Annotated in this window: 799 protein-coding genes, 9 tRNA genes, 1 other RNA gene, 7 pseudogenes, 1 CRISPR repeat array and 2 riboswitches (2 of these 819 running past the window's edge); of the genes and pseudogenes, 421 read left to right on the top strand and 395 right to left on the bottom strand. The window is 65.4% G+C overall.

Going from position 1 to position 916828, the window contains the following annotated elements; genetic code table 11:
* Both ACQZF9_RS17475 and ACQZF9_RS17470 read left to right on the top strand, forming a co-directional pair.
* A protein-coding gene (locus ACQZF9_RS17475; RefSeq protein WP_428310238.1) for an ABC transporter permease crosses the window boundary here: on the top strand, window positions 1-315 show its end. 519 nt of this gene lie to the left of the window's left edge; 315 of the gene's 834 nt are visible here — the last part of the coding sequence; its start codon lies off the left edge, out of view; its stop codon occupies window positions 313-315.
* Complete coding sequence (locus ACQZF9_RS17470; RefSeq protein WP_428310237.1) at window positions 312-1205, top strand: ABC transporter ATP-binding protein; 894 nt, start codon at window positions 312-314, stop codon at window positions 1203-1205. Before ACQZF9_RS17475 ends, ACQZF9_RS17470 begins: the two co-directional genes overlap by 4 nt.
* A gap of 84 nt (window positions 1206-1289) precedes the next feature.
* Here the strand turns inward: ACQZF9_RS17470 and ACQZF9_RS17465 are convergent, their stop codons facing one another.
* Genes ACQZF9_RS17465 through ACQZF9_RS17435 form a run of 7 tightly spaced genes read right to left on the bottom strand, consistent with a single transcriptional unit; the run spans window position 1290 to window position 9406 of the window.
* Complete coding sequence (locus ACQZF9_RS17465) at window positions 1290-2018, bottom strand: M50 family metallopeptidase (protein WP_428310236.1); 729 nt, start codon at window positions 2016-2018, stop codon at window positions 1290-1292.
* Window positions 2015-2590: a hypothetical protein gene (locus ACQZF9_RS17460; RefSeq protein ID WP_428310235.1), complete on the bottom strand. Its 576-nt coding sequence runs from the start codon at window positions 2588-2590 to the stop codon at window positions 2015-2017. Before ACQZF9_RS17460 ends, ACQZF9_RS17465 begins: the two co-directional genes overlap by 4 nt.
* On the bottom strand, window positions 2587-3180 hold the full coding sequence (locus ACQZF9_RS17455; protein WP_428310234.1) for a DNA-3-methyladenine glycosylase I: 594 nt from the start codon (window positions 3178-3180) through the stop codon (window positions 2587-2589). The genes ACQZF9_RS17460 and ACQZF9_RS17455 overlap by 4 nt, the downstream gene beginning before the upstream one ends.
* A 9-nt stretch (window positions 3181-3189) precedes the next feature.
* Window positions 3190-3522 carry a DUF6883 domain-containing protein gene (locus ACQZF9_RS17450; protein ID WP_428310233.1) on the bottom strand — a complete coding sequence of 111 codons (333 nt, stop codon included), beginning with the start codon at window positions 3520-3522 and terminating at the stop codon, window positions 3190-3192.
* Window positions 3522-6413: a DEAD/DEAH box helicase family protein gene (locus ACQZF9_RS17445; protein ID WP_428310232.1), complete on the bottom strand. Its 2892-nt coding sequence runs from the start codon at window positions 6411-6413 to the stop codon at window positions 3522-3524. The genes ACQZF9_RS17450 and ACQZF9_RS17445 overlap by 1 nt, the downstream gene beginning before the upstream one ends.
* Window positions 6414-6416: 3 nt before the next feature.
* Window positions 6417-8075, bottom strand: a complete 1659-nt coding sequence (locus tag ACQZF9_RS17440; RefSeq protein WP_428310231.1) for a site-specific DNA-methyltransferase — start codon at window positions 8073-8075, stop codon at window positions 6417-6419.
* Window positions 8075-9406 carry a dihydroorotase gene (locus tag ACQZF9_RS17435; protein ID WP_428310230.1) on the bottom strand — a complete coding sequence of 444 codons (1332 nt, stop codon included), beginning with the start codon at window positions 9404-9406 and terminating at the stop codon, window positions 8075-8077. Before ACQZF9_RS17435 ends, ACQZF9_RS17440 begins: the two co-directional genes overlap by 1 nt.
* Before the next feature lie 127 nt (window positions 9407-9533).
* Here ACQZF9_RS17435 and ACQZF9_RS17430 point away from each other — a divergent pair, with 127 nt between their 5' ends.
* A complete protein-coding gene (locus ACQZF9_RS17430; protein WP_428310229.1) occupies window positions 9534-11552 on the top strand; it encodes an AsmA family protein in 2019 nt (672 codons plus the stop codon).
* 104 nt (window positions 11553-11656) lie between these two features.
* Here ACQZF9_RS17430 and ACQZF9_RS17425 read toward each other — a convergent pair whose 3' ends face one another.
* The 6 genes from ACQZF9_RS17425 to ACQZF9_RS17400 are packed head-to-tail and all read right to left on the bottom strand — an operon-like array spanning window position 11657 to window position 19468.
* Window positions 11657-12385, bottom strand: a complete 729-nt coding sequence (locus tag ACQZF9_RS17425) for a 16S rRNA (uracil(1498)-N(3))-methyltransferase (protein WP_428310228.1) — start codon at window positions 12383-12385, stop codon at window positions 11657-11659.
* Window positions 12385-13767, bottom strand: a complete 1383-nt coding sequence (locus tag ACQZF9_RS17420; RefSeq protein WP_428310227.1) for an adenosylmethionine--8-amino-7-oxononanoate transaminase — start codon at window positions 13765-13767, stop codon at window positions 12385-12387. The genes ACQZF9_RS17425 and ACQZF9_RS17420 overlap by 1 nt, the downstream gene beginning before the upstream one ends.
* The gene (locus ACQZF9_RS17415) at window positions 13764-14159 is read right to left on the bottom strand and encodes a PIN domain-containing protein (protein WP_428310226.1); all 396 of its coding nucleotides are present in this window, start codon (window positions 14157-14159) and stop codon (window positions 13764-13766) included. The genes ACQZF9_RS17420 and ACQZF9_RS17415 overlap by 4 nt, the downstream gene beginning before the upstream one ends.
* On the bottom strand, window positions 14156-14461 hold the full coding sequence (locus ACQZF9_RS17410; protein WP_428310225.1) for an AbrB/MazE/SpoVT family DNA-binding domain-containing protein: 306 nt from the start codon (window positions 14459-14461) through the stop codon (window positions 14156-14158). Before ACQZF9_RS17410 ends, ACQZF9_RS17415 begins: the two co-directional genes overlap by 4 nt.
* A gap of 53 nt (window positions 14462-14514) precedes the next feature.
* Window positions 14515-15834 (bottom strand): amino-acid N-acetyltransferase, encoded by a 1320-nt coding sequence (gene argA / locus ACQZF9_RS17405; RefSeq protein WP_428310224.1) that lies wholly within the window; start codon window positions 15832-15834, stop codon window positions 14515-14517.
* A 52-nt stretch (window positions 15835-15886) separates the two neighbouring features.
* Window positions 15887-19468 carry an amino acid permease gene (locus tag ACQZF9_RS17400; protein WP_428310223.1) on the bottom strand — a complete coding sequence of 1194 codons (3582 nt, stop codon included), beginning with the start codon at window positions 19466-19468 and terminating at the stop codon, window positions 15887-15889.
* A gap of 167 nt (window positions 19469-19635) precedes the next feature.
* Between ACQZF9_RS17400 and ACQZF9_RS17395 the strand changes: the two genes are divergently transcribed.
* The 4 genes from ACQZF9_RS17395 to ACQZF9_RS17380 all read left to right on the top strand — a co-directional run bounded on the left by ACQZF9_RS17395 (window position 19636) and on the right by ACQZF9_RS17380 (window position 24039).
* Window positions 19636-20211, top strand: a complete 576-nt coding sequence (locus ACQZF9_RS17395) for a UPF0149 family protein (protein ID WP_428310222.1) — start codon at window positions 19636-19638, stop codon at window positions 20209-20211.
* 10 nt (window positions 20212-20221) lie between these two features.
* The gene (gene pepP, locus ACQZF9_RS17390; RefSeq protein ID WP_428310221.1) at window positions 20222-21544 is read left to right on the top strand and encodes a Xaa-Pro aminopeptidase; all 1323 of its coding nucleotides are present in this window, start codon (window positions 20222-20224) and stop codon (window positions 21542-21544) included.
* A gap of 124 nt (window positions 21545-21668) precedes the next feature.
* The gene (gene ubiH, locus ACQZF9_RS17385; protein WP_428310220.1) at window positions 21669-22889 is read left to right on the top strand and encodes a 2-octaprenyl-6-methoxyphenyl hydroxylase; all 1221 of its coding nucleotides are present in this window, start codon (window positions 21669-21671) and stop codon (window positions 22887-22889) included.
* Window positions 22882-24039 (top strand): FAD-dependent oxidoreductase, encoded by a 1158-nt coding sequence (locus ACQZF9_RS17380; protein WP_428310219.1) that lies wholly within the window; start codon window positions 22882-22884, stop codon window positions 24037-24039. The genes ubiH and ACQZF9_RS17380 overlap by 8 nt, the downstream gene beginning before the upstream one ends.
* An 80-nt stretch (window positions 24040-24119) precedes the next feature.
* Here ACQZF9_RS17380 and ACQZF9_RS17375 read toward each other — a convergent pair whose 3' ends face one another.
* Complete coding sequence (locus ACQZF9_RS17375; RefSeq protein ID WP_428310218.1) at window positions 24120-25940, bottom strand: acyl-CoA dehydrogenase C-terminal domain-containing protein; 1821 nt, start codon at window positions 25938-25940, stop codon at window positions 24120-24122.
* A 162-nt stretch (window positions 25941-26102) separates the two neighbouring features.
* Window positions 26103-26196: riboswitch (glycine riboswitch) on the top strand.
* A gap of 4 nt (window positions 26197-26200) precedes the next feature.
* Window positions 26201-26314, top strand: a riboswitch (glycine riboswitch).
* 77 nt (window positions 26315-26391) lie between these two features.
* On the opposite strand from ACQZF9_RS17375, the gene gcvT reads away from it, so the two are divergent.
* From gcvT to gcvPB, 4 genes are all read left to right on the top strand, one after another.
* The gene (gene gcvT / locus ACQZF9_RS17370; RefSeq protein WP_428310217.1) at window positions 26392-27474 is read left to right on the top strand and encodes a glycine cleavage system aminomethyltransferase GcvT; all 1083 of its coding nucleotides are present in this window, start codon (window positions 26392-26394) and stop codon (window positions 27472-27474) included.
* Between the two features lie 38 nt (window positions 27475-27512).
* Complete coding sequence (gcvH, locus tag ACQZF9_RS17365) at window positions 27513-27902, top strand: glycine cleavage system protein GcvH (protein WP_428310216.1); 390 nt, start codon at window positions 27513-27515, stop codon at window positions 27900-27902.
* Between the two features lie 153 nt (window positions 27903-28055).
* A complete protein-coding gene (gcvPA, locus tag ACQZF9_RS17360; protein ID WP_428310215.1) occupies window positions 28056-29417 on the top strand; it encodes an aminomethyl-transferring glycine dehydrogenase subunit GcvPA in 1362 nt (453 codons plus the stop codon).
* A 17-nt stretch (window positions 29418-29434) separates the two neighbouring features.
* Window positions 29435-30895 (top strand): aminomethyl-transferring glycine dehydrogenase subunit GcvPB, encoded by a 1461-nt coding sequence (gcvPB, locus tag ACQZF9_RS17355; protein ID WP_428310214.1) that lies wholly within the window; start codon window positions 29435-29437, stop codon window positions 30893-30895.
* Window positions 30896-31041: 146 nt separating this feature from the next.
* Here the strand turns inward: gcvPB and ACQZF9_RS17350 are convergent, their stop codons facing one another.
* Genes ACQZF9_RS17350 through ACQZF9_RS17340 form a run of 3 tightly spaced genes read right to left on the bottom strand, consistent with a single transcriptional unit; the run spans window position 31042 to window position 32818 of the window.
* Window positions 31042-31707, bottom strand: coding sequence for a DUF799 domain-containing protein (locus ACQZF9_RS17350; RefSeq protein WP_428310213.1), 666 nt, complete (start codon window positions 31705-31707; stop codon window positions 31042-31044).
* A gap of 6 nt (window positions 31708-31713) precedes the next feature.
* Window positions 31714-32109, bottom strand: coding sequence for a DUF4810 domain-containing protein (locus ACQZF9_RS17345; protein WP_428310212.1), 396 nt, complete (start codon window positions 32107-32109; stop codon window positions 31714-31716).
* Between the two features lie 40 nt (window positions 32110-32149).
* A complete protein-coding gene (locus ACQZF9_RS17340) occupies window positions 32150-32818 on the bottom strand; it encodes a CsgG/HfaB family protein (protein WP_428310211.1) in 669 nt (222 codons plus the stop codon).
* A gap of 490 nt (window positions 32819-33308) precedes the next feature.
* Here ACQZF9_RS17340 and ACQZF9_RS17335 point away from each other — a divergent pair, with 490 nt between their 5' ends.
* The 29 genes from ACQZF9_RS17335 to ACQZF9_RS17195 all read left to right on the top strand — a co-directional run bounded on the left by ACQZF9_RS17335 (window position 33309) and on the right by ACQZF9_RS17195 (window position 60726).
* Entirely contained in the window at window positions 33309-34241 is a 933-nt protein-coding gene (locus ACQZF9_RS17335) for a carbohydrate kinase family protein (RefSeq protein WP_428310210.1), read from the top strand.
* A gap of 102 nt (window positions 34242-34343) precedes the next feature.
* Window positions 34344-34595 (top strand): DUF6364 family protein, encoded by a 252-nt coding sequence (locus ACQZF9_RS17330; protein WP_428310209.1) that lies wholly within the window; start codon window positions 34344-34346, stop codon window positions 34593-34595.
* Complete coding sequence (locus tag ACQZF9_RS17325) at window positions 34582-35010, top strand: TA system VapC family ribonuclease toxin (RefSeq protein WP_428310208.1); 429 nt, start codon at window positions 34582-34584, stop codon at window positions 35008-35010. The genes ACQZF9_RS17330 and ACQZF9_RS17325 overlap by 14 nt, the downstream gene beginning before the upstream one ends.
* A gap of 17 nt (window positions 35011-35027) precedes the next feature.
* Window positions 35028-36200 (top strand): class I SAM-dependent rRNA methyltransferase, encoded by a 1173-nt coding sequence (locus tag ACQZF9_RS17320; RefSeq protein ID WP_428310207.1) that lies wholly within the window; start codon window positions 35028-35030, stop codon window positions 36198-36200.
* Between the two features lie 116 nt (window positions 36201-36316).
* Complete coding sequence (gene lgt, locus ACQZF9_RS17315) at window positions 36317-37129, top strand: prolipoprotein diacylglyceryl transferase (protein WP_428310206.1); 813 nt, start codon at window positions 36317-36319, stop codon at window positions 37127-37129.
* 152 nt (window positions 37130-37281) lie between these two features.
* On the top strand, window positions 37282-37713 hold the full coding sequence (gene ndk, locus ACQZF9_RS17310) for a nucleoside-diphosphate kinase (protein ID WP_428310205.1): 432 nt from the start codon (window positions 37282-37284) through the stop codon (window positions 37711-37713).
* 75 nt (window positions 37714-37788) lie between these two features.
* Window positions 37789-38922 (top strand): 23S rRNA (adenine(2503)-C(2))-methyltransferase RlmN, encoded by a 1134-nt coding sequence (rlmN, locus tag ACQZF9_RS17305; RefSeq protein WP_428313452.1) that lies wholly within the window; start codon window positions 37789-37791, stop codon window positions 38920-38922.
* Window positions 38919-39701 (top strand): type IV pilus biogenesis/stability protein PilW, encoded by a 783-nt coding sequence (pilW, locus tag ACQZF9_RS17300; RefSeq protein WP_428310204.1) that lies wholly within the window; start codon window positions 38919-38921, stop codon window positions 39699-39701. The genes rlmN and pilW overlap by 4 nt, the downstream gene beginning before the upstream one ends.
* Window positions 39698-40690, top strand: coding sequence for a RodZ domain-containing protein (locus tag ACQZF9_RS17295; RefSeq protein ID WP_428310203.1), 993 nt, complete (start codon window positions 39698-39700; stop codon window positions 40688-40690). Before pilW ends, ACQZF9_RS17295 begins: the two co-directional genes overlap by 4 nt.
* A 27-nt stretch (window positions 40691-40717) precedes the next feature.
* Entirely contained in the window at window positions 40718-41839 is a 1122-nt protein-coding gene (ispG, locus tag ACQZF9_RS17290; protein ID WP_428313451.1) for a flavodoxin-dependent (E)-4-hydroxy-3-methylbut-2-enyl-diphosphate synthase, read from the top strand.
* Window positions 41836-42624, top strand: a complete 789-nt coding sequence (locus tag ACQZF9_RS17285) for a 2OG-Fe(II) oxygenase (protein ID WP_428310202.1) — start codon at window positions 41836-41838, stop codon at window positions 42622-42624. Before ispG ends, ACQZF9_RS17285 begins: the two co-directional genes overlap by 4 nt.
* A 34-nt stretch (window positions 42625-42658) precedes the next feature.
* Entirely contained in the window at window positions 42659-43933 is a 1275-nt protein-coding gene (hisS, locus tag ACQZF9_RS17280; protein ID WP_428310201.1) for a histidine--tRNA ligase, read from the top strand.
* 66 nt (window positions 43934-43999) lie between these two features.
* A complete protein-coding gene (locus ACQZF9_RS17275) occupies window positions 44000-44656 on the top strand; it encodes a YfgM family protein (RefSeq protein WP_428310200.1) in 657 nt (218 codons plus the stop codon).
* On the top strand, window positions 44656-45825 hold the full coding sequence (bamB, locus tag ACQZF9_RS17270) for an outer membrane protein assembly factor BamB (protein WP_428310199.1): 1170 nt from the start codon (window positions 44656-44658) through the stop codon (window positions 45823-45825). Before ACQZF9_RS17275 ends, bamB begins: the two co-directional genes overlap by 1 nt.
* Window positions 45826-45834: 9 nt before the next feature.
* Window positions 45835-47241: a ribosome biogenesis GTPase Der gene (der, locus tag ACQZF9_RS17265; protein ID WP_428310198.1), complete on the top strand. Its 1407-nt coding sequence runs from the start codon at window positions 45835-45837 to the stop codon at window positions 47239-47241.
* Between the two features lie 151 nt (window positions 47242-47392).
* Entirely contained in the window at window positions 47393-48490 is a 1098-nt protein-coding gene (gene nadA, locus ACQZF9_RS17260) for a quinolinate synthase NadA (RefSeq protein ID WP_428310197.1), read from the top strand.
* Between the two features lie 161 nt (window positions 48491-48651).
* The gene (gene glyA / locus ACQZF9_RS17255) at window positions 48652-49929 is read left to right on the top strand and encodes a serine hydroxymethyltransferase (protein WP_428310196.1); all 1278 of its coding nucleotides are present in this window, start codon (window positions 48652-48654) and stop codon (window positions 49927-49929) included.
* A gap of 169 nt (window positions 49930-50098) precedes the next feature.
* On the top strand, window positions 50099-50623 hold the full coding sequence (gene nrdR, locus ACQZF9_RS17250; RefSeq protein WP_428310195.1) for a transcriptional regulator NrdR: 525 nt from the start codon (window positions 50099-50101) through the stop codon (window positions 50621-50623).
* A gap of 52 nt (window positions 50624-50675) precedes the next feature.
* Window positions 50676-51869, top strand: a complete 1194-nt coding sequence (ribD, locus tag ACQZF9_RS17245) for a bifunctional diaminohydroxyphosphoribosylaminopyrimidine deaminase/5-amino-6-(5-phosphoribosylamino)uracil reductase RibD (RefSeq protein WP_428310194.1) — start codon at window positions 50676-50678, stop codon at window positions 51867-51869.
* 2 nt (window positions 51870-51871) lie between these two features.
* Window positions 51872-52477 carry a riboflavin synthase gene (locus ACQZF9_RS17240; RefSeq protein WP_428310193.1) on the top strand — a complete coding sequence of 202 codons (606 nt, stop codon included), beginning with the start codon at window positions 51872-51874 and terminating at the stop codon, window positions 52475-52477.
* 6 nt (window positions 52478-52483) lie between these two features.
* Complete coding sequence (gene ribBA, locus ACQZF9_RS17235; protein ID WP_428310192.1) at window positions 52484-53644, top strand: bifunctional 3,4-dihydroxy-2-butanone-4-phosphate synthase/GTP cyclohydrolase II; 1161 nt, start codon at window positions 52484-52486, stop codon at window positions 53642-53644.
* A 326-nt stretch (window positions 53645-53970) separates the two neighbouring features.
* On the top strand, window positions 53971-54294 hold the full coding sequence (gene ribH / locus ACQZF9_RS17230) for a 6,7-dimethyl-8-ribityllumazine synthase (protein ID WP_428310191.1): 324 nt from the start codon (window positions 53971-53973) through the stop codon (window positions 54292-54294).
* Entirely contained in the window at window positions 54291-54746 is a 456-nt protein-coding gene (gene nusB / locus ACQZF9_RS17225) for a transcription antitermination factor NusB (RefSeq protein ID WP_428310190.1), read from the top strand. The genes ribH and nusB overlap by 4 nt, the downstream gene beginning before the upstream one ends.
* 118 nt (window positions 54747-54864) lie before the next feature.
* Window positions 54865-55827, top strand: a complete 963-nt coding sequence (gene thiL, locus ACQZF9_RS17220) for a thiamine-phosphate kinase (protein WP_428310189.1) — start codon at window positions 54865-54867, stop codon at window positions 55825-55827.
* Window positions 55824-56399, top strand: a complete 576-nt coding sequence (locus ACQZF9_RS17215) for a phosphatidylglycerophosphatase A family protein (RefSeq protein WP_428310188.1) — start codon at window positions 55824-55826, stop codon at window positions 56397-56399. Before thiL ends, ACQZF9_RS17215 begins: the two co-directional genes overlap by 4 nt.
* Before the next feature lie 186 nt (window positions 56400-56585).
* Window positions 56586-58265 (top strand): electron transfer flavoprotein-ubiquinone oxidoreductase, encoded by a 1680-nt coding sequence (locus ACQZF9_RS17210; protein WP_428310187.1) that lies wholly within the window; start codon window positions 56586-56588, stop codon window positions 58263-58265.
* A gap of 95 nt (window positions 58266-58360) precedes the next feature.
* Window positions 58361-59107 (top strand): electron transfer flavoprotein subunit beta/FixA family protein, encoded by a 747-nt coding sequence (locus tag ACQZF9_RS17205; RefSeq protein ID WP_428310186.1) that lies wholly within the window; start codon window positions 58361-58363, stop codon window positions 59105-59107.
* Complete coding sequence (locus ACQZF9_RS17200; RefSeq protein ID WP_428310185.1) at window positions 59107-60042, top strand: electron transfer flavoprotein subunit alpha/FixB family protein; 936 nt, start codon at window positions 59107-59109, stop codon at window positions 60040-60042. The genes ACQZF9_RS17205 and ACQZF9_RS17200 overlap by 1 nt, the downstream gene beginning before the upstream one ends.
* A gap of 189 nt (window positions 60043-60231) precedes the next feature.
* Complete coding sequence (locus ACQZF9_RS17195) at window positions 60232-60726, top strand: C40 family peptidase (protein ID WP_428310184.1); 495 nt, start codon at window positions 60232-60234, stop codon at window positions 60724-60726.
* 403 nt (window positions 60727-61129) lie between these two features.
* On the opposite strand, the gene ACQZF9_RS17190 is transcribed toward ACQZF9_RS17195, so the two are convergent.
* The 5 genes from ACQZF9_RS17190 to atzF all read right to left on the bottom strand — a co-directional run bounded on the left by ACQZF9_RS17190 (window position 61130) and on the right by atzF (window position 66791).
* Window positions 61130-61480 (bottom strand): cupin domain-containing protein, encoded by a 351-nt coding sequence (locus tag ACQZF9_RS17190; protein WP_428310183.1) that lies wholly within the window; start codon window positions 61478-61480, stop codon window positions 61130-61132.
* 43 nt (window positions 61481-61523) lie between these two features.
* A complete protein-coding gene (gene biuH, locus ACQZF9_RS17185; RefSeq protein WP_428310182.1) occupies window positions 61524-62207 on the bottom strand; it encodes a biuret amidohydrolase in 684 nt (227 codons plus the stop codon).
* Window positions 62208-62328: 121 nt separating this feature from the next.
* A complete protein-coding gene (locus ACQZF9_RS17180; RefSeq protein WP_428310181.1) occupies window positions 62329-63918 on the bottom strand; it encodes a regulator in 1590 nt (529 codons plus the stop codon).
* A gap of 157 nt (window positions 63919-64075) precedes the next feature.
* On the bottom strand, window positions 64076-64765 hold the full coding sequence (locus ACQZF9_RS17175) for a cysteine hydrolase family protein (protein WP_428310180.1): 690 nt from the start codon (window positions 64763-64765) through the stop codon (window positions 64076-64078).
* Between the two features lie 250 nt (window positions 64766-65015).
* Window positions 65016-66791: an allophanate hydrolase gene (atzF, locus tag ACQZF9_RS17170; protein WP_428310179.1), complete on the bottom strand. Its 1776-nt coding sequence runs from the start codon at window positions 66789-66791 to the stop codon at window positions 65016-65018.
* 116 nt (window positions 66792-66907) lie between these two features.
* Between atzF and ACQZF9_RS17165 the strand changes: the two genes are divergently transcribed.
* Window positions 66908-67615, top strand: a complete 708-nt coding sequence (locus tag ACQZF9_RS17165) for a GntR family transcriptional regulator (RefSeq protein WP_428310178.1) — start codon at window positions 66908-66910, stop codon at window positions 67613-67615.
* Window positions 67616-67842: 227 nt separating this feature from the next.
* On the opposite strand, the gene urtE is transcribed toward ACQZF9_RS17165, so the two are convergent.
* From urtE to ACQZF9_RS17135, 6 genes are all read right to left on the bottom strand, one after another.
* Window positions 67843-68541: an urea ABC transporter ATP-binding subunit UrtE gene (urtE, locus tag ACQZF9_RS17160; protein WP_428310177.1), complete on the bottom strand. Its 699-nt coding sequence runs from the start codon at window positions 68539-68541 to the stop codon at window positions 67843-67845.
* A 3-nt stretch (window positions 68542-68544) separates the two neighbouring features.
* Window positions 68545-69345 carry an urea ABC transporter ATP-binding protein UrtD gene (gene urtD, locus ACQZF9_RS17155; protein WP_428310176.1) on the bottom strand — a complete coding sequence of 267 codons (801 nt, stop codon included), beginning with the start codon at window positions 69343-69345 and terminating at the stop codon, window positions 68545-68547.
* A complete protein-coding gene (urtC, locus tag ACQZF9_RS17150; protein WP_428310175.1) occupies window positions 69342-70436 on the bottom strand; it encodes an urea ABC transporter permease subunit UrtC in 1095 nt (364 codons plus the stop codon). The genes urtD and urtC overlap by 4 nt, the downstream gene beginning before the upstream one ends.
* Window positions 70437-70590: 154 nt before the next feature.
* A complete protein-coding gene (urtB, locus tag ACQZF9_RS17145; protein WP_428310174.1) occupies window positions 70591-72285 on the bottom strand; it encodes an urea ABC transporter permease subunit UrtB in 1695 nt (564 codons plus the stop codon).
* A gap of 256 nt (window positions 72286-72541) precedes the next feature.
* Complete coding sequence (gene urtA, locus ACQZF9_RS17140) at window positions 72542-73819, bottom strand: urea ABC transporter substrate-binding protein (protein WP_428310173.1); 1278 nt, start codon at window positions 73817-73819, stop codon at window positions 72542-72544.
* A 30-nt stretch (window positions 73820-73849) separates the two neighbouring features.
* A complete protein-coding gene (locus tag ACQZF9_RS17135) occupies window positions 73850-74926 on the bottom strand; it encodes a hypothetical protein (RefSeq protein WP_428310172.1) in 1077 nt (358 codons plus the stop codon).
* Window positions 74927-75220: 294 nt separating this feature from the next.
* On the opposite strand from ACQZF9_RS17135, the gene ACQZF9_RS17130 reads away from it, so the two are divergent.
* From ACQZF9_RS17130 to glk, 11 genes are all read left to right on the top strand, one after another.
* On the top strand, window positions 75221-76087 hold the full coding sequence (locus tag ACQZF9_RS17130) for an urease accessory protein UreD (RefSeq protein ID WP_428310171.1): 867 nt from the start codon (window positions 75221-75223) through the stop codon (window positions 76085-76087).
* A gap of 38 nt (window positions 76088-76125) precedes the next feature.
* Window positions 76126-76428 (top strand): urease subunit gamma, encoded by a 303-nt coding sequence (locus ACQZF9_RS17125; protein WP_428310170.1) that lies wholly within the window; start codon window positions 76126-76128, stop codon window positions 76426-76428.
* A 10-nt stretch (window positions 76429-76438) separates the two neighbouring features.
* Window positions 76439-76744, top strand: a complete 306-nt coding sequence (locus ACQZF9_RS17120) for an urease subunit beta (RefSeq protein WP_428310169.1) — start codon at window positions 76439-76441, stop codon at window positions 76742-76744.
* 156 nt (window positions 76745-76900) lie between these two features.
* Window positions 76901-78613, top strand: a complete 1713-nt coding sequence (ureC, locus tag ACQZF9_RS17115) for an urease subunit alpha (protein WP_428310168.1) — start codon at window positions 76901-76903, stop codon at window positions 78611-78613.
* A gap of 636 nt (window positions 78614-79249) precedes the next feature.
* Window positions 79250-79741: an urease accessory protein UreE gene (locus tag ACQZF9_RS17110; protein WP_428310167.1), complete on the top strand. Its 492-nt coding sequence runs from the start codon at window positions 79250-79252 to the stop codon at window positions 79739-79741.
* A complete protein-coding gene (locus ACQZF9_RS17105; RefSeq protein ID WP_428310166.1) occupies window positions 79731-80414 on the top strand; it encodes an urease accessory protein UreF in 684 nt (227 codons plus the stop codon). The genes ACQZF9_RS17110 and ACQZF9_RS17105 overlap by 11 nt, the downstream gene beginning before the upstream one ends.
* A complete protein-coding gene (gene ureG / locus ACQZF9_RS17100; protein ID WP_428310165.1) occupies window positions 80411-81088 on the top strand; it encodes an urease accessory protein UreG in 678 nt (225 codons plus the stop codon). Before ACQZF9_RS17105 ends, ureG begins: the two co-directional genes overlap by 4 nt.
* Window positions 81088-81669 (top strand): HupE/UreJ family protein, encoded by a 582-nt coding sequence (locus ACQZF9_RS17095; protein ID WP_428310164.1) that lies wholly within the window; start codon window positions 81088-81090, stop codon window positions 81667-81669. Before ureG ends, ACQZF9_RS17095 begins: the two co-directional genes overlap by 1 nt.
* A gap of 118 nt (window positions 81670-81787) precedes the next feature.
* A complete protein-coding gene (locus ACQZF9_RS17090; protein ID WP_428310163.1) occupies window positions 81788-85213 on the top strand; it encodes a hybrid sensor histidine kinase/response regulator in 3426 nt (1141 codons plus the stop codon).
* Window positions 85206-86138, top strand: coding sequence for a response regulator (locus tag ACQZF9_RS17085; RefSeq protein WP_428310162.1), 933 nt, complete (start codon window positions 85206-85208; stop codon window positions 86136-86138). Before ACQZF9_RS17090 ends, ACQZF9_RS17085 begins: the two co-directional genes overlap by 8 nt.
* Before the next feature lie 119 nt (window positions 86139-86257).
* Window positions 86258-87232, top strand: coding sequence for a glucokinase (glk, locus tag ACQZF9_RS17080; RefSeq protein ID WP_428310161.1), 975 nt, complete (start codon window positions 86258-86260; stop codon window positions 87230-87232).
* Between the two features lie 62 nt (window positions 87233-87294).
* Here the strand turns inward: glk and ACQZF9_RS17075 are convergent, their stop codons facing one another.
* Complete coding sequence (locus ACQZF9_RS17075; protein WP_428310160.1) at window positions 87295-87810, bottom strand: nuclear transport factor 2 family protein; 516 nt, start codon at window positions 87808-87810, stop codon at window positions 87295-87297.
* A gap of 140 nt (window positions 87811-87950) precedes the next feature.
* Here ACQZF9_RS17075 and ACQZF9_RS17070 point away from each other — a divergent pair, with 140 nt between their 5' ends.
* The 7 genes from ACQZF9_RS17070 (at window position 87951) to ACQZF9_RS17040 (ending at window position 96685) form a co-directional block, all read left to right on the top strand.
* On the top strand, window positions 87951-88346 hold the full coding sequence (locus tag ACQZF9_RS17070; protein WP_428310159.1) for a glycine zipper family protein: 396 nt from the start codon (window positions 87951-87953) through the stop codon (window positions 88344-88346).
* A gap of 252 nt (window positions 88347-88598) precedes the next feature.
* The gene (locus ACQZF9_RS17065; protein WP_428310158.1) at window positions 88599-92201 is read left to right on the top strand and encodes an energy transducer TonB; all 3603 of its coding nucleotides are present in this window, start codon (window positions 88599-88601) and stop codon (window positions 92199-92201) included.
* 194 nt (window positions 92202-92395) lie between these two features.
* Window positions 92396-92545 carry a hypothetical protein gene (locus ACQZF9_RS17060; RefSeq protein WP_428310157.1) on the top strand — a complete coding sequence of 50 codons (150 nt, stop codon included), beginning with the start codon at window positions 92396-92398 and terminating at the stop codon, window positions 92543-92545.
* A gap of 84 nt (window positions 92546-92629) precedes the next feature.
* Complete coding sequence (locus tag ACQZF9_RS17055) at window positions 92630-92779, top strand: hypothetical protein (RefSeq protein WP_428310156.1); 150 nt, start codon at window positions 92630-92632, stop codon at window positions 92777-92779.
* Between the two features lie 166 nt (window positions 92780-92945).
* Complete coding sequence (locus ACQZF9_RS17050; RefSeq protein ID WP_428310155.1) at window positions 92946-95234, top strand: PAS domain S-box protein; 2289 nt, start codon at window positions 92946-92948, stop codon at window positions 95232-95234.
* A gap of 111 nt (window positions 95235-95345) precedes the next feature.
* Window positions 95346-95534 (top strand): hypothetical protein, encoded by a 189-nt coding sequence (locus ACQZF9_RS17045; protein ID WP_428310154.1) that lies wholly within the window; start codon window positions 95346-95348, stop codon window positions 95532-95534.
* 329 nt (window positions 95535-95863) lie between these two features.
* Window positions 95864-96685, top strand: a complete 822-nt coding sequence (locus ACQZF9_RS17040; RefSeq protein ID WP_428313450.1) for an alpha/beta fold hydrolase — start codon at window positions 95864-95866, stop codon at window positions 96683-96685.
* 82 nt (window positions 96686-96767) lie between these two features.
* On the opposite strand, the gene ACQZF9_RS17035 is transcribed toward ACQZF9_RS17040, so the two are convergent.
* From ACQZF9_RS17035 to ACQZF9_RS17025, 3 genes are all read right to left on the bottom strand, one after another.
* Window positions 96768-97289 carry an N-acetyltransferase family protein gene (locus ACQZF9_RS17035; RefSeq protein WP_428310153.1) on the bottom strand — a complete coding sequence of 174 codons (522 nt, stop codon included), beginning with the start codon at window positions 97287-97289 and terminating at the stop codon, window positions 96768-96770.
* A gap of 123 nt (window positions 97290-97412) precedes the next feature.
* A complete protein-coding gene (locus ACQZF9_RS17030; RefSeq protein WP_428310152.1) occupies window positions 97413-98597 on the bottom strand; it encodes an acetyl-CoA C-acyltransferase family protein in 1185 nt (394 codons plus the stop codon).
* Between the two features lie 78 nt (window positions 98598-98675).
* On the bottom strand, window positions 98676-99488 hold the full coding sequence (locus ACQZF9_RS17025; RefSeq protein ID WP_428313449.1) for a 3-hydroxybutyryl-CoA dehydrogenase: 813 nt from the start codon (window positions 99486-99488) through the stop codon (window positions 98676-98678).
* A 228-nt stretch (window positions 99489-99716) separates the two neighbouring features.
* On the opposite strand from ACQZF9_RS17025, the gene ACQZF9_RS17020 reads away from it, so the two are divergent.
* The gene (locus ACQZF9_RS17020) at window positions 99717-100874 is read left to right on the top strand and encodes a mechanosensitive ion channel family protein (protein ID WP_428310151.1); all 1158 of its coding nucleotides are present in this window, start codon (window positions 99717-99719) and stop codon (window positions 100872-100874) included.
* 172 nt (window positions 100875-101046) lie between these two features.
* Entirely contained in the window at window positions 101047-101859 is an 813-nt protein-coding gene (locus ACQZF9_RS17015; RefSeq protein WP_428310150.1) for a crotonase/enoyl-CoA hydratase family protein, read from the top strand.
* A 341-nt stretch (window positions 101860-102200) separates the two neighbouring features.
* Here the strand turns inward: ACQZF9_RS17015 and ACQZF9_RS17010 are convergent, their stop codons facing one another.
* Window positions 102201-102821: a flavin reductase family protein gene (locus tag ACQZF9_RS17010; protein ID WP_428310149.1), complete on the bottom strand. Its 621-nt coding sequence runs from the start codon at window positions 102819-102821 to the stop codon at window positions 102201-102203.
* 228 nt (window positions 102822-103049) lie between these two features.
* Between ACQZF9_RS17010 and ACQZF9_RS17005 the strand changes: the two genes are divergently transcribed.
* Window positions 103050-104624 carry a M4 family metallopeptidase gene (locus ACQZF9_RS17005; protein WP_428310148.1) on the top strand — a complete coding sequence of 525 codons (1575 nt, stop codon included), beginning with the start codon at window positions 103050-103052 and terminating at the stop codon, window positions 104622-104624.
* A 69-nt stretch (window positions 104625-104693) separates the two neighbouring features.
* On the opposite strand, the gene ACQZF9_RS17000 is transcribed toward ACQZF9_RS17005, so the two are convergent.
* The 13 genes from ACQZF9_RS17000 to ACQZF9_RS16940 form a co-directional block, all read right to left on the bottom strand.
* Window positions 104694-105167 (bottom strand): CreA family protein, encoded by a 474-nt coding sequence (locus tag ACQZF9_RS17000; RefSeq protein WP_428310147.1) that lies wholly within the window; start codon window positions 105165-105167, stop codon window positions 104694-104696.
* Window positions 105168-105493: 326 nt separating this feature from the next.
* The gene (locus ACQZF9_RS16995) at window positions 105494-107206 is read right to left on the bottom strand and encodes an alkyl sulfatase dimerization domain-containing protein (RefSeq protein ID WP_428310146.1); all 1713 of its coding nucleotides are present in this window, start codon (window positions 107204-107206) and stop codon (window positions 105494-105496) included.
* Window positions 107207-107345: 139 nt separating this feature from the next.
* Window positions 107346-108518: a glutathione S-transferase family protein gene (locus ACQZF9_RS16990; protein ID WP_428310145.1), complete on the bottom strand. Its 1173-nt coding sequence runs from the start codon at window positions 108516-108518 to the stop codon at window positions 107346-107348.
* The gene (locus ACQZF9_RS16985; RefSeq protein WP_428310144.1) at window positions 108515-109627 is read right to left on the bottom strand and encodes a glutathione S-transferase family protein; all 1113 of its coding nucleotides are present in this window, start codon (window positions 109625-109627) and stop codon (window positions 108515-108517) included. The genes ACQZF9_RS16990 and ACQZF9_RS16985 overlap by 4 nt, the downstream gene beginning before the upstream one ends.
* A gap of 3 nt (window positions 109628-109630) precedes the next feature.
* Window positions 109631-110434, bottom strand: coding sequence for an SDR family NAD(P)-dependent oxidoreductase (locus tag ACQZF9_RS16980; protein ID WP_428310143.1), 804 nt, complete (start codon window positions 110432-110434; stop codon window positions 109631-109633).
* On the bottom strand, window positions 110435-110731 hold the full coding sequence (locus ACQZF9_RS16975) for a hypothetical protein (protein WP_428310142.1): 297 nt from the start codon (window positions 110729-110731) through the stop codon (window positions 110435-110437).
* 181 nt (window positions 110732-110912) lie between these two features.
* Window positions 110913-113069, bottom strand: coding sequence for a DUF3604 domain-containing protein (locus ACQZF9_RS16970; protein ID WP_428310141.1), 2157 nt, complete (start codon window positions 113067-113069; stop codon window positions 110913-110915).
* 229 nt (window positions 113070-113298) lie between these two features.
* Window positions 113299-114348, bottom strand: coding sequence for a HupE/UreJ family protein (locus tag ACQZF9_RS16965; protein WP_428310140.1), 1050 nt, complete (start codon window positions 114346-114348; stop codon window positions 113299-113301).
* Window positions 114345-115190, bottom strand: a complete 846-nt coding sequence (locus ACQZF9_RS16960; protein ID WP_428310139.1) for a peptidyl-prolyl cis-trans isomerase — start codon at window positions 115188-115190, stop codon at window positions 114345-114347. Before ACQZF9_RS16960 ends, ACQZF9_RS16965 begins: the two co-directional genes overlap by 4 nt.
* Window positions 115191-115330: 140 nt before the next feature.
* Entirely contained in the window at window positions 115331-117100 is a 1770-nt protein-coding gene (locus tag ACQZF9_RS16955) for a sulfatase-like hydrolase/transferase (RefSeq protein WP_428310138.1), read from the bottom strand.
* A 66-nt stretch (window positions 117101-117166) separates the two neighbouring features.
* Window positions 117167-118207, bottom strand: coding sequence for an MBL fold metallo-hydrolase (locus ACQZF9_RS16950; protein WP_428310137.1), 1041 nt, complete (start codon window positions 118205-118207; stop codon window positions 117167-117169).
* Entirely contained in the window at window positions 118204-118851 is a 648-nt protein-coding gene (locus ACQZF9_RS16945; RefSeq protein ID WP_428310136.1) for a 2-hydroxychromene-2-carboxylate isomerase, read from the bottom strand. Before ACQZF9_RS16945 ends, ACQZF9_RS16950 begins: the two co-directional genes overlap by 4 nt.
* Window positions 118848-119561 (bottom strand): hypothetical protein, encoded by a 714-nt coding sequence (locus ACQZF9_RS16940; protein ID WP_428310135.1) that lies wholly within the window; start codon window positions 119559-119561, stop codon window positions 118848-118850. The genes ACQZF9_RS16945 and ACQZF9_RS16940 overlap by 4 nt, the downstream gene beginning before the upstream one ends.
* A gap of 159 nt (window positions 119562-119720) precedes the next feature.
* Between ACQZF9_RS16940 and ACQZF9_RS16935 the strand changes: the two genes are divergently transcribed.
* Window positions 119721-121109, top strand: a complete 1389-nt coding sequence (locus tag ACQZF9_RS16935; protein ID WP_428310134.1) for a DUF1329 domain-containing protein — start codon at window positions 119721-119723, stop codon at window positions 121107-121109.
* A 133-nt stretch (window positions 121110-121242) separates the two neighbouring features.
* Here the strand turns inward: ACQZF9_RS16935 and ACQZF9_RS16930 are convergent, their stop codons facing one another.
* The 4 genes from ACQZF9_RS16930 to ACQZF9_RS16915 form a co-directional block, all read right to left on the bottom strand.
* Window positions 121243-121359, bottom strand: coding sequence for a helix-turn-helix domain-containing protein (locus ACQZF9_RS16930; protein WP_428310133.1), 117 nt, complete (start codon window positions 121357-121359; stop codon window positions 121243-121245).
* 138 nt (window positions 121360-121497) lie between these two features.
* Complete coding sequence (darG, locus tag ACQZF9_RS16925; protein WP_428310132.1) at window positions 121498-122607, bottom strand: type II toxin-antitoxin system antitoxin DNA ADP-ribosyl glycohydrolase DarG; 1110 nt, start codon at window positions 122605-122607, stop codon at window positions 121498-121500.
* A gap of 2 nt (window positions 122608-122609) precedes the next feature.
* The gene (locus ACQZF9_RS16920) at window positions 122610-123209 is read right to left on the bottom strand and encodes a DUF4433 domain-containing protein (protein WP_428310131.1); all 600 of its coding nucleotides are present in this window, start codon (window positions 123207-123209) and stop codon (window positions 122610-122612) included.
* 537 nt (window positions 123210-123746) lie between these two features.
* Window positions 123747-124769 carry an AraC family transcriptional regulator gene (locus ACQZF9_RS16915; protein ID WP_428310130.1) on the bottom strand — a complete coding sequence of 341 codons (1023 nt, stop codon included), beginning with the start codon at window positions 124767-124769 and terminating at the stop codon, window positions 123747-123749.
* Window positions 124770-124981: 212 nt separating this feature from the next.
* On the opposite strand from ACQZF9_RS16915, the gene ACQZF9_RS16910 reads away from it, so the two are divergent.
* From ACQZF9_RS16910 to ACQZF9_RS16900, 3 genes are all read left to right on the top strand, one after another.
* Window positions 124982-127084 carry a DUF1302 domain-containing protein gene (locus ACQZF9_RS16910; RefSeq protein ID WP_428310129.1) on the top strand — a complete coding sequence of 701 codons (2103 nt, stop codon included), beginning with the start codon at window positions 124982-124984 and terminating at the stop codon, window positions 127082-127084.
* Window positions 127085-127218: 134 nt separating this feature from the next.
* Window positions 127219-127926, top strand: coding sequence for a response regulator (locus tag ACQZF9_RS16905; protein ID WP_428310128.1), 708 nt, complete (start codon window positions 127219-127221; stop codon window positions 127924-127926).
* 323 nt (window positions 127927-128249) lie between these two features.
* On the top strand, window positions 128250-129056 hold the full coding sequence (locus ACQZF9_RS16900) for an enoyl-CoA hydratase/isomerase family protein (protein ID WP_428310127.1): 807 nt from the start codon (window positions 128250-128252) through the stop codon (window positions 129054-129056).
* Window positions 129057-129215: 159 nt separating this feature from the next.
* Here the strand turns inward: ACQZF9_RS16900 and ACQZF9_RS16895 are convergent, their stop codons facing one another.
* The 5 genes from ACQZF9_RS16895 to ACQZF9_RS16875 form a co-directional block, all read right to left on the bottom strand.
* Complete coding sequence (locus ACQZF9_RS16895; protein WP_428310126.1) at window positions 129216-130931, bottom strand: class I adenylate-forming enzyme family protein; 1716 nt, start codon at window positions 130929-130931, stop codon at window positions 129216-129218.
* A 127-nt stretch (window positions 130932-131058) separates the two neighbouring features.
* Window positions 131059-132231 carry an FAS1-like dehydratase domain-containing protein gene (locus tag ACQZF9_RS16890; protein ID WP_428310125.1) on the bottom strand — a complete coding sequence of 391 codons (1173 nt, stop codon included), beginning with the start codon at window positions 132229-132231 and terminating at the stop codon, window positions 131059-131061.
* Window positions 132232-132469: 238 nt separating this feature from the next.
* Window positions 132470-132781, bottom strand: coding sequence for a Rieske (2Fe-2S) protein (locus ACQZF9_RS16885; RefSeq protein ID WP_428310124.1), 312 nt, complete (start codon window positions 132779-132781; stop codon window positions 132470-132472).
* Between the two features lie 198 nt (window positions 132782-132979).
* On the bottom strand, window positions 132980-134389 hold the full coding sequence (locus ACQZF9_RS16880) for an aromatic ring-hydroxylating oxygenase subunit alpha (protein ID WP_428310123.1): 1410 nt from the start codon (window positions 134387-134389) through the stop codon (window positions 132980-132982).
* Between the two features lie 16 nt (window positions 134390-134405).
* Window positions 134406-135686 (bottom strand): amidohydrolase family protein, encoded by a 1281-nt coding sequence (locus ACQZF9_RS16875; RefSeq protein WP_428310122.1) that lies wholly within the window; start codon window positions 135684-135686, stop codon window positions 134406-134408.
* A 204-nt stretch (window positions 135687-135890) separates the two neighbouring features.
* On the opposite strand from ACQZF9_RS16875, the gene ACQZF9_RS16870 reads away from it, so the two are divergent.
* The 3 genes from ACQZF9_RS16870 to ACQZF9_RS16860 all read left to right on the top strand — a co-directional run bounded on the left by ACQZF9_RS16870 (window position 135891) and on the right by ACQZF9_RS16860 (window position 140822).
* Complete coding sequence (locus tag ACQZF9_RS16870; protein ID WP_428310121.1) at window positions 135891-136367, top strand: VOC family protein; 477 nt, start codon at window positions 135891-135893, stop codon at window positions 136365-136367.
* A 149-nt stretch (window positions 136368-136516) separates the two neighbouring features.
* Window positions 136517-139996: an indolepyruvate ferredoxin oxidoreductase family protein gene (locus ACQZF9_RS16865; RefSeq protein ID WP_428310120.1), complete on the top strand. Its 3480-nt coding sequence runs from the start codon at window positions 136517-136519 to the stop codon at window positions 139994-139996.
* Between the two features lie 112 nt (window positions 139997-140108).
* Window positions 140109-140822: a siderophore-interacting protein gene (locus ACQZF9_RS16860; RefSeq protein ID WP_428310119.1), complete on the top strand. Its 714-nt coding sequence runs from the start codon at window positions 140109-140111 to the stop codon at window positions 140820-140822.
* Between the two features lie 3 nt (window positions 140823-140825).
* On the opposite strand, the gene ACQZF9_RS16855 is transcribed toward ACQZF9_RS16860, so the two are convergent.
* The 11 genes from ACQZF9_RS16855 to ACQZF9_RS16805 form a co-directional block, all read right to left on the bottom strand.
* Window positions 140826-142547: an FAD-dependent oxidoreductase gene (locus ACQZF9_RS16855; protein ID WP_428310118.1), complete on the bottom strand. Its 1722-nt coding sequence runs from the start codon at window positions 142545-142547 to the stop codon at window positions 140826-140828.
* A gap of 25 nt (window positions 142548-142572) precedes the next feature.
* Window positions 142573-142902, bottom strand: coding sequence for a 2Fe-2S iron-sulfur cluster-binding protein (locus ACQZF9_RS16850; RefSeq protein ID WP_428310117.1), 330 nt, complete (start codon window positions 142900-142902; stop codon window positions 142573-142575).
* A 36-nt stretch (window positions 142903-142938) separates the two neighbouring features.
* Window positions 142939-145377 (bottom strand): TonB-dependent receptor, encoded by a 2439-nt coding sequence (locus ACQZF9_RS16845; RefSeq protein ID WP_428310116.1) that lies wholly within the window; start codon window positions 145375-145377, stop codon window positions 142939-142941.
* Window positions 145378-145477: 100 nt separating this feature from the next.
* The gene (locus ACQZF9_RS16840; RefSeq protein WP_428310115.1) at window positions 145478-146317 is read right to left on the bottom strand and encodes an SDR family NAD(P)-dependent oxidoreductase; all 840 of its coding nucleotides are present in this window, start codon (window positions 146315-146317) and stop codon (window positions 145478-145480) included.
* Between the two features lie 124 nt (window positions 146318-146441).
* Window positions 146442-147746 (bottom strand): cytochrome P450, encoded by a 1305-nt coding sequence (locus ACQZF9_RS16835; protein WP_428310114.1) that lies wholly within the window; start codon window positions 147744-147746, stop codon window positions 146442-146444.
* A gap of 36 nt (window positions 147747-147782) precedes the next feature.
* Window positions 147783-148808, bottom strand: a complete 1026-nt coding sequence (locus ACQZF9_RS16830) for a helix-turn-helix domain-containing protein (RefSeq protein ID WP_428310113.1) — start codon at window positions 148806-148808, stop codon at window positions 147783-147785.
* A gap of 156 nt (window positions 148809-148964) precedes the next feature.
* Window positions 148965-151430 carry a CaiB/BaiF CoA transferase family protein gene (locus ACQZF9_RS16825; RefSeq protein WP_428310112.1) on the bottom strand — a complete coding sequence of 822 codons (2466 nt, stop codon included), beginning with the start codon at window positions 151428-151430 and terminating at the stop codon, window positions 148965-148967.
* 136 nt (window positions 151431-151566) lie between these two features.
* Complete coding sequence (locus tag ACQZF9_RS16820; protein WP_428310111.1) at window positions 151567-153642, bottom strand: hydantoinase/oxoprolinase family protein; 2076 nt, start codon at window positions 153640-153642, stop codon at window positions 151567-151569.
* Between the two features lie 10 nt (window positions 153643-153652).
* Complete coding sequence (locus ACQZF9_RS16815; protein WP_428310110.1) at window positions 153653-155473, bottom strand: hydantoinase B/oxoprolinase family protein; 1821 nt, start codon at window positions 155471-155473, stop codon at window positions 153653-153655.
* Window positions 155474-155690: 217 nt separating this feature from the next.
* Window positions 155691-156722: an aldo/keto reductase gene (locus ACQZF9_RS16810; RefSeq protein WP_428310109.1), complete on the bottom strand. Its 1032-nt coding sequence runs from the start codon at window positions 156720-156722 to the stop codon at window positions 155691-155693.
* A gap of 10 nt (window positions 156723-156732) precedes the next feature.
* Window positions 156733-157701: an enoyl-CoA hydratase/isomerase family protein gene (locus ACQZF9_RS16805; protein ID WP_428310108.1), complete on the bottom strand. Its 969-nt coding sequence runs from the start codon at window positions 157699-157701 to the stop codon at window positions 156733-156735.
* Between the two features lie 201 nt (window positions 157702-157902).
* Between ACQZF9_RS16805 and ACQZF9_RS16800 the strand changes: the two genes are divergently transcribed.
* Window positions 157903-158970, top strand: coding sequence for an AraC family transcriptional regulator ligand-binding domain-containing protein (locus ACQZF9_RS16800; RefSeq protein WP_428310107.1), 1068 nt, complete (start codon window positions 157903-157905; stop codon window positions 158968-158970).
* A 131-nt stretch (window positions 158971-159101) separates the two neighbouring features.
* Here the strand turns inward: ACQZF9_RS16800 and ACQZF9_RS16795 are convergent, their stop codons facing one another.
* On the bottom strand, window positions 159102-159815 hold the full coding sequence (locus ACQZF9_RS16795) for a dienelactone hydrolase family protein (RefSeq protein ID WP_428310106.1): 714 nt from the start codon (window positions 159813-159815) through the stop codon (window positions 159102-159104).
* A gap of 123 nt (window positions 159816-159938) precedes the next feature.
* Between ACQZF9_RS16795 and ACQZF9_RS16790 the strand changes: the two genes are divergently transcribed.
* Window positions 159939-160574 (top strand): TetR/AcrR family transcriptional regulator, encoded by a 636-nt coding sequence (locus ACQZF9_RS16790; RefSeq protein ID WP_428310105.1) that lies wholly within the window; start codon window positions 159939-159941, stop codon window positions 160572-160574.
* Between the two features lie 45 nt (window positions 160575-160619).
* Here the strand turns inward: ACQZF9_RS16790 and ACQZF9_RS16785 are convergent, their stop codons facing one another.
* Window positions 160620-160934 carry a 2Fe-2S iron-sulfur cluster-binding protein gene (locus tag ACQZF9_RS16785; RefSeq protein ID WP_428310104.1) on the bottom strand — a complete coding sequence of 105 codons (315 nt, stop codon included), beginning with the start codon at window positions 160932-160934 and terminating at the stop codon, window positions 160620-160622.
* A gap of 282 nt (window positions 160935-161216) precedes the next feature.
* Here ACQZF9_RS16785 and ACQZF9_RS16780 point away from each other — a divergent pair, with 282 nt between their 5' ends.
* Window positions 161217-162011, top strand: a complete 795-nt coding sequence (locus tag ACQZF9_RS16780; protein WP_428310103.1) for an SDR family NAD(P)-dependent oxidoreductase — start codon at window positions 161217-161219, stop codon at window positions 162009-162011.
* Between the two features lie 2 nt (window positions 162012-162013).
* On the opposite strand, the gene fgd is transcribed toward ACQZF9_RS16780, so the two are convergent.
* From fgd to ACQZF9_RS16760, 4 genes are all read right to left on the bottom strand, one after another.
* Complete coding sequence (gene fgd / locus ACQZF9_RS16775) at window positions 162014-163021, bottom strand: glucose-6-phosphate dehydrogenase (coenzyme-F420) (protein WP_428310102.1); 1008 nt, start codon at window positions 163019-163021, stop codon at window positions 162014-162016.
* A gap of 590 nt (window positions 163022-163611) precedes the next feature.
* The gene (locus ACQZF9_RS16770; protein ID WP_428310101.1) at window positions 163612-163785 is read right to left on the bottom strand and encodes a hypothetical protein; all 174 of its coding nucleotides are present in this window, start codon (window positions 163783-163785) and stop codon (window positions 163612-163614) included.
* Window positions 163782-164177 (bottom strand): IS66-like element accessory protein TnpA, encoded by a 396-nt coding sequence (gene tnpA / locus ACQZF9_RS16765; protein WP_428310100.1) that lies wholly within the window; start codon window positions 164175-164177, stop codon window positions 163782-163784. The genes ACQZF9_RS16770 and tnpA overlap by 4 nt, the downstream gene beginning before the upstream one ends.
* 75 nt (window positions 164178-164252) lie before the next feature.
* The gene (locus ACQZF9_RS16760; protein ID WP_428310099.1) at window positions 164253-165698 is read right to left on the bottom strand and encodes an IS4 family transposase; all 1446 of its coding nucleotides are present in this window, start codon (window positions 165696-165698) and stop codon (window positions 164253-164255) included.
* 131 nt (window positions 165699-165829) lie between these two features.
* Here ACQZF9_RS16760 and ACQZF9_RS16755 point away from each other — a divergent pair.
* Both ACQZF9_RS16755 and ACQZF9_RS16750 read left to right on the top strand, forming a co-directional pair.
* A pseudogene (locus ACQZF9_RS16755) lies at window positions 165830-165998 on the top strand (DDE-type integrase/transposase/recombinase); the annotation flags it as partial.
* Window positions 165999-166020: 22 nt separating this feature from the next.
* Entirely contained in the window at window positions 166021-166374 is a 354-nt protein-coding gene (locus ACQZF9_RS16750; RefSeq protein ID WP_428310098.1) for a type IV secretory system conjugative DNA transfer family protein, read from the top strand.
* Window positions 166375-166431: 57 nt separating this feature from the next.
* Here ACQZF9_RS16750 and ACQZF9_RS16745 read toward each other — a convergent pair whose 3' ends face one another.
* Entirely contained in the window at window positions 166432-166656 is a 225-nt protein-coding gene (locus tag ACQZF9_RS16745) for a hypothetical protein (protein WP_428310097.1), read from the bottom strand.
* Between the two features lie 986 nt (window positions 166657-167642).
* Here ACQZF9_RS16745 and ACQZF9_RS16740 point away from each other — a divergent pair.
* Window positions 167643-168632, top strand: coding sequence for an IS5 family transposase (locus ACQZF9_RS16740; protein WP_428310096.1), 990 nt, complete (start codon window positions 167643-167645; stop codon window positions 168630-168632).
* A gap of 117 nt (window positions 168633-168749) precedes the next feature.
* On the opposite strand, the gene ACQZF9_RS16735 is transcribed toward ACQZF9_RS16740, so the two are convergent.
* Window positions 168750-168950 carry a hypothetical protein gene (locus ACQZF9_RS16735; protein ID WP_428310095.1) on the bottom strand — a complete coding sequence of 67 codons (201 nt, stop codon included), beginning with the start codon at window positions 168948-168950 and terminating at the stop codon, window positions 168750-168752.
* Window positions 168951-169328: 378 nt separating this feature from the next.
* Between ACQZF9_RS16735 and ACQZF9_RS16730 the strand changes: the two genes are divergently transcribed.
* A complete protein-coding gene (locus ACQZF9_RS16730) occupies window positions 169329-173684 on the top strand; it encodes an RHS repeat-associated core domain-containing protein (protein WP_428310094.1) in 4356 nt (1451 codons plus the stop codon).
* Window positions 173681-174193, top strand: a complete 513-nt coding sequence (locus ACQZF9_RS16725; RefSeq protein WP_428310093.1) for a hypothetical protein — start codon at window positions 173681-173683, stop codon at window positions 174191-174193. The genes ACQZF9_RS16730 and ACQZF9_RS16725 overlap by 4 nt, the downstream gene beginning before the upstream one ends.
* 408 nt (window positions 174194-174601) lie before the next feature.
* Here ACQZF9_RS16725 and ACQZF9_RS16720 read toward each other — a convergent pair.
* The 6 genes and pseudogenes from ACQZF9_RS16720 to ACQZF9_RS16695 all read right to left on the bottom strand — a co-directional run.
* Window positions 174602-174898 (bottom strand): annotated as a pseudogene (locus tag ACQZF9_RS16720) (integrase core domain-containing protein); the annotation flags it as partial.
* 13 nt (window positions 174899-174911) lie between these two features.
* Window positions 174912-176023, bottom strand: a protein-coding gene (locus tag ACQZF9_RS16715; RefSeq protein WP_428309892.1) for an IS3 family transposase whose coding sequence is annotated in 2 segments (ribosomal slippage) — window positions 174912-175771 and window positions 175771-176023 — 1113 coding nt in all. Because the reading frame shifts where the segments join, the coding sequence is not laid out codon by codon here.
* 70 nt (window positions 176024-176093) lie between these two features.
* Window positions 176094-176539, bottom strand: a pseudogene (locus tag ACQZF9_RS16710) (transposase); the annotation flags it as partial.
* Window positions 176540-176809: 270 nt separating this feature from the next.
* Window positions 176810-177976 carry a tyrosine-type recombinase/integrase gene (locus tag ACQZF9_RS16705; protein ID WP_428310092.1) on the bottom strand — a complete coding sequence of 389 codons (1167 nt, stop codon included), beginning with the start codon at window positions 177974-177976 and terminating at the stop codon, window positions 176810-176812.
* Between the two features lie 101 nt (window positions 177977-178077).
* Window positions 178078-178154 (bottom strand) — tRNA-Pro (locus ACQZF9_RS16700).
* A gap of 11 nt (window positions 178155-178165) precedes the next feature.
* The gene (locus tag ACQZF9_RS16695; RefSeq protein ID WP_428310091.1) at window positions 178166-179137 is read right to left on the bottom strand and encodes a polyprenyl synthetase family protein; all 972 of its coding nucleotides are present in this window, start codon (window positions 179135-179137) and stop codon (window positions 178166-178168) included.
* Window positions 179138-179434: 297 nt separating this feature from the next.
* Here ACQZF9_RS16695 and rplU point away from each other — a divergent pair, with 297 nt between their 5' ends.
* The 4 genes from rplU (at window position 179435) to proB (ending at window position 182329) form a co-directional block, all read left to right on the top strand.
* Window positions 179435-179746 carry a 50S ribosomal protein L21 gene (gene rplU / locus ACQZF9_RS16690; protein WP_428310090.1) on the top strand — a complete coding sequence of 104 codons (312 nt, stop codon included), beginning with the start codon at window positions 179435-179437 and terminating at the stop codon, window positions 179744-179746.
* Window positions 179747-179761: 15 nt separating this feature from the next.
* Window positions 179762-180019, top strand: a complete 258-nt coding sequence (rpmA, locus tag ACQZF9_RS16685; protein ID WP_428310089.1) for a 50S ribosomal protein L27 — start codon at window positions 179762-179764, stop codon at window positions 180017-180019.
* Between the two features lie 75 nt (window positions 180020-180094).
* Window positions 180095-181195 (top strand): Obg family GTPase CgtA, encoded by a 1101-nt coding sequence (gene cgtA, locus ACQZF9_RS16680; RefSeq protein WP_428310088.1) that lies wholly within the window; start codon window positions 180095-180097, stop codon window positions 181193-181195.
* 9 nt (window positions 181196-181204) lie between these two features.
* The gene (gene proB / locus ACQZF9_RS16675) at window positions 181205-182329 is read left to right on the top strand and encodes a glutamate 5-kinase (RefSeq protein WP_428310087.1); all 1125 of its coding nucleotides are present in this window, start codon (window positions 181205-181207) and stop codon (window positions 182327-182329) included.
* Window positions 182330-182488: 159 nt separating this feature from the next.
* Here proB and rpsT read toward each other — a convergent pair whose 3' ends face one another.
* Window positions 182489-182752, bottom strand: coding sequence for a 30S ribosomal protein S20 (gene rpsT / locus ACQZF9_RS16670; RefSeq protein WP_428310086.1), 264 nt, complete (start codon window positions 182750-182752; stop codon window positions 182489-182491).
* 121 nt (window positions 182753-182873) lie between these two features.
* On the opposite strand from rpsT, the gene murJ reads away from it, so the two are divergent.
* The 5 genes from murJ (at window position 182874) to ispH (ending at window position 190104) form a co-directional block, all read left to right on the top strand.
* Window positions 182874-184436 carry a murein biosynthesis integral membrane protein MurJ gene (murJ, locus tag ACQZF9_RS16665; RefSeq protein WP_428310085.1) on the top strand — a complete coding sequence of 521 codons (1563 nt, stop codon included), beginning with the start codon at window positions 182874-182876 and terminating at the stop codon, window positions 184434-184436.
* Window positions 184437-184489: 53 nt separating this feature from the next.
* On the top strand, window positions 184490-185416 hold the full coding sequence (locus tag ACQZF9_RS16660) for a bifunctional riboflavin kinase/FAD synthetase (protein ID WP_428310084.1): 927 nt from the start codon (window positions 184490-184492) through the stop codon (window positions 185414-185416).
* Between the two features lie 219 nt (window positions 185417-185635).
* Complete coding sequence (ileS, locus tag ACQZF9_RS16655) at window positions 185636-188431, top strand: isoleucine--tRNA ligase (RefSeq protein WP_428313448.1); 2796 nt, start codon at window positions 185636-185638, stop codon at window positions 188429-188431.
* Between the two features lie 189 nt (window positions 188432-188620).
* A complete protein-coding gene (gene lspA / locus ACQZF9_RS16650) occupies window positions 188621-189115 on the top strand; it encodes a signal peptidase II (protein ID WP_428310083.1) in 495 nt (164 codons plus the stop codon).
* Between the two features lie 5 nt (window positions 189116-189120).
* On the top strand, window positions 189121-190104 hold the full coding sequence (gene ispH / locus ACQZF9_RS16645) for a 4-hydroxy-3-methylbut-2-enyl diphosphate reductase (RefSeq protein WP_428310082.1): 984 nt from the start codon (window positions 189121-189123) through the stop codon (window positions 190102-190104).
* Between the two features lie 151 nt (window positions 190105-190255).
* On the opposite strand, the gene ACQZF9_RS16640 is transcribed toward ispH, so the two are convergent.
* The 7 genes from ACQZF9_RS16640 to ACQZF9_RS16610 all read right to left on the bottom strand — a co-directional run bounded on the left by ACQZF9_RS16640 (window position 190256) and on the right by ACQZF9_RS16610 (window position 200167).
* Entirely contained in the window at window positions 190256-192568 is a 2313-nt protein-coding gene (locus tag ACQZF9_RS16640) for a TonB-dependent receptor (protein ID WP_428310081.1), read from the bottom strand.
* Between the two features lie 369 nt (window positions 192569-192937).
* Complete coding sequence (locus ACQZF9_RS16635) at window positions 192938-193438, bottom strand: type IV pilin protein (RefSeq protein ID WP_428310080.1); 501 nt, start codon at window positions 193436-193438, stop codon at window positions 192938-192940.
* A complete protein-coding gene (locus tag ACQZF9_RS16630) occupies window positions 193435-197190 on the bottom strand; it encodes a pilus assembly protein (protein ID WP_428310079.1) in 3756 nt (1251 codons plus the stop codon). The genes ACQZF9_RS16635 and ACQZF9_RS16630 overlap by 4 nt, the downstream gene beginning before the upstream one ends.
* 29 nt (window positions 197191-197219) lie before the next feature.
* Window positions 197220-197807: a pilus assembly PilX family protein gene (locus tag ACQZF9_RS16625; protein WP_428310078.1), complete on the bottom strand. Its 588-nt coding sequence runs from the start codon at window positions 197805-197807 to the stop codon at window positions 197220-197222.
* Between the two features lies 1 nt (window position 197808).
* Window positions 197809-198975 carry a PilW family protein gene (locus tag ACQZF9_RS16620; protein WP_428310077.1) on the bottom strand — a complete coding sequence of 389 codons (1167 nt, stop codon included), beginning with the start codon at window positions 198973-198975 and terminating at the stop codon, window positions 197809-197811.
* Window positions 198972-199568, bottom strand: coding sequence for a type IV pilus modification protein PilV (gene pilV / locus ACQZF9_RS16615; RefSeq protein WP_428310076.1), 597 nt, complete (start codon window positions 199566-199568; stop codon window positions 198972-198974). Before pilV ends, ACQZF9_RS16620 begins: the two co-directional genes overlap by 4 nt.
* A 5-nt stretch (window positions 199569-199573) precedes the next feature.
* Entirely contained in the window at window positions 199574-200167 is a 594-nt protein-coding gene (locus ACQZF9_RS16610; protein ID WP_428310075.1) for a GspH/FimT family pseudopilin, read from the bottom strand.
* Between the two features lie 163 nt (window positions 200168-200330).
* On the opposite strand from ACQZF9_RS16610, the gene ACQZF9_RS16605 reads away from it, so the two are divergent.
* On the top strand, window positions 200331-201422 hold the full coding sequence (locus tag ACQZF9_RS16605; protein WP_428310074.1) for an NAD(P)/FAD-dependent oxidoreductase: 1092 nt from the start codon (window positions 200331-200333) through the stop codon (window positions 201420-201422).
* Window positions 201423-201443: 21 nt separating this feature from the next.
* Here the strand turns inward: ACQZF9_RS16605 and ACQZF9_RS16600 are convergent, their stop codons facing one another.
* A complete protein-coding gene (locus ACQZF9_RS16600; protein WP_428310073.1) occupies window positions 201444-201848 on the bottom strand; it encodes a type IV pilin protein in 405 nt (134 codons plus the stop codon).
* Between the two features lie 125 nt (window positions 201849-201973).
* Here ACQZF9_RS16600 and ACQZF9_RS16595 point away from each other — a divergent pair, with 125 nt between their 5' ends.
* Genes ACQZF9_RS16595 through ACQZF9_RS16580 form a run of 4 tightly spaced genes read left to right on the top strand, consistent with a single transcriptional unit; the run spans window position 201974 to window position 205212 of the window.
* The gene (locus tag ACQZF9_RS16595) at window positions 201974-202537 is read left to right on the top strand and encodes a GspH/FimT family pseudopilin (protein WP_428310072.1); all 564 of its coding nucleotides are present in this window, start codon (window positions 201974-201976) and stop codon (window positions 202535-202537) included.
* Window positions 202531-203421, top strand: a complete 891-nt coding sequence (locus ACQZF9_RS16590; RefSeq protein ID WP_428310071.1) for a PilW family protein — start codon at window positions 202531-202533, stop codon at window positions 203419-203421. The genes ACQZF9_RS16595 and ACQZF9_RS16590 overlap by 7 nt, the downstream gene beginning before the upstream one ends.
* On the top strand, window positions 203405-204643 hold the full coding sequence (locus tag ACQZF9_RS16585; RefSeq protein WP_428310070.1) for a hypothetical protein: 1239 nt from the start codon (window positions 203405-203407) through the stop codon (window positions 204641-204643). Before ACQZF9_RS16590 ends, ACQZF9_RS16585 begins: the two co-directional genes overlap by 17 nt.
* Window positions 204643-205212, top strand: coding sequence for a hypothetical protein (locus ACQZF9_RS16580; protein WP_428310069.1), 570 nt, complete (start codon window positions 204643-204645; stop codon window positions 205210-205212). Before ACQZF9_RS16585 ends, ACQZF9_RS16580 begins: the two co-directional genes overlap by 1 nt.
* A 7-nt stretch (window positions 205213-205219) precedes the next feature.
* Here the strand turns inward: ACQZF9_RS16580 and ACQZF9_RS16575 are convergent, their stop codons facing one another.
* Window positions 205220-206770 (bottom strand): ShlB/FhaC/HecB family hemolysin secretion/activation protein, encoded by a 1551-nt coding sequence (locus ACQZF9_RS16575; protein WP_428310068.1) that lies wholly within the window; start codon window positions 206768-206770, stop codon window positions 205220-205222.
* Window positions 206771-206906: 136 nt separating this feature from the next.
* Entirely contained in the window at window positions 206907-207785 is an 879-nt protein-coding gene (locus ACQZF9_RS16570; RefSeq protein ID WP_428310067.1) for a hypothetical protein, read from the bottom strand.
* Window positions 207786-208029: 244 nt separating this feature from the next.
* Between ACQZF9_RS16570 and ACQZF9_RS16565 the strand changes: the two genes are divergently transcribed.
* Both ACQZF9_RS16565 and ACQZF9_RS16560 read left to right on the top strand, forming a co-directional pair.
* The gene (locus tag ACQZF9_RS16565) at window positions 208030-209256 is read left to right on the top strand and encodes an MFS transporter (protein ID WP_428310066.1); all 1227 of its coding nucleotides are present in this window, start codon (window positions 208030-208032) and stop codon (window positions 209254-209256) included.
* 252 nt (window positions 209257-209508) lie between these two features.
* Complete coding sequence (locus tag ACQZF9_RS16560) at window positions 209509-210405, top strand: alpha/beta hydrolase (protein ID WP_428310065.1); 897 nt, start codon at window positions 209509-209511, stop codon at window positions 210403-210405.
* On the opposite strand, the gene ACQZF9_RS16555 is transcribed toward ACQZF9_RS16560, so the two are convergent.
* The 5 genes from ACQZF9_RS16555 to ACQZF9_RS16535 form a co-directional block, all read right to left on the bottom strand.
* Window positions 210402-213164, bottom strand: coding sequence for a xanthine dehydrogenase family protein molybdopterin-binding subunit (locus tag ACQZF9_RS16555; RefSeq protein WP_428310064.1), 2763 nt, complete (start codon window positions 213162-213164; stop codon window positions 210402-210404). The two genes, ACQZF9_RS16560 and ACQZF9_RS16555, sit on opposite strands and share 4 nt — an antisense overlap.
* Window positions 213161-213634 carry a (2Fe-2S)-binding protein gene (locus ACQZF9_RS16550; RefSeq protein ID WP_428310063.1) on the bottom strand — a complete coding sequence of 158 codons (474 nt, stop codon included), beginning with the start codon at window positions 213632-213634 and terminating at the stop codon, window positions 213161-213163. The genes ACQZF9_RS16555 and ACQZF9_RS16550 overlap by 4 nt, the downstream gene beginning before the upstream one ends.
* The gene (locus ACQZF9_RS16545; protein WP_428310062.1) at window positions 213631-214500 is read right to left on the bottom strand and encodes an FAD binding domain-containing protein; all 870 of its coding nucleotides are present in this window, start codon (window positions 214498-214500) and stop codon (window positions 213631-213633) included. Before ACQZF9_RS16545 ends, ACQZF9_RS16550 begins: the two co-directional genes overlap by 4 nt.
* Complete coding sequence (locus tag ACQZF9_RS16540; RefSeq protein ID WP_428310061.1) at window positions 214497-215258, bottom strand: CoxG family protein; 762 nt, start codon at window positions 215256-215258, stop codon at window positions 214497-214499. The genes ACQZF9_RS16545 and ACQZF9_RS16540 overlap by 4 nt, the downstream gene beginning before the upstream one ends.
* A gap of 258 nt (window positions 215259-215516) precedes the next feature.
* A complete protein-coding gene (locus ACQZF9_RS16535) occupies window positions 215517-216164 on the bottom strand; it encodes an Isoquinoline 1-oxidoreductase subunit (RefSeq protein WP_428310060.1) in 648 nt (215 codons plus the stop codon).
* Window positions 216165-216335: 171 nt separating this feature from the next.
* On the opposite strand from ACQZF9_RS16535, the gene ACQZF9_RS16530 reads away from it, so the two are divergent.
* The 5 genes from ACQZF9_RS16530 (at window position 216336) to chrA (ending at window position 222148) form a co-directional block, all read left to right on the top strand.
* The gene (locus tag ACQZF9_RS16530; protein ID WP_428310059.1) at window positions 216336-216794 is read left to right on the top strand and encodes a (2Fe-2S)-binding protein; all 459 of its coding nucleotides are present in this window, start codon (window positions 216336-216338) and stop codon (window positions 216792-216794) included.
* 9 nt (window positions 216795-216803) lie between these two features.
* A complete protein-coding gene (locus tag ACQZF9_RS16525; protein WP_428310058.1) occupies window positions 216804-219044 on the top strand; it encodes a molybdopterin cofactor-binding domain-containing protein in 2241 nt (746 codons plus the stop codon).
* Between the two features lie 8 nt (window positions 219045-219052).
* Window positions 219053-220063: an XdhC family protein gene (locus ACQZF9_RS16520; protein ID WP_428310057.1), complete on the top strand. Its 1011-nt coding sequence runs from the start codon at window positions 219053-219055 to the stop codon at window positions 220061-220063.
* Complete coding sequence (locus ACQZF9_RS16515; RefSeq protein ID WP_428310056.1) at window positions 220041-220685, top strand: nucleotidyltransferase family protein; 645 nt, start codon at window positions 220041-220043, stop codon at window positions 220683-220685. Before ACQZF9_RS16520 ends, ACQZF9_RS16515 begins: the two co-directional genes overlap by 23 nt.
* Window positions 220686-220795: 110 nt before the next feature.
* Window positions 220796-222148 carry a chromate efflux transporter gene (chrA, locus tag ACQZF9_RS16510; protein WP_428310055.1) on the top strand — a complete coding sequence of 451 codons (1353 nt, stop codon included), beginning with the start codon at window positions 220796-220798 and terminating at the stop codon, window positions 222146-222148.
* Between the two features lie 126 nt (window positions 222149-222274).
* On the opposite strand, the gene ACQZF9_RS16505 is transcribed toward chrA, so the two are convergent.
* Window positions 222275-223009 (bottom strand): FadR/GntR family transcriptional regulator, encoded by a 735-nt coding sequence (locus ACQZF9_RS16505; protein ID WP_428310054.1) that lies wholly within the window; start codon window positions 223007-223009, stop codon window positions 222275-222277.
* A gap of 140 nt (window positions 223010-223149) precedes the next feature.
* Here ACQZF9_RS16505 and ACQZF9_RS16500 point away from each other — a divergent pair, with 140 nt between their 5' ends.
* Complete coding sequence (locus tag ACQZF9_RS16500) at window positions 223150-224325, top strand: alpha-hydroxy acid oxidase (RefSeq protein WP_428310053.1); 1176 nt, start codon at window positions 223150-223152, stop codon at window positions 224323-224325.
* A gap of 183 nt (window positions 224326-224508) precedes the next feature.
* On the opposite strand, the gene ACQZF9_RS16495 is transcribed toward ACQZF9_RS16500, so the two are convergent.
* The 6 genes and pseudogenes from ACQZF9_RS16495 to ACQZF9_RS16470 all read right to left on the bottom strand — a co-directional run bounded on the left by ACQZF9_RS16495 (window position 224509) and on the right by ACQZF9_RS16470 (window position 227831).
* Window positions 224509-225027, bottom strand: a complete 519-nt coding sequence (locus ACQZF9_RS16495; protein WP_428310052.1) for a hypothetical protein — start codon at window positions 225025-225027, stop codon at window positions 224509-224511.
* A gap of 243 nt (window positions 225028-225270) precedes the next feature.
* Entirely contained in the window at window positions 225271-225357 is an 87-nt protein-coding gene (locus ACQZF9_RS16490; RefSeq protein ID WP_428313447.1) for a BrnA antitoxin family protein, read from the bottom strand.
* A 171-nt stretch (window positions 225358-225528) separates the two neighbouring features.
* Window positions 225529-225665, bottom strand: a pseudogene (locus ACQZF9_RS16485) (BrnT family toxin); the annotation flags it as partial.
* Window positions 225666-225753: 88 nt separating this feature from the next.
* Complete coding sequence (locus ACQZF9_RS16480) at window positions 225754-227115, bottom strand: ATP-binding protein (RefSeq protein WP_428310051.1); 1362 nt, start codon at window positions 227113-227115, stop codon at window positions 225754-225756.
* 119 nt (window positions 227116-227234) lie between these two features.
* On the bottom strand, window positions 227235-227522 hold the full coding sequence (locus ACQZF9_RS16475) for an FHA domain-containing protein (RefSeq protein WP_428310050.1): 288 nt from the start codon (window positions 227520-227522) through the stop codon (window positions 227235-227237).
* 233 nt (window positions 227523-227755) lie between these two features.
* Window positions 227756-227831: transfer RNA gene (locus ACQZF9_RS16470), tRNA-Thr, on the bottom strand.
* A gap of 104 nt (window positions 227832-227935) precedes the next feature.
* On the opposite strand from ACQZF9_RS16470, the gene ACQZF9_RS16465 reads away from it, so the two are divergent.
* The 3 genes from ACQZF9_RS16465 (at window position 227936) to ppnN (ending at window position 231483) form a co-directional block, all read left to right on the top strand.
* On the top strand, window positions 227936-228898 hold the full coding sequence (locus tag ACQZF9_RS16465; RefSeq protein ID WP_428310049.1) for a DMT family transporter: 963 nt from the start codon (window positions 227936-227938) through the stop codon (window positions 228896-228898).
* 52 nt (window positions 228899-228950) lie between these two features.
* On the top strand, window positions 228951-229961 hold the full coding sequence (locus ACQZF9_RS16460; RefSeq protein ID WP_428310048.1) for an LLM class flavin-dependent oxidoreductase: 1011 nt from the start codon (window positions 228951-228953) through the stop codon (window positions 229959-229961).
* A gap of 151 nt (window positions 229962-230112) precedes the next feature.
* Window positions 230113-231483, top strand: a complete 1371-nt coding sequence (gene ppnN / locus ACQZF9_RS16455; RefSeq protein ID WP_428310047.1) for a nucleotide 5'-monophosphate nucleosidase PpnN — start codon at window positions 230113-230115, stop codon at window positions 231481-231483.
* Window positions 231484-231623: 140 nt separating this feature from the next.
* On the opposite strand, the gene ACQZF9_RS16450 is transcribed toward ppnN, so the two are convergent.
* Together ACQZF9_RS16450 and ACQZF9_RS16445 are read right to left on the bottom strand one after the other, a co-directional pair.
* On the bottom strand, window positions 231624-232172 hold the full coding sequence (locus tag ACQZF9_RS16450) for an inner membrane-spanning protein YciB (RefSeq protein WP_428310046.1): 549 nt from the start codon (window positions 232170-232172) through the stop codon (window positions 231624-231626).
* A 76-nt stretch (window positions 232173-232248) separates the two neighbouring features.
* A complete protein-coding gene (locus tag ACQZF9_RS16445) occupies window positions 232249-233820 on the bottom strand; it encodes a M4 family metallopeptidase (RefSeq protein WP_428310045.1) in 1572 nt (523 codons plus the stop codon).
* 261 nt (window positions 233821-234081) lie between these two features.
* Between ACQZF9_RS16445 and ACQZF9_RS16440 the strand changes: the two genes are divergently transcribed.
* Together ACQZF9_RS16440 and ACQZF9_RS16435 are read left to right on the top strand one after the other, a co-directional pair.
* Entirely contained in the window at window positions 234082-234633 is a 552-nt protein-coding gene (locus ACQZF9_RS16440; protein WP_428310044.1) for a DUF2058 domain-containing protein, read from the top strand.
* A 188-nt stretch (window positions 234634-234821) separates the two neighbouring features.
* The gene (locus ACQZF9_RS16435; protein ID WP_428310043.1) at window positions 234822-235562 is read left to right on the top strand and encodes a glycine zipper 2TM domain-containing protein; all 741 of its coding nucleotides are present in this window, start codon (window positions 234822-234824) and stop codon (window positions 235560-235562) included.
* A gap of 135 nt (window positions 235563-235697) precedes the next feature.
* On the opposite strand, the gene djlA is transcribed toward ACQZF9_RS16435, so the two are convergent.
* Together djlA and ACQZF9_RS16425 are read right to left on the bottom strand one after the other, a co-directional pair.
* Window positions 235698-236492: a co-chaperone DjlA gene (gene djlA, locus ACQZF9_RS16430; protein WP_428310042.1), complete on the bottom strand. Its 795-nt coding sequence runs from the start codon at window positions 236490-236492 to the stop codon at window positions 235698-235700.
* Window positions 236493-236557: 65 nt separating this feature from the next.
* Window positions 236558-236905 carry an FKBP-type peptidyl-prolyl cis-trans isomerase gene (locus ACQZF9_RS16425; protein WP_428310041.1) on the bottom strand — a complete coding sequence of 116 codons (348 nt, stop codon included), beginning with the start codon at window positions 236903-236905 and terminating at the stop codon, window positions 236558-236560.
* Window positions 236906-236984: 79 nt separating this feature from the next.
* Here ACQZF9_RS16425 and ACQZF9_RS16420 point away from each other — a divergent pair, with 79 nt between their 5' ends.
* Window positions 236985-237506: an MOSC domain-containing protein gene (locus ACQZF9_RS16420; RefSeq protein ID WP_428310040.1), complete on the top strand. Its 522-nt coding sequence runs from the start codon at window positions 236985-236987 to the stop codon at window positions 237504-237506.
* Between the two features lie 14 nt (window positions 237507-237520).
* On the opposite strand, the gene ACQZF9_RS16415 is transcribed toward ACQZF9_RS16420, so the two are convergent.
* Window positions 237521-238360: a DUF817 domain-containing protein gene (locus tag ACQZF9_RS16415; RefSeq protein ID WP_428310039.1), complete on the bottom strand. Its 840-nt coding sequence runs from the start codon at window positions 238358-238360 to the stop codon at window positions 237521-237523.
* A 121-nt stretch (window positions 238361-238481) separates the two neighbouring features.
* Between ACQZF9_RS16415 and ACQZF9_RS16410 the strand changes: the two genes are divergently transcribed.
* From ACQZF9_RS16410 to ACQZF9_RS16385, 6 genes are all read left to right on the top strand, one after another.
* Complete coding sequence (locus ACQZF9_RS16410) at window positions 238482-239072, top strand: LexA family protein (protein WP_428310038.1); 591 nt, start codon at window positions 238482-238484, stop codon at window positions 239070-239072.
* A 148-nt stretch (window positions 239073-239220) separates the two neighbouring features.
* On the top strand, window positions 239221-239898 hold the full coding sequence (locus tag ACQZF9_RS16405; protein WP_428310037.1) for a hypothetical protein: 678 nt from the start codon (window positions 239221-239223) through the stop codon (window positions 239896-239898).
* A gap of 23 nt (window positions 239899-239921) precedes the next feature.
* Window positions 239922-242183: an ATP-dependent DNA helicase gene (locus ACQZF9_RS16400; RefSeq protein ID WP_428310036.1), complete on the top strand. Its 2262-nt coding sequence runs from the start codon at window positions 239922-239924 to the stop codon at window positions 242181-242183.
* The gene (locus ACQZF9_RS16395; RefSeq protein WP_428310035.1) at window positions 242180-242782 is read left to right on the top strand and encodes a SprT-like domain-containing protein; all 603 of its coding nucleotides are present in this window, start codon (window positions 242180-242182) and stop codon (window positions 242780-242782) included. Before ACQZF9_RS16400 ends, ACQZF9_RS16395 begins: the two co-directional genes overlap by 4 nt.
* Window positions 242783-242860: 78 nt before the next feature.
* Complete coding sequence (locus ACQZF9_RS16390; protein WP_428310034.1) at window positions 242861-243136, top strand: hypothetical protein; 276 nt, start codon at window positions 242861-242863, stop codon at window positions 243134-243136.
* Between the two features lie 423 nt (window positions 243137-243559).
* Entirely contained in the window at window positions 243560-244285 is a 726-nt protein-coding gene (locus ACQZF9_RS16385; protein WP_428310033.1) for an RNA pseudouridine synthase, read from the top strand.
* 60 nt (window positions 244286-244345) lie between these two features.
* On the opposite strand, the gene ACQZF9_RS16380 is transcribed toward ACQZF9_RS16385, so the two are convergent.
* Entirely contained in the window at window positions 244346-244912 is a 567-nt protein-coding gene (locus ACQZF9_RS16380; RefSeq protein ID WP_428310032.1) for a YSC84-related protein, read from the bottom strand.
* A gap of 199 nt (window positions 244913-245111) precedes the next feature.
* On the opposite strand from ACQZF9_RS16380, the gene ACQZF9_RS16375 reads away from it, so the two are divergent.
* From ACQZF9_RS16375 to ACQZF9_RS16355, 5 genes are all read left to right on the top strand, one after another.
* Window positions 245112-245264, top strand: coding sequence for a hypothetical protein (locus ACQZF9_RS16375; RefSeq protein ID WP_428310031.1), 153 nt, complete (start codon window positions 245112-245114; stop codon window positions 245262-245264).
* Between the two features lie 155 nt (window positions 245265-245419).
* Window positions 245420-246136 carry a hypothetical protein gene (locus ACQZF9_RS16370; protein ID WP_428310030.1) on the top strand — a complete coding sequence of 239 codons (717 nt, stop codon included), beginning with the start codon at window positions 245420-245422 and terminating at the stop codon, window positions 246134-246136.
* Window positions 246137-246167: 31 nt separating this feature from the next.
* Entirely contained in the window at window positions 246168-248681 is a 2514-nt protein-coding gene (locus ACQZF9_RS16365; RefSeq protein WP_428310029.1) for a hypothetical protein, read from the top strand.
* 84 nt (window positions 248682-248765) lie between these two features.
* A complete protein-coding gene (locus ACQZF9_RS16360) occupies window positions 248766-249326 on the top strand; it encodes a hypothetical protein (protein WP_428310028.1) in 561 nt (186 codons plus the stop codon).
* Entirely contained in the window at window positions 249311-249691 is a 381-nt protein-coding gene (locus ACQZF9_RS16355) for an MmcQ/YjbR family DNA-binding protein (protein ID WP_428310027.1), read from the top strand. Before ACQZF9_RS16360 ends, ACQZF9_RS16355 begins: the two co-directional genes overlap by 16 nt.
* Before the next feature lie 152 nt (window positions 249692-249843).
* Here the strand turns inward: ACQZF9_RS16355 and ACQZF9_RS16350 are convergent, their stop codons facing one another.
* The 4 genes from ACQZF9_RS16350 to ACQZF9_RS16335 form a co-directional block, all read right to left on the bottom strand.
* Entirely contained in the window at window positions 249844-250392 is a 549-nt protein-coding gene (locus tag ACQZF9_RS16350) for a hypothetical protein (RefSeq protein ID WP_428310026.1), read from the bottom strand.
* Complete coding sequence (locus ACQZF9_RS16345; protein WP_428310025.1) at window positions 250389-251594, bottom strand: S1 family peptidase; 1206 nt, start codon at window positions 251592-251594, stop codon at window positions 250389-250391. Before ACQZF9_RS16345 ends, ACQZF9_RS16350 begins: the two co-directional genes overlap by 4 nt.
* Window positions 251595-251732: 138 nt before the next feature.
* Window positions 251733-252206: an Hsp20 family protein gene (locus tag ACQZF9_RS16340; protein WP_428310024.1), complete on the bottom strand. Its 474-nt coding sequence runs from the start codon at window positions 252204-252206 to the stop codon at window positions 251733-251735.
* 146 nt (window positions 252207-252352) lie between these two features.
* The gene (locus ACQZF9_RS16335) at window positions 252353-253792 is read right to left on the bottom strand and encodes a DHA2 family efflux MFS transporter permease subunit (protein WP_428310023.1); all 1440 of its coding nucleotides are present in this window, start codon (window positions 253790-253792) and stop codon (window positions 252353-252355) included.
* Window positions 253793-254024: 232 nt separating this feature from the next.
* On the opposite strand from ACQZF9_RS16335, the gene ACQZF9_RS16330 reads away from it, so the two are divergent.
* Window positions 254025-254594 (top strand): DUF3228 family protein, encoded by a 570-nt coding sequence (locus tag ACQZF9_RS16330; protein WP_428310022.1) that lies wholly within the window; start codon window positions 254025-254027, stop codon window positions 254592-254594.
* A gap of 2 nt (window positions 254595-254596) precedes the next feature.
* A complete protein-coding gene (locus ACQZF9_RS16325) occupies window positions 254597-255166 on the top strand; it encodes a 2'-5' RNA ligase family protein (RefSeq protein WP_428310021.1) in 570 nt (189 codons plus the stop codon).
* Between the two features lie 487 nt (window positions 255167-255653).
* Here the strand turns inward: ACQZF9_RS16325 and ACQZF9_RS16320 are convergent, their stop codons facing one another.
* Window positions 255654-256811 (bottom strand): winged helix-turn-helix domain-containing protein, encoded by a 1158-nt coding sequence (locus ACQZF9_RS16320; RefSeq protein ID WP_428310020.1) that lies wholly within the window; start codon window positions 256809-256811, stop codon window positions 255654-255656.
* 8 nt (window positions 256812-256819) lie between these two features.
* Entirely contained in the window at window positions 256820-258856 is a 2037-nt protein-coding gene (locus tag ACQZF9_RS16315) for a tetratricopeptide repeat protein (protein WP_428310019.1), read from the bottom strand.
* 97 nt (window positions 258857-258953) lie between these two features.
* Between ACQZF9_RS16315 and ACQZF9_RS16310 the strand changes: the two genes are divergently transcribed.
* The 7 genes from ACQZF9_RS16310 to ACQZF9_RS16280 all read left to right on the top strand — a co-directional run bounded on the left by ACQZF9_RS16310 (window position 258954) and on the right by ACQZF9_RS16280 (window position 267118).
* The gene (locus tag ACQZF9_RS16310; protein WP_428310018.1) at window positions 258954-259733 is read left to right on the top strand and encodes a crotonase/enoyl-CoA hydratase family protein; all 780 of its coding nucleotides are present in this window, start codon (window positions 258954-258956) and stop codon (window positions 259731-259733) included.
* Between the two features lie 85 nt (window positions 259734-259818).
* Window positions 259819-260646, top strand: coding sequence for a class I SAM-dependent methyltransferase (locus ACQZF9_RS16305; protein ID WP_428310017.1), 828 nt, complete (start codon window positions 259819-259821; stop codon window positions 260644-260646).
* Between the two features lie 89 nt (window positions 260647-260735).
* Window positions 260736-261131 (top strand): hypothetical protein, encoded by a 396-nt coding sequence (locus ACQZF9_RS16300; protein WP_428310016.1) that lies wholly within the window; start codon window positions 260736-260738, stop codon window positions 261129-261131.
* A 91-nt stretch (window positions 261132-261222) separates the two neighbouring features.
* Window positions 261223-262503 carry a TolC family protein gene (locus ACQZF9_RS16295; RefSeq protein WP_428310015.1) on the top strand — a complete coding sequence of 427 codons (1281 nt, stop codon included), beginning with the start codon at window positions 261223-261225 and terminating at the stop codon, window positions 262501-262503.
* A gap of 21 nt (window positions 262504-262524) precedes the next feature.
* Window positions 262525-263490 (top strand): efflux RND transporter periplasmic adaptor subunit, encoded by a 966-nt coding sequence (locus ACQZF9_RS16290; protein WP_428310014.1) that lies wholly within the window; start codon window positions 262525-262527, stop codon window positions 263488-263490.
* Between the two features lie 11 nt (window positions 263491-263501).
* Window positions 263502-266630, top strand: coding sequence for an efflux RND transporter permease subunit (locus tag ACQZF9_RS16285; RefSeq protein WP_428310013.1), 3129 nt, complete (start codon window positions 263502-263504; stop codon window positions 266628-266630).
* 137 nt (window positions 266631-266767) lie between these two features.
* Window positions 266768-267118, top strand: a complete 351-nt coding sequence (locus tag ACQZF9_RS16280; RefSeq protein WP_428310012.1) for a 2Fe-2S iron-sulfur cluster-binding protein — start codon at window positions 266768-266770, stop codon at window positions 267116-267118.
* A gap of 62 nt (window positions 267119-267180) precedes the next feature.
* On the opposite strand, the gene ACQZF9_RS16275 is transcribed toward ACQZF9_RS16280, so the two are convergent.
* Together ACQZF9_RS16275 and ACQZF9_RS16270 are read right to left on the bottom strand one after the other, a co-directional pair.
* Entirely contained in the window at window positions 267181-268083 is a 903-nt protein-coding gene (locus ACQZF9_RS16275) for a metal-dependent hydrolase (RefSeq protein ID WP_428310011.1), read from the bottom strand.
* A gap of 101 nt (window positions 268084-268184) precedes the next feature.
* Window positions 268185-270911, bottom strand: a complete 2727-nt coding sequence (locus ACQZF9_RS16270; RefSeq protein ID WP_428310010.1) for a LuxR C-terminal-related transcriptional regulator — start codon at window positions 270909-270911, stop codon at window positions 268185-268187.
* A 377-nt stretch (window positions 270912-271288) separates the two neighbouring features.
* Between ACQZF9_RS16270 and ACQZF9_RS16265 the strand changes: the two genes are divergently transcribed.
* Window positions 271289-271714, top strand: coding sequence for a hypothetical protein (locus ACQZF9_RS16265; RefSeq protein WP_428310009.1), 426 nt, complete (start codon window positions 271289-271291; stop codon window positions 271712-271714).
* A 137-nt stretch (window positions 271715-271851) separates the two neighbouring features.
* On the opposite strand, the gene ACQZF9_RS16260 is transcribed toward ACQZF9_RS16265, so the two are convergent.
* The 11 genes from ACQZF9_RS16260 to ccoN form a co-directional block, all read right to left on the bottom strand.
* On the bottom strand, window positions 271852-272442 hold the full coding sequence (locus tag ACQZF9_RS16260; RefSeq protein ID WP_428310008.1) for an OmpW/AlkL family protein: 591 nt from the start codon (window positions 272440-272442) through the stop codon (window positions 271852-271854).
* A 134-nt stretch (window positions 272443-272576) separates the two neighbouring features.
* Window positions 272577-273254, bottom strand: coding sequence for a sulfite exporter TauE/SafE family protein (locus ACQZF9_RS16255; RefSeq protein ID WP_428310007.1), 678 nt, complete (start codon window positions 273252-273254; stop codon window positions 272577-272579).
* The gene (gene ccoS / locus ACQZF9_RS16250) at window positions 273251-273391 is read right to left on the bottom strand and encodes a cbb3-type cytochrome oxidase assembly protein CcoS (RefSeq protein WP_428310006.1); all 141 of its coding nucleotides are present in this window, start codon (window positions 273389-273391) and stop codon (window positions 273251-273253) included. Before ccoS ends, ACQZF9_RS16255 begins: the two co-directional genes overlap by 4 nt.
* Window positions 273388-275595, bottom strand: coding sequence for a heavy metal translocating P-type ATPase (locus ACQZF9_RS16245; protein WP_428310005.1), 2208 nt, complete (start codon window positions 275593-275595; stop codon window positions 273388-273390). Before ACQZF9_RS16245 ends, ccoS begins: the two co-directional genes overlap by 4 nt.
* Before the next feature lie 25 nt (window positions 275596-275620).
* Window positions 275621-275821 (bottom strand): hypothetical protein, encoded by a 201-nt coding sequence (locus ACQZF9_RS16240; protein WP_428310004.1) that lies wholly within the window; start codon window positions 275819-275821, stop codon window positions 275621-275623.
* Window positions 275818-277185 carry a cytochrome c oxidase accessory protein CcoG gene (gene ccoG / locus ACQZF9_RS16235; protein WP_428310003.1) on the bottom strand — a complete coding sequence of 456 codons (1368 nt, stop codon included), beginning with the start codon at window positions 277183-277185 and terminating at the stop codon, window positions 275818-275820. The genes ACQZF9_RS16240 and ccoG overlap by 4 nt, the downstream gene beginning before the upstream one ends.
* On the bottom strand, window positions 277185-277424 hold the full coding sequence (locus tag ACQZF9_RS16230; RefSeq protein WP_428310002.1) for a hypothetical protein: 240 nt from the start codon (window positions 277422-277424) through the stop codon (window positions 277185-277187). Before ACQZF9_RS16230 ends, ccoG begins: the two co-directional genes overlap by 1 nt.
* A complete protein-coding gene (ccoP, locus tag ACQZF9_RS16225) occupies window positions 277421-278314 on the bottom strand; it encodes a cytochrome-c oxidase, cbb3-type subunit III (RefSeq protein WP_428310001.1) in 894 nt (297 codons plus the stop codon). The genes ACQZF9_RS16230 and ccoP overlap by 4 nt, the downstream gene beginning before the upstream one ends.
* Window positions 278311-278493 (bottom strand): cbb3-type cytochrome oxidase subunit 3, encoded by a 183-nt coding sequence (locus ACQZF9_RS16220; RefSeq protein ID WP_428310000.1) that lies wholly within the window; start codon window positions 278491-278493, stop codon window positions 278311-278313. The genes ccoP and ACQZF9_RS16220 overlap by 4 nt, the downstream gene beginning before the upstream one ends.
* Window positions 278490-279149, bottom strand: coding sequence for a cytochrome-c oxidase, cbb3-type subunit II (gene ccoO, locus ACQZF9_RS16215; RefSeq protein WP_428309999.1), 660 nt, complete (start codon window positions 279147-279149; stop codon window positions 278490-278492). The genes ACQZF9_RS16220 and ccoO overlap by 4 nt, the downstream gene beginning before the upstream one ends.
* Window positions 279146-280600, bottom strand: coding sequence for a cytochrome-c oxidase, cbb3-type subunit I (ccoN, locus tag ACQZF9_RS16210; protein ID WP_428309998.1), 1455 nt, complete (start codon window positions 280598-280600; stop codon window positions 279146-279148). The genes ccoO and ccoN overlap by 4 nt, the downstream gene beginning before the upstream one ends.
* A gap of 177 nt (window positions 280601-280777) precedes the next feature.
* On the opposite strand from ccoN, the gene hemN reads away from it, so the two are divergent.
* The 5 genes from hemN (at window position 280778) to rpoH (ending at window position 285294) form a co-directional block, all read left to right on the top strand.
* A complete protein-coding gene (gene hemN, locus ACQZF9_RS16205) occupies window positions 280778-282163 on the top strand; it encodes an oxygen-independent coproporphyrinogen III oxidase (protein WP_428309997.1) in 1386 nt (461 codons plus the stop codon).
* Window positions 282164-282169: 6 nt separating this feature from the next.
* The gene (locus ACQZF9_RS16200; RefSeq protein ID WP_428309996.1) at window positions 282170-283378 is read left to right on the top strand and encodes a two-component system sensor histidine kinase NtrB; all 1209 of its coding nucleotides are present in this window, start codon (window positions 282170-282172) and stop codon (window positions 283376-283378) included.
* Window positions 283379-283382: 4 nt separating this feature from the next.
* Window positions 283383-283994, top strand: a complete 612-nt coding sequence (locus tag ACQZF9_RS16195) for a response regulator transcription factor (protein WP_428309995.1) — start codon at window positions 283383-283385, stop codon at window positions 283992-283994.
* 91 nt (window positions 283995-284085) lie between these two features.
* Window positions 284086-284355, top strand: coding sequence for a hypothetical protein (locus ACQZF9_RS16190; protein WP_428309994.1), 270 nt, complete (start codon window positions 284086-284088; stop codon window positions 284353-284355).
* An 18-nt stretch (window positions 284356-284373) separates the two neighbouring features.
* Window positions 284374-285294: an RNA polymerase sigma factor RpoH gene (gene rpoH, locus ACQZF9_RS16185; protein WP_428309993.1), complete on the top strand. Its 921-nt coding sequence runs from the start codon at window positions 284374-284376 to the stop codon at window positions 285292-285294.
* A gap of 59 nt (window positions 285295-285353) precedes the next feature.
* Here rpoH and ACQZF9_RS16180 read toward each other — a convergent pair whose 3' ends face one another.
* Entirely contained in the window at window positions 285354-286463 is a 1110-nt protein-coding gene (locus ACQZF9_RS16180; RefSeq protein WP_428309992.1) for a fatty acid desaturase, read from the bottom strand.
* 200 nt (window positions 286464-286663) lie between these two features.
* On the opposite strand from ACQZF9_RS16180, the gene ACQZF9_RS16175 reads away from it, so the two are divergent.
* The 7 genes from ACQZF9_RS16175 to ACQZF9_RS16145 all read left to right on the top strand — a co-directional run bounded on the left by ACQZF9_RS16175 (window position 286664) and on the right by ACQZF9_RS16145 (window position 293342).
* On the top strand, window positions 286664-287377 hold the full coding sequence (locus ACQZF9_RS16175) for a Crp/Fnr family transcriptional regulator (protein ID WP_428309991.1): 714 nt from the start codon (window positions 286664-286666) through the stop codon (window positions 287375-287377).
* 80 nt (window positions 287378-287457) lie between these two features.
* Window positions 287458-288033: an NAD(P)H-dependent oxidoreductase gene (locus ACQZF9_RS16170; protein ID WP_428309990.1), complete on the top strand. Its 576-nt coding sequence runs from the start codon at window positions 287458-287460 to the stop codon at window positions 288031-288033.
* A gap of 233 nt (window positions 288034-288266) precedes the next feature.
* The gene (locus ACQZF9_RS16165; RefSeq protein WP_428309989.1) at window positions 288267-289745 is read left to right on the top strand and encodes an HD-GYP domain-containing protein; all 1479 of its coding nucleotides are present in this window, start codon (window positions 288267-288269) and stop codon (window positions 289743-289745) included.
* Window positions 289746-289818: 73 nt separating this feature from the next.
* The gene (locus ACQZF9_RS16160; RefSeq protein WP_428309988.1) at window positions 289819-291387 is read left to right on the top strand and encodes a PAS domain S-box protein; all 1569 of its coding nucleotides are present in this window, start codon (window positions 289819-289821) and stop codon (window positions 291385-291387) included.
* A 142-nt stretch (window positions 291388-291529) separates the two neighbouring features.
* On the top strand, window positions 291530-291898 hold the full coding sequence (locus ACQZF9_RS16155) for a response regulator transcription factor (protein WP_428309987.1): 369 nt from the start codon (window positions 291530-291532) through the stop codon (window positions 291896-291898).
* A gap of 87 nt (window positions 291899-291985) precedes the next feature.
* Window positions 291986-293014, top strand: coding sequence for an alcohol dehydrogenase AdhP (gene adhP, locus ACQZF9_RS16150; protein ID WP_428309986.1), 1029 nt, complete (start codon window positions 291986-291988; stop codon window positions 293012-293014).
* 109 nt (window positions 293015-293123) lie between these two features.
* On the top strand, window positions 293124-293342 hold the full coding sequence (locus tag ACQZF9_RS16145; protein ID WP_428309985.1) for a DUF2934 domain-containing protein: 219 nt from the start codon (window positions 293124-293126) through the stop codon (window positions 293340-293342).
* Window positions 293343-293438: 96 nt separating this feature from the next.
* On the opposite strand, the gene ACQZF9_RS16140 is transcribed toward ACQZF9_RS16145, so the two are convergent.
* The 7 genes from ACQZF9_RS16140 to ACQZF9_RS16110 form a co-directional block, all read right to left on the bottom strand.
* Window positions 293439-294548 (bottom strand): acetate/propionate family kinase, encoded by a 1110-nt coding sequence (locus ACQZF9_RS16140; protein ID WP_428309984.1) that lies wholly within the window; start codon window positions 294546-294548, stop codon window positions 293439-293441.
* Between the two features lie 18 nt (window positions 294549-294566).
* On the bottom strand, window positions 294567-296942 hold the full coding sequence (locus ACQZF9_RS16135) for a phosphoketolase family protein (RefSeq protein ID WP_428309983.1): 2376 nt from the start codon (window positions 296940-296942) through the stop codon (window positions 294567-294569).
* Between the two features lie 549 nt (window positions 296943-297491).
* The gene (locus ACQZF9_RS16130; protein WP_428309982.1) at window positions 297492-298433 is read right to left on the bottom strand and encodes an HNH endonuclease; all 942 of its coding nucleotides are present in this window, start codon (window positions 298431-298433) and stop codon (window positions 297492-297494) included.
* A gap of 26 nt (window positions 298434-298459) precedes the next feature.
* Entirely contained in the window at window positions 298460-299221 is a 762-nt protein-coding gene (locus ACQZF9_RS16125; protein ID WP_428309981.1) for a restriction endonuclease, read from the bottom strand.
* A 506-nt stretch (window positions 299222-299727) separates the two neighbouring features.
* Window positions 299728-300126, bottom strand: a complete 399-nt coding sequence (locus ACQZF9_RS16120) for a hypothetical protein (RefSeq protein WP_428309980.1) — start codon at window positions 300124-300126, stop codon at window positions 299728-299730.
* 232 nt (window positions 300127-300358) lie between these two features.
* Entirely contained in the window at window positions 300359-304105 is a 3747-nt protein-coding gene (locus tag ACQZF9_RS16115) for a response regulator (protein WP_428309979.1), read from the bottom strand.
* A gap of 201 nt (window positions 304106-304306) precedes the next feature.
* Entirely contained in the window at window positions 304307-305089 is a 783-nt protein-coding gene (locus ACQZF9_RS16110; RefSeq protein ID WP_428309978.1) for a response regulator transcription factor, read from the bottom strand.
* 320 nt (window positions 305090-305409) lie between these two features.
* Between ACQZF9_RS16110 and ACQZF9_RS16105 the strand changes: the two genes are divergently transcribed.
* Window positions 305410-306465: an HD-GYP domain-containing protein gene (locus ACQZF9_RS16105; RefSeq protein WP_428309977.1), complete on the top strand. Its 1056-nt coding sequence runs from the start codon at window positions 305410-305412 to the stop codon at window positions 306463-306465.
* Window positions 306466-306595: 130 nt separating this feature from the next.
* Complete coding sequence (locus tag ACQZF9_RS16100; protein ID WP_428309976.1) at window positions 306596-307348, top strand: hypothetical protein; 753 nt, start codon at window positions 306596-306598, stop codon at window positions 307346-307348.
* A 106-nt stretch (window positions 307349-307454) separates the two neighbouring features.
* On the opposite strand, the gene ACQZF9_RS16095 is transcribed toward ACQZF9_RS16100, so the two are convergent.
* Window positions 307455-309689 (bottom strand): DNA/RNA helicase domain-containing protein, encoded by a 2235-nt coding sequence (locus ACQZF9_RS16095; RefSeq protein WP_428309975.1) that lies wholly within the window; start codon window positions 309687-309689, stop codon window positions 307455-307457.
* Between the two features lie 585 nt (window positions 309690-310274).
* Here ACQZF9_RS16095 and ACQZF9_RS16090 point away from each other — a divergent pair.
* Window positions 310275-311264 carry an IS5 family transposase gene (locus ACQZF9_RS16090; RefSeq protein WP_428309522.1) on the top strand — a complete coding sequence of 330 codons (990 nt, stop codon included), beginning with the start codon at window positions 310275-310277 and terminating at the stop codon, window positions 311262-311264.
* Between the two features lie 117 nt (window positions 311265-311381).
* On the opposite strand, the gene ACQZF9_RS16085 is transcribed toward ACQZF9_RS16090, so the two are convergent.
* The 5 genes from ACQZF9_RS16085 to ACQZF9_RS16065 all read right to left on the bottom strand — a co-directional run bounded on the left by ACQZF9_RS16085 (window position 311382) and on the right by ACQZF9_RS16065 (window position 316836).
* Window positions 311382-312437, bottom strand: coding sequence for a hypothetical protein (locus ACQZF9_RS16085; protein ID WP_428309974.1), 1056 nt, complete (start codon window positions 312435-312437; stop codon window positions 311382-311384).
* A gap of 125 nt (window positions 312438-312562) precedes the next feature.
* Entirely contained in the window at window positions 312563-313759 is a 1197-nt protein-coding gene (locus ACQZF9_RS16080) for a ribonucleotide-diphosphate reductase subunit beta (protein WP_428309973.1), read from the bottom strand.
* Window positions 313760-314379: 620 nt separating this feature from the next.
* The gene (locus ACQZF9_RS16075; RefSeq protein WP_428309972.1) at window positions 314380-314835 is read right to left on the bottom strand and encodes a DUF2214 family protein; all 456 of its coding nucleotides are present in this window, start codon (window positions 314833-314835) and stop codon (window positions 314380-314382) included.
* Between the two features lie 145 nt (window positions 314836-314980).
* Window positions 314981-315736 (bottom strand): class II aldolase/adducin family protein, encoded by a 756-nt coding sequence (locus ACQZF9_RS16070; protein WP_428309971.1) that lies wholly within the window; start codon window positions 315734-315736, stop codon window positions 314981-314983.
* 11 nt (window positions 315737-315747) lie between these two features.
* Window positions 315748-316836 (bottom strand): substrate-binding domain-containing protein, encoded by a 1089-nt coding sequence (locus ACQZF9_RS16065; protein ID WP_428309970.1) that lies wholly within the window; start codon window positions 316834-316836, stop codon window positions 315748-315750.
* A 202-nt stretch (window positions 316837-317038) separates the two neighbouring features.
* Here ACQZF9_RS16065 and ACQZF9_RS16060 point away from each other — a divergent pair, with 202 nt between their 5' ends.
* From ACQZF9_RS16060 to ACQZF9_RS16030, 7 genes are all read left to right on the top strand, one after another.
* Window positions 317039-318697 carry an OFA family MFS transporter gene (locus tag ACQZF9_RS16060; RefSeq protein ID WP_428309969.1) on the top strand — a complete coding sequence of 553 codons (1659 nt, stop codon included), beginning with the start codon at window positions 317039-317041 and terminating at the stop codon, window positions 318695-318697.
* A 163-nt stretch (window positions 318698-318860) separates the two neighbouring features.
* A complete protein-coding gene (locus tag ACQZF9_RS16055) occupies window positions 318861-319379 on the top strand; it encodes a formate dehydrogenase subunit gamma (RefSeq protein WP_428309968.1) in 519 nt (172 codons plus the stop codon).
* On the top strand, window positions 319376-320989 hold the full coding sequence (locus tag ACQZF9_RS16050) for a formate dehydrogenase beta subunit (RefSeq protein WP_428309967.1): 1614 nt from the start codon (window positions 319376-319378) through the stop codon (window positions 320987-320989). The genes ACQZF9_RS16055 and ACQZF9_RS16050 overlap by 4 nt, the downstream gene beginning before the upstream one ends.
* A gap of 152 nt (window positions 320990-321141) precedes the next feature.
* Window positions 321142-324063 (top strand): formate dehydrogenase subunit alpha, encoded by a 2922-nt coding sequence (gene fdhF / locus ACQZF9_RS16045; RefSeq protein WP_428309966.1) that lies wholly within the window; start codon window positions 321142-321144, stop codon window positions 324061-324063.
* A gap of 115 nt (window positions 324064-324178) precedes the next feature.
* Entirely contained in the window at window positions 324179-325000 is an 822-nt protein-coding gene (gene fdhD, locus ACQZF9_RS16040) for a formate dehydrogenase accessory sulfurtransferase FdhD (RefSeq protein WP_428309965.1), read from the top strand.
* On the top strand, window positions 324997-325215 hold the full coding sequence (locus ACQZF9_RS16035) for a formate dehydrogenase subunit delta (RefSeq protein ID WP_428309964.1): 219 nt from the start codon (window positions 324997-324999) through the stop codon (window positions 325213-325215). Before fdhD ends, ACQZF9_RS16035 begins: the two co-directional genes overlap by 4 nt.
* Before the next feature lie 304 nt (window positions 325216-325519).
* Entirely contained in the window at window positions 325520-326740 is a 1221-nt protein-coding gene (locus ACQZF9_RS16030) for a porin (protein WP_428309963.1), read from the top strand.
* 147 nt (window positions 326741-326887) lie between these two features.
* On the opposite strand, the gene gfa is transcribed toward ACQZF9_RS16030, so the two are convergent.
* From gfa to ACQZF9_RS15920, 22 genes are all read right to left on the bottom strand, one after another.
* Entirely contained in the window at window positions 326888-327469 is a 582-nt protein-coding gene (gfa, locus tag ACQZF9_RS16025) for an S-(hydroxymethyl)glutathione synthase (RefSeq protein WP_428309962.1), read from the bottom strand.
* 202 nt (window positions 327470-327671) lie between these two features.
* On the bottom strand, window positions 327672-329750 hold the full coding sequence (locus tag ACQZF9_RS16020; RefSeq protein ID WP_428309961.1) for a sigma-54-dependent Fis family transcriptional regulator: 2079 nt from the start codon (window positions 329748-329750) through the stop codon (window positions 327672-327674).
* A gap of 286 nt (window positions 329751-330036) precedes the next feature.
* The gene (locus tag ACQZF9_RS16015) at window positions 330037-331149 is read right to left on the bottom strand and encodes an S-(hydroxymethyl)glutathione dehydrogenase/class III alcohol dehydrogenase (protein WP_428309960.1); all 1113 of its coding nucleotides are present in this window, start codon (window positions 331147-331149) and stop codon (window positions 330037-330039) included.
* A gap of 17 nt (window positions 331150-331166) precedes the next feature.
* Window positions 331167-331382, bottom strand: a complete 216-nt coding sequence (locus ACQZF9_RS16010; RefSeq protein WP_428309959.1) for a hypothetical protein — start codon at window positions 331380-331382, stop codon at window positions 331167-331169.
* Window positions 331379-332263 (bottom strand): vWA domain-containing protein, encoded by an 885-nt coding sequence (locus ACQZF9_RS16005; RefSeq protein ID WP_428309958.1) that lies wholly within the window; start codon window positions 332261-332263, stop codon window positions 331379-331381. The genes ACQZF9_RS16010 and ACQZF9_RS16005 overlap by 4 nt, the downstream gene beginning before the upstream one ends.
* A gap of 128 nt (window positions 332264-332391) precedes the next feature.
* The gene (locus tag ACQZF9_RS16000) at window positions 332392-332988 is read right to left on the bottom strand and encodes a hypothetical protein (protein ID WP_428309957.1); all 597 of its coding nucleotides are present in this window, start codon (window positions 332986-332988) and stop codon (window positions 332392-332394) included.
* Window positions 332985-333974 (bottom strand): vWA domain-containing protein, encoded by a 990-nt coding sequence (locus ACQZF9_RS15995; RefSeq protein ID WP_428309956.1) that lies wholly within the window; start codon window positions 333972-333974, stop codon window positions 332985-332987. Before ACQZF9_RS15995 ends, ACQZF9_RS16000 begins: the two co-directional genes overlap by 4 nt.
* On the bottom strand, window positions 333971-334894 hold the full coding sequence (locus tag ACQZF9_RS15990) for a hypothetical protein (RefSeq protein ID WP_428309955.1): 924 nt from the start codon (window positions 334892-334894) through the stop codon (window positions 333971-333973). Before ACQZF9_RS15990 ends, ACQZF9_RS15995 begins: the two co-directional genes overlap by 4 nt.
* Window positions 334891-335748, bottom strand: a complete 858-nt coding sequence (locus ACQZF9_RS15985; protein WP_428309954.1) for a DUF58 domain-containing protein — start codon at window positions 335746-335748, stop codon at window positions 334891-334893. Before ACQZF9_RS15985 ends, ACQZF9_RS15990 begins: the two co-directional genes overlap by 4 nt.
* A 265-nt stretch (window positions 335749-336013) precedes the next feature.
* Window positions 336014-337039: an AAA family ATPase gene (locus tag ACQZF9_RS15980; protein WP_428309953.1), complete on the bottom strand. Its 1026-nt coding sequence runs from the start codon at window positions 337037-337039 to the stop codon at window positions 336014-336016.
* Window positions 337040-337123: 84 nt separating this feature from the next.
* A complete protein-coding gene (locus ACQZF9_RS15975; RefSeq protein ID WP_428309952.1) occupies window positions 337124-337675 on the bottom strand; it encodes a c-type cytochrome in 552 nt (183 codons plus the stop codon).
* Between the two features lie 51 nt (window positions 337676-337726).
* Window positions 337727-339367 (bottom strand): quinoprotein dehydrogenase-associated putative ABC transporter substrate-binding protein, encoded by a 1641-nt coding sequence (locus tag ACQZF9_RS15970; RefSeq protein ID WP_428309951.1) that lies wholly within the window; start codon window positions 339365-339367, stop codon window positions 337727-337729.
* A 154-nt stretch (window positions 339368-339521) separates the two neighbouring features.
* On the bottom strand, window positions 339522-341372 hold the full coding sequence (locus tag ACQZF9_RS15965) for a PQQ-dependent dehydrogenase, methanol/ethanol family (RefSeq protein WP_428309950.1): 1851 nt from the start codon (window positions 341370-341372) through the stop codon (window positions 339522-339524).
* A 373-nt stretch (window positions 341373-341745) separates the two neighbouring features.
* Window positions 341746-342588, bottom strand: coding sequence for an S-formylglutathione hydrolase (gene fghA / locus ACQZF9_RS15960; RefSeq protein WP_428309949.1), 843 nt, complete (start codon window positions 342586-342588; stop codon window positions 341746-341748).
* A gap of 175 nt (window positions 342589-342763) precedes the next feature.
* On the bottom strand, window positions 342764-343828 hold the full coding sequence (fba, locus tag ACQZF9_RS15955; RefSeq protein WP_428309948.1) for a class II fructose-bisphosphate aldolase: 1065 nt from the start codon (window positions 343826-343828) through the stop codon (window positions 342764-342766).
* Window positions 343819-344550, bottom strand: coding sequence for an HAD-IA family hydrolase (locus tag ACQZF9_RS15950; protein ID WP_428309947.1), 732 nt, complete (start codon window positions 344548-344550; stop codon window positions 343819-343821). Before ACQZF9_RS15950 ends, fba begins: the two co-directional genes overlap by 10 nt.
* 103 nt (window positions 344551-344653) lie before the next feature.
* Entirely contained in the window at window positions 344654-346744 is a 2091-nt protein-coding gene (gene tkt, locus ACQZF9_RS15945; protein WP_428309946.1) for a transketolase, read from the bottom strand.
* A gap of 11 nt (window positions 346745-346755) precedes the next feature.
* The gene (locus ACQZF9_RS15940) at window positions 346756-347631 is read right to left on the bottom strand and encodes a phosphoribulokinase (RefSeq protein WP_428309945.1); all 876 of its coding nucleotides are present in this window, start codon (window positions 347629-347631) and stop codon (window positions 346756-346758) included.
* Between the two features lie 157 nt (window positions 347632-347788).
* Complete coding sequence (locus tag ACQZF9_RS15935; protein ID WP_428309944.1) at window positions 347789-348865, bottom strand: class 1 fructose-bisphosphatase; 1077 nt, start codon at window positions 348863-348865, stop codon at window positions 347789-347791.
* 38 nt (window positions 348866-348903) lie between these two features.
* On the bottom strand, window positions 348904-349956 hold the full coding sequence (gene cbbX / locus ACQZF9_RS15930; RefSeq protein ID WP_428313446.1) for a CbbX protein: 1053 nt from the start codon (window positions 349954-349956) through the stop codon (window positions 348904-348906).
* 17 nt (window positions 349957-349973) lie between these two features.
* Window positions 349974-350408: a ribulose bisphosphate carboxylase small subunit gene (locus ACQZF9_RS15925; RefSeq protein ID WP_428309943.1), complete on the bottom strand. Its 435-nt coding sequence runs from the start codon at window positions 350406-350408 to the stop codon at window positions 349974-349976.
* 21 nt (window positions 350409-350429) lie between these two features.
* Entirely contained in the window at window positions 350430-351917 is a 1488-nt protein-coding gene (locus ACQZF9_RS15920) for a ribulose-1,5-bisphosphate carboxylase/oxygenase large subunit (protein WP_428309942.1), read from the bottom strand.
* Between the two features lie 114 nt (window positions 351918-352031).
* Here ACQZF9_RS15920 and ACQZF9_RS15915 point away from each other — a divergent pair, with 114 nt between their 5' ends.
* Window positions 352032-353033, top strand: a complete 1002-nt coding sequence (locus ACQZF9_RS15915; protein WP_428309941.1) for a LysR substrate-binding domain-containing protein — start codon at window positions 352032-352034, stop codon at window positions 353031-353033.
* Between the two features lie 20 nt (window positions 353034-353053).
* Here the strand turns inward: ACQZF9_RS15915 and ACQZF9_RS15910 are convergent, their stop codons facing one another.
* A complete protein-coding gene (locus tag ACQZF9_RS15910; protein WP_428309940.1) occupies window positions 353054-353893 on the bottom strand; it encodes an alpha/beta fold hydrolase in 840 nt (279 codons plus the stop codon).
* A gap of 14 nt (window positions 353894-353907) precedes the next feature.
* Entirely contained in the window at window positions 353908-354855 is a 948-nt protein-coding gene (locus ACQZF9_RS15905) for a LysR family transcriptional regulator (RefSeq protein WP_428309939.1), read from the bottom strand.
* A 137-nt stretch (window positions 354856-354992) separates the two neighbouring features.
* On the opposite strand from ACQZF9_RS15905, the gene ACQZF9_RS15900 reads away from it, so the two are divergent.
* The 7 genes from ACQZF9_RS15900 (at window position 354993) to ACQZF9_RS15870 (ending at window position 359414) form a co-directional block, all read left to right on the top strand.
* On the top strand, window positions 354993-355670 hold the full coding sequence (locus tag ACQZF9_RS15900) for a peroxiredoxin-like family protein (RefSeq protein WP_428309938.1): 678 nt from the start codon (window positions 354993-354995) through the stop codon (window positions 355668-355670).
* Window positions 355667-356134 (top strand): hypothetical protein, encoded by a 468-nt coding sequence (locus tag ACQZF9_RS15895; protein ID WP_428309937.1) that lies wholly within the window; start codon window positions 355667-355669, stop codon window positions 356132-356134. The genes ACQZF9_RS15900 and ACQZF9_RS15895 overlap by 4 nt, the downstream gene beginning before the upstream one ends.
* The gene (locus ACQZF9_RS15890) at window positions 356131-356643 is read left to right on the top strand and encodes a hypothetical protein (RefSeq protein WP_428309936.1); all 513 of its coding nucleotides are present in this window, start codon (window positions 356131-356133) and stop codon (window positions 356641-356643) included. The genes ACQZF9_RS15895 and ACQZF9_RS15890 overlap by 4 nt, the downstream gene beginning before the upstream one ends.
* The gene (locus ACQZF9_RS15885) at window positions 356627-357799 is read left to right on the top strand and encodes a hypothetical protein (protein ID WP_428309935.1); all 1173 of its coding nucleotides are present in this window, start codon (window positions 356627-356629) and stop codon (window positions 357797-357799) included. Before ACQZF9_RS15890 ends, ACQZF9_RS15885 begins: the two co-directional genes overlap by 17 nt.
* 82 nt (window positions 357800-357881) lie before the next feature.
* Window positions 357882-358373, top strand: a complete 492-nt coding sequence (locus ACQZF9_RS15880; protein WP_428313445.1) for a YHS domain-containing (seleno)protein — start codon at window positions 357882-357884, stop codon at window positions 358371-358373.
* A 31-nt stretch (window positions 358374-358404) separates the two neighbouring features.
* Window positions 358405-358893: a hypothetical protein gene (locus tag ACQZF9_RS15875; RefSeq protein WP_428309934.1), complete on the top strand. Its 489-nt coding sequence runs from the start codon at window positions 358405-358407 to the stop codon at window positions 358891-358893.
* Window positions 358890-359414, top strand: coding sequence for a hypothetical protein (locus ACQZF9_RS15870; RefSeq protein WP_428309933.1), 525 nt, complete (start codon window positions 358890-358892; stop codon window positions 359412-359414). The genes ACQZF9_RS15875 and ACQZF9_RS15870 overlap by 4 nt, the downstream gene beginning before the upstream one ends.
* Window positions 359415-359501: 87 nt before the next feature.
* On the opposite strand, the gene ACQZF9_RS15865 is transcribed toward ACQZF9_RS15870, so the two are convergent.
* Window positions 359502-362462, bottom strand: coding sequence for a ribonucleoside-diphosphate reductase subunit alpha (locus ACQZF9_RS15865; RefSeq protein ID WP_428309932.1), 2961 nt, complete (start codon window positions 362460-362462; stop codon window positions 359502-359504).
* Between the two features lie 374 nt (window positions 362463-362836).
* Here ACQZF9_RS15865 and ACQZF9_RS15860 point away from each other — a divergent pair, with 374 nt between their 5' ends.
* Window positions 362837-364276, top strand: a complete 1440-nt coding sequence (locus ACQZF9_RS15860; RefSeq protein ID WP_428313444.1) for a mannose-1-phosphate guanylyltransferase/mannose-6-phosphate isomerase — start codon at window positions 362837-362839, stop codon at window positions 364274-364276.
* A gap of 85 nt (window positions 364277-364361) precedes the next feature.
* Here the strand turns inward: ACQZF9_RS15860 and ACQZF9_RS15855 are convergent, their stop codons facing one another.
* A complete protein-coding gene (locus tag ACQZF9_RS15855) occupies window positions 364362-365339 on the bottom strand; it encodes a 2-oxoadipate dioxygenase/decarboxylase family protein (RefSeq protein ID WP_428309931.1) in 978 nt (325 codons plus the stop codon).
* 147 nt (window positions 365340-365486) lie between these two features.
* Here ACQZF9_RS15855 and ACQZF9_RS15850 point away from each other — a divergent pair, with 147 nt between their 5' ends.
* Both ACQZF9_RS15850 and ACQZF9_RS15845 read left to right on the top strand, forming a co-directional pair.
* Complete coding sequence (locus tag ACQZF9_RS15850; RefSeq protein WP_428309930.1) at window positions 365487-367862, top strand: bifunctional serine/threonine-protein kinase/formylglycine-generating enzyme family protein; 2376 nt, start codon at window positions 365487-365489, stop codon at window positions 367860-367862.
* A 72-nt stretch (window positions 367863-367934) separates the two neighbouring features.
* Complete coding sequence (locus ACQZF9_RS15845) at window positions 367935-368924, top strand: formylglycine-generating enzyme family protein (protein ID WP_428309929.1); 990 nt, start codon at window positions 367935-367937, stop codon at window positions 368922-368924.
* Between the two features lie 140 nt (window positions 368925-369064).
* Here the strand turns inward: ACQZF9_RS15845 and ACQZF9_RS15840 are convergent, their stop codons facing one another.
* Complete coding sequence (locus tag ACQZF9_RS15840; RefSeq protein ID WP_428309928.1) at window positions 369065-370408, bottom strand: OprO/OprP family phosphate-selective porin; 1344 nt, start codon at window positions 370406-370408, stop codon at window positions 369065-369067.
* A gap of 124 nt (window positions 370409-370532) precedes the next feature.
* Between ACQZF9_RS15840 and modA the strand changes: the two genes are divergently transcribed.
* The 3 genes from modA to ACQZF9_RS15825 are packed head-to-tail and all read left to right on the top strand — an operon-like array spanning window position 370533 to window position 372647.
* The gene (modA, locus tag ACQZF9_RS15835) at window positions 370533-371294 is read left to right on the top strand and encodes a molybdate ABC transporter substrate-binding protein (protein ID WP_428309927.1); all 762 of its coding nucleotides are present in this window, start codon (window positions 370533-370535) and stop codon (window positions 371292-371294) included.
* A gap of 10 nt (window positions 371295-371304) precedes the next feature.
* Window positions 371305-372006: a molybdate ABC transporter permease subunit gene (gene modB, locus ACQZF9_RS15830; RefSeq protein WP_428309926.1), complete on the top strand. Its 702-nt coding sequence runs from the start codon at window positions 371305-371307 to the stop codon at window positions 372004-372006.
* Window positions 372007-372008: 2 nt separating this feature from the next.
* Window positions 372009-372647, top strand: coding sequence for an ATP-binding cassette domain-containing protein (locus ACQZF9_RS15825; protein WP_428309925.1), 639 nt, complete (start codon window positions 372009-372011; stop codon window positions 372645-372647).
* Window positions 372648-372732: 85 nt separating this feature from the next.
* Here ACQZF9_RS15825 and ACQZF9_RS15820 read toward each other — a convergent pair whose 3' ends face one another.
* From ACQZF9_RS15820 to hisG, 9 genes are all read right to left on the bottom strand, one after another.
* Window positions 372733-373554, bottom strand: coding sequence for a TOBE domain-containing protein (locus ACQZF9_RS15820; RefSeq protein WP_428309924.1), 822 nt, complete (start codon window positions 373552-373554; stop codon window positions 372733-372735).
* Entirely contained in the window at window positions 373554-374510 is a 957-nt protein-coding gene (locus ACQZF9_RS15815; RefSeq protein WP_428309923.1) for a threonine dehydratase, read from the bottom strand. Before ACQZF9_RS15815 ends, ACQZF9_RS15820 begins: the two co-directional genes overlap by 1 nt.
* Window positions 374510-375688, bottom strand: a complete 1179-nt coding sequence (locus ACQZF9_RS15810; protein WP_428309922.1) for an ABC transporter permease — start codon at window positions 375686-375688, stop codon at window positions 374510-374512. Before ACQZF9_RS15810 ends, ACQZF9_RS15815 begins: the two co-directional genes overlap by 1 nt.
* Window positions 375689-375692: 4 nt before the next feature.
* Window positions 375693-376838, bottom strand: coding sequence for an ABC transporter permease (locus tag ACQZF9_RS15805; protein ID WP_428309921.1), 1146 nt, complete (start codon window positions 376836-376838; stop codon window positions 375693-375695).
* Window positions 376839-376859: 21 nt separating this feature from the next.
* Window positions 376860-377552: an ABC transporter ATP-binding protein gene (locus tag ACQZF9_RS15800; protein WP_428309920.1), complete on the bottom strand. Its 693-nt coding sequence runs from the start codon at window positions 377550-377552 to the stop codon at window positions 376860-376862.
* 62 nt (window positions 377553-377614) lie between these two features.
* On the bottom strand, window positions 377615-378853 hold the full coding sequence (locus ACQZF9_RS15795) for an efflux RND transporter periplasmic adaptor subunit (RefSeq protein ID WP_428309919.1): 1239 nt from the start codon (window positions 378851-378853) through the stop codon (window positions 377615-377617).
* A 249-nt stretch (window positions 378854-379102) separates the two neighbouring features.
* Window positions 379103-380011, bottom strand: coding sequence for a DUF4382 domain-containing protein (locus ACQZF9_RS15790; RefSeq protein WP_428309918.1), 909 nt, complete (start codon window positions 380009-380011; stop codon window positions 379103-379105).
* Between the two features lie 34 nt (window positions 380012-380045).
* Entirely contained in the window at window positions 380046-381353 is a 1308-nt protein-coding gene (gene hisD / locus ACQZF9_RS15785) for a histidinol dehydrogenase (protein WP_428309917.1), read from the bottom strand.
* Complete coding sequence (gene hisG, locus ACQZF9_RS15780) at window positions 381350-382000, bottom strand: ATP phosphoribosyltransferase (protein WP_428309916.1); 651 nt, start codon at window positions 381998-382000, stop codon at window positions 381350-381352. Before hisG ends, hisD begins: the two co-directional genes overlap by 4 nt.
* 211 nt (window positions 382001-382211) lie before the next feature.
* Between hisG and ACQZF9_RS15775 the strand changes: the two genes are divergently transcribed.
* Complete coding sequence (locus ACQZF9_RS15775) at window positions 382212-383606, top strand: ethanolamine ammonia-lyase subunit EutB (protein WP_428309915.1); 1395 nt, start codon at window positions 382212-382214, stop codon at window positions 383604-383606.
* A gap of 158 nt (window positions 383607-383764) precedes the next feature.
* Window positions 383765-384472, top strand: a complete 708-nt coding sequence (gene eutC, locus ACQZF9_RS15770; protein WP_428309914.1) for an ethanolamine ammonia-lyase subunit EutC — start codon at window positions 383765-383767, stop codon at window positions 384470-384472.
* Window positions 384473-384522: 50 nt separating this feature from the next.
* Here eutC and ACQZF9_RS15765 read toward each other — a convergent pair whose 3' ends face one another.
* The 6 genes from ACQZF9_RS15765 to ACQZF9_RS15740 form a co-directional block, all read right to left on the bottom strand.
* The gene (locus ACQZF9_RS15765; RefSeq protein WP_428309913.1) at window positions 384523-386688 is read right to left on the bottom strand and encodes a TonB-dependent siderophore receptor; all 2166 of its coding nucleotides are present in this window, start codon (window positions 386686-386688) and stop codon (window positions 384523-384525) included.
* 242 nt (window positions 386689-386930) lie between these two features.
* On the bottom strand, window positions 386931-387680 hold the full coding sequence (locus tag ACQZF9_RS15760) for an NYN domain-containing protein (protein WP_428309912.1): 750 nt from the start codon (window positions 387678-387680) through the stop codon (window positions 386931-386933).
* A gap of 46 nt (window positions 387681-387726) precedes the next feature.
* On the bottom strand, window positions 387727-388992 hold the full coding sequence (gene murA / locus ACQZF9_RS15755; RefSeq protein ID WP_428309911.1) for a UDP-N-acetylglucosamine 1-carboxyvinyltransferase: 1266 nt from the start codon (window positions 388990-388992) through the stop codon (window positions 387727-387729).
* Between the two features lie 15 nt (window positions 388993-389007).
* Window positions 389008-389226: a BolA family protein gene (locus tag ACQZF9_RS15750; RefSeq protein ID WP_428309910.1), complete on the bottom strand. Its 219-nt coding sequence runs from the start codon at window positions 389224-389226 to the stop codon at window positions 389008-389010.
* A 137-nt stretch (window positions 389227-389363) separates the two neighbouring features.
* Window positions 389364-390083 carry an ABC transporter permease gene (locus ACQZF9_RS15745; RefSeq protein WP_428313443.1) on the bottom strand — a complete coding sequence of 240 codons (720 nt, stop codon included), beginning with the start codon at window positions 390081-390083 and terminating at the stop codon, window positions 389364-389366.
* Between the two features lie 44 nt (window positions 390084-390127).
* The gene (locus ACQZF9_RS15740; protein WP_428309909.1) at window positions 390128-391045 is read right to left on the bottom strand and encodes an ABC transporter ATP-binding protein; all 918 of its coding nucleotides are present in this window, start codon (window positions 391043-391045) and stop codon (window positions 390128-390130) included.
* Window positions 391046-391137: 92 nt separating this feature from the next.
* Here ACQZF9_RS15740 and ACQZF9_RS15735 point away from each other — a divergent pair, with 92 nt between their 5' ends.
* The 17 genes and pseudogenes from ACQZF9_RS15735 to ACQZF9_RS15655 all read left to right on the top strand — a co-directional run.
* Window positions 391138-392574 (top strand): cryptochrome/photolyase family protein, encoded by a 1437-nt coding sequence (locus ACQZF9_RS15735; protein WP_428309908.1) that lies wholly within the window; start codon window positions 391138-391140, stop codon window positions 392572-392574.
* Between the two features lie 222 nt (window positions 392575-392796).
* Window positions 392797-393744, top strand: a complete 948-nt coding sequence (locus ACQZF9_RS15730; RefSeq protein ID WP_428309907.1) for a KpsF/GutQ family sugar-phosphate isomerase — start codon at window positions 392797-392799, stop codon at window positions 393742-393744.
* Window positions 393745-394287: a KdsC family phosphatase gene (locus tag ACQZF9_RS15725; protein WP_428309906.1), complete on the top strand. Its 543-nt coding sequence runs from the start codon at window positions 393745-393747 to the stop codon at window positions 394285-394287. It abuts the gene before it with no gap.
* Window positions 394284-394874, top strand: a complete 591-nt coding sequence (lptC, locus tag ACQZF9_RS15720; RefSeq protein WP_428309905.1) for an LPS export ABC transporter periplasmic protein LptC — start codon at window positions 394284-394286, stop codon at window positions 394872-394874. Before ACQZF9_RS15725 ends, lptC begins: the two co-directional genes overlap by 4 nt.
* Window positions 394855-395541 carry a lipopolysaccharide transport periplasmic protein LptA gene (gene lptA, locus ACQZF9_RS15715; protein WP_428309904.1) on the top strand — a complete coding sequence of 229 codons (687 nt, stop codon included), beginning with the start codon at window positions 394855-394857 and terminating at the stop codon, window positions 395539-395541. The genes lptC and lptA overlap by 20 nt, the downstream gene beginning before the upstream one ends.
* 7 nt (window positions 395542-395548) lie before the next feature.
* A complete protein-coding gene (lptB, locus tag ACQZF9_RS15710) occupies window positions 395549-396277 on the top strand; it encodes an LPS export ABC transporter ATP-binding protein (protein WP_428309903.1) in 729 nt (242 codons plus the stop codon).
* 174 nt (window positions 396278-396451) lie between these two features.
* Window positions 396452-397915 (top strand): RNA polymerase factor sigma-54, encoded by a 1464-nt coding sequence (locus ACQZF9_RS15705; protein WP_428309902.1) that lies wholly within the window; start codon window positions 396452-396454, stop codon window positions 397913-397915.
* Window positions 397916-398004: 89 nt separating this feature from the next.
* A complete protein-coding gene (hpf, locus tag ACQZF9_RS15700; RefSeq protein WP_428309901.1) occupies window positions 398005-398331 on the top strand; it encodes a ribosome hibernation-promoting factor, HPF/YfiA family in 327 nt (108 codons plus the stop codon).
* A 169-nt stretch (window positions 398332-398500) separates the two neighbouring features.
* Window positions 398501-398959: a PTS sugar transporter subunit IIA gene (locus tag ACQZF9_RS15695; RefSeq protein WP_428309900.1), complete on the top strand. Its 459-nt coding sequence runs from the start codon at window positions 398501-398503 to the stop codon at window positions 398957-398959.
* A 13-nt stretch (window positions 398960-398972) separates the two neighbouring features.
* Complete coding sequence (locus ACQZF9_RS15690; protein WP_428309899.1) at window positions 398973-399554, top strand: hypothetical protein; 582 nt, start codon at window positions 398973-398975, stop codon at window positions 399552-399554.
* Window positions 399551-400411, top strand: coding sequence for an RNase adapter RapZ (gene rapZ, locus ACQZF9_RS15685; protein WP_428309898.1), 861 nt, complete (start codon window positions 399551-399553; stop codon window positions 400409-400411). Before ACQZF9_RS15690 ends, rapZ begins: the two co-directional genes overlap by 4 nt.
* Entirely contained in the window at window positions 400408-400806 is a 399-nt protein-coding gene (locus ACQZF9_RS15680) for a PTS sugar transporter subunit IIA (RefSeq protein ID WP_428309897.1), read from the top strand. Before rapZ ends, ACQZF9_RS15680 begins: the two co-directional genes overlap by 4 nt.
* A gap of 10 nt (window positions 400807-400816) precedes the next feature.
* Window positions 400817-401083, top strand: coding sequence for an HPr family phosphocarrier protein (locus ACQZF9_RS15675; protein ID WP_428309896.1), 267 nt, complete (start codon window positions 400817-400819; stop codon window positions 401081-401083).
* A 167-nt stretch (window positions 401084-401250) separates the two neighbouring features.
* Entirely contained in the window at window positions 401251-402987 is a 1737-nt protein-coding gene (gene ptsP / locus ACQZF9_RS15670) for a phosphoenolpyruvate--protein phosphotransferase (protein ID WP_428309895.1), read from the top strand.
* Between the two features lie 200 nt (window positions 402988-403187).
* On the top strand, window positions 403188-409103 hold the full coding sequence (locus tag ACQZF9_RS15665; RefSeq protein WP_428309894.1) for an FG-GAP-like repeat-containing protein: 5916 nt from the start codon (window positions 403188-403190) through the stop codon (window positions 409101-409103).
* A complete protein-coding gene (locus ACQZF9_RS15660; RefSeq protein WP_428309893.1) occupies window positions 409100-409378 on the top strand; it encodes a hypothetical protein in 279 nt (92 codons plus the stop codon). Before ACQZF9_RS15665 ends, ACQZF9_RS15660 begins: the two co-directional genes overlap by 4 nt.
* Window positions 409379-409400: 22 nt before the next feature.
* Window positions 409401-409661, top strand: a pseudogene (locus tag ACQZF9_RS15655) (tyrosine-type recombinase/integrase); the annotation flags it as partial.
* A 42-nt stretch (window positions 409662-409703) separates the two neighbouring features.
* On the opposite strand, the gene ACQZF9_RS15650 reads toward ACQZF9_RS15655, so the two are convergent.
* Window positions 409704-410815 (bottom strand): IS3 family transposase gene (locus ACQZF9_RS15650; RefSeq protein ID WP_428309892.1). Its coding sequence is split into 2 segments (ribosomal slippage): window positions 409704-410563 and window positions 410563-410815, totalling 1113 coding nucleotides; the frame shifts between segments, so codons are not numbered across the junction.
* 71 nt (window positions 410816-410886) lie between these two features.
* Here ACQZF9_RS15650 and ACQZF9_RS15645 point away from each other — a divergent pair.
* From ACQZF9_RS15645 to ACQZF9_RS15615, 7 genes and pseudogenes are all read left to right on the top strand, one after another.
* A pseudogene (locus tag ACQZF9_RS15645) lies at window positions 410887-411800 on the top strand (IS3 family transposase); the annotation flags it as partial.
* A gap of 266 nt (window positions 411801-412066) precedes the next feature.
* Complete coding sequence (locus ACQZF9_RS15640) at window positions 412067-412513, top strand: hypothetical protein (RefSeq protein ID WP_428309891.1); 447 nt, start codon at window positions 412067-412069, stop codon at window positions 412511-412513.
* A gap of 451 nt (window positions 412514-412964) precedes the next feature.
* Window positions 412965-413561, top strand: a complete 597-nt coding sequence (gene petA, locus ACQZF9_RS15635) for a ubiquinol-cytochrome c reductase iron-sulfur subunit (protein WP_428309890.1) — start codon at window positions 412965-412967, stop codon at window positions 413559-413561.
* A gap of 16 nt (window positions 413562-413577) precedes the next feature.
* Window positions 413578-414831, top strand: a complete 1254-nt coding sequence (locus ACQZF9_RS15630) for a cytochrome b (RefSeq protein ID WP_428309889.1) — start codon at window positions 413578-413580, stop codon at window positions 414829-414831.
* Window positions 414831-415586 carry a cytochrome c1 gene (locus tag ACQZF9_RS15625; RefSeq protein ID WP_428309888.1) on the top strand — a complete coding sequence of 252 codons (756 nt, stop codon included), beginning with the start codon at window positions 414831-414833 and terminating at the stop codon, window positions 415584-415586. The genes ACQZF9_RS15630 and ACQZF9_RS15625 overlap by 1 nt, the downstream gene beginning before the upstream one ends.
* Before the next feature lie 126 nt (window positions 415587-415712).
* A complete protein-coding gene (locus tag ACQZF9_RS15620; RefSeq protein WP_428309887.1) occupies window positions 415713-416357 on the top strand; it encodes a glutathione S-transferase N-terminal domain-containing protein in 645 nt (214 codons plus the stop codon).
* A 49-nt stretch (window positions 416358-416406) separates the two neighbouring features.
* Complete coding sequence (locus ACQZF9_RS15615) at window positions 416407-416835, top strand: ClpXP protease specificity-enhancing factor (RefSeq protein ID WP_428309886.1); 429 nt, start codon at window positions 416407-416409, stop codon at window positions 416833-416835.
* A gap of 106 nt (window positions 416836-416941) precedes the next feature.
* On the opposite strand, the gene ACQZF9_RS15610 is transcribed toward ACQZF9_RS15615, so the two are convergent.
* On the bottom strand, window positions 416942-417286 hold the full coding sequence (locus tag ACQZF9_RS15610) for a YraN family protein (RefSeq protein WP_428309885.1): 345 nt from the start codon (window positions 417284-417286) through the stop codon (window positions 416942-416944).
* A 6-nt stretch (window positions 417287-417292) separates the two neighbouring features.
* The gene (locus ACQZF9_RS15605; protein WP_428309884.1) at window positions 417293-419167 is read right to left on the bottom strand and encodes a penicillin-binding protein activator; all 1875 of its coding nucleotides are present in this window, start codon (window positions 419165-419167) and stop codon (window positions 417293-417295) included.
* Between the two features lie 57 nt (window positions 419168-419224).
* Between ACQZF9_RS15605 and rsmI the strand changes: the two genes are divergently transcribed.
* The 19 genes from rsmI to lpxC all read left to right on the top strand — a co-directional run bounded on the left by rsmI (window position 419225) and on the right by lpxC (window position 440306).
* Complete coding sequence (gene rsmI / locus ACQZF9_RS15600; protein ID WP_428309883.1) at window positions 419225-420130, top strand: 16S rRNA (cytidine(1402)-2'-O)-methyltransferase; 906 nt, start codon at window positions 419225-419227, stop codon at window positions 420128-420130.
* Window positions 420131-420134: 4 nt separating this feature from the next.
* Window positions 420135-420526: RNase P RNA component class A (rnpB, locus tag ACQZF9_RS15595), an RNA gene on the top strand.
* Window positions 420527-420812: 286 nt separating this feature from the next.
* A complete protein-coding gene (locus ACQZF9_RS15590; RefSeq protein WP_428309882.1) occupies window positions 420813-421337 on the top strand; it encodes a division/cell wall cluster transcriptional repressor MraZ in 525 nt (174 codons plus the stop codon).
* 99 nt (window positions 421338-421436) lie between these two features.
* Entirely contained in the window at window positions 421437-422321 is an 885-nt protein-coding gene (gene rsmH / locus ACQZF9_RS15585) for a 16S rRNA (cytosine(1402)-N(4))-methyltransferase RsmH (RefSeq protein WP_428309881.1), read from the top strand.
* Complete coding sequence (gene ftsL, locus ACQZF9_RS15580) at window positions 422318-422665, top strand: cell division protein FtsL (protein WP_428309880.1); 348 nt, start codon at window positions 422318-422320, stop codon at window positions 422663-422665. Before rsmH ends, ftsL begins: the two co-directional genes overlap by 4 nt.
* The gene (locus tag ACQZF9_RS15575) at window positions 422662-424608 is read left to right on the top strand and encodes a peptidoglycan D,D-transpeptidase FtsI family protein (protein WP_428309879.1); all 1947 of its coding nucleotides are present in this window, start codon (window positions 422662-422664) and stop codon (window positions 424606-424608) included. The genes ftsL and ACQZF9_RS15575 overlap by 4 nt, the downstream gene beginning before the upstream one ends.
* The gene (locus ACQZF9_RS15570) at window positions 424605-426107 is read left to right on the top strand and encodes a UDP-N-acetylmuramoyl-L-alanyl-D-glutamate--2,6-diaminopimelate ligase (RefSeq protein ID WP_428309878.1); all 1503 of its coding nucleotides are present in this window, start codon (window positions 424605-424607) and stop codon (window positions 426105-426107) included. Before ACQZF9_RS15575 ends, ACQZF9_RS15570 begins: the two co-directional genes overlap by 4 nt.
* Entirely contained in the window at window positions 426104-427510 is a 1407-nt protein-coding gene (locus tag ACQZF9_RS15565) for a UDP-N-acetylmuramoyl-tripeptide--D-alanyl-D-alanine ligase (RefSeq protein ID WP_428309877.1), read from the top strand. Before ACQZF9_RS15570 ends, ACQZF9_RS15565 begins: the two co-directional genes overlap by 4 nt.
* On the top strand, window positions 427510-428595 hold the full coding sequence (gene mraY, locus ACQZF9_RS15560) for a phospho-N-acetylmuramoyl-pentapeptide-transferase (protein WP_428309876.1): 1086 nt from the start codon (window positions 427510-427512) through the stop codon (window positions 428593-428595). The genes ACQZF9_RS15565 and mraY overlap by 1 nt, the downstream gene beginning before the upstream one ends.
* A 6-nt stretch (window positions 428596-428601) precedes the next feature.
* Window positions 428602-429936, top strand: a complete 1335-nt coding sequence (murD, locus tag ACQZF9_RS15555; RefSeq protein ID WP_428309875.1) for a UDP-N-acetylmuramoyl-L-alanine--D-glutamate ligase — start codon at window positions 428602-428604, stop codon at window positions 429934-429936.
* Window positions 429933-431105, top strand: a complete 1173-nt coding sequence (gene ftsW, locus ACQZF9_RS15550) for a putative lipid II flippase FtsW (protein ID WP_428309874.1) — start codon at window positions 429933-429935, stop codon at window positions 431103-431105. The genes murD and ftsW overlap by 4 nt, the downstream gene beginning before the upstream one ends.
* Before the next feature lie 151 nt (window positions 431106-431256).
* Window positions 431257-432336 carry an undecaprenyldiphospho-muramoylpentapeptide beta-N-acetylglucosaminyltransferase gene (gene murG / locus ACQZF9_RS15545; protein WP_428309873.1) on the top strand — a complete coding sequence of 360 codons (1080 nt, stop codon included), beginning with the start codon at window positions 431257-431259 and terminating at the stop codon, window positions 432334-432336.
* The gene (gene murC, locus ACQZF9_RS15540; protein ID WP_428309872.1) at window positions 432330-433784 is read left to right on the top strand and encodes a UDP-N-acetylmuramate--L-alanine ligase; all 1455 of its coding nucleotides are present in this window, start codon (window positions 432330-432332) and stop codon (window positions 433782-433784) included. The genes murG and murC overlap by 7 nt, the downstream gene beginning before the upstream one ends.
* On the top strand, window positions 433781-434683 hold the full coding sequence (murB, locus tag ACQZF9_RS15535) for a UDP-N-acetylmuramate dehydrogenase (protein WP_428309871.1): 903 nt from the start codon (window positions 433781-433783) through the stop codon (window positions 434681-434683). The genes murC and murB overlap by 4 nt, the downstream gene beginning before the upstream one ends.
* Window positions 434680-435645, top strand: coding sequence for a D-alanine--D-alanine ligase (locus tag ACQZF9_RS15530; RefSeq protein ID WP_428309870.1), 966 nt, complete (start codon window positions 434680-434682; stop codon window positions 435643-435645). Before murB ends, ACQZF9_RS15530 begins: the two co-directional genes overlap by 4 nt.
* A complete protein-coding gene (locus ACQZF9_RS15525; protein WP_428309869.1) occupies window positions 435645-436490 on the top strand; it encodes a cell division protein FtsQ/DivIB in 846 nt (281 codons plus the stop codon). The genes ACQZF9_RS15530 and ACQZF9_RS15525 overlap by 1 nt, the downstream gene beginning before the upstream one ends.
* Window positions 436483-437712: a cell division protein FtsA gene (gene ftsA, locus ACQZF9_RS15520; protein WP_428309868.1), complete on the top strand. Its 1230-nt coding sequence runs from the start codon at window positions 436483-436485 to the stop codon at window positions 437710-437712. The genes ACQZF9_RS15525 and ftsA overlap by 8 nt, the downstream gene beginning before the upstream one ends.
* 198 nt (window positions 437713-437910) lie before the next feature.
* Complete coding sequence (gene ftsZ / locus ACQZF9_RS15515; protein WP_428309867.1) at window positions 437911-439137, top strand: cell division protein FtsZ; 1227 nt, start codon at window positions 437911-437913, stop codon at window positions 439135-439137.
* 251 nt (window positions 439138-439388) lie between these two features.
* Entirely contained in the window at window positions 439389-440306 is a 918-nt protein-coding gene (lpxC, locus tag ACQZF9_RS15510) for a UDP-3-O-acyl-N-acetylglucosamine deacetylase (protein ID WP_428313442.1), read from the top strand.
* Window positions 440307-440451: 145 nt separating this feature from the next.
* Here lpxC and ACQZF9_RS15505 read toward each other — a convergent pair whose 3' ends face one another.
* Entirely contained in the window at window positions 440452-440778 is a 327-nt protein-coding gene (locus ACQZF9_RS15505) for a DciA family protein (protein ID WP_428309866.1), read from the bottom strand.
* 16 nt (window positions 440779-440794) lie between these two features.
* Between ACQZF9_RS15505 and ACQZF9_RS15500 the strand changes: the two genes are divergently transcribed.
* From ACQZF9_RS15500 to ACQZF9_RS15485, 4 genes are all read left to right on the top strand, one after another.
* Complete coding sequence (locus ACQZF9_RS15500; RefSeq protein ID WP_428309865.1) at window positions 440795-441730, top strand: M23 family metallopeptidase; 936 nt, start codon at window positions 440795-440797, stop codon at window positions 441728-441730.
* A gap of 277 nt (window positions 441731-442007) precedes the next feature.
* Window positions 442008-444761: a preprotein translocase subunit SecA gene (secA, locus tag ACQZF9_RS15495; RefSeq protein ID WP_428309864.1), complete on the top strand. Its 2754-nt coding sequence runs from the start codon at window positions 442008-442010 to the stop codon at window positions 444759-444761.
* A gap of 146 nt (window positions 444762-444907) precedes the next feature.
* Entirely contained in the window at window positions 444908-445708 is an 801-nt protein-coding gene (locus tag ACQZF9_RS15490; RefSeq protein ID WP_428309863.1) for an MOSC domain-containing protein, read from the top strand.
* A gap of 114 nt (window positions 445709-445822) precedes the next feature.
* On the top strand, window positions 445823-446212 hold the full coding sequence (locus ACQZF9_RS15485; RefSeq protein ID WP_428309862.1) for a hypothetical protein: 390 nt from the start codon (window positions 445823-445825) through the stop codon (window positions 446210-446212).
* A 54-nt stretch (window positions 446213-446266) separates the two neighbouring features.
* Here the strand turns inward: ACQZF9_RS15485 and ACQZF9_RS15480 are convergent, their stop codons facing one another.
* Together ACQZF9_RS15480 and ACQZF9_RS15475 are read right to left on the bottom strand one after the other, a co-directional pair.
* Complete coding sequence (locus ACQZF9_RS15480) at window positions 446267-446428, bottom strand: YqaE/Pmp3 family membrane protein (RefSeq protein ID WP_428309861.1); 162 nt, start codon at window positions 446426-446428, stop codon at window positions 446267-446269.
* 803 nt (window positions 446429-447231) lie between these two features.
* Entirely contained in the window at window positions 447232-450576 is a 3345-nt protein-coding gene (locus ACQZF9_RS15475) for a DUF2126 domain-containing protein (protein WP_428309860.1), read from the bottom strand.
* A gap of 203 nt (window positions 450577-450779) precedes the next feature.
* On the opposite strand from ACQZF9_RS15475, the gene ACQZF9_RS15470 reads away from it, so the two are divergent.
* Entirely contained in the window at window positions 450780-451829 is a 1050-nt protein-coding gene (locus ACQZF9_RS15470) for a Leu/Phe/Val dehydrogenase (RefSeq protein ID WP_428309859.1), read from the top strand.
* 94 nt (window positions 451830-451923) lie between these two features.
* Here the strand turns inward: ACQZF9_RS15470 and ACQZF9_RS15465 are convergent, their stop codons facing one another.
* The 7 genes from ACQZF9_RS15465 to ACQZF9_RS15435 all read right to left on the bottom strand — a co-directional run bounded on the left by ACQZF9_RS15465 (window position 451924) and on the right by ACQZF9_RS15435 (window position 462114).
* Entirely contained in the window at window positions 451924-452820 is an 897-nt protein-coding gene (locus tag ACQZF9_RS15465; protein WP_428309858.1) for a DUF4382 domain-containing protein, read from the bottom strand.
* Window positions 452810-454075: a hypothetical protein gene (locus ACQZF9_RS15460; RefSeq protein WP_428309857.1), complete on the bottom strand. Its 1266-nt coding sequence runs from the start codon at window positions 454073-454075 to the stop codon at window positions 452810-452812. Before ACQZF9_RS15460 ends, ACQZF9_RS15465 begins: the two co-directional genes overlap by 11 nt.
* A 79-nt stretch (window positions 454076-454154) precedes the next feature.
* Window positions 454155-455342, bottom strand: coding sequence for an NHL repeat-containing protein (locus tag ACQZF9_RS15455; RefSeq protein ID WP_428309856.1), 1188 nt, complete (start codon window positions 455340-455342; stop codon window positions 454155-454157).
* Between the two features lie 304 nt (window positions 455343-455646).
* Window positions 455647-456756, bottom strand: coding sequence for a sensor histidine kinase (locus ACQZF9_RS15450; RefSeq protein ID WP_428309855.1), 1110 nt, complete (start codon window positions 456754-456756; stop codon window positions 455647-455649).
* 88 nt (window positions 456757-456844) lie between these two features.
* Window positions 456845-457573, bottom strand: coding sequence for a response regulator (locus ACQZF9_RS15445; RefSeq protein ID WP_428309854.1), 729 nt, complete (start codon window positions 457571-457573; stop codon window positions 456845-456847).
* Window positions 457574-457722: 149 nt separating this feature from the next.
* Window positions 457723-460149 (bottom strand): fatty acid cis/trans isomerase, encoded by a 2427-nt coding sequence (locus ACQZF9_RS15440; protein ID WP_428309853.1) that lies wholly within the window; start codon window positions 460147-460149, stop codon window positions 457723-457725.
* A gap of 129 nt (window positions 460150-460278) precedes the next feature.
* The gene (locus tag ACQZF9_RS15435; protein WP_428309852.1) at window positions 460279-462114 is read right to left on the bottom strand and encodes a GspE/PulE family protein; all 1836 of its coding nucleotides are present in this window, start codon (window positions 462112-462114) and stop codon (window positions 460279-460281) included.
* A 46-nt stretch (window positions 462115-462160) separates the two neighbouring features.
* Between ACQZF9_RS15435 and ACQZF9_RS15430 the strand changes: the two genes are divergently transcribed.
* The 3 genes from ACQZF9_RS15430 to ACQZF9_RS15420 all read left to right on the top strand — a co-directional run bounded on the left by ACQZF9_RS15430 (window position 462161) and on the right by ACQZF9_RS15420 (window position 464164).
* Window positions 462161-462709, top strand: a complete 549-nt coding sequence (locus tag ACQZF9_RS15430) for a protease complex subunit PrcB family protein (RefSeq protein ID WP_428309851.1) — start codon at window positions 462161-462163, stop codon at window positions 462707-462709.
* Window positions 462709-463173: a YybH family protein gene (locus tag ACQZF9_RS15425; protein WP_428309850.1), complete on the top strand. Its 465-nt coding sequence runs from the start codon at window positions 462709-462711 to the stop codon at window positions 463171-463173. Before ACQZF9_RS15430 ends, ACQZF9_RS15425 begins: the two co-directional genes overlap by 1 nt.
* 85 nt (window positions 463174-463258) lie before the next feature.
* Window positions 463259-464164, top strand: coding sequence for an acyltransferase (locus ACQZF9_RS15420; protein ID WP_428309849.1), 906 nt, complete (start codon window positions 463259-463261; stop codon window positions 464162-464164).
* Here the strand turns inward: ACQZF9_RS15420 and ACQZF9_RS15415 are convergent.
* The 3 genes from ACQZF9_RS15415 to ACQZF9_RS15405 all read right to left on the bottom strand — a co-directional run bounded on the left by ACQZF9_RS15415 (window position 464161) and on the right by ACQZF9_RS15405 (window position 466226).
* On the bottom strand, window positions 464161-464652 hold the full coding sequence (locus ACQZF9_RS15415; RefSeq protein WP_428309848.1) for a hotdog fold domain-containing protein: 492 nt from the start codon (window positions 464650-464652) through the stop codon (window positions 464161-464163). The genes ACQZF9_RS15420 and ACQZF9_RS15415 overlap by 4 nt on opposite strands.
* A gap of 102 nt (window positions 464653-464754) precedes the next feature.
* Window positions 464755-465321, bottom strand: a complete 567-nt coding sequence (locus ACQZF9_RS15410) for an ACP phosphodiesterase (RefSeq protein ID WP_428309847.1) — start codon at window positions 465319-465321, stop codon at window positions 464755-464757.
* Between the two features lie 119 nt (window positions 465322-465440).
* Window positions 465441-466226 carry an SDR family NAD(P)-dependent oxidoreductase gene (locus tag ACQZF9_RS15405; protein WP_428309846.1) on the bottom strand — a complete coding sequence of 262 codons (786 nt, stop codon included), beginning with the start codon at window positions 466224-466226 and terminating at the stop codon, window positions 465441-465443.
* 198 nt (window positions 466227-466424) lie between these two features.
* On the opposite strand from ACQZF9_RS15405, the gene ACQZF9_RS15400 reads away from it, so the two are divergent.
* The gene (locus tag ACQZF9_RS15400) at window positions 466425-466628 is read left to right on the top strand and encodes a hypothetical protein (protein WP_428309845.1); all 204 of its coding nucleotides are present in this window, start codon (window positions 466425-466427) and stop codon (window positions 466626-466628) included.
* Window positions 466629-466815: 187 nt separating this feature from the next.
* On the opposite strand, the gene ACQZF9_RS15395 is transcribed toward ACQZF9_RS15400, so the two are convergent.
* The 5 genes from ACQZF9_RS15395 to ACQZF9_RS15375 form a co-directional block, all read right to left on the bottom strand.
* The gene (locus ACQZF9_RS15395; protein WP_428309844.1) at window positions 466816-467400 is read right to left on the bottom strand and encodes a TlpA family protein disulfide reductase; all 585 of its coding nucleotides are present in this window, start codon (window positions 467398-467400) and stop codon (window positions 466816-466818) included.
* Window positions 467401-467755: 355 nt separating this feature from the next.
* On the bottom strand, window positions 467756-468802 hold the full coding sequence (locus ACQZF9_RS15390; RefSeq protein ID WP_428309843.1) for an AI-2E family transporter: 1047 nt from the start codon (window positions 468800-468802) through the stop codon (window positions 467756-467758).
* Window positions 468803-468829: 27 nt separating this feature from the next.
* Window positions 468830-469105, bottom strand: coding sequence for a polyhydroxyalkanoic acid system family protein (locus ACQZF9_RS15385; RefSeq protein WP_428309842.1), 276 nt, complete (start codon window positions 469103-469105; stop codon window positions 468830-468832).
* 76 nt (window positions 469106-469181) lie between these two features.
* A complete protein-coding gene (locus ACQZF9_RS15380) occupies window positions 469182-470186 on the bottom strand; it encodes an NAD(P)H-quinone oxidoreductase (protein WP_428309841.1) in 1005 nt (334 codons plus the stop codon).
* Between the two features lie 132 nt (window positions 470187-470318).
* Window positions 470319-471497 carry an AI-2E family transporter gene (locus ACQZF9_RS15375; protein WP_428309840.1) on the bottom strand — a complete coding sequence of 393 codons (1179 nt, stop codon included), beginning with the start codon at window positions 471495-471497 and terminating at the stop codon, window positions 470319-470321.
* 157 nt (window positions 471498-471654) lie between these two features.
* Here ACQZF9_RS15375 and ACQZF9_RS15370 point away from each other — a divergent pair, with 157 nt between their 5' ends.
* Window positions 471655-472854, top strand: coding sequence for an MFS transporter (locus tag ACQZF9_RS15370; RefSeq protein ID WP_428309839.1), 1200 nt, complete (start codon window positions 471655-471657; stop codon window positions 472852-472854).
* Window positions 472855-472891: 37 nt separating this feature from the next.
* On the opposite strand, the gene ACQZF9_RS15365 is transcribed toward ACQZF9_RS15370, so the two are convergent.
* The 5 genes from ACQZF9_RS15365 to ACQZF9_RS15345 all read right to left on the bottom strand — a co-directional run bounded on the left by ACQZF9_RS15365 (window position 472892) and on the right by ACQZF9_RS15345 (window position 477369).
* Window positions 472892-474664 (bottom strand): RecQ family ATP-dependent DNA helicase, encoded by a 1773-nt coding sequence (locus ACQZF9_RS15365; protein WP_428309838.1) that lies wholly within the window; start codon window positions 474662-474664, stop codon window positions 472892-472894.
* A gap of 117 nt (window positions 474665-474781) precedes the next feature.
* Window positions 474782-475132, bottom strand: a complete 351-nt coding sequence (locus ACQZF9_RS15360; protein WP_428309837.1) for a glycine zipper 2TM domain-containing protein — start codon at window positions 475130-475132, stop codon at window positions 474782-474784.
* Between the two features lie 78 nt (window positions 475133-475210).
* Window positions 475211-476047, bottom strand: a complete 837-nt coding sequence (locus ACQZF9_RS15355) for a DUF3014 domain-containing protein (protein WP_428309836.1) — start codon at window positions 476045-476047, stop codon at window positions 475211-475213.
* Window positions 476048-476123: 76 nt separating this feature from the next.
* Window positions 476124-476888 (bottom strand): DUF72 domain-containing protein, encoded by a 765-nt coding sequence (locus ACQZF9_RS15350; protein WP_428309835.1) that lies wholly within the window; start codon window positions 476886-476888, stop codon window positions 476124-476126.
* Between the two features lie 205 nt (window positions 476889-477093).
* Window positions 477094-477369: a hypothetical protein gene (locus ACQZF9_RS15345; RefSeq protein WP_428309834.1), complete on the bottom strand. Its 276-nt coding sequence runs from the start codon at window positions 477367-477369 to the stop codon at window positions 477094-477096.
* Window positions 477370-477690: 321 nt separating this feature from the next.
* Here ACQZF9_RS15345 and ACQZF9_RS15340 point away from each other — a divergent pair, with 321 nt between their 5' ends.
* Entirely contained in the window at window positions 477691-479100 is a 1410-nt protein-coding gene (locus tag ACQZF9_RS15340) for a cytochrome P450 (protein WP_428309833.1), read from the top strand.
* 97 nt (window positions 479101-479197) lie between these two features.
* On the opposite strand, the gene ACQZF9_RS15335 is transcribed toward ACQZF9_RS15340, so the two are convergent.
* From ACQZF9_RS15335 to ACQZF9_RS15295, 9 genes are all read right to left on the bottom strand, one after another.
* A complete protein-coding gene (locus ACQZF9_RS15335) occupies window positions 479198-479932 on the bottom strand; it encodes a PaeR7I family type II restriction endonuclease (protein WP_428309832.1) in 735 nt (244 codons plus the stop codon).
* On the bottom strand, window positions 479932-481593 hold the full coding sequence (locus ACQZF9_RS15330) for an Eco57I restriction-modification methylase domain-containing protein (protein WP_428313441.1): 1662 nt from the start codon (window positions 481591-481593) through the stop codon (window positions 479932-479934). The genes ACQZF9_RS15335 and ACQZF9_RS15330 overlap by 1 nt, the downstream gene beginning before the upstream one ends.
* A gap of 362 nt (window positions 481594-481955) precedes the next feature.
* The gene (locus ACQZF9_RS15325) at window positions 481956-482792 is read right to left on the bottom strand and encodes a 5'-3' exonuclease (RefSeq protein ID WP_428309831.1); all 837 of its coding nucleotides are present in this window, start codon (window positions 482790-482792) and stop codon (window positions 481956-481958) included.
* A gap of 12 nt (window positions 482793-482804) precedes the next feature.
* Window positions 482805-483299, bottom strand: a complete 495-nt coding sequence (locus ACQZF9_RS15320; RefSeq protein WP_428309830.1) for a hypothetical protein — start codon at window positions 483297-483299, stop codon at window positions 482805-482807.
* Complete coding sequence (locus tag ACQZF9_RS15315; protein WP_428309829.1) at window positions 483296-484450, bottom strand: aminopeptidase; 1155 nt, start codon at window positions 484448-484450, stop codon at window positions 483296-483298. The genes ACQZF9_RS15320 and ACQZF9_RS15315 overlap by 4 nt, the downstream gene beginning before the upstream one ends.
* A gap of 14 nt (window positions 484451-484464) precedes the next feature.
* Window positions 484465-485442 carry an MBL fold metallo-hydrolase gene (locus tag ACQZF9_RS15310; RefSeq protein ID WP_428309828.1) on the bottom strand — a complete coding sequence of 326 codons (978 nt, stop codon included), beginning with the start codon at window positions 485440-485442 and terminating at the stop codon, window positions 484465-484467.
* Window positions 485439-486404: a response regulator transcription factor gene (locus ACQZF9_RS15305; protein WP_428309827.1), complete on the bottom strand. Its 966-nt coding sequence runs from the start codon at window positions 486402-486404 to the stop codon at window positions 485439-485441. Before ACQZF9_RS15305 ends, ACQZF9_RS15310 begins: the two co-directional genes overlap by 4 nt.
* A 198-nt stretch (window positions 486405-486602) precedes the next feature.
* Complete coding sequence (locus tag ACQZF9_RS15300) at window positions 486603-489677, bottom strand: efflux RND transporter permease subunit (protein ID WP_428309826.1); 3075 nt, start codon at window positions 489675-489677, stop codon at window positions 486603-486605.
* Between the two features lie 21 nt (window positions 489678-489698).
* Complete coding sequence (locus tag ACQZF9_RS15295) at window positions 489699-490817, bottom strand: efflux RND transporter periplasmic adaptor subunit (RefSeq protein WP_428309825.1); 1119 nt, start codon at window positions 490815-490817, stop codon at window positions 489699-489701.
* A gap of 76 nt (window positions 490818-490893) precedes the next feature.
* Between ACQZF9_RS15295 and ACQZF9_RS15290 the strand changes: the two genes are divergently transcribed.
* Entirely contained in the window at window positions 490894-491541 is a 648-nt protein-coding gene (locus ACQZF9_RS15290; protein WP_428309824.1) for a TetR/AcrR family transcriptional regulator, read from the top strand.
* 176 nt (window positions 491542-491717) lie between these two features.
* Here ACQZF9_RS15290 and ACQZF9_RS15285 read toward each other — a convergent pair whose 3' ends face one another.
* From ACQZF9_RS15285 to ACQZF9_RS15275, 3 genes are read right to left on the bottom strand one after another with little or no spacing between them, the layout of a single operon-like run.
* The gene (locus ACQZF9_RS15285) at window positions 491718-492863 is read right to left on the bottom strand and encodes an RDD family protein (protein WP_428309823.1); all 1146 of its coding nucleotides are present in this window, start codon (window positions 492861-492863) and stop codon (window positions 491718-491720) included.
* Window positions 492864-492879: 16 nt separating this feature from the next.
* Window positions 492880-493455 (bottom strand): hypothetical protein, encoded by a 576-nt coding sequence (locus ACQZF9_RS15280; RefSeq protein WP_428309822.1) that lies wholly within the window; start codon window positions 493453-493455, stop codon window positions 492880-492882.
* Between the two features lie 33 nt (window positions 493456-493488).
* Complete coding sequence (locus ACQZF9_RS15275; RefSeq protein ID WP_428313504.1) at window positions 493489-493791, bottom strand: hypothetical protein; 303 nt, start codon at window positions 493789-493791, stop codon at window positions 493489-493491.
* 62 nt (window positions 493792-493853) lie between these two features.
* Between ACQZF9_RS15275 and ACQZF9_RS15270 the strand changes: the two genes are divergently transcribed.
* Window positions 493854-494789: a methyltransferase domain-containing protein gene (locus ACQZF9_RS15270; RefSeq protein ID WP_428309821.1), complete on the top strand. Its 936-nt coding sequence runs from the start codon at window positions 493854-493856 to the stop codon at window positions 494787-494789.
* A gap of 9 nt (window positions 494790-494798) precedes the next feature.
* Here ACQZF9_RS15270 and ACQZF9_RS15265 read toward each other — a convergent pair whose 3' ends face one another.
* Window positions 494799-495986, bottom strand: a complete 1188-nt coding sequence (locus tag ACQZF9_RS15265) for a glycosyl hydrolase family 28-related protein (protein WP_428309820.1) — start codon at window positions 495984-495986, stop codon at window positions 494799-494801.
* A gap of 251 nt (window positions 495987-496237) precedes the next feature.
* On the opposite strand from ACQZF9_RS15265, the gene ACQZF9_RS15260 reads away from it, so the two are divergent.
* Window positions 496238-497227, top strand: coding sequence for an IS5 family transposase (locus ACQZF9_RS15260; RefSeq protein WP_428309819.1), 990 nt, complete (start codon window positions 496238-496240; stop codon window positions 497225-497227).
* A 144-nt stretch (window positions 497228-497371) separates the two neighbouring features.
* Here ACQZF9_RS15260 and ACQZF9_RS15255 read toward each other — a convergent pair whose 3' ends face one another.
* From ACQZF9_RS15255 to ACQZF9_RS15240, 4 genes are all read right to left on the bottom strand, one after another.
* A complete protein-coding gene (locus tag ACQZF9_RS15255; RefSeq protein ID WP_428309818.1) occupies window positions 497372-498982 on the bottom strand; it encodes a phytoene desaturase family protein in 1611 nt (536 codons plus the stop codon).
* 103 nt (window positions 498983-499085) lie between these two features.
* The gene (locus tag ACQZF9_RS15250) at window positions 499086-499442 is read right to left on the bottom strand and encodes a hypothetical protein (protein WP_428309817.1); all 357 of its coding nucleotides are present in this window, start codon (window positions 499440-499442) and stop codon (window positions 499086-499088) included.
* Window positions 499443-499470: 28 nt separating this feature from the next.
* Window positions 499471-499845, bottom strand: coding sequence for an MAPEG family protein (locus ACQZF9_RS15245; protein WP_428309816.1), 375 nt, complete (start codon window positions 499843-499845; stop codon window positions 499471-499473).
* A gap of 9 nt (window positions 499846-499854) precedes the next feature.
* Window positions 499855-500742 (bottom strand): phosphoribosylaminoimidazolesuccinocarboxamide synthase, encoded by an 888-nt coding sequence (locus ACQZF9_RS15240; protein WP_428309815.1) that lies wholly within the window; start codon window positions 500740-500742, stop codon window positions 499855-499857.
* A 116-nt stretch (window positions 500743-500858) separates the two neighbouring features.
* Here ACQZF9_RS15240 and ACQZF9_RS15235 point away from each other — a divergent pair, with 116 nt between their 5' ends.
* The 3 genes from ACQZF9_RS15235 (at window position 500859) to ACQZF9_RS15225 (ending at window position 505121) form a co-directional block, all read left to right on the top strand.
* The gene (locus tag ACQZF9_RS15235; RefSeq protein ID WP_428309814.1) at window positions 500859-501089 is read left to right on the top strand and encodes a hypothetical protein; all 231 of its coding nucleotides are present in this window, start codon (window positions 500859-500861) and stop codon (window positions 501087-501089) included.
* Between the two features lie 134 nt (window positions 501090-501223).
* On the top strand, window positions 501224-502513 hold the full coding sequence (purD, locus tag ACQZF9_RS15230) for a phosphoribosylamine--glycine ligase (RefSeq protein WP_428309813.1): 1290 nt from the start codon (window positions 501224-501226) through the stop codon (window positions 502511-502513).
* A gap of 115 nt (window positions 502514-502628) precedes the next feature.
* A complete protein-coding gene (locus ACQZF9_RS15225) occupies window positions 502629-505121 on the top strand; it encodes a DUF1302 domain-containing protein (RefSeq protein WP_428309812.1) in 2493 nt (830 codons plus the stop codon).
* A 10-nt stretch (window positions 505122-505131) separates the two neighbouring features.
* Here ACQZF9_RS15225 and ACQZF9_RS15220 read toward each other — a convergent pair whose 3' ends face one another.
* The 3 genes from ACQZF9_RS15220 to trxA all read right to left on the bottom strand — a co-directional run bounded on the left by ACQZF9_RS15220 (window position 505132) and on the right by trxA (window position 508176).
* A complete protein-coding gene (locus ACQZF9_RS15220) occupies window positions 505132-505965 on the bottom strand; it encodes a metal-dependent hydrolase (RefSeq protein ID WP_428309811.1) in 834 nt (277 codons plus the stop codon).
* Between the two features lie 193 nt (window positions 505966-506158).
* Window positions 506159-507394: a transcription termination factor Rho gene (gene rho, locus ACQZF9_RS15215; protein WP_428313440.1), complete on the bottom strand. Its 1236-nt coding sequence runs from the start codon at window positions 507392-507394 to the stop codon at window positions 506159-506161.
* A 446-nt stretch (window positions 507395-507840) separates the two neighbouring features.
* Window positions 507841-508176, bottom strand: coding sequence for a thioredoxin TrxA (gene trxA / locus ACQZF9_RS15210; protein WP_428309810.1), 336 nt, complete (start codon window positions 508174-508176; stop codon window positions 507841-507843).
* A gap of 360 nt (window positions 508177-508536) precedes the next feature.
* Between trxA and ACQZF9_RS15205 the strand changes: the two genes are divergently transcribed.
* The 4 genes from ACQZF9_RS15205 to ACQZF9_RS15190 are packed head-to-tail and all read left to right on the top strand — an operon-like array spanning window position 508537 to window position 514101.
* Complete coding sequence (locus ACQZF9_RS15205) at window positions 508537-509814, top strand: DEAD/DEAH box helicase (protein ID WP_428309809.1); 1278 nt, start codon at window positions 508537-508539, stop codon at window positions 509812-509814.
* A gap of 21 nt (window positions 509815-509835) precedes the next feature.
* Complete coding sequence (gene pgeF, locus ACQZF9_RS15200) at window positions 509836-510588, top strand: peptidoglycan editing factor PgeF (RefSeq protein WP_428309808.1); 753 nt, start codon at window positions 509836-509838, stop codon at window positions 510586-510588.
* 7 nt (window positions 510589-510595) lie between these two features.
* Window positions 510596-511555: a WD40/YVTN/BNR-like repeat-containing protein gene (locus ACQZF9_RS15195; protein WP_428309807.1), complete on the top strand. Its 960-nt coding sequence runs from the start codon at window positions 510596-510598 to the stop codon at window positions 511553-511555.
* Window positions 511552-514101, top strand: coding sequence for an efflux RND transporter permease subunit (locus ACQZF9_RS15190; RefSeq protein ID WP_428309806.1), 2550 nt, complete (start codon window positions 511552-511554; stop codon window positions 514099-514101). Before ACQZF9_RS15195 ends, ACQZF9_RS15190 begins: the two co-directional genes overlap by 4 nt.
* Here the strand turns inward: ACQZF9_RS15190 and ACQZF9_RS15185 are convergent.
* Window positions 514098-514940, bottom strand: coding sequence for a symmetrical bis(5'-nucleosyl)-tetraphosphatase (locus ACQZF9_RS15185; RefSeq protein ID WP_428309805.1), 843 nt, complete (start codon window positions 514938-514940; stop codon window positions 514098-514100). The two genes, ACQZF9_RS15190 and ACQZF9_RS15185, sit on opposite strands and share 4 nt — an antisense overlap.
* Before the next feature lie 153 nt (window positions 514941-515093).
* Between ACQZF9_RS15185 and ACQZF9_RS15180 the strand changes: the two genes are divergently transcribed.
* The 12 genes from ACQZF9_RS15180 (at window position 515094) to ACQZF9_RS15125 (ending at window position 527454) form a co-directional block, all read left to right on the top strand.
* A complete protein-coding gene (locus ACQZF9_RS15180; protein WP_428309804.1) occupies window positions 515094-515273 on the top strand; it encodes a Flp family type IVb pilin in 180 nt (59 codons plus the stop codon).
* A gap of 76 nt (window positions 515274-515349) precedes the next feature.
* Window positions 515350-515859: a TadE/TadG family type IV pilus assembly protein gene (locus tag ACQZF9_RS15175; RefSeq protein ID WP_428309803.1), complete on the top strand. Its 510-nt coding sequence runs from the start codon at window positions 515350-515352 to the stop codon at window positions 515857-515859.
* 52 nt (window positions 515860-515911) lie between these two features.
* Complete coding sequence (gene cpaB / locus ACQZF9_RS15170; protein ID WP_428309802.1) at window positions 515912-516871, top strand: Flp pilus assembly protein CpaB; 960 nt, start codon at window positions 515912-515914, stop codon at window positions 516869-516871.
* An 87-nt stretch (window positions 516872-516958) separates the two neighbouring features.
* A complete protein-coding gene (locus ACQZF9_RS15165) occupies window positions 516959-518386 on the top strand; it encodes a type II and III secretion system protein family protein (protein WP_428309801.1) in 1428 nt (475 codons plus the stop codon).
* Between the two features lie 72 nt (window positions 518387-518458).
* The gene (locus tag ACQZF9_RS15160; RefSeq protein ID WP_428309800.1) at window positions 518459-519655 is read left to right on the top strand and encodes an AAA family ATPase; all 1197 of its coding nucleotides are present in this window, start codon (window positions 518459-518461) and stop codon (window positions 519653-519655) included.
* A gap of 15 nt (window positions 519656-519670) precedes the next feature.
* The gene (locus tag ACQZF9_RS15155) at window positions 519671-520891 is read left to right on the top strand and encodes a CpaF family protein (protein ID WP_428309799.1); all 1221 of its coding nucleotides are present in this window, start codon (window positions 519671-519673) and stop codon (window positions 520889-520891) included.
* An 8-nt stretch (window positions 520892-520899) separates the two neighbouring features.
* Window positions 520900-521808, top strand: coding sequence for a type II secretion system F family protein (locus ACQZF9_RS15150; RefSeq protein WP_428309798.1), 909 nt, complete (start codon window positions 520900-520902; stop codon window positions 521806-521808).
* Entirely contained in the window at window positions 521805-522746 is a 942-nt protein-coding gene (locus ACQZF9_RS15145) for a type II secretion system F family protein (protein WP_428309797.1), read from the top strand. The genes ACQZF9_RS15150 and ACQZF9_RS15145 overlap by 4 nt, the downstream gene beginning before the upstream one ends.
* Window positions 522743-523462: a tetratricopeptide repeat protein gene (locus ACQZF9_RS15140; RefSeq protein ID WP_428309796.1), complete on the top strand. Its 720-nt coding sequence runs from the start codon at window positions 522743-522745 to the stop codon at window positions 523460-523462. Before ACQZF9_RS15145 ends, ACQZF9_RS15140 begins: the two co-directional genes overlap by 4 nt.
* A 29-nt stretch (window positions 523463-523491) precedes the next feature.
* A complete protein-coding gene (locus ACQZF9_RS15135; RefSeq protein WP_428309795.1) occupies window positions 523492-523803 on the top strand; it encodes a DUF3613 domain-containing protein in 312 nt (103 codons plus the stop codon).
* A 104-nt stretch (window positions 523804-523907) separates the two neighbouring features.
* Window positions 523908-526985 (top strand): sensor domain-containing protein, encoded by a 3078-nt coding sequence (locus ACQZF9_RS15130; RefSeq protein ID WP_428309794.1) that lies wholly within the window; start codon window positions 523908-523910, stop codon window positions 526983-526985.
* Between the two features lie 7 nt (window positions 526986-526992).
* On the top strand, window positions 526993-527454 hold the full coding sequence (locus ACQZF9_RS15125) for a metallophosphoesterase family protein (protein ID WP_428309793.1): 462 nt from the start codon (window positions 526993-526995) through the stop codon (window positions 527452-527454).
* 28 nt (window positions 527455-527482) lie between these two features.
* Here the strand turns inward: ACQZF9_RS15125 and rsmA are convergent, their stop codons facing one another.
* The 4 genes from rsmA to ACQZF9_RS15105 form a co-directional block, all read right to left on the bottom strand.
* Complete coding sequence (rsmA, locus tag ACQZF9_RS15120; protein ID WP_428309792.1) at window positions 527483-528259, bottom strand: 16S rRNA (adenine(1518)-N(6)/adenine(1519)-N(6))-dimethyltransferase RsmA; 777 nt, start codon at window positions 528257-528259, stop codon at window positions 527483-527485.
* Window positions 528256-529242, bottom strand: a complete 987-nt coding sequence (pdxA, locus tag ACQZF9_RS15115) for a 4-hydroxythreonine-4-phosphate dehydrogenase PdxA (protein WP_428309791.1) — start codon at window positions 529240-529242, stop codon at window positions 528256-528258. The genes rsmA and pdxA overlap by 4 nt, the downstream gene beginning before the upstream one ends.
* A 5-nt stretch (window positions 529243-529247) precedes the next feature.
* Window positions 529248-530588 (bottom strand): peptidylprolyl isomerase, encoded by a 1341-nt coding sequence (locus tag ACQZF9_RS15110; RefSeq protein WP_428309790.1) that lies wholly within the window; start codon window positions 530586-530588, stop codon window positions 529248-529250.
* A 193-nt stretch (window positions 530589-530781) separates the two neighbouring features.
* Window positions 530782-533091: an LPS-assembly protein LptD gene (locus tag ACQZF9_RS15105; RefSeq protein WP_428309789.1), complete on the bottom strand. Its 2310-nt coding sequence runs from the start codon at window positions 533089-533091 to the stop codon at window positions 530782-530784.
* Between the two features lie 88 nt (window positions 533092-533179).
* Here ACQZF9_RS15105 and ACQZF9_RS15100 point away from each other — a divergent pair, with 88 nt between their 5' ends.
* The 9 genes from ACQZF9_RS15100 (at window position 533180) to ACQZF9_RS15060 (ending at window position 543883) form a co-directional block, all read left to right on the top strand.
* The gene (locus ACQZF9_RS15100) at window positions 533180-534178 is read left to right on the top strand and encodes an aminoglycoside phosphotransferase family protein (protein ID WP_428309788.1); all 999 of its coding nucleotides are present in this window, start codon (window positions 533180-533182) and stop codon (window positions 534176-534178) included.
* 106 nt (window positions 534179-534284) lie between these two features.
* The gene (murU, locus tag ACQZF9_RS15095; RefSeq protein WP_428309787.1) at window positions 534285-534977 is read left to right on the top strand and encodes an N-acetylmuramate alpha-1-phosphate uridylyltransferase MurU; all 693 of its coding nucleotides are present in this window, start codon (window positions 534285-534287) and stop codon (window positions 534975-534977) included.
* A gap of 159 nt (window positions 534978-535136) precedes the next feature.
* Complete coding sequence (locus ACQZF9_RS15090; RefSeq protein ID WP_428309786.1) at window positions 535137-535556, top strand: DUF2946 family protein; 420 nt, start codon at window positions 535137-535139, stop codon at window positions 535554-535556.
* Window positions 535557-535661: 105 nt separating this feature from the next.
* Window positions 535662-538094 (top strand): TonB-dependent receptor family protein, encoded by a 2433-nt coding sequence (locus ACQZF9_RS15085; RefSeq protein ID WP_428309785.1) that lies wholly within the window; start codon window positions 535662-535664, stop codon window positions 538092-538094.
* A gap of 11 nt (window positions 538095-538105) precedes the next feature.
* Window positions 538106-539467 (top strand): PepSY-associated TM helix domain-containing protein, encoded by a 1362-nt coding sequence (locus ACQZF9_RS15080; protein ID WP_428309784.1) that lies wholly within the window; start codon window positions 538106-538108, stop codon window positions 539465-539467.
* Complete coding sequence (locus tag ACQZF9_RS15075) at window positions 539464-539889, top strand: DUF2946 family protein (RefSeq protein ID WP_428309783.1); 426 nt, start codon at window positions 539464-539466, stop codon at window positions 539887-539889. Before ACQZF9_RS15080 ends, ACQZF9_RS15075 begins: the two co-directional genes overlap by 4 nt.
* Window positions 539890-540088: 199 nt before the next feature.
* Complete coding sequence (locus tag ACQZF9_RS15070) at window positions 540089-540988, top strand: hypothetical protein (protein ID WP_428309782.1); 900 nt, start codon at window positions 540089-540091, stop codon at window positions 540986-540988.
* 10 nt (window positions 540989-540998) lie between these two features.
* Complete coding sequence (locus tag ACQZF9_RS15065) at window positions 540999-542648, top strand: MbnP family copper-binding protein (protein ID WP_428309781.1); 1650 nt, start codon at window positions 540999-541001, stop codon at window positions 542646-542648.
* Window positions 542649-542761: 113 nt separating this feature from the next.
* Window positions 542762-543883, top strand: coding sequence for an MbnH family di-heme enzyme (locus ACQZF9_RS15060; protein WP_428309780.1), 1122 nt, complete (start codon window positions 542762-542764; stop codon window positions 543881-543883).
* Between the two features lie 78 nt (window positions 543884-543961).
* On the opposite strand, the gene ACQZF9_RS15055 is transcribed toward ACQZF9_RS15060, so the two are convergent.
* From ACQZF9_RS15055 to ACQZF9_RS15015, 9 genes are all read right to left on the bottom strand, one after another.
* A complete protein-coding gene (locus ACQZF9_RS15055; protein WP_428309779.1) occupies window positions 543962-545191 on the bottom strand; it encodes a S8 family peptidase in 1230 nt (409 codons plus the stop codon).
* Between the two features lie 156 nt (window positions 545192-545347).
* The gene (locus ACQZF9_RS15050) at window positions 545348-545863 is read right to left on the bottom strand and encodes a hypothetical protein (RefSeq protein ID WP_428309778.1); all 516 of its coding nucleotides are present in this window, start codon (window positions 545861-545863) and stop codon (window positions 545348-545350) included.
* On the bottom strand, window positions 545860-546843 hold the full coding sequence (gene lipA / locus ACQZF9_RS15045) for a lipoyl synthase (RefSeq protein WP_428309777.1): 984 nt from the start codon (window positions 546841-546843) through the stop codon (window positions 545860-545862). Before lipA ends, ACQZF9_RS15050 begins: the two co-directional genes overlap by 4 nt.
* Before the next feature lie 96 nt (window positions 546844-546939).
* On the bottom strand, window positions 546940-546993 hold the full coding sequence (locus ACQZF9_RS15040; protein WP_428313439.1) for a hypothetical protein: 54 nt from the start codon (window positions 546991-546993) through the stop codon (window positions 546940-546942).
* 196 nt (window positions 546994-547189) lie between these two features.
* Entirely contained in the window at window positions 547190-547987 is a 798-nt protein-coding gene (locus tag ACQZF9_RS15035) for a lysophospholipid acyltransferase family protein (RefSeq protein ID WP_428309776.1), read from the bottom strand.
* A gap of 7 nt (window positions 547988-547994) precedes the next feature.
* A complete protein-coding gene (locus ACQZF9_RS15030; RefSeq protein ID WP_428309775.1) occupies window positions 547995-548792 on the bottom strand; it encodes a GNAT family N-acetyltransferase in 798 nt (265 codons plus the stop codon).
* 194 nt (window positions 548793-548986) lie between these two features.
* Window positions 548987-551488: a glucans biosynthesis glucosyltransferase MdoH gene (gene mdoH, locus ACQZF9_RS15025; protein ID WP_428309774.1), complete on the bottom strand. Its 2502-nt coding sequence runs from the start codon at window positions 551486-551488 to the stop codon at window positions 548987-548989.
* Window positions 551489-551545: 57 nt separating this feature from the next.
* The gene (locus tag ACQZF9_RS15020; protein WP_428309773.1) at window positions 551546-553084 is read right to left on the bottom strand and encodes a glucan biosynthesis protein G; all 1539 of its coding nucleotides are present in this window, start codon (window positions 553082-553084) and stop codon (window positions 551546-551548) included.
* Between the two features lie 72 nt (window positions 553085-553156).
* Window positions 553157-553633, bottom strand: coding sequence for a MarR family winged helix-turn-helix transcriptional regulator (locus ACQZF9_RS15015; protein ID WP_428309772.1), 477 nt, complete (start codon window positions 553631-553633; stop codon window positions 553157-553159).
* A gap of 86 nt (window positions 553634-553719) precedes the next feature.
* Between ACQZF9_RS15015 and ACQZF9_RS15010 the strand changes: the two genes are divergently transcribed.
* From ACQZF9_RS15010 to ACQZF9_RS14975, 8 genes are all read left to right on the top strand, one after another.
* Window positions 553720-554868 carry an efflux RND transporter periplasmic adaptor subunit gene (locus ACQZF9_RS15010; protein WP_428309771.1) on the top strand — a complete coding sequence of 383 codons (1149 nt, stop codon included), beginning with the start codon at window positions 553720-553722 and terminating at the stop codon, window positions 554866-554868.
* Window positions 554869-555039: 171 nt separating this feature from the next.
* Window positions 555040-558174 carry an efflux RND transporter permease subunit gene (locus ACQZF9_RS15005; protein ID WP_428309770.1) on the top strand — a complete coding sequence of 1045 codons (3135 nt, stop codon included), beginning with the start codon at window positions 555040-555042 and terminating at the stop codon, window positions 558172-558174.
* A complete protein-coding gene (locus tag ACQZF9_RS15000) occupies window positions 558174-559631 on the top strand; it encodes an efflux transporter outer membrane subunit (RefSeq protein WP_428309769.1) in 1458 nt (485 codons plus the stop codon). The genes ACQZF9_RS15005 and ACQZF9_RS15000 overlap by 1 nt, the downstream gene beginning before the upstream one ends.
* A gap of 236 nt (window positions 559632-559867) precedes the next feature.
* Complete coding sequence (locus ACQZF9_RS14995) at window positions 559868-567013, top strand: FG-GAP-like repeat-containing protein (RefSeq protein ID WP_428309768.1); 7146 nt, start codon at window positions 559868-559870, stop codon at window positions 567011-567013.
* Window positions 566997-567482, top strand: coding sequence for a hypothetical protein (locus tag ACQZF9_RS14990; RefSeq protein ID WP_428309767.1), 486 nt, complete (start codon window positions 566997-566999; stop codon window positions 567480-567482). The genes ACQZF9_RS14995 and ACQZF9_RS14990 overlap by 17 nt, the downstream gene beginning before the upstream one ends.
* A gap of 249 nt (window positions 567483-567731) precedes the next feature.
* Window positions 567732-568289 carry a transposase gene (locus tag ACQZF9_RS14985; RefSeq protein WP_428309766.1) on the top strand — a complete coding sequence of 186 codons (558 nt, stop codon included), beginning with the start codon at window positions 567732-567734 and terminating at the stop codon, window positions 568287-568289.
* Between the two features lie 990 nt (window positions 568290-569279).
* Window positions 569280-569630, top strand: coding sequence for a hypothetical protein (locus ACQZF9_RS14980; protein WP_428309765.1), 351 nt, complete (start codon window positions 569280-569282; stop codon window positions 569628-569630).
* 67 nt (window positions 569631-569697) lie between these two features.
* Window positions 569698-570111 carry a hypothetical protein gene (locus tag ACQZF9_RS14975; protein ID WP_428309764.1) on the top strand — a complete coding sequence of 138 codons (414 nt, stop codon included), beginning with the start codon at window positions 569698-569700 and terminating at the stop codon, window positions 570109-570111.
* Window positions 570112-570213: 102 nt separating this feature from the next.
* Here the strand turns inward: ACQZF9_RS14975 and ACQZF9_RS14970 are convergent, their stop codons facing one another.
* Window positions 570214-572019 (bottom strand): bifunctional metallophosphatase/5'-nucleotidase, encoded by a 1806-nt coding sequence (locus tag ACQZF9_RS14970; RefSeq protein WP_428309763.1) that lies wholly within the window; start codon window positions 572017-572019, stop codon window positions 570214-570216.
* 146 nt (window positions 572020-572165) lie between these two features.
* On the opposite strand from ACQZF9_RS14970, the gene ACQZF9_RS14965 reads away from it, so the two are divergent.
* Entirely contained in the window at window positions 572166-572573 is a 408-nt protein-coding gene (locus ACQZF9_RS14965) for a hypothetical protein (protein ID WP_428309762.1), read from the top strand.
* Window positions 572574-572620: 47 nt separating this feature from the next.
* On the opposite strand, the gene rnt is transcribed toward ACQZF9_RS14965, so the two are convergent.
* A complete protein-coding gene (gene rnt, locus ACQZF9_RS14960) occupies window positions 572621-573310 on the bottom strand; it encodes a ribonuclease T (protein ID WP_428309761.1) in 690 nt (229 codons plus the stop codon).
* 180 nt (window positions 573311-573490) lie between these two features.
* Between rnt and ACQZF9_RS14955 the strand changes: the two genes are divergently transcribed.
* The 4 genes from ACQZF9_RS14955 to ACQZF9_RS14940 all read left to right on the top strand — a co-directional run bounded on the left by ACQZF9_RS14955 (window position 573491) and on the right by ACQZF9_RS14940 (window position 578263).
* On the top strand, window positions 573491-574351 hold the full coding sequence (locus ACQZF9_RS14955; RefSeq protein WP_428309760.1) for an alpha/beta fold hydrolase: 861 nt from the start codon (window positions 573491-573493) through the stop codon (window positions 574349-574351).
* 37 nt (window positions 574352-574388) lie between these two features.
* Window positions 574389-575606 carry an argininosuccinate synthase gene (locus ACQZF9_RS14950; RefSeq protein WP_428309759.1) on the top strand — a complete coding sequence of 406 codons (1218 nt, stop codon included), beginning with the start codon at window positions 574389-574391 and terminating at the stop codon, window positions 575604-575606.
* Between the two features lie 72 nt (window positions 575607-575678).
* A complete protein-coding gene (locus tag ACQZF9_RS14945; protein ID WP_428309758.1) occupies window positions 575679-577529 on the top strand; it encodes an ABC transporter ATP-binding protein in 1851 nt (616 codons plus the stop codon).
* 20 nt (window positions 577530-577549) lie between these two features.
* Entirely contained in the window at window positions 577550-578263 is a 714-nt protein-coding gene (locus ACQZF9_RS14940) for a site-2 protease family protein (protein ID WP_428309757.1), read from the top strand.
* A gap of 51 nt (window positions 578264-578314) precedes the next feature.
* Here the strand turns inward: ACQZF9_RS14940 and ACQZF9_RS14935 are convergent, their stop codons facing one another.
* The 4 genes from ACQZF9_RS14935 to kynU all read right to left on the bottom strand — a co-directional run bounded on the left by ACQZF9_RS14935 (window position 578315) and on the right by kynU (window position 582037).
* Window positions 578315-579199 carry a DUF2167 domain-containing protein gene (locus ACQZF9_RS14935; RefSeq protein WP_428309756.1) on the bottom strand — a complete coding sequence of 295 codons (885 nt, stop codon included), beginning with the start codon at window positions 579197-579199 and terminating at the stop codon, window positions 578315-578317.
* Window positions 579200-579248: 49 nt separating this feature from the next.
* Window positions 579249-579692: a hypothetical protein gene (locus tag ACQZF9_RS14930; RefSeq protein ID WP_428309755.1), complete on the bottom strand. Its 444-nt coding sequence runs from the start codon at window positions 579690-579692 to the stop codon at window positions 579249-579251.
* Window positions 579693-579851: 159 nt separating this feature from the next.
* A complete protein-coding gene (locus ACQZF9_RS14925; protein WP_428309754.1) occupies window positions 579852-580784 on the bottom strand; it encodes an alpha/beta hydrolase family protein in 933 nt (310 codons plus the stop codon).
* An 8-nt stretch (window positions 580785-580792) separates the two neighbouring features.
* Window positions 580793-582037: a kynureninase gene (gene kynU, locus ACQZF9_RS14920; RefSeq protein ID WP_428309753.1), complete on the bottom strand. Its 1245-nt coding sequence runs from the start codon at window positions 582035-582037 to the stop codon at window positions 580793-580795.
* A 208-nt stretch (window positions 582038-582245) separates the two neighbouring features.
* On the opposite strand from kynU, the gene ACQZF9_RS14915 reads away from it, so the two are divergent.
* Window positions 582246-583124 (top strand): alpha/beta fold hydrolase, encoded by an 879-nt coding sequence (locus ACQZF9_RS14915; protein ID WP_428309752.1) that lies wholly within the window; start codon window positions 582246-582248, stop codon window positions 583122-583124.
* A 148-nt stretch (window positions 583125-583272) separates the two neighbouring features.
* Here the strand turns inward: ACQZF9_RS14915 and ACQZF9_RS14910 are convergent, their stop codons facing one another.
* On the bottom strand, window positions 583273-583758 hold the full coding sequence (locus tag ACQZF9_RS14910) for a DUF4399 domain-containing protein (protein ID WP_428309751.1): 486 nt from the start codon (window positions 583756-583758) through the stop codon (window positions 583273-583275).
* Between the two features lie 287 nt (window positions 583759-584045).
* Here ACQZF9_RS14910 and ACQZF9_RS14905 point away from each other — a divergent pair, with 287 nt between their 5' ends.
* Window positions 584046-585620 carry a DEAD/DEAH box helicase gene (locus tag ACQZF9_RS14905; RefSeq protein ID WP_428309750.1) on the top strand — a complete coding sequence of 525 codons (1575 nt, stop codon included), beginning with the start codon at window positions 584046-584048 and terminating at the stop codon, window positions 585618-585620.
* A gap of 171 nt (window positions 585621-585791) precedes the next feature.
* Here the strand turns inward: ACQZF9_RS14905 and rpiA are convergent, their stop codons facing one another.
* Entirely contained in the window at window positions 585792-586457 is a 666-nt protein-coding gene (rpiA, locus tag ACQZF9_RS14900; RefSeq protein WP_428309749.1) for a ribose-5-phosphate isomerase RpiA, read from the bottom strand.
* 20 nt (window positions 586458-586477) lie between these two features.
* A complete protein-coding gene (locus ACQZF9_RS14895; protein WP_428309748.1) occupies window positions 586478-587182 on the bottom strand; it encodes a YggS family pyridoxal phosphate-dependent enzyme in 705 nt (234 codons plus the stop codon).
* Window positions 587183-587278: 96 nt separating this feature from the next.
* Here ACQZF9_RS14895 and ACQZF9_RS14890 point away from each other — a divergent pair, with 96 nt between their 5' ends.
* From ACQZF9_RS14890 to ACQZF9_RS14880, 3 genes are read left to right on the top strand one after another with little or no spacing between them, the layout of a single operon-like run.
* A complete protein-coding gene (locus ACQZF9_RS14890; protein ID WP_428309747.1) occupies window positions 587279-588316 on the top strand; it encodes a type IV pilus twitching motility protein PilT in 1038 nt (345 codons plus the stop codon).
* Window positions 588317-588341: 25 nt separating this feature from the next.
* Complete coding sequence (locus tag ACQZF9_RS14885) at window positions 588342-589523, top strand: PilT/PilU family type 4a pilus ATPase (protein WP_428309746.1); 1182 nt, start codon at window positions 588342-588344, stop codon at window positions 589521-589523.
* Between the two features lie 10 nt (window positions 589524-589533).
* Complete coding sequence (locus ACQZF9_RS14880) at window positions 589534-590595, top strand: PilT/PilU family type 4a pilus ATPase (RefSeq protein WP_428309745.1); 1062 nt, start codon at window positions 589534-589536, stop codon at window positions 590593-590595.
* A gap of 37 nt (window positions 590596-590632) precedes the next feature.
* Here the strand turns inward: ACQZF9_RS14880 and ACQZF9_RS14875 are convergent, their stop codons facing one another.
* Complete coding sequence (locus tag ACQZF9_RS14875; protein WP_428309744.1) at window positions 590633-591301, bottom strand: lysophospholipid acyltransferase family protein; 669 nt, start codon at window positions 591299-591301, stop codon at window positions 590633-590635.
* 245 nt (window positions 591302-591546) lie between these two features.
* Between ACQZF9_RS14875 and ACQZF9_RS14870 the strand changes: the two genes are divergently transcribed.
* The 4 genes from ACQZF9_RS14870 (at window position 591547) to ACQZF9_RS14855 (ending at window position 594103) form a co-directional block, all read left to right on the top strand.
* On the top strand, window positions 591547-592926 hold the full coding sequence (locus ACQZF9_RS14870; protein WP_428309743.1) for a DUF1254 domain-containing protein: 1380 nt from the start codon (window positions 591547-591549) through the stop codon (window positions 592924-592926).
* Between the two features lie 147 nt (window positions 592927-593073).
* Window positions 593074-593511: a 50S ribosomal protein L13 gene (gene rplM / locus ACQZF9_RS14865; RefSeq protein WP_428309742.1), complete on the top strand. Its 438-nt coding sequence runs from the start codon at window positions 593074-593076 to the stop codon at window positions 593509-593511.
* A 14-nt stretch (window positions 593512-593525) separates the two neighbouring features.
* Window positions 593526-593921 (top strand): 30S ribosomal protein S9, encoded by a 396-nt coding sequence (gene rpsI / locus ACQZF9_RS14860; protein WP_428309741.1) that lies wholly within the window; start codon window positions 593526-593528, stop codon window positions 593919-593921.
* 108 nt (window positions 593922-594029) lie between these two features.
* Window positions 594030-594103, top strand: a tRNA-Gln gene (locus tag ACQZF9_RS14855).
* Window positions 594104-594184: 81 nt separating this feature from the next.
* On the opposite strand, the gene ACQZF9_RS14850 is transcribed toward ACQZF9_RS14855, so the two are convergent.
* From ACQZF9_RS14850 to ACQZF9_RS14820, 7 genes are all read right to left on the bottom strand, one after another.
* Window positions 594185-594331, bottom strand: a complete 147-nt coding sequence (locus tag ACQZF9_RS14850) for an FAD-dependent oxidoreductase (RefSeq protein WP_428309740.1) — start codon at window positions 594329-594331, stop codon at window positions 594185-594187.
* 102 nt (window positions 594332-594433) lie between these two features.
* Entirely contained in the window at window positions 594434-594631 is a 198-nt protein-coding gene (locus ACQZF9_RS14845) for a hypothetical protein (RefSeq protein ID WP_428309739.1), read from the bottom strand.
* Entirely contained in the window at window positions 594628-596919 is a 2292-nt protein-coding gene (locus ACQZF9_RS14840) for a TonB-dependent receptor (RefSeq protein ID WP_428309738.1), read from the bottom strand. Before ACQZF9_RS14840 ends, ACQZF9_RS14845 begins: the two co-directional genes overlap by 4 nt.
* 405 nt (window positions 596920-597324) lie before the next feature.
* The gene (locus tag ACQZF9_RS14835) at window positions 597325-598695 is read right to left on the bottom strand and encodes a protoporphyrinogen/coproporphyrinogen oxidase (RefSeq protein WP_428309737.1); all 1371 of its coding nucleotides are present in this window, start codon (window positions 598693-598695) and stop codon (window positions 597325-597327) included.
* A gap of 3 nt (window positions 598696-598698) precedes the next feature.
* A complete protein-coding gene (locus ACQZF9_RS14830) occupies window positions 598699-599709 on the bottom strand; it encodes a DUF7064 domain-containing protein (protein WP_428309736.1) in 1011 nt (336 codons plus the stop codon).
* A gap of 10 nt (window positions 599710-599719) precedes the next feature.
* Window positions 599720-600607, bottom strand: coding sequence for a hypothetical protein (locus ACQZF9_RS14825; protein WP_428309735.1), 888 nt, complete (start codon window positions 600605-600607; stop codon window positions 599720-599722).
* Window positions 600597-601835 carry a phosphotransferase family protein gene (locus ACQZF9_RS14820; RefSeq protein WP_428309734.1) on the bottom strand — a complete coding sequence of 413 codons (1239 nt, stop codon included), beginning with the start codon at window positions 601833-601835 and terminating at the stop codon, window positions 600597-600599. Before ACQZF9_RS14820 ends, ACQZF9_RS14825 begins: the two co-directional genes overlap by 11 nt.
* Window positions 601836-602062: 227 nt before the next feature.
* Here ACQZF9_RS14820 and ACQZF9_RS14815 point away from each other — a divergent pair, with 227 nt between their 5' ends.
* The 4 genes from ACQZF9_RS14815 (at window position 602063) to ACQZF9_RS14800 (ending at window position 606482) form a co-directional block, all read left to right on the top strand.
* The gene (locus ACQZF9_RS14815) at window positions 602063-603055 is read left to right on the top strand and encodes a helix-turn-helix domain-containing protein (protein WP_428309733.1); all 993 of its coding nucleotides are present in this window, start codon (window positions 602063-602065) and stop codon (window positions 603053-603055) included.
* Window positions 603056-603193: 138 nt separating this feature from the next.
* Window positions 603194-604771 carry a cation:proton antiporter gene (locus tag ACQZF9_RS14810; protein ID WP_428309732.1) on the top strand — a complete coding sequence of 526 codons (1578 nt, stop codon included), beginning with the start codon at window positions 603194-603196 and terminating at the stop codon, window positions 604769-604771.
* 185 nt (window positions 604772-604956) lie between these two features.
* Complete coding sequence (locus ACQZF9_RS14805) at window positions 604957-606273, top strand: PQQ-dependent sugar dehydrogenase (protein WP_428309731.1); 1317 nt, start codon at window positions 604957-604959, stop codon at window positions 606271-606273.
* Between the two features lie 47 nt (window positions 606274-606320).
* Window positions 606321-606482 carry a hypothetical protein gene (locus tag ACQZF9_RS14800; protein ID WP_428309730.1) on the top strand — a complete coding sequence of 54 codons (162 nt, stop codon included), beginning with the start codon at window positions 606321-606323 and terminating at the stop codon, window positions 606480-606482.
* An 11-nt stretch (window positions 606483-606493) separates the two neighbouring features.
* On the opposite strand, the gene ACQZF9_RS14795 is transcribed toward ACQZF9_RS14800, so the two are convergent.
* Window positions 606494-610159, bottom strand: a complete 3666-nt coding sequence (locus tag ACQZF9_RS14795; protein ID WP_428309729.1) for a protein kinase domain-containing protein — start codon at window positions 610157-610159, stop codon at window positions 606494-606496.
* A 161-nt stretch (window positions 610160-610320) separates the two neighbouring features.
* Complete coding sequence (gene icmF, locus ACQZF9_RS14790) at window positions 610321-613602, bottom strand: fused isobutyryl-CoA mutase/GTPase IcmF (protein ID WP_428309728.1); 3282 nt, start codon at window positions 613600-613602, stop codon at window positions 610321-610323.
* 247 nt (window positions 613603-613849) lie between these two features.
* Here icmF and ACQZF9_RS14785 point away from each other — a divergent pair, with 247 nt between their 5' ends.
* Window positions 613850-614860: an AraC family transcriptional regulator gene (locus ACQZF9_RS14785; protein ID WP_428309727.1), complete on the top strand. Its 1011-nt coding sequence runs from the start codon at window positions 613850-613852 to the stop codon at window positions 614858-614860.
* 133 nt (window positions 614861-614993) lie between these two features.
* Here ACQZF9_RS14785 and ACQZF9_RS14780 read toward each other — a convergent pair whose 3' ends face one another.
* On the bottom strand, window positions 614994-616664 hold the full coding sequence (locus ACQZF9_RS14780; protein ID WP_428309726.1) for an alkaline phosphatase D family protein: 1671 nt from the start codon (window positions 616662-616664) through the stop codon (window positions 614994-614996).
* An 82-nt stretch (window positions 616665-616746) separates the two neighbouring features.
* Window positions 616747-617445, bottom strand: a complete 699-nt coding sequence (locus ACQZF9_RS14775) for a glutathione S-transferase family protein (protein WP_428309725.1) — start codon at window positions 617443-617445, stop codon at window positions 616747-616749.
* 83 nt (window positions 617446-617528) lie between these two features.
* On the opposite strand from ACQZF9_RS14775, the gene ACQZF9_RS14770 reads away from it, so the two are divergent.
* Together ACQZF9_RS14770 and ACQZF9_RS14765 are read left to right on the top strand one after the other, a co-directional pair.
* A complete protein-coding gene (locus tag ACQZF9_RS14770) occupies window positions 617529-617699 on the top strand; it encodes a hypothetical protein (RefSeq protein WP_428309724.1) in 171 nt (56 codons plus the stop codon).
* A gap of 125 nt (window positions 617700-617824) precedes the next feature.
* Window positions 617825-618766: a lysylphosphatidylglycerol synthase transmembrane domain-containing protein gene (locus ACQZF9_RS14765; RefSeq protein ID WP_428309723.1), complete on the top strand. Its 942-nt coding sequence runs from the start codon at window positions 617825-617827 to the stop codon at window positions 618764-618766.
* A gap of 55 nt (window positions 618767-618821) precedes the next feature.
* Here ACQZF9_RS14765 and ACQZF9_RS14760 read toward each other — a convergent pair whose 3' ends face one another.
* Window positions 618822-619751 carry a hypothetical protein gene (locus ACQZF9_RS14760; protein ID WP_428309722.1) on the bottom strand — a complete coding sequence of 310 codons (930 nt, stop codon included), beginning with the start codon at window positions 619749-619751 and terminating at the stop codon, window positions 618822-618824.
* Window positions 619752-620018: 267 nt separating this feature from the next.
* Window positions 620019-620918 carry an acyl-CoA thioesterase gene (locus tag ACQZF9_RS14755; RefSeq protein ID WP_428309721.1) on the bottom strand — a complete coding sequence of 300 codons (900 nt, stop codon included), beginning with the start codon at window positions 620916-620918 and terminating at the stop codon, window positions 620019-620021.
* A gap of 171 nt (window positions 620919-621089) precedes the next feature.
* Between ACQZF9_RS14755 and ACQZF9_RS14750 the strand changes: the two genes are divergently transcribed.
* The gene (locus ACQZF9_RS14750) at window positions 621090-622364 is read left to right on the top strand and encodes an NAD(P)/FAD-dependent oxidoreductase (protein ID WP_428309720.1); all 1275 of its coding nucleotides are present in this window, start codon (window positions 621090-621092) and stop codon (window positions 622362-622364) included.
* A gap of 139 nt (window positions 622365-622503) precedes the next feature.
* Here the strand turns inward: ACQZF9_RS14750 and ACQZF9_RS14745 are convergent, their stop codons facing one another.
* Window positions 622504-624678, bottom strand: a complete 2175-nt coding sequence (locus ACQZF9_RS14745) for a malate synthase G (RefSeq protein WP_428309719.1) — start codon at window positions 624676-624678, stop codon at window positions 622504-622506.
* Window positions 624679-624862: 184 nt separating this feature from the next.
* Here ACQZF9_RS14745 and ACQZF9_RS14740 point away from each other — a divergent pair, with 184 nt between their 5' ends.
* The 4 genes from ACQZF9_RS14740 (at window position 624863) to ACQZF9_RS14725 (ending at window position 628061) form a co-directional block, all read left to right on the top strand.
* Window positions 624863-625618 (top strand): SDR family oxidoreductase, encoded by a 756-nt coding sequence (locus tag ACQZF9_RS14740; protein ID WP_428309718.1) that lies wholly within the window; start codon window positions 624863-624865, stop codon window positions 625616-625618.
* Between the two features lie 14 nt (window positions 625619-625632).
* Window positions 625633-626328 carry a histidine phosphatase family protein gene (locus tag ACQZF9_RS14735; RefSeq protein ID WP_428309717.1) on the top strand — a complete coding sequence of 232 codons (696 nt, stop codon included), beginning with the start codon at window positions 625633-625635 and terminating at the stop codon, window positions 626326-626328.
* 156 nt (window positions 626329-626484) lie between these two features.
* On the top strand, window positions 626485-626934 hold the full coding sequence (locus tag ACQZF9_RS14730; protein ID WP_428309716.1) for an acyl-CoA thioesterase: 450 nt from the start codon (window positions 626485-626487) through the stop codon (window positions 626932-626934).
* Window positions 626935-626936: 2 nt separating this feature from the next.
* Window positions 626937-628061 (top strand): zinc-dependent alcohol dehydrogenase family protein, encoded by a 1125-nt coding sequence (locus ACQZF9_RS14725; RefSeq protein WP_428313438.1) that lies wholly within the window; start codon window positions 626937-626939, stop codon window positions 628059-628061.
* A gap of 87 nt (window positions 628062-628148) precedes the next feature.
* Here the strand turns inward: ACQZF9_RS14725 and ACQZF9_RS14720 are convergent, their stop codons facing one another.
* Window positions 628149-629198, bottom strand: coding sequence for an NAD(P)-dependent alcohol dehydrogenase (locus tag ACQZF9_RS14720; RefSeq protein WP_428309715.1), 1050 nt, complete (start codon window positions 629196-629198; stop codon window positions 628149-628151).
* A gap of 155 nt (window positions 629199-629353) precedes the next feature.
* On the opposite strand from ACQZF9_RS14720, the gene ACQZF9_RS14715 reads away from it, so the two are divergent.
* The 3 genes from ACQZF9_RS14715 to ACQZF9_RS14705 all read left to right on the top strand — a co-directional run bounded on the left by ACQZF9_RS14715 (window position 629354) and on the right by ACQZF9_RS14705 (window position 632090).
* The gene (locus tag ACQZF9_RS14715; protein ID WP_428309714.1) at window positions 629354-629674 is read left to right on the top strand and encodes a 2Fe-2S iron-sulfur cluster-binding protein; all 321 of its coding nucleotides are present in this window, start codon (window positions 629354-629356) and stop codon (window positions 629672-629674) included.
* Between the two features lie 30 nt (window positions 629675-629704).
* Window positions 629705-630733, top strand: coding sequence for a phosphotransferase family protein (locus tag ACQZF9_RS14710; protein WP_428309713.1), 1029 nt, complete (start codon window positions 629705-629707; stop codon window positions 630731-630733).
* Window positions 630734-630905: 172 nt separating this feature from the next.
* Window positions 630906-632090, top strand: a complete 1185-nt coding sequence (locus ACQZF9_RS14705; protein WP_428309712.1) for an acetyl-CoA C-acyltransferase — start codon at window positions 630906-630908, stop codon at window positions 632088-632090.
* Window positions 632091-632228: 138 nt separating this feature from the next.
* On the opposite strand, the gene ACQZF9_RS14700 is transcribed toward ACQZF9_RS14705, so the two are convergent.
* Entirely contained in the window at window positions 632229-632708 is a 480-nt protein-coding gene (locus tag ACQZF9_RS14700; protein ID WP_428309711.1) for an SET domain-containing protein, read from the bottom strand.
* A 131-nt stretch (window positions 632709-632839) separates the two neighbouring features.
* Between ACQZF9_RS14700 and ACQZF9_RS14695 the strand changes: the two genes are divergently transcribed.
* Entirely contained in the window at window positions 632840-633733 is an 894-nt protein-coding gene (locus ACQZF9_RS14695; RefSeq protein ID WP_428309710.1) for a LysR family transcriptional regulator, read from the top strand.
* Between the two features lie 42 nt (window positions 633734-633775).
* On the opposite strand, the gene ACQZF9_RS14690 is transcribed toward ACQZF9_RS14695, so the two are convergent.
* Entirely contained in the window at window positions 633776-634243 is a 468-nt protein-coding gene (locus ACQZF9_RS14690) for a flavodoxin family protein (RefSeq protein WP_428313437.1), read from the bottom strand.
* Window positions 634240-635049 (bottom strand): D-hexose-6-phosphate mutarotase, encoded by an 810-nt coding sequence (locus ACQZF9_RS14685; protein ID WP_428309709.1) that lies wholly within the window; start codon window positions 635047-635049, stop codon window positions 634240-634242. The genes ACQZF9_RS14690 and ACQZF9_RS14685 overlap by 4 nt, the downstream gene beginning before the upstream one ends.
* A 123-nt stretch (window positions 635050-635172) precedes the next feature.
* Here ACQZF9_RS14685 and ACQZF9_RS14680 point away from each other — a divergent pair, with 123 nt between their 5' ends.
* From ACQZF9_RS14680 to ACQZF9_RS14655, 6 genes are all read left to right on the top strand, one after another.
* Complete coding sequence (locus ACQZF9_RS14680; RefSeq protein WP_428309708.1) at window positions 635173-636093, top strand: outer membrane beta-barrel protein; 921 nt, start codon at window positions 635173-635175, stop codon at window positions 636091-636093.
* Window positions 636094-636205: 112 nt separating this feature from the next.
* On the top strand, window positions 636206-637987 hold the full coding sequence (locus ACQZF9_RS14675) for a pilus assembly protein TadG-related protein (RefSeq protein WP_428309707.1): 1782 nt from the start codon (window positions 636206-636208) through the stop codon (window positions 637985-637987).
* A gap of 78 nt (window positions 637988-638065) precedes the next feature.
* Window positions 638066-638404, top strand: a complete 339-nt coding sequence (locus tag ACQZF9_RS14670) for a DUF1820 family protein (RefSeq protein WP_428309706.1) — start codon at window positions 638066-638068, stop codon at window positions 638402-638404.
* A complete protein-coding gene (locus ACQZF9_RS14665; RefSeq protein ID WP_428313436.1) occupies window positions 638404-639165 on the top strand; it encodes an MBL fold metallo-hydrolase in 762 nt (253 codons plus the stop codon). The genes ACQZF9_RS14670 and ACQZF9_RS14665 overlap by 1 nt, the downstream gene beginning before the upstream one ends.
* A 190-nt stretch (window positions 639166-639355) precedes the next feature.
* Window positions 639356-643201 carry a phosphoribosylformylglycinamidine synthase gene (gene purL, locus ACQZF9_RS14660; protein ID WP_428309705.1) on the top strand — a complete coding sequence of 1282 codons (3846 nt, stop codon included), beginning with the start codon at window positions 639356-639358 and terminating at the stop codon, window positions 643199-643201.
* Between the two features lie 17 nt (window positions 643202-643218).
* Entirely contained in the window at window positions 643219-644802 is a 1584-nt protein-coding gene (locus ACQZF9_RS14655) for a thioredoxin family protein (RefSeq protein ID WP_428309704.1), read from the top strand.
* 154 nt (window positions 644803-644956) lie between these two features.
* On the opposite strand, the gene ACQZF9_RS14650 is transcribed toward ACQZF9_RS14655, so the two are convergent.
* From ACQZF9_RS14650 to ACQZF9_RS14625, 6 genes are read right to left on the bottom strand one after another with little or no spacing between them, the layout of a single operon-like run.
* Window positions 644957-645772 (bottom strand): MlaA family lipoprotein, encoded by an 816-nt coding sequence (locus tag ACQZF9_RS14650; RefSeq protein ID WP_428309703.1) that lies wholly within the window; start codon window positions 645770-645772, stop codon window positions 644957-644959.
* A 37-nt stretch (window positions 645773-645809) separates the two neighbouring features.
* Window positions 645810-646064, bottom strand: coding sequence for an STAS domain-containing protein (locus ACQZF9_RS14645; protein ID WP_428309702.1), 255 nt, complete (start codon window positions 646062-646064; stop codon window positions 645810-645812).
* Window positions 646061-646729, bottom strand: a complete 669-nt coding sequence (locus tag ACQZF9_RS14640) for an MlaC/ttg2D family ABC transporter substrate-binding protein (protein ID WP_428309701.1) — start codon at window positions 646727-646729, stop codon at window positions 646061-646063. The genes ACQZF9_RS14645 and ACQZF9_RS14640 overlap by 4 nt, the downstream gene beginning before the upstream one ends.
* Before the next feature lie 5 nt (window positions 646730-646734).
* The gene (gene mlaD, locus ACQZF9_RS14635; protein ID WP_428309700.1) at window positions 646735-647274 is read right to left on the bottom strand and encodes an outer membrane lipid asymmetry maintenance protein MlaD; all 540 of its coding nucleotides are present in this window, start codon (window positions 647272-647274) and stop codon (window positions 646735-646737) included.
* Window positions 647275-647309: 35 nt separating this feature from the next.
* The gene (gene mlaE / locus ACQZF9_RS14630) at window positions 647310-648077 is read right to left on the bottom strand and encodes a lipid asymmetry maintenance ABC transporter permease subunit MlaE (protein WP_428309699.1); all 768 of its coding nucleotides are present in this window, start codon (window positions 648075-648077) and stop codon (window positions 647310-647312) included.
* Window positions 648074-648907 (bottom strand): ABC transporter ATP-binding protein, encoded by an 834-nt coding sequence (locus ACQZF9_RS14625; RefSeq protein WP_428309698.1) that lies wholly within the window; start codon window positions 648905-648907, stop codon window positions 648074-648076. Before ACQZF9_RS14625 ends, mlaE begins: the two co-directional genes overlap by 4 nt.
* 109 nt (window positions 648908-649016) lie before the next feature.
* Here ACQZF9_RS14625 and ACQZF9_RS14620 point away from each other — a divergent pair, with 109 nt between their 5' ends.
* Window positions 649017-649280 (top strand): hypothetical protein, encoded by a 264-nt coding sequence (locus ACQZF9_RS14620; RefSeq protein ID WP_428309697.1) that lies wholly within the window; start codon window positions 649017-649019, stop codon window positions 649278-649280.
* Between the two features lie 40 nt (window positions 649281-649320).
* Here the strand turns inward: ACQZF9_RS14620 and lipB are convergent, their stop codons facing one another.
* From lipB to ACQZF9_RS14575, 9 genes are all read right to left on the bottom strand, one after another.
* A complete protein-coding gene (lipB, locus tag ACQZF9_RS14615; protein WP_428309696.1) occupies window positions 649321-649941 on the bottom strand; it encodes a lipoyl(octanoyl) transferase LipB in 621 nt (206 codons plus the stop codon).
* Between the two features lie 22 nt (window positions 649942-649963).
* Window positions 649964-651133 (bottom strand): D-alanyl-D-alanine carboxypeptidase family protein, encoded by a 1170-nt coding sequence (locus ACQZF9_RS14610; RefSeq protein WP_428309695.1) that lies wholly within the window; start codon window positions 651131-651133, stop codon window positions 649964-649966.
* 77 nt (window positions 651134-651210) lie between these two features.
* The gene (locus ACQZF9_RS14605) at window positions 651211-652083 is read right to left on the bottom strand and encodes a septal ring lytic transglycosylase RlpA family protein (RefSeq protein ID WP_428309694.1); all 873 of its coding nucleotides are present in this window, start codon (window positions 652081-652083) and stop codon (window positions 651211-651213) included.
* On the bottom strand, window positions 652080-653117 hold the full coding sequence (locus tag ACQZF9_RS14600) for a lytic murein transglycosylase (RefSeq protein WP_428309693.1): 1038 nt from the start codon (window positions 653115-653117) through the stop codon (window positions 652080-652082). Before ACQZF9_RS14600 ends, ACQZF9_RS14605 begins: the two co-directional genes overlap by 4 nt.
* A 17-nt stretch (window positions 653118-653134) precedes the next feature.
* Complete coding sequence (rodA, locus tag ACQZF9_RS14595; RefSeq protein WP_428309692.1) at window positions 653135-654271, bottom strand: rod shape-determining protein RodA; 1137 nt, start codon at window positions 654269-654271, stop codon at window positions 653135-653137.
* A gap of 21 nt (window positions 654272-654292) precedes the next feature.
* A complete protein-coding gene (mrdA, locus tag ACQZF9_RS14590; protein WP_428309691.1) occupies window positions 654293-656284 on the bottom strand; it encodes a penicillin-binding protein 2 in 1992 nt (663 codons plus the stop codon).
* A complete protein-coding gene (mreD, locus tag ACQZF9_RS14585; protein ID WP_428309690.1) occupies window positions 656284-656769 on the bottom strand; it encodes a rod shape-determining protein MreD in 486 nt (161 codons plus the stop codon). Before mreD ends, mrdA begins: the two co-directional genes overlap by 1 nt.
* Window positions 656770-656771: 2 nt before the next feature.
* The gene (gene mreC / locus ACQZF9_RS14580; RefSeq protein ID WP_428309689.1) at window positions 656772-657704 is read right to left on the bottom strand and encodes a rod shape-determining protein MreC; all 933 of its coding nucleotides are present in this window, start codon (window positions 657702-657704) and stop codon (window positions 656772-656774) included.
* Window positions 657705-657875: 171 nt separating this feature from the next.
* Window positions 657876-658913, bottom strand: a complete 1038-nt coding sequence (locus ACQZF9_RS14575; protein ID WP_072892895.1) for a rod shape-determining protein — start codon at window positions 658911-658913, stop codon at window positions 657876-657878.
* A gap of 170 nt (window positions 658914-659083) precedes the next feature.
* Here ACQZF9_RS14575 and gatC point away from each other — a divergent pair, with 170 nt between their 5' ends.
* From gatC to gatB, 4 genes are all read left to right on the top strand, one after another.
* Window positions 659084-659371 carry an Asp-tRNA(Asn)/Glu-tRNA(Gln) amidotransferase subunit GatC gene (gene gatC, locus ACQZF9_RS14570; RefSeq protein WP_428309688.1) on the top strand — a complete coding sequence of 96 codons (288 nt, stop codon included), beginning with the start codon at window positions 659084-659086 and terminating at the stop codon, window positions 659369-659371.
* A gap of 71 nt (window positions 659372-659442) precedes the next feature.
* Window positions 659443-660897 carry an Asp-tRNA(Asn)/Glu-tRNA(Gln) amidotransferase subunit GatA gene (gene gatA / locus ACQZF9_RS14565; protein WP_428309687.1) on the top strand — a complete coding sequence of 485 codons (1455 nt, stop codon included), beginning with the start codon at window positions 659443-659445 and terminating at the stop codon, window positions 660895-660897.
* A gap of 128 nt (window positions 660898-661025) precedes the next feature.
* Complete coding sequence (locus tag ACQZF9_RS14560) at window positions 661026-661331, top strand: energy transducer TonB (protein ID WP_428309686.1); 306 nt, start codon at window positions 661026-661028, stop codon at window positions 661329-661331.
* Window positions 661318-662763 carry an Asp-tRNA(Asn)/Glu-tRNA(Gln) amidotransferase subunit GatB gene (gatB, locus tag ACQZF9_RS14555; protein WP_428309685.1) on the top strand — a complete coding sequence of 482 codons (1446 nt, stop codon included), beginning with the start codon at window positions 661318-661320 and terminating at the stop codon, window positions 662761-662763. Before ACQZF9_RS14560 ends, gatB begins: the two co-directional genes overlap by 14 nt.
* A 108-nt stretch (window positions 662764-662871) precedes the next feature.
* Here the strand turns inward: gatB and ACQZF9_RS14550 are convergent, their stop codons facing one another.
* On the bottom strand, window positions 662872-663897 hold the full coding sequence (locus ACQZF9_RS14550; protein WP_428309684.1) for a methyltransferase: 1026 nt from the start codon (window positions 663895-663897) through the stop codon (window positions 662872-662874).
* A 136-nt stretch (window positions 663898-664033) separates the two neighbouring features.
* Here ACQZF9_RS14550 and ACQZF9_RS14545 point away from each other — a divergent pair, with 136 nt between their 5' ends.
* The 4 genes from ACQZF9_RS14545 to ACQZF9_RS14530 all read left to right on the top strand — a co-directional run bounded on the left by ACQZF9_RS14545 (window position 664034) and on the right by ACQZF9_RS14530 (window position 668247).
* Entirely contained in the window at window positions 664034-665452 is a 1419-nt protein-coding gene (locus ACQZF9_RS14545; protein ID WP_428309683.1) for a cytochrome P450, read from the top strand.
* A 64-nt stretch (window positions 665453-665516) separates the two neighbouring features.
* A complete protein-coding gene (locus ACQZF9_RS14540) occupies window positions 665517-665774 on the top strand; it encodes an acyl carrier protein (protein ID WP_428309682.1) in 258 nt (85 codons plus the stop codon).
* Window positions 665761-667002 (top strand): beta-ketoacyl-ACP synthase II, encoded by a 1242-nt coding sequence (gene fabF / locus ACQZF9_RS14535; protein ID WP_428309681.1) that lies wholly within the window; start codon window positions 665761-665763, stop codon window positions 667000-667002. The genes ACQZF9_RS14540 and fabF overlap by 14 nt, the downstream gene beginning before the upstream one ends.
* Window positions 667003-667101: 99 nt before the next feature.
* Window positions 667102-668247, top strand: coding sequence for a StlD/DarB family beta-ketosynthase (locus tag ACQZF9_RS14530; RefSeq protein ID WP_428309680.1), 1146 nt, complete (start codon window positions 667102-667104; stop codon window positions 668245-668247).
* Window positions 668248-668308: 61 nt separating this feature from the next.
* On the opposite strand, the gene ACQZF9_RS14525 is transcribed toward ACQZF9_RS14530, so the two are convergent.
* Window positions 668309-669448, bottom strand: a complete 1140-nt coding sequence (locus ACQZF9_RS14525; RefSeq protein ID WP_428309679.1) for a sulfotransferase family protein — start codon at window positions 669446-669448, stop codon at window positions 668309-668311.
* A gap of 110 nt (window positions 669449-669558) precedes the next feature.
* Here ACQZF9_RS14525 and ACQZF9_RS14520 point away from each other — a divergent pair, with 110 nt between their 5' ends.
* The gene (locus ACQZF9_RS14520) at window positions 669559-670455 is read left to right on the top strand and encodes an Hsp33 family molecular chaperone HslO (protein WP_428309678.1); all 897 of its coding nucleotides are present in this window, start codon (window positions 669559-669561) and stop codon (window positions 670453-670455) included.
* 80 nt (window positions 670456-670535) lie between these two features.
* Here ACQZF9_RS14520 and ACQZF9_RS14515 read toward each other — a convergent pair whose 3' ends face one another.
* Window positions 670536-670928: an SET domain-containing protein gene (locus tag ACQZF9_RS14515; RefSeq protein ID WP_428309677.1), complete on the bottom strand. Its 393-nt coding sequence runs from the start codon at window positions 670926-670928 to the stop codon at window positions 670536-670538.
* On the bottom strand, window positions 670925-671407 hold the full coding sequence (locus ACQZF9_RS14510; RefSeq protein ID WP_428309676.1) for an SET domain-containing protein: 483 nt from the start codon (window positions 671405-671407) through the stop codon (window positions 670925-670927). Before ACQZF9_RS14510 ends, ACQZF9_RS14515 begins: the two co-directional genes overlap by 4 nt.
* 27 nt (window positions 671408-671434) lie before the next feature.
* On the opposite strand from ACQZF9_RS14510, the gene ACQZF9_RS14505 reads away from it, so the two are divergent.
* From ACQZF9_RS14505 to ACQZF9_RS14480, 6 genes are all read left to right on the top strand, one after another.
* Window positions 671435-672220, top strand: a complete 786-nt coding sequence (locus tag ACQZF9_RS14505) for a DUF1295 domain-containing protein (protein WP_428309675.1) — start codon at window positions 671435-671437, stop codon at window positions 672218-672220.
* Window positions 672221-672241: 21 nt separating this feature from the next.
* Window positions 672242-673294: an SAM-dependent methyltransferase gene (locus ACQZF9_RS14500; protein WP_428309674.1), complete on the top strand. Its 1053-nt coding sequence runs from the start codon at window positions 672242-672244 to the stop codon at window positions 673292-673294.
* A gap of 137 nt (window positions 673295-673431) precedes the next feature.
* On the top strand, window positions 673432-674178 hold the full coding sequence (locus tag ACQZF9_RS14495) for a hypothetical protein (RefSeq protein WP_428309673.1): 747 nt from the start codon (window positions 673432-673434) through the stop codon (window positions 674176-674178).
* 23 nt (window positions 674179-674201) lie between these two features.
* Window positions 674202-675512 carry a thioredoxin family protein gene (locus ACQZF9_RS14490; protein WP_428309672.1) on the top strand — a complete coding sequence of 437 codons (1311 nt, stop codon included), beginning with the start codon at window positions 674202-674204 and terminating at the stop codon, window positions 675510-675512.
* Between the two features lie 104 nt (window positions 675513-675616).
* Window positions 675617-676486, top strand: a complete 870-nt coding sequence (gene purU, locus ACQZF9_RS14485; RefSeq protein ID WP_428313435.1) for a formyltetrahydrofolate deformylase — start codon at window positions 675617-675619, stop codon at window positions 676484-676486.
* On the top strand, window positions 676483-676986 hold the full coding sequence (locus tag ACQZF9_RS14480) for a DUF4442 domain-containing protein (protein ID WP_428309671.1): 504 nt from the start codon (window positions 676483-676485) through the stop codon (window positions 676984-676986). Before purU ends, ACQZF9_RS14480 begins: the two co-directional genes overlap by 4 nt.
* 117 nt (window positions 676987-677103) lie before the next feature.
* Here ACQZF9_RS14480 and ACQZF9_RS14475 read toward each other — a convergent pair whose 3' ends face one another.
* On the bottom strand, window positions 677104-678753 hold the full coding sequence (locus tag ACQZF9_RS14475) for an AMP-binding protein (RefSeq protein ID WP_428309670.1): 1650 nt from the start codon (window positions 678751-678753) through the stop codon (window positions 677104-677106).
* 213 nt (window positions 678754-678966) lie between these two features.
* Between ACQZF9_RS14475 and ACQZF9_RS14470 the strand changes: the two genes are divergently transcribed.
* Together ACQZF9_RS14470 and ACQZF9_RS14465 are read left to right on the top strand one after the other, a co-directional pair.
* Window positions 678967-680094: an SMP-30/gluconolactonase/LRE family protein gene (locus ACQZF9_RS14470; RefSeq protein ID WP_428309669.1), complete on the top strand. Its 1128-nt coding sequence runs from the start codon at window positions 678967-678969 to the stop codon at window positions 680092-680094.
* A gap of 158 nt (window positions 680095-680252) precedes the next feature.
* The gene (locus ACQZF9_RS14465) at window positions 680253-681740 is read left to right on the top strand and encodes an amidase (protein WP_428309668.1); all 1488 of its coding nucleotides are present in this window, start codon (window positions 680253-680255) and stop codon (window positions 681738-681740) included.
* Between the two features lie 92 nt (window positions 681741-681832).
* On the opposite strand, the gene ACQZF9_RS14460 is transcribed toward ACQZF9_RS14465, so the two are convergent.
* Complete coding sequence (locus ACQZF9_RS14460; RefSeq protein ID WP_428309667.1) at window positions 681833-682783, bottom strand: DnaJ C-terminal domain-containing protein; 951 nt, start codon at window positions 682781-682783, stop codon at window positions 681833-681835.
* A gap of 237 nt (window positions 682784-683020) precedes the next feature.
* Between ACQZF9_RS14460 and ACQZF9_RS14455 the strand changes: the two genes are divergently transcribed.
* The 3 genes from ACQZF9_RS14455 to ACQZF9_RS14445 all read left to right on the top strand — a co-directional run bounded on the left by ACQZF9_RS14455 (window position 683021) and on the right by ACQZF9_RS14445 (window position 685670).
* Window positions 683021-684388, top strand: a complete 1368-nt coding sequence (locus tag ACQZF9_RS14455; RefSeq protein ID WP_428309666.1) for a class II 3-deoxy-7-phosphoheptulonate synthase — start codon at window positions 683021-683023, stop codon at window positions 684386-684388.
* Window positions 684385-684720: a TfoX/Sxy family protein gene (locus tag ACQZF9_RS14450; protein WP_428309665.1), complete on the top strand. Its 336-nt coding sequence runs from the start codon at window positions 684385-684387 to the stop codon at window positions 684718-684720. Before ACQZF9_RS14455 ends, ACQZF9_RS14450 begins: the two co-directional genes overlap by 4 nt.
* 125 nt (window positions 684721-684845) lie before the next feature.
* A complete protein-coding gene (locus tag ACQZF9_RS14445) occupies window positions 684846-685670 on the top strand; it encodes a hypothetical protein (RefSeq protein WP_428309664.1) in 825 nt (274 codons plus the stop codon).
* Between the two features lie 82 nt (window positions 685671-685752).
* Here the strand turns inward: ACQZF9_RS14445 and ACQZF9_RS14440 are convergent, their stop codons facing one another.
* A complete protein-coding gene (locus ACQZF9_RS14440) occupies window positions 685753-686772 on the bottom strand; it encodes an AI-2E family transporter (protein WP_428309663.1) in 1020 nt (339 codons plus the stop codon).
* Between the two features lie 16 nt (window positions 686773-686788).
* The gene (locus ACQZF9_RS14435) at window positions 686789-688552 is read right to left on the bottom strand and encodes a permease (RefSeq protein ID WP_428309662.1); all 1764 of its coding nucleotides are present in this window, start codon (window positions 688550-688552) and stop codon (window positions 686789-686791) included.
* Window positions 688553-688706: 154 nt separating this feature from the next.
* On the opposite strand from ACQZF9_RS14435, the gene ACQZF9_RS14430 reads away from it, so the two are divergent.
* Window positions 688707-689717, top strand: a complete 1011-nt coding sequence (locus ACQZF9_RS14430; RefSeq protein WP_428309661.1) for an NAD-dependent epimerase — start codon at window positions 688707-688709, stop codon at window positions 689715-689717.
* 3 nt (window positions 689718-689720) lie between these two features.
* Window positions 689721-690185, top strand: coding sequence for a hypothetical protein (locus ACQZF9_RS14425; protein WP_428309660.1), 465 nt, complete (start codon window positions 689721-689723; stop codon window positions 690183-690185).
* An 85-nt stretch (window positions 690186-690270) separates the two neighbouring features.
* Here the strand turns inward: ACQZF9_RS14425 and ACQZF9_RS14420 are convergent, their stop codons facing one another.
* The 7 genes from ACQZF9_RS14420 to ACQZF9_RS14390 form a co-directional block, all read right to left on the bottom strand.
* A complete protein-coding gene (locus ACQZF9_RS14420; protein WP_428309659.1) occupies window positions 690271-690729 on the bottom strand; it encodes a c-type cytochrome in 459 nt (152 codons plus the stop codon).
* A complete protein-coding gene (locus ACQZF9_RS14415; protein WP_428309658.1) occupies window positions 690726-691229 on the bottom strand; it encodes a c-type cytochrome in 504 nt (167 codons plus the stop codon). Before ACQZF9_RS14415 ends, ACQZF9_RS14420 begins: the two co-directional genes overlap by 4 nt.
* Window positions 691230-691234: 5 nt before the next feature.
* Window positions 691235-691777: a methylamine dehydrogenase light chain gene (locus tag ACQZF9_RS14410; RefSeq protein WP_428309657.1), complete on the bottom strand. Its 543-nt coding sequence runs from the start codon at window positions 691775-691777 to the stop codon at window positions 691235-691237.
* A 49-nt stretch (window positions 691778-691826) separates the two neighbouring features.
* Window positions 691827-692438 carry a methylamine dehydrogenase accessory protein MauD gene (gene mauD / locus ACQZF9_RS14405; protein WP_428309656.1) on the bottom strand — a complete coding sequence of 204 codons (612 nt, stop codon included), beginning with the start codon at window positions 692436-692438 and terminating at the stop codon, window positions 691827-691829.
* 20 nt (window positions 692439-692458) lie between these two features.
* A complete protein-coding gene (locus ACQZF9_RS14400; RefSeq protein ID WP_428309655.1) occupies window positions 692459-692980 on the bottom strand; it encodes a MauE/DoxX family redox-associated membrane protein in 522 nt (173 codons plus the stop codon).
* Entirely contained in the window at window positions 692977-694125 is a 1149-nt protein-coding gene (locus tag ACQZF9_RS14395) for an amine dehydrogenase large subunit (protein WP_428309654.1), read from the bottom strand. The genes ACQZF9_RS14400 and ACQZF9_RS14395 overlap by 4 nt, the downstream gene beginning before the upstream one ends.
* Window positions 694126-694349: 224 nt before the next feature.
* Window positions 694350-695510 (bottom strand): acyl-CoA dehydrogenase family protein, encoded by a 1161-nt coding sequence (locus tag ACQZF9_RS14390; protein WP_428309653.1) that lies wholly within the window; start codon window positions 695508-695510, stop codon window positions 694350-694352.
* 152 nt (window positions 695511-695662) lie between these two features.
* Here ACQZF9_RS14390 and ACQZF9_RS14385 point away from each other — a divergent pair, with 152 nt between their 5' ends.
* The 6 genes from ACQZF9_RS14385 (at window position 695663) to ACQZF9_RS14360 (ending at window position 704801) form a co-directional block, all read left to right on the top strand.
* Window positions 695663-695860, top strand: a complete 198-nt coding sequence (locus tag ACQZF9_RS14385; RefSeq protein WP_428309652.1) for a hypothetical protein — start codon at window positions 695663-695665, stop codon at window positions 695858-695860.
* Window positions 695861-697704: 1844 nt separating this feature from the next.
* Window positions 697705-701331, top strand: a complete 3627-nt coding sequence (locus tag ACQZF9_RS14380; protein WP_428309651.1) for a hydantoinase B/oxoprolinase family protein — start codon at window positions 697705-697707, stop codon at window positions 701329-701331.
* A gap of 126 nt (window positions 701332-701457) precedes the next feature.
* Window positions 701458-702153: a DUF969 domain-containing protein gene (locus ACQZF9_RS14375; RefSeq protein ID WP_428309650.1), complete on the top strand. Its 696-nt coding sequence runs from the start codon at window positions 701458-701460 to the stop codon at window positions 702151-702153.
* Window positions 702150-703103: a DUF979 domain-containing protein gene (locus ACQZF9_RS14370; RefSeq protein WP_428309649.1), complete on the top strand. Its 954-nt coding sequence runs from the start codon at window positions 702150-702152 to the stop codon at window positions 703101-703103. Before ACQZF9_RS14375 ends, ACQZF9_RS14370 begins: the two co-directional genes overlap by 4 nt.
* Entirely contained in the window at window positions 703084-704103 is a 1020-nt protein-coding gene (locus tag ACQZF9_RS14365) for a DUF2891 domain-containing protein (protein ID WP_428309648.1), read from the top strand. Before ACQZF9_RS14370 ends, ACQZF9_RS14365 begins: the two co-directional genes overlap by 20 nt.
* A gap of 104 nt (window positions 704104-704207) precedes the next feature.
* Window positions 704208-704801, top strand: coding sequence for a hypothetical protein (locus tag ACQZF9_RS14360; RefSeq protein WP_428309647.1), 594 nt, complete (start codon window positions 704208-704210; stop codon window positions 704799-704801).
* 76 nt (window positions 704802-704877) lie between these two features.
* On the opposite strand, the gene ACQZF9_RS14355 is transcribed toward ACQZF9_RS14360, so the two are convergent.
* From ACQZF9_RS14355 to metG, 7 genes are all read right to left on the bottom strand, one after another.
* Window positions 704878-706020, bottom strand: a complete 1143-nt coding sequence (locus tag ACQZF9_RS14355) for an acyl-CoA dehydrogenase family protein (protein WP_428309646.1) — start codon at window positions 706018-706020, stop codon at window positions 704878-704880.
* 182 nt (window positions 706021-706202) lie between these two features.
* Complete coding sequence (gene nth, locus ACQZF9_RS14350; RefSeq protein ID WP_428309645.1) at window positions 706203-706853, bottom strand: endonuclease III; 651 nt, start codon at window positions 706851-706853, stop codon at window positions 706203-706205.
* 6 nt (window positions 706854-706859) lie between these two features.
* Window positions 706860-710381: a class I SAM-dependent DNA methyltransferase gene (locus ACQZF9_RS14345; RefSeq protein ID WP_428309644.1), complete on the bottom strand. Its 3522-nt coding sequence runs from the start codon at window positions 710379-710381 to the stop codon at window positions 706860-706862.
* Between the two features lie 5 nt (window positions 710382-710386).
* Entirely contained in the window at window positions 710387-710839 is a 453-nt protein-coding gene (locus ACQZF9_RS14340; RefSeq protein WP_428309643.1) for a type II toxin-antitoxin system VapC family toxin, read from the bottom strand.
* The gene (locus tag ACQZF9_RS14335; protein WP_428309642.1) at window positions 710839-711072 is read right to left on the bottom strand and encodes a FitA-like ribbon-helix-helix domain-containing protein; all 234 of its coding nucleotides are present in this window, start codon (window positions 711070-711072) and stop codon (window positions 710839-710841) included. Before ACQZF9_RS14335 ends, ACQZF9_RS14340 begins: the two co-directional genes overlap by 1 nt.
* Window positions 711073-711137: 65 nt before the next feature.
* Window positions 711138-711707 carry an RnfABCDGE type electron transport complex subunit B gene (locus tag ACQZF9_RS14330; RefSeq protein WP_428309641.1) on the bottom strand — a complete coding sequence of 190 codons (570 nt, stop codon included), beginning with the start codon at window positions 711705-711707 and terminating at the stop codon, window positions 711138-711140.
* A gap of 73 nt (window positions 711708-711780) precedes the next feature.
* A complete protein-coding gene (gene metG, locus ACQZF9_RS14325; protein ID WP_428309640.1) occupies window positions 711781-713895 on the bottom strand; it encodes a methionine--tRNA ligase in 2115 nt (704 codons plus the stop codon).
* 145 nt (window positions 713896-714040) lie between these two features.
* Between metG and ACQZF9_RS14320 the strand changes: the two genes are divergently transcribed.
* The 4 genes from ACQZF9_RS14320 to ACQZF9_RS14305 all read left to right on the top strand — a co-directional run bounded on the left by ACQZF9_RS14320 (window position 714041) and on the right by ACQZF9_RS14305 (window position 718856).
* A complete protein-coding gene (locus tag ACQZF9_RS14320; RefSeq protein ID WP_428309639.1) occupies window positions 714041-714541 on the top strand; it encodes a MarR family winged helix-turn-helix transcriptional regulator in 501 nt (166 codons plus the stop codon).
* The gene (locus ACQZF9_RS14315; RefSeq protein ID WP_428309638.1) at window positions 714532-715890 is read left to right on the top strand and encodes a TolC family protein; all 1359 of its coding nucleotides are present in this window, start codon (window positions 714532-714534) and stop codon (window positions 715888-715890) included. The genes ACQZF9_RS14320 and ACQZF9_RS14315 overlap by 10 nt, the downstream gene beginning before the upstream one ends.
* Window positions 715891-716027: 137 nt before the next feature.
* Window positions 716028-717146: an HlyD family secretion protein gene (locus ACQZF9_RS14310; protein ID WP_428309637.1), complete on the top strand. Its 1119-nt coding sequence runs from the start codon at window positions 716028-716030 to the stop codon at window positions 717144-717146.
* Window positions 717147-717299: 153 nt separating this feature from the next.
* Window positions 717300-718856, top strand: a complete 1557-nt coding sequence (locus ACQZF9_RS14305) for a DHA2 family efflux MFS transporter permease subunit (RefSeq protein WP_428309636.1) — start codon at window positions 717300-717302, stop codon at window positions 718854-718856.
* Window positions 718857-718890: 34 nt separating this feature from the next.
* Here the strand turns inward: ACQZF9_RS14305 and ACQZF9_RS14300 are convergent, their stop codons facing one another.
* Window positions 718891-719745, bottom strand: a complete 855-nt coding sequence (locus ACQZF9_RS14300) for a LamG domain-containing protein (protein ID WP_428309635.1) — start codon at window positions 719743-719745, stop codon at window positions 718891-718893.
* A gap of 187 nt (window positions 719746-719932) precedes the next feature.
* On the bottom strand, window positions 719933-721273 hold the full coding sequence (locus tag ACQZF9_RS14295; RefSeq protein WP_428309634.1) for a hypothetical protein: 1341 nt from the start codon (window positions 721271-721273) through the stop codon (window positions 719933-719935).
* 191 nt (window positions 721274-721464) lie between these two features.
* Between ACQZF9_RS14295 and apbC the strand changes: the two genes are divergently transcribed.
* On the top strand, window positions 721465-722544 hold the full coding sequence (apbC, locus tag ACQZF9_RS14290) for an iron-sulfur cluster carrier protein ApbC (protein WP_428309633.1): 1080 nt from the start codon (window positions 721465-721467) through the stop codon (window positions 722542-722544).
* Window positions 722545-722575: 31 nt separating this feature from the next.
* Here apbC and ACQZF9_RS14285 read toward each other — a convergent pair whose 3' ends face one another.
* Window positions 722576-723217, bottom strand: coding sequence for a glutathione S-transferase family protein (locus ACQZF9_RS14285; RefSeq protein WP_428309632.1), 642 nt, complete (start codon window positions 723215-723217; stop codon window positions 722576-722578).
* A 143-nt stretch (window positions 723218-723360) separates the two neighbouring features.
* Between ACQZF9_RS14285 and ACQZF9_RS14280 the strand changes: the two genes are divergently transcribed.
* From ACQZF9_RS14280 to cas3f, 5 genes are all read left to right on the top strand, one after another.
* Window positions 723361-725451, top strand: coding sequence for a C1 family peptidase (locus ACQZF9_RS14280; protein ID WP_428309631.1), 2091 nt, complete (start codon window positions 723361-723363; stop codon window positions 725449-725451).
* Between the two features lie 59 nt (window positions 725452-725510).
* Window positions 725511-726077, top strand: coding sequence for a dCTP deaminase (dcd, locus tag ACQZF9_RS14275; RefSeq protein WP_428309630.1), 567 nt, complete (start codon window positions 725511-725513; stop codon window positions 726075-726077).
* Window positions 726078-726131: 54 nt separating this feature from the next.
* Window positions 726132-727238, top strand: coding sequence for a heparan-alpha-glucosaminide N-acetyltransferase domain-containing protein (locus ACQZF9_RS14270; RefSeq protein ID WP_428309629.1), 1107 nt, complete (start codon window positions 726132-726134; stop codon window positions 727236-727238).
* An 83-nt stretch (window positions 727239-727321) separates the two neighbouring features.
* A complete protein-coding gene (cas1f, locus tag ACQZF9_RS14265; RefSeq protein ID WP_428309628.1) occupies window positions 727322-728299 on the top strand; it encodes a type I-F CRISPR-associated endonuclease Cas1f in 978 nt (325 codons plus the stop codon).
* Window positions 728296-731613, top strand: coding sequence for a type I-F CRISPR-associated helicase Cas3f (cas3f, locus tag ACQZF9_RS14260; RefSeq protein WP_428309627.1), 3318 nt, complete (start codon window positions 728296-728298; stop codon window positions 731611-731613). Before cas1f ends, cas3f begins: the two co-directional genes overlap by 4 nt.
* A 3-nt stretch (window positions 731614-731616) precedes the next feature.
* Here the strand turns inward: cas3f and ACQZF9_RS14255 are convergent, their stop codons facing one another.
* Complete coding sequence (locus ACQZF9_RS14255; protein WP_428309626.1) at window positions 731617-731835, bottom strand: hypothetical protein; 219 nt, start codon at window positions 731833-731835, stop codon at window positions 731617-731619.
* Window positions 731825-732094, bottom strand: coding sequence for a BrnT family toxin (locus ACQZF9_RS14250; RefSeq protein ID WP_428309625.1), 270 nt, complete (start codon window positions 732092-732094; stop codon window positions 731825-731827). The genes ACQZF9_RS14255 and ACQZF9_RS14250 overlap by 11 nt, the downstream gene beginning before the upstream one ends.
* Window positions 732095-732133: 39 nt before the next feature.
* Between ACQZF9_RS14250 and csy1 the strand changes: the two genes are divergently transcribed.
* The 5 genes from csy1 (at window position 732134) to ACQZF9_RS14225 (ending at window position 739296) form a co-directional block, all read left to right on the top strand.
* Window positions 732134-733450 (top strand): type I-F CRISPR-associated protein Csy1, encoded by a 1317-nt coding sequence (gene csy1 / locus ACQZF9_RS14245; protein WP_428309624.1) that lies wholly within the window; start codon window positions 732134-732136, stop codon window positions 733448-733450.
* Window positions 733443-734432 carry a type I-F CRISPR-associated protein Csy2 gene (gene csy2 / locus ACQZF9_RS14240; protein WP_428309623.1) on the top strand — a complete coding sequence of 330 codons (990 nt, stop codon included), beginning with the start codon at window positions 733443-733445 and terminating at the stop codon, window positions 734430-734432. The genes csy1 and csy2 overlap by 8 nt, the downstream gene beginning before the upstream one ends.
* A complete protein-coding gene (csy3, locus tag ACQZF9_RS14235) occupies window positions 734429-735469 on the top strand; it encodes a type I-F CRISPR-associated protein Csy3 (RefSeq protein ID WP_428309622.1) in 1041 nt (346 codons plus the stop codon). The genes csy2 and csy3 overlap by 4 nt, the downstream gene beginning before the upstream one ends.
* A gap of 9 nt (window positions 735470-735478) precedes the next feature.
* Complete coding sequence (cas6f, locus tag ACQZF9_RS14230) at window positions 735479-736036, top strand: type I-F CRISPR-associated endoribonuclease Cas6/Csy4 (protein WP_428309621.1); 558 nt, start codon at window positions 735479-735481, stop codon at window positions 736034-736036.
* A 128-nt stretch (window positions 736037-736164) separates the two neighbouring features.
* A CRISPR array of direct repeats spans window positions 736165-738111; the repeat unit is 28 nt; unit sequence GTGGACTGCCGCGTAGGCAGCTCAGAAA.
* A 321-nt stretch (window positions 738112-738432) separates the two neighbouring features.
* The gene (locus tag ACQZF9_RS14225; protein WP_428309620.1) at window positions 738433-739296 is read left to right on the top strand and encodes an SDR family NAD(P)-dependent oxidoreductase; all 864 of its coding nucleotides are present in this window, start codon (window positions 738433-738435) and stop codon (window positions 739294-739296) included.
* Window positions 739297-739357: 61 nt separating this feature from the next.
* Here the strand turns inward: ACQZF9_RS14225 and ACQZF9_RS14220 are convergent, their stop codons facing one another.
* From ACQZF9_RS14220 to glgA, 4 genes are all read right to left on the bottom strand, one after another.
* Window positions 739358-740647: a cupin-like domain-containing protein gene (locus ACQZF9_RS14220; protein ID WP_428309619.1), complete on the bottom strand. Its 1290-nt coding sequence runs from the start codon at window positions 740645-740647 to the stop codon at window positions 739358-739360.
* 9 nt (window positions 740648-740656) lie between these two features.
* Window positions 740657-741724 (bottom strand): sterol desaturase family protein, encoded by a 1068-nt coding sequence (locus ACQZF9_RS14215; RefSeq protein WP_428309618.1) that lies wholly within the window; start codon window positions 741722-741724, stop codon window positions 740657-740659.
* A gap of 48 nt (window positions 741725-741772) precedes the next feature.
* Window positions 741773-742798 carry a cupin-like domain-containing protein gene (locus ACQZF9_RS14210; RefSeq protein WP_428309617.1) on the bottom strand — a complete coding sequence of 342 codons (1026 nt, stop codon included), beginning with the start codon at window positions 742796-742798 and terminating at the stop codon, window positions 741773-741775.
* Window positions 742799-743014: 216 nt separating this feature from the next.
* Complete coding sequence (gene glgA / locus ACQZF9_RS14205) at window positions 743015-744451, bottom strand: glycogen synthase GlgA (RefSeq protein ID WP_428309616.1); 1437 nt, start codon at window positions 744449-744451, stop codon at window positions 743015-743017.
* A gap of 222 nt (window positions 744452-744673) precedes the next feature.
* Between glgA and glgB the strand changes: the two genes are divergently transcribed.
* A complete protein-coding gene (gene glgB, locus ACQZF9_RS14200) occupies window positions 744674-746896 on the top strand; it encodes a 1,4-alpha-glucan branching protein GlgB (protein ID WP_428309615.1) in 2223 nt (740 codons plus the stop codon).
* A 50-nt stretch (window positions 746897-746946) separates the two neighbouring features.
* Here the strand turns inward: glgB and ACQZF9_RS14195 are convergent, their stop codons facing one another.
* Window positions 746947-747897: a hypothetical protein gene (locus ACQZF9_RS14195; RefSeq protein ID WP_428309614.1), complete on the bottom strand. Its 951-nt coding sequence runs from the start codon at window positions 747895-747897 to the stop codon at window positions 746947-746949.
* Window positions 747898-748300: 403 nt separating this feature from the next.
* Here ACQZF9_RS14195 and glgC point away from each other — a divergent pair, with 403 nt between their 5' ends.
* Window positions 748301-749509, top strand: a complete 1209-nt coding sequence (gene glgC / locus ACQZF9_RS14190; RefSeq protein WP_428313434.1) for a glucose-1-phosphate adenylyltransferase — start codon at window positions 748301-748303, stop codon at window positions 749507-749509.
* A gap of 64 nt (window positions 749510-749573) precedes the next feature.
* Here the strand turns inward: glgC and ACQZF9_RS14185 are convergent, their stop codons facing one another.
* The 5 genes from ACQZF9_RS14185 to rlmKL form a co-directional block, all read right to left on the bottom strand.
* Complete coding sequence (locus ACQZF9_RS14185; RefSeq protein WP_428309613.1) at window positions 749574-750734, bottom strand: S53 family peptidase; 1161 nt, start codon at window positions 750732-750734, stop codon at window positions 749574-749576.
* A 129-nt stretch (window positions 750735-750863) separates the two neighbouring features.
* Window positions 750864-753401, bottom strand: a complete 2538-nt coding sequence (gene glgP / locus ACQZF9_RS14180; RefSeq protein WP_428309612.1) for an alpha-glucan family phosphorylase — start codon at window positions 753399-753401, stop codon at window positions 750864-750866.
* Between the two features lie 89 nt (window positions 753402-753490).
* Entirely contained in the window at window positions 753491-754201 is a 711-nt protein-coding gene (locus ACQZF9_RS14175; RefSeq protein ID WP_428309611.1) for a uracil-DNA glycosylase family protein, read from the bottom strand.
* Window positions 754202-754329: 128 nt separating this feature from the next.
* A complete protein-coding gene (locus tag ACQZF9_RS14170; protein WP_428309610.1) occupies window positions 754330-754497 on the bottom strand; it encodes a hypothetical protein in 168 nt (55 codons plus the stop codon).
* Window positions 754498-754709: 212 nt separating this feature from the next.
* Window positions 754710-756875 carry a bifunctional 23S rRNA (guanine(2069)-N(7))-methyltransferase RlmK/23S rRNA (guanine(2445)-N(2))-methyltransferase RlmL gene (rlmKL, locus tag ACQZF9_RS14165; protein ID WP_428309609.1) on the bottom strand — a complete coding sequence of 722 codons (2166 nt, stop codon included), beginning with the start codon at window positions 756873-756875 and terminating at the stop codon, window positions 754710-754712.
* 300 nt (window positions 756876-757175) lie between these two features.
* Here rlmKL and yajC point away from each other — a divergent pair, with 300 nt between their 5' ends.
* From yajC to secF, 3 genes are all read left to right on the top strand, one after another.
* Window positions 757176-757508: a preprotein translocase subunit YajC gene (yajC, locus tag ACQZF9_RS14160; protein WP_428309608.1), complete on the top strand. Its 333-nt coding sequence runs from the start codon at window positions 757176-757178 to the stop codon at window positions 757506-757508.
* Between the two features lie 69 nt (window positions 757509-757577).
* Window positions 757578-759440, top strand: coding sequence for a protein translocase subunit SecD (secD, locus tag ACQZF9_RS14155; RefSeq protein ID WP_428309607.1), 1863 nt, complete (start codon window positions 757578-757580; stop codon window positions 759438-759440).
* 263 nt (window positions 759441-759703) lie between these two features.
* Window positions 759704-760630, top strand: a complete 927-nt coding sequence (gene secF, locus ACQZF9_RS14150; protein ID WP_428309606.1) for a protein translocase subunit SecF — start codon at window positions 759704-759706, stop codon at window positions 760628-760630.
* A 409-nt stretch (window positions 760631-761039) separates the two neighbouring features.
* Here the strand turns inward: secF and ACQZF9_RS14145 are convergent, their stop codons facing one another.
* Together ACQZF9_RS14145 and ACQZF9_RS14140 are read right to left on the bottom strand one after the other, a co-directional pair.
* On the bottom strand, window positions 761040-762761 hold the full coding sequence (locus ACQZF9_RS14145) for a potassium/proton antiporter (protein ID WP_428309605.1): 1722 nt from the start codon (window positions 762759-762761) through the stop codon (window positions 761040-761042).
* A gap of 211 nt (window positions 762762-762972) precedes the next feature.
* Window positions 762973-763710 carry an inositol monophosphatase family protein gene (locus tag ACQZF9_RS14140; RefSeq protein WP_428309604.1) on the bottom strand — a complete coding sequence of 246 codons (738 nt, stop codon included), beginning with the start codon at window positions 763708-763710 and terminating at the stop codon, window positions 762973-762975.
* Between the two features lie 101 nt (window positions 763711-763811).
* Here ACQZF9_RS14140 and ACQZF9_RS14135 point away from each other — a divergent pair, with 101 nt between their 5' ends.
* Window positions 763812-764615 (top strand): RNA methyltransferase, encoded by an 804-nt coding sequence (locus tag ACQZF9_RS14135; RefSeq protein WP_428309603.1) that lies wholly within the window; start codon window positions 763812-763814, stop codon window positions 764613-764615.
* Window positions 764616-764643: 28 nt separating this feature from the next.
* Here the strand turns inward: ACQZF9_RS14135 and ACQZF9_RS14130 are convergent, their stop codons facing one another.
* Window positions 764644-764829 carry a hypothetical protein gene (locus ACQZF9_RS14130; RefSeq protein WP_428309602.1) on the bottom strand — a complete coding sequence of 62 codons (186 nt, stop codon included), beginning with the start codon at window positions 764827-764829 and terminating at the stop codon, window positions 764644-764646.
* A gap of 125 nt (window positions 764830-764954) precedes the next feature.
* Here ACQZF9_RS14130 and cysE point away from each other — a divergent pair, with 125 nt between their 5' ends.
* The 5 genes from cysE (at window position 764955) to ACQZF9_RS14105 (ending at window position 769114) form a co-directional block, all read left to right on the top strand.
* Entirely contained in the window at window positions 764955-765743 is a 789-nt protein-coding gene (gene cysE, locus ACQZF9_RS14125) for a serine O-acetyltransferase (protein WP_428309601.1), read from the top strand.
* 104 nt (window positions 765744-765847) lie between these two features.
* Window positions 765848-766981, top strand: coding sequence for a cysteine desulfurase family protein (locus ACQZF9_RS14120; protein WP_428309600.1), 1134 nt, complete (start codon window positions 765848-765850; stop codon window positions 766979-766981).
* Between the two features lie 185 nt (window positions 766982-767166).
* Window positions 767167-768372: an aminotransferase class V-fold PLP-dependent enzyme gene (locus ACQZF9_RS14115; protein ID WP_428309599.1), complete on the top strand. Its 1206-nt coding sequence runs from the start codon at window positions 767167-767169 to the stop codon at window positions 768370-768372.
* Between the two features lie 5 nt (window positions 768373-768377).
* Window positions 768378-768773, top strand: coding sequence for an iron-sulfur cluster assembly scaffold protein (locus tag ACQZF9_RS14110; RefSeq protein WP_428309598.1), 396 nt, complete (start codon window positions 768378-768380; stop codon window positions 768771-768773).
* On the top strand, window positions 768770-769114 hold the full coding sequence (locus ACQZF9_RS14105; protein ID WP_428309597.1) for a HesB/IscA family protein: 345 nt from the start codon (window positions 768770-768772) through the stop codon (window positions 769112-769114). The genes ACQZF9_RS14110 and ACQZF9_RS14105 overlap by 4 nt, the downstream gene beginning before the upstream one ends.
* Before the next feature lie 93 nt (window positions 769115-769207).
* Here the strand turns inward: ACQZF9_RS14105 and ACQZF9_RS14100 are convergent, their stop codons facing one another.
* Window positions 769208-769957, bottom strand: coding sequence for an SDR family NAD(P)-dependent oxidoreductase (locus ACQZF9_RS14100; protein WP_428309596.1), 750 nt, complete (start codon window positions 769955-769957; stop codon window positions 769208-769210).
* 152 nt (window positions 769958-770109) lie between these two features.
* Window positions 770110-770808, bottom strand: coding sequence for a hypothetical protein (locus ACQZF9_RS14095; protein ID WP_428309595.1), 699 nt, complete (start codon window positions 770806-770808; stop codon window positions 770110-770112).
* A gap of 89 nt (window positions 770809-770897) precedes the next feature.
* Here ACQZF9_RS14095 and ACQZF9_RS14090 point away from each other — a divergent pair, with 89 nt between their 5' ends.
* The 3 genes from ACQZF9_RS14090 to ACQZF9_RS14080 are packed head-to-tail and all read left to right on the top strand — an operon-like array spanning window position 770898 to window position 772479.
* Window positions 770898-771692: a thymidylate synthase gene (locus ACQZF9_RS14090; RefSeq protein WP_428309594.1), complete on the top strand. Its 795-nt coding sequence runs from the start codon at window positions 770898-770900 to the stop codon at window positions 771690-771692.
* On the top strand, window positions 771692-772189 hold the full coding sequence (locus tag ACQZF9_RS14085) for a dihydrofolate reductase (RefSeq protein WP_428309593.1): 498 nt from the start codon (window positions 771692-771694) through the stop codon (window positions 772187-772189). The genes ACQZF9_RS14090 and ACQZF9_RS14085 overlap by 1 nt, the downstream gene beginning before the upstream one ends.
* A 23-nt stretch (window positions 772190-772212) precedes the next feature.
* Complete coding sequence (locus ACQZF9_RS14080; protein ID WP_428309592.1) at window positions 772213-772479, top strand: acyl-CoA-binding protein; 267 nt, start codon at window positions 772213-772215, stop codon at window positions 772477-772479.
* A gap of 162 nt (window positions 772480-772641) precedes the next feature.
* Here the strand turns inward: ACQZF9_RS14080 and ACQZF9_RS14075 are convergent, their stop codons facing one another.
* On the bottom strand, window positions 772642-773409 hold the full coding sequence (locus tag ACQZF9_RS14075; RefSeq protein ID WP_428309591.1) for an ATP-binding protein: 768 nt from the start codon (window positions 773407-773409) through the stop codon (window positions 772642-772644).
* A 77-nt stretch (window positions 773410-773486) separates the two neighbouring features.
* On the opposite strand from ACQZF9_RS14075, the gene ACQZF9_RS14070 reads away from it, so the two are divergent.
* The 3 genes from ACQZF9_RS14070 (at window position 773487) to ACQZF9_RS14060 (ending at window position 776524) form a co-directional block, all read left to right on the top strand.
* A complete protein-coding gene (locus ACQZF9_RS14070; RefSeq protein WP_428309590.1) occupies window positions 773487-773894 on the top strand; it encodes a hypothetical protein in 408 nt (135 codons plus the stop codon).
* Between the two features lie 57 nt (window positions 773895-773951).
* On the top strand, window positions 773952-775841 hold the full coding sequence (locus ACQZF9_RS14065; protein WP_428309589.1) for a RecQ family ATP-dependent DNA helicase: 1890 nt from the start codon (window positions 773952-773954) through the stop codon (window positions 775839-775841).
* 104 nt (window positions 775842-775945) lie between these two features.
* A complete protein-coding gene (locus ACQZF9_RS14060) occupies window positions 775946-776524 on the top strand; it encodes a GNAT family N-acetyltransferase (protein WP_428309588.1) in 579 nt (192 codons plus the stop codon).
* Window positions 776525-776527: 3 nt separating this feature from the next.
* Here the strand turns inward: ACQZF9_RS14060 and ACQZF9_RS14055 are convergent, their stop codons facing one another.
* From ACQZF9_RS14055 to ACQZF9_RS14035, 5 genes are all read right to left on the bottom strand, one after another.
* A complete protein-coding gene (locus ACQZF9_RS14055) occupies window positions 776528-777004 on the bottom strand; it encodes a hypothetical protein (protein ID WP_428309587.1) in 477 nt (158 codons plus the stop codon).
* A gap of 162 nt (window positions 777005-777166) precedes the next feature.
* Window positions 777167-778699, bottom strand: a complete 1533-nt coding sequence (locus tag ACQZF9_RS14050) for a transposase (protein ID WP_428309586.1) — start codon at window positions 778697-778699, stop codon at window positions 777167-777169.
* Window positions 778700-779011: 312 nt separating this feature from the next.
* The gene (gene ettA / locus ACQZF9_RS14045) at window positions 779012-780676 is read right to left on the bottom strand and encodes an energy-dependent translational throttle protein EttA (protein WP_428309585.1); all 1665 of its coding nucleotides are present in this window, start codon (window positions 780674-780676) and stop codon (window positions 779012-779014) included.
* 91 nt (window positions 780677-780767) lie between these two features.
* Window positions 780768-782531 carry an ABC transporter ATP-binding protein gene (locus tag ACQZF9_RS14040; RefSeq protein ID WP_428309584.1) on the bottom strand — a complete coding sequence of 588 codons (1764 nt, stop codon included), beginning with the start codon at window positions 782529-782531 and terminating at the stop codon, window positions 780768-780770.
* A gap of 28 nt (window positions 782532-782559) precedes the next feature.
* The gene (locus ACQZF9_RS14035; protein ID WP_428309583.1) at window positions 782560-783699 is read right to left on the bottom strand and encodes a sensor domain-containing protein; all 1140 of its coding nucleotides are present in this window, start codon (window positions 783697-783699) and stop codon (window positions 782560-782562) included.
* A gap of 173 nt (window positions 783700-783872) precedes the next feature.
* Here ACQZF9_RS14035 and ACQZF9_RS14030 point away from each other — a divergent pair, with 173 nt between their 5' ends.
* From ACQZF9_RS14030 to spt, 10 genes are all read left to right on the top strand, one after another.
* Window positions 783873-784175, top strand: a complete 303-nt coding sequence (locus ACQZF9_RS14030) for a hypothetical protein (protein ID WP_428309582.1) — start codon at window positions 783873-783875, stop codon at window positions 784173-784175.
* Window positions 784100-784945: a hypothetical protein gene (locus ACQZF9_RS14025; protein ID WP_428309581.1), complete on the top strand. Its 846-nt coding sequence runs from the start codon at window positions 784100-784102 to the stop codon at window positions 784943-784945. Before ACQZF9_RS14030 ends, ACQZF9_RS14025 begins: the two co-directional genes overlap by 76 nt.
* A gap of 94 nt (window positions 784946-785039) precedes the next feature.
* A complete protein-coding gene (locus ACQZF9_RS14020; protein WP_428309580.1) occupies window positions 785040-785786 on the top strand; it encodes a hypothetical protein in 747 nt (248 codons plus the stop codon).
* A gap of 42 nt (window positions 785787-785828) precedes the next feature.
* Window positions 785829-786698: a glycosyl transferase gene (locus tag ACQZF9_RS14015; RefSeq protein WP_428309579.1), complete on the top strand. Its 870-nt coding sequence runs from the start codon at window positions 785829-785831 to the stop codon at window positions 786696-786698.
* Complete coding sequence (locus tag ACQZF9_RS14010; RefSeq protein ID WP_428309578.1) at window positions 786695-787870, top strand: glycosyltransferase; 1176 nt, start codon at window positions 786695-786697, stop codon at window positions 787868-787870. Before ACQZF9_RS14015 ends, ACQZF9_RS14010 begins: the two co-directional genes overlap by 4 nt.
* Window positions 787867-788904, top strand: a complete 1038-nt coding sequence (locus ACQZF9_RS14005; RefSeq protein ID WP_428309577.1) for an ELM1/GtrOC1 family putative glycosyltransferase — start codon at window positions 787867-787869, stop codon at window positions 788902-788904. The genes ACQZF9_RS14010 and ACQZF9_RS14005 overlap by 4 nt, the downstream gene beginning before the upstream one ends.
* A 264-nt stretch (window positions 788905-789168) precedes the next feature.
* The gene (locus ACQZF9_RS14000) at window positions 789169-790953 is read left to right on the top strand and encodes a fatty acyl-AMP ligase (protein WP_428309576.1); all 1785 of its coding nucleotides are present in this window, start codon (window positions 789169-789171) and stop codon (window positions 790951-790953) included.
* Window positions 790946-791902, top strand: a complete 957-nt coding sequence (locus ACQZF9_RS13995; protein WP_428309575.1) for an NAD-dependent epimerase/dehydratase family protein — start codon at window positions 790946-790948, stop codon at window positions 791900-791902. The genes ACQZF9_RS14000 and ACQZF9_RS13995 overlap by 8 nt, the downstream gene beginning before the upstream one ends.
* 185 nt (window positions 791903-792087) lie before the next feature.
* Window positions 792088-792342: an acyl carrier protein gene (locus tag ACQZF9_RS13990; protein WP_428309574.1), complete on the top strand. Its 255-nt coding sequence runs from the start codon at window positions 792088-792090 to the stop codon at window positions 792340-792342.
* Complete coding sequence (spt, locus tag ACQZF9_RS13985; protein WP_428309573.1) at window positions 792339-793568, top strand: serine palmitoyltransferase; 1230 nt, start codon at window positions 792339-792341, stop codon at window positions 793566-793568. The genes ACQZF9_RS13990 and spt overlap by 4 nt, the downstream gene beginning before the upstream one ends.
* 299 nt (window positions 793569-793867) lie before the next feature.
* On the opposite strand, the gene ACQZF9_RS13980 is transcribed toward spt, so the two are convergent.
* The 4 genes from ACQZF9_RS13980 to ACQZF9_RS13965 are packed head-to-tail and all read right to left on the bottom strand — an operon-like array spanning window position 793868 to window position 797990.
* Window positions 793868-794965: a glycosyltransferase family 4 protein gene (locus ACQZF9_RS13980; RefSeq protein ID WP_428309572.1), complete on the bottom strand. Its 1098-nt coding sequence runs from the start codon at window positions 794963-794965 to the stop codon at window positions 793868-793870.
* Between the two features lie 10 nt (window positions 794966-794975).
* The gene (locus ACQZF9_RS13975; protein ID WP_428309571.1) at window positions 794976-795920 is read right to left on the bottom strand and encodes a hypothetical protein; all 945 of its coding nucleotides are present in this window, start codon (window positions 795918-795920) and stop codon (window positions 794976-794978) included.
* Entirely contained in the window at window positions 795917-796831 is a 915-nt protein-coding gene (locus ACQZF9_RS13970) for a diacylglycerol/lipid kinase family protein (protein WP_428309570.1), read from the bottom strand. Before ACQZF9_RS13970 ends, ACQZF9_RS13975 begins: the two co-directional genes overlap by 4 nt.
* Window positions 796832-796835: 4 nt before the next feature.
* On the bottom strand, window positions 796836-797990 hold the full coding sequence (locus ACQZF9_RS13965; RefSeq protein WP_428309569.1) for a CDP-alcohol phosphatidyltransferase family protein: 1155 nt from the start codon (window positions 797988-797990) through the stop codon (window positions 796836-796838).
* Between the two features lie 35 nt (window positions 797991-798025).
* Here ACQZF9_RS13965 and ACQZF9_RS13960 point away from each other — a divergent pair, with 35 nt between their 5' ends.
* The 8 genes from ACQZF9_RS13960 to ACQZF9_RS13925 all read left to right on the top strand — a co-directional run bounded on the left by ACQZF9_RS13960 (window position 798026) and on the right by ACQZF9_RS13925 (window position 804629).
* On the top strand, window positions 798026-798943 hold the full coding sequence (locus tag ACQZF9_RS13960) for a metallophosphoesterase family protein (RefSeq protein WP_428309568.1): 918 nt from the start codon (window positions 798026-798028) through the stop codon (window positions 798941-798943).
* Window positions 798944-798958: 15 nt separating this feature from the next.
* The gene (locus tag ACQZF9_RS13955) at window positions 798959-799195 is read left to right on the top strand and encodes a hypothetical protein (protein WP_428309567.1); all 237 of its coding nucleotides are present in this window, start codon (window positions 798959-798961) and stop codon (window positions 799193-799195) included.
* A 351-nt stretch (window positions 799196-799546) separates the two neighbouring features.
* Entirely contained in the window at window positions 799547-799732 is a 186-nt protein-coding gene (locus ACQZF9_RS13950; RefSeq protein ID WP_428309566.1) for a hypothetical protein, read from the top strand.
* A 92-nt stretch (window positions 799733-799824) separates the two neighbouring features.
* Entirely contained in the window at window positions 799825-800259 is a 435-nt protein-coding gene (locus tag ACQZF9_RS13945) for an HIT family protein (protein WP_428309565.1), read from the top strand.
* A 16-nt stretch (window positions 800260-800275) separates the two neighbouring features.
* The gene (locus tag ACQZF9_RS13940) at window positions 800276-801475 is read left to right on the top strand and encodes an LptF/LptG family permease (RefSeq protein ID WP_428309564.1); all 1200 of its coding nucleotides are present in this window, start codon (window positions 800276-800278) and stop codon (window positions 801473-801475) included.
* Window positions 801472-802569: an LptF/LptG family permease gene (locus ACQZF9_RS13935; protein ID WP_428309563.1), complete on the top strand. Its 1098-nt coding sequence runs from the start codon at window positions 801472-801474 to the stop codon at window positions 802567-802569. Before ACQZF9_RS13940 ends, ACQZF9_RS13935 begins: the two co-directional genes overlap by 4 nt.
* Before the next feature lie 153 nt (window positions 802570-802722).
* Window positions 802723-803865 carry an N-acetyltransferase family protein gene (locus ACQZF9_RS13930; protein ID WP_428309562.1) on the top strand — a complete coding sequence of 381 codons (1143 nt, stop codon included), beginning with the start codon at window positions 802723-802725 and terminating at the stop codon, window positions 803863-803865.
* Window positions 803862-804629: a nucleotidyltransferase family protein gene (locus ACQZF9_RS13925; RefSeq protein WP_428309561.1), complete on the top strand. Its 768-nt coding sequence runs from the start codon at window positions 803862-803864 to the stop codon at window positions 804627-804629. Before ACQZF9_RS13930 ends, ACQZF9_RS13925 begins: the two co-directional genes overlap by 4 nt.
* Window positions 804630-804714: 85 nt before the next feature.
* Here the strand turns inward: ACQZF9_RS13925 and ACQZF9_RS13920 are convergent, their stop codons facing one another.
* Both ACQZF9_RS13920 and ACQZF9_RS13915 read right to left on the bottom strand, forming a co-directional pair.
* Window positions 804715-805359, bottom strand: a complete 645-nt coding sequence (locus ACQZF9_RS13920; protein ID WP_428309560.1) for a sterol desaturase family protein — start codon at window positions 805357-805359, stop codon at window positions 804715-804717.
* 5 nt (window positions 805360-805364) lie between these two features.
* Complete coding sequence (locus ACQZF9_RS13915; RefSeq protein WP_428309559.1) at window positions 805365-806138, bottom strand: sugar phosphate nucleotidyltransferase; 774 nt, start codon at window positions 806136-806138, stop codon at window positions 805365-805367.
* A 96-nt stretch (window positions 806139-806234) separates the two neighbouring features.
* Between ACQZF9_RS13915 and ACQZF9_RS13910 the strand changes: the two genes are divergently transcribed.
* The 5 genes from ACQZF9_RS13910 (at window position 806235) to ACQZF9_RS13890 (ending at window position 812064) form a co-directional block, all read left to right on the top strand.
* A complete protein-coding gene (locus ACQZF9_RS13910; protein ID WP_428309558.1) occupies window positions 806235-806831 on the top strand; it encodes a DUF4124 domain-containing protein in 597 nt (198 codons plus the stop codon).
* Window positions 806828-808093: a threonine ammonia-lyase gene (locus tag ACQZF9_RS13905; protein WP_428309557.1), complete on the top strand. Its 1266-nt coding sequence runs from the start codon at window positions 806828-806830 to the stop codon at window positions 808091-808093. Before ACQZF9_RS13910 ends, ACQZF9_RS13905 begins: the two co-directional genes overlap by 4 nt.
* Window positions 808094-808221: 128 nt before the next feature.
* The gene (locus ACQZF9_RS13900) at window positions 808222-808590 is read left to right on the top strand and encodes an FmdB family zinc ribbon protein (protein ID WP_428309556.1); all 369 of its coding nucleotides are present in this window, start codon (window positions 808222-808224) and stop codon (window positions 808588-808590) included.
* Window positions 808591-808785: 195 nt separating this feature from the next.
* Complete coding sequence (gene aspS / locus ACQZF9_RS13895) at window positions 808786-810570, top strand: aspartate--tRNA ligase (protein WP_428309555.1); 1785 nt, start codon at window positions 808786-808788, stop codon at window positions 810568-810570.
* Between the two features lie 54 nt (window positions 810571-810624).
* Window positions 810625-812064, top strand: coding sequence for a hypothetical protein (locus ACQZF9_RS13890; RefSeq protein ID WP_428309554.1), 1440 nt, complete (start codon window positions 810625-810627; stop codon window positions 812062-812064).
* Between the two features lie 50 nt (window positions 812065-812114).
* On the opposite strand, the gene xseA is transcribed toward ACQZF9_RS13890, so the two are convergent.
* Window positions 812115-813440 carry an exodeoxyribonuclease VII large subunit gene (xseA, locus tag ACQZF9_RS13885; protein WP_428309553.1) on the bottom strand — a complete coding sequence of 442 codons (1326 nt, stop codon included), beginning with the start codon at window positions 813438-813440 and terminating at the stop codon, window positions 812115-812117.
* 65 nt (window positions 813441-813505) lie between these two features.
* Between xseA and guaB the strand changes: the two genes are divergently transcribed.
* Window positions 813506-814996, top strand: coding sequence for an IMP dehydrogenase (gene guaB, locus ACQZF9_RS13880; RefSeq protein ID WP_428309552.1), 1491 nt, complete (start codon window positions 813506-813508; stop codon window positions 814994-814996).
* A 194-nt stretch (window positions 814997-815190) separates the two neighbouring features.
* The gene (gene guaA / locus ACQZF9_RS13875) at window positions 815191-816762 is read left to right on the top strand and encodes a glutamine-hydrolyzing GMP synthase (protein ID WP_428313433.1); all 1572 of its coding nucleotides are present in this window, start codon (window positions 815191-815193) and stop codon (window positions 816760-816762) included.
* 84 nt (window positions 816763-816846) lie between these two features.
* Here the strand turns inward: guaA and ACQZF9_RS13870 are convergent, their stop codons facing one another.
* The 4 genes from ACQZF9_RS13870 to ACQZF9_RS13855 form a co-directional block, all read right to left on the bottom strand.
* Window positions 816847-817872, bottom strand: coding sequence for a DUF72 domain-containing protein (locus tag ACQZF9_RS13870; protein ID WP_428309551.1), 1026 nt, complete (start codon window positions 817870-817872; stop codon window positions 816847-816849).
* A 123-nt stretch (window positions 817873-817995) separates the two neighbouring features.
* Window positions 817996-819984, bottom strand: a complete 1989-nt coding sequence (locus ACQZF9_RS13865; RefSeq protein WP_428313432.1) for an acetyl/propionyl/methylcrotonyl-CoA carboxylase subunit alpha — start codon at window positions 819982-819984, stop codon at window positions 817996-817998.
* A gap of 20 nt (window positions 819985-820004) precedes the next feature.
* Window positions 820005-821612, bottom strand: coding sequence for a carboxyl transferase domain-containing protein (locus ACQZF9_RS13860; protein ID WP_428309550.1), 1608 nt, complete (start codon window positions 821610-821612; stop codon window positions 820005-820007).
* 2 nt (window positions 821613-821614) lie between these two features.
* On the bottom strand, window positions 821615-822778 hold the full coding sequence (locus ACQZF9_RS13855; RefSeq protein WP_428309549.1) for an isovaleryl-CoA dehydrogenase: 1164 nt from the start codon (window positions 822776-822778) through the stop codon (window positions 821615-821617).
* Between the two features lie 149 nt (window positions 822779-822927).
* Between ACQZF9_RS13855 and ACQZF9_RS13850 the strand changes: the two genes are divergently transcribed.
* On the top strand, window positions 822928-823542 hold the full coding sequence (locus tag ACQZF9_RS13850; RefSeq protein ID WP_428309548.1) for a TetR/AcrR family transcriptional regulator: 615 nt from the start codon (window positions 822928-822930) through the stop codon (window positions 823540-823542).
* Window positions 823543-823702: 160 nt separating this feature from the next.
* On the opposite strand, the gene ACQZF9_RS13845 is transcribed toward ACQZF9_RS13850, so the two are convergent.
* On the bottom strand, window positions 823703-825853 hold the full coding sequence (locus tag ACQZF9_RS13845; protein ID WP_428309547.1) for a TonB-dependent receptor family protein: 2151 nt from the start codon (window positions 825851-825853) through the stop codon (window positions 823703-823705).
* Between the two features lie 313 nt (window positions 825854-826166).
* Between ACQZF9_RS13845 and ACQZF9_RS13840 the strand changes: the two are divergent.
* From ACQZF9_RS13840 to ACQZF9_RS13830, 3 genes and pseudogenes are all read left to right on the top strand, one after another.
* Window positions 826167-826430, top strand: a pseudogene (locus tag ACQZF9_RS13840) (DUF559 domain-containing protein); the annotation flags it as partial.
* 117 nt (window positions 826431-826547) lie between these two features.
* Window positions 826548-826988 (top strand): tRNA adenosine(34) deaminase TadA, encoded by a 441-nt coding sequence (gene tadA / locus ACQZF9_RS13835; protein WP_428313431.1) that lies wholly within the window; start codon window positions 826548-826550, stop codon window positions 826986-826988.
* Between the two features lie 36 nt (window positions 826989-827024).
* Window positions 827025-827099, top strand: a tRNA-Val gene (locus ACQZF9_RS13830).
* Window positions 827100-827240: 141 nt separating this feature from the next.
* On the opposite strand, the gene ACQZF9_RS13825 is transcribed toward ACQZF9_RS13830, so the two are convergent.
* Window positions 827241-827462 carry a hypothetical protein gene (locus ACQZF9_RS13825; RefSeq protein ID WP_428309546.1) on the bottom strand — a complete coding sequence of 74 codons (222 nt, stop codon included), beginning with the start codon at window positions 827460-827462 and terminating at the stop codon, window positions 827241-827243.
* Window positions 827463-828224: 762 nt separating this feature from the next.
* On the opposite strand from ACQZF9_RS13825, the gene ACQZF9_RS13820 reads away from it, so the two are divergent.
* Window positions 828225-829124, top strand: a complete 900-nt coding sequence (locus ACQZF9_RS13820; RefSeq protein WP_428309545.1) for a DMT family transporter — start codon at window positions 828225-828227, stop codon at window positions 829122-829124.
* Between the two features lie 55 nt (window positions 829125-829179).
* Here the strand turns inward: ACQZF9_RS13820 and ACQZF9_RS13815 are convergent, their stop codons facing one another.
* Window positions 829180-829500, bottom strand: a complete 321-nt coding sequence (locus ACQZF9_RS13815; RefSeq protein ID WP_428309544.1) for a high-potential iron-sulfur protein — start codon at window positions 829498-829500, stop codon at window positions 829180-829182.
* A gap of 246 nt (window positions 829501-829746) precedes the next feature.
* On the opposite strand from ACQZF9_RS13815, the gene ACQZF9_RS13810 reads away from it, so the two are divergent.
* The gene (locus ACQZF9_RS13810; protein ID WP_428309543.1) at window positions 829747-830535 is read left to right on the top strand and encodes an SDR family NAD(P)-dependent oxidoreductase; all 789 of its coding nucleotides are present in this window, start codon (window positions 829747-829749) and stop codon (window positions 830533-830535) included.
* On the opposite strand, the gene ACQZF9_RS13805 is transcribed toward ACQZF9_RS13810, so the two are convergent.
* Window positions 830501-831499, bottom strand: a complete 999-nt coding sequence (locus ACQZF9_RS13805; protein ID WP_428309542.1) for a MerR family transcriptional regulator — start codon at window positions 831497-831499, stop codon at window positions 830501-830503. The genes ACQZF9_RS13810 and ACQZF9_RS13805 overlap by 35 nt on opposite strands.
* A gap of 172 nt (window positions 831500-831671) precedes the next feature.
* Between ACQZF9_RS13805 and folE the strand changes: the two genes are divergently transcribed.
* Window positions 831672-832268 (top strand): GTP cyclohydrolase I FolE, encoded by a 597-nt coding sequence (gene folE, locus ACQZF9_RS13800; RefSeq protein ID WP_428313430.1) that lies wholly within the window; start codon window positions 831672-831674, stop codon window positions 832266-832268.
* A gap of 9 nt (window positions 832269-832277) precedes the next feature.
* Here folE and clpB read toward each other — a convergent pair whose 3' ends face one another.
* Window positions 832278-834872: an ATP-dependent chaperone ClpB gene (clpB, locus tag ACQZF9_RS13795; protein WP_428309541.1), complete on the bottom strand. Its 2595-nt coding sequence runs from the start codon at window positions 834870-834872 to the stop codon at window positions 832278-832280.
* A gap of 230 nt (window positions 834873-835102) precedes the next feature.
* On the opposite strand from clpB, the gene ACQZF9_RS13790 reads away from it, so the two are divergent.
* Window positions 835103-835717, top strand: a complete 615-nt coding sequence (locus tag ACQZF9_RS13790) for a D-sedoheptulose 7-phosphate isomerase (protein ID WP_428309540.1) — start codon at window positions 835103-835105, stop codon at window positions 835715-835717.
* A 56-nt stretch (window positions 835718-835773) separates the two neighbouring features.
* Here the strand turns inward: ACQZF9_RS13790 and ACQZF9_RS13785 are convergent, their stop codons facing one another.
* From ACQZF9_RS13785 to bla, 7 genes are all read right to left on the bottom strand, one after another.
* A complete protein-coding gene (locus ACQZF9_RS13785; RefSeq protein ID WP_428309539.1) occupies window positions 835774-836487 on the bottom strand; it encodes a polysaccharide deacetylase family protein in 714 nt (237 codons plus the stop codon).
* Between the two features lie 89 nt (window positions 836488-836576).
* Complete coding sequence (gene folD, locus ACQZF9_RS13780; protein WP_428309538.1) at window positions 836577-837425, bottom strand: bifunctional methylenetetrahydrofolate dehydrogenase/methenyltetrahydrofolate cyclohydrolase FolD; 849 nt, start codon at window positions 837423-837425, stop codon at window positions 836577-836579.
* Window positions 837426-837527: 102 nt separating this feature from the next.
* Window positions 837528-837603: transfer RNA gene (locus tag ACQZF9_RS13775), tRNA-Lys, on the bottom strand.
* A gap of 30 nt (window positions 837604-837633) precedes the next feature.
* Window positions 837634-837709, bottom strand: a tRNA-His gene (locus ACQZF9_RS13770).
* Window positions 837710-837825: 116 nt separating this feature from the next.
* Complete coding sequence (locus tag ACQZF9_RS13765) at window positions 837826-838137, bottom strand: EthD family reductase (protein WP_428309537.1); 312 nt, start codon at window positions 838135-838137, stop codon at window positions 837826-837828.
* 83 nt (window positions 838138-838220) lie between these two features.
* A complete protein-coding gene (locus ACQZF9_RS13760; RefSeq protein WP_428309536.1) occupies window positions 838221-838730 on the bottom strand; it encodes a hypothetical protein in 510 nt (169 codons plus the stop codon).
* Window positions 838731-838943: 213 nt separating this feature from the next.
* Window positions 838944-839849 (bottom strand): class A beta-lactamase, encoded by a 906-nt coding sequence (bla, locus tag ACQZF9_RS13755; RefSeq protein ID WP_428309535.1) that lies wholly within the window; start codon window positions 839847-839849, stop codon window positions 838944-838946.
* 191 nt (window positions 839850-840040) lie between these two features.
* Between bla and ACQZF9_RS13750 the strand changes: the two genes are divergently transcribed.
* Window positions 840041-840574, top strand: a complete 534-nt coding sequence (locus ACQZF9_RS13750) for a CC0125/CC1285 family lipoprotein (RefSeq protein ID WP_428309534.1) — start codon at window positions 840041-840043, stop codon at window positions 840572-840574.
* A gap of 6 nt (window positions 840575-840580) precedes the next feature.
* On the opposite strand, the gene ACQZF9_RS13745 is transcribed toward ACQZF9_RS13750, so the two are convergent.
* Window positions 840581-840967, bottom strand: coding sequence for a DUF4345 family protein (locus ACQZF9_RS13745; RefSeq protein ID WP_428309533.1), 387 nt, complete (start codon window positions 840965-840967; stop codon window positions 840581-840583).
* A 163-nt stretch (window positions 840968-841130) separates the two neighbouring features.
* Between ACQZF9_RS13745 and ACQZF9_RS13740 the strand changes: the two genes are divergently transcribed.
* From ACQZF9_RS13740 to ACQZF9_RS13725, 4 genes are all read left to right on the top strand, one after another.
* Window positions 841131-841280, top strand: a complete 150-nt coding sequence (locus tag ACQZF9_RS13740) for a hypothetical protein (RefSeq protein ID WP_428309532.1) — start codon at window positions 841131-841133, stop codon at window positions 841278-841280.
* A gap of 137 nt (window positions 841281-841417) precedes the next feature.
* The gene (locus ACQZF9_RS13735) at window positions 841418-841978 is read left to right on the top strand and encodes a hemerythrin domain-containing protein (protein ID WP_428309531.1); all 561 of its coding nucleotides are present in this window, start codon (window positions 841418-841420) and stop codon (window positions 841976-841978) included.
* A 187-nt stretch (window positions 841979-842165) separates the two neighbouring features.
* A complete protein-coding gene (locus tag ACQZF9_RS13730; RefSeq protein ID WP_428309530.1) occupies window positions 842166-842465 on the top strand; it encodes a hypothetical protein in 300 nt (99 codons plus the stop codon).
* Window positions 842466-842730: 265 nt separating this feature from the next.
* Window positions 842731-843087 carry a response regulator gene (locus tag ACQZF9_RS13725; RefSeq protein ID WP_428309529.1) on the top strand — a complete coding sequence of 119 codons (357 nt, stop codon included), beginning with the start codon at window positions 842731-842733 and terminating at the stop codon, window positions 843085-843087.
* Window positions 843088-843463: 376 nt separating this feature from the next.
* Here ACQZF9_RS13725 and ACQZF9_RS13720 read toward each other — a convergent pair whose 3' ends face one another.
* From ACQZF9_RS13720 to ACQZF9_RS13710, 3 genes are all read right to left on the bottom strand, one after another.
* The gene (locus ACQZF9_RS13720) at window positions 843464-843586 is read right to left on the bottom strand and encodes a hypothetical protein (protein WP_428309528.1); all 123 of its coding nucleotides are present in this window, start codon (window positions 843584-843586) and stop codon (window positions 843464-843466) included.
* 73 nt (window positions 843587-843659) lie between these two features.
* Window positions 843660-844841 carry a sensor histidine kinase gene (locus ACQZF9_RS13715; protein WP_428309527.1) on the bottom strand — a complete coding sequence of 394 codons (1182 nt, stop codon included), beginning with the start codon at window positions 844839-844841 and terminating at the stop codon, window positions 843660-843662.
* 173 nt (window positions 844842-845014) lie between these two features.
* Window positions 845015-845392, bottom strand: coding sequence for a DUF4345 domain-containing protein (locus ACQZF9_RS13710; protein ID WP_428309526.1), 378 nt, complete (start codon window positions 845390-845392; stop codon window positions 845015-845017).
* Window positions 845393-845820: 428 nt separating this feature from the next.
* On the opposite strand from ACQZF9_RS13710, the gene ACQZF9_RS13705 reads away from it, so the two are divergent.
* The gene (locus ACQZF9_RS13705) at window positions 845821-846069 is read left to right on the top strand and encodes a hypothetical protein (RefSeq protein ID WP_428309525.1); all 249 of its coding nucleotides are present in this window, start codon (window positions 845821-845823) and stop codon (window positions 846067-846069) included.
* A 1218-nt stretch (window positions 846070-847287) separates the two neighbouring features.
* Here ACQZF9_RS13705 and ACQZF9_RS13700 read toward each other — a convergent pair.
* The 5 genes from ACQZF9_RS13700 to ACQZF9_RS13680 all read right to left on the bottom strand — a co-directional run bounded on the left by ACQZF9_RS13700 (window position 847288) and on the right by ACQZF9_RS13680 (window position 853392).
* Window positions 847288-848601, bottom strand: a complete 1314-nt coding sequence (locus tag ACQZF9_RS13700) for a hypothetical protein (RefSeq protein WP_428309524.1) — start codon at window positions 848599-848601, stop codon at window positions 847288-847290.
* Between the two features lie 246 nt (window positions 848602-848847).
* The gene (locus ACQZF9_RS13695) at window positions 848848-849207 is read right to left on the bottom strand and encodes a hypothetical protein (RefSeq protein WP_428309523.1); all 360 of its coding nucleotides are present in this window, start codon (window positions 849205-849207) and stop codon (window positions 848848-848850) included.
* A gap of 506 nt (window positions 849208-849713) precedes the next feature.
* Entirely contained in the window at window positions 849714-850703 is a 990-nt protein-coding gene (locus ACQZF9_RS13690; RefSeq protein ID WP_428309522.1) for an IS5 family transposase, read from the bottom strand.
* 1091 nt (window positions 850704-851794) lie between these two features.
* A tRNA-Pro gene (locus tag ACQZF9_RS13685) sits at window positions 851795-851871 on the bottom strand.
* Window positions 851872-851967: 96 nt separating this feature from the next.
* The gene (locus ACQZF9_RS13680) at window positions 851968-853392 is read right to left on the bottom strand and encodes an OmpA family protein (protein WP_428309521.1); all 1425 of its coding nucleotides are present in this window, start codon (window positions 853390-853392) and stop codon (window positions 851968-851970) included.
* Between the two features lie 204 nt (window positions 853393-853596).
* Between ACQZF9_RS13680 and prfB the strand changes: the two genes are divergently transcribed.
* The 3 genes from prfB to ACQZF9_RS13665 all read left to right on the top strand — a co-directional run bounded on the left by prfB (window position 853597) and on the right by ACQZF9_RS13665 (window position 857683).
* Window positions 853597-854692 (top strand): peptide chain release factor 2 gene (gene prfB / locus ACQZF9_RS13675; RefSeq protein ID WP_428309520.1). Its coding sequence is split into 2 segments (ribosomal slippage): window positions 853597-853668 and window positions 853670-854692, totalling 1095 coding nucleotides; the frame shifts between segments, so codons are not numbered across the junction.
* A gap of 143 nt (window positions 854693-854835) precedes the next feature.
* Complete coding sequence (gene lysS, locus ACQZF9_RS13670; protein ID WP_428309519.1) at window positions 854836-856347, top strand: lysine--tRNA ligase; 1512 nt, start codon at window positions 854836-854838, stop codon at window positions 856345-856347.
* 139 nt (window positions 856348-856486) lie between these two features.
* A complete protein-coding gene (locus tag ACQZF9_RS13665) occupies window positions 856487-857683 on the top strand; it encodes a Bcr/CflA family multidrug efflux MFS transporter (RefSeq protein ID WP_428309518.1) in 1197 nt (398 codons plus the stop codon).
* 21 nt (window positions 857684-857704) lie between these two features.
* On the opposite strand, the gene ACQZF9_RS13660 is transcribed toward ACQZF9_RS13665, so the two are convergent.
* The 15 genes from ACQZF9_RS13660 to ptsP (ACQZF9_RS13590) form a co-directional block, all read right to left on the bottom strand.
* Window positions 857705-858838 (bottom strand): sulfate/molybdate ABC transporter ATP-binding protein, encoded by a 1134-nt coding sequence (locus ACQZF9_RS13660; protein WP_428309517.1) that lies wholly within the window; start codon window positions 858836-858838, stop codon window positions 857705-857707.
* Window positions 858839-858872: 34 nt separating this feature from the next.
* A complete protein-coding gene (gene cysW / locus ACQZF9_RS13655) occupies window positions 858873-859787 on the bottom strand; it encodes a sulfate ABC transporter permease subunit CysW (protein ID WP_428309516.1) in 915 nt (304 codons plus the stop codon).
* Window positions 859784-860656, bottom strand: coding sequence for a sulfate ABC transporter permease subunit CysT (gene cysT, locus ACQZF9_RS13650; RefSeq protein WP_428309515.1), 873 nt, complete (start codon window positions 860654-860656; stop codon window positions 859784-859786). The genes cysW and cysT overlap by 4 nt, the downstream gene beginning before the upstream one ends.
* Before the next feature lie 49 nt (window positions 860657-860705).
* Entirely contained in the window at window positions 860706-861332 is a 627-nt protein-coding gene (locus ACQZF9_RS13645) for a class II glutamine amidotransferase (protein WP_428309514.1), read from the bottom strand.
* Window positions 861333-861508: 176 nt separating this feature from the next.
* Window positions 861509-861727, bottom strand: coding sequence for a TOBE domain-containing protein (locus ACQZF9_RS13640; protein WP_428309513.1), 219 nt, complete (start codon window positions 861725-861727; stop codon window positions 861509-861511).
* Between the two features lie 39 nt (window positions 861728-861766).
* Window positions 861767-862771, bottom strand: a complete 1005-nt coding sequence (locus tag ACQZF9_RS13635; protein ID WP_428309512.1) for a sulfate ABC transporter substrate-binding protein — start codon at window positions 862769-862771, stop codon at window positions 861767-861769.
* A 73-nt stretch (window positions 862772-862844) separates the two neighbouring features.
* On the bottom strand, window positions 862845-863840 hold the full coding sequence (locus tag ACQZF9_RS13630; RefSeq protein WP_428309511.1) for a sulfate ABC transporter substrate-binding protein: 996 nt from the start codon (window positions 863838-863840) through the stop codon (window positions 862845-862847).
* 30 nt (window positions 863841-863870) lie between these two features.
* Window positions 863871-865313 carry an OprO/OprP family phosphate-selective porin gene (locus tag ACQZF9_RS13625; RefSeq protein ID WP_428309510.1) on the bottom strand — a complete coding sequence of 481 codons (1443 nt, stop codon included), beginning with the start codon at window positions 865311-865313 and terminating at the stop codon, window positions 863871-863873.
* Between the two features lie 136 nt (window positions 865314-865449).
* Window positions 865450-865629 carry a YezD family protein gene (locus ACQZF9_RS13620; RefSeq protein WP_428309509.1) on the bottom strand — a complete coding sequence of 60 codons (180 nt, stop codon included), beginning with the start codon at window positions 865627-865629 and terminating at the stop codon, window positions 865450-865452.
* A gap of 223 nt (window positions 865630-865852) precedes the next feature.
* The gene (locus ACQZF9_RS13615) at window positions 865853-866452 is read right to left on the bottom strand and encodes a CsiV family protein (protein ID WP_428309508.1); all 600 of its coding nucleotides are present in this window, start codon (window positions 866450-866452) and stop codon (window positions 865853-865855) included.
* Window positions 866449-869895, bottom strand: coding sequence for a transcription-repair coupling factor (mfd, locus tag ACQZF9_RS13610; protein WP_428309507.1), 3447 nt, complete (start codon window positions 869893-869895; stop codon window positions 866449-866451). Before mfd ends, ACQZF9_RS13615 begins: the two co-directional genes overlap by 4 nt.
* 119 nt (window positions 869896-870014) lie before the next feature.
* Window positions 870015-871316 (bottom strand): carbohydrate porin, encoded by a 1302-nt coding sequence (locus ACQZF9_RS13605; RefSeq protein ID WP_428309506.1) that lies wholly within the window; start codon window positions 871314-871316, stop codon window positions 870015-870017.
* Between the two features lie 135 nt (window positions 871317-871451).
* Window positions 871452-873146 carry a PTS fructose transporter subunit IIC gene (locus ACQZF9_RS13600; protein WP_428309505.1) on the bottom strand — a complete coding sequence of 565 codons (1695 nt, stop codon included), beginning with the start codon at window positions 873144-873146 and terminating at the stop codon, window positions 871452-871454.
* A gap of 63 nt (window positions 873147-873209) precedes the next feature.
* Window positions 873210-874160: a 1-phosphofructokinase gene (gene pfkB, locus ACQZF9_RS13595; protein WP_428309504.1), complete on the bottom strand. Its 951-nt coding sequence runs from the start codon at window positions 874158-874160 to the stop codon at window positions 873210-873212.
* Entirely contained in the window at window positions 874157-876679 is a 2523-nt protein-coding gene (ptsP, locus tag ACQZF9_RS13590; protein ID WP_428309503.1) for a phosphoenolpyruvate--protein phosphotransferase, read from the bottom strand. The genes pfkB and ptsP (ACQZF9_RS13590) overlap by 4 nt, the downstream gene beginning before the upstream one ends.
* Window positions 876680-876850: 171 nt before the next feature.
* On the opposite strand from ptsP (ACQZF9_RS13590), the gene ACQZF9_RS13585 reads away from it, so the two are divergent.
* From ACQZF9_RS13585 to ACQZF9_RS13570, 4 genes are all read left to right on the top strand, one after another.
* On the top strand, window positions 876851-877837 hold the full coding sequence (locus ACQZF9_RS13585) for a LacI family DNA-binding transcriptional regulator (protein WP_428309502.1): 987 nt from the start codon (window positions 876851-876853) through the stop codon (window positions 877835-877837).
* A complete protein-coding gene (locus tag ACQZF9_RS13580; protein WP_428309501.1) occupies window positions 877834-878655 on the top strand; it encodes a shikimate 5-dehydrogenase in 822 nt (273 codons plus the stop codon). The genes ACQZF9_RS13585 and ACQZF9_RS13580 overlap by 4 nt, the downstream gene beginning before the upstream one ends.
* Window positions 878656-878788: 133 nt before the next feature.
* Complete coding sequence (locus ACQZF9_RS13575; protein WP_428309500.1) at window positions 878789-878983, top strand: hypothetical protein; 195 nt, start codon at window positions 878789-878791, stop codon at window positions 878981-878983.
* A gap of 89 nt (window positions 878984-879072) precedes the next feature.
* Window positions 879073-879234: a hypothetical protein gene (locus ACQZF9_RS13570; RefSeq protein WP_428309499.1), complete on the top strand. Its 162-nt coding sequence runs from the start codon at window positions 879073-879075 to the stop codon at window positions 879232-879234.
* Window positions 879235-879386: 152 nt separating this feature from the next.
* On the opposite strand, the gene ACQZF9_RS13565 is transcribed toward ACQZF9_RS13570, so the two are convergent.
* Window positions 879387-879893: a DUF2846 domain-containing protein gene (locus tag ACQZF9_RS13565; protein ID WP_428309498.1), complete on the bottom strand. Its 507-nt coding sequence runs from the start codon at window positions 879891-879893 to the stop codon at window positions 879387-879389.
* 299 nt (window positions 879894-880192) lie between these two features.
* Here ACQZF9_RS13565 and ACQZF9_RS13560 point away from each other — a divergent pair, with 299 nt between their 5' ends.
* Window positions 880193-880858, top strand: a complete 666-nt coding sequence (locus ACQZF9_RS13560) for a carbonic anhydrase (RefSeq protein ID WP_428309497.1) — start codon at window positions 880193-880195, stop codon at window positions 880856-880858.
* 215 nt (window positions 880859-881073) lie between these two features.
* Here the strand turns inward: ACQZF9_RS13560 and ACQZF9_RS13555 are convergent.
* From ACQZF9_RS13555 to ACQZF9_RS13545, 3 genes are all read right to left on the bottom strand, one after another.
* Window positions 881074-881149: transfer RNA gene (locus ACQZF9_RS13555), tRNA-Asn, on the bottom strand.
* A 117-nt stretch (window positions 881150-881266) separates the two neighbouring features.
* Complete coding sequence (locus ACQZF9_RS13550; protein ID WP_428309496.1) at window positions 881267-882283, bottom strand: zinc-binding alcohol dehydrogenase family protein; 1017 nt, start codon at window positions 882281-882283, stop codon at window positions 881267-881269.
* Window positions 882284-882306: 23 nt separating this feature from the next.
* Window positions 882307-882963 carry an RBBP9/YdeN family alpha/beta hydrolase gene (locus tag ACQZF9_RS13545; protein WP_428309495.1) on the bottom strand — a complete coding sequence of 219 codons (657 nt, stop codon included), beginning with the start codon at window positions 882961-882963 and terminating at the stop codon, window positions 882307-882309.
* A gap of 76 nt (window positions 882964-883039) precedes the next feature.
* On the opposite strand from ACQZF9_RS13545, the gene ACQZF9_RS13540 reads away from it, so the two are divergent.
* Complete coding sequence (locus ACQZF9_RS13540; protein ID WP_428309494.1) at window positions 883040-883942, top strand: LysR family transcriptional regulator; 903 nt, start codon at window positions 883040-883042, stop codon at window positions 883940-883942.
* A gap of 85 nt (window positions 883943-884027) precedes the next feature.
* Here the strand turns inward: ACQZF9_RS13540 and ACQZF9_RS13535 are convergent, their stop codons facing one another.
* Together ACQZF9_RS13535 and ACQZF9_RS13530 are read right to left on the bottom strand one after the other, a co-directional pair.
* Complete coding sequence (locus tag ACQZF9_RS13535; protein ID WP_428309493.1) at window positions 884028-884804, bottom strand: ferredoxin--NADP reductase; 777 nt, start codon at window positions 884802-884804, stop codon at window positions 884028-884030.
* A 140-nt stretch (window positions 884805-884944) separates the two neighbouring features.
* Window positions 884945-886129, bottom strand: a complete 1185-nt coding sequence (locus ACQZF9_RS13530; RefSeq protein WP_428309492.1) for a pyridoxal phosphate-dependent aminotransferase — start codon at window positions 886127-886129, stop codon at window positions 884945-884947.
* Window positions 886130-886396: 267 nt separating this feature from the next.
* Between ACQZF9_RS13530 and uvrB the strand changes: the two genes are divergently transcribed.
* A complete protein-coding gene (gene uvrB, locus ACQZF9_RS13525; protein WP_428309491.1) occupies window positions 886397-888463 on the top strand; it encodes an excinuclease ABC subunit UvrB in 2067 nt (688 codons plus the stop codon).
* An 84-nt stretch (window positions 888464-888547) separates the two neighbouring features.
* Here the strand turns inward: uvrB and ACQZF9_RS13520 are convergent, their stop codons facing one another.
* The gene (locus ACQZF9_RS13520) at window positions 888548-889804 is read right to left on the bottom strand and encodes a putative Na+/H+ antiporter (RefSeq protein ID WP_428309490.1); all 1257 of its coding nucleotides are present in this window, start codon (window positions 889802-889804) and stop codon (window positions 888548-888550) included.
* A gap of 112 nt (window positions 889805-889916) precedes the next feature.
* On the opposite strand from ACQZF9_RS13520, the gene ACQZF9_RS13515 reads away from it, so the two are divergent.
* The 5 genes from ACQZF9_RS13515 (at window position 889917) to ACQZF9_RS13495 (ending at window position 893472) form a co-directional block, all read left to right on the top strand.
* Window positions 889917-889993 (top strand) — tRNA-Val (locus tag ACQZF9_RS13515).
* 277 nt (window positions 889994-890270) lie between these two features.
* Entirely contained in the window at window positions 890271-890957 is a 687-nt protein-coding gene (locus ACQZF9_RS13510; RefSeq protein ID WP_428309489.1) for a hypothetical protein, read from the top strand.
* A gap of 11 nt (window positions 890958-890968) precedes the next feature.
* A complete protein-coding gene (locus tag ACQZF9_RS13505) occupies window positions 890969-892066 on the top strand; it encodes a hypothetical protein (protein ID WP_428309488.1) in 1098 nt (365 codons plus the stop codon).
* Window positions 892067-892311: 245 nt separating this feature from the next.
* Window positions 892312-892926 carry an exonuclease gene (locus tag ACQZF9_RS13500; RefSeq protein ID WP_428309487.1) on the top strand — a complete coding sequence of 205 codons (615 nt, stop codon included), beginning with the start codon at window positions 892312-892314 and terminating at the stop codon, window positions 892924-892926.
* Between the two features lie 114 nt (window positions 892927-893040).
* On the top strand, window positions 893041-893472 hold the full coding sequence (locus tag ACQZF9_RS13495) for a hypothetical protein (protein WP_428309486.1): 432 nt from the start codon (window positions 893041-893043) through the stop codon (window positions 893470-893472).
* Window positions 893473-893502: 30 nt separating this feature from the next.
* On the opposite strand, the gene ACQZF9_RS13490 is transcribed toward ACQZF9_RS13495, so the two are convergent.
* Window positions 893503-895170 carry an alkaline phosphatase D family protein gene (locus tag ACQZF9_RS13490; RefSeq protein ID WP_428309485.1) on the bottom strand — a complete coding sequence of 556 codons (1668 nt, stop codon included), beginning with the start codon at window positions 895168-895170 and terminating at the stop codon, window positions 893503-893505.
* Between the two features lie 222 nt (window positions 895171-895392).
* Between ACQZF9_RS13490 and ACQZF9_RS13485 the strand changes: the two genes are divergently transcribed.
* Entirely contained in the window at window positions 895393-897057 is a 1665-nt protein-coding gene (locus tag ACQZF9_RS13485) for an alkaline phosphatase D family protein (RefSeq protein ID WP_428309484.1), read from the top strand.
* An 85-nt stretch (window positions 897058-897142) separates the two neighbouring features.
* Here ACQZF9_RS13485 and ACQZF9_RS13480 read toward each other — a convergent pair whose 3' ends face one another.
* The 5 genes from ACQZF9_RS13480 to ACQZF9_RS13460 form a co-directional block, all read right to left on the bottom strand.
* Window positions 897143-899110: an alkaline phosphatase D family protein gene (locus tag ACQZF9_RS13480; RefSeq protein WP_428309483.1), complete on the bottom strand. Its 1968-nt coding sequence runs from the start codon at window positions 899108-899110 to the stop codon at window positions 897143-897145.
* Between the two features lie 89 nt (window positions 899111-899199).
* Window positions 899200-900516, bottom strand: coding sequence for an alkaline phosphatase PhoX (locus tag ACQZF9_RS13475; RefSeq protein ID WP_428309482.1), 1317 nt, complete (start codon window positions 900514-900516; stop codon window positions 899200-899202).
* 149 nt (window positions 900517-900665) lie between these two features.
* On the bottom strand, window positions 900666-902171 hold the full coding sequence (locus ACQZF9_RS13470; RefSeq protein ID WP_428309481.1) for a hypothetical protein: 1506 nt from the start codon (window positions 902169-902171) through the stop codon (window positions 900666-900668).
* Window positions 902172-902263: 92 nt separating this feature from the next.
* Window positions 902264-903421 (bottom strand): alkaline phosphatase family protein, encoded by a 1158-nt coding sequence (locus ACQZF9_RS13465; protein ID WP_428309480.1) that lies wholly within the window; start codon window positions 903419-903421, stop codon window positions 902264-902266.
* Window positions 903422-903545: 124 nt separating this feature from the next.
* Window positions 903546-904463: a cation diffusion facilitator family transporter gene (locus ACQZF9_RS13460; protein ID WP_428309479.1), complete on the bottom strand. Its 918-nt coding sequence runs from the start codon at window positions 904461-904463 to the stop codon at window positions 903546-903548.
* 104 nt (window positions 904464-904567) lie between these two features.
* Here ACQZF9_RS13460 and ACQZF9_RS13455 point away from each other — a divergent pair, with 104 nt between their 5' ends.
* From ACQZF9_RS13455 to nuoL, 12 genes are all read left to right on the top strand, one after another.
* Window positions 904568-905488: a histone deacetylase family protein gene (locus ACQZF9_RS13455; RefSeq protein ID WP_428309478.1), complete on the top strand. Its 921-nt coding sequence runs from the start codon at window positions 904568-904570 to the stop codon at window positions 905486-905488.
* A 399-nt stretch (window positions 905489-905887) separates the two neighbouring features.
* Complete coding sequence (ndhC, locus tag ACQZF9_RS13450) at window positions 905888-906307, top strand: NADH-quinone oxidoreductase subunit A (RefSeq protein WP_428309477.1); 420 nt, start codon at window positions 905888-905890, stop codon at window positions 906305-906307.
* 32 nt (window positions 906308-906339) lie between these two features.
* Entirely contained in the window at window positions 906340-907026 is a 687-nt protein-coding gene (locus ACQZF9_RS13445; protein WP_428309476.1) for a NuoB/complex I 20 kDa subunit family protein, read from the top strand.
* 1 nt (window position 907027) lies between these two features.
* Window positions 907028-908791 carry an NADH-quinone oxidoreductase subunit C/D gene (gene nuoC, locus ACQZF9_RS13440; RefSeq protein ID WP_428309475.1) on the top strand — a complete coding sequence of 588 codons (1764 nt, stop codon included), beginning with the start codon at window positions 907028-907030 and terminating at the stop codon, window positions 908789-908791.
* Between the two features lie 2 nt (window positions 908792-908793).
* The gene (nuoE, locus tag ACQZF9_RS13435) at window positions 908794-909345 is read left to right on the top strand and encodes an NADH-quinone oxidoreductase subunit NuoE (protein ID WP_428309474.1); all 552 of its coding nucleotides are present in this window, start codon (window positions 908794-908796) and stop codon (window positions 909343-909345) included.
* Complete coding sequence (gene nuoF, locus ACQZF9_RS13430; RefSeq protein WP_428309473.1) at window positions 909342-910676, top strand: NADH-quinone oxidoreductase subunit NuoF; 1335 nt, start codon at window positions 909342-909344, stop codon at window positions 910674-910676. Before nuoE ends, nuoF begins: the two co-directional genes overlap by 4 nt.
* Before the next feature lie 8 nt (window positions 910677-910684).
* The gene (gene nuoG, locus ACQZF9_RS13425; RefSeq protein ID WP_428309472.1) at window positions 910685-913402 is read left to right on the top strand and encodes an NADH-quinone oxidoreductase subunit NuoG; all 2718 of its coding nucleotides are present in this window, start codon (window positions 910685-910687) and stop codon (window positions 913400-913402) included.
* Window positions 913403-913406: 4 nt separating this feature from the next.
* Window positions 913407-914417: an NADH-quinone oxidoreductase subunit NuoH gene (gene nuoH, locus ACQZF9_RS13420; RefSeq protein WP_428309471.1), complete on the top strand. Its 1011-nt coding sequence runs from the start codon at window positions 913407-913409 to the stop codon at window positions 914415-914417.
* Entirely contained in the window at window positions 914418-914966 is a 549-nt protein-coding gene (gene nuoI, locus ACQZF9_RS13415) for an NADH-quinone oxidoreductase subunit NuoI (RefSeq protein WP_428309470.1), read from the top strand. It abuts the gene before it with no gap.
* 170 nt (window positions 914967-915136) lie between these two features.
* On the top strand, window positions 915137-915634 hold the full coding sequence (nuoJ, locus tag ACQZF9_RS13410; protein WP_428309469.1) for an NADH-quinone oxidoreductase subunit J: 498 nt from the start codon (window positions 915137-915139) through the stop codon (window positions 915632-915634).
* On the top strand, window positions 915634-915954 hold the full coding sequence (gene nuoK / locus ACQZF9_RS13405; protein WP_428309468.1) for an NADH-quinone oxidoreductase subunit NuoK: 321 nt from the start codon (window positions 915634-915636) through the stop codon (window positions 915952-915954). Before nuoJ ends, nuoK begins: the two co-directional genes overlap by 1 nt.
* Before the next feature lie 10 nt (window positions 915955-915964).
* Window positions 915965-916828, top strand: the beginning of a protein-coding gene (nuoL, locus tag ACQZF9_RS13400; protein ID WP_428313429.1) for an NADH-quinone oxidoreductase subunit L. The gene runs 1044 nt beyond the window's last position; the window shows 864 of its 1908 coding nt (coding positions 1-864); it begins with the start codon at window positions 915965-915967; the stop codon falls past the right edge of the window.

Genomic DNA, 916828 nt, shown 5'->3' with positions numbered 1-916828 from the left:
ATCACCAAGGCGCTGACCCTGGGCGCGACGCCGCTGCGGCTGGCCTACGGCATCGTGCTGCCGCAGCTGTGGCCGCGGCTGATCGCCTCGCTGCGATTGTCGCTGGGTGCGGCCTGGCTGTTCCTGATCGCGGCCGAGGCGATCGCCGCCGACTCCGGCCTCGGCTATCGCGTGTTCCTGATGCGCCGCTACCTGGCGATGGACGTGATCCTGCCCTACGTGCTGTGGATCACGCTGCTCGGTTTCGCGATGGACCTGGCGCTGCGCGGCGTGACTCGCTGGCGCTTCCCGTGGTACCCGGCGCTGCGCGCATGAGCGCAGCGAGCAGGGCCGGCTTCCTGCACATCGAGGACCTTTACAAGTCCTACGGTCCCAAGCGCGTGCTCGACAACGTCGACCTGTCGGTCGGCGAGGGCGAGCTGTGCACGCTGGTCGGGCCCAGCGGCTGCGGCAAGTCGACCCTGCTGCGGCAGATCCTCGGCGAGGAGTTCCCGGACGCCGGACGCGTCACCATCGAAGGTGTCGACGTCGGCCATCCCGATCCGCGCCGCGGCATCGTGTTCCAGCGCTATTCCAGCTATCCGCATTTGAGCGTGCTCGACAACGTCGTGCTCGGGCTGCGTCTGCAATGCAGTCCGCTGGCCTGGCTGGCGCGGCGCAAGGCGCTGCGTGAAGAGGCGTTGGACTACCTGCGCCGCGTGCGCCTGGCCGAGCATGCGGACAAGTATCCGCACCAGCTCAGCGGCGGCATGCAGCAGCGGGTCGCGATCGCGCAGGCGCTGATTCTGCGGCCGCGCGTGCTGCTGATGGACGAGCCTTTCGGCGCGCTCGATCCGGACACGCGCGAGCAGATGCAGCTGTTCCTGCTCGAGCTGTGGGAGCGCGAGCGCATGACGGTGTTCTTCGTCACCCACGATCTGGAGGAGGCGGTGTATCTGGGCACGCGCATCCTGGTGCTGTCGCAGTACTACCACGACCAGCGCGGCGAAGGTGCGGCCGTCAATCGCGGCGCCAAGATCATTGCCGACTACCAGTTGCCGCGCGCGGCAAACGCCACCGACGTCAAGCGCGATCCGGCTTTCGCCGAGCTGGTCGAACGCATCCGCCGCGAAGGCTTCGACCCGAGCGCACGTCGGCATGTGGCCGAGTTCAACTTGCAGCATCCGCATTCGTTCAGGACGCTGACGGCCGAAGAGAACGGCTGACGCTCAACCTCTAGGAGCGGACCCTGTCCGCGACTGTGCCCTTGAAGTACGAGTCGCGGACAGGGTCCGCTCCTACAGGAGCCGCTAGCGCTTCAGCGCCGCCGCAAATGTTCTCAGCCCGTGCCACAGCAACATCAACGACGCCATCGCGATCAGTCCGCCCCAGAACCAGTACGGCAGATACAGCGCCGCGGCGATCTGGCCGGTATCCGACGGGCCGACGCCAGCGGCGGTAACCGCGCTGCGCATGAACAGGTAATCGCTGCGCGAGAACACCGACAGCGCCAGCTGCACCGCCAGAAACACCACGCCGATCTGCGCGGCCAGCGGCGAGGCGCGCCGCGCCAGCAGGCCGAGCATCACGATCAGCAGGCCGATGAAGATCGCGCCGAACACGTTGCGCACCCAGATCAGCTCGACCGCCAGCAGCACCACCGCGGCGATGCCCAGCGCGCGCCGCGCCGACTGCGGATGACGCCCGGCCGCGAACAGCGCAGATGCCAGCAGCGACGGCCCGAGCAAGCCGCCGGCCGCGACCAGCGCATGGCCGATGCGGCCGAAATCGGCGATATACAGCGCGCGTCCGGAGGCATCCGGCCACACATAGAGCGCGACGAAGCGCCCGCCCAGCAGCAGCGCGCTCAGGCCGTGGCCGAGCTCGTGGACCACGGTGGAAATCAGGATCAGCGGCCAGGCCAGCAGCTGCGCATGCGGGATCAGGTACAGCGCCAGGGTCAGCGCGGTCGCCGCGAGCAGTGCCTGCAGCGGGCTGGTCTTGTGGTGGGGCTTGCGCGCGCGCGGGCGCGGCTTCAATCCAGCAGCCTCTGGCTTTCGAAGCTGTGCGGGTAGCGGTTCTTTTCGATCGCGTAATAGGCGCGCAGCAGATCGTCTTCGAGGCCGATTTTGCGTCGCGCCTCGGCCAGGCTCAGGCCGCGCAGCGCCTCGTAGTCGACCTTGTCCAGACGCTGCACGTCGGAGATGAAACCCAGGCGCACCGCGTCGCGGAACACGCGGATGTCTTCGTCGCTGAAGCGATAGGCGCGCGGATACAGGTACTGCGTGAAGAACGAGAACAGCCGCTCTTCCATCTGCCCGACCTGCTCGGTGCTGCCCATCGTGAAGCCGAGCACGAAGGCCTCGTCCTTGGGCAGCAGGCCGCGGCCGAGCAGGATGTGGATCTGGTCGTGGGCGCGCAGATCGGTGGCGCCGGAGAACAGATCGATGCCGGGGAAATCGTACTTGGGGTTTTCGACCAGCTGGATCAGGAACGGAATGTCGTCCTGGTTCAGGCCGAATTCCGACAGCCTGTCGTGCGCCGCGCCCAAAGTCGCCTCTCGCTCGGACAGCGGCACATGCCAGGCGCGCACCTTGTCGGCGATGCTCATTTGTTTTTCTTGCCCGCCTTGGCGTAATCGGGATGGCAATGGCAGCCGACGTAGTGGTCGTTGACCAGGCCCATCGCCTGCAGATAGGCATAGACGATGGTCGAGCCGACGAACTTGAAGCCGCGCTTCAGCAGCGCCTTGCTGATCGCGTCCGACAGCGCGGTCTTGGCCGGCACGTCGCCGGTCTTGCGCGGGCTGTTCAACAGCGGCTGGTCGTTCACATGCGCCCACAGCCAGTCGGAGAACGAGCCTTCTTGCTTGTTGAACGCGAGCATTGCCTTCGCATTGGTGCGCGTGGATTCGATCTTCAGCCGGTTGCGGACGATGCCGGGATTGGTCATCAGCTTTTCGATTCTGGCGTCGCTGTAACGCGCGATCCTGGCCACGTCCCAGTCGTCGAAAGCTTCGCGATAGTTTTCGCGCTTGCCCAGGATCGTGCTCCACGACAGGCCGGCCTGCGCGCCTTCCAGGATCAGGAACTCGAACAGCTTTTTCTCGTCACGGCAGGGCACGCCCCATTCGGTGTCGTGATAGTGCTTGTAAGCCTCTGAACCCAAGCACCAGGGGCATCGTTCAAGTTCTGTTTTCATTCACGAGCGTCAGGCGGGGTAGGCGGTGACCAGTCGCGGTTGCTTGGACGGCTCCGCAATCCAGACTGAGATAATGCAGGGATTGCGGCCATCCGGCGTGGTGATCGAGCAGGCGATTTCGTATTTCAGGCCATAATCGTTTAGCGCTTCGCTCTGCATTTGCTGCGTAATTCCGTGCTGCTGGAGCGCGTCCGCGAAGACAGACCAAGTCTGCTGATCGAAACCGAGCGCCTTGAAGAATCGCGCTTTCGATCCTCCTTGCGGATGATGGAGGTTAAGCAGGTAGTCCACTATTTTGTTCTGCTCGACCGTCAGCGGCACCAGATGTGCGATGCCGGGCATCAGCGTAGCCCTTCGCCCGGCAGCCGAAAGTCACTGCGCTTAAGCGTGACCACCGTCGCCCCGCCGCGCTCCAACGGGAATTCCACGGCGAACGCCGCGGCATCAGCGTAAATATGGACGATCGTGCCGAGGTCATCCGCATGCAGTCCATAATCGGGCAGCGAACGCGCGAGGCGCACGAGTGCGTGTTCGGTAGGAACCGTCGCGGGAGACAGGGCGGGGCCGAGCTTTGCGTCGATGCTGGCCCAGTCGCGGTCGGTCGTCATTACGAACCGGCAAAGGCCCTCGCTCAACTCGGCCCATACGCCGCCAATCAGCCTGTCGTCCTTCGCGCTTTCCCAGCGGTCCGCACCCTTGTACTCGACCGCCAGCAGGGCGCCACTAGGCAATCGGCAAAGGAAGTCCGGATAGAACCGCCCATCTGCTTTTTGCAGATAAAACGAGCTGGCCTCTTTGCGCACCAAATTGCGAACCCAGAAATCGATGCGTCCCCGCTCCGCCTGCTGATCGAGCCAGCAGGCGCATTGGAATTCCTCGCGGCTGTCGAAATCACCGATGCGGCCGTAGAAATGGCGCCGGAAAGCATAGACGCCGAAACGGTCGTCGTAATCGCGGCTCGGTGCATAGGCTTGTGCATGAAACTCGAACCAGTAGTCGCCGCCGACCGTCGCGCTCAAAGCCGGGTCGGCTTCGAACAGCAACTGCTGGTACGCGCGCCGTGCAGCCGCCAGGCGTAGTTCGCCGATGCGCCGTTCGAGAAGATTGCGGATCAGAAACTTCTGGCGATTGGCGCGTGCCAGGTCGTAGCCGTCACGCTGCAATAGCGCCCGCAGCCAGTGCGATACGAAGGCGCGTTTCGATGCGTGAGTGACCGACGCTTCCGGCAGATTGCGGCAGAACCACGTGGCCAAGCGTACCTCGTCCCAATGCTCGGGCTGGTAGGCGAACGATAGATCGCGTTGCAGGTCGGCGATGAAGCCGACCACCAGGCGGCCCTCGCTGCTGACATCGATCTGCCCGCCCGACGCGACCCGGTCGGCAAGGCCCAGAGCCGCAAGATCGCCGCTGCTGGGTGCGGCATCGTAGGGTGCCAGGTCGAAGGGATAGTCCAGTACTTCGGGATCGTCAAACAGCTGCAACTCGCCTTGCACTCGCACTGCCATCTGCGGGACTCGCAGACGCAGGCCGGCTTCGGCCGGCGTGCGGAAGAACTCGACGGCCCGGCGGCTGCTGTCCGAGGCCTGCACGATGGCGGCGCGTGCGGTCTCGCTGCTGACGGAGGCAGTCAGTGCGGCGGTATCGCTGTCGCTCAGCGGCTGTTTTATGGTCAGAGTGCTCTGGCTCTTGTTCCAATCGAGCTTGTCCCGTAGTGCCTTGGGCAATTCCCGCAGTGCCGGTGCCTCTGCCAGCGAAAACGTAATAGGCTTGACGATGACGCGACCGCGCTGCGGGTCCAGATCCAGCGGCGCCTGCTCCTGCCTGCCGGCCGAGACGAAGTCGCCGACTTCGCGGCGCTCGAACCCGGCGCCTTCCACCAGGCGATCGCGCAGGCTGCTGGCGGTATCGCCGAAGTCTCGCGACACCACGAACGCGTATGACTGATTCAATGCCTCGGTGTCGCGTGCCTTGGCCTGCGGCTGACGCAGCACGCGGCCCAGCAACTGCTCCACCGAGGTGGCCGATCGCAGCTCCGCCATGCTCACCAGAATGTAGGCCGAAGGGCAGTCCCAGCCTTCGGCCAGCGCCTGCTGGGTGATCACGTACTTCACCGGGCAGCGTTCGTCGGCGATGCCGGCCGGATAAAGCCGGTCGACTTCTTCCAGGCCGCGATCCTCACCAGTAGCGATGACGATTTCGTCCGCGGTGACGCCTTGATTTTGAATCAGCTCGTCGCGCACGCACTCCACATGCAGCGTGTCCAGATTGTGCCGCCGCGGCTGCGCCTGGATCAGCACGAGAGGCCGCAGATACGGAGCACCGGCGCGTCGCTCCAGCTCGGCCGCCGCTTGCAGCCGCTGCCGGCGGTCCAGCGCGATGGCCAGGCACTGCTGCCAGTCCGGCTCTGTTTCGAGCAGGATCGGCAGCTTGATCATCTGCTCGCCCTTGAGCTCGGCGGCAGAAACGCTGTGCAGCACATTGCTCGGTGTGCGTTGCGTATCCGGCGTCGCCGTCAGCTCCAGGATGCCGCTGGGCCGAAAGCGCGCCAGCGTCTCGAACGACAGATCGCTGCGGCTGTTGTGGGCCTCGTCGACGACCACGAACGGCCGGCGCAGCCGCAGCAGGTTGGCGAACGAATAAGGCGCCACGCCCGCGTCGTCACGCAGCAGTTCGCTGCGCTGCACGTCGCTGAGCCCGTCGAAGTGGTGCATCAGCGCGCCGCTGGATTCGTAGACCTTGCGGAGATCGATGTCGCCGACCTGGAACGCCTGCCGGGTGCAGACGATCACCGTGGTCGACGTATCTAGCGTCGCGCGGGTCACGCTCTTGGCCTCGTCCAAATCAAGCACCGTTACCGGCCCGGCTTCGCGCAGGGCAGCGTGGTAAGGATGCTCGCGATCACGCAGCGCCTTCAGTGTCTGGTCACGAATCGCCTTGGACGGAACCAGCCACAGGATCAGGCTGTGTTCGCTGCGCAGCAGATGCGTATTCACCAGCGCCACGCTGCGCGCTGCGAGCCAGGTCTTGCCGCCACCGGTCGGGATACGCAGGCAAAAATACGGCATGTCCGCCGGGAAGCCGTCGATCGGCCGATACGGCGAGCCCGTGCTCCATAGCGCTTCCGTGGTCAGCGTAAAGGCAACGCCTGGGCTGGAGTTGTGGCAGGCGCGGAAGTACCGCTCCACGCTGTCGAGCACGCTGCGCTGATAGGTCTTGGGCGCGAAGCTGGTCATGCGCTAAAGCTCCAGCTCATAAGGCGTTTGCTTGAACACGATGTTCTCGCGTGCCAGCCGCGGCGCGCCGAGCCGGCAGGCGGCGGCGTAGATCACCTTGGGGCCGTCGTGCGCGGGCAGCAGGTCCAGCACCGGGCCGGTCAGAACGTTGCCACCATCGACGGATCTGTCCTTGAGGATGCCGTTATACAGCAGGTAGATCGCGCGGCCCTTATGAACGCCGATCAGCGGCGTCATCGCGGCTTTCGGCCGCTTGCGCGACAGCGCGGGCGGGAGCGGATTCAGGCCGCTGCCGGTTTCGGCAAACCAGACGAACTCTGCCAGCTGGGCAAAGCGCACGTCTTCGCGTATCGAGCCGTCGGCAGCGAACAGCGGCTCGTCGGAGAGGCGGCAGAACTGGAAGCCGCCGCTGATGGCGGCGACCGCGTCGTCCTTAGCGTTGACATAGCCTTGCGCGACACGACGCACACGTTGGGCTGTAACGTTCTCCGCGATGTTCGGGTCCATCTCGATCATAATAAATCGGCGATTGCCTGCGTCTTTCGCATTTTGCTTAAGAACGGCATGTCCCGTGGTGCCTGAGCCTGCAAAAGAATCGAGGATTAGGGCGTCCTCCCCGGATGCGATTTCTAGAATTCTCTGGATCAGACGTGTCGGTTTGGGCGTAACAAAAACGTCGCCCGATGAAGCGAAATCACAAATCGAGACCAGCTCTTTTTTTGCTTCCTGAGTGTGGCCAACCTGATCGTAGAACCACATCGTCTGAGGGACGACGCCCTTCTTCACCTCGGAGAGGAATCGCTTCAACTGAGGAATTGCACCGCCATCTTTCCCCCACCAGATGCGATTTTCGGCGACCAATTTGTCAAAGCGTTCTCTCGAAACGCGCCAATACATTCCTTTCGGAGGCCCATCAATCACTCGGCCCGACGGGCAAACTATTGGATATGTTCCGAGACTGTAGTAGTTGCGCGCAGAAAGGTCGCTAGTTTTCCATGGGCCGCGGGCGTCGTTGTCCCGGTTCTTGTACGCGCCGTCCTGTTCTTCGCTTCTTGACACTAAATTGGGGCGCCATGTCTCTGCTTGTTTGGCGTAGATAACGATGTAGTCGTGGTCCTCGGACAAATGGCGCGCAGAGTTTTTGGGTGAATAGACCTTCTGCCAAATGGCTGTTGCCACAAAATTGGATGCTCCAAAAATCTCATCCATCAGCAGCCGCAATGCGGCCACCTCGTTGTCATCGATCGATATGAAGATCGCGCCGTCTTGCCGCAGAAACTGCTTCAGCAGCAGCAGGCGCGGATACATCATGCACAGCCAGCGGTCGTGTCGGTCTAGCGTCTCCCCTTCCTTGCCGACGACTTCGCCTAGCCATTTCCGGATTTCGGGGCTGTTGACGTTGTCGTTGTAGGCCCAGCCTTCGTTACCGGTGTTATAGGGAGGGTCGATGTAGATGCACTTCACCTGCCCGGCGTAGCGCGGCAGCAAGGCCTTCAGCGCATGCAGGTTGTCGCCCTGCACGATGAGGTTGCCGCTGTCCTCGCCGGCTTCGGCCGCGGGATCGATGCAGGACAGTTCGGGTACGGGCTCCAGCAGGCGGTAGGGAACGTCCTTGTGATGGCGAACGACGGCGTCCTTGCCGATCCAGTTGAGTGTCGGCATCAGCGCTTCAGTGCAAAGTTCAGCCGCTGGCCCAGCGGCTTGGGGCCGACGACGCCGTTCTGGTAGGCGACTTCGCCGTTGACCCAGGTGGTGTCGATGCGGATCGGGAAGGTCTGGCCTTCGAACGGCGACCAGCCGCACTTGTAGTACAGGTCCTGCTTGTCGACGCGCGTCGGCGTGTCGGTGTCGATCAGCGTCAGATCCGCCCAGTAGCCTTCACGAATGAAGCCGCGCTCGACCACGCCGAAACGCTGCGCGACCGCGTGGCTGGTCTTGCGCACCAGCGTATGCAGATCCAGCTCGCCTCGGCGCACCAGCTCGAACAGCGCCGGCAGTGCGTGCTGTACCAGCGGCAGGCCGGACGGCGCCTTGAAGTACGAGGGATTGGCCTTTTCTTCGGCGGTGTGCGGCGCGTGGTCGGTGGCGATCACGTCGATGCGGTCTTCCATCACCGCGGCGACCAGCGCGCGCCGGTCGGCCGCGGTCTTGATCGCCGGGTTGCACTTGATCAGCGTGCCGAGCGCGGCGTAGTCGCTCTCGTCGAAGAACAGATGGTGCACACAGGCTTCGACGGTGATCTGCTTGCCGAGCACCGGCCCGGGCGTGAAGAACTCCAGCTCGCGCGCGGTGGTCAGGTGCAGCACGTGCAGGCTGGTGCCATAGCGCTTGGCCAGGTCGGTGGACAGCTTGGTCGACAGCCAGCAGGCTTCTTCCGAGCGGATGCGCGGGTGCATGTAGGTCGGGATCGCATCGCCCCAGCGCGCGCGCGCCTCTTCCTCGTTGCGCTTGATCGTCGGCGTGTCTTCGCAGTGCGTGACCACCGGAATCTGCGCGTTGGCGAAGATCTGCTCCAGCACCTTGGGATCGTCGACCAGCATGTTGCCGGTGGAGGCACCCATGAAGATCTTGATCGCGCAGGACTCGCCCGGCTCGACGCGCGCAATTTCCTCGGCGTTGTCGTTGGCGGCGCCGAAATAGAACGCGTAGTTGGTGCGCGCGCGGCCCACCGCCAGCTGGTACTTCTCGGCGAGGCGCTCGCGCGTCGTCGTCGTCGGGTTGGTGTTGGGCATCTCCATCACGCTGGTGATGCCGCCGGCGGCGGCGGCCGAGGTCTCGGTGACCAGGTCACCCTTGTGGGTCAGGCCGGGTTCGCGGAAGTGCACCTGGTCGTCGATCATGCCGGGGATCAGCAGCTTGCCCTTGGCGTCGACGACGACGCCCTGGACGCCGGTGATGCTCGGCGCGATCTTCTCGATGCGGCCATTGCGCACCAGCACGTCGCCGTGGAATTCCTGGCCTTCGTTGACGATGCGGGCATTGGTGATCAGCACGGCGTTCTCGCAACAGTTCGGGGGCTGTCATCTTGCCCCGCGCGGGCCTTTAGGCCAAGCGCCGGGTCAGCGCAGCGTCAGCCAGCGGGGCGACCATGGAGATCAAATAAAAAGAAAGGATTTGCCGATGAGCACGCCACAGCGCCGCCACCCGGTCCGCATCACGCTGGCGGTAATCGCGCTGCTGATCCTGCTGCTGGTGCTGCTATGGGACTGGAACTGGTTCAAGCCGCTGGTCGAGCGCCAGGCCTCGGGCACGCTGGGGCGTCCGGTCACGCTGGAGCATTTCGATATCGACATGGGCTGGCATCCGCGGGTGATCGCCGATGGGCTCAAGGTGGCCAATCCCGAGGAATTCCCGGCCGGCAGCAAGCTCGGCAGCGTCGACCGGCTGGCGATCAGGATCAATCCCTGGGCCTGGTTCAAGGGCCGCCTCGTGCTCGACGACATCCTGATCGACAAGCCGCTCGGCGATCTCGGGCCGGGGCCGTCGGGCAAGCCGAACTATCTGTTCGACGCGCTGATGAACCAGGACCCGTCGCCCCAGGACGATCATCCGCTGGCTGTCGACATCGGCCGGCTGACGATCCACGACGGCAATATCCGGATCGTCGAGAAAACATACAAGGCGGATTTCACCGTCAAGATTCACACCCAGGAACGCAAGGACGGCAGCGAGCCGGACATCCACATCGACGCCGACGGCACTTACGCCAACGCGCCGATCACCGCGCGCTTCGTCGGCGGCTCGGTGCTGAGCCTGCGCGATCCGGCCAAGCCTTATCCGGTGGACCTGCGCGTCAAGAACGGCGATACCGAGGTGACCCTGGTCGGCACGCTCGTCGAGCCGATGACATTCGGCGGCGCCAATCTGAAGCTGGATTTCCGCGGCAACAACCTGGCCGACCTGTTCCCGCTGACCGGCGTGCCGCTGCCGCCGTCGCCGCCTTACCGCGTCAGCGGCAGGTTCGACTACGCCGACGGCCGCTTCCGCTTCAAGGATTTCACCGGTACTTACGGCCAGAGCGACATCGCCGGCAACGTCAGCGTGCTGCCGGCGCGCGATCAGCGCCGCAAGGTGACGATGGTCGCGCACTCGAACAAGGTGGTGTGGAGCGATCTGGCCGGCTTCATCGGCGCCACGCCGGGCGACAAGGACGCACCGAACGACAGCGCCGAACAGGAAGCGCAGCGCAAAAAACAGGCGGCAACCGGCAAGCTGCTGCCGGACACGCCGATCGCGCTGCCGCGCATTCGCGCCGCCGATCTCGACGTGACGTACAAGGTCGACAAGATCGAAAGCGACATCGCGCCGGTGGATAACCTCGAAGGCCATCTGGTGATGGAAGACGGCTTCATCAGCGTCAAGCCGCTGAAGCTCGGTGTCGGCAGCGGCAGTATTGCCGCCAACATCGAGCTCGACGGACGCAAGGATCTGATCCACACCACCGCCGACATCGATTTCCGCAAGCTCGACTTCGGCCACATCATGCAGAAAGTGTCGATCTTCCACGGCACCGGCGTGGTCGGCGGCAGCGCCCGGCTCGACGCGCGCGGCAACTCGCTGGCCGACATGCTGGCCGCAGGCAACGGCGATCTGAAGCTGTTCATGACCGGTGGCGACATCAGTGCGCTGCTGGTGAACCTGGCCGGCCTGGACCTGGGTAATTCGCTGGTCTCCGCGCTGGGACTGCCGAGCCGCGCCGAGCTGCGCTGCATGGTCGCCGACATGGAGCTCAGGGACGGCCAGGTCGGCACGCGCACCTTGCTCGCCGACACCACCGAGGCCAACATCATCGGTCACGGCACTATCGATCTGAAGCAGGAAAAAATCGCCTACCAGATCAAGACCGAGCCCAAGCGGCTCAACGTCGGCCGCCTCGGCGCGCCGATCAACATCAACGGCAAGCTGCGCAACCCCAGCATTCTTCCCGATCCGGGCGCGCTGGCCTTGCGCGGCGGCGCCGCGGCGATTCTGGGAACGCTACTGACGCCGCTGGCCGCGCTGATTCCGACGATCCAGCTCGGCCTGGGCGAAGACAACGACTGCGTCGCGCTGATTCACGGCTTGCAGGATCCGGCTGCCGAGAAGGCGCTGAAAACCGCACCGCCACCGCCGACCAAAGAGCAGAAAAAGCAGAAGTAGTCGCGACCCCTGTAGGAGCGGATCCTATCCGCGACTGTGCACTTGCAGCCTCAGTCGCGGATAGGATCCGCTCCTACAGAGCGTGGAAGGAGGCGCCCGAAGTCTCAACCCAGATCGCCCCACAAGGCCTGCATCGCCGAAAGCGCCGCGACGCCGGCGGTTTCGGTGCGCAGCACGCGCGGTCCCAGGCGCACGCTGCTGAAGCCGCAGCGCTCGCTGTGTGCAATCTCGGCGTCGCTCAGGCCGCCTTCCGGCCCGACCAGCAGGCAAGCCGACGTTTGTCGCGGAATGTCGCGGAAAGCGGCCGTCGCCGTCGGCGCCAGGCTCAGCTTCGAGCCCGTATCCAGAGGCTGCTCCAGCCAGCCGGCGAGCTTCAGCACCGGCAGCAGCCGCGGCACGCGCGTGCGGCCGCTCTGCTCGCAGGCGGCGATCACCACGCCCTGCCAATGCTCGATCTTCTTGTCCCAGCGCTCCGCATCGAGCTTGACCACACTGCGCTCGCTGATCAGCGGCTGGATCACCGACACGCCCAGCTCGACCGCCTTCTGCAGCGTGTAATCCATGCGGTCGCCCTTGGACACCGCCTGCGCCAGCATCAGCTGCAGCGCGGATTCGCGATCGACATCGGCATGGCTGTCGATCAGCACCGTCGCGTCGCGGCGATTGAGTTCCTTGAGCGTCGCCGCGTATTCACCGCCACGGCCGTTGAACAGCACCACGCGATCGCCGAGCCGCGCACGCAGCACCTGCACCCAGTGGCGGAAGGCGTCGTCGGGCAGTGCCAGCGACAGGCCGACGGCGAGATCGGCGTCGATATAGAGCCGCGTTGCCATCAGTCTCGCGTCGCGATGGCGATGCCTTCGATCGCGGTCTTGGTCATCAGCTCGACTTCCTTGCTTTCGATCGTGTACGGCGGCATCAGATAGACGACGTTGCCCAGCGGCCGCAGCAGCACGCCTTTCTCCAGGCCGTGCCGATAGACGCGCAGGCCGCGGCGCTCCTCGGCCGGGTAGGCGATCTTCTTGCCCGGATTCTTCATCAGCTCCACCGCCAGGATCATGCCTTGCTGCCGCACTTCGGCGACATGCGGATGGCTCAGCAGCTCGCTCATGCGCATCCACATCAAATGCCCGACTTCGCGATTGCGCGCCAGCCAGTTCTCGCTCTCGAAGATCTCCAGCGTCGCCAGCGCGGCGGCGCAGGCCAGCGGATTGCCGGTGTAGCTGTGCGAATGCAGGAAGGCCTTGTACGAGCCGTAATCGTCGTAAAACGCCTCGTAGACCGTGTTGGTCGTCATCACCGCCGCCAGCGGCAGGGTGCCACCGGTCAGGCCTTTGCTCAGGCACATGAAATCGCCGCGGATCGGCTGCGCGGATTCGCGGTCGAGCTTGGCCCAGTCGCTGGCCCAGAGCATGCCGGTGCGGCCGAAGCCGGTCGCGATTTCGTCGACGATCAGATGCACGCCGTGGCGCGTGCAGGCCTCGCGCAGCATCGTCAGATAGATCGGGTGATACATGCGCATGCCGCCGGCGCATTGCACCAGCGGCTCGACGATCACCGCCGCGGTCTCGTGTGCATGCTGTTCGAGCGCGAACTCCATGTGCGCGAACGCACGCCGCGAATGATCTTCCCAGCTGGTGCCGGCGCCGCGCTCGAAACAGTCCGGCGATTGTACGAACACCGGCTGCATCAGCAGCGGTTTGTACGAGTCGCGATACAGGCCGGTGTCGCCGACGGCGAGCGCACCGAGCGTTTCACCGTGATAACCGTTGCTCAGCGCGATGAAGCGCGTTTTCTGCGGCTTGCCGGTATTGCGCCAGTAGTGCGAACTCATTTTCAGCGCGACTTCGACGGCGGCGCTGCCGTTGTCGGCGTAGAAGCAGCGATCGAGCTGGGTCAGCTCGCAAAGTTTCTCGGCGAGCTTCACTGCCGGCTCGTGAGTGAAGCCGGCGAAGATCACGTGATCCAGGGTATCGAGCTGCTCCTTGAGCCGTTTCACGATGACCGGATGGCGATGACCGAAGATATTCGTCCACCAGGAGCTGACCGCGTCCAGGTAACGCTTGCCGTCGGTATCGGTCAGCCACACGCCTTCGGCGGACGCGATCGGCACCATCGGCAACCACTCGTGGTCCTTCATCTGCGTGCAGGGATGCCAGACGCTGGCGAGCGAGCGCTGTACCAGCTCGTTGTGTGTCTGAGCTTCGGTCTTCATGGACTCTCAAAGTCGGTATCGGCGAGCAGGGTCTCGTCGAAAGTCAGCAGCGGCGTCGCGCCGGCGGCGCGCGCGTGCTCGCGGATCAGGTAATCGGAAAAATCTCCGTGGCCACGGCTGTAGGCCAGCAGTGCCTGCGCGATCAGCGCCTCGTTTTCTATCACCAGCAGCGACGCCGACAGCAATTGCTTCAAGGCATTGGCCGCCTCGACATGCGTCAGCTTGTAGCTGCGCCTCAGCACCCACAGAGTTTCGACGATGACGATCTCGGCGATGAACACGCGCTGTCGTTTGCGCGTCGCCTGATCCAGCGCGGCCACGATTTTTTTGTGCTGCGCCGCATCGTCGCCAACGATCCAGCGCAGCAGCGCGTTGGTGTCGAGGGCTATCACTTCGCGCGTTTGCGCCGCGGCTTGGGCTCCGCGATGCCGATGCCCGCCATGCCGGAGCGGTTTGCCTCGTAGCCGATCGCCTCGTCCATCTCGGCCAGGCTCAACGGCTTTGCCGGCGCGTGATGCTTGAGCAAGCCGGCGAGCTGCGCGACCTCGTGGGTCTTGTTCATCGCCACGAGACGGAATCCGCCGGCACCGTCGTCCTCGAACGTCAGCCGATCGCCGGCGCGCAGGCCCAGCCGGCGGCGCACATTGGCGGGCAGGGTGAGTTGGCCTTTGCTGGTCAGCGTCGCAGTGTCCATGGGTTTCTCCGCTTCCTTACCTAGCGTAAGGCGAAGCTCGCGCGGACGCAACGCTACAGCGGCTTGATCAGCACCAGCGAATTGCGCCGCCAGTTGTAGAAGCGCTGGCGTTCGTCGGGCAGGTCTTCGACGGCGCCGGCGACGAAGCCGTGTTCGATGAACCAGTGCGGCGTGTGCGTGGTCAGCGCGAACAGCGAGGTCAGGCCGAGCCGGCGTGCCTCGGTTTCGACGCGCGCCAGCAGCTGCGCGGCGCGGCCGCCTTTCTGGTAGTCGGCGTGCACCGCGACACAGGCGAACTCGCCCATGCGGCCGTCGGGGAACGTGATCAGCGCGGCGCAGGCGATGACGAAATTGTCGCGCGACATCACGTAGAACTGGCCGATCTCCAGCTCCAGCTGTTCGCGCGAACGCGGCACCAGCACGCCGGAGGTTTCCAGCGGCTTGATCAGCGCGAGCACGCCGCCGACGTCGTCGATGGTCGCGGAGCGGATCGACTCGTCGTAGCCGGCGTCTGAGTACAGCATCAGCCCGGCGCCGTCGCGCGTGTACAGCTCGCGCAGCAGCGCGCCTTCGGTCTGCGCGCCGAGCAGATGTACGCGGCGCACGCCGCTGCGGGCGGCGGCGAGTGCGGCTTCCAGGTAACCGCGATCGGCCGCGTCGACGCGCGCTTCGGCGAGCAGGCGTTCGCCGTCGGCCAGCGACAGCTGGCCGGCGTCGCCGGTGTCGTCGGCGAGCTTCCACTCGTCCGGATCGCTGCCGGTAATGAAGATCAGCTTGTCGGCGCGGATCGCGGTGGCGACCGCGGTCGCGACATATTCCGAGCGCAGGTTGAAGATCTCGCCGGTCGGTGAATAGCCCACCGGTGACACCAGCGCGATGCGGTCGGCGTCGAGCTCGCGCACGATCGCCTCGGCATCGACGCGACGGATTTCGCCGGTGTGCTGAAAGTCGACGCCGCCGCGCACGCCGACCGGCTGCGCGGTGACCCAGTTGCCGCCGGCGACGCGCACCCGCGCGCCGCCCATCGGCGTGCTCGCCAGCGAGGTCGACAGCCTGGCCTCGATCTCCAGCCGCAGTGCGCCGACCGCGGCCTTGACGCATTCCAGCGCGGCGCGGTCGGTGACGCGCAGGCCGCCTTCGAAGCGCGGCGTCAGCCCCGCCTGCGCCAGATGCCGGTCGATCTGCGGCCGCGAGCCATGCACCAGCACCAGCTTCACGCCCAGGCTTTGCAGCAGCGCGACGTCGTAGATCAGCTTGTCGAAGTCGGGCAGCTCGGCGCTCTCGCCGCCGAACGCGAGCACGAACACGCGCTGGTTGTGCGCGTGCACATACGGGGCTGCCGAACGCAGCGAGGCGACGAAATCCGAGCTCATGGCGGCAATTATAGGGTCGCGGCCCGGCGCGGTGCTGGCGGCGTCTGGCGGGCTAAACCGGCAGCTTGATGCCGAAGCCGCGCTTGAGCTTGTCGCTGACTTCCGCTGCCGGCAGCGCCGGCGAAAAGTAATGGCCTTGCACTGCATCGCAGCCCAGCTCGATGAAGAACTGCAGCTGCTCGCGGGTTTCCAGGCCTTCGGTCACGGTCTTCATGCCGAGCGAGCGCGCCATCGCGATGATCGCGCGGGCGATCGACGCGGCCTCGGCATTGGTGGTGACGTCGACGGTGAAAGAGCGGTCGATCTTGATCTTGTCGATCGGGTAGCGCTTCAGATAGCCGAGGCTGGAATAGCCGGTGCCGAAGTCGTCGATCGCCATCGATACACCCATCGCCTTCAGCTCGCGCAGTTTCCCGATCACGCTGTCGGCGCTGCTGATCAGCGCGCTTTCGGTCAACTCCAGTTCCAGGCTGGTCGCGGGCAGGCCGGTTTCGGCGAGCACCGCGCGCACCAGCGCCGGCACCTCGTGCTGGTTGATCTGCCGCGCCGACAGGTTCACCGCGATGCTCAGGTCCTTGTGGCCGGCGTCGTGCCATTGCTTGAGCTGCGCGCAAGCGGTGCGCAGCACCCATTCGCCGATCGCGTGAATCAGGCCGGTGTCTTCGGCGATCGGGATGAAGCGCGCCGGCGAAATGTCGCCGCGCTGCGGATGCGGCCAGCGGATCAGCGCCTCGAAGCCGATGATGCGGCCGTCGCTGAGCGACACCTGCGGCTGGTAATGCAGCACGAACTGCTCGCGCTCGAGGGCCTCGCGCAAGGCCGCCTCCAGCAGCACGCGCTCGGCGGTCTGCTCGCTCATTTCGCGCGTGTAGAACTGCACGCCGTTGCGGCCCAGATGCTTGACCCGGTACATCGCCGCGTCGGCGTGCTTCAACAGCAGCTCGGCGCTGTCGCCATCCTGCGGATACAGGCTGATGCCGATGCTGGCGCTGACCTGCAGCTGCTGGCCGTCGACCGCGATCGGCCGCCCCAGCGCTGCCAGCAGTCGCTGCGCCAGCGCGCCGGCCTGGGCAGGGTCGGGCGCGTCCCACAGGATCACCGCGAACTCGTCGCCGCCGAGCCTCGCCACCGTATCGCCTTCGCGCAGTTCACCGGACAGCCGCCGGGTCACCACGCGCAGCAGCTCGTCACCGGCGGTGTGGCCGTAGTGATCGTTGACGTACTTGAACTGGTCCAGATCGAGAAACAGCACGGCGAGCTGGCGACCGGTGCGATGCGCCAGCGCCAGCGCCTGGGTCAGCCGGTCATTGAGCAGGTTGCGGTTCGGCAGGCCGGTGAGGCCATCGTGGTTGGCGAGGAAATCCAGGCGCTGCTCGTAGACGCGGCGCTCGGAAATGTCGGTGGCGACGCCGTCCAGACGCAGCGGCCGGCCGTGTTCGTCGCGCACCACGTGGATGCGATCCTCCAGCCAGCGCTGCTCGCCGTCGGGGCGCAGGATGCGGTATTGCAGCGTGGTCGCGCCTTGGCCGATCAGCTCGATCAGGCCGAGTTCGACGCGCTCGGCGTCGTCGGGATGCACCGAGCGGAACCAGAGTTTGCGGTCGGCCAGAAAGTCGGCCATCGGCCGGCCGTGGATGCGCTCGATCGCCGGGTTCACGTACAGCAGCTCGCGCGTGTCGGCCGTGGCCGACCAGACGATGTTGTCGATCGACTCGAGAATGCCGCTGAGTTTTTCCTGCGTGTCGTGCAGTTCGGCGACGCGCAGTTCCAGGCTGGCATTGGCGTCGGTGAGCTGGCTGCGCGCGGAGCGCAGACCTTCACGGGCGTGGCCGAGACCGACCGCGGCATTGCCGATTTCGCCCTGCAGCAGATTGAAGCTCACCGCCATTTCGCCGACTTCGTCGCGCGAATGGATGTGCACCGGCTCAACGTCGAAGCGCGCGTGGGCGGCGTCGAGATCGCCACGACCCAGCGCCGCCATCGCCCGTGAAAACTCCGCCATCGTGCCCTGCGCCAGCCGGCGCGCCGCGTCCGACAGCTCCTTGGCCGAATGCGCGACCATGCCGGGCAGCACCAGCGCGACGGTGATCGACAGCATCGCCACCGCGACGAAGATGTCGGCCAGGCCGGTCATCAGCGCCGATTCCTGTGGCGGGATATTGCTGACCGCCAGCAGGTAGCCGGCGCCGTCGAGCGACAGCACCACCAGCATCGCGCCGGTGAGCTTGAACTGCAGCGCGAACTGCAGGCCGGGCAGGCCCTGGGCGCGGCGATCGCTGATGCTGCGCCAGGCGTACAGCGCCGAGCCGGCGTACGCGAAGACCACGCCGACGACCACGGTCGGCAGGCCGAACTGCTCGAAGCCGAGCAGCGCCGAAATCGCCCAGGCCGCGGCGGCGGCGAGGCCGAGCTGGATCGCGATGTCCGGCGCGCGATAAGGCCGCAGCGCCGTCGGCTGGTCCCTGCGCAACAGCCACACCGCGACGCTCGGCAGCGAGATGCCGATCAGGTAGGTGAAGTTGGCGGCGGCGATCAGCCAGATCGGGTCGCCGATCAGCAGAAACAGGATCGCCATCGCGGCGGTCAGCAGGGTCGCGGCCCAGGGCGAATCGGTGCGCGTGCGCCGCGCCAGGAAGCGCGGCAGCAGGCCGTCTTCGGACAGTTGCATCAGCGTGCGCGAGGCGCCGGCCAGCGGCTGCATCGTGCCCGAAAACATGCTGAACACCATGAACCAGATCGCCGCCGCCTTGCCGGCGTTGCCGAAGATCGGCGCGAAGGTCGGCCCCAGCACCAGGGCCAGATCCTGGCCCAGCGGCGCCGGGCCGAGCACGCCGAGCCAGACCAGCGGCAGCAGCACGAAGTACATCGTCGCCAGCAGGCCGCTGGCGAACATCGCGCGCGGCACGTTGCGGTTGGGGTCGATGGTTTCGCCGACGTGGCAGGCCGCGGCCTCGAAAGCCGGCGCCGCGAAACCGACCAGGTACAGGCCGGCCATCAGGCTGGTGAGTTCGCCGAACCAGCCGGGGAAGGGCACCGTCAGCTCGAAGTGCGTGGCCTGGCGCCAGTCGACGTCGCCCGCCAGGATCGGCCCGACGCCGGACAAAAACGCCATCGCCGCGGACGTGGTCGCGATCGGCACCGCCATGCGCCCGACCCATTTGACGCCGGCCAGATTGACGCCGGTGAACAGCAGCACCAGGCCGACCGCCATCGCGTTGACCGGGATGCCGGGCAGATACCAGTGATGCACCGCCGAGGCGGCCAGAATCGCGGTCAGGCCGCAGGTTGGAATCCAGCCCCACCAGTAGCAGACACCGGTGAGGTTGGCGAGCACCGGCGAATACGGACGGAACGCTTCCGCGCAGCTCGCCGAGATGCCGCCGACGCGGTTCGGGAACATCAGGATCAGCTCGGTCCAGCCCGGCGCCGCGGCCCAGGCCAGCAGCAGGCCGGCGATCAGCAGCGGCACCGCGGCGCTGCCCTGGCCGCTGATCTCGCCCTGGCCGGCGAACATCGCCGCCATGATGAACAGGCTCTGGTTGCTGCCGCCCATCGCCAGCGCCGTGGTGCCGTACCAGCCCAGCGTTCGCGGGTGCGCCCGCGGCGGCGCTTCTGCAGTCTGGGCCAGGTTCAAGCAGCGCTCACTCCGGCGTTGCCCATCGACTCAAGGGGGAGGGCGGCGCCCGTCGCCGCGTGTTCCGTACGATATTCCAGCCATCGGCATCTGCACAGGCAATGATGGCTTTTTGCCACAGCGGCGTTGCCGGACGGGCCGCCGGTGCGAGGTCCTATAATCCGGCCATGGAACCTTTACTGCCTTACACCGACCTCGCCGACGCGCTCGACAAGCTCGGCTCGCCCGAAGAGGCCTCGGAATTTCACGGCACGCTGTGCGGCGCGCTGTGCGTGCAGGACGCGGCCGATCTGAACCCGGTGGATCTGATCGACGCCGACCTCGATGAATATCGCCCCGACGCCGACGCCGAGGCGCTGCTGAAACGCCTCGGCAGCCGCACGCTGCAGGCGCTGACCTCGTCGGAGATGAGCTTCGCGCCGCTGCTGCCCGGCGACGAGCTGCCGCTGGCGACGCGTGTGCAGGCGCTGACGCTATGGTGCCAGGGCTTTCTGTACGGGCTGTCGAGCCGCAAGAAGATCGATCTGGCGAGCTGCTCAGAAGAGCTGCGCGAAATCGTCCACGACCTGGCGCAGTTCACCCAGGCCGGGCTCGAGGCCGGCGACAACGAAGAGCTGGAGGAAACCGCCTACGCCGAGCTGGTCGAATACATCCGCGTCGGCGCGCAGCTGGTGTTTCTCGAACTCAATCCGAACACGCATCGCTCCGGCGGCAACGACGCCGGGCATCCGACCCTGCATTAGGCAACCTCTGATGACCTTGAGCACACAGCAAGCCCGCGAACACGCCCGCCGTCGCAAGGAGCTGATGCGCCGCATCGGCGTTGATGCGGTCGCGATCATCCCGGCGTCCAGCGAAGTGGTGCGCGCGCGCGACACGCATTTCCGCTTCCGTCAGAACAGCGACTTCCAGTATCTGAGCGGCTTCCCCGAGCCCGATGCGATCGCGGTGCTGGCGCCGGGGCGCAAGGACGGCGAGTTCGTGCTGTTCACGCGGCCGCGCGACAAGGACAGCGAGATCTGGCACGGCCGCCGCGCCGGCCCCGAAGGCGCGATTGCGGACTACGGCGCCGATCAGGCTTTCAACATCGGCGAGCTGGAAACGCAGTTGCCGAAGCTGCTCGCGGGCCGCGAGGCGGTGCATTACAGCCTCGGCGAATTCACCGAACTGGATGCCAAGATCACCGGCATCGTGCGCTACCTGCGCGAAGTGTCACGCCGCGGCGCGGCGGCGCCGACCTGCTTCGTCGCGCTCGACGTGACGCTGCACGAAATGCGCTTGTTCAAGAGCAAGGCCGAAATCGCGCTGATGAAGAAGGCCGCCGAGGTCTCGGCGCGCGCGCACGTCCGTGCGATGCAGATGGCACGTCCGGGACGCTTCGAGTGGCAGGTGATGGCCGAGATCCAGAGCGAGTTCGAGCGCGAGAACATGCAGCCGGGCTACGGCAGCATCGTCGGTGGCGGCGACAACGCCTGCATCCTGCACTACACCGAAAACAACATGGCGCTGCGTGACGGCGACCTGTTGCTGATCGACGCCGGCGGTGAATATCAGGGCTATACCGCGGACATCACGCGCACGTTCCCGATCAACGGCAAGTTCAGCGCCGCGCAGAAAGCGGTTTACGAGATCGTGCTCGAGGCCAACAAGGTCGCGATCAAGACCCTGAAAGCCGGCGCCTCGGTCGGCAAGCCGCACGAAGTCGCCACGCGGGTGCTCACCGAAGGCATGGTCGACATCGGCCTGCTCAAGGGCAAGGTCGACGATCTGATCGCGCAGGAAAAGCACCGCCAGTTCTACATGCACGGCACCGGCCACTGGCTGGGCATGGACGTGCACGACGTCGGCCGCTACAAGCTGGCCGGCAAGTACCGCAAGTTCGAGCCCGGCATGATCATGACGGTCGAGCCCGGCCTGTACATCGCACCTGGCACGCCGAACGTCGACGAGAAGTTCTGGGGCATCGGCATCCGCATCGAGGACGACGTGCTGGTCACCGACGCCGCGCCGGAAGTGCTGACCGGCGGCGTGCCCAAGGGCGTCAGGGAAATCGAAGCGTTGATTGCGGCGGCATGATGGGCTGGCGCAGCAAAAATCCGTTCCTCCCGAGTAGCCGCGCAGCGGCGTATCGAGGGACGCAGCCGGCTCCGGTGTCTCGATACGCGCCTTCGGCGCTACTCGACACGAACGGGCTGAGCTTGTGACATCCGCCGCCCAGACCTGCGACATCGCGATCATCGGCGGCGGCCTGGTCGGTGCCAGCCTCGCGGTCGCGCTGGCGCCGCTGAATTTGCGCATCGTGCTGATCGAGGCCACGCCGCCGCCGCGCGGCGCGCCGAGTTGGGACGAGCGCTGCATCGCGCTCAACGCGGCCTCGCAGCAGATCGTGGCCGGCCTCGGATTGTGGGACGCGCTGAGGCCGTCGGCTGTGCCGATCCTGTCGACGCATATTTCCGAGCGCGGCCGTTTCGGCGTCGCGCGTTTCACGGCCGAGCAGGCCGGCCTGCCGGCGCTGGGCTACAACGTACCGATACGCGCGATCGGCGCGGTATTCGCAGACGCCGCGGCGAAAACCTCGATGCAAACCCTGATGCCGGCGAAGCTGAAGTCGCTGCTGCCGGCCGGTGACGTCGTGCGTCTGGGTGTGAACACGCAAGAAGGCGAAATCGAGCTGCAGGCGCAACTGGTGATCGCCGCCGACGGCGCGCGCTCGACGGTGCGCGAGCTGCTCGGCATCGGCGCCGAAACGCGCGACTACCAGCAGAGCGCGATCGTCACCGCGATCCGGCCGCAGCGTGCGCATCGCGGTGTCGCCTACGAGCGCTTCCTGCCGTCCGGGCCGCTGGCGGTTCTGCCCAAGCCCGACGACGCGCAGGGCCAGGCCTGCTCGCTGGTGTGGACCGTCGCCAGCGAAAATTGCGCGGGCTATCTGGCGCTCGACGACGAGCAGTTTCTTGCCGCCGCCGAAGACGCTTTCGGTGAACGTCTCGGCCGCTTCACCGCGCTCGGCCGTCGCGTCGCGTATCCGCTGGAGCGCGTCATCAGCGAACGCCTGAGCGCGCCGCGCGTGCTGTTCCTGGGCAATGCCGCGCAGTCGCTGCATCCGGTCGCGGCCCAGGGCTTCAACCTCGGGCTGCGCGATGTCGCGAACCTGGCCGAGGTGCTCGCCGAGCCCGGCGATCGCGGCACCAGCGAGCGCCTGGCGCGCTACGAGGCGCAGCGCGAACGCGATCGCGCGCGTGTCGCCGGTTTCACCGACGGCCTGGTGCGCCTGTTCTCCAACGCGGTGCCGGGCCTGCGCGCCTTGCGTCATCTCGGCCTGCTGGCGCTGGACCTGACGCCGCCGCTGAAGCAGGCCGTGCTGCAGCAGAACCTGGGCTACGGCGCCTCGGTTCCGGCCCTGGCGCGTCGGCATGGCTGATCGCTGCGATATCGCCGTCGTCGGCGGCGGCGTGGTCGGCGCGGCGGCGGCGCTGGCGTTGAGCCGCGCCGGCTTCGACGTGCAGCTGATCGAACGCGGCATGCCGCCAGCGCTGCCGTCCGAGGAATACGACCCGCGTGTCTACGCGATCGCGCCTTCATCGGCTGCGCTGCTGCGTGAACTCGACGTCTGGCCGCAGCTGCCGGCGCAGCGGCTGTGCGCCTACCAGCGCATGCGCGTCTGGGAATCGGCGCCGGAACGCGCGCTCGCCTTCGACGCCGCCGACGTTGGCGAAAGCCAGCTCGGCTGGATCGCCGAGCAGTCGCAGCTGCTGGCGGCGTTGTGGCGGGCGTTGCCGGCCGGCGTCGCGCGCACGAACACGTCTGTCGATGGCGCGAGTTTCGAGCAGGGCGCGTTGCTGCAGCTGTCCGGCGGCGACCTGCAGGCACGCCTGGTGATTGCCGCCGAAGGCGCGGGTTCGCCGCTGCGCGAGCGCGCCGGCATCGTCACCACGCAGCGCGAATACGAACAGCTGGCGCTGGTCGCGCATGTAACGACCCGCGAGCCGCATCGCGGCCTCGCGCTACAGCGTTTCCTGCCGGGCGGACCGCTGGCATTCCTGCCGCTGGCCGACGGCCGTCGCTCGATCGTCTGGTCGCTGCCGGTGGACGAAGCGCGCCGTCTGCAGGCGCTGCCGCAGGATGAATTCCACCAGCAGCTGGCCAGCGCGATCCAGTTCGAGACCGGCGACATCGTCGACTCGACGCCGCGCGCGCTGTTCCCGCTGCGGCTGATGCACGCGACCGAATACGTGCGCGATGCGCTGGCGCTGGTCGGCGACAGTGCGCACGTGGTCCATCCGCTGGCCGGGCAGGGCGTGAACCTGGGCCTGGCCGACGTCGCCGAGCTGCTTCGCGTGCTGACCGGGGCACGCGAGCAGCGCAGCGACTGGGCCGGCGCGCGCGTGCTGCGTCGCTACGAGCGCGCGCGCAAGGCGGCGAACCTGGAGATGCTGGCGCTGACCGATCTGCTGGATCGCTCGTTCCGCAGCGTCGTGCCTGGACTGCCGCGCGTGCTCGACGCCGGCCTGGCGCTGCTCGACCGCATCGCACCGGCCAAGCAGGCGCTGATCCGGCGCGCGCTGGCTTAGCACAAAAAACGGCGGGTCACGCCCGCCCTACGAATGCTCCCGTAGGGCGGGCGTGACCCGCCGCCTTTCAGTGCCGCCGATTACTCGAACGCGAAATCGGAGATCGGCAGACGCGTTAGCGAGCGGCTCGGCTTGACCATCGACGTCGCATGGCCCTTGGCGCGCGGCAGCAGGTGGTCGAAGTAGAAGCGCGCGGTGGCGATCTTGGCCTTGTAGAACTCCGGCGATTCGCTGCCGTTGCCCTGGGTCAGCTTGCTGCCGGCGATGTGGGCCTGCAGCGCCCAGAAGTAGGCCATCATCACGTAGCCCGAATACATCAGGAAGTGATGGCTGGCGGCGCTGACCACGTCGCGATCCTTGCGCGCCATCAGCATCAGCCGCATCGTCAGCACGTTCCACTCGGCCGCGTACTTGGCCAGCGTCGTCGCCATGATGCGGGTCTTCGGATTGCGCAGGTTGTCGACCGCGAACTTGGCGATCATCGCGGTGAACTCACGCACCGCGCCGCCGCGGGTCATGATCAGCACCTTGCGGCCGAGCAGGTCCAGCGCCTGGATGCCGGTGGTGCCTTCGTAGATCGTGGCGATGCGCGCGTCGCGTGCGATCTGCTCCATGCCGTGTTCCTTGATGTAGCCGTGGCCGCCGAACACCTGGATGCCCTGATTCGCCGCCTCCAGGCCCATTTCGGTGAGGAAGCCCTTGATGATCGGCGTGAAGAAGCCGAGCTTGTCGTCCCACTTCTTGTACTTCTTGGCATCGCCTTCGATGATGCCGTTGACCATGTGGTCGGCGTACTGCGCGCAGAAGTAGATCATCGCGCGGCCGCCTTCGGCGAAGGCCTTCTGCGTCAGCAGCATGCGCCGCACGTCGGCGTGATGGATGATCGCGTCGGCGACTTTTTCCGGCTCCTTCTTGCCGGACAGCGCGCGCATCGAGCGGCGTTCCTTGGCATAGGCCAGCGCGCCCTGGAACGACAGCTCGGCATGGCACACGCCCTGGATCGCGGTGCCGATGCGCGCGGTGTTCATGAACGTGAACATCGCCTCCAGGCCCTTGTTCGGCTCGGCGATCAGCCAGGCCCGGGATTGCTCGAAGTTGATCACCGCCGTGGCCGAGGCCTTGATGCCCATCTTGTGTTCGAGCGCGCTGCAGACCACGTTGTTGAACTCGCCGACCGAACCATCCGCCGTCGGCAGATGCTTCGGAATGATGAACAGCGAAATGCCGCGCGTGCCCGCGGGCGCGTCGGGGAGGCGCGCGAGCACCACGTGGACGATGTTCTCGGCCAGGTCGTGATCGCCGGCCGAGATGAAGATCTTGGTGCCGGTGACGCGGTAGCTGCCGTCCGCATTGGCCTCGGCGCGGGTCTTGACCTGGCCCAGGTCGGTGCCGCACTGCGGCTCGGTCAGGCACATCGTGCCGGTCCAGCGGCCTTCGGTCAGCGGCGTCAGGTAGGTGTTCTTCAGCTCGGCGGACGCGTGCTGCAGGATCGTGTTCATCGCGCCCAGCGACAGGCCGGGGTACATGCCGAACGACCAGTTGGCGGTGCCGACCATTTCGGTCTTCAGCAGGCCCAGCGACATCGGCATGCCCTGGCCGCCGTATTCGGTCGGGTGCGACAGGCCCTGCCAGCCGCCGGCGACCCACTGCTCGTAGGCCTCCTTGAAGCCCTTGGGCGTGGTGACCTTGCCGTTTTCGAGTTTGCAGCCTTCGTCGTCACCGGAGAGGTTGATCGGCGACAGCACTTCTTCGCAGTACTTGGCGCATTCCTCGAGAATCGCGTTGACGGTGTCCGGGTCGGCGTCCTTGCCGTTGGCCAGCGCGGCGTAGTGCGCCGGGTAGTCGAACACTTCGTTGATCTGGAAGCGGATGTCGCGCAGCGGAGCTTTATAGGCGGGCATGGGGGAAGGCCTGGGCTAAAAATGTGGGGGCGATTGTGCGTATGCAGCAAAGGCGAAGCATTGGCCTTGGTGCCGGACCGACACTGGTTGGAGAGTCGGGCCGATTCAAGTGGATCGGCGCTGTCGCGCGACCGGCGGCTTCAGTTAGACTGACCTCCGGCAACAGACCCCGCGAAAGAGACCGCCCTGATTTTTCGGGCGGCGCCGAAGGCGCAACCGCCCGGAATCGCTCAGGCAAAAGGATCGCGTGGTCTGCCGACTCTGGAGAGCGACGCTGCCTCGTGCAACGTCCACCGATGGGGCAAAGCTCAGCGCCGGCAGCAGCGGCGCCGCTGGAACTCTCAGGTCCGGACCGCAAGGTTCGGAAGGACAGACGGGGCGATACGGCGACACCTGGCACGTCCAGGCGTGGCCTCGACCCTCACGTCTGTCCGACAAGCGAGTTGCCCGCATGCTCAAGCACACCGCGCTGCATTCCGAACACCAGCGCCTCGGCGCCCGCCTGGTCGATTTCGCCGGCTGGGACATGCCGATCCAGTACCAGAGCCAGCTCGACGAGCACCACGCGGTGCGCAGCGCCGCCGGCATGTTCGACGTCGCGCACATGTCGGCGGTGGATCTGCACGGCGCGCGCACGCGCGACTTCCTGCGCCAGCTGCTGGCCAACGACGTCGCCAAGCTGAAAGTGCCGGGCAAGGCGCTGTACAGCTGCATGCTGCGCGAGGACGGCGGCATCCTCGATGATCTGATCGTTTATTTTTTGAGCGAGGACTGGTTCCGCCTCGTCGTCAACGCCGGCACCACCGACAAGGACCTGGCCTGGATCAAGGCCAAGGCCGCGGATTTCGGCGTCAGCGTTACCTATCGCGACGACCTCGGCATCCTCGCGGTGCAGGGGCCGCAGGCGCGCGCGATCGTCGCGCGGCATCTGCCGAGCCAGCTCGCCGAAGCCAGCCTCGCGCTGCTCGCGTTCCAGGCCGCCTATGAAGGCGAGCTGTTCGTCGGCCGCACCGGCTACACCGGCGAAGACGGCTTCGAGCTGATCCTGCCGCACGCCGACCTGGTCGCGCTGTGGAGCAAGCTGCTGGCCGATGGCGTCAAGCCCTGCGGCCTCGGCGCGCGCGACACGCTGCGCCTGGAAGCCGGCATGAATCTGTACGGTCTGGACATGGACGAGAGTGTGCATCCGCTCGAAGCCGGCCTTGGCTGGACCGTGGCCTGGGCGCCGGAGGATCGCGATTTCATCGGCCGCAAGGCGATCGAAGCCTATCGTGCGGCCAGCCCGAAAGTCTTCGTCGGCATCCTGCTCGAAGGCCGCGGCGTGATGCGCTCGCACATGAAAGTGCGCTTTGCCGAGGGCGGCGTCGGCGAGACCACCAGCGGCGGTTTTTCGCCGACGATGAAGCAGTCGATCGCGCTGGCGCGGGTCGATGCACAACATGCCGGTGCCTGCGAGGTCGAAATCCGCGGGCAATGGGTTGCGGCACGTATCGTGAAAGCGCCGTTCGTGCGCCACGGCAAAGTTCTGATTTAAGTCATCACTTAGCGACACTCAATCTCTGGAGAGACCGGATGAGCAATATCCCCGCTGACCTGAAGTACGTCACCAGCCACGAATGGATCAAGCTGGAAGCCGACGGCACGCTGCTGATCGGCATCACCGACCACGCCCAGGGCGCGCTCGGCGATCTGGTGTTCGTGGACGTGCCCAAGGTCGGCCGTGTACTGGCCGCGCACGAGGCCTGCGCGGTGGTCGAGTCGGTCAAGGCCGCCTCCGATGTCTACGCGCCGATCGCCGGCGAAGTCGTCGCGATCAACGAGGCCCTGGCCGGTGCGCCGGAACTGCTCAACAGCGACCCTTACGGCGCCGGCTGGATGTGGAAGATGAAGCCGGCCAACGCCGCGGATCTCGACGCGCTGCTGGACTCGGCGGGTTACGCGAAAGTTCTAGAGACTGCCTAATGCTTTAACCCTCTCCCCTTGTGGGAGGGTGGCCCGGAGGGCCGGGAGAGGGGTTGTGTAGCGCGACCTTGCAACCCCTCTCCCGTCGCTGCGCGACACCCTCTCCCACAGGGGGAGAGGGGAATGTACTTCCTCGATCAACTGACGATCCTCATGCCCTTTATCCCTCACACCGAAACCGATGTCGCCAACATGCTGTCGGCGATCAAGGCCCCGAACTTCGACGCGCTGTTCGACGAAATCCCGGCCGAACTGCGCTGCGGCCCGCTCGCGCACGTGCCGGCGCGACTCACCGAAATGGAAGTTGCGCGGCTGATGCATGGCCGTGCGCACCAGGACCGCCACGGCCTGAGTTTCATCGGCGCCGGTGCCTACGAGCATCACATTCCGGCGGCCGTGTGGGAGATCACCACGCGCGGCGAGTTCTACAGCGCGTACACGCCCTACCAGGCCGAAGCCAGCCAGGGCACGCTGCAGTTGCTGTACGAATTCCAGAGCATGATGACGGCGCTGACCGGCATGGACGTCAGCAACGCGTCGATGTACGACGGCGCCTCGGCGCTGGCCGAATCGGTGCTGATGGCCGAGCGCGCGCACAAGGACGGCAAGCGCAAGGTCGTGGTGCCGCGCACGCTGCATCCTTTGTATCGCAAGGTACTGTTCGCGCTGATCGATGCGCAGAAGATCGACATCGTCGAACTGCCGGTCGATGGCAGCGGCCGTACCGATCGCGCCGCGCTCGAAGCGCTGCAGGCCGGCAGCTTCACGTCACTGGTGATTCCGCAGCCGAACTTCTTCGGCGCTTATGAAGACGTCGACGCGCTGACCGACATCGCGCGCGCCAAGGGCGCGATGGTGATTGCGGTGGTCAACCCGGTGTCGCTCGCCGTGCTCAAGCCGCCCGGCGAATGGGGCGCGACCGGCGCCGACATCGTCTGCGGCGATGGCCAGCCGCTGGGCGCACCGCTGTCGTCGGGCGGCCCCTATTTCGGCTTCCTGACCGCGAAGCAGGAATTCGTGCGGCAGATGCCGGGCCGCATCGTCGGCCGCACTGTCGATCTCGATGGCAAGCCCGGGTTCACGCTGACCTTGCAGGCTCGCGAGCAGCACATCCGCCGCAGCAAGGCGACGTCGAACATCTGCACCAACCAGGGCCTGCTGGTCACCGCGGCGACGATCCATATGTCGCTGCTCGGCGCCGAGGGCCTGGCGCGCGTTGCCAGCGCCAGCGTCCGCCACACCGAGGAACTCGCCAATCTGCTGTGCGAGATTCCGGGCGTGACGCGCGTGTTCGATGCGCCGGTATTCCATGAGGTGGCCATCCGTCTGCCCAGGCCGGTCGGCGCCGTGCTGTCAGCGCTGGCCGCGACTGAGGCGCTCGCCATTCTCGGCGGCTTCGACTTGTCGGCCGACTACCCCGAGCTGGGCGACTCGCTGCTGATCTGCGCCACCGAAACCAAGACGCCGGCTGACCTTCGGCATTACCGCGACGCGCTTGCCGCCGTCCTCATCTAGAGAACCGGAATCCCAACATGTCCGAGCCCCTGATCTTCGAACGCTCCTCCGCTGGCCGCGGTGCCTACGCGCAGCGCCCCGCCGTCGCCGCCGATGCAACGCTGGTTCCCGAAGCGCTACGCCGCAAGACGCCCCCGGTGATGCCGGAAGTCTCCGAGCTGCAGGCAGTGCGTCACTACACGCGACTGTCCAAGCGCAATTTTTCGATCGATACGCACTTCTACCCGCTGGGTTCGTGCACGATGAAATACAACCCGCGCGCCTGCAATACCTTGGCGATGCTGCCGGAATTCCTGGCAAGGCATCCGCTGGCGCCGATGTCGCACAGCCAGGGATTTCTCGCCTGCATGTATGACCTGCAGGAAATTCTGAAAGACGTCACCGGCATGGCCGGCGTGAGCCTGACGCCGATGGCCGGCGCGCAGGGCGAGTTCGCCGGCGTGGCGATGATCCGCGCCTATCACCGTGCCCGCGGCGACAGCGCGCGCACCGAAATCCTGGTGCCCGACGCCGCGCACGGCACCAATCCGGCGACCGCGACGATGATGGGTTACACCACGCGCGAGATCCCGACCAACAGCGAAGGCGACGTCGACATCGAGGCGCTGCGCAAAGCGGTCGGCCCGCACACCGCGGGCATCATGCTGACCAATCCGAGCACGCTCGGCGTGTTCGAGCGCCGCATCAAGCAGATCGCCGGCATCGTCCACGAAGCCGGCGGCCTGCTCTATTACGACGGCGCCAATCTCAACGCGATTCTCGGCAAGGTGCGGCCCGGCGACATGGGCTTCGACGTGATCCACATGAACCTGCACAAGACTTTCAGCACGCCACACGGCGGCGGCGGCCCGGGTGCCGGTGCAGTCGGCGTGTCGCAGCGACTGCTGCCGTTCATGCCCATTCCGCTGGTCGGCAAGTTCGACGACAGCTATCGCTGGCTGGACGAGCGCGACCTGCCGCAGTCGATCGGCCGTCTTTCCACGTTCATGGGCAACGCCGGCGTGCTGATCCGCGCCTACGTGTATGCGCGCATGCTCGGCCGCGACGGCATGCAGCGCGTCGCCGAGTACGCGACGCTCAACGCCAACTACCTGATGGCGCGCCTGCGCGACAAGGGCTTCGACCTGGCCTTCCCGGGCCGTCGCGCCAGCCACGAGTTCATCATCACGCTGAAGCGCCAGAAACAGCAGATCGAACTGACCGCGACGGATGTGGCCAAGCGTCTGCTCGACTATGGTTTCCACGCGCCGACGGTGTATTTCCCGCTGCTGGTGCCGGAGTGCCTGCTGATCGAACCGACCGAAACCGAAGACAAGGCCACGCTCGATCTGTTCGTCGACGCGCTGGTCGCGATCTGGGCGGAAGCCAAACGCGACATCGCTTACGTCAAGGGCGCGCCGTACACGATGCCGGTGCGCCGCCTCGACGACGTGCGCGCCGCAAGGCAGCTGGATATCCGGTACCAGCCGAAGGCTTAGGTAGGCAATTCTTTGCCGACGTGAGGCCCTCGCGCACCCGTACACATCCAATGCGCAAATAGCGCCCGCATAGCGGCAAGAGGCCTCCATTGCGCATCGGATCGACATGTCGGCAAAGGATTGCCGACCTACGGCCCTAACCGACGTTACGGATCTTTCTGGTAGTTCGGAGAGCGCGGGCCGTACAGCATCCCAGCGGGTCGGCCTGCCGCGAGCAGCCGGGCGCTGGTCGTGGCCGCCACATTGTGGCTGGCATCGGTGGAATGCTCGATGATCTGGCTAACGATCGCCGTCACCAGCAAGCCAACCAGGCCGCCGCCGGATGAATTGCGGTTCTCGGCGCTCGATGCTGTCGCAGTTCCCTCCCAGAGCAACGCCCCGGTGCGCAGATCAACGAGGCGTCCGTCGGCGGCCACGACGCTTTCGCTGCCGATGACCTGGTAGACCGTGCCGTATTTCTTGATGTTGATGTAGAGCGCAGAGTCGGCGCCGAAGATTTCGTGCAACTTGGCGATCGGAACCGTTGCCACGTCTTCGGGATTGCTAAGGCCGTTCTGGCGAAACGTTTCATCGACCAGCGTGACGGGCAGCACGTAGTACCCCGACTCGGCCAGCGGCAGCGTCATTTGTGACAGGACGCTGTAACTCGCGTTTACCGCTGTCGAGGTGTTGACCGGTGGAAGAATGAGTATCGACGTCGGTCGGCTCTGCCGGAACGCGGTGTAGTCGTAGGATGCCGGTGTCACGCAGCCTGTCAGCAGCGCAAGCGACGCTAGGCTGATCAGAGCAGCCGAACTGCGAAGGATATTCATCGTGGTCTAGCCCTGGTTCTGGTCGAATTTCTTGAGCAAGAAATCCATGTAGGGTTTCGATTCCGGGAATTGTGCTTCTTCGGTCTGGAATGCGGCCCTTGCCTTGTCCGCCTGCCCGGATTTCAGATACAGCAAGCCCAGGTGCGCATTGAAGCCTGGCGGCAGCGCTTCGCCTTTCGCGAGCGCTTGCTGGACGGTTGCCTCGAGCTTGATTTGTTGTGCCTCTATGCTCTGGCCATCACCCTGGAAATACGCATAAACCTCGGGCTGATAGTCGCCCCAGTGATAAAGCGGTTTGGGCTGCGTCACGCACGCGGTCAGGGCGAGGAGCGACAGCGCGCCCACGCTACGTCCGATACGCTGAAACCCGGTCGCCCTCATGTCTTTGTCTCCCCAATTCATACGTACCCCCGTACGTTTAACAGCGCTAGTCAGAAAGTAATTACTTGACCGGTTTCCATGCGCCCGAATCGACGTTCGCGACCAAGTTGTTGACGGCCTCGCGTATGGCCAGATCCAGGACCTTGCCGTTGAGCGTCGAGTCATAGCTGGCCGTCCCCCCGAATCCGATGATTTCGCGGTTGGACAGGCTGTATTCGCCGCTGCCCTGCGAGGAGAAGACGACTTCGGAGCTGCTGACATCGACGATGTTCAGGCTAACCTTGGCGTAGGCGATCTGCTGCTTGCCGTTACCCAGGATGCCGAACAGTTGGTGGTCGCCGACCTCTTTGCGACCGAACTCGGTGACGTCGCCCGTCACCACGTAGTCAGCGCCCTTCAGTTTTTGCGCGTTACCCGAAAGCTTTGCCTCCTGACCGATCTCGGACATGTTGTCGCGGTCCAGCACCCTGAATCGGCCGGTCTGCTGCAAATGGGAGATCAGGATGGTCTTGGCTTGTCCCCCGAGCTGATCAGCTCCGTCAGAGAAGATTCCCCTCAAATAGCTGGAGCGGTTGTCGAACTTGCCGACGGCGATCGGGCTGCGCTGACCCTGGTAGACCGACCCGGCTGAAGTCACTTTCGGGACTTCGAGCGTCCGGGAGCTTTCGGTCGCGCATGCCGCGAGCATGCTGGCCGCCGCAATCGAGACACTGAAAATCAATTTGTTCATTGGTCGAGTCCTTGAGATGGTGGGAAGCGAGCGCGCAGCTCAGGCCGGGTTCGCTTTTTTTGCCGGATATCCGTCTGATGCCTGCCTGAAGCCGTCTGTGGCGACCGCGTTTAGCACGACCACCCCAGTGGCGCCGATACAAGGGGACTCGTCAGTGACCCAATCGGCACCGATCCTGTAGCGGAGTGTATTGAGATTGGATCGACCCATTCGGGCCAGATCGACCGTCGACGCTCACAGCGCTCCCGATTGATCCGGCATCTGAATCCCCCGACTCAGACGCTGGTCCCCACTCCCAAAGAGCATATCGGGGTGCGGCAATCTGTCAATTGCAGTGAATCGGCAATCGCAATCCGAATGCCGGTTCCGCGGTATTGCGGCATCGTGACAGCCCGGGCCTCAGCAGGTCGGAATGCGGAGTGGCAACGCCCCAAGTATGCTCGCAGCCAGGGCGGTTTCGGTCCTTATTAAAAACTTCTTAGGAGTTCGTGTGAGCGTTTTGATCTGCGGTTCCATGGCCTACGACACCATCATGGTGTTCCCCGGCTACTTCAAGAACGAAATCCTGCCGGACAAGGTGCACATCCTGAATGTGTCCTTCCTGGTGCCGCAGTTGCGCCGCGAGTACGGCGGCTGCGCCGGCAACATCGCCTACAACCTGCACCTGCTCGGCGGCGACGCGCTGCCGATGGCGACGGTCGGCAAGGACTTCGACATGTACGCGGCCTGGATGGAAAAGACCGGCGTGAACCCGTCCATGCTCAAGCGCATCGACGACGCCTACACCGCACAGGCCTACATCACCAACGATCTCGACGACAACCAGATCACCGCCTTCCATCCGGGCGCAATGAGCTTCTCGCACCAGCAGGACGTGCCGGCCAAGGGCATCAAGCTGGGTACGGTGTCGCCCGACGGCCGCGACGGCATGCTGCTGCATGCCAGGCAGTTCGCCGAGGCTGGCATTCCCTTCATCTTCGATCCGGGCCAGGGCTTGCCGATGTTCGGCGGCGACGAGTTGAAGGCCTTCATCGACCAGGCCAGCTATGTCGCGGTCAACGACTACGAAGCCGAGATGATCATCACCAAGACCGGCCTGACGCTGAAGCAGATCGGCGAGCGCGTCGAAGCGCTGATCGTCACGCGCGGCGGCAAGGGCTCGGAGATCTACACCAAGGGCAAGCTCTACGAGATCCCCTGCGCAAAGGCCGAATCGCTGGCCGACCCGACCGGCTGTGGCGACGCCTATCGCGGCGGCCTGCTGTACGGCCTGAGCCATGGCCTGGACTGGGAAACCACCGGCCGCGTGGCCTCGCTGATGGGCGCGATCAAGATCGAGCGCCTCGGCCCGCAGAACCACAAGTTCACGATGGACGGCTTCCGCGAGCGCTTCAAGGCGGAGTTCCATTACGACCTGAAATAGGGCGGCGTGCGGGCGGGGAAGGCGAGCTGCATGACCGGTTCGGCAGGGCCCCGCTCGGGGCCGTGCTAGACTGGTTGCAGATTTCTGCATTCCTGAGCGCCGATGCGCACCACACTCGATATCGATGACAGCCTGCTGGTCGAAGCCAAAGCGGTGGCGGCCCGTCGTCGTACATCGCTGACCGCGTTGATCGAAAAGGCGCTGCGCAGCGAGTTGAGCGGCAAGTCCAAGCTCCGGGCCAGCGGCACCAAGGTCGAACTGCCGCTGCTGCCTGGCGGCAAGGGCATGCTGCCAGGGGTTGATCCGACCTGGAGCCTGGGCAAGTGGGAAGAATGGCTGGATGAAAATCCCTGACGTGAACGTGCTGGTGGGCGCATTGAAACCCGATGCGCCGAACCACCGGCCCTGTAGCGAATGGTTGAAGAGCGCGCTGGAGCGGGATGAGTCCATTGGCCTGCTCGATGCCGCGGTGACGGGTTTCATCCGCCTTGTGACGTCGCCGAAGCTGTTCGCCGAGCCTGCGACCAGCCAGCAGGCTATCGCCAGCATCGATTTTCTGCTGGCCTTGCCCCAAGTGCGTTCGCTGCGTGCCAGCGAGGGTTACTGGGCCTGGTTCTGCAAGCTGTGCCGGGAAACCGGAGCCCGCGGAAATCTGATTTCCGACATCCATATCGCCGCCATTGCGCTGGAGCATGGTGCCGAGGTGGTCACGATGGATCGTGATTTCCTGCGTTTGCCTCCGGTTTCAGTTCAACTGTTGCGCCCCTGAAGAATTCCTAGAAAAACATGCTCACCGTCAAACTCAAGAAGAACGAAGACCGCCGCCTGCGCGCCGGTCACCTGTGGATCTATTCCAACGAAATCGACATCACCGAGACGCCGATCAAGGGCGTCGAGGCCGGCACGCTGTGCCGCTTCGCCGATACCCGCGGCAAGATTCTCGGCATCGGCTACATCAATCCGACGGCGCTGCTGTGCGGCCGGCTGCTGACCGGCAAGGCCGACGCGACCATCGACGTCGGCTGGTTCCAGCGCCGCCTGCAGTCGGCGCTGAACCTGCGCAAGCGCGTCTACCCGACGCCGCATTACCGCATGGTGTTCGGCGACAGCGACGGCCTGCCGGGCCTGGTCGTTGACCGTTACGACGACGTGCTCGTGGTGCAGTTGACCACCGCCGGCATGGAGCTGCTCAAGCCGCTGGTGCTGGACGCGCTGACCCGCGTGCTCAAGCCGCGCGGCATCTTGCTGCGCAACGACACCTCGGCGCGCGAGATCGAAGGCCTGTCGTCGTATGAAGAAGTCATCGGTGACGTGCCCGAAGTGGTCGATCTGGTCGAGTCCGGCGTCGCCTTCAAGGCGCCGATCCGCGGCGGCCAGAAGACCGGCTGGTTCTACGACCAGCATCTGAATCGCGATCGGCTGGACTCGTATTCCAAGGGCTCGCGTGTGCTCGACGTGTTCAGCTACGTCGGTGCCTGGGCGGTGCGTGCGGCCAGGTTCGGCGCCACCGAAATCGCCTGCGTCGACAGCTCCAAGCTGGCGCTGGACTCGGCCAAGGTCAACGCCGAACTCAACGGCTTCACCGTCGAAACCCATCAGGGCGAGGCGCTCGACGTGCTCAAGCGCCTGCGCGGCGAAGGCAAGCTCTACGACGTGGTCGTGGTCGATCCGCCGGCGCTGATCAAGCGCAAGCGCGACACCGACGCCGGCACCGAGCACTACGCGGCGCTGAACCGCCAGGCGATCCAGCTGCTGGCACCGGACGGCATTCTGATCAGCTGCTCCTGCTCGTTCCACATGGAGGCTTCCGAGCTGCAGCGCATCCTGCTGCGCGAGGCGCGCGCCGCCGGCCGCCGGCTGCAGATCCTGGAGCAGGGCGGGCAGGCGCAGGATCACCCGGTGCACCCGGCGATCCCCGAGACCAAGTACCTGAAGAGCTTCGTCTGCCGGCTGGCTTAAGCTCTCGGCTGCCCTGTAGGAGCGGACCCTGTCCGCGACTGAAGCCCCACCGGCACAGTCGCGGACAGGGTCCGCTCCTACAATCGCCGCGCCAACGACCCGATTACTAGGCTCCCATGATCAAGTACCCCCACATCGACCCCGTCGCCATCGCCCTGGGCCCGGTCAAGGTGCATTGGTACGGGCTGATGTACCTGCTCGGCTTCGGCGTCGGCTACTGGCTGTCGCTGCGCCGCGGCCGCCGCGACTTCACCCCGTTCAACAGCCAGCAGCTGTCGGATCTGCTGTATTTCATCGTGCTCGGCGTGATCCTCGGCGGGCGCATCGGCTATACCTTCTTCTACAACTACGACGCCGCCGGCCACCTGACGATCCTGCGCGATCCGCTGGTGATCTTCCGCATCTGGGAAGGCGGCATGTCGTTCCACGGTGGCCTGATCGGTGTGATCGTGGCGCTGGCCTGGTATGCGCACAGCCGCAAGCTGACGTTCGCCTATGTCGCGGACTTCATCACGCCGGTGGTGCCGGTCGGCCTGTTGTTCGGCCGCATCGGCAACTTCATCAACGCCGAACTGTGGGGCGCGCCGACGACACTGCCCTGGGCGATGGTCTTCCCGACCGATCCGCAGCAGCTGCCGCGGCATCCTTCGATGCTCTACGAAGCTTTTCTGGAAGGTTTCGTGCTGCTCTGCGTGCTGCTGTGGTTTTCGCGCAAGCCGCGGCCGCCGATGGCGGTGTCCGGGCTGTTCCTGCTGCTCTACGGCACGTTTCGCTGGGCGGTGGAGTTCGTGCGCACGCCGGATTCGCAGATCGGTTATCTGGCCTTCGGCTGGCTGACCATGGGCCAGATCCTGTGCATCCCGATGCTCGCCGCCGGCGCGCTGATGCTGGGTATTGCCTACGGCAGGCCGCCGCGGCGCCCGGCCTAAACCGGTTTTCGATTGCTGCGCAAGCCCCCTAGCGACTAAAATGGCCGGCTTTTCTACCGTCGGTCTGGCTCGCCGGCCGGCGGCGCCGCATTTTTCTGGCCCGGGAGTCTTCCCGGGCCCTACACCCGCTCCACCAAAATAGGATCATTCAGATGGCTGTCGAACGCACCCTCTCCATCATCAAGCCGGACGCTGTCGGCAAGAACGTCATTGGCCAGATCTACACGCGCTTCGAGCAGGCCGGTCTCAAGATCGTCGCGTCGCGCATGACCCACCTGACCGAAAAGGAAGCCGGCGGTTTCTACGCCGCCCACTCCGCGCGTGGCTTCTTCAAGGATCTGGTGGCGTTCATGGTCAGCGGCCCGGTCGTGATCCAGGTGCTGGAAGGCGAGAACGCGATCGCCAAGCACCGCGACATCATGGGTGCCACCGACCCGAAGAAGGCCGAAAAGGGCACGATCCGCGCCGATTTCGCCGACTCGATCGACGAGAATGCGGTTCACGGCAGCGACAGCGTCGAAGCCGCGGCGACCGAGATCGCCTACTTCTTCCGCGCCACCGAGCTGGCGCCGCGTACCCGCTAAGCGCATGAGGACGAGGCCGTGCAGGACCTGACCACCGAGTTGCAGAGCGCCGCCACCGAGGCCCCCGCGGTCCCGGTGGCGGCGGCCGGCTCGAAGAAGGTCAACCTGTTCGGCCTCAACCGCGTGCAGATGCGCGCCTTGTTTGCCGACATGGGCGAAGCCGCCTATCGCGCCGACCAGATCATGGGCTGGATCTATCGCCGCGGTGTCGACGATTTCGAAGCGATGACGAACGTGTCCAAGGACCTGCGCCAGCGCATGCAGGCGCGCTTCGACATCTTCCACCCGGAGCTGCTCGCCGAGCAGATCTCCACCGACGGCACCCGCAAATGGGTGCTCAAGCTCGACGGCGGCAACGCCATCGAGACCGTATTCATTCCCGAAGCCAACCGCGGCACGCTGTGCATCAGCAGCCAGGTCGGCTGCGCGATGGACTGCTCGTTCTGCTCGACCGCGCAGCAGGGTTTCAGCCGCAACCTCACCGCGGCCGAGATCGTCGCCCAGGTCTGGTTCGCAGCCAAGACGCTCGGCGGCGACTTCCAGAACGAGCGCGTGATCAGCAACGTCGTGTTCATGGGCATGGGCGAGCCGCTGGCCAACTATGCGCAGACCCTGGTCGCGATCAGCATCCTGCAGGACGACTTCGGCTTTGGCCTGTCCAAGCGCCGCGTCACCGTGTCCACCTCCGGCCTGGTGCCGTTCATGGACCGGCTGCGCAGCGATTGCGACACCGCGCTGGCGGTCAGCCTGCACGCGCCGAACGACGAGCTGCGCAACAAGCTCGTGCCGATCAATCGCAAGTATCCGATCGCCGAACTGATGGACGCCTGCCGCCGCTATACCTCGGGCAAGGATCGCAAGATGCACATCGTCTACGAGTACGTGATGCTCGACGGTGTCAACGATCACCCGGACCACGCGCGCCAGCTGGCCAAGCTGCTCGCCGGCATGCCGGCCAAGGTCAATCTGATTCCGTTCAATCCGTTCCCGGAGGCGCAGTACAAGCGCTCCAAGGCGGATGCGATCGCGCGCTTTGCCGAGATCCTGAAGCAGAAGGACATTCTGGTCACGACGCGGCGTACGCGCGGCGACGACATCGACGCGGCCTGCGGCCAGCTGGTCGGCCGCGTGCAGAACAAGCAGAAGCAGCGCCTGCGGGACCTGGGCGTCAAGGTCGAGATCGGTTCGGCAGCGTCGAACGGTCGATGACCCAGGCCGCACGCACCGCTCTCATTGCCGCGCTCGTCTTGCTGTCGGCTGCCTGCGTCAGCACCACCAGCAACGATCAGGGCGCAATCCAGAACGACAGCAAGCCGGACTACGCCGAGGCCGCCAAGCTCAACACCCAGCTCGGCATCGACTACGCGCGTCAGAACCAGGACGACCTGGCGATGGAAAAACTCCAGCGCGCGCTGGAGCAGGACTCGCGCCTGCCGGCGGCGCACTCGACCATCGCCTACCTCTACGCCAAGCGCGGCGAGGACGAGCTGGCCGACAAGCACTATCGCCGCGCGCTCGAGCTGGACCCCAAGGATTCCTCGACCAAGAACAACTACGGCGTATTCCTGTGCGCGCACCAGCGCGGCGCCGAGGCCGACAAGCTGTTCCAGCAGGCGGCCGCCGACAAGCAGTACCGCACGCCGGAAGTGGCGCTGACCAACGCCGGCGTCTGCCTGCGCAAGAAGCCCGATCTGGCCGGCGCCGAGCGCGATTTCCGCGCGGCGCTGCAGGCCAACCCCGGGTTCGCCGACGCGCTGTCGCAGATGGCCTGGCTGTCTTACCAGCAAAAAGACTACCTGCGTGCCCGCGCTTTCCTGCAGCGCTACCAGCAGGCCGGGCCGCCGACCGCAGAAACTTTACTCATCGGCGCCCTCACCGAGAAGGCTCTCGGCGATACTGTCGCAGCCCGCGCCTACGAGCAGCGGCTGAAGAAAGAATTTCCCGAATCCGAAGAGAGCGGCAACCTGCCGCACGCATCCTCACCATGAACGCCGAGACCCCGCAAGCCACTGCCCCTGCTCCCGCCGCGCCGGCTCCCTCGTCAGAGAGTCCGGGCACCCTGATCCGTGCGGCGCGCGAACGCGCCAAGCTGAGCCTGGCGGAGCTGGCCGGCCAGACCAAGCTCGCGGTCAGTACGCTGGACGCGCTGGAGCGCGACGACTTCGCTGCGCTGCTCGAGCCGGTATACGTGCGCGGCTACTACCGCAAGTGCGCCAAGGTGCTGAGCATTCCGGAAGAAAAGCTGATGGCCGCCTACGCCTCGCGCGTGCAACCCAAGCCGATCGCGCCGCCGGCCAAGCTGCGCCTGGGCACCGGCAGCGAAGGCGGCGCGCGCCGCTTCGGCGGCGTGCTGATGGTGGCGCTGCTGGCGATCGCCGCCGGCGTGCTGATCTGGTACCTGCGCGGCGAGCGGGCCGGCCTGCCGTCGCTGCCGATCAGCGCGCCGGCGACCAGCGAAACCAGCGCGCCGGGCGGCGAGCCTCCGGCGGTCGACGCCGTCGCGCCTGCTGCCGAAACTGCCGCTCCTGCCGTCACCGGCGAAGCCGCTGGCTACAGTGCCGCGCCGGCCGGTGGCGGCGCCTCGAATCCGCCGCCGGCGGCGACGGCCGGCAGCGAGACCACCGCGGCCAGCGCAGCGGTGACCTCGCCGGCCTCGGCCACCGCCGCCGAAACGCAGCCTGCCAAGCCGGTCGCGAGCGCGCCGATCAGCACGTCGCCGGGCAGCCCGCAGCTGCTGCTGAATTTCGTGTCGATTTCCTGGGCGCGCGTCGCCGATGCCAACGGCAAGGTCCTGCTGAACCGCGTCGTCCAGGCCGGCGAGCGTCAGGTGCTGGAAGGCACGCCGCCTTACGCGGTATTCCTTGGCAACGCGCCGGGCGTGCAGTTGCAGTACCAGGGCGCCAACGTCGATATCAAGGCCTTGATCCGCGACAGCGCCACCGCGCGCTTCTCGGTGCCGCTGGCGCCGCGCCCGTAACGACAGGCTGCGAGCGACGCCATGTCGATGACCGCGCATCACAAGATCGAGCGCCGCAAGAGCCGGCAGATTCGCGTTGGCCGCGTTGCGGTCGGCGGCGACGCGCCGGTGTCGGTGCAGACGATGACCAACACCGACACCGAGGACGTCGCCGCCACGGTCGCGCAGATCCAGGCGGCGCAGAAAGCCGGTGTCGACATCGTCCGCGTGTCGGTGCCGACGCTCGCCGCGGCGCGCGCGTTCAAGGAGATCAAGAAGCAGGTCGGCTACATGCCGCTGGTCGCCGACATCCACTTTAACTACAAGTGCGGCATCGCCGCCGCCGAAGCCGGCGCCGACTGCCTGCGCATCAACCCGGGCAACATCGGCAGCGAAGCGAAAATTGCCGAAGTGATCGCCTGTGCGCGCCATCACGGCATCCCGATCCGTATCGGCGTCAACGCCGGTTCGCTGGAAGCCGACCTGCAGGAAAAATACGGCGAGCCGAATGCCGACGCGCTGGTGGAATCGGCGCTGCGCCATGTCGAAATCCTGCAGCGCCACAACTTCGACGACTTCAAAGTTTCGCTGAAGGCCTCCGAAATTTTCCTGACCGTCGCCGCGTATCGCAAGCTTGCCAAGCTGATCGACCAGCCGCTGCATCTGGGCATAACGGAAGCCGGTGGCCTGCGCTCCGGCGCGGTCAAATCGTCGATCGGCCTGGGCATGCTGCTCGCCGACGGCATCGGCGACACCATCCGCATTTCGCTGGCCGCCGATCCGATCGAGGAAGTGAAGGTCGGCTGGGACATCCTGAAGTCGCTGCACGTGCGCAACCGCGGCATCAACCTGGTGGCCTGCCCGAGCTGCTCGCGGCAGAACTTCGACGTGGTCAAGGTCGTCGCCGAACTCGAGCGCCGCTTCGAGGACATCGACGAGCCGCTGGATCTGGCGGTGATCGGCTGCGTCGTCAACGGCCCGGGCGAGTCGCGCGAAGCCGCGATCGGCGTCGCCGGCGGCTATCCGAACTCGGTCTACATCGACGGCAAGATCCAGCAGAAAGTGCACAACGATCAGCTGGTCGAGCGCCTCGATACGCTGGTGCGCGAACGCATTGCGGCGACACGTGCCGCCAGGGCCGCAGCCGCTACGGAAGCAAAGTCCGAATGAGCCTGGCGCAGCGGCATATCCACGCGGCAGCAGATCCCGGCAGCGGGCCGCTCGACATCACGCGACTGCGGGCCGCCGCCGAAGATCTGCGCGACAGCTACCAGCAGGCTCGACCCTTTCCGCACGTGGTCGTCGACGGCCTGTTCGACAACTCGATGCTGCAGAGCGTGGTCGATGAATTTCCGCGCGCGGATCAGCCGTTCTGGTATCGCCACATACATCGCAACTCGCTGAAGCTGGCGCTGAACCAGCCGCAGCACATGGGCCCTACCACGCGCGCGCTGCTGGCCGCGTTGAACAGCGCCGCGTTCCTCGGTGTGCTCGAAACCCTGACCGGCATCGACGGCCTGATCCCCGATCCCTACATGGAAGGCGGTGGCCTGCATCAGATCGGCGCGCGCGGTTTTCTCGGCATTCACGCCGATTTCAACGTGCACAAAAAGCTCAGGCTCGATCGGCGCCTGAACCTGCTGCTGTATTTGAATCAGGACTGGCCGGCGAGCTACGGCGGCGAACTCGAGCTGTGGGATCGCGGCATGCAGGCGGCGCAGCAGCGCATTGCGCCGCTGTTCAATCGCATGGTCGTATTCAATACCAACGACGACTCCTATCACGGCCATCCTCAGCCGCTGACCTGCCCGGAAAACCGCTCGCGCAAGTCGCTGGCGCTGTACTACTACACCGCCGGCCGCCCCGAGTCCGAGCGCAGCGCCGCGCATTCGACGCTGTACCAGAAGCGCTCCGGCGCGCTGCGACGCCTGAAGTCGCTGCTGTCGCGCGGCTGATGCGGGCACTCCATCGGCGCAAGCCTGCAAAGTCATGACCCAGAAAATCCAGTCCATCCGTGGTTTCAACGACGTGCTGCCGGCCGATTCCGGCCTGTGGCAGCACCTGCATGACAGCGCGCGCAGCGTGTTCGAAGACTACGGCTACGCCGAAATCCGCCTGCCGGTGGTCGAGCGCACCGATCTGTTCAAGCGCGCCGTCGGCGAAGTCACCGACGTCGTCGAGAAGGAGATGTATTCCTTCGAGGATCGCGGCGGCGAGCACATCTCGCTGCGCCCCGAGTTCACCGCCGGCGCGGTGCGCATGGGCGTCGAGCACGGCTTGTTTCACAACCAGCAGCAGCGCATCTGGTGCACCGGCCCGGTGTTCCGCTACGAGCGGCCGCAGGCCGGGCGCTATCGCCAGTTCCACCAGCTCAATGTCGAGGCTTATGGCATTGCCGGGCCGGACGTCGATGCCGAGCTGATCGCGATGTCGGCGCGGCTGTGGAAGAAGCTCGGCTTCAGCGGCCTGGAGCTGCAGCTGAACTCGCTGGGGACCGGCGACACGCGCACGCGCTATCGCACGGCGCTGATCGAATTCCTGCTGCGCTACGAGTCCTCGCTGGACGAGGACTCGCGCAAGCGCCTGCACGCCAATCCGCTGCGCGTGCTCGACTCCAAAGTGCCGGCGACGCAGGAGATCGTTCGCGACGCGCCGAGCATTCTCGATTATCTGGACGCCGAATCCGCCGCGCATTTCGACGGCCTGAGGCTGGCCTTGAGCGACATGGGCGTCGCCCACGTGGTCAATCCGCGCCTGGTGCGCGGCCTGGATTACTACACCAAGGACGTGTTCGAGTGGGTCACCACCGAGCTCGGCGCCCAGGGCACGGTCTGCGCCGGCGGACGCTACGACAACCTGGTCGAGCAACTCGGCGGCGGGCCTACGCCGGCGGTGGGTTGGGCCAGCGGCGTCGAGCGCCTGATCCTGCTGCTGCAGGCCCAGGGCAGGGCGCCGGCCGGCGGCCCGGCGATCTACTTCTGCACGATCGGCGAGGCCGCGCAGCGCGCCGCCAGCAAGCTGGCCGAGCAGCTGCGCGACGTGCTGCCGGGCGCCGGCGTACAGCTCAACGTCGGCGGCGGCAAGCTGCCGGCCCAGTTCAAGCGCGCCGACCGCAGCGGAGCCCGTTACGCGCTGGTACTGGGCGATGCCGAGGTCGCGGCGGGCCAGGTTCAAGTAAAATCGCTGCGCGACGCTGCCTCCCCGCAAGAAACCTGCACCTGGGCTGAACTGCCGGCCCGGCTTGGCAGTCTGTTAGTCCGCTGACGCGGCGTACGGCGCTCCCTTACCTTTTCGATGCCGCCGGCGAGCGGCACAACCACCAGAAGAATCATGGCCACTCATCTAGACGACGAAGAAGAACTCGAGAACCTCAAGCGCTGGTTCAAGGAGAACTGGGTGGCGCTGGCCGCCGGCCTGGTCATCGGCTTCGGCGCGATCGGTGGCTGGCAGGCCTGGAAGGGCTACCAGGAGAAGCAGGCGCTGACCGCCTCGCAGATGTACGACGACCTGAAAAAGGCGCTGACCGCCTCCAAGCCGGACGAGGCCAAAAGCATCGCCGACAAGCTGCAGTCGGATCATGCCGGCTCGCCCTACGCCAGCGCCGCGGCGCTGCGCCTGGCCCAGGTCGCGGTCGTCGACAAGGACTACGACGGTGCGCTGAAGCGGCTCGACTGGGTCGCCGAGCACGGTGACGAAGACGGCCTGAAGCAGCTCGCCCAGCTGCGCAAGGCGCGCGTGCTGTGGCAGCAGAGCAAGCCCGACGACGCGCTCAAGCTGCTCGACGGCGACGCCGGCGAATACGCCAGCCTGTACGCCGAGCTGCGCGGCGATATCGCCTATTCCAGAAACGACCGCGACAGCGCGCGCAAGGCCTATCAGGCCGCGCTCGACAAGGCGCCCGAAGCCGCGGCCAACCGCGCGCTGCTGCAGCAGAAACTCGACGATCTGGCGGTGGAAGCCGCCGCCGCGGACCCGGTGAAATCCTGATGCGCCTGAAGCACGCTGGTCATGTAACTTCCGCCGCTGTCGCCGCGCTGCTGCTCGCCGGCGCGCTCGCTGGCTGTTCCGACAAGGGCAAGGTCCGCGAGCCGGCCAAGCTGGTGGCTATCGACAATCCGGCGATCCAGCCGCGGACGCTGTGGGCGACCAGCGCCGGTGTTGGCGGCGACAAGTTCTTCACCGAGCTGGCGCCCAGCCTACAGGTCGACGCGGTCTACGCCGCCGACATCAAGGGCCGCGTCTATGCCTACGGCGTCGACAACGGCAAGCGCCTGTGGGAGATCAACACCAAGGGTCGCATCGCCGCCGGTCCCGGCGTCTCCGGTGATCTGGTGCTGGTCGGGACGCTGGAAGGCGAGATCATCGCGCTGAAGCGCACCGATGGCAGCGAAGTCTGGCGCGCCCAGCTGTCCAGCGAGGCGCTGGGCGTGCCGGTCGGCGACGGCAACGTCGTCGTCGCGCGCTCGGTCGACGGCCGCGTGTTCGGCCTGTCGGCCAGCAACGGCTCGCGTCTGTGGACCTTCGATCGCACCGTGCCCGAGCTGGTGCTGCGCGGCATGTCGCGGCCGGTGATCATCGGCCCGAGTGTCGTCGTCGGCATGGAGAACGGCCGCCTGGTGTCGCTGAACCTGGCCGACGGCCAGGTGCGCTGGGAGCAGGCGATCAGCGTCCCCGCCGGCCGCACCGTGCTCGACCGCCTGGTCGACATCGACGGCGACATGGTGCTCGGCGACGAGTGCCTGTACGTCGCCAGCTTCGGCGGCGAAGTGGTGTGCCTGGACCCGACCAATGGCCAGGTCGGCTGGCGCCGCGGCGTGAAATCTTTCAATAGTCTCGTGGCCGGTGGCGATAAGGTTTTCGTGTCGGATGAGTCCGGCGTGATCTGGGGCCTGGACGCCAAGAGCGGCGCCGCCGCCTGGAAGCAGGAAGGCCTGCTGTATCGTCACACCTCGCCGCCGGCGTTCTTCGGCGGCTATGTCGTCGTCGGCGATTTCGAAGGCTATCTGCACTGGATGGATCCGTCCGACGGCAAGATCGTTGGCCGCACGCGCCTGGGCTCCTCGCCGATCACCGCGCAGCCGGTAGCCAGCGAAGATCTGCTGTACCTGCAGAACGCCGGTGGCCGTCTCGCGGCCCTTACACTCAACAAAAAGTAGAAGACAAAAATGCAATCGGGACTCCCGGTGTTGGTATTGGTCGGGCGTCCCAACGTCGGCAAATCCACGCTGTTCAATCGTCTGACCGGCACGCGCGACGCGCTGGTGGCCGACTTCGCCGGCCTGACGCGTGATCGTCAGTACGGCTATGGCGTGTTCGAGGACAAATCCTTCATCGTCGTCGACACCGGCGGTCTGATGCCGGAGTCCGCCGACCCGCTCGCGGCGCTGGCCGAAGAGCAGGCGCAGATGGCGCTGGAAGATGCCGACCACATCTTCTTCATGACCGACGCCAAGGCCGGCCGCCACAGCAGCGACGAGGCCATCGCCGGCAAGCTGCGCAAGCTCGGCAAGCCGCTGACCCTGCTGGTCAACAAGACCGAGGGCAAGGCGCGCGGCTCGGATCGCGGCACCGCGGTGGCCGATTTCTACGCGCTGGGCGTCGGCGAGCCGGTGGCGGTTTCGGCCGAATACGGCGACGGTGTCGCCCCGCTGCTGCGCTCGGTGCTTGGCAAATTCCCGGCGAACAATGCCGAGCTGCCGGACGTGGAAGGCGAGGTGCGTGTCGCCATCGTGGGGCGCCCGAACGTCGGCAAATCCACGTTGGTGAATCGCCTGGTCGGCGACGAGCGCGTGGTCGCGGCCGACAAGCCCGGCACCACGCGCGATGCGATCCGCGTGCCGTTCGAATACGAGGGCAATCCGTACACGTTGATCGACACCGCCGGCATCCGGCGCCGTTCGCGGGTCGAGGAAGTGATCGAGAAATTCTCGATCATCAAGACGCTGCAGGCGATCGAAGGCGCGCACGTGGTGATCGCCGTGGTCGACGCGCACGCCGACATCGGCGAGCAGGACGCGCGCCTGATGGGACTCATCGCTCAACGAGGCCGCGCGATGATTCTCGCGGTCAACAAGTGGGACGGCCTGGACCAGGGCGAACGCGAGCAGGCCAAGTATCAGGTCGGCCTGAAGATGCCGTTCCTGGATTACACGCCGGTGCACTACATCAGCGCCAAGCACGGCTCGGGCGTCGGCGTGGTGATGCGCGACGTCAAGGTCGCGTACGAATCGACGATGAAGGATCTGCCGACGCCGGAGCTGACGCGCATCCTCGAGCGCAGCGTCGACCGGCACCAGCCGCCGGCGGTGCTCGGCCGCCGCATCAAGCTGCGCTACGCCCACCAGGGCGGCAGCAACCCGCCGCACATCGTCATTCACGGCAACCAGACCGACAAGCTGACGACGACCTACAAGCGCTACCTGGCCAACGAGTTCCGCGACCACTTCCAGCTCAAGGGCGTGCCCCTGGTGCTGAGCTTCAAGACCGGCGACAACCCGTTCAAGGACAAGAAGAACGTGCTGACCGGCCGCCAGGTCAAGAAGCGTCAGCGGCTGATCAAGCGCTTCAAATGAATATTCCCTCCCCCGCACGCGGGGGAAGGTGAGCAGCGCGCTTGAATTTGGCCAAAAATCCCCCAGTTCCAGGTGCCAGGGTCCTGTAAATCGGGATCGCCAGCGGCCGCAATGCAGTAGAATCCGCGTCCGCTTCCCACCGGGAATAGGCATGTCAGCGGCACTCAAGATTGACCAATTCAGCCTGATGGACGACGGTGAGTGCGATGCCCGCATCACCGCCGCCAAGGCGATCCTGGGCAAGCGCCTGGCGATCCTGGGCCACCATTACCAGCGCAACGAGGTCTTCAAGCACGCCGATTTCTCCGGCGACTCGCTGAAGCTGTCGCAGATGGCGGCCGACTCCGATGCGGAGTTCATCGTCTTCTGCGGCGTGCATTTCATGGCCGAGGTCGCGGATATCCTGACCTTCGGCCAGCGCAGCGTGATCCTTCCCGACCTGGCAGCCGGCTGCTCGATGGCCGACATGGCCAACCTGGTCAAGGTGCGCAAGTGCTGGGAAGAAATCAGCACGCTGTGTGATCCGGACGAGCACGTCACGCCGGTCACCTACATCAATTCCGCGGCCGACCTGAAAGCCTTCTGCGGCAGCCACGGCGGCATCGTCTGCACCAGTTCCAATGCCCGCGCGGTGCTGGAGTGGAGCTTCGCGCGCCGCGAAAAAGTGCTGTTCTTCCCCGACCAGCACCTGGGCCGCAACACCGGCCTGACCATGGGCATCCCGATGGAGCAGATGGTCACCTGGGATTTCATGAAGCCGCGCGGTGGCCTGAGCGACGAGCAGATTCGAAACGCCAAGATCATCCTGTGGAAAGGCTTTTGCTCGGTGCACCAGATGTTCCAGCCGGCGCACATCGACAACTTCCGCAAGAACACGCCCGGCGGCCTGGTCATCAGCCATCCGGAGAACAGCTACGAGGTCTGCCAGAAGAGCGACTACGTCGGCAGCACCGAATACATCCTGCGCACGGTACGCGCAGCGGCGCCGGGTACGCACTGGCTGATCGGCACCGAGCTGAACCTGGTGAACCGTCTCGGCGACGAGATGAAAGCCAAGGGCGTGACGGTGCAGTTCATGAGCCCGACCGTGTGCATGTGCTCGACGATGTTCCGCACCGATCCGCAGCACCTCGCGTGGTGCCTGGACAACCTGGTCGCCGGCAACGTGGTGAACCGCATCCGCGTGCCGGAAGCGGTCGCCGAGCCGGCGCGCAAGGCGCTCAACCTGATGCTGGAAGTGGTGGACTGAGCGGAGCTTTAGCCCTCTCCCTCCGGGAGAGGGTGGCCCGAAGGGCCAGGTGAGGACTTCTCCGATCCAGGTTGGGTTCGGAACGGAGAGGCCCTCACCCCTGGCCCCTCTCCCGGAGGGAGAGGGGAAACATAACGAGACGGAAGGGAAGTACCGAACAAATGTGGACCAAAGCCCCTAGCCTCAATCAGTTCGATCCCGAGCTCGCCGCCGTCATCAAAGACGAAAGCGCGCGCCAGGAAGCGCATATCGAGCTGATCGCCTCGGAGAACTACGCGAGCCCGGCGGTGATGGAGGCCCAGGGTTCGTCGCTGACCAACAAGTACGCCGAAGGTTATCCGGGCAAGCGTTACTACGGCGGCTGCGAATTCGTCGACATCGCCGAGCAGCTCGCGATCGATCGCATCAAGCAGGTCTTCGACTGCGACTACGCCAACGTGCAGCCGCATTCCGGCGCGCAGGCCAATGCCGCGATCTTCCTGGCGCTGGTCAATCCCGGCGACGTGGTGATGGGCATGAACCTGGCGCAGGGCGGTCACCTGACCCACGGCAACCCGGCCAATTTCAGCGGTAAGCAGTACAAGATCGTGCCGTACGGCCTGGATGTGGAAACCGGCCTGATCAACTACGACGAGATGGAGCGCATCGCGATCGAGACCAAGCCGAAGATGCTGATCGGCGGCTTCTCCGCGTACTCGCGCGTCAAGGACTGGGCGCGCATGCGCGCGATCGCCGACAAGGTCGGCGCGTATTTCTGGGTCGACATGGCGCACATCGCCGGCCTGGTCGCCGCCGGCGAATATCCGAGCCCGCTGCCGCATGCGCACGTCGTCACCAGCACCACGCACAAGACGCTGCGCGGCCCGCGCGGCGGCATCATCCTGACCAAGGGGCAGCCGGAAGAATTCAACAAGAAGTTCCAGAGCGCGGTGTTCCCCGGCATTCAGGGCGGCCCGCTGATGCATGTGATCGCGGCCAAGGCGGTTGCGTTCAAGGAAGCGCTGGAACCCGGCTTCAAGGCGTATCAGAAGCAGGTCGTCGCCAATGCGCGTGCGATGGCGGCCGTGCTGCTCGAGCGCGGCTACAAGGTGGTCTCCGGCGGTACCGACAATCACCTGTTCCTGCTCGACCTGATCGCCAAGAACGTGACCGGCAAGGATGCCGAGGCGGTGCTTGGCCGCGCGCACATCACCGTCAACAAGAACTCGGTGCCGAACGATCCGAAGTCGCCGTTCGTGACCTCGGGCCTGCGCCTGGGTTCGCCCGCCAGCACGACGCGCGGTTTCAAGGAAGCCGAAATGAAGCAGGTCGCGAACTGGATCGCCGACCTGGTCGACACGATGTCGGCGGCCGGCGATGTCGAAGCGACGGTCACGCGCGTGCGCGGCGAAGTCAGCGAGCTTTGCGGCCGGTTTCCGGTTTACGGCAGCAAGGCATAAGCCTTTCGTGATTAACACAACCGACCTCCGTTCCTCCCGAGTAGCTCACGCCGTGAGCGTATCGAGGGACGCAGCGCGCGTGCGTCCCTCGATACGCCGCAAGCGGCTACTCGGGATGAACGGGGTTTCGCGGTGTTTTTCCTGCTGTTCGGGCTGAGCGCCCACTCCGATGCAATGCCCCTTCTGCAAAGCACCCGACACGCGCGTGATCGATTCGCGCATGGCCGAGGACGGCTCGCAGGTGCGGCGGCGGCGTGAATGCCCGGTGTGTTTCGGCCGCTTCACCACGTTCGAGAAGGCGCAACTGTCGACGCCGAACGTGATCAAGCGCAGCGGCGATCCGGAACCTTTCCGCGAGGACAAGCTGCGCCAGGGCATCGATCACGCGATCTACAAGCGGCCGGTGTCGCCGGAGATGGTCGATCACGCGGTCGAGAACGTGATGCGCAAGATGCGCGCGACCGGAGAACGCGAAGTGCCGTCGCGCCAGGTCGGCGAATGGGTCATGGACGAGCTGCGCGATCTGGACCATGTCGCCTACGTGCGTTTCGCGTCGATTTACCGCAGTTTCGAAGACGTGAACGCTTTCCGTGAAGAGATCGAACGCCTGCAGACGCTGCCGACGGCCGAGCAGCGCAAGAGCCAGTTGCCGCTGATCGAAGCCGACAAGATCGTCCGCAAGCGCACGGTCTGAGCTGCTTTCGTCGCTGCATTTCCCTTTGAACGCCCTCACTCCCGCCGCTGCGATGGCCCGCGCGCTGCACCTGGCGGATCGCGGCCGCTTGGGCACGTTCCCGAATCCGCGTGTCGGCTGCGTGATCGTGCGTGACGGTGAAATCGTCGGCGAAGGCTGGCACGAGCGCGCCGGCGGGCCACATGCGGAAGTGTTCGCGCTCGGCATGGCCGGCGACCGCGCCTGCGGCTCGGACATCTACGTGACGCTCGAGCCCTGCTCGCATCACGGGCGCACGCCGCCGTGTTCCGACGCGGTGATCGCGGCGCAGCCCAAGCGCGTGATCGTCGCGATGCGCGATCCGAATCCGCTGGTCGCCGGGCGTGGCATCGATGCGCTGCTCGCTGCCGGTATCGATGTCGAAAGCGGCCTGATGGAAGCCGCTGCGCGCCAGCTCAATCGCGGCTTCGTCTCGCGCATGGAGCGCGGCCGTCCGTTCGTGAGCCTGAAGTTGGGCGCAAGCCTCGACGGCCGCACCGCGACCGCCAGCGGCGAATCGCAATGGATCACCGGTGCCGAGGCGCGCGCCGACGTGCATCGCCTGCGCGCCGAAGCCGGCGCGGTGCTGACCTCCTCCGCCACCGTGCTGGCCGACGATCCGCAGCTGACGGTGCGTGATCTTGTCCCCTCTCCCCCCGGGAGAGGGTGGCGCGAAGCGCCGGGTGAGGGCTTCGCAGAAAGCAGCCACCCTGCTATCGGCAACGCCCTCACCCCCGGCCCCTCTCCCGGAGGGAGAGGGGGGAACGGTCCCGGGGGGAGAGGGGGAAACCAGCGCCAGCCCGACCGCATCGTGCTCGATCCGCAGGCGCGCGTGCCGGTGGATGCACGCGTCTGGGCGCCGGGTGCGCGGCGCCTGTGGCTGGTCGGCAAGGAGCCGGTGCAGCGTCCCGACGACGTCGAGGTGATCATCCTGCCGCTGATCTCGATCCACACGCTCGACCTCGACCTCGCGCTCAAAGCACTCGGCGCCGCCGGCATCAACGAGTTGCTGATCGAATGTGGGCCGACGCTGGCCGGCTCGCTGCTGGAAGCGAAGCTCGTCGACGAGCTGCTGGTCTATCTCGCGCCGTCGCTGCTCGGCAGCGAGGCGCGCGGCCTGGCCAATCTGGCGGTCGGCCAGCTCGATCAGCGCCTGCGCCTGCGTTACACCGATGTCCGCCGCGTCGGCGCGGACCTCAAAATCACCGCCGCGATCGAGGAAATCTGAGCATGTTTACCGGCATCGTCGAATCCGTGGGCCGCATCACCGCGATCGAGAACATCGGCGGCGACCGCCGCCTGCGCTTCGAGTCCGGCGACGGCTATCTGAAAGGCGTCGCCCTCGGCGACAGCATTGCCTGCAACGGCGTCTGCCTGACCGCGATCAAGCTGTATGAACAGGGCTTCGACGCCGACCTGTCCGGCGAAACCCTGGGCGCGACCACGGCCGGCAGCTGGGCGCAGAACATGCCGGTCAACCTGGAAAAGGCGCTGACCGCACACAAGCCGCTCGGCGGCCACATGGTCAGCGGTCATGTCGACGGCCTGGGCCGTCTGATCGAACGACGCGAGGACGCGCGCAGCTGGCGCATGCTGTTCGAGGTGCCGCAGGAGCTGGCGCGCTACATCGCGCGCAAGGGCTCGATCACGATCAACGGCGTTAGCCTGACCGTCAACGAGGTCGAGGGCCGGCGCTTTGGAGTTAACATCATCCCGCAGACGCTGACGCACACCACGCTCGGCAGCCTGCAGGTCAGCGACGCGGTCAACCTGGAAGTTGATCTGATTGCCCGATATCTGGAACGTCTGCTCGCCGCCCGAGCAGGTGAGGAGTAGAGCCCCATGAACGCATCCGTCAAAACCCTGAGTCCCGCCAACGAGTCGCTGCGCAGCCGCACGCTGAACTCGGTCGAGGAAATCGTCGCCGACTTCAAGGCCGGCAAGATGGTCGTGCTGATGGACGACGAAGACCGCGAAAACGAAGGCGACGTGGTCATGGCCGCCGAGAAGGTGCGGCCGGAAGACATCAACTTCATGGCGCGTTTCGCCCGCGGCCTGATCTGCCTGACCTTGAGCGAGCAGCGCTGCAAGCAGCTGCGCCTGCCGCCGATGGTCGCCGACAACGGCACCCAGTTCGCCACCGCGTTCACGGTGTCGATCGAGGCCGCCACCGGCGTCACCACCGGCATTTCCGCGTTCGACCGGGCGCACACGATCCGCACCGCGGTCAAACGCGACGCGCAGCCGCAGGATCTGGTGCAGCCCGGCCACATTTTCCCGCTGACCGCGCAGCCCGGCGGCGTGCTGGCGCGTGCTGGCCACACCGAGGCGGGTTGCGATCTGGCGCGCATGGCCGGGCTGGAGCCGGCCGCGGTGATCTGCGAGATCCTCAACGAGGACGGCAGCATGGCGCGCCGTCCCGATCTGGAAATCTTTGCGCGCGAGCACGACCTCAAGATCGGCACGATCGCCGACCTGATCCGCTATCGCCTCGACAACGAGCACACCGTCGAGCGCGTCGCCGAGACCACGGTGAAGACCGAGTTCGGCGACTTCCGCCTGGTGACGTTCCAGGACACGGTCGACAACACGGTCCACCTGGCGATGGTCAGGGGCAACATCAAGCCCAACGCGCCGACGCTGGTGCGCGTGCATATCCGCAATACGCTGGCCGACGTGCTCGGCGTCGAGAACGAGCATTTCGGCTGGCCGCTGAAGCGCGCGCTCAAGCGCATCGCCGACGAGGGCAATGGCGTCGTCGTGCTGCTGCGCAAGCCGGAATCGCCGCGTGAACTGGTGCAGCAGATCGTCGGCCTGCACAAGATCACCGAAGCCGATCACAACAGCACCGCGGACCCGAAGACGCTGCACACCTACGGCATCGGCGCGCAGATCCTGGCCGACGTCGGCGTGCGCAAGATGCGCGTGCTGTCGGCGCCCAAGCGCATGCATGCGCTGTCCGGGTTCGGTCTGGAAGTGCTCGAATACGTTCCCTGTGATTGAACGTCCCTTTGAATATTCCCTCCCCCGCGAAGCGGGGGAGGGCTAGGGTGGGGGCGAGTCGTAGCGGATTGGCTCTCTCCGCTTCGCCCCCATCCCGACCTTCCCCCGCTACGCGGGGGAAGGAGACAAACGCTCTTTTATGTCGACAGGCTCAATGACCAATATCCCAGGGAAGACCGGCTACTCGGCGCCCGCAGCCCAGGCCGGTGATCTGACCGGCGTGCGCATCGCCATCTGCGCGACGCAGTGGAACACCGACATCATCGAGCCGCTGCTGGCCGGCGCGCGCCGCTGCCTGAGCGGACTGGGGCATTGCCGCCGAACACGTGCAGGAATTCCGCGCGCCCGGCGCGTTCGAGTTGCCTCTGGCGGCGGATCGCATCCTCGCCGCCGGACGTTACGACGGCGTGATCGTGCTCGGCGCGGTGATCCGCGGCGACACGCCGCACTTCGAATACGTCGCCGGCGAATGCGCGCGCGGCCTGATGGACGTGCAGCTCAAGCATGGCCGCCCGGTCGCGTTCGGCGTGCTTACCGTCAACACCGCGCAGCAGGCGCACGATCGCGCCGGCCCCGGCCGCGACAACAAGGGTTACGAGGCGGCGGCCGCCACCCTCGACATGATCAAGCTGGCCAGGAGCGTCGCGTGAGCGAACAGGCATACCAGGGTTCGCAAAGCCGCCGCGGTCTGGCGCGCCGTCTCACCGTGCAGGCGCTGTATCAGTGGCTGGTCAACGAGACGCCGCCGGAAGGCATGCTGACGCAGTTCCGCGAACAGCCCGAAGGTCTGGGCCGCGCCGACGGCGAGTATTTCAACGAACTGCTGAAAGGTGTCGTCGACCAGGCGCCGGATCTGACGATGATGCTGGTGCCGCATCTGGACAGGCCGCTGAACCAGCTCGACCCGGTGGAGCACGCGGTGCTGCTGCTCGGCGCCTACGAGCTCAAATACAAGATCGAAGTGCCGTGGAAAGTCGTCGTCAACGAGGCGGTGAACCTGGCCAAGATCTTCGGCGCCGAGGAAGGCTACAAGTTCGTCAACGGCGTGCTCGACAAGCTGGCGCGCGATGCGCGGGGCAGCGAGATCGGCGCGGGTTATTGATACCGCACTGTAGGAGCGGACCCTGTCCGCGACTGCGTCGGATGGGCCTGAGTCGCAGACAGGGTCCGCTCCTACAGTGGTTCGCCTGGAAGTGGGTTCCGAGCCCGAAAATCGATCCATGGACGAGTTCGAACTGATCCGCCGCTATTTCGCGCCGCTGTCGGGCGCGGCCGACGACGTCGTGCTCGGCATCGGCGACGACTGCGCGCTGCTGGCGCCGCCGCCGGGCTACGAGCTGGCGATCACCAGCGACACGCTGATCAGTGGCCGCCATTTCCCCGAAGAAAGCCGCGCGTTCGACGTCGGCTGGAAGGCGCTGGCGGTAAACCTCTCCGACCTCGCCGCGATGGGCGCCAGGGCGCGCTGGTTCACGCTCGCGCTGGCAGTGCCGCAAGCTGATGAAAGCTGGCTCGCCGGCTTCGCCGACGGCCTCAAGCAGCTCGCCGATCAGGCCGGCGTGCACCTGGTCGGCGGCGACACCACGCGCGGGCCGCTGAGCATCACCATCACCGCGCTCGGCATCGTGCCGGCCGGCGGCGCACTGCGCCGCAGCGGCGCGCGGGCCGGGGATCGGGTCTGCGTCAGCGGCACGCTGGGCGACGCGGCACTGGCGCTGGATCGCTGGCGCGCCGGCGACGATTCACGCGCCGACGACGCGCCGAGCCTGCGCGCGCGGCTGGACCGGCCGACGCCGCGGCTGGCGCTGGGCGAGGCGCTGCGCGAGATCGCGCATGCGGCGATCGATCTCTCCGACGGTCTCGCCGCCGATCTGTCGCACGTGCTCAAGGCCAGCGGCGTCGGCGCGCATGTTTATGCGGCGCGGCTGCCGGCCTCGACCGCGTTTGATCGCCTGGCGCCAGCCGCCGATCGCGCACGGCTGCAACTCGCCGGCGGCGACGATTACGAACTGTGCCTGTGCATTGCGCCGTCGCAGCTGAGCGAGGCGCGGCGTCGCGCGGCCGCGCTGGGCTGCGCGCTCACCGATATCGGCGAGATCGAAGCTGGCAGCGGCCTCGGCGTGGTCGACGTGCACGGCGCACCGCTGGCGGTAAGCGAACTCGGCTATCGTCACTTCACATGAAAAAAGCCTCCCTGAAAAACGCCATGGCCCAGCGCCAGCGCGACAAGTTCGATGCGATTCCGCCGCCCCCGGTGCGGCTGATCCTGAGCACGCCGGTGCACCTGATCAGCTTCGGTTTCGGCTCCGGCCTGGCCAAGCATGCGCCCGGCACCTGGGGCACCCTGGCCGCGGTGCCGCTGTACCTGCTGCTGTCGGCGCTAACCTGGCCGTACTACCTCGCCGCCTGCGCGCTGCTGTTCGTGTTCGGCTGCTGGGCCACCGGCGAGAGCGCTCGGCTGCTGCATGTCAGCGACTACCCCGGCTTCGTGTTCGACGAGATCGTCGGTTTTCTGATCGCCGCGGCGCCGCTGGTGCTGGCCTATCACTACCTGGCGCTGGTGTCGCTGGCCTGGCTGCCGCTGGCGTTCGGCCTGTTCCGGGTATTCGACATCCTCAAGCCCTGGCCGATCGGCTGGCTGGACCGGCGTGTCCATGGTGGCCTCGGCGTGATGCTCGACGACGGCCTGGCTGGCCTGGCCTCGGCCGCGGTGCTGTACCTGGCGATGCGATTCGCCGGGGTCGCGTTGCCGTAGGGGGCTCTCCGGCCGCCGATGGTGGGCGCTTAAGGCTTGGCCCGGCGCCCGCAGCAATGGGATAATAGTGGGCGCTGCGGAGGCATGGCCTCCACAGGGGGACCGCCCTGCGGATTCCGCCAGGCGCCCGGTGGCCCAGCCACCCGGGCGGACCCAGATCCACGAATCCACCTCGGAGTTACCAGAATGTCGGTAGACACGCCCGTCGAACGGGACGTAATGGAGTACGACGTACTGATCGTCGGCGCCGGTCCTTCGGGACTCGCCGCGGCTTGCCGGCTCAAGCAGCTCGCCACCGAGCGGGGCCAGGAAATCAGCGTCTGCGTCGTTGAAAAAGGCTCCGAAGTCGGCGCCCACATTCTGTCCGGCGCGGTGTTCGAGCCGCGCGCGCTCAACGAGCTGTTCCCGAACTGGAAAGAGCTGGGCGCGCCGCTGAATGCGCCGGTCAAGCGCGACGAACTGCATCTGTTCTACAGCGCCGCGAAGTCGTTCAAGTTCCTCGACTTCATGATCCCGACGACGATGCACAATCACGGCAACTACGTGATCTCGCTCGGCAACCTGTGCCGCTGGCTGGCGACGCAGGCGGAAGGTCTGGGCGTCGAAATCTACCCCGGCTTCGCCGCGCAGGAAGTACTGATCGACGAGCAGAACATCGTTCGCGGCGTGCAGATCGGCGACCTCGGTGTCGGTCACAACGGCGAGCACAAGGCCGACTACGCGCCGGGCATGGAGCTGCGCGCCAAGTACACGCTGTTCTCCGAAGGCTGCCGCGGCCATCTCGGCAAGCGCCTGATCGAGCGCTACAACCTGGCCAGCGACGCGGACCCGCAGCACTACGCGATCGGCCTGAAGGAAATTTGGGAAATCGAGCCGGCCCGACATGAAATGGGCCTGGTCGTGCACGGCGCCGGCTGGCCGCTGGACGTGGTCGGCACCGCCAATACCGGCGGCTCGTTCCTGTATCACCTGGAGAACAACCAGGTGGTCGTCGGCCTGATCGTCGACCTGTCGTACAGCAATCCCTACCTGTCGCCGTTCGACGAGTTCCAGCGCTTCAAGCATCACCCGGTCGCGGCCAAGTATCTGGAAGGCGGCAAGCGCCTCAGCTACGGCGCGCGTGCGATCGTCAAGGGCGGCCTGAACGCGCTGCCCAAGCTGGTGTTCCCGGGCGGCGCGCTGATCGGCGACGACGCCGGCATGCTGAACTTCGCCAAGATCAAGGGCAGCCACACCGCGATGAAGAGCGGCATGCTCGCCGCCGAAGCCATCGCCGACAAGCTGCAGGCGGGCTCGGAAGGCGGCGACACGCTGACCGGCTATCCGGACAAGTTCAAGGCCAGCTGGCTCTACGACGAGCTGTACAAGAGCAAGAGCTTCGGCGCCGCGATCCACAAGTTCGGCGCGCTGATCGGCGGCACCATCAACTGGATCGAGCAGAAGCTGTTCGGTAGCAAGGCGCCCTGGCATCTGCGTGACCTGAAGCCGGATCACGAGACGCTGAAGCTGGCGTCGGAGTCCGAGAAAATCGTCTACCCCAAGCCGGACAACAAGCTCAGCTTCGACAAGCTGTCGTCGGTATTCCTGTCGAGCACCAACCACGAGGAAGATCAGCCGGTACATCTGAAGCTGACCGACCCGAGCGTGCCGATCGGCAAGAATCTGCCGATGTTTGATGAGCCGGCGCAGCGCTACTGCCCGGCCGGCGTCTACGAGGTAGTGACCGCTGCGACCGGCGACAAGCGCTTCCAGATCAATGCGCAGAACTGCGTGCACTGCAAGACTTGCGATATCAAGGACCCGGCCCAGAACATCACCTGGATCGCGCCCGAGGGTAACGGCGGCCCCAATTATCCGAACATGTAGGTCGTCGCAACAACGTAGGCAGGTGTCTGCCAGCCTTGCTAAGGTGGCCGCCCACCAAATGTCTCAACCAATAGCTGAGTGAATCGAGAGAGCGAATGAAAGCACTGGTCAGCGTCAAGCGAGTGGTGGACTACAACGTCCGCGTGCAGGTGAAGAGTGACGGCTCGGGTGTGGTCACCGACGGCGTCAAGCATTCGATGAATCCGTTCGACGAAATCGCGATGGAAGAAGCGGTTCGTCTGAAAGAGAAAGGCAAGATCAGCGAGATCATCGCGATCACCATCGGCGGCGCCAAGAACGAAGAAACCCTGCGCTCGGCGCTGGCCTTCGGTGCCGACCGTGCGATCCACATCAAGGAAGAAGGCGACATCCAGCCGCTGACGGCTGCGCGCGCTTTCGCCGCCGCGCTCAAGAAGGAAGACGCCAAGCTGTTTTTCGCCGGCAAGCAGGCGATCGACGACGACGCCAACCAGACCGGCCAGATGGTCGCCGCGCTGCTGGACATCGCCCAGGCGACGTTCGCAAGCAAGGTGGAACTGGAAGGCGACAAGGCCAAGGTCACGCGCGAAGTCGACGCCGGCCTGGAAACGCTGGAAGTGGACCTGCCGGCGGTGATCACCACGGATCTTCGTCTGAACGAGCCGCGCTACCTGAAGCTGCCGGACATCATGAAGGCGAAGAAGAAGCCGATCGAAGTGGTCAGCTTCGCCGACCTGGGCGTCGAGAAGGGCGCGTCGCTGAAGGTCACCAAGACCACGGCGCCCGCCAAGCGCAGCAAGGGCGTGATCGTGAAGACGGTCGATGAACTGGTATCCGCACTCAAAGCAAAGGGGCTCGTGTAATGGCCAAGATTCTGGTGATCGGAGAAATCTCCGACGGTAAGTTGAACTCCGCCACGGCCAAGGTCGTGGCCGCCGCCAAGCAGATCGGTGGCGAGATCGTCGTCGCGCTGCTGGGCAGCGACGTCGGCGCCGCTGCGACCGAAGCGGCGACGCTGGACGGCGTGACCAAGGTGCTGAAGGTCGAGACCGCCGCGAACAAGGACATCCTCGCCGCGACCTACGCGCCGCAGATCGTCGAACTGGCGTCCGGCTACAGCCACGTGCTGTTTCCGGGCACCGCGTTTGGCAAGGACACCGCGCCGCGCGTGTCGGCCAAGCTCGGCGTGCAGCAGGTGTCGGACATCATGGTCGCGCACAGCCCGACCAGCTTCGATCGCCCGACCTATGCCGGCAACGCGATCGTCACGGTCGAAGCCCCGGCATCCCCGGCGATCGTCGCCACGGTGCGTCTGGCCTCGTTCACCGCGGTCGGCGCCGGCGGCAGCGCCGCGATCGAATCGGCCAGCACCAGCGCGGCGCTGCCGACGCACACCCGCTTCGTCAGCCTGGAAGCGCAGAAGAGCGAGCGTCCGGACCTGCAGGCGGCGCGCAAGGTGGTCTCCGGCGGCCGCGCGCTGGGCTCCAGCGACGCGTTCAAGATCATCTACAGCCTCGCCGACAAGATGGGCGCGGCGGTCGGTGCATCGCGCGCGGCCGTTGACTCGGGCTACGTGCCGAACGATCTGCAGGTCGGCCAGACCGGCAAGATCATCGCGCCGGAGCTGTACATCGCCGCCGGCATCTCGGGTGCGATCCAGCACCTGGCCGGCATCAAGGACGCGCGCACGATCGTGGCGATCAACAAGGACGCCGAAGCGCCGATCTTCGAGATCGCCGACTACGGCCTCGTCGCCGATCTGTTCACCGCGGTGCCGGAGCTGGAAGGCAAGCTGTAACTTCCGGTAACCAGGCTGCAACCGAGGCCGCATCGACGCCCGATGCGGCCTTTTTATTGCATGGCATTCAGCTGAGCGTCAGCCAGCAAATGGGGTGACGCCCAGCGGTCTCGCCCGCCCGGCCGTCGTCCGGCGGTCATGTCGCCTCTCTCAAGGGAGGCGGCACGCAGCCATACAGAGAATCAAACCTTGATCCGATTTTTGATCGCGCCGCTGTTGGCGCTGGCTTCATGGAATGCGTGCGCCGCGGTGGCCGTGGTCGAGCCAGCCGCGCCCACCGCCAGCCCCGCCGCGATCGCCGCCGTGCCGGCAGTCGAGCAGAAGCCCAGCGAAGTGGTGCTGTCCAGTGCCGAATCGATGCTGGGCATGCCGTATCGCCTCGGCGGCAACGCGGTATCCGAGACCGATTGCTCCGCGATGGTGCGTGCGGCGTTCACCCATGTCGGTATCGAGTTGCCGCGCAGCACCAGCGAGCAGATCAAGCTCGGCAAGAAAGTCGACGCCAAGAACCTGCGTCCCGGCGACCTGATGTTCTATCGCTGGGGCAAGCGCCGCCTGCACGTTGCGGTCTACGCCGGCGACGGCGAGATCGTGCACGCCTCGCCGGCCGCCGGTCAGGTGATCCGCACGCAGCTCACCAAGGACTGGAACCGCCGCCTGGTGCAGATCCGCCGCGTGCTCTGAGCGCAGCCGGGTTTCCAATTTCGGGTTTCAAGGCAAGGCGGGTCGCGACCCGCCTTTTTTGTGCGCGCTGGCCACGATTGGTCGATGCGACGGCCGTTCAGCGAGTCTGGATTTCAGCCACGGAAACTGCCGTCACACAGCACACGACGACGTCACGATCTTCAACGGCGCCCGCTTGCGCGGAACCTAATGCAGATGCGTCGGCGGCACGATGCCGTGGCGCTCCATGCGGCGCTGGCGCGGCGCACGGCCGACGGGCACATGAGCTTCGTGAAAGTGCGGCTCAATGCTCGACTGGATAAATGAGTTTCTACCGACCGACCGCAGTAGGAGCGGATCCTATCCGCGACTGTGCCGTCGCGGCCTCAGTCGCGGATAGGATCCGCTCCTACTGGTGCAGCGGTCACTCGCCGATAAAACTGACCCGCCGCTCCCAGATCGCCAGCACCACACAGCCCTCCTCGCTATGCACGTGATGATCGCTGCCCGGCGGATGCACCATGAAACTGCCGGTCGGATGATGGCCGCGCTCGTCGCTCTGGCTGCCGGACAAGACGAAGATGTGCTCGTAACCCTGATGATGATGCGCCGGCGCCCGCGCGCCGGGCTGGTAGCGCAGCAGCACCGCGGCGGGGCCGTTGTCCGGTGTTTCGTAAATCGGATAGCAGTCGATACCGGCGTGGAACGGCTGCCAGTCCTCGGCGCGCAGGCGGCTGGCGATGTCGAACATTCCCTGCAGCGCAATCGGCTTCATCGGTTCTGTGCACGGATCGGATCAGCGCACAGACTACAGCGGATCAGGCCAGCGCCTCCAACAGCGACTGCGAGTTCGACACCGCGCCGAACACGCCACCCTGCATCTTGATCATCTGCAAAGCGGCGAGATGGTTATTGTGATCGGTGGCGCCGCAGCAGTCTTCCAGCAGCACGCATTCGAAGCCGCGATCATTGGCCTCGCGCATCGTCGTGTGCACGCAGACGTCGGTGGTGATACCGCTCAGCAGGATGTTGTCGATGCCGCGCACGCGCAGCAGCAGTTCCAGATCGGTGGCGCAGAACGAGCCCTTGCCGGGCTTGTCGATGATCGGCTCGCCGGGCAGCGGGTACAGTTCTTCGATGATGTCCCAGCCCGGTTCGCCGCGTACCAGGATGCGGCCGCAGGGGCCTGCGTCGCCGATACCGGCGCCCATCTGCTTTGATCGCCAGCGCTTGTTCGCCGGCAGATCCGACAGGTCCGGCCGGTGGCCTTCGCGCGTGTGGATGATGTGATAACCGAGTTCGCGCAGCCGCGTCAGCGTGCGCTTGATCGGCTCGATCGGCGCGCGCGTCAGCGACAGGTCGTAGCCCATCTTGTCGACATAGCCACCGATGCCGCAGAAATCGGTCTGCATGTCGATGATGATCAGCGCGGTGTTCTGCGGACGCAGATCGCCGTTGTAGGGCCAGCGGTAGGGTTCGGCCTGGATGGTGAGTTCGGTCATGTTGCCTTCCTGTTGTTCTCCCCTCTCCCCTTGTGGGAGAGGGGCGGGGGAGAGGGGTGCGAGCACAACCCCTCTCCCGTCGCTTCGCGACACCCTCTCCCACAAGGGGAGAGGGTTCAAATCACAGCGCCGCTTCCGCCCCCGGCAGCGTCTCCTGCGGCCGCGTCGCCGTCACCTTCGCCACGCTGAACTTCGCGCAGCCGAACAGCAGCGCCGCGACGCCCAGATAGCTCAGTGCCACCAGCGGCGTCTTCGCGATGCCGATCGCCTCGCTGTGCATGAAGCCGAAGAAGGTCAGGACCGCGCCGGCCAGCGCGAAGCCGCCGGCTTTCGCAAACGTGCGGTCAATGATGCAGGCCGCGATCGCGGCGAGAATCAGGCTGCCGAGAATCGCGCCGCCGCCCAACAATTCGAGGCCGTGATACAGCACGCCCATGCCGGCGAGCTTGTCGAGGCCGACGGTGGCCGCGTTGGTGCCGGCCGCGCCGAGCGCGTTGTCGATCATCAGCTTGCCCCAGCCGGCGACCTGCGGAATCAGCGCCAGGATCACCGCCGGTGCGTGATTCTTCGGCGTTTCCTGAAACGCCTGCGCGCCGATCAGCATGCCGATGTAGAGCAGGATCGGCGAGATCGCGACCACCGGAATCAGCGCCATCATCACCGCCAGGATGCCGAACCACGACAGGATCAGCACCATCACGCCGGTCGCGGCGGAATAGCCGATGCGGCCGCCGATCGCCTTCCAGCCCGGATGGCCGATGTAGACCGCGTTGATGAAGGGATTGCCCAGGCAGCAGCCGATCAGGCTGACCACGCCGTCGGCGGTCAGCACGCGCGTGGTCGGGTAGTGATCGCCGCCGGCTTCGGCGCTCTCGACGTTGTCCATCGCCTCGACCAGATCGTAAATGCCGAACGGGATCGCGGTGACCAGGATCACGCCCAGATACTCGAAGCCGCCGAACACGTGGCCGAACTCCGGCACCGGAAAGCTGAAGCCGAAACTGGCAAACGAGCCGCCGAGTTTCTCGAGGCTCATGCCGCCGAAATGAAAGCCGAACGCCAGCCCGCCCCAGGCGATCAGCGAGCCCACCGCGATCGCGACCAGGCCGGCGGGAATGCCCTTGAAATAGCGCACGCCGCCGAACCAGCTCGACAGCAGGATCGCGAAGCAGACGATGCCGATCACCGGATCCATGTACATGTCCAGCGCCGGCCGCAGCGAGATGAAGGCGATCGACACGCCGGCGAGCGCGCCGAGCAGCGCCGCGCGTGGCGTGATCTTCTTGATGAAAGGCGCGACGAAGCCGCCGATCATCAGCACGAAGCTCTGCACGAACACCCAGGTCAGGCCCGCTTCCCAACCCTTGATCGGGTCGCCGGTGGCGCCGGCGATCGGCATCATGATCACGAACACGACGACGAACATGTGCGGCACGCTGATGCCCGAAGGCAGCGCGCAGACATCGCTGCGGCCGGTACGAATCGCAAGCTTGTACGCCAGATATGCGTAGTAGATCGTGGACAGGAACAGCATCAGGCCGGTGGCCGGCAGGATGCGGCCGAAGATCAGATCATCCGGCAGCTTCAGCACGTAGCGCATCAGCGCCGTGAGCGTCAGCAGGTTGACCAGGATGTTGGTGCCGAAGCCGAAGAACGCGTTCCAGTCCCCGGGAACCCAGATCTTCGGTTGTTGCGATGTTGCGGTGCTCATGGTGCCTCTCCCTTGGTGCTACTCCCCGAAAAAATGGCTTGCTCCCCTCTCCCTCCGGGAGAGGGGTAGGGGGTGAGGGCCTCGAAGTGCGCGCGAACTGCGCAGGCCCTCATCCGGCGTTTCGCGCCACCTTCTCCCGGAGGGAGAAGGCAAAAGATCAGATGCTCATTTTTTCCAGCGCGGCGATGACCCGCGCCGAGTCCGCAACCCAGCCGAAAATGCCGCCCTGCGCGACGATCATGCGCAGCGCCATCGCGTGGAATTCCGGGAAATACGAAGCCGCGCAATCCGCCGGCACCAGGCACTCGAAGCCGCGGTCGTTGGCCTCGCGCACCGTGGTGTGCACGCAGACTTCGGTGGTCACGCCGCAGACGATCAGCGTGCGGATGCCGCGGTTTTTCAGGATCAGTTCCAGATCGGTCTGGCAGAACGAGCCCTTGCCGGGCTTGTCGATCACCGGCTCGCCGGGCAGCGGATACAGCTCGGGAATGATGTCGTGGCCGGCTTCGCCGCGGATCAGGATGCGGCCCATGGGCCCGGCATCGCCGATGCGTGTCGGCCCGTGGCCACGTGCGAGTTTGGCCGCGGGCGCGTCGCTCAGATCGGCGCGGTGACCTTCGCGTGTGTGCAGGATGAACAGGCCTTTTTTTCTCGCCGCCGCGAGCAGCGCCTGCAAGGGCGCGATCGCCGCGCGCAGCAGCGTGACGTCGTTGCCGAGCATCGCACCGAAACCGCCCGGCTCGATGAAATCGCGCTGCATGTCGATGATCAGCAGCGCGGTGCTCGCCGGCGAAAACGCCAGCGGATATGGCTCTGCGGCGATCGTGTTGCTGGCTGCCGTCGTCATGCGCGCGCTCCCTTGAACTGTGAAGTGATCACGCAGCATCCGTGCCTCTGCGGGTAGGCGAACGCGCCGGATGGGGTGTGCGTTTGACGTAGTGCGAGCTGCGAGCGCGGTCGTGTCCCTCGATACGCCGGAAAAAGCCCGGCTACTCGGGACGAACGGGGTTTTGTTCGGGCATCGACAAGATCCCGTTCATCCCGAGTAGCCTCGCTTGCGAGGCGTATCGAGGGACGCAAGCGTTCTATATCCGCAATCATCCCAGCGACGCCTGATAAGCGCGCCAGCCACCAAATGCGCTGATATCGGCCGCGCCGCTCACGCCGGCCTCCTCGCAAATGAAGCCGGTCTCGACGCGGCCGTCGGCGAGTTCGATCTTGCCCAGCCCTAGCGGCGCGCCGATGCCGGCAAGAAAGGAGCCGACTTCGCTGCTCGGCATTTCCCAGACTTCGACTTCGATTGCGCTGCCATCGTCGCCGCTGGCCCGCACCATCGCCGGCCGCCACGGCGGGCCACCGGGCAGCGCGAACAGGCGGTATTTCGGCGCGCTATGCGTGACTTCGACCAGCATTGCGCCGCGCGCCAGCAGCTGATGATTCAGCGCCAGGCCCTGCAGATGCGCGCCGCAGACGACCAGGCGCATGCGATCGCCTGGCCGCAAGCTCGCGTTGCGCGGCAGCTGGCACTGCAGCGCCTGCGCGACGCTCAGCAGAAACTGATCGGTGTAGGCGCGGCCGAACAGGCTCACGCCCCAGGGCAGACCGTTGCGCTGCTGGCCGCTCGGCACCGCGACCGCGGCGTAGTCGAGCAGGTTCATGAAGTTGGTGTAAGTGCCCAACTCGCTGTTGCGCAGCACCGGTTCGGCGCGAATCTGCTCACGGGTGTAAGCGCGCGGGATCGTTGGCGTCAGCACCAGATCCAGCGCGGCCATCGTGCGGTCGCAGATCAGCTTGAGCTGCTGCAGGCGCTCGGCTGCATGGATGCGCTCGACCGCGCTGGCGCTGCCGCCGGGCAGCACCACCTCGCGTATCACCGGCAGCACCGCGTCCGGCTGCTGCTCGATAAAGCGGCCGAACGCGGCGTAACGCTCGGCCGCGCCGGGCGCCGCGTACAGCAGCCGCGCCGCTTCGAGAAACGGCAGGATGTCGATTTCGACCGGCGTGCCGCCGATGGCTTTCAGCGCGACGCTTGCCCGCGCAAACAGCGCCGCGCCTTCGTCGCAGCCCAGCCACGGCATGTCGTCGGCACGCGGCACGCCGAAGCGGAACGCGGCCGGCGCCGCGCTGAGCACCGCGGCGTTCCAGGCCGGATTGCGCCGGCTGTAGGGCTGCGCCTCGTCATATCGCGCGAGCAGCGCCAGCAGCTCGGCCGCGTCGCGGCTGCTGCGGCTGAAGAGGCTGATGCAGTCCAGCGAGCGGCAGCAGGGCACGACACCATCGGTGGAGACGATGCCACGCGTCGGCTTGACGCCGATCAGGCCGTTGAGCGCCGCCGGCACGCGGCCCGAGCCGGCGGTGTCGGTGCCCAATGAAAAGCTGGCGAGCTGCAGCGCCACCGCCAGCGACGAGCCGGAGCTGGAGCCGCCGCTGGGATACTCGGGCAGCACCGAGTTCGGGCATTCGCCGTAAGGCGAGCGCGTGCCGTTGAGGCCGGTGGCGAACTGGTCGAGATTGGTCTTGCCGGTCGGCACCGCACCCAGATCGATCAGCCGCTGCACCGCCGTCGCCGATCGCGGCGGCGTGTAGGCGTAAGCCGGGCAGGCGGCCGTGGTCGGCACGCCGGCGAGATCGATGTTGTCCTTGATTGCGAACGGGATGCCGTACAGCGGCAGCGAGGCCGGATCGCGGCCGTCGAGTGCTACCAGGTAGGGTTCGAGCTGCAGGTCATCGAGCAGCGTGATGTACAGATGAAATTCGGGATTCGCGGCCAGCGCGCGCTGGCGCAACGCGGCCAGCAGCTGGCGCGGTGTGCAGTCGCCGCTGCGATACGCGGAGCGCAGCGCGGCCAGCGACAGGTCCTCCGGCAATCTCATGACGGCGACTCCTGGACGAAGACGCCAGCTGGATCTGGCGCGCAATGTTGTATGCAACATGCGCGCCTATCCGTGCCCCACATTGCCTACAATGCGGCCATGTCCGGGCCAGACCAATGAGCAGCAGCGGCGCGATCCTCAGGGGCGGCAGCGCCCAGGAGGTCTATTCGCAGCTGAAAGCGCTGATTCTCGGCTTCGAGATCTACCCGGGCTCGCGTGTCACCGAAACCGAGCTGGCCGAGCGCTTCGGCGTCAGCCGTACGCCGGTGCGCGAGGCGCTGCAGCGGCTGCAGCTCGAGGGCTATCTGACGGTGCGGCCCAAGCAGGGCTGCTTCATCCGCGACATCGACATCGAGGAAATCGACGAGCACTACCAAGTGCGCATCGCGCTGGAAATGTGCGCGCTGGAAGTCGCCGGCACGCACATGCCGGACAAGTCGATACGCGAGCTCGCGCGCAAATGGGACCCGGCGCGCCAGCCCAAGGGCAGGGTCGACGTCGAAACCATGGCCGAACTCGACGAGAGCTTTCACATCGCGCTGGCCGAAGGCGGCGGCAACCTGGTGCTGGCCGATTATCTGTCGCGAATCAATCACGCGATCCATATCATCCGCCGACTCGACTTCACCGAAAACCAGCGTGTGGAGCTGACCTACAAGGAGCACTACGCGATCTGTCAGCACCTGCTCAAGCGCGACATCGTCAGTGCGCAGCAGGCGCTGACCCAGCATATCCGTCGCAGCCAGCTGGCGGCGAAGACGATCACGCTGGAGCAGTTGTCGCGGGCCAAGGGCAAGCCGCGGCGGACAGTACGCAGCGTTTAGGGAACCTCTAATCCAGTCCTGCGCGCCCGTGCAGGACTTGATCAGAGGTTCCTTAGCTTGTCATTCCCGCGAAAGCGGGAATCCAGTTCTTGCCAGTGTGCGCCGCGCCATCACTGGATTCCCGCCTTCGCGGGAATGACGAACAAGCCGGATCCGGTTCCTGCCGAGTAGGCCACGTCGTGATCGGGAGGAACCGAGTGTGGTCATGGCTTCGAAAACCTGAAACATCAAACCGTCAGATGATGCTTGACCATCTCGTCGGTCAGCTCACCGATCGCGCCGCCAGCCACCGCGCGGCCCTTGTCGAGAATGCGGAAATCGCTGGCAACGCGGCGCGCAAACGGCAGCTTCTGTTCGACGATCAGCACCGTCAGCCCGGTCTCTGCATTGAGCCGGATCAGCAGGTCGCCGATTTCGTGGACGATGTTCGGCTGAATGCCTTCACAGGGCTCGTCCAGGATCAGCAGTTTAGGCTGCAGCAGCAGCGCACGGCCGATCGCCAGCTGTTGCTGCTGACCGCCGGACAGATCGCCGCCACGGCGGCGCAGCATCTGCTTCAACACCGGGAACTGCGTGTAGACACGCTCCAGCGCGTCGGCCGGACGCTCGCGCTTGGCGATCAGGCCCATGCGCAGGTTTTCTTCGACCGACAGCTGGCTGAAAATTTCGCGGCCTTGCGGCACGAAGCCGATGCCGAGACTGGCGCGCGTGTCGGCAGAAACCTTGCGCAAATCCTTGCCGCCGTCGAACGTGATCTCGCCGGAGCTTGCCGGCACGAGCCCCATCACCGAGCGCAACAGCGTGGTCTTGCCCATGCCGTTGCGGCCCATCAGGCAGGTGCGCGAGCCGGTCGCGATTTCCATGTCGATGTCCCACAGCGTGTGACTGCCGCCGTAGAACTGGTTGAGGCCTTTGATCGAGAGCATCGCCTAATCGCCTAGATAAACTTCGATCACTTTCGGATCGTTCTGAACCTGGTCCATCGAGCCTTCCGCGAGCACCGAGCCCTGGTGCAGCACGGTGACGGTGCGCGCGATCGAGCGCACGAACTCCATGTCGTGCTCGACCACGACCACCGAATGTTCGCCGGACAGCGACACCAGCAGCTCCGCGGTGCGCTCGGTCTCCTGCGGCGTCATGCCGGCGACTGGCTCGTCCACCAGCAGCAGCTCCGGCGACTGCATCAGCAGCATGCCGATCTCCAGCCACTGCTTCTGGCCGTGGCTCAGGCCGCCGGCCAGCACGTCGCGCTTTTCAGTAAGACCGATCGTCTTCAGCACATGATCGATCTTGTCGATCTGCGCGCTGTTGAGCTTGGCGAACAGCACCTTCCAAACCGACTTGTCGCCGGCCATCGCCAGCTCCAGGTTCTCGAACGCGGTGTGGTTCGGGAACACGGTCGGCTTCTGGAACTTGCGGCCGATGCCGGCGATCGCGATCTCCGGCTCGCTCATCGACAGCAGGTCGGTGGTCTGGCCGAACCAGGCACTGCCGGTGTCGGGCCGGGTCTTGCCGGTGATCACGTCCATCATCGTGGTCTTGCCGGCGCCGTTGGGGCCGATGATGCAGCGCAGCTCGCCGGCTTCGATGTACAGGTTCAGATCGTTCAGCGCCTTGAAGCCGTCGAAGCTGACGCTGATGCCTTCCAGGTACAAAATGATGTTGTGCGACAGGTCGAGCTTGGGCGCGTTCGAGCGCCGGCGCTGACCGAGCAGGCGGCCGCCGATCATGAGGCTTTCCTCTTGGTCGCAAGCCTGGAGATCAGGCCGACGATGCCCTGCGGCAGGAACAGCGTGACGCCGACGAACAGCGCGCCGAGCGCATACAGCCAGACTTCCGGCAGCGCTGCGGTGAAATAGGTCTTGGCGTAGTTGACGATGAACGCGCCGAGCGCCGCGCCGTAGAGCGTGCCGCGGCCGCCGACCGCAACCCAGACCACGACCTCGATCGAATTGATCGGCGCGAATTCGCCCGGATTGATGATGCCCACCTGCGGCACGTACAGCGCGCCGGCGATGCCGGCGAGAATCGCCGAGAAGGTCCACAACCACAGCTTCACGTTCTCGACCTTGTAGCCGATGAATCGCGTACGGCTTTCGGCGTCGCGCACGGCCTCGACGACACGGCCCAGGCGCGAGCCGATGATGGTCCGGCACAGCGCGTAACCGATCGCCAGCATCAAAGCGGTCATCAGGAACAGGCCGATGCGCGTGTTCGGCGATTGCAGGTCGAAGCCGAGAATGTCCTTGAAATCGGTCAGGCCGTTGTTGCCGCCGAAGCCCATTTCGTTGCGGAAAAACGCCAGCAGCAGCGCGTAGGTCAGCGCCTGCGTGATGATCGACAGGTAGACGCCGGTGACCCGCGAGCGGAACGCGAACCAGCCGAACAGGAAGGCGAGCAGGCCGGGCGCCAGCACCACCATCAGCATCGCGATGCCGAAGTGATCCATGCCATGCCAGAACCAGGGCAGTTCCTTCCAGTTCAGGAACACCATGAAGTCGGGCAGCACCGGGTCGGCATAGACGCCGCGCGTGCCGATCTGGCGCATCAGGTACATGCCCATCGCGTAGCCGCCGAGCGAGAAGAACGCGGTGTGGCCCAGGCTGAGGATGCCGCAGTAACCCCAGATCAGATCGACCGCGATCGCCAGCAGCGCGTAGCACATGTACTTGCCGATCAGGGTCACGGTGTAGCCGGGCACGTGCAGCGCCGAGCCTTCCGCGACCGCCAGGTTCAGCAGCGGGATCAGCACCGCGATCAGCAGCAGAGCGGCGAAGAACAGTTGGCTGCCGCGGTCGCTTAACAACAGACGACGAATCATGACGCGGCTCCGCTTCGCATCCCCTCTCCCTCCGGGAGAGGGGCAGGGGTGAGGGCCTTGAAGTGCGCGTGTGCTGCGACGCCCTCATCCGCCCCTTCGGGGCACCTTCTCCCGCAGGGAGAAGGGAAAAGCAGCAGGAGTTTACGGATCATGATCAGCCCTCCGCCGCCCGGCCTTTCTGCGGGAACAATCCGCGCGGCCGTTTCTGGATGAACATGATCAGGAACACCAGTACCAGAATTTTCGCCATCACCGCGCCGGCATAGGGCTCGAGCAGCTTGTTGACCACGCCCAGCGACATGCCGCTGATCAAGGTGCCCCAGAGGCTGCCGACGCCGCCGAACACCACGACCATGAACGAATCGATGATGTAGCTTTGTCCGAGATTCGGGCCGACATTGGTCAGCTGGCTCAGCGCCACGCCGGCGACGCCGGCGATGCCCGAGCCCAGGCCGAAGGTGGCCGCGTCGACCCATTCGGTGCGCACGCCCATCGCGCGTGCCATCGCGCGGTTCTGCGACACCGCACGCACCTTCAGGCCCAGCGAGGTGCGTTTGAGGATGGTCAGCAGCGCCAGGAACACGATGAACATGAAGATAACGATGTACAGCCGGTTGTAGGTCAGCGACAGCGCGTCGTTGAGGGTCAGCGAGCCGCTCATGAATTCCGGCGTCTGCACGCTGCGATTCAACGGCGAGAAGATGCTGCGCACCAGCTGCTGCAGGATCAGCGACAGGCCGAACGTCGCCAGCAGCGTCTCCAGCGGCCGGCCGTACAGAAAGCGCACGATGCCGCGCTCGATCACCACGCCCATCAGCCCGGAGACGCAGAACGCAGCGGGAATCGACAGCATCGTCGCCAGCGCGATGTGCTGCGGCATCAGCTGCTGCATCACGTAAGCGGTGTAGGCACCGAGCATGATCAGCTCGCCGTGGGCCATGTTGATCACGCCCATCACGCCGAAGGTGATCGCCAGGCCGATCGCCGCCAGCACCAGCACCGAGCCCAGCGACAGGCCGAAGAACAGCGTCTCGATGCGGCTGTAGATCTGGCGCTTGCCCTCGATGCCGCGTACCGCCATCTGCGCCGCCGAGCGCACGCGCGCATCCGGCTCGTTGTCGCTGCCGTCCTCGGCTTTCTGCGTCAGCGGCAGCAGCGCGTTGTAGACGTCGCTGGAAATGTCGCCCTGCAGGTGCTGCACGGCGGCGAGCCGCACATCGGCTTCGCTGCTGGCCAGATCGGCCAGCGCCAGGCCGATGTCGATCGCGCTTTGCACCTTGGCGTCACTCTCGGATTCGCGATGCGCACGCAGCGCGGCGGTGGAGGCCTCGTCGACGCTGCGCATCATCTCGCGCACCGCGGCCAGGCGCACGGCCGGGTCCTTGTCGGCGAGGTTGAGCTGCGCGATCGCCGCTTTCAGCGTCTTGCGCAGTGAATTGTTGGTGCCGACCTTCTTCGGCTCGTCGGCGGGTGCTGCTACTGCCTGGCCGCTGACCGCATCGCTCAAGGAGCTGGCTTCGCCTTCGCTGGCGGAGATCAGCACCTGACCGTCGGTCCCGGCGAACAGCCGGTTTTCCAGCATCGCGCGCAGCACACCGGCCGCAGCGGGATCGCCGCTGGCGGCGATCTGTTGCACCAGATCGGCCTTGTCGGAGTAGCTCGCTTCGGGCAGTGCGGCGACCAGGGCGGCGAAGCCCTGCGGTGCTGCGACGGCCGCTTCGGCGGGGGCGGATTCGTTGGTCTCTGCGGGCGCTGCTGTAGTCGGTGCGTCTTCCGCATGCAGCGGAGCGGCGGCGCCGAGCAACAGGGCGAGCGTCAGAGGTTTCCAGATGGAGCGTTGGATTTTCACTGGATGATCAATGCAACAGTAAAGCCAAAAATCGCCCCGGATGGTGTTTGGCCATCCGGGGCAGGGCTCTCACTCACCACAGGAGAGGATCGAAACAGCCCGACGCTCCGCGACGATCCCCGTTCCTCGCGAGTAGCGCCGAAGGCGCGTATCGAGGGACTTGAGCACGATGCGTCCCTCGATACGACCACTGCGTGGTCTACTCGGGATGAACGGAGATTGATGGGGGATGGGTTCGGGCTGTTGCAAGCTTCGATTACTTGGCTGCCTCTTCAGCGGAGCAGGCCTTGGTCGCAGTGTTGTAGTGGCCGCACTTGAGCGTCACCCAGTCGGCCTCCATGTCCTTGCTGCCCGGCAGGTAGTCGCTCCAAGCGTCGCCCGGCACGGTGCCCTTGGTCTTCCACACCACGTCGAACTGCGCGTCGTCGCGCACTTCGCCGATGTACACCGGCTTGGTGATGTAGTGGTTCGGCAGAACCTTGGCGCTGCCGCCGGTCAGGTTCGGCACTTCCAGGCCCGGCAGGGTTTCGATGACCTTGGTCACGTCGACGGTCTTGGCCTTCTCGACCGCTTTGACCCACAGGTTGAAGCCGATCACCGTGGCTTCCATCGGATCGTTGAAGGTGCGCTTGTCGCTCTTGATGAACTTGTGCCAGGTCTCGATCGCCTTCTTGTTCTCGGGCGTGTCGACGCTCATGAAGTAGTTCCAGGCGGCCAGATGGCCGACCAGCGGCTTGGTGTCGAGGCCGGCGAGTTCTTCTTCACCGACCGAGAACGCGACCACCGGGATGTCTTCGGCCGAGATCTTCTGGTTGCCGAGTTCCTTGTAGAACGGCACGTTGGCGTCGCCGTTGATCGTCGACACCACGGCGGTCTTCTTGCCGGCGCTGCCGAACTTCTTGATGTCGCTGACGATCGACTGCCAGTCGCTGTGACCGAACGGCGTGTAGTTGATCATGATGTCTTCGGACTTGACGCCCTTGGACTTCAGATAGGCCTCGAGAATCTTGTTGGTGGTGCGCGGGTAGACGTAGTCGGTGCCGGCGAGCACCCAGCGCTTCACCTTCAGATCCTTCATCAGGTAGTCCACGGCCGGGATTGCCTGCGTGTTCGGCGCGGCGCCGGTGTAAAAGACATTTTTACTGGACTCTTCACCCTCGAACTGCACCGGGTAGAACAGCAGGCCGTTGTCCTTCTCGAACACCGGCAGCACGCTCTTGCGCGACACGCTGGTCCAGCAGCCGAACACCACCGAGACCTTGTCCTTCTCCAGCAGTTCGGCGGCCTTTTCGGCGAACAGCGGCCAGTTCGACGCCGGGTCGACGACCACGGCTTCGAGCTTCTTGCCGAGCACGCCGCCCTTCTTGTTCTGCTCGTCGATCATCATCAGGACGGTGTCCTTCAGCGTGGTCTCGGAGATCGCCATCGTGCCGGACAGCGAGTGCAGCACGCCGACCTTGATCGTGTCGGCGGCGTTGGCCGCGAAGCTGGACGCGGCCAGCGCGGCCGCGATCAACAATTTATTGAATTTCATTGGATCACCTTCTATGGAGGGTTGTGTGCTTTACATCTGCACTTGCAGACCGACGCCGGCGTAGGTCACGTCGGGCGCAGCCGAGTTGTCCCAGCTCTGGTCGATGTAGAACAGATAGCCGCGGACCTTGAAGTCCTTGACGATGTAGCCGATGTTGCCTTCGGCGGTTTTCAGCTTGGGATCGGAGCCGGGCACGTCGTAGCTGGTGGAGGCGTACTTGCCGAGCAGCTGGATCTTGCCGATGCCGACCGGCTGCGGGAACAGGTAGCTGACCAGCGCCGTGGCGCCATCGCTCTTCAGGCCGGGGCCGCTGCCGGTGAGGCCGTCGTACTTGGCGTATTCGCTTTCCACCGTGAACACACCGGCGCCGCCGAGCTTCTTCTCGAGCAGGAAGTCGAAGCTGTAGGAGGTGTCGCCGCCCGCGCTCTGGCCGGCGGCACCGATCGCGAGCAGATCCTTCTCGCCGTAGTAGGTGCTGTTGAGCCAGTAGCCCGGCTCCTTGTCCCAGAAGTCGTACTGCAGACGACCGGCGACGATGACCTTGCTGGCATCGGCGCTGCCGGCGCTGGTGCCGGGTACGTCGAACAGGCCGGCGGAGACTTTCAGGCCGCCGAAATCGCCCCAGTAGGCGACGCCGTTGTCGCGACCGACCGCGGTGTTGGCGTAGCCGTCTTCGACACCGTCCATGTACACGCCCCAATGGTTGGCGTAGTACGGGCCGTAGAGGTTGGCGCGATCCGACGGCGGCAGGAAGCGGCCGGCCCAGACGTTGAATTCCGGCGAGTATTCAAAGCGCGCGATCGCGTCCATGACGATGACGCTGTCGGTGCTGCTGCTGTATTCGGTGTTGAACGTGAACTTGACCGTGTCGGTGGCCGAGCCGCTCAGGTACAGACGCACGCTGTTCAAGGCGAAATCGTCGGCGTCGCCGGCCGAGCCGCCGGAAACATCGGTGCTGGTGAAGCTGGTGCGCGCGCCGGCGCCGACCGACACCGCCGGCAGCGTGATTTCGGCCGCCATCGCCGGAGCCGCCATCAGCAGCAGTGCCGCCGCCATTGCCGTGGATTTGCCGCTTGCCGCGATACGCGTTGTGCTGTTGTCAGACATGTGTTTCCCCGTTCCGATAAGACCTCTCGCGACACTGCGGCGTGGCACTCGCATTGCGGTGCCGTCCTTGTCTGCAGCCTCGCCCCCTGTTGCGGTGCCGCGTGCAGCACACGCGGACAACCGGCATCCGCAGGCTACGAAGGCGCCGCCACCACCGGTATGGGGCGTTTGACGTAGACGGGCTTCGCATCGAGGATGCGATCATTCATCGCCCCGCCTCCGGATTCCCGCCTTCGTGGGAATGAGGCAGCCGCGTGCCGCTCTCCAGGAGACTTGCCCCGCCATGTCAGCGCGATGTTCCAGCCTTCAGGCCTGAGCCTCCAGCGGCCCGCGCATCAGCGCGTGGACGGCGCCGCGCGCCTGGCTTACCGCTGTGACGCTGCCGGCGTGACCCGGCTCGCCGACCTGTATCAGCGAGCGCCGTGTCGCGTGCTGTTCCCGGATGTGGAGGCAGGCGAGCCGGCGCAGGCGGTGATGCTGACCACCAGCGGCGGTCTCACCGGTGGTGATCGCCTGGCGCTGGAGGTCGAGGCCGGCGAGGGCACGCGGCTGACCGTGAGCACGCAGGCCGCGGAGAAGCTGTATCGCGCGCTGCCCGGTGACGAGCCGACCCGCGTCGACATCGCGCTGCGCGTCGGCGACGGCGCCTGGGCCGAGTGGCTGGCCCAGGAGACCATCCTGTTCGATCGCAGCAAGCTGCGCCGATGCCTGCTTGCCGACGTCGCGCCGCGGGGGCGGCTGCTGGCTGTCGAGAGCCTGGTGTTCGGACGCACCGCGATGGGCGAGGACTTCGCGCAGGGCTCGCTTCACGACGCCTGGAGAGTGCGTCGCGATGCGCGCCTGGTCTGGGCCGATGCGCTGCGCCTGCAGGGCGATGTCGCCGTGCAGCGGGCGCGGCCTTTCGGCTTCGGCACGGCGCATGCCTGCGCAACGCTGGTGTATGTCGGCGAGGATGCGCCGGCGCTGCTGTCGCCGCTGCGCGAGCGGCTGCAGGGCAGTGCGGCGCAGGTCGCTGCGACCTCGTTCGACGGCGTGCTGATCGTGCGCGTGCTGGCGGCCGATGCGGCGGACATGCGCGCGGCGGTACGCGTCGCGGCCGGTGTATTGCGCTCGCTCGCGGCCGGTTTGCCGGAGCGCTTGCCGAAGGTGTGGGATTGCTGAAACCGTAGTCATGATGCCGATTGCAGTCGGGAGATTTCGTGAATCTGACACCACGTGAAAAAGACAAGCTGCTGATCGCGATGGCCGCGATCGTCGCGCGCCGCCGCCTCGAGCGCGGCGTCAAGCTCAACTATCCGGAGGCGATCGCGCTGATCACCGACACCGTCGTCGAAGGCGCGCGCGACGGCCGCACGGTGGCCGACCTGATGCAGGCCGGCGCGCTGGTGCTGAGCCGCGACCAGGTCATGGAAGGCATCGCCGACATGATCCACGACATCCAGGTCGAAGCCACTTTTCCCGACGGCACCAAGCTGGTGACCGTCCACCAGCCGATACGCTAGGAGCTTGCAGATGATCCCGGGCGAAATCCTGACGCCGGATGGCGACATTATCTTGAACGCAGATCGGCCGACGCTGAGCCTGAGCGTGTCCAACACCGGCGACCGGCCGGTGCAGGTCGGCAGCCACTACCACTTTGCCGAGGTCAATCCCGGCCTGAGCTTCGATCGCGTCGCCGCGCGCGGCTTCCGGCTCGACATTCCGGCCGGCACCGCGATCCGCTTCGAGCCGGGGCAGAGCCGCGAGGTCAAGCTGGTGGCGTATGCGGGCGCGCGTGTCGTGATCGGTTTTCGCGGCGATGTGATGGGAGCGCTGTGATGGCGATGCTTTTGGCTTTGGAACCCCTCTCCCGCCTGCGGGAGAGGGGCAGGGGAGAGGGCCTGCGAACGTCGAGCAAAAGCGCCCTCTCCCGGCGCTGCGCGCCACCCTCTCCCGCTTGCGGGAGAGGGGACATCATCGATCGGAATTCCGCCCATGGCTAACACGCTCACGCGCCGCGCCTACGCCGGCATGTACGGCCCGACCACCGGCGACCGCGTGCGCCTGGCCGATACCGACCTGTTCATTCGCGTCGAGCGCGACTACACGATCTACGGCGAAGAAGTGAAGTTCGGCGGCGGCAAGGTGATCCGCGACGGCATGGGCCAGGGCCAGGCGACGCGCGCCCAGGGCACGGTCGACACCGTCATCACCAACGTGCTGATTCTGGATCACTGGGGCATCGTCAAGGCCGACGTCGGCCTGCGCGACGGCAGGATTCACTCGATCGGCAAGGCCGGCAATCCGGACGTGCAGCCGGGCGTGACCATCGTCGTCGGTCCCGGCACCGAGGTCATCGCCGGCGAGGGCAAGATCCTCACTGCTGGCGCGATCGACGCGCACATCCATTTCATCTGCCCGCAGCAGGTCGATGAAGCTTTATATGCCGGCGTGACGACGATGCTAGGCGGCGGCACCGGCCCGGCGCACGGCACGCTGGCGACCACCTGCACGCCCGGTCCCTGGCATCTCGCGCGCATGCTGCAGGCCTGCGAAGGCCTGCCGATGAACATCGGCCTGTTCGGCAAGGGCAACGCCAGCCAACCGGGCGCGCTCGAAGAAATGGTCATGGCCGGCGCCTGCGGCCTGAAGCTGCACGAGGACTGGGGCACGACGCCGGCCGCGATCGACTGCTGCCTGTCGGTGTGCGACGAACTCGACGTGCAGGCGACGCTGCATACCGACACCTTGAACGAGTCCGGCTTCGTCGAAAGCACCATCGACGCGTTCAAGGGCCGCACGATCCACGCCTTCCACACCGAAGGCGCCGGCGGCGGCCATGCGCCGGACATCATCCGCGTCGCCGGCCTGCCGAACGTGCTGCCGTCGAGCACCAACCCGACGCGGCCGTATACGCGCAACACGCTCGACGAGCACCTGGACATGCTGATGGTCTGCCATCACCTGGATCCGCGCATCGCCGAGGACGTCGCCTTTGCGGAGTCGCGTATTCGCAAGGAGACCATCGCCGCCGAAGACATCCTGCACGACCTCGGCGCGTTCTCGATGATGAGCAGCGACAGCCAGGCGATGGGCCGCATCGGCGAGACCGTCATCCGCTGCTGGCAGACCGCGAACAAGATGAAGCTGCAGCGCGGCGCGCTGGGCAGCGACGACTCGCTGGCCGACAATTTCCGTGCGAAACGCTACATCGCCAAGTACACGATCAATCCGGCGATCGCGCATGGCATTTCGGATTTCGTCGGCTCGATCGAAGTCGGCAAGCTCGCCGATCTGGTGCTGTGGTCGCCGGCCTTCTTCGGCGTCAAGCCCGACCTGGTGCTGAAGAGCGGCATGATCGCGGCGGCGCCGATGGGCGATCCGAACGCGAGCATCCCGACACCGCAGCCGGTGCACTATCGGCCGATGTTCGGCGCGCTCGGTCGTGCCGGTATCGAGAGTTCGATGCTGTTCGTGTCGCAGGCATTTAAAGATTCCGATGGCGCGAAGCGACTGGGGCTGACGCGGCCGCTGGCGGCGGTGCGCAATGTGCGCGGCGGCATCGGCAAGCGCTCGATGGTGTTGAACGATGCGATGCCCTTGATCGAGGTGGACTCGGAGACTTACGAGGTTCGCGCCGACGGTGAGCTTTTGACTTGCGAGCCGGCGTTGGTTCTGCCGATGGCGCAGCGGTACTTTTTGTTTTGAGCGTGCACATGCCCGTTGTGGCTTTGGCCTGCCCGGCCGGGGGTGACTTTTCTTTGCTTGTGCATCGAGGCGTCACCAAAAGAAAGCACACCCTGGAGAAGCGCCGGCTACGCCGGTGCCCGCGGAAAAAGCCGTGCTCGGGGTCGGACGAATTCGACATCCTGTCTCATTTCGTCCTCGACTGGCCATCCATGGCCAGTCGACCCACTGCGCGCGACTTTTTCCACGGCGCTTCTCAAGGGGACCCGGAAAGTCAAAAGCGAAGCGCTCATCCTGTAGGAGCGGACCCTGTCCGCGACTCACACTCCAACGGCACAGTCGCGGACAGGGTCCGCTCCTACAGGCGCCGATACTTCGCTGTACCGCGTTCCCTTGAAAGTCGCCGATTGTGGGGTCGCGCGCAGTGGGTCGTTTGGCCATGGATGGCCAAACGAGGGACTACGCGACAGGACGTCGCGTTGGCCCGACCCCGAGCACGTCCCCACAATCGGGAACCGGCGCAGCCGGCGCTTTTCCAGGGTGTGCTTTCTTTGCTTACTTTCTTTGCACAAGCAAAGAAAGTAAGGCCCGGCCGGCAAGGCCAAAACCACACAGCGACTATCGCTCACGAGCGAGTAGCGCCAACAGGAAGGCTTCATGCAAGCCGCCCATGAAGTCCTGGCGGCCAACACCTGGCCGCCCGAAATCGCCATCGATCGCATCAGCCTCGACTACAACGAGCGCCACCGTCGCCGCTTCCGCTACGTCGCTCTCGGCGGCACCGAATTCCTGCTCGATCTTGCCCGCGCCACCGTGCTCAATGACGGTGATGGCCTGAAACTGGAAGACGGCCGCATCATCAGGGTAGAAGCGGCCGAAGAAGCGCTGACCGAAATCAAGGCCGACAGTAGCAGGGAGCTGATTCGCCTCGCCTGGCATATCGGCAACCGCCACCTGCCGGCGCAACTCGATGGCGAGCGCATCCTGATCCGCGAGGACCACGTGATCACCGACATGCTGCTCGGCCTCGGCGCGCAAGTGCGGCAGATCCGCGCGCCGTTCACGCCGGAGTCCGGCGCCTATGCCAATGCGCATGCGCACGAACAGCATGGCTTCGTGTTTCTCGGCGGCGGCAGCCATGAACGCTGAGCAGGGCGATCTGTACCGTCTGCTGGTGTGGACCTCGCCGAGTTATCCGATCGGCGCGTTCAGCTACAGCCACGGCCTGGAATGGGCGGTGGAAGAGGGCAGCGTGGACGACGTGCAGAGCCTGGTTGATTACATAGGCGCCGTGCTCGAGCGCGGCGGCGCCTGGGTCGACGCGGTGCTGTTCGCGCAGGCGCATCGCAATGGGCACGACGAGGCGCGGCTCGACCACATCAGCGAACTGGCGACCGCGTTCCGCGCCAGCGCCGAGACCGCGCTGGAAGCGCGTCAGCAGGGCGCCGCATTCCTGCTGGTGACGCGCCGCGCCTGGCCGCATCCGCTGCTGGACGCGTTCGCCGCGCGTCACGAAAACATTGCCGTCACGCACTGCGTGACGATGGCGCTGGCCTGCGCCGCCCACGGCCTGCCGCTGGTGACCTCACTCGCCGCGTTCCTGCATTCGGTCGCCGCCAACCTGGTGTCGGCCGGCGTGCGCCTGGTGCCGCTGGGCCAGACCGATGGCCAGATTGCGCTGGCGACACTCGCCGACGTGGTCAGCCGCGCGACAGCGGCCGCCATGACAACCGATATCGACGATCTGGGCACAGCGTCGCCTGCGCTGGAGTTCTGCTCGATGCACCACGAAACCCAATACACGAGGCTGTTCCGCTCATGAACCTACCGCTCTCACAAACGGCGAAAGCCAACACCAAAGCGCCGGTCAACGGCCCCTTGCGCGTCGGCATCGGCGGCCCGGTCGGCTCCGGCAAGACCGCGCTGACCGAGCGCCTGTGCAAGCTGCTGCGCCAGGTCTACGACGTCGCCGCGATCACCAACGACATCTACACCAAGGAAGACGCGGAGTTCCTGACGCGCGCCGGCGCGCTGGTGCCGGAGCGCATCATGGGCGTGGAAACCGGCGGCTGCCCGCATACGGCGATACGCGAGGACGCGAGCATCAACCTCGCTGCGGTCGCCGACATGCACCGGCGCTTTCCGGACCTGGAACTGATCTTCGTCGAAAGCGGCGGCGACAACCTGGCCGCGACGTTTTCGCCGGAGCTGGCCGACATCACGATCTACGTGATCGACGTGTCCGCCGGCGACAAGATCCCGCGCAAGGGCGGGCCGGGCATCACGCGCAGCGATCTGCTGGTGATCAACAAGATCGACCTGGCGCCGCTGGTCGGCGCCTCGCTGGACGTCATGGATCGCGACGCATCAAGGATGCGCGGCGAGCGGCCCTTCATTTTCACCAACCTGAAAATCAACAAGGGCGTGCACGACATCGCCCGCTTCATCATCCAGGCCGGCGGACTGCCGGCGCGTGAACTGCCGGAGACGTTCTGATGCGTGCGATGACCAAGCTGCTGTCGATTCCTCTGCTGCTGTCGGTCGCCGCCCCGGCTTTAGCGCATCCGGGGCACGATCTGCCCGGTGCCGGCTTCGTTGCCGGCCTGGCGCATCCGATGCTCGGACTCGATCATCTGCTGGCCATGCTGATCGTCGGCGTCTGGGCGGCGCAGCTCGGCGGCAAGGCGCGTGCGCTGGTGCCGCTAAGTTTCATGGCGGTGATGGCGATCGGCGCGGGCCTCGCCGCCTACGGCCTGGCGCCGCCGCAGATCGAAGCCGGCATCGCGGTATCGCTGCTGCTGCTCGGCCTGCTCGCGATGGCGGCGCTGCGCGTGCCACTGGCGCCGGCGATGCTGTTGGTCGGCGTATTCGCGCTGTTTCACGGGGCCGCGCACGGCCTGGGCCTGCCGACCTTGGCGCATCCGGGGCTGTTCGCGCTGGGCTTTCTGATGTCGACGGCGGCGCTGCATGCGATTGGCGTCGCGCTCGGTTCGGTGTCGCTTGCAACGTCGCCGCTAGTGGCACGCATCGGCGGCTTCATCACCGTCGTCGCCGGCCTGGTCTGCGCATTCGCTTGATGGCTTCCTGCCGCGCCAATGATCAAAGGCCTGTAGGAGCGGACCCTGTCCGCGACTGTGGCAGCCTGCGCGTCCGTCACGAGTCGCGGACAGGGTCCGCTCCTACAACGGCGAGCCGATGAAACCCGCCGCTGACGCATCGCTGCACCGCCATCAGCGCATCGTTCGCGAGCGCCGGCAGTACAACAAGTGGGCGGCCAGCCAGACGCTCGAGGACTACGCGCTGCGTTACACCGCGGCGAGCGCGCGCAAGCGCTCGTCGTTCCGTATCGCCAATACCGCACTGGGTGCGATTTCGTTTCTCGCCTGCGAGGCGATCGGCGGCAGCCTGACTTTGCAGTTCGGCTTCAGCAACGCGATGCTGGCCATCGCGCTGGTCTGCGGGCTGATGTTCGTCATCGGCCTGCCGATCTCGACGTATTCGGCGCGCTATGGCCTGGACATCGATCTGCTGACGCGTGGTGCCGGCTTCGGCTACATGGGCTCGACGATCACCTCGCTGATCTATGCCTCGTTCACGTTCCTGCTGTTCTCGATCGAGGCCAGCATCATGTCGCAGGCGCTGCACATGGTCACCGGCATGCCGCTGTGGATCGCGCACTTGATCAGCGCGCTGATCGTGATCCCGATCGCGATCTACGGCATCAGCCTGATCAGCCGCATGCAGATCTGGACTCAGCCGGTGTGGCTGATCCTGCAGATCGCGCCGCTGATTTACCTGGCGGTCGCCAAGCCCGACGCGGTGCAGAGCTTCACGCATTTTTCCGGCGTGCACGGCAGCAAGGACGGCTCGATCGACCTGTTGCTGTTCGCGGTCGCCGCATCGACCTTGCTGTCGCTGCTGCCGCAGATCGGCGAGCAGGCCGACTATCTGCGCTTCCTGCCGGAGCGCGAGCGCAGCAATCGCTGGGGCTGGTGGGCGGCGCTGATCAGCACCGGACCGGGCTGGGTGTTCATGGGCGGTCTGAAGCTCGCCGCCGGCGGCCTGCTCGCTTACTACGTGATGCAGCACGGCGTCAGCGCGGCCGAGGCGACGCAGCCGACGCAGATGTTTTTCGCGGTGTTCCGCGACATGCTCGGCTCGCCGGGCGTCGCACTCGCGCTCACCGGCGTGTTCATCGTCACCTGCCAGATCAAGATCAACGTCACCAATGCCTATGCCGGCTCGATCGCGTGGTCGAACTTTTTCTCGCGGCTGACGCACGCGCATCCGGGCCGCGTGGTCTGGCTGGTGTTCAACGTGGTGCTGGCGCTGCTGCTGATGGAAATCGGCATCTTCAGCGTGATCGAAAGCATCCTGGTGCTGTACGCGAATTTCGCGGTCGGCTGGATCGGCGCGCTGACCGCCGATCTGGTCATCAACAAACCCTTGAAGCTGTCGCCGTCGTTCATCGAGTTCAAGCGCGCGCATCTGTACGACATCAACCCGGTCGGCGTCGGCAGCATGCTCGCGTCGATCATCGTATCGACGGCCGCGTTCTTCGGCGCATTCGGCGCGCTGCCGCAGGCGCTGGCACCGTTCATTGGTTTTGGCGTCGCCTTCGCGCTGGCGCCGGTGATCGCGTTCGCGACCCGAGGGAAATACTATCTGGCGCGTCAGCCGGTCGGCCTGCCGGCGGATGCCAGGGAGATCCGCTGCACGATTTGCGAGAACGTGTTCGAGCGTGCCGACATGGCGCTGTGCCCGGCCTACAACGGCGCGATCTGCTCGCTGTGCTGCACGCTGGAAGCGCGCTGCCACGACGTGTGCAAGGAAGACAGCCGCTTCGGCCAGCAGATCGCTGCGGTCCTGAATAAGCTGATTCCGCGCGCGCTGGCACGCTCGGTGCGCGCGCAGGCGATCGGCCAGTTCCTCGGCATTTTATTCCTGTTCACGCTGGCGATCGCGGTGCTGCTGAGCTTCATCTACCTGCAGTACGGCTCGATGGTGCCGGCCGCGCGCGGCGTCATCGGCGCGACGCTGTGGATCGTGTTCCTGAGCCTGCTGATCCTGCTCGGCGTCGCCGCCTGGCTGATGGTGCTGGCGCACGAGTCGCGCAATGCGGCGATCATCGAATCGACGCGGCAGACGTCGATGCTGATGGAGGAGATCGAGGCGCACGAACGCACCGACGCGGCGCTGCAGAAAGCCAAGGAAGTCGCAGAGGCCGCCAACGAGGCCAAGAGCCGTTACGTCGTCGGTATCAGTCACGAGATCCGCTCGCCGCTGAATTCGATCTTCGGTTACGCGCAGCTGCTGGAACGCGAGCCGGGCAATCCGCCGCAGAACGCGGTGCGCGTGATCCGCCGCAGCGCCGAGCATCTGTCGAACCTGGTCGACGGCCTGCTGGATATTTCCAAGATCGAAAGCGGCATGCTCAAGCTCAGCCGCGATCGCGTGCGTTTCAGCGACTTTCTCGACCAGATCGTCGACATGTTCCGCGTACAGGCGACCGCCAAAGGCATCGAGTTCCGCCACGAGCGGCCGTCGTATCTGCCGGCCTTCGTCTACACCGACCAGAAACGGCTGCGGCAGATCCTGATCAACCTGTTGTCGAACGCGATCAAGTTCACCGACCGCGGCCACGCCGGCCTGAGCCTGCGCTATCGCACGCATGTCGCCGAGTTCGAGATCAGCGACAGCGGCATCGGCATCCGTCCGCAGGACATGGACGACATCTTCAAGCCCTTCGAGCGCGGCAGCATGCCGGGCGCGCGCGCCGCGCCGGGCGCCGGCCTGGGCCTGACGATTACCAAGGTACTGGTGCAGATCATGGGCGGCGAGATTTCGGTTCGCAGCGCGCCGGGCGAGGGCAGCAGTTTCGTGGTGCGCATGCTGCTGTCCGAAGCCAGCAGTGGCGATACCTCGACCGCGCTGGTGCGGCGCCGCATCATCGGTTACGAAGGCCGCCGCCGGCGCGTGCTGCTGGTCGACGACGATCCCGCGCATGTCGATCTGACGCGCCAGCTGCTCCAGCCGCTGGGCTTCGAGCTGTTCGTCGCCGACGAAGGCGAGCGCGCCTTGCAGCTCGCGGCCGAAGTGCAACCCGATCTGATCACGCTGGACGTGGCGATGCCCGGCCAGAGCGGCTGGCAGGTGGCGCAGCGTCTGCGCGCGATGCCGCTGCCCGGCCTGCGCATCATGATGATCTCGGCCAATGCGCACGATCTGCTGCCGGGTGGCGACGCCGGTGTCGCGCACGACTTCTTCTTGAGCAAGCCGATCGACATCGAGTTCTTTCTGGAGCGCGTCGGCGTGCTGCTCGATCTGCAATGGCGGTATGCGCCGGAGATTGCGCCGGCGCCGGCTGCGGCCGGCTCCGACTTCGTCGTGCCGCTGGCCTGCCTGCGCCATCTCGACGCGCTGCAGCAGCTCGGCCGCATCGGCCATGTGCGCGGTATCCAGGCCAAGCTGCGCGAGATCGAGGCCGAGCACCCTGCAAACGCGGCGTTCGTTGCGCGCTTGCAGGAGCTGGTCGCGAGTTTCGATCTGAAAACCTATCTGGCGCTGCTCGACGGCTCGCGTCGGTCGACGCAAAACGGGGAAGAAACGCCGCATGAATGAGCAGGCCGCAGACCGCCGCGACATCGTGCTGGTGGTTGACGACACGCCGGAGAGCCTGAGCTTTCTGACCGACACGCTGGAGAGCGAAGGCATCACCGTGCTGGTCGCCACCGGCGGCGACAGCTGCCTGGCGCTGGTCGACGAAATCACGCCCGATCTGATTCTGATGGACGCGGTCATGCCGGGCCTCGACGGCTTCGAGACCTGCCGGCGTCTGAAGCAGGAGAAGCTGCTGTCGCACGTGCCGGTGATTTTCATGACCGGCCTGACCGAGACCGAACACGTGGTGCGCGGCCTGCAGGCCGGTGGCGTCGACTACGTCGCCAAGCCGATCGTCGTCAGCGAACTGCTGGCGCGCATCCGCGTGCACCTGGCGAATGCGCGCCTGGCGCAGGCATCGCGCACGGCGCTGGATGCGACCGGCCGCTTTCTGCTGTCGGTGGATCGCGTCGGCAAGCTGCTGTGGTGTACGCCTCGCGCCGAGCGCCTGCTGGTGGATCTGCTGCCGACGTCGACCGATGGCCTGCGCTTTCCGGCCGAGATCGCCGAGCGGCTGGGCCAGCTGCGCGGCGACAACGCCAGCGCCGTGCAGCCGGTGGTGCAGATCGGCACGCGACGGCTGGAGTTCAGTTACGTCAGTTCCACCGGCGCCGATGAATTTCTATACCGCCTGCGCGAAGTCGGCGACCCGGAGCTGCTGCAGCAGGAGCAGATGCAATTGTTGCAACAGGCGCTGCACCTGACCGCGCGCGAGGCCGATGTGCTGCTATGGATCAGTCGCGGCAAATCCAACCGCGATATCAGCGAAATTCTCGGCATCAGCCCGCGCACCGTGAACAAGCACCTGGAGCAGATTTTCGAAAAGCTCGGCGTGGAGAATCGCGCGTCGGCGGCGGCGAGGGCGGTCAGGGTGCTGGCGCAGTAGGTCGCGGACAGGGTCCGCTCCTACAAGGATGAGGTGCCTGTAGGAGCGGACCCTGTCCGCGACCGAGGCCGATCCGCTTCATTGACAGCACAGCGGCTCGGCACTAGCTTGCCGCGACCATGCAAGCCCAGACCCCAGCCGTCCTCGTCGCCGACATCGGCGGCACCAATGCCCGCTTCGCGCTCGCGCAGCGCGGCGTCGCCGAGCGCCCCGAACTGCACAACGTCCAGCAGGCCGCGACCGCGGACTTCGCGAGCCTCAAAGACGCTGCCGCCGCCTACCTGAAGCAGACCGGCGCGCAGCCGCAGCGCGCGGTGTTCGCGGTCGCCTCCGCGGTCACCGGCGATGCGATCAAGATCACCAACAATCCCTGGTCGTTTTCGATCACCCGGCTCGCCGCCGATCTCGGCCTGCAGCTGCAGGTGATCAACGACTTCACCGCGATGGCGTGCGTGCTGCCGGTGCTGGCGGCCGGCGATCTGCAGCCGATCGGCAATGTCGCGTCTCGCGCCGCGGTCGGTGAGCGTCGCTGCTATGCGGTGGTCGGGCCGGGCACCGGGCTCGGTGTCGGCGGCGTCATCGTCGAAAACGGTCGTGGCGTCGTCATCCAGTCCGAAGGCGGGCATCTGGGTTTTGCGCCGGGCAACGACTACGAGATCGAACTGCTGAAAGCGCTGTTGCCGCGCTTCGGCCGCGTCTCCGCCGAGCGCCTGGTCTCCGGCACCGGCCTGGTGAATCTGCACGATGCGGTGCGCGCCGTCGCCGGCCTGCCCGAACAGACTCTGACGCCGGAGCAGATCAGCGAAGCCGCAGCGGCCGACGCCGACGGCGTCTGCGCAAAAACCTTGACCGTGTTCGCCGAACTGCTGGGTGCTTTCGCCGGCGATGTGGCGCTGGCCTTCGGCGCCTGGGACGGCGTGTTCCTACCCGGCGGCGTCACCCAGAAACTGCTGCCTTGGATCAGTGCGGGCGGCTTCCGCAAACGCTTCGAGGACAAGGGCCGGCATAGCGCGATCCTGCAGAAGATCCCGACGCAGGTGATCACGCATCCGCAGGCGGGTTTGCTGGGCACGGCGGTTCAGGCCTTGGCCTGACACAGCGGCTCTGCGTTCCTCCCGAGTAGCGCGAGGCTACTCGGGAGGAACGGGCCTTGGTTCTAAGGCTTCGGTCCGGCGCCGAGCATCACGCCGGCCGGCACCGGCACCGTCACGCTGGTCAGCGGCCGCGCATGCGATTTCTGGATTTTCCAGCGGCCGTCTTCGATCACGTAACGGTCTTCGTATTCCATCGACGCCTGGGTGTAGATGCCGGGCGTGATGTGCAGCGTGACGAAGCCCAGCGTCCAGCGTGCGGTCGCGGTGTGATCGTCGATCACCTCGACGCTCGGATGATGGCCGTGATGGATGTCGTGCACCAGCCAGCTGCCATCGCCGGCGCGTGAGCGCGCCACCGCGTCGAAGATCTGCACCAGCGGCTCGCGGTCGCTGAACTGGCCCATCATGCCGTAGTCCAGATCGGCGCCTTCGCGGACGAAGCAGTCGCGGAACGCGGCCACGTCCTTGGCGTCGCAGGCGCGCAGGTAGCGATACTTGAGCTGCTCGATTTCGTGAATGATTTCGAGCCGGCGCAGGCGGCGCGTCAGCTCGGCGATCTGGCTGTCTTGCGTGCTCATTTCGAGGTTCCGCTGGGGGACTGATGCCGAACATTGGCGGCGCCGCGCGCGCGCCGCATCGTCCGTTGTGGCGAGCCGCGCATCGCGGCAGCGGCGCCGGGCGGTTACCATCGGGCCTGTTCTTTTCGTGGAGAAGCCCGATGCCGTCACGCAAGCTGTCGCCGTCCCTATCCGGTTCGTCGATCAGGTTGTCGAGCCTGGCGCCGCTGGTGCTACTGGCCGCGGCCTGTGCCGGTAACGGGCCTATCGTCGACACCAAGGGCATCGATCAGGCGCGTTACAAGCAGGATTTGAACGAGTGCGAGACCTATGCCGGCCAGGTCAGCACCGGCACGGCCGCGGCCAAGAGCGCCGGTGCCGGTGCGCTGGTCGGCGCCGCGATCGGCGCGATCGTCGGCAACAGCACGACGGTCGTGCAGTCGGCCGGTGTCGGCGGCGTGCTCGGCGGCGCCAAGGGCGCGGCCTCGGGCGAGCAGAGCAAGGATCAGGTGGTCAAGAACTGCCTGCGCGGCCGCGGCTACAGCGTGTTGAACTGAGCTGGGCCGTAATCGTTTTCGCACCCATGATTTTGTGGTGTAGTTTCACGGAGGGCGATCTTGCGAGTGATCATCACTGCGCAGCATGCGGCCGTCACAGTCACGGGGTGGGTCTTGAAGCCATACAGAAACAGTCGGCGCTCCGGCATGCTCGCCGGAATGGCGCTTCTTTGCGCAGTTCACATATCAACTCCGGTCGCTGCGGCCAGCTCACCGGAAGCGGCCAAGCGCAGTGACATCACGCCGGAGTTCGTGGCGGCGATAATCTCGGGTGTGCAGGCGCAACTGCGTTATCCCGAGGATTCGCGCAAGGCGGGCAACGAGGGCAGGGCGCTGGTCACGGTGTCCGTGGATCGCGACGGCAAGATTCGCAAGGCCGAACTCAAACAGAGCTCGGGGTTTGCAGCGCTCGATGCCGAGGCCGTCGCGGTGTTCTATCGCATCGACCATCTGCCGCCGCTGCCGGCGAACGGTCAGCCGGGTTCGTCTCTCGTCACCTTGCTGGCGCCGGTGGATTTCAAGATGACGCCGCTGCCGGAGGGCGCAAGGCTTGCGGTCGACGGCCAGCCGCTGGACGACGCCGCCGGCGGGGTGGTCAGCGATCCGGCGCTGTCCGCGTCGCAGTGGCTGATCGCGCGCAGCCGCCGCTACGCCGCGCTGGCGGCATCCGCACGCTGCGACGTGCTCGTGGTGCCTGTGCAGGTCGAAATGGCGGCTTTCGATCGTCCGTCGCGGCAGATCATGTCGGCCGAACTGGCGGCCGCGCTGGCAGGCGGCGGCACCTGCGTCTTCGATCCATACCTGGCGGACCTGGCTCTGGGCGAAGGCCTGCGCCGCCGGCCGGCGCAGGCGGTACTGGATCTGGCGGCTGCGCTGCAGGCCGGCACCGTGGTGACGACCTATGCCGGCCATGACGATCATGGCCACATGCGGATCACGATGCAGATCGGCTCCGCTGGCGCGGCGCAGGCTGCGCGCGCCAACAGCATCAACAACTGCCAGTTCGACGACGACCATCCGCCGTTCCTGTGCTTTCGCCAACAGTTGCCGGTGCTGCTCAAGTCGCTGGGACTGAAGGCGACGCCGCGCAGCGCCAGCCGCCTCGGCGAAATGCCGCGTGCATTGCCGCTTTCGCCGGCCGTGTTCCAGCAGCCGGAATCCAGAGACGTGTTGAGCGACGCGAGCAGGCTGATGCTGCTGGCGATGCTGGCGCCGGCCGCGGAATCGCGCAGCGGCGAGCGTCTGTTCACCAAGGCCTGGATGCGTCTGGAAGAGGCGCCGTCCGTCACGCCGGCGGTGCTGCGCATGCGCGCCAGGATCATGCTGCATCTGCAGCAGCGGCCCTATGCGCTGAGCCTGATCGCAGCCGATGGGAGTGACGAAGCCAAAGCGCTGCGCGCGCTGCTTAACGGCCATTTGCCTGACGCACGCAGCAGCCTGGGCAGAGCGAAAGGCGATTGGGAGCGGCTGTTCCTGGCGCTGGAGGTGAACGATCTGGAACAGCGTTACGGCCGCAGCGACAAGACTGCTGACAAGGCGGCCGGTGCGCTGCTGGGTGGCATGCCGTGGGCGCCGCTGCTGAAGGCGCGTCTTGGTGACAAGGACAGCTGGCTGGTCACTGACACGCTGCCGCTCAAGCAGCTGCTCGATCAGTTCTATCCGATCGCGGGCTTCGACGTGTCGTCCGAAGTGCTCGGCAAATCGGTGATCGGCGGCCAGACAGCATTGGACTTCCAGCAGTTGGCGCTCCGTCACGTGCATCGCCTGCTCGAACAGCAGGGCAAGAAGTTCTGTTGCAGCAGCTACTCCACGGCGACCTCTTCCCTGGATTTTCTGGACCTGCTCGACGGCCGCATCGAGCGATCCCTAATCGGCCAGGCCAGCTTCCAGACCTCGCCGCAGGGCCGCCCCGACACCGGGCTCGCAATTCTCGACGCTTACGACTCCGAACTCGGCGGCAATCCGGACTTCGAAGCGGCGCGCACCGCGGCCTACTCCAATCTGCTGGAGAAGGGCCAGCTCAAGGACAGGCAGACGCTGATTGCACGCAGGAATACCGCCGCAAGGCTTGCCGTGGGCTGGGAGCAGGCGCAGTCCCGGGCGTCGAATTTGCCGCTCTACGATTTGCGCAACGCCAAAACCGTGGGCGACGACGATCCGCTCGGAGCTTATGGGCTGGACTTTCCAATCCGCTCCTACTGGACCGATCGCTTCGATGTCGAACAGCGCCGACTGGCTTTCAGTACCGACAATGTCAGGCCACTGAGCGACCTGGTCGACGCCGGCCGCGACGTTGCGAAATGGCTGGCCGAACTCGACACGCGTTTCGTCGGTGACGAGGCGGCGACCAAGCTGCGGCTGAAGAACTGGACTGAAGCGCAACGCAGTCCCGACGCATTGCGCGCCGAAGTCGCCCGCGATCCGGACAACTGGGAGCTGCGCGATGCCTTGGCCAATGCCCTGATCCACAAAGGCGCCTACCAGGACATTGCCGCTGCGGTGCTCGGGTTCCCGGGCTTTCAGGACAGCAGGGCAGCGGAGAAGGCCGGCAACACCGTCGGCCTCGCCAATCATGCTTTCAAATGGGGCGACGAGCTGTTCTGGCTCGGCGAAGTCGAGGCCGCCAGGCCACTGCTAAAAAGCGCGGCGGCTTTCGATAACGGAGCAGCCTCATCAATCGGCGCGCGCACCAAGCTGGCGTTGCTGGACAAGGACTACGGCGCGGCTGCGATCAGTACGCTGACCAGCGCGCGGCGTTACAACGAGCCGCGGCGCTACGACGATTTCCTGCGGCTGCTGTTTGCTTCCGGCCGCACCGATCAGGCCTGGGCCATGGTCGACCAGGTGTTCTCGAAGCTGCGCGCCGACGCGGTGTGGGGCGCGGTCATGGTCGGCAATCGTCTGAGCGGACAAAATCCGGCGCAACTCGCGGACTGGCTGGGGACGCACGCCTCCGAAAACAGGCTGCGTGGCACGCGCGACGCGCTGCTGCGCTACGCCTTCAGCGAGGCTTATACCGATCGCGCTGTGGATCCGGGTTTTCCGGCTTATCTGAAAACCTTCGCTGGAACTTCGGACGCAGTCGTCGATGAACGCGGAAAAGTCTCCGCCAGCGCGTCGAACGGGCAGGCGTCGTCTCGCCTCGGGCCTGGCGCTTTCGGCGCGGATCGGCACCCGAAGCTTGCGGCCGGCAGCGTGGTTCCCGAGCGTTTCGTGCTGCTCGCCGAGGCGATGACATCGTTGCGTTCCGGACGCTATGCCGAGGCGGTGCAGGCTTTCGACCGTCTCAGTTCTTTCTACGATCTGCAGTCCGACGAGTTGCAGTTCGTATGGCCGTATTTCGCCTACGCCGCGGCCATGAGTGGCGACACGCTGAAGCTGGAAGCCTACTTGGCAAAGCTTGCTGCGGATGACGCGGCTTCGGGCGTCTGGCTGGCGCGCGCGGTGTTCGCTGGGCTGGCCGATCGGGCCGACGAAAGCCAGGCGGCGATGTCCGAGGCTTATCTGAAATGGGATAAGCACTATCGCGCGGTCGGTCTGCCCGCGTCCTATGTGTTCGCCGATATCGGCGACATGCTGTACGAGAAGAAATCCGATCCGCGCTATCGCGACCAAGTGCTGCGCGTGGCGCGTGCGATCCGCACCGTGCAGCCGACTGACGCTTATGCCTACGCGGCGATCGCCAAGCTCGGCAACGACGAAAGCGAGCGTGTCGAGGCGCTGGCGATTGCGCTGTATCTGGACCCGCGTTCGCTGTGGGCCAGTCAAACGACGTCGGAACTGCGCGCCAAGGCAACGCGGTGGAGACAGACGCATCAGCCGTTCGAATTCAAGATCAGCGTCCCAGGCATCTAGCAATGCTCGACAGCGGATACACGGGTGTAACACCGCGGCGCAACACATCGACACTGTCTGATACCAGCGCCGCGGTGCTCAGCGCTGCTGCTAGCGTCTCGCGGCTTTGAATGCGCGCTGGAGCAGCGCTTTCCGGGGGTAGCAAAAGGGAGCGAGCGACGCCGATTCAGAACAAGCACAAGGGATGCGCTGCGTTGCTGGTTTCACTGAGCCTGTTGTGCGGTGGTCTCTACACCAGCACTGCGAGTGCCGCCGACGCTGCGGCCGACGACACCAGCTGCGTGCACGTGCAGACGCCGCGGCCGCTGGGTTCACCAGCGCCGGGTCCGGTTCACAGCAAATAAACAGCGCGCCCAGCCTCAAACGGCCGGCTGCGACGGCGCAATGTTCTGCGCGCGCTGGCGATCTACACCGGCGGCGCTTGGCTGTTGGTGCAGGTCGCGACCCAGGTGTTTCCGTTCTTCGACGTGCCGAACTGGGCGGTGCGTTGGGTCGTCGTCGCCTGCCTGCTCGGCCTGCCGGTGGCGGCGCTGCTGGCCTGGTTCTACGAGTTCACGCCGCAGGGCCTGAAACTCTGATCAGCCCTCTCCCGGAAGGAAAGGGCAAGGTCATCGCGACGCAAAATCCACCAGGCACACGGCTTGCTCTTGGCACGCATTGGAGCCGGTAGCGGCATCGGCGCGTCGGTTTTTCGGCGCCCGTGGCGGCCGTCTCGGGCGTCGCCACGGAGCTGCATTCATCCACATGATCAAGCCACCCGACCACCCGCGCGAGCAGGAACGCCTGGAGCTGCTGCAGCGCCTTGAGATCCTGGATACGCCGCCGGAAGCGGTGTTCGACCAGATCACCGCCTCGTTGTCGCGCGAATTCGACCTGCCGATCGCGCTGCTGTCGATCGTCGACCGCGAGCGCCAGTGGTTCAAATCCTCGGTCGGCCTAAGCCTGACGCAGACGCCACGCGAGGAGTCCTTCTGTGCTCACGCGATCCTTTATCAGCAGATCCTGCTCGTGCCGGACACGCTGCAGGACCGCCGGTTTTCCGGCAACCCGCTGGTCACCTGCGAAAACGGCATCCGCTTTTACGCCGGCGCGCCGGTGGTGTCGGCCGCCGGCCTGCCGATCGGCACGCTGTGCGTGGTCGACACGCGGCCGCGCACGCTGTCGCCAGCGCAGCTGGCCAGTCTGCGCCGCGCCGCCGACCAGGTGCAGCAGGAACTGGCGCGGCGCGAAACCCTGGTCGCCGCGCACCGCAACGTCTGTAGTTCTCACCGTGCGCTGCTGCAGAGCGAGAGCCGCTTCGCGCGGGTGTTCGAGCATGCCGCCATCGGCATGGCGCTGGTCGACGAAGACGGCAGTTTCATCAAGGTTAATGCGGCGCTGTGCGACATCGTCGGTTACAGCGCCGACGAGCTGCAGCGGCTGACGTTCCAACACATCACTCATGCCGAAGACCTGCACGCCGACCTGGCGCTGCTCCGACAGCTCAGCAGCGGTGAGATCGATCGCTATCAGATCGACAAACGCTACATCCGCAAGGACGGCGGGGTGGTCTGGGCCAACCTGACGGTGGCGCTGGAACGCGACGTCGATGGCGGTTTGCCGTACTACATTTCGTGCATCAAGGACATCCAGGCGCGCAAGGAGACCGAGGATTCGATGAGTGCGCTGCGCGCCGACCTGAGCCGGCGCGTCGAGGAGCGCACCGAGGATTTGCGCAGCGCCAACCAGATGCTGGTCAAGACCATGACGCGCCAGGCCGAGTCCGAGCAGCTGCTGCGCCTGCGCGACCAGGAAATCCGCGCGGTGATCGACAACGCCCACGATGCCTATATCGGCATGAACGATGCCGGTGTCATCATCGACTGGAACAAGCAGGCCGAGCTGACGTTCGGCTGGACCCGCGACGAGGCGATCGGCCTTCGGCTCGACGAGACCATCATCCCGGCGCGGATGCGCCGCCAGCATCGTGACGGAATGAAGCGCTTCATGGTCGATGGCGCATCGCGGATGCTCGGCCGCCGTGTCGAGTTGCCGGCGGTGCGCAAGGACGGCAGCAGCCTGGCGGTGGAAGTCCGCGTCCAGGCGATTCAGGCCGGGCCCCGACGCATGTTCTCGGCCTTTCTGCACGACATCAGCGGGCGCCGTCAGCGCGAGGAGGAGATGCGCGCGCAGCGAGCACAGCTCAAGCAGATCGCCGATCTGATGCCGGCGCTGATTTCCTACCTGGACACCGACTTCCGCTACCGCTTCGTCAACCGCGCCTATCTGGTCCTGCTCGGTGAAGATCCCGAGAGCCTGATCGGCCAGCGCGTCGGCAAGCTCGCCGGAGGCGACGATTTCGAGAATCTGCAGCCATACCTGCTGCGCGTGCTTGCCGGCGAGTCGGTCAGCTGGGAGCACCAAACCATGGTCGCCGACGCGCCGCGTTTCTGGCTCGCCAAGTACACGCCGGACATCGTCAACGGCAAGGTGGTCGGCATTCACGGCATGGTCGTCGACATCACCGAGCGCAAGATCGGCGAGCTGGCGCGCGAGCGTGACGCGACCATCGACGAACTCACCGGCCTGCTCAATCGCCGCGGCCTGTTCTCGCGGCTGCAGCAGAGCCTGGAGCAGGTCGACATCGGCGGCCGCGCCGCCGGCGTGCTGTTCCTGGATCTGGACAACTTCAAATCGGTCAACGACCGCCATGGCCACGCCTTCGGCGATCGTCTGCTGAAGGAAGTCGGGCAGAGGCTGGCGACCCTCGAAGGCGGCGCGGTGGCGCGCCTGGGCGGCGACGAGTTCATCGTGCTGGTCGAGGACCTGGAGCAGCCCGAGCAACAGGTGGCACGGTTGTCGTCGGCGATCTCCGCGCTGATCAAGCGGCCCATCGTGCTCGACGGTCACAGCCTGCATCTGGCGGTCAGCATCGGCTCGAGCATCCGCCGGCCGCATAGCGGCCTCAGCGCCGAGACCCTGCTGACGGTCGCCGACGCGGCGATGTATGCGCAGAAAGGCCGCCGGCCGATGCGGCTGCGCGCGCGCAGCTGAGCGTCTGCGGTGCGGCTGATCCAGCGCCGCGAGCCCGGCTGTCGACGGTCATCATCCGCTCATGTTGGCGGCGTAAATTGCCGGCACCTGCGACAGAGCCGGAGAAAGTTCATGCGCTTCTACAATTTTGAAACCGTGCTGCTCGACGACCGTGAGTTTCACCCCGCCGAACTCGAGCCGCGCAACGCCTACGGCATCCCGATCGTCACCGAGAACACGCGTGTGCTGCAGACCCGCCGCGACGACGGCAGCGAGCGCTACGCACTGGCCGCGAGCTTCGACGTCGCCATCGCCGCCTGAGGCCAGAACGTGGCGGAGCGCCACGCGCGCTCCGTCGTGTGCCGTTCCCATCCCGCACTGCCATCCCGCACTAAGATACAAGCCGCAGCGACTTCCGCCGGGCATTGTCCGCCTGCGTGGTCGCCAGCGGTTCTCCTCCATGATCGCGCCCACCGGAGCGCGACATGCCGCAACTCAAGGACCCGCCCGATGACCCGGGCCGCCGCGATCTGCTGATCGCCGGCGCCGCGATGGCGGTTGGCCTCGCCTTGCCGCTGGCCGGTGTCGCTGCCGACACGCCCGCCACACCCGCACACCACGACGGCCACACCCACACAGGAAGCAAGAACATGGGCACGATCACCACCAAAGACGGCACGCAGATTTATTACAAGGACTGGGGCAGCGGCCAGCCGCTGGTGTTCAGCCATGGCTGGCCACTGACCGCCGACGCCTGGGAAGACCAGATGGTGTTCCTCGCCTCCCAGGGCTATCGCTGCATCGCCCATGACCGCCGCGGCCACGGCCGCTCCAGCCAGCCCTGGAGCGGCAACGACATGGACACCTACGCCGACGATCTGGCGGAGCTGACAGCCAAGCTCGATCTTCGCGGCGCAGTGCACATCGGCCATTCCACCGGCGGCGGCGAAGTCGCGCGCTACATCGGCCGTCACGGCACCGCGCGCGTCGCCAAGGCGGTGCTGGTCGGTGCGGTGCCGCCGATCATGCTGAAGACCGAGAAGAATCCCGGCGGTCTGCCAATGAGCGTGTTCGACGGCATCCGCGCCGGCGTCAGCGCAGACCGCTCGCAGTTCTTCAAGGATCTGGCGACGCCGTTCTACGGCTACAACCGTCCGGGGGTGAAGCCGTCGCAGGGCGTCATCGATTTCTTCTGGCTGCAGGGCATGATGGGTGGCCTGAAGAGCGAGTTGGACTGCATCAAGCAGTTCTCCGAAACCGACTTCACCGAAGACCTGAAGAAGTTCGACAAGCCGACCCTGATCGTCCACGGCGACGACGACCAGATCGTGCCGATCGGCGCGAGTGCGCTGCTGTCGTCGAAGCTGGTGAAGAACGCGCGCCTGGAAATCTACAAGGGCGCGCCGCATGGCCTGGCGACGACGATGAAGGACAAGCTCAACGCGGATCTGCTGGCGTTCATCAAGGGCTGATCACGCCGTTGAAGGGCGCAACACAAGCCGTTCATTCCGAGTAGCGCCGACGCTGGCTGCGCTTGGAGGAATGGCGGCTGGCTCAGCCGTCCACCGGCTGCAGTGGCGTCGCGAGCGTCAGCTGGTAAAAGCCCAGGTCGAGCCAGCGGCCGAACTTGAAGCCGGCCTGGGTAATCGTGCCGGCGTGGACGAAGCCGAGCTTGCGGTGCATCGCCACGCTGGCGGCGTTGCTGACGTCGATGCCGCCGATCATCACGTGCACGTCGCGCTCGGCGGCGCGCGCGATCAGCCGCTGCATCAGCGCCAGCCCCAGGCCCTTGCCGCGATGGTCTCGGTGCACGTAGACCGAGTGCTCGACCGAATACTTGTAGGCCGGCCACGCGCGGAACGTGCCGTAGCTGGCGAAGCCCATCAGCGCGCCGTGCCCGTCCTCGACGCCGATCACCGGAAAGCCGCCGGCGCTCTTGGCGGCGAACCAGCTCACCATGTTCTCCGGCGTGCGCGCGCGGTAGTCGTACAGCGCGGTCGAATTCAGGATCGCGTCGTTGAAGATCTCGAGGATCGCGGCAGCGTGACGCTCGTGAGTGCATTCGACAAATCGCATCCGGCTCTCCTGCAGAAGTCCGCCGCCGCGATACGCATGTAGGAGCGGGCTTGCCCGCGACCGAGGCTGCAGCGAGCGCCGGTCGCGGGCAAGCCCGCTCCTACAACAGCGGCTTGAGCGGGATTAAACGCGCTCGAAGATCGTCGCGATGCCCTGACCGCCGCCGATGCACATCGTCGCCAGGCCATAGCGGCCGCCGCTGCGGTGCAGCTCGTAGATCGCCTTGGTGGCGATCATCACGCCGGTGGCGCCGACCGGGTGGCCGAGCGAAATGCCGGAGCCGTTGATGTTGACCTTGGCCGGGTCCAGATCCAGCTCGCGCGTCACCGCGCAGGCCTGGGCGGCGAACGCCTCGTTGGACTCGATCACGTCGAGATCGCGCACGCTGAGCCCGGCGCGCTGCAGCGCCTGGCGCGTCGCCGGCACCGGGCCGATGCCCATGATGTTCGGATCGACGCCGGCATGGCCGTAGGACACCAGACGCGCCAGCGGCTTCAGGCCGAGTTCCTTCACTTTCTCGGCGGTCGCCAGCACCATCGCGGCGGCGCCGTCGTTGATGCCCGAGGCATTGCCGGCGGTGACCAGGCCGTCCTTCTTGAACACCGGCTTCATCTTCGCCAGCTGATCTTCGGTGACGTTGCCGCGCACGTTCTCGTCGATCTCGAAAATCTCGACGCCCTTGCGCGTGGCGATCTGCACCGGAACGATCTGCGACTTGAAGCGGCCGTCGGCGATCGCATGCGCGGCACGGCGCTGGCTCTCGATCGCCAGCGCGTCCTGCATCTCGCGGGTGATGCCGTACTTGGCGGCGACGTTCTCGGCGGTGATGCCCATGTGAATCTTCTGGAACGGGTCGTGGAGGATGCCGAGCATGTAGTCGATCATCGCGACGTCGCCCATGCGCGCGCCCCAGCGCGACTGCGTGGACAGATACGGACCGCGGCTCATCGACTCGGCGCCGGCGCCGATGGCGATGCCGGTCTCGCCCAGCATCAGCGCCTGCGCCGCCGAGATGATCGCCTGCATACCGGAGCCGCACAGGCGGTTGACGTTGAACGCCGGCACTTCCACCGGCACGCCGGCATTCACCGCGGCGACGCGGCTCAGATACGCGTCGCGCGCCTCGGTCGGGATCACGGTGCCCATGACCAGATGGCCGACCTGGTCGGCGGCGACGCCGGAGCGCTCGATCGCGGCCTTGACCGCGGTGGTGGCCAGATCGGCCAGTGCAACGTCCTTGAGGCCGCCGCCGAAACTGCCGATGGCGGTACGCGTTGCCGAGACGACGAAAACTTCGGGCTTGGACATGAGGAATTCCGTTGAATGAATAAAGTCGGGGAGAGGCCGGCGATATCGGCCGGTGAGACTATCGATACTTGGCAGATATCAATTGTAGCGGTAGAAGCCCTGGCCGCTCTTGCGGCCCAGCCGACCGGCCGCGACCAGCTCGCGCAGCAGCGGCGCCGGCCGGTACTTGGGGTCGCCGAAATCCTTCTGCAAGACCTCCATGATCGCCAGCAGGGTATCGAGGCCGATCATGTCGGCCAGCGCCAGCGGGCCGATCGGGTGGTTGCAGCCGAGCTTCATGCCGGTGTCGATGTCTTCGGCCGTGGCCACGCCTTCCTGCAGCGCGAACACCGCCTCGTTGATCATCGGGCAGAGGATGCGGTTGACCGCGAAGCCGGCGTTGTTGCGCACCGTGATCGGCGCCTTGCCGACGCTGCGCGCCAGCGCCAGCACGCGCTCGCGCGTGTCGTCGGAGGTGGCGATGCCGGTGATCACTTCCACCAGCGACATCAGCGGCACCGGGTTGAAGAAGTGCAGTCCGATGAAGCGGTCGGCGCGCGTGGTGCAGGCGGCCAGTTCGGTGATCGACAGCGACGAGGTGTTGGTTGCCAGGATCGCGCCCGGCGGCAGCAGCGCGTCGACCTGCCTGAGGATCTTGCGCTTGAGTTCGAGGTTTTCGGTCGCGGCCTCGATGACGATGTCGGCGTCGGCGAGCTGCGCGTAGTCGGTGGTCCTGCCGATGCGTGCCAGGATCGCGTCGCGTTCGGCGCTGCTCAGTTTTTCTTTCTTGATCAGCTTGTCGAGGCTGGCCGTGATCGTCGCCATGCCGCGATCCAGCGCGGCGTCATGCACGTCGACCATGGTGACGTTCAGGCCGCTGGCGGCGCAGACCTGGGCGATACCGTTGCCCATCGTGCCGGCGCCGATGACGCCGATCTTTTGAATGCTCAAAGCTTGCTCCCGTGGCTGAACTGCACATTTTAGGCGTCGCCGGAGCCGCGCGGAATGTCGGATTCCGCCAGGGCGGCTGAGCAGATCGGCCAACGCACGGGGAACCTTGCCGCGCGATCGGCGTCACTCAAGGCCACCCGGCACGAAGCATGCGCCGTGGTCTTGCCCGCATCGAGAATGGAATCCCGATTGAACAAGCTGCTCGAAACCACCCAGTCGCTGCTCAAGGAAGCGCCGCCCTGGGTCTGGACCGGCCTGATCGCCGCCGCCTCGCTGCTCGCCGTGATCCTGATCATGCGCGTGTTCCGCTGGATCACGCGGCGCACCACCAGCGCCGATACCATCCCCGGCATGATCGCGCGGCGCACCAACTCGCCGCTGACCACGGTAGTGGCGCTGCTGGCTTTGAACCTGGTGCTGCAGGCGGCGCCGGACAAGCTGATCTACATCGCGCTGGCGCGGCATTGGGCCGGCGTGCTGTGGATCGGTGCGGTGACCTGGCTGCTGTTGCGCGCGGTGTCGGTGACCGGCGCGGCGGTGGTGCAGCTCAATCCCTATGACACCGCCGACAACCTGCGCGCGCGCGGCGTGCTGACCCAGGCGCGCGTGCTGACGCGCACCGTGCACTTCCTGATCCTGCTGATCGGCGTGTCGATCGCGCTGATGACTTTCCCCGAGGTGCGCCAGATCGGCACCAGCCTGCTGGCCTCGGCCGGCATCGCCGGCCTGGCCGTCGGCCTGGCGGCCAAGCCGGTGCTCGGCAACCTGCTCGCCGGCCTGCAGATCGCGCTGACCCAGCCGATCCGCATCGACGACGTGCTGGTGCTGGAAGGCGAATGGGGCCGGGTCGAGGAGATCACCGGCACCTATGTGGTCGTCGCGATCTGGGACCAGCGCCGGCTGGTCGTGCCGCTGCAGTACTTCATCGAGAAACCGTTCCAGAACTGGACGCGCAAGACCTCGCAGATTCTCGGCACGGTGATGCTGTGGGTCGATTACCGGCTGCCGGTGGAGCCGATCCGGGCCGAGACCACGCGGCTGTGCGAGCTGGACAAGGACTGGGACGGCCGCGTCGGTATCGTCCAGGTCACCGATACCAGCGAAGGGGCGATGCAGCTGCGCGTGCTGCTGTCGTCGGCGGATTCCGGCCGCAACTTCGACCTGCGCGCCCGCGTCCGCGAAGGCCTGATCGCGTTTATCGCCCGCGAATACCCGCTGTATCTGCCGCATCTGCGCGCCGAGCTGATGCAGGCCGACCAGCCGCCGGAAGCGGGACCGCCGCTCGCCGCGCGGCCGGGTGACCAGGCGGTGTCGCCGACACCGACGGCACCTTCGGCTGCCGCTTGAACCCCTCTCCCGCCGGGAGAGGGGCATGCAGGGGAAGGCACGCGCAGCGCCGGCGTGTTGCGCATGGGCTCGATCGACCGCCTCGGCTTCGCCTACTATCACGCGCCGATCGCCAAGCAGGCCGCAGACTGCCGGCAGAGGTACCGCTGCGCTTCGTAATGGGACCTTGCCGATGAGCAACACCGCTTCGTTCGTCCGCTATGAGCAGAGCGGCCGCATCGTCACCCTGACGATGGACCGCGCCGCCAGCCACAACGCGATCGGCGCGCTGCAGGATTGCGTCGATCTGGTGAGCGCGATCACGCGCGCGCAGAACGACGCCGGCGTGAGCTGCCTGATCCTGACCGGCGACGGCAAGTCGTTTTCGGCCGGCGGCAATCTGAAGGGCATGAAGGATCGCAACGGCATCGGCCCGCTGGATGCGCCGGACGCGACGCGCGCCAACTACAAGCGCGGCGTGCAGTCGGTGATCCGCGCGATGTGGGATTGCGAGCTGCCGATGATCGCCGCGATCAATGGCCACGCGATCGGCCTGGGCCTGGACCTGGCCTGCATCTGCGACGTGCGCATCGCGGCCGATACAGCCCGGTTCGCCTCAACGTTCATCAAGCTCGGCATCATTCCCGGCGACGGCGGCGCGTGGATCCTGCCGCGCGTGGTGGGCCTGTCGAAAGCCTCCGAAATGATTCTGACGGGGCAGAGCCTGGACGCTGCCGAGGCGCTGCGCTTCGGCCTGATTTCGAAAGCGGTGCCGGCGGACCAGCTGCTCGCCGAGGCGAACGTGCTGGCCGAAGCGATCGTCGCCAATCCGGCGAAAGCGCTGCGCCTGGCCAAGCGCCTGCTGCGCGAAGGCCAGCAGAACCGGCTGTCCGACGTGCTGGAACTGTCGGCTGCATTCCAGGCGCTGGCGCACGAGACCGAGGATCACGCCGAGGCGCTGGATGCGTTCATCGAAAAGCGCGAGCCGAAGTTCACCGGGCGTTGAGGTTGCAGGGCCGGTCCGGTCCCTCGATACGCCTCGCGAGCGAGGCTACTCGGGACGAACGGAGTTTCGTTGATTTCTGAACCGTCACAAGCAAACCCCGTTCGTCCCGAGTAGCGGGCTTGCCCGCGTATCGAGGGAGCGGACCCAGCTCGCAGGCGTCCCTCGATACGCCGCCATCGGCGGCTACTCGGGACGAACGGGTTTTTGTCGATTGCCGTCGCAACCAGACTCCGTTCGTCCCGAGTAGCGGGCTTGCCCGCGTATCGAGGGAGCGGACCAATCTCGCAGGCGTCCCTCGATATGCCGCCATCGGCGGCTACTCGGGAGGAACGGGCGCTGGATTATTTTGGCCGAAACATCCGGAACAGCGACTCCGGCTCGACGCGAAAATAATCCCCCGGACCACCGCCGCGCAGAATGTGCCGCGCATTCGCCGTGTCGTAGACGCCATCTTTCAGCAGCGACTCGGCGATATGCACGCCGACCACTTCACCCAGCACCAGCCAGCTGCTGATCGCCGCGCCGGCCGCGGTCTGCAGCTGCACGATTTGCGTGAGCCTGCATTCCATCGCCACCGGGCTCTCGGCAACCCGCGGCGGCGCGACGATGCGTGAAGCCGCGGGCGTCAGCCCCGACAGCGCAAACTCGTCGACCTCCGGCGCCACTGCCGCGCAGCTCTGGTTCATCGCCTCGGCCAGATCCTGCGTCGCCAGGTTCCAGACGAATTCGCGCGTGGCCTCGATATTGTTGAGGCTGTCCTTGCGGCCGACGCTCGCGAAACCAATGATTGGCGGCGTGTAGTTGAAGCCGTTGAAGAAGCTGTACGGCGCCAGGTTCAGCACGCCGCGCGCGTCCTGCGACGAAATCCAGCCGATCGGTCGCGGACCGATGATCGCGTTGAACGGATCGTGCGGCAGGCCGTGGCCTTTTGCGGGTTCGTAGAAGTGCATGTCACGGCTCATGGCGAAGACTTGAATGGCTTGCTCGCAGACCGGCATTTCATCGCGAGTGGGTCGGGACGATCTCCGGGAGTCGAGGCGTTCGATTCCGGAATCGATACACCGTCTGCCGGGCGGCTGATAAAAAACCGCGCCGCAATGTTATAAGGTCGCCAGCTGTTACTTTCGGTTGCATCCGCAGCAGCGCAGGGGGCGGGTGTTTCTTCAGTCTATATCCAGGGGTTTTTCCTAATGAAATATAAATTGCACGCGCTCGTGCTTGCTATTGCTGCGGGCGTCTCCACCACGGCGGCTGCCGGCATCACCGGACATGAGTCCGCCATTGCCAAGGCGGTGAGCCAGGTTCGCGCTCACGCCGATGTCACGCTGGCCGACGACGATCAGTCCTTCGCCGCCAAGGACGTCATCATCGACGCCGACGGCAGCCAGCATGTTCGCCTGATCCGCAGCTACAAGGGCCTGCGCGTCATCGGTGGCGACCTGGTTGCGCATTCGGATGCGCAGGGTCGCTTCCGCAGCGCGTCGATGACACTCGGCGAGCGTATCTCGCTCGGTACCCGGCCGGTCGTTGCGCAAGCCCAGGCGATCAGCGCCGCCGAAGCCGCGTTCGAAGGCAAGATCACCGGCGCGTCGAAAGCCGGTCTGGCGATCTACGCGCGTGAAGGCCGCCCGCAGCTGGTGTGGGACGTGGCCGTAGACGGCGTCAAGGGCGACCGCATGGACAGCCTGATGCACACCATCGTGTCGGCGAGCAGCGGCAAGGTGATCGATCAGTGGGATGACGTGCAGTCGGCCTCGGGTACCGGCAACACGCTCTACCTGGGCACGCTCGCCATCAAGACCACCAAGGCGGACGGCGTCTATTCGATTACCGACGGCACGCGTGGCAACCACTACGTGACGGACATGAACGATGCCGACACCGGCAACGGCGACCTGTTCGTCGACGCCGACAACATCTGGGGCGACTCCACCAACAACGACCGCGCCACGATCGCCACGGATGCCGCCAACGCGCAGGCCAAGACCTGGGACTGGTTCTACAAGCAATACGGTCGCCTGGGCATCTTCGGCGACGGCAGCGGCAGCTTCTCGCGTGTTCACGTGATGAGCAACTGGAGCAACGCGCAGTGGAACCGTAACGGCTGCCAGTGCATGAGCTACGGCGATGGTGACGGCGTGACGTGGAGCCCGCTGGTGACGCTCGATATCGGCGGCCATGAGATGACCCACGGCGTCACGCAGGAAACCGCCGGGCTGATCTACTCGCGCGGCGACACCGGTGGACTCAACGAATCCATGTCCGACATTTTCGGCACCCTGGTCGAGTTCTCCGGCGCGATCGAAGGCAAGCCGGCCAACTACCTGGTTGGCGAGCGCATCTACGCGGTCAATGCCGGCGTCGAGTATCCGACGACGGCACTGCGCTACATGTTCAAGCCGAGCATCGACGGCACGTCGCGCGACTGCTATGGCAACGCGGTGAAGCTGCTCGACCCGCACTACTCGTCCGGCGTCGGCAATCACTTCTTCTACCTGCTGGCCGAAGGCACCAAGATTCCCACCGGCTTCGAATCGCTGGCCAAGTCCGACCTGGTCTGTGACGGCAACACCAAGCTCAAGGGCATCGGTCGCACCAAGGCCGGCCAGATCGTCTATCGCGCGCTGTCGGTCTACATGACCGAAAATACCAAGTACAGCGATGCGCGCGCCGCGACGCTGTCCGCGGCAGCCGACCTGTACGGCCAGGGCTCCACCGAGTACAACGCGGTGGCCGCGGCCTGGACGGCGGTGAAGGTCAACTAAGCTTTCAACGCATCACGAAAAAGCGCCGGGCCGGCAAGGGCCCGGCGCTTTTTTTGTGCGTCGCAAAGCTTATTCGTTCTGCAGCGGAATCGGCCGCTCGACCGCGACCGCGGTGATCGCGTTTTTCGGCGAACCGTCGACCAGACGATCCGAGTAGGTCAGGTACACCAGCGCGTTGCGTTTGGCGTCGACCATGCGCACCACGCGCAGTTTCTTGAACACCAGCGACAGCCGCTCGTTGAATATTTCCTGCTGCGCCGGCAGCGGCTTCGGGAACGAAATCGCGCCGACCTGGCGGCAGGCGATCGAGGCATCGGCGGTGTCTTCGGCGATGCCGAGCGCACCCTTGATGCCGCCGGTCTTCGCGCGCGACACATAGCAGGTCACGCCCGGCACGCCGGGATCGTCATAGGCCTCGACGACGATCTTGTGATCCGGCCCGAGCAGCTTGAACACGGTGTCGACGGCGCCGATTTCCTCGGCCTTGCTGAGACTGCAGCCCAGGCACAGCAGCAGGGCGGTGACGATGGCCAGACGTGACATTTTTGCGATACCGGTTTGGAAACTGCCGGCGAATATTGCACGAAAGCGCGCCAGCCCCTGCAGGAGCGGGCTCGCCCGCGACTGCGAGCCTGCAGGTCGCGGCAAGCCCGCTCCTACAAGCGCGAATCAGCCCGGCGTAAACAGCCCCATGAACCGCGCGAAATCCAGCTTGCTGCCGCGCGTCATCGCCGCGCGTCACGAGGTTTCCACTACCCCCCGTTCATCCCGAGTAGCGCCGCAGGCGCGTATCGAGGGACGCCTGCGAGCCCGATCCGGTCCCTCGATACGCGGGCAAGCCCGCTACTCGGGACGAACGGGAGTCACTTTCATTTCGGCGTGAACAGCGCCATGAACCGCGCGAAATCCAGCTTGCTGCCGCGCGTCATCTCGAAGTCGCTGGCGATCGCCAGTGCCGGGCTGCGCAGGCCGGCGAGCGTCTCCTTGAACACCTGGGTGCTCACGCGCACCTGCAGTTCGACATCGTCGGCGATACCCGGCACCAACTCGGAGACGCCGCGGCGCACGATGTAGGTGTAGCGCTCGCCGCTGTCGCTGAACTCGAAGCCGACCTTGAGCACGCTGTTCAGCGCGTCCTCGGCGTGCAGGTTCACCGCCATGCCGTCGAAGAACACGGACAAGGGCATGCCGGCCAGCATCGCCGCCGTCGGCCGGCCTTCGCGCGACGGCACTATCACGTCGCCGGAGAGTTCGCGCGCGGCGGTGAAATACCAGTCGCGGGCGGGCGGATTGGTCTCGGCGCCGCCGAGCGCGCGCAGCGCCGCGATGCGCGCGTCTTTCGCCGGCTGACTTTTCGCATCGACACGCAGCGCATAGCCGCTGAGCTGCAGCGCCCATTGCCAGTCCTGGTGCTGCATCGCCGTGTCGATCTGCTTCTGCAAGGCCGCGCCGCCACCGGCGAGTTCGACCATGCGCCGCGCCTGATCATCCGGCGGCAGCGGCTGCAGATCGGCCGGATCACCGCTGTACCAGCCGAGGTTGCCGTCGAACACCGCCTTCGCGCTCCAGCTGGCCTTGCCGTAGAACGGCTGCAGATAGGGCGACGCGGACAGATGCGCCGGCAGCTGCAGCTGCGCGGCGATTTCATCCGGTAGCAGGCCGCGATTCATCAGCCGCAGGGTCTGGTCGTTGACGTAGCGGATCGCGTCGCGATAGTCGGTCAGCGCCTTGTCGATCGCATCGGCGCCCGTCAGCGGCCGTGTATGGCTGGGCACCAGATAAGTGGCGTGCAGCGCGCGCATCCGGTCCAGCGAGTCCGCCCATAGCCGCGGATCGCGATAGCCGGTGCCGCGTATCGTGTACAGGTTGGGGAAGGCCTTGTAGAAATTGTCGCCGCACAGCAGCACGCCGCGCTGCGGCAGCCAGACGAACAGCTGGTCGCGGGTTTCGCCGGGCGCGTGCACCAGCTGCATCGCGATGCCGGCGATGGTGATGTCGAGGCGGTCGGCGAAAGTCTGCGTCGGCCGCAAGGTATCCAGGCTGGAGCCGGCGTCCAGCGCCAGAAAGCCGCCGATGCCGATATTGACGCGCTCGCCCTGCGGCAGCTGGCTGCCGTACATGCGCAGCGAGCGCCGCGTGATCACCGGCTGCAATTGCGAGGCGATCTTGTCCATGTTCGCCGCGACTTCAGCCTGCGCAATCACCGGGATGCCCGGCCCGCCGAACACCGCCGCGCCGCCGATGTGGTCGGGATGCGAATGCGTATAGATGATCGCCTTGACCGGCTTGTCGCTGATCTTGCGGAATTCGTCGCGCACCTGTTCGGCCGCTTCACGCGTCTCCATCGTGTCGACGATGACGACGCCGTCGTCGCCTTCCAGCAGGATCGAATTGGCGATGCCGTAACCGATCGCGACCCAGACGCCGTCGGTGACTTTCACTACTTGCTGTTTGAATTCGTCGCTGTGGGCTTCGAGCGCGGCGGGCGTCGGTGCGGCGACCGGCGCTTGCGCCGGTGTGTCACGGTGGCAGCCGCTGACGAGCGACAGCAGCGATAGCGCGATCAGAATTCTCAAACGCATATCAGGAACTCCGTACGGCGGATTCCCTTCTCCCTCCGGGAGAAGGTGCCCCGAAGGGGCGGATGAGGGACTCGAAGTTCGCGCGAAGCTTCGAGGCCCTCACCCCGGCCCCTCTCCCGGAGGGAGAGGGGATAAAAAGCTAAGCCCGCGCCACTGGCACACGCCAATGCGTACCGCTGAAAAAACGCCGCAGCATTTCGAGGCGGCCGTAGCGACGTGGCTTGCATAGCGGCGGCTCGACGTCGTCATATAAACCGGAAGCGATGCGGCCATCGGCGAGCAGCGGTTCGAGCGCATTCGCCGCGATCAATCGATCATCGACCGCGGCACGCTGAGCGTCGGGCAGCGCCGCGTAATGCTGCTGCAGACGCTCGCGACACCACACACGATATTGCACGACCGGCAGCTTGCGATAGCCCGTGCCCTGAATGGTGATATCGAAATGCCGGCGGCCGTCGCGCCAGGCGCGCGCGTTCGCCAGCAGATAGGGCAGGTAGGCTGCGCCGATGTCGCCGATGATCGCGTCCCAGCCTGGCGGCAGCTCGCCGGCCGCGCACCAGTGGCCGAGCTGCGCGTCGTCATGCCGCGCATTCCACAGCCTGGCGACCCAGGCGAATACGGCTGGCGCGCGCTGTTGCATGATCAGGCTCGGCGTCGGGTCGAGGCTGAAATGGCGGAACATCGACGCGAAGAAGCCGTAGTCGGCCAGGCAGGGCTTGTCGCCCAACAGAAAATCCTGGTGCTCGAAAATTTTCTGCAGCCGATCCAGCGTATCCAGATAAATGCTCTCGACATGCGCACGCGTCTGCGCGGTGACGCCGTCGCCGTCGACGTAGATCAGCCTCTGCCGGCGACGCACCAGCGCCGCGGTTATGAAGTTCGGCGCCGGCTGGCTCGACAGGAAGGTCTCGGCGAAGCGCCGCGACAGCGCCTGCTGGTCGGTGGTGTAGCTCCAGCGGTAATGCAGCGCCGGCCGCCACAGCCATTCGTCGGCGTAGTCTTCCAGCAGCCGGCAGAAAAAAGCCTGAACCGGGTCGTCCGGAATCACCTTGCCGTCCGGATGACGTGCTTCCAGCCAATCGATCATCGGTGTCGAATCAGCGAGCCATTCGCCCAGCGGCGTGCGCAGCACCGGCACTTTCATCAAGCCGGTGTTCGGCAGGATTTCCCGCAGCAACTCACCGCTCCACTGCGGCTCTACGCAACGATGCGGTATGCGCTTGTAGTTCAGATAGGCCTGCATCTTGCCGCTGAAATACGATATCCAGAACAGGTACAGCGTGTACTCGGGGCTGGCCTGGCTCGTACTCATGCCCGATCGACGACCAGCCGGTTGTTGTCGCGCTTCAGCCGATGGCGGATGTCGATGCGCAGCGCCTGTTCGCCGCCGGCTTCGGCCAGCATCGCGTCGACGGCCGCGCGATCGGCATGCTTCAGCGATTCCAGATGATCCAGCGGCCGCTGCAGCATCCATTGCGCATACGGGAAGATCATGCGTTCTTCCTCGACCGCGCCGAGCCTGAAGCGGTGCCTGCCGATCACGCGCGGTATGCGCCGCTCGGGGTTCTTCTCGATCCAGCTGTCGAGACGCTGCACGGTGTCGCGCAGCACCGGAAAATACTCGGTGAACAGACGCCGCAGCACCGGCAGCAGGGTGTCGGGCACTTCGTCGTTGGGCAGGAAATCGCCGACTTGCGGATCGACACGATTCATCCGCTCGACCCAGGCATGCACCTGCGGCGCGCGCCGTTTCATCAGCGCCAGTGGATAGAAGTCGCGGCCCAGATGCGCGTACATCGGGCCCATCATGCCGAAGTCGCCGATGCTGGCGCGCTCGCCGAGCAGGAACGGGTGACGACTGAAATGCGCATTGAGTTCGTCGAGCAGGGCTTCGTAGCTGGCTTCGATTTCCGGAATCGTCGCCGGCGTCACGCCCAGCATCGGCAGCGCGCCGTCGAAAGGCCGGCAGAACTGGCGGCCGGCGATGCGCCGGATCAGCCGCGGCGCGTGCGGCGACAGCAGCAGGCCGAAGTGTTCGAGCACGTCGCGGATGTGCGCCTTCTCGTGCCAGAAACTCCAGCGGTAATGCATGCCCGGCAGCAGCATCCATTCGTCGCCGTAGAGCTCCATCAGCAGCGCCACCAGGCGCTGCTTCGGCGTCGCCGGATAGATCGGCGTCTGCGGATGGCGCGCTTCGAGAAAGTCGATGATCGCGGTGCTGTCCTGCACTACCACGTCGTCGGCGGTGTGGATCACCGGGATGAACTTGACGCCGGTGCGCGGGATGATCAGCCGCTGGTATTCGCGCAAGGTCGAGACTTTTTCGACATAGGCGATGCGCTTGTAGCGCAGATAGCTGCGCACCTTGCCGCTGTAGTAGGAATGCGGCAGCGCGTACAGCGTCAGTTCGGGCCTGCTCATCGCTCAGCCTCGCGTGAATCGTTCGAGCAGCGCCGGCGCCCAGCGCTTCAGGCCCAGCGCGATGCGTGCCTCGCGGCCGACGCCGACCGTCGAAAGATTGTTGCGGATCGCGCTCAAGGTCCGCTGCGCTACGGTTTCCGGCAGCAGCGTGGTCTTCGCGAAATCGCGGTCGACGCGCGCGCGTCCGCGCGGCGTGTCCAGCGTGCCGACCAGCTTCACTTTCGACTGTATCGGTGTTTTGACGAAGCCCGGGCAGATCGTGCTGACGCCGATGCGGTGACGATAAAGATCGGCGCGCAGCGACTCGCTCAGACCCATCACCGCGAACTTGCTGGCGCTGTACGTGGCCATGCCGGGCGCGCCGACGAAGCCGGACACCGAGGCCATGTTGACGATGTGGCCGCCACTGCTGCGCGCGATCATCTTCGGCACGAAGGCGCGGATGCCGTGGACCACGCCCATCACGTTGATCTCGTGCAGCCGCCGCCAGTCCTCGGCCTCGACCTCCCAGCACAGGCCGCCCATGACGACGCCGGCGTTGTTGATCAGGATGTCGATCGCCGCGTGCCGCGCGTGTACCGCCTCGGCCAGCGCCTGCATCTGCGCCTCGTCGGCAACGTCGGCGATCTGCGCCTCGGCCTGCACGCCGAGCGCAATGCAGCGCTGCTGCACCTGCGCCAGGCGCCCGGCATCGCGTGCGCACAGGATCAGGTTCGTGCCCGCTTGCGCCAGCGCGATCGCGATCGCCTCGCCGATGCCGCTGCTGGCGCCGGTGACCAGGGCCAGCTTGCCGCGCAGGTCTTTCACTCAGCGCACCCGGAAGAAGGAATGATTCAGGCCGCGGCTCGCCGGCACCCACCACAGCAGGCCGTACAGCAAAGTCAGGACCAGGAAGCGGATCGGTGAGGGCTTCAGCGCGCGCAGCTTGAACCAGGCCATCGGCATTTCCAGCACGTGCAGGCCGAGCAGGATCAGTGACAGGCTCACGCTCCAGTGATGCGTGTCGCCGCGCAGCGCGATCACGGCGGCGATGACGTAGAACAGGCTCAGGCCGAAAATCAGTGTGGCCCAGAACATGGGTTTATCCAGCGGTTTGTTGAACATTGAACAAGTTTCCTGATCGTGAAGTGAAATGGGTGATTCGAGTCTTTAGTTTGCCTCTCCCTCCGGGAGAGGTCGGCGCGTAGCGCCGGGTGAGGGTATTGCAGTTCTGGCGCTGCTCTGCGAGTCCCTCACCCGGCGCTGGCGCGCCACCCTCTCCCGGAGGGAGAGGGCAAATCAGCTGTCACTGCTTCGCCGAGGCGTCGTACCAGATCGGCGAAGCCCAGGCGCGCTCCTCGATCGTATTGAAAGTGCGGCTGCCACGGAAACTACCCGGCGTGCCGGCAATCGAGCAGCAGCCTTCGAAGCCCTGCAGGCCGCTGGCTTGCGGGAAGATGCCGTTGGCCGGGTCGAGCTTGCTGCAGTCGACGCCCTTGGCGGCGCACAGATGCTCGCTCCAGCGGCAGCTCGGGACTTCGAATGCGCGTGCGTAGTAGAACGCGTCGCGCGCCGACTGGAAGTCGGGATCGCTCCACACTGCGCACAGCTGCTCGGGATGACGGCCGGCCTGCACGCTGCAGTCTTTCGACGGCGGCTCGACCGTGTCGGAAGTTTTCGCGATTGCGTCGAACACGCGCACTTTCGGCTGGCCTGCCGCGTCGAGCCAGCCCTTGACCAGATCCAGCCGCTGCAGCGGCGCGCCGGGCTCGTTGCCGCCGGCATCCTGCATCGCCCACACCGCGATCTGCGGTGCGCCGGCGCCATCGGGTTTCGGCGGCAGATCGCCGCCCATGCGCGCGCCGACCAGGCCCTGCGCGATCAGGTCGTCGCCGTTGGCCAGGCGCTCGCAGATGTTCGCCGGCAGCCGGTTCCAGCTGGCGAAGCTGCGGATGCGCATGCGCGGGCCGGACGTGGCGAAAGTCTCGCCGCGATGCACCGCGTTCCAGATGTCCTCGCGCGTGTTCTGCTCGGCCCAGACGCCGGCGACACCGCCGGGATTGAAGGCGCGGCCGCGATCGAGAAACTGGCGATTGGTGCAGCTCGCCGGATCGGCCGGATCCTCGGAAGCGCGATCGCAGCTCCAGTAGCCGAGTTGCGATCGCGGCAGGTTGTCGAGCACGCCGCCGTGGCCTGGCCAGCCGTTTTCCTTGACGTTGCCGGGCACGCCGTTGTGGGTGTCGCTGGAGCCGATGAAGGCCTGGCGATACGGATTGATGCCGCCGAGTTCCTGCTTGACGCGCAGGCCTTCGGCGAGCGCGTTGCGCGCCATGTCCAGCGGCGTGGTGCAGTTGGTCGTCGGGCCCGAGGCGCCATTGGGCCCGGCGGTTTCGCAGAGGCTGACTGCGAACGTCGGCTGCTGGTGGAAGCCGCAGAAAGCCGGATCGGTTTCGGCGTTGCCGGTGCAGAACTTCTTGCACGAGGCCGGATCGTCGGGCAGGCCGCTGCAGACGCTCTTGTTGAGTTCGAAAGTGCAGGAGCCTTCCTCGCCCTGCAGATACGAGCCTTCGAGGCCGACCGCGCATTCCGAATTGCCCTTGTGCTGATGAATCTCCAGCGCGCGATCCATGGTCGCGCGCAGCTGCGCGTCGTCCCGGGTCAGCGGATCGCCGTTGCGGCCGAGCGGAATGCCGGTGACCGGATCCGGTGGCAGGAACATGCGGCCGTCGGACAGGTTCAGGCTGTGCGGAATCGTCAGCACCTGGCAGCCGTCGGCGACGACGCAGGTCTGCTTGAGATTGTCGAACAGCCGCCATTCGTCATTGGTGTTGTTCTCGATCAGCACGTCGGTGATCTGCTCGGAGCCGAACACGTCGGCCGGCAGCTTGTCGCCGAGGAACAGCACGTTACGGTGCAGCATCTGTCCGGTTTTCTGCGAGCTGTATTCGTAGCCGTGCAAGGTGGTGAAGCTGCAGGGCTGGTATTCCTCGTCGGTGATCGCGATCTGGTTGCGCCAGGCAAAGCGCGTCAGCGGCAGCCCGGTCAGGCCGGCGAGAATCAGCTGGGTCGCGAACGGCGTATCGCCATTGACCAGCGCGTTGATGTTGTTGCGCGTGTTCTGGCCGATGATATTGCAGGCCGGGTTGGTGCCGGCCGGCACATTGCCCTGGGCCTGGCAGATCGTGCGGAAGTCGCCGAGATATTCGGCATGGTCGGTGACCGCGGTGAAGTCCAGCGGCCGGTCGAGCTGGACCATGCGGCCGGCAGTGTCGGGATCGCTTTCGCCGGTCGGCAGGCCGGCCATTTCGCCTTTCGCAAAGCGATAGGCTTCGCGCGGTCCGTTGAGCGAGTTGAAGAAGTAGGCGTCGAAGGAATCGCTGGTATGCACGTGCAGATCGCCGAAGTAGGCGTTCTTGTGGCCGGCGACCTTGCCGCTGCAGCCGCCGTCCGGCGTTGTCGGCACGCCGGGCGCGACCGGAATGCTGCCGTCGCCCTGGCTGCAGGCGCTGAGCAGCAGCGCGGCTGCGAGCAGCAGAGCGACGCTTGCGCGCTTGTCTCCTTCCCCCGCGCAGCGGGGGAAGGCCGGGATGGGGGCGGACGATGGAACGGCGCTGTGACATCTCGCCCCCACCCCAACCCTCCCCCGCAGGCGGGGGAGGGACACGCTTATTTGTTTGCCGACGCTCATGACCTCATCCCCCAAAAATCATCCAGCCGCGTTGCAGTACCCAGGCCGCGGCGACGCTGCCGATCGCGGTCACCGGCAAAGCGACGAGTGTCCTGCGCAGATGCTGCGGCGTCGGCAGTGCGCGCAGAATCGTGATCGCCAGCAGCGCGGCCGCGACGAAAATCAGTTGCCCGGCTTCGACGCCGAGGTTGAACAGCAGCAGCGCCCAGCCGCGCGCTGCGGCCGGCAGGCCGGTTTCCAGCAACGCGCCGGCGAAGCCGAAGCCGTGCAGCAGGCCGAACACGAAGGCCATCAGCCAGGGTTCGCGGAAAGCCAGCGTCGCCGGCCTGGTTTCAGGTGTACGCGCGGCACGCGCCAGCTCGACGGCGAGCAGCAGGATCGACAGCGCGATCAGCGTCTCGACCGACGCCGTCGGCAGCGACACGCCGCCGATGACGGCCAGTGCCAGCGTCAGGCTGTGTGCCAGCGTGAACGCGCTGATCGTCGCCAGCAGCGTCTGCAGCTGGGCGCGCCGCGTGCCGCCACGCGCGGCGACCAGCAGCATCAGGCACAGCACGAACAGCAGGTGATCGAGGCCGCTCAACACGTGCTCGATGCCGATCGGCACATAGGCCGCGAGCGAGCGCAGCGGCCGTGTTTCGTCCTGCGTCTGCAACAGCAGATCGGCGTGATCGCGATTGACCGCGTAGCTCGCCTGACGGCCGTCGGCGTATTGCACCGACACCAGGCCATCGGGCACCAGGCCGCCGAAGCCCTGCAGCTGCAGGCGCTGGCCGGCGAGGCCGCCGGCGCAATGCAGGCTCCAGCTCTGCAGCAGGCTGTCGTCGCGGGTCTCGTTGCGCGCTTGGCCGATCGCATCGCAGGCGGCGCCAAAATGCACCTGCACCGCGGCGACGTCGCCGCTGCGGAACACCGGCACCTTCAGCCGCAGATCGATGCGGCCATCGGCCTGCTCGGCGATGCCGAGAAAGATCGGCCGTATTTCGTGGGCCTGCGCGCTGCCGCCGGCGGCGAACAGCAGCAACAACATCAGCAGCAGCCGGCGTTTGATCACCGCGCCGCCTGCGTCGCTTCGACGATGACGTAACGCGCGCGCAGCGCATCCAGCGCGCTGCGATTGGCCGCGGCGCGGCGCGCCTGGCGGCAGTCGATCGCGACGATGCGACGCACCTCGTCCAGCGTCGCCGCGCGAAACGGCTCGCGCGCGCTGACGCGCACGCGATGCAGGCCGAGGCCACTCCGGATCGGCGCCGACCATTCGCCGATAGGCAGCGCCGCGACCGCGCTCGCGAACGCTTCGCCGAAGCTGCGGCGCAGATCGGTCTCGCTTTGCGCGTTCCAGCTGGCGCCGCCGGGCAGGCGATCGCCGAGCGTGGCAAAGTCGTCCGGATGTGCGGTCAATGCGGCGTCGACGAGCTGCAGTTTCTGCGTGACGTCCATGCCCTGCGGCTGCGAGCGGCTGATGAACACCTGGTCGAAGCTGATGCGGCCGGGATGGCCGTACTGCTGCGGGTGCTGATCCAGCCAGGCCTGCAGCTCGGCTTCGCCGGGCTCCGCTACCGGCGTGGTGTCTTCGAGCAGGAAACGCAGCTTCTGCTGCAGCTCGCGGCGCACGATGGGATCGGATTTTTCCAGCCCCAGCGCCAAGGCCTCGCGCACCAGCACCTCGTCGTCGATCCAGCGCTGCGACAGCTCGCGTGCTTCGGCGGCATCCGGCGCGCGGCCATGCACTTCGCGGAAGCTGCGCTCCAGATCGGCGCTCTGCGTCGCCGGGATTTCGATGCGCTGCAGCCCGGCCTGTGTGCGATGGTTTGCCGGCGAGAACCGCGATTGGGCTAGCAACAGCAGCGCGCCGATGGCGAGGAATTGCAGCAGGGGATCGCGGAATATTTTCATGCGAGATATTTCAGCCAGACCCCGTTCGCCCCGAGTAGCCGCTTGCGGCGTATCGAGGGGCCGGATCGGTTCTGGCCCCTCGATACGCTCACTGCGTGAGCTACTCGGGGCGAACGGGGTGTGGTGGCGTGGTCCACTGATTAGAGCCGGTACAGGAACGTCGGCCCGGGATGTTCCCGGCCGTCGTCGAAGCCGATTTCGTCTTCGATCAGCTGATTGGTCTTCGCATTCAGCGCCAGGATCAGCTCGCGCCGCGCTTCCGGCTCGACCGCCAGGTTGACGATCTCGTCCGGGTCGCTGTGCGTGTCGTACAACTCCAGCTCGTTGTGCGCGAGCAAAGTCGCCCAGTCTTTCGGTATGTGATGGCGGTCCGGGCGGAAGTAGCGCGCGAACTTGTAGCGGCCGTCGTGCACGCCGCGGAACAGGCCCGGATGATCCAGCCGCGGGTGCAGCCGACCTTCGGCCAGGTTGGCCTTGAACAGCGAGGTCCAGGTTGCGTCCTCGCCGCTCTTGATGATCTTGCTCGCCGCTTCCGGATCGACGTAGAGCATGGTGTTGTAGGCGTAGAGCACGCCCGCCTTGTCGCGCTTAGTGCGTGCGGACGCATCGGCCAGTGCCGGCGTCAGGTCGACGCCCTTGAGCGCCGGATACTGTGCGGCGCGCTGCACGTCGCCAAGGCCGGCGAAGGACAGCAATGTCGGCAGCAGGTCGATCGGTCCGCTCAGTGCCTGGGTCGTGATGCCGCCGCGGTACTCGGGGTGGCGCACGATCAGCGGCACGCGCACGTTTTCCTTGTACATCGTCGGGCCTTTCTGGCGCAGGCCGTGGGCGCCGAGCATGTCGCCGTGGTCGGCGGTGTAGACGATCACGGTGTTGTCGTCGAGGCCTAGCTGTTCGAGCGTGCGCAACACGGTCAGCGCGTGCGCATCGACGTCGCGTATGCAGTTGTAGTAGTAGCTCTGGTAACGGCGCCAGCGCGCTTCGTCGTGACGATCGATCTTGCCGTAGAGCTCGGCGCAGAAATCGACGTACGAGCGCTGCGCCCAGGGTTTGGTCGACAGGTCGTCCGCGTGCCAGCTCTTCGGCAGCGGCAGGTCCCAGTCCTGCGTGTACGGACCTTCTTTCGGCGGCGGCGCCAGCGGCGCGAGGAAGTCGCGATCCAGCCGCGTCAGCGACTGCATGCGATCGACATCGTCGTAGAACACGATGTCATGCGGATTGACGAAGTTCACCGCCAGCAGCCAGGGCTGGTCCAGCGCGCGGCCTTTCTCGTGCAGCCACTGGCTGGCCGCGGACGCGACTTCGCCGTCGAACTTGAAGCCGCTCCAGGTCGCACCGTCGGCGATGCCGACATCGCTGTAGTCGGAGAAACCAAACGGTTCCAGCGCGTCGCGCGCGCTGCGGAACGGCCCGTAGCGCACGCTCGGCGAGGTCGGCACGTCGGACAGATGCCACTTGCCCTTGTACGCGGTGTAGTAACCCTGGTCGCGCAGCATGTGGCCCAGCGTCGGCACCTCGGCGAGCTTCGGAAACGGCGGCGCGCCGATGTTCGAGGTCATGCCGTTGAGCGCGGTGTGCTGGCCGGTATAGATCGTCGAGCGCGACGGCGAACACGGCGTGGTGTGTACGTTGTGATTGGCAAACGAGGTGCCGCGTTCGCGCAGCCAGTCGTGGGCGCTCAGGCCCAGGCCGGCCGGCAGATCGTCCCAGCCGCGTTCCTGGTCGGACAGGATCAACAGCATGTTCGGCCGGCGCCTGGCGGCGCTGGCGCTCGCGACCGGTCGCTGCGGCTGCGGCGCCTGCGCGACGCTGTCGACGAAGGCCGCGCCGGCCAGCGCCGCGCCGCCGAGTGCGAGCCGCTTGTTGAAAGCGCGGCGGCTCAGCTTGTTGTTGTCATCCGTGTCGGACATCGTCAAGCCCCTTCTTTGTAGCCCGGGTGCAACCCGGGATCTCGTCAACCCCGGGTTGCACCCGGGCTACTTCGCTGGCAGATCGATGCGCATGCCGTCTTCGCCGAGCGCGAGCTGGCCGCCGAAGGCGGCGGCGGTGCCCTGCATGAACAGGTGGCGCGCCACCACGTTCGGCAGCGGCGGGAAGATGTGCGTCAGCACCAGCTGCTTGACGCCGGCCTGCTGCGCGATCTGCGCGGCCTGCACCGGCGTGGTGTGATAGTTGTTGACGTCCAGCGCCAGCTGCGCGATGCGGTCCATGCCGAGCAGCCTGGCGCGCGCCGAGGCGCGCTGCGTCAGGCCCACATCCAGTGCCTCGTGCAGCAGCAGGTCGGCGCCGGCGGCGTTGATGCGCACCGACTCGGACGGCAAGGTGTCGCCGCTGATCACGACCACGCGACCGCGATATTCGATGCGGTAGCCGTAGGCGATATCGACCGGCGCGTGATTCACCAGAAATGCGCTGACTTTCAGTCCGTTGTTATCGAACACCGGCATCGCGGCGGTGCCGGTCGGCGGCGTGATCACGTGCGCGACCGCGGCGGCTGCCGCCGTCGGCATCGCCTGCTCGCCATGATGCACATTGCGATAGCCGACGTCGTGGCGATAGACCTCGGCAAATCCCTGCACGACTTCGTCTATGCCGGGCGGCCCGTAGACCTGCAGCGGCTGATCGCGGCCGGCGATCCAGCTTTGCTCGGTGGCTTCGCCGAGATCGCCGATATGGTCGGAATGCAGGTGCGTGACCAGCACCGTCGCCAGCTTGCTGGTCGGCAGGTTCAGGCTGTCGACATTGCGCCACGACGCCGGGCCCGCATCGATCAGCAGCAGCTGGCCGCCGGCGACGATCGCGGTGCAGGCGCCGGCGCGCAGCGGGTCGGGCAGTGCGGCCGCGGTGCCGCACAGGATCACGTGCAGCGCGCCGTCGTCGAGCAGCTGGCTGTCGATCCGCTGCAGGGTCGCGTCGGCGCCGTCTGCGATCAGGCGTTCGAGGATAGGCCCGCGCGCCAGGTAGAGAGCGCCGGCGATCACGGCTACGGCCAGCGACATCGCGATGAATTTTTTCAAGCGGCGACTCCGTTGCTGCTGCGCCGCAGCCCGGCTTCAGTCAGTGCGATTTCCAGATCGGCGATGCGGTCCTGGCCCCAGTACAGCTGGCCGTCGAACGCGAATGTCGGCACGCCCCAGTGGCCGAGTTCGGCCAGGCGCGCGGTGTTGGCTTCGACGCGCTCGCGATAGTCCTCGCGCTGCATCGCGCGCTGGCAGTCGGTCCAGTCCAGGCCCAGGCTTTCGCTCAGCGCCTGCAGCGCATGATCACGGCGCACGTCCAGCGCCTCGCTCCAGATCGCGGTTGCGGCGCGGGTGACGAAGGCCGCGAGCTTGCCGACCTGCTGCGCGTGCTCGGCGATGCACAGGCAGCGCCAGACGCCGTCGCCGATCGGGTCGTACATGGGCCCGAATGGCAGGCCCAGACCGTCGGCCTCGCGCGTCGCGTCGCGCAGGATGTAGAGCTGCTTGGCGGTCGGCAGCGGCTGGCCGCGCATCGCCATCGGCCGCACGCCGCGCCACACCAGGTCCACCGCGTAGCGTTGCGGCAGCGCGAATGCGCGCGGCGCGGCCAGATACGAATAGGGGCTGCGAAACGAGAAGAAGAATTCGACCTGCGGCATCCTGTCCGCTGTTGGCGTCCTGCCCGGGGTCTGAAGGTTCATGCGGTCGTCACCTGTGCCTGCGGCGTCGCGCCGTAGTGGTCGAGCCGCTGCGCGATCAGCGGCAGCCGCTCGTGTGCGAAGAACCATTCACCGGCGATGCGCGCCGCCGGCGATTCCCAATGCCCACGCTCGCGCAGCTGGCGCGTGTTGCGCATCAGTTGTGCGGCGACCTCCGGCGCGGTCACCGGCGGCAGTCGCTGCAGACACTGGCGATGTACGTCGATGAACGAGGACGGCAGTACCGCGCCGTCGCTGTGCTGCCACAGCTGCGCCAGCGCGGCGGCGGCGAAGGCGGCCCTGCCGGCCGAGCCGCGCGCCTGCTCGAACCATTCGGCGAGAAAAGCGCAGTCCTCGCGGCGTAGCGGCCGGGTCCGCGACAAGGGCCGGCCGAGGCGATGGCCGAGCCGCGTGGCGTCGTCCAGCGCGTGCAGCGCGCGCGCCTCGGCGGCCGGGTCGCCTTCGATGCCGCGGTCGAGCAATGCGTACAGCTGCAGATCGACCGCGCGGCCGGCGCACAGCTGCATGAGGCCGGGCAGCGCGATCGCCGCATAGGGGTCGTCGAAAGCGAAGTACAGCTCGACCCTGATGCGACCGCCGCAGGCCGAGTACAGCCGTGCCGCAAGCTGACGCGGCGAGCTCAGCTTCGACGCGGCGATGACCGTGCTCGGTATCAGTTTGCGGCGCAGCTGGTCGCGAAGCATTACGAGCACGGCTTGGGTCCGGAGCGAAGTTGCGCCGGACCTTAAGGCGCGCCGCCGATCAGCGTCTTGTCCTTCGCGGACCATCGATTGTCTCGCGGGGACAAGACCGACGCGGCGGCCGGCGCTAACGTGGCGCCGGTTCAACGATGAACCTTCGGGGCTGTGCGCATGATCCGTCTCGCTGCTTTGCTGATGCTGTGTCTGTGTGCCCGCGCGGTGGGGGCCGCGCCGAGTGCCGCGGACGTGGCCCGGCTGGGCAAGGATCTGACACCGTCGGGCGCCACGCGAGCGGGCAATGCCGACGGCAGTATCCCGGTGTGGAGCGGCGCGGCCGCGTTCACCGAGGCGCAGCGCAGCATGACGCGCGCGCAGCTCGAGGACATTCGCAAGAACCGCCCGGCCGAGCTGGAGAACTTTGCCGGCGTCGGCGCCGACAAGCCGCTGTACACGGTCGACAAGAGCAATATGGCGAAGTACGCCGACAAGCTCAGCGCCGGCCAGAAGGCGATGCTGGAGATGTACCCGGACTACAAGCTCAACGTGTATCGCAGCGTGCGCGGCTCGTTCTTCCCGGCGCAGATCGACGCGGCCACCGCGGCCAACGCCACGCGCGCCACGCTGAGCGGCACCGATGGTCTGAAGGGCGCACAGATCGGCTTTCCGTTCCCGATCCCCGGCAACGGCGCCGAGGTGATCTGGAACCACAAGCTGAAGTTTCGCGGCACCGCGCTACGCCGCTTCAACAACCAGGCCATCGTCAAGCCCGACGGCAGCTACACGCTGAGCAAGCTGACCGAGGACGTGAAGTTCAAATATGCGAACTTCAGGCAGCCACCGGCCGCCGACAACAAGCTGCTGTTCTATTTCCTGGCGACGATCCTGTCGCCGGCGCGCGTCGCCGGCCAGCTGACGCTGGTACACGAGTCCATGGGCACCGAGGGCGGCGGCCGCAGCGCCTGGATCTACAACCCCGGCATCGGCCGCACCAATCGCGCGCCGGACGTGGGCTACGACAACCCTTCGGTGGGCTCCGACGGCGAGCAGTTCAACGACCAGGTCGACGTGTTCAACGGCGCGCTGGATCGCTACGACTGGAAGCTGCTGGGACGCCGCGAAATGCTGATCGCCTACAACAGCTACCGCCTCAACAGCCCGCGCCACAAATACGATGAACTGATACGCCCGCATCACCTCAACAGCGAGCTGACGCGCTACGAGCTGCACCGCGTCTGGGTGGTCGAGGCGACGCTGCGTGCCGGCACGCGGCACTCGCTGGCGCGGCGCACGTTCTACCTGGACGAGGACAGCTGGTCGATCGCCGCGGTCGACGGCTACGACGCCCAGGGCAAGCTGTGGAAAGTGCAGGAGGCGCATCTGATGACCTACCCGTTCCTGCCGACGACGACCGGCAGCCCGGAGGTGATCTACGACCTGCGCTCCGGCCGCTACTTCGTCACCGCGATGAGCAACGAGGACGCGATCAGCGACTTCGAGATCGCGTTCGAGGACGACGCGTTCGCGCCGGCGAGCCTGCAGCGGCGCGCGCGCAAGCGCTGAGCTTTTTCCCCTCTCCCACCGGGAGAGGGTGCCCCGAAGGGGCGGGTGAGGGCCTGGCAGTTTGCGCCGCGCTCCAACGCCCTCACCCGGCGCTGTGCGCCGACCTCTCCCGGAGGGAGAGGCAAACAGGGCGTCACGCCGCCTGAGGCCTTGCCTTGTACTCGCCCGGCGTCTCGCCGGTCCACCTGCGGAACGCACGCGTGAAGCTGCTCTGGTCGGAGAAGCCGAGCTTGAACGTGACCGTGCACACCGAGGTGCGGCCGTCGTTCAGGTACTTCAGTGCGAGGTCGCGGCGGATGTCGTCGAGACGGATTACAAGGGCCAGGCTAGGCCTGGCTCTTTTCCTTCACACAAGCCTTCACTGCCCCTTTCACCCTATGGGATGATGTTATGCCTGAATCATCGACTCGCTGATTCTGGCTCGCATCCATCCCAGCATCACTAAGTTACGGATCGCGTTGGCAACAGTCGCCTGCTTCTCGGCCGTATTCCAAGTCTTTTTCCATCCGATGATGTAGTCGAAGATTTGCTGCTCCTCTAAATCTGCTTGCGCAACACCATGTTTCAGCTGACGACTAGCGTACAGCACGGTCATCACTTCTTCAGCCTGCTCGGTGCTTTTGATTCGACTAAAGAGGTCGACTATCTTGTCGATTTTCTTTTGGTGTCGCTGTACGACCTCAAGAAATTTTCCACGATCTTTCTCGTAAGGCTGCCCAACACGCAACGCAAGCATACGACCTAGTTGCTCCTCATGGAGCCAATTCCGGTTGGAGAGCTCATGCAAAGCTGACTTCACGTCATCCGAGAAGGGGCCGTAGCTACCCTTTCCGAAGGAGAACCCAGTTGGCACCCCCATTTCAGTAACGACATAGCAAATTTTCTGAAAAATCGTTCGTCCGACGGGATTTGCATAAGGCTGAACCTGTAGTTCGCGTAGCACTTCCAGCAACACCACCCAATCTGGATTGAGTTTCTCCGCTTTGCGCCCCTTACCTTCTAGACTCATCTGCGATGGTGCAGCGAGAAACTCTTCAGTCAACTGCGACTTGGGAGTCGTATACGGCGCATAGACCTCTACCTGCAAAGGCAAACGATGCAGTTTTCGATGAATTAGTGGGCCAACTTCGCTCCAGTCAAGTCCCCCATTTCCACACCCCAACGGTGGCATCGCAATGCTCGTGATGCCCCATTCAGCAAAATTCACTGCTAAGTGATCAAGCCCCGCTTCGATATCCGACAACTTCGATGGAGACCGCCAGTGATCTTTGGTGGGAAAATTGATGATCGCGAGGCCTGTAGTATCCCGGTAAAGATATGGCCTGCCGAGCTTCACGATCTTCTGATCGCACCGTCTTTTATAGTCATCGAACATCGCCGGATAGCGAAGCTTGAATTGCTCCGCGACACCTTTGCCCATAACGCCTACGCAATTAACTGTGTTGACCAGAGCCTGCGCCCGGCTTTCGAATAGGTCACCAATAAGTGCCTTAATCATTGTCAGGTTCCACCCACTGGCTGAAAAAATAGCGCACCGTCAACCTTGACTGGCAACGTAAAACCCGCGTTCACGAGTCGAGCTTTCACCGCCGAGTCCATGACGTAGGCACCGGTCACGTATTGAATCGGGACTTGCTGTGGGACCAATACCTCAGCACATTTTCGAGATTTCTTCCGGAAATAAGTCGCCCGATCCGCATCGCGCCAGTCGGCAGCATAGATTGCGTCGAAATCGAGAGAGCCCGACTGCGAGGGGTGCAGGAATCTGGCGTAGTCACTTGCAGCGTTCTGATCCGAAATCACAACACCCATTATTCCAAAAACTTGGGAAGAGATCCTTAAAACGCAAAGTCCGGCGGCCTCGTTCAAGCGTTTGAATAGCATAGGGTTCCGAGCATGAAAATACAGATTTGCGTACTGATGAAGCTTTAAGCCTCCAGGCACCTGCTTTGCGTCGCGCCTATCCTGCACTGGCTGCATCGCTACAGATACATGTCGCAACTTGGCTGCACGTTCGTAGGACAAGATTCCATTTGCCAATATCGAACTGATATTCGCCAGCGGCATAATGCAGTGCAGTTCAGTTACTCGCGCATCCATAATCTAGCTGCATCCTCTACGACAACTGCTGCGTGGTGGGCAGCCAGCCGCGACTTAACCCTTGAAGTCCACATGGACTTGGCCGTCTGTGTTCTTCCCGGTATTGGCGCGTGCCACGCCCCTCGTGGCGGTACACCCCCATCTACTGGCGGCATGCGCTCCATGCCGCTCAGAGAGGCTGGGGCCCTATTGTCCACGATTAGGAGGTTTGAATCGTCGGCAGTTTTGAATCTGCGGCTGATTGAGCCTTCGGTGCATCGGCTAAGGTCAGTTCAGAAGGTCGCTGCCATCCGGCGAGCATGGTCGAGAGCATCCTCTCGCGAAGCCCATCACTGCCGGAACGTGGTCTCGTTCATGGTTAAAGTGGCCCAGGCTTGCATTTCGAGACTGCGCGAAGAATGCGGGCCTGGCCCCTCACCCTTTCCGACGGGGTGCCCCGAAGGGGCGGGTGAGGGCCTTATCAGTACACGCCGCGCTCCAACGCCCTCACCCGGCGCTGCGCGCCGACCTCTCCCGGAGGGAGAGGCAAGCAGGGCGTCACGCGGCTTGAGGCCTTGCCTTGTACTCGCCCGGCGTCTCGCCGGTCCATCGGCGGAACGCGCGGGTGAAGCTGCTCTGGTCGGAGAAGCCGAGCTTGAAGGTGACCGTGCACACCGAGGTGCGGCCGTCGTTCAGGTACTTCAGTGCCAGGTCGCGGCGGATGTCGTCGAGCACCTGCTGGTAGCTGGTGTGCTCGTCGCGCAGGCGGCGTTGCAGGGTTTTCTCGGACAGGTTCAGCGCGCTCGCGACCTCGGCGCGCGCCGGCTCGCCGGCCGGCAGGCGCGAGATCAGCTCGGCGCGCACTTTCTCGGCCAGCCGCGCGCCGTCGAAACGCGCCAGGTAATCCATCACCACCAGGTCGGTCTGCCGCGCCAGCTGCGGGTTGGCCATCGGCAGGCTGCGGTTGATCCACTCTTGCGGGATCAGCAGCGCGTTGTCGGCGGCCTCGAAATGCACCGGGCAGGCGAAGTGGCGGGCGAACTCCTCGCGCATCGGCGGCGTCGCGCTGCGGCGCAGGCTCAGCTCGATCGGCCGCGGCAGTGACGGGTCCTGGCCCAGCAGCAGCAGGCCCATCTTCAGCGCCGAGGCCATCAGCAGGTCGATCGCCTCGGGCACCACCGGCGAATCCGCCAGCCAGCGCGCCACCAGGCGCACGCCGCCGGGCGCCGGCTCGGTGCGCACGTCGGCGACGTTGCTGACGATGCGCGAGAAGCGCGCCATGCGTTCCAGCGCGTCCTCCAGGTTCTGGCTGGCGAGCAGCGCCAGGCCGAGGCTGTGGAACGTCGCCGGCTGCACGAAGGCCGAGACTTTCAGGCCCAGACAGGGGTCGCCGGTGGCGTCGACGGCGAGCCGCCACAGGCGCGTCATGCCGCCGACCGGCGCGCGGCCGTTGGGGTCGGCGAGCATGGCTGGGTCCATGCCGGCGGCCGTGACCAGCGCGTGGCCGTCGCAGCCGCGCGCGTCCAGCGTGCGCACCAGCGCGATCGCCCAGGTATTGATGGTGGTTGCTTCGGAACTCATGCTGAGGCCTCTCGCACCTGCTGCTTCAATGCGCCGGTCCCTGCGCCGTGTATCGGCGGGCTCGGCCCGCTGTGTCGGGTGCCGGCGCGCTTGTCGTGTGTCCTCTTGCGACAAGAGTATGTCCCCGCAGGCCGAGATTGCACAGCGGCGAGCGGGTACAAGGTCAGACCAAATAGAACGGGCGGCGACGATCGTCCAGTGGGGGGAAGCGGATGGCTGATCGAAGGGAGCCTGCCAGGCCGGGGCGCAGGGCGGTCTGGCTGCTGGCACTGGGGCTGGGCGGCGGCTGCGCGCCGGCGGCCGCGGACGATATCCAGCTGGTGTATGGCGACTCCACCTTCGGACTCAGCGGCCTGCTGACGACCGGCGTCGCGGTGCGCCTGGAGGCGCCGGATACGCGCTTTCTCGGCAAGACCGACGTGCCCGGCCAGCAGAACCTGTGCGCGGCCGACGACTGCATGTCGCTGCGCGGCGACCCGGCGCCGAACCAGCGCCTGGTCGACGCCAAGGGCGCGTTCGCCGGTGTCAACACCGACAACGCCGAGATGAACTACCAGCAGTACGACATCGTCGCCGCGACCACCAAGCTGACGCCGACGCTGACTTTCGACCATGGTCCGTTCAGCGCCAAGTTCCGCGGCATCGCCTACTACGATCCGCGCAACGACAATTTCCGCGAGACGCGCAACAACACGCTCTACCAGGACGCGCATCCGGATCGCCCCGACGATCTGAGCTCGCGCTTCGCGCTCGGTTTCAAGTGGCGCGAGGCCTTCGTCGCCGCCAGCAACGAGCGCGGCACCGTCACCGTCGGCAACCAGCTGCTGCCCTGGGGCGAATCCTCGCTGACTCAATTCAATACCCTCTCGGCGATCAACCCGCTGGACGCGAACGTGGTGCGCATGCCCGGCGCGCAGATCAATGAGTTCATGAAGGCGGTGCCGGCGATCACCGTCAGCGGTGATCTCGGCGCCGGCTTTTCGGCCGAGCTGTTCTACCAGCTGCAGTGGGTGCGGCTGGATCCGGACACCGCCGGCAGTTTCTACTCGACCAACAACGTGCTCGGCGGCGGCGAATTCGTCATCGTCGGCCTTGGCCAGTACGCGCAGGACCCGGACCGGCAATACCAGCCGCCGTTTCCGAATTCACTGATCAGCAGCGCCACGCGCACCGCGTATCTGCTCGGCGAAAAGTACGGCGATGCGCGTGACGGCGGCCAGTTCGGCGTGCAGCTGAAGTACTACGCCGAGGACTTCAACAACGGCACCGAGTTCGGCCTGCAATACCTGCGCTATCACAGCCGCGTGCCCTACATCAGCGCGATCGCCGCCGATGCGAGCTGCACGCGCGACGGCACGCCGGGCTCGTTCGCCAGCGCGCTGATCGCCTGCGGCGGCTTCAACGGCCCCGGCGGCGCGGTCGGCGGCCGTGAGCCGCTGCCGGTGGACACGCTGACGCCCTTCGTCGACTACCCGGAAGGCATCCAGCTGTTCGGTCCGAGTTTCAACACCACCGTGGGCTCGTGGTCGCTGGCCGGCGAATATGCCTACCGGCCGAACATGCCGCTGCAGATCGCGGTCAGCGACCTGATTTTCGCGGCCGAATCGCCGGCGTTCCCGCTGCAGGACATTCCGGTGCCCAGCGGCCTGCTCGGCAACGCGGCGCCGTTCACGATCCCGGGCGCACGGACGTCGGTGCCGGATTTCATCAGCGGCTATCGCGGCATCACGATAGGCCCGAACGACATGATCCGCGGCTACGAGCGCTTCCATGTCGGCCAGTTCGCGCTGACCGGCATCCGCCAGTTCAGCGCCACCGACAACCACGTCGGCGCCGATGCGCTGACTTTCGTCGTCGAAGTCAGCGGCACCAACATCTTCGACCTGCCGGCGATCGACCGCCTGCAGCTCGAAGGCTCGGGCGACCGCACCCATCACAGCCCCGGCGCCGATGGGACCGGGGATCCGAACGGCGAGGCCAACAGCCTGCGCATCAATCCGACGCAGCAGACGCGCGGCTACGCCACCTCGTTTTCCTGGGGTTATCGGATGCTCGCCCGCTTCACTTACAACAACGTCTTCGCCGGCGTGAACCTGCAGCCGGCGCTGCTGCTGTTTCACGACGTGCATGGTATTTCGCCTGCGAACGCGCCGAACTACGTCGAGGGCCGCAAGACCGTCTACGCGGTGCTCGACACGCAGATCACGCAGAATTTCCGCGTCAACCTGCAATACCAGCTGTTCAGCGGCGGCGGCAAGTACAACACCCTGCTGGACCGCGACAACATCGCGCTGAGCCTGGCCTATTCGTTCTGAGCGTTTCCCCGGTTCACCTGCGGTCTGGCTGGCGTTCAGCTGGCCCGGGCTAGATTCGCCGCCAGTCGCATGACGAATCGCGCGGGCGGCCCTCTCACCGAGGCCCCCGCCCAGACCAATCCAAGGGGATCAAAATGAGAGCACTCGTAATCGAGGATGATGCCAACCTGCGTGCGCTGGTGTCGCAGTGCTTCGCCGATGACGGTTTCGCCGTCGACGTCGCCAGCGACGGTGAAAACGGCCTGTACATGGCCGAGGAATTCCCGGTCGACATCGCCATCATCGACCTCGGCCTGCCGGACATCAGCGGCGTCGAGATCATCCGCCGCGCGCGCAAGGCCGGCCGCAAGTTCCCGATCCTGATCCTGACCGCCCGCGACGGCTGGCAGTCCAAGGTCGAAGGCCTGGAAGCCGGCGCCGACGATTACCTGGTCAAGCCGTTCCAGCGCGACGAGCTGCTGGCGCGCGCTCGCGCGCTGCTGCGCCGCTCCGGCGGCTGGGCGCATCCGCGCCTGGAGTGCGGCCCGATCGTCGTCGACACCTCGGCCAAGACCGTGCAGGTCAGGGACCAGAACGTCGATGTCACCGCCTACGAGTACAAGGTGCTCGAGTACCTGATCCTCAACGCCGGCAAGGTGGTGTCCAAGTCGACGCTGGCCGAGCATCTGTATTCCGAAGACGACGAGCGCGACAGCAATGTCATCGAAGTCTTCATCCGCCGCCTGCGCAGCAAGCTCGATCCGGATGCGACCCTGAATCCGATCACGACGCTGCGCGGCAGCGGCTACCGCTGGGACCTGGCGCGCGGCCCTTCGCCCAAGGCCGAGCCGATCGCGGCCTGATCCACCCGCTCTGCGTTACCCACGCCGCGGCCCCAGGGCCGCGGCGTTTTCGTTTCTGCGACGCACTCGGTTCCCCTCTCCCCTCGTGGGAGAGGGTGGCGCGGAGCGCCGGGAGAGGGGTTGCGCGCTCGCAGTGCTGAACCCCTCTCTCCCCCGCTATGCGGGGACTCTCTCCCGCAAGGGGAGAGAGGAAAACGCGGGCGTCGCAGCCATTGCCTGAATCAACACAGCTGTTGACCATGCATTCCGCGGCGAATTAGATTGGCGGCTCACCGATAACAGGAGCGCGCCGCAGCCGGCAGCGCCCGACCCCAGGAGTAAAAGTGTCCGACGAAGCACCGCACCTGCTGACCGAAGAAGACGGCGGCATCCTGATCGCCACGCTGAACCGGCCGGAAAAGCTCAACGCGATCACGCCGCAGATGATGGCGCTGTTCGAAACCGCGCTGCACCATTTCCGCGATACCCCCGAACTCAAGGTGATGCTGATTCGCGCCAGCGGCCGCTACTTCTGCTCCGGCGCCGACCTGCGCAGCGGTGGCTCGGTGGCGCCGCAGCGCAGCGGCTCGGGCATACGCGAGAATCATCGGCTGCGGCTCAACGGCATGCACCGCATCTACGACGAAATGGAGCACATCGAAAAGCCGATCGTCGTCGCGCACCACGCGATGTGCGTCGGCGGCGGCCTGGAGATGTCGCTGTCCTGCGATTTCCGGCTCGCGGCCAGGAGCGCCAGCTATGCGTTCCCGGAAGGCAAGTTCGGCGTGCTGCCGGCGTCCAATGGTGTCAGCCGCCTCGCGCGCATCATCGGCACGCACTGGACGCGCTACCTGATCATGGCCAACCTGCCGGCGAGCGCCGCCAAGGCCGAGATCATGGGCCTGGTCCACGAGGTCTATCCTGACGAGACCTTCGCCGAGGACGCGATGAATTTCTGCCGCCATCTGGCCAAGCAGAACGGCGAGCAGATGGGCACCGCCAAGATCGCGATCGAACTGGCCCACGACGTCGGCCTGGCGCAGGCGCGCAACGTCGAGCGCATGGCCAACAGCGTGCTGATGTTGAACCCGGATTATCTGGCCGGCATGGAGCGCTACGTGCAGGGCATCGGCGGCAAGGGCAAGGCTTGAGCGGACAGCAGCGGATCTAACAAACTCCGTTCGTCCCGAGTAGCCGCAACGCGGCGTATCGAGGGAGCCGACCGAGGTCGCAGTCGGCTCCCTCGATACGCGGGCAAAGCCCGCTACTCGGGACGAACGGAGTTGGATTGTGTCGGGATTTAAGGCCTCTCAGCCCGCCAGCCGCTTCACCGCGATCTCGCGCAGCAGCTTGAACTTGATCTTGCCGCTGCCGGTGACCGACAACTCCTCTTCACTGAACAGCAGCACTTCGCGCGGCAGCTTGAAACTCGCCAGGCGCTCTTTCAGAAAATCCATTAGCGCCGTCACGTCGAGCGCGAGACCGTCCTGCGGCACGATGCAGGCGACCACCATTTCGCCCAGCGTCTCATGCGGCACGCCGACGGTCTGGGTCAGCCGGATGCCGGGGTAGGTCGCGATCACCGCGTCGATCTCCGGTGGCGCGACGTTGGCGCCGCCGGTCTTGATCATCTCGGTCAGCCGGCCTTCCCAGAACAGCCGGCCGGCGTCGTCGACATAGCCGCCGTCGCCGGTGCAGAAATAGCCGGCGTCGTCGAAGCTGTCTTCCAGCGTCTTGCCGATGTAAGCGAGCATCAAGGTCGGGCCCTTGATCGCGATCTCGCCGCGCTCGCCGCGCGCGACGACCTCGCCGGTCTCCGGATCGAAAATCTTCAGCGTATTGCCGGGCAAAGGCAGGCCATAGCTGCCGCGGAACTCGGACTCCGGCGTGTTCGCCGGCACCGCAGTGTTGATCGTCAAAGTCTCGGTGGTGCCGAAGGCCGGCCGCAGCTGCCAGTCGGTTTTGACCGTCGGATGTTTCAGCAGCGTGGTGCCGTAGGTGATGTAGTGCAGGCTGCTCAGGTCGACCTTGTTCCAGTTCTCCGAAGCCTCGAGCCGCGCCCACTGATGCGGCCGGCCGTTCGGGAAGCTGACTTTTTCCTTCTCCATGATCAGCAGCGCCTCGTCGGCCTGGAACGCCGGCTGCAGGATAACCGCGCCGCCGCTGCTGAACGCATTGCCGCAGACCATCGACAGGTTGCCCGACCAGAAGAAACCGTTGCCGGTCCAGCAGCGCACCGGGTAGCGCTCGGCGTCGATGTCCATCAGCCGCGGCCAGCGCCACCACTGGATCGCCAGCGCGCGCTGTGCGTGCAGGATGCCTTTGGGCATGCTGGTGGTGCCGGAGGAGAAGAACAGCACGCCGGCATCGCCGGGTGACACCGACGCGGCTCGCGCTGCCACTTGCGCTGCGTCGATGCGATGGCCGGCGGCGAGAAAATCGTCCCAGCGTTCGACGATCAAAGCGTCGGCACTGGCTGGCGCCGACACCGCGGTCACCGTGTCGAGCGCGACCAGGCGCTGCAGAAACGGAAACTTCGTCGAGCTGAATTCGCCTTTTTTTGCGCTGGAAATGCGCGGCTCCAGCTCGACCAGCATCGCGCCGAAATCCTTCTTCAGCACCTGGCGTTCGTACAGCAGCAGCGATACGTTCGAGGCCTGCAGCAGGTATTCGAGTTCGTAAGGCGTCGAGAACGTGCTCAGCGCCACCGCGACGCCACCGGCCATCGCGGTGCCGAACAGCGCCGACAGATACTCGGGCCGGTTGGTCATCAGGATGCCGACGCGGCTGTCCTTGCCGACGCCGGCCGCGATCAGTGCCTGTGCGACTTCGACCGAGCGCTGCCACAGCTGGTCGTAGCTCCAGCTGATGCGGCCGCCCGGCGCATGCAGCACCAGCGCTTCGCGCGCGCCGTAGCGCTGCGTGATCTCGCGGGCGTAGCCGGCGATGGTCAGCGCGCCGATGCCGGGCTCGTGCGCCAGCGGGGAGCCGTGGACGATTGATAGCGTGGCTGCGGCGTTGGTCATGGCGATCCTGCTGACGCTGTCATTCCCGCGAAGGCGGGAATCCAGGGGACGGTAGCGCGGTACTGCAAGAACTGGATTCCCGCCTTCGCGGGAATGACAAAGAGGCTGCGCATTCTTATCGAGACACTCAGTACGGCAGCTGCACTTCCGCCTTGCCGGTCAGAATCGTCTCGCCGTTCTGCGTCTTCATCTTCACCTGCACGACGACCACCGGGCAGCCATAGACCGAGCGCTCGATCTTGTCGACGACTTCGCCGTCGATGTAGGTGATGTCGCCCTCGAACGCCGGGCTGCGGAACTGCGTGACCGAGTGCCAGACGAAGCCGTTGTGGCCGGCCCAGTAGGCGATGGTGTCGACCTGCCAGGCGTTCATCGACGCGCCGTAGCCGTACATGCCGCCCATGCCGATGTTCGCGGCTTTCTCCAGATTCAAATGGCCGCTGGACGGGCCGTAGTACAGGCCGTCGCCCTGGCGCGGATCGATGCGCCGCGCGTCGTGGTCATAGGTCATGTCCTGGGCGAAGCCGGCGTCTTCCTTGGCCGGATCGTAGGCGCCTTCGGGCACGTTCCAGCGCCAGGTGCCCCAGATGTTCTGCCGGTACGCGCGGTACTCGGTGACGAAGGTCGTGATCGTGTGCGGGCCGATCACGCGGCGTGGCAGTTTGTCGCCGACCTTGACCGAGCTCCAGTTCGGCGACTTGCCTTCACGCCCCGACAGCAGCCAGTCGTAGCGCAGCTTGTGGATCTCGGCCAGTTCCTGCTTGTCCCAGCGCTTCGGCGAGGCTTTCTCCTTGCCGTACACCTTGCGCTGGTTGGCTTCGTCGATCAGGTAACGGATCGCGGTGGCGCGCTCGCGCGCGACCAGCACGCCGTTCTGGTTGCGGTGCTCGGTGTCGCCGCGCGTGAACACGGTCGGGCCGGCAAAGCTGGTGTCCTTGACGTCGTAGCCGTCGAAGCGGCGCTTCTGGAACAGCTTGTCGCCGGGGCGAACTTTCGCATCGAAGAACCACCATTCCTCGCCGCCGAAAATCAGGTGCGAGCCCGGGATCTTGCCGACGCAGGCCGGATGGCAACCGTGGCCGTAGTCCATCGCCACCGCGAACGACTGCGGCGCGACGATGCCGCCGAACTGCGATTTCTGCGCGAACTCCTGGTCCCAGTGGATCGGGTTCGGATAATCCATCGCCATGACCCAGCGGCGGATGTCGGTGGCATTGCAGGGGTCCCACAGCTCGGCAAAGATCACCGGCTTGCCGATCCATTTGTCGACATCGCTCATGTCGAGCTTCACTTCAGACATCCCGCTCTCCGGAAATAATTTTGGTGAACAGATCGTATCTTGCGGGCGCCGCGTGATCCCGTCATCCAGCGCCGGTGCATCGACAGTAGGCGCACGCGGCGGGGCCAGCCAACAAACCCCGTTTGTCCCGAGTAGCGGGCTTGCCCGCGTATCGAGGGAGCGGACCGGCCTCGCAGGCGTCCCTCGATACGCCGCTGAAGCGGCTACTCGGGCGGAACGGATGTTGGTTGTGCGCTGCTCAAACCAGCACTTCGATCCAGTCCTCGACCACGCGCAGCTCGTAAGTCTTGATCGGCTGCGTCGCCGGCAAACAAAGCGGCTTGCCGGTGGCCAGGTCGAAGCGGGCGCCATGCGTCGGGCAGGCGATCCAGCCGTTGCCGAGGCGGCCGCGCTCCAACGGCTTGTCGTTGTGCGAGCAGACGTTGGAGATCGCGTGCAGCTGGCCGTTGACGTTGCACAGCAGGATCGGCTTGCCGGCGACGCTGAGCGGCTTCTTGCCGTTGACCGGCAGTTCCGCGAGCGCCAGCACGCGGGTGAATGAAGTCGACACGGTTGTTGGCTACCTTTGGATCGCGGATGGAACCCCTCTCCCTTCGGGAGAGGGGCAGGGGTGAGGGACTCTTAGTTAAGCGCCATGCGCGACGTCCAGGCCCTCACCCGGCGCTGCTTCGGGGTCCCCACGAAGTGCTCGCACTTCGTGGGGTGGATCAAGCCACCCTCTCCCGGAGGGAGAGGGCAACTGTGTCGACTACTTGCCGACGTACTTGTCCACCGCGCGCTCGAAATGGCGCACGCGGATTTCCTGGTAGTTGCCCAGCGTCAGGCCGCTCTTGGCGCTGGCCTCCAGGCCTTCCTGCTGCAGGATCAGGTTGTCGGTGTCCTGGTCGAGGATCTTGCCGAAGGCCTCGGTCATGCCGGGCGCCTCGCAGAACGACTGGTGATCCTGCAGACGAATCGGCTCCGCCGGCATCGGCCGCGCGGTGCCGGGCGCAACCGGCTTCATGAAGAACACTTCGTACAGGCACTTGCGATGGTCGTGCGGATCGGGGCGGAAGCGGTAGACCAGCGGCAGCGAAATACCGGGCCACAGGAAGATGTTCGGGAAGATGGTGTAGGAGAAGGCATCGAGCAGTTCCGAATCCGAAACCTTGCTCAGATCGGTGCCCGATGCCTGTTCGAACATGCCGCGGAACATCACCGCCATTTCCGCGCGCGCGGTGCTGCCTTGCGGCACTTTCGGCTTGGCGGCGCCGCCCATGGCGGTGGCGTCACCGATGGTGAACTGGTCGAAGATGTCCTGCTCGGTGTACTGGCCGTACAGATGCGGGCTGAGCACGCCCAGCGTCGAGATGAAGCGATTGACGTGCTCGCCGTAGGTGTCGTACTGCGAGTTCGCGTCGGCGTTGCTGATCGCGACCTGCGGATGCGTTTCGATGACGTGGTAGGCCTCCAGGAACGCATCGATACCAAGCTTCCAGTTGCACGGCAGGCGCTTGACCACGTGCAGGTAGATGCTGCGGTCTTCCAGGCCCCATTTGTCGAAATGCGACTTGGCTTCCGCGCCGACGTAGTCGGCGAAGCTCGGCGCATCCGGGTCCATGTTGATGAAAACGAAGCCCCACATCAGCTCGACGCGCACCTGCGGCAGCGCGAAGTTGTTCGGCTCGACATGCGGGAAATCCCAGTGGCAGACGGTTTCCTTGTGCGAGCCGTCGAGGTTCCAGCTCCAGCCGTGGAAGCTGCACTTGAATTCTTCGGCGCTGCCCTCGGTGCCGCTGGCGCGCAGCTTGGTGCCGCGGTGCAGGCAGGCGTTGTAGTAGCCGCGCACTTCGGTTTCGGTGACGCGGGTGATGATGAACGAGTACGGACCGATGTCGTAGACGTGGTAGTCGCCGACGTTCGGAATATGCTCCTCGCGGCAGGCAAACTGCCAGGTGCGCGTCCACAGGTTCTTGAACTCGCGCTTGGCGTAGTCGGCGTCGATGTAGCGATCCTTGGAGATGTCCTCGTCGCCCATGAAGTGGTAGGACTCGGAGCGCACCCAGCCCGGTGCGGCAACCTTGTCGGCGGCGATGATGTCCTGCGTGCTCGGCGCGCCGGGGCAGCGTGCGGCACCTTTCGGAAGGTCTTTGAGCTTGATGATGGTGCTGTCGTTCATGGTCTGCGTGTCGTCCTCAGGCCGCGGCGCGATGCGCGATCGCGGCGGTGTCGTTCTTGTAGATCGCGCCGTCCTTGATGATCAGGCGCAGACGCGTGGCGTCGCACAGCAGCGACAGGTCGGCCAGCGGGTCACCGTCGACCAGCAGCAGATCGGCGAGATAGCCTTCACCGATTTCGCCGAGCTTGTCGCCGCTGACGCTGGTCATCAGCGCGCCGCCGTTGCGCGTGGCGCAGCGCAGCGCCTCGCCCGGCGTGTAACCGTAGTAATCGACGAAGAACTGAAGGTCGCGCGCATTGGTGCCCTGGCGGCTCCAGGCGAAGCCGTAGTCGCCGCCGATCAGGTGGCGGATGCCGCGCTTGCGCAGCGCGGTATGCGTCGCCACCGAAGCTTCTAGTAGCCCCGGAATGCCCATGTAGCCGCCGATTTCCGCGCTCAGGCCGTAACCGGCCGCTTCGTTCTTGACGATGGTGTGGAACAGGCTGACCGTCGGCACGACGAACACGCGGTCCCTGGCTTCCTCGAACATGTCCAGCGTTTTCTCGTCGCTGTATTCGCAGTGGAACAGCACGTCGACGCCGGCTTTCAGGCAGGCCTGGGTACCACCGATCGAGCGCGTATGCGCGTTGACCTTGCGGCCATAGGCGTGCGCGGTTTCCACCGCCATCAGGATTTCTTCATACGCCATCGGCGTCGTATTGGCCGGCGTGTTCGGATAGAACGGATCGCCGGAGACGTCGAGCTTGATGTTGTCGCAGCCCTCGCGGCAGCACAGGCGCACGGCTTTGCGCATTTCCTCGGGGCCGTCGACGATGATAGACGGGCCCTTGCGCGGGTTGTGCAGCTTGCTTTCGTCGCCCATCGCGCCGGTGACGGTGATTTCCAGCGAGCCGGCGCGGATGCGCGGCCCGGGCAGGCGGCCGGCGTCGACCTCGTTGCGCACCGCGACGCCGAGCCGCAGCTTGGCCTCGGATGCGCCCCAGGCGCTGGTGAAGCCATGATCCAGCAGGACCTTGGCTACGCGTGCAGTCAACAGCGTGTGTTCTTCCGGCGGCGGCGCGATCAGGTCTTCGGTCGAGGTCACTGCCTCGAACGACAGGTGCGCATGGCCCTCGGTCATGCCCGGCATCAGGGTCATGCCGCGCGCCTCGATCACGGTGGCGCCGCTGCGTGGCAGCTGGCCCGCTCCCCGCGCTACCGCGCTGATGCGGTTGCCGATGATCAGCACCTCGCCGTCGAAAGGCGCCGCGCCGCTGGCGTCCCAGATTCTGGCGCCTGCAATGATGGTTTTATTCATGGTTTCTGCCTCCCAGCCCTTTAACCCGGGCTGTTGCCGGTGACCGATTATGCAACCCACCTCCCGGGGCCAGATGACCCCGCGCGCACCCGGCCTTGCCTGCCCCGGCCAGCCGCCTTTGGCGCGGTTTGGCGCTCGCTAGACTCGCGGCTATTCGCAAGCCTTGCCAGGCAAAAACTCCAGGCAGAACGGGGAGAGAGACCGATGATCAAAGGCATACACCACGTCGCCGTGCACGTGCGCGACATGGACCGCATGGTGAGCTTCTACAAGCAGGCCTTCGGCTTCGACGTGGTCGGCGAGCCTTTCGAGTGGAGCGACAGCGAGTTCATTGACCGCATCGTCGACGTGCCGAACTCGGCCGCGCGCGGCGCGATGCTGCGCGCCGGCAACTGCTACATGGAAATGTTCCAGTACAGCGCGCCGCAGCCGGTCGCGCCCGGCCCGCTGCAGCCCTACGACCGTGGCTACACGCATTTCTGCGTCGATGCGACCGACATCGAGTTCGAGGTCGAGCGCCTGCGCGGCCTGGGCATGAGCTTCAGCCAGCCGGGGCCGATCGACGTCGGTCATGTGAAGTCGATCTACGGCCGCGATCCGGAAGGCAACCTGATCGAGATCCAGCAGACCGCGGAGCATTGCGATTTCCGCATGGACAAGCTGCCGAAGCGGCCGGCTTAGCAACAAGCCCTCTCCCCTTGCGGGAGAGGGTGGCCCGAAGGGCCGGGAGAGGGGTTGTGCTCTTCAAGTTCGCAACCCCTCTCCCGCCGCTGCGCGGCACCCTCTCCCACAAGGGGAGAGGGTAAAACCAGAGACCATTTGAATCCCCGATGACGAAGTCTGTAACCACGCTGGATGACAAGTACCTGCAGACCGGCGGCCGCGTATTCATGTCGTCGAACCAGGCGCTGGTGCGGCTGCCGCTGGACCAGTCGCGACGCGATCGCGCGGCGGGGCTGAAGACCGCGGGTTACATCTCGGGCTACAGGGGCTCGCCGCTCGGCGTCTACGACTCGGCTCTATGGGGCGCGCAGAAGCTGATCGACGCGCACGACATCCGCTTCGTACCGGGTCTGAACGAGGAACTCGCGGTGAGCGCGATTCGCGGCACCCAGCAGCTCGCCTGGTTCGGCAAGTCGGACTTCGATGGCATCTTCGGGCTGTGGTACGGCAAGGGCATCGGCGTCGATCGCGCCTGCGAATCGCTGAAGCTCGGCAATCTCGAAGGTGCCTCGGCGACCGGCGGATTTCTCGCGATCGCCGGCGACGATCACGGCGGCAAGTCCTCGGACAGCGCGCACCAGAGCGAGCACACGCTGATCGCGGCAATGCTGCCGGTGCTGTATCCGGCGACGATCGCCGAGATCATCGAATATGGCCTGGCCGGCATTGCGATGTCGCGTTATAGCGGCGCTTATGTCGCGCTCAAATGCATCACCGATACGCTGGATCTGACCGCATCGATCGCGCTGCCCGATCCGCACCGCGTCTATGCGACGCCGGGCGACATCGTGCTGCCGCCGCAGGGCCTGAACCTGCGGCAGAACCTGCCGCCGCTGGTCGAGGAAGACGCGCTGGTCAATCGTCGCCTGCCGGCCGCGACCGCATTCGCGCGCGCCAACGGCCTGGACCGTGTCGTCATCGGCGGCGAACGCCGCACGCTGTCCATCGTCAGCGCCGGCAAGGCCTATCTCGACGTGCGCCAGGCGCTGGCCGACCTCGGCCTCGACGAGCGCAGCTGCGCGCGGCTCGGCATCCGCGTCTACAAGCCGGCGCTGATCTGGCCGATGGACCCGAAGCGTCTGATCGATTTCGCGCAGGGCAGCAGCGCGGTGCTGGTCGTCGAAGAAAAGCGGCCGGTGATGGAAGAGCAGATCGCGCGGCATCTGTATGCGCTGGAGGCGCGGCGTCGTCCGGCGATCACCGGCAAGTACGATCTGAACGGTACGCCGCTGCTGCCGTCGGCCGGCGAGCTGCGCGTCGCGCAGGTGCGCAGCGCGATCAGAACCGTGCTGCAGCAGCTTGGCATCGCCGACGAACGCGTCGATACGCAATACACCGCATTGCAGGCGCTGGAAACGCGTGCGCTGTCGCTCGGCAGCGCGACGACGCGTCCCGCGTATTTCTGCAGCGGCTGCCCGCACAACACCAGCACCAAGACGCCGGACGGCGCGCTCGCGCTCGGCGGTATCGGCTGCCACGGCCTCGCCGCGGTGGTGATGGATCGCAACACGATGCAGTTCGTGCCGATGGGTCACGAAGGATCGCCCTGGGTCTCGGTCGGCCAGTTCGTCGAGCTGCCGCATGTGTTCCAGAACATGGGCGACGGCACCTACTCGCACTCCGGCATCCTCGCGATCCGCGCTGCGGTCGCCGCCAAAGCGACGCTGACTTACAAGCTCCTCTACAACGACGCGGTCGCGATGACCGGCGGCCAGCCGGTGGAGCTGGGCATCACGCCGGTCGGCATGGTGCAGCAACTGCTCGCCGAAGGCGTCAAGCCGGTGAGGCTGGTATCCGACAATCCCGAGCAGTACAAAAGCGCGGGCTTGCCGGCCGGCGTCACGCTGCATCACCGCGACGATCTGGATCAGGTGCAGCGCGAGCTGCAGAAGATCAGTGGCGTGTCCGCGATCGTCTACGAGCAGACCTGCGCCGCAGAAAAGCGTCGTCGCCGCAAGCGCGGCCTGATGGCCGATCCGGACCAGCGCGTGTTCATCAACCCGGATGTCTGCGAAGGTTGCGGCGACTGCTCGGTGGCCTCCAACTGCATCAGCGTGCTGCCGCTGGAGACCGAGTTCGGCCGCAAGCGCAGGATCGACCAGTCCACCTGCAACAAGGACTACAGCTGCGTTAAGGGCTTCTGCCCGTCGTTCGTCACCGTCAGCGGCGCGAAGATCGCGGTGCGTTCCAGCGGCGATCCGGAGCGGCTCAAGCGGCTGATCGCCGCGCTGCCGCTGCCGCCGATCGCGGCGCTCGACGAGCGCGGCTGCAACATGCTGGTCGCCGGCATCGGCGGCACCGGCGTGCTGACCATCGGCGCGCTGCTCGGCATGGCCGCGCATCTGGACGGCAAGGGCTGCACGATTCTGGATCTGACCGGCATGGCGCAGAAAGGCGGCTCGGTCACCAGCCACATCCGCATCGGCCGCGATCCGCAAGGCATCTACACCTCGCGCCTCGGCGAGGGCATGACCGACGTGCTGATCGCCTGCGACATGATCGTCGGCGCCGGCGCGGCGGTGCTGAAGACCGTCCGCCCCGGCGTCACCGCGGCGATCTTGAACACCGACGTCGCGCCGACCGGCGACTTCCAGGCCAACAAGCATCTCGATCTCGGCGAAGGGCGCATGCGCGCCGCGGTGATCGATGCCCTGGATGGCGGCGCCCTGTACGAACTGCCCGGCAGCCGGCTCGCGACCGAACTGACCGGCGACAGCATCGGCACCAATATCCTGATGATGGGCTACGCCGCGCAGCGCGGCCTGCTGCCGCTGTCGATCGCGTCCATCGAGCAGGCGATACGGCTCAACGGCAGCTTCATCGAAGGCAATTTGCGCACTTTCGCTCTGGGCCGCCTCGCGGCCCACGATCCGGAAGCGCTGTCGCGCGAGCTCGGCGTCGCCAGGCAACTCGTGCCACTGGCCACCGTCGACGAGGTGCTCGCGAGCCGCGAGCGCCTGCTGACCTCGTATCAGAACGCGGCCTATGCGCAGCGCTTTCGCAGCTTCGTCGACGACATCGGTCGGCGCGTCGCTGCGCTACCGCTGCGTGACGGCGAGCGCTTCACGCGCGAAGTCGCGCTGACTCTCGCGCGGCTGATGGCCTACAAGGACGAGTATGAAGTCGCGCGCCTATACACCGATCCGCAGTTCATGCAGCGCATCCGCGAGCAATTCACCGGCGACTTCAAGCTCAGCTTCAATCTGGCGCCGCCGATGCTGCCGGGCCGCGATTCCAGCGGCCGGCCGAAGAAACGGCGCTTCGGTGCATGGATGCTGGGCGCGTTTCGCGTACTGGCAAAGTTCAAGGGGCTGCGCGGCACCGCCCTCGATCCGTTCGGCTATTTCCCGGAACGGCGCCTGGAACGGCGGCTGATCGAGGACTATCGCGCGCTGATTCTCGGCCTGGTGGACAGGCTGCGTGCGGGCAATTTGTCCGCAGCGGTCGATATCGCGCACGCAGCTTCGGAGATCGCCGGCTACGGGCCGGTCAAGGGTGCGGCGGTGACGGCATACGAGCGGCGGCTGAAGGACTTGCTGCAGGCATTTGAGATGGCTCAAACGCCGTCGCGCGCTCGCGCCGCGTGAAGCCTGTAGGAGCGGGCTTGCCCGCGACCCTGCGAGGTCTCGGTCGCGGGCAAGCCCGCTCCAGTCCGCGGGCCGGCTTTTCTACCGATCGACTAGCGTCGATACTGGCCGCATGTCGACATCACGCAATCTGATCGAAAGTGCCGCGCTGGGCCTGCTCACGCGCAGCGCACGCGTCGCCGACGTGCAGGTACTGGGCGAGCACTATCGCCGCATCCGGCTCGAAGGCGAGAACCTGTGTGGCCGCGACTGGACGCCGGGCGACACCGTGCGGCTGATGCTGCCGGGCTGGCACAAGCGCTGCTATACGCCGTCGCAATGGGACGGCGAACGCGGCCAGGTCGACTTCGTCGCCTACCTGCACGGCGACGGTCCGGCCTCGCTCTGGGCTGCCACGGTTGAAGCCGGCGACGACTGCCAGATTCGCGGCCCGCGCGGCGCGATCGATCTGCGCACGGTCGCCGCCCCGGCGGTGCTGTTCGGCGACGAGACCTCGCTGAGCACGGCGATGGCGCTGCGCGATATCGATGCGCGTGCGCGCATCGTGCTGGAAGTCGCCTCGGTCGCCGAAACGCAGCTCGCGCTGCGGGCGCTGGGCATTGGCGATGCGATGCTGCTGCAGCGCGAGGCCGACGAGCGCCAGCTCGACGACTGCGCGCAGCGCCTGATCGCGGCCTTGCAGGCGAATGCGGAAGCCGGCGCCGCACTGACCGGCCGTGCGCCGGCGATCCAGCGCCTGTACAAGGCCCTGCGCCGTGCCGGCATCCCGCAACGGCGCATCCGCAATCACGCGTACTGGGCGCCGGGCAAGAAAGGCCTGGAGTAAGCGCTACGCCGCGGCGCTGATCTCGCCGGATGCCGCCTGCGCGGCGATGTGATTCGCCGCGACAAAGCCGAAAGTCAGTGCCGGGCCGATGGTGCCGCCGGCGCCCGGATAGCAGTTGCCGAAGGGGCTGCCGGCGTTGTTGCCGGCCGCGTACAGGCCTGGAATCGGTCGGCCGTTGCCGTCGAGCACGCGCGCCTGCGCATCGGCCTTCAGGCCGCCCTTGGTGCCGAGGTCGCCGAGGTTGATCGGCAGCGCGTAATACGGCGGCTTGTCGATGGACCCGAGGCAGGGATTGGGCTTGACGTTCCAGTCGCCGAACATCTGGTCGTAGGCGTTGTTGCCGCGGCCGTATTCCGGATCGACACCGGTCCTCGCATACCCGTTCATGTTGGCGATGGTCCGCTTCAGCGCATCGGCGGGCAGATGAATCCTCGCGGCCAGCGCATCGACGCTGTCGGCGCGGAAGAGGTAGTGATCCCACCAGTCCGGCGGAATCTTTTTGTCCGGCATCAGGATCGTCGGCATGATGCCGCCAGCGGAGAATTTCTCGCGGAATGTCGCGTCGAACACCAGCCAGCATGGCGTGTTCGCGCCGGTCTTCAGCTGATCCGCGACCATCGCCTTGCCGAAGTCGTCGTAGCCGCAGGCTTCGTCGACGAAGCGCAGGCCGAGGCGATTCACCGCCACGCTGTGCGGGCGGCCGACGTCGAACGCGGCCTGATGGATCTCCTCGAAGTTCGAGGCGCTCGCCATCGGCATCTGCATCGTCGGGATCCACCAGCCGGACTCGGTGTGCTCGGTGGCGGCGCCGATGTCCATGCCGGCGATCAGCGCGTCGCCGCGGTTGGCGTCTTCCGGCGAACTGCTGTGGCGGGTCAGGCCCGGCACCGGGAAAAAGCGCTCGCGCAGTTCCTGGTTCCATTCGAAGCCGCCGGCGCACAGCACCACGCCCTTGCGCGCGCCGATGTCGTACCGGCGCCCGTAGTGAACGACCGTGACGCCGCCGACCGAGTTGCCGCTCATCAGCAGCGAGTCGAGACGCGTATCCAGGCGTACTTCGATGCCGCGCTTGAACACCGCCTTGTACAGCCAGCCCATCATCGCCGCGCCCATCGTGAAGCGGCGGTCGCGCGCGGTCAGCTTGCGCGTGCCGAAATCGGTCCAGTAACGCAGGAACATCTTGATGAAGGTCAGTACCCAGCCCTTGGCGCGCGTCGAGATCGAGAAGAACTCCATCACGTCCATCGAGTAGCGGCCGAACACCTTGAAGCGGTTGTACTGCTCGCGCATCAGCGGGAACTGCGTGTCGCCGAGTTCGCGGCCGTCGAAAGTGTCGCAGATCAGCGAGCGGTCGCCGCGCGCGCTCGGCGCATGCGGATAGTAGTCCGGCCAGGCGGCGACGTTGACCGGAATGCCGACCGTTTTCATGAAGCGCACCATCTGCGGCGCGGCGTCGAGATACGCGGCCAAGCGGTCGCGCTGTATCGGCCCGCTCATCACCGCGTTCAGATACTCCATGGTCCTGTCGCGGCTGTCGTCATTCGGCGCCAGCTGATGGTCGGGCACCCATAGCACGCCGCCGGAGGTGGCCGAGGTGCCGCCATACTTGTGCGCCTTCTCGACGATCAGCACCGACAGGCCGAGTTCCCTGGCACGCAGTGCGGCCATCGCACCGGCGGCGCCGGAGCCGATCACGATCACGTCATAGCTTTCATTGCTGCTCATGCTTTTTCTCCACAAGCCGCTGCTTTCAATCCAGCGGCGCGACGGTGACTTTCAGGCCATCCAGCTGTTCACCGAGCACGATCTGGCAGGACAGCCGGCTGCTGGGTTTGACGATGTGCGAGACCATGTCCAGCGTCGCGATCTCGACCTCGTCGGCGGCACCGACCCTGGCCTGCCAGTCGGCATCGACATAGACATGGCAGGTGGCGCAGGAACAGCCGCCGCCGCAGTCGCCGAGGATGCCGTCGACGCCGGCATTGCGGCCGACTTCCATCAGCGTGGTGCCGATCGGCGCGTTGTCGATGACGCGCGCTTCGCCGTCGTTTTGAACCAGGACCACCTTGATGCCACGCATGAATCGACTCTCCGTGTTGCGCTGCCGCGTTGAAGATCAGAAATCGTAGTTCAGCTCGGCGCCGAACATGCGCGGCGAGCCGACGGCCGTGGAGTTCACGCCCAGCGACGCGGTCAGCGCGAAGCCGCCGGCGTAGTACTCCTTGTCGGTCAGGTTGCGCGCATAGGCGGCCAGCGAGAAATGCGAACCGAACAGGTCCTGCCAGCTGTAGCGCAGGTTGACGATGCCGTAGCCGGGGATTTCGGTGCCGGGCGTGATCGTCGAGTTGTTGTTGGAGAAATACATCGGGGTCTGGCCGTAGAGATCGGCGCGCAGATCCATCGTGCCCCAGGCTTCGGGCGTCGGCAGCAGCAGGCTGGCGTACACCGAGCCCGATGCGCGCGGCGTGTCGGCGTAAGGGCCGAACACGTAGGTGGTGCCGAAGACTTCTGCAGTGTCGTGGCCGTCCATGAAACGCGCATAGGTCCAGGCGCCGGACAGGCCGGTTTCCAGCCGCGGGAAAGGCTTGATCGTCAGATCCATTTCCAGGCCGGAAACCTGCGCTTTCGGCACGTTGACGGTGTAGGCGATCGAGCTGGCCGGGCCCGGCGGATCGGGGAATTCGGCGCGCTGGATGTCGTCGATCCACTGGTTGAATACGGCGACGTTGGCGCGCACCGGGCGATCGAGCAGGCGGCCGGCAAACTTGGCGCCGAGCTCGACGTCGTACGTGGTCTCGGGCTTGAACTGGTTGGTCAGGCCGTCGACGCCGGCGACGGTCGGCGGCGCGGTGCCGTTGAAACCGCCGCTGCGCCAGCTGCGCCGGTGCGTCAGGTACAGCAGCAGGTCGTCGGTGGCCTGGTAGGACAGGCCCAGCGTCCAGCTCGGATCGCTGTCGTGCGTGCTCTGGCGCACCGGCTGCGTCGGGTCGGCCAGATTCGAGCTGCCTTCGAGCTGGTGGATGTTGACCGACTCCCAGGTGTAGCGCGCGCCGGCGGTGAAGCTCAGTTTCTGGGTGAGCGCATACGTGCCCTGTGCGAACACCGCCGGCGTCTCGTCCTCGATCTGGAAGTGGCTGTCGACACTGCTGCCGAGCTGCACCGGCGAGTAGTCGAAGTAGACCTGTGGGAACAGCGTCTTCGCCACTTCCTTCTGGTAGTAGGCGCCGACGATGTAGTTCAGCGCGTCGTCGAAGGCCAGGCCCTGCAGCTGCACTTCGTCGGAAACGCTGCGGTTTTCGACGTGATTGCCGAACTCGTCCAGCGACAGGTTCGCCGAGTAGAACACGGCGTAGGGCGCGCCGACCGAGCTGCCGAGGTCGCGCGTGTCGGACCTGGCGTAGCCGAAGATGTTCTTCAGCTTGATCTTGTCGCTGAGCTGATAGCTGGTCGCGTTGGAGACCAGCACGTCGTCCTCGTCGTGAAACACCGGCGCGACTTCGTTGGCGTCCCAGAAGCCGAGCTTCGGCGAATCCTGGTCGAGGTAGGCGGCGATGCCGGCCGGATTCAGGTTCGGGTGCGCCGCGATGTAGGAATCCCAGAAGCCGGGGCCGTAGTAGGCGTCGACGCCGGGGCTGAACAGCGCGTCGCTGGCGCAGTTCACCACGTTAGGATCGTCGCAGACGATGCCGAAGGTATTCGGATCGATATGGCCGCGGTTGACGGTGCGCAGCCGCGTCGCGGTGCTGGTGCCCTTGATACTGTCGGCTTCGAACACCAGCGAGTTTTCGAGCTTGTCGAGCGGCCGCCACAGCGCGCTGAGGCGGCCGCTCTTGCGGTCGACCTGGCCCAGATCGCGGCCGTCGTATTCGTTGTGCTGAAAACCCTGCTGATAGATCGCGTCGCCGGCGAGGCGCAGCAGCAGGGTCTTGTCGAACAGCGGAATATTGATCGCGGCCTGGCCTTCGCTGAGGTCGTAGCTGCCGCCGCGATATTTGACGTAGCCGCCGAATTCTTCGTCCGGCTTGGCCGAGGTATACAGCACCGCGCCGCCGGTGGTGTTGCGGCCGAACAAGGTGCCTTGCGGGCCTTTCAGCACCTGGATCGATTCGAGGTCGAAGAAAGTCGAGGCGCCGCCGCCGCCCAGCTGCACTTCGTTGAAGTAGGGCACGACCGCGGTGCGCGAGCCGGTGAAGGCGTCGACGGTCTGGCCGCGGATCGAGAACGTCAGCGAGTTCGAGCCCTGGGTCTGGCGCACAGTCAGGCCGGGCACCGAAAGCTGCAGGTCGGCCTGCGAACTGATGCCTTGCGCCTCCAGCGCCGCGGCGCCGAGCGCGGTGATCGAAGTCGGCACTTTCTCCAGGCTTTCGGCCTGGCGCCGCGCTGTGACAGTGACTTCCTCGATGTCGTCGCCGCGGACCGCCGTCGGTTCCGTCGCCGCCGGTTCGGTTGCCGGCGTTGCGGCATCCGTCGTGGCCTCTTGTGCGGCCGCCGCGGCCGGCAGCAGCGACATCAGCGCGGCCAGCGCAACCGATGTCGAGGTTGTTTTACGACTCAAGACCACATCTGCTTTTGTGCTCACGGTTATCTCTCCCAGTCCCCGTCGATCCACGTTTTCGCGGCTTGTTGCCGCTTGTGCTTTATTTTTTTGAGCCGCCTTACAGCGACAGCGCCCTGGCGCGTGCCGCCTGGATCTCGCTCAGGTGATTCACCGGGTCGCCGGCCGTGATGCCGCCGTCGACCGGCAGCACCACGCCGGTGATCTGGGCCGCGCGATCGCTGGCCAGGAACAGCACGACGTTGGCGACGTCGACCGGGTAGCCGGTGCGCTTCAGCGGCTGGTTGATGTCGAAGGCCGCGCCGACCGCGGCTTTCACTCGCGCCGCGACTTCGGGCGCTGCATCGGGCGGCGCGAACGAGGTCAGCGGCGTGCGGATATGGCCTGGTGCAAGGCAATTCACGCGGATGCCGTACTCGGCGAAGTCGATCGCGCTGGACTTGCTGAACATGATCACCGCGGCCTTGCTGGCGCGGTAGCTCATCAGCGCCTGGCCGGGCAGCACGCCGGCGATCGAGGCGTTGTTGATGATCACGCCGCCGCCGTTTTTCGCCATGTGCTTTGCTGCGGCCTGGCTGCCGGCCATCACGCCGAACAGGTTGATGCCGATCACGCGCTGAAAATCCTGCAGATCGTCGTCGAGAAAACGCGGGTACTGCGCGCCGGAGATGCCGGCGTTGTTGAACATGATGTGCAGGCCGCCGAAATGCGACACCGCGAATGCGACCAGCGCCTTGACGTCGTCGCCATTGGACACGTCGCAGCGTTTGAACACGGCAGCAGCGCCGAACTGCGCGGCGAATGCCTCGCCCTGCTGGGTGTCGACGTCGGCGAGCACCACGTGCGCGCCTTCGGCGACAAACAACTCCACGGTCGCACGGCCGATGCCGCCGACGGCGCCGGTGACGATGGCTACTTTTCCGGCTAGTTCCTGGGGCACGGGCAACTCCGCATTTTGTCATTCCCGCGTAAGCGGGAATCCAGTGAGAGCCACAGCAGCGCTTTCTGCTCTGGATTCCCGCTTGCGCGGGAATGACGGGGTGTAGTGGGGCGCTGTCTCCGAATCAGCCGCGCCGCCTGAACGTCAGCGGCAGCTTCTCGATCGAGCGTACCGCCACCGTCGGCTGATAGCGGATCTGATCCACCGGTATCGCCAGCTTGATATCGCTGATACGCCGCACGATTTCGCGCGCCGCAACCTTGATCTCCATGCGCGACAGCGAGGCACCGACGCAGCGGTGTACGCCGACACCGAAGGCGACGTGCTTGCTGATGTTGCTGCGGTTCAGGTCGAAGTCGCGCGGGCAGGCGAACTGGGTTTCGTCGTCGTTGCCGGAGGCGTAGAGCACCAGCAGGTGCGCGTCCTTCGGCAACTTGCGGCCGCCGAGTTCGACTTCTTTGGTCGTCATCTTCGCCAGGCCGCGCACCGGCGGCTCGATGCGCAGCAGCTCCTCGACGAAGCGGTTCATCAGGCGGTCGTCGTCGACCGATTCCTGCAGCGTCTTCGCCACTTCCGGGCGCGTCGCCAGCACGAACAGCAGGTTGCCGATCGCGGTCGCGGTGGTGTCGTTGCCGGCGATGATCAGCGCACGCACCAGCGACACCGCCTCGCCGAATTCCAGCTTGCTGCCGTCGTCCAGCGTCGCATGCACCAGGTCGCTGATCATGTCCTCGCGCGGCTGCGCTTCGCGCGCCTTCATCTCGGCGATGATGAAGTTCTGCAGATCGCAGATCTGCGCCGCGTTTTCCAGCATCTGCTCGCGGTTCTGCATGCGGCCGATCTGCGCGGTCACCGCCGACGACCAGCGCTGGATCTTGCCGGCGTTGAACTGCGCCAGGCCCAGCTGCTCGCAGATCACCGAAATCGTCAGCGGGATCGCGAAGTCGTTGACGCCGTCGACGACCTGGCCGCCGGCGGCCTTGTCGGCGAGCTGTTCGATCAGGTCGGTGATGATTCTGGTGATGCCCGGCTCCAGCGTCGCGACGCGATGCGCGGTGAAGGCCTTGTCGAGCAGGCGGCGTACACGAGTGTGGCCGGGCGGATCGTCCTTGATCGCGTCGGCGAAGAAGCCGCCGCCGTCACGCTCGAGGATTTCCTTGAACTCGGCGAAGAAGCCGCTGGCGTACTGCGCGGCGTAGCCGTGCTTGTCGGAGTAGGTCAGCGGATCGCGCAGCACGGTGACGATGTCGTCGTAGCGCGACACCAGCCACATGCCGAGCTTGTCGTCGTAATGCACCGGGTCTTCGGTGCGCATCGCCTGGTAGAAGGCCGTGGGCTGCGCGCCGATCGCCGGGTTGCTCAGGCTCATGTCGGCGAGCGCGGTTTTGCCAAACCCTGCCGGGCACTGGCCGGCCTGCGTGGATTCCATTTGGCGATCTCTGGTGTGGTTGACGATGCGCGCGGCCTACTGCAGCGCGGTCTCGCTGCCGGCCGGCATCTGGTAGGCGGGCAGAGTCTTGGCGGACGCGCCGTTGCGCGGCACGGACCGATATTCGCGCGGGCTCATGTTGAAGTTGCGCTTGAACATCCGGCTGAAATGCGCGGCGCTCTTGAAGCCGACCTTGTAGGCGACCTTGCTGACCGAAATGTCGCCGGGCTTGCTCGACGCCAGCCACAGGCTGGCCATCTTCAGCCGCTTTTCCCAGACCAGCGTCGAGAACGGCGTGCCGTGGACCTTGAACAGGAACGACAGGTAGCGCGCGGAAATGCCGCAGCCCTTGGCAACCGTGGCGACACTCAGCGTCGGGTCGGACAGGTGGATGTCGATGTAGCGCATCACGTCCTGCAGACGCTGGTCGGAGATCGTCTGCCGCACCGGGCAGGCGGCGTCGCGCTTGATCGCGTCGCTGAGCACCGACAGCGCGCTGTCGATCAGCAGCTGCGAGCTGTGTTCGGCGAGCTCGCCTGCGTCTTCGAAGATGTCGGTCAGGATGTGCTCGGCGATGACGAACTCGCGACCGCGCGCCGACACCGAAAAGCCGGTGCTGACGTCCTGGGGAATGAAGCGGCGCAGCGAATGCGCCGGGATGATCACGTGAAACACTTCGTGCAGGCCGTCGTCGTCGGTCTGGCATTCGATCGAAAACGGCGTCGCCGACTTGGTGATGACGAAGTCGCCGGCGCGCGCGACGCAATGGCCGGTCTGGTGCGACACGCACAGCCGGCCGCGCTTGACGAACCACAGCACGGTGACGTCGGTGGCGTCTTCGCGGATATGCGCCCAGGTGCGCTTGAAGAACAGCCGCGTCTTCGAGCGCAGCCGGATGATCGAGCAGGAGCCGACGGCCTTCTTGTCGGCGCGCACGTCGATCACCGAACCGGCCTCGATCGAATATTCGCCCAGGTAATACTCCTGGTTGCGGGCGCCGCGGAAACTGTTCTGGCAGTTGCGGTAGTTGCGCTCGTCGAATGCAAACAGTGTTTCCGTCACCTTGAGTTCTCCGGCCGTACTCTGTGCCTTGCCCGCGCCATCCGCCGATCTGCGTGCCGGCTGTCGCTCGATTCTAGCTCGCGGCCCGGCGGCCATCCCCGCATTGCGCGCGGCGGCTTGTACATTTCGCGCATGGACAAGGCCGCGGTTGCCGCATCAGCGGGTCACGCCGGCCTCGGCGAGCTGCTGCTGCTGTTCGGCACTGAGCCCGAGAATCCCGCCGAGGACGTAGGCGTTGTGCTCGCCCAGCCGCGGTGCCGCATCACGGATCGCGGCGCCGCGCGTCAGCTTCCACGACGGCCCGACGATGGTCTTGCCGTTGCCGGCCGCGTCGTGGACCTCGGCGTAGAAGCCCGACGCCCACAGATGCGTATCGGCCACCAGGTCCACCGAACTCTGGCTGGCGGCGGCGGCGACGGCGTGCCGCTGCAGCTCGTTGGCGAGTTCGGCGGCGTCGCGGCCGGCCGTCCATTGCGCGATCAGTGCGTCGAGCGCGTCCTCGTTGGCCTTGCGATCGGCGTATTGCGCAAAGCGCGCGTCGCCGGCCAGCCCGATGGTGGTGGCCAGCGCATTCCAGCTGGCGTCCGAGGCCACCGCGATGCTGATCCAGCCGCCGTCGCGGCAGGGGTAGCAGCCGTGCGGCGCCATCTGCGCATGGCGGTTGCCGTCGCTTTCGGTGATGCGGCCGTTCAAGGCGAAATCCATGATCGAGTCGCCGATCATGCTGCTCATGGTTTCGACCGCGGACACATCGATGAACTGGCCGACGCCGCTGTGGCGCCGGTACAGCAGTGCGACCGTCGCCGCATACGCGGCGGCGGCGCCGAAAGTGGAATCCGCATAGCGCACGTTCATGCCGGCCGGCGCGCCGCCGGCATAACCGACCAGCGCGCTGACGCCGCCGAGCGCGGCGAAGCACGGCGCGTAACCGCTCTGGTAGGCGAGCGGCCCGGTCTTGCCCCACATGCCCATCGCCACGTAGACGATGCCGGGGTTCACCGCCTTTACCGCTTCGTAACCCAGGCCCAGGCGATCGACCGCGCCGGGCCGCAGGTTCTCGATGACGACGTCGGCGTGACGTAGCAGATCCAGCAGCAGCGCGATGCCGCGCGGCGTCTTCATGTCGATCTGCACGCTGAGCTTCTGCGGATTCACCGCCTGGAAGCCGGGCGCCTGGTCGATGTCGGCGACGCCGTAGGTGCGGGTCACGTCGAGCGAGCCCAGGCTTTCGACGCGGATCACTTCGGCACCGAGAAAGCCGAGCAGCTTGCCGGCGTAGGGGCCGGCCCAGACCTTGGTCAGCTCGACGACGCGCAGGCCGGCCAGGGGGCCGCCGCGGCTGCTTTTTTTCCCCTCTCCCACCGGGAGAGGGCTAGGGGTGAGGGCGCTTCCGATAGCCGGCAACTTGCTATCGGCAGCGCCCTCACCCGGCGCTGCGCGCCACCCTCTCCCGGAGGGAGAGGGCAACAGCACAGCGTTGTTGTGTTGTCCGAGCGACGGCGCCGGCGTGACGATCTGCGCCGGCGTCGCGCCAAGCTTGTACGGCACGGTCGGATAGCTTGCTCTGCCGAGCACCGGATGGTTCACCTCGCTGAAGAAGCCGCGATGCTGGTATTGCGGCGACTGCTGCAGATCGCGCGCGTTGTTGACCGCGACCAGGGTCAGGCCGAGCTGCTGCGCGGCGGCGGATACCTCGTCCTTGCGCTGCGTCGCCAGCCATCGGCCGATGTGCAGCCGGCATTCGGCGACGCGCTCGGCGGTGCAGTCGCGCTCCAGCCAGCGTTCCGGGAACGCCTTCATCCATGCCGGCTCGCCGAGCAGCTGGCCCAGCGCCTGCCAGTGCGCGGGCGCCGACATCCAGATGTAGGCGTAGCCGTCGGCACAGCGGAAGATGCCGGCCGGGCCGAACAGGTCGAATGCGCTGCGGTCGGGCCGCACGTCCATGTCGCCGGCGACCATCTGGCCGAGCACGTAGTCGACGCGCGAGGCCAGCACCTGTTGCCTGGAAATGTCGATGAACTGGCCACGCCCCGAGGTTTCGCGCTCATACAGCGCGGCGACGCTGCACAGCGCCGCTTCCAGCCCGGCCTCGTAGCTGGCCAGAAAACGGCCCGGGCCTTTCAGCGGCGGCAGTTTCGGGTCGGCGCCGCTGGGCGTGTGATAGCCCCAACCGCTGGCATGGAACACGTTGAGGTCTTCGGCATGCAGGCGATCGTCGGGCGGCGACTGGCCGAACGCGGTGATCGCGCACAGCAGCAGCTGCGGATGTGCCTGCTGGAAACGCTCGGGGTCCAGACCGAGCGGTGCCAGCCAGCCCGGCGCGTGATCGTCGATGACCAGATCGACGCCGCGCAGCAGTGTCTGCAGCGATTCGATGCCGGCCGCGTCCGACAGATCGAGTTCGACCGAGCGCTTGTTGGTGTTGAGATAGGCGAACAGCCCGCTGTTCTCGGGTGCGTTGCCATGCACCGAAAACGGACCCAGCGCGCGCGTCGGGCTGCCGAACTGCGGGCGCTCGATCTTGAGCACGTCGGCGCCGAAGTCCGCGAGCAGCTTGCCGCAGTATTCGCCAGCGACGCTCTCGGAGAGTTCCAGCACTTTGTAGGGTTTCAATGCGGACAAGGCAGGCTCCTGGTTTGTTCCCTCTCCCTCCGGGAGAGGGTGGCGCGAAGCGACGGGTGAGGGTGCCGTCGCGATAGCCGCCCTCGTTGTGACGGATGGGCCCTCACCCCGGCCCTCTCCCGGAGGGAGAGGGAGTTCAGACGACGCGCGTCAGCTCGTAGTCACCGGCGTCGTCTACCTGCGCCTTCCAGCCCGGATACACCACGATCGTGGTGAAGGTCTCCTCGATGATCGCCGGGCCGCTGACTTCGGTACCGGGCTTGAATTCGGCGCCGAGGAACACCGGCGTCGCCTGATAGCCCTTGCCGAGATTGGCGCGGCGCGTCTTCACCGGCTTGGGCGCGATCCGGGTCGCGGTGAAGCCGGCCGCAACGCGCGGCGACGGCGTCGCGACGGAGGCGACCAGGCGCACGCCGGTGACTTCCGGCAGCTCGCCTTCGCGAATGTGGCCGAACTCCTCGGTGTGGCGCGCGTTGAACAGCGCGATCGCCTTGCCGCTCAGCGCGGCATCGACGAAGGACAGGTCGTGCAGGCCCTGATGGGTCTGCAGATCGAAAGTCAGCGACCAGTTCTGCCCGGGATAGCGCATCTTCATCTGGTATTGCGCGCTGAGTTGCGTAGCCGGGAAGCGAGCTTCGGTGAAGTATTTCGCGGCGCGCGTTTCCAGCTCGCTCCACAGCGCCCTGAGCTTGTCCAGATCCAGGCCGCCGGCCGGCGCGATATACGAGCGCTCCTCGTCGATGCTCGGATTGGCGACCAGGGTGCCCAGCGCCGAGAACGTCGGCGAGGCTTTCGGCACCAGGACCTTGGCAATGCCCAGGTCTTCGGCCTGCACCGCGGCGAACACCGGGCCGTTGCCGCCATAGGCGAGCATGACCATGTCTTTCGGGTCGATGCCCTTGCCGGCGACGGTGCGCGTGACCGCCTGGCTCATGTTGGCGTTGACCACGCGGAAGCAGTCGAAAGCCGCGTCTTCGGCGCTGTAGCCCATCGCCTCGCCAAGCTGCTGGAAGGCCTCGGCCACGCCCTGTTGGGTCAGCGAGAAGCTGCCGCCGGCGAAGTCCGAATCGGCGGACAGAATACCGAGCATCAGCAGCGCGTCGGTGATCGTCGGCCGCGTGCCGCCGCGGCCATAGCAGATCGGGCCGGGCTCGGAGCCCGCCGAAGCCGGGCCGACTTCGAGCGCGCCCTTGTTGACGTAGCAGATCGAGCCGCCGCCGGCGCCGAGCGTTTCTACCTTCACCATCGGCACGCCGATCAGGTAGCGGTGATGCATGTTCCAGCCGGTTTCGGCCGGCGCGGCGCCGTTGATGACCACCGACATGTCGTAGGAGGTGCCGCCCATGTCGACGCACAGCAGGTTCGGATAACCCTTGGCGCCGCCGACATGCGCCGAGCCGATCACACCGCCGGCCGGGCCGGAGGCGAGCACGCGGATCGGCGCGCCCTCGATGTATTCCCTGGTCATCACGCCGCCGCTGGCCTGCATCACCATCAGCTGGTGCGCGTAGCCGGCCTGCTTCAGCCGCTCCACCAGTTTTTCCAGGTACGAGGTCACGCGCGGCGCGACGTAGGCGTTGACCACGGTCGTGCTGGTGCGGTCGTACTCCGGCGCGCGCGGCAGCACTTCGTGCGAGTTCGACAGGTGTACGCCGGGCATTTCCTCACGCACGATCTGCGCGACGCGCTTTTCGTGCGCGCTGTTGACGAACGAGAACAGCAGCGAAATCGCCACCGATTCCACGCCCTGCTTCTTCAGCCGGCGACAGCTCTCACGGACCGCAGCTTCGTCGAGTTGCTTGTAGACCGTGCCGTCCGCCAGCACGCGTTCCGGCACGGTCAGCCGCCGGCGCCGCGGCGTGATCTCGACCGGCGGCGCCAGGCGCACGTCCCAGATGTCTTCCTTGTAGCCGCGGCGATATTCGATCTCGTCGCGAAAACCCTCGGTGGTGATCAGGCCGGTGACGGCGCCGTTCATTTCGATCAGGGTGTTGTCGGCGATGGTCGTGCCGTGCACGATCGCATCGCAGCTTTTCAGGAAATCGCCGAGCGCCAGGCCTTCGATTTCGGCGAGTTTCTTCAGGCCGGTCATCACGCCGATCGAGCGATCGTCCGGCGTGCTCAGGTTCTTGTGCAGCACCACGTCGCTGCCCTTGAGCATCGCGAAATCGGTGAAGGTGCCGCCTACGTCGATGCCGACTCGATAAGTCACGATGCGTGCCTCAGGCTGCGTTGGCCACGAGCGTGGCCTTCAATTTGCTGCGTAGTGCTTCGGTCGCGGCGACGTCGACGGCGAGGTCGTATTCCGCCAGCGTGCCGCTGAGCACGACGCCGTACTTGTCGCGTGCCGCCTGCAGGCTGACTTTCTCGTCGAGCACGTCGTCCTTGACCGCTTCCGGATCGCGCAGCAGCGCGCGGCCGAAACCGGCGCCGCCGCCGTGCTGGTAGGCGATCACCGCGTTGGCCGGCAGCTGCGCCTGTGTCGACAGCTCGATCTTGCGTTCGCGCGCGCTGCCGACTTCGAAGTGGTTGGAATAGGGGCCGGCATCGTCGCCGCCACAGAGGCCGCGCAGCGGATGCTCGGACGACACCATCCAGGCCATCGCCATCGTCGGCTCCAGCACTTTCTTGACGTTGAGGCTGCCGGGCTGGCCGCGCCACTGGCCGGCGCCGCCGGAATCGGTGGTCATTTCGCGGCTGATGTTGATGATCGGGAAGCGGCTCTCGGCGTCTTCGGCTTCCGACAGCAACAGATTGCCGAGGCCGACGCAGGACGAGCCCCAGCCGTCGACGCCTTGTACCGCGGAGGCATCCATCGAGCGCGCGTCGACACCCTGGTCCATCCACATGCCGCGCGCGTCGAATCCGATCACCGCGTTCGGCATGCCGATCTTGTAGACCTGCGGGCAGGAGCGCTCCGGCACGACGTCGGCGAGTGCGACGCAGATCGCCTCGATGATTTCGCAGGCCGGGTGGAACGAGCCCAGCGCCGCCGGCTTGTTGATCGGCGGATGCACGATGGTGTTTTCCGGCAGCACGATCTCGACCGCGTGGAACAGGCCTTCGTTCTTGACGATGCGCGGATCGATCATCGACGCCAGCTGGGTCATCGCATAGCCGCGGCTGTTGGCGAAGGTGTTCCAGACGCCAACCAGCTCGGGCCGCGCGTCGGAGCCGGTCAGGTCGACCTTGAGCTGATCGCCCTTGACCGTGCATTCGACGTGCACGTGCACGTCCTTGGTGCCCAGCGTGTCGTGATCGATCAGCACGTCGGCGGAGTAGGAACCGTCCGGCCATTTCGCGATTTCTTCGCGGAAGCTTCTTTCGGTGTGGTCGATGTTGTAGTTGACCGCGGCCTTGACCGTCTCCGCGCCCCATTTGCGCACCACGCCTTCGAGCAGCTTCACGCAGTGCTGCACGGCGCCGATCATCGCCGCCAGATCGCCGGCGAACGACGGGAAGCGGTTGTTGCGCTCCAGCAGCTTGATCACGTCGCGACGCTTTTCGCCGCGATGCACCAGCTTCAGGCAGGGGATCGCCAGGCCTTCGGTGAAAATGTCGGTGGCCTCCAGCGTGAAGCCGCCCGGGTCCTTGCCGCCGGTGTCGCCCTGGTGAGCCTGCAGCGCCTGGATCAGCACCAGCTCGCCGTTGTCGTCGTAAACCGGCGCGTAGACGTTGTAGTCCGGCAGATGTCCGCCGCCGAAATCCGGATCGTTGCCGACGAACACGTCGCCCGGGCCCCAGTCGTAGGCGTCGAGAAACTGCAGGCCGTAGCGCACCGTCAGCTGCGAAATGAACACCAGGTGCGGCGTGCCGACCGACACGCCGGCGAGGCGGCCGTGCGCGTCGATGATGCTGCCGTTGCGCTCGTTGGACTGGTTGATGATCGGCGACGAGGCGGCTCGGCCCAGATGCGTCGCCGCCTCGAAGCACACGGTCTCGAAGGCGCCGCGAATGATGCTGGCGGTGACCGGATCGACTTTCGCCGTAGTCGGCAGCGGCTCGCGCTTCGCGGCGAGCTTGTGGTTCAGTTCAAATGACATGGCTATTCTCCGGACCTGTGGCCGCATGTTCCGGTGATCGGCGCAGTGATTCTCGACAGAACGTGCAGATCGTTCGATAGCGGCGTGCTTGCGCCCTCTCCCCTTGCGGGAGAGGGTGTCGCGTAGCGACGGTAGAGGGGTTGTGCGATTGCAGCGTGTAACCCCCTCTCCCGGCCCTTCGGGCCACCCTCTCCCACAAGGGGAGAGGGGCAAAGGCTTAGCTGTGCTTCAAAGCTTTCATCATCTTCCGATCCGGCACCATCCAGTCCGAACTCGGATACAGCGGCGTGATCGCGGTGGCAGCGTCGAGTTCGGCGATGTCGGCCGCATCGAGCCTGATGGCGGCGGCGCCGAGGTTGTCGTCGAGCTGGTGCAGCTTGGTCGCGCCGATCAGCACGCTGCCGACGCCGGGCCGCGCCAGCAGCCAGGCGATGGCCAGCTGCGGCAGGCTGATCGCGCGCGCCGCGGCGATGCGGCGCATCACGTCCAGCAGGGCAAAACCCTCGTCGCGGTCGAAAGCCAGCATGTCGAAGCCGGAGAAGCGGTTGTCCGGCCTGGCCAGATCCTCGCGGCTGTAGGCACCGCTCAGGAAGCCGTAGGCGAGCGGGCTCCACACCGTCATGCCCAGGCCATAGCGGCGCATCATCGGCAGCATGTCGCGCTCGACGTCGCGGCCGAGCAGCGAGTAGTACATCTGGCCATGCGTGAACGGCGCCAGGCCGCGCGCCTTCTGGATTTCCATCGCCGCGGCGACGCTCCAGGCCGACCAGTTGGAATAGCCGATGTAGCGCACCTTGCCGCTGCGCACCAGGCTGTCGAAGGCTTCCAGCGTTTCTTCCAGCGGCGTGTAGGGATCTTCGCGATGCGCGATGTAGCAGTCGATCCAGTCGGTGCCGAGACGCCGCAGGCTCTGCTCGACCGACCACAGGATATGGCGCCGCGACAGGCCACCGTGGATCAGCGTGCGGTCGCCGCCGCGGTTGCCGACCTTGGTCGTGATCACGACCTTGTCGCGATGGCTTTTCAGCGCCGCGCCGAGCAGCGTTTCGGATTCGCCGTCGGCATAGACGTCGGCGGTGTCGAAGAAGTTGACGCCGGCATCGAGCGCGCGGCCGACCAGGGCATGCGCCAGCTCGGCGCCGACCTTGTAGACCGAGGCCAGCGACTGATTGCCCTGGGTGAACGTCAGCGCGCCGAAGCCCAGCCGCGACACGGCCAGGCCGGTGTTGCCGAGCAGCGCGTACTGCATCGCGACGACGCTACTTCTTGGCCTTGCGGCCCGAGCGGCTCAAGCGAAAATCGGGCGGATAATCGTTGTCGTTGTCCTTGACCGCGTTGTTCAGGCCCTTGCCGAAGGTTTCCTTGTTCAAGGTCAGCTCGTCGGCGTCGTTCTTGACCATGCCGAGCATGGACTCGAGCCAGCCGGTCATCATGCTGCCCATGTACTCGCCCTGCTGCTGCTTCATGATCTCGAAGAACTGCTTCTGCATGTAGACCACGTCGGTCGGCCGCGTGCGCGCGCAGGAAGTCGCGTATTTTTCGACTTCGGCTTCGAGCTGGTCGCGCGGCACGACGCTGTTGAGGAAGTTGCAGTCCTGCATTTCCTTGGCGGTGAACGGCCGGCCGGTGAACACCATCTCCTGGAACTTGCGCATGCCCATCATCTGCGCCCATTGCCACATGCGCGGGCCCCAACCGACATAGCGGAACGAGGGGTGGCCGAACAGCGCGTCGTCCGAGGAGATCACCAGGTCGGCGTCGGCCGCCTGGTAGAAATGCCAGCCGTAGCAATAGCCTTTGACTTCGAGAATGCTGATCTTCTTGAAATCCTGCAGGCTGCGGCAGCCGTAGCTGGCGTTGGCGTAGAGCTGGGTCAGCTGCGCCAGGTAGCGGTAGCTGCCCTTGGGCGGATATTTGACGTCCTCGTCGTCCTTGATCCGGAACTCGTGCAGCAGCGAGTAGTCGTCATCGTCGTTCAGCATCGCCTCCTGCTCGGGCAGGTCGGCGCCGCCGCCGAGATGGTTGCCGACGCCGCGCACGACCAGCACCTTGACGTCGTCGTCGACGTTGGCGCGATGGATCAGGTCGGCATAGCGCAGCCGCGCGGCGATGGTCGGCGCGTTCAGCTGGTCGGGCCGGTTCAGCGTAATCGTCGCGATCTTGGTCTTCGGGTCCTTCTTGTAGAGGACGATTTCCTCGGGCGTCGGCTGTTTGGCCTTGCTTGCCATGCTGTTCTCCTGGTTCGACTCGCGGGTCGTTTTTATAGTCGGTGCCGGCGCAGGCGGGCGGGGGAGCCCGGCACTGGTCAGCATTGTTGAGTTATCCACCCTGGCGGGCGCCGCTGTCCTGACATTTGGTGTGGCCGGGTCTACAATCAGTGCAAATCGCTGCGCCGGGACGCCGGTTGCAGCCCATTGCTGGAGGAAGCAATGAGCCAGAGTTACTTTTACGCACTAGAAGGCCCGCTGGACTCGATGCCGGCGGAGCGGCAGATGCGCACCGCCAATTTCAGCGGCTTCTCCGATCTGGTGCGCAGCCTCGGCGCCGACCCGCGCGAGATCCTGGAGCGCCACGGCGTCGACCCGCGCGTGATCCGCGACCCGGATTCCTATATCAACTGCAAGTCCCTGGTCGACGTGCTCGAGTACTGCAGCACGCGCTTCAACGATCCGCTGTTCGGTCTGCGCCTGGCCCAGCACCAGGACGTGGACCTGTTCGGCTCGGTCACCGCGCTGTGCCGCGCGGCGCCGACGTTCCGCGACGCGATCACCAGTTTCATCGACTACATCCCGGTAGTGCATTCGCCGGTGACTCTGATGGAACTGGTCGAGGGCCGCGACACCGCCGAGCTGCGCTGGTGCGTGCGCAGCGACCTGGGCTCCAACAACCAGGCGAACTACCAGGCAGCACTGTTGGATGTGAACTTCATGCGCGCGATCGGCGGCCGCGCGTTCCGCGCCAGCTATGTCAATCTCGCCGTGGACACGCGGCAGAAGGACATCGCCGAAATCGAGAGCCGGCTCGGCTGCCGCTTCAATGCAAAAGCCAGCACCAGCGCGATCGCGTTCCCGATCGAAATGCTGAACCAGAGCGTGGCCACGTCCAATCGCATGCTGTACCGGCTGCTCGGCGGTTATCTCGGCCAGGTCAAGGCGGCGTCGCGCAAGACCGTGGTCGAGCGGGTCGAGGATTACGTGCGCGGCTCGCTGCCCTCGGGCAACTGCTCGATCGAGCACGGCGCCAAGAAGCTCGGCACCTCGGTGCGCACGCTGCAGGCCAATCTCAGCGACTGCGGCCTGAAGTTTTCCGACATTCTCGAGCGCCAGCGTGTCGATCTGGCCAAGGCTTACCTGGAACGCGGCCAGCTGTCGCTGGACGATGTCGCGGCATCGCTGGGTTATTCCGAGCAATCCAGCTTCGGCCGCGCATTCAAGCGCTGGACCGGCGTCACGCCGCAGCAGTTCCGGCGCGATCTGGGGACGGCGCGGCGGCACTGAGCCCTCGACTGCGAAACATTCAGAGCTGAGTGGAGCGCGATCGACTCTGGCAGGCCTCGGTCGCGGACAGGGTCCGCTCCTACGGTAATGCCGGAGAGCTTGTAGGAGCGGACCCTGTCCGCGACCCAACATCAGAGCGGCGCCGTCGTCTCCGCCAGAAACCCGACTAGCAATTTCCATGAGCGCTCGTCGGCGCGTCGGTCGTAGGCAATCCCCGCGCGGCCCATCTTGTCGATGCCCGGCACGCTGAAACCGTGCGGCACGCCGCCGAGCAGATGCAGCTGCCAGTCGACGCCGGCCTGATCCATTTGCCTCTCGAAACCCGCGCGCATCTCCGCCGGCACCAGCGGGTCGGCGCTGCCTTCTATCAGCAGCAGTTTGGCCCTGATCGCGCGATTGTCGTCGGGATGGCTCAGCGGCAGGCCCGCATGCAGACCGACCACGCCACGCAGATCGGCGCCCGCCCGCGCCAGTTCTAGCGCCACGGTGCCGCCGAAGCAGTAGCCGAGCGCGGCGATGCGCCGCGTGTCGACACCGGGCTGCGATGTGAGCACCGCCAGCGCGGCGGCGGCGCGATCGCGTGTCAGGCGGGTGTCGGCGAACAGTGCGCCGAGTGCTTCCCTGCCAGCGGCGCCATCGATACCGTCGGCGCCTAGATAGTCGGCGCAGAACACGCTGTAGCCGAGATCGGCGAGGCGCGCGGCGGTGCGACGCTCGAAGTCGCCGAGGCTGGGTGCATTGTGGGCGAGCAGCACGCCGGCGCCGCGGGGTGCATCAGGCGCTGCATAGTGACCGGCGTAAGCCTGCCCGGCGCTGTCGCGATACTCGATGTCCCGCTGTTGCATCGGCTTTCTGCGCCACTGTCGTCTTGCCGCGCAGCCTATTCGCAGCAGGGTCGATGCGGATAGTGGGCTCCTCTACAATGCGATGACTTCCGGCCGTCCACCCAACGTAGCGATGAAACCGCAATGAGCCCGCCCCGCGGAACCAAGGACAGTAGCGCTCCCGCCGGCGAGCGGCGCCGTTACGAAAGCCCGCTGCGGCAGCAGCAGGCCAGCGAGACGCGCGACCGCATCCTCGGCGCCGGTGCCGATCTGGTGCGCGGCTTCCCGAGCTGGGACTGGCGCGGCCTGACCTTCCGCGCGGTCGGCGAGCGCGCCGGTGTCAGCGAGCGCACCGTGCATCGTCACTTCTCCACCGAGCGCAAGCTGCGCGACGCGGTGGTGCAGCGCCTGACCGAAGAATCCGGCGTGACCCTGGATCACCTGGAGCTGGACGAGTTTTCTGCGCTGGTCACGCGGATGTTCTCGTATCTGTCGTCGTTCGCGGTGACGCCGACCGCAGTGGTCGATCCCTCGTTCGCGGCGATCGACCAGCACCGCCGCAACTCGCTGCTGGAGGCGGTGGTACGGGCCACGCCGGACTGGAGCCGGTCGCAGCGCGAGATGGTCGCCGCGGTGCTCGACATGCTGTGGAACGTGCCGCCCTACGAGCGACTGGTAACGGCCTGGCACCTGGAGCCGGAGCGCGCAACGCGCACCGTGACCTGGGTCATCGACCTGATCAGAGAGGCGATCCGCGAGGGCAAGCGGCCGCAGGGCTGAGCGCGCCGCGGACCACCGAGGTTCGCAGCGCAATGCCGCGCTGAGCTAGAACTGGCTGAGCGGCAGCCGCACGACGATGCCGTCGAGCTCCGGCCTGACCGCGATCTGGCAGCACAGCCGGCTGTTGGGCTCCACGTGCAGCGCGCCGTCGAGCATCATCGTTTCGTCTTCCGACATCGCCGGCAAGGCGCCGCTGTATTCGATGTAGCCGTGGCAGGTGGCGCAGCTGCAGGCGCCGCCGCAGTCGCCGATGATGCCCGGCACCATGTTGTCGACCGCGGCCTGCATCAGGGTTTTGCCGGCTTCGCACTCGACCAGATGCTCGGTGCCGTCGTGCTGGATGAAAAGAATCTTGGGCATGGGACTCGTGGGGCTGAGGTCGCCGCCGTTAATCGACGTTAATCAACGGCGCTGTTAATTGAAGGCATTAAGCTGACATCAATTTGATGCGCCGTCAACGATGCCTCGCGCGCAAGGCATTTCGCGTAATTGGTCTGGCTGCGAGCGCTGAAATGCCTGCAGCCGCAATTTGCATCCGCGCCGGCGCGTGGCGCGCGTTTCCCCGCATAAGATTTCTGGCGGCCCTATCGAGGCAACGGCGCCACAGCCGTTCCCGCCAATAAAAAACAGGAGAGACTGCGCATGACGCGACACGCGACGGACAAGCCAGTGGTGCTGATCACGGGCGCCAGCGCCGGCATCGGCGACGCGATCGCGCGGCGCTTTGCGGCGGGCGGTTTCAATATCGTCGCGGTCGCCAGAAGGCCGCAGCCGCTGGCGCGCCTCGTGGAGTCGCTGTCGGCGATCGCGGAAGTGAAAACCATGGCCGCGGATGTCGCTGCCGCCGACACGCCGCAGCGCGCGGTGCAACTGGCGATGGAATCTTTCGGCCGGCTCGACTGCCTGGTCAACAACGCCGGCTCCGGCCGCTGGGCACCGCTGCACGAAACCGACGACGCGATGATGAACGAGGTCATCGACATCAGCCTGAAAGCGCCGTTTCGATTTTCGCGCGAGGCGCTCGCGGTGATGAAGCCGGGCTCGTCGATCATCAACGTCGGTTCGGTCTACGGCCTCGTCGGCGGCCTCAACGGCGGCATCTACTGCGCGGTCAAGGCCGGCATGATCGGCATGACGCAGGCGATCGCGGTGCAGTACGGTGCCAACGGCATCCGCGCCAACGTGGTCGCGCCCGGCGTGATCAAGACCGACATGACCAAGGACTTCTGGGACACCGCCGGCTTTCAGCGCACCAACCACGAAATGACGCCGTTCAACCGCGAAGGTACCGTCGAGGACGTCGCCAACGCGGTGCATTTTCTGGCCTCGGGCGAGGGCAGCTATATCAACGGCCAGACGCTGGCGCTGGACGGTGGCTGGTCGACCACCAAGTTTCTCAGCATGGACGCGCTGCTTGCCGAGCGCGTGCCGGCATAGACCTAGGAGTAGGCGGCGCGCAGCCGCGGCGCGATCTGCTCGCCGAACAGCTTGAGGAAGCGCGCCTGGTCCGGGCCTGGTGCGTGAAACACCAGGTGGTTGAAACCCAGTTCTACATAGCGGCCGATCTGCGCGACCGCGTCCTGCGCATCGACGCTGACGATCCAGCGTGAGGCCGCGCGTTCGATCGGCAGCGCGTCGGCGAGCTGTTCCATCTGCAGCGGATCTTCGACGTTGAGCTTTTCTTCCGGCTTCAGCGCCAGCGCGCCCCAGAAGCGCGTGTCCTGCAGCGCGCGCTCGCGATCGGTGTCGAAAGACAGCTTGATTTCGATCATCCGGTCGAACGCCGGCTTCGGCGCCTTCTGCAAACCGACCTCGAGATTCGGCAGCAGGGTCTCGGTGTACAGCTCCCATTTCTTGCCGCTGGTGCAGATGAAGCCTTCGCCTTTCTCACCGGCGAACCTGGCCATGAACGGCCCGGCCGCGGCGATGTAGATCGGCACCGGCTGCTCGGGTCTGTCGTAAATCGTCGCGTTCTCGGTCTTGTAGAACTGGCCGTGATAACTCAGCCGCTCCTCGCTCCACAGCCGGCGGATCAGATCGACCGCTTCCTTGAAACGCGCGGTGCGCTCGAACTGCTCGGGCCAGGTGATGCCGCTGGACGGCACTTCGTTGAGCGACTCGCCGGTGCCGATGCCCAGCGCAACGCGCCCCGGGAACATCGCGCCGAGCGTGCCGAAAGCATGCGCGACGATCGAGGGGTGATAGCGGAACGTCGGCGTCAGCACGCTGGTACCCATCTGTACCCGCGTCGTGCGCGCGCCGAGCGCGCCGAGCCAGGCCAGTGAAAACGGCGCATGGCCGCCGGTGTGTCGCCACGGTTGGAAATGATCGCTGATCCACACCGAATCCAGCCCGATTTTTTCCGCGAGCACGCCGTAGTCGAGCAACTCGTTCGGCGCGAACTGTTCGGAAGACGCCTTGTAACCGAGCTTCAGCGGAGCTTTCATCGTGTTCGACCTGGACGCATGACGATGCCTGGAAATGAAAAGTATCGATTCGAGTATCGATGCCGCAACGGAAAAGCGTCAACGCGATGCGGCGTGGGCGCTCGCGAATGTCCCGATATCATCGCAATTCGTCTGGCGACGAAATTAGTCGCCGCAAAAAAAGCCCGGCCGACCTTTCGATGGCCCGGGCCTTCTGCCTACCTCGTCAAACGACTACGGGCAGCACGGCACCCCGAAACAGCAGGCGGCGCCTACGACGCAACAGGTGCCCGCGGCGAGAGCGATTGATGACGTGCTCAGAGCGATGAGCGCTCCCGCAATTTTGATGAACTTGGATTTCATAAAGCCTCTTGGCGATTGATGTGGCGGTTGCACGAGCAATGACTAAACGGCTATCGGAGGACGCCAGATGCGATGTTGGAGTGTTGGCGAGTAGGTGGCATGAGGCGGAGCCACTGCCGGCTTGAAGCAATCGGCCGGCATCCGATCTGATCTGTCGCGCGCACAAGAGAATCGGCCGGCCGGCGCTGAAGCCGATTTCGGCAACCAAGGCACGCATCTCACCGGATAGCGCACGCGCGTCATCGCCCTCAATGCCGGCGGGCTTGTCGCTGTTGCCATAACCACGCATGTCCGGTACGAGTATCGCCATCCCGACTGACGCCAAAACGGGAGCGACCTTGTGCCAGACCATCCATGCCGCGTCGCATGTCGGTCACGCCCGCCGCCAGCCACACCTGCGTGCCGGCCGGCAGGCCGATCATGCGCGGCGTGCCAGGCAGTCGATGATCATGCGTAGCCGCTGCGCATCGACCGCGCCGTGCAGGCGGATCGTGGCGTCGCCGATCACGATCTCGATCGGCGATTCCGGTGGCGCGCTGGGCGGCGTCGTCGCCGGCGCATCGACCGCCATCACTGGCAGCAGCTCAGGGCTCTTCGGAATTGGGCGCGCTGCCGCGGCCTCGTGAGCCTTGATCCACTTGCGCAGCAGATTCGCAACGACCTCGTGGATCAGCGCCAGCCTCGCCACCGATACGCCCGGCCGCAGGCATTCTTCCACCAGCGCACGTTTGCCTTCCCGGCTGTAGATGCAGCGACCGTTGCTCTTCCGGCTCCCCACAAATCCCGGCACCGCCCCACTGAGTCTCTCTGCCATAGGTGTCCACCATCATTAAGTGGACACCATCCTCACGACTCAATCCTTGGAGCACCAGACGGCCTTCAGCGGCTTTCAATTACCCACATCCTTTGATGCGAGCAAGTAGCCGAGTTCGATATCGGTGAGACGTGCCATACCTCGCCAGATGACGGTGTTGCCGGGTGGCGGGTCGCTGGCTCGTGCCAGATAGCCGCCCAGTCGAGCCAGGCGAACGAGATAACTTGAAACGGTCTTCTTTCGTTTCGCGCTTTGGCCGGTGTCGGCAACGAGCCTGTCGAGCAATTCGATTTCGAGCGACGTGAATGCCATCGCCGGCGAGCCGTTGGGCTCGGTACGATGCAACATCGTCAGCCAGAAAATTCGCCAGCTGAGAATGCAAAATATCGCGAGCAGATTCGCCAGGCGCTCGGCGGTTCGCAGCTTTGACTCTTCGGCTTTACAGCCGGACTTCAGAATCTTGTGGAAGACCTCGATCTTCCAGCGCAATGAATACCAGCGCAGCTTCTCGATGACATCGGCACGGGAGTTCACTGGTAAGTTGGTGATCAGCTTCCATTCAATCCGATCGCGACCGGCTGGCGTGCCGCGCTCAGTGGCGTGGATGACCGTGAGTCGGAGAGCAGGATATCGTCCCCGCTTGCCGATCGGCGGCAGAACCTGGATACGCCGAAATCGAAGCTCGAGAACGGCCTCGCATAGATTGCCCTTGCGGTCTCGGACTTCGACTCGATGCAGACCCTTGCAGCTGACTTCCTCCATCTCGTCGGCGATGGTGTGTTCACCATCTCCGGCCAGACGATCGACGCAGGTACGGATTAGAAAATGCGTTCCTGCAGCTTGCGCGGTGCAAAATAGTTCATAGATGTCGCTTTCACGATCGCCGATATGAACGCATCGACCGGGCTCACCCAGGAGTGCCGTCGACTGCTCGACATTTTCCAACCAGCGGATGCTCTCCTTGGCCTCGATCGGAACCCGCGTGGGATTGATCTTCTTCTTCAGCGCGTTGGTGCCCTTGAACTTCTTCCTCGTCCAGAACTTGGTGGCGGCCAATCCCAGCGGCAAGCCTTCTGTCGTCAGCACCAGGCTGGAGTGGAGCAGAATGCCGCAGCCGGTGTGAAGCTTTTGCGCCCCACTGAGCGTCTTGCCAATCGGTGTTTTGCCCAAGATGCCGATGGCGTCAACGTCGCCACGGGCGTATGAAAACTCGGTGGTGTCGTGCAGGACCAGAACCGGCGTGGTGGTCGCAGCGAACCGGTCGCGCGTCGATCGAAAATGACCGGCGAGAATATCGGCTTCATTGACGCGCGCGTTGGCGAGGAACCGATAAGCCGCCTTAGTATTCGCCCAGTCCTGGCAGACCATCGGGATGCTTCCACCAGGATCGCCCGAGAGTTGCCCCAACAGCGCCTCGAATCGTCTTGCAAGGCGAGCATCTTTAAACAAGCTGCCTGCCGATTCCCGATCGAGCCAGCGGGAATCGCCAGAATCACCGTCACCCCGCTTCGACATCGTCATTGGGCACCGTGCATATCAGAACACGGAAACCATCTATCTCAAATGCTACAAATCAATGCAAGAACTTTCTGTAAATAATTGCCTGCGCTCAGTTATTTGTGGGTAATTGAAAGCTTCAGCGGACGCTTACGGTGATTCGGGCGGTCGAGATGGCGGTCTGGCAGCGCCAGGGGGATCCTGCACTCGGATCGCGGTAGCCAATTCCAGAGCGGCGACTACCAGCGGTTCTTGAAGCAAAACACGCTGCTCTGCTCGATGAGTGCGGTCGGACATTGCGGTGACAACGCCGCCTGCGAGGGCTGCTAAGTACCTCTCCGAAGAGATGGGCATTCGTACTATCGAAACGCGAAGCCACTCACGTCGCATCAACGATCCCTGGAGTGGAAATATTTCAGATGGGCAGACGCGCCGGGAGTTGATGCTACCGCACGAAATTCGTGAACTCTCTCGTCGCGAGGAGCTTTTGATAGTCGAGGCTGCGCCGCCGATAAAGGCCAATAAGATTTACTACTATCGGGACCGCACCTTCACGAAACTCATTCGACCGACGCTGATTCGACCGAGATTGCAAAACGGCATTGTGGAACCGCCACGGATGCCGGTGTCCCCTGTCAACCTCACTAACGACGAGATTGATGCGGTTCTAGACTATTCGGCGAAGCCACCTCTCGACTAGCGAGGGGTCGCTGAGACTTGCGCGTACTTCTCCGTCGTATTGCAGGCCGCGCTTGGGTCAGCGCAGAAGTAACGGGATCTTGGCCAGCTTACGCTTGGGTTGAACGGCATCGAGGTAGGAGGCCTGCAACGCGTCAGCTAACTGTAAAGCCAGATACGAGATCAGGCTATCGTCACACACATCGGTGTCCCATGCCGCGATCGGATTCACTCCCGCCCGGGTTCTGAGATGGGTAGTTAAAACGATCGGGATCTCAATAGAGAGCCTGATCGCTGAAGGCATAGGCAACCGTGTTGGTGCGGCCGGTGTAGCTTAACTCCCTCGTTTCTGGAGCTCGGCAATCGTCACGTCGGTACCTTGGAGACATGCCGCTCTTAATGACACCAACTGTGTCGGAGGGACACTTTTCAACGCGGTTTTTAGGCGTCGCACGTATTGTTCAATGCCACCTGGCAACTCGCTGTCATAGTCAAAAACGCATGTTGTTTCCGATTGATTCCACCAGAATTCCTCGAGCAGGGGCAAAACTAGGTACGGAGCCTTGAGAAGCGCGTCGGTAAGAGCTCCGTCCAAGTCCTCACGGGCGCCCGCATCTGTGACGGGATAGAGAGTGTGCACAACTTTGAGCCAATCGGGCCGCGCACCCTTAACGCCTGGAAGAACAATGGACTGCCACTTTCCGGATCTGATTAAAGTCTCTACCGTTTCGCCTGCTCCCCTTGAGTCGGCAAGCGCGAGAATTTGCTGTGGAGTCGCCGGTACTCCGGCAAAGGTGACTCCAACGAAGCTTATGGCGAGCAATGATAACGCAATGCGTGCTTTTGGATTCATGGCCTATAGGGAACCGAACCTTGTGATGGATACCCCGGCAAGCCGAGGTCAAACGACGGAAGTACGGGCGGAAGCGGCGGGCCTACCCACAGCGTGGAACCAGGTTCAGCATCGAGCAGACCGTTAAGCGTGTGCATATCGGGAGCCGATCCGGTGACGCAACCCTCGGAACAGAAAGGCGGATGCTTCGACGGCCCAAATGCGTTGGCGCAGCTATGAGAGCGGATATTTGTACGGTTCGATGTCGTACCTGAGCACGTACCCAACGCTCTGCCGTTCGGTTTGCCGGTGTAGCCGCCGTTCCATTTCCAACAACCAGCCGGGATCGGTCCCCTGCCCGTATCGTTCTGGCAGTCTAGGGAAGGTCTGAAAAACCCATTGCGAGTGGCGTGATGGTTGCTGCGATCTGTGGCTAGAAAAGAATCGGAGCGGAAGCAATGCAGTTGAGTTTCGGGGACGCGGAGTACGCGGGCAAGCGAAAACGGACACGTCGGGAGATTTTCCTAGCCGAGATGGACCAGGTGGTTCCGTGGAAGCTGCTGCTGTCGCTGATCGAGCCGGTGTATCCGGTGGGCGGCGATGGACGGCCGCCGTATCCGCTGGCGACGATGCTGCGCATTCACCTCATGCAGAACTGGTTCGGATTGTCGGATCCGGCGATGGAAGAGGCGCTGTACGAAGTCGCCTCGATGCGTCAGTTTGCCGGGCTGTCGCTGACGCGGCCGATTCCGGACGAGACCACGATTCTGAATTTCAGACACCTGCTGGAAACGTATGGGTTAGCGCTGGAGCTTTTCACCCGGATCAATGCCTACCTGGGGCGCAAAGGCTTGCTGCTCAAGCGCGGCAGCATGGTGGATGCCACGATCATTTCGGCGCCGAGTTCGACCAAGAACGCCGACGGTGAGCGCGATCCCGAGATGCACCAGACCAAGAAAGGCAATCAGTACTTTTTCGGCATGAAGGCGCACATCGGCGCGGACGTGGATTCTGGCTTGGTGCACACCGTGGTGGTAACCGCTGCCAATGAAGCCGACATCGCGGTGGTGGACGAGTTGCTGCACGGCAGGGAGCAAGTAGTCTATGCCGACGCGGGCTACACGGGCGCAGACAAGCGCGTGGTGAGAAAGAAACTGCAGTGGCAGATCGCGGCTCGCTCAAGCCGGATTCGTGCGATGCCGGAAGGCAGTCAAAAGCGCGCGGCTCAGCAGGCGGAATATGCCAAGGCTCGCGTTCGCGCCTTCGTCGAGCATCCGTTTCGCGTAATCAAGCGGCAGTTCGGCTACAACAAGGTGCGCTTCAAGGGCCTGGCGAAAAACACGGCGCAGGTGATGACCCTGTTTGCGCTGTCGAATCTGTGGATGGTGCGAAAGAAATTGCTGTCGATGACGGGGGAATTGCGCCCGCTGATACTCAATGTGGGATGAATTGTCACCGGTAAGCGTCTTTTGATCAGCTCAGGCCGATAAATGAATCAGTCGGCTTCGCAGAAAACAATCATGAAGGCAGCGCCGCAGTCACCGCTTCGACTTTCGGTGAGTTATTCAGAGGTTCCCTAGGTTGTTCTTGCAGTTTGACCCGCCGCCGTTATTGCCAGAAGCAACAGGAATCGTGACTGGATCGTTGTTATCAGGATCGTTTGGATCGCAGTGGAGGACGCCAGCACCGCCCTCAAAGTTCAGCGTGCACTTCGCCAAACCGAGCGTGTCAACGTAGCTCAGCGGATTGCGGTTCTGCCGATCCAAGAACATCCGACTCCTGGCCATTTTAATGACTGCGACGCGGCTCTGCGCGTCTGCGGGCGCCTATTCGATGTATTCAATCTTGCGAGTGATGCCACAGCATTCGCCGTCTGAACTGTTTCCGCGACGCCAAGAATCAGGCCAGCTCGCATCTGAGCCCTAGTTAAAAAAATGACAGTCGCTATGAAACCAATCGTTGCAAACGGATACCGATCGCATCTGTAACTATTTATCTGTCCTCTCCAATATTAAAGAAGGGAACGCCTAGTCTTATCCGGGGAGAAGGCAATGGGACAATATCGTTCAGAGCGGCTCGAGGGCCGTTCTCACGACACTTGCAGCTCATCGAGCAGGTTTCACGCCGCTATTTTTTTCTGTTGCGTGTCATTTTTCTCTGCGTTGCTCGGCACCAGCGCTTTTGCAGATGAAGACCCTGCACATCCGATCGACAATCCGCTCGGTCCATATCCACTCGTGCCAAATTGTTGTGGCAGTGAAGATGATGATCCGTTGTCCAGGGATGACGACGATGGATATGGCGATCCAACCGATGTTGCCGGCGGTGATCCGGTCGGCAGTGGTTCCGATTCCGGTGCATCCGCCTCTGGGCTCGGGTCCTATTCGGGAATTGGGAATGGAGCAGGCATTCAAACTCAGGGGGCCTATAACATCGGTCAGGGGGGGCTTCCTCAAATAGGTAGCTTAACTTCGCCGTTGTCGTCCGATGGAGGAACGATGGGGGTGATCGGTAGCGCCTCCAGCCCCGATACATGTCGTCCCGTCAATATCGCGAGCGGCACAAAGTTCCAAATAGAGCGAGACGTTTCGGTATCCGGGGCGGGCTCCGGATTTGAGTTGAACCGGATTTATAACAAGGCACAGACGCTTCCCGGGCTATTCGGCCCGAGATGGGGCTCGACGTTCGATAACCGGCTCGGCTTCCAGGGAACTAATGGCGTTGCTTGTACGATTGTGCCCGGCTTAGGCGCAGGCAGCTGCTCTGGCATCCCGTCCAGCAGCATGGCTTACGTCTGGGTCTATCGCGGAGACGGCGCACGCTACAGTTACGCATTCAATAGCGCGCAGAATCGCTGGTTGCCGATTAACGGGAGCTCGTCCGCATACGCGATATTTGACACCACACTGTCCCAGTGGATCTTCCACGATGAGGATGGGAGTGTGCTCACCTACAGCAATCAGGGGCGGCTACTGTCGAGAGTGGATCAATACGGAGTTGGCTGGACGCTCATTTACACTGAGCCTTACTTGCTTCAAACGGCGACGTCCACGACAGGAAAGGTTTTTCACTTTTACTGGACCAACTCGAAGGTCACGTCTGTTGTCGACCCTGCTGGTCAGACATACACATATGGGTACAACAGTAGTGGATATCTGTCAGGAGTCACGTACCCCGGCAGCCCATCGCACACGAGAACTTACCTATACGAAGTTTCAGGAAAGCCTTATCTCCTGACGGGCATCGTGATGGATGGAACCCGCTTCAGCCTATACGCCTACAACAGCGACGATACCGTTCTGCACAGCGGGGTCGGTTCTTCAGGAACATACGAAGAAAGCACGTTCTCCTACGCGACAAATCCTACCAGAACGACGGTAACCTCGGTATCGGGCGCAGTGAGCGTCTATACGTTCCAGTTGGTTAACGGACTGCAGAAACTAGCGAGTGTTAGCCAATCGGGGGTCACAGGGTGCCCTAATGCCGCTCAGTCAATTTCGTACGACGCTTATGGCAACCCGAGCAGCGCTCTCGATTGGAACGGTAATCAGACGCTGACGAGTTACGACAGCAATGGGCGGCTTCTATCGAAAACGACGGGTATAAACTCGAGCTTTCCAGGCGAAGAGCGGCTTACAACGTATAACTGGCTTGATGGGGCTCGACTGAACTGGGTCAAACATTACGGGGCAAACACGTCTCAGCCCATCGACGAAGTCGACTTCGCCTATATTCCCGACGGGACCGCCGGAGCGCGGCGTCTTCGTTCTGTGACCCATTACAACAGATCAGCCTACGGCGTTAGCGGTCAGGCGCAGACTACATCATATTCTTATTCGTTTTATTCAAACGGTACGATTTCGGCCGTGTCGATCGACGGACCTGTAGATGGGAATGGTGACATTACTACTTACCACTTCGACACAAGCGGTAATCTCACGTCAGTCGTCAACGCCCTGAGCCAGGTAGCTAGTTTCTCCAATTTCACCGGAAATGGATGGCCGCAGACTGTTACGGGCCCCAACGGCGACGTGACGAAATTCGCGTATGACTATTCGGGAGCCGTAACATCAAAGACGAGAGTAATAAATGGTGCGAACGTCACCACGGCATACGTCTATAACGGCCTCGGCCAACCGAAGACAATTAGCTATCCCGATGGACGAATCGTTACGAAAACCTATACGGAAAGCGGCTTTTTGGCGCAAGTCCAGGACAGCTCGGATATTACCGTGGCAGGTTCAGGTAACGAGACACTCACCACAACTGCTTACTTAGCGCGTGGCTACGACGTATTGAACAACCTGACTGGCATCTACAAAAGAACTCAAAATGTTCAAACGTGCTCGCACGGAGACGATGGCTGTACAGCCGGAACCACAACTTACACGATGTATAGTGATACGTATTCTCGCGATCAACTTGGTCGTGTGACGGCAGAGAACGGGTCAAAAAGTCAGATCTATAGTGCCTCTTACGACCCCAATGGAAATCAACTCACCAGCAAGGATGCGTTGAATAGGCAGCACACCTATTCATACAACGGAAACAATGAGCTTCTTTATGTTTCCGATCCCCTAAGCGGAATGACGACGTTCGGGTATGACTCAGCGGGCAACGCCAATCTGATCACCGATCCAAAAGGAAACTCCACCATCTATCACTATGATGGTCTCGGCAACTTGATAACGGTGCAAAGTCCCGACGCAGGGACGACAACTTACAGCTATGACAACGGTGGCCGACTGCAAACCATCACTAGGCCCGACAGCTCAACTCTAATGTATAGCTACGACGTTCTAAACAGGGTTACGCAAGTGTCAGGTCCCAGCGTTGGGATATCGTACTACTACGATACCTGTTCAAACGGGCTCGGCAGACTATGTAGTGTGGTCGACTCGACAGGATCGACGGCGTTCACCTATACCGCGTCCGGGCAATTGGATAATAAGACGAGCAGCATAAATAGTGTGTCATTCACGGTCGACTACAACTACGACGCCATCGACAGGCCATGGGAAATCGTCTATCCAGGCGGAAATAAAGTCGACTACACCTTTGGGTCAGAAGGAAAAGTTGTGGCCGTGGCAGCCGTTATAGGCGGTACCACCTACAACGTAGCCCATACCTCGTATATGCCGTTCGGGCCAATGGCAGCATTAACTTACGGTAATGGCGCGATACTCAATTTCACGTGGGATACGAGTTACAGGCTTACCAAGCAGTTTGCCACTGGATTGTTGAATTGGTCGTATGGATACGATTCGGCCGATCAAACCACCTCCTTTACAGATGCCCTGACTGCAGCGAACAGTGCGACGTACGCTTACGACGCGCTATCAGAACTGAAGACCGTCACATCCTCGGGAGGCAATCAGGCATACACCTACGATGCCACACAAAATCGCCAGACGAGCACCTGGGGCGGAGGTACAGACTCGCTTGTGGTCCCTGCGGGCAACAATAGACTCAATTCAATTACCGGTACCCGAGCTCGGTCCTACACATACGACCCATCGGGCAACGTGCAGACTATCGCCGGTTGGGGCGGCTCTTACACGATGACCCACAACAGTTTGGGCGACCTAATCTCGCTCGGGCTAGGCGGGACTACACAGTACTCCTACAGCGGGTTGGGTGATCGTGTGCGCAAGTCTGGGCCGAGCGGAAGCTTCGACTATGTGTATGGACAGAGCGGTGCTCTAATTGGCGAGACGGCGAACGGTGGTAGCACCCTGGCGTCACAGTACGTTTATCTGAATGGCACGCCGGTCGCCTTAATCAGAAATGGCAGTCTCTACTACGTCCATAACGATCAGGCTGGGAGGCCCACGCTCATTACAAACAGCGCTAAATCGGTTGTGTGGAAGAGCCAAGCCTTCGCCTTCTATTCCACCATAACCGCCGACAGCATCGGAGGGTTCAATCTCCGCTACCCGGGTCAGTATTACGATGCCGAGTCAGGCTTCGCCTATAACGGAGCGCGGTACTATGATCCTGCGACAGGTCGTTATCTGGAAAGCGACCCGCTGGGGATCGGCGGTGGTATAAACACTTACGCGTATGCTGGTGGGAATCCGCTCTCGTTCGTTGATCCGAATGGGCTCTACTACATTTACGATCAAGCAACAGGTGAGATAACTCACGTCGAGCCAGGTGGTCCTATTACAAGTTTGGGTAAAGGCTATGCCGGGCTCGGGATTGGTCTGAATAATCCTGCATTTCAGGGCGTTAGCAACATAGGCGTACTGCCTGTTGGCACTTACACAATCAGCCCTCAGCAACTGAACATTACTGGCGCCGGACACAAGCTGGCGGCTTCAATGAGGCTGGTTCCAGATAGATCTAATCAAATGTTTGGCCGAGGCGGCTTCCTGATGCATGGGGCAAAAAGGGGTGAGAAGACACAGAGCTCCTCGAACGGTTGCCCGATCTTGGCCAAGGACATACGGGACCAGATCGGCAATAGCGGCGACAACACATTATGGGTTCTCCCGTGACGCGCCCCTTGTTGGTGGCCATGTTATGGGCGTACGCATTTCTGGCCAACTCGGCTTTCGGTAGTGAAAAAGCTCCGGTTGAGGTAGCGGCGAAAGGAAAGACCGAAGTTACCGCCGATTTCGGGAAGAAGAAAATACGTGTAGCGATCACTGCACATGAAGTGCTGATCGGCGACCCGTCTGTGGCGAGACCAGCGATTGTGGAAACAAGCTGCACTTACAGCAGGTTTCCCTGTAGCGTTGTTAATCGAATTGAAATTAGCGTCAACACTGGTGCGGTTTTCGTCCCGCGATCGGTTTACGCGGATCTGGCAGATGTAAATTCGTTTGAGTTGAGCAGTGTCAAAACAGGATTCGCGCTGACGCTTCATGGTGGAGACGGCTCAGAAGCCTATCGCCTAGTAGTTGTATTCGATGGGACGGAAATAAAAAAGCGAACGCTGTATAGCGAACTAGATTCCGATAAGCCCATTCAAGAGACGACCTACTATTCGCAGCCCGCCGACTAGTAATAGATTTCTTAATCCAAGAATGGCGATTGCCTGCGCTGCAGATCGTCATCGGCATGCCTGAGCGCTGCCGCGAACCGTGGCGATGGGCTTGGGCTGTAGCACTCCGGCTTGATTGTTAGCTTGCTGGTTCAACTGCTGCTGGCGCGACGGGCCCAACAGCGTTTGATGATCCTCTCTGGTCATATGGTCAGAGTCAGTTTCGAACCAAAAGGGTGGTGATCGTGTAGGCAGCAATACTGAAGAGGCTCTAGCCGGCGCCGCCACATTTTTCTGACGCCGCAGCTAAGACGGCAAATAGCAGTTGTCGCGGACTGTAAAATTAGGCTGCACCTAGGTGCAGTAAGGCAGGCCTCAGATATTTCGGTGCCCGACTCGACGTCCCCCCGCGTTGAGTAGTCGTTTCTTTTAGAGTCCGGGGTTGATGGTAGCCGTCTGTTTGATCAATGTCTTTGCGTAGGCGGCGGGCGTCAGCCCGCCGAGTCCTTTCTTCGGTCTTTCTTCGTTGTATTCGCGTCGCCAAGCTTCGATGACGACTCGGGCGTGACCAAGGCTGGTGAACCAGTGCTCGTTCAAGCATTCGTCCCGCAGGCGGCCGTTGAAGCTTTCGATGTAGGCGTTCTGGTTCGGCTTGCCGGGCTCGATCAGTCGCAGGATCACACCGCGTTCGTGTGCCCAGGTCAGCATCGCTTTGCCGGTGAATTCGTAATCTTCCCCGTCAAGGCGACAGTTCGAAACTAGAGTTTCTGGCGGCTTGAGCGTACTCGATCGGCGTCATATCGCCGAGCGAGTCATGGGGTCTTTGTTCGTTGTATTCGAGCATCCACCAGTAGACGGCCTCACGGACATCGTCGAGGCGGACAAAGAGATGCTGGTCGAGCAGTTCGTTGCGCATCGTGCGGTTGAAGCGCTCGATATAGGCGTTCTGGTTGGGCTTGCCAGGCTGGATGTACTGGATCGCCATACCCGCTGCCTTGGCCCACTGCGTAAAGGCGTCGCCAAGAAATTCAGGGCCATTGTCAGTACGAAGGACCTGCGGCAAGCCGCGCTCCTTGCGTAGCCGCTCGAAAACCCGGACCAAACGCTCCGAGGTGATCGAAGTATCGACCTCCACCTGCAGCAATTCACGATTGAAATCGTCGACGACGTTGAAGAGCCGGAAGCGGCGACCGCAGATCAGCGTATCGCTCATGAAATCCGCCGACCAGACGCTGTCGGGCAGCCGTGGGACGTACAGCGGCACCCGCTCACGCTGGGGCAGTCGACGCTTTGCAGCACGGCGTAGGTTGAGTTTCATGAGCTTGTATACCCGGTAAATCCGCTTGTGATTCCACGGCCGGCCCTGACGCCGCAGCTGCTTGCGACACATCCAGAAACCACGGCTTGGACGACCTTCCACCAGCGCCGCCAAAGCCGCGATGACTTCGGCATCACGCACCGTCCAATGATCGGGCTCGCGGTAGAACGCCGATCGGGATAACCCAACGCAGCTGCAGGCGCGAGCGATGGGCACTTCATGCGTGTGCACCAAGTAACCGGCCGCTTCTCGCTTGGCGTCCGGCCCTACAGTTTTTTTGCGATCAGATCCTTCATCGCGTGATTCTCAAGCGCCAGGTCCGCGTACATGCGCTTGAGCTGCGACAGCTCCGCTTCCAGCTCCTTGGTCCGCTTCAGATCCGATGCCTGCATGCCGCCGTACTTCGACTTCCAGCTGTAGTAGGTCGGCTCGCTGATGCCCGCCTTGCGACAGATGTCCTTCACGGCCATGCCGGCGTCCGCCTGCTTCAGAATCGTGACGATCTGGGTTTCGGTAAAACGTGACTTCTTCATTCCTGCCTCCTGGCGTTACGATGCCAGAAAGCTCTCGTTATGAGTTGTCGCCTTGACGGGGAAGATTACGCCGCTGCGCCAATGCGAGGATGCTTTCGCGCAGCTCGACATTGCGATCCGGCGCCGGCTGGTAGCGCAGCGCGCTGGCGCTCATGCCGATCATTCGCAGCGCCCGACGCTCGGTCAGGCCGCTCGCCTGCATCGCCCGCACCAGCACGCGTTTGGCTGGTGCGGTTACCACTTTTTTCGCAACGCTTCCCGCGTCACCTCGATCTCCAGCATCGACTCGGCCAGCAGCTTCTTCAGCCGATTATTTTCCGTCTCCAACTCCCGGAGGCGCTTGGCGTCCGACGCCGTCATGCCGCCGAACTTGCTCTTCCACACGTAGTAGCTGGGCTCTGAAAAGCCGTGCCGCCGGCACAGCTCCTTCACCGGCAGGCCCGCTTCGGCCTCCTTCAGAAACCCAATGATCTGCTCTTCGGTAAATCGCTTCTTCACGTCCAATCTCCTGCTCATGGATTGGACTCTAGAAGGCAACGCTACTCAAGGGCGGGGGGACGTCGGGAGATAGATGCCGTCTCTATAGCAATACCGCGATAAATACAGGTTGCGGCGGTGTCAGGGTTAAGTTCGGAGAGCAGGACATCACCACCGCTTTGCGATTTACCACTGTTAGGGTTCGGGGCGAAGGTCAATTGCAGGCCGTTGCCGCTAAATGATAAATATCAGACAGCCACTAAGATTGCGGCATATTAGAGAAAAGCAACGTGCAAAATCTGCAGGTTGCTAGGGTAGTAGCCCCTTGGCAGCTGCCTTGAGACGTCGCGCAATTTCCTCACGTCGCGGCGCAACATATCGGCGAAGCATTCGAATGTCTTGATGGCCGGTCATATCCGCGAGCATCAATAGATCGCCGTCAAGAATTGTTGCAAGCCGCGTGGCACCGACATGGCGAAGATCATGAAACCTGAAGTCTTCAAGCTCAGCCCGCCGCAGCGCTCTCTTGAATTGCTGCGTAAGCGCATTGGCAGTAATCCCACCGAAAACATGAGGGCTCTTGCCGATCGGTCGAGGAAGTCCCTTAAGAATCTCCTGGACTCGTGGAGAAGCGGGAATGGTTCTGGTTTCCGGAGCCTTGCTTCGCTGTGTTTTTTTGTTCTTCAAAGTCACGCAGTCAGAGTTCTCACCCACGTCCTCCCACCGCAGCGCGAGGATTTCATTTCTGCGTGCTGCAGTCTCCATCGCGAATTCGACTATCGGCCACAGCCATGGCGAGCGGGACGCCTTAAGGGTCGCATATGCGCCGTCGCTGGCGCCTTCTCCAATAACGCACGCTTGACGCAGTCGCGACGCCTCATCAGCAGTAAGGGTCCGATTGCGGCCGGGAGGTAGCGCGAGAATGTTGCTGCGCCGATGATCCAGCTTCGGCCGACCGCGAGGGAGAGCAATGCCATGCTCGTGTTCAACATGAGCGAGGGCGCGGTTGAGAAGTCCCAAATCGTGTTTGACGGTCTGAGGAGAGACCGTGCGAACAAGGTCCACCGTCCCGCCGCCCTTGATGCCCGAGCCCCGCCGAACATGATCCGTCAAGCGGGCATCACGGTAACGAGCCAGATCGATCGTCGTCAGCGACGACAACGCGATGTCGCCGAGACGTTTCTTCAAGCTGTCAGCCTTAGGTGGTTCAAACGCGCCGGATTTCAAGTGAGGGACGACTTCCGCCAGATAGATATCGAGCGCCCGAGCGACCGTCATCTGATTGGCGGCGGTGGGGTCGTTCCATCCACCCGTATCCAGTTCGCCTTCGATTTTTCGAGCCCACTTTTCGGCGGCGGACTTCGTCGGAAATGTTTTGTACTGACGGGGGGCTCCTCGACGATCGACAGTCGCATCGTATTTAACGGTGCGGCGCCCGTCCTTTCCGACCTGCTCCCGTTTCCGTATGGAAGCCATCAGTTATTCCCTCCCACGTATGGAGCACGTATGGAAGAGTCTACGCCGATGTTGGGGGAGTATTCTGGTCCCGAAAAACCCTTTAAAATCAGCGAGATATTTGGTCGGGGCGACAGGATTCGAACCTGCGACCTCTTGCTCCCGAAGCAAGCGCTCTACCAAGCTGAGCTACGCCCCGAATGATCCTTCTCAGCTTGCCCGTGTGAGGGCGAAACCGGCCAGATCGTGCAGCGTTTTTTTGTATGGCGAATCGGGAAGAACGCCTAACGCTGCGGTCGCCGAGAGCGAGTAGGTCTCAGCGAGGGCGCGAGTGTACGGGATGGCGTCGGTCGCATCAACGGCTTTCAGCACCTCGTCGAGTTGCGGCAGCCCGCCGCCGCTCAGCGCGGCGCGGATCAGTGCCGCCTGCTCGGGTGTGCCGGCGCGCATCGCGTGGATCAGCGGCAGAGTCGGCTTGCCTTCGGCGAGGTCGTTGCCGACCGCCTTGCCGCTGACCTCGGGGTCGGCGGTGTAGTCGAGCACGTCGTCGATCAGCTGGAAGGCCATGCCCAGGTCGTGGCCGTAGCGGGCCATCGCCTGCTCCTGCGCCGGCGTGGCGCCGGCCAGGATCGCGCCGCCCTGGGCCGCGGCACGGAACAGTACCGCGGTCTTCAGCTCGATCACGCGCAGGTAGCGGCGCTCGTCGACGTCGGGGTCGCCGGCGTTGAGCAACTGCAGCACTTCGCCTTCGGCGATCGCATTGGTGGTGTCGGCCATCAGCTGCATGACCGGCATGCGGCCGACGTCGACCATCATCTGGAAGCTGCGCGAATACAGGAAGTCGCCGGACAGCACCGCGGCCTCGTTGCCCCATTGCACGTTGGCGGTGCGGCGGCCGCGACGCAGGTCGCTGTGGTCGACGACGTCATCGTGCAGCAGGGTCGAGGTGTGGATGAATTCCATCACCGCCGCCAGCAGCCGGGGCTCTTCGACGCTCGGCGCGTTCAGCGCGCGGGCCGCCAGCATCACCAGCGCCGGCCGCAGGCGCTTGCCGCCGGCTGCGACGATATAGCCACCAATTTCGTTGATCAGCGCGACTTCCGAGGACAGCCGGGCGCGGATGATCTGGTCCATGCCGAGCATGTCGTCGGCGATGGGGGCGAGCAGAGTTTTGAGGTCCATAGGCGGGCCGGAAATAGGCCGAGGATGCTAGGGGGGCGAAGACGAGGGGTCAAACCGACTCCGTTCGTCCAGTAGAGCGTCTTGCGGCCCACCTATAATAAGAGACCGTCGTGCAGGCCATGACCGTTGCGCGCGGCTTTTTTGCAATCCGCGACGCGTGCCGCCGCCGCCGGTCGGTCCTGTGACAAAACCACTACCGAAAACATTGACGAGGCCGGCCTCGATCTCTAGAATCCCGCCTCCCTAATGGCCGGCCCCGCGCTCGCCATCGTTCGGACCCGTCTTTTGGAGCAGCCGATGTACGCCGTGATCAAGACCGGAGGCAAGCAGTACCGCGTTGCCGACGGCGAATACCTGAAAATCGAAACCCTGGTTGCCGACGTCGGCGCGACCGTGTCCTTTGACCAAGTCCTGCTGGTTGGCGAGGGCGAGAGCGTGAAAGTCGGCGCTCCGCTGGTTGTCGGTGGTGTGGTCACGGCCGAAGTGCTGCGCCACGGCCGCGGCGACAAGATCCGTATCATCAAGCACCGCCGTCGCAAGCACTATCACAAGGAACAGGGCCATCGCCAGAACTTCACGGAAGTGAAGATCACCGGCATCAGCGCCTAAGGTCGGAGCAGAAAAATGGCACATAAGAAGGCAGGCGGCAGTACCCGTAACGGCCGCGATTCACAGAGCAAGCGTCTCGGCGTGAAGCTGTTTGGCGGCCAGGCCGTCATCGCCGGCAACATCATCATCCGTCAGCGCGGCACCCAGTATCACCCGGGCACCGGCGTCGGCATCGGCAAGGATCACACGCTGTTCGCCAAGACCGACGGCACCGTCGCGTTCGCGACGCGTGGTCCGAAGAGCCGCACCTACGTGGACATCATCGCGGCTTGATGTTCCTGTAGTACCAGAAAAGCCCCGTTCTTACGGGGCTTTTTTGTGCATGAAGTACCTTGAGGTTGTAGCGCAATGAAATTCGTCGACGAATCCCAGATCGAAGTCATCGCCGGTGACGGCGGCGGCGGCTGTGTCAGCTTCCGCAGAGAGCGTGCGATTCCGTTCGGCGGCCCCGATGGCGGCGATGGGGGCGACGGGGGCAGCGTGTTCGCGATCGCCGATGCGAATCTCAATTCGCTGGCCGATTTCCGCTTCAACCGCGTGTTCCGCGCGCAGCGCGGCGAGAACGGCCAGACCTCGGAAATGACCGGCCACGGCGGCGACGATCTGGAGATCCCGATGCCGCTCGGCACGCTGATCTACGACATCGAAACCGAGGAGCTGATCGGCGAGCTGACCCATGTCGGCAGCCGTATCAAGATCGCGCAGGGCGGTTTCCACGGCCTGGGCAATCGCCGCTTCAAATCCAGCACCAATCGTGCGCCGCGCCGCTCGACGCCGGGTTCGCCGGGCGAGCGCCGCGACCTGCGCCTGGAGCTGTCGCTGATGGCCGACGTCGGCCTGCTCGGCATGCCCAACGCCGGCAAGTCCACGCTGCTGTCATCGGTGTCGGCGGCGCGTCCGAAGATCGCGGACTATCCGTTCACGACGCTGTATCCGCAGCCCGGCGTGGTGTCGGTGGGGCAGAGCAAGTCCTTTGTCATGGTCGACGTGCCGGGCCTGATCGAGGGCGCGGCCGAAGGCGCCGGCCTGGGCATCCGCTTCCTCAAGCATCTGCAGCGCACGCGTCTGCTGCTGCACATGGTCGACGTGCTGCCGCCGGACGAGAGCGACATCGCCGAGAACGTGCGCGTGATCGGCAACGAGCTGGTGAGCTTCAGCGAGCAGCTGGCGGATCGCGAGCAGTGGCTGGTGTTCAACAAGATCGACCTGCTGCCGGAAGAAGACCGGCAAGCGCTGATCGACCGCACGCTCGCGTCGCTGAACTGGGCCGGTCGCTGGTTCGCGATCTCCGCCGTCACGCGCCAGGGCTGCGACGTGCTGTGCCGCGAGGCGATGATCTGGGTCGAGGCGCAGGCGCCGCGCACCGAGGATCAGCTCGACCAGCCGGCGACAGGTGACGTGCCGGCGGACGATGCAAACAACCCAACGGACGACGATCAGCAGGGCTGAGTCTTCAACATGGAACGCGACAAGCTGACCCGCGCCAAGCGCTGGGTGATCAAGATCGGCAGCTCGCTGGTGACCGCCAAAGGTCAGGGCCTGGATCGCGCCGCGATCATGGACTGGTGCGCGCAGATCGCCGCGCTGCGCGCCGAAGGCCGGCAGATCGTGCTGGTGTCTTCCGGTGCCGTGGCCGAGGGCATGGCGCGTCTGGGTCTGAAGAAGCGTCCGTCTGACATTCACGAGCTGCAGGCCGCCGCCGCCGTCGGCCAGATGGGCCTGGTGCGTGCCTGGGAGCTGGGCTTCGAGGAGCACGGCATCCTCGCCGCGCAGATCCTGCTGACCCATGAGGACGTCGCCGATCGCGGCCGTTATCTCAATGCGCGCGGCACGCTGAATACCTTGCTCGAGCTGGGCGTGGTGCCGGTGGTCAACGAGAACGACACCGTCGCCACCGACGAAATCCGCCTCGGCGACAACGACACCCTGGGCGCGATGACCGCCAACCTGATCGAGGCCGACCTGCTGGTGATCCTGACCGATCAGGACGGCCTGTTCGACTCCGATCCGCGCAGCAATCCCGATGCGAAGCTGGTGTCGGAAGCCTCGCTGGCGGATACGCATCTGGCGCTGATGGCCGGCGACAGCAAGGGCGTGCTCGGCCGCGGCGGCATGCGCACCAAGCTGTCGGCCGCGCACATCGCCGCGCGTTCCGGCGCGGCAACGGTGATCGCCCACGGCCGCGCGCCCGAGGCGCTGCTGCAGATCGGTCGGGGCCAGAGCATCGGCAGCCTGCTCAAGCCCGCGCAGGGCGTCATGGCGGCGCGCAAGCGCTGGATCGCCGGCCAGCTTCAGGTGCGCGGCCAGCTGCATCTGGACGAGGGCGCCGCGCAGATGCTGCGCGGGCAGGGCAAGAGCCTGCTGCCGGTCGGCGTGCGCCAGACCAGCGGCAGCTTCGAGCGTGGCGACCTGGTCGCCTGCGTCGATCCCAGTGGCGTCGAGATCGCGCGCGGCCTGAGCAACTACAGCAGTGCCGAGGCGCAACGCATTCTCGGCGCGCGTCGCGATGATCTGGCCCAGCGGCTCGGCTATGTCGGCGAGGCGGAGATGATCCACCGCGACAATCTGGTGCTGGTGGGTTGAGGAGCTGCGTCCCGTGTAGGAGCGGGCTTGCCCGCGACCTTCGAGTTCGCAGTCGCGGGCAAGCCCGCTCCTACAAGTGGAGGTTTTTGCAGCGCCCAAACGAAAGCGCGGGCCTTTCGGCCCGCGTTTCAGTACATCGACAACAACAACCGCTTCAGATCAGGCCATGGCCTTGATGTGAGCGATCAGGCGGCTCTTGTGACGAGCGGCCTTGTTGGTGTGGATCATGCCGCGGTTGGCGTAGCGGTCGAGGACCGGCACCATTTCCTTGTAAGCGGCTTCGGCGGCAGCCTTGTCCTTGGATTCGACGGCCTTGACCACCTTCTTGACGTAGGTGCGGATCATCGAGCGCTGGCTGGCATTGCGGGCGCGGTTAACTTCGGACTGACGTGCGCGCTTGCGGGCACTAGCGGTGTTGGCCAAGAGACAGACTCCTAAAACTGCAAAAAATGAGGCGACAAAACGAAGGGGCGCTAGTATTGTGATCGACCCCCGAGTTGTCAATCTCCGGCGAGCATCGCAGCCGGGTATTTTTGCTTCCCGAATGTCCCGATCGCTGCTCAAATCCACCAGTGTCGTCAGCGGCCTGACCCTCGCATCGCGCGTGCTGGGCCTGGTTCGCGAGATCACCCTGGCGCGGGCTTTCGGCGCCGGCCCGCTGCTCGACGCCTTCTTCATCGCGCTGATGCTGCCCAACCTGGGCCGGCGCATTTTCGCCGAAGGCGCGTTCAGCCAGGCCTTCGTGCCGGTCTTCACCGAAACCCGCACGCAGCAGGGCCACGACCAGGTCCGCGACCTGACCGCGGTGGTCATGGGCACGCTCGGCGCGATTTTAACCCTGGTCACGGTGATCGGCTGCCTGTGCGCGCCGCTGATGGTCTGGGCCTTCGCTCCGGGATTCCGTGCCGACCCGGACCAGGCCGCGCTCGGCGCCGCGCTGCTGCGCTGGACCTTCCCCTACCTGATGTTCATTTCGCTGACCTCGATGGCCGGCAGCATCCTCAACAGCTACGGCCAGTTCGCGGTGCCGGCGGCGGCGCCGGTGATCCTCAACGTCTGCATCATCGCCTCGGCCTGGATTTCGGCCGATTCGGTGATGGTGCTGGCCTACGCGGTGTTCCTGGCCGGCGTGCTGCAGCTGGTGTCGCAACTGCCGTCGCTGATGAAGCTGCGGCTGCTGCCGCGGCCGCGCTTCGCGCTGCGCGATCCGCGCGTGCTGCGCATCGGCAAGCTGATGCTGCCGGTGGTGATCGGCTCGTCGGTGGCCCAGGTCAGCCTGCTGCTGAACACCAGCCTGGCGACCCTGATCGCCGACGGCGCGGTCAGCTGGCTGAATTTCGGCAGCCGGCTGATGGAATTCCCGACCGGTATTTTCGCGATCGCGGTCGGCACGGTGATCCTGCCGTCGCTGTCGTCGCGCCATACCGAGCGCTCGCCGGAGCAGTTCTCCAGCACGCTGGACTGGGGCCTGCGCACGATGCTGTTGCTCGGCCTGCCGTCGGCGGTCGGCCTGATCGTGCTCGGTGGCCCGCTGACCGCGGCGATCTTCGGCCACGGCCAGTTCAGCGACCACGACATCCGCATGACCACCTGGGTGGTCTGGGCCTATGGTTTCGGCTTCATGGGCTTCGCGCTGGTCAAGGTGCTGGTGCCGGGCTTTTACGCGCGCCAGGAAACCCGGCTGCCGGTGCGCTTCGCGACCATCGGCCTGGCTGCCGGCATGGCGCTGAGCCTGGTCAGCTTCTTCGCCACGCGGCAGCTGAAGATCGAGGGCGCGCACGTCGGCCTGGCGCTGTCGACGTCGCTGACTGCCTGGGTCAACTCGATCCTGCTGTACCGCCGCTTGCGCAGCGACGGCATCTACAGGCCGTCGCCGGGCTGGGGCCGCTTCGGCCTGCGGCTGCTGGTCGCCAATGGCCTGATGACCGCCGTCGCGCTGTATGGCGCCGGCAATCTGGCGGACTGGATCGCGCTGGACGCGCTGAATCGCGCGCTGCGCCTGGCCGTGGTCATCGCCGCCTGCGGTGCGGTGTACTTCCTCAGCCTGTGGGCGCTGGGCCTGCGTCCGCGGCACCTGCTGATGGGGCGGCGCGGCGGGGCGGCATAGGGCCGGTATAATTCCGCCCTGTTCCCCGGTCACGGCACGACAAAGTCCCTCGCATGGAGCTGATACGCGGTCTGCAGAACCTGCGCGAGCGCCATCGCGGCTGCGTGCTGACCATCGGCAACTTCGATGGCATGCACCGCGGCCACCGCGAGCTGGTCGAGCGCACGCTGGGCATCGCCAGCCGCCTCGGCCTGCCGGCGGCGGCGCTGACCTTCGAGCCGTCGCCGCGCGAATATTTCAGCCCCGACCAGGCGCCGCCGCGGGTGCAGACCTTCCGCACCAAGGTCGCGTCGCTGGCCGCCAGCGGCCTGCAGCGCACCGTGATCGCCCGCTTTTCGCGCGCGGTGGCGACGATGAGCGCCGACGAATTCGTCGACGACCTGCTGGTGAAGACGCTCGGCGTCGCCGGCCTGGTCGTCGGCCATGACTTCCGCTACGGCGCCAAACGCGCCGGCAACGAGCTGACGCTGCGCGCCGCCGCCGCGCGCCATGGCTTCGAGCTGGCGGTGGTCGACAAGGTCTGTATCGAGGGCGAGCGTTGCAGCTCGACCTCGCTAAGAGAGGCGCTTGCGGTGCCGGATCTGGCGCGCGCCGCACGGCTGCTGGGCCGGCCGTACACCGTGCTCGGCCGCGTGCGGCGCGGCCTGCAGCTGGGCCGCAAGCTCGGCATGCCGACCGCGAACATCGACCTGTTCCGGCCGCTGGCGCTGCGCCAGGGCGTGTACGCTGTGCGCTGCCGCGTCGACGGCGGCAAGGTCTGGGACGGCGTCGCCAGCCTCGGCATCCGTCCGACGCTGGGCCTGAGCCGCTGCCTGCTCGAAGCCCATCTGTTCGGCGAGCCGGGCGATCTCTACGGCCGCGAACTCGAGGTGGAGTTCTGCGCCTGGTTGCGGCCGGAACTCAAGTTCAACTCGCTGGACGAGCTGTCCGCGCGCATGCAGCAGGACGCAGACGACGCGCGGCGGATTCTTGAGCGATGATCCTTCTCCCTCCGGGAGAAGGTGCCCCGAAGGGGCGGATGAGGGCCTCCTAGTTCGCGCGAACGTAAAGTCCCTCACCCCAATCCCCTCTCCCGGAGGGAGAGGGGATTTCACCCATGCAGCACCGACTGAAGTAGAGACGTGAACGACGCCAGCTCCAACAACGCCAGCACAGGCGACTACAAGACCACGGTCAACCTGCCGCAGACCGCGTTCCCGATGCAGGCCAACCTCGCCAAGCGCGAGCCCGAGTGGCTGGCCGCCTGGCAGGCCGAGGATCTGTATGCGCGGGTGATGGACGCGACCGCCGGCGCGACGCCGTATTACTTCGTCGATGGCCCGCCGTATGCCAATGGCGACATCCACATCGGCCACGCGGTCAACAAGGTGCTGAAGGACATCGTCGTCAAGAGCGCGCGTCTCAACGGCCATCACGCGCCGTTCGTGCCGGGCTGGGACTGCCACGGCCTGCCGATCGAACTGCAGGTGGAGAAGAAATTCGGCAAGGTCGGCGACAAGCTCGACGCCGCCGCTTTTCGCGCGCAATGCCGCCAATACGCGCTGGAACAGGTCGATCGGCAGCGTGTCGACTTCCAGCGTCTCGGCATTCTCGCCGACTGGCACAAGCCGTATCTGACAATGCAGCCGGCGTACGAGGCCGAGCAGTTGCGCGTGCTCGCGCGCATCTGCGACAACGGCCACGTGGTGCGCGGCTTCAAGCCGGTGCACTGGTGCCTGGACTGCGGCAGCTCGCTGGCCGAGGCCGAAGTCGAATATCAGGACAAGCAGTCGACGACGGTCGATGTCGCGTTCGCCGCGGCGGATTCCGCCGATGTGGCGAAGCGCTTCGGTGTTGAAGGCACGACACCGATCGCGTTCGTGATCTGGACGACGACGCCGTGGTCCTTGCCAGGCAACCAGGCGATCAGCGTGCATCCGGATCTGGATTACGTGCTCGCCGACTTCTCCGTCGATGGCCTCGAGTCGCGCCGTCTGTTGGTCGCGCAGGGTCTGCTCGAAGCCTGCGCCAAGCGCTGGAACGCAGAGCAGCCGCGCGTACTCGCAACGCTCAAGGGCGAGGCCCTGGTCGGCGTCGTCGCGACGCATCCGTTCGCGGATCGTGCCAGCCCCTTGATCGCCAGCGCCGACGTCACCCTCGACGCCGGTACCGGCCTGGTTCACGCCGCGCCGGCGCACGGCATGGAAGACTTCGTCGCCTGCCGCGCGGTCGGCATCGAAGTGCTGAATCCGGTCGCCGCCAACGGCGCCTACAAGCAGGACACGCCGGTGGTCGGCGGCATCCATCTGCGCAAGGCCGAGGCGCCGATTCTCGACGCGCTGCGCGCCGCGAATGCGCTGATTCACTCGGCGCCGATCACGCACAGCTATCCGCATTGCTGGCGCCACAAGACACCGCTGATCACGCTGGCGACGCCGCAGTGGTTCGTCGCGATGGACAAGGCCGGCCTGCGTACCGCCGCGCTCGAAGCGATCGATGCGACGCGCTGGATTCCGTCCTGGGGCCGCGAGCGCATCCGCGGCATGGTCGCGGAGCGGCCCGACTGGTGCATCTCGCGGCAGCGCACCTGGGGCGTGCCGCTCGCGCTGTTCGTGCACAAGCAGACGCAGGACCCGCATCCGCGCAGCGGCGATTTGCTGCGCGCGGTCGCCGACAAGGTCGAGGCCGGCGGCCTCGAAGCCTGGTTCGGTTCCAGCGTTTCCGACTGGCTGCCCGAGAACGAAGCCGGCGATTACACCAAGTGTCCGGACACGCTCGATGTCTGGTTCGACAGCGGCAGCGCGCACCAGTGCAGCTTCGTCTCGACCAATCCGGCGGTGCTCGACGAGAACGGCCTGGCGCCGCTCGCCGACATGTACCTGGAAGGCTCGGACCAGCATCGCGGCTGGTTCCACAGCTCGCTGCTGACCTGCGTCGCGATGCGCCAGCGCTCGCCATATAAGGCGGTGCTGACGCACGGCTTCACCGTCGACGAGCAGGGCCGCAAGATGAGCAAGTCGCTCGGCAATGTCGTCGCGCCGCAGCAGGTGACCAAGACACTTGGCGCCGACGTGCTGCGGCTGTGGGTCAGCGCCAGCGATTACAGCGGCGAAATCGCGATCAGCGACAACCTGCTCAAGCGCATGGCCGATGCGTATCGCCGCATTCGCAACACCGCGCGCTATCTGCTGGGCAACCTCGACGGCTTCGATCCGGCAGCCGACGCGGTGCCGGTCGCGCAGATGCTGCTGATCGATCGCTGGGCGGTGGCGCAGGCGGCCGCGCTGCAGGCGGAAATCAAGCAGGCCTATGCCGACGCGCAGTTCCATCTGGTCTACCAGAAACTGCACAACTACTGCGTCACCGATCTCGGTGGCCTGTATCTCGACGTGCTGAAGGATCGTCTCTACACCAGCGCACCGAAGAGCCTCGCGCGGCGTAGCGCGCAGACCGCGCTGCTGCATATCGCCGAGGCGATGGTGCGCTGGATCGCGCCGGTGCTGTCGTTCACCGCCGACGAAATCTGGCAGCTGCTGCCGGGCGATCGCAGTGCCAGCATCTTCGCGCAGCGCTGGTACGAGCTGCCGAAAATCCATCTCGCCGACGACGGTGTCGACTGGCCGCTGCTGGTGGCGACACGCGAGGCGGTGAAGAAGACGCTGGAAGAACTGCGCGCCGCCGGTACCATCGGTTCGGGCTTGAACGCGCAAGTGTCGATCTACGCCGATACCGATCTGGCCAGCGCGCTCGGCTCGCCCGGCGACGAGTTGCGCTTCTGGTTCATCACCTCCGGTGCAAAGCTCGCACCGCTGAGCGGCAAACCTGCCGAGGCCGGCGAGCACGAACTCAGCAGCGGCGAAAAGATCTGGATTCATGCGTCCGCGTCGCAGCATGAAAAATGCGAACGCTGCTGGCATCAGGTCGCCGACGTCGGCGCCAACGCCGCGCATCCGGGCCTGTGCGGCCGCTGCGAGGCCAATGTCTATGGCGGCGGCGAAAGCCGTCGCGTGATCTAGGCGGCACCCTCAATGCAAAGTAATAACTGCCCTCCGTTCATCCCGAGTAGCCTGGTGAAACCAGGCATATCGAGGGACCGATCGCCGTCGATGCGTCCCTCGATACGCCCCCTTCGTGGGCTACTCGGGATGAACGGAGTTTTGGTGGCAACGTCCTTGTTTTCCCAGCTCCCCGTCTAGAGCCAGCCTATGCCGACATTCCGCAACGTGCACTGGCTGTGGCTGACCGCGCTGACGATGCTGCTCGACCAGATCAGCAAGCAGCTGGTGGTGAAGAACTTGGCCTGGGCCGATATCGTGCCGCTGATGCCGCATCTGAACCTGACGCATCTGCACAACACCGGCGCCGCGTTCTCGATGTTCAGCGGCTCGTCGCCGATCGTGTTCGTCGTGATCGGCGTCGTCGTCAGCGTCGGCATCCTGGTGTGGATGCGGCGCAATCCGCATGGCCAGGTGCTGGTGGCGATCGCACTGTCGCTGATCATGGGCGGCGCGCTCGGCAACGTGATCGACCGCGTGACCCGCGGCCATGTCGTCGATTTCATCGATTTCTACTGGGGCACCTGGCATTTCGCCGCGTTCAACGTTGCCGACTCGGCGATCAGCCTCGGCGCCGGATTCATGGTGCTGGACGTGATCCTCGAAGCCTTCCGCAAGAAACCCGCGGCCTCATCCGGAGCCTGAAGACCATGGATATCCTGCTCGCTAACCCGCGTGGTTTCTGTGCCGGCGTCGATCGCGCGATCGAGATCGTCGAGCGCGCGCTGGAGCTGCTCGGCGCGCCGATCTACGTGCGCCACGAAGTCGTGCACAACCGCTTCGTCGTCGAAGGCCTGCGCGAGAAAGGCGCGGTGTTCGTCGACGAGGTCGACCAGGTGCCCGAAGGCGCGGTGTGCATTTTCTCGGCGCACGGCGTGTCGCAGCAGGTGCGCGACGAGGCCGCCAAGCGCGCGCTGACGGTGTTCGACGCGACCTGCCCGCTGGTGACCAAGGTACACATCGAGGTCAAGAGCTATTCGCGCGAAGGCCGCGAGGTGGTGCTGATCGGCCACGCCGGGCATCCGGAAGTCGAAGGCACGATGGGCCAGTTCGACGCCAGCTTCGGCGGCCATATCCACCTGGTGGAAACCCCGGACGACGTGCTCAAGCTGGTCATCGAAAAGCCCGAGCACATGGCCTATGTCACGCAGACCACGCTGTCGATGGACGACACCGCTCGCGTCATCGACGCGCTGCGCGTGCGCTTCCCGATGATCAACGGGCCGCGCAAGGACGACATCTGCTATGCGACGCAGAACCGCCAGGATTCGGTCAAGGAACTCGCGGCGCAGTGCGACGTGCTGCTGGTAGTGGGGTCGCGCAACAGCTCCAACTCGAATCGCCTGCGCGAACTGGCCGAAAGCCGCGGCACGCCGGCCTATCTGATCGACGGGCCGGCCGACATCCAGCCGCTGTGGCTGGACGGCAAGCAGCGCGTCGGCGTCACCGCCGGTGCCAGCGCGCCGGAGGTGCTGGTGGAGCAGGTGGTGTCGCGCCTGAAGGAACTCGGCGGCACGACGGCGGCGGCACGCGAACTACCGGGCCGGGCCGAGCACATCGTGTTTTCCTTGCCGCCGGCATTGCGCCGCGCGACCGCACCGCGCAACGCCAACGCGCCGCTGCGCGCGGAATAAGCCGGCGCCATATGGAGAACGCACCGGCTTCCAGAGGCATCAAGTCGAGCATATCGACGTCGTGCATCTTGCTGTCGCTGAAGGGAGCGAAACGGCGCCGACTGGAAGACCGGTAAGCCCAGGCGGTTTTGCCGAGAAAGCCTCGCTGGCCTCAGAAGCGAACGCCCAGCTCTATACCTACGGTCAAGGGCGCGCTCCAGGTGTTGCCGATGCCGATGCTGTTGAACAGCACCTGCGTGCGGTAGCGTTCGTCAGTGAGGTTGTCGCCGAACAGCGCAACCGTGTAGCGATCGCTCGCATCGACCCACTGCGCGCGCAGGCCGAGCACGGTGTAGGCGTCCTGATTGAACTGCTCGGACGGGTCGAAGTAGAACTTGGAGGCGTAGTACAGGTTGCCGGATAGCGTGAGCACGCCGCCTTGCAGGCTGCTGACGTGGCTGGCGCCGAGCGTTGCGGTGAAATCCGGTGAGCGCTGCATATGGTAGCCGCTGGCGTCCGACGTCACCTGGGTCAATGCACCATTGTTCTCGGGGGCGCCGCAGTAGCTGGGGACCTCGGAGTTGGCAGTGGGATTGGCGTTGGGATCAGGATCGCAATAGGAATAAAACGGCGCGTTCTTGAACGAGTCATAGCGCGCGTGCGTCCAGGTGGCGCCCAGGTTCATGCTGAAGGCATCCGTGAACTTGTAGCGCACCGCACCGTCGAGGCCGTAGATGGTGGACTCCGCCGCGTTACGCACCTGCGCCGCGCCCGACTGGTAGCTCGACACCTGCAGGTTCCGGTAGTCATAGTGGAACGCGGCCATGTCCGCCGCCAGGCGTCGGTCTTCGTACTTGTAACCCACTTCGAAGGCATCGATTTCCTCGGGCTTCACCGGCACTTGCGACGCGCCGCCCACGTTGAGAATGCCGGCCTTGTAACCCTGCGTGTACGAGGCGTACACGCTGGAGGCGTCGCTGGGTTTGTAACGCAGCACCACGCGCGGCGTGAAGCGTTCGTTGTCGAGATCGTTCACCGCGATGCGCGTACCGTAGGCGGCCGGTGTCGGTACGCCGCTGGCATTTTCGTAGGCTCCCGTCGAAATGAAGTAGGCGTCGGAAACCTTGTCGATGCTATAGCGCCCGCCCACGGTCACGAACCACTGCTTCGTGATTTCGTAGGTGGCGTCGGCGAAGGCCGCATAAGAGGTGGTGAGCGTGCCCGAACTGCCGGCCTCGGCGAACGGCGAGCCCTGGATGGAGCCAAGGAAATCGAACAGGTCGCGATACCGGAAGTAGTTGAGGCCGCCGGTCCATTGCAGGCGCGAACCCGGCTTAGAGTTGAGCAGCAGCTCCTGCGACACCGTCTTGTCGTCGATGCCCAGGCGCATGTCGAAGATCGGCACGGCGGACGAATCGAGGTCTTGAAGGTTCAGCGACTCGTCCTTGCGATACTGCGTGTACGAGGTGAGATCGGCGAAGCCGAGATCGGCCTTGAGCGTGGCCTGGAAGATGTTGGACTCGTTGGTGAAGACGTTCTGAAACGGCGTCGCCACCTTGTCCGGATCGGAGACATAGAGCGAGGCCGGTAGGTTGAAATTAATCAGCGCCCTGCCAGTGGTGTCGTTGGTGCCGTAGGCACTCGTGGGCAGCTTGCTCAGAAAGCCGGAGTTGCCGTCCTCGTCCACGTAGGCATTGGTCATCAGCGACGTCGGATCGTCGGTCTTGCCGTGCGTGTAACGCAACAGCAGCGACACCGAGTCCGACAGCTCGGCCTTGAAGCCCACGCGTATGGAGGAATTCTCATAAGCCGCAGCTTCGTCATTGCCGGTAGCAACGTTATCGATGAAGCCATCGCCGCGGCTGTATACACCCTCGATATCCACGGCCATGTTGTCGCCCAGGCCGGTGGTTCCGTAGGCCTGCAACTTGGTGGCGTCGAAGCTGCCATAACTGGCCTTCAATTCCACGCCCGTCTCGGCGCTCGGTTCCGCGGTGGTCACCAGGATGGCGCCGCCGGTGGTGTTGCGGCCGAACAAGGTGCCCTGCGGACCCTTGAGCACCTGGATGTTCTTCAGCTTGGTGAGCTGGAAATTCGACACTTCCGCATTGGCGGAAAAGAAACCGTCGATGTAAATGCCGACGTTGGGCCCACCGCCTGATGTCAGCACCGCGGTACCGACGCCGCGCACCGTGGGCTGGAAGAACGAGCCCGTGGCATCGAAGCGCAAACCCGGCGTGAGATTGCCGATGTCGCTCAACTGCTCGACACCGCTCTGCTCCAGCATCTCGCCCGACAGCGAGGTGATGGAGATGGGAACGTCGTGCGCCGCCTCGGCGCGGCGCTGCGCGGTGACCACCACTTCCTCCACCGCCGCCGCGTCCGCGGGCGCGGCCTCGTCGGCAACCTGCGCCAGCACCGCAACCGGCACGCTGGTTGCCACCAGCAAGGCCGAACCGACGGCAACAATAAGTTGACGGCTCATGAATTCTCCTCAGCATGTCGTTATAAATCCTTGCTGAAAACAAGGATGGGCCTTCTTGAGAGGCCGCTACCGTTTAGGTATGCAGTGCAGATGCTACGGGATCGGGTGCAAGGATGGAGTCGGATTCGCCAGATCAAAATCGGCGCGAGTGAATGAGTACCGCAGTAGAGCAATCCGACTGCGCATGCGGTCAATAATTGAAGCAGAAGCGGTCCGCCTCGTCCCACCGCAAACCTCTCTCACCGCTCTCGCGGCACCCTTCTTCCGCAAAGGGGGAGAAGGGGCGGCAGATATCCATTGCGTCCGTCGAGCCACCCACGCGGTTTGCTTGGGCCGCTCCTACAGGTCGGCAGCGACACGAGACACAGCTCAGCGCGACCAGCAGTTCGCCGCGGTTCCCGCCGATGCCAGACGAATACCGCTCGAGGTCAGGCACAGCGTGGCGCAAGCGGTATCGCGCGCCTGGCTGCCGACCGGCGCCGCGATCAGCGTATAGCCGGCGCTGGTCGCCGAGCCGGTGGCCGGGCAGGTCCCGTTGGTGGTCAGCGCGGCGCTGCTGAGCTGGTAGATGCTGTTGCTGGTCTGGGTCGCGGCGGTGGATCCGTCTCGCGACAGATACGCCGCCAGGCCCAGATCGCTGAGCGTGCTGGTGTAGGTCTTGCGGTCGACGAAGTAAGTCTCCTGCGCCGCCGCCATGCTGACCAGCGCCGATTTGCCGACCGCGCGGTTGGTGCGCAGCGTATAGCTGCTGTAAGCCGGCAAGGCGATGATCGTCAGCAGGCCGACGATGGCGACGGTGACCATCAGCTCGATCAGCGTGAAGCCGCGTTGCCGCTGCCGGGTGTTGCCGCAAGCAGAGAACGTATTCAAGGCTTGGTCTCTTCGTCGCCGCGCCGTTCGCGCCAGTAGATCGTATACGCCGGCGTCGTATCCAGCTTCAGGGTCGAGGCGTTCTGCGCCAGCGCGTTCGCGGTCAGCGTGTTGAACTCGCCCGGCAGGCCCGGCGTCGTGCTGGCCTGGCTGCGCTGGCTGCCATCGCCGTCGTTGATGAAGCTGGCCACGGTCGGCCGCGAATCGCTCAGCGCCAGGCCATAGACCTTGCTGGTGCCCTCGGACGGCGTGCAGCTCTGCGCGCTGCCGGGCGGCGTGTAGGTGGCAAAGAACGCGGTGCCGGAGGCACTGAGCGGCTGCGACAGCACTTTCTCGCCGCTGCCGGCGAGCTTCACTTTCCAGCCGGTGCTCAAGTCCGACGTGGCCGCGCAGCTGACCGTGCTGGCGCTGGCGCAGGTGGTGGTCAGATCGGTGAAATCGGCCTGGCCTTTGAGCGCCGCGTCGGTGGTGACCACGCTCGCCGCCGCGAGGCCGCTGGCGGTGCGGTTGTCGCGGTAGGCATAGAAATAATTCTCGGTGGTTACGTTCAGCGGATCTTCGCGATCACCGGAGCCGAAGGTGACCATGTCGAAGTTGCCGGTGGTGCCGCGATACGGCGCGTAGTCGGGCGCCTGGAAGAAGCGGCGATCGTTGGCGACGTTGCTGGTGCGGTGACGGCCGAGGCTGGCGATCGGCGACAAGGTCCACTTGGTCCGGTCCGCGCCGGGGAAGTCGCCGCGCCACAGGCGGCCGCCGGTGTCGCCGACATACAGACGATCGGTCAGGCCGTCGCCGTCGCTGTCGACGATGGTCACGTCGGACGGAATGCTGTTGGTCAGCAGCGGATGGGCGAAGGCCTTGGTCGTGGCGTTGAACGGCGTGCTGCTGCTGTAACTGCCTTGCACGGCTTTCCACAACAGGTCGCCGGTCTGCGCATCGACGATGTAGATCGCGTTGCCGACGCTGTCGTCGGTGCCGACGCGGCCGTCGCTGCCGCGGTTGTAGTCCTTGCCGAGCTTGGTGCCACCGCTGGTGACGCCGCCGTTGTAGCCGCCGGCGAAAATCACCACCGGCTTGGTCGTCGTCGTCGTGCCCTCGGTCACGCTCATGCGGCCGATTTGCGGATTCGACAGCGTCAGCCCCAGCTCGGCGTACAGGGTCGACGAACTGGCGACCAGGCCGCTGCTCTTGTACAGGCCGTCCGGGCCGATGCGCCACATCAGGCTCGGCGAATCCGGGTTGGTCAGGTTCATGCCGTAGTAGTAGCGGCCGCTGCGACGCAGGCCGAAGAACATCCAGGCGCGGTCGTTGCTGTTGCCGGAATCGATCACGCCATCGGCGGCGCCGCCGCTGCTGCTGCGGTCCTGCAGCAGCACCGCCGGTGCGCCGTCGACGCCGTAGGGCAGGCCGGGCACGCTGGTGTTCTCGCGCAGCACGCTCTGCTGCGCCATCACCGGCCGCGGCATGAAGCCCCAGTTCTCGACGCCGTCGCTGTTGCGCACCATGCGCATGAAGCCGTCGGCGGCGCCGTAGACCACGCGGATATCCGGGCTGCTCGCGGTGAAGCTGCCGCGCGCGCCGTAGTTGATCGCGACCGGCCGCGAATGCAGCAGCGCGCCGTGCATCCAGCTGCGCGCGGTGACGCCGGTGACGGTGGCGCCGGTACCCAGCGGCGTGGCCGCGGTGCCGACATTGAAGCCGCGCGCATACAGCAGCAGCTGGCGACGCAAGGTGTCGTCCGCGGTCGTGGTGCCGGTGACACCGAGGTCGGTCTTGAGCTCGTCGCGCACGGCCTGGGTGTCCGCATCGAGGCCGTTGATTGCGAAGCTGGTCGCGGTGATCTTGTCGTAGTACAGCGTGCGCTTGGCGTCGCTGTTGACGCGGCCCGGATCGCCGCCGCCGGCAAACAGGTAGCCGGGGATTTTCTGGCCGGCACCGCCCAGGGTCGAGCTGCGGCCGTCGGCGCTGACGCCGCTGCCGAGCAGGCTGGTGTTGGTCCAGTAGGTCAGCGCGCTGGTCTTGATGCGGCCGTCGCTGGCGATCGCCAGGGCGCCGTTGGCGTCGTAGTACTGGTAGTTGCCGCTGCTGTCGGTGGCCACGCGCAGCCGCTTCAGGTTGCCGTTCCAGCGCGGTTTCTGGCTCAGATCGGGCTTGAATTCGGCGAAGAAGGCTTCCGGCCGCACCGCGCTGGGCTGGGTCAGATCCACCGTCAGGCTCGGCGTCACCAGCGATGCGTCGACGTCGATCACCGGCTTGAGCAGTGTCGCCGCGGTCTGGCCCAGACCGAGCAGGCCGAGGCTGTCGACGTAACTCAGCACCGTGGCACCGGCATTGGCCAGCGTCGACATGCTGGTCAGCAGGTTCTGGATCAGGAAGAACGAGCGCAGCTGGATGGTATTGCCGGCGTTGTCGGTGAAGCCCGGATTGGCCGCCTGCGTGACCACATTGGACAAGGTGATCGCGCCGCTGGGCAGGCCCGGGAAATAGCTGCGCAGCGTCGCGTCGGATTCGCTGTCGCGGATGTTGTTGGTCAACATAATGTTGAGCACGTTGGCGGTGCGGCATTCCAGCGCCGGCTTGCTGTAGTTGCCGTTGGATAGCTCGATGGTGGTGTCGCGGGTCAGCAGGCCGGTGAGGCCGTCCCAGCGCGCCAGCGGCGCGTTGTAGATGTCATTGCCGGCGAGGTAGTGCGCCAGTTCGGCGTAGACCTCCTTGCCCTGGTACGGCGGCAGCAGCTGCGTCGGCGTGGTCAGTGCGGTGCTCAGCAGCGCGGTGGTCGAGTTCAGCAGGTTGGTCGGCGACAGCATGTTGGTCAGCAGCGAGCCGACCTTGGTCAGCACCGTCGACACGGTGCCGGTGTCGACCAGGCTGGTGAAGCCGAGCAGCATGTAGGCGCCGTTGCTGCAGCCGCTGGTGGTACGCCGCGCGCCGGGTATCGAGGCCAGGTCGGCGAATGCGCAACTGCTGGCGGGCGAGCCGGTGGCATTACTTCGATCCGCGTGGGAAACCATGATCGCGACGTTGGTGTTGATCAGATTGTTGAGTATGTTTTCGAGCAGGCCGATCAGGCCGACCTGGCCGAGATTGAGCACGCCGCTGAAGGTGCTCTGCAGCAGGCCGATGATCGCACTCGGCAGCGCGCCGACGACGGTGCTCAGCAGCGGGCTGATCAGGCCGGCGATCAATTGCCCGACGAAACCGCTCATCAGGCCGTTGAGGATGCTGCCGACCAGCGGAACACTGAGCAGGAAACTCAGCGTGCTGCAGGTGAGCGTGGTGACACCGCCGAGTACCAGCGACAGCAAGTAGCTGATGCCCGGGATCGGGATTACCGGTGCCACCAGCCCGAGCAGGCCGTAGAGATCGCACAGCGCATTGGCGCTGCTGCTGCAGGTGGTGGGCGTGGTGCAGGTGTAGCTGCCAACCAGCAGGCTGGTCAGGAAGGCGGTGGGATTGCTGGTCAGGCCGCCGAGCAGATCCGACAGCACGATGGTGTTGGTGATGTTCAGGCACAGCTGCGGCGAATCCGGGTTGTTCGGATTGCTGGTCTGCGTCAGCACGCTGTTGCAGATGCCGAGCAGATTCAGATCGAGCACGATCACCGTATACGGAGGCTTGACGCTATTGGCCGCCGGATTGGTGTAGATCTCGATGTCGTCGGCGCGGGCTTTCTCGGTCTCCACGGCCAGCGTGAAGCAGATGAACAGGCCGAGGAACGCCGCGAGCAGTCGGTGGCGCAGTGTGCTGTTCATGCTGTTCTCTCTGCCCGTTGCCATTGCATCTACTGCTGGTTCAGGCCGCGAATCTTCGCGACCTTGACGTACACACCCTGCGCCACTTCGGCACCGCCTTGCGCCAGCGTGTCGCTGCTGGCAACGCGGTCGTAGCCGGCGACGATGGTGAACGCCGCGAGGTTGTAGCGGTCGCCACTGTCGCCTTCGCGAATCGCCGATACCGGTGCGTAATCGCCGCCGTTGACCTGTTCTCGCCGTACCGACACGTACAGATAGTTCTGGTAATTGGTGTTCGGCATCAGCGCGCTGTTGGCGCTCGCGCCCGGGCAGCTGAAGCCCTGCTGCGTGCTCAGATTGCTGGCGTTGAGCGACGAGCCGATCGCGCAGCTCTGCAGATAACCCGAGCCCGGCAGCACGTTCAGCGCGGACGAATACGCACGCACCGATTCCAGCGCGGTCTGCGCGTTCTGCAGCGCGTCCATACGCCCGGATTCGTTCTGCGACAGGCGCAGGTTGAGGCTGCCGGTGCGCATCGCCGCCAGGCCGAGCAAGGTCAGGATCACCAGAAAGAACAGTGCCGTTGCCAGCGCTGCGCCGCGTTGATGCCGTGAGGTGGAACAGGCTGGAGTGCGCATGTCAGCGGGCCGGTTGGTTGCGCAGGTAGACGGTGGTGGAATACAGGCGGCGGTAGTAGTGCGTGTCGTTGCCGCTGGCGGTGTAGGCCGCGGCATCGCCGGCGGTATAGGTCTTGGTGTCGGTGTAGGCAGCGTCGCTGCGTACCGAGCGCATGCGCAAAAAGATCTGCGCGGTCTGCGCATTGGTCGCCACTTCCTGCGCGCTCGGCGTGCTGGTGTAGCGGAAGCCCGAGCCGTCGGCGTTGGCGATGCCCCAGACGATCTGCAGGTCCTCGACACCTTCGGCCAGGCATTCGGCGTAGAAGCCGCTGGCACTCGCGGTGGAGCCGGCGGCGCCACAGCTGCCGCTCTCGCTATCGGCGCCGGCGGCATAGCCGCTGGAGCACAGCTCCTTGCGGCACAGCGTGGGAATGCCGTCGCCGGACGTGCGCGAGTAATTGCGCACATAGTAGATGCGCGGCACGTAGCGGTAGAAGCTCATCGGCGCGCTTAGCGGCGCCTCGGTTCCGATCGGCGCGGCGGTGTCGGCCGAGCCCCAGCGCATCAGGGTGCCGACCACACCATTGGTCTGCAGGTAGTAGTTATAGGCACGCAGCTTCACCTGGGTGTCGCCGCTGGCCATGCTGCCGGTGAGCTGGCCGGCGACGCGGCGCAGCGCGACGACGTCGGTGCCGGTCTTGTAGTTGCCGATGCATTTCCACAGCGCACTCGGCGCGCCGCTGACGCTCTGGTTGCGGAACTCGACACGGCTCGGCCAGAGCAGCGTCTGCGAGATGCCCGCGGCGTCGGTCGTCACCAGCTTGCGTGTCAGCTCGAACGCCCAGCGCGTGGTCGCGTCGGCGCCGCAGTCGTTGGCGCCGGTCAGCGCGGCACTCGCGGTGCTGCTGTCGTTGGTCGCATCCGTATCGTTGGTGTTTGGCGTGATCGTCGCGGCGCTGGCGATGCCGCCCCAGTAGCCGGCCATGGTGATATCGCGCGACAAGGTCGCCAGCGCGAAGCGCGCCTGGTCCTGCATGCCGGAGATCAGCTCGTTCTGGCGGTTGCTGCGATTGGTGTAGACGAACAGCGAGCCGATGCCGACGACCAGGATCAGCCCCAGCGTCAGGCTGATCATCAGCTCGACCAGGGTCAGGCCGGCCTGGCGGCGCGGCAAGAACCGGCGGCTCATATGAACTCCACGACGATCAGCCGGCGCAGCAGGTCGTTGGCGCCGCTGGTCAAAGGATCGGTGTAGCGGCTCAGGCCGGTACCGCAGGTGTCACTGGCCGGATCGCTGCTCGAGGTGCTGATCGGCACCGCGCTGTAACCGCGCCAGGCGACGACGACGCGGTACACCTTGCTGGTGCTGTTGTAGGTGATGCAGCCGGTCGGGTTGACCAAGCCGCCGGTGGAGTTGTTGCCGGCGTCCCTTTCTTCGGCGCCAAGCAGCCGCTGGCCCCATTGGTAGACGTCGTAGGCGGCCAGGTCGGTGCTGCTGCAGGCCGCGGACGCGGCGGCGCAGCCGGTGGCGCTGGCGACCGTGGTCGCGTCGCTGGTCAGGTAGGAACTTTTGGCGCCGGGATTGGCGCGCATGCGCTCGACCATGTCCTGCGCCAGCGCGGTGGCGCTGGTGCGTTGCGCGGTTTCGAAGTTCACTTTCTTCGACGCCGCCTGCAGGCCGGCCACGGTCAGCAGGCCGACCGCGGTGACGAAGATCGTGATCAGCACTTCGATCAGCGTGAAGCCGTCTTGTCGTTGGGTGCGGATGGGGGCCGGGCGCATGCGGATCAACCGCAGGCCGCGGTGGTGGTGGCGGCGTCGAGCGGCCGCAGGCTGACATAACCGCTGGGCGCGATCTCGACGCGGCGGCTGTCGGTGAGCCGCTGGCTGGTTTCGCAGATCGTGAAGCTCAGGGCCTGCGAAGGCCGGCCGTTGCTGCCGAACAGCAGATAGGCCGGGTTGCCGGTGGGCGCCAGCTTGAACGCATCGCCGGTGCCGGCGGCGGTGACGCGGCCGATCGGCTCGTACACCGCGATGATGTCGCCGGCCGCGTCCGGCTCGGTGGTGTCGATGGTGCTGTCGCTGTCGCGGTAGACGATCCAGCCCTGGGCCCAGCTGCCGCTGCTGATGTTGCAGGTCGGGTAGCTGCCGCTGGCGAAGTAGTTGCGCCGGCAGACGACGACGTTGCCGTTGCGCGCGATCGCCTCGCTGCGCGCCTGGTTCAGCGCGGTCAGCAGCGCGGTGCCGCCCTGGGCCCGGGCCGAGCTCAGGCCCATCTGCTGGAAGCTCGGAATCGCGGCTGCCAGCAGCACGCCGGCGATCGCCACGACGACGAGCAACTCGAGCAAGGTGAAGCCGTTGGGGGTCGGAGAGCGAGCCATCGTCTAGTTATACCGTTGCGGTGAATTCCTACATTTGGCTGCGGACGGGCGGTGTCGCTTTGCAGGCTGGAGGGAAACTCCGGACAATTGCCGTCCGCTGCCGCGCCGCGCTGACGCCTTGATCAGGGTAGCCCGCGCCATCTCGCCTCCGAAGGATCCGGTTTTGGCTTCGTCGTCCGTCAGCTCTTCTCCTGCACATGTCGCCATCGTCGGTGCCGGCGTCATCGGCATGCTCAGCGCCCTGCAGCTTCACGGCCGCGGCTGGCGGGTCTCGGTATTCGATCAGGCCAGCGCCGGCCGTGAATCGTCCTGGGCCGGTGGCGGCATTCTGAGCCCGATCCTGCCGTGGAACTACCCCGCGCCGGTCTGGCAGCTGAGCCGGCGCAGCCTGCCGTTGTACAAGGCCCTGGCGCCGGAACTGGCCGCGGCCACCGGCGTCGATCCCGAGTTGCTCGCCTCCGGCGCGATGCTGCTGGACCCGGCGCAGATCGCCGCCGGCCAGGCCTGGTGCGCCGCCGAGGGGCTGCCGGCGATGGAGATCGACGCGATCCTGCGCACGCGCGGCCCGGCGCTGCCCGGCCTGTTGCTGCCGTGGATAGGGCAGATCCGCAATCCGCGGCTCGGCCAGGCGCTGCGTCTAAGGCTGGGTCAGCTCGGCATCGAGCTGCACGAGAACACGCCGGTCGCCGGCTGGCTGCGCGACGGCGAGCGTGTCAGCGGCGTGCGCACCGTGGCCGGCGACGAGCACCGCGCCGACGCCGTGGTGCTGGCCGCCGGCGCCTGGAGCGGCGCGCTGGGCGCGCTGCCGGTGGCGCCGGTGCGCGGCCAGATGCTGCTGCTGCAGGCCGTGCCGAGCCGGCTCAAGCGCATCGTCTTCAGCCAGGGGCGCTATCTGATCCCGCGCCGCGACGGCCGCATCCTGGTCGGCAGCACGGTCGAGCATGCCGGCTTCGACAAGAGCATCACCGGCGATGCGCGCGACGAGCTTGTGGCCTTCGCCGCCGGCCTGCTCGGTGACGAGGTCAAGGGCCAGGTCGAAGCGCACTGGAGCGGCCTGCGCCCGGGCACTGCCGACGGCATTCCCTATATCGGCGCGCATCCCGCGCTGCCTGGCCTGTGGGTCAACGCCGGCCACTACCGCAACGGCCTGGTGATGGCGCCGGCCTCGACCGAACTGCTGGCCGACCTGATCGAAGACAAGGCGACGCAGGTGGATGCGGCGGCGTACAAGCCCGGGCGCGCGTCGCGGGGGTGAAACCCGGGATTGCGCTTTGCGCTAACGCCAGCACGCCGCCGGCGTTCGCGTGCCGCTCTGATCGATCTCCAGCCGCGCGCAGCTGACATCGCCCTGCGCGTCGGCATTCTGATTGCCGGTGCTGCGCGCGTCGGCGCGCAAGGTATTGCTGGTCGCGGTCGAAGCCGCGATCGACAGGCTGTAGTAATCGGCGACGTCGCCGCCCGGCGTGCCGAGCTGGGTTAGCGCAGTGGCATACGCCGCGTTGTCGGCGCGGTATTTTTCCTGGCGCAGATGCAGCTCCATCAGGGCCGCGATCGCACTGCTGCGATGGGTCTTGCGCACCACGCGCTGATACGTGGGCACGGCGATCGACGCCAGCAGCGCGATCAGGCTGATCGCCACCGCCAGTTCGATCAGGCCGTATCCGCGATGGTGCTGGTGCATCGATGTGCTCGTGTCGAGTCGTTCGCAGTTTGCGCGTCGCCGCATCGCGCATCGGTGACGTTGCGCGCAGTCGGCCGCGCGATGCACGCCTAGATTGGCGGCATCGTCGTCTGGCGGGGGCCGGGATGCGAGATTTGCGCGGTTACACCTTGCTCGAGGCGATGATCGTGGTCGCGATTCTCGGCGTGCTGCTGGCGGCGAGCCTGCCGTCTTTCAGCGAGCTTGGCATGACCTCGACCCTGAAAAGCGCCGCCGACCGCCTGCGCAGCGACATGGGCGAAGCGCGCAGCGCCGCACGCGAGCGCGCGCAGCCGGTCTACCTGAGCCTGGTGCGCGACAGCGCCGGAACCAGCTGGTGCTGGGGCTTGAGCCTGAAACCCTCCTGCGACTGCCGGCTCGACGATCGCAACGCCAGCGCGTTCTGCTTCATCGATCGCGATGCGCTGAGCGCGCTGCCGTTGCCGCGCGTGGTTCGCAGCAGCGAGTATCACGGCATATCGCTGGAGCCGAGTTCGCTGGGCAGCAGCCTGCGTTTCAGCCCGGTGCGGCCCGATCTGGTCGCCGGCAACATCGCCTTCAGCGTCGGCAGCAGTGGCCAGACCCTGCGCGTCGTCATCAGCTCGCTGGGGCGTCTGCGCCTGTGCTCGCCGAGCGGCGCGCGCGCCGTGCCGGGCCAGCCGGCATGCTGAGCGCGGCGACGATGCGCGGCTTCACGCTGATCGAGCTGATGATCGCCCTGCTGTTGGGCTCGATAGCGCTCAGCGCCGCGGTCGGCCTGCTGAGTTCGACGTTGAGCCTGCATCGCGACAGCCTGCAGCGCACGCGCATGAACCAGGATCTGCGCCAGCTGGTCGACGTGATGCAACGCGACATCACGCGGGCCGGCGGCTGGAACGCCGCGGGCGCGGTATCGCGCGCAGCCAATTCGCATGACCTGATCGCCAGCGCCGCGTCCGGCAGCATCGGCCTGCAGTCAGTGCTGGCCGGCACTTCGACGGTGGATGCCGCGTTCGCCTCACCGTTGTCGTCGGCGGTTCTGGTCGGCCGCAAGCTGGTGATCAGCGCGCGCGATGCCAGCGGCGCCACGCGCCGCTACGAACTCACGATCAGCGCCTATCTCAGCGCGTCGACAATCAGCGCGACGCTTGGCAGCGGCAGCCTGTCGACGATGCGCATCGCCGCGGGCAGCTGGACCGTGCTGAATCCTTTCGACACGCTGGCCGCGTCCGGCACCGACTGCCTGGTTTTCAGCTACGACGAAAACGGCAACGGCGTGCGCGACGACCAGGAGCGCTATGGCTATCGCTACAACGCCGCCGATCGCGCGCTGCGCTCGGTCAACAACGCCGACAGCTGCGGCGACGGCAACTGGGAGAACGTCAGCGACGAGCGCGCGCTACGCGTCACCGCGCTGAACATCGCGTATCAGGCGCAGCCGACCGCATCCGGCAATGCGCTGCAAGGGCAGCGCCGCTCGGCGAGCTTCGCGGTCGACGTGCAGTTGCGCTCGGTCGCGACGGCGGACCGTTCGCTGCGTGCCGTCGCGCAGCTGCGCAATGATGCGCTGCGCTGAATCGCAGCGGGGCGCAGTCGCGACCGGTGTCGCGCTGTTGTTGCTGATCCTGGTCACGCTGCTGGTGCTGTCGGCGATGCAAATCGCCGTCGGCGATCAGCGCAGCATGGCCAGCGACGCGCAGACCCAGCGGCTCGCCGCGCTGGCCGAGCTGGAGCTGGCGCGCGGTCTGACGCACCTGCGTGCCAACGCCAACCGCATTGCCGCAACGCAGGCAGAGGGCTGGATGTCCAGCGCTGCGCAACGCTGGTCGGCCTGTTCCGGCACGCGTATCGACCCGCCTTGTGGCGATGGCGTCCGCAATCTCTTCGACTCGCGCTGGACCGCGTATGCCGACGTCGCCGAGGCGCGCTACAGCGCCGGCGCAGATTCCGCGAGGCTGCATTTTCTGGCGCTCGCACTGACCGCCGGCACGGCGGCGCCGCGTGCCGACGTGCTGCAGGTCGTTGGCGAAAGCGCCAGCGCCGATGGCCGCAGCCGCGCGCTGGTGCGGCAGGACGTGCTGATCCACCCGTTGATTGCGCAGTGGCCGGAAGCGACGGTGATCGCCGCCAGCGCACGCTTCGGTGGCAGTGGCCGTATCGTCGCCGCGCCGCTGTCGATATGGACGGCCGGCGATGCGCATCTGGCCGACACCAGTCAGACCTGTGCGGTTTCGTCCGATGCCGCCAGCGCCTGCGGCGCGACGCTGAGCGAGCCGGGGCTGGAGCAGGCCGACATGCTCGACGTCGACGGCAACCTCGGCGTGAATCGCGACAGCAGCGTCGCGCCCGGCGACATCGTCGAACGCGTATTCGGTGTCGGCGCGCTGCTGTGGCCGAGCCTGCGCGCGCAGATGCCGGGCCTCGATCGCTGCGCCTCGCTGGGGCCGGATACGCACGGCGCCTGGTGGATCGAGGGCGACTGCGTTGCGACGCCGGATGTGGCCATCGGCAGCGCGACGGCTCCGTTGTTGCTGGTGGTCGCCAACGGGCGACTGAGCCTGGATGGCAACGCGTTTTCCGGCCTGCTGGTGCTGCTGTCGCACGACGCTGGCAGCTCCGGCATCGCGCTGACTCACGACGCGAGCATCGCCGGTGCGCTGGTCGCGAACGGCCCGCTGGAAATCTCATCGGGCGCCTACCTGATCCGCCCGGACGCCGCGGTCGCCTCGGCGCTGCAAAGCGGTGCGGAGGCGCCGCTGCTGCTGACACCGGTGCCCGGCAGCTGGCGCGACTATTGATGCAAGGGCAGCCGCAGCGGCAGCGCGGGCTCGCCCTGTTCGATGTGCTGATCGCATTGCTGGTGCTCGCGCTCGGTGTGCCGGCACTGTGCCGCTTGCAGGCGCTGGTGCTGCTCGAAGGCAGCAACGCGCGCGCCCGTGCCGCGGCCGCGCAACTGGCCAGGGAAAAGCTCGACGACCTGCGGCAGTTCACGCAACTGCCAGCGGCCGGCGGCGGCACCTACGGCTTCGACGAATGCGGCGACGATCGCGGCGGCCGCGAGAACGCCGATGGTAGCCTGATGGTTGCTGCCGGCGACATCGCGCTGTCCGATTTCCGCTATCAGCGCCATTGGTCTGTCAGCGGCTATTCCTGGTGTGACGCTGCTGCGCTGACCCCCGGGGTCTGCAGTGGTTCTGCCCGCGCCGCCTTGCTGCAGATCCGCGTCACCTTGAGCTGGACCCAAGTCGACGGCAGCGCAGCGGAACTGAGCCTGGACGGGGCGATCGCGGCGATCGATCCCTTGCTCGCCGGCGGCGCGCTGATCCGTCGTCCCAGCCTGCTGCCGCCGGCGCCTCTGCCGCTGTGAGTCGGAATCAGAACATCGCCTTGAGCCTGAACAACAGCCGCGAACGCGCGTCGTCGACCACGCTTTGCGGGATGCCGCTGTCGTGGACTGGTTCTGCGGCGGACACGCTGGCCTCGACATGGCGCAGGCTCGCGCGAAGTGCGATACCGATATCGGCGACCGATTGCGCGTCGACAGCGGCGCCGGCGTCGCTGAATTTGGCGTAGCCGTACTCGCTGAAGACGCCGATGCGCAGGCGCAGCGCGCCGAGCTGGCCGCTGTTGCGCTCCAGTGCGAGTTTGGCGATCGCGCCGCTGTCGCCGACGGCAACGCCGGGCAGAAACGCCTGTACGCCGTCGGCACCGCCGAGCACCCATTGTTCTTCCACCGGCAGTATGTCGCGGCTGTATTGGCCGAGCGCGTCGAAGCGCAGTCGCCATTGCATGCCGAGATTCCAGTTCAGACGCAATTCCGGCCGCAGGCTCAGATAGCCCAGATCGGCCGCGACTTGCTGATCGCCGCTGCGATCATCGCCCAGGCCCTTGCGCAAGCTAGCGCCGACGCTGATATCCAGCGGCTGCAGCAGCAGCGTCGCGTCGGCGACATAGAAACTGGCCAGCTGCAGCGAGCCGTATTCCTGGTTCTGCATCAAGGAATCGGTGGTCGTCTCGCGATAGCGCCGGTGGCTGTAGTCCGCGCTGGCGTCGAGCAGCCAGCGCCAGTCGCGGCGCGCCATCAGCGGCAGCAGTGCACTGGCCTGCAGGCGCTGGATGTCGCTGTCGTAGTGCAGCAGGTTGTTGCGCAGCGGCGCCGGATTTTCCAGGTTCTGGCCATAATCGACGTTGCGTCCGCCGAGGCCGAATACGCCGTAAGGCGTGACCCGGCTCCAGACCAGGTTCTGTTCCTCGTAGCCGTCTGCGCCGCGGGTTTCGCCCAGATCGGTGAATCCATGATTCCACGAGGCCTTGAATTCGTCGCCGCTGTCGAAGGCGTAACGCAGCTCGGCATTGCTGAAGTAGCGGCCGACGAAGCGGTTGCCCGGGTTGCCGAAATCGACGCTCGCGATCGGCGTGCTGCGCGACTGGCGATCCGGTTTCAGATCGAACACGGTGCCGGCGTCGCCGGCGATCAGCTTGGGTTGCACGGTCAGATCGCTGCGATCCGCATACAGCGATGCGAGCAGCTGCCGGCGCTCCAGAGTGGCGTCAGTCAGTGGTTGCTCGCGTTCGATACCGCGAAAGAAGGCAGCGAGTCGCGGCGGCCCGCTGACCGAACTCACGCCGCCCGGCGTCAGCTGCACGTAGACCACGTCGCCGGAGCGCGCATACGTCAGCTGCGTCGCCGGATAACCGCCATCGGCGCAGGCCTGGGCGAGTTCGTACAGGGCATCGGACAGGGTTTTAGCGCGTTTCAGCGCGGCGCTGGCTTGTGCGGCGTCGAGCAGCGCGGCGCCGTGCAGCTCGATCTGCACGGTTTCCTCCGCGTCGCGGAACGCAACGCGGACGGTCGATGGCTGCTGGCGGATCAACTCGACCGTGGCCTGTTGCGGAATCAGCGGTGGCGGCGCGATGACCGGCATGCGGAACTCTCCTGCTTCGATTCAGCGGTTCTGTCGCCTGCTGTTGTTCTGCCCGCCGCCTCTGCGCTGCACATGAAACTGCGCCGGCATCAGCCGGCGCAGGTACTGTTGTGCCTCTTCAATGCTGTTCGCCGGATCAGCCGTCGCTCTCGATCTTGAAGTTCGGCTCGAAGCTGCGCTGGCGGTCGGTCACCGTCAGGCCTTCACGCTGGCTGCCGGCGCTGTACTTGAAGCCGTAGCGGGTGTCGATGGCGCGGCTGGTGTTGCGGGTCTCGCCTGCGTCGGTCAACGGCGCGACGCTGCGATCGAGGCTGCTGCTGAAGGTGTTGCTGCTGCTGATCGTGCGCGTGACGTCGCGGCTGGACTTGTTGCCGTCGCGGGCCGGCGTTGCCGAACCTTCGCGGCCCAGATTCAGCGTCGACGACTGCTCGTAGCTGCGGTCGCTGCTGCGCTCGCGGCCGAGGCCGAGCGCGTTGTTGTCGCCGCCGCTGTCGCGCGAGGTGGTCACCTTGACGCTCGACGTCAGCTTGAGTCCGCTGTCCAGCGAGCGCGTTTCGCCGGAGCCGATCTGCCGCAAGCGTTCGCTCAGCGTCTGGCCGCTGCGTTCGACGCCGTTGCTGATCGCCAAGCTGGCGTTGTTGCCGTCGATGGTCAGCGTCTGCGAGAACTTGCCGTCGCCGCTGTCGCGGCTGCTGCTGATTTTCGGCAGGCGGTCGGCCAGCGAGCGGTCGCCGGCGTCGCTGCGGCTCAGGCCGGCCAGCAGCGGACGCGAGCTTGAGCGATCGGCCGACAGGCTGCGGCTGCCGGAGGTGTCGCGATTGAGCCGGGCGGCAAACCCACTGCTGGTAGATTCGCGGTTGCGCGCGAACAATGCGGTGCGATTGCTGTCGGTATTCACGCCGAGCAGGCCGGAGCCGGAGCCCAGGCGCGACAGGCGGCCGGTATCCGCCGCGTGGGCACCAAAGCTGGCCATCGTCGCCAGCAGCAGCGGCGTCATCAGGAGTGTGCGTTTCATAGTCTGTTCCTACCTTAGGATGGGGGACCCTTCTTTGGGTCGGTCGGCGCCGATAGTGCAACGTGCTGCCTGAATGCCGACGTGACGTCGGTAGCAGCTGGCGCGTTTAGAATGGCCTGACATGCGCCGGCGCGCTATGCGTATCCGATCGACCCGTGATGTCAGCGAAGGCTTACGACAGGACCGGCCCGCTGCCTGCGGCTGCAACCGGCGCCTGTCGGCCAATTTCGGAGTATCCGCAGCAATGGAAGGCGGCATCCGCGTCCCCGATTCATCCTCTCCCGTTTTGGCGGCCAGCGCCGCACATCCCTCACTGGTGCACTTCGCGCTCGCCGTCGGCGGCTTCGCCATCGGCACCACCGAGTTCGCGACGATGAGCCTGGTGCCGTATTTCGCGCCCGATCTGGGTATCTCCGTGCCGACGGCCGGCCATGTCATCAGCGCCTACGCGCTCGGCGTGGTCGTCGGTGCGCCGCTGATCGCGGTGTTGTCGGCGCGCATGGCGCAGCGCAGCGTGCTGCTGTTGCTGATGGGCCTGTTCGCGCTGGCCAACGCCGCGTCGGCGCTGGCGCCGAGCTATCACTGGATGCTGCTGTTCCGCTTTCTGAGCGGCCTGCCGCACGGCGCCTATTTCGGCATCGCGATGCTGATGGCCGCGAGCCTGGTGCCGGCGCAGCGGCGCACCGTCGCGGTCGGCCGCGTGCTGCTCGGGCTCACCGTGGCGACGATCATCGGCGTGCCGGCCGCGAACGCGCTCGGCCAGGCGCTGGGCTGGCGCTGGGGCTTCGGCGTGGTCGCGCTGCTGGCGCTGATCACGGTGGCGCTGGTCGCGGCCTATGCGCCGCGTGATCGCGCGCATCGCGACGCCAGCCCGCTGCGCGAACTCGGCGCATTGCGCAACGGCGCGGTCTGGCTGACGCTGGCCACCGGCGCGATCGGCTTCGGCGGTGTGTTCGCGGTCTACACCTATCTGGCCTCGACGCTGGACGCGGTCACCGGCGCGTCGCCGGCGACGCTGCCTTTCGTGCTCGCCGCATTCGGCATCGGCATGACCGCCGGCAACCTGCTGGTGCCGCGCTTCGCCGATCGCGCGTTGACCACCACCGCCAGCGTGCTGCTGCTGTGGTCGGCGGCCTGCCTGGCGCTGTATCCGCTGGCCGCGCAGCGGCTGTGGAGCATCACGCTGGACGTGTTCCTGCTCGGCTGCGGCACCGCGCTGGCGACAGTGCTGCAGACGCGGCTGATGGACGTGGCCGGCGACGCGCAGCGCCTGGCCGCGGCACTGAATCATTCCGCGTTCAACTTCGCCAACGCGCTCGGCCCCTGGCTCGGCGGCATCGCGATCACGGCAGGCTATGGCTGGGTCTCGACCGGCTGGGTCGGCTGCGCGCTGGCACTCGGCGGCCTGGCGATCTGGGCGCTGGCGGTGCGTCGGTCGCGGGCGTCTGCGCCCCAGCGGTCCGCTGGCTGAGCCGCAAAGCGCCGCGCTTGTGGCGCTGCGCTGCCCGCAAGCGATTATCGCTCCGTGCTCGACGCACGCAGCGCTGCCATTTCGGCGGCCCGCAGGTACGGGTTGGTACACTGACACCCAGCTCGGCGGACTCCTGCAAGTACGACACGATCTGCAGCTACGAGGCCGGCGTGCGCACGCAGCGACGGCTACATCCGGCCGCGCACCCTGATCGCGCGACTCGGCCTGTCGTTCTAAACACGGGAAGCCGCCATGTTCGAATTGCTCAAACTCAACTTCCTGCGCTGGCTGATCCGGGTGACGGTCCGCTACGCCTGGCGCGGCAAGTTCGCCACCGACGTCGACGTCAGCGACGAGACCATGCCGGTGGACGGCGGCCGCATCCGGCTACGTATCTACAAGCCGCGTGGCAAGGGGCCGTTCCCGGTGCTGCTTTTCTTCCACGGCGGCGGCTGGGTCGGCTTCGATCTCGACACCCACGACGCGCTGTGCCGCGATCTGTGCGTGCAGGCCGGGCATCTGGTCGTGTCCGTCGAATATCGCCTCGCGCCGGAGCATCCGTTCCCGATTCCGGTGCAGGACTGCCTGGCCTCGCTGCAATGGATGCGCGACAACGTCGCGCGTCTCGGCGGTGATCCCGCGCGCATCACGCTGTGCGGCGACAGCGCCGGCGGCAATCTGGCCGCGGTGGCGGCGCAGCAGGCGCGCGCGCTGCAGCCGGGCATGATCAAGGGACAGGTGCTGATCTATCCGGTCACCGATCACGGCGCTTTCGGGCAATGGCCGTCGTACCGCGAACACGGCGGGCCGAAGTCCGGACTGCCGCACGTCAAGATGGTCGAGCTGTGGGACCTGTACCTGCGCGGCAGCCCGCTGTGGACAAAAGGCATGCGCTCGCACGATCTGGCGACGCCGCTGCATGTCGCCGACCTGAGCGCGCTGCCGCGCAGCCTGTTCGTGCTCGCGGAAGACGACCTGCTTCGCGACGAAGGACTGGCGTACGCCGAGCGCCTGCAGCAGGCCGGTGTCGAGGTGCAGGTGAAGCGTTATCCCGGCCAGGTGCACGGCTTCGTCGGCACCAGGCCCACCGCCGCGCATCGCGAGGCGGTGGCGGATATCGCCGGCTGGCTGCGCGGCGCCGGGAGCTAGGCGCGTTCGCCGCTGAGCTTGGCGGTGCCGAAGATGCCCATCTTCACCTTGCCGGTGAGCTTGTCACCGTTGATCTGCACGTCGTACTTCAGCGTGATCGACATCGGCTTGGTGACTTTCAGATCCCACTTCAGGTTGTTGCCGTTGATCGTGCCGGTGAAGCTGGCTTCGTCCATGTTGAAGTAGAACGAGCCGCTGACGGTGTTGCCGTCGGTGACCAGCTTGCCGGTGAAAGCCTGCGGCCCCATCGGCGTCGACAGCACGAACTTCCACATGCCGTCGATGCTGGCCTGCGCGGCCGGCTCGGTGATCGGGGCCGGCGTCAGTGCCGACGAAGGCTCGCTGACGACGGCCTCGGCGACCGGCATCGGTGTCTCCGCCGGCCCGCTGGCCGGCGATACAGCGGCCGGCTCGGCCGGCTTTTTCGCCAGCGAGCGGCCTTCGATCACTTCCAATAGCTTGGTCGGCGTCAGCGGCAGCTCGACCTTGATTTCACCGAACGGCGACAGTGCGTCGGCGATCGCGTTGACCAGCGTCGGCGGGCCGATGATGCAGCCGCCTTCGCCGACGCCGCGAAAGCCGCCTTCGGCTTTCGACGGCGCCGAGGCGCCGTGGTGATACTCGAACGTCGGCACGTCGCTGATCGACGGCAGCAGATAGTCCTTGTACGTGACCGCGGTCGGATTGCCGCGCGGATCGTAGGAGACTTCCTCCAGCAGCACGCAGCCGATCGCCTGTGCCAGGCCGCCGGCGATCTGGCCTTCGACCACCGAGGGATTGATCATCACGCCACAGTCTTCGCTGGTGACCCAGCGGCGGATCTTGACGAAGCCGGTGTCGGCGTCGACTTCGACGATGCAGGCATGCGCGGCGCTGGTCATCGTGATCGGCGGCGGGCGATAGCGGTATTGCACTTCCAGGCCGGCCTCCATGCCTTCGGGCAGGCGATCCGGTTCGCCGTAGGCGATGTCGGCGAGATCGCGCAGCGTCACGCTCTGCTGTTTGTCGCCCAGCGCGTGGATCACGCCGTCGCGCAGCAGGATTTCCTCGGGCCTGACGTTGAGCAGATGCGCCGCCGCGAGTTTGATTTTCTCCAGCAGCAGTTCGGACGCGCGGATGCAGGCGCCACCGCCGGCGACCGCCTGGCGGCTGCCGTAAGCGCCGGAGCCGTAGCCACCGCGCGAGCTGTCGTCCTCGTGAATGGTCACGTCTTCGAACAGCACGCCGAGGGTTTCGGCGATGACCTGCGCCATCGTCGTCTGCGTGCCGTGCCCCTGCGAATGCGTCGACACCACCGCGCTGACCTTGCCGGTGGGCTCGATACGGATATGCGCCGATTCGCTGATCAGCACCGCGATGCCGGTGCTGCCCGCGGTCGGTTCGATATACGTCGCGACGCCGAGGCCGAGATAGCGGCCCTGCTTGCGCGCCTGCGCCTGCTCGACGCGGAACGCGGCGACGTCGACATGGCGCAGCAGTTCTTCCAGGCATTCGGCCGGGCTGATGTCGTCCAGCTGCAGGCCCATCGGCGTGGTGCAGGGCTGGTCGGCCCGGGTGATCAGCGTGCGGCGGCGCAGCTCGATTGCGTCGATGCCGAGCTGGCGCGCGGCGCGATCCAGCAGCACTTCGCGCGCCAGTGATTCCAGCGCCCAGGGCCCGCGATACGCCGACAGACCCACGGTATTGGTGAACCAGCCGCGCGCGTGAAAGCCGAACGTCGGGCATTTGTGCGCGGCCCACAGGAACATCATCACCGCGATGTTGCTGTCCGCGCCCTGCGGATAGGCGCCGTTGTTGAGACCGTAGTCGGCGTGCGAGCCGAGCAGGTTGCCGTCCTTGTCGAACGCGACGCGCAGCCTGATCTCTTGCTCGCGCGCCTGGTTCGCCGAGGTCAGGTTTTCCAGGCGATCCTCGATCCATTTGATCGGCCGCCGCAGCAGCATCGCCGCCAGCACCACGGCGACTTCCTCGCGCCAGGGCTGGCCTTTCAGGCCGAACGAGCCGCCGACGTCTTTCGAGATCACGCGGATCGCGGTCGCCGGCATGCCGAAGGCCTGCGCGAACCAGCGTGCCGCCAGCTGCGGGCCCTGGCAGGACAGATAGATCGTCAGCTCGTCGTTGCCCTGCGGCGCGGCGACGACGCCGCGCGGTTCCATCGGCGACTGCGCGATGCGCTGATGCGTCAGCTCCAGCCTGATCAGATGCGGCGCGCCGGCGAGCAGCGCTTCCAGCTCCTCGTCGGCTTCTTCGGAGCCGGTCGCGGCGGCGACGTTGGAGTCGGTGCCCGGATGCACCAGCGGCCCGCTCTTGGCGTCGGCCAGTGTCACCACCGGATCTTCTTCCTCGTACTCGACGACGATCAGGCCGGCGGCATCTTCGGCGATGTAGCGATCCTGGGCGACGACCATCGCGATCGGGTCGCCGACATGGGTCACGCAGTCGGTCGCCAGCACCGGCACCGGCACCACCGGCGCGGCCAGGAAGAAGCTCAGCATGTCGACCTTGTAACGCGCCAAGTCCTGCGCGGTCAGCACGGCGTAGACGCCGGGGATTTCGCGCGCGACGGAGAGATCAACCGACTTGATTTTGCCGCGGGCGATCGGGCTGCGATGGAACGCCACCTGCAGCATGCCGGGCAGGCCGACGTCGTCGACATAGACGCCGCGGCCCATCAGCAGGCGCGTGTCCTCGGTGCGCGCGACGCGCTTGCCGATATAGCCCTCGGTGCGCGTGATCGGCGCCGAATGCGGCGCGTTCAAGCGGCGTCTCCGGCGAGCCTGATCGCGGCGCGGCGTATGCCCTGGTAGCCGGTGCAGCGGCAGATGTGGCCGGACAGCGCGGCGAGCACATTCTCCTGGCTGGTCTTGTGTTCACCGCCGGTCAGCGCGGCCAGCGTCATCACGATGCCGGGCGTGCAGAAGCCGCATTGCAGGCCGTGCTCGTCGCGCATCGCCTGCTGCACCGGATGCAGCGTGCCGTCTTCGGCGGCAAGGCCCTCGACCGTGGTGATCGCCGCGCCGTCGGCCTGCACCGCGAGCATCAGGCAGGAGCGCACCGCGAGGCCGTCGACGATCACCGTGCAGGCGCCGCAGACGCCGTGTTCGCAACCGACGTGCACGCCGGTGTAGCCGGCGTCGCCACGCAGGAAATCGCTGAGCAGCAGACGGCCTTCGACCTGGGCTTCGTGTGCGCGGCCATTGATGGTGACGCGAATCGAATGCGTGCTCATGCGCTGTGTCTCGTATTGACCCGCTCGTTCAGCACGCGCGCGAACACGCGGCGGCCGACGGTGCGGCGGTATTCCGCGCTGGCGTGGTGATCGTCGAAAGGCGCGGTGTCGGCGATCGCCAGATCGGCGAGCGCGGCGACGTCGAGCGCGTCGACGCTCTGGCCGATCAGCGCCGCCTCGACCTGGCGCGCGCGCATCGGCGTCGGGCCCATGCCGAACCAGGCGATGCCGGCGCGGGCGACGCGGCCGTCGACGACGCTGAGCGCGCCGGTCAGGCCGACCAGCGCGAAATCGCCGGGCCGCATCGCGACTTCGTTGAATAGCGAAATCGCATCGGCCGGCCAGTCCGGAAAGTGGATGCCGGTGACCAGCTCGTCGAATTCCAGCGCGGTCGCATAAGGGCCTAGATAAAACGCTTCGGCCTTGATGCGGCGACTGCCGCGCGTCGAGCGCACTTCCACCGAGGCGCCGAGCGCGACCGCGGTCGCCGGCAGTTCCGCAGCCGGTTCGCCGAGCGCGATCGAGCCGCCGATGGTGCCGCGATTGCGCGTCTGGTGATGGCCGACATGGCGCGTCGCGGTGACCAGCACCGGCAGCACGCTGCCCAGGGTCGCATCGGCGATGACGTCGTTCTGGCGCATGATCGGGCCGATGCGCGTGCCGCCGTCGTCGCGCGACACGCCCTTGAGCGCGGCAATGCGATTGATGTCGATCAGCACGAATGGCTGGCTCATGCGCAGCGCGAGCAGCGGCATCAGGGTCTGGCCGCCGGCGAGCAGGGTTGCGCCGCCGCCGGCCTCGGCCAGATGCGTGCAGGCTTCTTCTATCGTCGTCGGCGCGACGTAGTCGAAAGGCGCCGGTTTCACCGCTTGCTCTCGTCGAGCAGGCGCGCCAGCAGCGCGGCATCGAGCGTCACCACCGGCGCCGCGGCACGCCGGCCGAACTCGAAGCCGGCTGCGGCGACGATGACCACCAGCAGGCCGATCGACAGGCCGATCCATTCGGAAGCACCGGCCGCGCCGACCTGGCCGTGCCCGACCAGATAACCGACCAGCGCCGCGACCACCAGGGCGAGCAGCCAGCTCATCGACACGCCGCCGCGCGCCGCCGCCGGCGCCGCGTATTGGCCGGCGCTCTGCGCGACCGCCGCGCTGCTCGCGCCGGCGGTCGCAGCTGCCGGCGTCGGCTTGCCGACGATGTTGCCGAACTGCGAGAAGAAGCGGCCGGCCATCTGCTTGGCGGTCGCGTCCATGATCGGGCCGCCAAGCTGCGCTAGGCGGCCGCTGATCTGCGCGTCCACTTCGTAGGCGAGCAGCGTCGCGCCGTTGTCCTCGCTGAGCCGCACCTTGGCGATGCTCTTGACCGAGCCGACCGTGCCGGCCTGGGCTTCGATGGTCAGCGTATAGCTGTTGAGCCTGTCGATGTCCGACAGGGTCACCGTGCCGCTGAAGCGCGCGCCGATCGGCCCGATCTTGATCTCGGCCGCCGCGCGCATGCGGTCTTCGGATTCCTGCGTCACCGATTGGCAACCGGGAATGCAGCGCTTGAGCACCTCGGGATCGTAGAGCCCCGCCCAAACCTGTTCGCGGGACGCGGAAATCCGCTGTTGCCCTGTCATCTGCATCGCTGAACTCTCCGTCGGATGATCGGCCGCGATCGGTCGCGGCTCGTGCCTGCGTGGGCGCCTTATTGACCCGGCCTGCCGGGAATCGTGTGCGCGAGACGCCGGCACCGGTGTCGACCGATGGCGTTCACTGACGACGCCGGCGAGGCACTCGCACTTAGCGTCATGTTACTGACATCAACGAAATGAGCAACTGTGTTGAGGATCAGCGCGAATCGACCTGCGCAAGCGGGCCGCTTGCGGCCCGCCGGGTTTGCGTTACCCCGCCGGGCAGGCCGCGCCGGTCTTGATCCACTCGCCGATCAGCGCGCCGAACTGTGCCTGCGTGCCGGGCACGGCTTCGCGCGGCTGGCGGCTGATGTCGATGCCGGGCTTCCAGCCCCAACCGACCAGCGGGTCCTTGGCCATGTGCTCCTGGATCTGCTGCAGCGACCTGCCGCCGTTGCGCTTGCTGTCCTTGAGCTGCTCGCAGATCTGGCCCAGCGTCTGGCCCTGCCAGGCCATTTCGATCGGCGCCAGATGCCAGGCCGGGTTGCCCGGGACGCCGGCGGTGTCGAAGTTCTGCTGCTGGTGGCAGGTGTAGCAGGCGAGCGCGGTGGCGCCGAGGCCGAACTGGCCGCGCACCACGGGCGGGGTATGCGGGTGCATGTCCATGCCCTGGGTCGGACTGTCGCCCTTGGGATGGCAGTTCAGGCAGCGCGGATGCTGGATCACCTTGCCGGCCTCGGTAAACAGCGCCTGCGAGCGCGCGGTGGGGTCGGCGATGCCGGCGAAATCCGCCGGGGATTTCAGTGTCTGCGCGGGTTTGTCGGCCGCCACTGCGTTGCCGAGGCCGGCGGCGAGCAGGCCGACCAGCAGTGCCTGGCGCAGCGCGCCCAGCGTGGCGCGAAACATCCTGTTGTCCATTGCAGCGTCTCCAGTGGCTGGCCGCGAGGCTGGCGAGGGAATCACAACTGGCTTGCATGATAGCGGTGTGACCGGTCATCCACACAAGCCGGAGCTTTGGTTATGCTGTAAGCCCCCGCCGCGCGGCACGTCCTGCGCCGGACCCGCCATCCGCAATACTCGGAGAGCCAGATGGTCGCACTCAAGGTCAATGGAAGCCCGCATTCGGTCGACGCCGATCCCAACACGCCGCTGCTGTGGGTATTGCGCGACGACCTGGGCCTGACCGGCACCAAGTTCGGCTGCGGCGCCGCCCAGTGCGGCGCCTGTACCGTGCATGTCGACGGCAGCCCGCTGCGCTCCTGCAGCGCGCCGGTGTCGGGCATGGTCGGCCGCGAAGTGACCACCATCGAAGGCCTCAGCAGCAAGACCGCCAAGACCGTGCAGCAGACCTGGATCGACCTCGACGTCGCCCAGTGCGGCTACTGCCAGTCCGGCCAGATCATGACCGCGGTGGCGTTGCTGGAATTCAAGCCCACGCCGACCGACGAGGACATCGACCAGGCCATGGCCGGCAACATCTGCCGCTGCGCGACCTACGTGCGCATCCGCGCCGCGGTGCACGCCGCCGCCGCCAAGCTGGCCGCCTAGGAGCACGACATGCGCATGCTCGATCCCACCTCCGCCGCCGCGATCTTCGCCGGCGCCACGCCGATCGAAACCGATCGCAAGCCCGGCCTGAAGCGCCGCGATTTCCTCAAGTCCAGCGCCGCCGCCGGCCTGGTATTTGGTCTGCAACTGCCGCTGGCAAAGAAGGCTTTCGCTGCCGATGCGGTCGGTGAAGTGCCGGCCGGAGCGTTCGCGCCGAACGCGTTCATCCGCATCGCGCCGGACAACAGCGTGACACTGGTGATCAAGCATCACGAGATGGGGCAGGGCGCGACCACCGGCCTGGCGACGATCCTGTGCGAAGAGCTGGACGCCGATCTGCCTTCGGTGAAAATCGAGTACGCGCCGGCCAATGTCGAGCTGTACAAGAACCTCGCGTTCGGCGCGCAGGGCACCGGCGGCTCCACCGCGATCGCCAACTCCTGGGAGCAGATGCGCAAGGCCGGTGCCACCGCGCGCGCGATGCTGGTCTCGGCCGCGGCCCAGCGCTGGAACGTGCCGGCTTCCGGCATCAGCGTCAGCAAGGGCGTGGTCAGCAGCGGCACGCACAAGGCCACCTTCGGCGAACTTGCCGATGACGCGGCGAAGCAGACCGTCCCCAAAGACGTGCCGCTGAAGGACCCGAAGAATTTCAAGCTGATCGGCAAGAACGACACGCGCCGTCTCGACAGCCAGGCCAAGTGCACCGGCACTGCGATGTACACCATCGACGTCAAGCTGCCCGGCCTGCTGACCGCGGTGATCGCGCGGCCGCCGGCGTTCGGCGCCAAGCTGGTGTCCTTCGACGCGGCGTCGGCGAAGAAAATCAAGGGCGTCACCGACGTGGTCCAGGTGCCCGAGGGTGTCGCGGTGGTCGGCAAGGGCATGTGGGCGGCGCTGCAGGGCCGGCGCGCGCTGAAGATCAACTGGGACAGCGGCGCCGCCAAGCTCAACTCCGGCAGCCTCTACGCGGACTATCTGAAGATCGCCGAAGCCGGCAGCGGCGCGGCGACGATCCATGCCGACCCGAACACCGCGGCGCAGCTGAAAAAAGCCGCAAAAAGCGTCGACGCGGTCTACGAATTCCCTTACCTCGCGCATGCTCCGATGGAGCCGCTGAACTGCGTCGCCTGGCTGCACGACGGCATGCTGGAAACCTGGGGCGCGCACCAGTTCCCGAGCTTCGACCACATGTTCGCGGCCAAGGCCGCCGGCCTGCCGCCGGAAAAGGTCAAGCTGCACTCGCTGATCAGCGGCGGCAGCTTCGGCCGCCGCGCCAATGCCGCGAGCGACTTCACCGTCGAGGCGGTCAACGTCGCCAAGGCGATCGGCCGGCCGGTGCCGGTACGCGTGCAGCGCACGCGTGAAGATGACATGCGCGCCGGCTGGTACCGGCCGCTGTTCGTGCACAAGGTCAAGGCCGGCATCGACGCCAGCGGCGAGCTGCTCGGCTGGCAGCACGCGATCGTCGGCCAGTCGATCATGGCCGGCACGCCGATGGCGGCGATGATCAAGGACGGCAACGACCCCAGCAGCAGCGAAGGCGTGTGGCCGACGCCGTACAAGATTCCGGCGATGAGCGCGGCGCTGCATTCGCCGACGCAGGACGTGCCGCCCTTGTGGTGGCGCTCGGTCGGCAATACGCACACCGCCTACGTGATGGAGACGATGCTCGACGAGCTCGCCGTCGCCGCCAGGCAGGATCCGCTGGCGTACCGGCTGAAGCTGCTCAAGGAACAGCCGCGCATGGCCGGCGTGCTCAAGCTGGCCGCTGAAAAAGCCGGCTGGAATAAAACGACGCTTGCGGCCGGCAAGGCGCGCGGCATCGCCGCGCATTTCTCGTTCGAGACCTATGTCGCGCAAGTCGCCGAAGTCAGCTTGAAGGCCGACGGCACGCCGAAAGTCGATCGCGTGATCGTCGCCGTCGACTGCGGCGTCGCGGTGAATCCGGACCAGATCAGGGCACAGATGGAAGGCTGCGTCGGCTTCGCGCTGGCGGCGGCGCTGTATGGCGAAATCGACATCGAAAACGGCGCGGTGCGCCAGGGCAATTACCACGACTACAAGGTGCTGCGGATCAGCGAGATGCCGGTGGTGGAAGTGCACATCGTCGACAGCCAGCAGGCGCCGACCGGCGTCGGCGAGCCCGGCGTGCCGCCGCTGGCGCCGGCTGTCGCCAACGCGCTGGCGAAACTGACCGGGAAACGCGTGCGCCGGCTGCCGTTGGCCGGACAGAAATTCCAGGTGGTATAAAACCGGGCATGGCGGGCTCCAACGAAACCGCCGCGATCACGGTCGCGGCCGCAGCACCGACGCATCCCGGCGGCTGGCCGGCATGGCCGGCGTATGCGCTGATCGACGATCTGTTGCCGACGCTGGAACGCTGGTCGGCGAGCGGCCGGCGCTACGCGCTGGCGACCCTGATCGACGTGGTCGGCTCGTCGCCGCGGCCGGTCGGCTCCGAAATGGCGGTGTCGGAATCCGGCGACATGGTCGGCTACGTCTCCGGCGGCTGTGTCGAAGCGGCGGTCGCCGCCGAGGCGCTGGCGGTGCTCGCCGACGGCAAGCCGCGCCTGCTCGACTACGGCGCCGGCAGCCCGGTGCTCGACGTGCAGCTGTCCTGCGGCGGCCGCATCCGCATCCTGGTGCGCGCCGTCGGTGCCGATTACGCGGCGCGGCTGCGGCGTGCACGCAACGAGCGCCAGACGCTGGCGGTGATCACCGATCTGCAATCCGGCGCGGTCACGTTCGACGACGCGCGCATCGAAGCTGGCCTGCAGGCGCAGCGCTACGTACGCCACCAGCTGACGCCGCTACGGCTGATCCTGGTCGGCGGCGATCCCATCGTGCTGGCGCTGTTGCAGCTGGCGCCGATCTTCGGCATCGAAACCGTGCTGCTGCGGCCGCGCGGCCCCGAAGTCGCGGACGACGCGCCTTACGAGCCGCAGTTGTACGACCGCCGCGGTATCGATGCCGCGCTGGCCGATCTGCATGTCGACTCGCGCTGCGCGATCTACACACTGTCGCACGACGCCGATACCGATCACGCGGTGCTGACCGCGGCGCTGCGCTCGAAGGCCTATTGCATCGGCGCGCTCGGCAGCCGGCGCAAGGCGCAGACGAGGATCGAACGGCTGCGCGGCGAAGGTTTCGACGAGGCCGCACTGGCGCGTCTGCGCACGCCGGCCGGCCTGAACATCGGTGCGCGCACGCCGCAGGAAATCGCGCTGTCTATCGTGGGCGAGCTGATTGCCGAACGCCGCGCCGACTGACGGCGCGGCGCTGCCGGCGCCGCGCATCGCCTGCATCGTCATGGCCGCCGGCCGTTCGCGCCGCTTCGGCCGCAGTCGCGTCAATAAGCTGCTGGCGCCGCTGCGCGGCCGCAGCGTCGTCGCGCAAGTGCTGACGCGGGTCATGCGCGCACCGGCGCGGCCGCTGATCGTCGTCACCGGCCATCAACGTGGACCTGTGCAGCGCGAGCTGTCATCGGTGCGCGGGCGCCGCTATCAATTCAGGTTCAATCCGCGTTATCGCCGGGGCATGGCGAGTTCGCTGCAGGCCGGTATCCGCGCGCTGCCGGCGTCGATCGACGGCGCCGTGATCTGCCTCGGCGACATGCCGGGTGTGAGGACGCGAACGATCAAGGCGCTGATCGCCGCGTACCGGCAGGGCGACGATGCGGTGATCCCACGCGTCGGTGATCGCCGCGGCAACCCGGTGCTGCTCGGCCGCGCCTTGCTGGACCGGGCGGCCGAACTCGCCGGCGACCAAGGCGCGCGGCGCCTGCTCGCCGGCAGCAGCCGGGTGCGCTTGGTCGACGCCGACGACAGCGTGCTGCTCGACATCGACACGCGCCGTGACTGGCGGCGCCAGAGGCAACGCAAAAGCCGTTGAGGTTTGCGCGGCGTCGCGGCGCCGGCCGCGACCGGATATTGCCATCGTCGCGCTCGTATCATGTGTCGCAACCGATGCCGCTGGCGACCGCGATGATTCCTGCAGATCCGATGATCCCGACCCGCCCCGCGACCGTGCCGGCGGTTGCTTTCAGCGAGGCCCTGCGCGTCTGGCTGAAGATCGGCTTCATCAGCTTCGGCGGCCCGGCGGGGCAGATCGCGCTGATGCACCGCATTCTGGTCGACGAGAAACGCTGGGTATCGGAGACCCGTTTTCTGCATGCGCTGAACTACTGCATGCTGCTGCCGGGGCCAGAGGCGCAGCAGCTGGCCACCTACATCGGCTGGCTGCTGCACGGAACCCGCGGCGGCATCGTCGCCGGCCTGCTGTTCATCCTGCCCGGCTTCGTGCTGATGAGCCTGATCGCGGTCGCCTATGTCGTTTACGGCGATCTGGGCTGGATGCAGGGCCTGCTGTTCGGCATGCAGGCGGCGACGCTCGCCATCGTCATCGAGGCGCTGATCCGCGTCGGAAAAAAAGCGCTGAAGCATCGCGCGCTGTATGCGCTTGCTGCCATCTCGTTCGTGGCGATTTTCGCGTTCGGCATGCCGTTCCCGCTGATCGTGCTGGCTGCCGGCCTGATCGGCCTGCTCGGCAGCCGGCTGGCGCCGCCGGTGTTTCTGCCGGGTTCCAGACCGGGAGCGGCAGCCGAGCACGACAGCGTTCCGGACCCGGTGCATGGCGGCGCGAGCTGGAGCCTGCGCGTGTTGCTCTGCGGCGTGCTGCTATGGGGCGTTCCGATCGCATTGCTGCTGGCAACGCTCGGGGCGCAGCACGTGTTCACCCAAGAGGCGATCTTCTTCAGCAAGATGGCGGTGGTGACGTTCGGCGGTGCCTACGCGGTGCTGGCGTACATGAACCAGCAGGCGGTGGCGCGTTATGGCTGGTTGATGCCCGGCGAAATGCTGCAAGGGCTGGCGCTGGCCGAAACCACGCCGGGGCCCTTGATCATGGTGCTGACCTATGTCGGCTTTCTGGGCGCGTATCGCGATCCGGGATCGCTGCCGCCGCTGCTGTCCGGGCTGCTCGGCGGCGCGCTGTCCACCTGGGTGACGTTCGTGCCCTGCTTTCTGTGGATCTTTCTCGGCGCGCCGTACATCGAGCGTCTGCGCGGCAATCGATGGCTGAGTGCGGCGCTGACCGCGATCACCGCGGCGGTGGTCGGCGTGATCCTCAACCTGTCGATCTGGTTCGCGATCCACGTGCTGTTCGCGCAGGTGGACACCGTCAAAGCCTTTGGGCTGGCGCTGCCGTTGCCGCGACTGGCCTCGCTGAATCTGCCCGCGCTGCTGCTGGGTCTGGCCGCGATCGTCGCGTTGCTGCGCTACCGGGTCAATCTGCTGCTGACGCTGGGCATCAGCGCGGCGATCGGCATCGCGCTGAAGCTGTCGGGCCTGGCCTAGCGACGCGCGGCTGCAACGGGCGGTCGATTCGTGCAGACGAGGTTGCGGCCGCCGAGAGCGTCGCTGCGCCGGCTCGCTGACCGCCGCGTTAGTCGCGCTGGCCGTGCAGGGACCGGACGCGCGCGACTAGCTTTTCGCGCGCGTCGCCGCGCGTCGCGGCTCCATGTGATTCAGCCGCACCCGAACAAAATCGAGGTGCTTGCCGGCGGCCTTGCCCGCGGCAACCGCGTCGCGCGCGAGAATCGCCGCCAGCAGATCGCGATGCTGCTCGCGCACGCTGGCGCTGACGCCGGATTGCAGCGCCATGCCGGCCTGCGACAGCTGCATGTGTTCCAACAGCAGCCGCTGCAGCGAGGCCATCAGGTGAGAGAACACCGGGTTGTGCGTGGCCTGCGCAATGCTCTGATGAAACGCGACGTCGGCCTTCAGCTGCTCCTTGCGATCCGCGGACGCCCAGGCGGTGTCGACCGCGGCGCCGGCTTTCGCCAGGCTCAGTGCATCGGCCTTGTCGTGGCGCTCGGCCGCGATTTCGGCGGCGGCGCATTCCAGCACATGGCGAAACTCCAGCAGATCGCCCTGCAGGTTTTCATGCAGGCTCGCCATTTCCGCCCACATGCGGTCGCCGAGCTGATGCTCGGCATCGTTGATGAAAGTGCCGCGGCCATGCTGGCGAATCAGCGCGCCCTTGGCGACGAGCATGGCGATGCCCTCGCGAATGATCGAACGCGAAAAGCTCCAGCGCGCCGACAGCTCGCGCTCCGAAGGCAGCGCCTGCTGCGGGCTGAACTCGCCCTTGCGGATCGCCTGTATCAACCGATGCGCGACCTCGTCCGGACGTCCTGCGGCGTGACGGACCGCCATCGCGTTCGATCCTGAAGAACTGGTAGGACCACCTTAGTTTGCCGCTTGCGCTTTGACAATACTCGTCGCGGTCGCGTGGCAGGCGCGATTTAAAACAGGCCGGCCGAACACAGAGCCCTGGCTGCCAAGAGGAGCGTGCGATGAGTCTGGACAGCTGCCACAACATCGAGGATCTGCGCCGGCGCGCGAAGCGCAAGCTGCCATCGCCGATGTTCCATTACATCGACGGCGGCGCCGACGACGAGTGGTCGCTGCAACGCAACAGCCAGGCTTTCGACGAGCTGCAACTGCTGCCGAATTATCTCAACGACGTCAGCCAAGTCGGCCTCGACACCACGCTGCTCGGCTGCGATCTGCGGCTGCCGTTTCTTCTGGCGCCGACCGGCATGTCGCGGCTGTTCCACCATCACAAGGAACTCGGCGTGGCGCGCGCCGCTGCGAAGCACGGCACGCTGTACACGCTGTCGACGATGGCGACCACCTCGCTGGAGGACGTGGCGGCCGCAGCAAGCGGCGCACAGATGTTCCAGATCTACGTGTTCAAGGATCGTGGTCTCACCCGCGAGTTGATCCAGCGCTGCAAGCAATCCGGCTACCGCGCGCTGTGCCTGACGGTGGACACCGCGGTCGCCGGCAATCGCGAACGCGATCGGCGCCTCGGCATGAGCATGCCGCCACGGATCACGCCGAGAACCTTCTTCAGTTTCGCCAGCAGCTTCGGCTGGCTGTTCAACTTCGCGCGCGATCCCGGCTTCGGCCTGGCCAATGTCGCGCATCGCGTCGATATGCTCAGCGGCGGCGCGGTCGGCGTGATCGAATACGTCAACAGCCAGTTCGATCGCAGCGTTACCTGGCAGGACGTCGAATGGGTCGCGAGCGAATGGGGCGGAGCGTTCGCGATCAAGGGCATGAGCGCCGTCGGCGACGCGAAGCGCGCGGTGTCATCCGGCGCGACCGCGGCGATGCTGTCCAACCACGGCGGCCGCCAGCTCGATGGCTGCGCCGCGCCGATCACCACCTTGCCGCGCATCCGTGACGCGATCGGCGACCAGTTGGAGCTGATCATCGACGGCGGCATCCGCCGCGGCACGCACATCCTCAAGGCGCTGGCGCTAGGCGCGAATGCCTGCTCGATCGGCCGCCCGTATCTGTATGGGCTCGCGGCCGGCGGCGAAGCCGGCGTCGACCGCGCCCTCACGCTGCTCAGAGACGAAGTCGCGCGCGGCCTGAGCCTGCTCGGCTGCCAGCGCATCAGCGATGTCGGCCGGCAGCATGTCGAGCTAGTCGACGAGTGGAGGCGCGAATTCGCGGCGTAGTCATGCAGGCGGGGCGTGACCCGCCGTAGGTGCCTGAGCCGCTCTCCGTTCGTCCCGAGTAGCCTCGCCTGCGAGGCGTATCGAGGGAGGGGGCCGCGGCCCTGTTCCTGGCTACTACGAAATTTGTTCAAGACGGCGGCACTCGATGACCGCGACAAGGGCGAGCACGGACCCTGCAATGCCTCATCCCGCCGCCAGCGAATCCGCCAGATCGTCCAGCAGCATCGCCACCGCATCGGCTTCCTGCCGCGCATAAAACTCCAGCGCTTCGACGTCGTCGTGGGCGAGGTACTGCGCCTGCTCGGTTTCGGTGACGACCACGTCCGGGCCACCGAACTGGTCGCTGGTGATGTCGACGATCAGGCGGATGCCGTCGGCGCGGCCGACCACCCACAGATGCGGCCGCCAGCCGCGGCCATCGTGGTAGCCGAATTCGTCGCGGCGTTTCTCCGGCCGGCCGCCGACCACGCGCCAGACGATCTGCGGCAGCGCGGTCACCAGCGCGCCATGCAGCGCAAACGACGTCACCACGCTGGTATCGGCCGACGGCGTGCGCGTGCTCGCGTTCTCGGCAAAGAACTCCTTCCACGCCGGCCAGCTCCTGGCCTGCCAGACGGCACGCGCGGCGAGCGCGATCTGCGCCGCGACATGCGCCCAGGTCGGGGCATCGTCGCCTGGCAGCACGGTGTTGTCTTGGATCACGACGCTGCCAGGCCTCGGTTGACGCCACGCGGTGCCGGCAACAAAAAAACGCGAGGCGTGGGGTTTAAGAGTGAAGGTGCTCAATCATCGGATGACGGGCGACGTGACGGCTGGCGATATCGGAAAAAATATCGAGCGGCTACGCGATCCGATGCAGCGGATTACGACGTACTCTCCGAGCGCTGCAAAAATTCGTGCCGCCGCTCCAATTCTGACGTTACCTGCGGCCGCAACTGTTCCTCGCTAAATTGCTTTCGCCAAGGTCTCAGCCATTCGCGTCTGCCAGCCTGGGCCAGTGGCCTTCCAGCGGGCAAGGGTCTCCGGCGGCAGGCGCAGAGAATCAGCGTCCGGGTTTCAGAGGCTTTGGGCCGGCCTCTAGGTTTCAGCATTTCGCCGGCTGTTTTCTTGCTGAAAATTCCAGGCAGCACCTCGGATGCTGGATGCGCATGCGCAAACGTCTCCGCGGTCCAAGCCGGATTTTCTTCGTCTACTCGCGCCGGATTAACTTTGCGCTTCATATCGCCGCACCTCTCGAACGTTTGCCGTCGCAAGCTGATCACATGAACTCTGTCGTCTCCGGGTGTAAACACCAGCATATGGAGCCGGTCACCGATCCATCCGAGCGCCTGAAACCTCTTGCAGACGGGTGTTGTCCGGTGCCAAGAAGACAAGTGAATTTCGGAACAGGCGCGGTGTATTCCCGCGATTCTCGAGGATATGCGTTGTTCATTTTTGTTGGGGGTCGCTCGTCCAGGTCTCGGCGAGCATCCATTGGTAAGCAGGCAGCACGGTGATACCAGCAGGCACGTCCGCAGGCGCGCCGTCGCGAGTGGCAGTCAACAACCAAAGGCGAGCATGCGGATGTAGCGCGCGAGCATCCTCCAGCGCGCGAAGCTCGCGCTCCGCCGTATCCGGCGCGCTTGCATCTGCACACACCTGAATCAAATGCATTTCGCCATCCGGTGACCGAGCCGAGAAATCCACTTCAAATCCGCCGGGCGTGCGGACGTAAGCCACCGTGCAACGGCGGCGCTCCAGTTCGATCAGTACGGCGGTCTCCAGAGCGTGACCGAGGTTCGGTCGTCCTGTGCGATCAAAGATCGGAATCAATCCGGCATCGATCGGGTACATCTTTCGCGGATTCACCATTCGCTGTCGCTCGGAGGCCGTGTCCAGCCAGACCGTGCGCACCAAGAAGCAGTCCTCCAGGTAGCCAATGAAATGATGCAGGGAGTCGCGCGAGATCGCGATGCCTTGACTCTTGAGCGTGGCGTAGAACTTTTCGACACTGAACGGGCTGCCGGCGTTGCCGAGCAGGTGCCGGACCAGCCAGCGAAGGGCCAACACATTGCTCACGCCGTGGCGTTCCACCACGTCGCGCAACATCGCCACATCCACGTAGTCGCGTAGGAGTTGGGAACGAGTGGCTAGGTCAAGGCCCTGTGCTTCGGGAAACCCTCCGGCTGTCAGCCAGTCAAGGAAAGCCCGCTCGATCCTTGATCGTTCAGGGGCTGCCAGGAACCCGGCGTCGGCTGGAATTGGCGTTCCTTGATGCGTGAGCGACTCCGCGAAGCTGAAGGGAAACAGCGGAACTTCCCAGGCACGCCCGCGCAAGGCGGTCGCGATTTCGCGCGAGAGCAGTGCGGCGGACGAACCGGTGACAATGACCTCCACGCCGCCTGCATCGAGCAGGCGCCGGATGAAACGCTCCCAGCCGGGCACGAGCTGAATCTCATCGAAACTCCAAGTTACCGGCCCCGCCTTGTAGGCTTCCGGTACGCGGCGGCCGTATTCCTCAAGTAGGAAGCCAAGCTGGCTGCTGCCCAGATCAGCGAGGCGTTCGTCCTCGAAGTTGATGTAAGGCAAGGAGGTGCGGGGTACCCCGGCCGCCAGTCGCTGTTGCCGGAGTTGATGCACGAGAGTGGTTTTGCCAGCGCGGCGCATGCCGATGACCGCCGTCACCTTGCCGGGTAACTCGATGCGGCCATGCATCAGACGCTGCGTGCGCGGCGGCAGGTCGGCCGAGAGAGAGGTTGCCAGGATGTCGGTCAGGGCCTCGCGAAGGGGTTTAGGCAGTGCATCGGTCATTGGGCGCTACATCTCCTTGCGGGAAGGAGAATATAAATCATATCTCTCCCTTCCAGAAGGAGAACTGCGGCCGAATTGGTCCTCGTGGGGCCTAGACCGTCCTTGGGGCAGCATCGAGGTCATACCAGCAGGCGTGCATTCGCGCTAATGCGAAGTTGCGCCCTGCCCAGAGAAACGCCGTGCACGCCGTCTAAAAAAACGCCTCCAGCAATGCCCCGGCCATCACAGATCGTTCCGCGGGCGCTGCCAAGGTCGTACAGCCAGACCTCGTCCGGGTAATTGACTACGACGGCATGGCGGCGGCTCACACTGGGGTCAGGAACACTGATCTCGTTTTCTGAATGGTTGCCCAGCGCCACCACAGCCGTTCGGATGAATTTAGATGCAGAGACCAGCCGAATCAGCAACGCGATACAGCTGTGCGCGCGGTTTCAGGCTCTGCAGCTCGGTGATGGTTAGACCGGCCATGTGAGTAACTCCGAAGTGAGCAACCGCGACACCCCTCAGTTACTCACGATGTTACTCACATCTGTCGTCGGCAGCCTTTAGCAAGCATTGGAAGCCCTGGAACGAAAAACCCCTCATTCTCGAGGGGTTTAAGGTTTCTTCGGCAGGCTTTGGCAGCCCTTGTATCAATCTCTGGTGCCGGAAAGAGGAATCGAACCTCCGACCTACTGATTACGAATCAGTCGCTCTACCGACTGAGCTATCCCGGCGCGGCCGCGGATTATAGGGGGCGCGGTCGGGGTCGACAATGCATCTGGGCGATAATGTCGGTCTCCCGTCCATTTCCGGGCGCCCGACCGGCGTCCCAGCGCCCGTGTCCGAGACCCCCAGCAAGAAAGCCGAGCCCGCCTATCTGTCCGGGCTGGGTGTGGCCGTGATCGGGGCGGTGTTTTTCTCCGGCAAGGCGGTGGTCGCCAAGCTGCTGTACCGCCACGGCATCGACGCGGTGACGCTGATCGCGCTGCGCATGCTGCTGTCGGCGCCGGTGTTCGTCGGCGTCGCGCTGTGGACCTGGCGGCAGACGCCGCGGCTGGGCGCGGCGGATCTGGCGCGGATCGGCGTGCTCGGACTGATCGGCTATTACGGCTCCAGCATGCTGGACTTCATGGGCCTGGAATACATCAGCGCCGGCCTGGAGCGGCTGATCCTGTTCCTGACACCGAGCTTCGTGCTGCTGATCGGCTTTCTCGTCTACCGGCGCCGGGTGCTGCCGCGGCAATGGCTGTCGCTGGCCTGTGCCTACGCCGGCATCGTGCTGGTGTTCTGGCACGACCTGAGGATCGGCGGCAGCAACGTCGCGCTCGGCGGCTTGCTGGTACTGGCCGCGGCGTTGAGTTATGCGGTGTATCTGCTGCTGTCGGGCGAGCTGCTGGCGCGGGTCGGGGCCTTGCGGCTGGTGGCGCTGGCGATGACCGCGTCGGCCATTGCCTGCCTGCTGCAGTACGCGCTGCTGCGGCCGTTCGGCAGCTTGTTCGTGCAGAGCGCCGCGGTCTGGCAGCTGTCGCTGGTCAACGCGCTGCTGTGCACCGTGGTGCCGGTGTTCATGACGATGATCGCGGTCGGCCGCATCGGCGCCGGGCTGACCGCGCAGTCCGGCATGATCGGGCCGGTGTCGACGTTGTTCCTCGGCGCCTGGCTGCTGGGCGAGCCGATCACGCCGCTGCAACTGGCCGGCACCGCGCTGGTGATCGGCGGCATTTTCCTGCTGTCCGCGCGCAGGGCGCCGCCTGCGGTCGCCGCTGCCCAGGCTGCGGGTGAAACAAACAAGGCGGTTTAAAACGCGGGCGGCGGCCCCATCAGGTAAGGCATCGCTTCCTGTAAGGCTTTCCATGTCCAGCCCGCTTGCCATCCCGTTTTCCGTCCTCGACCTGTGCCCGGTGGTCGAGGGCAGCAATCCGTCCGAGACCTTCCGCAACTCGGTGGAGCTGGCTCAGCTTGCCGAGCGCCTCGGCTACCGGCGCTACTGGCTGGCCGAGCACCACAACATGCCCGGCATCGCCAGCGCCGCGACCTCGGTGGTGATCGGCCACATCGCCGGCGCCACCTCGACGATCCGCGTCGGCTCCGGCGGCGTGATGCTGCCGAATCACTCGCCGCTGGTGATCGCCGAGCAGTTCGGCACCTTGGAGTCGCTGTACCCGGGGCGTATCGACCTTGGCCTGGGCCGCGCGCCGGGCACCGACCAGAACACCGCGCGCGCGATGCGCCGCGACGTGATGGCGGCCGGCCACAACTTCCCGCAGGACGTGATGGAGCTGCGCCGCTACCTTGGCGAGGAGGAGCGCGACCAGGCGATCCGCGCGATCCCCGGCCGCGGCCTGAAGGTGCCGCTGTGGATCCTCGGCTCCAGCACTTTCGGCTCGCAGATGGCGGCGCAGTTCGGCCTGCCGTATGCGTTCGCCTCGCACTTCGCGCCGGATCAGATGGACGCGGCGATCGATCTGTATCGGCGCGGCTTCCAGCCGTCGGAGCAGCAGGCGACGCCGTACCTGGTGCTGGCGCTGAACGTGTTCGCGGCGGATACCGACGAGGAGGCGCAGCGGCTGTTCACCTCGCTGCAACAGCAGTTCCTGAAGCTGCGCACCGGCACGCCGGGCCTGTTGCCGAGGCCGGTGTCGACGATGGACGGGCGCTGGTCGCCGATGGAGCAGGCCGGCATCGCCCAGGCGCTGAGCTGCTCGGTGGTCGGCTCGCCGGAGACGGTGGAGCGCGGCATCCGCCGCTTCATCGAGCGCTACCGGCCCGACGAGCTGATGCTGACCGCGATGATCCACGATCATGGCGCGCGCATGCGCTCGTTCGAGATTGCGGCGCAGGTGCGCGATCGGCTGGCTGCTTGAAATGTAGGAGCGGGCTTGCCCGCGACTGCGAGCTTGCAGGTCGCGGGCAAGCCCGCTCCTACAGCGCGTCTTACGGGCCCTGGCTTGAAGTTGTCACGCGATGCGCGTATCACGCATGCCGCTGATTACTACAACGGAGAGCGGCAAACACATGAAGTACGACGTCGTCGACGCGCGCGTGTCACCCGAGGGCCGGCTGCGGGTGCTGTCCAAGGCCGAGATCCACAAGCTGCTCGATCACAGCGAGGGCGGCCTGTATCCGGTGTTCCGCAACAGCGCGCTGGCAGTGCTCAACAGCGGCAGTTTTCTCGATGACGGCAAGGAGCTGCTCGAGCGCTATCCGGACTTCGACATCAAGATCGTGCAGGAGCAGCGCGGCATCCAGCTGCAGCTCACCGGCGCGCCGGCGCTGGCTTTCGTCGACGGTGAAATGATCCGCGGCATTCGCGAGCATCTGTTCTCGGTGCTGCGCGACATCCTGTTCGTCAGCAACGACCTGATGGAGAACCCGAGCTTCGATCTGGCGACGACGGAAGGCCTGACCGACGCGGTGTTCCACATCCTGCGCAACGCCAACCTGCTGCTGCCGCGAGTCGAGCCCAATCTCGTCGTCTGCTGGGGCGGCCATTCGATTTCGCGCGAGGAATACGACTACAGCAAGTCGGTCGGCTACCAGATCGGCCTGCGCGGTTTCAACATCTGCACCGGCTGCGGCCCGGGCGCGATGAAAGGCCCGATGAAGGGCGCGACCATCGCCCACGCCAAGCAGCGCATCAAGAACGGCCGCTACATCGGCATCTCCGAGCCCGGCATCATCGCCGCCGAATCGCCGAACCCGATCGTCAACGAACTCGTCGTCTGCCCGGACATCGAGAAGCGTCTGGAGGCTTTCGTGCGCGTCGGCCACGTGGTCGTGGTGTTCCCGGGCGGCGTCGGCACGGCGGAAGAAATCCTGTATCTGCTCGGTATCCTGCTGCATCCGGACAACGCCGACGTACCGTTCCCGCTGATCTTCACCGGGCCGGCGAGTGCGGCGGCTTACTTCGAGCAGATCGACGCCTTCATAGGCGTCACGCTGGGCGAGGCGGCGCGCAAGCGCTACACCATCATCCTCGACGATCCGGCCGCGGTCGCCCAGCGCATCGCCACCGAGATGAAAGCGGTCGGCGCCTTCCGCCACGAGAGCAAGGACGCGTACTACTTCAACTGGACGCTGAAGGTCCCGCACGATCTGCAGCAGCCGTTCAAGCCCACGCATGAGGCCATGCGCCAGCTCGATCTGCATCTGGATCAGCCCAAGCATCAGCTCGCATCCAACCTGCGCCGCGCGTTCTCCGGTGTCGTCGCCGGCAACGTCAAGGCCGAGACCATCAGGGCGGTGCAGCAGCTCGGGCCTTTCGACATCCACGGCGACCAGGCGCTGCTGAAACCGCTGGATGAATTGCTGCAGGCCTTCGTGAATCAGAGCCGGATGAAGCTGCCGGGCAAGGCTTACGTGCCCTGCTATCGGGTGGTGGTGTAGCGACGATCGCAGTCGGGGCCCTCGATACGCTCACTGCGTGAGCTACTCGGGAGCAACGCAGCGCTGCAGTTTTTTTGATAGTGAAACAACAAAACTCAGTTGGTCCCGAGTAGCCGCTTGCGGCGTATCGAGGGACGCGACTAAGCCGCGGGCCGCCGCAGAGCGGCCCGCAGTTGCGGCCACAGGAACGGCACGTGCAGCAGCCCGAACAGCACGGTGGCCGCGCCGAAGCCGAACACCTTGAAATAGACCCAGGTCTGCAGCGAATAGTGGTAGGCCACGTAAAGGTTCAGCACCGCGTGGATGCCGAAGTAGATCGCCCACAGCGCATTGACGCGGCGCCATAGCGGGTCGGGCATCGGCAGCACCTTGCCGAACAGGGTCTGCAGCGCGACGCGCTCGCCGACGAAATGGCTCGCGCCTAGCGCCAGCGCGAACGCGGCGAACACGATTGTCGGCTTGTACTGGATGAAGGTCGGATCGCGCAGGGTGATGGTCAGGCCGCCGAGCACGCTGGAGACCACCAGCGTGAACATCGACAGCCCGCTGTAATGCCCTTCGATCCAGCGGCCGGCGAACAGCGCCAGCGCCGACAGCGCGACCATCACCGCGGTCGCCGCATAGATGCCGGCCAGCGCATAGACGATCAGGAACGCGAGCAGCGGGCCGGCTTCGAGCAGGATTTTCATGGCGCGATCTTAGCCACAAAAAAGCCGCATCGTCGCGCATGGCGAACGATGCGGCTGTTTCAGCCGGGACTCCGCGCTACTGCACGCTGACCGCCGACCAGGCGGCAGCCACGGCCAGGTACTGCGTGGAGTTCAGGCCGTACAGATCGGTGGCGGCGCTGAGCGTCGCGGCGCGCGCGCCGGAGTAGTTCGTGGACGAGGTCATGTACACCGTCAGCGCGCGGTAGATGATCTGCGCGGCCTGGTTCTGGCTGAGCACGCTCAGCGTGATGTTGCCGTTGCAGACCAGGTCGACCGGCGCAATGCTGAAGCCCGGCGGCGACACCGCGCCCTGCGTCAGCAGGTAGAAGAAGTGATTGGCGACGCCGGACGAGTAGTGCACGTCGAGTGCGCCGATGCTGCCGCGATAGCAGTCCGGCGAAATGCCGTCGATGCTCGGCTTGAACATGTAGCGCAGTGCCGTGGTCGGCGTGGGGACGCCGTTGTTCGCCGCGTAAATGCGTTCGCCGATCAGATAGTTGGGCGGATTGATCGGGTTGTTGACGTAGTACTCGACCAGCGTGCCGAAGATGTCCGAGAGCGCCTCGTTCAGGCCGCCGGATTCGCCGGAGTAGATCAGCCCGGCGGTGCGCGAGGTCACGCCATGCGTCATTTCGTGGCCGGTCACGTCGATCGCCACCAGCGGGATGATGTCGCTGCCGTCGCCATCGCCGTAGATCATGCAGAAGCAGTCGTCGCTCCAGCCGGCGTTGACGTAGTTCTTGCCGTAATGCACGCGAGACGAGGCGCCGACGCCATCGTTGGCGATGCCGTCGCGATTGAACTTGGCCTTGTAGTAATCCCAGGTGCGGCCGACGCCGTACTGCGCGTCGGCACCGACCGTGGCGCGATCGGACGTGGTGTAGTTGCCCCAGAGATTGTCCTTGTCGGTGAAGATCTTGCCCTGGCCGAACTGCCTGTTCTTCATGTCGACGGTGTACTGGCCGCCGCGCGAGTTGTCGCGCAGCTCGTAGCCGCCGCTGATCGCGTTGGTGGTCAGCGGCACCGCGCCGGAGGTCAGCGTGTAGCCGGTGCCGGCGGCGGTGTTGAACTCATCGAAGCGGTCCAGCTCGGCCAGCGTGATCGCATCGACGACGCTATGACGCACGCTGGGCGAGCCGTCCGGTGCGTAGCCGCGCAGCTTCACGTCGTAGGCCAGTACCGGCGTCGCGCGGCGCGCGTAGATGACCTTGGCGACTTCGGCCTTGCCTTCGCGCAGGCCGGCGAACGTGGACTCGGCGACGCTGATCGCATTGGCCTCGCTGGCGGAGGCGTCGATGCCGAGCTTGAGCACCTGGGCCAGGGTCTGCGACACGTTCTTGAAGTTGCCGCGTGTGTCGGAATGCACGACGAAGTCGCCGCCGATCACCTTCAGGCCCTGGTAGCTGCGCTCGAAGCGCACGTGCTGCGCGCCATCGGCGTCGACGACGACGTCGCGCACCTTGAAGGTATCGGCGGCGGACGCGTGGATTTGCGCTGCATGTGTCTTCAGCTGGTCGATCGCGCGTTGCGCCGCGGCGCCGGCGAGGTCGGGCGCTGCCTGCGCGGCACCGCTGGCGAGCATCGCGAACAGCGCGGTCGCCGCCAGTAGATTCTGCTTGTTGAACATGGTGAACCCCCTTGTTTTGTCGTAGTCCCCAAACTGCTGCGTATTGACTGGGCCGTCGCGGCTTGTAGCTCCCTTGCTTGCGAGACCGCCTGGCTGGCTCAAAACGGCCGCAACGCGCATGCCATCTAGCCAGGAAAACGGGCGGGAAAACGCCCAGGCACAGACCGGGCGCTTGCGACAAGCCCCCGCCAGCGACGACGATTGGCGTCCGGCCGTCGCGCGCACAGCGCCCGGCCGCATCCGACTACTGAGAAACACGCTATGAGTCTGTCTTTACGCGACCAGCTGTTGCAGGCCGGCCTGATCAACGAAAAACAGGCCAAGGCGGCCGCCAAGCAGCCGCATCACCAGCGCGTCGACCGTGCGCCGAAGAAGCCGGTGGTGGTCGATCCGGCCAAGATCGCCGCCGAGAAAGCCGCCGCCGCCAAGGCCGCGCGCGACGCCGAGCTGAACAAGATCCAGCGCGACAAGGCCGAAGCCAAGGCGCGTCGCGCGCAGGTCAAGCAGCTGATCGAGCAGAACAAGCTGCCCAAGGTGGAGAGCGAGCTGCTGTACAACTTCATCGACGGCAAGGAGGGCAAGCGCATCCGCCGCATACCGGTGACGCCGGCGGTGCGCGACCAGCTCAGCGCCGGCCTGCTTTGGATCGTGCGCTGCGACGGCCGCTACGAAGTGGTGCCGTCGGCGATCGCCGAGCGCATCAAGGAGCGCGATCCGAACGCGGTGATTCCGCCGCGCGTGGAAGAAGCCAGCAAGCCGGCCGAAGACGATCCCTACAAGGACTTCGTCGTGCCCGACGATCTGATGTGGTGATGAGTTAGACGCGTCGCCGCGCGGGCTGGCGTTCGGCGAGGGCGGCATCCTTCGCCTTCTTCCCGAGCTTGGGCGAAACTAGCGGGCTGCCTGCACCGAAGCTTCACATTTGCGGCCGACCTTTGGCCGGAATTCGCGGTCTATCGGCTCAGGCAACACTCCCCACGATCCAGGTTCCGGAGCCACCGATGAACAACAAGATTCTCGTCGCCGCGATGTCGGCCTTCATGCTGATCGCCGCCGCCGGTTGCGGCCCGTCGGCCGACGAGCAGGCCAAGCAGGCCGCCGCGGCCGAAGCCGCGGCGCAGCAGCAGGCCGACGCGCTCAAGGCCAGCCAGGACGAACTGGCCAAGGCCCAGGCCGCGACACTGGCCGCGCAGGAGCAGGCCAAGCAGGCGCAGGAGCAGGCCGACAGGCTGCAGCAGCAGGAGGCCGATGCCGCCGCCGCCAAGGCCGCGCAGGAGCGCAAGGCGGCCGAGGCGCGCCGCGCCGCGCAGGCCGCGCGTGATCGTGCCGCCGCGCAGGCGCGCGCCAATACGCCGCCGCCGGCCGCCTACGCACCGCCGCCCCAGCAGCCGGCTCCGGCGCCGGTGGTCTGCGTCGATTGCGGCACGGTGTCGTCGATCGACGAAGTGCGCGAGAAGGGTTCCGGCTCGGGCCTGGGCGCGATTGCGGGTGCGATCGCCGGCGGTGTCATCGGCCACCAGTTCGGCGGCGGCAAGGGTAAGGACGTGGCGACTGCCGGCGGTGCGGTGCTCGGCGGTGTCGCCGGTCACCAGATCGAACGCGGCGTGCGCTCCAGCAGTTTCTACAATGTTGGCGTGAGCATGGAAGACGGCTCGTTCCGCACCGTCAAGATCGCCGATCCGCAGGGCGTCGCGGTTGGCAGCAAGGTGCGTGTCGTCGGCGAGAATCTGCAGCTGCGTTGATTCGACGATTTGACCCTCTCCCCTTGCGGGAGAGGGTGTCGCGTAGCGACGGGAGAGGGGTTGCGAGGCTCAGCCAGACAACCCCTCTCCGGCCCTTCGGCCACCCTCTCCCGCAAGGGGAGAGGGTTATTTGTCTCAGGCAGCCGCCGTTCTCCGTGCCTTCTCGATCCGATCGTAAGCCGTCGTGATCTGCTGGGTCTTCTCCACCGCCATCGCGCGCATGCTCTCGGGCAGGCCCTTGGCGGCGAGCTTGTCCGGATGGTTCTGGCTCATCAGCACGCGATAGGCGCGCTTGAGTTCGGCGTCGCTGGCCGTCGCCGGCACGCCGATCACGCGGTAGGCCGCCTCCAGCGCGCTGGGATCGTTGTAGCTGCTGCTGCCGCCACTGGAGCTGGTGCCGCCGCGCAGCATGGCCTCCAGATTGGCGAATTCCTGCTCGGACAAACCCAGGCCGCGTGCGATGCGCACCAGCAGCGCATGCTCGGCCGGATGCATCGCGCCGTCGGCGGCGAGCGCCGACATCTGCACCTGGATGAACATCTGGTGCAGCACGCGTTGGCCGCGCGAGGCCTGCGCGAACTTCGCCACTTCCGCATCGACGTCGAAGCCGTCGGCCTTGCCGCGATTGAACGAGGCGATCGCCGATTCGCGCGTGTCCGCACTCAGACGCAGCCGCTCGAACAGCGCTTCGGCGACTTCGATCTCGTTGCGCGTGACCTGGCCGTCGGCCTTGCACATCGCGCCCATCACGGCGAACGTCGAATCCAGGAACTGCGCCTGGATTTGTCCGAGCTTGCCGGCCGCCGCGCCGATCAGCAGCGGCGGCAGATAACGGCTGATGATGTAACCCACGGCGGCGCCGATCAGCAGGCCTTTCCAGCCTCCGGACGCCAGGCCGACGAAAGCGCCGATCCAGATCAGAAAATTCATTGCAGAAAGAAATCCACGAGGATGTGGCGGCCTGCGGTTGCAGGCCGCGTGTTGCCGACAGCGCTTTAGACGCCGAGCAGTTCGACTTCGAACAGCAGCGTTGCGTTCGGCGGAATCACGCCGCCGGCGCCGCGCGGGCCGTAGCCGAGATCGGCCGGGATCACCAGGCGCCGCGTACCACCGACTTTCATGCCCTGCACACCTTCGTCCCAACCCTTGATGACCTGGCCGCCGCCGAGCCCGAACACGAAAGGCTGACCGCGATCTTTGCTGGAATCGAACTTCGCGCCGGCCTTGCCATCGGTGTACAGCCAGCCGGTGTAATGCACCTGCACGCGCTTGCCGGCAACGGCTTCGGCGCCCGAGCCGATCACGGTGTCTTCGTACTGCAGGCCTGAGGTGGTTTTGATCATGTCGAATTCTTGATGTCTTGAAGGAGCGGCACAGTTTACCGTAGGGCGGGCCATGACCCGGCTACAGTAAACTTTGCCGATGCCGGATTTACGTGAACTCACCCGCCAGTTCCCGCGTGCGGGCCGCATCGATTCGATCATTCTGCGGCCGGATCGCGACGTGCCGGCGTTCGCGGTCGAGCAGGTGCAGGCGATCGCGGAGCGCGGTCTGCAAGGCGATCGCATCGCGATGAAAACCTCGAGCCGTGCCGGCGGTGGCAATCGCCAGGTGAGCCTGATCCAGGGCGAGCATCTGCCGGTGATCGCGTCGCTGATCGGCCGTGGCGCTGTCGATCCGCTGCTGCTGCGGCGCAACCTCGTCGTTTCCGGCATCAACCTGATCGCGGCGCGTTCGCTGTTCAAGGATCAGCCCTTGATGCTGCGCATCGGCGACGACGTGCGCTTGCAGATCACCGGTCCCTGCGAGCCCTGCTCGAAGATGGAAGCGGCGCTGGGAGAAGGCGCCTACAACGCGATGCGCGGTCATGGTGGCATGACGGCGAAAGTGATCGCCGGCGGCGTGATTCGCGTCGGTGACGCAGTTCGGGTGGCGGCAGACTGAGGCTTTTGCGGGCACTAACGATGCAGTTCGATCGTCGCCTTGATGTGCTTGAGCTGCGCGACGATCGAGAACGTCATGATCACCAGCAGCGACCAGGCGCCCCATTTGCCGACGTGCACGGTGGCCCAGGCGCCGTACTGGTTCGGGTACTGCCAGACGCCGAACAGCGTGCCCAGGTTTTCTGCCAGCCACAGGAAAAATCCGATCAGCAGGAACGCCAGCGCCAGCGGCATGCGCCGCTCGCGATCCAGCGGGCGGAACACGACCACGCAACGTGCATAAAGACCCAAGGTCAGCGCGGCCAGCGCCAGGCGGAAATCGCTGATGTAGTGATGGGTAAAGAAATTGGCGTAGATCAGGATCGACACGATCCAGGTCATCCAGTACGGCGGATGGCGTTCGATGCGCAGATCCAGCAGCCGCCAGGCCTGGATCATGTAGCTGCCAACCGCCGAGTACATGAAACCGGAAAACAGCGGCACGCCCAGCAGTTTGGCGTAGCCCGGATCGGGATAGCGCCAGGAGCCGATGGCGGCCGAGACCTTGAAGGCCTCGAGCGCGAAACCGACCGCGTGAAACACCATGATCGCCTTGAATTCGTCGAGGGTTTCGAGCCGGCGCCATAGCATCCAGGCCTGTGCGCCGACCGCGATCAGCAGCAGCGCGTCGTAGCGCGCGAGTCCGAGCAGGCCGCTGCGGGGCATCAGCATCACGGCGCCGAAAATGATCACCGCGAACAGGCAGGCGCGCGCCTCCTTGGCGCCGAACCAGAGCAGTTCGAGCAGCGCACGCCGCCAGCCTTGAAGCGCCGAAGTGCGCGGAGCGAGCAGCAGATCGTCGATCGAGCTCAGCATGGGCAGGGATGTGGCCAAAGAGCGCAGCATGTTAGGGGCTGGGCCTGGTCCACGCCCGGCCGGTTGACGCGGCGCCCCGCATTTCTGATTATGGTCACAATAATCTAAGACGAGTTGTGCCATGCCCAAAGGCGGATTCCGCCCCGGCGCCGGCCGCCCTGCCGGCACCGGCAGCCGTTACCCCGGCGAAGCCACGCGCACCATGCGCGTGCCCGAGAACGCGGTGCCGACGATCGTCAGCTACCTGGGCCAGTACCGGCTGCAGTTGCTGGCGGCGCAGGTCCCGTCCGAGGCGGCGATGATCGATCCGCCGGAGTTGCTGATCGGCGAAGTCAGCGTGCGCGTGCCGGCCGGCGCGGCGATGCCGGCGGACGACGACGTCGACATGAGCGTCGACCTGAACCGCCTGATGATCCGCCGCGCCGACAAGACCCGCATCTTCACCGTCGAGGGCGACTCGATGGACCTGGCCGGTATCGCCGAAGGCGACAAGCTGATCGTCGACTGCGGCCTGGAGGCGCGCGACGGTGACATCGTCATCGCGATCATCCTGGCCGACGGCCACACCGTGAAGCGGCTGTCGCTGAAAGGCGAGCGGCCCAAGCTGGTGCCGGAATCGTCCAACCCGATCCACCAGGTGCGCGAGATTCGCGACGACGAGGAGTGGATGGTGTGGGGCGTGGTGACCGGGCTGGTCAAGCGGTTCCGCTGATGCAAAAGCAAAAGAAAACCCCGTTCGTCCCGAGTAGCGCGCAACGCGCGCGTATCGAGAGAGCGGATTGCGATCCGGCCCCTCGATACGCTCACTGCGTGAGCTACTCGGGGCGAACGGGGTTTGGCGGATACCGCGAGGTTTCAGCGTGACCCACGCCACCCTCAGCCGCACCCACGACCAGCGCCTGCGCGCGATGTACCGCTCGGCCGGATGGCCGTGCCTGGATGCGATCGAGATCGATCTGCTCGCCGCCGGTTTGCTCGAGCGCGTCTGCCATCCCGCGGGTCCGGAGAATCTGCGCGTCACCGACGCCGGCCTGCAGCATCTGTCGACGACCTTGAACCGCAATCGCGCCGCGCTGGATGCGCACGAGGCCCTGGTCGAGCGCGTTTGCGAAGAGCAGTCGCGCAACGGCCGCATCGCTTATCGCGGCCTTACCTTGCTGGCCAAGCCCGATGTGAGCTGGCTGCATCTGCGCCCCGACGTGTTCTCGATCTGCAACACCACGGTCGAGGACTACGTCGAGCCGATCGTGTTCGAGGTCAAGGTCAAGCGTGCCGATCTGAAGGCCGATCTGAAGAAAGCCGAAAAACGCGCCGGTTACCTCGCGATGTCCAGCCAGTGCTATTACGTGCTGGCCGAAGGCGTCGGCGATGCCGACGACGTGCCGCCGGAATGCGGCGTGATGATTGCCAGCGGTGATTCGATCCGCATGCTGCGCGTGGCGCCGAAGCGCCCGATGAAAATCGGCTTCGGCAGCTGGATGGCGCTGGCCAAGGCCGACCGTTACCGATCGCTGGTCGATCCCGCGCCGCTGCTGTGACGCCGGCCGCCACGACGACCACGATGACAAGGGTCGCGGTGCGCGAACTCTGCGAGTTCGGCGCCAAGCGCGGCGACCTGGATCTGCGCTTCACGCCGTCGCCGACTTCGCAGGAGGGCATCGCCGGCCACAAGCTGGTCGCCGGCCGCCGCGGTCCCGGCTATCAGCGCGAAATCACGCTGCAGACGCAGTACAAAAGCCTGCTGACGCGCGGTCGTGCCGACGGCCTGCGCGTCAATCCCGAGCTCGTGCTCGAGGAGATCAAGACGCATCGCGGCGATCTGGGCCGCGTGCCGGAGAACCATCGGCATCTGCACTGGGCGCAGCTCAAGGTCTACGGCGCGCAGCTCTGCGCCGAGCGCGGATTGAGCGAGGCGCGGCTCAGCCTGATCTATTTCGATGTCGACAAGAAAAGCGAAACGCCGCTGAGCGAAACCTTCAGCGCCGAATCGCTGCAGGCGTTCTACGCCGAGCAGTGCGACGCGTATATCGACTGGGACGCGCTGCAGAACCAGCACAAGCGCAAGCGCGATGCGGCGTTGCGCGATGTGCCGTTTCCGCATGCAAATTTCCACGCCGGCCAGCGCCTGCTCGCCGAGGCGATCTACAAGGCCGTGCTGCGCAAGACGCCGCTGCTGGCGCAGGCGCCGACCGGCATCGGCAAATCGATCGGCACTTTGTTTCCGGCGCTGAAAGCGATGGCGCAGGGCCATCTCGACAAGATTTTCTTCCTGACCGCGAAGACCTCCGGCCGGCAGATGGCGCTGAACGCGCTGGCGTCGCTGCAGCATGGCGACGAGCCGCTGCCCTTGCGCGTGCTCGAACTGACGGCACGCGACAAGGCCTGCGTCCATCGCGAGAAATCCTGTCACGGCGCCTCGTGCCCGCTGGCCAAAGGCTTTTACGATCGGTTGGCGATCGCGCGCGAAGACGCGCTCAATCAGTACACGCTCGACCAGGCTGCGGTGCGCGCGGCTGCGCTGCGCCACAACGTCTGCCCTTACTACCTGGCGCAGGAGCTGGTTCGCTGGGTCGATGTGGTCATCGGCGACTACAACTACTACTTCGATGCCAGCGCCTTGCTGCACAGCCTGACCCAGGTCAACGACTGGCGGGTCGCGGTGCTGGTCGACGAGGCGCACAACCTGGTCGAGCGCGGCCGCGCGATGTATTCGGTGCAACTGGTCGAGCAGGATCTGCCGCAGGTCAAGGGCTCGACGCATCGCGCCACCGCGCGCGCACTAAACCAGCTGGCCAGCGATTGGCGCAGTTTCAGTTCGCAGCAAAAAACCGAGTTCGCCGAATATCAGCTACCGCCGCAGACGCTGACCGACGCGCTGCAGCGCTGCGTCGCCGCACTCGGCGAGTACTACACCGAGCATCCCGACGCCGGTCCGCCGCATCTGCAGCGTTTCTATTTCGACGCGCTGCATTTTCTGGAACTGGCGGAAAACTTCGGCCCGCATTCGGTCTGCGATCTGCAGGTGGAAAGCCATCCGCACATGGGCCAGACCAATTCGACCATCTCGATCCGCAACGTCGTGCCGGCGCGTTATCTGATCCCGCGTTTTCGCGATGCCACCAGCAGCGTGCTGTTCTCCGCGACGCTGAATCCGCCGCATTTCTACATGAGCCTGCTCGGCCTTGGGGAGGACACCGCCTGGCTCGACGTGCCGTCGCCGTTCGCGTCCAGCCAGATCGAGCTGCACATCGCCGGCGCGATCTCGACGCGCTATCGCGACCGCGCGAAGTCGGTTGCGCCGATTGCCGATCTGATCGCCGCTCAGTACGAAAAGCGTCCCGGCAACTACCTGGCGTTTTTCAGCAGCTACGACTATCTGCGGCAGGTGCACGAGGCGCTGGCGCAGCGGCATCCGCTGTTGGCGACACATGCGCAGAAAGCCGGCATGAGCGAGCTGGAGCAGAGTGGCTTTCTGGCGCGCTTCACTGCCGGCAGCGAGCTGATCGGCTTCGCGGTGCTGGGTGGCGCGTTCGCGGAAGGCGTCGATTTGCCCGGCGATCGCTTGATCGGCGCCTTCGTCGCGACGCTGGGTCTGCCGCAGTTCAATCCGGTGAATGAGTTGATGCGTGAGCGCCTCACCGACATTTTCGGCGAGGACTCCGGTTACGACTACGCGTATTTGTATCCGGGCCTGCAGAAAGTGGTGCAGGCCGCCGGCCGCGTGATCCGCTCGCGCGACGATCGCGGCACGATCCACCTGATTGACGATCGTTATACGCAGCGCCGCGTGCGCGAGGTGCTGCCGGCGTGGTGGGGCGGGTGAAGCTCGCGCAGGGTCAGGGCGAGCCCGCGCACGGCGCCGAGCCCTGGCGCCGTGTGCCCCTGGTTCGCGATCACCGCGGCGTGGAATGGGAGCAGGGCGCCATCGGCCGCAATCCGCAGCGCGTGCGCGCGCGGCTGGAGCAGGCGGTGGATCACTGGATCGCGCTGGCGCGGCAGATGCCGGCGTTCGCGTGCCAGCGCCGTCGGCCGATTCCGCGGCCGACTGTGATCTACGATCTGCGCGGCACGATCGCCGGTATGGCGGTCAGCGTGCGCGAAGGCGGCGATGTTCCCGACCAAGCGATGCGCCAGCATCCCGAGCAATGGATGCGCGTGCATCCGGAGCTGCTGATCCGTTATCCGCTGCAGATGATCCAGCAGACCGTGCCGCATGAGATCGCGCATCTGGTCGTCGACTGGTACTGGCCGAACACCATCGCACATCACGGCGCCGAATGGGCCGCGGTGATGCGCTACTTCGGCCGCCAGGCGCTGGCCTACCATCAGATGGAGCTGGCACGCCGCATGGCGCCATCGACGCGGCGCAATCATGAACTGCCGCTGAGCGGATGCGACTTAGACAGGGCTTCGCAGGCCTGAAACCTGGGCCCGATGCGGCAGTCCTAGTTGAACGGACAATGGACAGTCCGGCATCCATCTTCAACGAGGAGATCGAAAATGACGACAAGGAACAGTCCGCCGAACAACGCCCCGGAAAATCCGCGCAAGGCTCCGGAGCAACAGGGCAGCCATCAGCAGCAATCGCCTCAGCAGGGGCAGAACACGCAACAAAAACGCCCGCAACAGCAGCAACAGGCCGACGACAATCTCGGCAGCGATCAGCTCCGCGACGAACGCTCGCCGGCGCAGCGCGAGGCCGAGGCGTCGAAACGCGACATCAACCGCATCATTCCCGAGCCGATGCCGGACGGCTGGACGGCGCGGGATAGTTAGCTGCTAGTTGTCAGTGCCGCGAAGGCGTGAATCCGGACGGGTCAAGCATTGCGCTCACCGCCCTGGATGCCGGCCTTCGCGGCACTAACGTTCTCAAATCTTTTTGGTTTCGCGCAGCCGACGCTGGCGACCGGGAGCAAGAGCACGCCGGCATACAACGGCGGCCGGCGCGATCCGAGATCGGTCCGAACACCGGCTGGCCGAACGTGACACCATTGCGCAGGAAATGCCGGCTTGCGTTGGATTGCATCCTCACTTCTCCTGAAAGTTGCCGGGCCCTCGATACGCGACAAAGGCGCTACTCGGGAGGAACGGGTTTTTGTGATAAACCCGTTCCTCCCGAGTAGCCGCGCAGCGGCGTATCGAGGGACCGGACCGCGGCCCGGACTACAATGGCTGTCATCCGCCGCCGAGCAGCACACCGTGTCCGAACCCATACGCCTGGCCAAAACCGTCGTCGCGCTGACGCAGTGCTCGCGGCGTGAGGCCGAGCTGTACATCGAGGGCGGCTGGGTCACCGTCGACGGGCAGGTGGTCGAAGAGCCGCAGCACATGATCACCGATCAGCGCGTCGAGCTGCTGCCCGATGCCAAGCCCGAGCCGATCGAGCCGGTGACGATCGTGATGCACAAGCCCGCCGGCTACGATTCCGACGAGGGCGACAAGGCGGCGTGGAAACTGCTCGGTGCCGAGTCGCGCGTTACCGAGCACACCGATCCGGCGATGCGCACGCTGCGCCGTCATTTCGCGCGGCTCAGTGTGCCGATGCGCCTGGCCGCCAACGCCAGCGGCTTGCTGGTGCTGACCCGGGATTTCCAGGTCAACAAAAAACTGAGCGACGAGGCCAGCAGGATAGAGCAGGAATACAGCGTCGAGGTCAGCGGCACGATCGCCGAAGGCGGCCTCGAACAGCTCAACCGCGGCATCACCGCCAACGGCTGGAAGCTGCCGACCTGCAAGGTCAGCTGGCAGAGCGAGCAGCGCCTGCGCTTCGCCGCCAAGGACATCCGCGTCGCGCATATCGAGAGCATGTGCGAGGCCGCGGGGCTGCAGGCGATCGTGATCAAGCGCATTCGCATCGGCAGTGTCGCGATGGGCAAGCTGCAGCCGGGGCAGTGGCGCTATCTGCCGCCGTTCAAACGCTTCTGAGCGACGCTTCCGATCACGAAAAGGGCCGCTTTCGCGGCCCTTTTCGCATCGCGGCAAAAACTACTTGCCGGTCTTGATCTTCGAGATCTTCGAGCCTTCGATGCTGACGCCGGCCATCAGGCCCTGCTGATTGAAGATGAAAGCGTAGGCGTCATCCTTCAGAGTCGAGGTCGACAGGTTGCGCGCCATGCCTTCGTCGACGACGACCACGGTCGGGCCGACGCCGATTTCCCAGCCCTTGGTTTCGTGCACGTACTTCAGCGCCTTGGCGTTCATCAGGAACACCGCGTAGCCGTAGGACTGCGCGCCGGCCTGCAGGCCCCAGGAGGCGGTGACCGAGTTGAAGTAGCCTTCGACGGTGCCGCCCTGGATCAGCTCGCCTTCGCCGTAAGCGCCGCCGAACACCAGGCCGGCCTTGACGATGTCCGGGAAGATCAGGATCGCCTTGGCCTTCTTGCCGATCGCCTCGGCCGCGGGGTTGGACTTGTACAGCATTTCGAGCGCGTGCTGGGAGTCCTTGTCGAGGTCTTCCTTGGTCGCGGCGCTGGCGCTGCCAATGCTGGCGAAGGACAGCAGCGCGGTGGCGGCGAGCGAGGCCGCCAGAATCGTGTTGCGGATATTTTTCATTTTGGTAACTCCTGATGCGGTAGGAAAGCGGGTAACGGGGCGCAAAGTGACATTGACTTGCTGAACGCCCCGTGGCCCGCCTGTTGCACCGTGTAACGCCGATCGAAGGCTGAGCATTCAAGTTCCGCCGTGCGCGGTCGCTACCTTTATGACCGGCAGCGCGTTGGCGCCGCCGATCCTATGATGCTGGAGCGCAGGCGTGAACCACCGCAACCCGATCGATACGACGCCACCGATGCTGCCGCGATACCTCGATACCCGAGGCGGATTGGGCGTGGCCTTGCTGATCCTCTGGCTGTGCCTGCTGCTGGCTGGCTCCTGTTTCCTGTTTCTCTCTGGCCCTTCGTCCTGAGTCCCGGGTTTCACCCGCGCCACAACCGCTGCCTGGCCCGGGTGAAACCCCGCTGATTTGAAACTTCTTCCCATCGTTGCCTGTCTTGCCCAGACCACCCCGCGTTCAGCTGCGGGACGCTAAACTCTGCGGCCTGATCGCGAGGAGAAGGTTTTTTGCTGCGACCTTTATTTGCCGCCGCGTCCGCCGCGGCGCTGCTGTGTGCCGGCTGCGCCAGCTATGTGACCCCTGGCGGCCCGATACGGCTGGCCGATATCGACCGCGCTGACGTGGCGAGCGAGGCCGCCCGGATGCCATCGCCGCATTTTCCGGCGCGAGTCGCGCTGGTGCGCGTGCAGGCGCCGCAATACAAATCCTTCAGCTCGGACAGTTACGGCAAGGGCCGCTACAGCGTCGTCACCACGCAGGAGCTGCTGACCGACGACGAGCTGCAACAGATAGCGAAGTGGCCGGCGATCGAAGGCGTCACCCCGCTGAGCCGCCTGCTGCTGCCGGACAAGCTCGATTCACTCGACGACTTGCGCCTGGCCGCGGCCAAGCTGCAGGCCGACATCATGCTGATCTACACCGTCGAGACCTCGTTCCAGGTCCAGGGCCGCGCGGTCGGGCCACTGACCGCGATCTCGCTCGGCACCGCGCCGGATCGCGACGCGTACGTGACGTCCACGGCGTCCGCGGTGTTCACCGACGTGCGCACCGGCTTCACTTACGGCACTGCGGAGGCCACCGCGAAAACCAGCGGCCTGAGCAGCGCCTGGGGCGAGGCCAAGGTCGTCGACAAAAAACGCCTCGAAGCCGAGCAGCAGGCGTTCACGCAGTTGCTGGCCGAGACTGAAAAGACCTGGGACGGCATTGCGAAGCGGTATCAGTGACGAGGTTTTTGAATAGAGGCTGGATGTGCCGATGAAAAGCGTCGCCGAGATGCTCCGTTGCACCGCGCTGCTGCTCGCCGCCGCGCTCGCGCCCGCGGCGCAGGCCGCAGGCCCGGCGCCGTTCGACCTGGCCGGGCCGACGCTGGACGTGGTGGTCACGCGCGGCAAGACCATCCTGCCGGCGTCGGAAGTCCCCAATCTCGCCGAAGGCGACAAGATCTGGATCAAGCCGGAGTTCCCGGCTTCGCAGTCCGCGGACTATCTGATGGTCGCCGCGTTCCTGGCCGGCTCGACCAATCCGCCGCCGGAAAGCTGGTTCTTCCCGTGCAAGACCTGGACGGGCAAATGCGGCAAGGAAGGCCTGACCGTCACCGTGCCCAAGGGCGCGCAGCAGGTGCTGATCCTGCTGGCGCCGTCGACCAATGGCGACTTCAATGCGCTGGTCAGCGCGGTGCGCGGCCGCCCCGGCGCGTTCGTGCGCGCGACGCAGGATCTGAATCAGGCGGCGCTGGATCGCTCGCGCCTGGAGCGTTATCTGGCCGCGATCCACGTGCTCAACCAGGGCGATCCGGCGGTGCTGAAAGAAGTTGCGCCGCTGCTGGCGCGCAGCCTGGCGATCAAGGTCGACGAAAAGTGCCTGGATAAAATTCCGCAGCTGCAGGCCGCCTGCCTGACGCAGGGCCAGGAGGCGCTGATCCTCAACGACGGCCACAGCATGTCGATCGCCGAGACGCTGACCAGCGGCCCCGGCGCCGACCTGGTGATGGCCGCGGCGTCGACGCCGGAACTCGGCTACGGCATCTACAGCCCGTACATCGCCTCGGTGCTCGACATCGTGCGCATCCTGGACAGCTTCGGCACCGCGCAATTCCAGTACATCCCGGCGCTGTCGTCGCAGCAGGGCGACAAGCTGCAGCTGACGCTCAACGCGGCGCCGTCGTTCTACAGCCCCAAATCGGTGATCGTCGTGGCGCTGCCGGCGGTGGAGAAAAAAGCCTCGCTGCCGCCGCTACGGCCGGTCGATCCGACCGACATCTATTGCTCCGGCCGCTCGACCCTGGTGCTGCCGGTCGAAGGCGCGCCGCTGGCGTTTTCCACCGGCTTTGCGCACGACATCGCGCTGGTGCTGACCGGCAAGGACGGCAAGACCATCCGCCTGCCGGCGCGCGCCGATGCGGTGCAGGGCGGCTACGTCGTCAACACGTCGAGCCTGGCGGCGACGACGCTCGGCGACACCGTGAAAGCGCAGCTGCAGGGCTATTGGGGCTTCGAGAATTATCAGGGGCCGACGTTCTCGCTGCGCAATGCCAACGCCAATGCCTGGGAACTGGCCAGCGACGACGAGGACGCGCTGATCGTCGGCCGCCAGGACACCGTGCGCCTGCGTGCCAGCACCACCAGCTGCGTCGACGGCATCATGCTGCGCGATCCGGCCGGCAAGGAACTGAAGACCGAGTGGAAAGCGGTCAAGCCTGGCGTTGTCGAAGTGAAGCTGCCGCTGCAGAACGCGCAGCCGGGTTCGATGACCTTGATGATCACGCAGTCCGGCGTCAGCGAGCCGCATCCGGTGCCGATCCAGGTGTTTTCCAATGCGGGTCGCCTCGACAGTTTTGCGATGCATGCCGGCGATGCCAAGGGCGTTCTCAAAGGCAGCCGCCTGGATGAAGTGGCGAGCCTGCAGATCGGCGCGGTCACGTTCACGCCGGGCGATCTGTCGACGCAGGCCTCGATCGATTCTCTGACGATGCCCGCCTCGGACGCGCAGGCCGCGGCCGCGCTGAAGCCCGACAGCGGCATCGCCGCGCGCGTCACGCTGAAAGACGGCCGCGTGCAGCGCGTCAACGCCAGCATCGACGCGCCGCGTCCGCGCGTGGCCCTGATCGGCAAAAGCGTGCAGCCTTCGCGCTCCAGCGGCGACAGCAACATCCAGCTGGCCAATCAGGACGTGTTGCCGCAGGACGCGCGCTTCACGTTCTCGGTACGAGCGCAAATGCCGGCGACGTTCCCGCCGGACCAGATCATCGAAGTCGCCACCGACGACGAAGCCTTCTCGGCGAAACTGACGATCGCCAACGGTGGCATTCGTCTGGGCGACGCCAAGGTCGCACTGGTCACGCTCGACCCGATCAAGGCCTTCGGCTTCTCGGCCTTCGGTCCGCTGAAATTCCGGCCGATCAGCAACTCGGTCAACGGCGACTGGCAGCCGCTGGTGTCGCTGGTGCGCCTGCCGCAGCTGAAAGAGCTGAAGTGTCCCGAGAGCCCCGAGCGCGCCTGCAAGCTCAGCGGCTCGGACCTGTTCCTGGTCGACTCGGTGTCCGGCAATGCCGCGTTCGACCAGGCGGTGCAGGTCTCCGACGGCTTCCCCGGCTTCAGCCTGCCGGTGCCGCATCCCACCAACGGCAAGCTGTACCTGAAACTGCGCGACGACCCGGCGGTGATCAACACCGTCGCGCTGGAAGCGCAGCTGCTGCCGCTGTCGCCGGACGAGATCGAGCAGGCTGCTGCGGCCAAGCGCGACGCTGCTGCGCCGCCGCCACCGCAGTAAAGCGCCGTCCGGCCAGGTTCCCCGCAGAGGCCCGTCCGTGTCAGACTCCCAGTGCCAATCGCATGGCACTCGGGGGAGACAGACATGCTGGTTCATATCGCATTGCCGGTGCTGGTCGCTGCGCTGTTCGTGTTCGTCAGCAGCAGCCTGATCCACATGGTTTTCAAGTGGCACCAGTCGGACTACGCCAAGCTTGCCGACGAGGACGCGGTTCGCGCCGCGCTGCGTGGGTCCGCGCCCAAGCCGGGCCAATACATGCTGCCCTACTGCGGCGACATGAAGGACCTGCAGTCGCCGGAGATGCAGGCCAAGTGGAAAGAAGGGCCGGTGGCGACGCTGCACGTGCAGCGCAACGGCCTGCCGAACATGGGGCCGATGCTGGGCAAGTGGTTTGCGCTGAATGTCGTCGTCGCCGCGCTGGTCGCGGCCGTGGTTTACAGCTCGATGGGCATCGCCATCATCGACTCGCATCGGCTGTTCCATGTCGCGGCGCTGGTCAGTTTTCTCGCCTACGCGGTCGGCAGCGTTAGCAACGGCATCTGGAAAGCGCAGACCGCCTCCAGCGTCGGCAAGGATCTGCTCGACGCGTTGATCTATGGCCTGGTCAGCGGCTTCGCTTTCGCCTGGTTGTGGCCGACGGGCTGAAAGGCGCGGCCGCGACGCGCTGGCGCAAGCTGCTGGTGCTGGCGCAGCGCTTTCCCGGTGTCGAGGAATCGACCTCGTACAACACGCCGGCGCTGAAAGTGAAGGGCAGGCTGATCGCGCGGCTGCGCAGCGAAGCCGAGGGTGCGCTGGCGCTCTATTGCGACTTCGTCGATCGCGAAATGTTGCTGCAGGCGGCGCCGGATGCGTTCTTCATCACCGATCATTACGCGAACTATCCGATGATCCTGGTGCGGCTCGACAAGGTGTTGCCTTCGGCGCTGCCCGAACTGATCGAGAAGGCCTGGCGCATGCGCGCGCCGGCGAAGCTGGTCGCCGAGTTCGATCGCGCGGACCTGGCGAGCTGAGCGGCGCTTCTTCCGACGCACCGGCAGCGCAGCCGGCGGGTTTTGGCAACCGAGATCAATCTCGATAAGTCGGCTTCTCCTCATCGCCCCGAGCCCCGCGCTGATCCCGGCGATGCTGCAGGACATCGCGTCGGTGAGTCTGCGGCCGGCAGTTAAGGGATCGAAGCGCCGAAGTAGTAGCGATATTCCGCGATCAGTTCTGCGATTTTGGGATTGCTACGCGCATCGGCACTGAACTGCGAGGCAGTCTGCAGCGCCCAGGTCTGGCCTTCGCCGCCGAGACCCTGCGTGGTGTCCTTGGAGTAGATGTTCTTCGCGCTGGTGAAGTTCTTTTGGTACGAATAGCTGGCAATCAGGGTCTCGTTCACATACAGGTCGTAGGTTATCTCTAGGTCCTTGTTTTCTACCACCGGCAACAGGCCCAGCGTGCCCCCGGCCCAGACTGCTGACGCCAAGCCACTGGCAGCGCCGGCCGTCGTTGGAATCAGCGCATGAGTGACGCGCAGCAGGATAGGGCTGCCGTATTGATCCTTGTTCAAGTTCTGCAGCAAAGGCTCTGCCTTGAGCCGTTGGTACAACTCGTCGTACGCGAAGCTGCTGACAAGACGCGCGGTCGGCAGCGTTTCAGACTGTGCGCGTGCCGGCGCCGAAGCGGTGACGGCAATCAAAGCCGAAAGAAAAGCCAACAGGTGTTTTCTCATTGGTAGCAGCCCACGCTGACGACGGCTGACAGCGCCGCCTGATTGCCGGTTTGCATATCGCCTTTCGGGTTCGGCGTCACCTCGGTGAAAGCCAGGTTATTGCGCCGCAGAAACTGGGCTGCGTAGCGCGCGTCGAGCGCGAAGTTGACGTTCTGCGGCAGGATCCCCTTCTCGATCAGCGGCGCGGCGTTGAGCGTGCTCAAAGTAATGCCGAGCAATTCGCCGCCATCGGATACCACCGGGCCGCCACTGGAACCCGGCTGGATCGGGGCCGAAAACTGGAACTGCCCCAGCGCACCGAGCAACGCACCCTTGGAGCTGATGTTGCCGCGCGTGAGGCTGGGATTGGCCGACAGGATCGGCTGCAATGGAAAGCCAACGTTGCCGACCGGCTCGCCCAGCACGATCTGCTCGCCCTGGCGCAGAGGCAAGGGCGCCGCAACTTCGCCCTGAGTGTCCATGACGGCTAGATCTAGCAGCGGACTGGCGACGCGCAGTTTCGTGTTCAGTACCTTGTCGTCGCGACGCACCTCGATCAACGCGCAGTCGTGCAGCACGTGCGCCGCAGTCATCACCTGGCCGGCCCGGTTGATGAAGAATCCGGTACCACTGACCACGGGCTTGTCATGATTGACGTAGAGCTTGGCATCGACCGCGCTGAACTCGGCCACGGCCGGGTAGCGGCTGGAGTCCGGCTGCAGCTTGGCCAGCACGTCGATCACCACCAGCTGCGCACTGCGCAGCGCGGCGTTGAAGAATCCATCGCTGGAGCTCAGGTCACCGATCGGTGCAGCGAAGCTCTGTCGACCTTCGAGCAAGACCGGGCCGCCGCTGCCGTAGACCCGGTAGTTCATCGTCATGCGGATGTTGCCGTTCTCGAACTTCCACTCGGGTTGTATCGCCAGCAACAGGCCGTAAGGCTGCGTGCTGCCTGGCTCGACCAGAAAGCTTTGCGTGAAGAAGTGCTGGGCGACACCGCTGATGCCATCTTCCAGTGCCTTGCCAGGTGTGGCCCAGGCGCGGCCAAGGAACACACGGCTCTTGCGGTAGTTGGACGGAACGTAGATCGCAACCGTGGTGTTGCTGGGTATCTTGGTCCCTGCCGGCAATGCCGCGCCCGAAGGCAGGCTGTCGGTGCTCATTCTGGAAGCACAGGCGCTCAAGGCCAGCGCCAGCAATATCCCGCCCCAACGCAAACGCATCTTGCCTCCCCCCCGGTGTGGCATGCGCAACAGTATATCGGCAACGCTGTGCCGAATAAGAGAGGCATCGCGAAGGGCGTTAAACGGCAAGGGCGCCTCGCGGCGCCCTTGCTTTACATCACTCTAGGCTGCGGCTGATCAGGCTGCTTCCTTGTCCAGCGTGACCACGTTGGCCCGCGGCGCCGTCGCCTCGGTATTGATCGCAACGCGGCGCGGCTTGGCTTCTTCCGGCACGCGGCGCACCAGGTCGACATTCAGCAGACCGTTCTGCAGGCTGGCGCCCTTGATCTCGATATGGTCGGCCAGGCGGAAGCTCAGCTTGAATGCGCGCTGGGCGATGCCCTGATGCAGGTACTGCACGGATTCGGCCGACTTTTCGCGGCGGCCGCCGGTGATCGTCAGCACGTCGCGCTCGACCTGGATGTCCAGATCACCGTCCTGCAGGCCGGCGGCGGCGATGACGATGCGGTAGTCGTCGGCGCTGTGCTTTTCGACGTTGTACGGCGGATACGCCGTCGGTTCGGCGCGCAGCGCGGTCTCGAACAGATCGTTGAAGCGATCGAAGCCGATGGAAGAGCGGAACAGCGGAGCGAGGGAAAATGCGGTGTTCATAGCAGTACAACCTCCTGAAAATCAGCAAAGTTTGGTTCGACCGGAACCCGAACATCGGCATCCCGGTACGACTCAAGCTAAGTCGCGCTGAAAGCTTTTCAAGAGGGGCCAAAACGGAATTTTCGATTCCTTTTGTCGCCGAATTTTCAGGGCGCGATCGCCGCGGTCGCGCCGGCCTCCGGCGCTTTCGGCCGCAGCAGCAGGCCGCCGATCAGCGCGCCCAGCAGGGTCATTGCCGCGCCGATCAGGAAGGCGAGCTGATAGCCGGCGGCGAGCGCGGCGGTCTCGTCGATGCCTTCGGCCAGCGCGCCCTGGGTCCAGGCGTCGGCGATGCTCGCGAGCACCGCCAGGCCGAGCGCGCCGCCCATCATGAATGCGGTGTTGGCGATGCCGGAAGCCAGGCCCGACTGGCTTTCGTCGACGTCGCTCATCGCCGCCAGCAACAAAGGGTTGAAGGCCATGCCGCCGCCGACGCCGAGTGCCAGCATGCCGGGCAGGATATGCAGCGCGTAGCGGCCGCCCTGCGGCGCCTGCGAGATCAGCACCAGGCCGAGGCCGGCGATCGTCAGGCCGACCCACAGCGGTGTGCGCATGCCGAAGCGGATCACCATTTTGGCCGACAGGCCCAGCGAAAACGCGGCCATGAAAACGTCCGCCGGAATGAACGACAGGCCGACCTGCATCGGCGTGTAGCCGAGCACGCGCTGCAGATACAGCGCGGTGATCACGAACCAGGCGAACATGCCGGCCGACCATAAAATGCCGACGACGTTGGCCACCGCCAGATTGCGCAGCTTCAGCAGGTGCAGCGGCATCAGCGGATCGCGCACGCGTGCTTCGACGACGAAGAACGCCAGCAGCAGCGCGATGCCGGCGGCCAGCGGCAGCAGCGTCTGTAGTGAACTCCAGCCGGCGGCGTTGCCGCCGATCACCGCGTAGACCAGCAGCATCAGGCCGCTGGTGACCAGCACCGCGCCGCCGATGTCGAGACGCTGGCGCTGCTCGGGCAGCGCGTCGCGCGGCAACAGCGACAGGCAGCATGCGACCACGGCGATGCCGATCGGCAGGTTGATCAGAAAGATCCAGTTCCAGCTCAGAAATTCGGTGATGCTGCCGCCGAGCACTTCGCCGAGGCTGCCACCGGCGGCGCAGATGAAGCCGTAAACGCCCATCGCCCTGGCGCGCTCGCCCGGGTCGGTGAACAGATTCATGATCAGCGACAGCGCCACGGCGGTGACAATCGCGCCGCCGATGCCCTGCACCGCGCGCGCGACCACCAGCAACCACTGCGACGTGGCGACACCGCAGACCAGTGAGGCGATGACGAAGCCGATCAGCCCGATCAGGAACCAGCGACGGTTGCCGTACAGATCACCGAGGCGTCCGCCGAGCAGCAGGAAACCGCCGTAAGTGAGCATATAGGCATTGAGCACCCAGACCAGCGCGGTGTCGGAGAAACCCAGGCTGGCCTGTATCGACGGCAGCGCCACGGTCACCACCGTGGTGTCGAGCACGATCATCAGCACGCCGAAGCACAGCAGGTACAGCGCGAGCCAGCGTTGGCGCGTGGTCAGGGTCTGCGGCATGGTCGTTCTTCCGTACTGGTCGTTCCGGTAAAAGCGCAACTCCGGTGTTGGCCTTGTGTCGCTGGATTCCCGCATGCGCGGGAATGACGGGCGCCCACCGGAGCTGCGAATTTCAGTGAGTATCGCAAGGCGTGCAGTGCGCCGCCTGAAGGCCGATCCGGGGAACATCACCGTCAGCTGCCTGCAACAGCAACGGTTCAATGACAGGCCGGAGATTGTCTAAACTCGCGTCATGTCCGTCGTTCTGACGCCTTTCGCCCGTGCCCGCCTGTTCCCGAAGGACGGCCGCCGCAACGCCATCCAGGGCGTCACGCCGGCCGAGTACGAGCGCTATTTGAACGAGCACGAGCCGCTGACAGTGCTGGACGGCTATGCGCCGTTCTGCAAGCTGCACGTGCATCGCAACTGGACCTCGACGCGCTGCCTGACGATCCCGATCACGCCGGACAACCAGCATCTGCTGCGCTCCGGCTACGAGGCGCGCAACCGCAACGAGCTGCCGGTGCTGGTGCGCTGGTTCGAAGGACTGGAGGCGCCGGTCGCGGACTATCTGGTGGTGATCCTGTACAGCCGCGAGCAGTTGCAGAAAGAAGGCGAGGGCATCGATGCCGACTGGGGCGTGGTCGGCTGCCTGGCGACCGCGCTGCCGGACGAGATCCCGATGGCGCCGATCACGATGATGCGCAATGCGCTGGGCGTGGAAGAAGGCGGCTCCGGCGTGACGATGGATCGCCAGGCTTACCGGCGTAGCGTCGAGTTCTGGGAACGCAACGCCAACTGGCGATTGCCGGCGAAAGGCTGAGCATGGAAGGACCGCGCCTGCTGTTGGCGGCAATACCGGACGCGGTGACGCTGCAAGGCCTGAGCGCGTCGTTCGCCAGCACCGGGCTGGCGGCGCAGGCCGGCGGCGATCTGTCGCCGTCGAGGAACTGGCACCAGAGCCTGTCGGACCGTTACAACGACACACCGGAAAACCGCCGCCTGTTGATGGAGGCGGGCGCCCTGGTCAAGGCCGCGCCGTTCGTGCTCGGTTTCAATCGCTTCGAATGCAAGGGCAAACCCGGGAAGTTTCACTGGAGTCTGCGTCCGTCCAAAACGCCGCCGGCGTTCGATGCGCTGCTCAACGCGATCAAAGCCGCGCTGGCCGCACGACGCATCGACGAGGATCATGGCCACAGCGCGCATGTGAGCGTCAGCTACTGGGCCAAGGCCAAGCCGGACAACCGGCCGATCCCGGCGGTGTTGTGGCGCATCAGCGAGTTCATGCTGCTGCGGGGCGACGGCCACGGTGACGCCTATCAATACCAGGAACTGGCGCGCTGGCCGCTCACCGCCCAGCCCGAAGGCCAGCTCGATTTCTTCGGCGGCCTCTAAAAAAGGCGGCAGAAACACCAAGGCCCGGTGACATCCGAAGATGGCACCGGGCCTTGGGTCTCCCTAAAGGAAGGATCGCGGCCTTCCTTCGCACCTTGCCTCCCGATCCGGGAGGTTCTTTGCGGAGGTTCTCGTGCGATGCACTGCCGAGAGATCTATTTAGTTGATCCCCGCGATAAGCTGCGGCGATTTTGCCTAGGCTGCTGTCATCACGCAAGCCTTGATGGCACCCGTCTTGCAAAACCATGGCAGTACCGTGGCGAAGCCTTAGACGAATTCACTACAAAGGCCGACGCAAAAGATTATTGACATGTAGGTAAGTTAGGGTATGATGCACCGCAACAGGGAGTGAAACACAGGCCGATGCAAGCGCCGGTTCCACTTCTAGAGTCTCCTCCAGGAAGGCTTCGCGCCTTCCTCGCACCTTGCCCCCCGGTCTCCGGGGGGTTCTTTTTTTGTGCGCCGTTTTTCCCGCGGGCTCCCGCGGCTAGCCCTTCTGAAACTGCTCGAAGCGGCCAAGCTCTTCTTCCACAAGGCGTTTCAGCGCAGCCGACTTGCGTTCGATCCAGCTCCATTTCTGCATCAGCAGGCGGCCGGCGGCGCGGTCCATCTTCAGGTCCAGCGCCGCGACGATGCGATCGCCGATCAGCACCGGCAGCGCGAAGTAGCCAAACACGCGGCGCCCGGCGGGCACGTAGGCCTCGAAGCGATGCTCGTAGCCGAAGAACTGCAGCAGCCGTTTACGCTGGATCACCAGCGGATCGAACGGCGACAGCAGGTGCACGCGTTGCGACGCGGCGATATCGATCGACGCCTCATTTGTCGCATCCAGCGTCGCCGGTGCGCACCAGTGCTGCAATTTCGGCTGGCCTTGGAGATGAACCGGCCGCAGTTGCCGGCGCTTCACCGCGAGCGCGATCTGTTCGCGGACCGTGGCTTTGGAGCCGTTGTTGCCGTAGCAGCTCGAGTCGACGCTGATCAGGCCCTGCGAGCGCAGCGCGCGATCGAGCAGGTATTGCGCGAACTGCCGATCGCTGGCCGGCGCGGGCCGCCGCTGCCAGCCGAAATGCCGCGCGCTCAGCTCGTAGGTCTTGAGCATGCCGCTGCGTTTGCTGATCGTCAGATCGCCGTCGTAGAAACCCAGCCGCAGCGCGCGCCGTGACGGCTTGCGGCTGCCCCAGGGATGATCCTTTTCCACCAGCACGTCGTCGTCGATATCGCGGATCGACAGCGCGCCCTGGTTGCGGATGCGCTTCAACAGCGCGGCGTAGTCGGCCGCATCGACGGACTCGAATGCCGCATGCGGCTGATCACGATGCCGCTGCATCGCGCGAGCGTAGTAGCGATAGTCGGCGGTCGGCACGTAGGCCAGCGCATGCGTCCAGTATTCGAACACCGATTTGTCCGCCGACTGCGCCTGCTCCAGATCGGCGCGGCGATAGTCCGGGATGCGCGTGTACAGGATGTGGTGATGGCTGCGCTCGATCACGTTGATGGTGTCGATCTGCACGTAGCCCAGGTGCTCGGTCGCGCGCCGTACCGCTTCGGCGCCGGCACCGAAGGGCGCGGTTTCGTCGAGGCGCTGCGCCTGCAGCCAGATCGCACGCGCCTGCGCGGCGCTGATCGCGAAAGATGCGGTGCTCATGCCCTGTGCTATGGCGCCGATGACGGCGTCGCCGGCGTCATCGTCCGCTTCAGCGTGGCCTCAAAGCGCGGATCGCCGCGCAGCGCGTCCCACACCGGGCTGTAACGCAGGTCGCCGGGGGTGATGCCGTTGGGCATCTCCGCCAGCGGCTGCAACGACGCCAGTGCCGTTTCGCGATCGCCGGTCAGCGCCTGCACCTGTGCCTGCGCCTTGAGCGCCGCGGCGCGCTGCCAGCGATCGTTGCCGACCAGCTCGACGCAATGCCGCGCCTCCGCGAGCGCGGCTTCACGCTCGCCGAGGCCGGCGAGATTGATGCTCAGATTGCAGGACAGGTTGAACGAATCGGTGCCATCGCGGCGCGCCTCCAGCGCCAGGCGCTTGCCCTGGCCGAACGCGGCGCGCGCCTTGTCGAGCTGACCACCGTAGAAATAGCCGGCGCCGATCAGGCTGTAGATCGAGGCCGCGTCGTCGCCGATGTTGTTGTCGGCCTGCGTCAGCAGCGTTTCGAGCTTGGGCGGGATGCGCGCGTAGTCGTGCCGATACAGCCATTGCGTGCTGAAATGGATCGCCAGCCTGGGATCGTTGGCGGGCAGCGTGTCGAAGATTTTCTGTGCGGCGTCGAGATCGCCTGCGTCCTGGTAGTAGATCGCCTTGGTCGCCCTGAGGTCGCTGGCGCGGTCGGGATTGGTCCCGATCACGTGGTCGAGCGTCGCCTGCGACTGCGCATAACGCCGCAGTGCGGCTTGCACCTCGGCCGTGCCCGTCCAGTAACTGAGGTTCTGCGGATCGTGGCCCGCGGCCAGCCCGAGATTGGCCAGCGCCTCGTCCCACTTGCCCTGGCGGCGTTGCACGTAGGCGATGGCGGCGCTGGCTTCGGCGCTATTGGGCAGGCGCTTGCTTGCTTGCTGGAACGCGGCGATCGCAGCGTCGAAGTCGCCGAGGCCGCGATAGTAGTAATAGCCGCGCGCTAGCCAGGCTTCGCCGAGGTCCGGCTGCAGTTTCATCGAGGTTTCGGCGGCATTGCGCATCTGCGATAGGTAGGCGCCGGTGTGCGTCATGCCGTTGAGATAGATGTAGCTCTGCACCATCGCCAGGTGCGCCCAGGCCAGCGCGAACGCCGGATCGGCACGCACGGTTTCGCGGTAATAGCGCTCGGCCTCCAGGTAATCCTGCCCGCTGGTGTATCGCAGCTCGTAGCTCAGGCCGCGCAGATACAGATCGTAGGCGGCCGCGTTCTGCGTCGGCGCGGTGTTGACCGCGGCATGCTCGGCGCCGGTCAGCTTGGTCTGCAAGGCCTCGGCGATCGCCTGCGCCACTTCGCCTTCGACGCTGAAAATATTGTCGAGCCTGCGATCGTAAGTCTCCGCCCACAGATGCCGATCGCTGGCCGCGTGGATCAGCTGCACATTGATGTGCACGCTGTCGCCGGACTTCTGCACGCTGCCTTCGAGCACGTGCGCGACACCGAGTTTTCTGGCGATATCCGGAAGATCGTCGGGGCTGCTGCTGTAGCGCGCCGTGGAGGTGCGCGAGATGACTTTCAGCGAGCCGATCTTGGACAGCCGCGTCAGGATTTCGTCCTGGATGCCGGCCGCGAAATAGGCGTTGGCCTTGTCGTCGGACAGGCTCTCGAACGGCAGCACCGCGATCGAGCGATCGGTCTCCGGCGCGGCCGGCGGCGCCGCGCCCCTGCGCGTGACGAACAGGCTCGCCAGCAGCACGACCACGGCCAAAGCCAGCACCGCGATGATCCAGCGATCCAGTGCGCGGCCGCTGCTGCGCGGGATCGTCGCATCCGCCGCCAGCTCGCTTTCGCGCTTCAGGCCCAGCGGCGTGAATTCGTAGAACCAGGAAAAGCCGACGACGAAAGGAAAGCCGAGAAACGCGACGATCACCACCAGCCGCACCGCCCAGTTCGGCACGTCGAAAAACGGAAACACCTGCGTCGCCACCTGCACCAGCAGCCAGGCCGCGCCTGCATAAAAAGCCGCGACGCGCGGCACGTTGCGACGCTTGAGCTGCTCCCAGAACGATTCGCGATTCAAGTCGGCTCCCCCTGACCGCCCGAGTTTAACGGATGGCCGTAGGCCATCGCGGTCCGGCTACCATAGCCGCACAAAACCACGCCATCGAGGCTCCACGATGTCGCATATCAAGACCAAAACAGACGGGCAGGTGCTGGAGATCAAGGTCGACCGCCCGGAAAAGCTCAACGCGCTGTCGCCGCAGATGTACGACGACATCTGCCTGGCGCTGGGCGAGCTCGACCGCAACGACGAGCTGCGTGTCGGCTTGATTCACGCCGAAGGCAAGCACTTCAGCGCCGGTGTCGAGCTGGACAAGTGGGCGCCGATCTTCGCTGCCGGCAAGGGCTTCCCGGTGCCCGCGGGCGGCATCGATCTGTTCGCGCTGAGCGGCCCGCGCTGCCGCAAGCCGGTGGTGATGGCGGTGCAGGGCTATGCCTACACCTGGGTGGTGGAGATGCTGCTCACCACCGACGTGCGCGTTGCCGCCGACGACACGCAGTTCGCGATGCTCGAGGTCAAGCGCGGCATCTACCCCTGCGGCGGCGCGACCCTGCGGCTGCCGCAGCAGATGGGCTGGGCCAACGCGCAGCGCTACCTGCTGACCGGCGAAGCCTGGAGCGCGGCCGAGGCGCATCGGACCGGCCTGGTGCAGCAGGTCGTCGCGCCCGGGGAGCAGTACGCCGCGGCGCGCGCGCTCGCCGACAGGATCGCGGCGGCAGCGCCGCTGGGCGTGGCGGCGATCCTCAAATCCTCGCGACTCGCACACGCCGAAGGCGAGGCCGTCGCCGCGAGCCAGCTGTTCGACGACATGCCGCGCGTCATGGCCAGCGACGATGCGCAGGAAGGCGTGCGCTCGTTCGTCGAGCGGCGCAGCGCGGTGTTCAAGGGCAAGTAGGCCAAGCCCGCAGCGGCTGCAGCTTCGGTGAGAGCGACGGCGACGGGTATCATCAGGGCATCGCTGCCCACCAAGGAATGGAATCGTGAAATCAACATTGCTTTTGCCGCTCGCCGCTATCGTGATGATTACGGCCGGCGCAGCGCAGGCCAGGAACGACGCCGTCGACACCCGGCTGCAGGCCGTCATCGCCAGCCAGGATCGGCCCGAAGCCGATCGCGCGCGCGATCGTTATCGTCATCCGCTGCAGACACTGAGCTTCTTCGGCATCAAGCCGGACATGACCGTCGTCGAGATCGCGCCCGGCGGCGGTTGGTACTCGGAGATTCTGGCGCCGTATCTCAGCGAAAGCGGCCACTACTACGCGGCCGCGTCGGCCACCAGCCTGCCGACGTCGTCGGAGAAGGCCAAGCAGGGCGTGGCCAAATTCGCCGCGCGTTTCGACGCCAATCCGGCGCGTTACGGCAAGCCGGTGATCACCGAGTTTCAGCCGCCGCTGCGCGTCGAGATCGCGCCTGCCGGTAGCGCTGATCTGGTGGTGAGCTTCCGCAACGTCCACAACTGGATCGCCAGCGACAGCGAACTCGCCGCCTTCCAGAGCTTCTTCACCGCGCTGAAACCCGGCGGCACCCTGGGCATCGTCGAGCATCGCGGCAAACCCGGCGAAACCGTCGACCAGATGAAAGACACCGGCTACGTCAGCGAGGCCTACGTCAAGGCACTCGCCCAACAGGCCGGCTTCCGCTTCGTCGCCAGCTCGCCGGTGAACAACAACCCGAAAGACAGCAAGGACTATCCCGAGGGCGTCTGGACCTTGCCGCCGACCTTGAAGCTCGGCGACAAGGATCGCGAGAAATATCGGGCGATCGGCGAGTCCGACCGGATGACCCTGAAGTTCATCAAGCCGCAGTGACGGTCCCTGCCGGTCACTGCCGGCGTCGATCCGCGCCGTGCCGATGGCCGGCCTGGGTCGCTGAAGCCGGTGTCTGCTAGGCTCTGCGCATGATGCGAGACACCCTGCTGCGCCCGTGGCTCATTACGCTGATGTGTCTGGCGTTGGTGATCGCGCGTGTCAGCGGGGCGCATCTGCACATGTGCTTCGACGGCAACGAGCCGCCCGTCACCTTCCACCTGACGGACCAGGGCCCGCATCACGACGGCGCCGACGCCAAGGCGCATCACCAGGACGCCGAGGCTTCCGCAACCGGCGAAGCGGTGGCGAAGTCGGGCAAATCCTTCTTCAAGCTGCCGTTGTTTCTGCTGGCCGCGCTGCTGCTGTGGGCGGCCTTGCCGCTCGTTCGCCGCTTTGGCTTTGCCCTTTCTGCATCGGCTCGTCCGATCGCCTTGCCGTACCTGCGTCCGCCCTTGCGCGGGCCGCCGTTGCTCGCCTCCCACTGATCTTTTGACGATCCTGCCGCGCGTTTATTAGCGCCCGGCTTCATCCAGGCATGCGCGCCGCTGTCGCGCGATGCCGCTGGGGAGGTAGTTCATGAAGTGGTCTTCTGCGCGCGCATCGCGCGCGTGCCTGCTGGTCGCGACGTTGGCCGCGCCCGCTGCTTTCGCAGCGGAGCCGGCGCCACCGCTGACGCTGCGCCAGGCGGTCGACGCCGCGATGGCGTCCAATCCCGAGCTGCAGACATTTTCGTTCGAATTTCGCGCACTCGATGCGCGCGCCCGGCAGGCGACGCTACGCCCGGCGCCGGAGCTGTCGGTAACCGCCGAGAACCTGCTGGGCAGCGGTGAAACCAGGGGGCTCGATGCCGCCGAGCTGACGTTCGCCTTGTCCCAGGTGATCGAGCTCGGTGGCAAGCGCGATGCGCGGATCGACGCGGCCAAAGCCGGGCGCAGCGTCGCCGACGTCGAGCGCCAGGCGCGGCAGCTCGACGTACTGGCGGAGGTGACGCGCCGCTTCATCGGCGTCGCCACGCGGCAGCAGCAAGTCCAGCTGGCAGCCAATGCGGTGAAGCTCGCCGGGGAAACGGTTTCCGGTTCGGAGAAGCGGGTCAATGCCGCGAAGTCGCCGCACGCGGAATTCGATCGCGCGAAGATCGCGCTGGATCGGGCCAGGCTCGAACAACGGCAGGCGGAAATACAGCTCGACACCGCGCGCAGGCAGCTCGCGGCGACCTGGGGCGAGTCGCAGGCGGTGATCGGTGGCCAGGCTTTCGGCGCCGTGGCGGCCGACCTGTTCACGCTGCCGGAACCGGGCGACTACGACGCCCTCGTGAGCCGGCTGGCGCAAGGGCCGGACTTCCTGCGCTTTGCATCCGAAGCCCGCCTGCGCGATGCCGAGCTGCGCCTGGCCGCTACCGCGCGCAAGCCCGATGTCACGATCGGCGCCGGCGTTCGTCGTCTGGAAAGCAGCGACGATCAAGCCTTCGTCGCGTCGTTTTCGCTGCCGCTGTTTTCCGCCAGGCGCAGCGAAAGTCTCGTCGCCGAAGCGCAGGCCAGCCGTGATCTCGTCGACGCGCAGCAGCGCATCGCCATGGTCAAGGCCAAGACCATGCTCTACGAGCTGTATCGCGAACTCGGCAGCGAGGTGCTCGAAGCGCAGACGCTGCGCAACGACATCCTGCCGCGCGCCGAAGAAGCCTTGAAGGAGACCGAATACGCCTACCAGCGCGGTCGCTACAGCTACCTGGAATGGGTCGACGCGCAGCGCGAATACCTGGCCCTGCAAGCCGATTTGATCGAGGCCAGCAGCAAGGCCCAGGCCCTGCGCGTGGAAATCGAGCGTCTGACCCATGCGCCGCTCGCTGACGCGCGCTGAACCGAATACGAGAAACAAACCATGACTTCCAAAACCCTGTTCATCACGCTGTTGCTGGCGCTGGCGCTGGCGCTGGCGGTCGTCGCCTGCGGCGGTTCCGAATCGGCGTCCACCCAGCCCGCGGCCGCAGCGCAAGCCGAGCCCGCGCACGGCGGCGAAGGCGATCACGAAGAAGGCGCATTGAAGCTGACGGCGGCGCAGATCGAGGCGGCCGGCATCGAAATCGCCAGCGCCGGCCCCGCCACCATCCGTGAAACCCTGCCGCTCTACGGCGTGGTGGCCCCCAATGCGGAGCGGGTGCGCGAAGTCGGCGCGCGTTTTCCCGGTGTCATTCGCAGTGTTGCCAGGAAGATCGGCGACACCGTGAAGCAGGGCGAAACCCTCGCCACCGTGGAGAGCAACGAGAGCCTGCAGACCTATCCGGTGCTCGCCTCGCTGGCCGGCGTCATCGCCGCGCGCAATGCCAATCCAGGCGAACAGACCGGCGACAAGTCGCTGTTCACGATCGCCGACCTGTCGAGCGTGTGGGTCGAGCTGTCGCTGTTCCCGCGGGATGTGGCGAAGGTGCGCGTCGGCCAGAAGGTGCGGGTGAAGAGCGCCGATGCCGGCCTGTCCACCGACGGTGAGCTGGTCTACGTCGCCCCGTTCGGCAGCAGCGCCAATCAGACGCTGACGGCGCGCGTGCTGGTCGACAACGCGGATCGGCACTGGGCGCCGGGCCTGTACGTCACGGCCGACGTGACTTTGGCGGAGACCACGGTTGCACTGTCGATTCGCAACGAGTCGGTGCAGAACCTGGAAGGGCGCAGCGTGGTGTTCGTCCGGGATGCCGACGGCTTTGAACCCAGGCCGGTGAAACTCGGCCGTGTCGATGATGAGAACAGCGAGGTGCTGGAGGGCCTTGAGGTCGGCGACGCCTATGTCACGCGCAACAGCTACATCCTCAAGGCCGAGTTGGGCAAGGGTGAAGCCGAGCACGGACACTAGGAGCCGGCGCCATGATCGACTCACTGATTCGTTTTTCCATCGCCCGCCGATGGCTCGTGCTGTTCCTGGTCGCGGTTGCGGCCGCGGCCGGCGTCTGGAGTTACCAGCGGCTGCCGATCGATGCGGTGCCCGACATCACCAATGTGCAGGTCCAGATCAACACGGCGGCCGCCGGCTACTCGCCGCTGGAGGTCGAGCAGCGCGTGACCTACCTGGTCGAAACCGCGATCGCCGGTCTGCCGCAGGTCGAATACACGCGCTCGCTGTCGCGCTACGGCTTGTCTCAGGTGACCGTCGCCTTCCACGATGGCACCGACATCTTTTTCGCCCGCAACCTGATCAACGAGCGGCTGCAACAGGCCAAGAGCCAGCTGCCCGATGGCGTCGAACCCGAGATGGGGCCGATCGCGACCGGGCTGGGCGAAATCTTCCAGTACACCGTGCATGCGGACGAAAACGCCCGGCAGGCCAACGGTCAGCCCTATGACGCCACCGCGCTGCGGACGCTGCAGGACTGGATCATCCGGCCGCAGTTGCGACAGGTCGCCGGCGTAACTGAGGTCAACACCATCGGCGGCTTCGAGAAGCAGTTTCACGTGACGCCCGATCCGGCGCGGCTGATGGCCTACGGCCTGAGTTTCGACGACGTGGTCGAGGCGCTGAAGAAGAACAACACGAATGTCGGCGCCGGCTACATCGAGAAAAACGGCGAGCAGTACCTGATCCGTTCACCCGGACAGGTCAGCGATATAGCGTCGATCGAGCGGGTCATCGTCGCGCGCCGTGAGGGCGTGCCGATCACCGTGCGCGATGTCGCCGAGGTCGCATTCGGCAAGCAGCTGCGCACCGGTGCCGCCACACGCGATGGCGAAGAGACCGTGCTCGGCACCGCCGTGATGCTGATCGGCGACAACAGCCGCACCGTGTCCGGCGCCGTCTCGGCCAAGCTCGCCGAGATCAACAAGACGCTGCCGGCCGGCGTGACCGCAGACCCGGTCTATGACCGCACGGTGCTGGTCGAGAAAACCATCGCGACCGTGCAGAAGAATCTGCTGGAAGGGGCGCTGCTGGTCGTGGTCGTGCTGCTGCTGATGCTGGGCAATGTCCGCGCGGCGCTGCTCACCGCGATGGTGATCCCGCTGTCGATGCTGATGCTGATGACCAGCATGGTCGAGACCCGGGTCAGCGCCAACCTGATGAGCCTGGGTGCGCTCGACTTCGGCCTGATCGTCGATGGTGCCGTGATCATCGTCGAGAACTGCATCCTGCGACTGGCAGCGCAGCAACATCATCACGGCCGGCTGCTGAATCTTCAGGAGCGAATGGAGACGGTGTTCGTTGCCACGCGCGAGGTCTTCACACCGAGCCTGGTCAGCGTGCTGGTGGTGATCCTGGTCAACCTGCCGATCCTGGCGTTGACCGGTGTCGAAGGCAAGATGTTCCGGCCGATGGCGCTGGCCGTGATCATGGCGCTGATCGCCGCGCTGATCCTGTCGCTGACCTTCATTCCGGCGGCCGTGGCGCTGCTGCTCAGCGGCAGGATCGAAGAGAAGGACAACGTCATCGTCCGCGGCGCCAAGCGCGTCTATGCGCCGGTGCTGGCCACGGCCTTGAAGCGGCGCGTCGCGTTCGTTGCAGCGGCCGTGGTCTTCGTCGTCTTCTGCGGCGGGATGGCATCCCGCATGGGCTCGGAGTTCATTCCGAGCCTGGACGAAGGCGATCTGGCCGTGCAGGCGCTGCGCATTCCCGGCACCAGCCTGACGCAGTCGCTGGAAATGCAGTTCCAGCTGGAGAAGGCGGTGATGCAGGTGCCGGAGGTGAAGACCTACTTCTCGCGTGTCGGCACCGCCGAAGTCGCCACCGATCCCATGCCGCCGAATATTTCCGATGGCTACGTGATGCTGAAGAACGTCGAGGATTGGCCCGAGCCGAAGCGATCCAAGGCCGAGGTGGTCGAGGACATCGAGACGCGACTGGCGGGAGTCCCCGGCAATGCGTTCGAGATCAGCCAGCCGATCCAGCTGCGCTTCAATGAGCTGATCTCCGGCGTGCGCTCCGATCTCGGTATCAAGATTTACGGCGATGACCTGGGCGAACTGCTGAAAGCCGGCAATGCGATCGCGAAGATCCTGACCGGCATCGGCGGTTCCGAGGGCGTCAAGGTCGAGCAGGTGGACGGCCTGCCGGTGCTGTCGATCGAGCCCAGGCGCACGGCGCTGTATCGCTACGGACTCAACGTCAGCGACGTGCAGCAGGTGCTGGCGGCGGCGACCGGCGGCGAAGAGGCCGGCCAGCTGTTCGAAGGCGATCAGCGCTTCTCGCTGATCGTGCGCCTGCCCGAGCGTCTGCGCAGCGATCTCAACGCGCTGCAGCGCCTGCCTGTGCCGCTGCCGGATGGCGGTTATGTGCCGCTGGGCGAAGTCGCGACACTGACGCTGGCGCCGGGGCCGAACCAGATCAGCCGCGAAAACGGCAAGCGACGTCTGGTGGTCTCGGCCAACGTGCGCGGTCGCGACCTCGGCGGCTTCGTCACCGAGGTTCAACGGCAGATCGATCAGCAGGTGAAGCTGCCGTCCGGCTACTGGCTCGCCTACGGCGGCACCTTCGAGCAGCTGCAGTCCGCGACGCAGCGGCTGACGCTGCTGGTGCCGATCACGCTGGCGATGATTTTCGCGCTGCTGATGATGACCTTCGGCTCGGCCCGGGACGCGGCCCTGATTTTCAGCGGCGTGCCGCTGGCGCTGACCGGCGGCGTCGTCGCACTGTGGCTGCGCGACATCCCGCTGTCGATCACCGCCGGCGTGGGATTCATCACGCTGTCGGGTGTCGCGGTACTCACCGGCGTCGTGCTGGTGGCGGCGATCCGCGATCGCCTGGCCCAGGGCGACGATATCGACACGGCGATTTACGAAGGCGCGATGCTGCGTCTGCGGCCGATCCTGATGGTGGCGATGGTGGCGGCGCTGGGCTTTCTGCCGATGGCGCTGAACACCGGCACCGGCGCCGAGGTGCAGCGCCCGCTGGCGACCGTGGTCATCGGCGGCATCCTGTCGTCGACGCTGCTGACGCTGCTGGTGCTACCGGGGCTCTACCGCATGGCCTGGCGCCGCCGGCTTGACCCAAAAATGCCGGAGAGCTAGTCGAAATACGGGACGGCCTGCCCCTACTGTTGATCGGGGAAACAGCCTTGCCTTCGTGATTCAATCGGCCAGGAACGGGGAAGCAAATTCCCCGCAGCACTACCGGCATATCCGGAACGATCGAAGAGCACGAAATCATGGCAAGTACGTTTGACAATGGACTGGACACCGCAATTCGCATTCGTTACATCGACCCTAGCGGGAAGGCGCACGATATCGATGCCGCGATCGGCGACACGCTGATGCAGGTCGCGACGTCAAATGCGGTGCCGGGCATCGACGGCGACTGCGGCGGCAGCTGCGCATGCGGCACCTGCCTGATCCGCCTGGACGACGGCCATGCCGCCCTGCTGAAGGCGCCGGAAAGCGGAGAGCGCGAGTTGGTCGCGTTTCTCGGCCAGAAGGGATCCAATTTGAGGCTCGGCTGCCAGATCCAGCTGACCCGTGAGCTGGACGGCGTGACCGTCCACGTGGCGGAGCCCGCGTAGCGAACCCGCTGCATCCGCGTGCCGCAACGCTAGGGCGGCGGCACGCGGTGCTGGTCCCGGGTTCAGGGCAGGTCGACGCCGAGGATTGTCGCCATCTTTTCGCGATCGATTTCGAGCACGTCGCCGCCGCGGCTCTCGTACCGGCGCCACGCGATCTGGATGGCGTTCTGCGTCGATGTCACCATCGGGTGGCGGCGCGGGTCGTAATCCTTGCGGAATACCGGCAGCGCGTTCTTGAGCAGGCGCAGCAGCATCGTCACGCAGAAACCCATCTTCGACACCGCGCGCAAGGGGTTGCGCAGCCAGCCCTCCATCCTCGCCATGTGTGCGTACGCGATCAGCGTTTCGCGGGCGATATGCACCAGCGCCAGCAGCACCATCCACTTGCGATAAAACTCGTCACGGCCGAAGAGGTGCCGGTAGACGTCGAACGCGACCGCGCCATGCTCGATCTCTTCGACCTGGTGCCAGACCCAGATCGCCTTCATTACCGGGTGCGAATCGGCAAACCAGCGGTGGTAGTTTTCCAGGATGATCATGCCGGCCAGGAACGTGAACGTCTCGTAGCCGGCGGTGTAGCCGACCTGGCGCTTGAAGGAATCGGCCTTCGCATGCTCCGCGAAGTAGTCGCGTGCCGCGGTATCCAGTTGCGCAACCTTGGGATAGCGCGCCGCCATGCGCTGGTTGAATTGCAGGAAATTCTTGGCGTGGTGCGCTTCCTGGCCGATGATCGCCGACATATCGCGCAGCAGCTTTTCGTCCTTCACCTGCGCCTTGGCCTTGCTCAGCGCGCGGATCAGGTAGCGCTCGAAATGCGGCACGTGCAGGCCCAGCGCGTTGATGAAAACCGAGAACTCCGGACAGGTTCGGCTCCAGACGATATCGTCGGACTCGATCGTCTCCAGTTTGAACTGCAGCGGCCGCACCGCAATGCGGTCCATCGGGTGGTAGGTGAATGCGTTCATTTTTGTCTGCTCTCCACTGCACGAAATACCAGTGGCAGTCTTGAGCGGACTTACATGGGAAACACCGATCTTTCGGCAGGGCGCGTGGCTCGCGCCGTCACTCAGATCAGGCGCAGATCACGCGCCCGCGCCGCTGCGGCGGTGCGGCTGCGCACGCCGATCTTGCTGTAGATGTTGTGGAGGTGCCATTTCACCGTGCCTTCGGACACCAGCAGGGTGTCCGCCAGCTGGCGATTCGCCAGGCCGGTCTGCACCAGCCGCAACAGCTCGATTTCGCGCGGCGTCAAGGCCTCGGTGACGCCGGACTCGACGGCCCCGGCCCGGGCGCTGGGCGCCTCGGGCTCGTCGCCGCGCAGCACCGAGCAGAGCCGGTCGTGCAGCTTCAGCCGGGCCTCCATCTCGCCGCCGATCCCAAGCTGGGTCCGCCGCCCGGCGATCGCGTCCAGCACCGGCAGCAGGCCAATGCCGGCGGACGCCAGGGGATAGGCATGCGACTCCGGCGCTGCCGCGGACAGCGCGCGATCCAGTTCGCGCGCCGCATCGGCGTGACGTTCGCACTGCCACAGCGCCAGCGCACGCACCGCGCGGATCGCCAGCGGCAGGCCGCCGTGCTCTTCGGCGTTTCGGGCCTGCTGCAGTGACGTCAGCCGACGCACCGCGGGCGCGGCATGGCCCTCGGCCAGCGCCAGTCGCGCTTCCAGCAGACTCAGCGAATCGCGCAGCCAACGGTCCACGCCGGAGGCCCGCGGTGACTGGAGTCTTTCGCGCAGGCCGGCGCGCTGCGCGGTTGCCTGTGCACCGGCAATGTCGCCGGCGATCAGCTGCAAGGTCGCTTCCTCGATCGCCAGCGACAGGTACAGCCGCGACTGGCCGATACTCAGCGCGGTGTCCTGCCCCTGCATCAGCACCTGGCGCGCCGCATCCAGCTGGCCGTCGGCCGCGAGCACGCGCGCCTCGGTGCGCATCGCGACCACCAGCGGTTCGACCGGGCCGAAGATCGCCGCGAACGCGCGGCCGATCGCCACCGAGCCGCGCGCCTTGGCGAAGTCGCAGCGCTGGATCGCGATCTCGGCGCTGATCAGGCCGGACAGCCCCGCGACATAAACCTGCGACGGACCAGCGGCCCGGGCGCTTTCCTCGGTGCGCTGGGCGCACTGCTGGGCATCCCGCAGCCGCCCGGATTCGACGCTGGCCAGTCCGTGCAGGAAGTCGGCCATTGCGGTCGCGAACACCGCGCCGGCGCGATGCCCGTGCGCATACGCGTCGGCGGCCTCGGCGGCGCTGCGGTCGAACTCGCGCCGTACCAGCCGGCAATAGCTCAGGCAGTTGCAGATCGAGGCGATCAGGAAAGGCTCGCTCTCCGGCAATCGCGCACGCAGCTCGGTGCTGCGTTCCAGGCATTCGTCGATCTCGTCGGCGCAGGCCTGTCCCACCGCCTGCACGACCCGCGCCCACAACCGCATGCGCTGGCGCTCGGCGTCGCTGAGATTCCAGCCGCCGCCGGCTTCGTCGCGCAGCTTCAGCAGCACCTGCTCCGCCAGCTGCATCGCGCGGCCGGTGTCGCGGGAAAAGGCTCGCGACCAGGCGTGGCTGAGCGCGATTTCCGGCCGGCGGCCGTGATATTGCTCGGGCAGGCGCCGCATCCAGTCCAGCACCGTGTAATGGTCGCCGTGATGTTGCGAGACGCGCGGACCGTGGTCGGCGATCAGGTCGCTGGCCTTGTCGTAACGACTGCCGTCGAGTGCGTACTGGATCGCCTCGGTGGTCTGGCCGTTGCGCTCGCACCACTGCACGGCAGCGTCGCAAACCGCCTGGTACGCCGCCGGATCGCTGCGCCTGATCTCGTCCTGAAGAAATTCCGCGAACAGGTGGTGATAGCGATACCACTGGCCGTTACGATCCAGCGGAATCACGAACAGGTGGGAGCGCTCCAGGTGGATCAGCATTTCCGCGCTGTTCGGGTGTCCCGAAGTCGCCTGGCATAGTTCGGCTGACATGCGGCGCAGCGGTGCGGTTCTGAGCAGAAATTTCCTGACACCTTCGGGCTGCGTGCGCAGCACGCTCTCGACCAGATAACTCGTCAGATCCTTGTCGTGCCCCGAAAAACTGTTGATCAGCTCGCGCGCCGGCCCGCGATGGCGCCGCAGAGCCAGAGCCGCCAGCTGCAATCCGGTGGGCCAGCCTTCGGTGGTTGCCAGCAGCGTGTCCAGATCGACCGGCGTCAGTTCCAGCTCGTGGTAGCGCTTGAGGAAGTCGACCGCTTGCTGCCGGTCGAAATTCAGATCGTCCTGATCGATTTCGACCAGCTCGTCTGCGACGCGCAGCCGCGCCAGGTCCAGCGGCAGGCTGGAGCGGCTGCCGATGACCAGGCGCAGCGTGCGCGGCAAGTGCGCGATCAGTTTGTTCAGAAAGCGCAGCACGCGCGCGTCGCGGATGTGCTGGAAATCGTCGAGGAAGATCGCCGTGTCGGTGCGCAGTGTCGATAGCCGCTGGACGAGGGCGTCGAACAGCGAATCGAAATCGCGCACCGGACTCGCGCGCAGTGACGCCAGTTCCTGCTGCGCCATCGGTACGTCGCCGGCGCTCAGCGCCGACAGAAAATAGATCGCGAACGCGGCGGCGCCGTCGTCGTCCTCATCCAGGCTGAGCCAACAGGTACGGGTGCCGCCTTCTTCCAGCAGCTGGTAGAGCTGCGCCATCAGCGTTGATTTGCCGGAGCCGGCGGCGGCCGTGATGCCGAGCACCGCGCCGTGGCGCCCGTTGCCGGTGAGTCGGGTGAACAGCGCCCTGCGCGAGACCAGCCGCTCGTCGGGCCTGGGAGGATTCAACTTCGTCGCGATCAGTATGTCTGGGAAATCGTCTCCCAAGCGGGTCTGCATCTGGCTGCTGCTCCATGGCGGGCTTCGATTGCGCCGCACGGCCTGCTTCGCGCTGCGCTGACGAACTCTCCGGTCTCCGCACGAGGTCGTCTTTAGTTTGGTGAAGCATAGCCCCAGCTCGGCGCAGGCGAACCCATCTTTCGATCGGTATTTCGCGGAACGGAATCTCTTAACTTTGCCGCGCAGCAATCGCTGCGAACCGGCCGGCGAGCGCTCCCGGACCCAACTTACGACCGCGAGCAAACGAAATGCCCGGTAAAACGGAGAGGAGAAACTCCATGCGACCGATATACGCCCAGCGATTGATCAGGCATGGCCTGCTTGCCATGTTCGTCGCGCTGCTCGCCGGATTCTGCCTGGTGTTCTCGATGGTCGGAGGCATCTCGCTTTCGCCGCTACCGATCGTGATCGACTACGTCATCCCCGGCAGCGCCGCCGGCTGGCGCATGGTCCATCTCGGCATGATGATGAACGGCATGATGGCGCTGCTGCTCGGCTGTGTGCTCGATCGTTGCGACGCCACCGATCGCAGCGCGGCACTGGTGGGGTGGGGCACGATCATCGCGGTATGGGGCAACTTCTGCTTCTATCTGTTCGGCATGTTCGCGCCGAACCACGGTGTCAGCCTGCAGGACAACCCACTCGGTGCCGCGAACTGGGCGGGGACGCTGGCGTTCTTCCCGGCACTCATCGGCGCCATTACGCTGATGATGGCGGTGATCGTGCTGCTGCGTAGCAACAAGGCACCGTAGACGGCAGCGACCTGCGGTACGAAATCCCGGCACCGTAGGAACCCGAGCAGAGAATCCTGCTGGGCGACGACTTTGCAATTGCTGGCAAGCGTCAGCAGGGCGATTCACGATCGGCCCTGCTGTCCATCGCCGCCGATCTAGAACTGATAGCCGAGCGCCAGGCCGTATGCGATGGGATCGATTTCGACCCTGCCGATCGATGCGCCGTTGACGCTGGCGTGCGTGTCGATGTCCATGTAGCGAATGTCGGCCATCAGCGTCACCCGCTTGCTGATGACGAAATCGACGCCCGCCACGGCGGCGATGCCGGTGGAGTCGTCCAGGTGCAGTTTGGTGCCCTGCAATGCGCCCTTGGTGCTTTCGTCGAAGAACATCGTGTAGTTGATGCCCGCACCAACGAAGGGGTGCCATGAGTCCGAGACCCGCGGGTACCAGACCAGCGACAGCGTCGGCGGCAGTTGCTGGGTGTCCGCGACCTTGCCGCCGCCGTTCAAAGCGATGTCGTGGGAGAACGGCAGCGCCAGCAGCAGATCGATCGCGATCGTCGGCTTGACGAAGTAGACGATGCTGCCGGTAACGCCGGGGCTGGCGTCGACATTGACGGTGTCGTTGTTGTTGGACTTCGGGTTCACATAGTGCGTGCCCAGCCGGCCGATCCAGTCACCGCTCTCGTATGCCGATGCCGCCGAGGCGAACAGCGCGGCGGAAAGTCCGAGTCCAGCTGCCATTGCAAAACCTGTCGCGTTCATTTTGATTGTTCCCTTGCCGGCTACATGCCGTGGAGGAACTGTCGTGCAAACGCGCGTTGCTCACATTGATCTGCATCAGCGACTTCATTGCAGGGAGCCGAAGCTTGTCGGGACTAGATCAGGCGATGGCAGAACGCGGACCAGCCCGCGGCCAGAGGCCAGGTCGTCGCCGCGATCCACAGTCCTGCAACGACCATCATCAGGGCACTGGCGCGCCGCAGGTTTTCTGCATTTTTGAACAGGGCGGCGTGCGTGACTGCGCCGATGCCGATCAGCAGTGGCGCCGTGCCGGCGCCGAACGCGAGCAGCAGCACCGCGCCTTCATGGGCCGAGCCGGTCAAGGCCGCCAGCCCGAGTACCGCGTAAAGCAGCGGGCAGGGGAGCATGCCCCAGGCAAGTCCCTTGCAGTAGGCAGGCCAGCTGCGCGGCGCCACCCGGGGCATGCAGCAGGCAGGGCGCGGTCTTGATGCCCGCCACTGCAGGCTGCCGAACACGACGAGAAAGGCCGCGGCGGCGATCCGCATCAGCGATCCCGCGTTCCAGTGCTCCGCCACCAGCAGCAGCTGCCCGCCGAAAGCGCCCGCAACAGCGCCCAGCGCCGCGTAGCTGCTGATCCGTCCGACATTCAACAGCAGCATCGATCGAGCCGTGGGCTTGGATGGGCCCTGGTGCAGCATCTGCACGATCGGGCTGCACATCACCGCGCAATGAGGGCTGGTCGAGATGCCCAGCGCGAACAGAGCGGGTGCGCCCAGGACCATGCCCGCCAGTGGCAGGACGGCGATGCTCATCCGTCCTGGTCGGGCATGCGCCGGCCGATCTCGTCCAGGTCCTCGAACTGGCGGCCGCGTATGGCTTGCAGGAAGAACCACGCCGACACGGCGGCGAACACGCCGCCGAGCGGAATCAGCACGAACAGGCTGCTCATGCGGTGGCTCCGAGATCCGGGCGCAGGATCGTCGGCAGGCCGCGATGCCGGTAGCGGGCCAGACGCAGCGAGTTGCCCACGACCGTGAGCGAGCTGAGTCCCATGCCCAGCGCGGCCATCCACGGCGCGAGCTCGCCGGTGACGGCCAGCGGAATCGCGACGATGTTGTAGAGCGCGGCCCATGCCAGGTTTTCACCGATGACGCGGCGCGTCCGGCGCGCCAGTGCCAGCGCCACCGGCAGCGCGCCCAGATCATTTCCGGTCAGCAGCAGGCCCGCGTTGGCTTGCGCCAGCGCGCTGGCCGATGCCAGGGACGTCGACACATCGGCGGCGGCGAGCGTCGGGGCGTCGTTGACGCCGTCGCCGATCATCCACACATGGCGCCCCTGGGCGTGCAATTCCTGCAGCGCGGCCAGTTTCCCTTCGGGTTTGAGCTGCGCGCGGTAGTCGTGGATTCTCAGGTTGCGGGCAATGTCGGCAACGGCACCGCCGCCATCGCCGCTGAGCAGGATGATGTCGAGGCCTTCGTTGCGAAGCTGCCGCACCACGTCACGCGCCTCGCTCCTGATGCGATGTTCCAGGCCGAAGCGTGCCACCTCCAGGCCGCCGCTTGTCAACGACAGCCATGTCAGCGCGTGTTTGCCGGCGCAGCCCACCAGCTGGTATTCGACGCCGTCGACGACGCCGCTGATCCCATGGCCCGCCGTCGTTTGGACGCGGCTCGCCGTCAGCGAGCTGGGATAGGCGACGAAGGCGGTGGCGATCGGGTGGTGAATGCCGCGCTCCAGTGCCGCGACGACCGAGAAGGCATGGTCGGTCTGGGACTCGTCGCGGAGTTCGATGCGAACGCAGCGCATCGTGCCGGTGGTCAGCGTGCCGGTCTTGTCGAAACACACGGTGTCCACGCGCGGCAACGCGAGCAATGCATCCGGCCGGGTCAACAGGATGCCGCGGCGTGCGAGTGCCGAAGCGGCAGCGGCCAGCGCAGCCGGCGTCGCCAGCGACAGCGCGCAAGGGCAGGTGACGACCAGGACCGCCAACGCCACCTGCAGCGCCATTTCGTGGCTGCGTGGCCACCACCAGCCCGCCGCAGCTGCCGCGATGACGATCACCGCCAGCGTGATGACGCCGGCAACCCGATCGGCCAGACGCTGCACCCGCGGCCGCTGCATCTGCGCGTGTTGCACCAGGTGATTGATGTACGACAGCATCGTGCCGGAACCGGTGCTCGTCACCTCGACACGCAGCGGCGAGCTGCCCGCATTGATCGCGCCGGCGTAGACCGGGTGGCCGGCGCTGCGCACGGCCGGCTCGGCCTCGCCGGTCAGCAGTGACTCGTCCAGCTCGGCGGATTCGCTGACCAGCAGTCCATCGGCGGCGATCGCCGATGCCGGCGGAACCAGGATGATGTCGCCGGCGACGAGGTCGCTGCTCGCCACCTCGCGCACCTGGTCGTTGTTCTCCCGCAAGGCGGAAAGCGGCTGTGCCGATGCCAGCTCGCGCAGTCGCAGCGTCGCTTCGGCGCGGCCGCGGCCCTCGAACCAGCGCGCGACCAGCAGCAGGAACACGAACATCGTTACCGAATCGAAATACACGTTGCCGCTGCGCGCGATGACGTTGAAGCTGCTGGCGCCATAAGCGAGCACCAGCGCAATCGCGATAGGCACGTCCATCGACAGGCCGCCGGCCTTCAGGCTTCTGAGCGCGCCGCCGAGGAACGGCCAACCGGCGAACAGCAGGACCGGCGTTGCGAGCACCCACTGCGCATATCGCATCACCAGGTTCAGCGAAGGATCGATGCGCCCGAAGTCGGCGTAGCGAGTCGCCGCGAGCATCATGACCTGCATCGACAGGATGCCGGCGATGCCGATCCGCAGCAGCAGGCGGCGGCGTTCACGCTGTTCGGCCATCAGGTCCTGGCGTTCCGACAGCGGCTCCGGGCGGAATCCCGCTGCGTCGATCGCTTGCAGCAGTGTCGACAGGCGGGTCTTGGCTTGGTCCCAGCGCAGCGAGGCCGTGCCGGTGCCGAGGCTCACCAGCACGCGTTCACACAGCGGCGACAGCGCCGTTTCGATGGTGCCGATGCAGCTGGAGCAGTGGATGCCATGAATCCGGATCAGGGCTTCGCGGCAGCCGCCCGGCACGCGGTGTGTGACCGCGTCGCACAGCGCCGGCGCGTCGTAGGCGGACCAGTCGGTGGCCATCGTCGTATGGGACTTTCGCTGATGGTCAGTGCGGCTTCTGCGCCGCGATCTCGTGGCCGAAGCGATCCAGCATCGCACTCTCATGCGCTGGATACTTCAGTGCCAGATACAGCGTGATCGAGCACGCGACCACCGCCGCCAGCGGCAGGAAGACCACCAGTACCAGCTCGATCGACCAGACGCGCGGCTTGCGATCGACCGAGGTTTTTTCGTTGACTGCTTTCATTTGCTTGCTCCTATGAATCGGGCGTCGTGGCGCGTCGACAGCGCCGGGTCGTCGTCGGCCCGTACTTCGAAAGTCAGCGTCTGCACGCCATGGGCCTTGTCCGCCGGCATGATCGCCGCGACCACCACGGAGTCGGTGCTCGATGCCTCGATGCGGGCCTGGACGCTGGACAGCTTCACTTGCGCGCCGGCCGCATCGGTGGCACGGATGCTGAACTCGTGCGCCGCATCGGCCTTGTTGGCGATCTTGAGCGTGAACACGTTGGCGATGCTGCCGTCGTCCAGCTCGCGGTACAGCTGGCGGCGATCGCGCAGCACGTCCAGGCCCACTTGCGACCGGGTCAGTACCAGGGTGGCGAAGGCGATCAGCATCGCCATCCAGACCAGGCCGTAGCCGATGGCGCGCGGGCGCAACATCCGCAGGCTTCCGCCTTCATCGCGATGCTCGGTGGTGTAGCGCACCAGGCCTGCCGGCTTGCCGACTTTGACCATCACCTCGTTGCACACGTCCACGCAGGCGGCGCAGGCGATGCATTCCGATTGCAGACCCTTGCGAATGTCGATGCCGACCGGGCAGACCTGTACGCACAGGCTGCAGTCGACACAATCGCCGGCCGGGAGCCCCGCGAGTTTGGCGGCCGCCTTTCGGGGTTCACCGCGCTTGTTGTCGTAGGCGATGATCAGCGTGTCCTTGTCGAACATCGCGGACTGGAAGCGCGCATACGGACACATGTACTTGCAGACCTGCTCGCGCATGAAACCGGCGTTGCCCCAGGTCGCAAAGCCGTAGAACAGCGCCCAGAACAGCGGCCAGCCAGCAAGCGAAAGAGTGAAGGCCGCTCCGAACATCTGGCGCGCGGGGATAAAGTAGGAGACGAAGCTCAGGCCGGTGAACATCGCGAAAGAAAACCAAAGGGCGTGTTTGGCCGCCTTGCGTGCGAGCTTCTCGCCGCTCCAGTTCCCGTGATCCAGCTTCTGCCGCTGATGGCGGTCACCTTCGGTGATCCGTTCCATCCACATGAAGGCTTGCGTCCACACGGTCTGCGGGCAGGCGTATCCGCACCACAGGCGACCGCCGAGCGTGGTGAAGAAGAACAGGGTCAATGCCGCGCAGACCAGCAGCGCCGCGAGCAGAAACAGATCTTGCGGAAACAGCGTCAAGCCGAACAGGTGAAAGCGGCGCGCCGGCAGATCGAACAACACCAGCGGATGACCGCCCCACTGCAGCCACGGCGTTGCGTAGAAGATCGACAGCAGCGCCAGCATCGCCACGACCCGCAGCCGCGCGTAACGCCCTTTGGCCCGGCGCGCGTATATCTTGGCCTCTGAGGCATACAGCGACGCGATCGGCGGCGGGTTCTTCATCACTTGCGTTCCGAACTCGGCGGCGCAAGCAGCGCCAGGCCGCAGACGATCGGCACCAGCGACGCGACCCAGTAGCTGAGGAACCAGGTTCCCAGGATCGCCAGGCTGAACCTGCCATCGCCATCCATCTGCGGCGCCACCAGCAACAGCAGCGCGGTGCTGAGTACGGCGCCGATGAAGCTGCTCCAGACGACGACGGCGGAAAGGCGCAGCGCGGACGGCCAGGCGGCGCGTGTCATGGCTGCTGCTCCGGCAAGGCCAGCACGTAGGACGCGAGCAGGCGGCGTTCGGTCAGGTTGAGAACGTTCTCGAAGGCCGGCATCTGGCTCTTGCGACCGAACAGGATGGTGGCGCGGATATCGGCGGCGCTGCCGCCATGCAGCCAGGTGTCGTCGGTCAGGTTGGGTGCGCCGAGCAAGGGGTTGCCATGGCCGTCGGCGCCGTGGCAGGCAAAGCAGGTTCCATTGAATTTCTGCGCGCCCTGCTGGTAATCCGCCGGATCACGACCCGGCTTGTGCCAGTCGTGGACGAAGGCCACGAGTGCCTGCAGCTGGGCTTCGTCCATCGACGCGAAGAACGAGGGCATCTGCCCGTTGCGGCCCTTGGTTATCGTGGCCAGCACCTGTTCTTCCGAGCCGCCGTACAGCCAGTCGCCGTCGGCCAAGTTGGGGAAGCCCTTGGCTCCGCGTGCGTCGACGCCGTGGCATCCGGCGCAGTTGCTTTGGAACAGCTTGCCGCCGAGCTCTGCCGCTTTCGGATCGTGGCGCAGATCCGCAATTTCGCGGCCCTCGAAAGCCTGGTAGACATGCTCGCGTTTGGCGTCGAGCTCGGCGCGGCCGAGGTCGTGCTGCCCTGCGGACGACCAGCCCAGGCGGCCGGCGAAATTCCCCAGGCCCGGGTAGAGCGCGAGGTAAATGGCGCCGAACACGATCGTCAGCACGAACAGGTTCAACCACCAGCGCGGCAGCGGGTTGTTGTATTCGCGAAGATCGTCGTCCCAGACATGGCCGGTTTCTTCACCGTCGGCCACGCCCTTGGTCTTGCGCGACGTCCAGATCAGCAGCGCGAGGCAGCCGACGATGTTCAGCACCACCAGCGTGATGACGATGCCACTCCACAACGGCGTCATGGGCGGTCTCCGTTCTGATCATCGGCCGGGTCCGTCGTATCGCCGACCGGCAGGCGCGACGCCGCCTCGAATTCACCGCGCCGCGACGGCGAATAGGCATAGAAGCAGATGCCGAGAAAACTGATGAAGGCGATCAGGGTCACCAGGCCCTGCACCAGTCCATCGTGAATCGGGTTCATGGCTTGGATTCCTTGTTCGTCTCGATAGCGGTCGCTGCCGCAACGGCAGGGGCCCGCGGCGAGGCTTTGAGCGTCTGCAGGTAGGCGATGAGCGCGTCGAGCTGGGTCTTGCCGTCCACGGCGGCGCCGGCACCGGCGATGTCCTCGTCGGTGTAGGGCACGCCGACGCGGCGCAGCGCGGTCATCTCCGCCTGCACCTCGGCAACTTCCAGCGGCGTCTCGGCCAGCCAGGGATAGCCGGGCATGTTCGACTCGGGCACGACGTCGCGCGGGTTCATCAGATGGATGCGGTGCCAGTCTTCGCTGTAGCGACCGCCGACTCGCGACAGATCCGGGCCGGTGCGCTTGGAGCCCCATTGGAACGGGTGGTCGTAGACGGTCTCGCCGGCGATGGCGTAGGGGCCGTAGCGCAGCGTCTCTTCGTCCAGCGAGCGCACCTGCTGCGAGTGGCAGCCGTAGCAACCTTCGCGCACGTAGACGTCACGGCCCGCGGTCTGCAGCGCGCCCAGCGGCTTGACGCCGGGAGCAGGCTGGTCGACCTGAGTACCGACGATCAGCGGCACGATTTCGACGAAGCCGCCGACACTGATCACCGCCGCGATCAACACGCCCATCAGGCCGATGTTGCGTTCGAGTCTCTCGTGGCCCTGGCTCATTTGATGGCTCCTGCCAGATCCGCCTGGCTGACGACGCGCGCTCGCGACGGCTGGCTTTGCGGTTGCACGGTCTTCCAGACGTTCCAGGCCATCACGACCATGCCGCTGAGGTAGAGCGCGCCGCCGGCCAGACGCACCGCGTAGAACGGATGGGTGGCGACCAAGGCCTCGACGAAGCTGTAGGTCAGCGAGCCGTCGTCGTTGACCGCGCGCCACATCAGGCCCTGCATGACGCCGGCGATCCACATCGCGACGATGTAGAGCACGATGCCGATCGTGGCCAGCCAGAAATGCAGGTTGATCGCCGGGATGCTGTGCATCTGCGGCTTGCCGTAGAGCTTCGGGATCAGCGCATACAGCGAGCCCATCGTGATCAGGCCGACCCAGCCCAGCGCGCCGGAATGCACGTGGCCGATGGTCCAGTCGGTGTAGTGGCTGAGCGCGTTGACCGTCTTGATCGACATCATCGGCCCCTCGAACGTGCTCATGCCGTAGAACGACAGCGACACGATCAGGAACTTCAGGATCGGATCTTCGCGCAGCTTGTGCCAGGCGCCGCTCAGCGTCATCACGCCGTTGATCATGCCGCCCCAACTCGGCGCCAGCAGGATCAGCGAGAACACCATGCCCAGGCTCTGCACCCAGTCCGGCAGCGAGGTGTACATCAGGTGATGCGGACCGGCCCACATGTAGGTCGAGATCAGCGCCCAGAAATGCACGATCGACAGCCGATACGAATAGATCGGCCGGCCGACCTGCTTCGGAATGAAGTAGTACATCATTCCGAGGAAGCCCGCGGTCAGGAAGAAACCGACGGCGTTGTGTCCGTACCACCACTGCACCATCGCGTCGACCGAGCCGCCGTAGATCGAGTAGGACTTGGTCAGCGAGAACGGGATCGACAGGTTGTTGACGATATGCAGCACCGCGATCGTCAGGATGTAGGCGCCGAAGAACCAGTTCGCCACGTAGATGTGGTCGACCTTGCGCTTGACGATCGTGCCGAAGAACACCACGGCGTAAGACACCCAGACGATCGCGATCAGCAGATCGATCGGCCACTCCAGTTCGGCGTATTCCTTGCCCTGGGTGATGCCCATCGGCAGCGTGATCGCCGCGGCGACGATCACCGCCTGCCAGCCCCAGAACGTGAACATCGCCAGCCGGGGCAGGAACAGCGCCGTATGGCAGGTCCGCTGCACGATGTAGTAGCTGGTGGCGAACAGGCCCGAGCCGCCGAACGCAAAGATCACGGCGTTGGTGTGCAGCGGACGCAGGCGCGAGTACGTCAGCCAGGGGATATCGAAATTCAGCGCCGGCCACAGCAGCTGCGCCGCCAGCAACACGCCGACGGCCATACCCACCAGGCCCCAGAGGACGGTGGTGAGCGCGAAGCGTCGCACCACCTCGTCGTCGTATTGGAGTGGAGTCGAAGCGGGACTGGCTGACATGCGGTATTCCGTCGAAGGCGTGGTCGATGGGGCGCAGTGTCCTGTCGTTGGCGCCCCGTCGCATTGACCTGAATCAATCGACGCCGACGGATCGCGACTCCGCCACGATGTTGACGGCGATCAATGCGGCCGATGCCGCGGCCTCGCTAGCCTGAGCGGACCCATTCGGAGCCCTGCATGACTGCCGCCAGTACCTTGCCCGCCGATCTCCTCGCCCAGGAGCTGCGCGGGCCGCGTTACACCTCGTATCCGACCGCGCTGTCTTTCGGCCCGCAGTTTTCGATCTCGGACTATGTGGCGGCGGCAAGAAGCAGCGTGCTGGGCGGGGCGCCGCTGTCGATCTATGTCCATGTGCCGTTCTGCGCGTCCAACTGCTACTACTGCGGCTGCAACCGGGTCGTGACCCGGAGCAGCGAGCGGATCGAGCGCTACGTGGCCGCGTTGCTGGCGGAGATCAGGATGCAGAGCGCGCTGTTCGGTCAGCGCCAGGCCGTCCAGCAAATCCATTTCGGCGGCGGTACGCCCAACCTGCTCGGGCACGCGCATTTCGCGCAGATCCTGCGGGCGATACGAAGCCACTTTCGCGTCGGTGGCGCCGCCGAGCTGGAGATGTCGATGGAGGTGGATCCGCGGCACGCGGGCGCCGACGACATTGCCGCCTGGCGTTTGTTGGGCTTCAACCGCTTGTCGTTCGGCGTACAGGATGTCGATCTGCTGGTGCAGCGCGCGATCAACCGCATACAGAGCGTGTCGCAGATTGCGGCGCTGACCACGGCGGCGCGCGAGGCCGGCTATTCGAGCCTGAACTACGACCTGGTCTACGGCTTGCCACTGCAGACCCTCTCCTCTTTCTCGCGGACGCTGGACTTCGTCATCGCCCAGCGCCCGGAGCGCATTGCCGCTTATCACTACGCGCATCTTCCGGCGCGCTTTCCCGCCCAGCGCGCCATCGACGATCAGCAACTCCCGCTAACCGCGCAGCGTCAGCAGCTGCGCGAGCTGATTGCGAGCCGGCTGCAGGCGGCGGGCTATGTCGCCATCGGCCTGGATCACTATGCCTTGCCGGACGATCCCTTGAGCGTGGCGCTGCGCGACGGTTCGCTGCATCGGAATTTTCAAGGCTATTCGACGCAGTCGAACTGCGATCTGATCGGCATCGGCGTCAGCGCGATCTCCAAGCTCGACGGCTGCTTCGCGCAAAACAACAGCGATCTCGACCGCTACCTGGCGGCCGTGGAAGGCGGGCGTCTGCCGCTGATGCGGGGCTATCGTCCGAATGACGACGACCGGCTTCGCGCCGACGTCATCGAGGCCATCATGTGCACCGGCAAAGTCGATTTCCAGCAGATCGAAGGCCGTCATGGTGTCGAACTGCCAGCTCGTTTTGAAACCGAAATGCAGCGTCTCCGGCAGCTCGATCCGCAACAGGATTGGATGTCCTACGGCGACTGGGGGCTCAAGGTCGAGGAGCAGGGCCGCGCACTGCTGCGCGTGGTGGCGATGGTGTTCGATCGGCACCTGCGGCTTGCTGCAACACCCGCACTTCATTCTCCGACGCTCTGAGTCGCGATGGCTCTGCCCGACGAGCTGGAATCAGGCGGTGTACCGCTATTGGCGGCCCTGCGCGACTCGGCGTCGCTCGCCGGCCGGCTGCAGGAATCGCTGGAGCTTTATCGTGCGATCCTGGATACCGCGATCGACGGAATCATCACGATCGACGAGCGCGGGCGCATCGAATCCTTCAACCAGGCCGCCGAGCGAATCTTCGGCTATGCGGCGCCGGATGTGCTGGGTTCGAACATCAGCCGGTTGATGCCCAAGCCGTACCGGAGCCAGCACGATGCGAACCTCGGGCGTTATCTGGCGACGGGCGAGCGGCGCATCATCGGCCGCGGTCGCGAAGTGCAGGGACAGCGTCGTGACGGCAGCGTCTTCCCGATGGAACTGGCCGTCGGCGAAGTGCAGCTCGAAGGGCGAAAACTGTTCACCGGTATCACCCGCGATATCTCCGACCGGAAGATGGTCGAGGAACAGGCGCGGCATCGGCTCAACGAGCTGGCGCACGTCTCCCGGCTCGCGGCGATGGGCGAGATGGCCACGGCCCTGGCGCACGAGGTGAATCAACCGCTGACCGCGATCATCAGTCACGCCACCGCCTGCATGAGAATGCTCGGCCACTTGCCGGTCGGCTCGGAATCGCTGCAGGAGGTGCTGATCGACTCGCTGACCCAGATTTCACGCCAGGGAGAACGCGCTGCCGAGGTCATCAAGCGCCTGCGCAGTTTCGTGCGCAAGGGCGAGATGGAGTTCAGGGCCGAGAGCATCAACGCGGTAGTCCACGACGTGCTGTGGCTGGCAGGGCATGAGTGCCGGGCCGCTTCGGTGACGGTGGAACTGAATCTCCAGGAGCCGCTGCCTCGCGTCGCGATGGACCGTATACAGATCGAGCAGGTGGTCTTCAATCTGTTGCGCAATTCGATCGAGGCGGTGTCCGGTTTGCCCGAAGAGCGGCGCTGCGTCCGCATTCGCACCCGGCTTTCGGAGCAGGACGGCCACGCCCAGGTTGTCTGCAGCCTGGAGGACCAGGGCTCCGGTTTTTCCGGCGAGGCAGCGGAGCGTCTGTTCGAGCCTTACTACACGACCAAGACGAACGGTCTCGGCCAGGGCCTGTCCATTTGCCAGTCGATCCTGGAGGCTCATTCGGGCCACATCCTCGCCGAAAGGCTGGACCCGGTCGGAGCACGGTTTTCGTTCTGGCTGCCTTTGGCGCGACAATAGCGGCGTGACGACCGATGCCACGGTTTTTGTTGTCGACGACGACGAAGGGGTCCGCTCGGGCCTCAGGGTGCTCCTCGCCTCCGGCGGCCTGCGCGCCCAGCTTTTTGCCAGCGCCCAGGCGTTCCTCGCCGAGATCGATCCGGCGGCGCCGGGTTGCCTGCTGCTGGATGTGCGCATGCCGGGCATCAGTGGACTCGATCTTCAGGAGCGCCTGCAGCAGCGCGAGATCCTGCTACCGGTGATCCTGCTGACCGGTCACGGCGATGTGCCGATGGCCGTCCGGGCGATGAAGCGCGGCGCCTTCGACTTCATCCAGAAACCGTTCAACGATCAGTATCTGCTCGATCGGATCAGCGAGGCGCTGGAGCTGGATGGCCACAATCGCGAACATCGGCGTCATGTGCTGCTGCTGAAGCAGCGGCTGGCGCGACTCACTGCCCGCGAGCGATCGGTACTGGACGGCCTGGTGAAAGGGCAGGCCAACAAGAGCATCGCATCGGACCTGGGAATCAGCGAACGCACGGTCGAGTTACATCGCGCCCATGTGATGGAGAAGATGGAAGCGCGCTCCCTGGCGCAACTGGTGCAAGCCCTCGCGACACTCAAGGGCGAGTAGTGCGCCACTGAGGCGCGCTCGCTGACGCAGGTCAATGCGCGGCGTGGTGTGGCGCGGCACCATTCGTCCATCCACGAAGAGGAACACCGCCATGTCCATGCTCAAGCTGATTACCCGTGCTGAAGTCGACGCCGTCGCGCAGATCCGCGATGAACTCAAGCTGCAGGCCCATCTGTTCAAGGCGGAAGCCAAGGATCATTGGGACCGCGCCGAAGTCAGCTGGGCTCACGTCATGAGCGACATCAATGCGGCGAGGGAATCGGTCGATCGGTCCGGTGTCGAGATATCGACGGCAGCCCAGCTGCTGTTCGAGACGGTGCGGGACAGCTTGCAGGACATCCGCAAATCGCTGAAGCACTGAACGGCAGTCGAGCCGACCATGTCGATGATGGATATCCCGCAGCCGCCTGGCCGCTTCGAGCGTTCATTGCCGGTGCTGTCGGCGGCCAGCCTCGACGCCTACCTGCAGACGGTGAGCCAGATTCCCGTGCTCTCGGCCGAGGAGGAGTCCGAGCTGGTCAGGCGGATGTGCGGTGATCGGGACGCCGCAGCGGCCAGAACGCTCGTGCTTTCCCATCTGCGCTTCGTCGTCTACATCGCGCGTGGTTTTCTGGACTATGGGCTGCCGTTTGCCGATCTGATCCAGCAGGGCAATGTCGGCTTGTTGCGCGCCGTCCCGCGCTTTGATCCCTCCAAGGGCGTGCGACTGATTTCCTTCTCGGTCCACTGGATCAAGTCGGAGATTCACGAGTTCGTGTTGAAGAACTGGCGGATCGTGAAAATGGCCACGACACGGGCGCAACGCAAGCTGTTCTTCGGTCTGCGCAGCCGCAAGCGGAATCTGGGCTGGCTTTCGCCACCCGAGGCCGCCGCCATCGCGGCCGATCTGAAGGTCACGCCGCAGGAAGTACTGGGAATGGAAGCCCGCTTCGCCGCGTCGGACTATGAGTTGGACAAGCCGCAGCACAGCGAAACCTCCGATCCGCGCGAACTCGTCGCGCCCGACGACGGGCTCGGCCGCCTGGTTCAGCAGGAATGGACCGCTTACCAGAAAAGTTGCCTGAAGACGGCGCTCGCCACACTGGATGCGCGCTCGCTGGACATCGTCAGCCGCCGCTGGCTCACCGAAGACAAGCCGATGGGCCTGGAAGAACTGGCGAGTATCCATGCGGTGTCGGCGGAGCGCATCCGTCAAATACAGAACAAGGCGCTGCAACAGCTGCGTACCGCCCTGCTGGATGCGCACTACGAGAGAGAGCTGGACTCGGACCACCAGGTGATGACCGCCGCCTGGGCTTGAGTCCCAAGAGGCGCTGCGTCCTTGGTCTTCAGGCGCTGCTCATAGGCCGGTTAGGCAATTCATCGAACACCGGCCTCGACTGAATCCACTGCATCGCGGTTCTGCAGCATCGCCGTCGGATGGCCATCGAAATCGGTCCAGCACTGGCGCCGATAGTCATACAGCTTGCAGCGAGCCGCCGTATCGAAGTACCACGGCCATGAGAAGGTCTGCACCACGATCTGGCCGGGCATGCGCGCCTCGAGAATCCGCTGCGCCTGCTTCAGGTGATACAGCGGAATGGTCATGTCGACGTGGTGGGCCGTGTGCTCCGTGATGTGATGCAGAAACGAGCCCGCGTCGAAGCCCCAGCACTTTTTGAACTGGAGATGCACCGTGGTCGAAACGAAGGGCTGGGCGGCCGACCAGCGCGCCTTGTCCTCGTGCCACTGGATGCCCGGATGGGTGTGGTGAACGTAGACGATGAAACCGATCAGGCAGTTCCAGACTAACTGCGGCAGCACAAAGCCGGTCAGCAGCGCCAGCAGGATCGAATCTCCGCGAAGCTGCGCTACGACGCCGAGAGTGACGATCCAGCCCAGCGCGACGGCGCTGACCAGCAACGAGTCCAGCACGAAGATCCTGCGTCGGGTCGGCATGAAGCGGGCATTGGGGAAAAACATCCGCGACCACCAGATTTCAACCAGGTAGTACAGGCCCGGCGCCCAGCCGCTCCGGTAAATGCGCTCGAGTCGCTGGCGCCATGGCGCTAGCGCGCGGTACTCCTCCGGTGTTTTGGGCTGCCACACGAAATCGAAGGTACGCAGGTTGGTGTAGCCGTGGTGAACGACGTTATGGCCGGTTTCCCACAGGCTGCACGGCGTCAGCGAGGGCAGCAGCAGCATGCGACCCAGCCAGCGATTGAGTCTGCGGTTGCCGGTAAGGCTCTGGTGGCAGGCGTCGTGGCCGAGGATGAACAGGCGGCCGATCACCAGGCCGGCCGCGGCGCCCGCCATGAATCTCGGAATCAGATGCGGCAGGGACACGGCCGCCACGAGCAGCACGGCCAGCAGCGCGCTGTCCAGTGCCACCCTCCACAACGCGGGCAGGTAGCCTGGCCTGGCAATCGACACGAGCCAGCTGCGGATGACTTTGCGGTGGGGAATGCGGGTCTGGACTGCGTTAATCATGTCTCGGCCAAGAGTCGTTGCGGGCCGCCCATTGCAAGGCTCGCGCTGCCATCGCGCATTGACCGGCGTCATTTCCAGACGTCGCGGGTGGACAAAAAGCACTACGTACTTGCCGCAGGCGCACACGCGTAAGACCGGATTTTGCCGGCGCGCGTGCCGCGACAGAATGACTCCGAGATCAACGCAACGAAGGAGCCCCCATGTCGACCAGCCAGCAGTCCACCGCCGTCAGCGCCAGCCAGCCATGCCTGGATTGCTCCCGCAAGTCGCGTTGCCTGGGAGGTCTGCTGGTAGAAGGCATGCCGGCGGATCAGGCTGCAACCGTCGCGGTGACCCGGATGGTCGTCGACAAGGGCGAGCACCTGTATCGTGCCGACGACAAGGCCGACTACCTGTACGTGGTCCGCGGCGGTGCGCTGAAGACCTATGTGTCGTCTATCGACGGCAACGAAGAAATCCGCGGCTTCCACCTGGCAGAGGAAGTGGCGGGACTCGACGCCATCTGCCAGCCGAGCTTCCGCTCCAGCGCCCGGGCCTTGTCCCGCACCTGGGTCTGTCGCCTGCCGATCACGGCCGTGCGCAGCCGGATGCTCGAATCGGGTTCGTTCCGCGATCGTATCCTGGCCAACCTGGGCCGAGAGTTCGATCGCCTGAACGGCATGCTGCACCGTGAGCGTTGTACGGCCGATCAGCGTGTCGCCAGCTTTCTGGTGAGCCAGCTGAAGAGCGATCAGACAGATGAGCACGCGGAGATCCAGCTGCCCATGTCGCGCGTGGATCTGGCTCGCTATCTCGACCTTGCAACCGAGACGATCTCCCGCGTGTTCACTCGCCTGCAGGCGCGCAACATCCTTCGCAGTCGGGGTGCCGTTTGCGAGGTCGTGGACGGTGATGCACTGCGGGCACTGGCGTAGCACCGATGTCTTGATCGCAGTCAAGGCGGCAATGGCGCGCCTGGGTATGCTGGCGACTTCCACACCAGCCGGACCACGTCATGCGAATCGCCATCATCCAGGGGCACCCGGACGTCAGTGAAACGCACCTCGGCCATGCGCTCGCGCATGCCTATGCCGAAGCGGCGGAGAAGGCGGGGCACCAGGTGCGCAACATCATCGTCGCCCAGCTGGCGGTGCCGATGCTGCACAGCAAGGACGAATGGCAGAACGGCGAGGTGCCCGAGACCGTGTTGGCCGCTCAGGAGGTGATGGTCTGGGCCGAGCATCTGCTGATCGTGCTGCCTCTCTGGCTGGGCTCGATGCCCGCATCATTCAAGGCGTTTCTGGAGCAGGTTTTCCGTCCCGACTTTACGGTCGTATGCGACAGCAAAGGTAAATCGAAACGCCTCGGCGGCCGATCGGCGCGCGTGGTGCTGACGATGGGGATGCCCGCGCTGCTGTACCGCTTTTACTTCATGGCCCACGGCCTGAAGAGCCTGGTCCGGAACATCCTGAAATTTGCCGGGATATCCCCGGTGAGCACGACGGTTGTCGGCATGGTCGAAGGCCGGCATAACCGCGTCGAGTCCAAGTGGCTGCCGCTGATGCGGCGCTACGGCGCGCTGGCTCGCTGATGCGATTCCGCTCCGACGCGGTTACAGGCACGCGCTCGCGCTTCGGTCACTCGCCCTGCACACGCTCGAATTTCTCCTGGTGGGCGGGTCTCAGCTGCTGACCAACTTAAAGCCCTGAGAATCGATCTATCCGGCAGTCGACGGAGTTCGTTTTGCAAAGATCATCACCAAGATATGAAGATGAACTCATGTGCCGGGACTGCAGAAAAATATTGATCTGAATCGATATTGAGTTGATTGATTCCAGCGAAAGAAATTTAATCCTGAAAATCAGTCAAGAAATTACGGATATTTCCGATATCGATAGTAAGCGGAACTTATCGCGGAACGTGCGGCTGCCGGCGCAAAACACAGTGCCGCCAGCCTCGATGGAGGGATCAACGATTGAAACCTGCCATCCGAGCATCCGCCTTGGTCATGTTTCCGCAAGCGCCATCAGCGCAGCTCGCTTCACCTGTTTTTGGCCAGGCGCCAGCCGCCGTATCCGGCGCGAGAACATTGACATGATCAAACGAATAGCAGCCGGCGAACTTCGCATCGGCATGTTCGTGCACGACCTGAATTGCAGTTGGGTCGACCATCCTTTCCTGTTCAATCGGGTGCGCATCACATCGGCGCGAGACCTGGAGCGCCTGCTTCAGACCGGCGTCACCCATGTGTACATCGATACCACGCTCGGCGCCGACAGCCAGCCGGGGAACGAGCGGGAGTCGATAGAACGCGAAATCAGCATCGCGATGAATGAAGCCGGAAGCCGCGGAGCATCCCTGCTTCCGAACCGGCCCTTGGGTGAGGAGCTGCAGCGAGCGCGCAACATCCATCGTGAAACGCAAGCGCTGATCCTGCAGCTGTTCGGCGATGCCCGCCTGGGAAAGGCGCCGGATCTGGAGCGCATCGAGCCGCTGGTCGAGCGTATTGGCCTGTCCCTGGCGGCCAACGCCGGCGCGCTGTTGATGCTGACCCGAATGAAGGACGCGGACCAATATACCTTTCAGCATTCAGTGGCGGTCGGTCTGTTGCTGATGAGGTTCGCAAGTGCGGCCGGCTATGGAGCCGATGAAGTCGCCAGAATCGGCATCGGCGGCCTGGTTCATGACATCGGGAAAATGTTCACGCCGGACAGCATATTGAACAAACCGGGACGCCTCACGCCTGCCGAATTCGATTTGATCAAGCGCCATCCCGGTGACGGTCATCAGCTTCTGTCGAAGGCGCGCGGCGTTCAACAGGAGCAGCTTGATATCACGCGACAGCATCATGAGCGCATGGACGGTCGCGGCTATCCCGACAGCCGCACTGCGAGTGAAATACCCGCCGTGGCCCGCATGGCGGCTATCGTCGATGTCTATGACGCGCTGACCTCCGACAGGTGCTATCACCGGGGAATTCCACCGACCCTGGCCTTGCGACGGCTGGTCGAGTGGAGTGGAGAGCACTTCGACACCGAACTGGTTCACCGCTTTGTTCAGTGCATCGGCATTTACCCGACCGGTACCGTGGTCGAGCTCGTCAGCGGCCGCATCGCGATCGTTACCGACCAGACGGCCTCCGCCTTGTTGGCGCCGAAGCTACTCGCCGTCTACGACTCTAAAAAACGACGTACGCTGGTCCCGACCGAGATATCGCCTGATGGATCGGGCCAGTTGCCCGATCTCATTCTTGGCGTCACCGTGGGATCCAAATGGGGAATAACCCCTGAGGATTTCCTGTAACTCGGGTCTGAACGGTGTCGCTGCAGCCGGGCGATTCCCGCCAGGTGGCTCGCCGGTTTAGCCTAGACTGGGGGTGAGCGCAGTCGGGGTTTGTGTTGCCGGCGCGCCTCGGATCTCCGGCCTGCCTTGGCAGGCCGCTGAGCAGCACCGAAGCATCGACTCGATCGCGCAGTCGACACCGCAGCATTGGAACCTGAATATGCCGGGACGGACTCTGGTCGCCATCACGGATGTTGATGGGCGAATTCAAATGTTGAACCAGCACTGCACTGTCGCAAGCGGTTACTCCCTGACTGAGCTGCAGGGCACTTTCGTCTGGGAGCGCCTGGTCGCGCCTGAATCCGCCGACTTGATGCGCAGCGGTATCCTGCTGGCCGCTGCCGGGGAGATGGTCGACGACCAGCGCGGCTTTTGGCTCGATCGGGACGGCGGGCGATTCAACGTGCAATGGGGAATATCCTGCGTGCGCGATGCGCAGGGTGCGCTGCACGGCGTCGTCATCACCGGCGCCGACATGAGGGTTTCCCGTCAGATGGCGGTGGAGCTGGGTGATGCCCTCGATCGGCAACAGGCGATCCTCGACACCGCCGTGGACGGCATCATCACCATCGGCGCGGAAGGCCTGATCGAATCCTTCAACCGTGCCGCGGAGCGCATCTTTGGCTATCGCGCGTCAGAGGTCATCGGCCAGAACATTTCGATGCTGATGCCGGCGCCGTATCGAGAGCAGCACGACGGCTACCTCGACCAGTATCTGATGACGCGGCGCAAGCAGATCATCGGCATCGGCCGCGAAGTGGAAGGACTGCGCAAGGACGGCACGATTTTTCCGCTGGATCTTTCGGTGGGCGAGGTCGTCAGCTCGGGCCGTCGCCTGTTCACCGGCATCATCCGCGACATCACCGACCGAAAGCAGATCGAACTCGAATCGCGCCGCCGGCAGGACGAGCTGGCTCACGTTACGCGGCTGCATTCGATGGGCGATCTGGCGTCCGGGCTGGCTCACGAGATCAACCAGCCGCTGACCGCGATTCTGAATCACTCCAGCGCCTGCATCCGGATGATCGACGCCGGTACTGCGGACATGGAGCTGCTCAGAGAGTCGATGTCGCAGATCGCGCGTCAGGGCGAGCGGGCGGCCGAAGTGATCCGCCGGCTGCGCAAGTACGTGGAGAAAGGCGAAATCGAGCTGCAGCTGTTGAATGTCGTGGCGAGCATCTCGGAGGTGATGGCGCTGCTTCAGCACGAGCTGAAAACGCATGGCGTTCGCACATCGATCCAGGCCGATAAGGATCTTTCGCCGGTCCTGCTCGACGCTGTGCAGTTCGAGCAGGTGCTGGTCAACCTGTTCCGGAATGCGATAGAAGCCATGGCCGATGCCGACGTCGCGGATCCATCGATCGACATCTCGGTCATCGCGTCCGACGACGGCATCGAGATCTCGGTTGCGGATACCGGGCCCGGCTTCGGCAGCGTGCTCCCGGAGCAGCTGTTCGAGCCCTTTGTCACGACCAAGCCGATGGGGCTGGGGCAGGGGCTTTCGATCTGCCATCGCATCATCGACGCCCATGAGGGCCGTATCTGGGCGGAGTCCACCGCTGCCGGTGCCTGCTTCCATATCTGGCTCCCACGCCCGCGCTGAACACAGCTGATGGCGGGGTTCGATATCGTCGATTGATGCAGGTCAATGCGCTGGCAGGCGAGGCAGTGTTTTATATCCTCGTACCGCGCAGGCTGCGTCGATTTCAAAACCCCGGGCTCACCGCTCCAAGGCCAGTTGCTTGATGATCCATATCGTTGACGATGACGAAGCAGTGAGGAGCAGCCTGAGCGTTCTGGCGCGTTCCTACGGGTGGCACACCCGGCTGTTCGCATCCGCAAAGGCGTTTCTGGATGCGCTGTCCGACGGAGACCCCAGCTGCCTGCTGCTGGATCTCAACATGCCCGGGACCAACGGTGCCGAGTTGATGGAGCTGCTGTCGCAGCGCCAGGCGGCATTCCCGGTGATCGCCATCACCGGTCAATCTCAATCCTCTCTCGTGACGCGAGTGCTGGCGGCCGGAGCCCGGCTGGTGCTGCACAAGCCCTTTCCCAGCGAGGACCTGAAATCGGCCGTCGATAACGCGATCGGCCGGTGCCCGCAGGATTGCTGACGGTCTTGCCGGTGACGGCTTGACCCTGGTCAATGCCGCGTCGTTGGCGATAGCCGATGCTTCTCTGACCGGACAGCAAGGATGGTCATGAAGAAGACGATGATGGCGGCCGTGGTTCGCGGTTTTGGTGAACCGCTGCAGATCGAACAGGTTCCGATTCCAGTGCCGGGTCGCGGCGAGGTATTGATCAAGCTGCTGGCCAGCGGTGTCTGTCATACCGACGTGCATGCGGCCGACGGGGATTGGCCGGTGAAGCCGGCATTGCCTTTCATTCCAGGACACGAAGGTGTCGGACGGATCGCGGCGATTGGCGCGGACGTCGAAGGCTATCAACTGGGCGACATGGTCGGCGTCGCCTGGTTGCACGACGCCTGTGGCCGCTGCGAACACTGCCATGGTGGTTGGGAGACGCTTTGCGAGTCCCAGCACAACAGCGGCTACAACGTCGACGGAACCTACGCCGAGTGCGTGATCGGGCGTGCCGATTATCTGGCGCGCCTGCCGAACGATTGCGATCCCGTGCTGATGGCGCCGGTGCTCTGCGCCGGTGTCACGACGTACAAGGGCATCAAGGAGACCGAGGTCCGCCCCGGCCAGTGGCTGGCGATTTCCGGAATCGGCGGCCTGGGACATGTGGCGGTGCAGTATGCGAAGGCGATGGGGCTGCGCGTGGTCGCGCTCGATGTCGCCGACGAGAAGCTGCAGCTTGCGACGCGCCTTGGTGCGGACGTGGCGATTCGCGCAGATAGCAAAGACGCGGTCGATCGGGTCCTGCAGGCGACCGAGGGCGGTGCCCACGGTGTGCTGGTCACCGCGGTGTCGCCTGCCGCTTTCGGCCAGGCACTGGCGATGGCCCGTCGCCACGGCACGGTCAGTCTCGTAGGCCTTCCTCCGGGCGGTTTCGAGACGCCGATCTTCGACGTCGTGCTGAAACGATTGACGATCCGGGGATCGATCGTCGGCACGCGCCTGGATCTGCAGGAGGCCGTGGCATTCGCGGTGCAGGGCAAGGTGAAGCCGACCGTTCACAGCATCGGGCTGCACCAGATCAACGAGGTCTTCCGCGATCTCAAGGCCGGCAAGGTCGACGGCAGAGTCGTCATCGACATGCGGTAGAGAGCGCAGCGCTTTGAGTTCTGGAGCGAACGGCGGTTGATACGCCAATGCCGGCCGGGCGCTCAGCTTCGACGTTCACACGACCGGTAACCAGTGCCCGAGAAACAAAATGTCCTACATGGCTCAGCTCTTACCTCACACGAAACTGCATCACGCACCTTCCCACTGCCGGCGTATCACGGACGATCAGAAAGCCGATCTGATTTCGGAGGCGGCTTACTACCTGGCCGAACGCCGCGGCTTCGCACCGGGCGCTTCGATGGACGACTGGCTTGCAGCGGAACGCCAGATCGCCGGCAAGTTCGACGGTGAGTACTACTGCGACTAGCGCAGGCGCGCCGGGAGAAACCCGATGGATTTTTCGTGGCGATCCTGCCGGAGCCGGTGATCAACTACGCTTATTTGCCGATCGGCTGTAGGTGAGCTAGGCGCCGGTCATGCTGCCGGCGATACGGGCGATCTGTTCATCCTCTCTGGACTCCATCACCAAAATCCGGCAACGCGAATCACCGCGCTGCACGTCCGACAGCGCCGAAACATTGCGCGTGTCGTCGATAAAAATCCCCAGCCACGCAAGTCGCCGAATGATGGCCGCCCGCATCGCGGCGTCGTGTTGTCCTATTCCGCCGGTGAACGCGATCGCATCGAGCCCGCCGAGGCTGGTGATCATCGCCGCAATCTGCTTCGCCACCGCTGCGGCGAAACAATCGAGCGCCAAGCGAGCGCTTGGACTGGCATCCGCAGCGCGGTGTAGTGCCCTGAGGTCTCCGGACAGTCCGGAGATTCCCTTCAGACCGGACTCGTGATTGATCAGGGATTCCAGTCGATCCGCGTCATACGACATCTCCCGCATCAGATAGACGAGGACGCCCGGATCGATGTCGCCGCTGCGGCTGCTCATCGGCATGCCGCCGGCCGGCGTCATTCCCATGCTCGTATCAATCGATTTCCCGTGTTGAACCGCCGTGACACTGGCGCCATTCCCAAGGTGAGCGACGATCAGATCCCGCGGCAGGTCGGCGCCAAGCTGATGGACGATGGATTCGCAGGACAGGCCATGAAACCCATAGCGCCGGATGCCCTGGCTGCGCAGTGTCTCCGGTAGCGGCAGCGTTTGGGCCAAGGCGGGTAGTGACCAATGGAAGGTCGTGTCGAAGCAAGCCACATGAGGCTGACTGCTGAACTGCTCCATGGCCGCGCCGACGATCGCCAGCGCCGCGGGCAAATGCAGCGGTGCAAAGGGAACTGCCGCTGTCAGTCGCGGCAGATCGGCGCGCTCTATCCGGCAATGCCGTCCCAATGCGGGGCCACCGTGTACGAGACGGTGCCCGACGGCATCGACGGCCGCGCCGCCGGAGAGAGGCCGGATTTTTTCTTCGACTTTCTGCAGCAGATCGTGCGCGCCGGAGATCTGGGCGTCCGCTCCCGAGGTCTCCCAGTCCTCTTCGCACAAGCACTCGACGCTTTGGTCGCCGACCTGGTAGAGACCGAATTTCAGCGACGAGGAACCGCAGTTCAAGGCGAGCACATTCATGTCGATCAGGCCGCCGAGCTAGTGGGTCCAGCGCCAGTCTCGAACTTCGGGCATGTCGTCGCCGTGCTCGCTGATGTACGCCTTGTGCCGCTGCATCGTGGTCCAGTAGCGAGCCGTCGCTTCGGGAAGCTTATGGGCGAAACGTGCGGACCGGGAAATCGCATCGAGGGCGAGCTGATAGCGATCGAGGTTGTTCAGCACCACCATATCGAACGGCGTCGTGGTCGTGCCCTCTTCGCGATAGCCGCGAACGTGAAAGTTCTGGTGATTGCGCCGCTTGTAGGTCAGCTTGTGAATCATCGACGGATAGCCGTGATAGGCGAAGATCACCGGCGTGTCGGTGGTAAACAGGGAATCGAACTGATGCTCTTCCAGCCCGTGCGGGTGTTCGGACTGGTCTTGCAGCGCCATCAGGTCGACCACGTTCACCACGCGAATGCGGATGTCCGGCTCGTATTCGCGTAGCAAGGTGACGGCGGCCAAGGTCTCCAGGGTCGGCACGTCGCCGGCACACGCCAGGACGACGTCGGGGTTGCCTTGATCGTTGCAGGCCCATTCCCATACGCCCGCGCCGGCCGCGCAGTGACGGCTGGCCGCTTCGATGTCCAGCCACTGCCAGTCCGGCTGTTTTCCGGCGACGATGACGTTGATGTAATTGCGGCTGTGCAGGCAATGAGCGGCCACTGACAACAGGCAGTTGGCATCGGGCGGAAGGTAGATTCTGACGATCTCGGCTTTCTTGTTGGCGACGAAATCGATGAAGCCCGGGTCCTGGTGAGAGAAGCCGTTGTGATCCTGGCGCCAGACGTGGGAGGTGAGCAGATAGTTCACCGATGCGATCGGCGCGCGCCATGGGATCTGGCGTGTGACCTTCAGCCATTTGGCGTGCTGATTGAGCATCGAGTCGATGACGTGAATGAACGCTTCGTAGCAGGAAAACAGGCCATGACGGCCGGTCAGCAGATAACCCTCAAGCCAGCCTTCGCAGACGTGCTCGCTGAGGATTTCCATCACCCGGCCATCGCTGTCCAGATCGAGGTCAACCGCTTTGCGCTCGGCCATCCAGCTTTTTCCCGTCACTTCGAAGACGGCCTCCAGCCGATTCGACGCGGTCTCGTCGGGGCCGAAGACGCGGAAGTTCCGGCTTGCCAGATTCCAGCGCATGATGTCCCTGACGAAACCGCCGAGTACACGCGTTGCCTCCGCCTGGACCTGGCCGGGTGCCGCAACGGCGACCGCGTACTGCGTAAAGTCCGGCAACTGCAGCGTGCGCAGCAGCTCTCCTCCGTTGGCGTGTGGGTTCATTCCCATGCGCCGGTGCCCGGTCGGCGCCAGTGCGGCGTACTCCTCGCGGAATCGGCCCTGATCGTCGAACAGTTCTTCCGCGCGATAGTTTTTGAGCCACGCTTCGAGCTGCGCCAGATGTTCGGGATTCTGAAAGTTCGCGATCGGCACCTGGTGGGCACGCCAAGTGTTCTCGACCGGCTTGTCGTCGACGAACGCGGGGCCGGTCCAACCCTTGGGCGTGCGGAAGATGATCATCGGCCAGCGAGGGCGGGCGAGGGTCACGCCGGGCCCGACAGACCGGGCCTCGGATTGAATCTCCTGGATTCTGCCGAGAACATGGTCCAGCGTGGCCGCCAAGTCGCGATGCACCTGCATCGGCTCGTCGCCCTCGACAAAATGCGGCTCGTAGCCGTATCCGCGCATCAGATCGGTCAGCTCCTGGCGGCTGATCCGGGACAAGACACTGGGATTGGCAATCTTGTAGCCGTTGAGGTGCAGGATAGGCAGCACGGCGCCGTCGGATTTCGGGTTCAGGAATTTGTTCGAATGCCAGCTCGCGGCCAGGGCCGCCGTTTCGGCCTCACCATCGCCGATGACGCAACTGACGATCAGACTCGGATTGTCGAACGCTGCGCCGAAGGCATGCGCCAGCGAGTAGCCCAGTTCACCGCCTTCGTGAATGGAGCCCGGTGTCTCCGGTGCCACATGACTCGGAATGCCGTTCGGCCACGAAAACTGCTTGAACAGGCGCAGCATTCCGTTCCGGTTGCGCTCGATCGCGGGATATCGCTCGGAATACGAGCCTTCGAGATACGTCTGCGCCACGATACCCGGGCCGCCGTGTCCAGGCCCGATCACGTAGATCATGTTCAGCTCGTGCTGCTTGATCAGCCGATTGAGATGCACGTAAAGAAAGTTCAGGCCCGGCGTCGTGCCCCAGTGCCCGAGCAGGCGCGGCTTCAGGTGCTCAATGCGTAGCGGCACGGTCAGCAGCGGGTTGTCTTTCAAATAGATCTGCCCCACCGACAGATAATTCGCCGCGCGCCAGTAGGCGTGCATTTTTTCCAGATACGCTTCGGATATCGGTTTAGGCGTCGGTGCGGGCATCGGTCGAGCTCCAGCTGACAATGGGGGTGGCGGGCATCACGCGAGACGCGTCACCGTGTTGACCAGGTCGATTGCAGCGACGGGCCTGGAGAACAAAATCCTGGCCGCGAGTGCCGCGCTGATCGACAGTTTTCGTAACGAACTCTGAGGCTCGATAGCCTCGGCGATGCCATCAACGCCGAGTCGGCAGCCGATGGAAGCAACACGCTCCGACCGACTCGATCAGGAGCTCTCTCACGGGTGCGCCGGTCAAGCGCTGGCTCGCTGTCCCAACATGCGACAGCGCTGCTGTTGACCAGCTGAATGCTGCGCTCGCAGCTGACCAACGCCACCGCATCGGCGGGCTGACAATCGTGGACACAGAGTTGCCGAACCCAGGAGGCGCCGCGTTGACCAGGATCAATTGAGCGGCGCTTGCCAGCTTTCGTAGCGAATGCAGGCGACGCCCCGCTGACGGATGGAGGACCTCCGCATCCTTTCCCGGAAACTCGGGTCTTCACGACCGCAGCGCGATGCGCTTTTCTATCGCGCGGAGCTCACGACCGAATATCAGGCTTTGGCTTTGAAGTCTTCGAACCGCATAGCCAGTCGGTCCCGGTCAGGGTAATCACGAAGTCGACCCGGCAGTCTTATGAGGCAGCCGTCGAGATTCTTCATCGACTCCAGCATCGGCCCGTCGTTCTGAATCAGCAAACGCTCGGAAACGTGCAGGCGATAGTCTGGATCGATGCCGATCAGCTGTGCATCGAAAGCGGCATGATGGATCTTCGAAAGCGGGATGCCGTTTGTGACCACCGGTTGACCGAGCTGCTCATGGCTGTCCGCGACGATATGAGCGGCGTCTAGTAATAGCGGTTCCGGCAGGCCCGACAGCGCACAGCGTCCACCGTAGGCGGCAATCACTGCATCACGAAACGAGGCTTGATGGAGCCGTTGTTGTACTGCGCGGAGTGCGTAACGCCGAGCCGGTGCGTTGTCTTCGGATACAACTGATTGGCTGCCCAGCGATGCTTCGCCAAACCCGACAAAAGCTCTCAGGGCCTTCGCGTCCCAGCCGCCGATGAAGGCGGGCGCGACAGCAGTGAAACGCCCCGGCGAAATGCCGATGAAGTAGATGATCGGGATTCCTTTCTCAAACGCTTCCCGCAGCCAGCGGTTGTCGGCCGCCTCGGGATCGGTTCCCATAAATGCGTAGTCGATCAGATCGGCGCTCTCATAGATCTGCCGGTGAACCAAGCGTTGATCGTCATACCAAACTTTGGCGCCAGATCTTGGGAAGACCGTGCGTATCGATAGCAGGTACCGCATCTGTCGGGGCTTAAAGATTCCCCGCTGCGGGTTGACCAGCGGAATACGCTCACCTTCAAACTCGAAGCCCTTAGCAAGCTCATTCGAGGTCAGGTGATCGTGGAGCGCATTCAGGCGGCGAATATGATCGAAGGCGGCTTTGCGCATCCTTTCATCGAGCGTATCGGTGGTGCTGCTCGGCACTGGATCCCCCGATCCCCGCAACTGGGTCATTTGTTATAGGGCAGAACGCCACGACACTTGGGATACGTACTGCAGCCATAAAACGATTGTCCCTTGTTCGTACCTTGCTTGGCTACACGTAGCACCATCGGTGAGCCGCATTGTGGGCAGATGGCTGACGTATTCGCCGCATTGCGAGTTTCTGCGGCCGCTGTATGTAGTCGCGGTTTAGGGCTTGGATTTAGTAATGTGTTAGCGTCGACAAGGTCGATGTTTCGGCCTGCGGCAAAATCTTTCGCGTCAGTGGTGAAGCTGCCGATGGAAACAACGTAGGCTCCCGTTGCGCCGCGGGCCGCCATGACGCCGAATAGTTCCCGAACGACCCGGACGCCTACCTGTGTGGCCCGCCACTGCTTGCATTGCACCAGGAAGGTCTCGCCGCCTTTGCGGGCAACCACGTCAACGCCGCCGTCGGCACCTTCGGGAGTAAATGCGACGGTATAGCCCTGCCGCTCGAAGTGAGCGCCGACAAGCTGTTCGAACTCGCGCCATGTGAGTGCTTGCAGAGGCGCAGTGGCCGTTCTCGATTCGGCCTCCTTCAGCAGTGTGGCGCGGCGTCGCTTGGACAACCACGAAAGCAGCGCGGCCAGCACCAACATCAGAGGCACTAAAACCTGCCCGTACATGCCCGCTGTTTTCAGCATGGTCCCGACGAGCACAGTGCCCATCTCCGAAATGCCGTGAGGCGCCGCCGGCTGACGCTGTGCCAGCCAATGAAAGCCAAGATAGGCACACGGCGTCAGCAGCAAGCACACTTGCCACGGCAGCCGCATTAGGACGCTGACAAGCAGATTGAAATCGGACTCGCGGCGTCTCCGTGACATGGCTCGTATCTCGAAATGAGGGCCGGCTAGTGTAGGGGCGTATGGGAAATCGTTTCTGCCCCGTAATCAGGAAGTTCGGGTCGTCTGTCGGGCCGAGAGCTGTAGTTGAACTGCCCTTTCTATGAGATACGACAGTGAATATGAAAGAGGATCGACGCAGTTTTTCGAGACACTTTCGAAAGTAACAGTGACGGCTAGGCAGTGAGAATCAGGCAGGCTCGGTGTACTGCGATTGCAGTAGCCCGTATTTCATTTGCAGTTCCGCTATTAGTCGATTTCAGCTCCGCTTGAGAATGATTGCAAGGTCGGTCGATTGCCTCCTTCCAGGGCGATGAAGGAGATGGCTCCGAAGCAGCAGGCTTACTGTTTTGCTACGGACAAAAAAAGCCCGCCGGGTCACGGCGGGCTGATTTGCAGACTAGCTGAGTGTTTTACTTCCTGGTGGGCGACACAACCTGATCTTCGTCCACGATGGTTTCCGGAAGCGTCACCGCGACAGCGGAACCTGCAATGATGCCGGTCGCCTCGGTGCCGTTGATGGTGATGCCGTTGACGGTGAACCCGTTGAGCTGCAGGCCATTGACGGTGAAACCGTTGAACTGAACGCCATTGACAGTGAACCCGTTGAGCTGCAAGCCATTGACCGTGAACCCGTTGAACTGAACGCCGTTGACGGTGAACCCGTTGAGCTGCATGCCATTGATGACGAAGCCATTGAGTTGCATGCCATTCGTGGCAAGGCCGTTGGGGAACAGGTCGGCGTGCGCCGGAGCGGCGGCGAAGGAGGCGGCGAGGACGGCGGCAGCGGCGATGGTCTTGAAGGTCTTCATGGTGAGGCTCCCTGTAGCTGGTTAGTAAGTTGGCCGAAGCGCGTATCGCTTCGATGGATGCCAAGTTACTCGCCGCCGGTGTCAGGCTTAGTTCACTGCGCTGAAATATGATGTCAGGCGGGGTTCGCCAGCTGCCAATGACGGAGTTGTCGTTCGGGGACGCACCTTGAAGCCGGCCCCGATCATCCGTGCCTGAACCCGGTTCATTGTCGACGGCATGGGCTCGTCGGCCTTACTTTTTTAACCCGGCAAAGACACGCCGCGCTTCTTCGTGCAGCGTGGCAACGGTGTCGAGATCCCGGGTCTCGATATCGCCGGCCTTGAGTTGTTTCTCGAGCTTCGCGGTGGCCTGCTCGAGCGCGACGGCGCCGAGCGTTCCGGCAACGCCTTTCAGTGAATGCACGGTAATGATCGCGCCCGCGCGGTCGGACTGCTGCAGTTGTCTGCGCAGCTTCTCTACCGCATCCGGCTCTTCGACAAAGCGCGCGAGCAACTTCAGCAACAGCGGGCGGCTGTCGCCCAGCCGGCGCTGCGCAGCGAACAGATCGAAACGATCGGAGACGGCAGCCGGATCGATATCGGCCGTCGGCTGCGGCGTGGCTTTCACGGCCATGCGGTCGGCGCCCGCAACGGCCGCCGAGCCCGGTTTGATCCATTTGCGCAGCGTCGCCAGCAGGTGCTGCTGATCGACCGGTTTGCCGACATGGTCGTTCATGCCCGCTGCCAGGCAGCGCTGCCGGTCTTCGGTCATCGCGTTGGCCGTCATCGCGATGATCGGCACGTTCGCCCGGTGTGAGTCCAACGCGCGGATCACGGTTGTCGCCTCGAAGCCGTCCATGCGCGGCATCTGCACATCCATCAGGATCGCGTCGAAATCCTGACTGGACGCGGCATCTACGCCGAGCTTGCCGTCGGCGGCGACGGTCACCTCCACGCCAAATGATTCCAGCAGTTCTTTTGCGACCTCCTGATTGATTTCGTTGTCCTCAACGACCAGCACGCGGGTGCCGGCGGGCAGCTGATCGGCGGCGGTGCGATGCTCGTGATCCAGCGTCGGTATCAGCGCCGCCTCCTTGCCGAACGCATGCAGGATGGTGTCGAACAGCACCGAGGGATTGACCGGCTTGATCAGAAAGCCATCGAGGCCGCCTTCGTCGGCCTGGCGCATGATTTCCTCGCGGCCATAGGCCGAGACCATGACAATTTTGGGTTTCAGCGCCGCATCGGATTCGCGTATGTGCAGCGCCGCCTCCATGCCGTTCATGCCGGGCATCTGCCAGTCCATCAGCACCAGACGATACGGATCGCTGGCGGCCTCGCGCTGCACGGCGGTGATCGCCTGCGTGCCCGAGCTGGCGCGATCGACGCGCAGCCCGAACGATTCCAGGTAGACGCGCAGAATGTCCAGGGCAGTGAAATTGTCGTCGACCACCAGCACCCGAAGATCATGCAAGTCGGCCGGCGCCTGCAGCCGTCCGGCTGCGACTTCGGCCAGGCCGAAGTTCGCATTGAAATGGAAGGTGCTGCCGGCCCCCGGCTCGGAATGCGCGCCGATTTCGCCGCCCATCAAGCCGACCAGTCGCTTGCTGATCGACAGCCCCAGACCCGTGCCACCGTAGCGGCGGGTGGTCGAGCTGTCGGCTTGCGAGAACGCTGTGAAAAGTCGGCCAATCTGCTCTTCGGTCATGCCGATGCCGCTGTCGGTCACTTCAAAGCGCAGGCGCACGCGTCCGTCCGCAGCATCGCCGGCGTCTTTATCGATGCAGACACGAATCACGATCTGACCGCGGTCGGTAAATTTCAGCGCATTGCCGGTCAGGTTGAGCAGCACCTGGCCGAGACGCAGCGGATCGCCGATCAGTGCCGACGGCACCTCGGGGGCAACCGAAAACAACAGCTCCAGGCCTTTTTCCACCGCGCGCAGATTGAGCAAGCCGGACAGATTTTCCAGCACTTCGTACAGATCGAACTGGGTTTGCTCCAGGCTCAACATGCCGGCTTCGATCTTCGAGTAGTCGAGGATTCCGTTGATGATTTCCAGCAAGGACTGCGCGGCGATGTGGATCTTGCGCAGGTAGTCCTGCAGGCGCGTCGGTGTGTTGGTCTTCAGCCCGAGATTGGACAGGCCGACGATCGCGTTCATCGGCGTGCGGATTTCGTGGCTCATGTTGGCCAGGAACTCGCTCTTGGCCCGATTGGCGGCCTCGGCCGATTCCTTGGCGCGTGACAGCTCGCCTTCGAGCTCTTTGCGCGCCGTGATGTCGAAGGTGTAACCGTTCCAGATGATGGCGCCGTCGTCCTCGCGGCGCGGCACCGCGGAGGTACGCACCCAAACGTAGCTGCCGTCGCGCAACAGCATGCGGTTCTCGATGTTGTAGGGCTGCATCGTTTCAATCGACTGGCGACGCGCCTGGTCGATGGCCTCGCGCTCTTCGGGCGGGAAGGCTTCGAACTCTTCCTCCTTGTCGTTGTATCCGGCCCTGGCCACCTGCAGATCGCCGATGCGCTGATAACCGGCGCTCAGGAACGGATACTGGATCGCGCCATCGGGCTCCATCCGGCGCTGGAAGATCGCGCCGGGCACGTTGTCGGTAACGTCGCGCAGCAGGCGCTCGGCTGCGTCGAGCTTTTCACGGGCTTCGACTTCGTCGGTGACATCCAGCGAAAAGCCGTTCCAGATGTAATCGCCTTCGGCGCTCATCGCGGGCCGCGCAAACGTGCGCAGCCATCGGTACTCGCCGCGCCGGTTCTGCGACCGATAGGCCAGTTGCACCGTGGCGTTTTTCTGCGCCGCTTCGATGAAGGCCTGCAGGAAACGCTCGCGGTCTTCCGGGTGTGCCGGAGCGAGCATCGCATCGGCGGTGCTCAGCATTTCGTCACGCGTCTTGCCGTACAGCGTGATCGCACCGTCGCTGACCATGCTGACGCGTGTCGACCGGTCGGGCGCCATGCGCAACTGGTAAATCATGCCGGGCAGCGCATCGGTTATCTCGCGAAGACGGCGCTCGGTGTGCTCGAGCTGGGTCACCGCGCGCTTGCGCTCGGCGACCTCGCGCCGAAGCCGGCGCAGCCAGAATGCGGTGATGATGGCGGCGAGCAGTACCGCGAACAGCAGCGCGAGGCCGATGCGCAGCACCTGGGCCGGATCGAGGCCGTGCTGGGCCTCCACCTCGTACCAGCGGTTGCGGATACGCGCGTGCTCTTCCGGCGTGATCGCGGCGAGCCCCTTGTCGAGGATCGCGGTCAGCTCGGGCCAATCCTTGCGCACCGCAAAGTGCACCGAGCGTTCCTGGTCGGTATACAGCGCCGCGATGCGCAGGTTGGTCAGCGCCTTGGTGCGGATGACCCAGTTGACCACGGCGAGATTGCCGACCGTCGCACCAGCGCGGCCGGTCGCCACCGCGGTCAGCGCGTCTTCGACCGAGCTTGCCGGTATGGTCTGAAATCCTGGAAAACGCTTGTGAAAGTCCGCAGTTTCGGCGTAGCCCGGTACCAGCGCGATGCGCTTGTTGCTGAGATCGCTCATGCTGGAGATGAAGGGCGCATCGTCGCGCGCGACGATCACCGAGCGGAACGAAACATAGGGCGGCTCTGTGTAACTCAGATAAGCCTCGCGCTCCGGTGTCTTGCCTGCCGTGGGCACGACGTCGATGCGCCGGTCGCGCGCCGCGGTCAGCACGTCGTCCCAATGCATGCGCGGCTGTTCCCAGCGCATGTTGAGGCCGAGCTTGGCGTTGAGCAGCGCGACATAGTCGGCGGTCATGCCCTGATGGCGATCCTGCGCGTCGAGGAAATCCACCGGCGCCCATACCGGATCGCTGGCAAGCCGGATCACCGGATGGCTGGCAATCCAGTCTTTCTCCGCCACGCTCAATTCGACTTCCGGCGCCTGTGCGGCCGCGGCCTGCAGCACCAGCAGCGCGACGAGCAGGAGCGCCGCGCAGGCGGCGGCCAGCCTGGTGAGAAAATGGATTTGCATGGCTCGGGTTTGCATTCATCACCGTCTGGTGCATCGTCAACGCAAAAACGCCGGCCCCAGTTGCGGGCCAGCGTGCTACTGCGACATGCCTTGTGGATTTCCCAATGTCGCGTCGATGGATGCCAGGTTACGCGCCGGCTGTATCCGGTTTAGTTCGACGCGCTGAAACATGATGTCAAACCGGTTTCAGCGCACGGAGCATCAGCGGCCGTAGTTCGGGCCGGCGGACGGCAGGTATTCGTAGCCGCCGCCGAAGCCGCGCACCGTGCGGATCACCGTGGGATCGCCGGGCACCGGCTCAATTTTTTTGCGCAGGCGGGTAATGCGCAGATCGATCGCCCGGTCGAAGACTTCGCCGGGATCGGTGCCGGACAGCTCCAGCAATTTTTCGCGCGACAGCACGACGTTCGGGTGGTCGGCGAAGACCGCCAGCAGGGCGTAGTCGGCGCCGGTGATGGTGCAGACCTCGCCGCCGGAATCCACCAGCCGGTGGCGTTGCCGGTCCAGGCGCCAGCGTCCGAACCAGGCATGGGCCGAATCGTAGGCGGCGGCCGTTGCCGCCGCTGCCGGTGCAACAGGCGCGACTGGAGCAACCGGCACACCAGCGGCCGGACCCGCCGCTGCATTGCGCCTCAGCGCGCTGCGCACCCGTGCCAGCAGCTCGCGCAGATCGGCCGGCTTGGCGACATAGTCGTCGGCGCCGAGCTCCAGGCCGGAGACGCGGTCGGCGGTGTCGTTTTCGCCGGTGAGCATGATCACCGGCACTTCGCTGAAACCGCGAATCCAGCGCAACAGCGACAGGCCGTCTTCCCCCGGCATCAGCACGTCGAGCAGCACCAGTTCAGGCAGGGCCGTGACGGCGCTCGCCCGAAACTCGGCGGCGCTACTGAAACCCTGCACTTCAAAACCGCGTCCGCCGAGGTAGTCCACGACCATCTCCCGCACGATCGGCTCATCGTCCACTACCGCGATTCGCGTCGCCATTACAGCCCCGTTCTTATTCGACTATTGCCTTAGGGGAACCACGTCGAGCCTAATTGGCTGCCGTTGGTCCGATGATTGGCGCCGTTCCGCGGACGGCAGACAGACTCTAACATCGGGAACCGTCCGGTATCACCGCTCGATGCCGCCCCTCGATGCCGTCGCTGGATGTCGCCGCCCGATATCCGCACTCGACACGCGTTTAACGAGAAATGGCGGCGGCCGACGTGCGAGCGCGGGGCCGTAACTGAAGATGATGCGACGTGCCGGACCGACGATGAACCCGGCGGCCGCCACGCCGCCCCAAGCTGGAAGGAACACCGATGAGCATCGCTGCTTCGGAACAGGACGAAAACAGACCGCTGCTGTTGCTGGTCGACGACACGCCGTTCAACCTCGAGGTGCTGCGCGGCATTCTTGGTGAGCGTTATCGCCTGCGCCTGGCGCTGGACGGCGAGCAGGCGCTCGAGCAGGCGCTGGCCGAGCCCCGGCCGAAACTGATCCTGCTGGACGTGACCATGCCCGGCATGGACGGCTACGAGGTGTGCCGGCGGCTCAAACTCAACCCGGCAACCAGGCAAGTGCCGGTGATCTTCGTGACCGCGCTGAACGACGTGGAGGACGAGGCGCTGGGCTTCGAGGTGGGCGCGGTCGACTACATCGTCAAACCGGTGAGTGCGCCGATCGTGCTCGCGCGGGTCATGAATCACCTGCGTCTCAGCGACCAGGAACAGCACCTGCGAGACCTGGTGAACGAACGTACCGCAGCCCTGGACGAATCGCGGCTGCAAATCATCCGCCGGCTCGGCCGCGCCGCCGAATACAAGGACGATGAAACCGGCTTTCATGTCATCCGCATGAGCTACTACGCCAGGCTGCTGGCCCAAGCCTGCGGCGCCGACGAAGGCTGGTGCAACAGCCTGTTCCATGCCGCACCGATGCACGACATCGGCAAGATCGGCATCCCGGATCGCATCCTGCAGAAGCCCGGCAAGCTCGTCGAGGAAGAGTGGGACATCATGCGGCGCCACCCGGCGATCGGCGCCCGCATCATCGGCGAGCACGACAGCGAGATCCTGATGCTCGCGGCGAGCGTCGCCTTGTCTCATCACGAGCGTTGGGACGGCAGCGGTTATCCGCAAGGATTGTCGGGCGATGCCATTCCGCTGGAAGGTCGCATTGTCGCCCTGGCCGACGTGTTCGACGCGCTGACCGCCGCGCGTCCGTACAAGCCGGCTTGGCCGATCGATCAGGCACTGAGCTACATCCAGGCGCAGGCCGGCCTGCATTTCGATCCGCAGCTGGTGCCGCTGTTCATCGGCCTGCTGCCCGAAATAGAAAAGATCATGCAGGCCTATCGCGAAGGGCAGGCGGCCTGAAACACCGTTGACATCATGTTTCAGCCTTCGGAATGAGGCCTGAAACAGGCGATGCGTAGTCTGGCGGTCATCGAAGGCCCGTTGCTTGGGCCCGACCTCCAAACCCGCAATCGAACTCGACAGGTGCCCCGTGAAGACTTTCAAAACCGCCGCAGCCCTCGCCGTGCTGCTCGCAAGCTCCGCTTTCTGCGCTACCGCCCATGCGGTCGATCCGGTCGACGCGGCGAACAACCTGGTCTTCACAGGCTGCGACGAGCAGACCTCGCTGCTGATCCTGCCGGTGTCGTCCATGCCGGCCTTGCCGCCCGGCTTCAGCTACGTGACGCCGGCGGGCGGCGGTGCGCTCGCCGAGATCCATGTCAGTGGCACGACCTGCAAATCTGTCAACGGCGGCCCCGCCGAGCAGAATATGCTGGCGTTCGCGCTGATCAATCCGCCGGCTTATCTGATGGAGCCGCAGATTCCTTATTACGCGATCGCGCTGGGCGGCTATAGCAACAATCCCAACACGCTGGCGCAGTTCGATGCCTGGGGCATCACCGATCTGATGCTGCCGGCCACGGTCACCACCAAGCTCGGTCCGGTGCCGCTGAACAATCTCGGCACCGTCAAAGCGGTCGGCGCCAGCAGCAGCGTTTCCACCGTGACACTCGCAGCGGGACCGAAGACGACGTACGAAGGCAGCCATACCCGGGCCTACTACATCCGCAACGGCGTGCTGATCGCCAGCTTCGATGCGGATTACACCGACCAGGCTTCTGTTTATGCGGCGGGCACCGTCGTTTCCAGCGGCAAAGGCTTCCTGCCCGCCGGCATCTTTCCGACGATCGGCTCGCATGCATCCGACTACGATCTGACGGTCGGCTTTGTCGAGTACTACTGACTGGTTGTGCCCGGCCCGGAAAGCTCTGGTTTTGAAATGTCGCCGAGACGGGAAAGATTACGCGCCACAAGACGAGCTAAAGATGCAGACTAATACCGTGCGTAGCTTAAGTTCGCCCGGTAGCTTTCAGTAAATATTGTCGCGTCTCCTCATCTTCCACATATACGACTAAGCCCCGCATCGGGCGCGTCAGCAAAATGCGGTATGACTGCCAAACTCGATTCAGTAGCGCCCTATGTGCGGGCCCATGTAGATCAGCTTCTTTGGTCGCCAGTTTCTTCGCTCTACTGACCCCAGTTTCGAAGACGAACCTGGGTTGAACGATCCAACGGCTGGTTCTCCAGACTAGATCTTTGCCCCATATAAGGCCGATATAGTCGAAGTCGAATCCGCGAACGGCATAAGGGCATCCGACCTCGCTCAGAGGATCGCGCGCCATCCTTGATCCTTCTTTAGCCTGCACGAACAAGGTGTAGTCACCGGTCTGCGCGGGCACATAGTTCCATGGCTTCTTCCAGATCGCGGGTTGGCCTTGCAACGTCGATTCGATGGCGAAATCCTGTAGCTCGGCGGGCAGTTCATGAGGCTGGGGAGCTTTAGCGGTATTCCATTTGCGGCTATAGCTGGAAAGCAAGCGAACCGAAGCGCCAGATTCCTTATGAGGAAGCAGGAACGCATCGAGCCCGAATGGGCTTTCGACTATCTCGAAAGCCATCGTCGGTCGTGCAAGGTAAGGCTGCGGCCGTGCCTCTCCGATCGCCCCGTGCGTGTCTCTGACGACAAAGTCCTGCAGTTGACCGCGCCATCGTTTTGCAGCTTTGGCAGCGAAGTGCGGGTGGGTATCGCTGCGGATCGTTTCGATCCAATCGGTGTATTCCTTGGAGCCAGCGCAACGAAACTGGGCACCAGAAAGATCTACTTCATCGATGCTCGCGCCCAGTTCTTGAGCCCACAAGCGGATATCGGCAACGGTGGTATTTTCTCGATCGCGATACCCCTGGTCCCGGTCCATGAAGAACACCGCAACCTTCGATGTACGGATGATGTGGTACGCCTGAGGACCTAAGGTTGGTGCAAAGCCGAATTGACCGCGGCCATCCGAATGCTCTGGATTGATGAGTGCGTGGGCTTCGTCGACCAGCGATACCAAGAACGCGTCGTCTTCCGCGCCTGCCTGTAGTGGATGTAGCTGTCTCAGCAGTTGGAGATTGGCTCTCCACGTAACGGCATCCTGAAACAGACCTGCGCCGTGTTTCTTGCGTAGCTTGCCGACTGTCTGCGTCGAAACCGGATGATAGCCCGCCGCCTTTTTGACGATGCCGGCCGCCGCGCTGGTACGCCCGGCACGCTCAACTAGGTGGACCCAATTGCTGTTCTGGCTTGCAGAAGTAGTTGTCAGCACCACGTTGCCAACCTGCAGGGTTCCGTCGGTGACCAAGCTCGCCCAAAGCTTCGCGGCAACGACAGACTTACCCGAGCCTGGAGGTCCATGAACGATCACTACGCGTTTGTTGCCGGTGCCGTCGCGATGATGGACCAACTCACGTAACCGGTCCCGACAGATTAAGAATGCTTTCTCTTGATTGTCCAACAGCACAAACGGGCTGGAGGACGGATCAAGAATCTGTTGCCCGATCTGGCTGACGAAACCCCGATTCTGGACATAACGCCCACGTTCAAAGCGTTCGGCGAATTCTGGTGCTGGGTCCGTAATGAGGCCGGCGGCGAAGGCGGGGAAGCGGCTGGATACATCGTTGGCCGCAGTGGTGAAGATAGGGTGGTTGGTGGTCAGCCGATCGTTGGGCGCGACGAGGTAGGCATCGGCCGCTCCGGATCGGGTGAAGAACACGCAGCCGTTCACCGTCGCGTCCTGGTCGTGGACGGCAGAATGAAAGTTACGGATATACTCCGTATATCCGCGGACTTGCTTGGAAGGATGAAGATAGGTGCTGCCATATCGCAGCATCAGGCCTTCGGTCGGACCTGGCTGGTCCGTTGCAGTGGCCCAGTGCTTCAGTTCCATGATCAATGCAGCGGGACGCCCGTTCTTACTACCTAGCAGGATTAGATCGCACCAAGCCGAGGCGGCAGGCAGCTGATATTCGAGAGAGGTGTGTCCGGCTCCACCGAAGAAGACGTGCAAGGGATCGAGTTCTGGCGCTGACAGTAAATCGGCGGTCGCCGGTAGCGCTGACAGTAAATCGGCGGTCGCCGGTAGCGAACTGCGCCACGCATCGGCTTCCTCTTTGCCCTCCCGTCCAGTGACCTCCTGGAGATCGGCGACGAGGCCGTCCATATCCTCGCGCACACGCTGCTTAAATGCCGCCACGGTCAGTAGCATCGGTTCTCGCCTCAAGGCCCTCACTCAAGTATGCAGTGACGGAGTGGCACATGCTTATGTGATGGGTGGAATCTCAGTAGAGCCTAACGCAAACTGCTGAGCCTCTGATGCGGTATTGGTGGGTCAATCAGAATCAGAGATAGAGCTACCGGCAAAAGGTTTGGCGGCGGTTATCTGTGGTCGCCGCAGCGCAAGTCCAATGGCGCTCGCAACCCCTTTTTCGTAACCCAATACGAGCCTGGCCCCTTTAACCCTCTCCGACGCTACGGTAACAGCCACTCAAACGAAAGACTGGAATGTGGGCACTTTAACTCGAACCTGGCCCCTTTAACTCGCATCTACGCTGTCGTGTTCGGCCTATCGTTTTCTTGTGATGAATCAAGCTGCCATCAAGAAGGTAGAGAGGGGTACGTATGCCTCATTGCCTACAGGGAGCCGGTAAATTTTTGGGATCGGGCCTTGGCAATACGCCTGAGATTCTGCGTCCTTTAAATGTCTTAACCTTAGGGAAGGTCTGAAAAACCCATTGCGAGTGGCGTGATGGTTGCTGCGATCTGTGGCTAGAAAAGAATCGGAGCGGAAGCAATGCAGTTGAGTTTCGGGGACGCGGAGTACGCGGGCAAGCGAAAACGGACACGTCGGGAGATTTTCCTAGCCGAGATGGACCAGGTGGTTCCGTGGAAGCTGCTGCTGTCGCTGATCGAGCCGGTGTATCCGGTGGGCGGCGATGGACGGCCGCCGTATCCGCTGGCGACGATGCTGCGCATTCACCTCATGCAGAACTGGTTCGGATTGTCGGATCCGGCGATGGAAGAGGCGCTGTACGAAGTCGCCTCGATGCGTCAGTTTGCCGGGCTGTCGCTGACGCGGCCGATCCCGGACGAGACCACGATTCTGAATTTCCGACACCTGCTGGAAACGTATGGGTTAGCACTGGAGCTTTTCACCCGGATCAATGCCTACCTGGGGCGCAAAGGCTTGCTGCTCAAGCGCGGCAGCATGGTGGATGCCACGATCATTTCGGCGCCGAGTTCGACCAAGAACGCCGACGGTGAGCGCGATCCCGAGATGCACCAGACCAAGAAAGGCAATCAGTACTTTTTCGGCATGAAGGCGCACATCGGCGCGGACGTGGATTCTGGCTTGGTGCACACCGTGGTGGTAACCGCTGCCAATGAAGCCGACATCGCGGTGGTGGACGAGTTGCTGCACGGCAGGGAGCAAGTAGTCTATGCCGACGCGGGCTACACGGGCGCAGACAAGCGCGTGGTGAGAAAGAAACTGCAGTGGCAGATCGCGGCTCGCTCAAGCCGGATTCGTGCGATGCCGGAAGGCAGTCAAAAGCGCGCGGCTCAGCAGGCGGAATATGCCAAGGCTCGCGTTCGCGCCTTCGTCGAGCATCCGTTTCGCGTAATCAAGCGGCAGTTCGGCTACAACAAGGCGCGCTTCAAGGGCCTGGCGAAAAACACGGCGCAGGTGATGACCCTGTTTGCGCTGTCGAATCTGTGGATGGTGCGAAAGAAATTGCTGTCGATGACGGGGGAATTGCGCCCGCTGATACTCAATGTGGGATGAATTGTCACCGGTAAGCGTCTTTTGATCAGCTCAGGCCGATAAATGAATCAGTCGGCTTCGCAGAAAACAATCATGAAGGCAGCGCCGCAGTCACCGCTTCGACTTTCGGTGAGTTATTCAGAGGTTCCTTAGCTCTTCGATCTCGGCAAGAGTTACGGATAAATTGGCCGCAACAACTGCCGTCCAACTGCCATCCTGTATTGAATAGTAGTCCTCGGCCCGTGGTCCCAGGCGGACCATCTCCGCTTTGACGTTCCGGACTAAAACGTCGAGATAATTCTCATAGTTGTAGTCGAGTGTGGGGACTTTTCTGGTGCGTGCATCGTCCCAAGTACATCTTTCAAGAGATTCGACAATGGAGCGAGTGATGTCCCTCAATTCTTGGTGGCTGACATAGTAGCCACTGGCGGCCGCGTACGCCGCCATCCAGAGCCAGTACTTTTCTGGCGCTGCAGACACATCGATGAATCGCTTAAAAAGTAAAGCTCCCAGCTCTGAAATAACCTCTATGTTCCTGTTTAGGCGCTTCGCCGTGTTGGAGCTTACGTAATCTCCAGTGACATGTATTAAGCGTTTGCTTGAAGAAGTGGTTAGAGCACCATTTCCGATCAGCGCTACGGCGCGTCCGACACCATCAGGTCTGGGTAGTGGAAGGTATCGGGAAGCACTCTGCGGCGAGGTTGTGGCGCCGAATTTCTGAAGGGCTTCCGCAAGCCCGCATTCCACCGCATACAGTTCGCCTAATTCATCGTACTCAAAGGATCGATCAAGAGCCCAGATTGCCAACGAATTTTGAGTGGTGCATATCAAGGCAGAAGGCGCGGGGATCGCCACTCGACTTAGATGCTCGCAAATCGTGGTTAATAGATGTCGCGGCGTACGTATCAAAAGCTTATCGGGAACGTTAAGTTCGACCGTTAAGACGTTTGTTGATGAGACATTTGGGAGAACATCTTTCCCTATGAATGTCGAGCAAGAAATTGCCAGATGCCGCGACGCAGGCACTTGGTTCAAGACCCACTGAGCCTTGTCTGCTGGCAACTTCGTTCTGACAACCTTTTTTTCTACGTCGTATCTGGCCGAGAAATGCCCGTACTGATGTCCTACGACTCCAGAAACGATATGGGAAACTAATTCTTCAGCAGCAAGGTTTTCGGATGTGTCGATGATCATTGGCAGACCCCCAAGAGTTTAAGGACGTGGTGCTCTTTGCGATTCCCATTTCATTTCTCCCTAGTGCTTCTTTGCCAAAGACCATCGACATCAATGATCGGACGAATTTTCTATAAGTTTTTAAATCAATCCCAGTTCAACGCCCCACCAGTCTGATACTCAGTAACCCGCGTCTCGAAGAAGTTCTTCTCCTTCTTCAGATCGATCACCTCGCTCATCCACGGGAACGGGTTCTCGGCGCCCGGGTAGATTTCCTTGAGGCCGATCTGGTTGCAGCGGCGGTTGGCGATGTACTGCATGTATTCGTTGAACATGCTGGCGTTGAGGCCTAGCACGCCGCGCGGCATGGTGTCGTGGGCGTAGCGGATTTCCAGTTCCGTGGCCTCGATGATCATCTTGCGGGCTTCTTCCTGGAACGCGGCGGTCCACAGGTGCGGGTTTTCGATCTTGATCTGGTTGATCACGTCGATGCCAAAGTTCATGTGCATGGCTTCGTCGCGCATGATGTACTGGATCTGCTCGCTGGCGCCGACCATCTTGTTGCGGCGGCCGAAGCTCAGCAGCTGCACGAAGCCGACGTAGAAGAAGATGCCTTCGAACACCACGTAGAACGCGATCATGTCGCGCAGCAGGCGCTGATCCATTTCCGGCGTGCCGGTATGGAAGGTCTCGTCCGCCAGGCTCTGCGTGTACGGCAGGCTCCACGCGGCCTTGTCGTGAATACTCGGCACTTCGCGGTACATGTTGAAGATTTCGGCTTCGTCCAGGCCGAGGCTTTCGATGATGTACTGGTAGGCGTGGGTGTGGATCGCCTCTTCGAACGCCTGACGCAGGATGTACTGGCGGCATTCCGGATTGGTGATGTGCTTGTAGACCGCGAGCACCAGGTTGTTGGCGACCAGGCTGTCGGCGGTGCTGAAGAAGCCCAAGGAGCGCTTGATGATCAGGCGCTCGTCTTCGGTCAGGCCGTTCGGGTCCTGCCACAGCGCGATGTCGGCGCTCATGCCCACTTCCTGCGGCATCCAGTGGTTGTTGCAGGCGGCCAGGTACTTTTCCCAGGCCCACTTGTACTTGAAGGGCACCAGCTGGTTGAGATCGGCGCGGCAGTTGATGATCTTCTTGTCGTCCACCTGGATGCGCTTGGCACCCATGGTGAGGTCTTCCAGGCCGGTGAAGCCGGCTTCCTTGGGCTCGTTGTGCGCGGCCATCAGCACCGGCCCCGGCGTGACGGCAACGGAGGGCGCGGCAGCGGCGACGGCAGCCTTGAGGCTGAGGTCGGCGGGCTTGGCGGCGGCTTGCGGGGCATCATCCCATTCCAGCATGTGTCTTTCCTTGTTGTTTGAAAGCCGCGCCGGCAAAAGCTTGTGTCCTCGTGCTGACGGCGGCTTGGAATCTGTTGGTGGCCCGCTTGTGGCGGGCTCGCCTTATGGTTTTGGCGGGTGCGCGGGGCACCGGCTATGAGGGTCTAGGTTGCTCCCCGGGGCCGGTATCGTCAAGAAGAAAAACCCCTGAAAACACTAGGGCTTGTGGGGGCTGGGATAAGGCGCCACTAAATATAGTGTTTACTCACACTTCCGCCACAGCTTGTCCACAGGGTGTGCAGAACCGGGGGCGTGGCGGTGAAGCGGCGGGCTCGATCCCGGGTTGCACCCGGGCTACGGGGCGGCGAAAGAGGGGGGAGCCCGGAAACGAAAAACCGCCCGACAGGCACATGGCATGGGGGCGGCTAGGGGTACAACCCACTCCCGGCACTTTGCAAGGCCGGGGAGTGGTCCATCGGGCGACTCGAATGATACTCGTCTCTTACGTAATTTGCGCATCCAATTTACAAAAAGCCGCGTAGGCGAATCTCCTACTTTCCCAGGCGGGGAATCGACCCGGCGCGGCGGGGGGCAGCCCGATCCCTCGATTCCCGCCTTTGCAGGAATAACAGCCTCGGCCATCAGCCGAAGCTGCCGACGCCGCGCGCCATCATCGACATGCACACGGCGATCGCCGCGATCAGGCCGAGCTGCAGGTGCACCCATTTGCGCTGCGCCTTCCATTGCTCGGCGCTCGGCAGCGCGCCGCTGCTGTTGGCGGCCTTCTTCCAGCGGATGAAGCGCACGGTCGGTGCGATCGACAGCAGGCCGGCAAGAATGAAGAACGTGATCGCCGCGTGGAACGCGCCGTTGTGGAAGTAATAGGCCGCGCCTTTGCCGCTGTGCATCACGCCGCTGGCGCCGCTGAGCAGCACCAGCACGGCGGCGATTCCATAGCCGGTGTCGGCGCGGGCGATCACGCGTACGTTCTCCACGCTGGGCGTCAGCTTGAGCAGGTACATCTCGGCAGTGACGGTGCCGACCAGCAGAAACACCACGATGTAATGAATCGACGAGCCGATGACGTGCGGCAGCATGGTTGAGTCTCCCTGTCGTGAAGGCGGCCAAGCATGCCCAAAGTTCAGTCGCTGCCGCCACTTCAGCAGTTGTAGGAGCGGATCCTATCCGCGACTGTGCTCTTCAAGATTTCAGTCGCGGACAGGGTCCGCTCCTACAGGCACGCTAGGTGCGGAACGACGGATCGATCCGATCCAGCCGGCGCAGCAGGCCCGGCCACGCCAGCCCGGCGCCCTGGCCGCGCGTCACCGCACGCGCCTGATCCTGCGCGGTGTCGACGATGCTTTGCGGGATGTTCAGCAGCTCGCCGCCGCCGGCCTGCGCACGCACCTGGATCATGCAGGCCGCCTCGAACAGGTACATGGACTGGAACGCGTCGGCGATGCTGCGGCCGACGGTCAGCAGGCCGTGGTTGCGCAGCATCAGAAAATTCTTGTCGCCGATGTCGCGCACCAGCCGCGGCTTTTCGTCATCGAACAGCGCGACCCCTTCGTAGTCGTGATATGCGATCGACGACAGCGCAAAGATCGATTGCTGCGACAGCGGCAGCAGCCCCTGCTTCTGCGCCGACACCGCGATACCGTTCGGCGAATGAATGTGCAGCACGCATTGCGCGTCTTCGCGCGCGGCGTGAATCGCGCTGTGGATGGTGAAGCCGGCCGGGTTGATCGGGTGAGGCGAGTCCGCGACCTTGTTGCCGTGCAGATCGATCTTCACCAGCGACGACGCGGTGATTTCCTCGAACAGGAATCCGTAGGGGTTGATCAGAAAATGGTGATCGCTACCCGGCACCCGCGCCGAGATATGCGTGAACACCAGATCGTCCCAGCCATACCAGGCCACCAGCCGGTAGCAGGCGGCCAGGTCCACGCGCAGCTGCCATTCCTCGGCGCTGATCGCGCCCGGTTTCGTCTCGTTCATTGCATCGCTCCTCAGCGCGCCGGTTTTTTATCGAAGTCGGGAAAAGCCTCGGCGATCGTCATCACCGTGCCCGACTGCATGCCATCGTAGCCGGCGAGCGCGTTGATCGCGGCCTTGAACTCGGCGCTGCGCAAGCTTGCGAGCACCCGCGTCATGGTCGCGGTTTCCAGGAACTCGCTGCTGCAGGCAAAGAAGTAACGCTCGGTCGCCAGCGGGATGAAGTCCAGGCCGAAGCGCTGCGCCGGCGTCTCCACGCCGAAGCCGGCATCGGCCATGCCGCTGGCAACGAAGGCAGCGACCGCGGCGTGCGTGTATTCGCCGGTGTCGTAACCGTCGATGCGATGCGGGTCGAGCTTCTGCTGCCGCAACAAAAGGTCGAGCAGCACGCGCGTGCCGGAGCCGAGCTGGCGGTTGACGAAGCGCACGTCGCTGCGCACCAGATCGGCCAGGCCCTGAATGTGTTTTGGGTTGCCGCGCGCAACCATCAACCCCTGCCGCCGCGTCGCCAGCCAGATCAGCTGGCGCGTCGGAGCGAGTAGCCAGTCGCGGTAGTGCTCCAGCGCCTGCCCCTGGAATTCGCCGAGCGGAATATGAAAGCCGGCGACGTCGCAGGCGCCAGCGTCGAGCGCCGACAGCGCCTCGTAGCTGCTGCGATATTTCAGGTCCAGCGGAATCTGCTGGCGGGCGAACCAGTCGCGCAGCAGCTCCACCGCAAAGCCGTGGCTGGCCTGCATGCGCAGGATGCCCTGAGCGTCGCTGAGCGCACGCTCCAGCTCGACTTCCAGCTCCGAGGCGAGGCTGTCGAAGATCGGCGACAGGCGCGCGGCGATGCGCTTGTCGGCCCAGACCAGCTTCTCGCCCAGCGGCGTCAGCACCGCACCGCGGCCGCGGCGGCTCTCCACCAGCGGCACGCCGAAGGCCTGATGGCCTTCCTGCAGGATGCCCCAGGCGTAGCGGTACGACAGCTTCATGCGCGCGCAGGCGCCGGCCAGCGTGCCGGTTTCGTGAATGCCGATCAGCAGCTCGACCACGCGCGGCAGCAGGTGACGCTCGTCGCCACGGGCCAGCTGCCACTGCGGTTTGATCGACAGCTTGAACATGCTTTCAATGCCCGGAAGTGAGGGAACATAGGAACAATAAAGCCGATTAAACCGGATCGCCAGCACCGATTGTTCAGCCTGAAAGGCATTCAATGCTAGCTTGTTGCGACCAAAGTCTAGTCAACCTGCGCCGGAAAATATGCTCTAGTCAACCGAAAGACCTTGCCAAAGAGCCAGGCCGACCACGAGCGAGGAGATCAGCATGGCCAGCGTTGCAACTGCCAGCCCACAAGACGTCCCATCCGCACCCGCCTTCCTGTCCAAGGAGCGCACCATCGCCGGCCCCGGCTTCAGCCGCTGGCTGGTGCCGCCGGCGGCGCTGTGCATACACCTGTGCATCGGCATGGCCTATGGCTTCTCGGTGTTCTGGCTGCCGCTGTCGAAAGCCGTCGGCATCACCCAGCCCGTCGATTGCCCGGCGGACGCCGGATTCTTCAGCCTGCTGTTCGCCACCGGCTGCGACTGGAAGATCAGCCAGCTCGGCTGGATGTACACCCTGTTCTTCGTGTTTCTCGGGTGCTCGGCGGCGATCTGGGGCGGCTGGCTGGAGCGCGCCGGGCCGCGCAAGGCCGGCGTCGTCAGCGCGTTCTGCTGGTGCGGCGGCCTGGTGATCTCGGCGCTCGGCGTCTACACCCACCAGATCACGCTGATGTGGCTGGGCTCGGGCGTGATCGGCGGCATCGGCCTGGGCCTGGGCTACATCTCGCCGGTGTCGACGCTGATCAAGTGGTTCCCGGATCGTCGCGGCATGGCCACCGGCATGGCGATCATGGGTTTCGGCGGCGGCGCGATGATCGGCGCGCCGCTGGCGGACCGGCTGATGACGCATTACGCCAGCGCGACATCGGTCGGCGTTTGGCAGACCTTCCTGACGCTGGCCGCGATCTACTTCGTGTTCATGATCGCCGGCGCGCTCGCGTACCGCGTGCCGCCGCGCGGCTGGCAACCGGCGGGCTGGACGCCGCCGGCCGATGCGGGCGCCAACACGATGATCAGCGCGCGCCAGGTGCATTTGCGCAACGCGCATAAAACGCCGCAGTTCTGGCTGATCTGGGGCGTGTTGTGCCTGAACGTCAGCGCCGGCATCGGCGTCATCGGCATGGCCTCGCCGATGCTGCAGGAAGTGTTCGGCGGCCGGCTGATCGGCAGCGCCGCCGGCATCAACGACCTGGACGCTGCGCAAAAAATGCAGATCGCCGCGATCGCCGCCGGGTTCACCGGCCTGCTCAGCCTGTTCAACATCGGCGGCCGGTTCTTCTGGGCCTCGCTGTCGGATCGCATCGGCCGCAAGGCGACTTACTTCGTGTTCTTTGCGCTCGGCATCGCGCTCTACTCGGCCGCGCCGTCGGCCGGCCATGCTGGCAGCATCGCGCTGTTCGTCGGCCTGTTCTGCATCATTCTGTCGATGTACGGCGGCGGCTTTGCGACCGTGCCGGCCTATCTGGCCGACATGTTCGGCACGCAGTTCGTCGGCGCGATCCACGGCCGCCTGCTCACCGCCTGGGCCACCGCCGGCATTCTCGGCCCGGTGCTGGTCAACTACATCCGCGAATACCAGCTCGCCCAAGGCGTCGCCAAGGCGCAGGCCTACGACACGACGATGCTGATCCTCGCCGGCCTGCTGGTGCTGGGCCTGGTCTGCAACCTGCTGATCAGGCCGGTCGCCGCGAAATGGCACATGAGCGAGGCCGAAGTCGAGGCGGCGCGCAGCGCCGCGCATGAAGACAAGGCGGCGGCTGCCGTTGCGACATCGCCGGCTTCATCGAGCATCGCCGTGCCGCTGGCCTGGCTCGCGGTCGGCGTTCCGCTGGCCTGGGGCGTGTGGGTCACGCTGCAAAAAGCGGCGGTGCTGTTCAAGTGAATATTTTCGCCCGATGCCTTGTTTGTCTCCTTCCCCCGCGAGCGGGGGAAGGTTGGGATGGGGGCGCGACGATAAAGAGCCGAGCCGCGACGAACGCCCCCACCCTAAGCCTCCCCCGCAGGCGGGGGAGGGAATCAACTCTTTCCGCCCTCTGGAACCCCACATGAAAGCGCGTCGCATCATTCCGATCCAGCCCGAGCCCGGCTCCGCACTGCCGCCCGAGCAACGCGCCGCGGTGCGCGCCGCCGTCGCGGCCCATAAAGAGCAACAAGGCGCCCTGCTGCCGGTGCTGCACGCTGTGCAGGATGCGCTCGGCTATGTGCCGAAAGACGCGGTCGCGCTGATCGCCTACGAGCTGAACCTGTCGCGCGCCGAGGTGCATGGCGTGGTCACGTTCTATCACTACTTTCGCGAGCACAAGCCCGGCCGCCACGTACTGCAGTTGTGTCGCGCCGAAGCCTGCCAGGCCGTCGGCGCGGTGGAACTCGAGGCGCACGCCAAGCAGGCGCTGGCGATCGATTTCCACGGCACCACCGCGGACGGCGCGGTCACGCTGGAGCCGGTGTATTGCCTCGGCAACTGCGCGCTCGGTCCGTCGGTCATGCTCGGCGACAAGCTCCGCGGCCGCGTCACGCCGCAGCGCTTCGACGCGCTGGTGGCGCAGGCGAGGGCAAGCGCATGAGCGCGATCCGCATCTACGTGCCGGGCGATGCGTCGGCGATCGCGGTCGGCGCCGATGAAACCGCGGCTGCGATTCTCACCGAGGCCGCTTTGCGCGGCGTCGCCGTGAAGCTGATCCGCAACGGCTCGCGCGGCATGCTGTGGCGCGAGCCGCTGGTCGAGGTCGAGACCGCGCAAGGCCGTATCGCATATGGCCCGGTGATGGAAGAAGACGTGGCTTCGCTGTTCGACGCGGAGTTCATCGAAGGCGGTGCGCATGCGCTGCATTTGGGGCTGACCGAAGAACTGCCGTATCTGAAGCGCCAGCAGCGGCTGAGTTTCGAGCGAGTCGGCGTGATCGATCCGGTCGATCTCGACGATTATCTGGCACATGGCGGCTATCGCGGCCTGGACAGCGCGCTGCTGATGGAGCCCGGCGCGATCGTGATGGCGGTCAGCGAGTCGGGCCTGCGCGGCCGCGGCGGCGCGGCATTTCCGACCGGCATCAAGTGGAAAACAGTCCTGGACGCGCAAGGCGCGTCGGCGGTCCACGATACGCAGGGCACGCAGAAGTACATCGTCTGCAACGCAGACGAAGGCGACTCGGGCACATTCTCGGATCGCATGCTGATGGAAGGCGATCCGTTCACGCTGATCGAGGGCATGACCATCGCCGGCCTCGCGGTCGGCGCGACGCGTGGTTACATCTACCTGCGCTGCGAATATCCGCACGCGCATCGTGCGCTAAACGCGGCGATCACGACGGCGAAAGCGCGCGGCTATCTCGGTAGCGATATTCGCAGCAGCGGCAAGGCATTCGAACTCGAAGTACGGCTCGGCGCAGGCGCCTACATCTGCGGCGAAGAAACCGCGCTGCTGGAATCGATCGAAGGCCGTCGCGGACAGATCCGCTTCAAGCCGCCGCTGCCGGCGATCAAGGGCCTGTTCGGCCAGCCGACGGTGATCAACAACGTGATCACGTTCGCCTCGGTGCCGATCATCCTGGCGCGCGGCGCCGAGCACTACAGGAACTTCGGCATGGGCCGCTCGCGCGGCACCTTGCCGATCCAGCTTGCCGGCAACATCAAACACGGTGGGCTCGTTGAACTCGCGTTTGGCGCGACGCTGCGCGAACTGCTCTACGACTACGGCGGCGGCACGCTCAGCGGCCGGCCGATACGCGCGGTGCAGGTCGGCGGCCCGCTGGGCGCCTACCTGCCGGAGTCCACGTTCGACACGCCGCTGGATTACGAAGCCTTTGCCGCGATCAAGGCGATGCTCGGCCACGGCGGCATCGTCGTGTTCGACGACACCGTCGACATGGCGGCGCAGGCGCGTTACGCGATGGAGTTCTGCGCCGTCGAATCCTGCGGTAAATGCACGCCCTGCCGCATCGGCTCGACGCGCGGCGTCGAAGTCATCGACCGCCTGTGCAGCGGCCTGGATTCGCCGAAGCAGGAAGCGCTGCTGCGCGATCTGTGCGAGACGATGACTTTCGGCTCGCTGTGCGCGCTCGGCGGCCTGACACCGTATCCGGTGCTGTCGGCGCTGGATCATTTTCCCGAAGATTTTCGGCGTTTTTCTCCCTCCCCTGCGCAGCTGGGGAGGGCCGGGGTGGGGGCGGCAGCTTGAGCACCATGCAATACACGTTTTGTCTTCTTCCCCCGCGTGCGGGGGAAGGCCGGGATGGGGGCGTGACGAGCCGAGCTTCGCTGCGCCGTCTCGCCCCCACCCTAACCCTCCCCCGCAGGCGGGGGAGGGAATTCCGTATGGAGGATTGAGTCATGTTATCGATCGTCGAAAAGGATTTTGGAACGCCGGCGCCGCGCCCGGCACGGCTATGGAAAAATGTCGGCCTGCGCACCGGCGGCAACGAGGCGCCCGATACCAAGCTGATCACGCTGAGCATCGACGGCCGCGAAATCAGCGTCGCCGAAGGCACCTCGGTGATGCGCGCTGCTGCGCTCAACGACATCAACATCCCGAAGCTGTGCGCGACCGAAACCCTGGACGCGTTCGGCTCCTGTCGCCTGTGCCTGGTGCAGATCGACGGCGTGCGCGGTTATCCGGCCTCGTGCACGACGCCGGTCGCGGCGGGCATGAAAGTCACCACGCAGAACGCCAAGCTCGCCGAGTTGCGGCGCGGCGTGATGGAGCTGTACATCTCCGATCACCCGCTGGATTGCCTGACTTGCCCCGCGAACGGCCACTGCGAGCTGCAGGACATGGCCGGCGCGGTCGGCCTGCGCGAAGTGCGCTATGGCTATGACGGCGACAACCACGTCTACGCCAGGCGCGACGGCGAAGCCAACCCGCGCTTCGCGCCGAAGGACGAATCCAACCCGTATTTCACTTTCGACCCGAGCAAGTGCATCGTCTGCTCGCGCTGCGTGCGCGCCTGCGACGAGCAGCAGGGTACGCTGGCGCTGACGATCCAGGGCCGCGGCTTCGACTCCAAAGTGTCGGCCAGCCAGGCCGAAGATTTTCTCGATTCGGAATGCGTGTCCTGCGGCGCCTGCGTGCAGGCCTGCCCGACCGCGACCTTGTCCGAGAAATCGCTGATCAGCATGGGCCAGGCCGAGCACAGCGTGACCACGACCTGCGCCTACTGCGGCGTCGGCTGCAGCTTCCGCGCCGAGATGAAGGGCGAGGAAGTGGTGCGCATGGTGCCGAACAAGGACGGCCATGCGAACCACGGCCATAGCTGCGTCAAGGGCCGTTTCGCGATCGGCTACGCGACGCACAGCGACCGCATCTACAAGCCGATGATCCGCGCCAAGATCAGCGACCCCTGGCGCGAAGTGAGCTGGGAGGAGGCGATCGGCTATGCCGCCTCCGAGTTCAAGCGCATCCAGGCCAAGTACGGCCGCGATTCCATCGGCGGCATCACCTCGTCGCGCTGCACCAATGAAGAAACCTATCTGGTGCAGAAGCTGGTGCGCGCGGCGTTCGGCAACAACAATGTCGACACCTGCGCGCGCGTCTGCCATTCGCCGACCGGTTACGGGCTGAAGCAGACGCTCGGCGAATCCGCCGGCACGCAGAACTTCGATTCGGTGATGCAGGCCGACGTGATCATGGTGATCGGCGCCAATCCCACCGATGGCCATCCGGTGTTCGCCTCTCAGATGAAGCGCCGTCTGCGCGAAGGCGCCAAGCTGATCGTCGCCGACCCGCGCCGCATCGACCTGGTTCGCACGCCGCACATCGAAGCCAGCCAGCATCTGAAGCTGCGCCCCGGCACGAACGTCGCGCTGATCAACTCGCTGGCGCACGTCGTCGTCAGCGAGGGCCTGGTGAAAGAAGACTTCGTGCGCGCGCGCTGCGACACCGAGTCCTTCGACAAATGGCGCCGCTTCGTCGGCGACGAGCGCCATGCGCCGGAGGCGATGGAAGCGGTCACCGGTGTGCCGGCGGCCCAGGTGCGCGCCGCCGCTCGGCTGTATGCGACCGGCGGCAACGGCGCCATCTATTACGGCCTCGGCGTCACCGAACACAGCCAGGGCTCGACGATGGTGATGGGCATCGCCAACCTGGCGATGGCCACCGGCAACATCGGCCGCGAAGGCGTCGGCGTCAATCCGCTGCGCGGCCAGAACAACGTGCAGGGTTCCTGCGACATGGGCTCGTTTCCGCACGAGTTTCCCGGCTATCGCCACGTGTCCGACGACGCGACGCGCGATCTGCTCGAAAACGCCTGGGGCGCGAAGCTGCTCAACGAACCCGGGCTGCGCATCCCGAACATGTTCGAGGCGGCGCTGGACGGTGAATTCCTTGGCCTGTACATCGAGGGAGAAGACATCGCGCAGTCCGATCCGAACACCCAGCACGTGACCGCGGCGCTGACGGCGATGGAATGCATCGTCGTACAGGACCTGTTTCTGAACGAGTCCGCCAAGTTTGCGCATGTGTTCCTGCCGGGCTCGTCGTTCCTGGAAAAAGACGGCACCTTCACCAATGCCGAGCGCCGCATCTCGCGCGTGCGCAAGGTGATGAAGCCGAAGTCCGGCTATGCCGACTGGGAGATCACGCAGCTGCTGTCGAACGCGATGGGCTATCCGATGAACTACTCGCATCCGTCCGAGATCATGGACGAGATCGCCGCGCTGACGCCGACCTTCACCGGCGTCAGCTTCAAGCGGCTGGACGAACTCGGCAGCGTGCAGTGGCCGTGCAACGAGCAGCATCCGCTGGGCACGCCGACGATGCATATCGACGAATTCGTGCGCGGCAAGGGCCGCTTCATGGTCACCGAATACGTGCCGACCAGCGAGAAGGTCAACGCAAAATTCCCGCTGATCCTGACCACCGGCCGCATCCTGTCGCAGTACAACGTCGGCGCGCAGACGCGGCGCACCGAGAATGTGGCCTGGCACAGCGAAGATCGGCTCGAGCTGCATCCGAGCGACGCGGAAACGCGTGGCATCGTCGACGGCGACTGGTGCGGCGTCGCCAGCCGCGCCGGTGAAACCGTGCTGCGCGCGCGCGTCACCGAGCGTGTACAGCCGGGCGTGGTCTACACCACGTTCCATTTCCCGGAATCCGGCGCCAACGTGATCACCACCGACAACTCCGACTGGGCCACCAACTGCCCCGAGTACAAGGTCACCGCGGTCGAAGTCACGCGCGTCAGCCAGCCCTCGGAATGGCAGAAGCGCTATCGCGAATTTTCGCAGCGCCAGCAGGAGTTGCTCGATGCGCGCTAGAAGCCTTTCTCCCTCCCCTGCGCAGCGGGGGAGGCCCGGGGTGGGGGCGGACGAATTGAGCGACGCTCCGCATTCGCGCCCCCACCCCAACCCTCCCCCGCAAGCGTGGGAGGGAGTGGTCAAGCGCCGCGTGCGCCGCATCGTCGGCCGCGAGGTGGTGGAGCGTATCGACGGCATCGCCGAGGAAACCGCGGTCGCTCTGGTCTACAACGGCGAGCCGCATGCGGTGATGATGGCGACGCCGCTGGATCTCGAAGACTTCGCGCTCGGCTTTTCGCTGAGCGAAGGCATCATCGCCGACGCCGCCGAGTTGCTCGACGTGCAGACGATCGCGCTGGAGCAGGGCGTGCAGCTGTCGCTACGGATTCCGCCGCAGCGACACGAAGCGCTGATGCAGCGGCCGCGCGGGCTCGAAGGCCGCAGCGGCTGCGGTGTCTGCGGAACGCGGCATATCGCCGACGTGCTGCGCGCACCGCGCCATGCGGCGGCCGGTTTCGTCGTCGAGCCGGTGGCGCTGCGTCGCGCCCTGGGCGAGCTGCGCGAGCAACAGCCGCTGAATGCGCTGACCGGCGCGGTTCACGCCGCCGCCTGGGCGACGCCGGATGGCGCGATCCAGCTGCTGCGCGAAGATGTGGGCCGCCACAATGCGCTGGACAAGCTGATCGGCGCACTGGCGCGTGAGCACCGCCAGGCTTCACACGGCTTTGCCGTGCTGACCAGCCGCGCCAGTTACGAAATGGTGCTGAAATCGGCCAGCGCCGGCATTGCGCTAGTGGTGGCGATCTCGGCGCCGACCTCGCTGGCGATCGACCTCGCCGACGAGGCCGGCATCACGCTGGTCGGTTTCGCGCGCGACGATCGCTGCACCGTCTACACGCGGCCGGCGCGAGTGCACAGCGCCGCAGTCAATGTGGTCAAGCCGGAGCCATCGCGGTGAGCGCTGCGTCATCGCCGGATCATCTGGTGCAGATGGTTAACGACATCGCCAGCTTTTTCGCCGCCGAGCCGGATCAGGAGGCTGCGATTGCCGGCATCGAAAATCATTTACGCAAATTCTGGGACCCGCGCATGCGCCGCAAGCTGATCGCCTATGCGCAGGGCGGTGGCAGCGGCATCGCGCCCGGCGCGCGGGCCGCCATCGCCCGACTCTAGCCTGGCCCAGGATGGCCGGGCTGGCAAAACCGTTCGGCCGCACACGCCACACTTGGCAGCGCGGCCGTGTGTCTTCATGGCTCCACTGCGTCACGTCCCGATCGTGACGATGTTGCGCATCGCTGCGTAATAACAAGCTCCAACAAGCACTTGTGTCGCGCATCGCGCGTGGGCACAGGCGTTGCTCGATGCCCCGTAGCTGCCGAGGTGCACAGGAGAAACGGCAGCGGGACGTAGCGTTGCCCGCAAAATCTCTAACAGAGCGGGCTCTCGCTGCGGCACAACTATCGAGCGGGAGTCCAACATGCAAAAGCAGACGCACAACAGGCGCGGCATTCGTCATCTCGTGGCCGCATCCGCAGCGCTGATCAGCAGCACCAGCGCGCAGGCGATCGAAATCCAGGCTGGAGACTGGAAATTCACCGCCAACGGCAACGTCAACGTGCATTACATCCATTCCAGCTGCGACAACGACGGCACCGCACCGGTCGCCGGCGGCCTGGCCTGCATCGGCAGCGCCGGTGAAGACGACAGCTCCAGTGTCAGCGATGGCCTGCTGCCGGCGGCGCTGGTGTTCGGCGCATCGACCACGCAGAACGACTGGGATATTTCGGCCAATTTCGGTTTCTATCCCGGCATCAGCACCAACGACGGAGGCAGTCCGAACCTGGGCGGTACCAACACCGCGCTCGGCACCACCGGCCTGGATGTACGTCAGGTCTACATGACCTTCGGCAAAAAGGATCTCGGCACGTTCATGCTCGGCCGCAACTTCGGGCTGTTCGGCTTCGACGCGATCATCAGCGACATGACGATCTCCGGCGTCGGTGCCGGCAACGGCAACTACGCGGCGCCGGCGAACACGTCGCTGGGTTCCATCGGCCTGGGTTACATCTATGTGGATACGCTGGCGCAGATGAACTACACCACGCCGGATTTCTCGGGCTTCAAGGCAACGATCGGCATCTTCGATCCGGTAGAACCGATCCTGCAGGGCGCGCCGACACCCAAGGCGGCACCCGGTGTGCACGGCAAGCTCGCGTATACCGCTGGCGCGGTGTACCTTTCGGCGACCTTCCTCGAGCAGAAGCAGGAGGGCGTGATCGCAGGCGAGGATTACACCAGCCGCGGCTTCGACGCGGGCGGCAAACTCACGTTCGGCGCCGCGGAACTGATGGCCTATTACTACGCCGGCAAGGGCTTGGGCACGACCGGATTGTTCCTGCTGTCGGATGACGGTGCCGGACACGCGCGCGATTCGGACGGCTTTCTGGCTCAGGCGACTTACAAGTTCGGCGCGACCAAGGTCGGTGTCAATTACGGCGAGAGCAATCTGGATCTGGCCGACGGCGAAGCCTCGTCCAACCTGGTCAAGAAGAACAGCAAGGTCACCGCAGGCGTGTATCACAGCCTGACCAAGAACCTGACGCTGCTGGCCGAGTTCAGCGACGTCAAGGCCAAGGCCCACGACGACACCAAGAACAAGAGCAACAGCTTCAATGTGGGTGCGTTCCTGTCGTTCTGAGTGGTCGTGGCACACAAGAAAGCCGGGCTGAGGCCCGGCTTTTTTGTGCTCGTTTTCTCGTCTGACTGTAGGAGCGGATCCTATCCGCGACTGAGAGCTGCGAGAGCACAGTCGCGGATGGGATCCGCTCCTACAGGTAAACGACGGCTAGGACTTCAACGCCCCTGACAGTTTCGCCGTCTGCGTCGACAGCGCGTCCATCAGCGGCGGCGACAGGCAGTCGTAGGGCTGCAGCCCCAGTTCGCGGAAGCGGTCACGGATCGCGTCCATCTTCGACGGCGGCACTCCGCCTTCGATCGCCGACGATACGAAAGCCGCGAACGCCGGCGCCGACCAGCCGTTCTCCGACGACAGTTCGGTGTGCACGAAATCCAGGCCGTAGAACGCGTGATCCTTGTTCTCGATACGGCCATACAGATGCACGCCGCAGCCCTTGCAGGCATGCCGCTGGATCGCCGCCTTGGGATCGACGACGGACAGCTTGTCTCCGTTCTCGATGACCTTGACCGCGTCGCGCGAGACCACGGCGATCACCGCGAACGAAGCGCCGGCCGGTTTCCAGCATTTGGTGCAGCCGCAGGCGTGGTTGTGAGCGGTCTGCGCGCTGACGCTGACCTTGACCGGGTTCTGCGCGCACTTGCATGTCAGCGTGCCGCCGGCGAAGCCTTCTTTCGCCGCGCCCTTGATGCCGTTGTCCAACAGGGGATGAATCGGGATTGCGCTGGCCATAGTCTTATCTCCCTTGAACTTGGGCGACGCCGGCCGGCGCGCGTGACGTTGCTGAACTCATGGCATTCCTCCATCTTCTTCATGTAGGTAGCAAACAACGCTACACAGGCCCGTGATCGGGCTTGCTCGGTGGCCGGCAGGACAAGGTGGAGGGCGCATCCTGCTGTCGTGTCGGTATCGGCCACCGACCACGCTTGCGCCGCTAGCTGGTCGTATGCCCCGGTCCGGCCGAAATCAAAAATGCGTCGCCATAACGGCCGCTGCCGGCCGCCTCGTGATCCGGCAACCCCGGATCACCGCGACGCACGTCGCTGGCCTGGCGCACCAGGCCGTGACGATGCATCTTGCGGTACATGGTTTTGCGGCTGACATGCAGCTTGATCGCCGCTTCGCTGACGTTCCAATGGCAGCTTTCGAGTGTGCGCTGCAGTGCTTCGCGCTCGGCATCGCCGAGCGCATCGTCGTTTTCGCTGATGACGAAGTCGGCGTCGGCATTTACCGCGGCCTGCGTCAGCGGCTGCGTCGGTGACGGCGTGATGCGGGGCGCGACCAGCCCGCCATGCAGCCAGCGCTCGTCGAAATCGTCCGGCGTCAGCTGGTCGTTCTCGCTCAACGCGAGAATGTTGCGCAGCACGTTGCGCAGCTGGCGCACGTTGCCGGGCCAGGGGCAGCGCACCAGCCGGTCGATCAGCGCTTCGTCGATCCGCAGCGGCCGGTCGCCGGCCTCGCTGCGGATCAGCTGGTGCACCATGTCGCGCAGATCCTGGCGCTGGCGCAGCGCCGGCATCGTCAGCGTAATGCCGTTGAGCCGGTAGTACAGGTCGTCGCGGAACTGGCCGCGCGCGATCATCTCGACCAGGTCGCAGTGGGTAGCGCTGATGATGCGGATATCCACCGGCACCGGCTTGGTGCCGCCCAGCGGCATCACCTCGCGATCCTCGAGCACCGTCAGCACGCGCGCCTGCAGCGACAGCGGCATGTCGCCGATTTCGTCGAGGAACAGGGTGCCGCCGTTGGCCTGCAGGATGCGGCCGATGTTGCCCTGGCGCGCGGCGCCGGTGAACGCGCCGGGCTTGTAGCCGAACAGCTCGCTTTCGATCAGCTGTTCCGGGATCGCCGCGCAGTTGACCGACACCAGCGGCTGGTCGGCGCGCGCGCTGGCCTTGTGGATCTCCTTGGCGAAGTGACCCTTGCCGGTGCCGGTTTCGCCGAGCAGCAGGATCGAGATGTCGCGGTTCATCACGCGCCGCGCGATGTGATAGTTCGCGGCCATGGTCGGATCGCGCGAGTCCATCACCTCGGGCGTGCCGAGCATGAACGGCGTGACCGCCAGCCGCGTGCTGCTTTGCGTGTCCGGCGCCGGCGCCTGCACCACGGCGAACAGCCGCAGGTGGCCCAGATGCGCGGCGATCGGCTCGGGACGCAGCGACGGCCGCATCGACAGCGTGATCAGCTGCGCCAGCGTGGTGTCGAGCACCACGTCGATGTGCTCGCCGCACAGCGACTTGTGATCGCGATAGCCGAGCAGTTCCAGCGAGGCGCGGTTGGCGCCGACGACGATGCCGGTGTCGTCGAAAACCAGCACGCCTTCACCGGGCGTGCTGACGAACTCGGGGAACGGGTGAAAACGCAGGATGTAATTCGCGCGCGCCGCCTCGAGCAGCGTCCGGTTCTCGATGTTCAGCGCGGCGATTTCGACCAGCGCCAGTGTGTGCATCTGCGGCTCGTTGGAGCTGCCGGAAATGTCCAGCGCCGCGATCACGTTGCCCTGCATGTCGAATATCGGCGCTGCGGTGCAGGTAAGCCCGGTGTTCTGCACCAGGAAATGCTCGGAGCGGTGGATGATCACCGAGCGCTGCATCTGCAGGCAGGTGCCCATGCCATTGGTGCCCAGTTCGCGCTCGCTCCATATGGCGCCTTCGCGAAAACCGCTGCGCCGCGCAATGTCGGAGAAACCCGGGTCGCCGGTGTAACACAGGATCACGCCGTCACGATCGGTCAGCATGATGCCGTACTGTGAGTGCTGCATCTGCCGCGACAGGCCGAGCATTTCGACCCGCGCGATCGGCAGCAGCGCGCCGCTACGTTCGCGCCGCGCCTGCAGGTCGCCGCGCTCGACGATGATCGGCTTTTTACTCTGCAGAGGATCCAGCGCGTAGGAGCCGATGCAGCGGCTCCAGGAATGCCGCACTTCCTGGCCGATCTCGCGGTCGACCGCATGCCCGTGAATCGCGGACTCGATCAGGCGCGCGTGGCCCTGGACGTCTCGTCTGGCTTGCATTGCAGTGTCCTCCATCGCATTAGTCCTCATGCTGGTGTGCATGGGATCGATCTATGCGACGGAACAAACCGCCTGAAACCGGTAACGGGTTCGCCATCAGACTGGCGCGAATCCATTCCGCCGCTGTCGAGGCTTAAGGCTACTGCTAAAGAAAGACTATCGAAAGCTTTATTTTTTACGACGAAAGTCGGACAAAGCCGCGTCGAGCCCGGGAGCGGGGGCCCGGCAAGACAAACGGCTTGGTTTTTTTTCGTCAGGAGCATGATCTGTCGGTCAGGCGCGGCCGCTAGTAGCGGATGACCGAGCGGATCACCTTGCCCTCGTGCATCAGGTCGAAGGCCTTGTTGATCTCCTCCAGCGGCAGCACCTCGGTGATCATTTCGTCGATCTTGATCTCGCCGCCGAGATAGCGTTCGACGTAGCCCGGCAGCTGCGACCGGCCCTTGACGCCGCCGAAGGCCGAGCCGCGCCAGACGCGGCCGGTGACGAGCTGGAACGGCCGCGTGCTGATTTCCAGGCCGGCGCCGGCGACGCCGATGATCACCGACTCGCCCCAGCCCTTGTGGCAGCACTCCAGTGCCGAGCGCATCACGTTGACGTTGCCGATGCACTCGAACGAGAAATCGACGCCGCCGTCGGTCAGATCGACGATCACCTGCTGGATCGGTGTGCCCGGGTAATCCTTGGGATTGACGAAATCGGTGGCGCCCAGCGCCTTGGCCATTTCCCATTTCGTCGGATTCATGTCGACCGCGATGATGCGGCCGGCCTTGGCCATCACCGCGCCCTGTACCACCGACAGGCCGATGCCGCCCAGGCCAAATACCGCGACGCTGTCGCCGGGCTGCACCTTGGCCGTGTTGAGCACCGCGCCGATGCCGGTGGTGATGCCGCAGCCGAGCAGGCAGACTTTTTCCAGCGGCGCCTTCGGGTTGATCTTGGCGACCGATATCTCCGGCATCACCGTGTATTCCGAGAACGTGCTGGTGCCCATGTAATGCAGGATCGGCTTGCCCTTGATCGAGAAGCGCGAGGTGCCGTCGGGCATTACGCCCTTGCCCTGGGTCAGACGGATCTTCTGGCACAGGTTGGTCTTGCCGGACAGGCAGAACTTGCACTCGCCGCATTCCGGCGTGTACAGCGGGATCACGTGATCGCCGGGTTTGACGCTGGTGACGCCGGGACCGATCTCCTGCACGATGCCGCCGCCCTCGTGGCCGAGAATCACCGGGAACAAGCCCTCGGGGTCGGCGCCGGACAAGGTGAAAAGATCGGTGTGACAGACGCCGGTGGCGACGATCTTCACCAGCACTTCACCCGCCTTGGGCGCGGCGACATCGACTTCCTCGATCGACAGGGGCTTGCCGGCTTCCCAGGCGACTGCGGCTCTCGATTTCATTGGGCTCCTCGCGTTTTTTATTGAAGGGTTCGTTGGGCGTCGTGCTGCCTGCACCGACTCGATTGCAGCGCCCGTGCCAGCCGCCGCGCGGCCGACAAGTCGCTGAAAAACAGGCAGTTGAAAAGCGCGAGGCGAATCGCCTTGGTGCTGGCGGCGTGCGCCTGAGTCGGCCGGGTAACAGCACTGGGACGCAAACGACCCAGCAGCGCCGGCGGTTTGATCGCCGGGCTCACGCGCGCTCCGGCCACAGCCAGGCAGCGAGCAGCAGCGCCAGCGCGAGCAGGCCGAAGTACAGGCGCAGATCGCGCGCTGCGATGTCCAGGTGGGCGAGCTGCGGATCGGCCAGCGCGCGCGTGAACGCGGCGTCGCTGCCCAGGCGCAGATAGCGCATCTCGGCGGCCTGCGCGTACTGCTGCAGCGGTTCGCTGCGCAACGCCGACAAGTGCTCGTGCACGCCCGGTGCGCTGTCGATCGATGGCGGCAGAAAGCCGTCGTCGACGATGTTCATGTCGGGGTGGAAGCCATTGCGCGCCGCGTCGGCCGGCTGCCAGTAGCCGATGATCTCGTCGTGTTCGCCGAGCTTCGGGATCGGCCGTTCCTGCTCGCCGCCGACGCCGACGATGAAGCCGCGGCTCTTGCCGCGATGCGCCTGCAGATCGGCGAGTCGCACCTGCTCGCGATACGGCGCCTGGTCGCCATCGGTGAAGAACACCAGATCGAGACTGCGGCTGGCCGCCTCGTTCATCGCGCTGACGATACCGCTGTCGATACGCGAATTGCCGGCCCAGGCGCTGCGCCAGTCGACGCCGGCGACGACGCTGTGCATCGCCGGATAATGCGCGCAGATTTCCAGCGGCTCGAACAACACCAGGGTCTCGTCGTCGGCGAACAGCGCCAGCGCCGCGCGCGAGCCGCAGGGCAGCTGGCGCAGGCCGGCGTCCAGCGCCTGCTTGGCCGCATCCAGCCGCGATTGCGGCGCGGCGTCGACGCCCTGGTCGCGCACGTTCATGCTCTGCGTGACGTCGAGCACGAACAGATACGAAAAGCTCAGGCCGGGTGCGAGTCTCGTCGGTGCCGCATACACCGGCAACAGCGCCAGCATCGCCAGCAGCAACAGCAGCAGGCCGGGCCGCGGCCTTCTGTGACTGCCGCGAATGCGGGAATCCAGAGCGGCGAGAGCAGCTGTGGCACCGCTGGATTCCCGCCTGCGCGGGAATGACGATTGGGACCACGGGCGGCCGCTCACGGCAGACCGCGTATCGTGGTTTCCTGCATGCTCGCCCAGCCCGGCTCGGTGCCGAAACCCTGGTTGCGATTGCGCTCGTTGCGAGTCCAGCCTTCGACTCGTTTGCCCGGGCTCAGTCGCTCCAGCAGTTCGAGGTTGTAGCGCGCGTCGCGCAGCTCGGGGTCGAGCCGCAGCGCGTCGCGGTAGGCTTCGCGTGCCAGCTCCATCTGCGCCAGTCCGCGCACATGCGAGCCGCCGGCGGCGACGTCGCCGGCACGCAGTCCGATTTCGAAATACAGATTGGCCAGCGCGAACTTGGCGCGCGACGCCAGCTGCGGATCGGCGGCGCCTTCGGCATCGGCATAGCGCTGCAGCGCGAGCTGGTTCTGCTCGCTCTTCTGATACAGCCAGCCGGCGGCGTAGCGAACTGCCGGCGCATCGGGTATGTGCTTGAGCTCGATCAGCGTGCCGTCGGCGATCATGCGGTCGAGGCGCGCGGCGCGCTGCCATTGCAGCAGGCTGAAAGCGCACAGCGCGACGCTGCAGGCGAGCATCGCCCAGGCGATCTGCGTCGGCCGCGGCAAGCCCTTGCGCACGCGGCCAAGGATGCTCATGCGAGTACCCAGCTGCGCACCTCGGCCAGCTTGGCCGCGGTCAGCAAGGCCAGCAGCAGCAGCGCGAGGCTGTACAGCGGTGTCGCCAGATCGCGACGCGGCAGTTGCTCCTCGTAATGCGTCGGCAGATGGGTCAGCCGCCCGACCTGGGCGATCGCGTTCTGCACGTCGGAGGTGCTGGTCGCCTCCATGACCTGGTAGGGCACGCCGAGCTGCGAAAAGAACTGGTGCATCGACAGGCTTTGCGAAGATCCCGTCGCGCCGTCGATCACGCTGGGCTCGCGCGCGCCGCGCGTGTACAGCCAGATCAGCGACGCGCGGCGGCTGCCGAACAGGCTTTGCAGCAGCTCGCGATCGGGCGGCGGAATCGCCGCGCCGCCGTCGGATACCAGCAGGATCAGGCGCGCCGCGGTGTAGGGCCGATCGCGGAAATAATCCAGCGCCATGCCGAGCGCGCGGCCGACGCTGGTGAAGCCCATGCTGCGCGCCTCGGCACTTTTCAGCGCGGCTTCGGCCATCGGCCGGTCGTCGCCCAGCGGCGCGACCGCGATCGGCGTCGAACCGAAGGCGACGACGCCGAACATGTCGCCGCGGCGCTGGCGCATGAAGCCGAGCAGGATGCGCCGTGCGGCGACGATCTTGCTCTCGCCTTTGCGGGTGTCTTCCCAGCCGCTGGCCATCGGCTCGGACATGCTGCCGCTGCGATCGAAGACGACGACGATCTGGGCGCCGCTGCCGACATGGCGGACGCTGCCGCCGCCGGCGTAGGGGCCGGCCGCTGCCAGAATCAGCAGCGCGACCGTGGCGGCCGCCAGGCTGCGCAGCCCGGCCTGCAGCGCGCGTGACGGCCAGTCGATCGGCAGGTCGATCAGGCTCGGATGCGCGTGGTGACGCACGCCGTGAAACAGCAGCGGCAGCAGCGCCAGCGGTAGCGCCCACAGCAGCCAGGGATTGGCGAACGACAGGCCGCCGTCGGCGCCGCTCATGACAGGCCGCGCTCGCAGTCGCGCGCGCGCCGGCACAGGTCGAGCACGCGCGATGTCGGCCAGTCGCCGTTTCCATCAGCGTCGCCGGCTGCACCGTAGAACACGCGTCGCGAATGCTGGAACAGGCTGTCGAACTCCGCCTGCAGCGGCTGCAGATGCGGCGCCTGTGCAAACAGCAGCGGCAGGTTGTCCAGGTAAAGCGTCTGACCGGCGCTGCGATTCAGCGCCGCGTGCAGCTGGCGCAGCAGCGCGCGATACGTGGCCGCGTCCGGCGCGAGCGCGCGGCGACTGCGCAGATCGCGCAGCAGTAAGGTCAGCGGCCCCGGCTTGCCCGGCGACCACGGCAGGCGGTCATAAGCCCAGGCCAGATACAGCGCCAGCAGCAGCGAGGCGATCAGGCTGGCCAGCGCGGCCAGCGGCCAGCGCGTGCCGGCGATACGCACCGGCGGCAGTGTCGCGCGCGGCACGCGATCGGCGTCGCCGAGGCTCGCCGGCAGTACCGGCGACTGGTAGAACGGCTGCGCGGCGATCGTGACCGTCGTCGGTGTCGGCGTGTGCGCGGCTTGGTCGAAGCGCAACGTGAACGGCGGCACCGCCAGCTGCATCGCGCTCTCGACCGCGCCGAACATCTGGTAGCCGAGCTGCAGCGTGTAGCCACCGCGACGCGGCTCGACGCGTAGCTCACGCAGTTCCAGCCAGTTGTTGACGCGGCCCAGCCGCGGCAGCGATTCGGCGATCAGCCGGGTACCCGGCGGTACCCGGATGTCGATGCGCTGTTCCAGCCGGTCGCCGAGCACGTAACCGGTATCACGCATCTGCGCCTGCACCTGAAATGCCGGATTTTTCGCAGCGACCGCGTCCGCCGCGTTGGCCGGCATCGGCATCAGCAGCAGGGCCAGCAGCACGGCGCCGCGCATCATGCGGCCTCCAGGAAGTAACGCGTCAGCTGTGCCGGCTCGAAATCGTCGAGCACGAAGAACGGCCGGCGACCGGCCTCGCGGCACAGCCGCATCAGCGCTTCGCGGCGGGTCGCGTAAGCCACCAGCAGGCGCTCGCGCCATTTCGGCCGCAGCCAGACGAAACGGCTGCGGCCGGTTTCGCTGTCGCGCAGCCGCGCAATGCCCCAGCGCGGAATGTCGCGATCTTCCGCAGCGTCCCACAGCACGATCGGCACCACCTCGTGATGGGCCAGCGCGCGCAGGATGCGGCGCGTGTCGTCCTCGGGCCAGCCGAAATCCGAAATCAGGAACACCAGCGCGCGCTTGCCCGGCAGCTGCGCCACCGCCTGCAGCAGGCCGAGCGCGCTGCGGCCGCTGGGCGTGAAGCCGCTCAGGCGCCGGTCCAGCCATTGCGCCGCGCCCTTGTTGATCCGCGCCGGCAGGCTCAGCTCGCGGCGCAGCTGCTCGTCGGCCGCATACAGGCCGAAGCGGTCGCCGCTGCGCCAGGCCGAATGCGCCAGCGCCATCGTGATGCGCCGCAGCAGCTCGAACTTGTCGCGACGGCCGTGATACGCCATCGACGCCGACACGTCGGCGAGCACGAACACTTTCAGCGCCGAGTTCTGCTTGAAATCGCGCACCCACAGGCGCTGATAGGGATCGCGCAGGCTGGCGCGCAGATCCAGGCGCCGCGGATCGGGATGATCGTTCAGCGGCACCAGCGCGCGCAGCTCGTGGCCGCTGCCGGCATGCGCGCCGCGATGCGATCCCGGGAGTACACCGCCGGGTTTGAATTGCACGCGGTAGTCGACGAGGTCGACACTTTTACCGCTCATGACCACGCCCCGTTCGTCCCGAGTAGCCTCGCTTGCGAGGCGTATCGAGGGAGCCGACCGCTGTTGCGTCCCTCGATACGCTCACTGCGTGAGCGACTCGGGAGCAGCGGTGGGCAGGTCGCTTGTCTCCTTCCCCCGCTTGCGGGGGAAGGCCGGCATGGGGGCGGGCGGAGCGCGCTGCTCCGCGACTTCTCGCCCCCACCCCAACCCTCCCCCGCAGGCGGGGGAGGGAGATATCGATCGTATTGCGCGGGCATTTGTGGCCCTACGGCGCCGGCACGCCACGCAAGATCGCCGCGCTGAATTCCGGCGCGAGCTCGCTGCGCTGCAGTTCGTAGATCGGCGTGAAGAACACGCGATGGCCGATCACCTGGTGGAACACCGCGCGCAGATCTTCCGGCGTCAGGTGCAGCCGGCCGTCGAGCCAGGCCGCGACTTTGGCTGCGCGCACCAGCATGCTCATGCCGCGCGGGCCGGCACCGGCCAGGATCAGCTCGTCCATGTCGACGCCGTCGAGCCGGATGCCGGCCTGCGCCGGCCTGTGCGTGGCGCGGCGCAGGTGGCTGGCGTATTCCTGCACCGCGGCGCCGGCCTGCACGCTGGACTGGATCATGCGGGCGACGCTGCCGAGTTCGCGGTAGTCGAGCTGGCCTTCCTCGATGCGGTTGATCAGCGAATCGGTGTCATGAAAGCGTTCCTCGAACATCAGCTGGCGATGCACGCTTTCGTCGTCGGCCGGGTCGATTTCGATCTCCATCAGAAAGCGATCGCGCGCCGCACCGGGCAACTCGAATGTCTCTTCCTTCTCGACGCGGTTGCGGTCGGCAAATACCTGCAGGTGAGGGAAGTGATGCTCGGCGTTGAATGCGGTGACGCTGCGCTCGGCCATCACGCGCAGCAGCAGCGAATGCACCTGCGGCCGCGCGCGGTTGATCTCGTTGAAGAAGAACACCGACAGGTTGGCGCCATGTGCCAGCAGCGGTCCGGGATCGACGCGCGGCCGGCCGTCGCGGTCGACATGGGTGTGATAGATCATGTCGTGCGGCATCAGGTCGATGGTGCCTTCGACGCGCTGATAGGCGCCGCCGATACCGCGTGCGGCGGCGCGCAGCAAGGTGGTCTTGCCGACGCCGACGTCGCCTTCGAGCAGCACGTGGCCGCGCGCGAAGATCGAAATCGTCAGCAGCCGCACCGCCGGTGCCAGGCCCAGCACCACGTCGTTGAGCCTGCGCTCGAAGGCCAGTGCCTTGTCGCGCCAGCCTTGCAGATAGGCTTGCGTCACGTCGTTCAAGAGGCATCTCCCACGATCCGCCGCGCTGCGTCGCGGACAGCGTGACGGATCGTGCTGTGGACCGGCTGCGGGTCTGAAGCGCCGCTATTTCGCGGCCGGCGCCGGCTGGTCGCCGTACTTTCTCGATTCGCCGCCGCGATAGTTCGAGCGGATGAAGGTGATGATGCGCCAGAGGTCGTCGTCGCTCTTGACGATCATGCCGTGCTGCGGCATCGGCCCGACCACACTTTCGCGACCCTTGCGCGCATAGCCGGCTTTCTGCAATTCGTCGGTGCCGTCGGCGACCAGGCGGAACAGGGTGTCGTCGTCACCGCCGTAGACCCAGGTGTCGTTGGTCAGCGGCGGACACATGCCGCCACCACCGCCGCCGCCGTGGCAGCCATTGCAGCCGGATTTCATGTACAGCGTCTGCCCGGCGGCGACGATCGCCGCGTTGCTGTCGGTGTAGGGATTCTTCAGCGTGCCCTTGGGCGCCGCCTTGACGCGGTCCAGCGGCGGCATCACGTCAGCCGGCGGAGGGGGTGCATCGACTGCCTTGTGTTGCTGCGGAACCGGGAAATCATCCGCGCCTGCATCTGCAAAGGCCATCGTGGCCAGCACCATCGCGATCGCTCCGATCGTTACTCTCTTCAACACGGCTGCACTCCTTGTTGTTCGTGGCTGGGTGAAGGCTGCTGACGCCCGGGCTCAGACATGAGGCTTGGCGCTGTTGCTGGCGCCGGCTCCAGCGCCGGACGCCTGTTTCTGCAGCACGTCGATGACGGCGCGGTTGTCGCGCTGCTGCGCGATGCTCAGTGCGGTGCTGCCCTCGTCGCCGCGCGCATTCGGGTCGGCGCCGGACTGCAGCAACTTCTGCGCGATCTCGGCGTGATCGCCGGCGGCGGCGATCATCAGTGCGGTGACGCCGCCGGCGTTCTTGGCGTTGATCGCCGCGCCGCTGTCGATCAGCGCCATCGCGGCCTCGTCCCAGCTGCCGGCGATCGCCAGCATCAGCGGCGTATACGCCGCGCCGCCAACCTGCACGTCGAGCTTGGCGCCGGCCTTGGCCAGCGCACGGGTCGCCTCGGCCTTGCCCTGCTGCGCGGCCACGCACAGCGCGGTCAGGCCCTTGGGATTGGTGGCCTCGATCTGGGCGCCCTTGCTTATCAGCGCCTGGATGCTGGCCGGGCTGTCGCGCCAGGCGGCAAACATCAGCGGCGTCCAGCCGTCGCGGTCGGCGAGATTGACGTCGGCCTTGTTCGCGATCAGGAAGGTGGCGAGTTCGTCGCTGCGTGTGCGCACCGCGTTCAACAGCGGTGTGTAGCCTTCGGCGTCTCGCGTATTGATGTTGGCGCCGCGCTCGACCAGATAGCGCACGCGCACCAGGTCGCCGGCGGTGGCGGCATTGCTCAGCTCCTGATCCGGACTGGCGCCTTGCTTGAGCCACGACTTGAGCTGGTCCAACGTCGCGTCGGCGGCGTAGGGCGAGTTCTTCGAGCCATTGGGTTCGGCCGCGACATTCACCGGCGGCGGCGAGTTCTTGTACGCCCCGTGCGACGGCAGCTCGCCGCTGATCACGCAGGCGCTGCACTGCACCAGCGGCACGCCGTAGTCGTCGAGAATCTTGCGGATCTTGTCCTTCTCGTCGACCAGCGCCTGATTCAGGCGCTGCTGCAGGCCGCGGTCGCCGCGGCGCACGGCCAGCGCCATGTCGACTTCCATCGGCTCGTTGTCGTCCCACAGGTTGACCGGCTGCAGCGCCACCGGCGCGCCCTTGATGGTCTTGTAGTAACCGGCGAACGGCCCCCAGATGCCGACGACGTCGAGCTTGCCGTCGATCATCTGTTGCACTTGATACGACGGCTGGTGCTCGGGATTCTGTGCGCCGTCGTAGCTGATGAAATGCGTGGTGACGTTGCCCTTGATGTCGTGGCGCGCCAGCGTGTCGCGGATCGACGACATCTGGTACACGCCGACCTTGAGTTTTTTCAGCTTGGGGTCGTCGAGGTTCTTGAAATTGAGGCCGCGATCGCTGCGGTAGGCGAGTACGAAGCTGCTGCGATACAGCGGCGTGGTCGTCAGCACGCGCTCCATGTCGGAGGGCATGTCGATCATCACGTCGCAGGTGTTCGCGTCGAGCGTGCCGCGCAGCAGGCCGCGCTCGGTGGAGGCGCGCCAGTCATACACCAAGCCGACGCCGAGCGAGGCCGCGAGCACCTCGGCGATCTTGTTCTGAAAGCCTTCGCCGGCCTGGTTCGACAGCGGCATGTTGCCGGGGTCGGCACAGACGCGCAGTGCGCGTATCTCGCCGGCATGGGCCGTGGGCGTGCCGCTCAGGCTCGCCGCCACGAGGGCGCCGAGCGTCAACAGATTCCGGGATGAAACGGTAAAACTTGAAACCTTCGATGTCCTGGTCACGGGGCTGCTCCTGCGTTGCTGCGAGTAGGAACGCCCGGTGCTTGATCCAAGCACCGGGCGCCTGTTGCAGAACCGCCGTCGCCGCTCAGTTGACGCGGAAGGTGTACAGCGTGCCGCCTTGCGGAATCTTGTCGAGATTGGCTGCCTTGGTCATCGCGGTGGCGCCGATGGCGCCGTACTTGTCTTCAAGATCGAGACCGGCGGTGACCGGCAGGCCGATCCAGCCGCCGATGCCGCTCCACACCGACACGTACTGCTTGCCGTTGATCTTGTAGGTGACCGGGTTGCCGATGATGCCGGAGCCAAGCTTGCGCGACCACAGCACCTTGCCGGTCTTGCGATCCACCGCGCGGAAGTCGCCGCCGAGACTGCCGTAGAACGCCAGGCCGCCATCGGTGACCAGCGCGCCGCTCCAGTTCGGGTACTGGTCCGGAATCTCCCAGATGGTCTCGCCGGTGAGCACGTTGAACTTCTTGAACTTGCCGGTCACACCGGGCTTTTCCGGATACATGTAGACGTTGGCGAACACGTAGACCGTGCCCTGCTGGGTGTGCGAGCGCTCCTGCGGTTCCAGCTCCATGCACCAGTTGTTGGTCGGGCAGTAGGCGACGCCGGGTTCGTTCGGATCCAGGGCGCAGGGCTGCTGATCCTTGCCGCCCATCGCCGACGGACAGGCCTGTACGTTGTTGCCGAGGCCGAACGGAGAATGCTCCTTGACCTTGACCGGACGGCCGCTCTTGAGGTCGATCTTCTCGGCCCAGTTCGCGGTCACGTACTTGTTGGCGCGCAGCAGCGTACCGTCGGTGCGGTCGAGCACGTAGGCGAAGCCGTTGCGGTCGAAGTGCACCAGCAGCTTGCGCTTCTTGCCGTCGACTTCCCAGTCGGTGAGCATGTTTTCGTTGATGCCGTCGTAGTCCCACTGGTCGAACGGCGTCATCTGGTAGGCCCAGACCGCTTCACCGGTGTCGATCTTGCGCGCGAAGATCGTCATCGACCACTTGTTGTCCTGCTTGCCGGTGTTGCACTCCTCGTGGGTCTTTTCCGAGCAGCGATAGAACGGGCTCCACAGGCCGGGATTGCCGGTCGAGTGATACACCAGCTTCAGCTCCGGATCGTAGCTGTAGAAACCCCAGCTCGAACCGCCGCCGCGCTTGTACTCGTCACCCGGATAGCTCTTGATCGAGGCGTCCGTGGTGCCGTGCTGCGGGTTGGCCTTGTTGGTGGCCTTGGTGATGCAGGTTTCCTTGTCGGTGCCGGTGGACGAACATTCCCAGATCTTCTTGCCGTCCTTCAGGCTGTAGGCGGTGAAGCGGCCGCGGGCAGCGAATTCATCGCCGCCGAAACCGATCAGCACCTTGTCCTCGGCGATCAGCGGAGCCGGCGTGATGGTCTCGCCATTCTCCGGATGCGCGTGCTTGACCACCCAGACTTCCTTGCCGGTCTTGGCGTCCAGCGCGATCAGGAAGCCGTCGAGCGTGCCGAACACCACCTTGCCGTCGGCATACGACAGACCGCGGTTGACGGTGTCGCAGCAGGCGCGCGGCACCGCGGATTCGTCGCGGTCGGTCTGCTTGGTGTATTTCCAGATCGCCTTGGGATTGTCCGGATCGGAGAGGTCGAGCGCCTGCACGATGTTCGGCCAGCCGCTGATCATGTACATCATCGGCTTGCCGCCTTCGGTAATCACCAGCGGCTGGCCTTCGTGGCCGCGCAGGGTGCCGCTGGACTGCGACCACATCATCTGCAGCTTGTCGACATTGCCGGTGTTGATGTCGGCGAGCTTGCTGTGCCGGGTCATCGCCAGATCACCGCCGGGCATGCCCCATTGCGACGGGTCCTTTGCGCGTTGCACTTCTTCCGGATTGGCCGCGGCGTTACCGCTCAACGCCCCCAGGACCAAGGCGGCACAGACCATCCTTACGGTGTGGAAATTCATCTGCAGCTCTCCTTCGCATTGTGTCGTTTTATCCCGTCGTCGCGGCGGCGTATCCGTCGTGACCGATCAGTGAGCACCGTCGTCATGACATTGACGGGTGACTCGTCGCAGCTCGTCGCAGCCGCCGTGCCAGACTTGCAGGCGGTCGATTTATCGTTGTGCGTCAAGGGGATCGGGCTTGCGCCCTGGTGCCTGCCAGGCGTGTCGCCGTGGCCGGCGAGTCGGCCGCGCCACGGCAGTGTGTCGTCCGTGACACGAGGCCGCCGCACAGCAAAACGGCGGCATTGCGCCGCCGTTGATGCTTGCTGGATGAGGTCGTGAAGCGGCGACGACTAAAAAACGGGGTTGAATCGGGATTTCGTGGTGCTGGCTCTCAGCCCAGCAGCGTCTGCGCATGATGGCGCAGGTGATCGTCGATGAACGTCTGGATGAACCAGTACGAGTGATCGTAGCCCGGCTGGCGGCGCAGCCTGAGCTTCTGCCCGGAGGCCGCGGCCGCGTCCTCCAGCGCCTGCGGATGCAGCTGGCTGTCGAGGAAATTATCCGCGAGCCCCTGATCGACCAGGATCAGCCCGGGATGCGCTTGCGCGCGCATCAGCAGGCTCGCGTCCCAGCGCTGCCAGGCCTGGCGATCGGCGCCGAGGTAATGGCCGAAGGCCTTCTCGCCCCAGGGCACCGCGACCGGATTGCTGATCGGTGCGAACGCCGAGACCGAGTGCCAGAACGCGGGCCGGCTCAGCGCCGCGACCAGCGCGCCGTGGCCGCCCATCGAGTGGCCGAAGATGCCGCGCCTGTCGTCGCGCGCCGGAAAGTGTTTCTCGATCAGCGCCGGTAGCTCGTGGTTGATGTACGAGCTCATCCGGTAGTTTCGGCTCCAGGGCTCGGCGGTCGCGTCCAGATAGAAACCGGCGCCGACTCCGAAGTCCCAGGCATCGGCATCGCCCGGCAGGTTCAGGCCGCGCGGGCTGGTGTCGCAGGCCACCAGCATCAGCCCGAGTTCGGCGGCGAGCCGCTGCGCGCCGGCCTTGATGACGAAGGTTTCCTCGGTGCAGGTCAGTCCGGCGAGGTAGTACAGCGCCGGCACTTTGTGCTGCGCGGCCTGCGGCGGCTGGTACACCGCGAAGCGCATGTCGGTGCCGGTGGATGTCGAGGCGTGCGTGTAGTAGCCGAGGCGGCCGCCGTAACAGGCCTGTTCGCTGCGGGTTTCGAACGTCATGCGGTTCTCCGATAGGGCGTTGCTGCGAATGCGCGACGCGCGCCGACGGCGCGGCGGCGGTTACGGTAGCGACTGCGACGCTTCAGAACAAATCGGCCACGGCGCTCATGCGCGCTACGCGCCCGCGGTACCAAAGAGCAGCAGTGACCGCGGCGTGCTCTGCTGCGCGGAGCACTCAGTGAACCAGCGCGCGCAGCTCGCCCCTGCTGTAGCGTGCCGCCATCCGGTCCAGATGCAGCGGCTTGATCTTCGCGGCCTGCCCCGAGCTGCCGAAGGCGTCGAAGCGCAGCACGCAGATGTCCTTCGCCGCCGCGGTCGCGGCCTTGAAGAACGCGCGCGGATCGAATTCCCCCGGCGATTCGGCCATTTTTTGGCGCATCGCGCCGGTCATCGCCAGGCGGATGTCGGTGTCGATGTTGACCTTGCGCACGCCGTGTCGAATGCCCTGGCGGATTTCCTCGACCGGCACGCCGTAAGTCTGCTTGATGTCGCCGCCGCAGCGGCGGATCACCTCCAGCCATTCCTGAGGCACGCTGCTCGATCCGTGCATCACCAGATGCGTGTTCGGCAGCCGCGCGTGGATCGCCTCGATGCGCGCGATCGCCAGGATGTCGCCGGTCGGCGGCCGCGTGAACTTGTAGGCGCCGTGGCTGGTGCCGATCGCGATCGCCAGCGCGTCGACGCCGGTGGCTTCGACGAAGTCCGCGGCCTGGTCGGGATCGGTCAGCAGCTGGCTGTGGTCGAGCTTGCCGGCGGCGCCGACGCCGTCTTCCTCGCCGGCTTCGCCGGTCTCCAGCGAACCCAGGCAGCCGAGTTCGCCTTCCACCGATACGCCGACCGCGTGTGCCATTTCACTGACCTTGCGCGTGACGTCGCGGTTGTATTCGTAGCTTGCCGGCGTCTTCATGTCCTCGCGCAGCGAGCCGTCCATCATCACGCTGGAGAAGCCGCTGCGGATCGAGGCCTGGCATACCGCCGGCGAGGCGCCGTGATCCTGGTGCATGCACACCGGGATATGCGGGTAGCTTTCGACCGCGGCCTCGACCATGTGCCGCAGAAAAGCCTCGCCGGCGTATTGGCGTGCGCCGGCCGAAGCCTGCAGGATCACCGGGCTGTCGCAGTCGTCGGCGGCGCGCATGATCGCCTGGATCTGCTCGAGGTTGTTGACGTTGAACGCGGGCACGCCGTAGTCGTTTTCGGCGGCGTGGTCGAGCAGCTGGCGTAGCGAAATCAGCGCCATGAAAGAAGCTCCTTTGAGGGTTTGGGGCGGTTGGAGAGACCGCACTGACTGTCGCGCATGGCGGCGACGATCCACGAGAAGTCCGCGATCATCCGGTCCGGTGCATCCTCGATCACCGCGCGTCCGCCGTTGTAGCCGTAGGGCACGACCCAGCAGCGGATGCCGGCGTTGCGGCCGGTGGCGATATCGACCGCGGAGTCGCCGATCAGCAGCGCCTTGTTGCGATCGACGCCGTGCTCGCGCAGGCAGTATTCGACCGGCAGCGCATCGGGCTTTTTCGCCGGCAGGGTGTCGCCGGCGATCACCGGATCGAAGTAGTCCTGAAGTTCATGGCGCTCCAGCACCAGCCGCGCGAAGCGCATTTCGCGATTGGTCAGCACCGCCATGCGCACGCCGATATCGCGCAGCGCGGCCAGCGATTCGCGAACCTGCGGATATACCGTGCTGCGCTTGCCGCAGCGCTGCGCGTGAAAGCGGGTGAACAGGTCCATCAGGCAGTCGACGCCGCTGCCGGCGCGCAGCGCCGTTTCGCTCAGCCCGCTGGCATGCGCGTAGGCGCGGATCATCAGCTCGCGGCTGCCCTGGCCGATCCAGGTCCTCGCCAGCGCTTCGTCGACCGCGGCCAGGCCGAGTTCCAGCAGCACATCGTTGGCGGTGTCGCAGATATCGCCGGCGGTGTCGACCAGGGTGCCGTCGAGGTCGAACAGGATCAGTTCGTACATGGAGCTTTTCTCTTGCTGTGGGAGCGGACCCTGTCCGCGACCGAGGCCCCACCGGCACAGTCGCGGACAGGGTCCGCTTCTACAGGGGCAGTTGGCGATTTATTCAGTTGCACGACAGCACGATCTCGGCATCGCTATCGTCCGTTACCTGCGCCGCAACGCGATCGCGCCGACGCGTATGCACGGCCTGGCTGGCGACCGCGGCGATCTGCACCGCGGTCAGTCCGAAATGCCGGTACAGGTCGGCTGCCGGTGCCGATTCGCCGTAACGATCGATGCCGACCACCGCGCCGCGGCGGCCGACGTACTTGTGCCAGAAGTCCGGATGCCCGGCCTCGATCGCGACTGCCGGCAGGCTGATCGGCACGACGCCGTTGCGATAGGCCGCCGGCTGGCGGTCGAACAGCGCGGTACAGGGCATCGACACCACGCGCGAGCCGATGCCCTCGTCTTCGAGCAGACGCTGTGCGGCGAGCGCAAGGCCGACTTCCGATCCGGTGGCAAGCAACACCACGCAGGGCGAGCCGAGGTCGTTGAGCACGTAGCCGCCGCGGCGGATGCCGTCTTCGGATGCCCGCGTGCGCTCGAGCAAGGCCAGGTTCTGCCGCGACAGCAGCAGCGCGCTGGGCCCTTCGCGCCGCTGCAATGCGCTGTGCCAGGCCACCGCCGTCTCCAGCGTGTCGGCCGGCCTCCACACGTCCAGATTCGGAATCAGCCGCAACGAGGATGCGTGCTCGATCGACTGATGCGTCGGCCCGTCTTCGCCGAGGCCGATCGAGTCGTGAGTGAACACGTGCACCACGCGCAGCCGCATCAGCGCCGCCATGCGCACGGCGTTGCGGCTGTAGTCGCTGAACGTCAGGAAGGTGCCGCCATAGGGAATGAAGCCGCCATGCAGCGCGACGCCGTTCATCGCGGCCGCCATGCCGAATTCGCGCACGCCGTAGTGCAGGTAGTTGCCCGGCGTGGCGCGCGTGACACGGCGGCAGCCCTTGAAGTCGGTCAGGTTCGACCCGGTCAGATCGGCCGAGCCGCCGAGCAGCTCCGGCAGGTGCGGGCCGAGTGCATCGAGCGCCAGCTGCGAGGCCTTGCGTGACGCGATCTCCTTGGCCGTTGCGATCGCGCTCTGGATCAGGCCGGCGACGCGCGTGTCGAAATCGTCCGGCAGATCACCGCGCATGCGCCGCAGCAGTTCGTCGGCGGCTTGAGGGTGTTTCTGGCGATACAGGCGAAACAGCTCCTGCCAGCGCGCCTGCGCGGCGGCTCCGCGTCCGCGCGAATCCCAGGCTCTGCGGATGTCGTCGGGAATGTCGAACGGCGCGTGATCCCAGTGCAATGCGCGCCGCGTCGCCGCCATTTCTTCGGTGCCGAGCGGCGCGCCATGCGCGGCTTCGCTGCCGGCGCGGTTCGGCGAGCCCTTGCCGATGACGGTCTTGCAGCAGATCAGCGTCGGCCGTCCGTCGGGCAGCCGTGCCTGGTTGCGTGCGGCATTGATCGCCGCATCGACCGCGGCGGCATCGTGTCCGTCGACGTCGGCGATCACCCGCCAGCCATAGGCGCGAAAACGGGCCGGCGTATCGTCGTTGAACCAGCCGGCCACCTCGCCGTCGATCGAGATGCCGTTGTCGTCGTAGATCGCGATCAGCTTGGCCAGACCGAGCACGCCGGCCAGCGACGCGACCTCGTGGCTGATGCCTTCCATCAGGCAGCCGTCACCCATGAACACGTAGGTGTAGTGGTCGATGATCGGCAGTCCCGGCCGGTTGAAATCGGATGCGAGCAGCCGCTCCGCCAGTGCCATGCCGACCGCGTTACCAAAGCCCTGGCCGAGCGGGCCGGTAGTGGTTTCGACGCCTGGCGTCAGGCCCCGCTCCGGATGCCCCGGCGTCTTCGAATGCAGCTGGCGAAAGGCTTGCAGCTCGCTCAGCGGCAGGTCGTAGCCGCTCAGATGCAGCAGGCCGTACAGCAGCATCGACGCATGGCCGTTGGACAGCACGAAGCGATCGCGATCGATCCACTGCGGATCGTTCGGGTCGTGCTTCAGGTGCCGGTTCCATAGCACTTCGGCGATGTCGGCCATGCCCATCGGCGCACCCGGGTGGCCGGACTTTGCCCGCTCGACCGCATCGGCCGCGAGCATGCGCAGCGCATTGGCGAGCTGCTGCGGCGCGGGCTTGCCAGTATCGGTATTCATCGTCTGTTTCCTCAGGCGCGGCGCTTTTGATCCATCAGCCGCAGAATCATCGGGGTGAAGATCAGCTGCATCGCCAGGCCCATTTTCCCGCCGGGAATCAGGATGGTGTTCGGCCGCGTCATCATCGAGCCGTGCAGCATCGACATCAGGTAGGGGAAGTCGATGCCCTTGGGATTGGTGAAGCGGATCACCACCATGCTTTCGTCCGGCGTCGGAATGTCGCGCGCGATGAACGGGTTCGACGTGTCCACGGTCGGCACGCGCTGAAAATTGACGTGCGTGCGCGAGAACTGCGGGCAGATGTGCGTGACGTAGTCCGGCATGCGCCGCAGGATCGTGTCGACCACCGCCTCGTGGGTGTAGCCGCGCAGGTTCTGGTCGCGATGCAGCTTCTGTATCCATTCCAGGTTGATGATCGGCACCACGCCGATCAGCAGGTCGGGATGGCGCGCGATGTTGATCTCGGCGTGTTTCGCGGCGCCGTGCAGGCCCTCGTAGAACAGCAGGTCGGAGCTGTCCGGCGCGATCGCCTGCCAGGGCGTGAACGTGCCCTGGGGCTGCGCGAACGGCGCGGCTTCCTCGTCGTTGTGCAGGTAACGGCGCGTGCGCCCGCTGCCGCTTTCGCCGTACTGGCCGAACAGCTCGTCGAGCTCGTGAAACAGATTCGCCTCGGGCCCGAAGTGGCTCAGGTTCGGGCCGGTGCCGGTTTCGGCGGCTTTCATCGCCGCGCGCATTTCCTTGCGGTCGTAGCGATGGAAGGCGTCGCCTTCGACCAGCTCGGCGCGGATTTTCTCGCGACGGAAAATATGCTTGAAGCTGGCCATCACCGTGGTCGTGCCGGCACCGGACGAGCCGGTCACCGCGATGATCGGATGTTTTTTGGACATGGCGGCTACTCCTGCAAATCACACAGCGGGTCTCCTTCCCCCGCGAGCGGGGGAAGGCCGGGATGGGGGCGTGACGAGAGCGTTGCTCCGCGACGATTTGCCCCCACCCCGGCCCTCCCCCGCAGGCGGGGGAGGGAGAAAAGATGCCGCCGGCTCATCACGTCACCTCCGGCCGGTACAGCGAGCGCTCGTTGAACAGCGGCGACACGAACGGCCGGTCGCTGCCCTCGTCGTATTCGCGGTGATAGCGCTCGATACGCTCGACCTCGTTGCGCGATCCGAGAATCACCGGCGTTCGCTGGTGCACCTGCGACGGCGGCAGCTCGCAGATGCGACCGCGGCCGGTGCTGGCGCAGCCGCCGGCCTGCTCGATCAGCATCGCCATCGGATTGCCTTCGTAGAGCAGCCGCAGGCGCCCCGGCTTGCTCGGATCGCGCGTGTCGCGCGGATACATGAAGACGCCGCCTCGCATCAGGATGCGATGCACTTCGGCGACCATCGACGCGATCCAGCGCATGTTGAAATCGCGCTCGCGTATGCCGCTGCGGCCGGCCTTGCATTCGCCGACGTAGCGCGTGATCGGCGGCTCCCAGAAGCGCTCGTTGGAGACGTTGATCGCGAACTCGCCGGTGTCCGCCGGGATGGTCAGATCCGGATGGGTCAGCACGAAGTTGCCGGTCTCGCGATCCAGCGTGAAACCGTGTGTGCCGCGGCCGACGCTGATCACCAGCATCGTCGACGGTCCGTAGATCGCGTAGCCGGCGGCGATCTGACGGTCTCCGTTCTGCAGATACGACGCCGTCTGCGGCGGCTTGCGATCAGCGTGCTTGAGCACCGAGAAGATCGTGCCGACCGCGACGTTGACGTCGATATTCGACGAGCCGTCGAGCGGGTCGAAAGCCAGCAGATACGCGCCGCGCGGGTAGGGGCTTGGCACCGTGAACGGCTCGTCCATCTCTTCCGACACCATGCCGGCCAGCTGGCCGCCCCATTCGCACTGGCGCAGCATCAGCTCGTTGGTCAGCACGTCGAGCTTTTTCTGCGTTTCGCCCTGGACATTCTGCGTCCCGGCGCTGCCCAGGTGATCGCCGAGCGCGCCTTTCGACACCATCGCCGAAATGCCCTTGATCGCGGCGGCGACGTCGATCAGCAAGGCCGACAGGTCCTGCGCCGACTTGTCGCCGCGCAGTTGTTCGATCAGGAACTTCGACAGCGTGGTTCTTCCGTAGAGCATGTCCGTTCTCCTCCGGCGCAATGCCTTGTGTCCGACGCTCAGCGCTCCGAGCTCGGTGTCGCCGGTAGCGGCGGTGATTCGTCGCGGAAGACGCGGCTGGCGCGAATGTCGTCCGCGCTGATGCCCATCAGCGCTTCGCGTCCGCAGTCGTGGTGCTGCGCCTGCTTCAGCGAATCGCTGAACAGCCTGCCGGCCTGGCGCAGCCGCGCGCGGTCCAGCGCGTTGCGGATGGAACGCGCGTTGGCGAAATGCGGCCGCTGCAGCCTTCGCTCGATGTAGTCGCGCATCGCCTCGCCGGCGGCTTCGTCGAGCCGGTAGTCGATCTGCGCCAGCATCAGTTGCGCGATCTGCAGCAGCTCCTGCACCGAGTAGTCCGGAAAGTCGATGTGATGCGCGACTCGCGACGCCATGCCCGGATTGCTTTGGAAGAAAATGTCCATCCGCGGCTTGTAGCCGGCCAGGATCACCACCAGATCGTCGCGGTTGTTTTCCATCACCTGCAGCAGGATCTCGATGGCTTCCTGGCCGTAGTCGCGTTCGTTTTCCGGCTTGTACAGGTAATAGGCCTCGTCGATGAACAGCACGCCGCCCATGGCCTTTTTCAGCAGCTCTTTTGTCTTCGGCGCGGTGTGGCCGATGTACTGGCCGACCAGATCGTCGCGCGTGACCGCGACCAGATGATTGCGGCGGATGTAGCCGAGGCGATGAAGGATCTCGGCCATGCGCTGCGCGACGGTGGTCTTGCCGGTGCCGGGATTGCCGGTGAAACACATGTGCAGGCTCGGCGCGCCCGAGCGCAGGCCCTGCGCGCGACGCGCCTTGTCGACGATCAGGTAGGCCGCGATTTCGCGAATGCGCTGCTTCACCGGCGCCAGACCGATCAGCTCGGCGTCGAGCTGATCGAGCACGTCGGCGATGCCGGAGTCGCGGTAGAGCGCGAGCAGGTTGCTGTCGCTGCTCTCGCTCGCATCACTCCCTCCCCCGCGGGCGGGGGAGGGCTGGGGTGGGGGCGTGACGTGAGCGCTGCGACTTCCGCCCCCATCCCGGCCTTCCCCCGCTCGCGGGGGAAGGAGCAAGTCCTCGGCCTGCATCGTCGTCATCGCCGCGCTCAGTAACGCTCGCCGGCGGGCTTGTCGGCCGCGTAGGCATGCACGGTGTAGCGGATCTTGCGGCCGTCGACTTCCTGGCGGTCGAGACGGAAGCCGGGCTCTTCCACCGGGCGGTTGACGATGAACGACATCCGCGGCGACTCCCAGCCGCGGCCGCTGTCGAACGCGGTGACGCGCACGTAGTGCGTCGGGAAGGTCTTGCGGCAGGCGTCAATCTCGACCATCGCGCCGGCCGGATCCTTCAGATCGAACATCGGCATGCCGAACATTTCCCAATACGTGTTGCGCGGATGCGGATCGTCGGTGTACTCGACATTGACCGCCCAGCCGTTCTTCAGCGCGTATTCGATCTGCGCCTTGATCTGCGCGTCGCTCAGCTCGGGCAGGAAAGAGAACTGGCCCTGTGTCAGGCGATTGCCGTAATTGCTCATCATGGTGCGGGTCTCCTTTGGCGATCAGGCGGCGGCCGTCGCCGTCGGCACGAAGTCCGCGGTGTCGGTGGATTCGTAGTTGAAGCTGATGTCGCCCCAGGTATCGAGCGCGGCCTTCAGCGGCGTGCAGGTTTTCGCCGCGTGCTGCAGGATCTGCGGGCCTTCGCGCAGATAATCGCGGCCCTCGTTGCGCGCCATGATCATCGCCTCCAGCGCCACGCGATTGGCGGTCGCGCCGGCCTGGATGCCCATCGGATGGCCGATCGTGCCGCCGCCGAACTGCAGCACCACGTCTTCGCCAAGGTAGTGCAGCAGCTGGTGCATCTGGCCGGCGTGGATGCCGCCGGAGGCCACCGGCATCACCTTGTTCAACGAGGCCCAGTCCTGGTCGAAGAACAGGCCGTGTTCGAGACTTTGCGGCGTGCGGTTCTCGCGCAGCGTGTCGTAGAAGCCCTTGATCATCAGCGGATCGCCTTCGAGCTTGCCGACCACGGTGCCGGCGTGGATGTGATCGACGCCGGCCATGCGCATCCACTTGCAGATCACGCGGAAGTTCATGCCGTGGTTCTTCTGCCGCGAGTAGGTGCTGTTGCCGGCGCGGTGCAGGTGCAGAATCATGTCGTTGCGCCGCGCCCACTTGGCCATGCTCTGGATCGCGGTGTAGCCGACCACCAGGTCGATCATCACGATCGCCGAGCCGAGTTCCTTGGCGAATTCGGCACGCTCGTACATGTCCTCCATCGTGCCGGCGGTGACGTTGAGGTAATGGCCCTTGACCTCACCGGTCGCGGCACTGGCCTTGTTCACCGCCTCCATGCAGTAGAGGAAGCGGTCGCGCCAGTGCATGAAGGGCTGGCTGTTGATGTTCTCGTCGTCCTTGACGAAATCCAGGCCGCCCTTGAGCGCCTCGTAGACCACGCGGCCGTAGTTGCGGCCGGACAGGCCGAGCTTGGGCTTGGTGGTGGCGCCGAGCAGCGGGCGGCCGAACTTGTCGAGGCGTTCGCGCTCGACGACGATGCCGGTGGCCGGGCCCTGGAAGGTCTTCAGATAGGCGACCGGTATGCGCATGTCTTCCAGCCGCAGCGCTTTCACCGCCTTGAAGCCGAACACGTTGCCGATGATCGACGCCGTCAGGTTGGCGATCGAGCCGCCTTCGAACAGGTCCAGGTCGTAGGCGATGTAGGCGAAATACTGCGCCTCGGTCCTGGTGCCGGCACCGGTGTTCGGCACCGGGTCGACGCGATAAGCCTTGGCGCGATACAGGTCGCAGGCGGTGAGCCGGTCGGTCCAGACCACGGTCCAGGTCGCGGTCGAGGATTCACCGGCGACCGCTGCGGCCGCTTCGTCAGCGTCCACGCCCTCCTGCGGCGTGATCCGGAACAGCGCGATGATGTCGGTCTCTTTGGGAACGTAATCCGGATCCCAGTAGCCCATCTTCTTGTACGGAATAACGCCGGACTGGTAGCGGACATTGGTGTTGCCGGTGCTGCGCTGGCTCGCGGGTGCAGACATGTTGCGTTTCTCCTGATGGCCTTGCGTCTTGAGGCCATGCTCGGCGGCTGCGATGCAGAAGTAAATTCAATAGTTCTTCTCTTTGCTTCAGTGATCCCTTATGTTTCGGAAATGATGAAACTCACCCGACGCGTGACGCTGCGGCAGCTGGAGATTTTTTGCGAGGCGGCGAGTCAGCCGAGCTTTTCTGCGGTTGCGGAGAGCCTTTCGCTGAGCCAGCCCGCGATTTCGATGCAGATCCGTCAGCTCGAAGAAGCCGTGGGACTCGCGCTGTTCGAGAAATCCGGTCGCCGAAAAATGCTGACGGAAGCCGGCACGCGCATGTACGAGCACGCGTCGCGCATCCTGGGTGAGGTGCATGACACCGAGCAGTCGCTGTTGGCGCTGAAGGGCCTGGAAACCGGCAGCATCACGGTTGGCCTGGTCAGCACCGCGAACAATTTCGCGCCGCGCCTGCTCGCCGCTTTCAGCCAGCTGCATCCCGGCATCGAGGTGCGGTTCGTCGTCGGCAATCGCGAGGCACTGGTCAGCCTGCTGAAGGAAAATCGCACCGATCTGGCGGTCATGGGCAGGCCGCCGGGCGAGATCGAAACCGTCGCCGAATCGCTGGCCGACAATCCGCACGTCATCGTCGCGCCGACTTCGCATCCGCTTTGCGGCAGGAAAAGGATTGCCTTGTCACAGCTGCGCGGCGAGACGTTTCTGCAGCGCGAGAGTGGCTCGGGCACGCGCGGTGTGATGGAGGATCTGTTTCGCGCGCAGCGCTTCAAGCCGCTGCGCATCCTGTCGCTGGGCAGCAACGAAACCGTCAAGCAGTCGGTGATGGCCGGGTTGGGGCTGAGCGTGCTGTCGCTGCATACGCTGTCGCTGGAACTGCGCAGCGGCGAGATCGCCTGCCTCGATGTCGTCGGCCTGCCTTTGCAGCGCAGCTGGCACGTGGTGCATCTGCGCCGGCGGCCGCTGTCACCGGCGGCGCTGGCCTTCAGAAAATTTCTGGTTGAGCAGACGCAGCCTTATTTGAGCAAGCACTACGCGGATCTGATGCACGTCGCGCATGCTGGAAAAACAACGAGCAAGCGGGCCGCCAAGCCGGGTCGCGCGCGCGGGAATCGTTGATGCGCAGGGCTCGTCCGGGCTCAGCCCGGGCCGCAGCCCAGGCTCCTGATCGCGCCTTCAACGATGTCCGGCCGCTCCCACAGTACGAAATGTCCTTGGTCGGGCACGCGTATCACGCGCAGCCAGTTGCTCGGTGCGAGCTGTTGCAGATGATCCGCGGTGCGCGGGTCCACCAGCTCGTCCTTGTCGCCCTGGATCGCAACCAGCGGCCGCTGCAGGCGAGGCCAGGCCACGTCGAGCTTGCGAAGTTCGCCCTGCAGTGAGGTGATTTCGACGTTCGACCAGAGCATCTCGCTCGGCGTGATCCAGCTGCCGATCGTCGAGCTGGCAAAATGGTTGTACCAGCGTGGCGCCTCCAGATCCGGTGCGACCGAACCGGCAATCATCACGCCGCCGCAGACCTGATCTGCATGCGCGAGCGTCAGCCAGCTGATCAGCGGGCCGCCCAGCGAATGGCCGACGACGATGACACGCTGCCCGGGCTCGAGCGTCTTGATGGCGGCGGCCAGCACGTCGGCCTGTGCCTGCAGGTCGGGGATCATGTCGCCGGCGCCCGAGCCGCCGTAGCCGGGCCGGTCGAAGGCATAGCGGTTGCCGTAGCCGGCCAGCGCCGGGTCGTCGAGATAGTGCGCCCAGGCTTTCCAGTCGCCCGGCGAGCCGTGCACGAAAAACAGTGGCGTTGCGCCGGCGGTCCCCGCCATGACCGACACCTGCAGGCTGCGGCCACCGGCCTGCACTTGCTTGAGCTGGGGGCGAGGTGGCTGCGGATACAGCGTATCGATGCCGCCGCGCGGGTAGGGCGGCCCGAAACAGCCCGACAGCAGCGCCGCGAGGCTCAAAGCACAGCTGATTTTTTTCATGGATGGGATCGGGCTCACAGCCCGGGCGCGGCGAAGGCGCGGATGCAGGGATCCAGCCCCAGCTCGGTGACGGCTTCACCGTTGAGGCAGGGATCGCGGCTGAATTCATCGACGACGAAATCCATGAAGACCCGCGCCCGCGTCGGCAAAAAGCCTTTTGCGGGATAGATCATGTGCACCGGCAGGGCCTGGATCGGCCAGGCTTCGAGCAGGCAGACCAGGCGGCCGTCGTGTAGCTCGTCGGCGAAAAGCCAGGTTGGCGCGACGACGATGCCCAGGCCCGACAGCGCCGCGACGCGCAGGCCGTCGGGATTGTCGACGCGCAGGTTGCCCTGCGGCCGGATCGCTTCATCGCCGAGTTGCCAGATCGGCCCGGTGCTGTTGCGGGTGAACATCACGCAGTTGTGCTGCAGCAGGTCCGCTGGCGTGGCCGGCGTGCCTTTGCGTTGCAGATAGTCGGGGCTGGCCGCGCAGCACAGCGCGTAGGTCGCCACCAGCCGCGCGCGATAGCTGGAATCCTGCAGGCGGCCGATGCGGAACGCGATATCCAGACCTTCTTCGATCAGGTCGATGTCGTGATTGCTGAACACCAGCTCGATGCAGACTTCCGGGTGTTTCTCGGTGAACGGCCGTATCAACGGCATCACCCGGTGCCGGGCCAGCGCGGCCGGGCAGGCTACGCGCAGCAGGCCCGCTGCGGTGTTCTGGCCGCGCGCCCCGGATTCGGCTTCCGCCACCGCGTCCAGAATCCGGCGGCATTCGGCGTAGTAGCTTTCGCCCTCGGGCGTCAGCGACATCTTGCGGCTGGACCGGTACAACAGACGCGCGCCAAGGTGCGCTTCCAGCGCCGCGATGTTCTTGCTGACCGTGGGCTGGGTCGTCGACAGTTCACGCGCGACCACAGAAAAGCTGCCGGTTTCCACCGCGCGCACGTAGCACTGCATCAGCGTAAATCGATCCATGCCGATACTGTAACGGGGAATTTGATCGGCGAATCATTCCCGGAGCGCATGATTGGTATGTCCGGAATCGGTCTTCCGCGCACAGCCGCGAGCGGCCAATCTGAAGCTCACCCATGCATGAGCCAGGCTTTCCCCGGATGAATCTGCAACACGACCTCGAACGCGAACGGATCTACTGGCTGCACAAGCAGCCGGCGCCCGTCAGCGCCGTGGAACGCATGGCGCTCGACTGGCTCGGACGCTCCGGCATGGAAGGCAAGGCGCTGCGTGTGGGCGAACGCGCACCGGGGTTCCGTCTGCCAGACCAGAGCGGAGCCCTGGTTTCGCTCGAAAGTCGGCTTGCGCTAGGCCCGGTCGTGCTGCTGTTCTTTCGCGGCCATTGGTGCCCGTTCTGCAGTTTGACGCTGCGCAGTTATCAGAAGGCAGCGCCGCGTTTCGCCGCGCTGCGCAGCCCTTTGCTGGCGATTTCGCCTCAGGGTGCCGTCGCCAACGGGGAAAGTTCGCAGCGGCTCGGTACTTCGTTCCCGTTGCTGTCGGACGTCGGTAGCCATGTCAACCGTGCCTACGGCCTGGCGTATGACCTGCCGGCGGGGCTCAGGGCGCTGTTCGAGGGCGAATACGCAACGCCATTGCCGGAGATCAACAGCGACGGTGGCTGGACCTTGCCATTGCCCGCGACGTACGTGATCGGCCAGGACGGCATGGTGCTGTACGCGCACGTCGACGTCGATTTTCGCCGCCGTCAGGACCCCGAGGAACTGCTGGCCTGGCTTGGTGCGCGCTATGCCGATGTCGGCGCAAGAGGCTCGCTTTGACGCGGCCGCAACTGGAAGCCGGACTACGCCGGCTGACCGACAGCCTGTTGGGCGCGATGCTCGGCGCGCTGGTCTATGCCGCCTGGGTGCTGTTCGTGAACTGGGATGCCGGCCATCGCATCGCGATGACCGCTGCGTCGTTCCACTGGGTGATGAGCACGTTCCTGACCTACACCGGCACCGGCGTGATGCGGCAGTTCTACCGGCTGGCAGATCGCCCCCGTGTCGGTGCGTTGCTGGCGTGTGGTGGCGGTCTGTTATTCACCTATGCGCTGCTGATCAGCGTTCACCATGCCATCGGCACCCCGCATATCGCGTTGACGCTGGCGGCCGGCGCGATTCCCACCTTGGTTTTCTGCATCAGCTATTCATCGTTGCTCGTACGTACCGAGGTGACGCGCATTCCGTGCAGCGCCGGGCGCTCCGCGCACGTCTCAAAATCCGCCTCCAAGTGCGCATCATGAAAATTCGTACCGATCTGCAGAAGCTGTTGCGCTACAACGTCGACGTGCTCGACCAGGGATTGATGGTGATCAATGCCCATACCGCAGCACCGGCCTGTGATTTCGCTGCGCATTCGGGTCCGCATCTGCGGCACATCATCGAGCACTACGAGGCGTTCACGCAGCATATCGCCAGCAGCTCGGTGGACTACGACACCCGCGCCCGTGATCGCTCCGTCGAGCGAGATCCGAAGCGGGCGAGCGAGCGCATTGCGGCGATTCAGCAGCAGCTTGCGGCGCTGGATACCGATGCCATCGTCGAGCCCATCGCGGTGCAGATGCGCGGCGGCATCGCCGGTGAAGACAACTTCGTGAGCTTCTCATCGCTCGCGCGCGAACTGCTGTTTCTCGCCAGCCATGCGGTGCATCACTACGCACTGATCCAGGTCCATTGCAGGTCTCAGGGCCTGTCGCTGGGCGAGGATTTCGGCAAGGCTCCTGCGACGGTGCGCCATGCACGCAACGCCTGAAGTGTCGCCGATGATGGAACCGGTGGTCTCATCCGATGACGCGCCCGCACCGCGCGCGTCCTTGCGCCCCTGGCAGACCGGCACGGCCGGAGGGATGCCGCTGTCGGTGCGGCTGTCGATTGCGCTCGCCCGCGCACGCCGCTGGGAATTCTGGCCGACCTGGCTGTACTACGGCCCGATCGTGGTCTGGATATTGTGGCTCGGCCTGCGGCATCGCAGCGCGACCGTGTTTACCGCGGCCAATCCGGTGCTCGACAACGGCGGTGTGGTCGGTGAGCGCAAGCACCAGGCGCTTGCGCCGCTGCAACGCAATGCGCCCGACCTGGCCGCGACCTTCGTGCTGGTCGACGCGATCGAAAGCCGTGCACGGCTCAACGCGGCTGTGGCTTTCGTGGCGCGGCCCGGCATCGGCTGGCCCTTGGTATTGAAGCCCGACGTGGGCCAGCGTGGCCGAGGTGTTTTCATCGCGCGAAATGTCGAGGCGGCGCGCGACTACCTCGAGCGTTTCGACGGCAACGTGATCGCGCAACGTTATGTCGCCGGCGAGGAGTTCGGCATCTTCATCGCGCGCATGCCGGGCGCCGCTGAAGTACAGGTACTGTCGATCGTACACAAGACCTTCCCTGCGGTGACCGGCGATGGCAGCCGCCGCCTGCGTGAGCTGATCCTCGACGACGCCCGCGCGCGGCTGATCTCGCAGACGCTGTTCGCGCGCTGGGCGCAGCAGCTCGATCAGGTTCCTGCTGCCGGTCAGCGCATCACGCTGGTCGAGATCGGCTCACATTGTCGCGGCAGCCTGTTTCTGGACGCGGGCGCACTGTGCACGCCGGCGCTGATCGCCACGCTGACGCGGCTCGCCGATGCGGTGCCGGGTTATTGCTTCGGCCGTCTCGATCTGCGTGCGCCCAGCGCCGATCATCTGCAGCGCGGCGTCGGCCTGCAGGTGATGGAACTCAACGGCGTCACCGCGGAGAGCGCCCATATCTATCAGCCGGGCACACCGCTGATCGATGGTTATCGGGCGATGTTCCGGCAGTGGTCGCTGGCTTTTGCGATCGGCCGGGCCAATGCCTCACGCGGTGCCAAGGTGACGTCGCCCATGGACTTGTTGCGTCTGTTCCTCGCCGACCGTCAGCGCGACACGAAGTGGTTTTAGCGGGCTTCTGCTCAGCCGCATCGTCGGCAGATCCTGTCGGTCTTTCTCTTTTTTTGATTGTCTCGGAGTCAATATGAACATCATGCTCGACAACAGGCGCGGTCCGGCCGCGAAGCTCGGCCGCTGGCTCGGGCTGGTGCTGCTGGTGGTTTCGTCAACGCTATGGGCGGCGGCACCGATCAATACGCTCAAGCGCGGTTTCATCAGCGATTCCGACACCGGTATCGCGATCAACGGCTACGACACGGTTGCGTATTTCACCGAGCACAAGCCGGTCAAGGGCGATCCCTCGCACAGCTTTACGTGGATGGGCGCGAAGTGGCAATTCGCTTCACAGGCGCATCTGGATCTGTTCAAGGCCACGCCGGAAAAGTACGCACCGCAGTACGGCGGCTACTGTGCCTACGGGGTTGCCAGGGGCTATCTGGTGACGGTCGAGCCGGAGCAGTTCACGGTCGTCGACGACAAGCTTTATCTCAACTATGACGCCGCTGTGCAGAAAAAGTGGAAGGCCGATCCGGCCGGCTTCAACAAAACCGCGGACGCTCAGTTTCCGCTGTTGCTGAAGAAATAGGTCTGAAACCGCAAGCTTTGGGGGAGTGTCGATGAATGGCTTCAAACAACACGGGCATTGGCTGCTGACCGGCTATGTCGCCTTCGTTTTCATCCAGTCGCTGTTCTTCAAGTTCACCGACTCGCCGGAAACCATCTACATCTTCCAGGGCAAGCTCGACCCCTGGGCCGCGTCGCTGGGATTTGCCGGCGTGTTCGCGCCGGGCGGGATTTTCTCGGCGAAGGTCATTGGCAGCGCCGAGCTGATTGCATCGATCCTGCTGCTGTCGGGCGCGGCATTGCCGCGCTTGCGCGTCCTGCAGCTCGCCGGTGCGGCGATGGGGCTGGCGGTCATTTCGGGCGCGATCGGTTTCCATCTGTTCACGCCGCTGGGCGTGGCGGTCCGCAACGCCGATGGCAGCAGCGATGGTGGACAATTGTTTGCGCTGGCCTGCGGTGTCTGGGTGTCGTGCGCGGCCTTGCTGTGGCTGCGTCGCGCAATCTGGATGCCGTGGCTGGACGCGATCAAAGGCCGCGCATGACCCGGGTTTTTCCGCTGTTGGCGGCGCTGCTGCTGCCGTTTGCGGCCTCGGCGGCCGATCCTTATGCCGAGCTGCGCGCTTACCCGACCGGCGGGATCGCCAGCGTCGGCGCCTGGTTTCCCCAGGGCGATCGCTGGGATTTGGGCGTCAGTGCAGTTTACGACCGCGCCGAGCGTGGTGATGCCGGGCGCCACGACGACGAGTCCGGCGACGGCTTCGGTATCGGCATCGAGGCGCGCCGCTCGGCGGGCACCGCTCATCCACGCTGGTTCTACGGCGTCCGCGCCGAGTTGCTGCGGCTGTCCATCGACTGGAGGGACGACGATGGTGCTCGCGGCAACAGCGAGGTCACCGTGCTGCAGCCCACCGCGAGAGTCGGTTATCGGCTGCCGCTGGGATCGACGCAATGGGACGTCGAGGCCGCCGCCAGCCTGGGTGCCGAAATCAACATCAGCACCAGCGGCGAGGCGGTCGGTGAGGGAGCCATTGTCCTGCTCGGCATGGCGGTCCGGCCGCACTGATTGCTGCCGCGCTGCCAAGGAGTCGGTGATCACGAGTCCACAAAAAACCCGGCGCCAGGCCGGGTTTTTTGTACCGCTACTTCAGCACTACTGGCAGGCTTCGCAATCCGGATCGAGGATCGAGCAGACCTTGGCGCCGGTCACATCCGTGGTCGACAGCACGCTGCTCGCCGGCACCACGGCCGGAGCCGTCGCGATCGCCGCTGCAGCAGCCGAAGAAGCCGCCGATGCAGAGCCGACCTTGTTCAGACGGCCGTCGGTGATCGTGGTCTTCTCGGTGTGCGTGGCACCCATCGTGCGCAGGTAGTACGTGGTCTTCAGGCCGCTCGTCCACGCATGCTTGTACAACTCGTCGAGCTTCTTGCCGCTGGGCGCCGCCATGTACAGGTTCAGCGACTGCGCCTGGTCGATCCACTTCTGGCGGCGCGAACCGGCGTCGACCAGCACCTTGGCGTCGATCTCGAACGCGCACTTGTAGAGCGCCTTGATCTCGGCCGGAATGCGGTCGATCTTCTGCACGCTGCCGTCGTAGTACTTGAGGTCGTGGGCCATGACTTCGTCCCACAGGTCGATCTTCTTCAGATCGTTGACCAGGTACTCGTTGACCACGGTGAACTCGCCCGACAGGTTCGATTTGACGTACAGGTTCTGATATGTCGGCTCGATCGACTGCGACACGCCGGTGATGTTGGCGATGGTCGCGGTCGGCGCGATCGCCATCGTGTTGCTGTTGCGGATGCCGGTGGTCTGGATGCGCGTGCGCAGCGCCGCCCAGTCGAAATCACCGGACATGCTGACGTCCTGCTTCAGATACGCGGTGTTGTTGCCGCCACGCGACTTGGCCAGGATCTGGATCGAGTCGATCGGCAGGATGCCCTGATCCCACAGCGAGCCCTTGAAGCTGTTGTAGGCGCCGCGTTCCACGGCGAGGTCGGCCGAAGCCTTCAGCGCGTAGTAGCTGACTGCTTCCATGGACTTGTCGGCGAAGTCCACCGCCGCGTCGCTCTCGTACGGAATGCGCATCTTGTACAGCGAGTCGTGGAAGCCCATCACGCCCAAGCCGACCGGACGATGACGCAGGTTGGAATTGCGCGCGGTCGCCACCGAGTAGTAGTTGTACTCGATGACGTTGTCGAGCATGCGCATCGCGGTGTTGATGGTGCGTTCGAGCTTGGCGGTGTCGAGCTTGCCGTCGACGATGTGCGCCGGCAAGTTCACCGAGCCGAGGTTGCACACGGCGATTTCCGAGTTCGCCTTGGTGTTCAGGGTGATTTCGGTGCACAGGTTGGAACTGTGTACGACACCGACGTGCTGCTGCGGCGAGCGCAGGTTGCAGGCGTCCTTGAACGTGATCCACGGATGGCCGGTTTCGAACAGCATGCTCAGCATCTTGCGCCACAGGCCGGTGGCCTGGGTGCGCTTGAAGTTCTTGATGCGGCCTTCGTCGGCGAGTTTCTCGTACTGCACGTAGCGAGCCTCGAAAGCCTCGCCGATCAGGTCATGCAGATCGGGCGTTTCTTCCGGGGAAAACAGCGTCCACTGGCCGTCTTCCATGACGCGCTTCATGAACAGGTCCGGCACCCAGTTGGCGGTGTTCATGTCATGCGTGCGGCGACGGTCGTCGCCAGTGTTCTTGCGCAGTTCGACGAACTCCTCGATGTCGCGGTGCCAGGTTTCCAGATAGGCGCAGACCGCGCCCTTGCGCTTGCCGCCCTGGTTCACGGCGACGGCGGTGTCGTTGGCCACCTTGAGGAACGGCACGACGCCATTGCTCTTGCCGTTGGTGCCCTTGATCCAGCCGCCCATGCCGCGCACCGGCGTCCAGTCGTTGCCGAGGCCGCCGGCATACTTGCTGAGCATCGCGTTGTCGCTGATCGCGCCGAAGATGCCGTGCAGATCGTCCGGCACCTGCGTCAGATAGCAGCTCGACAGCTGCGGGCGCGGCGTGCCGGAGTTGAACAGCGTCGGCGTGCTGCTCATGAAGTCGAACGACGACAGCAGCTTGTAGAACTCGATCGCGCGCGTTTCGCGGTCGATCTCGTTCATCGCCAGGCCCATCGCGACGCGCATGAAGAACGCCTGCGGCAGCTCGAAGCGCACCTTGCGGCTATGGATGAAGTAGCGGTCGTACAGCGTCTGCAGGCCCAGGTAGTCGAACTTGCCGTCGCGCTCGGCGATCAGCGCCTTGCCCAGGGTGTCGAGGTCGTACAGCGCCAGCTTCGGATCGAGCAGTTCCAGCTCGACCGCGCGGTGGATGTAGGCGCGGAAGTACTCCGGATACAGGCCCTTCATGTCTTCCAGCGTCGGATGCGTTTCCGCCAGGCCGAGGAACTTGGTGGCTTCGTGGCGCAGGCCGTCGAGCAGCAGGCGCGCCGAGGCATAGGTGTAGTTCGGCTCCTTTTCGATGCGCGCGCGGGCCGCCAGCGTCACGGCCTGCGACAGCTCGGCTTCCGGAATGCCGTCGTACAGGTCGCGCAGCGCCGAGGTCATGATCTCCTCGACGTTGACGCCGGACAGGCCTTCGGCGGCCTCGGTGACGACGCGATGGATGCGCTTGGTGTCCAGCGGATGCAGGCTGCCGTCGTCGAACTTGACGTTGATCGCCGGGCCGGCGGCCACGGCCGGCGCGCTCTTGGCGGCCTCGGCGGCGCGGGCACTGGCGCGCTCGGCGCGGTAGATGACGTAGCTGCGCGCGACCTTGTGCTCACCGGCGCGCATCAGCGCCAGTTCGACCTGGTCCTGGATGTCCTCGATGTGCACGGTGCCGCCGCCGGACATGTGGCGGGTCAGCGCCTGCACTACCTGCAGGCTCAGTGCCAGCACGGTTTCCCTGACGCGCGCGCTGGCAGCGGCCTGGCCGCCTTCGACGGCGAGGAAGGCCTTGGTCAGCGCGATCGAAATCTTGGTGGAATCGAAGCCGGTGACCTTGCCGTTGCGACGGATCACCTTGATGCCGCCCGGGGCCACGGCGGCCAGTTCGGCGGTGGACGCGGGAGCCGTCGCCGGGGCGCGGCGTAGGTCGTTGAATTCTTGGGTATGTGTCTGCATAGCTCCCCTTTCTGTGTCGCTGTTGGAGTCGGTTCTTCCAGGCGGGGCTGAACCGTTCGGTAACAATATCTAGTGGTTCAACGGCGAGTCAACCCCAACATAGTGTGTCCAAAGCGGTGCATTGCCTGTGGGTGACTTGTGGATGAAATGGCGCTGAGCAAGCAGGAACGGGGCTTTGCGGGCGGCCCGGAATGGGGCGCCGGGCACGGACTGATCGAAGCGTTAATTAAGACAGCTGACGAACGGCGAAGTGCCGCCGAGCCAGCCTCGTCGAAGTCCGATCGATGGCCCGGACCAGGCCCGGGCTTCAGTTTGAGCTGGGGAAGGGGAAAGCTACAATCGACGCCACTTCCGCGGCAGTTCCCGAGAGCTACATCCCGATGATCATTCCCGTCCTGATGGCCGGCGGCTCCGGCACGCGCCTGTGGCCGCTGTCGCGCGAGCAGTATCCCAAGCAGTTCCTGAAGCTGCTCGACGATCGCAGCCTGCTGCAGAACACCGCGCTGCGCGTCGCCCAGGTCGAGGAGTCCGCGCCGCCCCTGGTCATCGGCGGCGACGCCCATCGCTTCGTCATCGCCGAGCAGATGCTGCAGGTCGGTCTGAGCGCCGCCACGGTGATGCTGGAGCCGGAAGGCCGCAACACCGCGCCGGCCGCCGCGGTCGCCGCGCACTACGCCACCAGCAATTACGGCCCCCAGGCCATCGTGTTCCTGATGGCCGCTGACCAGGCGGTTACCGACGGCGCCGCGTTCGTCGCCGCGGTCGAGGCCGCGGCCAGGATCGCCGCGACCGGCAAGATCGTCACCTTCGGCATCCAGCCGACGCATCCGGAAACCGGCTTCGGCTACATCAAGGTCGGTGATGCGATCGACGGTGGCGCGTTCGAGGTCGCCGCTTTCGTCGAGAAACCCGAGCTGGCGAAGGCCGAAGCCTTCATTGCCGAAGGCGGCTATTACTGGAACGGCGGCATGTTCATGTTCCGCGCCGACGTATTCCTCGACGAACTCAAGAAGCTCGAGCCGGAGATGTACGCCGCCAGCCTGCAGAGCTGGAACCACGCGGTGAAGGACATCGACTTCGTGCGCCTGGAAGTCAACGCCTTCCGCAAATGCCGCAATGAGTCGATCGACTACGCGGTGATGGAGAAGACCCAGAACATCGCGCTGGTGCCGCTGGACGCCGGCTGGGACGACGTCGGCTCCTGGACGTTCCTCGGCAAGCTGCCGGCCAACGATGCCGCCGGCAACCGCACCCGCGGCGACGTGATGCTGGAAGATTCGCAGAACAACCTGGTGCATGCGAGCACGCGCCTGGTCAGCATGGTCGGCATGAGCGACACCGTCGTCGTCGAAACCGACGACGCGATCCTGGTGGCGCCGCGCTCGCGCGTGCAGGAAGTCAAAAAGATCGTGCAGCGGCTGAAGAAGGAGAAGCGCAGCGAGGCCGAAACCAGCCCGCGCGTATATCGTCCCTGGGGCTCTTACGAAACGGTGGCGCTAGGTGAGCGTTTCCAGGTCAAGCGCATCGTCGTCAAGCCGGGCCAGAAGCTGAGCCTGCAGATGCATCACCACCGCGCCGAACACTGGATCGTGGTCAAGGGCACGGCACGCGTCTGGTGCGGCGAGAAGAACTTCCTGCTGTGCGAGGACCAGTCCACGTACATCCCGCTGGGGCACACGCACCGGCTGGAAAACCCGGGCAAGGTGCCGCTGGAACTGATCGAAGTGCAATCCGGTGTGTATCTGGGCGAAGACGATATCGTGCGCTTCGAGGATATCTACGGGCGTACGCCGGCGGAGAAGGCTAAAGCCTAGTGGTCTCGTCGGTCGCGGACAGGGTCCGCTCCTACAGGCCTGGCGCCTTTGTGTAGGAGCGGACCCTGTCCGCGACTGAAAACCCTCAGCAACTATCGGCAGATTTCGCAGGCGCGACCTTCGTCGAAGCCGCATCGAAAATCTTCTCGGCATTCGCCGACAGGAAATTGCGGAAGATCAACGGCGCGCCATCCTGGGTCCACAGCTTGCCACCCCAGGCATTGGTCGCCTGATTGCGTTCGATGATTTCGACGAACTGTTTTTCGGTCTGCGCGCTGCCGGTGGATCCATCGGCTTCCAGCACCGGCGTTTCCATGGTCGCGGCCATCGTCGCGGTCTGACGCAGCAGGGTTCCCGGCGCGCCCTGGATCGCCGGCAGCATGCGAAAGCCGCGTTCCTTCATCGCTGCCGTCATCGCCTCGATGCCGGCAAACGCGGCGGCGTAGACGTCGATGGTGACGTGGTTGAAGTCCGCGCCCAGCGCCAGCGCGCTGGCGGCTTCGCCGGAAACGGCGGCGACCGCCTCGAGCAGCGAGCGCTTCATCGGCGCCCCAACGCGATGCATGAGCTTGTGCACGAAGTGCTGCACGAAAGCCGCGCCGTCGGCATCGCTCAAACCGCCTTCGGCTTCGGCTTTCTCGATCAGCGCGATGAAAGCCGAGTGATCCACCGCCGCCGCCTGTTCGGCGCAATCGGCCTGGATCATCGCCGCGACGTCCGGCGGGAACGCCGGCAGATCCACCTGCGATACGAAGATCTTGAACTGCCGCGAATCCTCGCCGATCGCCTGCAGGTCGAAGCTCACCAGCTTCTTGCTCGGGAACGAATAATCCAGCTCCTTGCGCAGGCCGATCACGCCGGCGGCGCGCACGATCAGCGCGCGCAGCGCCGGGTCGGCGGTGCGGATCGCGCCGTGATCGTTCAGGAACCGGCCGCCGTTTTCGGCGACCAGCTTCTGCAGCGCCACGAAGTCGGGGACTTGCGCGGCGAACTTGCGCGTGGCCTCAGTGACGAAGCGGTCGCGCAGCATTTTCGGTGACAGTCTGTTGCTCGAGGTGGTCATGGCAATCCTGTTTTTTTGGAGCAGCGCGCACAGCGCAGCCGATGCGATCAGCCTATGCGTTCCGGCAGCCCAAAAAAAGGGCGGGGCGGGCCGCTGCCGGCAATGGCGCATACAATCGCCGATCGACCTTGCGGGCCCTGAGCGCCAATGGCATTCCAGAAGCATTGCCCCGGCTGTTTCCACGACAAGAGCGGCGTCGCCGTGTGCCCGGTCTGCGGCTACGACGAATCGCTGCCGCGGCCGCCGCTGTTTCTGCCGCACGGCATCATCATCGGCGGCCAGTATCGCGTCGGCCGCGTGCTCGGCCAGCCCGGCGGTTTCGGCATCACCTACCTGGGCTGGGACGTTCACCTGCAGCAGCGTGTCGCGATCAAGGAGTTCCTGCCGCGCGACATCGCCACGCGGCACCCGGGCCAGCTCGACGTCAGCACGCATACCGAGGAAACCCGCGGCAACTTCGAGTTCGGCAAGGAGCAGTTCCTGCGCGAGGCGCGCATCGTCGCCAAGCTCGATCATCCCAACGTGGTGCGCGTGCGCACGTTCTTCAACGCCAACGGCACCGCCTACCTGGTGATGGATTACTACGAGGGCCTGTCGCTGGGCGAGTACCTGTCGCGGGTGCGCAAGATCATCGAGCCGTCGCTGGCGGTGCCGCTGATCCGCCCGGTGCTGGAGGCGCTGCAGTATCTGCACGAGCACGGCGTCGTCCACCGCGATCTGAAGCCGCACAACATTTATCTGGCCACCATCGGCAAGCCGATCGTGCTCGACTTCGGCGCCGCGCGGCAGGCGGCCGGCGAGCGCCAGCACAGCATGTCCGTGGTGCTGACCGACGGCTACGCGCCGCTGGAGCAATACCAGCGGCGTTCGTCGCAGGGGCCGTGGACCGACGTCTACGGCGCTGCGGCGACCTTGTACCGCATGCTCACCGGCGTGGCGCCGCCGACCGCGCTGGATCGCCTGACCGACGATCCGCTGGAGCGTGACGGCTGGGCCGGCATTCCCGAGGCGCTGCACGCGGCCTTGCGCCGCGCGCTGGCGCTGACACCGGAAGCGCGCTTTCAGACCGCGGCTGAATTCATCGCCGCGCTGGCCGAATTCCGGCCGCTGATCGCGCCACCGGCTGCGGCGGCCAGCGCCAGCGTGGTGCCGCCGTCGCCCGCAGTCGATGCGACTCGCGTCGCGCCGACCGCAGCACCAACGGCGGCGACGATTCCGGCGCCGCCGACAGCGCCTCGTGCTGCCCCGGTCAGCGAAGCGCGCCCGAGCCGTCGCGGTGCGCCGCTGATTCCGCCGGACGCAGTCGCATCACCGCAACCGCAACCGCAACCGCCCGCAGCAGCGCGCGCCGCAGCGCCGCCCGTCGTCGAAGCAGCGCCGACTTCCGCGCCCAGCTATCGCCAGCAGATCGAAGCGCTGATGCAGGCGCAGGATCTGCCCGACGCCGACAATCCGCCGACGGTGACGCGCCGCGCGTTTCCGATGCGCCCGCCAACGCAGCCCGAGGCGCAGGAGTCGACCCGCGCGCCGCTGCGTCCGGCGTCGCGGCTTGCACCCGAGGCACCGGAGCCGGCACCGGAAGCGCGGCCGTCCTGGACCGTGCTGGCGATGCCGGTCGCGCTGGTCGCCGGCCTGGTGCTGCTGGTCGGCGTCGTCGTCTACCACCTGCTCGGCCGTGGCGTCGACGCGAGCAGGCCGACGATGGCGGCGACCAATACCACGTCGGTGCCCGCCGTGACGGCGCCGCCGACCGCGCCGACACCGGTACGCCCCACTGCGCTGGCGCCGCCACCGGTGCTGCCGCAGATGCGGCTGCTGCCGGCCGCGACCGCGCGCGTCGGCGACGATCAGGGCGAAGCGGCCGAGCGCCCGGCGCATGGCGTGCGCGTCGCCGCGTTCGCGATTTCCGCCGAAGAAATCAGCGTCGAGCAGTTCGGCGCCTTCGTCGGCCAGACCCGTTACGACAACCCGATGTGGGCGCGCTACGCCTGTGCCAGCGCCGGCGCGCGCAGCCCGAGCTGGAGCGAGCCGGGCTTTGCGCAAAGCCCGAACCGGCCGGTGGTCTGCATCAGCGCGGTCGACGCGCGCGCCTATGCGCAATGGCTGTCTCAGGCCAGCGGCCTGCGCTTCCGTCTGCCGACCGAAGCCGAGTGGGAATACGCGGCGCGCGGCGGCAGCAGTACGCGCTTCTGGTGGGGCGACCGCTATCAGCCGACGCAGGCGAGCTGCGCCGGTTGTCCGCAGGCGCGCTCCGGCCCGCTGCCGGTCGGCAGCTGGCCGCGCAATGCCTTTGGTCTGGCCGACACCGCGGGCAACGTCGGCGAATGGACCTGCTCCGCCTATGCGCCGTACACCGACGCCGGCAGCGAGAGCCGCTGCGCTGGCGAATACGATCGCGAGCTGAGCGTGCGCGGCGGCTCCTGGCACGAGAACGCCGACGCGCTGCGGCCGGCACATCGCCAGGCCATGGACGCGAACCACCGCAACGTCTGGACCGGTTTCCGCATCGCCCAGGACCCGTAGCCGCTCGCGCCCCTTTGTCTAAGGCGGGGTCGGCTCTCGCCTTTCCACCGGCGGCGGCTCTACCATTCGCGGGTGACCGACTCCACGCCTTCAGCAGCTCGCCCCAACGCCGAGTCGGCCGCTACTCGCGACCCATTCCATCGGCCGGCGCGCGAAACCGCCGAAGGTGAGGCGCGCATCCGCCCGCTGGAACTGCCGGGCGATGTGATTGAGGAAACCGACGTGCTGCGCTATCCGCTGCTGCTGCTGGCGCTGTTGTCGGTGGTCGCGGTGGTCGTGATGGCACTGGTGCGGCGCGAAGCGACCGCCGAGCCGAAGCTGACGGGCCTGAGTGCGATCGAGCGCAGCCATCTGCCCAAACTGGTCGCGCTGCCGGGCGGACGCCTGCAGCAGGCCGAGCCGGCGGCCAGCGTCGAGATCGCGCCACTGCGCATCGGCCGCAGCGAAGTCACGGTCGAGCAGTTCCGCATCTTCATGCGGCACAGCGGCTACCGCAATCCGGCCTGGGCCGACATTCCCTGCGTCGGCACGTCGCAGAATCTGTCTTGGAACCAGCCCGGTTACGAGCAGGCCGAGACGTATCCGGTGGTTTGCGTTTCGGCGCGCGATGCGCTGGCGTTCACTGCGTGGTTATCCAAAGAAACCGGCGTGGCGATGCGCCTGCCCACCGAGCAGGAGTGGGAATACGCGGCGCGCGCCGGCGCCACGACACGCTATTGGTGGGGCGACGATTACGACGCGGCTTATGCCGACTGCGTCGGGTGCACGCCGCGGCCGCCGCAGCATCCGGGCTATGTCGGATCGCGCGCGGCGAATGCCTTCGGCCTGGTCGATGTCGCCGGCAACGTGCGCGAATGGACCTGCACGCTGTTCACGCCGGCCGGCACGGCAGCCCCGACGCAATGCCTGGCGTCGTTCGACGAGGCCAGCAATCTGGTCGTGCGCGGCGGCTCCTGGCAGGAGCCGCAGCAGGCGCTGCAGCTGAGCGCCCGCGGGCCTTTCGGCGCCTGGCATCGCAATGTCTGGACGGGTTTCCGCGTCGCCGCTTCGGGCGACAAATAAGCGACAAATAATAAACCCCTCTGCCACCGGGAGAGGGGCAGGGGTGAGGTCGCCGCAGCGATGACTGAGCTTCGTCATCACGGGAACGCCCTCATCCGGCGCTACGCGCCACCTTCTCCCGGAGGGAGAAGGCACCGCTTTTAAAACGCCATCTGCAGGCGCATCTGGTACGCCGCCGGTTCCTGGCCGTCGAACGCGTTGCCGCTGCGATCCAGCTTCAGCACGTTCACGTAGTTGGCGCTGACGCGCAGATAGCTGTTCAAGTACCAGGACAGGCCCAGCGTCATGTCGCGCAGCTTGCCGCCGACCACGGTGCCGTCGTTCAGATCGATCTGCGACAGACGCGCCGCGACTTCGAACGCGCCCCAGCCGCCGCCGCTGGCGAACGGATGCGCCGGCCTGATGCCTTCGAACACGCCCTTGTCGACCTTGTATGGCCGCACTTCGCCGGTCAGCGTGTACGCGGCCTGCGCATACCAGGTGGCGAAGCTCAGGTCCTGCTTGCCGTTGTCGCGCGACACGTCGACCCACATGTATTCGCCCTGCACCGAGGCCGGGCCATAAGCGGCGGCGAATTCCGATCCGATGTAGCGGTAGTCGCGGGTGTCGGCGAGCGCGCCGGTGGTGACCAGGCTCGGCGCCTGGTCGGACTCGGGCTTGGCGCTGAAGGTCACGCCGGACGTGGTCGTCGCGGTCGCACCGCTGCCGACCGTGGTGTTGTTCTGAGTCGGTTTGCGCCAGGTGTAGCCGACGCCCAGATGCAGCAGCTTGCCGTCCTTGAAATACGGCGCGAGGGTGCCGCGCGCGGCGTAGCCCCAGCCTTCGTCACCGCTGCTGGCATCGCTCAGCGGCGAGCTCGACACCCCGGCCGCGGCCGACCAGAACGTGCCGGAGCCGGCGACCTGCACACCCGGCGTGCGCACCACCAGCGGCGACACCAGATAGAACGGCAGGGCGCGTTCCATGAAGGTGGCGCTCTTGTCCGCGGTCAGCGCTTCCATCGAGAACGAGGGCTTGAACTGGCCGACGGTGATGATCAACGGCTTCAGCGCCATGTAGGCGACATAGGCGTCGGTGATTTGCGTGCCGTTGCCGCTGCCGGCCTGGCGGAATTCGTATTCGACGCGATAGCTGAAGTCCTTGAACAGCGTGCCGCCGAGCGAGAGACGCGAGCGGCGCAGCTGGCTGCCGTCGGCGATGTCGGTGCCGTCGTCGTCGTAGGCGGCGTAGTCGATCTGCTGCAGCGTGCCGACCGCGATCGAGAACGCGCCGTCGGCGGAAGCGAACTTCAGGCCGTCGTCGGTATTGAAGCTCGGTGCCGCGCTCTTCGGCTGGCCGGCCTTGAGCTTCTCGTACTCCTCCATGCTGATCACGCCTTTCTGCGCCAGAGTTTCCAGCAGATCGTCCTTGGCCAGCGTGGGCGCGCTGGCGGCGCACAGCAACAACGCGGCAGCGGCGTAAAGCGCGCGGGTTTGATGCGACATGGGAAAGCCCCCTGATGTAGGTGTCGACGCTGGCCGATCGTTTGTCTGGCCCTGCGTTATATAGTAGATTGCATAACGCTTCCAGCGGTTCGGCCGCGCATCGACCGGGAGAACGGGGATCACCATGAAGTTTTCCGTCAGTGCCGTCGCGGCGCTGCTGAGCTGCGCCTTCGTCACCGAGGTCTCGGCCGAAGACGCCGCAAGAGTCTATGGCGCGGCCAGCCTGACCAGTGCGCTGACCGATATCGCCGCCGACTGGAAAGCATCGGCTCATCCGGCACCGACGCTGGTGTTCGCCGCCTCGTCGACGCTCGCCAGGCAGATCAATGCCGGCGCGCCGGCGGACCTGTTCGGCTCCGCCGACACCAGCTGGATGGACGCGGTCGAGAAAGCCGGCAAGCTCGCCCCCGGCACCCGCGTGAACCTGCTCGGCAATACGCTGGTACTGATCGTGCCCAAGGGCAGGAAGTTCGATGTGCAGATGAGCAAGGACTTCAACCTTGCCGCCGCCTACCAGGGCAAGCTTTGCACCGGCGAACCCGGCGTGGTGCCGGTGGGCATCTACGCCAAGGCCGCACTGCAGTCGCTGGGTTGGTGGGCCCAGCTCGAAAAGCGCATCGTCGGCACCGACGACGTGCGCACGGCACTGGCTTTCGTCGAGCGCGGCGAATGCCCGCTGGGCATCGTCTACGCCACCGACGCGGCGATCAGCGCCAGGGTCGAGGTGCTGGCGACGTTCCCGGAGAGCACGCATCAGCCCATCGTGTATCCGTTTGCACTGCTGAAAGGCGCGCGGCCGGAAGCGCGTGCGCTGTTCGAATACTTGAAGACGGCGCCGGCGTCCGCGGTGTTCGAGCGTTACGGCTTCAGCCTGCTCGTTCGTTGAGCGTGAGCGGGTGAGCCTGAGTCCCGAAGAATGGACCGCACTGTGGCTCTCCGCCAAAGTCGGCCTCTGGGCGACGATCCTCTCAATGCCGCTCGCGGTGCTGTGCGGCTGGTGGCTCGCCCGGCGTGAATTTCCCGGGAAACTGATCGCCGAAACCTTCGTGCAGCTGCCGATGGTTTTGCCGCCGGTCGTGCCCGGTTACCTGTTGCTGCTGTTGCTCGGTACGCAAGCGCCGATCGGTGCGTGGCTGCTGGAAACCTTCGGCATCACCCTCACGTTCGACTGGAAAGGCGCGGTGCTGGCGTCCGCCACGATGGCGTTTCCGCTGGCGGTGCAGCCGATCCGTCTGGCGTTCCAGCTGGTGGATCGGCGGCTCGAACAGGCAGCTGCGACTTTGGGCGCTGCGCCGCTGCGCGTGTTCGCCACGATCACGCTGCCGCTGGCCGCGCCCGGCATTTTCGTCGGCGCGATCCTGTGCTTCTCGCGCAGCCTCGGCGAGTTCGGCGCGACCATGGCTTTCGTCGGCAACATTCCCGGCGAGACGCGCACGCTACCGCTGGCGATCTATTCGTACTCGCACGTGCCGGACGGCGACGCGGCGTCGATGCGCCTGGCGTTGCTGTCGCTGGCGCTGGCTTTCGCCGCGCTGTTCGTTGGCCATCTGCTGACCACGCGCATGCGCCGCCGGCTCGAAACGCGCGGGCGCGACTGAGCATGCTCGAAGTCGATCTGCATTTCAGTCGCGGCGGTTTTGCGCTCGACATCGCGCATCGCCTGGGCGAGGGCGTCACCGGCATCTGCGGGCCTTCGGGCTCGGGCAAGAGCACCTTGCTGGCGCTGGTCGCCGGCCTGCTCAAACCGCAAAGCGGGCAGATCCGCTTCGATTCGCAAACCCTGGTCTACACCGCGCAGCGCGTGTTCGTACCGGCGCACCACCGCGGCTTCGGCCTGGTGTTTCAGGATGGCCAGTTGTTTCCGCATTTAAGCGTGCGCGCCAACCTGCTGTACGGCTGGCGCGGCCTGGCGCCACAGCAGCGTCACTTCACGCTCGAAAGCGTCTGCGAGTTGCTGGAGATCGGCGGGTTTCTGGAGCGGCGGCCGGATCAGCTCTCCGGCGGTCAGCGCCAGCGCGTCGCACTCGGCCGTGCGCTGCTGTATTCACCGCGGCTGCTGCTGCTCGACGAGCCGCTGTCGTCGCTGGACACGCGGCTCAAATCGCAGATCCTGCCGTTTTTGAAACGCGTCCGCGACGAGACCAGGCTGCCGATGCTGTATGTCAGCCATGCGCCGGACGAGGTGGCGTATCTGGCGGATCGGGTGTTGAACATCGACGACGGAAAACTGGTCGCTTGACCTGTAGGAGCGGACCCTGTCCGCGACTCTTGGCTGCAAGAGCACTGTCGCGGACAGGGTCCGCTCCTACAGGTGGCTGTGCGTCTTAGCCCGCGACACCGATGATCACACTCGACGCCTTGAACAAGGCCGTCACCGCAACGCCCGGCTTCAACCCCAGGCTCTGCGCGCTGACATTGGTGACCACCGCCGCCAGCGTGTTGCCGCCCTTCAGATCCACAGCCACCTCGGTATTCACCGCGCCCGGCGTCAGCGCTTTCACGGTGCCGGCGAGCTGGTTGCGCGTCGACAGTTTCAGCTTCGGCCCGCCGTCGTCGACGCCGAGGATCACCCACGAGGCCTTGACCAGCGCCACCGCATCGACGCCGGCTTTCAGGCCGAGCTGTTCGATGCTTTCGTGCGTGACCACGGCGACGATGCGGTCGCCGCCCTTGATCTCGAGTTCGACTTCGTCGTTGACCGCGCCGGTGGCGACACGGACGACGCGGCCCCACAGCTGGTTGCGCGCACTGGTTTTCATCGCGAGCCGTCCTAGCAGTTGCAGATCGCCACTATTGTTCTTCAAGCGCTGGTTCAGCGCCTCGACGAACCGCAGATGTTCTTCGGCCGCGGCGCGGTAGCTCGCCACCAGCGCGAGGCCGCGCGCGGTCAGCTGTGTGCCGCCGCCGCCGCGGCCGCCGGCGATGCGTTCGACCAGCGGCGCGTCGGCCATGTTGTTCATCGCCTCGACCGCATCCCAGGCGCCCTTGTAGCTCAGGCCGACGGCTTTCGCCGCGCTGGTGATCGAGCCGGTGTTGCCGATCGCTTCCAGCAGCTCGATGCGCTGCGCGCCGGCCAGCGTGCCGGCTTTGGAGCCAAGGCTGAGGCTGGCCTGCAGCTGCAGTGCGGCGGATTTGCGGGCCGCCATCAGCCGGCCACCACGCGCGCGAACACGTCGCGATCGACATTGCCGCCGGACAGCACGAGGCCGACGCGGCCGCCGCGGTTGCGCGTCGCCTCCAGCGCGGCCGCTGCGTACGACGCGGCACCGGCGCCTTCTGCAAGCTGGTGGGTGCACTGGAACAGCGTGCGCATCGCGTCCGCGATGTCGTCTTCACCGACTTCGACGATGCGCTGCACGCCGTGGCGGATGATTTCCAGCGCTGCCGGATCGGGTTTGCGGCAGGCCATGCCGTCGGCAAGCTGCGTGGTCACCGCGTGTTCGATCGGCGAGCCCTGCGCGAACGACAGCGCATAGGCGGGCGCACCGCTGGACACCACGCCGACGATCTCGGTCGGCAGCTGCAGCGCATCGCGTGCCGCGACCGCGGCGCAGATGCCGGAGCCTTGCCCGATCGGCACGTAGACCGTGTCGAGACCGGCGACGCCGCGAAAGAATTCCAGCCAGTAGCTGGCGACACCGGCGACCAGCAGCGGATGGAACGAGGGCACCAGGTGCAGATGGCGATCGGCGGCGATTTTCTCCGCCTGTTCGCGCGCCGCCTGAAAATCTTCACCGTGCTCGATCAGCTCGACGCCGAGGCTGCGCATCGCCGCGTTCTTCTCGCGGCTGTTGCCGAACGGCACGACGATCGTCGCGGCAATGCCGTGCCGCTGTGCGGCGAATCCGACCGACTGGCCGTGATTGCCGCGGGTGGCGGCGACCACGCCGCGATGACGGCTGCCGTCGCGCAGCAGATGATCGAAGTACACCAGGCCGCCGCGGATCTTGAACGCGCCGACCTGGGTGTGATTCTCGTGCTTGAGCCAGACCTCGGCGCCGAGCCGCTCGCACAGCAGCGGCCAGCGGTATTGCGGCGTCGGCGCGATCGACGCATGAACGATGCGCGCCGCCGCTTCGAGCTCAGCCAGCCTTGGCTGCATCAGCCGGCACGCAGCGCCGCCGCGATCGGCAGGCGTGCGGCACGGATCGCCGGGAACAGGCCGCCGAGGATGCCGATGAAACACGCCAGCAGAATCCCGGCGATGATCAGGCCGGGACTGACGGTCAGCCGGAACACCACCTGGCTGAAGTTGGCGCCCAGCGTGCTGACCGCGTTGCCGTTGAAGAAGCCCCAGGCCAGCGCGGCGCCGACGACGCCGCCGAGCAGCGACAGCAGCAGGGCCTCGACGAAAATCGATATCACGACCGGCATTGCGCCGAAGCCGATCGCACGCAGCGTGGCGATTTCGATACTGCGCGCGGAGACCGCGGAATACATCGAGTTCAGCGCGCCGAACATCGCGCCGATCGCCATGATGCCGCCGACGAAGTAGCCGAGAAAGTTGAGCAGCTTGGTCAGGCCCCTGGATTGCTCGGCGTAGTATTCCTGCTCGCGTTTGACGTCCACCGTCAGCGTCGGATTGGTGGTCAGCTGGTCCTTGAACGTGTCGAACGTGGCGGCCGATTCCAGCATCACGGTGATCGACTGGAACGCGGTGCGGCGAAACGCCGACTGCACCGTTTCGGCATCGCCGATCAGCTCCGATTCGTGGTTGTCGGCGCCGGTGCTGAAGACGCCGACGATGGTCCATTCCGATTCGCGAAAGCTGAGCTTGCTGCCGACGCTGACGCCCTTGAACTGCTTGAGCGCGGCTTCGCCGACGATCAGTTCGCGCACCGCCGGCTGGAACATGCGGCCCTGGATCAGCCTGAACTCCGGGCGCAGCGCCGCGAACTTGGCACCGGTACCGCGCAGCGTGACGTTGGACTCGGCGCCGTCGGCGAGCTTGGGCAGGTTGACGATCGTCACCACGTCGCTGGTGCCGATCGGCTTGCCGTCGCCGTCTTTTCTGATGCCCGCAGCATCGAGAATGGTCAGTGCGTTGTCGCGGCTGATCGAGCTGTTGATCTCGCTCTGCGAGCCGCCGCGCAGCACGATGGCGCGGTCCGGGTTGCCGGAGTTGGCCACGGTCTTGTGAAAGCCGGTGGCCATCGCCAGCACCGACACCAGCACGGCGACGACGCCGGCGATGCCGACGACGATCACCGAGGAGGCGCCGGCACGCTGCGGCAGCGCGCGCAGGTTCATCGCGACCACGGCGGAAGTCTGCTTGAACATGGGCCTATCTCCTCAGCGCATCGACGATGTTGAGGCGGCTGGCGCTCAGCGCCGGCGGCAGGCCGGTGACCAGCGCCAGCAGCAGGGCGACGCCGGCGCCGGTCAGCAGCACGCTGCCCGGCAGGGTGGCGACGCCGATGGTGTCCTTCAGGCCCGGGAACAGCAGCTGCGCGATGCCCAGGCCGATGGCGGCGGCGAGCCCGCACAGCATCAGCGATTCGGCGAACACCAGGCCGAGCACGGTGTTGTCGCTGAAGCCCAGGGTCTTGAGCACGGCGAGTTCCGGAATGCGCTCGCGCACCGATTGCATCATCGTATTGCCGGTCAGGAACAGCAGCGTGAAGAACACCGCGCCGAGAATCGCGTGGACGATGAAATTGATGTCGCCGTACTGCTTGAGGAAGCTCTGGCCGAACTCCTTCTCGCTCTGGCTCTTGGTCTCGTCGGCCGAGTTCTCGAACTGCTTGTCGATCGCCTTGGCGATTTCGCCCGAGCGGTTCGGATCCTTGACGTTGACGATCCACCAGCCGACGGTGCCGCGGCCGAAGGCGCGGGCCTCGTCGAAATAGCTGTAGTTGAAGATCGCGCCGTCGGTCTGCCGCGGGTCGCCGGTGAAGTCGTAGATGCCGACCACGTCGAAAGTCCAGTCGGACTGGCCGTCGGCCTTGCGCGTCCAGATCGTCGAATGCAGCGGCACGCGGTCGCCGATCTTCCAGCCGTATTTCTTCGCCGCCTCCACGCCGATCAGGATGCCCGAGCGGTTGCGCTTGAGCGCGTCCACCTGGTCGGGCGCGACTTTCACTTCCGGAACCGTCGCCATGTAGCTGTCGATTTCGGTCGGGACCGCGAAGATGAAGTTCTTCTGCTCCTGGTAGTAGGCGCCGAACCAGACCGCGTAGGTGACGTGGGCCACGCCGTCGACGGTGGCGATCTGCTGCATCTGCGACAGCGGCAGCGGCTCGGTCAGCGAAATGCGGCTGGAAACGATCAGCCGGTTGACGTTGGCGTTGTCGACGCCATGCTGGAAAGCGGCGTTGACGCCCTGGAGCATGCCGAACAGCAGGAACGCGATGATGATCGACAGCAGCGTGAAGATCGTGCGCGCCTTCTTGCGCCACAGCGTCGACCAAACGAACGGAAAGTATTTCATTTGGATGTTGTCCCGGCGGCGCTAGGCGTGAAGGGCGTCGGCAGTGACCAGGCTGCCCTTGTCCATGTGCAGCTGGCGCTTGGCGTACTCGGCCGCCTTGGGATCGTGCGTGACCATGACGATGGTCTTGCCGTGCTCGCGATTCAGCGTCTGCAGCAGGCCGAGGATGTCGTCGGCGGTGGTGCGGTCGAGATCGCCGGTCGGCTCGTCGCAGACCAGCAGCGTCGGGTCGGCCACGAGTGCGCGCGCGATCGCGACACGCTGTGCCTGGCCGCCCGACAGCTCCGACGGCTTGTGGCGCGCGCGGTCGGCGAGGCCGACCACGGTCAATGCGGCGGCGACGTTCTTCATGCGCTGGCTTTTCGACAGCGAAGTCAGCAGCAGCGGCAGTTCGACGTTGCGCTCGGCGCTGAGCATCGGCATCAGGTTGTAGAACTGGAACACGAAGCCGACGTGGCGTGCGCGCCACTTCGCGAGCCCGCCGCCGGACAGCCGGTCGATGCGCTCGCCGGCGACGATCACCTCGCCCTCGGTGGTGTTGTCGAGACCGCCGATCAGGTTCAGCAGCGTGGTCTTGCCGGAGCCGGACGGGCCCATCAGGGCGACGAAATCGCCGGCCGGGATTTCGAGATTCAGCGCGTGCAGCACTTCGACGCTCTGCTTGCCGCGGACATAGCGCTTGGTGACGTTCTTCAGTGAGACGATCGAGTTCATGGTCTGATCCCTGTGTGCTGTCAACGATATTGGCGTTGGTGGCTTGGCAATCCCTCGCCGACCTACGGTTCCACTTTCACCAGGGCGCCGTCTTCGAACTTCGCCGCGTCGCCGATTGCGACGCGCTCGCCGGCGGTGAGGCCGGCCAGCACGTTGATGTTGTCGCCGCTGCGCGCGCCGAGCCTGACCGCGCGGCGCTCGAGCTTGTCGTCGCGTATGACCCAGGCCACGCCGGTGTCGCCGGTCGCCTGTACCGCCTCGCCCGGCACCAGCACGCCGGGTTTGGCCTTGCTGTCGCTGCCCGGTGACGGCGCGGCGCTGAGGAACGACACGCGCACGCCCATGTCCGGCAGCACGCGCGGATCGCCGCGTTGCTTGAAGCCGACGCGCACTTTCACCGTCGCCTTGCTGCGATCCGCGGTCGGGATGATCGCGATCACTTCGGCCGGAATTTCCCAGTCCGGATAGGCGTTGAGCTTGGCCGTCGCCGGCTGGCCGGCGCGCACGCGGTTGATGAAGCTTTCGTTGACGTCGACTTCGATCTCCAGCGAATCCATGTCCACGATCGTGCCCATGCCGGTGCGGGTGAAGCCGCCGCCGGCCGACAGCGGCGACACGATCTCGCCGACCTGCGCGGCTTTCACGGTGATCACGCCGGCGAACGGCGCGCGCACCACCGTGTCGTCGAGATTCTTCTGCGACACCTCGATGCCCTGGCGCGACACGTCGACGTTGCGCGCCGCGGTGTTGAGCTGCGCCTTCAGGTCGTCGAGCGCGGTCTGCGCATTGTCGACTTCGGACTGGCTGACGAAATGCTGCGCGAACAGCTGCTTCTTGCGATCGTAATCGCGTTGCGCGTTGGCCAGCTGCACCCGCACCTGGTCGTGCGCCGCGCTCGCATACGCGAGCTGCGCCCTGGACTGGTCGTAGCCGGCGCGGATATTGGTGTCGTCCAGCCGGCCGACGATTTCGCCAGCGTCGACGTGCTGGCCTTCCTCGATCAGCACCTCGGTGACCTTGCCGGTGATTTTCGCCGACACCGTCGCGGTGCGACGTGCGACGACGTAGCCGGAGGCGTCGAGCAGCGATGCCGGGCCGCCAGCGTTGCCGGCGGCCGATTGCACGGCCGCGGCCTTCACCGTGAGGCCGCCGGGCTTGAGCAGCCACCACGCCAGCGCCGCCGCGATCAGCAGCAGCACGATCGCCAGCGCGATCCACTTGCCCGCCGATCCGCCGTCGCCCGACTGCTCGGGCCCGCGGTCGATTTTGAGCTGGCCCAACAGCGCCGATTTGTCGTTCATTTGCGTTGTTTGCATCGAACGCGGTCCCCGCCGCGAGACGGCTAGCTTGGCAGCTTGGAGCGTGGCGTCAACTCGACTGGGGGTTTAACCCCAGGCTGCAACGGTGTTCAACGGTCCGAACTAAACCCGTTGATCCCGGGTGGTGGCCGGCGGCGCATCAAGGGCCGGCTTCGAGCACGGCCCTCTCCCTCGATACGCGGGCAAGCCCGCTACCCGGGACGAACGGAGCGTGTGTATTCGGCGATCTTGTTAGTTGAAATCCTTGTCGTCGTCGTCGCCTTCACCCAGCTCGACGTCGTGGGTGTCGCTCAGGAACTCGATCTCGTCGCTCTGCAGTTCGGTCGGATCCTCGATATCGCCGTTGCAGGTCAGCGCCAGCGTGTAGTCGCCGGGTGGCAGCAGCGGCAGGTTGTAGCGCCAGTTGCCGCTGCTGCCGGTGATCGGCGTGGTCGCGATCGCGCGCGGCTCGCTGCCGTCGTAGTCGTGCGGCTCGGTGCCCTCGGCGAGCTTGTTGAACGCGTAGACGGTGACGCCGACGCCGGTGTTGCGGCCGTCCTTGCAGTCGCTGCCGCTGATCAGCGAATCCTTGACGCTGCCGCTGACTTTGGCCGCCTTGGTATCGCGCACCGCGCGCATCACCGGCGCCAGATGGCGCTCGTCGGTGTTGCTGTTTTCCGAGTAGGACAGGCGCAGATCGATACGCAGCTGCAGGGTGTAGGTCTTGCCTTTTTTCTTGACCGTCAGATCCAGCGGCGTAAAGGCGTCGTCGGCGTCGACGATCAGCGCCTGGCGCGCGCCGTTGCCGTCGATCACGTAATTGTCTTTGCCGTCGTCGTTCTGCGGATTGCGGTACTCGAGGCGGATGCCGGTGTAGTCGCCGGCGTCGAGCGACTCGGCGTCGAGCAGCGTGAACGTGCGGCCGTTGTACAGCAGCAGATCGACCGTCACCGGATCGTCGAGCTTGATGCGGTCTTCGCTGCCGTCGTCGCGCTGCAGCGTGATCGCCTCGATGCTGACGCCGATCTGGCGATTGGCCGTCGTCGCCGCCGGATCGGCCGACAGTTCGACGCCGACCTTGCCGTCGTCGCAGCCGCTGAGCAGCGCGGCGAGCGTGGTGGCGACAGCGAGCATCAGGCAGCGGCGGGCGATACGCGTCATGACGAAAGTCCTGTGGTGTTGCCTGCGCGGCAGTCTAGCCGCGATCGCGCGCCGAGGCCGCGTGCGCCTGCAGGCCCTCGGCGTCGGCGATGCGGCCGGCGATCGCGGCCAGCGGTTTGGCGCCTTCGGCGCTGCATTCGATCAGGCTGCTGCGCTTCTGGAACTCGTAGACGCCGAGCGGATTGGAAAAACGCGCCGCGCGCGAGGTCGGCAGCACGTGATTCGGACCGGCGCAGTAGTCGCCGAAAGCCTCGGGCGCGTGGCGGCCGAGGAACACCGCGCCGGCGTGGCGGATTTTTTCCAGCAGCGCGCGCGGCTCGGCCACCGACAGCTCCAGATGCTCGGGCGCGATGCGGTTGCTGATGGCGGCGGCCTGGGCCAGATCGCGCACCGCGATCAGCGCGCCGCGGCCGCGCAGCGCGGCGCGGACGATGCCGGCGCGCGGCAGTTCGGCGAGACGCTGTTCCATCGCCTGCGCGACACGCTCCAGGTAGGCGATATCCGGCGCGATCAGGATCGATTGCGCGTCCTCGTCGTGCTCGGCCTGGCTGAACAGGTCCATCGCGATCCAGCGCGGGTCGGTGCCGCCGTCGCAGATCACGACGATTTCGGAAGGCCCGGCGATCGAGTCGATGCCGACGCGGCCGAACACCGCGCGCTTGGCCGCGGCGACATAGGCGTTGCCGGGGCCGACGATCTTGTCCACGGCCGGAATCGTCGCGGTGCCCCAGGCCAGCGCGGCCACGGCCTGCGCGCCGCCGATGGTGAACACGCGATCGGCACCGGCCAGATGCGCGGCGCCGAGCACAGCGTCGTTGTATTCCCCGCCCGGCGTCGGAAACGCCATGATCACTTCGGGTACGCCGGCGACTTTTGCCGGAATCACGTTCATCAGCACGCTGGACGGATACGCGGCCTTGCCGCCGGGCACGTAGACGCCGACGCGGTCCATCGCGGTGACGCGCTGGCCGAGCGTGTTGCCGAGCGTGTCGCTGAATTCCCAGCCCTGCAGTTTCTGGTGCTGCGCGTAGGCGCGGATGCGCTCGGCAGCCTGTTCCAGCGCGGACTGCAGATCGGCCGGCAGGCGCAGCCACGCCGCTTCCAGCTCGGCCTGCGAGATTTCCAGCGCGGCGGCGTCGCCGACGCTGCGCTTGTCGAAGCGATTGGTGTATTCCAGCAGCGCGACGTCGCCGCGACGGCGGATGTCGGCGACGATGCCGTCGACGGTCTTGGTCACGGCCGCGTTCTGCTCCGGCGCGCGGTCTAGCAGGGCTTCGAGCTGCGCGTCGAAGTCCGGCGCGCTGGCATCCAGTCGCAGGATTTCTATGCTCTCGATACTCACGCCGCGGTCCTCTTCGCGTCGGCTTCCCTGAACGCGGCGATTAGTTGCTGGATCGCGGCGTGCTTCATCTTCATCGAGGCCTTGTTGACCACCAGCCGCGAGCTGATGTCGCAGATCTTCTCGATCTCGACCAGGCCGTTGGCGCGCAAGGTGTTGCCGGTGGCCACCAGGTCGACGATCTGGTCGGCCAGGCCGACCAGCGGCGCCAGTTCCATCGAGCCGTACAGCTTGATGATCTCGACCTGCTCGCCGCGCGCGGCGTAGAAGCGGCGCGCGATCTCCGGATACTTGGTGGCGATGCGCAGGCGCCGGCCCCTGGGCGCGACATAGCCGCGCACCGCGGCCACCGACATGCGGCACTGGGCGATACCGATGTCCAGCGGCTCGTACAGCTCGTTGCCGCCCTGTTCGTACTGATGTTCCATCAGCACATCCTTGCCGACGATGCCGAGGTCGGCGGCGCCGTGCTCGACATAGGTCGGCACGTCGGCCGGCCGGATCATCACCAGCGACACGTCGGCACGCTGGCTGGGCACGCGCAGCAGGCGGTCGATGTCGCCGGCGGGCGCGATGCCGACGTGTTCGAGCATCGGCAGGCTTTCTTCGAGGATGCGGCCCTTGGACAGGGCGAGGGTGAGGCCGGTCATTGCGGGCATCGGTGATGCGGAAGGGCGGCGATTTTAACCGACGGGCGTTACCGGCATATTCCTGGGCGTGATTGTCCGCCGTGTAGGAGCGGATCCTATCCGCGACCCGTACCCCGCCGGCGCAGTCGCGGATAGGATCCGCTCCTACAGTTGGGTGTTCAGCGACGATGTGATTGGCTAACCCTGGTCCGCCCTTTGCTGCCAAAACCCCATGAGCTACCACCACGCCATCGGCGCCCGGTCCTACCGCTTCGACACCTTGCGCGAGCTGATGGCCAAGGCGACGCCGGCGCGCTCCGGCGACTACCTGGCCGGCGTCGCCGCCGCCACCGCCGAGGAGCGCATGGCCGCCCGGCTGGCGCTGGCCGAGGTGCCGCTGGCGCGCTTCCGCGAAGACCTGCTGATCCCCTACGAGGCCGACGACGTGACGCGGCTGATCGTCGACGGCTTCGACGTGGACGCATTCGCGCCGGTGGCGTCGCTGAGCGTCGGCGAGTTCCGCGACTGGCTGCTGTCCGACCAGGCGACGCCCGCGATGCTGACCGCGCTGGCTCCCGGCCTGATGCCGGAGATGGTCGCGGCGGTGTCCAAGATCATGCGCAACCAGGATTTGATCCTGGCCGCGCGCAAGTGCCGGGTGACGACGCGCTTTCGCAACACCATCGGCCTGCCGGGCCGGCTCGCGGTTCGGCTGCAGCCGAACCATCCGACCGACGATCCCAAGGGCATCGCCGCCAGCACCCTCGACGGCCTGCTCTACGGCTGCGGCGACGCGGTCATCGGCATCAACCCGGTGTCCGACGAACCCGGCAAGCTGATGGCGATGTGGCGGCTGCTCGACGAGCTGATCGCGCGCTTCGACATCCCGACGCAGAGCTGCGTGCTGACGCATGTGACGCGGCAGATCGAGGCGATCGAGGCCGGCGCGCCGATCGACCTGGTGTTCCAGTCGATCGCCGGCACCGAGGCGGCGAACAAAAGTTTCGGCATCAACCTGGCGATGCTGCAGGAGGCTTACGAAGCGGGCCTATCGCTGAAACGCGGCACCGTCGGCGACAACCTGATGTATTTCGAAACCGGGCAGGGCAGCGCGCTGTCGGCCAACGCCCATCACGGCGTCGACCAGCAGACCTGCGAAGTGCGCGCGTATGCAGTTGCGCGCCCGTTCAAGCCGCTGCTGGTCAACACCGTGGTCGGCTTCATCGGGCCGGAATATCTGTACGACGGCAAGCAGATCATCCGCGCCGGCCTCGAGGATCATTTTTGCGGCAAGCTGCTCGGCCTGCCGATGGGCGTGGACGTCTGCTACACCAACCACGCCGAGGCCGATCAGGACGATATGGACAATCTGCTGGTGCTGCTCGGTGCGGCCGGCGTGACCTATGTGATGGGCATTCCCGGCGCCGACGACATCATGCTCAATTACCAGAGCACCTCGTTCCACGATTCGCTGTTCTTGCGCGAGGCGCTGGGGCTCCGCCACGCGCCGGAGTTCGAGGAGTGGCTGCTGAAGATGCGGCTGATCGATGCGCAAGGAAAATTGCAGGATTCGCGGGGCACGTCGGTGCTACCGGCGTTGACGGCGTTTTCGGAGAGCGCTCGATGAGCAAGCCGCCGGTTTCCCCTCTCCCTCCGGGAGAGGGGCCAGGGGTGAGGGACTCGCAGGTTCCAGCTGAACCCGCGTCGGGGAGCCCCTCACCCGGCGCTGTCGCGCCACCCTCTCCCGCAGGGAGAGGGCAAAGCGAAGCCGACCCCTGGACCGCCTTGCGCCGCCACACCGCCGCGCGCATCGCGCTGGGCCGCAGCGGCAGCAGCCTGCCGACGCGCGAGGTGCTGGCCTTCGGCCTGGCGCACGCGCAGGCGCGCGACGCGGTGCATCTGCCGCTGGATGTTTCGGCGTTGCGCGCACAACTCGAGGGCGAGCAGTTCGCCGTGGTCGAGGTGGCGAGCCGCGCCGCCGATCGCGCCGCGTATCTGGCACGGCCTGACTGGGGCCGGCGCCTGCAACCTGAAGCGCTGGCCGCGTTGAAGACGATGCCGCGCGATGCCGAGCTGGTCTTTGTCGTCAGCGACGGCCTGTCGTCGACGGCGGTGCAGAGCAATGCCGTGCCGCTGCTTCAGGCCTTGATGCCGCTGCTGACTGGCATCGCCATCGCACCGGTGGTGATCGCCACGCAGGCGCGGGTCGCGCTGGCCGATGAAGTCGGCGAGTGCATCGCCGCGCGCATTGCGGTGAGTCTGATCGGCGAGCGGCCGGGGCTGTCGTCGCCCGACAGTCTCGGCGCCTACATCACCTACGCGCCTAAAGTCGGCAATACCGACGAGGCGCGCAACTGCATCAGCAACATCCGCCCCGAAGGTTTCGCGATCGGCTCGGCCGCGCTACTGATCGCCGCGAACATCCGCGCCGCGCTGCGCGCGCAGCTTTCCGGTGTCGCGCTGCGTTTCGATCCGTCGAAGGCACTGACTTAGAGCCGGATGACCGTCATTCCCGCCTTCGCGGGAATGACAGCAGGTACGGACTAGAAATTGAATGTCAGCGTCGCGTTCACACTCGCCGGTGCGCCGTAGTACAGGTTGCCGTATTCGTCGATCACGTAGTACTTCTTGTCGAGCAGGTTTTCGCCGTTGAGCTGCGCGCTGATCTTCGGCGTGATCTGGTAGCGCGCCATCAGGCTGGCCTGGATGTACGAGCCCTGGCGGATCGTCGAGGTGTCGCCTTCGAGCGAGCTGCCGGTGGTGATCTGGTTGTCCGACTGCCAGTTGAGACCGCCTCCGACGGTCAGATCCTGCAGCGCACCGGGCAGCGTCCAGGTGGTGAACGCGCGCACCATCGTGCGCGGGATATAGGCTTTCACGGTGACGCCGTCGGCATCCTGCATCGTGTAGTGCGACCAGCCCAGCGACAGGTTCCAGTCCCTGGCGAGCTCGCCGTTGGCCTCTAGCTCGAAGCCGCGCGTGCGCGTGCCATCAGCCTCCTTGTAGGCCGGGCGCATCGGATCGTCGTTGATCAAGCCACCCGACAGAATCGCGACATTGTCCTGGCGCGTGTCGAACAGCGTCAGCGCGGTATTCAGGCGGCCGTCGAAGTGCGCGCCCTTGACGCCGATCTCGGTGCTGTAGCCGCTGAGTGGGCCGAGATAGCCACCGGCCGAATCCTGGAACTTCTGCGGATTGAAAATCTGGGTATAGCTGGCGAAGGCCGAATACGTCTTGTTCAGATCGTAGATCAGGCCGGCGTAGGGCGTGAGCTTCTGGTAGTCCTTCTCGACCGTCGGCGTCACGTCGTAGATATAGAAATCGCTGGTCTTGTAGTCGGTGTAGCGCGCGCCGACGATCAGCTTCAGCGGATCGGCCAGCGACAGGCGCAGCGCCGAGTAAGCGGCGGCCTGGCGCGTGCGGACACGCGCGATGTAGTCGCCGGTGGTATTGAACTCGGGCTCCGGATACGAGCCGTCCCATTCGTAGAAATTGCCGACCTCGGCCAGCTCGCCATGCTGATACTCGGTCTCGTCGCGGTGCAGCCAGGACCCCATGCCGCCGAATACCAGCTCGTGCTTGCGGCCGAGCAGCTCGAACGCGCCGCTCAGGTAGGCATCCAGCGAATTCTGGCGGCCGTAGTTGTCGCTGCGATACGCGTAGGGAAACAGGCCTTCGCCGGTGTCCTTGTCCGGAAAGCCGTAGACGTAGAACAGATTGGCGTAACTGTCGGTTTCGCGGCGCTGCGCAGTGGTGCGCAGCGACCAGCCGTTGCCGAAGTCATGCCGGAGTTCGGCGAACAGTGTTTCGTTGCGGTTGTTCCAGTAGCTCCAGTTGGCGGCGGTGGTCACGGAGCGCGGCCAGTCGGTGCGCGAGCCGTCGCTGAAGAACAGCGGGAACGAGCCCCAGGTGTTGGCCTGCGGCAGAGTCTGCTGGTAGTCGTAGCCGACGCTGAGCCGCGTGTGCGGCGTCAGGTCGGCGTCGATGACGCCGTAGAACACCTGCTTTTCGTTGCTGTACAGGTCGGTGTAGGACTCACGGTTCTGGTAGACGCCGACCACGCGCGCGCGGATCTTGCCGTCGGCGGTCAGCGGCGTGCTGATGTCGGCGGTCGTGCGGAAGTCGTCCCAGGAGCCGTAGCTCAGCGAGGCCGAGCCGGTGAACACGTCGCTGTCGGCGTGCTTGCGCACCAGGTTGATCGAAGCCGCCGGATTGCCGGCGCCGGTCAGCAGGCCGGTGGCGCCGCGCACGACTTCGATGCGCTCGTACAGCGCGGTGTCCAGCGTCGGGTCGGCCGAGCCGGCGTTCAGGCCCGGCGCGACCGGCACGCCGTCGTACAAGCTGCTGTCGATGGTGAAGCCGCGCGAGGTGAACACCACGCGCTCGCTGTCGTAGGCGTAGGAATAGACACCGGTGGTGTTGTCCAGCACGTCGCGCAGCGACTGCAGATCCTGGTCGAGCATGCGCTGCTGCGTGATCACGCTGACCGACTGCGGCGTTTCGCGCAGGCTCAGCGGCAGCTTGGTCGCCGAGGCGCTGTCGTCGACGGTGTAGGCTTTTTGCGCGGCTTCGGTGACGGTGACGGTGTCGAGTACGACGGCGTTGGGCTCGGGCTTGTTGTCGCCTTCGGCGGCGAGCAGGCTGGCCGGCGCGACAAGGGCCAGCAACAGGAGCAGGTTGGAAGTGTGGCGCAGGGTGACCGCAGGCATCGCAAGATTCCTTCGTGGGAGCAGGGGCTGTGTTTTGCCTGCCAGACGAAGTTGCGAGGTCGGTGGGTGCGCCGATTGTAGGCATCTCGCGGCGCGATCGCTACCGGTGTACGGTAAACATGCGTTAACGGACCGCGTGGCGATGAATAAAAGCGGTCGTCCTGATCTGTAGGGGCGGATCCTATCCGCGACGGTACTGTCTAGGCCTCAGTCGCGGATGGGATCCGCTCCTACAGCTGCGGCTAGCGTTTCTTGGCGGCGCGACGCGTGCGGATGTACACACCCTTGCTGCGCCCGTCCTCGTGCCGGCGCTGCTCGACTTCGAACACGTCGATTGCGGCGGCCAGATCGCTGAGTTTCTTGTAGCCGTAGTTGCGCGGATCGAAGTCCGCCGCCTGCTTGCCGATGATCTGGCCGACGCCGCCGAGCGCGGCCCAGCCTTCTTCGTCGGCGATCGCCTCGATGCCGTCGCGGAACAGCGCGATCAGTTTTTTATCGGTCTTCAATGCCGCCGTCGGCTTGGCTCTCGGCGCCGATTCGACTTCCGGCGCTTCCACTTCGCGCAGCACGTCGAGATAAATGAAGCGATCGCAGGCCGAGACCAACGAAGTCGGCGTCTTGCGCTCGCCGAAGCCGAACACGGTCAGACCGGATTCGCGGATGCGCACTGCCAGGCCGGTGAAATCGCTGTCGCTGGAGACCAGGCAGAAGCCGTTGAAGCGCCCGGTGTAAAGCAAGTCCATCGCGTCGATGATCATCTTGCCGTCGGTGGAATTCTTGCCGCTGGTGTAGCCGAACTGCTGCACCGGCTGTATCGACAGGCTCACCAGCACGTCCTTCCAGCCTTTCAGGTTCGGCTGCGTCCAGTCGCCGTAGATGCGTTTGACGCTGGCGATACCGAAGGTCGAAATCTCCTTCAGCAGCGCTCCGGCGATCGCCGGCGTGGTGTTGTCGGCGTCGATCAGTACGGCGAGACGGGCTTGTTCGGCCATGCGGTCCTCCTGTGCGGGACCGTTGCCGGTCCTCGCGCGCAGCAGCTCAACCCAGCTTCGAGATGCGCTTGATGCGCGCGCCGAGAGCGGTGAGCTTGCCCTCGATGTTTTCGTAGCCGCGGTCCATGTGATAGATGCGGTCGATCAGCGTTTCGCCATCCGCAGCGAGAGCGGCCAGCACCAGCGACGCGGACGCACGCAGATCGGTGGCCATGATCGGCGCGGCCTGCAGGCGTTCGCGGCCGGTGACGATGGCGATGTTGCCTTCGATGCGGATGTCGGCGCCCAGGCGGATCAGCTCCTGCGCGTGCATGAAGCGGTTTTCGAAAATGGTTTCACGTATCGTCGCGGTGCCGTCGGCGACGCAGTTCATCGCCATCATCTGTGCCTGCATGTCGGTCGGGAAACCCGGATGCGGCATCGTGTGGATGTTGACCGCGGTGGCGCGGCGGCCCTGCATGTCGACGTCGATGAAGTCGGTGCCGGTCTTCACTTTCGCGCCCGCCTGCTGCAGTTTCACCAGCACCGCGTCGAGCAGGCCGGGGTCGGTTTTGTTGACGCGCACCCGGCCGCGAGTCGTCGCCGCCGCCAGCAGGTAGGTGCCGGTCTCGATGCGGTCCGGCAGCACGCTGTGCTCGGCCGCATGCAGTTTCTCGACGCCCTGGATGCGGATCGTCGTGGTGCCGTCGCCATTGATCCTCGCGCCCATCGCGCGCAGGCAGCGGGCGAGGTCGACCACTTCGGGTTCGCGCGCGGCGTTCTCGAGGATGGTTTCGCCGCTGGCCAGCGTCGCGGCCATCATCAGGTTTTCGGTGCCGGTCACGGTGACCGTGTCGAAGACGATGTGCGCGCCCTTCAGCTTGCTGCACTTAGCGTGGATGAAGCCGCCGTCGAGCGTGATTTCCGCGCCCATCGCCTCCAGGCCCATCAGGTGCAGATCGACCGGGCGCGCGCCAATCGCGCAGCCGCCGGGCAGCGACACATGCGCCTCGCCGCGGCGCGCGACCAGCGGGCCGAGCACCAGAATCGAGGCCCGCATGGTGCGCACCAGCTCGTACGGCGCAACACAAGTCGTGATCGGCTTGGCGTCGAGCACGATGCGGTGCGCATCGGGCTGCTCCACCGACACGCCCATCTGCGCCAGCAGTTTTTTGGTGGTGCCGATGTCCCACAGCGCCGGCACGTTGCTGACGGTCAAAGGCTCGTCGGACAGCAGCGCCGCGCACAGGATCGGCAAGGCCGCGTTCTTGGCGCCGCTGGCGTCGATTTCGCCGTTGAGCGGACCATTGCCCTCGATGATGAACTTGTCCAAATCGGGAGCCTCTGATTAAGCAGCGCGCGTGCGCAGCTGCAGTGCGTGAATGTCGCGGCCCATCTTGTCGCCCAGCGTGGCGTAGACCATGCGGTGCTGCGCCAGCGGCAGCTTGCCGGCGAACTCGGCGCAGATCACCTCGGCCTCGAAATGCTGGCCATCGTCGCCGAACACCTTGACGCTGGCGCCGGGCAGGCCGGCCTCGATCAGTTGCTGGATTTCTTGTTTGGTCATGCGCGTATCGCTCTATGTAGTTCCCTCCCCCGCGAGCGGGGGAGGGTTAGGGTGGGGGCGGAAGTCGCGGAGCAGCTTTCGCCGCCAGCCCCCACCCCGACCCTCCCCCGCTGCGCAGGGGAGGGAGACAAGCAAATCTAGCGCTTCATCTTGTAGCCGCTGATCAGCATCCACAAGCACACGGCGGACGCGATCGCGAAGAAGCCGCCGGTCCAGGCGATGCTGTGCCAGATCGGCACGTCGGCGCGGCCGAAGAAGCCGTAGCGGAAGCCGTCGATCATGTAGAAGAACGGGTTCAGGTGCGAGGCCGTGTACCAGAACTTGGGCAGCGCATGCACCGAGTAGAACACGCCGGACAGGAAAGCCAGCGGGTTGATGAAGAAGTTGGTGAACGCGGCGATGTGATCGAACTTCTGCGAGACGATGCCGGCAATCAGGCCCACGACCGCGAGGCTGCCGGCCGACAGCACGAACATCGCCAGCAGCGCCAGCGGCGCGTGTATCGCCAGCGGCACGAAGAACAGCGTCGCGGCGAACATCGCCAACGCTACCAGCAGGCACCGCACCAGCGCCGCGAGGATATAGGCGCTGAACCATTCCCAGGGGCCCAGCGGCGCCATCTGCAGGAACACGATGTTGCCCATGACCTTGCTCTGGATCAGGCTCGACGAAGTGTTGGCGAACGCGTTCTGCATCACCGTCATCATGATCAGGCCGGGCACCAGGAACTCGGTGTAGCTGACGCCTTCGTAGGCCGAGGCGCGGCCGGCCAGCGCCTGCGCGAACACCAGCAGGTACAGCAGCGCGGTGATCACCGGCGCGGTCACGGTCTGGCCGAGCACCGACCAGAAGCGCATCACTTCTTTTTTCAGCAGCGTGACGAATCCGACCTGGTTGGGGCTCACTTGGTCAGCTCCACGAAGATGTCTTCCAGATCGGGATCGCGTGTCTGCACGTCCTCGATCGCGATACCGGCGTCGCGCAGCGCGTCGAACACGCCGGCGATCGGGTGCTTGCCGGTTTCCAGCTTGAGTTCGAGCGTGCCTTCGGATTCCGATGCGACCAGAGCCTGCAGTGCCGGCGGCAAGGTGGTTACGCCATTGGCGAGCTTCAGCCGCAGAAAGCGGAACGGATGGCGCTTCAGCAGCGAGCGTGTGCTCTCCAGCGCCTTGACCTCGCCGTGATCGAGGATCGCGATGCGCGAGCACATCTCCTGCGCCTCTTCCAGGTAGTGCGTGGTCAGCACCACGGTCTGACCCTGGCGGTGCAGCTCGGACATGAAACTCCACAGAGTGCGACGCAGCTCGACGTCGACGCCGGCGGTGGGCTCGTCGAGGATCACCACCGGCGGCTTGTGCACCAGGGCCTGGGCGATCAGCACGCGGCGCTTCATGCCGCCGGACAGCGCGCGCAGCGACACGTTGGCCTTGTCGGCGAGATCGAGCCGCTCGAGCATTTCGTCGATCCAGGGCCAGACTTCCTTGCCGGAACCGTAGTAGCCGGCCTGGATGCGCAGCATGTCGCGGACCTTGAAGAAGGGATCGAAGACCAGCTCCTGGGGCACCACGCCGAGCAGCCGGCGCGCGGCGCGGAAATCGCCGACGGTGTCGTGGCCGAGCACCGCAATGTGGCCGGCGTCGGCCTGCACCAGGCCGGCGATGATGCTGATCAGGGTCGACTTGCCCGCCCCGTTGGGGCCGAGCAGGCCGAAGAACTCGCCGCGCGGTATCGAGAACTCGACGCCCTTGAGCGCCTGCAGCGAGCCATAGGTTTTGCGAACGCCGACGATGTCGATCGCGTTGCTGAGGGGATTCGTCATGGGGCGCGATTATACGGGCCGGCTGCGGCCGGGCTGCAGCCGGCGCGGTGGCCGCCGCCCTACAATCGTTCTTTTTTAGCGAGCCCTGTCAAATGAAGACGGCTTTGGTCTGGTTCCGGCGCGATCTGCGCTTGGCCGACAACCCGGCGCTGTCCCACGCGCTGGAGCGCGCGGAGCGCATCCTTGCGGTCTACATCGGCGGCTTCGAGGCCCCGGGCACCGAGCCCGGCGCGGCGAGCCGCTGGTGGCTGCACCAGTCGCTGACCGCGTTCGCCGCGGATCTGAACCAACGCGGCGCAGAGCTGGTCATTCGCCGTGGTGAGCCTGCCAAGGTGCTGGGCCAGCTTGCAAAAGAACAGGGCGCCGAAGCCGTGTTCTGGAATCGCCTGTACGAGCCCGCGCAGGACGCGGCCGATCGCAAGACCTGCGATTCGCTGATCGCCGCCGGCTTGGAGGTGCAGACCTACAACGGTGCATTGCTGGCCGAGCCCTGGGAGATCCAGACCCAGACGGGCGGTCCGTATCGCGTCTATACGCCGTTCTCGCGCAACGTCCGGGCGAGGGGAGCGCCGCGTTCGCCGCTGCCGGCGCCGCGCAGGATTCCGGGCCTGGCCGCCCAAAGTCTGAGCATCGACTCGCTCGGCCTGCTGCCGAGGATCCGCTGGGACGCCGGCATGAGCCGGATGTGGACGCCGGGCGAGGCGGGCGCGCACCGGCGGCTGGGTCGGTTTTGCGACGAGGCGCTGCACGACTACAGCGCCGGGCGCGACCGCCCCGACCAGTTGCTGACCTCGCTGCTGTCGCCGCACCTGCATTTTGGCGAGATTGGCCCGGTGCAAGTCCTGGCGCGCTTGCAGCGCGAGCTGGCCGAGCAGCACGGCCCCGGCGTGTCCGCTGGCGCCGAGGCCTACGAGCGCGAAATCCTGTGGCGCGAATTTGCGCATCACGTGATTTACCACTACCCGACGACGCCGACCGAGCCGATGGACCCGCGTTTTGCCGGGTTCGCCTGGCGCCAGCCGCGTGAATATGCGGCCGACCTGGCCCGCTGGCAGCGCGGCGCCACCGGCGTGCCGATCGTCGACGCCGGCATGCGCCAGCTGTGGAGCACCGGCTGGATGCACAATCGGGTGCGCATGATCGTGGCCAGTTTTCTGTCCAAGAACCTGCTGATCCCCTGGCAGGAAGGCGCGGCCTGGTTCCTGGACACGCTGGTCGATGCCGACCTTGCAGCCAATTCCATGGGCTGGCAGTGGGTCTCCGGCAGCGGCGCGGACGCCGCGCCTTACTTCCGTATCTTCAACCCGGTCACGCAGAGCCAGAAGTTCGATCCGCAGGGACGCTACCTGCGCCAGTGGGTACCGGAGATTGCCGCGCTGCCGGACAAGCTGGTCCATGCGCCCTGGCTGCTCGGGCCGGCCGAGTCGGCTCGGCAGAAGATCGACTACCCGGTGCCGAGCGTCGATCTGGGCGAGTCGCGGGCGCGGGCGCTGCAGGCGTTTGATCTGATCAAGCAGAGGGCTTCGTAGTTGTCATGCCCCTCTCCCCTTGTGGGAGAGGGTGGCCCGAAGGGCCGGGAGAGGGGTTGTATGCCTGAACCTTGTACCCCTCTCCCGCCGCTACGCGGCACCCTCTCCCACAAGGGGAGAGGGGAAACCTCTTCATACACGACCGCTCCCGCGTAAGCGCGTAAACTGCGTGACCCTGAAAGAGTCCGATTGCCCTTCGTGAATCCCGAAAACCTGCAAAGCATGGGTCGCCGCGTCCTCGAAATCGAGCGCGACAGCCTCAATGGCCTGCTGCAGCGGATCGACGCGACCTTCGTGGCGGCCTGCGAGCGCATGGTGGCCTGCAGGGGCCGCATCGTCGTCACCGGCATGGGCAAGTCCGGGCATATCGGCGGCAAGATCGCCGCGACGCTGGCGTCCACCGGCACGCCGTCGTTCTTCGTGCATCCGGGCGAGGCCAGCCATGGCGACCTCGGCATGATCACCCGCGACGACGTGGTGCTGGCGATCAGCTATTCCGGCGAGACCGCCGAGATCCTGACGATCCTGCCGCTGATCAAGCGCATGGGCGCACCGCTGATCGCGATGACCGGCAAGCCGAATTCGACGCTGGCGCGCAACGCCGACGTGCATATCGACGTGTCGGTGACGCAGGAGGCCTGTCCGCACAACCTCGCACCGACCAGCTCGACGACGGCGACGCTGGCGATGGGCGATGCGCTGGCCGTGGCGCTGCTCGATGCGCGCGGCTTCACGCCGGAAGATTTCGCGCTGTCGCATCCGGGCGGCTCGCTCGGCCGGCGGCTGTTGCTGAAGATCGACGATGTGATGCAGAAGGCCGAGCGCATTCCCAAGGTCGCGCCGGGCACGCCGATGACCGTCGCGTTGTTGGAAATGACGCGCAAGGGCCTGGGCATGACCGCCGTCGTCGACGCGCAGGACCGCATCGTCGGCGTCTATACCGACGGCGACCTGCGCCGCTCGCTGGAAGCCAACATCGACCTGCGCACCGCGACCATCGACCAGGTGATGAAGCGCGGCGGCTATCGCGCCAGACCTGAATGGCTGGCCGCTGAAGCGGTGCGTTTGATGGAGCAGCACAAGATCACCGCACTGCTGGTCGCCGATGCCGACGACCGGCTCTGCGGCGTGATCCACATGCACGACCTGCTGCGCGCCGGAGTGGTCTGAGTGAGCCGCCTGATGCAGGAGGAAGTGCTGGCGCGCGCGGCGAAAATCCGCTGCGTGTTCCTGGACATCGACGGCGTGATGACCGACTGCAAGCTGTATCTCGGCCCCGATGGTTTCGAGATCAAGGCGGTCAGCGTGCGCGACGGCCTCGGCATCAAGAACCTGCTGCGTGCCGGCATAGCAGTCGCGGTGATTTCCGGCCGGCCGTCGGAGGCGATGCAGCGCCGCCTCGAACAGCTCGGCGTGCCGCATATCGTGCTCGCCACCGAAAACAAGCTGCCGGCCTACGAGGCGCTGCTGGCCAAGCTCAACTTGAGCGACGAGCAGTGCGCGCACATGGGCGATGACACGCCGGATCTGCCGCTGATGCAGCGCGTGGGTCTTGCGATGAGCGTCGCCGACGCGCATCGCAGCGCGCTGCACGCGGCGCACTGGGTCAGCGAATTCCGCGGCGGCGAAGGCGCGATCCGCGAGGCCTCCGATCTGATCCTCGAAGCCCAGGGCCTGCTGGCGCACAGCGGCTTCGTCGGCGCTGCCGGATGAGCGCGATGATTCGTGACGCGATCGAGCGCATCCGCCCGTACTGGGCCTGGCTGACGGTGCCGCTGATGCTCGGCGCCTGGCTGCTGTTCGGCTCCAGCAGCATGGACCCGGAGCCGCCGACCGCGCCCGACGCAGCGGTGGCGCCGCGCTACAGCCTGCGCGGCGTGCAATGGACGCGGCTCGACGTCAATGGCCAGCGCGAATTCACCGCCGAGGCCGAGAGCGCCGACTACTTCGACGACGAGTCCGCGCGCTACGAACAGCTGAAGATGAACGTGCCGAACATCGGTCAGGTGCCCTGGCGGCTGACCTCGCCGAAAGGCTCCGCGCCGGCGCACGAAAAACGCATTCTGATGGAAGGGCCGGTCGACATCAGCGGCGCCTGGCCGGACGGCGAGGCGCTGGTGGCGAACACGCCGCAGCTGTGGGTCGACCCGGTCAGCAAGCAGGTCAACACCGACGCCGGCGTGAGCTTCGACAGCGACAGCCGCAGCGGCACCGCCAAGGGTCTGAAAGCGGACTGGGACAAGCAGACCGTGCAGCTGCTGGGCAACGTGAGGATGGAATATGTACCGCGCAAGCGTTGAATCGAGCTGGCTGGCCGGGATCGCCGCCGTGATGCTGCTGGCCGGCGGCAGCGCGCTGGCCGCTGCGGCGCAACCGGCCGCGACCGTGCCGGCGGCTGCGAAAACCGCGGTGCCGGCGGCCAAGCCGATGGCCAAGGCCGACACCAAGCAGGGCGCCGCCGACCGCTTCCGGCCGACCGGTCCGGTGACGGTGACGGCGACCAGCGTCGACTGGGCCAAGAACGGGCTGATGGTCTACACCGGCAACGTCAAGCTCAGCTCAGACACGCTGAACATGGACGGCGACCGGCTCGAACTCGAGCAGCTCGGCGACGGCCAGTACCGCGCCAAGATCACCGGCGCGCCGGCACATCTGCTGCACACCGGCGTGCCCGCGGCCGACGACGGCGGGCAAAGCGATCCCCCGGTGACCGCGCGCGGCAAGCAATTGAACTTCGATTCGCAGAGCGGCCTGGCCGACGTGATCGGCGACGCCAAGGTCACGCGCGGCGAAGACGAAATCACCGGTGAGACCATCCATTACAACGTCAACGAGCGCCGCATCCAGGCCGCCGGCGGTACCGGCGGACAGGTGCGCATCGTGATCCAGCCGCCGACCAAGACCGGCGCGCCGCCCGCGGCGCCGACGACCCCGCCGACGACTTCGACCCCGACGCCGAAACCATAGGCCTGCCATGACCTCGATCCTGTCCGCGCGCGGCCTGTCCAAGCAGTACAAGAAGCGCGTCGTCGTGCGCGACGTGTCGCTGCGCGTCGAGGCCGGCGAGATCGTCGGCCTGCTCGGCCCCAACGGGGCCGGCAAGACCACGTCCTTCTATATGGTCGTCGGCCTGGTGCCGGCCGACGGCGGCGTGATCGAGCTCGACGGCAAGGACATCACCCGGCTGCCGATGCATGCGCGTGCGCGCCTGGGCATCGGCTACCTGCCGCAGGAGGCGTCGGTCTTCAGGAAGCTGTCGGTTGCCGACAATATCCTGGCGATCCTGGAAACCCGCGACGATCTGAACAAGGGCCAGCGCAAGGAAGAGCTGGAGCGGCTGCTGGAGGACCTGCATATCGGCCACATTCGCGCGAGCGAGGGCCAGGCGCTGTCCGGCGGCGAGCGTCGCCGGGTCGAAATCGCGCGCGCGCTGGCGGCGAATCCACGCTTCATTCTGCTGGACGAACCCTTCGCCGGCGTCGATCCGCTGGCGGTGTCCGACATCCAGCACATCGTCGATCACCTGAAAAGCCGCGGCATCGGCGTGCTGATCACCGATCACAACGTGCGTGAGACGCTGGGGATTTGCAGCCGTGCCTACATCCTGGCGGAGGGCCGGGTGATCGCGGAAGGCTCGCCTGCGGAAGTGCTGGCCAACGAGACCGTGCGCAAGGTCTACCTGGGCGACCAGTTCAAGCTGTAAAGCGGGGATTGTGGCGGTGGCTGCGTACGCTGAGCCGGCCTAGCTGCGGAGTATGCGCTGCCATACGATCATCGTCTAGCCTACTTGATGCAAGACTCATACCGCCGTATAGAATGGGGGCATGTACTCAGATCCATCCCCTCTAACCGGTGACGGCGCCGGCCGAGTCCTGCAATGAAGCAATCGCTATCGCTAAGGGCCGGCATGTCCCTGACGATGACGCCTGCTCTCCAGCAGGCCATTCGTCTACTGCAGCTGTCCAGCCTGGACCTGCAGCTGGAAATCCAGCAAGCCCTGGACTCCAACGTGATGCTCGAGACCGACGCCGACGAGCCGGATTGGGACAGCGTGCCGGCTGAGACGGCGTCTTCGTCCGAGTCGGCTGCCGACGCCGCCGACGGTGGCCTGGTCGAGGTCACGGCCACCGAAACCATTCCCGAGGACATGCCGGTCGACGCCGACTGGCAGGACGTATTCGACGACTACACGCCGAGCGCGAGCGGCTCCGACGACGAGGGTCTGCAGGATTACCTGCAGGCCAATCTGCGCAGCACCGGAACGCTGCAGGAGCATCTGGCCTCGCAGGCGCAGCTGATGCCGGTCGATGCGGTCGAGGCCGAGATCGCCGCCAACCTGATCGACGCGATCAACGAGGACGGTTACCTGGAAGACTGGCCGGCGCTGTGCGTGCGGCTGGAGCAGGAATTCAACGTGACGCCGCAGCAGGTCGAGGCGGTGTTGCGGCTGGTGCAGGACTTCGATCCGCCCGGTGTTGGTGCACGGGACCTGAGCGAATGCCTGCGCCTGCAGTTGCAGCAGATGGACGCCGGCATCCCCGGCTACGCCGCGGCGATGCGCATTGTCGACGGTCATCTGCTGCTGCTGGCGCGCCGCGACGAAGTCGGCCTGCGCCGCGCCACCGGCCTGGACGTGAACACGCTACGCACTGGCGCGGCGCTGGTGCGCAACCTGCAGCCGCACCCGGGCCGACCGTTCCAGGCGCATGAATCCGACTACCTGCGGCCTGACGTCATCGTCGCCAAGAAGACCGGCCGCTGGCGCGTATCGCTGAACCCGGAGCACACCCCGCGGCTGCGCATCAACTCGCATTACCAGGGCTTTATCAAGCGCGCCGACCAGTCGCGCGACCAGTTGCAGATGAAGCAGCACCTGCAGGAGGCGCGTTATTTCATCAACAGCCTCGAGTCGCGGAACGAGACGATTTTGCGCGTGTCCCAATGCATAGTTGAAGAGCAGCGCGCTTTTCTGGAATATGGCGAAGAGGCGATGCGGCCTCTGGTGTTGCGAGACGTTGCCGAGCAGTTGGGGATTCACGAATCCACGGTGTCGAGAGCTACCGCAAACAAGTACATGCTGACCCCGCGAGGGCTCTACGAGCTCAAGTACTTCTTCAGCAGCCACGTGCAGACCACCCAGGGTGGCGTCTGCTCGGCGACCGCGATCCAGGCGATGATCAAGCGCATGGTCGGCGGTGAAGATCCGTCGCGGCCCTTGTCCGATTCCACGCTCGCCGACCTGCTGTTGAAGGAAGGCATCCAGGTGGCCCGGCGTACCGTTGCCAAGTACCGCGAGGCGCTGAACATTCCACCCTCACACGAGCGCAAAGCCATCGCATAAACTTTTTTGTCCCCGTTGGCGGCGGGGGCCGTCGGCGGGTTGTTCCTCCCGGGTCCATTCCGGACCCGCCCACCAGGAGTCACCCCACGATGAACCTGAACATCTCCGGCCATCACGTCGATCTCACGCCGCCGCTGCGCGACTACGTCACCAGCAAGCTGAAGCGAATCGAACGACATTTCGACCACCTGATCAACGCCGAGGTGGTTCTGACGGTGGAGAAGTTGCGACACAAGGCCGAGGCCACGGTTCACGCCAGCGGCGCCGACATGCACGCCGAGGCGACCGTCGACGACAACATGTACGCGGCGATCGACAGCCTGATCGACAAGCTCGACCAGCAGACCCGCCGTCACAAGGAAAAGATGCGCGACCATCACGTGCGTGAAGCGGTCAAGCGCATGCCGCTGCAGTAAGCCAGCGCGCTTCACCCAAAAGCCCCGCCGCGCATCCGCGGCGGGGCTTTTTTGTTTGGCCGGCACGTCGCCACGGCGAAACCTCGGGTGCGCCCGGGCCAGGCTTGGGTGGCGGGTCAGTTCGGATAGAATCCCCGGCTATACGGATAGACGGCTGGAGTGCGGTTTAATGAAATTGAGTGAAATTCTCGGGGCAGACCGGGTTCTGTCCGGCCCGTCGGTGACGAGCAAGAAGAAAGCACTCGAAGAGCTGTCCGCGCTGCTGGCCAAGGGCGCCAGTGGGCTGGCATCCGCCGACGTGTTCAACAGCCTCACCGGCCGCGAGAAACTCGGCAGCACCGGCCTCGGCCACGGTGTCGCCATTCCACATGGGCGCATGGCCGGCGTCGACACCAGCGTCGGCGCGTTCATGCGCCTGAAGCACGCGGTGGACTACGACGCGCACGACGGCAATCCGGTGGACCTGGTGTTCGGCCTGCTGGTACCGCAGGCGGCGACCGAGGCGCATCTGAAGCACCTGGCCGCGATCGCCGAAATGTTTTCCGACGAAGCCTTCTGCGCCAAGCTGCGCGCGGCTCCCGACGATCGCGCGCTGTATTCGCTGCTGTCCGGCTACACCGCCAGCTGAGCGACAGCGCGCCATGAGCAGCGCGCCGCTGACCCTGCATGGGGTGTTCATCCAGATATTCGACGTCGGCGTGCTGCTGGTCGGCGGCAGCGGCGTCGGCAAGAGCGAGCTGGCGCTGGAGTTGCTGGCACGCGGTCACCGGCTGATCGCCGATGACGCCGCTGAATTCATCAAGGCCGGCGACGGCCGCATCCACGGCCGCTGCCCGCCGCTGCTGCGCGGTTTTCTCGAAGTACGCGGCTTGGGCATCCTCAACATCGAGCGCATGTTCGGCGCCGCGGCCGTGCTCGACGGCTGTCCGCTGGACCTGATGCTGAGGCTGATCGCGCCCAGCGAGGCCGCCGAGATGCCGGACCGCGTCTACGGCCAGCGCAATACGCGCCCGCTGCTCGGCGCCGGCATCGCCGAGATCGCGTTGCCGATCCGCGTCGGTCACAATCTCGCGGCGCTGGCCGAGGCCGCCTGCCGCGACCAGCAACTCAAGCGCAGCGGCTACGATGCCGCGGCCGATTTCGTCGCGCGGCAGACCAGCGCGATAGCCGCCGGTGCCGCTGCAACCCAGGAAGCCAGCCAAGCCATGAAGCGGTTCGTATGAAACTGGTGATCGTCAGTGGCCTGTCCGGCGCCGGCAAGACCGTCGCGCTGAAACAGTTCGAGGATCTGGGCTGGTATTGCATCGACAATATCCCGCTGGCGCTGATTGACCCGATGTTGCGGCGCGCGCTGTCCAAGGCTTCCGGCAAGCGCTACGAGCGCCTGGCGATCGGCATCGACGCGCGTGAAACCGCGGCACAGATCCGGCGCTTTCCGGTGTACCTGAGCAAGCTGCGCCAGAAAGGCGTCGACGTGCGCGTGCTGTTCCTGACCGCTGACGACGACGTGATCATGCGCCGCTACAGCGAGACGCGGCGCAAGCATCCGCTGTCGACCGACAAGTTGTCGCTGCTTGAGGCGATTAAAAAAGAACGCACGCTGCTGCAGCCGATCGCCAACTTCGCCGAAGAGCCGCTCGACACCTCGCACCTGAACCTGCACGAGGCGCGCGAGGCGGTTTATCAGCGCCTGTCGGAAGCCGGCGAAGGCAAGCTGTCGGTGCTGTTCCTGAGCTTTGGGTTCAAGAACGGCGTGCCCAGCGGCGTCGACTATATTTTCGATGTGCGTTGCCTGCCGAATCCGCATTGGGAGCCCGGCCTGCGCAAGCTCACCGGTCGCGACGCCAAGGTCGAAGCCTGGCTGAAAAGCCACACGCCGGTGGTGTCGATGATCGACGACATCTCGCGTTTTCTGGAGAACTGGCTGCCGTCGTTCCGTGCGCAGGATCGCGCCTATCTGACCATCGCCATCGGCTGCACCGGCGGCCAGCATCGCAGCGTGTATATCGTCGAGCGGCTGGCCGAGCGCTTTCGCGCGCATACCGACCAGATCATGCACAAGCATCGGGAACTGCAATGAGCGTCGGCCTGCTGCTGGTCATGCACGGCAAGCTCGGACACCTGCTGATCGAGACGATGACCGACATGCTCGGCCCGCTGCCGCTGGAAACCGACGTGCTCGAAGTGCGTCGCGTGCAGGCCACCGACGTGCTGCTGCGCCAGGGCGTGCGCATGATCGAGCGGCTCGATCGCGGCGCCGGCGTGCTGCTGCTGACCGACGCCTATGGCTCGACGCCGGCCAATATCGCCAACCAGCTGGCGAGCGGCACGCCGACCCTGGTGGTCGCCGGTGTCAACCTGCCGATGCTGGTGCGCGTGTTCAACTACCCCGCGTTGAGCCTGGATGAAATGGCCCGCGCCGCTGTCGAAGGCGGCCGGAAGGGCATCACCCTGTGCCCGCGTTTGAGCTCTTGAGGAGAGATTTGTGGAACGCAGCGTCACGATCGTCAACCGCCTCGGCCTGCATGCGCGTGCCGCGGCCAAGCTGGTCACGCTGGCCTCGAAGTTCGCCGCGGATATCCGCGTGCGCAAGGAGCAGCGCGAAGTCAGCGGCAAAAGCATCATGGGCGTGATGATGCTGGCCGCGGCGCAGGGCAGCCAGATCACGCTGATCGCCGAAGGCGGCGACGCGCAGGCGGCGCTGGACGAGCTGGCGGCGCTGATCGCGGATCGCTTTGGCGAGGAAGCCTGAGACATGAGATTCGCCGACTGTTCTCGATCGTCGTTGCCCTCTCCCTCCGGGAGAGGGTGTCCCGAAGGGACGGGTGAGGGGCTCGCAGTGCGGCTCGAATCTGCAACTCCCTCACCCGGCGCTGCGCGCCACCCTCTCCCGGAGGGAGAGGGGAAACAGCCGACAGCATGAGCCTCTGGCTGCCCGGCATCGGCGTCTCGCGCGGCATCGCGATCGGTCGCGTGCAGAAGCTGCACGGCGGCGATTTGGAGATTCCTGAGTACACGCTGCCGGTGGTGGACATCGAGGGCGAGGTGGTGCGCTTCTACGGCGCGCAGCGTCGCGCGAAAGAACAGCTGCGCGAAGTGCGCGCACGTATTCCGGTGGGTACGCCGGGCGATATCGCCGCGTTCATCGACACCCATCTGCTGATGATGGACGACCGCTCGATCACCGAGGCCACCGTCGGCCATATCCGGGCCCAGCGCTGCAACGCCGAGGCCGCGCTGCGGCGCTCGCGCGACGCGCTGGTCGAAGTCTTTCAGCAGATGGAAGACCCGTACCTGCGCACCCGCGGCGACGATGTCGAGCACGTCTGCACGCGTATTCTGCGGGTGCTGATGAAGACCGATCGCCAGCTGGCGCTGAAGTCCGAAAGCATCAGCGAGCCGACCGTGATCGTCTCCGACGACATCACGCCGGCCGACATCATCCTGCTGGCTCAGCAGTCGGTGGTCGCCTTCGTCACCGAGTACGGCGGGCCGTTGAGCCACACCGCGATCCTGGCACGCAGCCTCGGCATTCCGGCGATCGTCGGCATGCACAACGCGCGGCGGCTGTTGCGCGAAGGCGAGCAGGCGATCATCGATGGCGAACTCGGCCACGTGCTCGCCGACCCGGAAGCGCAGGCGCTGGCGTTCTACCGGCGCAAGCAGCGCGCGCAGGCGGTGGCGCGCAACAAGCTCAGCCTGATCCGCGACGAGCCGGCCGAGTCGCGCGACGGCGAGCTGATCCACCTGCTGGCCAACATCGAGCTGCCGGAAGACGCGGCGGTGGCGGCCGCCAACGGCGCCGAAGGCGTGGGCCTGTACCGAACCGAATTCCTGTTCATGAACCGCAAGGATCAGCCCAGCGAAGACGAGCAGTACGACGCCTATGCGCGCGTGGTGTCGGCGGTGAAAGGCCCGATCACGATCCGCACGCTGGACCTGGGCGCCGACAAGCAGGTCGATTCCGGCCGCAGCCGCGGGCCGACGCCCAACAACCCGGCGCTGGGCCTGCGCGCGATCCGGCTGTGCCTGAAAGAGCCGGAGATGTTCCGCAGCCAGCTGCGTGCGCTGCTGCGGGCCTCGGCGCACGGCCAGATGCAGATCATGCTGCCGATGATCAGCAGCCTCGCCGAGTTCCGCCAGGCTGCGGCGATCATCGGGAGCCTGCGCGAGGAGCTGCGCGCACAGGGCGTGGCGATGGCCGACAAGCTGCCGATCGGCGCGATGATCGAGGTGCCGGCCGCGGCGATCGCGGCGCCGATCCTGGCCCGGCACGCCAAGTTCTTCTCGATCGGCACCAACGACCTGATCCAGTACACGCTGGCGATCGACCGCGTCGACGACGAGGTCAACTATCTGTACGACCCGCTGCACCCGGCCGTGCTGCAGCTGATCCGGATGACGATCCAGGCCGGCGAGGCGGCCGGCATCGAAGTCGCGATGTGCGGCGAAATGGCCGGCGACCCGCGCTATACGCGGCTGCTGCTGGGTCTGGGCCTGACCGAATTCTCGATGCACCCGAGCAGCGTGCTCGAGGTCAAGGCGATGGTGCGCCAGTCCAATGTCGGCGAGCTGCGCGTGCAGGTTGGCTCGCTACTGGCGCGGCTGCTGCGCGGCGAGGCCGCGTCCGACCAGCTCGAGGAGCTGCTGAGGTGACATGCCTCCGAATGCAATTACGTGGAGTTACTGGCACTGCCGCGCCAAGCTCGAATTGGTGAGCACTGCAGAACCGCAATCAGATCGACCTTCTCAGCTGGAGTCACTCTAATTCGACTGCTCTTGCCGGCGTCAGCAATCCGGTTGCAGAGCAATCATTACCTCAATAAAGTTCGAGCAGGGAACTTGGGGGTACGGCTATGGAGCAGGTCGTTAGAATTCTTGCGGCTGTCTTTCTCTTCTGTTCGGCGGCGCATGCTGTGGCCGACGATGTCGGTGCAACGGAAGACAGTTTTTCGGTGAGTCCGTCGGGGGCGGCAGAGTTCTCAATTCCAATATCGCTTCCATCTGGTATTGCTGGGATGGAGCCAAGGCTAGCGATTGGGTATTCGAACGTTGCCAACAACGGCCTTGTCGGCTTCGGCTGGGACGTAAGCGGGCTATCGTCAATTTCTCGGTGCAAAAGTACTCTCGCACAGGACGGATTGGTGGCGCCCGTCAATAGAACGATGAGCGATCGTTTCTGCCTTGGTGATAACAAGTTAAAGGTAATTTCCGGAAACTACGGCGCCAGCGGATCGGTGTATGAAACGGAAATTCAAACTTTTAATAAAATAACGGCGAATTCATCGGGTGCACTTGGTTGGATTCCCAGTTCCGGCCCGCAATGGTTCCAAGTGCACAGTCCGAACGGAAATATCGTGCAGTATGGAGGCACCGACGACTCGCGTATCGAGTTTGATGGTACCGCGGTCGTTAGGACCTGGGCGATTTCACGAATAACTGACACATCCGGGAACTACATACGATTTGTCTATGCGAAGGAGGCCGGATCATATCGACCGATTGAGATTTACTACACGGGAACCCCGCAAGGCGAGGGTTTGTACCGCATTGCGTTCACATATGAATTAAAGCCAGCTGTCGACGTAAGGCAGAACTATCTTGCCGGTAGCCAGATAAAGCAACCCTACCGCCTTACCTCGATAGCGGTTTTGTATAACAGCGCCAATGTTCATCAGTATTCGCTGTCGTATAAGCCAGCGAGTGGTGTCACTACACAACGTAGTCTTCTTGAGTCGGTAACCGAATGCGCAGGGTCCGACTGTTTTCCGCCTACTACGATCAGTTGGCAAAATGGAACAAAAGGGTTCGCGGTCCCGACGTCTGCGTCTCCCTCTTTGGCAACTACGACGCTTAGACTTCTCGACGTAAATGGAGACGGGCGGGACGATGTTCTATCCTCATATGCGGGCCAGCTAAAGCTTCGACTCGGTTTGTTTGATGGCACTCTCGGAGCAGCAAGCAGCATCGCCTATTCCGACGCCTATTTTTCTTCGTCGCTTGCCCTGGACATAGACGGAGACGGGCGCGGTGATCTATTGATTCCTAATAGTACTGCCACTAACTGGACGGTACTTAAATCGAATGGATCCACGTTGGTGTCGACAGCGACAACTGTGCCAATTACCGGTGCGCTTACACAGCAAATCAGCGGTGACGTAAATGGCGACGGCAGGGACGATCTGGTGTGGGTAGAAGGCCAGTATCTGAAAGGACGTTTCAGCACTGGGAATACTTTCGAAGCCACTGTACGAACGCTCTATGACGTTGGAGTTCAGGCGGAGGGTAAGGTCCCGACCGACTTTCAAAGTGGACTAAATCGACGCGTCATAAGGCGCGCTGATTTTAATGGTGATGGGCGAACAGATTTCCTGCTTCTCTCGATTGTAAAAGAGTTTGAAGGCGAGGGCGGAGGTGTAACCAAATACTACTATTGGAACGCGCTGACCTCTCAAGGAGATTCATACACGAGCACGGCCGTTACGATGGAGGAGGCGGTTGAGGCTCCTGCACCGCTGCTGTTGGATGCAAATGGAGACGGGAACACCGACGTGGCCTATCGGAGCGGCTCAACTTTAGTTTATTGCTTGAGTAAGGGCGACGGAACGTTTTCGACTGTTAACACGGGAATATCGGTCCCGAGCGCGATCTCTGACGCACTATTGTTCGACTATGACGGCGACGGGCGACAGGATATCGTTTATAAAAACGGCACCGTCAACTGGCGAATCGTTAAGGCTAATGCGACTTCGTTTGATCTGCCCGTTGATATCTCAACATCCGAGTTCCCTATTTCAGGTGCGACAGCCGTACTTGAGAGTAATGGGGATCGGCAGAGCGACTTGGCCTATTACGATTCCGGCTATGGGACTTGGCGAACGCAAATCCATTCTGGCGCAGCAGCAGACCTTGCCACCACGTTTACCGATGGGCTTGGCAACTATCGCCAAGTCACCTATGCGGCCCTGACTGACCCGAGTGTGCACACGAAGAGCTCGGGCTCCTTATTCCCGGTTCGAGATTTTCAAGCGCCTCAATACGTGGTGAGGCAAATAGTGTCGAACGACGGTGTTGGCGGCACATATTCTCTCACCTATTCCTATCTTGGGGCGAAGGTGCATGTGCAGGGGCGCGGCTACTTGGGCTTTGCTCAGCGCAGCGTCGTTGATTCGAGAAACGGCGTTAAGCGAGTAAGGGATTTTTATCAGGAGTTTCCGTGGACAACGATGCCGAGTTTGGTGAGGGTCATCGTCCCCGGCGGCACATCCGGATACATTGTCTCCGAGCAGAGCCTTGCCAAAGCGACCGTCGATTATGGATCGGGCACTACTGCTAGAAGCTTCCCATATGCTTCGCCTATCGTTTCCACAGAACGAGATGACGACGGAGCGCTGAGGCGCACTGTTTCTCGGTCGGTGGTCTACAACACGATGTTCGGCATCACGAATGAAACAATTGAAGTGACCGATCCAGCCACCAACGTTTGGCGTAAGGTAATTACCAATCAGTTCGACACTGCCAGCGAAAGCAGCACTTGGTGTCTGGCTCGGCCGACAAATATCAGCATCGTGATGACGCAGCCCGATGGCTCATCTGCTACCCGAACTGCATCGTTGGACCAGAACTACAATCGATGCAACCTGCGAAGCGCTACCGCTATGCCAGGTGCCCTCGAAGTTGCGACCACTTATGGATACGATAGTTATGGCAATGTCCGATCAATAGACGTTGTCCCATATGGCGAACCGCTACGGCGGACGTCAATTAGTTACGCGCCAAATGGGTACCGCCCTACTTCATACACGAATGCCCTGGATCATGTAATTCAACTGCAGTGGGATTATGGAAAAGGAGTTGTCCAGCAGCTAACTGATGCAAATAACCTTACGATTTCATGGCAATACGATGGATTCGGCAGGGTTTTCTATGAGACACGCCCAGACACGAGTACGACCAGTTGGTCCTATTCATGGTGTTCTCTGGGTTGCGGGCTGTCGAACGGGAAATACAAAATTTATACGGCGATTTCGAGTGCGGGATCATTTGGCGGTTCTGCCTATGAGATATACGACTATAAAAATCGCCCAATCCAGTCCAGCCGGAAAATGCTCGGCGGAGCCGATTCTTACACATTGAATGAGTACGATCCCATAGGTCGCGTTTATAGAACAAGCGAGCCTTACTATTCGGGCGGCGTTGTCTACTGGAATACTTTCGACTATGACGTGCTGGACCGTGTGACTCAGGTTGGCCGCCCGTTGAGCGAATCGCAGGCGAACGGTAGAAATTACACCTTCGCCTACAGCGTCTATGGTGGCCAGTCAGTTGAAACGATGACAAGTCCAGCTAGCCAATCCACTACTCGGTATTCAAACGCGATGGGTGCGGTTGTGCGTGTTGTCGATGCGCTAAATAACGACATGTACTTCGGCTACTGGCCTTTCGGTGAATTGAAGAGCGTAACGGACGACGTCGGCAATATTGTATCAAGAAGCTATGACGGTTGGGGGCATCTCTCGAATATCTCGGACCCCGATATGGGCGCGTCAAGTTACTCGTTTAATGGATTGGGCGAGCTCAAGTCCATGACTAATGCTCGATCTCAGATAACGACCTACAAGTACGACAAGCTGGGTAGGCCGAAACTGCGCACCGAAGCAGATGGCGAAACCAAGTGGCAGTACGATATTGCATCCGGCAAGGGCATTGGCGAGTTAGCGGAAGTCGACGGCCCGGGAAATTATACCGAGTATAGGGTCTACGACGGGCTTGGCCGTACAGCCGAGCTATCGATGGAGATCGGCAATTCATTTAATGCGGTGTCGTTCGAGTACGACAATTTCAGCAGGATTTCGACGCTGACATATCCAACGATCGACGCTTCTAGATTCGCTGTAACCTATCGATACGATGCCGCGAGCGGTGCACTGAAAGATGTAATCAATTCAGCCTCTCCCGGAACCGTGTATTGGTCTGCCGATAGCGTGAATGCACGCGGACAAGTCACGCAAGAAACTTTGGGGAATGGCATTCAAACGGCCCGGCATTACGATGTCGCGCGCGGGTACCTGGATACTATCCAGAGTGGAACGGGGGGTGGAGTTCAAAATTTAAGTTATGGTTGGGACTCTGTGGACCGCTTGGTCAATAGATCGGATTTGCGTCAGGCAGTGTCAGAGTCTTTTCCCATATACGACTCTTTGGATCGCTTGAAAAAGGCGGAACGTAATGGCGTAAGCGTACTGACATTGGATTACAGCGACATTGGCAATATCGCAGCTAAATCTGACGTAGGAGCTTACACATACGATTCTGCACGTCCGCACGCCGCCGCTACTGCTGGCACCACCACACTGGGATACGACGCCGACGGAACATTGCTGAGTAAAGGGAGCTTCGGTGCAGTTTGGTCGTCTTACGGTTACCCGACTGGCATGAGTTCAGGCGGAAACAGTGAAACGCTCAAGTACGATGCGTGGCGGAATCTCGTCAAACGGGCGACGGTCGAGGCGGGTGTTACAACAAATTCAATCTATGTAGCGGGTGTTTTTGAGCAGGTGGTAAGCGGTGGCGTTACGCAGTACCGACATCTGATTCCAGTGAACGGCGAAACCGTTGCGCAGTACACGAAGCGTTCCAACGCGACTGCTGATACTTATTACCTGCATCGTGATCATCTTGGAAGTTTAGATGCGATAACGAATCAAGCTTCGGGCGTTGTAGTCAGGGCTTCATTCGATGCATTCGGCAGGCGGCGAGGTAACGCGTGGACCGGTGCGCCAGCTCCAGCCGATTTGGGTGTTCTAAACTCGACTACGAGCGAGGGATACACGGGTCATCGCATGATGGATTCCGTTTCGATGATTCATATGCGGGGGCGGGTCTATGATCCCAGCCTCGGCCGAATGATATCGGCGGATCCGACTACCCCGAATGTGTTCGATCCTCAAAGCCATAACCGCTACAGCTACGTTCGAAATAATCCTTTGAGCCTAGTGGACCCGACGGGGTTTTCAGATGAAGACATTGAGACGGTTTACGTAGATGGCGGCGGTGGTGGTGGCAGTTCGGGCGGAGTATTCAGCTACGGGGGCGGGGGCGGGGGCGGCGGTGGGAGCGGTCAGAACCACGGTAGGCAGAATGCGAAGCCGGCGGCAGCGGTGCCCGACTACTGTGGCGGGCCATTGCCGGCGGAAATTATTGTCGAGGGGAATTTGGGAAGGGATAGCGGAGCCGCGACAGTTATAGGTGGGGACAGTAGCTCTGTAAACGGCAGGGGCCGGGAGGGTGGAGGCGCCTTCGGGTATGCACATGGTGCGCTTACTGCAGCTTCGTTTGTGCCATCGCTTCTGGGTGCGGCTGCATCACTTGTGGATGGCGGGCTCTATGGCCTGCAAGGCGAGTGGACGGATGCGGGTTTATCCATCGCGGCAGCGGCGATCGGCGTGGTCTCCGATGCGGGTATTGCGAATGCGGGATTTAAGGCCGCAAAGGGAGCAGCGGAGATCGTTGCTAAGAATGGCACACGTATTGGTGGGTTTACGCGGCACGGAGTTGATCGCGCGATCGGTGATGCGGCGTCACGCGCTGGAACAAAGCCACAGGCAATCTTGGACGCCCTGAAGAATCCGTCAAAGATAGCTGAAGGTGTCGATAAACAGGGGCGGCCGTTCCAAATTTTCACGGGTCAAAATGCCCGTGTAGTTGTGAATCCTGAGACCGGACAGATTGTTTCGGTGAATCCTCTGTCTAGGGCCGGTGCGCAGCCATGAGCGACGAGAAACACAGTGTTGTGCGTCTTTCTGGGCGAGAGGCCATGTATCTGAGGAATGCTGCATTCCTGCCTGATGAGCTTGCGCGAATAGTTCGGGATGCCAAGGATGGCGAAGGCAGCGGGATGTCGATTCCGCTTTCGTCGGAGACATCAGAAAGGTTTCGAGAGGTCCTTACGGATCACTTGGCCAAGGTCGGTTTCGATGATGCTTACGAGCCAACGAACGAGGGCAAGGTGCTTGAAGCCTTGATCGACCGTTTTTACATGAAGTGACCGCGTAGGAAAGTCAGGCGCGCTAGCGGCACGCGGTGAGCCGTTTACGCCGAACCGCCTCACACAGATGGTGCGCGAGTACATCAACGCGGCGGACTTAGGCAAGAGCGGTTCCTGCCACCTGTTCCGGCACACGATGGCGACGCTGATGCTGGAGAACGGCGCGGATATCCGCTACATCCAGGCGATGCTCGGCCACGCGGAGCTGTCCACCACGCAGATTTACACCCAGGTCTCCATCCGCAAGCTCAAGGAGATCCACACCGCCACCCATCCGGGAAAGGTGCGATCCGCGCGTGTGCCGGCGGGAACGTAATCTTCCCCGTCAAGGCGACAGTTCGAAACTAGAGTTTCTGGCGGCTTGAGCGTACTCGATCGGCGTCATATCGCCGAGCGAGTCATGGGGTCTTTGTTCGTTGTATTCGAGCATCCACCAGTAGACGGCCTCACGGACATCGTCGAGGCGGACAAAGAGATGCTGGTCGAGCAGTTCGTTGCGCATCGTGCGGTTGAAGCGCTCGATATAGGCGTTCTGGTTGGGCTTGCCAGGCTGGATGTACTGGATCGCCATACCCGCTGCCTTGGCCCACTGCGTAAAGGCGTCGCCAAGAAATTCAGGGCCATTGTCAGTACGAAGGACCTGCGGCAAGCCGCGCTCCTTGCGTAGCCGCTCGAAAACCCGGACCAAACGCTCCGAGGTGATCGAAGTATCGACCTCCACCTGCAGCAATTCACGATTGAAATCGTCGACGACGTTGAAGAGCCGGAAGCGGCGACCGCAGATCAGCGTATCGCTCATGAAATCCGCCGACCAGACGCTGTCGGGCAGCCGTGGGACGTACAGCGGCACCCGCTCACGCTGGGGCAGTCGACGCTTTGCAGCACGGCGTAGGTTGAGTTTCATGAGCTTGTATACCCGGTAAATCCGCTTGTGATTCCACGGCCGGCCCTGACGCCGCAGCTGCTTGCGACACATCCAGAAACCACGGCTTGGACGACCTTCCACCAGCGCCGCCAAAGCCGCGATGACTTCGGCATCACGCACCGTCCAATGATCGGGCTCGCGGTAGAACGCCGATCGGGATAACCCAACGCAGCTGCAGGCGCGAGCGATGGGCACTTCATGCGTGTGCACCAAGTAACCGGCCGCTTCTCGCTTGGCGTCCGGCCCTACAGTTTTTTTGCGATCAGATCCTTCATCGCGTGATTCTCAAGCGCCAGGTCCGCGTACATGCGCTTGAGCTGCGACAGCTCCGCTTCCAGCTCCTTGGTCCGCTTCAGATCCGATGCCTGCATGCCGCCGTACTTCGACTTCCAGCTGTAGTAGGTCGGCTCGCTGATGCCCGCCTTGCGACAGATGTCCTTCACGGCCATGCCGGCGTCCGCCTGCTTCAGAATCGTGACGATCTGGGTTTCGGTAAAACGTGACTTCTTCATTCCTGCCTCCTGGCGTTACGATGCCAGAAAGCTCTCGTTATGAGTTGTTGCTCAGACGGGGAAGATTACGGCTGCACGCCAAGATCGGCGAGCTGACGCTGGAGAACGATTTTTTAGAAGGCGCGCTCATCAAGGTGGGACTGCTGAGCGCAAAGCGATGATCGACCGCACCCACGAGCTGTCGTTGACGAAGCAGGCGCGTGCCGTGGGCATCAGCCGCGGCAGCGTGTACTACCTGCGCCGGCCCGTCAGCGCCGCCGATCTGGTCTTGATGCGTCGGATCGATGCGTTGCACCTCGAATGCCCGTTCGCCGGCGCCCGCATGCTGCGTGATCTACTGGCGTTGGTCGACATCAAGGTGGGCCGCAAGCACGTCGCCACGCTGATGCGGCGCATGGGCATCGAGGCGATCTACCGCAAACCCAACACCAGCCGACGCCATCCGAAGAACCCGATCTACCCGTATCTGCTGCGCAATCTGAAGATCGATCGGCCGAACCAGGTCTGGGCGATGGACATCACGTACATTCCGATGGCCAAGGGCTTCGTCTACCTCGCCGCCGTGATCGACTGGCATACGCGCCGCGTGCTGGCCTGGCGCGTGTCGGTCTCGATGGAGACGAGTTTCTGCATCGACGCCGTCGAAGACGCACTTCATCGCTACGGCAAGCCCGAGATCTTCAACACGGACCAGGGTAGCCAATTCACCAGCCTGGCCTTCACCGATCTGCTCAAGCAGAACGGCATCGCGATCAGCATGGACGGTCGTGGCTGCTGGCGAGACAACGTCTTCGTCGAGCGGCTGTGGAAGTCAGTCAAGTACGAGGAGGTCTATCTGCACGCCTACGACTCGGTGTCGCACGCCAAGGCATCGCTCGGGCGCTACCTCGGCTTCTATAACGCCCGGCGCCCTCACAGCAGCCTTGATCGCAAGACACCGGATCAGGTCTACTTCGCAGCACTGCCATTGGCCATGGCAGCTTAAACCCACGCAGAGAATCCACTTATAAGTTCAGGCCCGTTGTACAGACGATCGGGGCCAGCTCTCTAGCAAGGCCGTTCCTAAACTCTCCTCTCACGATTGGAGAAATCAGGGCGGCAGGAAAAGGAATTGCCGATCCAGGCGGAGTTGCTGGAGCCCTTCGCTGGGACGTACCCGGTGCTTTCCGCGGAACCCAAGGCACATGGGAACTGGTGATGAAGGATGATTTGATCCTGCATTTCAATTTCGTTGGGAAGTGAGATCGATAGATGCTGAGGCGTTTTGATGGAAAGCCGCTCTCGGGACGACTTGTCTATCGTCGTTCCGAGCGCAGCTTTGATGTGGAGCCGCAACCAGAGCGAGGAGTTACATCGTTGCTTGTGAATGATGTGCAGATTGAGATCGACGAAGACGGGCGTCTGATCTATGTGTGGGGACTCTGTCCGCATGAATCATGGACCGCTGTAAGGCTCGATCCTCCCACGGCGAAGCCTGGACGATTACAGTATGTCGGTGGGGAAGTGGTGCCCGGAGTATCGAAGCGCCTGAATGCTGACAAGCGCTGGGCTGTCGGTCACGACACATCATCTCAGTGGCTGTGTATCGGCGACCAAACAGTGCATGGCGAAGTGATTGCATTCGCACCAGGTGCAGTTGCCGTGCTGAGAGAAGGCAAGCTCGGCGCGCTTTGGTTGCATCCGGATGCACGAGCGTGAGCGTCTGACCGCCCGTCACGCGCCGGGCCGACGGCGGTGGACTTTGATGTTTTAGCCGCTTCGTTCGAGCGGCGTCTTCCCGGCTTGAGTAGCGGTTGCCTTTAAGAGTCCGGAGTTGATGGTAGCCGCCTTAATGAGGAGTGTTCTGGCGTAGGCGGCCGGCGTGAGCGCGGCGGACTGTCCGTGCAGGTCGACACGCTGCTGGCGCGGCTGCTGCGCGGCGCCGGCTGAGTCGTGCAGCGTCCCGGGCGTGGAACTTTTTCTGCGACCCCTGTGACGCGAGCCGCATCAGCCCCTTATAATCGTCAGGCTTCGGGGAGTTGCCCGCTAGCTGCAGGGGCCTGGATCGAGAGAGAACAGGCTCCGCGCGCCCGCCGCCACACTATTTCTACCGAACTCCAGATCTATGGAAAATGCTGCTGCTAGCCCGAAAGGCATGGGCCCCGAAGGCGTGAGCCCGGGTACTGAGGTGGACAAGGGCCGTCGCCGGTTCCTGACCCTCGCCACCACCGGTGTAGGCGCGGTCGGCGCCGGCTTCGTGGTCTGGCCGTTCCTGGCTTCGCTCAAGCCCAGCGAGCGCGCCAAGGCGCTCGGCGCCCCGGTCAAGGCCGACATCGCCGGCGTCGAGGACGGGCAGATGCTGACCCTGGCCTGGCGCGGCAAGCCGGTGTGGATCCTCAAGCGCACGCCGGAGATGGTCGCCAGCCTGGACAAGGTCAAGGGCGATCTCGCCGACCCGGATTCCACCGTCGACCAGCAGCCCGAGTACGCCAAGAACGCGACGCGTTCGGTCAAGCCGGGCGTCATGGTGCTGGTCGGCTCCTGCACCCATCTGGGCTGCTCGCCGACGTTCCGCCCGGATCATCCGGCGCCGGAAATCGTGCCGAACTGGCAGGGCGGCTATTACTGCCCCTGCCACGGCTCCAAGTTCGATCTCGCGGGCCGCGTCTACAAGGGCGTGCCGGCGCCGATCAACTTGAAGGTGCCTCCGTACCGCTTCGACGGCGACAACGTCGTCGTCATTGGCGAAGACCAGGCTGCGGCCTAAGGGAAGACCAGACAACATGGCCATCGTACCCAATCCCTACAAGACCACCGGCTTTCTCGGCTGGATCGACGACCGCTTTCCGCTGACCAAGCTGTATCGCGACCACCTGTCCGAATACTACGCACCGAAGAACTTCAACTTCTGGTACTACTTCGGCTCGCTGGCGCTGCTGGTGCTGGTCAACCAGCTGATCTCCGGCATCATCCTGGCGATGCACTACAAGCCGAGCGCCGCCGAGGCTTTCGGCAGCGTCGAATACATCATGCGCGACGTGCCCTGGGGCAACGTCATCCGCTACATGCATTCCACCGGCGCGTCGGCGTTCTTCATCGTCGTCTATCTGCACATGTACCGCGGCCTGATCTACGGCTCCTACAAGAAGCCGCGTGAACTGATCTGGGTGTTCGGTTGCCTGATCTTCCTGGTGCTGATGGCCGAGGGCTTCGCCGGCTACGTGCTGCCCTGGGGCCAGATGAGCTACTGGGGCGCGCAGGTGATCATCTCGCTGTTCGGCACGATCCCGTTCATCGGCCCGGACATCGTCACCTGGGTGCAGGGCGACTACATCCCCTCGGATGCCACGCTCAACCGCCTGTTCTCGCTGCACGTGGTGGCGCTGCCGTTCGTGCTGGTCGGCCTGGTGGTCGCGCACCTGATCGCGCTGCATGAAGTCGGCTCCAACAATCCCGATGGCGTCGAGATCAAGAAGCACAAGGATCCGCAGACGCATATCCCGCTCGACGGCATCGGCTTCCATCCGTACTACACGGTCAAGGATCTGGTCGGCGTCGCGGTGTTCCTGATCATCTTCGTCGGCGTGATCTGCTTCGCGCCGGACGGCGGCGGTTATCTGCTGGAGAAGCCGAACTTCCAGGAAGCCAACCCGCTGGTTACGCCGGAGCACATCACGCCGGCCTGGTACTTCGGCAGTTTCTACGCGATGTTGCGTGCGACGCCGTCGATGTTCGCCTCGGCGCTGCCGGGCGTGATCGTGATGTTCGGCGCGGTGCTGATCCTGTTCCTGCTGCCGTGGCTGGACCGCAACCCGGTCAAGTCGATCCGCTACAAGGGGCGTCTGACCAAGATCATGACGCTGATCTTCGCGATCGACTTCGTCATGCTGAACTACCTGGGCATGCAGCCGGTGAGCGATCTGTACACGCTGCTGTCGCGTATCGGCACGGTCTACTACTTCGGCTTCTTCTTCAGCCTGCTGTTCGTCCATAACTTCGAAACATCCAAGCCGGTTCCGGAAAGGGTGACGGGCTAATGCGCGCTCATAAACTCCTGCTCGCGATTGCGGGCCTGCTGATCTCGGATGCCGCGGTTGCCGCAAGCGGCCACGCGCTGCCGTACACCTATCAGCCGGACACCTCGAACATCGCCTCGATGCAGCGCGGCGCACGCGACTTCATGGCGTACTGCTCGGGCTGCCACTCGATGAAGTACCTGCGCTACAACCGCATCGGCAACGATCTGCAGATCCCCGAGGAGCTGCTCAAGAGCAGCCTGATGTTCACCTCGACCAAGGTCGGCGACCAGATCCACAGCGCGATGCCGGCGGAGGCGTCCAAGGTCTGGTTCGGCCAGACGCCGCCGGACCTGACGTTGGAAACCCGCGCGCGCGGCGCCTCCTGGGTCTACAGCTATCTGCGCACCTTCTATGTCGACACGACCCGTCCGGTCGGCGTCAACAACCTGGTGCTGCCGGGCGCGTCGATGCCGCACGTGCTGTGGGAGCTGCAGGGCTGGCAGGTCAAGGAAGCCGCGCATGAAGGCGGCGAAGCCGCCGAGCACGGCGAGGAGCATCACGGCGCGCCGCTGAAGCTGGTGCAGGCCGGCACGCTGTCGCCGGACGAGTACGAGAAGTTCGTCGGCGATATCGTCAACTTCATGAGCTACGCCGCCGAGCCGGGCAAGAGCATCCGCATGGGCGTCGGTCCCAAGGCGATGGTTTATCTGCTGCTGCTGCTGGTGCTGTGCTACCTGCTGAAGAAAGAGTTCTGGCGCGACATCAAGCACTGAGCGCTCGCGCGCTGAAACCGAACGCCGCCACGGTTTGTCCTGGCGGCGTTTTTTATTGGTTTCAGGATTTTATCTGCGCGTCGCTGGTCGACTTTTGACCACCGTAAGGCTTAGAGTCCAAGGCTTATGTCCCTGCGCGCCAAAACCAAGTACGTCCAGCCGACCAAGCCGGCGCCGAACGCCGGCATCACGCTGTATTGCAGCAGCGATGCGGTGACCTGCCTGTGGGTGCGCCTGGTGTTGGCGGAGAAGGACGTCGAGGGCGCGCGCTTCGAGCTGCAGCGTCCAGGGCGCATCAGCGAGGACCTGGCGCTGCTGAATCCTTCGCAGACCCTGCCGACGCTGGCCGATCGCGAAACCGTGATCTATCCGGCGCGGGTCATCGCCGAATATCTGGACGAGCGCTATCCGCACCCGCCGATGATGCCGTCCGAGCCCGCGCACCGCGCGCGCCTGCGCATGGCCCTGGACCGTATCGAGCAGGACTATTTCATGCAGCTCGCCCTGATCGAGACGGCGACGCCAGCCGCCGCACGCGCCGCGCGCAAGCGCCTCGCCGACATGATCGCGTCCAGCGCGCCGCTGTTCCCGGCGCGCGGCTGGTTTCTCGGCCTGGAGCATTCGATCGTGGACAGCGCCTGGACCGCGCTGTTCTGGCGCATCGCCGAGCTGAAACTCGAGCTGCCGCCCGCGGCCGACCCGGTGCGCCGCTATGCACAACGCGCGTTCGCTCGCACTTCGTTCCAGCGTGTGGTGCCGCCCAAGCGCTGAAGCGTCTACACTGATCCGCCGTTTCCGGCGTTTTTTTGCGTATTGCCCCATGCCGTCATCCCGTTCCCGCCGTCCTTACCTGATCCGCGCCATTTACGACTGGGCGACGGACAACGGCTACACGCCGCACCTGCTGGTGTCCGCCGACTACGAAGGCGTGGTGGTTCCGCGTGAATTCGTGCAGGAAGGCCGCATCACGCTGAACATCAGTGGCATGGCGGTACAGGCGCTGGACATGAGCAGCGACCCGATCTGGTTTTCCGCGCGCTTCTCCGGGCGCTCGTTCGACGTGCAGGTTCCCAGTGGTGCGGTGCTCGCGGTGTTCGCGCGCGAGAACGGCGAAGGCATCGTCTTCGGCGAGGTCGAGCCGCCGACGCCACCGGACGGCAAGCCCAAGAGCGACGGCGGCGGTGACGACGACGCGCCGAAGACCCCGCCGCGGCCGAGTGGTCGGCCGAATTTGCGGGTGGTGAAGTAGGCGAGGGCGGTTGCGGCTGATCGGCCTCGGTCGCGGATAGGATCCGCTCCTACATCAGCTCCTTTAGGAGCGGATCCTATCCGCGACTGCGAGACATAACGCGGCATCAGTCCCCGGCATCGAACGCCGCCCTGATCCACTCGATGTGGTTGTCCGCATCCAGCGTGACCACATCGAAGCGCGCCGCCAGCCTGGCCAGGTCGGCGCGCTGCGACAGCAGCCAGCGCGCGGCCAGCACGATCCGGGCGCGCTTGCGCGCATCCACCGATTCGGCAGCGCCACCGAAGCGCGCGCTGCTGCGCTTGCGCACTTCGACAAGGAGCAGCGAACCGGCGTCGCGCATCACCAGATCGATCTCGCCGCCGCGTGCGCGGTAGTTGCGCAGGACCAGTTGCAGGCCCTGCTTCTGCAGGTAGGCGAGGGCCAGATCCTCGGCGTCCGCGCCCTTCACTGTTCGTCAGGGCTGGGGCGGCGCCGGCGCCGGTGTCAGCGCCTGCGACAGCGCCGAATTCGGCGCCGCGCAGCTCAAGTTTCGGCCGACCTTGCCATCGGCGTCGACGCGCAGCCTGCCGCTGGCGCCGTCGATCAGCTGCTCGGTCTGCAGGCGGTGATCGTGCAGCAGTCCGGCCAGTCGCCAGGCGTCGCTGCCGAGCGCGACCAGGCGCGGATAGCTGCGCATCACGTCCGGAATTTGCGTGATCGCGGTGTTTCGCGATGCGATCCACGGGCCGCTGCTGTCGAGCATCCACGGCATGTCGCAGACGCGGATGCTCGGCCAGTCGATGCCGCGGCCTTCGTAAATCAGCGAGGTCGAGTAGATCGGCAGGCCGCCGGCTCGGAAGAAGCGCAGCTGCGGCAGGATCACGCGCGCATCCGAGGGCTTGGCGGCGAGGAACACGAAGTCGACATCGTCGCGGCGGCGGCCGTCGAACTCGGTGTCCTTGCCGAGCACCGCGGTCAGCGCCTTGTGGCGGCTCTCGCTGGCCTCGAGGCCGAGCAGGCGCTTGATCATTTTCGACGGATCGTTGGTGCCGGATTCGAACACGTCGTTGCCGGTGAGCTGGCCGCCGAGTTCGCGCAGCCGATCGCTGAAGGCGGCGAACACGCGCCGGCCCCAGTCGCTGCTCGGCACCAGCGCGACCGCGCGGCGCAGGTTCTGCGCGACGGCCTGCTCGGCGGCGGCGCGCGCCTCGTCTTCGGGCGCCAGGCCGAACTGCAGGAAATTCGCCGGCGCCACGGATTTTTCGTCGAGCGCGTTCAACGCGATCATCGGCACCTGCGGCTGGCCCATGCGCGCGATCGCGCCGACGGCTTCGCGCTGCAGCGGGCCGACGATCACCGCGGCGCCTTCGCTGAGCGCGTTCTGATAGGCCACCAGCGCCTGATCCGGGCTGGCGCCGGAATCGTAGACGCGCACTTCATTGGCTGCCGCTCCGGCCGCCTGCAGGAAGCCGGCGCGCACCGCTTCGCCGGTGGCAGCGAACGGGCCGGTCAGCGGCAGCAGCAGCGCGTAGCCGCGGCCGCTGCCGCTGGTGACGAAAGGCGCCGACGCGGTGGCGATCACCACAGCCGGAGCCGCGCCTGGCGCGATCGGCGCGGCGGCGACCGCGGCCGGCTGCGGCGATATCGCCGAGGGCATCGCCAGCGCGCTGCCACGCGGCGCGGTCGACTGCGCGCGCGCCAGCGCGGCTTCGCGCCCGATCGCCGGATGTTTGGGATAGTGCGCGGCCCAGCTGTCGTAGCGCGCGGCGGCGCCGAGCTGGCGCTGCCAGGCCAGCTCCAGCCAGCCGCGCGTGATCTCGTCCTGCACCGCGATGCGCGGCACGTCGTCGTTGGACAGCGGCGTGCGCTGCAGGCCCTGCCAGATCAGCTCGCGATTGTCGGCGAGAGCCTCGCCGTCACCTTGCAGATAGCGCTCGCGCAGCACCAGCGAGCGCGTCGCCGCGACCGGATCGCCGAGCTGGAACAGCGCGCGCGCGCGCAGATCCTCGATGCGCTCGGCGTACAGCGGCACGTGATCCGAGCCGCTGGGCAGCGCCTGCAAGGCCGCCATCGGCAGGTTGCGCTTCAGTGAAATCGACGAACGCAGGATCTGCGCGCGCGCGATCTGCGGCAGCGCCAGCGACGACGGCGGCACCTGGCTGAGCAGGTTCTCTGCCTTGCGGTCGTCGCCGACATTCATCGCCGCCTCGGCGGCCGCGAGCGTCTGCTCGCCGCGTGGCGGCTCGGCGGCCTGGGCGCCGGCGCACAGGCAATACGCAAAAAAAAGAGCGACCCGGAAGCGAGGCTTCATCAGGGGCTTGAGCAGGGGCGGGTGGACACGCGTCGGCATCGTTAAAGTATGACATGGCGACCGGCTCGCCTTCCCCTGACCGCAGGCTGCAACTTTATGAGCGAGACCTTCCGCAGCGACGAGCATCAGGACGCACAGTCCGCGCTGGCCGGACATCTGTACGTGGTGGCGACGCCGATCGGCAATCTCGCCGACCTGTCGCCGCGCGGCCAGGCGATCCTGCGCAGCGTCGACCGCATCTGCGCCGAGGACACGCGCAACAGCGGCATGCTGCTGTCGCACTTCGGCATCAGCAAGCCGCTGTCCGCGCTGCACGAGCACAACGAGAGTGGCGCGGTCGCCGGGCTGGTCGAGCAGCTGCAGGCCGGGCGCAGCCTGGCGGTGATTTCCGACGCCGGTACGCCGCTGATCTCCGACCCCGGCTTCGTGCTGGTGCGTGCCGCGCGCGAAGCGGGCCTGCCGGTGATCACGATCCCGGGCCCCTGTGCGGCGATCGCCGCGCTGTCGGTTGCCGGCATCGCCAGCGATGCCTTCAGCTTCGTCGGCTTCCTGCCGTCCAAGGCCAGCCAGCGCCGCGAGCGCTTGCGCGAACTCGGCTCCACGCCGCATACGCTGATCGTCTACGAATCCAGCCACCGCATCGCTGACTGCCTCGACGACCTGGTCGCGGTGCTCGGCGCGCAGCGCCGGGTCTGCCTGGCGCGCGAGCTGACCAAGCGCTTCGAGCAGAGCGTGACCCTGCCGGCCGCCGACCTTGCCGCCTGGCTGGCGGCGGACAACAACCGCACGCGCGGCGAATTCGTGCTGGTCATCGAAGGCGCGCCGGCCGCCAGCGCTGGCCGCGCCGAACACGAGCGCCTGCTGCGCGTGCTGCTGAAGGAACTGTCGCCAAGCAAGGCGGCGCGAGTCGCGGCCGAACTCAGCGGTGGCCGCAAGAGCGAGCTGTATGCCTTGGCGATGCAGCTCGGCGGCGGCGATGACGAAGCCGGACGCGTAGAATAGTCACCGAGTCGGCCGAACAACCGCCGCTGTCGCAAGACGGGGGAGGAAAGTCCGGGCTCCGCAGGACAGAACGCCAGGTAACGCCTGGGAGGCGCGAGCCTACGGCCAGTGCAACAGAAAGCAAACCGCCGATGGCCCGTCGCAAGACGGGATCAGGTAAGGGTGAAACGGTGCGGTAAGAGCGCACCGCGAGTCCAGCAATGGACCGGCACGGTAAACCCCGTTCGGAGCAAGGCCAAATAGGGTGGGATGCGGCGAGCAATCGACCGCGACGCGTGGTCCGCGCGCTCACCGGGTAGGCTGCTGGAGCCCTGGAGTGATCCAGGGCCTAGAGGAATGGTTGTTGCGGGGCCGCGAGGCCCCAGACAGAACCCGGCTTACAGGCCGACTCGTTTTTATTCGTTATCACGGAGCGTCCCGCGCTCCGTTGTCCGGGTGCACCGGGGGCTGGTTCCCCTGAGTGGTGCCCAGGTCCCGGGTTGCACCCGGGCTACCGTCGTCTGCCAGTGCCCTGCGTTCGTCGGCGGACGATTCCCCCGCTCACTTTAAGAAAATCGCGTAAGTGGCTGTTTCTTCGCCATTATCTTGCTGAACGCTCCCTGAAGCTTAACTCCTTGTTTCATCACGTTTTTTGCTTGCGTGGTGGATTCCCGTGGCATATAGTGGTGCGTAGTGGGGCGAAGTGGGGCATGGAACGGATTCTGTGTTCCCTGCGGTTCGCCTTTTTGAACGGGTGAGCCGTCCACGGCTCAAAGTGAGTGCGCGGGTGTTCTCAGGCTGGTATGCCGTATCTCTGGACGACAAGGGCCGCATCGCGGTCCCGGCGTCGTTTCGGCATACGTTGGCCAAAAACGAGAGCGGCCCGCTTTACCTGACCCCGTTTTCGTATGACGACAAACCGCATCTGGAAGTCTTCCCGGCACCGGAATTCGCCAGGCTCGCCGAGCAGATCCAGGCGATCGAGGACACCGAGCAGGCCGAGTTGCTGAAGCAGGAAATTTTCGGCCGATCGGTGCAGGTGGAGCTGGACGGCTCCGGCCGCATCGTGTTGCCGCAGTGGCTGCGCGAAGAGGCCGGGCTGGCCAATGGACGTGTGGTGTTCGAAGGCCGCATCAGCCGTTTCGACATCTGGGACGAGGCGCGCTACCAGGCGCGTCGCCCCGAGCCTGATCGCCTGAAACAGGCGCTCAAGCTGATCAAGCGGTGATGTTCCTTGCGCCCCCTTTCTGCCAAAGCCGAGCGTCTGCGCGGCGCCGCTGCCCCGTTCCGTTCTGAAGACACCGTGACCGACACCCACCGCCCAGTGATGCTTGAAGAATCCCTGGCCGGCCTGTCGGTCGAAAGCACGCCGGACGCTGTTTACGTGGACGGTACGTTCGGCCGCGGCGGCCACAGCGCGGCGATACTCGAGGTGCTCGGCACCCAGGGTTTCCTGCACGCGCTGGACCAGGACCCGACCGCGATCGCCGCCGCGCAGCAGCGCTTCGGCGAGCGCGCGAACTTTCGCATCCATCACCGCAATTTCGGCGAGATCGGCGCGCTGCTGCGCGAGCTCGACCTCGTCGGCAAAATCAGCGGCATCCTGCTGGATCTGGGCGTTTCCTCGCCGCAGTTCGACGACGCCGAGCGCGGCTTTTCGTTCCTGCGCGACGGCCCGCTGGACATGCGCATGGACACCAGCTCCGGTGAGCCGGCATCAAGCTGGATCGCACGAGCCGACGTCGAAGAAATCGCCGACGTGCTGTACCAGTACGGCGAAGAGCGGCTGAGCCGGCGCATCGCGCGTCGCATCGTCGAGGCGCGGATGGAGGCGCCGATCACGCGTACCGTGCAGCTCGCCGGCATCATCTCGCGTGCGATGTCCGGGCCGCATCAAAAAATCCACCCCGCGACGCGCAGCTTTCAGGCGATCCGCATCTTCATCAATCGTGAACTCGACGTGCTGCCGCAGGCGCTGCAGTCGGCGGTGGAAGTGCTGGCGCCGGGCGGGCGGCTCGCGGTGATCAGCTTCCATTCGCTGGAAGACCGCATCGTCAAGCGCTTCATGCGCGACGCCAAGGTCACCGGCCCGGAAGATGCCGGCAAGCCCGAGCTGAAAACCATTTCGCGCGCCTTCCCCAGCGATGCCGAGTGCGCGATCAATCCGCGCGCGCGCAGCGCGGTGTTGCGCGTGGCGGAGCGCAAGGCATGAGCGCCGCCGCGAGAACCAAGCCGCGCATGCCGTCGCCGGTGTCGCGCGACAGCCTGGCAATCCCGCTACTGCTGGCGCTGCTCGCGATCCTGCTCGCGCTTGGCGTGGTTTACGTCAAGCATGAAAACCGCCTGCTGACCACCGAAGTCGAGCGCCTGCGCACCGAGCGCGACCGGCTCGACATGGAGTGGTCGCAGCTGCAGCTGGAAGAAGCCGCGCTGGCGCATCACGCGCGCATCGAAACCCTGGCGCGCGATCAGCTCGGCATGTCCGAACCGCGCGACTACGTCGTCGTCGAGCAGCCGAAGAGAGCGCTGCGCGATCCGGTCGGGGGCGCGCGATGAGAAGCACGCGCTCGCACGCGGCCGATCGCAGTGTGACGACGCCGGCAAAAGTGCAGGCCGTCTCGGCGTGGCGCCGCGCTCTGGTGCTCGGCTTGCTGAGCATCGGCGCGATCGCGGTGTTCGGCCGTGCGTTCCAGCTGCAGATCGTCGAGAACGATTTCCTGTCCAAGGAAGGCAGCAAGCGCCACGTGCGCACCGTCGTGCTCGAAGGCCATCGCGGCGCGATCCGCGATCGTCGCGGCGAGCCGCTGGCGCTGTCGGCGCCGGTGGATTCGGTGTGGACGGTGCCGGCCGAGCTGCTCGCCGCGCCCGAATACGTGCCGGCGATCGCTCAGGTGCTGGGCCTGAAGCCGCGCGATCTGCAGAAATACCTGCAGGATCGCAGCAGCAAGCAGTTCGTCTATCTGCAGCGGCAGATGAACCCCGACGACGCCAAGCGGGTCATGGCGATGAAAGCGCCGGGCGTGTTTTCGCAGCGCGAATATCGCCGCTATTACCCGGCCGGCGAAGTCGCCGGCCAGCTGGTCGGCTTCACCAACATGGACGGCCGCGGCCAGGAAGGCATGGAGGCGGCGCGCGACACCTTGCTGACCGGCATCGCCGGATCGCGCCGCGTGATTCGTGATGCGCGCGGCCGCATCGTCGAAGACACCGAGGATCAGAAGCCGGCGCAGCCCGGCCAGGATCTGAACCTGACCATCGATCTGCGCCTGCAATATCTGGCCTACCGCGAGCTGAAAAACGCGGTCGCCAAGTTCAAGGCCAAGGGCGGCCTCGTCGTCGTCGCCGACGCGCAGAGCGGCGAGATCCTGGCGATGGCCAGCCAGCCGGGTTTCAACCCGAACAATCCGGATGAACGCAAGCCCGGCGCGGTGCGCAATCGCGCGATCATCGACACCTTCGAGCCCGGCTCGACGGTCAAGCCGCTGCTGATCGCGCAGGCGCTGGAAATGGGCGCGGTCACGCCGAGTTCGCACTACGACACCGGCCCGGGCTGGTGGAAAGTCGGCGCGCTGACGGTGCGTGACACGCATCCGCACGGCGACATGGATCTGGGCATGATCCTGACCAAGTCGTCCAATGTCGGTGCCGCCAAAATCGGCCTGCAGATCGGGCCGGAAGCGGTGTGGTCGGGCTACTCCAAGTTCGGTTTCGGCGAAGCCGTGCATTCCGGTTTTCCGGGCGAAGCCTCGTCGACGCTGCGCAACTGGAACGAGTGGGGCCAGATCGCGACCGCGACCGCGTCCTACGGCTACGGCCTGTCGCTGACCGCGCTGCATCTGGTGCGCGCGTACACGGGCCTGGCGAACGATGGCCTGATGTCGCAGCTGCATCTGGTCAACGACAGCGCGCCGCAGCCGCCGCAGCGCACCGTGTCCGCCGCGACCGCGCAGCAAGTGCGGCGCCTGATGCAGGGCGTGGTGTCGAAGGAAGGCACCGCGATCCGCGCCGCGATTCCGGGCTATCGCATCGCCGGCAAGACCGGCACCGCGCACAAGGTCGCCGACACCGGCGGCTATGCGGCGGACAAGTATCAGTCGCTGTTCATCGGCATGGTGCCGGCGGAACACCCGCGCCTAGTCGGCCTGGTGCTGATCGACGAGCCGCATGCGGACGAAGGCTATTACGGCGGCGTCGTCGCCGCGCCGGTGTTTTCGACGGTGATGCAGGGCGGCTTGCGCTTGCTGCAGATCGCGCCGGACGAGCCCGGCCCGCTGATGCCGCAGCTGCCGCTGTCGCCGGTGCCGGTGGTACCGGCGACGCAGCCGACGAACACCGTTGCCTCGCTGCAACAACCCCTCTCCCCCCGGGAGAGGGGCAGGGGTGAGGGTGTTGCCGATAGCGCGGACTCCAAGGCTCTCATCCGTCCCTTCGGGACACCTTCTCCCGGAGGGAGAAGGGAAAACGCGAAAGCCGTGATTCGCGTCGGAGCCGCGCCGTGAGCGCGCGCCGCGTCTCCATGGCGCGCCTGTTCGCCGGCCTCGGCGCGGCGGCGCCCGATATCGAAATCACCGGCCTGGCGCTGGATTCGCGCCGCGTCGCGATCGGCGATCTGTTCCTGGCGGCGCGCGGCAGCGCCGCGCATGGCCTCACACATATCGAGCAGGCGATCGAGCGCGGCGCCGCTGCGGTTGCATGGGAGCCGGCGCCGGGCGTCAGCGCGCCGCATTGCGACATTCCGGAATTCGCAGCGCCGCATCTGCAGCAGAACATCGGTGTCGTCGCTTCGCGTTTCTACGGTGAGCCGTCGAAGAAAGCTTTCGTGTTCGGTGTCACCGGCACCGATGGCAAGACGTCGACCGCGCACCTGGTCGCGCAGGCCTTCGAGCAGATTGCGCGGCCCTGCGCCTACCTGGGCACGATCGGCTACGGCCGCATCAATGCGCTGACCGACGCCAGCCACACCACGCCCGATCCGGTGTCGCTGCAGGCCTGGCTGGCGAGCAGCGTCGAGCAAGGCTGCACCGCGGTGTCGATGGAAGTGTCCTCGCATGCGCTGGATCAGAATCGCGTCGGCGGGGTCGAATTCAATGCGGTCGCGCTGACCAATGTGCAGCGCGACCACCTGGACTATCACGGCACGCAGGAACGCTACGCCGCGGCCAAACGCCGGCTGTTCGAAGTCGACGACGGCCGTGCGCTGATCCTGAATCGCGACGACGGCTTCGGCCTGCAGTGGATCGCCGAACTGAGTGTCGGCGATGCGCGTTCGCGTGTGATCACTTACGGACTCGACGGCGAGGCCGCGACCACGCCGCGCTGGGTCATTGGCCGCGATCTGCGTCTGCATGGCGCCGGCCTGTCGATGAGGCTGGACACGCATGCCGGCAGCGCGCAGCTCGACGCCAGGCTGCTCGGCCGCTTCAACGCCTACAACCTGATGGCCGCGGCTGCGGTGTTGTTGTCGGCCGATGTTTCGCTCAGCGACACGATCGCGGCACTGGCGCAGACACATACCGTGCCCGGCCGCATCGAAGGCTTTCGCGGCAGCAAGGCGGCGCCGCTGGTGGTGGTCGATTACGCGCATACGCCGCAGGCGCTGGAGCAGATCCTGAAAGCGCTGCGCGCGCATACCGCCGGCAAGCTGTGGTGCGTGTTCGGCTGTGGTGGCGATCGCGATCGCGGCAAGCGGCCGCTGATGGGCGCGGCCGCCGCGGCGCAGGCCGACGTACTGGTCGTCACCGACGACAACCCGCGCAGCGAATCGCCGGAGGCGATCACCGATGAAATCCGTGTGGGCATTCCGGCGCAGATCCGCTATCGCGTGATTCACGATCGCGCGGAAGCGATCCGCACCGCGATTGCCGAAGCGGGCGCAGACGACGTCGTCGTGATCGCCGGCAAGGGCCACGAGGATTATCAGATCGTCGGCAACGAGCGTCGTTCGTTCTCGGATCGTGCCTTCGTCGCCGAACTAGTCGGCGATCGGGTGCGCGCATGAGCGGGTCTTCCATGGAACGGCTGTCGCGAGCAGCGCAGCGCATCGGCGCCGAGTTCGTCGGCGTCGACGCGAGCTTCGATCGCGTGATAAGCGACACGCGGCAGTTGCAGCGCGGCGACCTGTTCGTCGCCTTGGTCGGCGATCGCTTCGACGGCCACGATTTCCTGCGCCGCGCCGCCAGCCTCGGCGCCGCCGGTGCGCTGGTGTCGCAGCGCGTCGATGCCGATCTGCCGCAGATCGTCGTGCCCGATACGCTGCGCGGCCTGCAGGATTACGCCTGCGCCTGGCGCAGCACGTTCAAGGCGCCGGTGATCGGCGTCACCGGCAGCAACGGCAAGACCACGACCAAGCAGTTGCTCGCCGCGCTGTGCGCCGCGCGCGGCCCGGTGCTGGCCACGATCGGCAATTTGAACAATCACATCGGCGTGCCGCTGACCCTGGCGCGGCTGCGCGCCGAGCACCGCACCGCGGTGATCGAGATGGGCGCCAACCATCCGCACGAGATCGCGCAACTGTCATCGCTGGCGCGGCCGGACATCGGTGTCGTCACCCAGGCCGGCGACGCGCACCTGGAAGGCTTCGGCTCGCGTGAAGGCGTCGCGCGCAGCAAGGGCGAGCTGTTCACCGCGCTCGGCGCGCGCGGTACCGCGGTGATCAATGCCGACGATGCCTACGCGGCGCTGTGGCGTGATCTGGCGGGCTCGGCGCGCAAGCTGATGTTCGGCTTCGCCGCGGGCGCCGATGTGCGTGCCGAAAATTTTCAGGTGATGGCCTTTGCCGACGGTCGCAACGGCTCGCGCTTCACCTTGATCACGCCCAGCGGCCGTGCCGAAGTCGAGCTGCCGCTGCCGGGTCGTCACAACATCGCCAACGCGCTCGCGGCCGCCGCCTGCGGCGTCGCGCTGGACATGGATGCGGCGAGCATCGCCGCCGGCCTTGGGCAAGTGCAGGGCGCGGCCGGCCGTGTCGGCTGGAAGACCACGCTGCAGGGCGCGCGGTTGATCGACGACAGCTACAACGCCAATCCGACTTCGCTGCGCGCCGGTCTGGAACTGCTGGCGACGCAGAAGGGCCGGCGCTGGGCGGTACTCGGCGGCATGGCCGAACTCGGCGCGGCGACGCCGCAGCTGCATGAGGAAGCTGGCCGCGCCGCGAAGCAACTCGGCATCGATCGGCTCTACGCGCAGGGCGCTCTGGCGCCGCATTACGCGGCCGGCTTCGGCGGCGACGCAAAAATTTTCAGCGACACCGCAGCGCTGATCGCCGCGCTCGAACAGGACTTACAACAAGAACCGGCAGCCGATATCACGCTGTTGGTCAAGGGATCGCGCTCGGCGCGGATGGATGCCGTGGTCCACGCGCTGGTCGGCGCGGACACGGCGCAAAACGGGGACTCACACTAATGCTCTACCACCTGGCCGAATTTCTGAAGCCGCATATCAGCGGTTTCAACGTGTTCGGCTACCTGACCGTGCGCGCAATCATGGGCGTGCTGACCGCGCTGATCTTCTCGTTCGTGTTCGGGCCGCTGATGATCCGCAAGCTGCACGACTTCAAGTTCGGTCAGGTGATTCGCGAGGTCGGGCCGAAGTCGCACATGGCCAAGACCGGTACGCCGACGATGGGCGGCGTGCTGATACTCGCCGCGATCAGCATCGCCACCTTGTTGTGGGCCGATTTGAGCAATCGCTTCGTCTGGTTCGCGCTGCTGGTGACGATGGCCTTCGGCCTGGTCGGTTTCGCCGACGACTACATCAAGATCAAGCATCGCCGTAACCTGGGGCTGACGGCGCGGCAGAAATATTTCTGGCTGTCGCTGGCCGGCTTCGGCACTTCGCTGGCGATCTATCTGACCGCCAAGAGCGCGACCGAAACCACGCTGATCCTGCCGTTCATCAAGGACGTGACGATTCCGCTGGGCGCGTTCTTCGTGCTCTGGGGGTATCTGGTGATCGTCGGCACCAGCAACGCGGTGAACCTGACCGACGGCCTCGACGGCCTGGCGATCATGCCCTGCGTGCTGGTGGCGTCGGCGCTGGCGATTTTTGCCTACTCCACCGGCAACGTGAAGTTCGCCAACTACCTTGGCATTCCGTATATCGCCGGTGTCGGCGAACTGGCGATTTTCTGCACCGCGATCGGCGGCGCCGGCCTTGGCTTTCTGTGGTTCAACGCCTATCCGGCGCAGGTCTTCATGGGCGACGTCGGCGCGCTCGCGCTCGGTGCCGCGCTCGGCGTGGTCGCGCTGCTGGTGCGCCAGGAACTGGTGCTGGTGATCATGGGCGGCGTGTTCGTTGCCGAGACTTTGTCGGTGATGCTGCAGGTCGGCTACTTCAAGTATTCCGGCGGCAAACGCATCTTCCGCATGGCGCCGCTGCATCACCACTACGAACTCAAGGGCTGGCCGGAGCCGAAGATCATCGTGCGCTTCTGGATCATCACTCTGATCCTGGTGCTGATCGGCCTGTCGACCCTGAAGATCCGCTAAATACCAATGAGCACACTGACCGCCTCTGCCGAACGCTATCGCGATCAGCGCCTGCTGATCGTCGGCCTGGGCGCGTCCGGCGTGTCGACGCTGCGTTATCTGTCGCGCGCCGGTGCGCAGCTGGTGGTTACCGATTCGCGTTTGAATCCGCCCGGAATCGACACGCTTCGCAGCGATTTTTCAGCCGTCGAATTCCATCTCGGCGCATTCGACGCGCCGCGTCCGCTGACGCAGTTCAGGGAGGCGATCGTGTCGCCCGGCGTGTCGCTGGAAGAGCCTTTCGTGCGCGAGCTGATCGCAGCCGGTGTTGCGGTGATCGGCGACATCGAGCTGTTCGCGCGTGCCGCGAACGCGCCGGTGATCGGCATCACCGGCTCCAACGGCAAAAGCACGGTGACGACCCTGGTCGGGCAGATGGCCAATGCGGCCGGACTGCGCGTGCGGGTCGGCGGCAATCTCGGCACGCCGGCGCTGGATCTGCTCGCCGACGATGCACAGCTCTACGTGCTGGAGCTGTCGAGCTTCCAGCTCGAGACCACTCATCATCTGAAGCTGCGCGCCGCGACCAACCTGAACCTGTCGCAGGATCATCTGGATCGCCACGGCAGCATGGAGCACTACGCTGCGGTGAAGGCGCGCATTTTTGCGCATGCCGAAATCGCGGTGGTGAATTGCGAGGACGCACTGGTGATGCGGCACGCGCCAGCCGGTGCCTTGAGCTTCGCTCTGGATGCATCCGCTGATTACGCACTCGATGCCGGGCAGCAGCTGATGCACAAGGGCCAGGCGCTGATCGCCTTTTCCGAGCTGAAAATCCAGGGCCTGCACAACGCCGCCAACGCGCTGGCCGCACTCGCACTTGCGGACGCCGCCGGTATCCCGCGCGACGCCAGCCTGCAGGCGCTGAGCGAATTCCGCGGCCTGCCGCATCGCTGCGCCTATGTCGCCAAAATCGACGGCGTGACTTATCTGGACGACTCCAAGGGCACCAATGTCGGCGCGACGCTCGCCGCGCTGCAGGGCCTGGACGGGCCGATCGTCTGGCTCGGCGGCGGCCAGGGCAAGGGCCAGGATTTTGCGCCGCTGGCATCGCTGCTCGCGGACAAGGGTCGCGCCGCGATCCTGTTCGGCGCCGACGCGGCGTTGATCGAGCGCGCGATCTACGGCGCGCTGCCGGTGTATCGCGAAGCCGATCTCGCCGCCTCGGTGCGCCGCGCGCATCAGCTGGCGCAGCGCGGTGATCGCGTGCTGCTGTCGCCGGCCTGCGCCTCGCTCGATCAGTTCAAGAATTACGTCGAGCGCGGTCAGCGCTTTGCCCAGGCTGTCGGAGCGCTCGCATGAGTTTCAGCCTGTCCGGCATGACGCAAATGAATCTGCCGTTGCCGCGCGCCCGCGTCGGCCTCGATGGCCCGATGTGCGCCGGCGTCGCGCTGCTGCTGTCCTGGGGCCTGGTCATGGTCGCCTCGGCCTCGGTCGCGCAGGCCGAAAAGATGACCGGCGCCCCGTTCTATTATTTCTGGCGCCAGCTGCTGTTCGTCGGCGTCGGTGGTGTGGCGGCGTTCGGTGCCTATCTGGTTCCGATGCACGTGTGGGAGCGCAAGAGCGCGCTGATCGCGTTCATCGCGGTCGGCCTGCTGATCCTGGTGCTGATTCCGGGCATCGGCATCAAGGTCAACGCGGCGCGGCGCTGGATCGATTTCAAGATCATTCGCGTGCAGCCCTCGGAGTTCGCGCGCCTGGCGCTGATCGTCTATCTGGCGGGCTACATCGTGCGCCGGCAGGCGCGGCTGCAAACGCAGTGGCGCGGCCTGCTGATGCCGTTCCTGCCGCTGCTGTTCGCCGGCGCGCTGATGATCCTGGAGCCGGACTTCGGCTCCACCGTGATCCTGCTGACCGTCGCCTTCGTGATGCTGTTTCTCGGCGGCGCCAAGCTCTGGCATCTGCTGGTGCTGATGGTCACCGGCGGCAGTGCGCTGACCATCGTCGCCGTCGCCGAGGCCTATCGTCTGCGCCGCATCATGGGCTTTCGCGATCCCTTCGCCGACATCAACAACGGCGGCTGGCAGCTGGCGAATTCCCTGATCGCCGTCGGCCGCGGCGAGTGGACCGGCGTCGGCCTGGGCAACAGCATTCAAAAGTTGCTGTACCTGCCGGAAATGCACACTGACTTCATCTTCGCGATTCTCGCCGAGGAATTCGGCCTGCTCGGCGTTCTGGTGCTGATGTCGCTGTTCGGCCTGGTGGTGTGGCGCGGCTTCGTCATCGGCGGCGTCGCCGAGCGCGCCAATGAACGCTTCAAGGCCTACGTCTGCTATGGCCTGTCGACCTGGCTCGGCCTGCAGGCGCTGATCAACATGGCGGTCGACATGGGCGCACTGCCGACCAAGGGTTTGACGCTGCCGCTGATCAGCTACGGCGGTGCCTCGCTGGTCTGCGTGATGGTGATGATCGCACTGATCCTGCGCGTGGATTACGAGAATCGCCTGACAGCGCAGGGAGCCCGCAAGTGATGCTGTCGTGCCTCGCCGGCATTCCCCTCTCCCGCGTGCGGGAGAGGGTCCCGCGCAGCGGGCGGAGAGGGGCTTTTGCCGGCCGCAACGCGGCTGCGCCGCGCCCTCTCCCGCGTGCGGGAGAGGGGACAGCCATGCGCGAGGTCCGCGCATGAAGATCATGGTCATGGCCGGCGGCACCGGCGGGCACGTGTTTCCTGCGCTGGCGATCGCGCACGAACTGCGCGCTCGCGGCCACGAAGTGGTGTGGATGGGCGCGCCCGATTCCTTCGAGGCGCGCACCGTCGTGCCGCAGGGTTTCGAGATCGAGACGATCCCGGTGCGCGGCCTGCGCGGCAAGGGCCTGCGCTCGCTGCTCAGTGCGCCGCTGCTGCTGTGGAAGTCGCTGCGCGAGGCGATGGCGATCCTCGCGCGTCGGCGTCCGCAGGTGGTGCTCGGCATGGGCGGTTTCGCCGCCGGCCCCGGCGGACTCGCGGCGCGGCTGATGCGCATTCCGCTGGTGGTGCACGAGCAGAACGCGGCGCCTGGCTTGACCAATCGCGCGCTGTCGCTGCTCGCCAGCAAAGTGCTCGAAGCCTTCCCGAAAACCTTCCGCCATGCGACCACGGTCGGCAATCCGGTACGTGCGGCGATCGCCGAACTGCCGTCGCCGGCCGAGCGCGCTGCGTTGCGTCCCGACGACGGTCATGGCCCGGTGCGCCTGCTGATACTCGGTGGCAGCCAGGGCGCGAAAGCGCTGAACGAGCTGGTACCGGCGGCGCTGGCGCTGCTGCCGGAAACCGCGCGCCCTCAGATCCGCCATCAGGCCGGCCGCACTTACGACGTCGCGCGCGCGGCCTATGCGAATGCCGGCGTGATGGCGCGCATCGAAACCTTCATCGACGACATGCCGTCCGCGTATGCCTGGGCCGATCTCGTCGTCTGCCGCTCCGGTGCGTCGACCATCGCCGAACTCTGCGCCGCCGGTGTCGCCTCGGTGCTGGTGCCGTTTCCTTACGCGGTCGACGATCACCAGACCGCGAACGCGCGGCATCTGTCCGAGGCCGGTGCCGCGGTGCTGATCCAGGAACGCGAGCTCGATGCCGAGCGTCTCGCAGCCTTGCTGCGCGGCCTGCTCGGCGATCGCGCCAAGCTGCTGCGCATGGCCGAAATCGCGCGCACCAAGGCCTGGCCTCTGGCGACGCGCGAAATCGCCGCCGAAGTGCTGACCGCCGGAGGCCAGTCATGGTGACGTCGTCTCTGCCCGAAGCGCGGCCGACGACGCCGGCGCGCATGCGTCGCGTGCGTCGCGTGCATATGCTCGGCATCGGCGGCTCCGGCATGGCCGGCATCGCCGAGGTGCTGATCAATCTCGGCTACACCGTGTCCGGCACCGATCTGAAGGCCAGCGCCGCGACGCAGCGGCTGATCGATCTCGGCGCGCAGATCTTCTTCGGCCACGCCGCCAGCAACACAGAAGGCGCCGACGTGGTGGTGGTCTCGACTGCGGTCAAGGCAGGCAATCCGGAAGTCGCCTACGCCCACGCCCATCGCATTCCGGTGGTACGCCGCGCGGAGATGCTCGCCGAGCTGATGCGCTTCCGTTACGGCATCGCGATCGCTGGCACACACGGCAAGACGACGACGACCAGCCTGGTCGCCGCGGTGCTGGCCGAGGGCGGACTCGATCCGACCTTCGTCATCGGCGGCAAGGTCAAAAGCGCCGGCACCAATGCGCGGCTCGGCGCCGGCCATTACCTGGTGGCGGAAGCCGACGAGAGCGATGCCTCGTTCCTGCATCTGTCGCCGGTGATCGCCGCCGTCACCAACATCGACGCCGATCATCTGGAGACTTACGGCGGCGATTTCTCGCGCCTGAAAGCGACCTTCGTCGAGTTCCTGCACCGGCTGCCGTTCTACGGCCTGGCGGTGCTGTGCGTCGACGATCCGGTGATCAACGAACTGATCGCCGACATCGGCCGGCCGGCGCGCACCTATGGCCTGAATCCGGCTGCCGACGTGCGTGCCGAAAACCTGCGCGCGGTCGGCAGCGGCAGCGATTTCACGCTGATCGCCACCGACGCCACCGGTGCGCCGGTGCGCGCCGAACTGCATCTGAACCTGCCCGGCCTGCACAACGTGCAGAACGCGCTGGCCGCAGTCGCCATCGGTCTCGAGCTGGGGGTGGATGTCGAGTCGATCCGCAAGGCCTTCCTCGAGTTCCAGGGCATCGGCCGGCGCTGCGAGCCGCACGGTTTCATCGCGCTGCCGCGCGGCGGCACGGCCTGGCTGGTCGACGACTACGGCCATCATCCGCGCGAAATCGCGGCGACGTTCCAGGCGATGCGCGCCGCGCATCCGCATCGCCGCCTGGTGGTCGCGTTCCAGCCGCATCGCTATTCGCGCACGCGCGATCTGTTCGACGATTTCTGCAAGATTCTGTCGGACGCCGACGCGTTGCTGCTGGCCGATGTCTACGCGGCAGGCGAAGAGCCGATCGCCAATGCCGACAGCCGCAGCCTGGCGCGTTGCATCCGCTCGCGCGGCAAGGTCGAGCCGCTGCTGATCGGCAGCGTCGCCGATGTACCGGAAGCGCTGGTCAACGTGCTGCAGGACGGCGATCTGCTGCTGAGCCTCGGCGCCGGCGACATCGGTGGCCTGCCGGCCGCCGTGGTCAAAAAATTCGGGAGCGCCGCATGAGCGCCGCGCGCAGGCACCCTGCGGTGCGCGGACGGCTGCTCGTTGATGAGCCGCTGGCCGCGCATACCAGCTGGAAAGTCGGCGGCCCGGCGGATCGCTACTTCGAGCCGGCGGATCGCGAAGACCTGCTCGCCTTCATCGCCGGCCTGCCGGCGCGCGAGCCGGTTACCTGGCTCGGCCTGGGCAGCAATCTGCTGGTGCGTGACGGCGGCGTGCGCGGCACGGTGATCTGTCTGCATGGCGCGCTCGATGGCCTGGCTGCGGCCGGCGACCACGAAATTTATGCTGAGGCCGGCGTGCATTGCGCGCGGCTCGCCAAGTATTCGCAGAACCAGAAGCGCGCCGGCCTGGGTTTCATGGCGGGCATTCCCGGCACCGTGGGCGGCGCGCTGGCGATGAATGCCGGCGCCTGGGGCGGCGAGACCTGGCCGCAGGTCATCGCGGTGGAAGTGGTGTATCGCGACGGCCGCGCGGAATGGCTGTCGCCGGGCGATTTTCAAACCGGGTACCGTCACGTCGAAGCACCGAGCGGTGTGCTCGGATTTCTGGGCGCGCGCTTTCGCGTCGGCGCCGACGAGCAGGGCGAACACGAGCGCGTCACGCGCGAATGGCTGGCGCGGCGCAAGGCGACACAGCCGGTCGGCAAGCCCAGCGCCGGCAGCACCTTCCGCAACCCGCCGGGCGATCACGCGGCGCGGCTGATCGAAAGCTGCGGCCTCAAAGGCAGGCGCATCGGTGGTGCCGAAGTGTCGACCCTGCACGCGAATTTCATCGTCACGGAAAACGGCGCGCGCGCCGCCGATGTCGAGCAACTGATTCAAACCGTGCGCGATGTCGTGCGCGACAAAACCGGCATCGATCTGCAGCCCGAAGTGCGCATCATTGGAGTCGCGGCATGAGCACCGTCACCAACCCGGCAGATTTCGGCAAGGTCGCGGTCTTGCTCGGCGGCTGGTCCAGCGAACGCCAGGTGGCGATCTGGAGCGGCGAGGCGGTGCTGGCCGCGCTGCAGTCTCGTGGCGTCGACGCGCTGGGCGTCGACCTGACGCCGGAGCGGCTGTTCCAGCTCAAGAGCGAAGGCTTCGATCGCGTGTTCAACGTGCTGCACGGCACCGGCGGCGAAGATGGCACCGTGCAGGCGGTGCTCGATCTGCTGGCGCTGCCTTACACCGGCAGTGGCGTGCTCGCCTGCGCGCTGGCGATGGACAAGCTGCGCACCAAGCGCATCTGGAAATCCGAGGGCCTGCCGACGCCGGACTGGCTGGTATTGCGCTCGAACGAAGACGCGCTCGATGCGGGGATCAAGCTCGGCTTCCCTTACTTCGTCAAACCGGCCGCGGAAGGCTCCAGCGTCGGCATCAGCAAGGTCAAGTTCGCGACCTCTGCCGTCTCTGCGTATCGCCGTGCTGCCGGTGAATACGAGGACCGCCCGCGCGTGGTGCTGGCCGAGCGCATGGTCAGTGGCGGTGAATACACCTGCTCGATCCTCGACGGCGAAGCGTTGCCGATCATTCGCATCGAGCCTGACGGCGAGTTCTACGACTACAACGCCAAGTACATCTCCAACAACACGCGCTATCACTGCCCGAGCGGCCTTGACCAGGCGCTGGAAAAGCGCATCCGCGCGCTGTGCCTGGACGCCTTCCAGTTGCTCGGCGCCGAAGGCTGGGGCCGCGTCGATTTTCTGCTCGACGAACACGGCGAGCCCTGGCTGCTCGAAGCCAACCTGGTCCCGGGCATGACCTCGCATTCGCTGGTGCCGATGGCGGCGCGCGCGGTCGGCCTGTCGTTCGAAGACCTGTGCTGGCGGATTCTGCAAACCACGGTTGCAAACACGCTCAACCCTTCGGAGGCCGACTGATGCCGGCGACTACGTTTGACCGCGGCGCTCGCGCGCTGCCGCTGCCTTCCGCTGCGACGATCAACCTGCGCCTGCCGCGCTGGTTACCCGGTCTGGGCCTGGCGATTCTCGCGATCGGCCTGCTGATTCTGGCGCTGCAGTGGCGCCAGCCGATGCTGAGCCGGCTGCAGATCGAAGGGCATTTCGACCGCGTCTCGCCGGAGTCGGTGCGCGCCGTCACCGCCGCCCATCTCGCCCAGGGTTTTTTCAGCGTCGACCTGGCCGCGATCCGCAACGATGTCGCCGCGCTGCCCTGGGTTTCACGTGCGCGGGTCGAGCGCGTCTGGCCGACCGGCGTGCGCGTGCGTGTCTGGGAACGCCAGGCCTATGCGCGCTGGAACGCAGATTCGCTGCTGGATACCGATTCGGTCGCGTTCACGCCGGCGGTCGGCGATCTGCCGGAAGCGGTGGTGGCGAAGCTGCCGCGGCTGGCCGGCACCGCGGGCAACGAGAAGCTGGTGATCGACACGTATCGCGTGATGTCGCAGGCGCTGGCGGAAACCCCGCTGGCTTTGAGCGGTCTGCAGCTGGACGCGCGCGGCGAATGGACCGCACAGACGCTGCGCGGCATCGAGCTCAGGCTCGGCCCCGGCACTGCGGCGGACAAGCTCACGGTGCTGCTCGGCGCGCTGCCGGCGTCGCTGGGCGAGCGTCTTGCCGACGTCGCCTATGTCGACCTGCGCTACACCAACGGCTTTGCGATCGGCTGGATCAGCCGCGCCGCGACCGGCAAGAACGCCACTGACGGCAAGGCGGGCGCGAAAGCAGCCGCACCCGCGACTCTAGGAGACAACAAGGATGGTTAAGCGCGAAGCGCGCAATTTGCTGGTCGGCCTCGACATCGGCACGTCGAAGATCGTCTGCGTGGTCGGCGAGGTGATGCCCGAAGGCCACATCGAGATCGTCGGCCTCGGCACGCATCCGTCGCGCGGTTTGAAGCGCGGCGTCGTCGTCAACATCGAGGCGACCACGCAGTCGATCCGTCGCGCGGTCGAGGAAGCCGAGCTGATGGCCGGCTGCCGCGCGCAGTCGGTCTACGTCGGCATCTCCGGCACGCACATCAAGAGCCACAATTCGGTCGGCGTGGTGCCGGTGCGTTCGCGCGAAGTGTCCGAGAAAGACGTCGAGAACGTCATCGAAGGCGGCCGCGCGATGGCGATCCCGGCCGACCAGAAAGTGCTGCACGTGGTGCCGCAGGAATTCGTCGTCGACGGCCAGGAAGGCATACAGGAGCCGGTGGGCATGTTCGGCGTGCGCCTGGAAGCGCGCGTGCATATCGTCACCGGCTCGGTGTCGGCGGCGCAGAACCTGCAGAAATGCGTCGAGAGCTGCGGCCTGCATGTCGACAAGCTGTGTCTCAACCACCTGGCCTCGGCTTACGCGGTGCTCCAGCAGGACGAGCGCGAGCTGGGCATCGCGATGGTCGACATCGGCGGCGGCACCAGCGATATCGCGGTGTTCAAGGGCGGCTCGGTGCGTCACACCGCGGTGCTGCCGGTCGCCGGCGATCAGGTCACCAACGACATCTCGGTGGCCTTCCGTACGCCGACCCAGGCCGCCGAGGACATCAAGCTCAAGTTTGGCTGCGCGCTGCCGCAGCTGATCGCCTTCGACGAGGAGATCGAGGTGCCGTCGGTGGGCGAGAACCCGCCGCGCCGGCTGTCACGCCTGACGCTGTCGGAGGTGATCCGGCCGCGCTACGAGGAGCTGTTCCGGCTGATCCGCAAGGAGCTGCACCGCAGCGACTGGTACGACCAGGTCGCCGGCGGCGTCGTGCTCACCGGCGGCGGCTGCTACCTGCCGGGCGTGCAGGAGCTGGCCGAGGAAGTGTTCGAGCTGCCGGTGCGTCTGGGCCTGCCGCACAACGTGACCGGTGTCCGCGACGTCACCCGCAATCCGGCTTACGCCAGTGCGGTTGGACTGTTGCTGTACGGCCGTCAGTACCAGCCGCCCCGCGAGCTGCGCAGCGAGGGCGGTGCCGGCTACTGGTTTGAACGCGTAAGTCAGTGGTTCAAGGGGAATTTTTAGGCAGTCGCCTAAGAAACCCCAAGCAATTCAGGAGGGTTGGGACGGTTCCGGTGAAGTAGCGCGAAGTGTTATTAAGTGTTGCATTTAGTTGTTCATGTGTTCACACTAAATAACATCAAACTCTGCGTAAAAGCCGAGAAATCATCACAGCCTGCGTAGGTTCATCAGGGATTTGTTGCAGAGCGATGGAGGTTCACCATGGCAGGAAGAATGAACGAGCTGTACGAGATCGTTGACGGCCAGCCGATGGATGCGGTGATTCGCGTCATTGGCGTCGGCGGCGGTGGTTGCAACTCGGTTAACGAGATGGTCGACGCGAAGATCGACGGCATCGAGCTGTTCGCCGCCAACACCGACCGCAAGCACCTCGAGAAATGCCGGACGACGAACATCGTCCAGCTCGGTGCCAGCCTGACCCGCGGCCTGGGCGCCGGCTCCAACCCCGAGAAGGGCCGCGCCGCGGCGCTCGAGAGCAAGGACATCATCCGCGAACTGCTGGAGGGCACGGACCTGCTGTTCCTGTGCGCCGGCATGGGCGGCGGCACCGGCACCGGCGCGGCGCCGGTGATCGCCGAGATCGCCAAGGAAATGGGCATTTTGACCGTTGCGGTCGTGACCAAGCCCTACAGCTTCGAATCCGGCAAGCGCATGGAAGTGGCGCGCCGCGGCATCGAGGAGCTGCAGAAGCACGTCGACTCGCTGATCGTGATTCCGAACGAGAAGCTGCAGCTGGTGATGCCGGAAGACATGACCGTCACCGAGTGCCACAAGAAGGCCGACGAAGTGCTGATGAACGCGGTCCAGGGCATCAGCGGCCTGATCACCAACCCGGGCGAAATCAACGTCGACTTCGCCGACGTGCAGACCGTGATGAGCAATCGCGGTATGGCGATGATGGGCCTGGGCTCGGCCAATGGCGAAGGCCGCGCCGAGCGCGCGGTCGAAGCGGCGCTCGCGTGCCCGCTGCTCGACGACATCGAGCTCAACGGCGCCCGCGGCATCCTGGTCACGCTGACCCACGGTGGCTCGCTGACGCGCAAGGAGCTGCAGCTGGTCAACGAGCGCGTCAGCAAGATCGGCTCGGAAGATGCCGACATGAAGTTCGGCGTGTCGATCGACGCGGCGATGGGCGACGAACTGCGCGTGACCGTGGTTGCGACCGGCCTGGTGATGCGGCCGTCCGCGGCGCTGCAGCCGGCGGTGCACGCCTCGCCGAAGGTCACGCAGTTCGTGCGGCCGGAAAGCAGCGGCGTACCGACCCTGACGGGCATGCCGCAGCGCACCCGGTCGGAGCCCTCGGTTTCGCACGGCGGCGGCGGACAGGCCACCGCGGCGGCCAAGCCGATGCCCTCGTACATGCACGCGCTCGAACTCAACGAAGACCTGCTCGACATCCCGACCTTCCTGCGCCAGCAGGCGGATTGAGATTTTCCCAGGCCTGTACCCCGGCTTTCACCCGGGCTAGGGTTCGCATTCGAGTAGCCCGGGTCAAACCCGGGATCGCCCGCTGCGGAAACTACTGTTTACGCCGGCGCATGGCGTAAACAGGCCTCGTCGAGGGTCTGACGAACAGTCCGTCGCCTGGCTCGTGTTAAACTAGCCGGCTATACAGCCCTATCGGTCGTGCCTGCTCGTTTCCGGCCCCACCGAACGCCTGGTTGGGAAGCATGAAAAGAATGGTCAAGCAACGCACCCTGCAGAAGGCAGTCCGGGCCACCGGCATCGGTCTGCATTCCGGCCAGAAGGTCTACATGTCGATGCTGCCGGCGGGCCCGGACACCGGCATTCTGTTCCGCCGCATCGACCTGTCGCCGCCGGTGGAAGTCCCCGCGCGTGCCGACCTGATCCGCGAAACCACGCTGTCCAGCACCCTGGTCATGGGCGAGGTACGTGTCGCCACCGTCGAGCACCTGATGTCGGCGCTTGCCGGCATGGGCATCGACAACTGCGTGATCGAGCTGTCCTCGCCGGAAGTGCCGATCATGGACGGCAGCTCCAGCCCCTTCGTTTACCTGATCCAGTCTGCCGGCATCCACGAGCAGGACGCGGCCAAGCGCTTCATCCGCATCAAGCAGCCGGTGCAGGTGCAGGAAGACGACAAGTTCGCGCGCTTCGAGCCCTACGACGGCTTTCGCCTGAATTTCTCGATCGAGTTCAAGCACCCGGTGTTCAAGACCGCACGGCAGAGCGCGACCGTGGATTTCTCCAGCACCTCGTATGTCCGTGAAGTGTCGCGAGCGCGCACTTTCGGTTTCATGCGGGAACTCGACCAGCTGCGCGCGCACAACCTCGGTCTCGGCGCGAGCCTGGACAACGTCGTGGCGCTGGACGAATACCGCGTGATGAACCAGGAAGGCCTGCGTTTCGAGGATGAGTTCGTCCGCCACAAGATTCTCGACGCGGTCGGCGACCTGTACCTGTGCGGCCACAGCCTGATCGGCGCCTACACCGCCTACAAGTCCGGCCACGCGCTCAACAACAAGCTGCTGCGCGCGGTGCTGGCCGACGAGTCGGCCTGGGAATACGTCAGCTTCGATCAAGATCGCGCCGAGCCGCCGATCGCCTATGTGCGTGGGGCGCTGGCCCACGCCTGAGTTCGCAATGCTGCGCAATGGCAGCATTGTTTAATTGTTTGACACAGCAACTCAACGATTCCTCTCGGAGCTACCGCTGGTCAATCCATCGAGCTTAAGTCCGATTTCCGCTTGCCTGATGGAGCAACCCGAACGTATATTCGGCTTAACCGGCGGTGAACGTTTTGTGAACATCCGGCTTGACTTTCGTTTCCAGCCTTGTGCATGGAATCCGAAGGTGCTCACGCAGATAGCTCAATAGAGCCTGCTGGCGATAGCGCAGAGGGACCAGAGCCGCCGCATTGCTGGCGAACAGGACGACGGTGTCGCCACGGATGTTGGCGAGCCGGATCGCCTGGAACCAGGGCTCCGGTGTCCACTGCCGCAATGCCTGATCCAGAGCGGAAATCCGCTCCGCGTGATCGATCAGATCACGCAACGGGGATGCTTGCGTTCGCAGCCGGCTGAGCAGGGGCGGGGCATCGTTTTGCATAGGGATCAGCGTTTCAATGGATATCATCGTCGTCAGCCACACGCGGGGCAAAACCTGGCGCGTGAAGCTCGCTCCGGGGAACATCCTCGCATGGTTGCCACTGGCGCTGGGCGTGTTCGCGGTTTGCTCGCTGTCTTTCTTCACCGGTTACCTGAGCCGCGGTGAGTCCTCGGTGATGCCGTCCAAGCTGGTCGGCGCCTGGTCCAAGGAAGTGCGCGAGCAGCGCGTGGAGCTGGCCAAGGCGCGCGAATCGGCGGTCGAAAACGCCCAGGCGTTCTCTCGCCGCATTGCCCAGCTGCAATCCCACATCATGCGGCTCGACGCCGCCGGCCAGCGGCTGACCGAAATCGCCGGCCTGGAAGCGGGCGAATTCGACTTCAGCGCGCCGCCGCCGGTCGGTGGCCCGGAAGTGCCGGCGTCTGGCGAATTGCTGGCCGGTGACCCGGTGCTGGCCTCGCTCGACGCCTTCGAGCGCAAGCTCAGCGACCGCGAACGGCAGATGCGCGTGCTCGAGGATCTGCTGCTCGCCGGCCGCCTGCAGAAGCAGGTGCGGCCCTCCGGCTGGCCGATCGAGAACGGCTACATCTCCTCGTTGTTTGGCCTGCGCAGCGACCCCTTCAGCGGCCGCACCGCGATGCACGAAGGCATGGACTTCGCCGGTCCGGTCGGCTCCGAGGTCATGGCGGTGGCGGCGGGCATCGTCACCGACGCCGGCGACCGCGAGCACGAGGGCTACGGCAAGCTGGTCGAGATCAACCACGGTAACGGCTACGTCACGCGCTACGGCCATAATTCCAGCCTGGCAGTGAAAATCGGCGATCGCGTGATCAAGGGCCAGACCATTGCCCGCATCGGCAACACCGGCCGCTCGACCGGCCCGCACGTGCATTTCGAGGTGCTGCTCAACGGCAAGGTGGTCAATCCGGAGCGGTATATCGAAGCGGCGCGCTGACCTCTCGATACGCCGCTGAAGCGGCTAATCGGGGCAGGGCGGTTTCAATCCGGTCAGTCGATACGCCTCGAAAAGCACAGCGCACCCCGTTCTTCCCGAGTAGCCGCTTCAGCGGCGTATCGAGGGACCAGATCGTAGGGCTCTTGAACGACCGCGCGGATGCCCCCATAGCCAGTGCATAATAAGCGGCTAGGGCGTCAGGATCCGTGGTCAAGGGTCCGCGCCCGGCTGAAGCATTCCGCTGCCGCGTCCGCAGCCCCACGGATCAAGAAACCCTATGCTGAATACCTGGCTTGCTCGCGTTTTCGGGAGCCGGAATCAACGCATCATCAGCGGCTTACAGTCGGTGGTGAAGTCGGTCGCTGCGCTTGAGGCGAAGATCGCCGCGCTCAGCGACGAAGAGCTGGCGGCGCAGACCGATCGCCTGCGCGAGCGCCTGGCCAAGGGCGAGTCGCTGGGCGCCATCCGCGCCGAGGCCTTCGCCACGGTGCGCGAGGCCGGCAAGCGCGTCATGGGCATGCGCCATTTCGACGTGCAGCTGATCGGCGGCGCGGTGCTCAACGACGGCAAGATCGCCGAAATGCGCACCGGTGAAGGCAAGACCTTGATGGCGACCTTGCCGGCCTACCTGAATGCGCTGACCGGCAAGGGCGTGCACGTCGTGACCGTCAACGACTATCTCGCGCGTCGCGACTCCGAGTGGATGGGCCGCATCTTCCGCTTCCTTGGCATGACCGTCGGTGTCGTCGTGCCCGGCCAGTCGCCGGCTGAGAAGCGTGCGAGCTACGCTGCCGATATTACCTATGCAACGAACAACGAACTCGGCTTCGACTACCTGCGCGACAACATGGCGTTCTCGCGCGGCGACAAGGTCCAGCGCGGCCAGCACTACGCGATCATCGACGAAGTCGACTCGATCCTGATCGACGAGGCGCGCACGCCGCTGATCATCAGCGGCCCGACCGACGACGATCCCGAGCTGTACCGCAAGATCAACGCCTTCATCCCCAAGCTCAAGCGGCAGAAGGAAGAAGAAGGCGAGGGCGATTTCTGGGCGGACGAAAAATCCAAGCAGGTGCATCTGTCCGAACAGGGCCACGAGAGCGTCGAGAACGCGATGCGCGCCGCCGGCCTGCTCGGTGAGGACGACAGCCTGTACGACGCGTCCAACATCATCCTGATGCATCACCTCAACGCGCTGCTGCGCGCGCACAACCTGTATCGCAAGGACGTGGAGTACATCGTCCGCGGCGGCCAGGTGATCATCATCGACGAATTCACCGGCCGCATGATGGCCGGCCGCCGCTGGAGCGATGGCCTGCACCAGGCGATCGAGGCCAAGGAAGGCGTGACCATCCAGCAGGAAAACCAGACGCTGGCGAGCATCACCTTCCAGAACTACTTCCGCCTCTACGAAAAGCTGTCCGGCATGACCGGCACCGCCGACACCGAGGCCTACGAGTTCCAGAACATCTACAACCTGGAAGTGGTCGTGATCCCGACCAACCGGCCGATGATCCGTCTGGATCGCGGCGACCAGGTTTTCATGACCGCGGAAGAAAAGTTCGACGCGGTGATTCACGACATCAAGGAAGCGCACGCGAAAGGCCAGCCAGTGCTGGTCGGCACCGCGAGCATCGAGACTTCCGAGTTGCTATCGGGGCTGCTGAAGAAAGAAGCGATCGTGCACGAAGTGCTGAACGCCAAGCAGCATGAGCGCGAAGCCGACATCGTCGCCCAGGCCGGCCGTAAAGGCGGTGTGACCATCGCGACGAACATGGCCGGCCGCGGTACCGACATCGTGCTCGGCGGCTCGCTGGAAGCCACGCTGCACACGATTCCTGCCGAAGATGTCGAGGCGCGCGCCGCGGCGAAAGCCGAATGGCAGCAGCGTCACGACGAGGTGCTGAAATCCGGCGGCCTGCTGGTGATCGGTTCCGAGCGTCACGAATCGCGGCGTATCGACAACCAGCTGCGCGGCCGCTCCGGCCGTCAGGGCGACCCGGGCGCAACGCGTTTCTACCTGTCGCTCGACGACCAGCTGATGCGCATCTTCACGCCGGTGCGCATGCGCACCATGCTCAAGAGCATGGGCATGGAAAAGGGCGAGGCGATCGAGCATCGCTGGGTCACGCGCGCGATCGAAACGGCGCAGCGCAAAGTCGAGGCGCACAACTTCGACATTCGCAAGAACCTGCTCGAATACGACAACGTCGCCAACGACCAGCGCAAGGCGGTCTACGAGCTGCGCGACGAGCTGATGGGCGCCGAGCGCGTGACGCCGATGATCGACGACATCCGCGGCGACGTCGTCGAAGCGGTGATCGACGTGCATATCCCGCCGCAGTCGGTCGAAGACATGTGGAACGTCGCCGGCCTCGAGGAGGGCCTGCGCAAGGACTTCTCGCTGTCGCTGCCGATCAAGGACTGGCTCGAGAACGAAAAGGATCTGGACGAAAAAGGCCTGCGCCGTCGCATCGCCGACGAGCTCGCCAAGGCCTACGAAGACAAGAAGGAAAAGATCGGCGCCGCGCCGCTGGAGCACTTCGAGAAGGCGGTGTCGCTGCAGGTGCTTGACAACTTCTGGCGTGAGCACCTGGCGTCGATGGACTATCTGCGCCAGGGCATCCATCTGCGCGGCTATGCGCAGAAAGACCCGAAGCAGGAGTACAAGCGCGAAGCCTTCACGATGTTCAACGACATGCTGTCGCGCTTCAAGCACGAGGTGATCTCGATGCTGTCGCGCGTGCAGATGCAGACCGAGGCCGAAGTCGCGGCGATGGAAGAGCAGCGCCGCCTGCAGGAAGCGCGGCCGCTGCAGTTCCAGCACGACGAGGCGCCGGCGACCGTCGCCGAAGAAACGCGGGCCGAGTCGGAAACGCAGGCGCCGCCGCGCAGCCTGACGCCGCCACCGGCACCGCCGCCGCGCCCGGAAACCTTCGTCCGCGAACAGCAGAAAGTCGGCCGCAACGATCCTTGCCCCTGTGGCTCGGGAAAGAAGTTCAAGAACTGCCACGGCGCCCTGACCTGAGGCTGCCCTGTAGGAGCGGGCTTGCCCGCGATCGAGGCTGCAACGACACAGTCGCGGGCAAGCCCGCTCCTACAGGCTCCAATAAAGAACAGCCATTCCCGCCCATGCGGAATGACGAGTCCGCGCTTGCCGCATAAACTCTGCGCATGCCGATCCGCCTCACCGCGCTGCATATCTACCCGATCAAATCCTGCGCGGCGCTGGCGCCTTCGCAGATCGATCTGGAAGCGCGCGGCCTGGCGCACGATCGACGCTGGATGATCGTCGACGCCAGCAAGCGCTTCATTACCGGCCGCGAACAACCCCGTCTCGTGCTGATCCGCGCCGAGCCGACGCCACGCGGCCTGCTGCTACGTGCGCCGTCCATGCCGGATCTGCTGGTACCGCCGCCGCGGGGACGCGAGCGCGTCGACGCAACGGTGTGGCGCAACGTCGTCGACGCTGCGGTGGCTTCCGACGAGGCCAACGCCTGGGTGTCGCGCTTCCTGCGCTCGGACTGCAAGCTGGTCCACATGGACATCCAGGCCTCGCGTCCGGTCGATCCCGATCACGCGCAGCCCGGCGATGAAGTCAGCTTTGCCGATGCCTATCCGCTGCTGCTGATTTCACAAGGTTCGCTGGAAGGGCTCAATGCCAAACTGCAGGCGCCGGTGAGCATGCTGCGTTTCCGTCCGAACCTGGTCGTCGACGGCGTGCCCGCGCATGCCGAGGACGGCTGGAAGCGGCTGCGCATCGGCAACATCGTCTTCGAGCTGGTCAAGCCCTGCGTGCGCTGCGGTTTCACCACGGTGGTGCCGGAGACCGGCATGCTCGATCCCGGCGGCGAGCCGCTGCGCACGCTGACGAAGTATCGTCGCGGCGTGAAAGGCGTGGTTTTCGGGATGAACGTGATCGCGCGCGGCTGCGGCCGTCTGAGCGTCGGCGACAGCGTCGAGGTGTTGCAATAAGCCGTCCCATCCATCGCCACCGACGCTGCCGTCAGTCGTCGATTCAAGTTATGCGTCGCGCAAGCCGACAACATGTTCGTACGCACTCGTGCGACACAGACACGGAGAGAGAAAATGAACAGCATGCTGCATGCACCCCTGCACGAAGTCAGCCTGATCGGCCGCACCGATGAAGCCGGCGCCACCCACACGCCCTACCTGGTCAAGCTCGCGATCGCCGAGCAGCCGGTCAAGGCTTCGCTCAAGCCGCTGCATCGCGTCAGCGTCGAGCTGAGCTGCGACGGCCGCGCGGTGCAGGACGCCGATGTCGCGGTCGGCTTCCATCCGCTGCATGCGCAGGCCGCGCAGCGCATCTATTCGCTCAGCGAACTGGTGCTCGCGCCACAGCATCGCGCCGCCAATGCCGGCCAGTTCGACGCCTCGGTCGCCTTGGAGTCCGGTGACTACCGCGTCGACGTGACGATCAATCACGAATCGCATGCGGGCTTCGTGATCCATATGTGAGTCGCCAACAAAAAGGCCGCGCAAGCGGCCTTTTTTGTACGCCGCCACGCGACCTCAGTCGCGCGTGACGATGATGTAGATCGCGTGGATGATGCCCGGCACGTAGCCGCATAGCGTCAGCAGGATATTTATCCAGAATTGTGCGCCGATGCCGACCTGCAGGAACACGCCCAGCGGCGGCAGCAGGATCGAAAAAATAATGCGGATGACGTCCATCGCGGCTCTCCCTTGTTCGTTTGATTGACCGGGGGAAATTACGCTGCGGTGATGAACCATCGCTGACAGTCGATGCTTCGATGCCAGCACTAAACCCCGTTCATCCCGAGCAGCTCGCGCAGCGAGCGTATCGAGGGACGCATCCAGGCGCGGTCCGATCCCTCGATACGGGCCTTCGGCCCTACTCGGGACGAACGGGGTTTCGTAGCGGCTTCAACAAAACACCGACATCATCGCGGTGATGAACCATCGCTGACAGTCGATGCTTCGATCTCACCACTAAACCCCCGTTCATCCCGAGTAGCTCGCGCAGCGAGCGTATCGAGGGACGCATCCAGGCGCGATCCGGTCCCTCGATACGAGCCTACGGCTCTACTCGGGACGAACGGGGGTTTCGTAGCGGCTTCAACAAAACACCGACATCATCGCGGTGATGAACCATCGCTGACAGTCGATGCTTCGATGCCAGCACTAAACCCCGTTCATCCCGAGCAGCTCGCGCAGCGAGCGTATCGAGGGACGCATCCAGGCGCGGTCCGATCCCTCGATACGAGCCTACGGCTCTACTCGGGACGAACGGGGGTTTCGTAGCGGCTTCAACAAAACACCGACATCATCGCGGTGATGAACCATCGCTGACAGTCGATGCTTCGATGCCAGCACTAAACCCCGTTCATCCCAAGTAGCTCGCGCAGCGAGCGTATCGAGGGACGCATCCAGGCGCGGTCCGATCCCTCGATACGAGCCTACGGCTCTACTCGGGACGAACGGGGTTTCGTAGCGGCTTCAACAAAAAACCGACATCATCGCCGCCGCCGCAAATCCAGCGTGCACGGATAATCCGGATTCGGCGCCTCGGCAGCCGGCCAGTAGCTGCCCGGCGTGTGGCCGTAAGGCGCGAAGCGCGACAGGCGCCGCGCCTCGGCCTCGTAGCTGTTGACCGGGAAGGTCTCGTAGCTGCGGCCGGCCGGATGCATCACGTGATAGGTGCAGCCGCCGATCGCGCGCTTGTTCCAGTCGTCGTAGAGATCGAACACCAGCGGCGTGTGCACGCCGATGGTCGGATGCAGCGCCGCGGCCGGCTGCCAGGCGCGATAGCGCAGGCCGGCGACGAACTCGTCGCGGATTCCGGTCTCGCGCAACGGCAGGCGACGCCCGCCGACGGTGACGAAATGGCGGCCCGGCGTCAGGCCCTTGGCCTTGATCTGCATGCGCTCCAGCGACGAGTCGACGTAGCGCGACGTACCGCCGACCGAGGCTTCTTCGCCGAGCACCGGCCAGGGCTCCAGCGCGTGACGCAGCTCCAGCTCGATGCCCTCGTGCAGCAGCACGCCGTGCAGCGGAAAGCGGAATTCGAAGTGCGGCAGAAACCACTCGTCCTTGAAGTCGAAGCCGGCGCCGCGCAGATCGCCGAGCACTTCCTTCAGGTCCTGCCAGCAGTAGTGCGGCAGCATGAACTGGTCGTGCAGGCGCGTGCCCCAGCGCACCAGCGGCCGGTCGTAAGGCTTGTTCCAGAACCAGGCGATCAGCGCGCGCAGCATCAGCTGCTGGGTCAGGCTCATGCGCGGATGCGGCGGCATTTCGAACGCGCGGAACTCGACCAGGCCGAGGCGGCCGGTCGGGCCATCCGGCGAATAGAGTTTGTCGATCGAGATTTCGGTGCGATGCGTATTGCCGGTCACATCGACCAGCAGGTTGCGCATGATCCGGTCGATCAGCCACAGCGGTACCTGCTGGCCCGGCGGCGGCAGCTGCTGCAGCGCGATTTCGAGTTCGTAGAGGATGTTGTCCTGGGCCTCGTCGATGCGCGGATGCTGCGAGGTGCTGCCGATGAACAGGCCGCTGAAGAAATAGCTCAGCGCCGGATGGTTCTGCCAGTAGCGCACCAGTGAGCCGAGCAGGTCGGGGCGACGCAGGAACGGCGAGTCTGCCGGCGTCGCGCCGCCGACGACGAAGTGGTTGCCACCGCCGCTGCCGACGGCGCGGCCGTCGATCAGGAATTTCTCGGTGGCCAGACGCGCCAGGCGCGCTTCCTCGTACACCGTCAGCGTGATGTCGCGCAGCTCGTCCCAGCTGTGCGCGGGATGGATGTTCACCTCGATCACGCCCGGATCGGGCGTGACTTTCAACACGTTGATGCGCGAATCCGAAGGCGGCGAATAGCCTTCGATACGCACCGGCGCATCGAGCTCGGCGGCGACGTCTTCGACCGCGGTGATGATTTCGAGATAGTCCTCGACGCCCGAGGTCGGCGGCATGAACACGCACAGGAATCCATCACGCGGCTCGACGCTGAGCGCGGTGCGCACGTTGCCGCCCTGCAGGTAGGCGCCGCGCTTGGCCGGCTCCGGCTGGTCGCGTTCGGCGATCAGTTTTTGCTGGCGCTCGCGGCGACGCTGTTCCTGCTCGGTGATCGGCGCCTGCAGGAACGGCTGACGACGGATGTCCGCGTCTTCCAGCGGATCGAGCTGGCGCATCGTGTCGTAGGGAATGACGTGCGGATACTGCGCGGCCGGAATCCACGGCAGCGAATCCAGCGGCAGGCGGAAGCCCACCGGCGAGTCGCCCGGGATCAGGTACATGCGGCCACCGCGGAAGGTCCAGCGCTCGCTGATCCAGGCGCGGCTCTGCCAGCGCTGCACCGGCAAAACATAGCCCTTGGGCTGATCCAGGCCGCGCGAGAAGGTCTTGGCGATGCGCGCGCGCTCTTCCGGATCCTTGATCTTGTTGTCGTCGGTGGCGACGTTGTCCGGCAGGCGGCCTTCGCGATGCAGGTAGTAGAACGCGTCCTCGTAGGCGGGCAGCGCGTTGTCGGGATCGATCTCCAGGCGCCGCGCCAGGCCGCGGATCAACTCGCGCGCCAGCAGCGGCGTCGCTTTCGACGTGCCTTCGGACAGATCGGTGCGCACGATCGGCTTGCCGTCGCCGCGCCAGTACAGCGCATAGGCCCAGCGCGGCAACTGCTCGCCCGGATACCACTTGCCCTGGCCGTAGGTCAGCAGGCCGTTTGGCGCGAAGCGATCGCGCAGCCGCCGGATCAGGGTGTTCGCCAGGCCCTGCTTCATCGGCCCGACCGCGGCCGTGTTCCACTCGGCGCCCTGCCGGTCGTCGATCGAAATGAAGGTCGGCTCGCCGCCCATCGTCAGGCGCAGATCGCCGGCGACGAGCTGCTGGTCGACCTGGTGACCGAGCGCATCGATCGCGCTCCATTGCGGCTCGGTGTACGGCTTGGTGACGCGCGCCGATTCGTGCAGGCGCGTGACTTTCATCTCGTGGCCGAACTCGGTCTTGAGCTCGTCGTCCTCGTCCTTCTTGCTGAAGCTCATCGAGCCCGAGATCGGCGCCGCGCTGCTCGGCTCCGGTGTCGCGCACAGCGGAATATGGCCTTCGCCGGTCAGCAGGCCCGAGGTCGGGTCCAGGCCGATCCAGCCGGCGCCAGGCAGGTACACCTCGCACCAGGCATGCAGATCGGTGAAGTCGACCTCGGTGCCGCTGGGGCCGTCCAGCGATTTCACGTCCGGCGTCAGCTGCACCAGGTAGCCGGAGACGAAGCGCGCGGCCAGGCCGAGATGGCGGAAGGTCTGCACCAGCAGCCAGGCCGAGTCGCGGCAGGAGCCGGAGCCGATGTCCAGCGTCTCTTCCGGCGTCTGCACGCCGGGCTCCATGCGGATCAGGTAGTTCACCGCGGCCTGCACGCGCGCGTTCAGGCCGACGATGAAGTCGACCGTGCGCAGCGGCGTCAGGTCGATCGCGGCGACGAAGTCCCTGAACTTCGGCGTCAGCTCCTCGGTGCGCAGATACGGTTCCAGCTCTTTCTTCAGCACATGGCCGTAGGAGAACGGAAACTCCTCGGCGTCCGGTTCGACGAAGAAGTCGAAGGGGTTGTACACCGCCATGTCGGCGACCAGGTCGACGGTGACCTTGAACTCGCTGACGCTGTCCGGAAAGACCACGCGCGCCAGCCAGTTGCTGTACGCGTCCTGCTGCCAGTTCAGGAAGTGCGGCTCGGGCTCGATGCGCAGCGAGTAGCCGAGCACGTTGGTGCGCGAGTGCGGTGCCGGGCGCAACCGGATGATCTGCGGGGACAGCGTCACCAGGCGGTCGTACTGGTAGACCGTCTGGTGGAACAGCGCAGCGTGGAGAGTCATGGGTTCGCGGTCGCACCTGGAGGCAGGCGGCGGGACGATGCCCGGCCGCGGTGGGTATGGCGTGTGGCATGGAGCGGGTAAGCGTAAGCAAGAATTGTCGCAGATCGAGGACACCGCGACCGGATTGTCCTCAGGGCGGGGCCCGGCCGGGTCGCTAAACTGGGCGGCCGGCGCGCCCGCGGCGCGCAGTACGAGGCCTTTCCATGTCCGTTTTTGCGCACCCCGAATTCGACGCCCACGAGATCGTCGCCTTCCATCACGATCGCGACAGCGGCCTGAAGGCGATCATTGCCGTACACAACACCCGCCTCGGCCAGGGCCTGGGCGGCTGCCGCATGTTCCCCTACGCCAGCGACGACGACGCGCTGACCGACGTGCTGCGGCTGTCGCGCGGCATGACCTACAAGGCGGCGCTGGCCGGCCTCAAGCAGGGCGGCGGCAAGAGCGTGATCATCGGCGACCCGCGTACCGCCAAGACGCCGGCGATGATCGAGGCCATGGGCCGCTTCGTCGACAAGCTCGGCGGCCAGTACGTGGTCGCCGAAGACTCCGGCACCAATGTCGACGACATTCACCGGATGGCGGATTTCACGCGCCATGTCGGCGGCCTTGCCGACGAGAAGGCCACGGCTGCCGGCCGCACCGGCGATCCGTCGCCGGCGACCGCGCTAGGCGTGTTCTACGGCCTGCGCGCGGCGGTCAGGCACAAGCTCGGTCGGGACGACCTGCGCGGCCTCAGGGTCGCGATCCAGGGCGTCGGCAATGTCGGCTTTCGCCTCGCCGGGCATCTGCATGCGGCCGGCGCCGAACTGTGGGTGACCGACGCGTATCAGCCGTCGATCGACCGCTGCGTCGCCGCCTATGGCGCCAGGCCGGTGGCGATGTCCGAAATTTACGGGCTGGACGTCGACGTGTTCGCGCCCTGCGCGCTGGGCGCGATCCTGCACGACCGCACGATCCCGCTACTGCAGGCGCGCGTGATCGCCGGTGCCGCCAACAACCAGCTGGCCGAGCCGCGCCACGATCACGTGCTGCTGGAGCGCGGCATTCTTTACGCGCCGGATTACGTGATCAATGCCGGTGGCATCATCGACATCTACTACGAAGGCGAGCACTACGACTGGGCCACGGTCGACGCCCACCTGCAGCAGATCGGCGGCACCTTGACGCGGATTTTCGAGCGCTCGGACAGCGAGCATCGGCCGACCGGCGGGCTGGCGGACCGGATGGCGGAGGAGATCTTCAAGAGCTGATCGCGGCAACTGTAGGAGCGGACCCTGTCCGCGACGATGCTCTTGAAGGCTCGGTCGCGGACAGGGTCCGCTCCTACAGCGACGGCGAGCGCTTTTACTGCGCCAGCGTCACCGTCTCCGACTCGCCTTCGCTCAACACCACGCTGGCCTTGGCCAGAAACGTCAGCCCGTCGTTGGTCGTCGGATTCTCGCTGTCCGCATTGCAGGTGACCGCGATCGTGTAGTTGCCGGCGGTCAGCGCCGGGAAGCTGTAGCTGAACGTGGTCGAGTCCGAAGACACGACCACGTCGGCCGACGCCACCGGGCTGCTGCCGACGTTCTGCACGTAATCCTGCGGCGTCACGTTGGAGCCGCTGAAGGCATATACCGCGACGCCGGTGCCGACGGTGCGCCCCTGCTGGCAGGCGCTGGAACGCACCAGGTCGTCGTCGACGGTGCCGGTGATGCTGCCGCTGCGGTCGGTGTAGACCACGCGCAGCACCGGTGTCAGCGTGTAGTGGCCGGCGACGCTGGTCGACGGATACAGCGAAAAGCGCGTCTCCAGCACCACCAGGCGCTCGGTGGAATCCTTGTCGCCGAGATCGGCGTCCATGTCGGCGTAGGCCAGGTCGCTGCCGATGTCGATCGGATATTCGGCGCCGTCGCTGGTCACCAGGTCCGAGCCACTGTCGGCGAATTGCAGACGCAGGCCGGTGTAGCGGCCCTGTGCGATTTTCTCGCCGTCGAGCAGGCTGGTGGTGTCGCCCTCGGTGTAGTCGAGCACGTTGACCGGGTTGTCGACGCTGGTGTCCATCTCGTGATTGCTGCCGTCCTCGTCGAGCAGGTCGACCTCGTCGATCACCAGGTTCACCTGGTCGGCCGTGCCGTATTTCGCGGCCGCCAGATCGATGCTGATTTTGGCCTCGCAGCCGCTGAGCGCGAGGCTGCCGGCGGCGAGCAACAACGGCAGCCGGCGCGCGGTGACAAGACGTGAAAAGGAATCAGTTGGCATTGGCGTAGGAATGAACCGTGACGGTGTCGTCGAGCACGTCGTCGTCACCGTTGGTGATGGTGGCGGTGACATCGAAGTCGCCGTTGGTGTCGGTGATCGTCACTTCGCCAGCGTTGTCGTTGCCGGTACCGAGCGTGCCGAGCGTGGTATCGCTGCTGCTGAAGCTGACGTGGCGCGTGACCGGCATGACCAGGCCGTTGTCGAAGGTGCCGCTGACATCGAGCTGGCCGGTGTCGGGATAGGTGATCGCCAGATCCTCGGGGCCGAGTTTGATTGCGGTCAGCGTCGTGTCCTGCACTTGCCAGGTCTTGCTGTTCAGCGTCAGGTCCAGTGCCGACAGCTTCAACGTCAGCTTGCCGGAGCCGACACGATCGCCGGCGGTCACGTACCAGGCGTCCTCACCGAGCGAGGCGCTGATGTAGTCGTCGTCGATCTCGTCGATCTCCGTCTGCGTGGTCACGTTCTGCAGCGGCGCGCTGGCGTCGGCGAAGCCGGCGTTGACCGTGAACGCTTCGGAGAAATTCTCCGGCAGCGCCGTCGCGTCGCCGCGCTCGAAGTAGTCGATCGCAAGCGAGGTCACCGGCGCGATCTTGAAGCTGGTCGATACTTCGCGGTCGCATTCCGGCAGTCGTGCGACCAGCCGCAGGTTGTCGCTGCCGGTGCTGGAGTTGGCGTGCACCACGCCGTCGGTGGAGCCGACATAGGCATGCGAAGTCGCCGGGTCGAAGCGCCACACGCCGCTGTTGGTGATGTCTTGCTCGGGCTGGCCCTGGGTCAGCACGGCCTTGAGTTTGAACGACTGGTCCAGGTCTTCGCCGATGTTGGTCAGATCGTTTTCGATCTTCAGGTCGACGAGTTGGCTGACATCGACGGTGATCGACGCATGCAAAGTCAGATACGTCGCGGATATCGTCGCCGCGCCCGGGCGCAGCGCGACCAGCGTGCCGGCGGCGTAGACCGTGCCTTCGGGACTGGCGGTGACGCCATCGCTGACGAACACGATCGACGGATTCTCCGACACCCATTGCACGCGCGTGTCGTAGGTGCCGGTGCCGCCCTTGGAGAACACCACGTAGGCGTTGAGCTGCACGTTGGTGCACTCGGACATCGCCGCCGATGTTTCTTCGCCGCTCAGGCCCAGATACATGCGTTCCGGCGCATTGCCTTCGCCGACCGTGGCATTGCAGGCGCAGAGCAGGCAGGCGCCGGCCAGAGCGGTGGCTGTTGCCACCGCCCGCAGATAAGAAAACGTCATGGGATCAGACTCGACGTGCGAACAACGCGGTAATGCCGGTGTGCTTCTTCGATGCTGCGATCGTTCAACCCGTCGCCGATCAATCCGGGAAATACAGCACGCGATGGTTGTTGCGGTCGGTCACGTAGAGCACGCCGTTGGCGTAGGTCACGCCGGTGGGCGAACTCAGCGTGCGGTCGGAAGGCTCGTCGTCGGCGGTACCGTCCTGATCGTCGTCGTTGGGCGTGCGCGCGCTCCAGCTATCCTGGCCATAGATGTCGCTGGCTGAGGCGCCATTGGAAATCGGGAAGGAATCGAACTTGACCACGCGGTTGTTATCGGCGTCGGCGATGTAGATATGCGTGCCGTCCGAGGTGATGCCGTAGGGCGTGCGCAGCGCGGCCTGGCCGACGCCGGCACTGGTGCGCGAGAAATCGGTCTGGCCGATCACGTAGGTCGCGTCCACCGCATTGGCGCGCGGAATCGACGACCAGTACATCACGCGGTTGTTGCCGCTGTCGGCGACCAGCAGGCGCAGGCCGTCGGTCCACAGGCCGGAAGGATTGGTCAGCCCGTCTTCTTCATCCGCGGCCGTGTTGCTGACGAAATCGGTCTGGCCGATGACGACGTCGGCGGCAGTGCCGTTGCTGGTCGGGATGCTGTTCCAGATCAGCACGCGGTTGTTGTACTGGTCGGCGACGAACAGCTTGTTGTTGGCGATCATCGCCGACACCGGCGAGCTCAGATTGCTCGCCGTGGTGCCGGGATCGTCGGTAACGAAATCGCTCTGGCCGACGACCACGTCGGGCGCGGTGTTGGCGCTCGGCAGCGTGTTCCAGATCAGCACGCGGTTGTTGCCGGAGTCGGCGACCACCAGATGCGTGTCGGTGATAGCCACGCTGCTCGGCAGCGCCAGCTTGGTCGCCGCGGTGCCCGAGCTGTTGGAAGTGAAATCGCTCTGGCCGATGACGAAGTCCGGCGTGGTCGCGCCGCTGGCGGGGATACTGTTCCAGCCGAGAATGCGGTGATTGCTGTAGTCGGCGACGTAGTACTTCGAGCCATCGGTGGCGACGCCGCCCAGCGGCTGCGCCAGGCCCAGCGCATTGACGCTGCTGCCGCGGTTGGACTGGTAGCCGGCGAAATCCGCCTGGCCGATCACCGCGAAGGCCACCGGCATGTCGATGTCGTCGTCATCGCCGCCACCGCCGCCGCAAGCGGCGAGACCGATGGCCAGCAGGGGAACGGCGAACAGCGCAGCGCGGCGCAGGCGCGGCAGGGAAACGGGCATGTCGGACTCTCGTGACGAAGGAGGGAAGCGCGCCGCGAATCCGGTGTCGGATCTCAGCGTCGGCGCGTTGCCGGCACGATAGGTGAGCGCTGCGTGTACCAGGGTTGCGGTATTGCAACCCGCCGTAACGTTTGTAAAGCCCGCTTAACAGTGGCGCACAATCAAACGTGGAGGCGCGACCGCATGGAGGAGCGGCCTTGGACGCGACCGGGGCCTCGAGAGCACCGTCGCGGCCAAGGCCGGTCTTGCGGGTTGAGCGTTGCGTGTCGCAGGCCGGGCTGTCAGCCGCCGTGGACGTGTGGGATCAGCGCGGCTTGCGCGGCAAGGTGAACGCGACTTCGAGGCCGCCGCCGTCGAGATTGCTCAGATCCAGGCGTCCGCCCATCGACTCCACCAGATCCTTGGTGATCGCCAGGCCCAGGCCGGTGCCGCCGCTGTCACGGTTGCGCGAAGATTCGACGCGAAAGAAAGGTTCGGTTACGCGCGGAAGCAAAGATTCCGGAATGCCCGGGCCATGATCGCGCACGCGCAAGGTCAGCGAATCGTTGCGGTCGATCAGGTCGAGCTGCGCGCTGCCGCCGTAACGCACCGCGTTTTCGAGCACGTTGGCGAGCGCGCGTTCGAGCTGGCCGGGGCGGCAATGCAGCTTGCGTGCGCTGCCGTTGAGCGTGACGTCGGCGCCGGTGTCCTGCAGGCGCTCGACGATGATCGCGACCAGCGCGTTGACGTCGACATCCTGCATCGGCTCGCCGCTGTGCACGCCGCGCATGAACGTCAGCGCCTCCTCGACTCGCTTCTGCAGCGTGCCGATGTCGTCGGCGATCGGTTCCTGCAGATGTTCCGGCAGCAAGGCCAGGCGCAGCTGCAGCCGCGTGATCGGCGTCTTCAGGTCATGCGACATCGCCAGCAATGCGTCGCTGCGGCCGCGCAGGAAGCGCAGCAGACGGTCCTGCATGCGGTTGAACGCGGTCGCCGCGCGCCGCACCTCCGGCGGGCCGCGCTCCGCCAGCGGCTCGCCGCCGACGTCGCGGCCCAGCGCTTCGGCGGCCTGCGACAGCCGCTGCAGCGGCCGCATCACCCACCAGCAGGTGACCCAGACCATCATCGCGGTGATGAAGAAAATCGAAATCAGGTGCTGCCACGGCGGCATCCAGTTGTGCACCGCGAAGGTCAGCTTCTGGCCCAGGGTCTCGTGTACCAGTGGCGGCGACTCCCACGGCGCCGGCGGGCCGCGGTCGATCGCATTGTCGTGCGGCGACAGCCGGAAGCCGGGCTGCGGCATGAAGCTCGGTACCGCCCGCTGCGGACTGAAATCGCTGCTCGACTGCAGCACCGATACCGGCCGCGTCTCCCATAGAAAGCGGATCGTCAGATACTGGCCGATGACGATCACCGGCGACACCAGCAGCGCCACCCGCAGCGACAGCGGAATGCGGCCGTAGGCGTGGCGCAGCAGGCTGCGCAGGTATCGCAGCGGCCTTATGCGCAGGGCGGGGTCCTCATCAGGAGGTGCTGATCTCGGCGGTCAGCACGTAGCCGCGATTGCGCACGGTCTTGATCAGCCGCGGCTCGCGGCCGTCGTCGCGCAGGCGCGCGCGCAGCCGCGAGATGGCGATGTCGATGCGCCGCTCGAAAGGATCGGCCGGGCGGCCGGCGGTGGCCTCCATGATGCGGTCGCGGGTCAGCACCTGGTTGGCATGCTGCAGCAGCAGTTCGAGCAGCCGGAACTCGAGGCTCGACAGCGCCACGATCGCGCCTTCCGGGTCGCGCAGCTCGCGGCGCACCGCGTCGAAGGTCCAGCCATCGAAGCTCCAGCCGCGCAGCCGCGTTTGCGTACCGCTGCCGGGTGCGGTGCTGGCGCGGCGTAGCACGGTGCGGATCCGCGCGACCAGCTCGCGCGGGTCGAAAGGCTTGGCGACGTAGTCGTCGGCACCGACTTCCAGTCCGACCACGCGGTCCACCGACTCGCCGCGCGCGGTCAGCATGATCACCGGCGTCGCCGAGCGGGTACGCAGTTCGCGGCAGATCGACAGGCCGTCTTCGCCGGGCAGCATCAGGTCGAGCACGATCAGGTCGGCAGGCTGCTCGGCCAGTGCGCGGCTGAGTTCACGGCCGTCGGCGACCGCGCGGGTCGAAAACCCGTACTGGTCGAGCACCTGGCTGAGCAGCTCGCGGATCTGCTGGTCATCGTCGACGACGACGATGTGGGGACGCTGGGTCGGCTGGTTCATGGTCACGCGGAAGGCGGGCGATTAGGGCTTATGACAGCGTCGTAGCGGTTCAGTTGCGGTTTAGGCAATAAAAAACCAAGGTGCTTGCCATTCGCTGCGCCCGTTTGCGGAGCGGTCATTCCCGCTTTCGCGGGAATGACCGCCGTGCCTCACAGGTTCTCGTAGCGGTTAATGTCCAGGATTCCCGCTTCCAGCGGCTCCTTCTCGCGCTGGTAGGTGGTGAAGTCGTGGAACACCGCCCAGAAGTCCGGGTGGGTGCGTCTCACGCCCCAGTGGTCGACGACCGCGGTCAGGTCATCTAGCCTGCGCACTTCCTGCATCGCGCCGACGAAGGCGGACAGGTCGTCCTCGGGCACGTCGAAGATGAAGTTCGGGTAGCTGCCGAGCACGCCGCTGACCAGGGTCAGCGTGTCCTTCTCCGGCGCCAGGCGGCGGTCCTCGCCGAGGATGAAGGCGACGTTGGTATGCGCGCGGTTGTGCACCAGCGTGTAGACCAGGCGCTGGCCGCCGCTGGCCTGCACGCGCAGCAGCGTGACTTCCGGCAGCAGCGCGGCGACCGGCAGTTCGCTGGCTGGCCGGCCGGCCAAAGGCCGCAGGGTCCGGTTGGCGCCATGCACCAGCGGCGATTCCTTCATCAGGCTGCAGTCGCCGCTGGCGCAGCGGTTGAGCACGTCGGGCGGGCCGGCGACGGCCTGCATACGGCTGAGAATCTGCTGCGCGAATTCGCTCTTCGGGTCCTGGGTCTTGTAGGCGACGCGCGTCGGCGTCTTCAGATTGGTCTGCGCGTAGGTGGTGAACAGCGCCAGCCGGCCCAAGTCCTGGTACCAGTCGTCGAGCAGCGGTTTGCGTGCCATGGGCGGCATGAACGCGAGAAAGGTTTCCTCGGAGCCGTTGCGGATCAGGTCGAAGTACATGCGCGTCTTGATCTGGTGCGCGACGTTGCCGAACACGTTGAAGTTGACCACCAGCTGGTAGTACGAGCGCTCCAGCAGCGGGTAGTCCATCACCCAGATCGTCTGCGGCACCTGGCCGATCAGGCCGCGCTTCACCGAGGCATTGTCGTAGTGGCGGAAGATCGTCAGCAGCGCGTCGTGATTGCGGCCGTCGCCGTCCCAGATGTCGGACAGCGCCGGCCCGCGCGGCGCGACCTTCAGGTACTCCTGCTGCTTGAGCCGCGCGTACTCGTTGCGGTCGTGCTTGAACGCCTCCCAGTCGGGACCGAGCGTCAGCAGCTTGCTGTCTTCGCCGGGCAGGCCCAGCAGCGGGCTGGCCTGCCTGCGATAGGCCTCGTCGACGACGTACGCATCCGAGGTCGGCTCGACGAACATCGTCCAGAAGTGGTCGTTGATCACGTTGGTCGCCATCGCGCCGGCGCAGACCGGGCCGCGGATGAAGCTGCGCACGAAATACTCGGCGTTATCCAGCATGAACTGGTAACGCGCCTGCGCCGGAATCGCGGCGAAAGTCGTGAACGGATTGGCGCGCTCGGCCTTGCCGTAACCCGGCAGCGCGCCGGCCGGCCAGGGCGTGGCGAAGAACAAGGCGTCGTAACGCTGGCGGCGCGCCTCGTTCAACTGATAAATGATGTGATTCTTCTCGACGATGCTCTCGGTCAGCAGACGGAAGCGGTAGTAGAACGCCGCGCCATCGGGGCTGGGACTGTCGTTGGGCGAGACCGTCGCGATGGGATCGATCGGTTGGCCTGCGGGCGTGCGCGAACGCAGCAGCTCGAAGAAATGCGGCGCCTTGCCGTCGTCGCCGACGTCCTCGAAGTAGACGTGGGCGATGAACAGATGCTCGTACAGATAGCGCGCCACCAGCTGCTCGCGCGGGCCGGCGCGGTTCAGATAGGTTTCCCAGTCCGCGATCGCTTTCAGCTCGGCCTCGTCGGCTTTGATCGTCGACGGCTCGACCACGGCGCCCTGCGCCAGCCAGGTGTTGATGGTGTCGAACTCGGCGTCGCTGAGGCCGGCGACCGCGTAAGGCATGCCCAGGTCGGGATGCTTTTTGGCGTACGGGTCGAACTCCTCGATCGTCGGGCATTCGTGCACTGCCGCGAAGCCCAGCGGCACGCTGTCCGGCAGGCGGGCGTTCGGCTGCCAGCTGTGCGCCTTGCCGAGCGCGATCATGTTGCCGAGCAGCGACGCCTGCAGCACCGGAATCTTGCTGTCGGTGCTGTCGGTGCTGGCGGCCTTCTCGGTCTTCGGTGAGTAGAGCGCGGAATAGAAACCTTTCTCGCGCCATCCTTCGACGGTGGTCGCGTCCAGGCCGAGCCGCGTCGGCGGCAGGTTGTCGAGCCGCGCGCCATCGTAGACCGCGGCCTTGGTCGCACCGCGCAGCACGCCATCGTCGCTGGTCAGCTTGAGCTGGCAGGGCGCGTCGTAGCAGCCGTGGCAGGCGGCGCACTTGTTGTCGAAAATCGGCTGGATGTCGCTCTGGTAGTGATAGGTCTGCGTGACCGCGACCGGCGGCGCGACGTTGACCGTCGGCGGCAGGCTGGCACAGGCGTAGAGCACGGCGGCGAGAACGCCGAGCACGGCGATGCAGGCAGCGCGCCTGGGGAATCGGTTGCGCATTGTTGGATTTTGTCGAGCGCCGAAAACGCAATGCTAGCGGATGAGGGCGGCGAGCTCATTCGGTTGACTGTAGGAGCGGGCTTGCCCGCGACTGTCCCGTCGCAGACTCGGTCGCGGGCAAGCCCGCTCCTACAGGGGTGGCTGAGGGCTCGGCTCCGGCGCGTCCGGCGAGCAGCGCAGCACTTCGTCGATCGTGGTCAGGCCGGCAGCGATCTTGTCGGCACCGGCGATGCGCAGCGGCAGCATGCCGTCGCGGATCGCCAGCGTGCGAAGGTCGCCCGGGTCGGTGTTGGCATTGACGCCGGCGCGTACCGCCGGCGTCATCTGCAGGATTTCGTAAATGCCGGCGCGGCCGAGGAAGCCGGTCTCGCGGCATTCCAGGCAGCCTTGCGCGGCCTGGGCATGGTCGGGCGCCGGCCGTTTCCAGCCGCCGAGCAACTCCTGCCAGCGCGTCTCATCGACCGCGCTCGGCTGCTTGCAGTGCGGGCACAGCGTGCGTACCAGGCGCTGCGCGACGACGCCGACGACGGTGGCCTTGATCAGGTAAGGCGGTACGCCCAGATCCAGCAGCCGGGTGATCGCGCTGGGCGCGTCGTTGGTATGCAGCGTCGACAGCACCAGGTGGCCGGTCAGCGCCGCCTGGATCGCGTTTTCGGCGGTCTCCAGGTCGCGGATTTCGCCGACCATGATGATGTCCGGGTCCTGGCGCAGCAGCGCACGCACGCCGCTGGCGAACGTGAGATCGATATTGGCCTGCACCTGCATCTGATTGAAGGCCGGCTCGACCAGCTCGATCGGGTCTTCGATGGTGCAGACGTTGACGTCCGGCGTGGCCAGATGGCGCAGCGTCGAATAAAGCGTCGTGGTCTTGCCCGAGCCGGTCGGGCCGGTGACCAGGATGATGCCGTTGGCGGCGCCGATCATGTCGCGCCAGATCGCCGACTCGCTCTGCGTCAGGCCGAGTTCGTTGAAGTCCTTCAGCAGCACTTCCGGGTCGAAGATGCGCATCACCAGCTTCTCGCCGAAGGCGGTCGGCAGGCTGGACACGCGCAGCTCGATCTCCTTGCCGCCGGGCGAGCGCGTCTTGATCCGGCCGTCCTGCGGCTTGCGCTTCTCGGCCAGGTCCATGCGCGCCATGATCTTGATGCGGCTGGTCACCGACGGCATCACCGAGGCCGGCACCTGGTAGACCTCGTGCAGCACGCCGTCGATGCGGAAGCGGATGTTGCCGCGCTCGCGCCTCGGCTCCAGGTGGATGTCGCTGGCGCGCTGCTCGAATGCGTATTGCAGCAGCCAGTCGACGATGCCGACCACGTGCTGGTCGTCGGCGGTGAGCTTGCCGGTCTTGCCCAGCTCGGTCAGCTGCTCCAGGTTCTGGATATTGCTCTGCGGGCTCGTGCCGGCCTGGCGGCCGCGCTGCTCGCTGCTGGCCTTGACCGAGCGCGCCAGCGCATAGAACTCGACGATGAAGCGGTCCAGGTCGCTGGGGCTGGCCAGCACCCGCGTGATGTTGCGTTTCAAGGCCGGCGCCAGGTCGCGCTCCCAGTCGCGCAGCCAGGGCTCGGCGGTGGCGACGACGATTTCGGTCGGCGTGACCTTGATCGGCAGGATGCGCGCGCGCGCCGCGTAGGCGTAGGGGATCAGCTGCGTGACCCGCGCCACGTCCAGGCTCAGCGGGTCGATACGGTGATAGGGCAGGCCGGCGTGGTCGGCGAGCCAGTGCACCAGCGCGTCCAGCGTCAGCTTCTGCCCCGGCTGCGCGGCGTTCTCCCAGTCGCATTCTGCGATCACCAGCAGCGGATGGCGCCGGTCCGCCGAGCTGCGCGCTCGCAGCTCGGCGGCGCGCCCGGCGCCGACCAGGCCGTCGGCGATCAGCGCGTCCAGCGTCCCGGCCAGGCCCAGCCTTTGGTCGCGCTGGGCGGTCGGCGCGGCGGCCGGAGCAGGCAAGCTCGGGGACTTGTTCATCGCGTTACGTTAGCATCGCCGACAGATTTCGATGCCCCTGGCCGACATGACCCCAACAAATACCTGCCTGCCGGTTGTCCTGGCGGCGCTGCTGCTGACTTCCGCCTGCTCGTCCACCAGCAGCTGGGTGCCGGACGTATCCATGCCGGACTTCTCGTCCTGGTTTTCCAAGGAGAACCAGGTGCTGGTCAGCGAAGTCGCCAACAGCACGCTGTGCAACGCGCCCAACGAGCAGACCACGATGCAGCTGCTGCCGACGGCGCAGGCGGCGCTGGCCTGGCAGGCCGCGCGCGGCGTACAGCTGGTGGGCGCCAACGAGCTGGCCGAGGGCCGCTACGTCGCGATCGACCTGGGCCAGCGCGGCAGCGGCGGCTACGGCCTCGCGGTCAGCCGCCAGGCCGGCCTCAACGACGGCGTGCTGGTGCTGAAGGCCACCACCTTCGCGCCGGCGCCGGACGCGATGAACGTGCAGATGATCACCAGCCCCTGCGCGCTGGTGCGGTTGCCGGCGAACGAATTCGGTTCGATGAAGATGATCGACCAGACCGGCAAGGTGCGCGCGAGCAGCGCCGGCCCGGTCGGCGGCAAGTCGTGATGCGGCGCGTCGCCGCGCCGCTGGCCGCGCTGCTGATGCTGGCAGCCAGCCTGCCTGCCGCCGCCGAGGCGCCGACGACGCCTTCGGACACGGTCGAGGCCTTTCACAAGGCGTTGCGTCAGGGTGACGGCAAGGCCGCGCTGGCGTTCATGGCGCGCGATGTCAGTGTGTTCGAGCAGGGCTTCGAGGAAACCTCGCGCGACAGCTGGGGCGCCAAGCAGTTGCCGGACGCCAACAAGTTCGCCAGGCAGACCGAGCGCCGCGTGCTGCGCAAGGAAACCGGCCAGGACACGAACAGCGGCTGGGTGATTTCGACGACCCTGACCACCGGCGATTTCGACGGCCGCAAGCTCGAGCTCGAAGGCACCGAAACCATGCTGCTGCGTCGCGACGGCGACGGCTGGAAGATCGCCCACATTCACTGGTCGGCGCACCCCAAAGAGGCCGACGCGCCGGCGCCGTAAACGCGGGCGCGATCAAGGAAGGATCACAACACAACAGGACCGCCGGCCGGCACAGGCTGGCACAGCGTCCAGATCGGGAGTGTGCATGTCGAAGTCGCTGTCGGGGTTTGTGCTGGGCTGCGTGATGGCGATGCTGCTGGTGGTCAACACCGTGTTCTGGGCCACGCCGGTCTACGTCTGCATTTTCTTCAAGCTGTTCACGCCGGTGGGTTCGCGGCCGCGCGATGCGCTGTCGCGCCTGGCGGCCGCGCTGGCGCAGAACTGGGCGATGTGCAACACCTGGTTCGTCGAACACTTTCTGCCGACGCGCTGGGACGTGCGCATCGACGCCAGCGTCGACAAGCAGGGCCAGTACCTGGTCTGCGCCAATCACCAGAGCTGGAACGACATCGTCGTGCTGATGAAAACCTTCGGCAACAAGGCGCCGTTCTTCAAATTCTTTCTGAAGCAGGAGCTGATCTGGGTGCCGGTGCTGGGCCTGGTGTGGTGGGGCCTGGACTACCCGTTCATGAAGCGCTACACGCCCAGCCAGATCAAGAAGAATCCGGCGCTGAAAGGCAAGGACATGGAGACCACGCGCAAGGCCTGCGAGCGCTTCCGCAACCAGCCCGGCCTGGTGCTGAATTTTCTCGAAGGCACGCGTTTCAGCGTGGAAAAGCGCGACCGTCAGCAGTCGCCGTACCAGCATCTGCTGCGGCCCAAGGCCGGCGGTTTCGCGTTCGCGCTCGGCGCACTCGGCGAGCGCCTGAACTCGCTGCTCGACATCACCATCGTCTACCCGCAGGGCTCGACCGGCCTGTGGGGACTACTGTCGGGACGTCTGGGCAAGGTGGTGGTGGAAGTGCGCCAGCTGACCGTGCCGCACGAATTCTTCGTCGGCAGCTACGAAGCCGACCCCGAGCATCGGCGCCGTTTCCAGCTGTGGCTGGGCCAGTTGTGGCAGGAGAAGGACGCGCGCATCGCCGCGATCCTGGCCGAGCCCGGCGCCTAGCTCTTTGCTGGCTTCGGCGACACCCACATCCTGATTTCGGCTTCGAAAACCGCGTCGCCGGCGGTGTCGTAGACCGTCACCAGGGCCGGCACTTCCTGGCCTTCGCTGCCGTAGACCGGCGGTGTGGCGAAGCGCGCCACGCCGCGCACGTCCGTCGGCGCTTTCTTCAGGTAGGACACCGTCATGCCTTTGGGAATCCAGCGATGCGTGTCCGGTGGCACGCTGGCTTCGAGCATGATGCCGGCGACCAGTTCGGCCAGGTTGCACAGCGCGATCGCGTGCACCGTGCCCAGATGATTGGTCACCGCGCGATGTTTCTTCACCACGGCCACGCAATGCCCGGCTGCCAGCTCGACGAACAGCGGGCTGATGCTGGAGAAGTACGGCGCCTTCATGCACACCGCGCGCGTGAACAGCCGCGCGCCCAGCGGCAGTTTCGACAGGCGCTGCCAGGTGCTGAGGATCATCGGGGTCTTGTTGCGGGGCATGGTGTCGTCGGCCGTTTTGTGAAGTCCGATTTGTAGCTTCAACGGCAAGCGGCGTACAGGGCCGCGACGACGGCGCGGTGCTGTCGATGCGGTGCGCCTATCTCAAAACGCCCGCGCCACACCCTCCAGATCCGCCAGCAACACCGGCAGATCCTCGCGCAGCGCCGGCAACTGCAGCTGCCAGCCCTTGCAGGCCTCGACCATCGGCTCGGGCTTTTTCAGCCGGGCGGCGATGCGCCGCAGCGCGAAGTCGATGCCGGTTTCGGTCGCATAGCTGCGCAGCAGCGTATTGAAGCCGCTGCGCGTCGGCCGTCGCGGCCATTCGAACAGCGAGCCCGACGCGGCGACCGCACGTGCGCCGCGGCTGCAGAACGCGGCGAAAGGCTCGTCGCTGTAACGCGCCCAGTCGACGGCCAGCGCGTAATCCCACAGCACGTCGAGAATGATCGGCGCATAACGCCGTGGCCCGGGCTCGAAACGCGCCATCGCCTCCAGCACTCGCGGATGCTGATCGGTAGTGGTGTCGATGCGCCGGTGCAGCCGGATCGAATGCGCCACTTCCGGCGCGAAGCGGCTCATGTCCGGCCCGCGCACGAAGTCGCCGAGAATCGCGCCGGCCAGATCGGCGCCCGCGCGGTCGGCCAGATACAGGTGCGCGAGGTAGTTCATGCCGGTAACTGTATCCGAGCGCGCGGATCTTGTAGGAGCGGGCTTGCCCGCGACTGTGCCCTGGCAGATTTCAGTCGCGGGCAAGCCCGCTCCTACAGCGGCAGATGTTCGCGTTCGGGCTACGCCACCACGCTCTTGTGCAGGGACGCCACCACCTTGCGCAGCAACCACCGTGGCCCCAGCCGTGGCGCGATCGCCAGCAGCTTGTTGCGCCACTTGGGCACGATGATCGCCGGATTGCGCTCCATCGCCGCGACCGTGATCCGCGCCACTTCCTCGGGGCTCATGATCAGCTTGTCCGGCGCGGCTTTCTCGATCGCGATGTTGGCCTTGGCAAAAAACGGGCTGCGCGTGGTGCCGGGGCACAGCACCGAGACTTTCACGCCGCGCTCCGCCAGCTCCTCACGCAGCGACTCGGACAGGATGATGACAAAGGACTTGCTCGCCGCGTAGTTGCTCATCCACGGCCCGGGCATGAAGCCGGTGATCGAGGCGACGTTGAGGATGTGGCCGCCGCCGGCGCGCGCCATCTGGCCGCCGATCGCATGGCACAGCTGCGTCAGCGACAGCACGTTGACCATCAGCAGGTCGCGCTCGGCCTGCCAGCTCTGGTCGACGAAGGCGCCGGCGGTGGCAAAGCCCGCGTTGTTGATCAGCCGCGCGACGCGCAGGCTGTCGCGCTCGATTCCGGCGATCAGCGCGCTCACCGAGGCGCTGTCGGCCAGATCGCAGACGCGCTCCAGCACCTCGACCCCGTGCTGCGCGCGCAGCGTGGCCGCGGTGTCGGCGAGCGCCTCGGCGCGGCGCGCGACCAGCAGCAGCGCGTCGCCGCGGCGGGCGAACTCGTGAGCCAGCGCCAGGCCGATGCCGCTGGTGGCGCCGGTGATCAGGGTGTAAGCGGTCATGTCCGTTTGATCCGTTTGAGCAAAAGTCGAGGCGGCTCCGATGATGCTTGATCCGCCCGCGTTTTGAACCGGGCCGGCACTAGTAAAAAAATCGGGGCGACGACGCGATAACATGCCGCTGCCGTGGTCCAAGCCGGACCTGCCCGATCCTCCACCGGTATTCCTTCGATGCGCGTGACACCGAGACTCGCTTTGCTGATGCTGTCCGCCCCGCTGCTGCTCAGCGCCTGCGCCAGCGAGCGCTGGACTTACAGCGCACCCGGCGTCGACCAGAAGGCGATGGAGGCCGACCGCAGCGCCTGCGAAGAGGAATCCGGCATCGTGCGCCTCGGCGACGAACAGAAGGCGCTGGCGCAGCAGTGCATGATGACGCGTGGGTACACGATGAAGAAGGTGCAGTAGCGTCTAAACCGCCCTTGTTCTCCGACAATAAAGTCAGAGACGACCGCGTCGCCGTCCTTTGCTGCGGAGGTCCGCCGCCCCGGTGACATTTGGGGCGGTAGCCTCTAGCGTCGAGGCTCAAGCGCTGCAAAGCAATTGCTTGTAGCTAATTTCGGGCGGGATTCGCCAATGTCCCCTCCGCGTTCTGCTACTTCTTCGACGTGGCCGCTTCCTCTGCTTCGAGCATTCGCGACATGTCGATTGACAGCCAAACATAGTTGCTCGCGATCGGCGATGTTGCGAAAAGGTCGGTCAGCGCCTTGCGTTCCTCGATACAGGGCGGACACCACGTAGCAAAGTATTCGACCAACAAGTATTTCTTAGCGGGGATTGATTTAAGCGTAATTGGATCGCCCTTGGCATCGATCAGACCCATGGTGTTTTCGGACACATCGGCTCCGTAGACGATTTTGACGCAGTCTTTTGGAGGCTCTCCCCCTTCACCTGACTCGCCAGATGGAGAGATACAACAAAAAGCATCCCCGACTTTCGCTTTCAGATCGGTCAACTCGGATGGCCACTGCTCTTGGGCGATCAGGTTGCCTTTCGAATCGTACAAAAACGTACGTGGGAGCGTTATGCGGCCGAAGGTCGCTAGCTTGCTATCTGAATAGTGCCCGTCGATTCGGATGAACTTCGAATCTGCTGCTTTGGCGCAATAGCTATAGACGATGCTGAAAATTGAAAGCGCAAACGTCAACGAGATGCTTCCGATGACGGGGAAATTTTTCATAGCCATAGTCAGAGCTAAATCAATTTACTGGAGTCAAAGGGCGGATAGCGTCTTTTTTTACGACAGAAATTGCGTTGAGTCCAACTCAAGGTTGACGCACGGACCGACGATTCTCGGCGGTGGCTCAGATTGCCTAAGACTTTTAATGCCGCGCCCGGAGCGCGGCGCTCAACTTGCGGTCAATTATCTTCGGCTTCATGCGTAAGTCGGCTCTGCTGATTCGTTGAAACGTCGTTCTAATTGTCTCCAGCTTTATCGGTAAGGAACATCCGCTGTCATTCCCGCGAAGGCGGGAATCCAGGGATGAAAGCGTTGCTCTGTCCGCCACTGGATTCCCGCCTTCGCGGGATGACCGCTACGCCGCTTCCAGGCGCTGCAGATAGAACCGGCGGTATGCCAGCAGCGCCAGCGCGAACAGTGGCGGCGCGATCAGTACGCCGAGCAGGCCGCCCCAGCTGCCGATCACCAGCATGAAGATCAGCAGCGGCATCGCCGGCAGCGCGGCCTGGCCGCTCATCACCAGCGGCAGGATCACGTTACCTTCGAGCTGTTGCGTGACGACGAACACGGCGATCACCCAAGGCAGCCGGCCCGGGTCCGAGGCCAGGGTCACTAGACTTGCAAAGATCACGACGATGGCGATGCCGGCATACGGGATGATGCCGAGCAGGCCAGTGAGCAGGCCGAACAGCAGCCAGTAGTCGACGCCGACCAGCCACAGGCCGATCGCGGTGAGGCTGCCGATGATCGCCATGTCGATCAGCTGCGCGTGAAACCAGTTGCGTATCGTCTGCGCCGCTTGCTGCATGAAATCCGCGGCGGTGTCGCGATGCGCCGGCGCAAAAGACTGGAGCAGGCCGTGGTAGTAGCGCTCGGCATCGACCGCGGTATACAGACCGATGATGAAGGCGAAGATCAGCGCGCCGAACACGCTGAGGCCGGACCAGGCGCCCTGGAACAGCTTGCCGCCGATGGTGCGGGCGGTGTCGGCGATGTTGAACGAGGAGCTGCCGGCGTCGAGCCAGGGATAGCGTTCGAGCAGGCGGTTGGCGATGCCCTGCAGCTTGTCGACGATCTGCGGCATGCGCTCGCCGAGCGAGTTCACCTGCGGTTCGGTGATCACGTAGATGCCGTAGCCGACGCCGCCGATCACCGCGATCGTGATCAGCACCACGACCACCGCGCCGACACCGCGCGGCAGCTTGAAGCGCGCCTGGAAATGCCGCAGCGGCGGCGCCAGCAGCACGCCGATGCCCAGGCCGATAGCGGCGCTGATGACGATGATTTTCAGCAGCAGCAGCGCGGCGATGATCGCCGCGATCAGCAGCAGGTAGTTGACGATCGCAATGCCGCTGGCGATCGCGCTGCGCTTTGCTGCTGCTGTTACGGCCGGCTCGTCCATGTGCCGGTTCGGGTCACTGCGCCGCGATCAGGCGAGCTTGCGGTCGAGTGCGGCGGTCAGCTCTTTTTCGATGCGGCCCTTCATCGGCTTGAGCAGCATGCCAAGCTTGGCGGTGATATGGAGGTCTTGCTCGGTGATCGCCATCTGCCCGGACAGGCCGCTGCGTTCGAACTTCAGCGTGTCGCCTTCCCAGTTGTGCTTCAGATCGAAATCCTTGGCCATCTTGCCGATCAGCGCGTCGACGATTTTCTTGGTTTCGGCAACGCTCTTGCCGTGCGCGCGCGTGATGTCGATGTCTGCCACGTTGTTCCCCTTGTGCTTTCTGATTACTGGAATACGAATTATCGCCCGGGCACTGAATCGGCCGTGAACTGAGCCATCAATGCTGCGCCAGCTGCAACACCAGCTTGCCGATGTGCGCGCTGCTTTCCATCATACGATGCGCCTCGACCACGTCGCCAAAATCGTAGACCCGGTGGATCAGCGGCGCGCAGCGGCCGGCGTCCAGCACCGGCCAGACCTGCTCGCGCAAGGCGCTGGCGATGGCGGCTTTCTGATCGGGCGTGCGGGGCCGCAGGGTCGAGCCGGTGAGCCGGGCGCGGCGCTTCATCAGCTCGCGCAGATCGAAGCCCTCGACCTTGGGGCTCTCGAGCGTGGCGATCTGCACCAGGCGTCCGTCCATGGCCAGCAGCCGCAGATTGCGCGGCGTATACGAGCCGCCGACCATGTCCAGAATCACGTCGACGCCCCGGCTGCCGCGTGCCTGCTTGATCACCGCCTCGAAATCCTGCTGGCGATAGTCGATCGCCAGATTCGCGCCGAGCTTTTCGCAGGCCGCGCATTTGTCGGCGCTGCCGGCGGTGGCGATGACCTCCGCACCGAATTCGCGGCCGAGCTGGATCGCCGTGGTGCCGATGCCGCTGCTGCCGCCATGCACCAGCAGGGTCTCGCCGCGCTGCAGGCCGCCGAGCTGGAACACGTTGGACCAGACGGTGAAATGATTCTCCGGCAGCACCGCGGCGCGCAGCGCATCGAAGCCCCGCGGCCACGGCAGGCAGTGGCGCGCATCGGCGACGCAGTACTCGGCGTAGCCGCCGCCATGGGTCAGTGCGCAGACCTTGTCGCCGGTCTGCAGTCCGACGACGCGCTCGCCGAGTGCGACGACTTCTCCGGCGACTTCCAGGCCGAGCACCGGGCTGGCATCGGCCGGCGGCGGATACGCGCCCAGGCGCTGCGCGATGTCGGGGCGGTTGATGCCGGCGGCGAGCACGCGGATCAGCACCTGGCCGGCCGCGGGCTGCGGCACCGGGCCGCGGGCGATGCGCATTGCCTCGGCGGCGCCGGGTTGGTCGAGGGCGACGTAGCGCATTTGGCTGGGGATCATGGGGCCTTCCGTTTTCCGAGATGCAATGGTCGCATCCTTCCGCACCCTGTAGGAGCGGACCCTGTCCGCGATTGAAGCTTCACCGGCACAGTCGCGGACTGGGTCCGCTCCTACACGTGCAGAGATCGGGCGCTATTTGTCCGACCCCAGCAGCTCCGCTATCGGCTGCAGCCGCTCGATGCGCTCGCACACCGCCATCACCGCCATCATGATCGGGATGCCGAGCAGCAGGCCGGGGATGCCCCAGAGCCATTCCCAGGCGATCAGCGCGACGAAAGTCGCGACCGCGTTGATGCGGCCGACTTTCTCGGTCAGCCAGGGCACCATGCCGAAGCCGACCAGGCCGGCGATCGCCAGCGTCACGCCGTCGACCAGCAGCACCGTGTGCAGCTCGGAGAACTGCAGATAGGCGAAGACCGACGACAGCAGGATCACCAGCGCGGTGCCGATATAGGGCACCAGATGCAGCACGCCGGCGGCGACGCCCCAGAAGAACGCGCTGTCGACGCCGATCACCCAGAACGCGACGCCGGTGAGCACGCCGACCAGCGCGCTGGTGCCGACCTGGATGACGATGTAGCGCTGAATCTGCGTGTCGATCTCGTCGAGAATCTGCACGGTGAGTTTCTTCTCGGTGAGCGTGTCGCCGCTGATCTTGACCAGCCGACGCTTGAACGAATGCCCGGAAATCAGCAGGAAATACGACAAGGCCAGCACCACGACGGTCTGGCCGAAGCCGGTCAGCACCGCGCCGGCGCCGTTCCACAGCACTTCGCGCAACTTGTCGGGCGAGGCACCGATGATTGCGTTGGTGCCCGGTGAATTCTGTTGCGACAGGCGCGCCGCATCGGGGTTGGTGGCCTTGCCGAATTCGTCGGCGGCAATGGTGATCTTGCGAAAAGCGCTGGTGCGGTCCAGCGAGGTGCGATGCAGCAGGCTCTCCAGCTTCTTGGTCGCCTGTGGCACGTTGTCGAGCAGGGTCGCCATCTGCGGCTGCAGCGCCGCGCCAAGATAGGCGACCGTGGACACCAGCAGCAGCAAGGCCAGCGCGGCCCCCAGCGCCGGCGGCAGGCGCAGGCGCTTCTTCAGCATGTTGACGAAGGGCGTCAGCGCGTAGCTCAGCGAAATCGCCAGCACCAGCGGAATGAACACCTGTTTGGCCCATTGCAGCAGATGGACCACCGCGACGAAGGCGATGATCGTCAGTGCCGTGCCGCGTATGTCGACCGGCCAGCGCAGCAGCGGCATCGCGGTGTGCTGCGTATCGGGCACACGATGCAGTTGCAGATTCCTGTCCGGCGGTAATGTCATTGCGGGCCCCGGCGCCGCGAGCGGCCAGGAAACTGGTCCGATTCCCGCCGCGCAGCGACAATAGAGTGCTGTACCACCCAAGACCTGAAATGAACGACTGTCGGCGCGCGTGTCGCCCCTTCGCTGAAAAATCTGGCGACACGCCCGCGTGCCGGCGATGAAAGACCGCCGTCGCGTCGCCGTGGTGCTGGCCGGCGCCGCGGCGTTCTTGAGCCTGTACGCCCCGCAATCGCTGATGCCGCTGCTGCACGCCTGGCTCGGCGCGAATGCGGCGCTCGCCGGCCTGATCGTCTCGGCCGGCACGTTCGGCGTTGCGGTCGCCGCGCCTTTTGCCGGCCTGCTGGCGGATCGCATCGGCCGGCAGCGCGTGATCGTGCTGGCGGCGTTCATCGTCGTACTGCCGACCGCCGCCGTGGCGCTGGCGCAAAGCCCGACGCAGCTGATCGTCGCGCGCCTGCTGCAAGGTATTTTTCTGCCTGGCATCTTCGGCGTCACTGTCGCCTACATCGGCTCGGAGTGGCCGCAGCAGCAGGCACGCAAAGTCACCGCGCTGTACGTGGCCGGCACCATCGGCGGCGGCTTTTGCGGGCGCTTCACCTCCGGCCTGGTCGCTGAATTCGCCGGCTGGCACTGGGGCTTCGGTGTGCTGGCTTTCGGCCAGCTGCTGCTGGCGATTGCGATCCGCGCCTGGCTGCCGCCGCAGCGTGAGCGCGTGCGCAGCATCAGCACGCCGCTGGCGACGATGCGCGCGCTGCTGCGTCGCGCCGAACTGCGCGGCGCCTACGCGGTCGGCTTCAGCCTGCTGTTCGCGCTCGTCGGGGGTTTCACCTATGTGACTCTGCGGCTGGCCGAGCCGCCGTTTTCACTGGGGCCAGCGGCCTTGTCCGCGATCTTCGCGGTGTATCTGATCAGCGTCTTCGTCACGCCCTTTTCGGGCAAGCTGCTGAACCGCTATGGCCACGCGCGCGTGCTGATGATCGCGTGGTCGATCACGGTCAGCGGCCTGGCCCTGAGCCTGTTGCCGCATCTGATGTCGATGATCGCGGCGCTGACCTTGTTCTCCGCCGGCCTGTTCATCGCGCAAACCGCGGCGACCAGCTTCGTCGCCGAAGCCTCGGGCGATGCGCGTGCCACCTCGGTGGGCCTGTACGTGCTGTTCTACTATCTCGGCGGATCGGTCGGCGGCGTACTGCCGGCACCGTTGTGGATGCACTTCGGCTGGCCGGGTGTCGCGGCGCTGATCGTCGCCGTCGGAGCGCTTTCGGTCACCATAGGCTGGCGCTCGTTCCGCTTTGCCTTGCGGCCGGCAGCCGACGCGCCGGCGCCGTTGCCGGAGGCGGGCGGCGAGGCGCCGTGATCGTGATTCCTTCCCGCGGTGGGGAAGGAGAGACGCATCAGGCGCTCTGCGCTTCCAGCGGCGCCGCGCGACGCGGACGCGGCGCGCGCGCGGCCGGCCGCAGATAGCTCTGCAGGAAAGTGCGCGAAGCGCCGTCGGCGAAGCGCACCGTTGCATGCGTGTCGGTGAGATCGGTGATTTCGCCGTGGCCGTAGCGGCTGACCCGCACGCGGTGGCCGGCGCAGAACGCTGGCGCCGCCGCTACCGGCTCGACGATCGCATCGCTCGCGTCGACCGGTAGCGGCTTGCGCTCGCGCCACGCCGCGTCGTTCTCGGCACGGCGCACGACGTTCGGATCGACACGGATGTCGGGGCGCTCGCAGTTGTCGCAATGGCCGCAGCGCGCGCGTTCGGCACGCACGCCGAAGTATTCCAGCAGCCGGCTCCAGCGGCACAGCGAGCTTTGCGCATACGCGATCATCTGCTCGAGCACGATCTGGTCGCGCTCGGCGCGCAGGGCGTAATCGTCGGCAATTTTCTGAAAGTCGAGCAGATCACCGACGGTCTCCGACAGGCGATAGCCGCCGTCCTCGGTGCGCAGCAGCAACCCGGCCTGTTCCAGCAGCTTCAAGGTGATGCGCAAACGACTCACGCCGAGTTTCGGCAGCGCTTCCTGCAGTGCTTTCAAGGTGGCGCGATCGCGATTCTGGGTTTCGCGGCACAGGGCGACCCAGACCGCGGAGAGCTCGTCGACACCCGGATAACGCCGCGCCAGGAAGAACTGCTGCACCTGCTTGTCGCGCGTGTCGAACATCAGCACGCAGTCCGCGGCTTTGCCGTCGCGGCCGGCGCGGCCGGATTCCTGGTAATAGGCCTCGAGGCTGCCGGGCATCTGGTAATGAATGATGAAACGCAGATCGGCCTTGTCGATGCCCATGCCGAAGGCGTTGGTCGCGACCATGATGCGACAGGCGCCGGACATGAAGGCGTCCTGATTGCTGTCGCGTTCGCGCGCGGTCAGGCGACCGTGATAGCGCGTGGCGTCGAGCTGCGCTCTCTGCAGGGTTTGGTGCAGCGCGTCGACGCTTTTCACCGTCGCGCAATAGACGATGCCGGCGCCTTCGGTCTTGCGCAGACGCTCGATCAGTGTGATCAGCTTGCGATCTTCGCCTTGCACCGGCAGCACTTCGTAGCGCAGGTTCGGGCGATACAGGCCGGTGTTGATCACGCGCAGCTTGGTCAGGCCGAGCTGGGTGCGGATGTCCTCGATCACGAGCGCGGTCGCGGTCGCGGTCAGCGCCAGCACCGGCGGCCGGTTCAGCGCGTTGATCGCGGTGCCGATCTCCAGAAACGCCGGACGAAAATCATGGCCCCACTGCGAGATGCAATGCGCCTCGTCGACCACCAGCAAGGCGACCGATTTTCCGCGCAGGATCTGCAGAAAGCGCTCGTCGGCGAGCCGCTCCGGCGTGACGAAGACGATGCCCTGGCGCATCGCGATGACGCTTTCCAGCATCGCCGCTTCCTGCTGCGTCGTCAGCGCGCTGTTGAGCTGCGCGTTTGCGATGCCGGAGACCGCGAGCTTCTCGGCCTGATCCTTCATCAGCGCGATCAGCGGCGACACCACCAGCGTGAGCCCGCTCAGGTGCAGTGCCGGCAACTGGTAGCACAGCGATTTGCCGGCGCCGGTGGGCATGATCGCCAGCGTGTCCCGGCCGGCGAGCACGCTGGTGATCACGCGCTCCTGCCCGGGGCGCCAGCCTTCAAGCCCGAAGCGTTGCGACAGGGTTTCTCGCAGAGCACTCACGCCGAGCGCCGATGCCATCGTCATCACGGAACCTGCAGTGTTGGAGAAGCAAATAAAGACGGGGGTCGCGTCAAAGCAGCCGGCGCATTGAGCGTGCGGCTGCCTTGATTACAAAGTGTGAAGCGTTCCGGCGGTGACCGATCAGCCGACCGGACGGCAGACCTTGCGCTCGGTGCTGTCGCTGTTTTCTGTGCGGTTATCGTTGTACTTCTTGCCGGCATAAGCGCCGGCACCGGCGCCGACGACCGTGGCCACGTCGTTGCCCTTGCCGCCGCCGATCTGATGACCGATGACACCGCCGGCGACAGCGCCGATCAGCGGGTCGCGCACCGGATGGCCGTCATCGCCCTTGACCTGCTCGTAATGGCATTCGACGCGCTTGCCGTCGTCGTTGACGTAGGTGTCGGCCATCGCCGGCACCGCAAAGGCGGCAGCGAACAGCGCACAGGCGCTGACGGCGAGGCGACGCTTTTGATGATTGAAGACATCCATGTCTTGATCCTCCGTGTCGTATGAGGATCAAGTTAGGCTTCGGCGATGAATTCGCCGTGAACCCCGACGGGATGGCCGCTACGGCGACTCCGCCGCCGTCGCGCGATGCGTGGCGATGCGCGCGCGCAGTTCGCGCAGCTTGGCCTTGACCACCTCGGCGTTCTCCGGGCCGATGCGGATCAGCGCCTTCTGCCCGGCCGACAGCGACTCCAGCGCCGGGTCGGCAAACTGGTAGAACACTTTCGGCCGCGTCAGCGGGATCGCCCCGGCAATTTCCGGCGTCGCCAGCAGGTGATCGATCACCTGCACCAGGCGATCGTTGAAGTATTGGCCCGGATGCCCCAACTCCTCGTAGGCGCTTTGAAACAGCGGGTAATAGCGGAAATACACCTCGCTCACGCGCTTGGCGTCCGCCATTTGCACGGCCTCGACAAAGCCGGCGTAGCGGGCCGCATTGCCGGCGGACAGCGTATAGCTGCCCTCCGCCTGCTGCTGCGCGACGAAGCCGCCGTCGATCTTGCGGATCGGCCGCACGCGCATCGGCAGGCTGGCTTCCGGCAGGTTGTCGATCATCGCGACGAAGCGCCGGATGATGTCGGTCGGAATCAGGAAGGCCTCGACCGGCGCGGTGTCGAACAGGCCGATCAGCGACTGGCGCATCTCCGCGTCGCTGGACGCGAGCAAGGGCAGCGGCGGGGCAGGCGGCGCGGTTTCGGACGGTGGCGGCGTCACCGGAACCGGGTTCTGCGGTGTGTCGTCCGCGGCCGGCGGCGCTGGCGTGGTCACGGCCGCGGGTGCCACCACTTCGGCGGACGGCTGCGCGTCCTGCGCCGTTTTGGCGAAGAAATACCAGGCCGCCGCGACGACTGCCGCCACGATGATGATGACGGGCAGTGCCCAGTCGCGCGCCTTCATGCTCGCATCCTTTGACTATCGTTTGTCTTGGTACGGCCCAAGACTTGAAGACCGCAGCGCCGCTGTCAAGCCCGCGTCAGCCGGGCGCGAGTTTCTTCAGCAGCGCCTGCGCCGCGCCGGGTGCGCGTTCCTTGGCGCCATTGATGAAGTAGACGAACACGTCCAGGCCCTGTTTCGACCAAGCCGTGGCGCGCCTGTGCAGCGCGCTCAGCGCGGCCGGCGCATAGCCGGTCGCGCGTTGCGGCTCGCTGCACATCTGTCGCAGATAGACGAAATCCGCGGTGATTTCATCGAAGTTCGGATAGTCCGGCGAATCGGTGAACACCGTTGCCAGGCCATGTTCGCGCAGCAGCGTGAAGAACGCCGGCGTGTGGAAGCTGGCGTGACGCGCCTCGATCACGTGACGCAGGCGCTGCTTGCCGATCTTGTGCGGCAGCAAAGCCGCGAACGCGGCGAAGTCATCGGCGTCGAAGCGATGCGACGGCGCCAACTGCCAGAGCAGCGGCCCGAGGCGCGTGCCGAGTTCGGCGACACCGCCTTCGACGAAGCCGCTCACCGCGTCCGCGCCTTCGGCGAGCACGCGCCGCTGCGTGGTGTAGCGCGGCGCCTTCACCGAAAACACGAAGCCTTCGGGTGTCTGATCGCGCCAGGATGCGAAGTGGGCCGGTGTCGGCGCGCGGTAGAAACTGCCGTTGATCTCGATGGCCGTCATCACGCGGCTGGCATGCGCCAGCTCGTTCTTCTGCGGCAGATCGTCGGGGTAGAACACGCCGCCGCGCCAGGGCGCGTAAGTCCAGCCGCCGATGCCGACCCTGATCGTCCCGGATTTCTGCAGGCTCATTCGCACCCTGATCTACATGCATGGCGAGCGCGCATCATGCGCAGCGGTCGCGCCGTCACGCAGAAGGCACCGGAACCCTTGCGAGCCCGGTGCCACGCGTCCCTGCGACTCATGCCGCCATCCTTGGCGGCCTCGATCAAGATGCCTGCGATGCTCTGAATTGCGCGTGAACTCTCGCCGCGCGCAACCGAACCGGCGGCGAGTCTTATTCGAAGAAGTATTCGTCCTTGCACAGCTTGCCGTCGTGGTTGGCGTCGCGCGTCTGCAAACGCTTTTCCAGCTGCGAGCCGGGCTTGATTTCGCCGGCTTCGAGGCAGCCGTCGCCGTTCTTGTCTTCGTAGTCGGTGTTGTTGACGGCCAGCGGGCTGCCCGGCGGATACGAGCTGCCGACACCGGACTTGGAATAGGTGTTGTCGGCCGAGGCGACGCCGGCGGACAGGGACAGGATCAGGGCCAGGCAGGAAATCGAAGTCTTGTTCACGCTAACGCTCCAAAATAGAAACTAATGGTGGGTAGCGCGTCGTTGCGCATCAGGCTGGCCGGCTGGCCGGGGTGCGGACCTGGTTTGCCGCACGGCTGCATTACCGTACGGCACGCATTTGCCAAGCAAAAAGCAAACCGACCAGGGCGTCATCTGAAAAAAGTTCCATATGGATACAAACTCCTCCCACCCGGGCCGGGCGGATTTCGGGGGAGGCTCCCCGGAAACTAGTCCGATGGGATCATGGAGCGCCGCGGCGGCGGCTGCACCATGCCAGCGATTCGAGCCCGCTTTCGTGCGCGAACCTGGAGAAACCCGCCGATGAATACCGCCACCCAGTCCGCCCCGTCCGCCGCACCCCATTCCACGCCGCCCGCTGCACCGGTGGCGATCGTGCCGACGCCGCGCGTGCCCGGCCTGCCGCTGCTCGGCAATGCGCTGGCCATGGCCAAGGGACCGGCGCAGTTCTTCGTCGACTGCTATCGCAAGTACGGGCCGGTGTTCCAGGTGAACCTGCTCGGCAACGACTACAAGGTCATCGCCGGCGTCGAGGCGGCCAACTTCATGGGCACGCGCGAGGGCCGCGACGCGCTGCGCTCCAAGGAATTCTGGCAGGGCCTGGTCGCCGAATACGGCGCGACGCGCACCCTGACCGGCGAAGACGGTGAGAGCCACAAGCAGCTGCGCGACATCATGCGCAGCGGCTATTCCAAGGAATCGATCAAGGGCCGCTACGACGAGCTGGTCGAGATCACCGACGGCGCGCTGGCCCGCGACTGGAAGACCGGCCAGCTGGTGCCGGTGGTCGAGGCGATGCAGTACATGGTCGTCGACCAGCTCGGCAAGATCCTCACCGGCGCCGCGCCGCTGGAATACGTCAAGGACATCCGCACCACGATCCTGCACATCCTCAACGTGCTGGTCACGCGTCAGCGGCCGAAATTCCTGCTCAAGCGCCCGACCTACAAGAACGCGAAAGCGCGCGTGTACGAGCTGGGCGCGAAGATGATCGAGGAAGCCAAGGCGCGCTACACCACGGTGCCGCCGGAGGAGCGCAACCTGATCGACGACGTGATGGCCGCGCACATGGAACACCCGGAGATCATGCCGGCGCAGGACCTGATCATCACGCTGACCGGCCCCTACGTCGCCGGTCTCGACACCGTGGCGAACACGACGGCCGCGATCGTCTACACCGTGCTCAAGCACCCGGAAGTCAAGCAGCGCGTCTACGCCGAAGTCGACGCGCTGTTCGCCGGCGGCACGCTGGACGAGGAGACGATGATGAAGGCGATTCCGTCGCTCAACGGCGCGATCATGGAGACGATGCGGCTGTATCCGATCGCCGTCGCGCAGATGCGCACGGCGACCAAGGACTTCGTGTTCCAGGGCCACCAGATCAAGGAAGGCGAGCTGATGTATGTCGGCACCAGCGTGCCGCACTTCATGCACGAGTATTACCCCGAGCCCGAAAAGTTCGACATCGACCGCTACCAGCGCCCGCGCGCCGAGCACCTGGTGCCCGGCGTGTACTCGCCCTACGGCCGCGGGCCGCACACCTGCCTGGGCAAGAGCTTGGCGGAAGTGCAGATCGCGCTGTCGATGGCGCGGCTGTTCTACAAGCTGGACCTGGAGTTCGAAACGCCGAACTACGTGCTGAAAACCAAGACGGCGCCGACGCCGGGGCCGTCGATGGACTTCAAGGTGCGGGTGAAGGGGTTGCGGCACTGAGGCTGCGCCATGCTAACCGCGTTCGTTGCGAGCTAATGCGGCCCTGGCAGAAAATACGAAGCCGCGACCCGGCCTAGACGCACTAGCTGAGGGAGCTTCACTTGGCGGCTTCCGTCGCGACGTGACCTGCCAGTGCGGCAACAAAGGTCTTGAGGCCGGTTAGCTTAGACATTTCGCTGTAGTCACCGGTCGAAACCGCGGCGCGGGGAGAGGCTAAAACTGCTGCAGCTGTATACAACTGCTCGCGGATCAGGCGCTGGCAAAGGATGTCGTATCGCTGGAGATACGAGGCCTTGATGAACTCTTTGAATACCGGGAAGTGAGGGCAGCGATCCGTAACAGGCCGACGGGATTCAGGGGCATCCTCGACCATCATCATCCAACCCACGAACGGCTTGGTTTGCTGACCGAACGCTCCCTCTCGATAGCCTGTCCACAGATCGTGCGCAGTGCCGATTGCCTCCTCGGTGCGGTTGTTGAAGTTGTTCCCGAAGGACGGTCCAACTTGGCTCTTCAACTCGATTGCGGCGATCAGCCGGCCCTCGTTTATGACTAGCACATCCCATAGTTTGGTGGGCCGGAAATACCCCGGAAGCGTCAGTAAAGCTCTCTGCTGATGGATCTGTGCGTGCGCGAGTCCGTTGGCTCTGACCAGATCAATGAACAGGGCAAGGAAGCCGTCCAAATTCTTGCCGGCCGTTACCCCAGATCGCTCGCCTTGATCGGCTTTCCCAGACTCCAGTTGCTTCTGGCGAGCCTTTTCGCGGTTGCCCCAGAACGCCATCGTCGCCTCTCGGGCCTTGGTTTCGTAATTGCACAGATCGATAGCCATCAGGTCCCGTTGCCCCCCAAGGCAGCACGCTCATTTTCGTCCAAACCATACAGTTCAAAGACTGCTTGATTGCAGGCTACAAGGTCCATCTTTTCTGCTGCCAACCGCAGACGAGTACGCATCTTCGCCGGTACCTTCGACCAGTCCGGTAGGCGTATGCGCCGGAGGTACTGGGCTTGAAAGCGCAGGTAGCCGCCCCGCATTTTGGTCGAGTAGACGCCGACGAAAAGACGCGCGATGCCTGACATAAGCACCGCCTGAAGCGCCTTAAGGTCCCACGTATCGGACGTGATGAAATACAGGTTGTGATGCGGATACAGGCCCTCGTTCTCGTACACGACGTGAGCCTCTCCCTTGATATCCGGAATCAGCAACTTTGGCTTTTGAGCGAGCGCAGGATAGATCCGGTCGATGGTGCGGTACCAGTTGTTGGGTGCCTTCTGAGCGACGTGACGCCCTGCAATATCGCTGCGACGGGCTTCCAGATAGCCCCTCAGTAGAGGGTATTCGGCCAGATCAACCAGCCCTCCATCTGGCGCGAACGGATTCACCACGCCGAGTCCTCGCCAACGCACCGAACCATCGACAATGTCCCGCGTCATGGCCAGCGGCAACTTTCGATCCGCCTCGACTTCGAGGTCTTCGTATGGTCCGATGAATGCCTTATCCGCTCCAGTAGCGACCCCAATTCCAACCTTGCATCCGGCATCTTCCAGTAGAGGAAAATCGCGTTCCAGGCGCCGAATCAGCGCTAGCTGATCAGACGATTCGAGTATCCACGGCTCACTTCCTACCGCAACTTTCTTGAGCTCTTTTACACTTGATCCCTCATCTAGAGCCTCCGAAGAAAGCAGCTGGCTAGCCAGGGCATGCAAAGCGGCAGCATCTATCAGCGGCCGGTGCGCGGTGCGCGTTGAGTCACCAGCCTCCCGGGCAATTACGAAGATCGCGGGATAGGCAATCACGTCTGTATGGAAGGCTTGCGTGTCTACCATGTCGACATAAATCTTCAGGCTGAAATCGTTCGCGACAAGCTGACGTAGTGGGCCTCCATATCGATTCTTCATCCAGCGATCGGCACAGATAAAGCCTAGCCGACCACCCGGTGACAGGCTGTCCAGCGCTCTTTCAATAAAAGGTACGTAGAGGTCGGCTCGATCATAGATGGTGTGGTAGCGAGACCGATATTCCGCCAGCAGCGCGTCAGCAATTAGCTCCTGTCGGACATAGGGCGGATTGCCGATGACGACGTCAAACGGTGCTTCCAGTGGGGCCAGTAGAAAGTCTCCATAGACCAACCAATCCTGAGCGAGAGACTCCGAATCCTTCTGCGAAATTCCGGCACCGCGCAGAGCAACAATGACCAGGCCGCGCGTCTTTTCGAAGGTGTCCCAATGCAGTTCTACGGCCCGAATAGCCGGGCTCAAAGTCGAGTACGGCGAAGGCGAGCCGGCCCGTTTCCAGGCGGTTAGTAGTCGGTCCAATGCTGGCAACAGGAAATCGCCGGCACCGAAGGAAGGCTCCAGCAATCGCAATTGGATCAGCGGCCGATCGATGGTGTAGCCGGCGAGGTCAAGCAGAAAGTCGACCACCTCGCGCTTTGTGAAGATGGCGCCGCGTTGCTCGGCTCCCGCGCTGGAGAGCGCCTCCACCGCTTTCATGACCTCGCAGTCGCCGAAAAGCGAAGGGGTCCTGATTTCAGCGCGCGGAAGGATCTGTGTAGTTGCCATGTCTTTTAATGATAGAGAGTTTAATCGCCGTCATCGGGGCCAGAGCAAAATCCTGTATACCCCGGGGAAAGCCATGCACCGACCCTGCACACTGTACCTGCACCTACCGCGGCGAGAGGTGCAGCACGTTCCGGAAAGGGCTTGGCCAAAAATGAGATCATTCCAGTGTCGAACTCCACTCAATGCCACGCCGAGTTCGATAGGGCCGCGCCAGCAGCCCAGACTGGTAGGGCCTCTGCTTCTGGGCCCACTGCAGGTGGTTCCGGATAGCCGATGCCTGGGCTGGCGGGTAATCAGCTGCGGGACGCAGTCTTGTCGGCCAGACGCTCCACGCGCGCCTGCAAGCGCGGATCGATTTTCTCGGCGACCGCGGCGAAGCTCGGCTGCGGGCCGCGCCAGCGCAGCTGATCGACGTCGTCGAGCACGGGGGCGTCCTTGACCAGCGTCGCGAGCTGTTTGAACAGCAGCGCCTGTTCCAGTGAATCGCCGAGCACCGAGGGCGGGAATTGCTCGATGGCGCCGTGCTGCCGCAGCAGGCGCGCGGCGGTTTTCGCGCCGAAGCCCTTGATGCCCGGATAGCCGTCGGCGCTGTCGCCGACCAGCGCCAGATAGTCCGCGATCAGCGCCGGCGGCACGCCGAATTTGGCTTCGACGGCGGCGGCGTCGCGCGTCGCGCCGCTCTTGCGATCCATCTGCACGACGCGCTCGCCGACCACGCATTGCGCCAGGTCCTTGTCCGGGGTCCATATGCAGACGCGCTCGACGTTCGCTTCTGCCGCGCAGCGATGCGCGGCAGAAGCCAGCGCGTCATCGGCTTCGAGAGTGACCATCGGCCAGACCCTCACGCCGAGCGCATTCAGCGCCTGCTCCAGCGGCTCGAACTGCGCCCACAGCGCCGGCTCGATGCCGTCGCCGGTCTTGTAGCCGGGCCACAGATCGTTGCGGAAGGATTCGATCACGCGATCGGTGGCGACGCCGATATGCGTGGCGCCGCCTTCGATCATCTGCAGCACGGTGTTGAGCACGCCGACGACCGCGCCATAAGGCCGGTCTTCGCCCTTGGTGAAACGGCGCAGGCCATAGAAATGGCGGAACAGCTCGTAAGTGCCGTCGACCAGATGGACGATCATTCAGAGGTTCCTCTAGCGGCCGTAGGCGTCGTCGCAGAGTCGGTGCAGCTCGCCGAAAGCGTCGGCGATTTTCGGCAGGTCGTCGGGTTGCGGCGCCAGCACCGAGGTGTCGCCGATCTTGACACTGTCGTCGTGGCTGCCGCCCTTGGTGTCGAGCTGGATGCAGTCGGTGGTCGCCTGGCAGTACAGCGCGACCGAAGGCCCGCCTTGCCACACCGGCACGACGTCGGCGATCGGCACGGTCTGGCGTACCAGCTCGCCGCCCTGCACCGCGGTGCGGCTGATCGTCAGCTCGCAGCCGTCGCGCGAAAACGTGTAGGACCACAGGAAGAACTGGCCGCTGCGTTGCCAGCCTTCGCCGGCCTGGCGATTGAGTTTTTCCAGGATGAAGCGATTGGCGTCGCGGCGCTCGGTCGAGGTCTTGTCGCCGCCGCCGAAGGCGCACAGCAGCGGCAGCAGGCTGATCGCCGATGCGGCTTTTGCGAGGCGCCGAAGTTGCGGGCTCAAGATGGCGTTTCCGTGGCGGCGAGTTGCTTCAGACGCGCGAGCCGCGCCTGCGGTTCCAGCTCGCCCAGGGTTTTTGCCGCCGCGTAGAACGCGTCCCAGTCATCGTGGTTCTGCTTGAACAGCGCGGCGAACGCCGGCACCCATTGGTCGTAGAGACCGAATGGCAGCAGCCGCGCGTTGTTCAGCGGCTCGGCGAAGAAGTTGTCGTAGCCCTTGTAGCCGGCCCATTGCGTGTCGCGCAGCTGGTGATAGCGCTCGACCAGGCCGTCGAACTCGGCCTGTTTCAGCGTACGCAGCTGCGCCGGATCTTTCGTCGACGCATAAGCTTTTTCCAGGCGCATTCTGCCGTCGAGGATCAGCTCGACGAATTCGCGGCTGCGCTTTTCGTAGGCCACTTCCTGGGCCGAGTCGAGCCCGTGGCCGGGCGCGTACTGGCTCAGGCCCTGCTGCTCGACGAAGTTGGCGAAGGACTCGTTGAACGCGGTGTCGTTCTTGACATAGAGCTTCTGGTGGCCGAGCTCGTGGAACAGGGTGCCGATCAGATGCGCGTCCGACCAGCGCATCATCGTGTTGATCACCGGGTCGTCGAACCAGCCCAGTGTCGAGTAGGCAGCGACACCGCCGACGTCGGTCTCATAGCCTTTTTCGCGCAGCCCGGCGGCATGGGCTTCGGCGGCTTTCTCATCGTAGAAGCCGCGATACGCCAGGCAGCCGGCAATCGGGAAACAGGACTCGACCGGCTGCAGCGAAAACTCCGGCGTCGCGAACACGTTCCAGACCACGTAGTCGCGGTGCACGTCGGCGTACAGCGTATAGCTCTTGTTGTCCGGCAGGTGCAGCGCGCCGACTGCGTAGCGCCGCGCGTCCTGCACCTTGGCCAGGCGCTCGCGCAGCCGCGCGTCACGCGAGCTGTCCTGCACGACTTCCGTAATCGGCTCGCGGCTGGACATCAGCTGGTACTGGCCGCGCGCGAGCTGCAGGTAGTAGTCGGTGGTGGAGCAGGCGCTGAGCAGCGCGGCGATGCAGAGCCAGACCCCGCTCCTCCCGAGTAGCCGCGATGCGGCGTATCGAGGGACCGACGAGGCCCGCTGTGTCCCTCGATACGCGCCTGCGGCGCTACTCGGGAGGAACGCGGTACGGTGGATCGGCAAGCGCGTCCTGCGAACTAGTGCGACACGGACTGCTTGTCCAGCCAGACGACCAGGCCCTGGGCGTTGAGCTCCAGATCGAACTCCAGCCAGTCGCGCGCCAGCGGCTCGGCGATGTCGACTTCACGCAGACGCAGCTGCTGCAGGCTCCAGTCGTACAGCGCCTGCTTGATCGCGGCGTGGCGCTGCGCGCCGAGCGCGGCGGCGTCCAGCGCGATGCGCTGGTAGTCGGCCAGGCCGGCGCGCAGTTCGCCGGCCAGCTTCGGCACGTCCTGCACCGCGCCGTAATGCGTCAGGTACATCTGCCGCGGCTCGTGCGACAGATAGCGATCCAGCGTCTGTTCCCAGGCCTCGGGCTCGAACTGCACCGGCGTCGTCGTCGGCATCAGCCACGGGCCTCGCGGGCCGTCGAACACGCGATAAGAAAGACCAAAGGTGTCGCCGGTGAAGAAGCCGCGGCTGGCCGGGTCCCACACCGAGAAATGATGGCGCGCGTGGCCGGGCGAATCGACGAACAGCAGCTCGCGGCCACCGAGATCGAGTTTGTGGCCGTCGTCGGCGACGATCACGCGCGACTCCGCGATCGGCAGGATCTCGCCGTACATTTGCTTGACCGCCGCCGCACCGTAAACCGCGGTGGCGCCGGCGATCAGCTTGCTCGGGTCGATCAGGTGGCGCGCGCCGCGCGGATGCACCACCAGCTGCGCATTCGGCAGCTCGCGCATCAGCAGGCCGGCGCCGCCGGCATGGTCGAGATGCACGTGCGTCGGGATCACGTAGCGCACTTGCTCGCGTTTGACGCCCATCTGATCCAGCCGTGCCAGCAGGCCGGGCACGCCGGGTGAGGTGCCGCATTCGATCAGCGCGGCCTCGTCACCCTGCTGCAGCAGATAACAGCAGGCCAGGCCCGCGCGCATCTGCTCGGTGTCGATGCAGGTGATGCCGTGGCCCAGCGACTGCGCCGCGGGCAGGGCTGTATTGGCGGCGGTGCTCATGCGCGCTCCGCCGGTCGCGTCGCGGGTTCCGCGGCCGGCGGACGCCGCACCAGGTCGACCAGATCTTCGCGGCGGTAGATGCCGAGCTTGCGATAGATGCGCGAGGCGTGATTGGCGACGGTCGATACCGCGATGTCGTACTGGCGCGCGACGCTCTTGAAGGTCTTGCCGTTGCCGAGTGCGCGCGCGATCTGCTGCTCGCGCGGCGACAGGCCGTCCAGCGGCAGCGGCCGGCGCGCATGCAGCTGGAACAGATTGCCCAGCGGCGAAATGCGGAAATGCAGCGGGCCCTGGAAGAAGGCCTCGTCGCCTTCCAGTGCCGGCACCGGGATCGCGAACGGCAGCTTGACGAAGTCCCTGTCGGCCGCGCTTTCCTTGGCCACCAGGTCGCGGAAGCGGCCGCTGGCGGCGTAGATGGTGCCGCGCGAGTCGACCACCGCGGCGCTGCCGCGATTGGTGCGGCCCAGCGACAGCAGCCACTCGTCGCGCTGGATGTATTGATGCAGCGCCAGCGCGCCGGCTTCGGCCAGGTGGCGCAATGCGCGGCCGCACAGCGGCGCCGACGGCGCGGCCGCGTTGAAGTACAGCATCAGCACGCTGTTCAGCGCGCCGCCACGATGCAGCTGGCTTTCGGCGATCAGGGTCTTGGCGCCGGGCAGGCCGCGCGCGAGCAGGGCGGGGGGCACCGGCGACATCGACGTCATGCCGTCGCCCGGCGCCAGGTTCAGCGAGATTGCCTGCGCGCGCTCGACGCCGAGCTCCGGCGGGTAGAGCGAGAATTCGCCGCTATTGCCTTCGGAGCGCGTCAACCAGGCCGCGCCGACGGCACCGCTCCACTGCACGACTTCTTTCAACGCAATGACGCGAAAATCCTGCCACTCGCATTCCACGGCAAGCCGGTACAGGGTCGGAATCAGTTCATCCAGACTGCGCGCTTCTGCTGCGGTCAAGTGGTCTGCCATGCATTCCCTCGCGCCCTGGTTCGGGTCGTATAGCGTTTGCGCCCGGCAGCTGCCCGGTCTCGACCAGGGCGACCTACGCGTCAGCTGTAGATATACCATGCGACCGATGCGGATGGCAGCCGAGCAAGGCCCCGGCAAGCCCGATCGAGCGCGTCGTTCCCGCGCAAGGCGGGAACGACGCAGGCAGACGGGCCTATCTCAACGCTCGCCGCTGCGCGGCACGCGGAACCAGGCGGCGTAGAGCGCCGGCACGAACAGCAGGGTCAGCAAGGTCGCGGCGATCAGGCCGCCCATGATCGCCACCGCCATCGGTCCGAAGAACTCGGAGCGCGACAGCGGGATCATCGCCAGCACCGCGGCCGCGGCGGTCAGCGCGATCGGACGGAACCGGCGCACGGTGGCGTCGACGATCGCGTGTGCCGGCGTGTGGCCGGCCTTGATGTCCTGCTCGATCTGATCCACGAGAATGACCGAGTTGCGCATGATCATGCCGGCGAGCGCGATTGTGCCGAGCATCGCGACGAAGCCGAAGGGTTTGCCGAACAGCAGCAGCGCCACGGCGACGCCGATGATGCCCAGCGGCGCGGTCAGGAACACCAGCGCGGTGCGCGAGAAGCTTTTCAGCTGGATCATCAGCACCGCCAGCACGCTGAGCAGGAACAGCGGCATGCCGGCGTTGATCGAGGCACTGCCCTTGCCGCTGTCCTCGACCGTGCCGCCCACCTCGATGCGATAGCCGCGCGGCAGCTTCAGCGCGTTGATCTGCGGCATCAGCTGGCTGACCACTTCGGGCGGCTGCGTGCTGCTGTAGATGTCGGCGCGCACGGTGACGGTGGGCACGCGGTCGCGGCGCCACAAGATGCCGTCCTCGAAACCGCTGTCGATATGCGCCAGCTGCGCCAGCGGCACGGTGACGCCGCTCGGCGTCGGGATCGCCAGCGAGCCGAGCAGATTGAGGTGTTCGCGCTCGGCGACCGGGCCGCGCAAGGTGATCGGAATCAGCTTGTTTTCTTGGCGGAACTCGCTGAGGTTGGTGCCGTTGATCGAGCCGCTGATCACCTGGGCCAGGTCCGACGAGCTCACGCCGAGTTCACGCGCGCGGTCCTGGTCGATGCTGACGCGGATCACCTTGGAGCGTTCCCAGGTGTCGAGATGAATGCCGGCGGCCTGCGGATTGGCGCGCATGATTTCGGCAACCTGCTGGGCGATGCCGCTGGCGACGCTGCGGTCCGGGCCGGACACGCGGAACTGCAGCACATAGCCCACCGGCGGGCCGTTCTCGAGCCGGTTGACGCGCCAGCGCAGATCGGGGAACAGGCTGGGCAGAAGGTCCAGCAGCTGGCCGCGCAGCTTCTCGCGGTCCTTGATGCTCTTGGTGTTGATGACGAACTGGGCGAAGCTCGCCGCCGGCAGCTGCTGGTCCAGCGCCAGATAAAAGCGCGGCGTGCCGGAGCCGACGTAGGCGACGAAGTTCTCGATGCCGTCCATCTTCTTCAGCTGCGTCTCGAGGCGCCGGGTGGCCTCGTCGGTGGCATCCAGCGATGCGCCTTCCGGCAGCTTCAGATCGACCAGCAGTTCGAGCCGCGTCGACGACGGGAAGAACTGCTGCGGCACGGTGCCGAAGAGCACGATCGCGCCGACGAAGATGCCCAGGGTCGCGCCGATGGTGACCCAGCGATGGTCGACGCAGGACTGGCAGAAACGACGGAAACCGCGGTACAGCCGCGTGTCGTAGACGTCGTGATGATGGGTCGGGTCGGTATCGACCGCGGCGCCGCGGCGCATCGGATGTTCGGGCAGCAGGTAGTAGCCGAGCAGCGGCACGAACACCACGGCCGCGATCCACGACAGCAGCAGCGCGATCGTCACCACCTGGAAGATCGAGCGCGTGTATTCGCCGGTGCTCGACGCGGCCGTCGCGATCGGCAGAAAACCGGCCGCGGTGATCAGCGTGCCGGCGAGCATCGGGAACGCGGTGCTGGTGTAGGCGAACGCGGCGGCCTTGACCCGCGACATGCCCTGCTCGAGCTTCACCGCCATCATCTCGACCGCGATGATCGCGTCATCGACCAGCAGGCCGAGCGCCAGCACCAGCGAGCCCAGCGAAATCTTGTGCAGGTCGATATGGAAATAGCGCATCGCGATGAAGGTCATGCCCAGCACCAGCGGGATCGTCAGCGCGACCACCAGGCCGGTGCGCAGGCCCAGGCTGATGAAGCTGACCGCGAGCACGATCGCCACCGCCTCGATCAGCGAGCGCACGAACTCCTCGATGCCGCGCGTGACCGCACGCGGCTGGTCGGCGACCCGCGTCAGGCTCATGCCCAGCGGCAAGCCCGCGCTGATGTCGGCGATCTCGGCGTCGAGCGCCTTGCCGAGCCGGATGATGTGGCCGCCTTTTTCCATCGACACCGATACGCCGATCGCGCGCTCGCCGTCGACACGCATGCGCGTGGCCGGCGGGTCCTGGTAGCCGTGGTAGACGTTGGCGACATCGCCCAGGCGCAGCGTGGCGTTGCCGGACGAAATCGGCAGATTGCGCGCGTCTTCCAGCGTCATCAGCCGGCCGCTGACGCGCACGTAGATGCGCTCCTGCCGGGTGTCGAAGCTGCCGGTCGCGGCGACCGCGTTCTGCGCCTGTAGCGAGGCGACGATATCGTTCAGCGGGATGCCGAGCTCGCCACGCTTGGCGTTGGCCAGGTCGATGAACAGACGCTCGTCCTGCAAGCCGAGAAAATCGACCTTGGCGACCTGCTTGACGCGCAGCAGGCGCTCGCGAATGCGGTCCGCATAATCCTTCAGCTCTTCATAGCTGAAGTCCTTGCCGGTCAGCGCATAGATGTTGCCGTAGGTGTCGCCGAACTCGTCGTTGAAGTTCGGGCCGATGATGTTCGCCGGCAGTTTGTAGCGGATATCGCCGATCTTCTTGCGCACCTGGTAGAACGATTCCTGCATCGCCGACGGCGGCAGATCGTCGCGGATGATGATCGTGATCACCGACTCGCCCGGGCGCGAGTAGGAGCGCACGTAGTCCAGCGTCTCCAGTTCCAGCAGCTTTTCTTCGATCTTGTCGGTGACCAGGCGATCGACCTCGTCGGCGGTCGCACCCGGCCACTGCGTCTGGATCACCATCACGCGAAACGTGAATGGCGGATCTTCGGACTGGCCCAGGTCAAAGTAGGCCTGCGTGCCGATGACCGCGGCCAGCACCATGAAAAAGATCACCAGGCTGCGATTGCCCAGCGCCCATTCGCTCAGATTGAATCCACCCATCGTCGTGCTCCGGTGCTGCGGCTAGAGCGCGACAGGCGCGGTGCGATCGATCGCCTTGACCGGCATGCCGGGAATCAGCAGCTGCACACCGGCGGAGATCACCTGATCGGCCGGCTTGATGTCGCCGCTGACGATCGCCGAGTCGTTGAGCAGCTGCACGACGGTGACCGGCAGCGGCTGCGCGGTGGTGTTTTCCTTATCTCCTTGAACGCGCCAGATCACCGGCTTGCCCTGGGCGTCGCCGATCGCGCTCAGCGGCAAGCGCCACGAGGCCGCGCCCGGCGTGCTGCCGACCGACACATTCGCGGTCATGCCGAGTTTCACCTCGTCGTCGGCGGCGACGAAGCTCACGCGCGCTTCGTGGGTGCGCGTCTGCGCGCTCGCGGCGCTGGCGATTTCGCGCAGCCGGCCTTCGTAGAACTTGCCCGGAATCGCCCACAGCGAAATGCGCAGCGCCGTCGCCTTGCGCAGCGTTTCCACGGCCGCGCCTTCCGGCACGCTGATGCGCACTTCGCGCTCGCCGTCGCGCGCAAAACCGAGCACCGCCTGGCCGGCGCTGACCACCTGGCCGGCGTCGGCCTGGATGTCGGTGACGATGCCGTCCGAGTCTGCGATCAGGCTGGTGTACGCGGCCTGGTTGCGTACCACCGCGAACTGCGAGCGCTGCTGGTCGAGCCGCGCTTTCGCCAGGTCGAGTTCGTTGGCGCGCTGGTCGAGCAGCGACTTGCTGACGAAGCCGCGCTCGGACAGGTCGACGTAGCGCTTGTATTCGCTTTCGGCGAGCTTGGCGTCGGCTTCGGCAGACGCGACCGCGGCTTTCGAGGCCTCGACATTCAAACGTGCGTCGACCGGGTCGAGCACCGCCAGCACTTCGCCTTTTTTCACGCGTGCGCCGATGTCGACGCGGCGCTCGGTGATCTTGCCGGCGACGCGGAACGACAGCGGCGACTCGATGCGCGCGCGCACCGAGCCCGGGTAGGCCTCGCCGACCATCGCGCCCTGAGCCGGCGCCGGCGCGATCACCGCGACCGGCCGTGCGCTGGCCGCCGGCGGCGCCTCCTTGTGGCAGCCCGCAAGCGCCAGCAGCACCAGGGGAATCGCGATCGAAGCGCCAGCCTTGGTCTTGTTGCGGTGCTGCATTGTCTGTCTCCCTGTCGCAGCGCCCGTGCCGCTGCGGATGATGCTTATTTTCTGAACTACATAGTACATTAATGCAATGAGTCGTCACCCCACCCGCGACAAGCCTGCTGACAAGACCGTGCGCCTCGGCCGGCCGCCGGACGCCGACAAGCGCCTGGCGGTGATCGAGGCCGCCAAGCAGCTGTTCGCGATCGACGGCCTGCAAGGCACCAGCATGGACGCGATCGCGCGTCTTGCCGGCGTCTCCAAGGTCACGCTGTACCGCTACTTCACCGACAAGGACGCGCTGTTCCGCGAATCGGTGGCGCAGGCCTGCGCCCGGTCCGCGCCGGACGGCTGGGAGCTGCTCGGCGGCAGCCTGAAACAGCGGCTGACGCGCATCGCCGAGGACTTCTTCGACCTGATCACCAGCGAGCAGGCGATGAGCCTGTACCGGCTGATGGCCTCGAATCCGCGCCGGCATCGCAAGCTGTCGCTGCTGTTCTGGGATGCCGGCCCCGAGGCGATCATGCAGCGCTTCGCCCAGCTGCTCGATGCCGCCCGCGCCGCCGGCGAACTGCAGGTCACCGACAGCCGCGCCGCCGCCGCGCACTTCTTCTTCCTGGTCAAGGCCGAGCTGCACATGCAACTGCTGATCGGCGTCGTCGACAAGGTCGCGCCGGCGAAGCGGCGCGCGCATATCGACGAGGCGGTGGCGGTGTTTCTGCGGGCCTATGCGCGCTGATTACCAGAGCGTCACAACAACCCCGTTCGTCCCGAGTAGCGGGCTTGCCCGCGTATCGAGGGACCGTGCCGGGCTCGCAAGCGGTCGGCTCCCTCGATACGACCACTGCGTGGCCTACTCGGGACGAACGGAGTGGGGCCAGGGCATCGAGATAAAAACCTCGGGCGTGACCCGCGCTATGCCTTCTTCCCGATCTTCAACTGCGACAGATCCACGTCGCGAATCACCGCGGTGAACGACAGCTGGTCCTGCACCGCCTGGCGGTTCGGATCCCAGTAAATCTGCAGGAAGCCGAGCAGGCCGGTGGTCAGGCCGGCGGCATAGCCGCCGTAGCGGCCGAAGCTCATCCAGTAGGACAGCGGCTTGCCGCTCAGATGCACGACGCGGATTTTCATCATCCGCTTGCCCGGCGTCTGCCCGGCCCACAAGGTGGTGAAGAACGTGAAATACGCGGCGGCCCAGCCGGCCGACAGGCCCAGGTCGTCGATCAGGCCGTAGAGCTGCTTGAGGATGCTGTACTCGGGTTTCGGATTGTCTTTCGCCGCTTTTTCCTCGGCGGAGGGTTCGGGTTTTTCGATCGCCGCGTCGGCAGCGGCGGCTTTCTGCGGCGAGCCGGGCTCGGCTTCGGCCTGATTCAGGCTGTCGGCGGCGGCCGCTTTCAGGCTCGTGCGTTCGGCTTCGTCGCCTACGATTTCGTCGATCAGCTCGTCGAGCTTGTCGCGCTTCACCGCGGTGTCGCCCTCGGTTTCGCTGATCGCCGCGCCCATGCCCTGCGCGGCCTCGCGGCGGCATTCGGCGTCGTCGCAGGCTTTCAGCGCGATCACGGCGGCGCCCAAAGCCAGGCCGTCGACGCCGCTGATGCTCAGCGCCTTGGTCGGCGCGGCGTCGTCATCGTCGTCGTCGAGGTCGGGCATGTAGCGCTCCCATACCGGCTGCAGCACGCTGACCGCCAGCGAGAAGATCAGGATCGCCAGGATCAGCCGCGCCGGCGTACTCAGGCCGCGGCCGATGCGGCTGCTCGGCCGATAGCGGTTCTTCAGCCAGCTGTAGGCGAAGACCGCGACCAGCGCCGCCAGCACGACGCCGCCGGTCTTGGCGAGGAAGAACACCAGCGCCAGGTCGACGCCGATCGCGAGCGCGCGCTGCTTCGGCGCGGCCAGCGGCAGGCCAAGCAGCTGCGGCGCGATGCGGAAGGCATGCGGCGTGATGATGTCGCGCGGATCGTGAGCCGGCGCGGCGAAAGCCTCGTTTTCCGACGGCCGCCGTTCCCAGCTCGGCTCGGTGTCGACCAGCGGCGGCTTCGAGTCGGGCGGTGTTTTCATCGCGCGCTGCGACGGCTCAGGCGTGCACGCGGAAGGCGTCGAGCTGCAGGCCGGCGATGCTGATCTGCTGCGGCTCCAGCGCGTAGTGATGCGAGGCGCCGAGCGCATCGGCGAACGCGCGGCTGGCCAGGATCTCTCCGGTATCGGCGACGTCTTCACCGAGCTTGAACGCGGTGTTGACCGCGTCGCCGTGCGCGTCGGTGTTCGCAATCAGCAGAATGCGGCCGTAGCTCAGGCCGATGCTGACCGGCTGCGCGCGCGTATCGTTCATCATCAGGTGGCGCATTTTCACAGCGGCTTTCATCGCCTCTTTGGCATCGGCAAAAGCGGCGAGCAGGTTATCGGCCTCGAACTTGACCACTTCGCCGCCGTGCTCGACCACCACCGGTGCGGTGACCGCGTGCATGCGCCGGATGCGGCACAGGTAGGACAGCACACCGTCGCGGCGCACGGATACCGAGAACTTGCTCATGTCCAGCGCCAGCACCGCGCGCATCACGCCGTAGCGCTGCCAGATTTCCGCTTCCATGGTCTCGCGCGTTTCGGTGTCGGCGTCGGAATAACGATCGATCGCCGCAAAAAAAGCTTGCATGTCTCTCACAGCCGGTTCCATCCCCAAGCCCGCTCAGTCCTGCAAAATTGCTGTCGCTGCATTGCGCCCGCAGGCTCCCATCACGCCGCCGCCCGGATGCGCCGCGGCGCCACAAAGATAAAGCCCCTTGACCGGCGTGCGGTAGTCGCCCCAGCCCGGCACCGGGCGGAACGCGAACAGCTGGTGCAGCCAAAATCTGCGAGCATCCGGCCTTGAGCAGTTGTTCGACTTGAGCGGTGATATTCCCGCCTCCCATTGTGCCAGCGGTGCGGGCGTAACCAATGATTTGGTTTTGCATGTGTCGATCTCCTTTAATCGACCATTGCCAATAAGCAACAATAAAGCAAGCTAAAACAATACTATATGCGATTTTAGACCTGCCATCGTATGATGGCTGAATGGAAACCTTGACAACCGCAGTCTCGCGCGCCCTTAACCGGCTACGCGCGGCGTTCGAGCCATCAGTTCCGCAAACGTCCGTCGGACAAAGCGGCGTGGATTTGGGCGCATCCGAATCTTGTGAGCCCCGCGTCGACGAAGAACAAAACACGCGGCTTCGCCCAGATATTGCCGCTGCAAAGGCCATAAAGCTCGCTAGAATCGAGCCCATTCTCAATTTCGATATGCCACATCGAAGAACCGATCGGAATTTCGATTTCTTGAGCCAGACACTCCGAGACGAATTCAACATCGTTGAAACGGACGCCGTATCCGAACACGATTATGATCCATTCGCTCTTCGGCTAATCGAAGGCGCGAAGGATGGGCTTGTCTTGGATTGCGGCGCAGGTCGCAGGGGGCGCTATTTCGATAACGTCGTGAATTTCGAAATCGTCGCCTACGAGACCACAGACGTTCTTGGGGTGGGAGAACGTCTGCCGTTTAAGGATAATTCTTTTGATGGCGCGCTATCGCTCAACGTCCTTGAACATGTACGCGATCCTTTTACGTGCGCCTCTGAAATAGCGCGCGTCATGAAACCGGGAGCAAAACTCTACTGCGTCGTTCCATTTCTGCAACATCTGCATGCTTATCCGCACCACTACTACAACATGACAGCACTCGGACTTCGAAACCTATTCGAGAAGACGTTAAAAATCGAAAAGCAAGAAATGATTGCAAGCGGCCTCCCGATCTGGGGCTTGAGCACAATGCTTTCGAGTTGGGCGGAAGGCCTCAGCGGTGAGACAAAGGAAAAGTTCCTGAAGATGAAGGTTTCCGATTTTCTGATAAATCCGGTCTCTTCTTTGGATAAGCCTTTCGTAAAAGAGCTTTCGCGCGAAAAGAACTTCGAACTTGCCTGTACAACCGCTCTCTTTGCGCGAAAGCCTTGATCTGGATAGCTAGGGCGTTCCGGCACCCCAGCCGAAGACGGTGTTGCTGCCTTGATTTAGAGCATTGGTCGTACAGCCGTTGAAGACATTCTGAGCAACAAAATTAGCTTGCGTTCCCGTTTGGAGCCAAACGCAGGTAATGCCGGACAGGAAGTGATTGTTTACAACGGAACTGTGTGAAACATTCGCTTGTAGTACGACACCGTTCGAACCCGATCCAGTTTGTGTCCCGTGAAATACGTTCGAATTGATCAGAACGTTAATCGGGTTGCCGGTTACCCTAATACCGACACCGCCAGAATCCGTCGTCTGAATTTCGTTGTTCGCGTAGACCGAGTTCAATGCTTCGGAGTCGATGCCAAAAAGGTGCGCATTGATATGGCTCCCGCGAACAAAAGTGACGGGCTCGGAATCTGCCGTGTTGACATACACGCCGGTGCCAACATTCACGAAGGTACTACTGTCGATGTAGATTCCCTCCGGCCCCGATCCGGTGCCAGCGACACCGCCCTGCACAATCACGCCTCTATTGGCGGCGTAGACGTTTAGGTTGCGAATTTTATGTTCAGTCGAATTGTTGTTGCTGATGATCTGCAACCCTTTATCCATCACTGAATAGCTGATTGAGGGCGCGCCTACCATCGTCACGTCTTCAATAACGCTTTGTCTTGCGCCAGTGAGGACAATTCCGCTGCCCCAGTACTGCGTAAATGAAGTCCCCCGGATTTCGACCTCCTTAATGTACGCCGTGATCGCGTACTGCCCATTCGCTTCAGGCCAGGTCGCTACAATTGCCGATCCGCCGTTAGCGAGTTGCGTCCGAAGCGTCAGCTTGGATATGGAAAGTTCACGGCCATCATCGGCGCCACTAGGCGACGACAACACGGTCGGGGCATACCTGATACCGCCAACCGCCGTCCATTCCAACGTGGAGATACCGATACCATCGCCTTGTAGAGACACCCGCTTGTCGGGAAGGTTGAGTTTGCCAGCAAGTCGGTAATTTCCGGGTGGAAAGTAGACAACGCCGCCTCTTGCCGGAAGCGCTGCTACCGCGCTGTTAATCGCGCTTAGATCGTCTACGGTATCGTTACCGTTTGCGCCGTAATCGGCGACGTTGATCCACGATTGAGCGTAAGTCGGCCACGCCAGTATCGAGGCGGTAATGGCCAACACATATTTCAACTTTTTGAGCATGAGTTCCTCCCATGTAGTACACACCGGACTGCTTTAGAGTGTTGCTTTGTTGTGCCAGACATGTTTACGTCCCTTCCGTGAAGGCTGGTAGTCGAGCCGCCGCTCGTAGAAATACTGACCGCACGCGCTCCGAATAAGATTCCGAGCCATCACCGCATGCCCGACTATCCTAGGGAAGGTCTGAAAAACCCATTGCGAGTGGCGTGATGGTTGCTGCGATCTGTGGCTAGAAAAGAATCGGAGCGGAAGCAATGCAGTTGAGTTTCGGGGACGCGGAGTACGCGGGCAAGCGAAAACGGACACGTCGGGAGATTTTCCTGGCCGAGATGGACCAGGTGGTTCCGTGGAAGTCGCTGCTGTCGCTGATCGAGCCGGTGTATCCGGTGGGCGGCAATGGACGGCCGCCGTATCCGCTGGCGACGATGCTGCGAATCCACCTGATGCAGAACTGGTTCGGATTGTCGGATCCGGCGATGGAAGAGGCGCTGTATGAAGTCGCCTCGATGCGTCAGTTCGCGGGGCTGTCGCTGACACGGCCGATTCCAGACGAGACCACGATCCTGAATTTCCGGCGCCTGCTGGAAACCTATGGACTAGCGCTGGAGCTCTTCACCCGGATCAATGCCTACCTGGGGCGCAAAGGCTTGCTGCTCAAGCGCGGCAGCATGGTGGATGCCACGATCATTTCGGCGCCGAGTTCGACCAAGAACGCCGACGGTGAGCGCGATCCCGAGATGCACCAGACCAAGAAAGGCAATCAGTACTTTTTCGGCATGAAGGCGCACATCGGCGCGGACGTGGATTCTGGCTTGGTGCACACCGTGGTGGTAACCGCTGCCAATGAAGCCGACATCGCGGTGGTGGACGAGTTGCTGCACGGCAGGGAGCAAGTGGTCTATGCAGACGCCGGCTACACGGGCGCGGAGAAACGGGTGGTGAAGAAACATCTGCAGTGGCAGATCGCGGCTCGCTCAAGCCGGATTCGTGCGATGCCGGAAGGCAGTCAAAAGCGCGCGGCTCAGCAGGCGGAATATGCCAAGGCTCGCGTTCGCGCCTTCGTCGAGCATCCGTTTCGCGTAATCAAGCGGCAGTTCGGCTACAACAAGGTGCGCTTCAAGGGCCTGGCGAAAAACACGGCGCAGGTGATGACCCTGTTTGCGCTGTCGAATCTGTGGATGGTGCGAAAGAAATTGCTGTCGATGACGGGGGAATTGCGCCCGCTGATACTCAATGTGGGATGAATTGTCACCGGTAAGCGTCTTTTGATCAGCTCAGGCCGATAAATGAATCAGTCGGCTTCGCAGAAAACAATCATGAAGGCAGCGCCGCAGTCACCGCTTCGACTTTCGGTGAGTTATTCAGAGGTTCCCTAGTGCTTCAGTGGACTATTCCTGCAAAATTGCTGTCGCTGCATTGCGCCCGCAGGCTCCCATCACGCCGCCGCCCGGATGCGCCGCGGCGCCACAAAGATAAAGCCCCTTGACCGGCGTGCGGTAGTCGCCCCAGCCCGGCACCGGGCGGAACGCGAACAGCTGGTGCAGCGGCATCGCGCCCTGAAAGATGTTGCCGCCGGTCAGACCGAATCGCGCTTCCAGGTCCGGTGGCGCCAGCGTCTGGCGATGCAGGATCGAGTTGCGGAAGTTCGGCGCGAAGCGCGTTATTTCGTCGACGACCCGGTCGGCGAAGACTTCGCGCTGCTCGTTCCATGTGGTGCCGGCGAGCGAGTACGGCGCGTACTGCACGAACAGTCCGACGATGTGATGTCCGCTCGGCGCCAGGGTCTTGTCGACGCTGCTCGGGATCGTCATTTCGATCACCGGCCGCTCGCTCGGATAGCCGCGGCGTGCATCCTCGTAGGCGCGCTCGATGTACTCCGGCGTCGCGCCGATATGGATCGTGCCGTGATGCTGCGGGCCGGGTTCGCCGTCCTGATTCGGCGCGGCGATGAAGTCCGGCAGCTCCGACACGGCGAGATTGATCTTGACGCTGGCCGAGGCGTAATCGATGCGTTTGACGGCCGCGTCGAACGCCTTCGACAAGGTGCCCGGGGCGAGCAGCTTGCCGAACGTCACCGCGGCGGTTGCATTGGAGATCACGCGGCGCGCGGTGATGCGCTCGCCGCCGGCCAGCTCGACGCCGACGGCGCGGCCGTTGTCGACCAGGATCTGCTCGACCTGCGCGTTGACGACGATGTCGACGCCGAGCGCCTGCGCGGCCCGCGCCATCGCCGTGCTCAGCGCGCCCATACCGCCTTCGACATAGCCCCAGACGCCGCGGGCGCCGCCGGCCATGCCCATCACGTGATGCAGCAGCACGTAGCCGGTGCCGGGCGCCGACGGCGGCGCGAAGGTGCCGATGATCGCGTCGGTGGCCAGCGTGCCCTTGAGTTCGTCGGACTCGAACCAGCGATCGAGGATCGGCGTCGCCGGGCCGGTCAGCAGCTCGATCGCCTCGGGCAGATCGGCGCCCAGCGACTTCATCGCGCCGTACAGCGAGCGGCCCTGCTTCAGATTCCTCAGCTTCTCCATCAGGCCGCGCTTGCGCCAGCTCGGCGGCAGCGGCAGCAGCTCCGGCGGCGTGTCCATCAGCGCTGGCTCCAGCGTCTCGGCGATGCGCGACAGGAAGGCTTCGTAGCGCGGATAGGCGTCGGCGTCGCGCGCCGAGAACTTGGCGATTTCGCGGTGATTCAGCGCCGCGTCCGGGCCCATCAGCAACGAGCGGCCGTCCTCGAATGGCGTGAATGAGGAGGGGCTGCGCGGCAGCACCCGGTAGCCGTGCTCGCGCAGTTTCAGCTCGCGCTCGACTTCGGGCAGCAGCAGGCTGACGACGTAGCTCGCGGTGGAGCAGCGATAGCCCGGCGCCAGCTCCTCGGTGACCGCGGCGCCGCCGATCAGCGGCCGCCGCTCCAGCACCAGCACACGCTCGCCGGCGCGCGCGAGGTAAGCTGCGCAGACCAGGCCATTGTGGCCGCCGCCGATGATGATCGCGTCGTACATGCGGCTATCCTAAAGCAGCGGTGGTGATGGCACCTGTAGGAGCGGACCCTGTCCGCGACTCTGGCCTCGAAGTCTCAGTCGCGGACAGGGTCCGCTCCTACCGCTACGACGTCTGAGCGTCGTCGGATTTCTTCGCGCGCCGCGGCTTCTTCACCACCGCGGCGGTTTTCTTGCGGGCCGCACGCGGCTTCTTCACCGGCACGACCGCCACCTCGACTGGTTCCTCGCCGCCGTCGCGATCCCGCCCCATCGCGCCGCGCAGCAGCTTCCAGGTCGGGTTGCGACGGATCAGGTCGAGACTGCTCTGCAGTACCGCGGCCGGGTCGAAGCTGTCGCTGGCGGCGCCGACTTTCTCGCGCAGGAAGCGCACCACGTCGTCCTGAAGGCCGGCGACATCGGGCAGGCCGAGGAAGCGGCGCAGCTCTTCGGGCTTGACGTCGATTTCGATCTTGATCTGCATCAGCGGCTCCCGAGGACGAGTGAAGGAATCAGGCAGAGATCACGAACAGGCCGACGATGCAGCCGATGCTGCCGAACCACATCAGCGAGCGCAGCGTCGCCAGATCGGCCAGATAACAGGCGCCGAATGCGAGGCGAAACACAAGGTAGGCGATCGCAAACGCATCGATCCGCCCCTGCGCCGCCACGTGCAGCATCTGCGCGACGATCACTGCAGCGGCGAACGCCGGATAAGTCTCGAACGCGTTCTGCTGTACCGCGTTGGCGCGACCGCGCCAGCCGGTGGTCGCGGCCAGGTATTCGCGCGGCCGGGCGTTGTCGAAGCGCTTGCTGAACTTGGCCGCCAGCGTGAACGGGAACGGCAGCAGCGCCGCGATCAGGACGCACCACAGGGCGAGTGTCATCGTGGCTCCTTATGTCGTGGTCAGCAGCCGCTGTGCTTCGCGATAGGTCGCGCCGGTGCGCTCGATGATGTCGGCCGGCAGCTGCGGGCCGGGCGCGGTCTTGTTCCAGTCCAGCGTTTCCAGGTAATCGCGGACGATCTGCTTGTCGAAGCTCGGCGGGCTGATGCCAGGGCGATAGGTGCTGGCCGGCCAGAAGCGCGAGGAATCCGGCGTCAGCACTTCGTCGATCAGATGCAGCTTGCCGTTTTCGTCCAGGCCGAATTCGAACTTGGTGTCGGCGATGATGATGCCGCGCGCGCGGGCGTATTCGGATGCCTCTTTGTAGATTTGCAGCGTCACGTCGCGCAGCTGGTTGGCCAGCTCGCTGCCGAGGCGGCGCGTCACTTCGGCAAAGTCGATGTTCTCGTCGTGGCTGCCGACCGGCGCCTTGTCGGCCGGCGTGAAGATCGGCTCCGGCAGCTGGTCGGCGATCTGCAGCCCGGCCGGCAGCGCGATGCCGCAGACCTTGCCGCTGGCCTTGTAGTCCTTCCAGCCGGAGCCGATCAGATAGCCGCGCGCGACGCACTCCACCGGGATCGCCTTGAGCTTGCGCACGATCACGGCGCGCCCCGAGCACTGCGCGATCTCGTCCGGTGTCAGCCGGTCTTCCAGGCGCATCTGCGGCGCCATCTGGTTCGGCAGCAGGCTGGCGAAGCGCTGCATCCAGAATTCGGTCAGTGCCTGCAGCACCGCGCCCTTGCCGGGGATGGGTTGGGGCAGGATCACGTCGAACGCGGACAGCCGGTCGCTGGTGACGATCAGCATGTGCGAGTCGCCGACGGCGTAGATGTCGCGGACCTTGCCGCGGTGGATCCGCGGCAGGCTGTCGATGCGGGATTCGAACAGGGCTGAACTCATGCGTAGAGCACCGGCGGCGGTGGGATTCGGGTGAGCCGGCATGATACGCGAGGCCGGCGTGGTGTCCGAAGTCTTGCCTTTGGCCGCATAATCGCGCGATCTGGGAGAGACTGCCGATGTTGACGATGTTCGCAGAGATGGCGCTGTACGCACTGGGTGCGGCGCTGCTCGTTTATCTGGTCTACACGCTGTTCCTGTCGGGCGGCGCCAAGGCCGGTCAGCAGGAGCCGAAGAAGCACCGGCGTTTCGAGCGCCGCGAAGGCGAGCGCGGCGATCGCCGCAAGGCCGACGTCGGCCCGCCGCCGGGCGTCGAAGACCGTCGCAAGGACTCGCGGCGCAACCGCTAGCGATTGATAGATTCCCTCCCCCGCGAGCGGGGGAGAGCCAGGGTGGAGCGGAAGTCGCGGCGCTAACCTGTGCAGGCCCCCATCCCGACCTTCCCCCGCAAGCGGGGGAAGGAGCAAAAGCCCGAGGAGATCGCATGATTCGCAGGGACAAGAAAATTCTGGTGATCGGTAGCGGCGGGCGTGAGCACGCGCTGGCCTGGAAGCTGGCCGCATCGCCGCGTGTTGCCGAGGTGGTGGTGGCGCCGGGCAATCCGGGCACCGCGTCCGAACCGCGCTGTCGCAACGTCGCCGTCGCGGTCGACGACATCGCCGGCCTGGTCGAACTGGCGCGCCGCGAGTCGGTGGCGCTGACCGTGGTCGGCCCCGAAGTGCCGCTGTCGCTGGGCGTGGTCGACGCATTCGAAGAAGCCGGTTTGCGTATCTTCGGGCCGACGCGCGAGGCCGCACAGCTGGAGTCGTCGAAGGCCTTTTCCAAGGACTTTCTCGCGCGCCACAAAATCCCGACGGCGCAGTACCGCGTATTCAACGAACTCGACGCGGCACTGGCGTATATCGACGAGCGCGGCGCGCCCATCGTGATCAAGGCCGATGGCCTGGCCGCCGGCAAGGGCGTGGTCGTCGCCACCAGCGTCGCCGAGGCCCAGGCCGCGGCGCGCGACATGCTCGGCGGCAGTCTGCTTGGCAAGGCCGGCGCGCGGGTCGTCGTCGAGGATTTTCTCGACGGCGAGGAGGCGAGCTTCATCGTCGTCGCCGGCGGCACCGACTATGTCGCACTGGCGACGTCGCAGGATCACAAGCGCATCTTCGACGGCGACCTCGGCCCCAACACCGGCGGCATGGGCGCGTATTCGCCGGCACCGGTGGTGACGCCGGCGATCCACGAGCGCGTCTGCCGCGAGGTGATCGAGCCGACGCTGCGCGCGATGCAGGCCGAGGGCCGGCCGTTCACCGGCTTTCTGTATGCCGGCCTGATGATCGATACACGCGGCGGCATCAAGGTGCTGGAGTTCAATACGCGCATGGGGGATCCCGAGACGCAGCCGATTCTGTTCCGTATGGAAAGCGATCTGCTGGAACTGCTCGACGCGGCGCTCGAACAGCGCCTGCCGCGGATCAGCGTGCAGTGGAGCGCGCAGCCGGCGATCGGCGTGGTGCTCGCGGCCGCGGGTTATCCGGCCGAGGTGAAGAAGGGCGACGCGATCCACGGCCTCGATGCGGACCTGTCCGGCGCCAAGGTGTTCCAGGCCGGCACGGCGCAGAGCGGTGACGCGGTCGTGACATCGGGTGGACGCGTGTTGTGCGTGGTCGCCAGCGGCGACACACTCGCGGCGGCGAGCAGCAAAGCCTATGCGGCCATCGACAGGATCAGCTGGGATGGCATGCAGTTCCGGCGCGACATCGGGCATCGCGCCTTGCATCGCTGAAACTCGCGGCGGCATCCGGTGGGATGGACTGCAACGCCGCGTCGTTCAGTCTCTACAGTCAAGCCGGCCTGCCTGTTGTCGGCACTAGAATCTTGAATCGCGAAGGGGAGAAGCCATGGTCGGCATTGCATCGACGGCGTTTGGGGCCAGACTGCGTCTGGGATATTTTTTTATTGCCGCGACGCTGCTCGCGTCGGCACCGGTGCGCGCGCTGGAAGTCAACTTCGGCGACATCAGCGGCACCCTGAACACCAACCTGACGTTCGGTGCGCAGATGCGCATGGAGAGCCAGGCCAACGACCTGATCGGCAAATCCAATCTCGATCCGAACGTCTGCGGCGTCGTCAACGGCGTCAACTACCAGAGCTGCCAGGCGGTGTTCCGCGACCAGATCTTTCCGTCGCAGAAACTCGTCGCCGCGCCCGGCGCCAGCGGCATGCGCGCCGACGACGGCGACCTCAATTACGACAAGCACGACCTGACCCAGGCCGTGGCGATGGCGGCCCAGGATCTGACGCTGCACTGGGGCGAATACGGCCTGTTCGCGCGCTGGCTGTATTTCTATGACTTCGTCAACAACGACTTCATGGAAACGCGGCCCAACATCATCACACCCGACAATGTCGGCAGCGTCGGCATCACCGGTGATCGCGAAGCCAACCGCTATTTCAGCCGCGTCTACGGCGCCGGCGGCCGCGAGAAGATCAAGCGCAGCGACGGCGAGATCCTGCGCCAGGTCGGCACCGACTTCCAGCTGATGGACATCAACGTCTTCGGCAAATTTCCGTTGTGGAACGACAAGGAAGTCAACTGGAAAATCGGCCGCCAGAACCTGAACTGGGGCGAGAGCACCACGCTGGTGGTCAACAGCCTCAACAACATCAACCCGCCGAACGCGAACAACCTGTACCGCACCGGCATGCAGCTCGACCAGGTGTTCCAGCCGGTCGGCATGGTCACGTTCTCCGGCGACGCCTTCGCCAACATCCAGTACGAAGTGTTCTACCAGTTCGAGTGGCGGCCGCTGGAAGCGCCGGCGCCGGGCAGCTATATGTCGTTCGCCGACCTCGGCACCAACTACGCACGCGACTACGCCAATCTCAGCTTCGGCGGCTCGGCCGACGATGTCGCCGGCCTCGGCACGCCGCTGGATTCGCCGCTGGCGCTGATCACGCCGACCAGCACGCGCGCGCAGCGCGACCCGGACCGCGAGCCGTCCAATGGCGGCCAGTACGGCTTTTCGCTGAAGTACTACGCCGAGAACATCAACAGCGGCACCGAGTTCGGGTTCTATTTCATGAACTACCACTCGCGCTTGCCCTACGTCAGCTTCAAGGCCACCGACGCCAGCTGCGCGCGCCGCGAAGGCAATCCTTACGGCAACGACGCGCACAACACGCTGGAGTTCTTCCGCGACTGCGGCAACCTGCCGGCGTACAACGCGCAGTCGCTGTCGCAGGTGCTGAGTCAGGCCGGCATCCTGCTAGTGCAGAAGCCGGGTGCGCTCGCCGACTTCGGTACCAATCTCGGCGGCCTGCTGGCGGCGGTCGTGCCCAACCCCGATCAGCCGCTGTCGGATGCGGTGCCGCTGGATAGCGGCCGCGTGTTCTTCGAATATCCGGAGGACATCCAGCTCTACGGCTGGAGCTTCAACACCGCCTATGGCGACTACTCGTTCCAGGGTGAAGTCGCGTATCGGCCGAACCTGCCGCTGCAGGTCGCGATCACCGATCTGGAATTCGCCGCCGCCGGCCCGACGCTGACGCGCTGCCACGACGAGAGCCTGAACTGCGCCGGCACCACCGGCGGTCGCGGTACCGACTCCACTGGCAACCTGATCACCTATGGAAGCAGCGACTTCCTCGACGCCAATGGCAACAACCCGTTCCCGGACACGATCAACCTGATCGTCGGCGCCGCGCCGGGCTCGGCGCGCTCGTTCCCGAGCTTCGTTGTGCCGTATCGCGGCGGCACTCTGGGCGAGACCGCGCCGAACAGCTACATCCGCGGCTACGAGCGCTTCGACGTGCTGCAGTACAACCTTGGCGTTACGCGCGTGCTCAGCGGCACCGAAAACTGGATCGGCGCGGACCAGATCCAGATCGTCGGCGAAGTCGGCGCGACGCATGTGCCGGGCCTGCCGTCCTACGACCGGCTGCAGATCGAATCACCGGGCGTGTACTACCACGCGTCCGCCGGCGCCGACGGCAGCGGTGCCGACGGCTCCAAGCAGGCCTGCTCGACCAACCCGACCTGCTCGGTCGGCCCCGACGGCGCGCGCTTCAATCCTCACCAGGCCAACCTCGACGACCTGGTCGACAAGTTTTCCTGGGGCTATCGCCTGATCGCGATCATCAAGTACGAAAGCGTGCTGCCGGGCATCAGCCTGTCGCCTTTCATCCTGTTCGGCCACGACGTCAACGGCACCGCGCCGGGGCCGGCGGAGAACTTCGTCGAGGATCGCAAGCAGGCTCAGCTGACCGTGGAGACACGCTACCGCGACGCGCTGTCGTTCACGGTGGGCTACTCGTGGTTCTGGGGTGGCGGCTACACCAACGTCTACCGCGACCGCGATTTTGCGCAGGCTTACGTGCGCTACCAGTTCTAATGGGTCGAAGCTACGCGGCGTATTCGCCGCGTAGCGGCTCCAGCAGCTCGCGGTTGTCGTGCTGCCAGGGATGAAAGCCCGGCTTGAACCAGGCGAACCAGGCCGGGAACACTTTGCGGAAAGGCCCGGGTCTGCCGAACATGAAGCCCAGCAGACGCAGCCAGCCGCGCCAGTCGCTGCCATGGCCGTCGCGTCGTACCAGTCGGATCAGAAAACTCCACACGTGCACGGTGAAGTAGAACGACACGCTGAGCATGATCCAGCTGCGCAGCAGGTAAGGCCGCCAGCCTTCGCCGAACACACGGCGGAACACGTCGAAAGCCACCGCCTTGTGCTCGGTTTCTTCCAGTGCATGCCAGCGCCACATCCGCGCCATTTCCGCATCGGCGTTTGCAAACAGGTCGCGCTGCGACAGCACCTCGTTGGCCAGCATCGCGGTGAAATGTTCCAGGCACAAGGTCATCGCCAGGCGCTGCGCCGGCGAGGCTTTTTCGCGTGCCAGATTCAGGTTGCTCAGCGCCTCGGCTTCCAGCTCCGCGGCGCCGACGTTCTGCTGCGCGAGCCGCGCGTTGTAGGCCGCGTGCTCGCGCGAGTGCATCGCTTCCTGGCCGATGAAGGCGCGCACCTCGGCGTTGAGCGTCTCGTCGCCGGCGATGCGCTCGCGATAGTGGCGCACGCTTTCGATGAAGAAGCGCTCGCCTTCGGGGAACATCAGCGACATCGCGTCGAACAGCCGGGTGCGATGCACGTCGCCGCCGAACCAGTGGCGCGGGATCGTCTGCTGATCGAAATGGATGTCGCGGCGGGTGATGCTGACGCTGTAGTGCGGGTCGTGGGCGCTCATGCGATCGACTCCATAGAGGATGGCGACAATCTAGCGCCTGGCGACGCTGCGGTGTAGTCGCCGGATCGCCTGCGGCGGCGGGCGCTTCGGTCGGTGCCGCAAACGATGTAGGAGCGGACCCTGTCCGCGATTGTGCCGTTGAAGACTCAATCGCGGACAGGGTCCGCTCCTACGGGTGCCGCGAGCGAAACCTTTAGTTGCGCTTCATCGAATCGAAGAACGCCTCGTTGGTCTTGCTCTGCTTCATGCGGTCGATCAGCAGCTCCATCGCCGCCAGCTCGTCCATCGAATGCAGCAGCTTGCGCAGGATCCAGATCTTGTTCAGATCCTTCTCGTTGACCATCAACTCTTCCTTGCGCGTGCCGGAGCGGTTGATGTTGATCGCCGGGAAGGTGCGCTTCTCGGCGATGCGGCGCTCAAGGTGCAGTTCCATGTTGCCGGTGCCCTTGAACTCCTCGTAAATCACTTCGTCCATCTTCGAGCCGGTTTCCACCAGCGCGGTGGCGATGATCGTCAGCGAGCCGCCTTCCTCGATGTTGCGCGCGGCGCCGAAGAAGCGCTTCGGCTTCTGCAGCGCGTTGGCGTCGACACCGCCCGACAGCACCTTGCCCGACGACGGCGCAACGGTGTTGTAGGCGCGGGCCAGGCGCGTCAGCGAGTCCAGCAGGATCACCACGTCGCGCTTGTGCTCGACCAGGCGCTTGGCTTTCTCGATGACCATTTCCGCGACCTGCACGTGACGCGTCGCCGGCTCGTCGAAGGTCGAGGCGACGACTTCGCCGCGCACGGTGCGCTGCATGTCGGTGACTTCTTCCGGGCGCTCGTCGATCAGCAGCACGATCAGGTAGACGTCCGGATAGTTCGCGCCGATCGACTGCGCGATGTTCTGCAGCATGATCGTCTTGCCGGCCTTGGGCGGCGCCACCAGCAGGCCGCGCTGGCCCTTGCCGAACGGCGCGACGATGTCGATCACGCGCGCGGTGATGTCCTCGGTGGTGCCGTTGCCGCGCTCCATCTTGAACTGGTCGTCGGCGAACAGCGGCGTCAGGTTCTCGAACGAGACCTTGCGCTTGCTGACCTCGGGCGGCTCGAAGTTGATCGTGTCGACCTTGAGCAGCGCGAAATAGCGCTCGTTGTCCTTGGGGCTGCGCACACGCCCGGCGATCGAGTCGCCGGTGCGCAGCGAGAAGCGGCGGATCTGCGACGGCGACAGGTAGACGTCGTCCGGGCCGGCGAGGTAGCTGGCGTCGGGGCCGCGCAGGAAGCCGTAGCCGTCCTGCATGATCTCGAGCACGCCGTCGGCCATGATGTGGTCGCCGCGCTTGGCGGCGGCGCGCAGGATCGTGAACACCAGATCCTGCTTGCGAACGCGGGCGATGTTCTCCAGGCCCTGGCTTTCGGCCAGTTCCAGCAGCGCCGCCGCGGTCATCTTCTTCAGTTCGGGGATGTAGACCAGCTTCGGCGGTTCCAGCGGAACCTGAGGCTGCTGCGGCTGTTGCTGCGTTGGCTGCTGCTGCCCGCCGCGCTGGCCGTTGTTGTTCTGGTGACGCCCGTTGTGCTGACGTTCACCGCCGCCGTTGGCCGCTGCATTGGCAGCGCGATCACCGCCGACGTTGCCGTTGCGGCCTTCACCGTTGCCCTCGTCACTCTGGTAGGCGGTGTTGCCACCGCCGCCGGAGCTGGAGGACTCGGAGTCGAAGGGCTCGGTCTGCAACGCGACCATCACCGGTGCCCCGGCGTTCTGGGCGGCCTCTTCGGCCTCCTCGTCGAGGTCCATCGGCAGGCCGTCCTGGCCGCCGTCTTTGGGCATGCCGGCTCGGTTGTTGTTTGAGCCGTTGGAGTGCCGGCGGCGGTGTTTCATCATGCTTTATGTACTTACGCGACGTTCAAATGAGGAGTGACGAAGGCGGCCAGCTGGGCTTTGTGCACAGCACCGACCTGGGTCGCCGCCGGCTTGCCGTCCTTGAACAGGATCAGGGTCGGAATGCCGCGGATGCCGAACTGCGGCGGCGTGCCCGGGTTTTCATCGACGTTGAGCTTGACCACCTTGAGCTTGCCCGCCTGCTCGGCCGCAACCTGCTCGAGGATCGGCGCGATCATGCGGCAGGGGCCGCACCATTCCGCCCAGAAGTCGACGAGCACCGGCACGTCGGACTTGAGTACGTCCTGGTCGAAGGAAGCATCGGTAACGGGTGAGATATGTTCGCTCATGGGTTGGACCTCGTCGGAAAGACGGAAACCGCCTGGGGACCGCGTTAGCTGGCTATGGGGGAGCTGGAGCGGCAGGGATATGAGTCTGGGGTCGGTCAGACGCAGATCAAGCACTGCGGCAGCTGCACCGTCGCGCAGGAACACACGACGATTGTTATGATTCGATTTTCGGGGAACTGACGCGCACCGAAACTGTGTCCGAATAGGGCTTTCGGGCCGATGAACGCAGAACGGGATGCCGTTATTTGATCCCATTCCCTGCTGCCTTGCAAGTGGCGATCGGCGAGCCGTCGTATTGTGCAGGGAATCGCCAGCGGGCTTTCAGGGCTGCGCGGCACTTAAACAAAAAATAGAGAGCGCATGCTACCGAACCACCTTTCCGACGTCAGTTTCCAGTCTCTGGGCCTGCATCCGCTGCTGCTGTCGAGCCTGGCCAAGATGGGATACGACTACTGCACGCCGATCCAGGCGCAGACCTTGCCGCTGGCGCTGGCTGGCCAGGACATCGCCGGCCAGGCGCAGACCGGCACCGGCAAATCCGCGGCCTTCCTGCTGGCGACGATGCACAAGCTGCTGACCGATCCGCGAACCGGCCCGGACGGCCAGCCGCGCGCCTTCATGCTGGCGCCGACGCGCGAGCTGGCGATCCAGATCCATGCGGATGCGATGAAGCTGGGCAGCGACACCGGCCTGCGCATGGCGGTGTGCTACGGCGGCACCGGCTACGAATCGCAGCGCCAGGCCATCACCGACGGCATCGACATCCTGATCGGCACGCCGGGCCGGCTGATCGACTATTACAAGCAGGACATCTACACGCTCAAGCACATCGAAGTCGTCGTGCTGGACGAAGCCGACCGCATGTTCGATCTCGGCTTCATCGCCGACATCCGCTACCTGTTCCGCCGCATGCCGGAGGCGGCCGCGCGCAAGAACTATCTGTTCTCGGCGACCTTGAGCCAGCGCGTGCTCGAGCTCGCCTACGAGCACATGAACAGCCCGACCAAGATCGAGGTCGCGCCGGAGCGCGCCACCGCCGATCGCGTGCGCCAGTCGCTGATCCACGTCGCCAACGACGACAAGCTGCCGATGCTGGTCGCGCTGCTGCGCCATCACGACCCGCTGCGCACGCTGGTGTTCATCAACACCAAGCGCGACGCCGAGGACGTGGAAACCACGCTGCGCGCCAACGGCTTTGAAGTCGCCACGATCTCCGGCGACGTGCCGCAGAACAAGCGCATGAAGCTGCTCGAGGACTTCAAGGAAGGCCGCCTGCCGATCCTGGTCGCCACCGACGTTGCCGCGCGCGGCCTGCATATTCCGGCGGTCACGCACGTCATCAACTACGACCTGCCGCAGGACGCGGAAGACTACGTGCATCGCATTGGCCGCACCGCGCGCGCCGGCGAAAGCGGCGACGCGATCTCGCTGTGCTGCGAAACCTATGTGTACTCGCTGCCGGACATCGAGAAGTACATCGGCAACCGCATCCCGGTGGAACAGGTGCCGGACGAGTGGATGCCGACGGACTTCATCCGCGGCCCGCGTCCGCCGCGACATCACGGCCGGCCCGGCGGCGGCGGTGGCCGCGGTGGTCGTCCCGGCGGCGGCCGGGGTGGTCCGCCGCGCCGCCGCTGAAAATCAGCGGCACGTACGCTCGTGCTCGGTGACGCGTCCTTGCTGATTCCGGACTGGCCGGCGCCGTCGCGGGTGCGCGCGGTGCAGACCACGCGTATCGGCGGTGTCGGGCAGGGTGCTTACGCCGGCTTCAATCTGGCGACGCATGTCGGTGACCACGCCGCGTCGGTTGCAGCGAATCGCGCTGCCTTGCGCAGCGCCTTGTCCTTGCCCGCCGAACCGCGCTGGCTCGAGCAGGTGCACGGCACGCAGGCGCTGCAGCTGCCGGCACCTGGCTGCAATACCGCCGATGCGGCCTGGACGGCGAAGGCCGGCGAAGTCTGCGTGGTGATGACCGCCGACTGCCTGCCGGTGTTGTTCTGCGACGAAGACGGAAGCTGCGTCGCCGCGGCGCACGCCGGCTGGCGCGGGCTGGTCGATGGCGTACTCGAAGCGACGATTGCCGCAATGCCGGTGCCGGCGTCCCGGCTGATCGCCTGGCTTGGCCCGGCGATCGGGCCGCAGGCTTTCGAGGTCGGCGCCGAGGTGCGCGAGCGCTTCGTCGCGATCGACTCCACCGCCGCTCAACATTTCGTCGCCGCTGCCGACAACAAGTACGACGCCGACATCTACGCGCTGGCGCGCGATCGCCTGCGTCGAGCCGACGTGCAGCGCATCAGCGGCGGCGGCCTGTGCACGGTGACGGATGCGGCGCGCTTCTTCTCGTTCCGTCGCGATCACGTCTGCGGACGCATGGCGAGCCTGGTCTGGCTGACCGAAGCCACACACAACTGAGTACACGATGAGTCCACTGCTGCGCCGGGCTGTCGCCCTGATCGCGCTGACGCTGTCCGCCAAGGCCGCGGCGCAAATGCCGCGGCCGTCGGAGATCATGCCGCGCGCCACGCAAAGCACCACCTCGGCGGTGATCAATAACGGCAAGCATCTGATCACGGTCGGTGATCGCGGCCAGATCCTGGCGAGCAACGATGGCCTGAAATGGGCACAGGTCGCGGTGCCGGTGCGCTCGATGCTGACGGCGCTGAGCTTCGCCGACGACCAGACCGGCTGGGCCGTCGGTGATGACGCGACCATCCTGAAAACCGAGGACGGCGGCAAGAGCTGGATGCTGCAGAATTTCGAGCCGGAAAAGGAGACCGCCTTCCTGTCGGTGGTCGCCATCGACGCGAATCACGCGCTGGCCGCTGGCGCGGTGGGGCTGCTCTACGCGACCCGCGACGGCGGCCTGAGCTGGAACGAAGTCGTGGCGCCGGCGATACGCGAGCCGGAGCTGTTTCTGCATGCGATCGTCAGGCTCAACGACGGCAGCCTGTTCGTCGCCGGCGAAAGCGGCATGCTCGGCGTCGGCAGTGCGGGCAAATGGCAGCGGCTGAAATCGCCTTACGACGGCAGCCTGTTCGGTGCGCTGCCGCGCGGCAAGAAAGGTGCGCTGATTTTCGGCCTGCGCGGCCAGGCCTATGTCAGCGACGACGTGCGCGGCAATCGCTGGAGCCGTGTCGCGCTCGGCAGTGACGCGGGACTGTATGGCGGCGTGATGCTCGCGGACGGTCGCGCCGTGCTGGTCGGCGCCGGCGGCGCGGTATTCGTCGTCGATGCGGCAGGCAAGCGCGCCGAGCCGATCGCGAGCGGCGTGACCGGCACCTTGTGCGGCGTCGCGCCGGTCAGCGGCGGCCTGGTGGTCGTCGGTGACGACGGCGTGCATCACATCAACACCGCGCTGGTCGCGCCGGCCAGGCCATGAACGACACGCGTCGCGAAAAATGGCGGGCGGCGCTGCAGCTGCTGATCTTCGGCCGCCGCATGCTGGTGATGGGCCCGCTGCTGGCGATTACGGCGCTGCTGGCTCTGGCGATGCTGCCGATCAAATCCGGCACGTCGTGGAGCAAGACGCTGTCGCTGGATCATCCGTATCTGCAGGCCATGCAGCAGCTGCAGCCGGAATTCGGCGGCGTCGATACGCTGGCAATCACGCTGACACGCGAGCGCGGCGACATTTACGACGAGGTGTTCCTGTCGCGGCTGAAGGCGGTGACAGCCGCCGTCGCCGCATTGCCCGGCATCGACGCCTCGCGCGTGTCGTCGCTAGTCACGCCGCAGGTGCGCTATATCGACGTCGTCGATGGCGCGTTCAAAGGTGGCAGCGTGGTGCCGGCGGATTACGCGCCGACGCCGGCGATGCTGGCGCAGATCCGCCGCAATGTCGCCAGGAGTGGCTATATCGGCCGCTATGTCAGCGGCGATCAGCGTGCGGCGATGGTGCAGGCCGAGTTCCGCGACGGGCCGCTCGACGCGGCGGCGATCGCCGCGCAACTCGACGGCATTCGCAAACAATATCAAGGCAACGGCATCAGTCTGCAGATCGGCGGCGGCGCCGCGCGCAGTGCCGAGGTGCTCGGAGAAAGCCAGCGCCTGCTGCTGTTTTTCGGCGTCACGCTGCTGCTGGTGATCGCGCTGCTGTGCTTGCTGCTCGGCAGTCTCAAGCTGGCGGCGTTGCCGCTGCTGGCCTCGCTGGTCGCGCTGATCTGGCAATACGGGTTGCTGAGTCTTTGTGGCTACGGCTTCGATCCGCTGACGCTGCTGGTGCCGCTGCTGGTGATCGCGGTGACGATCGCTCACGGCCTGCAATACGTGATCGCCTGGCGCGGCGAAATGCTGCAACCAGGCTGCACTCCCGCCGAGGCGGCGCTGCAGGCCTGGCGCCGGCTCGCGACCGGCAGCGCGTTCGGCTTGCTCGCCGCGCTCGCCGCGGTCGCGAGCTTGGCTCTGGTGCCGATCGCGATCGTGCGCGAAATGGCCGTGGCGGCCGGCTTCGGCCTGTTCGGCGCATTCGCCGCCAGCCAGCTGATGCTGCCGATTGCGCTGAGCGCCGTCGGGGTCGGAGAACGATCGGCATTCCTTGCGCGACAGCAGCGGCGCGACGCGCGCCTCGACGGCCTGTGGCGGCTGCTATCCAATATCGTCAGGCCGCGGTTCGCCGCAGTCGCGATCCTGATCGCGGCCGGCCTGTGCGGCGGCGCGCTGTGGCTGGGCCGCGGTCTACAGGTCGGCGAGGGCGCGCGCGGTGCCGCCGAACTGCGTGCGGATTCGCGATACAACCGCGAACTGCACAGCATGGCCGCGCAGTTTTCCAGCGGCAGCGATGTGCTCAGGGTGATCGCCGAGACCGATCCGGAAGCCTGTCTGAAGTTCGACGTGATGGATCAGATCGATCGCTTCGCCTGGCATCTGGACAATGTCGCCGGCGTGCAGGCGACCGCCTCGCTGCCGCAGGCGGCGCGTGCGGTGAATGCCGCGTTCGCCGAATCCAACCCGCGCTACCGGAGCTTGCCGCGCAAGGCCTCGTCGATGGCGCAGGCGACGGCGCCAATCACGCCGGACACCGGCCTGCTCAACGCCGACTGCTCGGCGATGGCGGTGCTGGTCTGGCTGCAGGATCAGCGCGCACCGACGATCCGTCGCGTCGTCGATCAGCTGCAGCTCTACAACCGTCAGAACGCGATCGCCTATTACGAGGCGAACAAGGACGTCGATTCCAAGTACTGCAATACCAAGCTCGAAACGCGGCACGCGGCGATGGCGGCGAAGACCGCGCTGCGGCTGAAGATGGACGCGCTGCGCCTGCGTCAGCCGAAGCTCGGTGACGCCGACATCGCGCGCGACAGCAGTGTGGCGGCTGCCCAGGCAGAAGCCGACAAGCTCCAGCAGAAGCTCGCCGGCTTGAGCAAGAGCTGCCCGGTCAACTTCGTCATCGCCGGCGGCAGCATCGCGGCGATCGCCGCGAGCAACGAACAGCTGCAGCAGCAGCTGCAGCCGGTGCTGCTGTTCGCGTACGCGGCAGTCGCGCTGGTGGTCTACCTGGCCTTTTTCGACATCGCCGCCCTGATCGCGGTGCTGCTGCCTTTGGCGTTGGTGTCGTGGATGGCGTACGCGCTGATGTCCGCGGCGGGCATCGGCCTGACCGCGCTGACCCTGCCGGTCGCGCCGCTGGCGATCGTCATCGGCATCGCGCCGGCGCTGTGGATGTATACCGCGATGCAGCGCGCGCTGGCCGAGGGCGCGCGCCTGCAGCAGGCCTGTTATCTGAGCCTGCGCGATACCGGCAGGGCTTTGCTCATCGCCACGCTCGCGATCGTCCCCGGCCTGATCGCCTGGCGTTTCGCCGGCCTGCAGTTGCAGCGCGATCTCGGCCTGCTGCTGCTGTTCTTCTTCGCCGCCAATCTGCTCGCCAGTCTGCTGCTGGTGCCGGCGATCGCCTCGTTCCTGCTCAGCGAGCGCGAGCCGGACTAGTCCGCGCTGCCGCCGGGCTGGCGGTGGTCGGCGCAGGGCAGGCTGGTCAGCTCGCCGCTGTCGAGGTTCAACGCGGTCAGCTTCGCGCCCCAAACGCAGCCGGTGTCCAGGCCCCAGACGCGATGCTCCGGCCATTCGACGCGGCCCAGCGTCGACCAGTGGCCAAACACGATGCGTGTGCCGGCCGTGCGCCGGCCCGGCACCGCGAACCAGGGCAGCAGGCCCTCGGCCTGCGAGCCGGGCGCGCCCTTGGGCTTCATCGCCAGCCGCCCGTCGGCGCTGCAGTAGCGCAGCCGCGTGAAACAATTGATGACGAAGCGGGTGCGGTCCCAGCCGACCAGCGAGTCGTCCCAGATCGACGGCTGATCGCCGTACATGTGCGAGAAGAATTCGGTGCGATCCGATCCGGCCAGCACGGCGGATGCCTCGGCCGCCAGCGCCAGCGTCTGCGCCAGATCCCATTGCGGCGGCAGGCCGGCGTGGATCATCAGCAGATCGTGTTCAGCTTCATGCAGCGCCAGCGGTTGCGCTGCCAGCCAGGCCAGCAACTCGGCGGCGTCGGGCGCGTCGAGGATTTCGGCCAGCGTGTCGCCGGGCTTGAGCCGGCGGCGATCGGCGGCGCAGGCCAGCAGGTGCAGATCGTGATTGCCGAGCACGCAGCGCACCGCTCCGGCTTGATCCCGTGCAAAGCGCAGGCAGGCCAGTGACTGCGGGCCGCGGTTGACCAGATCGCCGGCCAGCAGGATGCGATCGCGCGTGGGTGTGTAGGCGATCCGGTCCAGCAGCTGACGGAATTCGTCGTAACATCCCTGCAGGTCGCCGATGGCGTAAGTCGACATGATCCGTTTGTCCGGTAAGCTGGCCGCTGCCGCCTGAGGGGTCCGATAAGCGGTACAGATTGTGTCAGCCGGGAGCTTTGACCGTACTGCGCACCGACAGCATAGTAACGGCGCTGACTGATGGGGTCAGCCGACCGTTAAAGGAGTTGCACCATGTTCACCAAAATCTATGCCTCGCTTCCCCGCCGCCAGGAAGGCGCCACTGCCGTCGAGTACGGTCTGATCGCCGGCTTGATCGCGGTGGCCATTATCGTCGTGCTGACGGCTGTCGGTACCGACCTCGGCGGTCTGTTCGAAAGAATCAGCGGCAGCCTCACGACCGCGGGGACCTAAGTCCAGTCGGTCTGCTGGACGGGCTTTACGAGCCTCGATCGAGTCGCGAAGCGCGGTTTTCACCGTATAAAAGGACATGGACGCATTGCGTAGGCCAGGGCGGGATCAGCAACTGCCGCAGCGGCAGTCGGGGGCGACCGCGATCGAATTCGCTTTCGTGCTGCCCCTGTTGCTGGCCTTGACCTACGCGATGTTCGTCTACGCCTATGTCTACGTCATTTACGAGTCGATCAATTACGCGGCGCAGCAGGGGGCCGAGTCGGCAGTCGCGGTCAACCCGGCACTGGACAGCACCTACCTGGGATCGGTACAGACCTACGCCCAGACCACGGCACAGGGCGTACTCAGCTGGCTGCCCGAGTCGCAGCGGTCGCAGATGGTGATCGACGTGCTGCCCTGCAATGCTTCGGGCGGCGGCGCAAGCCCCTACTGCCCTTCGGCGGATTCGGGCGGTATGCCGATCGTCGTGCAAATCACGTTTCCGATTTCCACTATCTTTGCAGTGCTGAACCTCCCCGGCATAGGTAATGTGCCGCCGCTGCCAGCCACGCTGGTTGGCGTAGGCGTGACGCTGCTTTCGGGGTAGCTTTAACCGCGGGGTCGATGGACCTGCGCGGATTCGATTGGGGAGCAATCTGATGAGTAGTTCGGCTGCAAAGCTGATGGCGGTTATCGGCCTGATCCTGACCCTGGTGCTGGCGGTCGTGCTGTATCGCATCAGCCATAACTACGCCGAGAACGCGCAGAAGCCGGCGAAAGTTGCAGTCAACGCCGACGCGCCGGTGGTTCCCAAGACCCTGGCCGTGGTCGCACTCAAGCCGCTGGCGGCGTATCGGCCGATCGGCAAGGACGACGTCGCGCTGGTCGAAGTCAGCGTCGCACCGGCCGACTACTACACCAGCGTCGCCCAGGTCGTCGGCAAGGAGCCGATCGTCGATCTCGACGGCGGCGCCCCGGTGACCAAGCGCTATTTCGGTGAGGGCAACCTGCTGGCGCGAGCGATCCCGCCGGGCTTCCAGGCGGTATCAGTGGAGATCAACGACGTGGTCGCGGTCGGAGGTTTCGTCCGTCCCGGCGACATGGTCGACGTGCTGGTCTATCTGCGCGATTCCAAGGATGTGACCGCCGCTCAGGCGCGTGTGCTGCTGAAGCAGGTGCGCGTGCTGGCCTATGAAGAGCGCCTGGTCGAGCGGCCCGAGGGCCTGACGGACGACGACGAAAAGAAGGCCGGCACGCCCAATCTGAATCGCACCACGCAGACCCGGCGCACGCGCACCGCGGTGCTCGCGGTTGCCGAAGCGGACACGACGCGGCTGATGCTCGGCGCCAGCCAGGGCGAACTGCGCCTGGCGCTGTACGGCCAGAACGCGCCGGGTACCGACGATGTGGTGACGCCGGCCGAGCCGACGCTGGCCGGCGGCCTGCCGCCGAGCACCGACACGCTGGCCAAGATCGAGTCGTACAAGGTGCCGGACAAGGCGCTGTCGATGGAGCAGCTGGCGCGGATCAAGCCGCCGCCGGCGAAGCAGAACAGCGCGCCGATCCAGGTGCCGGTGTACCGGGCTGCCGATGTGCAGACGGTCGCCGTCAAACCGTAGCGGCTCGCAGCAAACCAACAAATGGGGACCGGAGCAAAGCAGGCTCCGGGCGCTTGAAAAAAAGGCGATGACGACGTGAGAGTGCGAATGAAGCAGTCGATAGGCACGAACGGCAAATGGAAGAGCGGCCTGCTGCTGGCCTGCATGCTGCTCTCGGGTGCAGCCCCAGCGGCCGCGCCGGCCGCCGCCGCGGCGCCGGCAAGCACGATCCCGGCGGATCACGTCATCCAGGTCGAAGCCGGCACGCACAAGCTGGTTCGTGAAACCGCGACCATCCGCCGCGTCGCGGTCGGCGAGCCGACCATCGCCGATGTCAACGTCATCAATGGCCGCGAGCTGCTGGTCAGCGGCAAGAAGCTCGGCATCACCAGCCTGATCGTCTGGACCGGCGGCGCGCCGGTCGAGTATCGCGTCAAGGTCGGTGCGGTCAAAGACCCGATGCAGCCGTCAGCGTCCGATCCGGAACTCGCGGGTGCCCGCGTCGAAAAAGGCTACAGCCTCGAAGGCAGCATGCCGAACCTGATCGCGCATCGCCGCGCCAGCCTCGGCGCGGCCAACGGCAAGGATCCGGTCGCCGATACCAGCGTGGTCAATCTCGACACCCAGGTGATGACGCAGATCAAGATCGCCGAGGTCAACCGCACGGTCGCGCAGCGCTATGGCTTCAACTTCTTCAAGAACGTGTCCAACACCACGGCCGGCATCGCCGGCCCGGGCGGCCTTTCGAGCATCGAGGGCGGCTCCGCTAGCGGCGGCGGTGGCTACAACTCGAATACCCCGGGCGGCTATCTGCTGGGTGGCGGCTCTGGCTTCGTGCCGCTGCAGGACGCGTTCAGCCTGGTCTTCGGCAATGCCGCCAACGGCCTGCTCGGCGTGCTCAGCGTGCTCGAGGGCAAGGGCATGGCGCGGGTGCTGGCCGAGCCCAGCCTGACCGCGATGAGCGGCCAGACCGCGAGCTTCCTCGCCGGCGGCGAATTCCCGATCCCGGTGTCGCAGGGCGGCGGCGGTACCGGCAATGCGTCGATCACCATCACTTACAAGGAATTCGGCATTCGCGTCAACGTGACGCCGACCGTGCTGTCGCGTGATCGCATCGCGCTGAAAGTCGCGCCCGAAGTCAGCGATCTCGATTACACCGCCGCCGTGTCGATCAATGGTATTTCGGTGCCGGCGCTGAAAGTGCGTCGCACCGATACCACGGTGGAACTCGGCGACGGCGAAAGCTTCGTGATTTCCGGCCTGGTCAGCACCAGCCTCGTGCAGAACGTCGACAAGGTGCCGTGGCTCGGCGACGTGCCGGTGCTCGGCGCGTTCTTCAAGAGCGCCTCGGTGGATCGCAGCAGCCGCGAGCTGATCATGATCGTGACACCGCACCTGGTGCGTCCGCTGGCGCGCGAGGCGCGGCTGCCGCCGATGCCGGGCGCCGCCTACGACAAGACCAAGGACGACTACGGCCGCCTGGTATTCGAGGAGACCGGCGATTTCAAACCCACCGACTACGGTTTTGGTCGCTGAGCGTCGCTTGTCGCCCTCGGTTCTCATCGTGATATTCCTGTACTCGCCTCCGCAAACTGCCGGAACCACAGAGTGAAGACTCAGGCCTTTGTCGTAGCGGATGACCCGGTTTATGCCAACTGGCTGCAGACCGCGGTCGCCACCGCGGATTTCTCGCTGGTGCGGCCGATCGACACCGAAGACCTGCTCAGCCGGCTCGAGTTCGCCGGCCGGCCAGAGTTGCTGTTCATCGAATTTCATCCGGACAATGCCGAACAGCGCGCGGCGATGGTCGAGAGCGTGGTCGAGCGCTTTCCGGACCTGATCCTGGTCGGCCTGGGTGTCGACAACAATCCGGCGCTGGTACTGGCGGCCATGCGCGCCGGCGCGCGCGATTTCTTCGTGCTGCGTCGCGACGAGGCGAACATCGCGGCACTGGTCGGCAAGCTGCTGCGGCGTACCGCGAGCATCACGCCGAGCGCGCGCGGCAAGCAGGGGGTGCTCGCGGCGGTGATGTCGGCGCATCCCAGCGACAGCATCGCGTTTCTTGCCGAGCATCTGGCCTATGCCTGCCAGGAGCGGCTGCGGCTGAAGGAGCGCGTGCTGCTGCTGGATCTGGCGACGCCGGCCGGCGCGACCTCGGTGTTCCTGAATCTGAGCCCCACCTACGGCGTACTCGACGCGATCAACGACGTGCATCGCTGCGATGCGACTCTGGTCGAGACCGCGTTCCCCAAACACGAAAGCGGCCTCTACGTGCTGAGCCTGCCGGAAGAACTGCTGGGCCGGCCGCTGATCGATTCCGATCCGCTGCTGCGGCTGATCGGCGTGCTGCGCGGCCTGTTCGCCTGCACCGTGCTGGCGATCGACGGTTTCAGCTCGATCGACGTGCTGCGCGCGGTGCTGGCACAGGCCGATCGCACGCTGCTGGTCACCGACCAGTCGATCCTGAAGTCACGCCACAACAAATACCTGCTGCGCGCCTTGCGCGGCGAAGACGCGCCGATGGATCGCGTCGGCCTGGTCATCGACAACTACCGTCATCGCCTCGGCCTGGAGCCGGAGAGCCTGGCCGAGTTGCTCGGCCTGCCGCTGATGGCGACGCTCGGCGCGCATGCGCAGACGCGCATCCAGGCGATGAATTCCGGCGAGACGCTGTTCAAGACCAATCCCAAGGACGCCTACCTGATCGAGATGCGCCGGCTGGCGGCGGGCCTGGTCGCCGGGCAGCCGGTCGAAGTCACCGAACCCGCGGCGGCCAAGGGCCTGCTCGGCCGGCTGTTTCGCTGATCGCCATCGCCTGACATGAGCGCGTCCAACGACCAGATGTCGCGGTTCCGGCTGACGGACCAGTACCAGCAGCTCAAGAGCGCGCTGCACCGGTACCTGATCGGCCTGATCGAGGAGCGCAATCTCGACATCGACCAGTGGGAAGCGATTCGTGTCGAGCGCTTCGTCGCCGAGCAGGTCAAGCTCTACATCATGCAGCAGCGGCTGCCGGTGAATCAGCGCGAAAGCGAAGCGCTGGCCACGGATGCGCGCGACGAGCTGATGGGCTACGGCCCGATCCAGAGCCTGGTGGACGACGACAGCGTCAACGACATCGTCGTCAATGGTCCGAACAAGGTGTTCATCGAACGCGCCGGCAAGCTGTCGGTGGCGCCGGTGCGTTTCGTCAATGACGCGCACGTGCTGCGCGTGATCCAGCGCATCCTGGCGCCGATCGGCCGCCGCGTCGACGAGTCCACGCCGATGGTCGATGCACGCCTCGCCGACGGCTCGCGCGTCAATGCGATCGTGCCGCCGATCGCGCTCGACGGCCCCTGCGTGTCGATCCGCAAATTCCGTCGCAAGGCGCTGACCGCTGCCGACCTGCTCGCGTCCGGCACCGCATCGCAGGCCGAGCTGGACTATCTGCACCAGCGCGTCAGCAAGCGCGCCAACACCATCATCGTCGGCGGCACCGGCTCGGGCAAAACCACGTTCCTCAATCTGCTGTCGCAGTGGATACCGCCGACCGAGCGCGTCATCACCGTCGAAGACGCGGCCGAGCTGCGGCTGGAGCACGATCACGTCGTGCGCCTGGAAACGCGGCCGCCGAACCTGGAGGGCCAGCGTGCGGTGTCGGCGCGCGACCTGGTGCGCAACGCGCTGCGCATGCGCCCGGATCGCATCATCGTCGGCGAAGTCCGCGGCGACGAAGTCATGGACATGCTGCAGGCGATGAACACCGGCCACGACGGCTCGATGACCACCTTGCATGCCAATGCACCGAAGGAAGCGGTGCATCGCCTGGAACTGCTCGCCGGCTTCGCCGGCTATACCGGCAGCGAAGCCAATTTCCGCGCGCAGATCGCCTCGGCCGTGCACCTGTTCGTGCATGTCGCCCGCCTGGCGACAGGCGAGCGCCGCGTGATGTCGGTGGCCGAGGTTCACAGCAGTGGCAGCGAGCCGTTGCTGCTGCGCGATGTGTTCCGCTATGACGTCGACGCCGGCCGCCACCTCGATCTGAGGGCCGGCGCGTGATGCTCCCCATGTTCGCCTTACTGACGCTGCTGGTGTTCGCCGGCGCGATCTACCTGTTCGTCTACGCCGGGCAGCGAGCGCGCACCGAAGAGGTGCTGATGCGTCTGCGCGCCGGTGACGACGCGGTGGCGTCGACCGTGGTCACCGAAGGCCAGGTCTACAACCCGGTGGTGCGCGCTGCCTGCCATCTGCTGTGGCGCGCCGGCTCGCAGGCCAAGCCGGCGCAGGTCGCGACCGCGCTGCTGGCCCTGCTCGGCCTGGTGCCTTTGACCCTGCTGATTTTCGGCTGGTTGAAAGGCCTCAGTGTGCTGTTCTTCGCCGGGCTGTTCGCCTGGTTCGTGCTCAACCGCCGCGCGGCGAGCCGCCGGGCACGCATCGTCGAGCAGCTGCCGTCGTATCTGGAGGCCGTGATGCGCGTACTCGCGGCCGGCAACACGCTGGAAGAGGCGATCGCCTCGGCGGCGCGTGAATCGCAGGATCCGCTGCGCTCGCTGTTCGTTTCGGTCGGCCGCCAGATTCGCCTCGGCGCGCCGGTGGACACGGTACTGGCCGAGGCCGCCGAGATTCACCAGATTCGCGATCTGCGCGTGCTGGCGCTGGCCGCCAACATCAATCGCAAATACGGCGGCACCTTGCGCAACGTGTTCCGCAGCCTGATCCAGGCGATCCGCATGCGCGAGGCGGCGTCGCGTGAGCTGCGCGCGCTGACCGCGGAAACGCGCTTCTCCGCCTTCGTGCTGGCGGCGATTCCGATCGCGGTTTCGGCTTTCATCTTCTTCCGCAATCGCGCGTATTACGCCGACATCCTCGCCACCAGCAGCGGCCGAGTGACGCTGATCGTGGCCGTGGCGCTGCAGCTGATCGGCATGATGGTGATCTGGCGGATGATGAAGTCCGCCTCGGATTCCGAAGCATGAGCGCCGATCTGTTCGCGACCCTGGTGGCGCTGACACTGGTGTTCGGTGCGCTGACGCTTGGCGCGCTGGTCTGGTGGGCGATCAGCGCCTCGCACAACCGGCGCGTGCAGCGCCGCCTGCTGCCGGAATCGGAAGTCGCCAACGACATCGACATCGGCACGTCCAACCCGGTGCTGCAGGGCATCGCCAGCCGCGGCAAGGCGATCGAAGGCGTGCTCGACAGCGAAGGCGCCAGCGCCCGGCTGATGATTCAGGCGGGCTGGCGCAGCACCACCAGCCGCCTGGTGTTCTACGTGCTGCAGGGCCTGACGCCGTTGCTGCTGCTGATCGGCGCCGGCGCGCTGTGGAGCGTCGCGCCGGAACGGCTGACGGCCAAGCCGCTGCTGCTGGTGCTGGTCGCGCTGATGGCGCTGATGCTCGGCTTGTTGCTGCCGTCGATGGTGCGCAGCCGTCGGGCCAAGGCGCGGCAGGCACGCCTGCGCGCCGAAGTGCCGCTGTTCATTCACACGCTGGTGCTGCTATTCGAGTCCGGCCTGTCGACGCGCCAGGCTTTCTCCAGCCTGGTGCGCGAAGGCCGCGGCGTGCTCAAGGAACTGGGCAGGGAAGTCGAAGTGCTGCTGCGTCAGCTGGAAGCCGGCGCCGACATGGCCGACGCGCTGACCAAGCTCGCCGATACGCTGGACGTCGCGGACCTCAGCACGGTGCTGCTGCTGCTGCGCCAGGTCGACCGCTACGGCGGCGAGGTCAAGGAGCCGCTGCTGGATACCCTCCAGGTGATCGAGGATCGCCGCGAGATGGATTTGCGCGAGAAGGTGAACCTGATTTCCGGCCGGATGACCGTGGTCATGGTGCTGTTCTTCTTCCCGGCGCTGATCATCTTCGTCGCCGGCCCGTCGTGGATCTCGCTGATCCGCGCGCTGGGAGCGATAGGCAAGTGAGCGCGCGACCCGCCGTGCCGCTGTTCGCTGCGCTGGTGCTGCTGCTGCCCGGCTGCGGTTCTACGCGCAGCGTCGAGCGCCAGGTCGACAGCGGCGCCGAACCGCTGCCGCAGCCGAATCCGGCCGAAGACCGTCGCATCCACCTCGATCTGATCCGCCGCATGATCGCGCAGGATCAGAACTACGCGGCGCTGGCGCATATCCAGGCGCAGCAGCGCATCGGCAACAGCGACGAGCTGCGCCTGCTGGAGGCCGACGTGCGTCGCAAACTCGGCCAGCTCGCCGCCGCGCAGCAGCTGTATCAGGGCCTGCTGACGACCAGCTTCGCCGCGCAGGCGTACCACGGCCTCGGCCTGATCACCGCATCGCGCGATCCGGCGCAGTCGCTGGCCTATCTGCGCCGCGCGGTGCAGCTGGCGCCCACCGAAGTCGAGCTGCGCAACGACCTCGGCTACGCGCTGATGCTGGCGCGGCGTTATCCGGAAGCACTACCGGAACTGTCGACCGCGGTCGAGTTGGGTCCGAACAGTGAAAAGAGCCGCAACAATCTGGTGATCCTGATGATATTGATGCGTGACGAGCGAGCGGTGCAACGCATCGTGCGCGAGTCGAACGTCGATGCCAGCACGCTCGCCGGCCTGCGCAAGCAGGCCCAGAATCTGGCCACGTCGTCGCTGCCCGCGTCGACTGCGCCCAAGCCCAAAGTGGCGGGATAGCGCGCGACAGCGCGATACGAGGAATGACGATGATGAAGACCGATATGAACCGCCTGCCTGTCTGCGCCGCACTGCTGCTGTTGAGCCTGTCCCTGCCGCTGAGCGCGGTTGCGCAGCAGCAGCCGCCGCCTGCCGAAGAGACGGAAGACGCCGGTACACAGACCCGCTCCTGGGTCGAGTTGCAGGTCAGCAACAACGCCGCGCTCGGTGCGGCCCGACCGATGCCGGGCGAAGTCGCCGATCAGGTTTACCAGCGCTACCTGAAAAGTTTCACGCACCCGATTCCGGAATATTTCGAGCGCGACAAGTTCGTGCAGGGCGGCAGCGGCGGCTCGCAGTAATCCGCGCAGGCCCGGTCATATTCAGCGGCGGCGTTCTCTAAATCGCAGGGCTGCTCGCGAGCGCCGGGCCGCCGCGACGACGCTTGATCCGGCCACGGTCCAGGATGGCAACACGCACTCTCCCTTCATGGTCGACGCCGGCCGCCGCCATCGCCACTGCGTTGCTGCTGGCGGTGCTCGGTCTGTGGCAGATCGTCGCGTCCTACCAGCTGTCGATCGCGTTCAACAGCGAGCGCGCGGTTACGCAGATCGCCGCGAGCCTGGATCGCGCTTATGTCACCGGAGACCTGGACGAACTGCAGCGCGCGACCTCGGCGCTGATCGCCGACGGCAACCTCGGCCTGCGCTATCTGGCGGTGACCGATACGCAGGGCCGCGTGATCGCCGTCGACGGACGCTTCGAAAGCTGGCGCATCCGCTGGTTGCCGGCCTGGTGTTCGCGCGCTCTGCGCAATCTGGCATATCGCGCAACCGGCCATTTCCAGCAAGCCTCACTACGCGCGCCGGGTAGCGGCTTCGGCGAAATCCATTTCATGATTTCCCCCGGCATCGGCAGCGCCGCGCACGAGGCGGCCGTGCTGCGGCTGTGGATCGGCGGCGTGCTGGTGCTGGTGCTGGCGGCGCTCGCCGGCTGGTCGGCGCGGCTGACGATGCGGCGCGTTTTCCCGCAGCCGGCGAGCTGGATCCAGCGGCTTGATCCGGAATACCGGCCGCAGCATCCGTTCTCGGCCAACGAGATCGAAGAGCGGGTCATGGACGGCGTGCACCTGCGCGCTGGCAGCCTGCTCGACGAGGTCGCCCGCGGCATCATCATCGTCGACCGCGACGCCGGCATACGCCACTTGAATGCGACCGCCGAGCGCCTCACCGGCTGGAGCCTGGCCGACGTGCAGGGCCGGCTGGTTTATTCGGTGTTCCATCCGATGGACGAGCGCTATTCACCGGTGCTGACGCCAGCGGAAGTCTGCATCCGCGAAAACCGGCCGTCGCCGCCCAGCGAAATGCGCCTGCGTTCGCGCGATGGCGCGCAATGCCCGGTGGAAGTCATGGCGATGCCGCTGCGCAAGCCCAACGGCAGCGTCGACGGCGCGGTGATGCTGTTCCACGACATCAGCGAGCGTGAGAATCGCGCCGATCAGCTGCGCCGCCAGGCGCGGTTGTCGCAGGGCGTGATCGACCATCTGGTCGAAGGCGTGCTGACCACCGATCCGGTCGGTGTGATCCGCTTCGCCAACGCGCGCGCGCTGCGCATGTTCGGCTACGCGCGCGAAGACCTGGACGGCGTCACCGTGTCCAAGCTGATGCCGGTGCCGTTTTTGAATTCGCCCTCGGTGCGGCTCACCGACTACATCGGCGCGGACCGTAGCGCCGGCCTGCCGAAAGTGGTCGGCTGGCGCCGCGACGCCACCACGTTCCCGGTGGAGCTGGTGGTGCAGCCGATGACCATCGATCACAGCCAGGGCCTGCTGATGATCGTGCGCGACATCACCGAGCGGCTGCGCAGCGAAAACCTCGCGCAACGTCTGGGCCGCCTGCTCGATGCGGCGACCGAAGAGGTCTACATCTTCGACGCCGCTTCGCTGTTCTTTGTCGAGGTCAATCGCGGCGCGCGGCGCAATCTGGGCTATCACCCCAGCGAAATGACGCGCATGACGCCCCTGTCGATCAGCCAGGATCTGGATACCGAAACCTTCCTCAACTACCTGGCGCGGCTGCGCAGCGGCGAAGCCGAGCACGTGACCTATCGCTGCAAGCACCGCCGCGCCGACGGCAGCGGATACCCGGTGGAAGTGCGGCTGAACTTCTCGCGCGAGGAAGAGCCGCCGGTGTTCATGGCGATCGCCGTCGACATCACCGAGCGCGAGCAGGCCGAGCAGCGGCTGCGTTATCTCGCACATCACGACGTGCTCACCGGCCTGCCGAATCGCGCGACGCTGCAGGATCGCCTGACCCAGGCGATGCTCGCGTCCAGGCGCAGCAACCGGCAGGTCGGCGTGCTGTTCATGGACGTCGACCGCTTCAAGAGTTTCAACGACACCTACGGCCACGAGGTCGGCGACGCGGTACTCAAGCAGGTGGCATCGAGGCTGTCGGCGCTGCTGCGTGCCAGCGACACGGTGGCGCGTCTGGGCGGCGATGAATTCGTCGTCGTCGCTTCCGGCCTGCGGGCCGAAGGCGACGCGGTGGCGCTGGCGAAAAAAATTCAGCGCGCTTTCGAATCGCCGCTGGATGTGCCCGGCCAGTATCTGCGCGTGAGCCTGAGCATCGGTATCGCGATCTGCCCGCTGGACGAGAGCGACGCTGACAACCTGCTGCATCACGCCGATCTGGCGATGTACGAGGCCAAGCAGAGCGGGCCGGGCCAGTACCGCGTGCACCAGATCGATATTGCCCCGGACCGGCGGCGCCGCATCGAACTCGAGCGCGGCGTCCCTTCGGCGCTGGCGCTGCGCCAGTTCAGGCTCGAACTGTCGCCGGCGATCGATGCGGGCAGCGGCACGGTGCGCTGCGTGATCGCCGCGTTCTGCTGGCAGCATCCGGAGTTCGGCCGCGTCGACGAAGAGGAGTCAATGACCAGCGCGCGCCGCGCCGGCCTGCAGTCCGAACTGGAGCTGTGGCGCCTGTCCGGCGTCAGCGCGCTGCTCGAACCGGGCCGCGGCCCGGCGGCGAGCATCGTTGTGCCGATTTCCGGCGCGCTGCTGCGACATCCGGATTTCGCCGCGCAGATCGCACAACTGGTGCAGCGCCATCAGCTGCCTGCGGGCCGGCTGATTCTTGCCGCCAGCGCCGACAGTCTGCGCGAGGCGCGCGCATCGGCGCACGAAGCGCTGCACCAGCTGTATGCCGCGGGCCTGCGGCTGGGACTGCACGATCGCGCCGACGCGATGTTCGCCGCGCTCAATCGCGGCGGCCTGCCGCCGCTGGATCTGATCCTGCTCGACGCCGAGGAATGCAGCGGCGACATCGCCCAGAACCTGCATATAGAAAACCTGAAACGCGCACTGCAGGTGGCGCGCAGCAGCGAACTGCCGATCGTGGCCAATGGCGTGGATTCGGCCGAAACCGCGTCGTGGCTGGTGCGCCAGGGCTGCGGCCTGCTGTCGGGCAGCTCGATCCAGGCGCCGCTGATCGAAAGCACCTACGGCAAGTGGCTGGAAACGCGCCGCTGCGAACCGATCTGATCGCGCGATGAGCCTTCGCGTCGGCCTGATTTCGGACACGCACGGTCTGTTGCGGCCGCAGGCGCTGGCCTATCTGCAAGGCTGCGACGCGATCATTCACGGCGGCGACATCGGCGATCCCGCGATCCTCGACGCGCTGACGAGAATCGCGCCGCTGCACGCGGTGCGCGGCAATAACGACGAGGATGATGCCTGGGCATCGGGCGTGCCGGAAACGCAGCAGCTGGAGATCGGCGGTGTTTCGATCTATGTGCTGCATGCGCTGGCGCAGCTGGCGATCGATCCGGCTGCGCTGGGCATCCGCGTCGTCGTCTCCGGCCATTCGCACAAGCCGCTGATCGATCAGCGCGGCGGCGTGCTCTACGTCAATCCGGGCAGCGCCGGTCCGCGACGTTTCAGCCTGCCGATCTCGATCGGCGAGTTGCTGATCGACCAGGGCGACGTCAGCGCAAAGTTGACGCAGCTGTAGCCCGTGCGAAACCCGGGTTGCACCCGGGCTACGACAGCAGGCTGGCCAGCGCCGCGAACTGCGCCGGCGACACCCGCTCGGCGCGCCATTGCGGATCGACGCCGACCGAGCGCATCTGCTCGGCGCTCAGCAGCTGGCGCAGGCTGTTGGTCAGGGTCTTGCGGCGCATCAGGAAGGCGCTGGTGACGACGCGGTCGAACAGTTTCCAGTCGCGGACCTCGAAGTCCGGCTTGCGCGGCCGCAGCCGCACCACCGCGGACTCGACTTTCGGTGGCGGCTTGAACGCGCCGGCGCCGACGTCGAACAGATGCACGACTTCGGCGCGCGCGGCCAGCGCGACGGACAAGCGTCCGTAGGCGTCGTCGTCGGCACTCGCGCACATGCGATCGACCACTTCCTTCTGCAGCATGAAGTGCATGTCCTGCACGCGGTCGGCGAAGCTCAGCAGATGGAACAGTAGCGGCGTCGAGATGTTGTAGGGCAGGTTGCCGACCAGGCGTATCGGCTGCTCGCCCGGCACCAGCGCGGCGTAGTCGACGCTGAGCGCATCGGCCATGACGATGTTCAGGCCCGGCGCATCGCCGCAGGCTTCGCGCAGATGCGGGATCACGTCGCGATCCAGCTCGACCACGGTCAGCTGCGGCACGCGCTTGAGCAGTGGCACTGTCAGCGCGCCGGGGCCGGGGCCGATTTCGATGATCGCCTCGCCCGGCTTGGGGTTGACCGTGCGTAGGATGCGCTCGATCACATAGGGATCGTGCAGAAAATGCTGGCCGAAATGCTTCTTCGCGCGCGGCTCGCTCATGCGTTCTTGGCTGCCAGTTCGATCGCCAGGGCCAGCGCCGCTTCCAGCGAGCCGGCCTCGGCGCGGCCGCTGCCGGCCAGATCCAGCGCCGTGCCGTGATCCACCGAGGTGCGGATGAAGCTCAGGCCCAGGGTCACGTTGACCGCGTGGCCGAAGCCGGCGTATTTCAGCGCGGTCAGGCCCTGGTCGTGGTAAAGCGCGAGCACCGCGTCGCCGCGTTCGAGTACGCGCGGCGTGAAAACGGTGTCGGCCGGCAGCGGGCCTTCGATCAGCAGCCCCTCGCGGCGCAGCGCTTCCAGCGCCGGCGTGATGATCTCGATCTCCTCACGGCCGAGATGGCCGCTTTCGCCGGCATGCGGGTTGAGCCCGCAGACCAGGATGCGCGGCGAGGCTATACGAAATTGGTTGCGCAGGTCGGCGTCGAGCACGCGCAGCACCTCGGTCAGGCGCTCGGCGGTGATCGCGTCCGGCACCGCGCGCAGCGGCAGATGCGTGGTGGCGAGCGCGACGCGCAGCGTGCCGGCGGTCAGCATCATCACCGGCATGGCCGCGCCGCAGCGTTCGGCAAGGAATTCGGTGTGGCCGCTGAACGGCATGCCGGCGTCGTTGATTACGCTTTTCTGCACCGGCGCAGTGACCATCGCTGCGGCGCGGCCGGCGATGCATTCGTCGGCGGCCAGCGCCAGGGTTTGCACCACGTAGGGCGCGTTGATCACATCGAGCTGGCCGGCGACTTCATGCTGCGCCAGCTGCACCGGCATCACGCCGAGATGGCCCGCGGCATAGGCCTGGTTGGTGGCCGCAGAGTCCAGCAGATGCAGTTGCAGCGGCAGGCCGAGCTGGTCGGCGCGGCGCTGCAGCAGGCCGGGATCGGCGACCGCGACCAGCTGCGCCGTATGCGCGTGCTGCGCGATCTGCACGACCAGGTCCGGCCCGATGCCGGCCGGCTCGCCCGGCGTCAGCAGGATGCGCGGCGCAGGCACACGCTTCAGGGCGTGGCGGTCGGCGCCGCGGCAGCCGGCGTGCCGGCGGCGGTCGGATCGGACTTGCCGAGGCGGTATTCGATGTAGGCCTCGTCGCGCAGGCGGCGCAGCCAGGTTTCGTATTCCTCGGCCGAGCGACGCTGCTGGATCGCCTGGCGCGCGCGGCCGCGGCGGCTCTCCTCGGTGGTGTCGCGCACGCGGCGCTCCAGCACCTTGGCCACGTGCCAGCCGAACTGGGTGTGGAACGGCGTGCTGACCTCGTTGGGCTGCAGCTGGTCGATACGCACCTGGAACTCCGGAGCGAACACGCCCGGCGGCTGCCAGCCGAGATCGCCGCCGTTGTTCTTGGAGCCGGGATCGTCCGAGAACTCCTTGGCCAGCTTGGCGAAGTCGCCGCCCTTCTGCAGGCGGTCGTAGATGTCCTGCGCCTGCACGCGGCTCTGGTCTTCGGTGCGCAGCGCGTTGTTCATCAGCAGGATGTGCAGCGCATGGGTTTCGTTGACGGTCAGCCGCTCTTCGCCGCCGCGCGTGCCCTCGAGCTTGATGATGTGGAAGCCCGAGCCGGTTTCCAGCACGTCGCTGGTCTCGCCGGCCTTGAGCTTGGCCGCGGTGGTGGCGAACAGCGAGGGCAGGTCCGCCGCCTTGCGCCAGTCAAGATCGCCGCCCTGCAGCGCCTGCTGGCCGTCGGAGGAGGTGATCGCGATCTGGGCGAAGTCTTCACCGCCGCGGACGCGCTTGAGCAGACCCTGGGCCTTGGCGCGGCGCTTGTCGCGCTCCTCGCTGCTGGCGCCGTCGGGGATGCTGACCAGGATGTGCGCCAGGTGATATTCGATGTTGTCGCCGGCGCTCTGGTTGGCCAGGTACAGGTCCACGTCCTGGTCGGTGACCTGGATGCGCGACTCGACTTCCTTCTGGCGCAGGCGGCTGATCAGCACCTCGTCGCGGATCTGCTCGCGCACGTTGAGGAAATCCAGGCCGTCTTCCTTGACCGAGTCGGCCAGCTGCGCCAGCGTCATCTTGTTCTGGCGCGCGATGTTGGTCATCACGTCGTTGAGTTCGCGGTCGTCGACGCGGATGCCGGCCTGCTGCGCGCGCTGGGTCTGCAGGCGCGTGACGATGACCCGCTCCAGCACCTGCGGACGCAGCACGTCCTCGGCCGGCACGGCGACGCCGCGGCCCTTGATCTGCGACTGGGCGTCACGCATCGCCTGGTCGAGCTCGCTCTGCAGCACCACGCTGTCGTTGACGACGGCGACGATACGGTCGAGCGTTTCGGCGTGGGCCGGGCCGTTGAACATCAGCCACAGGGCGGCAACGGGAGCGACAAGCTTCTTCGGAAAGGCCATCGTAGGGAGCTGGAAGGTAGGCAAGCAGGGAGTTCGGAGGCGCCGCGACACACAGCCGCGCCGTGGGTCTTGGGAGCGCTTCAGCGGGCTTTATCGATCGGCAAGATTAACACGGTGCATCGGCGCAAGGCGTCGGCAGCGCAGCCCGACCGCCCTCGGACCGCGCCCGACGGCAAAAATTCCCGCCTGCGCGTCAAGGACGCCGTCCGCCGCCGCTGCTGCCGTTGTTGAGGCTGCTGCCCGAGCCCAGCGCGCCCGGCGAGGACTCGTCCTCGCCGTCGTCCGAGGGCAGCAGGGAGGCGAAGCCGGTGCCGATGCGGCTCAGGCCCTTGAGCTCGATCTGGAAGTAGATGCCGCTGCTCAGATCGCCCTGGCTGCTGGCGATATAGCGCCGGTAGGCGGCGCTGATCGCCCAGCAGCAGGTCTCGTAGGACGCACCGGCGAAGGTTTCCAGCGTCTTGGAATCACGCAGCGAATAGCGGCTGCGCGCGCCGATGCGCCAGGCATCGGTCACCGGCAGGTCGAAGGACACATCGGTCTGTTCGAGCAGGCCGTGGCGGTCGCGGTAGGCGATGTCGAAGCGGCTGCCGGTTGGCGAGTTGCGGTAGCGCAGCGCGACGTTGCTGCGCTCCAGCTGGGTCTTGTCCGGCGACCACTGCCCGGTGGCGGCGGCCGACCAGTTCTTCAAAAAGTTGTAGGTGACCTCGCCGATGAAGTCGGTGGCGCCGGAGTCGGGCGCGTCCTGCCCGGGCAGCTCGACGCGCGAGGCCTCGAAGCGGTAGAGCTGGCCGAAGCTGGCGCTCCAGCGGGTCTCGCCGCTGTCCGGGTCGATCATCCGCGTGGTCACCGCCGCGGTCAGGTTCTCGGCGTCGGAGATGCGGTCTTCGCCGAAGAAGCGGTTGCGGGCGAAGAGTTGGGTGAAGTCGAAATCCGGCTCGCCGGTGTCGAAGATCGGCAGCCGGTCCTGGTTTTCGTAAGGCACATACAGCGCGAACAGCCGCGGCTCCAGGGTCTGGATCGAGCCGCCGCTGGTGATGCGGTCGAAGCGCAGGCCGGTTTCGCCGGAGACGATCGGGATCGAGCGGCTCGGCTGGTCCGGCTGGTTGGTGACCAGCGACTGCTCGGTGCCGGACAGCTTGTACCCGGTGTAGCGCCAGTCCACCTGCGAGGTGACGTACCAGGCGTTCTCGTCGCGCGCGAAGCGCAGATAGGGCTGCAGATCCACGCGCTGGCCCTCGACCGAATCCTCGTCGCGGACGAAGTTCACGTACTCGGCGTTGAGGCCGGCGCGGGTGTCGAGGAAGGCGTTGCGGGTCAGTGCGTCGAAGCGGACCTGCGGCAGCCGCTTGTAGGGCTTGTCGATCGTCGCCAGGCCGTTGTCGATGGTCTGGAAGGTCTGCACCAGCGCGGTCACCCGGTACGAGGCCGGCGCCTGATAGGACAGCCGCGCGCTGCGCTCGAGGTAGGTGATCGACGAGCTGGCGAACGTGCCGCCGAGGTCTTCGAAGTACTGCGGGTCGCTGACCTCGGCATAAGTCGCCTCCAGGCCGAGGTTCTTGCTGAACAGGTTGGCGTGGTCGAAGCGGGTCAGGCTGCGGCTGGCGCCGTAGACCTTGTCGTCGTCGAGGTAGTCGTAGGACGCGCTGCCTTCGCCGTTTTCCAGCAGGTAACGTGCGCTGCTGCCGATCTGCAGGCCGCGCTTGCTCATGTAGCGCGGCGTCAGGGTCGCGTCGTAGTTGTCGGCCAGGTTCAGGTACACCGGCCAGCGCGCGTCGAAGCCGGTCTTGTTGGTGTCGCCGACGGTCGGGAACAGCAGGCCGGTGCGCCGGTCGTCGTTGATCGGGAACTGGAACCACGGCAGGTACAGCACCGGCACGTCGCCGAAGCGCAGCCGCGCGTTACGCGCCGTGCCCAGGCCCTCGTCCTGGTCGAGCTTGATGTCGCTGGCCTCGATCGACCAGGCATTGGAGCCCGGCGGGCAGGTGGTGTACGCGGTGTTCTTCAGCTCCGCATGGCCGCTGGTGGCGACCGCGATCTGGTCCGAGGTGCCGCGCGCGCCGCGCACCGGCAGCACGTAGTCGGCCATGCTGAACACGCCGGAGTTGTCGCTGAGGTTGAAGCTCGAGGTCTGGCTCTTGATGACCAGGTTGGGGTTGCTGAACACCGACTCGGTGTCGACCGTGATCAGCTGCTTGCTGTCGTCGTAGTCCAGGTTCTCGCCGGTGAATTCCTTGTCGCCCTGGCGCACCTTGACGCTGCCCATCAGCTGCGACAGGCCGTCCTTGGTCATCGTCGCCGAGTCCGCGTCGACGAACACCTTGCGGTCGAGCTGCAGCTTCTGCGGCTCTTCCTTGCCGTTGGCCAGGGTCTGGGTCGCGGGCACGGTGTTGAACGTCGGCTGCGCGCACACGCCGCCCTGGCCGATGGCGGCCGCGGTCAGACCGGAGTAGAGCAGGGACGGCAGCGCGAGCGCGGCCAGCAGGGCGTAGGAGCGGTGGGTCATGCAGGCGCCAGGTCGGGCGCCAAGTATCGGTTTTTGATACGGTCGCCCGCAATCTTTTCTCTGTCACCCGATCCGAACCCGAGTCCGAATGAGCACGATGCCCGCCGCCGACGACCCCCGCCGCGATCAGGCGCGCGACTTTGCGCTGCAGGCGCTGGGCCTGGCCGGAGGGCGCTTCGAGCCGGCCTCGGCCGACGCCAGCTTTCGCCGCTACTTCCGCCTCAGCGCCGGCGAGCGCAGCTGGATCGTCATGGATGCGCCGCCGGCGCAGGAAGACTGCGGCCCGTTCATTCGCATCGCCGCGTTGATGCGCGATGCCGGCCTGCACGTGCCGCAGGTCCTGGCCCAGGACCTGGAGCGCGGCTATCTGCTGCTCAGCGATCTCGGACACCAGACCTTGCTCCACGTCATCGACGACGCCAACGCCGACGCGCAGTTTTCCGATGCCTTCGATGCGCTGCTGCGGTGGCAGAAAGCCTCGCGGCCCGGCGTGCTGCCGGCCTTCGATGAGCCGCTGTTGCGCCGCGAGCTGGCGTTGTTTCCGGACTGGTATGTCGCCCAACACCTGCACAAGCGCTTCACGCCGACGCAGGCGGCGATCTGGGACACCGTGCAGAAACTGCTGATCGATTCCGCGCTGGCGCAGCCCATGGTCTACGTGCACCGCGACTACATGCCGCGCAACCTGATGCTGAGCAGCCCGAATCCTGGCGTGCTGGATTTTCAGGACGCGGTCTACGGCCCGATCACTTATGACCTGGTGTCGCTGTTCAAGGACGCCTTCCTGTCCTGGCCTCAGGAAAGGATCGAAGCCTGGGCGCGGCAATACTGGCTGCGTGCGCGCGAAGCCGGCCTGGCGGTGCGCGCCGACTTCGACGAGTTCTTCCGCGAGTTCGAATGGATGGGCACGCAGCGCCACCTGAAAGTGCTGGGGATCTTCGCGCGCATCCATTACCGCGACGGCAAGCCCAAATACCTGGCCGACACGCCGCGCTTCGTCCGCTACGTGCGCGGCACCGCCGCGCGCTACGCCGGCCTGTCGCCGCTGCTGCGGCTGTTCGACGATCTCGGCCTGATCGAGGGCTGATCGACGTGACGACCGCGATGATCCTCGCAGGCGGGAAGACCGCGTCACGGTGTCGCCGCAGGCGCGGGTGCGGACGCGGGCTTCTGGCCGGCGCCGGCGCGCCAGCATGACGACCGCGATGATCCTTGCAGCCGGACGCGGCGAGCGCATGCGGCCGCTGACCGACGACCGGCCCAAGCCGCTGGTGACGCTCGCGGGCCGCGCGCTGATCGAGCATCCGCTGCAGGCGCTGATTGCCGCCGGTGTGCGCGACTTCGTCGTCAATCTCGGCTACCGCGGCGCGCAGATTCGCGATCATCTGGGCGACGGGTCCAGCCGCGGCGTGCGCATCCGCTATTCCGAAGAAGGCGATCCGGCGCTGGAAACCGGCGGCGGCGTGCACCGGGCGTTGCCGCTACTGGGCGCGGCGCCGTTCCTGCTGGTCAATGCCGACGTCTATGCGCAGATCGACTGGCGTGCGCTGGTCGCGCGTGCGGCGACGTTGCCGGCGGACACCTTGGCGCATCTGCTGCTGGTGCCGAATCCGGCCTTCAAGGCAGACGGTGATTTTTCGCTGATCGGTGATCGCGTGGTCGATCCGGTCGCGGGCCAGACCAGCCACACCTTCGCCGGCATCTCGATCCACCGCCCCGAGCTGTTCGCCGGCTGCCAGCCCGGCCGTTTCCCGCTGCTGCCGTTGTGGCGTGCCGCTTCGCAGCGCGGCCAGCTCGGCGGTGAGGTATTCGACGGGCTGTGGTCGGACGTCGGCACGCCGCAGCGGCTGGCAGAGCTGGAAACCAGGCTCTCGCCGCCGCTGTAGGAGCGGACCCTGTCCGCGACGGTGCCGTCGAAGCCTCGGTCGCGGACAGGGTCCGCTCCTACAGGTCGCCGATCGCAGACCGCATAAGCTTAGTCGCCCAAAGCGCTTGTATAGCCGCTGTCGACTGCCGACAATACGGCGGTCCCTGACGTAAACCTCATGAACGCCTTCCGCGGGTCCCGCACGCTCCATCTGATCGCGCTGTTGGCGTTGATCGCGCAACTGCTGCTGCCGATGCGGCATGCGGCGGCGATGGCGCATGCCGGCAGCGATCCGCTGCTGGTCGCGTTCTGCGGCAGTGCGTCGCCAGCCGCGCTGCAGCGGTTGCGCGACGCGGCGCCGCCGGAGCTGGTCCAGGCGCTGGTCAAGGCCGACGCCAAGCAGAAAGCCGCGGCGAATCCGTCCTGTGATTTCTGCGCCGGCCTTGCCGCGATGCAGGCGGTGGCTCTGCCTTCGTCCGCGTTCGCGCTGTTCCTCGCGGCCGAAAATCAGCATGTGCCGCCGCCGCTCGCGGCGACGCGTCTTGCATCCGCTCCCTCGCGACTGCCGCCACCGCGCGGCCCGCCGCTGTCCGCCTGATCGATCGTCGCGCGCCGGCCCGGCCGGACGCGCTCTCGTCATCAATCGGCATCCGGATCGTCGCGACCACGCGGCATCCGCCGGCGTAATCCCAAGGGAGTTTCAATGCGTCACCATCGTTTCGCGATCAGCGCGTTCGCCGCGCTGATCGGCCTGTCGTCGTCCGCTGCCTCGGCACAATCGGCCGAGCTGAGTCCCGAAGGCAAGGCCGAGCGCAAGCTCGAACTGCAGCGCCAGCTGCAGGCCTTGCAACAGCAGATCGAGGCGCTCGACCAGCCATCGGATTCATCGGCATCGGCATCGTCAGGCGCGGGCAGCGCCGCAGCCGATCCCAATGCGGTGCAACTCGATGCGGTCATCGTCACCGGCGAGCGCATCGACGTCGGCAGCAGGCTCACAGGCCAGACCGTCAGCTCGGTCAGCCGCGAGCAGTTCCAGAACATGCCGGCGGTCAGCATCGGCGATGTGCTGGCGTTGACGCCCGGCGTGACCTTCCTGCAGGGCAATGGCCCGCGCGACGTGTCGATTTCGGTGCGCGGCTCCAACGCGCGCCAGACCTTCGGCGTGCGCAATATCAAGGTGTTCGAAGACGGCTTTCCGGTGACCCAGCCCGACGGCCTGGCGCGCACCGACCTGACCGATCCGCACGCCTATCAGCGCATCGACGTCGTGCACGGACCGTCGTCGGCGGTCTACGGCAACTACGCCACCGGCGGCGCGATCGACTTTCACACGCGCGCCGGCCGCGACATCCAGGGCATCGAAGGCGGCGCCGATTTCGGCAGCGACGGCTATTTCAACGAATACCTGACCGCCGGCAGCGGCGACGAGCGCTTCGAATATTCCGCCTTCATCAGCAATGTGCGCGGCGATCCGGATACCGAGCACACGCGCTACCAGACGACGACGGTGAACCTGCTGACCAGCTGGCAGGCGACGTCGAACGATCGCCTGACGTTCAAGCTGATCAATAACGATCTCGATGCGGATCTGTCGATTCGCCTGTCGCTGGCGCAGTACGAAACCAATCCGTTCCAGAAGCATTGCGCGGATCAGTCGGCGGCCGCAGCCGGTTGCGCCTCGACCAGCGTGTTCGTCAACGGCTTCAACGGTACGCGCCAGAGCATCAGTCCCGAAACCGGCCGCCTCGGCCGCGACGATCGACGCACGATCATCGGTGGCCGCTGGGAGCATGCTTTCGACGAGCAGACCGATCTGCGCACGCAGCTGGTGTTCGACAATCGCGACATCAGCCAGCCGACCGGCAATACCTCGTTCACCGGCACTTATCCATCGTTGAATTTCAGCAGCGATCTGGTGCGTCGCGGCGAATGGCGGGGCCGCGCGTCGACCAGCACCGTCGGCGTGTTCGCCAACTACGAGGATCTGAACTACGCGGTCTACAACCTGACGCCGGCCGGCAGCGCGACGCTGGGCGGCCAGACCCAGCACGGTGTCGGCCAGCACACCAATGCCGGCGCGCGGCTGCGCGAAGAACTCGCGCTGGCGCCGCAATGGACCGCGGTCGCCGGCGTCGCCGCCGAGTACACGCATTTGAAGGCGAGCCAAGACAACTACGGCTATCAGGCCGACGCGACGCCGACGATCACGCGACTGAACGCCGACCGCGAGTTCGTCAACGCCGCGCCGGAAGTTGCGCTGCTGTTCGCGCCGAACGCGCAATGGCGGCTGCATGCGCGCGCCGCGGCGGCTTACGGCACGCCGCAGGTCGGCAATCTGTTCGTGAAACCGGATGGCGCTTATGGCAACAACACGCAGCTGAAGGCGCAGCGCAATGTCGGCTTCGATCTCGGCGCCGAATGGAATGTCGCCAAGCAAGTCAGCGCCAGCCTCACCGGTTTCTACGAGTTCTTCCGCAACGAGCTGGTCACGCAGTCGGCGCCGGTCACGCAGTCGGTGCCCAGTCCTGTGAGCTATACCTTCAACGCGCCCAAGTCGGAGCATCGCGGCATCGAGGCGGCGCTGGACTGGCATTTCCTGCCCGGCGATCTGCCTGGCGCGCATCTGTCGCTGTCGTATCTGCTCGACGATCAGGTCTACAAGGATTACAGCGAGCGGCTCAGTGCCGGAACCGGCGCCGCTGCGGTGTCGGCGAGTTTCGATCGCGACGGCAATGATATTCCCGGCGTGATTCCGAACTATCTGAATGCGCGTCTGATCTACGATCAGCCGTTCGGCCTGTTCGCCGGTCTCGGCGGTTTCGTCGAGTTCAGCTACCGCGATGGCGCGGTGCTGGACAACGCCAACCTGCTGGAGACTCAGGACGTGAAGCTGGTCAATTTGAATCTGCACTACGCGGCGCCGGCCGGTCGCGGCCTGTTGTCGCGTGTCAGCGTCTATGTCGCCGTACAGAACTTGTTCGACAAGACCTATGTCGCGTCGGCGTCGAACGTGTCCGACACGCTGAGCACGCAGACCGGCGAGCAGAACGGCACCGACGTGCTGCGCAATTCCACCGGCTCGATCTACGCCGGCGCACCACGCAGTGTGTTCGGCGGCCTGCGCGTGAAGTTCTAGGAGGCTTGTCGATGAGCGAAGTGGCAGTCGAAGCTGCGCGCCGCTGGCCGGCGTATCGTGCGATCTGGCGCTGGCATTTCTATGCCGGCCTGTTCTGCATTCCGTTCGTGCTGTGGCTGGCAACCACCGGCGCGATCTATCTGTTCAAGCCGCAGATCGATGCGTTCATCGACCGGCCTTACGACTCGCTGTCGTACAACGGCGCGCCGGCGAGCGTGCAGGCGCAGGTAGCGGCCGCGGTTGCGGCCTTGCCGTCGTCGAGCCTGGTCGCCTACGAGCTGCCGACCTCGTCGCATTCGGCGGCGCGGGTGCTGGTCAATCACGGCGGCGACAACTATCGCGTCTACGTGCATCCGCAGAGCCTGCAGATCCTGAAAACGATACGCGACGAAGACCGGCTGATGCGCGTGATCTTTCATCTGCACGGCGACCTGCTGATCGGTGATCGCGGTTCACTGCTGGTGGAACTCGCCGCGTCGTGGGCGATCGTGATGATCCTCAGCGGCCTGTATCTGTGGTGGCCGCGCAATGCGGTCGGCGTCGCCGGCGTGCTGTATCCGCGCCTCGGCGGCGGCCGCCGTTTCTGGCGCGATCTGCATGGCGTCGTCGGTTTCTGGGTATCGGCCTTCGCCTTGTTTTTGCTGGTCAGTGGCCTGCCGTGGACGCAGTTCTGGGGCGCGAATTTCAAGGCGGTGCGGCAACTCGGCAGTGCCGTCGAAGTGCGTCAGGATTGGAGCGGCGGCGGCAAGGCTAAGATCGATCGCGCGGCGATGTCGGCCGGCGGCGAGCACGATCATCATCAGCACGGGGCCGGCATCCCACATCAGGCCGATCCCGGCGCGATCGACCGCGTCGTCGCCAGCGTCGCCGCCTTGCAACTGGCGCCACCGGTACTGGTGGTGCCTCCGCGCAACGTCGGCGCCAACTGGTCGGCGCGCTCGGATGCACAGAACCGGCCGTTGCGCGTCAGCCTGCAGGTCGATGGCGCCAGCGGCGCGATCGTGCAGCGCCAGGATTTTGCGCAGCGTCCGCTGCTGGATCGCATCGTCGGCACCGGCGTCGCCGCGCACGAAGGCCAGCTGTTCGGCTGGTTCAATCAGGTGCTCGGCGTGCTCACCGCGCTGGGCCTGATCCTGCTGTGCGTCAGCGCGCTGATCATGTGGTGGATGCGCAGGCCGAGCAGCGTGCTTGGCGCGCCCTTGCCGCTGTCGCAGCCGCGCTTTGCGCACGGCTTCATCGCATTGCTGGTCGGGCTCGGCGTTTTTCTGCCGATGCTCGGCGTGTCGATGATCGCGGTGCTGCTGGTCGAGCGTTTGCTGCTGCGGCGCCTGCCGCGCGCGCAGACTTTTCTCGGCCTGCGTCAGCCTGCGTGACCATCAGATTGCCGCTCCAGCAGCACGTCCGGGCCATCGGCCTGTGGTGGCTGCTGTTCGGCTGGATCGCGCAGCTGTTGCTGCCGGTCGTGCATCAGGGCTGGATGGCCTCGCGTTCGCGTGATGCGAATGCGGCGGCGTTCTGCGGCCTGGCTTCGACGCGCCTGGTGGCCGGATTCAGCGCGCTGGCACCGCCGGAGTTGAAGGCGGCGATACGTCGTGCGAGCCGCGGCTCCGGCGACGCGAACTGCGAGCTGTGCGCCAGTGTGCATGCGCCGGCGGCTCACGACGGGGCGAGGCTGTTACTACCCGATTTCCAGGATCGGTCGCTGCTGCGCGTTACCCGATTCCGGGCATCGCCCGCGTTGAAACCCCAGCGTCTCAACCTGGCTCGCGGCCCTCCGGCGATGCGCCGCGTTTAGCCGCTGCACTCCTGTATGCGGCCGTCACCGACGGCCGACAGCGCCGGCTGACGTATCCAGCGAAGCCTGCGATGTCGCTGGCGCGCGGAGTCCATCCGCGCGCCTGTTTTGATGCGATGTCGGAAAACCAGCGGGCATCCATGAACCACGGAATTTCGATTGCGGGCTGCTGCTTGTTGGCGGCCCTGGGGAGCGCTACATGACAATGATGAAAGGGGCCGTTGTGGTCCCGATGGCAGCTGCGTTGCTGCTGGCTGCGGCCGACCCGGCAGCAGCTTGTTCCACCTGCAAATGCGGCGACTACACGATCACCTTGCTCGGAGCGGAGAAGCCGTATTCCGGCCGTTTTCGTCTCGGCCTGGATTACCTGCTTCGTTCCGAGACCGCCGGGGCGGGGCTGGACGGGCAGAAGACCGATGAGCAGCGCGCGACGCTGGGATTGGCGTACAGCCTGACGCAGGACATCACGCTTGCGCTGCAAGTACCGTTCGTACGCAAGCAGATCGAGTCGCCGAACCTGGCGAAGCAGAGCGCGCAGGGCCTCGGCGACATCGATGTCACCGGCCGCTGGGTAGCCTACCGAAGCCCGGGTGGCGACAGCGGGCGTCATCTCGCCGGCTTGCGTGCCGGCCTGCGCCTGCCGACGGCCGACCAGATCAAGGATCACGGCGAACTGCTGGATATCGACGTGCAACCCGATGCCGGTGCGACCGTGCCCAGCCTGGGCGGCTGGTACGGCTATTACCGTTATCCCTGGTTTGCGACGGTGTCGGCGACGTATTTCAAGTACACCGAAGGCCATCAGGATTTTCGTGGTGGCGACGTCGCGCTGATATCGGCGCTGGCGCAATACGGCATCACCCAGTCGGTCGCACTGCAACTGGGTGTCGATGCGCGCCAGTCGCAGAAGAACCAGTTTTCCGGTGTGGACGATCCTGATTCCGGCGGCTTTCTGACGATGGGCTTCGCCGGCGCCGCGCTGCGCATCGGCGATGACTTTCTGATCAATGCCGGCGCCCAGGTTCCGCTGATCCAGAACCTCAACGGCGAACAAGACGAAGACCCGGCGCTGCGCGTCGGCGTCACTTACGACTTCTGAGAAAAACGACATGAAAAAATCAATCCGGCAGACGGCGCTCGTCGCCTGCACGACGCTGGGCCTGACGTTGCTGACGGCCTGCTGCTCGGGCTCCAGCGACGAGGGAATCGAAGCCAGCATCACCGCCACGCCGCTCGGAGCGGCCACACACCACCATGATGAAACCGCAAGCCGCATCCGCGTGCCCGCGCACTCGGGCGAGTCCGAGTACGTGAGCTTCCGTCGCAGCGACGGCGTGAAGATCGATCTTCAGCTGGGCCTGCTGAACCTGGTGCCGATCGAGCTGCAGTCCTGCGGCACGACGGTCGGCTTGCTGATGCAGCGCTTCGCCCGCGAACTCAGTCCCATCGCTAGCGCCTATGCGCACGGCGGTGACGGTGGCGACGCGCCGGAGGGTGCGATCAGCGTGGTCGAAGGCGAGACCACCGATCTCGGCGCACTCACCGCCAGGCCGGGCCGCTACTGCGGCATCGTCGTCGAACTGCAGCCGGGACAAGCGACACCGGCAAGCGACAGCGGCCTGGACACCAGCCTCGAAGGCGCTGCCATCAATGTCGCGCCCTGCTACTACGCGACCGCGGCCGGTCTGTCCGACGAGGCTGCAGCGGCTGTGACCACGCATTCCTGTATCCAAGCCAAATACTCGGGCGACAAGCGCAGAGTGACGCTGCCGTTCACGACCCCGGTGACGCTGGACGCTGCATCCCGCGAGCTGGCGATCTCGATTGCCGTGCGCTACGAGGAATGGTTCGAAAATGTCGATTTCACCAAGCTGGCAACGGATGCGGCCGAGCAGGCCAGGCTGGCCGACAACGTCGCCGGATCGCTGCAGGCGCTGACCGGCGACGAGCAGCTGGTGAACCTCGCGTTCAAGATCGCCGTCAACGGCGAGGAAGCCGTCTGCGGCCAGGTCTACGACGGTCTCGGCAATGGAGCGCAGCGTGATCTGCGCGTGGAAGGCTTCCGCTACTACGCCAGCGATTTCGAGCTGGAAAACGCAGCCGGAACGCAGCCGGTTCGTCTGGCGAGCAAGCCCAACGCCACGGTCTATCAGGACGACAGGCATGGCGTCGCGCTGCTCGGCCAGGCGCAGGGCTGCGATGCGCCGGCGCAGGTGCGCAATCTGTCGCTGGCCGGTGCAGTGAAGAAAGACGACTACGAGCGGCTTTGCTTTCTGCTGGGCGTGCCGTTCGAGCTCGGCCACAGCGATCCGGCCACCGCGCCGAGCCCGCTGAATGTCACCGGCATGGACTGGAGCTGGCTGTTCGGGCGCATGTTCTTCCGCTTCGATTCGATCGTGGATCCGGACGGCGACGCACCGGCCAATTTCTTCGTCCACCTCGGCAGCACCGGATGCAGCAATGGCAGCAGCGATTTCGGCGCCGCGCCCAGCGAGGAATGCGTGTTCCCGAACCGGCCGCGTATCTGTCTGGACTACGCCGAAATCGAGGAAGGCCATCCGATCGTCGCCGATATCGCGCCGATGATTTCCGAAGTCGATATCGGCCACAACACCGAAGACACCGCGCCCGGCTGCATGTCGTTCACCGGCGATCCCGAATGCGTCACGGTGATCCCGAAGTTCGGCCTCGACTACCAGCTCGATCCGGCATCGCTGGTGCCGCGCCGCGAGCAGGCGCTGTTCTCGGTCGGCGAATGAACACCGTCCGCACCCGGGCATTGTTGATGCTCGTGACTGTGCTGATACTGACCGGGTGCGGCGGCGGTGGAGGCGACGGGGCAGGCCCCGTCGTCATCGCACCCGATGTCTACGTGTTCGATCTTCCGAGCGGATTTCCACAGCCGAAAGTCGCCTCGGACGATCCGATGTCCGAGGCCAAGGTCGCGCTCGGTCGCCAGCTGTTCTACGACCAGCGCGTGGCGTTCAATGGCCAGGGTTCCTGCGTGAGTTGCCACGAACAGCGCCTGGCCTTCTCCGACGGCAGGGTCACGGCGATCGGTCCGGCGGGCGACGTGCATCCGCGCAATGCGATGAGCCTGACCAACGCCGTTTACAACTCGCGCCAGAACTGGGCCAATCCGAATATCAAAACGCTGCGCGAACAGGCCTTGGTGGTGCTGTTGAACCAGGATCCGGTGGAACTCGGCTGGCAGGGTCACGAGCAGACAATATTGGATCGCTTGCGCGCCGATGCCGACTACCAGGCCCGATTCAAATCCGCGTTCCCGGACCAGGGCGAGCCGTTTACGCTGGACAACGTCGCCAGGGCTCTGGCTGCTTTCACGGCGACGCTGATCTCCGGCCGCTCCGCCTACGATCGCTACCACGATCCGACCACCCCGGATCGAACCGCGATGAGCGATGCGGCGCGACGCGGCGAGGCGCTGTTCTTCTCCGAGCAGCTGGAATGCAACCACTGCCACAACGGCTTCAACCTGGCGAACTCGGTGGTGCATGCGGGATCGAAGCTGGATTCCACGGAGTACAAGAACAACGCGCTGTACAACATCGCCGGCCCGGCCAGCGGTTATCCGCTGGACTCGGGCAACTATCCGACGCGCAATCAGGGCCTGTACGAGTTCACGCTGAAGGCTGGCGACATGGGCCGCTTCCGTCCGCCGACCCTGCGCAACATCGCACTGACGGCGCCTTACATGCACGACGGATCGATCGCGAGCCTGCGCGAGCTGATCGTCGATCACTATGCCAAAGGCGGACGCGTGATCAGCGAAGGTGCCTACGCGGGTGACGGTTCGAAGAGCCCGAACAAGGACGCGCTGATGATCGGTTTCACCATCAGCGAAGAGGAGGTCGACGATCTGCTGGCGTTTTTCGACACGCTGACGGATTGGGAATTCATCTGCGATCCGCGCCACGCCGATCCGTTCGGCAAGATTCCGATGAACGAGCACTGCAAGGTGGCCGGCTCGTGAATCGCCCGAAGCCGTTATTCCCGCCTGCGCGGGAATAACGGAGCGTTCTTCGGGCGGATCGCGACCCGCCAGACGTGACTAGTTCGCCGGAGGCGGCGAATACGCCAGGCGGTTCGGCGAGCCGCTGCCGGGGTTGGTGACGACGCCGGTGGTCGCGGCGGCGGTGATTGCGCTGGCGGCCTGGGCCGGCGTCGCGCTGGGCGTGGTCGTCAGGTAACGCGCCACGACGCCGGCGACCAGCGGGCTGGCCATCGAGGTGCCGCTGAGCGTCGCCGAGCCGGTGTCGCTGGAGTAGCTCGCCGAGACGATCTGGTCGCCGGGCGCGAACAGGTCGAGGCAGCTGCCGTAGTTCGAGTACGAGGCGCGCGCGTCGGTGCTGGTGGTGGCGCCGACGGTGATCGCCGCCGGCAGGCGCGCCGGCGAGGAATTGCAGGCATTGGCATTGTCGTTACCTGCCGCGACGACGACGGAGACGCCGCTGTTGATCAGCGCGCTCACCGAGTCATCCAGGGTCTGCGAAGCACTGCCGCCCAGCGACATGTTCGCGACCGCCGGCAACACGCGATTGGCGGTGACCCAGTCGACGCCGGCGATGATCGTCGAGGTCGCGGTGGAGCCGCTGCAGCTGAACACGCGCACCGGATGGATCAGCGACTTCTTGGCGATGCCATAGGTGGTGCCGAGCGCGGTGCCGGAGACATGCGTGCCGTGGCCGTTGCAATCCGTGGTGTTGGCCGGATCCGGCACCGGACAGTTGATGCCGAGCAGGGTACACAGCAGGCCGCCGTTGCTGTTCGGCGCGAAGTTCTTGCCGTTGCCGACGCGGCCGCTGAAGTCGGTATGCGTGGAGCGCAGGCCGGTGTCGATCACATAGACGTTGACGCCGCTGCCGGCGTTGGACGGATACGAGTAGGTGCCGGACAGCGGCAGCGGATGCTGGTCGGTGCGGTCGAGGTTGTAGCCGGCGCCGCTCTGGGTATCGACCAGCTCGAAAGTCTGATCCTGCTCGATGCGCTCGACCAGGCGGCTCGCGGCCAGCGTCTGCGCGGCGATCTCGGGCAGGCGCACGGCGAAGCCCTTGAGCGCGTGATCGTAAACCTGCAGCAGTTCACCGCCGCCGACGTTGCCGACCAGGCTCAGCGCCAGCTGGCGTACCGGCGCTCGTGTCGCGTCGGGCTTGAGCACGACGATGTATTGATCGGCGATCAGCCGGTTGCCCTCGGGTATCACCAGCGCCGCCGCCTGCGCTCCGGTTGCGGCCGCAATGGCTCCCGCTGCCAGCATCGCCAGCCAGATTGTTTTTCTCACGTTGTTCTCCTGTCAGTGACCGGCGCGCTTACGCCGGACCGCCATCCCTTGTAGCGGTGACTGAACTGTAGTCAAGGAGCCGCCCTGGTACAGGACCTGTCGAACACCAAGCGCTGGCCGGCGGGCCACCTGACCGGGTGGTCCGCTTCCGGCCGGCTATTGAATGCGGCGGACGCGGATGCGGGCGCTGTCGCCGTCCAGCGTCATGAAGTAGCTGCCGATGAAGTTGCGCTCGATGGTCACCGCCGCATCGTCGACGTCGAGCAGGCGCTCCCGGTCGTCGACGTCCTGCCAGACTTGGCCGTTGTCGAGCTTGAAGCGTGTACCTTTTTTCGAGGTCTCGATGTGACCGACGATGCGCGCGTGCAGCGTGTTGTCTTCGGCCTTGTCGGCAGTCTTGCTCTTCTTGACGCTTTCGGCGCCGAAGTCATCGGCGGCGTGAACCACGGCTGCGGCCGCGACCGGCGCGGCCGGTGCCACCGCTGCCGCCGGCGGCGCCGGTGCAACTGCGGCGGCCGGCAGCAGCGCGTCGTAGCAGGCGAGCCGGGCGCCGTCGTCGGCGATGCCGCGGCAGCGCTGCAGGTCGGCCGTGGACGCGGCCTGCGCCGCGCTCGTTGCCGCCAGCGCCAGCGCCAGCAACAGCGCGCCGGTGTACCGTCGCGCCCGCCTCATGCGAGGACGTGAGCCGCCTGCTGGTCGGCGTGATAGCTGGAGCGCACCATAGGGCCGCTGGCGACATGGGAAAAGCCCATCTTTTCGCCGAGCACGCGCAGCGCCTCGAACTCGTCCGGATGCGCGTAACGCATCACCGGATGATGGTGTTTCGACGGCGCCAGATACTGGCCCAGCGTCAGCATGTCGACCTTGTGCGCGCGCAGGTCTTCCATCACCGCCTCGATTTCGCCGGGCTCCTCGCCCAGGCCGAGCATCAGGCCGGACTTGGTCGGCACATTCGGGTGGTAGCCCTTGAAGCGCTCGAGCAGGTCCAGCGACCACTGGTAGTCGCTGCCCGGGCGCGCCTGCTTGTACAGCCGCGGCACGGTCTCGAGGTTGTGATTGAACACGTCGGGCGGCGTGTCCCTGAAGATCGTCAGCGCCGGGTCCATGCGGCCGCGGAAATCCGGCACCAGCACTTCGATGGTCAGTTTCGGCGACAGGATGCGCGACTCGCGGATGCAGCTGGCGAAGTGCGCGGCACCGCCGTCGAGCAGGTCGTCGCGGTCGACGCTGGTGATGACCACGTACTTCAGGTTCAGCGCGGCGATGGTGCGCGCCAGGTTGCCCGGCTCGTCGGCATCCAGCGGCTTCGGCCGGCCGTGGCCGACGTCGCAGAACGGACAGCGGCGCGTGCAGATGTCGCCCATGATCATGAAGGTCGCGGTGCCCTTGCCGAAGCATTCGCTCAGGTTCGGGCAGCTGGCTTCTTCGCAGACCGTGTGCAGCTTCTGCTCGCGCAGGATGCCCTTGATGCGGTCGACCTCGACGCTCTGGCCCAGGCGCACGCGAATCCAGTCCGGCTTGCGCAGCAGGCCCTCGGCGGGGGCTTCGACCTTGACCGGGATGCGCGCCATCTTCTCGGCGCCGCGCAGCTTGACGCCGGCGACCACGGGGGCGGGGCGGGCGGGAGCGGAGGACTCTGGAGGGGGTGACATGGACGCCTGGGGCTGAAGGAATCAGCGCCTAGTTTACGCCCTTGGTCCGTAGCCCGGGTGCAACCCGGGGCTGACCGATCCCGGGTTGCACCCGGGCTACTGCTTCGGTCCCAGCAGCCACCACAGGATCAGGCCGAGCACCGGCAGCAGGATGATGATGACGATCCACAGCGCCTTCTTCAGCGGCTCGGCCGAGCTCTACGCGATCTTGATGATCGCGTAGATGTCCAGCACCAGGATCAGGATGCCGAAGACGCTGTAGTTGGTGTTGAACATGGAGGCTCTGCGCTCGCGTGGCGGTCGGTCAGGCCATGGTAGCCCGGGTGCAACCCGGGTTTCACCCGGGCTACGCGGCGGCCAGTCCCGCTTCGGCCGGTGTGGCGGCGTGTTCGGCGGCCGCCTCGGGTTTCAGTACCGCCTCGATAGCGTTGCGGGTGCGCTCGGCGAGCTGGTTGCGGTCCAGCCCGGCGGGATCGATCGGCGACAGGTAGCGCACTTCCACGTCCATCGACGGATTCCGCAGCATCGCCAGGATGTGCCAGAACAGCACGTCGTCGCCGATATAGGGCGCGATGTTGCGGCCGTCCGGCGTGCGGCCGTAGCGGATCAGCAGCGGCTGCACCGGCAGGTTCGCGTCGATCGCCGCGGCAAACAGGCGCGGGTGGAACGGCAGCAGGCCGCTACCGTCGCTGGTGGTTCCTTCCGGGAAGATCGTGACGCTGCCGCCTTTCTGCAGGAACGGCGTCAGCTTGTCGAGCAGCGGCCGCGTGCCGCCCTTGCCGCGAACCAGGAAGAAGGTGCCGGAGGCGATCGCCAGGCCGCCGACGATGGGCCAGCGCTCGACTTCGGCCTTGGAGACGAAGCGTGTCTGCTCGCAGGCCGCGATCAGCGAGATGTCCATCCACGAGACGTGGTTGGCGACGGTGACGTGGCCGGTCGTGACCGGCTTGCCGATGATGCGGATGCGCAGGCCGAAGATGCCGAACAGCCGCGCGTTCCACCACTGCGTCCACGGTTCCGGGCGGATGTGGCGCTCGCGGTCGATGCGCACGATCGTCACCATCACCATGCCCAGCGACAGGTGGGCGATCAGCCAGAGCCCGCGGACGATGAAGCGCAGGCTGTCGGTCAGCACTTTCAGCATCAGGCGATCAGGCGTGGCCGATGACGTTGGTGGTCGATTGGATGCCGAGGAAATGCCGGGCATAGCGCGGGCAGATTTCGGAGACGTTGACCAGCACGAACACGTCGGCGCAGTTGAAATCCTGATCCCAGTAGGCGTCGCCGCAGGCCTTGGCGCCGAGGCTCAGATAGGCCTTCAGCAGCGGCGGCATCTTCACCTTCTGCGGCGGCTCGGAATCCGGCAGCGGCAGCGGATGGTAGGGGCGCACGCGCTGGTAGGCCGGCGCCATGTACTTGGCCTGCACCTGGCGCAGGATCGAGTGCGCCTGGGCGCCGCCGTCTTCCAGGCCGATGCTGGCGCAGCCGAACAGGTAGTCGTAGCCGTGCTGGGTGAAGAACGCGGCGAGGCCCTGCCACAGCGTCGCGATCACCGCGCCGCTGCGGTGCTCGGCGCGTACGCAGGTGCGGCCGACTTCCATGACCCGGCCCGGCAGCGAGTCGATCATGCTCAGCTCGAATTCGCCGGCCGAATAGAAGCCGCCGGCACGCGCCGCGGCTTCGTCGGTGAGGATGCGGGTGCAGGCCACCAGTTCGCCGGTGCTGACTTCGCGCACCGTCAGATGCTGGCAGTAGGCGTCGTATTCGTCGCAGTCGACGCCGTCGGCGCCACCGTCGATTTGCGCACCGAGTTCGCCGGCAAAGATCTGGTAGCGCAGCTTCTGGGTTTCCAGAATCTGCTGCGGCGTCGTCGCGAAGCCCGCAGTGAAGCGGGGCGCCAGCCGCACTTCGGGGGTCGCCTCGAAGTCCTTGGAATTCATCAATGACATAGGGTCAGTCCTTTCGCATCTGCGCGAGACTCTATGGACAACACGTTGAGGCGATATGAATCAGCCGTGACAATTTATTTACAAACGTGTCGTCACAAGAATTTGGCGCGACTATAACGCAGGCGCTTTGCTGCGCGCTGCGTGTATCCATGTGCAACATACGGCGCCCAAAACACCGCCCGGTGGCAATGCAATCAGGCCGGTGGCAGCGTCCAGCCGGCGTGCGCCGCAGCCGAGGCCCAGACCCGCTGATGCACACGGGTCAGCGACACCGGGTCGGACAGCAGCGTGTTGCGCTGGCGTTCGCTGAGCTGGTCCGGACCTTCGATGACCGCGGTTTCGACCAGCTCCTCGCGCCACTTGAGCTCGTCGGCCGAGCGGCGCAGGCGCGGGATGCTGTCGGCGGCGACCAGCGCGTTCAGTACCGGATCGACTACCGCCTCGACGAAGCCGGCCTTCAGGCGGCGGCCGCGGCGCAGCGCCAGGCGCATCCAGCGCAGTTCGCGCGGCGGCATCGATTCTTCGGGGATCAGGAACATGCGCGCCTCGCGCAGCGCGCGGCCCGGCCGCACCCGCGACGACAGCACCGACAGCGGCACCGCCAGGATCAGTGAGCCCACCACCGGCAGCAGCCACAGCAGGAACTCGGGTTGCAGCCAGTAGACGCCGGCCGCCCAGATTAGCCCCAGCACCGAGCCGCCCCAGTGCTGGCGCAGCGCGTCGCCCCAATGGGTTTCGGCGTCGTCGCGCGGTGGCGACTTCCAGCTGATCTCGACGCCGAGCAGACCCAGGGTCACGAACTTGGCGTGGAACAGCATGCGGATCGGCGCCAGTGCGGCCGAGAAGATCGACTCGAAGAACACGCTGAAGAACAGCCGCACCGGGCCGCCGAAGCCGCGCCACAGGCTCGGCTTGGCGATGATCAGGATCGCCGACAGCAGCTTCGGCAGCCACAGCAGCGTCGCGGTCGCGCCGAACAGTCGCGCCGCCCATTCCGGATGCCATTCCGGCCAGTTCGGAAACATCTGGTAGCTCTGCGTGAAGTACACCGGCTCGCTGAGCACGTTGACCGCCAGCAGCGCGGTGGACAACACCAGGAACAGGAACCACAACGGCGCGGACAGATAAGCCATCACGCCGGTCATGAACACCGCTCTGTGCGCCGGGTGCAGGCCCTGGCTCAGGAACAGCCGGAAGTTCATCAGGTTGCCCTGACACCAGCGGCGGTCGCGCTTGAGCTCGTCGAGCAGCGTCGGCGGCATTTCTTCCCAGGAGCCGGGCAGGTCGTAGGCGATCCACACGCTCCAGCCGGCGCGGCGCATCAGCGCCGCCTCGACGAAGTCGTGGCTGAGGATTTCGCCGCTCATCGCGCCGGTGCCGGGCAGCTTGGCCAGCGCGCAATGGCGCATGAACGGCGCCACGCGCAGGATCGCGTTGTGGCCCCAGTAATGGCTCTCGCCGAGCTGCCAGAAATGCAGGCCGGCGGTGAACAGCGGGCCGTAGACGCGGGTCGCGAACTGCTGGATACGCGCGTACATGGTTTCGCGGCCGGCGGCCCAGGGCGCGGTCTGGATGATGCCGGCGCTCGGGTTGGCTTCCATCAGCTGCGTCAGCCGCACCAGGCAGTTGCCGGACATCACGCTGTCGGCGTCGAGCACCACCATGTAGTTGAACGAGCTGCCCCAGCGACGGCACCAGTCGGCGACGTTGCCGCTCTTGCGGCGGATGCGATGCAGGCGACGGCGGTAGTGGATGTGGTCGAAGCCGTTGACCTCGCGGCACATCGTCAGCCAGGCCTGCAGCTCGGCGACGCGCGTGTCCGAGTCGATCGTGTCGGAGAGCACGAAGAACTCGAAATGCTTGAGCTTGCCGGTACGCGCGATGCTGTCGTAAGTCGCGCGAATGCCGGCGAACACGCGCGCGACGTCCTCGTTGAAGATCGGCACCAGGATCGCGGTCTTGGTGTCGTCGCCGATCGTCACGTCGGGCGGCGTCGAGCCGTTGATCGAATACTGGTCCTTGCCCCAGAGCAGCACCCAGAAGCCCATCAGCGCGGTCCAGAAACCCGAGCCGACCCAGGCGAACAGGATCGCGTACAGCACCAGGATGCACATCTCCAGCCAGTGGCTGCCGTGATAGGGCAGCACCGCGGTCATCAGGTACACCGCGATATAGGTCTGGCCGAGCACGAAGCCGAGCAGCACCAGCCGCCGCACCAGGCCGGCCCAGCGCCAGCGGCCGATCGGGTCCGGCGAATCCGGCTTGACGTCGTCCTCCAGCCGCGACTCCATGCGGCCGCGTCCGCTGATGTTGTTGCGCCACAGCCGGCTGAAAGGATTGGTCGCCCAGGGCCGCGGCCGCATGAACGCGCGGCGCAGCGGCGGCATCGTGTGCAGGCGCACGTTGCCGTGGTTGTCGGTCTGCACGACACGCTGCAGCTGCTCGTTCAGGCGCCGGCTGTCTTCCGGCCAGATCTGCTGCAGGCGCTCCGGCAGCGACTGCCAGGCCGGCAGCGGCGGCGAGCCCGCGGGCATGCTGCCGCCGGACAGCTCGGTGTGGACCTGCGACCAGGGATCGGCAGCGGCCAGCGCGTCGCGCAGCAAACGCTCGCGTCGTTCCGACGAAAGCCGCAGCCGTTCGAGATAGGCCTGGATCCGGCCGCCTTTTGCCGCCGTTGGGACGTGGGTGTCGTTCACGAGACTATTGTGCCGCAATGCAGCAGATGGGTCCGCTTTTGTCCCGGGCGAGCACCATCACGGTGGCAGGATGTAGCTCCAGGTTTCCGAGATCGCCTGCTGGTCCTGGCGCAGGAAGGCGCGCATTTCCACCGGCTTTTCGGCGTCGAGGCGGCGGAATCGGAAGCTCAGGCGCCAGCCGCCGGTGACTTCGTTGGGGAACACCTGGCGCTCCAGCAGCTCGCCGTTGTCCGACAGCCACAGGCCGGGGAACACCTTGGCATCCTTGGACAGGCCCTTCAGCGCCGGGCCGACGAAGTCGACCATCATCTGGATGGTGTTGTCCTGCTCCTTGATCCAGCCATGGCCGCGGCGCGACTGGGTCACGTAGCTGGTCGGCGGCAGGGTCGGCTCCTCTTTCTGCCAGGCGATCGAGTACGCCACGTCCAGCGGCTTGCCCGGCTCGGCGGGCTTGTCGCTGACCCAGTAGGCGACGATGTTGTCGTTGGTTTCGTCCGGCGACGGAATCTGCACCAGCTCGACCCGGCCGGCGCCCCAGTCGCCCTTGGGCGTGACCCAGGCGCTGGGGCGGATGTCGTAGCGCGCCTCCAGGTCCTGGTAGCTGGCGAAGTCGCGGTCGCGCTGCATCAGGCCGAAGCCCTTGGGATTGGTGGTCGAGAAGCTGGTGACCAGCAGCCGCCGCGGGTTCGACAGCGGCCGCCAGATCCATTCGTCCGAGCCGGTGTGCACCTGCAGGCCGTCGGAGTCGTGCACCTCGGGTCGGTAGTCCTCGACCTGCGAGCGCTGGTTCTCGCCGAAGTAGAACATGCTGGTCAGCGGCGCCAGGCCGATCTTGTCGATCTTCTCGCGCGGGAAGATGCGCGCGTCGACATTCACCAGCGTGCTGGTGCCGGGCTTGAGCTCGAAGCGGTAGGCGCCGGTGACGCGCCGCGAATCGAGCAGCGCATAGATCACCAGGTGGTCGTCCTTGGCCGAAGGCCAGGCCAGCCAGAACTCGGTGAAGTAGGGGAACTCCTCGCCGGACAGCTGCGCGGTGTCCACGGCCAGGCCGCGGGCGGATTCGCCGTAGCGCTGGTCCTTGCCCAGGCCGCGGAAATAGCTTGCGTCCTTGAACGCGATCACCTCGTCCTTGTAGCCGGGGCCGTTGACGTTGGCGTGCACGCGGAAGCCGGCGAAGCCGACGTCCTTGAACTTGGTCGGATCGAGCTGCTTGTTGTTGCCGTAGTCGAAGTCCGCCGGGTTGAACGCCACCGGCTGCACGCCGCTGGCGGTGACCAGGCTGATTTTCACCGGCACCGTGTAGCGCCCGCCCGGGTGGAAGAACTGCACCTCGAACGGCAGCTTGCGGTTGCGCCACAGCGCCTTCTCGGGCTTGAAGCGGATGTCGCGGACCTGGTCGTAGCCCAGGTCCGCGAGCTCGCGCGGCAGCGCGTTGTCCGGCTTCTGGTAGGGCTGGGCGGACAGGTCCTTGGCGCGCTTGGCCACGTCCTCGAAACCGAAGCCGGCAGCGAAGGCCGACGATGCGCTCAGAGCGAGCAGGCAGGCGAGCGCATAGTTCAAAAGGCGGCCCACGGCAGCAGGCGTCCGTAACGACATAGATGACGGTCCGAGCAAAACGAGAATCCGGATAGTCTAAGGGATCATCCTGAACGAAAAACGCCGCGCCCTTCAGCTTTCGCCAGAGCTGACTCTCAGGTTGTCGCGGATTTTCTCCAAAGCCTGTAGGCAAACCGCGATTTCCCCGGCGGCCAGTCCGGCCAGGGCCTGCTCCTTGACTTCGTGCACCACCGGCAGGATCTGCGCGATCAGCTGCTGAGAGTCCGGCATCAGGAACACCTGGCGCACGCGCCGGTCGCCGGGCGCGCTGCGGCGCTCGATCCAGTTCTTCTCGGCCAGGCGGTCGAGCAGCCGCACCAGGCTCGGCGCCTCGATGTCGAGCTGGCGCGCCAGCTCGGTCTGGCTCAGCGGGCCACCGGCCTTGTGCAGGATCAGCAGCGGCCGCCACTGCGCCTGCGACAGGCCCATAGGCTCCAAGCGGCTGTCGATGTCGGCACGCAGGCTGCGGGTGAGATCGCGCACCAGGGCGATCAGCTGGTCGGCAGGTGTTGCGGTCGGCACGGTCGTGTCTGAAGATGCGGCGGTCATGCTGAAAACATTAGCATGCTAGCGATTGACCAACTCATAACAGCCAGTGGCTCAGCGCCGGATCGATGGCGCATCAGGGATCCGTCATGACGAAGCCTGCCTTGCTCCACCCCGTTGCCGCTGCGGTCGTCGTGCTGACCGCGCTGCTGGCCGGCGGTTGCTCGAAGGCGCCGCCGCCGGCCGCGCCGCCGCCGGTCGAAGTCACGCTGGCGACGATCACGCCGCGCTCGGCGACCGTCACCGTCGATTACGTCGGCGAACTGGAGGCGATCAACACCGCGGAAATCCGCCCGCGCGTCGGCGGCCTGCTCGAGCAGCAGGCGGCGATCGAGGGCCAGCGCGTCAAGAAAGGCCAGATCCTGTTCCGCATCGACTCGCAGCCCTACGTCGCCGCGCTGGCCAATGCCAAGGCCGCGCTGGCGCAGGCCCAGGCGACGCTCGACCAGGCCGAACGCGACCTGTCGCGCGTGCAGCCGCTGTCGCAGATCAACGCGGTCAGCCAGCAGGAGCTGGATGCGGCCACCGCGCGCAACAGCGCCGGCAAGGCCTCGGTCGAGGCGGCGCGCGCCGGCGTGCAGACCGCGCAGCTGAACCTGGACTACAGCACGGTGACATCGCCTATCGACGGCATCGTCGGCCGCGCGCTGTTCCGCACCGGCGGCCTGGTCACCGCGTATTCCTCGCTGCTGACCACGGTCTACGCCACCGATTCGATGTACGTGAACTTCAGCATCAGCGAGCAGCGCATGCTCGAGCTGCAGCATCAATGGGGCGGCCGCGTGCCGGAAGGCGGCGTCAAGTCCGCGTTCAAGATCCTGCTTGCCGACGGCTCGGAATATCCGGAGGCCGCCAAACTCAACCTGATCGACGCCGCCGTCGACAAAACCACCGGCACCTTGCCGGTGCGGCTGGAAGTGCCCAACCCGAACAGCATCCTGCGTGCCGGTCAGTTCGCGCGCGTGGTCGTCGCCGCGCAGAACCTGCCGGATGCGATCCTGGTGCCGCAGAAAGCGGTGCAGGAGCTGCAAGGCAAGACCTATGTCTGGCTGGTCGACGGCCAGGGCAAGGCCGCTTCGCATGACGTGCGCATGGGGCCGCGCATCGGCAACGACTGGCTGGTGCAGGAGGGCCTCAAGGCTGGCGACAGGATCGTCGTCGACGGCTTCGGCAAGGTGAAGCCGGGCGCGATCGTCGCGGATGCGCCGGCCAAGCCCGCGGACGCGGGAAAGAGCTGATGCTCTGCCTTCCGGTTTTCGACACCGAACTCCGTTCGTCCCGAGTAGCCGCTCGCGGCGTATCGAGGGACACGAACACGTCCGACCCCTCGATACGCCCACTGAAGTGGGCTACTCGGGGCGAACGGAATTTCCGCCGCGTCTTCATTGCCGTCGTCGAGCACTAAGGCCATGGTCAACTTTTTTATCGACCGCCCGATCTTCGCGACGGTGCTGTCGATCATCATCACGCTGGCCGGCGGCATCGCGCTGACGCAGTTGCCGATCGCGCGCTTTCCGCCGATCACGCCGCCGTCGGTGGTCGTCTCCGCCAGCTTCCCGGGCGCCGATGCGACCACGGTCGAAGCCTCCGTCGCCGCGCCGATCGAGCAGCAGGTCAACGGCGTCAAGGACATGCTGTACATGGACAGCAAGAGCGCCAACGACGGCAGCTACTCGCTGAACATCACCTTCGATATCGGCACCGACCAGGACCTGGCTGCGGTCGATGTGCAGAACCGGCTGTCGATCGCGCAGCGTCAGCTGCCGACCGATGTCACGCGCAGCGGCGTCACCGTGTTCAAGCGCCAGCCGCAGGTGCTGATGATCGCCGCACTCAAGGCCACCGATCCACGCTACGACTATCTGTTCCTCAGCAACTACGCGACGCTCAACGTCTACGACGCGCTGGCGCGAGTGCCCGGCGTCGGCCAGGTGGTGGTGCTGGGCGCGCGCGACTACGGCATGCGCATCTGGCTCGACCCGGACAAGATGGCACGGCTCGGTATTTCCACGCAGGACATCAGCGCCGCGCTGACCGAGCAGAACGTGGTCGCGCCGGCCGGCAGCATCGGCGCCGAGCCGGTGCCATCCGGCCAGCAGAAGCAGTATTCCGTGCGCGTGCAAGGCCGGCTTTCCGAGCCGTCCGAATACGAGAACATCGTACTGCGCGCGCGCGTCGACGGCTCGGTGGTGCACTTGAAAGACGTGGCGCGTATCGAACTCGGCGCCACCGACTATGGCCGCTCCTCGCTGCTCAACGGCGAGCCGGTGGCGATGATCGCGGTCTACCAGCTGCCGGACGCGAACGCGCTGGACGTGGCCAAGCGCGTGCGCGCGGCGATGGCCGATTTGTCGAAGACGTTTCCGCAGGGCATCGAATACGTGGTGCCTTTCGACACCACGCTGTTCGTCACCGAATCGGTGAAGGAGGTGCAGCACACCTTCGTCATCGCGGTGCTGCTGGTGCTGCTGGTGGTGTTCGTGTTTCTGGAAAGCTGGCGCGCCACCCTGATCCCGATGCTGGCGGTGCCGGTGGCGCTGATCGGCACGTTCTCGGTGTTCGTCGCGCTGGGTTTCTCGATCAACACGCTCACGCTTTTCGCGCTGGTGCTGGCGATCGGCCTGGTTGTCGACGATGCGATCGTCGTCGTCGAGGCGGTCACCGAGAAAATGATCGAGCACAAGATGTCGCCGAAGGAGGCGACGCGCGCCGCGATGGCCGACGTCACCGGCCCGGTGATCGCGATCGCGCTGGTGCTGTCGGCGGTGTTCGTGCCGGTGGCGTTTCTGCCGGGCCTCACCGGGCAGTTCTACAAGCAGTTCGCGCTGACGCTGTCGGTGTCGGTGCTGCTGTCGGCGCTGGTCGCGCTGACCTTCACGCCGGCGCTGTGTGCGCTGCTGCTAAAGCCGCCGGCGGAGACCGAGCACAAGGGTCTGCTCGGTCGTTTCTTCGGTGCTTTCAATCGCGGCTTCAAGCGGCTCACCAACGGCTACAGCCGCACCGTGCAGGCGGCGATCCGGCGCTCGGTGATCGCGATGGCGATCTTCGTCGCGCTGACGCTGGCGGCGCTGTGGCTGCTGACGACACGACCTGCCGGCTTCCTGCCGGACGAGGACCAGGGCTATCTGATCATGGCGGTGAACCTGCCCGCGGCGGCGACGCAGCAGCGCACGCTCCAGGTCGTCGAGCAGGCGCGGCAGATCGTGCATGCGCAGGACGAGACGCTGGACATGGTGTCGCTGGTCAGCTTCAACCTGCTGACCGGCGTCAACTCGCCGAACAACGCGACGATCTTCATCACGCTCAAGCCCTGGCACGACCGGCCCGGCGTCGAGCACTCCGCACTGACGCTGGTCCGGCGGCTCAGCGGTGCACTGTCGAAAATTCAGGACGCGAATTTCATCGTGCTCAATCCGCCGTCGATACCGGGCATCGGCACCGCCGGCGGGTTCGAGTTCGTGCTCGAGGATCGCAGCGGCAACGACATCAGAAACTTCAACGTCGTGCTGCAGGACTTCCTCGGCCGTGCGGCGAAACGCCCCGAGCTGACGCGGGTGTTCTCGCAGTACAACGCCAACTCGCCGCAGATCGAATACGTGATCGATCGCGAGCGCGCCAAGACGCTCGGCATTCCTCTGTCGGACATCTTCGGGTCGCTGCAGACTTTTCTCGGCGGCAGCTATGTCAACGACTTCAACCTGTTCGGCCGCACTTTCCGCGTGACCGCGCAGGCCGAAGGCAGATTCCGTGCGTCGCCCGAAGCAGTGAATCACTTGTACGTGCGTACGTCCGGAGGCGACATGGTGCCGCTGTCGACGCTGGTGTCGATCAAGACCAACAGCACCTCGGAATACATCGAGCGCTACAACGTGTTCCGCGCCGCGACGATCAATGGCTCGGCCTCGCCAGGCTACAGCTCGGGCGAGGCGGTGAAAGTGATGGAAGAACTCGCGCAGGACCTGCCCGCGGGCTACACCTACAACTGGACCGGCGTGACCTATCAGGAGATCAAATCGGGCGGGCAGGCGCCGTATATTTTCGGAATGGCATTGCTGTTCGTGTTCCTGGTGCTGGCCGCGCAATACGAAAGCTGGGCCGTGCCTTTCGCGGTGCTGCTCGGCATTCCGTTCGCGGTGTTCGGCGCGTATCTGGGGCTTGCGGCACGCGTCATGGCCAATGACATCTACGCGCAGATCGGCCTGGTCATGCTGATCGGTCTGGCCGCGAAAAACGCGATCCTGATCGTCGAATTCGCCAAGCTCGCGCACGAGCGCGGCATGCCGCTGATCGACGCCGCAGTGGAAGGGGCGCGTCTGCGCCTCAGGCCGATCCTGATGACCTCGCTGGCCTTCATTCTCGGCACGATGCCGCTGGTGATCGCCACCGGCGCCGGCGCCGGCGCGCGCCGCGTGCTCGGCACCGCCGTGGTGTTCGGCATGCTCGCCGCCACCATCGTCGGTATCTTCATCATCCCGGTGTTCTACGTGCTGATTCAGGGGCTGAGCGAACGTTTCAGTCGTAGGCCGCAAGGGGAGGCTCGCTGATGAAACGCCTCGTAGCCCGGGTGAAACCCGGGATGGCGCGCTCGATCAGGCACAACAATCCCGGGTTTCACCCGGGCTACGTATTGTTGACGGCCTTGCTCGCCGGCTGCGCGATGGGCCCGGACTACCAGCGCCCGGCGATCGAAACGCCAGCGCAATTCCGCCTCGACACGACGACTGCGGCAGCGCAGTCCTTCGGCGATCTCGGCTGGTGGGACGTGTACCGCGATCCGGTGCTGGCGACGCTGGTCGCCAGCGCGGTGAAAAACAATCTCGACGTGCGCATCGCGGTGGAGCGCGTCGAGCAGGCGCGCGCCAGTCTCGGCGCTACCGGCTATCAGCTGCTGCCTCAGATCAGCGTCGGCGGAACCACCGGCAAGCAGCGTGTTTCGGCCTACGAAACCACTGCGAGCGATCGTACGTTCAACAGCTCGTCGGTGTCGGCGGCACTGGCCTGGGAGCTGGATTTCTGGGGCCGCATCCGGCGCACGCGCGAAGCGGCGCGAGCTGAGCTGCTGTCGTCGCAAGCAGCGCGCGAAACCGTGCTGGTAACACTGGTCGGATCGGTGGCTTCGCAGTACTTCACTTTGCTGGCGCTGGACGAGCAGCTGCAGATCACGCGCGCGACTGTCGATTCACGCAAGTCCTTCCTCGATCTGACTCAGGCGCAGTTCGATCGCGGCACCGTCAGCGGTCTCGACGTCAACACCGCGCAGGCGCAGCTCGCTACCGCGCAGGCCAATGTGCCGCTGCTGGAGAAGCAGATCGCGCAAACCGAGAACGGCCTGAGCCTGCTGCTCGGCGGCAATCCGAATGCGATCGCGCGCTCTCCGCGCGAAGTCGGCCTGGCGCCGATCGCACCGGATCTTCCGGCGGGCCTGCCCTCGACCCTGCTGGAACGCCGGCCGGATCTGCGCGAAGCGGAGCAGTCGCTGGTTGCCGCCAACGCGCAGGTCGGCATCGCCAAGGCCGCACTGTTTCCGACGATTTCACTCAGCGCCGACTACGGCAGCCTGTCGCCGAAGATGTCGAACCTGTTCACCAGCGCGGCCGAGAACTGGTCGGTGGGTGTGAACCTGCTGCAGCCGCTGCTCGACGCCGATCGCAATCGGTACCAGGTGGATTACGCCGATGCCGGCCGCCGCGCGGCGCTGCTGAATTACGAAAAAACCGTACGCACTGCATTCCGCGAAGTCGCCGATGCGCTGGTGACGCGGCAGAAATCGGCCGAGTACGAGGCCGCGCAATCGGCCCTGGTCACGGCGCAGAACAACGCGCACGAGATCGCGCTGGCCCGCTACAAGGTCGGCTACTCCTCGTACTTCGACGTGATCAACGCCGACCGCGACCTGTTCACCGCCAAGCTCGCGCTGTCGCAGGCGCGGCTGGATACGCTAAATGCCAGCGTGCAGCTGTATCAGGCGCTGGGCGGCGGCTGGCGGTCGCAGACGCAATAGCGGCAGTTGTAGGAGCGGACCCCGTCCGCGACTGAGCTTCAAAAGGCCGGACTTTGGCTGGCGCTGGCGAGCAGAAAGTGTGAAGTGATTCGCAGCAATCGCTATAGTTTCCGGGCGACAAAGCAATTACTGGATGCACAGGGAGGGCAGGCGGTTTTGCTGCTGGTAACCGAAGCTTTGATCATTCGGGTCGCCAGCAGCGCCGCCAGCGGAGATTCACGGATCGGGGGATCTAAGTGCGCGAATGGAATCGGGCGGGCGTGGTCGCATGCTTCAAGTCGATCGCGCTGCTGTTGTGCTTCTGGGCAGGCAATGCAGGCGCCGCTGTCCCGGCGCAGTATCAGAACGGACTGTACGACGCCGGTTACGACGTCTTTAGCGGCGACATCAACGGCGACGGTTATCCCGATCTGCTGTTGAAGGCCAATCACCAGTTCGTGCTGGTCGATTACGACGTTTTGATTCCGGTCCTGTTGCGCTGGCGCAACAGCTTCGTGGTGCTGTCGAATTCCGACGGCACCTATTCGATCCAGCTCAATCCTTCTGCTGCGACTCTGTCGAACCCGATCTGGCAGGCGGGTACCCACGAACTGATCTTCGGCGACACCGACGGCGACGGCTCGCTGGAACTGCTGATCCGCGCCAAAGCCGTCAACGGCATCAGCGTGCTGATGGCGACGTCGGCGACCGACGGGGTGCCGCAATTGCGGCAGCGGCTCAATGCCATTGATATCGGCATCGACCTTGGACAAAGCGGGCTCGACGTCGACTTGGTGAAAGCCAACAACGATGGCCGGGCTGACCTGCTGACCTCTCGCGCGGGTGTCGTCGAAACCATTCATATGGCGACCACCGGCGGCAGCTTCGGCCAGCCCGAGGATGACGGCGGTTCAGGATCCAGCGGCGAAGTGGCGGTGGGTTCCACGGCGGGCGCATTCCAGGCAACGCCCGGCGGCGGCGCCAGCTATCGCATGCCGCTGAGCCTGCCGCCCGGCCTGGGCGGCATGACCCCGCAACTGGCGATCGAATACAGCTCTTCAGGTCCCGACGCGACGATGGGGCTCGGCTTTGGTGTTTCGGGCTTGTCGCAGATCGCGCGCTGTCCTTCGACGATCGCCGTGGACGCTTCGTCCGACGGCGTCGATTTCGATACCTGGGACCGTTTCTGTCTAGACGGTCAACGTCTGCTGACGACCGCTACCTACGGGTCCGTCAATGCCTCTTATGTGACCGAGATCGAGTCGTTCAGCCGAATCAAATCGGTCGACGGCACTGCGGGCAATCCGGCGGGCTGGACAGTAGAAACCAAGTCCGGCCTAAAGATGACTTATGGCAGCAGCGGTACCGCGGTGTGGTCGGGTACACCAGGCATCTACGTCTGGCTGTTGAAGCGGACCGAGGATTCGGTCGGCAACTCGATTGACTACGAGTACGACCTGTATCCGGACAGCTATCGGATCAAGCAGATTACTTATGGTGGCAATGCCGCCGCGGGGCTGCCCGCGACTTTGCGCGTCAACTTCCAATACAAGTCGCGCTCCGGCTACGTCGCCGGCGGCTACATGTACGGTACTTACTTCACCCGCAACTACATTCTGGGTTCGATCGAAGCCTCCGTGAACAGCGGTAGCCAGATCGTCCGCTCCTGGAACTTCATCTACAACAGCCCGGCCGACGCCGATGATCCGGAGCCGCCGGGCACAGAGCCGCCCCCCTGCACGGGCAGCCGCTGCGCGATTCCAAGGCCCGCGCGTGCGGCGGCCAGGCCGGGAGCCGTGACCACGGTCGGCTCCAAGACGATGTCGATGAGCCGCTATGCGCTCACCAGCGTGCAGGAGTGCGCCGGCCGCAAGAGCGTGGCCGGCACGGCCTGCCTGCCGACCAGCAGCTTTGTCTGGGCGCCGGCCATCGGCAGCGGATATGGCGCCGTCGTCAATTCCAGCGCCGGCACCTACGGCAACGACAAATTCCAGTACGTCCCGGCCGACGTCAACGGCGATGGCTACGGCGATCTGGCGATTTTGCGCGCCGCCGATGGCAGTTCGACCTTCTCGGTGTTTCCGAAAGGGGGTCTTGGCGGCTCCGCCAAGATCAACTCATCGACCATCAATGACCTGCCGACCGGCGACGCCAAATGGGCGCTCGGTGATTTCAACGGCGACGGCTTGGTGGATGCGGCGCTGTTCTACGACGAACTGCCCTGCGGCAATCCGCTTTATTTTCGGCCGGGCGCCGCTACGTACACAGTGAGTGCGCTGGTCGGCGGCAGCCTCGATGCGGCTTCGGGCGGTACCTGCAGTGCCGGCGCGGGCGGCCCTCCCGGCGGCTGTCCGCCCAATTGCCAACGCTCGGCCGTGACAGCCGCAGCGACTCCATCGGTCACGCAAATGGTCGCCGGCGACATCAACGGCGACGGCCAGGACGACATCCTGCTGATCAGCAACACGGCGTCGGGCTTCCAGTGGCGCAAGGTTTATACGACGGGCACTGGCTGGCAGTCGGGCTCGACCTGGGATTTGGCAGCCGCTGGCGACCAGACCGGCTACGTGCCTTACGCCGCGGATTTCAACGGTGACGGCAAGATCGACATTATGTTGCTGAAGGCGGCCAGCGACGGCGTCTACGCCTGGACCTGCGTCGACCTGGGGCCTTGCACCAACGCCGGCAAGATCCTCAGCTACAACGTCACCCAGTACGCGCCGATCATCGGCGACACCAATGGCGATGGTTATGCCGACTTGGTTTTCGTCAAGACCAGCGGGAGTATGGCTTATCACTATGCCTTGCTGTCGACAGGCCGGGGCACATTCTCCACCGTGCAGGTCTCGGCGAATCTGGCGTTGACCGGATCGGGAAGCTGGCGGCCGGCGGCGGCTGATTACGACGGCGACGGCGTCGTCGACATCGCCTGGTTCGACCAGTCCTCTCCTCACGACGTCGTCATGGCGGCGGGCAGCGGCAACGGCCTGTTTACGAGTTCCGAGACGCTGACCTCGGCATTCACCAACGTACCATCGACTTTCTATCTCAATCCGGCAGATTACGACGGCGACGGCAAAGTCGACCTCGGTGTTTTCTCGAAGGATTCGAGTAACAACGCGACGATTCGGATGGCGCGCTTCACCGGTGCGTCGAATCTGCGGGTTGCCGCCATCACCGGCGGCTTCGGCGCCAAGGTCGGTATCGAATACAAGCCGCTGACGTCGACCGATGTCTACGCCGACGATCCCGAGGCCACGACCTACCCGGGCGTGGTCCGCCGCCTGAATGTGCCGCAGTACGTCGTGGCACGCCATACCACCGAAGCGCAGGATCAGCCGACGCGTTCAGTGGCTTACCGCTACTACGGCTCGCGCCTCGATATCCGTGGCCGTGGGCCGCTCGGCTTCAGCCGAACCGAAATCCAGGACGAGCAGACCGGCATTCTGGAGGCCACCACGTATCGGCAGGACTTCCCCTATATAGGTCTCGCAAAACACGTCGAGCGCAAGATTGCCAGCAGCGGCACCCTGATTTCGTCAGCAGACAATGTGTACTCGACCATTGCCGTATCGCAGGGGGCCAGCTTCCCATACGCCTCCAAGAGCACGTCCCGGCAATACGAGGTCACATCCGGTTATGCCGGCCTGGTGTCCACCACCGTCTCGACCTACAACTACAACTACAGCGACTACGCGACCTACGGCAACCTGCGCTCCTCCAAGGTCACCGTCTATCAGGGCGACGAAGGCGCCGCGACCCGATTTGAAACGGCGACGACCAATACCTTCGCCAACTACACGTCGTCGGGTTGGTACATCGGCCGCCTGACGCGCACCGACGTCACACGCACCAACGACAAGGGTGAGAGCAAGAGCCGTACCTCGGGATTCGTGTACAGCACCGCCACCGGTCTGTTGAGCGAAGAACTGGTCGAGCCGGACCGTGTCGGCACCTACGACTATCTGCGGACCACTTACGGCCGCAGCGACGGTACCGGCAACATCACCAAGACCATCGTCTACGCGTATGCACCGAATGCCTCGGGCACACCGACACTGATTTCGCGAACCACCACCAACGAATTCTCGTCGGCGTCTCCCTATTACCGGCGCTTCAACACCAAGTCCTGCAACGCGCTGAGCCAATGCGCTACGCGCGAGTTCGATGCCGCCACCGGCAACGTGCTCAAGAGCACCGACGCCAACAATCTGGTCAGCACCCTCAGCTACGACAGCTTCGGCCGCGCTGCCGGCAGCAGTTTCATCCAGAGCGACAAGTACATCGTCAGCGACGTTCTGCGGCAGTGGTGCCCCGACCGGGCGGACCTGTGCTTCGGAGAAACCAAGGGCCTGTTCGCGGTTGAGACCCAGGCTTCCAGCGGCACGCGCAGCGTGGTCGTCTACGACCGCCTGGAGCGCGAGATCCGCCGCGCCACGCTCGGCCCGGACGGCCGCTGGCTGTATGCGCTGACGCAGTACGACGCGCTGGGCCGCGTGTCGCAGGTGTCCGTGCCGCGCTACGACAACAGCTCGCAGACCTTTTGGGTCAAGACCCAGTACGACGCCATCGGGCGCCCCTACCAGGCCACGTCGCCAGCCAAGGCGGGCGAGCCCGAGGGCCGTGTCGTCACCACCGCCTACCGGGGTCTGACGACGGTCGTGACCGACCCGCGGAGTGCCAACACCACACAGACACTCAACGTCCTTGGCAAGGTCGTATCGGTCAAGAACGACCTGGGGCAGGAACTGAAGTACGAGTACGACCCCTACGACAATCTCACCAAGACGATCGATCCGGCCGGCAACGCCGTGGCGCTGCAGTACGACCAGCGCGGCCGCAAGATTGCGATGTCGGATCCGGACATGGGCAACTGGTCCTACGCCTATAACGGCCTGGGCGAGCTGATAACGCAGACCGACGCCAAGGCTCAGACCGTCAAGATGAGCTACGACGGCTTGGGCCGCATGACCAAGCGCGAAGAACTCGAAGGCAAAACCACCTGGACCTACGACACGCGCTGGAAAGGCGCGCTGAGCGACGCGGTGCAGACCAGCCCGAGCAATGCCGAGCTGTCCCGCAAGACGCTGGAATACGACGCGGTCGGCAATCTGCAGAAGGAGACTCTGACCGTCGCCGGCAGCGTCCAGGCGCCAACGCAGTACGCCTACGACAGCAAGAACCGCCTCGATGTTTTGACCTATCCGTCGGGCCTGATTCTGCAGCACCTCTACAACGCCAACGGTGCGCTGAGCGAACTGCGGCAGAGCAGCGCCAGCGGTCCGCTGTACTGGCGCGCCGACAGCTGGGACGAATGGGGCAAGGTGGCGCAGTACACGCAGGGCAACGGCGTGGTCAACGCGGTCTACCGCGACCCGGCGGTCGGTCAGGTGGAAATGCTGCAGGCAGGCTCCGGCAACTCGATCCAGAACTGGCACTACGACTGGGACGCCAACGGCAACACCACGCTGCGCGAGAACCTGATCAGCGGCCTGTCGTACTCTGAGTCCAGCACCTACGACAAGCTCAACCGGGTCGACGTGACGACGTTGACGGCGGCGGGTACGACCACGACCAAGAACGCCGACTACGACGCCATCGGTAACATTGCCTACAACCAGGGCGTTGGCGCCTACACCTATACGGCGACGAACAAGCCGCACGCGGTCCGCGGCACCGCGACCACCAACAGCGTCTACGACTACGACGCCAATGGCAACATGCTGTCGAGCACCGGCGACTCCAACATCCGCAGCTACGCCTGGGCCAGCTACAACCTGCCGACCCAGGTCACCAAGGGCAGCACCGGCAGCGCCTGGGCCACTTTCGTCTACGGCCCATCGAGAGAAAAGCTGCGCCAGACCTCGTATTCATCGGGCCTGAGCAACCGCACGATCGTCTACCTCAACGCCTACTCCGAGCGGCATACCACCAGCAGCGGCGACGAATACCGCGAGCACATCGTCGCACCGACGGGCGTAGTGGCCCAGGTGAGCTACTACCCGAGCGCGGCCACGCGCACGACGCTGTACGTGCACACCGACAAGCTCGGCAGCGTGGACGCAATGAGCAACACCGCGGGCCAGAACCTGGCGCTGTCCACCAGCTCACCCGGCTTCGGCTACGACCGCTGGGGCAAGCGGCGCGACGACAGCGGAGCCGCCAGCCCGTCGAGCTACAACTTCGCGACGCTGAAGGGGTATACCGGCCACGAGATGCTGGACACAGTTGGGCTCATTCACATGGGCGGACGGGTCTACGACTCGACCATTGCGCGATTTCTCTCCCCCGATCCAAACATCCAAGATCCCAACAACCTTCAAAGCTACAACCGATACAGCTACGTAATGAATAACCCCCTATCTGCCATAGATCCAACGGGATTCTTCGGCATAGGGGACGTTTTTCACGCAGTCGGTAAGGCTATCGATTGGGCTAAAGATAACTGGCGCCTTATTGCTGCTGTAGCGATTATGGTAACCGTCCCAGGATCGTGGGGTCTTGCAGGCCAAATGTTTGGTGGATTTGCCGCCGGCCTAGTTACGAGCGGCGGAGACCTAAAGTCGGGACTCATTGGTGCGGCCACTGCCGCGGCTTTTTTCGGTATCGGTTCTGGGTTTGGAGCGCTGGCGAAGCAGGGATACAACGTTGACGTTTTACGCGTAGCAAAAATTGCGGCGCACGGTGTAGCAGGCGGTATTTCAGCGCGTGTTAGCGGTGGCCGATTTAATCAGGGCTTTCTTGCAGCCGGCTTTACTCAAACGTTTTCTTCAGGAATCGACGGTATTCGTTCATCAGATTTCGGCGCCACAGGACGTCTGGCGCGGATCTCAGCGGCCGCGATCGTAGGTGGAACAGCCTCAGAACTCGGTGGAGGAAAGTTTGCAAATGGCGCGGTTACGGGTGCTTTCTCACGAGCTTACAACGATGAGCAGCATGCGCAATTCAGAGATAAGGTGTTGAGTAGATATGGTGACATTCTCCGAACTGGGAAGGGCATCGACTTAGAAGCAAACATTAAAGAAGCTGCGGGCATGACATTAGGAGAGTTTTGGGATGCAGTGAAGACAGGTGGTAAATGGGATTACAAAAATAATCCTGAATATGCGGGCTTGAATGCCGACCTACTTCAGGAATTCGGAAACTTCCACTTTGGCGTTGTGGCCAACGCATTTGGGTTCTCTGCATATGTGGCAATGACGGGCGCAGGAATGTACCAAGTGTTTTTCCAAGCAGGCGGAAGCGGTATCTCCCTAGCTTCACATATACTTTCAGCTCCATTTACACCAATTGTGGACGTAGACTACCTACAGTATCAGGTTGATGCTGGCGCGACTTTTGGAGATCTACCTGGCGACTCAGCCGCTGTGCTGTCGGGATGGCGATATGCAGAAGGACATTAAGCTCGGTGCGGTCATGTTGTTATGTATTTTTGCAGGCTTAACTGCTTGCGCTCAGGATTTCGATGAACGCAGTGCAAAAACTATATTTGACGAGCATCGAATGAATTTCGAATATGCGGCAAATTTCATGATGAATCATTCCGATGTTGATCGATTTAATTTAAAAGAAGGAGGCTTAGAAGAACAGTGCCAAGCAGAGCAAGATTTAACTGACTGCTTAAAGAACTTGCTTGCGCTGAAAAAGGCAGGAGTTAGAGAAATCGTTGCATTTAGAAAATATGCTCCCATGCAAGAAGTTATCTCCATTCGATTTATTTGTGCTTCATTTGGATTGTCCCTGGGTGGTAAATTAATGACGATTGAGTACGTCGTTGATGCGAGTGTGCTCCCGTTTTATGAAAGCAAAGGATCGGTGCTGAATATATTGCCTCCATACTGGTTCTCCGTGCTTATTGACGAAACGCGGTGATTTCTGAATCGGCGAGGAAAATAAGTGCAGACCACGTTTGGGGATGATTGGACCCGAAGGAAGCTGAGAGTTATTGCGCCGATGCCGCGCCACCCGGTCTTCAACTTGCCGAAGTCCCTTTCCACGTTATTCGTGGTACCAACAATCCGTTCGGCCTGCTTTTCTGCGGATGATGATCACGGTTTCTTTCTCGACCCCCTGTCGCTGCTATCGAATAAGCACCAAGTCGCCGTGTAGGCCTACGCCCTGATGACCAACCATGTTCATCTGCTGATGACCCCGCAGCGCAGCACCGGCATATCGGCGCTGATGAAGCCACTCGGCCAGCGCTACCTGCAGTACGTAAACCGGGTTTATCGCCGCAGCGGATCGCTCTGGGAAGGCCGGTTCCGATCCTCGATGGTGGATGCGGAGAACTGCCTGCTGGCTTGCCAGCGCCACATCGAACTCAACCCGGTGCGAGCGGGAATGGTCGAGCACCCCGCGGACTACCTCTGGTTGAGCTATCGCAACCAAGGCCAAAGCCAGGCCAGCGACATCGTGCAGTCGCACCCGCTGTACCGCGCATTAGGCGGCGAGCCCGAGCCCCCGCCAAGCGACCTACCGGGAGCTGTTTCGACAACAACTCGACCCGGCGTGGTGGACGAAATCCACCAGGCCGCCAACGCTGGATTCGCACTCGGCAACGAGAAATTCCGAGAAGAGGTATCGCTCGCCTTGGGTCGCCGATCGGCCCCCGGACAACCCGGAAGGCCGAAGAAGCGATCGATCAATGACGTAGCGCAATCAGCGCTGCACTTGGCATAGGGGTTTACATGGAAAACGTCGTCTGTCCCCGATTCCGTCCAATAGTCAACGATCTCTGGCCCTATCGATTTTGTATTGATTTATGCTTTTGACGAGAGGTCAATTACGGGAGATTTATGAAACTCAATTTTATTTTTTGTCTCTTTTCTTTTGCGGGCTTATTCCCATTTCAATCTTACGCCTGGACGCAGGTAAGCAACGCGACGATTACATCCATCGCTGAGTGGGAAGATACAGAGTCCTCGTCACCCGCCTCTTTTTTGAGATCTGATGGAGTCTGGTGCTATGTTCCGATTGGGCAGAAAACCCTGTATGCCTTGATCTTGAGCCTATATGCGACAAAAACCCCTGCCGATTATGCTTGTTACGATGCAGCTGACATAGTACACGACGGCTTTCCAGCCGCTCACAAATTGAATCGCGTTATCTCGCATTGAAAGAAAGGTCTCGCTTTTTATCGCCGCAGATCGGCCAGGAACCTTTTAAGTAAACAATTCGATCAGACTTGCTGCGAGGGTCGCTCACTCCAGCATCCGGAAGCGAATTTTCGAGAGTTTGTCTGACTGCGAAATCGAATACAGATGGGTACTTTCGTCGTCGAGTGGGTTCACTTGTTTGATGCGATAAGCCTTCTGGGACCGTTGTGATGATTATTGAAGTCGCCCCATTCGTTTTTGTTCTAATATATTTTCTGATTGCGGTCCCAATGGCGTACCGGCTTTATAAAAATCAGCCCTCCGAAGCCGCTCGCCGCAAGGAGCATTTTGTTTGCTTCTGGACTGATTTGAATCGTCTTTCTTTGAGTTTCTCTGTATCTCTTTCCGACTCATTTCCACATTGTAGTCCAGAGAAATTAACGCAATTCAGGATTCTCTCACTCTTGTTATTGGTGGCTTTATTTATTTCTGCGCTAATTATTATTATAAATGGCTAGTGCAGCAAATCAATAAAACGGCGCGGACCGCGTTGCTATTGGAGTAGGAGGTTTACGTGAAAAAGAAGCGCGTTCTACGATTCATCCCGGTTCGCTGTCCCCCTCTGGCTATGTTGGCGGCAGTACTCATATGCGTGGCTGCTCCGTGCATGGCGAATGAGCAAATAGTCGGCACTGTTGTGGATGTGGAGGGCTCTTTTATGCCGGCGAGAATAAAAATAAAACTAGATCAGTCAAGTGCGACTTGTCCGTCCGGGGTGCCGCTGACTTGGGCATCGACTAATTACGACAATAATAAGGCTGTGTACTCTGGGCTGCTGGCAGCTTTGGCAAATTCGCGCAAGATTGTTTTTGTTATTGCCGATGCCGACACCACCTGCACCGGCGTTGGCATTCATTTCCAGTAGCTGCGGTTTGCATAGGAGATAACCAACCGAATGGACAGCGCATGGCTACGTCAACAATCACAATGTCGTGAGTTGTTTCTTCCAGGCCTTGAACGGTGAAAATATGAAATTTGCTAATTTTCTGGGTAAGGGCCTGCCGACTGACTATGGGCATTTTGTGGCAGTCATCGTGATGGTCTTCTCGTCGGCAGAAGCGAGCGCCAGTGGCAACGCCTATTCCACTGTCAGCAGTGTCCGTGTTGATGCTTCTGGAAAGGCCGTTGTTACCTTTAGCGGCATTTTGACTGGCACACTAGCCACCTGTATGAGCGGCGACAATGCGAGTTCGCTCGCCTTCGATGTCAATGCCGCGGGCGGGAAGGGGCTGTTGTCAGTTGCTTTGTCCGCCAAAGCTACCGGCTTGAAGCTCAAGGCCAAGGGAACTGACGCTTGTACGACTTATCCCACGATGGAAGACATGTCCTGGGCTTCAGTTGAATGACTCTCCGGGAAATGGGCGATGCTCACTGCGCGACGGGTACTCCCAACAAAAAGCCTGCCGGGTAACGATATCCCGGCAGGCTTTTAACTACGGCTGCGGGCCTTAGTTGATCCGCGTGATCCGGTTCTGCGGCCCCGGCGGCACCGGCGAGTTCGCCTTCAGGTAATCCGAAAGCGCGTCGATGTCGAGCGCGCCGCCGAGGCGGTTGGTGCCGCTGGCGAAGGTCGTGAAGTTGTCGCCGCCGGTGGCCATGAAGCTGTTGCAGGTGACGCGATAGCTGGCCGCCGGGTCGACGGTGACGCCGTTGATCTGGATGCTGCCGGCGACGATCTTGCTGCCGGTGGGCTGCGCGTTGTCGTAGGTGTAGGCAAAGCCGCCGGACACTTCCATCATGCGCGTCTGGCCGACCGCGGGATTGTCGAACTGCTGTTCAAGCACTGCCTTGATCTGCGCGCCGCTCAGGGTCATCGTCACCAGCGTGTTGTAGAAAGGCTGCACGTTGAAGGCCTCGCCATAGGCGATATCACCGGCTGCTTCACCGGTGTAGTAGGCGTTGTTGTAGATCAGGTCCGCACGAATGCCGCCCGGGTTCATGAATGCGACTTTGGCGGCGCCGAACTCCGGCGCCGCGGTCGCGGCGAGCTGCGCATCGGCGATCACGTCGCCCAGCGGCGATTCGCCGGCCGCGTTCTTGGCGCGCAGCAGGTCGGCCGAGATCGAACCGATCTTGGCGTTGGCCAGCGGCGCGGCCAGCGCGTTGTAGGTGTCGATCAGGTTCTGCTCGGCCGGGTCCTTGGCCAGCGTCACGTAGCCGGCCGGTACTTCGGTCGGCGGCACCGTCGCCGAGCCGTCGTTGACCACCAGCAGGTTGTGCGCGCTGACCGCGGTGATGTCCTTGGTCTTCGGATCGACCGTGACATCGAGGTCGGTGAGCATGCGGCCGTAGAAGCCGCCGCTGGTGACCGGGATGTCCTTGATGCCGTCCTTGGCTTTTGCCGAGCAGATGTAGGCCTGGTGGGTGTGGCCGCTGATCACCAGATCGACCGCCGGATCCAGCGCATTGACGATCCCCTTGATGTCGCCGGTGAAGCCCGGGCAGGCCGGGTCGTCGTACAGCCCGGTGGTGGTGCCGCCCTGGTGGATCAGCACTACGATCGCCTCGATGCCCTTGGCTTTCAGCGTCGGCACCAGAGCGTTGACGGTGTCGGCTTCGTCCTTGAACGTCATGCCGGCGACGCCGGCTGGCGTGACGATCGACGGCGTGCCCTCCAGCACCAGGCCGATGAACGCGACTTTGGCTTTTTTGCCGTCGGGGCTGGTGAATTCCTTGGTCTTGTAGGCCGGAAACAGCGTCTCGCCGGTCTTGTCCTTTACCACGTTGGCGGCCAGGTATTTGAAGTTGGCGCCGTTGAACCCGCCGTCGACGATGCAGGTGTCGACGCCGACCGTGCCTTTCTTGTAACAACCGCCTTTCTGCATGCGCGTCAGTTCGGACGTACCCTTGTCGAACTCGTGATTGCCGACCGAGGCGAAGTCGATGCCGAGCAGGTTCAGGGTTTCGATCGTCGGCTCGTCGTGAAACAGCGCCGACACCAGCGGCGAGGCGCCGATCAGATCCCCCGCGGCGACGACCGCGTTCTGCGGGTTCTCGGCCTTGATCTGCTGCAGCAGCGTCGACAAAAAGGCGATGCCGCCGGTCGGCACGCGCACGGTTGTGCCCGGGCTGGTGGTGCTCGGCGCGGTGGTGGTGCCGGCGGGCGGCGCAAGATTGCCGTGAAAATCGTTGAGCGCGACGATTTTGATATTGAACGGTGCCGGGGCAGCGGCGAACGCCAAGCCGGTCGAACCGGCGACGAGCAAGGCGGCGGCCGCGCAGCGGGCCACGGTGTGCATGGTATGTAGGCGCATCTGACTCTCCCTGTTGCGATGAGTGATTCCCTGCAATGCAGTGAGAGCAAACTAGCGGTGATCTGTTGCCGATTCGTTCCAGTCTGATGAAACCTGCGTATTGCCTTGCGATGACGATGCTGTTGGCGGCCTGTGCCGCGGAGCCGATGCCTGCGCAACCGACGCTTGCCGCTGCCTTGCCTGCGCCCTCGGTCGTCGACGCGGCGATTCAGCAGGGCGCGGACTTTGCGCGGCCCTGCGGCGAGCAGATCGATCACGACGGCGCCAGCGAATTCGCCGACTGCGTGCGAGTGCGCGCAGGCCTGGTGCGGCGGCAGGACGCGCTGGACGACGCGCGCAGTCTCGGCGTCTGGTACGTCGGCTGGCTGCTCGGCGAAATCAACGGCGGCTACGGTGTTGAAGATGCGCAGGCCGCGGCCGATGAATTCCTGCCGACGCTGCTGCAGCTGCAGCGGCGTTTCCAGGTCGACGATGCGCGCCTGTGCGCGCTGCTGCCGACGTCCTGCGAGCGGATGATGCAGCGCAAGCGGGAGGCTGCTGCGGGGCTGCAATGAGTTCGTCTTCGACCGCGTCGGGCTTCAGCCCGACGCGATGCAGGGCTTCAGCCTTCGACCGGCGGATCCAGCGGATCGACATAGACCTCGGCCGGCGCCGGCTGCGTGCCGACCAGGCTGTCGTACAGCGGCCGCATCTTGTTGACCAGCAGGCAGAACAGCTCGGCGGTGCGCTCGGCGTCGTAGATCGCCGAATGCGCTTCGCGCGTGTCGTAAGGCAGGCCGGCCGCGACCAGGGCCTTGGCGAGCACGGTCTGGCCGAGCATCGCGCCGGCGATCGACACCGTGTCGAAAGCCGAGAACGGATGGAAGGGGCTGCGCTTGACGCCGGTGCGCGCGATCGCCGCGTTCAGGAAGCCCAGGTCGAAGTGCGCGTTGTGGCCGACCAGGATCGCGCGCGTGCAGCCCTGCTCGGACACCGCCTGGCGGATCGGTTTGAAGATATAGCCGAGCGCGTCCGCCTCTTTCTTGGCCAGCCGCAGCGGGTTGTCGACCTTGATGCCGTTGACCTCCATCGAGGCCTTTTCCATGTTCGCGCCGGGGAAGGGCTCGATATGCGAAAACACCGTCTGCCTGGGCACCAGCAGGCCGTTCTCGTCCACGCCCAGGATCACCGCGGCGATTTCGAGCAGCGCGTCGGTCTGGTTGTTGAAACCGCCGGTTTCGACATCGACGACCACCGGCAAAAAGCCGCGGAAGCGGTGACCGATACGCGGTGCGGGGGACTGCTCGGACATGGGGGGCAAGCGCAGGGAACGGTCGGCATGATAGCCGCAGCCGCGTTTTTGCCGCGGTGCAGCCGGAACTATCATTGTGGAATCAGGGGCCTGGGCCTGTGGGCCGAAGGCTTTGCGGATCGCCTCGCGCGCCCGCGGTCGGCCCGGTAGGCTGCCGGCCACGGCAATGGTGAGAGCGACATGAGCAACGACAACTTGCGTAGCAGCCTGCTGAGCGTCCGCGGCCTGAACTCGCCGATCATCGAGGCCGGCCCCGCCGATGCCGACGAGGCGCTGGTGTTCGTCCATGGCAATCCGGGCTCATCAAGGGACTGGGCGGGGCTGGTCGCCGGCGCCGGCGAGTTCGGCCGCGCGCTGGCCTTCGACATGCCCGGCTTCGGCCGGGCCGACAAGCCGGACGGCTTCGACTACACCGTGGCCGGCTACGCCGATCACCTGGCCGCGGCGCTGGAGCAGCTCGGCCTGCGCCGCGTGCATCTGGTGCTGCACGATTTCGGCGGCCCCTGGGGCCTGGCCTGGGCCGCGGCGCATCCGCAGCAGCTGGCCAGCGTCACGCTGGTCAATACCGGCGTGTTTCCGGGCTATTCCTGGCATTACCTGGCGCAGATCTGGCGCACGCCGCTGCTGGGCGAGCTGTTCCAGGCGCTGGCGACGCGCGGCGCCTTCCATCTGCTGCTGAAACACGGCAATCCGCGCGGCCTGCCGCGCGCCTTCGTCGATCGCATGTACGACGACTACGACGCCGGCACGCGCCGCGCGGTGCTGCGGCTGTATCGCGCCACCGGCGACATCGACGGCCTGTCGCAGCGGGTGATCGCCGCGCTGGCGCCGCTGCGCATCCCGGCGTTGGTGGTCTGGGGCGCGCACGACCCTTACATCCCGCTGCGCTACGCCGAGCGCCAGCGTGAAGCCTTCCCGGATGCGCGCGTCGAGGTGCTGGCCGACAGCGGCCACTGGCCGATGGCCGACAACCCGCAAGGGCTGCAGGCGCATCTGCTACCGTTCCTTCGGGCGCAAATCGCCGGCGGAAAAACCCTATAATCCGCGCCCCCGAAGTCATCACGCGGTTTCCCCTGTCATGAGCAAACCCCGCAAAGTCGCGCTCGCCTATTCCGGCGGCCTGGACACCTCCGTCATCCTGAAGTGGCTGCAGGACACCTACGGCTGCGAGGTCGTGACCTTTACCGCCGACATCGGCCAGGGCGAAGAGCTGGATCACGTGCGCCCCAAGGCGCAGCAGCTCGGCGTCAAGGAAATCTTCATCGACGATCTGCGCGAGGAGTTCGTCCGCGATTTCGTCTTTCCGATGTTCCGTGCCAACGCGGTGTACGAGGGCGAGTACCTGCTCGGCACCTCGATCGCGCGTCCGCTGATCGCCAAGCGCTTGGTCGAGATCGCGCGCCAGACCGGCTGCGACACGATCAGCCACGGCGCCACCGGCAAGGGCAACGACCAGGTGCGCTTCGAACTCGGCGCCTACGCGCTGTGGCCGGAAGTCAACGTGATCGCGCCGTGGCGCGAATGGGATCTGAACTCGCGCGAGAAGCTGCTCGAATACGCGGCCAAGCACCAGATCCCGATCGCCAAGAAGAAGGACGGCGGCTCGCCGTACTCGATGGACGCCAATGCGCTGCACATTTCGTATGAGGGCGGCGGTCTGGAAGATCCGTGGTGGACGCCGGACGACAGCATCTGGCGCCTGACGACGAACCCGGAAGAAGCGCCGAACGAGGCGGAATACGTCACCATCGAATTCGACAATGGCGACGCGGTCGCGGTCAACGGCGTGAAGATGTCGCCGTTCGAAGTGCTCGACGCGCTCAACAAGCTCGGCGGCAAGCACGGCATCGGCCGCCTCGACCTGGTCGAGAACCGCTATGTCGGCATCAAGAGCCGCGGCTGCTACGAGACCCCGGGCGGCAGCGTGCTGCTGAAGGCGCACCGCGCGATCGAGTCGCTGTGCCTGGACCGCGAACAGGCGCATCTGAAAGACGAAATGATGCCGCGCTACGCCAAGCTGATCTACAACGGCTACTGGTTCAGCCCCGAGCGCCGCATGCTGCAGGCGCTGATCGACGACACGCAGACGCGCGTCAACGGCGAGGTCAAGCTCAAGCTGTACAAGGGTGCGGTCTACAACGCCGGCCGTCGCAGCAAGGACACCTTGTTCGACGCGACGCTGTCGACGTTCGAGGACGATCGCGGCGCCTACAACCAGAAGGACGCCGAAGGCTTCATCCGCCTCAACGGCCTGCGCCTGCGCACCGGCGCCAAGCGCGATCTGCTGAAGAGTTGAGCCCCGCGGGACCGTCTCCGGCAAGGTCCCGCGCGATGCGGGGCCTTGCCGTTTTGCTGTGAGGGACGTGTTGTGAAGCACTGGCTTTTCGATCGCTTCGAGAACCGCATCGATCCGTTTGCAACGGTCGACGCGGCCTCCGCCGAGACCATGCCACCGGCCACGGTGGCGCGGTTCTACGTTCATTACTTGCGTCAGGTCTGGCCGAGTTTCGCGGTGCTGCTGGTGCTGGGCCTGATCGGCGCGCTGATCGAAGTCGCGCTGTTCGATTTTCTCGGCCGCATCGTCGACTGGGTGCAGACCGCCTCGCCGCGGGTCTTCTTCGCGCAGCATGCGCTGGAACTGGCGGTGATGGCGCTGATCGCACTGCTGCTGCGGCCGATCGTGTTCGGCCTGCACGATCTGGTGATGCACCAGACCATCGCGCCCAGCCTGACCACGCGCGTGCGCTGGCACAACCATCGCTATCTGCTGCGCCAGAGCCTGGGATTTTTCCAGAACGATTTCGCCGGGCGCATCGCCAACCGCGTGATGCAGACCGGCTCGGCGCTGCGCGAGTCGGCGGTGCAGACCGTCGACGCGATCTGGTATGTGATCATTTATGCCGGCAGCGCGGTGTTCCTGTTCGCGCAGGCCGACTGGCGACTGGCCCTGCCGCTGCTGCTGTGGATCGCCGGCTACGCCGCGGCGATGCGCTACTTCGTGCCGCGTGTCGGCGATCGATCGACGGTCGCGGCCGAGGCCACGTCCAAGCTGATGGGCCGCATCGTCGACGGCTACACCAATATCGCGACGCTGAAGCTGTTTGCGCATACGCATCTGGAAGAGCGCTATGTGCGCGCCGCGCTGCAGGAGCAGACCGACAAGTCGCGGCTGTCGGGCCGCATCGTCGTGGCGATGGATTTCACCATCACCGTGCTCAACGGCCTGCTGATCGTCGGCACCGGCGGTCTCGGCCTGTGGCTGTGGAGTCGCGGCCACGTCAGCAGCGGCGCGATCGCGCTGTCGGTGGGTCTGTGCATCCGCATCACCAACATGTCGGGCTGGATCATGTGGGTGATCAGCGGCATTTTCGAGAACATCGGCACCGTGCGCGACGGCATGAGCACGATCTGCGTGCCGCACGGCGTCCGAGACCGGCCGGCTGCGCCGGCGTTGAGGGTGACGCGCGGCGAGATCGCGTTCGACGATCTGCACTTTCATTACGGACGCGCCGGCGGCGTGATCGCCGGCCTGCAGTTGCGCGTCGCCGCCGGCGAGAAGATCGGCCTGGTCGGGCCGTCCGGCGCCGGCAAGTCGACGCTGGTGAACCTGCTGCTGCGGCTCTACGACCTTGAGACCGGGCGCATCAGCATCGACGGCCAGGACATCGCTGCGTTCACGCAGGAAAGCCTGCGCTCGCAGATCGGCATGGTCACGCAGGACACCTCGCTGCTGCATCGCTCGATCCGCGACAACCTGCTGTACGGTGCGCCCGATGCCAGCGACGAGGCACTGCACAACGCGATCCGCCGCGCGCGCGCCGACGAGTTCATCGCCACGCTGGAAGACGGCGAAGGCCGTCGCGGGCTGGATGCGCATGTCGGCGAGCGCGGTGTGAAACTCTCGGGCGGCCAGCGTCAACGCATCGCCATCGCAAGAGTGCTGCTGAAAGACGCACCGATCCTGATTCTGGACGAGGCGACCTCGGCGCTGGATTCCGAAGTCGAAGCGGTGATTCAGCAGAGCCTCGACGTGTTGATGGAAGGCAAGACCGTGATCGCGATCGCGCATCGGCTGTCGACGATCGCGCGCATGGACCGGCTCGTCGTGCTCGAACACGGCCGCATCGTCGAGAGCGGCCGGCACGGCGAGCTGGTGAATGCCGGTGGTTTGTATGCGCGCCTGTGGCAGCGTCAGACCGGCGGCTTTGTCGGTATATGAAGTCCGCCTAAAGTACGCACATGATCAAGCTTCTGCTGTTACTGCTGTCCGGCGCCAAGTTCGGCAAGCTCGCCTTGACCGGCGGCACCATGCTGCTGTCGATGGCGGTGTACGCGTGGATCTGGGGCTGGCCCTACGCGGTGGGCTTCGTGCTGATGATCCTGGTGCATGAGATGGGTCATTACGTCGCCGCACGCCAGCGCGGGCTCAACGTCGGCGCGCCGACCTTCATCCCCTTCGTCGGCGCCTGGATCCAGCTCAAGGATCTGCCGCACGACGCCGAGACCGACGCCTACATCGGCATCGCCGGGCCGGTTGCCGGCACGCTCGCGGCCTTCGCCTGTTTCGAGGCCGGGCGCTATTACGACAGCGGCCTGCTGATCGCACTGGCTTATGCCGGCTACATGATCAACCTGTTCAACCTGCTGCCGCTCGGGCCACTGGACGGCGGCCGAGTCACTGCGGTGGTGTCGCCGAAAATCTGGCTGATCGGCGCGCCGCTGCTGGTCGGACTTTTCATCTGGCATCCGAGCCCGATGTTCCTGCTGGTCGCGCTGATCGCCTGGCCGAGTTTCTGGAACGCGCTGCGCGGCCGCAGCGGAGGCGGCGCGTACTACGACGTGCCGCTGCAAACGCGGGTGAATTACGGGCTCGCGTATCTGGGCCTGGTCGCGTATCTCGGCGCGATGACGTATTCGCTGCACGAGCAGCTGCAGGGCATGCGGCCCGGTTGATCCCATGCACAGCGGCTCACGCCGCATGTAGCCCGGGTGAAAGCCGGGGACTTACCTGCGCTTGAACCAGCGCCCGAAAACCCCTGCAATCGCGGCCAGTATCAGCACCACGAACTTCTTCGCCGCGAACGCGATCGCGACGATCTTCGCCAGCAATCCGGTCTTGGCCGCGACGCCGCCGGCGACCAGTGCGGCCAGGCCATAGGCAGCCAGCTTGTCGGTGCTCTGGTTGTAGTCGGCGTAGCGATTGCCCTGCTTGAACTCGGCCATCGTCATGACCTTGTTCATGTCGCGGCGCACCTGGTCGAGCTGATCGATGCCGGCGACGGCGTTGAGTTCCAGAACCCCTTCGCGGCCGAGCACGCGGACGAAATAATTCAGCGTGCGATGCTGTTGCTCGCCGAAGCTCAGGTCCTTGGCCCAGAAGATCTTGTGTGCGCTGGCGTCGTAATGCGGCGGCTCGGCCCAGCCCAGCAGCTGCACGCGCGGATAGCCCAGGCGCTCGCGCTCCTCGTTGGCGGCGGCGGCCTCTTTCTGCATGGTCTTCAGCAGATCGTCGTAGTCGATCTTGTGCGCGTCCTGGTCGGCGATGTGGCCGTCGTCGTTGTAGCCGATGACCACGCCCCAGCTGTCGCCGGCGCTGTCGTCATGGGCCGGGATGATCATGCCGAGCGTGCCGGCGCCGCTGCCGGCCGGGTTGCCCCAGACCTGTTCGAGCAGCTTCTGGCTGTCCTCCGGCGTCAGGTAGCGGAAGGCGTCGTTGAGCCTGAGCTGCGCCTTGCCGCCCGGCAGGTCGATGTCGCCGCCTTGCGGCTTCAGCGACTGCAGCGCGGCGATCGCGCGCGCCTGCGCGGCGTCGGGCTGCGCGTCCTGCGCCAGTGTGGGAGCGCTCAGCAGCGCGGCGCAGATCAGCAGGGCGATGCGCAGTTTTTTCATCGGCTTCGACGGGCGATATGGATCAGCGCCCATCGTAGCCGAGCGCGGCTCAGGGCTCGCTGGCGACGGGGTTCAAATCGTCGTCGTCGTAGCCGGTGCTCACCGGGGCGGCGGCGCTGCCACCTCCGTGCAGGATCGCCTGGCGGCGACGTTCCATCGACTCGCGCCAGCGCGCGAAGCTCTGCTGCTGCGTCGCGTAGTCGGCGCGCATGCTGGCGTAGCGCGCCGGATCCGCTGCCTGCCTTTCCATCGCCTGCAGCAGGAACGCCGATATCTGCAGACGCAGCGAGCGGTCGGCGATCTGCTGGTGAATCTGCTGCAACTCGTAGAGCTGGCCTTCGCCTTGCGGCAGGCGGCCGTCGTGGTCCCAGGGCGGCAACTCGTCGCCCAGCGCCTGGTAGTCCGCGCGGCTCAGCTCGTAGGCCTGGCCGGTGCTGGCCAGCGCTGCCAGCGACAGGCCGGCGGCCATCAGCAGGAGCTTGCGGACTTTCATGACGGTGACTCGCGAATCCGGGAAGCGAAAATCGGGAGGTCTACCTTGCTCCTCTCGCGACCCCGCCGGCTATGGGGAAAACATCGCATCAGCGGCTGCGCCCGCTGAGCGTGATGTCAGCGCGACCGTGTTCCGGCTACCAGGGCGTTGCGCGACGCCCTACCGGGCCAGCGCTTCCTTCAGTGCCGTTTGCAGGGCCTTCCAGGCCTCGCCATCCGGCGCCGCGGCGTCGAAATGCCCGGCGTCGAACCGGAGCTCGGTCACCGTGTCGCCGGCCCGCTGCGCGGCCTGCACATAGTCGCTGACCGAGTTTGCCGGGACGATGGGATCGCGCTGGCCCTGGATCAGCCATTGCCGCACGCCGATCGGCAGCAGCGCGCGCGGCGAGGTCTGCGCGTAGCGCTGCGGCTGCGTCTCAGGCGTGCCGCCGAGCAGCGGATCGACCGAGGCATGGCAGGAATCGGCGGGGCCGACGCGGTATTGCGCCAGGTCCGTGATCGCGGCCAGGCCGATGGCGCCGCGCAGCGGCAGCGGATCGGGTCCGCGGATTTCGCTGCCGGCCGGCAGACGCGGACGTGCCGCCAGCCACAGCGCGAGCTGCCCGCCGGCGGAATGGCCGGCGACGGCGACGCGCTGCAGATCCAGATGATGCGCGGGCGCGATGTCGCGCAGCGCGTCCAGCGCGCGGCCCGCGTCCAGAAACGTCTGCGGCCAGCCGCCGCCGCTGGCGCCGAGACGGCGGTACTCGATCGTCCAGGTCGCATAGCCCTCGGCCGTGATCGCCGCGGCCAGATGGCTCATGTAGAGGTAGTCGAAGTCGCTGAGCCAGCAGCCGCCGTGGATCAGCATCAGAACCGGGAACGGGCCCGAGCCTTGTGGCAGGCGCAGTTCGCCGAATTGCGAGGCATCGCCGCCATAGGCGATGCGCTCGCCGGCAGGTGGTAAGGGGCGATTCGACAGTTCGTTCCAGCTGAGCATCTTGTCCGGCGGTGGCGTATCGGCGACGGGGTTGGACGAAGGCTTCGCGGTCTGCGCGCAGCCAGCCTGCACCGTGACGGCGAACAGCGCGATCGTCAATGCACGGAATGTCATGCGTCCTGTCATGTGACCTTGGCGCGGGCCTGGAACCGAGGCTGCGTCCATTCGCCGTGCTGCATGATCTCGCGCAGCGTGTTCGCCGCGTCCCAGACATCGGCGTAGGAAACGTACAGCGGCGTGAAGCCGAAGCGCAGGATGTCGGGGGCGCGCACGTCGCCGATCACGCCGCGCCCGATCAAGGCCTGCATGATCGGCCAGGCCTGTTCGTGACGCAGGCAGACCTGGCTGCCGCGCCTGGCCGAATCGAGCGGCGAGGTCACCTCGAAAACGCCCGGCATCCATTGCTCGACCAGCGCGACGAAGGTCTCGCACTGGCGGATCGACTTGGCGCGCAGCTGCTGCAGATCGACGCCGTCCCAGATGTCCAGCGCCGCATCCAGCGCACTCATCGAGAGGATCGCCGGCGTGCCGACCTGCATGCGGTCGATGCCGGCGGCCGGCGCGTAAGCCGGAATGAACTCGAACGGCTTTTCGTGGCCGAACCAGCCGGTCAGCGGCGACGTCGCCTGCGGCTGCAGGCGCTGCGCGACATACAGATACGCCGGCGCGCCGGGCCCGCCGTTGAAGTACTTGTAGCCGCAGCCGACCGCCAGATCGACGTCGCAGTCGGCGAGCGCGATCGGTAGCGCGCCAGCGGAATGCGCCAGATCCCACAGCATCAGCGCGCCGGCTTCGTGGGCGCGCCGCGTGATCGCGGCCATGTCGTAGAGCGCGCCGTTGCGGTAATTGACGTGGCTCAGCGAGACCACGGCGACGCGCTCGTCGATCGCCGCCTCGACCTCGTCCGGCGCGACCGCGCGCAACTGGTGCTCGCCGCCGAGCAGCGCGGACAGGCCCTGCGCCATGTACAGATCGGTCGGGAAGTTGTCGCGGTCCGACAGGATGAGCCTGCGATCCGGCCGCAGCTTCAATGCCAGCGACAGCAGCTTGAACAGATTGACCGACGTCGAGTCGCAGGCCAGCGTCTCGCCGTCGCGCGCGCCGATCAGCCGTCCGATCTTGGCGCCGACGCGCTGTGGCAAATCGACCCAGCCGGCGCCGGATGGCGGCGCATTCCAGCTGCGCACCAGCGCCTGCGACCAGTCGTGATCGAGCGTGTGGCGCACACGTTCGGCAGCGGCGCGCGGCATCGCCCCCAGCGAATTGCCGTCGAGATAGATCGTGTTCGCCGGCAGCACGAAAGCCTCGCGCCTGGCGGCGAGCGGGTCGGTTGCGTCGAGCTGCAGCAGGGTTTCGCGGGTGATCATCGCCGGAGCAAAAGTTCGGGGTTCGCTGTCCTTATGCCAGCTTGTGTACGCCGCTGTCATGAATGCGGATGCGCGCTCGCGGTTGTCGTCATTCCCGCGAAGGCGGGAATCCAGTGCTTCGGGAGCAGCGCGGGCCGTCTCTGGTTTCCCGCCTTCGCGGGAATGACTGTGGGTGTAGTTACAATCGCCGCTTACCAGAGATCCGCAAATGACCGACTACTACAGCGCCGAACCCGAGGTGCTGAACATCGCCGCCAACGGCATCGATTTCGTCTGCCTGGCAATGGGCGAGGGCCCACTGGTGCTGTGCCTGCACGGCTTCCCGGACCGCGCCGAGAACTTCGTGCCGCTGCTGCGCGACCTCGCCAGCGCCGGTTTTCGCGGCGTCGCGCCGTACATGCGCGGCTACGCGCCGAGCAGCATGCCGGCCGACGGCGACTACACGATCGCCGCGCTGGCGATGGACGTGATCGCGCTGATCGACCATCTCGGCGCGGAAAAAGCCGCGATCGTCGGCCACGACTGGGGAGCAGCGGTGACGTATGCGGCCGCCAATCTGCGGCCCGACCGCATCAGCAGGATCGTCTGCGCCTCGGTGCCGCATCTGCGGCGCTTTCTGCTGCGGCCGACGTTCGCGCAGATCCGTCGCTCGTATTACATCCTCGCGTTCCAGTTCGCCGGTACCGCCGAGCGCAAGCTGATGAAGGACGATTTCGCGCTGCTGGAAAAGGGCATAGAAACCGCGTCGCCCGGCCTGGCTTTCAGCAATGCCGACTGGTGGACGTCGCTGAAGGCCGCGTTCTCCGAACCCGGCCGCCTGACCGCGGCGTTGAGCTACTACCGCGGCCTGCGCAAGCTGTTCGGCGACGCCGAGCTGTGGCGCCTGGCGACGGCGCCGGTGACGGTGCCGGCGCGACTGATCTACGGCGTGCGCGACGGCGCGATCGGCGCCGAAATGTTCACGCACCAGGAGCACCTGTTCACTGCCGGCCTCGACATCCAGCGCATGGAAACCGGGCATTTCATGCAGATCGAACAGCCGGCAGCGTTCGCCACGCTGGTGATCGATTTTCTGCAGGTCGCGTAAAAGGCGCGCAAAAAAGCGAGAAACTCCGCTGTCGCACCGCGGCCGAGGGGCCGGGCTGAGGGTGCTCGCATCACAAAGTAGTTTGAGCCTGCGAGTCCCTCACCCGGCCCTTCGGGCCACCCTCTCCCGGAGGGAGAGGGCTATAAGATCACTTCACCGTGATCGTGATCTTGTCGGACTGGATGCTCGGGTTGAACGGCTGGTGCTTCCAGTCGCCGAACACCAACTGCAAGGTGTGCTTGCCCGGCGCCAGCTTGAGCTGGGTTTCGGTCTGGCCCTTGCCGAAATGCACGATCTTGTCGCTGACCGGCAGCGGCACGGTGTAGTCCACGGTCGGGTCGTCGATCAGCAGGTGGTGGTGACCGGTGCCTTCGACCTGGGTGCCGGCGGGCGCGATGCCGGCGCCGGCGAGGCCGAACACCACGGTGACCGGCGAGCTGACGGTGTCGCCGTCCTTGAGCGTCGGAAAGTAAACCTTGGCGCCGGCCGGCGCGGCGGTCGGCAGATTGAGTTTCTCGGCGGCGTAGTTGCCGGCCTGCTGCTTGGCCAGCGCCTTGTAGTCGAACTTGTCGGCAGCGATCGCCGGCAGCGAGGCCAGCAAGAACAGAGACAGGGCGAGGGTGCGGCGCTTCATCATGTGGAGTTCCTGATCGGTGGAGCGGGGGGTGGATAAATGATACTGCGAGGCGGCGCGGCAGGCCCGCCGATGGCGCTATCACCGCACTGTGTCTATACTGTCGGCGTTTGTTGGGGGCGCCCACCGGTTGGCGCCACGAGTTTGGACCTACACGACGGTCCCACTTTTCCGCAAACCTCGTGGTCCGCGCGCCCTGCGCTTTCCCCGATTCCCATTTTCAGCGGCCTGAACCGGTTCGCCCATGCATTGCCATGGCGCAGGCGCGTTCAGGAGTCACAAAACATATGTTGTTCGAAGAACTGGGCCTTGAAGAAGGCCTGCTGCGCGCTGTCGCGCAAGAAGGTTACACCCAGCCGACGCCGATCCAGGCCCAGGCGATCCCGGTCATTCTGAAAGGCGGCGATCTGCTCGCGGCCGCGCAGACCGGCACCGGCAAGACGGCGGCTTTCACGCTGCCGCTGCTGCACAAGCTCAGCCAGCGTCGCGCCGAAGGCGGCAAGCCGGCATCGAAGAAGCCGCTGGCGCTGGTGCTGACGCCGACACGTGAACTCGCAGCCCAGGTCGCCGAAAGCGTGCGCACTTACGGCGGCCATCTGCAGCTGAAGACCACGGTGATTTTCGGCGGCGTCAGCATCAACCCGCAGATCGACATCCTGCGCCAGGGCGTCGACATCCTGGTCGCCACGCCGGGCCGTCTGCTCGACCACGTCGGCCAGCGCACCATCGACCTGTCGGCGGTTGAAGTGCTGATCCTGGACGAAGCCGACCGCATGCTCGACATGGGCTTCATCCACGACATCAAGCGCGTCATCGCGCAGCTGCCGAAGCAGCGTCAGAACCTGATGTTCTCGGCGACGTTCTCCGAAGACATCCGCAAGCTCGCCACCGGCTTCCTGCACAACCCGACGACGATCGACATTGCGCCGCGCAACTCGGCCGTGGAAGCGATCGAGCAGCGCATCGTGTTCGTCGACAAGGCGCGCAAGAGCGAGCTGCTGGCCTACCTGATCAGCAGCAGCAACTGGCAGCAGACGCTGGTGTTCGCGCGCACCAAGCACGGCTCCAACCGTCTGGTCGAGAAGCTCAACAAGTGGAACATCACCGCCGCGGCGCTGCATGGCAACAAGAGCCAGAACGCGCGCACCAAGGCGCTGGCCGACTTCAAGACCGGCGGCATTCGCGTGCTGGTGGCGACCGACATCGCGGCGCGCGGGCTCGACATCGAGCAGCTGCCGCACGTGGTCAACTTCGAGCTGCCGAACGTGCCGGAAGACTACGTGCACCGCATCGGCCGCACCGGCCGCGCCGGCAGCAACGGCGAAGCGATTTCGCTGGTGTCGGCCGACGAGCACGATGATCTGAAGTCGATCCGTCGCCTGCTGAAGAAAGAGCTGCCGGGCTTCATCGTCGAAGGCTTCGAACTCGGCAGCAAGAGCCTGAATCCGGAACCGGAAGAAGCGCCGCGTCCGCCGATGCAGCCGCGTGGCCGTCATGGCCAGGGCGGCCAGCGTCACGGCCAGGGCCAGCGTCCCAATGGCGGTGGCGGCAATGGCGCTGCGCGTCCGAACGGCGGCGGTCAGCGTCACGGTGGCGGCCCGCGTCCGTCGCAGCCGGGCAACAGCCAGCCGCGTGCGCAGCAGCAGCCGCGTGTTGCCACGGCGGGCGAAGAGCACGAGCCGGGGCCGAGCATCAACGTCAACCGCGGCGGCGAAATGCCGGCGAATGCGCATCGTCATCGTCGCGGAGGCGGTGACAACCGTCCGCGTGGTGCGTCCGATGGCAATCGCAGCGGTGGCCCGTCGTCACCGCATCGCAGTGGTGGCGGTCGTCCGAACTCGAGCCCGCGCGGCCCGCGTTAACGAGCAGCTGATGCAATAAAAAAAGGCGGCGCGAAAGCGCCGCCTTTTTTATGCCTGCTTTTCCCTTCTCCCGCCGGGAGAAGGTGCCCCGAAGGGGCGGATGAGGGCGTCGCAGCTCGATCGCTGGCCAGCGCCCTCACCCTAACCCTCTCCCGGAGGGAGAGGGGATTTTTAGCGCTGCGCCAGCACCTCGCGCACGCCATCCGGCGAACCCAGGATCAGCCGGTCCGCCGGACGATGCGCGAACAGGCCAACGGTGACCACGCCCGGAATCGTGTTGATCGCGGTTTCCAGCGCGCGTGCGTCGCTGATCGCCATGCCGCGCAGGTCGATGATCGGGTTGCCGTTGTCGGTGGTCACACCCTCGCGCAGCACCGGCTCGCCGCCGAGCTTGACCAGTTCGCGCGCGACGAAGCTGCGCGCCATCGGCAGCACTTCGATCGGCAGCGGGAACTTGCCGAGCACCTTGACCAGCTTGGATTCGTCGGCGATGCAGACGAACACCTTCGACGCGCCGGCGATGATCTTCTCGCGGGTCAGCGCGGCGCCGCCGCCCTTGATCAGTTCGAGCCGGTCGTTGGCTTCGTCGGCGCCGTCGACGTAGACGCTCAAGGGGCCGGCGCTGTTCAGATCGACGACCTTGAAGCCGTGCTTGCGCAGGCGCTCGGTGCTGGCCTCGCTGGACGACACCGCGCCGGCGATGTCGTAGTGCTTCTCGGCGAGCAGGTCGATGAAATGGTTGACCGTCGATCCGGTGCCGACACCGAGCATCTCGCCCTGCACGACATAACGGAGCGCCGCTTCGGCGGCCTTGCGCTTGGCCAGATCCTGGCTCATCAGTTTCTCTCTTTTAAGTGTCAGGTTCGGCTGCCGAACAGCGCGCTGCCGATGCGTACCAGGCTGCTGCCTTCCGCGATTGCGGCTTCCAGATCGTCCGACATGCCGGCGGAGATCGTGTCGAAATCGCCCGCGGCGCGCGGCTCGAGTCGCGATTTTACCTGCTCGGCGAGTTCGCGTAGCGCCGCATACGGCGCGCGCGCCGCGGCGGCATCGGCGTCGTCGGCCAGCGGCGCCGGAATCGCCATCAAGCCGCGCAGCCGCAGGCGCGGCAGCCCGGCGATCGCCAGGCACAGCGCGAGGGTCTGCTCCGGCGAGCAGCCAGCCTTGCTCGCCTCGTTGGAAATGTTCACCTGCACGCAGACCGACAAGGGCGGCAGCTCCGGCGGCCGCTGATCGGACAGGCGCTGCGCGATCTTCAGCCGGTCGACACCATGCACCCATTCGAAATGCGCGGCGATGTCACGCGTCTTGTTGCTCTGGATCGGGCCGATGAAATGCCACACCGGCGGCGGCTGCAGCGCGGCGATCTTCGGCAGCGCCTCCTGCAGATAGCTTTCGCCGAATTCGCCGACACCGAGTTGCTGCGCGGCGGCCAGCGTCTGCACGTCCACGGTCTTGGACACCGCCAGCAGACGCGCGCTGCCCGGCGGCCGGCCGGCCGCGGTGCAAGCGGCGGCGATGCGGCTTTGCACGAGTTTCAGACGGGCGGCAAGATCAGGCATCCGTAATGGCGCCGGTGTGGATTGCGAGGGTTCGGGAATGCCGATAGTGTCTCGTGCAACCAGATCTCGCCACAAGACTTCGGGACTACCGAGCCGATGGATATCGCGCAACTGCTGACTTTCGGCGTGCAACAGGGTGCTTCCGATCTGCACCTGTCGGCGGGCGTGGAGCCGATGATTCGCGTCGACGGCGACGTCAAGCGCATCAATCTGCCGCCGCTGGATCACAAGCAGGTTCATGAGATGGTCTACGACATCATGAACGACAAGCAGCGCAAGGCTTACGACGAATTCCTGGAATGCGATTTCTCGTTCGAGATTCCGGGCCTGGCGCGCTTTCGCGTCAACGCCTTCAACCAGGCGCGCGGCGCCGGCGCGGTGTTCCGCACGATTCCGTCGAAGATCCTGTCGCTGGAAGATCTCAAGTGCCCGCCGATCTTTCGTGAGCTGGCCGATACGCCGCGCGGCCTGATCCTGGTGACCGGCCCGACCGGCTCGGGCAAGTCGACGACCCTGGCGGCGATGGTCGACCACAAGAACAACTCCGAATACGGCCACCTGCTGACGATCGAAGATCCGATCGAGTTCGTGCACGAGTCGAAGAAATGCCTGATCAACCAGCGCGAAGTGCATCGCGACACGCTCGGTTTCAACGAGGCGCTGCGCTCGGCGCTGCGTGAGGATCCGGACACCATTCTGGTCGGCGAACTGCGCGATCTGGAGACGATACGCCTGGCGCTGACCGCCGCCGAAACCGGCCATCTGGTGCTCGGCACGCTGCACACCTCGTCGGCGGCCAAGACCATCGACCGCATCGTCGACGTGTTCCCGGCCGCGGAAAAAGAAATGGTGCGCTCGATGCTGTCCGAGGGCCTGCGCGCGGTGATATCGCAAACGCTGATGAAGAAAAAGGGCGGCGGCCGCATCGCTGCCCACGAAATCATGCTTGGCACGCCGGCGATCCGTAACCTGATACGCGAAAACAAGATCGCGCAAATGTATTCGTCGATCCAGACCGGCCAGAAAGACGGCATGCAGACGCTCGAACAATGCCTGCGCGATCTGGTCAAGCGCGGCCTGGTCGATCCCGCCGAGGCCAGGCGCAAGGCCAACAAGCCGCTGGAACTGACTTGATCACGCTCTCGAGGGGGACGAACTGATGGGGCGCGACGAGGCGATCAAGCTGGTGCAACAACTGCTGCTGCTGATGAAGCAGCGTTCCGGCTCGGACCTGTTCCTGACATCAGGCTTCCCGCCGGCGATCAAGATCGACGGCAAGCTGACGCCGGTGATGGACAAGCCGCTGTCGCCGGAAGATTCGGCGCTGGTAGTGCGCGCGATCATGAACGACCGCCAGCTCAAGGAATTCGACGCGACCAGCGAATGCAATTTCGCGATCGCGCCACCGGGCATCGGCCGCTTCCGCGTCAATGCCTTCGTGCAGCAGGGCCGCGTCGGCGGCGTGCTGCGCACGATCAATACGACGATCCCGAAGTTCGAGGATCTGGGTCTGCCGGTGAGCCTGCAGGAAGTGGTGATGTCCAAGCGTGGCCTGGTGCTGATGGTCGGCGCCACCGGCTCGGGCAAGAGCACCTCGCTGGCGGCGATGGTCGGCTATCGCAACGCCAACTCTCAGGGCCACATCATCACGATCGAGGATCCGGTGGAGTTCGTGCATCCGCACGGCGGCTGCGTGGTCACGCAGCGCGAAGTCGGGGTGGATACGCAGAGCTGGGAAATGGCCCTGAAGAACACGCTGCGCCAGGCGCCGGACGTGATCCTGATCGGCGAAATCCGCACGCGCGAAACCATGGAGTACGCGATCAACTTCGCCGAAACCGGCCACCTCGTGCTGGCGACGCTGCATGCCAACAGCGCCAACCAGGCGCTCGACCGCATCATCAATTTCTTCCCCGAGGAAAAGCGCGAGCAGTTGTTGATGGACCTTTCGCTGAACCTGCGCGCGATCATCAGCCAGCGTCTGGTGCGCAAGGAATCAGTGGATGGCAAAACCGGCGGCCGCGCTGCGGCGATGGAGATCCTGCTGAACTCGCCACTGATCTCCGACCTGATCTTCAAGGGCGAAGTGCACGGCATCAAGGAGGTCATGAAGCGCTCCAACGAGCAGGGCATGGTGACTTTCGACCAGTACCTGTTCCAGTTGTTCGAGAGCGGCGACATCGCCTACGAAGAAGCGCTGCGCAACGCCGATTCGCAGAACGAGCTGCGGCTGCGCGTCAAGCTGGAATCCAGGCGCGCCGGCCAGGACCTGCATGCCGACGAAGGTGTCAAAGGCCTGGCCATGAAGCTCGACGCCCACGAACAGCCGCGGCGCCGCTGAGCCGCGCGACATGATCAAGCTGCTGCCGTATCTGAAACTCGCCGCGGATAAGAACGGCTCCGACCTGTTCTTCACGGCCGGCGCGCCGCCGATGCTGAAAATCGACGGCGACATGCTCGCCATCGGCAAGACCGTGCTGACCGACGAGTTCCTGCGCGAGCTCATTCACAGCGTGCTGACGCCGGAGCAGCAGGCAGCGCTGGTACGCGAGCTGGAGCTGGATCTGGCACTGCCGGCGAGCGGCATCGGCCGCTTCCGCGCGAATATCTTTTACCAGCGCGGTGCGATCAGCATGGTGCTGCGCTACGTGCGCAGCGACGTGCCGCAGCTCGACGCGCTGGATCTGCCCGAGGTGCTGAAGTCTCTGGTGATGCACAAGCGCGGCCTGATCCTGCTGGTCGGCGCCGCTGGCTCCGGCAAGAGCACCACGCTGGCCGCCATGCTCAACCATCGCAACGAAAACGCCAGCGGCCACATCCTGACGATCGAGGACCCGATCGAGTTCGTGCACGCCAATCGACGCTCGATCGTCAATCAGCGCGAAGTGGGGCAGGACACGCACAGTTACGAGCGCGCGCTGATCAGCGCGATGCGCGAGGCGCCCGACGTGGTGCTGATCGGCGAAGTGCGCACGCGCGACACGATGGACGCCTGCGTGCAGCTGGCCAATACCGGCCATCTGGCGCTGTCGTCGCTGCATGCGAACAACGCTTCGCAGGCGCTGCAGCGCATCGTCAACCTGTATCCGCAGGAGCGGCGCGACCAGCTGTATCTGGATCTGTCGCTGAGCTTGCGCGCGATCGTTTCGCAGCGCCTGGTACGTCGCAAGGACGGCAAGCGCTGCGCGGCGGTCGAGGTGCTGGTCAATACGCCGTTCGTGCAGGAGCTGATCCTGAACCGGCGCATCGACGAAATCGCGCAGGCGATGGATCAGTCGGCTAGCGGCGGCGCGCAGACTTTCGACCAGTCGCTGCACCAGCTTTGGAAGCGCGGCCTGATCGAGCTCGACGAGGCGCTGGACAACGCCGACTCGCGTTCCAACCTGGAAGCGCGGATCAACTTCGGCGGTTGAGCCTTACGTCATTTCCGCTTTTGCGGAAATGACGGCATCAGCTTGTCGTCGCCAGCTTGCCGATGCGCCGCGCCGCTTTCGCGCTCAGCCCCAGCGCCGTCAAGGCATCGGCGATCGCTGCCTGATAGCGCGGAAAGTCGCTGAACTGCGCATCGGCCGGCACATGGATCGGGATGCCGTAGACGATGTCGATACGCGTGAACGGCTTCGGCAGACGAAACGCATCCCAGCTCGGAAAAGACCAGTAGCGTCGCGGCAAGCTCAGGTAGGGCACCACCGGAACATCGGCGAGCCGCGCCATTTCGACGATGCCGGGCTTGACCTCGAACGCCGGGCCGCTGGGGCCGTCGACGGTGACCGCGCCGGGCAGGCCGCGGCGCAGGCATTCGATCATCTGGTCCTTGGCGAGCTTGCCGCCCTTGTCGCGGCCGTCCTTCTTGCGCGAGCTGCCGCGCAGTACCTCGTGGCCGAGCCTGCGACACAGGAAGCTCACCGGATCGCCATCGCGCGAGCGCGACACCATCACGCAGTGGCGAGCGCGCTGCGCGAGGATGCCGGCGAACAGGTTCTGATGCCAGATCGCCAGCACGTAGCCGCCGGACACGGCCTTGGCATTTGCCAGTGGCGGCTGCGCACTACGGAAGCGATAGGTGGATGCGAGCGCACGCACCAGCAGGTAAGCGGCAAAGAACAGGATCGTTTTCATCGACAAGCAGGCGTCCAGACGCAGCGACCCGAAGGGGTCTCCGCAGAAAGAACATGGACGGCGCGCGATGCGGTGAGACGCGGGCTGGAAAGGCGAGGGTGTCGCGTCGGCCCCTGGGGACCGACGCGACAGCTTAACCGCAATTGCGTTGCGGAACGCTTGCCTTGGGTAAGCCCGGCTACACCTTTTGTTCAGCTGCTGCCGTGCAAGCTGCGCCCGTCTCCACCTTCGTTAGAGCTGCCAACATGGGCTACCTGATCTCGCGGCGCCTGGCGCCGCTGCTGTTCTCCGCCGTGCTGCTGGCCGGCTGCGGTGGGGGTTCGGATGACGATGCCGACGATGGCGACGACACGCCGCCCGCGCCGAGTTACCAGCAGAACGCCGACCAGGCCTACACCTACCTGCTGCCGTTGTACGAGATGTCGGCAACGCGCAAGGCCGCGCTCGACAGCATGGTCCAGAGTCCGAACCAGTTTCTGCACGTGTCGACGCTGGCCGATGCGAACTCGAAAGCGGTGACCACGCCCAATGCCGATACGCTGTATTCATCGGCGTTTCTTCTGCTCGCCGACGGCCCGGTGCAGATCGATATTCCGGACAGCGGCGATCGCTACTTCTCGCTGTCGCTGCTGGACTTCTATACCAACAACGTCGCGGTGCGCGGCACGCGCGTCGACGGCGGCGCGGCCAAGTCGTTCTGGGTGGTCGGGCCGCAGTGGGCCGGCACTGCGCCGGCCGGCGTCGAGGTGATCCGTTCGCCGACCAACTCGGCCTGGGCGCTGGGCCGTACCTACGTCCGCGATCAGGCCGATCTCGACGCCGCGGTGGCGGTGCAGAGACAGCTGACCGCGACCGCCACGGCCTCGGCGACATCGACGCCGGCCTCGCTGGGCACGGCGACGCCGGCCGCCACCGACTGGGAGGCGTTTTTCGCCTACGCCGACCAGCTGATCGTCGAAAACCCGGTGTCGGCGGGCAGCGCCGCCGACGCCCTGACGGCGCTCGGTCTTGGCAGTGGCACGTTCAACGCCGCGGCGCTGAGCAGCACGCAGAAAACCGATCTGGAGGCGGGCGCCAGCGCCGCGTATCAGCGCGCGACCGCGGCGGCGCAGGGCGGCACGGTGGTGCAGGGCTGGGTCTATCCGCAGAGTGATCTGGGCAATTTCGGCGAGGACTATGCGTATCGCGCCGGTGTCGCCATCGGCGGCCTCGGCGCCTTGCCGGTGCAGGAGGCGCTGTACATCAACGGCGCCGGCGATGCGGCGACGCCGCAGCGCTACGACGGCACGCACAACTACAGCCTGACGTTCCCGGCGGGTGCGCTGCCGCCCAATGGCGCGTTCTGGTCGGTGACCTTGTACGAGCCGGACGCCGACGGCAGCCTGTTCTTCTACGACAATCCACAGGACCGGTATGCCATCGGCGGCAACTCACCGGGCCTGCGTTACGGCAGCGACGGCTCGCTGACGCTGCAGATCCAGCACGCGGACCCGTCCAGCGGCGAGGTCAATCCGAACTGGTTGCCGACGCCGTCCGGGCCGTTCGCGCTGATCCTGCGGGTGTATCTGCCGGGCAGCGCGCTGGTCGACGGCAGCTACCGCGTGCCGGCCGTGCAGCCGCAATAGCCCGGGCGGCCGCTTGCGTTCCGGGGGCGCGATCCCTACAATTCGCGCCCTCACGAGGTTTGCCAGGTTGTACCGACGGCTCGTTGTTCCGCGGCTGGCAAACTGAACTATAACGACCCACATGCGTGGGCTAGCTGGATGACATTGATGAAAACCTTCATGGCGAAGGGCGAGACCGTCAAGCGCGACTGGTACATCGTCGACGCGGACGGCAAGACGCTCGGCCGACTGGCCACCGAAATCGCCCGCCGCCTGCGCGGCAAGCACAAGCCCGAATTCACCCCGCACGTCGACACCGGCGATTACATCGTCGTGATCAACGCGTCGAAGTTGGCCTTCACCGGCAACAAGATGAACGGCATGGACGGCAAGATCTACTGGCGCCACACGATGCACCCGGGCGGCATCAAGCAGACGGCCCTGTCTGACATGATGGCCAAGCATCCGGAGCGCGTGCTCGAGAAGGCGGTCAAGGGCATGCTGCCCAAGGGCCCGCTGGGCTACGCCAACTATCGCAAGCTCAAGGTGTACGCCGGTGCCGAGCACCCGCACACCGCGCAGCAGCCGCTGCCGCTCAACATCTAATCGGTCTTCGATCAATGGCTACGACTCAACAGAATTACGGCACCGGCCGTCGCAAGACCGCCGCCGCTCGCGTCTTCATCAAGCCGGGCAAGGGCGACCTGACCGTCAACGGCAAGACGCTGGAGCAGTACTTCGGCCGCGAAACCAGCCGCATGCTGGTGCGTCAGCCGCTGGAACTGGTCGACGCGGTCACCCGCTTCGACATCTACATCACCGTGGTCGGCGGCGGCCCGTCCGGCCAGGCCGGCGCGATCCGTCACGGCATCACCCGTGCGCTGATCCAGTACGACGAAACGCTGCGCAAGACGCTGCGTGACGCCGGCCTGGTGACTCGCGACGCGCGTGAGGTCGAGCGTAAGAAAGTCGGTCTGCACAAGGCCCGCCGCGCTCCGCAGTACTCCAAGCGCTAACGCGCTTCGCCCTCCAGGCGCTTCGCTTCTTGACGAGGCGAAGCACTTGGAGGGAGTTTTTCGAAGCGTTAGACTGCGGTTCTGGTCTGGTGCTTCACTGATCTCTGTTGGGGGATCGTCTAATGGTAGGACAACAGTCTCTGACACTGTTTATCTAGGTTCGAGTCCTAGTCCCCCAACCACCATCCATTCCGAGTGGTTCCTAATTGTTCGGAAAGCTTCACTTAACCCCGCGAATATGCGGGGTTTTTTGTGTTGATGTCCTAACGGCGCTTGTCGCGGATCATGGCGAGCACGAGGCGGCCCGGAACCCCTGATCGGCGAACCCGGCTTTCGCTGCGATCGACCAGGAAGCCGTCGCGAGGCGTCGTGCGCATCCAGCCGCCCACACGATCACCGGCTTCGAACATGAGCATCCGCACGCAACTACTCTAGGCGAAACACGACTGCGAGGCCCGATGGACCTCCGCCGACGACGTTGACGTCGGCAGAATCTCGTGGGCCCTCCGCCATCAGAACGTCCAGCCCACGCGCAGGCCGTACTGCCGCGGGTAGACGAGGGTGACCGCGCCGCCGAAATCGGTCTGGAATTGCGCCTCGTGATACCTCTTGTCGGTGAGATTGGTAATGAAGGCGGTCAGGCGCACATTCCAGGGCAGGTAGAGGTAGCTCGCGCGCGTATCCACCAGCGTGTACGCGTTTTCCTTCACGAACGGCGTGTTCTGCGCGTTCCAGTAAAGCCCGAGTTGTAAGTCGCATCCATCGCCAGTTCAAGCTCGCCATTATCACCGGCTCCGATGGTCTGCACGAAGCCGATCGATGAGGTCACCTTGGCGGTTCGTGGAATCCGGTTGCCGCTGAAGTCTAGATTGCCGGCCGACAAATAGAGTGTGTTGGGGTTGTAGCCGTGGCCGTTGGTGAACTTGGTGAAGCGCGCATCGCAATAGGTGAAGTTGCCGGTCAGCACCAAGCCTGGATCAATGTTCATCAGCGGTGTCCAGGTGCCTTCGAACTCCACGCCCTTGGTGCGCGCCTTCTGTGCGTTCTCCAGCACGATCGCGCCGCCGGTGAGGATCGATACGTAGAGCACCTGTGGGCTCTGGATGTCGGTGTAGAACAATGCCGAATTCAGTCGCAGGCCCAGCGACGGGAATTCGCTCTTGACGCCGACTTCGTAGCTGGTGACTGCCTGCGGCACCACGTAGCTCGGCTGCGTGTCGAGGTTGACCGTGTTGAACGTACCGCCCTTGAAAGCCTTGCTCCAGCCCGCGTAATACAGCACGCCGTCGGTCTGCGCACTCAGCGTGGCCTTGGGCGAGAAATTCTTGTTGGTCTTGGTCTGTTCGTTGAACTGCAGGAGCGTCTGGTCGCGTCCCGTGGGCAGCAGCACCGTAGAGCGAGAGCCGTAGACCTTGCGCTTTTCGCTCTGGTATCGCGCACCCAGGGTGAGGCTGAAGATATCCGTAATGAACCATGTGCCCTGGCCGAAGCCCGATACCGAAGTGGTATCCAGCAGACCATAAAGCGGCACCGGCACACCGCCGGTCCCGCTGCTCAGCGCGCCGGTGCTGTCGAGTTGCGCGATGAACTGCTGCAGACTTGGCGGAATCGTCAGTCCCGGCACCAACGCGCCGGTGCTGAGCGCGCCAAGCAGATTGGACGCTACTGACAGCGTCACCGGCTGATAGCCGCCGGTCTCGTCAAAATAGAATGCGCCCGCCACCCATTTGAACGACTCGTGGCCCCAGCTCGTGCCGTTGGAGGTAAATGCCAGCTCCGCGCTTTTGGCCATATCCACCTGGTTGGCCTGGGCCGACACCAGCGGCTGGGGCGAGCCGTCGTAATCGAAGGATTGACGGTCGGCCTTGACGTGCTGGTCGCTCAGCGTGAGCTTGGTGTCGAAGGGTTCGGCGCGATAGTTCGCCGAGCCGTAAATCAGCTTTTGGTGGCCGCCGCCATCGGCGGGGAAATCCTGCTCGGACGTGTAATTATCTTCTTGCGGCGTGATCAGCAGCGCCTGCGCCAGCGGGCTCGGATGCGTATTCTTTTGGATCGTGCTGCCCGCGCCGACGAAGTAGGAACCCAGGTAGTTGAGGTTGATGTCGAGGCCATCGAGTGGCTGGAGCGTCACCTCGAAGCGACCGGAATAATCGCGGTTGCGCGGAACCTTGTAGTAGAGGTTGGTGTAGGCGTTGTCGCTGGCGCCGACGTTGACATCGGCGGCGACGCCGAGCCAGTCGGTCACCGGGCCGGCGGCGAAAGCCTTGGAACGAAAGCCACGAAAATCGGAAACTTCCTGCGACACCGATCCTTCCCATCGATTGCCCGGCTGCTTGCTGTAGGCGCTGATGGCGCCGCCGACCGCGTTGCGGCCGAACAATGTTCCCTGCGGACCCTTGAGCACTTCAACGCGCTGAATGCCGCCAAAGGCCAGCGCCATGCCCTGGCCTGACAGCAGGTATACGCCGTCCAGATAGGTGACCACCGCCGGATCGACCGCGGGAACGAAGGCGTCACTGCCGATACCGCGAATATATGGGAACAGATAGCCTAATTGCGACGTGAACTGCAGGCCTGGGGTCACCTTGCCCAGGCTCTTTGTGTCAGCCACACCGCGAGCTTCCAGGGCATCTCCAGAAAAGGCGGAAACCGACAGCGGCACTTCCTGCAGGTTGGCCTCGCGGCGCTCTGACGTGACGATGACTTCTTCTACTGCACGGTTCACGATGGTCCGCCCCGTCACTGTAGATGCGTCGTCTACCGTGCCTTGCTCCGATGGGGGGACAACTGGCACCGTTGCAAGTCCGGTTGCGTCGGAAGTCTCGCTTAGCGGCGCTGATATTCCGGCCGAGACAGTTGATGGGTCGCTTGACGCAGCAGCCAGGCCAGACGAGCCTGTTTCCGACTGAATGGTTGGCTCCTGTGACAATACAGGGTGGCTGGCGGCAGCAAGGTTAGCCCCAATACAAAATGCAGCCAGATTCTTCATTGCGCTCATCAGTTATGTCTCCCATTTTCTGGTTTTATCGTTGATGGACTCGGATTGTCTTTAGCCGTTACCACCAATTTTTCTATCAACGACTTTCGTGATCGCCGACGGGGCTCGGAGGCGTCACGTCTCACGTGCTGAGCCCTTGGATTTCCAACCGGTGCCGCGCCGGTCATTTCTGCTTGATCGGGCTTGTGAATCTCTGTGGGGCTCTATCGAGTACCCAGCCGCCGCGATTGCCTTGTCCTGTGCACGCGCGTTGATGCTTCGGGTAGCGAACACAAACAAAGCACCTACTTTCTCGACCCTAGCCATTCGTACGCTCCGCGCGGTGCAATTGATGCTGCCAACGCTGTTTGCGAAGCATCGATCGTCTAGCTCGTCCAAATCAGGATCGGGCGAATCGTCGATGAGCTAAGCGGCCAACGCTGGCTGTATGTTGCCTTCGGTACGCATACGCGCTATCAGGAGCTTTGCTGCATTTTCTCCGCTTACCACCGCCGTGTTGACCGAACTAAATGGAGCGTAATCACCGGCAAGTTGTACCCGGGCCGTGGGATTGATCGAGCGGTAGTGACGGCTCATAGCGGCGAAGATTCCGGGTTTCACAAGCAGCGCGCAGTTTGCCCATCGCTGCACCACGATCTCCTCGGCACTGGAGCCCAGGTCGCCGAGATAGGGTTTCAGCTTGCCGAGGACTTCGTCGATAACATTCTTGTCTGGTGTGTCGTAGCGCTGGTCGCACCATTCGGCGCGAAGGAAAACACTGACCATTCCCTTGCCGGGCGGTGCCCGATCTGGCGACTTGAGATGATCTAGAAAGATGGTCGTCACGTCTGTGCACTCGCGCTTGGGAACCATGATGTACAGCGCCGGAATCGTTGGTCTTCTAGACAAACCGAAGTGGACATTGACGCTGCGCGAGTATTGCGTTGCTTTGAAGTACTCTCGTTGGTCGGAAATCATCTGCGGGAAAATCGGCAGAGCCTGCTTCGGTGGCACGGCTATGACGCAGGATTCGAATCGCTCGCTGCGCTCGCCGTCGGCCGTCTGGTAAGTAAGCTCGACACCGCCGGGACGTTCATCCACCGACAACACCGGGGAATTGAATTTCACCTCGATACCGTCAAGCAATCTCAGCGACAGCGAGTTCATGCCGCCTTTGAGGGAGTACATGTGCGGCGTGAAATTTTTAGCGGTCCAGAAAAACTGGATGACGGAGGCCTGCTCGCCTGGTGCCAGCCAGGCGCCACGCGTGAGCGTATCCGCCAAGTAGTCGTAGAGCTCGTCGTTCAGGGCGCGACGTGAATACTGTTCGACCGTTTCGACGTCATATGGAACCAGCGCGTCCACTTGCTCATAGTTGAGATGCTGGCCAAGACGCGCGACATCGCGGACCACTCGGGCCAGCCGCAACTTGGCACGCAGCGAAAACAGATCGCTGAACAGAAAGCTGCGGATGGGATGCTTCATGTCGAGATAGCGCAGTACGCCGTCCCGCGGAATTGCGCCCATCGGCCTCAGCGTCAGGAATTGGTCCGCCATGCCGATTTCGCGAGCGACATCACGGGTTTTGGTATAGCTACCGAGAAGACCAACCGCCCCGGTATCAAAAATGAACCCGCCTTGTCGTAGCGTGCGGGTACGGCCCCCAGCTTCTTCACCCGCCTCAAAGACCACCGGCATACACCCGGCGGCTTTCAATCGGTAGGCCGCCATGGCGCCCCCGACACCGGCGCCCACCACGGCCACGCGAGCTGATCGTTGTGTCTGTTCGATATTCACGACTCATCCGTCCGTGGTGTGGTTGAGGTAGTCATTCCAGTACGCTTCCTGACAATCACCGTTGGTCACTCGGCCTCCGCACTCCCAGCGCATCAGGCAAACCATGAAAATCATGTTCGACCAGACCTGCCACGGGCAGGCAGCCAGCAGGGAGCCGCGAATAGTGAGCGTGCGGTTATGTTCATCGGTAAACTCGAGCTCGACGGCGCGGGGTAGCTTGGTTCCCGTCTCACGCTCAACTCGCTTGCGCGCTGTGGTGATACGCGAGACCACACCGTCACGCCGCACCCATCCGCCGTTGAAGGTCTTGTCGCGCGGCAACTCGAAACGGCCCTTGAGTTCCGCGTTCTCCGCGTGCTGATCAAGAACGTTGCAGTTGAAGGCGAAGTCATCGCCGAATACGCCCGTCATCCAGGAAACCGGCGGCAGCGGCATGTTGTCCTCGGGGCGAGCCTTGCCCCAGGACCGGTCACGCACATTGAAGCAGTCAACCTCGTAGCGATTACCGCGCAATATAAGATCGCCGCGGACACGCATTGGCTGCTCGAAATGCTTGCCGTCGCCGAACATCACTGGCGGTGCCAGCGCCTCGTATGTGAGATCGACCGAGTTCTTACGGAAATCGTCGCGATAGCTCATGTGCAGCTTTTGGAGTGGTTGCACTACGCGTACGCCGTAGCCATTGTCGAGGCGGTACTCGTGCAGATCGTTGGCCAGGGCACGATCACTCATGAAGGTGCGCACATCGCATAGTTCGGCAGCCGGCATGTAGCGCTTGATGCCCTGCCAGACGTAGAGACCACCGGTGACCACTTTCAGATTCGGGTGATGCCAGAGGTAGCACAGTGCGTGAATGCGCTCTTCCGGAACGCTGAAGCCGAGATACTGCGTTTCCGTGGCCGAATCGGCAGTGATCCCGGCGTTGATCTGCGGATGCAGCAACTCGTCTCGCGGCTCGATCTGTGAAAACCCAAGGTTCTGCGCGATGTAGAAAGGCTTCTCGGAGTTCGACACGGATCGTTCCTCAATGCAGACTCAATTCGACGTGCTTCACCTTCTGCGCTTGCTGCGGCTGCAGAGTGTCAGCAGTCCTGGAATCCGCTTTGAACTTACCGCTGTCTGCAACCGAGAGCGCGTGTGCGAGGGCAGAGTCTGTTGGGATGACTTTCGCCAGACCGTGCAGAACCAGCAGCGCAAGTCCGAGGGTGCTCGCGCCGCCCAGTTGGCTGAGCCAGTCCGGTACCGGCGTATTCACCACGATCCAGGAAGGCAGGGAGATGGCTGCGTAGGCAACAGCGTCGCCCATTGGAATCAGTAGCGGGATCAGCAGCTGTCGCCAGCCACGCAACAGTGGCTCGGCCTTCACCAGCAGGCAGACACCAAGCAGTTCGCCCAGTGAGTTGCACGGCACCCACCACAGCGGCAGCTTGTTGATCAAAATCAGCGGCTGATTACCGTAGTAGTAGTAAAGGTCCCAATAGAGCATCAGCTCTTCCATTGCCACGTCCACCAGCATGGGCACCGTAGCCCAGAGCCAGAACTGGCGGGTGGTGACGCCCTTGCGGAACGCCAGGTAGCTGAGCGAGCCGAGCACGCCGAAGTAGAAGGTGTAGCCGGTGACGATAAACCAGGGCATGCCGCGACCCATGAGCGTGAAGGCCGTCACCTGGTTCACCGTGGGATGCCAGACTGCGCCGACGACGTTGACGAAGGGTTCCACGGTGGAGCACAGCGCGCCGCCGATCAGCATCAGCAGGATGATCGGGCGACCGGTCCGGTACCAGTAGTAAAGCCCATATATCAGGGTGCACAGCGCAAGCGACGAGTAGGCGGCCGTCGCCCAGAAATCGGCTGTGACGTTCGCCAGAGCGGCGACCGGCGGCTCGGGCAGATGAAGGGTTTCATTCCACATGGCTGTCTGCCGTGGCTACACCGAGCTCTTTCAGACGCCGCACGACGTCCGAGACCAGCTTGCGCGCCAAGTAGAGCGCAGCGAAGGCGTAGCGCGTCTCGGGTCGATCCGAGCGGGTAAAGCCATGAATGATGGTGATCCCGAATACCGCGTTGCGAACCGCCCCGAACAGACCGTAGTAGGCGCCTGCTTCGGCGCTCCAGGGCGCGCCGCCGGCCGCTTGGTATTCAGCCAGAAACTCCTCCCAGGCCATTACCTGCTCGACTTCCGGGCGGCAATACGCGAGATCTTCGTTCGGATCGCCCAGGTGCCACAGTTCCCAGTCCACCAGGCCACTTACCCTGTCTCCGTCGAGCATGAGATTGCGTAGCGAGGCGTCGCCGTGCACGATCGTCGGCGGTGCCGCTTCAGTTGGAACATGAGTTAGCAGGTAGTCGAACGCGGCATCCAGCGCGAGGCTGGGCTGCTCGCGATAACGATCCAGTTGCCGCTTGAAACTGCTGACCAGGCGCTTCACATGCTCGGGCAGGCGCGCGGCACGAAGCTCCGGTGACAGGTCCAGTTCGGCAACTGGTACTGCGTGTACCTTTGCCAGCACCTTGGCCAACTCTCGAGCAGCCTGCGGGCCCACCGGACCCATCGCTGGGCCGGTGGCGCGGTAGGCCGAGCTTCCTGCCAGGCGCCGCGTGCTCAGCGCGGTGCCGCCGAATGGGAAGGCGGGGTCCGCCCAGAGCGGCTCGGCCACCGGGACGGAATGTCGATGCATCAGTCGCAGGATCGCGAGTTCGTCCGCAGAGGCACTTTCTACGGGGCCGCCGACCTCGTCACAGCGAATCACCAGGGCGTTGTCCAACTGCGGTGCACCCGACAGCCGAAGCAGCAAGGTACGCTTCGAGAAACCGCCCAGTGATGCTTCGATCGAGGAGACCTCGGCGCCCTCGATCCACTTGCCGACATAGAGGCTGAGCGATTCAGCGGTGATGCCGTCCGCGGCGTTGTCCGGCCGGAGCAGCGCATCCTCCCGGGCCTCCTCCGCCTGTAGCGCAGCGACTTCCGCATCCGGACTGGTCAACTGCGCGGACTCCAGTCGTGACGCCACATGCGCCAGAAGACGGCTGGCCATACTGAGGGTGGCCGCCGCTCCGGGGTCCTGAATTGTGGGCGTCACGCGGCTCGTCAGATCCGCCACGCAGGCACGGAGTATTTGACTTTCAAAACGATCGAGCATGGGATGGCGTCTGAAACGATCGAGCCGGTACGGCCGGCGGGCTGGTGCCGACATTGTCGATCGCGTTCGCCGCCTGGGTTTGTCGACGGCTTCGCCTCGTTTTGTCAAAAAACGAAAAAGCGGTTGACAGGAATGGGCCAGCAATTAGATTAGGGTTACTAAACTAATATCAACCAAGCAATCCACGCTCTGCGGAGGTTGCACTGGCCGCGACGGAGGAGACTACCTTGAAGCTCGAAATGCCACGAGACGTTCAGGCCGTACCGGCAGCCGCCATCGATCCGGACACGATCAAGGTTTCGGCTGCCTACGCGCCGGTACTTTGCATGGTCGAGTACGCCATTGCCGAGGCCGAGCAATCCTGGGTGACCGGCTACGAGGGCGTTCAACTGGGAGTCGTCGATGTGTTTCTTTACGAGGGCGTCGGCCTTCATCGCGGCGACCGCAAGCCTCATCATGTTCAAGCGGATCGCCGCGACGACTACCTCGTGACCATTCCGCGGCGCGCGCGCATCGATTTCTGCCAGGCAGAGAAAGCTTATTCCGCGGAACCGGGGTCCTTCGCGTTGCTGTCGACTTCCCGGCCGTTTACGGCGTCGGTATCCAGCCTCAGTCATCACGAGATTTTCTCCGCTTTGCACGTGCGAGTGGCTGGTTCGATTCTGCGGCAACGCATTCCTCATGTTGAAGAGTGCTGCGGTCAGCCGATGCGCCTACGCTCCGGTGCCGGTGTGATGCTGCAACTAATGTGTGAACTCGCGATCGTGGAAGGTCGTGGTCTGTCGGTGTCCGAGGGTCGTCGGTTTGCCGGGATGTTGGTGGACGCTGTGACGAACGCGGCCATGGAAGCTCCGGAAGTGCTTGCGCTACCGGTTCTGTCCTCAAGCTGGGCGCACATTCGCATCGGCCGGCAGGCTAAGGCCTATATCGAGAATCACTTGTCGGACCCCGGGCTGGATACGGAAGCGGTGGCATCGCATTGCCGGGTGTCCAAGCGCTATTTGCAGAGCGTCTTTGCCGACTTCGGTGAAACCGTGAACTCGACCATCCGTGAAATGCGGCTGCAGCGTTGTCGCGAGGCGCTGCGCAGTCCGGCACTGCACAAGCAGACCGTCGGGCAGATCGCTACGCGCTGGGGCTTCACGGATATGCCCCACTTCTGTCGTGCTTACAAATCACGGTTCAACACTTCGCCAAGCCGGGATCGGGAGCTTCATTGATCCACGGGTGGTGACCTGCCGCCGGGTAACACTGTCATAGGGCGAGGCATGGCAGTAAGCGTCGGGTGGCTGCTCCGGACCAACGGGGTTGTGTCGCTCCTACGACTGCGCTTCAGCCAGCGCTGCTACATTCCGCCGATGCTCCTGTTCGAATGGATTCTGGCGCTGCTGCTGGGCGCGGTCGCGCTGGCCGGCCTGGCGCGGCATACCGGGCTGCCGTATCCGGCGCTGCTGGCGCTGGCCGGCGCCGGCGCCGGCTTTCTGCCGGGCGCGCCGTCGATCAGCATCGAGCCCGATCTGGCGCTGACGCTGTTCGTCGCGCCGGTGCTGCTCGACGCCGCGTTCGACACCTCGCCACGAGACCTGCGCCGCAACATCGTGCCGCTGACCTCGCTGGTGCTGGCCGCGACCTTGCTGACCACCGCGGCGGTGGCTTACATCGGCTGGAAGTTCGGCGGCCTGCCGATCGCCGCTGCGATCGCGCTCGGTGCGATCGTCGCGCCGCCGGACGCGGCCGCTGCCACCGCGATCCTGAATCACCTGCGGCCGCCGCGTTCGCTGATGCTGATCCTGCAGGGCGAAGGCCTGCTCAACGACGCCATCGCGCTGCTGATCTACCGGCTCGCCGTGGTGGCGGCGGTCGCCGGCGCGGGCTTCTCGAAGACCGCGCCGCTGATGATGCTCGCCGCGCTGCTCAGCGTGCCGGTCGGTTTCACGCTGGCCAAGGCCTACCTGCGCGTGACGCTTTCGGTGCGCGATCCGGCCAGTGCGACGGTGCTGCAGTTCGTTTCGACGTTCGGCGTGTGGATGCTGGCCGAGCGCTTCGGCCTGTCGGCGATCGTGACCATGGTCGCCTACGCGATGACGCTGGCGCAGAGCGATGTCGGCCGCATGCCGGCGCGCACCCGTGTCAGCTCGTATTCCGTGTGGGAAACCGTGGTGTACGTGCTCAACGTGCTGGCCTTCGTGCTGATGGGCCTGCAGGCGCGGCCGATCCTGATGCGGCTGCCGCACGCCGAACGCAGCGACGCGCTGATCCTCGCCGGCATCGTGCTGCTGACGGTGATCCTGGTACGCGTGCTGTGGGTGATGCTGCATCACGCCGCCACGCGGCTGTGGCCGCGCTTCGGCGGCAAGGAGCCGGCGATCAGCGACCGCCGCTCCAGCCTGCTGATCAGCTGGTGCGGCATGCGCGGCCTGGTGACCCTGGCCGCCGCGTTCGCGCTGCCGGAGAACATCGCCGGTCGCGATCACATCGTGCTCAGCGCGTTCGCAGTGGTGCTCGGCACCCTGGTGTTGCAGGGTTTGAGCCTGAAGCCGCTGATGCGCTTGCTCAAGCTCGATGCCGATCACGGTGCGCGCCACGACATCTCCCACGGCCGCCAGCGCATGTTGCGCGCGGCCATCGACAGCCTCAGGCACGATGACTCCGACGAAGCCGCGGCGTTGCGCACGCAGTACGAAGCCGATGCGGAGATCGCGAAAAGCCTCGATCAGCCGCAGGGCGCATCGCAGTACGATCACCTGCGCATGACGGCCATCACCGCCGCACGCAACACGCTGCGTCAGCTGTGGAAGGATGGCGAAATCGGCGACGACGCCTTCCGCCTGCTGCAGGAAGAACTCGACTGGTCGGAACTCGACGCCGCCCCGGCAGGGCACTTTCAGCCGCTGGCGGTGGAGGGTCTGCATCCGGCCGGACCGAAGCAGGAATGAGATCCCCTCTCCCTCCGGGAGAGGGGCAGGGGTGAGGGACTCGAAGATACGCGCGAAGATCGAACACCCTCATCCGCCGTTGACGCGGCACCTTCTCCCGGAGGGAGAAGGGAGAAAAACAAGCTTCATCTGCGGCTCATCCGCATCTGCACTAATCGCCGCAGCCATCATCGACGAGGTTCCACATGCACACCAAGCTCACTGTCGCCGCGATCGTCGCTGGCATTGCGCTCAGCGCCTGCAGTTCGGCCAGCACGCAAAGCGAGGCCGCTGGCATGGGCGCCGATCCGGCACTGCCGGAGCCGCAGAAATCACTGGTGCCGACGATCAACATCGCGCCGGCCAAGGGCTGGCCGCAGGGCGCCAAGCCGGTGCCGGCCGCCGGCACGCAGGTCGCCGCCTTCGCCGACAAGCTCGACCATCCGCGCTGGCTGTACCTGCTGCCGGACGGCGGCGTGCTCGTCGCGGAAACCAATGCGCCACCCAAGCCCGAAGACAGCAAGGGCCTCAAGGCCAAGGTGGAGAAGCTGGTGATGAAGCGTGCCGGCGCCGGCGTGCCCAGCGCCAACCGCATCAGCTTGCTGCGCGACACCGACGGTGACGGCGTCGCCGATCAGCGCAGCGTCTATCTGAAGGATCTGAATTCGCCGTTCGGCATGGCCGTCGTCGGCGATGCGCTGTTCGTCGCCGACACCGACGCGGTGATGCGTTACGCCTACGTGCCGGGCTCGGCGCAGATCAGCGGCCAGGGCAGCAAGCTGGTCGATCTGCCAGCCGGCCCGCGCAATCATCACTGGACCAAGAACCTGATCGCCAGTGCCGACGGCAGCAAGCTCTACGTCACTGTCGGTTCCAACAGCAACGTCGCCGAGAATGGCTTCGATGCGGAAAAGGAACGTGCGGCAATCTGGGAAGTGGACGTCGCCACCGGCACGCACCGCATTTTCGCCGGCGGCCTGCGCAACCCGAACGGCCTGGCCTGGGAGCCGGACAGCGGCGCGCTGTGGACCGCGGTCAACGAGCGCGACGAACTCGGCAACGACCTGGTGCCGGACTACATCACCTCGGTCAAGGACGGCGGCTTCTATGGCTGGCCCTACAGTTACTACGGTCAGCACGTCGATGAACGAGTGAAGCCGCAGAACCCGGACCTGGTGGCCAAGGCGCTGGTGCCGGACTACGCGCTCGGCTCGCACACCGCCTCGCTGGGTCTCGCCGCCGCGCGCGGCAACAGCCTGCCAGCGGCCTTCGCCAACGGCATGTTCATCGGCCAGCACGGCTCCTGGAACCGAAAGCCGGCCAGCGGCTACAAGGTGATCTTCGTGCCCTTCGCCGGCGGCCAGCCTTCGGGCGCCGCGGTCGACGTGTTGACCGGTTTCCTGAGCAAGGACGGCGACGCCTATGGTCGACCGGTTGGCGTGACGCTGGACAGCAGCGGCGCGCTGCTGGTCGCGGACGATGTAGGCAATGTGATCTGGCGCGTGTCCTCGGCGGCGAAATAGCGCGGCGCTGGGATAAGATCGGCGCTCTTCAAGGAGAGGGGAGCGTCATGGCAACATCGGTAAAGGGACCTGGGCAGCCGCATTTTCCGTGGGCGATCGCGATCGCCGCGTTTCTGATCGGGTTGGTCGTCGGCTATGCCTTGAACGAGTACAAGCACTCCGACGACGAGCGCTCGTTCTCGATCCGCATTCCGTCGGATCGGCGCTAGCGCCTTACGCGCTACTGCGCCTTGCAGTAGCGCGGATCCGGCACCGCCGGCTCGAGCGAGGCGCCGACGGTTTTCCATGGCACACGGCATTTGAGCAGCGCTTCGATTTCAGCAGCGCTGCGTCCTTCGCGTCTCGCATCCCACAGCCGCGCGCGGTTGTCGGTGCCACCGGTCAGGATCTGCGTCCAGTCCGGGCTGAATCGCGCGTAGTTCCATTGCACCGCGCCGGCCTGCGCGGCAAAGCTGTCCAGCAGATCGCCGTTGTCGGCGTCCCAGATGTTGACCACACCGTCTTCACCGGATGACAGCACCAGTGTCGCATCGGCGCTGAATGACGCCGCGAACAGCTGCCCGCTGTGGCCTTCGAGTCGCAGCAGCCGGCCATCGCGCAAACGCCACAGCGCCAGCGATTTGGAGCCGTCGCCGAGCACGATCTGCGCGCCCTTGGAATCGAAGCCGCCGACGGCGAAATAGGTCGATGCCGGAATGCTCGCGTGTTGCAGGATGCGGCCGTCGGCCGCGTCGAGCAGATACGCGTGCTGCGCCATCGACGTGACCAGCAGGCGACGACCATCGCGGCTGAAGGCGACGACGCCGATGCGCGCCTCGGCTTCCGGCGGCAGCGGCGTCGACCAGACGTCTTGCCGGCGTTCGATATTCCACAGCCTGATCACGCCATTGAGGCCGACGGCGAACGCGGCGCCGTCCGGCGACAGCGCCGTGGCGCGGGCTTCGTCACGCTGGAAGCTCGCCAGTTCCTGACCGTTGCCGGCGTCCCACAACTTGGCCAGACCGCCGGCCATCGCGCCGGCGATGACGCGGCCGGTCGCGGCGAATTCGAGCAGGAAGAAACGCCCGCCCATGTCGTGCTGCGTGCGCAGGATCTTGCCCGAGCTGCGATCGAGGATGCGCAGGCTCTGGTTCCAGTCGCCGACCGCGACCCAGCGGTCATTGGGGCTGAACGCGACCGCGCTGACCGGTGAGCCACTGGCTTCGAGCGCCGCGACGCGGCTCCGCTTCTTCGCATCCCAGATCGCACCGCCACCATCGGCGCCACCGGCGAACAGCCAGTGGCCGTCGTGGCTGAAGCTCACCGCCGTGGCGGGCGGATCGTTCTGTGCCGCGGCTGCGGCGCTGATCGGCCCTTGCGTGAATTCCGCCAGCTGTCGCTGCGGCAGATTCCACAGCACCAGCGCGCCGTCGGCGCCGCCGCTGAGCAGGCGGCGATTCGAGGCGTCGAAGGCGAACGTCGCCGGCGCGCCGATGTGGCCGTCCAGTGAATACAGATCCGTGCCGCTGACCGGATCGAGCACCGACAGGCGCCCGCTTTCCAGTCGCGCCAAGACCTGGCCGTCAGGGCGCATTTGCGCCAGATCCTGGCTGTGGCTGCGGAATTTCGCCGAATAGATCAGCGTGCCGCTGCGCGGGTCCCAGATCGCGACGCTGTCGCGGCTCAGCGACATCAGTCGCGATCCGCTGTCGTCCAGTTTGAGATCGCCGATGGCCTGTTGATGGCCGCCGCTCATCAGCAGTTCGCCGCTGAGACGGTCCCAGGCCCGCACCGTTCCCTGATCGCTGCCAGCGGCGACGATGCCACAGCCCGGCGTCGAACTTTGCGCCACGGTGATGCCATGCAGGCCGAGCAGCTCCCGCTGCAGGCGGCCGTCGCGATCGAGGATGCGAAGGCTGCCGTTCGCGGTTCCGGCCAGCAGCAGATCGCTGTCGCGGCAAAACCCGACGCTGGTGAACGCTCCTGCGATACGGGAGGTTTGCTGGCCTTTGCGATCGGCGAGCACGATGGCGCCATCGTGATCGATGAAAGCCACGGTCTGGTCGTCGCTATCGATCGGGGTCGGCGTCGTGCCGTAGTTGCTGACGCCAGGCAGCAGCTGTACGGGAGGCGCCGCCGCGTCGGCCGCGAACAGGCGCAGCCGACGTTCCGGTGCATCGGACTGGCTGCTGGTGGCCCATATCAGGCTGCCTTTCGGGCTGTACTCGGCGCTGAGCTCGAAATTGAAATCAACCTCGGCGGCGAGCCGGGTCTCGAACACCAGGCGTCCGGTGATTCTGTCGTACTCGCGCAGGGAATGATCGCTGCCGACGGCGAAAACGTGCTGCCCGTCGGGGCTGGCCTGCGCGGTCATCAGCGGCGCACCCGTATCGATCCTCCTCTGCTGCGCGTCGACCACGCGCATCGCGCGCGCCAGCATGTAGCGCAGCGCCGGCGTATCGACGCCGAGCTTGTAGGCCTCGTTGAGGTACACCGCTGCACGGGCCTCGTTGTGTGCCAGCAGTTCACGGCGGCCGTTGTCGTAGAGCAGCGCCACTCTTGCACGCAGCGCCTGCTGGTCCAGCGCCTGCTGCTTTTCGCGTTGCTGCCAATGCCACAGCGTGGTCAGCGCGACGGCACCGAAGATGATCGCCAGGCCTGCGATGATGCGCACGCGGCGCGTGTGCAGGCCGTGGCGGCGGGCGAACTTGGCGCTGCGATAGGCCAGGCTGTCGGGCCGTGCGCTGATCGGCTGCTCGGCGAGATAGGCGCGCAGGTCGCCGGCCAGCGCCAGCACGGTGGGATAGCGCTGCTTCGGCGACTTCTTCAGCGCCTTGCCAATGATGGTGTCGAGGTCGCCGCGCAGCGCTTCGCGCAGGCGCCGCGGTGTCGTCGCACGCAGCGCGGCGCTGTCGCCGGCATCGTGCTGCGTCGTCACCGCGGCGCTGGCCGCACGCGGTTCGACGTCGAGGATCACGCGCTCGAGTTCGCGCACGGAGCCGCGGCCGACGTCGCGATAAGGCCGCGCGCCGCTGAGCAGGCCGTAGAGGATCAGGCCCAGCGTATAGACGTCGGTGGCGACGGTGATCGCGGCGCCTTCGATCTGCTCCGGCGCCGCATAGTCCGGCGTCAGCGCGCGGCCGCCGACCTGGGTCAGATCGGATTGTGGCGTCTGCGTCTGCTCGTCCTCGACCAGCTTGGCGATGCCGAAGTCGAGCAGCTTCACCACGCCGTCGTCGGTGACCAGGATGTTCGAGGGCTTGAGGTCGCGGTGCACGACCAGGTGCGCGTGCGCATGCGCAACCGCTTCGCAGACCTGCAGGAACAGCCGCACGCGCGCATGCACGTCGAGGCGATGCTCGTCGCACCACCGGTCGATGCGCTGGCCGGCGATGTATTCCAGCGCCAGATACAGCTGGCCGCCGGGCAGCACACCGGCGTCGAGCAGGCGGCTGACGTTGCCGTGCGTCAGTTGGCCGAGAATGCGGCCTTCGCGCACGAAGCGGTCGCGAGCCGAAGACTGCGCCAGGTGCAGATGCATCAGCTTCAGCGCGACCGGCACCTCGAACAGACCGTCCGCGCGTCGAGCCAGCCAGACTTCGCCCATGCCGCCTTCGCCGAGCGGGCGTTCGAGCCGGTACTGGCCGATCAGCTCGCCAGCCTGCAGTGCGGATTCGGAGGGCAGGCCGATACTCGAACGATCGGCTATTTCGGTCGCCATGAAGGCGCCGCCTTCGGCCTGCCGGTGGGATTTCAGCAGCGTCTGCACCTGCGGATACAGCTCGGGATGCGAGCGTTGCAGCGCATCGAGTTCGCCGCGCTGCGCCGCCGGTTCCAGCGACAGTAGGCGCTCGAACTCTGCCAAAGCCGCGCGCCAGTTCGGTGTGGGTCCGTCAGTGTGGCTCATGGCGGCGCCGGGATCGTGGAGTGCACGGTCGGCATTCTGGCGCGGGCGGGGATGAACTTGCCAGCCTCACCTGTAGGAGCGGGCTTGCCCGCGACTGTGCCCGCGACTATGCCTGTGATGGCCCTGGTCGCGGGCAAGCCCGCTCCTACAGAGGATTCAAACTACATATTCCGCCGATAGCGCCCGCCGACCTCGAACAGGGTCTGCGTGATCTGCCCCAGCGAGCAGACGCGCACCGCGTCCATCAGCACCTCGAACAGGTTGCCGTCGGTGACGACCGCGTCGCGCAGGCGCTGCAGCAGCGCCGGCGCATCCGCGGCGTTGCGCTGCTGGAAGTCGGCGAGGCGCGCGAGCTGGCTCTGCTTCTCGTCGTCGGTTGAACGCGCCAGCTCGATTTCCTTCTGCCCTTCTTCGCCGTTGGGATTGCGGAAGGTGTTGACGCCGATGATCGGCATCGAGCCGTCGTGCTTCTTGTGCTCGTAGTACAGCGATTCTTCCTGGATCTTGCCGCGCTGATAGCCGGTTTCCATCGCGCCGAGTACGCCGCCGCGGCTGGCGATCGCCTCGAATTCCTTCAGCACCGCTTCTTCGACCAGATCGGTCAGCTCGTCGATGATGAAGCTGCCCTGCAACGAGTTCTCGTTCTTGGCCAGGCCGAATTCGCGGTTGATGATCAGCTGGATCGCCATCGCGCGGCGCACGCTCTCTTCGGTCGGCGTGGTGATCGCCTCGTCGTAGGCGTTGGTGTGCAGCGAGTTGCAGTTGTCGTTGATCGCCAGCAGCGCCTGCAGCGTGGTGCGGATGTCGTTGAAATTCATCTCCTGAGCGTGCAGCGAGCGGCCGGAGGTCTGCACGTGATACTTCAGCTTCTGGCTGCGCTCGTTGGCGCCGTAGCGGTTCTTCATCGCCACTGCCCAGATGCGCCGCGCGACGCGGCCGATCACGGTGTATTCCGGGTCCATGCCGTTGCTGAAGAAGAAGCTCAGGTTCGGCGCGAAGTCGTCGATGTTCATGCCGCGGGCCAGGTAGCTCTCGACATAGGTGAAGCCGTTGCTGAGCGTAAACGCGAGCTGGCTGATCGGGTTCGCGCCGGCTTCGGCGATGTGATAACCGCTGATCGACACCGAGTAGAAGTTCTGAACCTTGTTGTCGACGAAGTACTGCTGGATATCGCCCATCATCTTCAGCGCGAATTCGGTGCTGAAGATGCAGGTGTTCTGGCCCTGGTCTTCTTTCAGGATGTCGGCCTGCACGGTGCCGCGCACGCTGGACAGCGTCTTTGCCTTGATCTGCGCGTACTCGTCGGCATTCGGCGCGCGGCCCTTGCCGGCGCTGAACTTGTCGACCTGCTGATCGATCGCCGCATTCATGAACATCGCCAGCAGCATCGGTGCCGGACCATTGATCGTCATCGACACCGAGGTCGTCGGCGCGCACAGGTCGAAGCCGTCGTACAGCACCTTCATGTCGTCGAGCGAGGCGATCGACACGCCGGAGTTGCCGACCTTGCCGTAGATGTCCGGACGCAGGTCCGGGTCCCAGCCGTACAGCGTCACCGAGTCGAACGCGGTCGACAGGCGATGCGCCGGCATGCCTTCGGAGACGCGCTTGAAGCGGCGGTTGGTGCGGAAGGCATCGCCTTCGCCGGCGAACATGCGCGTCGGGTCTTCGCCTTCGCGCTTGAACGGGAACACACCGGCCGTGAACGGGAAATAGCCCGGCAGGTTTTCCTTCATCAGGAAGCGCAGCGTCTCGCCTTCGTCCTCGAAACGCGGCAGCGACACCTTGCGGATCTTGGTGCCGGAGAGCGACTCGCTGATCTGGCGCGTGCGGATCTCCTTGTCGCGGATCTTCACCACGTCCTCGTCCTGGGCGTAGCGCTGCACGAGTTCCGGCCAGGCCGAGAGCAGCTGTCTGGCCTGCGTGGTGAGTTCGCCGTCCTTGGCCGAGATCAACTCGTCGAAATCCTTGGCCGGCTTGCCGCTGGCTTCAAACAGCGCCTTGACCGTGCGCAGCGACTGGCGCTCACGCGCGGCGCGCGCCTGGCGCGCGACCTCCTTGTGATAGCCGCGCACGCTGTCGGCGATGTCGGCGAGATAACGCACGCGGTCCGGCGGCACGATCGCACGCCCGGCGCTGGAGGCCTTGACCGTGACTTTCGGCAGCGCGCCGGGCGCGAGTTTCAGGCCGATCGCGCCGAGTTTCGCTGCCAGTGCCTGGTACAGCGCGGTGACGCCGTCGTCGTTGAAGCGCGAGGCCATCGTGCCGTACACCGGCATTTCCTCGGTGCGCTGCATGAACAGCTCGCGGTTGCGCTGGTACTGCTTGCGTACGTCGCGGATCGCGTCTTCCGAGCCCTTGCGGTCGAACTTGTTGATCGCGATGAAGTCGGCGAAGTCGAGCATGTCGATCTTCTCCAGCTGCGAGGCGGCGCCGAATTCCGGCGTCATCACGTACAGCGAGGTGTCGACGAAAGGCACGATCGCGGCGTCGCCCTGGCCGATGCCGGAAGTCTCGACAATGATCAGGTCAAAACCGCTGAGCTTGCAGGCGGCGATCACGTCGGGCAGCGCCGCGGACAGCTCGCTGCCGGTGTCGCGCGTCGCCAGCGAGCGCATGTAGACGTTGTTCTTGCCTTCGGTCCACGGCTCGATCGCGTTCATGCGGATGCGGTCGCCGAGCAGCGCGCCGCCGGTGCGCTTGCGCGACGGGTCGATCGACACGATCGCGATCTTCAAAGCGTCGTTCTGGTCGAGCCGCATGCGCAAAACCAGCTCGTCGGTCAGCGAGGACTTGCCGGCGCCGCCGGTGCCGGTGATGCCCAGGGTCGGCGTCTTGACCTCGGCGGCGGCCTCGCGGATCGCCAGCTTGACCGCGTCGGAATAGCTGCCGTTCTCGATCGCGGTGATCACCTGAGCCAGCTGGCGGCGATTGCCGCTGCGCAGCGCGGCCAGCGCGTCGGCGGCCTTGGGCGCCAGCGGCGTGAGATCGTAGTCGCAGCCCTGGATCACGTCATTGATCATGCCCTGCAGGCCCATGATCGCGCCGTCTTCGGGCGAGTACAGGCGGGTGACGCCGTAATCCATCAGGCCCTTGATCTCGGCCGGCACGATCACGCCGCCGCCGCCGCCGTAGATCTTGATATTGCCGCCGCCGTTGGCGCGCAGCAGGTCGACCATGTAGCGGAAGAACTCGTTGTGGCCGCCCTGGTAGCTGGTGATGCACAGACCCTGCACGTCTTCCTGCAGCGCGGCGTTGACGATCTCGCCGACCGAGCGGTTGTGGCCGAGGTGAATCACCTCGGCGCCGGTGGCCTGCAGGATGCGGCGCATGATGTTCACGGTCGCGTCGTGGCCGTCGAACAGCGAGGTCGCGGTAACGAAGCGGACCTTGTTCTTGGCCTTGTAGGGGACCGGCTTGGCGTGCATCGACAGATCGTTCATGGCGGCTCTTGGAGGTGTGCGGGTTTAACCCGCTGATTTTAAGAACCCCGGGCCGGCGCGAGGATGTCGAAAAGCGCCATCCGCAGTGAGAGAATCGGTCATGGACTCCCGTGCTTGTTTCCCTCCCCCGCGAGCGGGGGAGGGCCAGGGTGGGGGCGAGACGTCGCGGCGCTGCTCTTTACCTCGCGCCCCCACCCCAACCCTCCCCCGCTCGCGGCGTAGGGAGCTGACAGGAGATCGATTGGAAGTGCAGCAGCAAAGCCGCGGCGGCAGCGTCTCGATCGCCTTTGTGCGCGAGGCGCTGTCGGCCGCGCGTCGCGGCGGGGCGGACGTCGAGGCGATCTGCGCCGCGACCGGCATTACCGCGGACCAGCTAGCCGACGAAGGCGCTCGCGTCCCGGCCGCAACCTTCGGCGCGCTGTGGCTGACGGTGGCCCGGGCGCTCGACGACGAGTTCTTCGGCCAGGATTCGCGGCGCATGAAAGTCGGCAGCTTCGCCGCGCTGTGCCGGCTGGCGCTGGACACGCCCAAGCTCAGCCAGGCGCTGCGCCGCATCGCGCAGTTCTTCGGCATCCTGCTCGACGACACCGGCATCGAGCTGCAGCTGAGCGGCCCGGAAGCCAGCCTGAGCCTGCGCAGTACCGCGGCCGTCGCCGGTCGCGACCCGGTGTTCGCCCACGAAACCCTGCTGGTGCTCAGCCACGGCCTGGCCTGCTGGTTGATCGGCCGCCGCATTCCGATCCTGCGCGCGAGCTTCGCCTATCCGGCGCCGGCCTGGCATCGCGAGTATCAGGACGTGTTCTCGGCGCAGCTGGAATTCGACGCGCCGGCGACGTCGATCAGCTTCAGCGCGCTGCTGCTGGAGGCGCCGGTGATCCAGAATTCGCGCAGCCTGCAGGAATTCCTGCGTGGCGCGCCGGCCAACTTCATCCTCAAGTTCCGCGACGAAAACAGCCTGGGCCGGCGCATCCGCCGCCATCTGATGGCGCTGCCACCGACCGAGTGGCCGGGCTTCGACGAACTCGCCGACGCCTTCCACATCGGCGCGACGACGATGCGCCGACGCCTCGAGCGCGAAGGCGTGTCGTTCACGCAGATCAAGGACTCGCTGCGCCGCGACCTCGCCGTGCAGCACCTGAGCGGCAGCGACGCCAGCCTCGCCGACATTGCAGCGGAACTGGGCTTTGCGGAGGCCAGCGCGTTTCACCGCGCGTTCAAACAATGGACCGGTCTGCGGCCGGGGGCTTATCGGGCTTGAGTTTTCATTGCGTCGATCGATGCGCCGCTTCGCGGCTACTCGCGATGAACGGAGTCGGCAGATGCCCCAAACTCCCGTTCCCCCGGTTAGCAGGCTTGCCCGCGTATCGAGGGACGCCGCAAAAACCCGCAGATCAGGGAGCCGGCGGTGGTCCGTTCATCGGCGAACTCTGCTCCGACGCCTGCAGATGATTCAGACCGTCGCCGACCTTGTACGCCGCGGCAAAGCTTTCGCCGGTGTTCGCCGGATCCAGAATCGTGTCGACATACCACCATTCTCCGGACACGCGCTCGGGCTTGATGTCCAGCAGCAGGTAGCCGCGCCGCGTGATCTCGGCGTACTTGATATGCGGATTGATTTTCTTGCCGGCGTCGGCGAGTTTGGGCAGCGAGTCCAGGCCGGGCGAGGTCACCGAGGTGGAGACGAATTCGACCGCCAGCGAGCCCGCGCCGGTTTTCGGGTCGTAGCCGCCGGAGGCGAGATCCGGATTGTTCGGATCTTCGGTCAGGTCCGCCCCCCAGGAGCTGTGGATGTCGCCGGTCAGTACGACGACGTTGCTCACCGCCGGGTTCGACTCGTCGCCTTTGAGCACCGAGAACAGCCGCTCGCGCGCCGGGTTGTAACCGTCCCATTGATCCGGGTTGACGTAGCGGCTGGTGCCGGCGGCGTTGCTCGCCCCGGCGACTTTCAGTTGCGCCAGCATCACCTGCTGGCCGAGCAGCTTCCATTTGCTGGACGAGCCGCGCAGTTGCTGGCTGAGCCAGTCCGCCTGCGTGCTGCCGAGCAGCTCGCGCGACGGGTCGGCGAAGTCGCCGGTCTGGGTGAAGGTCGCGCCCTGATTGGGCGGTAACTGCTGCGAGCGTGCCAGCAGCCGCGTCTCGACCATCATCACGTCGGCCAGGTCGCCGAACTGAAAATGCCGGTAGTTGAGTTTGGGATCGGTATCGCTGGCATGCCGCACCGGCATCCATTCGTAGTAGGCCTGCAGCGCGCCGGCGACGCGCTGCGCCCAGGTCCCTTCCGTTGCCTCGTCGTGGTTCGCGGCGCCGCCGCTCCACGCGTTGTTCGCGGTTTCGTGATCGTCCCAGACCGCGATCACCGGGTGCTGGCGATGCATTTCCTGCAGATCGGCATCGGTCTTGTACTGGGCATGCCGCGTGCGGTAGTCGGCGAGCGTGACGATCTCGTTGTCCGGCTGGTACTGGCGAACATTGCCGTATTCGCCTGTGCCGTATTCGTAGAGGTAGTCGCCCAGATGCAGCACCGCCGCCAGGTCGTTACGCGCGGCGATCCGCGCATAAGCGTTGAAATAGCCGTGCGCGAGGCTGGCGCAGCAGGCGACACCGATGCGCAGCCGGCCCGGACTGCCGGTGGGCAGGGTGCGGGTGCGGCCCACCGGTGACAGGTAGCCGAGCGCCGAGAACTGGTAGTAGTAGGTCTTGCCGGGCTTGAGTTTTTTCAGATCGACCTTGACCGTGTAATCGCTGGCCGACGACGTCTTGGTGCTGCCGGTCTTGACGCCGCTGAGCATCGCCGGATCGGTGGACCAGCGATAGTCGACGCTGATCTTGTCGGTAGCCGCCGTGGTGATGCGCGTCCACAGGATCACCCGGTCGCTGAGCGGGTCGCCGCTGGCGACACCGTGCTGGAACGGGCTGGCGGCGCTTGCGGCGGCACCGCTGCCGGCGGCCCGTGCCGCGGCGAAGGCCGGACCACCCAGCGCCAGCGTGGCGACCGCCGCGCGTGTCAGGAAGTCGCGGCGGCTGAGCCCCTTGCGGGGTTTGCTGCGGCGGGAATGGCCCATGATCTCGCTTCCACGATAACGGTTGGCTCAGGCTAGCTTGCCCGAATGTCGGCGCGATGACCGTGCCGACGGCGCCGACGACCTAGGGTCCTGTGCGGTTGAAGAACCGATCGAGAGTCGCGGGGCTCGCCTCGGCCATCGTCGCGGCGTCGTCCTTTTCGATGCGCGCAATCGCCTCGAGCGCGCGTGTCACGGCTGGACGCAGCGCAATCGCGTCGTGCCATCGCCGCAGGTTCGGGTACTGGGCCCAGCTCTGGCCATGGCGTTCCAGATAGGCAAGCCAAGGCCAGGTTGCGATGTCGGCGAGGCCGTAGTCGCCCGCGAGAAAGCGGCGATCCGCCAGGCGCTCGTCGAGCAGCGCGTACAGGCGCAGCGCCTCGTTGCGATACCGCCGCAGCGAATAGTCGTTGCCTTCGGCGGCATACATCACGTAGTGGTTGAGCTGGCCCAGCATCGGCCCGACGTTGGCCACCTGCAGCATCAGCCATTGCAGCATTTCGTAGTGGGCGCCGCGCGTGGATGGCAGGAAACGGCCGGCTTTTTCCGCCAGGTAGAGCAGGATCGCGCCCGATTCGAATACCGTGACCGGCTCGCCGTCCAGGCCGTCATGGTCGACGATCACCGGCACCTTGCTGTTGGGATTGAGCGCGCGAAAGCGCGGCCCGAACTGCTCACCGAGCAGCACCTTCACATGGTGGAAGCGATATTGCAGCCCCAGCTCCTCCAGGGCGATGAAGATCTTGCGGACGTTCGGGCTGGTCATGCCATGCAGGTCGATCATCGGCGCGCTCGTTGGGGATCGCGGTTAGTAGCGCGCATTGCGCCGTCTGCGGCGTCCACCATCTGCGGTAGGCCAGCGCGCCCGTGATCAACGGCAGCGCGACTTCCGCCATCACGCCGAGTCGGGGTACGCAGCCCGGCAACCGGATCGTGCAGTCGCTGCAGGTCTGCGATCGGCCGGGCAACTGTCGGCGCTACGCCGACAGCGAATTGAAGGCGGTGATGCCGAAGACCAAGTTCAAGGTCGTCAACTAGGCAGCGCTTCGATGCGCATGCCGGCAATACATGTCGGCATGCGCAGGGCCTGACGGGCTTCATGCCCGATTCAGTGCCCCGGCAAAACACTGCGGGCTACTTCGCGATGGAACGCCCCCGCGCTTATGGACAAGTCTCAATGGCAGCGCCGCGGCAAATGGCTGCTCTCGGTGTTCTTCCTGGTCGCCGTGGTGTGGATCGTCGTCGATCGCGGCCGCGAGCTGGACTGGGTCGAGATCGGCGAGGCGCTGCGCGCCTATAGCGTCGCCACCGTCGCCTCGTCGTTCGCGCTGGCGATGCTCGCGTATCTGGCCTGCGCGTCCTATGACCTGCTATCGCGTCACTACGTCAAGCACGACATCCCGACGCCGACGGTATTGGCGATCGCCTTTGTCAGCTACGCGGTGAACCTCAACGTCGGCGCGCTGCTCGGCGGCATGGGCTTCCGCTACCGACTGTATTCGCGCTACGGACTGAGCACCGCGCAGACCACGCAGATCATCGGCCTGTCGGTGTTGACCAACTGGGCCGGTTTCATTCTGCTGGCCGGTCTGCTGCTGCTGTTCACGCCGCCGCAGCTTAAAACCTCCTGGCACATGGGCCATGCCGCGCTACAGGGCGGCGGCCTGCTGCTGCTCGGCATCGTTGCTGCGTACCTGGCATTTTGCGCAGTGTTTCATGGGCGAAAGCGCGAAATCCGCGGCGTCGAATTCCAGTGCCCGTCGCTGCCCTATGCCGGCGCCCAGCTGGCGCTGTCCGCGGTGACCTGGACCGCGGCGTCGGCCTCGGTGTTCCTGCTGATGCCGGACAGCGTACCGTTCGGCCCGGTAATGATCGCGTTCATGGCGAGCGGCCTCGGCGGCCTGATCGTGCGTTTGCCCGCGGGCATCGGTGTGCTCGAAGGCACCTTCATCGCGCTGCTCGGCAGTGCCTTGGGCCACGGCAAATTGATGGCGGCGCTGCTCGCGTTTCGCGCGGTGTACTACATTGCGCCGCTGATCGCGGCGCTGCTGCTGCACCTGGCGCTGGAGATGCGCGCCAAATCCAGGGCGGCGCTCGCCGCCTAGGCGAGTGCGCCGTGCGCTGGTTGTTCGCGCACGGCGCCACCCGGTCAGCTCCTACCTATTTGACGGTGCCTTTTGCGGTGACAGTGAAGGTCTGGCCGGTGCCGATCGTCAGACCGGCGCCAACACAGTCGAAGCTCTTCTTGGTCTTGATCGTGACGCTCTGGCCGGTGGATTCGTTCAGGCACTTGACGCTGGCCTTGCCGGACTGGCCGATGATGGTTCCCTTCAGCGCGCTCGCCACCGGCGGCGTCAGCAGATAGTTGATTTCGTTGACCGCGATCTGGATGCCCTGGTTGGGATCGTTGTAGCTGTCCTGCAGGGTGCCGTTGATGATCGTGCGGCCGGCGTTGGCGACGATCACCGCGGCGTCACCATTTTCGTAGGTGCCGTCGACGACGCCGTCGCCGATCGGGCTCAGTCCGACGGCATAAATACCCCAGCCCGGATTGAGCAGCGCGATCGGCGACGTCAGCGAGGTCCAGATGGCGCTGCTGGTCGGCGTGATCGACAGAAAATTCAGGCTGCCGGTCGCGGCGGCGCCGAAGCTGCCGAGCATGGTGGCGTCGGAGGTCCAATCGCTGTAGATCGCCTTGCCGCCGGCGGCGACATAGGCGCTCAGGCTGCTGGCGTAGGTGCTGGTGGCCGGGTAGTTCTGCTGCAACGCAATCACCAGGTCCCAGCCGCCGGCCTGCAGCAAGGTGTTGAACTCGGTGGCATCGTTGGTCATCGTCGGGCTGATGCCGAGACTCGAAAGGGCCATCGCGAAGCTGTCGGTGCCGAGCGAGTAGTCGACGAAATAAAGCACGTTCACCGCGCTGGTCGCCTGCGGACTGAGCTTGATCTTGGCCCGGCTGGCGGGCTGATGAATGGCGTTCTGCACGCTGGGTTTGCTGTCGCCGGCAACAGCGGCGGACGAGCCGCAGACGCTGGCGATCGCGAGAGCGGCAATGGCGGTGAAGCGGCGGAACAATGGTCGGCTGTACATGGTGGATCCCCTGTTTGATGGCGTCGCGGACGAGATTTCCGCGCACACTGACCGTGCCTCAGGGGAGCGGCGGGTGAATCCGCAATGTTGATGACGCGGATGTCGGGTTGACCCGGGCCACCGAATCACTGATGTCGGCAGTGCTGTCCTGCCGAGGCGGGCGCGCTGCGGCGCTGCCAATGGTGGCGACACCGGCGGGCAGCGCTGCGCCTTGCATCGCATGCCGCCTCGGGCGTCCCTCGGCGCACATTCCCATGATTCAGCTAACTAACGCCGATCGCCCAGCGTGCACTGCTGCGTCGCCGACGCGACCAGCCGCCGCTGGCGATCGAAAATCTTCACCGTCGCGAAGCCGCGGCCATGGCCGGTGGCCGGGCTTTCGCAGTCGAACAGCAGCCAGTCGTCGCCGCGCGCCGGCTCGTGAAACCACAGGCCGTGATTCAGGCTGGCGACGTAGTAGTCGCGCATGCCCACCATCGGCGTGTAGACGCCGTAGCTGCAGAAGGTGACGAAATAATCCGACAGGTAGGCGATCGCGGCGCCGTGCATCGCGGCGCTGGCATCCGTGCCCAGCGGCTCGCGCAGCTTCAGCCAGAAGCGCTGACGGGGCTGGCGATTGGCCACGAACAAAAACTGCTCCGGCGCCACCGGCCGCATTTCGACGCAGGGTTTTTCTATCAGTGGCACCGTGCTCAGATCAAAGCGCCGCGACTCGCGCAGCAGGTCGACCATGTCGGCCAGCGCCTCCGGATCGGGCGCGGCGTCGGCGTCGACTTGCCGGTGCAGCGGCGAATCCTGCGTGATCTGGAACGACACCTGCGCGTCGAGCACCGCCTGCTCGCCCTGGCTGACGCGCACCTGGCGCGACGAGTAGCGGCCGCCGTCGAGCAGGCGTTGCACCTGGAAGCTCAGCGGCTGATCGGGTAGCGCGCCGCGCAGGAAGATCGCCTGCAGCACGTGCGCGCGGCGTTCAACCGGTGCGCAATACGCTGCGGCCATCAGCGCCTGGCCCAGCAACTGGCCGCCGTACAGACGCTTGTTGAAGTTGTCGTCCGAGGCGCAGCTGGCAAAGCGGTCGCCGCCCAGCGCCTGCAACGGCAGCAGGCTGAGCAGACTGCGGCCATCCCATAGCGGTGGCGACATCGGAACGGCGGGGGAATCGGTCATCGGGCTGACGGCGGCGGTGGCGAAAACAGCCGCCATTGTCGGCGCTGACCACGCTACGGGGCCAGTGCTCTTACCGGCGCCGTCCATACGGAGGTTTGAGCCGGGAGTGCGCTAGCGCTTAATCTTGCGGCCCTGCTGCTGCGTCCGCCCCTCCACAACGAGACCGCTTCAATGACCACCGAGGCAAGTTTTACCGCTACGGATTCCGTACTGATCGTCGGTGCCGGCCACGCCGCCGGCGAGCTGGCGATTGCACTGCGCATGAACGGCTACACCGGCGCGGTGACCCTGGTCGGCGACGAGCCGCACCTGCCGTACCAGCGGCCGCCGTTGTCCAAGGCCTTCCTGTCCGGCGAGATCACCATCGACCGCCTGCACGTGAAGGCGCCGGCGACCTACGACAACGCCAAGATCGAGTTCATCCCGAACGCGCTGGCGACCCGGATCGACCGCGTCGCCAAGACCGTGACGCTGCAGGACGGCCGCCAGCTGAGCTACGGCAAGCTGGTGCTGGCCACTGGCGGGCGTCCGCGCCTGCTGAGCCTGCCGGACGAGCGCGTGAATAAGGCGCCGAACCTGCACTACCTGCGCACCATCGGCCACGTCGACGGCATGCGCGAGCAGTTCAAGCCCGGCAACAAGCTGGTGATCATCGGTGGTGGTTACATCGGCCTGGAAGTCGCCGCCGTGGCGCGCAAGAAGGGCATCGACGTCACCGTGCTCGAGGCGATGCCGCGCGTGCTGCAGCGCGTGACGGCGCCGGAGCTGTCGGAGTTCTACTCGCGCGTGCACACCGAGGCCGGCGTGCACATCCTGGTCAACACCGCGCTGACCGGCTTCGAGTTCGACGAGTCCGGCAAGGTCACGACGGTGCTGGCCGGCGACGGCCTGAGAATTCCGGCCGACGTGGTCATCGTCGGTATCGGCCTGATCCCGAACGTCGAGATCGCCCAGGAAGCCGGGCTGCTGGTCGACAACGGCATCGCGGTCGACGAATACGGCCAGACCTCGGATCCGGACATCCTCGCCATCGGCGACTGCAGCAGCCACCCGAGCGCCTACGCCGGCCGCCGCATTCGCCTGGAATCGGTGCCCAGCGCGCTGGAGCAGGCGCGCAGCGCCGCGGCGCTGCTGGTCGGCCAGCTCAAGCCCTACAACGCGGTGCCGTGGTTCTGGAGCGACCAGTACGACCTGAAGCTGCAGATGGTGGGCCTGAACCAGGGCTACGACACCGTGGTGCTGCGCGGCTCGCCGGCCAACCGCAACTTCCTGGCGTTCTATCTGAAGGACGGTGTGCTGCTGGCGGTGGATTCGGTCAGCCGCCCGCAGGAATTCATGATCGCCAAGAAGCTGGTTGCCGAGAAGATCAAGGGCGATCCGGCGCAGCTGGCCGACGAGACCCGGCCGCTGAAGGAACTGCTGGCGCCGGCGGCGCCTGCGGCTTAATCGTTATTCCCGCGAAAGCGGGAATCCAGTTCTGGCAGGGCAGCGCTGCCCGTCGTTGGATTCCCGTCTACGCGGGAATGACAGAGGCGCAACAAAAAGGCCGCTTTCGCGGCCTTTTTGTTGAAGCGGCGACGCGCGACTACGCGATGCCGTACTTCTTCTTCGCTTCCTGACGGCGCTGGTGCAGCAGCGGCTCGGTGTAGCCGTTGGGCTGTTCGCAGCCCTTGAACACCAGGTCGCAGGCGGCGTCGAAGGCGACGTCGTCGAACTTCGGCGCCATCGGGCGATAAGCTGTGTCGCCGGCGTTCTGCTTGTCGACCACCGCGGCCATGCGCTTCAAGGTCTCCGTCACCTGCTCTTTGTTGGTGAGCCCGTGACGCAGCCAGTTGGCGATGTGCTGGCTGCTGATGCGCAAGGTCGCGCGGTCTTCCATCAGGCCGACGTTGCTGATGTCCGGCACCTTGGAGCAGCCGACGCCCTGGTCGATCCAGCGCACCACGTAGCCGAGAATACCCTGGGCGTTGTTGTCCAGCTCGTGCTGGATTTCTTCCGCGGTGAGCTTGGTGTCGCCGAGCAGCGGAATCGTCAGGATCGCATCGACGCTGGCCTTGGCGCGCTGGGCGAGGACCGATTGACGCTCGAACACGTTGACCTGGTGATAGTGCGTCGCGTGCAGCGTCGCAGCGGTCGGCGACGGCGTCCACGCGGTGGTCGCGCCGGCTTTCGGATGGCCGATCTTCTGCTCCAGCATCGCCGCCATCAGGTCCGGCATCGCCCACATGCCCTTGCCGATCTGCGCCTTGCCGGCGAGGCCGCATTCCAGGCCGATGTCGACGTTCCAGTCTTCGTAGGCGCCGATCCAGGCCTGCTGCTTCATCGCCGCCTTGCGCACCACCGGGCCGGCTTCCATCGAGGTATGAATCTCGTCGCCGGTGCGGTCGAGGAAGCCGGTGTTGATGAAGGCGACGCGCTCGCGCGCCGCATAGATGCAGGCCTTCAGATTCACCGTCGTGCGGCGCTCCTCGTCCATGATGCCGATCTTGATCGTGTTGCGCGGCAGCTTCACGAGGTCCTCGATCGCGCTGAACAGATCACAGGCGAACTGCACTTCTTCCGGCCCGTGCATCTTCGGCTTGACGATGTAGATGCTGCCGGTCTTGCTGTTGCGATACTGGTTGCGCTTGGCCACGTCGCGCGACGAGATCAGCACGGTGACGATGCCGTCGAGAATGCCTTCCGGAATCTCGTGACCGTCTTTCAGGATCACCGCCGGATTCGTCATCAGATGGCCGACGTTGCGCACGAACAGCAGGCTGCGACCCGGCAGCGTCAGCGTGCCGCCGTCGGGCTTGCTGTATGCGCGATCCGGGTTCAGTGCGCGCGTGATTTTCTTGCCGCCCTTTTCCAGCGTCTCGGCGAGGTCGCCTTCGATCAGGCCGAGCCAGTTGCTGTAGGCGACGACCTTGTCCACCGCGTCGACCGCGGCCACCGAGTCTTCGCAGTCCTGGATCGTCGTGATCGCCGATTCCAGCACCACGTCTTTCACGCCGGCCGGATCGGTCGCACCGATCACGTGACGCGGATCGATTTCGATTTCGACGTGCAGGCCGTTGTTCTTCAGCAGCACCGAGGTCGGCCTGGCCGCGTCGCCGGTGTAGCCGACGAACTTGGCCGCATCCTTCAGCGACGTCTTGTTGCCGCCGACCGTGATCACCAGCTTGCCGCCTTCGACGGTGTAAGCGGTCGCATCTTTATGGCTGCCGGAGGCCAGCGGCGCGGCTTCGTCGAGGAATTTCTTCGCCCAGGCGATGACCTTGGCGCCGCGGATCTCGTTGTAGCCAGGGCCTTTGACCGCGCCGTCGGTCTCCGGAATCGCGTCGGTGCCGTACAGCGCGTCGTACAGCGAGCCCCAGCGCGCGTTGGCGGCGTTGAGCGCGTAGCGCGCGTTCATCACCGGCACCACCAGCTGCGGGCCGCACTGCTCGGCGATTTCCGGGTCGACGTTGGCGGTGGTCACCTTGAAGTCGGCCGGCTCGGGCAGCAGGTAGCCGATTTCGCCGAGGAATTTCTTGTAGGCGGCCGCGTCGTGTTTGCCGTTCTGCGCCCGGTGCCAGGCGTCGATCTTGGCCTGGATCGCGTCGCGCTTGGCCAGCAGCTCGCGGTTGCGCGGCGCGAACGTGTCGGTGATCTTCTCGAAGCCGGCCCAGAACGCAGCCGGCTCGATGCCGCTGCCGGGCAGGATGCGCTGCTCGATGAGGTCGCTCAGAACGCTCGCGACCTGCAGGCCGCCTTTCTGGGTACGCGTGGTGCTCATGAAAATCCTCGTCGATGGGTTGTCTGGGCGCGCGCGCAGGCTGGGCTGCGGCTCGGGGCGCGAATTTTACATGGCCGGGGCCTGTCTGGCGCATGAGCCGCAGGCATGGCGGCGCGGCGATAGAGCCAATGCGTGAAAGCCGTTACCGTAGGCGCCCGAAAACCCCGTGCAAGGTCTTGTGGCTATGGTCCGTACCAACATTCTGATCACCGGTGCCAGCTCCGGCCTGGGCGAGGGCATGGCGCGCGAATGGGCCGCGCAGGGCCGCAACCTGGCGCTGTGCGCCCGCCGCGTCGAGCGGCTGGAGGCGCTGCGCGACGAACTGCTCGCCGCCTATCCGCATATTCAGGTGAGCGTACGGGCGCTGGACGTCAACGATCACGACCAGGTGTTCAAGGTGTTCCGCGAGTTCCGCGAAGAGTTCGGCACCATCGACCGCATCCTGGTCAACGCCGGCATGGGCAAGGGTGCTGCGCTGGGCACCGGCTATTTCAAGGCCAACCTGAAAACCGCGCAGACCAACTTCGTCGCCGCGCTGGCGCAGTGCGAGGCGGCGCTAGAGCTGTTCCGCGATCAGCGCGACGGCCATCTGGTGACGATTTCATCGATGAGCGCGGTGCGTGGCATGCCGCGCGCGATGACGACTTATGCGGCGACCAAGGCCGGCGTCGCCGCGCTGACCGAGGGCATCCGCTCCGACCTGCTGGTTGCCAAGAGCAAGATCAAGGTGACGACGATCTTCCCCGGCTACATCCGCTCGGAAATCAACGAGAAGGTCAAGAAAGTGCCCTTCATCGTCGACACCGCCACCGGCTGCCGCGCGCTGGTGCGCGCGATCGAGCGCGAGCCGGCCGAGGCCTACGTGCCGTCGTGGCCGTGGACCGTGGTCGGCTTCCTGATGAAGCGGCTGCCGCTGTCGCTCGTCGCGAAGATGGCCTGAGCAAGGGGCCGACGATGGGCGCGATTTACCTGATACGTCACGGCCAGGCCTCGTTCGGCGCCGCCGACTACGACGCGCTGTCGCCGCTGGGCGTCGAGCAGTCGCGCCTGCTCGGCGCGGCGCTGAAGCAGCGCGGTGTGGAAGTCGACCGCATCGCCAGCGGGCCGATGCGACGTCATCGCCAGACCGCGGAAGCCTGCCTCGAAGGCCTGGGCATTTCGCTGCGCTGGGACGAGCATCCGGGCTGGAAGGAATACGACCACGACGAAATGATCGCGCGCTTCGACGAGCGCTACACCGATCCGGTGGAACGCCACCGCTATTTTGCGAACGAGACCGATCCACGCCGTGCGTTCCAGGCGATGTTCGAGCAGGCCAGCGAGCGCTGGATCGGCGGCGAGCACGACGGCGAGTACAGCGAGAGCTGGCCGGCGTTCAACGCGCGCGTCAACGGCGCTTTGCGCGATCTGCATGCCTCACTGCAAGGCTCGAAAACCGCGCTGGTGTTCACTTCCGGCGGCGTGATCGCGTCGATCACGGCGGATCTGATGCGCGTGCCGCTGCGCGACGCCGCCCGGCTGAACCGCATCATCGCCAACGCCTCGGTGACCAAGCTGATCTACAGCGACCGCGGGCTGTATCTGTCGACGTTCAACGAGCACGCGCATTTCGAGGGTGAGCGGTCGAAGCAGTTGATCACGTATCGGTGAAGGCCAATGGTTTTCCCAACACCAACCACCCTCCGTTCGTCCCGAGTAGCCGCTTGCGGCGTATCGAGGGAGCCGATCGCGATCCGGCCCCTCGATACGCTCACTGCGTGAGCTACTCGGGACGAACGGGCTGTGTAGTACCTTTCAGAGAATGACATGCCGCCTGAAAACATAGCCGCCAGCCGCGAAAACTATCCCTACGTGCAGCGCATCAGCACGCGCTGGAAAGACAACGACGTCTACGGCCACGTCAACAACATCGACTACTACGGCTTCTTCGATACCGTCATCAACACCTGGCTGATTCGCGAAGGCGGGCTGGACATCCACAACGGCGAGGCCATCGGCTTTTGCGCCGAATCGCACTGCAAATATCTCAAGGCGCTGGCGTTTCCGGACGCGGTCGACGCGGCACTGCGAGTCGCGACCATCGGCAACAGCAGCGTGCGTTACGAGATCGCGCTGTTCCGCGAAGGCGATACCGAAGCCGCCGCGGAAGGCTGGTTCGTGCATGTATTCGTTGCGCGTGATACGCGCAGGCCGCAGCCGCTGCCCGACAATATTCGGGCGTGCCTGCAGCGCCTGCAGAAGGAGGAGAGGAAATGAGCATCCAAGTCACCGGCGCGGTACTCGAAGCCTCCGGTCTGCCGTCACCGTATGCGCAGTCGCAGCCGCTGAAGCTGCGCACACTGCAGCTCGATGCGCCGGGCCGCGGCGAACTGCTGGTCAAGGTCAGCGCGGCCGGCCTGTGCCATAGCGATCTGTCGGTGATCGAGGGCGCGCGGCCGCGGCCCTTGCCGATGGTGCTCGGCCACGAGGCCGCCGGCCGCGTCATCGGCATTGGCGCGGACACCCAAGGCTTTGCGATCGGCGACCAGGTGGTGTTTTCGTTCGTGCCGACCTGCGGGCATTGCGCGCCCTGCGCCAGCGGCCGTCCGGCGCTGTGCGAGCCCGGTGCGGCGGCGAACACCGCTGGCAGCCTGCTCGGCGGCGGCCGGCGCTGGCACCTGGATGCGGCGACGCCGAATCATCACCTCGGCGTCTCGGCTTTCGCCGAAGCCACCGTGGTCTCGGCCCATTCCGCGGTGGTCATCGATTCGCGTCTGCCGGCGGAAATCGCGGCCCTGTTCGGCTGCGCGGTGATGACCGGCGTCGGCGCCGCGGTGAACACCGCGAAAGTGCAGCCCGGCGAAAGCGTCGCGGTGTTCGGCCTCGGCGGTGTCGGCCTTGCGGCGCTGCTCGGCGCGCGCGCGGCCGGCGCGTATCCGCTGATCGCGATCGACGTGTTGCCGGCCAAGCTCGAACTGGCCACAGAACTCGGCGCGACGCATGTCGTCGCGGCGGGCGAGGGCGCAGTCAAGGAGATTCGCGACATCACCAAGGGCGGTGCGCAGACCACGATCGAAACCGTCGGCAACGAAATGGTGCTGGCGCAGGCTTACGCCGCAACGCGCCGCGGCGGCACCACGGTCACCGCTGGCCTGCCGCATCCGAGCAAGATGTTCTCGGTGCCGGCCGTCAGCCTGGTCGCGGAGGAGCGCACGATCAAGGGCTCGTACATGGGCTCGGCGGTGCCGAGCCGCGACATCCCGCGCTATGTGGCGCTGTATCGCGCCGGGCTGCTGCCGGTGGATCGATTGCTGACGCATCGACTGCGGCTCGACGAGATCAATGCCGGCTTCGATCGGCTGGCGCGCGGGGAAGCGGTGCGGCAGGTGGTGTTGTTCGATTGATGCTTTGACCTGTAGGAGCGGATCCTATCCGCGACTGAGGCCTTGAAGAGCACAGTCGCGGATAGGATCCGCTCCTACAGTCGAGGATCAGCGCTTCAACGACGCCAGATCGATGACGAACCGGTACTTCACATCGGCCTTCTCCAGCCGCGCGTAGGCCTCGTTGATCTGCTGAATCTGGATCATCTCGATATCCGAGACGATGCCGTGCTGCGCGCAGAAATCCAGCATTTCCTGGGTTTCGCGCAGGCCGCCGATGAACGAGCCGGCGAGGCTCTTGCGGCCGAAGACGACGCTGCGCGCGCTGAACAGCGTGGGCTTTTCCGGCAGGCCGACCAGGCACAGGGTGCCGTCGTTTTTCAGCAGGCGCAGATAGGCATTGATGTCGTGCTCGGCGGACACCGTGTCGAGAATGAAGTCGAAGCGGCCGGTCTGCGCCTTCATCTGGTCGGCGTCGCGTGAAATCACCACGTCGCTGGCGCCCAGGCGCAGGCCGTCTTCGCGCTTGCTCTCGGAGCTGCTGAAGAGCACCACCTCGGCGCCGAGCGCGCGCGCGATCTTCAGGCCCATGTGGCCGAGGCCGCCGAGCCCGACGACGCCGACCCGCTGGCCCGGCCCGACCTTCCAGTGCCGCAGCGGCGAATACGTGGTGATGCCGGCGCACAGCAGCGGCGCGGTCGCGGCCAGATCCATGTTCTGCGGAATCTTCAGCGCGAAGCGTTCGGCGACGACATAGTTGTTTGAATAGCCGCCGTAAGTCGGGATGCGCGTACCGCGCTCGTAGCCGCCGTAAGTACCGGTGGGTCCGCGCTCGCAGAAGTGCTCGTCGCCCTGCTGGCAGGGCGAGCATTCGCGGCAGCTGTCGATCAGGCAGCCGATGCCGGCGTGATCGCCGACCTTGAACCGGGTCACCGCGCTGCCGACTTTCACCACCTTGCCGACGATCTCGTGGCCCGGCACCAGCGGATAGCGCGCGCTGCCCCAGTCGTTGTTGGCCGCGTGCAGGTCGGAGTGGCAGACGCCGCAGAACAGCGCTTCGATCAGCACGTCGTGCTCGCCGGGCTCGCGGCGCTCGAAGTTGAACGGCGCCAGCGGCGCACGCGCGGCGGTCGCGGCGTAACCAATCGAAGTGATCATCGGATGTCCTGTGCTCGAGGTCGTCTATGACCCGATTCTGCCACGTCCGCCACGATCGCCGTCCTGCGCTAAAGAACTGGTTTGTGTCGCGCAGGCAGCCGTTACACTAGAGCGGCGTCGGCACCACGGCCGGCTTCAACACGGCTGAGGAGCCCATGCCCAAGATCACCTTCGTAGAACACAACGGTACGCAGCACATCGTCGAGGCGCCGATCGGCAAGTCGGTGATGCAGGTGGCGGTCGACAACATGCTGCCCGGCATCGTCGGCGATTGCGGCGGCTGCTGCAGCTGCGCCACCTGCCATGGTTACGTCGCGCCGGAATGGGCGGCCAAGCTGCCGCCGGTGCAGGAAGACGAGGAAATGATGCTGGAAGGCGCGCTGCACACGCGGCCGACCAGCCGGCTGACCTGCCAGATCGTGGTCGGCCCGGACATCGACGGCCTGGTCGTCGAGCTGCCGGTCAGCCAGTTCTAGGCGGCTACACGCGCACCGCGAGCACCGATGATGACCAGCTCCACGCCCGACCGTCTGGGCTTCGACCCGGCGAGGCTTCAAGCCTTCCTGCAGCAGAAATTGCCCGGATTGCGCGGCGACATGCGCCTGCAGCGCATCGGCGGCGGCCAGTCCAACCCGACGTTCTTCGTCAGCTTCGACAACCGCAAGCTGGTGCTGCGCAAGCAGCCCGGCGCGGACATCCTGCCGGGCGCGCATGCGGTGGATCGCGAGGCGCGGATCATGCAGGCACTGGCGCAGACCGACGTGCCGGTGCCGACGGTGCTGTTCTTCCACGGCGAGCGCGATATCGTCGGCACGCCGTTCTATGTGATGGACTGTCTCGAAGGCCGCGTGTTCGAAAGCTACGAGCTGCCGGGCGTGACGCCAGCCGAGCGCCGCCAGATGTACCGCTCGATGGCCGAGACGCTGGCGCGCCTGCACAACGTCGATTTTGCCGGCATCGGCCTGGCCGACTACGGCAAGCCCGGCAATTATTTCTCGCGCCAGATCGGCCGCTGGGGCAAGCAGTGGCGCGACACCAAGGTCAAGGAAGACGCGGCGCTGGAGCGCCTGCTGGAATGGCTGCCGGCGAATATCCCGGCGAGCGACGAGTCCAGCATCGCGCACGGCGACTATCGCGCCGGCAATCTGATGTTTCACCCGACCGAGCCGCGGGTGATCGCGGTGCTCGACTGGGAGCTGTCGACGCTCGGCCATCCGTTGGCGGATCTCGCGTATCACTGCATCGCCTGGCACACGCGGCCGGATGAATACTACGGCCTGCGCGGCATCGATCTGGCCGCGCAGGGCATCCCCAGCGAGGCCGAGCACATCGCGGATTATTTCCGCGTGTCCAGGCGCCAGGAACCGATCGCGGATTTCCATTTCGTGTTCGCGCTGTTCCGCATCGCGGTGATCTTCGAAGGCATCGCCGCGCGCGCCAAACAGGGCATCGCGGTGGCCGACAACGCCGAGCAGGTCGGCCGCCTCGGCGCGGTGTTCTCGCAGCGCGCGATGGAGATCGTCGAGCGTCGCTGAAAAGCTGAGGCTTTGTAGGAGCGGACCCTGTCCGCGACTGTGCCCTGCCAGTTTTCCATCGCGGACAGGGTCCGCTCCTACAAGGCTTCATCGGGTTGAACGCGACCCCTGCATTTGGCAGAGCACCGCCGTTTCGGGGGACAATACGCGGACTCAAACTGGAGAATCCCGCATGTCCGCCGATCCCGTCGTCATCGTCTCAGCCGCCCGAACCCCGATGGGCGCTTTCCAGGGCGCGTTCAAGGACGTGCCGGTGACGGAGCTCGGTGCGGTGGCGATCCGCGGCGCGCTGGCCAAGGCCGGGCTCGACGCCAGCGCGGTGTCCGAAGTGCTGATGGGCTGCGTGCTGACCTCCGGCGTCGGCCAGGCGCCGGCGCGCCAGGCGGCGTTGAAGGCCGGCCTGCCGATGGGCACGCCGAGCACCACCATCGGCAAGGTCTGCGGCTCGGGCATGAAGGCGGTGATGATCGCGGTCGATGCGATCCTGGCCGGCAGCGCCGACATCGTCGTCGCCGGCGGCATGGAGAGCATGACCGGCGCGCCCTACCTGATGAGCAAGGGCCGCGCCGGTTACCGCATGGGCCATGCGCAGATCTTCGACAGCATGATGCTCGACGGCCTGGAGGACGCCTACGAAGCCGGCCGCTCGATGGGCACCTTCGGCGAGCAGTGCGCCGAGAAATACCACTTCAGCCGCGAAGCCCAGGACGCGTTCGCCACCGCCTCGGTGACGCGCGCGCAGGCAGCGATCAAGGACGGCGCCTTCCTCGACGAAATCGTGCCGGTCACGGTCAAGGACCGCAGCGGCGAGACCGTGGTTTCGGTCGACGAGGGCCCCGGCAAGATCAAGCTCGACAAGATCCCGGCGCTTAAAGCCGCGTTCAAGAAGGACGGCACGATCACCGCCGCGTCCAGCTCGTCGATCAACGACGGCGCCGCGGCGCTGGTGCTGATGCGCGAAAGCGAAGCGAAAAAGCGCGGCCTCAAGCCGCTGGCCAAAATCCTCGGCCACGCCGGCCACGCGCAGGAGCCGGCCTGGTTCACCACCGCGCCGGTCGGCGCGATGAACAAGCTGTTCGCCAAGATCGGCTGGAAGGCCGAGGACGTGGACCTGTACGAGATCAACGAGGCGTTCGCCGTGGTGCCGATGGCGGCGATGGTGGAAATGAACATCCCGCACGACAAGGTCAACGTCCACGGCGGCGCCTGCGCGCTGGGCCACCCGATCGGCGCCAGCGGCGCGCGCGTGCTGGTGACGCTGCTGCATGCGCTGAAGCGCACCGGCGGCAAGCGCGGCGTGGCGACGCTGTGCATCGGCGGCGGTGAGGGCACGGCGGTGGCGGTGGAGCTGGTCTAGTTTCGCTGGACAACCCCTCTCCCTCCGGGAGAGGGGCAGGGTGAGGGCCTCGAGGTTTGCGCTGAACTCGAACGCCCTCATCCGCCGCTGGCGCGGCACCTTCGCCCGGAGGGAGAAGGGCAGAAGCGCAGAGGTTCCCTAAGCCTTGGCTCGGCTCTTGGGCTTGAGCATCGTGCCGATGCACTTGGGGCTGCCGCAACGGCATTCCCAGATCTTCTTCAGCCGCGCGGTCTGCCTGACTTCGAGCGTGATGCCGTAGTCGTACGTCAGCTCTTCGCCGCGCTTGATGTCGCGGATCGCCTCGATGATCACCTGGTCCTTCTTGGTGCGGCCCTTGGCGTCTTCGTGCAGCACCGCCTGGCAGTTCGGGTCGCAGCTGTAGTTGATCCAGCGTGCATCGCTGCCATCGATATTGGCGTCGATGATGTAATCGTCGTTGAGCGTGAACAGGAAGGTGTGGCCGGTTTCTCCGCCGTCGCCGTAGTGCTTGTCGGCGTACTGGTGCGTGATCAGCTTGCCTTTGTACTCGATGATTTCGGTGCCGGCTTTGATGGTGCGGGCGGCGAACACGCCGGTGCCGTGGATGGAGGAGCGGCGGACAGTGATGGCTGAGGTCATGGGATTGGCGGCTGGACAGCCGGTATTGTGCGTCAGCCTGACCACAGCGGGAAAGGTGCCAGGGCAGGCATAATGCCGGCCATTGCCTGACCATTATTAGAGTCCTGCCCCAAAGGCGGCCCGAGAACCCCATGGAGTTGTACCAGCTCAGAAGCTTTGTCGCGGTTGCCGAAATGCGTCATCTGACGCGTGCCGCCGAGAAGCTGCACATCAGCCAGCCGGCGCTGTCGGCGCAGATCCGTGCGCTCGAAGACACGTTCGCCGTGCCGCTGTTCGAGCGCACCCCGGCCGGCATGATGCTGACCGCGGCCGGTCGCCGGCTGCTGCCGATGGCCGAGAAAGTGCTGTCCGCGGCGCAGGCGATGCGCAACGAGGCGCGCGCGATCAAGGGCGAGATCGGCGGCATCGTCCGCGTCGGTACCGTCTCCGACCCCGATTTCATCCGCGTCGCGCCGTTCATGAGCGCGACCATGAGCCGCTACCCGCTGGTCGAGATCGAGTTCCACCACGTCGTCACCGGCGAGGCTTTCGAGATGGTCCGCGACGGCGGCCTCGACGGCAGCTTCTATTACGGCAACCTCAGTCACAACGACGTCGTCGCGGTGCCGCTGCGTGAAGTGGTGTTCCGCATCGTCGTGCCCAGCGCCTGGAAAGAGCGGCTCAAGGACAACAGCTTCGCCGAGATCGCGACCCAGCCCTGGGTGATTCCGCCGCCGATCAGCACGCATCACGAGCTGATCAGCAAGCTGTTCAAGCAGCATGGTGTACGCCCGTCGCGCATCGTCGAGGCCGACCACGAGGCGGTGATCAGCTCACTGGCCATCGCCGGCCTGGGCATTGCGCTGATGCGCGAGGAAAAAGCGCTGGAGCGTGCGCGCAGCGGCGAAGTGATGCTCTGGGGCGATGTGCGCCTGGCGACCAAGCTGAGCTTCATCCACGCCAAGGAACGCAGCGACGACCCGATCATCCGCGCGATGGTCGGCATCATCCGCGAAGTCTGGGCGCCGGATCTGTCGTTGCCGTAACGGCGGTAGCGAACGGGATTTTGTTAGGCTTTCAAAGACGCTTCAGAACACGCCGACGCTCAATCCCGCCGCCAGCATCTGCCCGATCTCTTTGGCCTGCGCCAGGGCCGCCGCGTCCGGCTCGCCGATCACGATCAGCGGCTCGGCCACCGCATTCCACGCAAAGCCCGTCGCGATACGCTCGATACCGCGGACCGCGCCGCTGCCGTCGTTGCCGGCGCTGATCAGCAGCGCATAGGGCAGCGCGACACGTCGGCCTTCGCAGGGATAGTAGGTGCGATCCAGAAAATCCTTGATCGCGCCGCTCATGTAGCCGAAGTTTTCCGGCGTACCGATGAGCAGGCCGTCGCAGGCCATCAGCTCGGCCACGCCGGCCTGCAGGCCATGCAGCAGCGTGGTCTCGACTTCCCCGGCGAAGTCGGCGGCACCTTCCAGCGCGGCGTCGATCAGCGCGCGGGTGCGGCCGGTCTGGCTGGAATAAACCGCCAGCAGGCGCTTCTTCGGCATCAGCTGCTGCGCAGGGTCTGCGAGCCGGACCAGGTTTCGCCCGGCGCCAGGTGCACCGGCTTGCCGATCACCGCGGCCTCGATGCACAGCATGCGCTGATAGCCGCCGTCTTCCATGTCGGCCAGCGCCGCGCCTTTTTCCGCGCCGGGATTCCACACCACGGTGTCGCTGAAACCCTGTTGCTCGATCTGCAGCCGTCGCGTCGGCTCGACCAGTTCGAGCCGTGCAGGCGAGTCGAAATAGATCCGGTCGACTTCGCCGACGATCGCGAGCTGCTCGGCGCGCTCGATTGCCTCGGCATTGCCGTTGGCGGTGTCGCGATAGCGCAGGCCTTCCAGCCCGAGCACGCGCACGTCGGTGATCGCGGCGACGCGCAGATACGTGTGCAGGGCCGTGGTGAAAAGCATCGCCGCGTCGCCGCTGTTGGTGACACTCAGCGACACGCGCAGCTGCGATCCTCCGATCTCGATGCTCAGCTCGCAGCCGAAGGCATGCGGCCAGATCGCGCGCGTGGCGGCATTGTCCTGCAACGCAAGGCGCGCGCGATCGGCGCGCTGATCGACCAGGGTCCAGGGCTGGGTGCGCGCGAAGCCATGCTTGGGCAGCGGTCCTTCACCGGCGAACTGCGGAAAAATCACCGGTACGCCGCCGCGGATCGCGACACCCGGCGCGAAGCCGGAGCGTGCGCTCAGGAACAGCAGATCGTCGCCGGCCGCATTCCACCAGCGGCTCAGGTGCGCGCCCTGGGCGTGAATTTCAGCGCGGGCGCCGTCGGCGGCATGCAGGTTCAGTGGCGCGGGCAGGGTCATCGGCGTCAATGCTGGGGCCGTCGGCGGGAGAGCCCGATGCTGCGGCATCATGACGGCCGGCTCAAGCGGTACGGACACTGCATGCCGTAAGGGCAGGGGATGCCACCAACCAAGGAGCGATCCGTGAATTCTTCTCATCTGATCAAGGTTCTACCGGCCGCGGCCGCCGCTGCGCTGCTGATGGTCGCCGGCACCGCGCAGGCCGAAGGCCCGCCGTTCATGAAGGACCTCGCCGCCGATCGCGGCGAAACCCTGCCCATGCCCTACGGCCTGGCCCTGGTCTACTCCAACACCAAGCAGGATCTGCAGCTCGACAACCTCGACGTCACGGCCAACGGCAATCCGACCAGCGCCAGCAGCCTGCTGCACCTCGGGCGTTCCGACATCAAGGCCAGCACGGTGCTGCTCAAGGGCGATGTCTGGCTGCTGCCGTTTCTCGACGTGTTCGCGTTCGTAGGCCAGGCCAGCAACAAGCTCAAGGTCGACTACTCGGTCAATGGTGCCGAAGTCGCGGACTACTACGGCTCGACCGCCTGCGACGATCCCTCGGACCGCCCGGCGTTCTGTGAGCGCAACTTCACCGGCACCATCGACCGCGACACCGACGCGGTCAACTACGGTGGCGGCGCGCTGCTGGCGATCGCCAATGGTCCGGCGTTCGCGCTGATGGGCCTGATCTACGCCAAGAGCGACGCCAGCGACGGCGACACCAAGGTCGAGACTTTCACCGCCTCGCCGCGCGCCGGCTGGCGCTTCGCCACTGCCAGCGGCGGCAGCGTCGCGGTCTATGGCGGCGCCAGCTTCGTAGACAGCAAGGTGGAGCTGAGCAGTCAGCAGGTGTTCGCGACCGGTGCGCCGGCCGGCGGCAACGTGCCGCAGGAAGTGGTGCTGGACTACTCGGTGTCGCAGAAGAACGAGGACGACTGGAGCTATCTGGCCGGCGTCAACTGGGACATCAGCCGGCGCTGGACCTTGCAGGGCGAGTACGCGCTCGGCGCCCGCGAAGGCCTGCTGACCTCGCTGGTATGGCGCTTTGGCGGCTAGCATGTGCGTTGCGCCGCCACGGCTGTCGGCGCAAACCTGACCGCTCGACGGAAGATCGGAACCGCGCCTCGGGTTTTGACGCGTAATGGCGGCAGCGATCACGGGAGCGGTCATGGGCGGCAGGAAGCAAGGCAAGACGCGGGGCACTGCCTATCAGCGCGGCGCGGTCGCGATCTGGGTCGGTGTGTCCATCGTCGCGATGATGACGGCGACCTTCCTGGCGATCGAAACAGGGCGGCTGTACTTCGCCCAGCGCGACCTGCAGCGCATGGCCAACCTCGCCGCGGTCGCCGGCGTGCAGGCCGCCAGCGGCTGTGCCGGCGCCAACAGCAACGGCACGCTCGGCAGCCTCGACGACATCACCACGCTGGTGCAGAACTTCATCGTCGCCAACGGCGGCGAGGTCAACACCCTGGTCGGCATCAACGGCTACGACCCGGTCGAACTCGGCCACATGGTGTCGCAGGGCGAGCTGCGCGTGTTCAGCCCGCTGCCGGCCGGTGATCGCAACATCACCTCGGTGCGCGTCAATTTGCGCAAGGCCCGACCGACGCCGTTTTCCGGCTTCCTGACCGGCGGCGGCGACCTGATCGCCTCGGCCACGGCAGAGCAGCCGGCGATCGCCTCGTTCCGGCTGGGCACGACCTTGCTGAATCTCGACCAGGGCGCGCTGAACACGCTGCTCTCCGGCCTGCTCGGCGCCAATGTCAGCCTGACCCTGCTCGATTACCAGTCGCTGCTGCGCTCAACGGTCAGTCTGCAGAGCCTGATGCTATCCGCCGGTGTCACCGATCTTAGCCAGCTGCTTGCGGTGCAGACCGATCTCCCCGGCGCGCTGCAGATCGTCGGCGACGCGCTGGCACTCGGCAGCAACAGCGCTTCCGCTGCCGCTGCCGGCCTGTTGACCGGGCTGGCCGGCACAGCCAATCCGGGGGCGGCGTCGACGCCGTTCGCGGCGGCGCTGGGCAATCTGGGCGCCTCTCTTAACCCGGCGGTAACCGATGCGCTCGCCGCGGTTCCGCTGATCGATGGCCTGGGCCTGCTGACCGCGCTGGGCCAGTCCGCCGCCAACGGCGGCACGATCAACGTGCCGGTGTCGATACCGGGCATTCCGGGGCTGGTGAGTTCGGGCGTGTTCCTGGAGATCAAGCAGCCCGAGCAGCTTGCATCCGGGCCGGCGGGCGTCGACGAATCCGGTCAGCCGCTCACCTCGGCGACTTCGTCGCAGGTGGTGCTTAAGGTTCGGTTGAATACGTCGCTGGGCGATCTCGCCAAGATATTGCTGGGCATCGATGTACGGGTTGCCAACGGCTATTCGCGGTTGCTGAGCATTGATTGCCCGGGTCTCGGGCAGCCGTACGCATCGGCCGATATCGCGACCACGACCTCGACCCTGACTGCCACGCTCGGTACCTTCAAAAACAAGGACGCATCAGTCAACCCACCTCAGGACCTGATCAGCGGTGACGCCGTGTCGGTCGCGTTCAAGCTGGTGACCGTTAATGTGACGGCCAACCAGAGCCCGCAGACCATTGGCACCACCGTCACCCAGACTGCGACCGGGCCCTTCCCGGAGCCCGAGGCGCTGCCGACAATCAATAGCACCGGCAATCTGACCTCGATACTGACTTCCTTGGCCATGTCGAACATGAAGGTCGTGATCGGTATAGCTCCATTCGCGTATACGCTACCCGTCGACAGTTTGCTGGCTTTGCTCACGCCGATCTTCCAGGTGCTCGACGCCGTGGTGCTCGACCCGCTGCTGAGCGCGCTCGGCGTCGGCATCGGCGAATCCGGCGTGACCGTCACCAGTATTACGGTCCCCCAGGCGCAGAAAGTCTCGATCTGCGTGCCGGGCGGGCCGATTGGAGCCGGCGAGCGCGGCTGTCCCTGATCGGGCTGCGGCTTGCTTGTGACTCCGGGCCGCGGCCCGGATAATCGCTGCGCCATCGGCCTGCCGTCGCCTCACAGAATGTCTTCCGCCACCCGTCTCTACCGCGTCAGCTTCCACAACCAGAACCAGGTCTACGAGGTCTACGCGCGCCAGGTCAGCCATGGCGGCATGCCGGGTTTCGTCGAGATCGAGAAGCTGGTGTTCGGCGAGCGCAGCACGGTTGTCGTCGACCCGACCGAGGAGCGGCTGAAGACCGAGTTCGAGAACGTCGAACGCTTCTATGTGCCGCTGCATGCGGTGATCCGCATCGACGAGGTCAGCAAGCAGGGTGCGGCGCGCATCGTCGGCGGCAGCGAGGGCGGCGCCAAGGTGATGCCGTTTCCGATGTACACCTCTCCCGATACGACTCGCCGGTGATGCGCTTCGCGATGCTCGGCTCCGGCAGCCGTGGCAATGCCACGCTGATCGAGGCCGGCGGCACGCGCGTGCTGGTCGACTGCGGCTTCAATCTCGGCGTCACCGAAGCGCGGCTGCAAAGACTCGGCGTCGAGCCCGGCTCGATCGCGGCGATCCTGGTCACCCACGAGCATGGCGATCATCTGGGCGGGGTCGCGCGGCTGGCGCGGCGCCATGGCATCGAGGTGTGGATGACCGCCGGCACCTGCCTTGCCTGGGGCGACAGGCGCACCGACCAGGTCCGGGCCTTCAGCCCGCACGAGGAATGGAACATCGGCGAACTGCGCGTGCAGCCCTATCCGGTGCCGCACGATGCGCGCGAGCCCTGCCAGTACGTGTTCGGCCACCGCGGCCTGCGGGTCGGCATGCTGTCCGACGCCGGCGCGGTGACGCCGTACATGCGCATGATGCTCAGTGCCTGCGACGCGCTGATGCTGGAGTGCAACCACGACGCGGCGATGCTCGCCGGCGGGCCGTATCCGTACAGCCTCAAGCACCGCGTCGGCGGCGGCCTGGGGCATCTGAACAACGCCCAGTCCGCCGAGCTGCTGCGCGAGGTCGACTGCAGCCGGCTGCAGCACCTGGTGCTCACGCACCTGTCGGAAACCAACAACACCCCGGAGCTGGCGCTGGCCGCGGCCCGCGACGCGCTGCAGGCGGCCCCTGGCTGGCTGGTCTGCGCGCACCAGGACGAGGGGCTGGGCTGGCGGGAAGTGGCGTGAACCTGCCTTCCCTCTCCCCTTGTCGGAGAGGGTGTCGCGTAGCGACCGGAGAGGGGTTGCGAAGTAGCAGCGTACAACCCCTCTCCCGGCCCTTCGGGCCACCCTCTCCCACAAGGGGAGAGGGGAAAAGTCGGTGCATATGAGACAATAGAGGCCGTCCCCGCAACGCCCCTGTGCACCAGGATCGTCGATGCCCTTGCTCGTATTGCCCGGCACCGCAAGTCTTTCTTCCTTCCGTCTCCAGCGCCTGCACGATGAACTGCGACCCCTGGCCCCTGGCCTGGGTGCGCTGAAGGTTCTGGATTTTTACCTGGTCGACGTCGGGGCCGATGCCGCAAGCACCTCCGAGTCGGACCTGCGGCAGCTGGTCGGTGAAGGGCCGGTCGCGTTTCCCAAGGCCGAGCTGAGCCTGTTCGTGGTGCCGCGCGTCGGCACCTTGTCGCCCTGGTCGTCCAAGGCCACCGATATCGCGCGCGTCTGCGGCCTGAGCGGCGTGCAGCGCATCGAGCGCGGCCGCGCCTACCTGCTCGAAGGCGTCGCCGAACTCGGCGTCGCCTCGCAGCGGCTGCTGCACGATCCGATGATGGAATCGGTGCTGCTGGATGCGGCCGCGCTGCAGGACGTGTTCGCGACGCCGCCGCGGCGGCCGCTGCGCACGGTCGACGTGCTCGGCAGCGGCGCCGGCGCGCTGAAAGCGGCGAATGCCGACTGGGGCCTGGCGCTGTCGGAGCAGGAGATCGAGTACCTGGCCGCGCATTACACGCGCGCCGGCAAGAACCCGACCGACGCCGAGCTGATGATGTTCGCGCAGGTCAACTCCGAGCACTGCCGGCACAAGATCTTCAACGCCGAATTCACCGTCGACGGCGCGGTGCAGCCGCACTCGCTGTTCCAGATGATCCGCCTGACGCACGCCGCCTCGCCGCAGGGCGTGCTGTCCGCTTACACCGACAATTCCTCGGTGATCGAGGGCCACCAGGCGATGCGCCTGTTCGCCGACAGCGATCACGTCTACCGCGCTCACGACGAGCCGGTGCACATCCTGATGAAGGTCGAGACACACAATCATCCGACCGGCATTTCGCCGCATCCGGGTGCCGCCACCGGCGCCGGCGGCGAAATTCGCGACGAGGCCGCGACCGGCACCGGCTCGCGGCCGAAAGCGGGCCTTGCCGGTTTCACCGTCGCCAATCTGAAAATTCCGGGCTATACGCAGCCCTGGGAAGCGCCGCTGTCGCGGCCGACGCGGATGGCCTCGGCGTTGCAGATCATGATCGACGCGCCGCTCGGTGCGGCCGCTTACAACAACGAATTCGGGCGGCCGAACCTGAACGGTTATTTCCGCACGTTCGAGGCGATCACCGCCGACGGCCGCAATCGCGGCTATCACAAGCCGATCATGATCGCCGGCGGCTACGGCAACATCCGCGCCGGCAATGTGCTCAAGCAGGAGGTCGTCGAAGGCGCCAAGCTGGTCGTGCTCGGCGGCCCGGCGATGCTGATCGGCCTCGGCGGCGGCGCCGCCAGTTCGATGGCCACCGGCAGCAGCCACGAGGCGCTGGATTTCGCCTCCGTGCAGCGCGCCAATCCGGAACTCGAACGGCGTTGCCAGGAGGTCATCGACGCCTGCTGGACGCTGGGCGAAGCCAATCCGATCCTGTCGATCCACGACGTCGGCGCCGGCGGTATTTCCAATGCGCTGCCGGAGCTGGTGCATGCCGACGATCGCGGCGGCGTGTTCCAGCTGCGCGACGTGCTCAGCGCCGATCCGTCGCTGTCGCCGATGGAAATCTGGTGCAACGAAAGCCAGGAGCGCTACGTGCTGGCGCTCAAGCCCGACGGCCTGGCGATGCTGGAAGCCGCCTGCGCGCGCGAACGCTGCCCTTATGCGGTGGTCGGCGTCGCCACCGCCGAGCGCCAGCTGATCGTCGAAGACGCGCTCGGTGATGCGCGCGCGGTCGACATGCCGATGCCGGTGCTGCTCGGCAAGCCGCCGCGCATGCAGCGCAACACGCGTCGCGAAAAATCGCTGACGCGCCGCTTCGATACCGGCGCGATCGACATCAAGGACGCGGCGCAGCGGCTCTTGAGGCTGCCGACGATCGCGTCGAAGAACTTCCTGATCACGATCGGCGATCGCACCGTCGGTGGCCTGACCGTGCGCGACCAGATGGTCGGGCCGTGGCAGGTGCCGGTGGCGAACTGCGCGGTCACCGCGACCGGTTTCGAAGCGACCACGGGCGAGGCGATGGCGATGGGCGAACGCCCGCTGCTGGCGCTGCTCGACGCGGCCGCGTCGTCGCGCATGGCGGTCGGCGAGGCGATCACCAACATCATGTCGGCGAGCATCACCAGGATCGAAGACATTCGCCTGTCGGCGAACTGGATGGCCGCCTGCGGGCAGAATGACGAAGACGCGCGCCTGTTCGACGCGGTGAAAGCCATTGGCGAAGAACTGTGCCCCAAGCTCGGCATCGCGATCCCGGTCGGCAAGGACTCGCTGTCGATGAAGTCGGTGTGGAGCGCCGACGGCAAGCCGCAGACGCAGACCGCGCCGGTCACCGCGATCATCTCGGCGTTCGCGCCGGTCGCCGATGTGCGCCGCACCCTGACGCCGCAGTTGCGCACCGATGCCGGCGAAACGCGGCTGCTGCTGATTGATCTGGGCAACGGCAAGCACCGCCTCGGTGGCTCGGCGCTGGCGCAGGTTTTCGGTGAAGTGGGCGAGACCGCGCCGGACCTGGATCATCCCGAGCAGCTCAGCACGGTGTTCATGCTGGTGCAGTGGCTCAACACCAAGAACAAAATCCTGGCGATGCACGATCGCTCCGACGGCGGCCTGTTCGTGACGCTGGCGGAGATGAGTTTCGCCGGCCACGTCGGTGTCGACATCGAACTCGGCGATCGCGATGCCGCGGCCGCGCTGTTCAACGAGGAGCTCGGCCTGGTGCTGCAGGTGCGCAGTGAAGATGTCGGCGACATCCTGGCGAAGGCGCAGCGCGCCGGTGTCAGCGCCTGCGACATCGGCACGCTCAACGCGAGCGATCGCATCGTCATCGACATCGCCGGCAAGACCGTGCTCGACGAGGCGCGCCAGAGCCTGCACAAGACCTGGGCCGAGACCAGTCACCGCATCGCCGCGATGCGCGACAACCCGGACTGCGCGCGCCAGGAATTCGATGCGATCGGCGAAGCCGAAGATCCGGGCCTGAGCCTGCATCTGAGCTTCGTGCCCGACCACGCGCCGAGCTTGCTGAGCGCGCGTCCGCGCGTCGCGATCCTGCGCGAGCAGGGCGTCAACGGCCATATCGAAATGGCCTACGCATTCCAGGCCGCGGGCTTCGAGGCGGTCGACGTGCATATGTCCGACGTGCTCGAAGGCCGCGTGCGCCTGAGCGAGTTCGTCGGCCTCGCCGCCTGCGGCGGCTTCTCCTACGGCGACGTGCTCGGCGCCGGCCAGGGCTGGGCCAAGACCATTCTGTTCTCGCAGCGCGGACGCGAGGAATTTGCCGCCTTCCTGGCCGATCCGCGCAAGTTCGCGCTCGGGGTCTGCAACGGCTGCCAGATGTTCGCGGCGCTGAAGGACATCGTGCCCGGCGCGGCCGCATGGCCGGCGTTCCGCCGCAATGCCTCCGAGCAGTTTGAAGCACGCTGGGGCATGGTCGAAGTGCTGCAAAGCAAGTCCATTCTGTTCGATGGCATGGCCGGCTCGCGCCTGCCGATCGCGATCGCGCACGGCGAAGGCCGTGCGGTTTTCACTCAGGACGGCGACATGAAAACGCTGCAGGATGCCGGCCAGCTCGCGATGCGCTTTCTGGACAACCACGGCCGCGCCGCGACCACGTATCCGGCGAACCCGAACGGCTCGCCGGAGGGTCTGACCTCGGTGTGCAACGACGACGGCCGCGTGACCATCCTGATGCCCCATGCCGAGCGCACCATCGCCGGCGTCACCGGCTCGTGGTGGCCGCAGGCTTTCGACGGCAAGACGCCGTGGTTCCGCATGTTCCAGAACGCGCGCCGCTGGGTGGCCTAGCGGCGTAAGGATCGGCTATGAAGTTTTTGTATGCGTCTGCCGCGCTGGTCAGTGCGGCGCTGCTGCTCTCCGCCTGCCACAAGAAGGAGCCGGAGACGCCTGAAGCCAAGGTCGTCGAGTTCGTGCCGGCGGCGCTGATCCCGAACGAAATCGACTGGCGTGAAGGCAATGTCGACGAGGCTTTCGCCGAGGCCAGGGAAAAGAACAAACCGGTCTTTTTGTACTGGGGCGCGCGCTGGTGCCCGCCGTGCAACCAGCTGAAGGCGACGGTGTTCAAGCGCCCGGCCTTCATCCAGCAGACCCAGCAGTTCGTCGCCGTGCATCTGGATGGCGACGAGCCCGGCGCACAGCGTTGGGGCGAATACTTCGGCGTGGTCGGCTACCCGACGCTGATCGTGCTGCGCAACGATCGCACCGAGCTGACGCGCATCTCCGGCGGCACCGACGTGGAGCTGTTCCCGAAAGTGCTGGCGATGGCGCAGAAGCAGACCGCGACCGCGGCCGAGCTGCGTGATCTCGCGCTGAAATCGCCGGACCAGCTCAGCGCCAACGACTGGATGCTGCTGTCGAACTACGGCTGGGACGTCGATCTGGATCGGCTGTCCGGCGCCGGGCAGAGCGCTGCTCTGCTGAAAAAACTGGCCGACGTGTGCCCGGTCGAGGCGCTGCGGCCGCGCTTCGCGATCCTGGCGCTGGCAACCGCGGTCGGCGAGGGCGACGACTCAGCAGCGACGCTGCCAGCCGATCAGCAGGCGTCGGCGCAGGCGCTGCTGCTGGCGGTGATGCAGGACCGCGCGCAGCTGCGCGCGAATCACGGCGAGCTGTCGTACCAGGGCGCACAAATGATCGCCGCGGCCAGCCCGGCGGGCTCCGATGCGCGTCGCAAGCTCGGCGAAGCCTTGGGTACCGCGATGGATCAGGTCTACGCCAACGACAACCTGCCGGTGCTGGATCGTCTCGACGCGGTCAACGCCGAAGTCGAATTCGCCAAGCTGCAGAACGGCGACAAGGCGCCGCTGCCGCCCGCGCTGGTCGACAAGGTGCGTGCGCGCGCGGCCTGGGCCGACGCGCAGGCGAAGACGCCGTTCGAGCGCCAGGCGGTGATCAGCAGCGCCGCCGGCCTGCTGCAGGACGTCGGCGACAACGCGCGCGCCGAGCAGATGCTGCTGGCCGAACTCGGCAAGTCGCAGGCGCCGTATTACTACATGCCGCACCTGGCCGAGCTGGCGCAGCTGCGTGGTGACAACAAGCAGGCCGCGGACTGGCTGCGCAAGGCCTACGAGGCCTCCGATGGCCCGGCGACGCGCGCTCAGTGGGGCGTCAACTACGTCAAGGGCCTGATCGAACTGCAGCCCAAGGACAGCAAGGCCATCGAGGCCGCGGCGACGCAGCTGATCGACGAGGTCGCGGCGAACCCGGACAGCTATTACCAGCGCACGCGCACGCGCTTCGACAAGCTCGCGGTGACGCTGAAAAGCTGGAGCACGAGCAATCAGCAGGGGCCGGTGCTGCAGCGTCTGCGCACGCATATGGCGGGGGTCTGCGGCAAGCTGCCGGCGGATTCCGAAGCGCTGGGTAGCTGCAAGGGCTGGCTGGCCTAGCTGCGATCACCGTAACTGTTGGAGCGGCCCTTGGCCGCGAGTGCCGGCGAAGCCTCAATCGCGGCCAAGGCCGCTCCTACAGGCTCAGAGCGATCGTCGTTCCTGTATGCAAAAAAGGCCGCTTTCGCGGCCTTTTTGTCGAGCGGCGCGGCGACTAGTTCGCCGGCACGGCCTCCGCCGGCTGCTTTTTCTTCTTCTTCTTTTTCTTCTTGCCGTCGTCGGCGGGCTTGGCATCGACCGGCGCGGCGCTGTCGTCGGCGTTTTCGTCGAAGCCCAGGTCTTCTTCCGGCGGGTTGCCGTCGTAGACCAGGTTCTGGCGACGATCCAGGTAGGCGGTGCGGATGAACACGTACTGGTCGAGCTGCTCGTTGAGCGCGTGGTCGGAGCCGAGCAGGCGCGAGCGCGAGTCGACAAGGTCGACGCCATTGATGGCGATGGTCGCCGGCCAGGTGTTCAGGGAATCGACATAGGTCGGAATCTGCGTCCAGTGGTCGCCGACCCTGCCGATCAGATCGCGGTTGTCCGACGGCCCGAGCAGCGGAATCATCAGGTACCAGCCTTCACCGACGCCCCAGCGTCCGAAAGTCTGGCCGAGGTCTTCGTCGTTGCGCTTCAGTCCCTGGCCGGTGGCGACATCGACGAAGCCGGCCAGGCCGATGGTCGAATTCAGCACGAAGCGCAAAGTGTCCTGGCCGCCCTGCACGAACTTGGCCTGCAGCAGGTCGTTGACGATCGTCGTCGGGTAGAACAGGTTGTCGAAGAAATTGCTGATGCCCAGGCGCGCGACGTCCGGCACCACGTCGACATAGGCCTTGGCGACGGGCCGCAGCACGTAGCGGTCGGCCTTCAGGTTGAAGTTGAAGATCGGCCGGTTGATTTTTTCCAGCGGGTCGGCCGGGTCGTAGCTGGGGGAGTGCGCGCAGGCTCCCAGGCTGAGCACCAAGCCTGCACAAAGCAGCAATCTCCCCATCACGATCCCCTTGTCTGACACTAATGCGCGGCGTTTTTCAGGCCAGCGCGACCACTTTATCCAGCTCGAAAAAATGCAGCAGGTTTTTGACCTGCTGATTCGCGTTGACGATATTCAACGAGCCACCGCGCGCCTTGGCCCGGCGGCTGCTCTCGATCAGATAGGCGGCACCGGCGCTGTCGATGCGCGTGCAGCGCGCCAGGTCCAGAGTGCCGTCGGCGGCGACGCGATCCATCTCAGGCAGATGAGCCTTCAGCGTCGCGAACGTCAGCGGGCCATCGACGGCGCTCATTGCTGCGCGCTTTCGGCCTTGACCGGCGTGACCACCTGCTGGCCGTTCTCGAGCTTGGTGATCACCGCGTCCAGGCTCGACGACTTCACCTGCGCCGCGACCTGGCTGCGGAAGTTGGTCACCAGCGAAATGTTCTCGACCTTGATGTCGTAGACCTTCCAGGCCGCGTCCGGCCCATCCTTCAGGCGCATGTCGAAGCTCAGCGGGATCGGCGGGCCGTCCTTGCGGACCAGGCTGGAGTTGACCGTCGCCTTCTTCGCGTCGGCCGCCATCTGCGCCGGCTTGATCTCGGCCTTGACGCTGTCGTGGTACTGCAGCAGCGCGTCGGCGTAGGAGCGGATCAGCATGTTCTTGAACGCCACTTCGAAGCGCTTGCGCTGGTCGGGCGTCGCGGTCTGCCAGTTGCGCGCCAGGATCAGCTGGGCGATGTACTGGGTGTCGAAATACTCCTGGATGCGCGTGTCGACCATCCCGTAGAACGCCGCCTTGTCCGACTGGTACTTGGCAAAATTCTTGCCGATGTCGGACTGCAGATCGTTGGACGCGGTGCGCACGACCTCGTCCGGCGCGGTGACCGCGAGTGAGGTCGGGGCGGCCAGCACGGCGCCGAGGGACAGGGCAGCGGCGGCCAGGGCAGCGGCGCCGCGCGACAGGAAACGTTTCATGATGTTCATTTGACTCCAGGTGCGGTCGAATCCTTGGTTTTCAAGGAGTCGGCCAATTTTCCGATTGCGTCGGCGAGCGCGGTGTCCTTCGGGCCGGCCTGGCTGGCGAGGAACTGGCCGATCAGGTTCTCCAGCACCAGCGCGCTCTGCGTCAGCGTGACCACGCTGCCGTCCTTGAGCACGTCGTCGGAACCGCCCGGCTCGACGCCGATGTACTGCTCGCCGAGCAGGCCCGCGGTCAGGATCTTGACGTTGGAGTCCTCGGGGATCTTGTTGTAGCTCTGCGACAGGTCGATACCGACATCGGCCTGGAACGTCTGCTGGTTGATCTTGATCTCGCGAACCCGGCCGATCTTGACACCGGCCATCGTCACCGCGGCACCGGCCTTGAGGCCGCCGATGTTGTCGAACGAGGCGGTGATGCGATACGTCGGGCCCTTGCCGACGTTGTCGATGCTCGCCGCCTTGAACGTCAGCACGAACACCGCCGCAACGCCCAGGCAGACGAAGAAGCCCACCAGAATTTCCAAAGCTCTCGATTGCATGGGATTACCTATAGCCTAACGATGAGGTCAGGCGATTAATTGAACATGAATGCGGTAAGAATGAAGTCCAGCGCCAGAATCGCCAGCGAGGACACCACCACGGTCGAGGTCGTCGCGCGCGACACGCCTTCGGCGTTCGGCGCTGCGGTATAGCCCTGGTAGACCGCGATCCAGCTGACCGCAAAGCCGAACACGCTGGCCTTGATCAGGCTGTCGCGGATGTCGCCGAACTCCACCGAGCCACGGATCGCCGACCAGTAGCTGCCGGCGTCGACCTTGAGCAGTTCCACACCGACCGCATGGCCGCCGGCGACACCGATCGCCATCACCGCGAAGATCATCGTCAGCAGCGGCATCGAGATCAGGCCGGCAAGGAAGCGCGGCGCGATCACGCGCTCGATCGGATCGACCGCCATCATTTCCATCGCCGACAGCTGGTCGGTGGCCTTCATCAGGCCGAGTTCGGCGGCCAGGGACGAGCCCGCCCGGCCGGCGAACAGCAGCGCCGTCACCACCGGCCCGAGTTCGCGGATGATGGTCAGCGCGACGAAAACGCCCAGCGACTCCGAGGCGCCGAAGCGCACCAGCGTGCGATAGCCCTGCAGCGCCAGCACCATGCCGATGAACACGCCGGAAATGACGATGATGATCATCGACAGCTGGCCCAGCATGTAGATCTGGCGCGCGATCAGGCCCGGCCGCAGCAGCGCCGCCGGCATCACGCGAATGATCTGCAGCAGGAAGAACACCGAGCGGCCGAGTCCGGCGAAGAACTCGGTCAGAACCTTGATCGCGCCGCTCATTTGCGCGCTCCCAGCAGGTCGTCGGCATAGGCCGGCGCCTTGTAATGGAACGCGATCGGGCCATCCGGCTCGCCGTTGAGGAACTGACGTACGAACGGCGAATCGCTGGCGCGGATTTCGTCCGCCGTGCCCTGGCCGAGCACCTTGCCACCGGAAATCACGTACGCGTAATCCGCAATCGACAGCACTTCCTTGATGTCGTGCGAGACGATGATCGAGGTCAGTCCCAGCGATTCGTTGAGCGTGCGGATCAGCTTGATCAGCACGGCCATGCTGATCGGGTCCTGCCCGGTGAAAGGCTCGTCGTACATGACCATGTCGGGGTCGAGCACGATGGCCCGCGCCAGCGCCACGCGGCGCGCCATGCCACCCGAGAGTTCCTCGGGGTAAAGATCACGCGCGCCGCGCAGACCAACCGCCTGCAGCTTCATCAGCACGATGTCGCGGATCAGCGATTGCGGAATCTCCGCGTGCTCGCGCAGCGGATAGGCGACGTTCTCGAACACCGTCAGATCGGTCAGCAGCGCGCCGTTCTGGAACAGCATGCCCATGCGCTTGCGCAGCTCATAGAGCGGCTTGCGGCCGAGCTTGTGCACGTCGGTGCCGTCGAATTCCACGGTGCCGGCGCTGGGCCGCCACTGGCCGCCGATCAGTCGCAACAGCGTCGTCTTGCCGGTGCCGGAAGGGCCGAGGATCGCAGTGACCTTGCCGCGCGCGATATCGATGTCGATACCGTTGTAGATGGCGCGCTGGCCTTGCCGGAAGTGCAGTCCGCGGCAACGCACGAGCACGTCCGCGGGGACATCCTTATGAGTCGTAGTCGGGTTCATGCTGAAGACAATACGTCCGTGGGCGGCCAATGGTTGCGCGATGCGCAGGCGGGCCTGGCCGGCGTATTGTATGGGGAATTATTCAGGTCCGTCGGGAGCCTGCACCGCCATGCGTGTTGCCAGAAGTCACAAAAGCCCTGCTGTCATCGCCTGTGCCGCGCTGTTGTCGATGATGGCGGCCTGCTCGTCGTCGCCGAAGAAATCGCAGGGCGATGCGCCGCTCGCCGTCGCCGACAGCAAGCCCTGCAAGACCACGCGCAACGTGCAGTCACCGGGCCCGCAGCCGCCCTCGAATCCGCCGCGCTGCGCCAACAGCGTCGACGCCGGCAAGCTGCCGGCGACCGCGATCGGTACGATCATGATTTCGCACTAGCCGGCGTTACATCGCGAAAAGCTGGGTTTCAAGCCGCTACTCAATCAGCCGGCTTCGCCAGCTCGTTCAGCAACTCGCATTCGAGGTCGGCGCGCACCTGCGGCAAGGCCGGGCCCCCGAGATCGCGTACCTGGGTCACCTGCAGCCCCTGATAGCCGCAGGGATTGATGCGGCCGAAAGGTTCCAGATCCATGTCGGTGTTCAGCGCCAGGCCGTGATAGCTGCAGCCGCGGCTGACGCGCAGGCCGAGCGACGCGATCTTGTGACGCACGCCGTCGATGTCGACGTAGACGCCGCGCGCATCCGGATCGGCGTAGGCGCTGATGCCGTAGCGCGCCAGGGTCGCGATCAGCGCGTTCTCGATGCGGCCGACCAGGGTACGGATGCCGTAGCCGGCGCGATGCAGGTTCATCAGCACGTAGACCACGATCTGGCCCGGCGCGTGATAGGTCACCTGGCCGCCGCGATTGCTGGCGATCACCGGAATGTCGCCGGGCATCAGCAGGTGCTCGGCCTTGCCGGCCTGGCCCTGGGTGAACACGCGCGGATGCTGCAGAAACCACAGTTCGTCCGGCGTGTCGTCGGTGCGGCTTTCGGTGAATGCCCGCATCTGCGCGAGCGTCGCCTCGTAGTCCGACAGTCCTTCCAGGACCCGGATCACCGGGCCCGTTGAAAGAAGATCGTTACTGCCCACCGGCCCACCACAGCCGCACGGTGTCCACCGCGCGGGTGAAAAGGCCGCCTTCGGCGACCGCGGTCAGCGCGACCAGCGGCTCGTTGCGGATCAGCTTGCCGTCGAGCGTGATCGCGATGGTGCCGACGACCTGGCCCGGCGCGATCGGCGCGATCGCCTGCTGGGTGATCTTCGGCTCCATCTTGACCCGGTCCTTGGCGCCGCGCGGCAGGCTCAACGACACCGGCTGCAAGGTGCCGACCTGGACCGTGTCCTGCTCGCCCTTGTACGCCGGTATCGTCGCCACCGGTGCGGACGGGCCCAGCAGCGGCACCATTTCGTAGAAACGGAAGCCATAGTTCAGCAGCTCCAGGCTGGCCTGTTCGCGATACGCCCAGGTCTTGGAGCCCATGACCGCCGAGATCAGGCGGCGGCCGTTGCGCTGCGACGACGACAGCAGGCAGTAGCCGGCCGAGCTGGTGTGGCCGGTCTTGATGCCGTCGACGCTCGGGTCCTTGATCAGCAGGCCGTTACGGTTTTCCTGCGGACGCGCGATCTTGTACTTGAAGGATTTCTCCGAATAGATCTTGTAGTCCTGCGGAAAGTCGCGGATCAGCGCGCGGCCGAGCATCGCCAGGTCGCGCGCGGTGGTGTAGTGCTCCGGATCGGGCAGGCCGCTGGCGTCGACGAAGTGGGTGTTCTTCAGCCCGAGCTTGGCCGCGTACTGGTTCATCAGCTCGGCGAACGCGGACTCGCTGCCGGCGATGTGTTCGGCCAGCGCGATGCTGGCGTCGTTGCCCGAGGCGATGATGATGCCGCGCAGCAGGTCGATGATCTTCACGCGGCTGCCGACGTCGAGAAACATGCGCGACTCGCTGGAGTCGATGCCCTGTTTCCAGGCTTTTTCCGACACCAGCGCCTCGTCGTCGTAGTGCAGGCGGCCGCGCTTGATTTCATCGAAGGCGACGTAGGTGGTCATCACCTTGGTGATGCTCGCCGGCTCGATGCGCGCGTCCGGATCCTTCGATGCCAGCAGCTCGCCGCTGGCGAAATCGATCAGCGCGTAGCTCTTGGCGTCGATCGAAGGCGGCTCGGGAATCTTGTCGAGCTGGGCCTGCGCCTGCAGCGAGGTCAGCAGCAGGGCGGCGGCGGAAAAAGTGTGCTTCAAAAAGGTCTTCATTGACTTGTTTCGTGTTCCAGTGAGGCGCTGAGGCGACAGCCGCGGCGCGCGAAGTTTAGCTCAGTGATTTACGCTGATCAGCGGCTGACCGCTTCGGCCGCCAGGCCGGCGCTGAGCAGGCGGTTGCGTGTCGCGATCAGCGAGTTCTGCTCGGAAAACGGGCCGACCAGCACGCGATGGATGGGGTCGCCGTTGAACGTGCCGCTGCGGATTTCGACGGCGCTGATGCCGAGCTTGTTGATCTCGCTCTTCAGCGATACCGCGTTGATCGGATCGGAATACGCGGCGACCTGCAGATAGTTCGGCTGCGACGGAACCGGCGCCGGCAACTCGAGTTTCGGTGGCGGCGGTGGCAGCTCCTCGCCTGGCGTCAGCGCCTCCAGCTCGACCATCGCCGGGCCGCCGAGCAAACCCAGCTTGGCAGCCGCTGCGTAGGACAGATCGATGATGCGCGAGGAGTGGAAAGGCCCACGATCGTTGATGCGCACGACGATGCTCTGGCCATTGGTGATGTTGGTGACGCGCGCATACGTCGGCAGCGGCAGGGTCTTGTGCGCGGCGGTGAGCTTGAACATGTCGAAGGGCTCGCCGCTGGAGGTCTTGCGGCCCTGGAACTTGCGGCCATACCACGAGGCCAGGCCGGTTTCGCGAAAACCGCGCGCGGAATCCAGCGTCTTGTAGGTTTCGCCCAAGGCTTCGTAAGTCGGCGGATTGCCGTAGCGGCTCTTGGGTTCGGCCTTGGGCACCGGCTCGGGAATGTTCATCAGATCCGACGGAATTTCCGACGCTTTCGGTGGCCCGTCAGCGCCCGGCGTGACCACCACGCGCACCGGCGTGCGATGCGTCGTCGACGAGCGCGTCGGCGGCCCGGCCGAGCAGGCGGCGAGCAGCGTGATCAGCAGCAGCGCGACGACGAGGTCGCGCGATCTTTGCCGGGCGGAGCGCGTCATTGCAGGTCCGGGTCGAGGCGTGCCGCCTCGGCGGCCATCGCCGAGGCGAGCCGGCTCACGGTCATCGCGTAGTAGATGCGCGGGTTGTAGCTCATCACCGAGTAGAAATTCGGCAGGCCGATCCAGTATTCCTTGTCCTGTTGCGCCGGCAGCGTACCGCTGTCGAGCTGCAGTTCGATCAGGCCGACCGCGAGGTTCGCCGGCAGCCGCGCGCCCGGCTCGACGCCGGCCGCGCGCAGCTGCGCGACGGTGTAGCTGGCGCGCTTCTGGTTCGGCTCGACGCTGCCGGCCAGAGCGGCGCGCAGCTTCGCCGGCACGATCAGCGGCTCGCCGCGATGCCAGGCCAGATCGGGCTTGTAGGCGGTGAAGTAATGCGCGATCGAGCCGATCGCATCGGCCGCGCTCCACAGGTCGCGCTTGCCGTCGCCGTCGAAATCCACCGCCAGCCGGCGGTAGTTGCTCGGCATGAACTGCGCCCAGCCCATCGCGCCGGCGTAGGAGCCCTTGAGCTGCGTCGGCGCGAAGCCGAAGTCGCGGCAGAACACGAAATACTGCTCGAGTTCCTCGAAGAAGAACCGGGTCCGCGTCGGATGATCGAAGCCCTGCGTGGCCAGCGCATCGAGCACGCGCGCGCCGCCGGTGATGCGGCCGAAGTTGGTTTCAAGCCCGAGCACGCCGGCGATCACCGGGCCGGGCACGCCGTACTCGGTTTCGGCGCGATCCAGCAGCGCGCGGTTGTCGTGGATGAATTGCGCGCCGCGCTTGATGCGCAGCGCGTCGACGCGCTTGGCCGAATACATCGTCCAGGTTTCGGTACGTTCCGGCGCCTTCTGCTCGGCCTCGATCAGGCTCGGAATCGTATTGGCCTCCACCAGCGCCGCGCGCACGGCGTCGATATCGCTGGCCGAGAAACCATGCTCGCTTTTCAGCGCCGCATACAGCGCCGCTGCCTGCGGATGCTGGGAATAGTCGGACCGCGCCGGGCCTGCCAGCGCCATAAGTCCAAGCAGCAGCAGGCCCTTGCCGGTTGTCATCCCTGAGGTCGGCCGCATCAGCTCGCCAGTAGTTTTCTATGGGTTTGGATGGACATCAGCATACCGAAGCCGGCCAGCAGGCTCACCATCGAGGTGCCGCCGTAGCTCACCAGCGGCAAGGGCACGCCCACCACCGGCAGCAGGCCGATGACCATGCCCATGTTGATGAAGACGTAGATGAAAAACGTCATGCCCAGCGCGCCGGCCAGCAGCCGCTGAAACGTGTCCTGTGCTCGCACCGCGATGTACAGGCAGCGGCCGACGATCGCCAGATACAGGCCGAGCAGGAACAGCACGCCCATCAGGCCGAGTTCCTCGGAATACACCGCGAAAATGAAATCGGTGTGCGACTCGGGCAGGAAGTCGAGCTTGGCCTGGGTGCCGTTGAGCCAGCCCTTGCCGAACACGCCGCCGGAGCCGATCGCGATCTTGCTCTGGGTGATGTGATAGCCGGTGCCCAGCGGATCGCTCTCGGGGTCCATGAAGGTCAGCACGCGCTGGCGCTGGTAGTCGTGCAGGCGCGTCCACAGCACCGGCAGCGCGGCACCGACCGCGGCCAGCGCGCCGAGGATCCAGCGATAGCCCAGGCCGCCGAAATACAGCGCGAAGCCGCCGGCCGCAACGATCAGCAGGCTGGTGCCCAGATCCGGCTGGATCGCGATCAGCACGGTCGGCACGCCGATGATCGCCAGCGTGATCGCGATGGTCGAGATGCTCGGCGGCAGTGGCCGGCCGTGCAGGAAGCTGGCCACGCACAGCGGCATCGCCAGCTTCATGAACTCGGCCGGCTGGAATCGCACCACGCCGAAGTCCAGCCAGCGCTGCGCGCCCTTGGCGTGATCGCCGAGTATTAACACCATGACCAGCAGCAGGGTCGCCATCGAGTAGAACCAGGGCGCGATCGCGCGGTACATCTCGGGCGTCGCCTGCGCGGCCACCGCCATGACGGCCAGGCCCAGCAACAGGCGCTCGGCCTGGTTCATCACCGTCGGCATCGAGTGCCCGGAGGCCGAATAGAGCACGATCAGGCCGATCGCGCTGACGCCGGCCAGCAGCAGCAGCAGCCACAGGTCCAGATGCAGGCGGCCGAAGACGTCGGACAGGCCCTGCTGCGGCGGCCGCGACGAGGTCAGCGGCTGAAATAGGGGATTCATAGCGGCGAATTCATGGCGGTCTCACTCGTCCTCGGTGACCGGCGGATCGGCGGCGACGGCGGCCGGATCGGCCGGCAGCGGCTGCTGCGGCAGCGCGACGGCCGGCACCGGTGCGGCCGGCACGCTCGCCGGCAGCGGCGGCGAACCCGGCGCGCGGTAGCGGATCTCGCCGAGAAGGTACTGGTCCATGATCTGCCGCGCCACCGGCGCGGCCACCGAGGCGCCGTGGCCGCCGTGTTCGGCGATCAGGCCGACCGCGATCTGCGGGTTGTCGGCCGGCGCGAACGCGACGAACAGCGCGTGGTCGCGCAGATGCATCGGCAGCGACTCCTGCGTCGGCGCGACCTTCTCGTCCTGCTTCAGGCCGGCGACCTGGGCCGAGCCGGTCTTGCCGGCGACGGTGTAGGGCGCGTCCTTGAAGGTGGCGAAAGCGGTGCCGCCCTGGACCTGGGTCACCTGTTGCATCGCCTGGACCACGGTTTCCCAGTCGGCCTTGTGGCGGTTTTCGATCACCGGCAGCGGCTCCAGCGCGACCGCGTCGGTGACCAGCGAGATCGGATCCTGGGTGGCGCGCACCAGGTGCGGTTTGAAGCCGTCGCCGCGCAGTGCCATGCGCGCGGTGATCTGCGCCAGCTGTATCGGTGTCACCGTCAGGTAACCTTGGCCGATACCGACGTTGAGCGTCTCGCCCGGATACCAGCTCTCCTTGCGCACGCGCCGCTTCCACTCGCGTGACGGCAGCAGGCCGCCTTTTTCCAACGGCAGGTCGACATCGGTGACGCGGCCCAGGCCAAACTGGTCGAGGAAGCCCTGCATGCGGTCGATGCCGAGGTTGATCGCGATGTTGTAGAAGTAGATGTCGCAGGAGCGGGCGACGCCGGCGGCCATGTCCAGCGAGCCGTGGCCGTGGCGCTTCCAGCAGCGGTACTTGCGCGAGCTGCCCGGCAAGGACATCTGGCCGTTGCAGACTTCACGGTGGTTGGCGTCGATGACGTCGTATTCCAGCCCGGCCAGCGCCATGAACGGCTTGATCGTCGAGCCCGGCGGGTAGGTGCCCTGCAGCGCGCGGTTGTACAGCGGCCGGTTCGGGTCTTCCAGCAGCGCCTTGTAGGTCTTGCCGTCGATGCCTTCACCAAACAGGTGCGGGTTGAAACCGGGCTTGGACACCAGCGCGATGATCTCGCCGTTCTGCGGATTGATCGCGACCACCGCGCCGTTGTAGTCGCCCAGCGCCTGCTCGGCGACCATCTGCACTTTCGCGTCCAGCGTCAGGATCAGGTTGCGGCCGGGCTTGCCCTGCTGATAGTCGAGTTCGCGCAGCGGCCGGCCATAGGCATTGGCCTCGATCACCTTGGCGCCGGGCTCGCCGCGCAGCAGGTCCTCGTGCGACTTCTCAACGCCGACCTTGCCGATCTGCGACAGGCCGCGGAACGCCGGCTCCGGCGCCTTGCGCAGCTCGTCCTCGGTGATGCCGCCGACGTAGCCGACGACGTGCGCGGCGGTGTCGCCGAGCGGGTAGCTGCGGGTCAGGCCGGCGGTGACGTCGACGCCGTCGAAGTCGTAGCGGTTGATCTCGAACTTGGCGACCTCTTCCAGGCTCAGGTTGGTGCGCAGCGGCACTGAGCGGTAACGCGGCGTCTTGCGCACGCGATCCTTGAAGCGGGCGATGTCGACGTCGTCGAGCCGGATCAGCTTGGCCAGGCGCTGCAAGGTGTCGTCGAGCTGCTTGACTTCCTCCGGCACCAGTTCGAGCACGAAGGCCGGCGTGTTCTGCGCCAGCACCGCGCCGTTGCGGTCGTAGATCAGCCCGCGCACCGGCGCCACCGCCGACAGACGCATCCGGTTTTCGTCGGCGCGCGTCGAGTAATAGCTCTGCTGCAGCACCTGCAGGTCGAACAGCCGGAAACCCAGCAGCGCCGCCATCAGCAGCGCCGCACAGCCCGCGACGATGGTGCGCGCCGCGAAGGTCTCCTTCTCGCGGTGAAGGTCCTTGAGCTTGTCGTGCCGGATCATTATTCCTGGCTGCGCTGGCGGCGCCGGAGATAGCTATCCAGCACCACGAAGATCAGCGGCCAGAACAGTGTCGACGAGGCCACCGGCAGCCAGCGCAGCCAGGCGTCGGCCTGGTGCTTGGCGACACCGTCGATCCAGAACATCAGAAAGGCGTAGATCACCCATACCGGCACCAGCGCCACGGTCGACTGCCACAGCGGGAACAGGATGAACAGGCCGCGCAGCTTGATCACGATGTAGGTGCTGAGCACGCAGCCCAGCGCATGCTGGCCGAGGATGGAGTCGAACAGCACGTCGAGCATGATGCCGAACAGGAACGAGGCCAGCAGCGTCGGCAGGCGCGGGTCCTGCAGCGCCCAGAACGCCAGCACCAGCGGAATCCACAGCGGCCGCACCGCGGCGACGCTGTCCGGCAGCACGATCATCTGCAGGAACAGGGCAACCAGCAGGCTCAGCCAGAAAGCCAGGTGCGGCACGCGCCTCATCGTCAGGGCTTGACCGGTTTGGCCGGCTTGTCGGCGCCGGCGGACGGCGCCGCCGAGATCGGCCGGGGAGGCAAGGCCTTTTTCGGCTGGTCGTCCTCGGCCGGCGCCGCGCCCGGCACGCTGACGATGGTTTCGCTGTCGGCGCTGTGATCCTCGCTCCAGACCAGCAGCGCCTGGCGGCCCTGGTTGAGCTTGGCGGTCGGGTAGGCCAGCGCCTCGGCGAAGTGCTCACCCGGGTTGTGCTTGATGTCGAACACCTGCGCCACCGGGTAGCCTGCCGGGAAGCGCCCGCCCAGCGCCGAGGACACCAGCAGGTCGCCCTTCTGGATGTCGGCATTGCCGGGCAGGAACGGCAGCCTCAGCGCCTGGCCGTCGCCGACGCCGAGCGCGATGGTCTGCAGGCCGGTGCGGTTGATCTCCACCGGGATGCCGTGATCCGGGTCGGTGATCAGCAGCGCCACCGAGGTGGTCGGGTTGACCTGGATGATCTGGCCCATGACGCCGCTGGCGTCGACCAGGGCCTGGCCGCGATAGACCTGGTCGCGAGCGCCCTTGTTGAGGGTGATCTGATGGCGATACGGGTCCTGGTTGGCGGCGATGATCTCGGTGATCAGCACGTTTTCCTGCAAGTTCTTTGCAGAAGCCAGCAGTTCGCGAATTCTGCGATTTTCCGCTTCGAGCGCCTCGAACTTCTGCAGCTTGGCTTCGAGCTGGAACTGGCGGTCGCGCAGCAGCTTGTTTTCGGCGGCGAGCTGGTCGCGGCTGTCGAGGTAGCTGCTGGCGTCGCTCAAATGCCGCGGCAGCGACGCGACCCACAGCACCGGTGACAGGGTCAGTGCCAGCGTGGAGCGCAGCGGCGCCAGTTTGGGTGTCGAGAAGTCGAAGTAAATCAGGCTGCCGCAGATCGCCAGCAGCGCAAAAGCGCGCAGCCCCAAGCCAGGGCCGCGGGGGAAAAGAGGGTCGCGGTGGTCGACGCTCAGGGTGTTCAAAGCTCGCGCCTTCCAAAAACTATTTACAACGTTATATCACGGGCGACGCGGCTAGGGCATCACCGTCCGGCGGTCTATCGCGACGAGTCCCAACGCCTGCGCCAAGGCAGGCGAGGATCAGTCGAGGCTGTAGAAATCACCCTGGCGATCGAGCATGTCCAGCACCATGCCGCCGCCGCGGGCGACGCAGGTCAGCGGATCGTCGGCGATGATCACCGGCAGGCCGGTTTCCTCGCTGATCAGCTTGTCCAGGTCGCGCAGCAGCGCGCCGCCGCCGGTGAGCACGATGCCGCGCTCGGCGACGTCGGAGCCCAGCTCCGGCGGGGTGCGCTCCAGCGCCTGCTTGACGGCCTTGACGATGCCCGCCAGCGGTTCCTGAAGTGCGTCCAGGATCTCGTTGGAATTCATCGTGAAATTGCGCGGCACGCCGGCCGCCAGATGGCGCCCGACGACGTCGATTTCGGTGACTTCGTGGCCCGGGAAGGCGGTGCCGATTTCCTGCTTGATGCGCTCGGCCGTGGCCTCGCCGATCAGCATGTTGTACTGGCGGCGCACGTAGCTGACGATGGCTTCGTCGAACTTGTCGCCGCCGATGCGCACCGATTCGGCATAGACGATGCCGTTGAGCGAGATCACCGCGACTTCCGAGGTGCCGCCGCCGATGTCGACGACCATCGAACCCTTGGCGTCGCCGATCGGGATGCCGGCGCCCAGGGCGGCGGCGATCGGCTCCTCGATCACGTAGACCTTGCGCGCCCCGGCGTTCTCGACCGATTCGCGGATCGCGCGGCGCTCCACCTGGGTCGAGCCGTAGGGCACGCAGACGACGACCCGGGTCATCGGCCGCATCATCCGGCCTTTCTGCACCTTGCGGATGAAGTGCTGCAGCATCTTCTCGGTGACGGTGTAGTCGGCGATGACACCGTCGCGCAGCGGACGGATCGTGGAGATATTGGTCGGCGTTCGGCCGAGCATCTTCTTGGCGTCGATACCGACCGCCTCGATTTTCTTGGCGCCACGCGAGTCGAGACGGATCGCGACCACGGAAGGCTCGTTCAGGACGATGCCTTCGTCGCGGACGTAGACCAGGGTGTTGGCAGTGCCAAGGTCAATGGAGAGATCGTTGACGAAAAGGCGGCGGACGGCGTCGAACATCGGCAGGAGTTGGCTGGCGTAGGCAGTGAAACGGGGATTTTATGGGCTAGTACCAGCATCGAGGCGGGTACGAGGACGCATCAGATTCGGTGTCGTTTTCGATTGATCGAGTGTCGATCAAGTAAGATTGCGACGATCGCCACTATAAACGATTTCTCTCGCAGACCAACATGAGCCTCAGCCCGGATCAAATACGCCAAGTGGCCCATCTCGCACGGCTGGAACTCAAGCCCGAGATGACCGACGCCTACGCGCGCCAGCTGTCCAACATCATGGAAATGGTCGGGCAGTTGTCCCGCGCCGATACCGCCAAGGTGCTGCCGATGGCGCACCCGCTGGACATGCACCAGCGCCTGCGCGTCGACGAGGTGACCGCGCCGAACCAGCGCGAAGCCTTCCAGGCGATCGCGCCGGCGACCGAGAACGGGCTCTACCTGGTCCCCAAAGTTCTCGAGTAAGCCGTTTTGCCGGCCGGCGCCCCAGCCGGCTGGTCAGGGCGGCATTCCCAACCCGTTTTTTCGGATTCTTCATGCACAAGCTGAGCATCAAACAGTTGTCCGAGGGGCTGCGCGGCAAGCAGTTCTCGTCGCGCGAGCTGACCGAGTTCTATCTCGGCCGCATTGCCCGCTACGAGCCCTCGCTGAATAGCCTGATTACCACCACGGCCGAGCGGGCGCTGGCCCAGGCCGACGCCGCGGACGCGCTGCTGGCGGCCGGCCAGGGCGGCGCGCTGACCGGCGTGCCGCTGATCCAGAAGGACATCTTCTGCACCAGCGGCGTGCGCACCTCCTGCGCGTCGAAGATGCTGGACAAGTTCATCGCGCCCTACGACGCGACCATCGTCGAAAAGCTCGATGCCGCCGGCATGGTCATGCTCGGCAAGGCCAACATGGACGAGTTCGCGATGGGCTCGTCCAACGAAACCAGCTGGTATGGCGCGGTCAAGAACCCCTGGGACCTGGAGCGCGTGCCCGGCGGCTCCTCCGGCGGCTCCGTGGCCGCGGTTGCCGCCGGTTTGGCGCCGGTGGCCACCGCAACCGATACCGGTGGCTCGATCCGCCAGCCCGCCGCGTTGACCAACCTGACCGGCATCAAGCCAACCTATGGCCGCGTGTCGCGCTACGGCATGATCGCGTTCGCCTCGTCGCTGGACCAGGCCGGCGTCGTCGCGCGCTCGGCCGAGGACGCCGCCGTGGTGCTGCAGCAGATGTCGGGCTTCGACCCGCGCGACTCGACCAGCGTCGATCGCCCGGTCGAGGACTACGTCGCCGCGCTGGGTAACTCGATCAAGGGCCTGCGCATCGGCCTGCCCAAGGAATATTTTGCCGAGGGCCTGGCACCGTCGTCGCGGGAGCGTATCGAGCAGGCGATCGAGGTTTTCAAGAAGCTCGGCGCGACCTTCAGCGAAGTGTCGCTGCCGAACTCGCCGCTGTCGGTGCCGACCTATTACGTGGTCGCGCCGGCCGAGGCCAGCTCCAACCTGTCGCGCTTCGATGGTGTGCGCTACGGCCATCGCTCCGAGACCGCGCGGACGCTGGAAGAGGTCTACAAGCGCAGCCGCGGCGAAGGCTTCGGCGCCGAAGTGCAGCGCCGCATCATGATCGGCACCTACGTGCTGAGCCACGGCTATTACGACGCCTACTACCTGCAGGCGCAGAAAGTGCGCCGGCTGATATACGACGATTTCAAGCGCGCCTTCGAGTCCGTGGACCTGCTGCTGGGACCGACCGCGACTGATGTCGCGTTCAAGCTCGGCAGCAATGTCGACGATCCGGTCGCGATGTACTTGAACGACATCTACACGATCGCGGCGAATCTGGCCGGCATTCCGGCGATGTCGCTGAGCTGCGGCTTCGTCGACGGCCTGCCGGTCGGCATGCAGCTGATGGGCAATTTCTTCGACGAATCGCGCATGCTCAACGCAGCGCACCAGTATCAGCAGGCAACGGATTTTCATCTGCAGCTGCCAAAGGGTTTTGAGTGAGGCTTGGCGCTGCGGCCGCTACTGCTCTGATGCTTTGCTCGACGGTATCGGGCTGCGCTTTAGCGCCTGAGGCTAATGGACCGAAGCCCGAGGTGACGCCGCCCGGGAAGGCGAGGGTGATTTCGCGCGTGGCGCCGCAATATCCGAAACAGCTGGCGATGAAGGGTGTTCAAGGCTGCGTCGTCGTTACTTTCCAGATACGAGCGGATGGGCGTGGCGACCTCTATCGAATTATCGATTCGCAGCCGGCCGGAGTGTTCGATGCGGTAGCGTTGCAGGCACTGGCGCAGTGGAAGTTCGATCCTATGCAGCCGGCTGGTCGGTATGCCGAGAGCATTAATTTCGAGGTCGAAGGTGTGAAGCCACAAGCATTTAAAGCCTGTGTCGAAACTCCGAAATACGAAGAACTAAATGAACGTCATGAACAACAGTGAATGGGAAGCCGTCATCGGCCTGGAAGTGCATTGCCAGCTGCTGACGAAGTCGAAAATTTTCTCGGGCGCGGCGACGGCGTACGGTGCGGAAGCCAATACGCAGGCCGATCCGATCACGCTGGGTTTTCCGGGCGTGCTGCCGGTGCTCAATGGCGACGCGCTGAAGATGGCGATCAAGTTCGGTCTGGCGATCGACGCCAAGATCACCAAGCGCAGCGTGTTCAACCGCAAGCACTACTTCTATCCGGATTTGCCCAAGGGCTATCAGATCACGCAGTTCGAGCTGCCGATCGTCGACGGCGGCAAGCTCGATATCGAACTCGCTGACGGCACCACCAAGACCATCGGCATCACCCGCGCGCATATGGAAGAAGATGCGGGCAAGTCGCTGCATGAGGACTTCATCGGCCAGACCGGCATCGATCTGAATCGTGCCGGCACGCCGCTGATCGAAATCGTTTCCGAGCCGGAAATCCGCTCGGCTGCAGAGGCGGTCGCCTATCTGAAGAAGCTTCACCAGCTGGTTGTCTATCTGGGTGTCAGCGACGGCAACATGCAGGAAGGCAGCTTCCGCTGCGACGCCAATGTGTCGGTGCGCAAGCGCGGCACCGAAAAATTCGGCACGCGCACCGAGACCAAGAACGTCAACTCGTTCCGCTACGTCGAGAAGGCGATCGAATACGAGATCGAGCGCCAGATCGGCGTGATCGAATCCGGCGGCGTGATCGTGCAGGAAACGCGGCTGTTCAATCCGGACACTGGCGAAACGCGCTCGATGCGCAGCAAGGAGAACGCGAACGACTACCGCTATTTTCCCGATCCCGACCTGCTGCCGGTGGTGGTCACCGAGGAAGACATCGAGGCCATCCGCGCCACGATGCCGGAGTTGCCGGAAGCCAAGCGCAATCGTTTCATGCAGCAGTACGCGCTGCCGAAATACGACGCCAGCGTGCTCACGGCCGAAGCCTCGCTCGCCCACTATTACGAGACCGTGGTGAAGACGTCCGGCGGCGACCCGAAGATCTGCGCCAACTGGGTGATCGGCGATCTGCTCGGCCTGCTCAACAAGCAGAATCTGGAGATCGAGGCTTCGCCGGTTTCGGCGCCCGCGCTGGCGGGTTTGATCGCACGCATCGCCGACAAGACCATCTCCGGCAAGATCGCCAAGGAAGTGTTCGAGGCTATGTTCGCGGGCGAGGGCGATGCCGACACGATCATCAAGGCCAAGGGCCTGGTGCAAATCACCGACGAGTCGGCGATTGCGGCCGCGATCGACGACATCATCGCCAGGAACCCGGGCCAGCTCGCCGAATACCGCGCCGGCAAGGACAAGCTGTTTGGCTTCTTCGTCGGCCAAGCGATGAAGGCGACGCAGGGCAAGGCCAACCCGGAGGCGCTGAACCGGCTGCTGAAGGAAAAGTTGGCGGGCTGAGACGTGTTTCGCGGGGTCCCGAGAAACACGGTCGATCGACCATCTCCTGCAAGGCGTCAGGATTGCCTGACGTCTTGTTCGGGGCAAGCCCTCAGTGAAAACTGAGGGTTATACGTAGGCCTGGATCAGCGAGGCCGGCGTACGCAGCCCCAGCGGTTTGACTTCGACACGGCCAAAGCCGGCTTCCGCCAGCAGTTCGCGCATCTGCCCGGCTTCGTAGGATTTGCCGCCGACGTTGAAGAAGTTCAGCGATACCAACGCGAAAATCTTGTCGCGCTGGCCGCTGATGCCGACGAACTGGTCGACGCACAACAGCGAGCCGCCGGGCTTGAGCGCCGATTTGCAGCGTTTGAACAGATCCAGGTTCTGCGCCACGTCGAACAGATGCACCATGTTGACCAGCAGGATCGCGTCCCAGCCGGTGCCGAAATCATCCGACAGGCAGTTGCCCACTTGCAGGTCCAGGCCTTCGGGGTTGCCTTCGACCTCCATGATCTCCTTGGCCGTCGCGACCGGACCGGCGAGGTCCAGAACCGTGGCCTTCAAGTTCGGAAATTTCCGCACGAAAGTACGCGAATATTCGCCGTGGGCGCCGCCGATATCGAGCAGCCGCGTGGCGCTGGCGGGGATGTCGACGCGCTTCATCAGGTCCGGAATGATCAGCCGCGCGGCCTCGCGCATCGCGCGCGTGTAGGTCTCCTGCTGCGGCGTCGGATGCGAGACGTCCATGGCGTGGAAATCCATCGCGGGCCGGCCGGATTTCAGGTTTTCGCCTAGGCCTTCCAGCCGGTGGTAAGTGTACATCTGCAGGCGCAGCATATAGTGAAGGCTGTGCTTGGGATCGAGAAACCATTTCTTGACCCAGCGGCCGTTGGTATACCGGCCGTTTTTCTTCTTCAGATAGCCGACGCCGACCAGCGCGTCGAGCAGCACCTTTGCGCCTTCTTCGGAGAAGTCATGGGCCGCAGCGAGTTCCGACACCGTCAGACCGGCTTCATGTTTGCCCAGGGTCACGAACACGCCGGCGCGGTTGGCTTCCATCAATGCTCGGGCCTTGACAACCTGGGCCTGGGCGTCGAGCAGCGGCACGGGAACGACATTGAGTTTCTTCAGGATGTCGATGACGAAGTCCACTGAATATTCCTTTTTGGTAGAGCGTTATGACGAGAGCTGAGTCCCTTACGCAAGAACTGGCCCAAAAAGGGGCGCCATGGCGTAACTCTTGCGATCAGGCCTGCATCGTTTTGGTACGGCACGCACCATCGTGACTATGAATTCAGCGATTGCTAAGCAGAAAATGCCGCCCGGCCCTACGGGCCACCCCTTACTGGGCAACATCCTGGACTTTGGCCGCGATCTGAATGGGTTTTTGAGTGGCTGTGCGCGCAAATACGGTCCAGTGACGCGCCTTAGAATGGTGCACCGTCGCGCCTATCTGCTCAGCGACGCCAAGCTCAACGAGTATTTGCTGCTCGGTAATTACAAAAACTTCATCAAGCACCAGTTATTTTTTCGCCGTACGCGCGCGGTATTCGGCCTGGGCCTTTTGTCCGCCGATGGCGACTTCTGGCGCAAGCAAAGACGCCTGGCTGCCCCCGGCTTCGCCAGGGACCGCATCGCCGGCTACGGCCGCATCATGTCCGCGTACGCGCGCGACCTGGTCGCTGAATGGAAGGACGGCGAAACCCGCGACATGTATACCGACATGCGTTCGGTGGCCGCCAAGATCGTCGCCCGCAGCCTGTTCGACGAAAGCGTCGAAGGCGATGTGCAGCTGGTCGAGGAGGCGATGACCGATCTGCTGGAAGCGGTCACGGTGCGCATGCTCAATCCCTTCGTCGCGCCGGACTGGCTGCCGACGCCGAGCGTGCTGCGCTATCGGCGCGCGGTCAAACGTATCGACGATCTGATTCATCGATTCATCGCCGAACACCGTCGCAATCTGGATCAGCGCACGACCTTGCTCGGCATGCTGATGCAGGCGCGCGACGAGCAGGGCGAGCCGATGAGTGAGCAGCAGCTGCGTGACGAGTCCGTCACCCTGTTCATCGCCGGCCACGACACCACCGCCACCGCGCTGTCCTGGACCCTCTATCTGCTGACCCAGCACCCCGAATGGCAGCAGCAGCTGCAGGCGGTGGTCGACGAAAAGCTGCAGGGGCGCGCGCCGCAGGTGTCGGACATGGCCGCGCTGGCGCCAATAGAATGGACGTTCAAGGAGAGCCTGAGGCTGTACCCCTCGGTTTCGCTGGTCGCCCGGCAGTCGCTCGAGGACTGCGAAATCGGCGGTTATCATATTCCTGGCGGCTCGCTGCTGTATGTATCGCCGGCTGCGATGCACAGCGATCCGCAGTATTTTGAGCAGCCTGAGCGGTTCATGCCGGAACGTTGGGGCGGCGATCTGGAAGCACGTTTGCCGCGCTGTGTTTATATGCCGTTTAGCGGGGGGCCGCGTACCTGTATCGGTGATCGCTTCGCGATGATGGAGGGTGTCCTGCTCCTGGCAAATTTCTTGCAATTTTTTGCATTTGAATATGCCGGAAAGTCACACCCGCAGCCTTTCGCCTCCATCACCCTGATTCCTAAAGGGGGCGTTCCTGTCAAACTGACGCGCAGGGATGTCGGTCACCCAGTTTCAGGCTCGCCGATCATGGAGGCAGCTCCAATGGTGGCTGTATCGACGAGTTGATCGCTTGTTTTGGGGGCTGGTGTGGCGAAAAAGCATTTAAATCTAATACCGGGAGCTTTAGATCATGTTTGATGAAGTTGAAGAACAGTTGCGCCAGATCCTTTCCGACAACATGAAAATCGACAAGAACCTGGTCCAGAAAGGGTCCAAGCTCGAGGACTGGGGCGGTGACTCGCTGCAGTTCCTCGAAACCGTGTTCGAAATCGAAACCCACTTCGGCATCTCCTTCCCGGACATGCAGAACGAGAAGATTTCCGACTTCGATGGCCTGGTGCGCATCGTCAAGACCGCGATCGAGGCTGCCAAAAATGGAACGGCGTAGAGTTGTCGTCACTGGGCTGGGTATCGTCTCCCCGCTCGGAGTAGGTAAGGCGAACTTCTGGGACGGCGTCGTCAACGGCCGTTCCGGCGTCAGCGACATCAACCTGTTCGACGCGACGCCGTTTCGCACGCGCATCGGCGGCCAGTGCAAGACCTTCGACCCGACCACGCTCGCCTATCCGGACGCGGCCCGTCTGGACCGCGTCTGCCAGATGGCGCTCGCGGCCTCGGCCGAAGCGGTAGCCGACAGCGGCATCGCCGACGCGGGCGAGTCCGACGAGGACATGACCGGCGTCATCATGGGCACCGGCATCGGCGGCATCACCACGATCGACCAGCAGCAGAAATCGCTGCATACCAAGGGACCGCGCTTCGTCAGCCCGCTGACCGTGCCGCTGTCGATGTTCAATGCCGCGGCCGGTCATATCTGCATCCAGCATCGCTTCCGCGGCCCGAGTTCGACGATCTCGACCGCCTGCTCGTCCGGCTCCAATGCGATCGGCGAAGCCATGCGCCTGATCCAGCATGGCTACGCGACGACGATGCTCGCCGGCGGCACCGAGGCGCCGCTGTCGTACGGCATCTTCAGCGGCTGGAACGCATTGCGCGTGATGTCGACGCGCAACGACGCGCCGGACACCGCGGTGCGTCCGTTCGCGCGTGATCGCGACGGTCTGGTGCTGGCCGAAGGCGCCGCCGTGGTCGTGCTCGAGGAATACGAGCACGCCAAGGCGCGCGGCGCGCATATCTACTGCGAGCTGGTCGGCTACGGCTACAACAACGATGGTTTCCACTCGACGCGTCCGAGCGTCGACGGCCAGGCCAAGGCGATCAAGAAGGCGCTGGACGACGCCCGTCTGAACACCGACGACGTCGACTACATCAACGCCCACGGCACTGCCACCTCGGCCAATGACGCCACCGAAACCCAGGCGGTCAAGCAGGTCATGGGAGACCTCGCCTACAAGGTGCCGATGAGTTCGATCAAGTCGATGCTCGGCCACTCGATGGGCGCGTCCGGCGCGCTGGAATTCGTCGCGTCCTGCCTGACCTTGCGCGACAAGGTGGTGCCGCCGACGATCAACTATCACGACAAGGATCCGGCCTGCGATCTGGACTACGTGCCGAACGAGGCGCGCGACACCAAGGTGTCGGCGCTGCTGTCGAACACCTTCGGTTTCGGCGGCTGCAACGCGATTCTGGCGCTGCGTACCTTAGACGGGCACTGATCGCGGACCCGCCAGCTGCCTTATCGTCCGAGATAACGGCGCAGTCCATTCCAGGAAAAGCGGCGGCCTTCAATGGCCGCCGCCGGAGAGTTTTTGCTGATGAAAACCGTATACATCACCGAAGTCGGCGCGCACCTGCCCGGCGAGCCGGTGACCAATGAGCAGGTGGAAGCGGTATTGGGCAAGATCGACAACCAGCCCAACCGTGTCAAGTTGTTCGTATTGCAGAACAACGGTATCAAGCAGCGCTACTACGCGCTCAACCCGACCACGGGAGAGCGCACCCATACCAATGCCTCACTGACGGCCGAAGCAGTGCGCGATCTGTGCGCGCGCCTCGACATGCCGGTGACGGCGGTGCAAGGCCTGGCCTGCGGCTCGGCTTCGCCCGATCAGCTGCTGCCCTCGCACTCGAACATGGTCGCGGGCGAGCTGGCGATGGCGCCGGCCGAAATCATGTCCACCGCCGGCGTCTGCGCCTCGGGTATGACGTCGATGAAATACGCGTGGATGTGCATGGCGCTGGGCCTGCGCGACAACTTCGTCGCCACCGGCTCCGAGCGCGCCTCGGCGTTCATGATGAAGCACGTGTTCACCGGCATGACGCAGGATCTGAAGCCGGGCCAGGTTGCGCCGATGGTCAGCTTCGAAAAGGAATTCCTGCGCTGGATGCTGTCCGACGGCGCCGGCGCGGTGATGATGGAAAGCGAGCCGCGGCCGGACCGCCTGAACCTGCGCATCGATGCGCTCGACGTGATGTGCTGGTCCGGCGAGACGCCGACCTGCATGTACAACGGCCTGAACAAGAACAAGGATGGCAGCTGGTCCTACTGGACCGACGAGCCCGACATGATGGACGTGGTCCGCAAGGGCTATCTGATGCTGCAGCAGGACGTGCGCGCGCTGGAAGCGCACATGGTTCGCGTCGGGGTGGAAGGCCTGAAGATCGCGCGCGACAAGTTCGGCGTGAACTTCGACGAGATCGACTGGTTCCTGCCGCATCTGTCTTCGATGTATTTCAAGGGCCGCCTCGACGAAGGCATGCGCGCCGCCGGCATCAACGTGCCGGACGAAAAGTGGTTCACCAACCTCAGCTACAAGGGCAATGTCGGCTCGGCGTCGATCTACATCATCCTTGAAGAACTGCTGCACTCGGGCAAGCTGAAGAAGGGCCAGAAGATCTTCTGTGCGGTTCCGGAGAGCGGCCGCTTCACGGTCGCCGGCATGGCGCTGACGGTGGTCTGAGTTTCTCGCCGCAAAAAAAAGGCCGCGAATCTTGGTGATTCGCGGCCTTTTTCGTTGGCGATTACAGGTAGTGATACTTCCGCAGGCTGTCGGCCGCGATCGCTTCCACTTCCTCGAATCCGCTGTAGCGATTGGTGTGCGTCACCTTGCCGACCTGCGCCAGGCGTTCATTGAGCAGCGGGTTGTCGGCGCCCGGCATCGGCAATTCGCAAAACTCCATCAGCTCGTTGATGCGCTGCGCCGGTGCCTCGCACAGGTCCTCGTAGCGGATCTCGTGGAAGTTGCGTAGCTGCCCGCGTACGCCGTCGATATAGCGCACCGCGCTGTCCCAGATATGCGCCGTGGTGCGCAGGTCGCGCGGACCGTATTCGTTCATCCAGCCTTCCAGGCCCGGTACGCGTGGATAGGGCACGAAGTGCGAGCCCGGCTTGAATACCGGGTGATCCACCGCGATGTCCTGCGCCACCTGCAACTCGTAGAGCTTGATCAGCGAGTTGGCGACCATGCGGCCGTCGCGCACCAGGTGGATGAACTTGGCGTCCGGAAAAATATCCTGAAGCAGCAGCGGCTCGGTCAGCAGCGCCGGGCACTTGGTCAGAAAGCGGTCGCGGCCTTCTTCGTGGAAGCAGTACAGCACGTGGCGGATCGTGTCCTGCACGTATTGGATCTGCTGCGGCGTGAAGTCGCTCGCGCGGCGCTGCGGCCAGGTCAGCGCATGCGGGTCCAGCTGCAGCGCGGTGCCCCAGAAGCGCATCGCCTCGGCCGGTGCGCCGCCGTGGACCATGATGCTGTCCTGCAGATAGCGCTCGCCCTTGACGTCCAGGCCCAGCGCCGCGCGCAACTTGTGCGCGGCGTAGAACAGCTCCGGGTCCTGCACCAGGTCCATGCCGTAGTTGATGTAACCGATCTTGTCGTGCCGGCACATCAGGTCCTGCAGCAGGGTCGAGCCGCAGCGCGGCGTGCCCAGGATGAAGATCGGCGCCTTGATCGGCGCCTTGCGGTCGATCTTCGACGGCAGGAAAGTCTTGCTCAGAAACCGGGCGGAAGCGCTGATGTGCCTCGGCGGATCCATCGCCACGTTGTGCTGCTTTTCCCACATGCGCGACAGCAGCAGCTTGGCGAGCCAGCTGCTGTACTGCGTCTCGATGTGCTGTCGGGTCGCCAGGCGACCGCTGCTGGATGGTGCGGGAGTGTCGTTCATACCCATGGATACGCCTGAGATGGGCTCTTGATTGAGCGCCTGTCGCAGCAAGCTTAAGGCCAACCGCTGCCTATCGGACCGCCGTTGGTCCCACTGGGGTAAAATTCGTCATGGACTCATCCAATCAGTTGCTGCCTTTCACCTTCGACAATCAGGTCGCGCACGGCGCGATCGTGCAGATCCGCCTGGGCGTGTCGGATTTCCTGTCGCACCGGCCCTACTCGTCGGACCTGACGCGCCTGTTGGGCGAGGCGATCGCGGCGATGCCGCTGATGGCCACGCACCTGAGCTTCGAAGGCCGCATCAATCTGCAGTTCCAGGCCAATCCGGGCGAGGGCGCCGGCATGAAGCTGCTGGTCGCGCAGATCGACCATCACCTCAACGTGCGCGCCATGGCCAAGGCGCCGGCCGAGCTGTCCGGCAGCTTCACCGAGCTGCTGTCCGGCGGCCTGCTGGCGTTGACGCTGGAGCCGAGCAACGACGCGGTGCCGTCCAGCCAGGCGGTGGTGCAGGTGCGCGGCGCCTCGCTGGCCGAGGCGCTGGAGGGCTACTTCGAGCAATCCGAGCAGCTGCCGACGCTGATCCGCCTGGCGGTGCGCGGCGGCGACCTCGCGGCGTTCATGCTGCAGCGCCTGCCGCTGCAGAGCGCGCGCGGCGGGCTGGAGGACTGGGAGCATCTGCACACCCTGGCCGCGACCCTGCAACACGACGAGCTGCTCGACACCGAGCCGCAGACGGTGCTGTATCGGCTGTTCCACCAGGAGCAGATCCGCACGTTCGCGCCGCGGCCCATCCAGGTCGCCTGTCGCTGCAGCCGCGCCGGCATCTCGCGCATGCTGCTGTCGCTGGGCCGCGAGGAAGTCGACAGCATTCTGGAAGAGCAGCAGAAGGTGTCGGTGACCTGCGAATTCTGCGGCCGCGAGCACGTGTTCACGCCGCACGAGGCGCGCGAGCTGTTCCGCGTCGCCGAGATCGCGGAGCCCCAGGGCGAAGAGCCGCGGCACTGAGTCGCGGCAGCACCCCGACGTTTACCCGGCTGCCCCTTCGCCCGTAGCCCGGGTGAAACCCGGGATGACGGCTCTGCAAGCTACAACTCGAACTCGCAGTCCTCGGGCTCGCAGAAATCGCGATAGTCGCAGCTCAGCTCGGAGCCGGCCGGCAGATCGCGCGCCGCCACGTACACGCCGGCTTCCTCGCGCCACAGCGTGCTCGGCGCATCGCTGTGATTCATGAAACGCGAGTCGTCGGCGCAGTAGTACATCGCGCCGCTGAGGCGCCGCGCGCCGCGGCCGCGATAGGAATACTTCAGCACTGCCTGCTGCATCGCGGCCGGCAGCTCGCGCACCTCGGCGTCGGTCATCACCATGACGAAGCGCCAGTCGTAGCGGTAGATCGCCTCGCCCGCCTTCAAGGCCTGCGCGCAGAACAGCCCCAGGCCCTCGATCGCGCTGCGATCGACGTAGTGCGGCACCAGGATCATGCCGCTGTCCCGCCCGGCAGCCCCAGCGCGCGGACGATGAACGGCATCACGCCGACCTGCTCCAGCAGGTAACGCTGGGCTTCAGCCGGCAGCCGGTCGAAGTCCTCCACCTTGCCGCGACATTTCGCGGTTTTGCATCCACATTCCATCGTCCACGAATTGTCTTCCAGCATGGTCGAGGAATAGTCGAAGCAGATTTCCTCGCCGGCTTTGATGTCGCGCACCGCGACCAGCTTCAAATCCGGCGTGATGCCGCCATTGGGATCGCAGCAATGATTGCAGTAGACAAAAGGTTCAACCACGACCATGTACTGGTCCAGCCCGATCTGCAGCGGGTATCCGGGGCGGAAACCGATCGCGTCGAGCTCGGCGCCGCTGTGCACCGGGCCGTGAATGTCCAGGATGACTTCGCCGCGCGCATAGGCCCGGTCGACGAAAACGCCGGTGCCGGCCAGACCCGGCGCCACATAAACTGCCATGCGATACCTCTCCACTGATGACCCGCCATGTATAGCACCCAGGCTTTTGTTTTTGCAGTGCTGATCGTCGTCGGCGCGAAGACTTTCGCGTGGCTGCTGCAGTTGCGGCTGAAGAACGCTGGCCTGGTCGATCCGATCTGGGCCTGGACGCTGGGCTTTCTCGCGGTGTTCTACGCGCTGGTCGGCGACGCGCCGGTTGCGCTGCGCGTGCTGCTCGCGCTGATGGGCGGCTTCTGGGGCTTTCGCCTGGGCACGCATCTGTTCGTGCGCAACTGGAACCAGCCGGAAGACTGGCGCTACGCGCGCTTTCGCAAGGATTGGGGCGAGCACGCCAATCGCAACATGTTCTGGTTCTTCCAGTTCCAGAATATCTTCACCTTGCTGCTGTCGAGCTTCGCGTTCCTGCCGATCGCGTTTCGCGACGATGCGCCGCCGCTGTGGTGCTGGGCGCTGGCGCTGCTGATCTGGAACGCGGCCGTGATAGGCGAGGGCATCGCCGACTCGCAGATGGAGCGATTCCGCCGCAACAAGGCCAATCATGGCCTGGTCTGCAAGGACGGCCTGTGGCGCTGGTCGCGTCATCCGAATTATTTCTTCGAATGCCTGCACTGGGCGGCCTACGTGCCGCTGGCGATCGGCGCGCCTTGGGGCTGGGTCAGCGTGCTGGCGCCGGTGGTGATGGCGCTGCTACTGATGAAGCTGTCCGGCGTGCCGATGCTCGAAGAAGAGATGATCAAAAGAAAGCCCGGCTACGCCGACTACGTGCGCGACACCAGCGCGCTGATTCCCTGGCCGCCGAAGAAGCGCGCCTGAAGCATCCATAACCAGAACTCAATGAACGTCATCCAACTCTGCGAACGCGGCCTGATTCCCGATTCCCTGACGCGCTTGGGCATGCGCAAGCTGATGGGGCAGCGCCTGGTCGAGGAAATGAACAACGACGGCGAAGCGCGCTCGGCGCGCTACAACGCGCTGCTCGACAATCTGCGCGCCAGCCCGATCGCGATCAATACCCAGGACGCGAACACCCAGCACTACGAGGTGCCGGCGGAGTTCTTTCATCTGCATCTCGGCCCGCGGCTGAAATATTCCTGCGCGCTCTACGTCAATGGCGATGAGACCCTGGCGCAGGCCGAGCAGAAGATGTTCGAGCTGTATGCCGAGCGCGCCGGCCTGGTCGACGGCATGCGCATCATGGACCTGGGCTGCGGCTGGGGCTCGCTGTCGCTGTGGCTGGCCGAGCGCTATCCGCGCTCGCAGATCGTGGGCCTGTCCAACAGCCATGGCCAGCGCGAGTTCATCGAAAAGCGGGCCAAAGAGCGCCGCTTTTCCAACCTGAAAATCCTGACCGGCAACATCGTCGACTTCGAATACGAAGGCACGGGTGTCGAGGCCGGCTTCGATCGCGTGATGTCGATCGAGATGTTCGAGCACATGAAGAACTACGGCCTGCTGCTGGCCAAGATTTCGCGTTGGCTGAAGGACGACGGCAAGCTGTTCGTGCATATCTTCGTGCACAAGTTGCTGGCGTATCACTTCGAAGTGCAGGGCGACAGCGACTGGATGACGCAGTATTTCTTCAGCGGCGGCACCATGCCGTCCGAAGACCTGCTGCTGAACTTCTCGGACCATATGCGCGTGACGCGGCAATGGTGGGTCAGCGGCCAGCATTACGAGAAGACCTCGAATCACTGGCTGGCCGGCATGGACGCGAAAAAGGCCGAAATCCTGCGGGTTTTCGAGCCGACTTACGGCAAGGACAGCGCGGTGTGGTTCCAGCGCTGGCGCATGTTCTACATGGCGGTGGCCGAGCTGTTCGGTTACGCCGGCGGCAACGAATGGGGTGTGTCGCATTACCTGTTCGACAAGCGAGGAAAAGGCGGATGAAAACTGTCTGGGGCCAAACGCTGAAGTCGTCGTTCCCGCGAAGGCGGGAATCCAGTTCCGCGCCGCACAGACTGGATTCCCGCCTTCGCGGGAATGACAGCCTGAGACGGGATCGGCCCGTTTTGAAATGGTTGACCTTGTCCATCACGCTACTGGCCGCGAGTGGCATCGCGCGGGCTGCAGCCGACGCCGACGGCACGCGCCATTTCTATGGCTATGCCTACGATCTGAAGAGCAACAAGTATCTGTACACTGAGGTCTACGAGCAGCACTACCAGGACGGGCAATGGAAGGGCGGGCGCATCCGCTTCTACGCACCGGACGGCAAGCCGATCGGCGACAAGACGCTGGATTTCTCGGCCAATCCCTATATCCCGACGTATCGCTTCGAGATCCCGGCCGAAAAATACGTCGAGGCGATCACTGCGGTCGGCAAGACCGAGGTCAAGCTGCAGAAAACCACCGCAGGCAAGACCAGCGACAAGAGCGTCGCAGCCGACGCGAGCACCGCCGGCGACTCGGGTTTCCACAACTACCTGGTCGCGCACTTCGACAGCCTGATGAAGCGCGAGACACTGGCCTTCAACTTCATCGTCGCCGGCAATCTGGATCGCTACAAATTCCGCGCGCACCGCATCGAAGACGGCAAGTTCGAGAACAAGACCGCGGTACGCTTCGTCGTCGAGCCGGATTCCTTTCTGCGCTACCTGGTGTCGCCGCTGCAGCTGAGCTACGACCCGGACAGCAAGAAGTTGCTGGAATATCGAGGTATCTCGAACGTCCATGATCCGGCCACCGGCAAGGCCTACAATGCGCGCATTGTCTACCCGGAACAGCCGCCGGCGGACGCGCCGAAGACGCTGCCGCCACTGGGTTTCGGATAGCGCCCACGACCGGAAGACCGCTCATGCGCCGCATCCTGTTTGCACTGTCGTTGCTGTTCGCTTTCAGCGCCGCCGATGCCGCCGCCGACAAACCCGATACCCCGACGATCGATGCCGCGCTGAAGACCGCAGTCGAACGCCGGGCACCGGTACTGGTCGATTTCCACGCGCCCTGGTGCTACTCCTGCTACTTCATGGCCAAGCACGTGCTGGTCGGGCCGGAGTGGGAAAAGATCGAGCACAAGACCGTCGTCGTCGAACTCGACGCCGACAGCCCCGAAGGTGCGTACTGGAAGACCTTGTGGGGCGTCAAGGCGCTGCCCAGCTATGTGATCCTGAAGCCCGATGGCGCCGAACTGGGCCGGATTCTGGCCGAGCAGACCCAGCCGCAGTTTCTGGCGCAGGTCAACGACATCCTCAAGCGCAGCTCGACCCTGGACGACCTGAAAGCCGCCGCGGCCAAGGGCGGCGCCGCCGGCCTGAAGCCAACGCGCGAGGCGCTGGCCGTGTATCGCGCGCGCTACGACGAATCCGGCCTGGCCTGGTACGCGACGCTGCCGCCGGAGGCGCGCAAGCAGTACGACGCAGACGCGCAGGTCGCGCTGCTGCTGGAGCGGCTCAGGCTGTTGCAGGCGTCGAAAGCCAACGATGTCGCCGCTTGCGAGGCGATCGCGCCCAAGGTCTTCGCCGGCGATCTGGGCTGCGAGCGGCCGTATGAGATCGACCGCTGGAGCGCCTGCACTGCGAAGTCCGCGCCGGAAACGCGCAAGGCGCTGTTCACTTCGCAGCTTGCGCCGATGAAGAAGCTGGTCGACACCGGCGTGTTCGGCACCAAGGCCACGGCCTGCGCCGACAAGCGCAGCGCGGTGCTCGGCCTGGCCGATGTCTACGAAGGCGTCGGTGACGACAAGGCGCGAGAAGCGCTGCTGCGCAAGGCCGTTGCCCAGGTCAGCAAGGGCGCCAGCGGCCATCTCGCGGACGATCGCAACGCCGCCGACAACTGGCGCGTGTATCTGGAAGCGTTGCAGGACAACGCCGCGCTCGACACGCTGTATCCGAAACTGATCGCGGCCTATCCGGACGACTACGTCTACGCATTCCGCTACGGTCGCAACCTGTTGGCGCGCGGCGAGGCGCAGAAAGCGCTGCCGTATCTGGAGCAGGCCAGCGAAAAGGCCTACGGCCAGAACCGGCTGAAAGTCGCCGAACAGCGCGTCAAGGCGTTGAAGGTGCTGAACCGCGAGGCCGAGGCGCGCAGCGTCGTCGCCGAAGCGCTGAAGGCCAACGGGCCGTGGTTCCCGGAAGACGCGGCGCATCTGAAAGCCGCGCTCTGATTTATTTCCCTCCCCCGCCTGCGGGGGAGGGAGCTGAGATGAGCTTGCCTAATGGCGGCGCGAACGCTCCAATACGCGCCCCATCAAGCCGTAGCGCATTCAACGTGACCACCCAGCCCGAGACCACGGCCCGCCTGCTCGTGACCTGCCCGGACCGCCCCGGCATCGTCGCGGCGGTGACCACCTTCCTGTATCACCACGGCGTCAACGTCACCGAACTCGACCAGCATTCCTCGGACGCCTCGGGCGGCAAATTCTTCCTGCGGCTGGAATTCCAGACACCGAACCTCGACGTCGGCCGCGACGCGCTGCTGCGCGCCTTCGGCGACGTCGTCGGCAAGCCCTTCCAGATGGACTGGCGCATCAACTTCGCCGCCGACCGGCCGCGCATGGCGATCCTGGTGTCGCGTCACGATCACGCGCTGATGGAGCTGCTGTGGCGCTACGCGCGCGGCGAGCTGCGCGTCGAAATTCCGCTGGTGGTGTCGAATCACGCCGATCTGCGCGGCGCCGTCGAAGGCTTCGGCGTGCCGTTCCGGCACATCGCCTTCAGCGCCGAAACCCAGCAAGCGGCGGAAGCGGAAATGCTCGCGGCGCTGGAAAACCAGTGCGATTTCGTCGTGCTGGCGCGCTACATGCGCATCCTGTCCGGCGATTTCGTGCGGCACTACACCAGCCGCATCATCAACATCCATCACTCCTTCCTGCCAGCGTTTCCGGGCGGCGATCCCTATCAGCAGGCGTATACGCACGGCGTCAAGCTGATCGGCGCGACCGCGCACTACGTGACTGCGGAACTCGACCAGGGCCCGATCATCGAGCAGGACACCGCGCGCGTCTCGCACCGCCATTCGGTCGACGACCTGAAGCGCCTCGGCCGCGACATGGAGCGCCAGGTGCTGGCGCGGGCGGTGCGCTGGCATGTCGAGGACCGCATCATCGTCGACGGCAACAAGACCGTGGTGTTCTCTTGAACCTGCGCGAGCAGATGTTCAAGCAGCCGCGGCTGTTCCGCGCGGTGATGAGCCTCTATCCGCCCTACCTCGGCGCCGGCGTGCGCGTGACCAAGGTGGCCAAGGACTTCGGCGAAGTCGTCGTCGAACTGCGCGCCAGCAAACTCAACGGCAACGCCTTCGGCACGCATTTCGGCGGCAGCCTGTATTCGATGGCCGATCCGTTCTACGCGTTGATGCTGGTCGCCAAACTCGGCCGCGACTACATCATCTGGGACAAGTCCGCGCAGATCGATTTCGTGCGGCCGGGCATCGGCACGGTGACCGCGCGCTTCGTGCTCAGCGAGGCGCAGGTCGAGGAGATCCGCGCCGCGACCGCGGGCGGCGGCAAGTTCGAGCCGGTCTACAAGCTCGATATCCGCAACAAGGACAACAAGGTCGTCGCGCGGGTGACCAAGACGCTGCACATTCGCCGGCGTGACGCTCAGGCAACAAGGCCGGACAAAGCTTCAGCGTCGTAGAACCAAACCCCGTTCGTCCCGAGTAGCCCGCGCTGTTTGCGGGCGTATCGAGGGACTTGCGCTGGCCGGTCGATACGCCGGGCAAGCCCGGCTACTCGGGGCGAGCGGAGTTCTGTTCTAGCTTTCCCAGGCAATCTTGCCGCGGCTCTGCGACTCCTTCTGCAGTAGCTCGGCATAGCGTTTCTCGACCTCGCTGCGCTTGACCTTCATCGTCGGCGTGGTCATGCCGTTGTCGATGCCCCAGCTGTCCTTGACGATGACGATCTTGGCGATCTTCTCGTGCGGCTCCAGCGTGGCGTTGACCGCGTCCAGATCCGCGCTCAGCCGCGCCTCGATCTCCGCGTGCGGCCGCGTCTTCGCGTCGGCCGAAATCGTGGCCAGCATGATCGGCTGGTTCAGGCCGGTGCCGATGAAGCACAGCTGGTCCAGATCCGGGTTGCGCGCCAGCGCGCCCTCGATCGGCGAGGGCGAGACGTACTTGCCCTTGGCGGTCTTGAACAGGTCTTTCACGCGGCCGGTGATGAACAGATAGCCGTCCTCGATGCGGCCCTGGTCACCGGTCTTCAGATAGCCGTCTTCGGTGAAAGTCTCGCGGGTCTTTTCCGGATCCTTGTAATAGCCGGCCATCACCGCGTCGCTCTTGAAGAGAATTTCGCCGTCGTCGGCGATCTTCAGGCCGGCGCCGGGATTTTCGCGGCCGACGCTGCCAACGCGATTCGCATTCGGCAGATTCACCGTCGCGTAGATCGAGTTCTCGGTCATGCCGTAACCCTGCAGGATGGTGATGCCGAGCTTGGCGAACCATGCGGTCAGCGGATCCGGCATGGCCGCGGCGCCGACGATGACGTAACGCGCGCGGCTCAGGCCCAGGCCCTTGCGGATCTTGCGCTTGATCAAGCTGGATACGACCGGAATCGACAGCAGCTTGTCGAGCTTGGCCTGCGGCAGCTTTTTCAGGATCGCCGCCTGCATGCGCGTGTAGACCAGCGGCACGCCGTAGAAGCGCGTCGGCTGCACGTCGACGATCTGTTCGCCGAGCTTGTCGATGTTCTCCAGGAACCAGACTTCGGCGCCGAGATACAGGCTGGTCAGCTCGACCGCGCCGCGCTCGAACATGTGCGCCAGCGGCAGATAGCAGAACAGCCGCTCGGTGCCTTCAGGCGGCATCACCTTGAGCGCGCCGGCCGTCGCGAACAGGCTGTTCTGCTGCGTGATCATCACGCCCTTGGGCTTGCCGGTGGTGCCCGAGGTGTAGACCAGCGTGCTCAGCGCTTCCGGCGGTGGCGGTGTGTAGTTCTGCAGCGGCGCGTGGGCCGCGACCAGCGCGTCCCAGTCGAACTCGCCCTTTGGCGCGCTCGGGTAGGGGAAGCGGATCGTGCGCGTGCCGGCCGGCACCGCACGCATGAACTCGTCGGCGTCGCTCATCGGCCCCAGGAACAGCGCCGCGGACTCGCTGTGCTCAAGGATGTAAGTGACGTGCTCGGCCTGCTGCTTCGGATACAGGCCGACGCTGACATAGCCGGCCATCGAGATCGCCAGATCGGCCATGAACCAGTGCGCGGTGTTGAGGCCCGAGATCGCAACACGGGCGCCGGGCGCAAGCCCCAGGCTCTGCAGCGCGCTGGCCATGCGCCGCACCTGCGCGTCGGCCTCGGCCCAGGTGGTGCGCTGCCATTGTCCGGCCTGCGGCTGGAACAGCCAGGGCGCATTCGGGCGGCGCTCGGCCCAGTGCTGCAGCATCTGCACCGGGTTGCGGTGATCTTTCATGGTCTCCTCCATGTGACGGTTTGCAATCTTTTATCGAGTCGCCGGTACCGGCCGCTCTATCCGCCCATCTTATCGACACTGGGGCCAGGCGCGAGTGCCCGCGACCCGGGGCGCTGGCCGCGGCGGTGGACGCGGCCGCGGCTGCCTCGCACAATCCAGCGCGCCAGGGATGGCGGCGGCAGCGGCGCAGATCATCATCAGGGAGCGGGCAGCATGCGGATTGTGTATACGACGCTATGGGTGCTGGCGGCGGTGGCGGCCTATCTGCTGCTGTGGCCGGTCACGATCGAGCCGGTGGCGTGGACGCCGCCGGTGCTCGCGGCATCCGCGCCCAACACTGCGCTGCGCGCCGTCCAGCGCATCGAGCCGGCGTTGCCGGAATTCGCTGGTCCGGAAGGCATCTCAGTCGACGCCCAAGGTCGCGTCTACGCCGGCGTCGGTGATGGCCAGCTGCTGAGCTTCGCCGCGGATTTTTCCAGCTGCAAGTTGCTCGACAACACCGGCGGCCGGCCGCTGGGCCTGGCCGTCGCCGCCGACGGCAGCGTGCTGATCGCCGACGCCTACAAGGGCCTGCTCCGTGTCAGCGCCAGCGGCGAGGAGCTGCGCGTGCTCAGCGACAGCGCCGACGGCAAGCGCTACGGCTTCACCGACGATGTCGACATCACGCGCGACGGCCGCAACGCGTATTTCACCGACGCCTCGACGCGCTTCGGCTTCGGCCATCACATGGACGACCTGCTCGAACATGGCCGTACCGGACGGCTGCTGCGCTACGACTTCGAAAGCGGCGCGACCACCACCTTGCTGCAGAACCGGCCGTTCGCCAACGGCATCGCGCTGGGTCCGGACGAGGCCTATCTGCTGATCAACGAGACCTGGGAATATCGCATCACGCGTTATTGGCTCAGCGGCGACAAGGCCGGGCAGACCGACGTTTTCATCGAGAACCTGCCGGGTTTTCCCGACAATTTGAGCTTCAACGGCCGCGACCGTTTCTGGGTCGCGCTGTATTCGCCGCGCGATGCGATGCTGGACCAGTTCCTGCCGATGCCGTGGGCGCGCAAGATCGTCGCGCGTCTGCCGGAATTCCTGCGGCCGAAGCCCGCCAAGGTCGCACACGTGGTCGGCCTGGACCTCGACGGCCGCATCGTCGCCGATCTGCAGTACGCCGGTGACGACGCTTATGGCTATATCACCAGCGTCGAAGAGCGCGACGGCTGGCTGATCTTCGGTAGCCTGTCGAATAACGCCATCGGCCGCATCAAACTGGAAGATGCACTGGCAGGCGGTGCCGGCAAGGCGCCGGAAGCAGCGCTGCATCCGAGCTGCGAGGCGGACTGAGTTGCCGATCCGGTCCCTCGATACGCCCGCAGCCGCGCGGGCTACTCGGGACGAACGGAGTTTTGTTGTAAATGCCGGCTCGATATGTTCCCGTTCATCCCGAGTGTTTCGCGCAGCGAAACGTATCGAGGGACGCATCGAAACTCTGCGGAAATCCGATGAAATTTGAAGACTACGTACAGCACGACGCACTCGGCCTCGCTGCACTCGTGCAAGGCCGTGAAGTCAGCGCCAGCGAGCTGCTGGACACCGCGCTGGCCCGCTGCGAACAGGTCAATCCGCAGATCAACGCGGTGACGATTCCGATGCACGCGCAGGCCCAGGCGCGAGTCGATGAAACCGTAAGCGGCCCCTTCGCCGGCGTGCCGTTCCTGATCAAGGACATCGGCCAGCACTACGCCGGCGTGCCGACCACGCTCGGTTCTCGCGCCACGCGCGACAGCGCCCCCCGTGAGCACGCCGAAATCACCCGGCGCTTTCTGGCATCCGGCGTCACCATCTTCGGCAAGACCAGCACGCCCGAGCTGGCGCTGAAAGGCGTCACCGAGCCGCAGCGTTTCGGCATCTGCCGCAATCCCTGGAATCTGCAGCGCACGCCCGGCGGTTCTTCGGGCGGCGCGGCGGCGGCGGTTGCCGCCGGCATCGTGCCGATGGCCGGTGCCAGCGATGGCGGCGGCTCGATCCGCATTCCGTCCGCCTGTTGCGCGCTGTTCGGTCTGCGGCCGTCGCGCGGCCGCGTCTCCGCCGGCCCGCAGAGCGCGGAAATCTGGGACGGGGCCTCCAGCGAGCACGTGCTGACGCGCAGCGTGCGCGACAGCGCGGCGATGCTCGACGCGATCCAAGGCGCCGACGCCGGCGCGCCTTTCGTCATCGCGCCGCCGACCGAGGCCTACCTGGATGCGATGCGGCGCGCGCCCGGCAGGCTGCGTATCGGTTACAGCACGCGCTCGCCGATCGGGACTGAGGTCGATCCGCAATGTGTCGCCGCGATCGAGGATGCCGCGCGCTTGCTGCGCGATCTCGGTCATCAGGTCGAAGCGGCCGAGCCGCAGATCGACGGCATGCAGCTGGCGCGGGCGTATCTGCACATGTATTTCGGGCAGACCTCCGCAACGGTCGCGCAGATTCGCGTCGAGACCGGCGCGGCAGCGGGCGAATTCGAGCTGGAAACGCGCGTGCTGGCTTTGCTGGGCGACAGTCTCAGTGCGGGCGAATACGTCAGCTGGCGCCGGCAATGGAACGGTTTTGCGCGCGCGCTCGGAGCCTATTTCCAGCAGTGGGATCTGTACATGACGCCGGTGCTGGCGTCGCCGCCGGTCGCGGTCGGCGGCGCTTTGCCGCTCTGGCAGCAGGTCGCGCTGAAGCCGCTGCTGGCGCTGGGCGCGGGCCTGGGCGTCGGCGCGCTGCTGAGGCGTAGCGGCCTGGTCGAGGAGATGGCGGTCGACAGCCTGCGCCATGTGCCGTTCACGCAGCTGTCCAATCTGACCGGCACGCCTTCGATGTCGGTGCCGCTGCACTGGAGCGGCGAGGGCCTGCCGCTGGGTACGCAGTTCATCGCACCGTTCGGCCGCGAGGACCGGCTGCTGCAGCTGGCGGCGCAGCTGGAGAGCGCGCGGCCCTGGTTCGACAAAAGACCGACGATTTGATGCTGCCAATGTAGGAGCGGATCCTATCCGCGACCCGGCCCTTGGGGCTTCAGTCGCGGATAGGATCCGCTCCTACAGGTGCGGCATGAGGCTCAACCGCGCGGCTTGAACTCCTCGAAGCGCCGCGCCATGTCGCGGTAGAACGCCTTGTCGCTTTCGCTGTCCGCCGCCGGCACCTGCACCAGGATCGTGACGAACTCGTCGCCGGGCGTGGTGCCGGGCAGGCCGCGGCCTTTCAGGCGCAGCTTGCGGCCGCTGGCGGCGCCGGCCGGCAGGGCCAGCTCGACGGTGCCGCCCAGCGTCGGTACGTCGATCTTGCTGCCCAGCGCTGCTTCCCAGGGCGAGATCGCGACGTTGACACTGATGTCGCGGCCCTTGACCTTGAACTGCGGATGCGGCGCGAACTCGATCTCCAGCAGCAGGTCGCCGCCGCGCGCGCCCTGGTCGGCCAGGCGGATGGTCTGGCCAGAGGTCACGCCTTTGGGGATCTGCACGTTGAGCGTGCGGCCGGTCGACAGGCTGACCTGGCGCGAGCCGCCGTGATACGAGTCTTCCAGGCTGATGGTCAGCTTGGAGCGCTGCGGATGGCCGCCGACGGTTTCGACATCGTCGTAGTCGCTGGCGCTGCCGAAGCCGGCACCGCCCATGCCCGCACCGCCCATGCCGCCGGCGGCCGCGTTGCCGAACAGCGAGGAGAAGAAATCCGAGAAGCCGGCGCCGCCGGGATCGGCGCCGCCCATGCGGCGGCCGCGGCCGAAGCCGGCGCCACCGGCACCGGCGCCGCGAAAGTTCTGCTCCCAGCCCGGCGGCTGCTGAGCCCCGGCCTTCCAGTTCGGCCCCAGCGTGTCGTAGGACTTGCGCTTCTGCGGGTCCGACAGCACCTCGTGCGCCTCGTTGATCTGCTTGAAGCGCTCTTCGGCCCCCTTGGCCTTGTTGCGGTCGGGGTGGAACTCGCGCGCGAGCTTGCGGAACGCCTTTTTGATGTCATCGGGCGAAGCCGTACGGGCGACGCCGAGCGTCTTGTAGTAGTCCTTGTAATCCATGTGACAAATTATGTTACAGATCGAAATGGAACGGGCGAAGAAAACAGAATGTTTTGTTACCGCAGGCCTGCTGAAGTGCCGATTTACTAAACTTTAGGCCGGCTCCGCTGCATCCACCGGGACGATCGTTGCGTAGACCTAGCCCCTGCAAAAAATGGGGCACCGAAGCGCGCCGTTCAAGAGCGCTACGAAGCGGCCGCAGCGAGGTCGCGGCGCTGCCGTATACTCCCGCGCCTTATGAGCGCCGACCCCCTGAATCAGCCGGTGAAAAACTGGCATCCGTACAGCTGGCAAAACCGCCCGGCCGTGCAGCAGCCGACCTATCCCGACCCGGCCGCACTGGCCGACGCGCTCGAGCGCCTGTCGCAACTGCCGCCGCTGGTCACGTCCTGGGAAGTGGAAACCCTGCGCAGTCAGTTCGCGCAGGCCGAAGCCGGACAACGCTTTGTACTGCAGGGCGGCGACTGTGCCGAGAGCTTTGCCGACTGCCGCAGCGAGATCATCGCCAACCGGTTGAAGGTGCTGCTGCAGATGTCGCTGGTGCTGGTGCACGGGCTGAAAGGCCCGGTGACCCGCGTCGGCCGCTTCGCCGGCCAGTACGCCAAGCCGCGCTCGGCCGAAACCGAAACCCGCGACGGCCTGACGCTGCCGGCCTACCGCGGCGACATCGTCAACCAGCCGGCTTTCACCGAGGCCGCGCGCCGGCCCGATCCCGAGCGGCTGATCGAGGCGCATGCGCGCTCGGCGATGACCTTGAACTTCACTCGCGGCCTGATCGACGGTGGCTTCGCCGATCTGCATCACCCGGAATACTGGGATCTGGACTGGGTCGGCCATTCGTTGCTGGCGGCGGACTATCAGAAGCGCGTCGACGCCATCGGCGACTCGCTGCGCTTCATGGAGACGCTGGCCGGCAACGCGATCCACGAATTCAGCCGCGTCGACTTCTTCAGCAGCCACGAGGCGCTGCTGCTTGCGGGCGAGGCGGCGCAGACGCGCCAGGTGCCGCGCAAGAGCGGCTGGTACAACCTGTCGACGCATTTCCCGTGGATCGGCATGCGCACCGCGGCGCTCGACGGCGCCCACGTCGAATACTGCCGCGGCATCCGCAACCCGGTCGGCGTCAAGATCGGGCCGAGCATCGACACGCAGTGGCTGCTCGGCCTGTGCCGCACGCTCAATCCGGACAACGAGGCCGGCAAGCTGGTGCTGATCCATCGCATGGGCGCCAAGCAGATCGCCGAGCATCTGCCGCGGCTGATCGAGGCGGTGCAACAAGGCGGGCATCGCGTGCTGTGGCTGTGCGACCCGATGCACGGCAATACGCAGAGCACCTCCACCGGCGTCAAGACACGGCGCTTCGACGACATCCTCGCCGAGGTGCTGCTGTCCTTCGATCTGCATCGCGCCGCGGGCTCGCAGCTGGGCGGCGTGCATCTGGAACTCACCGGCGAAGACGTCACCGAATGTCTCGGTGGCGCACGCGATCTGACCGAGGCTGATCTGGCGCGTGCCTACCGCAGCCAGGTCGATCCGCGTCTGAACTACGAGCAGGCTTTGGAGCTGGCCCTGGAAATCGTATCGCGTCAGAGGAGAGCCGCATGAGCGCACTGATCGACAGCCTGCCGCAGGTGTTCGCCGAGTTCGGTCCGATCGCGACGCGGCGCATGTTTGGCGGCCACGGCGTGTATCGCGACGGCCTGATGTTCGCGCTGGTGCAGGACGAGGTGCTGTACCTGAAAGCCGACGCGCACAACCAGGCGAGCTTCACCGACGCCGGGCTCGAGCCTTTCCAGTACGGGCAGAAAGGCCGGCGTGTGCGCATGTCGTATTTCAAGGCGCCGCCGGCCGTGCTGAATGACCGCAGTGAAGCCGCGGCCTGGGCCAGGCGCTCCAGCGAAGCGGCTTCGCGGACGAGGCCCGCCACTCGCCGCTGAAATGTTCCCTCTCCCCCGCGTTCGGGGAGAAGGAGACCGGCCGGAGTCGACGACCGGCGATCTGACACCCGCGGCATATCTATTGCTGCCCGTTTGGCTCCGTTCGAAGACAGGTAGTCAGACCGATGCTCGTGTCCCGCCCGTTCGCGCTGTCCCCGTTGATCGCCGCGGCGATGGCTTTCGGTGCCGCCAACGCCGACGCCGCGACCCTGGCCGAGCTGATGGCCAGCGTGCCGGCGCCGCCCAAGGACATGCCGACCGCGGTCAGCTGGATGAGCAACGGTCAGCTCGTCGAGCCCGGCATCGTCCAGCTGAAGTCCCTGATCGAAGCCGAGCGCAGCGCCGGGATCGCCCTCAATGGCGGCACGGCGCCGATGATCGGCGCCGCGCCGAGCGCCAACATCCCCGAATCGCCGGAAGTGCAGAACGCGATCCGCGGCTATGCGGCCTATCTGGACGAGAATTCCGGCGCCAAGGAACCCAAGGCGGCGCTGGCCAAGCGCACGCGCTGGCTGCAGGCGGCGATGGGCGAGCCGATGGTCAAGCTGTTCGCCAAATGGACCAAGTGTCCGACGCCCTGCACCGATCCGGCGATCAATGCCGCGAACGCGCCGTTCGAGGCGCAGAAGCTCGACATGGTCGACCACGACCTGCGCACCTGGACCTCGCTGTTCACCGACTGGAAGAACACGCGCACGCCCATCGTCAGCAAGGCCTCGGCGCTGATCGTCGCGGCCGGCGGCGGAGCCAAGGCGGCGACGCCCGATGGCCGCGCCGCGATGGCGGCGTATCGCGCCGCGATCCTCAAGGAAGTGGAGCTGAGCCTGTCGATCACCGAGCTGGCGGTACGCCGCAGCGACGCGATCGCGCGCAACGACGTCGATTCGATCAGCAGCTCGACGCGCAACAAGGCCAAGGAAGAGGAATACAAGAAGGCGCACGCGAAGTAGCGGCGCCGCGGCGCGTTTGTCGTCGCGGGCAAGCCCGCTCCTACACGGGCCGCTTTTGTAGGAGCGGGCTTGCCCGCGACCGCTACACCAGCTCCTTCGCCGTCAGCTCGTTCTTAAGATACGCGTAGTAAATCGGCGCCGCGATCAGCCCGGCGATGCCGAAGGTCGCTTCCATCACCAGCATCGCCATCAGCAGCTCCCAGGCGCGGGCGCGGATGCGCGAGCCGATGATGCGCGCGTTGAGGAAATACTCGAGCTTGTGGATCACGATCAGGTAGCTCAGCGAGCCGACCGCGACCAGCACCGAGTGCGACAGGCTGACCAGCACGATGACCGCGTTGGAGATCAGGTTGCCCAGCACCGGCAGCAGGCCGCAGACGAACGTCACCGCGACCAGGGTCTTGGTCAGCGGCAGCTCCACGCCCATCAGCGGCAGCGCGACGAGCAGGTACAGCGCGGTGAACCCGGTGTTCAGCGCGGCGATCCAGAACTGCGCGAACACCACGCGGCGGAACGAGTCGCTGATGCGCTCGGCGCGCTCGGCCAGCGCCGCCGCCAGCGGCCGCTGCTGTGTCGCCACGGTGGCTTCGCGCAGCGAAATCAGGCCGCCGATGATCATGCCGACCAGAACATGCACCAGCGCGCGGACGAAGTTGGTGCCGGCGCCCTGCAGCACGCTGGCGTTTTCGCGCAGATGGCGAGACAGCGCCGCGCGCAGATCGTCGGCGGTCTCCGGCACGTAGGTCAGCATCCACACCGGCAGGCGGTTGCGCGACTCGTCGATGATCTGCGCGAGCTTCTCCAGCAGCGCCGACAGATTGCCGGCCTGGCTGCGGAAGAACGACAGCGCGCCGAGGATCAGGCCGGTCAGCGCGGTCACCACCAGCACCGCGATCAGCGCGACGACGATGATCTTGGCCAGGTCGGCCTCGATCGGGCGGGAGCGGATGAAAGGCGCCAGCCCGCGCACCAGTTCGTAGACCAGCAGGCCGCCGAGCAGCGCCGCCAGCAGGTGCAGCTGCAGCACCGCGATCAGGCCGATCGCGGTCAAGATCCAGGCCGCGGTCTCAACGCGCTGCGTGGAGGTGCCGGGCAGGGTCATCGAAGCTCTCGTGTGCTTAGCAGTTGTCATGGCGGTGGTGCAGGTATTTCAGCAGCATGCCGAAGAACTGGCGGCCGCCGCGGCGCAGCAGCGAATGCGCGGTGAGCAGCGTGATCGCGATCAGCGGCAGGGTCTGCAAGTTTGCGATCGTGGCGCTGGCGGGCGCCAGTGTGGCCGCACCGGCCGGCAGTAGTTTCTGCGCCGCCAGGCCGATCGCCATTGCCGCGAGCAGCGCCAGCGCCGCGATGCCGGCGGCCAGGGCGCGGCCATGCAGCCGCGCCAGGCCGATCAGCTGCGATGGCCGCAGCAGCGGCCCGGCGAGCATGAACACCAGCAGCGGCCCGGCGCCCAGGCCGCAGGCCAGCAGCACCGCGGCGATCGGTGTCGCCGCCAGCGGATTCGCCGCCAGCAGCAGGCCGAGCACGGCGAACAGCGGCAGTTGCAGCAGCGGCGGAATCAGCGTCCACGGCGCCTGCGCCAGCCACGGTGCGGCCAGCGCCGCGGCCAGCAGGCCGGTGAGCAGCCAGGGCGCATCGCGGTCGACCCGCGCCAGCAGATAGCCGCGCACGCTGTCGTCGATGCGCTTGGGCGGCGGCACCGACAGCGGCGGAGCGACCGGCGCCATCGGCGTCAGCCGTGCCGCGGCGAGGCTCATCGGCCGGAACACGCGCACCGGCGTGTGGCGGAACAGCCGGGCCAGCGGCAGGCCGATCAGCGCGGCGATCAGCAGCGCGCCGCCGGCGCGCGTCAGCGCCAGCTGCCAGCCGAGCAGCGGCCAGCTCGCCAGCAGCACGCTCAGGCCGAGCAGGCTGGCGCCGGCCAGCCAGGCCAGGCTCGTGGACAGCGGAATGCCGGCGTTGGTGCGCAACAGGTGCTCGGCCAGCGGCTCGCCGGATTCGCTCTGCAGCAGGCCGGTGAACAGGCCGGCGAGGCGCTTGCGCGTCGGCTTCACCCGTCGCTGGCCGTGCGCATGCAGGCTGCCGGCGATCCAGGCCAGCAGCAGGGCCGGCGACACCAGCCGCGCCAGGTCGATCAACCGGTCGAGAAAACCGTGATGGCTGTGCTGGCCTTCCGGATGCAGGTTTTCGAGCAGGATCAGCGCGGCCAGCGCGCTCAGATTGCCCAGGCCCTCGAACGGCGGCCGCGCGATGCGATGCGCCGAGGTGTCTTCCAGGTGCGGCCGGCCGAACACCACGTGCAGGATCGAGCCGGCGACCAGTGCCTGCAGCCAGGCCCAGCCGGTGGCGCCGAGCCAGCCGCCGACGGTGTCGGCGAAGGCGTAACCGGTGATCGTGCCCAGGCACATCGCGCCGATCGCCAGCGACGGGAACAGCGCGCCGAACACCGGATACAGCAGCCACCAGACCATCAGCCCGACCGGCACGCTGTGCACCGATATCGCCAGCGCCAGCGCGATGTTCGGCTCGGTGCTGCCGGCGACGCCGGGCTGCGGCGCCAGCGCGGTGCCGTCGCCGATGCTGTGCAGCACCAGGCCGGCCATCGCCAGGATCAGTGCCGCCAGATGGGCGCGCTTGGCGTGGTGCAACTGGTTTTCGAGCAGGCTCGGGCCGAGCGCCCCTAGCACCAGGAACAGCAGCGAGGCATAGCCGCCGCGGTCAAGCGTCTCGGGCAGCACTTCCAGCATCACCAGGCCGCTGATCGCGACCAGCACGAAGCCGTCGAGAAACGCCAGCACCGCCGGCCGCTCGCGCGCCGCGCCGTACAGCAGCGGGCCCGACAGCAGGGCGAGCAAGGTGGCCGATAACAGCGCGAGATTCATCAGCGAGTGAGGAGCAGGCGAGTCCGCGCGATCGCGGCCGGCCATTGGAATGAGGGGTCGGGTTCCGGGCATTGTACGCGCGGCCGGAGGAACCTCTGATTAAGTCATGCATACGGGCGCGCATGACTTAATCAGAGGTTCCATAATGGACGGCATGAAAACCCTGCTCGTGACCGGCGCCGCCGGTTTTGTCGGCTATCACCTGAGCCAGAGGCTGCTGGCGCGCGGCGACCGTGTCGTCGGCATCGACAATCTCAACGACTATTACAGCGTGCAGCTCAAGCGCGACCGGCTCGCGCAGCTGCAAACCCGGGCCGGCTTTTCTTTCGAGGCCGTGGATCTGGCCGACGCGGCCGCGCTGAATGCGCTGTTCACCGCGCAGCGCTTCGATGGCGTGATCAACCTCGGTGCGCAGGCCGGCGTGCGCTATTCGCTGACGCATCCGCAGGCCTATGTGCAGAGCAATCTGGTCGGCTTCGCCAATATTCTGGAAGCCTGCCGGCAACACGGCCTGCCGCCGCTGCTGTATGCCTCGTCGTCGTCGGTCTACGGCGCCAACGAGAAAATGCCCTGGGCCGTCGCCGACAACGTCGACCATCCGGTGTCGCTGTACGCGGCGACCAAGAAATCCAACGAGCTGATGGCGCACACCTATGCGCATCTGTACGGCCTGGCCTGCACCGGCCTGCGTTTTTTCACCGTCTACGGAACCTGGGGGCGGCCGGACATGGCCTACTACAAGTTCACGAAAGCGATCCTCGCCGGCGAGCCCATCGACGTTTACAACCACGGCCGCATGCAGCGCGATTTCACCTATATCGACGACGTCGTCGAGGCCGTGGTGCGGTTGATCGACCAGCCGGCGAGCGGCAATCCGCACTGGAACGCGCAGGCCCCCGATCCGGCCAGCAGCCGCGCGCCGTATCGCCTGTACAACATCGGCAATCACCAGCCGGTGGAGCTGCTGGACTTCATCGCCGTGCTGGAAAGCCTGCTCGGCCGCAAGGCCGACATGCGGCTGTTACCGATGCAGCCCGGCGACGTGGTCGCGACTTACGCCGACACCGCCGCGCTGCAACGCGATGTCGGCTTCGCGCCGGCGACGCCGATCGAGGAAGGCCTGCGCCGTTTCGTCGACTGGTATCGCGGCTATCACGGAGTCTGAGACGTGGCCGTGCAGCGCACGCGCAGCCTGTTCGAGTCGGCGACCCAGCGCACGCGCGTGATCCGCCATCTCGACATCGTCTGCTTCATCGTCGACGGCGGCGGCGCGATGATCGTGCCGACGGCGGACTACGTGCAGACGCAGAAATGGGCCTCGGCGCGCATCGCCAGCGGCAATCCATTGAACGATCGCGGACGGCTGATCGAGCGTTGGCTGGTGCTGGTGTCGCGGCCCGGCAGCATCGCGCCGACACGCGGCAACCCGCGCCAGCTGGCGGCGATCGCGCGCTCGATGCAGGCCGCCGGCTACGATCTCAACGAATGGGCGCTGCCGCCGGAAATCCGCAACCCGCCGCGACCGATCGACCAGATGGGCACGCGCAAGCCGGCGGCGCCCGAAGCCGAAGTGGAACCGGAAGAACCCTCGGTGTCGGAGCAGCCAGAGCAAAAGTCCGTTCCTCCCGAGTAGCCCAGGCCCGCAAACAGCGCGGGCTACTCGGGACGAACGGGGTTTTCTTCGGTCGCGCGGTCGTGAGCCGCCGCCATACCGGCGATCAACGCTTGGGCAGCTTGTCGCGCACCCGTTTCATTTCCGGCCCGCTGAACTTGGCGGCGCGCGCCGACTCGACCAGCGCGGCATCGAATGGCGCCCAGCCTTTCGCCGGCTTGTTCAAGCTGCCGGTGACGTAGTTCAGCAAGTCGACGATCTCCTCGGTCTTCAGATGGCCGAAGCCCGGCATCAGGCCGCCCATGTACGAGGCGCCGCCGACCTGGATCTGACCGAACAGGCCGTGCGTCAGCACCTGCGCCAGATAGTCGCGACCGGCCGGTGTCGACGCCCAGGCGGACAGCCCGGTCAACGGCGGATACATGCCCTCGACGCCGCTGCCGTCGGCCTGGTGGCAGCCCGAGCATTGCGTCGCGAACATCTCCGCGCCGCTGTCCGCGAGCGCCGCTTCGGTGCAGCACAGCAACGCAAGGCTGGCGAGCAGCGGTTTGAAAGATTGCATCATGGCGGGGCTCCGGGCCTGGCGTTTTGTGATGGATCGGAAACAACGGCGGCCTCACCGAGGGCGTAGCCGTCGTCGAGCAACAAGGCCCGCGCCGGCATCGGATCGGTCAGCGGGCTGCGCCGCGCGATCGCAACCTCGGCGAGCGTGAACGGCGCGAACTGCGCGCCGCCGGGGATCAGCGCCGGCAGCAGCCAGTTCAGGATCGTCTGCACCTGCTGCTCTCCGGCGATCGACATCGCCACGCCGGGCACGCGCAGCGCGTAGTCGCGGCCGGCGGCGCTGGCCAGCAGCCGCGGCAGCGAGTCGCGCAGATCCGGAATCTGCGGCGGCATGCCGCTGGCGTCCCAGCCGTGGCAGCCCGAGCAGTTCAGCGCGTACAGGGTTTGACCATCCGGAGTTCGACCATCCGGCTTTTCACGTTCGCCGGCGTAAGCCGAGCCGGCGCAGACGAGTGCCGCCGCTGCCAGCGTAGCCCGGGTGAAACCCGGGAAGACCCTCACGGCTCTCAGCCGGCGCGGCCGATCACGCGCGCGATCGAGCAGTTGTAGAGCATGGTCGGCGCGCCGAAGCACCAGATGATGTCGTTGTTGCGCTGCGGCGAGTAGATCGGTGTCTGTCCCTCGTTGCGCCAGCATTCGCAGCGGCTGCAATCGCCGGTGCCGCAGCAGTCGTTATAGGCGATCAGGTAGGTCAGGCCATCGGCCGGATTCATGCAGGTGCCGACCCAGGCCGTGGCCGAGGCGGTGGTGCCCGGCGGGCACAGCGCCGGGCCGCCACCGCAGCAGTTGCACAGATAGCCGTCGATGCCGCAGTAGCGCCAGTATTCGCAATCGCTGGGATCGTCGCTGGGCGCATCGGGTGCCGCGGTGGTCGGCATTTCGGTGGGCGGCTCGGCGGCGTGGGCGCGGCCGCTGCGATCGATCGGCAGCAGCGGCGCCGCGGTGGTCGCGGTCAGCACACCGGCCAGGCGTGCCAGAAAGCCGCGCCGCGAACGTCGCTGCGCCGCATTGCGCGTCCAGCTTTCGGTCAGATCGTCGAGCTTGCTCATGCGGACTCCGGTCGCGCGCTGTCGGTCAAAAAAAGCGGCTCTGCAGCACTCAAGGCTGGGCCTTGCGGTAGCGGTATTCCTGGATCGAGGCGACGCCGAGCGTCTCGACGTTCAGCAGGCTTTCCAGGTGTTCGCGCGTATTGGTCAGGCCCTTGGCGAGCACGCGGCCCTGGGCGTCGAGCAGCACGCCGAACGGCAGCCGGCCGATCTGGTACTTGATGCCGATGTCGCTGCTGACGACGTAGCGCGCGTCGCTGACGCCGGTGATTTCGCGGAACGCCGCGTGATCGGCCATCGGCCCGTCGCTGATCAGCACCAGTTCCAGTGCGTCGCGCTCCTCGCGCGCCAGCGACAGCGCCGACGGCATCAGCTTCTTGCACACCGGGCAGGTCGGCGAGGTGAACAGCAGCAGGCTGCGCTTGCCGCTGGCATTGGCGCCGCCGATGCGCAGCGGCGCGCCGGCGTCGGTCTGCACGTCGAACGCCTGGGCGTATTCGCCGACGTTGGGGCCGTGATGCGTCATCAGCGCGCCGACCGGCGTGATGCGCTCGTGCAGCAGGCCGATCTGCCGCGCCAGCGCGAACACGATGACGGCCAGGGCGATCAGCGCAATCAGGCTGATGCCCTGGGTGATGGCGAGTACGATCAGCGGCGTGGTCATCGGGCTTCCTCGTTGAAGGATCAGGTCAGGCGCGGCGTCGCCGCGAGTTGGCGCCAGCTCAGCGCGATCAGCACGATCAGCAGCGCGGTGACGGCGCAGACGACGGCGGCGAGCGTCGACGTCGCCGGCAGCAGCGCCGCTGCCAGGCTCAGCAGCGACAGCCCGGCCGCGCGCGCCAGGATCACGCGCGCATGCGAGCGCCGCGATCCGAACTGGCAGCCGCAGTCGAAGCGTGTCACGCCCATCGCCCAGTTGATCGCGACCGCGACCGCGAACAGCGCGAACAGCGCGGCTGCGAGCAGCGCCGCGCCGGCATCCAGCAGCGGCAACAGCAGCAGCGCGCCGAGCAGCATTTCGGCTGCCGGCAGCGCCTGCGCCGCGAACGGTTTCAGCCGCACCGGCAACGCGCGATACATGCCCAGCGCCTGCCACCAGGCGATGAATTCGCGGCGCTTGGCCAGCCCCGACCACAGCAGCAGCGCGCCGAGAAAAGCCTGCAGACCCGCGTTGAATGCGCCGATCAGCATGACCTCGCCGCTCATGGCGCCAGCGCCGGTGCGACCATCGCGAACGGGAAGCTGCCGAGTTCCTCGACTTCGCGCAGCACCTCGCCGCTGGCGGCGTCGCAGATGGTGAGCTTGATGTCGTCCTCGTTGGTCAGCGCGTACAGCAGCGGCTTGTCGTCGCCGCTGACGACGATGGAGAAGATCGGATGCTCGAACACCGCGCGGAACACGCGCTTGTGGGTCTTCAGGTCCAGCGCCCAGACCTCGGTGCCGCCGGCGGTGTGCTCGTATTTCTTGCCGTCGCGCATCACCACGTAGACCAGATTCTTGGCCGCGCTGTAGGCCACCGGCTGCCAGGCCGACGGCCACCAGTTGCCTTCATCCTTGCTGCGTACCGACCAGGGTTTGTTGAAATGGGTCTTCTTCGGCCCGGCCAGGTCCAGCTCGTGGATCAGGCCCTCGTAGGACACGAACACGCCGAGCTTCTTGGCCGGCACGGTGATGCCGTTCTGCATCAGCGGATCGACGTTGACGTCGAAGAAACCCGGCACGGCCTGGCGCTGCGTGACCTCGCCCTTGTCGTTGAAGCTGATGCGCAGCATGCCGCCGTTGGCGCAGAGCATCGCGAACGAGGTCGGCGCGTAGGGGTAGACCAGGCCGCAGCCGGCGGTCGCGATCTCGGTCAGCACTTTCTTGTCGACCGTGTCGACCACGGTGACCGAGCCGGCCGGTGCCATGTTGTATTGCAGCAGGTAGCGGCCGCCCGGCGTGTAGTCGAAGGAACTGTTGACGGTGTACGACAGCTGGCGCTTCGCCGGGATCGGGATTTCGGCGGAAATCTGCCCGGTTTTGGCGTCGAAAACGGTGATCTGGTCGCTGCGTTTGCCGCGCACGAACTTCTCGTAGAACGTGTCGGCCGAGTAGAACGACTTGCCGTCGGGCGCGAAGCGCAGCGCCGAGTTGTAGGCGCCCGGCAGGATGCCGAGCACGCTGCCGGTGTCGCCGTCGACGAAGTAGTAGCGGTTCATGACGCCGCCTTCGTAACTGAGCAGTGCCAGCGTATGCGGCGTGACCGGCGGGAACTCGGCGACCTTCAGCTCCTCCGGCGGCAGCTCGGCCGCGGCGGTCGACGCCAGCAGGGCCAGTAGAAGTCCGGAAAGCGGGGCGGTTTTCACACGCATGGCGGTCTTCTGTCGGCCGAAGGGTCGCCGTTACAAATAGCAACAGTCGGGCCAGTTCCCGGGATGACTGCGCGATCCAATTCCACTGCGTTCGTCCCGAGTAGCGGGCTTGCCCGCGTATCGAGGGAGCGCGCCGGACTTCGATGCGTCCCTCGATACGCCCCGCTGAAGCGGGCTACTCGGGATGAACGGGGGGCTTCATCAGAGGCTCTTCAGCAGCGCTGTCATCGCCCCACCAGCGAGCGCGCGATGACTTCCTTCATGATCTCGTTGGTGCCGCCGTAGATGCGCTGGATGCGGGCGTCGGTCCAGTAGCGCGAGATCGGATATTCGGCCATGTAGCCGTAGCCGCCGAACAGCTGCAGGCAGGCGTCGACGACGCGGTTTTCCATTTCGCTGGTGGCGAGCTTGATGATCGCCGCGCTGGTCACATCAAAACGTCCCTCGGCGTACAGCTGCCGGCATTTCTCGTAGTAGGCGCGATGCACCTCGATGTCGGTCTTGATCTTGGCCAGCTCGAAGCGCGTGTTCTGGAAGCTGGCCACCGTGCTGCCGAAAGCCTTGCGCTGGGTGACGTATTCGATGGTGCGTTCGAGCGCGCCCTCGGCATGCGCGACCGCCGACACCGCCAGCATCAGGCGCTCGCGCGGCAACTCGTCGATCAGGTGGCCGAAGCCGCCGCCGATGCGGCCGAGCACGTCGTCTTCGCTCAAGTGCACGTCGTCGAAGAACAGCTCGCTGGTGTCGGCCGCGTGCATGCCGATCTTCTCCAGGTTGCGGCCGCGCTTGAAGCCGGGCTTGTCGCCGTCGAGCAGGAACAGGGTCATGCCCTTGCCGCCGGCCTTGGGATCGGTTTTCGCCGCGACGATGACCACTCCGGCGTGCTGGCCGTTGGTGATGAAGGTCTTCGAGCCGTTGAGCCGGTAGCCGCCGTGTCCATCCGGCGTCGCGCTGGTCTTGATCGCCTGCAGGTCTGAGCCAGTTCCGGGCTCGGTCATCGCCAGTGCGCCGAAGCATTCGCCGCGCGCCATGCGCGGCAGGTACTTCCGCTTCTGCGCTTCGGTGCCCAGATGCAGGATGTAGGGCGCGACGATGTCCGAATGCATCATGAAGTTCGATACCAGCGACATGTAGCCGAGCCGGGATGCTTCCTCGGCGACCGCGCAGGAGTATTCGAAAGGCGCGCCGATGCCGCCGTATTCCTCGGGCAGGTCGACGCACAGCAGCCCGGTTTCGGCGGCCTTGCGATACAGCGTCTTCGGGATGATGCCGTCGCGCTCCCATTGCGCGTAATGCGGCTCGACCTCGTCGCCGAGAAAACGCAGTACGGTGTCGCGCCAGGCGGTCAGATCGGCGTCGTCGGCAGGGGCGTGAAAAGCGTTCATGAGCGCGGCTTCGGCAGGGTGGAATGTCGATTGTCCGCAGCTGCAGCGGCCGCCGCGTCCGCCAAGCGGATGAGGTGCTGAACTCTGGCGCGTACCCGTCGTCCAAAACCCGCCGGCCTGAAGCCGGCTTTCATTCCAAGGAGCGGAGCTACATGAAAAATCTGATCGGCAACCAGGTCGAGACCGACTACGCCAACTACGCCTTCAAGTCGCGCGAGGAAGCCGAGGCCTTCTTTATCGCCGCCCGCGAGCGCGAGGCCAGCCGCCAGCAACAACAGGCCGCGACGCCGGACGTGCGGCGCTCGCAGCAGCAGTCGGCCGGTGGTGGCGGCGCGTCGAAACAACGCTGAAGGCGTGCCGCTGTTGCGGTCCGAGCAAACCCCGTTCGTCCCGAGTAGCGACGGAGTCGCGTATCGAGGGATCCGACGGCGATCCGGCCCCTCGATACGCCGCAAGCGGCTACTCGGGACGAACGCAGTTTTGCTCGCGCCGCAGCGGGCAGTCGTTGGTACCAGCGCGTCGAAACAACGCTGAAGGCGTGCCGCTGTTGCGGTCCGAGCAAACCCCGTTCGTCCCGAGTAGCGACGAAGTCGCGCATCGAGGGCTCCGACGGCGATCCGGCCCCTCGATACGCCGCAAGCGGCTACTCGGGACGAACGCAGTTTTGCTCGCGCCGCAGCGGGCAGTCGTTGGTACCAGCGCGTCGAAACAACGCTGAAGGCGTGCCGCTGTTGCGGTCCGAGCAAACCCCGTTCGTCCCGAGTAGCGACGAAGTCGCGCATCGAGGGCTCCGACGGCGATCCGGCCCCTCGATACGCCGCAAGCGGCTACTCGGGACGAACGCAGTTTTGCTCGCGCCGCAGCGGGCAGTCGTTGGTACCAGCGCGTCGAAACAACGCTGAAGGCGTGCCGCTGTTGCGGTCCGAGCAAACCCCGTTCGTCCCGAGTAGCGACGAAGTCGCGCATCGAGGGCTCCGACGGCGATCCGGCCCCTCGATACGCCGCAAGCGGCTACTCGGGACGAACGCAGTTTTGCTCGCGCCGCAGCGGGCAGTCGTTGGTACCAGCGCGTCGAAACAACGCTGAAGGCGTGCCGCTGTTGCGGTCCGAGCAAACCCCGTTCGTCCCGAGTAGCGACGAAGTCGCGCATCGAGGGCTCCGACGGCGATCCGGCCCCTCGATACGCCGCAAGCGGCTACTCGGGACGAACGCAGTTTTGCTCGCGCCGCAGCGAGCAGTCGTTGGTGGCAGCGTGTCGAAACAACGTTGAAGGCGCGCCACTGTTGTGGCCCGAGCAAACCCCGTTCGTCCCGAGTAGCGACGAAGTCGCGTATCGAGGGATCCGACCGCGATCAGGCCCCTCGATACGCCGCAAGCGGCTACTCGGGACGAGCGGAGTTTTGTTCCAGCCGCAGCGGGCAGTCGTTGGTACCAGCGCGTCGAAACAACGTTGAAGGCGTGCCGCTGTTGTGGCCCGAGCAAACCCCGTTCGTCCCGAGTAGCGACGAAGTCGCGTATCGAGGGATCCGACGGCGATCAGGCCCCTCGATACGCCGCAAGCGGCGACTCGGGACGAACGGAGTTTTGTTCCAGCCGCAGCGGGCAGTCGTTGGTACCAGCGCGTCGAAACAACGTTGAAGGCGTGCCGCTGTTGCGGTCCGAGCAAACCCCGTTCGTCCCGAGTAGCGACGAAGTCGCGTATCGAGGGATCCGACCGCGATCCGGTCCCTGGCTCCGCCGCAGGCGGCTACTCGGGACGAACGCAGTTTTGCTCGCGCCGCAGCGGGCAGTCGTTGGTACCAGCGCGTCGAAACAACGTTGAAGGCGTGCCGCTGTTGTGGCCCGAGCAAACCCCGTTCGTCCCGAGTAGCGACGAAGGCGCGTATCGAGGGATCCGACGGCGATCCGGCTCCTCGATACGCCGCAAGCGGCGACTCGGGACGAACGGAGTTTTGCTCGCGCTGCAGCGGGCAGTCGTTGGTACCAGCGCGTCGAAACAACGTTGAAGGCGTGCCGCTGTTGTGGCCCGAGCAAACCCCGTTCGTCCCGAGTAGCGACGAAGGCGCGTATCGAGGGATCCGACGGCGATCCGGCTCCTCGATACGCCGCAAGCGGCGACTCGGGACGAACGGAGTTTTGCTCGCGCTGCAGCCGGCTCGGCTAAAGTGTCCGCTGACACCCACCATCGCAGCCGATGCCGCCCGATGAGACAGACGCCGCCGACTGGGAATTCTGGATCGACCGCGGCGGTACCTTCACCGACATCGTCGCGCGGCGGCCCGATGGCCTGCTGCTGACGCACAAGCTGCTGTCCGACAATCCCGAGCATTATCGCGATGCCGCCGCCGCCGGCATCGCGCAGCTGCTGAAACAACACGCGGAGCACGGCCGCCGAATCGGCGCCGTGAAGATGGGCACGACCGTCGCGACCAACGCGCTGCTCGAGCGCCGCGGCGAGCCGACGCTGCTGGCGATCACCAAAGGCCACGCCGATGCGCTGCGCATCGGCTATCAAAGCCGGCCGCGACTGTTCGATCGGCATATCCGGCTGCCGTCGCCGCTGTACGCGCAGGTCATCGAAATCGACGAGCGCGTCAGCGTCGACGGCGAGGTACTGCGTGCACTGGACGAAGACGCCGCGCGCCGCGATCTCGCCGCCGTGCATCAGCTCGGCATACGCGCCGTCGCGATCGTGCTGATGCATGGCTGGCAGCATCAGCAGCACGAACGCCGGCTCGCCGAAATCGCGCGCGCGATCGGCTATACGCAGATCTCGATCAGCCACGAGGTCAGCCCGCTGATCAAGCTGATCGGTCGCGGCGACACCACGGTCGCCGATGCGTATCTCACGCCGGTGCTGCGGCGTTATCTGGATCGGCTCCAGGCCGAATTGCACGGCGCGCGTCTGCTGCTGATGCAATCCAACGGCGGACTCGCCGAGGCGCGACGCTATCGCGGCAAGGACGCGGTGCTGTCCGGGCCGGCCGGCGGCATCGTCGGCATGGCGCGCACCGCGGCCGCCGCGGGCTTCGAGCGCGTCATCGGCTTCGACATGGGCGGCACCTCCACCGATGTCTCGCATTACGCCGGCGAGTACGAACGCGCCTGGGAGACGACCGTCGCCGGCGTGCGCCTGCGCGCGCCGATGATGGCGATCCACACGATCGCCGCCGGCGGCGGATCGATCTGCCGCTTCGACGGCGCTCGCCTGCGTGTCGGTCCCGAATCGGCCGGCGCCGTGCCGGGCCCGGCCTGCTATCGACGTGGCGGGCCGTTGACGATCACCGACTGCAACCTGCTGCTCGGCAAGCTGCAGGCGGATTTCTTTCCGGCGGTGTTCGGGCCGAATGCGGACCAGAAGCTGGACCGCGACGTCGTCGTGCAGCGCTTCGATGCGCTGTCTACGGAGCTGTCGGCGGCGACCGGCGCGCCGATGTCGGCGGTCGAAATTGCCGAAGGCCTGCTGAGCATCGCCGTCGACAGCATGGCGCACGCGATCCGCCAGATTTCGACGCAGCGCGGCCACGATCTGGCGCGTTATGCGCTGGCCTGTTTCGGCGGCGCCGGCGGCCAGCACGCCTGCCTGGTCGCCGAAGCGCTGGGCATGCGCCAGGTGATGATTCATCCGTATGCGGGCGTGCTCAGCGCCTACGGCATGGGCCTGGCCGACTTGCGTGTGCTCAGTGAGCGCAGCGTCGAGCGGCCGTTGCTCGACGTGGCGGCGGATTTGCCGATCATGGCCGCCGAACTGGCGGCGCAGGCGCGCAGCGAATTGCGGCAGCAGGCCGACGGCAGCCCCTTGCAATCGCTGGCCGTACAGCAGCGGGCGCAGCTGCGTTACGCCGGCACCGACAGCGCGCTGCCGGTGGAACTGGCCGATGCGCAGACGATGCGCGTCGCGTTCGAACGGCTGCATCGCCGTCGCTTCGGCTTCGATGCGCCAGGCAAGCCGATCATCGTCGAGATGCTCAGCGTCGAGGCGATCGCCGCGCCGCGCAGCGGGCGCCCGCAGCTAGTCGAAGCGAGCGCGCTGTCCACCGAGCCGCTGACGCAGGTCGACGTGGTACTGCGGGGCCAACCGCAACGCGTCGAGGTTTACGATCGCGATCGTCTGCCGATCGGGTGGGCGACCGAGGGGCCTGCGATCCTTCGCGAGTCCACCGGCACCGTCGTCGTCGAGCCGGGCTGGAACGCGCGCATCGATGCGCAGCGCAACCTGATCCTGCAACGGGTCGCGGCTGCGCAGGCCGCCGTGCAGAGCACGGCCGCCGACGCGGTGCGGCTGGAGCTGTTCAACAACCGCTTCATGGCGATCGCCGAGCAGATGGGCTACGCGCTGCAGCACACCGCGCATTCGGTGAACATCAAGGAGCGGCTGGATTTCTCCTGCGCGCTGTTCGATCGTGGCGGCCGGCTGGTCGCGAACGCGCCGCATATCCCGGTGCATCTGGGCTCGATGGGCGACAGCGTGCGCGCGGTGATCGCGCGCCGCGGGCACGGCGGTCGCGGCTTCGTCGCCGGACAGGTCTACATGCTCAACGCGCCCTACAACGGTGGCACGCATCTGCCCGACATCACCGTGGTCATGCCGGTGTTCGACACCGACGCGAGCACGCTACTCGGCTACGTTGCCGCGCGCGGCCATCACGCCGACATCGGCGGCATCAGCCCGGGCTCGATGCCGCCGCACAGCCGCAGCGTCGACGAGGAGGGCGTGCTGATCGACGACTTCCTGCTGGTCGACGACGGCCGTCTGCGCGAGGAACAGACGCGCGCGCTGCTGGCGACGGGCCGATGGCCGGCGCGCAATCCCGACCAGAACCTGGCCGATCTGCGCGCCCAGGTCGCGGCCTGCGCGCGCGGCGCAGAAGAGTTGCGCCTGCTGGTCGCCGAGGCCGGGCGCGACGTCGTCGAGGCTTATCTGTCGCACGTGCAGGCGCATGCCGAGATGTGCGTGCGACGCCTGCTCGCCCGCGTCGCCGATGGCCAGGCGAGCGTGACGATGGACGACGGCGCGCTGATCCGCGTCGCGATCACGGTCGATCGGCAGCGCCAGTCGGCGCGCATCGATTTCGGCGGCAGCAGCGCGCAACTCGCCAGCAATTTCAACGCACCGCTGGCGATCTGCCGCGCCGCTGTGTTGTATGTGTTGCGCTGCATGATCGACGAAGACATTCCGCTCAACGACGGCTGCCTGGTGCCGATCGAACTCGTCGTGCCCGAAGGCAGCATGCTCAATCCGCGCTATCCGGCCGCCGTGGTCGCGGGCAACGTCGAGACCAGCCAGGCGGTCACCGACGCGCTGTTCGCGGCGCTGGGCGCGATGGCCGGTGCGCAGGGCACGATGAACAATTTCACCTTCGGCGACGAGCAGCGCCAGTACTACGAAACCATCAGCGGCGGCTCCGGCGCCGGCCCTGGTTTCGATGGCGCCAGCGCGGTGCAGACGCATATGACCAACAGCCGCCTGACCGATCCGGAAGTGCTGGAAACGCGCTTCCCGGTGGTGCTGGAGCAATTCTCGATCCGTCAGGGTTCGGGCGGCGAGGGCGAGTTTCGGGGTGGTGATGGCGTCGTGAGGCGACTGCGGTTTCGTCAGGCGATGAGTGCGGGGATATTGTCGAATCGCCGGCGCGTCGCACCTTCGGGATTGGCGGGCGGCGGTGCTGCCGCTGTCGGCCGCAACTGGGTCGAGCGCGCCGACGGTCGCATCGAAATCCTCGATTCGACCGCTGCCGTGGCGATGAATGCCGGCGACGTGTTTGTGATCGAGACGCCGGGTGGTGGCGGCTACGGCCGAGGCGATCACCGCCCCCTGTAGGAGCGGACCCTGTCCGCGACCGGGGCTGCACCGGCACAGTCGCGGACAGGGTCCGCTCCTACAGGTGCAGTTCCCGCATCGACGGTGCGAGTATTGCGATACCGCCGCATCCACATCGGAGTCCGCATGATCAAATTGCTCGGTATCGCGGTGATCGTCGCCGGTTTCGCGCTGCGGCTGAATCCGCTGCCGGTGATCGCGTTTGCGGCCCTGGTCACCGGGCTCGCCGCAGGGTTCGACGTGGTCGCGGTGATCGCCGCTTTCGGCAAGGCCTTCAACGAGAGCCGATATGTCGGCGTGGTCTGGCTGGTGCTGCCGGTAATCGGCGTGCTCGAACGCGCCGGGCTGCGTGAACGGGCCGGCACGCTGGTCGCCAGGCTCGAACGAATGACGACCGCGCGCCTGCTGACGATTTATTTCGTGCTGCGACAGGGCAGCGCCGCGATGGGCCTGATCTCGCTCGGCGGCCATCCGCAGATGGTGCGGCCCCTGGTCGCGCCGATGGCGCTGGCCGCGGCGCAGGCGCGCTACGGCGAGCTGCCGCCGCGCTGGCACGAGCGCATCCGCGCGCACGCCGCGGCCACCGACAACGTCGCGCTGTTCTTCGGCGAGGACGTGTTCATCGCGATCGGCTCTATCCTGCTGATCAAGGGCTTTCTCGAAGGCAACGGCGTCATCGTCGAGCCGCTGCACCTGTCGCTATGGGCGATCCCGAGCGCGATCGCGGCACTGCTGATTCATGGCACGCGGCTGGCGCTGTTCGAGCGTCGCCTGAGCCGCGCGCTGATGCAGCCGCGCGCGCAGGACGACATGCCGGCATGATCGGCAAGCCCGAAGTCTATGCGGTCGCCGGGCTGATGTTCGCGGCCTACGCGATGATCGGCCTGTTCGATCGCGGCCGACCGCGCGGCTGGAAGAACTCGCTGTTCTGGGCGCTGCTCGCGCTGAGCTTTCTCGGCGGCGATGCGCTCGGCGATTTCGGCAACGGCCTGCTGGTGATCGCGCTGGTGTTGCTGGCCGGCATTGGCGGGGTGGCGCCGGCGACGAAGGCGAGCACCAGCGACGAGCAGCGCCAGGCTTCATCACGGCGCCTCGGCTCGAAGCTGTTCGTGCCGGCGCTGGCGCTACCGATCATCACCGTGCTCGGCACGATGCTGTTCAAGCAACTCGCGGCCTCCGGTCACGCGATCGTCGATCCGGCGCAGGCGACCTTGGTGGCGCTGGCCGCTGCGGCGATCATCGCGACGCTGATCGCGCTCGCGCTGTTGAAACAGCCGGTGTCCGCGCCGCTGCACGAAGGCCGTCGGCTGATCGACTCGGTCGGCTGGGCCGCGGTGCTGCCGCAGATGCTCGCCGCGCTGGGTGCGGTTTTCGCGGTCGCCGGTGTCGGCCAGGTCGTGGGCGATCTGGCGGCGCAGGCGATGCCGGCCGACAGCCGCCTCGCCGCGGTGATCGTCTACACGCTGGGCATGGCGATGTTCACGGTGATCATGGGCAATGCTTTTGCCGCGTTCCCGGTGATGACCGCCGGCATCGGCCTGCCGCTGATCGTGCAGCATTTCGGCGGCGATCCGGCGGTGATGGCCGCCATCGGCATGCTGTCGGGTTTCTGCGGGACCCTGATGACGCCGATGGCCGCGAATTTCAACCTGGTGCCGGCAGCGCTGCTGGAATTGCCGGATCGCAATGCGGTGATCAAGGCCCAGTTTCCGACCGCGCTGCTGATGCTGGCTTTCAACACGGTGGCCCTGTATGTCCTCGTCTGGCGCTGACACCCTTGGACTCGACGCGGCGCTGGCGCAGCGCATGGCGACGATCGCGCTCGGCCATATCGATCGCGAATATCCGCACAAGCTCGATCACGTGCTCGACGGCGATGCCGACGCGCGGGCGCCGCGCGTGCTGCATCCGCTGTTTCACGGCAGCTTCGACTGGCACTCCTGCGTGCACGCTCATTGGCTGCTGGCGACACTGCTGCGGCTGCATCCGCAGATCGAGGCCGGCGATGAAATCCGCCGTCGTTTCGAAGCGCGTTTCACTGCGGATATCGTCGGCGCCGAATGCGTCTACCTCGCCCGTGCATCGAGTCGCGGCTTCGAGCGGCCCTACGGCTGGGCCTGGCTGCTGATGCTGCAGGCCGAGTTGCTGCGCCACGACGATGCGCGGCGCTGGGCGCTTGCGCTGCAGCCGCTGGCCGACGCCTTCGTCGCTCGCTTTCACGACTACCTGCCGATAGCGACGTATCCGGTGCGCGCCGGCGCGCACGGCAACACCGCGTTCGCGCTGACGGTGGCACGGGAATATGCGCTGCAGGTGCGCGATGAGAAGCTCCTCGCTTTGTTGAGCGGCGCCGCGCATCGCTGGTATTCCGGCGACATCGCCTGCCAGGCCTGGGAGCCCTCCGGCGACGACTTCCTGTCGCCGGCGCTGATCGAGGCGCAGTGTCAGCTCGGCCTGCTGCCGCTGGACGAATTCCGTCGCTGGTTCGCGACTTTTCTGCCGCAGGCGGCGCAGCGACTGCCGGCGACGCTGTTCACGCCGGCAATGGTCAGCGATCGCAGTGACGGCAAGATCGCGCATCTGGACGGGCTCAACCTGAGCCGCGCCTGGTGCTGGCGCTCGATCGCAGCGAGGCTGGCCGATGACGATCCGCTGCGGGCGCTTGCCTTGCAGACGGCGCGCGAACATCTGCACTCGGCACTGCCGCAAATCGCCGGCGACTACATGGGCGAGCACTGGCTGGCGAGCTTCGCGCTACTCGCGCTGCGATGAGTCCGAGCTGAATATTTCGCGTTAAAGAATGTTCATGGAAGCGTGACGCGGGAACACCGCGCGCGGCTGCCAGTCGAATTTGCACTCATTGGCTGGAGCACAACATGAAACTCAAGAAAACCGCTTATTCGCTGGCGCTGTCGGCGCTGATCACCGCACCGGTTTACGCCCAGAGCAGCACCGCTGCCGACGTGCAGCGTGACGCGAAGCAGGAGCAACGTATCGACCAGGGCCTGCAGTCGGGCCAGCTGAGCACGCGCGAAGCCGGCCAGCTGCAGCACCAGGAAGCGCATGTCGACGCGATGGAGCAGAAGGCCGATCACAATGGCTCGGTTTCGCCGCGTGAACAGGCGCAGATCAATGCCGCGCAGGATCGCGTCAGCCGCGACGTCTATGCCGACAAGCACAACGGCGTCACCGGCAACCCGGATTCGAAGTCGTCCGAGCGCATGCAGGCCGACGTGCAGCGCGATGCCAAGCAGCAGCAGCGTATCGCCAACGGCGTGGAAAACGGCTCGGTGAGCAATCGCGAAGCCAGTCGGCTGGAGCGTGGCCAGGCGCATGACGATCGCAGCCAGAGCCGCATCGCCGCCAACGGCCACATCAGCGCCAGCGAGCAGCACCATGCGCAGCAACGCGAAAACCACCAGAGCCAGAACATCCGCAAGGACCGGCACGACAACGATCATCACGGATGATCGTTGCAAGCTGTAGGAGCGGGCTTGCCCGCGACCCTTCGCAGGTCGCGGGCAAGCCCGCTCCTACAATGGCGCCTTAGCGGCCGACCAGAGAGCGGGCGATGACTTCCTTCATGATCTCGCTGGTGCCGCCGTAGATGCGCTGGATGCGCGCGTCGGCCCAGTAGCGCGAGATCGGGTACTCGGTCATGTAGCCGTAACCGCCGAACAGCTGCAGGCAGGCATCGGTGACGCGGCCTTCCATCTCGGTGGTGGCGAGCTTGACGATCGCGGCGGTGGTCGCGTCCATCTTCTTGTCAGCATAGAGCTGCGTGCACTTCTCGACGTAGGCGCGATGGATTTCGATATCCGTCTTGATCTTCGCCAGCTCGAAACGCGTGTTCTGGAAGCTCGCGATCGGGTTGCCGAAAGCCTTGCGCGTGGTGGTGTATTCGATGGTCTTTTCCAGCGCGCCCTGCGCATGCCAGACCGCGGACACGGCAAGCGCCAGGCGCTCGCGCGGCAGCTCGTCGATCAGGTGACCGAAGCCGCCGCCGATGCGGCCGAGCACCTCGTTGGCGCCGACACGCACGTTGTCGAAGAACAGCTCGCTGGTGTCGGCCGCATGCAGGCCGATCTTCTCGAGGTTGCGGCCGCGCTTGAAGCCCGGCAGCGAGGTGTCGAGCGTGAACAGCGTCGTGCCCTTGCCACCGGCTTTCGGATCGGTCTTGGTCGCGAGCACCACCACGCCGGCGTGCTGGCCGTTGGTGATGAAGGTCTTGGAGCCGTTGATCAAGTAGCTGTCGCCGTCGGCGGTCGCCGAGGTCTTGATGCCCTGCAGATCGGAACCGGCGCCGGGCTCGGTCATGCCGATCGCGCCGATGCACTCGCCGCTGGCCATGCGTGACAGATACTTCTTCTTCTGCTCCTCGCTGCCCAGATGCAGGATGTAGGGCGCGACGATGTCCGAGTGCACGGTGAGGTTGGAGGCCAGCGCCAGGAAACCCATGCGCGAGACTTCCTCGACCACCACCATCGAGAACGCGAACGGCGCGCCGGCGCCGCCGTATTCCTCGGGCTGGTCGACGCACAGCAGGCCGGCCTCGCCGAGCTTCAGGTACAGCTCCTTGGGGAAGATGCTGGCGCGTTCCCATTGCTCGTAATACGGCTCGACCTCGTCGCTCAGAAAGCGGATCACGTTGTCGCGGAACAACTCGAGTTCTTCGGGGCTGGCTTCCATGGGATTCTCTACAAGGGATAAGGATTCGGGCGGCATTATCGGCCAGCGACGGGCGTGGCACCCTACCCGAAACGACAGGGGTGGGACGTCGCTGAGGTAAAGCGCCTGCAAGGATCCGTGGCGTCCCTCGATACGCGGGCAAGCCCGCTACTCGGGAGGAACGGAGTTTTGTTCTAGCCAGCTCAGTCGATCGGCGCCAGGGGCATGGTTTTGTGTTTGTACTCGCACAGATCGACGATCACGCAGCGCGGGCATTCGGGCTTGCGCGCCTTGCACACGTAGCGGCCATGCAGGATCAGCCAGTGATGCGCGTCGCGCGCGAACTCCTCGGGCGTGAACTTGACCAACCGGTCCTCGACCGTGCGCACGTTCTTGCCCGCTGCCAGGCCGGTGCGATTGGCGACGCGGAAGATATGCGTATCCACCGCGATGGTGTGCTCGCCGAACGCGGTATTTAGTACCACGTTGGCGGTCTTGCGGCCGACGCCGGGCAGCGCCTCCAGCGCCTCGCGCTCGCGCGGCACTTCGCCGCCGTGCTCGCGCAGCAGGATCTCGCTGAGCGCGATCACGTTCTTCGCCTTGCCGTTGAACAGGCCGATGGTCTTGATGTGCTCGCGCACGCCTTCCAGGCCGAGATCGACGATCTTCTGCGGCGTATTCGCGACCTTGTACAGCTTCGCCGTCGCCTTGTTGACGCCGACATCGGTGGCCTGCGCCGACAACACCACCGCGACCAGCAGCTCGAATGGCGTCGTGTAGTTCAGCTCGGTGGTCGGCGCCGGGTTGGCGTCGCGCAGGCGCTGGTAGATGTCGTGGCGCTTCTTCGGATTCATCGCGGGCTAGCGCAGGCCGAAGTAGCGGCCGCCCTGCTCACGAGCGCGGCCGAGCGCCACCAGCATGTCCAGCAGCTGCGGCAGGCGCTTTTTCCAGGCGCCGCGCGAACTGAAGCGGGCGGCAAGCTCGTCGGCCGACAGCGGCGCGGCACTGGCCGCGAGCTGCTCGGCGACGGCACGGACCTGTTCGATGGTGTCTTTCGGCCAGGGCAACGGCTTGGCCTCGGGCCTGGCGACGACGTCGACGGCCTCGTCGGTCTGCTCGGTTACGACGTCCATTTCGTCCTGATGCGCAGTCTGGTGCTGCGGATTCTGGAACTCCGGCCGCAGCCAGCGCACCAGCCCGCGCGCCTCCTCGGCGGCGCGTTCGGCATTGAGCGCGACCAGGCGTTCGAGTATCGCCTCGTCGAAAGCACGCCGGGCCTCGTCACGCGTCATCGCCTTGCTCCCCTCTCCCTCGGGGAGAGGGGCTGGGGGTGAGGGACTCGACGCGTGAGCCAGCTGCAGCAAGGGCAGCAGGTCGGACCAGCCATAGGCGTCGAGTACCGCCGCGTCGAGCTCGTCGTGCACTTGGCGCAGTACCGATACCAGGCCCTGCTCGTGAATCACGCGCTCCTTCGCTGTCAGCGTCTCGCCGCTACGCAGCTTGTCGAGCACGTTGTACATGCCGGTCAGCGTGAGATCGGCGTTTGCGGCTTGCTGCCGCTTGCGATGCGCGTCGAGTTGTTCGGCGATGCCTCGAATCACCGCTTGATGTTCACTTGTCGCGGGGGGGAACGGGTAGGTCGAGAAGCAGGTGGTGTTCGTCCAGGTGGGATCATTTCCAACTCCTAGCCTTCCACCCGCTTGTAAAGACCATATCTTTTGAATTTCGCACGACAAGACGCCGTGAAACCAACCATCGCTCAAGCAAATTGCATAGAGCTTATGGTCGGGGCAGAAGGGTCTGTCCACGAATGAGAACACGCGGTGCTTGGATGTTTCTGGTGTGAGAATCATTCTGGGGAGATCAGCCCACGATTTTCTTAGAGCCGTGTTTGCTCGTCCGAATAGCCACCAATCACGACGGCGCTGTGCATCGTTGTTCTGATCACGCTCAGGCTTTACGCGATCGAGAAGTCGCTGATACAGCGATGGTTGCTGTCGGCGCGCTTCTTCCGCGGTGAAGCCGAAGAAGTCGATGACGTAGCAAGGATCGCCACCCTGCATGAGATCGCGTGCATTGCAATGTGGCTTGATTACGTCGGGCAAACGAGTTGGATCATAGCCAAGCGCGGTCAGCTCGCTGGGTTCAAGTCGAAATCCCTTGCCGACGAGGTTCATGCCCTGAAAGCAAATACCGGCATTGGCTTTCAACTTTATCGACGAGCCGACTTTGGCGCCGACGGTCAGGTCGGCGTGAATGTGGCCTATCTTCTCAGCCAGAGTCACATGTACCTCACCCTCCAGCCCCGGTGTCTCGTTCAAGACTTCGACCAGACGGCCAGGTTGTTCCGAGGCGTCGCCCACCGATAGCGCCACTCGGACATCCGCTCCATCAGAGCTGTCGATCCAGGGGTGATCGGGAATGACGAAGCGTAACGACAGAGGCTTTTTAGCGTCGAGATGCCTTCCAGTGATCTGCCGATTGAATAATTGGCGAAGGCTGTTCGTCGTGATTAGCCCAAATCGCTTGCTCCTTCCTGTTCGCGTGTCCAGTGCGCATTGGTCCCACCAGTACATGACAAAATCCGCAGTATCGGCCACGTCGTTCCAAGCTGCCCGTAGCGCATCGACATAGCCCTTTCCTAACAGCAATCGCATGCGCTTATTGCCTATGTATGGCGGATTCCCCACCACGAAATCCGCCGCCGGCCATTCCGCCTTGCGTGGATTCACATAGCGCTCGACGACGATCTGCGCCGACTCGTCCGGCACGTCCTCGCCGGTCACCGGCGACTTCTTCATCGTCACGCCGTCCCAGTGCGTCACCGGTACGCCGCGCTCGTCGACGACGTGCTCGACGCGGTCGTAGGCCAGCACCGCGTCGCGGTTCTCGATATTGCGAAAGTCGCGGATCACCGGCTGCGGCGGCTGCACGTCGCCGCGCGTGCGGAAGTGCCATTGCAGGTAGCCGATCCACAGCACCACCTCGGCGATCGCGGCGGCGCGCGGGTTGATTTCGATGCCGAGCAGGTTGTGCGGGTCCACGGTTTCGGCGGCGGTGGCGTCGAAGCGCTCGCTGCCGAGTGCCAGGCCGGTCTGCCGCGCGCCGATCGCGTCCAGCGAGTTCAGCACCTCGCCTTCGAGACGCTTCAGGTGCTCCAGCGTCACGTACAAAAAGTTGCCGGAGCCGCAGGCCGGGTCGAGCACGCGCACCGTGCACAGCCGGTGGTGGAAGCGCCGCAGTTCGGCGATGGCCTCGTCCTGTTTGCCTTCGGCGGCGAGCGTCAGCGCGGCGGCCTGGGCGTCGCTCCACTCGGCGCGCAGCGGCTCGATCACCGTCGGCAGCACCAGCCGCTCGACATACGCGCGCGGCGTGTAGTGCGCGCCGAGCTTGTGGCGCTCGCCCGGCGTCAGCGCGCGCTCGAGCAAGGTGCCGAAGATCGCGGGCTCGACGTGCTTCCAATCGGCCTTCGCGGCCTGGATCAGCAGCGAGACCTGCTCGCGGTCCAGCGGCAGCGTGTCGGGATGCTTGAACAGCTTGCCGTTGAAGCGCAGCACGTCGCCGGCCAGCACCGCCGAGAAGCCGCCGACATCCATTTCGTGCCAGAGCTGCGCCAGCATGCGCATCGCGATATCGGGCTTGTCGGCGTGGCGGATCATCAGGTCGCGGAAGCTGTGCTCCGGCAGCAGGCGCACATCCTCGGCGAACATCGTGAACAGGCAGCGCATCAGGAATTGCGCGACTAGCTCGGGTGTGTGACCTGCCAGTTCCAGGCTGCGGGCCAGCGTTGCCAGGCGGGCGGCAATCTCGCGGGTGACGCGCGCCGATTCGCGGCTTGGGTCCAGCGACAGCGGCTCCAGCCAGACACGGCGCAGGCGCTCGCGAATCTCAGGCCGGCGCAGGTCGTCGAGCGCGATCTGGTAGCTGCGCGGATCGGGGAACGGGGTGTAGGTGGCGCCGGAACGCGAGAACTCCGAGTACAGCTCGATGCGGTTGCCAACGTCGACGACGACCAGAAAAGGCGGGCGTCCTTCGTTGACCGGCAGCGCACGCGCGTAACTTTCGGCCTGGCCGCGCGCGAGTTGCAGCAGGTCGGCGAAGCCCTTGGTGTGTGCCGCGACTTTGAGCTTCTTGGATTCCAGCACGAACGCGCCGCGCCGATAGAGGTCGATGCGCCCGGGGCTGCTGCTGCCGTCGCCGTGGGCGAAGGTGATCGGCCGCTCGTACATGTAGTCCAGCTCGGGCGTCGGATGCGGCGTATCGACGCCAAGCAGGCGGCACAGGTCGGACAGGAAGCTTTGCGACGTGGAGAGTTCGGAGGCAGCGACGCCGCGCCATTTGGCGATGAATGCATCTGCGTCGTCGGCCTTGATTTCCGCCACGGCTTCTATCCTTGTGTCTGAGCGTCGTAAGGAGCGGTATTGCTTGAAAACGGGTTGACGACGGTGACGCCGGTGCCGACGTAGTGGCGCTGGTTACGGGTGACGACGGCAAGGCCATGCGTCAGCGCCGTACCCGCAATCTGCTTGTCCAGCGCATTTTCCGGGTGGGGGACACGCAGCCGTCCCCAGACCTGTGCGCTGTCGACATCCAGCGGCAGAATGTGCTCGGCGTATTCGGCGAGCAGCTTGTGCAGCCAGTTTTCCAGCTTGCGTGCCTGCTGCAAGTCGCCGCGATGTCGTATTAGCTCGACGCCGCGCCGGAGTTCGCCCACGGTGACCACCGACAGGAATGCCGGCGCATCGTCGTCACTCAGCTTGTCGAAGAAGCTTCGAACGCCGACATCCGCCTTGTCTTTCTTGCGCAGCTCGCTGATCACATCGGTGTCGATCAGGTACATCAGTCCATCACCCGCGGTGCCTCGTCGGACCCGACGCGTTCGAAGTCGCGGTCTTCGCCGACGTTCGGCATCGATGCGAGCGTGTCGATAAAGCTTTTGCGTTTGGGGCGCAGCAGTGCGCGCCGGAGAATGTCGCGGTGTTCGGCCTCGGCGCTGCGCTGATGACGCGCCGCGCGCTGCTTGAGCGCCTGCACTAGGTCGTCTTCCAGATTGCGCACAACAAGGTTGGCCATGGCTGCTCCCGGGCTATTGCTCGATGCTATCAATGATAGCAGCCCGGCGTGAAGCAGGAAGTTCGCTAGGGTAAGGCGGCTCGCGAGCGCGCCAGCGCAGCCGCGAGCGGGTCTGATGCGACGTTACGGCGTCGACGCTCGCGCTCTTCGGTTTCCCAGCGCTCCAGCCGTGCTTCCCGAGCGACATAGCGCTGGCGATGTTCGTCGGCGCGCAGTCGCGGCAGCGGCAGTTGCGGCGCGCTCTCCATCACGATGCAGTCGACAGGGCAGGGCGGCAGGCACAGTTCGCAGCCGGTGCATTCGGCGGTGATGACTACGTGCATCAGGTTGGCGGCGCCGACGATGGCGTCGACCGGGCAGGCCTGGATGCACTTGGTGCAGCCGATGCAGTCGGCTTCGATCACGCGCGCGACGGTGGCGACGGGCAGCTCGGTGCCGCAGTCGGCATCCAGCGGCAGCGGCTCGCGCCGCAGCAGCTGCGCCAGCGCCGCTATCGTCGCCTCGCCGCCGGGCGGGCAGCGGTTCAATGCGGCCGAGCCTTCGGCGATCGCCTCCGCATACGGCCTGCAGGCGGGGTAGCCGCAGCGTGTGCACTGCGTCTGCGGCAGCAGCGCGTCGATGCGCTCGGCGTCCATCAGTCGCCCCGGTGAAACCCGGGGTGATTTGCCAGCGAAATCCCGGGTTTCACCCGGGCTAGCGCGCGGCTGCTCACTTGATGCGCATGCCCGGCTGCGCGCCTTCGTCGGGCATCAGCAGAAACGGCGCGCCGCCCTCGGTGCTGGCGGCGAGCACCATGCCTTCGGACATGCCGAACTTCATCTTGCGCGGCGCCAGGTTCGCAACGCAGACGGTGAGCCTTCCGACGAGTTTCTCGGGCGCATAAGCGGACTTGATGCCGGCGAAAACCTGGCGCTTGCCGAGATCGCCGAGATCCAGCACCAGTCGCAACAGCTTGTCGGCGCCTTCGACGTGATCGGCCGATTCGATGCGCGCGACGCGCAGCTCGATTTTGCTGAAGTCGTCGATGCTGATCGTTTTGCTCCCTTCTCCTTCCGGGACAAGAGCCGGGGATGAGGGCGCCGGGGACGCGGGGCTGGCTTGAGCCTGCGAGTCCCTCACCCGGCCCTTCGGGCCACCCTCTCCCGGAGGGAGAGGGGCAACAGCAGCAGTCGGCGCTTCTTCCGCCAGCATCGCGTCGATCGCTTTCTGCTCGATGCGCTGTGCCAGCGGCTCGTAGATGTTGATCGCGTGATCGAGCAGCGGCTTTTGCGCATCGGCCCAGAGCAGCGGCGCGACGTTCAAAAATTTCTCGGCTTTCTCGGCGAGTTTCGGCAGTACCGGCTTCAGGTAAATCGTCAGCTGGCGGAACGCATTCAGAAAGCTGGTGCAGACCTTGTGCAGATCGTCGGCGCGATCCGGATCTTTGGCCATCGCCCAGGGCGCGAGCTTCTGGATTTCGGCGTTGGCGTCGTCGGCCATCAGCATGATCTCGCGAATCGCGGCGGAGTAGTCGCCGGCATCGTAGAGCTGCTGCAGGTTCTCGGACTCGTCGGCGAAGTCGCGGAACAGGACTTCGTCGTGCAGGTCGTCGGCGAGCCTGCCGCCGAACTTGTTGTGAATGAAGCCGGCGCAGCGGCTGGCGATGTTGACGTACTTGCCGACGATATCGCTGTCGATGCGCGCCTTGAAATCGGCGAGATCCAGATCCAGATCGTCGACGCCGCTGCCGAGCTTGGCCGAGAAGTAGTAGCGCAGGTACTCCGCGTCCAGATGCTTCAGGTAACTGCGCGCCTTGATGAAGGTGCCGCGGCTCTTGCTCATCTTGGCGCCGTTGACGGTCAGGTAGCCGTTGACGTGCAGCCGGGTGGGCGTGCGATGGCCCGAGCCCTGCAGCATCGCCGGCCAGAACAGGCCGTGGAAATTGACGATGTCCTTGCCGATGAAGTGATGCAGCTCGGTCGTGGCCTCGGCGCCGGCGTCCCACCAGTCGCCGAATTTCAGGCCCTTGCGCTCGCACAGCGCGGCGAAGCTCGCCATGTAGCCGATCGGCGCGTCAAGCCAGACGTAGAAAAACTTGCCGGCCGCACCCGGAATCGCGAAGCCGAAGTAAGGCGCGTCGCGCGACACGTCCCAGTCCTTGAGGCCGGCGGCGAACCACTCCTTGAGCTTGGCGACCACCGACGGCTGCGCCACCTCGTCGCTCAACCAGGCTTCGAGAAAGTTCTGGAATTTGCCGAGTTCGAAGAAGTAATGCTCGCTGTCGCGCATCACCGGCGTCGCGCCGGAGACCACCGAGCGCGGGTTCTTCAGATCGGTCGGCGAATACGCGGCGCCGCAGTTTTCGCAGTTGTCGCCGTACTGATCCGGCGTGCCGCAGCGCGGACATTCGCCCTTGATGTAGCGGTCCGGCAGGAACATGTCCTTCACCGGATCGTAGAGCTGCTGGATGGTGCGCGCGGCGATCACGCTCTTGTCGTTGAGCCGCTTCCAGATCAGCTCGCAGTAGCGCTGGTTCTCCGGCGTGTGCGTCGAATGGTACTGGTCGTGTTCGACGCCGAAATCGCGGAAGTCGGCCTCGTGATCGGCCTTGATGCCGGCAACGAAAGCCTCCGGCGCGACGCCGGCTTTTTCGGCGGCGAGCATGATCGGCGTGCCGTGGGCGTCTTCGCCGGCGACGAAATGCACCTCGGCACCGGTCATGCGCTGAAAGCGCACCCAGACGTCGGTCTGCACGTAGCCGACCATATGGCCCAGGTGCAGCGGGCCGTTGGCGTAGGGCAGGGCGTGGGTGACGAGGAGCTTGCGCGTAGCGACGCGGGACATGGCGGCCTGGGATGCTCGGGAAGGGTGGCGATTTTACATCGCGGGCGAGGGCCGCCCCGCGCTCCGGCGCGAGCGCCGGCTTGCCAAGCGCCGTTGGCTTCATATAATCAGCAAAACTGATTAACTGACCGAGCCGATCTCCGCCGTGTCGCCCGCTCCCACGACCGTTGCCGAACTGATACCCGCCGAGTTTCGCGGGCATCTGGGCTTTCTGGTGGCCAAGGCCAAGCAGCTGCTGTCGGAGGAACTGGACGCGCTGCTGCGTGAAGGCGGCTACAGCATCCGCCATTTCGCGGTGCTCAGCGTGATCCGTCGCAATGCCGGCCTGCGCCAGACCGATCTGTCCGACATGCTCGGCATCGACCGCACGACGATGATGAAAATGGCCGACGAACTCGAGCAGCGCGGCCTGCTGCAGCGGATTCGCAGCGCCGAGGACCGGCGCGCCTACGCGCTGGAACTGACCGCGGCCGGCCAGGCCTGGTACACCGACGCCCTGGTGCCGATCATCGCCGAGGAGGAGCGCTTCCTGGCGCCGCTGTCGCCGGGCGAGCGCGCGCTGCTGCAGGAAATGCTGATGCGTCTGGTCGAGAACGCGCTCGATCGCCGGCAGGTTAGTAAACAGACTAATAATCAATGTACATGAATAGTTTCCTTGCCCGGTTGACGCCGGCGGCGGTCGCTGCCGCCCTGGTCTGCGGCGCCGCCGCGGCGCGGGCCGCCGATGCGCCCGCGCCACTGGGCCTGCAGTCGCTGATCCAGCGCGCGCTGGCCGAGGCGCCGCGCCAGCATCTGGCCGACCGCAACATCGCGCTGGCCGAGATCCAGCGCGACTCGACACGCGCGGCGCTGCTGCCGCAGCTCGGCGTCGAGGTGTCGCAGGTGCGCCAGACCACCAATCCCGCGACGCTGGGTTTTAACTTTCCCGGCCTGCCGGACCTGATCGGTCCGTACAACGTGTTCGACGCGCGCCTGAACCTGTCGCAGAAAGTGGTCGACCTGGCACGCGCCAGCGACGTCGCCGGCGCCGGCTTCGCGATCGACGCGGCCAGGGCCCAGGCCGACGTCACCGCCGAGCAGATCGCCAGCAATGTCGCGCTGAGCTACATCCAGGTGCTCGCCGGCGAGCAGGCGCTGCTGAGCGCGCAGTCCGATCTGGCGCTGGCCGAGGATCTGCTGAACCTGGCGCGCGACCAGAAAGGTGCCGGCATCGCCACCGGCGTCGACGTCGCGCGCGCCGAGACCGCGGTCGCGCAGGATCGCTACGCGGTGTCCGAATCGCAGACCCGTATCGCGCAGGCGCGCCTGCAGCTGCAGCGCCTGGCGGTGCTGCCGATGCAGGACGCACCGCAGCTCAGTGGCCGTCTCGACGGCGGCCCTGGCGCGCTGCCCGGTGCCGTGCCGGAACTCGGCGTGACCGCGGAGCAGGCGCTGAACACGGCGCGCGCCTCACGCAGCGAACTGCGCGCGGTCGAAGCCTCGATCGCCCAGGCCGACGCGCGACTGCAGGCCGCGCATCGCCGTCGCCTGCCGACGCTGTCGGTGGTCGGCAACTACGGCCTGTCGTCGAAAGTACCGGGCGAAGCCGACGAGGACACTTATCGCTATGGCGCGGTGATCGACCTGCCGATTTACAGCGGCGGCTCGCTCGCCGCCGAAGATGCGGCCGCGACCAACCAGCTCGAGCAGCAGCGCCTGCAGATGCAGGACCTGCAACAGCAGATCGAGCAGGACGTGCGCCTGGCGCTGGCGACGCTGGCCAACAGCGCCGAGCAGGTGCGCGCCGCGGTGTCGGCGCGCGACCTGGCGCAGCGCGAGCTGGATCTGTCGCGCGACCGCTTCAGCAACGGCGTCGCCAACAATCTCGACGTGGTCAGCGCGCAGGCCAGCCTGGCGCGCGCCCGCGCGCAGTACGTCGCGGCGACCGCCGCGCAGCAGCAGGCGCGAGTGAACCTGGCCGCGGCGCAGGGCAGGGCGCGGCAGTTTGATCTGTAGCGCCGAAGTTTTTCTTGCCGTCATTCCCGCGGAGGCGGGAATCCAGTCTTGCCGGCAGCACTGCCGCGACGTTTCTGGATTCCCGCCTACGCGGGAATGACGGCTTATCGAAATGTGGATCAGGGACGAGTGAAACGATGAACGAGGAACAGGCAGCGCAGCCGGCGACTCAGGCAGCGGTGAAGAAGCAAAGCTCGCGGCTGTGGCTGGCGGCCGGCATCGGCCTGATCCTGCTGTTCGCGGCGGTTCTGTGGTGGAGCGGACGCGGTGTCGAATCCACCGACGACGCTTTCATCCAGGCCGACATCACGATGCTGGCGCCGCGTGTGGCCGGCACCGTGGTCGCAGTGCATGTCGCCGACAACCAGTCGGTCAAGGCCGGCGATGCGCTGTTCGAAATCGATCCCGCCGACTACCAGACGCGCGTGCGCCAGGCCGAGGCGAATCTCGCGGCGGCGAAAGCGCAGGCGCTGTCGGCCGAGGCCGATCTGACGATCACGCGCACCAGCGCGCCGGCCGGTGTGGCGCAGGCGCGTGCCGGTTTGCGCGCCGCGCAGGCGCAGGCCGAACGCGCCAAGGCCGACGTCGCGCGCTACGAGTCGCTGTACAAGAAAGACGAAATATCGCAGCAGACACTGGACCAGGCGACCACCACCGCGCGCGCTCTGCAGGCGCAGGCCGAACAGGCGCACGCGCAGCTCGACGCCGCGCAGACCACGCCGCAGCAGACCGCGGCGAAAGAGGCGATGGTCGCCGGCGCGCAAGCCGCAGTCGCGCAGGCGCAGGCGGCACTGGACCAGGCACAGCTGCAGCTGTCGTACACCCAGGTGGTCGCGCCGACCGACGGCCTGGTCACGCGCAAGAATGTGTTTCAGGGCTCGCAGGTTGCCGCTGGCTCGCCGGTGCTGGCGCTGGTCGGCAACACGCCCTGGATCGTCGCCAACTTCAAGGAGACGCAGCTGCGACACATGCGCGTCGGCCAGACGGTGACGGTGAAGATCGACGCGTATCCGGACCATAAATTCCAGGCCAAAGTCGACAGCCTGCAGGCCGGCACCGGCAGCGCTTTCAGCCTGCTGCCGGCGGAAAACGCCAGCGGCAACTACGTCAAGGTGGTGCAGCGCGTGCCGGTGAAGCTGCTGTTCGATCCGGCACCGGAAGCCGGCCTGCATCTGGTGCCGGGCATGTCGGTGGTGCCGCGTGTCGACGTCGCCAACGACAGCGGCAAGCGGCTCGATGGCGCGGCTGCGAAGTAGCTTGATGTCTTTCATCACCCCCCGTTCCTCCCGAGTAGCCGCTTGCAGCGTATCGAGGGACGCCTGCGAGTTCGGTCGCATCCCTCGATACGCGGGCAAGCCCGCTACTCGGGACGAACGGAGTGTTGTTGCGGCGTCGGCAGACAGGCTCCCGTGAGCACGACCGCCGACAAGCCCAAGGGCGCGACGTTCCTGATCGCCTTCGTCTGCGGCATGGCCGCGTTCATGGAGGTGCTCGATACCTCGGTCGCCAACGTCTCGCTCGGCCACATCGCCGGCACGCTCGCCGCGAGCCGCGACGAGGCGACCTGGGTGCTGACCAGCTATCTGGTGGCCAACGCGATCATCCTGCCGATGACCGGCTGGCTGTCGGACACGCTCGGCCGCAAGCGCTACTACCTCGGCTCGATGGCGCTGTTCACGCTGGCCTCGGTGGCCTGCGGCATGTCGACCTCGCTGCCGATGCTGATCGTCTGCCGCGTGATCCAGGGCCTGGCCGGCGGCGCGCTGCAGCCGGTGTCGCAGGCTATCCTCGCGGACTCGTTTCCGCCCGAGAAGCGCGGTTCGGCGCTGGCGGTCTACGGCATGGCGGTGATCGCAGGCCCGGCGATCGGCCCGACGCTGGGAGGCTGGCTGACCGACAATTTCAGCTGGCACTGGATCTTCCTGATCAACGCGCCGCTGGGCCTGCTGCTGATCACGCTGGCCGGCGGCCTGGTCAAGGATTCGCCCGAACAGAAAGCGATACAGGCGCAGCGACGCAGCTCCACCTTCACGGTCGACTACCTCGGCTTCGCCCTGATCGCCATCGGCATGGGCGCGCTGCAGATCATGCTCGACAAGGGCCAGCAGGAAGACTGGCTGCATTCGGGTTTTATCCAGGCGCTGCTGCTGATCACCGTGGTGTCGCTGATCATGCTGGTGTGGCGCGAGCTGCGCCATCCGCACCCGATCGTCAACCTGCGCCTGCTCGGCAACGCCAACTTCGCGCTGGCCAACGTGATCATGATCGGCATCGGCCTGGTGATGCTCGGCGCGACCCTGCTGCTGCCGCAGATGATGCAGACCCTGCTCGGCTACTCGTCGCTGTCGGCCGGCATCGTGATGTCGCCGGCGGCGCTGATGACGGTGATGATGATGCCGATCGCCGGACGCCTCGCCGGCAAGGTCGATGCGCGCATCCTGTGCAGCGTCGGCCTGATCTGCCTGAGTTCGGCGATGCTGCTGCTGACGCAGATCGACCTGTCGATCTCGCAGAACCAGCTGATGCTGCTGCGCATGTTCCAGATGAGCGGCATGGCCTTCCTGTTCATCCCGATCAACAGCGTCGCCTACGCGCAGATTCCGCGCAGCGAAATCGGCAGCGCCACCGCGATCATCAACCTGACGCGCAACATCGGCGGCGGCATCGGCATCTCGCTGGTGACGACGTACCTGGCGCGCAGCACGCAGACACAGCAGGCGCAGATGGTCGAACACATCAGCGTGCTCGACCCGGTCTACCAGTCCGCGATGCAGTCGCTGAGTTCACTGGGCAGCGACATCGCCGCGCAGGCGGTGATCGCCGGCGAAGTCGCACGCCAGGCCGGCCTGCTCGCCTTTATCGACGACTTCTACCTGCTCGCCATCCTGTCGATGTGCATGCTGCCGGTGCTGTGGATGACGCGGCCGGTGAAGCCGGGCAGCGCGCCGCCGCCGGGCGCGCATTGAAGCAGCTGGCGCATCCGCGCCAGAGCGGCCGAGCCTAGGGCGAGACGCCCTTGACGGTCTGTACGATGATGTCGCCGCTGTTCGCCGTCAGGCCCGCGGCGGTGCAATCCCAGCTTTTGACGCCGTTCAGCGGGATCGTCACCGACTGCGAGCTTGTCTGATTTTTGCAGAGCACGCTCTTGCTGCTCAGCCCCTTGACGCTGCCACCGATCGGAGGCGGGCCGTACAGCTCGGTGATTTCCGCTTCTGACAGCGTGCGGTTGTAGATGCGAATCTCGTCGAGTGCGCCATTCAGATATTCCACGCTGCCGGGCTGGTCGCGACCGATCTCAAGCGCTTCGTCGTTGACCTCGACCGGCAGCGCGCCGGTCACCTTGCCGATCTGCGCGCCGTTGACGAAGACTTTGGCGGTGCCGTTATTCCAGGTGGCGGCGATGAAATACCAGGTGTTCAGCGCAGGGCTGAAGCTGGTATCGACCGCGACACCGCCGTGCAGATCGAAGTAGCCGCTTGCATTGAACGAAGGTCGGTACTGCGCATGCGTCGGCGTGGTGCCCTTGCAGATCATCGGCGCCAGAGCATAGGTCCAGGCGGCCACCTTGACCCAGGCGGTCACGCTGTACTGCTTCTTCAGCGAGGCCAGCGATTCCGAATTGGGCACGCTGATGTAGACAGTGCCGTCGAAAGCGTAGGCGCTGTTCGGATTGCCGTAGTGATCCGTTGTCAGCGTCGCGCCCATGTTGACGCCGTCGTTGTGATTGGCGGTGGCGTCGGCGGTGTTTCCATCAAACGGAAAGTAGGCGACCAGGCCGTCGTCAAGATCGGCGAACGCCGGCCGGGTGACGCTGGAGATGAGCAGCGTGACGGCGGCGATGCTGCGATATTTCATGGTCTGCTTCCCCCGAAGCGATGTGATTTCGAGCCTGCGTCGGTCTGTTCGCTACTGCTGATCGGGCGCGCTGAGCTTCGTCGCGCCGTCAGGCTGCACATGAAAATCCCCGAGAATCCCGTTGTCCCCTGGCGACCCCAACGAATCTGTCAGCCGCAGCGGACTCGTGCCGCATGAAGCGCGCTGCTCACAGCCCGATGCAGCCCGCGCCCAGTTTCTTGAAATCCGACTTCCGGCAGTAGCCGATCTTCGGGTAGTAGTCGCCCATCGCGGCCTTGACCTGCGTGCGCGGCAGCTGGCCGACCGCGGCCATCGATTGCGTCCAGTTCGGGTTGGCGAGCGTCTGCCGGTACAGGATGAAGCCGTACCAGTAGATGCCGTCGGCATTGGTCTTGGGGTTGCCGTTGATGTCGTAGACGACGTCGCTGGCGGTCAGCGCCCCCAGCGGCAGCCAGCTCGCGCCCCAGGTCTGCAGCTGCGAGCTGCTGGGTTTGTTCGAAGGATCGGAGAACACCACGGTGACGTAGCCGTCCAGCGGCGTGCTCTGGCCGTCGGCCAGGCAGCGCGTGACGCCGGTGGTCAGCGGCTCGTTTTCGCACACCGACCAGAAACGCACCTGGCGCTCGGTGGTCGCCAGCCACGGCGCCTCGCCCAGCTGTGTGTTCGGGTACGTCGGCGTCTTCATCCGCATGACCACCATGTTGTAGTCGTAGGGCGCGGTCATGAACTGGCGGCTGATCAATGCCGACATGTAGTTGTTGTCGGCGCTGGGATAGAACGGTGTCAGCGGATTGGTGATCGACAGCAGCAGGCTCGGCGGGTTGGTCACCGGCCGCGTGTCGGTCGGGATGGTGCCGGTGAAGTCGTACTGGTCGATGTGGCCGTTGACGGTTTCGCTCTTGGGCAGGATCGGCCGCGGTTTGCAGGTGGCCATCTTGACGCCGTCCTGCTTGATCGTCGGCAGCGCCGGCGAGGTGGTGCTGCCGATCAGGCTCTTGACGTTGTTCGGGTAGTAGACGCGGTAGAGCAGGCCGATTTCGGTCAGGCCGTCCGAGTAGATGGTGTTCGGTGCCGGCGTCGCCGGCGTCGCGCCGAACACCAGCTTGACGGTATAGGTGCCGAGTTCGGCGGTGGCGCCGGCGCGGAACGGGTTGTTGCTGCCGCTGTCCGGGTTGATGTCCTGGTCGCCGATCGCGCTGCGCACGTTGTGCTCGATGTCGTAGACCTGGATGCCCATGTAGCGCGCCGCCGGGAACTGGCCCTTGATCGTCACCGTGCTGCCGATGGGGCCGTCGATCACGCGTGCCCAGTAGGTGGCGTTGCCTTCCGGATAGGCGATGTTGCGCATGCCGGTGGGCTCGCTCTGGATGTTCTGCTGGCCGTACCAGGCCTGGTCGCCGGTGCAGCTGGCGTCCGGCGTCAGCCACACGCCCCAGCCGGACTGGGCCAGCGCCGGGGTGCAGACGGTGGTGGTGGCGATCGAAAACAGCAGCGCGCCCAGGCGCATTCCGTTGCGGAGCAGATTCATTGGCACAAGTCCCGGGTAAAGGCGATGACGCGGCGAGCCTCATGATGCCCTTACGCGATGACACTTGCATGCAAAACTCGTCCCAGACCGTGCCGCAGCTCGCGGCAGGCGCCCAGCGACGGAACGCAGGCGGCGCAGGCACCGGGCAGGGCGGCTAGACTCAGCGCCCCTTTTTTTGGTCAGGGATCGTCATGTCCGCCAGTTTTGCTCCCCGTTTGCAGGCCGTGCTCGCGGCTTTCGTCGATCCGCTGATTGGCCGTGACCTGATCAGCGCCGGCGTGGTGCGCCGCGCCGAAGAGCAGGGGCGTCGCGCCCTTGTCGAACTCGAACTGGGTTTTCCGGCCGGACAGCACGTGCCGGTCCTGGCCGCCGCGCTCGGCGAGCGGATCGAGCAAGCCACCGGCCTGGACTGCGACATCTCGGTGCGCTGGCGCGTCACGCCGCACGCGGTGCAGAAGAACCTGCGGCCGCTGGCGCAGATCCGCAACGTCATCGCCGTGGCCAGCGGCAAGGGCGGCGTCGGCAAGTCCACGGTCGCGGTGAATCTGGCGCTGGCGCTGCAGGCCGAGGGTGCGCGCGTCGGCCTGCTCGACGCCGACATCTACGGGCCCAGCCAGCCGCGCATGCTCGGCAGCAGCGCAAGGCCGACGTCGCCCGACGGCAAGATCATGAACCCGGTGATCGCCCACGGCCTGCAGTCGATGAGCATCGGCTACCTGATCGACGACTCGCAGCCGACGATCTGGCGCGGGCCGATGGTCACCTCCGCGCTGATGCAGCTGCTGACCGAAACGCGCTGGGACGATCTCGACTATCTGATCATCGACATGCCACCGGGCACCGGCGACATCGCGCTGACGCTGTCGCAGAAGATCCCGCTGTCCGGCGCGGTGATCGTCACCACGCCCCAGGACATCGCGCTGCTGGACGCGCGCAAGGGCCTGGAGATGTTCAAGAAGGTCGACGTCAGCGTACTCGGCGTGGTCGAGAACATGAGCGTCTTCTGCTGCCCCAACTGCGGCCATCAAAGCGCGATTTTCGGGCAGGGCGGCGGCGACAAGCTGGCGCGCGAAACCGGCGTCGAGCTGCTCGGCCGCCTGCCGCTGGACGGCAGGATCCGCGAGCAGGCCGACGGCGGCACGCCGACCGTGGTGGCCGATCCGGCTTCGGCGGCGGCGCAGGCCTATCGCGACATCGCACTGCGCGCGGTCGCGCGGCTGGCGCACGGCGAGGTCGATGCGTTTCCGAGCCTGTCGGTTTCGGACGATTGAGTTCGTAAAAACGCGTGGCAGCAACCGCAACTCAAGCCAGCATCGGCTCCATTCCCGGATCACCCGCGGCCATCGCCCGGCGATACGCCGGCCGCGCGCCGATGCGCTGCAGGTAGGCGCGAATGTTCGGGTACGCGGCGAGATCGCGGCGCGAGAAGGCGCGCATCGTCGTCAGCGGGAACAGCATGATCACATCGGCTGCGGTGAACTGCGCGCCGGCGAAATAAGCGCTTTCGCCGAGGCGCTGCTCGACCATCGCGAAGCCGCGTTCGCCACGGCTCATCAGGCCCTTCATCGTCGGCGAGTCGGCCTGCAGGCCGAGCCGCGCCGCCATCAGGCCGCTCATTTCCGCCGGCATCAGCGTGCCGTTGGCGAAGTGCAGCCAGAACAGGTAGTCCGCAAAGTTCGGCTGATCGGGCGCCACCACCAGCCGGCCCTGGCCGTATTTCGCCAGCAGGTATTCGATGATCGCGCCGGACTCGGCCAGCGTCACCGCGCCGTCGTTGATCACCGGCGCGATGCCCATCGGATGCAGCGCGCGGTATTCGGGCGGTGCCAGCCGGCTTTTCGCGTCGCGCTCGTAGTGCTGGAGCTGGTAGGGAAGGCCGAGTTCTTCGCAAAGCCAGACGATGCGCTCGGATTGCGACACGCCCAGATGGTGAATGATCAGCATGAAGCGGCTCCCCGGGTTTTGTTCTTATCCGATCGAGCCTAGCGCGGATGTGACGAATGCCGATAGCGGCGCGGCCGGTGACGCGCTAGCGTTCGTGCACAGACCGGCGAGGCCGCCGAGCCGTGGTTTCAGGGAGAGAACGCATGGCCACCAGCAAGCAAGTGCTGCCGACGATCGGCGACAGCGGGCGTCGCTTCGATGCGCGCCCGGATCGCGTCGACTTTCGCGACCGCGTCTACACACCGCCGCTGATCGCCTTGCCGGCGCAGACGCCGGAGCCGCGCAAGCTCGCCGGGTTCTGCGCGGACATCGCCGCGCAGGGTCTGGTGCTGAATCAGGGCTCCGAGGGCGCCTGCACCGGCTTTGGCCTGGCCGGCGTGATCAATTTCATCGCCTGGCGCAACGCGCCGCGGTCGAAGCAGAGGCAGGCCAGCGTCAGTCCGCGCATGCTCTACCAACTGGCGCGCCAGTACGACGAGTGGCCGGGCGAGGACTACGACGGATCGAGCTGCCGCGGCGCGATGAAGGGCTGGCATCGTCACGGCGTCTGCAGCGCGGCGCTGTGGCCTTACGCCGATAAAAACGGCGAGTTCGTCGCGCCGAAAAAAGGCTGGGAGCAGGACGCGGCGCTGCGGCCGCTGGGCGCGTATTACCGCGTCGACAGCTCGTCGATTGCCGACATGCAGGCGGCGATACACGAGGTTGGCGCGATCTATGTCGCCGCCTCGGTGCACGACGGCTGGGCCGCGGTGCCGCAGAAGTCCGCCTCGCTGCCGGTGATCGCCTGCCACAAGAACGCGCCGAACGGCCATGCCTTCGCGCTGGTCGGCTACACCCCGCAGGGCTTCATCGTGCAGAACTCCTGGGGCCGGCAATGGGGCTTTCATGGCTTCGCGCTGCTGACGTATGCGGACTGGGTGCTGCACGGCAGCGACGCCTGGGTCGCGGCGATGGGCGCGCCGATGCTCGGCGCTGCCGCCGAGCGCACCCGCAGCAGCGAGGCGCTGCGCGACCGCCAGGCCGCGCCGAATCTGGCGATCGTGCCGCAAGCCGCCGCGGCAGCGGCCTATCCGGCGGTGCTGCCGTGGAGCGAGGCTGCGGCCTACGAACACTCGGTGGTGCTCGGCAACAACGGCGAGCCGCAGAACCGCTACATCAGCGCGCCGAACGCGCAGGCCGCGGTGAAGATCGCCGCGTTCGACTCGCCGCTGGCCTGGCTGAAGTCACAGGCGAAATTGCAGAAAACCCCGCGCATCGCGATCTACGCGCACGGCGGACTCAACGACGAGGCCGCGTCGATCAAGCGCATTCGCGTGCTGGCGCCGTACTTCGCCGCCAACGATATCTATCCGCTGTTCGTTACCTGGCGCACCGGCGTGTGGGAGAGCATCGTCGGCATGCTGCACGACACCACCGACAAGCTGTTCGGCGCCGGCATCGTCGGCAGCGGCTGGGAATGGGCGCGCGACCAGGCCGATCGCGCGATCGAGGCGCTGGCCGAGCGCGCGCTGGTCAAGCCGGTGTGGATGCAGATCAAGCAGAACGCCGAGGCCGCGGCCGACGGCGGCAGCGGTCTTTGGCTGCTGGCCGAGCAACTGCGCGCGCTGAAAGCGGCGCTGCCGAAACTGGAGATCCATCTGGTCGGTCACAGCGCCGGCGGTATCCTGCTCGGCCATCTGCTGGATCTGTGCGCGCCGACCGCGGCGCAGCCGGCACTGCCGGTGCGCTCGACCTCGCTGTTCGCGCCGGCCTGCACGGTAGGCTTCGCCAACCGTCGCTACATCGGCGCGGTCAACAACGGCGTGCTCGCGGCGGCCGACCTGCATGTCGACCTGATGAGCAACGAGCGCGAACTCGCCGATACCGTCGGGCCTTACGCCAAATCGCTGCTGTACCTGGTCAGCCGCGCGCTCGAGAGCCTGCACAAGATGCCGCTGCTGGGCATGGAGGCGGCCTGGCACGCGGTCGGCGCCGACAGCGATACCAGGCTGTGGAACGCCAGCGAGGCGACGCAGGCCGACCTCGCGCAGTGGCGCGCTTTCGCCGCCGCCGGCGCGGTGGCGCTGCAGGTGCACAAGGACAAGCTGGTGCGCACCGGCACGGCCGCCGGCCAGACCATCGCGCTGGCCCACGGCTCCTTCGACAACGACATCGACGTGATCGGCGCGACCCTGGCGCGGGTGCTGGGCGTCGCCGAGCCGCCGGTGGCGGTCGACAACCTGCAGGCGTTCTGAGCCGGCCGACGAGCCCGGCTACAATGCGCGCCCACACCGACGCATAGGCAGCTGGCCGCATGAGCATCAAATCCGACCGCTGGATCAAACGCATGGCGCGCGATCACGGCATGATCGAGCCTTTCGAGGGCGGCCAGGTGCGGGCCAATGGCGATGGCAAGATCGTCAGCTACGGCACCTCCAGCTACGGCTACGACGTGCGCTGCGCCGACGAATTCAAGATCTTCACCAACATCAACTCGACCATCGTCGACCCGAAGAACTTCGACGAAAAAACCTTCGTCGACGTCAAGGGCCCGGTGTGCATCATCCCGCCGAACTCGTTCGCGCTGGCACGCACCGTCGAGTACTTCCGCATCCCGCGCAGCGTGCTGACCATCTGCCTGGGCAAGAGCACCTACGCGCGCTGCGGCATCATCGTCAACGTGACGCCGCTGGAGCCGGAATGGGAAGGCCACGTGACCCTGGAGTTCTCCAACACCACGCCGCTGCCGGCGAAAATCTATGCCAACGAAGGCGTCGCGCAGATGCTGTTCCTGGAGTCCGACGAAATCTGCGAAACCAGCTACAAGGATCGCGGCGGCAAGTACCAGGGCCAGACCGGCGTCACGCTGCCGAAGACCTGAGCCGGGGAGGCGGTCATTCGCGCTTTCGCGGGAATGACGTCTGATAAGTCGGCGATGAACTCCACGCCGCGCTGGGACGATGTCGACCTGCTGCGCGGCGCGATCATCATGCTGATGGCGATCGACCACGCCAGCCTGATGGTCGCCCACCAGCATTCCAGCGAATTCTGGGGCGCGGCCTTGCCGGTCTACGACGACGCCCGGTGGCTGCTGACGCGCCTGATCACGCATGTCTGCGCGCCGGGCTTCTTTCTGCTGATGGGCGTCGGCATCGCCAACACGCAGCGGCCGCCGCGCTACTTCCTGCTGCGCGGTGCGCTGCTGATCCTGCTGCAGCAGGTGATCGAAAATCCGGCCTGGCTGCTGGCCTCGATCAGCGGCGATGCCGGGTCGTACCTTCATCGCGGTGGCGCCGTGCCCGGTGGCGGCTCGCCAGTGCTGGTGCACCTGGGTGTGCTCTACGGCCTGGGCGCGTCGCTGATGTTGTGGGGGCTGCTGAAAAACCTGCCGGCTTGGTCGATCGCGCTGGTGATCGCCGGCATGCTCGCCTGCAGCTCATTGACCATCGCCTCGGCCGATCCGGCAAGGCTGTACGGCCCGTCGATGCGGCTGCTGCTGGTCCCGGGACATAGCGACTGGCTGCAGGTGTATTACCCGCTGATGCCCTGGGCCGCCGTCAGCGGCGTGGGGCTGCTGACCGGGCGCGCGCTGCGGGTCGCGCCACAGGCAACGCGGCGCGCGCTGCCCTGGATCGGCGTGCTGTTGCTGCTGACGTTCGTGCTGCTGCGCGCGGCCGATTCCGGCGATGCGCATGCGCTCGGCGACGGCTGGAGGGCCTGGCTTGCGCTGACCAAGTACCCGCCGGGGCTGGCCTATCTTTCGCTGACGACAGGCTCACTGCTGCTCGCCTGGTCGGCGATTGCGGCGCTGCCGTCGTTAGTGGCGACACCGGCGCGCGTGTTTGGCCGCAGCGCGCTGTTCTTCTATCTGCTGCATCTGTATCTGTACGCGGCGCTCGGCCTGCTGTTCCCGCATGGCGGCGGCCTCGCGCTGGTCTACACGAGCTGGCTGGGCGGACTGCTGTTGCTGTATCCGGCCTGCCGCTGGTATGGCGCATTCAAACGCAATAAGCCCAGCGACTCCTTGTGGAGACTGTTCTAGTCCGGCATCCGAGCTGTCGAGCTAGAGTCCGTGATATGGCAATCTGAGGTTCGGCGGAAGATCGCCGTCGGGGGATTCGATCTGTGGACGAAATCAACGCGACCGAGTTGAAAAGCATTCTTCACTCGAAGCGTGCGCATATCTACTACCTCGAACATTGCCGCGTTCTGGTCAACGGCGGGCGCGTCGAATATCTGACCGACGAAGGTCGCCAGTCTCTGTACTGGAATATCCCGATCGCCAATACCACCACGGTACTGCTCGGCACTGGCACCTCGATCACACAGGCTGCGATGCGCGAACTGGCCCGTGCGGGTGTGCTGGTCGGCTTCTGCGGCGGTGGCGGCACACCGCTGTTCAGTGCCAACGAGGTGGATATAGAAGTCGCCTGGCTCTCGCCGCAAAGCGAATATCGCCCGACCGAGTATCTCCAGGCCTGGGTCCGCTTCTGGTTCGACGATGCGCTACGACTGAAGGCTGCCAAGGCGATCCAACTCGCGAGGCTGGAGCGAATAGCCGGCTACTGGCCTCGCAGCCGCGCGCTGATGGACGCCGGTTTTGAAGTACGAGCCGACGAGTTGCGCAACCTTGTCGACGCCGCCGCCAAAGCCGTTGCAGGCGCGCCGGACACTGAGTCCCTGCTGCTGGGTGAAGCAAGGCTGACTCGGTCTCTTTTCCGCCTCGCTGCACGGACCACGGCGTATGGAGACTTCACGCGAGCCAAGCGCGGCAGCGGCACCGACCCTGCGAACCGTTTTCTGGATCACGGCAATTACCTTGCCTACGGCCTGGCTGCGACCGCGACCTGGGTCTTGGGCCTCCCGCACGGCTTGGCGGTGCTCCACGGCAAGACGCGGCGGGGTGGCCTGGTATTCGATGTTGCCGATCTGGTCAAGGACGCTGTGATATTGCCGCAGGCCTTCATTTCCGCGATGGCGGGGCATGAAGAGCAGGAGTTCCGTCGCGGCTGTATCGAGGCGCTCACGCAGACCGAGTCACTGGATTTCATGATCGACAGCATGAAGTCGATTGCGATGTCGGTAGCCCCCGAGCCCGCATGAACGTGCTGCTGATATCGCAGTGCTCGGGCAAGGCGCTGTTTGAAACACGCCGCATGCTCGACCAGTTTGCCGAGCGCCGCGGCGAGCGAACCTGGCAGACATCCGTGACCCAGCAGGGGTTGGACGCGATTCGTCGGGTGCTGAGCAAGAGCGCGCGGCGCAACAGCGCGGTCGCCTGCCACTGGATTCGCGGGCGCGACCACAGCGAACTCATCTGGATCGTCGGCAATGCCGCGCGCTTCAATGCCGAGGGTGCCGTGCCAACCAATGCGACCTCGCTGGATGTGCGCCGCGCTCACAGTGAGAACGACTGGCATCACGGCGAAGTGATCCGCCTGCTGGCGAAGCTGGCGGCCTTGTTCCATGACGTGGGCAAGGCATCACGGGCGTTCCAGGCCAAGCTCAAGGCCTCTGGGCATGGCCCCGCCAAGCCGTCAGCGGACGCCTACCGGCATGAGTGGGTGTCGCTGCGGATGTTCATGGCGTTTGTGGGCGATGCAGTGGACGACGACGCCTGGCTGGCGCGGCTCGCGGACCTGCAGGCGGACAAGAAGCCCAAGTGGATGGATCGGCTGGTTCGGGACGACCAACCCGCAGCGGTCGCCGCGTTCGATCCCAAAGCCGGGCAACTGCACTTGGCCAGAGCGGTCGGTTGGTTGATTGTCAGCCATCACTTTCTACCGAATCCGGACAAGGGCGAGCTGGTGAGCAGTGAGCAGCTCAAGCATGTTCCCAAGCTCATCACGTCCGCCTGGAATCGAGCCCGCGCGGATGCCTCTGCCGCCGAAAAAGCGGCCTGTTGGGATTTTCCAAAAGGGACGCCGTTTGCCAGTGCCAACTGGTGCGCCGATGTCCGCCGGGTCGCCCAAGCCATGCTCAAACAGCGCAGCCTGTTTGAGGCCGACTGGCTCGCCGATCCCTACGTGGCCCATTTGAGTCGTCTGTGCGTGATGCTCGCGGATCATCACTACTCAAGCCTGCCGCACGATGAGACGCGAGGCGACCCGCGCTTTCCGCTTTTTGCCAATACCGATCGGGACACGGGCCAGTGCAAGCAGCATCTGGACGAGCATCTGATGGGGGTCGGCTATCACGCCGGCTACGTGGCGCGTCAACTGCCACGGCTCGACCGTGAGCTGCCGCGCGTTGCTCGTCACAAGGGGTTCGTCCGGCGCAGTGCCGATCGCAATTTCGCCTGGCAGGATCGCGCCTACGATCTCGCCTGTTCGGTACGCCAGAAAGCCGCCGATGGTGGTTTCTTCGGTGTGAACATGGCATCCACCGGCTGCGGCAAGACCCTGGCCAACGGCCGCATTGCGTATGCGCTGGCCGATCCGCGGCGCGGTGCGCGCTTCACCATCGCGCTCGGCTTGCGCACGCTCACTTTGCAAACGGGCGAGGCTTACCGGCAAAAACTCAAGCTAGGTGCCGATTCGCTTGCGGTTCGTGTCGGCGGTGTCGGCGTCAAAGAGCTGTTTGAGTACGCCAAGGAGTTGAGCGACAAGGAGCGGAACAAGCTCGACCAGAGCGCCGCGGCCCACCGCGGCAGCGAGTCCGCCGAATCGCTGATCGGTGCCGACGCCTACGTGCACTACGAAGGTAGTCTGCCGGACGGGCCAATGAAGGCTTGGCTCGGAGACAATCGAGGCGCCTTGCCGCTGGTCTATGCGCCTATCCTGGTTGCGACGATCGATCACCTGATCCCAGCCACCGAAGGCACGCGCGGCGGGCAGCAGATCGCGCCGATGCTGCGGGTGATGACCTCCGATCTGATCCTGGACGAGCCCGACGACTTCGACATGGACGACTTGCCGGCGCTGACGCGGCTGGTTCATTGGGCCGCGCTGCTTGGTAGCCGCGTCCTGCTGTCGTCGGCCACGCTTCCGCCGGCACTGATCCAGGGTTTGTTTGCCGCGTATCTCGACGGTCGCAGTGTGTATCAGCGCAATCGAGGCACACCGAACAAACCGGCGAATATCTGCTGCGCGTGGTTCGACGAAAATGGTGCCGTAACCCATGAGTGTGCCGACGCCGCCCAGTTTGCCGAGAGCCATCTCGGCTTTGTTGGCCGGCGTCTCGCCAAGCTGAAGGAGCGGGTTCCGCGTCGGCAGGCCATCGTCCAGCCTGTGGACATCGCGTCTGGCCGGGGCGAGGAAATCCGCAGGCAATGGGCAGCTGCCCTGGGGCCGGCAATGCGCGGCTTGCATGCGCAACATCACTGCACGGACCCGAAGACCGGCAAGCGAGTTAGCTTCGGCCTGATCCGCATGGCCAACATTGCGCCGCTGATCGACACCGCGATCAACCTGCTGGCTCGCGGCGCAGAGTCCGGCCAGCGCATACACCTGTGCTGCTATCACAGCCAGCATCCGCTGGTCGTGCGTGCTGCCATCGAACGCACGCTCGACAAGGTGCTGGACCGGCATAAGGACAAGCCAGCCGACCCGGACCCCATTTTCAAGCATGCCGACATACGCGCACGCCTGGATCGCAGCACCGCGACGGAGACCGATCATCTGTTCGTGGTACTCGCCACGGCGGTGGCCGAAGTGGGCCGGGATCACGACTACGACTGGGCGATCGTCGAGCCGTCTTCGATGCGCTCCATCATCCAGCTCGCCGGCCGTGTCAAACGCCATCGCGATGAGCCCAGCACGTCGCCGAACATCGTGCTGCTCGGCACCAACCTGCGGAGCCTGGAAGCCCCCGGCCAGCCGGCGTACTGCAAGCCCGGCTTCGAGAAGGGCGGGGACTATCTGCTGAAAAGCCACAAGCTCGCGAACATTCTGCGGCCCGAGCAGTTCACGCCGCTGGATGCGGCGCCGCGCATCGTCGCCAACCGTGTGCTCGATGCCAGGAACAACCTCGTCGACATGGAGCACGCGCGGCTGGCGGCGATGATGGCCACCGAAGGCGCGCGTGAGGCCTGGCCGGTTTCACTGTGGTGGGAGCGTCCGGCGGCTCATCTGACCGGGGTTCTTCAGAGCCTGCAGCCTTTCAGGAAGGAGCATGGCCAGCGCGAACGCTACATCCTTGAACCGGACGAGGACGAGAACATCGTCTTCAAATGCGTGCTCCCCGACGGTGCGCCCCAGGAGCGGCAGTCGAAGCTGCACCTGATCGACCTGCAATACGGCCCCGGCATCGAGTCCTGGGGCACCGACTCCTACCTCAAGCTGCTGTCGGAGGCCGCCGAGTTAGCCGACATGACGCTAGATCGGGCGGCGCTGGTCTTCGGCGGCCTGGAACTAGAAGAAAGAACGCAGGGCTGGCGCTACCACCCGCAACTCGGTTTCGATGGCTATCTGGCCTGAGCTTCAGGACTGCGCCGCGCGCAGCGCCGACTGCATCAGCCCGCGAAGCGCCTCGTTGACGGACTCTTGCGTCGGGAAGGCTTTGGCCACGTCGGGCTGCAGCAGCACCAGATTTGTGCCCTGGGTGTGGCGCTCGAAATACTTGCCACGCACTCCGCTGCCCAAGTCTTCGCGGCGGTACTCGGGTCGTAGCGTGTCTTTCTCGACCTTGTTAGCTTTCATAGATTTTGCGCTCATGTGTCGTCGCCATTCTGGCGCTGATGATACGGATTCCGCGCGGATGTTCGAGATGTGACACGACCAGTATGCGCTGATCCACAGACAAGCCAAAGGTCAGCAGACGATGCTCGCCCTCTGAATGATCCGGGTCCGGGAAGGTATAGGCGAGAGGGTCGCCGAAAACCGACGCCGCTTCCTCGAAGCTAACCTTGTGCTTCTTCAGGTTCTTCGCGGCTTTGGCGATGTTCCAGTCGTACTCCATCTGAAAATTATAGGGCGGCCGTAGCGAAAGGGGGATGTGATGAGTATGGAAGGGCTTGATGCTGGCGAAGTGGCATTGATTCGATCGGTCGTTGAAGGCTTCATTGGCGCACGGCTGAACTCCAAGCTGGAAAAGCTCGGTGCTGACGAGCATCAGAAGCGCGAGCATTTGCAACAGGAATACGGCCGCGAGGCCTGGCTGGAAAACGCGGCCAAGCGGGTCGGGCAGATTCGGCTGGTGACACATGCGGTCAAGTACAGCCATCCGGATGCGCGCGGTAGCAGCGTTCATTACGCGCCGCCGTCGGCATTGCCCGAGCCCTTGGTGAGTAGTGCCGGCGAGTTGATGGCCGACGACGTCGTCGGCAACGCCGCCGCGCTGGACGTGTTCAAGTTTCTGAAGCTGGAATCGGGCGGGCAGACCGTATTGCAGTTGGCCCGCTCCGGTGATGCGGCACTCAAGGCGGCGTTCTGCGCCGATCCAGAACGGGCGCGGGCCTGGTGCCAGGCGTTTGCCGGCATCACCGAGGATGCCGACACGCCGTCCAGCCATACGCTCGCCAAGCAATTGTATTTTCCGCTCGCCGCCGCCGGGGATGATCGCGCCTATCACCTGCTGGCGCCGCTGTATCCCACGTCCCTGGCGCACAAAATTCACCTGCGCATCCAGCAGGATCGTTTCTCGGACGAAAGCAAGGCTGCGCGAGATGCGAGGAAGAAGGGCGAAGCGTATCCATCGGGTTATCGCGAGTATCCCAATCTGGCAAGCCGCGCGTTCGGCGGCAGCAAGCCGCAGAACATCAGCCAGCTGAACAGTGAGCGCGGCGGTGTCGGCTATCTGCTGCCCTCGTGTCCCCCAGTGTGGAACCGCCAGCCGCTGCAGCCGCCGACCCGCACTACGACGGTTTTCAATGGCTGGCTGTCGCGATCATCAAGGGAGATTCGCGACAAGATCAAGGCGCTCAAGGCCTACCTCGATAGCCTGCCGCCCGATCGCAGCACGGTCCACTTACGCGATGCGCGCGAGCGCTACGTACAGGCGATCATCGACGATGCGCTCCATATCGCGGCAGGCCTGCGCGATCTTCCGCCCGGCTGGAGTGCCGATCCGGCTTGCAAGCTCGACGCGGCGGAAGCCTATTGGCTCGACCCGCACCGCGCTTATGCCGATGCAGACTTCGCCTCCCAGGCCAGCCTCACGGATTGGCAGCAGCAGGTGAGTCATCGCTTCGGCAACTGGCTCAACCATGAGGTCGGTAGTGATCGCCTGCCGATGGGCGACCCCGAGCAGCGCGAATGGAAAAAAATGCTGGAAGAAGAACTGCAATGGCTGAGCCGGGAGCTGCGCGATGAATAAGCCCCACGCTCTACTGTTGTTGCCGCGATTGCGCGTGCAGAACGCCAACGCGATCTCTGGCCCTTTCAGCTGGGGCTTTCCGGCACCGTCCGCATTTACTGGATTCGTGCATGCGCTGTCGCGCCGTTTGCCGGAGGCGCTCGGCGTGGATGTGCACCTCGACGGTGTCGGCGTTGTGTGCCACGAGTTCGAGCCGCAGATGGCCGGCGGCTATGTCAAAAGTTTTTGCCTGACACGCAATCCCAACGACGAAAACGGCAATCCACCGGCGTTTGTCGAAGAAGGGCGCACACACTTTGAGGTGAGTTTGCTGGTGGGGGTTCACGGTGACTCGCTGTTCGAATTCACGCCCGAAGAGTTGGCTGCGATGGCGCAACAGATTCTCGGCCTGGCGCAAGGGCAGAGGCTGGCGGGCGGATCCATCCTGGCGTCGGCGCCCGACTATCGACACGAGCCGTCGCTCAGCATCCTGCCAACCGACGAAGACGCCTCGCGCTCCTACTTCCGCAAGCTCAAGCGAAGGCTGCTTCCGGGTTTTGCGCTAGTGAGCCGCGACGACCGGCTGCAACAGCGGCTCAGCGAATTGCGGGCGCTGGTTCCCGAGAGCACGGCGCTGGATGCCTTATTGGACCTATGCGCTCTGCACTGGGACTGCGAAACCTCAACCGATAGTAACGCGGTCGTCTGGAGCATCCGTCAGCGGCGCGGCTGGCTGGTCCCGCTACCGGTCGGCTACGCCGCGATCTCGCCGCTGTACGACGCGGGCACGGTTCGCAATGCGCGTGACCCGACCATCCCTTTCCGGTTTGTGGAAAGCGTCTACAGCCTCGGCGAATGGATCAGCCCGCATCGTCTCGACGATCCCAGCCGCCTGCTCTGGTACCACCAGGCCGATGCCGAAGCGGGCCTGTATGGCTGCATCAACGACTACGCCGTAACCGAAGCGCCTTCGCTGGAAATTCAACAAGGGGTAACGACATGACGACCACTGAACTCAAAACTGCCTCCGTACTGGCTTTCGAACGCAAGCTCGATCCGTCAGATGCGCTCTTTGCCTCTGGCTCCTGGGACGCACGTGGGGACGCGGCGGGCTGGCCTGCCATCACTATTCGCGAGAAGTCGGTGCGCGGCACCATCTCCAATAGGCTAAAGACCAAGGATCAGGACCCGGCCAAGCTCGACGCGTCGATCGAGAACCCCAACCTGCAGACGGTTGATGTTGCTACGCTGCCGGCGAGTGCCGACACACTCAAGGCGCAGTTCACATTGAGGGTCTTGGGCAGCACCGGCACGCCGTCCGCCTGCAACAACGCGCCCTATCGCGCCAAGTTGCTTCAAACCGTACAGGCTTACAAAGACGCGACGGGTTTTGCGGAACTGGCGCGGCGCTACGCCGTCAACATTGCCAACGGACGTTTCCTGTGGCGCAACCGGATCGGTGCGGAATCGGTCGAGATACAGGTTAGCCGCATGCAGGATGGTCGCGCCGCCAGCCAATGGACGTTCAGCGCGCTGAACCAGCCTTGGCGCAGTTTTGATATCGGCAGTGATCAAGCCCTATGCGAGCTTGCCACGGCAATCGAGGAGGGCCTTGCCGGGCGCGGCTATGTGTTGTTGGCCGTTACCGCATTCGTCAGGGTGGGCGCAGGGCAGGAGGTTTTTCCTTCGCAGGAGCTGATCCTGGACAAGAGCACGCGCGACAAGAGCAAGACGCTTTACAAGGTTGGCGATGTCGCCGCGATGCACTCGCAGAAGATCGGCAATGCGCTACGCACGATCGATACCTGGTATGCCGAGTTCTCCGGCACCGACGACAGCCTGGGGCCGATTGCGGTGGAGCCCTACGGCTCGGTTACGTCACAGGGCAAGGCGTATCGCCAGCCGAAGGCCAAGCAGGACTTTTACACACTGCTCGACCGCTGGGTGTTGAAAGACGAAGTGCCCTCCATCGGCAACCAGCACTACGTCATCGCCAACCTGATCCGGGGCGGCGTGTTTGGCGACAGCGACAAAGGCTGAGGCGGTTGCATGACACACCACATTGATATTCGCTTGCGGCCGGACCCGGACTTTGCCTCGCAAACCCTGATGGATGCGCTGTTCTCCAAATTGCACCGCGCCTTGGCGCATCGCGGCCAGGGTGATGTCGGCGTTAGCTTCCCTGGGTACGACGGTTATCGCCTCGGTACGCAAATGCGATTGCACGGCAGCGCGGACTCGTTGAGCCAGTTGATGGAGCAGGCCTGGCTTGCAGGCATGCTCGACCACGTTATTGCAGGCCCAATTGCCCAGTCGCCGCAAGGCGCCACGCACCGCGTTGTCCGGCGTGTTCAGGCTAAAAGTAGTCCCGAACGATTGAGACGGCGCCAGATGCGGCGGCATGGGCTGACCGCGGAGCAGGCGCTGGAAAGGGTTCCCGACTCCGCCAGGGAAACCATCCGGCTACCGTACCTGCAACTGAAAAGCTCCAGCACGGCGCAGGCCTTCCGCCTGTTTATCGACCATGGCCCGCTCTTGGAACAAGCTCAACCCGGGCACTTCGGCAGCTATGGATTGAGCGACACAGCAACGGTGCCGTGGTTCTGACCCTTTTTCCGATCAAGGACGCCGGGACCGTGAAATCAATAACTTATGAGCCCAGCCCGAAATTTGGCCGCGCTTCCGATTCTCTATAATTGTAATGAGTATCAGACACATAAATAGTTTATTCCGTAGTGGACTGCCGCGTAGGCAGCTCAGAAAACTGGCCGCTGGCGATCGAGACGAACCGCCGCGTGGACTGCCGCGTAGGCAGCTCAGAAAACGCGGCGAGACGGCGCGCCTTCATGACTGGTGTGGACTGCCGCGTAGGCAGCTCAGAAATGTACTGCGCGATGCCGGCGCTGCCGCTCGACGTGGACTGCCGCGTAGGCAGCTCAGAAAATCATCCGGCCGCGCAGCGTCAGGCTCAGACTGTGGACTGCCGCGTAGGCAGCTCAGAAAAGCCTCTACCAGATAGCCAGCGCCGCCCGCTTGTGGACTGCCGCGTAGGCAGCTCAGAAAATGTATGCGACGCCGCCGACCGCGCCCGCTACGTGGACTGCCGCGTAGGCAGCTCAGAAATGCCAGCGCCTGCGGCCCTGGTCGTAGCTGCCGTGGACTGCCGCGTAGGCAGCTCAGAAACTCGGAGTAGATGTCGAGCGGCGGCTCTTCGTGTGGACTGCCGCGTAGGCAGCTCAGAAAACAAGCACGCCACGGTGGTGCGCAGGGTCTGGGTGGACTGCCGCGTAGGCAGCTCAGAAATTGAACAACGCGCGGGCATCTGGGTAGTCACCGTGGACTGCCGCGTAGGCAGCTCAGAAACGCCGATGCCGCCCATGTTGTAGGCGCGACCCGTGGACTGCCGCGTAGGCAGCTCAGAAATTGACCTTGATCGTCTCGGTGCTGCCGATGTTGTGGACTGCCGCGTAGGCAGCTCAGAAAATCACGTATCCGGCGCTGCACACCATGCGCGCGTGGACTGCCGCGTAGGCAGCTCAGAAATTCGGCAGCGCGGCGAAGCGGCGCTCGTTGAGGTGGACTGCCGCGTAGGCAGCTCAGAAAAGGAGCTGGCCCGCAACGTGGTGCTGCGCGTGGTGGACTGCCGCGTAGGCAGCTCAGAAAATCGGGCAGCGACGCACCTCAACCCACAGGTCGTGGACTGCCGCGTAGGCAGCTCAGAAAACGTGGACCGCGCTATCTCAATCAATTGCTTGGTGGACTGCCGCGTAGGCAGCTCAGAAATGGCGCAGTAGAAGAAGCGGGCGGCGCTGCCGTGGACTGCCGCGTAGGCAGCTCAGAAATTCATCGGCGCGGAATTGAGCGCCGAATACGTGTGGACTGCCGCGTAGGCAGCTCAGAAATACGAGCTGGGCTTCATGGGCAAGGGCTGGGAGTGGACTGCCGCGTAGGCAGCTCAGAAATCGCCTCCATTCGCATGCCATCCGATGGGTGAGTGGACTGCCGCGTAGGCAGCTCAGAAATTTCTCGCGGCCCGGCCCGGCCAGATCCAGCTGTGGACTGCCGCGTAGGCAGCTCAGAAAATCAGGCGGTGTTCCTCTGCGCTTTGCCGGGCGTGGACTGCCGCGTAGGCAGCTCAGAAATTGCAGAACGGCGTGCGCGCGGCGCGGTTGGCGTGGACTGCCGCGTAGGCAGCTCAGAAAGCCTGAAAGCTGACCGCGCTGCTGCCTTTCTCGTGGACTGCCGCGTAGGCAGCTCAGAAAGTCAGACGCAGGCGCGCATTGAAGCGCTGCTTGTGGACTGCCGCGTAGGCAGCTCAGAAAGGCTTCCAGACGCGATCGCTGATCGCGATCATGTGGACTGCCGCGTAGGCAGCTCAGAAAATTCCGAGGCCGGCAGCGGCACCGACGAGCCAGTGGACTGCCGCGTAGGCAGCTCAGAAATCACCGGTATTGGTGGGTGGGGTGGGAGGTGAGTGGACTGCCGCGTAGGCAGCTCAGAAACGTTCAAGTTCCACACCAGGGTCAAGAAGGTGGTGGACTGCCGCGTAGGCAGCTCAGAAATTCAGAACGTGCTTGATGAACTGATCCAGCGCGTGGACTGCCGCGTAGGCAGCTCAGAAATGGGCAAATGTCCGGTCATGCATCGGCTGATAGTGGACTGCCGCGTAGGCAGCTCCGAAAATTAGAACACCCCAGACCGGCGTGACTTGCCCAAGACCTGAGGCTGCAGGCGGCTCCAGTAGCCGTCTCTCCCCCAACGCGGGAATCCAGCCGCCAGGTCGCCGCTGTCCCCCGTAATACGGCCCGGCCGCGGCCTGCGCTGCTGCATCGCCGTCTTTTTTTTCGTCGCATCCGCATTTGCCCGTACGCGAAAGCCCCAGCGGCATAGTAGTTGCCGTTGTTTGCGCAGTTCGTCTAAAGGCTCGAGCTACGGCGCAGCGCACGGTGGTCGCAGGATCCGCGTGCCATGGCGCCCATGCCCGAGCGTGCGCGGAGGGAGCCATGGCGGATTTGAACGGCAAGGTTGCCGTGGTAACCGGTGCTGCGTCCGGTATAGGGCGCGCCCTGGCATTGGCGCTGGCGCGAAGGTCCTGCGTGCTGGAGCTGGCCGACATCGACGAACTCGGGCTGCGCGCCACCGCCGACGCCTGTCGTGCGCTCGGCAGCCGCGTCGATACGCGTGTCGTCGACGTATCGCAGCGCGAAGCGGTGCACACCTGGGCGCGCGAAGTCGGCGAGCGCCACGCGGTGAATCTGGTGTTCAACAATGCCGGCATCGCGCTCGGCGGTGGCGTCGAGGAGATTGTCTACGACGACATCGAGCGCATCATGAGCGTCAATTTCTGGGGCGTGGTGCACGGCACGATGGCGTTCCTGCCGCTGCTGCGCCGCTCCGGCGACGGCCATCTCGTCAACGTCTCCAGCATCTACGGCTGCCTCGCGATGCCGGGACAATCGGCTTACAACGCCTCCAAGTTCGCGGTACGCGGTTTCACTGAATCACTGCGCATGGAGCTCGACATCAAGGGCGACAACGTCACCGCCAGCACGGTGTCGCCCGGCGGCATCCGCACCAATATCGCCGCTTCGGCCGTGATCCGCTCGGGCTCGCTGATCCCCGACGGCGATCTGGCGAGGCGCCAGTTTTCGGCGCGTCTGATCACCGACCCGGAGCGCGCCGCCGCGATCATTCTCGATGGTGTGCGCAAACGCCGTCGCCGCATTCTGGTCGGCCGCGACGCGTTCTGGTTCGACGTGCTGGTGCGGCTGCTGCCGGCGGCGTATCAGCGCCTGGTCGGCAACATTGTGAAGCGACGCTTCGAGCGGGCGAGGGCTGAGAGGCTTACTGCGCAGCCGCCGGGTTGAGCCAGGCGATTTTCGCAGGGCGGACTGAAGCCTGACCTGCAAAAGCGGGCGTGCAGCCCGGTTACATCTTGTGAAAAATTCCGAGCACGCGCTTTTCGGCAACGCGGTAATGCTTGTCGATGAAGCGGTTCTTGCGCTCGCGCAAGGTCATGTGCTCGTCGGCCTTGGGTGAAGGATGCCGGAGCAGCGCCTGCATCTGCTGGGGCGAATGAAAGGCGGTCTGCAGCAGCACCGAGAAGAAACGGTTGACGTCGTAGTTCTCCTCGGTCCAGCGCAACTCCTTGCCGACCACGCCGCCGACATGCCAGCGCGAAGCCACGGCCACCGATTGCTCGGTGAGATTCTCCACCGCATGCCACCACCATGGCGGCACCCACAGCACGTCGCCCGGCTCCAGCTCGACGCTGTAGAACGGGCAGTACTCGAACAGCGGATAGCCTTGCCGGTTGTACTGATCCGGGAACGAGCAGTGCGAGGTCGTCGCGAGCTGGCCCATGCGATTGAACGGGTACAGATAGGCGCTGTGATTCGGGTCGACGAAGTACCAGCGCTTGCGGCCGTCGAGCATGTGGAACCAGTTCCAGACCGCGGCGCAGTGGAACGGCGAGCCGGTGCCCTTGCGGCCGATGAACAGCTGGCTGTAGGCGACGCGCTTGCCGTCGGAGTAGGGGTTGAGCCGGTCCATCTCCAGCATCGCCTGCAGCTCGGGGTATTTGACGAACAGGAATTCGCTGTTGTGGCAGTACACGTTCGGGTCGCGCACCATTTTCAGCTTGCCTTCGAAGCCGTCCTTGTCCTTGCGCGTCAGCAGCGCGTCCTCTTCGCCGTACAGGTCCAGCATGTTGTCGAACCGGTAATGCGCCATCACCGCGGCCGAGGTGAAGCCGCGCAGCACCACCGGGAAAGGGCGGCGCACGAACTGCTCGGCGAAGGCTTCGGGTGTCGAGTTCTTCCAGTCGAATTCCGGGATCGGCAGCACGCGCGGTGACGGCAGCCCTTTCTTTTTTTCGGACTTCAGCAGGCTGCGTTCCAGTGGTTTGAACGCCAGATGATTCAGGTGATACAGGCCGCTGAGCCCGTAGACCAGCATCAGCGAGACATGCTGCTGGAAGAACGCGGCGGTCATCCACATCATCTTCAGCAAGGTATAGCGCAGCGGGTCGATATCGGCCGGCGGATGCGTGGCGAAGCTACGCGGATAAACCTGGTTCAGATCGCGCTTCAGCAGCGGCTTGAGGTACAGCCAGGTTTCGCGCGCATGGCGCAGACGCAGTCGGGCGTGGACTTTCAAGGCCTCGCCACGGCTGCGGCCGCGGGTATCGGGTAAAGGCGGCACGCTGATGCTATTCATGGTCGGCTCTCAGGTGCGCCCGGCGGGCAGGTTGAACGCGGTTTTTCCGTCGAAGTAACGATCGAGCACGCCGTCCTGGTTCGACATCACGGCAACGATTTCCGGCAGCGCCTTGCCGGTCTTCAGATGGTGCGCAGTCGCCGGGCTGAGCGTGCCGAAAACGTAGTCCCAGAGCGCGGTGACGTTGCCGTAGTTGCCGATTTCACCGGGGACATGATGGTACTGGTGATGCAGCGGTATCCAGGGCAGCCAGCCGCCGACTTTATGATTCAGCCGGCTCAGCCACGGCAGCGGATCGCAACCCAGGTGCGAAGTCAGGTTGCAGAAGTTCTTCAGCAGGTGAATCAGCAGCACCGGCAGCAGCAGGCCCTGGCTCAGCAGCAGCACGTACATCGACAGGCCGGTGAGCTGCGCCAGATGCACCAGCGGCGACGAGAACACGGTAAAGGGATTCACGAACACCATGTTGTGGTGCACGAAGTGGCCGAAAGGAAAGCGCCGGAACAGCACCGGGTAGCGGTGATTGACCCAGTGCGCAGTCCAGTCGGTCAGGTCGATCAGATAGAAGCCGGCGATCGCGTAGAGCACATCGGTCGCCAGGTTCGGTGAATGCAGGAACACGTATTGCTCGGGCAGCGAGAACAGCAGCTGCGGATGGCTGGCGGCGATGCCGATGCTGCCGCGATCGATCTGCAGCGCCGCGCAGGCCAGCACCAGTCCGGCGCCCCAGAAGAACGGCGTCTTGACGTTGAGCAGTGCCAACCGGAAATGCGATGCCGGTTCGGCGATGCGGAAAATGCCGAAGCGTTGGTGGATGCGCGCGTAATGAAATACCAGCAGCAGCGCGATATACAGCAGCGCGAAGCGCAGGCCCATCGACGCGGCGCTGCCCAGCAGCTTCCAGCCGCCCGGAGCTTCGCTGTTCGTCGTGCCGACCAATCTGCCGATGATCAACGCGCTACAGCCCAGAGCGACCAGGGCGGCCGCGATCCAGGCGGCGTGATCGCGTGCTTGCAGCGGCGCCGCTTGCGGTAAGGGCGCGGCGACATCGCTGGAGTCGGGGACGGCGGTGCTCATGCAGGGCTCTCCTTGCGGTACTGCTCCGGTTGCGGTGGGCTCAGCGGATCATGCGGCCGCGGCCTGCTGGTCGCTGTGCAAGGTCAGTTGCTGCGCGGTTTCGTTGCGGTTGCCGGTGAGCTTGGCTTCGAAGGCGAGTGCTGCCTGCAGCGAGGTCAGCTCGCCGTCCTTGTGCTGCTTGCGCATCGCGCGCGCCTTGATCACCGAGACCATCGATTTGAAGAAATCCGCGCGGATTGCCGCCTTGGCCGAGCCGTAGCGCGTCGCCACGCCGATCACCAGATCATCGTCGCCGGCCTCGTTCTCGACGCAATGCCACCACCACGGCGGCACGATCAGCACGTCGCCCGGTTCGAGCACGGTGCTGTAGCGTTCGAGCTTGTCGAACCAGGGTACGCCGGTGCCCCGCGCGTGGTGCTGCACGGTGCGGCTGGTCGCCGAGAAGCCGCTGTCGTAAAGCTTGGGGAACACATACGGCGTCTGGCTGGGCGGGAAGAAATACCAACGTTTGCGGCCCGCGATCTGGCGGAACACGTTCAGGCCGATCGCGCAGTGCACGGTGCTGCCCTGGTTCTTCCAGCCCATGAACAGCTGGTAGAAAATCGGCGGCGCGCCCTCCTTGCCGGGCGCGACTCGTCGCGTGACCTCGTTCTCGACCATGTTCTTCAACTCGGGCCGATGTTCGAACAGCGCGGTCGCGCCCTGCACGTAGAGCTTGCGCTGCGAGCCGAAGAATTCGCTGAGCTTGAAGCCGCCGGTGTCGGTCGGCGAGGTGCAGAGCACGCGCTCGTCCGAATAGCGCTGCATCCACCATTGCGGGTCGTTCCAGTGCTGCACGCTGTCGGCTTGCGTGAGCGCGCCGCGGATCACCAGGGGATGCCGGCCGTATAGCTTCAGCGCCTGGTCGCGACTGGCCTGTGCGGTGCCGATCTCGGGCAGCGGCAGCTCCGGCCGCGCCGCGCGGCGTGCGACGGCGCGCGCATGGAAGGCGGCGAAGCGCGGTGAATCGAAGATCGAAAACCGCGTGAAGCAATCGGCCAACAGGAACAGATTGGTAACGATGCGATCGAACATTCGCTAAGCCCCCCGGACGCCGGAACGGCTGCTGCCGGGCCCCACGCCCCGTATGCCGTTCCTGTTCTGGTAATCCTGCTTGCAGGAAACCTGCCGGATTACGTAAGGAGATGGCGCAGCGCGGCAGATTTGGGGGTTTTCCTGCCCGGAAATCCGCCCAGCGGTCGTGATGTCGCCCGCCACCCTCCGCCGAAGGTGCCGGGAATAGGCCCGGGATCAGGCGGAGTACAGCTCCAGATACTGCGTCGCCGCCTGCTCCCAGGAGAAATCCCGCGCCATGCCGGCCAGCTGCATCGCCTTCCACAGCGCGGGCTTGCCGCGCAGTTCCAGCGCGCGCTCCACGCCCCAGATCACGCCGCCGACATCGGCGTCATTGAACATCACGCCGGTCGCGCTGCCGTCCGCCAGCGTCAGATCGTTGGCGTCGGTGACGGTGTCGGCGAGGCCGCCGGTGCGGCGCACGACCGGAATCGTGCCGTAGCGCTGGCTGTACATCTGGTTGAGTCCGCAGGGCTCGAAACGCGACGGCATCAGGAAGATATCGGCGCCGGCCTCGATGCGATGCGCCAGACGTTCGTCGTAGCGTAATTGCACGCCGACGCGCAGTGGATAGCGTGCGGCCGCATCGCGCCAGCCCTGTTCCTGTTGTCTGTCACCGGAGGCGAGCAGCGCGAACTGCAGTTGTGGATGGGCGCGCATCAGGTGATCGAGCGCGCCGAGGATCAGGTCGCTGCCTTTCTGTTCGGCGAGTCGCGTGACGATGCCGATCAGCGGCGCGTCGACGGAGTCGGACAAGCCCATTTCCTGCTGCAATTCGCGCTTGTTCGCGTTCTTGCCCTGCTTCAGGCTGGCCGCGGTGTAGCGGCGCGCGAGCAGCTCGTCGGTGGCCGGATTCCAGGCTTCGCTGTCGACGCCGTTGGCGATGCCGACCAGGTTCGCCGAACGCCAGCGCAGCAGCGGATCCAGGCCGTAGCCGTATTCGCGCGTCTGGATCTCGCGCGCATAGGTCGGGCTGACCGTGGTGATCACGTCGGCCGCGGTCAGGCCGCCTTTGATGAAGCTGAAGCCGCCGTACATTTCGACGCCGTCGATCGCCCACAGCCGCGGCGGCAGGCCGAGAAAGTCGAAAGCCTCGCGGCCAAACCAGCCCTGGTAGGCGATGTTGTGAATCGTGAACACGGTGCGTGGCCGCTGCGCCTGCTGCGACAGCCAGCTCAGCGCCGGGCCGGTCTGCCAGTCGTTGGCGTGGACCACGTCCGGCCGCCAGCCGTCGGCGGCACCCAGGCTGAGCGCGAACACCGCCTCGCAGAAGCAGCCGAAGCGCCAGGCGTTGTCGGCGAAGTCGTGGCCGCCGGCGTCGCGGTAGGGATCGCCGTCGCGCACGTACAGGTACGGCGCGTCGATCAGCCACAGCGTCACGTCGGTGCCCGGCAGCTTCGCCTCCATGACGCGGAAGGACTGGCCGCGGATATCCAGGCGGCAGCGCAGATCCGCACCGTCGACCTTGTCGAGCAGCCCGCGATAGGCCGGCAGCACCACGCGCAGATCGTGGCCGAGCCGGCTCAGCGCGGCCGGCAGTGCGTAGGCGACGTCGGCGAGGCCGCCGGTCTTGATCAGCGGCCAGCATTCGCTGGCGGCAAACAGCACTTTCATGCTTGGCAAAACTCCGGTCATTCGTCATTCCCGCGAAGGCGGGAATCCAGGGATGTCAGCGCCGCGCCCGCCGCACTGGATTCCCGCCTTCGCGGGAATGACGGCAGGGGCGGCGCGCGGCGTAGTCACGGATTCAGCAAGGGCACGTAGGATAAGCGGGTCGCCTGAACTGCGTCTTTGCAGCGCGGGCCCGCACGCCAAGCTGCCGAGGAAACCCAGACCGTGACCGTTGCCGACAACGCGCTCGAAGTCCCGCAGGATCTGCTGCGCCGACTGCAGGAGAACCGTCTCGGCGATCCGTTCCAGTTGCTCGGCCGCCACGGCGACGGCAAGGCCGGCTGCACGCTGCGCGTGTTCCGGCCGAATGCGCGGCGCCTGCATCTGCACGCGGCCGACGGCCCCGAACTCAAGCGCGTGCCGGATACCGACCTGTTCGTGCTGCAGCTCGACAAGATGCTGGCGCGCGACTATCGGCTGCATTGGCAGGACTCCAACGGCAACTGGCAGAGCGCCCACGACGCCTATGCGTTCGACGAGCCGCTGATCGCCGACTTCGACCTGCATCTGTTCGGCGAAGGCCGGCATTGGCATGTGCACGAAATGCTCGGCGCGCATCCGATCGAGATCGACGGTGTCGCCGGGGTGCGCTTCGCGGTGTGGGCGCCGCATGCCGGGGCGATCAGCGTGGTCGGTGATTTCAATGCCTGGGACGGCCGCATCCACGCGATGCGCGGCCACGCCAGCGGCGTCTGGCAGCTGTTCATTCCGGAGCTGCCGGCCGGCTCGTTCTACAAGTTCGAAATTCGCGGCGCCGATGGTGTGCGTCGCCTGAAGTCCGATCCTTATGGCCGGCAATTCCAGCTGCGTCCGGAGACGGCGTCGGTGATCGGCGCGCCGAGCAGCTTCAAGTGGAGCGACGCGCAATGGCTGCAGGCGCGCCAGGGCCGCGACTACCGGCGCGAGCCGATGTCGATCTACGAAGTGCATCTCGGCAGCTGGCAGCGTAGCGAGGACAACGGCTATCTGAGCTATCGCGAAATCGCGCATCGCCTCGTGCCTTATGTGAAGCAGCTCGGCTTCACCCATATCGAGCTGCTGCCGATCAGCGAACATCCGTTCGACGGCAGCTGGGGCTATCAAACCATCGGCATGTATGCGCCGACCAGCCGGCATGGTTCGCCGGACGAGTTCCGTTATCTGGTCGATCAGTGCCACGCCAACGGCATCGGCGTGATCCTCGACTGGGTGCCGGCGCATTTCCCGAAAGACGCGCACGGCCTGCGCCATTTCGACGGCCAGCCGCTCTACGAATATCCCGATCCGCTGCGCGGCGAGCACCCGGAGTGGGGCACGCTGATTTACGACTACGGCCGGCCGCAGGTGAAGAATTTCCTGCTTGCCAACGCGTTGTTCTGGATCGAGCTGTTCCATATCGACGGCCTGAGAGTCGATGCGGTCGCGTCGATGCTGTACCTGAGCTACGCGCGCAAGCCGGGCCAATGGAAGCCGAACCGGTACGGCGGCAGCGAGCATCTGGAGGCGGTGGATTTTCTGCGCGATCTGAACACCGTCGTGCACGGCCAGCATCCGGGCACCGTGGTGATCGCCGAAGAATCCACGTCCTGGCCGGGCGTATCGCGGCCGGTCGACACCGGCGGCCTGGGCTTCTCGATGAAGTGGGACATGGGCTGGATGCACGACACCCTGGACTACTTCAAGCGCGATCCGCTGTATCGGCGCTACGACAACGACAAGATGACGTTCGGCTTCATGTACGCCTGGAGCGAAAGCTTCGCGCTGCCGCTGTCGCACGACGAAGTCGTGCACCTGAAGAAAGCGCTGGTCGAGAAAATGCCCGGCGACGACTGGCAGAAGTTCGCCAATGTGCGGCTGATGTTTGCGTGGATGTATACGCGGCCCGGCAAGAAGCTGCTGTTCATGGGCGGCGAGTTCGGTCAGCGCCGCGAATGGAACCACGACCGCCAGCTCGACTGGTGGCTGGACACGCAGCCGCTGCACGGCGGCCTGCGCCGCTGGCTGACCGATCTGAATCACCTGCATCGCGACGTGCCGGCGTTTCACGAGCGTGACTTCGAGCCGCAGGGCTTCGAGTGGATCGATTGCAACAACCTGGATGAATCGGTGTTCGTCTACCGGCGCCGCGATGTCGCCGGCAACGAGAGCGTGGTGGTGTTGAATTGCACGCCGGTGGTCCGGCATCGCTTCCGCATCGGCGTGCCGGCGCCGGGACGCTGGATCGAGACGCTGAACTCCGATGCGCCGGTCTACGGCGGCAGTGGCGTCGGCAACCTGGGCGGTGCCGAGGCGATCGCGAAGTCGAGCATGAACCTGCCGTACACGCTGGAGTTGAGCCTGCCGCCGCTGGGGGCCCTGGTGTTGAGTCTGGAACACCTGACTGTAGGAGCGGACCCTGTCCGCGACTGAGGCCTGCGACGGCACAGTCGCGGACAGGGTCCGCTCCTACAGGGCGAGCCTTAGCCGCCCTTCATCCAGGCTTTGCGAATCTCCCGCCCGCACAGCACGCTGTCCCAGTACGCCGTCTTGCCGAGCTTCTGCCGGGCGAGGATGCCGTAGGTGGTCTTGTCCTTCGAGATCCACGGGTAGAAGCCCATCAGGCCCGGGCTGCTGAAGCTGCCGTCGCCGGTGCGGGGGTCGTCCTCGATCCAGTGGTTGATGCTGTAGTGCCAGGCATCGACCACCGGCGTGTCGGACACGTTCGGGCAGTTGCGCGAGGCGCAGACCGGCTCGTAGCCCAGGTAGTCCTTGATCTTGAGTTTGCCGCCGACGATTTTCTGCAGGAACCGGCCGTATTCGGCCGGGCTGGATTCCATGCCGCCGGCGGGCTGCGGCGACTTGTAGGCGAAGTTCAGTTCCGGGCCGACGTAGCGCTTGACCTCGCTGGTGAACGCCTCGGCGTTCATCTCGCCGAGGCCGAGGATGCTGGCCAGGCGTTGGTCGTTGCCGCCGCTGTACGAAAAGCGGCCGACCTTGGACGGGTCGCGCTCGCCGTTGCTGCGCGCGGTGGCGCAGGAATCGACGCTGCGCGACAGCGCACACATCAGCGGATTGAAGTTGGAATAGCCGGCGCGCATTTCCAGAAAGCTGAGCTGCTCCTCGCTGGGCTTGCCGTTCTTTTCGACGAAGTAGGCGGCCCAGACCAGCTTGCTCGCCGAGGCGATGCGGATGCTCTGGCTGGCCGTGTACTCGGTCCCGATCTGGCCGCTGCCCTGCGGGCCGCTGGCGTCGCCGATCTCCCAGTAGAAGTCGCCGAGCGCCTTGCATTCAGGGCTGCCACCGGCGACGGCGGCGGCGGCCTGCTGGCGCGCCTGCGCCGAGCCGGCAGCGTAAGCGCCGGGCACGAAGGCGGCGGCGGTCAACAGCAGCGCGGTAGCGGAGGCACCGCGCCGCGACATCAGCTTCTTCATTTTTGGTCCTTTGGTCCTGGTCCCGTTTATTGCACCCGGCGGCCTGCGTACTTCTTGCAAGTTGCCGACTCGCCATCCTCGCGCTGCCTAATGTAGTCGCTCTGCATGAACCGCAGCGTTGCCATTTGTAGCCGCTTTTGGCGCTGCCGATGCGGCCTGAACTTCTTTGAACAAGTGTTTCATTAAAAACGGCATTGGTCTTGCCTAGCAAGTTTTCGCGTGGGCCTTGCCGCACGCGCCGCCATGGACGGTGCCGCTTGATGCGACGCGGCGTGAAGGAGCCGCTATCATGAAATTCGAACAGCCTACCGCCTATCTCGCCAGCGCTGTAGAGGAACCCGTGCAAGCCCAATCGGACCCGCGTTTCGTCAGCCGTCTCACCAAGAGCACGCTCGCGCTCGTCATGGCCGGTGGCCGCGGTTCGCGCCTCGGGCCGATGACGCAGTGGCGCGCCAAGCCGGGTGTGCCGATTGCCGGCAAGTTCCGCATCATCGATTTCTCGCTGTCCAACTGCATCAACTCGGGCATCCGCCGCATCGGCGTGCTGACCCAGTACAAAAGCCATTCGCTGATCCAGCATCTGCAGAAGGCCTGGAGCTTTCTCGGCGGCGAGTTCGGCGAGTTCGTCGAGCTGCTGCCGGCGCAGCAGCGGGTCGACGAGAACAGCTGGTACATGGGCACGGCGGATGCGGTGTACCAGAACCTCGACATCATCCGCGCGCACGAGCCCAGCCACGTGCTGATCCTGGCCGGCGACCATGTCTACAAGATGGACTATGGCCGCATGCTGGCGCACCACGTCGAGAAAGGCGCGCAGATTTCGGTGGGCTGCGTCGAAGTGCCGCTGGAGGAAGCCACCGGCTTCGGCGTGATGGCCGTGGACGGTGAAAGCCGCGTGATCAAGTTTTCGGAGAAGCCCAAGCATCCCGAATGCATGCCGGGCCGGCCGGACACCGCGCTGGCGTCGATGGGCATCTACATTTTCGACGCGAGCTACCTGCTGGATCTGCTGACGCGCGACGCCGGCATGAGCATGAGCAGCCACGACTTCGGCCACGACATCATCCCGCAGGCGATCAAGAACAACCGCGTCTTCGCCTACGCGCTGCGCGACGTGCACGACGCCAACCGCGCCGGCTACTGGCGCGACGTCGGCACCATCGACGCCTACTGGAAGGCCAATCTCGAGCTGGTCGACGTGGTGCCGGAGCTGAACCTGTACGACGAGCAGTGGCCGATCTGGACCTACCAGCAGCAGACCCCGCCGGCCAAGTTCGTGTTCGACGGACCCAACGGCCGCGGTTCGGCCGTCAACTCGATGGTCGCCGGCGGCGCCATCGTCTCCGGCGCCGAGGTCCATCATTCGGTGCTGTTCTCGAACGTGGTCATCGAGCGCGGCAGCGTCGTCGACAGCTCGGTGATCCTGCCTCGGGTCAAGATCGGCCCCAACTGCACGATCCGCAAGGCGGTCATCGACGAGGGCTGCATCATTCCGGCAGGCACCTCGATCGGCGTCGATCTGGCCGAGGACAAGAAGCTCTACCACCTGTCGCCGGGCGGCGTGGTGCTGGTGACCTCGGAGATGCTGGGCCAGCCGCCGATGGTGCGCTGAGCTTTCGCGTCAAACAAAAGGCCGCCCTGAGGCGGCCTTTTGTTTTGCAGCTCGTTCGATCCGGTCAGAACGCGCTGCTGCCGTTCGGCGTGCCCAGCCCGGTCGGGCCGTCGTAACCGACACCCGCGGTGCACAGGTAGGGCACGCTGCAGCTGCCGTTGCTGCCCGAGGTCACGTCGAACAGCGCGCCGAGATTCGCGTAGGGATCGGCACCGTAATTCACCGCGCCGCCGTTGACGCCGTAGATGCCGCCGATCACCGGTGCCGCGACGCTGGTGCCGCCGAATACCAGCCAGCCGGAGCGGTTGTTGGTGATCGGGCCGTAGACCGCGACACCGGTGTTCGGGTCGGCGACGGCGGAGACGTCGGCGAGGCTGCGCATCGCACAGCCGCTGTCGGTCTGCCAGCTCGGCTTGGCGTACACCGTGCTGCAGCCGCTGCCGGCGCCGCTCCAGGCGGTCTCGGTCCAGCCGCGGGCATTGCTGGCGGTGACCAGATGGGTGCCGCCGACCGCGGTGACGTGCGGCGACGAGGCCGGGAACTGCACGCCGTAGCCGCTATCGCCGGTGCTGACGGTGATCGCGATGCCCGGATGGTTGTACGAGCCTTCGTAGCTGCTGCTGCCGGATTCGCTGCCGCCGTAGCTGTTGCTGATCACGTGCGCACCGAAGGCCGCCGCAGTGTCCACCGACGCGGCCAGTGCCGCCGAGCTGCTGGCATTGGCTTCGACCAGGATCAGCTTGCAGTTCGGGCACATCGCGCTCGCCATATCCAGATCCAGCGCGGTTTCCTGCGACCAGCCCTTGTTGGTCTTCGGATAAGGGCCGGCGCTGCCGGTCTGGTTGAGTTTCTGGAAGCAGCCGTTGGCGGTGGTGCAGGGCGGCAGGCCGTACTGCGCGCGATACGTCGCCAGATCGCTTTCCGCGTTCGGATAGCCGTAGGCGTCGACGATCGCGATGATCGTGCTCGAACTGCCGTTGCCGGTGATCTTGTAGGCCGAGCGCAGATCGGCTGGACCGTAGCCGCCCGGCGTCTTGGTCTCGCGCAGGTTGCCGTCGTCGTCGACCACCACACGCGCATGGCAGCGCGCCATGTGTTGCTCGGCGATCGCCGGACACACCGCAATATGCTTGACCACGCGCCCGGGTGCCGCCTGCGCCGCTCCGACACTCAGCAGCGCGATCCCGACCACCGCCCGAAGTAACAGCCTTGTAACGTTTGGCATCGAAATGTCTCCGTAAAAACAGCAAGTTAGCGATATCGCAACGCGCTTGCGGAGACACTAGTCATGCCAGTTGCCGTCAGCCGGACGGCGGCCCGCGCCGCCGGCCGACCGGCGGCGCCGGCTCGGGGCCTACAACCAGATCATCGCGCCGAGTTCAAAGCGATGCGCCTGTGCCGCGTGCTGCGGATAGGCGCGGATCTGGTAGTGCTGCAGGCCGCTGAGCGGCTCGATCTCGCTCTGGTAGAGGCCGGCCGCGCCGGGCTGCAAGTCCAGCACGCGCTCGACCTGGAACGCGCCCAGCGAGTCGACGCGGCCGACCCGGCACTCGACGCGCAGCTCGTCCGCGGCCAGGCCGTTGAGCTGTACCTGCACGCTCAGCGGCAGACGCTCGCCGGTGGAGACGACCTGGGCCGGCGGCTCGGCCAGCCGCAGCGACACGCCAGGCCAGGCCTGGAGCACGCGCTGCTTCCACTGCGACAGCTCGCTGGCGAGCTTGCCGTCGGCCGCGCTCAACTTCGCCGAGGCTTTCGCTGCCGGCCCGTAGTAGCCGCGCACGTAGTCGATCACCTGGCGCGAGGAGTTGAAGCGCGGAATCAGGCTCTTCATCGAATTACGCGACAGCTGCAGCCAGTCGTCGGAATAGCCGTCGCCGGCGCTGCCGTAGTAGCGCGGCGCGACTTCGTGTTCGAGCAGATCGAGCAGCTGGCGCGATTCTTCGGCGTCGCGAATGTTCGCGTCGAGCACCGGCTGGATCGCAAAGCCGTTCTGCGCTGGCGCGGCCTGATAGCCCTCGGCCCACCAGCCGTCCATCACCGACAGATTGACCACGCCGTTGATGCCGGCCTTCTCGCCCGAGGTGCCGCTGGCCTCCTGCGGATACTCGGGGTTGTTGAGCCAGACGTCGCAGCCCTGCACCAGGTTGCGCGCCAGCAGCATGTCGTAGCCTTCGACCATGAACAGCCGGCCGATGAACTCCGGCCTCAGCGACATCTCGTGCAGCTGGCGGATCAGGTCCTGGCCGGGCTGGTCTTTCGGATGGGCCTTGCCGGCGAAGATCAGGATCGCCGGGCGTTGCGGATCGTTCAGCAGCCGCGACAGCCGCGCCGGGTCGCGCAGGATCAGCGTCGCGCGCTTGTAGGTGGCGAAACGCCGCGCGAAGCCCAGTACCAGGGTGCGCGTGTCGTGCGTGGCGATGTGCTGGGTGGCCTGCGCGATCAGCGCTTCCGGCAGTTCGTTGCGACGATGCTGGCGAGTGATGCGCTCGACGATGTCGATCAGCAGGTCGCGCTTGAGCTGGCGGCGGACCGCGCGAAAGCGATGATCCGGAATTTCGTCGAGCCTGCGCCAGTAATCGACGTCGAGCAGCTTGTTGCGCCAGCCGCGCAGCGAATCATGGAACAGCTGCGTCCAGGCGCGTGCGATGAAGGTCGGCAGATGCACGCCGTTGGTGACCGAGCCGATCGGATTTTCGTCAGGCTTGATCTGTGGCCACAGACTGCGCTCCATTTGCGAGGCGACGCCGCCGTGGATCTTCGACACGCCGTTGTGGAAGCGCGAGCCGCGCAAGGCCAGCGCGGTCATGTTGAAGCGCGTTTCGCCGTGGCCATCGGCGCCCAGGCCGAGCAGGCGTTTTTCATCGGCGCCGAACTGCGGCAGCAGTTGCTGGAAAAACCAGTTGATCTGCGCGTGATGAAAAATGTCGTGGCCGGCCGGCACCGGCGTATGCGTGGTGAACACCGTGCCGCTGGCGACTTCCTCCAGCGCCGCCTCGAAGTCGCGGCCCCTGGCGACGTGCTCGCGCACGCGCTCCAGGATCATGAAGGCCGCGTGGCCTTCGTTGATATGCCAGGCGCTGGGCGCAAGGCCCAAGGCACGCAGGGCACGCACGCCGCCGATGCCGAGCACGATTTCCTGCTGGATGCGCGTATCGGTGTTGCCGCCGTAGAGCTGCTGGGTGATGCCGCGATCGGCGTCGCCGTTCTCCGGCAGATCGGCGTCGAGCAGGTACAGCGAAATATGCCCGACGTCGGCGCGCCACACGCGCAGCTGCACGATGCGGTCGGCGATCGGCACCGACACGCGCAGCTCGCTACCCTTTGTGTCGCGCACGATGCTGATCGGCAGTTCGTCGAAGTTCGCGGTCTGCGGTGTCGCGATCTGGCGGCCGAGACTGTCGATGGTTTGGATGAAATAGCCTTCCCGATACAGCAGGCCGACCGCGACGAAGGGCACGCCCAGGTCGCTGGCCGCCTTGCAATGATCGCCGGCCAGAATGCCGAGGCCGCCGGAATAGATCGGCAAGGATTCGTGCAGGCCGAATTCGGCGCAGAAATACGCGATCAGATCCTGGCCCGGCTGCAGATGCTCCAGCACTTCGGGCTTGGCGTCGGCCGCGAGATAGGAGTCGTACGACGCCAGCGCGCCGTTGTAGTCCTGCAGAAAATCATCGTCGTCGGCGGCCGCGACCAGCACGCTCTGCGGCACGCGGCGCAGGAACAGTTTCGGATTATTGCCGCAGGCGCGCCACAGCTCCTTGTCGAGCCGCCAGAACACGCCGCGGATGTCGCGATCCCAGCTGTACATCAGGTTCGAGGCCAGGTCGTTCAAGCGGCTCAGCGCGGCGGGAATCTGCGGCCTGAGTTCGAGGCGGAAAAGCGTGCCGGGCATCGTCATCTCCTGATGTTTTCATTGCCGTCCATGCAGGAGTTTAGCCTGCCCCGCGCCGCGCTCGCGTTGAGCCGCCAGCAGCTACTGCTTCAGATGCGCAGCTTGCCGGGCTTTACGTTTAGCTGTTGCAGACGCGCGTCGAGCAGGCCCGGAAAACGTCCGTACCAGGTCGCGTTCAATGGTGAAGGATGCGGCAGCGGATGCAGCGTGAACTCGCGCCTGATGTTGTCATCGTCACCGGCCTGCAAGCTGATGCGCAGCGACTCGGAGAATCGATTCTCGCTCAGCCAGAATGCGTCGAGCTTGTCGCGCGCTTCGCGCGACTGCAGCAGGCCGAACCACAGAAATGCTTCGCGACCCAGCGTGATGATGTGCTCGCCTTGCCAGTGCTGGATCAGCAACCGCGCCATCGTCGGCTGAAAGCGCTGCTTGATCTTGGTCGACCAGGCCTTGTTGCCGACCGGCTTGTACGGCACGGTATTGGCCCAGTAGAAATCGCGGCCGATTTCGCGCGAGCTGTCGAAGTCCGGCAGCGCCTTGCCATCGTGCAGCGCGCGGTACAGCGCGCGTCGCACCAGCTGGCCGCCGGCACCGATGAAGGGCTCGCCGTGCTGCACTTCATCGCGTCCCGGATCACGGCCGAAGAAGCCGACGCGACTATCGTCCGGACCGAGTCCGAGCACCGGTTCGAACGGGTCCTTGCCGAAGCGTGCGTAGACCTCGACGTCGATGCCCTCGGTGTGCGCGGCGAGTTCGCGGAAGCGGGCGGTCAGCTGGGACTTCGAGAGGGCAGTGCTCATCGGCGGATTCTAATGCAGCCGCGCGCCCCGCCTCGTGGTTGCCGCGCAGGCGGGCAGCGCCAGCCGTCGCGGTGCTGCGCTGTCAGCCCTGGATTCCCGCTTTCGCGGGAATGACCGCGAAAAAAGGCCTAGTGATCCTTGCTGCGCGTGCGCGTGGCGCCGGTGAACAGCGCGATGCCGAGCAGGATGGTGCAGCCGATGGCGATGTACATCGTCGGTACGCCGGCGAGCACGCAGCCCCAGGCGATGCCGCCGATGAAGATCAGAAAGCCGATCAGGTAAATCGCAAATGACATGGTCGCCTCGACGCGGGGCAGGGTTCAGACGCCATTCTGCTCAGGCTGGCTGAACGCTCGCCGTTAGCTCCGATGTGTCCCTCGATACGGCTCGCAAGCGAGCCTACTCGGGAAGAACGGGGGTTTGTGGTGTCCGCATCAACGAAACTCCGTTCCTCCCGAGTAGCGGGCTTGCCCGCGTATCGAGGGACCCGATCGCACGCGATGAAGTCTCAGCGCCGCTCGATGCTCCAGCTGCGATGCGACGGCGGAGGCCGCTTGAAGTCCTCGTCCAGCGTCTGCGAGGTGATTTCGTTGATCCTGAATTCGTCGGTCAAGGCTTCATCGAGCTTGAAGCGGCGGCGGTTGGTCGAGAAGTACAGCTTGCCGGCCGGCGCCAGCAGCGCGACCGCGTTGCGGATCATCTCGGCGTGGTCGGCCTGCGTGTCCAGCACGCCTTCCATTTTCTTCGAGTTCGAAAACGTCGGCGGATCGCAGAAGATCAGGTCGTAGCGCGGCGCGCGCGGGTCGGCGGCCTGCTCGGCGAGCCAGGCCATCGCGTCGGCGCGGATCAGCTGGTGCGTATTCCACGGCCCGCGCGTGTCGAAGCCGTTGAGCAGCAGGTTGCGATCCGCCCAATCCAGATAGGTCTTCGACAGGTCTACCGAGGTCGTATGCGAAGCGCCGCCCTTGGCGGCGTGTACCGTCGCGCTGCCGGTGTAGCAGAACAGGTTCAGAAAGCGCTTGTCTTCGATCTCTTTCTGGATGCGCAGACGGATCGGCCGATGATCGAGAAACAGGCCGGTATCGAGGTAATCCTCGAAGTTCACCCACAGCTTGCAGCCGTGTTCGACCACGGTCATGAACTCGCGGCTTTCGTCCTGTTTCTGGTACTGCGCGCTACCGCGCTGCGACTTGCGCAGCTTGTAGTGAATGCGCGAGGCCGGTACCGCGAGGATGGACTGCAGTTGCGCCAGCGCTTCACGCAGGCGGCGCTCCGCCTTGGTCGGGTCGATCGTGTCGGGCGCGGCGTATTCCTGCACGTGCACCTGTAATTCCGGCGTTTCATACAGATCGATCGCCAGCGCGTAGTCGGGCAGGTCGGCGTCGTAGACACGGTAGTTGTTGATGCCGCCGCGTTTGGCCCATTTGCCCAGATGCTTCAGGTTTTTCTTCAGCCGGTTGGCAAAGTCTTCGCCGCCGCTGATCACCAGCGGCGTCGCTTCGACACCCGGCGCCGACGCGGCGCGAGCGGCCATCTCGAACTGCAGCAGCTTGCACTCGATCGCGCCGTTGAACAGCGTATGCATCTGTGAAGCACGCAGGCCCAGGCGCGGGCTCAGATCCGGGCGACTCGTGAACACCGATGCGCGCCAGCCGCTGAAATAATTTTTCAGGGTCGCGCCGAACAGCGAATACAGCTTGATGATTTCGCTCTCGCTGCCGAGGCGCTCGCCATACGGCGGATTGGTCGCGACCAGGCCCGTCGCGGCGATCGGCCGTGCCTCCAGCGCGTCGCGCTGCTCGAAGCGGATGTGGCCGAGCAGGCCGGCCTTGTCCGCGTTCAGATGCGCCGAGCGCAGCACGTTGTCGTCGATGTCGCTGCCGACGATGGGCGGCAGCCTGGCCAGGCCCGCCGACTTGCGGCCCGAAGCCTCGGCGCGGATTGATTGCCACAGCGCGGCGTTGTGGCCGCTCCAGGCCTCGAACCCGTATTTGACGCGCTTCAGGCCGGGCGCGATGTCGGCCGCGATCATCGCGCCTTCGATCAGCAGGGTGCCGGAGCCGCACATCGGGTCGAGCAGCGCGCCGCCGGCCGCGGCGATGCCGGCCCAGCCGGAGCGCACCAGGATCGCCGCGGCGAGGTTTTCCTTCAGCGGCGCTTCGCCGGCGGTGATGCGGTAGCCGCGCTTGTGCAGGCTCTCGCCGGAGAGATCCAGGCTCAGCGTCGCCTGCGCGCGCTCCAGGTGTACGTGGATGCGGATGTCGGGCGCGTCGGTGTCGACATTGGGCCGCTCGCCGTGACGCTCGCGGAAGCGGTCGGCGATCGCGTCCTTGACCTTGAGGCCGGCGTAATGGGTGTGGGTCACCGCCGGCGAATGGCCGGCGACCTCGATCGCGAAGGTCTTCTCCAGCGCGAACAGGTCCGGCCAGACGATGGACTTGGCGCCTTCGTACAGCGCATCGGCGTCGGTTAGCGGGAAGGTCGCCAGCGGCATCAGGATGCGGTTGGCCAGGCGCGTCCACAGGCAGGCGCGGTAGGCGGCCTCGAGGTCGCCGCTGAAGGCGATGCCGCCCTTGCGTTCGCGGGCTTCGGTGGCGCCGAGCGCGGTCAGCTCGGCCGCCAGCAGCGGCTCGACGCCGCGCGGGCAGGTGGCAAACAGGGAGAGAAGGCTCATGGACATATGATCGCATGGGCGGTCCGCGTCTCTAAATTAGTGATCCCCTCCCGCGCGCGCGGGGGAGGGTCAGGGTGGGGGCGTTCGTCGCGGAGCAACTCTTTATCTTCACGCCCCCATCCCGGCCTTCCCCCGCAGGCGAGGGAAGGAGACAAGACAAGGCTTGTGTGGCCCCGGGATGGCCCCATAGAAGTCGGCAGGGGATACACCGGACGGCTTCCGCCACACCGTCCGCCGGGAGGAGTGGCATAATCCGCCGCTCGTTTTTTGGCCCCTGCGGCCATCCATCCTTGGTATCCCATGCTCGACTTCTTCTTCAGCCCTGCCTTCGCGCAGGCAGCCGCTCCCGCCCAGCCCAATGCGCTGGTGCAGTTCGCGCCGCTCGTGGTCCTGTTCGTGCTGTTCTACTTCCTGCTGATCCGCCCGCAGATGAAGCGCAGCAAGGAAACCCGCCAGATGATCGAAAAGATCGCCAAGGGTGACGAAGTGGTGCTGGCCGGCGGTCTCGCCGGCAAGGTGGTCAGCATCGGTGAAGCCTTCCTGACCGTCGAAGTCGCCGAAGGCGTCAACGTCAAGGTGCAGAAGTCGGCCGTCGGCAGCGTGCTGCCCAAGGGCACCCTCAAAACCCTGTAGCAGGTTTGCGGCACCGCGCCGGCGCGGCCCTCCCGGGCGGTGCCGGCGATCGGCTATCTGGAGTAGCGCATGCGTCCTTACGCAACGTGGAAATACATCGCCCTGCTGGTCGTCACGATTTTCAGCACGCTTTACGCGCTGCCGAATTTGTTTGGCCAGAGCCCGTCCGTGCAGATTTCGCAGGAGTCCGGCGACCCGGTTCCGGCCGCGATCGGCACCCGGATCGACAGCGTGCTCAAGCAGGCGCAGCTCAGCGCGGTGGCCAGCAATGCCGACGGTGCCAACTGGACCGTGCGCTTCGCCGACGGCGACACCCAGCTGCATGCCAGCGACGAGATCAAGAAGGCGCTAGGCAATGACTACACCGTCGCGCTGAGCAGCAGCACCAACACGCCGGCCTGGCTGGCGGCGATCGGCGCCAAGCCGATGGCCCTGGGCCTGGACCTGCGCGGCGGCGTGCACTTTTTGCTGGAAGTCGACGTCGACGTGGTGCGCAAGAAGGCGATCGAGAATTACGTCAACGAGCTGCCGGCGACGCTGCGTAAAGAGGACATCCGCTACACCGGCCGCCGCCAGGCCGGCGACGCGGTAGCCTTGGATTTCGCCGATCAGGCTAAATTCGACGCAGCAAAACAATACATCTCCAGCAACTACCGCGAGTTGGCGCTTTCGTCGCCACCGTCTTCGCCGCTGACGCTGGAAGCGCGCATCACCGATGTCGAGGCCAAGCGCATTCAGGACTTCGCGGTGCAGCAGAACCTGATCACTTTGCGCAACCGCGTCAACCAGCTCGGCGTCGCCGAACCGATCGTGCAGAAGCAGGGCGCCAACCGCATCCTGGTGCAGCTGCCGGGCGTTCAGGACCCGACCCGCGTCAAGGAGCTGCTGAGCGCGACCGCGACGCTGGAATATCGCGCCGTGGTCGAAGACGGCGACGCGCGCGGCGCGGCCGCCAGCGGCATCACGCCGCCGGGCACCGAGCTGTTCTACACGCGTGACGGCCACCTGCCGTACCTGCTGAAGAAAGAGATCATCGTCACCGGTTCGCAGCTGACCAATGCGCAGCCCGGCATCGATTCGCAGAGCGGTACGCCGCAGGTCAGCGTCACGCTCGATGGCCAGGGCGCGAAGAAGATGTTCGACTTCACCTCGGGCAACGTCGGCAAGCCGATGGCGGTGCTGTTCCGCGAGCGCCAGGTGGTGACCAGCTACAACGCCAAGGGCGAGGCGATCCGCGAGCATAAGAACGTCGACGAAATCATTTCGGTGGCGACCGTGCGCGGCGTGTTCGGCAAGAACTTCCAGACCACCGGCCTGGGCCAGAAGGAAGCGCAGAACCTGTCGCTGCTGCTCAAAGCCGGTGCGCTGGCCGCGCCGGTGGACATCGTCGAGGAACGCACGGTCGGCCCGAGCCTGGGCGCCGACAACATCCGCCAGGGCTTCCAGGCCGCGGCGCTGGGTCTGGCGCTGGTCGCCGCGTTCATGATCGTCTACTACCGCGTGTTCGGCATCTTCGCGATCCTGGCGCTGGCGCTGAACCTGCTGCTGCTGATCACCGGCCTGTCGCTGCTCGGCGCGACCTTGTCCATGCCCGGCATCGCCGGCCTGGTGCTGACCATGGGTATCGCGGTCGACGCCAACGTGCTGATCTACGAGCGCATCCGCGAAGAATTGCGCGGCGGCATGAGCCCGGCCAAGGCGATCGAAGCCGGCTACGACCGCGCTTTCCTGACCATCGCCGACGCCAACGTGACCACCTTGATCGCGGCGATCGTGCTGATCGCGATCGGCGCCGGCCCGGTGCGCGGCTTCGCCATCGTGCTGGCGCTGGGCATCGTCGCCTCGCAGTTCACCGCGATCGTCGGCTCACGCGCGCTCGCGCATCTGGTCTTCGGCCGCAAGGCGCGCATGACCGACCTGCCGATCTGGTAATGAGCCCGCGCTTCTCACAGGTCGCCGGAGAATCCGGCGCTCCTTATCGCTATCGCAGAGAGCTTCGAATGTCCTCCACTTACAACGTTTCGAATGATTCTCCGGCTAAATCGGTGCTGGCCTGTCTGCGGCGCGCAGAGCTTGGGCTTCACTCACCCCATAGCATCGCTATGGGGTTCGCTCCAGCCCGGCGCTCTGCACGTCCTCGCCAACGGCCATCACTCGATTTCCCTGCGAGAAACGCGGGCTAAGGGAGAACTACTATGAAATTTTTCGATCGCGTCCCGAATATCGACTTCATGGCCCAACGCAAAACGGGCCTGTGGGTGTCGTCCGCGCTGACCGTCGCCGTGATCCTGTTGCTGGCCTTCCGTGGCCTGAACTTCGGCATCGATTTCACCGGCGGCGTGCTGGTGGAAGTGACCTATCCGCAGACCGTGCAGCTGGACGAGGTGCGCGAGCACCTCAAATCCGCCGGCTACGAGCGCGAAACCGTGCAGTACTTCGGCACCAGCCAGGACGTGCTGATCCGCCTGCCGCCGTCGAAGGACAGCACCGCGCAGGTCAGTACCCGGATCCTCGAAGCGCTCAATGCGCAGCAGGAGAATATCCAGCTGCGCAAGATCGATTTCGTCGGCGCGCAGGTCGGCGACGAGCTGACCGAGAAAGGCGCGATGGCGCTGATCTTCGCGTTCATCGGCATCGCGCTGTACATCATGTTCCGCTTCGAGTGGAAGTTCTCGGTCGGCGCGGTCGCGGCGCTGGTGCATGACGCGCTGATGACGCTGGGCTTCCTGTCGATCTTCTGGACCGAGTTCGACCTGACCACGCTGGCGGCGATCCTGGCGCTGATCGGTTACTCGAACAACGAAACGGTGGTCATCTACGACCGCGTTCGCGAGAACCTGCTGTCGCAGCGGCGCGCGAATATTTTTGAAGTCGTGAACCTGTCGATCAACCAGACGCTGCTGCGCTCGGTGATCACCCATTTGACGACGCTGCTGGTGCTCTCCGCGCTGTTCTTCATGGGCGGGCAGAGCGTGCACAGCTTTGCGGTGGCGCTGATGGTGGGCGTCGTCGTCGCCACGTATTCGTCGATCTACATCTCGACGGGCCTGGCGATTCTGCTCGGCATTTCCCGCGAAGATTTGTTGCCGCCCAAGGATGAGGCGGTCGACGAGCTGCCCTAGGTCCAGCGCGATAGTCGCTGTGTAGGCTTGGCGTGCCCGGCCGGGGAGAAAGCACGCCAGCAGCGCCGTAAGTCAAAAGCGAAACGCTGGGCCTGTAGGAGCGGGCTTGCCCGCGACTGAGGCTTCGAATGCACAGTCGCGGGCAAGCCCGCTCCTACAGGTGCGGATGCTTCGCTGTGCAAAAAAGCCGTGCCACCCGCTGCGCGCGACTTTTTCCGGGGCGTCCTCAAGGGGCCCTGAACGTCGAAAGCGAAGCGCTCGAGTTGTAGGAGCGGACCCTGTCCGCGACTCACACTGCAACGGCACAGTCGCGGACAGGGTCCGCTCCTAGAGGTGCCGATACTTCGCTGTACCGCGGTCCGCCGGCAGTGACCACGAGGCCACGAGCGGGCAGCCCCAACGCAACGCCTCAGTGCGGCAAGCGCAAGCCGATCTCGGTGATCTTCTCGCCGTCCATCTTCTTCACCACCAGTTCCATCTCGCCAAGCCGCAGGCGATCGCCGACCACCGGCCGCGGAATCACGCTCTTGAAGAACTCCGCGACGTTACGCGTCTTCGCCGACTCCGGCAGATCCAGACCGTAGGCATCCGCCAGCGCTGTCGCCGGCGCTTTCAGATCGATCTGGAATTCGCCGAAGAAGCGCGCTTCCGCCGCCTCGCGTTTCGGCGCCACATGATCGGAGCGGAAGGTTTCGTCGAGCTTGGGCAATTCGTCCTGCGAGGCCAGCATCGCGATGTAGTCACCGGCGCGCAGCGTGCCCCATTCGCGATAACTGATGACCTTGCCACGGCGTGAGATGCAGACGATGCGCGAGGTGTCCTCGATCGGCAGGTTCTTGGATTTGAGGCCGATCAGCGGGCTGTTTTCGCCAATCAGGTAGCTGACGATTTCGTAGCCGCGCGTGCCGGGCAGGTCGAAGTCGCTGCGATGGACCATCGCGGTGCTTGCCGGCATTTGCAGGCCGAGCAGCTTGGCCATCGGGCCGACGCTCCAGCCCTGCACGACCAGCGACACCAGCACGATGAAGAAGGCGACGTTGAACACCAGGCCGGCGTTGTCGATGCCGGCGAGCCACGGGAACGTGGCCAGCACGATCGGCACCGAGCCGCGCAGGCCGACCCAGGCGATGTAGGCCTGCTCGCGCAGCGGAAAGCGGAACGGGCTCAGCGCCAGCACCACCGCCAGCGGCCGCGCGACCAGGATCAGCACCAGGCTGATCAGCAGGGCCGGAATCGCCACCGGCAGCAGCTTGCTCGGCGTCACCAGCAGGCCGAGGATCACGAACATGCCGATCTGCGAGGCCCAGGCGACGCCGTCGTGAAAGCGGCGGATGCTGCCGAAGGCGCGCACTTTGCGGTTGCCGAGGACCACGCCGGCCAGATACACCGACAGGAAGCCGCTGCCGTGCAGGCTCGCGGTCAGGCCAAAAATGAACAGGCCGCTGAACAAGGCCATCAGCGGATACAGCGAATCCGACAGGTTCAGCCGGTTCAGCGACCACACCAGCGCGCGGCCGCCGTAGACGCCGATCAGCACGCCCAGACCCATCTGCTGGACCAGGAAGATCAGGCCTTCGTACCAGTGGTAGTCGGCCGGTGCCTGCATGTATTGCAGCAGGCCCAGGGTCAAAAACACCGCCATCGGATCGTTGGTGCCGGATTCGATTTCCAGCGCCGAGGTGACGCGTTCGTTCAGGTGCACGGCGTTGCTGTGCAGCAGCGAAAACACCGCGGCGGCGTCGGTGGAGCCGACGATCGCGCCGATCAGAAAGCCTTCGACCAGCGGCAGATGCAGCACCCAGGCGGCGAACGCGCCGACGACGCCGGTGGTGACGAGCACGCCGACCGTGGCCAGCGACACCGCCGGCTGCAGGCCGACGCGGAACGTGGTCATGCGCGTGCGCATGCCACCGTCGAACAGCACCACGGCCAGCGCCGCGGTGCCGGCCAGGTTGGACAGGCTGTAGTCGTGGAACAGGATGCCGCCGGGGCCGTCTTCGCCGGCGAGCATGCCGACGACCAGGAACACCAGCAGCAGCGGAACGCCCAGGCGCGGCGACAGCACCGACGCGAGAATGCTGACGAGAAACAGCAGGCCGGCGACGAGGATCAGGTGATTCGCGATTTCCATGTCGGCGGCGCGGCTTCAGTCCGTTGAAGTATTACGTGGGATTCCTGCCTCTATGCAGCTATCGTTCCGAACTATCAAGTGCAGCGCGAGCTTTTCCCCCTCTCCCTCCGGGAGAGGGTGTCGCGGCAGCGACGGGTGAGGGTGTTGGGAGAATGAGCGCCCTCATCCGGCCCTTCGGGCCACCTTCTCCCGGAGGGAGAAGGCAAAGACTTCAGCCCGCGTCGAACGCCGGGCGCGCGGCCTTGAGCACGTCGTTGAGCGCGCCGTGGATCTTAGGCGTCGCCACCATCACGTTGCCGGTGGACAGCGGATCGCCTTCGCCATACAACTCGCCGACGATGCCGCCGGCTTCCTGCACCAGCACCAGGCCGGCCGCCATGTCCCAGGGTTTCAGGCCCATTTCCCAGTACGCGTCGAGCCGCCCGGCGGCGACATAGGCCAGGTCCAGCGAGGCCGCGCCGGCGCGGCGGATGCCGGCGGTATTCTCGGCAACGGCGTTGAGGCTGGGGATATACGCCGGCAGCTTGTCCGGCTTGATCGGCACGCCGGTGCCGACCAGGCTCTGCTCCAGGTCGCGGCAGGTGCTGACGCGGATGCGGCGGTTGTTGAGCGTCGCGCCGGCGCCGCGGCTGCCGACGTACAGGTCCTGCGTGCACGGCGCATAGATCACGCCATGCGTCAGCACGCCCTTGATCTGGATGCCGATCGACACCGCGAAATGCGGCAGCCGGTGCAGGAAGTTGGTGGTGCCGTCGAGCGGGTCGATGATCCAGACCACTTCGTTGTCGCCGATCTTGCCGCCTTCCTCGCCGAGGATGGCGTGCATCGGATAGGCCTTGTGCACCAGCTTGATGATCTCGGACTCGGCGCCGCGATCAACCTGGGTCACGAAATCGTTGCGGCCTTTGTGCTCGATCTGCAGCGTGTCGGCACGCTCGAGGTTGCGCATGATGAAGTTTCCGGCGCTGCGGGCGGCGGAAACGGCGATGTTTACCAGTGGATGCACTGATCTGGCCAGGGGTAGCGGGGACGGGCATTAGAATACCAAACATGTCCGCCTCCCCCTTGGAAAACATCGTCATCGTGCTGGTCGGTACCCAGCATCCCGGCAACATCGGCTCGGCCGCGCGCGCCTTGCTGGTCATGGGTTTGACGCGTCTGCGCCTGGTCAGTCCGCATCATTTTCCGGACGAGCACGCCGACGCGATGGCCAGCGGCGCGGTGCCGATTCTGCGCAATGCCCAGGTCTACGACAGCCTGGAGGCGGCCGTCGAGGACTGCGCCTGGGTGGTCGGCACCTCGGCCCGCGCGCGCTACCTCGGCGACGAGCCGATGCTGCCCGGCGAGGCCGCGTCGGCGCTGCTGCAGGCGACGTCGGCCGGCACCGTCGCGCTGGTGTTCGGCTGCGAGCGCACCGGCCTGACCAACGAGCAGCTCGATTGCTGCCACCGGCTGACGATGGTGCCGGCCAACCCGGAATACTCCTCGCTGAACCTGGCGGCCGCGGTGCAGATCTACGGCTGGGAACTACGCAAGGCGGCGATCGCGCCCGGCGCGGTCGCGTCCAAGAGCGATCCGGAGTTCATGAAGGGCCGCTTCCGCGCACCGACCGGCGAGCAGATGGAGCAGTTCTTCGAGCACCTGGAAAAAACCCTGATCGGCACCGGCTTCATCGATCCGGCCAATCCACGGCTGCTGACCCGGCGGCTGCGCACGCTGTTCAACCGCGCGCGGCCGGATCTGAACGAACTCAACATCTTGCGCGGCATTCTGACCTCGGTCGAGAAGCCCAAGCACCGCACCCGCCGGGAGCGCGGGCCGGACCGGACGCCGCCGAAATCGTCGCCGGGGTGAAACCCGGATTTGGCTGGGCTAGGGGCGCTCAACCCCGGGTTTCACCCGGGCTACGGGGAATTTTGACTGGCATGGTCGGCGCGATGCTGGCGTAGAGCTGCCACAGCCATTGCGCACGCGAATCGCGGCTGGCCTGGTCGGCATCGGCGGCCTGCGGCGGCACGAGGAAGGGTGAGCGGGCCGGGCGAGGCGGCTTGGCTGATTTGCTGTTCATGTATATCGGACCATGGCGGAGCGCGTCCGTTCCCGGCAGGCGGTCCCGTTTTCGTCAGCCTGCCGGGGCCGCGCCGGGCCAAGGTTTACAATGCCGGCTCCCCGGCTCAGGTGCCGCACCGCCTCATGTTCAGCCGTATCCGCGAAGACATCCGCAGCGTTTTCGAACGCGATCCCGCCGCCAAATCGGTATGGGAAGTGCTGACCTGCTATCCGGGCCTGCATGCGGTCTGGGGACATCGGGTCTCGCATTTTTTCTGGCGCCACGGCTGGCGCTGGCTGGGCCGCTTCAACTCGCATGTCGCGCGCTGGCTGACCGGCATCGAAATCCATCCCGGCGCCCGGCTCGGCCGTCGCTTTTTCATCGATCACGGCATGGGCGTGGTGATCGGCGAAACCGCGCAGGTCGGCGACGACTGCACGCTGTATCAGGGCGTGACCCTGGGCGGCACCTCGCTGGCCGGCGGCAAGCGCCACCCGACGCTCGGCAACAACGTCGTCGTCGGCTCCGGCGCCAAGGTGCTGGGCGGTTTCACCGTCGGCGACGGCGCGCGCATCGGCTCCAACGCGGTGGTGGTGCGCGAAGTGCCGGCCGGCGCGACCGCAATCGGCATCCCGGCGCGCATCGTTCAGGAGCAGCCGCCGCCGGTCTCGCCGAGCGCGCAGAACATTGCCAGCAAGCTCGGCTTCGACGCCTACGGCATAACCCGCGACATGCCCGACCCGGTGGCCAATGCGATCAGCGCGATGCTCGACCATATCCAGCAGCTCGATCAGCGCCTGGTCCAGGTCTGCGAGTTCCTGCATCAGGTCGATTCGCGGATGCCCGAGCTGAAACTGGCCCAGCTCGAGCTGCCGGATTTCTGCGCCGACGGCACGTTGCTGCCGGAAGCCAAAAAAGCCGACGCGGCCTAGTCCACTGCATCGATGAAATCGCACCTGGCTACCGCTATCCAGATGCTTTTCCACCGATGCAGCGGACTGGTTGCGGCTCGCCGCGCCGCCCTCATGTTGACCTGATGCCGATCTATCTCGACCACAACGCGACCACGCATCTCGACCCGAGAGTGCTCGAGGCGATGCTGCCCTACCTGTCTGGGCCGGCGGCAAACGCCTCTAGCCTGCATCGCTACGGCCGCATCGCGCGCGACGCGATCGAAGCCGCGCGCGTGCAGGTCGCGCAACTGGTCGGCGTCACGCCGCGCGAGGTGATCTGGACCAGCGGCGGCACCGAGTCGAACAACCTGGCGATCAAGGGCGTAGCGGACAGCTTCGCTCCGGCGCGCCTGCTGTACGGCGCGACCGAACATCCGGCGGTGATGGAAGCGGCGGAATCGCTGGCTGCGCATGCCTGGAATGTCGAGGCGATCGCGGTGGACCGGCGCGGACACGTCGTCGACTCCGCGTTGCAGGCGCAGCTTGCGAAAGCGGACGTCAAGCTGGTGTCGCTGATGCGCGCCAACAACGAAACCGGCGTGATTCAGGACATCGCGCACTACGCCGGGCTCGTACACGCCGCCGGTGCCTGGCTGCATGTCGACGCGGTGCAGGCCGCCGGCAAGATGCCGGTCGACATGAGCGAACTCGGCGCCGATCTGATGAGCCTGTCCAGCCACAAGATCTACGGGCCGAAAGGCATCGGCGCCTTGGTCGTGCGCGCCGAGGTCGAGCTGCGGCCGCTGATGCACGGCGGCGCGCAGGAGCGCGGCGTGCGCGGCGGCACCGAGAACGTCGCCGCGATCGCCGGCTTCGGCTGTGCGGCCGAGCTGGCGATGCAGGAACTCGAAACGCGCACGGCGCATCTGCTGCCGCTGCGCGAGCGCCTCGAAGCCGGCTTGCGCGAAATCCCCGGCACCCTGGTGTTCGGCGCCGGTGCCGAGCGTCTCGCCAATACGCTGCAGTTCGCACTCGCTGGCTACGACGGCGAAGCCCTGCTGATGCAGCTCGATCGCCGCGGCATGGCGGTGTCCAGCGGCTCGGCCTGCGCCGCCGGCAACGGTGCGCCGAGCCACGTGCTGATCGCGATGGGCTACGACACGGTCACCGCCAAGGGCGCGATCCGCGTCAGCCTGGGCAAGGACAATACGGCCGACGACATCGATCGGCTGCTCGCGGTGCTGGGCGAGATCGCGCGCTCGCTGGTAGCGGCTTGAATGATGTTTAGCCAGCGCCGTTCATCCCGAGTAGCCGCTTGCGGCGTATCGAGGGACACATCGAGCTTCGGTCCCCTCCCTCGATACGCGGGCAAGCCCGCTACTCGGGACGAACGGAGGTTTGTCCGGGATTCCCTCGAAGACACGATCGTCGACTTCGGCGCAAATACTGCTGCGGAAATCGAATGACTGAGCCGACCGACCAACCCGTCTACGCGACGCCGATCTACCTCGACTACGCGGCAACCACGCCCCTGGATCCGCGAGTGCTGGAGGCAATGCTGCCGCTGCTGGTGGAGGACGGCCTGCACGCGAATCCGGCATCGAGTCACGGCCCCGGCTTTCGTGCTCGCGCCGCCGTGGAAAAGGCGCGAGCGCAGGTCGCCGCGCTGATCCGCGCCGAGCCGACCGAAATCATCTGGACTTCCGGCGCCACCGAATCCAACAACCTGGCGATCAAGGGCGCGCTGGAATTCCGTGGTCTGGACTTGCGCGGCGCGACGCAGGCGCATGTGATCACGTCGCGCATCGAACACAAATGCGTGCTCGACACCTGCCGCTACCTGGAAACGCGCGGCGTGCGCGTCACCTATCTGAAGCCCGGCGCCAAAGGCCTGGTCTCGCCCGAACAGGTGATGGAGGCGCTCAACCCGGACACCGCGCTGGTGTCGCTGATGTGGGTCAACAACGAGATCGGCAGCGTGCACGAGATCGAGCGGCTGGCGCCGCTGCTGCGCGAGCGCGGCGTGCTGTTTCACGTCGACGCGGCGCAGGCCGCGGGCCGCGTCAATATCGATCTGTCGCAGGTGCCGGTCGATCTGCTGAGCCTGTCGGCGCACAAGGCCTACGGCCCCAAAGGCATCGGCGCGCTGTTCGTGCGCCGGCGTCCGCGTGCGCGGCTGGCGCCGCAGATCCACGGCGGCGGGCACGAGCAGGGCATGCGCTCCGGCACGCTGGCGCCGCACCAGATCGTCGGCATGGGCGCGGCTTTCGAGATACTGGCGCGTGAAGGCGTCGCCGAAGCCGCGCGCTTGAGCGCGCTGCGCGAACGCTTGTGGAGCAGGCTGCAAAGCCTGCCGAACCTGCATCGCAATGGCGACCCCGAGCGCGCCGCGCCGCACGTGCTGAATGTCAGCTTCGAAGGCGTCGAAGGCGAGTCCCTGCGCGCGAGCCTGCCGGACCTGGCCGTGTCCAGCGGCTCGGCTTGTTCATCGGCGACCCAGGAGCCCTCGTATGTACTGCGCGCGCTGGGCCGCGATGACGAACTCGCCAACGCCTCGCTGCGTTTTTCGGTCGGCCGCCGCAGCACCGAGGCCGAGATCGACATCGCCGCCGAGCGCGTCTGCAAGCAGGTCACGCGGCTGCGTGAAATTTCGGCCTTATGGGACTGATCGGCATGAACATGCAGGCGAACGCCTTCGGCTATCCGGGGAAGATCTGGGCGCTGTTCGAGAGCGCACCGCGCGCCGGACGCTTCGACGTCGGCACGGCCGGCGTCGTTGCCGGCAGGGCCGGCACGCCGGCAGCGCGATCGGTGTTGAGCATCGAGCTACAGTTTCGCGACGGCCGCGTCGCCGACGCCCGCTTCCGCGCCTACGGTTGCCCCAGCAGCATCGCCGTCGGCGCCTGGATCGCCGACTGGAGCATCGGACGCGAGCCGGCCGAGCTGGCGCAGCTGGGCGCCGCGCAGCTGCGCCGCGAGCTTGAAATCCCCGAAGACCGGGCCCACTGTGCGTTGATGGGCGAAGACGCGCTGCGTGATCTGCTGGCCCGCTACCGAGAAACCGTATGAGCATCCAACTGACCGAATCCGCCGCCAAACGTATCGATAGCCAGCTGCTGCGTCGCGGCAAGGGCCTGGGCCTGCGCGTCGGCGTCAAGAAGTCCGGCTGCTCCGGTTACGCCTACACGATGGACTATGCCGACGACGTCGGCGCCGGCGACCAGGTGTTCGAGGCGCATGGCGCCAAGCTCGTGATCAAGGCCGAGCATCTGCCGATGCTCGAAGGTCTGACCCTGGACTGGCAGAAACAGGGGCTCAACGAGAGCTTCAAGTTCATCAACCCGAATGTGACCGGCGAATGCGGCTGCGGCGAAAGCTTCTCGGTCAACCGCGACGCGCAGACGGCGTAAAACGCTTTGCCGTCACTCCCGAGAAGGCGGGAATCCAATGACTGCACCGCGGCGCTCGCCGCCCTGGATTCCCGCCTTCGCGGGAATGACGAATCAAACGCTACCGCAGCCGCCGTCGATCGCCAGCATGTGGCCGTTGACGTAGGACGCCGCGTCCGAGCAAAGCCATACGGCCGCAGCCGCCACTTCCTCGGCGCTGCCGGCGCGATTCGCTGGCACCTTGGCCAGCGTCTTCTCGACCACGTCGGCCGGCCGGCCCAGCACTTTCAGACCCAGCCCGGCGGAGATGATGCCCGGGCAGATCGCGTTGATGCGCAGGCCCTTGCTGGCGTAGGCCACCGCCGCATGCTTGGTCAGGCCGACGACGCCGTGCTTGCTCGCGGTATAGGCCGCGGTCGGGCCGCCGTGCAGGCCCCATAGCGAGGAGTTGTTGCAGATCACGCCATGCCCCTGCTTGAGCATGATGCGCAACTCCTGCTTCATGCAGTAGTAGGTGCCGGTCAGGTTGACCAGCAGGCAGTCGTGCCAGGTGTCGTCGTCGCTGTCGACCAGCGGCAGGCCGCCGCCGCCGCGGCCGGCGTTGTTGAACGCGGCATCGAGCGCGCGATAGTCGCGCTCGATGCGATCGAACAAGGCCTTGACGCTGTCCGCGCTGCTGATATCGGCGACAAAGGCATCGGCCTTGCCGCCGCTGCCGCGGATCGCCTCGACCACGTCCATGGCGCTGTCTTCACGCAGGTCGCTGACCGCGACGCGATAGCCCGCTTGCGCGAACAGCTCCGCCGAAATCCTGCCAATGCCCCCACCGCCGCCTGTTACCAGCACGGTCTTCTGCTGCGCCATGAATCCCCCGATTCGTAGGTTGTTCTAGTTTTGTTCCCCGCGCGCAGTATGCAATGCGGCGGCGGCGACGCTGTCAGCTTTAGTGGGGGCAGCGTGTCAGAAGAGGTCGCAGTGTACAAATGTATATTTAGCCCAATACGGCTTTAGGTTCCTTAGTCCAGTTCGGGCCGGTCGCCGGAATAAGGCCGCGCGCTGCCGCCGCGAACCGCGCCGATCCTGGCGCTGTCGTGCACGTACAGCTCGGTTTCGCGCTCCAGCACGATGTCGCCGCTGACGACGCTGTCCGGGCCGATGATGACGCGCGGCAGCCGGTTGTTGTTCCAGTTGGAGCCGCCGGGCTTGCTGACCTTGATGCCGCCGATGTGCGAGCCGCGGCCGGTGTCGATGCTGCCCGCGGCGATTTCGATGCGGCCGGCAATGCGCGCGTGGTCCAGCTCAATGCTGCCGTTGACCGTGGTCAGGTCGCCGCCGACGTCGGCGCCCGCAGCCAGCCGCACGCCGCCGTTGACGGTCTCGATGCCGCGCTTCACCTGCAGCTCCTTGCCGGCGTCGATACCGCCGTTGACGCCTTCGATGCTCTCCACCGTGACCGAGTCGCCCAGATCGATGCCGCCGTTGACGTTCTCGACCTGGCCGGCGCGGCTGCCGTCACCCAGGCTAATGCCGCCGTTGACCGTGGACACGTCACCGGCGGACGAGCCCGCCGGCAGCTTGATGCCGCCGTTGACCTTGTCGATATCGCGGTGGCCGCTGCCCGGCGGTTCCGGCGCCTGGCCGGCGCAGGCGACGGTGCTGCAGGCGAGGGCGAGGGCGAGCGTCAGGCTCGTGCAGGTCAGGCGCATCATCGGCAAGGTTCCGGGCTGGTGTTTTGCAGCTTGGATGCCGCGGTGGGGCGCCGGGTTTGAATGCCCGGCCGCGCCGCCTGCGATACCATTGAGGCATGCGCCAATACCTCCATCTGATGCAGCACGTGCTCGATACGGGCGCGGCCAAGTCCGACCGTACCGGCACCGGTACGCTCTCTGTTTTCGGCCACCAGATGCGCTTCGATCTGGCCGAAGGCTTCCCGGTGCTGACCACCAAGAAACTGCATCTGCGCTCGATCATCGTCGAGCTGCTGTGGTTCCTGCGCGGCGAGACCAATGTCGCCTGGCTGCGCGAGAACAAGGTGTCGATCTGGGACGAATGGGCCGATGCGACAGGCGAGCTCGGCCCGGTCTACGGCAAGCAGTGGCGCAGCTGGCCGACGCCCGACGGCCGCCATATCGACCAGATCCAGCTGCTGCTCGACCAGATTCGCGGCAACCCGGACTCGCGGCGGCTGATCGTGTCCGCCTGGAACGTCGGCGAGCTCGACAAGATGGCGCTGATGCCCTGTCACGCGCTGTTCCAGTTCTACGTCGCCGGCGGCAAGCTCAGCTGCCAGCTGTATCAGCGCAGCGCGGATATCTTCCTCGGCGTGCCGTTCAATATCGCCTCATACGCGCTGCTGACGATGATGATCGCGCAGGTCTGCGGCCTGCAGCCCGGCGAGTTCATCTGGACGGGCGGCGACTGCCATCTGTACAGCAATCATCTCGAACAGACGCGGCTGCAGCTGTCGCGCGAGCTGAAGCCGCTGCCGACGATGACGCTGAATCCGCAAGTGAAGGATCTGTTCGCGTTCAAGCTCGAGGACTTCGTGCTCAGCGGCTACGATCCGCATCCGCACATCAAGGCGCCGGTCGCGGTCTGATGGCGGCCCTGTCGCTGGTGGTCGCGGCCGCCGAGAACGGCGTCATCGGCCGTGACGGCGATCTGCCGTGGAAGCTGCCGGCCGATCTGCAGCACTTCAAGCGGCTCACGCTGGGCAAGACCATCGTCATGGGCCGCAAGACCTGGGTGTCGCTGGGCCGGCCGCTGCCGCAGCGCGACAACTGGGTGATCAGCCGCAACGCCGGCTTCGATGCGCCGGGCGCCCGCGTTTTTCAAAGTCTGGATCACGCGCTGGCCGCGGCCGATCAGGAAGGCATCGCCGAACTGATGGTCATCGGCGGCGCTCAAATCTACGCGCAGACCTTGCCGCTGGCGCAGACGCTGTATCTGACGCGCGTGCATGCGCCCATCGAGGGCGACACGCGGCTGCCGGAGTACGATGCCGGCCAGTTCGTCGAGACGCAGCGCGAGGAGCATGCCGCCGACGAGCGTCATGCCCATGCCTACAGCTTCATCACGCTGCAGCGGCGCGCCTAGACCATCACCACAAGGAGAACCCCATGTCCGACCTCAAAGCGCAGTTCGAACAAGCGCAGAAAGACGTCCGCAAGCTGACCAAGAAGCCGAGCAACGACGACCTGCTGGCGCTGTACTCGCTGTTCAAGCAGGGCAGCGACGGTGATGTCAGCGGCTCGCGTCCCGGCATGCTCAATGTCGTCGACCGCGCCAAGTTCGACGCCTGGGCCAAGCTCAAGGGCACCAAGCAGGATGCCGCGCAGAAGCAGTACATCGCCAAGGTCGCGGAGCTGCTGAAGAAGCTGGGCTAGCTTCCGCAGGACCCGGCGGAGCGGAACAAAACCCCGTTCCTCCCGAGTAGCCGGGCTTGCCCGGCGTATCGAGGGACGCAAGCGAACCCGATGCGTCCCTCGATACGCGCCTTCGGCGCTACTCGGGAGGAACGGGGTGCAGTTATGGCGGGCAAGCTGCGTTTACGCCTTCGCCAGGCCCAGCTGACCCGCCCAGTCGCGCGCGAACTGCTTGGCCACGCGCCCCGAGCGCGAGGCGCGCATCAGGGCCCAGCGCAGCGCCGCTTTCTCGCCTTCGGTGTCGAGCGAGTCGACGCCGAAGGACGCCAGGTGCGAGCGCACCACGTCCAGGTACTGCATCTGGTTGAACGGCGGGAACGACAGCCACAGGCCGAAGCGTTCCGACAGCGAAATCTTTTCTTCGGCGCTTTCGCCCGGGTGCAGTTCTTCGCCCTCCCAGCGATATTCCTCGTTCTCGCGGGTGAACTCCGGCATCAGGTGGCGGCGGTTGGAGGTGGCGTAGATCAGCACGTTTTCCGGCGCCTCCTCGATGTCGCCATCGAGCGCGGTCTTCAGCGCGGCCAGCGAGCGGTCGTTGGCTGCCACCGAGAAATCGTCGACGTAGAGGATGAAGCGTTCCGGCCGCTTGCGCAGCGGCGCGACGATGTCCGGCATCTCCACCAGATCGTGAGGCGGCACTTCCACCAGGCGCAGGCCGCGCGGCGCGAACTCGGTCAGCAGCGCCTTGACGATCGAGCTCTTGCCGGTGCCGCGCGAGCCGGTCAGCAGCGCGTGATTCGCCGGCAGGCCGTTGACGAATTGCAGCGTGTTGCGAACCAACAGGTCCTTCTGGCGGTCGATGCCCAGCAGGCTGTTCAATTGCAGCGTCTGCGGATGCGAAATCGGTTGCAGCGCGCGGGCGCGCCAGCGGTAGGCGAGGGCGTCGGTCATGGCGCCATTTTAGCGCCACGCGGGTTTGCGATAGTGCGCTCCACGAGTTTCTTCACTTTGTTGCACAGGAATCCGCCATGAGCTTTCGACCCCGCTTTGCCATCGCGCTGTTGAGCCTCGCCTTCGTGATGCCGGCCCAGGCGCAGAAAGCCCCGCCTACGCCCGAGCAGATCGAGGCCAAGTGCAATGCCCATCCGGACAAATGCGAGGCAATCAAGGCCAAGGCCGAAACCGCCAGGGGCAAGTGCGCGGCCGACGCCGATTGCGCCGCCAAGACCGCCGAGGCCAAGACCAAGGCGCACCAGCTGAAAGACAAGTGCGCCGGCAATCCGGCCGCCTGCGAGCAGGCCAAGGCGCAGGCCAAGCAGCAGAAAGCCGCGCTGAAGTCCGAGTGCGCCTCGGATCCGTCGACCTGCGAGCAGAAAAAGGCCGAGATGAAGGCCAAGCTCAAGGCCGAACGCGCCGCGCAGAAGTCGCCTGGCTGAGGTCGGGCTGAGGCCTGTGCCACGCGGAGCGCATCCGCGACGTCGTATCCTATGCGCATGCTTTCCACCGATCTCGACGAGGCGCTGACGCGCCTCGGCTACGACTCTTTTCGCCCCGGCCAGCGCGAGGCGATCGACACCTTGCTGGATGTCGGCCGCGCCTTGCTGGTCGCGCCCACGGGCGGCGGCAAGAGCCTGTGCTACCAGTTGCCGGCGCTGCTGCTGCCGGGCACCACGCTGGTGATTTCGCCGCTGATCGCGCTGATGCAGGACCAGGTGTCGGCGCTGAACGCGCGCGGCGTACCGGCGACGTTCTTCGCCTCGACCCTGTCGGCCGACGATGCGCGCGAGCGCCTCGCCGGGCTCGAGCGCGGCGACTACAAGCTGATCTATATCGCGCCGGAGCGCCTGACCCTGCCGGGTTTCCGCGAGCGCCTGCGCCGTCTCGGCTGCCCGCTGGTCGCGGTCGACGAGGCGCATTGCATCAGCGAATGGGGCCACGATTTCCGTCCGGAATACGGCCAGCTCGGCGAGCTGCTGCGCGAGATGCAGGCGCCGCGGATTCTGGCCTGCACCGCGACCGCGACGCCGATCGTGCGCGACGAAATCATCAACCGGCTCGGTCTGCCGGCGGACACGCCGCAGCTGGTGCGCGGCTTCGCTCGGCCGAACCTGGCGCTGCGCGCGGCGGAAATCGGCGGCGGTCGTGAACGCGCCGCGCGGGTCGACGCGGTGCTCGCGGAAACGCTGTTTGCGCCCGGTGCCGGCCGCGGTTCGGCGATCGTCTACACGCCGACGCGGCGCCTCGCCGAAGAAGAAGGGGCGAGGCTTGCTGCAGCGGGTTGGAAGGCCACGGTGTATCACGCCGGCTTGAGCGCGGACACGCGCTCGACCGCGCAGGCCGCGTTCACCCGCGGCGAAGCCGAGATCGTCTGCGCGACCAATGCCTTCGGCATGGGCATCGACCGCGGCGACGTGCGCTGCGTGGTGCATCTGGGCCCGCCGGGTTCGATCGAGGCCTATTACCAGGAGGTCGGCCGCGCCGGCCGTGACGGCAGCGACGCGGTCGGCATGATGTGCTGGCAGCAGAGCGATCTGCCGATGCGCCGCCGGCTGCTGGAGTCGCCGTCGTCGTTTGAAGGCACGCCCAACGCCGACGTGGTCGAGCACAAGTGGAATCTGTTTCTGGAGCTGATCCGCTGGGCCGACGGCGCCGCCTGCCGTCACGACGCGATCCTGCGCTACTTCGGCGACGAGGCCGAGACCCTGCACGGCTGCGGCCGCTGCGACGTCTGCCAGGCGCTGGGCAATGTCGACGAAGTCTCCAGCGAGGAAGCCTCGCTGCTGGCGCGCAAGCTGCTGTCCGGCGTCGCGCGCGTGCAGAACCGTTACGGACTCAAGCAGGCAGTGCGCCTGCTGCGCGGTGAAACCGAGGACCGGCTGGAGCGCGACGGCCTCACCCAGGTCGCGACCTTCGGTCTGCTGCGTGAACGCAGCGAGGCCTGGATCCAGCGCGCGCTGTCGCGCTGCGTGACCGCCGGCTGGGTCGGCTTCAGCGGCGACCAGCATCCGGTGGTGCGGCTCACCGACGACGGCGTCGCGGTGATGCGCGGCCAGCGCATCGCACGCTGGCTGCCGCCGAGCGATGCGGTCGCATCGTCGTCCTCATCGCCGAAAGCCCGCGGCGGCCGAGCGGCCCGAATCGCGCCGGACGAAGAGCCGCTGGGGCCGATCGAGCAGCTGCTGTTCGAGTCCTTGCGCGAGGTGCGCCTGGAACTGGCCAAGAGCGAAGGCGTGCCGGCCTATGTGATCGCGCACGATCGAACGCTGCGCGAACTGGCGCGCATGCACCCGCGCGACTTCGATGAAATGCGCGCGGTACCGGGTTTCGGCGAGCGCAAGCTGGAGCGGTATGCGCAAGCGTTCCTGAAGGTGTTGGGGCGCTGAGGGTGGCCGGTCGCGGGCAAGCCCGCTCCTACAGAAAAGCCGATGTAGGAGCGGGCTTGCCCGCGACCGATCACGCATAAGAGGGATCGATCGGAGAGCCGTGCATGAATGACCCAACCATCACCGATGCCGGCACCGGTCTGAGCACGCCGCGTCTGCTGCTGCGCCGTTTCACCCTCGCCGATCTCGACCTGCTCGACCGCCTCAACAGCGATGCCGAGGTGATGCGCCATCTCGGCGGTGTCGCCAGCCGCGCCGATACGCAAGCGATGCTCGAGGGCCGCATGCTGCGCTACTACGACGAGCATCCCGGCCTCGGCGTGTGGGCGACCATCGAGCGCCGCAGCGGCGCCTGCATCGGCTTCCATCTGCTCAATCACATTCGCGGCGAACAGCACATCCAGGTCGGCTATCGGCTGTTTCCTGGGTACTGGGGACGCGGTTACGCCACCGAAATGAGCATCGCGCTGCTGCGCTACGGCTTTGCAACGCTGGGCCTGGACACGATCACCGCGATCACCGCGCCGGACAACTTCGGCTCGCAGAGCGTGCTGCTGAAAAGCGGGCTACGCCGCAATGGCGAGCGCGCCTTCGCGCACCCCTCTTACGCGGACTGGGGCGCGATGCCGTGGTTCGAGCGCAATGCCGCCGACTGGCTCGACGACGACTCCCGGCGCAACTGAAACTCAGGGCAGCTTGACGCCCTTGGCCTGCGCGATTGCGATGATGCCGTTCTCGAGCATGTCGTACTGCGTGTCGGTGATGCCGCGCAGATCGTCGTAAGCGCTCAAGGTGCTCAGCGCGTAACTGCAGGCGCCGAGCGGGTTGCTGGTCTTGATGCCGCTGGCCGTGCTGCGGCCCATCTGCACCGAAAACAGTGGCTCTTTCTTGCTCTGTTCGAGCTTGCTGTAAGCGGCGCTGCTGCGCGCCTTGCCGAAGTAGCTCTTGCGATCGGCCTCGGTCCAGGCGCCGGCCGCGATCAGCGCCTTGGCCTCGGCGTCGATCCTGTACAGCCGCTCGGCGGTGTGCTGGTTCAGTGCCGCCTGCCTGGCGGTGTCGTCGGCCTCGAACGTCGCGTTGACGGCCTGCGCCTGCGCCGGGTCGCGGCAATCGACCGCGTGTGCCGGCAGGCAGACCAGGCCGGCGAGGGCGGCGCACAGCAACGAGGCTGTAGAAAAACAGCCGAGACCGACTCGGCTGTGCAAGCCGACGACTTGCCTGAGCTGTTCGTGGATAGAAAACGCTGCAGCGTCACGAGCCGTCGCCTGGGGTGTGGAGGGTCTGTGCTGACGATACTGCGAGTTGGCAGGCTTTCCAAGAGCCATTCAAGGCGCTTTGCCTCTGAGCTTCTCGACGTTGTGGACGATGGCGAAGAGTTTCCATTGCGCATCCACCTTGCGCCTGGATCGAAGTGTGAATCGACGTAGGCCCTTGGTGTGCAGGTTGCCGAAGACCGGCTCGACGATGCCGAGCCGACGGCTGTACAGCAGCCGGCCTTCACGCGTATCGATTCGGGCCTTCATCGCCTTGGTCTGCGGGTGCGTCTCTTTCACTTTGCTGCCGTCGAAGAAGGTGATCTGACGACACGGACTCACATCCGGCTTGCGCATGCACTTCGCTTTTAAAGAGCAGGCCTGGCACATCGCGCGCGTGCCTTCGAAGCCGACACCGCGACGGCCCCTGATCACGATATTGACCGTCTTCAGTTTGAGCTGCTTTCCATTCGGACAGATGCAAGTCTGCCGATTGGCGTCATAGATAAAATCGGCTCGACCAAACCACTTCGATCGATGCTCGCCGGGCTGGCGCTGTTTCTCGATCGGCTTGTGCTGCCAGGCTTCCGCGAAACGCGGATCGCGTGACCGGAAGCCGGTATCGGCGATCAGCGCGTCGACCTGATCGTCGGCCAGTCGCTGCAGCGTGGCTTCGGAGTGATAGCCGGAGTCGGTCAGCACCGTCGCATCCGCCAGGGGATCAGCGCTCCCGATCGCGCTGAAGTCGCTGCGCAGCGCCTGCAGCACCTCCGGCAATAGTCCATTCTCCTGGCCGATTCCGAAGGCACTGGCCTGCACGATGACCTGTGCCTTGGCATCGACGGCGGCGACGCCGGTATAGCCCTGCACGACGCCGTGACTGGTCTTCATCGTCGCCGAGTCGTTGTCGGTGATGTTCGACTTCAGCGGTTCACCCTTGCGATTGGTCTTCTCCGGATGAGTCGCCAGCCACTCACGCAGCTTGTTGCTGTTGCGCGTCAGGGTTTCGATCTGCTGCTGTTCGCGCTGGGTCAGCGTGTCGGTGTTCTGGCCGGCATCCTGGCGGCGATGCGTGTCGAGCATGTGCGCGATGGCACGGTCGATCTTTTCGATTTTCTTCGCCATGTCGGCCCGCGTGCCGCTCAGGCTGCGAGAGGCGTTCGACGGAAGCTTGCAACCATCGACGGCAAACAACGCTTTGCCGATCAGGCCCTGCTCGTCACACACCAGCAGCACGTTGCGGAACACCGAGGTGATCTCGTCCGGCAGCTTCGCCACGAAGGAGGCGATGGTCGTGAAGTGCGGCTGTGTGTCGCCTGACAGCGCCATGAAGACCACGTTCTCGCGACAGGCCCGCTCGATGTCGCGGCTCGATGTCAGCCCGCGGGCATAGCCGAACAACACGATCTTCAACAGCACACCCGGGTGATACGCCGCGGCGCCGACCTCATCGTTGCAGTAACGCGCATCGAAGACCGTCAGATCGATCTCGTGATCGACCAGCCAGTTCAGCGCGTACTCGAAAGTGCCGGGAACAATCTGCTCGGCAAAGCTCACCGGCAGCAGCTTCGAGAGGTGTTGATCAACCGGCTTGTAGCGTGCCATTTCCGCTCTCCTTTCGTCGCGAAAGACGCAGCGGGATGTGTGCCAGATTTAGGGTTTTTCTACAGCCTCAACGGGTGGGTTGAGTTCATCGAAGCTCCTGATAGTCCAGCGCCTGAGGTGCAGGAAGCGCGCCATTCGGGCAGGCCAAACCGCAACGCCCACTTTCCAACCGACTGCGATCGAGTCCCTCGATACGCGGGCAAAGCCCGCTACTCGGGACGAACGCAGTTGGCTTGTGACATCGGCGACATGGAAACCCCGTTCGTCCCGAGTAGCCGCGTAGCGGCGTATCGAAGGACCAGAACCCCGATCTCAGCCCAGCTTCTTGTGCCGCGAGCGCCGGTTGATGCCGGGCTCGGCGCCGGTGCGGCGGCGGAAGTCTTCTTCGTACTCTTTGTAGTTGCCTTCGATGAAGGTGATTTCGCCGCTGTCCTCGAACGCGAGGATGTGCGTCGACACGCGGTCGAGGAACCAGCGGTCATGCGAAATCACCAGCGCGCAGCCGGAGAAATCCAGCAGCGCTTCTTCCAGTGCGCGCAGGGTTTCCACATCGAGGTCGTTGGTCGGTTCGTCGAACAGCAGCACGTTGCCGCCGCTCAGCAGCATCTTCGCCAGATGCAGGCGATTGCGTTCGCCGCCGGACAGATCCTTGACGCGCTTGCCCTGGCTTTCGCCCTTGAAATTGAAACGGCCGATGTAGGCGCGCGCCGGCATTTCGAAGCTGCCGGCGCGGATGATGTCGTTGCCGCCGGAGATTTCCTGGAACACGGTCTTCTCGCCGTCGAGCGCGTCGCGGCTCTGGTCGACGTAGGCGAGCTTGACGGTTTCGCCGATCTTGATGGTGCCGGCGTCCGGCTGTTCCTGGCCGAGCAGCATGCGGAACAGCGTGGTCTTGCCGCGGCCGTTGGCGCCGACGATGCCGACGATCGCGCCCTTGGGCACGCTGAAGCTGAGCCCCTGGTACAGCCAGCGATCGCCGTACTTCTTGCCGACGCCGTTGACCTCGAGCACGCTGTCGCCGAGGCGCGGGCCGGGCGGAATGTACAGCTCCTTGGTTTCGGCGCGCTTCTGGAATTCCTGGCTCGCCATTTCCTCGTAGGCCTTCAATCGCGCCTTGGATTTGCTCTGGCGGCCCTTGGGGTTCTTGCGCACCCACTCCAGCTCTTCCTTCATCGCCTTGGCATGCGCGTCCTCGCTCTTGGACTCGGCCGACAGGCGCTTTTCCTTGCCCTCCAGCCAGGTCGAGTAATTGCCCTGCCAGGGAATGCCGTGGCCGCGGTCGAGCTCCAGAATCCAGCCGGCGACGTTGTCGAGGAAGTAGCGGTCATGCGTGACCGCGATGATGGTGCCGGGGAAGTCCTTGAGGAATTTCTCCAGCCAGGCCACCGACTCGGCATCGAGATGGTTGGTCGGCTCATCTAACAGGATCATGTCCGGCTTGCTGAGCAGCAGGCGGCACAGCGCGACGCGGCGGCGCTCACCGCCGGAGAGCTTGGTGACGTCGGCGTCCCAGGGCGGCAGGTTCAGCGCCTCGCCGGCCTTGTCCAGCACCACGTCGAGGTTGTTGCCGTCGTTGGCGGCGAGAATGTTTTCCAGCTCCTGCTGACGCGCGGCGAGCTTGTCGAAATCGGCGTTTTCCTCGGCGTAGGCGGCATAAACCGCTTCCAGATCGGCCTGGGCTTTGGTGATGTGGCCCATCGCCTCCATGACGTTTTCGCGCACGTTCTTGGCCGGGTCCAGCTGCGGCTCCTGCGGCAGATAACCGACCTGCAGGCCCGGCATCGGCCTGGCCTCGCCGTGAAAATCCTTGTCCACGCCGGCCATGATTTTCAGCAGCGTGGACTTGCCGGCGCCGTTGTAGCCGAGCACGCCGATCTTGGCGCCGGGAAAGAACGACAGCGAGATGTCACGCAGAATTTCCTTCTTCGGCGGGACGGTCTTGCCGACCTTGTTCATCGTGTAAACGTATTGGCTCATGGGCTACTGGCAGCTAAAAAATAAAGGGGAGAGTGCGGCGAATGCCGGCATTGTAATCGCAGCCCGGGTGCAACCCCGGGTTCGCCCGGGCTCAAGCCGCGGCGCGCGCGGCAACCTGGCCGGCTTCCAGGCGCAGGATGCGCGTCGCCGACGACAGCCAGGCCGGATGATGCGTCACCGAAACCACGGTCAGGCCGCGCTCGCGCGCCAGGCGGGCGACGTTGTCGATGATCAGCAGCTCGGTTTCCGGGTCCAGCGCGCTGGTGGCCTCGTCGAGGATCAGCAGCCGCGGCTCGTGCACCAGCGCGCGCGCCAGCGCGATGCGCTGACGCTGGCCGCCGCTCAGCGCCGAGCCACGCTCGCCGGCGATCGTGTGCATGCCCTGCGGCAGGCTGCGCACGAAGTCCAGAGCGCCGGCCGCCTGCAGCGCGCGCTCGACGTCGGCTTCGGAAAAGCGCGGCTCGCCCAGCGTCACGTTGGCGGCGATGCTGTCGTGGAACAGGATCAGCTCCTGCGGCACGTAGCCGATCAGCGAGCGCCACTGGCGCAGGTCGATCTCGCGCAGCGGCACGCCGTCGATCAGCACCTCGCCCTGCTGCGCGCGATGAAAGCCCAGCAGCAGGTCGATCAGCGTGGTCTTGCCGGCGCCGGACGGGCCGGTCAGCGCGACGACATCGCCGGCACCGATCTGCATGTACAGGTTGCGCAGCGTCGGCTGCGCATCGTCGTAGGCGAAGACGATGCCGCGGAACTCGATGCCGCGCTCCAGCGTCGGCGTGACGCCGGGCTGTGCGTCTTCCCCCTGGGCATCGGCGTCGCTGACGGTGGCGCGTATCGCTTTCAGGCCGGGCTGCGCGGCGTAGAAATTCTGCAGTTCCTGCTGCGCCTTGCCGATGGTCAGCACGGTTTTGGTCAGCAGCAGGCTCATGACGATGATTTCGCCGATCGGCAGGCCCAGCACTTTCAGTGCGACGAAAATGCCCAGCGACAGGCACAGCGCCAGGATCGGCTCCTGTAGCGCCTTGTTGACGTTCTTGCTGAACACCTGGCGGCGCGAAGCCTTGCGTACGTCCTTCAGATCGCGGTCGAACAGCTGCGCGAACCGGGCCTGGCGGCTCATCGCTTTCAAGGGCTTGATACCGACCAGCACGTCGGTGAGCCGGCCGAGAATCGCGCGCAGCAGCTTCTGCTGGGTTTTGGCGCTGCGTTTGGCACCGAGCAGGAAGCGGTTCAGCGAGCCCAGCATCAGGCCGGCGACGAACAGCGTGAACAGCGCCAGCTGCCAGGACACGATCGTGGCGATGCTCAGGTACACCATCGCCTGCACAGCCTGCGACAGCATCTGCATGGCCGCGTTGTAGGCGTCGCCGGCCTGGTTGGCTTCACCGCCGAGCGCGTTGGAGAAGCGCCCGACCGGCTGGCGCACGTAGTAGCTCCAGCGCGCACGCAGCAGCGAATCGACCAGGCTGATGCGCAGCTTGGAGCCGACATCGGCGACCGCGCTGCCGATCTGGCGCAGCGCCACGACCATCAGCGTGCCCTTGACCAGCACGCCGCCGACGACGATGCCCAGCAGCACGCCGGGCACCGCCGGGATGTGCAGGGTCTGCAGCAGCTTGAGGATGGTCCTGGCGATCGAACTGGTCCTGGAGCCTTCGTCGAGCACCGCGATCAGCGGCAGCAGCGTGGCGATGCCGAAGCCGTCGGCAAGGCTGGCGAAGACCACGCACAGCGCGACCGCGGCATTGCGCCTGCCCGAGATCAGACCGCTGAAACGCCACAGCAGGGGCATGCGCAGCCGGCCTTGCGGAGCGGGCCGCGCGACGGAGGGCGCGTTCTGGGGATTGGGGTTCATGTGGCGGCGCGAATCCTAACCGGTTCTGCTACGCGATTCTGCCGGCGCCGCGCCCGGCGCGCAGAAATTGGATGATCGCCTCGGCACCGCGCGGTGCCGAGGGCCCGGGCTCCAGCTCGAAAGTGTCGGCGACATAACGCTGCTGTGCGACCACCTGCGCCCGCTGCTGCTCGAACGCGCGGTCGAGCTCGTCTTCCAGCCGCGCCACCGAGTTCAGCACCGGCCCCAGTGCCCAGAAGCGATAGTTCGGATCGTGTTGCCAGGGCGTGTCGTGCGCGTCCAGAAACACGCAGGGCCGCGGCCGGCTCAGGAACTCGGCAACCTGGCTGCTGACGTCGCCCAGATACAGGTCCGCGGCCTGGGTGTAGCTCATGTCGATGCTGCGTTCGCTGCCGAGGTCGACATGCACATGCGGCAGGCCCTGGTATGGCGCCAGCGCCGCGTAGTCGGCGGCACGCGGTGGGTCGAACAGACGTACGTGCGGCGCGAAGATCAGGTTGTAGCGCGTGCTCGCCGCGAACGCGTCCAGCACCGCGCGGCCCCAGCGTGGCCACGACGACAGCGCCGCACGAAAGTGCGGGTTGTAGAGCACCGTCGGCCGGTCGTTGTCGAACAGACGCTCGCCGACGGCGCGCTGCGCCCAGTCGAACTTGGCGTAGACGCCGCTGCGGTACGCGCCGGGCCGGATCAGTCCGGCGGCGAGCAGGCGCTGCTCGATCTTGCGCCCCGCCATCAGCACGAAGTCGAACTCGCGCACGTCTTCGGCGAAGCCGATTTCGCGATCGCCGGCGCCGTGGCGGGTCCAGATCAGCGCGGCCTTGATGCCGATGCGGCGCAGGAACAGCGAAGTCCGCTCCGGCGTTACCACGGCGTCGAAGCCGTTGAAGTAGCCGCGGTTGCGCAGCAGCGTGTACTGCTTGAAATGGGTCTTGCCCCAGCCGAGGACGAGGCGCGCGGCGTCGCCGGGACCCAGCGGCAACAGGTCGAATGCGATCCGCGCCTGTGGCGCATGGCGCTCGATCAGCCGGCACGCAAAATCCAGTTGAGCGGCGCTGACCGCGGCGACGTGGACCTGGGCTTGCGGGTCGCGTTGCGCGATCGCCGCCGCGATCGGCAGCGAATGCAGCACCTGATGCGCCTGCGCGAGATAGGGGAAGACCAGCCGCAAGCAGCAACTCCGGGGGGAATTCGGGCCCGTATTGTCGGTGTTTTGCACGGCGCCGGCATCCCGCCGCGGTGTCAGCGGATGCACGGTTCGTGGAACCTCGGCTGCCGATGGTGGGTCCAGTAGGGGGCAATGGCCAGGACGGCCGCGACGGCAGACAGGCAAGGAAGCTGAAGATGATGGGATGGTGGCCCCGATGGGATTCCCTGAGTAACCCCGGCCGGCGCCTGCGCGGCGAGCTGGTGATGCGCGGCCTGCGCGAGCGCGGCGTCGAGGTCGAATGGTTCGACCCGCGGCAGCCGGCACGCTATCGCTGCGTGGTGCTGGGCGCGCGCTCCGATGCCGGCAGCTGCGAGATGGCGCAGCGTCTCAAGGCCGGCGGCTGCCGGCTGCTGATGGATCTGTGCGACAACCATCTGATGCCCCGCCCGAGCACAACGACAAGCTGCGCCGGCGCTCGCTGCGGCTGCGCCAGCTGATCGGCCTCGTCGACCAAGTGGTGGTGGCTTCGGCGCGCCTGGGAGAAGTCGTTGCTCGGGTGTGCCCGGCGGCGCCGGCGCCGCTAGTGATCGGCGATCTGGCCGACGACCTGTCGGTGGTGCCTGTCAGCGCCTACGCGAGGCTGCAGGCGCGATGGAGCCTGTGGCGCGCGGACGCGAGTCTGCCGCCGCGTGGCCCGCAGGCACCGACGCGCCTGGTCTGGTTCGGCGACCAGGGCGGCGACTGGGCGCCGGTGGGCCTGTGCGACATCGCCGCAATGCGGCCGCTGCTGGAACGGCTGAATCGCGAATTCCCGCTGCACCTGAGCGTGATCTCCAACAACCGCAGCAAGTACCGGCGGCTGTTTGCCGATGCCGCATTCCCGCACCGTTACCTGCAATGGAATGCGCAGACGTTTCCGCAGCTGCTGGCCCAGCACGACATCGTGCTGATCCCGGCCTCCGACAACGAATTCACCGCCTGCAAGACCGACAACCGCGTCGTCAGCGCATTCCGCGCCGGCCTGCCGGTGGTCGCGTCGCCGATCCCGAGCTATCGGCGCTATGCCGCGGCGATGGAACCGGGCGATCTGGAAGCCGGGCTGCGCCGCTATCTGCGCATGCCGACGCTGCGCCAGCTGCACGCGCTGCGCGGCCGCACGCTGGCCGAGCGCTACAGCGCGCCGGGGCCGATCCTGGATCGATGGCAGCAGGCGCTGCAGCCGGTGGCTCAGCCACTGCCGCTGCCGGGCTACGCACGCGCCAGCTGAGCGCGGGCCACGCTGGACCGGCACTGGTCTCCGGCCGTCCGCCGGCGGCCCGGATTGCATTGCACGGCGGCCTGAGCGCCCCCTACAATTTCGCATGCTTGCCCAACCCAGCGTCATCACGCGCATCGACGAAGCCGCGCTCGAAACCCATCCTTTCGACCACGTCTATCTGCGCGATCTGTTCCCCGCTTCGCTGTACCGCGAGTTGCTGCGCAATCTGCCGGAACGGCGCCACTTCCACGAGCTGTCGCATGAGGATGCGCGCCGTCCCGACGGCAGCAGCGCGCGCCTGCGCTTTTATCTCTATCCGGAACAGCTGTGGCGGCTGCCGGCGGAGCAGCGCCGGCTGTGGCAGCCGCTGTCGAAACTGCTGATGTCGCGCGAGCTGCAGGACGCGTTCAAGCGCAAGTTCCGCAACGCACTCGAGTCACGCTTCGGCCGCGGTATCGACCAGATCCATCTGTACCCGGTGCCGATCGTGGTGCGCGATCTGCCGGGCTATCGCATCGGCATCCACAGCGACGTGGTGCGCAAGGCGATCACCGTGCAGTTCTATCTGCCCGAGGACGACGCGCAGCAGCACATCGGCACGATCTTTCACGAAGGCCGCAGCGGCGAAGCCGCGCAGCGCACCACGCGGATGCCCTTCCTGCCGGCCAGCGGCTACGCCTTCCCGGTGCAGGCGCATGCCAGCTGGCACAGCGCCGCGACCGTGGCCGAGGCCGACGGCGAGCGCCGCTCGATCATGCTGACCTACTATGTGCAGAACCGGCCGAAATGGTGGCTGGCCCGCCGCATCGACCGCCTGCGCAGCGCGCTGGGTTTCCATTCCAGCAACTGAGCGCAGGGCGGCATCGTCCGATCTCCCGCACCCAGGCCCGCCATGAATCCCGACACCATCCGCGTTTTCGCCGGCTGCGATCCCAACGACTGCGATCTCGAGCAGATGATGGTGCTCGAGCATTCGATGCGTAAGCACGCCAGCTTGCCGGTGGACATCACCTGGGTGCGGCTGTCGCGCAATCCGCAGAGCTTCTGGTATTCGAATCCGCAGGCCGATGCGGCGACCGGCGTCGGCTGGCGCACCGAGCGCTGGGCGACGCCGTTCTCGGCGCTGCGCTGGGCGATTCCGGAGCTGTGCCATTTTGAAGGCCGCGCGATCTTCATGGACACCGACATGATCGTGCTGTCCGACATCGCCGAGTTGTGGCGCACGCCGATTCGCGAATCCGCGGTGTTCGCGGCGCGCCACGACGAGGGCTTCCAGCGTTTCTGCATCATGCTCTGGGACTGCGCCGCCGCGCGCCGCGTGCTGCCGTCGCTGGCGCAGCTGCGCGCCGATCCCGAGACCCACAACAAGCTGAAGAAGCATTTCGAGCAGCACCCGGAGCAGGTGCAGGCGATGGACCCGGCGTTCAACAGCATCGACGGCGACGGCCAGCCGGCCGAGCGCATCAAGGTGCTGCATTACTCCGACATGGGCACGCAGTTTTCGCATCCCTATGCGTTTGCCCGGCTCAAGGCCGAAGGCCGCCCGCACTGGTTCGACGGCAAGGTGATGCCGCATCCGCGCCGCGATTTGAGCGCGCTGTTCGATCGCGAGTATCGCGAGGCACTGGCCGCCGGTCGCAGCCCCGAGCAGTACCGCAATCCCGAGCCTTATGGGCCGCTGGTGAAGAAGTCCGAACGCCGTCACGCCGGCAACACGGTGACGCGCGGCGCGCGCAGCTGGTTCGGACTCAAGCTGCGTTGAACGGCGCCGCCAACGCGCCGGCGGCACTGCCTGCCGGCTGGATCGTCTGGAAGCTGAAGAAGGCCAAGCCGGGGGTCGCCAGCGTGCGCTATCGCTGCCTGATGCCGCTGCTGGCGAACGAGCAGCTCTACCGCCAGTCGGTGATCGTCGAAGGTGATCGCGGCTGCTCGCTGGAGGGTGTCGCCGCGCTGATTTTCGTCAAGACGTTTTATCGGTCGGACGTCGCGCTGGCCGAAGAAGCGGCGAAGCGCGGCATCCCGATCTGGTTCGATCTCTGCGACAACATTTTCTCCGCTGGCTACGGCGGCAACACCGAGGCGGGTGATGCGATACGCGCCGCCTTCATCGCGATCGCGCGGCTGGCGACCGGCATCGTCACCAACGGCGCCGGCCTGAGCCAGGTGCTGCGCGAAAACCTGCCGGCGGACTGCCAGGGCAAGCTGGTGGAGCAGGCCGATCCGATCGAAACGCGTGAGCTGACCGCGCGCTCGATCGCGCCGCGAAGCTGGCCCAATCGCGCAGTTTCGCGCGCGCTGGCCGGCCCCATGAAGTGGCTGACGTGGCGCTACGCTCTGGGCCTTGCGATCAAGCAGGCGCTGGATGGCATCGGTGTCTGGCGGCGCATCGGCCACGGCGCTCTGCCAGTGGTGCTGTGGTTCGGCAACAGCAGCAGCAAGGGCGGCAACGAAGGCCTTGGCGCGCTCAGCGAATGCCTGCCGCAACTGCGGGCAGCGTACGCGCGCCTGCCGTTCCGCCTGCTGGTGGTCAGCAACGACCTCGCGCTGTATCGCAAGCTGATCGCGGATCGCGGCGTGCCCAGCCGCTATGTGCAATGGAGTCCGCTGGGCGTGTTCGCGGCGATGCAGCGTGCGCGTGTCTGCCTGATTCCGGCGAATCGCAATAATTTCAATCGCGGCAAATCGCCGAACCGGCTGCTGATGGCGATGGCCCACGATCTGCCGGTGATCGCGAGTTCGATCGAAACCTACCAGGCCTTCGCCGATTGCGCGGTGCTCGATGATTTCGATCAAGGTCTGAGCCGCTATCTCGGTGATGGCGCTGCGCGCGCTCGCGACCTGCAGACGTTCCGCGATCGCCACTGGCCGCAGTACCAGCCGCAGCGGCTGTCCGAGGACTGGGTCGCGCGCATCGCGGCCGCCGGCCGCCGGTGAGCGACGGCCGCATCTGGCTGCTGGCCGGCCCGCGCGCCGGCGAGTTGGCGCAGCAGCGTCGACTGGCCGCGGCGCTGGCGCAAAGCTGGGAAGAAAAACCGGTATTCGAGCCGGGGCAGGCGGCGCGCGCCGCGTTCGGCTGGACGCCGGAAAAGGCCGAGCAAAGCGGCCTGGTCGCGCCCTGGCCGGCGCTGGTGATTTCCTTCGGCAAGACCTTGCAGGCGGCGCTATGGATCAAGCGCGCCAGCGGCGGGCGCACGCGCATCATTCATCTGGGCCGCTCACGCGACATCGCACCGGCGCAGCTCGATCTGCTGCTGCCCTTGCCGCAGGACTCGGTGCCGGCGGCTGCCAATGTGTTCGCGCTGCGGCTGCCGCTGAATGCACCGCCGCAGCTCGACGAGCCGGCGAGAGCCGCCGCGCTGCAGCGTCTCGCCGCTTTGCCGCGACCGTGGACCTGCCTGATCGTCGGCGGCCTCAGCCGCCATTTCACGCTGGACTCGGCGAGAGTCGAAGCGCTGGCCGTGCAGCTGGCAAAGCAAGGTCGCGGCGGCAGCCTGCTGGTCTGCACCAGCCCGCGCACGCCGCCAGCCTGGGCTGCGGCCTTGAAGCAGGCGCTGGGGCAGGCCGGCGTCGCGCACGAAATCAGCGATTACGCCGACGGCCGCAGCCGCGAGGCCTACGCCGAATACCTGGCGCTGGCGGATCGCCTGGTCGTCACCGGCGACTCGGCGTCGATGATCGCCGACGCGCTGCGCAGCGGCCGGCCGCTGCAGGTGGTGCCGCTGCGGCCGTCGCTGCATTTGCGTCGTCGTCGACTGCTGCGCGGCCTGTTCCCGGCGCCGCTGGAACGCGCGCTGATCCGTCGCGGCATCTGGGCACCGACGGTCGATCTGGACCGCTGGATCGCGGCATTGGCGCGCGACGGCTTGATCGGCATCTTCGGCCGATCCGAGGCGCGCCTGAGCTGGAATGCGGCGCTGGACGACGATTTGTCGCGGCTGGCGCAGCGCGTCGCACCGTGGCTGGCTTAGCGGCGCCGAGTCGTGCCCGCCAGCGAGGCCCACAGCAGATCGGCGCGCTCGCGCGGGCTTTCTCGGGAGCTGCCCGAAGCGCGCGCGATGTATCGGCAAGTGATGCGAGCGCGCGGATCGAAGGTACGCTTATCGTTCTGGCTCGGTCGTTTTGAACCAGCCGTGCAACCGGTGCCAGCATTCCACGTATAGATAGCCACCCGCCGCGTCGACGCGACGGCGCGCTGCCTGGCGACGCACTCGGCTAAAATGGGTGTTTGACCCATGCCGCTCACGTACGGGGCTGGCGTCAACATCATCGATCGTGCCTTCATGACCAACCACACACCCGCCACCAGCGCCGCCGTTCTGCGCGGCATTGGTGATTTCCCCAGCCTCGCCGCGGCCTTGCGCCGCGCGGCGCAGGGTGCGGCCGGGATGAATTTCTACAGCGGCCGTGGCCAGCTGACCGAAGCGCTCCCTTACGTGTCCCTGCTGGAACAGTCGGAGGCGCTGGCGCGCCGGCTGCTGGCCAGGGGCCTGGTGCGCGGTGATCGGGTGGCCCTGCTGGCCGAAACCGACGGCGATTTTGCCCGCGCCTTTTTCGCCTGCCAGCTCGCCGGCCTGGTGCCGGCGCCGCTGCCCTTGCCGGCGGCGCTCGGTGGCCGCGCGACCTATCTCGAACACATCCGCAAGATGACCGAGAGCATCGGCGCCGCCGCGGCGCTGGCACCGGCCGCGTTCGAGAGCTGGATCAAGGAGGCCTGCGACGGCCTGGCGCTGCGCTTCGTCGGCACCGTTGCGGGCCTGGGCGAAGTCGAGCCTTTCACCGGCGAGCTGGTCGCGCCGACGCCGGACGAGCTGGCCTACCTGCAGTTCTCGTCCGGCAGCACGCGCTTCCCGCATGCGATCGCGGTTACGCATCGCGCGGTGGTCGCCAATATCGATGCGATCGTGCGTTATGGCCTGCAGATCACCGCGAAGGATCGCTGCGCGTCGTGGCTGCCGTTCTATCACGACATGGGTCTGGTGGGCTTTCTGCTGACACCGGTGTGCTGCGCGATTTCGGTGGACTATCTGGCGACGCGCGAATTCGCGCGCCGGCCCTTGACCTGGCTGCAGCTGATCAGCAGCTACGGCGGCACCTTGAGCTTCTCGCCGAGCTTCGGCTTCGAGCTGTGCGCGCGCCGCGTCGAAAACGGCGGTGTGCCGGAAGGTCTGGACCTGTCGCGCTGGCGCGCGGCCGGTATCGGCGGCGACATGGTGCGGCCCGGCCCGCTGCACAAGTTCATGGACTCGTTCGCGGCCAGCGGCTTCAGCCGCGGTGCGATGACGCCGAGCTACGGCATGGCCGAAGCGGCGCTGGCACTGTCGTTCTCGCCGCTGGGCCGTGGCCTGCGCATGGACGTGCTCGACACCGACCGGCTCGAGCGCGAACACATCGCGGTGGCGCCGGCGGAAGGCTCGCATCGGCGCCGCGAATTCGTGCGCTGCGGCGCCATCCTGCCGGGCCACGAGGTCCAGGTGCGGGATGAAAACGGCAAGCCGATGGCGGAATTCGGCGTCGGCCTGATTCATGTGCGCGGACCGAGTCTGTTCAAGGAATATTTCGCGCAGCCCGAAGAAACCGCGCGCGCGATCGGCAGCGACGGCTGGCTCAACACCGGCGACATCGGCTATCTGGCCGACGGCGAAATCGTCATCACCGGCCGCGCCAAGGACCTGATCATCGTCAACGGCCGCAACATCCGGCCGCAGGATCTGGAGTGGACCGCCGAAGGTGAGGTGAGCAGCCTGCGCAGCGGCGACGTGGCCGCCTTCGCGGTCGACGACGAGGCTGGCGAATCGGTGGTGGTGCTGGTGGAATCGCGGCTCACCGAAACCACGGCGCGCGACGCGCTGTGCGAAGAAGTCTCCGGCGTGCTGCGCGCGCGCCACGGCATCGAGGTGCGCGTGGTGCCGGTGCCACCGCGCTCCTTGCCGCAGACCTCGTCGGGCAAGCTCAGCCGTGCCAAGGCGCGGGCGCTGTACCTGTCGGGTGGTTTCGCCAAGGCCGCTGCGGGTGGCTGAAGCGGGCCGGCTGGTCGCGGTCACCGGCGCCACCGGCTTCATCGGTCGCCGGCTGCTGCCACAACTGGCCGCCGCCGGCTGGCGGCTGAGGATCCTGGTCAGACGCGACCCGGCCGACGCGCTGTGGGGCGATCTGGATATCGAAGTGGAGCAGGGCGATCTGCGCGACCCGGCCGCCTCAAGGCGGCTGGTCGCCGGTGCCGACGCGGTGGTGCACCTGGCCGGGCTGATCAAGGCGCCGAGCCGCGATGATTTCATGCGCGCCAATCGCGACGGCACACGCCATTTGGCGAACGCGGTCGCGGCCAGTGCGCAGACCCACTTGCTGCTGGTGTCGAGCCTGGCGGCGCGCGAGCCGGGATTTTCCGACTACGCGGCGAGCAAGCGCGCGGCCGAGCAGGCGGCGATCGACGTGCTCGGCGAGCGCCTGAGCATCCTGCGTCCGCCGGCGGTCTACGGCCCGGGCGACCCCGAGACCCTGGCCTTCTTCAAAATGGCGAGCCTGCCCTGGGTGCCGCTGCTCGGCGCGGCGCCGGCGCGCAGCGCGGTCATCCATGTCGACGATCTGTGTGCGGCCCTGGTCGGCATGCTCGGCCGCCCGGCGACCGGCCGGATCGAGGCCGCCTGCGACGCGCGGCCGGCCGGCTACAGCTGGCGCGAACTGATGCAGGCCGCCGCGGCGGCGATGGGCGCCCGGCCGCGCGGCTACTGGCCGCTGCCCGGCGGGCTGCTGAAGGCCGCTGCGATCTGCGGCGACCTGGCCCGGCTGCTCGGCCGCGGCAATATGCTCAATTCGCAAAAGTTGCGCGAACTCAGGCACTTGGACTGGGCGGTGGGCGAGGCCGAGCGCTTGAATCTGCCGCAATGGGCCCCAGCTTGGGATCTGCAGGCCGGTTTCGCCGACGCGGTGAGGGCCTATCGCAGCGCCGGTTGGCTGCCCCGAGCCTGATACATGACGTACGGGCCGGGCGCGCCGCGCAGCGGAAGCACGACCGGGTTACAAGCCGATTAAACTAGTTTGCTAAGCTATGGCAGACTTTTTGACACATACCGAGGGCACCGCTCGCGCGCTTCCTCAGCCAGCGGGTCTGGCTCAGGCTTCCGTAAGGAAGACCGGCAGACCATTGAGACCGAATGACTTCTTCATCTGACATCCGCGCGCATGTTGGCGATGCGCTCAAGGCAGCCGTTTCCCGGCCTGTCGAAATCGAAGGCCGCACCCGCATCGTCCAGGACCTGGGCCTGGATTCGCTCGCGGTGATGAACCTGATGATGGCCTTAGAGGATCACTACGACGTGTCCATCCCGCTCGATCGCGTTGCGGAAATCGTCACCGTCGATGATCTGGTGAAAGCCGTCACCCAACTCACGCAGAACGAGCGGGCATGAGCATCCTTTCCAAGTTTGACCATCTGGCACAGACCTACGACCGGCTCGGCCCGGCGGACTCCAATCCGCTGAAGGTCACATTCGACCGCATCCTGTCGTCGACCGAGGGCGTCGTGAACGGCCGGACGACGATCCTGTTCGGCACCAACAATTATCTGGGCATGACCTTCGACGAGGGCTGCATCGAAGCCTCGGTCGAGGCGGTGCGCAGCTTCGGTACCGGCACCACCGGCTCGCGCGTCGCCAATGGCAGCTACAGCGGCCATCGCGATCTGGAACTGAGCCTGGCCGAGTTCTACGGCCGCAGGCACGGCATGGTGTTCAGCACCGGCTACCAGGCCAATTTGAGCATCCTGTCGACGCTCGCCGGCCACGGCGATCACCTGATCCTGGACTCCGACAGCCACGCCAGCATCTACGACGGCGCGCGCCTGGGCCACGCCGAAGTGATCCGCTTCCGTCACAACGATCCAGATGACCTGCACAAGCGTCTGCGCCGGCTCAAGGACCATCCGGGCAGCAAGCTGATCGTCGTCGAGGGCATCTATTCGATGCTCGGCGACTCGGCGCCGCTGGCCGAAATCGCCCAGGTCAAGCGCGAAGCCGGCGCCTACCTGCTGGTCGACGAAGCGCATTCGATGGGCGTGCTCGGCGAAACCGGCCGTGGCCTGAGCCAGAGCGCAGGCGTCGAAGCGGACGTGGATTTCATCGTCGGCACCTTCAGCAAGAGCCTCGGCAGCGTCGGCGGTTTCTGCGTCTCCGACATCGACGGCTTCGAAGTGCTGCGCGTCGCCTGCCGCCCGTACATGTTCACCGCCTCGCTGCCGCCGGCGGTGATCGCCTCGACCCAGGAAGCGCTGCGTCGCCTGATTTCCGACAGCGGCCTGCGCGTGCGCCTGCGCGACAACGCCGTGCGTCTGTACGACGGTCTGCGTGCGCTCGGCTTCCACGTCGGCCCGCAGGCCAGCCCGATCGTCTCGGTCACCGTCGACGACAACGAAACCGCGGTGCGTTTCTGGAACCTGCTGCTGCAGGGCGGCCTGTACGTGAACCTGGCGCTGCCGCCGGCGACGCCGACCAACAAGCCGCTGCTGCGCGCCAGTATCAGCGCGGCGCACACGCCGCGCCAGATCGACACCGCGCTGGCGCTGTTCGCCGACATCGGCCAGCGCCTCGGCGTGCTGCCGACGCAGACGGCGACGCCGAAGGTCGCGCTGGTCGCCTAGCCAGGAATCGATCGTCGTTGCCGGGGCTCTAGGGAACCTCTGATCCAGTCCTGCGCGCCCGCGTTGCCCCGGAGATGCCGCCAGGCAAGGCGCGAGTCCCGCGGTTTGGTGATTCCAAACAAGGGGCGAGCAACGCGGCATGGCGGCATTTCCGGGGCAACCCGAAGGGCCGGCGCCAAAACCGGCACGCTGCGGCGTTAGTCGCTCCTCATGTAGGTCCAATACACATCGTCGCGCCTTCCTTGCATCGCGCCGGTTTTGACGCCGGCGCGGGCGCGCAGGACTTGATCAGAGATTCCCTAGGCGCCCAGCACCGCGCGCGCGTGTTGCTCCCAGGACAGTTTGCTCAGCGCCCAGGCTTTGGCCGCCTTGCCCATACGCGCGCGCCGCGGCGCGTCGCCGATCAGCGTCGCCAGCGCCTCGGTCACCGCGTCGAGGTCGTGGCCGTCCACCAGCAGGCTGGTTTCGCCGCTGACGCCGAGTTCCGCCGGGCCGCCGTCGACGCCGACGATGCAGGCGCTGCCGAAGGCCATCGCATCGGCGATGGTGATGCCGAAGCCTTCCATCTCGTCGCCGTCTTCCAGCGAAATCTGCGGGTGCAGGAAGATGTCCGCGTCCGCATGCAGCTGCGCCAGCTCGTCGTCGCTGACGTAGCCGAGCATCTGGATCAGGCCGCCCAGGTTCAGCGCATCGATATCCGCCTGCATCGCCGCCATCTCCGGGCCGCGGCCGGCGATCAGGTAGCGGAACTTCAGGCCGCGCTGCGCGCAGCGGCCGGCGGCGGCAATGGCGACGCGCAGATTCTTGCGCGGCACCAGCCGGCACACCGACAGCACACGCGCCTCGGCGCCGGATTCATCGTGAGCCTGAGACGGCGCCGACGCCGCTGCCAGATCGGACAGGCCGTTCCACGCGGTGAAGCAGTTCGCTTCCAGCTGCGGCAGCCGCGCGAGCAGGTGGCGGCGCGTCCAGTGGCTGACCGCGATCACGCGCGTTGCCCGCGTCAGCACGGCGCGCATCAGCATGAAATTGAGGCCGCGCGGCCGGCCGATTTCGCGGCCGTGGACGCTGACCGACAGCGGCCGCAGCCGCAGCAACCACGGCACGAGGCCGGAGCGCCAGGTACAGGCGTGGACCACGTCCGGCCGCTGGCCGCTTCGCAGCGCGCGGAGCACCGCCAGCGCCAGCTTCAGGTAGACATGGGCTTTCGATCCGCCGCCGACATCGACGATGTCCAGACCCTGGTCATCGATGCGGCGTGGGCCGGCCGAGGTCTTGGTGAACACCAGCACGTTCCAGCCCAGGCGCGCGTAGGCCAGCGCCACTGCGCGGCTGTAGGTCTGCACGCCGCCTTCGTCGGGCGGAAACACGCGGCTGATCATCCATACATTTTTCATCAGCGCGGGCTCACTTGATCGCGCCGCGGCGGCGCAATTGCCACAGCACGCCGGGCGCGGCCAGCAGCGGATGCCGACGCTGCCAATCGCTGAGTTCGAGCCTGACGCCGGAGTGGCGCTCGACTTTCCAGGCGACGTAGTCGGCGCCGTTTTCGAAGGTGAAAGCGGCCTTGGTCAGGCGCATCAGGTTGAGCGGCTTGCCCATCGCGTGACGCAGCATCCAGGCGCGCGCGCTGCGGCGGCGGCGTGCTTCATCGAGCCGCGGCTCCAGCTGTTCACCGCGCACACGGAAATCGATGCCGGCCGCGCGCCAGGCCAGCGGTAGCAGCCGCGTATAACGCTCGCGTTCGTGTTCGATCAGGCTGCGCGCGCGGCCGCCGCCGCGTTCGACACGCAGTTCTGCCGCATAGGTTTTCTGGAACAGCGCCTGCCAGAACGCGCTCGCCTCACCGCTGAGCGGCCCGAGCAATGCGGCCCAGCGCGCGGCCGTGGTCAGCGCACTGGAAACCGCAGCGGCCGTAGCCGCGCGCGCGGCGTCGTCGCGCACCCAGGCCAGCCCCAGGGGCTGCGCGAAGCGCGCCCACAAGGTCGTGTCGATCGCGCCTTCGCGCATGCCGCGTTCGAACTGCCCGAGGCTCAGCACCGCGACTTTCGCACGCAGATCCAGCGCATCGATCTGCGTGGTTTCATACGACACGTTCGGCGGCAGCGCGCGATTGGCCAGCGCGGTGATGCGATGGCGATGCCATTGCGACAGTTCGTCGACCAGCACGTAGAAATCGAGCACGCCGTCGAGATCGCCGGTGCGCAGATTGCTGCCGTAGAACAGCACCGCGACAACGGTGTTGCCGCCGCGCTGCGCCAGCTGTTCGGCAAAGCTCGTGACCTCGGCCGGCAGTGCGCGCTGCAACTCGGCGTCGACTGCGTCGCGCAGCGGTGACGGCGCCATGCTCATGGCGAAACGAAGCGCAGCGCCGGGCCGGGGGCGAGGCGGAATTCGCCGTCGGCCGCGGCAAACGGCTCGCCATCGATGATGATCGGGCCCTGCGTTTTCAGCAGAATCTGGCTGGCGCCGCTGCTGTGATAGCTGCTCTCCAGCATCGCCGTCGTCGGCCGGCCGCGCATCAGCGGCCATAGCGAACGGCCGAGATTCTCCGGGTAGGCATCGACGTCCAGATAGCGCATCGGCCCGCTGCTGCCCCAGAACGGCCACAGGCCGAGCATCAGGCTTTGCAGGCTGCTGGCAAGGAACAGAAAGCGCTTGCCTTCGCGCGCTGCGTGGCCGTCGATGCTCAGGCTCATCCAGTCGCCTTCGGCCCAGTCGCCGATGCCGCGCACCGCGCGCCACATCGCCGCGGCGATGGTGATCGCCACCGACACGCCGCCGCCGGCGGTGACGTGGTCGTGGTTGTACTGGGTAGCGCGATTCAGCGCGGCTGCGCCCATGAAGAATCCGAGAATGGTCGGCTGGCCATGACGCTCGACCGCGATCGGATGACGCACGATGTCGCGGCGCCAGCGGCCGGTCGCGGCGGCGTCGCAGAGCCGCGATAGCGCGTCGCGCTGCGACTGGCAGGCGCCGACGTCGGAGGCGACCAGGTTGGCGTTGCCGGCCGCGAGAATCGCGATCGCCGGCAGCGGCACATCGCCATAGGCGCGCGGCAGTTGGGTCAGAACGTCGCGCAAAGTGCCGTCGCCACCGCTGACCATCAGCAGATCGACTTCGCGATGCGCGTATTCGGTCAGCGACGCGAACAGCTCGGCCTCGGTGGTCGGCGAAGCCGACAGCAGGCCCGAAGGCAGATGCACCGCGAGCCGCCGATTGAGCCGGCTGCGCGGGTTGTGAATCAGCGCCGTCTGATGCATGGACTCAGCGGCTCAGCCACGACTCGATCGAGCCGCGGCGCTTCGCCGCATAGGCCTGCACGATCTGCAGCGCGTGCACGAAGAAGCACAGCACGGTCCACACCGCGACAGCGAGCATGCCGAGGTCCGGGCGGCCGGCGATCACCGCGATCGTCAGCAGCAGCAGGTTCGGATTGCGCCGCGCGGTGATCAGCCGGAAGAAGCTGTCGAACGGCCGCCAGATGTGCATCTCGATGCCGAAGGCCTTCATGAACAGGCCTTCCTCCAGACGCTGCGCGACATAGCCGCCGACGACGATCGCCAGCACCAGCGCGCTGTACGGCAGCGGCAGCGCAACGGCGCCCAGGCCGGCGATCCAGGCCCACCACCAGAACGGCGGATGGATCAGGTCGATGCCGTGATCGAAGATGTCGCCGAACTTGGACGAGTTCATCGTCACGCGCGCCAGCTTGCCGTCGACGGTGTCGAGGAAGGTCATGATCCAGGCTTCGATCAAGCCCAGCGTGTATTGCCCGGTCCAGAACGAATGGAAGGCGCCGATCACCATCAGCAGGCTGACGAAGGTCACCTGGTTGGGCGTGATGCCGGCGATCGCGCACCACTTGGTCACATGGCGCGCCGGCAGCGGCCACAGGTACTTGGTGATCGCGTCGGTGACGCCCTTGTACGAGCCCGAGAACATGCGCTTTTCGATCGCGGGCAAGGTCTGCGCGCTCAGCGCGAGCAGGTACGGCGTCTCGCGCTTGCGCAGCTTGTTGTTGTAGTGGCTCGCGAGCGTCGCCGGCGTGCGGCGATCGAGGTCGGCCGGCGCCGGGCTGCCGCTTTCCAGCGCGCTGGCGATCGCGCTCGCCTGCGCTGCTTCGACCTTGGCTGCGACGGGTTTGCCGCTGAGTTCGTCGACCAGCAGGGTGCCGACGGCGGCCGTCATCAGCGCCGCGACCAGCGGCTCGTCGTAGACCCAGCCGGCATGCATCACCACCACCGCGCCGCTGCCAGTAGCGCTGGGCGACTGCTGCGCGGTCTGCAGGCGCAGGAGCTGCTTCTCGATGCGCTGGCGCGAGCTCAGGCCCCACAGCCGTACGGGCGCGTCACCGACGATCAGGGCGGTGGGCGGCGCATCCGGGTGCAGTCCGCGGGAAGACGGGGGCAGCTGTGTCATGATCGAAATCGATGCCGTAAAGCCCGACATTATCCGTGACCGCGATTACGCTTGCGCACTTTTCCGATCCGCACCTCGCCTACCAGCCGCAGCTGAGCCTGTTGCAGCGCTTCTCCAAGCGCCAGCTCAGCGCGCTGAGCTGGGCGCGCGGCCGGCGGAAATCCCAGCAGCACGACCTGCTGGAACGTCTGGTCGCGGACGTACGCGCGCACGCGCCCGACCATTGGGCGATCACCGGCGACATCGGTAATTTCTCGCTGCCTGGTGAGTTCCCGCTCGCGGCGAGCTGGCTGCGGAGCCTGGCGCCGGCCAGCCAGGTCAGCGTGGTGCCGGGTAATCACGATGCCCTGGTGGCGCTGGAGCACGCGCGCGGCTGGGGCCTGTGGCAGCCGTGGATGAGCAACGACGACGGCTCCGAAAGCTGGCCCTATGTGCGCGAGCGCGGCGACATTGCGCTGATCGGCGTCAGCTCCGCGCTGCCGACCCTGCCGCTGCTGGCCAGCGGCCGGGTCGGCGAGGCCCAGCTGGCCAGGCTCGAGCAGCAACTGCGCGATCTGGGCGCGCGCGGGCTGTGCCGGGTGCTGATGATCCATCACCCGGTCGCCGCCGGCGCCATTTCGTATCGCAAGGCGCTGCGTGACGCCGACGCGCTGCGCGCCGTGATTGGCCGCGCCGGTGTCGAACTGCTGTTGCACGGCCACGCCCGCGATGCGCGCCTCGACGCGCTGGCCGGCCCCGCCGGCGTGGTGCCGGTGCTGGGCCTGCCTTCGGCGTCCGCGGTGCCTAGCGCGCGTGACGCCGGTGCGCGCTGGCAGTGGCTGCGCATCAGTCGCCGCGACGACGGCGCCGGCTGGAACCTGGAGCAGCGCGTGCGCGTCTGGGGCGCCGCCGCGCAGGCCTTCGTCGGTGCCGGCCGCTATCGATTCCAGCTGCCAGTGCAGCGCGCCGGTTAAACTGAGGTGGGTGCCATGAATATCGTCATCTACGTCCTGTCTGCTTTGTCCATATTGCTCGCGATCGGCGGTTTCTCGGCATACGCAAAGACGAAGCACGTTGGCCTCTTGCTTTCGTCAATCGTGTCAATTGGCTTTTCAGTTCTCGCGATCGTTTTGGCGCAGTGGTGGCCGTTAGTCGTCGGATTTGCAGTTAATTGGGGACTTCGTCTGCTTGGGCTTGATCCGGGGGTAAAGAAAAGCGACGCCTAGTTGGCATTGAACCAGACGGTGTGGTTCGCGGTTTGACGTTTAGCTTTACGCTGGACCACAAAGTATCGAGGGTCATTGATGAGCGCTTGGGACAACTCTGAGTCGACTTGGCGGCAAGGCGGGCTGGTCGAGTATGGGCTCTATCAAATCGATACCGCGCTACATTCTCCAACTTGGCGCCGGCACGATGGGCCGGCTCAGACAAGATTCAGAAGCGTACATAGCAGCCTATTTGGCAAGCAAGGCGCGCGAAGCGCCTGTAAGGGGGCTGCTCCTTATCCTCAAGAAAAATACTCCGCAGATACTCAACTCTATGTTCCATATGCTGCCTCGTGGCTCCGCGGAGACCCTTTGGCTTACCTGGTAAGAGCAAGTGCTAAAGATCCAGAAGTTACGCTCGTTTCAGCAACGTCTATTAGTGAATTCTCTCCAATTTCAGACCGGCAAGCACTCAGCCAGCTTGCGGAGTTTTTTGCTGCCGGATCGCGTCAGCATGGAGTGCGCTGGCTAAAGTCAAATCGTATCGAGTTGCCGTGAAAATGTCTGATTCACGACCAAACTGCTGGCTGTCGCCGTTTCAGCAAACTGCAGCTTAAGCTAGCGCTTCCTCGTCTTCGACTTCTCCTCCCATGCCCAACGCCACGGCACTCAAGTTTGGTTACCCCGACACCTTGATCGCCGAGCACGGGCCCTGGCTGGTGTTGCTGCGGCCGAAACAGCCGACCCTGGGCGCGCTGACCATCGTCAATCGTGGCGACGAGCGCGCCTTCGGTGAGCTCGACGTCGGCGCCTTCGTCACCCTGCAGCCGGTGATTGCCGCGGCCGAGCGCATGCTGCGCGCGTTCGCGCACTACGAGCGCATCAATCACGTGATGCTGATGATGGTCGACCCGGACGTGCACTTTCACGTGCTGCCGCGTTACGCCGAGCCGCGCGACTTCGAGGACCACGTGTTCGCCGACGCCGGCTGGCCCGGGCCACCGGAGCTGGACTCGTTCGTCGTGCTCGGCGAATCGCTGCGCGACGCGATGCTCGCGCGGCTGCGCGCGCTGTGGCAGATCTAGCGCGATCCGCGCCGGCATGGGAAGAGTCGAGCGCTATCTGCTGCGGCTGCTGTGGCCGCCGCTGACCCTGTCCTTGGGCGTGGTGCTGCTGGCGCTGGTGCTGGAGCGGCTGCTGAGGCTGTTCGACCTGGTTGCCACCGGCGGTTCGGCGCTGGAATACGTGCTGCTGATGGTGATCAACCTGATCCCGTATTACCTCGGCCTGGCGCTGCCGGCGGCGTTCTTCGCCAGCATCTTCATGGTCGTCGCGCGCCTGGGCGAAGACAACGAACTCGACGCCATGCTCGCCGCCGGCCGCTCGATCGCCGAGCTGACCAAACCCTTCCTGCTGCTGGCGCTGGTGCTGACCGTGTTCGGCCTTTATCTCTACGGTTTTCTGCAGCCGGGCAGCCGCTACCGCTATCGCGAAGTCATGTACGAGGCGCTGCATTCCGGCTGGAATGCGCGTGTGCAGGAGAACGTGTTCGCCGACGCCGGCCGCGGTTTCGTGCTGACCTCGGACAAGGTCGACGGCAGCGGACGCGTGCTGACCGACGTGTTCATCCGCCGCAAGGCCAACGGCATCGACGAAGTCACCACTTCGGACACCGGCCACCTGATTCCGACCGCCGATGGCAAGCAGCTGGTGCTGCAGCTCGGCGCCGGCCGCATCGTCCGCGAATCCGATGACGGGCAGATCGAGGACATCCATTTCACCAGCGGCTACGCCAGCGAGGATTTCTCGGTAGTCACGCCGCCGTTTCGCGCGCGCGGCGACAGCGAGCGCGAGCTGACCTCGACCGAGTTGTGGGCGGCTATGCACGCGGTCGCGCCGCCGCAGCCCTACTCCGAACTCGCCGGCGAATTTCACGGCCGGCTGGTGCGCAGTTTCAGTCTGCCGCTGCTGCCGCTGCTCGCGTTCCCGCTGGGCATGGCCGCCAAGCGCGGCCGCCGCGCGCCCGGCGTGGTCATCGCCTGCCTGATGCTGCTGTTCCTGCATCACGGCGTGCAGCTCGGCGAAAGCCTCGCGGAAACCGGGCGGTTTCCGGTGATTCCGGCGGTGTGGACACCGTTCGTGCTGTTCAGCGTGATCAGCATCTGGCTGTTCCGCGGCAGCCTCAACAGTCCCGGCGAAAACCCGGTGACGCGCGCGGTCGCCGCAGTCGAGAACCTGATCGGCGGCATCAATCTGCGCAAGAAGAAAAAACCGGCAGCGAACAACGGAGCCGCATCGTGATCGGCGGGCCGCTCGCGAGCTATCTGCGCAAGCTGCTGCTGACGCAGACGCTCGGCGTGCTGCTGGCGCTGACCGCGCTGCTGCAGCTGCTGGAAATGCTCGACGTCACCACCGACATCCTCAAGCGCCATCTCGGCTTTGCCGGCGTGCTGCACTACGCCGGCCTGCGCACCGCTTCCGAACTGGTACTGGCGATGCCGTTGGCCATGCTGATCGGCAGCCTGTTCACGTTCTATACGCTGGCGCGCAATCACGAGCTGATCGCGATCCGCGCCGCCGGCATACGGCTACGCTCGATGCTGCTGGCGATGCTGCCGGTGGCGCTGCTGCTGGCGGCGGCGCAGTTCGTTGTCGCCGATCGCATCGTGCCGGTGGCCGAGGCGCATCTGTCGGACTGGTGGCAGGCGACCGAGCCGCCGGACGACAAGAACCATAACAACGACGGAGACGCGGACACGCAGCTGTCGTGGTTCCGCACCGACGACGGCCTGGTGTCGGTGCAGCAGGCGAGCAAGGACGGCCGGCATCTGCAAGGCGTGACGATCTACCGTCGCGATGCCGACGGCGGTTTCATCGGCCGCCTGCGCGCCAGCCGGCTCGACTGGGTCGACGAGCACTGGACCTTGACCCAGATGAGTTCGATGAACCTCGCCGACGGCGGCGTGCAGCGCGACCAGCAGCCCACCGCGCTGTGGCGCTCCAATCTGCGGCCCGAAGATCTGAAGCGCCTCGACACGCCGAGCCTGCCGATGTCGAGCGCGACCTTGAGCGACGTGCTGACCGGCGCGCGCGTCGGCGATCGGCCGCTGAGCTACTACCGCACCGCGCTGTATCACAGCTACGCCGCGCCTTTCGTGCTGATGCTGATGCTGCTGCTGGCGCTGCCATCGACGCAGGCGGTGCAGCGCGGCGGCGAAGGCGGCGGCTCGTTGCTGATCGCGCTCGGCGCAGGCCTCGGCCTGGTGTTGAGCTCGGGACTGATGGCCTCGCTGGGGCAGGGTGGCCGCGTGCCGCCGCTGGCCGCCGCGACTTTGCCGCTGCTGGTTTTCGCGGCGCTGGGGCTGATGTGGCTGCGGCATTACGATCGCGGCTGAAAACATGAACCCCTCTCCCACCGGTAGAGGGGCAGGGGTGAGGGACTTGCAGGCTCGGCTAAGCTCGCCCGCGCCGGTGAGGCCCTCACCCGGCGCTGCGCGCCACCCTCTCCCGGAGGGAGAGGGCATAGCGACGATTTCACAAGGAACTCAATGAGCAACAACAGCAGCATGCTGCAAATCGAAGCGGTACAGACGCCGGCGCAGATGAAGCGTTTCATCCGCGTGCCGGCGAAAGTGCAGGCGAATGATCCGATGTTCGTCCCGCAGCTGGAGCTCGAGCGCGCCGAGGCGTTTTCGCCCAAGCACAATCCGTACTTCGCGCATGCCCGGACGCAGTTCTGGATCGCGACGCGCAATGGCCGCGATATCGGCCGGATCAGCGCGCAGATCGACGATCTCGCGCCTTCGTATCGCGACGAGCAGGCCGGGCATTTCGGCCTGATCGTCGGCGAAGACGACGCGGTGGTATTTGCCTCGCTGTTCGCCACCGCCGAAGCCTGGCTGCGCGAGCGCGGCTGCAAAAAAATCATCGGCCCGTTCAATCTGTCGGTCAACGAGGAAACCGGCCTGCTGGTCGACGGCTTCGACGTGCCGCCGATGCTGCTGATGGGCCACGATCCGCGCTATGCCGGTGGCCGTATCGAGGCCCAGGGCTATCGCAAGGTGCGCGACCTGTACGCGTACATCTACGACATCACCCAGCCGCCGCCGAAGCTGCTGATGCGCATGATCAACCGTCAACAGGGACGCTACACGGTGCGGCCGCTGGACATGAAAAACTACAAGCGCGACATCAACACCATCACCGATATCTACAACGACGCCTGGGCCGGCAACTGGGGCTTCGTGCCGTATACGCCGGCGGAAGTCGATCATCTGGCCAAGGCGCTGAAACCGCTGCTCGATCCTCAGCTGGTGCCGATCGCCGAATGGGACGGCAAGCCGGTCGGCTTCGGCGTGACCTTGCCCAACCTCAACGAGGCGATCCACGATCTGAACGGCAAGCTGCTGCCCTTGGGCTGGGCCAAGCTGCTGTGGCGGCTGAAAGTCTCGGGCGTGAAAGGCGGCCGCGTGCCGCTGATGGGCGTACGCCGCAGCAGCGCGCAAAGCCTGGGCGCGAGCGTGATTCCGTTTCTGCTGGTGGAGACGATGCGCAAGCGCGCGCTGGAGCGCGGCTTCAGGCAGATCGAGCTGTCGTGGATTCTGGAGGACAACAAGCCGATGCGCGGCATGATCGAAACCGTCGGCGCCAAGATCTACAAAACCTACCGCGTCTACGAGAAGGCGCTTTGAGCCTGACCGCCCTGGTGCTGGCCGGCTCGCGCGGGCCGGGCGATCCGCTGGCGGTCTACGCCGGCGTCAGCCACAAGGCGCTGATCGACGTCGCCGGCACGCCGATGATCGAGCGTGTGGTCGCCGCGCTGGCCGCGGTCGAGGAAGTCTCGCGCATCGTCGTGATGATCGAGATTCCCGAGCAGTTGCGTGAGTCAGCGTCGCTGAGGGCGGCGGCGGGCAAGTGCGAGCTGCAGATCATCGCCGCCGCCGACAGCCCGAGCAGCAGCGTCGCCGCCGGGCTGCAGCAACTCGGCACGCCGCTGCTGGTCACCACGGCCGATCACGCGCTGCTGCGGAGCGAATGGCTGCGCTATTTCCTCGATCATTGCCCGCGCGATGTCGACGCCTGCGCCGCGCTGGCGCGCAGCGAAGCGGTGCTGAAAGCTTTGCCGGCGACGCGTCGCACCTGGCTGCGCTTTCGCGGGGCGCGTTACTCGGGCTGCAATCTGTTTTTCTTCGCCACGCCGGCCGCGATCGGCATCGCGCGCACCTGGCGCGCATTCGAAGCGGAGCGCAAGCAGCCGCTGAAAATGGTCACGCGTCTGGGTTGGAGCGTGGCGCTGCGCTATCTGGTCGGGCAACTGTCGCTGAAGGCGGCGCTGCAGCGCCTGGGCAGGCTGTCGGGTGCGCGCCTCGCGGTCGTCGAAATGCCGTTCGGCCTCGCCGCGGTGGACGTCGACAAGCCTTCGGATCTGGATCTGGTTCGCGGGCTGCTGGCTTAGCTGTCATTCCCGCGCAGGCGGGAATCCAGGGACATCACGCGCAGTGCTTTCCGCTACTGGATTCCCGCCTGCGCGGGAATGACGACTAGCGGCTTCGCCGCCGCTCCGCGCTGCCGAACACGTGATCCCACAGCGGCGAGCTGACGCCGAAGCCGCGGCTCGGGTCGGCGTAGTGGTGGCGCATGTGGTGGCGCTTGAGCCGATACAGCCAGCTGTCGTTGCGGAACTGCGCGTGATGCAGCGCGTAGTGCGACAGGTCGTAGATCAGATAGCCGATGGCGAAGCCGGCCATCAGCGCCTCGGCCCACAGCGGCTGCAGAATCCAGACGAACAGCGCGTAGAACAGCATCGCCAGCGGCACGCTGACCGAGGGCGGCATCACCAGGCGCATCGCGTCGCTGGGATAGTCGTGATGCACGCCATGCATCAGGAAATGCAGGCGTTTGCCCCAGTCGCTGCGCGGGTGGTAATGGAACACGAAGCGGTGCAGCAGGTATTCGGTCAGGCTCCAGACGAGGAGGCCGGCGGCGATCCATCCGGCCAGTTCCAGTACGCCGAGCCCGCCTTGCGTGGTCAGCACGGTCAGCGCCACGATCAGTGGCACGTAGACCAGCAGCGGCACCCACCAGTAGACCTTGGACAGTGCCTCCAGCCACGGCCATCGGAACAGCTGGATCGATTCCGTCGTGTTCGACACGTAATGGCGCGGCGGGGCCTGGTTGCTGCTCATGGCCTTTAGCCCGAAGCGGCCGGCTTGATCTCGCCCTGCGGCAGCCAGCGCGCGGCCCATGACGCCGTCATCGCGCGTGCGCGGGCGACGTCGGGATGAAAGTCGACTTCGCCCCACTGCAGGCCTTCGATCGACGCCACCTGGATGTTGACGCCGTTCTGCGCCAGGCCGTTGATCGCCGACAGGTACCACAGCTTGACGCCCTCGGGCGTATGCATCACGCGGTCGATCTGCTCGACGAAGCGCATCGCGCCTTCGCGCGAGAAGCGCAGAAAGCCGATGGATTCGCCGTCGATGTCGTCGGTCAGCGTCTTGCCGATCGCGGTCAGCTGCGCGCCCTGGGTGCGAACCTTCATGTCGTCGGAATCGTAGTGCGGCTTGCGGTCCACGGTGACCGTGATCGGTGCCGGCGGCGCCTCCAGCAGGCGGCGCGCGATGGCCGGCTCGATCAGCGTGTCGCCGTTCAGGATCAGGAACGGCCCCTGCATTTCGTGGCGCACCAGCCAGCAGGTGGCGAGGTTGTCGGCCAGCTTGTAGAACGGGTTGTAGATCGTGCGCACTTTCAGGCCCAGCGGCGCGCGCTCGGCGAGCATCGCCTCGACCTGATCGGCGCCGAAGCCGGTGACGACCACCACCTCGGTGACACCGGCGCAGTTCAGCGCCTCCAGCTGCCATTCGAGCAGGCTGCGGCCGGCGAATTCCACCAGGCATTTGGGTTTGCTGGTGGTCAGCGGCAGCAAGCGGCTGCCCTGGCCGGCACTAAGAACGATGGCCTTCATGGATGGTGCGTTACCTCAAAAGTATTGCGCATTGTATTACGGTTGGATGAAAGCCTCCTGAGCATAATCCGGCCTGGGTGTTTACCGGGGGCAGGGATGAACCACAGGTTAAGGCGGCTCAGGCGCCAGCTGAGGTATCCGGGTCTGCTTTGGGGGCTGATTCTGGCGGCGGCAAGTGCGCCGCTGCGGGCCGAGGTGTTCCGCTGCGAGCAGGATGGCAAGCTCACTTTTACCGATACCCCTTGCGACGCGCAGGCCCAGCCGATTGAGGTGGCCGAGCCGCTGAGCATCGAGGCGACCGGCGGCAGCGATCTGGCAAAGGACTACGATGAGCGCCTTGCGCGCGAGCGCCGCGAGCGCATCCGCGCCGACAGCCAGTGGCTGGCCGGGCACGAGCGCGACAGGCTCGACGAGCAGCGCATCCGCGCCGCGCTGGCCGAGGGCCGGGTCGTCGCCGGCATGAGTCAGAGCCAGGTGCGCCAGGTCTGGGGCGAGCCCAGCGACGTGCAGCTTCAGATCGACCAGAATGCATCGCGCGAGCGTTGGGTCTATCGTGCCGGCCGTGGCGGGCCTGCAGGCACGCGCACGGTCACATTCACGGACGGCAAGGTCGCCGGCGGCAGCGCCAGCAGCGCCGCTCACAACAGCAAGGCCCGCAAAGGCGCGGGCGACGGGAAGAATCGGGCTCGATGAGCAACAGCGTTTCCAACAAGACTTTTACGGATGCCGTCGTCAGCTACGACGACGTGCTCGCGGCCGCCGACGTGCTGCGTGGCCAGGTGATCAACACGCCGTGCCGGCATTCGCGGGTGCTGTCGCGCATCACCGGTGCCGACGTCTGGCTCAAGTTCGAGAACTTCCAGTTCACGGCCTCGTTCAAGGAGCGCGGCGCGCTGAACAAGATCGCCAGCCTGACGCCGGCCGAAGCCGCCGCCGGTGTCGCGGCGATGTCGGCCGGCAATCACGCGCAGGGCGTGGCCTACCACGCTACCCGGCTGGGCATCAAAAGCGTGATCGTGATGCCGAAGAACACGCCGTTCACCAAGGTCAAGAACACGCGCGAACTCGGCGGCGAAGTGATCCTGCACGGCGAGACGCTGGCCGAGTCGCAGGCGTTTCTCGAAAGCGAGCTGATCGGCAAGCGCGGCATGACCCTGGTGCATCCCTACGACGACGCCAGGATCATCGCCGGCCAGGGCACCATCGCGCTGGAAATGCTGGCCGCGGTGCCCGAGCTGGATACGCTGGTGATCCCGATCGGTGGCGGCGGCCTGATTTCGGGCATGGCGATCGCCGCGCATGGCATCAAGCCGGATCTGCGCGTGGTCGGTGTCGAATCCGCCGGCTATCCCTCGGCCTACGCCGCACTGCAGGGCGACCTGAATCTGGTCAAGGGCGGTCAGACGATCGCCGAGGGCATCGCCGTCCGCAACATCGGCAAGCTGACCATCGAGATCATCCGCGAGCACGTCGCCGAGCTGATGCGCGTCGACGAGGCGCCGATCGAGCGCGCCGTCGGCCTGCTGGCGACGATCGAGAAAGTCATCGCCGAAGGCGCCGGCGCCACCGGCCTGGCCGCGCTGCTGAGCGATCCGGCGCGCTTCGCGGGCCGCAAGGTCGGCCTGGTGATCTGCGGCGGCAACATCGACTCGCGCCTGCTGGCCTCGGTGCTGCTGCGCCAGCTGGTGCACGAGTCGCGGCTGGTCAGCCTGACCATCGACATCGAGGACCGGCCGGGTTTCCTGGCGCGCGTCGCCGGCAGCGTCGGCGAGAGCGGCGGCAACATCGTCCAGGTTCACCACGAGCGCCTGCACGCCAGCACCCACGCCAAGAACGCCAGCCTGGAGCTGCTGATCGAGGTCCAGGATGAGGGCCACGCCGACCAGATCATCGCCGAGCTGCAGAAGGCCGGGTTCGTCGTGCGGCGCGGCGTCGGCGGCATGGAGTTCGACTAGAAACAAATCCCTCTCCCCTTGTGGGAGAGGGGATGGTCTCTACTGGACCTATCGCGGTCTGGCCTTGAAAATACCGGCCTAGCCCCGACTGCTGCGCTGTCGCGGACGCCTTCTCGAGATTCTTAGCTATGCCGATTTACGAATACTTCTGCACCGCCTGCGAAACCCTGTCCGAAATCAACCACCGCATGTCCGACCCGGCGGCGACCATCTGCCCGGTCTGCGGCAAGCCGGCGTTGACCAAGCAGATTTCGGCCGCCGCCTTCCGCCTCAAGGGCGGCGGCTGGTACGAAACCGACTTCAAGTCCGACGGCAAGAAGAACCTGGCCGGTGATGCCGGCGCGGTCGCGCCGGTCGCCGGTGTCGCCAGCGGGGGTGACAGCAAGCCGGCTGCGGATGCCAAGCCGGCGGCCAAAACCGAGGCCGCTCCGGCCGCCAAGACCGACTCGGCCCCGGCCAAACCGAGCACGCCGGCGCCGAGCAGCTCCAGCAGCTGAAAGCGGCCTTCGTTACGTCTGCACCTGTAGGAGCGGACCCTGTCCGCGACTGGGCCGTCGAAGCCGCAGTCGCGGACAGGGTCCGCTCCTACAGGCTGACGACATCCACCGTTACAGTCGCATTTCGACCGCGAGCGGCCAGCTGCGTACAATGCCCGCCTCGCGGCGCCCCCGTCTGAAACCAATACTGACTAAATGATGCGTTCCCATTACTGCGGTCAGGTCACCGAAGCCCTGACTGGCGAAACCGTTACGGTCTGCGGCTGGGTTCATCGCCGCCGCGACCACGGCGGCGTGATCTTCATCGATCTGCGCGATCGCGAAGGCATCCTGCAGTGTGTGTTCGACCCGGATACGGCCGAGGCTTTTGCCAGCGCGGACCGCCTGCGCTCCGAGTTCGTGGTCAAGATCACCGGCCGCGTGCGGCCGCGCCCGAGCGGCACCGAGAACGCCAACCTGGCCAGCGGCAAGGTCGAGCTGCTGGGCAAGGACATCGAGCTGCTGAACCGCTCGGAGACGCCGCCGTTCCAGATCGACGACGACAGTGTTGGCGAAGACACGCGCCTGACTTATCGCTACATCGACCTGCGCCGCCCGGCGATGCAGAAGAACCTGCGCCTGCGCCACGACGTGATCCGCCGCATCCGCAACTTCATGGACGCCCAGGGCTTCATCGACGTCGAGACGCCGATCCTGACCCGCGCCACGCCGGAGGGCGCGCGCGATTACCTGGTGCCGTCGCGCACCCACCCGGGTAGCTTCTTTGCGCTGCCGCAGTCGCCGCAGCTGTTCAAGCAGTTGCTGATGGTCTCGGGCCTGGACCGCTACTACCAGATCGCGCGCTGCTTCCGCGACGAGGACCTGCGCGCCGACCGCCAGCCCGAATTCACCCAGCTCGACGTCGAAACCAGCTTCATGAGCATGTTCGAGATCATGGCCCTGATCGAGGGCATGTTCGTCGACCTGTTCCGCGAGATCATGGATGTGGATCTCGGCAAGCTGCCGCACATGAGCTACGCCGACGCGATGGGCCGTTTCGGCAGCGACAAGCCCGACCTGCGCAACCCGCTCGAGCTGATCGAGATCAAGGACCTGGTCGCGGACTCCGACTTCAAGGTGTTCGCCAACCCGGCGAAAGACCCGGGCTGCCGCGTCGCGGTGCTGTGCGTGCCCGGCGGCGGCGAGAAGCTCAGCCGCGGCCAGATCGACGGCTACACGCAGTTCGTCGCGCAGTACGGCGCACGCGGCCTGGCCTGGATCAAGGTCAACGACAAGGCCAAGGGCCGCGATGGCCTGCAGTCGCCGATCGTCAAGAATCTTTCGGACGCGGCGTTGGCCGGCATCCTGGAGCGCACCGGCGCGGTCGACGGCGACATCCTGTTCTTCGGTGCCGACAAGTTCAAAGTCGTCTGCGACGCGCTCGGCGCGCTGCGCCTGAAGGTCGGCAACGATCTCGGCATCACCAAGGCCGGCTGGGCCGCGCTGTGGGTGGTGGACTGGCCGATGTTCGAGGCCGACGACGGCCGCTGGGTGTCGCTGCATCATCCGTTCACGGCGCCCAAGCAGTTCGACGCCGACGAGATCCGCGCCAACCCGGGCACGATCCTGAGCCAGGGCTACGACATCGTGCTCAATGGCATCGAGATCGGCGGCGGCAGCGTGCGTATCCACCGCGCCGACATCCAGCAGGCGGTGTTCGGCCTGCTCGGCATCAGCGAGGAAGAGCAGCAGGAGAAGTTCGGCTTCCTGCTCGAAGCGCTGAGCTTCGGCGCGCCGCCGCATGGCGGCATCGCGCTCGGCCTGGATCGCCTGGTGATGCTGATGACCGGCGCCAGTTCGATCCGCGAAGTGATCGCGTTCCCGAAGACCCAGACCGCGCACGATCCGATGACCAAGGCACCTGGCGGGGTCGATGCACGCCAGATGCGTGAACTGTCGATCCGTTCGACTGTCCAGCCCAAGGGCACCACGCCCGTCTAAGCAATCGCCCCGCGGACAACGCCGCGGGCGCCAAATAGGGAAGAGAAAGCCACAATGTCGATGATGAACCGTCGCGCGCTGACGCTGATTGCCGGCCTGGGCAGCCTGTTGCTGGGGGCCTGCTCCGGCGTCGGCGACGGCAATTCGCTGAAGTCGCTGGCGATCGCCTCGTCGACCGACACCACGGTGACCTACGACAGCCTGAAGCTGGGCAGCGTCTCCGGCGTGACCTCGTACCAGTGCATTTCCAGCAACCTGACGCTGTACGGCGTGTTCTCCAAGAACAACAGCGTCGGCAGCTTCACCGATCGCGCGACCTGGACTTCGGCCGACCCGAGCATCGTCAAGGTCAGCAACGGCGACATCGCGGTGCCGGGCGTCGACGGCTCGTTCTATGTGCGCGGCACCTTGATCCCGGTCGGCCCCGGCAGCACCACGGTCACCGCGAACTACCTGGACCTGAGCACCAGCACCACGGTGAATGTCGCCGCCCCGACCGAGATCACGATGGAGCCGCACGACCCGCGGCTGGCGGTCAACACCGTGCAGGCCTTTCGCATCACCGCCAAGCTCGACGGCATCCTGCAGGACATCACCGCGGCGACGATCCCGACGGTTGCGTTCTCGCCGGTGGACGACACCGTGGCCAAGGCCGAATTGAGCGGCAGTGTGCCCTTCGTCACTGCGCTTGCCGTGGCCGGCCCGCTGACGCTCAACGTGACGCTGCCGATCTGCAATACGGTGCTGTCGACGACGGTGCGTGTGGCGGCGATTCCGGCGGGTGGCCTGGTGCTGCAGCATGAGGAAGGCTTCGGTGGCGAACTGGTCGTCGCAAGCAATGAGGCGCTGAAGACCTTGGTCGATTTCGGCGACGGCCCGGAGCAGGACGTCACCACGCAATCGAGCTACGCGGTGGACACCACCGATACCTCGGCGACGACGCGCATCTCGTCGACCGCCAACTTCGTCACCGCGCTGCTCGCCGGTAGCGAGGCCACGGTCGCGGCCAAGTGCTGCCAGCGCGATCTCAACGCCGACGGCGATTTCCTCGACGCCGGCGAAGCCTCGACCGCTACCAGCAACGCCATCGGCATCACGCCGGTGGCCGGCACCTTGACCGCTTTCGCGGTGTCGCCGGACAACGGCAGCGGCGAGCAGTACACCAATCAGCAGTTCACCGTGACCGGTACCTTCGACGGTGGCGCGCGCACCCAGCCGATCACGCGCTTCGTCACCTGGAGCGTCACCGATCCGTCCACCGCCACGGCGACCACCGCGGCGACGACCTCGCCGCTGTTCGCGATCGCCAGCGGCAGCCTCAGCCTGAACGCGGGCCTGGGCGTGTCGACCTTGCCGCCGACCGGCGCCAAGCTCACCGAGCCCAAGCCGCTGACGGTGACCTCGACGCTGAGCAGCTCGCTGCAGCCGAGCACCGCGCTGGCACCGGTGGTGACGACGTTCACCTTGACGCCGCTGGCTGCGCCGGCGCCGTAAGGCCCCGCAAGCTGTCATTCCCGCCTGCGCGGGAATGACAGCCGCCTTTTTCAGCCGCGCCGCGTGAGCTTCACCTCGCCCCGCGCCAGCTGCAGATCCACCGTCTCACCTTCGCCGATCTGCGCCGGGTCGAGCAGAATCTGCCCTCGCGCGTCGCGTGCGATCGCATAACCGCGCGCCAGCACCGCCTGCGGATTGAAGCTCGCCAGCAGCGCCTCGATCTGGTCGAGCCGGTCGCCGTGATTGCGCAGGCGGAACTGCAAGGCCTGCTGCAGTCGCGTTTGCAGCCGCGAGCGATCCGACTCCAGCGAGGCGAGACGATTCAGCGGCCTTTGCGCCAGTAGCCGGTTGCGCGATGCGGTGAGGCGTTCGCGCAAAGCACGCAGCCGTTGCTGATGCACGCGCGCCAGGCGCAGTTCCAGTTCATCCAGGCGTTGCGCCCTGTCCTGCAGGCGCCGGCCCGGATGCAGCGCCAGCAGCCTTTGCGTCGCGCGCGCCAGACGCTCGGCGCGCTGTGCCTGCGACTGCTGCTGCAGGCGCGACAAAGCCTGCGCCAGCTGCGCGGTGCGACGCAGCCAGTCGGCGACGTCGGGGCTGCTGAGTTCGGCGGCGGCCGTCGGTGTCGGCGCGCGCAGGTCGGCGACGAAGTCCGCGATCGTGAAATCCACCTCGTGGCCGACGCCGCTGACCACCGGCACCGCGCAGGCGCGGATCGCGCGCGCCACCGCTTCCTCGTTGAACGCCCACAGATCTTCCAGCGAGCCACCGCCGCGCACCAGCAGGACCACGTCGACCTCCGGCGCCAGCTGCGGCACGCGCTTCAGCGCGCGCACGATCGCCGGCGCCGCCTCGGCGCCCTGTACCGGCACCGGGTGCAGATACACCGTGGCCAGCGGGAAGCGCCGCGCCAGTGCGGTCAGCACGTCCTGCACCGCGGCGCCGGTGCCCGAGGTGATCAGGCCGATGCCGCGCGGGACTTTCGGGATGGGGCGCTTGATCGCGGCGTCGAACAGGCCTTCGGCCTGTAGCCGCGCTTTCAGCTTTTCGTAGGCCAGCAGCAGCGCGCCCTGGCCGGCGGGCTCCATGGCCTCGCAGATCAGCTGCAGGTCGCCGCGCGCGACATAGACCGATGGCTGCGCGCGCACGCGCACCTGGTCGCCGTCCTTGGGCACGGGCCGCACCAGATAACTGGATTTGCGGAACATCACGCAGCGCAGCTGGGCGCCGCTGTCCTTGAGCGTGAAGTACCAGTGGCCGGAGGCGGGGCGGGCGAGATTGCTGATTTCGCCCTCGACCCACAGCGACGGCAGCGAGTCTTCGACCAGGCCGCGCAGCATCTCGCTCAGTTCGGATACCGCGTAGACCGTCTGCGTCATTTTGTCCTGGGGCTGCGCCGGAGCCTGTCCGGAGTCTGTATAATATCGCTTTGCCGGAGCCGTTTATGTCTCGTCTTTCCCAAGACTCCCGCATTGATCTTGAAGCCCTCACCTTCGACGACGTGCTGCTGCAGCCCGCGTACTCGGAAGTGCTGCCGCGCCAGGTGGATCTGCGTACGCCGCTGACCGCCCGCATCAAGCTCAATATTCCGCTGATGTCTTCGGCGATGGACACCGTGACCGAATCCAAGCTGGCGATCGCGCTGGCCCAGGAAGGCGGCATCGGCATCATCCACAAGAACATGACCGCCGCGCAGCAGGCGGCCGAAGTGCTGGCGGTGAAGAAGTTCGAAGCCGGCGTGATCGTCGACCCGGTCACCGTGCGGCCGTCGATGACCATTGGCGAAGTGCTGGCGCTGACCCGCGCGCACCGCTTCAGCGGCGTGCCGGTGGTCGAGGGCAACAAGCTGGTCGGCATCGTCACCAGCCGCGACCTGCGCTTCGAGACGCGCTTCGATCAGCCGGTGTCGAGCATCATGACGCCGCAGGATCGCCTGGTCACCGTGCGTGAAGGCGCGAGCAAGGAAGAAGTCGTCGCCAAGCTGCATCAGCACCGTATCGAGAAGGTGCTGGTCATCAACGACCTGTTCCAGCTGCGCGGCATGATCACCGTCAAGGACATCCAGAAGTCCAGCGACTTCCCGAGCGCATCGAAGGACGAGCGCGGCCGGCTGCGGGTCGGCGCCGCGGTCGGCACCGGCGGCGACACCGACGAGCGTGTCGCGGCGCTGGTGGAGGCCGGCGTCGATGTGATCGTCGTCGACACCGCGCACGGTCATTCCAAGGGTGTGCTCGATCGCGTCACCGCGATCAAGAAAAAGTATCCGGACCTGCAGGTCATCGGCGGCAACATCGCCACCGGCGATGCGGCGCTGGCACTGGTCGATGCCGGTGCGGACGCGGTCAAGGTCGGCATCGGCCCGGGCTCGATCTGCACGACTCGGGTCGTTGCGGGAGTTGGCGTGCCGCAGATCAGCGCGGTGATGTCGGTTGCCGATGCGCTGAAAAACAGGGGTATTCCGCTGATTTCCGACGGTGGCGTGCGCTATTCCGGCGACTTCGCCAAAGCGCTGGCCGCCGGCGCGTACGTCGTCATGGTCGGCTCGATGCTGGCCGGCACCGAGGAAGCGCCGGGCGACGTCGAGCTGTACCAGGGCCGCTCGTACAAGGCCTATCGCGGCATGGGTTCCATGGGCGCGATGAGCCAGGCGCAGGGCTCCAAGGATCGCTACTTCCAGGACACCACCAGCGAAGTCGAAAAACTGGTGCCGGAAGGCATCGAAGGCCGTGTGCCGTACAAGGGCCCGATGACGGCGATCGTGCATCAGATGATCGGCGGCCTGCGCGCCAGCATGGGCTACACCGGCTGCCAGAGCATCGAGGAAATGCGCACCAAGACGCGCTTCGTCAAGATCACCGCCGCCGGCATCAAGGAGAGCCACGTCCACGACGTGACGATCACCAAGGAAGCGCCGAATTATCGTACGCAGAGCTGAGCGGCACGAAGGGGGCAGGGGGGCGGATATCGCCGCCCTCCGTTCGCCCCGAGTAGCCGCTTGCGGCGTATCGAGGGGCCGGATCGATTCGGTCCCTCGATACGCGCCGGCGGCGCTACTCGGGACGAACGGGCTTTAGCTGAAAATTTTGATTGACTGAATCAGAGGCAAGCGACGTGACCGAAGCATCCGCAGTGAATATCCACGCCGACCGCATCCTGATTCTCGACTTCGGTTCGCAGCTGACCCAGCTGATCGCGCGCCGCGTGCGCGAACTCGGCGTGTTCTGCGAGCTGCATCCCTGGGACATGTCGGACGCGGCGATACGCGAGTTCGCGCCCAAAGGCGTGATCCTCAGCGGCAGCCCGGAATCGGTCGCAGCCGAAGGCTCGCCGCGCGCACCGGCTGAAGTCTGGAATCTCGGCGTGCCGGTGCTCGGCATCTGCTACGGCATGCAGGTGATGGCGCACCGCTTCGGCGGCACCGTCGAGCCGCATGACCAGAAGGAATTCGGTTACGCGGAAATCCGCGCGCGCGGCCATTCCGAGCTGCTTCGCGACATCGAAGACCGCATCAACAGCGAAGGCCACGGCCTGCTCGACGTGTGGATGTCGCATGGCGATCGCGTGGTCAAACTGCCGGAAGGCTTCAAGACCATCGCCTCGACGCCGGATTTGCCGCTGGCCGGCATGGCGGATGAGTCGCGAAAGTATTACGGCCTGCAGTTCCATCCCGAAGTCACGCACACCAAGCAGGGCACGCGCATCTACTCGCGTTTCGTGCATGAAATCTGCGGCTGCGGCGACGCCTGGAAGCCGGGCAGCATCATCGACGATTCGATCGGACGCGTGCGCGAGCAGGTCGGCAAGGGCCATGTGCTGCTCGGCCTTTCCGGCGGCGTCGATTCTTCCGTCGTTGCCGCGCTGCTGCACAAGGCGATCGGTGCGCAGCTGACCTGCGTATTCGTCGATCACGGCCTGCTGCGTCATCACGAAGGCGATCAGGTGATGCAGATTTTCGCGCGGAATCTCGGCGTGAAAGTCATCCGCGTGAATGCGCAAGAGCGCTTCATGAGCGCGCTCGCCGGTGTCAGCGATCCGGAAGCCAAGCGCAAGATCATCGGCAAACTCTTCGTCGAGGTGTTCGACGAAGAGTCGTCGAAGATCGACAACGTGCAGTTCCTCGCCCAGGGCACGATTTACCCGGACGTGATCGAGTCCGCCGGCAGCAAGACCGGCAAGGCCCACGTGATCAAGAGCCATCACAACGTCGGCGGCCTGCCCGAGCATATGAAGCTCAAGCTGGTCGAGCCGCTACGCGAGCTGTTCAAGGACGAGGTGCGCAAGATCGGCGTCGAACTCGGCCTGCCGGCGGAGATGGTCTATCGCCATCCGTTCCCCGGCCCGGGTCTCGGCGTACGCATCCTCGGCGAAGTGACGAAACCCGCTGCGGATACGCTGCGTCTGGCCGATCACATCTTCATCGAGGAGCTGCGCCGCAGCGGCTGGTACGACAAGACCAGCCAGGCTTTTGCGGTGTTTTTGCCGGTGAAATCGGTCGGTGTCACCGGCGACGGCCGCCGCTACGAGCCGGTGATCGCACTGCGCGCGGTCGAGACCATCGACTTCATGACCGCGCACTGGGCGCACCTGCCTTACGATCTGCTCGACATCGTCTCGCGCCGCATCGTCAACGAAATTTCCGGAGTATCTCGCGTGGTCTACGACGTCAGCGGCAAGCCGCCGGCGACGATCGAGTGGGAATAGTCGCGCTCGAAGCGAAGATCACACGGAGAGTGTTGAAGCCGTCATTCCCGCGCAGGCGGGAATCCAGTGGCGTCACAGCAGCGCCTACTTCAGCCGCGCCGCAATCTCCTGCGCCAGCGCGAACACCGACCGCGGCGCCGAGCCTTCGGCCTTGTTGCCGATGGTGATATAGGCGGCATGGCCGGCGCCGGCCGTTGCTGCTGCGACTTTCGCCAGCGTCTGCCTCGTTTCGATATCCGGGTCGACCAGCTGATCGAACGCGCCATAGAGTTTCTTGGCCGCCTCGTATCCGTAAGCGCCATGCCGGCGATGCAGATTCCAGCGGCACACCATCGGCCCCGGCCATAGCGCGCGCAGTATCGGCAGCTGCGCTTCGATCGGCGGCATCTTGCCGTGCAGGCTCAGGCAGTAAGTCGTGCGTGTATCGCGCAACAACTCGATCAGCAGCCGTGAATATTCCGGCGACACCAGCAGCGGATCGCGCAGCTCCACGCCCAGCAGTGCCGGCATTTCGGGCATCGGCAAGGCGCGCAGCATCAAAGCCAGCCGCTCTAGAAATTCGACTGGCCGTGCCAGCCAATAGCTTGGCAATGGGCTGATTTGAAACACCAGCGCGCCGAGTTTCTGGCCGAGACCGGCAATCGCCGGCTCGACGAAATGGCTGAAGGCGAGCGCCGGATCGAGGAAGGAGCCGTTCTCGGCCAGTGCGCGGCCTTCTTCGCGTATCAGCGCGTCGGCGACCAGTGCCGGCGCCTTCACGACGAAGCGGAAATGATCCGGAACCTGCGCCGCATACGCGGCGTACTGCGCCTGCGTCAGCGCCTTGTAAAACGCGCGATCCAGGCTGACCGTGCCCAGCAGCGGATGCTCGGAATAGGCGCGCAGGCCATGTTTGGAAAGCGGCGCGAGTTCATAGTCGCGATCGTCCCAGACGCTGCCTTTCCAGCCCGGATAATTCCACGACGACGTGCCGAGCCAGAGTGTCGACGGCAAGGCCTCGGCGAGCGCCGCATGAGCCTCGTCCGGCGCTGCCGCGCCGACCACCACCTTAGCTTTGCGCCGAGGTGATGAAGAAGGCGCGGGCTTGTCGTCGAATAACGGTGTTTGCATAGGCCAAGCCTAGCGCAGCAAACCGGGTGCGAGGAGCCGGCCCCTGTAGGAGCGGGCTTGCCCGCGACTGAGGCTGCGATCGCACAGTCGCGGGCAAGCCCGCTCCTACAGAGGCAGCGTTCGCTACTTGCTCGCCTCGAACTCGACCAGCTCGGCGCCGTCCTTGACCTGCTCGCCGACGCTGCACAGCCAGGCTTTGACGCGGCCCTTGGCCGGCGCGCATAGCGTGTGCTCCATCTTCATCGCCTCCATGACGATCAGCGGCGCGCCCTTGTCGACTTCGGTGCCGACTTCGGCCTGCAGCGCGATGATCTTGCCGGGCATCGGCGCGGTCAGGCCGCCGTCGTGGGCCTGGTCGGCGCCGGCCTGGGCCAGCGGATCGAACAGGTTCAGGCGATGGTGGCGGCCGAGCAGGAACACGTTGAGCTGATCGCCGACGCGGACCACGTCGGCTTCGCTGTGACGGGCGCCGATCGCGTAGCGCAGCGCCGATCCCTGAGTGTGTTCGATGCGCGCCGGCTCGCCGTCGACACTGATCGCACGCGCGTCGTAGCGCAGGCTCAGGCTGTGAGTCTGCTCGCCGCTGAAGAACTGGAAGCTGCGCGTCAGCGCACCGTTGATGCGCCAGCCGTCGTTGACGCTCCATGGCGAATAGCGGTCGTTGCCGAGCGAGGTCTTTTCTGTCGAGCGACGTGCTTCGTCGGCGATGATCCACAGCGCCGCGGCCTTCGACGCGTCGGCGATGTCCACCGGCGCCGGCGTCAGCAGCACGTCGCGCTCGCGTTCGATCAGGCCGGTGTCGACCTGGCCGTCGCGGAATTCGGCGTGCCCTACCAGGCGCGACAGGAAGGCGATGTTGTTGCCGACGCCGACGATCTGGAAGTCGGCGAGTGCGGCGAGCATGCGCTCGACGGCGCGCTCGCGCGTTTCGTCCCAGACGATCAGCTTGGCCAGCATCGGATCGTAGTGCGGGCTGATTTCGTCGCCCTGATCGATGCCGCTGTCGATGCGCACGTTGAGCGATTCGCCCGGCGGCACGAAGTGCAGCAGCTTGCCGATCGACGGCAGGAAGCCGTTCTCGGGTTCTTCTGCATACACGCGCACTTCAATCGAGTGGCCGCGCAGCGGTACCTGCTCCTGGGTCAGCGGCAGCGCTTCGCCGGCGGCGATGCGCAGCTGCCACTCGACCAGATCCAGACCGGTGATCATCTCGGTGACCGGGTGCTCGACCTGCAGGCGCGTGTTCATTTCCATGAAGTAGAACGCGCCGCTCTGGTCTGCGATGAACTCGACCGTGCCGGCGCCGACGTAGCCGACCGCGCGTGCGGCGGCGCAGGCGGTGGCGCCCATCTGTGCGCGCTGCGCCGCGCTGATGCTCGGCGCCGGCGCTTCCTCGACGACTTTCTGGTGACGGCGCTGCGCCGAGCAGTCACGCTCGTGCAGGCTGATGGTGTTGCCCTGCGTGTCCGCGAACACCTGGATTTCGATGTGCCGCGGACGCGCCAGATATTTCTCGACCAGTACGCGCTCGTCACCGAAGCTGGCCTTGGCTTCGCGCTGGCAGGACGCGAGTGCGGCCTCGAAATCGGCGCTGGCCTCGACCACGCGCATGCCCTTGCCGCCGCCGCCAGCGGTGGCCTTGATCAGCACCGGATAGCCGATTTCGTCGGCTTTTCCGCGCAAAAATGCCGGTGCCTGCTCGTCTCCGTGATAGCCCGGCACCAGCGGCACCTTGGCTTTCTCCATCAGCGATTTCGCCGCGGACTTGGAGCCCATCGCGCGGATCGCTTCCACCGGCGGGCCGATGAAGACGATGCCGGCGACGCGGCAGGCTTCTGCAAACGCTTCGTTCTCGGACAGGAAGCCGTAGCCCGGATGAATCGCCTGCGCGCCACTGCGCTTGGCGGCTTCGATGATTTTCGGAATCTGCAGATAACTTTCGCGCGAGGCTGCCGGGCCGACGCAATAGGCCTCGTCGGCGAGACGCACGTGGCGGCTGCCGGCGTCGGCTTCCGAGTACACGGCGACGCTGCGGATGCCGAGCTTGCGGCAGGTCTTGATGATGCGGCAGGCGATTTCGCCGCGGTTCGCGATCAGGATCTTGGTGAACAGTTTCATGGGATTTCGATCCATCACATTCTGAACACGCCGAAACGCGTCGGCGGTATCGGAGCGTTCAATGCGGCCGACAAGCCGAGGCCGAGCAGGCGACGCGTCTGCGCCGGGTCGACGATGCCGTCGTCCCACAAGCGTGCAGTCGCATAGTAGGGGTTGCCCTGCAGGTCGAACTGCGCACGTGTCGGTGCCTTGAACTTCTCTTCGTCCTCGGCGCTCCAGGTTTTGCCCTGTGCTTCCAGGCCGTCGCGACGCACCGTGGCGAGCACGCTCGCGGCCTGCTCGCCGCCCATCACCGAGATGCGCGAATTCGGCCAGCTCCACAGGAAGCGCGGTGAATAGGCGCGGCCGCACATGCCGTAGTTGCCGGCGCCGAAGGAGCCGCCGATCAGCACGGTGAACTTCGGTACCTGCACGGTGGCGACCGCGGTGACCAGCTTGGCGCCGTCTTTCGCAATGCCGCCGTTCTCGTATTTGCGCCCGACCATGAAGCCGGTGATGTTCTGCAGGAACACCAGCGGGATGTTGCGCTGGCCGCAGAGTTCGATGAAGTGCGCGCCTTTCTGCGCGGACTCGGAAAACAGGATGCCGTTGTTGGCGACGATGCCGACCGGATAGCCGTGGATGTGCGCGAAGCCGCACACCAGGGTCGCGCCGTAGCGAGCCTTGAATTCGTCGAAGCGCGAGCCATCGACGATGCGCGCGATGACTTCGCGCACGTCATAGGGCTTGCGCGTGTCGGCCGGGATGATGCCGTAGATTTCTTCCGGATCGTACAGCGGCTCTTCCGGCGGCTGCAGGTCGACGCCGGGATTTTTCTGCAGGTTCAGGTTGGAGACGATGCGGCGCACTAGCGACAGCGCGTGGTGATCGTTCTCGGCGAAGTGATCGGCGACGCCGGAGATGCGCGTGTGCACGTCGGCGCCGCCGAGATCTTCGGCGCTGACCACTTCGCCGGTCGCGGCCTTCACCAGCGGCGGGCCACCGAGAAAGATCGTGCCCTGATTCTTGACGATGACGGTTTCATCGGACATCGCCGGCACGTAGGCGCCACCGGCGGTGCAGGAGCCCATCACGCAGGCGATCTGCGGAATCTGCAAGGCCGACAGATTCGCCTGGTTGTAGAAGATGCGGCCGAAGTGCTCCTTGTCGGGGAACACATCGTCCTGCATCGGCAGAAAGGCGCCGCCGGAATCGACCAGATACACGCAGGGCAGCCGATTTTCCTTCGCGATCTCCTGCGCGCGCAGATGCTTCTTGACCGTGATCGGGTAGTAGGTGCCGCCCTTGACGGTGGCGTCGTTGGCGACGATCACGCATTCGCGGCCGCTGATGCGGCCGATGCCGGCAACCGCGCCGGCGCTGGGGATTTCGCCGCCATACATGCCGTTGGCGGCCAGCGGCGAAATCTCCAGGAACGCACTGCCCGGGTCGAGCAGCGCGTCGATACGCTCGCGCACCAGCAGCTTGCCGCGCGCGGTGTGCTTCTGGCGCGCGGACTCGCTGCCGCCGAGCGCCGCTTCCGCGGTCTTCGCGCGCAGCTCGTCGACCTGCGCGCGCAGCGCCGCGGCATTGGCCTTGAACTCGTCGCTGCCGGTGCGGATCTTGGACTGGATGATGGACATGGTCAGACCGATTCGTTGAACAGTTCGCGGCCGATCAGCATGCGGCGGATTTCCGAGGTGCCGGCGCCGATCTCATACAGCTTGGCGTCGCGCCACAGCCGGCCGGTGGAGTAGTCGTTGATGTAGCCGTTGCCGCCGAGCGCCTGTATCGCCTGGCCGGCCATCCACGTGGCTTTCTCGGCCGAATACAGGATCGCGCCGGCCGCATCCTTGCGCGTGGTTTCGCCGCGATCGCAGGCGCGCGCCACGGCGTAGACATAGGCGCGGCAGGCATTCAGACCGACGTACATGTCGGCAATCTTGCCCTGCATCAGCTGGAATTCGCCGATGCTCTGACCAAACTGCTTGCGCTCGTGCAGATAGGGCACGACCACGTCCAGACACGCGGCCATGATGCCGAGCGGGCCGCCGGACAGCACCACGCGCTCGTAGTCGAGGCCCGACATCAGCACGTTGACGCCGCGGCCGACGGTACCGAGCACGTTTTCTTCCGGCACTTCGCAATCGACGAATACCAGCTCGCAGGTGTTGCTGCCGCGCATGCCGAGCTTGTCGAGCTTCTGCGCGGTGCTGAAACCCTTGAAGCCTTTTTCGATGATGAAGGCGGTGATGCCTTTCGAGCCGGCGTTGATGTCGGTCTTGGCGTAGACGATCAAGGTGTTCGCGTCGGGGCCGTTGGTGATCCACATCTTGTTGCCGTTGAGCACGTAGCGGTCGCCGCGTTTGTCGGCGCGCAGCTTCATGCTGACCACGTCGGAGCCGGCGCCTGGCTCGCTCATTGCCAGCGCGCCGATGTGTTCGCCGCTGATCAGCCTCGGCAGATACTTCTGCTTCTGCGCCGGGCTGCCGTTCTTGCGCAGCTGGTTCACGCACAGGTTCGAGTGCGCGCCGTAGGAAAGACCGATGGCCGAACAGGCGCGCGAGATTTCTTCCATCGCGATCACATGCGCCAGATAGCCCATGTTGGTGCCGCCGAATTCCTCTTCGACGGTCAGGCCCAGCAGGCCGAGCTCGCCGAACTTGCGCCACAGCTGGTTCGGGAACTCGTTGATGCGATCGGCTTCGGCGGCCAGCGGCGCGACTTCGCGGCTGGCGAACTGCTGCGTCAGATCGCGCAGCGCGTCGACATCGCTACCGAGGTCGAAATTGAGGGAGGTGAAGGACATCTGCGCGCTCTCCAGGGCTGGGCCACGGTCGGTTACGCGCCGCCGCTGCTCACGAATAAGGGGTGTCGGCCGCCGTCGACAGGTGCGGGCCGCAAAGAAGTGAAGCATAATTCACTAATCGAAGCAACGTTCGCTACTTTGCAACCGACATGGCTTACCGAAGATCGGCATTGATGGAAGAGCGGCTCGCGGACAACCGCGAGCGCATCCTGCTGGCGGCGCGCAAGCTGATCGCCGGCGGCGGCCTGCGCGAGGCCTCGATCACCGCGGTGTCGCAGGTTGCCGGGCTGTCGACCGGCGCGATCTACCGCTACTTTCCGTCAAAGGCCGATCTGTTCGTCGAGGTGCTGACCAGCGCGGTCGACTACGAAGTCGCGATCCTGCAGGGCATCATCGTCAAGCCAGGCACGGACACCGAGCGCTTGCGCGCGGCGGTGCGCTCGTTCGCCTCACGCGCGCTGGAAGGTCCGCACCTGGCCTACGCGTTCATCGCAGAACCGGCCGATCCAGAAGTCGATGCCGCACGTATCCTGTGCCGCGAGCGCTTCGGCGAGGTGTTCAAGACCGTGCTGCGCAACGGCATCGCCAGCGGCGAGTTCCCGAAGCAGTCGGTCGATGTCAGCGCCGCCTGCATCGTCGGTGCCTTTACCGAAGCTTTGACGCGACCGGTCGCGCCGACGACCAAGCCAGCGGCCAGCGGCAAGAAACTGGTGGATGCGATCGCGGATTTCTGCGTGCGCGCGGTGGTCGGCGCGGCGGAGTGATCGTGGCGGATATCGCACACCCCGTTCGTCCCGAGTAGCCGCATCGCGGCGTATCGAGGGACCCCGACCGCGATCCGGTCCCTCGATACGCGGGCTAAAGCCCGCTACTCGGGACGAACGGAGTGTGTTTTAAGCCGCCAAGCCTCATTCCCGCGAAGCCTCAGTACTTCCAGTCGAGATTCACACCCGCCAGCACGCTGCGTCCCGGGCCCGGCTCGTAGTAGCGACCGTTGCCGTCGTTGACGATCACCGAGCCGACATAGTCCTTGTCCAGCAGGTTGTCGACGCGGATGAAGTTGCGCACGCGCCAGTGCGGCAGCTCGAAGATATAGCCGAGGCCGGCGCCGAACAGGCTGTATGAAGGCGCCGACTCGGAGTTGACGTCGTTGACCGCGACCTTGCCGATGTAGCGCGCGTCCAACTCCGCGTTCCAGCCGGCGGACTTGCCCCAGTTCAGCGCGCCGTAGGCGCTGCTCTTGGGCACGCCGGGAATCTGGCTGCCGGAGTCGACCGTGGCGTTGAGCACCGTGCACGGCGTGCCCGAGCAGGTCTGGTAGTCGTCGCGCACGGTCGCATCGAGCCAGGTGTAGGCGAGCTGCAGGCGCAGATCGCGGACCAGCTCGGTGGTCAGGCTGCTCTCGACACCCTGGCGCCGGGTGTGGCCGATGTTCAGGTAGGTCGAGCGGCCGCCGCTGTTGCTGGCGATGGCGAGTTCGTTGTTGGTTTTGGCCTGGAAAACGGCCAGATCGAATTCGGTCTTCGGCCGCAGGCGCAGCTTCATGCCGACTTCGGCATTGCGCGTCTTCGCCGGGTCGAGGCCGAAGTTCAGGCCGGCGCTGCCGTTGGTGTAGGCCAGCTCGGCAAACGTCGGCGTCTCGAAGCCTTCGCCGTAAGCACCGTAAAAACGCAGCGCGTCGGTGGGTTTGAAAACCACGCCGGCGACCGGCGTGGTCGCCGAATAGTCGGCCTTGCCGCTGTCGTCGCCGTTGGCGAGGTAGTGATCGTCGGAGTCGAACTTGACCGAGCTGTGACGCACGCCGGCCAGCGCCGACCAGCGATCGGCAAAGTCGTAGCTCGCCTGCAGATACTGGTCGAAATCGTAGACCTGATCGGTTTCGTCGCGGCGCAGTGCGCCTTTGACGCCGAGCTGCGTGCCGATGTAGTCGTTGTAGCCGCGGCGCTGCTGCGACAGGTCGTCGTAGCTGACGCCAGCGACCAGGCTGAAGCGTCGGCCGCCGAGCAAGTCGGCATAAGTCCAGCGCGCGTCGCTGCCGCCGTAGTCGGTGCCCAGATCGACCACGCCGCCGGAATGCCGGGGATTGGCCTGCGCGCTGATCGGGATCGCCAGGTATTGCTCGACGTTGCGCTCGCCGTAATAGCCGAGCACGCGAAGGCTCTGCGTGTCGCTGATGCGCCAGTCGTAGATCGCGCCGCCCTGGGTCTGATCGGCGCTCTTGCGCGTGTTGAACTGCGTGGCCACCGACGTCGCCTGGCTGGGCTTGTCGTCGAACTGCGCGCGCGTCAGGCCCAGCGGATCCTGCGCATTGGGTGCCGAAAATGAATTCAGCACGAAGGTCAGCTTGCTGTCGGTGGAGAGCTGCCAGCCGACCTTGCCGTTGAAGGATTGACGCCGCGCCTCGCTGTGGTCGCGGAAGCCGTCGGTGTGAAACGCGGCGTAGTTGACGTTGTAGTCGATGGTCTTGGCAGGATCGAGGCTGGCGCGCACGCCGATGCTGCTGCGCCAGGTACCGAAGCTGCCGCCGGCGACGCTGCCGGAAACAATGGGCTCATCGCTGCCGTCGGCGGTGAACATCTGTATGACGCCACCGGAGCTGTTGCCATACATCGCGGAGAACGGCCCGCGCAGCACCTCCACGCGATCCGCCGAGCCCATGTTGAAGTGCGAGACCTGGCCCTGGCCGTCGGGTTGCGTCGCCGGAATGCCGTCCAGGTACAGGCGCACGCCGCGCACGCCGAAGGTCGAGCGTGAGCCGAAACCGCGGATCGAAATCTGCGTGTCCTGCGCGTAATTCTGCCGATCGCGCGCCAGCAGGCCGGCGATCGACGGTAGCGCTTCCGACAGGTTCACGCCCAGCGAATTGCCGTGCAGATCGTCGCCGCCGACGCTGTCGATCGAGGCCGGCACGTCGAAGGCCGGCGAGGGCAGGCGCGTGGCAGTCACGGTCACCGTCTCCAGCTCGGCAGGAGCCTGCGTGTCGGCGCCGCTTTGCGCGCCCACCGTGCTGCTCGCGGCGACGGCGATGAGCCCGCCGGCAATGCGGCAGGCGCTGGCGATGACTGGACGACGCATGAGTTCTCCCCGAGTAGTTTTATGGTGTTGCAGTTTGCGGCTGCAGCGCATCGACCATGCCAGCGCCGCGGCGGACCGCGCACGGCCGGTTTTGCGGCGCAGCGGCCCGCATTGGTCGCAGCGGCTGGAGCAGTTGTCGCCGCTTCTGCGTCAAAGCTGAGACAGTCGCTGTGTCGCGTGCGGCGCGCGGCTTGCGCCGCCCGCACTCTACACGCTGCGGGCACGCGCGATTGTCACGATTCGTCGCGGCATTGTCGGCCCGCGGCCGCGCCGCGTAGCATCGGCGCGCATACCGCAACCGGGGCCGTCGACGATGGAGGAAAGCCAAGCAGCCGCAGCGCCACCCGCGCGCCGCCGCCCCAGCGACGCCGAACTCAAGCTCTGGCCCCATCTGCGTCGCAAGATGCCGGGCTGCCGCTTCCGTCGCGACGAGGCGGTCGGGCCCTACGTGGTGAACTTCGTCTGCCGGGATCCGAAGATCGTCGTCGAGATCGACGCCGGCCTGGACGCGGCCTCGGCCGTCGACGCCGATCGCGAGCACTGGCTGCAGGCCGAGGGCTTTCAGGTGCTGCGCTTCCGCAGCCAGGACGTGATCGAGCACACCGCCGACGTCGTCGACAGCATCATCGCCGAACTGCCCGAGGCCGCTCTCAGCAATGGCAACGGCGCGCAGAAAGCCGAAGACGAACACTGGATGCGCCAGGCGCTGAGAGTCGCCAGGCATGCCGCCGAAGCCGGCGAAGTGCCGGTGGGCGCGGTGCTGGTCGGCGACGACGGCGAACTGATCAGCGAAGGCTGGAACCTGCCGATCACGCTGCACGACGCCAGCGCCCACGCCGAGATGCAGGCGATGCGCAGCGCCGGCCAGAAACTCGCCAACTACCGGCTCCCCGGCACAACGCTGTATGTAACGCTGGAGCCCTGCGTGATGTGCGCCGGCGCGATCATCCACGCGCGCGTATCGCGCCTGGTGTTCGCCGCACGCGACCCCAGGGCCGGCGCCGTCGACTCGGTCTACGACGTGATCGCAAGGCCGCGGCTGAACCACCAGCTGGAATGGCGCGGCGGCGTGCTCGAGGCCGAGGCCGCCGAACTGCTGCGCGAATTCTTTCGCGAACGCCGCGCGCCGCGTTGACGCACCCCGGGGCGGGCACTATCATTCGCGCCCTTCGGATAGTTAGCTCAGCGGTAGAGCATCGCCTTCACACGGCGGGGGTCACAGGTTCAATCCCTGTACTATCCACCAAGAATTCAAGTAGTTATAAAGCCCGGTTCCGCGCCGGGCTTTTTTCGTTTCGGCCATTGGGTTCCGATGTGCTGCAGTGAGCCAGGCGTTAGGGCAGCACGACCGGCCAAGCGAGAGTCCGCCGTTTTGCAGGTCCTGGATTCAGCTGTTGAGCGGCTTGGCAGGCATCTCGCGCAGCACGCTGAGCTTGGCGACGATTTCGCGAATGTCGGCGGAGGCGTCCATCACGCCGTGCCAATCCTCTTTCCGAAAGCACATCTGGAGATAGTCCTTCATCAGTGCGAGATCGGCTTCCAGCTGCTCTGTACGACTCATCGGAGAAACGACTTTCAACGCAGAGGCGGTGCGTGCTTCGAGTTGCATGTTCGCTCCCAGTGAACGTGGCCGGTTTGAGGTTGCGGCCGCGATATTGGGCCGGGCGAATGATTTCCGGCTGAACACGGTTACGCCGCAGGCCCGGCGAAATCGTCGATTCGAAGGCGCACGCGCCAGGCGCCCACGGGACCGCTTCGAGCCGTCACGTTCGGCGCGGAGGTCGCCCAGTCTGCCGGTGCATTTCCCAGGCGAAGTTCCGGATCACGGATCCCCGCTCACGGCGGCTGCCGCCGGGTCTCTGCCCATCGGTACCGCTGAGCCGCAAAAAGCAGACGGCGACCGCCATCGGCTTCAATCTAGCCTCGTCTTCTGCACCAACTCCCTATGAAGACAGCCGACCTGAAAGCGTCCGGCACTTCAAGCCCCGTTCCCCTGCGGGGCTTTTCTTTGGGCATCGATATTTCCGCCGCGCAAGCGGCAAAAAAAAGGCGGACATCGTCCGCCCAAGAGTCGAAGCGCCCCGGAGGCGGGGCAAAGCCGTCAAAAAGGGTTTGAAGGCCTCGCAGCGAGTAACGGCCGCCGGCCGGTTGCGGATGCAGGACAGCCCGCGATGAAGTTCGACAACAGCTCGCCGCGCCTGGCTCGTGAGCGGCTGATGTCGACGGCCCTGGCGAATCCCGGACGCGGCGGCGATTCCATCGAGCCTGGTGTTGTGAAACGATGGCGCCCCTTTCGGCGGCGCCGCTGCATCATCGGGCCTGCGATGCCTTGTCCAGGTCCACGTCGAATCGCGCTGACCACTGCCAGAAAATGTCGACTTTGCGTAAACCTCTCGACGGCCTTGCCGTTGGCCTGATGGTCGTGCTGTGCGCCTGCTGGGGTTTTCAGCAGATCGCGATGAAGCTGGCGGCGCCGTCGCTGCATCCGGTGATGCAGAACGGTCTGCGCTCGCTGATCGGCACCGTGCTGTTGATCGCGTTGATGGCAGCCCGCCGCGAATCGTTCTCGCTGCGCGACGGCCGCCTGCTCGCCGGGCTCGGCGCCGGTGCCTTGTTCGCCGGCGAGTTCCTGATGGTCGGCCTGGGCCTGCAATACACCACGGCCTCGCACCTGGTGGTGTTTCTGTACACCGCGCCGATCTTCACCGCGCTGGGTCTGCATTTCTTCGTCGCCGGTGAGCATTTGCGCAGCACGCAGTGGATCGGGGTGCTGCTCGCGTTTGCCGGCCTGGCGCTGGCCTTCTCCAACGGCTTTGCTGCCTCGTCGCAGAACTCGCACGAGATGCTGATCGGCGACGCGCTCGGCGTGATCGGCGGCTTGATGTGGAGCGCGACGACGCTGCTGATTCGCGGCTCCTCGCTGTCGGAGGCGCCGCCGATGCAGACCTTGCTGTATCAGCTGGCGGTGGGTGCTCTGTTGCTGCTGATCGCGGGGGCACTCATGGGGCAGTGGCACGCGGTGACGATGACGCCCGTGGCTTGGGCGAGCCTCGCGTTCCAGGGCGTGGGCGTGGCCTTCGCCAGCTTTCTCGCCTGGTTCTGGCTGTTGCGCCACTACCTGGCATCGCGGCTGTCGGCGTTCTCGTTTCTGACACCGATGTTCGGCGTCAGCTTCGGCGTGCTGCTGCTCGGTGATCCGCTCGATCCGCGTTTCATCGGCGGCGCGGTGCTGGTGCTCGCCGGCATCGTGCTGGTGAATCGCAAGGCGTAGGACGGCAGCGCTCGTGGCCGGGTTTCACCCGGGCCACGATCCGCGGTAGCGCTGATCAGGCGGCTGGGCCGTAGGCTCGGCACCAGCCGTTCTTGGCGACCAGCTTGCCGCCGAAAGCGCCGCAGGGCGCATGTCCGGCTTTCTCCTGCGCGGTGGCGTAGAGCGCGCAGTTGCCGCAATGGCTGCCGGGCTTCAGTGCGGATTCCTGGCCCGGCTTCAGGCTGGCGACGTTCTCGACATAACCGAGCGCCTTGGCGGTCGGGTCGTTGAGGTCGAGCTTGGCGGCGCTCTGGGCAAAGCTGCGGGCCGGAAAGGTGGCGAGGGCGGCGGCGCCGCACAGACCGAGAAACCGGCGACGGGTGTTGGGAGGGTTCATGGACGTTTCCTGTTGGCTGTAGGCACTGGCTGATAGGGAGAGTCTTGTACCCTTGGGCGGGCACATCCGTGTTGTACAGCTTTATTTATCAATAATCCATACAAAAACTTTACAAAAGCCACACGCGTGCGGATACTGCAGTCTCGCACCGGTGATGCCCGACGCCCCCTTCTCCCCCCGAGGCTGGGCGTTCATCACCTCTATTGAGGCCGGCCCTGCCGGCCTCTGTCTTTTCTGGAGTCGTCCATGAGCGTTGATATGTCGAGCGATCCGTCGCCGCCGCTGTTGCTGGTGACCGGTGCTGGCGGCGGCATCGGCCAGGGCGTGATCGGCGCGGCGCTTGCGCGCGGCTGGCGGGTGGCGGCGGTGTCGCGACGCCCGCCCGAGCCCTCGCTGGCCGGCGTTTCGGATTCGGCTCGCAGCCTCTACGTGGTCGCCGATGTCAGCACCGCCGACGGTGCAGCAGCGGCCTTCGATGCGGCCGTCGCGCATTTCGGCGAGGCGCCGTCACGGCTGTGCCACGCCGCCGGCAATGTGAAGCTGGGGCCGATCGAGCGCTGCAGCGAGGATCACTGGCGCCAGGTGATGGCGGCCAATCTCGATTCCGCATTCTTCACGCTGCAGGCGTACGGGCGGGCTCGCGGCGATGCGCCGGGCGGCGCGGCGGTGTTGTTCAGCTCGGTCGCGGCGCGGATCGGCACGCCGGGGCACGCCGCGGTGGCGGCGGCCAAGGCCGGTGTCGAGGGCCTGGTGCGCGCACTGGCGGCCGACTGGTCGCCGCGTGGGCGGCGCATCAATGCCATCGCGCTGGGGCTGACCGAAACGCCGATGACTGAGGGCTTCACGCGCGGCGAGCGCTCGCGTCAGGCGGTGACGGTCCAGTACCCGCTGGCGAGGCTGGGCCGCGTGGCCGAAACCGCCGGCTGGGCCATGCAGTTGCTCGATGAAGACAGCTGGATGACCGGACAGGTGCTGTCCCTGGACGGCGGTTTCACCGCGGTCAGGCCGCTGGTGCGGGCGACGCCGACGCCGTAGGGTCGTCGATACCCTCGTGTTCGAGCACGCGGCCAAGGGCGCGCTCGAGCATTTCGCGGCATTGGGCCGCGGCGGAATACAGCAGCGCATGCACCGAGGCCTCGGCGGTGCCGGCGCTTTCACACTCCAGGCTGTATTGCTCGAAGGCGTTGAGCTTGCCGAGCAGGTCCGCGAGGTGGTTGGGGCATTCGCAGCCGATGACGCTGGGCAGGCCGGCGACGCGGGCAAGAAACGCCTCGTCGTAGCGGCGCGGCGCGGCCGGCTGCATCAGGCGCCGCTCGACGCTGCCGACCGGCTCGGACTGCATCGCCAGGCCGAGCAGGCAGATCCGCGCCAGCTGCGCCGGATCGGCGGGCATCGCCAGCACGATGATGCCCTCCTGGTCGAGTCGCGCCAGCGTCTGGCGGCTGGCGAAGCCGTAGACCACGATCATCACGCGGCACCGCGTCAGCGAACGCAGCTGGCGCAGGCTGCGGCTGGAGCTGGCATGCAGCGTCGGCGCCTCGACGATCACCGCCTCGCTGCGCCCCGCGTCGGCATGACCGCCGCCGGGCATCGCCGGAAGCGTCGCCGAGACGACCAGATCGCTGCGCGTCGCCCACGCCGCGCGCAACTGCTCGGCAAGGCCATTGCCGCAAACGAGGACCTGGCAGGCATCCGCGCTGCGGCTGCCGATCGGCTTCGGTGATTCGACCAGCCGGCGCTGGATCTGATCGTCGCTCAGCGCGGCGACCGTGCTGATCGCGTGACCTGCATCGACGGCGGTCTTGAGCAGCATCAGCCGGTCGATGTCGGCGCGCGTGTACAGGCGGCCGTTGGCCGCGCTGCGGGCCGGTGTGACGACGGCGTAGCGGTGCTCCCACATGCGGATCGTCGGCACCGGCATGCCGACCAGCTTGGACACCGCGGCGATGCGGTACTGGCCGCCGGTGGCGGGATCGGGGCGCTTCTGGGATTTCGGCATCGGAGTTGGTTCGGGCCCGGCGGTGGACGGTGCAAGCCTATACATCCGCAACGCACCACGCGCCGCTTGCCGAAATTGTATAGGTATTGAATGGGAAAAGTGTGTAGCATCCGCTTTCGATTCATCTCTTGATCAGGAAAGCGCGATGGATGACTTTTTGCCGCCCTCCGGCATGTCGCTGGAAGATAGGCCCGATGTAGGCTCAGGCCGCGAAAGCCACCCGCTGGCGTCGCTTTACCGCCAATTGCTGGCCGGCGTGGGAGAAGACCTGGATCGCCAGGGTCTGGCCGGGACGCCGCTAAGGGCGGCCAAGGCTTTCGAGTTTCTGACTCACGGCTACAGCGAGGACGTCGACCGTCTGCTCAACGGGGCGATCTTCGACTCCGCCAACCGCGACATGGTGGTGGTGCGCGACATCGAGTTCTATTCGCTGTGCGAGCACCACATCCTGCCGTTTCACGGCAAGGTCCACGTCGCCTACCTGCCGGCCGGCAAGGTCATCGGCCTGTCCAAGATTCCGCGCATCGTCGACGTGTTCGCGCGGCGTCTGCAGATCCAGGAGAACCTGACCGACCAGATTGCGCGCTGCATCGAAAGACTCACCCGTGCCAAGGGCGTGGCCGTAGTGATCGAGGCGCGCCACCTGTGCATGGCCATGCGCGGCGTCGAGAAGCAGAACGCCTCGATGGTGACGACGACGATGCTCGGCCAGTTCCGCGAAAGCGAAAGCGCGCGGACGCAGTTCCTGCGCTTTCTGCCGAACGCCTAGCGACGGGTTTTATGCGGCGCGCTGAAACTCCAGCGCGCCGGCCTTCTCGGTGACCTCGATGCGGTCGCCGTTGGCGAACTCACCATCGAGAATGCGCCGCGCCAGTGGATTTTCGACCAGGGTCTGGATCGCGCGCTTCAGCGGCCGCGCGCCGTACACCGGGTCGTAGCCGGCCTCGGCGAGCTTGTCGAGCGCCGCGTCGCTGAAATGCATCGCGATGCCGCGCTCGGCGAGCCGCTTGATCACATGCTGCGACTGCACGCGGGCGATCGAGCGGATCTGCGTCGAGCCCAGCGGATGGAACACCACCGCCTCGTCGATGCGGTTGATGAACTCGGGCCGGAAATGCTGGCCGACCACGGTCATCACCGCCTCGCGTATCGCCGCATAGTCGTTGCTATGCGATTTGGTGCTCATCATGTCCTGGATCAGCTGCGAGCCGAGGTTGGAGGTCATCACCACGACCGCATTGCGGAAGTCCACGGTGCGGCCCTGGCCGTCGGTCAGGCGGCCGTCGTCCAGCACCTGCAGCAGGATGTTGAACACTTCCGGATGCGCTTTCTCGGTTTCGTCGAGCAGAATCACCGAGTACGGACGACGCCGCACGGCCTCGGTCAGCTGGCCGCCTTCCTCGTAGCCGACGTAGCCCGGCGGCGCGCCGATAAGGCGAGCGACGCTATGGCGCTCGCCGTATTCGCTCATGTCGATGCGCACCATCGACTCTTCGGTGTCGAACAGAAAATTCGCCAGTGCCTTGCACAGCTCAGTCTTGCCGACGCCGGTCGGACCCAGAAACAGGAAGGAGCCGATCGGACGATTCGGGTCGGCAAGGCCGGCGCGCGAGCGGCGGATCGCATTGCTGACCGCGGTGACTGCCTCGTCCTGGCCGACCACGCGCTGATGCAGTGCCTCTTCCATGCGCAGCAGTTTTTCGCGCTCGCCTTCGAGCAGCTTGCTGACCGGGATGCCGGTCCAGCGCGATACCACTTCACCGATTTCCTCTTCGGTGACGCTGGTGCGCAGCAAGGTGAACTTCTGCTTCTGTTCGCTGCTCGCGGTCGCGGCGATGCGCGCTTCCAGCTCCGGAATCTTGCCGTACTGCAGCTCGGCCATGCGCGCCAGATCGCCGGCGCGGCGCGCCGCTTCCATTTCGATCTTCACTCGTTCGAGTTCTTCGCGCACGCCGGCGCTGCCGGTCACCGAGGCTTTCTCGGCTTTCCAGGTTTCTTCCAGGTCGCTGTATTCGCGCTCTAACTTGGCGATGTCGATTTCCAGCGCGGCCAGCGAACGCTTGGCGCCTTCGTCCTTCTCTTTCTTCAGCGCCTCGCGCTCGATTTTGAGCTGTATCAGCCGGCGATAGAGACGATCCAGCGCTTCGGGCTTGGAGTCGATTTCGATGCGGATGCGCGACGCGGCCTCGTCGACCAGGTCGATCGCCTTGTCCGGCAGGTTGCGGTCGGTGATGTAGCGGTGCGACAGCTTGGCGGCGGCGATCAGCGCGCCGTCGGTGATGTCGACGCCGTGATGCACTTCGTAGCGTTCCTTGAGCCCGCGCAGGATTGCGATGCTGTCCTCGACACTGGGCTCGCCGACGAAGACTTTCTGGAAGCGGCGCTCCAGCGCGGCGTCCTTCTCGATGTACTTGCGGTATTCGTCCAGCGTGGTCGCGCCGATGCAATGCAGCTCGCCGCGCGCCAGCGCCGGCTTGAGCATGTTGCCGGCGTCCATCGCGCCATCGGCCTTGCCGGCGCCGACCAGTGTATGAATTTCGTCGATGAACAGGATCACGCTGCCTTCGGCTTTGGCGAGGTCAGCGAGCACGTTCTTCAGGCGTTCTTCGAATTCGCCGCGGAATTTCGCGCCGGCGATCAGGCTGCCGAGATCCAGCGACAGCAGCCGCCGGCCTTTGAGCGACTCCGGCACTTCGCCATTGACGATGCGCTGCGCCAGGCCTTCGACGATCGCGGTCTTGCCGACGCCGGGTTCGCCGATCAAGGTCGGGTTGTTCTTGGTGCGACGGCTCAGCACCTGGATCACGCGACGGATTTCCTCGTCGCGGCCGATCACCGGATCGAGCTTGCCGCTGGCGGCGCGCTCGGTCAGGTCGATGGTGTATTTGTCGAGCGACTTGCGGTTTTCCTCGGCATTGGCCGAGTCCACCTTGGCGCCGCCGCGCAGCTTGTCGATTGCAGCGCTCAGCGTCTCCTTGCGCGCGCCCGAATCCTTCAGCGCGCGGCCCAGCGCGCCCTTGTCGTCGAGCGCGGCGAGAAAGAAGAACTCGCTGGAGATGAACTGATCCTTGTGCTGCTGCGCGAGCTTGTCGGTCAGGTTGAGCAAGCGCGACAGCTCCGGGCTGACGCTGATGTCGCCGGTCGCATTCTGGATCGTCGCGACGCTGTCGAGCGCGGTGAGGATGCGGCTACGCAGGCCGGCGACGTCGATTCCGGCCGACTGCAGCAGCGCGCCGGTGCCGGCGTCCTGCAGGTCGAGCAGCGCGGCCGCCAGATGCAGCGGCTCGATCGCGGTGTGGTCACGGCCCACGGCGAGGCTTTGCGCCTCCTGCAGGGCCTGCTGAAAACGGCTGGTCAGTTTGTCCATGCGCATGAGCACGGGCTCCTAATGGGCTTGAATCGGATGCGCTTTATCTGGTGCTGAGTACGGCGCTTTCAAGTGACTGGAACCCCTCTCCCGCCGGGAGAGGGGCAGGGGTGCGGGCCTCGAAGTCTGGCGCATACCCGGACGCCCTCATCCGCCCCTTCGGGGCACCTTCTCCCGGAGGGAGAAGGGAAGCAAGGCCGTAGCTCGTATAATCGGCTCATCGCCAGGAGCACAACATGACCGCACCGCTGCCGCTGACCGAAGCCACGGTTGCCGCTTTCATTGCCGACTCGGCCGAGTTCAAGCAGAAGATGCTGCAGGATCGCGTGCTGATCGCGGCGATCGCGAAAGTCGCCGAAGTCTGCGTGGCGGCTTACCGCGCCGGCAACAAGATCCTGATCGCGGGCAACGGCGGCAGCGCTGCGGACGCGCAGCACGTCGCTGCCGAACTGGTCGCGCGCTTCGAGTTCGACCGGCCCGGACTACCGGCGATCGCGCTGACCACCGACACCTCCGCGCTGACCGCGATCGGCAACGACTACGGCTTTGAGCGCCTGTTCTCGCGCCAGATCGAGGCGCTGGGCAAGGCCGGCGACGTGTTCATCGGCCTGAGCACCTCGGGCAATTCGAAGAACATCCTGAAAGCGATGGAGGTGGCGCGCTCACAGGGCCTGATTCGGGTCGCGATGTGCGGCGCCGGCGGCAAGATTCACGAGATGGCGGACCATGTGCTGGCCATGCCGTCGACGCACACGCCACGCATCCAGGAAGGGCACGGCCTGGTCGGGCACATCATCTGCGCGCTGATCGAAGAAACCCTGTTCGCGGCGGAGCACAAGCGCCCTCGCTAGACGCTTCGGTCGTCTCACGCGGCCCGGATGCGGCGCGCTCTAGTCGCGCGCGCCGCTCAGATCAGCTCGCAGACCTTGTACGAGCGCAGATGCATCGACGCCGCCAGTTCCAGCAGCGACCGCAGCCGGCTCGGACGGACCGAATAGTCCTCGTTGTTTTCGGCGATGCGATGGCCGAACAGGCTCAGCACCATCTGCTGGGCTTCGGCCTTGCGCATCGCGGCGGCCATGAAGCTGTCGTTGGAGAACACGTTGTCGATGCCGAGCGCGTGATGCAGCCGCTCGCCCGAGCCGTGGCGATGGAAGATGGTCCGCAGCCGGTGCGGCGCCAGATAGCGACGGCGGTAGGCGATGCTGCGCACGTGCCCGAAATGCTCAAGCACGGCCTGGTCGTACTCGGGCGCGTGATGGCCGTAGGGATAAGCGAAGCTGCCTGCCTCCAGCCCCAGATTGCGCATTGCCGCCGCCGCCGGCAGCACCTCGGCCTCCAGGTATTCGGCAACCCGCGCCGGATCGCCGCCGTAATGCCGGGTCACGCTGCGATGGCGGTAGCTGTGCGAACCGATTTCGTGACCGTCGGCGGCAAGGCCTTGCAGCACTGCCAGCTCGGCATTGTCGAAGCGGTCCAGGCCGCGTACGAAGAACGTCGCCCTGACGCCGAAGTCATTTAAAAGTTGGCGGTGATCACGCCAGGACGACAGGTGGTCGTCGTCGAAACTGAGGCAGATGCCGGCCTTCGGGCCGGTCGATGATTCGTCGGTTGGGAGCAACTAGGTAACCTGCACAAAAAGCTAGTCATTGTGAACAGCTGTGCATATTACGGTGCGTAAACGGAATTCGATATCGCTTATTGCTGACATCAATGTCCGCTAGCGGCGATAACGGTGTTGTGCATCAGCATGGTGACCGTCATCGGCCCGACGCCGCCCGGTACCGGCGTGATCCAGGCAGCACGCTGGCGGGCGCTATCGAATTCGACGTCGCCGCAGAGCTTGCCGTCCGGCAGCCGGTTGATACCGATATCGACCACGGTCGCACCCGGCGCAATCCAGTCGCCCTTGATGAAACCCGGCTTGCCCACCGCGACGACGACGATCTCGGCGCGCGCCACCTCGGCCGCCAGGTCGCGGGTAAAACGATGGCAGATGGTGGTGGTGGCACCGGCGAGCAGCAGCTCCAGGCCCATTGGCCTGCCGACATGGTTGCTGGCGCCGACGACGATCGCGCGGCGGCCGTAAAAGCTCTCGCCGGAGCGGCGCAGCAGCTCGATCACGCCGAACGGCGTGCACGGCCGCAGCACCGGCTGGCGCTGCGCCAGCCGGCCGAGGTTGTAGGGGTGAAACCCGTCGACATCCTTGCCCGGCAGGATGCGCTCGATGACCAGGGTCGCGTCGATCTGGGCCGGCAGCGGCAGCTGTACCAGGATGCCGTCGACGTCCGGGTCGGCGTTGAGCCGGTCGATCTCGGCCAGCAGCTCGGCCTGGGAGATGTCGGCGCCGTAATGCAGTGGCAGCGAGCGGATGCCGATGCGTTCGCAGGCGAGGCGCTTGTTGCGCACGTAGACCTGGGACGCGGGGTCGCCGCCGACCAGCATCGTCGCCAGTGCCGGCGCACGCCGGCCCGAGGCCAGGATCTGCTGCACCCGGGTCCTGAGTTCGCCCTGCAGGGTATCGGCGATCGACTTGCCGTCGATGAGTTGAGCGCTCATTAAGCCTCGGCAGTACGACGCAGCGTGAAGGGAAATGAAAGCCAAAAAAAAGCCGGCGCGGCCGGCTCATCATCTCTTGCAAAGCGATGCTTGCAAAGCAAGTGGTGGGTCGCCCCGGACTCGAACCGGGAACCTACTGATTAAGAGTCAGCTGCTCTACCAATTGAGCTAGCAACCCCCAGAACCTGCTTGCCTCATGCCCCTCGATTGGGGTGACCGACGGGGCTCGAACCCGCGACAACCAGAATCACAATCTGGGACTCTACCAACTGAGCTACGGCCACCGTCGAGGGCGCGCATCATAGCCAAAAGATCGCGGAGGGGAAAGGTTTTTTTGCGCGGCCGCGCAAAATAAGCCACGGCTGGCGGCCCGGCCCCCCGGCCCCTGCGCCGGTGAGGGTTAGAGCTTGACCGCGCTGATCTGCAGCGTCGGCTGGGTGTTGGTGAAATTGGGCAGGTCGCCGAGGATTTCCTGGGCATGCGGCGCGGACGTGGTCTGGAACGACTCCACGCTGTCGAAATACAGATGGCCCATCGCCAGATACGTCGGGGCCGAACCCGGCGTGCCGCCGGCCAGGCCCTGTTCGACCGCGATGTTCTTCAGCGGGCTGCCAAGCAGCTTGCGCACCAGCGGCATGTGCGTGCCGGTGTAGTAGTCCATGTCGAACTTGCCGTCGCCGCCGGACGGGTACATCACGCTGACCTTGATCATGCTGCTCTCCTCGTTGTGGTTGTGTTCTTGCAAAAAAAACGTTTGAAGAAAAACCGGGTGAAGACTGTGTATAGCGGAGAATCTCAGCGCGTGGTTGCCGTCGCCAGGGAAGCCGGGTCGATATACGGCACCTGCACGTCGCCCATGCCGGCGCGCATCGCGCTGCGCTGGCTTTCGGGCAAGCTCTCCAGATCGGCGCGGCGATACGGCCGGCCCGAGCAATTGCGGTCGTAGTCGGCCTTGATCAGATTCAGTGAATCGATCTCGCGGCGCAGTGGCGCGATACGCGCGTTAAGCGCCGCCGCCTGTGCCTGGTTGTCCATGCGCCGCTGATGCAGCGCGAGGCCGCTTTTCAGGTCGGTTTGAGCGGTTTTCGCGTCTTCGGCAGTGAGTTCTGCGGTGCTCTGATTGATCGCATCGCGTTCGGCGTTGAGCTGCTGGCTCTGCTGCGTCAGCTTCGAGGAGTCGGTGCGCAGTTGCTGCACCTGGCTGGAGCAGCGCTGCAGTTCGGGCAGGCTCAGCGCCTTGCCCTCGGCAACCACGACAGTGCTCGCCGACAAGGCGACGAGGCAGCAGATGATCCTGGCAAACATGAGTTTCTCCCGATTTTGCTTAGGCGCGTTTCCTAGGCTTCGTGGCCCGATTATCGCGCAAGCCGCGCCCCTGCCGGATCGGGGCCGGTTTACATCAGCGGCATCCAGAGGCGTGCTGACGCCATGGGTTTTCTCCCCGGTCTTGTTCCTGGCCGCAACCGCAGGCTAGGCCGCGCTGAGGCAGGCGTCCTCACCCCTATGGGTAGTTCGGTGCTAGCCGTCGCTGACGTCCTTGTCCGCGATATGGATGGCGATCACCTTGGCCACTCGCAGATGGATGGTGTCGCGGCCGCCCGAGTCGAGCTTCGAGCCGGTCAGATAGCAGGCGATCAGCAGCGGCGCGCGCTTCGGCGGCCAGGCGATGGCGAGATCGTTGGTCGTGCCGTTCGAGCCGCTGCCGGTCTTGTCGCCGACCTGCCAGTCGCTCGGCAGGCCGGCTTTCAGGCGCTTGTCGCCGGTCCTGCAGGCCAGCATCCACGCCTGCAGTTGCGTGCGCGACGCCGCTTTCAGTTCGGCGTCGACCAGCAGCTTCTGCAGGTTGGCGATCATCGCGTTGGGTGAGCTGGTGTCTCGCGGGTCCTCGGCAAGGGCGCTGTTCAATGCCGGCTCGTTTCGATCCAGCCGCGTCACCTGGTCGCCGATGGTGCTGGCGAAAGCGGTCAGTCCGGCCGGGCCGCCGATGCTCGGCAGCAGCAGGTTGGCGGCGGCGTTGTCGCTCAGGGTCATCGCCGCCTCGCAGAGTTCGGCGACGCTCGCGCTCTTGCCGACGCGGGTCTGCGTGAACGGTGAATACTCGACCAGGTCGCCGGCCTTGACCGGCAGCGGCCGCTCCAGTTTCTCCTGGCCGCGATCGACCCGCTGCAGCACGGCCGCGGCGAGCAGGAACTTGAAGGTGCTGCACAAGGGGAAGCGCTCGTCCGCGCGGTATTCGAAGCGATGGCCGGTCGCGGTGTCGTGAACCGCCACGCCGAGACGGCCGCCGCTCTGGTTCTCGATGTCGGCTATCGCGCGCATCAGGCTTGCGCCGCCGAGCGGCCGATGTTTATGGGCCTGGGCCCGCGTCGCCACCAGCGCGCTGGCGGCGCCGGTGGCGATCAGGAATTGTCGTCTATCTATCATCGGCGGCTTGGAGTGCGTCAGGCGGCCTTGCGTTCCCTTCGCGCCGCGTTTTCGGCGTGCCGAGCCGAGCGGTTTGGCGGCGGCGCATCGGTAACGGCACTAGATCGGCAGGACGCTGTCTACGGCGCGCGGCATCCACCGCCCGCCTTCCACAGGAACCACGATTGATGAACACGACAACCAGGCTGACGATGAGAAGCGTTGTGATCGCGCTGGTCGCGCCCTTGCTGCTGCAGGCCTGCGCCAGCCAGACGCCGTACAAACCGGCTTCCAAAGCGGATGCACGCGGCTACACCGAAACGCGATTGAGCAGCGATCATTACCGCGTGGCGTTCTCCGGCAATGCCAGCACGCCGGCCGACACCACGCGCGACTTCGCGCTGCTGCGCGCCGCCGAACTGACCTTGCAGAGCGGTAACGACTGGTTCCAGCTGATCAGCCGCAGTACCGACAAGAAGACCCAGACTTCGGGCGTGGATACCGGTCCGGATTTCGTGCCGCAGCAGACGGTGTATCAGCGCTGCGGGCTGCTGCGTTGCGACACCGTGGTGACGACGACACCGGGCTATGTCGGTGGCTTCGACAGTGGCGCCGCGACCACGTCGAACACCTATACCTCGGAAGTGGAAATCGTGGTGGGCAAGAACCCGATGCCGACGACGGCCGAATCCTACGATGCGCGGCAGATGGTGGCGTCGCTGCGGCGCATGCTGATCAAGCCGTAGCGGCCGCTACGAGTGCCCGCGGCGCCGCTGCAGCAGGATCAGCAGCGTCAGCAGCGCGATCGGCACCTCGTAGGCCATCGCCATCAGCGTATAGCGCGAGAATTCACCGGCAAGCAGCGCGGCGATGATGCGGCTGGCGCTGGTCGGCAGCGCCAGCCAGAGCAGCGCGTGCAGCGAACTCGTCTGCCAGCGAGGCCACAGCGCGCCGGCCGCGACCAGCAGGCCGAATCCGATCTGCATGCCGCCGTAGATCGCGCGCAGTTCGATCGACGCGGTCGTGGTGCTGGCGACCACGCCGGTGGCTTCGGCGAGCCCCTGCAGGCTGATCCAGCTGTACAGACCAAAGCCGAACCAGGACAGCCCGGCGAGCGCGAGAAACAGGCGGGTCAGCATCGGCAACTCCGGCAGTGCGGCGTGGTGGGCCAGCCTCAGGCGGCGGCCGGTGCGGCTATTGTGCCGGCACCTGCACAGGCGGTGCGCTGCCACGGCTCATCGCCGGCTCACCTTCACGGCCTAGGCTGAAGGCTCACCCATGCAGCCCAGCAGGGAGCAGCCCATGTCCGAACATCCGCCCGGCGCCAAGCCGATCGACCCCGATAGCACCGATCCGCAGAGCCAGGCCGACGAGGTCAAAAAGCGGGATCGGCCGGGCCTGCCGGACCAACCCGAAAAACCCGAAGGCGCAATCGCACCGAACGCTGAATAGGCCGATCGCGGTGGCCGCCCTGCGTTATGCGCGATATTGCGATAAATCGGCGAAATAACGGGCATTCGGAAAGCACAGCAGCGGTTCAGCGGGCGTGCTTAGTCTGCAGTCTCAACCAGCCAGCAGGGATGCCAGCCATGAGCTTTTTCGATTTCAAGTCCGAAACCCACGCCACCAAATTGCTGATTGCCGACCATCGTGAAGTCGATGCCTTGTTCACCGAGTTCGAAAGCGCCGACGACAGTGCCAAGAAAGCGTCCATCGTCACGCGCATTTGTCGCTCGCTGACGGTGCACGCCGAGATCGAGGAGAAGATCTTCTATCCGGAATCGCGCCGCGTGCTCGACAAGGATGACCAGGACATGGTCGACGAGGCCTTCGTCGAACACGCCAGCCTCAAGGGCCTGATCATGCGGCTCGACGGCATGAAGCCGGGCGATGCCTTGTTCGGCGCCTACGTCACCGTGCTGAAGGAATACGTGCAGCATCACGTCAAGGAAGAGGAGAGCGAGTACTTTCCCAAGGTCGAAAAGACCGGGCTCGATCTGGACGCGCTCGGCGCGCGAATGAAGACGCTGAAGGATCAGCTGATGGCCGAGATGTCGAAGACGCCGATGAAGCGTGGCCAGGTCGTGGCCAAGCTGTTGCCCAGCGTCTCGCTGGAGCGTCGCGCGGGCCTGATGCGAAAAGCAGCTTGAGCATTCCGTGTAAAAGAGAGCGCCCTCGTGGCGCTCTTTTTTTGCGATGAAGCGCACTGAATCGTGAGTCAAATGAGCGGTGGCTTCGATTTCCGGCGAGCGAAGCGCGGCTTGTGTGCCGCGTTTCGCAGCCCCTGCGAATCGTGCTGCGCAGACTGCGTCGGCCCCCCGTAACCGCAGGTGCTCGATGGACCCTGTCCACAGGCCGCGTCGCCATCAGGCCGAACGCGAAGATCATTTGGCGCGTTTCGCTCTGGCCGCGATTTCCGTGATTGCCTTGCTCGCGGTCGCTGCGCAGTACTACTTGGACTATCGCGCCGCGGAGCAGGCTGCGGACGGCGCCCATGCGATGCAGGCGCCACCGACACCACGCGTGATCTATCGCTGCGTCGACGACGACGGCCGCCACCACGATCAGCAAACCCCCTGTGTATTCGAGCGCCCGCCCGTGGCGGAACCCCGTCGTCCGGCAGATGCAGGCCAATGAAGCCGCATCCGCCGCCAGCGACTGCCGCCCGTCTGCTTCGCTCGGGTTCCCTCGTCTGCCGGCCGATAGTGGATTTGGACCACTGACGCAGTCGCCGCAATGCCGCTGCAATGGCGACGCCGGAGCTGGTGGTCGACTGAGTCGACCGCGCCGGAGATGAGAGGACCCAATGGACGAGGCATCGGACAATACGACAGGCGGGGATTCGCAATCCCTTTCGGTACTGGTGGTCGACGATTCCCGGGACACCCGACGGGTGCTGAGCATGGCGCTGGAGTTATCCGGCTATCGTGTTTCCGTTGCGGGCAATGGCATGGAGGCCCTCGAGATCCTGCTGCAGCAGCCGCACGACATGGTGCTGACCGATCTGTGGATGCCGAACATGGACGGTGCTGAACTGGTACGCCTGCTGCGCCTGAATCCGGCAACGGCCGCGATGCCGATCGTGCTGATGACGGCGTCCTGCCCGCCGCAGCTGCGCGACAGCGTCGCCGTCGATGCCTTCATGACCAAGCCTTTCGAGTTCGAGCCGCTGCTGAAACTGCTGGCCAGCCTGCGTCGCGCGCCGCCCATGCAGCCGGCAAGCAACGACGCCCTGCACAGTCCGGGCCTGGCGATGTGAGATGGACGCCGCGACGTAGTCCCCGAATCAGCGACTGATCACCCGCGATCATCCGACGGCGATTCTTGTGATGTGCCTGCGTCGATTCGGGCGAACGGGTGCGACAGCGCCGACACGGCCGGTTCCGGCGCTGCTTCGACAGTCGCCGCGTTGTCGCCGCGCCGCGTTCCGAGTCGCTGTAACCGGCTCTCCGGCGAAACTTCGCCGCTGATCTGCCGCGCCCCCCGATACGCTCGGCGAAGGATCAGGCTGCAAGCGTCTTCTCCCTCCCTTGGAAGACGCGCCGCACTCCTGGCCGAGCCGGCGGGAAGCCCCGTAGTCTCCCTGCTACGGGGCTTTTTTATTGGCGCGTGGAAAGCTCGTTCGCTGCCAGTTTTTACAGTAAGTGCGGCACCAACAGGCCGAACAGCGTGCCGCCGACAAAGCCGATCGCCGCATACAGATAGCGACGCTTCAGGCGATTGCGCCCGCTGATCTCGTCGTAATAGTGGAGCGCCATTTGGCGTATCCGGAGAAGTTGACTGCCATTGGCGAAAGCAGCTTGCATGCCGGCCCAGGCGCCGACGATACGCTCACGCTGCCAGCGGTAGCGTCAGGCTGACGACGGTGCCGCGTCCGGGGGTTGAGCGCATCTGCAACGAGGCGCCGAGCAGCTCGGCGGTATTGCGCACGATCGCCAGGCCGAGCCCGAGTCCGTCGCTGCGGACGTCGGCCTTGCGGAAGGCTTCGAACATCGTCGCCTGTTGCTCGGCGGGTATGCCGATGCCGGTGTCGAGCACGTCGACACGGACCTGATTCGGCAGGCGGCGACAGCCGACCAGGATATTGCCGGCCTCGGTGTACTTGATCGAATTGCCTATCAGGTTGCCGAGGATGGTGTCGAGCAGCTGCGGACTGCTCAAGACCCGCGCCGAGCTCGGCGCGAAGCGCAGCTTCAGGCCTTTGCGCTCCGCATGCGGTGTCCACATCCGGCGCAGGCTGTCGAAGCGCTCGCCCAGCAGCAGCGGCACTTTTGCCGGCGCCAGCGTGTTGTCGGTGGTGGAGGCGAGGGCCAGCGTGTCGAGTTCGCTACCCAGGCGGCTGGCGGCGTCGAGGGCCAGCGTGCTGTGCCGGACCACCGCGTCGGCGTCGCCGGCCTTGGCCCTCGCCAGTTCCATGCTCAGGCTGATCAGCTGCAAAGGCTGCCGAAGATCGTGCCCGGCGGTGGTCATCACGCGGCGCAGCTGCTTCTGTGTGGCGTCGGCGGCCCGCAGTGCGCGGCGCAGTTCCATCAGCGCCATCGTCTGTCGCGACAATGCCAGCAGGCCCTCGCGCTGCCGCGCACTGAGTTGGCGTGGCTGGTGATCGAGTACGCAGACGGTGCCGAGCTGGAAGCCGTCCGGGGTGCGCAGCGGGGCTCCGGCATAAAAGCGCAGATGCGGATCGCCGGTGACCAGCGGATTGCAGACGAACCGCGGATCTTCGAGCGTGTCGCGGATCTCGAACAGCGACGGCTGCAGGATCGCATGCGCGCAGATCGAGCTGTCGATGGGGGTTTCACGCACGCCCAGGCCCACTTCGGACTTGAACCACTGCCGGCCGGCGTCGATCAGGTTGACCACGGCGATTGGCGTCTCGCAAATCTGCGAGGCGAGGCGCGATATGTCGTCGAAGTCGCCCTCGTAAGGCGTGTCCAGGATCTGGTAGCCGGCGAGCGCCGCCAGGCGCTGCTCCTCGTTCACCGATAGCGGTGCGGCCTGGTGAGTGCCTCCCATGATTACGCTCTGTCGATCCCGTGGTTGTGCTGTCAGCAATCTACGCGAAGCGGCGCTTTAAAGCTGCAGGCAGTGCCGCTTGCGGCCGTTGCTCCCCTGGGGCGCCGTATTCTTCCGTTGCCCCGATTGGGTTCTGTCTGCGGGTCGCCCGAGCCTAGCGTTGCGGCGGGTCGTTAAGCGTTCCGGCGTAGCAGCAAAACGGCGAGGATCAGGCAGCCCAGCTCGAAACCGCAGGCGCCTATCGTGTAGGCCGAGCCGTCGCCTGTCGCCAGCGCGCTGACGATGCGGGTCGGTGCCAGGCCGGCACAGATCAGCACCTGGATCTGCAGCGACCAGCGCGACCAGGCGGGCTTGAACGCGCCATAGAGCGCCGACAGGCCGATGACGCTCTGCACGCCGCCGTACATCGCGCGTAGCTCGTTATTGCCGGCAAGCGTCTGGCCGGCAACGCCCGCCACGGTCGCCAGTTGTCCTGGCGATATCAGGCAATACAGGCCGTAACCGAGCCAGGAAAAGCCCAGGATCGCCAGAAAAAGGCGGCTTGTCGTCACGTCGATCTCCGTCGGGGTTTGCGGCACAGAGTATGCCGCCGATCGAAGACGGCGACCGGCATGGCGCCGAGCGGCTTCGGCCGTCCCATTCCTCCGCTGCGTCGCGCCTCCGATCGTCGGCTACGGCTTCGGTGACGGCGCGCCGATCAAGATGAGTCGGTCTTCTTCAACGCTGTTGGGGGAGGCGGCCGGATGATATGACCGGCATTCAAAGCCCCGCTCCCTGTGGCGCGGGGCTCTTTTTGTATTGGAACGATTGCGGACGATTGCCGGTTTTGGCCGGATATTCCGTCTAGACGGATGAAGTAAAGGCGAGGGGCAACGACTCGCTGGTTTCCTTCGGGCACTGTTGCTGTGGGCAGGTCAGAGGGCGGGTGAGCCAGAACTCATCCGCCCGACGGCTGCCTTGTCGAATTGGGGATGTGGAAATGAGTAATTTGAAAGACGTGATCGATGTGGACGGGACCAAGCGCTCGTTCGACATCGACACCGCCGAACTTGGCGAAATGGCCGACGACCAGGCCACCGCCGTGGTCACGTTTCGCTCAGCGGAGGGCGAGCTGATCAAGATCGTCGTCGGCCGCAGCAGCTACCGCCTGCTGGCGGGCTGGATCGCCTTGTCCCAAGCCAAGGCCGATCGCCGACGCAAGCCGGATCAGAACGCCGCAGCCGCCTGAGGCTCGGGACCGGAGCGGCAGGTCGGCAGCCTCACCGCAAACGTTAAACCGCCTGCAGGCTGGGGGGCCTGCAGGCGGTTTTCGATCCCTCGATAACGTACCGTCAGGGGTGGTCCTCCGCCCCGGCCGGATTGTAGTCAGGCCGGCCGCCGGAACTGTGGAGGCATTGTGGAGTTTGCCGGCTCGGTGAGGGGGCGAAGCTTGAGCGATCGGCTTGCCGGCTACCTCCAGACTGCGGTCGGTTTCTGCCGTGGCGGACCATCGGAAGCACGCCGCAGATCCCGCGGACCCGAGAAAATTAAACCGTCTGCAGGCTGGGGGGCCTGCAGACGGCTTTCGGTCCTTCGATAGAGCCAGGTGCGATCCTTCGCGCCCGGCTCGATTTTAGTCAGTGAATTACCGTCACTCTGTAGGACGATGCTGATTCTCGGCGCTGACCGCGCTCTTCGCTCAGTGGCGCAGAAATCGCCGAACGGGCCTCGGCACGGAGATGCACCGCCGTTCACGGCGGCATGAGGGCCACGCCCGCTGCCATTCGGTGCGAAGCGCGAGCCGTCTCCTCGATTCACGTGCCGGCAAGTTGTTAACGCGCAATCTGGCCACTTCATCTCCCCCCGTTATGACGCGCCTGTGCTCCCCGACCCGTACAGGCAACTGAGCCTCGCATCGCCTCCGATGTGAGGCTTTTTCTTTTTAGACCTTGCGCCGGGCAGTCCCTTGGCCGCTCTTCTGCCGCCACCCGCCTCTGATCGCTGAGTCATGCTCGCGCGGCTGTGCGCGGGTCACTATGAACTCGTCTTCTGCTCAACTCCCTTCGAAGACACGCCGGCTGATATGACCGGCTCTCCGAGCCCCGCATTCCCTGGTGCGGGGCTCTTTTTTTGAGAAGCGCCTCTGCAACTCAAAAGCGATAAATCGATGCTGAAAGAACTCGGCCTTGCCGTTTGACGTCGTGCCGAGCCCGCACCTTGCATCGGTTGATCTCGAGCGACACGACATAATCGTGGTGTCGTCGTGCAGCCGCCAGAACGGGCGCGCGTGAAATGCTGGGAAAGGACCATCATGCTGATATGGCGCGTAGTGAGCGCCAGCCGGCTGCGCAGCTCATGCGGATGCTGGACGCACGCGACAAAAAGCTAAGACGTGCGGGACGCTGTAGAAACGACAAGGGCGCCTCGGGCTACGGATCGGGCGCCTTTTTCTTGGTCTATTAAAGGACTAGGGAACGAATGAATAGCTATATTTTTCTTTGTTTTTTTTGCCGCTATCCAAATAGATATCGCCCTTGTCTACTGTGACAGATTGAAGCGATGATCCATGAGCGATTGTCATAAATATCCCGCAGCTTGCACCTTTATACAGTGAGAAGAACTCAATCTCGACATCAGGATATCCAAAACTACTAACCGGGCAAGTTGATCCGGTGCTTCCACCAACCACCACTATGCCGCTTGAGATGTGAAAGTTTGCCACGAAATGACCAAGGTCAGTATCGGTGTCATTGCGAACTTCTAGCTTCAGCAAACCATCAGAATAACTAACGACTGGGGTCAAGCCAGAACTGTCGGTGCCGCCAACAGTGAACGTAAGTTCGGTGTTCATTTTTAACTGCGTCGTATTGATTCCGAAGATTCCAAGACCCAAAATTGAAGAGGGCGTATCGGTGGAAGAGGCTGTGAATTTAACGTGTATTTGTGACCCCACTTCCATTTTGTACGTTGACACTACGATTGGGAGTGTCACTAATTCGCCTGCAGCAAGCGTAGTGTGATAGCGAGAGTTCTTTCCGTTCTTTCCAGTGATATACGAGTCTTCGCCGCTATCGCTATAAGTTTGCACCTCGGCCCACCAATCGAATTCGATCTGGGTGCTAGTAGTATTTTTAAGGGTGACGTCGACTGTGCAAGAGCCCTTTTTCGGAATAAATACTCCGCAGGTATTGCTTGGATATATCTGAATTTCAGATGGAGGGAGTTGAAAATTCTGCGTAATACTATTATTGCCGTTGACTAAGTTTACGAAAGCGAAGACTGGCTTGGTTGAACTCGGCGGCGAAGCACCAACCGGTGTTGCTGATCTCCCGAGAGTGACCTGATATTTTCCAGGCACGACATCCGCTGAGTCCAAGATAATTAAGTAGTTGCCGCTATCATCTACTGCGGCAGCTGCACTCGTGCTTCCGGTACAGACTACGTCGTTCGATGCTTGGCAGAGGTATAAATGCGCCGTGCCTGCATAGGCGATGTTCTCTCCCTGCAGAGTTGAAATGGACCCCTTGACTGACCCCGTCACAGCAGCTTGCGCGCAACCAGTCCAAGCTAGAACAACTAGAAGAAGACTCGCGTGCGCCAAGCTAGAATATCTGATTCGCATGTCAGACCTAACAGAAATAGAAAAAAGAGTGTAGTCGAGTCCATAGGCGCCGAGCAAAACCCGCAACAGTCGCCTGACCTTTGCCGCGAATAGCTGGTCGAGCGCTGCGCGCGGCAGGCATGTGGAAACTGTAAGGGGCGCCATCGGGAGCTTACTCATGTCGCGCCAATTGACTAGGTTTTTGGCGCGAAACTTCTCGCACATTTTTGGGAGTCACCATGCGCAGTTTTATCGTCTGATGCTTGTTTCTTTTCACCACTCTTTCCGGTGGGCTGTCGCAGGCCGCTTCTGAGGCAGTCTGCGGTAGTTGTCGGTAGGTTAGTCAACACTCGACACATCGAGCAATTGAGCCTCGCGCCGGTTACCCCTGGTGCGGGGCTTTTTCTGTTCTGCTGAATGGCCGAGCTAAGCGTAAGACGACGCCACAAAATCCACGAGCTTATTTTGCAACTTCGCCAGTTCGGGATATACCAGCAAAGACGCATGAACAGTATCTTCTGTAACCGGAGCTACGCTTGAAGGATGGCCCGCGTCGTTTCTTATTGCACGAATCTGCTGTGAGAACGCGGGCCAATATGATTCGAACTCTTCGCGTATCTGCGACGGCATTTGCTGCGCTCGCAAATGACTGTAAATGGCTTCTAGGACGCGCTTGATGCGCCAATCTTGCAAGTCACGTGATGGCGTTTTCCCGATAGCGTGTAGTCTTGAAACTATTCCATCGCGTAGTTCCAAAATCAGGCTTTCGGCCGATGCGCCGACCATTACGGCTGCGGCTTTGTGTAGTCCGTTTGAAAAGCAGCTCACGCTCTCATCGATGTAAGATCGAGCCACATCATTGATACGTGCTATCGAATTCAGATGTGACTTATAGCCCGCTGGATTCGCCGGGTCTCGCGTCAATTACGACAGTGTGCGCCGGCCTACTTCGGTTGCGTGAAAGAACGGTGGGTTTGGATTGTTCAAGTCCAGCCCCCACGCGAACAGGCCGGTTCTAAAAAGATCATAGAAGTCAGTCAGAATTGCCTGTTGAAGAGCCTGATCCCTTCGCGCGCCAATTCTCTCTGATACAGCGCTGAGTACAGATGATGTCTGAAGGCTGCTTGAACTATCTCGCGGGGTCTGCTCTGTAATAACAGCTAAGGAACCTCTGAATAACTCACCGAAAGTCGAAGCGGTGACTGCGGCGCTGCCTTCATGATTGTTTTCTGCGAAGCCGACTGATTCATTTATCGGCCTGAGCTGATCAAAAGACGCTTACCGGTGACAATTCATCCCACATTGAGTATCAGCGGGCGCAATTCCCCCGTCATCGACAGCAATTTCTTTCGCACCATCCACAGATTCGACAGCGCAAACAGGGTCATCACCTGCGCCGTGTTTTTCGCCAGGCCCTTGAAGCGCGCCTTGTTGTAGCCGAACTGCCGCTTGATTACGCGAAACGGATGCTCGACGAAGGCGCGAACGCGAGCCTTGGCATATTCCGCCTGCTGAGCCGCGCGCTTTTGACTGCCTTCCGGCATCGCACGAATCCGGCTTGAGCGAGCCGCGATCTGCCACTGCAGTTTCTTTCTCACCACGCGCTTGTCTGCGCCCGTGTAGCCCGCGTCGGCATAGACTACTTGCTCCCTGCCGTGCAGCAACTCGTCCACCACCGCGATGTCGGCTTCATTGGCAGCGGTTACCACCACGGTGTGCACCAAGCCAGAATCCACGTCCGCGCCGATGTGCGCCTTCATGCCGAAAAAGTACTGATTGCCTTTCTTGGTCTGGTGCATCTCGGGATCGCGCTCACCGTCGGCGTTCTTGGTCGAACTCGGCGCCGAAATGATCGTGGCATCCACCATGCTGCCGCGCTTGAGCAGCAAGCCTTTGCGCCCCAGGTAGGCATTGATCCGGGTGAAAAGCTCCAGTGCTAACCCATACGTTTCCAGCAGGTGTCGGAAATTCAGAATCGTGGTCTCGTCCGGGATCGGCCGCGTCAGCGACAGCCCGGCAAACTGACGCATCGAGGCGACTTCGTACAGCGCCTCTTCCATCGCCGGATCCGACAATCCGAACCAGTTCTGCATGAGGTGAATGCGCAGCATCGTCGCCAGCGGATACGGCGGCCGTCCATCGCCGCCCACCGGATACACCGGCTCGATCAGCGACAGCAGCAGCTTCCACGGAACCACCTGGTCCATCTCGGCTAGGAAAATCTCCCGACGTGTCCGTTTTCGCTTGCCCGCGTACTCCGCGTCCCCGAAACTCAACTGCATTGCTTCCGCTCCGATTCTTTTCTAGCCACAGATCGCAGCAACCATCACGCCACTCGCAATGGGTTTTTCAGACCTTCCCTAACAGCGCGGATCGAATGTCTACCGGTTGTGCGCTAGTCATCGGCGTGCGTTTACGTGCTGGGGCGGGATCGCTTCTGGATCATGGCCTCACTTGCTTGGTAAGCGCTACCGACGGGATGGCTCCGCCGTGCACCACCTCTCAGCTATACGCCCGCCAAGGTGCGCCGCTGATCGACTCTGCCGCGTTCTGACTGGTTCGCATGGGCAGACTCAAGGCCAATCAACCGTTCGCACCCCATGAACCCTATCCGCGTTCCACATCGAAGCCGCGCGCGCAGCGTAGACCATTTTCCGCGCTACCTCGCCGCAGTGGCGCTGGTGTTGGCGTCATTGCTGTTCGCTGGCCGCTCCTACGTCAGTAGTCAGCCGGCATCGGAGCCGGTGGCGTCAGAGCAAGCTGTGCCACAAGAGCCGGTTACCCTCTATCAGTGCTCGGATCAGAGCGGGCGCAACTGGCGACAGGACGCACCATGCTCCGTTTCGGCGCCTTCGGTGGCCTACACGCCGCGTAGTCAGCCCGCGCAACAGGCAAACCCGAACCAGTGGCTACTTGACCAAGCCGACGAGCGCTACAGCCGCGAGGTTCAGAGCGCGGCGCGGGCAGGGCGCCAACAGGAGCAACAGAGAGCGGCAGCGCGTGCCAGGGATGCCGACGCGGCTTATGTCGGGTATTCGTGCGCGTCGCTTTGCGAATCATTGGCGAGCCTGAGAATGCAGATGCGGGCCGGCTACACCGCTAGCAGTAGCCCACTGCTTCATGCCCGCCAGAACGCCATCTTCAAGAGCATGCAGGCGAGGGATTGCCGGGCTTGCCCGTGATCCTGCAACCGCGAGTTTGCGCAGAACGCCTGCCGGACGAGCCGGAACGACAGTCGACAAACCAGTGGCGAAAAATAGTTTAGGTAACAAATCGCGGTGATTTAGCGCAGATGTAGCGCAAAACCGTCAATTGTCAAAACTTCTGCACTTTCGGATGCCTTAAAATCGATCCTAAGTGCTTGATTATAAATTGGTCGGGGTAGAGAGATTCGAACTCCCGACATCCTGCACCCAAAGCAGGCGCGCTACCAGACTGCGCTATACCCCGACACGGTCCCGCTCGACATCGCAATAAACAACCCGGCGTGGCCGGACGCGGATTATCCGCGTCGCCGGCCAGCCGGGTCAATGTCCGCCGCAAAAGCTAGGGGGCGATCTTCAGTTCCACGCGGCGATTCAGCTCGCGGCCTTCGTCGGTGTCGTTGTCGGCCACCGGCATGCTTTCGCCGTAGCCCTTGGCGCTGAGACGGCTGGCGGCGATGCCGCGGCCGATCAGGTACTGCTCGACCGCCTGGGCGCGGCTGTCCGACAGCTTGAGGTTGTAGGCATCCGAGCCCTTGGCGTCGGTGTGACCGCCGACTTCGACCTTGATCTCGGGTTTGGCGACCAGCGCGTCGCCGACGCCGTCGAGGATCACCTTGGCGTTGGGCGTCAGCCGCGCCTTGTCGAACTCGAAGGTCACGCCCTGCAGCACGATGGTGTCGCCGGCGGCGCAGCCTTCCAGCGTGATCGCCTGGCCGGGCTCCGGCGTCTTGCAGCCCTTGGCGACCGGGCAGCCTTCCTCGTTGACCGGCGTGCCGGCGGGCGTGCTGGGGCAGCGGTCGAGGCGGTCGACGACGCCGTCGCCGTCTTCATCGTTCTCGCAGCCCTGGGCGTTGACGATCGCGCCGGCCGGCGTCGCCGGGCACTGGTCGAGCTCGTTGGGCACGCCGTCGTTGTCGTCGTCGGCCCCGATCGGCACAACCGCGGCCGGCGTGGTGCTGTCGGTGACTTCCGGCTCGGCCTTGCCGCCCAGCGGGATCATCAGGCCCAGGTTGAACACCACGTCCTCGAAGTTCTTCGCACCGGCGTCGCTTTGCTTGTGGTCGTCGACGCGGTAGATCGCCTCGGCGCGCAGCGCGGTGCCGCCGTCGGTCAGCTGCAGCAGGTAGCCGAGGCCGGCGCCGTAGAGCCAGCTCTTGTAGTTGTCGTCGGGCGCGCCGGGCAGGTTCTTGGTGATGCCGTAGGCGCCGGTGGCGATCAGGTAGACGTCGCGGAAGCTGGGCAGCGGTGCCAGCAGTAGCGACAGGCCGCCACCGAACGTCTCGGCTGCGCCATCGCCGCCGGCGACGTTGTCGCTGAAGCGGTTGTAGTAGCCGTTGGCTTCGATCGCCAGCGCGTCGCCGAACTTCTTGCCCAGCGCCAGCGCACCGCCGTAACCGTCGTCGGTATCGCGCGACTTGTCGGCGAAAACGTAGGACATCATCGGCGCGATGTAGAAGCGGCTGCCGATCGTGTTGTTGGCGCCCTGCGTGCCGCCGCCATGCCCGGCGTCGCCGCTGTCGTTGACCGAGGTCATGCTCGGCGGCGGCGCGTCGCTGCCGGAGTCTGCCATCGGCTCGGTAGCTGCGGGCGGCGCGTCCGAACTCGGCGCCGGCTCGCCCTGGCTTTCGGACAGCGGGGCCGGAGCGGCGACGGTGGCCTCGGGCGCGCCGACGTCGGAAACTGCGGGCGGCGGCGCGTCCTGCGCGAACGCCGGCAGGGCAACGGTCAGCGCCACCAGGCTGCTGAGCAATGCGGAACGTACCATCGGTGTGCTCTCCCTTCTGAGATGTCGATACGGCGTGCGGCTTTCTAGTTTTGTGCCTGCGCCTGATCGCTGAATCAGTCGCGGCTGCGGGCTTGTACCACGCAAGTGGGGGTGCTTCAACCACGCAAAAGGACGACCCCTCGCGGCTGCCGTGGCCGCGCCGGTATACTGCGCGCCCTCCAAAGTGGCGCACGGTTCTCCTGAATGGAACCCAATCAGATCAAAAGCGAGATCACGGCCCTGCGAGTGCGTTTCGACGCGCTCCGGGGCTATCTTTGACTACGACGTCAAGCTGGACCGGCTAGTCGAGGTCAATGCCGAGCTGGAAAGCGCGGACGTCTGGAACAAACCCGCCTACGCGCAAGAGCTGGGCCGCGAACGCGCCAAGCTCGCCGACGTGATCGAGCCGATCGACAAGGTCACGCGTGGCCTCAACGACGCCGAAGAACTGCTGGAACTCGCCGAGATGGAGAACGACGCCAGCCTGTACGCCGGCGTCGAGCGCGACGTGCTCAGCTACATCGCCATCGCCGAGGGCATGGAGTTCCGCCGCATGTTCTCCGGCGAACAGGACACCAGCAACGCCTTCCTCGACGTGCAGGCCGGTGCCGGCGGCACCGAGGCGCAGGACTGGGCCGACATGCTGCTGCGCATGTACATGCGCTGGGCCGAGGGCAAGGGCTTCAAGGTCGAGCTGCTGGAACGCAGCGACGGTGAAGTCGCCGGCCTGAAGAGCGCCAGCGTCAGCATCGAAGGCCCGTATGCCTACGGCTGGCTGCGCACCGAAACCGGCGTGCATCGCCTGGTGCGCAAGTCGCCGTTCGATTCCGGCAATCGCCGCCACACTTCTTTCGCCGGCGTGTTCGTGTCGCCCGAAGTCGACGACAACATCGAAATCGACATCAACCCGGCGGACCTGGAAGTGGACACCTTCCGCAGCTCCGGCGCCGGCGGCCAGCACGTCAACAAGACCGAGTCGGCGATCCGCATCAAGCATGTGCCGACCGGCATCGTCGTCGCCTGCCAGACGCAGCGCAGCCAGCACGCCAACCGCGACAAGGCGATGAAGATGCTGCGCGCCAAGATGTACGAGCAGGAGCTGTCCAAGCGCAACGCCGCGGCCCAGAAGATCGAAGACTCCAAGGCCGACATCGAATGGGGCAGCCAGATCCGCAGCTACGTGCTCGACCAGTCGCGGATCAAGGATCTGCGCACCGGCGTCGAAATCGCGGACACGCAGAAAGTGCTCGATGGGCATCTGGATCCGTACATCGAGGCGAGCCTCAAACAGGGACTCTGAGAAAGAACCCCTCTCCCACCGGGAGAGGGGCAGGGGTGAGGGTGTTGCAGATAGCGGTGCGCTTCATCCCTGCAAGGCCCTCATCCGGCGCTTCGCGCCACCTTCTCCCGGAGGGAGAAGGCAACAGCAGCAAGGTTCACGAAATGACCGAAGAAAATAACGCGACGCCGCCGATCGAAGAAAACCACATCGTCGCCGGGCGCCGCGACAAGCTCGCGAAGCTGCGCGAAGCGGGCAATGCCTTCCCGAACACGTTCCGCCGCGACACGCTCGCCGAGCATCTGCACGGCTGCTATGCCGAGCGCGATGCCGCGTCGCTGGAAAGCGAGACCAGCGAGTTCCGGCTCGCCGGTCGCCTGATGGCCAAGCGCGGGCAGGGCAAGGTGTCGTTCGTCGAAATTCAGGACAGCTCGGGCCGCATCCAGCTGTTCGTGCAGTCCAATGCGATCGGCGCCGAAATCTACGAGGCGTTCAAGAGCTGGGACGTCGGCGACATCGTCGCCGCCTTCGGCACGGTGATGCGCACCAAGGCCGGCGAGCTGAGCCTGCGCGTCAAGTCGCTGGAGTTGCTGGTCAAGGGCCTGCGGCCGCTGCCGGAAAAATGGTCGGGCCTGACCGACACCGAGACGCGCTATCGTCAGCGCTATCTGGATCTGATCGTCAATCCGGAAGTGCGCGCGACCTTCCAGAAGCGCGGCGCCGCCGTGAAATTCATTCGCGGTTATCTGGACGCGCTGGGCTTCATGGAAGTGGAAACGCCGATGCTGCAGCCGATCGCCGGTGGTGCGGCGGCCAAGCCCTTCGTCACTCATCACAACGCGCTGGACCGCGATCTGTACCTGCGTATCGCGCCGGAGCTGTACTTGAAGCGCCTGGTCGTCGGCGGCTTCGAGCGCGTCTACGAAATCAACCGCAATTTCCGCAACGAAGGCCTGAGCACGCGGCACAATCCCGAGTTCACGATGCTCGAGTTCTACCAGGCCTACGCGGATTACCGCGACGCGATGGACCTGGTCGAGAACATGATCCGCAACGTGGCGCTGGCCGTGAACGGCAGCGGCAAGCTGGTCTACAACGAGCGCGATTACGATCTCGACCGGCCGTTCAATCGCTGGACGATGAAGGAATCGGTGATGCGCTTCAATCCGGGTGTGACCATCGAGCAGCTCGGCGATCGCGAGTTTCTCGCCGCGTATGCAAAAAAAGTCGGCGGTGATTCCAAGCCGGCTTACGGCTGGGGCAAGCTGCTGACCGAAGTGTTCGAGAAGACCGTCGAGACGCAGTTGCTGGATCCGACGTTCATCACCGAATACCCGACCGAAGTCTCGCCGCTGGCGCGTCGCAGCGACCACGATGCCAGCGTCACCGATCGCTTCGAATTCTTCGCCGGCGGCCGCGAAGTCGCCAATGGTTTCTCCGAGCTCAACGATCCGGATGACCAGGCCGCGCGCTTCATGGAGCAGGTCGCGGCGAAAGATGCCGGTGACGACGAGGCGATGCACTTCGACGCCGACTACATTCGCGCGCTCGAATACGGCCTGCCGCCGACCGCCGGCGTCGGCGTCGGCATCGATCGCCTGGTGATGTTTTTGACCGACAGTGCCAGCATCCGCGACGTGCTGCTGTTCCCGCAGATGAAGCCCGAGGTGGGTTGATGCCCGGCGCTGTATTCCCCTCTCCCGCGTGCGGGAGAGGGTCCCGCGTAGCGGGGGGAGAGGGGAGACGCTCGCCGAAAAGCCCCTCTCCCGGCCCTGCGGGCCACCCTCTCCCGCACGCGGGAGAGGGGAAGCAAAAGTGAGTCCCTATCGCCGCCTGATTTTGATCCTCGGCGCCGTCACTGCACTCGGGCCGTTGTCGATCGACATGTACCTGCCGAGCCTGCCGGCGATCGGTCGCGAACTCGGCGCCGACACCGCGTCGGTGCAGATGACCGCGACTGCGTACTTCATCGGCCTGGCGTTCGGCCAGGTGATGTATGGCCCGATCTCGGATCGTTTCGGCCGCAAGAAACCGCTGCTGTTCGGGCTGGCGCTGTATACCGTCGCGTCGATTGGCTGCGCGCTCGCGCCCAGTGTCGAAGCGCTGATCGCGCTGCGTGCACTGCAGGCGCTCGGCGGCTGCGCCGGCATGGTGATCACGCGCGCGATCGTGCGCGACCGCTTTCCGGTCGACGAGACCGCCAAGGTTCTGTCGACGCTGGTGCTGGTCATGGGCGTCGCGCCGATCCTGGCGCCGACACTCGGCGGCAAGATCGAGCTGTGGTTCGGCTGGCACGCGATCTTCGCGCTGCTGGTCGGCTTCGGCCTACTGTGCATGCTGGCGATCCACTTCGGCGTCGATGAAGTCATGCGCGAGCGTTCGCCGCCGCTGTCGTTCAACAGTGTGGCAAAAGACTATCTGCGCATCGTCAGCCATCGCCGCTTCATGGGCTATGCGCTGGCCGGCGGTTGCGCGCAGGCCGGCATGTTTGCGTACATCACCGCCTCGCCGTTCGTGTTCATCGACTACTTCGGCCTGGCCCCGGATCACTATGGCCAGCTGTTCGGCGCCAACGCCTTCGCGCTGATTCTCGCGTCGCAGTTGAACGCGCGGCTGCTCAAGCGTTATCGCGCCGAGAAAGTGCTGCGTTCGACCCTGCTGGTGTATCTGGCCGCCGCCGCGGCGATGCTGGCCTGCGCTGCGACCGGCTTCGGCGGCTTCTGGGGCATCGCCGTGCCGCTGGTGATCGTCACGGGCAGCGTCGGCTTCACTTTTCCGAATTCGCAGGCCGGCGCGATGGCGCCGTTCGGCGACCGCGCCGGCATGGCCGCGGCGATGCTCGGCACCTTGCAGTTCGTGCTCGCCGGAGCCTCGAGCGTGGTCGTCGCCGCGCTGCACACCGGCAACGCGCTCGGCATGGCGGCGACGATGGCGTTCTGGGCGCTGCTGGCGCAGGTGATGTTGCGCACTCTGGTCAAACCGCCGCGGATTAAAACTCCCTCCCCCGCATAGCGGGGGAAGCAGACAACAGCTTCAACCCGCGCGACCACGCTCGCGATATTCCGCCGGCGCGTTCGACACCACGTCGGGCAGGGCTTGGCGGGTGATCGGCGCACCTTTCGGGAAGACGCTGAAATTGGTCAGGCGCAGTTGCACGCGCGCTTCGGGCTTGAGCAGCGGCACGTCGAAGTGCAGATGCGGTAGCTCGATTTCCAGGGTCACGCCGGATTCGATCGCGCGCGCTTCGCAGCGCACCACCGGGCCGGTACGCTGCGTCGTCAGGATCTCGGCTTCGAACGACGGAATGCCGGGGTCGGCGACGCGCAGATCGATAGGCCGCACGTAGATGTCGACGGGGCCGGGCGCGTGCGAGCTGGTGCTGGCGATCGCGGTGGTGGTGCCGTGCACGAACACTTCCTGGTTGCGCACTTCGCCCGGCAGGATGTTGGTGTTGCCCATGAAGTCGAACACGAACGGCGTCGCCGGGTTTTCGTAGACCTCGTCGGTGCTGCCGACCTGCTCGATGCGGCCGCGGCTCATGACGACGACGCGGTCGGCGAGTTCCAGCGCCTCTTCCTGATCATGCGTGACGAAGATCGTGGTGTAGCCGGTCTTGTCGTGCAGTTCGCGCAGCCAGCGGCGCAGGTCCTTGCGCACCTTGGCGTCGAGCGCGCCGAAGGGCTCGTCGAGCAGCAGCACGCGCGGCTCGATCGCCAGCGCGCGCGCCAGCGCGACGCGCTGACGCTGGCCGCCGGAGAGCTGCGAGGGATAGCGTTTTTCCAGACCGCCGAGCTGCACCAGGTCGAGCAGTTCCAGCGCCTTCTTCCTGATGTCGTCGTTGGAGGGACGCTCGCTGCGCGGACGTACGCGCAGGCCGAAGGCGACGTTCTCGAGAATCGTCATGTGGCGGAACAGCGCGTAGTGCTGGAACACGAAGCCGACGCGGCGCTGCTGCACCGGCAGCGCGACGGTGTCTTCGCCGCCGAACAGGATCTGCCCGGCATCCGGATATTCCAGACCGGCGATGGTGCGCAGCAAGGTGGTCTTGCCCGAGCCGGAAGGGCCGAGCAATGCGATCAGCTCGCCGGAATGAATGTCGAGATCGACGCCGGCGAGGGCCGGGAAGCTGCCGAAACCCTTGTGGATGTTGCGAATCTGGATGTCCATGATGTTCTCTAGGTTTGTTCGTTGGCAGCGTTGATCAATGCTTGCGCGTCGCCGCGAGTTCTTCGCCGTGACGCCATTCGAGCAGGCTCTTCAGGCCCAGGGTCAGCAAGGCCAGCATCGCCAGCAGCGATGCCACCGCGAAGGCGGCGGAGAAGTTGTATTCGTTGTAGAGAATCTCGACGTGCAGCGGCATGGTGTTGGTCAGGCCGCGGATATGGCCGCTGACCACCGACACCGCGCCGAACTCGCCCATCGCGCGCGCATTGCACAGCAGCACGCCGTAGAGCAGGCCCCAGCGGATGTTCGGGATGGTCACGCGCCAGAACACCTGCCAGCCGTTGGCGCCCAGGCTCAGCGCCGCCTGCTCGTCGTCGGTGCCCTGCGCCTGCATCAGCGGGATCAGCTCGCGCGCAACGAAGGGGAAGGTCACGAACACCGTCGCCAGCACGATGCCGGGCACCGCGAACAGCACCTTGAAGCCGTGTTCGCTCATCCACGGCCCGGCCCAGCCCTGTGCGCCGAAGATCAGCACGTAGATCAGGCCCGAGACCACCGGCGATACCGAGAACGGCAGATCGATCAAGGTGATCAGCAGCTGCTTGGCGCGGAAGCTGTGCTTGGTGATCGCCCAGGCCGCGGTCACGCCGAACACCACGTTCAGCGGCACGGCGATCGCCGACACCGTCAACGTCAGCTTGATCGCGGCGAGCGCGTCTTCTTCGCGAATCGCGTCGAAGTAGGCGCCGACGCCGTTGCGGAAGGCTTCGACGAACACCGAGATCAGCGGCAGCAGCAGGAAGCCGAGCAGGAAGATCAGCGCAATCGCGGTCAGCGTCACGCGTACCCAGCGCGACTCGGTAATCACCGCGTTCTTCTGGATCAGCGGCTCGAACGGTAGCTTCGGCGGATCCTGCAGCGTGCGGTCGACGGTGTTGTGGGGCGTGCTCATTTCTTGGCTCCCGAGCGCGTGCGGCTCCAGGCCTGCAGCAGGTTGATGATCAGCAGCATCACGAAGGAGATCACCAGCATCGTCGCGGCGACCGCGGTGGCGCCGGCGTAGTCGAACTCCTCGAGCTTGATGATGATCAGCAGCGGCGCGATCTCCGATTTCATCGGCAGGTTGCCGGCGATGAAGATCACCGAGCCGTATTCGCCGACCGCGCGCGCGAAGCTCAGCGCGTAGCCTGTCAGCAGCGCCGGCAGGATCGCCGGCAGAATCACCCGCGTGATCGTCTGCCAGCGTGTCGCGCCGAGCGAGGCCGAGGCTTCCTCTAGTTCTTTTTCGGCTTCTTCCAGCACCGGCTGAACGGTGCGCACGACGAAGGGCAGGCCGATGAAGGTCATCGCCACGATCACGCCCAGCGGCGTAAACGCGACCTTGATGCCCATGGGCTCCAGGTACTGGCCGACCCAGCCGTTGCCGGAATACAGCGCGGTCAACGCAATGCCGGCGACCGCGGTCGGCAGAGCAAACGGCAGATCGATGGTCGCGTCGAGCAGCTTCTTGCCGAAGAAGTCGTAGCGTACGAACACCCAGGCGATCAGCAGGCCGAAGACCGCATTGAGCGTGGCCGCGATCGCGGCGGCGCCGAAGCTCAGTCGCAGTGCCGCGTCGACGCGCGGCGACGTGACCACGCGCCAGATGCCGTCCCAGCCCAGGTCCGCGGTCTTGAAGAACACGCCGGCCAGCGGGATCAGCACGATCAGGCACAGGTAGAACACGGTGAATCCCAGGCTCAGACCGAAGCCGGGCATCACTGATCGTGGTTTGAGCTTGTTTTTGAAGCCTAAATCAGGTGTCGCGCTTAATGCAGTCATGCTGTCAGGTCTCTGTCGGTACAGTCGGCCTTGGATGTGAAGGTCCGACCTAGATGAAGTGCAAACTCTCGGGTGAAGGGCTGCGTTCCTGCGCTTGCGCCGGCTCGCTCAGCGTGTACAGCCGCTGATCGATCCAGCGCGTATTGCTGCACCACAGGCCCTCCACCTCCGCACCGAAGCGGCGATTGAGGATGTGGATCTGGCGTGTGCTCCGCTGCAGCAACACCGCCTTGTTGTCCTGGCCCAGCGCCATTTCCAGCAGTTGCAAAAACGCCGGCTGCTGGAGCAGTTCGGCATCGCGTTGCAGCAGCGGGCGCAGCACTTCGCCAGCGAAATGCCAGCTGTCGGAACGCGAAACCTGTGCCGTTTCCAGGCAGCCGAGCGTGCCGTTGTGCATCAAAAACGTACCGCCTTCGACCCACAGCGGATGAATGTTCTGCAGGTCGGTGGAGCCGCGCGTCAGCTGGCGCAGATGCACTACGATCTCGGCGTCGCGATGGTTCTGCTCGGCAGCGATCAATTGCGCGACATCGACGTGCGCATGCCGCTCCAGCAGGAACTGGCCACCACGATCGAAGCCCATCAGCCCCCAGCCGTCACGATTCAACGAGGCCGCCGCCGTCAGCAGGCCATGCGGGATCGCGGTCCCGGCCGGCTTGTGGATGATCACGCACATGGCATCAGTCCAATGTCTTGCCCGAATACCCGCACACACTCCGTTCGTCCCGAGTAGCCGCTTGCGGCGTATCGAGGGACTTGAGCACGATGCGTCCCTCGATACGCTCACTGCGTGAGCTACTCGGGAGGAACGGGGTGTGTGCGGTCGCGGACATTTCTTGAAGTGCGAGGCGATCAGCCGAGCTTGGCGACCAGCACGTCGGTGGCCTTGAACATGGCGAGCGCTTCTTCGCCGACCTGCAGGTTGATCAGATCGATCGACGACGTCGTGACCACGGCCGAGATGATGCCGTTCGGCGTCAGTATCTCGACCTCGGACACCACCGATCCGCGGCGCACGTTGGCGACTTTGCCGCGGAACTGGTTGCGGGTGTTGACGGCTGCAATGGACATAGGGTTCTCGGCCTTCCTGGCTTTAGTGGAATGAAGGGATCAGCGCCGTGCGGCGTAGATCTGGTCGAAGCTCGCGCCGTCGGCAAAGTGCTGCTTCTGGGCCTTGGCCCAGCTGCCGTACACGTCTTCGACGCGGAAAATATTGAGCTGGGGAAAGCGGTCGGGATACTTGGCGAGGATCGCCTCGTCGACCGGACGCAGGTCGTTGTGAGCGAAAATCTCCTGGGCTTGCGGCGTGAAATGGAAATCCAGATAGGCGCGGGCGCGATCGGTATTGCCCTTCTTCGCCGCGACTTTCTGCACCAGCGCGATCGGGTTGTCGGCGCGCACCGTCAGCGACGGCAGCACCGTTTCGACCTTGTCGCCGAGTTCGGCCTTCAGCAGCGCCACTTCGTTCTCGAACGTCAGCAGCACGTCGCCGATGCCGCGCTGCGAGAACGTCGTCGTCGCGCCGCGTCCGCCGGTGTCGAGCACCGGCACGTGGCCCAACAGCTCGGTGACGAAAGCCTGAGCGCCGTCTTCGCCGCCCTTGGCTTTCTTCGCCCATTCGAAAGCAGCGAGGTAGCTGTAGCGGCCATTGCCCGAGGTTTTCGGATTCGGCATCACGATGCTGACGCCGGGCTTGACCAGATCGGCCCAGTCGCGAATGTTCTTGGGGTTGCCCTTGCGCACGACGAACAGGATCGGCGACCAGCTCGGCGAGGAGTGGTTCGGGTACTGCTTGGCCCAGTCCTTCGGCAGCAACGCGGCCTTCTCGGCGATCACGTCGATGTCGAGCGGGTTGTTCATCGTCACCACGTCGGCGTCGAGGCCGTCGATCACGGCGCGTGCCTGCTTGGACGAGCCGCCGTGCGACTGGTTGATCTTCAGCGTCTCGCCGGTCTTGGCTTTCCAGCTGGCGATGAACGCGGGATTGAAATCCTGATAGGTGGTGCGTGCCACGTCATACGAGACGTTGAGCAGCTCGGCGGCGCTGGCCGCGGACGACAGGCCCAGCAGCGCGGTTGCGCCGAAAGCGGTGAGCCATTGCTTCTTGATCGTCATTTTTTCTGGTTTTTTTATAGGGCGGCGGCGGGGCCTCATGCCCCGCCGCCTGCACTGTGCTTGCGGCTAGCCCTTACTTGGCGCCGTAGATCTGATCGAAGATGCCGCCGTCGGCGAAGTGCGCCGCCTGGGCCTTGGTCCAGCCGCCGAAGTCGGCGATGGTGACCAGCTCAAGCTTCGGGAACCTGTCGGCGTACTTGGCCGCCACTTTCTCGTCGATCGGACGGTAGTAGTTCCTGGCGATGATCTCCTGCGCTTCCGGCGTGTAGAGGAAGTTCAGGTAGGCCTCGGCGACCTTGGTCGTGCCGTGCTTGGCGGCAACCTTGTCGACCAGCGATACCGGCGGCTCGGCCAGGATCGACAGCGACGGCGCGACGATCTCGAACTTGTCGGCGCCGAACTCGTCGATCGACAGAAACGCCTCGTTTTCCCAGGCGATCAGCACGTCGCCGATACCGCGCTGCACGAACGTGGTGGTCGCACCGCGGGCACCGCTGTCGAGCACCGGCACGTTCTTGTACAGCGCCGCGAGGAAGGCCTTGGCCTTGGTCTCGTCGTTGCCGTTCTTCTTCAGCGCATAGGCGTAGGCGGCGAGGTGGTTCCAGCGCGCGCCGCCCGAGGTCTTCGGGTTCGGCGTGATCACGCTGACGCCCGGCCTCACCAGGTCGTCCCAGTCCTTGATCTTCTTCGGGTTGCCCTTGCGCACCAGCAGCACGATGGTCGAGGTGTAGGGCGAGCTGTTGTGGCCGAGACGCTTTTGCCAGCCGGCCGGAATGGTCTTGGCCTTCTCGCTGATCGCGTCAATGTCGGCGGCCAGCGCCAGCGTGACGACGTCGGCTTCGAGGCCGTCGATCACGGAGCGGGCCTGCTTGCCCGAGCCGCCATGCGACTGCTTGATGGTGACCGTGTCGCCGGTCTTGGCTTTCCACTGTTCGGCGAACGCGCTGTTGACGGCTTTATACAGCTCGCGGGTCGGATCGTAGGAGACGTTGAGCAGCTCGACGTTGGCGGCCTGGGTGATGATCGGCAGCGCCGCGATCGCGGCGGCCAGCAGTAATTTCTTGATCATGATCATGTCCTGAATAGGGTCGGTCGCGGCTTAGTAGGTGATCTGCAGGCGCGTGAAGATCGTCTTTTCGGCGAGACGATCCTGACCGGCGACGGCACCGCCATCGAACTTGGTGTGGTCGTAGTCGAGCACCACCTTGGCGTTGGCACTGAGGTACCAGTTGACGCCGACGCCGTAGCTGCTGGCCTTGCTGGCCGAAGCGGTGGCGCTGGCGAAGCCGGAGGTGAAGGCGTCGTTGTCGACATCCAGCTCGCCATAACGGGCGGCGAGCTCGAACGCGCCCCAGCCCGGGCCGCCGATGGTGTACGAGTTCTTCGGCTTGACCACGCCTTTGTAGCTGGTGTCTTCGCCGGTCAGCACGTAAGTCGCGGTGACTTCGTAGGCCTTGTTGGTGAACTTGCCTTCGGTGACCGTGGTGACCGCGGCGCTGCCGGTGCCGGTGGTGACCGAGTTGGTCAGCTCCTGCTTGGAGCTGACGTACTCGGCGAGCAGGCCGACGTTGTTGTAGTACCAGTAGGCCTGCGGCGTCAGGCGCGTCTGCGTGCCGTCGGCGAACACCGTGCTGGCGTAGCTGAAGAAGGTGTTCTGGCCCGGCGTGCGGTACTGCGCCGGATTGGTGATCGTGGTGCCGTTGCGGGTGTTGCGCGTGCCAGTGCTGCCACCGACGCCGAAGCCCAGGCCTTGGAACACGCCGGGTGCGTTCTTGAACGGCTCGGTGAACAGGCGGCCTTCGATCTCGTGGCGGTTGTCGGAGTCGGCGGCGTCGATGTCGCGGCCGTCGCGGGTGCCGTTGAAGATGCCGACCGAGTAGTTGACCGTGCTGCTGAGCAGCTCGCCGAACAGGTTCACGCCGATGTCGCGGTTGGGCACCAGTTCGGTCGGATAGCCGCGTTCGACGAAGTCGATCGCGCCGCCGGACTGCAGTCGTTCGAGGCCGACCGGGCCCTTCTGCTTGCCGACGCGCAGGCTCGCCGCCGGGTCGAACTTCAGATCGATGTAAGCATCGACGATGCTGGCGGCCAGGCCGCTGCCGTCGCCGGCGAATTCGGGGGTGAAGCGAAAGCCGACCAGCTTGCCCAGCGTGCCCTGGATGGTCGGGCGCAGGCGGCGCAGGCGGAAGCCGTCGTTGAAGCGCGGTGCGGCCGGCTGGGTGTCGGTGGGGCCGTCGTCGAGATAGAAGCGGCCATCGACCTGGGCCAGCGCGCTGAACTTGATTTCGTAGTCGCCCTTCTTCAGCGAGAAGCCTTTCTCACCGGCGGACGCGGTGGTCGCGTCCTTGGCCTTGGCGGCGGCGTCTTCCTGCTGGATTTCGAGCTGGCGCTCGAGCACCTTGATGCGCTGGTCGAGATCGGCGGTCGTCGGCGCGTCGTCGGCGCGCGCGGCGCCGGAGAAGCTGGCCAGCACGGCGGCGGCGGTCGCCGTCAGCACGAATGCCGGCAGCGAGAGAGATGTGGTCGTTGCGTTGCTCTTCATGGCTAAAAAAACTCCCCGTTACGCGGCGCTTTTTGGCACGCCGCTGGTGGATCAAAGATCAAATGGATGCTGCGACGGCGGTTGCTGCGGTCTGTGCTGCTGAAGGCCCGATGGTTGCCCGTTCGCTGCGGTTTCCCTACCGCTTGGACTCTTCGCCGCGGTCGAAACGAACCCGCTCGCGACGCTCGAACTGAACCACCCGGCCGTCATGCACGACGATCTCGACCGAGCCGTAACGCAGGCCGCGCAACGCCTGCACGATGCGTTCGGCCAGCTTGAATTCGGTTTCGTCGAGTCGGTGTACGTCTGCGTTCATGTCAATGCCGGTGCGCCGGTTTTTGCCGGTGTGTGGCCATCGTACAAACGCAAAGTTAGGTCTCAAAAGAATATGTGAGACTGGATATATTCAGTAATGGAATATAAGAAAGCACAGCTCAAGGCCGAAACGGCTTAAGCAGCAGAACATGGTGTAGCCCGGCTGAAAGCCGGGGCTTCGGTTGGCGAATCCGGGAGTTTGCCCGGGGCCGCGGGGTCGCGCTCTACGGCGTCGTGTCGTCCGCGCCGCCGCCGGCCTTGCTGACCTGGGCGAGGATGCCCAGCCTGGCGCTGTCCAGGTGGTGGACCTCGTCGCGGCGCATCTTGCGGCGCTCGTCCAAGGCCCAGCTCTGGCCGTCCTGCTGGTAGGCCAGGTCGGCGTCCAGGTGCAGGTAGCGGCTCAGCAGCATGGCGATGCTGCCGTCGACCAGCGGCGGCGTCGCGCCGTCGGCGCTGCCGCCGATCCTGATATGCAGCGCCGGGCCGCGCTCCTGCGGCGGGTCCTTCTGCGTCCAGGCCAGGCGCATCAGCGGCTTGAACTGCTTGCTGTAGCGCAGGTGGTTGTACTGGTCCATCAGCGCGAACTGGTCTTCCGGCAGGATCTCGATGCCGGCGGCGCGCAGCTTGGCGACGTCGTCCAGATCGATCGCGCCCTTGAGCTGCGGCGCGCCCGGCGGCGTGCCCGCCTCGCTGCCGCTGGCCCACAGGTCGACGAAGATGATCACGTCCATGCGATAGGTTTCGGCGCGGGCCGGCGCGCTGACGGCGAACAGGGCCAGCGACAAGGCCAGTGCGACGCTACGGGTCATCGGCATTCTGATCATGGCGCGAGTGTACTCAGCAGCGCCGCCATCTGGTCGGCGCGTTTTTCGGGAGCGTCCAGCACCGCGGTGATGTTCAAGCGCTTCTGACCTTCGAGCTTGTAGACGCGCGGCTGTTTCTGGATCAGCCGGATCATCTTGGTCGGATCGACCTTCGGCTGCGGGCCGAATTCCAGGCTGGCGCTGTGCGCGCCGGCGCGGATCTTGGTGATGCCGAGCGCCTCGCCCATCACGCGCAGCCGCGCGTTGTCGAACAGGCGCTCGGCGGGCGGCGGCAGCAGGCCGAAGCGGTCGATCATCTCGACCTTGAGTTCGGTTAGCGCCTTCTCGTCCGCGCCTTCGGAGATGCGCTTGTAGAACACCAGACGCGTATGCACGTCGGGAATGAAATCTTCCGGCAGCAGCGCGGAGACGCCGAGGTCGACTTCGCAGGCGGCGACGCCGAACGGCTGATCGTCGAGCTTGCCCGAGCGCAGTGCGCGCACCGCGCGCGCCAGCAGCTCGGCGTACATGGTGAAACCGACTTCCTCGATCTGGCCGCTCTGGCCTTCGCCCAGCAGCTCGCCGGCGCCGCGGATTTCCAGATCATGCGTGGCCAGAGCGAAGCCGCTGCCGAGTTCGCCGAGCGTTTCGATCGCATCCAGTCGCTTCTGCGCATCCGCGCTCAGCGCACGCTTGCTCGGCACCATCAGGTAGGCATAGGCACGATGATGACTGCGGCCGACACGGCCGCGCAGCTGGTGCAGCTGGGCGAGGCCGAGATTGTCGGCGCGATCGATGATCATCGTATTCGCGGTCGGCACGTCGATGCCGGATTCGATGATCGTGGTACTCACCAGCACGTTGAAGCGCTGGTGATAGAAGTCGAGCATCACCTGCTCCAGATCGCGCTCGCGCATCTGGCCGTGGGCAAAACGCACGCGCGCTTCCGGCACCAGCTTGGCGACGTCGTCGGCGACCTTGGCGATGTCGGCGACCTCGTTGTGCAGGTAATACACCTGGCCGCCGCGGCGCAGCTCGCGCTGGATCGCCTCGATGACCAGATTGCGTTCCCATTCGGCGACGAAGGTCTTGATCGCCAGCCGCGACGCCGGCGGCGTTGCGATGATCGACAGGTCGCGCAGGCCGGCCATGCTCATGTTCAGTGTGCGCGGGATCGGCGTCGCGGTCAGTGTCAGCATGTCGACTTCGGCGCGCAGGTTCTTCAGGCGCTCCTTGTGGCGCACGCCGAAGCGATGCTCCTCGTCGATGACGACCAGGCCCAGATCCTTGAAGCGCACGTCTTCCTGCAACAGCCGATGCGTGCCGATGACGACGTCGAGCGTGCCCGCTTCGACTTCCTTCAGGATCTGCGTCTGTTCCTTGGGGGTGCGCAGCCGCGACAGCGCGGTGACGCGGATCGGCCAGCCGGCGAAACGGTCGCGGAAGTTCTTTTCATGCTGCGCAACCAGCAGTGTCGTCGGCGCGAGCAGGCACACCTGGCGACCCGAGCGCGCGACCGCGAAGCAGGCGCGCAGCGCGACCTCGGTCTTGCCGAAGCCGACGTCGCCGCAGATCACGCGGTCCATCGGCTTGTCGTTCTGCAGGTCGGCGAGCACCGCCTCGATCGCGCTCTGCTGATCCTGCGTCGTCGTGAACGGGAAGCCTTCGCAGAAGCGGCGATAGTCTTCCTCGTCGAGGTCCAGCTTCATGCCGATTTTCGCGGCGCGGCGCGCCTGGATCTGCAGCAGCTCGGCAGCCACGTCGTGCGCCTTCTCGCGCGCCTTGGCCTGGACTTTTTCCCAGCGCTCCGAGCCCAGCGAATGCAGCGGTGCGGACTCGTCTTCGGCGCCGGTGTAGCGGTGGATCATCTGCAGCGAGCCGACCGGCACGTAGAGCTTGTCGCCGGCACCGGGCGCGTCGCGATTGCCGGAGCGCGACGCGCCCGGCGCGTTCTTCTTGCCGGCCGCGGCGTCGCTGCGTTCGGCGGCGGTGGTGCGGCTGGCGTATTCCAGCACCAGGTATTCGGCCTCGATGCCGCCGGCGTCGAGCTTGATCAGGCCTCGATACCGGCCGACGCCGTGCTGCGCATGCACCACCGGCGCGCCGATCTCCAGGCTCGACAGATCGCGCAGGATGGTTTCCGGGTCGCGGATCTTGGTGCGGCGTGCGCGCGATTCCACCGGCGCGCGACGGCCGAACACCTGCGCCTCGCTGATCAGCGCGACGCCGTCTTCGCTGAGTCGGAAGCCGGTCTGCAGCGGGCCGAGCGTGATGCCATAGCGATTCTTGTCGGCGGCGAAAGCCGACCAGGTGCTGTACTCGCGCGTCAGCACGCCGAGCGGCTTGAGCCAGTCGATCAGCGCCTCGCGGCGGCCGGCGGATTCGGCGACGAACAGCACGCGGTCCTGGGATTGCTTGAGCCACTCGCGCAGCTCGGCTTCGCCTTCGGCGAGGTGCTCGCAGGGAATGCTCGACGGCGCATGCGGCAGCTTCGCCAGCCGCGTCAGCGCGTCTTCCGGCGCGATATACAGATCGGCCGGTTTCATCAGCGGCCGCTCGATGTCGCCGCGATGGCGCTCGAAACGCTCATTGATCTGCGACCAGTCGGCGGCCGTCGCGATCTCCAAATTCGCCAGCTCGACCACCAGCGTGTCGCTGGGCAGATAGTCGAACAGCGACGCGGTCTGGCCGAAGAACAGCGGCAGCCAGGCCTCGATGCCGCTGGGCATCAGCTTCTTGCTGACGTCGGCGTAGACGCGCGAGCGCGACGGATCGCCGGGGAAATATTCGCGATAGCGACGGCGGAAGGTGTCGATGCCTTCGCGATCGGTGGGGAAGTCGCGCGCCGGCAGCAGGCGCACCTCGGCAACCTTGTCGACGCTGCGCTGCGTCTCCGGATCGAAGCTGCGGATCGACTCGATATCCTCGTCGAACAGGTCGATGCGATACGCGGTCTCCGAGCCCATCGGGAACAGGTCGATCAGCGCGCCGCGCACCGCGAATTCGCCCTGGGTCTGCACTTCGCTGACGCTGGTGTAGCCGGCGCCGACCAGGCGCTCGCGGAACGCCAGCGGATCGAGCCGCTCGCCGGTCTTCAGCATCAGTGCGCGGCCTTCCAGGTAACTGCGCGGCGGCAGGCGCGTCAGCAGCGCGTCGGCGGTGACCAGCAGGATGCCGCGGCGCGTCGTCGGCAGCTGGTAGAGCGCTGCCATCCGGTTCGACAGGATTTCCTGGTGCGGCGAGAACTGGTCGTAGGGCAGCACCTCGGTATCCGGCAGGTGCAGCACGGTCAGGTCCGGGCCGGCGAAGAAGCGCAGCTCGTCCTCTAAACGATAGGCCTCGCGCTCGTCGCCGACGATCGCCAGCACCAGGCCCTTGTGGGCCTGCGCCGCGCGCACGGCCGCCAGCGCCGCAACTGCCGGCGGGGAGGGGGGTGCTGCGTGGTCGTCTACGGGCTGATTCATCGGCTCTGCTTGTGGCCGCCGATTTTACACGAGCCCACCTGTAGGAGCGGGCTTGCCCGCGACTGTGCTCTGGCAGGGGCGAGTCGCGGGCAAGCCCGCTCCTACAAGTGCCGATTGAACTACGGCTTCGCCATCCCTTCGACGAACGATTGCAAAAACGGCTGAAACGACAGGTCGATGCGCAGGCCGACGACGAAGGCGTTGGGCAGGTTGCGCGTGCGCGACGGATCGCCGAACTGGTCGGGATGGACGATGTACTGCAGGTTCGGCTGCAGCCGCAGCTGCTGATTCACCTGGATGCCGTAGCTGAGCTCCATCATCGTCTGCGCATCGTGCGGCGAGCCGCTGCCGCCGGCGGCAGCGCGCAGCAGGCGCTGATTCTCGAGTGCCTCGCCGCTGTAACGCTGCTGGTCGATGACGAAACCGATGGTGTCTTTCGGCCGGTTCGCGAACGTGCCTTTCTGCACCAGGCCGAGTTCGAGGAAGTGATCCTCGCCGAGTTCGCCATGCGTGCCGGTCAGCGCGGCGCCGAACACGGTCAGGCCGCGATCGTCGTTCGCATTCGGCCGCGTCAGTTGCTGCTCGAAGCGAAACCAGACGCCGGAACGGCCGCTGCGCTGCGCGTAGTCATTGCCGCTGACCGCGGCCGGCATGCCGGTGCTGTCGCGCAGCGGATCGCGGTAGTCGCTGCCGTCGTACCAGCCGCCGACCTCGTACAGCCGCGGCAGGCTATCGTTCGCCAGCGTGGTCTTGTAGCCCAGCGCGTAAGGCGTGATCACGCCCGTCGCATCTTTCGTGCTCCATTCCAGGCCATGCTGATCTTCTTCGGCCTGATGCGGATTCACTTCGTAGACACCGCCGTGAACGTAGAGCTGCGGCGTCAGCCAGAACTTGGCCTGTCCGCCCCAACTCGCCACCGGCCAGTAAGTGAAGCCGCTGGTGCGGAAAATGAAGGTCGGATTGCCGCAGGCCGAGTTGGTCTGGAAGTAGTTGCACAGCTCCGAACTGAGGAACTGGATGTTGGCGACGGTGCGGCCGGCCTCCAGCAGCAGGCGATCGTCGAAGAGTTTTTGCGCCACCGTGAAATTGACCAGGCGCTCGGTCTGGCCGCCGTAGATTTCCTGCACCGAGGTACTGTTGCCGATTTCATCCACCGACAGGTTGTCGCCGTGGCGACTGGCGCCGTAGAGGCGGATTGTCGCGCCACTCCAGCCGACGAGCTTGGCCATGTCCAGATCGGTGCCGAGGAAGAACTGGCCGGCGTAGGCGCTGCCATTGCGCAGGCCGCCATCGACGACGGCTGCGGACTCGCCGGTGTAACTGCCGAGGATCTTGATGCCTTGGTCTTCAAGGGTCGCGGCGTGGGCGAGGCTGCCGGCGAAAAGTGCGCCGAGCAAGGCGATCGGGGTGAATTTGAGCATGAGTTCTCCTGCGGCGGATTTTTTGTCCGCTGATTTGGGGCAGCTAAGAGTTGGTATTTCGCAGTCGCGGATAAGATCCGCTCCTACAGGAGGCTCCTTGTAGGAGCGGATCCTATCCGCGACTGAAACCTTGAATTACGCGGCGAGCGGTACGGGCTTCTTCAACACACGCAGCGCCACGGCCGTCAGCAGCGAACCGACGACCAGCGCCAGCAGATACCCGCCCAAATGCGTCACCGCATTCGGAATCGGCAACACGAACACGCCGCCATGCGGCACTTTCAGTTCTGCACCGACCGCCATCGAGATCGCACCGGCGACCGCCGAGCCGAGCACCAGCGAGGGAATCACGCGAAACGGATCGCGCGCCGCGAACGGAATGGCGCCTTCGGTGACGAACGCCAGGCCGAGCACGCCGGCGGCGTTGCCGGCTTCGCGTTCCTCGACGGTGAAGCGATCGGAAAAAATCTTGGTCGCGATCGCGACGCCGATCGGCGCGGTCATGCCGGCGACCATCGCCGCGGCCATCGGGCTGTAGACCTCGCTGGCGAGCAGGCCGGTGGAGAAGGCATACGCGGCCTTGTTGACCGGGCCCCCCATGTCGAAGGCCATCATGCCGCCGATCAGCAGCCCCAGCAGGATCGCGCTGCTGCCCTGCATGCCGCGCAGCCAAGTCGTCAGCGCGGCGAGCGCTTCGGCGACCGGGCCACCGACGACGTAGATCATCGCAAGGCCCGTCAGCAAAGTGCCGAGCACCGGCAGGATCAGCACCGGTTTCAGACCTTCGAGATTGCGCGGCAACTTGATGTGCTGGTTCAAGAACGCGACACCGTAGCCGGCAATGAAACCAGCGGCGATGCCGCCGAGAAAGCCGGCATTGAGGTTGGCGGCGACCAGGCCGCCGATCATGCCGGGCGCGATGCCGGGGCGATCGGCGATCGAGAACGCGATGTAGCCGGCCAGTGCCGGCACCATCAGCACGAAGCCGGCCTTGGCGCCGATCTGGAACAGTGACCAGGCGAGCGTGCCCTTGTGCGCGTCGTCGAAGGCGTAGATGCCGCCGAGTGCGAAAGCGAGCGCGATCAGCAGGCCGCCGGCGGTCACGAAGGGCAGCATGAAAGACACGCCGGTCATCAGATGCTTGTAGGGACCGCTGCGCTTGTCCGCTGCTGATTTTTTATCGTCGCTCGCTGCCGCTTTTTCTGCGCCGTAGACGCTGGCCTCCGCGAACGCTCTGGCGATCAGCGCCTTGCCGTCGTTGATCGCCGGCTTGGTCGCGCTCTTGTACAGCCGCTTGCCGCCGAAGCGCGACAGGTCGACCTGCGTGTCGGCCGCGATCAGCACCAGGTCGGCGTCGCGGATTTCGTCGCTGCTCAGCGTGTCGCGCGCACCGACCGAACCTTGCGTCTCGACGCGCACCTGATGACCGAGCGCTTTCGCCGCCTGCTGGATGCCTTCGGCGGCCATGAAGGTGTGGGCGATGCCGGTCGGGCAGGAGGTGATCGCGACGATGCGCTTGCTGGTGTTCGCCGCGCCGCTGATATCGGCGCGTTTCAGCACGGCAGCGGCATCGCTGAGCACTTCGTCGAGCGTCGCGTTTACGCGCGGAATCTCACCGAAGCGTTCGGCTTGCAGGTCTTCCGTGCCGACCAGCAGCACGCTGCCGGCCGATGTGACATCGCCGAGCGGGCCGATCACGCCTTGCGCCGTGCGCACTTCGGCGTCGAGCTGGTCGCCGCGATCGCTGGCCGCGCGGCGCAAGGCTTCGGCGGCGAGTACGGCCTGCGTGCTGCGCTCTCCGGCGCTGATCACTGCACAGTATTTTTTCATTTCATCTCCTCCAACGTAGCCCGGGTGAAACCCGAGGGTCTTGCTTGCGTTCGATCCCGGGTTTCACCCGTGCAACTTGATGCGCGTGGCGGCGGCGAGTGCTTCGACTCGGCGACGATCCGGCAGATTCGGTCCGGGCAGGCCGAGCTTGGCGGCGGCGAAGCCGGTGGCCAGGCGCGCCGTGGTTTCCAGATCGGCATTGCCCTGCAGCGCCACGGTGAGTCCGGCGACCATGGCGTCGCCGGCGCCGACGGTGCTGCTCGTCGCGATCGCCGGTGCCTGCGCCTGCAGCGCGCCTTCGGCGCTGACGAACAGCGCGCCGTGTTCGCCCTGCGAAATCACCACCAGCGCGATGCCGAGCGAGCGCAACTGCTGCGCGGCGGCGAGCAGTTCGGCCGGTGTATTCAGCGCGCGGCCGGCCCAGGTTTCGAGTTCGTGGCGATTAGGCTTGATCGCATAAGGCAACGCGGATTTCGGCGCTTTCAGTGCAGCAGCCAGCGGTGCGCCGCTGGTGTCCATCACCGCGCGCGCCTGTTTGCCAGCGACGATTTTCAGCAACTCGACATAGCTGTCTTCCGGCAGTCCGGCCGGCAGGCTGCCGGATAGAACGACGAGCCTGTCGGCGGCGCAGAGGTCGCCGAGCGTGCGGCTCACCGCGTCCAGATCGCCGGCCTTGGCTTTCAGGCCCGGCAGGTTGACGTCGGTGGTGGTGCCGTCGCGTTCGACGATCTTGATATTGGTGCGGGTTTCGCCGCTGAGCCGCAGAAAGCGATCGTCGATGTGCTTGGCGTCGAAAAGCGTTTCGAACACCGAGGCATTGGCGCGCCCGAGCAGGCCGGTTGCGGTCGTCTCCACGCCCCAGTCGGCAAGGCAGGAGGCGACGTTGACGCCCTTGCCGCCGGCGTCGATGCGCGCCGATATTGCGCGATTCACTGCGCCGAGCTGCAAGGCATCGAGCATCACGGTCTGATCAATCGCCGGATTCAGGGTGACGGTGACGACGCGCGCGCTCATGCCGCGGCTCCGTCGAGCGCACGCACCTCGGCCGCCGTTTCGGCGGCGAGCGCCTTGCCTGCGAGCTGCTTCAGCGCGGCAAGATCGCTGGCGCGCAGCCGCGCTTTCACCGCCGGAATATCGCGCGGCGTCATCGACAGCTCCTGCACCCCGAGGCCGGTCAGCAGCATCGCGCCGAACGGATCGCCGGCGAGTCCGCCGCAGACGCCGACCCAACGGCCGTGCTGTGCCGCGCCTTCGACGGTCAGGCGAATCAGCCTCAGCACCGCCGGATGCAGGCTGTCCGCTTCGGCGGCGAGCTCCGGATTCTGCCGGTCGATCGCCAGCACGTACTGGGTCAGATCGTTGGTGCCGATCGAGAAGAAATCGGCGTGGCGCGCCAGCGCGTCGGCCTGGATCGCCGCCGCCGGCACTTCGATCATGATGCCGATCGCCACCGCCGGTGCGTCGAGTTCGGCGCGGATGCGCTCGCAAATGCCGCGCAGCGCGACGATCTCCGGTACCGAGGTGATCATCGGGAACATGATTTTGAGGGCCGCGCCGTCTTTGGCCGCGCGATACAGCGCGCGCAGCTGTGGCTCCAGCAGGTCGGCGCGACGCAACAGCAGGCGCGCGCCGCGCACGCCGAGGAAGGGATTGTCTTCGTGCGGCAGATCCAGATGCGCGACCTGCTTGTCGCCCCCGATATCCAGCGCACGCACGATCAGCGGACGGCCATCGAGCGCGCGCGCCATCGCGGTGTAGGTTTCGTATTGCTCGTCTTCCGATGGCGTGCTGCCGCGTTCCAGGAACAGGAACTCGGTGCGCATCAGGCCGACGCCTTCGGCGCCCTGCGACAGCGCCAGCGGCGCCTGGTCGGGCAGGTTGATGTTGGCGCCGATGTCGACGTGATGGCCGTCGGTGGTCTGCGCCGGCAGGCTGCGCTGCTCGGCTTCGCGCGCGCGGATCGCCTGCTGTTCTTCGATGTAGGCGCGCGCCGACGCCAGGTCGGCCGGCGACGGATTCAGATACAGCCGGCCGTTCTGGCCGTCGATGATCGCCTCGACACCTTCGGCGACATCGAGCAGCGCCGCGCCACCGGCGACCAGCGCCGGCAAGCCCAGCGTGCGCGCCAGAATCGCGGTATGCGAGGTCGGGCCGCCCTGCGCCGTGGCCAGGCCGACGACGCGCTGCGGATCCAGCGTCGCGGTATCCGAAGGCGACAGATCGGCAGCGACCAGGATGCAGTTCGCCGGCAGTTCCTTGGTTGCATCGCCGCCATGCAGGGACGGATCGATCTGCGTGAGCACGCGGCGACCGACATCGCGCAGATCCGCCGCGCGGCCAGCGAGCACCGCATTGCCGAGTGCCGACAGCTTGCCGGCCATGCGCTCGACCGCCTGGTTCCAGCTCCACGCGACGCCGTGGCCTTCGACCATCAGCTGGCAGGTCAGGGTGATCAGATCGGTGTCGTTGAGCAGCTCCGCCTGCGCCTTGAAGATCGCCGCATCCGCTGCGCCGAGACGGCGCGCGGTGTCGTCGGCAACGGCCTTCAACTGCAGACGCGTGACGTTCAGCGCCTCGTGCAGCAACTCGCCGCCTTGAGAGAGCGGCAGCGGGTGATCGGGAATCGGCGCCTGATTCGCGGACAGGCGATGGACGACGCCGATCGCCAGGCCCGGGCTGGCGCCGATGCCGGCGATCGCGGCCGGCGCCTGCGGCGGCGACCAGCCCAGTGCCGGTGCGGCCGCGCGCTTGGCCGCGGTCTCCGCATCGGCCTTCTCCTGCGCGGTGATGCCGTTGATCACCGCTTTCAGTCGAATCAATGCCGAGCCGGCGTCGCGGCCTTCGGCGGAAATCACCACCGTGTCGCCAAAGCGCAGGCCGAGTTGCAGCAGCGACACCAGATTCTTGGCATCGGCGAGCTGGTCACCGAAGCGCAGCTGCATGCGCGCGCCGAAGCTGCGCGCGGTTTCCACCCAGCGCGAGGCCGGCCGCGCGTGCAGGCCGGCCGGGTAGGGCACGGTCCATTCGAAACGCTCGGCCAGATCGGTGGCCGGCTGGGCCGGCGCTTCTTCTATCGCGTCGACGCTGAGCGCGTCGACGATCTGTTGCACGTCGTCGGTGACGAACAGCGCGACCAGTCGCGAATTGTCCTGAATCAGCCGCGTCAGCCGGCGCAGTATCGCGATATGCGCGTCGGACTGCGCCGCGATCGCGACCACCAGGTGCGCGGTCTGGCCCGGATTCCACTCGACGCCGGCCGGCACCTGCAGCACCGCGATGCCGTTGCGTTTGACCAGGTGACGGTCTTCGCCCAGGCCGTGCGGAATCACCACGCCGTGGCCGAGAAAGGTGTTCGCCACCGCCTCGCGCTTGAGCATGCTGGCCTCGTAGCCGGGTTCGATGCAGCCGGCCGCGACCAGCAGCTGCGCGGCCTCGCGAATCGTCGCTTCCTTGCTGGCCGGATGTGCGCCCAGGCGCACCAGCTCGCGAGGCAGCAGCGCCGCGTTGGCTATCGTCGGATTGGCGATGCTCATCTTCTGGACTCCTCCAGTACCTCGGTGGGGCCGATCGCGTTGCGACGCGGCTCTTATGACGCCTATATGAAAACGTTTTCAGTGCCTCTGTCAAGGAAAATGCTCGTTGTTCTTGCCATGCTGCTGGAAATGTGCAGAAATTGGGCATCTAAAGCTGAAAACGATTGCAATATGAGTGTCAGCATCAAGGACGTGGCCAGGGCGGCAGGCGTATCGCCGGCGACCGTGTCGCGCGCGCTGGGTCGCGGGCCGGTCAGCGACGAGCTGCGCCAGCAGGTCGCCGCGGCGGTGCGCGCCACCGGTTACAAGCCCAACCTCGCGGCGCGGCGCCTGCGCTCGCAGGACAGCGGCACCATCGGCCTGATCGTCGCCGACATCCGTAATCCGTTCTTCACCGCGGTCAGCCGCGCGGTCGAGGACAGCGCCTATCGCGCCGGCATGCGCGTGATCCTGTGCAATACCGACGAAGACCCCGAGCGCGAGGCGCTGTACCTGGGCCTGATGCAGGAGGAGCGCATCACCGGCCTGGTGTTCGCGCCGACGCGCGCGACCGTTGACCAGCTGCCGCGGCGCTCGATGGATTTTCCGGTGGTGCTGATCGACCGCGCCGGCCCCGCCGGCCTGCACGACGCCGTCGTGCTGGACAATCGCGACGCGATGGAGCAGCTGGTCGGCCATCTGGTCGAGCGCGGCCATCGCGACATCGGCGGCCTGTTCGGCAATGCCAGCAGCACCGGCGCCGAGCGCCGCGAAGGCTATGTCGCGGCGATGCAGCGGCATGGCCTGCAGCCGCAGTTTCGCGCGGTCGCGCCGAGCGCCGAGGCAGCGCAGAAAGAAGTCGCCGCCTGGCTGACGCAAGCCGACCGGCCGCGCGCGATCGTCGTCAGCAACAGCCTGCTGCTGATCGGCGTGATCAAGGCCGCGCGGGCCCTGGGCCTGCAGATTCCGCGGGACCTGGCCGTCGCCGGCTTCGACAACGAAAGCTGGACCGAGCTGGTCGAGCCCGGCATGACGGTGATCGAACAGCCGGTCGAAGACATCGGCCGCACCGCGATGTCGCTGCTGTTCGAGCGCCTGCAGACGCCGGCGCTGCCGGTGCGTAAGGTCGTGCTCAGCGGTCGTTGTATCGTTCGCGGCTCGACCGCAGCGGCCTCATGAGCAAACCGGCTATCGGTCGCGACACGCGGCTGTGCATGTCGCTGTCGGCGCGGCCCGGCAACTTCGGCTCGCGCTTCCACAATCATCTGTACGAGTCGCTCGGACTGGACTATGTCTACAAGGCGTTCAGCACGAAGGACCTCGCGGCCGCGATCGGCGGCATTCGCGCGCTGAACATCCGCGGCTGCGCGATCTCGATGCCGTTCAAGGAAGCCTGCATTGCGCTGATCGACGAGCTGACGCCGTCGGCGAGCGCGATCGAATCGGTCAACACCATCGTCAACGACGACGGCCATCTGCGCGGCTACAACACCGACTACATCGCGATCGCGAAACTGATAGCGAGCCACGCGATTTCGCCGCAAAGCCGCTTCGCATTGCGCGGCAGCGGTGGCATGGCGAAGGCGGTGGCGGCCGCGTTCCGCGACGCCGGTTTCGAGCACGGCGTGATCGTCGCGCGCAACGAGCCGGCGGGCCGCAGCCTCGCCGCGGTCTGCGGCTATCGCTGGCAGCCGCAGCTCGGCGATCTGAGACCGCTGCTGCTGGTCAACGTCACGCCGGTCGGCATGGCCGGCGGCGCCGAAAGCGCGGACCTGGCGTTCGCCGAAGAGGCGATCGACGCCGCCGAGATCGCGTTCGACGTCGTCGCCATTCCGTCCGAAACACCGCTGATTCGCGCGGCCCGCGCACGCGGCAAGCGCGTGATCACCGGCCACGACGTCATCGTGCTGCAGGCGCTAGAACAGTTCGTGCTTTACACCGGCATGCGGCCGAGCGAGGCACAGGTTCGGGCCGCAGCGGCCTTCGCCGGCGGCTAGCGCGGCGCGGGGCCGGCGCCGCGATGTGTAAAGAAAGCGACACGAAGCGCCGTCCGGGTTAAGCTCGGTTCAGGTAGCCGGCCTTACGGAATGAGCCGGCCGATGACACGACAGGGACTCGAGGAGACGAGCGATGTCGGCAATCTTTCATGCCTTCATGAGCGGGCTGACGCTGCTGGTGCTCGGCGCGCAGCTGATTTCGCTGGAACACCCGGTCGTCGGCGCAATCGGCCTGTTCTGCGGCCTTGAACTGGCCGCTTTCGCCGTCTTCGCGCTGTGGATGGATCGGGGCCCAGCGGCGCCGCAGCCACCGCCGAGCCCGCCCTGATCCGCCCGGCCCCCAGGCTTTGCGCGCCCGCCGCGGCGCCTTACACTCCCGCTCCCCTTGGCTCAATAGCCGATCGCGAAAGGAAACGGATGCTCGCTGCAGCAGGTTTGGGCGTTGTGCTGACCGCTTACGGCTGTTTCTTGCTCTGCCTGTCCGGGTACGACCCGGTTGGTTGGATCGCCCTGTATTTCGGCGTGATGATCCTGCTCTGCGCCGGCGTGTTCGGCCTCAAGATCCGCAAGCAGGACTAGGCCTGTAAGTGAAAAAAATGCCCGGCTGATGCCGGGCATTTTTGTATCCGGCTCAATCCGCGTCACGAAAGCCTGAAGGTTTCCGCAAGTGCCTACTGAACAGGCTCCTTCAGGCAGCGTCGTTCAAATGGGACTCGGGTTCCCACTAACTCTCACCGCTCCGAAGGCTCCAGCTGTTTGGTATCTTCGAGTTCTTTCATCGCAACTTGTGGCGTCACTTCTTCGAAGTGGTATTCGCCATCGCCCGTGAAGACGACGGTTCCATTGATCGGGATTGCAGTGAGCGACTTAAAGCCTTCCGTGTATCGAAAGTAACGTACGCTTCCTGTCGACATCGTGAATCGGGCTGATGCCATCACCTTGCCGGTATTGGCGTCTCCGAATGTGGAGAAGTCAGTCGATGTGATCGTGTGCGGCCCTGGTGTCGTCGGCAGGGCGATATAGCCCCCGAGCTTCAGGCGAGCAACTTGTCGATCATCGATGTTGAGGAAGCGGGCCTGCGACGACAGAATGCCGATCATTCCATCTGGCCTATACACGTAGACCGTGGCATAGCCGCGAGCGGGGCTTGCCTCCGGCTTGAACGCCGGCCCTGACGCTCCGCCGCACGCAGCAAGGGTCAAGACGCTAAAGAGCGCCGCCAAACGAATGGTTTTCAAGGTGTCCCCATGTCAGAGCGTTTATGGCCCCTATCCCCTAGAGGCTCGCCCGTTGCATGTTGCCATCAGAGGCGGTTGGGGCGGTAGCTGCAGGTTCCCGCTTCGAGTCAGGTTTGGCGCGCTGCGACGGAAGATTTTGCCGGTGCGGCATGATCGGCGGCGGCGCTTGACCGCCGTTCTCGCGGCGCTTTTACACTCGCGCGCCCTATCCCCACCGATTCCGTGGCTTCGCGCCTTGATTTAGCATGCTGTCTCCGAGGCCTTGCAGCCCGCGTAGGCTCGGTTTCACAGGTAAAGATATGACTCGTGACACGTCGCGCGATGACAGCCTGCAGAGCCTTCTGCGAGGCGTCGAGGAATTCAGCCAGAAAGTCTTTCCCGAGAGCCGCCAGCTGTTCAGCAAGCTCTCCGATAGTCAGGCCCCGCATACCTTGTTCATCACCTGCGCGGACTCTCGCGTGGTTCCCGAGATGATCACCCAGACCCAGCCGGGTGAACTCTTCGTCTGCCGCAACATCGGCAACATCGTGCCCGGTTACGGCGAAATGCTCGGTGGTGTTTCCGCTGTCGTGGAGTACGCCGTGATGGTGCTCCGCGTCCGCAACGTCGTGGTCTGTGGGCACACCGACTGTGGCGCCATGAAAGGCCTGCTCAACCCCAACTCCACGAAAGATCTGCCGACCGTCGAGGCCTGGCTGCGGAACGCCCAGGCTGCCAAGAGCGCGATGTTTACCCGGAATCTCGAAGGCAACGAAGCGGTCGTGGCACTGGTCGAAGAGAACATTCGCCTGCAGCTGATGCATCTGCGCACGCATCCAGCCGTAGCCGCCGCACTCGCCAACAAGGCGTTGAACCTGCAAGGCTGGATTTACGGCATCGGCGACGGACAGGTGATGGTCCTTGATGAACAGCTCAACCGCTTTGTTCCGCTGACCGAAGCGATCCAGCGCGATCAGGGCAATTGATCCAGCCTGGTCACGCTCATCTCAGACACGTCCTGCCTTACGTCGGACGGTCGTTGGCCGCCGCTGTGCTTGCTCGCCGAGCTGCAATCGTCTACTCGATCCGTCCCGCAAAGCGTTGGAGAATAAGTTCAGGGGCAGCCTTTTCTCGGACCTGACCGCACAAACAAAAATGCCCAGCGCTAGGCTGGGCATCGTTGTATCTAAACCGAATTAGATGGCTCCCTGGGACGGGCTCGAACCGCCGACCCAGTGATTAACAGTCACTTGCTCTACCGACTGAGCTACCAGGGAACGGGCCGCGGATTCTAAGGAGTTCCGGCGTGGGTCGCAACGCTTTTCTTCGATCGCAGGATCAAAGGCGGCATTGCCGCGATGTCAAGCGCGATTTCGGCTAATTTTCGACCGCAATCAAGACCATCCGATCAGCGCCAGCTTGCCGATCGTGCGCCCGGTCTCAAGCTGCATGTGCGCCTCGCGCAGCTTGGCGGCGTTGATCGGCGCCAGCCGGTCGGTCAGGGTCGGCTTCAGCGTGCCCTGGTCGATCCAGTCGGCGACCCGGTTGAGCAGGTGGTGGATCTCGATCATGTCGGCGGTTTTGAACACGCCGCGCACGAACATGTGCTCCCAGGCGTGCGTCAGGTTCTTGGTCTTGTAGGGGGCCTGGTTCAGCGGGCCGCTGTTCTCGACGATGCTGCAGACCTTGCCGCGCGGCTTCAGCACCTCGGCGATGACGTCCCAGTAGCGGTCGGTGTTGTTGAGGTTGAGCACGTAGTCGACCTCGGCGTGGCCGAGGGCGGACAGCTGCTCCGGCAGCGGCTGGCCGTGATCGATGCTCAGCTCCAGGCCCAGCGACGCGGTCCATTCGCGCGTCTCGGCGCGGCCGACGGTGCCGATCACGGTCAGCCCGGCGAGCCGGGCCAGCTGCAGCGCGATCGAGCCGACGCCGCCGGCGGCGCCGATGATCAGCAGGCTCTTGCCGCGGTCGGCGCCGTCGACGCTGATGCCGAGGCGCTCGAACATCGCCTCGTAGGCGGTGATCGTGGTCAGCGGCAGTGCGGCGGCCTGCGCGTAGTCCAGCGTGCGCGGCTTGCGTCCGACCAGGCGCTCGTCGACCAGCTGGAACTGCGCGTTGCTGCCGGGCCGGCCGATTTCGCCGGCGTAATAGACCGCGTCGCCGGGCTTGAACAGCGTGACGTCGGCTCCGACCGTCTCGACGACGCCGGCCGCGTCCCAGCCCAGCACTTTCGGCGCCGGCTCGACCTTGTCCTTGGGCGAGCGCACCTTGGTATCGACCGGATTGACGCTGATCGCCTCGACGCGAACCAGCAGGTCGCGGCCCGAGGCCTCCGGCTTGGGCAACTCGACATCCACCAGCGATTCCGGGTTGGTGATGGGCAGGTAGCGGGTAAGGGCGATGGCTTTCATCTGGTTTCTCCGGAAAGGCGAAGTTAGTGAAGGATCATGCTGAGAAGTTGGTCGTAGACGACGGGCAGCTGGGTATGGCCCTCGCTACCGAGAAAATGGCCACCGTGGGCGACGCTGAGCAGCGGCGCTTTCAGGCTGCGGCTCAACGCCGCGGTCTGGCGGTAGGGCACGATGCCGTCGTCGCGGGAGGCGATCGCGACGCGCCTCGGCGCGATGCTGATCAGCTTGCGATAGTCCAGCGGCTGCGCTGTGAATTCATCGAGTTGCGGCAACAAGCTCAGTGAATCTGCGAAGCCCGAGACCAGCACGAAGCCGCCGATGCGGGTCTGCGTGGGCAGGCCGCCGAGATAGCGCAGCAAGCTGATGCAGCCGAGGCTGTGGGCGACGAAGTAATGGTTCGCGTCGGGCTGGCGGATATTGGCCTGCAGGTAGCCGAGCCAGGCATCGGCCCGGGCATGGGCCGAGTCCGGCAGCGACAGCACATCGACCTCGGCGCCTTCGGCTTCGAGCTTCGCCTTCAGCCACGGAAACCAGTGGTCCTGAGGCGATGCCATGTAGCCGTGGACGATCGTGACCTGTTTGCCGCGCAGGCTGCTGCCGGCTTCGGCGGCGAGGCCGGTGGTGCTCGCGATCAGGCCGAGGCTGGCCAGCAGCAGCGCGATGGGCTTGGGTAATTTCATGTGTGGCAGTCTATATTCGGAAGCCATGCCGAATAATGCGGCTGATGTTGCCAGGACTTGTTAATAATTTTTGAAGATGGCGCTGACCAACCTGCCTCTGACCGAGCTGGAAATCTTCGTCCGCGCTGCCGACAGCGGCAGCCTGTCCGAGGCCGGCCGCATGCTCGGCCTGGCGCCGGCCGCAGCCAGCGCCGCGCTGAAGCGGCTGGAAACGCGGCTGGCCGCGCGGCTGATGGTGCGCTCCACGCGCAGCCTGCGGCTGACCCCGGAAGGCGAGCGCTACTACGCCTACTGCCGCCAGGCGCTGGACGCGCTGGCCGAAGGCGCGCGGGCGGTGCAGGTGCAGCGCGAGGAACTCAGCGGAGCGCTGCACGTGGCGGCGCCATCGGACATCGGCCGCAATGCGCTGCGCCGCTGGCTCGATGAATTCCAGCTGCTGCATCCGCGGCTCACGGTGTCACTGCTGCTGTCCGACGACGTCGCCGACATTTTTCGCGAGCCGATCGACGTGGCACTGCGTTACGGCGAGCTGAAAAACTCGTCGCTGGTTGCGCGGCGGCTGCTGGACCAGCACGCCGTGCTTTGCGCGAGCCCGGCTTACGTCGCCGAACACGGCGCACCGCAGCGGCCCGAGGATCTGGCGCGGCACAACTGTCTGTGCTTTCACCTCGACGGCCTGCCGCACCGGCTGTGGCGATTCGCGCGCGGAGAGGAGTCGCTGGAGATCACGGTCAGCGGCGACCGCAATGCCAATGATGGCGAAGTCGTGAGGCTGTGGGCGATACAAGGGCTGGGGCTGGCCTACAAGTCGCGCATCGATATTGCCGACGATCTGGCGAGCGGGCGGTTGCTGGCGCTGCTCGGGGACTGGCAGACGGTGTCGGTGCCGCTGAACCTGGTGTATCCGCACCGGCGGCATTTGTCGCCGAATGTGCGGGCCTTGAGCGAGTTTCTGGAGGTGAGGATTCGCGGCGGCTGAATGCGGTCGCGGACAGGGTCCGCTCCTACGATCCGTTGAATCTGTAGGAGCGGACCCTGTCCGCGACCGACGCCATCACCGCGCTCTACTTCTCGACGAACGCCCGCTCGATCACGTAGTCGCCGGGCTGGCCGATATGCGGCGAGATGTGCAGGCCGTGGGCGTCGAGCAGTGCGCTGCTGTCCTTGAGCATGCTCGGGCTGCCGCAGATCATCGCGCGGTCCACGGCCGGGTCGAAGCGCGGCAGGCCGATGTCGCTGAACAGCTTGCCGCTGTTGATCAGGTCGGTCAGCCGTCCGGTGTTCTGGAACTCCTCGCGCGTCACCGTCGGGTAATAGATCAGCTTTTCCTTGACCTGTTCGCCGAGGAATTCGTGCTCGCGTAGCCCCTGCTTGAAGAACTCGGCATAGGCCAGCTCGTTGACGTAGCGCACGCCGTGGATCAGCACGATCTTCTCGAAGCGCTCGTAGGTTTCCGGGTCTTTCACCAAGCTCAGGAACGGCGCCAGGCCGGTACCGGTGCTGAGCATGTACAGATGCTTGCCGGGCTTCAGATCGTGCAGCACCAGCGTGCCGGTGGGCTTGCGCGACACCAGCAGCTCGTCGCCGACTTTCAGATGCTGCAGTCGCGAAGTCAGCGGGCCGTTCTGCACCTTGATGCTGAAGAACTCGAGGTTCTCTTCGTAGTTGGCGCTGGCGATCGAGTAGGCGCGCATCAGCGGCTTGCCGTTGACCTCCAGGCCGATCATCACGAAGTGGCCGTTCTCGAAGCGCAGCGCCGGGTCGCGCGTCGCGGTGAAGCTGAACAGCGTGTCGTTCCAGTGCCTCACGCTGAGAATCTTTTCTTTGCCGATGGCCGCCATTGCTGTTGTGCCTTGATCGAAGGGGTTTCGGGGGCTGTCCCCTGGAAACCCATTGTGGAACACCTGGCGCCGCCGCGTGTCGCCAATATGGACTACGCGGCGGGCTGGGTTGCCGGTGTTACCTGCGAATTAAAACTGCTTTAACCGACCGCCATCGCGCGGATGCGCTCGACCGCGCCCTTGAGCACCTTCTCGCTGGTGGCAAAGGACAGGCGCACATGGCCGGGCGTACCGAAAGCCGAACCCGGCACCAGTGCGACCAGCGCCTTCTGCAGCATCAGGTCGGACAGCTCCAGGTCGTCCTTGACGCCGAGCTTGGCGATCAGGCCGTCGACGTTCGGGAACACGTAGAAGGTGCCGTCACCGGGCGCGCAGCTGATGCCGGGCACGCTGTTGAGATCGGCGACCAGCGCGTCGTGGCGGCTCTTGAACGCCTTGACCATCTCGGTGACGCAGCCCTGATCGCCGCTCAGTGCCGCCTCGGCCGCGACCTGCGCGATCGAGTTCGGGTTGGAGGTCGACTGCGACTGGATGTCGTTCATCGCGGTGATCAGCTTGGCCGGGCCGCAGGCCCAGCCGATGCGCCAGCCGGTCATCGAATAGGTCTTGCTGACCGCGTGGATGATCACGGTGCGGTCGTACAGATCCGGGCAGGCGTTGATGATGTTGCTGTAGGGCTCGCCGGTCCACAGGATCTTTTCGTACATGTCGTCCGAGCAGATCAGCACCTGCGGGTGCCGGCGCAGCACCTCGCCGAGCGCGGCCAGCTCGGCCTTGGAATAGGCCATGCCGGAGGGGTTGGACGGCGAGTTCAGCCAGATCATCTTGGTGCGCGGCGTGATCGCCCGCTCCAGCTGCTCCGGCGTGATCTTGAAGCGCGCCGCCTGCGTGGTTTCGATGATGATCGGCGTGGCGTCGGCGAGCAGCACCATGTCGGGGTAGCTGACCCAGTACGGCGCCGGCACGATCACTTCGTCGGTCGCGTTCAGGTAGGCCTGGCACAGGTTGTAGCAGGCCTGCTTGCCGCCGGTGGACACCAGGATCTGGTTGGCCTTGTAGTCCAGGCCGTTGTCGCGCTTCATCTTGGCGATGATCGCGGCTTTCAGGCTGGGGATGCCGCCAACCGGCGTGTACTTGGTGAAGCCCCGCGCCAGCGCGCCACGCGCGGCCTCCTTGATGTGCTCGGGCGTGTCGAAGTCCGGCTCGCCCGCGCCGAGCGACAGCACGTCGAGGCCCTGGGCCTTGAGTTCGCCGGCCTTGGCGGTGACGGCGAGGGTAGGTGAGGGCTTGATACGGCCCACGCGCTGGGACAGGGCAAATTCCACGGCGATTCCTGGTGTTGACGGAGGGGGTGAATTCGGGCGCGCGATGATACTGGAATACCGGGTAAACGCCCAGATAATCCTGCATTCTCCGTTCGTCCCGAGTAGGCCCGAAGGGCCGTATCGAGGGACCGGATCGCGCTCGAAGTCCGATCCGATCCCTCGATACGCCGCGTTGCGGCTACTCGGGACGAACGCAGGGCGGTTGAGGCCGTTCCCTGCTGACAGATTTCGAACCGACCCGCCGCAGCGCTGGTCTAGACTGGAACCATGAAAGAAGCCCCCCGCGACGAACTCAAGGACCGCCGGCTCAAGCATCGCCGCGAGGAGCTGTTCCACCTCGCCGCGGACTGGGCACCGGCGGGCGATCAGCCCACCGCGATCAAGACCATGGTCGAAAACCTGAACGCCGGCGTCGCCCACCAGACCCTGCTCGGCGTCACCGGTTCGGGCAAGACCTTCAGCATCGCCAACGTGGTGTCGCAGGTGCAGCGGCCCTGCCTGGTGATGGCGCCGAACAAGACGCTGGCGGCGCAGCTCTACGGCGAGTTCAAGGAGTTCTTCCCGAACAACGCGGTCGAGTACTTCGTCAGCTATTACGACTACTACCAGCCGGAAGCCTACGTTCCGAGCACCGACACCTTCATCGACAAGGACAGCTCGGTCAACGATCACATCGAGCAGATGCGGCTCTCCGCGACCAAGGCGCTGATGGAGCGGCGCGACGCGATCATCGTCTGCTCGGTATCGGCGATCTACGGCCTCGGCGATCCCGAGAGCTACTTCAAGATGGTGCTGCACCTGGTCAAGGGCGACCGCATCGGCCAGCGCGAGCTGATCCGCCAGCTGACCACGATGCAGTACTCGCGCAACGAAATGGCGCTGGACCGCAGCACCTACCGTGTGCGCGGCGACATCATCGACATCCACCCGGCCGAGTCCGACATGGAGGCGGTGCGCGTCGAGCTGTTCGACGACGAGATCGAGTCGATCAGCATCTTCGACCCGCTGACCGGCGAGGTGCGGCAGAAAGTGCCTCGCTACACGATCTATCCGAAGAGCCATTACGTGACGCCGCGCGAGCGCGTCGTGTCGATGTTCGACGTGGTCAAGGACGAGCTGCAGGAACGCCTGAAGTATTTCCAGAGCAACGGCAAGCTGATCGAGGCGCAGCGGCTGGAACAACGCACGAATTTCGATCTGGAGATGATCCAGGAGCTCGGCTACTGCAACGGCATCGAGAACTACTCGCGGTATTTGTCGGGCCGCGGGCCGGGCGAGCCGCCACCTTGCCTGTTCGACTATCTGCCGCCGGACGCGGTCGTCGTCATCGACGAATCGCATGTCACCGTTCCGCAGATCGGCGCGATGTACAAGGGCGACCGTTCGCGCAAGGAGACGCTGGTCGAATACGGCTTCCGCCTGCCGTCGGCGATGGACAACCGGCCGCTGAAATTCGAGGAGTGGGAACGGCTGGTGCCGCAGCTGATCTACGTGTCGGCGACGCCGGGCCCGTACGAGCTGGAGAAGTCCGGCACCTCGATCGCCGAGCAGGTGGTGCGCCCGACCGGCCTGATCGATCCGCCGGTGGAAGTCCGCCCGGCGCGCAGCCAGGTCGACGACGTGCTCGGCGAAATCCGTCTGCGTGTCGAGAAGAGCGAGCGCACGCTGATCACGGTTCTCACCAAGCGCATGGCCGAGGACCTCACCGATTATCTGCACGAAAACGGCGTGAAAGTGCGCTATCTGCACAGCGACGTCGACACCGTCGAGCGTGCCGAAATCATTCGCGACCTGCGCCTGGGCGTGTTCGACGTGCTGGTCGGCATCAACCTGCTGCGTGAAGGTCTCGATCTTCCAGAAGTGTCACTCGTCGCCGTGCTCGACGCCGACAAGGAAGGCTTCCTGCGCAGCGAGCGCTCGCTGATCCAGACCATCGGCCGCGCCGCGCGCAATCTCAACGGCAAGGCGATTCTGTACGCGGACTCGGTCACCGGCTCGATGCGCAAGGCGCTGGACGAAACCGACCGACGCCGTGCCAAGCAGGTTGCGTACAACACCGAGCACGGCATCACGCCCAAGGGTGTGCAGAAGCGCATCGCCGACGTGATGCGCCTCGGCTACGAGGACGGTGTCGCCGACATGAAAGTGCTGCGCGCGGCCGAGGCGAAGAAAGTCTACGAGGCTATCGCCAGCCCCGAGCTGGTCGGCAAGCGCATCAGCAAGCTCGAGAAGGAGATGAAGCTGGCCGCGCAGAACCTGGAGTTCGAAAAGGCCGGACAGCTGCGCGACGAAATCCGCCGCCTGCGCGAGGCGGCGCTGATCAACGCGGCGTGAGTCCTATCGTCGGTCGCGGGCAAGCCCGCTCCTACAAAAGGTTGCTCACTTGTAGGAGCGGGCTTGCCCGCGACTTCAGGCCTCTCAAAGCAGCTGAAACGCCAGAATCGCAACGAAAGTCGGCGCCAGCGCCGCCACGAACAGCCCCAGCGGCGAAATCACCCCGCCATCGAAGCGCTCGCGCAGGATCGAAAATCCGGCCGGATTCGGCGCATTCGCGATCACCGTCAGGCCGCCGCCGGTCACCGCACCGGCGACCAGCGCGTACTTGAACTGATCGTCGATGCCTTCGACCAGTGAGCCCAGGTAGGTCAGCGCTGCGTTGTCGGTGATCGCGGTCAGAGCGGTCGCGCCGTAGTACAGCGCCTGCGGATCGAGCATCGCCAGCAGATCCTGCAGCCACCAGCGCTGCTGCGCGCCGAGCGTCACCAGGCCGGCGAGAAAGAAGCCGACCAGCAGGCCTTCGCGCAGGATCAGCCGGTCCTGGTAGCGCTCGTAGGCATGGGTCACGCCGAGAAAAAACAGGAACAGGCCGCCGAACACCACCGGGTGATGGGCGAACGCGACCACCCCGACCAGGAACAGCAGGTGCACCGCGCTCAGCGCCAGCGGCACGCCGCTGGCGGCGCTGCGCGCCTGCTGCGGCAGCGCCGCCAGTTCTCGGTACAACAGCGCGGTCGCGACCAGCGCGTTGACCAGCGTGGCCAGCGCCGCCTTCCAGCCGAAGGTCTGCAGCATGAAGCTGATGTCCCAGCCCCAGGTGCCGGCGACCATCAGCACCGGTGGGGCAGCGTAGGGCGTCAAGGTGCCGCCGATCGACACGTTGACGAACAGCACGCCCAGCGTCGTGTAACGCAGCCGGTTCGATACCGTTTGCGCCATCACGCTGTCGCGCAGCAGCAGTGCGGCCAGGGTCATCGCCGCCGGTTCGGTGATGAACGAGCCCAGCAGCGGTGTCAGCGCCAGGATCACGAAATACAGCGTCACGTTGTAAGGGCCGGGCAGCAGCCGCGCCAGCGCCTCGATCGCACCGCGCGCCAGCACCAGCACCGGCCGGCTCGCCGCGATCACCATGATCACGAACACGAACATCGCCTCGGTGTAACTCAGGCCTTCGAGATAGCGCACGGCCTCGTGGGTGCCGGTGTGGAAGGCGAGGAACAGCACGAACAGCAGCGCCCAGAAACCGAACACGGTCTCGACCTCGCCCAGCAGATGCCAGACGCCGGCATGCGCGGGGTGGCGCTGCGCCAGCCGCTCGAAACGTGAGGCCACAAAGGTATGGACGATCGCGACCGCGAACAGCGCGGTACCGACCATTTCAGGCAGGCTGGCTTGCATTCCCTGGCAGTCCGCTGGCAGCGGTTTCTATGAGTGTCGCGAAAGTTTATGCGAAGACGGCTTGCCTAAGTTTCGCCGGCCTTGTATCTTTCGCGCCCCTGCAGGGTTCAGCAGGCGCGTAGCTCAGTTGGTTAGAGCACCACCTTGACATGGTGGGGGTCGGAGGTTCGAGTCCTCTCGCGCCTACCAGTTGGTAGGCAATCAAATCAGTTACGGCTGCTTCACGCGTGACCGTCGCCAGGCGGGCACTGCTAACGACGCAGCCTGTTGCACAGAAGCCCGGCTCAGTGCCGGGCTTTTTCGTGGGTGCTACGAAAACCGGCGCTTCCGCGCCGGGAGCGAGAAGCCCCGGGGATTCCCTCATTACCCTGTCGGGCCGATCGGCCATTCTGTCGTTGCAGGGGGTCGCGGCGCGGTGCTGTCGTGATCCCGCTGCCTTTGGGGGCGCCGACTGGGGAGTCGATCGATGGGGAACAGCATCAGTAATGCAGTGCCGTGGGGGGCGCTGCTAGCCGCGGCGGTCTTGTTGGCGGCGAGCCAGGCGTTCGCAGCCACGCGCACCGGCTATGACCCGTTGTCCGGCGACGAGCAATCGCTGGCGCTGAAGCTGGCGCGCGCCGATGCGCGCGTCGCCGGCCCGCTGAGCCAGGCCAAGCGCAGCGAAGTGCTGATGGTGGAGCGTCACCAGGAGGACAAGGCCGCGTTTGCCGCATCGCCGACGCTGCGTCGCGCCGACGTCTACCTCTATCTCTACGACAGCGACCGCCTTTTGCAGGCGGTGGTCAACCTGCCGAAGAACGCGGTGGATTCGGTGTTCACCGCGCAGAAGGTGCAGCTGCCACCGACCGAGAACGAGGGCACGGCTTCGCTGGCCCTGGCGCTCGGCGACAGCAAGCTCGGGCCGCAGATTCGCGACGAATACTACCGCTCCACCGGCCGCAAGCTCAGCGGTGCCGGCGATCTGGTGTCCGATGCGCTGGTGTTCCGCGCCGACGCGCATCCCGGCGCCGCTGCCGGCGCGGCGCGGGACTGCGGGCTGCGCCGCTGCATGCAGCTGCTGCTGACGTCGCGCGACGGCATGCTGGTGAACCTGCTGCCGATCGTCGACCTGTCGCGCGGCGCCGCCGTCGGCATGACCAGCTTCGCTCCGTGAGGGCTCCGATCATGGCCGCCACTTTTCTTCGTATCGCGTTCGCCCTGCTGCTGTTGCTGCCGTGGATGCACCGCGCACAGGCGGCACCGCCGGCGCCCGCCTGCTCGGTCGACTATCAGGTCAACGTCAAACTCGCCAACGGCTCGAGCTGGTCGATGTGCTGGGAGCTGCGCTGGCGCGAGGGCATCGTGTTTCACGACGTGACCTACACCGCGCCCGGCGCCAGTCCACTGCTGATTCTGGCGCAGATGAACCCCGCGCAGATTCACGTGCCCTACGACGACAACGGCGCCCGCTTTCACGACGAGACCGACTACGGCCTCGGCGCCGCCAAGGACATGGCGACGCTGGCGGCCGACGATTGCCCCAACGGCAAGCTGCTGTCGTCCAACGGCAAGGCGGTGCTGTGCCAGCAGACGCGCGCCACCGGCTACGACGTGAAGTACTACACGCAGGCGATCCAGGGTCAGGCGCTGTACCTGTTCAGCGTGTCGCACGTCGGCGAGTACAACTACATTTTCGAATACGGCTTCCACGGCGACGGCTCGCTGGAGTTCGCGGCCGGCGCCTCCGGGCATCTGCAGCGGTTTACGCCGTTCCCGGCCCGGGGCGAAAAGTACGGCTGGCCGCTGGGCCAGGTGAAGTACGGCATCTCGCACGTGCACAACTTCTACTGGCGGCTGGATTTCGATCTCGGTGGCGTCGACAACGACGCTTTCGAAGAGCTGCAGTTTCCACCCGAGGACAGCAGCCTGGAGACGCGCCTGCTGCAGGCGCAGGAGTTCACCACCGAGGCCGCGCGCACCGTCAAGCCCGATGATTTCCGCTCGTGGCGCGTCAAGGACAAGGTGATCCGCAATAGCGACGGCCACGCCATTTCGTATCACCTGGAGGCCGATCCCGCGCATCTTTTCCACGGCCCGGATTACGAGCCTTTCACGCAGAGCGAGGTCTACGCCACGAGCTACAAGCCCTGCGAGAACTTCGCCTCGCACAACCCGACGATCAACGGCTGCGCCGACAACCTCAGCGCCTTCGTCAACGGCGAATCGCTGTCGGGTGCGGATCTGGTGGTATGGCCTGGCTTTCCATCATCTGCCGCGGGATGAGGACGAGCCGATGATGGACACGCACTGGAGCCGCTACTTCGTGCGTCCGCAAGACGCCAATGCGGAAAACCCGTTGGGCGATTCCACGGGTCGCGACCACGGGCATTGAAACCGCGGCCGGTCGCCGGCAAACGCCAGGGCCGTCGCCGGGCCTGCTCGAGCGCTATAGTTCGGGATCAATAATCGAGTCGGGGAGCTCGAATGACCGGACCAGCTGAGGCGCTGCTACCGAATGCAGGCCGGCGATGAGCGACGACGAAGGCGGGCAGTACGAAATCTACGTCAGCACCGACGTCGAGACCGACGGCCCGATTCCCGGGCCGCATTCGATGCTGAGCATCGGCTCGGCCGCGTATCGCGCCGACAAGACGCTGGTCGCGACTTTCACCGCCAACCTGCTGACCTTGCCGGACGCCAGCGCCCACCTGCGTACCGCCGCGTTCTGGGAAAGCGAGCCCGAGGCCTGGGCGGCTTGCAGGCGCGATCCACAGCCGCCGGAGCAGGTGATGCCGGCCTATGTACGCTGGCTCAAGGAGCTGCCGGGTACGCCGGTGTTCGTCGCGCTGCCGGCCGGCTTCGACTTCATGTTCACCTACTGGTATCTGATGCGCTTTGCTGGCGAAAGCCCGTTCCGGCAGTCGTCGCTGGACATCCAGAGCTATGTGATGGGCGCGCGCGGCGCGAGTTTCGTCGAGAGCGGCAAGCACTACATGCCGCGACGCTGGTTCGTCGATCTGCCGCCGCACACGCATATCGCGCTGGACGACGCGATCGAGCAGGGCGCCTTGTTTTGCAACATCCTCGCCGAGCGCCGTCGCCGCGACCGGCGACGCGGCGACTTCGAGACGCTGCTGCGCTAGGCGGCCGCGCCGTTCGGCGTGCGGCTCGCTGCGCCGGTCGCCCGTTTCGGTATATCTACAAGCGCTCGTCTAGCTTGGGTCGTACTTCAATTAAAATAACGATACGAGATTCCGATGCTGAATAACCTGTCGGTGTGGCGCGTGTTGAATGGCAGCACGCAGACCGTCGCGGGCCCGCCGCGGCGCGCTTTCGTGCTGGCGCTGCTCGACATCTACAAGCGCTATGGCGTCTACATCGGCGGCCAGCTCGCGTACGCGGATCTGGTGCAGGAATGGCCGGCCTCCGGCTTCCGCCGCGGCGACCTGGAAACCGGGCTGGACGAGGCGGTCGAGCTGGGCTTGCTGGAGTTCAGCCAGGCGGCCGGCGAGCCGATGGTGAGTTTGCTGTCTGCCGAGCTGCCGGCCGAAACGGGTGAGCTGACGCTGGGCCTGCGGCTGCGCCACCAGGCTGCCGACCGCGCGCTACAGATTCAACGTGCGCGTCACGGCGGCGGCAGCGCCGGCGGCTGGCGCGGCGAGAACCGTCGCCGCAGCGCGCTCGCCTAGCTCAGCAGGCGGATTGACGACCCAGGGACGCTAGCCAGCGAATGCCGGCGCATCCGCGCGCGGCGTGCTCTGGGCGCCGGCGGCGAGATAGTTCTTGCCGTCGGCCGCCTGCCAGGCCGTGCCGAAAGCTTCCGTCAGGCTGTCGGTGGCGATCGTGTCGACGTACCACCATTCGCCCTGGCAGCGCTCGTCGGTGATGTCGAGCAGCACGTAGCCGTGTTTGGACAGATCGACGTACTTCATATGCGGATTCAGCAGCCGGATCACATCCTGGATCGGCGCGAGCTGGTCCAGGCCCGGTGAGGTCACCGACGGCGCGACGAATTCCACCGCGAGGCTGCCGGCGGTTTCGATGGGGCCGAGGCCGGGCCGGTAAACCAGCAGATTGTTCGGGTCGCGGCTCAGGTCCATCGCCCAGCTCGAATGGATGTCGCCGGTCAGCACCACCGCGTTGCTGATGCCGTTGTTCTCGATCAGGTCGAACACGCGGTTGCGATCGGCGCGGTAGCCGTCCCACTGGTCCATGTTCAGGTACACGCCGCCGGCCGCGATCAGCTCCGGCGTGCCGGCGATCTTGAGCTGGCCAAACATCACCTGCTGGCCGATCAGCTTCCACTTCGCGGTCGAGGTTTTCAGCCTGGATTCCAGCCAGTCCAGCTGCTCGGCGCCCGCCAGTGAGCGCGTCGTGTCGTCAGGGCAGGTGAGCTGCGCCTGCAGCTCGCACTGCAGGCTGCGCGCATACAGCCGCGTGTCCAGCATCACCAGGTCGACCAGCCGCCCGTAGGCCAGCTCGCGGAAAATCCGGTTGGTGTCGCCCGGCGTCGGCAGGCGGATCGGCATCCACTCGTCGTAGGCCTTCTGGCCGTTGGCCTTGCGCAGGAACCAGTCGGGCTCATCTTCGTCGCCTTGATGATTTTCGGCGCCGTCGCGATAGCTGTCGTTGGCGGTTTCGTGATCGTCCCAAACGGTGATGAACGGATTCTGCCGGTGCAGCTCCTGCAGGTTGGCGTCCTGTTTGTACTGGGCGTGACGCGTACGGTAGTCGGACAGCGACGCGATCTCGTTGGCCGGCTGGTACTCGCGCGCCGTGCCGTATTCACCACTGCCGTATTCGTAAATGTAGTCGCCCAGATGCAGGACCACGTCGAGATCGGCGCGCTTGGCCAGCGCGCCGTAGACGTTGAACAGGCCGTGCGCGAGGCTGGCGCAGCTGACCACGGCGATGCGCAGGCGATCGACGACGGCATTCGCCTCCGGCGCCGTGCGCGTGCGTCCGACCGCGCTTTTGAAGCCGCGCGCTTCGAACTGGTAGTAGTAGGTCGTCGACGGCGACAGGCCGTTGAAGTCGATCTTGATCGTCCAGTCGCGCTCGGCGCTGGCGGTCTGCTTGCTGCTGCCGATCTTCTGCTTCAGTTGCGGATCGGCATAGACCTGCAGGTTCACCGGAATGCTCTCGCCGGCCGTCGGTGTCGCGCGCGTCCAGAAGATGATCGCGTCGGGCAGCGGATCGCCGCTGGCGATGCCGTGCTGGAAAGGATTGACGCCGCTGCCGTCGTCCCCGCCGCCACCGCCCGCGCCGCAGGCGGCCAGCGCCGCGGCCGACAGCGCCAGTGCGGAACCACCGGCGCCACGCAGAAAATCGCGACGCGAAATGCCGCGACGGCGCGCCTTGCGGCGGCCCCGAGTCGGTGAGCCCATCGATCAATCCCCAAAAGAAATAAGTGACGCTGCCCTGTGGCACCACAATAGCCTGTGGGCGGGCTGCGAATGCGCGCAGTTTGTGTCGCTCGCGTGGCAGGCATGTGACATGGGCCAGGCTTGGGTCGTATTTCCCAGCGGTTTCGGCGCTTTTTGCGGCTCGCCTTCACGAACCTGTTATCTGGCACGGCGAAGCTGGTGGTTTTCTGCAGGGCGCATGCAATGCCACCGATCACCCGCCGTGCCTTCGTCATCGCTTCCGGCGCCAGCCTGGTCAGCCTGCTGTCCGGTTGTGGCAGCGGTGGCGATGGTGATGGTTCCGATCCTGGGCTGAGCGACGCGAGCTTCAGCCATGGCGTTGCCAGCGGCGATCCGCTGCCGGACGCGGTGATGCTGTGGACGCGCGCGCTGCCGGCCTCGCCGGGCGAGACGACGACGCGCATCCGCTATGTCATCGCCAGCGATCCGGCGATGAAGAACCGCATCAGCGACGGCATCGTCGGCAGCAGCGCCGACCGCGACTGGACCATCAAGCTCGACCTGCGCGACCTGCAGCCGGACCGCGCCTACTACTACCAGTTCGAGTCGGCGACGCAGCGGTCGCCGGTTGGCCGGACGCGCACCGCGCCGGCCGGAAAGCTCGACCGGCTGCGGCTGGTGTTCGTCACCTGCGCGAACTATGTCGCCGGTTATTTCCACGCTTATCGCCGCGTTGCCGAGCGCAATGACCTGCATGCGGTCGTGCATCTCGGCGACTACATCTACGAGAACGGCGCGCAGGATCAGGTGCGGCCGCACGAGCCGGCTTACGAGATCATCACGCTGGCCGACTATCGCCAGCGCTATGCGCAATATCGTCGCGACCCCGATCTGCTGGAACTGCATCGTCAACATCCGATGATCTGGGTCTGGGACGACCACGAAGTCTGCAACAACGCCTGGCGCGACGGCGCCGAAGGGCATGACCCTGCGACCGACGGTGACTACCCCACGCGCCGCCGCGTCGCGATGCAGGCCGCGTTCGAATGGCTGCCGATACGGGCGCCGGATGCGAATGATGCGTCGCGGGTCTGGCGCGGTTTCAGCTTCGGCGATCTGGCCGACCTGACGATGATCGACGCGCGCCACTACGGCCGCGATCAGCCGGTCGCGCCGAACACGCTGTTTGGCGACACCGTGCCGGTGTTCACCCAAACCGGTGCTTTTGCCGATGAAACGCGGCAAATCCTCGGCGTGACGCAGGAAGCCTGGGTCGCCGATCGACTGACGAACAACACGGCGCAGTGGCAGCTGATCGGCAACCAGATCTACCTGTCGCCGCTGAAGCTGCTGGGCGCGCCGCGTGCGCTCGGCGGTGGCGGGCTGTATCTGTCGAACGACAAATGGGACGGCTACGATCCGGCGCGGCTGCGCCTGATGGAGATGATCGCCGGCCGCGACAACGTCGTGGTGATGACCGGCGACGCGCACGAGGCCTATGCGTTCGAGGTCACGACCGATCCCAACGGCGTCGGCTACAACGCCTTCACCGGCGACGGTGCCAGCGCCGTCGAATTCGTCGCCACCTCGATCACCTCGCGCGGCGACCAGCCCACCGGCAACGGCGCCACCGCGGTCGTCACGCGTACCCAGACACAGGCGGAGCAGCTGCTGCGCCTGACCAATCCACATCTGAAGTATTACCAGAACACGCTCAACGGCTACGTGCTGGTCGACGTCACGCCCGAGCGCCTGCAGGCGGAGTTCTGGATGGTGCCGATGGTGACCGTGCGCAACGACGAGCAGGCTCTGAATGCGAGCTTTACCGTCGCGAGCGGGACGACGCAGCTGGTGGCGGCGAGTGAGGCTTCTTCGCCGATCGCGACGGCGCCGCTGCCGGCGCCGTGATCGCTGCCCTTGTAGGAGCGGACCCTGTCCGCGACTGTGCCCTTGAAGCCTCAGTCGCGGACAGGGTCCGCTCCTACAGATAACGCTAGCGCGGCAACAGCAGTGCCAAATCCAGCGGCGCCGGCTCCGATACGCGGGTGCCGTGCGTCGCGCCGAATGCCAGCTGATGTGCGCTGACATCATCGATCTGATCCTGGAACCGGCCGATCAGCCGGCTGGTGTCTTCCGACGCCCAGCTGACCATCTGCCGCCCCAGCACGTCGGGCGAATCCGGTGTGAGCTTGTCCTGCCACCAGTATTCGAAAATCGCGCGACGCTCGTTCAGATCGACGATGCCGTAGCCGTGGTCGACCCACTCGACGAACTGGATGTTCTTGTTGCCGGCGATCAGCGCCAGTTCGATGGCGCGGGCGCCGAGTATCGTCGGCAGCGAGCCGGCCGGCAGTTGCAGCGCGTTGGCGACCAGCTCGTCCGCGCCGCCGCGGCCCATCGAACTCGGTGCGAACTCGACGCCGACCGACATCGCGCGCAAATTCACAGGCCCCAGATTGCCGGTGTTCAAGCGGCCGTAACCGGCCAGCGTATTGGCGATCGTCGAGCCGCTGCGCGGATTCGGCAGCGGCACGCCGGGCACGTAGGCGCCGAGCAGCGCCGTGCTTTCGATCAGGTCGGAGCCGAGATTGCCGTGAGCGTCACCGGACACGAAGATGGTGTTGCGCACGCGCTCGCCGGCGTCGTTGTCGCCGCGAAAATTCGAGAACAGCGCGGCGCGCTCATCGGCGTAGTCGCTCCAGCGGCTGATGCCGAGCTTCGGCGTGGCGATGCCGTCGACGATGTCGGGGATGTCGGCCGGCGCTATCCAGGTCTGGTTGTTGACCAGCCGCCAGGTCACGCCGGACTGTGCCGATTCGCGCATCGCGCCGGTCAGCCATTCGAACTGCTGGCGGCCCATCAGACTGTTGCCCGACGCGAGATGGCTGCTGTCCAGACTCAGGCCGTGGCTGGGCAGGCCGATCTGCGTGTCGACACCGAACAGGTCCAGCAGTGGGCCATAGCGCAGCCGTCGCCACACCAGAAAGGTGTCGGCCGGCTCCGGATAAGAACCGTCGTCCACCAGAATGAAATCACCGGAACCGTCGGCCTTCACCGGCCGCGACGGCGTCCACTCCCAGAACACGCGCGTGGTGTCGGCCAGCGTGGTCGTGCTCGTTTGATCGTCGAACGGCGTCGCCAGCTCGTTGCCGTAGTTTTCGTCGAGGTCGTGGTTGTCCCAGACGATGAACCAGGGATGCTGCTGGTGCGCGCGCAGATTGTTCGGGTCGGTACGCCACAGCGCGTAGCGGCGGCGTAGCTCGGCCAGATTCAGCCAGTCGCGATAATCGACTTTGGCGGTGTCCTTCTCGTCCTTGCGTGCACGCACGCCTTCGTCTTCGTCGACGAAGTCGTAGATGTAGTCGCCGCAGTGGATCACCAGATCCAGATCGTTGCGATCGGCGATATGCGACAGCCCGCTCCAGTAGCTCGACCAGTAACTGGAGCAGGACAGCACCGCGAGCCGCAGCGACGATACCGCGCTGTCCGGTGCGGTGCGCGTGCGGCCGACGATCGAGGTGCGGCCGAAAGCCTCGAACCGATAGTAGTAAGTCGTCGCGGCCTTGAGGCCGGTGACATCGACCTTGACGGTCCAGTCGCGATCGGCGTTGGTGCTCTGCGTGCCGGACCTGATGACGCCGGTGAAGCCCGGCGTCGTCGACACGCTCCAGCGCACCGGAATGCTGGCCGCCGACGGCGTGCTCTCGGTGATGCGCGTCCAGATGATCACGCGATCCTTCAGCGGATCGCCGCTGGCGACGCCGTGCGCGAACGGCATCGGCAGTACCAGCGGGAAATCGTAGCCGGCGGGTTCGGTCAGATTGCCGGTCGGCGCAGGCTCGCCGTTTTCGCCGTCACCGCTGTTGCCGCCGCCGCAGGCGCTGAGCGTCGCGGTGAGCGGCGCAATGCTCAAAGCGGCAGCGCTGCGCAGAAAATCGCGTCTATCGATCGGTGGCGACATGGCGTCCCTTTTGATTGGTCATCCCCGCGAAAGCGGGGATCCACTGCGGTGTTTAAAGACCAGATTCCCGCCTGCGCGGGAATGACCGTTTAAACCTGGAACCACGGTCCTTCCACCGCATAGGTGATGCCGGCCGTGCCGGTGCCCTTGCCGTTGCCGGGGCCGCGTTGCGAGCTGAAGTAGAAGAAGCGGCCGTCGGGCGAGAATGCCGGACCGGTGACCTCCGAGCCTTCGTGATCGACCAGCTGCACCATCGCCGCGATGCTGCCGTCGGTCTTGATCGCGACCGCCTGCTGATTCGCCTCGGTCTTGTCCTCGACGATGACGATGTCGCCGCCCGGCGTCATCACCACGTTGTCGACCGAATCGAGCACCGGGTCGGGCTGCGACGACGCGTCGTCGTAGAGCACTTCCAAGGTCTGCGCGGTGACGTCCAGCGCGTAGACACGCTTGTCGCCCTTGGTGGTGAAGTACACCACGTTCTTTTGATACCAGATGCCTTCGCCGCCATTGAACGCGGTGGTCTCGGCCACCTGATGCCGTGTCGGCGTCTGGCCGATCAGGATGCCGCCTTGCAGCAGGCCGATCGGATTCGGGTTCGGGATGTCGAGCCAGTCGACAGGCCAGGGGCCGCGCGCGCCTTCGGCATTGATGTCGTCACTGCTCAGCACGCGCAGCGCCTGTAGCTTGCCGGTTTCGCTGGGGCGGGCGCCGACGTTGGCGCTGTCCGGCACGAAGCGGTAGAAGCGGCCGTCCGGGCGGTCTTCGGTCAGGTAAAAAGTATTCGTCGTCGCATCCACCGCGACGGCCTCGTGGTAGAACGTGCCGAGTCCGCTCCAGCGCGTGACATTGCGCGCCGTGGTGTCGAAAGGATCGCATTCCCAGATCACACCCAGATCGTATTCCTCGCCTGACATCCAGGTGCCCCAGGGCGTGACGCCGCCGCCGCAATTCAGCCGCGTCAGCAGGCCCGGCAGGATGTTGTAGGCGTCGACGATGTCGCCATTGGCATCGAAGCGGATCGCATCGACACCGCCGGGCAGGAACTCGCGATTGCTGGCGTAAACCCAACCGCCGTCGGGCGCAGCGAACACTGCCGCGCCATCGGGATCGGTATGCCAGCGAAAGCCGGTATTGCCGACGACCTGGTTGGCCTGCGCGATCACGCGGCTGCTGAAACCCTGGGGAATCAGCAGGCCGTTGGCGTCGGGTGTTGTCGACAGCGGCGGGAAGCTCAGGCGGCCGGTGCCGCCGCTGCCGTCTCGTGTCGCGCCATTGCCGCCGCAGGCGGTCAGGCCGCCGCCGATGCTGAGCAGACCCATGCCGACGAAGCTCGACTGCAGGATTTCGCGTCGCGTCAGGCCGCGACGCTGCTGACGCTTGTTGAAGTTGGTCGCGACCGGCATGGTTCCCCCCGAGGAATGACAGCCGCTCAGATTATGCGGGCTGCGTTGCAGGTAAATGACTCGTTATCGTCGCCTGTAGGAGCGGACCCTGTCCGCGACTCCGAGCTTCCAGGGCACAGTCGCGGGCGAGCCCGCTCCTACAGGTGCCGCTATCGCGGCCAGTCCAGCCAGAGCTGCGCATCGTCGTAGCGCTTGTCCGCGGCTTTCGGCGCCGGATCGCCCTTGTCCAGTTGACGATGCACCAGCTGATCCAGCGGCACCAGCACCGCATCGCGGCCGAGCTTGTAGCTCTGCTCCAACACGACTTCGCGATACGCCTTGTTCAGCGCCAGCGCGCGTTGCGCTGATGGCAACAGCATCTCGCGCAGGCTCGTGGTGGCCGTGAAAGTTTCGAGACGCCTGAGCATTTCGCCGTTCGCACGATAGTCGTCGCCGCCGCCCGCGCGCTCGAAGTATTCGGCGTATTCGCCGCGCGTCTTGCCATGCTGCGGCGCGTCCCGCTGTCCTGCCAGCGTCTGCAAGCCCCAGCCGTTCGCGCCCGGCAGCTTGCGCGCCAGCGAGAAGGTCTGGTCGACCGTGATGCCGAGGTTGCTGTGGCAACCCATGCAGTACAGCTGCTCCTCGCGCGTCTGCAGTCGCAGGCGGCCCTGCGCGTCCTCGATGTAGCCGGACAGGGTCCAGCCGTAGTCGTTGCTCTGGCCGGTCAGCGCATTGCCGGAATAGTGCGGGCGATCGCCGGTGAGCTTTTCGCGCGCGCCGTCCTGGTAGTGCGTGGCGATGCTGACGTCGTCGATCTCGATGGCCTTGATCGAATAACGCAGCTCTTTCAGCCGCTGCGCCGCGTAGTCCGGCTGCGCCGGGTCCAGATAGCGGACCGTGTGCAGGAACTCGGTGTTCTGCGGATAGACGCCGCGCCGTGGTTTGCCGCTGGCGCTGCCGGCAAAGCGCGCTGGCAGGCCGCGCAGATGGGTGGCGACGCCGAGCTGGCCGTCGCCGTCGAGATCGAGGCCGGCGGCGCGCTCGTCGATCGATTCGATGACACGATCGATCGCCGCATCGGCGATATCGGCCGGCGTCGCGATCAGCGCTTCGACGATCGCCAGGTTCGCGCGATACACCTCGCGCGATTCGCGGCCGCGGGCATCGGTGCGCAGCGCCGCCGGCAGCCGGATCATCACTTCATCGGTGGAGCCATTGGTCGGCCAGAATGCGCTGGGAAAAGGCTTGTAGCGGAACGCGCGCCATTGCGAGCCGTCGCGGGCGAAGCCCTGTCCGTCGAAGCCTTGCTGCAGATCGATGTCCGGCTTCCAGCCCCGATAGTCGGCGAGCCTGGCCGTGGATGCGCGCAGCGGCGCGTAGTTGTCGGCGCGCGCCCAGGCGAGGATTTCGGCGTCGCTGACCTTGGCGATCGCGGCTCGCCGATCGACGAAGGCATTGGTCCACGGATTGCGCCGCCGCAGCGGACTGAAGTCGTAACGCTCCTGCAGCTCGGCGTCGTCGGCGCGGTTGTTGCCGCGCGGCGTGGTGTGGCAGACGTAGCAGGGGTTCGCCGCGCCGGTCCTGGCGTAGCACTGCGGCGGAATGCCGGCCTCGACGTTGCCGATCTTTTCGCGCAGCCGCGCGGCGGCGAGCGGATCGTAGTCGTCGGCTTGCACGTGAAAGGTAAAGACCAAAATCGACGCGAACAGTAGCCCGGGTGAAACCCGGGTTTTTTTCGGCGTCGGCGCAATCCCGGGTTTCACCCGGGCTACGGGCGCGGCGGCAACTCGGGCAGGCGCTGCGTGAACACGTCGGCGCCGAAGCTGGCCTGGCTGGCGCTGCCGGCATAGCCCAGATAGGGCAGGCCGAACAGGTCCTGCACGCTGCGCAGCATCGAGTAGTGGTTGTAGGCGGCGGTGCTGACGGTGCCGGGCTTGATGAACGGCGAAATCAGCACAGCGCCGACGCGTCCGCCGCCGAGGCCGGTGATGCCGGGCAGCAGCGCATTCGGCGTCGGGCCGGCGCCGCAGCAGGCGCTGGCGTCGGACTGCGGGCCGTCGGATTCGTCGAAGGTGATGATCAGCAGGCCGTCCTTCTTGAACGCCTCGGAGTTCAGGATTTTCGGGATCGTCGCGATCAGGAAATCGTTGATCGATTCCAGGCCGCCGGCGTCGCCGTTGGCGCAGGGCGAATCGTGGCCGTCGCTGCACAGGCTCGGCGTGATGAAGCTGTAGTTGGCGGTGTTGCCGATCGCGCTGAGGTCGTAGTCCAGCGCGGTCAGCGGCACCACGTGCTGCTCGCAGCTGGCCTGATCGTCGATCACCGAGTGGAAGTACATGAACGGGTTGTGGCGCGTCGCGTAGCTGTCCTCGGCGGTCGCGGACTGGGTCTGGTCCTGGCTGTTGATCGCCGGGTGCGCGCAGGCCGCGGCTTCGCGCTCCGGCGTATTGCCCATGTCTTCCATGTAGCCGCGCCAGCTCAGGCCGGCGGCCTTCAGCTGGTCGGTGATGTTCGGCACCGTCGTCGGGTACACGCAGCCGGTGCCGATGGCCTGGCCATCGATTGCATTGACCGGCGGCGAGCCGACGAATTCGGTGAACAGCTGGCAGTCGGTCTGGGTCTGCAGGTTCAGGCCCTGGCCGCTGATCATCGCGATGTAGTTGCCGAGGCTGACATGGCCGATGCCGTAGTACTGCTCCAGCAGTGCGCCCTTGGCTTTCAGCTCGGTGGCCAGGTACGGCGCCAGCGAGTCGCTGGCGAAAGTCTTGGCGTAGTCCTTGTTCTCCAGCACCACCAGGAACACATGGCCGACCTTGCTCGCGCTGCCGTCGGCGGTGCCGTCGCTGCTGCCACCACCGCAGGAGGCGAGCGCCACGCAAAGCAGCGCGCCCAGCGCGCTGCGAATGAAAGCCGGAAGCTTGAACATGGAAGGCTGATCCCTGGGAAGGTCGCGGATGGTCTACGCCGATTGTGACGCCTGGGTGAAATCGCGGCGAGACAGCTATTTTTACCAACCATCCCGGCCTTCCCCCGCATGCGGGGGAGGGAAATCAATTCGCGTGCTCGGCGTAACGCTCGGGCTCGACATGGATCGTCGCCTGTACCGGGCCGTACTGCTGGCGCAGCAGTCGCTCGATTTCCTCGGTGATCCGATGCGAGCTTTCGACGTCGCCTACGGCGGTGATCAGATGCATTTCGACGAACACCTGGCGCCCGATCAGGCCGCGCGAATGCACCGCGTGGCAGTCGACCACGCCGGGCACGCTCATCGCCAGTTGCTGGATTTCTTCCGGCGCGATGGCGTTGGCGTCGACCAGCCAGGGCAGGTTGCCGCGCACCACGGCCCAGCCGCTCCACAGCACCGCCAGCGCCACCGGGATCGCCAGCACCACGTCCAGCCACCACCAGCCGGTCAGCCAGATGCCGACGCTGCCGGCAATGACGCCGAGTGTGATCCAGATGTCGCCGAAGGTCTGGGTCGCGTCGGCTTCGAGCAGCTTGCTGTGCAGGCGCCGGCCGGCGCGGCGCTCGTAGATCGCGACGAAGATGTTGATCGCCAGCACCAGCACCAGCAGCGCCAGCGCGGTCGGGTTCATCTCGACCGCGCCGCTGGCGGGCTCGATCAGGCGCATCACCGCCGGCTTGACCACCTCGAAGCAGGCGATGCCGAGCATCGCCGCGATGCCGAGCGCGCCGACCGCCTCGAACTTGAGGTGCCCGTAGGGATGCTCGCGGTCCGGCGGCGGCGTCGACCAGCGCATCACCACCAGGCCCATCACGTTGTTGAGGCTGTCGGTCAGGCTGTGCACGGCGTCGGCCATGATCGCCAGCGAGCCGGTCCAGGCGCCGACCCCGGCCTTGAGTGCGCATACCGCCAGGTTCAGGCCCAGGGTCAGCCACAGGATGCGGCGCACGCCGCTGGCGTAGACCTCGGTTGCGGCGGAGTCGGGCGGGGCGGACGTCGGCATCGGCGCATGGTATCGCGAGGTTCGCGGGTCGCGGCAAGCCTGCTCCTGCATTAAGTTGTTAGGAGCGGGCTTGCCCGCGACCGCCGACCGAGGAGCCGCCGACGATGACCCAGGCCAGCTGGATCACGCACCCGAGTTGCCAGCTGCACGAAATGGGCGCCGGCCATCCCGAGAGCCCGGCGCGGCTGCTGGCCTTGCAGCAGATGCTGGAACGCAGCGGCTTGGCCGCGAGCTTTACTCAGCTGCAAGCGCCGGCCGCGAGCCGCGAAGCCTTGCGGCGCGTGCACGATGCGGCGCATGTGGATCGCATCCTGGCGGCGCAGCTGCGGCCTGATCGGTTGCTGCGCCTGGACCCGGACACCGCGATGAACCAGCACAGCCTGGCAGCGGCGCTGCATGCGGCCGGTGCCGGCGTGCTCGGCGTTGAGCGACTGCTCAGCGGCGCGGCGCGCTTCGTGTTTTGCGCGGTGCGGCCGCCGGGACATCATGCCGAGCGCGGCCAGGCGATGGGCTTCTGCCTGTTCAACAACGTCGCCGTCGCCGCGGCCGAGGCGCTGGAACGCGGCCTGGAGCGGGTCGCGATCCTCGACTTCGACGTGCACCACGGCAATGGCAGCGCCGATATTTTTGCGCGCGATCCGCGGGTGCGCGTGTTCAACACCTATCAGGACCCGCTGTATCCATATTGGCGCAGCCGCGCCGATGCGCCGTCGCTGATCGACGTGCCGCTGCCGGGCGGCAGCGACGGCGCCGCCTATCGCGCGGCGGTGCGCGAGGACTGGCTGCCGGTCCTGGAAGCGTTCGCGCCGCAGTTGCTGCTGGTGTCGGCCGGTTTCGACGCCCATGTACGCGATCCGCTGGCGGGGCTGCGGCTGGTCGACGAGGACTATCAATGGACCGCGCAGCTCATCAGGGAACTGGCCGGGCGGCACTGCGACGGCCGTGTGCTGGCGATGCTCGAAGGCGGCTATGACCTGCAGGGCCTGGCCGGCGGCGTCGAGGCCTTCGTGCGGCCCCTGATTTAAAACTGCGGCGCCCGGGCCGGCAGCGATCTGCGTCGTACTGGCGGCAACGTGGCTTTGCGGCGTTGCGAATCCGGAAAGTTGCGCACCGATGGCGGCAGTCTGTCAACTTTTCGTGCCATCAGGATTTCAGTCCGGGTTTATCCAAAAGTCGACACGCCCGGCCGCCGTTTGCCACGATATACTCTGCGGGATTCGCGGCGCCTGTCCGTGGTAGTGCAGTATCGAGGACCAGCGTCGAGGCGGACTCACGATCCGCGCCAGGGCCGGCAGCAGCATCCGGCCCGCGTGCAAGACGCATCCGGCGACCTCGGTCGTCTTTGACAACATCGAACATCATCTATTGGGAGCACCAGCAACGGGGCTGGTTGGTCAGTAGCTGATCTGGAGAGGCTTGAGCCGATGACGACTTCGCCGGAGTTCTGGTCAACCGCGTTTTTCATCGTCGCCACGTTCGGCATTTGCGCCCTGATGCTCGGCGGCTCGGCGCTGCTCGGCGGCCGTGCCGGTGGCCGTGCCAAGAACGATCCTTTCGAATCCGGTGTGGTCTCGGCATCGCCCGAGCACCTGCGCTTCTCGGCCAAGTTCTACCTGGTGGCCGTGTTCTTCGTCATCTTCGACGTCGAAGCCCTGTTTCTCTATGCCTGGGCCATTTCGGTACGCGAGGCCGGCTGGGCCGGATTCGTCGAGGCCCTGATTTTCATCTTCATCCTGCTCGCGAGCCTGGTCTACCTGGCGCGCATCGGCGCGCTCGACTGGGCGCCGGCCGCGATCAGCCGGCGCAAGAAAAGAGCGACCGAACCCGCGCCGGTGGCGCACTAAGCCCGCCACCGCCAGCCTGAGGCCAGCACAACATGGAATATTCGCTCACCCGCATCGACCCCAACCGGCCGACCGGCGTATCGCCGCTCACCAAGGACTACACGCGCCCCGCGCCCGAGGACGTGTTCACCGAGGAGCAGGTCAAGCGCAACGTGTTCACGGCCAAGCTGTCGGACATGGTCAACTGGGGCCGCAAGAACTCGATCTGGCCGTACAACTTCGGCCTGAGCTGCTGCTATGTGGAGATGGCGACGGCGTTCACGCCGACGCACGACATGGCGCGCTTCGGCGCCGAGGTCATCCGCGCCTCGCCGCGCCAGGCCGACCTGATGGTCATTGCCGGCACCTGTTTCATCAAGATGGCGCCGGTGGTGCAGCGCCTGTACGAGCAGCTGCTGGAACCGCGCTGGGTGATCTCGATGGGCAGCTGCGCCAACTCGGGCGGCATGTACGACATTTATTCGGTGGTGCAGGGGGTCGACAAGTTCCTGCCGGTCGACCTTTACGTCGCCGGTTGCCCGCCGCGTCCCGAGGCTTTCCTCGAAGGCCTGATCATGCTGCAGAACTCGATCGGCAAGGAGCAGCGGCCGCTGTCGTGGACCGTCGGCGACCAGGGCATCTACAAGCCGATCATGCCGGCGCAGCGCGACGTCAAGAACGCCGCGCGCATGGCGGAAACCAAGCTGCGCTCGCCGGATTCGCTGGATGGGTCGGTCTGACATGGCTGACGGAACGCCGCCCGTCCTGCCGGAGATCGTGCGCGATCTGTTCGCACGCTTCGGCGAAAACCTGTTCACCTTGCAGAACACCGCCGACGGCATGCCGACGCTGTGGCTGCCGGCGGAGCGGCTGCACGAGGTGTTGCGCTATCTCAAGAACGAGATCGCCAAACCGTATCGCATGCTCTATGACCTGACCGCGATCGACGAGCGCCTGCGCAAGCATCGCCACGGCCAGCCGCCATCGGATTTCACGGTCGTCTACCAGCTGCTGTCGACCGGGCGCAACGACGACATCCGGCTGAAGGTCGCGCTGCTCGGCGAGTATCCGTCGCTGAAGACCGTCGTGCCGATCTACGCCAACGCGAACTGGTACGAGCGCGAAGTCTGGGACATGTTCGGCATCGTCTTCGACGGCCACCCGCACCTGCGCAGGATCTTGTTGCCGCCGACCTGGGAAGGCCATCCGCTGCGCAAGGAATACAACGCGCGCGCAACGGAGTTCGATCCCTACCAGCTCGACGCGCTGCGCCAGGATCAGGAGCAGGAGGCGCTGCGCTTCATCCCCGAAGACTGGGGCATGACGCGCGGCACCGACGATCACGACTTCATGTTCCTGAACCTCGGCCCCAACCATCCTTCGGCTCACGGTGCGTTCCGCATCGTGCTGCAGCTGGACGGCGAGGAAGTGAAGAACTGCGTTCCGGACATCGGCTACCACCACCGTGGCGCCGAGAAGATGGGCGAGCGCCAGAGCTGGCACAGCTACATTCCGTACACCGACCGCATCGATTATCTCGGCGGGGTGATGAACAACCTGCCCTACGTGCTGGCGCTGGAGAAGCTCGCCGGCATCAAGGTGCCGGAGCGCGTGCAGACCATTCGCGTGATGATGTCGGAATTCTTCCGCATCACCTCGCACCTGCTGTTCTACGGCACGTTCGCGCAGGATCTGGGCGCGATGTCGCCGGTGTTCTTCATGTTCGTCGACCGGCAGAAGGCCTACGACGTGATCGAGGGCGTCACCGGTTTCCGCATGCATCCGGCCTGGTTCCGCATCGGCGGCGTCGCGCATGATCTGCCGCAGGGCTGGGAGGTCAAGGTCAAGGAATTCCTCGACTGGATGCCCAAGCGTCTCGACAGCTACAAGAAGGCGGTGCTGAAGAATTCGATGGTGGTCGCCCGTTGCAAGGACGTCGCCGCCTACGACACCGCGTCGGCGCTGGAGTGGGGCGTCACCGGCCCGGGCCTGCGCGCCACCGGCTGCGACTACGACCTGCGCAAGGCGCGGCCGTATTCCGGCTACGAGAATTTCGACTTCGAAGTGCCGGTCGGCACGCAGAGCGACGTCTACCAGCGCGCGCTGATGCGCGAGGAAGAAATCCGCCAGTCCTGCCGCATCATCGAGCAGTGCATGAAGAACATGCCGGCCGGCCCGTACAAGGCGGACCACGCGCTGACCACGCCGCCGAACAAGGAACGCACGCTGCACGACATCGAAACCCTGATCACGCATTTTCTCGGCGTGAGCTGGGGCCCGGTGATGCCGGCCGGCGAGACCTCGATGATGATCGAGGCCACCAAGGGCATCAACAGCTATTACCTGACCAGCGATGCCAACACGATGAGCTATCGCACGCGCATCCGCACGCCCAGTTTCCCGCATCTGCAGCACATCCCGGCGGTGATCCGCGGGCAGCTGGTACCGGACCTGATCGCGTACATCGCGTCGATCGATTTCGTGATGGCCGACGTGGATCGCTAACGATGACCGAAACGACCATGCCGCAAGGCATCCAGCCAGTGATCAAGTTGGCTGATCTTGTAAAACCGGCCGCCATCCCGCAGCCCTTCGTGCTCAGCGACGAGGAACGCCACGAGATCGAACACGAGCTCACGCATTATCCGGACTCGCGCGCCGCCAGCATCGAGGCGCTGAAGATCGTGCAGAAGCATCGCGGCTGGGTCTGCGACGAGGCGATCCCGGTGATCGCCGCGGCGATCAATATCTCCGCTGCGGATCTGGAAGGCGTCGCCACCTTCTACAACCTGATCTTCCGTCAGCCGGTCGGCCGCCACGTGATCAAGGTCTGCGACAGCATCAGCTGCCACCTGACCGGTTACGAGGAGCTGCGCGACTCGCTGATCGAAACCCTCGGCGTGCGCCTCGGCGGCACCACGCCGGACAACCGTTTCACGCTGTTGCCGATCTGCTGCCTCGGCGCCTGCGACCGCGGCGCGACGCTGATGATCGACGACGACCTGCATGGCCCGGTCGAACCGGCGCAGGTCAAAGCCATGCTGGAGGCTTACAAATGAGCTTGCGCAGCGCATCCGATCCGCAGTACCAGCGTCCGCTGACTCGCCTGATCGACACCGTCGCCGGCCCGCTGGACCTGGCCGGGTTCGAGGCCGAAAACGGCTATGCCGGGCTGAAGAAGTCGGTGAAGGAGCTCACGCCGGCGCAGGTGCAGTCCATCGTCAAGGACGCCAATCTGCGTGGTCGTGGCGGCGCCGGTTTCCCGGCCGGCGTGAAGTGGTCGCTGGTGCCGATGGGCCCGGACGCCGGCGAGAAATATCTGGTCTGCAATGCCGACGAGATGGAGCCCGGCACGTTCAAGGATCGCCTGCTGATGGAGCAGGCACCGCACCAGCTGATCGAGGCGATGATCCTGGTCGGTTATGCGATCCAGGCGACCCGCGGCTACATCTTTCTGCGCGGCGAATATATCGTCGCGGCCGACCGCTTGAACAAGGCATTGAAAGAAGCGCGCGCGGCCGGCTACGTCGGCAAGAATGTGCTCGGTGGCGAGTGGAGCTTTGAGCTGTTCGTGCACACCGGCGCCGGGCGCTACATCTGCGGCGAAGAAACCGCGCTGATCAATTCGCTGGAAGGTCGTCGCGCCAATCCGCGCGCCAAGCCGCCGTTCCCGCAGATCGCCGGCCTGTGGGGCCGGCCGACCGTGGTCAACAACGTCGAAACCCTGATGAACGTGCCGCACATCGTTCAGAACGGCGCCGACTGGTTCAAGGGCCTGAGCCAGGGCAAGAGCAAGGACGCCGGCACCAAGATGTACGGCTGCTCCGGCCGCGCCAACAAGACCGGAACCTGGGAACTGCCGATCGGCACCACCGCGCGCGAGCTGCTCGAAGTGCATGCCGGCGGCATGCGCGACGGCAAGAAGCTCAAGGCCTGGCTGCCGGGCGGCGCGTCCACCGACTTCCTGCTGCCGGAACATCTGGATCTGGCGATGGACTTCGACACCATCGCCAAGGCCGGCTCACGCATGGGCACGGGCCTGATCGCGGTGGTCGCCGAAGACCAGAGCATGGTGTCGGCGGTGCGCAATCTCGAAGAATTCTTCGCGCGTGAATCCTGCGGCTGGTGCACGCCGTGTCGCGACGGCTTGCCGTGGAGCGTCAAGATCCTGCGCGCATTCGAGCAAGGGCAGGGCCAGGTCGAGGACATCGAAGTGCTGTCCAAGCTGACCCGCTGGCTCGGTCCGGGCAAGACCTTCTGCGCGCATGCGCCGGGCGCGATGGAGCCGCTGCAATCGGCTCTCAAATATTTCCGTCATGAATTCGAAGCCGGCCTGGCGATTCCGCTGGTCAAAGCCGCCGAATTCGCCAAGCCAGCCGAGGCTGCATAGAGCAAGCAATGGCAACCATTCACGTAGACGGCAAGCAGTTCGAAGTCGACGGCAGCGACAACCTGCTGCAGGCCTGCCTGTCGCTGGGTCTCGATATCCCTTACTTCTGCTGGCATCCGGCGCTGGGTAGCGTCGGCGCCTGCCGCCAGTGCGCGGTCAAGCAGTACGCGGACGAGAACGACAAGCGCGGCCGCATCGTCATGAGCTGCATGACGCCGGCGGCAAACAACAGCTACATCGCGATCGATGATGCGGAAGCGAAAGAATTCCGCGCGGCCATCGTGTCTTTCCTGATGACCAATCATCCGCACGACTGCCCGGTCTGCGAAGAAGGTGGCCACTGCCATCTGCAGGACATGACGGTGATGACCGGTCATCACAACCGCCAGTATCACTTCACCAAGCGCACCCATCTCAACCAGGATCTGGGTCCGTTCATCGCGCACGAGATGAACCGCTGCATCAGCTGCTATCGCTGCGTGCGCTTCTACAAGGACTATGCCGGCGGCGACGATCTGGGCGTGTTCGGCACCGCCAGCAACGTGTACTTCGGTCGCGAGCGGCCGGGCACGCTGCAGAACGAATTTTCCGGCAACCTCTCCGAGGTCTGCCCGACCGGTGTATTCACCGACAAGACCCATTCCGAGCGCTACGTGCGCAAATGGGACATGCAGTTTTCGCCGAGCATCTGCGCCAGCTGCGCGGTCGGCTGCAACATCTCGCCCGGCGAACGCTACGGCGAAGTGCGCCGCATCGAGAACCGCTATCACGGCGAATTGAACGGCTATTTCCTGTGTGACCGCGGCCGTTTCGGCTATGGCTACGTCAATCGCAAGGATAGACCGCGCAAGGCGCAGCTGCGTCGCGGCGGCGCGCTGGTCACGGTCGAAGCCGCGGACGCGCTGGCCGAAGTCTCCGCGCTGCTGCGCAGCGGCAAGACGGTGCTCGGCATCGGCTCGCCGCGCGCGAGCCTCGAGGCCAACGCGATGCTGCGCCTGCTGGTCGGCGCCGAGCGTTACAGCAGCGGCATGACCGCGCTCGACACGCAGCTGACCGGTGAAGTGCTGAAGGTGCTGCGCACCGGCGCCGTGCCGGCGGCGACGATCACCGCGATGGAAGATGCCGACGCCGTGCTGGTGCTCGGCGAAGACGTGCTGGCGACCGCGCCGCGCGTCGCGCTGGCGCTGCGCCAGGCCGCTCGCGGCCGTGCGCTGCAGATGTCACGCGACAAGCGCGTGCCGGACTGGCAGGCGTATTCGGCTGCGGATATTGCGCAGCACGAACTCAATCCGATGTATGTCGCCACGCCGGCGGCGACGCGCCTCGACGACACCGCACGCCGCGGCCTGCGCCTGTCGCCGGACGCGATCGCGACGCTGGGCTTTGCGATCGCGCATGAAATCGATCCGTCGGCGCCGGTCGCGGCGGGCGTGTCGGAAGATATCGCGGCGCTGGCCAGGGAAATCGCCGGCAGCCTGCGCGCCGCGAAAAAGCCGCTGGTCGTGTCCGGCACCGGCAGTGGTTCGCTGGCCGTGATCCAGGCCGCGGCGAATGTCGCCACCGCCTTGCATCGCCAGAATCCGGCGACGCTGATCAGCCTCGCGGTGCCGGAATCCAACAGCATCGGCGTCGCGATGTTCGGCGCGATGGACGTCGAGAAGGCGCTGGACAGCGTTGCAGGTAAAGACGCCGTCGTCATCGTCGTCGAGAACGATCTGGCCTGGCGTCTGCCGTCCGCGGCGTTGGACAAGCTCGGCGCCGCCAAGCTCGTCGTCATCGATCACCAGATGACCGCGACCGCCGAGCGCGCCGACGTGATCCTGCCGGCAGCGAGCTTCGCCGAAGGCGATGGCACGCTGGTCAACCTGGAAGGCCGGGCGCAGCGTTTTTTCCAGAACTTCGATCCGGCCTATTACGACCGCCACATCGACACCAGCGAAAGCTGGCGCTGGCTGGATCGCCTGCGTGGTGGCGCCGCTGCGAGCGAGAATCTCGACGCGGTGCTGGCCGAGACCGAAGCCTCGCTGCCGCAACTCAAGGGCATCGTCGCCGCCGCGCCGAACGCAAGCTTCCGCATCCAGGGCATGAAGATCAATCGCGCGCCGTCGCGCCAGTCCGGCCGCACCGCCGCTCGCGCCAAGATCTTCGTGCACGAGCCGCGTTCGACCCAGGACGCCGACACCGCGATGAGCTTTTCGATGGAAGGCTACAACGGCATCGGCAGCCAGGATCGTCCGTCGGGCGTGGTGCCTTATGCCTGGGCGCCGGGCTGGAACAGCCCGCAGGCCTGGAACAAGTTCCAGGCCGAAGTCGGCGGCGCGATGAAGGGCGGCGACTCCGGCGTGTTCCTGCTGCGCAGCGCCAGCGAACTCGAAGCCGCGCCGTATTTCGCCGCGAGCCTCGCCAGCAATGTCAGCACCGCGGCCAGCGGTCTGAAAGTGCAACCGATCCACCAGCATTTCGGCTCCGAGGAGCTGTCGAACCTCGCCGAGCCGATCCAGCAGCGCATGCAGCCGGCGGTGGTCACGCTCGCGTTCGCGGATGCGCAGCGTCTCGGCATCGAGCACAGCGGCAGCGCCACGATCACCGTCGATGGCGTCAGCGTGACGCTGCCGGCCAAGGTGCGGCTGGACTTCCCGGTCGGTCTGGTCGGCCTGCCGGTCGGCCTGGCCGGCGTGCCGGTGCTGGCGGCGGGCGCCGTCGCCAGCGTGGCGAAGGGGGCCTGATCCGATGCTAGCTTGGCTGATGTCGCCGGAGATCCTCGCGATCCTGATCGGCTTGGGGAAGGCGCTGGTGATCTTCCTCGTCGCGATGCTGTCGATGGCCTGGGGCACGTGGCTGGAGCGCCGCATGCTCGGCCTCTGGCAGGACCGCTACGGCCCGAACCGGGTCGGGCCTTTCGGCCTGGGCCAGGTGCTCGCCGACATGTTCAAGGCGCTGTTCAAGGAAGACTGGATGCCGCCGTTCGCGGACAAGTTCACCTTCATCCTGGCGCCGTTCCTGTCGCTGTCGATGATGCTGCTGGGCTTCGTGTTCATTCCGCTGACGCCGACCTGGGGCATCGCCAATCCCAATGTCGCGGTCCTGCTGTTCCTGGCCCTCGGCGGTCTGGCGGTCTACGCGGTGATGCTCGCGGGCTGGTCCTCGGGCAACAAGTATTCGCTGCTCGGCGGCGTGCGCTCCACCGCGCAGACGATCAGCTACGAAGTGTTCATGGGCCTGTCGCTGATGGGCATCGTGATGCAGGCCGGCAGCTTCAACCTGCGCGACATCGTCGCCTGGCAGGGCGAGCACGGGCCGTTCCTGTTCTGGCAGTTCCCGGCGTTCTGCATCTGGGTGCTGTCGGCGCTGGCGGTGATCCATCGCGCGCCGTTCGACTTGCCGGAAGCGGAATCCGAACTGGTGCAGGGCTATCACACCGAATACGCGAGCATGAAGTTCGCGATGTTCATGCTCAGCGAATACCTGGGCATGGTCATGGTCGCGGCGCTGACCACCGCGATGTTCTTCAGCGGCTGGCACGGTCCGTTCTGGACCGAGCAGGTGCCGTTCCTGTGGTTCGGTCTGAAGACCTTCCTGTTCGTCTGCGCCTACATCCTGGTGCGCGCCTCGCTGCCGCGTCCGCGCTACGACCAGCTGATGTCGCTGGCCTGGAAAGTGATCCTGCCGATCTCGCTGATCAACCTGCTGGTGACCGCGGCCCTGGTGCTGTGGAACACGCCGGGAATGACCGGGAATTAAATGAAAGCTCTCTTCGACCTGTTTGTCGGCCTGGGAACGCAGCTGCGTTCGATCGGCATCATCTTCATGCACAGCTTCGCCAAGCGCGACGTGATCGCGTATCCGGAAGTGAAGCCGCCGGTGCCGCCTCGCTATCGTGGCCGCATCGTGCTGACGCGCGACCCGGACGGTGACGAGCGCTGTGTCGCCTGCAACCTGTGCGCGGTCGCCTGCCCGGTGGGCTGCATCTCGCTGCAGAAAGCCGAGCGCCCCGAAGACGGCCGCTGGTATCCGGAGTTCTTCCGCATCAACTTCTCGCGCTGCATTTTCTGCGGCCTGTGCGAGGAAGCCTGCCCGACCAATGCGATCCAGCTGACGCCGGATTACGAGCTGGCCGAGTACAACCGCCAGAACCTGGTTTACGAGAAGGAGCATCTGCTGATCTCGGGGCCGGGCAAATACCACGACTACAACTTCTATCGCGTCGCCGGCATGTCGATCACGGGCAAGGCCAAGGGCGAAGCGCTCAACGAAGACAAGCCGATCGACGTCAAGTCGCTGCTGCCGTAAGGACCAGACGTGATACGGAAATGCACAAACATCGTCCGTTCCTCCCGAGTAGCCGCTTGCGGCGTATCGAGGGACGCCGCTGCGATCGGTCCCTCGATACGTCCACTGCGTGGACTACTCGGGAGAAACGGGGCTTTGCTCCCAACTTCTGAAGCGGGACGATAAGACAAATGGTCGAATTCGCTTTCTACGTCGCCGGCACCATCGCGCTGTTTTCGTCGGTGATGGTGGTAATCAATACCAACCCGGTGCACGCGCTGTTGTACATGGTGCTGTCGCTGCTGGCGGTGGCGGTGGTGTTCTTCACGCTCGGTGCGCCGTTCGCCGGCGCGCTGGAAGTCATCGTCTACGCTGGCGCGATCATGGTGCTGTTCGTGTTCGTGGTGATGATGCTCAACCTCGGCGCCAAGACCGTCGAGCAGGAGCGCAAATGGCTCAAGGCCTCGGGCTGGATCGGTCCGCTGGTGCTGTCGCTGATCCTGCTGGTGCAGCTGGTGTTCCTGCTGATGCCGATCCATCACATGCCGGCGATCGGCAGCCAGATCATCGATGCCAAGCAGGTCGGTATCGCGCTGTTCGGGCCGTATCTGCTGGCGGTTGAACTCGCGTCGACCCTGCTGCTCGCCGGCCTGGTCGCGGCCTACCACCTGGGGCGTCACGAAGACTGATGAGCTCGTCCATCTACTACATCCCGATGGAGCATGGCCTGTTCCTGGCCATCGCGCTGTTCGCGATCGGCTTCGCCGGCCTGATCCTGCGCCGCAATATCCTGTTCATGCTGATGTCGGTCGAAATCATGATGAACGCGACCGCACTGGCCTTCGTCGTCGCCGGCAGCCGCTGGCTGCAGCCGGACGGGCAGGTGATGTTCGTGATGGTGCTGACGCTGGCCGCCGCCGAAGCCTGCGTCGGCCTGGCGCTGGTGATCCAGCTCTACCGCCGCTTCCGCACGCTGGACGTGGACGCCGCCAGCACGATGAAGGGATGAGCCGCGCATGCTGAATTATTTGCCCCTGGTGTTCATCGCGCCGCTGGTCGGTTTCCTGATCCTGGCGTTTTCGCGCGGCCGCATTTCCGAGAATCTCGCTGCGGTCGTCGGCGTCGGCAGCATCGGCGTCTCGGCGCTGACCACGCTGACGGTCGGCTACGACTTCCTGGCGCATCCGCCGGCCGGTGGTTCGCACGTGCAGCTGCTGTGGACCTGGATGAGCGTCGGCAACTTTGCGCCGACGTTCGCGCTGAAGCTCGACGCGCTGTCGCTGACGATGCTGTCGGTGATCACCGGCGTCGGCTTCTTCATCCACCTGTTCGCGTCCTGGTACATGCGCGGCGACGATGGTTTCGCGCGCTTCTTCAGCTACATGAACCTGTTCGTCGCCAGCATGCTGTTCCTGGTGCTCGGCGATAACCTGCTGTTCCTGTACTTCGGCTGGGAAGGCGTCGGCCTGTGCAGCTATTTGCTGATCGGCTTCTGGTACAAGGACCCGGCGAACGGCGCCGCGGCGCGCAAGGCCTTCGTCATCACCCGTGTCGGCGATACCTTCATGGCGATCGCGCTGTTCCTGCTGTATCGCGAATTCGGCACCTTGAACATCGACGCGCTGTCGGCGGCGGCGGCCAAGGCCTGGCCGGTCGGCGGCAGCCACATCGCCGACATTCTCTGCCTGCTGCTGCTCGGCGGCGCGGTCGGTAAATCCGCGCAGCTGCCGCTGCAGACCTGGCTGCCGGACGCGATGGCCGGCCCGACGCCGGTGTCGGCGCTGATCCACGCCGCGACCATGGTCACTGCCGGCGTCTACCTGATCGCGCGCACGCATGCGCTGTTCGACCTGTCGCCGCTGGCGCTGCACTGGGTCGGCACG

Origin of the sequence: Hydrocarboniphaga sp., from assembly GCF_965279055.1 — a bacterium.
In the GTDB taxonomy this organism is placed as follows: Bacteria; Pseudomonadota; Gammaproteobacteria; order Nevskiales; family Nevskiaceae; genus Hydrocarboniphaga.
The sequence above is the reverse complement of the archived record's forward strand: the minus strand, read 5'-3'. Positions and strand labels throughout refer to the sequence as shown.

Excerpts from the sequence above, each read along its gene's own strand:
- ACQZF9_RS15035 (WP_428309776.1), bottom strand. The coding sequence starts at position 547,987 with ATGCTGAAAGTGCTGACCGACAGCCTGCGCTTCATCGTCCGCGGGCTC.
- ACQZF9_RS16660 (WP_428310084.1), top strand. The coding sequence starts at position 184,490 with ATGGAGCTGATACGCGGTCTGCAGAACCTGCGCGAGCGCCATCGCGGC.
- ACQZF9_RS16245 (WP_428310005.1), bottom strand. The coding sequence starts at position 275,595 with ATGGCCACCGACTGGTCCGCCTACGACGCGCCGGCGCTGTGCGACGCG.
- rpsI (WP_428309741.1), top strand. The coding sequence starts at position 593,526 with ATGGCTACGACTCAACAGAATTACGGCACCGGCCGTCGCAAGACCGCC.
- ACQZF9_RS15000 (WP_428309769.1), top strand. The coding sequence starts at position 558,174 with ATGAAACGCCTCGTAGCCCGGGTGAAACCCGGGATGGCGCGCTCGATC.
- ACQZF9_RS16910 (WP_428310129.1), top strand. The coding sequence starts at position 124,982 with ATGGCTGATCGAAGGGAGCCTGCCAGGCCGGGGCGCAGGGCGGTCTGG.
- ACQZF9_RS16090 (WP_428309522.1), top strand. The coding sequence starts at position 310,275 with ATGCAGTTGAGTTTCGGGGACGCGGAGTACGCGGGCAAGCGAAAACGG.
- ACQZF9_RS14470 (WP_428309669.1), top strand. The coding sequence starts at position 678,967 with ATGCGGATTGTGTATACGACGCTATGGGTGCTGGCGGCGGTGGCGGCC.
- ACQZF9_RS17380 (WP_428310219.1), top strand. The coding sequence starts at position 22,882 with ATGGCTGATCGCTGCGATATCGCCGTCGTCGGCGGCGGCGTGGTCGGC.
- ACQZF9_RS13545 (WP_428309495.1), bottom strand. The coding sequence starts at position 882,963 with ATGAAATTACCCAAGCCCATCGCGCTGCTGCTGGCCAGCCTCGGCCTG.
- ACQZF9_RS16450 (WP_428310046.1), bottom strand. The coding sequence starts at position 232,172 with ATGAAAATCCTGCTCGAAGCCGGCCCGCTGCTCGCGTTCCTGATCGTC.
- ACQZF9_RS17330 (WP_428310209.1), top strand. The coding sequence starts at position 34,344 with ATGCGCACCACACTCGATATCGATGACAGCCTGCTGGTCGAAGCCAAA.
- ACQZF9_RS14820 (WP_428309734.1), bottom strand. The coding sequence starts at position 601,835 with ATGCTCGATCGTTTTGAAAGTCAAATACTCCGTGCCTGCGTGGCGGAT.
- ACQZF9_RS15455 (WP_428309856.1), bottom strand. The coding sequence starts at position 455,342 with ATGCCCGTTTCCCTGCCGCGCCTGCGCCGCGCTGCGCTGTTCGCCGTT.
- ACQZF9_RS13680 (WP_428309521.1), bottom strand. The coding sequence starts at position 853,392 with ATGGTACGTTCCGCATTGCTCAGCAGCCTGGTGGCGCTGACCGTTGCC.
- fabF (WP_428309681.1), top strand. The coding sequence starts at position 665,761 with ATGGAACGGCGTAGAGTTGTCGTCACTGGGCTGGGTATCGTCTCCCCG.
- tadA (WP_428313431.1), top strand. The coding sequence starts at position 826,548 with ATGCGCCAGGCGCTGAGAGTCGCCAGGCATGCCGCCGAAGCCGGCGAA.
- ACQZF9_RS13980 (WP_428309572.1), bottom strand. The coding sequence starts at position 794,965 with ATGAAAAATGTATGGATGATCAGCCGCGTGTTTCCGCCCGACGAAGGC.
- ACQZF9_RS14800 (WP_428309730.1), top strand. The coding sequence starts at position 606,321 with ATGGCAACATCGGTAAAGGGACCTGGGCAGCCGCATTTTCCGTGGGCG.
- ACQZF9_RS14955 (WP_428309760.1), top strand. The coding sequence starts at position 573,491 with ATGAGCAACGACAACTTGCGTAGCAGCCTGCTGAGCGTCCGCGGCCTG.
- ACQZF9_RS15480 (WP_428309861.1), bottom strand. The coding sequence starts at position 446,428 with ATGGACGTCATCCGCATTATTTTTTCGATCCTGCTGCCGCCGCTGGGC.
- pfkB (WP_428309504.1), bottom strand. The coding sequence starts at position 874,160 with ATGAGCGCGCGCGTCGTCACCGTCACCCTGAATCCGGCGATTGATCAG.
- ACQZF9_RS15680 (WP_428309897.1), top strand. The coding sequence starts at position 400,408 with ATGAGCGTCGGCCTGCTGCTGGTCATGCACGGCAAGCTCGGACACCTG.
- ACQZF9_RS16805 (WP_428310108.1), bottom strand. The coding sequence starts at position 157,701 with ATGGCAAGCAAGGCCAAACAGCCGACGCCCGAGGAAATCGTCCTCTAC.
- ACQZF9_RS17340 (WP_428310211.1), bottom strand. The coding sequence starts at position 32,818 with ATGAACAAATTGATTTTCAGTGTCTCGATTGCGGCGGCCAGCATGCTC.
- trxA (WP_428309810.1), bottom strand. The coding sequence starts at position 508,176 with ATGAGCGAACATATCTCACCCGTTACCGATGCTTCCTTCGACCAGGAC.
- ACQZF9_RS14060 (WP_428309588.1), top strand. The coding sequence starts at position 775,946 with ATGAATGACCCAACCATCACCGATGCCGGCACCGGTCTGAGCACGCCG.
- ACQZF9_RS13600 (WP_428309505.1), bottom strand. The coding sequence starts at position 873,146 with ATGAAAAAATACTGTGCAGTGATCAGCGCCGGAGAGCGCAGCACGCAG.
- ACQZF9_RS14040 (WP_428309584.1), bottom strand. The coding sequence starts at position 782,531 with ATGAACCCCAATCCCCAGAACGCGCCCTCCGTCGCGCGGCCCGCTCCG.
- lysS (WP_428309519.1), top strand. The coding sequence starts at position 854,836 with ATGACCGAAGAAAATAACGCGACGCCGCCGATCGAAGAAAACCACATC.
- ACQZF9_RS13955 (WP_428309567.1), top strand. The coding sequence starts at position 798,959 with ATGAATATCGTCATCTACGTCCTGTCTGCTTTGTCCATATTGCTCGCG.
- ACQZF9_RS16000 (WP_428309957.1), bottom strand. The coding sequence starts at position 332,988 with ATGAGCATCCTTGGCCGCGTGCGCAAGGGCTTGCCGCGGCCGACGCAG.
- rsmI (WP_428309883.1), top strand. The coding sequence starts at position 419,225 with ATGAGCGAGACCTTCCGCAGCGACGAGCATCAGGACGCACAGTCCGCG.
- ACQZF9_RS14135 (WP_428309603.1), top strand. The coding sequence starts at position 763,812 with ATGTCCGCCTCCCCCTTGGAAAACATCGTCATCGTGCTGGTCGGTACC.
- ACQZF9_RS17050 (WP_428310155.1), top strand. The coding sequence starts at position 92,946 with ATGATCAAGCCACCCGACCACCCGCGCGAGCAGGAACGCCTGGAGCTG.
- ACQZF9_RS14365 (WP_428309648.1), top strand. The coding sequence starts at position 703,084 with ATGTCCTCGTCTGGCGCTGACACCCTTGGACTCGACGCGGCGCTGGCG.
- ACQZF9_RS17095 (WP_428310164.1), top strand. The coding sequence starts at position 81,088 with ATGCGTGCGATGACCAAGCTGCTGTCGATTCCTCTGCTGCTGTCGGTC.
- ACQZF9_RS16585 (WP_428310070.1), top strand. The coding sequence starts at position 203,405 with ATGATGCGCTGCGCTGAATCGCAGCGGGGCGCAGTCGCGACCGGTGTC.
- ACQZF9_RS14505 (WP_428309675.1), top strand. The coding sequence starts at position 671,435 with ATGTATAGCACCCAGGCTTTTGTTTTTGCAGTGCTGATCGTCGTCGGC.
- nth (WP_428309645.1), bottom strand. The coding sequence starts at position 706,853 with ATGAATCCGAAGAAGCGCCACGACATCTACCAGCGCCTGCGCGACGCC.
- ACQZF9_RS15660 (WP_428309893.1), top strand. The coding sequence starts at position 409,100 with ATGAGCGACGAGAAACACAGTGTTGTGCGTCTTTCTGGGCGAGAGGCC.
- ACQZF9_RS17460 (WP_428310235.1), bottom strand. The coding sequence starts at position 2,590 with ATGAGCATCGCCGACAAGGTGCGCGCCTGGCATGTGCCGCTGTCCGAG.
- ACQZF9_RS14500 (WP_428309674.1), top strand. The coding sequence starts at position 672,242 with ATGAACGTCATCCAACTCTGCGAACGCGGCCTGATTCCCGATTCCCTG.
- ACQZF9_RS15995 (WP_428309956.1), bottom strand. The coding sequence starts at position 333,974 with ATGAGCGGCGCCGACGGCGGCCTGTCGTTCGCCAATCCCTGGCTGCTG.
- ACQZF9_RS15325 (WP_428309831.1), bottom strand. The coding sequence starts at position 482,792 with ATGATCGTCCATCTGGTCGACGGCACTTACGAGCTGTTCCGCCATTTC.
- ACQZF9_RS16390 (WP_428310034.1), top strand. The coding sequence starts at position 242,861 with ATGACGACAAGGAACAGTCCGCCGAACAACGCCCCGGAAAATCCGCGC.
- ACQZF9_RS14665 (WP_428313436.1), top strand. The coding sequence starts at position 638,404 with ATGCGCTTCGCGATGCTCGGCTCCGGCAGCCGTGGCAATGCCACGCTG.
- ACQZF9_RS17215 (WP_428310188.1), top strand. The coding sequence starts at position 55,824 with ATGAAAAAAGCCTCCCTGAAAAACGCCATGGCCCAGCGCCAGCGCGAC.
- ACQZF9_RS15630 (WP_428309889.1), top strand. The coding sequence starts at position 413,578 with ATGGCCATCGTACCCAATCCCTACAAGACCACCGGCTTTCTCGGCTGG.
- ACQZF9_RS14875 (WP_428309744.1), bottom strand. The coding sequence starts at position 591,301 with ATGAAAACGATCCTGTTCTTTGCCGCTTACCTGCTGGTGCGTGCGCTC.
- ACQZF9_RS16020 (WP_428309961.1), bottom strand. The coding sequence starts at position 329,750 with ATGCAAGCCAGACGAGACGTCCAGGGCCACGCGCGCCTGATCGAGTCC.
- ACQZF9_RS17045 (WP_428310154.1), top strand. The coding sequence starts at position 95,346 with ATGCGCTTCTACAATTTTGAAACCGTGCTGCTCGACGACCGTGAGTTT.
- ACQZF9_RS15330 (WP_428313441.1), bottom strand. The coding sequence starts at position 481,593 with ATGAAAGCGGTGGAGGCGCTCTCCAGCGCGGGAGCCGAGCAACGCGGC.
- ACQZF9_RS13920 (WP_428309560.1), bottom strand. The coding sequence starts at position 805,359 with ATGAGCAGCAACCAGGCCCCGCCGCGCCATTACGTGTCGAACACGACG.
- ACQZF9_RS17175 (WP_428310180.1), bottom strand. The coding sequence starts at position 64,765 with ATGACGACGGCAGCCAGCAACACGATCGCCGCAGAGCCATATCCGCTG.
- ACQZF9_RS14965 (WP_428309762.1), top strand. The coding sequence starts at position 572,166 with ATGCCTGCGCAACCGACGCTTGCCGCTGCCTTGCCTGCGCCCTCGGTC.
- ACQZF9_RS16065 (WP_428309970.1), bottom strand. The coding sequence starts at position 316,836 with ATGTTCAAGCTGTCGATCAAACCGCAGTGGCAGCTGGCCCGTGGCGAC.
- ACQZF9_RS17395 (WP_428310222.1), top strand. The coding sequence starts at position 19,636 with ATGGAACCTTTACTGCCTTACACCGACCTCGCCGACGCGCTCGACAAG.
- ribBA (WP_428310192.1), top strand. The coding sequence starts at position 52,484 with ATGAACGCATCCGTCAAAACCCTGAGTCCCGCCAACGAGTCGCTGCGC.
- ACQZF9_RS15030 (WP_428309775.1), bottom strand. The coding sequence starts at position 548,792 with ATGTCATTGATGAATTCCAAGGACTTCGAGGCGACCCCCGAAGTGCGG.
- proB (WP_428310087.1), top strand. The coding sequence starts at position 181,205 with ATGGAACGCGACAAGCTGACCCGCGCCAAGCGCTGGGTGATCAAGATC.
- ACQZF9_RS14465 (WP_428309668.1), top strand. The coding sequence starts at position 680,253 with ATGAAATTTGAAGACTACGTACAGCACGACGCACTCGGCCTCGCTGCA.
- ACQZF9_RS13455 (WP_428309478.1), top strand. The coding sequence starts at position 904,568 with ATGACCCAGGCCAGCTGGATCACGCACCCGAGTTGCCAGCTGCACGAA.
- ACQZF9_RS16995 (WP_428310146.1), bottom strand. The coding sequence starts at position 107,206 with ATGCGTTTGAGAATTCTGATCGCGCTATCGCTGCTGTCGCTCGTCAGC.
- ACQZF9_RS17000 (WP_428310147.1), bottom strand. The coding sequence starts at position 105,167 with ATGTCACGTCTGGCCATCGTCACCGCCCTGCTGCTGTGCCTGGGCTGC.
- hpf (WP_428309901.1), top strand. The coding sequence starts at position 398,005 with ATGAACCTGAACATCTCCGGCCATCACGTCGATCTCACGCCGCCGCTG.
- ACQZF9_RS14145 (WP_428309605.1), bottom strand. The coding sequence starts at position 762,761 with ATGGAAATCGCGAATCACCTGATCCTCGTCGCCGGCCTGCTGTTTCTC.
- ACQZF9_RS16790 (WP_428310105.1), top strand. The coding sequence starts at position 159,939 with ATGAGCCCGCCCCGCGGAACCAAGGACAGTAGCGCTCCCGCCGGCGAG.
- gatC (WP_428309688.1), top strand. The coding sequence starts at position 659,084 with ATGAGCCTCAGCCCGGATCAAATACGCCAAGTGGCCCATCTCGCACGG.
- ACQZF9_RS16780 (WP_428310103.1), top strand. The coding sequence starts at position 161,217 with ATGACGCGACACGCGACGGACAAGCCAGTGGTGCTGATCACGGGCGCC.
- ACQZF9_RS14985 (WP_428309766.1), top strand. The coding sequence starts at position 567,732 with ATGACCAACCATGTTCATCTGCTGATGACCCCGCAGCGCAGCACCGGC.
- cysT (WP_428309515.1), bottom strand. The coding sequence starts at position 860,656 with ATGACTGCATTAAGCGCGACACCTGATTTAGGCTTCAAAAACAAGCTC.
- ndhC (WP_428309477.1), top strand. The coding sequence starts at position 905,888 with ATGACGACTTCGCCGGAGTTCTGGTCAACCGCGTTTTTCATCGTCGCC.
- lptA (WP_428309904.1), top strand. The coding sequence starts at position 394,855 with ATGTACCGCGCAAGCGTTGAATCGAGCTGGCTGGCCGGGATCGCCGCC.
- lptC (WP_428309905.1), top strand. The coding sequence starts at position 394,284 with ATGAGCGCGATGATTCGTGACGCGATCGAGCGCATCCGCCCGTACTGG.
- rpiA (WP_428309749.1), bottom strand. The coding sequence starts at position 586,457 with ATGAGCCAGGATCTGGCCAAGCGCAAGGCCGCCGAAGCGGCGCTCCGT.
- ACQZF9_RS14720 (WP_428309715.1), bottom strand. The coding sequence starts at position 629,198 with ATGATCACTTCGATTGGTTACGCCGCGACCGCCGCGCGTGCGCCGCTG.
- ACQZF9_RS14760 (WP_428309722.1), bottom strand. The coding sequence starts at position 619,751 with ATGTACAGCCGACCATTGTTCCGCCGCTTCACCGCCATTGCCGCTCTC.
- ACQZF9_RS13845 (WP_428309547.1), bottom strand. The coding sequence starts at position 825,853 with ATGCGTCGTCCAGTCATCGCCAGCGCCTGCCGCATTGCCGGCGGGCTC.
- ACQZF9_RS14755 (WP_428309721.1), bottom strand. The coding sequence starts at position 620,918 with ATGACCGATTCCCCCGCCGTTCCGATGTCGCCACCGCTATGGGATGGC.
- ACQZF9_RS14120 (WP_428309600.1), top strand. The coding sequence starts at position 765,848 with ATGCCGATCTATCTCGACCACAACGCGACCACGCATCTCGACCCGAGA.
- ACQZF9_RS16340 (WP_428310024.1), bottom strand. The coding sequence starts at position 252,206 with ATGAACACCGCATTTTCCCTCGCTCCGCTGTTCCGCTCTTCCATCGGC.
- ACQZF9_RS13605 (WP_428309506.1), bottom strand. The coding sequence starts at position 871,316 with ATGCTCAAATTCACCCCGATCGCCTTGCTCGGCGCACTTTTCGCCGGC.
- ACQZF9_RS14390 (WP_428309653.1), bottom strand. The coding sequence starts at position 695,510 with ATGAACGCTTTTCACGCCCCTGCCGACGACGCCGATCTGACCGCCTGG.
- urtA (WP_428310173.1), bottom strand. The coding sequence starts at position 73,819 with ATGAAATTCAATAAATTGTTGATCGCGGCCGCGCTGGCCGCGTCCAGC.
- ccoN (WP_428309998.1), bottom strand. The coding sequence starts at position 280,600 with ATGTCAGCCAGTCCCGCTTCGACTCCACTCCAATACGACGACGAGGTG.
- ACQZF9_RS15400 (WP_428309845.1), top strand. The coding sequence starts at position 466,425 with ATGCTGTCCGCCCCGCTGCTGCTCAGCGCCTGCGCCAGCGAGCGCTGG.
- ACQZF9_RS15925 (WP_428309943.1), bottom strand. The coding sequence starts at position 350,408 with ATGATGAGCAATTACGGCAATCGCCTGACACAGGGCCAGTTCTCTTTC.
- ACQZF9_RS16870 (WP_428310121.1), top strand. The coding sequence starts at position 135,891 with ATGATCAAAGGCATACACCACGTCGCCGTGCACGTGCGCGACATGGAC.
- ACQZF9_RS14575 (WP_072892895.1), bottom strand. The coding sequence starts at position 658,913 with ATGTTCGACGCCGTCCGCCGCCTTTTCGTCAACGATCTCTCCATTGAC.
- ACQZF9_RS16785 (WP_428310104.1), bottom strand. The coding sequence starts at position 160,934 with ATGCCCAAGATTCTTTTCATCCAGCACGACGGCACCGAGCATCTGGTC.
- murD (WP_428309875.1), top strand. The coding sequence starts at position 428,602 with ATGAGCACACTGACCGCCTCTGCCGAACGCTATCGCGATCAGCGCCTG.
- ACQZF9_RS16620 (WP_428310077.1), bottom strand. The coding sequence starts at position 198,975 with ATGAGCCGCCGGTTCTTGCCGCGCCGCCAGGCCGGCCTGACCCTGGTC.
- secD (WP_428309607.1), top strand. The coding sequence starts at position 757,578 with ATGCGTCCTTACGCAACGTGGAAATACATCGCCCTGCTGGTCGTCACG.
- ACQZF9_RS16935 (WP_428310134.1), top strand. The coding sequence starts at position 119,721 with ATGATCCGTCTCGCTGCTTTGCTGATGCTGTGTCTGTGTGCCCGCGCG.
- ACQZF9_RS15050 (WP_428309778.1), bottom strand. The coding sequence starts at position 545,863 with ATGAGGCGGGCGCGACGGTACACCGGCGCGCTGTTGCTGGCGCTGGCG.
- ACQZF9_RS14070 (WP_428309590.1), top strand. The coding sequence starts at position 773,487 with ATGAGCTTTCGACCCCGCTTTGCCATCGCGCTGTTGAGCCTCGCCTTC.
- ACQZF9_RS13715 (WP_428309527.1), bottom strand. The coding sequence starts at position 844,841 with ATGGGAGGCACTCACCAGGCCGCACCGCTATCGGTGAACGAGGAGCAG.
- ACQZF9_RS13720 (WP_428309528.1), bottom strand. The coding sequence starts at position 843,586 with ATGGCGCTCCACTATTACGACGAGATCAGCGGGCGCAATCGCCTGAAG.
- ACQZF9_RS16630 (WP_428310079.1), bottom strand. The coding sequence starts at position 197,190 with ATGAACAGCACACTGCGCCACCGACTGCTCGCGGCGTTCCTCGGCCTG.
- ACQZF9_RS17425 (WP_428310228.1), bottom strand. The coding sequence starts at position 12,385 with ATGGCAACGCGGCTCTATATCGACGCCGATCTCGCCGTCGGCCTGTCG.
- ACQZF9_RS16170 (WP_428309990.1), top strand. The coding sequence starts at position 287,458 with ATGCGAATCGCCATCATCCAGGGGCACCCGGACGTCAGTGAAACGCAC.
- uvrB (WP_428309491.1), top strand. The coding sequence starts at position 886,397 with ATGAAAGAAGCCCCCCGCGACGAACTCAAGGACCGCCGGCTCAAGCAT.
- ACQZF9_RS13860 (WP_428309550.1), bottom strand. The coding sequence starts at position 821,612 with ATGTCCATCATCCAGTCCAAGATCCGCACCGGCAGCGACGAGTTCAAG.
- ftsA (WP_428309868.1), top strand. The coding sequence starts at position 436,483 with ATGGTTAAGCGCGAAGCGCGCAATTTGCTGGTCGGCCTCGACATCGGC.
- ACQZF9_RS15130 (WP_428309794.1), top strand. The coding sequence starts at position 523,908 with ATGGCAACACGCACTCTCCCTTCATGGTCGACGCCGGCCGCCGCCATC.
- ACQZF9_RS16580 (WP_428310069.1), top strand. The coding sequence starts at position 204,643 with ATGCAAGGGCAGCCGCAGCGGCAGCGCGGGCTCGCCCTGTTCGATGTG.
- ACQZF9_RS16565 (WP_428310066.1), top strand. The coding sequence starts at position 208,030 with ATGGAAGGCGGCATCCGCGTCCCCGATTCATCCTCTCCCGTTTTGGCG.
- ACQZF9_RS13640 (WP_428309513.1), bottom strand. The coding sequence starts at position 861,727 with ATGTCCATTGCAGCCGTCAACACCCGCAACCAGTTCCGCGGCAAAGTC.
- ACQZF9_RS14600 (WP_428309693.1), bottom strand. The coding sequence starts at position 653,117 with ATGACAACCGGCAAGGGCCTGCTGCTGCTTGGACTTATGGCGCTGGCA.
- ACQZF9_RS16795 (WP_428310106.1), bottom strand. The coding sequence starts at position 159,815 with ATGCAACAGCGGGACATCGAGTATCGCGACAGCGCCGGGCAGGCTTAC.
- ACQZF9_RS15935 (WP_428309944.1), bottom strand. The coding sequence starts at position 348,865 with ATGCTCTACGGAAGAACCACGCTGTCGAAGTTCCTGATCGAACAACTG.
- ACQZF9_RS16140 (WP_428309984.1), bottom strand. The coding sequence starts at position 294,548 with ATGAATGTGCTCGCCTTGAACTGCGGTTCCTCGTCGCTGAAATTCGGT.
- ACQZF9_RS13620 (WP_428309509.1), bottom strand. The coding sequence starts at position 865,629 with ATGAACGCAGACGTACACCGACTCGACGAAACCGAATTCAAGCTGGCC.
- biuH (WP_428310182.1), bottom strand. The coding sequence starts at position 62,207 with ATGACCGAACTCACCATCCAGGCCGAACCCTACCGCTGGCCCTACAAC.
- glgA (WP_428309616.1), bottom strand. The coding sequence starts at position 744,451 with ATGAAAGTGCTGTTTGCCGCCAGCGAATGCTGGCCGCTGATCAAGACC.
- ACQZF9_RS16760 (WP_428310099.1), bottom strand. The coding sequence starts at position 165,698 with ATGACGATGTCGAAGCGGGGTGACGGTGATTCTGGCGATTCCCGCTGG.
- ACQZF9_RS16915 (WP_428310130.1), bottom strand. The coding sequence starts at position 124,769 with ATGAGTTCCGAAGCAACCACCATCAATACCTGGGCGATCGCGCTGGTG.
- ACQZF9_RS16695 (WP_428310091.1), bottom strand. The coding sequence starts at position 179,137 with ATGGACCTCAAAACTCTGCTCGCCCCCATCGCCGACGACATGCTCGGC.
- ACQZF9_RS13460 (WP_428309479.1), bottom strand. The coding sequence starts at position 904,463 with ATGCCGACGTCCGCCCCGCCCGACTCCGCCGCAACCGAGGTCTACGCC.
- ACQZF9_RS14715 (WP_428309714.1), top strand. The coding sequence starts at position 629,354 with ATGCCCAAGATCACCTTCGTAGAACACAACGGTACGCAGCACATCGTC.
- guaB (WP_428309552.1), top strand. The coding sequence starts at position 813,506 with ATGTCTCGTCTTTCCCAAGACTCCCGCATTGATCTTGAAGCCCTCACC.
- mlaD (WP_428309700.1), bottom strand. The coding sequence starts at position 647,274 with ATGCAATCGAGAGCTTTGGAAATTCTGGTGGGCTTCTTCGTCTGCCTG.
- ACQZF9_RS13725 (WP_428309529.1), top strand. The coding sequence starts at position 842,731 with ATGGCGCTGGAGTTATCCGGCTATCGTGTTTCCGTTGCGGGCAATGGC.
- ACQZF9_RS15340 (WP_428309833.1), top strand. The coding sequence starts at position 477,691 with ATGAATACCGCCACCCAGTCCGCCCCGTCCGCCGCACCCCATTCCACG.
- ACQZF9_RS15020 (WP_428309773.1), bottom strand. The coding sequence starts at position 553,084 with ATGTCGTTACGGACGCCTGCTGCCGTGGGCCGCCTTTTGAACTATGCG.
- urtD (WP_428310176.1), bottom strand. The coding sequence starts at position 69,345 with ATGATCGGCGGCCGCCTGCTCGGTCAGCGCCGGCGCTCGAACGCGCCC.
- ACQZF9_RS15125 (WP_428309793.1), top strand. The coding sequence starts at position 526,993 with ATGAGCCTTCGCGTCGGCCTGATTTCGGACACGCACGGTCTGTTGCGG.
- ribD (WP_428310194.1), top strand. The coding sequence starts at position 50,676 with ATGGCCCGCGCGCTGCACCTGGCGGATCGCGGCCGCTTGGGCACGTTC.
- ACQZF9_RS14400 (WP_428309655.1), bottom strand. The coding sequence starts at position 692,980 with ATGAGCGGCGAGGTCATGCTGATCGGCGCATTCAACGCGGGTCTGCAG.
- ACQZF9_RS16290 (WP_428310014.1), top strand. The coding sequence starts at position 262,525 with ATGACTTCCAAAACCCTGTTCATCACGCTGTTGCTGGCGCTGGCGCTG.
- ACQZF9_RS14360 (WP_428309647.1), top strand. The coding sequence starts at position 704,208 with ATGAAACTCAAGAAAACCGCTTATTCGCTGGCGCTGTCGGCGCTGATC.
- ACQZF9_RS15015 (WP_428309772.1), bottom strand. The coding sequence starts at position 553,633 with ATGACCGCCGCATCTTCAGACACGACCGTGCCGACCGCAACACCTGCC.
- ACQZF9_RS16190 (WP_428309994.1), top strand. The coding sequence starts at position 284,086 with ATGTCCATGCTCAAGCTGATTACCCGTGCTGAAGTCGACGCCGTCGCG.
- ACQZF9_RS15815 (WP_428309923.1), bottom strand. The coding sequence starts at position 374,510 with ATGCAGCCAAGGCTGGCTGAGCTCGAAGCGGCGGCGCGCATCGTTCAT.
- ACQZF9_RS14130 (WP_428309602.1), bottom strand. The coding sequence starts at position 764,829 with ATGAACAGCAAATCAGCCAAGCCGCCTCGCCCGGCCCGCTCACCCTTC.
- ACQZF9_RS14825 (WP_428309735.1), bottom strand. The coding sequence starts at position 600,607 with ATGTGGAATGAAACCCTTCATCTGCCCGAGCCGCCGGTCGCCGCTCTG.
- cas6f (WP_428309621.1), top strand. The coding sequence starts at position 735,479 with ATGACACACCACATTGATATTCGCTTGCGGCCGGACCCGGACTTTGCC.
- ACQZF9_RS13750 (WP_428309534.1), top strand. The coding sequence starts at position 840,041 with ATGAGAAGCGTTGTGATCGCGCTGGTCGCGCCCTTGCTGCTGCAGGCC.
- ACQZF9_RS14065 (WP_428309589.1), top strand. The coding sequence starts at position 773,952 with ATGCTTTCCACCGATCTCGACGAGGCGCTGACGCGCCTCGGCTACGAC.
- ACQZF9_RS16550 (WP_428310063.1), bottom strand. The coding sequence starts at position 213,634 with ATGAGCACGCATTCGATTCGCGTCACCATCAATGGCCGCGCACACGAA.
- ACQZF9_RS15900 (WP_428309938.1), top strand. The coding sequence starts at position 354,993 with ATGAATCTGCAACACGACCTCGAACGCGAACGGATCTACTGGCTGCAC.
- ACQZF9_RS17085 (WP_428310162.1), top strand. The coding sequence starts at position 85,206 with ATGAATGAGCAGGCCGCAGACCGCCGCGACATCGTGCTGGTGGTTGAC.
- ACQZF9_RS15825 (WP_428309925.1), top strand. The coding sequence starts at position 372,009 with ATGCTCGAAGTCGATCTGCATTTCAGTCGCGGCGGTTTTGCGCTCGAC.
- mrdA (WP_428309691.1), bottom strand. The coding sequence starts at position 656,284 with ATGATCCGGCACGACAAGCTCAAGGACCTTCACCGCGAGAAGGAGACC.
- ACQZF9_RS16960 (WP_428310139.1), bottom strand. The coding sequence starts at position 115,190 with ATGAAAATATTCCGCGATCCCCTGCTGCAATTCCTCGCCATCGGCGCG.
- ACQZF9_RS16460 (WP_428310048.1), top strand. The coding sequence starts at position 228,951 with ATGTCCAGCCCGCTTGCCATCCCGTTTTCCGTCCTCGACCTGTGCCCG.
- ACQZF9_RS16110 (WP_428309978.1), bottom strand. The coding sequence starts at position 305,089 with ATGGCGACGCGAATCGCGGTAGTGGACGATGAGCCGATCGTGCGGGAG.
- hisG (WP_428309916.1), bottom strand. The coding sequence starts at position 382,000 with ATGACCGGCCTCACCCTCGCCCTGTCCAAGGGCCGCATCCTCGAAGAA.
- ACQZF9_RS13445 (WP_428309476.1), top strand. The coding sequence starts at position 906,340 with ATGGAATATTCGCTCACCCGCATCGACCCCAACCGGCCGACCGGCGTA.
- ACQZF9_RS15100 (WP_428309788.1), top strand. The coding sequence starts at position 533,180 with ATGAGCACGATGCCCGCCGCCGACGACCCCCGCCGCGATCAGGCGCGC.
- ACQZF9_RS16535 (WP_428310060.1), bottom strand. The coding sequence starts at position 216,164 with ATGGACAACAGGATGTTTCGCGCCACGCTGGGCGCGCTGCGCCAGGCA.
- ACQZF9_RS15080 (WP_428309784.1), top strand. The coding sequence starts at position 538,106 with ATGAGCGAAGTGGCAGTCGAAGCTGCGCGCCGCTGGCCGGCGTATCGT.
- ACQZF9_RS14100 (WP_428309596.1), bottom strand. The coding sequence starts at position 769,957 with ATGGCGCAGCAGAAGACCGTGCTGGTAACAGGCGGCGGTGGGGGCATT.
- rsmA (WP_428309792.1), bottom strand. The coding sequence starts at position 528,259 with ATGAGCGAGCCGCGCGCGAAGAAGCATTTCGGCCAGCATTTTCTGCAC.
- ACQZF9_RS15270 (WP_428309821.1), top strand. The coding sequence starts at position 493,854 with ATGGAAACCTTGACAACCGCAGTCTCGCGCGCCCTTAACCGGCTACGC.
- ACQZF9_RS13810 (WP_428309543.1), top strand. The coding sequence starts at position 829,747 with ATGAGCGTTGATATGTCGAGCGATCCGTCGCCGCCGCTGTTGCTGGTG.
- ACQZF9_RS14645 (WP_428309702.1), bottom strand. The coding sequence starts at position 646,064 with ATGAGCGCCGTCGATGGCCCGCTGACGTTCGCGACGCTGAAGGCTCAT.
- ACQZF9_RS15870 (WP_428309933.1), top strand. The coding sequence starts at position 358,890 with ATGACCCGGGTTTTTCCGCTGTTGGCGGCGCTGCTGCTGCCGTTTGCG.
- ACQZF9_RS16240 (WP_428310004.1), bottom strand. The coding sequence starts at position 275,821 with ATGAAAGCAGTCAACGAAAAAACCTCGGTCGATCGCAAGCCGCGCGTC.
- ACQZF9_RS15765 (WP_428309913.1), bottom strand. The coding sequence starts at position 386,688 with ATGCCTGCGGTCACCCTGCGCCACACTTCCAACCTGCTCCTGTTGCTG.
- ACQZF9_RS14775 (WP_428309725.1), bottom strand. The coding sequence starts at position 617,445 with ATGATCGACCTGCATGGCATGACCAGCCCGAACGTCCGCAAGATCTTC.
- ACQZF9_RS14270 (WP_428309629.1), top strand. The coding sequence starts at position 726,132 with ATGAACTCCACGCCGCGCTGGGACGATGTCGACCTGCTGCGCGGCGCG.
- ACQZF9_RS14620 (WP_428309697.1), top strand. The coding sequence starts at position 649,017 with ATGCGTGTTGCCAGAAGTCACAAAAGCCCTGCTGTCATCGCCTGTGCC.
- gcvPA (WP_428310215.1), top strand. The coding sequence starts at position 28,056 with ATGCCCTTTATCCCTCACACCGAAACCGATGTCGCCAACATGCTGTCG.
- ACQZF9_RS15205 (WP_428309809.1), top strand. The coding sequence starts at position 508,537 with ATGCTACCGAACCACCTTTCCGACGTCAGTTTCCAGTCTCTGGGCCTG.
- mlaE (WP_428309699.1), bottom strand. The coding sequence starts at position 648,077 with ATGAGCGGCGCGATCAAGGTTCTGACCGAGTTCTTCGCCGGACTCGGC.
- ACQZF9_RS16275 (WP_428310011.1), bottom strand. The coding sequence starts at position 268,083 with ATGAACGCATTCACCTACCACCCGATGGACCGCATTGCGGTGCGGCCG.
- ACQZF9_RS16400 (WP_428310036.1), top strand. The coding sequence starts at position 239,922 with ATGACAAGGGTCGCGGTGCGCGAACTCTGCGAGTTCGGCGCCAAGCGC.
- ACQZF9_RS15985 (WP_428309954.1), bottom strand. The coding sequence starts at position 335,748 with ATGAGCGGTAAAAGTGTCGACCTCGTCGACTACCGCGTGCAATTCAAA.
- ACQZF9_RS14605 (WP_428309694.1), bottom strand. The coding sequence starts at position 652,083 with ATGACGCGCTCCGCCCGGCAAAGATCGCGCGACCTCGTCGTCGCGCTG.
- ACQZF9_RS17135 (WP_428310172.1), bottom strand. The coding sequence starts at position 74,926 with ATGTCTGACAACAGCACAACGCGTATCGCGGCAAGCGGCAAATCCACG.
- ACQZF9_RS15085 (WP_428309785.1), top strand. The coding sequence starts at position 535,662 with ATGCGTCACCATCGTTTCGCGATCAGCGCGTTCGCCGCGCTGATCGGC.
- ACQZF9_RS15155 (WP_428309799.1), top strand. The coding sequence starts at position 519,671 with ATGAGCGCGTCCAACGACCAGATGTCGCGGTTCCGGCTGACGGACCAG.
- ACQZF9_RS16705 (WP_428310092.1), bottom strand. The coding sequence starts at position 177,976 with ATGGCTTCCATACGGAAACGGGAGCAGGTCGGAAAGGACGGGCGCCGC.
- ACQZF9_RS14780 (WP_428309726.1), bottom strand. The coding sequence starts at position 616,664 with ATGGGCCATTCCCGCCGCAGCAAACCCCGCAAGGGGCTCAGCCGCCGC.
- rlmKL (WP_428309609.1), bottom strand. The coding sequence starts at position 756,875 with ATGAGCCTTCTCTCCCTGTTTGCCACCTGCCCGCGCGGCGTCGAGCCG.
- ACQZF9_RS17190 (WP_428310183.1), bottom strand. The coding sequence starts at position 61,480 with ATGAAGCCGATTGCGCTGCAGGGAATGTTCGACATCGCCAGCCGCCTG.
- pilW (WP_428310204.1), top strand. The coding sequence starts at position 38,919 with ATGACCCAGGCCGCACGCACCGCTCTCATTGCCGCGCTCGTCTTGCTG.
- ACQZF9_RS14765 (WP_428309723.1), top strand. The coding sequence starts at position 617,825 with ATGGACAAGTCTCAATGGCAGCGCCGCGGCAAATGGCTGCTCTCGGTG.
- ACQZF9_RS17295 (WP_428310203.1), top strand. The coding sequence starts at position 39,698 with ATGAACGCCGAGACCCCGCAAGCCACTGCCCCTGCTCCCGCCGCGCCG.
- ACQZF9_RS15435 (WP_428309852.1), bottom strand. The coding sequence starts at position 462,114 with ATGAACAAGTCCCCGAGCTTGCCTGCTCCGGCCGCCGCGCCGACCGCC.
- ACQZF9_RS16890 (WP_428310125.1), bottom strand. The coding sequence starts at position 132,231 with ATGTCTGAAGTGAAGCTCGACATGAGCGATGTCGACAAATGGATCGGC.
- ACQZF9_RS15265 (WP_428309820.1), bottom strand. The coding sequence starts at position 495,986 with ATGCTCAAAAAGTTGAAATATGTGTTGGCCATTACCGCCTCGATACTG.
- ACQZF9_RS14410 (WP_428309657.1), bottom strand. The coding sequence starts at position 691,777 with ATGAGCAAGCTCGACGATCTGACCGAAAGCTGGACGCGCAATGCGGCG.
- ACQZF9_RS13580 (WP_428309501.1), top strand. The coding sequence starts at position 877,834 with ATGAGCAAACCGGCTATCGGTCGCGACACGCGGCTGTGCATGTCGCTG.
- ACQZF9_RS14675 (WP_428309707.1), top strand. The coding sequence starts at position 636,206 with ATGGGCGGCAGGAAGCAAGGCAAGACGCGGGGCACTGCCTATCAGCGC.
- ACQZF9_RS17470 (WP_428310237.1), top strand. The coding sequence starts at position 312 with ATGAGCGCAGCGAGCAGGGCCGGCTTCCTGCACATCGAGGACCTTTAC.
- ispH (WP_428310082.1), top strand. The coding sequence starts at position 189,121 with ATGGATATCCTGCTCGCTAACCCGCGTGGTTTCTGTGCCGGCGTCGAT.
- ACQZF9_RS17210 (WP_428310187.1), top strand. The coding sequence starts at position 56,586 with ATGTCGGTAGACACGCCCGTCGAACGGGACGTAATGGAGTACGACGTA.
- ACQZF9_RS14000 (WP_428309576.1), top strand. The coding sequence starts at position 789,169 with ATGCCGCTCACGTACGGGGCTGGCGTCAACATCATCGATCGTGCCTTC.
- ACQZF9_RS15965 (WP_428309950.1), bottom strand. The coding sequence starts at position 341,372 with ATGAATTTCCACACCGTAAGGATGGTCTGTGCCGCCTTGGTCCTGGGG.
- ACQZF9_RS15295 (WP_428309825.1), bottom strand. The coding sequence starts at position 490,817 with ATGCAGCACCGCAACAAGACCAAGGCTGGCGCTTCGATCGCGATTCCC.
- ureC (WP_428310168.1), top strand. The coding sequence starts at position 76,901 with ATGGCTAACACGCTCACGCGCCGCGCCTACGCCGGCATGTACGGCCCG.
- ACQZF9_RS14310 (WP_428309637.1), top strand. The coding sequence starts at position 716,028 with ATGAACGAGGAACAGGCAGCGCAGCCGGCGACTCAGGCAGCGGTGAAG.
- ACQZF9_RS16875 (WP_428310122.1), bottom strand. The coding sequence starts at position 135,686 with ATGAATAAAACCATCATTGCAGGCGCCAGAATCTGGGACGCCAGCGGC.
- ACQZF9_RS15365 (WP_428309838.1), bottom strand. The coding sequence starts at position 474,664 with ATGACGATGGCATCGGCGCTCGGCGTGAGTGCTCTGCGAGAAACCCTG.
- ACQZF9_RS13490 (WP_428309485.1), bottom strand. The coding sequence starts at position 895,170 with ATGGGCTCACCGACTCGGGGCCGCCGCAAGGCGCGCCGTCGCGGCATT.
- kynU (WP_428309753.1), bottom strand. The coding sequence starts at position 582,037 with ATGATCACCCGCGAAACCCTGCTGCAGCTCGACGCAACCGACCCGCTC.
- ACQZF9_RS14750 (WP_428309720.1), top strand. The coding sequence starts at position 621,090 with ATGACCACCGAGGCAAGTTTTACCGCTACGGATTCCGTACTGATCGTC.
- ACQZF9_RS13930 (WP_428309562.1), top strand. The coding sequence starts at position 802,723 with ATGAGCAACAACAGCAGCATGCTGCAAATCGAAGCGGTACAGACGCCG.
- ACQZF9_RS14330 (WP_428309641.1), bottom strand. The coding sequence starts at position 711,707 with ATGGACGCCGAGCGCATCGACGCGCTGCTGCCGCAGACGCAGTGCACA.
- ileS (WP_428313448.1), top strand. The coding sequence starts at position 185,636 with ATGCAGGCCAACCTCGCCAAGCGCGAGCCCGAGTGGCTGGCCGCCTGG.
- ACQZF9_RS16330 (WP_428310022.1), top strand. The coding sequence starts at position 254,025 with ATGTCCGTCGTTCTGACGCCTTTCGCCCGTGCCCGCCTGTTCCCGAAG.
- ACQZF9_RS15915 (WP_428309941.1), top strand. The coding sequence starts at position 352,032 with ATGAAACTCACCCGACGCGTGACGCTGCGGCAGCTGGAGATTTTTTGC.
- ACQZF9_RS14810 (WP_428309732.1), top strand. The coding sequence starts at position 603,194 with ATGCTCCTGTTCGAATGGATTCTGGCGCTGCTGCTGGGCGCGGTCGCG.
- ACQZF9_RS15360 (WP_428309837.1), bottom strand. The coding sequence starts at position 475,132 with ATGGATGTCTTCAATCATCAAAAGCGTCGCCTCGCCGTCAGCGCCTGT.
- ACQZF9_RS16060 (WP_428309969.1), top strand. The coding sequence starts at position 317,039 with ATGGCCAGCGTTGCAACTGCCAGCCCACAAGACGTCCCATCCGCACCC.
- fgd (WP_428310102.1), bottom strand. The coding sequence starts at position 163,021 with ATGAAAGCTCCGCTGAAGCTCGGTTACAAGGCGTCTTCCGAACAGTTC.
- ACQZF9_RS14430 (WP_428309661.1), top strand. The coding sequence starts at position 688,707 with ATGAAAACCCTGCTCGTGACCGGCGCCGCCGGTTTTGTCGGCTATCAC.
- ACQZF9_RS17455 (WP_428310234.1), bottom strand. The coding sequence starts at position 3,180 with ATGAAAACAGAACTTGAACGATGCCCCTGGTGCTTGGGTTCAGAGGCT.
- ACQZF9_RS16265 (WP_428310009.1), top strand. The coding sequence starts at position 271,289 with ATGTTCGTCGCGCTGCTCGCCGGATTCTGCCTGGTGTTCTCGATGGTC.
- csy2 (WP_428309623.1), top strand. The coding sequence starts at position 733,443 with ATGAATAAGCCCCACGCTCTACTGTTGTTGCCGCGATTGCGCGTGCAG.
- tnpA (WP_428310100.1), bottom strand. The coding sequence starts at position 164,177 with ATGGCAGAGAGACTCAGTGGGGCGGTGCCGGGATTTGTGGGGAGCCGG.
- ACQZF9_RS14215 (WP_428309618.1), bottom strand. The coding sequence starts at position 741,724 with ATGAGCACCGCCGTCCCCGACTCCAGCGATGTCGCCGCGCCCTTACCG.
- ACQZF9_RS14370 (WP_428309649.1), top strand. The coding sequence starts at position 702,150 with ATGATCGGCAAGCCCGAAGTCTATGCGGTCGCCGGGCTGATGTTCGCG.
- glgC (WP_428313434.1), top strand. The coding sequence starts at position 748,301 with ATGGCCGGTGGCCGCGGTTCGCGCCTCGGGCCGATGACGCAGTGGCGC.
- ACQZF9_RS15465 (WP_428309858.1), bottom strand. The coding sequence starts at position 452,820 with ATGCCAACTGATTCCTTTTCACGTCTTGTCACCGCGCGCCGGCTGCCG.
- purD (WP_428309813.1), top strand. The coding sequence starts at position 501,224 with ATGATTCGCAGGGACAAGAAAATTCTGGTGATCGGTAGCGGCGGGCGT.
- ACQZF9_RS14890 (WP_428309747.1), top strand. The coding sequence starts at position 587,279 with ATGGATATCGCGCAACTGCTGACTTTCGGCGTGCAACAGGGTGCTTCC.
- ACQZF9_RS15740 (WP_428309909.1), bottom strand. The coding sequence starts at position 391,045 with ATGACGAATCCCCTCAGCAACGCGATCGACATCGTCGGCGTTCGCAAA.
- ACQZF9_RS16180 (WP_428309992.1), bottom strand. The coding sequence starts at position 286,463 with ATGATTAACGCAGTCCAGACCCGCATTCCCCACCGCAAAGTCATCCGC.
- ACQZF9_RS16745 (WP_428310097.1), bottom strand. The coding sequence starts at position 166,656 with ATGCCTTCAGCGATCAGGCTCTCTATTGAGATCCCGATCGTTTTAACT.
- ACQZF9_RS14490 (WP_428309672.1), top strand. The coding sequence starts at position 674,202 with ATGCGCCGCATCCTGTTTGCACTGTCGTTGCTGTTCGCTTTCAGCGCC.
- ACQZF9_RS16015 (WP_428309960.1), bottom strand. The coding sequence starts at position 331,149 with ATGAAATCGAGAGCCGCAGTCGCCTGGGAAGCCGGCAAGCCCCTGTCG.
- ACQZF9_RS14080 (WP_428309592.1), top strand. The coding sequence starts at position 772,213 with ATGTCCGACCTCAAAGCGCAGTTCGAACAAGCGCAGAAAGACGTCCGC.
- ACQZF9_RS13535 (WP_428309493.1), bottom strand. The coding sequence starts at position 884,804 with ATGGCGGCCATCGGCAAAGAAAAGATTCTCAGCGTGAGGCACTGGAAC.
- ACQZF9_RS15665 (WP_428309894.1), top strand. The coding sequence starts at position 403,188 with ATGGAGCAGGTCGTTAGAATTCTTGCGGCTGTCTTTCTCTTCTGTTCG.
- ACQZF9_RS14880 (WP_428309745.1), top strand. The coding sequence starts at position 589,534 with ATGATCAAGCTGCTGCCGTATCTGAAACTCGCCGCGGATAAGAACGGC.
- ACQZF9_RS15390 (WP_428309843.1), bottom strand. The coding sequence starts at position 468,802 with ATGGACGAGCCGGCCGTAACAGCAGCAGCAAAGCGCAGCGCGATCGCC.
- ACQZF9_RS15375 (WP_428309840.1), bottom strand. The coding sequence starts at position 471,497 with ATGACATTACCGCCGGACAGGAATCTGCAACTGCATCGTGTGCCCGAT.
- ACQZF9_RS13550 (WP_428309496.1), bottom strand. The coding sequence starts at position 882,283 with ATGAAAGCCATCGCCCTTACCCGCTACCTGCCCATCACCAACCCGGAA.
- ACQZF9_RS17075 (WP_428310160.1), bottom strand. The coding sequence starts at position 87,810 with ATGAGCACGCAAGACAGCCAGATCGCCGAGCTGACGCGCCGCCTGCGC.
- ACQZF9_RS13480 (WP_428309483.1), bottom strand. The coding sequence starts at position 899,110 with ATGTCGCCACCGATCGATAGACGCGATTTTCTGCGCAGCGCTGCCGCT.
- ACQZF9_RS16175 (WP_428309991.1), top strand. The coding sequence starts at position 286,664 with ATGTCGACCAGCCAGCAGTCCACCGCCGTCAGCGCCAGCCAGCCATGC.
- ACQZF9_RS16440 (WP_428310044.1), top strand. The coding sequence starts at position 234,082 with ATGAGTCTGTCTTTACGCGACCAGCTGTTGCAGGCCGGCCTGATCAAC.
- ACQZF9_RS14515 (WP_428309677.1), bottom strand. The coding sequence starts at position 670,928 with ATGATCCTGGTGCCGCACTACGTCGATCGCAGCGCGATCGAGGGCCTG.
- ACQZF9_RS13915 (WP_428309559.1), bottom strand. The coding sequence starts at position 806,138 with ATGAAGGCCATCGTTCTTAGTGCCGGCCAGGGCAGCCGCTTGCTGCCG.
- darG (WP_428310132.1), bottom strand. The coding sequence starts at position 122,607 with ATGATTAAGGCACTTATTGGTGACCTATTCGAAAGCCGGGCGCAGGCT.
- ACQZF9_RS13635 (WP_428309512.1), bottom strand. The coding sequence starts at position 862,771 with ATGACGATCAAGAAGCAATGGCTCACCGCTTTCGGCGCAACCGCGCTG.
- nuoH (WP_428309471.1), top strand. The coding sequence starts at position 913,407 with ATGCTAGCTTGGCTGATGTCGCCGGAGATCCTCGCGATCCTGATCGGC.
- ACQZF9_RS14950 (WP_428309759.1), top strand. The coding sequence starts at position 574,389 with ATGAGCAAACCCCGCAAAGTCGCGCTCGCCTATTCCGGCGGCCTGGAC.
- rnt (WP_428309761.1), bottom strand. The coding sequence starts at position 573,310 with ATGTCCGAGCAGTCCCCCGCACCGCGTATCGGTCACCGCTTCCGCGGC.
- ACQZF9_RS16505 (WP_428310054.1), bottom strand. The coding sequence starts at position 223,009 with ATGGCGGTCCGTCACGCCGCAGGACGTCCGGACGAGGTCGCGCATCGG.
- ACQZF9_RS16985 (WP_428310144.1), bottom strand. The coding sequence starts at position 109,627 with ATGAGCAGGCCCGAACTGACGCTGTACGCGCTGCCGCATTCCTACTAC.
- bamB (WP_428310199.1), top strand. The coding sequence starts at position 44,656 with ATGCGCCTGAAGCACGCTGGTCATGTAACTTCCGCCGCTGTCGCCGCG.
- ACQZF9_RS16105 (WP_428309977.1), top strand. The coding sequence starts at position 305,410 with ATGAGCATCGCTGCTTCGGAACAGGACGAAAACAGACCGCTGCTGTTG.
- ACQZF9_RS15605 (WP_428309884.1), bottom strand. The coding sequence starts at position 419,167 with ATGCCGACGCGTGTCCACCCGCCCCTGCTCAAGCCCCTGATGAAGCCT.
- ACQZF9_RS17320 (WP_428310207.1), top strand. The coding sequence starts at position 35,028 with ATGCTCACCGTCAAACTCAAGAAGAACGAAGACCGCCGCCTGCGCGCC.
- ACQZF9_RS13815 (WP_428309544.1), bottom strand. The coding sequence starts at position 829,500 with ATGAACCCTCCCAACACCCGTCGCCGGTTTCTCGGTCTGTGCGGCGCC.
- ACQZF9_RS13890 (WP_428309554.1), top strand. The coding sequence starts at position 810,625 with ATGTCGATGATGAACCGTCGCGCGCTGACGCTGATTGCCGGCCTGGGC.
- rplU (WP_428310090.1), top strand. The coding sequence starts at position 179,435 with ATGTACGCCGTGATCAAGACCGGAGGCAAGCAGTACCGCGTTGCCGAC.
- ACQZF9_RS13975 (WP_428309571.1), bottom strand. The coding sequence starts at position 795,920 with ATGAGCATGGCGCCGTCACCGCTGCGCGACGCAGTCGACGCCGAGTTG.
- ACQZF9_RS16815 (WP_428310110.1), bottom strand. The coding sequence starts at position 155,473 with ATGTCATTTGAACTGAACCACAAGCTCGCCGCGAAGCGCGAGCCGCTG.
- lipA (WP_428309777.1), bottom strand. The coding sequence starts at position 546,843 with ATGTCACCCCCTCCAGAGTCCTCCGCTCCCGCCCGCCCCGCCCCCGTG.
- gatA (WP_428309687.1), top strand. The coding sequence starts at position 659,443 with ATGCACAAGCTGAGCATCAAACAGTTGTCCGAGGGGCTGCGCGGCAAG.
- ACQZF9_RS14380 (WP_428309651.1), top strand. The coding sequence starts at position 697,705 with ATGCCGCCCGATGAGACAGACGCCGCCGACTGGGAATTCTGGATCGAC.
- ACQZF9_RS13820 (WP_428309545.1), top strand. The coding sequence starts at position 828,225 with ATGTCGACTTTGCGTAAACCTCTCGACGGCCTTGCCGTTGGCCTGATG.
- gcvT (WP_428310217.1), top strand. The coding sequence starts at position 26,392 with ATGCTCAAGCACACCGCGCTGCATTCCGAACACCAGCGCCTCGGCGCC.
- ACQZF9_RS15290 (WP_428309824.1), top strand. The coding sequence starts at position 490,894 with ATGAGTCGTCACCCCACCCGCGACAAGCCTGCTGACAAGACCGTGCGC.
- ACQZF9_RS16525 (WP_428310058.1), top strand. The coding sequence starts at position 216,804 with ATGCGCATGCTCGATCCCACCTCCGCCGCCGCGATCTTCGCCGGCGCC.
- ACQZF9_RS14340 (WP_428309643.1), bottom strand. The coding sequence starts at position 710,839 with ATGTACCTGATCGACACCGATGTGATCAGCGAGCTGCGCAAGAAAGAC.
- adhP (WP_428309986.1), top strand. The coding sequence starts at position 291,986 with ATGAAGAAGACGATGATGGCGGCCGTGGTTCGCGGTTTTGGTGAACCG.
- ACQZF9_RS15890 (WP_428309936.1), top strand. The coding sequence starts at position 356,131 with ATGAAAATTCGTACCGATCTGCAGAAGCTGTTGCGCTACAACGTCGAC.
- ACQZF9_RS14085 (WP_428309593.1), top strand. The coding sequence starts at position 771,692 with ATGGCGGCCCTGTCGCTGGTGGTCGCGGCCGCCGAGAACGGCGTCATC.
- ACQZF9_RS15090 (WP_428309786.1), top strand. The coding sequence starts at position 535,137 with ATGAACGCCTTCCGCGGGTCCCGCACGCTCCATCTGATCGCGCTGTTG.
- ACQZF9_RS16500 (WP_428310053.1), top strand. The coding sequence starts at position 223,150 with ATGAGTCTGGACAGCTGCCACAACATCGAGGATCTGCGCCGGCGCGCG.
- argA (WP_428310224.1), bottom strand. The coding sequence starts at position 15,834 with ATGAGCTCGGATTTCGTCGCCTCGCTGCGTTCGGCAGCCCCGTATGTG.
- ACQZF9_RS15690 (WP_428309899.1), top strand. The coding sequence starts at position 398,973 with ATGAGCAGCGCGCCGCTGACCCTGCATGGGGTGTTCATCCAGATATTC.
- ACQZF9_RS14355 (WP_428309646.1), bottom strand. The coding sequence starts at position 706,020 with ATGGAAGCCAGCCCCGAAGAACTCGAGTTGTTCCGCGACAACGTGATC.
- rodA (WP_428309692.1), bottom strand. The coding sequence starts at position 654,271 with ATGAATCCCCTATTTCAGCCGCTGACCTCGTCGCGGCCGCCGCAGCAG.
- ACQZF9_RS13760 (WP_428309536.1), bottom strand. The coding sequence starts at position 838,730 with ATGTTTGCCAGGATCATCTGCTGCCTCGTCGCCTTGTCGGCGAGCACT.
- ACQZF9_RS16850 (WP_428310117.1), bottom strand. The coding sequence starts at position 142,902 with ATGCGTGGCATCAAGGTGGTCCTGGTTCAAAACGACGGCGAAGCGCGC.
- ACQZF9_RS16360 (WP_428310028.1), top strand. The coding sequence starts at position 248,766 with ATGCTGGTTCATATCGCATTGCCGGTGCTGGTCGCTGCGCTGTTCGTG.
- ACQZF9_RS16365 (WP_428310029.1), top strand. The coding sequence starts at position 246,168 with ATGAAAAGCGTCGCCGAGATGCTCCGTTGCACCGCGCTGCTGCTCGCC.
- ACQZF9_RS17130 (WP_428310171.1), top strand. The coding sequence starts at position 75,221 with ATGTTCCAGCCTTCAGGCCTGAGCCTCCAGCGGCCCGCGCATCAGCGC.
- ACQZF9_RS15145 (WP_428309797.1), top strand. The coding sequence starts at position 521,805 with ATGAGCGCCGATCTGTTCGCGACCCTGGTGGCGCTGACACTGGTGTTC.
- der (WP_428310198.1), top strand. The coding sequence starts at position 45,835 with ATGCAATCGGGACTCCCGGTGTTGGTATTGGTCGGGCGTCCCAACGTC.
- ACQZF9_RS15425 (WP_428309850.1), top strand. The coding sequence starts at position 462,709 with ATGCGGCGCGTCGCCGCGCCGCTGGCCGCGCTGCTGATGCTGGCAGCC.
- gcvPB (WP_428310214.1), top strand. The coding sequence starts at position 29,435 with ATGTCCGAGCCCCTGATCTTCGAACGCTCCTCCGCTGGCCGCGGTGCC.
- gcvH (WP_428310216.1), top strand. The coding sequence starts at position 27,513 with ATGAGCAATATCCCCGCTGACCTGAAGTACGTCACCAGCCACGAATGG.
- ACQZF9_RS14375 (WP_428309650.1), top strand. The coding sequence starts at position 701,458 with ATGATCAAATTGCTCGGTATCGCGGTGATCGTCGCCGGTTTCGCGCTG.
- ACQZF9_RS15175 (WP_428309803.1), top strand. The coding sequence starts at position 515,350 with ATGGACGCATTGCGTAGGCCAGGGCGGGATCAGCAACTGCCGCAGCGG.
- ACQZF9_RS15195 (WP_428309807.1), top strand. The coding sequence starts at position 510,596 with ATGAGTCCACTGCTGCGCCGGGCTGTCGCCCTGATCGCGCTGACGCTG.
- ACQZF9_RS14075 (WP_428309591.1), bottom strand. The coding sequence starts at position 773,409 with ATGACCGACGCCCTCGCCTACCGCTGGCGCGCCCGCGCGCTGCAACCG.
- ACQZF9_RS15625 (WP_428309888.1), top strand. The coding sequence starts at position 414,831 with ATGCGCGCTCATAAACTCCTGCTCGCGATTGCGGGCCTGCTGATCTCG.
- ACQZF9_RS13560 (WP_428309497.1), top strand. The coding sequence starts at position 880,193 with ATGACTCGTGACACGTCGCGCGATGACAGCCTGCAGAGCCTTCTGCGA.
- ACQZF9_RS14695 (WP_428309710.1), top strand. The coding sequence starts at position 632,840 with ATGGAGTTGTACCAGCTCAGAAGCTTTGTCGCGGTTGCCGAAATGCGT.
- nuoK (WP_428309468.1), top strand. The coding sequence starts at position 915,634 with ATGAGCTCGTCCATCTACTACATCCCGATGGAGCATGGCCTGTTCCTG.
- lpxC (WP_428313442.1), top strand. The coding sequence starts at position 439,389 with ATGGTCAAGCAACGCACCCTGCAGAAGGCAGTCCGGGCCACCGGCATC.
- yajC (WP_428309608.1), top strand. The coding sequence starts at position 757,176 with ATGCTCGACTTCTTCTTCAGCCCTGCCTTCGCGCAGGCAGCCGCTCCC.
- ACQZF9_RS13495 (WP_428309486.1), top strand. The coding sequence starts at position 893,041 with ATGCTGAATAACCTGTCGGTGTGGCGCGTGTTGAATGGCAGCACGCAG.
- ACQZF9_RS17285 (WP_428310202.1), top strand. The coding sequence starts at position 41,836 with ATGAGCCTGGCGCAGCGGCATATCCACGCGGCAGCAGATCCCGGCAGC.
- ACQZF9_RS17205 (WP_428310186.1), top strand. The coding sequence starts at position 58,361 with ATGAAAGCACTGGTCAGCGTCAAGCGAGTGGTGGACTACAACGTCCGC.
- ACQZF9_RS13660 (WP_428309517.1), bottom strand. The coding sequence starts at position 858,838 with ATGGACATCCAGATTCGCAACATCCACAAGGGTTTCGGCAGCTTCCCG.
- ispG (WP_428313451.1), top strand. The coding sequence starts at position 40,718 with ATGACCGCGCATCACAAGATCGAGCGCCGCAAGAGCCGGCAGATTCGC.
- ACQZF9_RS15730 (WP_428309907.1), top strand. The coding sequence starts at position 392,797 with ATGGGTCGCCGCGTCCTCGAAATCGAGCGCGACAGCCTCAATGGCCTG.
- ACQZF9_RS16115 (WP_428309979.1), bottom strand. The coding sequence starts at position 304,105 with ATGCAAATCCATTTTCTCACCAGGCTGGCCGCCGCCTGCGCGGCGCTC.
- ACQZF9_RS14525 (WP_428309679.1), bottom strand. The coding sequence starts at position 669,448 with ATGAACGACACTCCCGCACCATCCAGCAGCGGTCGCCTGGCGACCCGA.
- ACQZF9_RS13825 (WP_428309546.1), bottom strand. The coding sequence starts at position 827,462 with ATGCAACTCGAAGCACGCACCGCCTCTGCGTTGAAAGTCGTTTCTCCG.
- ACQZF9_RS17350 (WP_428310213.1), bottom strand. The coding sequence starts at position 31,707 with ATGAATATCCTTCGCAGTTCGGCTGCTCTGATCAGCCTAGCGTCGCTT.
- ACQZF9_RS14915 (WP_428309752.1), top strand. The coding sequence starts at position 582,246 with ATGACCGACTACTACAGCGCCGAACCCGAGGTGCTGAACATCGCCGCC.
- murJ (WP_428310085.1), top strand. The coding sequence starts at position 182,874 with ATGTCCCGATCGCTGCTCAAATCCACCAGTGTCGTCAGCGGCCTGACC.
- ACQZF9_RS15010 (WP_428309771.1), top strand. The coding sequence starts at position 553,720 with ATGACGAAGCCTGCCTTGCTCCACCCCGTTGCCGCTGCGGTCGTCGTG.
- bla (WP_428309535.1), bottom strand. The coding sequence starts at position 839,849 with ATGATAGATAGACGACAATTCCTGATCGCCACCGGCGCCGCCAGCGCG.
- ACQZF9_RS16590 (WP_428310071.1), top strand. The coding sequence starts at position 202,531 with ATGCTGAGCGCGGCGACGATGCGCGGCTTCACGCTGATCGAGCTGATG.
- murG (WP_428309873.1), top strand. The coding sequence starts at position 431,257 with ATGAAGATCATGGTCATGGCCGGCGGCACCGGCGGGCACGTGTTTCCT.
- ACQZF9_RS16200 (WP_428309996.1), top strand. The coding sequence starts at position 282,170 with ATGGCTCTGCCCGACGAGCTGGAATCAGGCGGTGTACCGCTATTGGCG.
- ACQZF9_RS14745 (WP_428309719.1), bottom strand. The coding sequence starts at position 624,678 with ATGAGCACCACGCGTACCCAGAAAGGCGGCCTGCAGGTCGCGAGCGTT.
- ACQZF9_RS16835 (WP_428310114.1), bottom strand. The coding sequence starts at position 147,746 with ATGGAATCCACGCAGGCCGGCCAGTGCCCGGCAGGGTTTGGCAAAACC.
- nuoC (WP_428309475.1), top strand. The coding sequence starts at position 907,028 with ATGGCTGACGGAACGCCGCCCGTCCTGCCGGAGATCGTGCGCGATCTG.
- nuoG (WP_428309472.1), top strand. The coding sequence starts at position 910,685 with ATGGCAACCATTCACGTAGACGGCAAGCAGTTCGAAGTCGACGGCAGC.
- ACQZF9_RS15430 (WP_428309851.1), top strand. The coding sequence starts at position 462,161 with ATGACCCCAACAAATACCTGCCTGCCGGTTGTCCTGGCGGCGCTGCTG.
- ACQZF9_RS15920 (WP_428309942.1), bottom strand. The coding sequence starts at position 351,917 with ATGTCTGCACCCGCGAGCCAGCGCAGCACCGGCAACACCAATGTCCGC.
- ACQZF9_RS15105 (WP_428309789.1), bottom strand. The coding sequence starts at position 533,091 with ATGACCCACCGCTCCTACGCCCTGCTGGCCGCGCTCGCGCTGCCGTCC.
- ACQZF9_RS16285 (WP_428310013.1), top strand. The coding sequence starts at position 263,502 with ATGATCGACTCACTGATTCGTTTTTCCATCGCCCGCCGATGGCTCGTG.
- ACQZF9_RS15335 (WP_428309832.1), bottom strand. The coding sequence starts at position 479,932 with ATGGCTATCGATCTGTGCAATTACGAAACCAAGGCCCGAGAGGCGACG.
- ACQZF9_RS14730 (WP_428309716.1), top strand. The coding sequence starts at position 626,485 with ATGCCGCCTGAAAACATAGCCGCCAGCCGCGAAAACTATCCCTACGTG.
- ACQZF9_RS17200 (WP_428310185.1), top strand. The coding sequence starts at position 59,107 with ATGGCCAAGATTCTGGTGATCGGAGAAATCTCCGACGGTAAGTTGAAC.
- ACQZF9_RS16445 (WP_428310045.1), bottom strand. The coding sequence starts at position 233,820 with ATGTTCAACAAGCAGAATCTACTGGCGGCGACCGCGCTGTTCGCGATG.
- ACQZF9_RS15875 (WP_428309934.1), top strand. The coding sequence starts at position 358,405 with ATGAATGGCTTCAAACAACACGGGCATTGGCTGCTGACCGGCTATGTC.
- ACQZF9_RS17375 (WP_428310218.1), bottom strand. The coding sequence starts at position 25,940 with ATGCCCGCCTATAAAGCTCCGCTGCGCGACATCCGCTTCCAGATCAAC.
- ACQZF9_RS15565 (WP_428309877.1), top strand. The coding sequence starts at position 426,104 with ATGAGCGGGTCTTCCATGGAACGGCTGTCGCGAGCAGCGCAGCGCATC.
- secA (WP_428309864.1), top strand. The coding sequence starts at position 442,008 with ATGCTGAATACCTGGCTTGCTCGCGTTTTCGGGAGCCGGAATCAACGC.
- modA (WP_428309927.1), top strand. The coding sequence starts at position 370,533 with ATGAAGTTTTCCGTCAGTGCCGTCGCGGCGCTGCTGAGCTGCGCCTTC.
- ACQZF9_RS14885 (WP_428309746.1), top strand. The coding sequence starts at position 588,342 with ATGGGGCGCGACGAGGCGATCAAGCTGGTGCAACAACTGCTGCTGCTG.
- ACQZF9_RS14640 (WP_428309701.1), bottom strand. The coding sequence starts at position 646,729 with ATGAAACGTTTCCTGTCGCGCGGCGCCGCTGCCCTGGCCGCCGCTGCC.
- ACQZF9_RS13945 (WP_428309565.1), top strand. The coding sequence starts at position 799,825 with ATGCCCAACGCCACGGCACTCAAGTTTGGTTACCCCGACACCTTGATC.
- ACQZF9_RS16075 (WP_428309972.1), bottom strand. The coding sequence starts at position 314,835 with ATGCTGCCGCACGTCATCGGCTCGTCGATTCATTACATCGTGGTGTTT.
- ACQZF9_RS14625 (WP_428309698.1), bottom strand. The coding sequence starts at position 648,907 with ATGAACCCGACTACGACTCATAAGGATGTCCCCGCGGACGTGCTCGTG.
- tkt (WP_428309946.1), bottom strand. The coding sequence starts at position 346,744 with ATGAATACCGATACTGGCAAGCCCGCGCCGCAGCAGCTCGCCAATGCG.
- ACQZF9_RS14020 (WP_428309580.1), top strand. The coding sequence starts at position 785,040 with ATGCTTGCCCAACCCAGCGTCATCACGCGCATCGACGAAGCCGCGCTC.
- ACQZF9_RS17025 (WP_428313449.1), bottom strand. The coding sequence starts at position 99,488 with ATGGGCAACGGTATCGCCCAGGTCTGCGCCGCCAGCGGCCTGAACGTC.
- ACQZF9_RS14895 (WP_428309748.1), bottom strand. The coding sequence starts at position 587,182 with ATGCCTGATCTTGCCGCCCGTCTGAAACTCGTGCAAAGCCGCATCGCC.
- ACQZF9_RS14440 (WP_428309663.1), bottom strand. The coding sequence starts at position 686,772 with ATGACCCTGCCCGGCACCTCCACGCAGCGCGTTGAGACCGCGGCCTGG.
- ACQZF9_RS15505 (WP_428309866.1), bottom strand. The coding sequence starts at position 440,778 with ATGCAAAACGATGCCCCGCCCCTGCTCAGCCGGCTGCGAACGCAAGCA.
- ACQZF9_RS14315 (WP_428309638.1), top strand. The coding sequence starts at position 714,532 with ATGTACATGAATAGTTTCCTTGCCCGGTTGACGCCGGCGGCGGTCGCT.
- ACQZF9_RS16420 (WP_428310040.1), top strand. The coding sequence starts at position 236,985 with ATGCCGGATTTACGTGAACTCACCCGCCAGTTCCCGCGTGCGGGCCGC.
- rho (WP_428313440.1), bottom strand. The coding sequence starts at position 507,394 with ATGACCGCGGCGGCGCTGCTGGAACTGGCCGAAAGCCAGGGCCTGGAG.
- ACQZF9_RS13765 (WP_428309537.1), bottom strand. The coding sequence starts at position 838,137 with ATGATCAAGGTCAGCGTGATGTACCCGTCCGGCGGCGACGGCAAGTTC.
- ACQZF9_RS15065 (WP_428309781.1), top strand. The coding sequence starts at position 540,999 with ATGAAAAAATCAATCCGGCAGACGGCGCTCGTCGCCTGCACGACGCTG.
- ACQZF9_RS14510 (WP_428309676.1), bottom strand. The coding sequence starts at position 671,407 with ATGGCAGTTTATGTGGCGCCGGGTCTGGCCGGCACCGGCGTTTTCGTC.
- ACQZF9_RS14805 (WP_428309731.1), top strand. The coding sequence starts at position 604,957 with ATGCACACCAAGCTCACTGTCGCCGCGATCGTCGCTGGCATTGCGCTC.
- ACQZF9_RS14705 (WP_428309712.1), top strand. The coding sequence starts at position 630,906 with ATGTCCGCCGATCCCGTCGTCATCGTCTCAGCCGCCCGAACCCCGATG.
- ACQZF9_RS14735 (WP_428309717.1), top strand. The coding sequence starts at position 625,633 with ATGGGCGCGATTTACCTGATACGTCACGGCCAGGCCTCGTTCGGCGCC.
- ACQZF9_RS14795 (WP_428309729.1), bottom strand. The coding sequence starts at position 610,159 with ATGAGCCACACTGACGGACCCACACCGAACTGGCGCGCGGCTTTGGCA.
- ACQZF9_RS13850 (WP_428309548.1), top strand. The coding sequence starts at position 822,928 with ATGGCTTACCGAAGATCGGCATTGATGGAAGAGCGGCTCGCGGACAAC.
- ACQZF9_RS16260 (WP_428310008.1), bottom strand. The coding sequence starts at position 272,442 with ATGGCAGCTGGACTCGGACTTTCCGCCGCGCTGTTCGCCTCGGCGGCA.
- ACQZF9_RS15300 (WP_428309826.1), bottom strand. The coding sequence starts at position 489,677 with ATGGGTGGATTCAATCTGAGCGAATGGGCGCTGGGCAATCGCAGCCTG.
- ACQZF9_RS15250 (WP_428309817.1), bottom strand. The coding sequence starts at position 499,442 with ATGCAGATCAAGATCGAAATCGACGTCAAGCCCGAAGAGCTGCGCCGC.
- ACQZF9_RS14050 (WP_428309586.1), bottom strand. The coding sequence starts at position 778,699 with ATGGCACGCTACAAGCCGGTTGATCAACACCTCTCGAAGCTGCTGCCG.
- ACQZF9_RS13805 (WP_428309542.1), bottom strand. The coding sequence starts at position 831,499 with ATGCCGAAATCCCAGAAGCGCCCCGATCCCGCCACCGGCGGCCAGTAC.
- ACQZF9_RS13485 (WP_428309484.1), top strand. The coding sequence starts at position 895,393 with ATGCCACCGATCACCCGCCGTGCCTTCGTCATCGCTTCCGGCGCCAGC.
- gatB (WP_428309685.1), top strand. The coding sequence starts at position 661,318 with ATGAACAACAGTGAATGGGAAGCCGTCATCGGCCTGGAAGTGCATTGC.
- ACQZF9_RS16770 (WP_428310101.1), bottom strand. The coding sequence starts at position 163,785 with ATGATCGGCCTGCCGGCCGGCACGCAGGTGTGGCTGGCGGCGGGCGTG.
- ACQZF9_RS16860 (WP_428310119.1), top strand. The coding sequence starts at position 140,109 with ATGTCGACATCACGCAATCTGATCGAAAGTGCCGCGCTGGGCCTGCTC.
- rapZ (WP_428309898.1), top strand. The coding sequence starts at position 399,551 with ATGAAACTGGTGATCGTCAGTGGCCTGTCCGGCGCCGGCAAGACCGTC.
- ACQZF9_RS14435 (WP_428309662.1), bottom strand. The coding sequence starts at position 688,552 with ATGAATCTCGCGCTGTTATCGGCCACCTTGCTCGCCCTGCTGTCGGGC.
- ACQZF9_RS16055 (WP_428309968.1), top strand. The coding sequence starts at position 318,861 with ATGAAAGCGCGTCGCATCATTCCGATCCAGCCCGAGCCCGGCTCCGCA.
- ACQZF9_RS15355 (WP_428309836.1), bottom strand. The coding sequence starts at position 476,047 with ATGAAGGCGCGCGACTGGGCACTGCCCGTCATCATCATCGTGGCGGCA.
- ACQZF9_RS15285 (WP_428309823.1), bottom strand. The coding sequence starts at position 492,863 with ATGAAAACACCGCCCGACTCGAAGCCGCCGCTGGTCGACACCGAGCCG.
- ACQZF9_RS17120 (WP_428310169.1), top strand. The coding sequence starts at position 76,439 with ATGATCCCGGGCGAAATCCTGACGCCGGATGGCGACATTATCTTGAAC.
- ACQZF9_RS17325 (WP_428310208.1), top strand. The coding sequence starts at position 34,582 with ATGAAAATCCCTGACGTGAACGTGCTGGTGGGCGCATTGAAACCCGAT.
- ACQZF9_RS14710 (WP_428309713.1), top strand. The coding sequence starts at position 629,705 with ATGACCAGCTCCACGCCCGACCGTCTGGGCTTCGACCCGGCGAGGCTT.
- ACQZF9_RS15220 (WP_428309811.1), bottom strand. The coding sequence starts at position 505,965 with ATGAGCGCCCACGACCCGCACTACAGCGTCAGCATCACCCGCCGCGAC.
- mraY (WP_428309876.1), top strand. The coding sequence starts at position 427,510 with ATGCTCTACCACCTGGCCGAATTTCTGAAGCCGCATATCAGCGGTTTC.
- lptB (WP_428309903.1), top strand. The coding sequence starts at position 395,549 with ATGACCTCGATCCTGTCCGCGCGCGGCCTGTCCAAGCAGTACAAGAAG.
- ACQZF9_RS15640 (WP_428309891.1), top strand. The coding sequence starts at position 412,067 with ATGCTGAGGCGTTTTGATGGAAAGCCGCTCTCGGGACGACTTGTCTAT.
- ACQZF9_RS16905 (WP_428310128.1), top strand. The coding sequence starts at position 127,219 with ATGAGAGCACTCGTAATCGAGGATGATGCCAACCTGCGTGCGCTGGTG.
- ACQZF9_RS14030 (WP_428309582.1), top strand. The coding sequence starts at position 783,873 with ATGATGGGATGGTGGCCCCGATGGGATTCCCTGAGTAACCCCGGCCGG.
- ACQZF9_RS15940 (WP_428309945.1), bottom strand. The coding sequence starts at position 347,631 with ATGTCCAAAAAACATCCGATCATCGCGGTGACCGGCTCGTCCGGTGCC.
- ACQZF9_RS13695 (WP_428309523.1), bottom strand. The coding sequence starts at position 849,207 with ATGGTCGGCGCATCGGCCGAAAGCCTGATTTTGGAACTACGCGATGGA.
- ACQZF9_RS13570 (WP_428309499.1), top strand. The coding sequence starts at position 879,073 with ATGCTCGCTGCAGCAGGTTTGGGCGTTGTGCTGACCGCTTACGGCTGT.
- glk (WP_428310161.1), top strand. The coding sequence starts at position 86,258 with ATGCAAGCCCAGACCCCAGCCGTCCTCGTCGCCGACATCGGCGGCACC.
- rpmA (WP_428310089.1), top strand. The coding sequence starts at position 179,762 with ATGGCACATAAGAAGGCAGGCGGCAGTACCCGTAACGGCCGCGATTCA.
- ACQZF9_RS17105 (WP_428310166.1), top strand. The coding sequence starts at position 79,731 with ATGAACGCTGAGCAGGGCGATCTGTACCGTCTGCTGGTGTGGACCTCG.
- ACQZF9_RS15135 (WP_428309795.1), top strand. The coding sequence starts at position 523,492 with ATGATGAAGACCGATATGAACCGCCTGCCTGTCTGCGCCGCACTGCTG.
- ACQZF9_RS15850 (WP_428309930.1), top strand. The coding sequence starts at position 365,487 with ATGGCATTCCAGAAGCATTGCCCCGGCTGTTTCCACGACAAGAGCGGC.
- ftsW (WP_428309874.1), top strand. The coding sequence starts at position 429,933 with ATGAGTTTCAGCCTGTCCGGCATGACGCAAATGAATCTGCCGTTGCCG.
- ACQZF9_RS14990 (WP_428309767.1), top strand. The coding sequence starts at position 566,997 with ATGCAGAAGGACATTAAGCTCGGTGCGGTCATGTTGTTATGTATTTTT.
- ACQZF9_RS14540 (WP_428309682.1), top strand. The coding sequence starts at position 665,517 with ATGTTTGATGAAGTTGAAGAACAGTTGCGCCAGATCCTTTCCGACAAC.
- chrA (WP_428310055.1), top strand. The coding sequence starts at position 220,796 with ATGATCCCGACCCGCCCCGCGACCGTGCCGGCGGTTGCTTTCAGCGAG.
- ACQZF9_RS15750 (WP_428309910.1), bottom strand. The coding sequence starts at position 389,226 with ATGACCAAACAAGAAATCCAGCAACTGATCGAGGCCGGCCTGCCCGGC.
- ACQZF9_RS14460 (WP_428309667.1), bottom strand. The coding sequence starts at position 682,783 with ATGGATTACAAGGACTACTACAAGACGCTCGGCGTCGCCCGTACGGCT.
- ftsZ (WP_428309867.1), top strand. The coding sequence starts at position 437,911 with ATGGCAGGAAGAATGAACGAGCTGTACGAGATCGTTGACGGCCAGCCG.
- ACQZF9_RS16800 (WP_428310107.1), top strand. The coding sequence starts at position 157,903 with ATGAGCCAGAGTTACTTTTACGCACTAGAAGGCCCGCTGGACTCGATG.
- ACQZF9_RS14930 (WP_428309755.1), bottom strand. The coding sequence starts at position 579,692 with ATGAAAGTCCGCAAGCTCCTGCTGATGGCCGCCGGCCTGTCGCTGGCA.
- ACQZF9_RS15150 (WP_428309798.1), top strand. The coding sequence starts at position 520,900 with ATGTTCGCCTTACTGACGCTGCTGGTGTTCGCCGGCGCGATCTACCTG.
- ACQZF9_RS16030 (WP_428309963.1), top strand. The coding sequence starts at position 325,520 with ATGCAAAAGCAGACGCACAACAGGCGCGGCATTCGTCATCTCGTGGCC.
- ACQZF9_RS16530 (WP_428310059.1), top strand. The coding sequence starts at position 216,336 with ATGGTCGCACTCAAGGTCAATGGAAGCCCGCATTCGGTCGACGCCGAT.
- ACQZF9_RS16945 (WP_428310136.1), bottom strand. The coding sequence starts at position 118,851 with ATGAACCTTCAGACCCCGGGCAGGACGCCAACAGCGGACAGGATGCCG.
- ACQZF9_RS15165 (WP_428309801.1), top strand. The coding sequence starts at position 516,959 with ATGAAGCAGTCGATAGGCACGAACGGCAAATGGAAGAGCGGCCTGCTG.
- cysW (WP_428309516.1), bottom strand. The coding sequence starts at position 859,787 with ATGAGCACGCCCCACAACACCGTCGACCGCACGCTGCAGGATCCGCCG.
- ACQZF9_RS16050 (WP_428309967.1), top strand. The coding sequence starts at position 319,376 with ATGAGCGCGATCCGCATCTACGTGCCGGGCGATGCGTCGGCGATCGCG.
- ACQZF9_RS16855 (WP_428310118.1), bottom strand. The coding sequence starts at position 142,547 with ATGAGCAGCAATGAAAGCTATGACGTGATCGTGATCGGCTCCGGCGCC.
- ACQZF9_RS13500 (WP_428309487.1), top strand. The coding sequence starts at position 892,312 with ATGAGCGACGACGAAGGCGGGCAGTACGAAATCTACGTCAGCACCGAC.
- ACQZF9_RS13700 (WP_428309524.1), bottom strand. The coding sequence starts at position 848,601 with ATGAGTAAGCTCCCGATGGCGCCCCTTACAGTTTCCACATGCCTGCCG.
- nadA (WP_428310197.1), top strand. The coding sequence starts at position 47,393 with ATGTCAGCGGCACTCAAGATTGACCAATTCAGCCTGATGGACGACGGT.
- ccoO (WP_428309999.1), bottom strand. The coding sequence starts at position 279,149 with ATGAGCCAGGGCCACGAGAGACTCGAACGCAACATCGGCCTGATGGGC.
- ACQZF9_RS15735 (WP_428309908.1), top strand. The coding sequence starts at position 391,138 with ATGAAGACGGCTTTGGTCTGGTTCCGGCGCGATCTGCGCTTGGCCGAC.
- ACQZF9_RS14110 (WP_428309598.1), top strand. The coding sequence starts at position 768,378 with ATGAACATGCAGGCGAACGCCTTCGGCTATCCGGGGAAGATCTGGGCG.
- cpaB (WP_428309802.1), top strand. The coding sequence starts at position 515,912 with ATGAGTAGTTCGGCTGCAAAGCTGATGGCGGTTATCGGCCTGATCCTG.
- ACQZF9_RS17110 (WP_428310167.1), top strand. The coding sequence starts at position 79,250 with ATGCAAGCCGCCCATGAAGTCCTGGCGGCCAACACCTGGCCGCCCGAA.
- csy3 (WP_428309622.1), top strand. The coding sequence starts at position 734,429 with ATGACGACCACTGAACTCAAAACTGCCTCCGTACTGGCTTTCGAACGC.
- ACQZF9_RS14225 (WP_428309620.1), top strand. The coding sequence starts at position 738,433 with ATGGCGGATTTGAACGGCAAGGTTGCCGTGGTAACCGGTGCTGCGTCC.
- ACQZF9_RS14700 (WP_428309711.1), bottom strand. The coding sequence starts at position 632,708 with ATGACCTCAGCCATCACTGTCCGCCGCTCCTCCATCCACGGCACCGGC.
- ACQZF9_RS14935 (WP_428309756.1), bottom strand. The coding sequence starts at position 579,199 with ATGAAAAAACTGCGCATCGCCCTGCTGATCTGCGCCGCGCTGCTGAGC.
- ACQZF9_RS13870 (WP_428309551.1), bottom strand. The coding sequence starts at position 817,872 with ATGCAAACACCGTTATTCGACGACAAGCCCGCGCCTTCTTCATCACCT.
- ACQZF9_RS14090 (WP_428309594.1), top strand. The coding sequence starts at position 770,898 with ATGCGCCAATACCTCCATCTGATGCAGCACGTGCTCGATACGGGCGCG.
- ACQZF9_RS14295 (WP_428309634.1), bottom strand. The coding sequence starts at position 721,273 with ATGAATCTGCTCCGCAACGGAATGCGCCTGGGCGCGCTGCTGTTTTCG.
- cysE (WP_428309601.1), top strand. The coding sequence starts at position 764,955 with ATGTTCAGCCGTATCCGCGAAGACATCCGCAGCGTTTTCGAACGCGAT.
- ACQZF9_RS15800 (WP_428309920.1), bottom strand. The coding sequence starts at position 377,552 with ATGAACTCGATCGTCTCACTGAAGAACGTCACCAAGCGCTATGTCCGC.
- dcd (WP_428309630.1), top strand. The coding sequence starts at position 725,511 with ATGAGCATCAAATCCGACCGCTGGATCAAACGCATGGCGCGCGATCAC.
- ACQZF9_RS16310 (WP_428310018.1), top strand. The coding sequence starts at position 258,954 with ATGTCGCATATCAAGACCAAAACAGACGGGCAGGTGCTGGAGATCAAG.
- ACQZF9_RS16280 (WP_428310012.1), top strand. The coding sequence starts at position 266,768 with ATGGCAAGTACGTTTGACAATGGACTGGACACCGCAATTCGCATTCGT.
- ACQZF9_RS15500 (WP_428309865.1), top strand. The coding sequence starts at position 440,795 with ATGGATATCATCGTCGTCAGCCACACGCGGGGCAAAACCTGGCGCGTG.
- ACQZF9_RS15415 (WP_428309848.1), bottom strand. The coding sequence starts at position 464,652 with ATGCCCCGCAACAAGACCCCGATGATCCTCAGCACCTGGCAGCGCCTG.
- ACQZF9_RS14105 (WP_428309597.1), top strand. The coding sequence starts at position 768,770 with ATGAGCATCCAACTGACCGAATCCGCCGCCAAACGTATCGATAGCCAG.
- ACQZF9_RS14140 (WP_428309604.1), bottom strand. The coding sequence starts at position 763,710 with ATGCGCAACCTCGAGCGTGCCGACACGCTGCAGATCGAGCACAAAGGC.
- clpB (WP_428309541.1), bottom strand. The coding sequence starts at position 834,872 with ATGCGCATGGACAAACTGACCAGCCGTTTTCAGCAGGCCCTGCAGGAG.
- pepP (WP_428310221.1), top strand. The coding sequence starts at position 20,222 with ATGACCTTGAGCACACAGCAAGCCCGCGAACACGCCCGCCGTCGCAAG.
- rpoH (WP_428309993.1), top strand. The coding sequence starts at position 284,374 with ATGTCGATGATGGATATCCCGCAGCCGCCTGGCCGCTTCGAGCGTTCA.
- pilV (WP_428310076.1), bottom strand. The coding sequence starts at position 199,568 with ATGCGCCCGGCCCCCATCCGCACCCAACGACAAGACGGCTTCACGCTG.
- ndk (WP_428310205.1), top strand. The coding sequence starts at position 37,282 with ATGGCTGTCGAACGCACCCTCTCCATCATCAAGCCGGACGCTGTCGGC.
- ureG (WP_428310165.1), top strand. The coding sequence starts at position 80,411 with ATGAACCTACCGCTCTCACAAACGGCGAAAGCCAACACCAAAGCGCCG.
- urtE (WP_428310177.1), bottom strand. The coding sequence starts at position 68,541 with ATGCTCTCGATCAAAGGCCTCAACCAGTTCTACGGCGGCAGTCACACG.
- ACQZF9_RS14650 (WP_428309703.1), bottom strand. The coding sequence starts at position 645,772 with ATGGGGAGATTGCTGCTTTGTGCAGGCTTGGTGCTCAGCCTGGGAGCC.
- ACQZF9_RS16300 (WP_428310016.1), top strand. The coding sequence starts at position 260,736 with ATGATGCGAGACACCCTGCTGCGCCCGTGGCTCATTACGCTGATGTGT.
- ACQZF9_RS17070 (WP_428310159.1), top strand. The coding sequence starts at position 87,951 with ATGCCGTCACGCAAGCTGTCGCCGTCCCTATCCGGTTCGTCGATCAGG.
- ACQZF9_RS13585 (WP_428309502.1), top strand. The coding sequence starts at position 876,851 with ATGAGTGTCAGCATCAAGGACGTGGCCAGGGCGGCAGGCGTATCGCCG.
- ACQZF9_RS16975 (WP_428310142.1), bottom strand. The coding sequence starts at position 110,731 with ATGTTCAACAAACCGCTGGATAAACCCATGTTCTGGGCCACACTGATT.
- ACQZF9_RS16750 (WP_428310098.1), top strand. The coding sequence starts at position 166,021 with ATGGGCATTCGTACTATCGAAACGCGAAGCCACTCACGTCGCATCAAC.
- ACQZF9_RS16435 (WP_428310043.1), top strand. The coding sequence starts at position 234,822 with ATGAACAACAAGATTCTCGTCGCCGCGATGTCGGCCTTCATGCTGATC.
- nuoJ (WP_428309469.1), top strand. The coding sequence starts at position 915,137 with ATGGTCGAATTCGCTTTCTACGTCGCCGGCACCATCGCGCTGTTTTCG.
- ACQZF9_RS15245 (WP_428309816.1), bottom strand. The coding sequence starts at position 499,845 with ATGACACTCGCCCTGTGGTGCGTCCTGATCGCGGCGCTGCTGCCGTTC.
- nrdR (WP_428310195.1), top strand. The coding sequence starts at position 50,099 with ATGCAATGCCCCTTCTGCAAAGCACCCGACACGCGCGTGATCGATTCG.
- ACQZF9_RS16320 (WP_428310020.1), bottom strand. The coding sequence starts at position 256,811 with ATGAGCACCGCATCTTTCGCGATCAGCGCCGCGCAGGCGCGTGCGATC.
- spt (WP_428309573.1), top strand. The coding sequence starts at position 792,339 with ATGAGCATCCTTTCCAAGTTTGACCATCTGGCACAGACCTACGACCGG.
- aspS (WP_428309555.1), top strand. The coding sequence starts at position 808,786 with ATGATGCGTTCCCATTACTGCGGTCAGGTCACCGAAGCCCTGACTGGC.
- ACQZF9_RS14925 (WP_428309754.1), bottom strand. The coding sequence starts at position 580,784 with ATGACATTCCGTGCATTGACGATCGCGCTGTTCGCCGTCACGGTGCAG.
- ACQZF9_RS14545 (WP_428309683.1), top strand. The coding sequence starts at position 664,034 with ATGAATTCAGCGATTGCTAAGCAGAAAATGCCGCCCGGCCCTACGGGC.
- ACQZF9_RS15460 (WP_428309857.1), bottom strand. The coding sequence starts at position 454,075 with ATGACGTTTTCTTATCTGCGGGCGGTGGCAACAGCCACCGCTCTGGCC.
- ACQZF9_RS14610 (WP_428309695.1), bottom strand. The coding sequence starts at position 651,133 with ATGAAGACCTTTTTGAAGCACACTTTTTCCGCCGCCGCCCTGCTGCTG.
- ACQZF9_RS14300 (WP_428309635.1), bottom strand. The coding sequence starts at position 719,745 with ATGAAATATCGCAGCATCGCCGCCGTCACGCTGCTCATCTCCAGCGTC.
- ACQZF9_RS13740 (WP_428309532.1), top strand. The coding sequence starts at position 841,131 with ATGTCCGAACATCCGCCCGGCGCCAAGCCGATCGACCCCGATAGCACC.
- icmF (WP_428309728.1), bottom strand. The coding sequence starts at position 613,602 with ATGAACGATCTGTCGATGCACGCCAAGCCGGTCCCCTACAAGGCCAAG.
- rsmH (WP_428309881.1), top strand. The coding sequence starts at position 421,437 with ATGCTTGAAGAATCCCTGGCCGGCCTGTCGGTCGAAAGCACGCCGGAC.
- ACQZF9_RS14940 (WP_428309757.1), top strand. The coding sequence starts at position 577,550 with ATGATCAAGCTTCTGCTGTTACTGCTGTCCGGCGCCAAGTTCGGCAAG.
- atzF (WP_428310179.1), bottom strand. The coding sequence starts at position 66,791 with ATGAGATTGCCGGAGGACCTGTCGCTGGCCGCGCTGCGCTCCGCGTAT.
- ACQZF9_RS14910 (WP_428309751.1), bottom strand. The coding sequence starts at position 583,758 with ATGAAGCGCCGCACCCTCGCCCTGTCTCTGTTCTTGCTGGCCTCGCTG.
- lspA (WP_428310083.1), top strand. The coding sequence starts at position 188,621 with ATGCCGACATTCCGCAACGTGCACTGGCTGTGGCTGACCGCGCTGACG.
- ACQZF9_RS16575 (WP_428310068.1), bottom strand. The coding sequence starts at position 206,770 with ATGCCGGTCATCGCGCCGCCACCGCTGATTCCGCAACAGGCCACGGTC.
- ettA (WP_428309585.1), bottom strand. The coding sequence starts at position 780,676 with ATGAGCCAATACGTTTACACGATGAACAAGGTCGGCAAGACCGTCCCG.
- ACQZF9_RS16120 (WP_428309980.1), bottom strand. The coding sequence starts at position 300,126 with ATGAAGACCTTCAAGACCATCGCCGCTGCCGCCGTCCTCGCCGCCTCC.
- ACQZF9_RS14840 (WP_428309738.1), bottom strand. The coding sequence starts at position 596,919 with ATGAGCGCAATGAAGAATCTGGCTGCATTTTGTATTGGGGCTAACCTT.
- ACQZF9_RS15305 (WP_428309827.1), bottom strand. The coding sequence starts at position 486,404 with ATGGCAGACCACTTGACCGCAGCAGAAGCGCGCAGTCTGGATGAACTG.
- ACQZF9_RS15950 (WP_428309947.1), bottom strand. The coding sequence starts at position 344,550 with ATGTACGAACTGATCCTGTTCGACCTCGACGGCACCCTGGTCGACACC.
- ACQZF9_RS14335 (WP_428309642.1), bottom strand. The coding sequence starts at position 711,072 with ATGGCCAACCTTGTTGTGCGCAATCTGGAAGACGACCTAGTGCAGGCG.
- ACQZF9_RS17035 (WP_428310153.1), bottom strand. The coding sequence starts at position 97,289 with ATGCGATTTGTCGAATGCACTCACGAGCGTCACGCTGCCGCGATCCTC.
- ACQZF9_RS17450 (WP_428310233.1), bottom strand. The coding sequence starts at position 3,522 with ATGCCCGGCATCGCACATCTGGTGCCGCTGACGGTCGAGCAGAACAAA.
- ACQZF9_RS14170 (WP_428309610.1), bottom strand. The coding sequence starts at position 754,497 with ATGTCATTTGCGATTTACCTGATCGGCTTTCTGATCTTCATCGGCGGC.
- ACQZF9_RS16640 (WP_428310081.1), bottom strand. The coding sequence starts at position 192,568 with ATGAGCCGTCAACTTATTGTTGCCGTCGGTTCGGCCTTGCTGGTGGCA.
- ACQZF9_RS13705 (WP_428309525.1), top strand. The coding sequence starts at position 845,821 with ATGAGTAATTTGAAAGACGTGATCGATGTGGACGGGACCAAGCGCTCG.
- ACQZF9_RS17410 (WP_428310225.1), bottom strand. The coding sequence starts at position 14,461 with ATGGACACTGCGACGCTGACCAGCAAAGGCCAACTCACCCTGCCCGCC.
- ACQZF9_RS17345 (WP_428310212.1), bottom strand. The coding sequence starts at position 32,109 with ATGAATTGGGGAGACAAAGACATGAGGGCGACCGGGTTTCAGCGTATC.
- purL (WP_428309705.1), top strand. The coding sequence starts at position 639,356 with ATGCCCTTGCTCGTATTGCCCGGCACCGCAAGTCTTTCTTCCTTCCGT.
- ACQZF9_RS17440 (WP_428310231.1), bottom strand. The coding sequence starts at position 8,075 with ATGCCGACACTCAACTGGATCGGCAAGGACGCCGTCGTTCGCCATCAC.
- ACQZF9_RS15005 (WP_428309770.1), top strand. The coding sequence starts at position 555,040 with ATGGTCAACTTTTTTATCGACCGCCCGATCTTCGCGACGGTGCTGTCG.
- ACQZF9_RS15190 (WP_428309806.1), top strand. The coding sequence starts at position 511,552 with ATGAACGACACGCGTCGCGAAAAATGGCGGGCGGCGCTGCAGCTGCTG.
- ACQZF9_RS14280 (WP_428309631.1), top strand. The coding sequence starts at position 723,361 with ATGGCCACCAGCAAGCAAGTGCTGCCGACGATCGGCGACAGCGGGCGT.
- ACQZF9_RS16070 (WP_428309971.1), bottom strand. The coding sequence starts at position 315,736 with ATGAACGAGACGAAACCGGGCGCGATCAGCGCCGAGGAATGGCAGCTG.
- murC (WP_428309872.1), top strand. The coding sequence starts at position 432,330 with ATGGTGACGTCGTCTCTGCCCGAAGCGCGGCCGACGACGCCGGCGCGC.
- ACQZF9_RS14195 (WP_428309614.1), bottom strand. The coding sequence starts at position 747,897 with ATGAAGAAGCTGATGTCGCGGCGCGGTGCCTCCGCTACCGCGCTGCTG.
- ACQZF9_RS15705 (WP_428309902.1), top strand. The coding sequence starts at position 396,452 with ATGAAGCAATCGCTATCGCTAAGGGCCGGCATGTCCCTGACGATGACG.
- ACQZF9_RS16600 (WP_428310073.1), bottom strand. The coding sequence starts at position 201,848 with ATGCACCAGCACCATCGCGGATACGGCCTGATCGAACTGGCGGTGGCG.
- ftsL (WP_428309880.1), top strand. The coding sequence starts at position 422,318 with ATGAGCGCCGCCGCGAGAACCAAGCCGCGCATGCCGTCGCCGGTGTCG.
- ACQZF9_RS16230 (WP_428310002.1), bottom strand. The coding sequence starts at position 277,424 with ATGACACGCGCCGCCTGGCCGTCCGCGCTGCGCCTTTCCGCCGTCGTC.
- ACQZF9_RS13540 (WP_428309494.1), top strand. The coding sequence starts at position 883,040 with ATGGCGCTGACCAACCTGCCTCTGACCGAGCTGGAAATCTTCGTCCGC.
- ACQZF9_RS15795 (WP_428309919.1), bottom strand. The coding sequence starts at position 378,853 with ATGAACGACAAATCGGCGCTGTTGGGCCAGCTCAAAATCGACCGCGGG.
- ACQZF9_RS13615 (WP_428309508.1), bottom strand. The coding sequence starts at position 866,452 with ATGATCAGAATGCCGATGACCCGTAGCGTCGCACTGGCCTTGTCGCTG.
- ACQZF9_RS17445 (WP_428310232.1), bottom strand. The coding sequence starts at position 6,413 with ATGACCAGCTTCGCGCCCAAGACCTATCAGCGCAGCGTGCTCGACAGC.
- ACQZF9_RS17180 (WP_428310181.1), bottom strand. The coding sequence starts at position 63,918 with ATGAGCACCGCAACATCGCAACAACCGAAGATCTGGGTTCCCGGGGAC.
- ACQZF9_RS16810 (WP_428310109.1), bottom strand. The coding sequence starts at position 156,722 with ATGCAGTACGCGCTGCTCGGCAACACCGGCCTGGCCGTGTCGCGGCTG.
- ACQZF9_RS16135 (WP_428309983.1), bottom strand. The coding sequence starts at position 296,942 with ATGCCCGCACCGACGCCTAAACCGATATCCGAAGCGTATCTGGAAAAA.
- fba (WP_428309948.1), bottom strand. The coding sequence starts at position 343,828 with ATGGCGCTGATTTCGCTACGCCAGCTGCTCGACCACGCCGCCGAAAAC.
- ACQZF9_RS17430 (WP_428310229.1), top strand. The coding sequence starts at position 9,534 with ATGAGCACGCCACAGCGCCGCCACCCGGTCCGCATCACGCTGGCGGTA.
- rplM (WP_428309742.1), top strand. The coding sequence starts at position 593,074 with ATGAAAACCTTCATGGCGAAGGGCGAGACCGTCAAGCGCGACTGGTAC.
- csy1 (WP_428309624.1), top strand. The coding sequence starts at position 732,134 with ATGAGTATGGAAGGGCTTGATGCTGGCGAAGTGGCATTGATTCGATCG.
- cgtA (WP_428310088.1), top strand. The coding sequence starts at position 180,095 with ATGAAATTCGTCGACGAATCCCAGATCGAAGTCATCGCCGGTGACGGC.
- ACQZF9_RS15440 (WP_428309853.1), bottom strand. The coding sequence starts at position 460,149 with ATGCGCAACCGATTCCCCAGGCGCGCTGCCTGCATCGCCGTGCTCGGC.
- ACQZF9_RS14285 (WP_428309632.1), bottom strand. The coding sequence starts at position 723,217 with ATGCTGATCATTCACCATCTGGGCGTGTCGCAATCCGAGCGCATCGTC.
- ACQZF9_RS14250 (WP_428309625.1), bottom strand. The coding sequence starts at position 732,094 with ATGGAGTACGACTGGAACATCGCCAAAGCCGCGAAGAACCTGAAGAAG.
- ACQZF9_RS13575 (WP_428309500.1), top strand. The coding sequence starts at position 878,789 with ATGTCGGCAATCTTTCATGCCTTCATGAGCGGGCTGACGCTGCTGGTG.
- ACQZF9_RS15445 (WP_428309854.1), bottom strand. The coding sequence starts at position 457,573 with ATGAACCAGCCGACCCAGCGTCCCCACATCGTCGTCGTCGACGATGAC.
- ppnN (WP_428310047.1), top strand. The coding sequence starts at position 230,113 with ATGAAGTACGACGTCGTCGACGCGCGCGTGTCACCCGAGGGCCGGCTG.
- hisS (WP_428310201.1), top strand. The coding sequence starts at position 42,659 with ATGACCCAGAAAATCCAGTCCATCCGTGGTTTCAACGACGTGCTGCCG.
- gfa (WP_428309962.1), bottom strand. The coding sequence starts at position 327,469 with ATGGCCAGCGCAATCCCGATTCATCCCCTGTTGGACAACGGCATCAAG.
- ACQZF9_RS16415 (WP_428310039.1), bottom strand. The coding sequence starts at position 238,360 with ATGCTGAGCTCGATCGACGATCTGCTGCTCGCTCCGCGCACTTCGGCG.
- ACQZF9_RS15225 (WP_428309812.1), top strand. The coding sequence starts at position 502,629 with ATGGTCGGCATTGCATCGACGGCGTTTGGGGCCAGACTGCGTCTGGGA.
- metG (WP_428309640.1), bottom strand. The coding sequence starts at position 713,895 with ATGTCCCGCGTCGCTACGCGCAAGCTCCTCGTCACCCACGCCCTGCCC.
- ACQZF9_RS17240 (WP_428310193.1), top strand. The coding sequence starts at position 51,872 with ATGTTTACCGGCATCGTCGAATCCGTGGGCCGCATCACCGCGATCGAG.
- hemN (WP_428309997.1), top strand. The coding sequence starts at position 280,778 with ATGACTGCCGCCAGTACCTTGCCCGCCGATCTCCTCGCCCAGGAGCTG.
- ACQZF9_RS13505 (WP_428309488.1), top strand. The coding sequence starts at position 890,969 with ATGGCCGCCACTTTTCTTCGTATCGCGTTCGCCCTGCTGCTGTTGCTG.
- ACQZF9_RS14220 (WP_428309619.1), bottom strand. The coding sequence starts at position 740,647 with ATGAATAGCATCAGCGTGCCGCCTTTACCCGATACCCGCGGCCGCAGC.
- ACQZF9_RS17030 (WP_428310152.1), bottom strand. The coding sequence starts at position 98,597 with ATGTCCAAGCCCGAAGTTTTCGTCGTCTCGGCAACGCGTACCGCCATC.
- ACQZF9_RS14385 (WP_428309652.1), top strand. The coding sequence starts at position 695,663 with ATGAAAAATCTGATCGGCAACCAGGTCGAGACCGACTACGCCAACTAC.
- ACQZF9_RS15350 (WP_428309835.1), bottom strand. The coding sequence starts at position 476,888 with ATGAGCCTGCAGAAATCCGGGACGATCAGGGTCGGCATCGGCGGCTGG.
- ACQZF9_RS17165 (WP_428310178.1), top strand. The coding sequence starts at position 66,908 with ATGAGCAGCAGCGGCGCGATCCTCAGGGGCGGCAGCGCCCAGGAGGTC.
- murU (WP_428309787.1), top strand. The coding sequence starts at position 534,285 with ATGACGACCGCGATGATCCTTGCAGCCGGACGCGGCGAGCGCATGCGG.
- ACQZF9_RS14685 (WP_428309709.1), bottom strand. The coding sequence starts at position 635,049 with ATGACCCTGCCCGCGCCACTGAACCTGCATGCCGCCGACGGCGCCCGC.
- ACQZF9_RS15620 (WP_428309887.1), top strand. The coding sequence starts at position 415,713 with ATGTCCCTGCGCGCCAAAACCAAGTACGTCCAGCCGACCAAGCCGGCG.
- ACQZF9_RS14450 (WP_428309665.1), top strand. The coding sequence starts at position 684,385 with ATGAGCGCACTGATCGACAGCCTGCCGCAGGTGTTCGCCGAGTTCGGT.
- ACQZF9_RS14185 (WP_428309613.1), bottom strand. The coding sequence starts at position 750,734 with ATGCCAAACGTTACAAGGCTGTTACTTCGGGCGGTGGTCGGGATCGCG.
- urtC (WP_428310175.1), bottom strand. The coding sequence starts at position 70,436 with ATGATTCGTCGTCTGTTGTTAAGCGACCGCGGCAGCCAACTGTTCTTC.
- ACQZF9_RS15910 (WP_428309940.1), bottom strand. The coding sequence starts at position 353,893 with ATGAAAAAAATCAGCTGTGCTTTGAGCCTCGCGGCGCTGCTGTCGGGC.
- ACQZF9_RS13910 (WP_428309558.1), top strand. The coding sequence starts at position 806,235 with ATGAACCACAGGTTAAGGCGGCTCAGGCGCCAGCTGAGGTATCCGGGT.
- ACQZF9_RS15810 (WP_428309922.1), bottom strand. The coding sequence starts at position 375,688 with ATGTTCAAGCAGACTTCCGCCGTGGTCGCGATGAACCTGCGCGCGCTG.
- ACQZF9_RS15865 (WP_428309932.1), bottom strand. The coding sequence starts at position 362,462 with ATGCAGACACATACCCAAGAATTCAACGACCTACGCCGCGCCCCGGCG.
- ACQZF9_RS15235 (WP_428309814.1), top strand. The coding sequence starts at position 500,859 with ATGTTGACGATGTTCGCAGAGATGGCGCTGTACGCACTGGGTGCGGCG.
- ACQZF9_RS16380 (WP_428310032.1), bottom strand. The coding sequence starts at position 244,912 with ATGAAAAATATCCGCAACACGATTCTGGCGGCCTCGCTCGCCGCCACC.
- ACQZF9_RS15775 (WP_428309915.1), top strand. The coding sequence starts at position 382,212 with ATGAGCTACCACCACGCCATCGGCGCCCGGTCCTACCGCTTCGACACC.
- mfd (WP_428309507.1), bottom strand. The coding sequence starts at position 869,895 with ATGAATCAGCCCGTAGACGACCACGCAGCACCCCCCTCCCCGCCGGCA.
- ACQZF9_RS16625 (WP_428310078.1), bottom strand. The coding sequence starts at position 197,807 with ATGCGCACTCCAGCCTGTTCCACCTCACGGCATCAACGCGGCGCAGCG.
- ACQZF9_RS16220 (WP_428310000.1), bottom strand. The coding sequence starts at position 278,493 with ATGAACCCGATTCACGATGGACTGGTGCAGGGCCTGGTGACCCTGATC.
- ACQZF9_RS15820 (WP_428309924.1), bottom strand. The coding sequence starts at position 373,554 with ATGGCGGCCCGCAAATCCGCCGCACTGCAGCTGCAGGCCAGCCTCAGC.
- ACQZF9_RS14740 (WP_428309718.1), top strand. The coding sequence starts at position 624,863 with ATGGTCCGTACCAACATTCTGATCACCGGTGCCAGCTCCGGCCTGGGC.
- nuoE (WP_428309474.1), top strand. The coding sequence starts at position 908,794 with ATGACCGAAACGACCATGCCGCAAGGCATCCAGCCAGTGATCAAGTTG.
- ACQZF9_RS16610 (WP_428310075.1), bottom strand. The coding sequence starts at position 200,167 with ATGGCTCGCTCTCCGACCCCCAACGGCTTCACCTTGCTCGAGTTGCTC.
- glgP (WP_428309612.1), bottom strand. The coding sequence starts at position 753,401 with ATGCCCGGCACGCTTTTCCGCCTCGAACTCAGGCCGCAGATTCCCGCC.
- ACQZF9_RS15405 (WP_428309846.1), bottom strand. The coding sequence starts at position 466,226 with ATGACCGCTTACACCCTGATCACCGGCGCCACCAGCGGCATCGGCCTG.
- ACQZF9_RS15990 (WP_428309955.1), bottom strand. The coding sequence starts at position 334,894 with ATGATGCGCGGCGCCGTGCTGCTGGCCCTGCTGCTGATGCCGATGCCG.
- ACQZF9_RS15420 (WP_428309849.1), top strand. The coding sequence starts at position 463,259 with ATGTCGAAGTCGCTGTCGGGGTTTGTGCTGGGCTGCGTGATGGCGATG.
- ACQZF9_RS14175 (WP_428309611.1), bottom strand. The coding sequence starts at position 754,201 with ATGAGCACTGCCCTCTCGAAGTCCCAGCTGACCGCCCGCTTCCGCGAA.
- ACQZF9_RS15530 (WP_428309870.1), top strand. The coding sequence starts at position 434,680 with ATGAGCACCGTCACCAACCCGGCAGATTTCGGCAAGGTCGCGGTCTTG.
- ACQZF9_RS15240 (WP_428309815.1), bottom strand. The coding sequence starts at position 500,742 with ATGAGTTCAGCCCTGTTCGAATCCCGCATCGACAGCCTGCCGCGGATC.
- ACQZF9_RS15410 (WP_428309847.1), bottom strand. The coding sequence starts at position 465,321 with ATGAACTACCTCGCGCACCTGTATCTGGCCGACCGCGCGGGCGCCGAT.
- nuoF (WP_428309473.1), top strand. The coding sequence starts at position 909,342 with ATGAGCTTGCGCAGCGCATCCGATCCGCAGTACCAGCGTCCGCTGACT.
- ACQZF9_RS14670 (WP_428309706.1), top strand. The coding sequence starts at position 638,066 with ATGTCTTCCGCCACCCGTCTCTACCGCGTCAGCTTCCACAACCAGAAC.
- ACQZF9_RS16345 (WP_428310025.1), bottom strand. The coding sequence starts at position 251,594 with ATGCGTTTGCGTTGGGGCGGGATATTGCTGGCGCTGGCCTTGAGCGCC.
- ACQZF9_RS13625 (WP_428309510.1), bottom strand. The coding sequence starts at position 865,313 with ATGAAGAGCAACGCAACGACCACATCTCTCTCGCTGCCGGCATTCGTG.
- ccoP (WP_428310001.1), bottom strand. The coding sequence starts at position 278,314 with ATGACGCCGTTGTGGAGTGGCATCGTCATCACGCTGGTGGTGCTGAAC.
- ACQZF9_RS16085 (WP_428309974.1), bottom strand. The coding sequence starts at position 312,437 with ATGATCATCGACACATCCGAAAACCTTGCTGCTGAAGAATTAGTTTCC.
- apbC (WP_428309633.1), top strand. The coding sequence starts at position 721,465 with ATGTCCGCCAGTTTTGCTCCCCGTTTGCAGGCCGTGCTCGCGGCTTTC.
- ACQZF9_RS15380 (WP_428309841.1), bottom strand. The coding sequence starts at position 470,186 with ATGATCCCCAGCCAAATGCGCTACGTCGCCCTCGACCAACCCGGCGCC.
- ACQZF9_RS13735 (WP_428309531.1), top strand. The coding sequence starts at position 841,418 with ATGAGCTTTTTCGATTTCAAGTCCGAAACCCACGCCACCAAATTGCTG.
- ACQZF9_RS15490 (WP_428309863.1), top strand. The coding sequence starts at position 444,908 with ATGCCGATCCGCCTCACCGCGCTGCATATCTACCCGATCAAATCCTGC.
- ACQZF9_RS16990 (WP_428310145.1), bottom strand. The coding sequence starts at position 108,518 with ATGAGTACGAGCCAGGCCAGCCCCGAGTACACGCTGTACCTGTTCTGG.
- ACQZF9_RS16560 (WP_428310065.1), top strand. The coding sequence starts at position 209,509 with ATGTTCGAATTGCTCAAACTCAACTTCCTGCGCTGGCTGATCCGGGTG.
- ACQZF9_RS13905 (WP_428309557.1), top strand. The coding sequence starts at position 806,828 with ATGAGCAACAGCGTTTCCAACAAGACTTTTACGGATGCCGTCGTCAGC.
- mauD (WP_428309656.1), bottom strand. The coding sequence starts at position 692,438 with ATGACCACGCCGCTGATCGTACTCGCCATCACCCAGGGCATCAGCCTG.
- ptsP (WP_428309503.1), bottom strand. The coding sequence starts at position 876,679 with ATGAGCATCGCCAATCCGACGATAGCCAACGCGGCGCTGCTGCCTCGC.
- mreD (WP_428309690.1), bottom strand. The coding sequence starts at position 656,769 with ATGAGGCGCGTGCCGCACCTGGCTTTCTGGCTGAGCCTGCTGGTTGCC.
- ACQZF9_RS15760 (WP_428309912.1), bottom strand. The coding sequence starts at position 387,680 with ATGGCCGAACAAGCCCGTCTCGCCGTACTGATCGACGCCGACAACACC.
- ACQZF9_RS15310 (WP_428309828.1), bottom strand. The coding sequence starts at position 485,442 with ATGAGCACCGCCGCCAATACAGCCCTGCCCGCGGCGCAGTCGCTGGGC.
- ACQZF9_RS14520 (WP_428309678.1), top strand. The coding sequence starts at position 669,559 with ATGGACTCATCCAATCAGTTGCTGCCTTTCACCTTCGACAATCAGGTC.
- ACQZF9_RS15525 (WP_428309869.1), top strand. The coding sequence starts at position 435,645 with ATGCCGGCGACTACGTTTGACCGCGGCGCTCGCGCGCTGCCGCTGCCT.
- ACQZF9_RS15575 (WP_428309879.1), top strand. The coding sequence starts at position 422,662 with ATGAGAAGCACGCGCTCGCACGCGGCCGATCGCAGTGTGACGACGCCG.
- ACQZF9_RS14255 (WP_428309626.1), bottom strand. The coding sequence starts at position 731,835 with ATGAAAGCTAACAAGGTCGAGAAAGACACGCTACGACCCGAGTACCGC.
- ACQZF9_RS16540 (WP_428310061.1), bottom strand. The coding sequence starts at position 215,258 with ATGCAGATGACAGGGCAACAGCGGATTTCCGCGTCCCGCGAACAGGTT.
- ACQZF9_RS14655 (WP_428309704.1), top strand. The coding sequence starts at position 643,219 with ATGAAGTTTTTGTATGCGTCTGCCGCGCTGGTCAGTGCGGCGCTGCTG.
- lgt (WP_428310206.1), top strand. The coding sequence starts at position 36,317 with ATGATCAAGTACCCCCACATCGACCCCGTCGCCATCGCCCTGGGCCCG.
- djlA (WP_428310042.1), bottom strand. The coding sequence starts at position 236,492 with ATGAATTTTCTGATCTGGATCGGCGCTTTCGTCGGCCTGGCGTCCGGA.
- ACQZF9_RS15370 (WP_428309839.1), top strand. The coding sequence starts at position 471,655 with ATGAAAGACCGCCGTCGCGTCGCCGTGGTGCTGGCCGGCGCCGCGGCG.
- ACQZF9_RS15745 (WP_428313443.1), bottom strand. The coding sequence starts at position 390,083 with ATGCGCTTCTGGTCGGTGCTCGGCCAGACCGTGACCGCGCCGGTGATC.
- ACQZF9_RS14850 (WP_428309740.1), bottom strand. The coding sequence starts at position 594,331 with ATGTTCGAAGCCGGTGATCGTGTGGGCGGCTGGATGCGCACGACGCCT.
- ACQZF9_RS15470 (WP_428309859.1), top strand. The coding sequence starts at position 450,780 with ATGTCCGTTTTTGCGCACCCCGAATTCGACGCCCACGAGATCGTCGCC.
- ACQZF9_RS13745 (WP_428309533.1), bottom strand. The coding sequence starts at position 840,967 with ATGCTGACCCGCCTGTTTCTCGCGCTCGCCGGGCTGTCCTGGTTCGGC.
- ACQZF9_RS17015 (WP_428310150.1), top strand. The coding sequence starts at position 101,047 with ATGAGCAACACCGCTTCGTTCGTCCGCTATGAGCAGAGCGGCCGCATC.
- ACQZF9_RS14015 (WP_428309579.1), top strand. The coding sequence starts at position 785,829 with ATGAATCCCGACACCATCCGCGTTTTCGCCGGCTGCGATCCCAACGAC.
- ACQZF9_RS15695 (WP_428309900.1), top strand. The coding sequence starts at position 398,501 with ATGAAATTGAGTGAAATTCTCGGGGCAGACCGGGTTCTGTCCGGCCCG.
- ACQZF9_RS16425 (WP_428310041.1), bottom strand. The coding sequence starts at position 236,905 with ATGATCAAAACCACCTCAGGCCTGCAGTACGAAGACACCGTGATCGGC.
- ACQZF9_RS16865 (WP_428310120.1), top strand. The coding sequence starts at position 136,517 with ATGACGAAGTCTGTAACCACGCTGGATGACAAGTACCTGCAGACCGGC.
- ACQZF9_RS14210 (WP_428309617.1), bottom strand. The coding sequence starts at position 742,798 with ATGTTCGATCGCATCGTTACCAATCTGTTCCTGTTGGCCGATTGCTTC.
- ACQZF9_RS14905 (WP_428309750.1), top strand. The coding sequence starts at position 584,046 with ATGTTGTTCGAAGAACTGGGCCTTGAAGAAGGCCTGCTGCGCGCTGTC.
- ACQZF9_RS13690 (WP_428309522.1), bottom strand. The coding sequence starts at position 850,703 with ATGCAGTTGAGTTTCGGGGACGCGGAGTACGCGGGCAAGCGAAAACGG.
- ACQZF9_RS13970 (WP_428309570.1), bottom strand. The coding sequence starts at position 796,831 with ATGCATCAGACGGCGCTGATTCACAACCCGCGCAGCCGGCTCAATCGG.
- ACQZF9_RS14530 (WP_428309680.1), top strand. The coding sequence starts at position 667,102 with ATGAAAACCGTATACATCACCGAAGTCGGCGCGCACCTGCCCGGCGAG.
- ACQZF9_RS16880 (WP_428310123.1), bottom strand. The coding sequence starts at position 134,389 with ATGAACGACAGCACCATCATCAAGCTCAAAGACCTTCCGAAAGGTGCC.
- ACQZF9_RS13900 (WP_428309556.1), top strand. The coding sequence starts at position 808,222 with ATGCCGATTTACGAATACTTCTGCACCGCCTGCGAAACCCTGTCCGAA.
- fghA (WP_428309949.1), bottom strand. The coding sequence starts at position 342,588 with ATGACGTTCGAAACCCGCAGCGAACAGGCCTGTTACGGCGGCCGCCTC.
- ACQZF9_RS14970 (WP_428309763.1), bottom strand. The coding sequence starts at position 572,019 with ATGCGCCTACATACCATGCACACCGTGGCCCGCTGCGCGGCCGCCGCC.
- xseA (WP_428309553.1), bottom strand. The coding sequence starts at position 813,440 with ATGACGCAGACGGTCTACGCGGTATCCGAACTGAGCGAGATGCTGCGC.
- ACQZF9_RS14455 (WP_428309666.1), top strand. The coding sequence starts at position 683,021 with ATGAGCGCCGACCCCCTGAATCAGCCGGTGAAAAACTGGCATCCGTAC.
- ACQZF9_RS16295 (WP_428310015.1), top strand. The coding sequence starts at position 261,223 with ATGAAGTGGTCTTCTGCGCGCGCATCGCGCGCGTGCCTGCTGGTCGCG.
- ACQZF9_RS16155 (WP_428309987.1), top strand. The coding sequence starts at position 291,530 with ATGATCCATATCGTTGACGATGACGAAGCAGTGAGGAGCAGCCTGAGC.
- ACQZF9_RS15885 (WP_428309935.1), top strand. The coding sequence starts at position 356,627 with ATGCACGCAACGCCTGAAGTGTCGCCGATGATGGAACCGGTGGTCTCA.
- ACQZF9_RS16595 (WP_428310072.1), top strand. The coding sequence starts at position 201,974 with ATGCGAGATTTGCGCGGTTACACCTTGCTCGAGGCGATGATCGTGGTC.
- ACQZF9_RS15180 (WP_428309804.1), top strand. The coding sequence starts at position 515,094 with ATGTTCACCAAAATCTATGCCTCGCTTCCCCGCCGCCAGGAAGGCGCC.
- cas3f (WP_428309627.1), top strand. The coding sequence starts at position 728,296 with ATGAACGTGCTGCTGATATCGCAGTGCTCGGGCAAGGCGCTGTTTGAA.
- ACQZF9_RS15260 (WP_428309819.1), top strand. The coding sequence starts at position 496,238 with ATGCAGTTGAGTTTCGGGGACGCGGAGTACGCGGGCAAGCGAAAACGG.
- ACQZF9_RS15395 (WP_428309844.1), bottom strand. The coding sequence starts at position 467,400 with ATGAAAAATTTCCCCGTCATCGGAAGCATCTCGTTGACGTTTGCGCTT.
- ACQZF9_RS15805 (WP_428309921.1), bottom strand. The coding sequence starts at position 376,838 with ATGAAATACTTTCCGTTCGTTTGGTCGACGCTGTGGCGCAAGAAGGCG.
- ACQZF9_RS13730 (WP_428309530.1), top strand. The coding sequence starts at position 842,166 with ATGGACCCTGTCCACAGGCCGCGTCGCCATCAGGCCGAACGCGAAGAT.
- ACQZF9_RS16350 (WP_428310026.1), bottom strand. The coding sequence starts at position 250,392 with ATGAGAAAACACCTGTTGGCTTTTCTTTCGGCTTTGATTGCCGTCACC.
- ACQZF9_RS16895 (WP_428310126.1), bottom strand. The coding sequence starts at position 130,931 with ATGACCAACGCCGCAGCCACGCTATCAATCGTCCACGGCTCCCCGCTG.
- ACQZF9_RS15110 (WP_428309790.1), bottom strand. The coding sequence starts at position 530,588 with ATGGCCTTTCCGAAGAAGCTTGTCGCTCCCGTTGCCGCCCTGTGGCTG.
- ACQZF9_RS13965 (WP_428309569.1), bottom strand. The coding sequence starts at position 797,990 with ATGACACAGCTGCCCCCGTCTTCCCGCGGACTGCACCCGGATGCGCCG.
- ccoG (WP_428310003.1), bottom strand. The coding sequence starts at position 277,185 with ATGAAGAACCCGCCGCCGATCGCGTCGCTGTATGCCTCAGAGGCCAAG.
- ACQZF9_RS16080 (WP_428309973.1), bottom strand. The coding sequence starts at position 313,759 with ATGCTGGAATGGGATGATGCCCCGCAAGCCGCCGCCAAGCCCGCCGAC.
- ACQZF9_RS16520 (WP_428310057.1), top strand. The coding sequence starts at position 219,053 with ATGGCGGGCTCCAACGAAACCGCCGCGATCACGGTCGCGGCCGCAGCA.
- ACQZF9_RS13520 (WP_428309490.1), bottom strand. The coding sequence starts at position 889,804 with ATGCAAGCCAGCCTGCCTGAAATGGTCGGTACCGCGCTGTTCGCGGTC.
- ACQZF9_RS14420 (WP_428309659.1), bottom strand. The coding sequence starts at position 690,729 with ATGATGCAATCTTTCAAACCGCTGCTCGCCAGCCTTGCGTTGCTGTGC.
- fdhF (WP_428309966.1), top strand. The coding sequence starts at position 321,142 with ATGTTATCGATCGTCGAAAAGGATTTTGGAACGCCGGCGCCGCGCCCG.
- ACQZF9_RS17090 (WP_428310163.1), top strand. The coding sequence starts at position 81,788 with ATGAAACCCGCCGCTGACGCATCGCTGCACCGCCATCAGCGCATCGTT.
- ACQZF9_RS17040 (WP_428313450.1), top strand. The coding sequence starts at position 95,864 with ATGGGCACGATCACCACCAAAGACGGCACGCAGATTTATTACAAGGAC.
- ACQZF9_RS13475 (WP_428309482.1), bottom strand. The coding sequence starts at position 900,516 with ATGCCGGTCGCGACCAACTTCAACAAGCGTCAGCAGCGTCGCGGCCTG.
- ACQZF9_RS16410 (WP_428310038.1), top strand. The coding sequence starts at position 238,482 with ATGCCCAAAGGCGGATTCCGCCCCGGCGCCGGCCGCCCTGCCGGCACC.
- ACQZF9_RS13990 (WP_428309574.1), top strand. The coding sequence starts at position 792,088 with ATGACTTCTTCATCTGACATCCGCGCGCATGTTGGCGATGCGCTCAAG.
- ACQZF9_RS13940 (WP_428309564.1), top strand. The coding sequence starts at position 800,276 with ATGGGAAGAGTCGAGCGCTATCTGCTGCGGCTGCTGTGGCCGCCGCTG.
- ACQZF9_RS16255 (WP_428310007.1), bottom strand. The coding sequence starts at position 273,254 with ATGAGCATCGCCGTCCTGCCACTGGCGGGCATGGTCCTGGGCGCACCC.
- ACQZF9_RS15070 (WP_428309782.1), top strand. The coding sequence starts at position 540,089 with ATGACAATGATGAAAGGGGCCGTTGTGGTCCCGATGGCAGCTGCGTTG.
- ACQZF9_RS13855 (WP_428309549.1), bottom strand. The coding sequence starts at position 822,778 with ATGTCCTTCACCTCCCTCAATTTCGACCTCGGTAGCGATGTCGACGCG.
- ACQZF9_RS13645 (WP_428309514.1), bottom strand. The coding sequence starts at position 861,332 with ATGTGCGTGATCATCCACAAGCCGGCCGGGACCGCGATCCCGCATGGC.
- ACQZF9_RS16955 (WP_428310138.1), bottom strand. The coding sequence starts at position 117,100 with ATGTCCGACACGGATGACAACAACAAGCTGAGCCGCCGCGCTTTCAAC.
- ACQZF9_RS13790 (WP_428309540.1), top strand. The coding sequence starts at position 835,103 with ATGACCGCACCGCTGCCGCTGACCGAAGCCACGGTTGCCGCTTTCATT.
- ACQZF9_RS15790 (WP_428309918.1), bottom strand. The coding sequence starts at position 380,011 with ATGACGCGTATCGCCCGCCGCTGCCTGATGCTCGCTGTCGCCACCACG.
- ACQZF9_RS14115 (WP_428309599.1), top strand. The coding sequence starts at position 767,167 with ATGACTGAGCCGACCGACCAACCCGTCTACGCGACGCCGATCTACCTC.
- ACQZF9_RS14395 (WP_428309654.1), bottom strand. The coding sequence starts at position 694,125 with ATGCGTGTGAAAACCGCCCCGCTTTCCGGACTTCTACTGGCCCTGCTG.
- ACQZF9_RS16920 (WP_428310131.1), bottom strand. The coding sequence starts at position 123,209 with ATGGATGCGCGAGTAACTGAACTGCACTGCATTATGCCGCTGGCGAAT.
- ACQZF9_RS13510 (WP_428309489.1), top strand. The coding sequence starts at position 890,271 with ATGGGGAACAGCATCAGTAATGCAGTGCCGTGGGGGGCGCTGCTAGCC.
- ACQZF9_RS13465 (WP_428309480.1), bottom strand. The coding sequence starts at position 903,421 with ATGTTCAAGCTTCCGGCTTTCATTCGCAGCGCGCTGGGCGCGCTGCTT.
- ACQZF9_RS17275 (WP_428310200.1), top strand. The coding sequence starts at position 44,000 with ATGGCCACTCATCTAGACGACGAAGAAGAACTCGAGAACCTCAAGCGC.
- ACQZF9_RS15615 (WP_428309886.1), top strand. The coding sequence starts at position 416,407 with ATGCCGTCATCCCGTTCCCGCCGTCCTTACCTGATCCGCGCCATTTAC.
- ACQZF9_RS16325 (WP_428310021.1), top strand. The coding sequence starts at position 254,597 with ATGGAAGGACCGCGCCTGCTGTTGGCGGCAATACCGGACGCGGTGACG.
- ACQZF9_RS17010 (WP_428310149.1), bottom strand. The coding sequence starts at position 102,821 with ATGAGCCGTGACATGCACTTCTACGAACCCGCAAAAGGCCACGGCCTG.
- ACQZF9_RS17005 (WP_428310148.1), top strand. The coding sequence starts at position 103,050 with ATGAAATATAAATTGCACGCGCTCGTGCTTGCTATTGCTGCGGGCGTC.
- ACQZF9_RS14870 (WP_428309743.1), top strand. The coding sequence starts at position 591,547 with ATGGGCTACCTGATCTCGCGGCGCCTGGCGCCGCTGCTGTTCTCCGCC.
- folE (WP_428313430.1), top strand. The coding sequence starts at position 831,672 with ATGTCGCTGGAAGATAGGCCCGATGTAGGCTCAGGCCGCGAAAGCCAC.
- cbbX (WP_428313446.1), bottom strand. The coding sequence starts at position 349,956 with ATGCAGGCCGAGGACTTGCTCCTTCCCCCGCGAGCGGGGGAAGGCCGG.
- ACQZF9_RS15255 (WP_428309818.1), bottom strand. The coding sequence starts at position 498,982 with ATGTACGACGCGATCATCATCGGCGGCGGCCACAATGGCCTGGTCTGC.
- ACQZF9_RS15280 (WP_428309822.1), bottom strand. The coding sequence starts at position 493,455 with ATGCAAGCTTTTTTTGCGGCGATCGATCGTTATTCCGACGCCGACACC.
- secF (WP_428309606.1), top strand. The coding sequence starts at position 759,704 with ATGAAATTTTTCGATCGCGTCCCGAATATCGACTTCATGGCCCAACGC.
- ACQZF9_RS16740 (WP_428310096.1), top strand. The coding sequence starts at position 167,643 with ATGCAGTTGAGTTTCGGGGACGCGGAGTACGCGGGCAAGCGAAAACGG.
- ACQZF9_RS16145 (WP_428309985.1), top strand. The coding sequence starts at position 293,124 with ATGTCCTACATGGCTCAGCTCTTACCTCACACGAAACTGCATCACGCA.
- folD (WP_428309538.1), bottom strand. The coding sequence starts at position 837,425 with ATGAGCGCTCAACTCATCGACGGCAAGTCGATCGCCGATACCCTGCAG.
- ACQZF9_RS15485 (WP_428309862.1), top strand. The coding sequence starts at position 445,823 with ATGAACAGCATGCTGCATGCACCCCTGCACGAAGTCAGCCTGATCGGC.
- ACQZF9_RS15905 (WP_428309939.1), bottom strand. The coding sequence starts at position 354,855 with ATGGATCGATTTACGCTGATGCAGTGCTACGTGCGCGCGGTGGAAACC.
- ACQZF9_RS14475 (WP_428309670.1), bottom strand. The coding sequence starts at position 678,753 with ATGAAAGATCACCGCAACCCGGTGCAGATGCTGCAGCACTGGGCCGAG.
- ACQZF9_RS15855 (WP_428309931.1), bottom strand. The coding sequence starts at position 365,339 with ATGACCACCTCGAGCAACAGACTGTCACCGAAAATGCTGCGCGACCGC.
- ACQZF9_RS14445 (WP_428309664.1), top strand. The coding sequence starts at position 684,846 with ATGCTCGTGTCCCGCCCGTTCGCGCTGTCCCCGTTGATCGCCGCGGCG.
- nuoI (WP_428309470.1), top strand. The coding sequence starts at position 914,418 with ATGAAAGCTCTCTTCGACCTGTTTGTCGGCCTGGGAACGCAGCTGCGT.
- ACQZF9_RS16335 (WP_428310023.1), bottom strand. The coding sequence starts at position 253,792 with ATGCCGCAGACCCTGACCACGCGCCAACGCTGGCTCGCGCTGTACCTG.
- thiL (WP_428310189.1), top strand. The coding sequence starts at position 54,865 with ATGGACGAGTTCGAACTGATCCGCCGCTATTTCGCGCCGCTGTCGGGC.
- ACQZF9_RS16570 (WP_428310067.1), bottom strand. The coding sequence starts at position 207,785 with ATGAAACGCACACTCCTGATGACGCCGCTGCTGCTGGCGACGATGGCC.
- ACQZF9_RS16095 (WP_428309975.1), bottom strand. The coding sequence starts at position 309,689 with ATGCTACTGACCGTGGCGGCATTTAAGCAGCGTGTGCGCGAGGATATG.
- glyA (WP_428310196.1), top strand. The coding sequence starts at position 48,652 with ATGTGGACCAAAGCCCCTAGCCTCAATCAGTTCGATCCCGAGCTCGCC.
- ccoS (WP_428310006.1), bottom strand. The coding sequence starts at position 273,391 with ATGAGCAGCCTGTTCGTGCTGATTCCGCTCGGCGGCGTGTTCGCCGCC.
- ACQZF9_RS13630 (WP_428309511.1), bottom strand. The coding sequence starts at position 863,840 with ATGATCAAGAAATTACTGCTGGCCGCCGCGATCGCGGCGCTGCCGATC.
- murB (WP_428309871.1), top strand. The coding sequence starts at position 433,781 with ATGAGCGCCGCGCGCAGGCACCCTGCGGTGCGCGGACGGCTGCTCGTT.
- ACQZF9_RS15840 (WP_428309928.1), bottom strand. The coding sequence starts at position 370,408 with ATGTCGCATCAAACCCGCGCGCTTTACGCCGCTGCCGCGTTGTTGCTG.
- ptsP (WP_428309895.1), top strand. The coding sequence starts at position 401,251 with ATGAGCCTCTGGCTGCCCGGCATCGGCGTCTCGCGCGGCATCGCGATC.
- ACQZF9_RS15185 (WP_428309805.1), bottom strand. The coding sequence starts at position 514,940 with ATGTCGACTTACGCCATCGGCGACCTGCAGGGATGTTACGACGAATTC.
- ACQZF9_RS17420 (WP_428310227.1), bottom strand. The coding sequence starts at position 13,767 with ATGAAGACCGAAGCTCAGACACACAACGAGCTGGTACAGCGCTCGCTC.
- ACQZF9_RS15880 (WP_428313445.1), top strand. The coding sequence starts at position 357,882 with ATGCTCGACAACAGGCGCGGTCCGGCCGCGAAGCTCGGCCGCTGGCTC.
- ACQZF9_RS15475 (WP_428309860.1), bottom strand. The coding sequence starts at position 450,576 with ATGACTCTCCACGCTGCGCTGTTCCACCAGACGGTCTACCAGTACGAC.
- ACQZF9_RS16480 (WP_428310051.1), bottom strand. The coding sequence starts at position 227,115 with ATGACCGATGCACTGCCTAAACCCCTTCGCGAGGCCCTGACCGACATC.